General features: G+C 35.6%; 831 protein-coding genes, 3 tRNA genes, 1 other RNA gene, 2 pseudogenes, 7 riboswitches and 6 other annotated features (2 of these 850 only partly in view). Of the genes and pseudogenes, 246 read left to right on the forward strand and 591 right to left on the reverse strand.

Annotation, left to right across the window (positions count from 1 at the left end):
• The 3 genes from I583_RS05505 to I583_RS05515 form a co-directional block, all read left to right on the forward strand.
• Nucleotides 1-336, forward strand: the 3' end of a protein-coding gene (locus tag I583_RS05505) for an ATP-binding cassette domain-containing protein (RefSeq protein WP_010761507.1). The gene continues 1,908 nt to the left of window position 1, outside the view; 336 of the gene's 2,244 nt are visible here — the last part of the coding sequence; its start codon lies beyond the left edge, outside the window; its stop codon occupies nt 334-336.
• A gap of 388 nt (nt 337-724) precedes the next feature.
• Nucleotides 725-2,173, forward strand: coding sequence for a DEAD/DEAH box helicase (locus tag I583_RS05510; RefSeq protein ID WP_010761506.1), 1,449 nt, complete (start codon nt 725-727; stop codon nt 2,171-2,173).
• Between the two features lie 244 nt (nt 2,174-2,417).
• Nucleotides 2,418-4,232, forward strand: a complete 1,815-nt coding sequence (locus I583_RS05515) for a penicillin-binding transpeptidase domain-containing protein (RefSeq protein WP_010761505.1) — start codon at nt 2,418-2,420, stop codon at nt 4,230-4,232.
• An 88-nt stretch (nt 4,233-4,320) separates the two neighbouring features.
• Here I583_RS05515 and efbA read toward each other — a convergent pair whose 3' ends face one another.
• Complete coding sequence (gene efbA / locus I583_RS05520; RefSeq protein ID WP_010761504.1) at nt 4,321-6,027, reverse strand: fibronectin-binding protein EfbA; 1,707 nt, start codon at nt 6,025-6,027, stop codon at nt 4,321-4,323.
• Between the two features lie 297 nt (nt 6,028-6,324).
• On the opposite strand from efbA, the gene I583_RS05525 reads away from it, so the two are divergent.
• Nucleotides 6,325-7,269 (forward strand): DUF7916 family protein, encoded by a 945-nt coding sequence (locus tag I583_RS05525; RefSeq protein WP_010761503.1) that lies wholly within the window; start codon nt 6,325-6,327, stop codon nt 7,267-7,269.
• A 42-nt stretch (nt 7,270-7,311) separates the two neighbouring features.
• Here I583_RS05525 and I583_RS05530 read toward each other — a convergent pair whose 3' ends face one another.
• Together I583_RS05530 and I583_RS05535 are read right to left on the reverse strand one after the other, a co-directional pair.
• Nucleotides 7,312-8,433, reverse strand: a complete 1,122-nt coding sequence (locus I583_RS05530) for a 5-methyltetrahydropteroyltriglutamate--homocysteine S-methyltransferase (RefSeq protein WP_010761502.1) — start codon at nt 8,431-8,433, stop codon at nt 7,312-7,314.
• Between the two features lie 20 nt (nt 8,434-8,453).
• Complete coding sequence (locus I583_RS05535; RefSeq protein ID WP_010761501.1) at nt 8,454-9,572, reverse strand: 5-methyltetrahydropteroyltriglutamate--homocysteine S-methyltransferase; 1,119 nt, start codon at nt 9,570-9,572, stop codon at nt 8,454-8,456.
• 69 nt (nt 9,573-9,641) lie between these two features.
• Nucleotides 9,642-9,888 (reverse strand) — a binding site (T-box leader).
• A 214-nt stretch (nt 9,889-10,102) separates the two neighbouring features.
• Here I583_RS05535 and I583_RS05540 point away from each other — a divergent pair.
• The 5 genes from I583_RS05540 to I583_RS05560 all read left to right on the forward strand — a co-directional run bounded on the left by I583_RS05540 (nt 10,103) and on the right by I583_RS05560 (nt 14,511).
• The gene (locus I583_RS05540; RefSeq protein ID WP_010761500.1) at nt 10,103-10,741 is read left to right on the forward strand and encodes a hypothetical protein; all 639 of its coding nucleotides are present in this window, start codon (nt 10,103-10,105) and stop codon (nt 10,739-10,741) included.
• Between the two features lie 142 nt (nt 10,742-10,883).
• Nucleotides 10,884-11,471, forward strand: a complete 588-nt coding sequence (locus I583_RS05545) for a GNAT family N-acetyltransferase (protein WP_010761498.1) — start codon at nt 10,884-10,886, stop codon at nt 11,469-11,471.
• 356 nt (nt 11,472-11,827) lie between these two features.
• The gene (trpX, locus tag I583_RS05550) at nt 11,828-12,817 is read left to right on the forward strand and encodes a tryptophan ABC transporter substrate-binding protein (RefSeq protein ID WP_010761497.1); all 990 of its coding nucleotides are present in this window, start codon (nt 11,828-11,830) and stop codon (nt 12,815-12,817) included.
• A gap of 24 nt (nt 12,818-12,841) precedes the next feature.
• On the forward strand, nt 12,842-13,729 hold the full coding sequence (locus I583_RS05555) for an ABC transporter permease (protein ID WP_010761496.1): 888 nt from the start codon (nt 12,842-12,844) through the stop codon (nt 13,727-13,729).
• Nucleotides 13,726-14,511: an ABC transporter ATP-binding protein gene (locus tag I583_RS05560; protein WP_010761495.1), complete on the forward strand. Its 786-nt coding sequence runs from the start codon at nt 13,726-13,728 to the stop codon at nt 14,509-14,511. Before I583_RS05555 ends, I583_RS05560 begins: the two co-directional genes overlap by 4 nt.
• A 50-nt stretch (nt 14,512-14,561) precedes the next feature.
• Here the strand turns inward: I583_RS05560 and I583_RS05565 are convergent, their stop codons facing one another.
• Nucleotides 14,562-15,020 (reverse strand): threonine/serine exporter family protein, encoded by a 459-nt coding sequence (locus I583_RS05565; RefSeq protein ID WP_010761494.1) that lies wholly within the window; start codon nt 15,018-15,020, stop codon nt 14,562-14,564.
• Nucleotides 15,021-15,032: 12 nt separating this feature from the next.
• Nucleotides 15,033-15,791 (reverse strand): threonine/serine exporter family protein, encoded by a 759-nt coding sequence (locus I583_RS05570; protein WP_010761493.1) that lies wholly within the window; start codon nt 15,789-15,791, stop codon nt 15,033-15,035.
• Between the two features lie 238 nt (nt 15,792-16,029).
• Here I583_RS05570 and I583_RS05575 point away from each other — a divergent pair, with 238 nt between their 5' ends.
• Complete coding sequence (locus I583_RS05575) at nt 16,030-16,218, forward strand: hypothetical protein (RefSeq protein ID WP_010761492.1); 189 nt, start codon at nt 16,030-16,032, stop codon at nt 16,216-16,218.
• A 25-nt stretch (nt 16,219-16,243) separates the two neighbouring features.
• Here I583_RS05575 and I583_RS05580 read toward each other — a convergent pair whose 3' ends face one another.
• A complete protein-coding gene (locus I583_RS05580) occupies nt 16,244-17,017 on the reverse strand; it encodes a Cof-type HAD-IIB family hydrolase (protein ID WP_010761491.1) in 774 nt (257 codons plus the stop codon).
• A 150-nt stretch (nt 17,018-17,167) separates the two neighbouring features.
• Here I583_RS05580 and I583_RS05585 point away from each other — a divergent pair, with 150 nt between their 5' ends.
• Together I583_RS05585 and I583_RS05590 are read left to right on the forward strand one after the other, a co-directional pair.
• Nucleotides 17,168-17,887 carry a response regulator transcription factor gene (locus I583_RS05585; RefSeq protein WP_010761490.1) on the forward strand — a complete coding sequence of 240 codons (720 nt, stop codon included), beginning with the start codon at nt 17,168-17,170 and terminating at the stop codon, nt 17,885-17,887.
• Nucleotides 17,888-19,357: a sensor histidine kinase gene (locus I583_RS05590; protein WP_010761489.1), complete on the forward strand. Its 1,470-nt coding sequence runs from the start codon at nt 17,888-17,890 to the stop codon at nt 19,355-19,357.
• A gap of 37 nt (nt 19,358-19,394) precedes the next feature.
• Here I583_RS05590 and I583_RS05595 read toward each other — a convergent pair whose 3' ends face one another.
• The 3 genes from I583_RS05595 to I583_RS05605 all read right to left on the reverse strand — a co-directional run bounded on the left by I583_RS05595 (nt 19,395) and on the right by I583_RS05605 (nt 22,868).
• Nucleotides 19,395-19,946: a hypothetical protein gene (locus I583_RS05595; RefSeq protein WP_010761488.1), complete on the reverse strand. Its 552-nt coding sequence runs from the start codon at nt 19,944-19,946 to the stop codon at nt 19,395-19,397.
• A 4-nt stretch (nt 19,947-19,950) separates the two neighbouring features.
• Complete coding sequence (locus I583_RS05600; RefSeq protein ID WP_010761487.1) at nt 19,951-20,661, reverse strand: hypothetical protein; 711 nt, start codon at nt 20,659-20,661, stop codon at nt 19,951-19,953.
• Between the two features lie 107 nt (nt 20,662-20,768).
• Nucleotides 20,769-22,868 (reverse strand): LTA synthase family protein, encoded by a 2,100-nt coding sequence (locus tag I583_RS05605; protein WP_143139975.1) that lies wholly within the window; start codon nt 22,866-22,868, stop codon nt 20,769-20,771.
• A 314-nt stretch (nt 22,869-23,182) separates the two neighbouring features.
• Here I583_RS05605 and I583_RS05610 point away from each other — a divergent pair, with 314 nt between their 5' ends.
• Nucleotides 23,183-24,355, forward strand: a complete 1,173-nt coding sequence (locus I583_RS05610; RefSeq protein WP_010761485.1) for a class I SAM-dependent rRNA methyltransferase — start codon at nt 23,183-23,185, stop codon at nt 24,353-24,355.
• Between the two features lie 77 nt (nt 24,356-24,432).
• Nucleotides 24,433-25,911: a glucosyltransferase domain-containing protein gene (locus I583_RS05615; protein ID WP_010761484.1), complete on the forward strand. Its 1,479-nt coding sequence runs from the start codon at nt 24,433-24,435 to the stop codon at nt 25,909-25,911.
• A 48-nt stretch (nt 25,912-25,959) separates the two neighbouring features.
• Here I583_RS05615 and I583_RS05620 read toward each other — a convergent pair whose 3' ends face one another.
• On the reverse strand, nt 25,960-26,856 hold the full coding sequence (locus I583_RS05620; protein ID WP_010761483.1) for a LysR family transcriptional regulator: 897 nt from the start codon (nt 26,854-26,856) through the stop codon (nt 25,960-25,962).
• A 450-nt stretch (nt 26,857-27,306) separates the two neighbouring features.
• Between I583_RS05620 and I583_RS05625 the strand changes: the two genes are divergently transcribed.
• The 5 genes from I583_RS05625 (at nt 27,307) to ybaK (ending at nt 32,836) form a co-directional block, all read left to right on the forward strand.
• On the forward strand, nt 27,307-29,364 hold the full coding sequence (locus I583_RS05625) for an oxidoreductase (RefSeq protein ID WP_010761482.1): 2,058 nt from the start codon (nt 27,307-27,309) through the stop codon (nt 29,362-29,364).
• Nucleotides 29,365-29,380: 16 nt separating this feature from the next.
• Nucleotides 29,381-30,259, forward strand: coding sequence for a shikimate dehydrogenase (locus tag I583_RS05630; RefSeq protein ID WP_010761481.1), 879 nt, complete (start codon nt 29,381-29,383; stop codon nt 30,257-30,259).
• A 16-nt stretch (nt 30,260-30,275) separates the two neighbouring features.
• Nucleotides 30,276-31,478, forward strand: a complete 1,203-nt coding sequence (locus tag I583_RS05635; protein WP_010761480.1) for an MFS transporter — start codon at nt 30,276-30,278, stop codon at nt 31,476-31,478.
• 14 nt (nt 31,479-31,492) lie between these two features.
• Nucleotides 31,493-32,248, forward strand: coding sequence for a type I 3-dehydroquinate dehydratase (gene aroD, locus I583_RS05640; protein ID WP_010761479.1), 756 nt, complete (start codon nt 31,493-31,495; stop codon nt 32,246-32,248).
• Nucleotides 32,249-32,383: 135 nt separating this feature from the next.
• Nucleotides 32,384-32,836, forward strand: coding sequence for a Cys-tRNA(Pro) deacylase (gene ybaK, locus I583_RS05645; protein WP_051094825.1), 453 nt, complete (start codon nt 32,384-32,386; stop codon nt 32,834-32,836).
• Between the two features lie 29 nt (nt 32,837-32,865).
• On the opposite strand, the gene I583_RS05650 is transcribed toward ybaK, so the two are convergent.
• The gene (locus tag I583_RS05650) at nt 32,866-33,261 is read right to left on the reverse strand and encodes a ribonuclease HI family protein (RefSeq protein WP_010761477.1); all 396 of its coding nucleotides are present in this window, start codon (nt 33,259-33,261) and stop codon (nt 32,866-32,868) included.
• 83 nt (nt 33,262-33,344) lie between these two features.
• Here I583_RS05650 and I583_RS05655 point away from each other — a divergent pair, with 83 nt between their 5' ends.
• Nucleotides 33,345-33,788 carry an EbsA family protein gene (locus tag I583_RS05655; protein ID WP_010761476.1) on the forward strand — a complete coding sequence of 148 codons (444 nt, stop codon included), beginning with the start codon at nt 33,345-33,347 and terminating at the stop codon, nt 33,786-33,788.
• Nucleotides 33,789-33,870: 82 nt separating this feature from the next.
• On the opposite strand, the gene I583_RS05660 is transcribed toward I583_RS05655, so the two are convergent.
• Nucleotides 33,871-34,071, reverse strand: coding sequence for a cold-shock protein (locus I583_RS05660; protein WP_010761475.1), 201 nt, complete (start codon nt 34,069-34,071; stop codon nt 33,871-33,873).
• 182 nt (nt 34,072-34,253) lie between these two features.
• On the opposite strand from I583_RS05660, the pseudogene I583_RS16445 reads away from it, so the two are divergent.
• The 17 genes and pseudogenes from I583_RS16445 (at nt 34,254) to I583_RS05750 (ending at nt 51,647) form a co-directional block, all read left to right on the forward strand.
• A pseudogene (locus tag I583_RS16445) lies at nt 34,254-35,164 on the forward strand (formate--tetrahydrofolate ligase).
• Between the two features lie 156 nt (nt 35,165-35,320).
• On the forward strand, nt 35,321-35,704 hold the full coding sequence (locus I583_RS05675; protein WP_010761472.1) for a hypothetical protein: 384 nt from the start codon (nt 35,321-35,323) through the stop codon (nt 35,702-35,704).
• Complete coding sequence (locus I583_RS05680) at nt 35,704-36,405, forward strand: CBS domain-containing protein (protein WP_010761471.1); 702 nt, start codon at nt 35,704-35,706, stop codon at nt 36,403-36,405. The genes I583_RS05675 and I583_RS05680 overlap by 1 nt, the downstream gene beginning before the upstream one ends.
• Before the next feature lie 6 nt (nt 36,406-36,411).
• Nucleotides 36,412-36,888, forward strand: coding sequence for a signal peptidase II (lspA, locus tag I583_RS05685; RefSeq protein ID WP_010761470.1), 477 nt, complete (start codon nt 36,412-36,414; stop codon nt 36,886-36,888).
• Nucleotides 36,875-37,780: an RluA family pseudouridine synthase gene (locus tag I583_RS05690; protein WP_010761469.1), complete on the forward strand. Its 906-nt coding sequence runs from the start codon at nt 36,875-36,877 to the stop codon at nt 37,778-37,780. Before lspA ends, I583_RS05690 begins: the two co-directional genes overlap by 14 nt.
• A gap of 416 nt (nt 37,781-38,196) precedes the next feature.
• Nucleotides 38,197-38,754 carry a bifunctional pyr operon transcriptional regulator/uracil phosphoribosyltransferase PyrR gene (pyrR, locus tag I583_RS05695; protein ID WP_010761468.1) on the forward strand — a complete coding sequence of 186 codons (558 nt, stop codon included), beginning with the start codon at nt 38,197-38,199 and terminating at the stop codon, nt 38,752-38,754.
• A 32-nt stretch (nt 38,755-38,786) separates the two neighbouring features.
• Nucleotides 38,787-40,070 carry a solute carrier family 23 protein gene (locus I583_RS05700; RefSeq protein ID WP_010761467.1) on the forward strand — a complete coding sequence of 428 codons (1,284 nt, stop codon included), beginning with the start codon at nt 38,787-38,789 and terminating at the stop codon, nt 40,068-40,070.
• Nucleotides 40,071-40,226: 156 nt separating this feature from the next.
• Complete coding sequence (locus I583_RS05705; RefSeq protein WP_010761466.1) at nt 40,227-41,153, forward strand: aspartate carbamoyltransferase catalytic subunit; 927 nt, start codon at nt 40,227-40,229, stop codon at nt 41,151-41,153.
• Nucleotides 41,154-41,162: 9 nt separating this feature from the next.
• Nucleotides 41,163-42,446 carry a dihydroorotase gene (locus tag I583_RS05710; RefSeq protein ID WP_010761465.1) on the forward strand — a complete coding sequence of 428 codons (1,284 nt, stop codon included), beginning with the start codon at nt 41,163-41,165 and terminating at the stop codon, nt 42,444-42,446.
• A gap of 2 nt (nt 42,447-42,448) precedes the next feature.
• Complete coding sequence (locus I583_RS05715; protein ID WP_010761464.1) at nt 42,449-43,528, forward strand: carbamoyl phosphate synthase small subunit; 1,080 nt, start codon at nt 42,449-42,451, stop codon at nt 43,526-43,528.
• The gene (gene carB / locus I583_RS05720) at nt 43,528-46,707 is read left to right on the forward strand and encodes a carbamoyl-phosphate synthase large subunit (protein ID WP_010761463.1); all 3,180 of its coding nucleotides are present in this window, start codon (nt 43,528-43,530) and stop codon (nt 46,705-46,707) included. The genes I583_RS05715 and carB overlap by 1 nt, the downstream gene beginning before the upstream one ends.
• Before the next feature lie 92 nt (nt 46,708-46,799).
• Nucleotides 46,800-47,582 (forward strand): dihydroorotate dehydrogenase electron transfer subunit, encoded by a 783-nt coding sequence (locus tag I583_RS05725; protein WP_010761462.1) that lies wholly within the window; start codon nt 46,800-46,802, stop codon nt 47,580-47,582.
• The gene (locus I583_RS05730) at nt 47,579-48,508 is read left to right on the forward strand and encodes a dihydroorotate dehydrogenase (RefSeq protein ID WP_010761461.1); all 930 of its coding nucleotides are present in this window, start codon (nt 47,579-47,581) and stop codon (nt 48,506-48,508) included. The genes I583_RS05725 and I583_RS05730 overlap by 4 nt, the downstream gene beginning before the upstream one ends.
• Nucleotides 48,505-49,224, forward strand: coding sequence for an orotidine-5'-phosphate decarboxylase (pyrF, locus tag I583_RS05735; protein WP_010761460.1), 720 nt, complete (start codon nt 48,505-48,507; stop codon nt 49,222-49,224). The genes I583_RS05730 and pyrF overlap by 4 nt, the downstream gene beginning before the upstream one ends.
• Nucleotides 49,221-49,856 (forward strand): orotate phosphoribosyltransferase, encoded by a 636-nt coding sequence (pyrE, locus tag I583_RS05740; RefSeq protein WP_010761459.1) that lies wholly within the window; start codon nt 49,221-49,223, stop codon nt 49,854-49,856. The genes pyrF and pyrE overlap by 4 nt, the downstream gene beginning before the upstream one ends.
• Before the next feature lie 184 nt (nt 49,857-50,040).
• A complete protein-coding gene (locus I583_RS05745; protein ID WP_010761458.1) occupies nt 50,041-50,742 on the forward strand; it encodes a carbonic anhydrase family protein in 702 nt (233 codons plus the stop codon).
• Nucleotides 50,743-50,756: 14 nt separating this feature from the next.
• Nucleotides 50,757-51,647, forward strand: coding sequence for a LysR family transcriptional regulator (locus I583_RS05750; protein ID WP_010761457.1), 891 nt, complete (start codon nt 50,757-50,759; stop codon nt 51,645-51,647).
• Between the two features lie 130 nt (nt 51,648-51,777).
• Here the strand turns inward: I583_RS05750 and hisC are convergent, their stop codons facing one another.
• Entirely contained in the window at nt 51,778-52,836 is a 1,059-nt protein-coding gene (hisC, locus tag I583_RS05755) for a histidinol-phosphate transaminase (RefSeq protein WP_010761456.1), read from the reverse strand.
• Between the two features lie 237 nt (nt 52,837-53,073).
• Here hisC and I583_RS05765 point away from each other — a divergent pair, with 237 nt between their 5' ends.
• Together I583_RS05765 and I583_RS05770 are read left to right on the forward strand one after the other, a co-directional pair.
• Nucleotides 53,074-54,243 (forward strand): pyridoxal phosphate-dependent aminotransferase, encoded by a 1,170-nt coding sequence (locus I583_RS05765; protein ID WP_010761455.1) that lies wholly within the window; start codon nt 53,074-53,076, stop codon nt 54,241-54,243.
• 137 nt (nt 54,244-54,380) lie between these two features.
• Nucleotides 54,381-55,289 carry a phosphate ABC transporter substrate-binding protein PstS family protein gene (locus I583_RS05770; protein ID WP_010761454.1) on the forward strand — a complete coding sequence of 303 codons (909 nt, stop codon included), beginning with the start codon at nt 54,381-54,383 and terminating at the stop codon, nt 55,287-55,289.
• Between the two features lie 61 nt (nt 55,290-55,350).
• Here the strand turns inward: I583_RS05770 and I583_RS05775 are convergent, their stop codons facing one another.
• Together I583_RS05775 and I583_RS05780 are read right to left on the reverse strand one after the other, a co-directional pair.
• Nucleotides 55,351-57,111 (reverse strand): sensor histidine kinase, encoded by a 1,761-nt coding sequence (locus tag I583_RS05775; RefSeq protein ID WP_010761453.1) that lies wholly within the window; start codon nt 57,109-57,111, stop codon nt 55,351-55,353.
• Entirely contained in the window at nt 57,108-57,821 is a 714-nt protein-coding gene (locus I583_RS05780) for a response regulator transcription factor (RefSeq protein ID WP_010761452.1), read from the reverse strand. The genes I583_RS05775 and I583_RS05780 overlap by 4 nt, the downstream gene beginning before the upstream one ends.
• A 145-nt stretch (nt 57,822-57,966) precedes the next feature.
• Here I583_RS05780 and I583_RS05785 point away from each other — a divergent pair, with 145 nt between their 5' ends.
• From I583_RS05785 to I583_RS05800, 4 genes are all read left to right on the forward strand, one after another.
• Nucleotides 57,967-58,434 (forward strand): 2-thiouracil desulfurase family protein, encoded by a 468-nt coding sequence (locus I583_RS05785; protein WP_010761451.1) that lies wholly within the window; start codon nt 57,967-57,969, stop codon nt 58,432-58,434.
• Nucleotides 58,435-58,613: 179 nt separating this feature from the next.
• The gene (locus I583_RS05790; RefSeq protein WP_010761450.1) at nt 58,614-58,952 is read left to right on the forward strand and encodes a putative DNA-binding protein; all 339 of its coding nucleotides are present in this window, start codon (nt 58,614-58,616) and stop codon (nt 58,950-58,952) included.
• Between the two features lie 4 nt (nt 58,953-58,956).
• Complete coding sequence (gene ffh / locus I583_RS05795) at nt 58,957-60,375, forward strand: signal recognition particle protein (RefSeq protein ID WP_010761449.1); 1,419 nt, start codon at nt 58,957-58,959, stop codon at nt 60,373-60,375.
• A 199-nt stretch (nt 60,376-60,574) separates the two neighbouring features.
• Nucleotides 60,575-61,138, forward strand: a complete 564-nt coding sequence (locus I583_RS05800; protein ID WP_010761448.1) for a DNA-3-methyladenine glycosylase I — start codon at nt 60,575-60,577, stop codon at nt 61,136-61,138.
• Between the two features lie 51 nt (nt 61,139-61,189).
• Here the strand turns inward: I583_RS05800 and I583_RS05805 are convergent, their stop codons facing one another.
• Nucleotides 61,190-61,744 (reverse strand): NADPH-dependent FMN reductase, encoded by a 555-nt coding sequence (locus tag I583_RS05805; protein ID WP_010761447.1) that lies wholly within the window; start codon nt 61,742-61,744, stop codon nt 61,190-61,192.
• Between the two features lie 179 nt (nt 61,745-61,923).
• On the opposite strand from I583_RS05805, the gene I583_RS05810 reads away from it, so the two are divergent.
• From I583_RS05810 to I583_RS05825, 4 genes are all read left to right on the forward strand, one after another.
• Nucleotides 61,924-63,750 carry an Ig-like domain-containing protein gene (locus I583_RS05810; protein WP_010761446.1) on the forward strand — a complete coding sequence of 609 codons (1,827 nt, stop codon included), beginning with the start codon at nt 61,924-61,926 and terminating at the stop codon, nt 63,748-63,750.
• Nucleotides 63,751-64,024: 274 nt separating this feature from the next.
• A complete protein-coding gene (gene rpsP, locus I583_RS05815) occupies nt 64,025-64,300 on the forward strand; it encodes a 30S ribosomal protein S16 (protein ID WP_010761445.1) in 276 nt (91 codons plus the stop codon).
• Between the two features lie 11 nt (nt 64,301-64,311).
• The gene (locus I583_RS05820) at nt 64,312-64,557 is read left to right on the forward strand and encodes a KH domain-containing protein (RefSeq protein WP_010761444.1); all 246 of its coding nucleotides are present in this window, start codon (nt 64,312-64,314) and stop codon (nt 64,555-64,557) included.
• Between the two features lie 107 nt (nt 64,558-64,664).
• Complete coding sequence (locus I583_RS05825) at nt 64,665-65,210, forward strand: TIGR01440 family protein (RefSeq protein ID WP_010761443.1); 546 nt, start codon at nt 64,665-64,667, stop codon at nt 65,208-65,210.
• Between the two features lie 60 nt (nt 65,211-65,270).
• Here the strand turns inward: I583_RS05825 and I583_RS05830 are convergent, their stop codons facing one another.
• Nucleotides 65,271-65,609, reverse strand: coding sequence for a hypothetical protein (locus tag I583_RS05830; RefSeq protein WP_010761442.1), 339 nt, complete (start codon nt 65,607-65,609; stop codon nt 65,271-65,273).
• On the reverse strand, nt 65,593-66,915 hold the full coding sequence (locus I583_RS05835; RefSeq protein WP_010761441.1) for a DUF1576 domain-containing protein: 1,323 nt from the start codon (nt 66,913-66,915) through the stop codon (nt 65,593-65,595). The genes I583_RS05830 and I583_RS05835 overlap by 17 nt, the downstream gene beginning before the upstream one ends.
• Nucleotides 66,916-67,183: 268 nt before the next feature.
• Between I583_RS05835 and I583_RS05840 the strand changes: the two genes are divergently transcribed.
• Together I583_RS05840 and I583_RS05845 are read left to right on the forward strand one after the other, a co-directional pair.
• On the forward strand, nt 67,184-67,729 hold the full coding sequence (locus tag I583_RS05840; RefSeq protein ID WP_010761440.1) for a TetR/AcrR family transcriptional regulator: 546 nt from the start codon (nt 67,184-67,186) through the stop codon (nt 67,727-67,729).
• Nucleotides 67,730-67,884: 155 nt separating this feature from the next.
• Nucleotides 67,885-68,259: a YxeA family protein gene (locus I583_RS05845; RefSeq protein WP_010761439.1), complete on the forward strand. Its 375-nt coding sequence runs from the start codon at nt 67,885-67,887 to the stop codon at nt 68,257-68,259.
• 128 nt (nt 68,260-68,387) lie between these two features.
• Here I583_RS05845 and I583_RS05850 read toward each other — a convergent pair whose 3' ends face one another.
• Nucleotides 68,388-68,603, reverse strand: coding sequence for a hypothetical protein (locus I583_RS05850; protein WP_010761438.1), 216 nt, complete (start codon nt 68,601-68,603; stop codon nt 68,388-68,390).
• A 608-nt stretch (nt 68,604-69,211) separates the two neighbouring features.
• Nucleotides 69,212-69,970 (reverse strand): peptidylprolyl isomerase, encoded by a 759-nt coding sequence (locus tag I583_RS05855; protein WP_010761437.1) that lies wholly within the window; start codon nt 69,968-69,970, stop codon nt 69,212-69,214.
• Between the two features lie 177 nt (nt 69,971-70,147).
• Between I583_RS05855 and I583_RS05860 the strand changes: the two genes are divergently transcribed.
• The 10 genes from I583_RS05860 to I583_RS05905 all read left to right on the forward strand — a co-directional run bounded on the left by I583_RS05860 (nt 70,148) and on the right by I583_RS05905 (nt 78,822).
• On the forward strand, nt 70,148-71,242 hold the full coding sequence (locus I583_RS05860) for a DUF871 domain-containing protein (RefSeq protein WP_010761436.1): 1,095 nt from the start codon (nt 70,148-70,150) through the stop codon (nt 71,240-71,242).
• Nucleotides 71,243-71,370: 128 nt separating this feature from the next.
• A complete protein-coding gene (locus tag I583_RS05865) occupies nt 71,371-72,000 on the forward strand; it encodes an NUDIX hydrolase N-terminal domain-containing protein (RefSeq protein WP_010761435.1) in 630 nt (209 codons plus the stop codon).
• 122 nt (nt 72,001-72,122) lie between these two features.
• A complete protein-coding gene (locus I583_RS05870; protein ID WP_010761434.1) occupies nt 72,123-73,055 on the forward strand; it encodes an alpha/beta hydrolase in 933 nt (310 codons plus the stop codon).
• A gap of 162 nt (nt 73,056-73,217) precedes the next feature.
• Nucleotides 73,218-74,108, forward strand: coding sequence for a site-specific tyrosine recombinase XerD (xerD, locus tag I583_RS05875; RefSeq protein WP_010761433.1), 891 nt, complete (start codon nt 73,218-73,220; stop codon nt 74,106-74,108).
• Between the two features lie 27 nt (nt 74,109-74,135).
• The gene (locus I583_RS05880; RefSeq protein WP_010761432.1) at nt 74,136-74,498 is read left to right on the forward strand and encodes a hypothetical protein; all 363 of its coding nucleotides are present in this window, start codon (nt 74,136-74,138) and stop codon (nt 74,496-74,498) included.
• 44 nt (nt 74,499-74,542) lie between these two features.
• Nucleotides 74,543-75,322, forward strand: a complete 780-nt coding sequence (locus I583_RS05885; RefSeq protein ID WP_034683165.1) for a segregation/condensation protein A — start codon at nt 74,543-74,545, stop codon at nt 75,320-75,322.
• Nucleotides 75,319-75,936, forward strand: a complete 618-nt coding sequence (gene scpB / locus I583_RS05890; RefSeq protein WP_010761430.1) for an SMC-Scp complex subunit ScpB — start codon at nt 75,319-75,321, stop codon at nt 75,934-75,936. The genes I583_RS05885 and scpB overlap by 4 nt, the downstream gene beginning before the upstream one ends.
• Nucleotides 75,937-76,653, forward strand: a complete 717-nt coding sequence (locus I583_RS05895; RefSeq protein ID WP_010761429.1) for a pseudouridine synthase — start codon at nt 75,937-75,939, stop codon at nt 76,651-76,653.
• Nucleotides 76,654-76,865: 212 nt separating this feature from the next.
• Nucleotides 76,866-76,990: riboswitch (FMN riboswitch) on the forward strand.
• A 361-nt stretch (nt 76,991-77,351) separates the two neighbouring features.
• Entirely contained in the window at nt 77,352-77,960 is a 609-nt protein-coding gene (locus tag I583_RS05900; RefSeq protein ID WP_010761428.1) for an ECF transporter S component, read from the forward strand.
• 139 nt (nt 77,961-78,099) lie between these two features.
• Complete coding sequence (locus I583_RS05905; protein ID WP_010761427.1) at nt 78,100-78,822, forward strand: alpha/beta hydrolase; 723 nt, start codon at nt 78,100-78,102, stop codon at nt 78,820-78,822.
• Between the two features lie 66 nt (nt 78,823-78,888).
• Here I583_RS05905 and I583_RS05910 read toward each other — a convergent pair whose 3' ends face one another.
• Complete coding sequence (locus I583_RS05910) at nt 78,889-79,101, reverse strand: ferredoxin (RefSeq protein WP_010761426.1); 213 nt, start codon at nt 79,099-79,101, stop codon at nt 78,889-78,891.
• Nucleotides 79,102-79,140: 39 nt separating this feature from the next.
• On the opposite strand from I583_RS05910, the gene I583_RS05915 reads away from it, so the two are divergent.
• The 5 genes from I583_RS05915 to rpsA all read left to right on the forward strand — a co-directional run bounded on the left by I583_RS05915 (nt 79,141) and on the right by rpsA (nt 84,455).
• The gene (locus I583_RS05915; RefSeq protein ID WP_010761425.1) at nt 79,141-80,172 is read left to right on the forward strand and encodes a YpbB family protein; all 1,032 of its coding nucleotides are present in this window, start codon (nt 79,141-79,143) and stop codon (nt 80,170-80,172) included.
• Nucleotides 80,169-81,611, forward strand: coding sequence for a RecQ family ATP-dependent DNA helicase (locus I583_RS05920; protein WP_010761424.1), 1,443 nt, complete (start codon nt 80,169-80,171; stop codon nt 81,609-81,611). Before I583_RS05915 ends, I583_RS05920 begins: the two co-directional genes overlap by 4 nt.
• 79 nt (nt 81,612-81,690) lie before the next feature.
• Nucleotides 81,691-82,233, forward strand: a complete 543-nt coding sequence (locus tag I583_RS05925; RefSeq protein ID WP_010761423.1) for an SAG1386/EF1546 family surface-associated protein — start codon at nt 81,691-81,693, stop codon at nt 82,231-82,233.
• Nucleotides 82,234-82,362: 129 nt separating this feature from the next.
• Nucleotides 82,363-83,031 carry a (d)CMP kinase gene (cmk, locus tag I583_RS05930; protein ID WP_010761422.1) on the forward strand — a complete coding sequence of 223 codons (669 nt, stop codon included), beginning with the start codon at nt 82,363-82,365 and terminating at the stop codon, nt 83,029-83,031.
• A gap of 212 nt (nt 83,032-83,243) precedes the next feature.
• Nucleotides 83,244-84,455 (forward strand): 30S ribosomal protein S1, encoded by a 1,212-nt coding sequence (gene rpsA, locus I583_RS05935; protein ID WP_010761421.1) that lies wholly within the window; start codon nt 83,244-83,246, stop codon nt 84,453-84,455.
• 104 nt (nt 84,456-84,559) lie between these two features.
• Here rpsA and I583_RS05940 read toward each other — a convergent pair whose 3' ends face one another.
• Complete coding sequence (locus tag I583_RS05940) at nt 84,560-85,336, reverse strand: helix-turn-helix domain-containing protein (protein ID WP_010761420.1); 777 nt, start codon at nt 85,334-85,336, stop codon at nt 84,560-84,562.
• A gap of 230 nt (nt 85,337-85,566) precedes the next feature.
• Between I583_RS05940 and I583_RS05945 the strand changes: the two genes are divergently transcribed.
• The 7 genes from I583_RS05945 (at nt 85,567) to I583_RS05975 (ending at nt 92,810) form a co-directional block, all read left to right on the forward strand.
• On the forward strand, nt 85,567-86,907 hold the full coding sequence (locus tag I583_RS05945) for an acetaldehyde dehydrogenase (acetylating) (protein WP_010761419.1): 1,341 nt from the start codon (nt 85,567-85,569) through the stop codon (nt 86,905-86,907).
• Between the two features lie 172 nt (nt 86,908-87,079).
• Complete coding sequence (der, locus tag I583_RS05950; RefSeq protein WP_010761418.1) at nt 87,080-88,390, forward strand: ribosome biogenesis GTPase Der; 1,311 nt, start codon at nt 87,080-87,082, stop codon at nt 88,388-88,390.
• A 247-nt stretch (nt 88,391-88,637) separates the two neighbouring features.
• Nucleotides 88,638-88,913 carry an HU family DNA-binding protein gene (locus I583_RS05955; RefSeq protein ID WP_010761417.1) on the forward strand — a complete coding sequence of 92 codons (276 nt, stop codon included), beginning with the start codon at nt 88,638-88,640 and terminating at the stop codon, nt 88,911-88,913.
• 325 nt (nt 88,914-89,238) lie between these two features.
• Nucleotides 89,239-89,508, forward strand: coding sequence for a hypothetical protein (locus I583_RS05960; protein WP_034683176.1), 270 nt, complete (start codon nt 89,239-89,241; stop codon nt 89,506-89,508).
• A 447-nt stretch (nt 89,509-89,955) separates the two neighbouring features.
• A complete protein-coding gene (locus I583_RS05965; RefSeq protein WP_010761415.1) occupies nt 89,956-91,002 on the forward strand; it encodes a hypothetical protein in 1,047 nt (348 codons plus the stop codon).
• 3 nt (nt 91,003-91,005) lie between these two features.
• A complete protein-coding gene (locus tag I583_RS05970; protein ID WP_010761414.1) occupies nt 91,006-92,265 on the forward strand; it encodes a tetratricopeptide repeat protein in 1,260 nt (419 codons plus the stop codon).
• An 8-nt stretch (nt 92,266-92,273) separates the two neighbouring features.
• Nucleotides 92,274-92,810, forward strand: a complete 537-nt coding sequence (locus tag I583_RS05975; protein ID WP_010761413.1) for a YpiB family protein — start codon at nt 92,274-92,276, stop codon at nt 92,808-92,810.
• 136 nt (nt 92,811-92,946) lie between these two features.
• Here I583_RS05975 and I583_RS05980 read toward each other — a convergent pair whose 3' ends face one another.
• Entirely contained in the window at nt 92,947-93,840 is an 894-nt protein-coding gene (locus I583_RS05980; protein ID WP_034683180.1) for a YitT family protein, read from the reverse strand.
• 160 nt (nt 93,841-94,000) lie between these two features.
• On the opposite strand from I583_RS05980, the gene I583_RS05985 reads away from it, so the two are divergent.
• The 24 genes from I583_RS05985 to I583_RS06100 all read left to right on the forward strand — a co-directional run bounded on the left by I583_RS05985 (nt 94,001) and on the right by I583_RS06100 (nt 116,372).
• Nucleotides 94,001-94,348 carry a nucleotide pyrophosphohydrolase gene (locus tag I583_RS05985; RefSeq protein WP_010761411.1) on the forward strand — a complete coding sequence of 116 codons (348 nt, stop codon included), beginning with the start codon at nt 94,001-94,003 and terminating at the stop codon, nt 94,346-94,348.
• Nucleotides 94,341-95,129 carry a 4-hydroxy-tetrahydrodipicolinate reductase gene (gene dapB / locus I583_RS05990; RefSeq protein WP_010761410.1) on the forward strand — a complete coding sequence of 263 codons (789 nt, stop codon included), beginning with the start codon at nt 94,341-94,343 and terminating at the stop codon, nt 95,127-95,129. The genes I583_RS05985 and dapB overlap by 8 nt, the downstream gene beginning before the upstream one ends.
• Nucleotides 95,126-96,337 (forward strand): CCA tRNA nucleotidyltransferase, encoded by a 1,212-nt coding sequence (locus tag I583_RS05995; RefSeq protein WP_010761409.1) that lies wholly within the window; start codon nt 95,126-95,128, stop codon nt 96,335-96,337. The genes dapB and I583_RS05995 overlap by 4 nt, the downstream gene beginning before the upstream one ends.
• A gap of 5 nt (nt 96,338-96,342) precedes the next feature.
• On the forward strand, nt 96,343-96,714 hold the full coding sequence (locus I583_RS06000; protein ID WP_010761408.1) for a thioesterase family protein: 372 nt from the start codon (nt 96,343-96,345) through the stop codon (nt 96,712-96,714).
• A gap of 82 nt (nt 96,715-96,796) precedes the next feature.
• On the forward strand, nt 96,797-97,249 hold the full coding sequence (locus tag I583_RS06005) for a hypothetical protein (protein ID WP_010761407.1): 453 nt from the start codon (nt 96,797-96,799) through the stop codon (nt 97,247-97,249).
• 74 nt (nt 97,250-97,323) lie between these two features.
• Entirely contained in the window at nt 97,324-98,304 is a 981-nt protein-coding gene (locus I583_RS06010) for an NAD(P)H-quinone oxidoreductase (RefSeq protein ID WP_010761406.1), read from the forward strand.
• Nucleotides 98,305-98,320: 16 nt separating this feature from the next.
• Nucleotides 98,321-98,647: a nitrous oxide-stimulated promoter family protein gene (locus I583_RS06015; RefSeq protein WP_010761405.1), complete on the forward strand. Its 327-nt coding sequence runs from the start codon at nt 98,321-98,323 to the stop codon at nt 98,645-98,647.
• A gap of 415 nt (nt 98,648-99,062) precedes the next feature.
• Complete coding sequence (gene aroE / locus I583_RS06020) at nt 99,063-99,932, forward strand: shikimate dehydrogenase (protein ID WP_010761404.1); 870 nt, start codon at nt 99,063-99,065, stop codon at nt 99,930-99,932.
• Between the two features lie 27 nt (nt 99,933-99,959).
• A complete protein-coding gene (gene aroF / locus I583_RS06025; RefSeq protein ID WP_010761403.1) occupies nt 99,960-100,982 on the forward strand; it encodes a 3-deoxy-7-phosphoheptulonate synthase in 1,023 nt (340 codons plus the stop codon).
• Between the two features lie 67 nt (nt 100,983-101,049).
• Nucleotides 101,050-102,111 (forward strand): 3-dehydroquinate synthase, encoded by a 1,062-nt coding sequence (gene aroB, locus I583_RS06030; protein WP_010761402.1) that lies wholly within the window; start codon nt 101,050-101,052, stop codon nt 102,109-102,111.
• A gap of 191 nt (nt 102,112-102,302) precedes the next feature.
• Nucleotides 102,303-103,469, forward strand: coding sequence for a chorismate synthase (gene aroC, locus I583_RS06035; RefSeq protein WP_010761401.1), 1,167 nt, complete (start codon nt 102,303-102,305; stop codon nt 103,467-103,469).
• A gap of 30 nt (nt 103,470-103,499) precedes the next feature.
• Nucleotides 103,500-104,597, forward strand: a complete 1,098-nt coding sequence (locus I583_RS06040; RefSeq protein ID WP_010761400.1) for a prephenate dehydrogenase — start codon at nt 103,500-103,502, stop codon at nt 104,595-104,597.
• A 53-nt stretch (nt 104,598-104,650) separates the two neighbouring features.
• Nucleotides 104,651-105,934: a 3-phosphoshikimate 1-carboxyvinyltransferase gene (gene aroA, locus I583_RS06045; protein ID WP_010761399.1), complete on the forward strand. Its 1,284-nt coding sequence runs from the start codon at nt 104,651-104,653 to the stop codon at nt 105,932-105,934.
• Between the two features lie 15 nt (nt 105,935-105,949).
• Nucleotides 105,950-106,450: a shikimate kinase gene (locus tag I583_RS06050; RefSeq protein ID WP_034682726.1), complete on the forward strand. Its 501-nt coding sequence runs from the start codon at nt 105,950-105,952 to the stop codon at nt 106,448-106,450.
• A 12-nt stretch (nt 106,451-106,462) separates the two neighbouring features.
• Nucleotides 106,463-107,311, forward strand: coding sequence for a prephenate dehydratase (gene pheA / locus I583_RS06055; protein ID WP_010761397.1), 849 nt, complete (start codon nt 106,463-106,465; stop codon nt 107,309-107,311).
• A 109-nt stretch (nt 107,312-107,420) separates the two neighbouring features.
• Nucleotides 107,421-108,548, forward strand: a complete 1,128-nt coding sequence (locus tag I583_RS06060) for an LCP family protein (protein WP_010761396.1) — start codon at nt 107,421-107,423, stop codon at nt 108,546-108,548.
• A gap of 75 nt (nt 108,549-108,623) precedes the next feature.
• Nucleotides 108,624-109,472, forward strand: a complete 849-nt coding sequence (locus I583_RS06065) for a DegV family protein (RefSeq protein ID WP_010761395.1) — start codon at nt 108,624-108,626, stop codon at nt 109,470-109,472.
• A 248-nt stretch (nt 109,473-109,720) separates the two neighbouring features.
• A complete protein-coding gene (locus I583_RS06070; RefSeq protein WP_010761394.1) occupies nt 109,721-109,912 on the forward strand; it encodes a hypothetical protein in 192 nt (63 codons plus the stop codon).
• 29 nt (nt 109,913-109,941) lie between these two features.
• Complete coding sequence (locus tag I583_RS06075; RefSeq protein ID WP_010761393.1) at nt 109,942-110,424, forward strand: hypothetical protein; 483 nt, start codon at nt 109,942-109,944, stop codon at nt 110,422-110,424.
• A gap of 164 nt (nt 110,425-110,588) precedes the next feature.
• Entirely contained in the window at nt 110,589-110,867 is a 279-nt protein-coding gene (locus I583_RS06080; protein ID WP_010761392.1) for a hypothetical protein, read from the forward strand.
• A gap of 19 nt (nt 110,868-110,886) precedes the next feature.
• Nucleotides 110,887-112,950, forward strand: coding sequence for a cation:proton antiporter (locus I583_RS06085; protein ID WP_010761391.1), 2,064 nt, complete (start codon nt 110,887-110,889; stop codon nt 112,948-112,950).
• 56 nt (nt 112,951-113,006) lie between these two features.
• Nucleotides 113,007-114,893, forward strand: coding sequence for an ABC-F family ATP-binding cassette domain-containing protein (locus I583_RS06090; protein WP_010761390.1), 1,887 nt, complete (start codon nt 113,007-113,009; stop codon nt 114,891-114,893).
• A gap of 12 nt (nt 114,894-114,905) precedes the next feature.
• Complete coding sequence (locus I583_RS06095) at nt 114,906-115,853, forward strand: thymidylate synthase (RefSeq protein WP_010761389.1); 948 nt, start codon at nt 114,906-114,908, stop codon at nt 115,851-115,853.
• 18 nt (nt 115,854-115,871) lie between these two features.
• On the forward strand, nt 115,872-116,372 hold the full coding sequence (locus I583_RS06100) for a dihydrofolate reductase (RefSeq protein WP_010761388.1): 501 nt from the start codon (nt 115,872-115,874) through the stop codon (nt 116,370-116,372).
• Between the two features lie 70 nt (nt 116,373-116,442).
• Here I583_RS06100 and lexA read toward each other — a convergent pair whose 3' ends face one another.
• Complete coding sequence (gene lexA / locus I583_RS06105) at nt 116,443-117,063, reverse strand: transcriptional repressor LexA (RefSeq protein ID WP_034682734.1); 621 nt, start codon at nt 117,061-117,063, stop codon at nt 116,443-116,445.
• A 390-nt stretch (nt 117,064-117,453) separates the two neighbouring features.
• Here lexA and I583_RS06110 point away from each other — a divergent pair, with 390 nt between their 5' ends.
• From I583_RS06110 to I583_RS06120, 3 genes are all read left to right on the forward strand, one after another.
• A complete protein-coding gene (locus I583_RS06110) occupies nt 117,454-117,696 on the forward strand; it encodes a DUF896 family protein (RefSeq protein ID WP_010761386.1) in 243 nt (80 codons plus the stop codon).
• Between the two features lie 98 nt (nt 117,697-117,794).
• Entirely contained in the window at nt 117,795-119,789 is a 1,995-nt protein-coding gene (gene tkt / locus I583_RS06115; RefSeq protein WP_010761385.1) for a transketolase, read from the forward strand.
• A 480-nt stretch (nt 119,790-120,269) separates the two neighbouring features.
• Entirely contained in the window at nt 120,270-121,127 is an 858-nt protein-coding gene (locus I583_RS06120; RefSeq protein ID WP_010761384.1) for a glucosaminidase domain-containing protein, read from the forward strand.
• 54 nt (nt 121,128-121,181) lie between these two features.
• On the opposite strand, the gene I583_RS06125 is transcribed toward I583_RS06120, so the two are convergent.
• Nucleotides 121,182-122,177: a 4-hydroxy-3-methylbut-2-enyl diphosphate reductase gene (locus tag I583_RS06125; RefSeq protein ID WP_010761383.1), complete on the reverse strand. Its 996-nt coding sequence runs from the start codon at nt 122,175-122,177 to the stop codon at nt 121,182-121,184.
• A 191-nt stretch (nt 122,178-122,368) separates the two neighbouring features.
• Here I583_RS06125 and cysK point away from each other — a divergent pair, with 191 nt between their 5' ends.
• The 12 genes from cysK (at nt 122,369) to I583_RS06185 (ending at nt 140,158) form a co-directional block, all read left to right on the forward strand.
• A complete protein-coding gene (cysK, locus tag I583_RS06130; RefSeq protein WP_010761382.1) occupies nt 122,369-123,298 on the forward strand; it encodes a cysteine synthase A in 930 nt (309 codons plus the stop codon).
• A gap of 197 nt (nt 123,299-123,495) precedes the next feature.
• On the forward strand, nt 123,496-123,933 hold the full coding sequence (gene perR, locus I583_RS06135) for a peroxide-responsive transcriptional repressor PerR (protein WP_010761381.1): 438 nt from the start codon (nt 123,496-123,498) through the stop codon (nt 123,931-123,933).
• A 13-nt stretch (nt 123,934-123,946) separates the two neighbouring features.
• Entirely contained in the window at nt 123,947-124,327 is a 381-nt protein-coding gene (locus tag I583_RS06140) for a RidA family protein (protein ID WP_010761380.1), read from the forward strand.
• Nucleotides 124,328-124,581: 254 nt separating this feature from the next.
• Nucleotides 124,582-125,931, forward strand: coding sequence for an NADH oxidase (locus tag I583_RS06145; RefSeq protein WP_010761379.1), 1,350 nt, complete (start codon nt 124,582-124,584; stop codon nt 125,929-125,931).
• A 124-nt stretch (nt 125,932-126,055) separates the two neighbouring features.
• Nucleotides 126,056-126,703, forward strand: coding sequence for a YczE/YyaS/YitT family protein (locus I583_RS06150; protein ID WP_010761378.1), 648 nt, complete (start codon nt 126,056-126,058; stop codon nt 126,701-126,703).
• A 466-nt stretch (nt 126,704-127,169) separates the two neighbouring features.
• A complete protein-coding gene (locus I583_RS06155; RefSeq protein WP_010761377.1) occupies nt 127,170-133,295 on the forward strand; it encodes an Ig-like domain-containing protein in 6,126 nt (2,041 codons plus the stop codon).
• Nucleotides 133,296-133,493: 198 nt separating this feature from the next.
• On the forward strand, nt 133,494-134,417 hold the full coding sequence (metA, locus tag I583_RS06160) for a homoserine O-acetyltransferase MetA (protein WP_010761376.1): 924 nt from the start codon (nt 133,494-133,496) through the stop codon (nt 134,415-134,417).
• A gap of 425 nt (nt 134,418-134,842) precedes the next feature.
• The gene (locus I583_RS06165) at nt 134,843-136,198 is read left to right on the forward strand and encodes a hypothetical protein (protein WP_010761375.1); all 1,356 of its coding nucleotides are present in this window, start codon (nt 134,843-134,845) and stop codon (nt 136,196-136,198) included.
• 24 nt (nt 136,199-136,222) lie between these two features.
• Complete coding sequence (locus tag I583_RS06170) at nt 136,223-137,446, forward strand: amidohydrolase family protein (protein WP_010761374.1); 1,224 nt, start codon at nt 136,223-136,225, stop codon at nt 137,444-137,446.
• A gap of 304 nt (nt 137,447-137,750) precedes the next feature.
• Entirely contained in the window at nt 137,751-139,094 is a 1,344-nt protein-coding gene (locus I583_RS06175; protein WP_010761373.1) for an FAD-dependent oxidoreductase, read from the forward strand.
• 105 nt (nt 139,095-139,199) lie between these two features.
• On the forward strand, nt 139,200-139,676 hold the full coding sequence (locus tag I583_RS06180) for a GNAT family N-acetyltransferase (protein WP_010761372.1): 477 nt from the start codon (nt 139,200-139,202) through the stop codon (nt 139,674-139,676).
• Between the two features lie 29 nt (nt 139,677-139,705).
• Nucleotides 139,706-140,158 (forward strand): nucleoside deaminase, encoded by a 453-nt coding sequence (locus I583_RS06185; protein WP_010761371.1) that lies wholly within the window; start codon nt 139,706-139,708, stop codon nt 140,156-140,158.
• Nucleotides 140,159-140,568: 410 nt separating this feature from the next.
• Here the strand turns inward: I583_RS06185 and I583_RS06190 are convergent, their stop codons facing one another.
• The gene (locus I583_RS06190) at nt 140,569-141,558 is read right to left on the reverse strand and encodes an ETX/MTX2 family pore-forming toxin (RefSeq protein ID WP_010761370.1); all 990 of its coding nucleotides are present in this window, start codon (nt 141,556-141,558) and stop codon (nt 140,569-140,571) included.
• A 696-nt stretch (nt 141,559-142,254) separates the two neighbouring features.
• Complete coding sequence (cls, locus tag I583_RS06195; RefSeq protein ID WP_010761369.1) at nt 142,255-143,715, reverse strand: cardiolipin synthase; 1,461 nt, start codon at nt 143,713-143,715, stop codon at nt 142,255-142,257.
• A 257-nt stretch (nt 143,716-143,972) separates the two neighbouring features.
• On the opposite strand from cls (I583_RS06195), the gene I583_RS06200 reads away from it, so the two are divergent.
• Complete coding sequence (locus I583_RS06200) at nt 143,973-144,506, forward strand: DUF2179 domain-containing protein (RefSeq protein ID WP_010761368.1); 534 nt, start codon at nt 143,973-143,975, stop codon at nt 144,504-144,506.
• An 84-nt stretch (nt 144,507-144,590) separates the two neighbouring features.
• On the opposite strand, the gene I583_RS06205 is transcribed toward I583_RS06200, so the two are convergent.
• The 7 genes from I583_RS06205 to I583_RS06235 all read right to left on the reverse strand — a co-directional run bounded on the left by I583_RS06205 (nt 144,591) and on the right by I583_RS06235 (nt 155,129).
• Nucleotides 144,591-145,526 (reverse strand): DUF1803 domain-containing protein, encoded by a 936-nt coding sequence (locus I583_RS06205; protein ID WP_010761367.1) that lies wholly within the window; start codon nt 145,524-145,526, stop codon nt 144,591-144,593.
• Nucleotides 145,527-145,637: 111 nt separating this feature from the next.
• A complete protein-coding gene (locus I583_RS06210) occupies nt 145,638-146,564 on the reverse strand; it encodes a manganese-dependent inorganic pyrophosphatase (RefSeq protein ID WP_010761366.1) in 927 nt (308 codons plus the stop codon).
• A gap of 95 nt (nt 146,565-146,659) precedes the next feature.
• Nucleotides 146,660-147,424 carry a pyruvate formate-lyase-activating protein gene (gene pflA / locus I583_RS06215; RefSeq protein ID WP_010761365.1) on the reverse strand — a complete coding sequence of 255 codons (765 nt, stop codon included), beginning with the start codon at nt 147,422-147,424 and terminating at the stop codon, nt 146,660-146,662.
• A gap of 65 nt (nt 147,425-147,489) precedes the next feature.
• Nucleotides 147,490-149,736, reverse strand: a complete 2,247-nt coding sequence (gene pflB, locus I583_RS06220) for a formate C-acetyltransferase (RefSeq protein WP_010761364.1) — start codon at nt 149,734-149,736, stop codon at nt 147,490-147,492.
• 288 nt (nt 149,737-150,024) lie between these two features.
• A complete protein-coding gene (gene parC, locus I583_RS06225; RefSeq protein ID WP_010761363.1) occupies nt 150,025-152,493 on the reverse strand; it encodes a DNA topoisomerase IV subunit A in 2,469 nt (822 codons plus the stop codon).
• A gap of 12 nt (nt 152,494-152,505) precedes the next feature.
• Nucleotides 152,506-154,581 carry a DNA topoisomerase IV subunit B gene (gene parE / locus I583_RS06230; RefSeq protein WP_010761362.1) on the reverse strand — a complete coding sequence of 692 codons (2,076 nt, stop codon included), beginning with the start codon at nt 154,579-154,581 and terminating at the stop codon, nt 152,506-152,508.
• 122 nt (nt 154,582-154,703) lie between these two features.
• Complete coding sequence (locus I583_RS06235) at nt 154,704-155,129, reverse strand: CoA-binding protein (RefSeq protein ID WP_010761361.1); 426 nt, start codon at nt 155,127-155,129, stop codon at nt 154,704-154,706.
• 116 nt (nt 155,130-155,245) lie between these two features.
• On the opposite strand from I583_RS06235, the gene plsY reads away from it, so the two are divergent.
• Nucleotides 155,246-155,878, forward strand: coding sequence for a glycerol-3-phosphate 1-O-acyltransferase PlsY (gene plsY / locus I583_RS06240; RefSeq protein WP_010761360.1), 633 nt, complete (start codon nt 155,246-155,248; stop codon nt 155,876-155,878).
• Between the two features lie 53 nt (nt 155,879-155,931).
• Here plsY and I583_RS06245 read toward each other — a convergent pair whose 3' ends face one another.
• From I583_RS06245 to I583_RS06325, 17 genes are all read right to left on the reverse strand, one after another.
• Complete coding sequence (locus I583_RS06245) at nt 155,932-156,807, reverse strand: aldose 1-epimerase family protein (RefSeq protein ID WP_010761359.1); 876 nt, start codon at nt 156,805-156,807, stop codon at nt 155,932-155,934.
• Between the two features lie 12 nt (nt 156,808-156,819).
• Nucleotides 156,820-157,611 (reverse strand): GTP-sensing pleiotropic transcriptional regulator CodY, encoded by a 792-nt coding sequence (codY, locus tag I583_RS06250; RefSeq protein WP_010761358.1) that lies wholly within the window; start codon nt 157,609-157,611, stop codon nt 156,820-156,822.
• A gap of 116 nt (nt 157,612-157,727) precedes the next feature.
• A complete protein-coding gene (gene hslU, locus I583_RS06255) occupies nt 157,728-159,131 on the reverse strand; it encodes an ATP-dependent protease ATPase subunit HslU (RefSeq protein ID WP_010761357.1) in 1,404 nt (467 codons plus the stop codon).
• A 16-nt stretch (nt 159,132-159,147) separates the two neighbouring features.
• Nucleotides 159,148-159,696, reverse strand: coding sequence for an HslVU peptidase proteolytic subunit (gene hslV, locus I583_RS06260; protein ID WP_034682741.1), 549 nt, complete (start codon nt 159,694-159,696; stop codon nt 159,148-159,150).
• Between the two features lie 226 nt (nt 159,697-159,922).
• On the reverse strand, nt 159,923-160,822 hold the full coding sequence (xerC, locus tag I583_RS06265) for a tyrosine recombinase XerC (RefSeq protein WP_010761355.1): 900 nt from the start codon (nt 160,820-160,822) through the stop codon (nt 159,923-159,925).
• A 221-nt stretch (nt 160,823-161,043) separates the two neighbouring features.
• Entirely contained in the window at nt 161,044-162,369 is a 1,326-nt protein-coding gene (trmFO, locus tag I583_RS06270) for an FADH(2)-oxidizing methylenetetrahydrofolate--tRNA-(uracil(54)-C(5))-methyltransferase TrmFO (RefSeq protein WP_010761354.1), read from the reverse strand.
• Nucleotides 162,370-162,425: 56 nt separating this feature from the next.
• Complete coding sequence (gene topA / locus I583_RS06275) at nt 162,426-164,504, reverse strand: type I DNA topoisomerase (protein WP_010761353.1); 2,079 nt, start codon at nt 164,502-164,504, stop codon at nt 162,426-162,428.
• A 120-nt stretch (nt 164,505-164,624) separates the two neighbouring features.
• A complete protein-coding gene (dprA, locus tag I583_RS06280) occupies nt 164,625-165,506 on the reverse strand; it encodes a DNA-processing protein DprA (protein ID WP_010761352.1) in 882 nt (293 codons plus the stop codon).
• 67 nt (nt 165,507-165,573) lie between these two features.
• Nucleotides 165,574-166,341: a ribonuclease HII gene (locus I583_RS06285; RefSeq protein WP_010761351.1), complete on the reverse strand. Its 768-nt coding sequence runs from the start codon at nt 166,339-166,341 to the stop codon at nt 165,574-165,576.
• Nucleotides 166,331-167,194 carry a ribosome biogenesis GTPase YlqF gene (ylqF, locus tag I583_RS06290; RefSeq protein ID WP_010761350.1) on the reverse strand — a complete coding sequence of 288 codons (864 nt, stop codon included), beginning with the start codon at nt 167,192-167,194 and terminating at the stop codon, nt 166,331-166,333. The genes I583_RS06285 and ylqF overlap by 11 nt, the downstream gene beginning before the upstream one ends.
• Nucleotides 167,195-167,202: 8 nt before the next feature.
• Nucleotides 167,203-167,757, reverse strand: a complete 555-nt coding sequence (lepB, locus tag I583_RS06295; RefSeq protein WP_010761349.1) for a signal peptidase I — start codon at nt 167,755-167,757, stop codon at nt 167,203-167,205.
• Between the two features lie 165 nt (nt 167,758-167,922).
• Complete coding sequence (locus tag I583_RS06300) at nt 167,923-169,368, reverse strand: S41 family peptidase (protein WP_010761348.1); 1,446 nt, start codon at nt 169,366-169,368, stop codon at nt 167,923-167,925.
• 95 nt (nt 169,369-169,463) lie between these two features.
• On the reverse strand, nt 169,464-169,682 hold the full coding sequence (locus I583_RS06305; RefSeq protein ID WP_010761347.1) for a YozE family protein: 219 nt from the start codon (nt 169,680-169,682) through the stop codon (nt 169,464-169,466).
• 4 nt (nt 169,683-169,686) lie between these two features.
• The gene (gene msrA / locus I583_RS06310; RefSeq protein WP_010761346.1) at nt 169,687-170,196 is read right to left on the reverse strand and encodes a peptide-methionine (S)-S-oxide reductase MsrA; all 510 of its coding nucleotides are present in this window, start codon (nt 170,194-170,196) and stop codon (nt 169,687-169,689) included.
• Nucleotides 170,193-170,876, reverse strand: a complete 684-nt coding sequence (locus I583_RS06315; protein ID WP_081631809.1) for a YpmS family protein — start codon at nt 170,874-170,876, stop codon at nt 170,193-170,195. Before I583_RS06315 ends, msrA begins: the two co-directional genes overlap by 4 nt.
• Nucleotides 170,877-170,884: 8 nt before the next feature.
• The gene (locus tag I583_RS06320; RefSeq protein ID WP_010761344.1) at nt 170,885-171,781 is read right to left on the reverse strand and encodes an SGNH/GDSL hydrolase family protein; all 897 of its coding nucleotides are present in this window, start codon (nt 171,779-171,781) and stop codon (nt 170,885-170,887) included.
• Nucleotides 171,782-171,951: 170 nt separating this feature from the next.
• Nucleotides 171,952-172,794: a DegV family protein gene (locus I583_RS06325; protein ID WP_010761343.1), complete on the reverse strand. Its 843-nt coding sequence runs from the start codon at nt 172,792-172,794 to the stop codon at nt 171,952-171,954.
• 130 nt (nt 172,795-172,924) lie between these two features.
• Between I583_RS06325 and trhA the strand changes: the two genes are divergently transcribed.
• Both trhA and I583_RS06335 read left to right on the forward strand, forming a co-directional pair.
• Nucleotides 172,925-173,578 carry a PAQR family membrane homeostasis protein TrhA gene (gene trhA, locus I583_RS06330; protein WP_010761342.1) on the forward strand — a complete coding sequence of 218 codons (654 nt, stop codon included), beginning with the start codon at nt 172,925-172,927 and terminating at the stop codon, nt 173,576-173,578.
• A gap of 161 nt (nt 173,579-173,739) precedes the next feature.
• Nucleotides 173,740-173,940, forward strand: a complete 201-nt coding sequence (locus tag I583_RS06335; RefSeq protein WP_010761341.1) for a hypothetical protein — start codon at nt 173,740-173,742, stop codon at nt 173,938-173,940.
• A gap of 54 nt (nt 173,941-173,994) precedes the next feature.
• On the opposite strand, the gene I583_RS06340 is transcribed toward I583_RS06335, so the two are convergent.
• From I583_RS06340 to kynU, 12 genes are all read right to left on the reverse strand, one after another.
• On the reverse strand, nt 173,995-174,507 hold the full coding sequence (locus tag I583_RS06340) for an adenine phosphoribosyltransferase (RefSeq protein WP_010761340.1): 513 nt from the start codon (nt 174,505-174,507) through the stop codon (nt 173,995-173,997).
• Nucleotides 174,508-174,509: 2 nt separating this feature from the next.
• Nucleotides 174,510-176,822, reverse strand: coding sequence for a single-stranded-DNA-specific exonuclease RecJ (gene recJ, locus I583_RS06345; RefSeq protein WP_010761339.1), 2,313 nt, complete (start codon nt 176,820-176,822; stop codon nt 174,510-174,512).
• A gap of 124 nt (nt 176,823-176,946) precedes the next feature.
• The gene (locus I583_RS06350; RefSeq protein ID WP_010761338.1) at nt 176,947-177,387 is read right to left on the reverse strand and encodes a LapA family protein; all 441 of its coding nucleotides are present in this window, start codon (nt 177,385-177,387) and stop codon (nt 176,947-176,949) included.
• A gap of 59 nt (nt 177,388-177,446) precedes the next feature.
• The gene (locus I583_RS06355; protein WP_010761337.1) at nt 177,447-178,247 is read right to left on the reverse strand and encodes an SDR family NAD(P)-dependent oxidoreductase; all 801 of its coding nucleotides are present in this window, start codon (nt 178,245-178,247) and stop codon (nt 177,447-177,449) included.
• A 13-nt stretch (nt 178,248-178,260) separates the two neighbouring features.
• Complete coding sequence (gene rnz, locus I583_RS06360; RefSeq protein WP_010761336.1) at nt 178,261-179,190, reverse strand: ribonuclease Z; 930 nt, start codon at nt 179,188-179,190, stop codon at nt 178,261-178,263.
• 68 nt (nt 179,191-179,258) lie between these two features.
• Nucleotides 179,259-180,554: a sensor histidine kinase gene (locus I583_RS06365; protein WP_010761335.1), complete on the reverse strand. Its 1,296-nt coding sequence runs from the start codon at nt 180,552-180,554 to the stop codon at nt 179,259-179,261.
• The gene (locus tag I583_RS06370; RefSeq protein WP_010761334.1) at nt 180,547-181,239 is read right to left on the reverse strand and encodes a response regulator transcription factor; all 693 of its coding nucleotides are present in this window, start codon (nt 181,237-181,239) and stop codon (nt 180,547-180,549) included. Before I583_RS06370 ends, I583_RS06365 begins: the two co-directional genes overlap by 8 nt.
• Nucleotides 181,240-181,342: 103 nt before the next feature.
• Nucleotides 181,343-181,915, reverse strand: a complete 573-nt coding sequence (locus I583_RS06375) for a hypothetical protein (protein ID WP_010761333.1) — start codon at nt 181,913-181,915, stop codon at nt 181,343-181,345.
• Between the two features lie 69 nt (nt 181,916-181,984).
• A complete protein-coding gene (locus I583_RS06380; protein WP_010761332.1) occupies nt 181,985-183,859 on the reverse strand; it encodes a carbohydrate-binding domain-containing protein in 1,875 nt (624 codons plus the stop codon).
• Between the two features lie 9 nt (nt 183,860-183,868).
• The gene (locus I583_RS06385; protein WP_010761331.1) at nt 183,869-184,546 is read right to left on the reverse strand and encodes a DUF4956 domain-containing protein; all 678 of its coding nucleotides are present in this window, start codon (nt 184,544-184,546) and stop codon (nt 183,869-183,871) included.
• The gene (locus I583_RS06390) at nt 184,536-185,264 is read right to left on the reverse strand and encodes a polyphosphate polymerase domain-containing protein (protein ID WP_010761330.1); all 729 of its coding nucleotides are present in this window, start codon (nt 185,262-185,264) and stop codon (nt 184,536-184,538) included. The genes I583_RS06385 and I583_RS06390 overlap by 11 nt, the downstream gene beginning before the upstream one ends.
• A gap of 189 nt (nt 185,265-185,453) precedes the next feature.
• Nucleotides 185,454-186,725, reverse strand: coding sequence for a kynureninase (kynU, locus tag I583_RS06395; protein WP_010761328.1), 1,272 nt, complete (start codon nt 186,723-186,725; stop codon nt 185,454-185,456).
• Nucleotides 186,726-187,283: 558 nt separating this feature from the next.
• On the opposite strand from kynU, the gene I583_RS06400 reads away from it, so the two are divergent.
• A complete protein-coding gene (locus I583_RS06400; protein WP_010761326.1) occupies nt 187,284-187,724 on the forward strand; it encodes an Lrp/AsnC family transcriptional regulator in 441 nt (146 codons plus the stop codon).
• Nucleotides 187,725-187,795: 71 nt separating this feature from the next.
• Here the strand turns inward: I583_RS06400 and obgE are convergent, their stop codons facing one another.
• Both obgE and I583_RS06410 read right to left on the reverse strand, forming a co-directional pair.
• Nucleotides 187,796-189,109: a GTPase ObgE gene (gene obgE / locus I583_RS06405; RefSeq protein WP_010761325.1), complete on the reverse strand. Its 1,314-nt coding sequence runs from the start codon at nt 189,107-189,109 to the stop codon at nt 187,796-187,798.
• 201 nt (nt 189,110-189,310) lie between these two features.
• Nucleotides 189,311-190,300, reverse strand: coding sequence for a DUF4003 family protein (locus I583_RS06410; protein WP_010761324.1), 990 nt, complete (start codon nt 190,298-190,300; stop codon nt 189,311-189,313).
• 212 nt (nt 190,301-190,512) lie between these two features.
• Between I583_RS06410 and gap the strand changes: the two genes are divergently transcribed.
• On the forward strand, nt 190,513-191,523 hold the full coding sequence (gap, locus tag I583_RS06415; RefSeq protein ID WP_010761323.1) for a type I glyceraldehyde-3-phosphate dehydrogenase: 1,011 nt from the start codon (nt 190,513-190,515) through the stop codon (nt 191,521-191,523).
• Nucleotides 191,524-191,600: 77 nt separating this feature from the next.
• On the opposite strand, the gene I583_RS06420 is transcribed toward gap, so the two are convergent.
• The 12 genes from I583_RS06420 to I583_RS06475 form a co-directional block, all read right to left on the reverse strand.
• A complete protein-coding gene (locus tag I583_RS06420; protein ID WP_010761322.1) occupies nt 191,601-192,629 on the reverse strand; it encodes a 3-deoxy-7-phosphoheptulonate synthase in 1,029 nt (342 codons plus the stop codon).
• 85 nt (nt 192,630-192,714) lie between these two features.
• Nucleotides 192,715-192,957, reverse strand: a binding site (T-box leader).
• A gap of 117 nt (nt 192,958-193,074) precedes the next feature.
• Nucleotides 193,075-193,572, reverse strand: coding sequence for a ferric iron uptake transcriptional regulator (gene fur / locus I583_RS06425; RefSeq protein ID WP_010761321.1), 498 nt, complete (start codon nt 193,570-193,572; stop codon nt 193,075-193,077).
• 123 nt (nt 193,573-193,695) lie between these two features.
• Nucleotides 193,696-194,565, reverse strand: coding sequence for a CvfB family protein (locus tag I583_RS06430; protein WP_010761320.1), 870 nt, complete (start codon nt 194,563-194,565; stop codon nt 193,696-193,698).
• A 20-nt stretch (nt 194,566-194,585) separates the two neighbouring features.
• Complete coding sequence (locus I583_RS06435) at nt 194,586-194,912, reverse strand: AzlD domain-containing protein (RefSeq protein ID WP_010761319.1); 327 nt, start codon at nt 194,910-194,912, stop codon at nt 194,586-194,588.
• Nucleotides 194,905-195,609: an AzlC family ABC transporter permease gene (locus tag I583_RS06440; RefSeq protein WP_010761318.1), complete on the reverse strand. Its 705-nt coding sequence runs from the start codon at nt 195,607-195,609 to the stop codon at nt 194,905-194,907. Before I583_RS06440 ends, I583_RS06435 begins: the two co-directional genes overlap by 8 nt.
• A 262-nt stretch (nt 195,610-195,871) precedes the next feature.
• Nucleotides 195,872-197,851, reverse strand: a complete 1,980-nt coding sequence (locus I583_RS06445; RefSeq protein ID WP_010761317.1) for a cell division site-positioning protein MapZ family protein — start codon at nt 197,849-197,851, stop codon at nt 195,872-195,874.
• A 157-nt stretch (nt 197,852-198,008) separates the two neighbouring features.
• Nucleotides 198,009-199,115, reverse strand: coding sequence for an RNA polymerase sigma factor RpoD (gene rpoD / locus I583_RS06450; RefSeq protein WP_010761316.1), 1,107 nt, complete (start codon nt 199,113-199,115; stop codon nt 198,009-198,011).
• Nucleotides 199,116-199,187: 72 nt separating this feature from the next.
• Nucleotides 199,188-201,098 carry a DNA primase gene (gene dnaG, locus I583_RS06455; protein WP_010761315.1) on the reverse strand — a complete coding sequence of 637 codons (1,911 nt, stop codon included), beginning with the start codon at nt 201,096-201,098 and terminating at the stop codon, nt 199,188-199,190.
• A 296-nt stretch (nt 201,099-201,394) separates the two neighbouring features.
• Complete coding sequence (locus tag I583_RS06460) at nt 201,395-202,282, reverse strand: SPFH domain-containing protein (RefSeq protein WP_010761314.1); 888 nt, start codon at nt 202,280-202,282, stop codon at nt 201,395-201,397.
• Between the two features lie 52 nt (nt 202,283-202,334).
• Entirely contained in the window at nt 202,335-202,568 is a 234-nt protein-coding gene (locus I583_RS06465) for a hypothetical protein (protein WP_010761313.1), read from the reverse strand.
• Nucleotides 202,569-202,607: 39 nt separating this feature from the next.
• Nucleotides 202,608-204,944, reverse strand: a complete 2,337-nt coding sequence (locus I583_RS06470) for a cation-translocating P-type ATPase (RefSeq protein ID WP_010761312.1) — start codon at nt 204,942-204,944, stop codon at nt 202,608-202,610.
• A gap of 142 nt (nt 204,945-205,086) precedes the next feature.
• Nucleotides 205,087-205,704, reverse strand: coding sequence for a lysozyme family protein (locus tag I583_RS06475; protein ID WP_010761311.1), 618 nt, complete (start codon nt 205,702-205,704; stop codon nt 205,087-205,089).
• Between the two features lie 176 nt (nt 205,705-205,880).
• Here I583_RS06475 and I583_RS06480 point away from each other — a divergent pair, with 176 nt between their 5' ends.
• Together I583_RS06480 and mprF are read left to right on the forward strand one after the other, a co-directional pair.
• Entirely contained in the window at nt 205,881-206,600 is a 720-nt protein-coding gene (locus tag I583_RS06480; RefSeq protein WP_010761310.1) for an alpha/beta fold hydrolase, read from the forward strand.
• A 9-nt stretch (nt 206,601-206,609) separates the two neighbouring features.
• The gene (gene mprF / locus I583_RS06485; protein WP_010761309.1) at nt 206,610-209,198 is read left to right on the forward strand and encodes a bifunctional lysylphosphatidylglycerol flippase/synthetase MprF; all 2,589 of its coding nucleotides are present in this window, start codon (nt 206,610-206,612) and stop codon (nt 209,196-209,198) included.
• Nucleotides 209,199-209,230: 32 nt separating this feature from the next.
• Here mprF and I583_RS06490 read toward each other — a convergent pair whose 3' ends face one another.
• From I583_RS06490 to I583_RS06535, 11 genes are all read right to left on the reverse strand, one after another.
• Nucleotides 209,231-210,103 (reverse strand): PhzF family phenazine biosynthesis isomerase, encoded by an 873-nt coding sequence (locus I583_RS06490; protein ID WP_010761308.1) that lies wholly within the window; start codon nt 210,101-210,103, stop codon nt 209,231-209,233.
• Nucleotides 210,104-210,241: 138 nt separating this feature from the next.
• The gene (gene tuf / locus I583_RS06495) at nt 210,242-211,429 is read right to left on the reverse strand and encodes an elongation factor Tu (protein WP_010761307.1); all 1,188 of its coding nucleotides are present in this window, start codon (nt 211,427-211,429) and stop codon (nt 210,242-210,244) included.
• Between the two features lie 203 nt (nt 211,430-211,632).
• On the reverse strand, nt 211,633-211,797 hold the full coding sequence (locus I583_RS16860; RefSeq protein WP_010761306.1) for a hypothetical protein: 165 nt from the start codon (nt 211,795-211,797) through the stop codon (nt 211,633-211,635).
• Nucleotides 211,798-211,812: 15 nt separating this feature from the next.
• Nucleotides 211,813-212,265: a hypothetical protein gene (locus I583_RS06500; protein ID WP_010761305.1), complete on the reverse strand. Its 453-nt coding sequence runs from the start codon at nt 212,263-212,265 to the stop codon at nt 211,813-211,815.
• A gap of 193 nt (nt 212,266-212,458) precedes the next feature.
• On the reverse strand, nt 212,459-214,444 hold the full coding sequence (gene nagE, locus I583_RS06505) for an N-acetylglucosamine-specific PTS transporter subunit IIBC (protein WP_010761304.1): 1,986 nt from the start codon (nt 214,442-214,444) through the stop codon (nt 212,459-212,461).
• 21 nt (nt 214,445-214,465) lie between these two features.
• Entirely contained in the window at nt 214,466-215,299 is an 834-nt protein-coding gene (locus I583_RS06510; protein WP_010761303.1) for a PRD domain-containing protein, read from the reverse strand.
• A 305-nt stretch (nt 215,300-215,604) separates the two neighbouring features.
• Nucleotides 215,605-216,237, reverse strand: coding sequence for a DNA-directed RNA polymerase subunit delta (gene rpoE, locus I583_RS06515; protein ID WP_010761302.1), 633 nt, complete (start codon nt 216,235-216,237; stop codon nt 215,605-215,607).
• 75 nt (nt 216,238-216,312) lie between these two features.
• On the reverse strand, nt 216,313-216,747 hold the full coding sequence (locus I583_RS06520) for a YwiB family protein (RefSeq protein ID WP_010761301.1): 435 nt from the start codon (nt 216,745-216,747) through the stop codon (nt 216,313-216,315).
• A 123-nt stretch (nt 216,748-216,870) separates the two neighbouring features.
• A complete protein-coding gene (locus tag I583_RS06525) occupies nt 216,871-217,812 on the reverse strand; it encodes a sugar-binding transcriptional regulator (protein WP_010761300.1) in 942 nt (313 codons plus the stop codon).
• A gap of 2 nt (nt 217,813-217,814) precedes the next feature.
• Nucleotides 217,815-218,804: an alpha-ketoacid dehydrogenase subunit beta gene (locus I583_RS06530; protein WP_010761299.1), complete on the reverse strand. Its 990-nt coding sequence runs from the start codon at nt 218,802-218,804 to the stop codon at nt 217,815-217,817.
• Nucleotides 218,801-219,799: a thiamine pyrophosphate-dependent dehydrogenase E1 component subunit alpha gene (locus I583_RS06535; protein WP_010761298.1), complete on the reverse strand. Its 999-nt coding sequence runs from the start codon at nt 219,797-219,799 to the stop codon at nt 218,801-218,803. Before I583_RS06535 ends, I583_RS06530 begins: the two co-directional genes overlap by 4 nt.
• Before the next feature lie 195 nt (nt 219,800-219,994).
• Between I583_RS06535 and I583_RS06540 the strand changes: the two genes are divergently transcribed.
• The 4 genes from I583_RS06540 (at nt 219,995) to yidA (ending at nt 223,483) form a co-directional block, all read left to right on the forward strand.
• The gene (locus I583_RS06540; RefSeq protein WP_010761297.1) at nt 219,995-220,354 is read left to right on the forward strand and encodes a hypothetical protein; all 360 of its coding nucleotides are present in this window, start codon (nt 219,995-219,997) and stop codon (nt 220,352-220,354) included.
• Nucleotides 220,347-221,201 carry a lipoate--protein ligase family protein gene (locus I583_RS06545; protein ID WP_010761296.1) on the forward strand — a complete coding sequence of 285 codons (855 nt, stop codon included), beginning with the start codon at nt 220,347-220,349 and terminating at the stop codon, nt 221,199-221,201. Before I583_RS06540 ends, I583_RS06545 begins: the two co-directional genes overlap by 8 nt.
• An 81-nt stretch (nt 221,202-221,282) precedes the next feature.
• Complete coding sequence (locus I583_RS06550) at nt 221,283-222,653, forward strand: HD domain-containing protein (protein WP_010761295.1); 1,371 nt, start codon at nt 221,283-221,285, stop codon at nt 222,651-222,653.
• 23 nt (nt 222,654-222,676) lie between these two features.
• Nucleotides 222,677-223,483, forward strand: coding sequence for a sugar-phosphatase (gene yidA, locus I583_RS06555; RefSeq protein ID WP_010761294.1), 807 nt, complete (start codon nt 222,677-222,679; stop codon nt 223,481-223,483).
• Between the two features lie 65 nt (nt 223,484-223,548).
• Here yidA and I583_RS06560 read toward each other — a convergent pair whose 3' ends face one another.
• From I583_RS06560 to I583_RS06595, 8 genes are all read right to left on the reverse strand, one after another.
• Complete coding sequence (locus tag I583_RS06560) at nt 223,549-225,621, reverse strand: BglG family transcription antiterminator (protein WP_010761293.1); 2,073 nt, start codon at nt 225,619-225,621, stop codon at nt 223,549-223,551.
• 54 nt (nt 225,622-225,675) lie between these two features.
• Nucleotides 225,676-226,314 (reverse strand): bifunctional 4-hydroxy-2-oxoglutarate aldolase/2-dehydro-3-deoxy-phosphogluconate aldolase, encoded by a 639-nt coding sequence (gene eda, locus I583_RS06565; RefSeq protein ID WP_010761292.1) that lies wholly within the window; start codon nt 226,312-226,314, stop codon nt 225,676-225,678.
• A gap of 12 nt (nt 226,315-226,326) precedes the next feature.
• Nucleotides 226,327-227,220 carry a 4-hydroxy-tetrahydrodipicolinate synthase gene (dapA, locus tag I583_RS06570; protein WP_010761291.1) on the reverse strand — a complete coding sequence of 298 codons (894 nt, stop codon included), beginning with the start codon at nt 227,218-227,220 and terminating at the stop codon, nt 226,327-226,329.
• A gap of 16 nt (nt 227,221-227,236) precedes the next feature.
• Entirely contained in the window at nt 227,237-227,851 is a 615-nt protein-coding gene (locus I583_RS06575; protein ID WP_010761290.1) for a KpsF/GutQ family sugar-phosphate isomerase, read from the reverse strand.
• A 26-nt stretch (nt 227,852-227,877) separates the two neighbouring features.
• Nucleotides 227,878-229,137, reverse strand: a complete 1,260-nt coding sequence (locus I583_RS06580; protein WP_010761289.1) for a PTS ascorbate transporter subunit IIC — start codon at nt 229,135-229,137, stop codon at nt 227,878-227,880.
• 31 nt (nt 229,138-229,168) lie between these two features.
• Complete coding sequence (locus I583_RS06585; protein WP_010761288.1) at nt 229,169-229,447, reverse strand: PTS sugar transporter subunit IIB; 279 nt, start codon at nt 229,445-229,447, stop codon at nt 229,169-229,171.
• A gap of 12 nt (nt 229,448-229,459) precedes the next feature.
• Nucleotides 229,460-229,906, reverse strand: a complete 447-nt coding sequence (locus I583_RS06590; RefSeq protein ID WP_010761287.1) for a PTS sugar transporter subunit IIA — start codon at nt 229,904-229,906, stop codon at nt 229,460-229,462.
• A gap of 392 nt (nt 229,907-230,298) precedes the next feature.
• Nucleotides 230,299-230,742 (reverse strand): NUDIX hydrolase, encoded by a 444-nt coding sequence (locus I583_RS06595; RefSeq protein WP_010761286.1) that lies wholly within the window; start codon nt 230,740-230,742, stop codon nt 230,299-230,301.
• 173 nt (nt 230,743-230,915) lie between these two features.
• Between I583_RS06595 and gloA the strand changes: the two genes are divergently transcribed.
• Both gloA and I583_RS06605 read left to right on the forward strand, forming a co-directional pair.
• Complete coding sequence (gloA, locus tag I583_RS06600) at nt 230,916-231,290, forward strand: lactoylglutathione lyase (RefSeq protein WP_010761285.1); 375 nt, start codon at nt 230,916-230,918, stop codon at nt 231,288-231,290.
• Between the two features lie 170 nt (nt 231,291-231,460).
• The gene (locus tag I583_RS06605) at nt 231,461-232,180 is read left to right on the forward strand and encodes a gamma-glutamyl-gamma-aminobutyrate hydrolase family protein (RefSeq protein ID WP_010761284.1); all 720 of its coding nucleotides are present in this window, start codon (nt 231,461-231,463) and stop codon (nt 232,178-232,180) included.
• Nucleotides 232,181-232,243: 63 nt separating this feature from the next.
• On the opposite strand, the gene I583_RS06610 is transcribed toward I583_RS06605, so the two are convergent.
• Nucleotides 232,244-233,068: an aldo/keto reductase gene (locus I583_RS06610; RefSeq protein ID WP_010761283.1), complete on the reverse strand. Its 825-nt coding sequence runs from the start codon at nt 233,066-233,068 to the stop codon at nt 232,244-232,246.
• 186 nt (nt 233,069-233,254) lie between these two features.
• Here I583_RS06610 and I583_RS06615 point away from each other — a divergent pair, with 186 nt between their 5' ends.
• Nucleotides 233,255-233,944, forward strand: a complete 690-nt coding sequence (locus tag I583_RS06615) for a tyrosine-type recombinase/integrase (protein ID WP_010761282.1) — start codon at nt 233,255-233,257, stop codon at nt 233,942-233,944.
• A gap of 361 nt (nt 233,945-234,305) precedes the next feature.
• On the opposite strand, the gene I583_RS06620 is transcribed toward I583_RS06615, so the two are convergent.
• Complete coding sequence (locus I583_RS06620; RefSeq protein WP_010761281.1) at nt 234,306-235,322, reverse strand: branched-chain amino acid aminotransferase; 1,017 nt, start codon at nt 235,320-235,322, stop codon at nt 234,306-234,308.
• A 140-nt stretch (nt 235,323-235,462) separates the two neighbouring features.
• On the opposite strand from I583_RS06620, the gene I583_RS06625 reads away from it, so the two are divergent.
• Nucleotides 235,463-236,395, forward strand: coding sequence for a mechanosensitive ion channel family protein (locus I583_RS06625; protein ID WP_010761280.1), 933 nt, complete (start codon nt 235,463-235,465; stop codon nt 236,393-236,395).
• A 113-nt stretch (nt 236,396-236,508) separates the two neighbouring features.
• Here the strand turns inward: I583_RS06625 and I583_RS06630 are convergent, their stop codons facing one another.
• Nucleotides 236,509-237,636: an N-acetyldiaminopimelate deacetylase gene (locus I583_RS06630; RefSeq protein ID WP_010761279.1), complete on the reverse strand. Its 1,128-nt coding sequence runs from the start codon at nt 237,634-237,636 to the stop codon at nt 236,509-236,511.
• Between the two features lie 106 nt (nt 237,637-237,742).
• Nucleotides 237,743-238,183: a flavodoxin domain-containing protein gene (locus I583_RS06635; RefSeq protein ID WP_010761278.1), complete on the reverse strand. Its 441-nt coding sequence runs from the start codon at nt 238,181-238,183 to the stop codon at nt 237,743-237,745.
• Between the two features lie 133 nt (nt 238,184-238,316).
• Here I583_RS06635 and I583_RS06640 point away from each other — a divergent pair, with 133 nt between their 5' ends.
• Nucleotides 238,317-238,769 (forward strand): MarR family winged helix-turn-helix transcriptional regulator, encoded by a 453-nt coding sequence (locus tag I583_RS06640; protein ID WP_010761277.1) that lies wholly within the window; start codon nt 238,317-238,319, stop codon nt 238,767-238,769.
• A gap of 280 nt (nt 238,770-239,049) precedes the next feature.
• Here the strand turns inward: I583_RS06640 and I583_RS06645 are convergent, their stop codons facing one another.
• The 8 genes from I583_RS06645 to racE form a co-directional block, all read right to left on the reverse strand.
• Nucleotides 239,050-240,255: an ABC transporter permease gene (locus I583_RS06645; RefSeq protein ID WP_010761276.1), complete on the reverse strand. Its 1,206-nt coding sequence runs from the start codon at nt 240,253-240,255 to the stop codon at nt 239,050-239,052.
• Complete coding sequence (locus tag I583_RS06650; RefSeq protein WP_010761275.1) at nt 240,252-240,932, reverse strand: ABC transporter ATP-binding protein; 681 nt, start codon at nt 240,930-240,932, stop codon at nt 240,252-240,254. Before I583_RS06650 ends, I583_RS06645 begins: the two co-directional genes overlap by 4 nt.
• Nucleotides 240,925-242,076 carry an efflux RND transporter periplasmic adaptor subunit gene (locus I583_RS06655; protein WP_010761274.1) on the reverse strand — a complete coding sequence of 384 codons (1,152 nt, stop codon included), beginning with the start codon at nt 242,074-242,076 and terminating at the stop codon, nt 240,925-240,927. Before I583_RS06655 ends, I583_RS06650 begins: the two co-directional genes overlap by 8 nt.
• 210 nt (nt 242,077-242,286) lie before the next feature.
• Entirely contained in the window at nt 242,287-242,988 is a 702-nt protein-coding gene (gene dapD, locus I583_RS06660) for a 2,3,4,5-tetrahydropyridine-2,6-dicarboxylate N-acetyltransferase (RefSeq protein ID WP_010761273.1), read from the reverse strand.
• A gap of 85 nt (nt 242,989-243,073) precedes the next feature.
• Nucleotides 243,074-243,571 carry a cyclic-di-AMP-binding protein CbpB gene (gene cbpB / locus I583_RS06665; RefSeq protein WP_010761272.1) on the reverse strand — a complete coding sequence of 166 codons (498 nt, stop codon included), beginning with the start codon at nt 243,569-243,571 and terminating at the stop codon, nt 243,074-243,076.
• A 189-nt stretch (nt 243,572-243,760) separates the two neighbouring features.
• On the reverse strand, nt 243,761-244,276 hold the full coding sequence (locus tag I583_RS06670) for a metallophosphoesterase (protein WP_010761271.1): 516 nt from the start codon (nt 244,274-244,276) through the stop codon (nt 243,761-243,763).
• Nucleotides 244,277-244,286: 10 nt separating this feature from the next.
• Entirely contained in the window at nt 244,287-245,636 is a 1,350-nt protein-coding gene (gene rph / locus I583_RS06675) for a ribonuclease PH (protein WP_010761270.1), read from the reverse strand.
• A 3-nt stretch (nt 245,637-245,639) separates the two neighbouring features.
• Complete coding sequence (racE, locus tag I583_RS06680; protein ID WP_034683201.1) at nt 245,640-246,464, reverse strand: glutamate racemase; 825 nt, start codon at nt 246,462-246,464, stop codon at nt 245,640-245,642.
• A gap of 453 nt (nt 246,465-246,917) precedes the next feature.
• On the opposite strand from racE, the gene I583_RS06685 reads away from it, so the two are divergent.
• From I583_RS06685 to I583_RS06700, 4 genes are read left to right on the forward strand one after another with little or no spacing between them, the layout of a single operon-like run.
• Nucleotides 246,918-247,646: an amino acid ABC transporter ATP-binding protein gene (locus I583_RS06685; RefSeq protein ID WP_010761268.1), complete on the forward strand. Its 729-nt coding sequence runs from the start codon at nt 246,918-246,920 to the stop codon at nt 247,644-247,646.
• A gap of 33 nt (nt 247,647-247,679) precedes the next feature.
• Nucleotides 247,680-248,498, forward strand: coding sequence for a transporter substrate-binding domain-containing protein (locus I583_RS06690; protein WP_010761267.1), 819 nt, complete (start codon nt 247,680-247,682; stop codon nt 248,496-248,498).
• A 51-nt stretch (nt 248,499-248,549) separates the two neighbouring features.
• Entirely contained in the window at nt 248,550-249,248 is a 699-nt protein-coding gene (locus tag I583_RS06695; RefSeq protein ID WP_010761266.1) for an amino acid ABC transporter permease, read from the forward strand.
• 30 nt (nt 249,249-249,278) lie between these two features.
• Nucleotides 249,279-249,917: an amino acid ABC transporter permease gene (locus tag I583_RS06700; protein WP_034683206.1), complete on the forward strand. Its 639-nt coding sequence runs from the start codon at nt 249,279-249,281 to the stop codon at nt 249,915-249,917.
• Between the two features lie 49 nt (nt 249,918-249,966).
• On the opposite strand, the gene pheT is transcribed toward I583_RS06700, so the two are convergent.
• The 9 genes from pheT to I583_RS06745 all read right to left on the reverse strand — a co-directional run bounded on the left by pheT (nt 249,967) and on the right by I583_RS06745 (nt 265,416).
• Entirely contained in the window at nt 249,967-252,390 is a 2,424-nt protein-coding gene (gene pheT / locus I583_RS06705) for a phenylalanine--tRNA ligase subunit beta (RefSeq protein ID WP_010761264.1), read from the reverse strand.
• 6 nt (nt 252,391-252,396) lie between these two features.
• Nucleotides 252,397-253,443 (reverse strand): phenylalanine--tRNA ligase subunit alpha, encoded by a 1,047-nt coding sequence (gene pheS, locus I583_RS06710; RefSeq protein WP_010761263.1) that lies wholly within the window; start codon nt 253,441-253,443, stop codon nt 252,397-252,399.
• A gap of 107 nt (nt 253,444-253,550) precedes the next feature.
• Nucleotides 253,551-253,760: a binding site (T-box leader), on the reverse strand.
• 42 nt (nt 253,761-253,802) lie between these two features.
• The gene (locus tag I583_RS06715; protein ID WP_010761262.1) at nt 253,803-254,147 is read right to left on the reverse strand and encodes a winged helix-turn-helix transcriptional regulator; all 345 of its coding nucleotides are present in this window, start codon (nt 254,145-254,147) and stop codon (nt 253,803-253,805) included.
• A gap of 65 nt (nt 254,148-254,212) precedes the next feature.
• Nucleotides 254,213-258,010, reverse strand: coding sequence for a helicase-exonuclease AddAB subunit AddA (gene addA / locus I583_RS06720; protein ID WP_034682771.1), 3,798 nt, complete (start codon nt 258,008-258,010; stop codon nt 254,213-254,215).
• A complete protein-coding gene (locus I583_RS06725; protein ID WP_010761260.1) occupies nt 258,003-261,581 on the reverse strand; it encodes a PD-(D/E)XK nuclease family protein in 3,579 nt (1,192 codons plus the stop codon). The genes addA and I583_RS06725 overlap by 8 nt, the downstream gene beginning before the upstream one ends.
• A 137-nt stretch (nt 261,582-261,718) precedes the next feature.
• Complete coding sequence (gene lepB, locus I583_RS06730) at nt 261,719-262,264, reverse strand: signal peptidase I (protein WP_034683209.1); 546 nt, start codon at nt 262,262-262,264, stop codon at nt 261,719-261,721.
• A gap of 182 nt (nt 262,265-262,446) precedes the next feature.
• On the reverse strand, nt 262,447-263,178 hold the full coding sequence (locus I583_RS06735; RefSeq protein ID WP_010761258.1) for a LutC/YkgG family protein: 732 nt from the start codon (nt 263,176-263,178) through the stop codon (nt 262,447-262,449).
• Entirely contained in the window at nt 263,171-264,643 is a 1,473-nt protein-coding gene (locus I583_RS06740; RefSeq protein WP_010761257.1) for a LutB/LldF family L-lactate oxidation iron-sulfur protein, read from the reverse strand. The genes I583_RS06735 and I583_RS06740 overlap by 8 nt, the downstream gene beginning before the upstream one ends.
• Before the next feature lie 11 nt (nt 264,644-264,654).
• A complete protein-coding gene (locus I583_RS06745) occupies nt 264,655-265,416 on the reverse strand; it encodes a (Fe-S)-binding protein (protein ID WP_010761256.1) in 762 nt (253 codons plus the stop codon).
• 366 nt (nt 265,417-265,782) lie between these two features.
• Here I583_RS06745 and I583_RS06750 point away from each other — a divergent pair, with 366 nt between their 5' ends.
• On the forward strand, nt 265,783-266,106 hold the full coding sequence (locus I583_RS06750; protein WP_010761255.1) for a hypothetical protein: 324 nt from the start codon (nt 265,783-265,785) through the stop codon (nt 266,104-266,106).
• Between the two features lie 227 nt (nt 266,107-266,333).
• A complete protein-coding gene (locus tag I583_RS06755) occupies nt 266,334-267,806 on the forward strand; it encodes a helix-turn-helix domain-containing protein (RefSeq protein WP_010761254.1) in 1,473 nt (490 codons plus the stop codon).
• 179 nt (nt 267,807-267,985) lie between these two features.
• Here the strand turns inward: I583_RS06755 and I583_RS06760 are convergent, their stop codons facing one another.
• From I583_RS06760 to gdhA, 3 genes are all read right to left on the reverse strand, one after another.
• A complete protein-coding gene (locus I583_RS06760) occupies nt 267,986-270,280 on the reverse strand; it encodes an Ig-like domain-containing protein (protein WP_010761253.1) in 2,295 nt (764 codons plus the stop codon).
• A gap of 394 nt (nt 270,281-270,674) precedes the next feature.
• Nucleotides 270,675-272,024: a glucose-6-phosphate isomerase gene (locus I583_RS06765; RefSeq protein WP_010761252.1), complete on the reverse strand. Its 1,350-nt coding sequence runs from the start codon at nt 272,022-272,024 to the stop codon at nt 270,675-270,677.
• Between the two features lie 236 nt (nt 272,025-272,260).
• Entirely contained in the window at nt 272,261-273,607 is a 1,347-nt protein-coding gene (gene gdhA / locus I583_RS06770) for an NADP-specific glutamate dehydrogenase (RefSeq protein WP_010761251.1), read from the reverse strand.
• Nucleotides 273,608-273,745: 138 nt separating this feature from the next.
• Between gdhA and I583_RS06775 the strand changes: the two genes are divergently transcribed.
• Together I583_RS06775 and I583_RS06780 are read left to right on the forward strand one after the other, a co-directional pair.
• On the forward strand, nt 273,746-275,035 hold the full coding sequence (locus tag I583_RS06775; RefSeq protein ID WP_010761250.1) for a BaiN/RdsA family NAD(P)/FAD-dependent oxidoreductase: 1,290 nt from the start codon (nt 273,746-273,748) through the stop codon (nt 275,033-275,035).
• A gap of 172 nt (nt 275,036-275,207) precedes the next feature.
• A complete protein-coding gene (locus I583_RS06780; RefSeq protein ID WP_010761249.1) occupies nt 275,208-275,624 on the forward strand; it encodes a hypothetical protein in 417 nt (138 codons plus the stop codon).
• Nucleotides 275,625-275,728: 104 nt separating this feature from the next.
• Here I583_RS06780 and I583_RS06785 read toward each other — a convergent pair whose 3' ends face one another.
• From I583_RS06785 to I583_RS06830, 11 genes are all read right to left on the reverse strand, one after another.
• A complete protein-coding gene (locus tag I583_RS06785; protein ID WP_010761248.1) occupies nt 275,729-276,424 on the reverse strand; it encodes a response regulator transcription factor in 696 nt (231 codons plus the stop codon).
• A 55-nt stretch (nt 276,425-276,479) separates the two neighbouring features.
• On the reverse strand, nt 276,480-277,592 hold the full coding sequence (locus I583_RS06790; RefSeq protein ID WP_010761247.1) for a WxLIP family cell surface protein: 1,113 nt from the start codon (nt 277,590-277,592) through the stop codon (nt 276,480-276,482).
• 150 nt (nt 277,593-277,742) lie between these two features.
• Nucleotides 277,743-280,103: an Ig-like domain-containing protein gene (locus I583_RS06795; protein WP_016249898.1), complete on the reverse strand. Its 2,361-nt coding sequence runs from the start codon at nt 280,101-280,103 to the stop codon at nt 277,743-277,745.
• A 117-nt stretch (nt 280,104-280,220) separates the two neighbouring features.
• A complete protein-coding gene (locus I583_RS06800) occupies nt 280,221-282,581 on the reverse strand; it encodes an Ig-like domain-containing protein (protein WP_016249899.1) in 2,361 nt (786 codons plus the stop codon).
• Between the two features lie 15 nt (nt 282,582-282,596).
• Nucleotides 282,597-283,007, reverse strand: a complete 411-nt coding sequence (locus tag I583_RS06805) for an EF2685/EF0750 family sortase-dependent surface protein (protein WP_010761243.1) — start codon at nt 283,005-283,007, stop codon at nt 282,597-282,599.
• 213 nt (nt 283,008-283,220) lie between these two features.
• Entirely contained in the window at nt 283,221-284,033 is an 813-nt protein-coding gene (locus tag I583_RS06810; RefSeq protein ID WP_010761242.1) for a WxL domain-containing protein, read from the reverse strand.
• Between the two features lie 54 nt (nt 284,034-284,087).
• Nucleotides 284,088-284,903 carry a WxL domain-containing protein gene (locus I583_RS06815; RefSeq protein WP_010761241.1) on the reverse strand — a complete coding sequence of 272 codons (816 nt, stop codon included), beginning with the start codon at nt 284,901-284,903 and terminating at the stop codon, nt 284,088-284,090.
• Nucleotides 284,904-284,924: 21 nt separating this feature from the next.
• Entirely contained in the window at nt 284,925-285,659 is a 735-nt protein-coding gene (locus I583_RS06820; protein ID WP_010761240.1) for a WxL domain-containing protein, read from the reverse strand.
• 17 nt (nt 285,660-285,676) lie between these two features.
• A complete protein-coding gene (locus I583_RS06825; RefSeq protein ID WP_016249900.1) occupies nt 285,677-288,055 on the reverse strand; it encodes an Ig-like domain-containing protein in 2,379 nt (792 codons plus the stop codon).
• Nucleotides 288,056-288,293: 238 nt separating this feature from the next.
• Entirely contained in the window at nt 288,294-288,350 is a 57-nt protein-coding gene (locus tag I583_RS17125; protein WP_244875453.1) for a hypothetical protein, read from the reverse strand.
• A 53-nt stretch (nt 288,351-288,403) separates the two neighbouring features.
• Complete coding sequence (locus I583_RS06830; RefSeq protein WP_010761237.1) at nt 288,404-288,655, reverse strand: hypothetical protein; 252 nt, start codon at nt 288,653-288,655, stop codon at nt 288,404-288,406.
• A 363-nt stretch (nt 288,656-289,018) separates the two neighbouring features.
• Between I583_RS06830 and I583_RS06835 the strand changes: the two genes are divergently transcribed.
• Entirely contained in the window at nt 289,019-290,491 is a 1,473-nt protein-coding gene (locus I583_RS06835) for a helix-turn-helix domain-containing protein (protein ID WP_010761236.1), read from the forward strand.
• An 82-nt stretch (nt 290,492-290,573) separates the two neighbouring features.
• On the opposite strand, the gene I583_RS06840 is transcribed toward I583_RS06835, so the two are convergent.
• The gene (locus I583_RS06840) at nt 290,574-291,968 is read right to left on the reverse strand and encodes a 6-phospho-beta-glucosidase (protein ID WP_010761235.1); all 1,395 of its coding nucleotides are present in this window, start codon (nt 291,966-291,968) and stop codon (nt 290,574-290,576) included.
• A gap of 155 nt (nt 291,969-292,123) precedes the next feature.
• On the opposite strand from I583_RS06840, the gene I583_RS06845 reads away from it, so the two are divergent.
• A complete protein-coding gene (locus I583_RS06845) occupies nt 292,124-293,119 on the forward strand; it encodes a LacI family DNA-binding transcriptional regulator (protein WP_010761234.1) in 996 nt (331 codons plus the stop codon).
• Nucleotides 293,120-293,152: 33 nt separating this feature from the next.
• Here the strand turns inward: I583_RS06845 and I583_RS06850 are convergent, their stop codons facing one another.
• The 22 genes from I583_RS06850 to I583_RS06955 all read right to left on the reverse strand — a co-directional run bounded on the left by I583_RS06850 (nt 293,153) and on the right by I583_RS06955 (nt 321,650).
• Complete coding sequence (locus tag I583_RS06850; RefSeq protein ID WP_010761233.1) at nt 293,153-294,412, reverse strand: ABC transporter permease; 1,260 nt, start codon at nt 294,410-294,412, stop codon at nt 293,153-293,155.
• Nucleotides 294,405-295,304 carry an ABC transporter ATP-binding protein gene (locus tag I583_RS06855; protein WP_010761232.1) on the reverse strand — a complete coding sequence of 300 codons (900 nt, stop codon included), beginning with the start codon at nt 295,302-295,304 and terminating at the stop codon, nt 294,405-294,407. Before I583_RS06855 ends, I583_RS06850 begins: the two co-directional genes overlap by 8 nt.
• A 250-nt stretch (nt 295,305-295,554) precedes the next feature.
• Nucleotides 295,555-297,357, reverse strand: coding sequence for an excinuclease ABC subunit UvrC (gene uvrC / locus I583_RS06860; RefSeq protein WP_010761231.1), 1,803 nt, complete (start codon nt 297,355-297,357; stop codon nt 295,555-295,557).
• A 101-nt stretch (nt 297,358-297,458) separates the two neighbouring features.
• Complete coding sequence (trxA, locus tag I583_RS06865; RefSeq protein WP_010761230.1) at nt 297,459-297,773, reverse strand: thioredoxin; 315 nt, start codon at nt 297,771-297,773, stop codon at nt 297,459-297,461.
• 89 nt (nt 297,774-297,862) lie between these two features.
• Nucleotides 297,863-300,229, reverse strand: a complete 2,367-nt coding sequence (locus I583_RS06870) for an endonuclease MutS2 (RefSeq protein ID WP_010761229.1) — start codon at nt 300,227-300,229, stop codon at nt 297,863-297,865.
• A 73-nt stretch (nt 300,230-300,302) separates the two neighbouring features.
• Entirely contained in the window at nt 300,303-300,851 is a 549-nt protein-coding gene (locus tag I583_RS06875) for a CvpA family protein (RefSeq protein WP_010761228.1), read from the reverse strand.
• Nucleotides 300,852-300,868: 17 nt separating this feature from the next.
• Entirely contained in the window at nt 300,869-301,312 is a 444-nt protein-coding gene (zapA, locus tag I583_RS06880; RefSeq protein ID WP_010761227.1) for a cell division protein ZapA, read from the reverse strand.
• 251 nt (nt 301,313-301,563) lie between these two features.
• On the reverse strand, nt 301,564-305,916 hold the full coding sequence (locus I583_RS06885) for a PolC-type DNA polymerase III (RefSeq protein ID WP_010761226.1): 4,353 nt from the start codon (nt 305,914-305,916) through the stop codon (nt 301,564-301,566).
• Between the two features lie 314 nt (nt 305,917-306,230).
• Nucleotides 306,231-307,943 carry a proline--tRNA ligase gene (locus I583_RS06890; protein ID WP_010761225.1) on the reverse strand — a complete coding sequence of 571 codons (1,713 nt, stop codon included), beginning with the start codon at nt 307,941-307,943 and terminating at the stop codon, nt 306,231-306,233.
• Between the two features lie 75 nt (nt 307,944-308,018).
• Nucleotides 308,019-309,287, reverse strand: a complete 1,269-nt coding sequence (gene rseP / locus I583_RS06895; RefSeq protein WP_010761224.1) for an RIP metalloprotease RseP — start codon at nt 309,285-309,287, stop codon at nt 308,019-308,021.
• Entirely contained in the window at nt 309,284-310,444 is a 1,161-nt protein-coding gene (locus tag I583_RS06900) for a 1-deoxy-D-xylulose-5-phosphate reductoisomerase (RefSeq protein ID WP_034683212.1), read from the reverse strand. Before I583_RS06900 ends, rseP begins: the two co-directional genes overlap by 4 nt.
• Nucleotides 310,445-310,502: 58 nt before the next feature.
• Entirely contained in the window at nt 310,503-311,303 is an 801-nt protein-coding gene (locus I583_RS06905) for a phosphatidate cytidylyltransferase (protein ID WP_010761222.1), read from the reverse strand.
• On the reverse strand, nt 311,300-312,103 hold the full coding sequence (locus I583_RS06910) for an isoprenyl transferase (protein WP_010761221.1): 804 nt from the start codon (nt 312,101-312,103) through the stop codon (nt 311,300-311,302). Before I583_RS06910 ends, I583_RS06905 begins: the two co-directional genes overlap by 4 nt.
• Before the next feature lie 271 nt (nt 312,104-312,374).
• Entirely contained in the window at nt 312,375-313,946 is a 1,572-nt protein-coding gene (locus I583_RS06915; RefSeq protein ID WP_010761220.1) for a PASTA domain-containing protein, read from the reverse strand.
• The gene (locus I583_RS06920) at nt 313,939-314,613 is read right to left on the reverse strand and encodes an ABC transporter ATP-binding protein (protein ID WP_010761219.1); all 675 of its coding nucleotides are present in this window, start codon (nt 314,611-314,613) and stop codon (nt 313,939-313,941) included. The genes I583_RS06915 and I583_RS06920 overlap by 8 nt, the downstream gene beginning before the upstream one ends.
• A gap of 12 nt (nt 314,614-314,625) precedes the next feature.
• Nucleotides 314,626-316,095 carry an ABC transporter permease gene (locus tag I583_RS06925; protein WP_010761218.1) on the reverse strand — a complete coding sequence of 490 codons (1,470 nt, stop codon included), beginning with the start codon at nt 316,093-316,095 and terminating at the stop codon, nt 314,626-314,628.
• Between the two features lie 229 nt (nt 316,096-316,324).
• Nucleotides 316,325-316,882, reverse strand: a complete 558-nt coding sequence (gene frr, locus I583_RS06930) for a ribosome recycling factor (RefSeq protein ID WP_010761217.1) — start codon at nt 316,880-316,882, stop codon at nt 316,325-316,327.
• Nucleotides 316,883-316,885: 3 nt separating this feature from the next.
• Nucleotides 316,886-317,608, reverse strand: a complete 723-nt coding sequence (pyrH, locus tag I583_RS06935) for a UMP kinase (protein ID WP_010761216.1) — start codon at nt 317,606-317,608, stop codon at nt 316,886-316,888.
• Nucleotides 317,609-317,743: 135 nt separating this feature from the next.
• Nucleotides 317,744-318,625 (reverse strand): translation elongation factor Ts, encoded by an 882-nt coding sequence (gene tsf, locus I583_RS06940; protein WP_010761215.1) that lies wholly within the window; start codon nt 318,623-318,625, stop codon nt 317,744-317,746.
• Between the two features lie 308 nt (nt 318,626-318,933).
• Nucleotides 318,934-319,722, reverse strand: a complete 789-nt coding sequence (gene rpsB, locus I583_RS06945; RefSeq protein ID WP_010761214.1) for a 30S ribosomal protein S2 — start codon at nt 319,720-319,722, stop codon at nt 318,934-318,936.
• Between the two features lie 195 nt (nt 319,723-319,917).
• Nucleotides 319,918-320,673 (reverse strand): carbonic anhydrase, encoded by a 756-nt coding sequence (locus I583_RS06950; protein WP_010761213.1) that lies wholly within the window; start codon nt 320,671-320,673, stop codon nt 319,918-319,920.
• 203 nt (nt 320,674-320,876) lie between these two features.
• The gene (locus I583_RS06955) at nt 320,877-321,650 is read right to left on the reverse strand and encodes a TrmH family RNA methyltransferase (protein WP_010761212.1); all 774 of its coding nucleotides are present in this window, start codon (nt 321,648-321,650) and stop codon (nt 320,877-320,879) included.
• Nucleotides 321,651-321,769: 119 nt separating this feature from the next.
• On the opposite strand from I583_RS06955, the gene I583_RS06960 reads away from it, so the two are divergent.
• Complete coding sequence (locus tag I583_RS06960; protein WP_010761211.1) at nt 321,770-322,045, forward strand: acylphosphatase; 276 nt, start codon at nt 321,770-321,772, stop codon at nt 322,043-322,045.
• Nucleotides 322,046-322,164: 119 nt separating this feature from the next.
• Entirely contained in the window at nt 322,165-323,094 is a 930-nt protein-coding gene (gene yidC, locus I583_RS06965) for a membrane protein insertase YidC (protein WP_010761210.1), read from the forward strand.
• A 46-nt stretch (nt 323,095-323,140) separates the two neighbouring features.
• Here yidC and I583_RS06970 read toward each other — a convergent pair whose 3' ends face one another.
• From I583_RS06970 to I583_RS07055, 18 genes are all read right to left on the reverse strand, one after another.
• Nucleotides 323,141-323,713, reverse strand: a complete 573-nt coding sequence (locus I583_RS06970) for a TetR/AcrR family transcriptional regulator (RefSeq protein ID WP_010761209.1) — start codon at nt 323,711-323,713, stop codon at nt 323,141-323,143.
• Between the two features lie 62 nt (nt 323,714-323,775).
• Entirely contained in the window at nt 323,776-324,582 is an 807-nt protein-coding gene (locus I583_RS06975) for a hypothetical protein (protein WP_010761208.1), read from the reverse strand.
• Nucleotides 324,583-324,595: 13 nt separating this feature from the next.
• Complete coding sequence (locus tag I583_RS06980; protein ID WP_010761207.1) at nt 324,596-325,369, reverse strand: DUF1295 domain-containing protein; 774 nt, start codon at nt 325,367-325,369, stop codon at nt 324,596-324,598.
• Nucleotides 325,366-327,180: a DegV family protein gene (locus I583_RS06985; protein WP_010761206.1), complete on the reverse strand. Its 1,815-nt coding sequence runs from the start codon at nt 327,178-327,180 to the stop codon at nt 325,366-325,368. Before I583_RS06985 ends, I583_RS06980 begins: the two co-directional genes overlap by 4 nt.
• 7 nt (nt 327,181-327,187) lie before the next feature.
• Entirely contained in the window at nt 327,188-327,592 is a 405-nt protein-coding gene (locus tag I583_RS06990) for a DUF2177 family protein (protein WP_010761205.1), read from the reverse strand.
• A gap of 181 nt (nt 327,593-327,773) precedes the next feature.
• Nucleotides 327,774-329,855, reverse strand: a complete 2,082-nt coding sequence (glyS, locus tag I583_RS06995) for a glycine--tRNA ligase subunit beta (protein ID WP_010761204.1) — start codon at nt 329,853-329,855, stop codon at nt 327,774-327,776.
• A 1-nt stretch (nt 329,856) separates the two neighbouring features.
• A complete protein-coding gene (gene glyQ / locus I583_RS07000; RefSeq protein WP_010761203.1) occupies nt 329,857-330,765 on the reverse strand; it encodes a glycine--tRNA ligase subunit alpha in 909 nt (302 codons plus the stop codon).
• A 161-nt stretch (nt 330,766-330,926) separates the two neighbouring features.
• Nucleotides 330,927-331,094 (reverse strand) — a binding site (T-box leader).
• 50 nt (nt 331,095-331,144) lie between these two features.
• Complete coding sequence (locus I583_RS07005) at nt 331,145-331,861, reverse strand: AAA family ATPase (protein ID WP_010761202.1); 717 nt, start codon at nt 331,859-331,861, stop codon at nt 331,145-331,147.
• The gene (gene recO, locus I583_RS07010) at nt 331,842-332,651 is read right to left on the reverse strand and encodes a DNA repair protein RecO (protein WP_010761201.1); all 810 of its coding nucleotides are present in this window, start codon (nt 332,649-332,651) and stop codon (nt 331,842-331,844) included. Before recO ends, I583_RS07005 begins: the two co-directional genes overlap by 20 nt.
• A gap of 93 nt (nt 332,652-332,744) precedes the next feature.
• Nucleotides 332,745-333,647 (reverse strand): GTPase Era, encoded by a 903-nt coding sequence (gene era / locus I583_RS07015; RefSeq protein ID WP_010761200.1) that lies wholly within the window; start codon nt 333,645-333,647, stop codon nt 332,745-332,747.
• Nucleotides 333,648-333,659: 12 nt separating this feature from the next.
• Nucleotides 333,660-334,061, reverse strand: a complete 402-nt coding sequence (locus I583_RS07020; protein WP_174270346.1) for a diacylglycerol kinase family protein — start codon at nt 334,059-334,061, stop codon at nt 333,660-333,662.
• Entirely contained in the window at nt 334,045-334,521 is a 477-nt protein-coding gene (ybeY, locus tag I583_RS07025; RefSeq protein WP_010761198.1) for an rRNA maturation RNase YbeY, read from the reverse strand. Before ybeY ends, I583_RS07020 begins: the two co-directional genes overlap by 17 nt.
• Complete coding sequence (locus I583_RS07030; protein ID WP_010761197.1) at nt 334,521-336,719, reverse strand: HD family phosphohydrolase; 2,199 nt, start codon at nt 336,717-336,719, stop codon at nt 334,521-334,523. The genes ybeY and I583_RS07030 overlap by 1 nt, the downstream gene beginning before the upstream one ends.
• A gap of 33 nt (nt 336,720-336,752) precedes the next feature.
• Complete coding sequence (locus I583_RS07035) at nt 336,753-337,721, reverse strand: PhoH family protein (protein WP_010761196.1); 969 nt, start codon at nt 337,719-337,721, stop codon at nt 336,753-336,755.
• A 225-nt stretch (nt 337,722-337,946) separates the two neighbouring features.
• Complete coding sequence (locus I583_RS07040; RefSeq protein WP_010761195.1) at nt 337,947-340,454, reverse strand: hypothetical protein; 2,508 nt, start codon at nt 340,452-340,454, stop codon at nt 337,947-337,949.
• 166 nt (nt 340,455-340,620) lie between these two features.
• Entirely contained in the window at nt 340,621-341,070 is a 450-nt protein-coding gene (locus I583_RS07045) for a GatB/YqeY domain-containing protein (RefSeq protein ID WP_010761194.1), read from the reverse strand.
• A gap of 25 nt (nt 341,071-341,095) precedes the next feature.
• Nucleotides 341,096-341,272, reverse strand: coding sequence for a 30S ribosomal protein S21 (rpsU, locus tag I583_RS07050; RefSeq protein ID WP_002356740.1), 177 nt, complete (start codon nt 341,270-341,272; stop codon nt 341,096-341,098).
• A gap of 208 nt (nt 341,273-341,480) precedes the next feature.
• The gene (locus I583_RS07055) at nt 341,481-341,906 is read right to left on the reverse strand and encodes a Fur family transcriptional regulator (RefSeq protein WP_010761193.1); all 426 of its coding nucleotides are present in this window, start codon (nt 341,904-341,906) and stop codon (nt 341,481-341,483) included.
• 100 nt (nt 341,907-342,006) lie between these two features.
• Here I583_RS07055 and I583_RS07060 point away from each other — a divergent pair, with 100 nt between their 5' ends.
• On the forward strand, nt 342,007-342,864 hold the full coding sequence (locus I583_RS07060; RefSeq protein WP_010761192.1) for a pyruvate, water dikinase regulatory protein: 858 nt from the start codon (nt 342,007-342,009) through the stop codon (nt 342,862-342,864).
• 53 nt (nt 342,865-342,917) lie between these two features.
• Here I583_RS07060 and thrB read toward each other — a convergent pair whose 3' ends face one another.
• From thrB to I583_RS07100, 8 genes are all read right to left on the reverse strand, one after another.
• Nucleotides 342,918-343,781 (reverse strand): homoserine kinase, encoded by an 864-nt coding sequence (thrB, locus tag I583_RS07065; RefSeq protein ID WP_010761191.1) that lies wholly within the window; start codon nt 343,779-343,781, stop codon nt 342,918-342,920.
• Entirely contained in the window at nt 343,778-344,836 is a 1,059-nt protein-coding gene (gene thrC, locus I583_RS07070; RefSeq protein ID WP_010761190.1) for a threonine synthase, read from the reverse strand. Before thrC ends, thrB begins: the two co-directional genes overlap by 4 nt.
• 3 nt (nt 344,837-344,839) lie before the next feature.
• On the reverse strand, nt 344,840-346,129 hold the full coding sequence (locus I583_RS07075) for a homoserine dehydrogenase (RefSeq protein ID WP_010761189.1): 1,290 nt from the start codon (nt 346,127-346,129) through the stop codon (nt 344,840-344,842).
• 133 nt (nt 346,130-346,262) lie between these two features.
• A complete protein-coding gene (locus I583_RS07080) occupies nt 346,263-346,550 on the reverse strand; it encodes an ArsR/SmtB family transcription factor (RefSeq protein ID WP_034683215.1) in 288 nt (95 codons plus the stop codon).
• A gap of 150 nt (nt 346,551-346,700) precedes the next feature.
• Nucleotides 346,701-347,477: a pyrroline-5-carboxylate reductase gene (gene proC / locus I583_RS07085; protein WP_010761187.1), complete on the reverse strand. Its 777-nt coding sequence runs from the start codon at nt 347,475-347,477 to the stop codon at nt 346,701-346,703.
• A 78-nt stretch (nt 347,478-347,555) separates the two neighbouring features.
• Nucleotides 347,556-349,280, reverse strand: coding sequence for a phospho-sugar mutase (locus I583_RS07090; RefSeq protein ID WP_010761186.1), 1,725 nt, complete (start codon nt 349,278-349,280; stop codon nt 347,556-347,558).
• A 115-nt stretch (nt 349,281-349,395) separates the two neighbouring features.
• On the reverse strand, nt 349,396-350,121 hold the full coding sequence (locus I583_RS07095; RefSeq protein WP_010761185.1) for a nitroreductase family protein: 726 nt from the start codon (nt 350,119-350,121) through the stop codon (nt 349,396-349,398).
• Nucleotides 350,122-350,150: 29 nt separating this feature from the next.
• Nucleotides 350,151-351,593: an aminotransferase-like domain-containing protein gene (locus I583_RS07100; RefSeq protein WP_010761184.1), complete on the reverse strand. Its 1,443-nt coding sequence runs from the start codon at nt 351,591-351,593 to the stop codon at nt 350,151-350,153.
• A gap of 310 nt (nt 351,594-351,903) precedes the next feature.
• Between I583_RS07100 and thiD the strand changes: the two genes are divergently transcribed.
• Nucleotides 351,904-352,728, forward strand: a complete 825-nt coding sequence (gene thiD / locus I583_RS07105; protein ID WP_010761183.1) for a bifunctional hydroxymethylpyrimidine kinase/phosphomethylpyrimidine kinase — start codon at nt 351,904-351,906, stop codon at nt 352,726-352,728.
• An 11-nt stretch (nt 352,729-352,739) separates the two neighbouring features.
• Nucleotides 352,740-353,288: an ECF transporter S component gene (locus tag I583_RS07110; protein ID WP_010761182.1), complete on the forward strand. Its 549-nt coding sequence runs from the start codon at nt 352,740-352,742 to the stop codon at nt 353,286-353,288.
• Between the two features lie 59 nt (nt 353,289-353,347).
• Here I583_RS07110 and I583_RS07115 read toward each other — a convergent pair whose 3' ends face one another.
• From I583_RS07115 to I583_RS07140, 6 genes are all read right to left on the reverse strand, one after another.
• Nucleotides 353,348-354,322 (reverse strand): permease prefix domain 1-containing protein, encoded by a 975-nt coding sequence (locus tag I583_RS07115; RefSeq protein WP_010761181.1) that lies wholly within the window; start codon nt 354,320-354,322, stop codon nt 353,348-353,350.
• Nucleotides 354,322-354,651: a PadR family transcriptional regulator gene (locus I583_RS07120; RefSeq protein ID WP_010761180.1), complete on the reverse strand. Its 330-nt coding sequence runs from the start codon at nt 354,649-354,651 to the stop codon at nt 354,322-354,324. Before I583_RS07120 ends, I583_RS07115 begins: the two co-directional genes overlap by 1 nt.
• Before the next feature lie 138 nt (nt 354,652-354,789).
• Complete coding sequence (gene guaC, locus I583_RS07125) at nt 354,790-355,767, reverse strand: GMP reductase (RefSeq protein ID WP_010761179.1); 978 nt, start codon at nt 355,765-355,767, stop codon at nt 354,790-354,792.
• A gap of 194 nt (nt 355,768-355,961) precedes the next feature.
• Complete coding sequence (locus tag I583_RS07130; protein ID WP_010761178.1) at nt 355,962-357,332, reverse strand: uracil-xanthine permease family protein; 1,371 nt, start codon at nt 357,330-357,332, stop codon at nt 355,962-355,964.
• 1 nt (nt 357,333) lies between these two features.
• Entirely contained in the window at nt 357,334-358,710 is a 1,377-nt protein-coding gene (guaD, locus tag I583_RS07135; RefSeq protein WP_034682798.1) for a guanine deaminase, read from the reverse strand.
• A gap of 75 nt (nt 358,711-358,785) precedes the next feature.
• A complete protein-coding gene (locus I583_RS07140; protein WP_010761176.1) occupies nt 358,786-359,256 on the reverse strand; it encodes a hypothetical protein in 471 nt (156 codons plus the stop codon).
• Between the two features lie 206 nt (nt 359,257-359,462).
• Between I583_RS07140 and I583_RS07145 the strand changes: the two genes are divergently transcribed.
• Complete coding sequence (locus I583_RS07145; RefSeq protein ID WP_010761175.1) at nt 359,463-360,089, forward strand: MBL fold metallo-hydrolase; 627 nt, start codon at nt 359,463-359,465, stop codon at nt 360,087-360,089.
• A 48-nt stretch (nt 360,090-360,137) separates the two neighbouring features.
• A complete protein-coding gene (locus I583_RS07150; protein ID WP_010761174.1) occupies nt 360,138-360,839 on the forward strand; it encodes a histidine phosphatase family protein in 702 nt (233 codons plus the stop codon).
• A gap of 86 nt (nt 360,840-360,925) precedes the next feature.
• Here the strand turns inward: I583_RS07150 and I583_RS07155 are convergent, their stop codons facing one another.
• The 5 genes from I583_RS07155 to I583_RS07175 form a co-directional block, all read right to left on the reverse strand.
• A complete protein-coding gene (locus tag I583_RS07155; RefSeq protein WP_010761173.1) occupies nt 360,926-361,783 on the reverse strand; it encodes a MurR/RpiR family transcriptional regulator in 858 nt (285 codons plus the stop codon).
• Between the two features lie 208 nt (nt 361,784-361,991).
• On the reverse strand, nt 361,992-363,437 hold the full coding sequence (locus tag I583_RS07160) for a PTS transporter subunit EIIC (protein ID WP_010761172.1): 1,446 nt from the start codon (nt 363,435-363,437) through the stop codon (nt 361,992-361,994).
• 23 nt (nt 363,438-363,460) lie between these two features.
• The gene (murQ, locus tag I583_RS07165; protein ID WP_010761171.1) at nt 363,461-364,348 is read right to left on the reverse strand and encodes an N-acetylmuramic acid 6-phosphate etherase; all 888 of its coding nucleotides are present in this window, start codon (nt 364,346-364,348) and stop codon (nt 363,461-363,463) included.
• 1 nt (nt 364,349) lies between these two features.
• The gene (locus I583_RS07170) at nt 364,350-365,414 is read right to left on the reverse strand and encodes a DUF871 domain-containing protein (protein WP_010761170.1); all 1,065 of its coding nucleotides are present in this window, start codon (nt 365,412-365,414) and stop codon (nt 364,350-364,352) included.
• Nucleotides 365,415-365,588: 174 nt separating this feature from the next.
• Nucleotides 365,589-366,080, reverse strand: a complete 492-nt coding sequence (locus I583_RS07175; RefSeq protein ID WP_010761169.1) for a PTS sugar transporter subunit IIA — start codon at nt 366,078-366,080, stop codon at nt 365,589-365,591.
• A 180-nt stretch (nt 366,081-366,260) separates the two neighbouring features.
• On the opposite strand from I583_RS07175, the gene I583_RS07180 reads away from it, so the two are divergent.
• Together I583_RS07180 and I583_RS07185 are read left to right on the forward strand one after the other, a co-directional pair.
• A complete protein-coding gene (locus I583_RS07180; protein WP_010761168.1) occupies nt 366,261-367,091 on the forward strand; it encodes an undecaprenyl-diphosphate phosphatase in 831 nt (276 codons plus the stop codon).
• Nucleotides 367,092-367,370: 279 nt separating this feature from the next.
• Nucleotides 367,371-369,284 (forward strand): heavy metal translocating P-type ATPase, encoded by a 1,914-nt coding sequence (locus I583_RS07185; RefSeq protein ID WP_010761167.1) that lies wholly within the window; start codon nt 367,371-367,373, stop codon nt 369,282-369,284.
• A gap of 123 nt (nt 369,285-369,407) precedes the next feature.
• Here I583_RS07185 and I583_RS07190 read toward each other — a convergent pair whose 3' ends face one another.
• From I583_RS07190 to I583_RS07200, 3 genes are all read right to left on the reverse strand, one after another.
• On the reverse strand, nt 369,408-370,046 hold the full coding sequence (locus I583_RS07190) for an HD domain-containing protein (protein ID WP_010761166.1): 639 nt from the start codon (nt 370,044-370,046) through the stop codon (nt 369,408-369,410).
• Nucleotides 370,047-370,117: 71 nt separating this feature from the next.
• Nucleotides 370,118-370,741, reverse strand: coding sequence for a DUF47 domain-containing protein (locus I583_RS07195; protein ID WP_010761165.1), 624 nt, complete (start codon nt 370,739-370,741; stop codon nt 370,118-370,120).
• A gap of 12 nt (nt 370,742-370,753) precedes the next feature.
• Entirely contained in the window at nt 370,754-371,731 is a 978-nt protein-coding gene (locus I583_RS07200) for an inorganic phosphate transporter (protein WP_143140010.1), read from the reverse strand.
• Nucleotides 371,732-372,010: 279 nt separating this feature from the next.
• Here I583_RS07200 and rpsT point away from each other — a divergent pair, with 279 nt between their 5' ends.
• The gene (gene rpsT, locus I583_RS07205) at nt 372,011-372,265 is read left to right on the forward strand and encodes a 30S ribosomal protein S20 (protein ID WP_010761163.1); all 255 of its coding nucleotides are present in this window, start codon (nt 372,011-372,013) and stop codon (nt 372,263-372,265) included.
• Between the two features lie 176 nt (nt 372,266-372,441).
• Here the strand turns inward: rpsT and holA are convergent, their stop codons facing one another.
• From holA to I583_RS07225, 4 genes are all read right to left on the reverse strand, one after another.
• Nucleotides 372,442-373,473 (reverse strand): DNA polymerase III subunit delta, encoded by a 1,032-nt coding sequence (gene holA / locus I583_RS07210; protein WP_010761162.1) that lies wholly within the window; start codon nt 373,471-373,473, stop codon nt 372,442-372,444.
• A gap of 49 nt (nt 373,474-373,522) precedes the next feature.
• Nucleotides 373,523-375,865, reverse strand: a complete 2,343-nt coding sequence (locus tag I583_RS07215) for a DNA internalization-related competence protein ComEC/Rec2 (protein WP_034682804.1) — start codon at nt 375,863-375,865, stop codon at nt 373,523-373,525.
• The gene (locus tag I583_RS07220; RefSeq protein ID WP_010761160.1) at nt 375,828-376,337 is read right to left on the reverse strand and encodes a ComE operon protein 2; all 510 of its coding nucleotides are present in this window, start codon (nt 376,335-376,337) and stop codon (nt 375,828-375,830) included. The genes I583_RS07215 and I583_RS07220 overlap by 38 nt, the downstream gene beginning before the upstream one ends.
• A gap of 168 nt (nt 376,338-376,505) precedes the next feature.
• Nucleotides 376,506-377,129 carry a helix-hairpin-helix domain-containing protein gene (locus tag I583_RS07225; protein ID WP_010761159.1) on the reverse strand — a complete coding sequence of 208 codons (624 nt, stop codon included), beginning with the start codon at nt 377,127-377,129 and terminating at the stop codon, nt 376,506-376,508.
• 98 nt (nt 377,130-377,227) lie between these two features.
• On the opposite strand from I583_RS07225, the gene I583_RS07230 reads away from it, so the two are divergent.
• Both I583_RS07230 and I583_RS07235 read left to right on the forward strand, forming a co-directional pair.
• Nucleotides 377,228-377,752 (forward strand): sigma-70 family RNA polymerase sigma factor, encoded by a 525-nt coding sequence (locus I583_RS07230; protein ID WP_010761158.1) that lies wholly within the window; start codon nt 377,228-377,230, stop codon nt 377,750-377,752.
• A 69-nt stretch (nt 377,753-377,821) separates the two neighbouring features.
• Nucleotides 377,822-378,643 carry a PH domain-containing protein gene (locus I583_RS07235; RefSeq protein WP_010761157.1) on the forward strand — a complete coding sequence of 274 codons (822 nt, stop codon included), beginning with the start codon at nt 377,822-377,824 and terminating at the stop codon, nt 378,641-378,643.
• Between the two features lie 48 nt (nt 378,644-378,691).
• On the opposite strand, the gene I583_RS07240 is transcribed toward I583_RS07235, so the two are convergent.
• The 14 genes from I583_RS07240 to dnaE form a co-directional block, all read right to left on the reverse strand.
• Nucleotides 378,692-379,753, reverse strand: a complete 1,062-nt coding sequence (locus tag I583_RS07240; RefSeq protein ID WP_010761156.1) for a SepM family pheromone-processing serine protease — start codon at nt 379,751-379,753, stop codon at nt 378,692-378,694.
• The gene (gene coaD / locus I583_RS07245; protein WP_010761155.1) at nt 379,743-380,246 is read right to left on the reverse strand and encodes a pantetheine-phosphate adenylyltransferase; all 504 of its coding nucleotides are present in this window, start codon (nt 380,244-380,246) and stop codon (nt 379,743-379,745) included. The genes I583_RS07240 and coaD overlap by 11 nt, the downstream gene beginning before the upstream one ends.
• Complete coding sequence (rsmD, locus tag I583_RS07250; RefSeq protein WP_010761154.1) at nt 380,239-380,802, reverse strand: 16S rRNA (guanine(966)-N(2))-methyltransferase RsmD; 564 nt, start codon at nt 380,800-380,802, stop codon at nt 380,239-380,241. The genes coaD and rsmD overlap by 8 nt, the downstream gene beginning before the upstream one ends.
• 111 nt (nt 380,803-380,913) lie before the next feature.
• Nucleotides 380,914-381,264 carry a YlbG family protein gene (locus I583_RS07255; RefSeq protein ID WP_010761153.1) on the reverse strand — a complete coding sequence of 117 codons (351 nt, stop codon included), beginning with the start codon at nt 381,262-381,264 and terminating at the stop codon, nt 380,914-380,916.
• The gene (locus tag I583_RS07260; protein ID WP_010761152.1) at nt 381,254-381,685 is read right to left on the reverse strand and encodes a YlbF/YmcA family competence regulator; all 432 of its coding nucleotides are present in this window, start codon (nt 381,683-381,685) and stop codon (nt 381,254-381,256) included. The genes I583_RS07255 and I583_RS07260 overlap by 11 nt, the downstream gene beginning before the upstream one ends.
• Nucleotides 381,686-381,687: 2 nt before the next feature.
• Complete coding sequence (locus I583_RS07265) at nt 381,688-382,809, reverse strand: CAP-associated domain-containing protein (protein WP_010761151.1); 1,122 nt, start codon at nt 382,807-382,809, stop codon at nt 381,688-381,690.
• Between the two features lie 19 nt (nt 382,810-382,828).
• A complete protein-coding gene (locus I583_RS07270) occupies nt 382,829-386,257 on the reverse strand; it encodes a pyruvate carboxylase (protein WP_010761150.1) in 3,429 nt (1,142 codons plus the stop codon).
• 134 nt (nt 386,258-386,391) lie between these two features.
• Complete coding sequence (locus I583_RS07275) at nt 386,392-387,582, reverse strand: FtsW/RodA/SpoVE family cell cycle protein (RefSeq protein ID WP_010761149.1); 1,191 nt, start codon at nt 387,580-387,582, stop codon at nt 386,392-386,394.
• A gap of 3 nt (nt 387,583-387,585) precedes the next feature.
• The gene (locus tag I583_RS07280) at nt 387,586-387,888 is read right to left on the reverse strand and encodes an Fpa/YlaN family protein (protein ID WP_010761148.1); all 303 of its coding nucleotides are present in this window, start codon (nt 387,886-387,888) and stop codon (nt 387,586-387,588) included.
• A gap of 282 nt (nt 387,889-388,170) precedes the next feature.
• Nucleotides 388,171-388,326, reverse strand: a complete 156-nt coding sequence (locus tag I583_RS16865) for a hypothetical protein (protein WP_010761147.1) — start codon at nt 388,324-388,326, stop codon at nt 388,171-388,173.
• Nucleotides 388,327-388,598: 272 nt separating this feature from the next.
• Nucleotides 388,599-389,618 (reverse strand): alcohol dehydrogenase AdhP, encoded by a 1,020-nt coding sequence (adhP, locus tag I583_RS07285; protein ID WP_010761146.1) that lies wholly within the window; start codon nt 389,616-389,618, stop codon nt 388,599-388,601.
• A gap of 187 nt (nt 389,619-389,805) precedes the next feature.
• Entirely contained in the window at nt 389,806-391,563 is a 1,758-nt protein-coding gene (pyk, locus tag I583_RS07290) for a pyruvate kinase (protein ID WP_010761145.1), read from the reverse strand.
• A 96-nt stretch (nt 391,564-391,659) separates the two neighbouring features.
• Complete coding sequence (gene pfkA / locus I583_RS07295) at nt 391,660-392,622, reverse strand: 6-phosphofructokinase (protein ID WP_010761144.1); 963 nt, start codon at nt 392,620-392,622, stop codon at nt 391,660-391,662.
• A 171-nt stretch (nt 392,623-392,793) separates the two neighbouring features.
• Nucleotides 392,794-396,126, reverse strand: a complete 3,333-nt coding sequence (gene dnaE, locus I583_RS07300) for a DNA polymerase III subunit alpha (protein ID WP_010761143.1) — start codon at nt 396,124-396,126, stop codon at nt 392,794-392,796.
• Between the two features lie 108 nt (nt 396,127-396,234).
• Between dnaE and I583_RS07305 the strand changes: the two genes are divergently transcribed.
• Entirely contained in the window at nt 396,235-396,426 is a 192-nt protein-coding gene (locus I583_RS07305) for a YjzD family protein (RefSeq protein ID WP_010761142.1), read from the forward strand.
• Nucleotides 396,427-396,558: 132 nt separating this feature from the next.
• On the opposite strand, the gene I583_RS07310 is transcribed toward I583_RS07305, so the two are convergent.
• From I583_RS07310 to I583_RS07325, 4 genes are all read right to left on the reverse strand, one after another.
• A complete protein-coding gene (locus I583_RS07310; protein ID WP_010761141.1) occupies nt 396,559-397,755 on the reverse strand; it encodes a multidrug efflux MFS transporter in 1,197 nt (398 codons plus the stop codon).
• Between the two features lie 133 nt (nt 397,756-397,888).
• On the reverse strand, nt 397,889-399,295 hold the full coding sequence (locus tag I583_RS07315) for an NCS2 family permease (protein ID WP_010761140.1): 1,407 nt from the start codon (nt 399,293-399,295) through the stop codon (nt 397,889-397,891).
• Between the two features lie 306 nt (nt 399,296-399,601).
• Nucleotides 399,602-401,890 carry a 5'-nucleotidase C-terminal domain-containing protein gene (locus tag I583_RS07320; RefSeq protein WP_010761139.1) on the reverse strand — a complete coding sequence of 763 codons (2,289 nt, stop codon included), beginning with the start codon at nt 401,888-401,890 and terminating at the stop codon, nt 399,602-399,604.
• A gap of 74 nt (nt 401,891-401,964) precedes the next feature.
• Nucleotides 401,965-402,564, reverse strand: coding sequence for a DUF1361 domain-containing protein (locus I583_RS07325; RefSeq protein WP_034682807.1), 600 nt, complete (start codon nt 402,562-402,564; stop codon nt 401,965-401,967).
• Nucleotides 402,565-402,748: 184 nt separating this feature from the next.
• On the opposite strand from I583_RS07325, the gene I583_RS07330 reads away from it, so the two are divergent.
• From I583_RS07330 to I583_RS07340, 3 genes are all read left to right on the forward strand, one after another.
• Complete coding sequence (locus I583_RS07330) at nt 402,749-403,561, forward strand: Cof-type HAD-IIB family hydrolase (RefSeq protein WP_010761137.1); 813 nt, start codon at nt 402,749-402,751, stop codon at nt 403,559-403,561.
• Nucleotides 403,562-403,690: 129 nt separating this feature from the next.
• On the forward strand, nt 403,691-405,004 hold the full coding sequence (locus tag I583_RS07335) for a putative DNA modification/repair radical SAM protein (protein WP_010761136.1): 1,314 nt from the start codon (nt 403,691-403,693) through the stop codon (nt 405,002-405,004).
• Complete coding sequence (locus tag I583_RS07340; RefSeq protein ID WP_010761135.1) at nt 404,994-405,743, forward strand: TIGR03915 family putative DNA repair protein; 750 nt, start codon at nt 404,994-404,996, stop codon at nt 405,741-405,743. The genes I583_RS07335 and I583_RS07340 overlap by 11 nt, the downstream gene beginning before the upstream one ends.
• Nucleotides 405,744-405,824: 81 nt before the next feature.
• Here the strand turns inward: I583_RS07340 and I583_RS07345 are convergent, their stop codons facing one another.
• The 10 genes from I583_RS07345 to purC all read right to left on the reverse strand — a co-directional run bounded on the left by I583_RS07345 (nt 405,825) and on the right by purC (nt 416,293).
• Nucleotides 405,825-406,319 carry a type II toxin-antitoxin system Phd/YefM family antitoxin gene (locus I583_RS07345; RefSeq protein WP_010761134.1) on the reverse strand — a complete coding sequence of 165 codons (495 nt, stop codon included), beginning with the start codon at nt 406,317-406,319 and terminating at the stop codon, nt 405,825-405,827.
• 159 nt (nt 406,320-406,478) lie between these two features.
• On the reverse strand, nt 406,479-407,744 hold the full coding sequence (gene purD / locus I583_RS07350) for a phosphoribosylamine--glycine ligase (RefSeq protein ID WP_010761133.1): 1,266 nt from the start codon (nt 407,742-407,744) through the stop codon (nt 406,479-406,481).
• A gap of 12 nt (nt 407,745-407,756) precedes the next feature.
• Nucleotides 407,757-409,298, reverse strand: coding sequence for a bifunctional phosphoribosylaminoimidazolecarboxamide formyltransferase/IMP cyclohydrolase (gene purH / locus I583_RS07355; RefSeq protein ID WP_010761132.1), 1,542 nt, complete (start codon nt 409,296-409,298; stop codon nt 407,757-407,759).
• Nucleotides 409,295-409,879 (reverse strand): phosphoribosylglycinamide formyltransferase, encoded by a 585-nt coding sequence (purN, locus tag I583_RS07360; RefSeq protein ID WP_010761131.1) that lies wholly within the window; start codon nt 409,877-409,879, stop codon nt 409,295-409,297. The genes purH and purN overlap by 4 nt, the downstream gene beginning before the upstream one ends.
• 2 nt (nt 409,880-409,881) lie before the next feature.
• Complete coding sequence (gene purM, locus I583_RS07365) at nt 409,882-410,922, reverse strand: phosphoribosylformylglycinamidine cyclo-ligase (RefSeq protein WP_010761130.1); 1,041 nt, start codon at nt 410,920-410,922, stop codon at nt 409,882-409,884.
• Between the two features lie 55 nt (nt 410,923-410,977).
• The gene (purF, locus tag I583_RS07370; RefSeq protein WP_010761129.1) at nt 410,978-412,417 is read right to left on the reverse strand and encodes an amidophosphoribosyltransferase; all 1,440 of its coding nucleotides are present in this window, start codon (nt 412,415-412,417) and stop codon (nt 410,978-410,980) included.
• Nucleotides 412,402-414,624, reverse strand: a complete 2,223-nt coding sequence (gene purL, locus I583_RS07375; protein ID WP_010761128.1) for a phosphoribosylformylglycinamidine synthase subunit PurL — start codon at nt 414,622-414,624, stop codon at nt 412,402-412,404. The genes purF and purL overlap by 16 nt, the downstream gene beginning before the upstream one ends.
• Nucleotides 414,621-415,304: a phosphoribosylformylglycinamidine synthase subunit PurQ gene (gene purQ, locus I583_RS07380; RefSeq protein WP_010761127.1), complete on the reverse strand. Its 684-nt coding sequence runs from the start codon at nt 415,302-415,304 to the stop codon at nt 414,621-414,623. Before purQ ends, purL begins: the two co-directional genes overlap by 4 nt.
• A gap of 1 nt (nt 415,305) precedes the next feature.
• On the reverse strand, nt 415,306-415,554 hold the full coding sequence (gene purS, locus I583_RS07385; protein ID WP_010761126.1) for a phosphoribosylformylglycinamidine synthase subunit PurS: 249 nt from the start codon (nt 415,552-415,554) through the stop codon (nt 415,306-415,308).
• 22 nt (nt 415,555-415,576) lie between these two features.
• Nucleotides 415,577-416,293: a phosphoribosylaminoimidazolesuccinocarboxamide synthase gene (gene purC, locus I583_RS07390; RefSeq protein WP_010761125.1), complete on the reverse strand. Its 717-nt coding sequence runs from the start codon at nt 416,291-416,293 to the stop codon at nt 415,577-415,579.
• A gap of 292 nt (nt 416,294-416,585) precedes the next feature.
• Between purC and I583_RS07395 the strand changes: the two genes are divergently transcribed.
• On the forward strand, nt 416,586-416,972 hold the full coding sequence (locus I583_RS07395; protein WP_010761124.1) for a hypothetical protein: 387 nt from the start codon (nt 416,586-416,588) through the stop codon (nt 416,970-416,972).
• A gap of 289 nt (nt 416,973-417,261) precedes the next feature.
• Here the strand turns inward: I583_RS07395 and purB are convergent, their stop codons facing one another.
• From purB to I583_RS07440, 9 genes are all read right to left on the reverse strand, one after another.
• On the reverse strand, nt 417,262-418,557 hold the full coding sequence (gene purB / locus I583_RS07400; RefSeq protein WP_010761123.1) for an adenylosuccinate lyase: 1,296 nt from the start codon (nt 418,555-418,557) through the stop codon (nt 417,262-417,264).
• 18 nt (nt 418,558-418,575) lie between these two features.
• Nucleotides 418,576-419,706 carry a 5-(carboxyamino)imidazole ribonucleotide synthase gene (gene purK, locus I583_RS07405; RefSeq protein WP_034682811.1) on the reverse strand — a complete coding sequence of 377 codons (1,131 nt, stop codon included), beginning with the start codon at nt 419,704-419,706 and terminating at the stop codon, nt 418,576-418,578.
• The gene (gene purE / locus I583_RS07410; RefSeq protein WP_010761121.1) at nt 419,690-420,178 is read right to left on the reverse strand and encodes a 5-(carboxyamino)imidazole ribonucleotide mutase; all 489 of its coding nucleotides are present in this window, start codon (nt 420,176-420,178) and stop codon (nt 419,690-419,692) included. The genes purK and purE overlap by 17 nt, the downstream gene beginning before the upstream one ends.
• Before the next feature lie 152 nt (nt 420,179-420,330).
• The gene (locus I583_RS07415) at nt 420,331-421,629 is read right to left on the reverse strand and encodes a nucleobase:cation symporter-2 family protein (RefSeq protein ID WP_034683220.1); all 1,299 of its coding nucleotides are present in this window, start codon (nt 421,627-421,629) and stop codon (nt 420,331-420,333) included.
• Nucleotides 421,630-421,661: 32 nt separating this feature from the next.
• Nucleotides 421,662-422,243 carry a xanthine phosphoribosyltransferase gene (locus tag I583_RS07420; RefSeq protein WP_010761119.1) on the reverse strand — a complete coding sequence of 194 codons (582 nt, stop codon included), beginning with the start codon at nt 422,241-422,243 and terminating at the stop codon, nt 421,662-421,664.
• An 82-nt stretch (nt 422,244-422,325) separates the two neighbouring features.
• A riboswitch (purine riboswitch) is annotated at nt 422,326-422,423 on the reverse strand.
• Nucleotides 422,424-422,631: 208 nt separating this feature from the next.
• On the reverse strand, nt 422,632-423,315 hold the full coding sequence (locus I583_RS07425; protein ID WP_010761118.1) for a beta/alpha barrel domain-containing protein: 684 nt from the start codon (nt 423,313-423,315) through the stop codon (nt 422,632-422,634).
• A gap of 26 nt (nt 423,316-423,341) precedes the next feature.
• The gene (locus I583_RS07430; protein ID WP_010761117.1) at nt 423,342-423,965 is read right to left on the reverse strand and encodes a glycoside hydrolase family 73 protein; all 624 of its coding nucleotides are present in this window, start codon (nt 423,963-423,965) and stop codon (nt 423,342-423,344) included.
• A 93-nt stretch (nt 423,966-424,058) separates the two neighbouring features.
• A complete protein-coding gene (locus I583_RS07435; protein ID WP_010761116.1) occupies nt 424,059-424,259 on the reverse strand; it encodes a hypothetical protein in 201 nt (66 codons plus the stop codon).
• A gap of 20 nt (nt 424,260-424,279) precedes the next feature.
• Nucleotides 424,280-424,801 (reverse strand): hypothetical protein, encoded by a 522-nt coding sequence (locus I583_RS07440; protein WP_010761115.1) that lies wholly within the window; start codon nt 424,799-424,801, stop codon nt 424,280-424,282.
• A 206-nt stretch (nt 424,802-425,007) separates the two neighbouring features.
• On the opposite strand from I583_RS07440, the gene I583_RS07445 reads away from it, so the two are divergent.
• The gene (locus I583_RS07445; RefSeq protein ID WP_010761114.1) at nt 425,008-425,961 is read left to right on the forward strand and encodes a Gfo/Idh/MocA family protein; all 954 of its coding nucleotides are present in this window, start codon (nt 425,008-425,010) and stop codon (nt 425,959-425,961) included.
• An 87-nt stretch (nt 425,962-426,048) separates the two neighbouring features.
• Here the strand turns inward: I583_RS07445 and argS are convergent, their stop codons facing one another.
• The 6 genes from argS to pbp4 form a co-directional block, all read right to left on the reverse strand.
• Nucleotides 426,049-427,740 (reverse strand): arginine--tRNA ligase, encoded by a 1,692-nt coding sequence (gene argS, locus I583_RS07450; protein WP_010761113.1) that lies wholly within the window; start codon nt 427,738-427,740, stop codon nt 426,049-426,051.
• Between the two features lie 185 nt (nt 427,741-427,925).
• Nucleotides 427,926-428,132 (reverse strand) — a binding site (T-box leader).
• Nucleotides 428,133-428,198: 66 nt separating this feature from the next.
• Nucleotides 428,199-429,233 carry a tRNA (adenosine(37)-N6)-threonylcarbamoyltransferase complex transferase subunit TsaD gene (gene tsaD / locus I583_RS07455; RefSeq protein WP_010761112.1) on the reverse strand — a complete coding sequence of 345 codons (1,035 nt, stop codon included), beginning with the start codon at nt 429,231-429,233 and terminating at the stop codon, nt 428,199-428,201.
• Complete coding sequence (gene rimI / locus I583_RS07460) at nt 429,230-429,694, reverse strand: ribosomal protein S18-alanine N-acetyltransferase (RefSeq protein WP_010761111.1); 465 nt, start codon at nt 429,692-429,694, stop codon at nt 429,230-429,232. The genes tsaD and rimI (I583_RS07460) overlap by 4 nt, the downstream gene beginning before the upstream one ends.
• 4 nt (nt 429,695-429,698) lie before the next feature.
• The gene (gene rimI / locus I583_RS07465; RefSeq protein ID WP_010761110.1) at nt 429,699-430,247 is read right to left on the reverse strand and encodes a ribosomal protein S18-alanine N-acetyltransferase; all 549 of its coding nucleotides are present in this window, start codon (nt 430,245-430,247) and stop codon (nt 429,699-429,701) included.
• Nucleotides 430,231-430,950 carry a tRNA (adenosine(37)-N6)-threonylcarbamoyltransferase complex dimerization subunit type 1 TsaB gene (tsaB, locus tag I583_RS07470; RefSeq protein ID WP_034683223.1) on the reverse strand — a complete coding sequence of 240 codons (720 nt, stop codon included), beginning with the start codon at nt 430,948-430,950 and terminating at the stop codon, nt 430,231-430,233. Before tsaB ends, rimI (I583_RS07465) begins: the two co-directional genes overlap by 17 nt.
• Before the next feature lie 125 nt (nt 430,951-431,075).
• Entirely contained in the window at nt 431,076-433,112 is a 2,037-nt protein-coding gene (gene pbp4 / locus I583_RS07475; RefSeq protein WP_010761108.1) for a penicillin-binding protein PBP4(5), read from the reverse strand.
• 280 nt (nt 433,113-433,392) lie between these two features.
• Here pbp4 and I583_RS07480 point away from each other — a divergent pair, with 280 nt between their 5' ends.
• The 4 genes from I583_RS07480 (at nt 433,393) to I583_RS07495 (ending at nt 437,577) form a co-directional block, all read left to right on the forward strand.
• Nucleotides 433,393-434,625: an SPFH domain-containing protein gene (locus I583_RS07480; protein WP_010761107.1), complete on the forward strand. Its 1,233-nt coding sequence runs from the start codon at nt 433,393-433,395 to the stop codon at nt 434,623-434,625.
• 119 nt (nt 434,626-434,744) lie between these two features.
• Nucleotides 434,745-435,914 (forward strand): hypothetical protein, encoded by a 1,170-nt coding sequence (locus I583_RS07485; RefSeq protein ID WP_010761106.1) that lies wholly within the window; start codon nt 434,745-434,747, stop codon nt 435,912-435,914.
• Nucleotides 435,911-436,714, forward strand: a complete 804-nt coding sequence (locus I583_RS07490; protein ID WP_010761105.1) for a TPM domain-containing protein — start codon at nt 435,911-435,913, stop codon at nt 436,712-436,714. Before I583_RS07485 ends, I583_RS07490 begins: the two co-directional genes overlap by 4 nt.
• Nucleotides 436,715-437,031: 317 nt before the next feature.
• Nucleotides 437,032-437,577 carry a DUF5067 domain-containing protein gene (locus tag I583_RS07495; protein WP_010761104.1) on the forward strand — a complete coding sequence of 182 codons (546 nt, stop codon included), beginning with the start codon at nt 437,032-437,034 and terminating at the stop codon, nt 437,575-437,577.
• Between the two features lie 440 nt (nt 437,578-438,017).
• On the opposite strand, the gene ffs is transcribed toward I583_RS07495, so the two are convergent.
• Together ffs and tadA are read right to left on the reverse strand one after the other, a co-directional pair.
• Nucleotides 438,018-438,115: signal recognition particle sRNA small type (gene ffs, locus I583_RS16465), an RNA gene on the reverse strand.
• Between the two features lie 37 nt (nt 438,116-438,152).
• Complete coding sequence (gene tadA, locus I583_RS07500) at nt 438,153-438,665, reverse strand: tRNA adenosine(34) deaminase TadA (RefSeq protein ID WP_010761103.1); 513 nt, start codon at nt 438,663-438,665, stop codon at nt 438,153-438,155.
• 69 nt (nt 438,666-438,734) lie between these two features.
• Here tadA and I583_RS07505 point away from each other — a divergent pair, with 69 nt between their 5' ends.
• Nucleotides 438,735-439,589 carry a helix-turn-helix domain-containing protein gene (locus tag I583_RS07505; protein WP_010761102.1) on the forward strand — a complete coding sequence of 285 codons (855 nt, stop codon included), beginning with the start codon at nt 438,735-438,737 and terminating at the stop codon, nt 439,587-439,589.
• Nucleotides 439,590-439,645: 56 nt separating this feature from the next.
• Here I583_RS07505 and I583_RS07510 read toward each other — a convergent pair whose 3' ends face one another.
• The gene (locus I583_RS07510) at nt 439,646-439,981 is read right to left on the reverse strand and encodes a hypothetical protein (RefSeq protein ID WP_010761101.1); all 336 of its coding nucleotides are present in this window, start codon (nt 439,979-439,981) and stop codon (nt 439,646-439,648) included.
• 82 nt (nt 439,982-440,063) lie between these two features.
• Nucleotides 440,064-440,768 (reverse strand): zinc metallopeptidase, encoded by a 705-nt coding sequence (locus I583_RS07515; protein ID WP_010761100.1) that lies wholly within the window; start codon nt 440,766-440,768, stop codon nt 440,064-440,066.
• Between the two features lie 180 nt (nt 440,769-440,948).
• Here I583_RS07515 and I583_RS07520 point away from each other — a divergent pair, with 180 nt between their 5' ends.
• A complete protein-coding gene (locus I583_RS07520; protein WP_010761099.1) occupies nt 440,949-441,305 on the forward strand; it encodes a YxeA family protein in 357 nt (118 codons plus the stop codon).
• Nucleotides 441,306-441,357: 52 nt separating this feature from the next.
• Here I583_RS07520 and I583_RS07525 read toward each other — a convergent pair whose 3' ends face one another.
• Together I583_RS07525 and treP are read right to left on the reverse strand one after the other, a co-directional pair.
• On the reverse strand, nt 441,358-442,362 hold the full coding sequence (locus tag I583_RS07525; RefSeq protein ID WP_010761098.1) for a nucleoid-associated protein: 1,005 nt from the start codon (nt 442,360-442,362) through the stop codon (nt 441,358-441,360).
• A gap of 212 nt (nt 442,363-442,574) precedes the next feature.
• Nucleotides 442,575-444,044: a PTS system trehalose-specific EIIBC component gene (treP, locus tag I583_RS07530; protein ID WP_010761097.1), complete on the reverse strand. Its 1,470-nt coding sequence runs from the start codon at nt 444,042-444,044 to the stop codon at nt 442,575-442,577.
• 266 nt (nt 444,045-444,310) lie between these two features.
• Between treP and I583_RS07535 the strand changes: the two genes are divergently transcribed.
• Nucleotides 444,311-445,675 carry a TrkH family potassium uptake protein gene (locus tag I583_RS07535; protein WP_010761096.1) on the forward strand — a complete coding sequence of 455 codons (1,365 nt, stop codon included), beginning with the start codon at nt 444,311-444,313 and terminating at the stop codon, nt 445,673-445,675.
• A gap of 566 nt (nt 445,676-446,241) precedes the next feature.
• Here I583_RS07535 and I583_RS07540 read toward each other — a convergent pair.
• The 11 genes from I583_RS07540 to I583_RS07590 all read right to left on the reverse strand — a co-directional run bounded on the left by I583_RS07540 (nt 446,242) and on the right by I583_RS07590 (nt 459,986).
• Nucleotides 446,242-446,442: a cold-shock protein gene (locus I583_RS07540; protein WP_010761095.1), complete on the reverse strand. Its 201-nt coding sequence runs from the start codon at nt 446,440-446,442 to the stop codon at nt 446,242-446,244.
• A gap of 411 nt (nt 446,443-446,853) precedes the next feature.
• Nucleotides 446,854-447,330, reverse strand: a complete 477-nt coding sequence (gene argR, locus I583_RS07545; RefSeq protein WP_010761094.1) for an arginine repressor — start codon at nt 447,328-447,330, stop codon at nt 446,854-446,856.
• A 24-nt stretch (nt 447,331-447,354) separates the two neighbouring features.
• Nucleotides 447,355-448,812 carry a YfcC family protein gene (locus tag I583_RS07550; RefSeq protein WP_010761093.1) on the reverse strand — a complete coding sequence of 486 codons (1,458 nt, stop codon included), beginning with the start codon at nt 448,810-448,812 and terminating at the stop codon, nt 447,355-447,357.
• 84 nt (nt 448,813-448,896) lie between these two features.
• Nucleotides 448,897-449,589, reverse strand: a complete 693-nt coding sequence (locus I583_RS07555) for a Crp/Fnr family transcriptional regulator (protein WP_010761092.1) — start codon at nt 449,587-449,589, stop codon at nt 448,897-448,899.
• A 61-nt stretch (nt 449,590-449,650) separates the two neighbouring features.
• Entirely contained in the window at nt 449,651-450,592 is a 942-nt protein-coding gene (arcC, locus tag I583_RS07560) for a carbamate kinase (protein ID WP_010761091.1), read from the reverse strand.
• Between the two features lie 41 nt (nt 450,593-450,633).
• Nucleotides 450,634-451,656, reverse strand: a complete 1,023-nt coding sequence (argF, locus tag I583_RS07565) for an ornithine carbamoyltransferase (RefSeq protein WP_010761090.1) — start codon at nt 451,654-451,656, stop codon at nt 450,634-450,636.
• Between the two features lie 401 nt (nt 451,657-452,057).
• Nucleotides 452,058-453,281, reverse strand: coding sequence for an arginine deiminase (gene arcA / locus I583_RS07570; protein WP_010761089.1), 1,224 nt, complete (start codon nt 453,279-453,281; stop codon nt 452,058-452,060).
• A gap of 482 nt (nt 453,282-453,763) precedes the next feature.
• Nucleotides 453,764-455,176 (reverse strand): metallophosphoesterase, encoded by a 1,413-nt coding sequence (locus I583_RS16300; protein ID WP_010761088.1) that lies wholly within the window; start codon nt 455,174-455,176, stop codon nt 453,764-453,766.
• A 717-nt stretch (nt 455,177-455,893) separates the two neighbouring features.
• Nucleotides 455,894-458,524, reverse strand: a complete 2,631-nt coding sequence (gene lanKC / locus I583_RS07580; protein WP_010761086.1) for a class III lanthionine synthetase LanKC — start codon at nt 458,522-458,524, stop codon at nt 455,894-455,896.
• A gap of 29 nt (nt 458,525-458,553) precedes the next feature.
• Nucleotides 458,554-458,949, reverse strand: coding sequence for a thioredoxin family protein (locus tag I583_RS07585; protein ID WP_010761085.1), 396 nt, complete (start codon nt 458,947-458,949; stop codon nt 458,554-458,556).
• 83 nt (nt 458,950-459,032) lie between these two features.
• On the reverse strand, nt 459,033-459,986 hold the full coding sequence (locus I583_RS07590) for an ETX/MTX2 family pore-forming toxin (protein WP_167584572.1): 954 nt from the start codon (nt 459,984-459,986) through the stop codon (nt 459,033-459,035).
• Nucleotides 459,987-460,453: 467 nt separating this feature from the next.
• On the opposite strand from I583_RS07590, the gene I583_RS07595 reads away from it, so the two are divergent.
• Complete coding sequence (locus I583_RS07595; RefSeq protein WP_010761083.1) at nt 460,454-461,371, forward strand: helix-turn-helix transcriptional regulator; 918 nt, start codon at nt 460,454-460,456, stop codon at nt 461,369-461,371.
• Between the two features lie 538 nt (nt 461,372-461,909).
• On the opposite strand, the gene I583_RS07600 is transcribed toward I583_RS07595, so the two are convergent.
• Both I583_RS07600 and lepA read right to left on the reverse strand, forming a co-directional pair.
• Complete coding sequence (locus I583_RS07600; RefSeq protein ID WP_010761082.1) at nt 461,910-462,326, reverse strand: hypothetical protein; 417 nt, start codon at nt 462,324-462,326, stop codon at nt 461,910-461,912.
• Between the two features lie 679 nt (nt 462,327-463,005).
• Nucleotides 463,006-464,841 (reverse strand): translation elongation factor 4, encoded by a 1,836-nt coding sequence (lepA, locus tag I583_RS07605; protein WP_010761081.1) that lies wholly within the window; start codon nt 464,839-464,841, stop codon nt 463,006-463,008.
• A 295-nt stretch (nt 464,842-465,136) separates the two neighbouring features.
• Here lepA and I583_RS07610 point away from each other — a divergent pair, with 295 nt between their 5' ends.
• Genes I583_RS07610 through I583_RS07625 form a run of 4 tightly spaced genes read left to right on the forward strand, consistent with a single transcriptional unit; the run spans nt 465,137 to nt 467,837 of the window.
• The gene (locus I583_RS07610) at nt 465,137-466,357 is read left to right on the forward strand and encodes a GNAT family N-acetyltransferase (protein ID WP_010761080.1); all 1,221 of its coding nucleotides are present in this window, start codon (nt 465,137-465,139) and stop codon (nt 466,355-466,357) included.
• A gap of 37 nt (nt 466,358-466,394) precedes the next feature.
• Entirely contained in the window at nt 466,395-466,631 is a 237-nt protein-coding gene (locus tag I583_RS07615; RefSeq protein WP_010761079.1) for a DUF7662 domain-containing protein, read from the forward strand.
• Nucleotides 466,632-466,660: 29 nt separating this feature from the next.
• A complete protein-coding gene (locus tag I583_RS07620; protein ID WP_010761078.1) occupies nt 466,661-467,140 on the forward strand; it encodes a nucleoside 2-deoxyribosyltransferase in 480 nt (159 codons plus the stop codon).
• Nucleotides 467,141-467,159: 19 nt separating this feature from the next.
• Complete coding sequence (locus I583_RS07625) at nt 467,160-467,837, forward strand: DUF2238 domain-containing protein (protein ID WP_010761077.1); 678 nt, start codon at nt 467,160-467,162, stop codon at nt 467,835-467,837.
• 42 nt (nt 467,838-467,879) lie between these two features.
• Here I583_RS07625 and I583_RS07630 read toward each other — a convergent pair whose 3' ends face one another.
• The 19 genes from I583_RS07630 to I583_RS07720 all read right to left on the reverse strand — a co-directional run bounded on the left by I583_RS07630 (nt 467,880) and on the right by I583_RS07720 (nt 493,231).
• Entirely contained in the window at nt 467,880-468,284 is a 405-nt protein-coding gene (locus I583_RS07630; RefSeq protein WP_010761076.1) for an organic hydroperoxide resistance protein, read from the reverse strand.
• A gap of 171 nt (nt 468,285-468,455) precedes the next feature.
• Nucleotides 468,456-468,896: a MarR family winged helix-turn-helix transcriptional regulator gene (locus I583_RS07635; protein ID WP_010761075.1), complete on the reverse strand. Its 441-nt coding sequence runs from the start codon at nt 468,894-468,896 to the stop codon at nt 468,456-468,458.
• Nucleotides 468,897-469,017: 121 nt separating this feature from the next.
• Entirely contained in the window at nt 469,018-471,624 is a 2,607-nt protein-coding gene (gene clpB / locus I583_RS07640) for an ATP-dependent chaperone ClpB (RefSeq protein ID WP_010761074.1), read from the reverse strand.
• A gap of 523 nt (nt 471,625-472,147) precedes the next feature.
• A complete protein-coding gene (gene mgtA, locus I583_RS07645; RefSeq protein ID WP_010761073.1) occupies nt 472,148-474,808 on the reverse strand; it encodes a magnesium-translocating P-type ATPase in 2,661 nt (886 codons plus the stop codon).
• A gap of 261 nt (nt 474,809-475,069) precedes the next feature.
• Complete coding sequence (locus I583_RS07650) at nt 475,070-475,537, reverse strand: GNAT family N-acetyltransferase (RefSeq protein ID WP_010761071.1); 468 nt, start codon at nt 475,535-475,537, stop codon at nt 475,070-475,072.
• Nucleotides 475,538-475,569: 32 nt separating this feature from the next.
• Nucleotides 475,570-476,235, reverse strand: a complete 666-nt coding sequence (locus I583_RS07655; protein WP_034682823.1) for an MgtC/SapB family protein — start codon at nt 476,233-476,235, stop codon at nt 475,570-475,572.
• Between the two features lie 263 nt (nt 476,236-476,498).
• Nucleotides 476,499-476,669: riboswitch (M-box (ykoK) riboswitch) on the reverse strand.
• Nucleotides 476,670-476,835: 166 nt separating this feature from the next.
• Nucleotides 476,836-477,306, reverse strand: coding sequence for a hypothetical protein (locus I583_RS07660; protein ID WP_010761069.1), 471 nt, complete (start codon nt 477,304-477,306; stop codon nt 476,836-476,838).
• A 165-nt stretch (nt 477,307-477,471) separates the two neighbouring features.
• Nucleotides 477,472-478,401 (reverse strand): primosomal protein DnaI, encoded by a 930-nt coding sequence (gene dnaI, locus I583_RS07665; RefSeq protein ID WP_010761068.1) that lies wholly within the window; start codon nt 478,399-478,401, stop codon nt 477,472-477,474.
• Entirely contained in the window at nt 478,401-479,807 is a 1,407-nt protein-coding gene (locus I583_RS07670; protein ID WP_010761067.1) for a replication initiation and membrane attachment family protein, read from the reverse strand. The genes dnaI and I583_RS07670 overlap by 1 nt, the downstream gene beginning before the upstream one ends.
• Nucleotides 479,808-479,819: 12 nt before the next feature.
• Complete coding sequence (gene nrdR / locus I583_RS07675; RefSeq protein ID WP_010761066.1) at nt 479,820-480,305, reverse strand: transcriptional regulator NrdR; 486 nt, start codon at nt 480,303-480,305, stop codon at nt 479,820-479,822.
• Between the two features lie 269 nt (nt 480,306-480,574).
• The gene (locus I583_RS07680; protein WP_010761065.1) at nt 480,575-481,735 is read right to left on the reverse strand and encodes a glycosyltransferase; all 1,161 of its coding nucleotides are present in this window, start codon (nt 481,733-481,735) and stop codon (nt 480,575-480,577) included.
• Nucleotides 481,736-481,854: 119 nt separating this feature from the next.
• Entirely contained in the window at nt 481,855-483,087 is a 1,233-nt protein-coding gene (locus I583_RS07685) for a nucleotide sugar dehydrogenase (RefSeq protein ID WP_010761064.1), read from the reverse strand.
• 242 nt (nt 483,088-483,329) lie between these two features.
• Entirely contained in the window at nt 483,330-483,938 is a 609-nt protein-coding gene (gene coaE / locus I583_RS07690) for a dephospho-CoA kinase (RefSeq protein WP_010761063.1), read from the reverse strand.
• 3 nt (nt 483,939-483,941) lie between these two features.
• The gene (gene mutM / locus I583_RS07695; protein ID WP_010761062.1) at nt 483,942-484,778 is read right to left on the reverse strand and encodes a DNA-formamidopyrimidine glycosylase; all 837 of its coding nucleotides are present in this window, start codon (nt 484,776-484,778) and stop codon (nt 483,942-483,944) included.
• 97 nt (nt 484,779-484,875) lie between these two features.
• Nucleotides 484,876-487,521, reverse strand: coding sequence for a DNA polymerase I (polA, locus tag I583_RS07700; protein WP_010761061.1), 2,646 nt, complete (start codon nt 487,519-487,521; stop codon nt 484,876-484,878).
• Between the two features lie 332 nt (nt 487,522-487,853).
• Entirely contained in the window at nt 487,854-488,765 is a 912-nt protein-coding gene (locus I583_RS07705; protein WP_010761060.1) for an aldo/keto reductase, read from the reverse strand.
• 60 nt (nt 488,766-488,825) lie between these two features.
• Nucleotides 488,826-490,304, reverse strand: a complete 1,479-nt coding sequence (locus I583_RS07710) for an AcpB/EbpR/MafR family transcriptional regulator (protein WP_010761059.1) — start codon at nt 490,302-490,304, stop codon at nt 488,826-488,828.
• A gap of 106 nt (nt 490,305-490,410) precedes the next feature.
• Nucleotides 490,411-492,483, reverse strand: a complete 2,073-nt coding sequence (locus tag I583_RS07715) for a heavy metal translocating P-type ATPase (protein WP_010761058.1) — start codon at nt 492,481-492,483, stop codon at nt 490,411-490,413.
• Nucleotides 492,484-492,667: 184 nt separating this feature from the next.
• Nucleotides 492,668-493,231, reverse strand: coding sequence for a hypothetical protein (locus I583_RS07720; RefSeq protein ID WP_010761057.1), 564 nt, complete (start codon nt 493,229-493,231; stop codon nt 492,668-492,670).
• A 359-nt stretch (nt 493,232-493,590) separates the two neighbouring features.
• On the opposite strand from I583_RS07720, the gene I583_RS07725 reads away from it, so the two are divergent.
• The 3 genes from I583_RS07725 to I583_RS07735 all read left to right on the forward strand — a co-directional run bounded on the left by I583_RS07725 (nt 493,591) and on the right by I583_RS07735 (nt 496,546).
• On the forward strand, nt 493,591-494,409 hold the full coding sequence (locus I583_RS07725) for a helix-turn-helix domain-containing protein (protein WP_010761056.1): 819 nt from the start codon (nt 493,591-493,593) through the stop codon (nt 494,407-494,409).
• A 263-nt stretch (nt 494,410-494,672) separates the two neighbouring features.
• The gene (locus I583_RS07730; RefSeq protein ID WP_010761055.1) at nt 494,673-495,965 is read left to right on the forward strand and encodes a murein hydrolase activator EnvC family protein; all 1,293 of its coding nucleotides are present in this window, start codon (nt 494,673-494,675) and stop codon (nt 495,963-495,965) included.
• A 146-nt stretch (nt 495,966-496,111) separates the two neighbouring features.
• Nucleotides 496,112-496,546: a universal stress protein gene (locus tag I583_RS07735; RefSeq protein WP_010761054.1), complete on the forward strand. Its 435-nt coding sequence runs from the start codon at nt 496,112-496,114 to the stop codon at nt 496,544-496,546.
• 157 nt (nt 496,547-496,703) lie between these two features.
• On the opposite strand, the gene I583_RS07740 is transcribed toward I583_RS07735, so the two are convergent.
• The 16 genes from I583_RS07740 to I583_RS07810 all read right to left on the reverse strand — a co-directional run bounded on the left by I583_RS07740 (nt 496,704) and on the right by I583_RS07810 (nt 515,675).
• A complete protein-coding gene (locus I583_RS07740; RefSeq protein ID WP_010761053.1) occupies nt 496,704-498,077 on the reverse strand; it encodes a glycoside hydrolase family 1 protein in 1,374 nt (457 codons plus the stop codon).
• A 10-nt stretch (nt 498,078-498,087) separates the two neighbouring features.
• Nucleotides 498,088-499,359, reverse strand: a complete 1,272-nt coding sequence (locus I583_RS07745; RefSeq protein ID WP_010761052.1) for a glycoside hydrolase family 125 protein — start codon at nt 499,357-499,359, stop codon at nt 498,088-498,090.
• Nucleotides 499,360-499,372: 13 nt separating this feature from the next.
• On the reverse strand, nt 499,373-500,170 hold the full coding sequence (locus tag I583_RS07750) for a MurR/RpiR family transcriptional regulator (protein WP_010761051.1): 798 nt from the start codon (nt 500,168-500,170) through the stop codon (nt 499,373-499,375).
• A gap of 89 nt (nt 500,171-500,259) precedes the next feature.
• Nucleotides 500,260-501,582, reverse strand: coding sequence for a PTS sugar transporter subunit IIC (locus I583_RS07755; protein WP_010761050.1), 1,323 nt, complete (start codon nt 501,580-501,582; stop codon nt 500,260-500,262).
• A 21-nt stretch (nt 501,583-501,603) separates the two neighbouring features.
• Nucleotides 501,604-504,231, reverse strand: a complete 2,628-nt coding sequence (locus tag I583_RS07760) for a glycoside hydrolase family 38 N-terminal domain-containing protein (protein WP_010761049.1) — start codon at nt 504,229-504,231, stop codon at nt 501,604-501,606.
• A gap of 181 nt (nt 504,232-504,412) precedes the next feature.
• Entirely contained in the window at nt 504,413-504,748 is a 336-nt protein-coding gene (locus I583_RS07765; RefSeq protein WP_010761048.1) for an antibiotic biosynthesis monooxygenase, read from the reverse strand.
• A 13-nt stretch (nt 504,749-504,761) separates the two neighbouring features.
• Nucleotides 504,762-506,189 (reverse strand): ABC transporter ATP-binding protein, encoded by a 1,428-nt coding sequence (locus I583_RS07770; protein WP_010761047.1) that lies wholly within the window; start codon nt 506,187-506,189, stop codon nt 504,762-504,764.
• A complete protein-coding gene (locus tag I583_RS07775) occupies nt 506,186-506,884 on the reverse strand; it encodes an energy-coupling factor transporter transmembrane component T (RefSeq protein WP_010761046.1) in 699 nt (232 codons plus the stop codon). Before I583_RS07775 ends, I583_RS07770 begins: the two co-directional genes overlap by 4 nt.
• Complete coding sequence (locus tag I583_RS07780; RefSeq protein WP_010761045.1) at nt 506,859-507,476, reverse strand: MptD family putative ECF transporter S component; 618 nt, start codon at nt 507,474-507,476, stop codon at nt 506,859-506,861. Before I583_RS07780 ends, I583_RS07775 begins: the two co-directional genes overlap by 26 nt.
• Before the next feature lie 8 nt (nt 507,477-507,484).
• The gene (locus I583_RS07785; RefSeq protein ID WP_010761044.1) at nt 507,485-508,645 is read right to left on the reverse strand and encodes a hypothetical protein; all 1,161 of its coding nucleotides are present in this window, start codon (nt 508,643-508,645) and stop codon (nt 507,485-507,487) included.
• A 174-nt stretch (nt 508,646-508,819) separates the two neighbouring features.
• The gene (pcp, locus tag I583_RS07790) at nt 508,820-509,464 is read right to left on the reverse strand and encodes a pyroglutamyl-peptidase I (RefSeq protein ID WP_010761043.1); all 645 of its coding nucleotides are present in this window, start codon (nt 509,462-509,464) and stop codon (nt 508,820-508,822) included.
• A gap of 114 nt (nt 509,465-509,578) precedes the next feature.
• Nucleotides 509,579-510,523 (reverse strand): DUF979 domain-containing protein, encoded by a 945-nt coding sequence (locus tag I583_RS07795; RefSeq protein WP_010761042.1) that lies wholly within the window; start codon nt 510,521-510,523, stop codon nt 509,579-509,581.
• A complete protein-coding gene (locus I583_RS07800) occupies nt 510,520-511,221 on the reverse strand; it encodes a DUF969 domain-containing protein (RefSeq protein WP_010761041.1) in 702 nt (233 codons plus the stop codon). The genes I583_RS07795 and I583_RS07800 overlap by 4 nt, the downstream gene beginning before the upstream one ends.
• Nucleotides 511,222-511,424: 203 nt before the next feature.
• Nucleotides 511,425-513,557, reverse strand: a complete 2,133-nt coding sequence (locus I583_RS07805) for a hypothetical protein (RefSeq protein ID WP_010761040.1) — start codon at nt 513,555-513,557, stop codon at nt 511,425-511,427.
• A 325-nt stretch (nt 513,558-513,882) separates the two neighbouring features.
• On the reverse strand, nt 513,883-514,038 hold the full coding sequence (locus tag I583_RS16470) for a TetR family transcriptional regulator (protein WP_010761039.1): 156 nt from the start codon (nt 514,036-514,038) through the stop codon (nt 513,883-513,885).
• Between the two features lie 134 nt (nt 514,039-514,172).
• A complete protein-coding gene (locus tag I583_RS07810) occupies nt 514,173-515,675 on the reverse strand; it encodes an Lsa family ABC-F type ribosomal protection protein (protein ID WP_010761038.1) in 1,503 nt (500 codons plus the stop codon).
• Nucleotides 515,676-516,297: 622 nt separating this feature from the next.
• On the opposite strand from I583_RS07810, the gene I583_RS07815 reads away from it, so the two are divergent.
• The 3 genes from I583_RS07815 (at nt 516,298) to I583_RS07825 (ending at nt 518,516) form a co-directional block, all read left to right on the forward strand.
• Nucleotides 516,298-516,681, forward strand: coding sequence for a VOC family protein (locus tag I583_RS07815; RefSeq protein WP_010761037.1), 384 nt, complete (start codon nt 516,298-516,300; stop codon nt 516,679-516,681).
• A gap of 26 nt (nt 516,682-516,707) precedes the next feature.
• Complete coding sequence (locus I583_RS07820; RefSeq protein ID WP_010761036.1) at nt 516,708-517,547, forward strand: Cof-type HAD-IIB family hydrolase; 840 nt, start codon at nt 516,708-516,710, stop codon at nt 517,545-517,547.
• 117 nt (nt 517,548-517,664) lie between these two features.
• On the forward strand, nt 517,665-518,516 hold the full coding sequence (locus tag I583_RS07825) for a MurR/RpiR family transcriptional regulator (RefSeq protein WP_010761035.1): 852 nt from the start codon (nt 517,665-517,667) through the stop codon (nt 518,514-518,516).
• A 216-nt stretch (nt 518,517-518,732) separates the two neighbouring features.
• Here the strand turns inward: I583_RS07825 and I583_RS07830 are convergent, their stop codons facing one another.
• The 3 genes from I583_RS07830 to I583_RS07840 form a co-directional block, all read right to left on the reverse strand.
• Nucleotides 518,733-519,506 (reverse strand): zinc ribbon domain-containing protein, encoded by a 774-nt coding sequence (locus tag I583_RS07830; protein ID WP_010761034.1) that lies wholly within the window; start codon nt 519,504-519,506, stop codon nt 518,733-518,735.
• Between the two features lie 12 nt (nt 519,507-519,518).
• A complete protein-coding gene (locus tag I583_RS07835) occupies nt 519,519-520,709 on the reverse strand; it encodes a glycoside hydrolase family 3 protein (protein WP_010761033.1) in 1,191 nt (396 codons plus the stop codon).
• A gap of 114 nt (nt 520,710-520,823) precedes the next feature.
• On the reverse strand, nt 520,824-522,395 hold the full coding sequence (locus I583_RS07840) for a zinc ribbon domain-containing protein (protein ID WP_010761032.1): 1,572 nt from the start codon (nt 522,393-522,395) through the stop codon (nt 520,824-520,826).
• 237 nt (nt 522,396-522,632) lie between these two features.
• On the opposite strand from I583_RS07840, the gene I583_RS07845 reads away from it, so the two are divergent.
• On the forward strand, nt 522,633-523,031 hold the full coding sequence (locus I583_RS07845; RefSeq protein ID WP_010761031.1) for a VOC family protein: 399 nt from the start codon (nt 522,633-522,635) through the stop codon (nt 523,029-523,031).
• Between the two features lie 86 nt (nt 523,032-523,117).
• On the opposite strand, the gene I583_RS07850 is transcribed toward I583_RS07845, so the two are convergent.
• The 11 genes from I583_RS07850 to I583_RS07895 form a co-directional block, all read right to left on the reverse strand.
• Nucleotides 523,118-523,495, reverse strand: coding sequence for a DUF4839 domain-containing protein (locus I583_RS07850; RefSeq protein ID WP_010761030.1), 378 nt, complete (start codon nt 523,493-523,495; stop codon nt 523,118-523,120).
• Nucleotides 523,496-523,806: 311 nt separating this feature from the next.
• Entirely contained in the window at nt 523,807-524,073 is a 267-nt protein-coding gene (locus I583_RS07855; protein WP_010761029.1) for a hypothetical protein, read from the reverse strand.
• Entirely contained in the window at nt 524,074-524,439 is a 366-nt protein-coding gene (locus tag I583_RS07860; RefSeq protein WP_010761028.1) for a hypothetical protein, read from the reverse strand. It abuts the gene before it with no gap.
• Nucleotides 524,440-524,515: 76 nt separating this feature from the next.
• The gene (locus tag I583_RS16920) at nt 524,516-525,244 is read right to left on the reverse strand and encodes a hypothetical protein (RefSeq protein WP_010761027.1); all 729 of its coding nucleotides are present in this window, start codon (nt 525,242-525,244) and stop codon (nt 524,516-524,518) included.
• An 18-nt stretch (nt 525,245-525,262) separates the two neighbouring features.
• On the reverse strand, nt 525,263-525,673 hold the full coding sequence (locus I583_RS16925) for a hypothetical protein (protein WP_010761026.1): 411 nt from the start codon (nt 525,671-525,673) through the stop codon (nt 525,263-525,265).
• On the reverse strand, nt 525,666-526,064 hold the full coding sequence (locus I583_RS07870; RefSeq protein WP_010761025.1) for a DUF1310 family protein: 399 nt from the start codon (nt 526,062-526,064) through the stop codon (nt 525,666-525,668). The genes I583_RS16925 and I583_RS07870 overlap by 8 nt, the downstream gene beginning before the upstream one ends.
• A 758-nt stretch (nt 526,065-526,822) precedes the next feature.
• Nucleotides 526,823-526,905 (reverse strand) — tRNA-Leu (locus I583_RS07875).
• Nucleotides 526,906-527,004: 99 nt separating this feature from the next.
• Entirely contained in the window at nt 527,005-527,730 is a 726-nt protein-coding gene (locus I583_RS07880) for an ElyC/SanA/YdcF family protein (protein WP_010761024.1), read from the reverse strand.
• A 90-nt stretch (nt 527,731-527,820) separates the two neighbouring features.
• Nucleotides 527,821-528,306, reverse strand: coding sequence for a SprT family protein (locus I583_RS07885; RefSeq protein ID WP_010761023.1), 486 nt, complete (start codon nt 528,304-528,306; stop codon nt 527,821-527,823).
• A gap of 2 nt (nt 528,307-528,308) precedes the next feature.
• On the reverse strand, nt 528,309-530,501 hold the full coding sequence (locus I583_RS07890; RefSeq protein ID WP_010761022.1) for a Tex family protein: 2,193 nt from the start codon (nt 530,499-530,501) through the stop codon (nt 528,309-528,311).
• A 117-nt stretch (nt 530,502-530,618) separates the two neighbouring features.
• On the reverse strand, nt 530,619-531,353 hold the full coding sequence (locus I583_RS07895) for a metallophosphoesterase (protein ID WP_010761021.1): 735 nt from the start codon (nt 531,351-531,353) through the stop codon (nt 530,619-530,621).
• Nucleotides 531,354-531,564: 211 nt separating this feature from the next.
• On the opposite strand from I583_RS07895, the gene I583_RS07900 reads away from it, so the two are divergent.
• The 3 genes from I583_RS07900 to I583_RS07910 are packed head-to-tail and all read left to right on the forward strand — an operon-like array spanning nt 531,565 to nt 534,369.
• Complete coding sequence (locus tag I583_RS07900) at nt 531,565-532,425, forward strand: efflux RND transporter periplasmic adaptor subunit (protein ID WP_010761020.1); 861 nt, start codon at nt 531,565-531,567, stop codon at nt 532,423-532,425.
• A gap of 12 nt (nt 532,426-532,437) precedes the next feature.
• Complete coding sequence (locus I583_RS07905) at nt 532,438-533,130, forward strand: ABC transporter ATP-binding protein (RefSeq protein WP_010761019.1); 693 nt, start codon at nt 532,438-532,440, stop codon at nt 533,128-533,130.
• Nucleotides 533,131-533,145: 15 nt separating this feature from the next.
• Nucleotides 533,146-534,369 carry an ABC transporter permease gene (locus I583_RS07910; RefSeq protein ID WP_010761018.1) on the forward strand — a complete coding sequence of 408 codons (1,224 nt, stop codon included), beginning with the start codon at nt 533,146-533,148 and terminating at the stop codon, nt 534,367-534,369.
• Between the two features lie 60 nt (nt 534,370-534,429).
• On the opposite strand, the gene I583_RS07915 is transcribed toward I583_RS07910, so the two are convergent.
• The 6 genes from I583_RS07915 to I583_RS07940 form a co-directional block, all read right to left on the reverse strand.
• Nucleotides 534,430-534,837 (reverse strand): EVE domain-containing protein, encoded by a 408-nt coding sequence (locus I583_RS07915; RefSeq protein WP_010761017.1) that lies wholly within the window; start codon nt 534,835-534,837, stop codon nt 534,430-534,432.
• 21 nt (nt 534,838-534,858) lie between these two features.
• Nucleotides 534,859-535,278 carry a pyridoxamine 5'-phosphate oxidase family protein gene (locus I583_RS07920; protein WP_010761016.1) on the reverse strand — a complete coding sequence of 140 codons (420 nt, stop codon included), beginning with the start codon at nt 535,276-535,278 and terminating at the stop codon, nt 534,859-534,861.
• Between the two features lie 112 nt (nt 535,279-535,390).
• Complete coding sequence (locus tag I583_RS07925) at nt 535,391-535,774, reverse strand: DUF4430 domain-containing protein (RefSeq protein WP_010761015.1); 384 nt, start codon at nt 535,772-535,774, stop codon at nt 535,391-535,393.
• A gap of 23 nt (nt 535,775-535,797) precedes the next feature.
• Nucleotides 535,798-536,487, reverse strand: a complete 690-nt coding sequence (locus I583_RS07930) for an ECF transporter S component (RefSeq protein ID WP_010761014.1) — start codon at nt 536,485-536,487, stop codon at nt 535,798-535,800.
• Nucleotides 536,474-538,156 (reverse strand): ABC transporter ATP-binding protein, encoded by a 1,683-nt coding sequence (locus I583_RS07935; RefSeq protein ID WP_010761013.1) that lies wholly within the window; start codon nt 538,154-538,156, stop codon nt 536,474-536,476. The genes I583_RS07930 and I583_RS07935 overlap by 14 nt, the downstream gene beginning before the upstream one ends.
• Nucleotides 538,129-539,016: an energy-coupling factor transporter transmembrane component T gene (locus I583_RS07940; protein ID WP_010761012.1), complete on the reverse strand. Its 888-nt coding sequence runs from the start codon at nt 539,014-539,016 to the stop codon at nt 538,129-538,131. The genes I583_RS07935 and I583_RS07940 overlap by 28 nt, the downstream gene beginning before the upstream one ends.
• Before the next feature lie 285 nt (nt 539,017-539,301).
• On the opposite strand from I583_RS07940, the gene I583_RS07945 reads away from it, so the two are divergent.
• On the forward strand, nt 539,302-540,234 hold the full coding sequence (locus I583_RS07945) for a helix-turn-helix transcriptional regulator (RefSeq protein ID WP_010761011.1): 933 nt from the start codon (nt 539,302-539,304) through the stop codon (nt 540,232-540,234).
• A gap of 67 nt (nt 540,235-540,301) precedes the next feature.
• On the opposite strand, the gene dnaJ is transcribed toward I583_RS07945, so the two are convergent.
• From dnaJ to mgtA (I583_RS07975), 6 genes are all read right to left on the reverse strand, one after another.
• On the reverse strand, nt 540,302-541,468 hold the full coding sequence (gene dnaJ, locus I583_RS07950) for a molecular chaperone DnaJ (protein ID WP_010761010.1): 1,167 nt from the start codon (nt 541,466-541,468) through the stop codon (nt 540,302-540,304).
• A gap of 201 nt (nt 541,469-541,669) precedes the next feature.
• Complete coding sequence (dnaK, locus tag I583_RS07955; protein ID WP_010761009.1) at nt 541,670-543,499, reverse strand: molecular chaperone DnaK; 1,830 nt, start codon at nt 543,497-543,499, stop codon at nt 541,670-541,672.
• Between the two features lie 68 nt (nt 543,500-543,567).
• A complete protein-coding gene (grpE, locus tag I583_RS07960) occupies nt 543,568-544,140 on the reverse strand; it encodes a nucleotide exchange factor GrpE (RefSeq protein ID WP_051094815.1) in 573 nt (190 codons plus the stop codon).
• Between the two features lie 41 nt (nt 544,141-544,181).
• Nucleotides 544,182-545,219: a heat-inducible transcriptional repressor HrcA gene (gene hrcA, locus I583_RS07965; protein ID WP_010761007.1), complete on the reverse strand. Its 1,038-nt coding sequence runs from the start codon at nt 545,217-545,219 to the stop codon at nt 544,182-544,184.
• Nucleotides 545,220-545,415: 196 nt separating this feature from the next.
• Entirely contained in the window at nt 545,416-546,573 is a 1,158-nt protein-coding gene (gene hemW / locus I583_RS07970) for a radical SAM family heme chaperone HemW (RefSeq protein ID WP_010761006.1), read from the reverse strand.
• Nucleotides 546,574-546,799: 226 nt separating this feature from the next.
• Nucleotides 546,800-549,460 carry a magnesium-translocating P-type ATPase gene (mgtA, locus tag I583_RS07975; RefSeq protein WP_010761005.1) on the reverse strand — a complete coding sequence of 887 codons (2,661 nt, stop codon included), beginning with the start codon at nt 549,458-549,460 and terminating at the stop codon, nt 546,800-546,802.
• A 117-nt stretch (nt 549,461-549,577) separates the two neighbouring features.
• A riboswitch (M-box (ykoK) riboswitch) is annotated at nt 549,578-549,748 on the reverse strand.
• A gap of 617 nt (nt 549,749-550,365) precedes the next feature.
• Here mgtA (I583_RS07975) and I583_RS07980 point away from each other — a divergent pair.
• Together I583_RS07980 and I583_RS07985 are read left to right on the forward strand one after the other, a co-directional pair.
• Nucleotides 550,366-551,247 (forward strand): LysR family transcriptional regulator, encoded by an 882-nt coding sequence (locus I583_RS07980; protein ID WP_010761004.1) that lies wholly within the window; start codon nt 550,366-550,368, stop codon nt 551,245-551,247.
• A 26-nt stretch (nt 551,248-551,273) separates the two neighbouring features.
• Nucleotides 551,274-552,167, forward strand: coding sequence for a LysR family transcriptional regulator (locus I583_RS07985; protein ID WP_010761003.1), 894 nt, complete (start codon nt 551,274-551,276; stop codon nt 552,165-552,167).
• 152 nt (nt 552,168-552,319) lie between these two features.
• Here I583_RS07985 and I583_RS07990 read toward each other — a convergent pair whose 3' ends face one another.
• The 11 genes from I583_RS07990 to rimP form a co-directional block, all read right to left on the reverse strand.
• On the reverse strand, nt 552,320-552,541 hold the full coding sequence (locus tag I583_RS07990; protein WP_010761002.1) for a hypothetical protein: 222 nt from the start codon (nt 552,539-552,541) through the stop codon (nt 552,320-552,322).
• Nucleotides 552,542-552,728: 187 nt separating this feature from the next.
• Nucleotides 552,729-553,676 (reverse strand): riboflavin biosynthesis protein RibF, encoded by a 948-nt coding sequence (gene ribF, locus I583_RS07995; RefSeq protein ID WP_010761001.1) that lies wholly within the window; start codon nt 553,674-553,676, stop codon nt 552,729-552,731.
• A 17-nt stretch (nt 553,677-553,693) separates the two neighbouring features.
• Nucleotides 553,694-554,614 carry a tRNA pseudouridine(55) synthase TruB gene (truB, locus tag I583_RS08000; protein ID WP_010761000.1) on the reverse strand — a complete coding sequence of 307 codons (921 nt, stop codon included), beginning with the start codon at nt 554,612-554,614 and terminating at the stop codon, nt 553,694-553,696.
• A gap of 185 nt (nt 554,615-554,799) precedes the next feature.
• Nucleotides 554,800-556,056, reverse strand: coding sequence for a coiled-coil domain-containing protein (locus tag I583_RS08005; protein ID WP_010760999.1), 1,257 nt, complete (start codon nt 556,054-556,056; stop codon nt 554,800-554,802).
• Between the two features lie 282 nt (nt 556,057-556,338).
• On the reverse strand, nt 556,339-557,787 hold the full coding sequence (locus I583_RS08010) for an immunoglobulin-like domain-containing protein (RefSeq protein ID WP_010760998.1): 1,449 nt from the start codon (nt 557,785-557,787) through the stop codon (nt 556,339-556,341).
• Between the two features lie 495 nt (nt 557,788-558,282).
• The gene (rbfA, locus tag I583_RS08015) at nt 558,283-558,633 is read right to left on the reverse strand and encodes a 30S ribosome-binding factor RbfA (protein ID WP_010760997.1); all 351 of its coding nucleotides are present in this window, start codon (nt 558,631-558,633) and stop codon (nt 558,283-558,285) included.
• A 24-nt stretch (nt 558,634-558,657) separates the two neighbouring features.
• Nucleotides 558,658-561,285 (reverse strand): translation initiation factor IF-2, encoded by a 2,628-nt coding sequence (gene infB, locus I583_RS08020; RefSeq protein WP_010760996.1) that lies wholly within the window; start codon nt 561,283-561,285, stop codon nt 558,658-558,660.
• Nucleotides 561,286-561,297: 12 nt separating this feature from the next.
• The gene (locus tag I583_RS08025; protein WP_010760995.1) at nt 561,298-561,600 is read right to left on the reverse strand and encodes a YlxQ-related RNA-binding protein; all 303 of its coding nucleotides are present in this window, start codon (nt 561,598-561,600) and stop codon (nt 561,298-561,300) included.
• On the reverse strand, nt 561,593-561,889 hold the full coding sequence (gene rnpM / locus I583_RS08030) for an RNase P modulator RnpM (RefSeq protein WP_010760994.1): 297 nt from the start codon (nt 561,887-561,889) through the stop codon (nt 561,593-561,595). The genes I583_RS08025 and rnpM overlap by 8 nt, the downstream gene beginning before the upstream one ends.
• 18 nt (nt 561,890-561,907) lie before the next feature.
• Complete coding sequence (gene nusA / locus I583_RS08035) at nt 561,908-563,089, reverse strand: transcription termination factor NusA (RefSeq protein ID WP_010760993.1); 1,182 nt, start codon at nt 563,087-563,089, stop codon at nt 561,908-561,910.
• 124 nt (nt 563,090-563,213) lie between these two features.
• On the reverse strand, nt 563,214-563,687 hold the full coding sequence (rimP, locus tag I583_RS08040) for a ribosome maturation factor RimP (protein WP_010760992.1): 474 nt from the start codon (nt 563,685-563,687) through the stop codon (nt 563,214-563,216).
• A 419-nt stretch (nt 563,688-564,106) separates the two neighbouring features.
• Here rimP and rnhC point away from each other — a divergent pair, with 419 nt between their 5' ends.
• Nucleotides 564,107-565,036 (forward strand): ribonuclease HIII, encoded by a 930-nt coding sequence (rnhC, locus tag I583_RS08045; RefSeq protein WP_010760991.1) that lies wholly within the window; start codon nt 564,107-564,109, stop codon nt 565,034-565,036.
• A gap of 100 nt (nt 565,037-565,136) precedes the next feature.
• Here rnhC and budA read toward each other — a convergent pair whose 3' ends face one another.
• From budA to I583_RS08060, 3 genes are all read right to left on the reverse strand, one after another.
• Nucleotides 565,137-565,850 (reverse strand): acetolactate decarboxylase, encoded by a 714-nt coding sequence (gene budA / locus I583_RS08050; protein WP_010760990.1) that lies wholly within the window; start codon nt 565,848-565,850, stop codon nt 565,137-565,139.
• Between the two features lie 13 nt (nt 565,851-565,863).
• Nucleotides 565,864-567,528: an acetolactate synthase AlsS gene (alsS, locus tag I583_RS08055; RefSeq protein WP_010760989.1), complete on the reverse strand. Its 1,665-nt coding sequence runs from the start codon at nt 567,526-567,528 to the stop codon at nt 565,864-565,866.
• A gap of 225 nt (nt 567,529-567,753) precedes the next feature.
• Nucleotides 567,754-568,044 (reverse strand): hypothetical protein, encoded by a 291-nt coding sequence (locus I583_RS08060; RefSeq protein WP_143139991.1) that lies wholly within the window; start codon nt 568,042-568,044, stop codon nt 567,754-567,756.
• Nucleotides 568,045-568,395: 351 nt separating this feature from the next.
• Nucleotides 568,396-568,565, forward strand: a riboswitch (M-box (ykoK) riboswitch).
• 249 nt (nt 568,566-568,814) lie between these two features.
• On the opposite strand from I583_RS08060, the gene I583_RS08065 reads away from it, so the two are divergent.
• Genes I583_RS08065 through I583_RS08075 form a run of 3 tightly spaced genes read left to right on the forward strand, consistent with a single transcriptional unit; the run spans nt 568,815 to nt 572,100 of the window.
• Nucleotides 568,815-569,741: an LCP family protein gene (locus tag I583_RS08065; RefSeq protein ID WP_010760987.1), complete on the forward strand. Its 927-nt coding sequence runs from the start codon at nt 568,815-568,817 to the stop codon at nt 569,739-569,741.
• Nucleotides 569,738-570,919 (forward strand): FtsW/RodA/SpoVE family cell cycle protein, encoded by a 1,182-nt coding sequence (locus I583_RS08070; RefSeq protein WP_010760986.1) that lies wholly within the window; start codon nt 569,738-569,740, stop codon nt 570,917-570,919. Before I583_RS08065 ends, I583_RS08070 begins: the two co-directional genes overlap by 4 nt.
• On the forward strand, nt 570,916-572,100 hold the full coding sequence (locus I583_RS08075; protein ID WP_010760985.1) for an FtsW/RodA/SpoVE family cell cycle protein: 1,185 nt from the start codon (nt 570,916-570,918) through the stop codon (nt 572,098-572,100). Before I583_RS08070 ends, I583_RS08075 begins: the two co-directional genes overlap by 4 nt.
• A 392-nt stretch (nt 572,101-572,492) precedes the next feature.
• Here the strand turns inward: I583_RS08075 and I583_RS08080 are convergent, their stop codons facing one another.
• From I583_RS08080 to I583_RS08090, 3 genes are read right to left on the reverse strand one after another with little or no spacing between them, the layout of a single operon-like run.
• Nucleotides 572,493-572,801 (reverse strand): DUF1292 domain-containing protein, encoded by a 309-nt coding sequence (locus I583_RS08080; RefSeq protein ID WP_010760984.1) that lies wholly within the window; start codon nt 572,799-572,801, stop codon nt 572,493-572,495.
• Between the two features lie 47 nt (nt 572,802-572,848).
• A complete protein-coding gene (gene ruvX, locus I583_RS08085; RefSeq protein ID WP_010760983.1) occupies nt 572,849-573,277 on the reverse strand; it encodes a Holliday junction resolvase RuvX in 429 nt (142 codons plus the stop codon).
• Nucleotides 573,274-573,543: an IreB family regulatory phosphoprotein gene (locus I583_RS08090; RefSeq protein WP_010760982.1), complete on the reverse strand. Its 270-nt coding sequence runs from the start codon at nt 573,541-573,543 to the stop codon at nt 573,274-573,276. The genes ruvX and I583_RS08090 overlap by 4 nt, the downstream gene beginning before the upstream one ends.
• A 255-nt stretch (nt 573,544-573,798) precedes the next feature.
• Between I583_RS08090 and I583_RS08095 the strand changes: the two genes are divergently transcribed.
• Complete coding sequence (locus tag I583_RS08095) at nt 573,799-574,422, forward strand: class I SAM-dependent methyltransferase (RefSeq protein WP_010760981.1); 624 nt, start codon at nt 573,799-573,801, stop codon at nt 574,420-574,422.
• A 102-nt stretch (nt 574,423-574,524) separates the two neighbouring features.
• Here I583_RS08095 and argF (I583_RS08100) read toward each other — a convergent pair whose 3' ends face one another.
• The 6 genes from argF (I583_RS08100) to I583_RS08125 form a co-directional block, all read right to left on the reverse strand.
• Complete coding sequence (argF, locus tag I583_RS08100; protein ID WP_010760980.1) at nt 574,525-575,457, reverse strand: ornithine carbamoyltransferase; 933 nt, start codon at nt 575,455-575,457, stop codon at nt 574,525-574,527.
• 6 nt (nt 575,458-575,463) lie between these two features.
• Nucleotides 575,464-576,642 (reverse strand): acetylornithine transaminase, encoded by a 1,179-nt coding sequence (locus I583_RS08105; protein WP_010760979.1) that lies wholly within the window; start codon nt 576,640-576,642, stop codon nt 575,464-575,466.
• The gene (argB, locus tag I583_RS08110) at nt 576,639-577,391 is read right to left on the reverse strand and encodes an acetylglutamate kinase (RefSeq protein WP_010760978.1); all 753 of its coding nucleotides are present in this window, start codon (nt 577,389-577,391) and stop codon (nt 576,639-576,641) included. Before argB ends, I583_RS08105 begins: the two co-directional genes overlap by 4 nt.
• Before the next feature lie 52 nt (nt 577,392-577,443).
• Entirely contained in the window at nt 577,444-578,475 is a 1,032-nt protein-coding gene (argC, locus tag I583_RS08115; RefSeq protein ID WP_010760977.1) for an N-acetyl-gamma-glutamyl-phosphate reductase, read from the reverse strand.
• Between the two features lie 237 nt (nt 578,476-578,712).
• Entirely contained in the window at nt 578,713-579,102 is a 390-nt protein-coding gene (locus I583_RS08120; protein WP_010760976.1) for an effector binding domain-containing protein, read from the reverse strand.
• 99 nt (nt 579,103-579,201) lie between these two features.
• Nucleotides 579,202-579,900, reverse strand: coding sequence for a DUF554 domain-containing protein (locus tag I583_RS08125; protein ID WP_010760975.1), 699 nt, complete (start codon nt 579,898-579,900; stop codon nt 579,202-579,204).
• A gap of 224 nt (nt 579,901-580,124) precedes the next feature.
• On the opposite strand from I583_RS08125, the gene I583_RS08130 reads away from it, so the two are divergent.
• The 3 genes from I583_RS08130 (at nt 580,125) to I583_RS08140 (ending at nt 581,922) form a co-directional block, all read left to right on the forward strand.
• On the forward strand, nt 580,125-580,877 hold the full coding sequence (locus I583_RS08130) for a threonine/serine exporter family protein (RefSeq protein ID WP_010760974.1): 753 nt from the start codon (nt 580,125-580,127) through the stop codon (nt 580,875-580,877).
• A gap of 52 nt (nt 580,878-580,929) precedes the next feature.
• Nucleotides 580,930-581,406, forward strand: coding sequence for a threonine/serine exporter family protein (locus tag I583_RS08135; RefSeq protein ID WP_010760973.1), 477 nt, complete (start codon nt 580,930-580,932; stop codon nt 581,404-581,406).
• Between the two features lie 87 nt (nt 581,407-581,493).
• Nucleotides 581,494-581,922, forward strand: a complete 429-nt coding sequence (locus tag I583_RS08140) for a GNAT family N-acetyltransferase (protein WP_010760972.1) — start codon at nt 581,494-581,496, stop codon at nt 581,920-581,922.
• A 41-nt stretch (nt 581,923-581,963) separates the two neighbouring features.
• Here I583_RS08140 and I583_RS08145 read toward each other — a convergent pair whose 3' ends face one another.
• From I583_RS08145 to yycF, 7 genes are all read right to left on the reverse strand, one after another.
• The gene (locus I583_RS08145) at nt 581,964-582,806 is read right to left on the reverse strand and encodes a TIGR03943 family putative permease subunit (protein ID WP_010760971.1); all 843 of its coding nucleotides are present in this window, start codon (nt 582,804-582,806) and stop codon (nt 581,964-581,966) included.
• 15 nt (nt 582,807-582,821) lie between these two features.
• Entirely contained in the window at nt 582,822-583,730 is a 909-nt protein-coding gene (locus I583_RS08150) for a permease (protein WP_010760970.1), read from the reverse strand.
• A 207-nt stretch (nt 583,731-583,937) separates the two neighbouring features.
• On the reverse strand, nt 583,938-584,744 hold the full coding sequence (locus tag I583_RS08155; protein ID WP_010760969.1) for an MBL fold metallo-hydrolase: 807 nt from the start codon (nt 584,742-584,744) through the stop codon (nt 583,938-583,940).
• A 53-nt stretch (nt 584,745-584,797) separates the two neighbouring features.
• The gene (locus I583_RS08160; protein ID WP_010760968.1) at nt 584,798-585,679 is read right to left on the reverse strand and encodes a two-component system regulatory protein YycI; all 882 of its coding nucleotides are present in this window, start codon (nt 585,677-585,679) and stop codon (nt 584,798-584,800) included.
• A complete protein-coding gene (locus I583_RS08165) occupies nt 585,679-586,986 on the reverse strand; it encodes a YycH family regulatory protein (RefSeq protein WP_010760967.1) in 1,308 nt (435 codons plus the stop codon). Before I583_RS08165 ends, I583_RS08160 begins: the two co-directional genes overlap by 1 nt.
• The gene (walK, locus tag I583_RS08170; protein WP_010760966.1) at nt 586,983-588,812 is read right to left on the reverse strand and encodes a cell wall metabolism sensor histidine kinase WalK; all 1,830 of its coding nucleotides are present in this window, start codon (nt 588,810-588,812) and stop codon (nt 586,983-586,985) included. The genes I583_RS08165 and walK overlap by 4 nt, the downstream gene beginning before the upstream one ends.
• Nucleotides 588,813-588,818: 6 nt before the next feature.
• The gene (gene yycF / locus I583_RS08175) at nt 588,819-589,523 is read right to left on the reverse strand and encodes a response regulator YycF (protein ID WP_010760965.1); all 705 of its coding nucleotides are present in this window, start codon (nt 589,521-589,523) and stop codon (nt 588,819-588,821) included.
• A gap of 186 nt (nt 589,524-589,709) precedes the next feature.
• Between yycF and I583_RS08180 the strand changes: the two genes are divergently transcribed.
• Nucleotides 589,710-590,669, forward strand: coding sequence for a S66 family peptidase (locus I583_RS08180; RefSeq protein ID WP_010760964.1), 960 nt, complete (start codon nt 589,710-589,712; stop codon nt 590,667-590,669).
• Nucleotides 590,670-590,816: 147 nt separating this feature from the next.
• On the opposite strand, the gene I583_RS08185 is transcribed toward I583_RS08180, so the two are convergent.
• The 8 genes from I583_RS08185 to I583_RS08220 all read right to left on the reverse strand — a co-directional run bounded on the left by I583_RS08185 (nt 590,817) and on the right by I583_RS08220 (nt 597,497).
• Nucleotides 590,817-591,482, reverse strand: a complete 666-nt coding sequence (locus I583_RS08185; protein WP_010760963.1) for an MIP/aquaporin family protein — start codon at nt 591,480-591,482, stop codon at nt 590,817-590,819.
• A gap of 195 nt (nt 591,483-591,677) precedes the next feature.
• On the reverse strand, nt 591,678-592,535 hold the full coding sequence (locus tag I583_RS08190) for a DegV family protein (RefSeq protein ID WP_010760962.1): 858 nt from the start codon (nt 592,533-592,535) through the stop codon (nt 591,678-591,680).
• Entirely contained in the window at nt 592,528-593,097 is a 570-nt protein-coding gene (locus tag I583_RS08195; protein ID WP_010760961.1) for a DUF1836 domain-containing protein, read from the reverse strand. The genes I583_RS08190 and I583_RS08195 overlap by 8 nt, the downstream gene beginning before the upstream one ends.
• A 146-nt stretch (nt 593,098-593,243) precedes the next feature.
• Nucleotides 593,244-593,870 (reverse strand): MarR family winged helix-turn-helix transcriptional regulator, encoded by a 627-nt coding sequence (locus tag I583_RS08200; protein ID WP_010760960.1) that lies wholly within the window; start codon nt 593,868-593,870, stop codon nt 593,244-593,246.
• A 133-nt stretch (nt 593,871-594,003) separates the two neighbouring features.
• Complete coding sequence (locus I583_RS08205) at nt 594,004-594,645, reverse strand: TIGR01906 family membrane protein (protein ID WP_034682841.1); 642 nt, start codon at nt 594,643-594,645, stop codon at nt 594,004-594,006.
• A 1-nt stretch (nt 594,646) separates the two neighbouring features.
• Nucleotides 594,647-595,417 (reverse strand): TIGR01457 family HAD-type hydrolase, encoded by a 771-nt coding sequence (locus I583_RS08210; RefSeq protein WP_010760958.1) that lies wholly within the window; start codon nt 595,415-595,417, stop codon nt 594,647-594,649.
• Between the two features lie 6 nt (nt 595,418-595,423).
• Nucleotides 595,424-596,083, reverse strand: coding sequence for a YutD family protein (locus I583_RS08215; protein ID WP_010760957.1), 660 nt, complete (start codon nt 596,081-596,083; stop codon nt 595,424-595,426).
• 34 nt (nt 596,084-596,117) lie between these two features.
• Nucleotides 596,118-597,497: a bifunctional metallophosphatase/5'-nucleotidase gene (locus I583_RS08220; protein ID WP_010760956.1), complete on the reverse strand. Its 1,380-nt coding sequence runs from the start codon at nt 597,495-597,497 to the stop codon at nt 596,118-596,120.
• Nucleotides 597,498-597,589: 92 nt separating this feature from the next.
• Here I583_RS08220 and I583_RS08225 point away from each other — a divergent pair, with 92 nt between their 5' ends.
• Complete coding sequence (locus tag I583_RS08225; RefSeq protein ID WP_010760955.1) at nt 597,590-598,057, forward strand: methylated-DNA--[protein]-cysteine S-methyltransferase; 468 nt, start codon at nt 597,590-597,592, stop codon at nt 598,055-598,057.
• 105 nt (nt 598,058-598,162) lie between these two features.
• Here the strand turns inward: I583_RS08225 and I583_RS08230 are convergent, their stop codons facing one another.
• The 7 genes from I583_RS08230 to I583_RS08260 all read right to left on the reverse strand — a co-directional run bounded on the left by I583_RS08230 (nt 598,163) and on the right by I583_RS08260 (nt 605,027).
• Nucleotides 598,163-598,585, reverse strand: a complete 423-nt coding sequence (locus I583_RS08230; protein WP_010760954.1) for an Asp23/Gls24 family envelope stress response protein — start codon at nt 598,583-598,585, stop codon at nt 598,163-598,165.
• A gap of 25 nt (nt 598,586-598,610) precedes the next feature.
• Entirely contained in the window at nt 598,611-598,844 is a 234-nt protein-coding gene (locus I583_RS08235) for a DUF2273 domain-containing protein (protein WP_010760953.1), read from the reverse strand.
• Between the two features lie 12 nt (nt 598,845-598,856).
• Entirely contained in the window at nt 598,857-599,420 is a 564-nt protein-coding gene (amaP, locus tag I583_RS08240; RefSeq protein WP_010760952.1) for an alkaline shock response membrane anchor protein AmaP, read from the reverse strand.
• A 185-nt stretch (nt 599,421-599,605) separates the two neighbouring features.
• Nucleotides 599,606-600,787 (reverse strand): AI-2E family transporter, encoded by a 1,182-nt coding sequence (locus I583_RS08245; protein ID WP_010760951.1) that lies wholly within the window; start codon nt 600,785-600,787, stop codon nt 599,606-599,608.
• A gap of 175 nt (nt 600,788-600,962) precedes the next feature.
• Entirely contained in the window at nt 600,963-602,651 is a 1,689-nt protein-coding gene (locus I583_RS08250; RefSeq protein ID WP_010760950.1) for a ribonuclease J, read from the reverse strand.
• 31 nt (nt 602,652-602,682) lie between these two features.
• Entirely contained in the window at nt 602,683-603,555 is an 873-nt protein-coding gene (gene dapA, locus I583_RS08255; RefSeq protein WP_010760949.1) for a 4-hydroxy-tetrahydrodipicolinate synthase, read from the reverse strand.
• A 416-nt stretch (nt 603,556-603,971) separates the two neighbouring features.
• Nucleotides 603,972-605,027 (reverse strand): aspartate-semialdehyde dehydrogenase, encoded by a 1,056-nt coding sequence (locus I583_RS08260; protein WP_010760948.1) that lies wholly within the window; start codon nt 605,025-605,027, stop codon nt 603,972-603,974.
• 471 nt (nt 605,028-605,498) lie between these two features.
• Between I583_RS08260 and I583_RS08265 the strand changes: the two genes are divergently transcribed.
• On the forward strand, nt 605,499-607,145 hold the full coding sequence (locus I583_RS08265; protein WP_010760947.1) for an alpha-keto acid decarboxylase family protein: 1,647 nt from the start codon (nt 605,499-605,501) through the stop codon (nt 607,143-607,145).
• A 95-nt stretch (nt 607,146-607,240) separates the two neighbouring features.
• Nucleotides 607,241-607,699 carry an S-ribosylhomocysteine lyase gene (locus tag I583_RS08270; protein ID WP_010760946.1) on the forward strand — a complete coding sequence of 153 codons (459 nt, stop codon included), beginning with the start codon at nt 607,241-607,243 and terminating at the stop codon, nt 607,697-607,699.
• Between the two features lie 51 nt (nt 607,700-607,750).
• Here the strand turns inward: I583_RS08270 and I583_RS08275 are convergent, their stop codons facing one another.
• Nucleotides 607,751-608,569 carry a ZIP family metal transporter gene (locus I583_RS08275; RefSeq protein ID WP_034683256.1) on the reverse strand — a complete coding sequence of 273 codons (819 nt, stop codon included), beginning with the start codon at nt 608,567-608,569 and terminating at the stop codon, nt 607,751-607,753.
• A 160-nt stretch (nt 608,570-608,729) separates the two neighbouring features.
• Between I583_RS08275 and spxB the strand changes: the two genes are divergently transcribed.
• Complete coding sequence (spxB, locus tag I583_RS08280; RefSeq protein WP_010760944.1) at nt 608,730-610,457, forward strand: pyruvate oxidase; 1,728 nt, start codon at nt 608,730-608,732, stop codon at nt 610,455-610,457.
• A gap of 49 nt (nt 610,458-610,506) precedes the next feature.
• Here spxB and I583_RS08285 read toward each other — a convergent pair whose 3' ends face one another.
• The 3 genes from I583_RS08285 to I583_RS08295 all read right to left on the reverse strand — a co-directional run bounded on the left by I583_RS08285 (nt 610,507) and on the right by I583_RS08295 (nt 612,512).
• A complete protein-coding gene (locus I583_RS08285) occupies nt 610,507-610,761 on the reverse strand; it encodes a CsbD family protein (protein ID WP_010760943.1) in 255 nt (84 codons plus the stop codon).
• Between the two features lie 97 nt (nt 610,762-610,858).
• A complete protein-coding gene (locus I583_RS08290; protein ID WP_010760942.1) occupies nt 610,859-611,458 on the reverse strand; it encodes an alpha/beta hydrolase in 600 nt (199 codons plus the stop codon).
• Between the two features lie 112 nt (nt 611,459-611,570).
• Nucleotides 611,571-612,512 carry a helix-turn-helix transcriptional regulator gene (locus I583_RS08295; RefSeq protein ID WP_010760941.1) on the reverse strand — a complete coding sequence of 314 codons (942 nt, stop codon included), beginning with the start codon at nt 612,510-612,512 and terminating at the stop codon, nt 611,571-611,573.
• An 84-nt stretch (nt 612,513-612,596) separates the two neighbouring features.
• On the opposite strand from I583_RS08295, the gene I583_RS08300 reads away from it, so the two are divergent.
• Nucleotides 612,597-613,040: a VOC family protein gene (locus I583_RS08300; protein ID WP_010760940.1), complete on the forward strand. Its 444-nt coding sequence runs from the start codon at nt 612,597-612,599 to the stop codon at nt 613,038-613,040.
• A gap of 303 nt (nt 613,041-613,343) precedes the next feature.
• Here the strand turns inward: I583_RS08300 and I583_RS17130 are convergent.
• The 9 genes and pseudogenes from I583_RS17130 to I583_RS08345 all read right to left on the reverse strand — a co-directional run.
• Nucleotides 613,344-613,445 (reverse strand): annotated as a pseudogene (locus tag I583_RS17130) (fructokinase); the annotation flags it as partial.
• Between the two features lie 43 nt (nt 613,446-613,488).
• On the reverse strand, nt 613,489-614,529 hold the full coding sequence (locus I583_RS08310) for a galactose-1-epimerase (RefSeq protein WP_034683259.1): 1,041 nt from the start codon (nt 614,527-614,529) through the stop codon (nt 613,489-613,491).
• Nucleotides 614,530-614,781: 252 nt separating this feature from the next.
• A complete protein-coding gene (locus tag I583_RS08315) occupies nt 614,782-617,412 on the reverse strand; it encodes an HAD-IC family P-type ATPase (protein ID WP_010760937.1) in 2,631 nt (876 codons plus the stop codon).
• Nucleotides 617,413-617,608: 196 nt separating this feature from the next.
• Entirely contained in the window at nt 617,609-617,878 is a 270-nt protein-coding gene (locus I583_RS08320; protein WP_010760936.1) for a type B 50S ribosomal protein L31, read from the reverse strand.
• Between the two features lie 98 nt (nt 617,879-617,976).
• Nucleotides 617,977-619,269, reverse strand: a complete 1,293-nt coding sequence (rho, locus tag I583_RS08325; protein WP_010760935.1) for a transcription termination factor Rho — start codon at nt 619,267-619,269, stop codon at nt 617,977-617,979.
• Nucleotides 619,266-620,546 carry a UDP-N-acetylglucosamine 1-carboxyvinyltransferase gene (locus I583_RS08330; protein WP_010760934.1) on the reverse strand — a complete coding sequence of 427 codons (1,281 nt, stop codon included), beginning with the start codon at nt 620,544-620,546 and terminating at the stop codon, nt 619,266-619,268. Before I583_RS08330 ends, rho begins: the two co-directional genes overlap by 4 nt.
• A 255-nt stretch (nt 620,547-620,801) precedes the next feature.
• Nucleotides 620,802-621,668 carry a class II fructose-bisphosphate aldolase gene (locus tag I583_RS08335; RefSeq protein ID WP_010760933.1) on the reverse strand — a complete coding sequence of 289 codons (867 nt, stop codon included), beginning with the start codon at nt 621,666-621,668 and terminating at the stop codon, nt 620,802-620,804.
• 297 nt (nt 621,669-621,965) lie between these two features.
• On the reverse strand, nt 621,966-622,844 hold the full coding sequence (locus tag I583_RS08340) for a hypothetical protein (protein ID WP_010760932.1): 879 nt from the start codon (nt 622,842-622,844) through the stop codon (nt 621,966-621,968).
• A gap of 268 nt (nt 622,845-623,112) precedes the next feature.
• Entirely contained in the window at nt 623,113-624,042 is a 930-nt protein-coding gene (locus I583_RS08345; RefSeq protein WP_034682845.1) for a YitT family protein, read from the reverse strand.
• 251 nt (nt 624,043-624,293) lie between these two features.
• Between I583_RS08345 and I583_RS08350 the strand changes: the two genes are divergently transcribed.
• Nucleotides 624,294-624,788 (forward strand): YajQ family cyclic di-GMP-binding protein, encoded by a 495-nt coding sequence (locus tag I583_RS08350; protein WP_010760930.1) that lies wholly within the window; start codon nt 624,294-624,296, stop codon nt 624,786-624,788.
• A gap of 56 nt (nt 624,789-624,844) precedes the next feature.
• On the opposite strand, the gene I583_RS08355 is transcribed toward I583_RS08350, so the two are convergent.
• The 33 genes from I583_RS08355 to glgB all read right to left on the reverse strand — a co-directional run bounded on the left by I583_RS08355 (nt 624,845) and on the right by glgB (nt 665,770).
• Nucleotides 624,845-625,810: an asparaginase gene (locus tag I583_RS08355; protein WP_010760929.1), complete on the reverse strand. Its 966-nt coding sequence runs from the start codon at nt 625,808-625,810 to the stop codon at nt 624,845-624,847.
• A 184-nt stretch (nt 625,811-625,994) separates the two neighbouring features.
• On the reverse strand, nt 625,995-628,352 hold the full coding sequence (locus I583_RS08360; protein ID WP_010760928.1) for an ATP-dependent DNA helicase: 2,358 nt from the start codon (nt 628,350-628,352) through the stop codon (nt 625,995-625,997).
• Nucleotides 628,353-628,491: 139 nt separating this feature from the next.
• Nucleotides 628,492-629,649, reverse strand: coding sequence for a bifunctional glutamate N-acetyltransferase/amino-acid acetyltransferase ArgJ (gene argJ / locus I583_RS08365; protein WP_010760927.1), 1,158 nt, complete (start codon nt 629,647-629,649; stop codon nt 628,492-628,494).
• A gap of 240 nt (nt 629,650-629,889) precedes the next feature.
• Nucleotides 629,890-630,570 (reverse strand): Bax inhibitor-1/YccA family protein, encoded by a 681-nt coding sequence (locus I583_RS08370; RefSeq protein ID WP_010760926.1) that lies wholly within the window; start codon nt 630,568-630,570, stop codon nt 629,890-629,892.
• Complete coding sequence (locus tag I583_RS08375) at nt 630,563-631,045, reverse strand: MaoC family dehydratase (RefSeq protein ID WP_010760925.1); 483 nt, start codon at nt 631,043-631,045, stop codon at nt 630,563-630,565. The genes I583_RS08370 and I583_RS08375 overlap by 8 nt, the downstream gene beginning before the upstream one ends.
• 127 nt (nt 631,046-631,172) lie before the next feature.
• Nucleotides 631,173-632,510, reverse strand: coding sequence for a UDP-N-acetylmuramate--L-alanine ligase (murC, locus tag I583_RS08380; protein WP_010760924.1), 1,338 nt, complete (start codon nt 632,508-632,510; stop codon nt 631,173-631,175).
• 328 nt (nt 632,511-632,838) lie between these two features.
• Nucleotides 632,839-633,738: a hypothetical protein gene (locus I583_RS08385; protein ID WP_010760923.1), complete on the reverse strand. Its 900-nt coding sequence runs from the start codon at nt 633,736-633,738 to the stop codon at nt 632,839-632,841.
• Between the two features lie 181 nt (nt 633,739-633,919).
• Entirely contained in the window at nt 633,920-635,218 is a 1,299-nt protein-coding gene (gene asnS, locus I583_RS08390; protein WP_034682849.1) for an asparagine--tRNA ligase, read from the reverse strand.
• Between the two features lie 49 nt (nt 635,219-635,267).
• Nucleotides 635,268-636,458, reverse strand: coding sequence for a pyridoxal phosphate-dependent aminotransferase (locus tag I583_RS08395; protein ID WP_010760921.1), 1,191 nt, complete (start codon nt 636,456-636,458; stop codon nt 635,268-635,270).
• Between the two features lie 171 nt (nt 636,459-636,629).
• Nucleotides 636,630-637,136, reverse strand: a complete 507-nt coding sequence (locus I583_RS08400; protein WP_010760920.1) for a cell wall elongation regulator TseB-like domain-containing protein — start codon at nt 637,134-637,136, stop codon at nt 636,630-636,632.
• Nucleotides 637,137-637,212: 76 nt separating this feature from the next.
• A complete protein-coding gene (locus I583_RS08405; RefSeq protein ID WP_010760919.1) occupies nt 637,213-639,981 on the reverse strand; it encodes a helicase C-terminal domain-containing protein in 2,769 nt (922 codons plus the stop codon).
• Nucleotides 639,982-640,628: 647 nt separating this feature from the next.
• Complete coding sequence (locus tag I583_RS08410) at nt 640,629-641,132, reverse strand: DNA topology modulation protein (RefSeq protein ID WP_010760918.1); 504 nt, start codon at nt 641,130-641,132, stop codon at nt 640,629-640,631.
• Between the two features lie 350 nt (nt 641,133-641,482).
• A complete protein-coding gene (locus tag I583_RS08415) occupies nt 641,483-642,202 on the reverse strand; it encodes a YcjF family protein (RefSeq protein WP_010760917.1) in 720 nt (239 codons plus the stop codon).
• Between the two features lie 227 nt (nt 642,203-642,429).
• On the reverse strand, nt 642,430-643,947 hold the full coding sequence (locus I583_RS08420; RefSeq protein WP_010760916.1) for a hypothetical protein: 1,518 nt from the start codon (nt 643,945-643,947) through the stop codon (nt 642,430-642,432).
• 295 nt (nt 643,948-644,242) lie between these two features.
• Nucleotides 644,243-645,685 (reverse strand): amino acid permease, encoded by a 1,443-nt coding sequence (locus tag I583_RS08425; protein ID WP_010760915.1) that lies wholly within the window; start codon nt 645,683-645,685, stop codon nt 644,243-644,245.
• Between the two features lie 268 nt (nt 645,686-645,953).
• Complete coding sequence (locus I583_RS08430; RefSeq protein WP_010760914.1) at nt 645,954-646,766, reverse strand: ABC transporter permease; 813 nt, start codon at nt 646,764-646,766, stop codon at nt 645,954-645,956.
• 1 nt (nt 646,767) lies between these two features.
• On the reverse strand, nt 646,768-647,682 hold the full coding sequence (locus tag I583_RS08435) for an ABC transporter ATP-binding protein (protein WP_010760913.1): 915 nt from the start codon (nt 647,680-647,682) through the stop codon (nt 646,768-646,770).
• Between the two features lie 3 nt (nt 647,683-647,685).
• Nucleotides 647,686-648,417, reverse strand: coding sequence for a hypothetical protein (locus I583_RS08440; RefSeq protein WP_010760912.1), 732 nt, complete (start codon nt 648,415-648,417; stop codon nt 647,686-647,688).
• The gene (locus tag I583_RS08445) at nt 648,418-649,119 is read right to left on the reverse strand and encodes a hypothetical protein (RefSeq protein WP_010760911.1); all 702 of its coding nucleotides are present in this window, start codon (nt 649,117-649,119) and stop codon (nt 648,418-648,420) included.
• Nucleotides 649,116-649,814: an ABC transporter ATP-binding protein gene (locus I583_RS08450; RefSeq protein ID WP_010760910.1), complete on the reverse strand. Its 699-nt coding sequence runs from the start codon at nt 649,812-649,814 to the stop codon at nt 649,116-649,118. Before I583_RS08450 ends, I583_RS08445 begins: the two co-directional genes overlap by 4 nt.
• Nucleotides 649,815-649,816: 2 nt before the next feature.
• Nucleotides 649,817-650,179, reverse strand: a complete 363-nt coding sequence (locus I583_RS08455) for a GntR family transcriptional regulator (protein WP_010760909.1) — start codon at nt 650,177-650,179, stop codon at nt 649,817-649,819.
• Nucleotides 650,180-650,369: 190 nt separating this feature from the next.
• Complete coding sequence (locus I583_RS08460; RefSeq protein WP_010760908.1) at nt 650,370-651,812, reverse strand: catalase; 1,443 nt, start codon at nt 651,810-651,812, stop codon at nt 650,370-650,372.
• A 122-nt stretch (nt 651,813-651,934) separates the two neighbouring features.
• Nucleotides 651,935-652,972 carry a lysylphosphatidylglycerol synthase transmembrane domain-containing protein gene (locus I583_RS08465; protein WP_010760907.1) on the reverse strand — a complete coding sequence of 346 codons (1,038 nt, stop codon included), beginning with the start codon at nt 652,970-652,972 and terminating at the stop codon, nt 651,935-651,937.
• 30 nt (nt 652,973-653,002) lie between these two features.
• Nucleotides 653,003-653,281, reverse strand: coding sequence for a DUF1294 domain-containing protein (locus tag I583_RS08470; protein WP_010760906.1), 279 nt, complete (start codon nt 653,279-653,281; stop codon nt 653,003-653,005).
• Between the two features lie 95 nt (nt 653,282-653,376).
• Nucleotides 653,377-654,279 (reverse strand): diacylglycerol/lipid kinase family protein, encoded by a 903-nt coding sequence (locus I583_RS08475; RefSeq protein ID WP_034682854.1) that lies wholly within the window; start codon nt 654,277-654,279, stop codon nt 653,377-653,379.
• Between the two features lie 134 nt (nt 654,280-654,413).
• Nucleotides 654,414-655,643: a peptidase T gene (gene pepT, locus I583_RS08480; protein WP_010760904.1), complete on the reverse strand. Its 1,230-nt coding sequence runs from the start codon at nt 655,641-655,643 to the stop codon at nt 654,414-654,416.
• Between the two features lie 22 nt (nt 655,644-655,665).
• Nucleotides 655,666-656,784 carry a Nif3-like dinuclear metal center hexameric protein gene (locus tag I583_RS08485; protein WP_010760903.1) on the reverse strand — a complete coding sequence of 373 codons (1,119 nt, stop codon included), beginning with the start codon at nt 656,782-656,784 and terminating at the stop codon, nt 655,666-655,668.
• Nucleotides 656,774-657,484, reverse strand: coding sequence for a tRNA (adenine(22)-N(1))-methyltransferase (locus tag I583_RS08490; protein ID WP_010760902.1), 711 nt, complete (start codon nt 657,482-657,484; stop codon nt 656,774-656,776). The genes I583_RS08485 and I583_RS08490 overlap by 11 nt, the downstream gene beginning before the upstream one ends.
• Before the next feature lie 280 nt (nt 657,485-657,764).
• A complete protein-coding gene (locus tag I583_RS08495; RefSeq protein ID WP_010760901.1) occupies nt 657,765-659,681 on the reverse strand; it encodes an endonuclease MutS2 in 1,917 nt (638 codons plus the stop codon).
• 382 nt (nt 659,682-660,063) lie between these two features.
• Nucleotides 660,064-661,503, reverse strand: coding sequence for a glycogen synthase GlgA (glgA, locus tag I583_RS08500; protein WP_010760900.1), 1,440 nt, complete (start codon nt 661,501-661,503; stop codon nt 660,064-660,066).
• Complete coding sequence (gene glgD / locus I583_RS08505; RefSeq protein ID WP_034682857.1) at nt 661,503-662,654, reverse strand: glucose-1-phosphate adenylyltransferase subunit GlgD; 1,152 nt, start codon at nt 662,652-662,654, stop codon at nt 661,503-661,505. The genes glgA and glgD overlap by 1 nt, the downstream gene beginning before the upstream one ends.
• A complete protein-coding gene (locus I583_RS08510; RefSeq protein WP_034682860.1) occupies nt 662,644-663,786 on the reverse strand; it encodes a glucose-1-phosphate adenylyltransferase in 1,143 nt (380 codons plus the stop codon). The genes glgD and I583_RS08510 overlap by 11 nt, the downstream gene beginning before the upstream one ends.
• 106 nt (nt 663,787-663,892) lie before the next feature.
• Nucleotides 663,893-665,770: a 1,4-alpha-glucan branching protein GlgB gene (gene glgB / locus I583_RS08515; protein WP_010760897.1), complete on the reverse strand. Its 1,878-nt coding sequence runs from the start codon at nt 665,768-665,770 to the stop codon at nt 663,893-663,895.
• A gap of 424 nt (nt 665,771-666,194) precedes the next feature.
• Here glgB and I583_RS08520 point away from each other — a divergent pair, with 424 nt between their 5' ends.
• Nucleotides 666,195-666,941 carry an SDR family NAD(P)-dependent oxidoreductase gene (locus tag I583_RS08520; protein ID WP_010760896.1) on the forward strand — a complete coding sequence of 249 codons (747 nt, stop codon included), beginning with the start codon at nt 666,195-666,197 and terminating at the stop codon, nt 666,939-666,941.
• A gap of 63 nt (nt 666,942-667,004) precedes the next feature.
• Here I583_RS08520 and alaS read toward each other — a convergent pair whose 3' ends face one another.
• Both alaS and I583_RS08530 read right to left on the reverse strand, forming a co-directional pair.
• Entirely contained in the window at nt 667,005-669,644 is a 2,640-nt protein-coding gene (gene alaS, locus I583_RS08525; RefSeq protein ID WP_010760895.1) for an alanine--tRNA ligase, read from the reverse strand.
• 328 nt (nt 669,645-669,972) lie between these two features.
• On the reverse strand, nt 669,973-671,079 hold the full coding sequence (locus I583_RS08530; RefSeq protein ID WP_010760894.1) for a DUF7278 family profilin-like fold-containing protein: 1,107 nt from the start codon (nt 671,077-671,079) through the stop codon (nt 669,973-669,975).
• A gap of 94 nt (nt 671,080-671,173) precedes the next feature.
• On the opposite strand from I583_RS08530, the gene I583_RS08535 reads away from it, so the two are divergent.
• Nucleotides 671,174-671,608: a GNAT family N-acetyltransferase gene (locus tag I583_RS08535; protein WP_010760893.1), complete on the forward strand. Its 435-nt coding sequence runs from the start codon at nt 671,174-671,176 to the stop codon at nt 671,606-671,608.
• A 29-nt stretch (nt 671,609-671,637) separates the two neighbouring features.
• On the opposite strand, the gene I583_RS08540 is transcribed toward I583_RS08535, so the two are convergent.
• Both I583_RS08540 and I583_RS08545 read right to left on the reverse strand, forming a co-directional pair.
• Nucleotides 671,638-672,990 (reverse strand): DEAD/DEAH box helicase, encoded by a 1,353-nt coding sequence (locus I583_RS08540; protein WP_010760892.1) that lies wholly within the window; start codon nt 672,988-672,990, stop codon nt 671,638-671,640.
• Nucleotides 672,991-673,056: 66 nt separating this feature from the next.
• Nucleotides 673,057-674,232 carry a VanZ family protein gene (locus I583_RS08545; RefSeq protein WP_010760891.1) on the reverse strand — a complete coding sequence of 392 codons (1,176 nt, stop codon included), beginning with the start codon at nt 674,230-674,232 and terminating at the stop codon, nt 673,057-673,059.
• 183 nt (nt 674,233-674,415) lie between these two features.
• Between I583_RS08545 and I583_RS08550 the strand changes: the two genes are divergently transcribed.
• Nucleotides 674,416-674,748: a hypothetical protein gene (locus I583_RS08550; protein ID WP_010760890.1), complete on the forward strand. Its 333-nt coding sequence runs from the start codon at nt 674,416-674,418 to the stop codon at nt 674,746-674,748.
• 112 nt (nt 674,749-674,860) lie between these two features.
• Here I583_RS08550 and I583_RS08555 read toward each other — a convergent pair whose 3' ends face one another.
• From I583_RS08555 to I583_RS08575, 5 genes are all read right to left on the reverse strand, one after another.
• Entirely contained in the window at nt 674,861-678,220 is a 3,360-nt protein-coding gene (locus tag I583_RS08555) for a M6 family metalloprotease domain-containing protein (RefSeq protein ID WP_010760889.1), read from the reverse strand.
• Between the two features lie 430 nt (nt 678,221-678,650).
• The gene (locus I583_RS08560; protein ID WP_010760888.1) at nt 678,651-678,995 is read right to left on the reverse strand and encodes a zinc ribbon domain-containing protein YjdM; all 345 of its coding nucleotides are present in this window, start codon (nt 678,993-678,995) and stop codon (nt 678,651-678,653) included.
• Nucleotides 678,996-679,112: 117 nt separating this feature from the next.
• Nucleotides 679,113-679,955: a histidine phosphatase family protein gene (locus I583_RS08565; RefSeq protein ID WP_010760887.1), complete on the reverse strand. Its 843-nt coding sequence runs from the start codon at nt 679,953-679,955 to the stop codon at nt 679,113-679,115.
• Nucleotides 679,956-680,157: 202 nt separating this feature from the next.
• Nucleotides 680,158-681,108, reverse strand: coding sequence for a DHH family phosphoesterase (locus I583_RS08570; protein WP_010760886.1), 951 nt, complete (start codon nt 681,106-681,108; stop codon nt 680,158-680,160).
• 13 nt (nt 681,109-681,121) lie between these two features.
• On the reverse strand, nt 681,122-682,444 hold the full coding sequence (locus tag I583_RS08575) for a DRTGG domain-containing protein (RefSeq protein ID WP_010760885.1): 1,323 nt from the start codon (nt 682,442-682,444) through the stop codon (nt 681,122-681,124).
• Between the two features lie 543 nt (nt 682,445-682,987).
• Between I583_RS08575 and I583_RS08580 the strand changes: the two genes are divergently transcribed.
• Nucleotides 682,988-684,424: an MFS transporter gene (locus I583_RS08580; RefSeq protein WP_010760884.1), complete on the forward strand. Its 1,437-nt coding sequence runs from the start codon at nt 682,988-682,990 to the stop codon at nt 684,422-684,424.
• A gap of 81 nt (nt 684,425-684,505) precedes the next feature.
• On the opposite strand, the gene I583_RS08585 is transcribed toward I583_RS08580, so the two are convergent.
• A complete protein-coding gene (locus I583_RS08585; RefSeq protein ID WP_010760883.1) occupies nt 684,506-684,889 on the reverse strand; it encodes a phage holin family protein in 384 nt (127 codons plus the stop codon).
• A gap of 172 nt (nt 684,890-685,061) precedes the next feature.
• On the reverse strand, nt 685,062-685,481 hold the full coding sequence (locus I583_RS08590; protein WP_010760882.1) for an ArpU family phage packaging/lysis transcriptional regulator: 420 nt from the start codon (nt 685,479-685,481) through the stop codon (nt 685,062-685,064).
• A gap of 469 nt (nt 685,482-685,950) precedes the next feature.
• Here I583_RS08590 and I583_RS08595 point away from each other — a divergent pair, with 469 nt between their 5' ends.
• The 4 genes from I583_RS08595 to I583_RS08610 all read left to right on the forward strand — a co-directional run bounded on the left by I583_RS08595 (nt 685,951) and on the right by I583_RS08610 (nt 689,360).
• The gene (locus I583_RS08595) at nt 685,951-686,328 is read left to right on the forward strand and encodes a helix-turn-helix domain-containing protein (protein ID WP_010760881.1); all 378 of its coding nucleotides are present in this window, start codon (nt 685,951-685,953) and stop codon (nt 686,326-686,328) included.
• A 7-nt stretch (nt 686,329-686,335) separates the two neighbouring features.
• Complete coding sequence (locus I583_RS08600; RefSeq protein ID WP_010760880.1) at nt 686,336-687,013, forward strand: ImmA/IrrE family metallo-endopeptidase; 678 nt, start codon at nt 686,336-686,338, stop codon at nt 687,011-687,013.
• Between the two features lie 546 nt (nt 687,014-687,559).
• Nucleotides 687,560-688,690: a baeRF6 domain-containing protein gene (locus I583_RS08605; protein ID WP_010760879.1), complete on the forward strand. Its 1,131-nt coding sequence runs from the start codon at nt 687,560-687,562 to the stop codon at nt 688,688-688,690.
• Between the two features lie 469 nt (nt 688,691-689,159).
• Nucleotides 689,160-689,360: a cold-shock protein gene (locus I583_RS08610; protein ID WP_010760878.1), complete on the forward strand. Its 201-nt coding sequence runs from the start codon at nt 689,160-689,162 to the stop codon at nt 689,358-689,360.
• Between the two features lie 99 nt (nt 689,361-689,459).
• On the opposite strand, the gene icd is transcribed toward I583_RS08610, so the two are convergent.
• From icd to I583_RS08670, 13 genes are all read right to left on the reverse strand, one after another.
• Nucleotides 689,460-690,737 carry an NADP-dependent isocitrate dehydrogenase gene (icd, locus tag I583_RS08615; RefSeq protein WP_010760877.1) on the reverse strand — a complete coding sequence of 426 codons (1,278 nt, stop codon included), beginning with the start codon at nt 690,735-690,737 and terminating at the stop codon, nt 689,460-689,462.
• The gene (locus tag I583_RS08620) at nt 690,734-691,879 is read right to left on the reverse strand and encodes a citrate synthase (RefSeq protein WP_010760876.1); all 1,146 of its coding nucleotides are present in this window, start codon (nt 691,877-691,879) and stop codon (nt 690,734-690,736) included. The genes icd and I583_RS08620 overlap by 4 nt, the downstream gene beginning before the upstream one ends.
• Before the next feature lie 192 nt (nt 691,880-692,071).
• On the reverse strand, nt 692,072-694,777 hold the full coding sequence (gene acnA / locus I583_RS08625) for an aconitate hydratase AcnA (protein ID WP_010760875.1): 2,706 nt from the start codon (nt 694,775-694,777) through the stop codon (nt 692,072-692,074).
• A 1,079-nt stretch (nt 694,778-695,856) separates the two neighbouring features.
• The gene (locus I583_RS08630) at nt 695,857-697,248 is read right to left on the reverse strand and encodes an oxaloacetate decarboxylase subunit alpha (RefSeq protein WP_010760874.1); all 1,392 of its coding nucleotides are present in this window, start codon (nt 697,246-697,248) and stop codon (nt 695,857-695,859) included.
• Nucleotide 697,249: 1 nt separating this feature from the next.
• Nucleotides 697,250-697,786, reverse strand: a complete 537-nt coding sequence (gene citX / locus I583_RS08635; RefSeq protein ID WP_244264864.1) for a citrate lyase holo-[acyl-carrier protein] synthase — start codon at nt 697,784-697,786, stop codon at nt 697,250-697,252.
• A complete protein-coding gene (citF, locus tag I583_RS08640; protein ID WP_010760872.1) occupies nt 697,779-699,308 on the reverse strand; it encodes a citrate lyase subunit alpha in 1,530 nt (509 codons plus the stop codon). The genes citX and citF overlap by 8 nt, the downstream gene beginning before the upstream one ends.
• A gap of 1 nt (nt 699,309) precedes the next feature.
• On the reverse strand, nt 699,310-700,197 hold the full coding sequence (gene citE, locus I583_RS08645; protein WP_010760871.1) for a citrate (pro-3S)-lyase subunit beta: 888 nt from the start codon (nt 700,195-700,197) through the stop codon (nt 699,310-699,312).
• Nucleotides 700,185-700,493: a citrate lyase acyl carrier protein gene (citD, locus tag I583_RS08650; protein WP_010760870.1), complete on the reverse strand. Its 309-nt coding sequence runs from the start codon at nt 700,491-700,493 to the stop codon at nt 700,185-700,187. Before citD ends, citE begins: the two co-directional genes overlap by 13 nt.
• A gap of 13 nt (nt 700,494-700,506) precedes the next feature.
• Nucleotides 700,507-701,502, reverse strand: a complete 996-nt coding sequence (gene citC, locus I583_RS08655) for a [citrate (pro-3S)-lyase] ligase (protein ID WP_010760869.1) — start codon at nt 701,500-701,502, stop codon at nt 700,507-700,509.
• A gap of 13 nt (nt 701,503-701,515) precedes the next feature.
• Nucleotides 701,516-701,641, reverse strand: coding sequence for an OadG-related small transporter subunit (locus tag I583_RS17060; protein WP_010760868.1), 126 nt, complete (start codon nt 701,639-701,641; stop codon nt 701,516-701,518).
• Nucleotides 701,642-701,676: 35 nt separating this feature from the next.
• Nucleotides 701,677-702,792 (reverse strand): sodium ion-translocating decarboxylase subunit beta, encoded by a 1,116-nt coding sequence (locus I583_RS08660; RefSeq protein WP_010760867.1) that lies wholly within the window; start codon nt 702,790-702,792, stop codon nt 701,677-701,679.
• Between the two features lie 43 nt (nt 702,793-702,835).
• Nucleotides 702,836-703,222 carry an acetyl-CoA carboxylase biotin carboxyl carrier protein subunit gene (locus I583_RS08665; RefSeq protein ID WP_010760866.1) on the reverse strand — a complete coding sequence of 129 codons (387 nt, stop codon included), beginning with the start codon at nt 703,220-703,222 and terminating at the stop codon, nt 702,836-702,838.
• 259 nt (nt 703,223-703,481) lie between these two features.
• Entirely contained in the window at nt 703,482-703,811 is a 330-nt protein-coding gene (locus I583_RS08670) for a hypothetical protein (protein ID WP_010760865.1), read from the reverse strand.
• Nucleotides 703,812-704,203: 392 nt separating this feature from the next.
• Between I583_RS08670 and I583_RS08675 the strand changes: the two genes are divergently transcribed.
• The 3 genes from I583_RS08675 (at nt 704,204) to citG (ending at nt 707,253) form a co-directional block, all read left to right on the forward strand.
• The gene (locus I583_RS08675) at nt 704,204-705,547 is read left to right on the forward strand and encodes a CitMHS family transporter (protein WP_010760864.1); all 1,344 of its coding nucleotides are present in this window, start codon (nt 704,204-704,206) and stop codon (nt 705,545-705,547) included.
• 130 nt (nt 705,548-705,677) lie between these two features.
• Complete coding sequence (locus tag I583_RS08680) at nt 705,678-706,382, forward strand: GntR family transcriptional regulator (protein ID WP_010760863.1); 705 nt, start codon at nt 705,678-705,680, stop codon at nt 706,380-706,382.
• Nucleotides 706,366-707,253 carry a triphosphoribosyl-dephospho-CoA synthase CitG gene (gene citG, locus I583_RS08685; RefSeq protein WP_010760862.1) on the forward strand — a complete coding sequence of 296 codons (888 nt, stop codon included), beginning with the start codon at nt 706,366-706,368 and terminating at the stop codon, nt 707,251-707,253. The genes I583_RS08680 and citG overlap by 17 nt, the downstream gene beginning before the upstream one ends.
• An 87-nt stretch (nt 707,254-707,340) precedes the next feature.
• On the opposite strand, the gene I583_RS08690 is transcribed toward citG, so the two are convergent.
• Nucleotides 707,341-708,057 (reverse strand): response regulator transcription factor, encoded by a 717-nt coding sequence (locus tag I583_RS08690; RefSeq protein ID WP_010760861.1) that lies wholly within the window; start codon nt 708,055-708,057, stop codon nt 707,341-707,343.
• Nucleotides 708,058-708,167: 110 nt separating this feature from the next.
• Here I583_RS08690 and I583_RS08695 point away from each other — a divergent pair, with 110 nt between their 5' ends.
• Both I583_RS08695 and I583_RS08700 read left to right on the forward strand, forming a co-directional pair.
• Nucleotides 708,168-710,018 (forward strand): sensor histidine kinase, encoded by a 1,851-nt coding sequence (locus tag I583_RS08695; RefSeq protein WP_010760860.1) that lies wholly within the window; start codon nt 708,168-708,170, stop codon nt 710,016-710,018.
• Between the two features lie 150 nt (nt 710,019-710,168).
• A complete protein-coding gene (locus I583_RS08700) occupies nt 710,169-711,383 on the forward strand; it encodes a YdcF family protein (RefSeq protein ID WP_010760859.1) in 1,215 nt (404 codons plus the stop codon).
• Nucleotides 711,384-711,436: 53 nt separating this feature from the next.
• On the opposite strand, the gene I583_RS08705 is transcribed toward I583_RS08700, so the two are convergent.
• From I583_RS08705 to I583_RS08855, 29 genes are all read right to left on the reverse strand, one after another.
• Nucleotides 711,437-711,778: a hypothetical protein gene (locus I583_RS08705; RefSeq protein WP_010760858.1), complete on the reverse strand. Its 342-nt coding sequence runs from the start codon at nt 711,776-711,778 to the stop codon at nt 711,437-711,439.
• Nucleotides 711,775-713,073: a Y-family DNA polymerase gene (locus I583_RS08710; RefSeq protein WP_010760857.1), complete on the reverse strand. Its 1,299-nt coding sequence runs from the start codon at nt 713,071-713,073 to the stop codon at nt 711,775-711,777. The genes I583_RS08705 and I583_RS08710 overlap by 4 nt, the downstream gene beginning before the upstream one ends.
• An 847-nt stretch (nt 713,074-713,920) precedes the next feature.
• Entirely contained in the window at nt 713,921-714,577 is a 657-nt protein-coding gene (locus tag I583_RS08720) for a hypothetical protein (RefSeq protein ID WP_010760856.1), read from the reverse strand.
• 246 nt (nt 714,578-714,823) lie between these two features.
• Nucleotides 714,824-715,264 carry a hypothetical protein gene (locus tag I583_RS08725; RefSeq protein WP_010760855.1) on the reverse strand — a complete coding sequence of 147 codons (441 nt, stop codon included), beginning with the start codon at nt 715,262-715,264 and terminating at the stop codon, nt 714,824-714,826.
• Between the two features lie 137 nt (nt 715,265-715,401).
• Nucleotides 715,402-715,875: a DUF2691 family protein gene (locus I583_RS08730; RefSeq protein WP_010760854.1), complete on the reverse strand. Its 474-nt coding sequence runs from the start codon at nt 715,873-715,875 to the stop codon at nt 715,402-715,404.
• Nucleotides 715,872-716,345 (reverse strand): hypothetical protein, encoded by a 474-nt coding sequence (locus I583_RS08735; protein ID WP_010760853.1) that lies wholly within the window; start codon nt 716,343-716,345, stop codon nt 715,872-715,874. The genes I583_RS08730 and I583_RS08735 overlap by 4 nt, the downstream gene beginning before the upstream one ends.
• A gap of 429 nt (nt 716,346-716,774) precedes the next feature.
• On the reverse strand, nt 716,775-717,296 hold the full coding sequence (locus tag I583_RS16755; RefSeq protein WP_010760852.1) for a hypothetical protein: 522 nt from the start codon (nt 717,294-717,296) through the stop codon (nt 716,775-716,777).
• Nucleotides 717,297-717,548: 252 nt separating this feature from the next.
• Nucleotides 717,549-717,803 carry a hypothetical protein gene (locus I583_RS08755; RefSeq protein ID WP_010760850.1) on the reverse strand — a complete coding sequence of 85 codons (255 nt, stop codon included), beginning with the start codon at nt 717,801-717,803 and terminating at the stop codon, nt 717,549-717,551.
• A gap of 158 nt (nt 717,804-717,961) precedes the next feature.
• Entirely contained in the window at nt 717,962-718,372 is a 411-nt protein-coding gene (locus I583_RS08760; protein WP_010760849.1) for a hypothetical protein, read from the reverse strand.
• Nucleotides 718,373-718,384: 12 nt separating this feature from the next.
• Entirely contained in the window at nt 718,385-718,762 is a 378-nt protein-coding gene (locus I583_RS08765) for a hypothetical protein (RefSeq protein ID WP_010760848.1), read from the reverse strand.
• Nucleotides 718,763-719,203: 441 nt separating this feature from the next.
• Nucleotides 719,204-719,914, reverse strand: coding sequence for a hypothetical protein (locus tag I583_RS08770; RefSeq protein WP_010760847.1), 711 nt, complete (start codon nt 719,912-719,914; stop codon nt 719,204-719,206).
• A 14-nt stretch (nt 719,915-719,928) separates the two neighbouring features.
• Nucleotides 719,929-720,279 (reverse strand): hypothetical protein, encoded by a 351-nt coding sequence (locus I583_RS08775; protein WP_010760846.1) that lies wholly within the window; start codon nt 720,277-720,279, stop codon nt 719,929-719,931.
• A 113-nt stretch (nt 720,280-720,392) separates the two neighbouring features.
• The gene (locus I583_RS08780) at nt 720,393-721,130 is read right to left on the reverse strand and encodes a hypothetical protein (RefSeq protein WP_010760845.1); all 738 of its coding nucleotides are present in this window, start codon (nt 721,128-721,130) and stop codon (nt 720,393-720,395) included.
• Nucleotides 721,131-721,139: 9 nt separating this feature from the next.
• A complete protein-coding gene (locus I583_RS08785; protein ID WP_010760844.1) occupies nt 721,140-721,583 on the reverse strand; it encodes a colicin E3/pyocin S6 family cytotoxin in 444 nt (147 codons plus the stop codon).
• 309 nt (nt 721,584-721,892) lie between these two features.
• Nucleotides 721,893-722,270, reverse strand: coding sequence for a hypothetical protein (locus I583_RS08790; protein WP_010760843.1), 378 nt, complete (start codon nt 722,268-722,270; stop codon nt 721,893-721,895).
• Between the two features lie 33 nt (nt 722,271-722,303).
• Nucleotides 722,304-722,681: a hypothetical protein gene (locus I583_RS08795; protein ID WP_010760842.1), complete on the reverse strand. Its 378-nt coding sequence runs from the start codon at nt 722,679-722,681 to the stop codon at nt 722,304-722,306.
• Between the two features lie 20 nt (nt 722,682-722,701).
• Entirely contained in the window at nt 722,702-722,908 is a 207-nt protein-coding gene (locus I583_RS16480) for a hypothetical protein (protein WP_208854725.1), read from the reverse strand.
• A 14-nt stretch (nt 722,909-722,922) separates the two neighbouring features.
• Nucleotides 722,923-723,321 (reverse strand): barstar family protein, encoded by a 399-nt coding sequence (locus I583_RS08800; protein WP_010760841.1) that lies wholly within the window; start codon nt 723,319-723,321, stop codon nt 722,923-722,925.
• A 32-nt stretch (nt 723,322-723,353) separates the two neighbouring features.
• Nucleotides 723,354-724,574: an RHS repeat-associated core domain-containing protein gene (locus I583_RS16310; RefSeq protein WP_341853149.1), complete on the reverse strand. Its 1,221-nt coding sequence runs from the start codon at nt 724,572-724,574 to the stop codon at nt 723,354-723,356.
• Nucleotides 724,575-724,657: 83 nt separating this feature from the next.
• A complete protein-coding gene (locus tag I583_RS08810; protein WP_010760839.1) occupies nt 724,658-724,936 on the reverse strand; it encodes a hypothetical protein in 279 nt (92 codons plus the stop codon).
• A 256-nt stretch (nt 724,937-725,192) separates the two neighbouring features.
• Entirely contained in the window at nt 725,193-725,597 is a 405-nt protein-coding gene (locus I583_RS08815) for a hypothetical protein (RefSeq protein WP_010760838.1), read from the reverse strand.
• Between the two features lie 2 nt (nt 725,598-725,599).
• Nucleotides 725,600-726,103 carry a hypothetical protein gene (locus I583_RS08820; protein WP_010760837.1) on the reverse strand — a complete coding sequence of 168 codons (504 nt, stop codon included), beginning with the start codon at nt 726,101-726,103 and terminating at the stop codon, nt 725,600-725,602.
• A 620-nt stretch (nt 726,104-726,723) separates the two neighbouring features.
• A complete protein-coding gene (locus I583_RS08825) occupies nt 726,724-727,287 on the reverse strand; it encodes a hypothetical protein (RefSeq protein ID WP_010760836.1) in 564 nt (187 codons plus the stop codon).
• A 545-nt stretch (nt 727,288-727,832) separates the two neighbouring features.
• Nucleotides 727,833-728,372: a hypothetical protein gene (locus I583_RS08830; RefSeq protein ID WP_010760835.1), complete on the reverse strand. Its 540-nt coding sequence runs from the start codon at nt 728,370-728,372 to the stop codon at nt 727,833-727,835.
• Between the two features lie 17 nt (nt 728,373-728,389).
• A complete protein-coding gene (locus I583_RS08835; protein ID WP_010760834.1) occupies nt 728,390-728,761 on the reverse strand; it encodes a hypothetical protein in 372 nt (123 codons plus the stop codon).
• A 113-nt stretch (nt 728,762-728,874) separates the two neighbouring features.
• Nucleotides 728,875-729,519: a hypothetical protein gene (locus I583_RS08840; RefSeq protein WP_010760833.1), complete on the reverse strand. Its 645-nt coding sequence runs from the start codon at nt 729,517-729,519 to the stop codon at nt 728,875-728,877.
• A 20-nt stretch (nt 729,520-729,539) separates the two neighbouring features.
• Nucleotides 729,540-730,196, reverse strand: coding sequence for a bactofilin family protein (locus I583_RS08845; protein ID WP_010760832.1), 657 nt, complete (start codon nt 730,194-730,196; stop codon nt 729,540-729,542).
• A gap of 31 nt (nt 730,197-730,227) precedes the next feature.
• The gene (locus I583_RS08850) at nt 730,228-739,281 is read right to left on the reverse strand and encodes an RHS repeat-associated core domain-containing protein (protein WP_010760831.1); all 9,054 of its coding nucleotides are present in this window, start codon (nt 739,279-739,281) and stop codon (nt 730,228-730,230) included.
• A 3-nt stretch (nt 739,282-739,284) separates the two neighbouring features.
• Nucleotides 739,285-739,704 carry a hypothetical protein gene (locus I583_RS08855; protein ID WP_010760830.1) on the reverse strand — a complete coding sequence of 140 codons (420 nt, stop codon included), beginning with the start codon at nt 739,702-739,704 and terminating at the stop codon, nt 739,285-739,287.
• 301 nt (nt 739,705-740,005) lie between these two features.
• On the opposite strand from I583_RS08855, the gene I583_RS08860 reads away from it, so the two are divergent.
• On the forward strand, nt 740,006-741,052 hold the full coding sequence (locus I583_RS08860; RefSeq protein ID WP_010760829.1) for an AI-2E family transporter: 1,047 nt from the start codon (nt 740,006-740,008) through the stop codon (nt 741,050-741,052).
• A 307-nt stretch (nt 741,053-741,359) separates the two neighbouring features.
• Here the strand turns inward: I583_RS08860 and nhaC are convergent, their stop codons facing one another.
• The 3 genes from nhaC to tyrP form a co-directional block, all read right to left on the reverse strand.
• Nucleotides 741,360-742,730, reverse strand: coding sequence for a Na+/H+ antiporter NhaC (nhaC, locus tag I583_RS08865; protein WP_010760828.1), 1,371 nt, complete (start codon nt 742,728-742,730; stop codon nt 741,360-741,362).
• A gap of 146 nt (nt 742,731-742,876) precedes the next feature.
• Nucleotides 742,877-744,733 carry a tyrosine decarboxylase gene (gene tdc, locus I583_RS08870; RefSeq protein WP_010760827.1) on the reverse strand — a complete coding sequence of 619 codons (1,857 nt, stop codon included), beginning with the start codon at nt 744,731-744,733 and terminating at the stop codon, nt 742,877-742,879.
• A gap of 51 nt (nt 744,734-744,784) precedes the next feature.
• Nucleotides 744,785-746,191: a tyrosine-tyramine antiporter gene (tyrP, locus tag I583_RS08875; protein WP_010760826.1), complete on the reverse strand. Its 1,407-nt coding sequence runs from the start codon at nt 746,189-746,191 to the stop codon at nt 744,785-744,787.
• 383 nt (nt 746,192-746,574) lie between these two features.
• Nucleotides 746,575-746,776: a binding site (T-box leader), on the forward strand.
• 52 nt (nt 746,777-746,828) lie between these two features.
• Here tyrP and tyrS point away from each other — a divergent pair.
• The gene (gene tyrS, locus I583_RS08880; RefSeq protein ID WP_010760825.1) at nt 746,829-748,097 is read left to right on the forward strand and encodes a tyrosine--tRNA ligase; all 1,269 of its coding nucleotides are present in this window, start codon (nt 746,829-746,831) and stop codon (nt 748,095-748,097) included.
• Between the two features lie 494 nt (nt 748,098-748,591).
• Nucleotides 748,592-748,906 carry a YerC/YecD family TrpR-related protein gene (locus I583_RS08885; protein ID WP_010760824.1) on the forward strand — a complete coding sequence of 105 codons (315 nt, stop codon included), beginning with the start codon at nt 748,592-748,594 and terminating at the stop codon, nt 748,904-748,906.
• Between the two features lie 145 nt (nt 748,907-749,051).
• Here I583_RS08885 and lpdA read toward each other — a convergent pair whose 3' ends face one another.
• The 15 genes from lpdA to I583_RS08960 form a co-directional block, all read right to left on the reverse strand.
• Entirely contained in the window at nt 749,052-750,458 is a 1,407-nt protein-coding gene (gene lpdA, locus I583_RS08890) for a dihydrolipoyl dehydrogenase (protein WP_010760823.1), read from the reverse strand.
• Nucleotides 750,459-750,465: 7 nt separating this feature from the next.
• Nucleotides 750,466-752,115 carry a dihydrolipoyllysine-residue acetyltransferase gene (locus tag I583_RS08895; protein ID WP_010760822.1) on the reverse strand — a complete coding sequence of 550 codons (1,650 nt, stop codon included), beginning with the start codon at nt 752,113-752,115 and terminating at the stop codon, nt 750,466-750,468.
• 137 nt (nt 752,116-752,252) lie between these two features.
• Complete coding sequence (locus tag I583_RS08900; protein ID WP_010760821.1) at nt 752,253-753,230, reverse strand: alpha-ketoacid dehydrogenase subunit beta; 978 nt, start codon at nt 753,228-753,230, stop codon at nt 752,253-752,255.
• Nucleotides 753,231-753,232: 2 nt separating this feature from the next.
• Nucleotides 753,233-754,348 carry a pyruvate dehydrogenase (acetyl-transferring) E1 component subunit alpha gene (pdhA, locus tag I583_RS08905; RefSeq protein ID WP_010760820.1) on the reverse strand — a complete coding sequence of 372 codons (1,116 nt, stop codon included), beginning with the start codon at nt 754,346-754,348 and terminating at the stop codon, nt 753,233-753,235.
• A gap of 571 nt (nt 754,349-754,919) precedes the next feature.
• Nucleotides 754,920-757,556 carry a magnesium-translocating P-type ATPase gene (mgtA, locus tag I583_RS08910; RefSeq protein WP_081631804.1) on the reverse strand — a complete coding sequence of 879 codons (2,637 nt, stop codon included), beginning with the start codon at nt 757,554-757,556 and terminating at the stop codon, nt 754,920-754,922.
• Between the two features lie 331 nt (nt 757,557-757,887).
• A riboswitch (M-box (ykoK) riboswitch) is annotated at nt 757,888-758,056 on the reverse strand.
• Nucleotides 758,057-758,137: 81 nt separating this feature from the next.
• Entirely contained in the window at nt 758,138-758,500 is a 363-nt protein-coding gene (locus tag I583_RS08915; protein ID WP_010760818.1) for a DUF6483 family protein, read from the reverse strand.
• A 371-nt stretch (nt 758,501-758,871) separates the two neighbouring features.
• On the reverse strand, nt 758,872-759,804 hold the full coding sequence (gene trxB, locus I583_RS08920; RefSeq protein ID WP_010760817.1) for a thioredoxin-disulfide reductase: 933 nt from the start codon (nt 759,802-759,804) through the stop codon (nt 758,872-758,874).
• Between the two features lie 344 nt (nt 759,805-760,148).
• Nucleotides 760,149-760,877 (reverse strand): trypsin-like serine peptidase, encoded by a 729-nt coding sequence (locus I583_RS08925; protein ID WP_010760816.1) that lies wholly within the window; start codon nt 760,875-760,877, stop codon nt 760,149-760,151.
• A 185-nt stretch (nt 760,878-761,062) separates the two neighbouring features.
• On the reverse strand, nt 761,063-762,691 hold the full coding sequence (locus I583_RS08930) for a fibronectin type III domain-containing protein (protein ID WP_010760815.1): 1,629 nt from the start codon (nt 762,689-762,691) through the stop codon (nt 761,063-761,065).
• Nucleotides 762,692-762,959: 268 nt separating this feature from the next.
• A complete protein-coding gene (locus I583_RS08935) occupies nt 762,960-764,744 on the reverse strand; it encodes an ABC transporter ATP-binding protein (RefSeq protein WP_010760814.1) in 1,785 nt (594 codons plus the stop codon).
• A complete protein-coding gene (locus I583_RS08940) occupies nt 764,744-766,495 on the reverse strand; it encodes an ABC transporter ATP-binding protein (protein ID WP_010760813.1) in 1,752 nt (583 codons plus the stop codon). Before I583_RS08940 ends, I583_RS08935 begins: the two co-directional genes overlap by 1 nt.
• A gap of 164 nt (nt 766,496-766,659) precedes the next feature.
• Complete coding sequence (locus I583_RS08945) at nt 766,660-766,881, reverse strand: YneF family protein (RefSeq protein WP_010760812.1); 222 nt, start codon at nt 766,879-766,881, stop codon at nt 766,660-766,662.
• 362 nt (nt 766,882-767,243) lie between these two features.
• Nucleotides 767,244-768,134 (reverse strand): deoxyribonuclease IV, encoded by an 891-nt coding sequence (locus I583_RS08950; protein WP_010760811.1) that lies wholly within the window; start codon nt 768,132-768,134, stop codon nt 767,244-767,246.
• Nucleotides 768,135-768,434: 300 nt separating this feature from the next.
• Complete coding sequence (locus I583_RS08955) at nt 768,435-768,887, reverse strand: DUF1801 domain-containing protein (RefSeq protein ID WP_010760810.1); 453 nt, start codon at nt 768,885-768,887, stop codon at nt 768,435-768,437.
• A 30-nt stretch (nt 768,888-768,917) separates the two neighbouring features.
• On the reverse strand, nt 768,918-769,589 hold the full coding sequence (locus tag I583_RS08960; protein WP_010760809.1) for a YdeI/OmpD-associated family protein: 672 nt from the start codon (nt 769,587-769,589) through the stop codon (nt 768,918-768,920).
• A gap of 160 nt (nt 769,590-769,749) precedes the next feature.
• Here I583_RS08960 and I583_RS08965 point away from each other — a divergent pair, with 160 nt between their 5' ends.
• Together I583_RS08965 and I583_RS08970 are read left to right on the forward strand one after the other, a co-directional pair.
• Nucleotides 769,750-770,088 (forward strand): iron chaperone, encoded by a 339-nt coding sequence (locus I583_RS08965; protein WP_010760808.1) that lies wholly within the window; start codon nt 769,750-769,752, stop codon nt 770,086-770,088.
• 151 nt (nt 770,089-770,239) lie between these two features.
• Nucleotides 770,240-772,705 carry a transglycosylase domain-containing protein gene (locus tag I583_RS08970; protein WP_034682885.1) on the forward strand — a complete coding sequence of 822 codons (2,466 nt, stop codon included), beginning with the start codon at nt 770,240-770,242 and terminating at the stop codon, nt 772,703-772,705.
• Between the two features lie 94 nt (nt 772,706-772,799).
• Here I583_RS08970 and I583_RS17065 read toward each other — a convergent pair whose 3' ends face one another.
• Both I583_RS17065 and ccpA read right to left on the reverse strand, forming a co-directional pair.
• Nucleotides 772,800-773,435 (reverse strand): sugar O-acetyltransferase, encoded by a 636-nt coding sequence (locus I583_RS17065; RefSeq protein ID WP_010760806.1) that lies wholly within the window; start codon nt 773,433-773,435, stop codon nt 772,800-772,802.
• A gap of 151 nt (nt 773,436-773,586) precedes the next feature.
• Nucleotides 773,587-774,588 carry a catabolite control protein A gene (gene ccpA / locus I583_RS08980; protein WP_010760805.1) on the reverse strand — a complete coding sequence of 334 codons (1,002 nt, stop codon included), beginning with the start codon at nt 774,586-774,588 and terminating at the stop codon, nt 773,587-773,589.
• A gap of 213 nt (nt 774,589-774,801) precedes the next feature.
• On the opposite strand from ccpA, the gene I583_RS08985 reads away from it, so the two are divergent.
• Nucleotides 774,802-775,902 (forward strand): aminopeptidase P family protein, encoded by a 1,101-nt coding sequence (locus I583_RS08985; protein ID WP_010760804.1) that lies wholly within the window; start codon nt 774,802-774,804, stop codon nt 775,900-775,902.
• A 63-nt stretch (nt 775,903-775,965) separates the two neighbouring features.
• On the opposite strand, the gene I583_RS08990 is transcribed toward I583_RS08985, so the two are convergent.
• The 8 genes from I583_RS08990 to I583_RS09025 form a co-directional block, all read right to left on the reverse strand.
• Nucleotides 775,966-776,556, reverse strand: coding sequence for a YtxH domain-containing protein (locus tag I583_RS08990; protein WP_010760803.1), 591 nt, complete (start codon nt 776,554-776,556; stop codon nt 775,966-775,968).
• Nucleotides 776,557-776,579: 23 nt separating this feature from the next.
• A complete protein-coding gene (locus I583_RS08995; RefSeq protein WP_010760802.1) occupies nt 776,580-777,023 on the reverse strand; it encodes a DUF948 domain-containing protein in 444 nt (147 codons plus the stop codon).
• A 181-nt stretch (nt 777,024-777,204) separates the two neighbouring features.
• Nucleotides 777,205-778,101, reverse strand: a complete 897-nt coding sequence (gene galU, locus I583_RS09000; RefSeq protein ID WP_010760801.1) for a UTP--glucose-1-phosphate uridylyltransferase GalU — start codon at nt 778,099-778,101, stop codon at nt 777,205-777,207.
• 20 nt (nt 778,102-778,121) lie between these two features.
• The gene (locus I583_RS09005) at nt 778,122-779,138 is read right to left on the reverse strand and encodes an NAD(P)H-dependent glycerol-3-phosphate dehydrogenase (protein ID WP_010760800.1); all 1,017 of its coding nucleotides are present in this window, start codon (nt 779,136-779,138) and stop codon (nt 778,122-778,124) included.
• A gap of 302 nt (nt 779,139-779,440) precedes the next feature.
• On the reverse strand, nt 779,441-780,271 hold the full coding sequence (gene lgt / locus I583_RS09010; RefSeq protein ID WP_010760799.1) for a prolipoprotein diacylglyceryl transferase: 831 nt from the start codon (nt 780,269-780,271) through the stop codon (nt 779,441-779,443).
• Nucleotides 780,272-780,721: 450 nt separating this feature from the next.
• Nucleotides 780,722-781,660 carry an HPr(Ser) kinase/phosphatase gene (hprK, locus tag I583_RS09015; RefSeq protein WP_034682890.1) on the reverse strand — a complete coding sequence of 313 codons (939 nt, stop codon included), beginning with the start codon at nt 781,658-781,660 and terminating at the stop codon, nt 780,722-780,724.
• A 340-nt stretch (nt 781,661-782,000) separates the two neighbouring features.
• The gene (locus I583_RS09020) at nt 782,001-782,975 is read right to left on the reverse strand and encodes an ETX/MTX2 family pore-forming toxin (protein WP_010760797.1); all 975 of its coding nucleotides are present in this window, start codon (nt 782,973-782,975) and stop codon (nt 782,001-782,003) included.
• A gap of 47 nt (nt 782,976-783,022) precedes the next feature.
• Complete coding sequence (locus I583_RS09025; protein ID WP_010760796.1) at nt 783,023-783,991, reverse strand: ETX/MTX2 family pore-forming toxin; 969 nt, start codon at nt 783,989-783,991, stop codon at nt 783,023-783,025.
• 344 nt (nt 783,992-784,335) lie between these two features.
• Here I583_RS09025 and I583_RS09030 point away from each other — a divergent pair, with 344 nt between their 5' ends.
• Nucleotides 784,336-785,304, forward strand: a complete 969-nt coding sequence (locus I583_RS09030) for a GIY-YIG nuclease family protein (RefSeq protein ID WP_010760795.1) — start codon at nt 784,336-784,338, stop codon at nt 785,302-785,304.
• Nucleotides 785,305-785,344: 40 nt separating this feature from the next.
• Here I583_RS09030 and I583_RS09035 read toward each other — a convergent pair whose 3' ends face one another.
• From I583_RS09035 to deoC, 7 genes are all read right to left on the reverse strand, one after another.
• Nucleotides 785,345-785,704 carry a phage holin family protein gene (locus I583_RS09035; protein ID WP_010760794.1) on the reverse strand — a complete coding sequence of 120 codons (360 nt, stop codon included), beginning with the start codon at nt 785,702-785,704 and terminating at the stop codon, nt 785,345-785,347.
• Nucleotides 785,704-786,024, reverse strand: a complete 321-nt coding sequence (locus I583_RS09040) for a PspC domain-containing protein (protein ID WP_010760793.1) — start codon at nt 786,022-786,024, stop codon at nt 785,704-785,706. The genes I583_RS09035 and I583_RS09040 overlap by 1 nt, the downstream gene beginning before the upstream one ends.
• A 153-nt stretch (nt 786,025-786,177) precedes the next feature.
• Entirely contained in the window at nt 786,178-787,779 is a 1,602-nt protein-coding gene (liaX, locus tag I583_RS09045; RefSeq protein WP_010760792.1) for a daptomycin-sensing surface protein LiaX, read from the reverse strand.
• 260 nt (nt 787,780-788,039) lie between these two features.
• Entirely contained in the window at nt 788,040-789,338 is a 1,299-nt protein-coding gene (locus tag I583_RS09050) for a pyrimidine-nucleoside phosphorylase (RefSeq protein WP_010760791.1), read from the reverse strand.
• 21 nt (nt 789,339-789,359) lie between these two features.
• Nucleotides 789,360-790,541, reverse strand: coding sequence for a phosphopentomutase (deoB, locus tag I583_RS09055; protein WP_010760790.1), 1,182 nt, complete (start codon nt 790,539-790,541; stop codon nt 789,360-789,362).
• A gap of 31 nt (nt 790,542-790,572) precedes the next feature.
• On the reverse strand, nt 790,573-791,754 hold the full coding sequence (locus I583_RS09060; RefSeq protein WP_010760789.1) for a NupC/NupG family nucleoside CNT transporter: 1,182 nt from the start codon (nt 791,752-791,754) through the stop codon (nt 790,573-790,575).
• A 69-nt stretch (nt 791,755-791,823) separates the two neighbouring features.
• Nucleotides 791,824-792,492 carry a deoxyribose-phosphate aldolase gene (deoC, locus tag I583_RS09065; RefSeq protein WP_010760788.1) on the reverse strand — a complete coding sequence of 223 codons (669 nt, stop codon included), beginning with the start codon at nt 792,490-792,492 and terminating at the stop codon, nt 791,824-791,826.
• A 258-nt stretch (nt 792,493-792,750) separates the two neighbouring features.
• Here deoC and I583_RS09070 point away from each other — a divergent pair, with 258 nt between their 5' ends.
• On the forward strand, nt 792,751-794,055 hold the full coding sequence (locus I583_RS09070) for an ISL3 family transposase (RefSeq protein ID WP_010763307.1): 1,305 nt from the start codon (nt 792,751-792,753) through the stop codon (nt 794,053-794,055).
• Nucleotides 794,056-794,149: 94 nt separating this feature from the next.
• On the opposite strand, the gene I583_RS09075 is transcribed toward I583_RS09070, so the two are convergent.
• The 19 genes from I583_RS09075 to I583_RS09165 form a co-directional block, all read right to left on the reverse strand.
• The gene (locus tag I583_RS09075; protein WP_010760786.1) at nt 794,150-795,088 is read right to left on the reverse strand and encodes a sugar-binding transcriptional regulator; all 939 of its coding nucleotides are present in this window, start codon (nt 795,086-795,088) and stop codon (nt 794,150-794,152) included.
• A gap of 70 nt (nt 795,089-795,158) precedes the next feature.
• Nucleotides 795,159-795,920: a tyrosine-protein phosphatase gene (locus I583_RS09080; protein WP_010760785.1), complete on the reverse strand. Its 762-nt coding sequence runs from the start codon at nt 795,918-795,920 to the stop codon at nt 795,159-795,161.
• 15 nt (nt 795,921-795,935) lie between these two features.
• Nucleotides 795,936-797,306, reverse strand: coding sequence for a hexose-6-phosphate:phosphate antiporter (gene uhpT / locus I583_RS09085; protein WP_034683289.1), 1,371 nt, complete (start codon nt 797,304-797,306; stop codon nt 795,936-795,938).
• A 211-nt stretch (nt 797,307-797,517) separates the two neighbouring features.
• Nucleotides 797,518-798,189, reverse strand: coding sequence for a phosphate signaling complex protein PhoU (gene phoU, locus I583_RS09090; protein WP_010760783.1), 672 nt, complete (start codon nt 798,187-798,189; stop codon nt 797,518-797,520).
• Between the two features lie 18 nt (nt 798,190-798,207).
• Nucleotides 798,208-798,966 (reverse strand): phosphate ABC transporter ATP-binding protein PstB, encoded by a 759-nt coding sequence (gene pstB, locus I583_RS09095; RefSeq protein ID WP_010760782.1) that lies wholly within the window; start codon nt 798,964-798,966, stop codon nt 798,208-798,210.
• A 10-nt stretch (nt 798,967-798,976) separates the two neighbouring features.
• Nucleotides 798,977-799,777, reverse strand: a complete 801-nt coding sequence (gene pstB, locus I583_RS09100; protein WP_010760781.1) for a phosphate ABC transporter ATP-binding protein PstB — start codon at nt 799,775-799,777, stop codon at nt 798,977-798,979.
• 16 nt (nt 799,778-799,793) lie between these two features.
• A complete protein-coding gene (gene pstA, locus I583_RS09105) occupies nt 799,794-800,678 on the reverse strand; it encodes a phosphate ABC transporter permease PstA (RefSeq protein ID WP_010760780.1) in 885 nt (294 codons plus the stop codon).
• Entirely contained in the window at nt 800,678-801,598 is a 921-nt protein-coding gene (gene pstC / locus I583_RS09110) for a phosphate ABC transporter permease subunit PstC (RefSeq protein WP_010760779.1), read from the reverse strand. Before pstC ends, pstA begins: the two co-directional genes overlap by 1 nt.
• Before the next feature lie 340 nt (nt 801,599-801,938).
• On the reverse strand, nt 801,939-802,793 hold the full coding sequence (locus I583_RS09115; protein ID WP_010760778.1) for a phosphate ABC transporter substrate-binding protein PstS: 855 nt from the start codon (nt 802,791-802,793) through the stop codon (nt 801,939-801,941).
• A 287-nt stretch (nt 802,794-803,080) separates the two neighbouring features.
• Nucleotides 803,081-804,529: a cardiolipin synthase gene (gene cls, locus I583_RS09120; RefSeq protein WP_010760777.1), complete on the reverse strand. Its 1,449-nt coding sequence runs from the start codon at nt 804,527-804,529 to the stop codon at nt 803,081-803,083.
• A gap of 101 nt (nt 804,530-804,630) precedes the next feature.
• Nucleotides 804,631-805,515 carry a permease-like cell division protein FtsX gene (gene ftsX / locus I583_RS09125; RefSeq protein ID WP_010760776.1) on the reverse strand — a complete coding sequence of 295 codons (885 nt, stop codon included), beginning with the start codon at nt 805,513-805,515 and terminating at the stop codon, nt 804,631-804,633.
• Nucleotides 805,508-806,194: a cell division ATP-binding protein FtsE gene (gene ftsE / locus I583_RS09130; RefSeq protein ID WP_010760775.1), complete on the reverse strand. Its 687-nt coding sequence runs from the start codon at nt 806,192-806,194 to the stop codon at nt 805,508-805,510. The genes ftsX and ftsE overlap by 8 nt, the downstream gene beginning before the upstream one ends.
• A 107-nt stretch (nt 806,195-806,301) precedes the next feature.
• Nucleotides 806,302-807,403, reverse strand: a protein-coding gene (gene prfB, locus I583_RS09135; protein WP_179190858.1) for a peptide chain release factor 2 whose coding sequence is annotated in 2 segments (ribosomal slippage) — nt 806,302-807,330 and nt 807,332-807,403 — 1,101 coding nt in all. Because the reading frame shifts where the segments join, the coding sequence is not laid out codon by codon here.
• 79 nt (nt 807,404-807,482) lie between these two features.
• Nucleotides 807,483-810,014, reverse strand: coding sequence for a preprotein translocase subunit SecA (secA, locus tag I583_RS09140; protein ID WP_010760773.1), 2,532 nt, complete (start codon nt 810,012-810,014; stop codon nt 807,483-807,485).
• Nucleotides 810,015-810,324: 310 nt separating this feature from the next.
• Nucleotides 810,325-810,876: a ribosome hibernation-promoting factor, HPF/YfiA family gene (gene hpf / locus I583_RS09145; protein ID WP_010760772.1), complete on the reverse strand. Its 552-nt coding sequence runs from the start codon at nt 810,874-810,876 to the stop codon at nt 810,325-810,327.
• Nucleotides 810,877-811,013: 137 nt separating this feature from the next.
• On the reverse strand, nt 811,014-811,700 hold the full coding sequence (locus tag I583_RS09150; RefSeq protein WP_010760771.1) for a ComF family protein: 687 nt from the start codon (nt 811,698-811,700) through the stop codon (nt 811,014-811,016).
• Nucleotides 811,690-813,018: an ATP-dependent helicase ComFA gene (locus I583_RS09155; protein WP_010760770.1), complete on the reverse strand. Its 1,329-nt coding sequence runs from the start codon at nt 813,016-813,018 to the stop codon at nt 811,690-811,692. The genes I583_RS09150 and I583_RS09155 overlap by 11 nt, the downstream gene beginning before the upstream one ends.
• Before the next feature lie 223 nt (nt 813,019-813,241).
• Nucleotides 813,242-813,565 (reverse strand): PTS sugar transporter subunit IIB, encoded by a 324-nt coding sequence (locus tag I583_RS09160; protein WP_010760769.1) that lies wholly within the window; start codon nt 813,563-813,565, stop codon nt 813,242-813,244.
• 122 nt (nt 813,566-813,687) lie between these two features.
• Nucleotides 813,688-813,975: a DUF7662 domain-containing protein gene (locus tag I583_RS09165; protein WP_010760768.1), complete on the reverse strand. Its 288-nt coding sequence runs from the start codon at nt 813,973-813,975 to the stop codon at nt 813,688-813,690.
• 161 nt (nt 813,976-814,136) lie between these two features.
• Here I583_RS09165 and I583_RS09170 point away from each other — a divergent pair, with 161 nt between their 5' ends.
• The 4 genes from I583_RS09170 to I583_RS09185 all read left to right on the forward strand — a co-directional run bounded on the left by I583_RS09170 (nt 814,137) and on the right by I583_RS09185 (nt 816,530).
• Complete coding sequence (locus I583_RS09170; RefSeq protein ID WP_010760767.1) at nt 814,137-814,796, forward strand: YigZ family protein; 660 nt, start codon at nt 814,137-814,139, stop codon at nt 814,794-814,796.
• Nucleotides 814,786-815,022 (forward strand): DUF2829 domain-containing protein, encoded by a 237-nt coding sequence (locus I583_RS09175; protein WP_010760766.1) that lies wholly within the window; start codon nt 814,786-814,788, stop codon nt 815,020-815,022. The genes I583_RS09170 and I583_RS09175 overlap by 11 nt, the downstream gene beginning before the upstream one ends.
• 78 nt (nt 815,023-815,100) lie before the next feature.
• Nucleotides 815,101-815,865 carry a 3-oxoacyl-ACP reductase gene (locus tag I583_RS09180; protein ID WP_010760765.1) on the forward strand — a complete coding sequence of 255 codons (765 nt, stop codon included), beginning with the start codon at nt 815,101-815,103 and terminating at the stop codon, nt 815,863-815,865.
• Nucleotides 815,866-816,023: 158 nt separating this feature from the next.
• Nucleotides 816,024-816,530 (forward strand): QueT transporter family protein, encoded by a 507-nt coding sequence (locus I583_RS09185; protein ID WP_010760764.1) that lies wholly within the window; start codon nt 816,024-816,026, stop codon nt 816,528-816,530.
• 68 nt (nt 816,531-816,598) lie between these two features.
• Here the strand turns inward: I583_RS09185 and I583_RS09190 are convergent, their stop codons facing one another.
• The gene (locus I583_RS09190; protein ID WP_010760763.1) at nt 816,599-817,306 is read right to left on the reverse strand and encodes a GntR family transcriptional regulator; all 708 of its coding nucleotides are present in this window, start codon (nt 817,304-817,306) and stop codon (nt 816,599-816,601) included.
• 351 nt (nt 817,307-817,657) lie between these two features.
• Nucleotides 817,658-821,905, reverse strand: a complete 4,248-nt coding sequence (locus tag I583_RS09195) for a 2-hydroxyacyl-CoA dehydratase (RefSeq protein WP_010760762.1) — start codon at nt 821,903-821,905, stop codon at nt 817,658-817,660.
• 192 nt (nt 821,906-822,097) lie between these two features.
• On the opposite strand from I583_RS09195, the gene I583_RS09200 reads away from it, so the two are divergent.
• Complete coding sequence (locus I583_RS09200; protein ID WP_010760761.1) at nt 822,098-822,706, forward strand: TetR/AcrR family transcriptional regulator; 609 nt, start codon at nt 822,098-822,100, stop codon at nt 822,704-822,706.
• A 71-nt stretch (nt 822,707-822,777) separates the two neighbouring features.
• Here I583_RS09200 and I583_RS09205 read toward each other — a convergent pair whose 3' ends face one another.
• The 15 genes from I583_RS09205 to yidD all read right to left on the reverse strand — a co-directional run bounded on the left by I583_RS09205 (nt 822,778) and on the right by yidD (nt 833,236).
• A complete protein-coding gene (locus tag I583_RS09205) occupies nt 822,778-822,963 on the reverse strand; it encodes a hypothetical protein (RefSeq protein ID WP_010760760.1) in 186 nt (61 codons plus the stop codon).
• Between the two features lie 125 nt (nt 822,964-823,088).
• Nucleotides 823,089-823,160: transfer RNA gene (locus tag I583_RS09210), tRNA-Gln, on the reverse strand.
• A 10-nt stretch (nt 823,161-823,170) separates the two neighbouring features.
• A tRNA-Tyr gene (locus I583_RS09215) sits at nt 823,171-823,251 on the reverse strand.
• Nucleotides 823,252-823,342: 91 nt separating this feature from the next.
• Nucleotides 823,343-823,576 (reverse strand): DUF2969 domain-containing protein, encoded by a 234-nt coding sequence (locus tag I583_RS09220; protein ID WP_010760759.1) that lies wholly within the window; start codon nt 823,574-823,576, stop codon nt 823,343-823,345.
• A 140-nt stretch (nt 823,577-823,716) separates the two neighbouring features.
• Nucleotides 823,717-824,571, reverse strand: coding sequence for a hypothetical protein (locus I583_RS09225; protein ID WP_010760758.1), 855 nt, complete (start codon nt 824,569-824,571; stop codon nt 823,717-823,719).
• Between the two features lie 18 nt (nt 824,572-824,589).
• A complete protein-coding gene (locus tag I583_RS09230) occupies nt 824,590-825,360 on the reverse strand; it encodes a class D sortase (protein ID WP_010760757.1) in 771 nt (256 codons plus the stop codon).
• Between the two features lies 1 nt (nt 825,361).
• Entirely contained in the window at nt 825,362-825,937 is a 576-nt protein-coding gene (locus tag I583_RS09235; RefSeq protein WP_010760756.1) for a hypothetical protein, read from the reverse strand.
• Nucleotides 825,938-826,173: 236 nt separating this feature from the next.
• Nucleotides 826,174-826,839: a CBS domain-containing protein gene (locus I583_RS09240; RefSeq protein ID WP_010760755.1), complete on the reverse strand. Its 666-nt coding sequence runs from the start codon at nt 826,837-826,839 to the stop codon at nt 826,174-826,176.
• A 4-nt stretch (nt 826,840-826,843) separates the two neighbouring features.
• Nucleotides 826,844-827,545: an ABC transporter ATP-binding protein gene (locus I583_RS09245; RefSeq protein ID WP_010760754.1), complete on the reverse strand. Its 702-nt coding sequence runs from the start codon at nt 827,543-827,545 to the stop codon at nt 826,844-826,846.
• On the reverse strand, nt 827,545-828,321 hold the full coding sequence (locus tag I583_RS09250; protein ID WP_010760753.1) for an ABC transporter ATP-binding protein: 777 nt from the start codon (nt 828,319-828,321) through the stop codon (nt 827,545-827,547). The genes I583_RS09245 and I583_RS09250 overlap by 1 nt, the downstream gene beginning before the upstream one ends.
• Nucleotides 828,302-829,270, reverse strand: a complete 969-nt coding sequence (locus I583_RS09255) for a branched-chain amino acid ABC transporter permease (RefSeq protein ID WP_010760752.1) — start codon at nt 829,268-829,270, stop codon at nt 828,302-828,304. Before I583_RS09255 ends, I583_RS09250 begins: the two co-directional genes overlap by 20 nt.
• Nucleotides 829,271-829,279: 9 nt before the next feature.
• Nucleotides 829,280-830,158 (reverse strand): branched-chain amino acid ABC transporter permease, encoded by an 879-nt coding sequence (locus I583_RS09260; RefSeq protein ID WP_010760751.1) that lies wholly within the window; start codon nt 830,156-830,158, stop codon nt 829,280-829,282.
• Nucleotides 830,159-830,270: 112 nt separating this feature from the next.
• The gene (locus I583_RS09265; RefSeq protein ID WP_010760750.1) at nt 830,271-831,437 is read right to left on the reverse strand and encodes an ABC transporter substrate-binding protein; all 1,167 of its coding nucleotides are present in this window, start codon (nt 831,435-831,437) and stop codon (nt 830,271-830,273) included.
• 610 nt (nt 831,438-832,047) lie between these two features.
• On the reverse strand, nt 832,048-832,926 hold the full coding sequence (locus I583_RS09270) for an ROK family protein (protein WP_010760749.1): 879 nt from the start codon (nt 832,924-832,926) through the stop codon (nt 832,048-832,050).
• 19 nt (nt 832,927-832,945) lie between these two features.
• The gene (gene yidD, locus I583_RS09275) at nt 832,946-833,236 is read right to left on the reverse strand and encodes a membrane protein insertion efficiency factor YidD (RefSeq protein WP_010760748.1); all 291 of its coding nucleotides are present in this window, start codon (nt 833,234-833,236) and stop codon (nt 832,946-832,948) included.
• Between the two features lie 209 nt (nt 833,237-833,445).
• Between yidD and I583_RS16885 the strand changes: the two genes are divergently transcribed.
• Nucleotides 833,446-833,595 (forward strand): SPJ_0845 family protein, encoded by a 150-nt coding sequence (locus I583_RS16885; RefSeq protein WP_010760747.1) that lies wholly within the window; start codon nt 833,446-833,448, stop codon nt 833,593-833,595.
• 46 nt (nt 833,596-833,641) lie between these two features.
• Here the strand turns inward: I583_RS16885 and yihA are convergent, their stop codons facing one another.
• Both yihA and clpX read right to left on the reverse strand, forming a co-directional pair.
• On the reverse strand, nt 833,642-834,223 hold the full coding sequence (yihA, locus tag I583_RS09280; RefSeq protein WP_010760746.1) for a ribosome biogenesis GTP-binding protein YihA/YsxC: 582 nt from the start codon (nt 834,221-834,223) through the stop codon (nt 833,642-833,644).
• A 233-nt stretch (nt 834,224-834,456) separates the two neighbouring features.
• Nucleotides 834,457-835,710 (reverse strand): ATP-dependent Clp protease ATP-binding subunit ClpX, encoded by a 1,254-nt coding sequence (gene clpX / locus I583_RS09285; protein ID WP_010760745.1) that lies wholly within the window; start codon nt 835,708-835,710, stop codon nt 834,457-834,459.
• 189 nt (nt 835,711-835,899) lie between these two features.
• On the opposite strand from clpX, the gene I583_RS09290 reads away from it, so the two are divergent.
• On the forward strand, nt 835,900-836,928 hold the full coding sequence (locus I583_RS09290; protein ID WP_010760744.1) for a lactonase family protein: 1,029 nt from the start codon (nt 835,900-835,902) through the stop codon (nt 836,926-836,928).
• Between the two features lie 89 nt (nt 836,929-837,017).
• On the opposite strand, the gene I583_RS09295 is transcribed toward I583_RS09290, so the two are convergent.
• The 5 genes from I583_RS09295 to I583_RS09315 all read right to left on the reverse strand — a co-directional run bounded on the left by I583_RS09295 (nt 837,018) and on the right by I583_RS09315 (nt 841,367).
• The gene (locus tag I583_RS09295; protein ID WP_010760743.1) at nt 837,018-837,302 is read right to left on the reverse strand and encodes a hypothetical protein; all 285 of its coding nucleotides are present in this window, start codon (nt 837,300-837,302) and stop codon (nt 837,018-837,020) included.
• A gap of 150 nt (nt 837,303-837,452) precedes the next feature.
• Entirely contained in the window at nt 837,453-838,580 is a 1,128-nt protein-coding gene (gene anmK, locus I583_RS09300; protein WP_010760742.1) for an anhydro-N-acetylmuramic acid kinase AnmK, read from the reverse strand.
• A gap of 45 nt (nt 838,581-838,625) precedes the next feature.
• The gene (locus tag I583_RS09305) at nt 838,626-839,717 is read right to left on the reverse strand and encodes a DUF871 domain-containing protein (protein WP_010760741.1); all 1,092 of its coding nucleotides are present in this window, start codon (nt 839,715-839,717) and stop codon (nt 838,626-838,628) included.
• 29 nt (nt 839,718-839,746) lie between these two features.
• The gene (locus I583_RS09310) at nt 839,747-840,028 is read right to left on the reverse strand and encodes a hypothetical protein (protein WP_010760740.1); all 282 of its coding nucleotides are present in this window, start codon (nt 840,026-840,028) and stop codon (nt 839,747-839,749) included.
• A 94-nt stretch (nt 840,029-840,122) separates the two neighbouring features.
• Entirely contained in the window at nt 840,123-841,367 is a 1,245-nt protein-coding gene (locus tag I583_RS09315; RefSeq protein ID WP_244264879.1) for a PTS sugar transporter subunit IIC, read from the reverse strand.
• A gap of 697 nt (nt 841,368-842,064) precedes the next feature.
• Between I583_RS09315 and I583_RS09320 the strand changes: the two genes are divergently transcribed.
• Nucleotides 842,065-844,278: a M60 family metallopeptidase gene (locus tag I583_RS09320; RefSeq protein ID WP_010760738.1), complete on the forward strand. Its 2,214-nt coding sequence runs from the start codon at nt 842,065-842,067 to the stop codon at nt 844,276-844,278.
• 89 nt (nt 844,279-844,367) lie between these two features.
• Here I583_RS09320 and I583_RS09325 read toward each other — a convergent pair whose 3' ends face one another.
• The gene (locus tag I583_RS09325; protein ID WP_010760737.1) at nt 844,368-845,573 is read right to left on the reverse strand and encodes an aminoacyltransferase; all 1,206 of its coding nucleotides are present in this window, start codon (nt 845,571-845,573) and stop codon (nt 844,368-844,370) included.
• A gap of 173 nt (nt 845,574-845,746) precedes the next feature.
• Nucleotides 845,747-846,253 (reverse strand): QueT transporter family protein, encoded by a 507-nt coding sequence (locus I583_RS09330; RefSeq protein WP_010760736.1) that lies wholly within the window; start codon nt 846,251-846,253, stop codon nt 845,747-845,749.
• A 12-nt stretch (nt 846,254-846,265) separates the two neighbouring features.
• Nucleotides 846,266-846,311: riboswitch (PreQ1 riboswitch) on the reverse strand.
• Between the two features lie 181 nt (nt 846,312-846,492).
• Here I583_RS09330 and I583_RS09335 point away from each other — a divergent pair.
• On the forward strand, nt 846,493-847,452 hold the full coding sequence (locus tag I583_RS09335; protein WP_010760735.1) for a diacylglycerol/lipid kinase family protein: 960 nt from the start codon (nt 846,493-846,495) through the stop codon (nt 847,450-847,452).
• A 53-nt stretch (nt 847,453-847,505) separates the two neighbouring features.
• Here the strand turns inward: I583_RS09335 and I583_RS09340 are convergent, their stop codons facing one another.
• The 3 genes from I583_RS09340 to I583_RS09350 all read right to left on the reverse strand — a co-directional run bounded on the left by I583_RS09340 (nt 847,506) and on the right by I583_RS09350 (nt 852,032).
• Complete coding sequence (locus I583_RS09340) at nt 847,506-848,621, reverse strand: PLP-dependent transferase (RefSeq protein WP_010760734.1); 1,116 nt, start codon at nt 848,619-848,621, stop codon at nt 847,506-847,508.
• Between the two features lie 167 nt (nt 848,622-848,788).
• A complete protein-coding gene (recD2, locus tag I583_RS09345; RefSeq protein WP_010760733.1) occupies nt 848,789-851,371 on the reverse strand; it encodes an SF1B family DNA helicase RecD2 in 2,583 nt (860 codons plus the stop codon).
• A 31-nt stretch (nt 851,372-851,402) separates the two neighbouring features.
• On the reverse strand, nt 851,403-852,032 hold the full coding sequence (locus I583_RS09350) for a histidine phosphatase family protein (protein ID WP_010760732.1): 630 nt from the start codon (nt 852,030-852,032) through the stop codon (nt 851,403-851,405).
• A gap of 237 nt (nt 852,033-852,269) precedes the next feature.
• On the opposite strand from I583_RS09350, the gene gloA2 reads away from it, so the two are divergent.
• Nucleotides 852,270-852,650, forward strand: a complete 381-nt coding sequence (gloA2, locus tag I583_RS09355) for an SMU1112c/YaeR family gloxylase I-like metalloprotein (RefSeq protein ID WP_010760731.1) — start codon at nt 852,270-852,272, stop codon at nt 852,648-852,650.
• An 80-nt stretch (nt 852,651-852,730) separates the two neighbouring features.
• Here gloA2 and trmL read toward each other — a convergent pair whose 3' ends face one another.
• Nucleotides 852,731-853,237, reverse strand: coding sequence for a tRNA (uridine(34)/cytosine(34)/5-carboxymethylaminomethyluridine(34)-2'-O)-methyltransferase TrmL (trmL, locus tag I583_RS09360; protein ID WP_010760730.1), 507 nt, complete (start codon nt 853,235-853,237; stop codon nt 852,731-852,733).
• A 242-nt stretch (nt 853,238-853,479) separates the two neighbouring features.
• Nucleotides 853,480-854,325 (reverse strand): methyltransferase domain-containing protein, encoded by an 846-nt coding sequence (locus I583_RS09365; RefSeq protein ID WP_010760729.1) that lies wholly within the window; start codon nt 854,323-854,325, stop codon nt 853,480-853,482.
• Nucleotides 854,326-854,463: 138 nt separating this feature from the next.
• Between I583_RS09365 and I583_RS09370 the strand changes: the two genes are divergently transcribed.
• Nucleotides 854,464-855,096 (forward strand): copper homeostasis protein CutC, encoded by a 633-nt coding sequence (locus I583_RS09370; protein ID WP_010760728.1) that lies wholly within the window; start codon nt 854,464-854,466, stop codon nt 855,094-855,096.
• 107 nt (nt 855,097-855,203) lie between these two features.
• Here the strand turns inward: I583_RS09370 and mgtE are convergent, their stop codons facing one another.
• The 4 genes from mgtE to yjbM are packed head-to-tail and all read right to left on the reverse strand — an operon-like array spanning nt 855,204 to nt 858,974.
• A complete protein-coding gene (gene mgtE, locus I583_RS09375; RefSeq protein WP_010760727.1) occupies nt 855,204-856,565 on the reverse strand; it encodes a magnesium transporter in 1,362 nt (453 codons plus the stop codon).
• A 19-nt stretch (nt 856,566-856,584) separates the two neighbouring features.
• Entirely contained in the window at nt 856,585-857,478 is an 894-nt protein-coding gene (locus I583_RS09380) for an RluA family pseudouridine synthase (protein WP_010760726.1), read from the reverse strand.
• A 7-nt stretch (nt 857,479-857,485) separates the two neighbouring features.
• Nucleotides 857,486-858,283, reverse strand: coding sequence for an NAD kinase (locus tag I583_RS09385; protein WP_010760725.1), 798 nt, complete (start codon nt 858,281-858,283; stop codon nt 857,486-857,488).
• Nucleotides 858,284-858,293: 10 nt separating this feature from the next.
• Nucleotides 858,294-858,974 (reverse strand): GTP diphosphokinase, encoded by a 681-nt coding sequence (yjbM, locus tag I583_RS09390; protein ID WP_010760724.1) that lies wholly within the window; start codon nt 858,972-858,974, stop codon nt 858,294-858,296.
• A 195-nt stretch (nt 858,975-859,169) separates the two neighbouring features.
• On the opposite strand from yjbM, the gene I583_RS09395 reads away from it, so the two are divergent.
• Nucleotides 859,170-859,754 (forward strand): CYTH domain-containing protein, encoded by a 585-nt coding sequence (locus I583_RS09395; protein WP_010760723.1) that lies wholly within the window; start codon nt 859,170-859,172, stop codon nt 859,752-859,754.
• Nucleotides 859,755-859,871: 117 nt separating this feature from the next.
• Nucleotides 859,872-860,522 (forward strand): DsbA family protein, encoded by a 651-nt coding sequence (locus I583_RS09400; RefSeq protein WP_010760722.1) that lies wholly within the window; start codon nt 859,872-859,874, stop codon nt 860,520-860,522.
• A gap of 74 nt (nt 860,523-860,596) precedes the next feature.
• Here the strand turns inward: I583_RS09400 and pepF are convergent, their stop codons facing one another.
• From pepF to spxA, 4 genes are all read right to left on the reverse strand, one after another.
• Entirely contained in the window at nt 860,597-862,414 is a 1,818-nt protein-coding gene (gene pepF, locus I583_RS09405) for an oligoendopeptidase F (RefSeq protein WP_010760721.1), read from the reverse strand.
• Between the two features lie 37 nt (nt 862,415-862,451).
• Nucleotides 862,452-863,642 (reverse strand): competence protein CoiA, encoded by a 1,191-nt coding sequence (locus I583_RS09410; protein WP_010760720.1) that lies wholly within the window; start codon nt 863,640-863,642, stop codon nt 862,452-862,454.
• A 93-nt stretch (nt 863,643-863,735) separates the two neighbouring features.
• Entirely contained in the window at nt 863,736-864,386 is a 651-nt protein-coding gene (locus I583_RS09415; protein WP_010760719.1) for an adaptor protein MecA, read from the reverse strand.
• A gap of 261 nt (nt 864,387-864,647) precedes the next feature.
• Nucleotides 864,648-865,046 carry a transcriptional regulator SpxA gene (gene spxA, locus I583_RS09420; protein ID WP_010760718.1) on the reverse strand — a complete coding sequence of 133 codons (399 nt, stop codon included), beginning with the start codon at nt 865,044-865,046 and terminating at the stop codon, nt 864,648-864,650.
• 362 nt (nt 865,047-865,408) lie between these two features.
• Here spxA and trpS point away from each other — a divergent pair, with 362 nt between their 5' ends.
• Nucleotides 865,409-866,425 (forward strand): tryptophan--tRNA ligase, encoded by a 1,017-nt coding sequence (gene trpS, locus I583_RS09425; RefSeq protein ID WP_010760717.1) that lies wholly within the window; start codon nt 865,409-865,411, stop codon nt 866,423-866,425.
• A gap of 34 nt (nt 866,426-866,459) precedes the next feature.
• Here the strand turns inward: trpS and I583_RS09430 are convergent, their stop codons facing one another.
• Complete coding sequence (locus tag I583_RS09430) at nt 866,460-868,175, reverse strand: ABC transporter ATP-binding protein (protein WP_010760716.1); 1,716 nt, start codon at nt 868,173-868,175, stop codon at nt 866,460-866,462.
• A 281-nt stretch (nt 868,176-868,456) separates the two neighbouring features.
• Between I583_RS09430 and I583_RS09435 the strand changes: the two genes are divergently transcribed.
• The gene (locus I583_RS09435; RefSeq protein WP_010760715.1) at nt 868,457-868,810 is read left to right on the forward strand and encodes a hypothetical protein; all 354 of its coding nucleotides are present in this window, start codon (nt 868,457-868,459) and stop codon (nt 868,808-868,810) included.
• Between the two features lie 557 nt (nt 868,811-869,367).
• Nucleotides 869,368-870,078, forward strand: a complete 711-nt coding sequence (locus I583_RS09440; RefSeq protein WP_010760714.1) for an HAD family hydrolase — start codon at nt 869,368-869,370, stop codon at nt 870,076-870,078.
• 55 nt (nt 870,079-870,133) lie between these two features.
• Here the strand turns inward: I583_RS09440 and I583_RS09445 are convergent, their stop codons facing one another.
• From I583_RS09445 to I583_RS09460, 4 genes are all read right to left on the reverse strand, one after another.
• Nucleotides 870,134-873,331 carry a DEAD/DEAH box helicase gene (locus I583_RS09445; RefSeq protein WP_010760713.1) on the reverse strand — a complete coding sequence of 1,066 codons (3,198 nt, stop codon included), beginning with the start codon at nt 873,329-873,331 and terminating at the stop codon, nt 870,134-870,136.
• A gap of 16 nt (nt 873,332-873,347) precedes the next feature.
• Entirely contained in the window at nt 873,348-876,491 is a 3,144-nt protein-coding gene (locus I583_RS09450) for an AAA family ATPase (RefSeq protein ID WP_010760712.1), read from the reverse strand.
• Nucleotide 876,492: 1 nt separating this feature from the next.
• Complete coding sequence (locus I583_RS09455; RefSeq protein WP_010760711.1) at nt 876,493-877,632, reverse strand: exonuclease SbcCD subunit D; 1,140 nt, start codon at nt 877,630-877,632, stop codon at nt 876,493-876,495.
• A 159-nt stretch (nt 877,633-877,791) separates the two neighbouring features.
• Nucleotides 877,792-878,412 carry a lysophospholipid acyltransferase family protein gene (locus I583_RS09460; RefSeq protein ID WP_010760710.1) on the reverse strand — a complete coding sequence of 207 codons (621 nt, stop codon included), beginning with the start codon at nt 878,410-878,412 and terminating at the stop codon, nt 877,792-877,794.
• Between the two features lie 168 nt (nt 878,413-878,580).
• On the opposite strand from I583_RS09460, the gene I583_RS09465 reads away from it, so the two are divergent.
• Genes I583_RS09465 through I583_RS09475 form a run of 3 tightly spaced genes read left to right on the forward strand, consistent with a single transcriptional unit; the run spans nt 878,581 to nt 880,027 of the window.
• Complete coding sequence (locus tag I583_RS09465; protein WP_010760709.1) at nt 878,581-878,997, forward strand: GNAT family N-acetyltransferase; 417 nt, start codon at nt 878,581-878,583, stop codon at nt 878,995-878,997.
• Nucleotides 878,998-879,027: 30 nt separating this feature from the next.
• Nucleotides 879,028-879,762 carry a tRNA1(Val) (adenine(37)-N6)-methyltransferase gene (locus I583_RS09470; protein ID WP_010760708.1) on the forward strand — a complete coding sequence of 245 codons (735 nt, stop codon included), beginning with the start codon at nt 879,028-879,030 and terminating at the stop codon, nt 879,760-879,762.
• Complete coding sequence (locus I583_RS09475) at nt 879,752-880,027, forward strand: GIY-YIG nuclease family protein (protein WP_010760707.1); 276 nt, start codon at nt 879,752-879,754, stop codon at nt 880,025-880,027. The genes I583_RS09470 and I583_RS09475 overlap by 11 nt, the downstream gene beginning before the upstream one ends.
• A gap of 163 nt (nt 880,028-880,190) precedes the next feature.
• Here the strand turns inward: I583_RS09475 and I583_RS09480 are convergent, their stop codons facing one another.
• From I583_RS09480 to I583_RS09505, 6 genes are all read right to left on the reverse strand, one after another.
• Entirely contained in the window at nt 880,191-881,291 is a 1,101-nt protein-coding gene (locus I583_RS09480; RefSeq protein WP_010760706.1) for a low temperature requirement protein A, read from the reverse strand.
• Nucleotides 881,292-881,594: 303 nt separating this feature from the next.
• On the reverse strand, nt 881,595-882,143 hold the full coding sequence (locus I583_RS09485; RefSeq protein WP_010760705.1) for a cysteine hydrolase family protein: 549 nt from the start codon (nt 882,141-882,143) through the stop codon (nt 881,595-881,597).
• Nucleotides 882,144-882,173: 30 nt separating this feature from the next.
• Entirely contained in the window at nt 882,174-882,866 is a 693-nt protein-coding gene (locus I583_RS09490) for a 5'-methylthioadenosine/adenosylhomocysteine nucleosidase (protein WP_010760704.1), read from the reverse strand.
• A gap of 16 nt (nt 882,867-882,882) precedes the next feature.
• Nucleotides 882,883-883,179, reverse strand: a complete 297-nt coding sequence (gene macP / locus I583_RS09495) for a cell wall synthase accessory phosphoprotein MacP (RefSeq protein ID WP_010760703.1) — start codon at nt 883,177-883,179, stop codon at nt 882,883-882,885.
• Nucleotides 883,176-883,760: an NUDIX domain-containing protein gene (locus I583_RS09500; protein ID WP_034682907.1), complete on the reverse strand. Its 585-nt coding sequence runs from the start codon at nt 883,758-883,760 to the stop codon at nt 883,176-883,178. The genes macP and I583_RS09500 overlap by 4 nt, the downstream gene beginning before the upstream one ends.
• Before the next feature lie 277 nt (nt 883,761-884,037).
• A complete protein-coding gene (locus I583_RS09505) occupies nt 884,038-884,727 on the reverse strand; it encodes a hypothetical protein (protein ID WP_010760701.1) in 690 nt (229 codons plus the stop codon).
• 275 nt (nt 884,728-885,002) lie between these two features.
• Between I583_RS09505 and I583_RS09510 the strand changes: the two genes are divergently transcribed.
• Both I583_RS09510 and I583_RS09515 read left to right on the forward strand, forming a co-directional pair.
• A complete protein-coding gene (locus I583_RS09510; RefSeq protein ID WP_010760700.1) occupies nt 885,003-885,665 on the forward strand; it encodes a 5-bromo-4-chloroindolyl phosphate hydrolysis family protein in 663 nt (220 codons plus the stop codon).
• A gap of 253 nt (nt 885,666-885,918) precedes the next feature.
• Nucleotides 885,919-887,106: a toxic anion resistance protein gene (locus I583_RS09515; protein WP_010760699.1), complete on the forward strand. Its 1,188-nt coding sequence runs from the start codon at nt 885,919-885,921 to the stop codon at nt 887,104-887,106.
• Between the two features lie 51 nt (nt 887,107-887,157).
• Here the strand turns inward: I583_RS09515 and I583_RS09520 are convergent, their stop codons facing one another.
• The 6 genes from I583_RS09520 to I583_RS09540 form a co-directional block, all read right to left on the reverse strand.
• Complete coding sequence (locus tag I583_RS09520; RefSeq protein ID WP_010760698.1) at nt 887,158-888,309, reverse strand: mannitol-1-phosphate 5-dehydrogenase; 1,152 nt, start codon at nt 888,307-888,309, stop codon at nt 887,158-887,160.
• Complete coding sequence (locus I583_RS09525) at nt 888,306-888,740, reverse strand: PTS mannitol transporter subunit IIA (RefSeq protein WP_010760697.1); 435 nt, start codon at nt 888,738-888,740, stop codon at nt 888,306-888,308. Before I583_RS09525 ends, I583_RS09520 begins: the two co-directional genes overlap by 4 nt.
• Nucleotide 888,741: 1 nt before the next feature.
• On the reverse strand, nt 888,742-890,823 hold the full coding sequence (locus tag I583_RS09530) for a BglG family transcription antiterminator (protein ID WP_010760696.1): 2,082 nt from the start codon (nt 890,821-890,823) through the stop codon (nt 888,742-888,744).
• A gap of 28 nt (nt 890,824-890,851) precedes the next feature.
• A complete protein-coding gene (locus I583_RS09535; RefSeq protein ID WP_010760695.1) occupies nt 890,852-892,297 on the reverse strand; it encodes a PTS mannitol transporter subunit IIBC in 1,446 nt (481 codons plus the stop codon).
• 240 nt (nt 892,298-892,537) lie between these two features.
• On the reverse strand, nt 892,538-892,852 hold the full coding sequence (locus I583_RS16495; RefSeq protein ID WP_034696696.1) for a CHY zinc finger protein: 315 nt from the start codon (nt 892,850-892,852) through the stop codon (nt 892,538-892,540).
• Nucleotide 892,853: 1 nt separating this feature from the next.
• The gene (locus I583_RS09540) at nt 892,854-893,399 is read right to left on the reverse strand and encodes a biotin transporter BioY (protein ID WP_010760694.1); all 546 of its coding nucleotides are present in this window, start codon (nt 893,397-893,399) and stop codon (nt 892,854-892,856) included.
• Nucleotides 893,400-893,618: 219 nt separating this feature from the next.
• Between I583_RS09540 and I583_RS09545 the strand changes: the two genes are divergently transcribed.
• Together I583_RS09545 and I583_RS09550 are read left to right on the forward strand one after the other, a co-directional pair.
• Entirely contained in the window at nt 893,619-894,446 is an 828-nt protein-coding gene (locus I583_RS09545; protein ID WP_010760693.1) for an NUDIX domain-containing protein, read from the forward strand.
• A 79-nt stretch (nt 894,447-894,525) separates the two neighbouring features.
• Nucleotides 894,526-894,999 carry a GNAT family N-acetyltransferase gene (locus tag I583_RS09550; RefSeq protein ID WP_244264865.1) on the forward strand — a complete coding sequence of 158 codons (474 nt, stop codon included), beginning with the start codon at nt 894,526-894,528 and terminating at the stop codon, nt 894,997-894,999.
• A gap of 396 nt (nt 895,000-895,395) precedes the next feature.
• Here the strand turns inward: I583_RS09550 and I583_RS09555 are convergent, their stop codons facing one another.
• The 7 genes from I583_RS09555 to I583_RS09585 all read right to left on the reverse strand — a co-directional run bounded on the left by I583_RS09555 (nt 895,396) and on the right by I583_RS09585 (nt 905,331).
• Nucleotides 895,396-897,264, reverse strand: coding sequence for an acyltransferase family protein (locus tag I583_RS09555; protein WP_010760691.1), 1,869 nt, complete (start codon nt 897,262-897,264; stop codon nt 895,396-895,398).
• A gap of 724 nt (nt 897,265-897,988) precedes the next feature.
• Nucleotides 897,989-899,242 (reverse strand): threonine ammonia-lyase IlvA, encoded by a 1,254-nt coding sequence (gene ilvA / locus I583_RS09560; RefSeq protein WP_010760690.1) that lies wholly within the window; start codon nt 899,240-899,242, stop codon nt 897,989-897,991.
• A 72-nt stretch (nt 899,243-899,314) separates the two neighbouring features.
• Nucleotides 899,315-900,310 carry a ketol-acid reductoisomerase gene (ilvC, locus tag I583_RS09565; protein ID WP_010760689.1) on the reverse strand — a complete coding sequence of 332 codons (996 nt, stop codon included), beginning with the start codon at nt 900,308-900,310 and terminating at the stop codon, nt 899,315-899,317.
• Between the two features lie 54 nt (nt 900,311-900,364).
• Entirely contained in the window at nt 900,365-900,847 is a 483-nt protein-coding gene (gene ilvN / locus I583_RS09570) for an acetolactate synthase small subunit (RefSeq protein ID WP_010760688.1), read from the reverse strand.
• A 1-nt stretch (nt 900,848) separates the two neighbouring features.
• Entirely contained in the window at nt 900,849-902,543 is a 1,695-nt protein-coding gene (gene ilvB, locus I583_RS09575; RefSeq protein WP_010760687.1) for a biosynthetic-type acetolactate synthase large subunit, read from the reverse strand.
• A 13-nt stretch (nt 902,544-902,556) separates the two neighbouring features.
• Nucleotides 902,557-904,248, reverse strand: coding sequence for a dihydroxy-acid dehydratase (gene ilvD, locus I583_RS09580; protein WP_010760686.1), 1,692 nt, complete (start codon nt 904,246-904,248; stop codon nt 902,557-902,559).
• 567 nt (nt 904,249-904,815) lie between these two features.
• Nucleotides 904,816-905,331: a hypothetical protein gene (locus tag I583_RS09585; RefSeq protein ID WP_010760685.1), complete on the reverse strand. Its 516-nt coding sequence runs from the start codon at nt 905,329-905,331 to the stop codon at nt 904,816-904,818.
• Between the two features lie 237 nt (nt 905,332-905,568).
• On the opposite strand from I583_RS09585, the gene I583_RS09590 reads away from it, so the two are divergent.
• The 4 genes from I583_RS09590 (at nt 905,569) to I583_RS09610 (ending at nt 909,102) form a co-directional block, all read left to right on the forward strand.
• Nucleotides 905,569-906,045, forward strand: coding sequence for a TM2 domain-containing protein (locus I583_RS09590; protein WP_010760684.1), 477 nt, complete (start codon nt 905,569-905,571; stop codon nt 906,043-906,045).
• A gap of 328 nt (nt 906,046-906,373) precedes the next feature.
• Nucleotides 906,374-907,558: an IS110 family RNA-guided transposase gene (locus tag I583_RS09595; RefSeq protein ID WP_010760683.1), complete on the forward strand. Its 1,185-nt coding sequence runs from the start codon at nt 906,374-906,376 to the stop codon at nt 907,556-907,558.
• A gap of 318 nt (nt 907,559-907,876) precedes the next feature.
• On the forward strand, nt 907,877-908,473 hold the full coding sequence (gene clpP / locus I583_RS09605; RefSeq protein ID WP_010760682.1) for an ATP-dependent Clp endopeptidase proteolytic subunit ClpP: 597 nt from the start codon (nt 907,877-907,879) through the stop codon (nt 908,471-908,473).
• A gap of 107 nt (nt 908,474-908,580) precedes the next feature.
• On the forward strand, nt 908,581-909,102 hold the full coding sequence (locus I583_RS09610; RefSeq protein WP_010760681.1) for a DsbA family protein: 522 nt from the start codon (nt 908,581-908,583) through the stop codon (nt 909,100-909,102).
• A gap of 14 nt (nt 909,103-909,116) precedes the next feature.
• Here the strand turns inward: I583_RS09610 and I583_RS09615 are convergent, their stop codons facing one another.
• From I583_RS09615 to uvrB, 7 genes are all read right to left on the reverse strand, one after another.
• Nucleotides 909,117-909,359 (reverse strand): hypothetical protein, encoded by a 243-nt coding sequence (locus I583_RS09615; protein WP_244264866.1) that lies wholly within the window; start codon nt 909,357-909,359, stop codon nt 909,117-909,119.
• 6 nt (nt 909,360-909,365) lie between these two features.
• A complete protein-coding gene (whiA, locus tag I583_RS09620; RefSeq protein WP_010760679.1) occupies nt 909,366-910,301 on the reverse strand; it encodes a DNA-binding protein WhiA in 936 nt (311 codons plus the stop codon).
• 31 nt (nt 910,302-910,332) lie between these two features.
• Nucleotides 910,333-911,331: a gluconeogenesis factor YvcK family protein gene (locus I583_RS09625; protein ID WP_010760678.1), complete on the reverse strand. Its 999-nt coding sequence runs from the start codon at nt 911,329-911,331 to the stop codon at nt 910,333-910,335.
• A complete protein-coding gene (gene rapZ, locus I583_RS09630) occupies nt 911,328-912,212 on the reverse strand; it encodes an RNase adapter RapZ (protein WP_010760677.1) in 885 nt (294 codons plus the stop codon). Before rapZ ends, I583_RS09625 begins: the two co-directional genes overlap by 4 nt.
• Before the next feature lie 387 nt (nt 912,213-912,599).
• Nucleotides 912,600-912,806 (reverse strand): hypothetical protein, encoded by a 207-nt coding sequence (locus I583_RS09635; RefSeq protein ID WP_010760676.1) that lies wholly within the window; start codon nt 912,804-912,806, stop codon nt 912,600-912,602.
• A gap of 440 nt (nt 912,807-913,246) precedes the next feature.
• Nucleotides 913,247-916,063 carry an excinuclease ABC subunit UvrA gene (gene uvrA, locus I583_RS09640; protein ID WP_010760675.1) on the reverse strand — a complete coding sequence of 939 codons (2,817 nt, stop codon included), beginning with the start codon at nt 916,061-916,063 and terminating at the stop codon, nt 913,247-913,249.
• 37 nt (nt 916,064-916,100) lie between these two features.
• Nucleotides 916,101-918,095: an excinuclease ABC subunit UvrB gene (gene uvrB / locus I583_RS09645; protein ID WP_010760674.1), complete on the reverse strand. Its 1,995-nt coding sequence runs from the start codon at nt 918,093-918,095 to the stop codon at nt 916,101-916,103.
• 444 nt (nt 918,096-918,539) lie between these two features.
• Between uvrB and I583_RS09650 the strand changes: the two genes are divergently transcribed.
• From I583_RS09650 to I583_RS09660, 3 genes are all read left to right on the forward strand, one after another.
• The gene (locus tag I583_RS09650) at nt 918,540-920,696 is read left to right on the forward strand and encodes an amino acid ABC transporter substrate-binding protein/permease (protein WP_010760673.1); all 2,157 of its coding nucleotides are present in this window, start codon (nt 918,540-918,542) and stop codon (nt 920,694-920,696) included.
• 1 nt (nt 920,697) lies between these two features.
• Nucleotides 920,698-921,435, forward strand: coding sequence for an amino acid ABC transporter ATP-binding protein (locus I583_RS09655; RefSeq protein ID WP_010760672.1), 738 nt, complete (start codon nt 920,698-920,700; stop codon nt 921,433-921,435).
• 122 nt (nt 921,436-921,557) lie between these two features.
• Entirely contained in the window at nt 921,558-922,661 is a 1,104-nt protein-coding gene (locus I583_RS09660) for an SLC13 family permease (RefSeq protein ID WP_010760671.1), read from the forward strand.
• 75 nt (nt 922,662-922,736) lie between these two features.
• Here I583_RS09660 and trhO read toward each other — a convergent pair whose 3' ends face one another.
• A protein-coding gene (gene trhO / locus I583_RS09665; protein ID WP_010760670.1) for an oxygen-dependent tRNA uridine(34) hydroxylase TrhO crosses the window boundary here: on the reverse strand, nt 922,737-922,746 show its 3' end. The gene runs 932 nt beyond the window's last position; 10 of the gene's 942 nt are visible here — the last part of the coding sequence; its start codon lies beyond the right edge, outside the window; the stop codon is at nt 922,737-922,739.

Consider the following 922,746-nt stretch of genomic DNA (forward strand, 5'->3'; position numbering starts at 1 on the left):
TTAAACCAGTCTTTAACAACACTTTCTGGAGGCGAGTTGCAACGCTTGAAATTAGCAAACCAGCTGCATAAGAAAGGAACGATTTATTTATTAGATGAACCAACGGATGGTTTACATTTAGCAGACATCAACAATTTATTGAGGCTTTTTAATCAAATGGTTGATGAAGGAAGTAGTTTGATTCTTTTAGAACATCATTTGAGTATCATCAAACAAGCTGATTGGCTCATCGAAATTGGTCCAGAAGGCGGTGCAAAAGGTGGTCAATTAATATTTAGCGGAACACCCGAAGAGCTATCAACTTCAAATGATGAAATCACAAAACCTTACTTGTAATAGAATTAACAGTGTGAAAAAAGTACAAAAGTCGAGAAAAAAAGCAGATCCTTTGAAAATTAACTGAAATTCACAAAAATTTAAAAAGCAATTTTCGTGAATTCCCTCTTATTTCTCGGAGCTAAATGCTTTTGTCTCGTCTTCTTTTTGTTTTCTTTAAGATAAAGGATTTTAGCTGGTAATAGATTTTTTGAAACACCGTTAAATCGATTCACACAAAACAACAATAATAATTTAGCCTCTTGCAGTTCAGTGACTTTTCATGGATAATAAGGAACTGAGCCTAAAAAATATTCAGACAATTAAAAGTAAAATTCAACTCACACGAAAAAAGTTTTTACTGTGTGCAAAATATTTTGATCGATAAAAATAGAAGAATGGGGAAACAATGAATAAAATAAATTTCAATACCTATCCAATAAGTGACGTAATCCTAGAAGCCATTTCAGATTTAGGCTATGAAACACCAACACCAGTCCAACAAGCAGTAATTCCAGCTGTTTTGGATAGAAAAGATGTCTTAGTTCAATCTCAAACTGGCAGCGGGAAAACGGCTAGTTTTGCTATCCCGCTTTGCGAAAAAGTCGACTGGGTCGAAAATAAACCACAAGTCCTTGTTTTAGAGCCAACAAGAGAGTTAGCTCAACAAGTGCAAGAAGATATAATCAATATCGGTCGCTATAAAAGAATAAAAGCAACGGCTGTTTACGGGAAAGCATCTTATGTAAAACAAAAATCAGAATTAAAACAAAAAAGCCATATCGTGGTTGGAACACCTGGACGGGTGTTAGACCATATCCTAAAAGGAACGCTTCCTCTTGAAAAAATTAATTGTTTGGTGATCGACGAAGCAGATGAAATGTTGAACATGGGCTTTATTGAACAAGTAAAAGAGATTATAGCGGCATTACCAGAAGCTAAAAATACTCTTCTTTTCTCTGCGACAATGCCAAAAACAATTGAAAAACTGAGTAGTGCGTATTTGCGTGAACCAGTTGTTATAAAAATCGAGGCATCAGAAAAAACAACACCGAAGATCCAACATGCTTTTTTAGATGTAACAGAGGAACATAAATTTGCTGCTTTAGAGGCAGTAACGATCGTTGAAAATCCAGATACCTGTATCATCTTTGCTAATACTCAAGAAAAAGTCAATGATACATACGATTTCTTAGTCAAATCCGGATACCCAGTCGGAAAATTACATGGTGGTATGATGCAAGAAGACCGCTTTGAAGTAATGGATGCTTTTAGAAAAGGCAAGTTTCGTTATCTCGTGGCGACAGATGTAGCAGCTCGAGGTATTGATATTGAAAATATTACTCATGTCATTAACCTTGATGTACCTTTTGAAAAAGAAAGCTACATCCACCGTGTAGGAAGAACAGGACGTGCGGGCAAAGAAGGGTATGCACTGACATTTGTTACTTCAAAAGAAGACTCTTTAAAAAAAGAAATTGAAGCTTTTAGTGAATTAACAATGACACGAATCACTTTGCCGAATGCTAAACAAGTAGCAAGAAACAAACCAGCATTTGAGAAAAAAATAACAACAAAGCAAAAACCAAAGCACCAAAAAGCCAAACGTGTAAATGAAGAAATCACAAAAGTTTATTTCAATGGCGGTAAAAAAAAGAAATTACGAGCGCTTGATTTTGTAGGAACCATTTCAAAAATAGAAGGCATTTCATCAGAAGACATAGGAATTATTACGATTCAAGAGAATGTGACTTATGTTGATATTCTAAACGGAAAAGGTCAACTAGTTATTCAAGCAATGAAAGAACGAACAATCAAAGGCAAGCAATTAAAAGTACATGTAGCAAGAAAAAAATAATATAATAAGAAACATAAATCAAGGAAGGTTGAGATATGTTTCTTTTTCTTTGCTTAAAATTGATAGAAAGTCCATTTTCTATTTATTATAATACTCTAAATTTTGTTTAAGAAGCGAAAAATAAACGCAAACAAAGTGAGTAAACGAGGTAAAATAAAAGAACACTGTTCTTTGAAAGTCTGTGTATAAAGTCAGATTTTTTAACAGAGATAAATAGAAAAACCCACTTTGGAGATAAGGTAGAATGAAAAAAATAAAAGACCTAATTAATAGTCGTAATCTTTCAACAACTAAAAATCGAAAACGAGTTGGCGTGATTGTTTTGTTTCTAGCCGTTTTGATTTTTTTACTCTTTACAATTCGATTATCCTATATTCTGATTACTGGCAAAGTTGCTGGAACGTCTCTTTCTGAAAAGACGAAAGAGCTGTATGAGGTTCATGAGACATTAGACGCAAAACGAGGATCGATTTTTGATAAAGATGGTAATGTCCTAGTCGAAGATTCGAGCGCATTTTCGTTATACGCTATTTTAGATGAAAACTATACCGATTTAGAAGGTAAAAAACTATACGTCCAAGAAAAAGATTGGGCAACAATTGCTGAAATTTTTGAAAAACATGTAAAAATAGAGAAAGAGATGACCTTGAAACAATTAAAACCGAGTGTAAATGAAGCCGGAGAGACAGTTACAACAGTTGAATTTGGTACAAATGGGAAAAATTTAAGTTTTGAAACAAAAAGAAGTATTGAAGAAGAGCTGGCAAAGCAAAAAATTTCAGGTATTTATTTTAGAGAAGAGAAAAAGCGTGCCTATCAAGTTGGTAATTTCGCTTCATATTTTATCGGTTATACCAACACAGACGACCAAGGAAATGAACATGGGGTCATGGGGATCGAAGAAGCTTATGATGAAAAGCTATCTGGTAAAAATGGCTCTCGTAGTTATGAGAAAAACTCTGCATTCGGTGATGTAAAACCAGGAAGTGTAAAAGAAAAAAAACGTGTCGATGGAAGTGATATATACACCACGTTAGATAGCAATTTACAGTTTTATCTGGAAGAGTTATTAGACGATGCTGCACAAAAATACCAACCAGAGCATATCACAGCCACTTTGATGGAAGCAAAAACGGGGAATATACTAGCAACCTCTCAACGTCCATCTTTTGAATTAGACACAAGAAAAGGGTTAGATGACCCAAACACTGCTCGTTGGAGTAATATTTTGGTAGAAGATGTTTATGAACCAGGTTCGACAATGAAAAGCATGATGGTCGCAAGTGCAATTGAAGAAAATAAGTTTAACGAAAGTGAACAGTTTCCCTCAGGAAGTATCAAAGTCGATGATGCCACAATCAATGATTGGAATAATGGTGTTGGAGAAGGAAATATGACATTTAGACAAGGTCTAGCTTGGTCAAGTAATGTCGGAATGGTGACACTTCAAGAGCGGATGCCTGATTTGTGGCAAGAGTATCTTAAGAAATTTGGTTTTGGTCAAAGCACGAATTTTGGTTTAGCTGGTGAGGCTGCTGGAGAAATACAGAATAAAACAACAGTAGACAGAGCAATGACCTCGTATGGTCAAGGAATCTCTGTTACTCACTTGCAAATGCTTCAGGCTTATACGGCAATTGCTAACGGTGGGAAAATGCTGAAACCTACTATTGTTAGTAAAGTTGTTTCTTCAAATGGGGAGGAAACAATCACTCAACCTGAAACAGTTGGAACACCAATTTCAAGTGAAACTGCGGGGAAAGTCTTGGAATATATGAAAGATGTGACAGTGGATCCTAAGTATGGTATGGGAAAAGAATATGCGATAGATGGAATAAATGTCTCAGCTAAAACAGGGACAGCAGAATTTTTTGAAAATGGTGCATATCAAAAACAAGAATATTTACATTCTGTGGTAACGATCACCCCAACTGAAGATCCTAAATATATCTTTTATATGACACTTAAAAAACCATTGTTGGAAGGTATATCGGCAAATGACATTATTTCTAATGTTTCTAATAATTTAGTCAAGCGAGCAATGGTTGCTCGTGATTAAAAATAGGCCGAGACAAAAGCTTATTTCCGAAGGAGCTGCTTTTTTCTCGCCGTTTATTCGGATTTAGAGCGCGAAACAAAACTGTTCTTTAGTTTTGTTTTGCGCTCTTTAATGTTTCCAGTAATTGCTCATCTGGCGTTACATAAATCGTTTTTTGATTTTCATAAATAACATATCCTGGTTTAGCACCATTCGGTTTATGAACATGTTTTACTTGAACATAATCAACAGGAACTTGGGCAGATAAACGATATTTAGAGTAATAGGCAGCAAGATTGGCAGCTTCCAACAAAGTTTCCTTGGAAGGATCAGTATCTTTAATGATTACATGAGAGCCAGGAATATCTTTTGCATGCAACCAAATATCCGTTTTTTTAGCCGTTCTAAGTGTGAGCTGATCATTTTGTAGATTGTTGCGGCCTACAAGAATCAGGCTACCGTCAGTTGAATAGAATTCTTCTGGTTTACTTTTCTTTGGTTGTTTCTGTTTTTTTGCACCGCGATTTTTAACATACCCTTGCTCGATCAATTCCTCACGAATCATTTGAATATCCATCGGACCTGCAATTTCCAATTGTGACAAAACAGATTCTAAATAGCCGATTTCTTGATTGGCTTGTTCGATTTGACCATGAACAACTTTCACTGCATTTTTTAGTTTTTGATATTTTTGAAAGTATTTTTGAGCATTTTGATTTGGTGTAAGGGCTGGATTTAGTTTAATTTTTAGTAAATGATCTTCTTCGTAGTAATTTGGCAATTCAACGAATTCAGCACCTTTTGGTACTTGAGCCATAAACGTTGTTAGAAGCTCACCGTCACGACGATAGTTTTCTGCATGTTCGGTGTCTGCTAATGTTTGCTGAAGTTTTACAACTTTGCTTTGGTTTCGTTTAAGCTCATTTTCAATTTTATGGATCAGCTCTCCGCCTTGTTGCTTAACGCGGTCTTTTTCAGCTTTTCCGCCATAAAATGTATCTAACAGTTTGCTAAGATTTACAAAATTTTCTTGTTTTCCTTCAAGAGATGAGAAGGGAAGGGGCGTAAAAAATTCTTTTTTCTCTGTTATTGTTAAAGTTGGTGCGAGTTCATTTTCTATAGAAGACCAAAATGACTGCCATACAAGCATTTTTTCATTAGGTCGTTCATTTAAACGAAAGGCTATCTCGTCTGCGGTGTCTTTACCTAGACCTTGAAATTGACCTTGTAAATACTTTCCATTTATTTCACTTGTTTTTGAAAGGATTTCAAAAACTTTTTCTTTACTTGCTAAAAATGGATTTTGCAGATCTTGTTTTGGTGGGTCAATGTATTCAACACCAGGCAGTAAAGAACGATAACTGTTTTGAGAGCTACCAATATGTTTGATCGCATCCAAAATTTTGCCATTTTCTTTGTTTATCAAAACGATCGTACTGTGTCTACCCATAAGTTCAACGATAAGAACGATATTTTGCAGATCACCTAGTTCATCTCTTTTGGTGAAAGTAAAGTGGATCACTCGATCATTATCGATTTGATGAATCTTTTCTAAAATGGCACCTTCAAGAAACTTTCGCAACATCATAACAAAGTTTGGCGGTGTGTCAGGATTTGCATACGCAATTTCTGTAAGTTGGACTCGAGCATAACTTGGATGAGCCGATAAAAGTAATTTATGATTTTTCCCTTTAGTACGGATAACTAAGATAATTTCATTTTCGTAAGGCTGATGAATTTTTGAAATCCGCCCTGTAGCTAAAGTCTCGGACAATTCGGAGACCATTGCATGAGTAAATACGCCATCAAATGACATAAACATCCCTCAATTCTATATACATAATAATACTATTATAACGGAGTTCTTTTTATTTATAAAGGAAGTGGGAAATAAAAGCTTGAGAATGTGAAATTGATGAATCTATTTTGTAAATGACTGCGCTTTCCTTTGTTTTTTAGTATAATGTGGGTAGATTTATTTCTCAGTTTTGCAAGCTAGTCTCTCGGGAAAAAGGGAAAGAATGCATGAAGTAAAAAACCTTAGCCATAATTTCTTATTTTTCTGTCGTGACTAACTGAGCCGCTACGCTTTTAAATTAGGGAGGAAAACGATATGGTAAAAAGATTAATCAGTGCGAGTTACAGTGAAGTAGCAAAAATGACAGCAGAAGAATTGAAACAATCGATCAAAGCGAGCGAAGGTCGAACGATTTTGTCAGAAAATGTTGTGATAGCGTCTCCTCAGGCCGGAGATATCAGTAATGCCGAGGTTGCTGCCGCATTTGGAGCAGATTTGATTTTGTTAAATGTTTTTGATTGCTTCAATCCCATCGTACAAGGGATTCCAGGTATGTCTTTTGAAGAGGTCATGAGCTATTGGCAAAATCCAGAAACAAACAAAATCAACCCAATTCCTATTTTGAAAGAGTTAGTAGGACGTCCAATTGGGGTAAATTTAGAACCAGTGGATGATTCATCAGCTATGTTTAGTGAAAAATTAACAATCAGTAATGGTCGTACAAGTTCAAAAGAGACGATTCAAAAAGCAGAGGAAATGGGTATTGACTTTATTTGTTTAACAGGAAATCCAGGAACAGGTGTAACTAACTTAGAAATTGCCAAAGCGGTTAAAATAGCAAAAGAAAATTTCTCTGGTTTGATTATCGCTGGGAAAATGCATAGTGCAGGATCAGATGAGCCAGTTGTTTCAACTGAGGCGGTTGAAGCATATGCTAAAGCAGGTGCAGATATTTTATTATTACCAGCAGTTGGAACGGTTCAAGGATTTACAGAAGAAGATATGAAAGCAGCTGTAGCAATCGCTAAAAAATATAATTTATTAACAATGTCAGCGATTGGGACGAGTCAAGAAAGTGCCAGCAAAGAAACAATTCGTCAAATCGCATTGACCAATAAAATTTGCGGAGTAGATATCCAACATATCGGTGATGCTGGCTATGGTGGACTTGCACCAGTTGAAAATATTTATGAAATGTCCGTTGCGATTCGTGGGATGCGTCATACGATTAATCGCATGGCGCGTTCAGTCAATCGATAAAATGAAAAACAAGAAGCTAAGAAAAAATAGCTTCTTGTTTTTTTAAGCATCTTGCCAAACTTGTTTTGCAGTTTCGACAACCAATCTAACTTTTGCCCATTGTTCCTCTTCTGTCAAATGATTTCCTTCTTCTGTAGAAGCAAAGCCACATTGAGGTGAAAGACACAAGTTTTCCAAAGGAATATAGGTTGAGGCTTCTGTAATTCGTTTCGTTAAACGTTCTCTTGACTCTAATTCAGGGAACTTAGAAGTAACTAATCCCAGAACAACTTTTTTAGCAGGTCCATTTTCATAGATTTGTGCTAATGGCTCAAATCCGCCAGAACGATCATCGTCATATTCTAAGAAATAGCCATCGATGTTCAACTCTGCTAAATAAGTAGCAACATGATCGTAAGGACCTGCAATCGCCCAGTCGGATTTATAATTACCGCGGCAAACATGCATTGTGATGGTTAAATCTTCAGGTAAACCTTTAAGCAATTGATTTACTACAGTAACCCCAGCCTCACATTGTTGTTGCCAGTGTTTGATTTCTTCATCGTTTTTAGCATTTTCAATGAAACCAGTATACATTCCCCAAGATGTATCATCTAGTTGAAGATAACGACAACCTAAATCATAAAATTTTAAAATTGTTTGATGATAGGCTTTAGCTAAATCGTCGATAAAGACGTTCTCATCTGTGTAACTTGCATAGGTAAAAGTATCACTTTTACGGTTAAATAGCAATGTTGGGGAAGGGATTGTTGCTTTAGCGAAGATTCCTTCTGGTGTATGCTCATTTAAAAATGTAAAAGCTTCAAAAAATGGATGATTCGGATTGAAAGTGACCTTATCTGAAATTTGATAAGAAGCAGCTCTTGTTTCCACAGCATTAAATTGATAGCCGTGTTCAGGCGTGGTTTGCTCAACACCATTTAAGCCCCAAAGAAAATCCAAATGCCACCAACTGCGACGAAATTCACCATCAGTTACTGCTTTTAAACCATTTGCAACTTGCTGATTGATCAGCTCGATGATTGCTTGATCTTCTATTATTTTTAATTCTTCAGCAGAAATTCTTTGATTTAAAAAATTTTCTCTTGCTGTTTTTAATGCTGCAGGTCGTAAAAAACTTCCCACTTGATCGTAACGAAATGGAATCTCTTTAATGGTTGTCATATTGTTGCCTCCTTTTTATTTTAAGCGTCTTGCCAAATTGCTTCAGCAATCGTTTTTACTAGTTCTATTTTTTTCCACTGATCTTCTTCAGTTAAATGATTGCCTTCATGTGTAGAGGCAAATCCGCATTGTGGAGATAAACAAATCTGATCTAAAGGAACAATTTGACTCGCTTCTTCAATGCGTTTGATAATATCAGCAGTATCTTCTAGTTGTCCCTTTTTGGTGGTGACTAATCCTAACACGATTCGTTGATCCCTCAAATCTTTAAGCGGTTCAAATCCACCAGAGCGTTCATCATCATATTCTAAGAAGAAACCATCAAATGCTTCAATGGAAAATAGATTTTTAGCAATGGTTTCATAAGAACCATTATATAGCCAATGAGACTGGAAATTCCCTTTGCAAAAATGGAAAGTAACTGCAAGGTCAGCGGGCTTATTTGCTAAGGATTTTTCTGTGACTTCTTGGAAATCACATAGTAATTGGTCAGCATCTAAGCCATTAACTGTAATCATGTCACGGAAGCGATCGTCGAATAATCCACCCCAACTTGTATCATCAAGTTGTAAATAGCGACAGCCAGCATCGTAAAATGCTTGAATCGCTTCTTGATAAGTTGTAATAAGATCTTTTTTGAATGCCTCCAAAGAGTTGTAAATTGGATTTTCATTGTATTGCTTTGAGAGAATCAGTGAATCTAAAAAAATCATATTTGGTCCAGGAATCGTCTGTTTTGCCAAGACAGGTGCAGCATGTTTTTGAGTAAATCGAAAATGCTCAAGAAATGGATGGTCTTTTGGAAAAGATAAAGGTCCACTAACATAAGTTCCTTGAGCTTGTGTAGCAATACCAAAGGCAGTTGTTTGAAAATCATAGACAGTGATACCGTTTAAACTTGCAATAAAATCTAAATGCCACCAACGTCGACGAAATTCACCATCTGTAATAGCGTGAAGACCGATTTTTTTTTGTTTTTCAATTAAATCAATAATTGTTTGATCTTCGATTTGGATCAATTGCTCTTTTGTTATTTTGCTATTTGCAAATGCATCACGTGCATTTTTCAATGATTCAGGCCGTAGAAAGCTGCCTACAATATCATATCGGAAAGGGACAAGTTGGTTGTTGTTCGGCATAATTATTCCTCCTTTTAAATCAGATGTGTTAAAAGAATACAAAAAAAGCCCAATACTTTTTTTGCAAAAGTAAAGGACGATTGATCGTGTTACCACCTTTAATTGAAAATCCCTCACGAGATTTCCCTCTATAGGTACGGATCATGTCGATCTATACCGTTACGCTGTAATGGGCGTTCCCAATATTGACTATACAAGTGTTGATCAATATCTACTCAAAGACCATCTTCCTATTTTCTAAAATTATCTCTTTTCAGCAGCTGAGACTCTCTCATCAATTTTATAAAAATAGTACTCTTCTTTTCATCGTATTTTAATATTTTCGCCATTAACAAAAGTATAGGCTAGAGGTTGAATTTTGTCAACTGGTGCAAATAAAATTAATTATTGTTATTTTTTAATATTTATAAATAGGTGTATTAACAATATTCTATTTTTTATTAAAAATGGAAGTGAGCGTTATTTGTTATACTAGGCAAAGGAATCAACTACTAGTATAATAGAATTATAAGTAGTAGAGGAGAGAACAAATGAAGAAAAATTTTATTGATATTAAAGATGATTTTGTGGCTTCTTTAAATAGACAGAAAAAGCTTACTGCAATTATATTAGTTGTGACCATCCTATTTATTATAAGTTTATTTATAATAGTACCAAAGGTCCAAGCCAATATTCGTGCTTCTGAAATTAAATCTTTAGTAAACCAAGAAAAGCTAACGAAAAAAGCAAATTATTTAGATGCCAAAATTGCAGATAAAGAAATCAGTGAAAAAACTGCAAGAACTGTTTTGTTTTCAGTTCCAAGTGGTAAAGCATACGGGAATGTCATTGATGTATTAAAAGATTCTAAACAAATGAAAGATTTTAATCATAGTATTTATATCTACCCAATTGTTTATGATGCACAGATTATTGAAAATAAATATAATATCAAGAAAAATGAAGTAACGATTATCTTCTTTGAAAATGGTAAAGAGAAGAATAGAATTTCTATCGATGAACGTTTTGATACGAAAAAAATGCTGATTCCTGCTTTAAATCAGTTACCATTATCGAGTATTGGACAAAGTATTCAGCCGCCAGCATCATCGATGCCAGCTTCAACAGAAACAACTCAAACAACAACTGAATCACAAGTGACTGTTGATTCAGAACAAACGGTAGAATAATCAGTAGGAGCTGATTCTCTAGCGCAATAAATCAATTTTTAGAAAGAAGGGCTTGATATGAAAGAATTTATTCTATTCAGTTTATTGGGACTTTTTATGATGAAATCTAGATTACAGCATGTCTATGTAAGAAGTGAACGACGTGACAAGCGCTAAATGGCGGACTTTGGCGACAGATTTAGTAAGAAAGAGGACTCGACATAAAAGTGAGTCCTCTTTCAATCGTAATACGCCAAAAAAAGTCCGAATCAATCAAAATATTCGTTTGGTCCCTTTTGACAAAATGCGTGAAGAGTCATTAAAGTGGTATCAGGATCCAGAAAGTATGCGTAATATCGTTGGAGTCAAGATTATCTATACAAAAGAGCAGATCCAAGAAATGTATAAGTGGCAAAATGAGCATGGTCTACTTTATTACATTGAATATTACAATGGCTTTCATAAGCAAATAATAGGCGATGTCTGGTTGGCAGAAGACGATTATGCTATCGTAATCGATCAAGCATTTCGTAATCGCCATATCGGACGAATTGTTACAAAATATTTTATCTACAAATCAAACAAAATAGGAAGGGAGTTCATTACAGTTAGTGAAATATTCAATTGGAATAAAGCGTCACAAAAGATGTTTACAAGTTTGAATTTTTATCCTTTTAAAGAGAATAAAGATAGTTGGAGTTATCGCAGACAATTAAAAAGATCTCAAAAAGGAAAAGAAAATTCAAAATAATCTCTCTTTATGACATTTTTAGACTTGACGAACAATTTCTATTTAGTGTAAACTGATTTTAATAGAAAACTATAGGAGTGATTATATGAATCGACTATCCAACCCAATCAAAGAATTGAATAATTCATGGCAAAACTGGCGTAGATAGTTGTATGTATGATAATCTCATAGATACAACTTTAGAAGACAAATTCTAAATTTTGTATCTATGTCGGCTTATTCAAGATGAATTTTCGACCGCATAGATGTGTAATCTATGTGGTTTTTGTTTATAAAACAACGACCGCTCCTTTTTAGGATTTGTCGTTGTTTTTTTGTTTAAAATGGGCTATTTGATAAGAAGGAGAGGAATAAATATGAGAAAAAATCGTTTATCAGCAGTTGTAGCAATCATTGTTATTTTTTTAATAGGATCATTTTTTATAGAAAAGAAAGAAACGGCTAAAGAGAAATTACCGACAGTTGGAGTATTACAGTTTGTTAGTCACCCTGCTTTAGATCAAATTTACAAAGGGATTCAGGCTGGATTGAAGGAAGAAGGCTATGAAAATGGTAAAAATATGACAATTGCGTTTCAAAATGGTCAAGCAGATCAAAGTAAGTTAGCTACGATGAGTCAACAATTGGTTCAAGAAAAAAAATCGGATGTTTTGATTGGGATTGCTACACCAGCAGCTCAGGCACTTGCAAATACGACGTCAGAAGTGCCAATTATTCTTGGTGCAATTACTGATCCTGTTAGTGCAGGGCTTGTAAAAAACAATCAAAAACCGGGCGCTAATATCACAGGAGTAAGTGATAAATCGCCTGTAAGTGCTCAGTTTGATTTAGTAACAGAAATCTTGCCGAAAAGTAAAAAAGTCGGAATCTTATACGCATCGTCTGAAGAAAATTCTAAATATCAAGTCGAAGAAGCAAAAAAAATTGCCGAGGGAAAAGGTCTGACTGTAAAAACATTCGCAGTTCCTTCTAGTAATGAAATCGCACAGACAGTTCAAGTAATGACGAGCGAAGTGGATTTCATTTATATCCCTACAGATAATACAATTGCTAATGCAATGCAAACAGTGGTAAGTGAAGCAAACAAAACCAAAACACCTATTATTCCCTCCGTTGATACAATGGTAGAACAAGGTGGGTTAGCTACAGTAGGCATCAATCAATTTGAATTGGGTGTTCAGACAGGTAAGATGGCAGCAGATGTTTTGTCTGGAAAAGCAAAGCCAGCCACTACACCGATTTATACCTTTAAAACAGGAGAGATCATCATTAATCAAAAACAAGCAGATAAATTAGGCGTTTCAATACCTGAAAATATCGCATTAAAAGCAAAAGTTATAGAGTAAACTTAAGGAGAGGAAGAGGATCAAATGATAGTTTCAGCAATTGGACAAGGAATGTTATGGGCAATATTAGGACTAGGTATTTTCATGACATATCGTATTTTAAATTTTCCGGATATGACGACAGAAGGTTCATTTCCACTTGGAGGAGCAGTTTGCGTTACCGCAATCACTTCAGGTGTTCATCCGATTTTAGCAACTTTATTAGGCGTTTTGGCCGGTATGTGTGCAGGTCTTGTGACAGGATTACTATTTACAAAAGGCAAAATACCAGTAATATTAGCAGGGATTTTAGTCATGTCAGGTTTGAATTCAGTTATTCTTTACGTGATGCAGACACCAAATTTATCATTATTGAATAAACCAAAAATCCAAGATTTCTTTTTACAATTAAATTTACCTAACTACTATGATATTGTCTTTTTAGGGGTGATTTTTCTAACGATTATTATTAGTTTATTACTATTTTTCTTCAATACGAATTTAGGACAAGCATATATTGCAACGGGAGATAATGAGCATATGGCGCGTTCGATCGGGATTAAGACAGATTCTATGAAAATATTAGGTTTAACCTTATCAAATGGCGTGATTGCTTTATCTGGTGCATTAATCGCTCAAAATGATGGATATGCGGATGTTAATAAGGGAACTGGTGTGATCGTTATCGGTCTAGCATCGATCATTATTGGAGAAGTTTTGTTTGGAGAATTGACGTTTGCAGAGCGTTTAGTGGCAATCGTTGTTGGAAGTATCATTTACCAACTACTCATTCTACTTGTTATTAAACTTGGACTTGACACAACATACTTAAAAATCTTTTCAGCCGTGATCTTAGCAGCTTGTCTGATGATTCCACAACTAAAAAAAGCATTGAATTTACACTTTATACCAAAAAAGGAGGGTGACAAATGAGCACAGTCTTAGAACTTAAAAGTGCGGTAAAACGTATTGATAATGGATTGAATGAAACAAAATTGATTTTAAATAATGTGAATTTGAAAATTTCTCAAGGCGAGTTTGTTACGGTATTAGGTGGTAACGGTGCAGGCAAAAGTACGTTGTTTAACAGTATCGCTGGAACCGTGTCCTTAAGTGAAGGTGATTTATTCATTAACGGACAAAATATTACAACTTATTCTGAAGAAAAACGAGCGAAATATTTATCCCGTGTTTTCCAAGACCCTAAGATGGGGACAGCACCAAGAATGACTGTAGCTGAGAATTTATTATTAGCCATGTATCGAGGTAAAAGACGCGGGTTGCGTTTGCGTAAACTAAATGAAGAGAGAGCTTTATTTACTAAAAAATGTAGTGAAGTAGGAAATGGACTAGAAAATCACCTAGATACACCAACAGGAAACCTTTCAGGGGGGCAAAGACAAGCCCTGAGCTTATTGATGGCAACCTTGACTAAACCTGACTTACTACTTTTAGATGAACATACGGCAGCGTTAGACCCTAAAACATCTAAGCAATTGATGCAACTTACAGATCAAAGAATCAAAGAAGGGGCGTTAACTTGTTTAATGATTACCCACCGTATGGAAGATGCCTTAAAGTACGGTAACAGACTGATTGTTTTACAAAAAGGCCAAATCATTAAAGACTTAAATAAAGAAGAAAAAGAAAAATTGACCTTAAAAGATTTACTCTTATTCTTTGAAGAAGAGACAGAAGAAATTTCGATTGACTAAATAAAAAGATCGTTCAGGCAGTTTGAAGGTTGCTTGAATGATCTTTTTATTTAAGTCTGTTTGGTTACTGAATTGTTTTTATCCAATAGATTTTTTAAAAGTCGTTCAACAATCCCTGTTACCATAAAACCAGCAGCGATTGCACCTGCTGTCATAATCACTTTAATGATAGAATGGGCACCGCCAATATAATCACCTAAAACAATATTTCTAACAGCTTGATAAGCTGGACCACCTGGAACTAAAGGAACAAGACTAGGGATATTAAAAATCGTCATCGGCATCTTTTTTTTGCGCGAAAAATAAATACTTAATAGACCAATACCGATTGCTCCAAGAAAATTAGCGAAAATTTCTCCAGCTTCCATGTTTTTAGTAGACCAATAAATCATCCAGCCGACAGTACCAGTGATACCACAAGCATTTAAAACTTTTCTAGGGACATTAGTAACAATCCCAAATGTAACCGTACTTAGATAGCTAAATAAACAATGAATAACAACTTCCACATTCATTTCTCCTTACATAAATAATTTAAATACAATTGCGATCCCAATTCCAATCGATCCAGCAACAAATATCGCCTCTGTTGCACGTGCTGTCCCGCTTAATAGATGTCCTGCCAAAATATCTCGGAATGAATTTGTGATAGCAACACCTGGAACCAGTGGCATGACAGCTCCGATAATAATATTATCAATATTTCCAGCTAAGTGGAATCTCACTGCTAAATAGGCTAGCAGACCAATTGTGAAAGCTGACAAAAAATCATCTAAAAATTTGATATTTAACCATTCCTTGGTGAAATAAGCAACGCTAAAACCAACCATGCCAACGAAAAATGTGGCCAAAAAATCTTGCCAAATTCCTCCGAAAATATACATTAATGTACAGCTGACAATTCCGGCGGCAAAGATTTGCAACGAAACAGAATAAGTTGGCGCTTCATGGTTAATATTTGTAAGTTTTTGATTGAGCTCTTCTAATGTAATCTCTTTGTCCGCAAATTTCCTCGAAAGGTTATTTACGATTGCTACTTTTTCTAAATTGATACTTCGTTCAGTTACATTTTCTAATTGGGTGTAATTACTTGAACGAAAGCCCATAAAAAGCCCTGTCGCAGTAACATAACTAACACTTTCTTTTTGACCAGCGTTTTCTGCAATTCGATTCATCGTATCTTCAACACGATAAACTTCAGAACCACTTTCAGTCATGATTTTACCCGCCATTAAACAAGTATCTAAAATAAGTTGTATATTTGATTGTTGTTCGTCCATGTAAAAAAACTCCTCACAGTAAATTAGCCGTAAAATCAGTGTATCATTTTTTAGAGTCGTTTGAAATGGATAGTGTGTTTTGCAAGAAATAAATGAACTATTATGTTTAGAGTTTCCTTAGAATTATAAAGAAACACTAAAAAAAGGTAGGAAACTTCACAGATACCCAAAAGATCCTTGCATTTTCTAAACAAAAGTCCTATCCTTATAGATAACAAACCAAAGGGGTCTAGATATTATGGATAAGCAATGGTCACTTTATTCAGTAAGCAGTCTGATTTTACTTGTATTGTTAAAAAGAACTTTAGATCAAGGACATTTAGGATTAAGCGCGATTTTGCTTTTTCTCTTACTGATTCAAGTGACAGGAACCGTTATCTGTGTTCATCAAAAAAGACATAAAAAAGAAATCCCATCTTCTAAATAAGAAGAGGGATTTTTTTATACAGTTTTTAGATCAAATCGAAATGTTTTAAGGCATGAACAATTCCGCCTTCTGTATTTTTCTTAGTAATATAACTAGAACGCTCTTTTAATTCAGTCCGCGCATTCCCCATAGCGATTTTATTGTCACACGCTTCAAACAAAGCGAGATCATTGATTCCATCGCCAAAAGCAAAGGTTGGAACTTTGGGTAACGCCAATGTTTTAAACAGATTGTTTACACCACTTCCTTTAGAAACACCTTTTCTGACAGTATCAATAGAGTAAGGGCCATTGCGATAAAAGGTCATTTCTGGAAAATGTTTTAAATAATGTTCATCACCATCTTCAGATAAAACTAGCATCATATTCACTGTTTTATTTTTTAAACTGGATCGATCGATTACAGGGACATCCGAATGGATAAAAGCATATGCATTAGCTAAAATCTCGCTGTGACCAGAACACCAAATTTGTTGATCGTTATAATATGAGATTTCATGTCCTAGACTTTTGACATGTTCATACATTTTCATGCATTCTTCATAAGTAAATTCATTCGAATAAACTTTTTTTCCTTCTACTTGAATAAATTGGCCGTTCATAACGATTGCTGAATCAATCCCACTGTCTCTCATAATTGGTTCAATTTCCACAACAGTTCTACCAGTTGCGATCATTGGTAAAATATTGTTGGTTTTTAAAGCACTGATCGCTTTTGTTATCTCTGGTGTAATCTGTGACTTGTCATTCAATAATGTTCCATCTAAATCAAAAAAAGCAACTGCTTGTACATTTTTCATGAATTTTCAACGTCCTTTCATTATTAATCTTATCAAAAATTGAACAAAAGACAAAGCTTTTTTGAAGAAAGGTAGAAGTTATTGGAGCTAGGTGGTTTTTAGAGTATAATATAAATGACGTTAAACTTGAAGGGAAGAGGCGATTAAATAATGAATGTATTAATGATAGAAGATAATGAGTCAGTTTCAGAGATGATGCAAATGTTTTTCTTAAACGAGGGCTGGGAGGCTACTTTTAAATATGATGGAAAAAAGGGGTTGGATGCGTTTTTAGAAAATCCTGAAAAATGGGATATGATCACTTTGGATTTGAACCTACCAACAATGGACGGAATGGCAGTTTGTAGAGAAGTTCGCAAAGTATCTAATACTGTTCCGATTATTATGCTAACTGCTAGAGACTCAGAAAGTGATCAAGTAATTGGGTTGGAAATGGGTGCGGATGATTATGTGACAAAACCATTTAGTCCATTAACCTTGATTGCACGGATAAAAGCACTGCATCGACGTTCAGAAATTGGCGAACATGCACCAGAAGGGACGGATCGTTCCGATGATCAATTTGATGTAGAGACCGATCACTTTAAGATGAATACAAAAACAAGAGAAGCATATCTTGATAATAAATTAATCGACGGTTTAACGCCAAAAGAATTTGATTTGCTTTATACATTGGCAAAGAAACCAAGGCAGGTATTTTCGCGTGAACAATTATTAGAAATGGTTTGGGATTATCAATATTTTGGTGATGAACGGACTGTAGATGCTCATATAAAAAAATTGCGTCAAAAAATTGAAAAAGTTGGACCACAAGTGATTCAAACTGTTTGGGGCGTAGGGTATAAATTTGACGATTCTGGAGTAGTCTAAATGAAGTATTTATATCAACAATTACTGGCTTTTTGGGGTGTGATTATTTTAATTATTTTGATCGTTGGGACATCATTCACTCAACTGACCAAAAAAACACTTCAGGATAATAACTATGAGCAACTTAGAGGGTATGCCATATCAGCTTGGAAAACAAAAGATTCGATCAACAGACTTCCTGGAATGACGGATCAAGATATTTGGAATACGTCGTTTAGTTTGTTTGAAGGTTTCTTGAGCAATCAAGATGTTCAATTTGTTTTTTATGATAGAAATATGCAAGTTCAATATCCTTTAACTCCGGAAAAAAAATTAGACAATTCTGTTATTAAAGATAATTGGGATGCATTGATGGAAGGACAGCAAGAATTATACGCAACAATTGATAAAGATATTTATGGGGATAAACGTATGTCATCTTATGTGATGATGTCAGTCGGTACAACGAATGCCCAAAATGAAAATATCATCATAGGTGCGCTAGTCATTACGCAACCAGCGAAGAATGTTTCCAATAGTGTTAATGCTATAACAGCTAATTTGTTCAAAGGATTTATCATCTCTAGTATCGTTGGACTGATTTTGAGTTATTTCTTTGCTAGTTTCCAAGTTAAAAGAATCAATCGTATGAGAAAGGCCACAAAGGAAATTACGAGTGGCAATTTTGATGTTAAACTGGTTACGCATGATAAGGATGAATTTGATGATCTAGCTGAAGATTTCAATAAAATGGCGGAGTCATTGAAAGAATCTAGAGAAGAAATCGATCGCCAGGAAGATCGACGACGTCAATTTATGGCGGATGCTTCTCATGAGATGAGAACACCGTTGACCACGATTAATGGGTTATTGGAAGGCTTGCAATATAATGCGATTCCAGAAGGACAAAGAGAGAATGCTATTAAATTAATGCAAAATGAGACGTCACGCTTAATCCGGTTAGTGAATGAAAACTTAGATTATGAAAAAATCAGAACAAATCAAATTAGTATCGTAGTGAAAAAATTCGATGCTACCGAAACGCTGAAAAATATTCTTACCCAGCTAGAAGGGAAAGCTGAATCAGCGAATGACAAGCTCATATTAGAAGCGGATGAAGGTATTGATGTGTATGCTGATTATGACCGTTTTGTTCAAATAATGGTGAATATTATTCAAAATGCGATCCAGTTTACTCAGGATGGTGAGATTCGAATCCAATTACAAAAAGGATACTTGGAGACGATTATCACAATTTCTGATACAGGAATCGGCATGACAGAAGAACAAGTGCAAAATATTTGGGATCGTTATTATAAAGTTGATCCTTCAAGAAAAAATACAAAATATGGTGAATCTGGTTTAGGTCTATCCATCGTTCAGCAACTAGTTCGTCTGCATAAAGGTAAAATCAGTGTAGAAAGTCAAGAAGGAAAAGGGACTAGTTTTAGTATTTCATTTCCTGATGTAGAAATAGAAGATGAAGTATAAAAAAAACCAGTTAAACAGAAATTGTTTAACTGGTTTTTTAAGCTGTTTTAATGATTTTATCCATATATGGGCTTTCAGCAATTTGAATATCTTTTGTCAAAACTAGAATAGCTTTTTGCTTTTCTTTTGCTATTTTTTGAAGTAAAGGCAGTAATTCTTGCCTTTGAGCAATGGAAAGTTCTTGAAAGATATCATCAATAATGATGATATCTTTTTCTATGAGTAACAATTGAACTAATTGGAGTTTAACTTGTTCAAAAGAAGTTAATTGCTCTTCAGACTTGTTTAAGATACTCGTGGTAAGCCCAACATAATCGAATAAATCATTGAGTAACTTCTTTTTATCCTTTTCTTTAACAGAGGACCCCACAAATAAGTTGTCTTTAATAGAAAGGTAGGATAAGAAGATATTTTCAGCTAAAATAAAGCCAACAGCCATGGATTTTTTCATATCAAATGTTTTATCGATCAAGAAGTAAAAATCAGCCTGAATACTGCTTTGGTCTTCTAAAACAACGGTCATATGTTGTTGTTGGAACAATTCATTAAAACTTTCTTCGGTCCAATTTTTTGCTAAAGGAAAATTCATTCACTCACGTCCTAAATACTTTTTTCGATGTTTTTGAAAGAAAATAAGTTGCAGATAAGGTGATTCCAGTTGCTATAGCTAGCAATAGAAGACAATTTTTTGTAAAAGCTTTAAAAATAGTATTAACAGATAACCCGCTTATTCTCATAGATAAAAAATATGTGTCTCCAGCTGTATTGATAATTTGATTTGGTGTGCTCTCTACAATTACTTTGGAAGAGAAAAAAGGCACTCGCTTAATGCCCATTTTATCAGCAAGCAAAGGTCTAGCATGTAATAAAATATACTCATATGTATGCTGAAAAACTATAAGAAATACTGCAGTAGTAATGATACCTATGATCATTGGAATAATACTTTCTAAAATAGATTGTTTGATAACGAAGCGATTTGAAAACCCCATAATGCGCCATTTCATCATGTCTTGTTTTTTTAATTTCAAGGAGATAAACAACAATCCTGTAATTAGAATCATCCAAATAAACAAGATAAATAAATATATAGAAGAATACATCTGCATAATTTTTTGATAGTTTGTATGATAGTCAGTGTTGTTGATTATACTACTTACTTGAGTATAAAAAGATCTCTCTATATCTCTCAGGTTTAAAATACCTGTTAAGATAAATAGAAAAAAAGTGGAACAAGCACCAATGACAAATGAAATTTTTTTATGGTAAGAAACGCTAGCAAAAGCGTAACGTAAGTTTTTCAAATAGGATCACCTCACTAAACTAAGTATAAAAGAAGAATATGAATAAATTATGAATAAGATATAAAAAAGCTTGAGTAAATTACTCAAGCTTTCGTGATTATTCTGTGTTATTTTCCAGATTTCAGATAATCTTGGAAGGATTCAGTATGATATTTATCAACCGTTGACGTGTTGTTATTTTTACTATAAACACTCGTTGAATCGTTTCCTTTTTCATCTTCGATTTTTTCTAATTGTTTCAATTGGTCTTTGTAATTATAGTTATCCGGATTCACTGGAGTCAATCCGCTATTTGTGTAAAAGCGTAACAAGTCACCATTGGTTGTTTGATCAGACATTTGAAGTTGTAAGTTTGCTTTGTCTTTCAGTGCTTTAGCTTCTTGTTTTTCTTGTTCAGTAGGTTCTTCTAGTAAACGACCAGTTGCTGTTTCGTAAATGCTTGAGCCTAACATAGTATATTTTGGTGAAACGTAGTTCCCATTTCTAAACGCAACGAGTTGAGAATTTTCTTTAGAGAACAGGTCTTGTCCCATTTGAATATAATTTTTAGTATCAATACCCATTAAATGTAACAGGGTAGGTAACGCATCGATTTGGCCACCATAAGTGTGATTGATTCCGCCATTTGTTTGCCCTGGAACATGAATCATATAAGGAACACGCTGCATCGTTGAATTGTCAAAGTCATTCCAAGTTGATTTAGTTTTACCAACTAATTCAGCTAAGTTATCATTTCTAGAAGTAGAAATACCGTAATGATCACCATAAAGGACAATCACTGAGTTATCATACAAGCCAGAAGCTTTTAAATAGTTGAAAAACTCTTCAACTGATTTATCTAGATAGTTTGCTGTAGCGAAATAACCATTAATGGTTTCATCAGATGTTTGAGCAATTGGGAAACCAGCCTCATCATTTGTAAATTGAGAATATGGATAGTGATTAGAAACAGCAATAAATTTAGAGTAAAATGGTTGTTGTAATCGTTCCAAATATTGTGCAGACTGTTGGAAAAATGGTTTATCATGCAAGCCATATTGGAATGAATTATCTTCATTAACATCATAGTAATTAGCATCAAAGAAGTAGTTATAGCCTAAATGTTTGTAAGTTTCATTTCGATTCCAGAAGTTACCGGCATTTCCATGGAAAACAGCACTTGTGTATCCTGCCTCTTGACCTAAAATAGCAGGAGCTGCTTCAAATGTATTTTTACCACCAACTTGTGTGAACAATGAGCCTTGACTAAGACCAAATAATGAATTTTCAAACATCGTTTCAGCATCACTCGTTTTTCCTTGTCCCACTTGATGGAAGAAATTGTCAAAACTATAGGTACTGTTACTGTGATATAAACTATTAATAAAAGGAGTAACGACGTGTTCGACACCTTTTTCATCTTTTAATTTATAATCAATCAAAAATTGTTGGAAACTCTCTAAATGGATATAGATAACATTTTTGCCTTTAGTCATACCAAATGTATCCGGATTTGGAGCGGCATAATGACCCTTAACGTAATCAGAAACAGCATCCATATCGTTCTCACTAGCTTCCGCTCGAACTTGGTTGGTTTGATAAGTTGTTACGCCATCATATACTGTAAAAGCATTTAAACCTAAAAACTTAACAATGTAGTCACGAGAAAATTGACGACCTAATAATTGAGGACGGGCTGTTTCAGCTAATGTTAAGTTTGCTACAAAGAACAAAGCGGACAACATGCTGATTGAGACAGCGACACGAGCTCTAACTGGACGTTCATCCATTTTGATTTTTTTAGTAAGTAGCAAAATACCAACGATAATAAAGTCAAGCCAATAAAGTACATCGTAAGGTCTAAATAAACGTAGAGCACTTTCACCAAGACCACTAGCAACTTTCCCCGCACCAAGCATAGTATTGACTGTAATGAAATCAGTAAATTCTCTGTAATACACCACATTTGAGAACAACAGTAAAGACATTAAAAAATAAATCACCATCATAGTAATATAAGAAGCTTTCTTTCTTCTCACATATAATGCAATAGCCAATAAGAAGAAAGTGGAAGCTATTGGATTAATGAAAAGAATAAAATACTCAAAGGCATTCTCAATTCTTAAGTGAAAATCAACTGTATAAGCAAAAATATTTTTCAACCAGATCAATACAGCAACAAGCCCAAAAAGTCCCAACCTGGTATTTAAAAATTTAGGCATATGCATTTTTTTTATAATATTCAAAGTAAACGTATCCTTTCCAAAATCAGATCTAAGAGAAAGTAACAGGAAAATATCAGAAACTTTCTATATACTGTTACAATTCTACTCTGTCTGTAATTCTATGTCAATTTAAATCAAGATTTGTGCTGATAAAGTTAACAAAGTTTTACTTTTCTTAAGATATCAACTCGTCTTAAATTAATTCTAGCTAACGACACAAGCGGTATTTTTTGATATACTAGCGAATGAATGGGCACACAAGCGCCTGAGCTATTCTTATATAAAAATTTAAATTGAACAAACAAAGGATGACAAGAATGAATATAATGGTAACAAAAAAATCAGAAAAGAAGTTTAAAGGAAGATATCCTCTTATCCAAAAAGAAGATTTACATGATATACCTAAGACATTTTCAAATGAATGGGTGAAATTTGTCGATAGTAAAGGTCAGTTTATTGCGACAGGCTACCTTGGTGAACAAAATAAAGGGATCGGCTGGTTAGTCAACTGGCAAGGCAGCGTAGACGCTCCTTTTTTAGAAAACTTATTTTTAAAAGCTAAAAGCCACCGAATGGTTTATGAACAAGATGAATCGACTTCTGCTTACCGCATATTTAACGGAGAAGGGGACGGACTTGGTGGGCTTATTATTGATCGCTACGATAATTTTGCTGTATTTTCATGGTACAACAAAACCTTATATCAAAAAAAGGAAGAAATCGTCCAAGCGTTTAAAAAGAGCTTTCCGGAAATTGTAGGTGCCTATGAAAAGATTCGTTTTGCAAGCAAATCATTACCAGAATCACAGAAATTATTTGGCAATGATGCACCGGAACCTCTTTTGGTTTATGAAAATGGTGTACTCTATGCTACATATTTAAATGATGGCTTGATGACAGGAATTTTCCTTGATCAAAAAGAAGTGCGTGGTCGATTGATTGAAGGCGGTGCGGCTGGAAAAACAGTCTTAAATATGTTCAGTTATACTGGTGCATTTTCGGTTGCTAGTGCGATGGGTGGCTCAAGCGTAACAACCAGTGTAGATTTAGCCAAACGCAGTTTACCAAAGACGAAAGAACAGTTTGAAGTGAACCATCTAGCTGCAGAAGACCAAAAGATCATCGTAATGGATGTTTTTGACTATTTTAAATACGCTGCTCGTAAGCAACTTCGTTATGATGTAATCGTTTTGGATCCTCCAAGTTTCGCTCGAAATAAGAAAAAGGTTTTTTCAGTTGCTAAAAACTATGGGGATTTAGTGAAGGATTCTGTTGATATCCTAGAAAAAGAAGGCTTGTTGATCGCCTCAACAAATGCTGCAAATATTTCGCTAGAAAAATATAAAAAAATGATTATTGAAGCGTTGGAAGAAAAACAAGTTCGTTATCAATTCAAAGAAACCTATCAATTACCTAGCGATTTCAAAACAAATAAGCACTTTGAGGAAGGCAATTATTTGAAAGTCTTTTTCATTGAGATACTAAAATAATAAAAAACGATGTATAACTTAAAAATGGTCGCACACACTTAGTTTAAAGCAAAAAAATGAAAGAGGGCCTTAATGATATGCAAGATAAATTGCACTCACTTAGCGATTGGGCTAAGAAAAATAAAACACATATCTTTATGACAGTTATAATCTATCAAATAGCAATTTTAGCGATAGGACTGGTCAATTTCCCCTATATGGATGACACCGTTCGTCAAACGGTTGGAAATACTGATTTTGGAAGTACTTATTCTAGATGGGGTAGTGAGATTTCTTCATGGTTTTTACAAGGAAGTCGTCATTTAACAGATATGGGCCTTTTTACTCATATTCTAACTGGTCTTATCTTAGCTGCATCAAGTATTATTGTGGTTTATATACTTAATAATAAATCAGTACGTTTCTTGCCGTTAGTTGTTTCTACACTAATTGGGTTGAATCCTTGGTTTTTACAAAGTATCAGTTTTAGATTCGACAGTCCATACATGGCAATGAGCATTCTATTTTCGGTAATCCCTTTTCTTTGGTGGGAAAGGAAACAGAGCAGTTTTCTTATCATATCTATAGTAAGTATTTTTATGATGTGCAATACGTATCAAGCTTCTTCTGGAATTTATATTTTAATGGTCTTGGCACTATCATTGAAAACTCTTTTAGCTGGCGGGAAGATGCTGGTAGCATTAAAGAAAGTTCTATTAGCAGCAACCTCGTATATTACAGCAATGGGGCTGTATTTTGTAGAAACTAAATTTAACCCAGAATTGGCAAACCGCGGTAGCAATGTTGTTATTGCTAGATTAAAAGATATTCCTAAAACACTGTTTGTAAATAGCCAGATGTATTTAAACAGAATTTTTGAACAAAGCATTAAAGTCTGGATCGTTCTTTTTATTTGTTTGATCTTATTGTTTATTGTTTTTAGTGTTGTAAATGCTAAGATTCATCCTTTTAAAAGCTTTTTATTCATAGTTCTATATTTGATTTTAGGTTCTATCCTAAGCTACGGTGTTTTTTTGATTTTTCCGGAAAAATTGGCTCTTGCTGCGCCTAGATATGCTTATGGATTCGGTATTTTCACCTCAATAACGTTCATTTTACTATTGGAAAACAAATTATCTCCGCTAGTAATAAACATTACTGTTAGAGGAATAGTCAGTCTATTTTGCTTTTACCTACTTTCATTTCCATTCGTTTACGCATCATCTTTGTTCTACCAAAAAGAAGCCTTTGAACGACAAAGTGTAATGTTGGCAATGACTTTAAAAAACTTTGTGACTACTGATACTAAAGAAGTCCATGCGACAATGCTTTTTAAGGATTCACCTGTTTTCAATAATACAATGCAAAATTATCCTATTCTACAAGAAATGGTACCGCCAAACTCTGCCATTTTTTTCCCAAATCAAGTCTTATTCAAAACTTATACTGGAATGGGGATTGTGATCCAACCTTTTGATTTCGCTAGTTTCGATAAAGAGCAAAGTGAGCTAAAATCGACAGACTACTACTATGATATCTATGAAAAAGATAAAGAATTATATATAGTAATGAAATAGAAAAATACAGGTGAAACTCATTGATAGATGAATTTTACCTGTTTTTTTCTATTGATAAAATATGTTTTGTGCAAAGGGCACAATAAATTCTTTAAAGCGCAAAGCAGCTGGTGAAAGAAAATGGTCTTTTTTGGTTGCTAGGTATATATAGCGAGGAAAAAAATTATCTTCAAGAGTCAGTGTTTTGACATTATAAGCAGCAATCGAGGGGATTTTCGGCATTAATGCAATTCCATAATCATGAGCTACAAATCCTAACATCGTATGATCTTCCTCAACTTCACAAACAATTGTTGGTGTGATTGAAGCGGAAGTTAACATTTTATCAAGATAGGGACGCAAGCCACTTCTTTCATTAAAATAGACAAAAGGATACTCATTCGTTTGCTTCAGAGAAATACTATCATATGAAGCTAAAGGGTGATTTAAGGGAACGACCAAAACAATTTCTTGTTCCGTTAAAATCTCGTAGTTAAGTTGTTCATCCTCTTTTAGCTTAGAAGTAATGGCAATATCTACCTCTTCCTTTAATAGTAAATCTGTCATATCGGAGGAATTACCTTGAAATAAATTAAAACGAATCTGTTCATTACCAGGATAGGTCGAAAATTCCTTCATTAGCATCGGAGCTAAAAAAGAACCAGCGGTATAAATAAAGCCAAAATCAATCAATCCTTTTTCTGGGCTGACCAATTCTTTTAACGCACGTTCCCCTTTAGCTAACTCTTCTAAAGCCGTTGAAACATACGTATAAAAAAATTTCCCATATTTTGTTAGCTGAATATTCCTGCCTTTTTTTTCAAATAATTGCGCATCAAGTTCCTTTTCTAATTCTGACATAGAGTGACTTAAATTCGGCTGGGTCGTATTCAATAACTTGGCCGCATGGGTCATATGTTGGGTATCCGCCAACATTCTAAAAAATTCTAATTGTCTCAAATTCATATGGAATACTCCTTATCAGTAATGGCTTCTTATGCATAGTTTAACAATAATTATGAAAATATGCACCAGCTAAAGAAAAAAAGATTCACGTTATATACATAAATTATATTTATCGAAAATATAAAAAACATTCATTGGAATTTATTGGTTAGATGAATTAAAATAAATTCATAGAAATTGTGAAAAGAGTAACAATTGAAAAGCATTAATTAAGTGAGCTTGTTTTTAATAGACAATTAGGGTTAAGACAAAAAGCGCCTCAATCATAATTTCCTATTTTTATGTCAGAATCGAATGAGCCCACACCGCTTTTAATGTTATCTAACTTCAAGAGCTAGTCTCTCGGTAAAAAGATAAAAAATAAATGAGACAAAAAGCGTCTCAGTTATTTTTCCTATTTTCCTGTCGAGACTGAACGAGCTCTTTCAGCATTTAAATTAGGAGGTTATCATGAATAATTATCAAGCAATCTTTGAACCTTTAACTGTAAAACGAATGACTTTAAAAAATCGAGTTGTTATGCCACCAATGGGAACAAACTTCGCTAATATGGACGGAACGTTCAGTATGCAACATGTTTCGTATTACGAACAACGGGCTAAAGGTGGAACTGGTTTAATTACTTTGGAAAATGTGTGTATTGATTATCCTATGGGGACCAATGGCGCCCGTCAATTAAGGATGGACAACGATCAATACATTTCAGGATTATGGCATTTTAACGAAAAAATGCATGCATATGGTGCCTGTACGTCAGTTCAAATCAATCATGCGGGAGCCTCTGCATACGGATTACGTTTAGATGGAGAGCAACCCGTTTCGGCATCGAACATTCCTTCTAAAAAAGGCAATCCGATACCACGACCACTGACCAAAGAAGAAATATATGGTATTGTAGATCGTTATGCAGATGGTGCTTTAAGAGCACAACGTGCTGGATTTGATTGTGTAGAAATTCACGCAGGGCATTCTTATCTCTTAAGTCAATTCTTATCTCCTTTGTATAATAAACGAACGGATAAATTTGGCGGAAGTCCTGAAAATCGTGCACGTTTTACAAAATTAGTCGTTGAAGCTGTCAGAAAAGCTGTAGGACCATTTTTCCCGATTTCGTTACGGTTCAGTGCCGATGAACTATTAGAAGGCGGTAATACATTAGAAGATACCATTGAGATTTTAAGCTATTTTGCGGACGAAGTAGATATTTTAAATGTGTCTGCAGCATTGAATGATAGCTTACAATATCAAATCGATAAAATGAATTTAGCTGACGGTTGGCGTGCATATATGTCAAAAGCGGTCAAAGAACGTTTTCCTGATAAAATAACAGTTACATCAGGAAATATCCGTGGCCCTAAACGAGCAACAGAAATTCTAGAAGCTGGAGACGCAGATTTATTAGCAATGGGGCGTGGTTTGATTGCCGAGCCTAACTGGGTCAACAAAGTTGCAAATGGACAAGAAGACCTACTTAGAAAATGTATCTCTTGCAATATTGGTTGTGCGGATCATCGGATCGCCAAAGCACGTCCAATGCGTTGTACTGTCAATCCAGACCTGCATTATGAAGATGAGTATAAAATGAAACCTATTTTGCATCCAACTAAAATGGTTGTGATTGGTGGAGGAACGACTGGACTTGAAGCAGCAGCCACAGCAGCAGAAGTTGGTGTTAGCGTTGAACTTTTTGAACAAAAAGAGTATCTAGGTGGATTAGGGCATGAAATTGCTCGTTTCCCTGACAAAAAAAGAATTGATGATTTTATTACTTACGAAATCAATCGTTGCAAAGAATTGGATAACTTAGCGATTCATCTAAATCATGCAGCAACATTAGCTGATATCGAAGCTATAGGACCAGATATCATTGTTAATGCAACAGGTGCAAAACCGTTATTACCACCAATCAATGGATTAAATGAACAACTAGATAATCCAAACAGAAAAATCTTTTCTATTTTTGATATCTTAGAGGATATGTCAAAATTCCAAGAATTTGAAGGAAAAGAAGTTGTTGTGATCGGTGGAGGTGCTGTTGGTTTAGACGTTGTGGAGTATTATGCCGAACGTGGTGCTAAAAAAGTCAGTATCGTGGAAATGCAAGGTGAAATAGGGAAAGATCTAGATTTGATCACAAAGCTTGCGATGATGGAAATCGTTGGAAAATTTGGTGTGGAAGTTCATGTAGAAACGAAATTAACAGAAGTTAGAGAAAGTAGTTTCTTAGTTGAAAAAGATGGAGAAATGATCGAATTACCATTTGACTTAGGTTTTGTATGTTTAGGGATGCGTGCAGAAGCACCAATGATTCGCGAATTAGACCAGTATGCTAGAAGTAACGGTGCAGTTCTTTTAAATATGGGTGATAGCAAAGTAGCTAGACGGATCATGGAAGGGACAAGAGAAGCCCGCGACATTCTAAAAACAATTGAAGTGCTAGAAAACACACGAACACAAAAAGCGTTGTTTGAACAAACAAAAAGTCTACAAGCAACACAAACTATATAAAGTGAGGGAATTTAACATGACAGAAAGAATTGACGGACACACATTATTAATCAGTTTGATTGCGACACCGATTCGCCATAGCCTGTCACCAACCATGCATAATGAGGCTTTTGCTAAATTAGGTTTAGATTATGCTTATATGGCTTTTGAAGTTGGCAATGAAGAATTGAAAGACGCAGTTCAAGGAATTCGAGCATTAGGGATTCGTGGTTCAAATGTTTCAATGCCGAATAAGCAAGCAATTATTCCTTATTTAGACGAACTTTCACCAGCTGCAAAATTAGTCGGTGCGGTTAATACTGTAACGAATAAAGATGGGAAAGGTCATTTAGTTGGGCATGTAACGGATGGTACTGGCGCAATGCGTGCGTTAAAAGAAGAGGACGTAGAAGTTAAAAATCAAATCATCACGATGACTGGTGCTGGTGGTGCGGGAACGGCAATTGCGATTCAAGCAGCATTAGACGGGGCCAAAGAATTACGTATTTTCAATATCAATGACCAACACTACAAAAATGCTGAAGAAACAGTGAAAAAAATCAATGAGAACACAGAATGTAAAGCAACATTGACTGATTTATCAGATCAAGCAGCATTTAAAGAGTCAATCAGTGAAAGTAGCATTTATATTGATGCAACAGGTGTGGGGATGAAACCACTACAAGAAGAAAGCTTGATCAATGATCCGGAAGTTATCCGTCCAGACTTAGTTGTCTTTGATGTAGTTTATATGCCAAAAGAAACAAAATTATTAAAATTTGCTCGTGAACATGGTGCAAAAAAAACGATTAACGGTTTGGGTATGATGCTTTATCAAGGGGCAGAAGCATTCAAGCATTTCACTGGGGAAGATATGCCTGTTGACTATATTAAAGAACTACTATTTAAGGACTAACAGTTAGGAGAAAATGATGAAAAATAAATACACACCGACCGCCATAGGTCTATATATCAACTACATTGTCCATGGGATGGGCGTTATTATTATTTCACAAAACCAAAATTCGTTGATGACACAATGGGATACGGATTTGATGGGGATTGCTAAAGTTATTTCGATGTTAGGGATTGGTCGTTTGATTGCCATCATGATCTCAGGGCGCCTATCTGATAAGTTTGGACGTAAGCCATTTATTTATTTAGGAATGGTTACCTATGCCGCTTATTTCTTTGGAATATTGTATAGTCCAAGTGTTGAGTTAGCCATGTTTTTCGCAGTAGTTGCCGGGATTTCAAATTCATTCCTAGATTCTGGAACCTATCCTGCATTAATGGAATCATTTCCTAAAACAGCTGGAACAGCCACAGTTTTGTTAAAAGCCTTTATTCAAGGAGGACAATTTGCTCTTCCATTAATCATTAAATTCTTAGCTTCAAATCACTTATGGTTTGGTTGGTCATTTATGATTGCCGCAATTTTACTGGGGATCAATGCGATTTATTTGTGGAAGCAACCGTTTCCTGATGCAGATGCTAAACTTGCTGAAGAAACTGAAGAGGTAGTAGAACAAGCACCTACAGTGAAATTTAAATCAAAACCTAAGATGGCGATCGAAGGGGTTGCTTTTGTTATCTACGGTTTTATCGCGCAAGCAACGTTTTATTTAATCAGTCAATTTATCGGAACCTATGGTGAACAAGTTGCCGGCATGGCTCAAACTGATGCAGGTGTCTTAGTTTCTTATTATTCGATTGGTTCTTTACTATGTGTAGCATTTACAGCAATTATGGCTTCTAAAGTTCGTTCAGTGTATCTAGTTGTTATTTATACATTTGTTTCATTTTTGACGATCGCTATTATGTGGTTATTCCCAACTCCGCTTGTTTGTATGATTGGCGCAGCTCTAGTCGGTTTCTTTGCCGCTGGTGGCGTGTTACAATTAGGACTGACAGTGATGGGTGAAATGTTCCCAGCAGGTAAAGGGACAATCACAGGAATCTATTATACGTTTGGAAGTATTGCTTCATTTGTTATTCCAGTAGCAGCCGCTCAAATCGCCAAAACGAATGTACGTGGTATCATGTTATTCGATACGATCATTGCGGGAATCGGTTTTGTTTTAGCGGTTATTATTTTTATTCGCTATCGTCAAACGATCGATACATCTAAATAGGGAGGATACAAAAAATGAATACAGTCACAGTTAAAAACGTAACTCTCGGAAGTGGGAGCCCTAAAATTATTGTTCCTTTAGTAGGTAAAAATGAAACAGAATTAATCGAAGAAGCCAACCATTTAGTAACGATCGATTGTGATCTAGTGGAATGGCGTGTTGATTTTTTTGATCAAGTAGCCGATTTTCAAGCAGCTGCTGAAATGTCAAAAAAGATTGCAGAAATCTTAAACGATAAACCAGTTCTGTTCACGTTTCGTACGAAACAAGAAGGCGGCGAAATTGCGTTTTCAGATGAACAATACTTTGGTTTGTACAAAACAGTCATCGAAAATGGTACAATTGATTTATTGGATGTTGAATTGTTTATGGATGATGCTCTTGTTCAACAAACCATTCAAGCAGCACATGAAAAAGACATCAAAATTGTGATGTGTAACCATGATTTTGATAAAACACCCAACAAAGAAGAAATTGTTTCAAGATTATGCCGTATGCAGGAAAAAAATGCTGATATCTGTAAAATTGCTGTAATGCCGCAATCTTCCGATGATGTATTGACACTTTTGTCAGCTACAAATGAGATGAAGACGATGCATGCAAATCGACCAATCGTTACGATGTCTATGGGGCAACTAGGAATGGTCAGCCGGATGTGCGGAGAAGTTTTTGGTTCAGCCATGACTTTTGGTGCCGCTAAAAAAGCTTCTGCACCAGGTCAAGTTCCAGTTGGTGAACTACGAGACGTTCTTAAAACGTTAGCTTTATAATCAATAGACTAGTTAGAAATGAGTTGTCTTGTTTCTAACTAGTCTATTTTTCTTGCATCCGTTGATTTCTTTGATAAACTTAATCATGAGGTGAATAAATTGGCTAAGAAAAAGAAAACACAAAAAACAAATGCAATGCGAATTGTTGAACAACATAAAATCACATATAAAGAATATGAATTTGAGTGGAGTGAAGACCATTTAAGTGCAGATAGTGTTGCTGTAAAATTAGGGATCGAGGATGGAAAAATCTTTAAGACGTTAGTAACTATAGGCAATAAAACTGGTCCTGTTGTCGCCGTTATTCCAGGTAATAAAGAATTGGATCTAAAAAAATTAGCAAGTGTAAGTGGTAATAAAAAAGTTGATATGCTTCATCTGAAAGATTTAGAAGAAACGACTGGCTATATTAGAGGTGGCTGCTCTCCAATCGGAATGAAAAAACAGTTTCCAACGTACATTGCTGAAGAAGCAAATTCCTTTGATGCGATCATTATTTCGGCAGGTAAAAGAGGGATGCAGATTGAATTATCTCCTCTGTCTATTCTTCAAGTAACAAATGGCAGCATAGCCAATTTAACCATGTGAAATTGAAATGATCGCGTTAGGCTCATTTTCTACTGATATTTTTGCAATGCTTGTTTAGCTAATGTATCTGCACCTTTATTTTGGCTTTCAGGAAGCCATTTTACTAACAATAAAGGAAAATGACTTTCTAATTGCTGATATGTATGCAAATAAGGTTGGAACAAAGGGTTTTTGGCATGATGTTTTTCAATTGTTTGAACCACGATTTTACTGTCGGAGTGGATCAGTACGGTTTGATCGTTTAGTTTTTTTTCAATAACAAATTTCAACGCTTTAATAAAAACTTTAAATTCAGCCTCGTGATTGGAACACTCTCCAAGAGGCACGTGGATTTGTTCATGAAGTGCATCACCTACAATTACAATACCGCCACCACTTGGGCCAGGATTTCCTTTTGTTGCAGCATCGACATATATTCGTAACATAAAAGTCTCCTTATTTTCTTTTTGTTAAAAGTTGAAGTGTGGTACTATTATAACATACTGAATTTTTATTAAGGGGTCGCTACATGAAGAAAAGAGTCTATCATTGGCAACCAGAATTATCAACAGCGATAATTTATTGGTCCTGTACATTTGGCATTTTATTTTTGAGTTTGATTTTAACATTAGAACATACTCGTCCTTATTTGATTAGTAATATTGTGTTAGGTCTTTTCTTTTTCTTTGCTTTTCTGGGATGCAACCGTTATTTTATGATTGAAGATGAATTTTTGATCGTCCATGCATTATTACCAATGAGACGTAAAAAAATAACGTTACCTTCAATCGAAATGATTCGAGTCGGGCCAAAATGTATTGAAATAAAATCGTCTGAATTTAAAGAAAACACACAAATGTTTATTATGACCAAGAAAAATAAAACAGCATTTTTGGAGTCAATCAAGCAGAACAGCTTCTTTACAGCAACTGTTATTGATGACCCTGAATTGACTATTGGCAAACATTATTAAAAAGAAGAGCTAAACAAAACCCTAGAGGTTTTGCTTAGCTCTTCTTTTTAATTATTCATAAATGACAAGCAAATAGCTTTTTCTATAATTTTTTTACATGAGCAGCTTGTAAGCCACGTGTACCTTCCATTACTTCAAATTCTACAGCTTGATTTTCTTCCAATGATTTAAAGCCATCTTCTTCGATTGCTGTGAAATGAACAAAGATTTCTTCGTCCTCATTGTAACCAATAAATCCGTAACCTTTTCTATTATCGAACCACTTGACGAACCCTTTTTCCATTCAAATCACGCTCCTTTATTTTCTAAAGTCTAGCATCATTATAAAGTGAAAAAAGCAACCCGTCAATCTTTTGTAAAAAAGTTATTTTTATAATGGAAAAGTACTGAATTAAACGTTATAACGAGTTAAAACTTAACGAAAAATGATATTTGGTTAAAATAGTTTGGGAAAGAGCTTGTATGATAAAAACAGATATAGAAATTTATCGAAATGTTGACTTATTACCTGTTAATAAAGTAGCAGAATCAATTGGTCTAACTCAAGAAGATCTAGAATTATTTGGTAAATACAAAGCAAAAATTGATTTTTCGACGATGCAACGTGTATCAGAATATGAAGAAGGTAAATTGATTTTAGTCACCTCGATTAATCCAACTCCAGCGGGAGAAGGTAAATCAACAGTTACGATTGACTTAGGAGATGCGTTGAATCATATTGGAAAGAAGACCATTATTTCTTTACGCGAACCTTTATTGGGACCTGTTATGGGCATCAAAGGTGGAGCGACTGGTGGAGGATATGTTCAAGTATTGCCGATGGAAGATATCAACTTGCATTTCACTGGAGTTAACGATAATGTAAAAGAGATTGCTACTTTACGGAAATTATGTGAAACAATCCAAGTACCAGTTGAATTGACGAGTGTTTGGGAAAAAGGGACATAAGGTTGTGTGGCTTTAGCAAAAAGGGTTGCACAAGTTATTGAAGAAGAGACAGCTGATTTTAAAACGATTTATCAAATGGGGATGAATCTAGAAGATAAAATTCACGCAATCGTAACGAAAATCTATGGCGGTAGTGATGTAGTGTTTTCTAAAAAAGCACAAAACCAACTTGCTACTTTTGAAAAATACGGTTGGGATCGTTTGCCAGTAAGTATGGCAAAAACGCAATATTCCTTGTCTGATGATCCTCAAAATTCAGGTCATCCAGAAGGCTGTACAATAACGATTCGTGATCTAGTTTTTAAAATTGGTGCAGGATTTATTGTAGCTTTAACGGGGGATGTCATGACGATGCCAGGCTTGCCGAAAAAACTGCTGCATTAAATATGGATGTTGATAAAGAGGGACAGGCAATTGGATTATTTTAATCTGTAATAATTGATAATAGTAAAACAAAAGCCTATTTCTTAAAGGCTTTTATTTTTTTAGTAGAAAGAAATTTATTTCTACCCAAATCAACTTCTTTCTTCCAGTCTGACTATTTTTGTTATATACTTTAGACTAAAGCTCGAGGAGGAATCAGCATGAATATTCGTTGTACTAGAAATACCGGATTTTATGGAATGGGTAGTCCAATCGAGATCAGAAAAAATGATAAAAAGTGGTTTTACTTAAGCCATAATGAAATAAAACAAGTCGAAATAGATGAAACAGAATGTACAATACAGGCTAAGTTTTTCTTTTTGAAGAGTGCACCTTTTGCGGTAAGCGATCAAGGACGAATTGTTGATTTAGAGATAACAATGAACCCAACATTGATCTTGATTTATGTTATACTCTTCATTGGAATGTTTTTGATTCCGTTGTTACATTTGAATATAATAGGAATTTTACTATTATTTGTTCTCTATTTTATTTTTGTATTTTCAATGTTAAATAAAGCATATGTAATCAAGGAGAAAATGTGATGGGTGAAAGAGCTGAAGAATTTCTAAGTAGTTTTAATCGTATTGAAAAGTGGTTTCGTGAACAATTAAATAATCCAACTAATATGGGATTCAGTGAAATGGTTCGAAGATTATCTAGAAAAAAAGACAGCCAAATACCACTTTTTCAAGATGATTTACTCCAAATGGCCCAACTAAGAAATGCGATTGTTCATGAACAGATTTCAACCGATTTTGTGATAGCTGAACCAAATGAGTGGGCAGTTAACCGCCTGTTGGAAATCGAAAAATCGTTGATCAGTCCTGAAACCGTTCTACCTCGTTTCTCAAAAAAGGTCACAGGATTTGATGTGAACATTTCTATCAAAGAAATTTTAGCGATTGTGGCTCGTAAGCAATACTCACAATTTCCAATCTATGATGATGGGATATTTAAAGGGTTAATCACTGTCAGAGGGTTAGGAATTTGGTTGGCAGTCGAAAGTTCTAAAGGAGACATTCAGTTAGAAGGAAGAAAAGCCTCAGAACTTTTGGTAAGTAATTACAAAGGCAGTAACTACCAATTTGTTAGTAAAGATACGACAGTGTTTCAAGTTGAAGAGATGTTTGTGACCCAAGTCAAATTAGAAGCAATTTTGATCACAAAAGATGGCAATCCAAATGGTAGTTTGCTTGGCATTATTCGTCCAAGAGATTTATATAATAATTTAGAGAAGGAATGAAAGCCGTTGTTAGCAGTTTATTTAATTATCAGTGCAGTCCTAGTTGGTTTAGATCAGTGGGTCAAATATTTAACGGTTGCCAATATCCCACTGGGCGAAACCAAAGAATTTATTCCAGGAGTGTTATCATTTACGTACCTTCGGAATACGGGAGCTGCATGGAGTCTTCTAGAAGGAAAAATGTGGTTCTTTTATATCGTCACGGTGATTGTGGTAGCCGTGGTTTTGTATATTTTAGTTAAAAATATTAATGGAAGCAAGTGGTTTACAGTCGGTTTGAGTTTAGTCTTAGCCGGAGCAGTCGGAAATTTTATCGACCGCATTCGTCTAGGTTTTGTTGTTGATATGTTCCAAACAGAATTTATTAGCTTTCCTATATTCAATGTTGCTGACTCTGCGCTAGTAATTGGCGTGATATGTATTTTTATTTATTTGATTTTAGACGAAAAAGCAGCGAAGGATGGAAAAAATGGACCAAATTAATGTAAAAATAAAACAAGAAAAAGGACGGATCGACAAAGTTTTAAGTGATTTATTAAAAGATCATTCCCGTTCACAAATTCAACAGTGGTTAAAAGATCAAAATATAACGGTCAATGGTGAAATTACCCGTCCAAATTATAAAGTAAAAGAAAATGACGAAATTAATATTAATGTGCCTGAGCCAGAAGAACTTGATGTTTTAGCAGAAGACATTCCAATCGAAATTGTTTATGAAGATGACGATGTATTAGTCGTTAATAAACCTCAAGGAATGGTCGTTCATCCATCTGCTGGACATCAGCATGGAACACTAGTAAATGCCTTGTTATATCATATAAAGGACTTATCTTCAATCAACGGCATCATACGTCCCGGCATCGTCCATCGTATCGATAAAGATACCTCAGGTTTATTAATGGTTGCTAAAAATGATAAAGCTCACATTGCTTTAGCTGAACAATTAAAAGATAAAACCTCACTTAGAAAATACGTTGCCTTAGTCCATGGTGAAATATCGCATGATAAAGGTGAAATTAATGCGCCAATTGGCCGTTCAAAAAATGATCGGAAAATGCAAGCAGTCATCGAAGGTGGAAAACCAGCAGTGACACATTTTGAAGTGTTGGAGCGCTTTGAAGGTTATACCTTACTTCAACTTCAATTAGAAACAGGACGCACGCATCAAATCCGTGTCCACATGAAATATATCGGTTATCCAGTCGCAGGCGACCCGTTATATGGACCAAGAAAGACGTTAAAAGGCAAAGGACAATTTTTACACGCCGAAATACTAGGTTTTAAACACCCAACAACCGGCCAAATGATGGTCTTTGAAGCGCCTTTACCAGATCTTTTCGAAAAAACTTTAGACCAATTAAGAAATAATGATTGATTTATTTTAAAAGAAAAGGTACACTGTTTTAGAAAGAAAATTTAATAAGTAATCCTTTAAGAGTAGTCCCGTGAGGCTAAGAAGGAAACATGCAGAACAATATCTAGGTGCGCTTAGAAAAAATCTGTATGAACTGAATGGTATCTTTGTATAGATAAATTCAATCCTCCTATCCGAACACGGGTAGGAGGATTTTTCTTTGCCACGAATTGGTGAGAATCACAGCGACCGTTTTGCAAAGCAGGTGATGAACAGTATTTTTCGAGCGAAGTTATCACTCTAGTGAAATCAACTACTTAAAATTAGGAAAAGCAAACACTAACATCACATGAAATAGAGCAAGTGTGATGCCTTTACACTGAAACAAATAGCTCATAAGGCAATTGTGAAAACTACATTTTCAGGAGGAGAAAAAAATGCAAAAAAAAGAAGTTGTCGATGCAGTAACTATGAAACGTGCACTAACAAGAATTACTTATGAAATCATTGAGAGAAACAAAGGAATCCAAGATATTGTATTGGTTGGAATAAAAACCCGTGGAATCTACATTGCTCAAAGAATTGCAGAACGTTTAAAACAATTAGAACACATTGAAGTTCCGGTAGGTGAGTTGGACATTACCCTATATCGGGATGATATGGATGGTCAATCAATGAAAGAACGTTCATTAGAAGAACCAGAACTTCACTCGTCTGATATTCCTGTTTCATTAGAAGGAAAAGAAGTGATTTTGATTGATGATGTACTTTTTACAGGACGGACGATACGAGCTGCAATGGATGCAGTAATGGATCTTGGTCGACCTAGAAAAATTTCATTAGCTGTCTTAGTGGATAGAGGGCACAGAGAGCTTCCGATTAGAGCGGATTATGTTGGTAAAAATATCCCGACTTCAATGGCAGAAGAAATCATTGTTGAAGTAGAAGAAAAAGACGGAGCAGATCGGATTTTGATCGCAAGCACAGAAGAGTAAAAAATACAATAGCAAAGATAGGGTAGGTTGAGATGACAGAAAAGAAATTTCGTAATGATGAAGCAGTTTTAGATATTCACGATAGACCGAAGACAGTACATTGGGTTGGCTTAAGCTTACAGCATTTATTCACAATGTTTGGTGCAACAGTATTAGTGCCAATTTTAGTAGGAATCGATCCAGGAATCGCTTTAGTTAGTTCGGGACTTGGCACAATCGTCTATTTATTCGTAACAAAAGGGAAAATTCCAGCTTATCTAGGAAGTAGTTTTGCCTTTATCGCGGCAATGCAGATGCTAATGAAAAGTGATGGCTATCCAGCAATCGCTCAAGGTGCTATAACAACAGGATTAGTTTATCTAATCGTTTCCATCATTATAAGTAAAATCGGCTCAGCTTGGTTAGATAAAATTCTACCACCGATCGTAGTAGGTCCCGTTGTAATGGTCATTGGATTAGGGCTTGCTTCTAATGCTGCAAATAACGCCATGTTCAATAACGGAGAGTATGATTTTAAATTCATTGCGGTTGCTTTGATCACACTGGGATTAACAATCTTTTATAACATGTTTTTCAAAGGATTTTTAGGCTTGATTCCAATTTTACTAGGAATCGTCAGTGGGTATCTCGTTGCATTAGTATTCGGTATCGTAGACATTGAACCAATCAAAAATGCAGCTTGGTTTGCTATGCCAAACTTTGAAATACCTTTTGTTCAATATCAACCTAAACTATATTTAAATGCAATCACAACAATGGCCCCAATAGCATTTGTCACGATGACAGAGCATATCGGACACTTAATGGTTTTAAATAAACTAACCAAACGCAATTTCTTCCAAGAGCCTGGGTTATCAAAAACATTAATGGGTGACGGTGCTGCACAGATTGTAGCAGGGTTGGTTGGTGGACCGCCTGTTACAAGTTACGGTGAAAATATCGGTGTTCTAGCAATTACACGAGTACACAGTGTGTTCGTTATTGCAGGGGCAGCGGTCTTCGCTGTTGGACTTGGTTTTGTAGGGAAATTAAGTGCAATCATTTTAAGTATCCCTGGTCCAGTTATTTCAGGTATCAGCTTCGTCTTATTCGGAGTCATCGCAGCCAGCGGGTTGAAAATCTTGATAGATAATCAAATCAACTTTGACAAGAAAAAGAATTTACTGATTGCATCAGTGATCTTAGTTATCGGTATCGGCGGCTTAGTCTTTAAATTAGATACCTTCGAGTTATCATCGATGGCATTAGCCACAGTTTTAGGAATTATCCTAAACTTGATTTTACCTGAAACAGCACGTAGTGAAGAAAAAGTCTAACTAGCGAAGTGGAACGTTGTTACTATCGTTATCTAGCTTCAAGAGCTAGCCTTTCGGGAAAAAGATAAAATATGCTGTGACAAAAAGCGTCACAAACGTATTTTCCTGTCAAGGCTGATCGAACTCTTTCAGCTTTTAAAATAAGGAGGAAAACGAATGATCATAACATCTGAACGTATCAGTTTGAAACATCTGTTAACCGTAGAAGCATTAAGTGATCAAGAAGTTATGGGCTTGATCCACCGTGCGCAAGAGTTTAAACAAGGAGCGACCTGGCAACCCGAGAAAAAACAATACTTTGCGACAAATCTGTTTTTTGAGAACAGCACACGAACCCACAAGAGCTTTGATGTTGCTGAAAAAAAATTAGGGATTGAAGTAATCGAGTTTGAAGAAAGTATGAGCTCGGTAAAAAAAGGTGAGACGCTTTATGATACAGTGCTGACAATGTCAGCAATCGGAGTGGATGTGGCAGTCATTCGTCATGGAGAAGAAAACTATTATGACGAATTGATTCAAAGCAAAACAATTCAATGTTCCATCATTAACGGTGGAGACGGTAGTGGTCAGCATCCTACGCAATGTTTATTAGATTTGATGACAATATATGAAGAATTTAAGCACTTTGAAGGATTAAAAATTGCAATCGTTGGTGATATCACACACTCTAGAGTCGCAAAATCAAACATGCAAATGCTGAAACGACTTGGTGCCACAATCTTTTTCTCAGGACCAGAAGAATGGTACGACAAGCAATTTGAAGCATATGGGCACTATATGCCTTTAGAGGAAGTAGTAGAGACAGTAGATGTGATGATGCTGCTTAGAGTGCAACATGAACGTCATGATGGATCAGAACTGTTTTCAAAAGAAGAGTATCATCAACAATACGGTTTAACTGTTGAACGAGCGAAACGACTACAAAAACATGCAGTCATTATGCATCCAGCTCCTGTCAATCGGGATGTTGAATTAGCGGATTCTTTAGTTGAAGGGATTCAATCCAGAATTATTCAGCAGATGAGCAATGGCGTTTATATGAGAATGGCAATCTTAGAAGCAGTATTACATGGAAAGGCATAGGTGAACAAAATGAAAACACTTATCAAAAATGGAAGAATCATAAAAAAAGACAATCAATTGATACCAGCAGAAATTTGGATAGAAGATGGAAAAATCAGAGCAATTGGTGAAACCTTTGATGAATCTGAATTTGAAAAAGTATACGATGCAAAAGGTCAACTGATCACTCCAGGGTTAGTTGATGTTCATGTTCACCTAAGAGAACCTGGGTTTACTTATAAAGAAACAATCGAAACAGGCAGTAAATCAGCTGCAAGAGGCGGATACACAACCGTTTGCGCTATGCCTAACTTAAACCCTGTACCAGATACTGCAGAAAAATTAAAAGAAGTTTATGACATTATTGAAGAAAACGCTGTGGTAAAAGTGTTGCAATATGCACCAATCACAGAAGAATTACGCAGTGAAACATTAACCGATCAAAAAGCGTTAAAAGCAGTTGGCGCTTTCGCGTTTACAAATGACGGGGTAGGCGTACAAACTGCAGGTACAATGTATCTTGCAATGAAAGAAGCAGCAGCGATCGACATGGCGATCGTAGCTCATACAGAAGATGAATCACTTCTCTTTGGCGGAGTCATGCATGAAGGAGAGATTTCGAAAAAATTAGGTTTACCAGGAATTTTAAGTTCTACAGAAGCCTCACAAATCGCTCGAGATGTTGTTTTAGCAGGTGAAACAGGTGTGCATTATCATGTCTGTCACGTTTCAACAAAAGAAAGTGTTCGTGTGATACGGGATGCTAAACGAGCTGGAATTCATGTTACAGCGGAAGTAGCTCCTCACCACTTGATTTTGATTGATGAAGATATTCCAGAAGATAATGGTTTTTGGAAAATGAATCCACCACTTAGAGCAACATCTGATCGTGATGCGTTAATCGAAGGTTTACTTGATGGTACGATTGATTGTATTGCTACTGACCACGCACCCCATGGACTAGAAGAAAAAAATCAGACCTTCTTAAAAGCACCATTTGGAATTGTCGGAAGTGAAACAGCTTTTCAACTGATTTATACCCATTTTGTTGTAACTGGGAAATTCACTTTAGAACAAGTAATCAATTGGATGGCAACAAAACCAGCAGAGATTTTTGGTTTAGATGCTGGTACACTTACAATCGGAAGTCCTGCGGATATCGCCGTTTTCGACTTGCTGTCTGAAGAGGAAATTGATGATAAAGATTTTGAATCATTAGGCGTCAATACTCCATTTGTTGGTTGGAAAGTCAAAGGGAATACACTAATGACATTTGTTGATGGACAATCAGCATGGTCTAAAGAGGAGGCATAAATTTGAAGCGACTATTGATACTAGAAGACGGAACCGTTTTTGAAGGAAAAGCGTTTGGTGCAGATGTTAATGTTGTTGGAGAGGTCGTCTTTACAACAAGCATGACAGGCTATCAAGAAGCAATCACTGACCAAAGTTTCAATGGTCAAATTATTACATTTACTTATCCAATGGTTGGTAATTATGGTGTCAATCGCGATGATTATGAATCAATCTCCCCAACTTGTAAAGGTGTAGTCGTCAAAGAACATGCCAGACTTGCTTCAAATTGGCGTGCACAAATGACATTAGATGAATTTTTGAAAAGAAAAGGGATTCCTGGAATTTCAGGAATTGATACACGTGCGCTAACAAGAAAACTTCGTTCAGTCGGAACAATGAAAGCCGCTTTTGTTGATGCAGACGATGATTTGACCCATGAATTTGATCAGCTCAAAGCAACAGTTTTACCTAAAAATCAAGTGGCTCAGGTGTCCACAACGAAACCATATCCAAGTCCAGGTATCGGCCGTAATGTTGTGGTAGTTGATTTTGGATTGAAACATAGCATATTACGTGAGTTATCAAAACGTCATTGTAATTTGACAGTTTTACCTTATAATACGCCTGCTGAAACGATTTTAGAACTTTCTCCAGATGGTGTCATGCTAACGAATGGACCAGGAGATCCTAAAGATGTGCCAGAAGCAATCGAAATGATTCAAGCAATTCAAGGGAAAGTGCCGATTTTTGGAATTTGTCTAGGGCATCAACTATTTGCTTTAGCAAATGGAGCTGACACTTACAAAATGAAATTTGGTCATCGGGGATTAAATCATCCTGTCAGAGAAATTGCAACAGGAAGAATCGATTTCACTTCGCAAAATCATGGATATGCAGTGGATGAAACAACCGTCGATCCTGAAAAATTGTTGGTTACCCATGTTGAAGTAAATGATGGTTCTGTTGAAGGCGTTAGACATCGTCAACATCCAGCTTTTACGGTGCAGTATCATCCTGATGCAGCACCAGGACCACACGACGGCCTTCATTTGTTTGATGAGTTTATGGAATTAATGGATGCATGGAAGGAGCAAGACTAATGCCAAAAAGAACAGACATTAAAAAAATCATGGTTATCGGTTCAGGTCCAATCATCATTGGCCAAGCGGCGGAATTTGATTATGCGGGTACGCAGGCATGTCTTGCTTTAAGAGAAGAAGGATATGAAGTTGTTTTGGTCAATTCAAACCCAGCAACAATCATGACAGATAAAGAAATTGCGGATCAGGTTTACATTGAACCGATTACTTTGGAATTTGTTTCACGTATTTTACGAAAAGAACGTCCAGATGCATTATTGCCAACGCTGGGAGGTCAAACAGGACTGAATATGGCGATGGAATTAGCTGCTTCAGGTATTTTAGATGAACTTAATGTAGAATTACTAGGAACAAAATTAAATGCGATCGATCAAGCAGAAGACCGCGATTTGTTTAAGCAGTTAATGGAAGACTTAGATCAGCCGATTCCTGAAAGTGAAATTGTTAATACAGTGGCACAAGCGGTAGCGTTTGCGAATACGATTGGTTATCCAATTATCGTGCGTCCTGCATTTACCTTAGGCGGTACTGGTGGTGGGATGTGTGATAATGAAGAAGAACTAAGGATCATCGCTGAAAATGGTCTGAAATTATCTCCTGTAACCCAATGTTTGATTGAAAAAAGTATTGCTGGCTTTAAAGAAATCGAATATGAAGTGATGCGTGATTCAGCTGATAACGCAATCGTTGTGTGTAACATGGAAAACTTCGACCCTGTGGGAATCCATACAGGGGATTCAATCGTTTTTGCACCGAGTCAAACATTATCTGATCATGAATATCAAATGCTCCGTGATGCATCTTTGAAAATTATCCGAGCTTTAAAAATAGAGGGTGGCTGTAATGTTCAATTAGCTTTAGATCCTCACAGTTTCAACTATTACGTTATTGAAGTGAATCCACGTGTTTCACGCTCATCCGCATTAGCGAGTAAAGCAACGGGTTATCCAATCGCTAAATTAGCAGCAAAAATTGCTGTGGGTCTAACATTAGATGAAATGAAAAATCCAGTCACTGAAACAACATATGCAGAATTTGAGCCAGCTTTAGATTATGTCGTAGCAAAAATCCCACGCTGGCCTTTCGATAAGTTTGAAAAAGGCGAACGCCGTTTAGGGACTCAAATGAAAGCGACTGGTGAGGTCATGGCAATTGGCCGTAACATTGAAGAGTCATTGTTAAAGGCAGTCCGATCACTTGAAATCGGGGCATATCATAACGAGCTAAAAGAAATAAAAGATGTCAGCGATGAGTTATTAACTGAAAAAATCGTGAAAGCGCAAGATGATCGGTTGTTTTATCTATCAGAAGCAATTCGTCGAGGTTTCACAATCGAAGATTTAGCGATGCTTACCAAAATCGATTTATTCTTCTTAGATAAACTACTTCACATTTTCGAGTTGGAAACAGCATTAACAGAAAATATCAAAGATGTTGAGATTCTAAAAGAAGCCAAACAAAATGGGTTTACTGACAGAAAAATTGCTGAACTATGGCAATTGAATGAGCAAGCTGTTGCAGATTATCGTCACGAACAAAAAATTCTTCCTGTCTATAAAATGGTCGATACTTGTGCGGCAGAATTCGAATCTCAAACACCGTATTTTTACAGTACTTATGAATATGAAAACGAAAGTATTCGCTCCGAGAAACCTTCTGTACTAGTTCTAGGTTCAGGACCAATCAGAATCGGACAAGGAGTGGAGTTTGATTATGCAACTGTTCACTCTGTAAAAGCGATTCAAGAAGCTGGTTTTGAAGCAATTATTATGAATAGTAATCCAGAAACTGTCTCAACCGACTTCTCGATTTCAGATAAACTTTATTTTGAACCGTTAACACTAGAAGATGTTATGAACGTGATCGAATTAGAGCAACCGACAGGTGTTATTGTTCAGTTTGGCGGTCAAACAGCAATCAACTTAGCTGAACCTTTAGTAAAACAGGGTGTCAAGATTTTAGGAACATCGATTGAAGACTTGGATAGAGCCGAAAATCGCGACTTATTTGAGCAAGCATTACAAGCATTGGACATTCCTCAACCTCCTGGAGATACTGCAACAAGTGCTGAAGAAGCGGTGGCTGTTGCCAATAAAATTGGTTATCCTGTCTTAGTTCGTCCTAGTTATGTCCTTGGTGGACGGGCAATGGAAATTGTAGAGAATCAAAAGGATTTGGAAGATTATATGCGTAATGCTGTAAAAGCTTCACCTGAACATCCAGTATTAGTGGATAGCTACTTACTAGGAAAAGAATGTGAAGTTGATGCCATTTGTGATGGTCAGACCGTTTTAATCCCAGGCATCATGGAACATATCGAACGTGCGGGAGTTCATTCTGGAGATTCAATGGCTGTTTATCCACCGCAAACTTTATCAAAAGAGATTCAACAAACAATAGCTGATTATACTAGAAAACTAGCAATCGGGCTTAATTGCGTTGGTATGATGAACATTCAATTTGTAATCCACGAGGAGAAAGTTTATGTGATTGAAGTCAATCCTCGAGCAAGTCGAACAGTGCCATTTTTAAGTAAAATCACAGGAATTCCAATGGCTCAGGTAGCGACAAAAGCAATTCTTGGAGAGAAACTTACCGATTTAGGGTATCAAGATGGTTTATATCATGAAAGTAAGCAAGTACACATCAAGGCGCCGGTATTCTCATTCACCAAACTCCAAAAAGTAGACACCTACTTAGGACCTGAGATGAAATCAACTGGTGAAGTAATGGGTTCTGACTATAGTTTAGAAAAGGCACTATACAAAGCTTTTGAAGCTTCTGGACTACACTTACCAAGTTTTGGTGCTGTCTTGTTCACTATAGCTGATGAAACGAAGGAAGAAGCACTGGCATTAGCAAAACGCTTCAATGAAATCGGTTATAGCTTAATTGCAACAAAAGGCACCGCAGATTTTCTTGCAGATAATGGGTTATCAGTGAAAACCGTTCTTAAAATAAATCAAGGCGGGGAAACAGTTCTAGATTTAATCCGTAGTGGTGAAGCGCAAGTTGTTGTGAATACGATGGATAAAAATCGTTCGGATCTAAATCAAGATGGATTTTTGATCCGCCGTGAAGCAGTAGAACATGGAGTTCCATTGTTTACATCATTAGACACAGCTGAGGCAATCCTGAAAGTCCTAGAATCACGGGCATTTTCAACTGAGTCTATCTAAATCTAAATAAAAGGTGAGAAAAAAACGGACCCTTTGTAAATAAAAGAGTTCAGCGTTTTTTCTCAACCTCATGTTGTAAAGGAGCGGAATAAATGAAACAGGAAATAATGACAATCATCTCTCAGCAACAATTAGCACCTAGGATTTTCCAAATGACGTTGACAGGTGATTTAGTCAACGAAATGGAAAAACCTGGGCAGTTTATCCATATAAAAGTTCCAAGGGTAGATATGCTTTTAAGAAGACCAATCAGTATCAATCAAATAGATAAAGAAGCAAAGACCTGTACGATTATTTATCGAACAGAAGGTGACGGGACCAAAGTTTTTGCTGAACTCACAACTGGTGACACTTTAGATGTTATGGGGCCTTTGGGAAATGGTTTTGATGTCGAGTGTTTGACTGCAGGCCAAAAAGCATATGTGATTGGTGGTGGGATAGGTATTCCACCAATGTACGAACTGTCCAAGCAACTGAAGCAAAGAGGGATCGAAGTCGTTCATTTTCTTGGCTATGCTTCTAAAGAAGTCGCTTATTTTCAAGATGAATTTATTGCTTTAGGTGACACGCGTTTTGCAACGGACGATGGTTCTTTTGGCGTTGAAGGAAATGTCGGCAACCTTTTGTTGGATGCTGTTCAAAAAGAGCAACCTGATGCAGTATATGCTTGCGGTGCTAATGGAATGTTAAAAATGATCGCCCAAGTATTTTCTGACAATCCGAATGTTTTTCTTTCACTAGAACAACGAATGGCTTGTGGGATGGGTGCTTGTTATGCCTGTGTTTGCCATGTGCCTGATGATGAAACTGGAACAAAAAGTGTCAAAGTTTGTGATGAAGGGCCAATCTTTAGAGCCAGCGAGGTGGTTTTATGATGAAAAATTCGTTAGCAATTAGTATTCCTGGTTTAGAATTAAAAAATCCCATTATTCCTGCTAGTGGTTGTTTTGGATTTGGTGAAGAATATGCTAAGTATTACGATCTGGGAAAACTTGGTTCGATCATGATCAAAGCTACGACACCACAAGCACGTTTTGGCAATGCAACACCAAGAGTGGCAGAAACACCAAGTGGTATGCTAAATGCAATCGGGTTACAAAATCCAGGTTTGGATGTGGTCATGAATACAAAACTCCCTGCATTAGAAGCGTATGATGTACCGATTATTGCGAACGTTGCCGGAGCTTGTGAAGATGATTATGTGGAAGTCTGCAGTAAAATTGGGGACGCACCAAATGTTAAAGCAATCGAATTAAATATTTCATGTCCAAATGTAAAACATGGCGGTATTGCCTTTGGAACGGACCCAGATGTTGCCTTTCAATTAACACAAGCTGTGAAAAAAGTATCGAAAGTCCCGATTTATGTAAAGCTTTCTCCAAACGTGACAGATATTGTGCCAGTTGCACAAGCAATTGAAGCTGGAGGTGCGGATGGTTTTTCAATGATCAATACACTTTTAGGGATGCGGATTGATTTAAAGACCCGTCGTCCGGTTTTGGCCAATCAAACAGGAGGATTATCAGGTCCTGCTATCAAGCCCGTTGCAATTCGTTTAATCCATCAAGTTTCTCAGATTTCCAACTTGCCGATCATCGGTATGGGTGGTGTACAAACGGTGGACGATGTCTTAGAAATGTTTATGGCTGGAGCAAGTGCAGTAGCTGTTGGAACTGCTAATTTTACTGATCCATATATATGTCCCAAACTGATCGATGCGTTGCCTAGCAAGATGGCAGAACTTGGAATCGAGTCATTAGAGCAATTAATCAAAGAAGTTAGAGAGGCGAAAAATCTATGAGTCAACGACCGATCATCGCGTTAGATTTCTCTATAAAAATGGAAGTAGAAGCATTTTTAGCTAATTTTCCTAAGGAAGAATCATTATTTGTCAAAGTAGGAATGGAGTTATTTTATCAAGAAGGACCTGAAATCGTCCGTTGGCTGAAAGGGTTGGGTCATTCTGTTTTTCTTGATCTAAAATTACATGATATTCCAAATACCGTTGAAAAATCAATGATTGGCTTAGCGAAGCTTGGTGTGGATATCACGAATGTTCATGCTGCTGGCGGTGTCAAGATGATGGAAGCAGCTAAAAATGGACTGAAAAAAGGAACGGAAGAGGGCGCAAAAGTGCCTATTTTGATTGCTGTGACACAACTTACTTCAACAAGCGAAAAAGAAATGCAGCAAGATCAATTGATTGAAGTCCCTTTAAAAGAGAGTGTGCTCCATTATGCAAAATGTACGGAAAAGGCCGGATTGGATGGAGTAGTTTGTTCCGCATTAGAAGCGCAAGACATTCATCAAGCGACAAGTGAGAAATTTGTTTGCTTAACACCAGGAATACGTCCAAGCGGTAGTGAGGTTGGAGATCAAAAACGAGTAGTGACACCAACCGATGCAAGAAAAATCGGTTCAACTTATATTGTAGTAGGTCGACCAATCACACAAGCTGAAGACCCTTATGAAGCGTATCAATCAATCAAAAATGAGTGGAATGGAGAAATAAAATGACAGAACTAGCTAAAAGGATTGCCAAAGATTTATTAGAAATTGAAGCGGTATTTCTAAGCCCAAACGAACCTTTTACATGGGCAAGTGGAATCAAAAGTCCGATTTATTGTGATAATCGAATCACTATGAGTTATCCAGTTGTTCGTAAGGAGATTGCTAAAGGCTTAGCAGAAAAAATCAAACAAAGCTATCCAGATGTGGAAGTTATTGCTGGAACAGCAACCGCTGGGATTCCCCATGCTGCTTGGGTAGCAGATATTTTAGATTTGCCTATGGTTTATATTCGCAGTAAAGCGAAAGAGCATGGCAAAGGCAATCAAATCGAAGGACGGATCTTTAAAGGACAAAAAATGGTTGTAATTGAAGATTTGATTTCAACAGGTGGAAGTGTCTTAGAAGCTGCAGCTGCGGCAGAACGTGAAGGCGCAGACATTTTAGGTGTTGCAGCGATCTTTACTTATGAACTACCAAAAGGCAAAGAAAAATTTGCAGCACACAAAATGAATTTATTGACATTAACAAATTATTCAACATTGATTGATGCGGCTTTAGAATCTAATTATATTGAAGAAAAAGATGTTGCTTTATTAAAAGAGTGGAAACAAGATCCAGAAAATTGGTTAACTAAATAATTTAGACGATAAAAGTATGATTTTTGATTATATATTCAAAAGTTATACTTTTTTCTTAATCGATGGATTTCTTAAGCTGTGGTATACTTTCATTATAAAAAGAGCAAAATCGCTTTTGAAAATTGACTGATATTGATAATTAGTATACAGTTATTCAAATGATAAAATTAGAAGGTGGGGTTTGATGAAAAATATTCGAAATATGGACGTGGAATGGGGATACGAAGGAGAGCTTGGACCGGAGCATTGGCACACGCTTTGTGATTGGTTTTCGACGGGAGCTAAATATCCTTATCAATCGCCTGTTAATTTATCAAAAAACTTGATCAATGGTGTCTCTGCAAGCAGAGCGATTGATTTTTGTTATAAAATAGAAGAATTTACAGAAAAAGAATTTAAAAATACCTTTCACTTTGTTCCACCAAATACAGAAAGCTATGTAATTTTTGAAGATGAAAAATATTATTTAACAGATATTCATTTTCACACACCAAGCGAGCATACCTTTGATGGAGAACATGCGCCCTTGGAATTTCATCTTGTTCATATGAATAATTCTGGGGATAATTTAGTTGTGGGTTGTTTATTTACCATTACTACAGATGATAATAAATTTTCAAAAAATCAAACGACTCTCAAATGGAACTCACAAACGCATCAACAGTGGTTTGATCCTTCAATTTTTTTACCCGAACAAAAATCTCATTTTCATTACTTAGGTTCGTTAACAACACCGCCAACTAAGGGACCTGTTCATTGGTTTGTTTTCGATTCTATTCAAAAAATGGATCAAGATTTTTTTGCGCGAATTGACGAAGGGATGTTGCCTTTCAACAATCGACCAGTCCAAGCATTGAATGGACGTAAAATCTATTTTTCTGAATAAGACGGAGGGCCTCTATGAATATTCAACAAATGAAATATGTTGTAGCTGTTGCGAATAATGGTAGTTTCAGAGAAGCTGCAAAGAAACTATTCATCACGCAACCAAGTCTTTCAAATGGAATTCGTGAGTTAGAAGAAGAAATTGGTGTAACCTTATTTATTCGTACCAATAAAGGTGCTTCTTTGACTGAAGAGGGGTTGACCTTTTTAGAACATGCGGAAAAGATTTTGACACAAATGGAAATAATTGAAAATCGCTATCAAGAAGTGACTAAGAGTGAACGTTTTTCAATTTCTTCTCAGCACTATGATTTTTTAGGCGAAGTGATGGGGAAAGTTATCCAGCAATTTAAAGACCAATATAAAAATTTTCGTGTATTTGAGACAACGACTTTAAAAGTAATTGAAGACGTAAAAAGTTACCATAGTGAACTTGGTATTATTTATTTAAATAGTCAAAATCAATCAGGTATTGAGCGGTATTTAGAGCAGGCAAATTTAACATATGAAGTTGTTGGAAGCTTTAAAACCCATATTTTTCTTGGAAAAAATCATCCGTTGGCAAAACAAAAAGAAATCAAACTGGAACAATTATGTTGCTATCCCCAAGTTCGTTTTACGCAAGAAGGGAGCAATTTTGCTTATTTTTCAGAAGATCTAATTGAAAATCAAGAACAAGAAACAGTGATTTACACAAATGATCGTGGAACGTTGATGAATTTATTAGTAGAGACAGATGCCTATGCATCAGGATCAGGTGTGGTCACTGGATTTACCAAAAAAGAAATTCGGTTAGTTCCATTAGCGGAAAGTACAAACAATAAAATATGTGTTCTCTATCAGAAAAATAAAACCATTAGTACTATTGGTCAATTTTTTATAAAAGAGTTGAAACAGCTGTTTTGAAACAAAGAAAACTTGTTCTAGAATCCCAATTGAACAAGTTTATGTATTTACAGCATAAAAAAATCATCCTTCAAAAGAGGATGATTTTTTAGTTTAAGTATAAACAAATGAATACATGTTTATTATTTTGTTATTTTTTTGATGCTAATACATAGTTAGTCATTAATTGATAAACTTTTTCCATTTCCTCACGTGTCCCCATCGAAACGCGTAAATAATTGTTCAATCGTTCGATCTTTGGAAAATAGCGAACAAATATGTCGTGAGTTTCTAAATAATGGTATAACTCTTCAATGACCAAATCAGGATGAGTCAGTAAAACAAAGTTTGTTTTTGAGACGAGAGAACGAAATCCTGATTGTTCAATGATTTTTGTAAACCAATCTCTAGTTGCACAAATATCTTTCGTTATTTCTTCATAATATTTTTTATCCTCAACGGCAGCAACAGCTAAATTTTCTGCTAACATATCAACTGAATAAGGATTAAAAGAAGACTTGATACTTTCCGCAATTTGAATATACTTTGGATTACCAATAGCATAACCAACGCGTAAACCCGCTAAAGAGCTTGATTTTGAAAAGGTTCTAATAATGATTAGATTTGGGTATTTATCTAAAAGTTTAATAGCCGATTGACCAGCAAAATCAATGTAGGCTTCATCGATGATCACAATAACTTCTTGATTTTCTTTCAATAAATGCTCGATTTCTACAAGTGGTTTGAATAAACCTGTTGGTGCATTTGGATTAGCAATGATTATCCCACCATTTGGCGGGTTATAATTTTTTACAGCTATTTCAAAGTGACTGTTTAAGGCCAACTCTTTAAATGGGATCTGAAAAAGATCAGCCCAAACTTTATAAAAACCATAAGTGATATCCGGAAATAAAATAGGATCTGAACTATTGAAAAAAGCAAGGAAACAAAAAGCTAACACTTCATCCGATCCATTGCCAATCAAAAAATGTTCAGGAGATAATCCGTGCTTTATCCCCAATGCTTTTTTTAAAGAAAAATTATCAATAGAGCTATATCTTTTTAAATGTTCAGCATCGAAATTTCTCAGTACCTCAGTGACTTTTGGAGAAGGTGGATAAGGGTTCTCATTTGTGTTTAATTTGATCATATCTGAATAATTAGGTTGTTCTCCTGGAACATAAGGAGTGATTTTTCTAATGCCTTTCATGTCGTTCTCTCCTTTCATTTCTTATAACTATAAAGAAGCAAAGAAGGTTTCGCAAGATAAATATGTGGATTTGGAAAGAAAATACGTATTTTTGAAATACAAATTTCATTTTAGGCTAAATTATGCTATTATAATTCCATCAAGAAAAAATGACTACAACTTTTTTGTTTTGATCATGCGTGACGGTTTAAGGCTAATTGTCAATGGTCGGGGGAATAAGTAAGAGGAGATGGTTTGATGGATTTAACGAAAAGATTTAATAAACAAGTATATAAAATCGCCGTTTCGACGATTCGCCAATTTGACGAACAAGTAAGTGATATTGAAGACATTATAAAATTGACGTTGGGAGAGCCAGATTTTAATACTCCTGAGCATGTAAAAACAGCAGCACATGATGCAATCGAAAATAATTTTTCGCATTATTCAGGTATGTCAGGGTTGATGGATGTTCGTGAAGCAGCCACTTTTTTTATGAAAGAAAAATATGGGGTCATTTATCAACCAGCATCTGAAGTTTTAGTAACAGTGGGAGCAACTGAGGCGATTTCTGCAAGTTTACTTTCTATTTTAGAACCTGGCGATAAAGTTTTGATGCCAGCTCCAATCTATCCGGGCTATGAACCAGTGATTACGTTGGCTCAAGCAGAACCAATCTATATTGATACTACATCAAATGATTTTGTATTGACACCTGAAATGATTGAGCTTGCGATGTCAGAACATGGCGATCAGGTTAAAGCAATTATTCTAAATTACCCAAGCAATCCAACTGGTGTAACGTATAATCGTGAAGAAGTCAAAGCGATTGCAGATGTATTGAAAAACTATTCAATCTTCGTGATCAGTGATGAAATCTACAGTGAATTAACCTATGAAGACCAGCATGTATCCATCGCAGAATTTATTCCAGAACAAACTATTTTGATCAATGGTCTATCAAAATCACATGCGATGACGGGCTGGCGGATTGGATTTATCTTTGGACCAGAGAATTTGATTGCTGAAATCATCAAAGTTCATCAATATTTAGTCACAGCGGCTTCTACAATATCTCAAAAAGCAGCAGTTAGAGCGTTGGTTGAAGGAATGAATGATGCAGCAGTAATGAAAGAAGAATACCGAGAACGCCGAGATTTTGTTTATGAGCAAATGACTGCATTTGGGTTTGAAGTAGCCAGACCGAATGGTGCCTTTTATATTTTTGCGAAAATTCCTGCAGGATACCAACAAGATTCTATGAAATTCTGTGTAGATTTAGCTAAGCAAGAAGCAGTAGCGATCATTCCAGGAGTTGCTTTCGGTAAAGAAGCAGAAGGCTATGTAAGAATCAGCTATGCGGCAGACTTAGCGACATTAAAAGAAGCAATGAAACGAATCGGATATTATATCAAAACGAACAGTTAAGCGAGCAATCGTTTAACTGTTTTTTCGTCTCAACAGAACCTTTACATTCCTTTACTCATTATTTACAGAACGTTGAAACAGAATTAACACACTGCTGTTAAACTAAGCTTGTAACTAATTGAAAAGGACGTGTAAAAATGAAGAAACGTTTATTATCAGCAATTGTGTTAAGTGTAGGACTTTTAATCGCAGGGTGCGGCAATCAAGGGGCTGCAACTGGTGACAGTAGTAATAAATCTAACGATAGCGGAAGTACAAGTAATCAACCTGTTAAAATCGTAGCAGTTGGTTCAACCGCTTTACAACCATTAGTAGATGCAGCGAAAGATCAATTTGTTTCTGAACATGCTAATTACACAATTTCAGTTCAGGGCGGAGGTAGTGGAACTGGACTTTCTCAAGTCGCTGATGGTGCTGTGACAATTGGAAATTCTGACGTTTTTGCCGAAGAAAAATCTGGTGTAGATGCGTCAAAACTTGTTGATCATCGTGTTGCCGTTGTGGGAATGGGTCCTGTGGTCAATAAAGAAGTTGGCGTTAAAAACATTAGCAAACAAGAATTGATTGATATTTTTTCAGGAAAAATTAAAAACTGGAAAGACCTAGGCGGAAAAGATCAAGAAATCGCAGTAATCAATCGTCCAAGTGGAAGCGGAACGCGAGCAACTTTTGAAAAATGGGGACTAGATGGCGCTAAAGCTGTCCAATCTCAAGAACAAGACTCATCAGGAACTGTTCGTCAAATTGTGTCCCAAACACCTGGAGCAATCAGTTATCTTGCTTTTTCTTACATGGATGAATCAACAGATGCACTAAGTATTGATGATGTAAAACCTACAGAAGAGAATGTTGCAGATAATTCTTGGAAAATTTGGTCTTATGAACATATGTATACAAAAGGTCAACCGGATGATGATGTAAAAGCGTTTTTAGATTTTATGCTGACAGATGATGTTCAAGACGGTGTAGTCAAAGAATTAGGCTATTTACCAATCACAGCAATGAAAGTTGAAAGAGACGTAACAGGTACCATCACTAAAAAATAAGTTCTTTCCCCCTAAAGAATCAAAAGGAGGCTGGATGTGAAAACATCCGCCTCTTTTTGATTTAATCATTTTTTGGTAATTTTACTACAAACGTTGAACCAAGGCCTAAATGACTGTCGATCGTGACTGTTCCACCTAATAATTCAGTATAATTATGCACAATCGATAAACCTAAACCAGTTCCACCAGAATGCCGGCTTCTTGCTTTATCTACTCGGTAAAAGCGCTCAAAAATTCTTTCTTGGTCTTCTAAACTAATCCCGATGCCCAAATCTTTCACTGTGAAAAAGAATGTATCAGAGAATCCAAAATCAATGGTGATCGTTCCGTCAGATTGAGAATATTGAATTGCATTTTCAATCAAATTTTTAACGATCGGATAGAAAAGTTCATACTTTGTTGTGTAGGTTATTGATTCATCCCCAAGAATTTCGATTGTTAGATGTTTTTCTTTGGTTGCTTTACGATAAGAACGCAGAATTTCTTGTGTGAAAGGAAGCATGGCAACTTCTTGGTCATCATACGAAATGTTTTTTCCATCACGAGAAAGCTGTAAAATTTCCTGAATCAGTTGTTGTAAGCGCAAAGCATCTTTTTGCATGATCTCCAAAAATTGTGATAAGGTTTCAGGGTCATCTTTAGCACCGTCTAATAAGGTTTCGGTAAAGCCCAGTAAAGAAGTGACGGGTGTTTTTAACTCGTGTGAAACATTACTAACAAAGTCTTTTTGAATTTTTTCTAATTGCCTAACACGGGTTAAATCATAAGCAATTCCCAAAACTTGGTAATCATTTCCATCTTCTTCTATATAACGTAAAGACATATCTAAAATCGTTTCATTCAATGAGTCAGTTAGTTTTATTTCTTGATGTACCGAACTTTTTTCTGTGATAACTTGATGAATCAAATGGATCAGGGCAGGCTCTTTGATCACTTCAAAATAATCTTTACCGGCATCATTTTTCTCAATCATTAAAATTTCAGTCATCTTAGGATTGATCAATTGAACCTTTCCATCAACATCAATAATAAAAACACCAATCATCAGTTCATCCAGTAAGGCGTGAAATTGTTCATCAGTGGATGTGTAAGCCAAATATGTTTGGCTCATTTGTTGACTCAAGAGATTGACCGTTTGATATAATTCATTCCATTCTGGTGAATCTTGGATGATCGATCGCGCTTCATCTGGATATTTCACAATTTTTTTCAACACGGGTAAAACTGTCACCAAAGGTTCATTTTTCTGATGAAGTAATAAAAAGACGAAAGCCGTAATAATCAAAAATAAAATGCCTAAAGTAAACAGAATATAGCGCCTAAATGATCGGATACTATTAGAAAATTGTGTCGTTTCTTCTGACATTCGAATAATACCGATTAATTCACCATTTTTATCGACAGGCAATGCTAAGTAAAGTAATTCTTCTTTTAAAGTCGCACTTTTTCTCAAGGCAGAGCCGAAATCAGCACCAGAAAGAATTGCCTTAACTTCAGGACGATTACGTCTTGATTCATGCAGTGATGAATCAAGACTGTCGTAAAAAATATCCCCTTTGGCGTTCATCAATGTCAAACGCTCATTTTTATCAGTTGAATAATGTTCAATAAGCTTCTCTTCTTGATCTGAAAAATGTTGCGTTAAAAACAAATCAGGAGAGAGCTGGTCGAGAATCAATGTCCCTTTTTTTTGTAAGTACTCTTCCTGTTGGGACAATAATTCCTTTTTAAAAAAATAGTTTGTTAAAAAAATACTACCTACAAATAAAGCAAGCATCATAATTCCAACTACCCAATATTCAATACGTTGGCGTTTTTTCATTTTTTAGGCTCCTGAAAACGATAGCCAAACCCTCTAACTGTGACTAAGTAGGCAGGTCGCTTTGGATCAATTTCGATTTTATCTCTTAAATGACTGACATGGACGTCAACAATACGGCTTTGACCTGCAAAATCATAGTTCCAAATTCGATCTAACAAAGTATCTCGATCAATCACGCGATCTTTGCGTTTGATAAAGTAGACGAGTAATTCAAATTCTTTTGGCGTTAACTCAATTTTTTCGCCACGAACGCTCACTTCATAGTTTTGTTCATCAACGCTGATTTCACCTAATACCAAAGGTGCTTTAGCCGTCTCGCTAAACTCTTCTGATTTAGCTGACGTAGGTTTCAGACGTCGGAAGATCGCTTTCATTCTGGCTAAAACTTCTCTAGGACTAAAGGGTTTTGTTAAATAGTCGTCAGCACCGATTTCTAACCCGATGATTTTATCGACTTGATCATCTTTAGCGGTCAGTATCAAAATAGGGGTGTCAACTTTTTCCCTACGTAGTGATTTTGTGATTTCTAAGCCATCCATGTTCGGCAACATAACATCTAGAATGATAAAATCAAATTGATTAGACAGGGCTAACTCATAACCGACTGCACCATCTTCCGCCGATATTACTTCATAGCCGTCTTTTTCTAAGTTAAATGTCAACAACGTTACAATCGACGGTTCGTCGTCAACAACTAGTACTTTCTTCATCTATTTGGCTCCTTTAAATACGAAATAAACACAAGGTTATTTTATCATAGATTCACAGCTATCAAAAACTTTATGGAATGTTTCTAAAACTACTTTCAAAGCCAAAGAAATGGTATAATAAAAAAGATTGAAATGAGGGAAGCCAATGATTGGAATTAGCGCATGTCTTGGTGGGGTTTGCTGTCGCTATGATGGCCAAGCAAAAGAAATCACTGCCTTAAAAAAATTAGTAGAGAATGGCCAAGCAATGCTTGTCTGTCCAGAAGTCTTAGGTGGCTTACCAATTCCTCGAGAACCTGCTGAAATTAGCGGTGGAGACGGATTTGACGTTTGGAATGGTGATGCAAAAGTACTTACGAAAACTGGGGAAGACATGACCACTCTATTCAAACAAGGGGCAATCATAGCTTATCAAAAACTAGTTGAACAAAATATCACATCGATTATTTTAAAAGAAAATAGTCCGTCTTGCGGAAGTAAAAGTATTTACGATGGTACATTTTCTGGCAATCATCGAAATGGCGCAGGGGTTGCAACGGCTTATTTTATTTCCAGAGGTCTTGAGGTCGTTTCGGAAAATGATTGGCAAACAGTGGTCGATCATGAAAAGTAGAGATGTCAAAAAATAATCGAAGAATATTTTTCTGAAAAGGATTTTTGTACTAACTCTGCAAAGTTATTATGATCAATTGATCAAATCTTTAAAAAAATCCTCGAAAATCAAATAAGAACTATTGACTAATCGCTCTGAAATCGGTAACCTAAAAGGGATTGAAGATAGGAGTAACAACTATGGAAATTGAAAAAACCAATCGAATGAATGCGTTGTTTGAATTTTATTCTACTTTGTTGACAGAAAAACAAATGAATTATATGGAGATGTACTATGCGGATGATTTCTCATTAGGCGAGATTGCTGAAGAATACGATATCAGCCGCCAAGCAGTTTATGACAACATCAAACGGACTGAGAAGATCCTAGAAGAATATGAAAAAAAACTTCATCTATTTTCTGATTATATCGTCCGTGGAGAGTTACTAGAAACACTTAAAAGCTACGTGAACGAAACCTATCCGAAAGATACAACAATCATACAGTATATAGAACAAATACAAGAAGTAGAGGAATGAGATTATGGCTTTTGAAAGTTTAACAGATCGCCTACAACAGGCAATGAGCAAATTACGTCGTAAAGGGAAAGTATCTGAAGCTGACGTAAAAGAAATGATGAGAGAGATTCGCTTGGCGTTATTAGAAGCCGACGTAAATTTACAAGTTGTTAAAGATTTTACAAAACGAGTTCGTGACCGTGCAGTTGGTGTAGAAGTTCTTGAAAGCTTATCACCAGCTCAACAAATCGTTAAAATCGTTGATGAAGAATTAACAGCAACATTAGGGTCAGAAACAGTTGGCCTAAATAAGTCTGAACGCATTCCAACCGTGATCATGATGGTTGGTTTACAAGGAGCAGGTAAAACAACCTTTGGCGGTAAATTAGCGAATCATTTGATCAAGACAGAAAATGCACGTCCATTGATGATTGCAGCCGATGTTTATCGACCAGCAGCGATTGACCAGTTGAAAGTTTTAGGCCAACAATTGGATGTACCAGTTTTCGATATGGGGACTGAGACAAGTCCTGTAGAAATCGTACGTCAAGGGATGGAATTGGCTAAAGAAAAGAAAAATGATTACGTCCTAATCGATACTGCAGGTCGTCTGCATATTGATGAGACGTTGATGGATGAGCTAAAACAAATCAAAGATATCGCTCAACCCGATGATATCTTGCTTGTCGTTGATGCAATGACCGGTCAAGATGCAGTTAATGTTGCTGAAAGTTTCAATCAGCAATTAGGAATCACTGGTGTGGTTATCACCAAACTCGATGGAGACACTCGAGGTGGTGCGGCACTTTCTATTCGTTCCGTTACAGGCGCACCAATCAAATTCATCGGTTCAGGTGAAAAACTTACTGACTTAGAAATTTTCCATCCAGATCGTATGTCTAGCCGTATTTTAGGTATGGGCGATATGTTAACATTGATTGAAAAAGCCCAACAAGATTATGATGAGAAAAAAGCTGAAGAACTTGCAGTAAAAATGAAAGAAAACAGCTTTGATTTTAATGACTTTATTGAGCAATTAGATCAAGTAATGGGTATGGGACCAATTGAAGACTTGTTAAAAATGATTCCAGGAATGAACAATATGCCTGGCTTAGAAAATGTCAAAGTTGATCCGAAAGATGTGGCACGTAAAAAAGCAATGGTGCTTTCTATGACACCCGCTGAACGCGAAAATCCAGACTTATTAAATCCAAGCCGTCGCCGTAGAATTGCTGCAGGTTCAGGTAATAATGTAGTTGAAGTCAATCGGATGATCAAACAATTTAAAGAATCCAAAAAAATGATGCAGCAAATGTCCAAAGGAAATATGGATATTCCTGGTATGGATCAAATGCTTGGTGGAGGCATCAAAGGTAAACTAGGAAAAATGGCCATGAATCGCATGGTGAAGAAAAACAAGAAAAAGAAAAAAAAGAAAAAGTAACGTAGAAAAGAAAGCATACCAAAATCATAGATTCTGGTATGCTTTCTTTTTATAATTGAGATGGACCAGTAATTGTGCCATAGATCAGCAGAAGGGAATAATGGAGTAACCAATTTTATATTATAAACGTTTTCTTGAAAATTTTGCTAAAATAAAGAAAAGTTTTAAAAATAAAATTTAGCTATTGGAGGAGAAAAAGGTGAAACAGCGATGTTCTTGGGCGCAAGAGAATAAAAAAATGAAACTCTATCATGATACGATTTGGGGAGTTCCAGTATATGATGATCAGCGCCTGTTTAGAAAACTAGTATTGGATATCAACCAAGCTGGCTTGAGTTGGCAAACTATCTTGAATAAAGAGAACCACTTTGATGCCGCTTTTGATGATTTTGATATAAAAAAAGTTGCTTATTACGATGAAAGAAAAATCGAAGAACTTATGAATAATCCAGGCATTATCCGTAATCGTAGAAAAATCGAAGCAGCAATCTATAATGCTCAAAAAGTTATTGAGATCCAAAATGAGTTTGGTTCTTTTTCCAATTATTTATGGAGTTTTAATGCGCAACACGTTTTGAAAAATTCTTATCAAAATCAACTGGAGATACCTACAACAAATGAACTATCAGACAGAATAACCAAAGAGTTGAAAAAAAGAGGATTTAAGTTTGTAGGCAGTACGATCATCTATGCGTTTTTAGAAGCTGTTGGGATAATCAATGATCATGTAACAACATGCTTCCGATATGACGAAATAAAGTAAAAAATAGTCTAAACCAAAACATTATTTAAGTTTGGTTTAGACTATTTAATTTTAATCAACTATTTTTTCTAGAAAAGCAAGATAAGCATCAACAATTGTTCTGAAAAAACTCATGGTGTTTTCAGCAATCGTCCCATCATCGTTGATTAGATTTACTATATTGCCGATGTATGCTTCTGGTTGTTGTAAGGTCGGAACATTAAGAAAAACCAATGATTGGCGTAAATGATGATTTGCACCAAAAGCACTTAATGCGCCAGGGGACACGCTAACAACTAGTCCTGGTTTGCCATCCCATACATTTTGACCATAAGGACGTGAACCAACATCCAAAGCATTTTTTAAAACACCAGGAACAGAGCGATTATATTCTGGTGTGACAAAAACAAGACCAGTCAGTGTTTTTACTTCTTCTCTAAATTTCGTCCAAGCAGCAGGAGGCGTACCTTCGTCATCCAAATCTTGATTGTACATCTCTAATTCATGTAAATCGATAAAAACAGGTTCATAATCTTCTGGGAATAAACTGGATATGGCAACGGCCACTTTTTTACTATAAGAATCTTTTCTCAAACTTCCGACAAAAAAACCGATTTTTTTCTTCATAAATCTTTCCTCCATTCAATAAATAACGTTGTTTATTTTATTTTAAGCCGAGAAGATTGTTTTTGCAAGAAATCGATCTTTAGAGCAATCATCAGAATGTTATAAGCAAATCAATGTTCAGCAATATGTATCCTCTATATAATTAAAGCAACAAAATTTTTAGAAAAACGAGGGATAAAATGATGATGAGTGTTAAACGATTTGCTAAAATCAGTGCTTTTTTGTGTATTTTTTGGTTGCTGGTCATTGGTATTTCTACGAAAACAAGAGCAGTAGAGAACAGCTCTAGCACGATTGAAACACATACAATCTCAAGTACCGAAAATAAGGAACCTCAATCTAAAATCAGCGCCACAACGAATAGTGATAGCACAACACTCTCAACTGAAGAAAGTAGCATTGAAAACCAAATAAATCTTCAACCAACTGTAAAAGCAAACAAAGAGTACGGGTCTGAGTTGTTAACTAGTGTAAGTCTGACAGATATTGCTAATAATCTCGTTCATCGAGTGAAAAATAGCGATAAAATCAAAGTAAATTACTCATTTTCTCTACCAGATGAAGCTCAAGTAGGTGATGCGTTGACGTTTGAACTACCGGCTATTTTACAAATGGTAAACTACAGTGACTTTCCATTACTTAGTAAAATGGGGAGTGAAATTGGTATAGCAAAAATCGATCGAGCAACAAACAAGGTTACCGTGATATTCAATCAATATGTAAGCAATCACAATGCGATCAACGGCCAATTCTTTTTCTGGGTAAAACTTGTAAATGACCAAACAATAGATGGAGATAACGAAATTCCAATACCTGTTAATGGTACGACAAGTGATCTTACACTTATGGCAAATAAAACGAGTGGTGTCAGTACTGGTATTACGAATCCTACGACTATTTTTAAAAGTGGTAAATTCGATTCAATCGATCCTCAAAAAATCAATTGGACGATTTCGATCAATAATTCAGGACAAAATCTGTTAATGCCAATCATTAATGATACCCTAGGAGCAGGTCAACAACTGCTTAACGGTACATTCAGTGTTAATTATCGTGATGTCGATAAAAAAAGTTTAAAAAAATATCCACTTCCAAGCAACTTTGAAGGCGATCTAACCAAAGTAGAATCAACTCTAAATGGTTTTGTATTATCCCTTGAAAATTTAGGTAGTTATAGCGGATTAAAAGGATATGTGTCAGCAGTTGTCAATTATAGTACAAAAGTCACTGATTCATCAGTGAAATATATTAATCAGGTCAATACGTTAGATGAGTTTGGAATGGTTCAATCAAGAAACGCTAGTTTAACCAGTTATGCAAATGGTGGGAGTGGAAATGGAGATGTAAATCAAATCATCGATAGCATCACAGATAAAATCGATGAAGTTGAAAGTATTGATTTAGACGAATTAACTGAATCATCTGCCAAAAAACTAACAGAAGCTAAAGAGAATGCCCAAACAGCTGTAAACAACGAAGACGCAATGCCAACTGATTTAGAGTCTGCTACTGAACTATTGGTTGAGCGGTTAGTTACAGTAGAAGAAATTGCTAAACCGGCCGATATCGATGAATTAGAAGCAATTATCGAACAAAATGATGGACTAAAAGAAGATGCCTACACGCCGGAAACTTGGAAAACATGGATTGATAAGAAAACGGAAGCTATTAAACTTATACAAGTAGCCAAAGAAACGCCTGAAACTGTTAGTCGCAATGAAATCAATCAGATAACACAAGAATTGAAAACAGCCAGAGCAAATCTAATTGAAGCTGTTACTCCGTCTGAGACAAGAGAATCAGAGTTATCTAGTGAACCATCCACTACGGAAACAACCAATGCTTCTCAAAGTACCACTAGCATTCAAAATGAAAAAAACTCTGGAAATCAGCAACAACTACTAAAGACTGGAGAAAATAAGTCACCTCTCTTAGTTTTAATCGGAGTACTTTTATTATTGGTGGCAACTTGGATATTGGTTGCCAAAAAGCAAGTTGAGAATTAAGTACCAAGTGTTAGCGTATATTTTGAAATAATATAAAAATAAGCTATAAACAAAAGAAGAAAATTCTTCTTCATTGTTTATAGCTTATTTTCGTTAAGCAACTGTTGATTGCCCCTGCCAAGGTAGATTAATTATAACACATATATAGCTGAAAGCGCTAAAAATCAGCAGTTTAAAGCTTTTTTTAAGGTGTCAAGAAAAAACTCTTTACAGCTTGCTGAAAATCTGGTAAACTAACATTTGTGATTAAGTTAATGGAGGTGTAATATATAAAATGTCAGTAAAAATTCGTTTAAAACGCATGGGTTCTAAAAAGAGTCCTTTTTACCGTATTGTAGTCGCAGATTCTCGTTCTCCTCGTGATGGACGTTTCATCGAAACTGTTGGAACTTACAATCCTTTAAAAGATCCTGCAGAAGTAGTTTTAAAAGAAGATTTAGTTTTAGACTGGTTGTCTAAAGGCGCTCAGCCTTCAGATACTGTTCGTAACATCCTTTCAAAAGAAGGCGTTATGAAAAAACACCACGAAGCTAAACTTGAAAAGAAATAAGGTGACCGATAATGACAGATGTGAAAGAGTTAGTTTTAACTATCGTTCGCCCATTAGTCAGTCAACCTGAGCTAGTTAAATTAGAAATAGAGGAATCTGATGTCTTTCTAGAGTATAATTTGACGGTATCACCTGAAGATATTGGCCGTATTATTGGGAAGCAAGGACGTGTTGCTAAAGCAATTCGTACCATTGTTTACAGTGTACGTGTGGATGGACCGAAAAAAGTTCGTTTGAATATTGTAGATGGTAAATAGCACGAAATGAAGCATCCAAATTTTTGGGTGCTTTTTTTTACGTTTTGACGAATCAATAAATATCCGTTAGTATAAACTAAAATATAAGACAAGTTGAGGAGAAGTGAATGGACAACCTAAACAGCTATCAAAAACAACTAGTACAAGGTCTCGACGAATATTTACTACAAGCCGAATTAGAAATAGGTGATATTTTTGTGCTTGGCTGCAGCAGTAGTGAAGTCAGTGGAGGCGTAATCGGTAAAAACTCTAATTTAGAAATTGGCGAGATGATTGTTTCTACACTTAAAGATAAGTTGGCCAAAAAAGGAATTCATTTAGCTGTACAAGGATGTGAACACATCAACCGTTCGCTAGTTGTTGAAAAAGAAATAGCCAAACACCACCAGTTTGAAATCGTTTCTGTCGTCCCAGCTCTTCATGCAGGCGGAGCTGCGGCAGTGGCTGCTTTTCAATTTTTCCAAAATCCAGTTGTTGTTGAAAAAATCACTGCACAAGGCGGTATAGATATTGGCGATACATCAATTGGGATGCATATCCAGCATGTCCAAGTTCCTGTTAGAACATCCATCAAAGAAATCGGAGGAGCGCACACGACTTATTTACGTAGTCGTCCTAAATTGATTGGAGGTATTCGTGCTGTTTACAACTAAAAAAGATAAGGAGTAACCTGTTGATTCATTGGTTGACTCCTTATCTTTTTATTTGAACGATTATTTTTTTCTAAATACTTTGATTTCAAAAATAGGTGCATCAAAACTGATTTCTGCTTCGTCAATCATCAACCCTAACAGGTGATAATCTTCTTCTTCATGATGCGTGATCCCAAGCAATTCATCATAATAACTTTCAATACTTAGATCTCTAGGTGTGTTTAATAATTCTAATAAATGCAGGACATTTTCTGGTTCGTCTTCTGTTTTTCCTTGGATTTTGATGCAAAAACCTTCTGATGTAAAGTCTAGCCCAATCCGGATTTCCTCAATATCATTTGAAAAAAAGTAAGTCAGTAACTCATCTACGATTCTCTTAGCTTTATCTCTTTCTTGCATGTTGTTTCACCTTTCTGATCTGTAAAATATTATCAAGTAATGGTACCATGACCGCCGCAACAAAACCAGTAGAAAATCCATTATTATAGAGATTCAGTCCACCGTGAAGATAGCTGACATTTGTAACTAATGACATATGCAAAAATCCGGCGATCAAGCCAAAAGTAATCCCATAATATCCTGCAATCGGTGCTAGCCCTGTGCCAAAAATCCCTGCAAGTACCACGGTTGTTTGATTTACTTCAAAAACCGAAGATAATTGTGCTGTCAAAAAAACACTAACTAATAATGGTAAGCTGTTGAGTAGATGATTACCAAATGCGCTGAAACCAACAGCGGATAAAATAGCGCCAACAATTGGACCATTGAGTGTGGAATGACTAACTTGAGTATAACCAACTAGTAATAAACCCATCAGCGCCATATTCATCATCGTAGCGCCAATCCCTGCAATAGAAATAAAATCAGTAATCAATTTACCCGAAGTTTTGCTGATATCTTTTAGACCTTTCAGAGAAAAATGATTGATTATAAACCCCGCAACAAACATAATAAAAAATAAAAATAACAGAAAAAAAAGAAGTTTGGAATGATAAGCAGTAGAAACTAAATTTTTTCCTTCGATTTTCCAGCCAAACATCCTTAAAATTCCAGTAAACATCATTGCAATAAGTCCGGAAGTAAATCCAACATTATATAAAGAAAAACCTTGATGGAAGGTAAGAATATGAGATGCTAACGGTGGTAAAATCAACCCAATAAAAATACCAACGAAACATCCTAAAGGAATCGAAAGAGGGAGTGGCAAAGAAATTCCAAAGGTAAGATAGCTAATGATAGGAGATAGAGCACTCCCAAATAAACTAACAACGATAAATTGAGAAAAAGGCTTCTTTACAATTTTTGCATAACAAAGTCCACCAATAATAATTGGGATTGAATTATATAGATTTTTCCCAAAAAATGAACAGCCTGAAACGGTAAATAAAGCAGCAATCATAGGACCGTTGATTGGAATTTTTTCTTTTTTAGCAAGTAACACACTAATCAGTGTAAGCAATCCACTATTCACAAAAGCACTACCGAAAGTACCAAGTTCAATATAATCAGTTAATAAATTGCTAGGGGAAGTTAAAATACGGATCATACCTGCCCAGAGAATGGTGATAGGTTCACTGAGTAGACCAATTATAATCAAAATAACGCAATAACCAATGAGAAGATAATAATTTTTATTTTTATCAGTCATTTCTGGATTTTTTTTATTCGTATGTAAAAAAAGTGCTTGGCTGTTATTTTTAGCCATAAAGAATACCTCCATCATCTATCAATAATCTAACTATATCCTGTAAAACCTTCATTGGTCAATAACAATTCAGAAAAGTCAGGTAAATTATCATGTTTTTTAGCTATATTCATAATTATTGAGAAAATGAATCCCTAAAAGAGTGTAAAATAAAAGAATAAATATTAAAAAAATAAATAATGATAAATTGTATTCGTATTATACTATTTCTCAGTTGAGACGAACACGGGGCCAATACACATTTAAATTATACGAGGAGGGATTATATTTGGTTAGAAAGAAGGTCTATCAAAAGCAACATATTTTAGCAGCTGCACGAGATTTATTAATAGAAAAAGGTTTTTCCTTTATAACAGCACGAAATGTAGCTGAGCATATGGGGATTTCAACACAACCGATTTACCTTGAGTTTAAAAACATGGAAGAGTTGAAGTTGACTTTATTGAAAACAACATACGAATTTTTAGAAACTGAATTCTTTTCTAAAAAACAAACATCACATATACTTGCTAATTTTGGCTTAAATTATATTGATGTTGCCAAATCGAACAGCAAACTGTATATAGCTTTGTATATCGACCAACATTCATATGGTCAAGAATTAAAACAGTTATCATTTGATTCGTTTCGAAAATCGATTCAAAATGATGAGAAATATACAGAGATTGCAAAAGAACAACTTGAGAAATTGCACATGAATTCATTGATTTGTGCGATGGGAATGGCATCATTGAGTATTTCTGGAATAGTAAACCAATCGGAAGATCAATTGATTACGGCGTTTGAAGCAGTTGAGAAAAATTGTGGAATATAACATGCTGAAAAGCCTTAACATAATTCGTTTCTATTTACTGAGACTGAGAGATTCCTACGCCAAAAGTATTAAGCAGATTTCGTCTATTTGACTGATTTTTTTTAGTGATATCATTGCTAAAATAAGTTTATCAAATGAAATTTGGAGGAATTATCTTGAAAATAATTAAAACAATCGTTGTACTAGCCTTACTTTCAGGCGTCACTCTTTTTGGAGCTAAACTATATACACAAAACAAATCAGATGAACTTTCAGGCACTATAGATCAATTAAACCCACTAGTGACAGAAGGTGTAGTTTATGTCAAAACAAAAAAAGCCGACAGCATAAACAGCTACGGCATTACGACATATAAACAACAAACATTCGACAAAGATGGTCAGCAAAAAGAACTTACTTTTACAGCAGATCATGAATTGATAACTGACCGTTATTTAAAAATATACAATAAAGGTGCCCATGTTGAAACATTTGAAGAAGTTTCTAGAGAAACCGTTCCTGAAAAAGCATTACAGCAATTGAATAAATAGAAAGACTGCAACATAATATAAACTAACGAAATGAATTGGACAACAGGGAGAATCAATGGATGATCTGTTTTTGTTCAATTCAAGTTAGAATTATATTCGTGCAGTCTTTTTTTGTGCAATCAATTTGTTCAAACAGCCTGAGGTATAAAGTCAATTGTACATAAATCATTGTGATGAAAATGGATAGTCGCTCGGATTTTTCCATCTTCAATCAATTTTTGTGCAGTGTCTTTTACGTCTTCTTGGTCAAATTGCTGGAAATTGATCACGTTTGCTACAAAATGAGGAGCTTTCCGATTGGAAGCCTCAAGAATGAGCGTTTCGATATGTGGATTAAACGTCACGTGCTTTCACCTCTTTTATCAACAGTACCACTTTATTTCTAAAATGGGTAGTAATTCATTGATACATGAGGATATGGAAAGAATTTTCTTCATACTACTAAACTTTCTCCAACATTTTTTCGTAGCCAGAGTAAAAATGTTGATTTTTTAAGATTATTAATTTATTTTGAGAGGTTCCAATTAATTGTTGTAGTTCAAACAAATTCTTCTTCTAATAATGATGAAAGAGTAGGTTTATACGGGATATTTTCTCGTTTTGCGATCTATTTGATAAGGAGGAAGCGATAAAAAAATAATGTCTGCATCATCTATAGCTAGTTTGATCCAATCTATAGTTGTTGTGGCTTCAATGATCCATGACTCTTTGGGCAAAATAATTTGAAGCTATTTGGTGGATTCTTCTACAGAGTAAGGTTTATCTCATGTGTGATGATGCGTCCACATGAGGTTATCTAATTAATAATAAGGTATCTCTTTTTTAGCTAATAGCTGTCTTGCAAAGGTTGTGTCTCCACCGCCAACAGGACCTGCAATCATTATTTTGGTGATAGTTGTCCTCTAATCAGAAAGAAAAAAGAATGGCAATGAATCGCCATTCTTTTATCTATTTATTTTTTTGCTTCTTGTAAAATATTGATTTTCTCGATGCGGATATCTTTCTTAGGTTTATCTTGTTCGCCAGTTTCAGCAGAGGCGATTTTATCTACAACATCCATACCTTTAGTTACTTGACCGAAAACAGTATGTTTGCCGTCTAGGTAAGGTGTACCACCTTTTTTGTAAGCATCGATAATTTTTTCTGGATAATCATCTTTTAATAAGCCATCTGACTTATCCTCAGCATTTTGAACAATAAAGAATTGGCTACCGTTAGTGCCATTACCTTTTTCATCTTTACCAGCATTAGCCATTGATAGGGCGCCGCGTAGGTTGTACAACTGGTCAGAGATTTCATCATCAAAAGAGTCATTCCAAATACTTTCACCACCTGTGCCATCACCCTTAGGGTCTCCCCCTTGGATCATGAAATCTTTGATAACGCGATGGAACGTAACATTATTATAATAACCATCTTTTGCATGTGTCATGAAGTTTTCAACCGTTTTTGGTGCTTGTTTAGGAAATAGTTTGATTTCAATTGTTCCTTCTGTTGTGACCAATTCAACTAAATCTTCTTCTTCACTAACTGTATCTGACAATTGAGGCAATTCTAGTGAATTTAAATCGACAGATTCAGACGTTTTCGTATCAGTAGAAGAAGTAGCAGAAGAATCCGCAGGTTTTTTCTCATTTTTAGGTCCACAAGCTGCAAATAATACTAATGATGTTAAAAGAGCAGTCGCAGCGATGAATTTTTTTGTTTTCATAAAGTTAAGTCTTCCTTTCAATAATAGTTACATCTCATAATAACAAATCCTCTTTAGAACTGCTAGTCAAAATGGGGAAATTTTAAGATTCTCAAAAGGTGTAGACCACTTTTTATTATTCTGCTATAATGAAAATGCATACATTATAATCAATACAAATCTTAGGAGGCAGTAATAATGGGAAAATTAGGTATTTCTATTTATCCAGAACGTTCAACTTTTGAAAAGGACAAAGCATATCTAGATTTAGCACATAAATATGGATTTAAGCGTGTTTTTACAAGTTTACTTCAAATCACAGAAGACAAAGAAAAGGTTTTAGCAGAGTTTAAAAAAGTTGTTGATTACGCTAACAGTCTTGGAATGGAAGTGATGGTCGACATTAATCCTGCCTTATTTGAACAATTAGAAATTTCTTATGATGACTTATCATTTTTTGATGAAATGGGTGCGTATGGTGTCCGTTTAGATGTTGGTTTTACTGGTGCTGAAGAAGCGAAAATGACTCGCAATCCATACGGCATCAAAATCGAAATTAACATGAGTACAGGAACAAGTTATGTAGACAATATTATGAGTTACTCACCGAATACAGATAACTTATTGGGTTCACATAATTTCTATCCACATCGTTATTCTGGTTTAGGCTATGATCATTTTGTTTTTTGTTCTGAAAAATTTAGAAAATACAATTTAAACACAATGGCTTTTGTGAACTCACACGATGCAACATTTGGGCCTTGGCCGACGCAAGATGGCTTGTGTTCATTAGAGGATCACCGCGATCTAGAAATCGCTACACAAGTGAAACACTTAGTATTAACTGGTTTGATCGATGATATCTTAGTTGGTAATGCCTATGCATCTGAGGCTGAATTAAAAGCGATGTCCGAGGCGTTCAAGGCTGAATACCCATCTGTGAAAGTAGATGTTGCAAAAGATATTACAGATGATGAAAGAGAAGTCTTGTTCACAAGCCTTCATAGCTATCGTGGAGACCGTTCAGAATATATATTGCGTTCAACTATGACACGTATTCACTTTAAAGACCGTGCCTTTCCTGCTCATAACACAAAAGATATGACAAAAGGAGATGTTTTGATCGACAATGTTGGATATGGTCAGTACAAAGGTGAAACACAAATTGCCTTGAAAGAAATGAAAAATGATGGACGAGTGAATATTGTTGGACGTATTTCTGACGATGAATTATTCTTATTAGATTTCTTGAAACCTTGGTCTAGTTTTAAATTAATTGAAAATAATAAATAAAATAGAATTGAGAGCAAACAAAGGGAACTTAAAACTTTTGTTTGCTTTCATTTTTCTTTCTTAAGATTTATACTAATTAATTCAAAATGATTTCTTTCGATAAAATAAAAAGAAAAGAGGTGACATTTATGGAAAAAGAACTAAGTGTTTTATTAGCAAAACTTCAAGGGATTGCACAAACGGGGAAAAAATATGGAAAAGATATTTTTGATCAAGAACGATACGACGAACTTTCTAAGGTAACAAAACAGTTAATAGAAACTTTGTACCCTAGTTTATCTGATAAAGAGTTAACAGTTCTTCTCGAAAAAGACGAAGGATATGCAACGCCAAAAGTAGATATTCGAGCAGTTATCTTCAATCAAGAAGGGAAGTTATTGCTGGTAAAAGAAAAAAGTGACAACTGCTGGGCTTTGCCAGGAGGTTGGGCTGATATTGGCTATTCACCGAAAGAAATTGCTGAAAAAGAAACAATGGAAGAAGCAGGAATATCCGTTATAGCTGAGCGCTTGATTGCCGTGTTAGATATGTCAAAACATGATTTCCCCCCTAAATTGACTTATGTTTATAAATTTTTTATTCAATGTGTCGCTGAAAATCAAGAATTAAAAACTGGAATTGAGACGAATGATGCTGGCTATTTTTCACTACAAGAAATTTATTTGCTTGCTCTCTCTAAACAACGAAACATCATCGATAATTTTGAAATGATTTTTGCTGATTATCAAAATGAAAAAAATATCATGATTTGTGATTAGCATTGCGAAAATGCCAATAAAACATTATACTATTTAAGGATTTGAAAAAAATAGTATCATTTGTTATTTATTTAAGAAAAGCATATTTTATGAGTGATACGTTTAAAATGGGGAGTAATAGGATGAATCGCATAGTAAAAATTTTGATAGCTATAGTTGTTTTAGTTGTAATCGTACTAACAGGAGCAGGGATGTATTTCTATAATTATGCTGTTGTTCCTTCAACAAAAGATTTCTTAGCTGGGGATACACCAGGAACCGATGTTGAAGCTAAAACACCAGAAGAAAAATGGTTTAAAGACAAAAATAATCGTTCATATTGGGATTTGACGTCTAAAGATGGATTAAAGTTAAAAGCAATTTATTTACCTGCTGAAGAGAAAACGGATAAAAATGTTATTATGGCTCATGGGTATATGGGAAGCGCCGAGACAATGGCGAGCTTTGCTAAAATGTACCATGACTGGGGTTATAATGTTTTAGTGCCGGATGCTCGAGGACATGGTGAAAGTGAAGGCGATTATATTGGTTTTGGCTGGCCAGAGCGAAAAGACTATCTTCAATGGATCGATAAAATGGTTACTGAAAATGGTAAAGATAGTCAAATCACTTTATACGGTATTAGTATGGGTGGTGCCACAGTCATGATGACTAGCGGCGAAAAACTACCTGAAAATGTCAAAGCGATCGTGGAAGATTGTGGCTACTCAACTGTAAATGGGGAACTCGCTTATCAATTGAAAGATATGTTCAATTTACCGGCGTTCCCACTAGTTCCGGTTACAAGTTTGATTACTAAAATTCGTGCAGGTTATTTCTTTGGCGAAGCAAGTTCTGTCGCCCAATTGAAGAAAAATAAAGTACCAATGTTGTTTATTCACGGAGATGCAGATAAATTTGTGCCATTTAAAATGTTGAATGAAGTATATAATGCAACGGATGCACCAAAAGAAAAATTTGTCGTAAAAGGTGCAGAACATGCTAAAGCTTATACCGTTGATCCAGAAGCTTATAAGAAAAAAGTTGAAAGCTTTTTAACTAAATATGTAGATTAATGATGATCGTCATCCAGTTTGAATCACTGGTGACGATTTTTTAAAGCAGAAAAGTGGGGTTATATTAGAATAAAGTTTTATTTAAATGCTAGTCGTGCTAATTTTACTATGCATCCACTAGAATTCTTTGATATGATAATAGAAAGAAATGAGGTAAAATAGATGGAAGAACAAATTATTGACTATCTGCATTACTTACAAATAGAACGAGGGCTTTCCCTTAACACAAGAAAAAGCTATGAACGAGACTTACATAAATATGTCACTTTTCTAAAAGAGCAGAAGATCGAAACTTGGCAAGTGATTGACCGTTATATAATTATGGAATATTTACAAACATTGTATAATGAGAACAACTCATCTGCGACAATTATTCGAATGATTTCAAGTCTTAGAGGTTTTCATCAGTTTTTAAGACAAGAACGATTGACAGATCACGACCCAATGCAGCATATCGATTCACCTAAAAAAGCACAAAAACTCCCTAGTACACTGTCTGTAGAAGAAGTTACTTCACTGATTGAAACACCAGATACAACCAAACCTTTAGGCGTAAGAAACCGAACAATTTTAGAGGTCATGTATGCTACTGGACTTCGAGTGAGTGAGCTTGTAGAACTAAAAATAGGGGATTTACACTTATCAATGGGATTATTACAGACAATTGGTAAAGGGGATAAAGAACGGATCATTCCCTTAGGTGATTACGCGATTCAATGGATTGAAAAATACCTAGAAGAAGCACGGCCTGTTTTGATCAAAAAAAATCAAAGTGAGACACATTTGTTTGTAAATCATCATGGTAAGCCGTTATCACGCCAAGGAGTTTGGAAAAATTTAAAACAAATCGTCCGAGAAGCAGGGATCAATAAGAATATAACGCCACATACATTGCGACATAGCTTTGCGACACATTTATTGGAAAATGGTGCGGATTTGAGAATTGTACAAGAACTACTCGGACACGCAGATATTTCTACAACTCAAATTTATACCCATATTACAAAACAGCGGATGGCAGATGTTTACAAACAACACTTCCCAAGAGCTTAAAGAATAAAAAAGAGAGAAGGTGAGATCATGTTAACTTATTATCGAAAAGAGCAGCGTAAAATTGCGATGGGTTTATTAAGTTTTCATCAAAAATTAACAGAGTACCATTCACTGCTAAAAGAATTAGACATGTATGAAACAGAAGATAACTTGCATTTACTTTTTTGGACACCAGTTGGGGAACAAAACATTCAAGGAATCGTAGGAATAGAAGTAGAAACGTCTGAAGCGATGATTTTACATGATATATCGATCAACCCTTCTTTTAGAGGAGAGAAGCTTGGGTTTGACTTACTAAATGAAGTTAGGGAGTTGTATCCTGAGACAAAAATTTATGGCACATTAGCCACATCCGCTTATTTATCTAAGTGGAAAGAACACAATGCTTGAATTTTATGGTAAACTAAAGAGTTGAAAAAGAAAGTTGGATGATCTTGCAGGAAATTAATGTGAAATTGGATGTATTTGAAGGACCACTCGATCTTCTTTTACATTTGATTCAAAAATTGGAAATCGATATTTATGACATTCCGATTGCTGCAGTAACGGAACAGTATATGAACTATATCCATACAATGAAAACGTTGGAGTTAGAAATTGCTGGGGAATATCTAGTGATGGCAGCAACATTGATGGCAATCAAAAGTAAGATGCTTTTGCCCAAACAAGAGTTGGAAATGACAGAAGACGATGAAATCTTAGATGGTGAAGACCCACGAGATGCGTTGGTTGCTCAATTATTAGAATATCGTAAATTTAAATATGCAGCGGGTCTTTTGCATGAAAAAGAATCTGAAAGAAGTCTTTATTATACAAAAGAACCCATGGACATAGATGAATATAAAGAAGACAATCCTTTATTGGAACCGAATCAACTGAATACAATCGATCTTTTTCTAGCTTTTCATGCAATGCTAGAAAAGAAAAAAAGTCGTCAGCCAGTCGAAACAACGGTTACTGGAGATGATGTATCGATTGAAGAAAAGATTGCAACAATCACGCAAAAAATGTGTCAGATCGATCGGAATACACCGATAAACTTTGAGTCTTTTTTTACGAACTATTCTAAACAAGAAGTTGTTACGACCTTTATGGCTTTGTTGGAATTGATGAAAAAAGGGGTCGTTCATGTAGAACAAGAGGACAATTATAGTACCATTTTACTCTATAATACATCCGAAGAGATTGAAACAAGTACGGAGGAAACAGCGTGACCACAGTTAGTCAAATCGAAGCGATTTTATTTGTTGTTGGTGAAGAAGGAATTGGTTTAGAAGAATTGTCTTATTTATTAGGACTATCTACCGCCAAAACATATGAAGCATTGACCGCTTTAAAAGAGCGCTATGAATCAGATGAACAAACCGCATTAAATATTTTAGAAGTTGGAAATCACTTTATATTATCTACGAAAAAAAACTTTGCGCCGTTATTAAAAAAATATGCACAATCACCTATCTCGAATTCTTTGTCCCAAGCAGCCCTTGAGACATTGTCGATCGTTGCTTACAAGCAGCCAATTTCAAGAGTAGAAGTAGATGAGATTAGAGGTGTTCAGTCAGCAGGGTCTATGCAAAAATTAGTTGCTCGCCAACTGATTGAAGAAAAAGGACGGGTGGACGGACCTGGTCGAGCTATTTTATATGGTACCACTGCTTATTTCATGGATTATTTTGGTTTGAGATCCTTAGAAGAGTTACCAGATATCCATCAAATGGAAGAAGAAATCGCTGAAGAGTTACCTTTAGACCTCTTTTTCGACCGTTACAAAGAATTAAATGAAGATCCGCCAACAACGGACATAAATGAATCGGAGGAAGAAAACTAAATGGAAAGACTTCAAAAAGTAATTGCGCATGCAGGAATTGCATCACGTAGAAAAGCAGAAGAATATATTGTCAACGGACGTGTAAAAGTAAATGGGAAAATCATTCGAGAATTAGGAACGCAAGTAGGGAAAAATGATAAGGTTGAAGTAGATGATGTGCCAATTTACAAAGAAGAATATGGTTATTATCTTTTCTACAAACCAAAAGGCGTCATCTCCGCTGTTTCGGATGATAAAGGTCGAAAAGTTGTTACAGACTTTTTCTCTCACATCAAAGAACGAATTTATCCTGTTGGACGATTGGATTATGATACCTCTGGATTATTACTATTAACGAACGATGGTGAGTTTTCTCAAAAATTGACTCACCCAAGTCATGAAATCGATAAAGTTTATGTGGCAAAAGTAAAAGGATTAGCTAAAAAACATGATTTGCTTCCACTGACTAAGGGAATGAAAATCGAAGGGTACAAAACTGCGCCAGCTGCTTTTGAAATCATATCTGTCGATCTTAAAACAAACACGAGCATTGTTGAATTGACGATTCATGAAGGTCGTAATCACCAAGTGAAAAAAATGCTTCAGGCAGTAGGTTATCCAGTTCAGAAATTAAAAAGAGAAAAATACGGTGATTTGACCTTAAAAGGACTACGTCCAGGTGAATACCGCAACTTAAATAAAAAAGAAATTAGTGTTTTAATGAATCAATCAAAATAATCTTTTTAGAGAAGTTAGAAAAAAAAGCGCGTAGCTCCGATAAATAAAAGGAGCTACGTTTTTTCGCCGTTTATTCGGATATAATGCGGAGTAAAACCGATTTTTAGAAATACTCCGACTCTATTCAATTCCACATATGTGACACAATGAACATAAATATTGCTTTTTTCTAGAAAGAATGTATACTGTAGTTGTACAAAAAATTAATAAAGGTTCGTCTTCAGGGGCAGGGTGAAATTCCCGACCGGTGGTTATAGTCCACGACCTACTTCATTTGAAGTGGCTGAATTGGTGAAATTCCAATACCGACAGTAAAGTCTGGATAAAGAAGATAGGGCTTATTTGAATTGGCATTTTTCAGATAAGATAACTCTACTCTATTTTCCCTGCTGGAAAATAGAGTTTTTGCTGTATATTTCTGATAGTCACTACCATTAGACAAAGGATAAAGTAGATGATGAACAATACGTGGCAAGAAAAGTGAGATATGTTACCATCTGCTGTAACACTGTACTTAATTAAAAATTAAATATGAGTGGATCACTTCTCGCAGTGTGTTAGAGGATTGTATGACAATAATGAGACCATTGATACATACAAGACTAAGTGACATCTTACAACAAATCAAGAGCAATCAATGGAAAAGTCAATTTAGAAAAGTTCGTTTGAAGATGGGTCCTTAAACAGGAGGATTTCATATGCGAAACAACAAGGTACAAAAAATGGTAAGTGTAGCAATGTTAGCAGCAATAGGTGTGGTTTTACAATTTGTAGCGTTCCCGATCATACCATCATTAAGTTTTTTAAAAATCGATTTCAGTGACATTCCCGTTATGATCAGTATGTTTTTATTTGGTCCGTTAGCTGGTATAAGTACCGCGTTCATAAGATCAGTATTGCATCTGTTTACGACAGGAGCATCACCGCAAAATTTAGTGGGGGATGTAGCTAGCTTTTTTGCAACAACTGTTTTCACTTTACCAATGTATTATTTTTTCAAGCGAGGAAGCGACAAGCTTTCAAACAAAATTTTAGGAGTCTCTACAGGGATAATTGCTCTAACTGTTTTCATGGGTGTAGCAAATTATTTTGTGATTACACCAATTTATTTGCAACTATTCGGCGTATCAGCGGGGCAATTTTTAGGAATGTCACTAGCGAAATATGTTACGATTGGAATTATTCCATTCAACTTGATTAAAGGCACAATTGTAAGTGCTGTTTTCTTAGTACTTCATGCAAAACTTTTGCCGTGGTTATCCAGAAAACAATATCAGTTGGGGCATAAAAAGACAATAACAAAATAAACAATTGATATAAATAGCTGAAACATAGAGTAGAACACGTCATTTTGCTCTGTGTTTTTTTGATTGTCAATACAAATTATTCTAGTTACAAGTCGATTTCTGCTAAAATAGAAATGATAAGAACGAGAGGAGAACGAACATGAAAAAATGGCAAAAACGATTACTTTGGTTTATAGGAGTACTTGCAACAGTGATTTTGGTCGGTTTATTTTATATAAAAACTATTACCTATACCCCGACGACAATGGCTTTGGAAGTATCTCAAAAAGCACATGATGAAAATGGAGTGTTATTTTTTAAAGGAAACGAAGAGAAACCGGCACTTATTTTTTATCAAGGAGCTTTAGTTGAAAATGCTAGTTATAGTGTTTGGGCTGAGAAAGTAGCAGAGGCTGGATTTTCAGTTTATCTCGTAAAACAGCCCTTAAATCTAGCTGTTTTAGGCCAAAATAAAGCGGAGCAAGTCATTCACTCTAATAATCTAAAAAATTATGTGATCGGTGGGCATTCACTAGGAGGAGTTATGGCTAGTCGTTTTGCTGCTGAACAAGATAATAATGCATTAAAAGGTGTATTTTTCCTAGCAAGTTACCCTGACGAAAAAGGGAGTCTTTCAAAGTTTAAAGGACAAGTACTCTCATTGACAGGCTCTGAAGATGGTGTTTTAAATTGGCAAGCATATGGTCAAGCCAAAAAATATTTACCTAAACAAACTGTTTTTGAAAAAATCAAAGGTGGAAACCACGCCGGATTTGGTAGTTATGGTGAACAAAAAGGAGATAAACCTGCTCTAATTAACAATGACGAACAACAAGAAGAAGTCGCTAATCAGCTAATTGATTGGTTAAAGACAATCAACTAAATAATAAAAGGAGAAAATACCGTTTTTTGACAAGTATTTTCTCCTTTTATTATGAAGCTAATTTCATTATTTTTCTATGATCTCTATTGCACGAACAGGACATTTGCGGTACGCTATTAACGCATTGTCCTGTTCATTTCTAGAAACAAATTCTTGAAGGGCCTCGCGATCATTTTTAAAAATGACGATCCCATCGTCATTATAATCAAAAATTTCTGGTGCATAGACTTGGCACAACCCGCAAGCAATGCACTTTTCAGGAATTATTTTACATAACATAAGAGCACATCCTATTCTATCATTGAAAGAGGTGTAAATATGGAACCTTCCTTTATTTTAGCTTTATTTCAGCATGGATACAAGGTACGCACTTCAACTTTGTATCATCTTTTAAAAGGCAAGCGGACAAGTTCTGTATTGCTATATGGTTTTTTATATGAAAACTTACGATTTTTCCAGCTATTTCCATTATTATCTGACAAACAATTTCATACTATAATAAAAGAATTAGGTAAACAAGACTTATTGAATCTGACATCTGATGGCGAAGCTCAGATAACGTCTAAAGGTATACAGGTCGCAGTTTATGATGTCCATCATTTTTCTTGGATCAACAATTATCGATTTGGGAAAACAGATGAAACGATTTGGCGTTTATTACAATTTACGGTGCAAGTTGTTTCTAATTTATCTTATACGAATAAACATTACGTTCCATTAGAACAATCGCCATTGTATCAAAAACAAGTGAAAATGTATATAAAATCAATGCCTAAAGCGCAGTTGATCGAAACAGTCAAGAAAGAATGGACGCTGTTATTTTCTCATCTAACGAACGATGAAGCAAATTTTTTTGCTCAACAATTTTCGGGCTATCAACAAATCGGTAAAACATCGTTTCAATTAATGAAGGATGATGATAACACCTTTGAGCGACAGTTATATAAAAAAGAAAAACTCCATCATCTACTGGATACGATTTGTCTAATGCCAGATGGTAGTTTCTTAAAAAAGTTGGTTCTTCCTTTAGTGAAACAAAATGAAAATAAAAGTATGAGTGAAACAAGTTCATATATGAAAACGCAGCTTCCGATAGAAGCGTTAGCTCAGAAAAGAAGGGTCAAAATAAGCACAATCAAAGATCATCTTATGGAATTAGCCTTAACTAAGGATTTTCCGTTTGAACGCTTTATATCCAAAGAAACAGAACAATTCTTATTTGAATACCCTAAACCATATCAAGAATGGACATATCGGTCAGTCAAACAAAACAGTCCTGAACTGGACTACTTTGAGTTTCGTTTATACCAAATTCAAAAAATTAGAGAAGAAAGAGAATCACGCCAATGAGAGTGGATTTAGAACATGTATTACAAGATAAATTTGGCTTCAGTACATTTAAACCAGGGCAAAAAGAAGTAATTGAGCAGCTGATAAAGAAGCAAGATACATTAGCTGTCTTGCCAACAGGTACTGGAAAATCCTTGTGTTACCAGCTAGTTGGACAATTAGTTAAAGGGAATGTGATTATAGTTTCACCACTTCTATCTTTAATGGAAGATCAAGTGATTCAGCTTCAAAAAAAGGGGGAAGCAAGTGTTATTGCTCTAAATAGCAGTTTGTCTTTTATTGAAAAGCACTATGTATTAAATCATTTAAGTCACTATAAATATATTTTGATCAGCCCAGAAACATTAACTCAAAAAGATGTTCGAAAAAGAATAGCTGAATTAACAATTGCTTTATTTGTAGTAGATGAAGCCCATTGTGTTTCTCAGTGGGGCGTTGATTTTAGACCAGAATATACCAAGCTAGCTAAAATCCAAGCAGAATGCGGTTATCCATTGACTTTGGCATTAACAGCCACAGCAACTCCAGCTGTAAAAAAAGAGATTATTAAGCAATTATTTTCTCATCGCAAAACAATTTCGGAAGTTATTTTTTCTGTGAACCGACCAAATATTGGTTTAATTGTCAATCAAACAACTGAAAAAAGTGATACATTAATTTCTTATCTGACAGAATTAAAAAACAGAGGAATCGTGTATTGTGCAACTAGAAAAACAGCAGAGAGAATCAATCGATTAATCAATGCACAGACGAATTTAAAATCAGCATTTTATCACGGGGGTCTGACTGCCAATGAGCGTAGTTTGTTGCAACAACAGTTTGTTTCAAATCAATTAGATGTTCTATGTGCGACAAATGCTTTTGGCATGGGGATCGATAAGCCGGATGTACGCTTTGTTATTCACTATGATTGCCCGGATAGTTTAGAAAATTATGTTCAAGAAATTGGCCGGGCAGGTCGTGATGGGCAGGCTAGTGTAGCGATTTTACTCTATCAACAAGGTGATGAATCTATTCACCATTATTTTCAATCTGAAAGTCGGCTTGATCGAGAACTTTTAAATGAACTAGCTGAAATCCAAACTGAAGATCAAGAAACCATTTTACCTACACTAAATGAAATTCAACAAAAATGGCTGCAAGGATATTTTGAAAAGGAGTACACAATCGAAGAATTAGAACAAAGATTATTAAGAAAAGAGAAAGAACGTCAACAACAGTTAAATGTTATGTTAAACTATATCAATGAAGAAAAATGCCGTCGGGTGTTCATTCAGCAGTATTTTTCAGAAACAATCACAAAATCAACACAAGAAAATTGTTGTGATTGTTGCGGCTTATCCTTTGACAACTATAAAGGGCAAATAGTACAATCACCAGAAGAAAAGGAAATCTCCGAACAGTGGGAGGACATTTTAATAAGATTATTTAAAGAATGAAAATAATCTTATTTTAGGCTACAGTTGACAAAAAGCTGTGGTATAATAGCAAACGAGATAATTTTAGGAGGAACGATACGTGAGTAAAAAAGATAAGAAAAAACCATCAGGTGCACGTGAACCTTGGGAGCAGTCAATTTATGATACGGATAAGAATGCTGGGGGCTCTCGCTCAGAAAAACGTCAACAAAAAAAGGGCAATACGGTCTTTCTAACAATTTTAGTTATTCTATTATTATTGATTATTACTTTACCAGTTGGAACCTATCTTTATGTTATGAGAGATAAATCTGACAATAAAGAGGCTAGCCAACCATCATCATCTGTAGTTGTTCAATCATCGACAAAAAACAGTTCAACTCAGCCATCCTCTTCAAGTGCTAGTTCTTCGCAAGAGCAACCGGCATCGTCTTCAGAAGTAGCAGGCGAAAGTAGTGCACCACAAGAAACCACGCCGACAAGTGCACCACAAGAAGCAGCTGTATATACTGAAGTGCTTAATGGAGAAGGACCAAATCAAGTTGCCACAAGAAATGGGATAACAACAGATGAGCTATTACAATTAAATGGCTTAACTTTGAATTCTGTTTTACAACCTGGACAATCATTACGTGTAAAATAGCAACAAAATTGGGAGAAAAGTAACGACTGCTTAATGCAGTTGCTTTTTCCCATTATTAAGGGTCTGAAACAAAACAATTTATGTTTTGTACCAGACTCTTTTACTATGTGATAAACAAAGGAGTTCACTATGAAAAAGATAAGCATCGCAATCGATGGACCAGCGTCTTCTGGTAAAAGTACAGTTGCTAAGATTTTAGCAAAAAAATTAAATTATATTTATTGCGATACAGGAGCTATGTATCGGGCTTTGACCTACTTAGCAATTAAAAAAGGTATTGATTTTGAGAATGAACAAGGCTTAGTTGACTTGTGTCTTAACCACACTATTTCATTTAAACAGACTGAAAAAGAGCAGTTAGTTTTTGTTGATGGAAGCGAAGTAACTGAAGAAATCAGACAACCTAATGTAACAAATGCTGTTTCGATTGTGGCAAAACATGGAGCGGTTCGACAAAAAATGGTAGAGCTTCAGCAAGAGATTGGACGTTTAGGCGGTGTTGTCATGGATGGACGAGATATTGGAACAGCTGTGTTGCCTGATGCAGAAGTTAAAATCTTTTTGGTTGCTAGTGTGGAAGAACGCGCTGAAAGACGTTATAAAGAAAACCAAGAAAAAGGTATTACGACTGATTTTGATACGTTGAAAAAAGAAATCGAGCATCGGGATCATCTTGATTCAACAAGAGCAGTGTCTCCTTTAAAACAAGCAGTAGATGCAGTTAAAATTGACACAACTGGAATGAATATAGAAGAAGTGGTCAAAGAGATCGAAGAGATTATCATAGCTAAAAGTTAAGGCTTCGTATTTTGTAATAAAATAGCTAGAAAGAAAGTATGACTGCGTAAAAGTTATACTTTCTTTGTCCTAAAGCAAGAAAATTTCTTCTTATCTCAAATAAAAAAAAGAAAATGAGAGAAATCGCTTTATTTTTTCAGTAAAATCCCTTACTATTAAAGGAGTAGGTCAGTTTTTACGAATTTTTTGGTGGCATAGGAGGATAAGTATTCATGACAGAAGACAAAAAAGTGGAAATCAGCAATGAAACAATGGAAGACGCAATGAACAGTTTTCAAGAAGTGAGTGTTGGCGACATCGTTAAAGGTGAAGTGCTGGCAGTCGAGGACAAACAAGTAATTGTTGGTATTGAAGGTGCCGGCGTTGAAGGCGTGGTACCAGCAAAAGAATTATCTACGACACAAGTAGAGGATATCAATGAATTAGTAAGTGTTGGCGATATCTTAGATTTAGTTGTCATCACATCAATCGGCAAAGATAAAGAAAATGGTAGTTATTTACTTTCTAAACGTCGTTTGGATGCTAAAAAAGTTTGGGAAGAAATCGAACAAGATTTTAAAGCAGGTAAAATTATCGAAGCTCCAGTTACAAATGTTGTAAAAGGCGGTTTAGTGGTTGACGTTGGTGTTCGTGGATTTGTTCCAGCATCAATGGTAGAAGATCATTTTGTCGATGACTTTTCTGCATATAAAGGCCAAACATTGACATTCAAAATCATTGAAATTGAGCCTTCAGAAAATCGTTTGATTTTATCTCACAAAGCGGTTGTTGCAGCAGAGAAAAATTCTAAGAAAAAAGATGTTTTGGCGACCCTTCATGATGGAGATATCGTTGAAGGTAAAGTGGCTCGTTTAACTGATTTTGGTGCGTTTATTGATTTAGGTGGTATTGATGGATTAGTTCACGTTTCTGAAATTGCTCACCAACATGTTGCGAAACCAAGCGATGTGTTAACAGTAGGCGATAACGTAAAAGTTAAGATCCTTTCAATCAATCCAGAAGAAGAACGTGTGTCACTATCAATTAAAGAAACATTAGCTGGACCTTGGGAAGACATCGAAAACAAAGCAGCAGTTGGTTCAGTTCTTGATGGAACTGTTAAACGTTTGACTAGCTTTGGTGCATTTGTTGAAGTATTTCCTGGCGTTGAAGGATTAGTTCACATTTCTCAAATTTCACATAAACATATTGCAACACCTCACGAAGTATTACAAGAAGGTGAAGCAGTTCAAGTGAAAGTATTGGAAGTTAATCCTGAAGAACACCGTATTGCATTAAGTATCAAAGCATTAGAAGCAAAACCTGAATCTCAGGAAGAACCAAAAGATGTCCAAGAATATGAACTGCCAGAAGAAAATACTGGTTTCACAATGGGCGATATCCTAGGGGATGCTTTGAAATCACAAGATACCGATTCTGAATAATTTTTCAATTCGAGCGGAGGGGAACCTTCGCTTTTTTTGTCTAAGAAACTAAAAATAGCATTAACTAAAGTGTATTTAGTTAATGCTATTTTGGGATTAGATCCTCAATTATAAATTACTCGTAAATCTGCGGGTGTATGTTCCCCGCGATATTGCTTACGGAATTGGTGAGGAGATTGGCCTACTTTTTTCTTGAATAACTTGCTAAAGTAAGTAGAATCAATATAGCCAACGGTTCCAGAAATTTCTGTGATGGATTCTTCTGTTTTCATCAATAATTGTTTGGCTTTTTCTACGCGATAAGCAGTTAAGTAATCAATAAAGTTCATGCCAACGGCTTCTTTAAAAAAGCGACTGACATAATGACGATTCAAGTGCATGATATCAGCTAAAGTAGTTAAGTTGATTTCTTCATTGTAGTGGTCATGAATGTAATCCAAAATAGTATTGATTTGTTCTTTTGCTAAAATAGTTGGTTTATTATTCAATACATCCATCAGAGAAACTTGGTTGAGTGATTTAACGCAGCGATCGATAGCAAATTTTAATTCATTAAAATCAACGGGTGTCAATAAGTAATCGATTACACCACATCGCAAGGCTTGATGAATACTTTCAAAATTATCTCGTTCAGTCAAAATAATCACTTTGATATTTGGAAGCTGTCGAACTATTTTGCGTTTAACAATAAAACCATCAATATCTAAATGGTCGATTGCTATCAAAAGAATTTCTGGAAGCAACTTTTCAGCAATTGTTAAAGCTTCTTGCTCCGTTTCAGCAGGAGGTAACACTTTTATATTCATAAATGAGTCGTTGATAGATTGTTGAAGTGTTCGTTGCTCTTTTACATCATTACTGACAATCATTAATCGGCACATAAGTAAAACCCTCTTTTCTTTGATGAGATAATAGTTCTTTTGTTTGTGAAAATTTCTTTACTACTACATAATACCTTGAATAAATTCAGCTTTCAAGTGCAATTGTTTGTGAAAAAGATACACGAATAGGTTAATAATGTCCATAATCTTCTTAAAATATTCCCTAACAAATTGAAAAAAATAGATTAAAATCAATTTGTAAGCGTTTAAAAAAGAAGGAGTGTTCAAATATGACTGAAGTAATTAAAGTAAAAGAAATTGAAACATTAGTCGAAACCGCAAAGAAAGCTCAAGCAAAGTATGAAAATTATACGCAAGAGCAAGTAGATGCTATCGTAAAAAATGTATATCAAAAAACACTTGATAACGCAGAAAAATTAGCTATTTCAGCAAATGAAGAAACTGGATTTGGAAAAGTTTCCGATAAAATAATCAAAAACACTTTTGCCAGTGAGCAAGTTTATGAAAGTATCAAAGATTTACCGACTGTCGGCGTAATTAACCGTCGTAAAGAAGACAAAATTATAGAAATTGGTATTCCTTTAGGTGTTGTCGCAGGTCTGATTCCTTCAACAAATCCGACCGCAACAGTGATCTTCAAATCGTTAATTGCGTTGAAAACTAGAAATGCAATCGTTTTTTCACCACATCCAAAGGCTTTAAAATCAATCTTAATGGCTGTTGAAATCATTGAAAAAGCAGCTGTTGAAGCTGGAGCGCCTGCTGGTTTGGTTCAAGTAATCCAAGAGCCAACATTAGATGCGACTAGTGCTTTGATGAAGCATGCAGATGTATCACTGATTCTGGCGACGGGTGGTAAAGCAATGGTGCAAGCAGCCTACAGTTCTGGAAATCCAGCCATTGGGGTAGGTCCTGGAAATGTTCCTGTATTGATTGATGCAACTGCTGATATCCCACATGCAATTGATTGTGTTATCAGTAGTAAAACGTTTGATAACGGAATCATTTGTGCATCAGAGCAAGCGCTGGTTGTAGATAAGACAGTGAAAGAAGCAGTTATCGAGCAATTGAAAGCTAAAAAGGCTTATTTTATGAACGAAGAAGAATCAGCGAAAGTTAGTCAATTTATTTTGAGAGAAACAGGAACTTTGAATCCAGATATCGTTGGAAAAAGTGCTTCAGATGTTGCAAAATTAGTGGGTATCTCTGTTCCAGAAGAAACGTCTATCTTAATTTCAGAGCAAACAGAAATCGGTCACCACAATCCTTATTCAAGAGAAAAATTAACACCGATTTTAGGATTATTTACAGTTGATTCCTTTGAAAATGGCGTAGAAACATGTAGAGCGTTACTTGCTAATGAGGGAACAGGTCACACTGCAGTGATTCATACAACAACGGATGCTAATGCAGAAATATTTGGCTTAGAAATGAGAGCATCGCGTATTTTAGTGAATACATTAGGAGCATTAGGAGCAATTGGTGCAACAACAAAATTAGCACCGTCAATGACGTTAGGTTGTGGTGCAATGGGCGGAAGCAGCACTACGGATAATGTAACAGCTCATCATTTAATGAATGTAAAACGCATCGCATATGGTGTTGAATAGTAATAAATGATAAAATAGAAATCCTGTAATTGCGAGTTAAGCTATTCTGCAATTACAGGATATTTTTTATGTTCAGCGGTTTAATTCACTTATTTCACTAGTTTTTCTTGCATCTTAGACAAGCTTTAGGTAAACTAGTAAAGATTGAAAACTTGTCAAGGAGGTAATTTGAATGGCAAATCCAACAATTGCAATTGTCGGGCGCCCGAATGTAGGGAAATCGACGATTTTTAACCGTATAGCTGGTGAAAGAATTTCTATTGTAGAAGACACACCAGGTGTAACAAGAGACCGTATTTATGCCACAGGAGAGTGGCTAGGACGTGAGTTTAGCATTATTGATACAGGTGGTATCGATCTAAGTGACGAACCCTTTATGGATCAAATCAAGCATCAAGCTGAAATCGCTATTGAAGAAGCGGATGTCATTGTTTTTGTCGCAAGCGGCAGAGAAGGTGTGACAGATGCAGATGAACTAGTTGCGAGAATTTTATACCGCAGCAATAAACCAGTCATTTTGGCTGTAAATAAAGTTGATAACCCTGAAATGCGAAATGATATTTATGAGTTTTATTCTTTAGGTTTAGGGGATCCATTTCCTATTTCTGGAAGTCATGGTTTAGGTATTGGAGATGTTTTAGATGAAGCAGTCAAACATTTTTCAACTGAAATCGAAGAGGAAGATGAAGACACAATCAAATTTAGTTTGATTGGACGTCCGAATGTTGGTAAATCATCATTGATCAACGCGATTCTTGGTGAAGACCGTGTGATCGTTTCTGAAATTGAAGGAACAACCCGGGATGCGATCGATACGCATTTTGAATCGGAAGATGGACAAAAATTCTTGATGATCGACACAGCAGGTATGCGTAAGCGCGGCAAAGTGTATGAATCGACTGAAAAATACAGCGTGATGCGTGCAATGCGTGCAATTGAGCGCTCAGACATTGTTTTAATGGTTTTGAACGCTGAAGAAGGTATTCGTGAACAAGATAAGAAAGTTGCTGGATATGCTCATGAAGCAGGACGTGGCATTATTATCGTCGTGAATAAGTGGGATACTGTTGAAAAAGAAACGAATACGATGCGCGACTTTGAAGAAGAGATTCGTGAAGAATTTCGATACCTCGACTACGCACCGATCATCTTTGTTTCTGCACTTACGAAACAACGCTTAAACAAATTACCAGAATTGATTGAACTTGTTAGTATGAATCAAAATCTACGTATCCCATCTGCGTTGTTGAATGATGTAGTAATGGATGCCATCGCCATCAATCCGACCCCAACAGATAAAGGCAAACGATTGAAAGTCTTTTACGGCACACAAGTGGCAATCAAACCGCCAACATTTGTTATTTTTGTAAATGAAGAAGAATTAATGCACTTTTCTTATGCACGATTCCTAGAAAATCAAATTCGTAAAGCTTTTACATTTGAAGGAACACCAATCAAAATTATTCCAAGAAGGCGGAAGTAACGCATTTTACCACACTTTTTTCAATTGTACAAATAAATTCATTGAGTTATAAAAAAAAATGATAGTTTTAGAAAAAACTGGTTAAAACGCATCAAAAACCTTGCTATTACAAGCTTCCTATGATATCGTGATAACAGAATATTGATCCAATTCAATATTTGTACGTCATTTTTGGACCACTCAAAAATAAACGTAAATTAGATATCTTTTAGATATCCTATCCCTTGTGGAGGAGGTGAAATAATCCATGGCAAATAAAGCAGAATTAATCGAAAACGTTGCATCTTCAACTGGTTTAACTAAAAAAGACGCAACTGCAGCAGTGGATGCTGTATTTTCAACAATCCAAGAATCTCTTGCTAAAGGTGAAAAAGTTCAATTAATCGGTTTTGGTAACTTTGAAGTTCGTGAACGTGCGGCTCGTAAAGGACGTAACCCACAAACTGGTAAAGAAATTCAAATCGCTGCAAGCAAAGTACCTGCGTTCAAACCAGGTAAAGCGTTGAAAGATGCTGTTAAATAAGACAGTTCTTAGAACCCTTGATTATTCAAGGGTTCTTTCTTTATATTCTAGAAATAGTAAAAGTAAAGAGATCAAAGTAGTTCAAATTATAGTTTGACTAAGGAATAAAAATAGGACTTTTTGAATGTTGGAAGTTTTTTTTATCAATCGTACATTTTTCCATAGTTGTCAAAATAAGTCTAAAATACGCTTATTTAAAGTACTCAAATTAAAAACATAGTAAAAATTCATAAAATAGATTTGAAAAAAAGTGGAAGACACGATAATCTACTTCAAACAAAATCAAGAAAGTGGACATAACAATTATTTCGTGTATCATAAAGTTATGGAAACTCACACAGGATTATTAACCCATATCAAGGTATTCAAAGAAAAGCCGTATGCTATAACTGGAATGTTAATTTGGGAAAATGATGTCTGTATTAATTGTGTCATCAAAAACAGACCGTTTGCCAGGTATGTACTATCGTTACCGATGCATCAATATGAAATTGAGGTAAAAGGAAACTATAATAGTAGAGGGCAATTTGATGTAAAACATATGCGCATCGTTAACATAGATAGCTATATTGCTTTGATCGGAACACCTGAATGAAAGAACCCTCGACTCGTCAAGGGTTCTTTCGTTATTTCCTATAAAAAATTCAAAAAGCCAATCGTTCTGATTGGTTTTAAGGATATAGAATAATCAGCTATGTCTAAAAACTAATTGTTTAACTATGAACATTGCAAAGTGCTAATTATCCAAATCAGACTGAATCACTATGTTTCTTCAAAACAGCAATCGTTTAAGAAGTGCGCTATTTTTCCTAAAAGTTAACTGTTTTTCGAAACAAGTTAAGTATAAAGTGCAATTAAGAATTTTATTCATAGATAAATAGAATATCTATATCAAAATAATGAATCAATAATGTCTGTTCTTTAAGAAATTCAAAAGAACAATCGTCCTCTAAAGAAGGATCGTGTGTTTTCAAAAATAAAAATCATCCCTCTTCCTGTTTTGCGACAACTAATGGTAAAATGTAGAAGAGGGGTGTTATCGATGGAATTAGTATATACGAAAAATCAGCTGCAAACGACGATTATCTATGGTGAAACCTTTGCCTCACAGATTAAATCAGCTTCATTTGAGTCGAGACATCTTTTCTTGATCACTAATCAACGGTATTATGATTTATTTTCGGAAAAACTAATTCAGCTTTTTGATGACAAACAGGAATTAGATTGGTATATTTGTAAGAATGACTCGCATTGTAATAACATGAACGAGTTGGAAAGCTTATTGGCATTTTTGGCAGATTTTGATCAACAACAAAAATTTCTTTTTTTAGGCGTTGGAAATGAGGGTGTTGTTCAATTGACCAGTTTTCTGCACAAAACCTCTGTACTAACTTCGGATTGTTGGCTGTTGCCATTATCAATTCAATCACTAAGTAGAAGCTTGATTGATGAAGTTCAAATAGAATTGAAAAATCGTCCTGTTTTAAAGAGTTTGATGCTAGCAGATAAGATACTCTATGATCGTACTTTAACAACGGATCATGGGGATGGAAAATTAGTTGATTTTCTTGTTTTTATTCGTTGTGGATTGGTTTGTAGTCATGATTTTTTACGAATGCTGTTTAAAAACTATAGCGATGCAACAAGATTGAATCAACAATCTTTCAATGGTATGTTGGATGAAATGATTCGCTATTATGAAAAAGATGGTCACATAATCGACCAATTTGGTCAACTGTTTGAACAAGGTTTTTTAGAAACAGCCAATGGTCATTTGTTGTCCAGTCATATGAAACGATTTTTAGGCTGCTTATTGCAGCTGCTTTGGTCCCAAGAGGTGAATCAATTTCCTTTTCATTATAAGAATTTTATAATATGGTTGATTCGTTTAGGTTTCCCTGTTGCGTTTCCTGAACAAATTTTAGTCAGTGATTACGTGGAAGGTGTTTTAAAATGTGTAGAACGTGGGGGGAGAGCTGCCCTTTTAAAAGAAGTAGGAGAGCTTGATTCTATACAAAAACCTAACACAGAGGACTTATTAGTAACGGTAGAAAAATATAAAACTATTTTAAAAGAAATTAGAGGGTAAAAGATGACAACGTATAGTGAAAAAATGCTTGAAGCATTACATGAAGAAGATTTGGCGCAAGCACAATTAATGCTGGCGGAAGCAATTAGAAAAGATGACGATGATACACTTGCTGATCTAGGAGAAGAATTATTGTCACTTGGTTTTTTAGAAGAAGCAAAATTAATTTTTGACCATTTATTAAAGGTTTTTCCTGATGCTGATGGGCTGAATATTCCGTTAGCAGAGATTGCCATTGAAAATAATTTGATCGACGATGCATTTGTTTACTTGGAAAAAGTAGGGAAAGACAGCGATAGTTATGTTCAAAGCCTACTTGTAACCGCAGATTTATATCAAGTGATCGGCATTCCAGAAGTAAGTGAAGCAAAATTAAAAGAAGCACAACGATTAATGCCGGATGAACCATTGATTTTATTTGCTTTAGGTGAGTTGTACTTTTCTAATGGTCAGTTTCAAGAAGCTTCTGCAGCTTACCAGAAGCTGCTAGAAGCACAAGTTACAGAAATCTCCAATGTCTCGATCAATGAACGCTTAGGAAGCAGTCAGAGCATGTCTGGGGATTTTGAAGAAGCAATCCCATTTTTAGAAAAAGCACTAGAAGAAGGTCAGACGGATGATCGTTTATTCCAATTAGCGTTCACTTACTTACAACTACATGAAAATCAAAAAGCAATTGCACTTTTACAGCAACTAAGAGCATTGAATCCACACTATCAATCTCTGTATTTGTCTTTAGGAGAGGCGTTACAGGAAGAAGAACAATTAGAAGAAGCACGAACTGTTTTAGCAGAAGGGATTAAAGAGAATCCTTTCCAAGTAGATCTATATCAATTAGCATCTGAAAATGCTTATCGACTACACGATACTGAAAAAGCTGAATCTCTATTAAAACAAGCTTTAGAACTTGGTGAAAAGACAGATGAAACAAGGCTTACATTAAGCAATTTGTATTTGAACGAAAATCGCTTTGATGAAGTAATTGAAGTTGTGCAGCAAATGGAAGAACAAGGTCATCCCTATGGCGAATGGAATTTAGCTCATGCATATAATGAGTTGGAGGAGTTTGCTTTAGCAAAAGTACACTATGAACAAGCGTATCAAGAACTATCGCATGAACCTGAATTCTTAAAAGAATATGCAGTCTTTCTTCGTGAAGAAGGACAGTTGGAAAAAGCGAAGGAACTTTTACAACACTATCTTCAACACGAACCTGGTGATAATGAGGCAGTATCACTGTTAGAAGATATTGAAGAAAGATAGGTGATTAGATGTTTGTCAATGTCGCAGATAAAAAGGAATTTTTAGTTTGGCTGGTCAATAATATTTCATTTACTCAAAGAGAAGTTTTATGGATTTTAAACTATTTAATCAATCACGAAGCTATTTTGAATAACGTGCATTTTGTCGAGCAATCAGACAAAGCAATTCGTGGCATAAAAGTCACCTCAAGAGAAATGGAAGATGAGCCAATTCGATTGTTTTTATCAGGCAAAGAATTTACGGATACTGATCAGATTTTTCATGAAATTCGTATGAATTGGAAAGAAGCTCTATATGTGGAATGTATCTTTGATGGCTCATGGCAGAATAGCCAATATTTATCCATTTTAGAAGATAATCCATATGCTCGTTGGAATGAACAGGTCAGTGAAGAAGTAATTGAAAGTATTAATGTTTTTTTTGCTCATGAAGAAAAACAAGCAAAAATTGATTTGTTATACAATCAAATCGACTTAGCTTTAGAAGATAATAACTACGAAGCATTTTTAGAGTTGACAGATGAATTGAATCGTTTGAAAAAATAATAAATAGCCTGAGACAAAACTAAACTAAACACCAGTTTTGTCTCAGGCTATAAATCCGTATAAACGGTGAAAAAAAGTAGCTCTTTCGTCTTATTTCTCGGATCTAAACGCTTTTGTAGCGATCTCTTTCCTTGTTTTAATTGAATTGATTTTTCCTTTTAAATAGCATTTTTGTAGGTTTGGAATAAGTAAATCCTTCCCCAATTGCTTCATGTACGTTGATCACTGAAATAAATGCTTTGGCATCCAATTCGTGGACAATACGTTTGATTTCCATGATTTCACTAGGGCTAACAACGACATAAAGAACTTTCTTATCAACTTGAGAATAACCACCTTGACCATCTAAATAAGTAACACCACGTTCGAGTAGAGCCATAATGACTTCCCCGATATCTTCAGAATGATCCGAAATCACTAAGATACCTTTGGCAGCATAAGCACCATCCAAAACAGAATCAACAACCTTACTGAAAACAAAAGAAACAATCAAGGTGTACATCATTCTTTTGACATCAATATAGCTTAAAGAAAGAATCAATACTAAAATGTCAAAAATCAGAAGTGAACGGCCCATACTGATCCCATAATTTTTTTCCAAAATTCGAGCGACCACATCTGTTCCACCAGTCGTTCCGCCCACGCGATAAACGAATCCGCTACCGATACCTGCAGCAAGTCCAGCCAGTAAAGATGCGATCAATAAATCATGATCTAAATTGACTTCTATAGGGAATCGTTGCCACAGCCACAAAAATACTGATAAAGACACAGTTCCTAAAATTGTATAATAAAATGAGTGCTTACCTAAAATTTTTCCCCCAATCAGGATCAGCGGAATATTGATAATCAAGGTTGAATAGGCCGGATCGATATAAAAAAGTGCACGCAAAATCAACGTAATCCCTGTTACTCCGCCCTCTGCTAAATCATTTGCGATATTAAATGTTACTAAACCAAACGCATAAAGACATGTGCCAGCTAAAATCAGCAAAACGTCCTTAATATAAAATCTTTTTTCCTCAATCATAATGATCACTCCTAACACATATTGTGCGATACTGTATAGGATCATACCCAAAAAACCTCGTTCAGTACTCACTTTATCATTCTCATTATAAAACAACAAGTAGAACCTTTTCAGATGACGTACTTTTTGATAAGATGAGTAGTAGAAAGGTTGGGGTAAAATGAATGATGAAAATCGATCTTTGCATTCTATGCAAGAAGAAGTGGATACTTATATCCAGCAATTTAAAACGGGTTATTTTTCTCCATTAAGCCAAATGGCACGATTAACAGAAGAAGTAGGTGAATTAGCGAGAGAAATCAATCATTATTATGGTGAAAAACCTAAGAAAACAAATGAAAAGCCAAAAACAGTTTCCGAAGAATTGGGCGATGTATTATTTGTTACAATGATTATGGCTAATTCGTTAGATATAGATTTAACTGAGGCGTTCCAAAAAAATATGGAAAAATTCAATCAACGGGATAAATATCGTTTTGAACGAAAGGATGGTCAAACAAATGATTAAAATTGTAGTTGCAGGCTTTAAAGGGAAGATGGGTTCGACCGCAACCAAAATGGTTTTGAATCATGAAGCTTTTGAATTAGTGGGTGTTTTAGATCCTTTTGAAGAAAAGAACAACCTTAAAGAATTGGCAGACTATCCATTGATCAATATACCGATTTTTAAAACGAAAGAAGACGTTCTTTCTGTCCAGCCAGATGTTTGGATCGATTTCACTATTCCCAAAGTTGCATACGAAAATACACGTTTTGCGATTGAACATAAAATCGCGCCGGTTGTCGGCACAACTGGTTTAACCGAAGAGCAATTAACTGAATTGATTGATCGTTCAGAAAGATTAAAAGTAGGTGGTTTGATTGCACCTAATTTTGCTGTAGGTGCTGTTTTAATGATGCAGTTTGCTCAAAAAGCTGCTGAGTATTTCCCAGATGTTGAAATTATTGAGTTACATCATGACAATAAATTAGATGCACCAAGCGGAACAGCTATCAAAACTGCTGAGATGATGAGTGAGGTGCGTTCAAGAAAAGAACAAGGTCATACAGAAGAAAAAGAATTGATGAAAGGTGCGCGCGGTGCTGATTTTGAAGGAATGAAAATCCATAGTGTTCGCTTACCAGGGATGATTGCGCATCAGCAAGTCCAATTTGGCGGTGTTGGAGAAGGGTTGACAATCAGGCATGATTCATATGACCGCAGTTCATTTATGACAGGCGTCGCATTAGGATGCGAAAAAGTCGTTCACTTAGAAAAATTAGTGTACGGATTGGAAAATTTATTATGAAATTAGACACAATACCAGATGAGTTTACTAGAGCAACAAGTGTGTTGAAGGACATTCAATCCCATGGGTTTGAAGCATATTTTGTTGGGGGCAGTGTTCGTGATGCATTATTGAAACAACCCATCCATGATGTTGATATTGCCACCAGCGCATACCCAGAAGAGATCAAACAAATTTTCCCTAGAACAGTCGATGTCGGAATCGATCATGGGACAGTTCTGGTTTTAATAGGTGAAGAGCAGTATGAAATCACTACTTTCAGAACGGAATCAACGTATCAAGATTTCAGACGCCCAGATGCAGTGACGTTTGTACGCTCGTTAAAAGAGGATTTAAAACGTCGAGATTTTACGATCAATGCATTAGCGATGAATGTTGAAGGTTCTATCATAGATTTATTTGATGGTATGGACGATTTAGAACAGCGAATCATTCGAGCGGTGGGGGATCCTAAAGAACGGTTTCATGAAGATGCATTACGGATGATGAGAGGACTACGTTTTGCTAGCCAATTGGATTTTAAAATTGAAACAAATACATTAGCAGCCATCGAAGAATTTCATCCGCTTTTAGAAAAAATTTCTGTCGAACGAATTGCTATGGAGTTTATCAAACTTTTACTAGGAAAAAACAGAAAAACTGCGTTGTTGCCTTTTATCGAGACTGAGTGTTATCAATATTGTCCAGAGTTAAAGAATCATGCTGAAGCACTGTTTAGATTTTCTGATCTCCCAGATAAACAGATTGAAACAGAAAATCAAGCGTGGACTTTACTGGTCCATACCTTGGAACTAAAAGACAATGAGATCCGCAATTTTTTAAAATCATGGAAACAGTCCAATCAAATGATTCATGAAGTGCAACAACTGATTTATGGATTGAATAAGCGACTTTTGGAAGAATGGCAAGTCATGGATTTATATAATTTAGGATTAGATGCTGCAATATCTACAGAAAAGCTATTGTTTTATTATGGACGAAATAGTAAACTTGAAGAAGTGAAAGACCGTTATTTATCTTTGCCCATTCATGACAGAAAAGAACTTGCGCTTACTGGCAATGATTTACTTGCTTATTTTGATAAAAAACCAGGTAAATGGTTAGGCGAGATGATTGAAATGATTGAAACTGCTGTTGTGAAAGGTCAAATAGTGAATAACAAAGAAGTGTTGCTTGCATTTGTGAACGATAAGATCAATGAGGAGTGATAAGCATGGAAGAGTTTTCTAAAACGTTTGTTGTTGGTTCAAAGGATACTGCAAAAGAAATGGGATCGGGTGATCTTGATGTACTAGCGACTCCAGTAATGATTGCAATGGTTGAGAATACTGCAAAAGAATATTTGCATAAAGAGTTGGCATCAGAAGAAACAAGTGTAGGAACAGTAATAAATGCAAAACACTTACGTCCGTCTAAAGTGGGGGCCAATATTCTGGTCAAGGTAAAAGTTGACTCTCAGGAGACATCAAAGATAAATTTTTCTTTCGATGTATTTGATAACGAGGAATTAGTTGCAACTGGAATCCATCAAAGAGCTGTTATCTTAACGGATGTTTTTTTGGATAAATTAGCACTTCGTAAGTGATAAGGCGAATGGTGTGACCTAGCCAGAAAGTTATGCTAAACTTAACTTTGTAGAAATTATTTTAGATAAGGGGACTTACATTATGAGTAGAGAAATGACAGGATTAAAGTTTTATTTTAGAAATGGTGAAACTTGGACGATCGGTCGCCGTTTTATCGGAGATTTATGGATCAAACAAATTTCAACTAGTTTTGGCCGCATCCATGGAAGTGAATTTATGGAAATTCACCCATGTGAAGGATTTAAAATCGAAATCTTCCAAGAAGGCGATCATGTTCAAACTCATGATATCAATCTTGGTGGATTAGAATTAGGAATGTTTGCCCGTGCTTTAAAATATGAAGATATCGAACGTATGGAAATTTTATATAAAACTGGTACGCCAGATTTAGTTTACTTCCCATACAAGGATAAAACTGACGAAGGTTTAGATAATGTTTATCAATCTACTAAAGTCAGTGAAAAAACGAAAAGTTTATATATCGTGATTGATCCAACCCAAACAGTTGATGATGTGTACGGTGAAGAACTTTAATAAATAGTTGATTTGACCGTAGATTTCTTTTGGGAGATTCTACGGTTTTTTTATTAAAACGGTGAGGTGTAAAAATGAGAGCTATAGAATTATCATATAAGAATAGTCAACCTATTTTAAAACTAACACAAAATGCTGTATTACCTAAAAGAAATGAGAAGCAGCTATTGATTAAAGTTGAAGCTGCAGCGATCAACCGCACCGATTTAGTTGCAATAGAAACGGGAAGACTTCCAAAAGGCAATATGATTTTAGGAGTTGAAGTTTCTGGAACAGTAATAGAAAGTGATTCAGAGCTATTTCCATGTGGTAGTCGAGTGATGGGGCTTGTGAATGGTGGCGGGTATTCTGAGTACGCTGTGATGAACATAGGTAATGCAATGCTTTTATCTGAGCAATTGACGTTTGAAGAAGGTGCGGCAATTCCAGAAGTGTTTTTAACAGCGTATCAAACGCTGTTTTGGCTTGGTAATCTAGATTCTAATGCATCAGTTTTGATACACGCTGGTGCTAGTGGTGTAGGGACGGCTGCAATCCAGTTAGCGAAAGGATTAACGTCAGCTAAAATTTTTGTTACAGCAGGCTCTTCTGAAAAACTGGATCTATGTCGATCATTGGGCGCAGACGTTCTGATTAATTACCACGACGAAAATTTTAGTGAGCGAATTCTCCAAGAAACTAAAGGGCGCGGTGTGGATATTATTTTAGATTTTATTGGTGCATCCTATTGGAAACAAAATGTTGCGAGTATCGCCTATGATGGTCGTTTGATTCTTATTGGTATTTTAGGTGGTGCAGTAATTGAAGAACTCAATTTAATGGATTTACTTGAAAAAAGAATCACAATAAAAGGGACATTGCTGACACCGAGAAGTGATGCCTACAAAGCAGAGCTGACTGAAGAGTTTTCAACTAAAACGAAAAAGTTGTTTGAAGAAGGGTTGCTAAAACCCGTTGTAGATACAGTATTTTCGCTGGAAGAAGTGGAAAAAGCCCATCAATATATGAGGAGCAACAAAAATAAAGGGAAAATCATTTTAAAAATCAATGATTGAATAATGAGTGATAAAAATGGTGAAAAAAAATAATGGACCAAAAATACAAGAAGAAAAGCGAACCATCATTGCAATGATCGATATCTATTATAAAAAACATAAAGAACCTGCAATCGATAAACAAACGTTGTTGTCTTACTCACAGCTTCGATTGGATGTTTGTCGGTTTGGGGAGGAAAAGCCCACTTGTAAACAGTGTCCGGTACATTGTTATCGCCCCGATTACAAAGAACAAATGAAACAAGTGATGAGATACTCCGGACCAAGAATGTTACTTTATCATCCTATTTTAGCTGTAAAACATCTTTTAAAAGAAAATAAAAGTAAAAAAATTAAAGTATGATGAACACGCATAATTACTAGTTTTTATTTTAAAAAAACTAGAAAAAATAAAAGAATAAGTAACAAAATAGGTTGACACGTCGTTGGCCTAGGTATATACTGAGAACAATTCTTAAATAAATCAGTTACGGAGTGATTCATATGACAACCATGAAGCATAACCAATTACAACTGAATAATTATTACTTTAGCTATTTTAGATGAGTTTGTATTCATAACATTATGGATGCAGACTAGCAAGTTTGTATCTATGATGGCTAGGGGATTTCGAGATGACTTTCAGCCGCGTAGATGAGAAAATCTATAGTGGCTTTTATATTACCTATTTTTTGTGAGGTGTTCACTGTAGATTTTTCTGAAAATTTACGTGAATACCTTTTTTGTTTGAGAAAAATCGCTTTTGAGGAGGAACTAGGATGGAAAATACGATTACAGGACACACAAGATTAGCTGCATTATTTGCAACACCGATTCGTCACAGTGTTTCACCAATGATCCATAATACAGCTTTTCAAGCATTAGGAATCGACGCGGTATATTTGGCTTTTGAAGTAGGGACAGATGGGTTAGAGCGAGCGATTGATTCAATCAAAAATTTGGAAATGATCGGTGCAAATTTGTCGATGCCCAATAAAATTTTGGCTGTCGAATATATGGATGAATTAAGTGAAGCGGCTCGTTTGATTGGTGCGGTTAACACTATCACCAACGATCAGGGGAAATTAACCGGACATAATACTGATGGAACTGGCTTTATGAGAAGTTTGCAAGATATCGATGTTGACATTATTGGTAAAAAAATAACAATTATCGGAGCAGGTGGTGCAGCTACAGCGATTATTGTTCAAGCGGCTTTAGATGGGGTCAAAGAAATCACGGTTTACAATCGTAAAGATGATTTTTACGACAAAATCAAAGCAAAGCTAGCTTATATTTCTGAAAATACAAACTGTGCCATTACCTTGTATGATTTATCTGATGAAAATCGCCTATCTAAAGATGTGGCAGAAAGTACGTTATTATTAAATGCAACTGGTGTTGGAATGAAGCCATTAGAAGGACAGACACCAATACAAGATTTTTCTATCATTCGTCCAGATCTCGCTGTCTGTGACGTCATCTATACACCAAGAGAAACTGAATTTCTTAAACAAGCTCGTATACGTGGCGCTAAAACCAATAACGGCTTGGGTATGTTGCTTTATCAAGGTGCTGCAGCGTTTGAAAAGTGGACAGGACAAGAAATGCCAATAGAAATCGTAAAACCAATTATAGAAAATAACTAAATTAAATTGACTGAAGGAGAGAACAACATGATCGTAATTATGAAATCAGAAGCAACGAAAGCACAAATCAAATCGGTGATCGAACGAGTGAAAAAAGAGGGACTAGAAGTTCATCTAAGCGAAGGGAAAGAACAAACAATCATTGGCTTGGTTGGTGACACAAGAAAAATGCAAGATGTGGCATTTAATAGTTACGATGGTGTTGAAAATGCAGTTAGAATATCGTTGACATACAAACTGACAAGTCGTGAGTTTCATCCAGAAAATACGATTGTTGATGTTGATGGTGTAAAAATCGGTGATGGTAGTATGACGATGATGGCAGGCCCATGTTCAATCGAAAGTTTAGACCAAATTCGAGAATGTGCGAGAATTGCTAAAGCAGGCGGTGCAACTATTTTGCGAGGCGGCGCTTTTAAACCAAGAACATCACCCTATGCTTTTCAAGGATTAGAAGAAGAAGGTCTAAAATACATTCGCCAAGCAGCAGATGAATTTGATATGAAAGTTATTACAGAAGTTATGGATGAAGCACACATCGATATGATTGCCCAATACAGTGATATTTTACAAATTGGTGCTAGAAATATGCAAAACTTCAAATTGTTACAAGCTGTCGGGAAAACGGGGAAACCAATTGGCTTAAAACGTGGTATTTCTGGTACAATTGATGAGTGGTTAAATGCTGCAGAGTACATCGCTGCCCAAGGAAACTTCAATGTTATTTTTATCGAGCGTGGTATTCGGACTTACGAAACCGCAACTCGTAATACACTTGATTTGAGCGCAGTTCCATTAATTAAAAAATTAAGCCATTTTCCAATTATTGTTGATCCAAGTCACGGTGTAGGAATTTGGGATCTTGTACCATCAATGGCACGTGCAGGTATTGCAGCAGGGGCTGATGGTTTGATTGTTGAGATTCATCCAGATCCAATCAACGCTTGGTCTGACGGTCCACAATCATTAAACGAAAAAACATACATGCGTATGATGGAAGAAGTTCATATCATTGAAAAAGCTATGAAAGAAATTAACGCGTTAGGGTAAAGAATGAAGTAATCTGGGTAGTAACGGAAGGTTATTGTTTTCTCATAAAAAAAAGGAGTTGAAGTAATTGAAACTGACGGTAAATTTACCAAATCACTCTTATGATCTAGTCATTGAAAATGGTTTGTTAAAAAATATTGGCTCTTGGGCAAAAGAACTGTGGTCACCCCAAAAGATCGTAATCATAACAGATACAAACGTTCGTCCTTTGTACGGTGATCAAGTTTACAAAAGTTTGAAAGAAGCAGGATTTGAGCCGTCAACATTTGTAATTGATGCTGGTGAGCAAAGTAAAAGTTTGTCTGTAGCTGCTGAAATTTATGATTTTCTAGCAGATGAAGGAATGACTAGAAGCGATGGAATTATTGCTTTAGGTGGTGGAGTTGTTGGAGATTTGGCTGGTTTTGTCGCTTCAACATATATGCGAGGTCTTCATTTTTTACAAGTTCCAACCACATTATTGGCTCAAGTGGATAGTAGTATTGGCGGGAAAACTGCTGTTAATACAACCAAAGCAAAAAATTTAGTAGGTACATTTGCTCAACCAGATGGTGTTTTGATTGATCCTGATACCTTGAATACGTTGGAAGTAAGACGTATTCGAGAAGGAATCGCTGAAATTATCAAATCTGCCGCTATCGCAGATGAGAGCTTATGGCAAAAGTTAGGTGCACTAACTGATGAGAATGATCTAAGAGCACATGCAACAGAAATTATTGCATCTTGTTGTAAAATAAAGCGAAGTGTTGTGGAAGAAGATGAACTTGACAACGGAGTACGTTTACTTCTCAATTTTGGTCATACAATCGGTCATGCACTGGAAAATACCGCTGGATATGGTAATTTAACTCATGGTGAAGGCGTCGCAATCGGGATGAGTCAAATCACAAAAGTTGCCGAACAGAAAAATTTGACTCCAGTTGGTACAACAGAACAATTAAATAAAATGATTCAAAAATTTCATCTACCTGTGACATCGAATCATTGGAATCAAGAGCAATTGTATACTGCATTGACTCATGATAAGAAGACACGTGGCGGAAAAATCAATATTATTTTATTGGAGTCAATCGGTAAAGCAAAAATCGTTCGGATTCCAATCGAAGAAATGAAGAGTTATTTAAATTAGCTAGCTACAAGGGCTAGCACCACGCTCTGCTTTGATCGCAACAATTTCTATGAGCTACAGCCCTTAGGATTGAAGGTCTTAAGAAAAAAGACAAAAATTGAATGTGACAAAAAGCATTACGTTCAACTTCGACTATTTTTCTGTCAGAGCTGGACAAAGCCGTTACGCTTTTAAATTTAGGAGGAAATCATATGCGTTTTATTACAGCGGGAGAATCACATGGACCAGAATTAACAGCAATAATAGAAGGCTTACCAGCTGGGTTGCCGTTATCGCCAGAAGATATTAATTTAGAGTTAGCTAGAAGACAAGGTGGATATGGCCGTGGCGGCAGAATGTTGATTGAAAAAGATCAAGTAAGAATCACTTCCGGTATTCGTCACGGCAAAACACTAGGATCACCGGTCACACTTGTCGTTGAAAATAAAGATTGGAAAAATTGGACTTCTGTCATGTCAATTGATGAAGTTTCTGAGAAAGAAAAAAAAATCCGACGAGTAAATAAACCACGCCCAGGACATGCAGATCTTGTCGGTGGTATCAAATACCAGCATGATGATCTTAGAAATGTACTAGAACGTTCATCAGCGCGTGAAACAACGATGCGAGTTGCAATAGGAGCAATCGCTAAAAAGTTACTGAAGGAACTGGATATTGAAGTAGCAGGACATGTTGCGATCTTAGGTGGTATCAAAGCTGAAATCCCAGATAACTTAACGGTCAAAGAAATTCAAGAACGCTCAGAAAATTCAGATGTGCGTGTTCTTGATTCATCAGTCGAACAAGAAATTCGCGACTTAATTGATAAGACAAAGAAAAATGGTGATACGATCGGTGGCGTAGTAGAAGTCGTGGTTGGTGGTGTACCAATTGGTTTAGGTAGCTATGTTCAGTGGGATCGCAAATTAGATGCCAGAATTGCCCAAGCGGTTACGAGTATCAATGCATTTAAGGGCGTTGAGTTTGGGATTGGATTTGAAATGGGCTTTAAACCAGGTAGCCAAGTCATGGACGAAATTGTTTGGGATAAAGCAACTGGGTATACAAGAACATCGAACAATCTTGGCGGTTTTGAAGGTGGTATGACAAATGGAATGCCAATTGTTGTTAGAGGTGTTATGAAGCCTATTCCAACGTTATATAAGCCATTACAAAGTGTCAACATTGATACAAAAGAACCTTATAAAGCAAGTGTTGAGCGGTCGGATAGCACGGCTGTTCCGGCTGCAAGTGTCGTTTGTGAAGCTGTGGTCGCAACAGAAGTTGCCCAAGCAATGTTGGAAAAATTTGGCAGTGATTCATTTGAACAAATGAAAGAAGAAGTTGAATCTTATCGCCGTTATACTCAAACGTTTTAACTAAAACAAAAAAATGGAGAGTGAAGCGGAATGGATAAAAAAGTTTTGATTATCGGTCTAGGTTTGATAGGTAGTTCATTAGCATTATGTATAAAAAAAGAACATCCATTTACAACGGTTATTGGAATAGATAATCAAGTAACTTCAGAAGAATTTGCTTTAAAAAGAAACATTATCGATCAAATAGGCAGTTCTTTGGAAACAGAAGCTGTGCAAGCAGACATCATTTTCCTGTGCACACCTGTTAAAAGCATGTTGAAACAATTAAACGTTTTAGGTACTTTATCGTTAAAACAAGATGTGATTATTTCTGACGTAGGTAGTACGAAACGAGAGATTGTTCAAGTAGCTAAAAAGTCTGGATTAAAAACATTTATTGGTGGACATCCAATGGCTGGATCACATAAATCAGGTGTGACCGCAGCTGATGAAAATTTATTTGAGAATGCTTATTATATTTTAGCTTCCTCAGAAGTAGAGAAACAAAGTCAAATCAAAGAATTACAAACCTTGTTACAAGGAACACGAGCAAAATTTGTTGTTCTTACAGCTGAAGAACATGATCAGATTACAGGAATGCTCAGTCATTTACCTCATATTATCGCAGCTGGATTGGTAAATCAAAGTAAGATCTTTAATGATGAGCACCCCCGATCACGACAATTAGCGGCTGGTGGTTTTCGAGATATCACAAGAATTGCTTCATCTGATCCGCAAATGTGGACGGATATTCTACTAAGTAATAAAGAGAGCTTGCTAACGTTAATGAACGCGTGGCAAGCTGAAATGGACCAAGTTTCAACTTGGATTCAAACCGAAAATAAAGAGGCTATTTTTCAATTTTTTTATGAAGCAAAAGAGACGAGAAATCAAATGCCTGTTCACAAAGAAGGTGCAATTCCGGCATTCCATGATTTATTTGTGGATGTTCCTGATGTTCCAGGGGTCATTGCGGAGATCACAGGGTTACTTGGCAAAGCAAAACTATCCTTGATTAATTTGAAAATTCTTGAAACGAGAGAAGATATCTATGGTATCTTACAATTAACGTTTAAACGTCAAGAAGATTTGGAAAAAGCAAAGGATTGCATTAAAAAGCAAACGAATTATTTATGCTATGAAAAATGAGTAAGGACAAAAATTAACTGATTTGTTTCGCTTTTAAATTTAGGAGGGGTAATTTGGATTTAGTAGTTAACAAAGTCAACTTAAATGGAATGATCGATGTTCCTAGTGATAAATCAATTTCACATAGAAGTATTATGTTTGGTGCAATTGCACAAGGCAAAACGACGATTAAAAATTTTCTGCGTGGCGATGACTGTTTAAGTACCTTAAAAGCTTTTAAGGATTTAGGGGTTAAAATTGAAGATGATGGCGAAACTATCACCGTTTATGGAACAGGATTTTCAGGATTGAAACAAGCAAAACAAGCAATTGATGTTGGAAATTCTGGTACCACGATCCGATTGATTATGGGGATTTTAGCCGGAGCACCATTTACATCTCAATTATTTGGTGATCATTCGATTGCAAAACGACCGATGAATCGAGTGATGTTACCAATCAATCAAATGGGTGCAAAATGTTCTGGTCATGATGGGACAGAATTTCCCCCTCTTACTGTAGAAGGAACAGAAAAGTTACAACCAATCAACTATCAGATGCCAGTGGCTAGTGCGCAGGTTAAATCAGCGATTCTTTTTGCGGCCTTACAAGCACAAGGAGAATCAGTTGTTGTAGAAAAAGAAAAAACTCGAGATCATACAGAAGACATGATTCGTCAGTTTGGTGGAGAAATTTCCGTGTCGGGAAAAGAAATACGTATTAGCGGTCCACAAAAATTAGTAGGCCAAGAAGTTATTGTACCAGGTGATATTTCTTCAGCAGCATTCTTTCTTGTGGCAGGTTTAATTATCGCTGACAGTCGAATTGTGTTGAATAATGTTGGTTTAAACCCAACCCGAACTGGTATTATTGACGTTATTGAACAAATGGGTGGAAAATTAACAATTGAAGAAACAGGTAGCATGGCAAATAAGGCAGGAACGCTAACTGTTGAAACGAGTGAGCTGAAAGGAATCGAAATCAGTGGAGAAATCATTCCGAGGTTGATTGATGAGCTACCGATCATTGCTTTATTGGCGACGCAAGCTGAAGGAATTACTATCATTCGTGATGCTGAAGAGTTAAAAGTAAAAGAAACTAATCGAATCGATGCAGTTGCTAATGAGCTAAATAAAATGGGTGCTAATATCGAACCTACCGATGATGGTTTGATTATTCATGGTAAAACGCCACTTCATAGTGCAAAAGTTACCAGTTATGGAGATCACCGCATTGGTATGATGCTGCAAATTGCTGCGCTGTTAGTAAAAGATGGAACAGTAGAATTAGAAAAAGCAGAGGCGATTTCTGTTTCTTATCCAAGATTTTTTGATGATTTAAATAAATTATATCGATAAACGGAGGAACGAATGATGAAGGGGATTATTTTAATTGGTTTTATGGGAGCCGGGAAAACAACAGTCGGGAAACTTCTTTCAGAAAAAACAGGGATGGAACATATCGATTTTGATGATAAAATCGTTGAAGAAATTGGTATGACAATTCAAGAATATTTTGATTTACATGGTGAAGATGCATTTAGAGAAAGAGAAACAAATGTTTTAAAACGTTATTTAGACCATGATCAAGTAGTATCAACTGGTGGCGGAATCGTAATGAGGTCTGAGAATCGAGAACTTTTAAAACAAATGGCACCCGTTATTTATTTACAAACCAAACCAGAAGTATTCATTCCAAGGTTAAAACACGATCATACGACTGTTAGACCTTTAGTTGTATCAAAATCACCAGAAGAAATCAAACAAGTTTTTGAGCCAAGGATTCCGTTTTATGAAGAAAGTGCCAGCTTAGTGGTTGCCACTGATAATCGTACACCTGAGGAAATCGTCCATGAAATTTTAAAAAATATATAAGTAGGTGAGCAAATGAAAGTCGGTTTTTTAGGTCCAGAAGCTTCTTTTACTCATAACGCAACAAAAACTGCTTTTCCAAATGAAGAATTGATTTCTTATCATTCGATTCCAGCTTGTATTAAAGGAGTTGAGTTTGGCGAGGTTGATTTAGGGGTTGTTCCAATTGAAAATACGATAGAAGGGTCTGTTAATACTACAGTAGACTATCTTTTTCATCAAACAACAATTCCAGTAGGGGCGGAAATCGTTCTGCCAATCTATCAACAATTGATGGTAGCAAAAGAAAACAAGGGAGCCTGGCAAGAAACAAGCAAAATTTTGTCTCATCCTCAAGCTTTAGCACAATCTCAGGAATTTATCCGTACCTATTTTCCAATGGCTGAACTTGAAGCAACACCATCTACTGCCTATGCTGCAAGTTTTGTGGCGAGTCATCCAGATCAAAAAATCGCGGCTATTGCACCAAAACTTTCCGCTGAAAAATATGATCTTGAAATTGTTGGCAAAGACATTCAGGATGTAGCAATTAATCAGACTAGGTTTTGGGTCATAGGATCTGAAAAAGTCGAAGTACCAATCGAATCTACCAACCAAAAACTAACGATTGCATTAACGATGCCAAATAACATGCCAGGAGCATTACACAAAGCGTTATCGGCCTTCAGTTGGCGAGAAATTGATTTAAGTAAAATTGAATCACGACCATTAAAAACAACTTTAGGTGAATATTTCTTTTTAATTGATATTAATGTTCAAAAACCGCAACGATTACTAGAGAATGCTTTAGAAGAAATACGTTTAATGGGCGGATCAGTGAAAATATTCGGAAATTATGCAATTCACCCAATCGACGGAGTATAAAGATCTGAAAAGGTCTTTTTATTTTTTGTTAAATTTTGTCTATCTAATAGGAATTTTTAGCAAAATAAGGTATGCTTATAACTGTTGTTAATTGAAGTGAGGTGGAAATATGAGCCGTGTAGATCGCTATAAACACATACATGATAAATCAAAACCAGTAGAAGAAAAGAATGGCTTTAATCCAAGGAAAGAAAAAAATTATACTGAAGAACCTAGAAATAGCTATTATCAAGAACAAGAACCATTGGATCAACCAAATCAACATTTAGGACAAACGTATACAACTGACAAGTCAAAAAATGTTTCAAAAAAAGATAAAAAACCGAAAAAACCAAAAAGAAAGAGACGATTTAGTTGGCCTAAAAGAATTTTTTTATTTTTAGTCTTGTTAATTGTATTAGCAGTTGGGTTCTTTTTCAAAGGAAAATCTTATGCTGAAAATGATAATTCTTTACCTAAAGAGGCAATCGAGACGTTCAATGGAGTAAAAAGTGCGAACGGTGCGAATAATATCTTGATCTTAGGTAGTGATACAAGAGGAGAAGATTCTGGCCGAGCGGATACTATTATGGTGTTGCAGTTGGACGGTCCTTCTAAAAAGCCTAAATTGATTTCCTTTATGCGAGATACATTTGTAGATATTCCGGGTTATGATGCCAATAAGATCAATGCAGCTTACGCGTTAGGTGGAGCTGATTTAGTTCGTCAAACTTTAGCAGAAAATTTTAATATTCAGACTAGGTACTACGCAAAAGTGGACTTTCAATCATTCGAAAAAATTATAGACTCAATGTTTCCAAGTGGTGTTAAAATCGATGCTGAAAAAGATCTGAATCTAGATGGTGTTGATATTTTTAAAGGTAGTCAGAAAATGGATGGCCATAAACTTTTGCAATATGCACGTTTTAGAAAAGATGAAGAAGGCGATTTCGGTCGTGTTCGTCGTCAACAGCAAGTGATGACAGCGGTTATGGGACAATTAAAGAATCCTTTAGCGTTGCTCCGTACACCAGAATCGTTAGGTCGTTTAGTAGGGTATATGTCAACCGATGTTCCTACATCATTTATGCTTAAAAACGGTCCATCCTTGATGCTAAAAGGCGGTGGCGGAATCGAGCGCTTAACTGTTCCAGTTGAAGGTTCTTGGAGTAATTTAGATATTGATTATGCCGGCAGCGTCCTTCAAATCGATTTGGATACGAATAAAGCAGCGGTTCAAAGTTTTCTTGATCAATAAGTATTTTATTTAATTATGAACTGATTTATGCTATATTTATAATACCGTGTAAATTTAGTGAAACGAGGTTACAAAATGAAAATTGCTATTGTGACAGATAGTACAGCTTATTTACCTGAGCGAATTAAGAACTCACCCAATCTATTTGTTATTCCCATCCCTGTTATTTTAGATGGTAAGATATATAACGAAGGAATCGACATTGAAGCCGATGAATATTATAGCTTATTGAATAATAGTAATGAGTTTCCAACGACCTCTCAGCCTGCATTAGGTGAAGTTATTGAACTGTACAAAGAAATTGCTGCCAAAGGATATGATACGATTATCAGTATTCATCTTTCATCGGGTATCTCTGGTTTTGTTAATACATTATTTTCATTAACGGATTCGATCGAAGGTATTACGCTTTATCCTTATGATTCTAAGATTACAAGTGTACCAATGGGACATATGGTAGAAGCGGCTTTGGATTTAGTGAAAGAAAATGCTAGCTTAGAAGAGATATTTACTAAATTAGACATTATTAGAGATAATACTTATGCGTATTTGATTGTTGACGATTTGAACAATCTTGTACGTGGCGGACGCTTAACGAATGGGGCTGCTTTGATTGCTGGACTATTGAAAATCAAGCCGATTTTAACATTCGAAGATGGTAAAATCGTTTTATTTGAAAAAATCCGTTCGACGAAAAAAGCTTTTGCTCGTGCAGAAAAGATTATTGGCAAACGAGACAAAGAGATCAACCGACCAGTGAAATTATATGTGATTCATGCAAATAATTTAGCGGTTGCTGAAGAAGAAAAAGCAAAGCTTCAAAAGCAATACCCAAATGCAATTATTGAAATTGGTCATTTTGGCCCAGTTATCGGAACACATTTAGGCGAGAAAGCAATCGGAATCTGTATCTCGGCTCAATAAATGAAAAGATGAAACAAGGCTGTTTTTCAGTTTTTGTTTCATCTTTATTTTTTACGGGTACCATTCTTTAGGAAGGCATATGTCGCTCAAACTAGTTGTCATCCTTAAAATAGAAAAAAATAAACTGTATGAACCTGTTCGTATAGCTCAACGAAAAAGAAATAGTATGTTACAATAAAAAATAACGATTCAATAGTCATTTTCCTTTAAAAGTAAGGTATACTTAAATAAAAAAGGAGGGCGAGTGGATGAATCTAATTGAAGAACGTTTGCAAAAAGAAAAAATGAAACAAGTTCAACTACTCGCTGCATATTATCAGGTGGTCAATCGTTTACCGCTTGGCGATAAGAGAGATCAGATGATTCGTGATATATTAGCTTGTAAGGATAAAATAAAAAAAATCAATCAGCAATTGACAGAATTAAATAAAAAAGCGTAATACTATTTCGGTTATAAAAGGAGCGTATTTTGGGTATAGAATTTTTTACATTGCTACTTGTAGCTTTTGTCGTAATCTTGTATGTTTATTTGATTTTAGTAAGAAAAAGTATCCTGATCAAAAGCATTAAAAGAAAACTTGTTTATGTTTTGGTGATTGGGTTTAGTTTGCTTATCTTACTCCTTACTTTAACCACTGAACAAACTACCGATCAAAGAATTCGTGGCTTTCTATCGGTTTTGCTTGTTTTAAGTTTTTTACTAGATACAAAAGGACTTTCAGATGATCGGATTATTTTAGGACCTTTTGATAAAAATGGTATCTTGTATCAGGACGTTGAGAAAATGGCGTTATTGGTCAAAAAAAAAGAAATTCGCTTAAATTACTTTAAAAATGACCGGCGTGGTCCGATGATGAAATTTTCTATTCCATTGGAAGAGTTACTAGCATTTTTTTCAGAACGATTGAATGAAGATGCTGAAATCAGTATTTTAGTAGATGAGGATAAATAACCGATAAATATAGGAGGAAATCGTCGTTATTTTCTTCTGTTATTGAAATGTAAGCGTTAGAAAATCTATTCAAAAAGTTTTTTTAAAAGAATAGTTAATTTTAGTAGGTATTTCTTTAACTGTTTGCTATAATGTGCAGAGAAATTCTGAAAGGAAGTATTGTTGTGAGTAAAGAAATAGAGCAACGAATTGCTGAATTACGCGAAAAATATAAAGAGTTACCTCCAGAAAAAAAAGCTGAGTGGGAACGTCATATTAAAAAAAGAAATTTTTTAAACTATAAAAAAATTGAATTAATCAAATCCGAGTTACTTCGATTAGAAGCGCGCCGTGCGCAACTAGAACTCTGCGATAAAGAAAAAGAGCTTGGACTTATAGAGAAAAAAATTACCTGTAAGAAAGAAAAATTATTACGGTATTTAGGAAAACAACTCAATCATTAATTAATAAGGGGGATACAAGATGGGGTTTGTTTATTTAATTATTGTATTTGCTTTTGCCATCACATTTTCAAACGTCTTTAATCGAATTGTTCCGATTATTCCATTACCAATTGTCCAAATAATCGTAGGGGTTTTAATCGGACTGACAGATATCGGTCGTGAAATTGTATTTGAACCAGAAATATTTTTAGTGATGATTATTGCACCTTTATTGTTTCGCGAAGGGGAACGAAATGATATTTCTGCAACGATGAAAAATTTTAGTGTCATTTTATTTTTAGCATTTATTGGCGTATTGATCACACTTGTTAGTGTGGGTTGGGCTTTACATATGGTTATTCCTGCTTTGCCGATTGCAGCTTGTTTTGCTTTAGGTGCAGCACTTGGACCTACAGATGCAGTAGCTGTAGGTTCTTTATCTGGAAAAATTCAGATACCGCCCAAAGCAATGCATATTTTGGAAGGTGAAGGTCTGATTAACGATGCGTCTGGCGTTACGGCTTTTCAATTTGCGCTTGCAGCGTTGTTGACTGGTAGTTTCTCAGCAGCAGATGCGGGAATTACGTTGGTTGTCTCTAGTATTGGTGGTGCCATTGTAGGAGCTGTTTTAGTCATGATCAAACGTCAAGTTGTTATGATCTTAGAAAAAGCTTCAGCAAGAGATGTAACCGGTTATTTATTATTAGAGTTATTGTTGCCATTCTTAGCCTATATGGTCGCTGAACTGTTCGATGTTTCGGGGATTATTGCGGCAGTGGTAGCAGGAGTTATGCAAGCTGCCAGTTTTAAAAAGATTTCATTGTTTGAAGCAGAACTTTCAAGTGTTTCAGAAAGTACTTGGGGTACTATTACGTTTATGTTGAATGCATTAGTTTTCCTTTTCTTGGGAATCGAGTTATCACAGGTCTTTTCACCAATTTGGAATAGCGAGACATACTCTAATAGTTTCTTGATGGTGGTTATTTTGATTTTAAGTGTTACATTGTTTGTTGCGCGTTTTTTCTCTATTTTTTTGATTTACAGTGTGAAAAACGGATTAAAGAATGTATGGCAGTCGATGAATGAAATGCTGATTCTAACTTTTGGCGGGGTCAAGGGAACTGTCAGTTTAGCTACGATTTTTATTTTACCGTTAACTTTAAATGGACAAGCTTTTCCAGAACGATCATTATTGTTATTTATTACGGCTTGTGTAATTTTGGTTACCTTAGTAGGTGGCATTCTTGTTCTACCATTTTTGACAGAATCAGATGAGATCGAAAGTACCAATGTTCAGGGAATTACGTTATTACAAGATGTCATTGAAAGACTTAAAAAAATTAATCAAGACGATCCCCATGTTGAAATGAACGTTGTGATTGAAAATTATCAAGATCGTGTCAAAGAATTATATACAGAGCAATTGCCCTCAGATCAACGACAAGAGGTGCAAGAGTTAAGGGCGTTAATCGTTTCGATAGAAAGAGATGGTTTAGAAGAGAGTTTCCGTCAAAAAGAGATCGGTATTGAAGGATATCGACTTTATGAACGCCTAATTTCTAGAATGGAACGCTCTATTGCTAGACAACTACTTTCGATTATTGGTTTTTGGCTACTTTTTGTTCGTCAAATTATTGCTTTTTTTGTGCATCCTAATATGTTATTCGGCAAAAAGGATGAAGAAAATCGACGGGAGTTTCAAAAGGAAGAATTGGAAAATGTTCGTCAAGTCTTTTTACAAAATACTGAAGTCATTTTGAAAAGTTTGGATAACTTAAAAGGTGTTTATGATGAAGAAATTATTCAATTCTTTATAGATGGACGTCTTCAATTTGCTCATAGGCTAGAAGATGGAACGTTTATTGATTCTTTTATTGTTCGTTCGCAGTCTAATTATGCTAAAGAACTCTTGATCGGATACCAAGAAGAACGAAGAGTAATCGATGAATATGAACTTTCTGAAAAGATTTCTTCTTTTGAAGCAAATGAATATCGCAAAAATGTTAATCTGTTAGAATCGTATTCAATTAATGACGTTTCTAATACTATTCCGCTTAGAAAATTGACAAGAGAATTAAAAAAAGAAGCAGACCAAGAAAACTAGCTTCTTTTTTTTACTTTTTTTTGTTACAATAAGCAGGATGAAAAGGGCGTGAGCATATGAATGAATTAAAAGTAAATGAATTGACTAAAACATATGGAGAGAAAACATTGTTTGATCATATTTCTTTCCATATTCATGATAAAGACCGAATCGGATTGATTGGTACAAATGGTACTGGTAAAACTAGTTTATTGAATATCCTCGCTGGTATTGATAGCGGTGATGGGGATGTCGGAGCAATTCAGCAGCCAAATGATTATCAAATAGGCTATCTTTCTCAAGACAAAGAGTTCGATCCTGATTTAACAGTTGTAGAGGCTGTTTTTCAAGGGGAGACTCCGATTATTCAAGCGGTAAAAAATTACGAGTTAGCATTACTTGCATTAGCTACCGATGGCCTTAGTGAAAAGGCTCAAAAGCAATATGCTCAAGCGGAAGAACGAATGAATAAAGAAGATGCTTGGACGGCGGATACTGATGCCAAAATAATTTTGCAGAAATTAGGTATTGAAACCTTGCATAAGAAAATTGGCGAATTGTCTGGTGGGCAAAAAAAGCGTGTTAGTTTAGCGCAAGTATTGATAGAATCGCCAGATTTATTATTGCTAGATGAACCGACAAACCATTTAGATTATGAAGCAATCAGTTGGTTGGAAAGCTTTTTAAATGGATACCGTGGGGCAATTTTAATGGTAACACATGATCGTTATTTTTTAGATCGTGTAACGAATCGGATTTTTGAATTATCCTTTGGGAAATTATATGAATATAAAGGAAATTATGAAGCCTATATTATTTCAAAAGCAGAACGAGAACGAGTTGGTGTAGAACAAGAAGAAAAAAGAAAGCAGCTTTACAAACAAGAGCTTGAGTGGATGCGTGCTGGAGTAAAAGCACGTGGTACAAAACAACAAGCCCGACAAGATCGATTCCATGATCTTAAAGAAAACCTTCATCAAGTCAATCAAAAAGGGCAATTGGAAATTGATGTAGCCACGAAAAGACTAGGAAAAAAAGTTTTAGAAATCAAAGATGGACAGTATGAAATCGAACATAAAACAATTCTAAAACAATTTGATCTACTTATTCAGGCGAAAGATCGTATTGGAATTACTGGAAAAAATGGTGCAGGAAAATCGACATTGTTAAATATTTTGGCTGGTCGTTTGGATTTAGATAGTGGAATGTACTCAATTGGAGAAACGGTAAACCTAGCTTATTATACGCAGCAAAATGAAGCAATGGATCCAAATCAACGTATGATTTCTTACTTACAAGAAGCGGCAGAACAAGTTCAACGAACAGATGGAACGAACATAGGTGTTGCTGAACTATTGGAAAGATTTTTATTTCCTCGCTTTATGCACGGGACAGTTATTGGTAAACTATCTGGTGGTGAAAAACGTCGACTGTATTTGTTAAAACTATTGATCGGGCAACCTAATGTGCTATTATTGGACGAACCAACAAATGATTTGGATATTGACACTTTAACGATATTAGAAGATTATATTCAAACCTTTAAAGGTGCTGTAATTGCAGTTTCTCATGACCGTTACTTCCTAGATAAAACAATGGAGAAATTACTTGTTTTTCAAGGAGAAGGTGAAATTACAACTTATTTCGGTTCTATGAGTGAATATTTAACTGTAAATAAAGAGCAGTCAAAAAAGGCAATCAAGTCTGAAACAAAACCGACAAAAGAAACCGAAAAGAAAGAAAAAACAAAATTGACCTACATGGAACAAAAAGAGTGGGAAACAATCGAAACAGATATCGCCCAACTGGAAGAACGTACAGCACAACTGAGTGAAGAGATGAATCATCAAGGAGATGATTTTACAAAGCTACAACAACTTCAAACAGAGCTGTCCACAGTGGAACGAGAGCTTGAAGCGAAAATGGAACGCTGGGAATATTTAAGTGAATTTGCAGAAAATTAGGAGGCATAAACTATGGAAGAAGCATATTTAGCATTAGGCCGTAAAATTTTAGAGGAAGGTCACCTTAAAGAAGATCGAACTGGTACAGGTACCAGAAGTATTTTTGGTCATCAAATGCGTTTCGATTTGTCCAAAGGCTTCCCTTTACTAACGACAAAACGAGTACCGTTTGGCTTAATTAAAAGCGAACTTTTATGGTTTTTAAATGGTGATACGAACATTCGCTATCTACTGCAACACAACAATCATATCTGGGATGAATGGGCTTTTGAACGCTACATCAAAAGTGAAGATTATAAAGGTCCTGATATGACTGATTTTGGCCGTCGGGTACTGACGGATGAGGCTTTTAAGGAAAGTTATGAAAAAGAGCATAAAAATTTTTGCGAAAATATTTTATCGGATGATGCTTTTGCGGAGAAGTATGGTGAATTAGGCAATATTTACGGTGCTCAATGGCGGCATTGGGAAACCAAAGACGGCAGCTTTATTGATCAAGTAAAAAATGTTATTGAAATGATCAAAAAAACACCAGACTCCAGACGTTTGATCGTATCAGCGTGGAATCCAGAAGATGTTCCATCAATGGCTTTACCACCATGCCACACCATGTTTCAATTTTATGTAAATGACGGGAAATTAAGTTGTCAGCTTTACCAACGTAGCGGAGATGTTTTTCTTGGTGTTCCGTTTAATATTGCGAGTTATGCCTTGTTGACTCATTTGATTGCTCATGAAACAGGTTTAGAGGTAGGTGATTTCGTCCATACATTAGGCGATGCTCATTTGTATACGAATCATATTGATCAAATGAATGAACAGCTGTCTCGAGAGATTCGATTGTTTCCTACACTAAAACTAAATCAAGAAAAAAAATCAGTTTTTGATTTTGAAATGAAAGATATTGTTATCGAAGGATATGATCCACATCCTGCAATCAAGGCGCCAATTGCCGTTTAATTTGAAAGGAGACTCCTTATGTTAGCAGCTATATGGGCCCAAGATGAACAAGGGACGATTGGCAAAGAAAATCGTTTACCTTGGCATTTGCCGAATGATTTGAAATTTTTTAAACAAATGACAGAAAACAATACTATTGTTATGGGGAGAAAAACCTTTGAAGGTATGGGGAGTCGCCCGTTACCGAATCGTCAAACGATCGTTTTAACTACAGACAAAGAGTATCATGCAGATGGTGTTCTAGTTTACCATACCGTATCAGACGTTCTTGACTATGCAAAAACTTTTTCAGGGATTACATTTATTGCGGGTGGTTCAGCAGTTTACGAGAATTTTTTACCGCATTGTGATGTATTGTACCGTACAGTTATTCATCACTCATTTGAAGGTGATACGAAATTTCCGCCTGTTAATTGGAATGATTGGACCTTGATCAATTTAAGTGAAGGGGTACAAGATGAAGAGAATAGCTACGCGCATCAATTTGAAACCTATCAACGTAAAGTGTCTGTAGATTAAATTATTTTTCTATAATTTAACTGATTAGATAACAAAAAAACATACTTTTGAAAGTATGTTTTTTTGTTATCTAAATATGATTGCGGTATAATCCGACAACTTTTCCTAAAATACTTACATTATCTAAAATAATAGGATCTAAAGCATCGTTTTCTGGTTGTAAGCGAATATGATCTGTTTCTTTAAAAAATCGTTTGCAAGTAGCTTCATCTTCATCGGTCATCGCAATAACGATATCGCCATTAGATGCAGCGCTTTGCTTACGGACAATTACTTGGTCGCCATCTAATATACCTGCATTGATCATGCTTTCTCCTCTAATAGTTAGCATAAATAACGCATTTTCTTCTGCTTTTAAATCAGGAGGAAGAGGGAAAAAGTCAGAAGCTTCTTCTACAGCTAAGATAGGTTCACCAGCGGTAACAACACCTAACATTGGGATGACTGTAGGTCTTACACCTATTCTTTCTAAACCATCTGCAGTCAATTCGATTGCTCTTGGCTTTGTAGGGTCTCGTAAAATCATTCCTTTTTTCTCTAAACGTGCTAAATGTCCATGTACAGTAGAAGTTGAAGAAAGGTCCACTGCTTTTCCGATTTCTCTTACGGTCGGGGGATAGCCCTTAAGTTCAACTTGTTCGTATATATATTTTAATACTTCGATTTGTCTTGTGTCTGTACGTTTCACCAAAACCCGCACCTTCTTTCGATTTATATTTTTAGTGTACCATAGTTTTATACAGGAATCAAACAAGCGTTCGTGTTTTTTTGAAAAAGTCATTTTAGGATATTTTGAAAAAAACGTAATGGTGATTCATAGCCCATACCAGAAACAAACAGAGCTCTTTCCCTTTTTTATTAATAATATAGTTGTATTTTTTGTGTGCATCTTATAAGATAGACATGGAAAGTAAACTTGTATAATATTCATTATGTATTTTTAAGCTATCGAGCTTTACAGGCTAGCCTTTTGAAAAAAGAAATAGGGTTGTGGCCAAAAATGCTATCTTCAGTTTTTCCTATTTTATTATTAAGGTTGAACGAGCTTGTTCAGTTTTTAAAATTAAGGAGGCAACGATACATGTTATCATCAGAAAAAATGAACCGAATCAACGAACTTGCTAAAATGGCAAAAGAAAATGAGTTGACTGAGAAAGAAAAAGCAGAACAAAAAGTACTTCGTCAAGAATACCTAGCTGCTTTTCGTGGTGGTATGCGTCATCATATAGAGGGGATGAAAGTTGTTGATCCTAAAGGAAATGATGTTACGCCTGATAAATTGAAAGAGATTCAAAAAGCAAAAGGATTGCATAACAGAAAATAATTTTAGTTCTTTTTACTAAAAGTAATTGCTTTCATAAACAAAATACGATAAAATATAGTTAATAAAGGTAAAAAAAACCTAAATAGGAGATGATTTTTTTGTTCGACAACACTGATCAGTTAGGCGTCAATACAATTCGTACATTGAGTATCGAAGCGGTACAAAAAGCAAACTCAGGACATCCAGGATTACCAATGGGTGCTGCACCTATGGCTTACGCGCTTTGGACAAAACATTTGAAGGTAAACCCGAAAACATCAAGAAACTGGGTAGATAGAGACCGCTTTATTCTTTCTGCTGGTCATGGTTCTGCAATGCTTTATAGTTTACTTCACTTAGCAGGATACGGTGTAACGATGGACGATCTAAAAAATTTCCGTCAATGGGGGAGTAAAACACCGGGACATCCAGAAGTACATCATACAGATGGTGTTGAAGCAACGACTGGTCCTTTAGGTCAAGGAATCGCAATGGCTGTGGGGATGGCAATGGCTGAGGCACACACTGCAGCGACTTATAATCGCGATAGTTTCCCTGTAATCGATCATTACACCTACGCATTATGTGGTGATGGTGATTTGATGGAAGGTGTTTCCCAAGAAGCAAGCTCTATGGCTGGACACATGAAATTAGGCAAACTGATCGTGTTATACGATTCAAATGATATCTCTTTAGACGGCCCAACATCAAAAGCTTTCACTGAAAATGTTGGAGCTCGCTATGAAGCTTACGGTTGGCAGCATATCCTAGTGAAAGACGGGAATGATTTAGAAGAGATTTCTAACGCAATCGAAGCCGCAAAAGCTGAGTCAGATAAACCAACATTGATCGAAGTTAAAACAGTTATCGGTTATGGCGCTCCAAAAGAAGGAACTTCTTCTGTTCATGGCGCACCAATCGGAGCAGAAGGAATTACTGCCGCAAAAGCTGTTTACGGTTGGGAATATCCTGATTTTACGGTTCCAGAAGAAGTAGCTGCGCGCTTTAAAGAAACAATGGTAGAAGAAGGCGAAAAAGCTGAAGATAAATGGAATACTATGTTCGAAAACTATACGAAAGAACATCCTGAGTTAGCGAAGCAATTTAAACAAGCTTTCGCTGATGAACTTCCTGAAAATTGGGATAGCGAATTGCCAACTTATGAAGTGGGATCAAGTGCAGCTAGCCGTGTAACTAGCAAAGAAACGATTCAAGCGATTTCTAAATCTGTACCTGGATTCTGGGGAGGTTCAGCTGATTTATCTGCTTCAAATAATACAATGGTTGCAGCAGAAAAAGATTTTGAACCTGGACAATACGAAGGCCGTAATATTTGGTTTGGTGTTCGTGAGTTTGCTATGGCAGCCGCAATGAATGGGATTCAATTACACGGAGGAAGCCGTATTTATGGTGGAACATTCTTTGTTTTTACTGACTATTTACGTCCCGCGGTCCGTTTAGCAGCAATTCAAAACACTCCAGTCACATATGTATTGACACATGATTCTGTAGCGGTTGGTGAAGATGGGCCAACACATGAGCCTGTTGAGCAATTAGCAAGCATTCGCTGCATGCCTGGTGTACAAGTAATTCGTCCAGCTGACGGGAATGAAACTGTTGCCGCATGGAAAATTGCCATGACAACAAAAGATGCGCCGACGATTTTAGTTCTAAGTCGTCAAAACTTACCAGTTATTGAAGGCACTAAAGAAAACGCTGGAGAACTAGTTCAAAAAGGTGCGTATGTGATTTCTAAACAAAAAGGTGAAAAACCAGAAGGTATCTTGATTGCAACTGGTTCAGAAGTTAATTTAGCAATCGAAGCTCAAAAAGCATTAGCTGAACAAGGAAAAGATGTTTCAGTTGTTTCAATGCCAAGTTTTGATTTGTTTGAAAAACAAACAGCAGACTACAAAGATTCTGTCCTGCCCAAAGATGTAACGAAACGTGTAGCAATTGAAGCTGCTTCACCATTTGGTTGGGAACGTTACGTTGGAACTGCTGGTACAACCGTAACCATCAATCATTTTGGGGCCTCTGCTCCAGGAGATTTAGTCTTGAAAGAATTTGGTTTTACAGTTGAAAATGTTGTTTCAAAATATGATAGTTTATAATTAATTGCTATTAATATATATAAAAAGCAGAAATTCACGAAATGTGAGTCTCTGCTTTTTCTTTTTTATAATAAAATTGGAATCAAATTTTTAAATATACATTACTATGCTTTGAAGGAAAAAGAGTAGCAACTTTAGAAAAGGATGTTATATGAGATGCATTCAGCTCATACATTAACAATTTTCCGGATTGAAACATTAACGTTACTTATGTAACGTTAATGAAATGTATGGTAATTTTTTTTATTTATTAAAAAAAAATCCATAAATTAAGAGTAGAGGTATTTGTGTCAAAAAAATCAATTGAATCACATACACAATGTAAAATCAATAAAACAATTATAAAGCGATAAACAAAACAAAAATTTCAAAGGGATTACATGCATTTTAAAAATTCAAAATTCAAGAGTAAATAATTGTTTATAAAAAATTCTCCGAGTAGAATAAGCTTATGATGTTCTATTGAGGAGGAACAAATGAATGGACGAGATTAAAACAAGAAGTAGTAGGCACCAGCAACAAAATCTTAAAAAAAACCGTAAAAGGGTTGCATCTGTGATAGGAACTTCATTAGTATTTCTTCCAATCGCAGGAAATTTATTACCTCTAGGTGTTCAAGCGACAGAAGTGGAAACACAAGGAGCAATTTCACAACAAGCATTTATTGATTCAATTGGATATTCGGCTGCTTCAGTAGCGGACGTTAATGATTTATATGCGTCTGTCATGATCGCACAAGCATTATTAGAGAGTAGTTATGGTACTTCAGGTTTAGCGGCAGCGCCTAATTATAACTTATTTGGAGTAAAAGGAAGCTATGGCGGACAAAGTGTATACATGCCTACTTCAGAATACCTGAATGGTGAATGGGTAACGGTCACAGAACCTTTTAGAAGCTACCCTTCATACGCAGAATCGTTTCAAGATCATGCTAATGTTCTTAAAACGACTTTAGCTTCAAGCGGCAACTATCATTACTCAGGAGTTTGGAAAAGCAATACATCTAGTTATATGGATGCTACGGCAGCCTTAGCTGGGCGCTATGCGACAGATCCTAATTACGCAAGTAAATTAAATTGGTTGATTGAAGCATACGGTTTAACTGCCTACGACAGTGGAATTACTCAGTCAACAGTAACAAGTGATAATGCAGCCTCAACTCAATCAACGATTGGACAAAGTAGCGCTACGAATACTGTATCAACATACACCGTAGCATCAGGAGATACACTTTGGGGGATTTCTGAAAAATTCGGAATTTCAGTTGATCAGCTTATGGCTTCAAACGGCATAACAGCTGAATTGATTACAGTAGGTCAAGTACTACAAATTGCATAAGAAAAAGCTATCAACAAACAGTCATTCTAGTGACAGTTGTTGATAGCTTTATTTTTATCTTTTTCCCAAACGTAATTCTTCTAATCGTCTGTTACGATTTTTAGTTAGATCTTTAATTCTTGGTCTAGGCAGAATTGCTTCAGATGTTGTTGTTGAATCTCTTGTATGCGTTACTGGATCATTTAGGTCAAACTGTTGTAAATAGTCGATAACTTCACGAACAATTTGAGTTGGAGTAGAGGCGCCAGCCGTTACTGCTACTTGTTCAACGTCCACCAGCCAATTAGGATCAATTTGTGAAACATCAGAAATCCGATGAGCAGGAACACCTGCTTGCTCAATAGAAACCTGTGCTAAACGATTACTATTATTACTTTTTGGATCACCTACAACAATTGTTAAATCGCATCCTTGTGCTTGATTTACAACTGCTTCTTGGCGAACTTGAGTAGCCTTGCAGATGTCTTTATGAATGAGAACTTGAGGATATTTTTCCTGAATTGAATCCATTAGATCGCTTACATCCCATTGGCTCATGGTTGTTTGGTTGGTTACGAAAATTTTATCAGTGCTTAACGATAGACTGTCGATATCAGCCTGATTTGCAACTAAATGGACATGTTCTGGTGAAACACCTTGTGCTCCTTCTGGTTCAGGATGATTTTTTTTGCCGATATAAATAATTTCAAAGCCGTCCGTTACTTTTTCTGCAATCAGTTCGTGTGTAATCGTCACGTCAGGACAAGTTGCATCGATAACAGTTAACCCTTTTTCAATCGCTAATTTTTTCACTTTTGGTGAAGTTCCGTGTGCTGTAAAAATAACAGTTCCGTGATCTACTTGAGCTAAAATTTCTTCTCGATTTTCTCCATATAAAGTGTGGATTCCGATGCTTTCAAATGCATCTGTGACATGTTTATTATGAACGATCATTCCCAAAATGTAGATGGGACGTGGTAAATTCTCATCTAAAGATGCATTTCTGGCGATGACCATTGCATCAACAACACCATAACAATAGCCACGCGGACTAATATTTATAATTTTCATCAATAAATTAACTCCTATTTTTTCTGAATTTTATAGTCTTCTCTACTATACAGTATTTTTGTTAAATTTGTTTAAAGAGTGCGTATCAATTGATTAACAATAGCAAAATGATAGCCAGATAAGTTGATATAAGCTATTATAATTACAAGAAAGTTTTTACTTATAAGAATACTAAAATGGAGGAATGGATCATGACTCAAATTTTTAATTCAGTTACCGAATTGATAGGTAAGACACCAATTGTGAAACTAGGTCGTATTGTGCCGGATGGAGCAGCTGATGTTTTTGTAAAACTTGAATTTTTCAATCCAGGCGGAAGCGTTAAAGATCGAATCGCGTTAAGTATGATTGAAAAAGCTGAAAAAAATGGACAACTTAAAGCTGGTGATACGATTGTTGAACCAACGAGCGGAAATACCGGGATTGGTTTAGCAATGGTTGGTGCTGCAAAAGGCTACAAGGTTATTATAGTCATGCCGGATACAATGAGTATTGAACGCCGAAAACTAATGCAAGCATATGGTGCTGAATTGTTATTAACGCCAGGGACTGATGGAATGAAAGGTGCAATTGCCAAAGCTTCAGAACTATCAGAAAAAGACGGTTACTTTATGCCTATGCAGTTTGATAATCCTGCTAATCCTGAAGTACATGAAAAAACTACTGGAAAAGAAATTCAAGATGTTTTTGGTCCAGCTGGGTTGGATGCTTTTATTGCTGGAGTTGGAACTGGCGGAACAATAACCGGTGTTGGTAAAGAATTAAAAAGAGTTTATCCGAAAATTTCAATCGTTGCCGTTGAACCAACCGAATCACCAGTTTTAGAAGGTGGAACCCCAGGACCTCATAAAATCCAAGGAATCGGTGCTGGTTTTATTCCAAAGGTTTTAGATACTGAAGTATATGGGAAAGTCATTGCAGTACCTAGTGAAGATGCAATGGAAACGGCTCGACAATTAGCTGTAAAAGAGGGCTTATTGGTAGGGATATCTGCAGGTGCAGCAGTAGATGCTGCTATTCAAGTAGCTAAAGAGCTGGGTGCTGGGAAAAAAGTATTAACTGTTATTCCTGATAACGGTGAGAGATACCTTTCTACAGCCCTCTATAATTTTTCTGAATAATTCATCACTAAAAAAGGAAGCGCGGATTTGCGACTTCCTTTTTTAGTACACTAATTGACCAAAAAGTATGTAATAGTTTGAATGATTGCAGAAAATTGAGATAAACCCGATATTTCCTACGCTATTTATACAATTATTCTTGTCAAGATAGATTAGAAATAGTATCATTTAAGAAAGAAGACTGGGAGGGGAACCAAATGGACAATATATTGGTAAAAAATGCACTTGAAGAATTAAAAGAAGCCAATATTCGTATTACTCCTCAAAGATATGCGATTTTAGAATATCTAATTGAGAATCATAGCCATCCAACAGCAGATGAAATTTATCGTTCATTAGAAGATCGTTTTCCAAATATGAGTGTTGCGACTGTTTATAATAATTTACGTTTGTTTACTGACATTGGTTTTGTTCAAGAGATGAATTATGGCGACGCATCTAGTCGTTTTGATTTCAGTTCAAAAAAACATTATCATGCTATCTGTCAAAATTGTGGTAAAATCGTTGATTTCCATTATCCAGGGCTAGAGGATGTAGAGATGGCGGCAAGTAAATTGACTGGCTTCGAAATTAATGAACATAGATTAGAATTATATGGTTTGTGTCCGGATTGTCAAAAATCAAAAAAAGAGTGAAATGAGGGATAAAATGAAATCAATCCAAACAGATAAAGCGCCAAAAGCGATTGGACCATATGTACAAGGGAACATTGTTAATGGTTTATTATTTGCTTCAGGTCAAGTTCCTTTATGTCCTGAAACTGGAGAAGTTGTCGGTACTACAATAGAAGAACAAGCAGAACAAGTTCTTAAAAATATTGCAGCGATTTTAGAAGAAGTTGGAAGTGATTTTGATCATGTTGTCAAAACAACTTGCTTTTTAAAGAATATGAATGATTTTTCAACTTTTAATGAAGTTTATGCAAGAGCATTTACGAATCAATTGCCAGCTCGTTCGGCTGTAGAAGTAGCCCGTTTACCTAAAGATGTTCTTATTGAAATAGAAATTATTGCTGCAGTAAATGAATAGCAATTTATTTTCACAAGCTGAGAAATTAACGTTTCTCAGTTTTTTTTGCTTTAAAAACAGTTTTTTGATTCTTTTTGAAAGATGATCAGATGAAAAAAAGGTTAAAAATGGAAAAGTTTGTGAAAAAATAAGTTTATAGTTCACAAGCAAAGAACTCGAATATGCCTTTCTACTTTGTTATATTTTTAGTATACCAATAGATTCATAATCGATTTATTGGTGAAAAATTTAACTTGAAAGAAGGGATTTACAAAATGAAAGTCGTAGTCGTAGGATGTACGCATGCAGGAACAGCTGCAGTCAAAAGTATTTTAACAAATCACCCAAACGCGGAGGTAACCGTTTATGAACGAAATGATAATGTATCGTTTCTATCTTGCGGTATTGCTTTATACGTTGGAGGAGTAGTGAAGGAGGCTGACAGTTTATTCTATTCAAGTCCTGAAGAACTAGCGTCTCTAGGTGCTACAGTTAAAATGGAACATGAAGTCGAAACAATCGATGTTGATCATAAAACAGTTACTGCAAAAGATTTACACACAGGTATTGAAGAAACCGTTTCATATGATAAATTAGTGATGACCACGGGTTCTTGGCCAATCGTTCCTCCAATTAAAGGAATCGAAGCTGAAAACATTTTATTATGTAAAAACTTTAATCAAGCTAATGTAATCATTGAACGTGCTAAAGATGCGAAAAAAGTCGTAGTTGTAGGTGGAGGATACATTGGTATCGAGTTAGTAGAAGCCTTCGTGGAATCTGGTAAAGAAGTTACGTTGATCGATGGGTTAGACCGTATTTTAAATAAATATTTAGATAAACCATTCACGGATGTTTTAGAAAAAGAACTTGTAGATCGCGGAGTGACGCTAGCTTTAGGTGAAAACGTACAAGAATTCCAAGCTGACGCAAGCGGACATGTGAATAAAGTAATTACTCCTAGCCAAGAATTCAAAGCAGACATGGTAATCATGTGCGTTGGTTTCAGTCCGAATACTACTCTACTCAAAGATAAGGTTGATATGCTTCCAAATGGCGCTATAGTAGTAGATAAGTTTATGAGATCAAGTATCCCTGATATTCTTGCTGCTGGAGATAGTGCGGTTGTACACTATAATCCAAGCAATACAACAAATTATATTCCATTAGCAACAAATGCAGTTCGACAAGGAATGCTAGTTGGTTATAATTTATCGGAACCAAAATTAGCCTATCGCGGAACACAAGGAACTTCTGGGCTTTATCTATTTGGGTGGAAAATTGGATCAACAGGTGTAACATTAGAAAGTGCAAAAATGAACAACTTAGATGTGGCTGCAACCAATTTTGAAGACAATTATCGTCCGGAATTCATGCCAACGACTGAAAATGTTATGATGGAATTAGTCTACGAAAAAGGAACTAATCGTATCGTTGGTGGACAATTGATGTCTAAATATGACATTACTCAATCTGCTAATACTTTATCATTGGCTGTTCAAAATGAAATGACCGTTGAAGATCTTGCGTTATCGGATTTCTTCTTCCAACCACATTTTGATCGCCCTTGGAACTACTTAAACTTATTAGCACAAGCTGCATTGAAAGACATCGCCAAAAAATAATGAATACAAACTAGAGTTGAGTGTAAATTCAGCTCTAGTTTTTTAGCGTAAAAAGTGTAATTTTTTGCCTTTTTTGCATTTTTTTGAGATGCTTAATACGTTAGATTAGATGAGGGGTTAGAAAATGAAGAATAGAAATATAAAAGAATTGATGATTCGTTCCTTATATGCCTTAATTGGAGTAGCAATTTTAGCTTTTGGTGCTGCAACATTACGAATAGGTCAAGTAGGATTGGATCCTTATACGGCAGCAAATATTGGTATTGGTGGTGTCTTAGGCCTTTCATTAGGGGTATATCAGCTGATTATCAATATTATTATCTTAGGATTAGTCTTTATTTTTGGAAGAAAGTACATCGGGATTGGAACGGTGATCAATATGGTTCTTACAGGTTTCTTTATTGATTTTTATACGTGGATCTATACCACATTTTTCACAATCAAAATCAATCTGTTTTCTCAAGCTGTTCTACTTATTCTAGGTGTAGTCATCTTTACTTTCGGTGCCTCCTTTTATATGTCGGCTAAATTAGGAAACGCTCCATATGATGCCATCGCTCCGATCATTGTTGAACATACTAAAGCTCAATATCGTACGGTAAGAGTAATACAAGATGTCTTTTTTGTGATTTTAGCTTTTATTTTTGGTGGACCAGTTGGTATTGGTACTGTAATCAACGCGTTTTTCACAGGACCATTAATTGATTTTTGGAATAACAAAGTTAGTGAGCCAATAATCGAAAAAAGTGTTAAAATAAAATTGGGTCAATAAGAATGAATTGAAAAGATATATATAAAACAAAGCAATCAGATTGCTTTGTTTTTTTATTTGCTTTCGAAAGCCTATTTAAGGAAGTGAATTAATAAAAAAATGATAACGCTTACTTAATCTGTTGTTATGTTTTGAGTATTATTTAAATAATATGTGTAATGTAAAGATTCTCATTTTTATTTAAAAATACTTATTATAAAATTTAGTTTTAAATGCTGTTGCAAAGGGTTTTTAGTGCTTTTTTTCTTGGGAAATTGATTGGTGTTTTTATATTTTTAAAAAATAATGAGTATTTTCGATTCGTATTATTTCCAAAAATATTATAAAGGTTATAAAATCCATAGGTAGAAGCTTAATTAATTTTATGTTGCTCACGTTTTAAGAAAGGAGAGTGTCTATTTAGTTTTTGCGAGCTTCTAAGTTGTTCGTTGTGTGGTATCAGTTTGATTGCAAGAGGAGGATAATCATGAAAGATGATAAGAAAAAAAAGAAAAGCACTAGTAAGTCGAAGAAACAGAATAAATATCGTGCATTATCATTAGTGTTAACAAGTAGTCTAGTTATTGCACCATTGACTGTTCCCCTATCATTTTACTTACCAGGAGGAATTATTGCTTCCGCTGCTATATTAGATGCAGAAATTTTATCTAATATAACTAGTTCCAATGACAGTGGAACAACTACTGCAAATCGTTTAGCTGCAGACGGAGCTTCAAAAAATGTCAATTTTTCAATTTCTGGAAGTGAGCTAGTTGGTGGGTCTGTTATCACAAGCGGAACAAAGCAAGCAGTTTTAACTATTCCAAACGAATTAAATGGGCGCGTATCTACAAACGGAGAGGCACAAATCAATACAAATATTACACTAACGGTTGGAGATTTAACATTTCTTACTGGTACATTAAATGCAGTTAACAACTTATCTGATTTGTTAACTAATATTGTCGGGGGCTCCTTAGGAAGTTTAACTGGGGTTACACTAAATTTAACGGAAGTTAATCAAAAAATTGATGCTTTAAACAATCTTGAAAATTTTGGTAGCGCTGAATTCAATTCTACTGCAGTTCTTTCCCCTGATGGTAAGTATATTCAGGCTAATATAGATGATGGATTAGGATTAGTCTTAGCACAAAATGTTTCAACTTTGTTGCAAGATTTAAAAGCAGCGGTAGACGCATTAAATGCAACTGGTAGCGGAATCGCAAGTAATATTGTTGCAGCTGCAATTAATACAGCTTTACTTCCGGTCAAAGGAACAGTAGACACTGCCATTAATTTAGCGCTTCCTCTTGTTGATCTAGGCGGTGCAGGTGTCAATCAATTGGCTGATGCTTCAGTATTAGGGTCTACAACAATTAATATTCCGACAACGATCGTTAGCCCAACAAACTTATCGCAAAATCTAGATGCTAGATTTGTTGGTACAGTTGTAAAAGCAGATGCAATTGATGTAAGTTTGATCAATACTGCTAATGGAGTTTCTGATATTTATTACGCTGGAAGTGCAGTTATTGTAGCACCACCAGTCGTAACGAATACAACTGGAACTTCTGCAACGGGATACACTGTATTTGGGACAGCGACAGCAGGTGATACGATTACGATTAAAAATGCTAGTGGAACAACGATTGCATCAGGACCAGCAACTGGTGGGAATTTTGAAATCAGTATTCCACAAGGTTCTGCAACTGCAAATGAAGCATTGACAGCTACAGCATCCAATGGGGGTATTGATAGTACGCCAACAGCATTTACGACACCCGCAGATGCGGTAGTTGTAGCACCACCAGTCGTAACGAATACAACTGGAACTTCAACAACAGGTTATACTGTAACGGGTACAGCAACAGCAGGAAACACAGTTGATATTCGTAATAGTGGAGGGGCTGTTATTGGAACTGGAACCGTTGATGGTAGCGGTAATTTTAGTATCTCGATTCCACAAGGGCAAGCAACTGCAAATGAAAATTTAACTGCGATCGCTAAATCTGGTGTAGATGAGAGTACGCCGACAGCGTTTACAACACCAACAGATGCGATAGTCGTTGCACCACCAGTCGTAACGAATACAACTGGAACTTCAACAACAGGTTATACCGTAACGGGTACAGCAACAGCAGGAAATACTATTGATATTCGTAATGCTGGCGGAACCGTCATTGGAACAGGGACTGTGGATGGAACAGGAAATTTTAATATTACTATTCCACAGGGCCAAGCAACAGCTAGCGAACCATTAACTGCGATTGCGAAATCAGGATCAGACGAAAGTACTCCGACATCGTTTGTTACACCAGCAGATCCAATAGTCGTTGCAGCGCCAGTCGTAACAAACACAACTGGAACTTCAGCAATAGGACACACTGTAACCGGTACAGCAACAGCAGGAAACACAGTGGAAATTCGTAATACTGGTGGAACCACAATTGGTAGTGGAATTGCTGATGGTAGTGGTAACTTTACCATTGTGATTCCGCAAGGTTTGACGACTGCTAATGAATCATTGACTGCCGTGGCAAAAATCGGGGTAAACGAAAGTACACCTACACCGTTTACAACACCGGCAGATCCAGTGGTTATTGGCGCACCAACGGTTGACAATGTATCTGGTACCTCAACAACGGGCTATACCGTAACAGGTACAGCAACAGCGGGCAATACAGTTGAAGTTAAAAACACAGGTGGAACAGTGATTGGAACAGCAATCGCAGATCCAAGTGGGAACTATACAGTTACGATTCCAGTTGGCTCAGCAACGCCAAATCAACAATTGTCGGCAACAGCTAAAGATGCTGATGGAAATCAAAGTCCAGCAACGCCGTTCACAACACCAGCAGATCCAGTAGTCGTTACAGCACCAACTGTGACCAACGTGACTGGTACATCGACAACAGGCTATACCGTAACGGGTACAGCCACAGCAGGAAATACAGTTGAAATCAAAAACACAGGTGGAACAGTGATTGGAACCGCAATCACAGATTCCAGTGGAAACTATACAGTGACAATTCCAGCTGGATTAGCAACGCCAAGCCAACAATTATCTGCAGTAGCCAAAGATCCTGATGGCAACCAAAGTTCAGCAACACCATTTACAACACCGGCAGATCAAGTAGTGGTTCAAGCACCGACTGTCGATAGTGTAACTGGAACCTCAACAACAGGTTATACAGTGACAGGTACAGCACCAGCAGGAAGCACTGTTGAAGTTAAGAATACAGGTGGAACAGTGATTGGAACAGGTGTAGCAGATGGCAGTGGAAATTACACAGTGACAATTCCAGCTGGTTCAGCTACACCAAATGAACAATTAACTGCAACAGCTAAAGACTCTGATGGTAATACCAGTCCTGGAACATCTTTCACAACACCTACAGATCCAGTAGTTGTTACAGCACCAACAGTTGATAATGTGACTGGTACATCCGCGACCGGCTATACAGCGACAGGTACAGCACCAGTAGGGAGTACAGTTGAAATTAAAAATACAGGTGGCACAGTGATTGGAACTACGATTGCAGATCCGAGTGGAAACTATACAGTGACGATTCCAGCTGGATTAGCAACGCCAAACCAACAATTGTCGGCAACGGCTAAAGATGCGGATGGCAATCAAAGTCCAGCAACGCCGTTCACAACACCAGCAGATCCAGTAGTTGTTACAGCACCAACAGTTGATAATGTGACTGGTACATCCGCGACTGGCTATACAGTAACGGGTACGGCGACAGCGGGTAATACAGTTGAAGTTAAAAATACAGGCGGCACGATTATTGGAACAGCAGTAGCAGACCCAAGTGGCAACTATTCAGTTGCGATCCCAATCGGATCTGCAACGCCAAGCCAACAATTATCTGCAGTAGCAAAAGATCCTGATGGCAACCAAAGTCCAGCAACACCATTTACAACACCAGCAGATCCAGTAATTGTTCAAGCGCCAACTGTAGACAATGTAACAGGTACATCAACATCAGGCTATACAGTGACAGGTACAGCGCCAGCAGGAAGTACTGTAGAAATCAAAAATACAGGTGGTACTGTAATTGGAACAGGTGTGGCCGATGGTAGTGGAAATTACACAGTTACGATTCCAGCTGGATCAGCATCATCAAGCGAACAGTTAACTGCAACAGCCAAAGATGCAGATGGTAATACCAGTCCTGGGACAACGTTCACAACACCAGCGGATCCAGTGGCAGTTAGTGCACCAACAGTTGAAAACGTAACTGGAACTGGAGCAACAGGCTATACAGTAACAGGTAGTGCAACGGCAGGAAATACTATAGAAATCAAAAATACAGGCGGTACAATTATCGGAACCGCAATTGCAGATCCAAGTGGTAACTATACCGTTGTGATCCCAATTGGTTTAGCAACGCCAAGCCAACAATTATCTGCAGTAGCAAAAGACGCTGACGGCAACCAAAGTCCAGCTACAGCATTTACAACACCAGCAGATCCGGTAGTAGTCACAGCACCAACAGTTGATAGTGTAACCGGAACTGGAGCAACAGGTTATACTGTGACCGGTACGGCAACAGCAGGAAATACTGTTGAAGTTAAAAACACTGGTGGAACAGTGATTGGAACTACGATTGCAGATCCAAGTGGTAACTACATTGTTGTAATCCCGACTGGAGCGGCTACTCCAAATCAACAATTATCTGCAGTAGCTAAAGATGCAAACGGCAATCAAAGTCCAGCAACACCATTCACAACACCAGCAGACCCAGTAGTCGTTAGTGCGCCAACAGTTGATACTGTAACAGGTACATCAACAACTGGTTATACGATAAACGGAACTGCAACAGCAGGTAACAGAGTTGATGTGAAAAATACAGGTGGCACGATAATTGGAACAGCTGTAGTAAATGGTAGTGGGAATTACACAATTACAATTCCAGTAGGATCAGCACTACCGCTTCAACAATTCTCTGCTGTAGCTGTAGATGGAGATAATAATCAAAGTTCGGCAACACCATTTACAACACCGGCAGATCCAGTAATTGTTCAAGCACCAACTGTAGATAATGTAACAGGTACCTCAACAACAGGCTATACAGTAACAGGTACAGCACCAGTAGGAAGTACTGTAGAAGTCAAAAATACAGGTGGAACAGTGATTGGAACTGGTGTAGCAGATGGTAGTGGGAATTACACAGTTACGATTCCAGCTGGATCAGCAACACCGAATGAACAATTAACTGCAACAGCCAAAGATGCAGACGGAAACACAAGTCCTGGAACAGTCTTTACAACACCGTCAGATCCAGTAACGATTCAAGCACCTGTTGTTACTAGCGTAACTGGAACTTCTGCTACAGGCTATACGGTAGTTGGTACTGCAGTTGCAGGCGATACAGTTTCAATTAAAAAATTAAATGGCACAGTGATTGGTTCTGCTCAAGTAGATGGCAGCGGTAATTACTCTGTAGTGATTCCATCAGGATCAGCTAGTCAACTTGAACAATTGAGAGCAATCGATTCTGACGGTGCTGGGAATCAAAGCCCGGCAACTCCTTTTGTTACACCAGCTGACCCAGTAGTGGTAGCTGCACCAGTTATCACAAGTGTACTGGGTGATTCTCAAACTGGCTACACAGTGAAAGGGACAGCAACAGCAAACAATTCAGTATCACTAAGAACGTTAAGCGGAACTGAGGTAGGCGCTGGAGAGGTTGATAGCAATGGTGTATTCTCTATTTCATTAGATGCTCAAGAAGTAGAGCAACTGCAACAATTAAATGCAGTAGCGATAGATGACGCACTTAACTCAAGTTTACCAACACTATTCACAATCCCAGCAGATCCGTCTTCAAATGTTGAAGCACCAATCATTAACAATGTAACTGGAACGTCAAAAACTGGTTATATTGTAACTGGTAAAGCTACAGCAGGTAATAAAGTTAAAATTCGTAACGCTGCAGGAAGAATTATTGGTTCAGGCGTAGCAGATTTAAATGTCGGACAACTTGCATTAGATGGTGAATTCGCGATTGCTTTACCTGTAGGTTCAGCAACTGAGAATGAAGGATTGACGGCAACTGCTGAAAATAGTATTGGAGATGTTAGTACAGCCACTCCATTTAAGACGCCAGCTGATCCAACGTTTTTTGTTGCAACGCCGATAATCAACAGTGTGACTGGTAGCTCAACCACAGGTTATACGATCAAAGGGATTGCAACACCAGGAAACAGTGTAGAACTTCATAATGTAGTAGGAGAAGTGCTAGGTGCTGCCACAGCAAGCGAAAATGGTGGATTTGTTATCGAAATCCCTATAGGTTTTGCTGAACCAAAAGAACTAGTTTCAGCAATTGCAAAAGATAGCGATGGTAATCAAAGCGAACCAGCTAACTTCAAGCTTCCAGCTGACCCAGGCGACGGAAATGGGGGTAATAGCAATGGGACTGGTAATAGCGGTAACTTAGGTAACAATGGCAGCTCTGGCTTGAAAAACCTAAGTAGTTCAAACAAAAACCTTCCTAATAACGGTGAAATTGTTAGTAATTGGGGAATGTTAGGTGCTTTACTACTAGGAGCTTTTGCTTTCTTCACCTTCAAACGTAAAACTAAAAAAGAAGAAGAATAAAGTAATGAATTAATGTGTTAACGTTCTATAAGTGAAAAACATGAGGTGGGGCAAGTGTCCTGTCTCATGTTTTTTTGGATAAAAATACTAATAGTAAATTTCTGAAAAAATAATTAGATTTTCCTAAGAAAGAATCTTCCTTTCTCTACTTATTTATCGTAAAATGAAATTAGACAAAATGAAAGGGAGGATATACGCATGCCGATTCGTGTTCCAAAAGAATTACCCGCTATTAAAGTATTAGAAAAAGAGAAAATTTTTGTAATGGATGAAGATCGCGCTATGCATCAAGATATTCGTCCGTTAGAAATTTTAATCTTAAATTTGATGCCTAAAAAGGATGAAACAGAAGTCCAACTTTTGAGGTTACTTAGTAATACACCATTACAAATCAATGTTGAATTCTTGTATATGAGTAGTCATGAGGCGAAAAATACATCTAGTGATCATTTGAAACGTTTTTATTATCAATTTCAAGAAGTGAAAGAAAAGTTTTATGATGGTTTGATCATTACAGGAGCACCAATCGAGCAACTAGCATTTGAAGAAGTTGATTACTGGGAAGAATTGCAGGAAATTTTTAAGTGGTGTAAGTCACATGTGTTTTCAACATTTCATATTTGTTGGGGAGCGCAAGCCGGTCTTTATTATCATCATAATATTGATAAGTATTTACTAGAACAAAAATTAACAGGTGTATATGCTCATGATGTGTTGGCACCAACATGGAGTATTCTAAAAGGATTTGATGATACATTCTTTGCTCCTCATTCACGCTATACCGGTGTTAAAAGATGTGATGTAGATAAGACTGAAGAGTTAGAGGTTTTAGTCGAATCAAAAGAAGCCGGTCTTTTTTTAATTGGAAACAAAAATAATCGAGCTTTTTATGCAACAGGACACTTAGAATACGATCGTGAGACCTTACAGAAAGAATTTGAGCGAGATCAATTAAAAGGCATAAAGCCAAGATTACCTCAAAATTACTATCCGAATGATAACACAAAAGAGTTGCCACAATTACGTTGGCATATGGCTGCATCGTTGTTATTTTCTAATTGGTTAAACTATGCAGTTTATCAAAATACACCTTATGATTTATCTAAACTTCTTGAGGAATGAAAATAATAAATAGGGTACAGTTAAAACAAAGCGAAAATTTTGATTTGTTTTAACTATTTTTTTAAATACTTTCACCATTAAAATGCAAACGTTCCCTTTTAATTTCATTTCTATAATTTAGAGATGCATTCTTGTTCCTTTTTTTTACAAATAAACGTATTATAAGATGAAGGAAGGAGATTTTACTAGGAAAAACAAAGTAGAAAAACGATTAAAGATTCTAGATCAACTGCAAATAATGAAGTTATTTAATCTCTGTATAAAATAAAAATAAATAACTTAGTTAATTGCATTTAAGATTTAAAGAAGCAACCATTTTGAAGGCGCTTTAGGATTGCAGGATAATTGTGAGTCAATCGTAAACCAGCAATTATTACTTAATTAAAATAAATAAGCGTTAATTAACCATAGTTGGAGGAAAAATTATGAAAATACCTAAAAGATTTTTGAGTGGCCTGCTACTTTCAATGCTATTTCTTTTTTCTTTTGTGCCTGCTTTTGCACAGGAAATCGATGCAATTACTGCACCTACTGGAATAAAAGCAGTAATAGTAATCATTCCATTGATTTTAGTTTTAGTTTTATTATTTATGAAAGTGGATATGATCATTGCGGGATTTGTTGGTGGTGTTTTAGCGATGGTGATTGGTGGAATTGGTTTAGAGCAAGCCAACAAACAATTATTAGAAACAATCCCAATGATGCTTGGTATCACTGTACCGATCATCAATTCGGCAGTTGCGATGGCTGTATTTAAATCGGGTGGTTACTCGGCAGCTTTAACCCTTGCCAAAAGAGGGACAAAAGGAAAAGTTGAGTATGTTTCAGCATTTATCGTTATATTGTTAGCAGCAGCGACTTATATGTCTGGTATAGGTGGAGGTAGCGCTATGGTAATTGCCCCATTGGCATTTGTAGCAGTTGGTGCAGTCCCTGAGTTGATTGCAGCGATGTCACTTGCTGCAGCAGTTTCATTTACGACGTCACCAGCCTCGTTAGAATCTAGTATTGTATCTAAATTAGGAGATTTTAGTGTTGCTAAATATGTTTCGGATATGCGTCCGATTTGGCTAGTTTTTTGTGCTTTAGCGATTATTTTAGCTTTTTGGGGAACAAAACGTCGGAATATCGGTTTTAAAGAAAATAGTGATGATGAATATGCATCAATGAGTAATAAAGCTTTATTTAAATTGACGTTACCTGCGATTTTTTTACTTTTCGCTGTGATTTTTGGTCCAGTAGTGAATGATCTTGTTGGATTCCCATTATTGACACCATTAGTTTACATGGTTTTGACACTAGCATTAATTTTTATTTGTTCAGATTTCACGTTGAATCAGTCAGTAGAAGCAATGGTGGATGGTTCTACCTACATTTTAACTCGACTGTTCCAAGTAGGGATTTTTCTAGCGTTTATTAATATCATTGCTCAAACTGGAACCTTTGCTGTTATTGCAGGGATTGCTAGTTCCGCACCAACTTTGATCATGGTTCCTGTGGCAATTTTAACTGGAATCTTGATCGGTGTGCCTGCTGGCGCATACGTAGGTTCCGTTTTAACACTCGTTCTGCCTGTGGCCGTGTCTTTAGGATTTTCTTCTATCGAACTTGGTTTAGTAGCGGTTGGAGTAGGATTAGGCAGTCAAATGAGTTTTGTTAATATTACGATGCAAGCTCTATCCTCTGGCTTCCAAATTCCAATTTTAGAGGTTGTAAAAGGAAATGTGAAATGGATCAGTATCGCTTCTGTTATATTGATCGGGATTGGTTTCTTTATATAGATTAAATTGAAAGGATGTTGACAAATGGATATTTTAATTAAGCAAGCAAGATTACGTGATGGAGAAGCGCTCCAAGATGTGGGGATTAAAGATGGTAAAATCATAGCTATTTCGGAGAATTTATCGGATAACGCGGTAAACGTAATCGAAGCACAAGGGCGTGTTTTGATTCCTGGTCTAGTTGAAAGTCATATTCATTTAGATAAGGCTTTAATCGCTGACAGAAAACCAAATAAATCAGGGACTTTACAAGAAGCAATTAGCGTTACAGCTGAGTTAAAGCCAACTTTCACAGAAGAGGATATTTACCAAAGGGCAAAAAAAGCGTTGGAAATGATTATTGCTCACGGTGTCACAGCTGTTAGAACTCACGCAGAATTCGATCCAGCTCAAGGGTTCTCTGGTTTTAAAACGATCATGAAATTAAAAGAGGAGTATCGAGATTTGATCGATATGCAAATCGTTGCATTTCCGCAGGAAGGAATCTTTAAAGCACCTGGCACAGAAAGAATGATGTATGAAGCAATGGAGATGGGGGCAGACGTTGTAGGGGGTATTCCTTATAATGACGCACCGGCAGATAAGCATATTGATTTAGTTTTTGAAATTGCTAAAAAATATGATAAAGACATTGATCTCCATCAAGATTTCAGCGATGAAGCAACTGACATTTCAATCGAATATTTATGTAAAAAGACGATCGCAGAAAATTATCATGGGAGAGTTTCAGTGGGACATTTAACTGCCCTTCACGCATTGGAACCTAAGCGATTAAATGAAATCCTAGCACTGATGTCTGAAGCACAAATCAATGTTATGGCTTTACCGGCAACAGATTTACATTTAGGTGCTAGAAATGACGTATACAATGTCAGAAGAGCAGTAACACCCATCAGAAAACTTCGAGATGCAGGAGTTAATGTATGTCTCGCGACCAATAACATTCGTAATGCATTTACGCCATACGGAAATGGTGATTTAATGCAAATCGCAATGCTAGCAATTCCTGTAGGACATCTGGGTGGAGCAGATGATCTGCCAACTGTTTTGCCAATGATCACAGAAAATCCTGCAAAAGCATTGGCTCTTAAGGATTATGGGATACAAATTGGGAACAATGCTGACTTAGTTTTGCTTGATACGAAAGTAAAAGCAGACGCAATTATTGATATTCCCGAGAGAAATTATGTTATTAAAAATGGTAAAATTACAGTTGAAGTAAAAAAAGAAGTGATTATTTTTAAATAATTGAGTTGAAAAAACGACTATAACGTTTAAAACAGTTTATAGCCGTTTTTTTATATTCTACTAAATAAGTTCATCATAATATTGTTATGTAAACTAAATGATGCCCATACTAGTATTGAAAAATGAGAATAAAGCAAAGTGAAGGAAATAAATAGTCATTATGTAATAACTATCAACATTGAAACCACCTTATCATTCTCAATTAAATATAAATAATTGAGAATGATAAGGTAAAACACTTGTTATTACATGTGTTTATATGATACTCTTTATTATATAATAAATAATATTGGAGGTACATGAAATGAAAGTTATCGTTTTAGGTTCATCGCACGGAGGCTATGAAGCAGTTGAAGAATTATTAAACTTACACCCTGATGCAGAAATCCAATGGTATGAGAAAGGTGATTTTATTTCTTTTCTATCCTGTGGTATGCAACTTTATCTAGAAGGGAAAGTCAAAGATGTCAATTCCGTTCGATATATGACTGGTGAAAAGATGGAAAGCAGAGGAGTTAATGTCTTCTCAAATACAGAAATTACTGCAATCAAACCCGAAGATCATCAAGTCGTTGTTAAGGATTTATTATCTGGAGAAGAACGTGTAGAAGATTACGATAAACTTATCATTAGTCCTGGAGCTGTACCGTTCGAATTGAATGTTCCAGGTAAGGACTTAGAAAACATCTATTTGATGCGTGGTAGAAAATGGGCCATTAAATTAAAAGCAAAAACAGTTGATCCAGAAGTGAATAATGTAGTTGTAATCGGCAGTGGCTACATTGGTATAGAAGCAGCTGAATCATTTGCTAAAGCTGGTAAAAAAGTCACAGTTATTGATATTTTAGATCGACCTTTAGGTGTCTATTTAGATAAAGAGTTTACCGATGTTTTGACAGAGGAAATGGAAGCTAACAATATCAACGTAGTGACAAATGAAACTGTACAAAGCTATGCCGGGGAAGGTCAAGTTCAAAAAGTTATAACAGATAAAGCTGAATATGATGCTGATCTCGTTGTTGTGGCAGTCGGTGTTCGTCCTAATACTGGCTGGTTGAAAGACACATTAGAGCTACATCCAAATGGTCTTATTAAAACAGATGAATACATGCAAACAAGTGCTCCTGATATTTTCGCAGTAGGAGATGCGACGTTGATTAAATACAATCCTGGTGAAACGGAAGTTAATATTGCCTTAGCAACCAACGCCAGAAAACAAGGCCGTTTTGCGGTGAAAAACTTATTAAGTCCAGTAAAACCTTTCCCAGGTATTCAAGGTTCATCAGGTTTAGCTGTTTTTGATTATAAATTCGCTTCTACTGGAATTAACGAAGAAATGGCTAAGAAATTAAATAAAAAGACTAAATCTGCATTGGTTGTTGAAGATTATTTAATGGACTTTAATCCTGATAAGCAAAAAGCTTGGTTCAAACTTGTCTATGATCCTGAAACAACTCAAATTTTAGGTGCACAATTGATGTCAAAAGCTGATTTAACAGCAAACATTAATGCTATTTCATTAGCAATCAAAGCGAAAATGACAATTGAAGACTTAGCTTATGCAGACTTTTTCTTCCAACCATCATTTGATAAACCTTGGAATATTATTAATACTGCTGCTTTAGCTGCAATGAAAAACGAACAATAATTTTAAATTTAAAAGACTGCAGAAAAGAAATTTTCTGTTGTCTTTTTTTGATAGGGGAAAAATGGTATCATTTAAGGAAATAACTTGAATAGGATGGAGACTTTGATGACAATTACACTAAAAGAAATGACTGCAACTGATTATGAAAAGTATCTTTCTTTTGCAATCAAGGACTATGCGAAAGATAAAATCACTGCTGGAACATGGAATGAAGAAGAGGCGATTAGCTTAGCAACGAAAAGTTTTAGCGAACTTTTACCATCAGGAAAGGATACTAAAAATGAATATCTTTATTCAATAGAAGACGATTCAGTAGATAAAAAGGTAGGTTTTTTATGGGTCCATCTAAATAAAACGCTCTATGATTCAAAACTGTTTATTTATGATTTTATCGTGTTTGAAGAATATAGAAAAATAGGCTATGGGAAACAAACAATTTATTCTCTAGTTGAGAAAGCTAAAAAAATGAATGTGTCACAAATCGACTTACATGTGTTCGCTCACAATAAAGGTGCGATTCACTTATATGAACAAACAGGTTTTATAGCTACAGATATTAGCATGTCAAAACAAATAAAGTGAAAAGACTTAATTATAAAAAGGAGTTTAACATGTGTCAGCATCCAAGTACAAAAATCATGACGGAGTTAATTCAAAAACAATGGGCAGATCATTCCATTCACGCTGCAATTGTCAATGAAAAATCAGAGATTATTGCTATCGGCAAAACAACTGTTTCTCAAACAAATGACCCCACAGCACATGCTGAGATCAACGCAATCAGATCAGCATGTGAACTTTTAAAGACTGATACATTACCACCAGATTATTGGTTATATTCGACATTCGAACCTTGTCCATTGTGTTCATCTGCAGTTCTTTGGAGCGGTATTGACGGAGTTGTATACGCTAATGATCCCAGATTCAGGGGTTCACTACCAGACTGGTCTTTTATTAAGTGTAGAACCATGTTAGAACAGGGTGTTGATATCCATCAAGTAAAGTTGATTGAGAATTTTATGTTAGATGAGATAAAAGACTACTTTACTAGGCACGAAAAATAAAAAGACTTATAGAGTTAAATGAGAAAAAACGAGTTTTAAAACGACCAATTGCAGAGACGCCATATTATGGAAATACATAGCGAAAACTAATGACTTGCTGCCAGAAGTTGCCAACCAAGTCGAAAAGACTTTTAGATAAGACTGATTTATTTAAAGTTGAGAATTAGACTTTTCAGGCAACATAAATTTATGTTAGTATCAAGTGTTTGATTGAGGCTAGAAGATCTTTTCCTCGATTGTAAACTGTAGATTGTTTTACGAAAGTAAAGATTTTATAAGCGATGTGGGGGGCTTTTGCAGAGCTGTAGATAATAAAAAAGGCAGCTAACTTTAAAATCAGCTACCTTTTTTAACCTGAATAAAATATTAGAGTGGATTTCTCTCTTTGCTAATTTCATTTTACCCAGTAATTATTGTTTTTGTACAACTTTAGGAATTACATTCATCGGAATTGTTTCTATCAAAACTTCTTTGCCATCAGTTATATCACTAACCTCCAATAATAATTGAGTGCCAATTTTAGCTTTAAATTTAGAATCTGCCAATACTCTTAATGCATGACTGTCATCTACTCGTTTCCACTTTTCCCTTTCTGTCCATTGATAAGCAGAGCTTCTCAATATATTTACTAATCTTTCTTGTTCGTCAATTGCATCTCCAATTGGATATGTTGCAGTAATAACATTATCTTTTAGTGCGTAGGGAATATGTGCAGAAACTTTATTTGAGGCATTCGTAGTTCCGGAAGCTTTACCAACAGTTAACAACCACTGAAGTTTATATGTGTGTCCTGCTGGTACTAATAAAGTTTGTGCTGGTACTGACCAACTTTTTTCTACAGTTGAAACCACTGAATTAGAGTGCCCAAAATCATATCGAACATCCATTGATATAGACCCAGATACAAATGGAAATTTCATCTCTGCGCTGGTATCTATTGAGATACCAGCATTGTGTGTAGTTTGTGTAGTGACACTATCGCTCTGACTATAGACAAAAGTTGATGAAGACAGACGTTGGTCTTGTTTCGTATCATTTATAAGAACAGCTTGGTTTGCATCAACGAATTCTCCATCCTGGATAACCATATCATCATTTAACTTGATTGAAAACGGTTCTATTGTCAAGGAAAAAGGATCTAACCTAGAGCTCTGTGGATCACTAATTCTTTCTAAATCTGTTATTTCTTTATTAGCAGTTTTATTATAAGAAAGTGTAAAGCCTAAATCTTTACAATCATTCTTTATTTGTGCGGAAAAATCAACATCATCTAAAGTAACATTTTCATTAATTCCTTCTACAAACGCTTCATTTGCGAACACCACTGCAGATGGTGTAACAGCAGTTAAACCAATTCCTACTAACAAAACTAATGAATTCAATTTAATAAATTTTTTCAATTAATTCCCTCCTAAAATGTTTAAATTATTATATCACATAATAAGAAAGCGCTTCCTTATTTTCATAATACAACTATCCAATAAAATTGTAATGTTCATTTTGGTTATATATACTTAACTTTTATAGTATATAGTCTTTTTTTAAGGAGATTTACAAAAGATTTTATCTTTTAAGAAAAAATTATCAAAAAATAATGATATTTTTTAGACATCTGTGAATGTGTAAAATAATATAATACGGGGAGTTTTTAAGAAATGCTTTACCTACAAAAAACTTCCGCAAATAGAAAACAGGATAAACTTAGATATCTTTTCAATAGGACAAATTAAATCAAGAAAAGAACTAAAAGTGACGAAGGGATAGAGCTACGCAATATATTTTTTGACTATGTGAAGTCTCGCGTGTCTAAAGTTCATAAAAAACTTGCTAAAGAGAGAGTTCAGAGAAAATAAGTTTAGTCAGCGTACATGAATGAAGAAATGTTTTTCATGATTAAAAATCTGTATAAAAAGGCTAAAAAAAGCGAATACAAAAACACGAATGATAAGTTCAATTGAGATTCAAGGTAGGTTAATACGATTTTGAATCTACTTTGTATAATGTATATTATGTTAACTAGAATAAAAATATTTAAATAGCGACTAAAATCTATAGAAAAACAACGAGCAGAGAATAGTAGGCTGCTCGTTGTTTTTCTATAGTATTGGTGATAATAATCGTGAAAAGTTTTGTTTGAATCGTAACCAATGTGATTGCTTTTGGATAATTTCATCCGTTAATAAAAGACTTTTATCCATATCAGATTCAAATATTTGTGTTAGTTTCCATGCGATTTTTGTATCATAGATAAATGTACTTACTTCAAAATTTAAAGCGTAACTTCTGATATCTTGATTAGTTGTACCAACCATACAGATTTCATTATCAATAATCATTGTTTTAGCATGCAAAAAACCATTCTGGTACATATATATCTTAACGCCTCTTTTGTGGAGATAGTTTGCATAATATTGTGTTGCTCGATAGATAAATGGATGATCAGGCATACAGGGAATCATGATTCGAACATCGATACCTGATCGCACAGCAATCAATAAAGCGTTGATCATACTATCATCAGGAATTAAATATGGCGTTTGAATCCAGACTGATTTTTCAGCAGATAATATCATTTTGATAAAACCGCTTTTTAAAATTTCTTCTTCAGAGTCTGGGCCGTCAGAAACAACCTGTAAAGCTAAATTTCCAAGTTCACTATCTTCAGAAATTTGGAAGTAATTTTCTAAATAGTCCATTTTTTGTGAATCGTGTTGCACAGAGGCGTTCCAATCCATAATAAAAATTTCTTGTAGTGAAAAAACGGATGTTCCGACTAAGCGAATGTGGGTATCTCTCCAGTAACCAAACTTTTTGCTTTCTCCCAAATACTGATCTCCTACGTTAAAGCCACCTGTCCACCCTATTTTCCCATCGATTACGACTATTTTTCGGTGTAAGTGATAATTTAAGCGTGTTTTACTAATCATATTCTTAGAGGTGATAAACGGAGCTACTTTTCCACCTAACGCAACAAATGAAGCAAAGAATTTTTTATTTGCACCTGGAGATCCCCATGGGTCATAAATTAAATGGACCGATACTCCTTCTTTAACTTTCTCTCCTAATAAGTCTAAAAACTGATTTCCAATACGATCGTTAAAGAAAGAATAATATTCAACATGTACAGTCTCTTTGGCCTGACGAATATCTTCAAATAAGGCTTCGAATTTATCTTTCCCATCTGTATAGATTTTTAAGCTGTTTCGTTTACTTAATGGTGAAGAATCCATATTTCTAAAGTATTTGTTTAATACACGTGCATCGGTTAATAAGTTTATATCTAATTTTCCATTAGACTTTAAATTATCTTCATCGACCATTTTTTTGATATTAGAGATATTTTCTTTATCATGATCTGTCAAATTAAAGACTTTTTGACCATTGATTCCTCTGCCACAAAAAAGATAGATGATAAATCCAATTCCTGGTAAAAATAATAAAGTCATAATCCAAGCTAAAACACTTGAAATGCTACGCGGTTTTCTAAAAACAGTAATGAGTGCTGCAGTGGTATTTAATAACAATAACCCTAAAAGTATGATGATAAAAATTCTCATCTGATTTCATTTCTCCCTTAAATTACATAATATAATGATTATAGCAAAAACTATTGATTCATCCAACAAATAACAATCCCTTAGTCACTTAATTAGATAGAAACTTTCCTTATTTAGCAATTTAATTCATCTTGAAAATTTTATCAGAGACTATGAAAAATAAAATTATTCATTATTTTGTTTTTCACTATTTTAATTCTCATAATGTTGTACTATAATATGCTGATATGTTGAATTGAAAAGAGGAATTATTAAAAATGGACATTAAAATGCTTGTTACCATCTTTGTGGTCAATTTTTCTTATATCACATTGAATACGATCCGTTTTATGCTAACAATGAAAGGTTATCGTTTGATTGCACCTTTAGTCAGTATGGCCGAAATCACTATCTATGTATTAGGTCTAAGCATGGTGTTAAATCGATTGGATAACCCATTGAATCTAGTTGTCTATGCACTTGGTTATGCTGTTGGAATCAGTGTAGGAATTAAAATCGAAGACTATTTAGCTTTAGGCTATATTATGGTCACAGCAATCCTACCCTCTTCCACTGAACAATTAAATCTACCCGAAACGTTACGAGAACATGGCTATGGAGTGACTCAAAGCTTTGGAGCTGGACGCGAAGGTGAGCGAATGATTTTAGAGATTCTCTCTCCTCGTAAAAATGAACGTAGCTTGTATAAACTTATCAATGAGAAAGAGCCTAGAGCGTTTATTATCTCCTATGAACCTAAATTTATCTCAGGAGGTTTTTGGACGAAAAAAGTTCGTAAAAGGAATAATTAATTAAATACCGCATCTTGGTTAATAAAACGAGGATGCGGTATTTAATTTCCCTTCTTATAGTTTACATAATAAAATTATAGTAATCTATAATTTGAAATAACTAATATGATCAAGTTCAGGTAAACAATTTTTAAACAATACACTGTATAGTTGCTGCTTAAAAAATATCCGTTGATTCTGATTGTGGATCGTTTTCCATAATGGTGGTAATTCTATTTGGAGTTTGTCTAAGATAGTCTGGATTTCATCACAAGCACACTCACTGTCTATAATCGGAACAGCAAGAAATAATTGATTTTCTGTATTTCGTTTCAGATCACCTGTCATTATGAGCGCCTCTTGGAAAATATTTTGTTTATCGACTCTGGTCTTATTTCGTTTGATAGAACGTATCACTTTTTGAATTTGGGGAATAAAATAATTGATATCTACATCCCCAATTACATTCTGTAACACCTCAAAATTTTGCGGTAAGTCTTTTCTTCTTGAAAGTAAATTGAAATAATTTGCCAAATCTAGTGGAACAAGACTGTCCGTATAAATAGAAACAAAGCGCAACGAATCGTTCCCCTCTTCCCTTCTACGGAATATAGGTTGGCTTTCTGGAGAAGCTTTAACACCAAAAAAATAATTATCTTGCTCATCTTCAAAAAGCAACATCCAAAGCCATTCACCAAATACAAAACAATTATTTAACATTGAGCTTTCTTGAGTAATATTCCGAAATGCTCTAGTGATTGAATCCGGGAGTTGTATGGATTTATCCATAGTATAAATAGGAAAAGTTAAAGAATATCTTCTATTCTTTCGTTCAAGAAGATTGTATTTGATCAATTTATCTAAGTATAATTCCAAATTGCTATCTGTTGGTATTGCTGCTTTTATTTGACGTAAAATAACTTCTTGTTCTTTGTGTTCTGAAAGATACTCTACTATCTTAGCGAACAAGGGATCACAGATGAGTTTATTTAAGTCTTCTTCATTTTTATTTGACGCAAAATAATAGGATGTAAATTCCATGGTTGTATCACTCTTTCTTGTTTAACCTTGATAATAATAAAAACTACAGCTGGAGTTTTTATTACACCACCTGTAGTTTATTAAGTTCCTAAATCAGATGTATGTCACCTTTTAACTAAATGCTTCAGTTAATTGAGGAACAACTTGTTTTTTACGAGAAACAACACCGTTTAAAAATGCTCGATTATTATCTAGTTTTATTTTAAAGGCTGCTTCTACTTTATCTAATGAATCTCCGATTACTAATAATTCAGAATCGCTGTTTAAAATGTTTGTAATGATCAATACAAATAAATCATAACCATTTGCAGCATTTGCACTATTCATTGCAGCTTCTAACTCACCTTGACGATTTAAAACTTCATTTAGGTCAACTGTATTGACTTGCGCGATTCGGACATTCTTATCCCCCATAGGGAAGCTTTTAGCATCTAAATCTAATAATGTTTCAGCAGATTTATCACTCAAATTTGTGCCAGCTTTTAACATATCTAAACCATAACCATTTAAATTGATTTCTGCGATATCTGCTAGTTCGTTTGCTGCATCAATGTCTTCTTGAGTACATGTTGGTGATTTGAATAATAATGTATCTGAAATAATCGCTGATACCATCATTCCAGCAATTTGCTTAGGAATTGTAACGTTATTTTCTTTAAAGAGTTTTAAAACGATCGTACTGGTACAACCGACAGGTTCTGCACGATAATACAACGGATCTGCAGTTTCGAAGTTAGCGATACGATGGTGATCAACGACCGCAAGAATAGTTAATTCTGCAATATCAGAGATACTTTGTTGAAATTCATTATGATCAACTAGCATTACTTGGTTTGTTTCCCCCGCTGCACTTTCAACTACTCTTGGTGCGTCTACATTAAAATAATCTAGTGCGTATTGTGTTTCTTCACTGGGTGTTCCTAAAGCAACTGGTTCTGTATCTTTTCCTAGTTCTTTTTGTAAGTAGGCAAAGCTAATTGCTGCTCCAATTGCATCTGTATCGGGGTTTTGGTGTCCAAAAACAAGAATTTTTGACATAAAAATAGTTCACTCCTTCTTTTTCTTCATTATTAATAATAACAAAAAATAGAAAAGAAACAACAATAATTGCCGCTCTTTTCTATTTTTATAGACTATCTTGATGTATAACCTTGATAGTCATTGACATGAAGCAATTTTTTAGCATTTGCTACACGATCATCTTTCGGTGGTTCAATCCCTTCAAGCGGATAATCTAAACCTAATTCGTCCCATTTATACTTGCCCATTACATGATATGGCAAAACTTCGACTTTATCGACATTTTTTAATGTTTTAATAAATGTATCTAAGCGAATCAAGTAGTCATCATAATCACTGCGTTCAGGAACTAATACGTGACGAATCCAAACAGGTTTACCGATTTCGGAAAGGTATTGGGCCATTTCCAGAATATTTTCGTTTCCTAGTGAAGTAAGTAGCTTATGTTGTTCATTATCAATGTGCTTGATATCAAATAATAATAAGTCAGTATAGTTCATCAGTTCTTGAAATTGGCTGAAAAATGGTTCTTCTCTTGTGAAAGGTTTGCCACAAGTATCAATTGTTGTATGTATTCCTTTTTCTTTCGCTTTTTTAAATAAGTCTGTTAAGAATTCTAATTGAAGTAATGGCTCACCGCCACTTACAGTGATTCCGCCTTTTTCGCCCCAATAAGAACGATATTTGATAGCTTCATCTAAAACTTCATCAGTCGTAACTACGCGTCCGCCAGAACCGATTTTCCAAGTATCAGGGTTATGGCAAAATTGGCAACGCATGCGGCAACCTTGTGTAAATACGATGAAACGAACACCGGGACCATCAACCGTTCCAAAATTTTCTGTAGAATGGATTCTACCAGTTATAGGAGTTGTCATTACTCATTCCTCATTTCTTTTAAAAAAAGGGCTGACACGAGGTCAACCCTTCAGTTGTTTGTTTATTACAGTCTATCGTGTGAAGTTCTTGAGATAACGTCTGCTTGTTGTTCAGGAGTTAAGTCACGGAACTTCACAGCATATCCAGATACACGGATTGTTAAGTTAGGATATTTTTCTGGATGTGCTTGCGCATCTAATAATAACTCATTTGTGAACACGTTAACGTTCAAGTGATAACCACCTTTATCGAAGTAGCCATCCATTACGTTACGTAAGTTATCGATTCTTGTGTCATCATCTTTACCTAAACCGTTAGGATTGATTGTTTGTGTATTAGAGATTCCATCTAATGCACTTGTATATTCTAATCTAGCAGTTGAGTTAAGTGATGCTAAAAGACCATTTTTCTCACCTAAGAATTTACCATCTTGGTAACTTGGGTTGGCACCTGGTGCTAATGGTTTACCAGCACGACGTCCGTCTGGTGTGTTACCAGTCGCTTTACCGTAAACAACGTTGGAAGTGATTGTTAATAATGATGTTGTTGGTTTCGCATTACGGTACGTATGTTGACGTCTGATTTGAGTCATGAAGTACTCAAGAATCCAGTTAGCCATTGCATCCGCTTCTTCATTATCGTTACCATACGTTGGAAACTCATTTTGAGGAACGTAGTCAATTGCTAAACCGTCTTCGTCACGGATTACTTTTACATTACCATGTTTAATCGCCATTACTGAATCAGCAGCATGTGAAATCCCTGCAATACCAGTTGCAAATGTGCGTTGTAAGTTACTTTCCATGAAGGCTAATTGTGCTGCTTCATAAGAATATTTATCATGCATGTAGTGGATAACATTTAATGTATTTACATACAATTCTGCTAACCAGTCCATGATATCTTTATAACGATCGATAAACTCGTTGTAGTCTAAAGTGTCGCCAGTCATTGGACGGAACTTAGGTGCTACTTGCATTTTAGTTTTTTCGTCTACCCCACCATTAATTGCATAAAGAACAGCTTTTGCTAAGTTAGCACGAGCACCGAAGAATTGCATATCTTTACCCATAACTGTTGCAGATACACAACATGCGATCGCACAGTCATCTGATCCCCAATTAGCACGTAATAGATCGTCATTTTCAAATTGGATAGATGAACTTTGTTTTGCAATTTTAGAAGCAAACGTTCTGAATCCAACTGGTAAATGTGAAGAGTATAACACAGTTAAGTTAGGTTCTGGAGATGGTCCCATGTTTGTTAATGTGTGCAAGATACGGAAATCACTCTTCGTTACTAATGAACGTCCGTCTAGCCCCATACCAGCGATTGATAATGTTGCCCAAATTGGGTAACCTGAGAACAATTGGTTATATTCAGGTGTACGAGCAAATTTAACCATACGCAATTTCATGATCAAGTGATCAATCATTTCTTGTGCTTCAAATTCAGTGATCAATCCTGCTTCTAAATCACGTTGGATATAGATATCTAGGAATGCAGAAATACGTCCAATAGACATAGCAGCACCGTTTTGTGATTTGATTGCACCTAAGTAACCAAAGTATAACCATTGGATTGCTTCTTTTGCGTTTGCAGCTGGTTTAGAAATATCAAAGCCGTAAGTTGATGCCATTTCTTTAAGATCAGCCATTGCTCTGATTTGTTCAGAGATTTCTTCTCTTAAACGAATAACATCATCTGTCATTACTTTGTTACCAGTGTTACTTAAATCTTTTTTCTTTTCAGCAATCAAGAAATCCATACCGTATAATGCAATACGACGATAGTCACCGATGATACGACCACGACCATAAGCATCTGGAAGACCTGTGATGATTTTATTTTTACGAGCTGATCTCATTTCAGGTGTGTAAGCATCGAAAACACCTTGGTTATGTGTTTTTCTCCACTCTGTAAAGATTTTAGACATTTCTGCATCTACTTCATAACCATTTGAAGTTAAAGAGTTGTTGGCCATGTTGATTCCGCCAAATGGCATGAATGCTTGTTTTAACGGTACATCTGTTTGTAAACCGACAATTGTTTCTTCTTCTTTGATTAAATATCCTGGTTCATGAGACGTTACAGTTGCAGGAATATTTGTATCCATGTCGTATACACCATTTTTTTCATGTTGTATTTCAAATAATTCCTGTAATTTTGTCCATAATTTGTCAGTGCTTGGTGCGATTGGTTCTAGGAAAGAATCATCACCTGTGTACTCAGTGTAGTTTCTTTGAATAAAGTCACGTGTGTCAACTGATTTTTGCCATTTTTCGCCTTTAAAGCCTTTCCATTGCTCCATTTTTGGGGCCTCCTTAGTACGCTGAAATCTAATGTAACAGCTTTATGTGATTAGTATAACACATCGTTGATTTTATGCAAGCCTTTCCTTACTACATTTTGAACTAATTACGTTTTTTTTCTAGTAAAATATCGATAAACGCTTTTATATCAATGTTTACAATTTGTGATTCGTTTAACTAATCAATTGTGCAGTAATTCTACAAGTAAGAAATCTGTTATAAAAAAAGAGGAGACTGTACTAGTACAGTCTCCTCTTTTTTAGAATTATATAGAACAGTTAAACATCTTACTTAGCGTCCTCTTCTTTTGCTTCCAATTCTGCAGTATGCATTTCATGAACTTCCAGAATTTCGCCATCTTGTTTTTCATCAAGCATAAAGGAACCATTGGAAGTTCGATCATTGATTGGGTACTTTTGGGAGTCAATCGTATACTGTCCGCCATTTTGTGTTGTAACTAATAATTCTAATGGGCTGCTTTCAGACATAAAGGTTACACGATGAGGATTTTTTTTCAATTCTCTAAGTACCATCAAGCCGCGTTTGGCCCGTCCGAGTTGAGGTAACTCTTGAGCTAGCATTCGTTTGATGCTTCCTCGTTGTGTTAACATCACAATTGGTGTATCACCATCTTCATGAACCAACAAGCCGTTCACTACGTAATCTTGCTCTTTTAAATTCATTGCTTTGACACCAGCAGCCTTAGCACCGACTACGGGGACTTCTTCTAACGGATAACGTAAGCCGAAACCACGATGACTTACTAAAAAGACATCTAAGATTTTTTGTTCGTTAGTTAAATAAACATTTACGATCTCATCTGTTTCAGATTTTAATTTCATACAGTTCGTTGGACGACTTTTATAAGTTCTCCAAGGTTCGAAATCTGTCATTTTACTTTGTTTGATCATACCTTCTTTTGTCATAAAGACAAATGTTTTTGTTGGAGATAGTTCTTTATAGGTATATACAGCAATGATCGATTCGTCAACAGACAGATTTAAAATAGCTTGTGAAATATGTTCACCTATTTCCTTCCATCTCAAATCTGGAAGTTCATGAACTGGTCGATAAATGACATTGGCTTTATTAGTAATCAATAAGATATGATCTAGCGTATTGACTTCACCTGTATAAAGCAGGAAGTCTCCGTCCTTCATGCCAACCTCTTCCGGTTTTGACGCACTGTACGAACGTAAACTACTACGTTTGATATACCCTTCGTGTGTAACAGTTACGACAACATCTTCTTGAGCGATTAGAACTTTTGTATCGATCTTGATTTCTTGAATTTCATTTTCGATTTGTGTTAGGCGCGGATTGCCATATTGTTTTTTAACTTCCCGTAATTCTTTTTTCATGACGCTAAATAATTCTTTTTCGTCACTTAGGATTTTGGTCAATTCAGTAACTAGTTGATTCAGTTCTTCGGCTTCTTTTTCAAGCTGAGTGATATCTGTGTTAGTTAAACGATACAACTGTAACGTAACAATGGCTTCTGCTTGCTCTTCGGTAAATGCATAGGCTTTGACTAAATTCATCTTAGCATCTTTTTTGTCTTTACTACCACGAATCGTTTCGATTACTTTGTCTAATATTGATAAAGCTTTAATCAAACCTGCAACAATGTGCTGACGCTTTTTAGCTTTATTCAACTCGAATTGGCTTCGGTTGGTAATTACTTGCTTGCGGTGGGTAATGTAGCTGTCTAAAATTCGTTTTAGGCCAACTTGTTGTGGTGTCATGTTATCGATCGCAACCATATTGAAGTTGTAATTGATTTGTAATTCAGTATTTTTGAATAGGTAGTTTAAAATACCTTCAGCATTTGTATCTTTTTTTAATTCAATGGCAATTTGCAATCCAGTACGGTCACTTTCGTCACGAACCTCAGCGATACCATCAATTTTTTTGTTCAAGCGAACTTCATCCATTTTTTTGACCAAGGTTGCTTTATTGACTTCATAAGGGATTTCAGTGACAATGATTTGTTGTTTTCCACCTTTTAGAGGTTCAATTCTTGTTTTTGAACGAAGAATCACTTTCCCTCTACCAGTTTCGTAAGCCTTTTTGATTTCTTCTTTTCCTTGTAAGATACCACCTGTTGGAAAATCAGGTCCGGGAATAAATTCCATCAGCTTGTCTAACGTCGCATTTGGGTGGTCGATCAAGTGAATCGTACCATCAATGATTTCAGCTAAATTGTGCGTAGGAATTTCTGTTGCATAACCTGCGGAGATTCCTGTCGAACCGTTTACAAGTAAATTAGGATATTTAGCGGGTAAAACAGTTGGTTCTTTTTCGGTATCATCAAAGTTCCATACGAAATCTACTGTTTCTTTTTCGATATCTTTTAAAAGCTCTCCACTTAGTTCAGATAAGCGAGCTTCGGTATAACGCATTGCGGCTGGTGGGTCACCGTCCATACTTCCGTTATTTCCGTGCATTTCAATCAAGACTTCACGAAGCTTCCAGTCCTGACTTAAACGAACCATGGCTTCATATATACTACTATCACCATGAGGATGATAATTCCCCATGATATTTCCGACAGACTTTGCGGATTTTCTAAAGCTTTTTTCAAAGGTATTTCCATCTTTGTTCATGGAAAATAAAATTCTACGCTGTACAGGCTTTAACCCATCACGAATATCAGGTAGGGCCCGTTCTTGAATGATATATTTGGAATATCTTCCAAAACGATCGCCCATTACTTCTTCAAGCGTCAATTCTTGAATATCCTGGCGTTTTTCCAAATTTGTCACTCCCTACTCTAAATCGAATAAACTGATTTCTGCTGCTTCTGTTTCTGCATTTTTACGCTCAGTTTCTTCTTTTTTTTCTTCATCTAGTACTTCATTAGAAATGGATGGAGAAATTTCTGTTTCGCCATCTTTTCTATCTAAAATACTGCCATCTTCTTCTAATGTGAACTGTACATGACGTTCGATCCATTTTCTTCTAGGTTCTACTTTATCACCCATTAGAGTCGTTACACGACGTTCTGCTTGTGCTGCATCATCTATTCTCACTCGGATCAACGTACGTGTCTCAGGGTCCATGGTGGTCTCCCACAGCTGATCTGCGTTCATCTCCCCCAACCCTTTGTATCGTTGCAGCATATATCCTTTGCCGACTTGCTCTGTTACGTTAGATAATTCTTCATCTGTCCAGGCGTATTCTGTTACTGCTTTTTTGCCGATTCCTTTTGACACCTTATAAAGAGGCGGTAAAGCAATGTAGATTTTACCAGCTTCGATCAATGGTTTCATGTAGCGGTAAAAGAAGGTTAACAGTAAGACTTGGATGTGGGCACCATCGGTATCCGCATCGGTCATGATGATGACTTTATCATAATTACAGTCTTCAATTGAAAATTCTGGACCAACACCTGCACCAATAGTATAAATCATCGTGTTGATTTCTTCATTTTTCAAAATATCCTGCATCTTCGCTTTTTCAGTATTTAAAACTTTACCTCGCAAAGGTAAAATTGCTTGGAATTTTCTATCTCGACCTTGTTTCGCTGAGCCGCCGGCAGAATCTCCTTCGACTAGATATAATTCATTTCTCTTAGGATTACGTGATTGTGCTGGTGTTAGCTTTCCAGATAAAAGAGATTCCCCTTTTTTTCGTTTTTTTCCATTTCGACTTTCTTCACGGGCTTTACGAGCTGCCTCACGAGCTTCACGGGCTTTAATCGCTTTACGGATCAATTGTTGGCTCATTTCGCTATTTTCTTGTAGATAAAAGCCCATTTGCTCTCCGACAACGTTATCTACTGCATTACGTGCCATTGGCGTGCCGAGTTTTTCTTTGGTTTGCCCTTCAAATTGTAATAAGTTTTCCGGAACGCGGATTGATAGCACTGCTGCTAATCCTTCACGGAAGTCACTACCTTCGAGGTTTTTATCTTTTTCTTTCAGCAAACCGACTTTTCTTGCATATTCGTTGTAAGCTTTTGTCATTGATGACTTCATACCCACTTCATGAGTACCACCATCTTTTGTCCGTACGTTATTTACGAATGAAAGGACATTTTCTGAATAGCCATCATTATATTGATAAGAAAGTTCAACTTCAATGCCATCTTTTTCACCTGAAAAATAGACAACGGGTGTTAATGTGTCCTTTTCTTCATTAAGATAGGCCACGAATTCTTTGATTCCTTCATCATAATGGAAAATTTCTTCTTTTGGCTCTTCCCCTCTAAGGTCTGTTAGGGAAATTTTAACACCTTTTAATAGAAATGCAGATTCTCTAAGTCGCTCTGCTAATGTATCGTATGAAAAATGAATAGTTGAAAAAATGGTATCATCAGGAAGGAAAATCACAGAAGTTCCATTCTTTTTGTTTGTTTTCCCAACTTTTTTTAAGGTGCCAACGGGTTTTCCACCGTTTTCAAAACGTTCCATATATTCAACACCATCGCGAACGATACGTACTTCTAGCCAGCTAGATAATGCATTCACTACGCTAGCACCTACACCATGCAGTCCACCTGATGTTTTGTAACCACCTTGACCGAATTTTCCACCTGCGTGAAGAACCGTGAAGATTACTTCAACGGTTGGAATTCCAGATGCATGCATCCCAACAGGCATTCCTCGTCCTGAGTCGGTGATTTTGATACTATTATCCTTTTGAATCGTTACACTGATTTCATTTCCGTAACCGGATAATGCTTCATCAACTGCGTTATCAACGATTTCGTAGACTAAATGATGCAAACCGCGACTGTCTGTGGAGCCGATATACATTCCTGGTCTTTTTCGTACAGCTTCCAATCCTTCTAAAACCTGAATGGAGGCGTCATTGTATTCATTGTTTACTTTTTTCGCCAAAGAAAAAACTCCTTATACTTGAATTATAGGGCCAAAGGCCACATCATTACAATAATACTCTAAAAACTCTCAAAAAAAAAGAGCTTTCCTAAACGGCCACTCTTTCTTAAGATATTTTGCATCTATTTCGGCATTTCAGCTAATTCAATTTTGATGCAACGATTCATTATAATAGCATTTCTTCCTGCTTTTTTCAACATTTCAGCTGCTTCTTCACTTTCTAAGCCTAATTGAGCCCAAAAAACTTTTGCCTTTGTTTCTATGAAATCTTGAGCGACTTCAGGTAAAAATTCACTTCGACGGAAAATATCCACGATATCGATTTGGCCTGGTATATCTTGTAATTTTTCATAGACTTTCTCACCTAAGATTTCTTGTCCAGCTAATATTGGGTTTACAGGAATGATTTCGTAGCCATATTCTTGTAGTAATTTCGCAATTTTATAACTTGTGCGGTCTTCTTTTGCGCTCAGTCCAACGACTGCGATCCGTTTGGCTTGTTTTAAGTAGTCAAAAATTTGTTCTTGTGATGGATTTTCTATAGGCATTTTAATCATCCTTTCTAATTTCTCTTAACTTCATTATACAACGAATATTTAATTATTGTTAGCTGTTTCTATTCATGATAAAATAAATGCTAGTTTGAACAGAAAGAGGTTGCTCAATGAAATTCTTCGTGCTATTAGTTATCGCCTATCTATTAGGTTCCATTCCTTCAGGTGTTTGGGTTGGAAAACTCTTTTTTAAAAAGGATCTTCGTCAATTTGGTAGCGGTAATACAGGAACAACAAATACGTTTAGAGTTCTAGGAAAAAAAGCTGGTATAACGGTTCTGCTCATGGATATTTTAAAAGGAACCTTAGCAACTAGTTTACCTCTGCTATTTTCTTTGAATGTTAATCCTTTAGTTTTTGGTGTTGCAGCAGTTTTAGGTCATACGTTTCCGATTTTTGCAAATTTCAAAGGAGGAAAAGCCGTTGCAACTAGCGCAGGGATGATTTTAGCTTACAATCCAGCATTTTTTGTTTATTCTGCCTTGATTTTTATTATTATGTTATATGTTACCAGCATGGTGAGTTTGACTAGTATGATCAGCGCTGTATTGATTACTCTTTCAACGATTATTCTTCCATTTGCTATTCCGGCTATTTTGCCTGAGTTTGACTGGTTATTGACTTTGATTGCCTTAGCATTAACGATTTTTATTTTCATTCGTCACAAAGATAATATAAAACGAATCAAAGATGGTACTGAAAGTCGTGTATCTTTCGGATTAGGTGCAAAAAAAGAAAACTAAAAACTAGGACATGAAGTTTTGTGATACTTCGTGTCCTAGTTTTGTATTCATCACTATTTAGCTGTAATAGTATAATTCGTTTTAAAAACATCTGATGGCCCTAATTTATTGATCCCTTTTTTGTCTACTAGATTTCCAGTCGCATTTACATCATCAGCAATACCACACCAAGGCTCGATACAAACGAATGGCGCTTCTTGTGGATAAGGAGACCAAATCCCCACATAAGGCATGTCTGAGTAGCTTAAACTGATGCTATGCGGCCCTTCATCTGTTTCAATCGTAAAGGCATTTACTCCTTTAGTTTCAAAAATAATTGCGTCCTGTTTGAATAACTCTCTGCGAATGTCCAGGCTAGTATTGGTTTGACCTAATGTTTTATGTTCAAAATCCGCAAATGGACCTGCTAAAGGAATTTGGGTGCGCGATTTTTTGGGAGAAAAGCTTAAATAATAATCATTGAAACTTAACTCTTGCTCTAAAGGAACATTAAACGCAGGATGACCGCCAATTGAAAAATACATTTCACTGTTCCCAGTATTTTCAACTTGATAATTAACCACTAAGTTATCGGCTTCTAAGGCATAAGAAAGAATCAACTCAAAGTCAAAAGGATACACTTTTTTACTATCCTTACTGCTTTTTAAGGATAATGAGACTAGCTCTGAACCATGTTCGATCACTTCAAAAAGGCTATCTCTAGCAAATCCATGCTGACTCATAGGATATGTGTGCTCTTCATACGTGTATTGATCCTCTTTTAAACGACCAACAACTGGAAATAATACGGGTGCATGACGACCCCAAAAAGCTGGATCTCCTTGCCAAATATATTCTATATTGTTTTTCTTTGATTTTAAGCTGACAAGTTCAGCACCATCTTCAGCGATTGTCGCGATTAGGTATTCATTTTCAATCTGTACAGTCATACTCACTGCCTCCTACTTGTTATCTTTTTCCAATTCTTTGATAAATTGTTTATTTAAAACTTTCAGATAAGTTCCCTTCATTCCTAACGATCTCGACTCAATGATTCCAGCAGATTCTAATTTTCTCAGAGCATTCACAATTACTGATCGAGTAATTCCAATTTCATCAGCAATACTTGAAGCAGTCAATCTACCTTCTTCACCATCTAATGCTTTAAATATCGCTTGAACCGCTTTTAGTTCGCTGTAAGATAACGTGTTGATTGCCATCTGCACTGCTGTTGCGCTACGAACGTTTGCTTCAATGTTGCGTGATTGTTGGTAAAGTATCTGCATACCAACAACCGTAGCACTATATTCAGCCAAAACTAAATCGTCTTCATCGAATGATTGTTCTACTCTAGCTAAAATAATTGTTCCTAAACGTTCGCCGGCACCAAACATTGGTACGATCGTTGTTAGACCAAAAGGGTATTTTTCACGTAGTTCAACAGGAAATGCCGTTAAATCACTAGTGATTGAAATATTTGCTTCTGTTTTGATCAGATTGTCAGCAGCATCTGTATAGCTTTGCGGAAATCGTTTCTCTTCAAACATGTGTTTTACACGTGCATTATTAACATCTAGTTTTTCGTTATACCCTAACAAAACCCCTTCATTACTAATGATGTATGCATTGCTATCTAAAACATCACCTAAAATTACGGCCATTTTGTCATAAGGTAATTCGGCCTTTTGATCAAAAGTATTTTTCTGTTGTAAAAGTTTATTGATTTGACGGGTTTTTTCTAATAAAGTAGTCATTTTTACTCCTCCTAATTTAAAAGCTGAAAGAATGTGTGTCATCAGCGTTGCGCTGTACATTTTAATTTTCAAAACAAAAAGCTAAAAGAACTCCTTCAACCTTACATAGAGATATCCTAAAGAATGTAACGGCTTAAATCTTCATTTTGAACAATACTGTTCAGTTTTTCATTCACATACGCTTCTGTAATTGTAATCTCACCCATTTGCATATCTGGTGCTTCAAATAATAGATCTTCCAACAAACGTTCCAAAATCGTATGCAAGCGACGAGCACCGATATTATCGGTGTCGCGATTAACGTTAAACGCGATATTCGCAATTCGTTCAATTGCTTCTTTCGTGAATATAACTGTGACATTTTCAGTGCCAATTAAAGCAATATATTGTTTGATCAAGGCATTATTGGGCTCAGTTAAGATTCGGACAAAATCCTCAGCGGTTAAATCATCTAACTCAACACGAATTGGGAAACGACCTTGTAATTCAGGAATCAAATCGCTTGGTTTAGACAAATGGAACGCGCCAGATGCGATAAATAAAATATGATCAGTTTGAATTGAGCCGTATTTTGTATTGACTTGTGAACCTTCAACAATTGGCAAAATGTCACGTTGTACTCCTTCTCTGGACACTTCACCTGAGTTTTGCTGGCTTTTCGATGTAATTTTATCAAATTCATCAATGAAAATAATTCCACTACTCTCTGCTAAGCGAATTGCTTCACTATGAATGTCTGCATCTTTAACGATTTTAGCGGATTCTTCTTTTACTAATAATTCTTGGGCTTCTTTAACAGTAACTGTACGTTCAACTTTTTTCTTGGGGGATAAAGCTCCTAATGTTTCATTTAAATCGATGCCCATTTGTTCCATCCCATTATTCATAGCAGGCATTGTCTTTTTAGGTTCATCTATTTCAATCGTTACTTCCCGATTGTTTAGCAATCCTTTTTCTAATTGTTCAAGAATCGTTTTGCGATTCACTTTGATTTCCTCAGTTACTTCTTCTTGTGTTTCTTGAGGTTGTTGTGCACTATTAAACATTTGCATCATTTGTTCAAATTGATTATTGGACGTTTGCTTTTGTTCTTTTTTAATTCCTGGTACAAGAACTTTTACTAAACGGTTGTTCGCTTTTTTTAGAGCTTGAGAATATACTCTGCTATATTGTTGTTTTTCTACAATTTGAATCGCGTTTTCAACTAAATCACGAACCATCGATTCTACATCTCGACCAACGTACCCAACTTCGGTAAATTTAGTTGCTTCTACTTTGATAAAAGGCGCATTGACGATTTTTGCTAGACGTCTAGCAATTTCTGTTTTCCCAACTCCTGTTGGTCCGATCATCAACATATTTTTTGGTGTTACATCTTGCTGCATTTTCTCTTCGAGTTGTAAACGGCGATATCTATTTCTTAACGCCACAGCAACTGATTTTTTAGCAGTTTCTTGTCCGATGATATATTCATCTAATTCTTTGACGATTTCTCTTGGTGTTTTGTTTAATTCATTCATGGTCGTTGTCCCCCATTTATAATTCTTCTACAATAATATTGTGATTTGTAAAGACACAGATATCAGCTGCGATAGTCAACGCATTTTTAGCAATTTCCTTAGCAGACATATCTTTGTCGCCATAGTGTTTCATGGCACGAGCCGCAGATAATGCAAAGTTACCACCAGAACCGATTGCTAGGATACCGTCGTCTGGTGTAATTACTTCACCAGTACCTGAGACAAGCAGCATTTCTTTATCATTCATGACGATCAACATAGCTTCTAATTTTTGCATAGATTGCTGAGTACGCCATTCTTGTGCTAACTCAACTGCAGCACGAGTTAAATTACCATTGTATTCGTTTAATTTTCCTTCAAATTTCTCTTCTAGTGTAAAAGCATCTGCTACACTTCCTGCAAATCCAACAACCACTTCGTCATTATAGATTCTACGGACTTTTTTAGCAGTACCTTTCATAACAACGGATTCACCCATTGTTACTTGGCCGTCACCAGCCATTGCAAATTTTCCATCTTTTTCAACAGCACAAATCGTTGTTGAATGAAATTGTGATTCAACCATTATAGTTCCTCCTAATTTAAAAGCAGAACGAGTTCGTTTAGCCTCGACTGGAAAATAGAAAAAAATACCTGAGATACTTTTTGTCTCATTCATTTTTATCTTTCCCCCGAGAAACTAGCTCGTGAAGCTTGATAATGTTAAAAGCTGGACTGGATCGTTCAGCTCTGAATTGATGAGATCTAAAAGGCGTAGTGATAGCCCGTTAAGCTAGTCAAAATTCTACTCGTTATGCACGAGGATGAAATGTTCGATAATTTTTTTGTAAGCTTTCTTTTGTTACATGGGCATAAATCTGAGTAGTGGATAAATCAGAATGACCTAGTAGTTCTTGTACGGTCCGCATATCGGCGCCGTTGTTCAATAGATGCGTCGCAAATGTATGACGCAACATATGAGGGTGAATATCACTATTTAATGTGCTTTTTTTGATAAGCTGATTCAAAACGTATTCGATACCTGTTGGGGTAATTTGTTTCCCGTGATGGTTAACAAAGACAAAAGCATGTTCTTGATGGTATTTTTCCATTAAAACAGCCCGCCCATTTTCTAAATATTCCTTTAATGCATCTTGAGCAAAAGAACCAAAAGGCACATATCGATCTTTGTTTCCTTTCCCGTGAATCAATAACACATTTGCAGAGAAATCAATTGCCTGCAAGGTTAAGTTTGTGCATTCACTTACTCGAATACCTGTACCATATAGAATTTCTAATAACGCTTGATTTCTTAACTCTAAAGGCTTGGATCCTTTAGCACTTTCGAATAAAGCATCCATCTCCTTTGCATAGAAAAAACGAGGAAGTCGTAATTGTTTTTTCTTCATGTGGACATATGAGAAAGGATTTTCTTTAATGACTTCATTTTTTAGTAAGAATTGATAGAAAGAACGCAAACTTGCAATTTTTCTACTAATAGAATTCCGACTATATTGTTTATCATAGAGAAAACTTAGATAAGTGCGGATATCCAAATGATCGACACTTAAATAATCAGCTTCGCCTGAATCCTTTAAGAATTTAAAAAAATTGAGCATATCTTCTTCATAAGCAATTTTGGTTTTTTCAGAATAGCCACGTTCAACGATCAAATAGTTTAAAAATAGCTCTGACCAATTTTTCTCCTGCATAGACCTTCCTCCATTAAATTACACAGTAACTTTAGCATAACCATTTTGAAAAAACAAACGAATTGTCAGAATTTAATCAATATTTTCAAATTTGGTAACAATTTATTCATATTTAACTTTAAATGCTCATAAATTATAAGCGTAATTTAATCTATCGTTCGCTGAGTTTAGATAAATCAAAAAGACCAAAACAAATAGTTCAATCTGTTTTGGTCTTTTGATTATTTAGGTTGTTCTACAAGATTTAGATCTTGTGTTACGTTAGCTAATGTCGTCAACGCTCTATCCGCGATTGCTTCATAGCGTTCTTTTTTGTCTCGGATTCTTTCAGGTAATTCAGGGAATAAACCAAAGTTAGCATTCATCGGTTGGAAATGTTTCCCTTCGGCATGGGTAATGTAATAGGCCATGCTTCCTAACGTTGTTTCTCTTGGGAAAACGACAGGTTCTTCTCCTTTAGCCAAACGAGCTGCGTTTATGCCTGCCAATAAACCACTAGCCGCACTCTCCACATAGCCTTCAACACCTGTCATTTGACCAGCAAAGAATAAGTTTTCTCTTTTTTGAGATTGATACGTTGGTTTTAATAGTTCTGGCGAGTTCATGAAACTGTTACGATGCATCACTCCATAGCGGACAAATTCAGCATTTTCTAAACCAGGAATCATTTGGAAAACACGCTTTTGTTCGCCCCATTTTAGATGTGTTTGGAACCCTACAAGATTATATAATGAAGCTGCTGCGTTATCTTGACGTAATTGGATAACAGCATATGGTCGTTTGCCTGTCTTGGGATCTTCTAACCCAACTGGTTTTAGAGGACCAAATAACATAGTTTTAATACCACGTTTAGCCATTACTTCAATTGGCATACACCCTTCAAAGAATTTCTCTTTTTCAAACGATTTTAAAGGTGCAACTTCAGCAGAAATCAACGCTTCATAAAATGCTTTGAACTCTTCTTCTGTCATTGGACAATTTAAGTACGCCGCTTCCCCTTTGTTGTACCGAGATTTCAAATAAACCTTATCCATATTGATCGTCGCTTTGTCAACGATTGGGGCCGCTGCATCATAGAAATAAAAACCGTCTGAGCCGTTAAACTCTTTAATTTGTTCTGCTAACGATTCTGAAGTTAGTGGACCTGTTGCAATAATCACGATGCCTTTGGGAATAGCAGTGATTTCTTCATTTTTTACTGTAATCAACGGATGATTTTTTATTTTATCTGTGATTTCTAGTGAAAAAGTGTCTCGATCAACGGCTAAAGCTCCGCCTGCTGGCACAGCAGTTTTATCTGCGCTGTTGATAATGATTGAATCCAAACGACGCATTTCTTCTTTTAACACACCGACAGCGTTTGTTAAGTTATTACCTCTTAATGAATTAGAACAAACCAATTCAGCAAAATTTTCAGTTTGATGTGCTGGAGTATTTTTCACTGGACGCATTTCATAAAGTGTTACCGGAACACCTGCTTGAGCAACTTGCCAAGCAGCTTCACTTCCGGCTAAACCTGCGCCGATTACTGTTACAGAAGTAGTCATATATTTCCTCTTTTCTTCAAAAAACCAACGGTGTTTTCCGCTGGCTTTTAAATGTCTTATTTTTGAACGTTCTCTTCATAATCGCCATTGATACAAACAACTTGTTTGCCGCCTTTAACTTTTTTCTCAACAAGATATTGACCACATTTTGGACACGGACGTCCGATTGGTTTATCCCAAGAAGTAAAGTCACAATCTGGATAGCGACTGCAACCGTAGAATAATCGATTTTTTTTAGATTTTCTTTCAATCACTTGTCCTTCATTACAAACCGGACAAGTAACGCCGATTTCTTTGACGATTGCTTTAGTATTACGACATTCCGGGAAGTTACTGCAAGCATAAAACTTACCGTATCGTCCTAGTTTGATCACCATTGGATGACCACAAAGATCACAATCAAAGCCCGCAGGTTCATCTTTGATCTGGATTTTTTCGATTTTTTCTTCAGCATTTGTCAGCTCTTTTTCAAATGGTCGGTAGAAACGATCAACGACTTCTACCCATTTTTCCTTACCAACGCCGATCTTATCTAGATCCCCTTCCATTGAAGCTGTGAAGTGAACATCAACAATTTGTGGAAAGAATTCAACGATCAATGAATTGACGATTTCTCCCAACTCAGTTGGTTCAAAGCGTTTATTTGTTAGTTTAACATAATAACGTCTTTGGATTGTTTCTAAAGTTGGTGCATAAGTTGATGGACGTCCGACACCATTTTCTTCTAAAGCACGGATCAATGTTGCTTCACTAAATCTTGCAGGTGGTTGTGTAAAATGCTGTTTTGGTTCGATATCTAGTGCATTTACTTTATCACCTTCGGCTAGATCAGGCAAAATATTTTCTTTATCTTCTTTGCCATCATCACGACCTTCAACATACACTTGCATGAAACCTTTGAATTTGACTTTAGCTCCATTAGCAATGAAAATCACACCGTTTTGTTCTAGTGTTACTTTCATTGTATCCAAAACAGCAGGTGTCATTTGACTGGCAACCAAACGAGACCAAATCAATGTGTAAAGTTTTAACTGATCTTTATCTAAGTATTGTTTGATTTCATTTGGCGCACGCATTACGCTAGAAGGACGAATTGCTTCGTGTGCATCTTGAGCACCTTGAGCATTTTTGACTTTACGCCCGCCATGAGCAGAAAACTCACTGCCGTAGGTTTTTTCAATATATTCTGCTACTTCTGCTTTAGCTGAATCAGCTATTCTAGTAGAATCTGTACGCATATAGGTAATCAACCCCACAGTACCTTGTTTACCTAAAGCGATTCCTTCATATAATTGTTGCGCAACCATCATGGTTTTACGTGTTCTGAAGTTTAACTTTCTAGCGGCTTCTTGTTGTAAGCTACTAGTCGTAAAAGGTAATGCTGGATTTCGTTTGCGTTCTTTTTTCTCAACTTTTGTTACATTGTATTCTTTCCCTTTAATTCGAGTGGTAACTTCTTTTACTGCTTCAGCGTTCGGTAATTTTTTCTTTTTACCATCTAGTCCCCAGAAGTTAGCTTTAAATTTTTTCTTGGCTTTCTGAAAATTACCATCAATGCTCCAATATTCTTCGGGAATAAATTTACGAATGTCATTTTCACGATCGATGATAATCTTTAGTGCTACTGATTGTACTCGACCAGCACTCAAGCCTTTCTTCACTTTACGCCAAAGAATTGGACTTAGTGAATAACCCACTAAACGGTCTAGAATACGGCGTGCTTGTTGTGCATCTACCAAGTCTAAGTTAATCGTGCGAGGTTCTTTAAACGCAGCTTTTACCGCTTCTTTCGTAATTTCATTAAAAACAACACGGTTTTTATCATTTAAATCCAAGCCAAGAAGGAAAGACAAATGCCAAGCAATGGCCTCTCCTTCTCGGTCCGGATCGGCTGCGAGATAAACTTTTTCAGCTTTTTTAGCAGCAGCTTTTAAACTTTTAATAACATCGCCTTTACCTCGGATCGAGATATAGTGCGGCTCATAATTATTTTCAGTATCAACTCCCATTTTACTTTTGGGTAAATCACGTATATGCCCAACACTGGCAACAACCTTATAGTTTTTTCCTAAATATTTTTCAATTGTTTTGGCTTTAGCTGGTGATTCTACAATAACTAGATATTTATACGCCATTCAACGTGTGGCTCCTTTCGGTTTTCGTGTTTCTTCTATTATATATATCAAAATGTAGAGAACTCACAAATCGTACTTCATCATATCTATTCATCACAGGTTTGTCAAGGATTGATACAGTCAAATCGAAAAAAGTTGGATTTCTTCTAAGATATCTTGTGGACAAACTGTACATTTCGCTCCTTCTTGAATGAGGCCGTGACAACCATCGGATTGAGATTCAAAAACATTACCTGGTACTGCAAAAACTTCACGACCATACTCTAAAGCAGCTTGAGCTGTAATCAAAGAACCGCTTTTTCTTCTTGCTTCGACCACACAAGTACCAAGACTCATTCCAGCAATAATCCTATTTCTCATTGGAAAATGATATTTCCTAGGTCCTGTACCATTAGGGTATTCACTGATAACTAATTGCTCTTCCATCATTTTCCGCTGAATATGAGCGGTTTCCTTAGGATAACAATTATCGAGACCTGTTCCAATGACACCAATGGTATTTCCGCCATGTTGCATCGTAACCTGATGACTGACACTATCTATTCCTTTGGCTAATCCGCTGACAATCGTTAAATTATTACGGATCATGGCCGGAATCAGTTGACGTACGACATTGATTCCATAAACAGAAGCATCTCTTGCACCAATAAAAGACAGACAATTTTCTTCTAAAAGCTTGATGTTTCCTTTATAAAATAATAATACAGGACAATTATAAATTTGTTTTAAATAATAAGGATAGATTGGATCTAGAATTGTGATAAATGTGTGTGCATCCTGATATGCATTTAATTTATCTGAGTTAGTTGTCCAGTAATCCCAAGAATCTGAAAAAAATTTTTGATAGGTTGTGATTCCAGCTATCTGAATAATTTCTTGTTTAGAAAAGTCTGTAGTGTCATTATACCTCATCGAGAAGTCTAATATTTTAAGCATTCCTAAGTTCCCAATCCCGCTACAGACCGCCAGTTTAAAGAGTAATGTTCGTTGTTTTGATTCCATAAAAAAACCTTCTTTCACAAATACTTGTTATAATAAGTATTCGCAAAAAAAAGTTTTTGTTATTTTTTTAATACATATCTTTAATTGGCGCAAACGTTTTTCTGTGAATCGCGCAAATTCCCTGTTTTTCTAAACCAAGTAAATGTTCTTTTGTTCCATACCCGGCATTATTTTCAAATCCGTATCCTGGATACATTTTTCCGTAGTCATCCATCAACCGATCACGAATCACTTTCGCTACGATGCTTGCTGCAGCAATCGATATGGAGCGAGCATCGCCTTTTATAATGCTTTCTTGAGGTATATTGACATCTAATTTCATGGCATCGATCAATAAATAATCTGGGACAAAACAAAGATCTTCCAGAGCCATGCCCATGGCTAATTTTGATGCTTGATAAATATTGATTTCATCGATTTTATCATGATCTACCATACCGATTCCAATTGAAATAGCTTGATTTTGAATTTCAGCGTACAGCTCATCTCGTTTTTTTGCAGACAACTTTTTAGAATCATTTACGCCAAGAAGTTGGAAGTTTTCAGGGAGAATGACAGCTGCCGCAACGACTGGGCCCGCTAATGGTCCACGCCCTACTTCATCGATACCAACAATTAAACGATGCCCTTTAGAGCGGGCATCATTTTCAAACTGCTGCATTTCTTCAAATAAGGCCTGCTCTTTTTCTAAACGCTGAATTCTTCTATTCCATTGTGCTAGAGCTTGTTGAACACCATTGCGTTGATCTATTTGCCAAGCTTTGATTCGTTCGTCATCTCTGTTATCGATAGTTGCTAATAATGCTTTTATTTGTTGAATTGACTCAGTTTTCATCTGTTGTAGCTCCTAATTCTTCCCAACGATCTAAAGTATATGGACCCAGTTTACTGCTGCGGATTTCTTGAATGATCATTTCACTAGCACGATCATAATCATCTCGAAATCCTCTCTTTTGACTAATCAACATCAAAAGTTCAGCTCCAGGTAATAAAGTTTCCTCTTGTGTTAGTTTGTAACGCTCAACTAAACGCTCTGGATAAAAATGTGAAAAAAATGTTAATCCGTAAATAGCTAAATCGTCCAAATGAAGCAGTTGATCTTTGATTGCACCCGTTAAGGCTAACTTTTTACCGATTTCCTGATCTTCAAACTTAGGCCATAAAATCCCTGGAGTATCAAGGAGCTCTAAATCTGACCCGGAACGAAGCCATTGTTGTCCTTTGGTTACACCTGGTTTGTTCCCTGTTTGAGCAATTTTTTTTCCAACTAAACGATTCATTAGCGTTGATTTACCCACGTTAGGAATACCAATACACATTGCTCTAATAGCACGCGGTTTCACACCTTTTGAACGTTCGCGCTCAAGTTTTTCTTTTAAGGCTTTTTTTGCTTCAGGTACAATTTTGTTAATGCCTTTGTTTTGTTGTGCATTGATCACCAAAGTGTGGTAGCCTTTCCCTTGAAAATACTGCTGCCATTTCTGGTTTTGTTCTTTATCAGCTAAATCACCCTTATTCAATAAAATCAGTCGTGGTTTTTGCTGTACGATCTGATCCATCATTGGATTTCTTGATGAAAGTGGTAATCTTGCATCAATCAATTCGAAAACGATATCAACGTATTTAATTTTTTCAGATACTTCTCTTCTGGCTTTAGCCATATGTCCTGGGAACCATTGTATTGTCATTTTATCACCTATCTTGGTATGAATTTCATATGTGTTATTGGGTAGTATACAAATTGAGCTTTTCCTAAAATATATTTACTTTCAACAGCTCCAAATGAGCGACTGTCTTTTGACATTCGGCGATTATCTCCCAAGACAAAATAACTGTCTTTTGGTAAGACATCTTCCGTAGTAAGCTCACTTAAATTAAAATTGGTTGTGTAAGGTACGGACTCATGATCTTTTTTTATATTTTTTTCTAAAAATGGTTCTTCAATTGGTTTCTCATTTATATAAAGTTGATCATTATCGTACCTAATAGCATCTCCTGGTAGCCCGATCACTCGTTTAATATAAATTGCGCCATTCGGTAATTTGAACACTATGACATCAAAACGTTTGATCGACGAAAATTTTTCCATCATGATCATGTCACCTTGACTAAGTGTTTTCTCCATGGAATTTCCATCAACTGGAACTGGAATCAGAATAAAACCTCTTAGGATAAATAACACTGCTAGGGAAGGAACGAGTAATTTCATGAAAAAAATAAAATAGCCGACATAAGATTTTTGTTTCTCCACTCTTTTTCTCTCCCTTTTACTTACTGAGTCTATTATAAAGGAAAAACACTTGAAAAAGCGACTAATTTAAAGTGAAAACTGATCTCTATCTGGGTAAAATAAGAAATAGGTGTGAAAAGGGCTTTTTTCTTTAAATTTATAGCCATTTTTTCACACCGGTTCCATTTATTTTCTTAGGATTTCGTGTTGAATCTCTTTTATACCTGTCTCATAAGCCTGGTCGTTGTCTTTGATTTTTTTTCCTATCTCAGCTTCGATTTGAGCGGCAGTTTCATTATCTACTTCACCAGTAACTGGGAGATTACTTTTAGATTGTAGTGCATTGACAGCTGCTTTAGTTTGTTCTGAGAACTCACTGCTGTCAATGCTAACTTCATAACCAAGTGCTTTCAATAACGCATTGAGATTTTTGACAACTGCCGAAGAATCCCCTAGTTTTACTGTTTTATCTCTAGAAATTGGTGATAAGTATGCATAATCAGGATAGTCAGCTTCAATAGTTGGCTCTAATCCTTTTTCATGAATCCATTCTCCTTTTGGCGTTAACCATTTTAAAACAGTTAATTTGATTTCACTCTTATCATTTAGGTTTTTAACAGTTTGAACAGTTCCTTTACCAAAGGTTTTTGTTCCGATAATTTTTTTATTGCCGGATTCTTTTAGAGCGGCCGCAAAAATTTCAGATGCACTGGCACTACCTTCATCTACTAAAACAACAGTAGGTTCAGTAACTTTAAAGCCGCCATCTAATTGACTAGAAGCGACGTCTTCGCTTGTGTTTCCATTTTTATCCTCAAACTTGACAATCGTTTTTCCATCTTCTAGAAACATACTGGCCATCTGTTCTACTTGATCAAGTAATCCGCCTGGATTTTGACGCAAATCGATCACGAAAGATTTAGCGCCCTCTTTTCTTAATGTTTTGATTGTTTCTTTCAGTTCTTTAAACGTGTTTTCTCCAAATGAGGTGATCTTGATTGAGCCGACTGAACGGTCATTTTTATCTAGTTCACCTTTAACTGTTTCGATTGGAATCTTGTCTCGTGTGAGTTTCAATTCAAAGGTTTCTTCACCACGTTTTATTGTCAAACGTACGTCTGTTCCTTTTTTTCCGCGGATTTTACTAACAACTTGAGAAAGAGTTTTTCCTTGAGTTTCTTCATCATCGACTTTTAAAACAATGTCATTTGTTTTTATTCCAGCTTTAGCAGCTGGGGAACCTTCAATTGGTGCTTGGGCCACAGTAGGAAGGTCTTCAGTCATTGTCATCGTTGCGCCAATTCCTTCAAAACTGCTAGCAAGACTTTGGTCTAATTCATCTGCTTCTGGTTCATTTAAGTAACTAGAATAAGGGTCATCTAGAGACTCGGTCATTCCTTTTAGCGCACCATCAACTAATTTCTTTTCATCAACTTTTCCTACATAATTATTGACGATTTCATTATAAAGATCATCGACTTTCTTTAAATCACTATTTTGAGTTGGACTGTTAGAAAGTTGTTTTTGGTATTGGTAATCAAAATAAATATAACAGCTACCGCCAGCTAAAAAAGCAACACAAACTATTGAAATAATGTATTGATAAAAAGGTACTTGTCTTTTATTTTTCATATAGTCATCTCTTTCTGTAAAATTATCATTGCATGTTTTCCAGTTTACCATGAAAAAAAAAGAAGGAAAAGCTTTCTTTGCCTTTCCTTCTTTTTTTATTTATTGTTTTCTACGTATTTTTCCCATAAATCATCAAAAATGTGCATGTTGGTTAGGTAATCAGCATTCATTTCTAAATAGGATGACAATTCATGGTAGTCTTCTGATTGTTTAGGAAATTGAATATCTTTGGCTGCATCGTTTGCGAATTGGCTCTCTTCAGTTTTTCTAGGGGCTCTTAATGTCATCAAATAGTGATAAAAGCTTCTTCTCATATATTCACCAATTCTCTTCTATAAAATTTGCTCGTTTCTGATGTGCATCTTCGTATCGTTCAGGATCTTTTTGATAAAAATCTTGGTGATAGTCTTCTGCCGGATAAAAAATAGATGCAGGTTCGATCGTTGTAACGATTGGTTCGCTAAAGCGTCCGCTCTCTTGTAAGTTCTGACGGCTTTTTTCCGCAATTTTTCGCTGCCCGTCAGTTGTATAAAAAATGACTAGGCGATAATTATCCCCGCGATCTTCAAATTGACCTAAAGCGTCAGTTGGATCTGTTTGCTGCCAGTAGATTTCTACTAATTTTTCATAAGGCATTATTGTCGGATCAAATTCAATCTCGACCGCTTCTGTATGCCCAGTAGTGTGACTTAGTACTTGTTCATAAGTAGGGTTCGCGACATGTCCTCCTGTATATCCGGAGGTAACAGAATAGATGCCTGGTTGTGTATCAAAAGGCTGGATCATGCACCAAAAACAGCCTCCTGCAAAAATAGCTTTTTCGCTCAATTCGTTTCCTCCTTCTTATTGTCACTATCTTTTGGCAAGTATATATTCATGCGGATATCGTCATCAACTAAATTGATCTTTTCAGCTCGTATGAATAATCCATTTTGCATTCTGAATTGATCTAAACGTAGTAAAATAGTGCTGTCATCTGGATTTACCTCCACCCAATTAGGTAGCTTGTAATCTCTTTGCACAAATTTTAAAATTTCCTTCATCGGCAATCCGAGTGTTCCAATCGACAGGCTCTTTGCTTTTAATTGCACGTTTCCGTTATCCATGACATAGGGATCAAAATAAAGGTAGAATTGAATTGGATGACCTAAAACCTTAAATGTTCCATTTAACATGGCTTCATTTTCTAAATAAAATTTATATGTGATATCCGATCCTTTTTGAAAATCACTAAGATAAAAATCAATTAGTGCATTTATCTGTTTTTTCTTTGATTGAATCGCTATCACTGGAGTCCCGTCTTTTTCAACTAATTCAGGAACTGGTTTATAATTGGGTTCACGAACTTGAGTGACTCTTACAAAAACAAAAGCTACACTCCCGATAATCAAAGCTACTAAGACGATAAAAGCAACCTTCCAACGATTGATGCTTTTTTTCACTTCTGGTGCTTTTTTTCGTCGTTTATTTCCTTTTTTTACTTCTTTTTTTTCTTCAGGTTCATTCATCATTTGTTTCACTCACTTCCTTTTTTCAGCCATTGATCTTGCGTTTTTACCATTTTATCACGGACAGTACTTGCCATGATTTGATACCCTAAATTATTAGGATGAAAGTGATCTTCTTCATACAGCGCATTATTTTTAATGTCTTGCTCACTGCTTGATGCTGTGCCAGAGGCTATATCTTCACTGCTGACGATTCCCACTTCATCGCCTGCTCCTTTATAGAGTAAATCATTGATTGGTATAAAATACGCATTTTTTTCAGCTTTAACAATTTCTTCTGTACCGTTATTCCAACTGTCTACTATCTCCTGCATTTCTGTAATATCAGGGAAATAAAGATAAAATGGATTGTATATCCCTAAAACATAGATGGGTGCTTCAGGGTTATATTTGCGAATTTCAGTGAATAGTTTTTCCACTTCTTTTTGGTAGTTTTTCAGAGGCTTTTCAAATGAAGTTTTAGTTAAACGAAAGACATCTCCTTTGATTACTTTCATTAAATCATTCCCACCTACTGTTAGAGTAATAAGATCTGCCGACGCTAACCCTTCTTGAATTTCTTCATTTTTTTTGATTCGTTTGAGAATTTGATCGCTACGATCACCGTTTTTCCCAAAATTATCTGTTTGAACTCCGTTTAAGCGATAGTGCTCTTGTAAATCTTTAGCAACTAAAGGGACAAATCCTCCTGAATTGGTTAAATCGCCAATTCCTTCGGTTAATGAATCACCAATTGCGGTGTAGTGAATCACTTCTTTTGTTTCGCTTTTAACTTCCTGCATAGTTCCGGTACCTAAAATTGGTTTCGCTTTTGGAACTGTTACTATCAATAGTAAAAAAATACCGATAAGTGTGATAAAAAAGAGCGCGAAGTTTGACCAATTTTCTTTGAAAAATAATCTCATTGTATCCCTTCCTTTGCCGTAAATCGTAAATAACATATAGTTCGCTGATCTACAGTATTTGGATTTTTCGTTCTAATAAAGTAAATTATCTCTATTTTCAGTCCATTTGTACAGTAAAATTTATAAAAAATTTTATTAAAAAAAGCAGATCAGTTTGATCTGCTCAAAACTTAGTCTGTGTAGTACATGATAGCAAAGGCCCCTTTACCTGTATGAGTTGCGATTACAGGGTTGGTATGCAATACAGGAATTTCCATATCAGGGAAAAGCGCTTGTAGACCTTCTTTGAATCCATTCGCTAATTCTAATCCATCTGCGTGAGAAATACCGATTTGTCTTACATTGGACAAAGTGCTTAGTTCATTTTTTAACTCTTCAAACCATTTATTGAATGTTTTCATCCCACGGCCTTTAGCCACTGGAATCAGCTCTGTATCTTCGAAATCCATGACTACTTTCATATTAAAAATGCTGGACAAAAGTCCGGTTGCCCGACTGATTCGGCCACCTTTAACTAGATTATCTAATGTAGATATTCCAATAAATAGCTTCGTATTTTCTTTTACGTGATTGATTTCAGCTAAAATTTCAGGAACACTTGCACCATTTTTAGCAAGTTTAGCTGCTTGTATCACTTGGAATGACAAGCCTTGGTCGGTAAAATCACTGTCAATTACAGTAACATTAGCAGAGCTAAGGTTTCCAGCTTGTCGGGCTGCTTCGACTGTCCCGCTCAAACCTTTCGTCATATGAATAGAAATTACTTCACTCCCATCAGCGCCTAAGCGGTCATATAATTCCACAAATTCGCCAATTGGCGGCTGGCTCGTCTTAGGTAATGCTTTTGCTGTACTCATCAATTCCATAAACTGTTCGCCTTCTAAATGATCGTCATCAGCGTACACTACACCATCAATCATCACAGATAAAGGCATCATATGAATATCTAAATCATCGCGTACACTTTTCAGCATTGTGCAAGAAGAATCCGTCACAATTTTAACATTTGTCATAATTTTATCACTCTTTCTTTAAAAACAACCTCAATTCGTGTTAAAATACTTTTGAGGCTTGAATGTCTGTTTTTATTATAACAGACAAAGAATTATTTTTCACCAAATTAAAATGAAGGAAGTTGATTTCTTGGAAAAAGTAAAATTCTCCAGAAAATATATGATTTTAAATGAAGTTCTTAATGCAGTAACTCATGGGATTGGGGTTGGATTAAGTATTGCAGGATTAGTGTTTTTACTCGTTAAAGGTGTACGTTTGGGCTCAGCTGTTCATATTGTTTCCTATGCTATATACGGTTCAACTCTTATTCTCTTATTTTTAGCTTCGACCTTATTTCATAGTTTAATTTTTACTAGGGCGAAGAAAGTTTTCCAAGTCTTTGATCATAGTTCGATTTTCTTATTGATTGCTGGAAGCTATACTCCGTTTTGTTTACTAAGTATCAAAGGCTGGCTGGGCTGGTTATTGTTTGTGCTTATCTGGGTGATGGCAATCAGTGGTGTTGTATATAAATCCTTAACACTACATAAGCAAGAAACGGTTAAAAATGTGTCTACAGTTATTTATATTATTATGGGGTGGCTTTGTATTACTGCTGCAAAACCTTTATACGATTCATTAGGTCCAATAGGTATTGGGTTGTTAGTTGCTGGAGGTGTTTCTTATACATTAGGAGCATCATTTTATAGCTTGAAGAGTGTTCGCTTTATGCATGTGGTTTGGCATTTGTTCGTTATGCTAGGAGCAGGATTTATGTTCTTTTCAATTTTACTTTATACTTAAAAATGATAAAAACCCTTTTATATAAAGGATTTAAAGTACTTCTTTTTGATTAATCAAAAAAAGAAGTACTTTTTTTGAATTTATCTCTTTACAAAGCGAACAAACATTCGTATAATAACTATACAAACGTTTGTTCGATAAAAATTATGAGGTGATTAAGAATGAAAGCAGTTCGTCGTGGCGGGTTATTATTTGTTGTATTGATTATTGGTATTTTCTTAGGAACATTAGGGTTACAATCCGCGTTACTTATTGTTAGCCCTCTATTTATTATATGGTTTATGTTATGGGATGAGAAAAGATACACTCATACAAGGAAAAAAAATGAACATCAACATTATGTATATCGAAAATATCCATAGTTCAAAATAAAAATGATCTTTACTCTGGCGTTTAACCAGGTAAAGATCATTTTTTTAATATTCCATTAATGTAACGATTTCATAACCAGTAATTTTATCACGTCCATGTAAATCCATCAATTCAATCAAAAATGCACAGCCGACAACAATTCCACCTAGGGATTCAATCAATTCGATCGTCGCTTTGATTGTACCACCGGTTGCCAATAGATCATCACAAATCAGTACTCTTTGTCCAGGAGTGATCGCATCTTTATGAAGTGTTAATGTATCTGAACCATATTCTAAATCATAAGTTACTTCAATAGTTTCACGAGGTAACTTTCCTTTTTTACGAACAGGAGCAAAACCAACACCTAGCTCATACGCAACTGGACATCCTACGATAAAACCGCGTGCTTCTGGTCCTACCACCATATCGATTCGTTTTTCTTTTGCGTAATCAACGATTTGTTTTGTTGCTTCACGATACGCCTCGCCATTTGCCATCAATGGTGAGATATCTCTAAAGATAACACCTTTTTCTGGATAATCTGGAATACTAGCAATATAATCTTTTAAATCCATGTTTATACTTCCTCCTCATTCCACAGCCATTGTTGTAATGTCTCACGATCGCTGTATAACAAAAACTCTTCTGTTTTGATTCTTTTTAAGCGAGTTTGATAGACCTTACTTTCCGTCAACGGATGATTTTCAGGACTCTCAACTTTTCTTAAAACACCGTTTTCTATTGTAACAAATCCTAGGTCAAAAAACACCTGAATCATAAAAATTAATAGCTTTTCTTGTATTTTTAGATGTTGAGCGACAACATTTAGTTTATAGCGAACATCTACTTGCTCCTGTTGTCTCACAAATTTATACAGCTGTGCATATTGTTCTCTTGACCCAGTTCCATTTAAATAGGCTTCTTCTTGAGAAATCGCCATTATATAGACACGTTCTATTTTTCCAGCTTGGGTGATTTGTTTCAATAAATCGATATCGTCTGGACAATCAACAAAAACGAGTTGTTGACTGTTCGTTTCTTCGATTGTCTGTACTGTTTCAGCAACAGAGTTGAAAAAATGTTGGTGACTGGATTGGTTATCAATTATTTTTTTGCTATCTGCATTAAAATAAACATAAAGTGTATTTGCTTCAGGTATTTCTTTTTGTCGAGCATTTTTTCCTCGTAGATCAAACAATTGAACGCCGTCTACTGAAAAATCGCTGACCATCAGTTGCGGTTTTTTGTTTCCGTTCCACTCATTGATCGACAATTGCCCTGTGATATTCGTTGTTCCTTGCCCAAATTCATCGACTTGATTGCCCATTTGAAAAGCAATTGCATCTAATTTAGCGCCACCTTGGCCTATTTGAAATTTAAGATGACTTTTGTCAGCTCCAATTTGACGGCTTTGCTCAACTGCAACATCTTCAAATAAGAAATTCGGTACGGGATTGTCTGTTCCTAAGGGAGCAAGAATTTTTAATTGTTGAATAAATGGAATTGTTGCTTCTTCAACTTTCAATGATTCATCAATCAATAGTTCTTGTCCTTGAGACAAATCAATTTGATTTGTTTCTAGATATTGCATTAGATGTTGTTTTACTTTATTGATATGATCCACAGGTAGCGTCATCCCCGCAGCCATATGATGACCACCAAAATGTGTAAATTCTTCCCGAATTTCACTTAATGAATCAAACAAATTCAAAGCTGAGACGCTACGACCGGAACCTTTAGCATATTCGTTGTTTTCATCAATTGTAAGGACAATTGTCGGTTTCCCTGTATCCTGCATGATTCTACCAGCAACAATACCAAGAACGCCCTCATGCCAACCTTTTTTTGCAACGATATGAATTGGATCAGTCGGATCAATAAGTTCAAACGCTTCTTTAGTTATCTTAGCAACGATTTCTTTACGCTCATCATTTTGACTATTGATGTATGTTGCGATTCGTTCTGCTTCTTCTTCATCAAAGGTTGTCATCAATTCCACACCTGGCGTTGCATCACCTAATCTACCTAATGCGTTCAATCTCGGCGCAATTGTAAAGCCAATATTTTCTTCACTAATGGTCTCTTTTTTAAGTTCAGCTAGGTGAATCAAAATATCTAAGCCAATTCTTTCACCGTTTTGAATCATCTCTAATCCCATTTTGACAAGAACTCGATTTTCATCTGTTAATGAAACTAAATCTGCAATTGTACCTATCGCAACTAAATCAAGAAATTCAACAGGTAATTCTCCTAATAAAGCTGTAGCAACTTTAAAAGCAACTCCTACTCCAGCTAATTCACCAAAAGGATAGTGACCTTGTGGATGTTTCGGATGGATGAGCGAAAACGCATTTGGCAATTCTGGTGGTAGTTCATGGTGATCTGTAACAATCACGTCGATTCCTTGCTCCGTTGCATAATTGATGGCTTCGTGTCCAGCCACGCCATTATCAACCGTAATGATCAACTGAACACCATTTTCGATTTGTTCTTTAAATACAGTTAAATTCGGTCCATAACCGTGAATGAATCGGTTAGGCAAGAAGTACTCTACTTCCCCTCCAATTAGCTCGATTGCTTCTTTCATAACTGTGGTACTTGTAATGCCATCTGCATCATAATCCCCGTAAACTAAGATTTTTTCACCTTGTGTTACAGCGTCTTGAATTCTTGCTACGGTTTTTTCCATATCATGCATTAAAAAGGGATCATAAAGATTCTCTACTGTAGGGCGTAGAAATATTTCTAACGCTTCTTTGGACTGTATGCCACGGTGCCATAAAATTTGGCCCAGTAAAGGATTGATCTGTTCATTTGTTAGTATAGTTGAAAATTCTTCTGGCAATTCTGTTTTTTCCCGTAATTGCCATGTATATTTTGCTTTTTTCACGACGTCACTCCTAACCAAGTAATTATATCAAATACAATAGGAAAACTAAAGAAAGTATCCTAAAAAATCAGCAAATTAAAAAGCAAAGATAAACGGTTTCTGCTTTATCTTTGCTTTTTCAGCTTTATATTTCTTCTTCATTGCTTCTTGGTTTCGTAAAGTGATCGACACGACTACCAACAGATTCAGTATCTGCTAGAGGTGTGATAGGTGTTTGAGCTGCTACTGCATCGTATTTAGCTTGTAATTCAGCTAACTGATTTTCATAGGATCGTTTTACTTTTTCAACTTCTTCTTGTGCTAATTTATCTGCATCATTTTTATAAACGTCGATATCCTTCTGTAATTCTTTCACTTGTTTTTTTTGTTTCCACATTGTAGTTGTTGAAGTCAGCAGACCGATCAATGCACCAACAATTGCAGATCCTAAAATGATAAGAATCAAGGGACCAGAAATTTTTGCAAAACCGAAACTGACAGGCACTGTTTGATTGTTTAAAACTGCAAAAACAACAACGATTAGTACCAAAACAAGACCAATAACCACACGCCACTGATTTTTCATAATTGATTACCTCCTCATGTAATTGAAAACGATGCTAGTATCGAAACTAGCTTGAAAATTTATTTCTTGTTTAATATACCACCGGCTAATAAATCACCTATATGCGGGAATAAGGTATATAGACGATAGGCTCCTTCCATCACCCTAGGACGATTGATTTCTCGTTTGCATGTTCCCATAGCGTTTACGATTTCTTTCGCTAATTTATTAGGCTCTAAAACAAATAAATCGACAGAAGCCAAGTAGTCACCTGAAGGATCAGCCTTATCAAAAAATTCTGTTTGAATCGGTCCAGGATTAACCGTTGTTACAGAAATGCCTAATGGTTTTAATTCTAAACGCAATGCGTTTGAAAAACCCAAAACAGCAAATTTAGTTGCAGAATAAACAGTTGATTTTGCAGTGGCCATTTTTCCAGCCATAGAAGCGATATTAATAATATGTCCAGTCCCTCTTTCAGCCATCTGAATCGCAGCTTTTTGAGTGAAGACCATCATACCTAAAACATTTACTTCAAACATATTTCTAGCAACAGCTAAATCAATATCTATAAAGTTTTCAAAAATTCCAAAACCAGCATTGTTGACTAATATGTCTATAGGGCCCACTTCTGCTTCAATTTTTTCAAAAACATTCTCTACATTGTTTGGATCTGAAATATCTAATTGGAAAGAAAATGCTGATTTTCCGCTAAGCTCTTCACAGTTTTCCTTTACTTTACCAATCAAATTAATTCTTCTGGCGCATACAACTACGATTGCACCTTTCTTCGCTGCTTCATAACAAATTTGTTCCCCTAAACCTGCGGAACCACCCGTTACAACAACCACTTTATTTGTTAAATCTTGTCCATTATACATCCTAAATGCCTCCTTACTCAGCTTTAAATGGAACTGCTACGATTTCCATATCTTTCACGATTTTTGTATTAGAAAAGAGCTCTTTGGCCTCATTTTCTAATTGGATAATATCGCCAGTTAAATAACGAGCGCTGATATGTGTCAATATTAGTTTTTCCACTTGTGCTTTTAACGCCACTTGTGCTGCCTGATGACTTGTGGAATGATAATAGGCTTTAGCCATTTTTTCTTCATCTTTATTGAATGTGCTCTCATGAACTAAGATATCCGCATTTTCAGCAAGTAATACACTATTTGGCGTTTTTCTTGTATCTCCAAGGATGGTTACGATTCTACCAGATTTTTTTTCACCAACAAAGTCTTTCCCGTTGATTACTCGTCCATCTGGTAATTCAACAGATTTTCCCTGCTTGATTTTGCCGTAGATTGGGCCGGATGGGATGTGTAGAGCAGCTAATTTATCTACTTGCAATTCTCCTTCATGATCCGCTTCTACAATACGATAGCCAAAGCTAGCAATTCCATGATCTAATGGCTTGCAAGTCACAGTAAATTGTTTATCGGAAAATACAACGCCTTCTTTGATTTCAATGAACTTTAATTCATAGGAAAGACGCGTTTGTGAAACTTTCAAGGCTGTCCGAACAAATTCTGCAATACCAACTGGTCCATAAATTTCTAATTTTTCATTTCCACCTTGGAACGAGCGACTGCTTAGTAAACCAGGCAATCCAAAAATGTGATCTCCATGTAAATGAGTAATGAAAATTTTCTCGATTTTTCTTGGGCGAATATTACTTTTTAAAATTTGCAGTTGTGTCCCTTCACCGCAATCAAATAACCACACTGCATTTCTTTCGTCTAATAATTTTAAAGCGATACTACTTACGTTGCGATGTTTTGCTGGAACTCCAGCACCTGTACCTAAAAATTGTAATTCCATGGGCTACCTAACTTTCCTTAAACTTCTTCTTTATTTTAGAAGAAAGTTGCCGCTTTAGCAAATAATATTTATTTTACAGGAAAACGTACTATTACAGTAGTTCCTTTTGGTGTGTTATCTGTTAGCTCGATCTTTCCTCGATGTTCCTCTACGATCCATTTAGCAATAGCAAGGCCGATTCCATAGCCACCCGTTTTACGATTACGAGATTCCTCTCCGCGATAGAAGCGTTCAAAGACAGCTGATTTTTTATCTTCTACGATTCCAATGCCAGTATCACTGATTTTAATTAGCCATTCGTTGTTTTTAATACTTGAAAAAACAGTTATTTTCTCACCAGGTGCAGTATATTTCAATGCGTTATCCAATAAAATGATCATTAACTGATGAATCCTTTTTTTATCGAAAAATAGTTGGTGGTCTTCACCTAAATCGATAATAAACTCTTTATCTTCAGCTAGAGCTAATTCTTGATAAGGTAGCAGAACTGTATTCAAAAAGCCATTGATTTTCGTAGACTCCTTTTCTAAGGTTAACGAATTGGAATCGGAGCGAGCCAGCAAGAGCAAATCGCTAGTCAAATGGCTTAGACGTTGAACTTCATCTAGTGATAATGCAATCGTTTCAGATTCTTCTAAAATCGTATGGTTTGGTTTAGTAAATAGTTTTTCTAATTTTGCTTGGATGATTGTTAAAGGTGTTCTTAGCTCATGAGAAGCATTTTCGACAAATTCTTGCTGCTTTTTCCAAGAAATCAAAATAGGTTTCATAAACCATTTGGAAAGAAAGTAACTTAGAGCAATCGATAACAAACCAAAAATAACCATACAGATGATCAGTATTTGTTTAAAACGTTCAACGGTTCCTTTGATTGGATCGGTATTCACTAAGAGCTGGATGTAAGCAACCTTATCCTGATTTTCAACGGGCAAGGTGATCGAACGAAATTGCAAAGAACGATTATTACTATCTTTAGTTTGAACACTACTAATCGTGCGCAAATTCTCTGTTGATAATTTTAAATTTTGAAAATCATAAAATCGAGAACCTAACTCAGCTTCATTCAGTATTTTCCCATCTTTCGACCAAAGAATCACTTGTTGTTGAAAATTGTTGGGCGGTGGTGTTTCGAGTTTTCCTAATTGAGGTGAATTCCCTTGTAACCGCTCTGTCTTCATCAGTTGATGTTGTAAAAATTTTTGATCGTCAGCAAGTCGTTGTAAATCATGATCCACTGTTTGGTAAATGGATGTTTGGACTAACTGAAAAACGATTAAACCTAGGAGTAGAAAAATACTTGCAAATGAAAGTAAGTTTACCAAAAAATAATTGTATCTTTGTTTTTTACTTAGTTGTTTATTCATGCTCCATCTCCTCTGGTACTTCAAAAAGATAGCCAACATTACGCAGCGTTTTGATCCAGCGATGAAGCCCAAAAGGTTTTAAATTCTTCCTAAGATTGCTCATATAAACTTCGACGACTGTTAACGTCGTGTCTGATTGAAATCCCCAAATACGATCGAACAATTGATCTTTGGTAATGATTCGTCCCTTGTTTTGCATCAAAAAATGTAATAAATCAAATTCTTTTCCTTGAAGCGTAAGTTCGTTTTCTTTAAAACTAGCTTGCCGATTATCCAGATCTAATCGCAATTCATTAATGACTAACTCATTTTTACCATTCATCCCTAAAGAACGACGAGCAAGTGCTTGAACACGTAGTAATAATTCTTCTCGATGAAATGGTTTAGTCAGATAATCATCGCCGCCATTCTTAAACCCATTTACTTTATCTTGTAGCCCATCTTTGGCTGTTAGAATCAAAACAGATGTATAAATATTTTTCGCCCTTAAAGCTGTTAAAACTTGCTCACCAGACATCGACGGCAACATCAAATCCAGAACGATTAAATCATAGATTCCCCGCTCGCCTTCATACAATGCTTCTTCGCCATCATACACTTGAATGATTTCACCAAGTTCTGATAAAATCTCTAAAATACTGTCTGATAGGATTTCATCGTCTTCCACTAATAGTAATTTTAACATTTGTTTCCACGTCCTTATAATCAAAAAAAGAAGACGAGTAGAAATAATTTCTTTGTCACGTCTTCTAGCTTATTTATTTAGTCATTTTATCGTTGATGAGCGATTAATTTTCGCTTTTTTCATTTGACTCTTGTTTTTTATCTTGCCAAGATTTTTTTGCTGAATCCTTTGTTTCTTTTTCTACTGCTGTGGCATCTGTGATTTCTTTTTCCACATCCTCAAAATCTAAACGAGTGATTTCTCCGCCTAATTCGTGCATAATCAATTGGTTTAATGGACGATTGTCATCTTCTTCAGCGATCAAGATCAACCCGGTCTCACCTTCACCGATTTGCTTTGTTACATGTTCAAAGACTGTTTGAGCCCCTTGGATTTCTTTGGCATCTTGAGAAGCTCCAAATAAACTTCCTGCAAACCAACCTAGTAAAATACCTAATGGACCACCTAAAATCCCGATCAGCATTCCGATCATACTATTTTTTGCTGTATGATTATTCCCTGTAAAATCTAGGAAATCATCGATTTTAAATTGATGAACACCATCATTAACATGTGTTACTACAGCCATTTGTTCCCCTTTGATCTTTTTCTCAACATACAATTTTTTTATTTCTGAAAATGCTTGGTAAGCTTGGCTTTCTACTTCAAAATGCATAATAATAACTCGTTTAGACATACGACCACCTCGTTCTATTTGATATCCTTATTCTATCAATAAACTAGTCATTAAAGCAATGAAAATCAACTATCTTGGCGGTTGACCGCCAGTTCCTCTGCCCATTTGATTACCAGAAACTTCTGCACCAGATTGATCAACGGACGTTAGTATATCATTGATCGAAATTTTTGCCAGCTCTGTTCCGTTTGAATAACTGCTATTGCTGTATAAACCATCTTTCATCGTTCCAGAATCTTTACCGCCTGTAGATAAGGTTATCGTTTCACCCACTTTTAGATCTGGTGAGCTAATCGCTATATGAGAAAAATCTTTTTCTGGTGCAAATGAGAGGATGCTATCTCCTGTTGCATTCTTCAAATTGACTAAAGTTCCTGATTTTTGAGTATCGTTAAAGTAAAGACTCAACGCGGCTTGAGAGGAAGTTTCACTGGCGCTCATTGCCATCCCAGAACTACCACTTGCAGCAAATACACCACCTTCGATTGTAAATGTCCCATCATAATCAAGTGCAGCATTCCCGTTATCAGTTGGGCCGTTTACGATTAGTGTACCTGCAGTCATTCGAATATCACCGTTGCTATCGATTCCATCCCCATCAGCATTTACATAAGTTGTTCCGCCATTTATTTCTATGAATTTAGTGCTATCTGCAGCGTCTCCATGTTGTCCAGCTCCTGGTTCACCAAATGAGTCAGCACCGAATTGTCCTTCTTGTCCTTCTTCACCAGAACTACCACCTGCTGCATTAATGCCATCATCGGATGCCTTGACAGAAATATCACCATCATTGATTGTCACTGTGGCGCCTTCTAAGCCTTCGTAAGAATGATTAACCGTCACCTTCCCATTATTGATCAGCAAATCAGTATCTGCATGGATTCCATCATCACCGCTTGCCAATGTGAAAGTACCATTGTTGATTGTAACTGCTGCATTTGAGTGTATTGCATCATCCGCTGTGTTTAAATCAACTGTTCCATCATCTACAATAATATTCCCTGAAGCTTTCAATCCTTTGTAACTAGCAGTTGTATCAATTGATTGATCGTCATAACCATTTGCTGTTTGTATCTTTATATCAGATTTGGCAATAGACAAATTTGTTTCCGCTTGTATCCCATCTTTACCTGATTGAATTGTGAATGTTCCACCATCTATCGCAATCCAGCCTTTATCTACATCTGTACTATTATTGGCTTGAATTCCATCTCCTTCTGTTGTTTTTAAAGAGAAGGTCCCACTTGCAATTGATATTGAGTCTTTGCCTTTGATTGCGTTATTTTTAGCGGTAACATTAAGCGTACCATTGGTGATAACTAAATCATCTTTACTGCGAATTCCATTACTGTAATTTCCGTTAACTACTAAAGTTCCACGGCCATTGATTGTTAGGTCATCTTTACTAAAGAAAGTAGCATCTGGCTCAGTTTCATCAGCAGAAGCAAAAGTATAATCATTCCCATCTGAAAGGTTATTTTTTGAACCTTCTGCTAAAGTCGTGATCACTTTTTTTGCTTGCTCAATGTAGATCGCTGAAGATGAGTCATTAGATATCGAGACATTGTTTAGTACCAAATGGACGGTTTCTTCATTCGCACTGATTTTGATTTGGCCTTTGTAATTTCCTGAAACAATATAAGTCCCGCCGGCCGTGATCGATAATATATTATCTTTTTCAGAAGCACCTGATCCATCTATTTTACTTCCAGAGTCGTTTAAATCAATCTTTGTCGCTGTTTTTTCATCGTAACTTTCGTCATAATCTTCTTCGTCATAAGCGCCATATTTATTTTCAGCTGTTTTTTGTGCGTCATGAACCGTAACAACTTGTTCTTTACTTTTCGAAGTTGCTGTAGTTGTACTCGTTGCTTGTTTTGCACATCCAGTAAATAGAATGAGTAAAATCGTTAAAACGGCGACACCAAATTTCTTTTTTTTCATTATATCCACCTACAATTCTTCTCTATTCGTTGAAACTTTCCCTAAAATAATTGTTAAGTTTCCATTTCTTACTCGCATAGCATCCATTAGTTCTTTTTCCATTTGACTATCTTTTAGAGTGATTCGATAACGTAGTTCGTACAAACTGCCCATATTGGTCGTTTTCACTGAATCTAAATTGGCGGAGTATGTGTACTGCTGAAATAAATCATCAAATAATCCTGGATAATCTAAATCTTCTGGAATCGTGATTTTCACTTCCCGTTCTGCAACTTTTTGCTTTTCACCAAAATGAATCGTATTTAAAAGTAGTAAAAACAGCGCAATAATCATAGAAAACAAAGCAATATAACTGACATAGCCCATTCCTGTAGCAAGACCAATCCCCATCGACCAAAAGATACTGGTAATTTCTCTAGCACCGCCTGCTACCGAACGAAACCTGATTAAGCTAAACGCGCCTAAAACAGCGACACCAGTTCCTAAATTGCCATTAACTAACATAATCACCAATTGAACTAGGACAGGTAAAACAGCTAAAGTAATCACAAAATTTTTACTATAAACATTTCTATACATATGAACACAGGCGACTAAAAGACCTAATAAAACTGAAGCAACAATACAAACTAAAAGTTGTTTGAATGACAAATCCACTGAACTTTCTACTAATAAACTAGATAACATACTGAAAATCTCCTTTGGAATATAAGTAACGTTGATATGTCTGAGCATATTTTGAAAATGATGCTGGGTAAATATTAAGTTCCGCTAAGATTTCTGAAAACCAAATTGGATAAGCACCTAATGCTTTCACTTCCATCAAAACATCAATTTCTGGTGCGACACTTTCGCCTTGATCATCTAACGTATGGGATAATTGTTCTTCTCGATAGCGGATGTTAAAATCAAAAGTAATCCGAAAATCTTCATTGTCTGAGTCAAATAATGCTCGCCGATCATACGCAATCATCACTTTAGGTTCCAATCTTTTGCGTGCGACTAACCAATCAATTTCCTGTTTGATTTGCTGGTCTTTTGTCGTTTTTAACATAAAAGAATGTGGCTTCTGGATATACCTTTTCGCCGATTGATAAGATAAAGCTACCCTTCTTTTATATACGACACCACTGACCTTCTTTTTTATTTCAAGAAAAACAGTCGACTCTTCTTGAGGAATGCCGTAGCTTCTGATCCTGAATTTTTCTTTGTAGATTGGCTTTCCTAGCGAATGTCGAATCATCTCGTAATCTTGTGTATCAAAATAAATAGAAATGATTGTATGTAATCCATATTCATCTTCTTCCATATAAGGTTGTAATTTTTTCCTTAATTGATGATACATCTTATTAGTCAATGCATATTTTTTTTCTTTTCTTTGAAAACTATTTTTTAGTTTAACCATTTTATTTCCTCCTTTGACTGAATTTATTATATAAAAGGAATCATAAATGAAACTTAAAGATAAAAAGAAAAAATCACCTCATCTTTTAAGAGTGTACTTACTCAAAGATGAGGTGATTCAAAAATCTATATATTTACTACAGCAACCTGTATACTCTTGAAACGGGTTTTATCTTCCTATAGATTTATTTTAAACTACTAATGTCCGTTGTTTACTGAATTTTTCATACTTTTTATTGCTTGCAATTTCATCCAATGTTTCAACTAATGTGTAAACTTCCTCATAGGTATTATATAAAGCAATTGGCGCTAAACGAATCACATTTGGTTCTCTGAAATCTGGAATAATATTGGCTTCTTTTAAAGCTTTGCAAATTCGGTACGCTTCTTCATGTTCTAAACAAACGTGACCTCCTCGTTTACTATCTTCACGGGGATTCCCCACAGCATATCCATATTTAGCAAGTTTTTCGTCGATTAAATACATTAAGAATGCAGTAATCGATAATGATTTTGCACGAATTTTGTCCATTCCTACTTCATTAAAGATAGTCAATGTCCCTTCTAACGGTGCCATCGCTAAGAAACTTGGAGAACCGATTTGCCAGCCGCTTGCATCTTTTTGATGTTCAAATTCATGTTTTAATTCAAATTGAGTATCATCTTTATTGCCCCACCAACCAGCTAAGCCAGGTGTTTCGTTGAAATGTTTCCGATTCATATAAAGACCAGCAATCGACCCAGGACCTGCTGATAAATATTTATACGTACACCAAATGGCAAAATCAGGAGCAACATCTTTAAAATCCATTGGTATTGCGCCAATGGCATGACATAAATCCCAGCCAATCAGGATCCCTCGTTGATGCGCTGCTTCCGTTACTCGTTTCATATCCAGGATTTGCGAGCTACGATATAAAACAGTTGGTAATAGAATGATTGCTACATCATCGGTCATAGCTTCAATGACAGCTGCTTCATCGATCAAGCGACCATCTGTACTGTTCACAACTTTTATAGCATCTGTTGGATCATACCCTTTTAAACGAACCTGACTATCTATTGCGTAGCGATCTGTAGGGAAATTCAAATCATCCACTAAGATTTTGTATCGCTCCCTTGTCGGTTTATACAAAGTGCTGATGCATTGATGAATATTGATAGTTGTGCTTCCTGTGATTACGACTTCGTCTGGATAAGCATTGATCAACGGAGCAGACAGTTCACCTAATTTCCCAGCATAATGAAACAAACCGTCCCATAATTTGATGCCTTCCTTTTTCCAGATATCCATCATATTTAATAAAGCTTTTTCAGCATCTTTTGAAGCCAGCCCTAGTGAATTGCCATCCATGTATATTTCCCCTGGTTGAACGTAAAATCGATCTCTGATATTTTTAAGAGGATCTTTCTCATCCATTTCCTTTGCAAACGCTAAATCTGTCTGAAATACTCTTTTCATTATTTGTCACCTTCCAAATTTTTTATTTTAAACGAAGCATATTTTAAAAACAAAGCACTTCCTACTTGAGTAAACGCCATACACCCTTGAGCAGGTGATAATAGCCAAATCGACTTGTTCTCTATCGCTTTTTTGAAAGTTCATTTTGAATTGGAACCAGTTTCAATTGACTTAAAGAAACGACAACTCCATTTGCATATAACAGTAAAAATTTTACCCATCTGTTTCTCCCCATAAAAAATGCTCCTTTTTGGGTCTGTCTTTTTTAGATTGAAGCAACACTGGATTTAGCTAGCAAGCCTTCTCGTCATCTCAAGATAAGTTAATCATAACGAATGTTCTAGATCTTTGTATATGAACATGTGAACAAAATAGAATCGCTTTCTTTACTTTTTAGTAAAAATAAGCCCTTTTTTTTAACAATTTGGAGTATCTTTTCAAAGCAGAAATCATGATAATCTTTACAGGTCTAGAATTAACTGGCAAACTCCGTTTTTTTCCTCTATAATAAAGCATACAAAATGTTTCTTAAAAACTCTCTTTAGAGGAGGTAGACCATTGGATACCATTGACCGCAAACTCTTGCAGATTCTCCATGAAAATTCACGGATTTCAATTGTTGAATTGTCTCAAAAAATCAATTTAAGTCGTCCCAGCGTAAAGGAGCGAATCAATAAGCTCGTTGAACAAGGTGTTATCACAAAATTTACAATTCAAGTTTCAATGCAAAAAATTGAAGAAAGCATTACCTTTTTCACTGAACTGAGCCAAGTAACGATTCCTGTTGAGAAAACGTTGATACTTTTAAAAAACAATCCTTATGTAAATGAAGTTCATATAGTCAGCGGTGATGTTAATTATTTAGTGAAAGCAACTGTGACCAGTACAACTGAAATGAAAGAGTTGTTAGCAAAATGGATGCAATTTGCTAACGTCAAAACTTCGATTGTTCTAGAAAGTCCAGTAGAAAACCAATTGCATCTTGATAGAGAGTATTAACAAGACCATTATTTATCCACGATAAAAAAGAGCCGATGAAATTCATCAGCTCTCTCCTAATACTTATTCTTTTATTCTACAAATTCAAACTCATACTCACCAATTCGGACAATATCTCCATCTTTCGCTCCACGCGCGCGCAACGCTTCGTCAATCCCCATACCACGTAATTGACGTGCAAATCGCATCACACTTTCATCGTGTTCAAAGTTGGTCATTTGGAATAATTTCTCCAATGAATCTCCAGATAAAATCCATGTTGCATCAGGATCGCGGTCGATTGTAAATTCTGGTCCTTCTGGTTGGAAACCATAATGAACGGTATCTTCAACGATTTCTTCCTCATATAATGGGAATTCCGGCGTTACATCGATTAAGTCAGCCGTAGCATTAAGTAAAGGTTCAATCCCTTTACGTGAAACACCGGATATTGGGAAAATCGGCAGATGATCTGCATATTCATCAGTTCGCTCTTTCTCAATTTTTTCTTTGAATTTCTTCAAATTTTCTTCTGCTTCTGGCATATCCATTTTATTTGCGACGATAATTTGTGGACGTTCCATCAAACGCATATTATGAGATGCTAGCTCTTTATTGATAGCTAGATAATCTTCATAAGGATCGCGTCCTTCCATCCCACTCATATCGATTACATGTAGAATGACTCTTGTCCGTTCAATATGGCGTAAAAACTGTGTTCCAAGTCCCACACCTTGTGATGCCCCTTCAATCAATCCGGGTAAATCAGCTGCAGCAAAACTACGTCCGTCACTTGTTGACACCATTCCAAGGTTAGGAACTAATGTTGTAAAGTGATATGCACCGATTTTAGGACGAGCTGACGAAATAACAGATAGTAAAGTGGATTTTCCAACAGATGGGAAACCAACTAAACCAACATCAGCTAAAACTTTCAATTCTAATTCAATTTTTCTTTCTTGACCGGGTTCGCCATTTTCAGCGATTTCAGGAGCTGGATTTTTAGCAGAAGCGAAACGAATATTCCCGCGTCCACCGCGTCCACCTTTGGCTACAGTCAGTGTTTGACCGTTTTCAATCAAATCTCCGATCAATGTACCGGTCTCAGCATCACGAACGGTTGTACCTGGCGGAACTTTTACAAACGTATTCTCTGAACCACGACCGTGCATGCCTTTGCTCATACCATTTTCTCCAGGTTGTGCTTTAAAATGACGATTAAAACGGAAATCCATCAAAGTACGTAATCCTTCTTCTACCACAAGAATCACATCTCCGCCTTGACCACCGTCACCTCCGGCAGGTCCGCCGTCTGGTACATATTTTTCTCTACGAAAGGCAACCATTCCGTCTCCACCCTTACCAGCTTTGACATCGATTGTTACCTGATCTAAAAACATGGACATATTTTGTCCTCCTATCTTAAAGAAGTTGGGATAAAGTATTTCTTATCCAAAAATGAAAGAAACCTATCTCCCCACTTCTTCAGGTTTTACATTTTTTACAAATCTAATTGTTTGTATCATTCGCTTTTCAATAACATTTTCTGTTTGAAAGCCTTTCTTATTGTAAAGGTTAAACCAGAATTTGTCTAGCCAAATTCGTTTTTATGAACTAGAATTAGAGGCTGCTACTGAGACAGCAATAGCCGCAGCTGCTGCACTGGCTTCTTGTGCCATCATCATGGTGATTGTCAATGCAGAGATGTTCAAATTATCATTAGATAAAATACTCATTTCTTCATGAATCAATAAACCTAAAGCTAAAGAATAACGGAAGTCTTTATAGAAACGTAAATTTGTTTTTTCATCAAGCAACTCTAAGTACTCTTGTAAAACTCGAAAATCGACTTTTTTCAAAGTAGCTAAAAAACCAAGTGTAATGATACTATTATAAAATTCTGGTCTAAAACGAAGTCCCAATTGCTTCAATTCATCTATGACATTTTTGACTTCTTCAACCAGTTCAATAGAGAACTCGCCAGTTAACATAGCAGCAGTTGCTGCTGCAAATTGAAGTTGATTTGATTTGTGAAAGCCGCACTCATTCAATGCTTGATAGTACTCTTCCGCTAAATCACCAACTTGTTTAGTCGTCAACGACTCTAATTGTTCTTGCTGAGCTAAAGCAATTGCGATTGAACCATCTTCGGCACCAGTAAGAAAATAATGATGTGTCTTTATTTCCTCAAAAATACTTTGTCCTCTACGTACAACAAATTCTTTTTCAGCTGTTTCAGTAAATTGAAGTAAGTATGCTGAAAAATAAGAGTAAGAAGAGGCGCGAAAACCAACATCACGCAAACGTTGATAATCAGTAAGCAATGTATGAATAGCTAACTCTTTTGATTTCCCATTTGCTAATAACATCCCTAATAAAATACCCCTAACAGGTTGAACTAATACATTAAACATTTTTAATTCTCCTTGAAGTATTTCTTCCATACGACGAAAATCAGTATCTGAGAAATGACGTTCTTTGTCTACAAATGATCGTGCAATCGTGTAAGCTACTCGCTTATCAAACCATTTTCCTTTCCCTTCTTTGATTGCTTGGTAATTCATTTGAAGTGACGCAACAACCTGACTTCTATTCATTTTCCCCAACTCCTTTACTTCATTAAAAGACAAGATTTTTGACAAAAATCTGAAATGCGTTCATGCTATTAGTATAGCGTAAGTCAGTATTTTTTTAAATACGCACTGCTATTTTATCGTTGTCTAACGCTATGTTTTTTGTCACTGGAATCTATTTTTGGTTTAAGCTATACCAGTTCATTAAGCATTTAATTTTAAGGAGGAAATTTAGTATGACAGTAAAAGTAGGAATTAATGGTTTTGGACGAATTGGTCGTCTTGCATTCCGCCGCATCAAAGAAGTTTCCGATGATATTGAAGTTGTTGCAATCAATGATTTGACAAGTCCGACAATGTTAGCTCAATTACTTCAATTCGATTCGACTCATGGGACTTATCCTGGAAAAGTTACTGCAACAGATGACTCAATCGTAGTGGATGGTGAAAAAACAAAAGTCTATGCAGAAGCTGATGCCAGCAAGTTGAAATGGGTAGAAGAAAATGGCGTCGATATCGTTTTAGAATGTACTGGTTTTTATACGTCAAAAGAAAAAGCACAAGCCCATTTAAATGCAGGGGCAAAACGTGTCGTAATTTCCGCACCAGCTGGTGACATGAAGACAATTGTTTATAATGTTAATGATGACACATTGACCTCAGAAGATAAAATCATCTCTGCTGGTTCTTGTACAACAAACTGTTTAGCACCTATGGCTTATTTCTTAAATAACGAGTTTGGTATTGAAGTTGGTACGATGACAACAGTTCATGCTTATACATCCACTCAAATGTTATTAGATGGGCCCGTGAAAGGTGGCAACTTACGAGCTGCTCGTTCAGCTGCTGACAATACTATCCCACATTCAACGGGTGCTGCCAAAGCAATTGGGTTAGTTATTCCAGAATTAAATGGAAAACTTCAAGGACATGCGCAACGCGTTCCTGTCGTCGATGGCTCTTTAACAGAGTTAGTCTCTATTTTAAGAACAAAAGTAACAGCTGATCAAGTGAATGAAGCAATCAAGAAACATACAATCGACAACCCTTCATTTGGCTATGACGATCGTGAAATCGTATCTGGTGATGTTATTGGAACAACAGAAGGTTCTATTTTTGACCCAACCCAAACGGAAGTAACAACTGCTGGCGATTTCCAGTTGGTTAAAACCGTCGCTTGGTATGATAATGAATATGGTTTTACTTGCCAAATGATTCGTTTATTGGAAAAATTTGCTAATTTATAAACACTATTTTTGCTAGATTAAATAAATAAACCTCCTAGAAATAATTCTATATTCTCTAGGAGGTTTATTTTAATCAATCAAACATGTTTCGCAATATAGTCCACTAATTCTTCAGTCTCATCCCAACCTAAACATGGATCAGTAATAGATTGCCCAAAAATTTTTCCATCTGCTTCTTGACGACCACTTTCAAGAAAACTTTCAATCATAAAACCACGTACCCATTTCTTCATATCATGATTCCACGAGCGATTAAATAAGGTTTCTTTGACGATCCTGATTTGTTCTTTGTATTGTTTCCCTGAATTGTCATGATTCGTATCAATGACAATAAACGGATTTTTATAGTTGCCAGCTTTATAAAAAGCTACCACTTTCAGCAACTCTTCATAGTGATAATTCGGGATATTCTCCCCATATTCATTCAAACCACCTCTTAATACAACATGGGCCAAAGGATTAGAACTAGATTCAACTTCAAGTCCGTTAAAAATAAATTCTTGTTTTTGCTGTGCTGCATACAGTGAATTGAACAATACGTTTAAATTGCCACTAGTTGGATTTTTCATTCCTGTTGGTTGATCAATTCCACTGGCAACGAAACGATGCTGTTGGTCTTCCACAGAACGCGCACCTACTGCAATATAACTAACTAAATCTTGCACAAATTCTAGATTTTCAGGATAAAGCATTTCATCTGCTGTCGTTAGACCCGTTTCACTGATAACCCGATTGTGCAAACTACGAACCGCCGTAATGCCTTTGATTAAATTACTTTTTCCTTCTGGATTTTGCTGATGTAATAACCCTTTATAGCCGTCGCCATTCGTTCTAGGTTTATTAGTATAAACTCGGGGAACCATAAAAATTTTATCTTGGACTTTTTCTTGTAGTTTAGCTAAACGAGTAACATACTCCATTACAGCTTCTTCATTATGAGCAGAACACGGGCCGATCACTAAAAGAATCTTGTCACTTTTTCCTTCAATAATTTCTTTCAATTCTTGATCACGAACGTTTTTTAAGTGCTCTTGTTCTGGCGTTAATTTAGATAAGGATTTGACTTGTTCAAAATCGATTGGTTGGCTTAGCGCTTTAAAGCTCATACAATAACTTCCCTTCATTATTTTATAATCAAACAATAAAAATAGATTCTAGTAATATAAAAAAAGCCTCATCCTCTTCATTGCTGAAAAGGACGAGACCGAATGATCCGTGTTACCACCTTTGTTTTCAATCAGTTTACACTCATTGACTTGTCAGGTACAAAATTATACCTTGGCACAATAACGGGTGCGCGTAACCGTCACAGCCTACTCAGTTCGGTGTGAAGTTCAAAGAGGAATTCAGATACATTAGGTTTATGCGCCTCTCAACAACCGGCTACTTTCTGTACACCTGTATGATCTTACTAGTTCTTGTCAAAACTTTTATTGTTTATTGAAGTCATTGTAAGAGATTCTTTCAGAATTGTCAATCTTTTTCAAAAAGAAAAAGGTTGAGGATGGGACATCATTCTAAGGGTCACAATCCTCAACAAATCTAATTTACTTAGTTCGAACTGGAAAATCCAGAACTAACCTCTTCTGTAGGCTGATTTTTCTTTTTTTGCTGACACTCTTGGCAAATACCATGAAATGTTAACCGATGATCTTTCACCATAAAATGATAGCGCTGTTCGATCACTTGCTCTACTTCACCTAGTAAATCCTCTTCAACTTCTTCGATATTGCCACATTCTAAACATAAAAGATGATGATGGAAGTGCTTAGCTCCCTCTTTACGTAAGTCATAACGAGCCAATCCGTCATTAAAACTTACCTTATCTACGACTTTTAAGTCAGTTAAAATTTCTAAAGTACGATAAACCGTTGCTAAACCAATCTCTGGGCTTTTTTGTTTTACTAAAAAGTAAATTTCTTCCGCAGATAAGTGATCTTTCTCATTTTCTAATAATACCAAAACGGTCGCTTCTCGTTGAGGCGTCAGTTTAAAGCCAGATTCGTGCAATTGTTGTTTTGTTTTTTTTAAAGCAGCAGTAGAATCCATAAATGCAGCCCCTTATTTATAATTATTTTAATCTAGAACTATACATTGTAGTAACAAATTATAATAAGTATAAAATAACTCCAAAATATTTGCAAGTGATTCTCAATTAGAATGAAAAAACAATTATTTTTCTTGTTGTTCTTCTTTTAAAATGGTAAATCCTGTTTCTTGAGTGATTTTGCCCTGCTTCAGCAGATTACCTATTGCACGCTTAAATTGGGCTTTACTTATACCGAAAGTTTGCTTGATTTCTTCTGGATTAGATTTGTCAGTGAATGGAATTTTATGATCAGCTGACCGTTCTAAAAAGGTCAAAATCATTGCCGCATCATCACTGATTGCTTCATAACCACGTGGTTTTAAAGAAATATTTAGTGTGCCGTCTGGACGTACGCCAATCACACGACCATTCACTCTTTCGCCTAAGCGAGGCTCCTGGTAACGTTCTGAAGGATGGATAAATGCAATATAAAAATCATCAGTCAAAACAAATGACCCAATCATTTTCAAACGGTAAACGATGCCACTAATGTTTTCATTTTTTAGCTCTTCTGTTCCAGGTTTAGCCATAGCTTTAAAAATTTTCTCATCTGCTAATTCGCCCCAAATCCGTTCTTTGTTGTCAACTTTCAAAGCAACCATCAACTGATCGCCTTTTTTAGGCCATAATTCACGCATTACAGGCAGTTCATCTAAAGATACGACCACATCCTTATCTTTTAAACCAATGTCCACAAAAGCGCCTAAATCACGTCTTGTACCTGTCACTGTTCCGAATGCGTATTGACCTATTCGAGCTGTTGGGATGAGCGTCGTCATCTCAGGTTCTTGTTTTTGATTCATATAACCAAAGCCTTCTACAGCTTCGCCAATTTCGTGGCTACCTTCTTCTTTAGATAAACGCAAAGTGATGCCATTTTTTTGTAAAAAATAATGACTTTCGTTTTCATCGATCACTAATGCTGTAAAAATTTGTGCTAATAATTCGTTCATAAATTTTCTCCTTCTGGCGCTTAGCCTAAAAAAATACGTAATAATGCAATCGTAACGATTCCTACTACCACTGTTTTCATTAAATCTTTGGTACGAATAGCAACAAGTAAAGTAGGAATACAACTTAACGCTTCTAACGTTTTTACTTTAGGAAAGCCTGTTGCCTGAACATCTAAAATACTCTGAAATAAGAGTGCCGTCAAGATACAAATTGGAATATAGGATAAAAACCTTAGAAACCATGCTGGAAAATCTACTCGTTTTGAAATTAAAAAAGGAAAAATTCTAGGAATCCAAGTGACTAAGGAACACCCTAGAATAGTCAATAATACATAATTACTACTCATGGTGATTCACCATCCCAACTGTACAACCTAAAAGCGTAGCGAATAAAACAGAAAGTTCTGACGAAAAAAAGCCCATAAAAAAGTACAAAGAGACACAAACAGCCGCTAAAACGATCAAGGTTTCTTTCGTATATTTCTTGATAGGTCCATCTACTTGTAAAATAAATAATCCTGCAAACATTGCTACCAAAGCAAAATCTAATCCTAACAGATAGGGATCTGGAATCCAGGTACCAAGCAGACCACCTAAAATTGTTGAAAGAATCCAAGCTAAATAAGCCGTTATATTTAAACCATGAGTCCAAGCAGAACTAACTCGGTAGTCATTATTTAAAACCGTCATAAGGACACCATAAGATTCATCTGTTAAAAGTGTTCCGATTCCAATACTAGTGATTAGAGGCTCTTTTTTAAAATAAGTTGCCACAGACATACTCATTAAAAAGTGGCGTAAATTAACTAAAAATGTCGTAAATATAATGGCAGAAATTGGCGAATGGATCGCTAACATACCACAAATAATAAATTGTGCTCCACCAGCATAAATCAAAATCGACATCAATGCTATTTCCGCAATTGATAGACCGACATTTTTACCCACTACACCTGCAGCGATACCAATTCCTAAATAACCTAAAATAGTTGGTATGCAAGCATTGACCCCTTCTCTAAATGTGAGATATTCTTTTTTTTCCATACAGTTCTCCTTGCGATAAATCAATCGTCATTGATATTTTTTCTTGAGTAAACATGAGAAGAGAAACGAAGATGAATAGAAGTCTTTGGCTGTAGAAATAAGCAGTAAACCACGAAGATCCATCTTCAAATTTTTGTAGGTTTTAGCCTGTGTCCAAAAAAGTTATCTCTGATACCAACGTTTATTGGTAATTAAGGTGTGAAACAAAAGTAATTTTTACTTTTGTTTCACACCTATCTTCATCTTCTGAAAAGATTATTCGCTATCTTCCAGCATTTCTTGAAGCATTTCCTTTAAACCACCCAGTTTTCGCATTAATTGTGACTAAATACTGGTTGTCTGAGCCATATAGATTGTAATACCCCTCACCGTTAATAATCCTTGCCGGTTGTAAAGAATAGCCGCCAGCTGTGATATAGCCACGTTCAATACAAGTTGCGATTACTTTTTCCTGAATTCCTGGTGCCCAGCTCCAAGCTGGATTACTCATATCACTAACATCAGTTGGATTGACTGAATATACAGGATCTGTATAGACACCTTGAGCATTCGGTGCTGAAAAAGTATTTGAATCCGGTTGTACGCCATTTGTTGTTTGTGTATTATTTCCTTGGTAGTCAGACGTAGGTGTTTCATTTGTTTGAGCTGGCGTTTGATCTACTGGGACTTGTTGCTGTGGCGCATTCAAGGCTTCAGTATCTGTCAATGATTTATCAGCTTTAACTAATGCTTCATTCAGCGGTTTACGTAGTGTATCACTTTTTACTTTATCTACTTCTGTTTTTGCCGCAGTATAGTTTTCTCTTGTTAAAGCATCTGTCAATTCATTATTTTTATAAAATACATCAACTGCTGCTTTAGCCTTTTGTAATTGATCGTACTGACTTACAGCTTGATCGGTTGCTTGATTAAGTAATTTATCAAAGTCATCTTTTTCTTCACGTTTGGCAAGGTCGACTTTTTTGTCAGCTTTGATTGCGACATCTTTTAATTTGCTGCCATCAATAATTGGTTGAGCAAATAATTCATTTGTTTTTGTGATTGCAGTTTGTTTTTCTATAACTTTTTTATAAAGAGCATCAAGCTCCTTGTAATTCGGTTCATCTTTAAGCGTATCTAAATTTTCTTTGATTGCTTTTGGACTAACGCTCACCATCTCTGGTTTAAGGAATAGTTGTTTGTCATCTGTAAAATAACTCTTTAACTCTTTCTCTGTTTGAGTTGCTAATTTTTCTTGTTTTTGTGAGACTTCTCCACCAATTGTATCTTTCTTTTGAGTCTGATTATAGGCTAACCAAGAGCCACCAGCAAGTACGACAACTGCTGCTAAAATAATCGACATTTTTTTATAGTTTTTACTTGATGCTGTAATCGGCAAATCATTTTTTGTTTCGTTTGCAACTGTTTTTTCATCTGTCGGTTTTTCAAATTGATTTTTACCAGTCTTGGCTTCTTCAGCATCTTTAAAGAAAATAGGTGCTGCATCCATTTCAATTTCTTCTGGTTTTTTACTCTTTGATGGAATCTCAGATGTGTTGGTCGGTAAAGCTTTAGGACCAATTGGCTTTGAATCTTCTATTTGTTCTTCTGGTTTAGTGAATTTTGTAATTTCTTCTTGCGATTGGTTCTTTTTATCTTGCGGCAATTCTTTATTTGATTCTGTTGATTTATGATCTGATTCGTTGGATTTCACGTCATCTTGTCCTTTATCTTTCGTCTTTGATTGCTCATTAGAAGAGTCAGGTTGATCTGCCTCTGTTTTTTTATCAGTTTCTTCATGATCTTCTGATTCAGATAGGTCATCAATCATTGGTTTGTCATTTTTATGTTCATTGATGTATTGATCTAAAGCCGCCGTATTCAAAAGTTCGTCTGATCCGTTTTCTAACGAGATAACCTCTTTTTCAACTGGCGTTTCTATCTCTTTAATTATCTGTGCTTTTTCGGATGATTCTTCCTGAACTTCTTCTGTTGATTCAGGTGATTTTTCGTCTGATTGTTGTTCATTGAACATCGTCATTACATGTCCAATACTCATATCCTTCAATTCAGACCATTCAATATTTTCATTTTGCTCTTTATTCAAAAAACTAGAAGTATCGTCTGCTTTTTCGTTAGAGGTAGCATTATCTGACTCTTTGATTGCTTTTTTCTGATTCGTTTTGAAAGAATAACCACATTTCGGGCATAGGTCTTCTTTATTGTCTATTTCTGTTCCGCAATTCGGACATTGTTTCGTCATTCATTCCGCCTCACATTCTACACATTCGTAAATCTAATCTACCATAAAATCACGTTTCTTCCAATATGTACTCTCTAACTTTTTTGTTACGATTGTTAAAAACAGCCCTTTCCGAAAGAAATCGAAAAGAGCTGTTCAAATTTTTAAGAAAAACTTCTTATTCTAGAAAGTCTTTTAATTGTTTAGAACGAGAAGGATGGCGTAATTTGCGTAGTGCTTTCGCTTCGATTTGACGAATACGTTCGCGGGTTACACCAAATACTTTCCCAACTTCTTCCAATGTTCTTGTACGTCCATCATCTAGACCAAAACGTAAACGTAAAACATTTTCTTCACGGTCAGTTAATGTATCAAGTACATCTTCTAATTGTTCTTTCAACAACTCATATGCTGCATGTTCAGCAGGACTTGTTGCATCTTGATCTTCAATAAAGTCCCCAAGGTGAGAATCATCTTCTTCACCAATTGGTGTTTCCAACGAAACTGGCTCTTGCGCAATTTTCAATATTTCACGCACTTTTTCGGTCGGCAAGTCCATTTCTGCACCGATTTCTTCAGGCGTTGGTTCCCGACCTAAGTCTTGCAGCAATTGACGTTGAATACGAATCAATTTATTGATTGTTTCCACCATATGCACAGGAATCCGAATTGTTCTAGCTTGGTCAGCGATCGCGCGAGTGATTGCTTGACGAATCCACCAAGTAGCATAAGTTGAAAATTTGAATCCTTTACGGTAATCAAATTTTTCTACAGCTTTCATTAGACCCATATTTCCTTCTTGGATCAAATCAAGGAATTGCATACCACGTCCTACATAACGTTTTGCAATTGAAACAACCAAACGTAAGTTAGCTTCAGCTAAACGTTGTTTTGCTTCTTGATCGCCTTCTTCGATTTTTAAAGCCAATTCTACTTCTTCTGCTGCTGTTAATAATTGAACACGTCCGATTTCTTTAAGATACATACGAACAGGATCGTTGATTTTAACACCAGTCGGGGCAGATAAATCTTCCATTTGGGCTTTTTCAGCAACTTTTGCGTCTTTTTTAAGACTATGTTCACTTGGATCACCATTTTCATCAACAACACTGATTCCAGCGTCTTCAACTTTTTGGATCAACTTCTCCATTTCATCTGCATTCAATGTAAATGGCGTTGCTAATTTGTTTGTTAGATCATCATAAAGAACAGTACCTTTTGGTTTGCTCTCTTTGATAAAGGCTGCCACTGCAGCTGCATATTTTTTTTCTGTTTCTTTTTCCATGAAAGAAGGCCCCCTTCATTTTTCCATTCGGCTAAATATATAAATAATAGTCAACTACATCGCCTAAAACTTTTAGGACGCTGTACGACTTTTTTGCAATTGTTTTACTAAGCTTATGACTTCGATTGCTAATTCATCAACTAAAGGCTTATTTCCAAGACGTTCTGCTTCTTTTTTTTGCAGTTGCTTTTCCTTGATCTGATCTTCCAAGGTGGAATTTCCAATCACTCTTATGACATCTGCAATTTCACGATCAGAACTTTCTTCTGAAATGGTCTGCAAAGAAATATCAATCGCTAATTTTTTGATTGTTTCATCTTTTAGATAATCAATAAAATCAGCTAGTAGAAAGTCAGAATGAATACTCATATAACTATCTAACAACAAATAAAGTTCTTGATATTGGTCATGAGCAAAACTAAAGTCTGTTAGCTGAATCAGTTGATTTCTGACGCTTTGTTCATTCATTAAACGATACAACAACGTGCGCTCTGCTTTTTCTACTTGTGTTAATGGTAGTTTATTTTGAACCGACGGAGTAACAACTACTTCTTCAAACATTTCTGGCGGTTCCAGCATGTCGTCGATCTCATAAGCTTGAGGTGGCGGTGTTACTTGTTGTTGCCGTTCTCTTCTCTTAGTAGAACGTTGTTGCGTTTCAAGTTGCTTCAACTGCTCTTCTAAAGAATGAAAGGATAGCTGAAATTCTTGCGCTAATTGATTCAAATAGCGATCTCGCTCTAATGGCGACTGTACTAATATCAATTCTTGCAGCAGATCATTCACATAATCCAATTGTTCTTTTTCGTTGTTCATATTCCTAGTCAAACGATGATACTGCATTTTAAAGCTAAAAACAGTCTCTCGACCATGCAATGCTAACTCACGAAATGACTCGTTGCCGTATTTTCTTAAATACTCATCTGGATCCAGTTTTTCTGGAATACTAACGATACTTAATTGAAAACGACTGTGCTCACTTAATAAAGAAATAGCACGATTTGTCGCTTCTACTCCGGCGGTATCGCCATCGTAGCAAACTACAAGTTCTTTAGCTACTCGTTCAAGTTTACGAATCTGCTCGTTAGTCAAACTAGTTCCCATAGAGGCGACACCGCTGGTAATACCTGCTTGCCAAGCTGCAATAACATCCATAAATCCTTCAAATAAAAACACAGTATTTTCTTTGCGAATCTCTTTACGAGCTTTGTCAAAGTTAAATAATGTATCTCTTTTATTAAACAAGACTGTTTCTGGACTATTTAAGTACTTGGGCATATCATCACCCGGAAAATCTTCTGTTTTAAGTAATCTTCCTGAAAAAGCAATCACGTTGCCACGATCATCATTGATTGGAAACATAACACGCTGGTAAAAACGATCTAAAAACTCACCGTTGTCTCTTTGAATAAACAATCCAGACTCCTTGGATAAATCCTCAGCTACTTCTTCATTTTGGAATACTTGACTTAAAAAGTCACGTTTTTGAGGAGCGAATCCGATTTTAAAGGTTTCGATGAGTTCTTTTGTCAGCCCGCGTTCTAATAAATAATTCAACGCTGGTTCACCAATTTGCGTATTCATCAAAACATGATGATATAAATCAGCTGCTTTTTTATGCAGTTCGATCAACTTACGAGTTTGCAGATTTTCCGTTGAGTCTGACTCCGTTGTATTGACCCAGTCGATATTGACGGGTATTTGCTCTAATTCAGCCACTCTTCTTACGGATTCTGGGAAATTGATCCCTTCTATTTCCTGCAGAAAATTAAAAACAGTTCCACCTTTTCCGCAGCCAAAACAATGAAAAATTTGTTTATCTTCTGCTACTGAAAATGAAGGGGAACGTTCTTCATGAAACGGACATAAACCCATATAATTCTTACCGGATTTTTTCAATTGAACATATTGTCCAACGACATCAACGATATTCGTACGTTGTCTTACTTCCTCGATAACTTCTTGAGGAATTCTTTGTGCCACTGTTCTCACCTCCAAAAATAGCAAAAGCTAATTTATGCGATAGTCAGTAAAAAAGCACTGAAATCTTCAGCGCGACTTTCAAAAGACACAATTACACATGTTTTATTGTATCATACTAAACATAATTTTCAAGTAAATTGCACCTTTATTTTCATAACTGTGAAATTCTGAAACTCATTGTTTACATAATATATATATAGTTAACTAGAATTATCTTTAAAGAAACGAAAAAAACAGATAATAGCGTATCTGTTTTTTTCGTCAATGACTTGGATCACTCCACATCATGCTTAGTATTAATCTTTAGTATCTTGTGCATTCCACAATTCTTTAACAACAGGAATATTCCCTAGTTCAGTCATGTTGCTGGGTAAGATCACTGTGTTTGTATCGCTTCTAACAACTTGCTTAAATGCTTCTATCCCTAAATAAGCTAAAGTTTGTTCATTTAAATCACTGTCTTTGATTGCTTGATTCAAAGCTAAGATACGTTGTCTCTCCGCTTCTGTTGTTATACGAATTCTTTCTGCTTCAGCATCAGCATCGATCTTGGTTCTTTCTGCACGCGCCTCTGCATCGATTTTCGTTTGTTTCGCTCTCGCTTCAGCATCGATTTGCATTTGTGATGCATTCGCTTCTGAATCTAAGATGATTGATTGTTTTCTACCTTCTGAAATCGTAATCGTCGATTCTTTATCACGACTAGCTGTAATCAGTTTGTTCATCGAGTTTACAATTTCATCTGATACAGAAATTTCGCCAATATTGATTCGATCAATTGATAATCCGTAACCAGCAGTAATATCTTTTACACTTTCAAATAGACTTACATTGATTTCTTCGGTTCCATTAAGCACTTCATTCAAATCCATTTTTCCGATAATACCACGTAGATTTGATTGGCAATCTTGAATCATTGACGTCACAGAATCTTCATTGTCATAAACAAAAGCTCGAACATCTGTTACATGATATTTAATTGCTTCATCTACTTCTACAATTACGTTATCGCGCGTAATCACACTTTGAGACTCAATTTCTAGAGGTGTTTGCTTTAAAGATACTCGACCCCTTACTTTATACAATACAGGTATCAGAAAATGAAGCCCTGGATCGATTGTTTTAACATATTTACCAAAACTTTCAACAATTTTCACTTCACCTTGCTGGACAATAATCACCATTTTTGAAATTAGAAGTAAAACTAAAACAAGAACAATGATAAAAATTAGAATATTAAGGATTATCAATATAATTCACATCACTTTCGAATAAGTAGTTGTTTACAGTTACAAATAATTCGGTACTGGAGAAATCTACGACTTCTAACATCGCCCCTTTCTCCGGGATACCGTTGATTACACGATACATATATGGACTACCGTATATCCGAATGATTCCATTAAAATTATCTGTCGATGACCGAAAACACTTTCCAATCGTTTTGCGCATTTGATACTCACCACTCATATATACCCCTCCTTATTTCCACACTTTTTTACTCCATTTTTAAAGATCTTTGATTGTTGTACCAGATCGTTTCATTTGGAAAAGTCCAACTATGATTCGAACAGTAATATTAATAAGCATCATTACTGCAAAAATAGGTAATGTCTGCTGATTTAAAAATCCTACTTCTAAGATACTATGGAACAGCATTGCAGCGACATAAATCCCTCCCACGGTTGTAACAGCCAAGAAAATTCTAAGTGGATTAAATGGCAAACATGCGCGAACAACTGCCATACAGCTAATACCAATCAATAAGTAATACATCAACGTCGTTGTTTCCATTTGAGTGAAGCCTTGGTTTTGGCCCATCAAATATACAGCAACAATATTTAACACTACTAAAACTGCATTAACAGATGCATTTCTTAATGCCGTCGGTAAGAATTTACCTCGTACTTTTCGTTTATCACTTTCAAATGACAAGAAGAATGCTGGATATCCTTCAATTGCTAAATCAATCAATGTGATTTGGATCGGTATAAATGGAAATGCAATAGTAGTAAATACACAAATCATTGATAAAATAAATGAATAAATCGTTTTTATAAAGAAGACACTCGCAACTTTTGTTACATTATTAACAACACGTCTACCTTCAAATAAAACATCGGGTAATGTTGTGAAATCAGAATCCAATAATACTAAATTAGAAATCTGTCTTGTCGCCCCATCACCTTCAGCCATGGCTATACTACAGTCAGCTTCTCTTAATGCTAAAACATCATTCACACCGTCACCTGTCATGGCAACAACATGATCATTATCTTTCAATTCTCGAACGATCGTACGTTTTTGCTGAGGTGATACACGACCAAACACAGTGAATTCATGGACTGCTTTGCGCACTTCAGCTTCTGTTTCCATTTTCGATAAGTCAACATAAGATTCATAACCAAATAATCCAGCACGACGCGCAATATTAGAAACAGTAACCGGATTATCACCAGAAATAACTTTTAAATCGATTCCCTCTTCACGTAAATAAGCTAATGTTTCATTAGCATTTTGACGAATCGGATCATCGATTTCTAATACAGCCAAAGGTTCTAAATACGGCATCTTTTCTTCATTCAGTGGAGCATTTTCGGAAATGGCTAACATTAATACACGATAGCCGTTTTCTTGTGCTTCAATCACTTCTTTCGGTAAGCGATCTGCTGTAACTAATTTCTCAGGAGCACCAAGATATACCGTTCCTAGTTCTGTAAACTCGATTGCTCCCCACTTTCTTTCAGAAGAAAATGGCAATGATTTAACTGCACCATAACGGTTAGACAATTCGAAATGATCACGAATAGCTTGCATTGTAATATTATTATCTGTACTTTCTGCTAGATAGCTACCGATGATTTGAGGAAAATTCTCATGATAGTTGGTATGTAAAATTTCTACTTTTTGAACTTTCATTTTCCCTTCAGTGATTGTACCCGTCTTATCTAAACAAAGTGTATCGACATGCGCTAAAGTTTCGATTGAGTACATATCTTGAACAAGAATTCGTTTTTTAGCTAATTTTACGACTCCTGTAGTTAACGTGATGCTGATCAAAAGAACCAAGCCCTTTGGCAACATTCCAAGTAATGCCGCTGCAGATGCGACCACTGACGCTTCTAAACCAGAGTTACGAATTAAGAACCCTTCTACAAACAAAATGATCCCCAAAGGAATGATTACTAAACTCGTGAATTTCGATACTTTACGAATCGAATTGACTAATTCAGATTGAATTGGTTTATGCACTTTGGCTTCTGCAGTGATTTTAACTGCATAATTATCCGCTCCAACATGAATAACTTTTCCGTAAACTTGACCACTTGCCAGAAAGCTACCCGATAATAAAATAGCGCCTTCTGTTTTCTCAATCAAATCAGATTCACCAGTTAATAGCGCTTCATTAGCTTCTGCTTTCCCATCTAAAACTTCCATATCAGACGGAACTTGTTCTCCAGCGGAAATCACCACGATATCATCTATGACTAATTCTTTTGTATCGATTTCTATCTGTTTACCATCACGAATAACATGGACGCTTTCTTTTGCTACAATTGATAATTTTTGCACTAAATTTCTTGCATGGATTTCTTGATAGATTCCCATACCCATATTCACTAATATAATTGCTAAAAACGCTAAATTGGAATAAGCTCCAACAAAAAATAAACATAGCGCGATCCCAAAGTTTAAAAAGTTAAACAATGTCATTACGTTGTCGTAAATGATGTCTTTCGTAGATTTAGCAACATTTTCCTCATAATCATTTTGTAACCCTTGTTTTTTTCGTTCCTCTACCTCTAATTGAGTTAATCCCTGTTTTAGGTCAAACTTATTTGTCATGGATTCAGTTCCCTACTTTCTCCTCGTTAAAAATACATCTTCTTTAGTTTACTTGTTAATAGAAAGAAGTTCAAGAAAATCCTCAAGAATTCGTACTATTTAACAGACGATATTCTCAAGGACCAATTACTTTGGTATTTAATTAGTTCAACCACTTAATAAATTGCTCGTTCATCTTAACTAGATCAGCATAAAACATATTTCCACCATTATTATACAAAAAGCCCCCATTGTAGATCAATGCTTGTGGTCGATAATAACGATATGTTTTTTGGTCTGTATTGCCTAGTAACGGTGACAAGACTTCTTTTGAATATTCTTCTGCAAGGTGAATCGAATTATTTCCGCCCCGTTCTTTTACAAACGCAATATAATCTAATCCAAAATTATATGCTTGAACAGCTGTCCAAATATCACACCCAGCTTCATCGGCTTGCGCGATTGATTGTGCCAAAAAAGCAACTCCTGTGTCGATACTTTCTTTAGTTGTACCAATCATTTGTCTTTTACCATATGCACTTTCACTGCTTTGCATCAAGTCTTCTGAACGCCCTTTTGATTCAGTGTAAATAATAGCTAAAACTAAATTTTTATATTCAGGAATATTATTTTCTTTGACTGCCTGTTCTACCTCAGCTTCGTAGGTCATCACTTGCTGCACATTTTGGCGAATTTTAAACCCAAAATATCCTAACCCGATAATCAGCAATAGAAAAAATAAGAGCAGTATTTTTTTTACAATTTTCATCAATTTGCCCATCTTATCATCCAAACTTTTTGTGAGTAGATTTCATCATACTTTATTATTCAAAAAAAATCTAAAAAAAGGCGGATTCTTTATTATTCTTTAAGAAAAATTTGGAATTTTCTTTGCCCATTTCAGTTTTAAATCTAAGTGAAAACCGATATACTATGAAAGATAGGTGGTAACGAGATATGGAAAAACAAAAAAAACTACTATTGACCAAGGATAAAAGCTTGATTTATTACGAAATATCAGGTAAAGGCTTCCCTTTATTCCTGCTTCATGGTAATGGCGGAAGCGGAAAATATTTTGAAAAACAAGTACCAGAATTTAGCCGCTACTTCAAAGTCTTTACTGTAGACAGCCGAGGGCATGCTCGTTCGACAAACAATAGTAACTCACTCACTTTTGAGCAAATGGCAGAAGATTTGTACTCACTCATGGAACAAGAACAGATTAAACAAGCAGATATTGTAGGTTTTAGTGATGGTGCTAATTTGGCAATGGTTTTTGCTAAAAAATACCCCAATATGATTCATCGTTTAGTATTGAATGCTGGAAACACTGAGGTGCAAGGAGTCAGTTTGCCTATAAGAATTTTTACTACAATAGAGTACACCTTTTTGAAGTTTCTTTCCTTATTTAATAAGAAAGCAAAACGTCAACTACTCGTTGTTCGTTTAATGACACATGACATTGGCGTGTCTAAATCTGATCTTCAAACATTATCTGCTAAGACTTTAGTAATTGTTGGTAAGTATGATATCATCAGACGAGCTCATTCAATTTATCTAGCAAAAGAAATCCCGCATGCATCCTTTATTTTAGTTCCAAAACACGGACATTCTTTTGCAAAAAAAGATCCCAAAACATTTAATAAAGAAATCTTAACATTTTTACAAGAAAAGTAGGTGCTAATAATGAAAAAAATGCTTCAATGGATCAAAGATCATGTCAGTTATTTTAAAACAATCTTTATTTTTTCAGTAGTCGTGATTGTTTTTCGCGAATTGCTTTCTATCAGTAAAACAATTTCATTCGAACAACTCGGGGCTATTTTTCAAGATCTTGCTATTTGGAAGATTGTTCTGATGTTCCTAATTGGTCTAATTGCCGTTTCACCAATGATTGGTTACGACGTGATTCTAAATAAAATATTGAAACAAAAGCCTAAAAAGATTTTTCTCATTGAAAGTAGTTGGATGATCAATACAATCAATAATATTGCTGGATTTGGCGGCTTAGTTAGTATTGGATTGCGCTCAGAGTTTTATGGAAAAGAAAAAGATGGCAAAATGGTTGTTCGAGCGCTTTCGAAGATCCTAATTTTTCTGATGTCTGGTCTTTCGATTTACAGTTTGATTGCTTTTTTCATAGTTATGTTTGGTCATACTAATGATTACTTACAACAATATTGGGTTTGGTTGATCGGCGGTGGCTTGTATTTTCCTGTTGTTATAGTTGCAAGCTTGATCAAAAAAGATGAATATATCGGCGATATTGATCATTCGACACGCGCTGGACTTATTTTGACTTCATTCTTAGAATGGACTGGTGTTTTAGGCAGTTTTTTATTGATTGGCATGTTGATGGGCGTCAAAATGAATCCTGTCCAAATCATCCCTCTTTTCATAGCTGCTTCTGTCATCGGGATCGTCTCCATGATTCCTGGGGAATTGGGTAGTTTTGATATCATGATGATTGTCGGTTTATCCGCTCTAGGGATCGATCGAGAAGTCGTAGTTGCATGGATTTTACTCTATCGCCTATTTTATTACATTATACCGTTCATGATCGGTGCTATCTTTTTTGTAAAAAATCTAAGTCATAGTTTAAATACTCGTTATTCTGGTATTCCAAGAGAACTAACGACAGAATTAGCGCACAAGTTTGTTGTTTTTCTCATGTATTTTTCAGGCATTATGATCGTTCTTTCTGCTACGATTCCAGAAGCCTTTAGTCAATTTAGTTGGTTAAAGAAATTCAACCCACTTTCTTTCCATCTCATTACACAACTACCTGCTATTTTATTAGGTTTTTTATTGCTAATTATGGGACGAGGAATTGCTGCTAGAGTCAAACGTGCATATTTGCCTACGATTGGGTTGATATTGATCACGTTGGTCTATACATTTTTTAAAGATTTCAGTTGGGGTGTCATTGTTTTTCTTAGCCTTTTACTCGTAATCATCATTTTCTCAAAAAGAGAACTATTCAGAGAACAATTAGTTTACTCATGGGAAATGATTACGATTGACGGTATCATTTTTCTTGCGTTAACCATTTTATATATCGTGATAGGTGTATACAATTTACCGACTTTTCCTCATCACAAACGTCACTTTATCTCATTCTTTTTATTTCCATCGGAAAAAATTTGGTTTTCTGGTTTTATTGGCATCTGTTTAGTGACACTATTTAGTTATTTATTTATTCGTTATCTCGAAGGTAAAAAACACACAATCGGAACTCCGTTAGATGAAGAGCGCGCTCTTAATCTTTTGACTACTTATGGTGGCAATACCGATAGTCAACTGATTTTTCTCAAAGATAAAGATATGTATATTTACACTGATCAAAATAATGAGGATACAGTTTTACTACAGTTTAAAACATTAAATAATAAATGTGTAGTTATGGGAGATCCATCCGGTAAAAAAGAAGATTTTTCAGCTGCTGTTGAACAGTTTATCAACGAAGCGGATCAATGGGGTTATCTACCTGTCTTCTATGAAGCATCTGAAGAAGTTGTGATGTTCCTACATGAATTTGGTTATGACTTCATCAAAATGGGAGAAGAAGCACATGTAGACTTGCCGAACTTCACTTTGTCAGGTAAAAAAATGAAGAGTGAACGAGCTGTTATGAATCGTTTTACAAAAGAAAATTATCGATTTGAAGTCCTCTCCCCTCCTTTCTCTAACGAACTAATGCAAGAGTTGAAACAAGTTTCCGATGAATGGCTTGGTAGTCGTAAAGAAAAAGGGTTCTCATTGGGTTTCTTTTCTGAAAGTTATTTACAAAGAGGAAAAATAGCTGTTGCCAAAAACCAAGAAGATCGAATCGTCGCTTTTGCAAATATCATGCCAACCTATACGAAAGAAGAAGGTACGATCGACTTAATGCGTTATAGCAAAGAAGCGCCATCCGGTGTGATGGATTACCTATTTATTTCCTTGTTTAACTACATGAACGATGAAGGCTTCACTTATTTTAATTTAGGGATGGCTCCTTTATCTAATGTTGGAACATCAAAAAAAAGTTTTATTCAAGAACGGATTGCTTATCTGGTTTATGAATTTGGTTCACGTTTCTATTCATTCCGAGGGCTACGTGATTATAAAGAAAAATACGCGTCTGAGTGGGTATCTAGATACACCTTATACTCAAGAAACAGTTTCATTGCTTACGTGATGGTTGTGTTATTGATCTTAGACAATGCTCCGATTGAAAAACAGAAGAAGATGCATGGTGTTCGCCGGATTCTTAGAAATAGATACCAACGGTAAATAAAAGATAGCTGAGATCTTTCAGCTATCTTTTATTTTATAATCACATCAAATTTTTTGTTGAGGCATGCAGTTCCTGAAATACTTACTTGATGTGCGCCTTTAGCATCTTTTATAACATGAACCAAGACAATCCCTTCACTTTTGACATGCTTACCTTGAGAAACCCTGATTTCAATACTTTCTTGGTCCACATAAGTATGATTTAATAAATAGGCCCCCATCACACCGGAAGCTGTTCCAGTCACTGAATCTTCTGTTGTTCCAGAAAATGGTGAGGAGAAGTGTCTGGCTGTACACAGCCCTACTTGTTTATTGCAAATTGCAAAAGGATGAATAGATGAATTAGGCATTTCTTTTAGCATTTCTGGAAATGATTCTTGATTTGGTTCCATTTCATCTAAGACCGTTGTATCAATCACTGGAACGATCAATGTCCATGACCCTGTATTACCGTATTGAATAGGTAAATTTGGATGTAAATCTTCTGATTTTATCCCAAGACTTTGACAAAGAGCTACACTATCTCCTTTAAAATCAATAAACTGAGCTTTTGCCTGTCTCATTGTAATTTTTTTGCTGTCTGCTTTATATATGATTGGTAAAATACCTGCACTAGTTTCAATCTGTAATTGTTGGTCACCTTGTCCGTTAAAAAGAGCAAAAATCGCTCCAATTGTAGCATGCCCACATAGTGGTGTTTCGTGACCAGGAGTAAAATATCTTAATTTGAATGCACTAATCTCGCTGGAGCAAACAAAAACAGTCTCGTTAAAACCAACTTCTCTCGCAATATTCTGCATTTCTTCCGTTGTATATCGATCTCCGTCAAGTACCACACCAGCTGGGTTTCCTTTGCCTACGGTAGTGGTGAATGCATCTACTCTTAAAACAGTACAGTTCATCTTCTATAATCCCTTCACTTTTTTTAAATAGTATAGCATATCTGACTAAAGATGGATTCTGTTTTTGCGATAAAAAAACTCGAAACAAAACGAATGGTCCGTTTTGTTTCGAGTTTTAATTCTAAATAGACTCTTTTATTATTTTTGTATTTCAGTGACAATACCTGAGCCAACCGTTCGTCCACCTTCACGAATTGAAAAAGTTGTTCCTTTTTCTACCGCAATTGGATGAATCAATTCAACATCAATTGTGACATTATCCCCTGGCATGACCATTTCAACTCCATCTGGCAATTCAACGACGCCAGTTACATCAGTTGTACGGAAATAAAATTGTGGACGATAATTTGTAAAGAACGGTGTGTGCCGTCCGCCCTCTTCTTTTGTTAAAACGTAAACTTCAGCAATAAATTTAGTATGCGGTGTAATTGATCCTGGTTTTGCAATGACTTGTCCGCGTTCAATTTCATCTCGAGTAATTCCTCTTAAAAGAACACCGACATTATCCCCTGCTTCCCCGTAGTCTAACGTTTTACGGAACATTTCAATTCCTGTTACTACCGCCTTTTGCGTATCAGGTTTAATACCAACAATTTCTATTTCATCTCCAACACTTACTTTTCCTCGATCGATTCGACCAGACGCAACTGTTCCACGACCTGTGATTGAAAAGACATCTTCCACTGGTAATAATAATGGCTTGTCTGTGTCTCTTTCTGGCGTTGGAATATACTCATCCACCGTGTCCATCAATTCCACGATCGCCGCTTCTGCTGTAGGGTCGCCTTGTAGTGCTTTTAAGGCAGAGCCTTTAATGATTGGAGTAGTGTCTCCTGGAAAATTATATTCATTCAACAACTCACGAACTTCCATTTCAACTAAATCGATCAACTCTTCATCATCGACTAAGTCTATTTTATTAAGGAAAACGATTAAATATTTTACGCCCACTTGACGAGATAATAAGATATGTTCTCTGGTTTGGGGCATCGGTCCATCCGTTGCTGATACAACTAAAATTGCTCCATCCATTTGGGCTGCGCCTGTGATCATATTTTTAACATAATCTGCGTGCCCTGGCGCATCGATATGGGCATAGTGACGAGCTTCCGTTTCATATTCAACATGTGATGTGTTAATTGTAATGCCGCGTTCACGTTCTTCAGGTGCTGCATCAATACTAGCATAGTCTTGCGGGTTTGCTAGGCCTTTTTTCCCTAATACTGTTGTGATTGCAGCGGTCAATGTAGTCTTTCCGTGATCGACATGTCCAATTGTGCCGATATTTACATGTGGTTTACTTCTGTCATAATGTTGTTTTGCCATTTTACAAACCTCCTATTTTGTTTAAAGGTTCCATAGACAATCAGTTTTAACTGACCATATCTGACCTTTATAGTGTTATTATATACCTTTAAAATAAATACACAATTTATTTGCTTACTATTTATAAGTAAATGAGTTTGTCGTTACTATAGCAAAAGAAGAACAGAAATAGTTCTGTTCTTCTTTTGCTATAGTTGAATAAATTACTTAGTTTTGTAAAACTGATCCATCTTCTGTTCAACAGCTTCTCCGCATATATTCGTAAACTCTGCTGATAATCGGCGAAGTTCTATTGCAACATCTAATGACAGATCCTCTGCTTGAAACTTTTGAATTAGACCCAACAGTCGTTCAGTATTTTCGTTCATAGTATATTACCACCTTTATTCTCCATCAACCACTTGCTCATATACTTTTTCATCATAAACAGTTAAGATAAATTTTTCTTTATAAGACTTTGTTGTTTCCGTTATCGAATCTATTAAGTGAGATTCACAATCAATGTAAAGGATGATTGCTTCAAATCGATCTTTTGTTTCTTTTAAAAAACGGGTTAAATCATCAAGTATGTTGTGTTTTGTCATTGTTTCATATGCTGGCATTTGTTTTGCACGAATAAAATTATGGGGAATTCCTCCAGGATAGCCAATAATCGCAATTTTCTTCCCTGTATGCTCTTTTTTTACTAATTCCCAAATTTTGTTGATTTTTCTTGGATTGTTTCCTTTAATAATAATCATTTGAACCTGCTCCTCATTTTCATCATATTTACCAATATGACACAAAGAAACCGTATGATCATCAACTGGCACTTCTTTGTGTCCAGCGTTATTCATGCAAGATAATCTCCTCCTAAATTATAAGCTGAAAGATCTTGTCGGCCTTCGTTAAATCGAGGCAGAGGGTAATGCTAGCTCTTTCAACTGGATAACATAAAACAAGTACACTTTAACCATATCATACAAAAAAAATAAAGCAACCGTAGAAAAAAACTATCCGAGAAATTTTCTCGGATAGTTTTTTAAGTCTTTATTTTACAGTTACTTTACCAATTGAATCATTAGCAGAAACTGTTTGGTTTGCTTTTACTAAATCGTATTTTTCAACAATATCTTGATTTGTGAAGACAACGATTAAATCAGATTTTTTACCAGCCGTTTCTAAAGCTGCTAGATCAATTGTCGCTACTTTATCACCTTGTTTCAAAACTTGACCTTCTTCAACGTGTAAAGTGAATGGAGCACCTTTTAGCTCAACGGTGTCTAAGCCCATGTGCAACAATACTTCAATACCAGAATCTGTTTGGATTCCTAAAGCATGTTTTGTAGGGAAAATACTTGTAATCTTACCTGCAACAGGAGTTGATACTTCACCATCCGTTGGGATAACTGCAAATCCATCACCCATCATTTTTGCTGAGAAGACATCATCTTGGACTTCTGAAATTGGAATAACTTTTCCGTTCGCAACAGCAAATAATTCAGTCTCTTTTGAAGTTGCTTTTGGTGTTATAGTTTTCGCTTCAGGCTTTTTTGCAGGTTCACCTGAAGTAACTGGTGTTGCACCATTACGAATTTTAGTCATTTCATCGGCTACAAATTGAACTTCTGTTCCAACAATAACTTGAATATTCGTATCATCGATCACTTTCACGCCCGGAACGCCAGTTGCTTTGATTTTCGCTTGATCGACTTTACTTGTGTCGCTAACAGTTAAACGTAAACGAGTTGTACAGTTATCAATTGACGTAACATTGGCATCTCCACCAAGACCTTGATAAATTTTACTAGCTAAAACCGCAAATTTGTTATCACCCGTTGTATCGATATCAGGCGTTTCTTCGCCGTCTCCTTCTTCGCGACCAGGAGTCATCAAATTGAATTTTTTGATTGCGAAATCAAATACGAAGAAATAAAGAACTGCCATAACTAATCCTTGAACAATCAACATATACGGTTGATTTGCAATTGGATTGCGCAAGCTTAAAACAAAATCGACTAAACCAGCACTGAAAGCAAAACCAGCTGTCCAGTGGAAGAATGCAGAAATAAATAACGAAATTCCTGTCAAAATAGCGTGTAAAACATATAATGGCCAGGCAACAAACATGAATGAAAATTCTAATGGTTCAGTGATACCAGTAAAGAATGAAGCAAACGCTGCTGCAATCATCAATGATGCAGTTGCTTTTTTCTTTTCAGGGCGTGCATTACGGTAAATTGCATACGCCCCTGCTGGTAAACCAAACATCATCATTGGGAAGAAACCAGCTTGATACATACCTGTAATACCTTTTTCACCTGCACCAGATAAGAAGTTACCGATATCGTTGATACCCGCAACATCAAACCAGAATACTGAGTTCAATGCGTGGTGTAAACCAGTTGGGATTAATAGACGGTTAAAGAATCCGTATAGACCAGCACCAACTGCACCTAATTTAGAAATAGCTTCCCCAAAATTAACCAATCCAGAGAAAACAATTGGCCAAGCAAAGAATAACACACCTGAAGCCACTAACATTGCTAAAGCAGTCATGATTGGAACCAATCGTTTACCACTAAAGAATGATAAAGCCATTGGCAATTTCACCTGACTAAATCGATTGTACATTGAAGCTGCAATCAAACCAGATAAAATCCCAATAAATGCATTACCAATTTTAGCAAAAGAAGGATCCACTTGTTCTACAGGAATACCTTTCATTGCACCTACCGTTGCAGTCGAAAGTAATGTTGTTACTACCAAGAAGGCAACTAAACCACTAAGGGCAGCTGCTCCATCTTTATCTTTTGACATACCTAGTGCTAACCCTACTGCGAATAAAACTGGTAAATTATCAATAATTGCGCCACCAGCTTTAACTAAAAAGACAGATAGAAAATTTGGATCCCCTAAACCAGTCATTACATTAGGATCAATCCAATACCCAATACCCATTAAAATTGCTGCAGCTGGCAATACCGCTACAGGAAGCATCAATGAGCGTCCCATTCTTTGCATATAAGCTTTCATTTTTGTATCTCTCCTTGTTTTTTATTTGATCATCCTCAGCCGTTCGATATGAATAGCCAGATAACCTAATTCTTCATTTGGTACTTGGTAGTGAAAATTTCTCATTAACAAAACTTGAACTTTTTTAGATATTTCGTAACTTTCTGCGTATTTTTTACGCACAACATCCAAAATTTCATCGTCTAAAACTGCATACTGACTTTGTTGAAATCGGTGAATAAACAAGCGGAGATGATTGACTAGTCTTGAGTAGCTTAGGCTCATCTTTTCATCATGTATATTGATACCTAATTCTTGCTCGATCAAATGAATAATTTCTGAAACAATAGTGACTTCACGAATACTTTTACTATTATCCGTTCGTCCGCTACGAGCACTGTGAATATGGATTGCAATATAGCCTGCTTCATCGTAACTAAATGGAATGCCTAACGTTTGTGTCAAATAATCCACTGCCCATTGCGCAATTGAAAATTCTTCTGTATAAAGAATTTCAATTTCATTTAAAAGCTTATTTCGCACAATGATATTGTTTTGTATATTCTCTGCGGCAAATGCAATGTGATCACTCAAACCAATATTGATATGTTCATTCAATTTTTCACCTAGCACTGTCTCAGCATGAGAAATGATTTCTTCTGTGACAAAAAAATACTTTTCATCGATTTGTGATAATAAAACTTGAAGCTTTTTCAAACCTTCTGGTTCCATTACAAACATTCTTTCCACTTGTTGTAGGAATAACAGATCGTTTTTCTTTTTGTTAAAACCCACGCCTTTACCAACTGCCACTTTTTCCTGTCCAGCATCAACAACAAGTACAGCATTTTGATTAAGCACCTTTTTGATTTTCATAAACATTCCTCTTCTGCAGAAGTAGATTGTCCGTTCCCCTGCTATAAGACAACAAAAAAAGCATAGAACAATCCCGTCAAAATATGAGTATATCATATTTTATTGAAATTCTTCCATGCCTAGTATTATCTAGTCACATGAAAACGCTATTCATTTTTGTTAACAGTGATAGTTTACAAAGATATAGACCATTTGTCAATCATTTTGATCTAGTTTTTTCTTACTAAACTAAAAATCTAGTTTTTTAAATCTAATGAATCAAAATATGAGTGTTCTCAATGCGAGAACACTCATATTTTAAGACTTTATACTTCCTCTTCAGGATTTGCGTATTCGTCTTCATCATCGAAGTCGTCGTCTACATCATCCTCATCGATAATTGTAAGATCCTCTTCAATTCCCGGCAACACTTCTTCTTCATCATCAGAATCTGCTCCGATTTCTTGAAGATCTGAATTGTATGCTTTGATTTCTTCATCTTCTTCATCGTCATCATCATCGTAAAGAATATCGTCGTCATCTTCATCCGTTAATTCAGCATCTTCCGGATCATCGTCGTTGTAGTCGATCACATCTTCATCATTAGCATCAATAATAAAGGCATTGACTTTCTTACGTTTTCTACGGCGTGGTTTGTCTTCTTCATCTTCGTCTAAACCATGTGTTACTTCTTCGTCGATAGAATCGATTGGATACCATGAGCGCAAGCCCCAACGGTTATCTCCAAGAGAGATAAAACTGCCATCAATATTTAAGTCAGTATAAAATTGTGCTAAAGAGTCACGAATTTCGCTGTCAGATTTTCCAAGATAATTTTGAATTTGGTTTACTAAATCAGAGAAGTCCATCACATCTTCACGTTGTTCTAAAATTGCGTGCGCAACTTCGATCATGGATAATTCATCTTTGTTCAACCCGTCAAATACATTAATTTCCAAACGGTACACGTCCTTTCACAGTCTACTCCTTATCATACAAAAACATGGAGAAAAAATCAATTGATTATTGCATAATTACGCAGTAAATTCTAGTTCTAAATGATATTCCCCGATTTTTTCGGCTTGAGAGTATAAATCATAATCAATCAAAATGCTACCTGCAATCGGCTGATCCTTTAAACTAAAGCGTAAATTGCGGGTAAACGTCGTGATTTGAAATAACCCATATGGTGTTTTATAACTCGTTTCCAAACGTTCTTGATAAGCAAATTTCAAACGCATTCTAAGACCACCAGCACGAATTAGCTGAATTTTTCCATCAGGTTCAACTTTGATCGTCACAGGAACAGGTTCCCCTTCTTCTTGTTCTTCTTTATAACGAATATATAATGTATCTCCGATTTTTACGATTTGACCTTCCAAGTCAAAATAAAAGTTCTTTTTCTCACCAGCTTGATCTACTATTGTTTTCAATTGAATAGATACTGGTGTTCCTTGTGATAAATCCATTAAAAGCACTCTCCTTAATTTAAAAGTGTAATGGGCTTTTTCAGTCTCGACTGAAAAATAAAAATTAACTACACTATTTTTTAGCATATCCATTCTATCTTTCACCAAACATACCAGTCAAGCTTAAAGCAAAGCTTCTGCAATCATTTGATCTATAATCAAAATAGTACATTTTTTACCACGTAGTAATGGTCTGATACTTTCAGCTTTTTCCTCACCACAGCCAATCACCATTACATCGGGTATGTTCACTAAGTCTTCAACCTTAATCCCTAACATCCGCTTGCTTATTTCATTGTTAACGGTTTGCCCATTTTTGTCAAATAAGGACGCTACAGCATCCCCTTTGACACCTGTTTTTTTTATTATTTGTAACTCTTTTTTTTCTATATAACCAAGACGCTTCCATGTAGAACTTTCATTTGGATTACCTACACCAATGATTGCAAAATCGACATTTTTAGCTTGTTTCATCGAATTTCCAACTAATTGTGACTGGTTCAAAACGTCAGCTAATATACTGCTTTCAGCTAAAGCTGGTGCATAAAAGTACTGGCAACGGCTATTGAGTTTTTCAGCTAATCGAAAGACTAGATGATTTGTATCAAAATAAAGATGTTCACTAGAAATACCGCCAACTAAAGGATAAACATTGATGGTTGGAAATGAGCAATAAGGCATCTCATCGATCATGTCAGCTAAAGTCGTTCCCCAAGATAAACCAATACTCATATCTGCCTTTAACCGTTCTTTCAAGTAAAATGAAGCAGACCGACTAACTTCTTTCTTCAATGATTCTACTTGTTTTTGCTCATTAGTCGGTATTACGATCACATCTTTGAGTTGATACTTTTTTTCTAATTGCAGCCCAAGCTCCACAGCATGAGCAGATTCGTCTTTGATTGAAATTGAAACTACTCCTAATTCTTTTGCCTGCTGCAAAATTTTAGAAATGACCGGTCGTGAGATATCCATTTTTTTTGCAATAACTGTTTGAGTTAATCCCTGTTCATAATACATTGTAACAATCTTTAGCATTTTTCTACGGTCTTCACTAATTTTCATGATTAAACCTCAATTTCTCCCATGACTTGATCCAACGCTTCAACCAGCGAATCTAATTGTGGTGTCGCTTTTGATTCTAATATTTTCTGTGCTGGCATTGGGACAAATGCTCCGCCTAAACGGACAATTGGCGCTTTTAAATCCATAGAAATCTTAGACTCAGCAATAATCGACGTGATTTCTGCACTAAATCCACTATTTTTAACGGCTTCTGTTGCAACAATAACTCGTTTTGTTTTTTCAACAGAAGTTAAAATCGTTTCTTTATCAAGCGGTACCAATGTTCTTGGATCGATAACTTCCACAGAAATACCTTTTGTTTTCACGATTTCTGCAGCTTCCAAGGCCTTATTGACCATAATTCCAGTTGCAACAATCGTTACATCTTTACCTAATCGTTTTATATCCGCTACTCCGATTGGTAATGTATACGGTTCTTCTGGAACATTTCCAGTTGTGCTATAGAGTAATTTGTGCTCATAGAACATTACTGGATTGTTGTCTTTGATAGCTGCGTGCAACAAACCTTTTGCATCATACGCATTTGTCGGTTGGATTACTTTTAAACCTGGAATATGGGCCATCCAATTTTCCAAACTTTGTGAATGCTGCGCCGCTGCCCCAGTTCCTGAACCAGATGCTGTTCTCATGACTAAAGGGACTTTTGCCTTACCACTATACATATAATGAATTTTTGCCGCTTGGTTGACTAATTGATCCATCGCTACCGTAATAAAATCTGAGAATTGTAGTTCCATCACCGGACGCATCCCTGTCATAGCGGCCCCTACCGCAGCCCCAGTAATAGCACTTTCGGATATTGGTGTATCTCGAACACGTTGCTGTCCATATTTTTCTTGAAGTCCATGAGTTGCGCCAAAACCACCACCATAAATCCCGATATCTTCCCCTAATAAGAAAACACGTTCATCTTGAGCCAAAGCCTCATCTAAAGCTTCATTGATTGCTTGTAAATAAGTGATCGTCCTCATACTTCATCCTCCGCATAGACATGAGTCCATAAGTCTTCGATTGTTGGTTCACTATCAAGTTTCACCGAATCAACTATATCAGCTAACTCTTGTCGAATTGTTTTTTCTATTTCTCGAATATCTGCTTCTAGCAGTGTACCTTCTTTCATTAGTTCACTTTCTAAACGGAAAATTGGATCATTATTTTCTTTCCACTGTTGACATTCATCATCTGAGCGATACAATAACTTGTCCGATTTAGAATGTCCTTTATGACGATAGGTCAACGCTTCAATCAATGTAGGTCCACCACCATTTCTGGCTTTTTCAACAGCATTCGAAACAGTTTGCGATACCTCAGTCAAATTATTACCATCAATTGTTATCCCTTCAATACCATAACTCATTGCTCGATTAGAGAGCTTATCGATATTAACCATTTGCTTAATAGAACTACTCATCCCATACTGATTATTTTCAATCAGGTAAATAACTGGTAATTGCCAAATAGAAGCTAGATTCAGTGCTTCATGAAAACTTCCCTCATTTGTAGCACCGTCCCCAGCGTAACATAAAACAACTTGGTCTGTTCCTTGCATTTGCGCACTCAAAGCAGCACCAGCAGCAATGGGGAAGCCAGCTCCAACAATACCATTGGAGCCTAAGTTTCCTACATCTAAATCAGCAATATGCATACTACCACCTTTGCCTTCATTGGTTCCAGTTTTCTTTCCTAGCATTTCAGCAAACATACTTCTAATATCTGTTCCCTTTGCAATACAGTGTCCATGATTTCTGTGTGTTGAAACAATCCAATCATTCTGCCTTAAAATACCTGCTCCACCAACAGCTGTTGCTTCTTGTCCAATACAAAGATGCATTGTTCCGTACAATTCCCCAGCAGAAAAAAGTTCTTGGATCATCTCTTCAAAAATACGAATTTCCCACATTTTTTTCAGTGCTTCTATACCATCAATCAATTTAGTTTGTTGTATCTTATTCACCCTTTTGTTCATTTTTCCACCCCTCTTTACATTTGTTCTAGATTAGATCATATGTAAATATTCTATAATTTTCTTATAGTGATAGCAAGGTATTCTCTTCAACTTTTTTAATTCCTTATAAATTATCAAATTTCCTAGCTATTTCTACACAGATAAGCATGATTTTTCTCTTAATTCGTATATAATAGAACATGGAGGTGGAACCAAATGTTATTTCATGATGAAAAAGCTATGTTATTTTGTATGCATTGCCAAAAAGAAACACTCCATGGTATTCAATACATGAATGAAATTATTTCCAGCATTGAATGTACAGAGTGTCATAATCAAATGAGTATTGATATCGATGCAATGAATCAATTTTATCATTATTTATATGAACGCTTAGTTTCTAAGCCAGGCCGTTTAACTGAAGAAGCTAGACAGGATTTCAGTAAATTTTTAGCCACCATGCCGATGAGGATTATTAGTAAACCGATGCGTTTTACGAATGAATATAATCAAATGAATAAAGAAGTGAAGGACTACGTTTCTCGCGTAAAACAGGATGAAGAACAAGATGACTAATTTAAATCAACTGCTTTCAACAAATACAAACACTCTATTTTTATACGATCAAGGTTGTTTAACTAAACAGGACTACTTTCTTCCTTTTGCTTTAACGGATACTTTGACTACATTTTCTGGAATCAACCAGCAGCCGATCATTCATTTTTGGCAACTTGATCAAGCAATGATTCTTGGGATGAAAGATACCCGGGTAACGGACCTAAAAAATGGTTTAGCCTCTTTGAAACAAGATGGCTATAATGTCGTGATTCGTAATGCTGGTGGATTAGGTGTGATTGCTGATGATGGTATTTTGAATATCTCATTGATTTTACCAAATACAGGAAAAAAGAAAATAACTATAGATGATGCTTACACTCATATGTGGAATTGGATTAAATATGCGTTTGAAGATGGCCAACACTCCATCGAAGCGTTTGAAATTACTGAATCGTATTGTCCAGGTACATTCGATTTAAGTATCGATGGTAAAAAATTTGCAGGTATCGCTCAGCGACGAGTAAAAGACGGAATTGCGATCATGATTTATTTAAGTATCAACGGGGACCAACAAAAACGAGGTGAAAGTGTCCGTCATTTCTACAAAGCTAGTTTACACGAAGATTTTGGTAGAAATGGTTATCCTCCAGTCGATCCAGCTGTCATGGCAAATTTAGAAGATCTGCTCCAGCAGCCATTAACAATTACTGAAGTTAAAAAACGATTGATTAACGTATTATTAGATTATAGCGAAATGAATAGTGACGAAAAAATACTGCCGAAATTAGCAACGACTGACTGGTTTACAACAGAAATGGATAAACAAATAGCAAAAATGGAGCAACGAAACCAACTATTGGATTAGCACTGTGTATCTATGATGCATCGCTGTGACCCATCAGCTCTTACAGCATTATTAGGAGCATCAACAAAAAGGAGTGAAACAATGCCAACACCTTATAAATATCAACTATTACCAATTGAAAAAGTTTTTAGGGATCCCGTACACAATTATATTCATGTACAACATCAAGTCATTTTAGATTTAATCAATTCAGCAGAAGTACAGCGATTACGTCGAATCAAACAATTAGGTACTTCTTCTTTTACCTTCCATGGTGCAGAACATAGTCGTTTTGCTCATTCTTTAGGTGTTTATGAAATAACTCGACGCATTTGTGATATTTTTCAACGAAATTATTCCTCTGAACGACTAGGTGCTGAGGGTTGGGATGACAATGAACGCTTAGTTACACTTTGCGCTGCTTTACTTCATGATGTTGGTCATGGACCCTATTCTCATACTTTTGAGCATATTTTCAAGACAGATCATGAAGCAATCACTGTGGAAATCATCACTTCCCCTGAAACGGAAGTCTTTCAAATATTGAATCGAGTTTCGGCAGATTTCCCTGATAAAGTGGCTAGTGTCATCACCAAACAATACCCCAATCCTCAGGTTGTTCAAATGATTTCTAGTCAAATCGATGCTGATCGTATGGATTATTTGTTGCGCGATGCTTATTTTACGGGAACTGAGTATGGTACTTTTGATCTAACTAGAATTTTACGTGTCATTCGTCCTTATAAAGATGGTTTAGCTTTTGCCATGAACGGAATGCATGCCGTTGAGGATTATATTGTTAGCCGTTATCAAATGTATGTACAAGTTTATTTTCATCCTGTATCTCGTGGTATGGAAGTAATTTTGGATCATCTGCTTCATCGGGCAAAAGAATTATATGAAGAAAAACCAGAAGATTATCAACTACATTCTCAACTTCTGGTGCCCTTTTTCAAGGGGACCTTTTCACTACAGGAATATTTAAAATTAGACGATGGTGTTTTAAATACCTACTTTACTCAGTGGACCTCGTTACCTGATCCAATTCTTAACGATTTAGCGAACCGATTTTTAATACGCAAACCGTTAAAATCGGCTACATTCTCTGGTAATCGGGACTCTGTGACGATTCGTCATTTAAAAGCCTTAATCGAAAAAGTAGGGTACAATCCAAAATACTATACGGCAATCAACTCAAGTTATGATCTACCTTATGATTTTTATCGTCCAGAAAAAGACAGTCACCGAACCCAAATTGAAATCATGCAAAAAGATGGTACCTTGATTGAGTTATCAAAAATCAGTCATCTAGTAGCTGCACTCGCTGGGCAAACACAAATCGATGAACGTTTTTATTTTCCAAAAGAAATGGTTGACCCAAAAAGACAGCACCATTATGATTTATTTGATGACACTTATCGTGAATTTGCTGCTTATATTCATAACGGTGCATTAGTCGAAGAAAAAAATTAAAGAACAAACTATAGGAGGAACTTATGTCAGTCAAATTAGTTGCAATAGATATTGATGGAACCTTGCTTGATTCAAACAGAAAAATTAGCCCTAAAGTGAAAGAAACGCTGCAAAAAGCCAACGAAAGTGGCATGTATATTGTTTTATGTACAGGACGCCCATTGCCAGGTGTAAAAGAACAGTTGGCTGAGTTAGAGTTGTATGGCGACAATGATTATGTGATAACTTACAATGGTTCATTGGTACAGGCAACCAAATCGAATGAAATCATCTCACAATATACTCTAAGTTATGACGACTTTTTAGAAATAGAATTAATGTCCAGAAAAGTCGGTGCTCATTTACACACGATCGATGATAAAGCGATTTATACAGCTAATCGCGATATTGGTAAATACACTGTACATGAAGCATATCTTGTTGATATGCCTCTGAAATACCGTGCGGTTGATGAGATGACTCCTGATATGTCGATTATTAAAATGATGATGATCGATGAACCGGAAATTCTGGACAGCGCTATTGGTCAACTACCAGAAGAATTTAGCAGTAAATATACCACGGTCAAAAGTACTGAATTTTATTATGAAATTTTAAACAAAGAAGCTAGTAAGGGCAATGCGCTAGCAAAACTTGCAGAACATTTAGGTATCTCTCAATCTGAGACAATGGCGATTGGAGATAACGAAAATGATCTTTCAATGATCGAATATGCTGGCATTGGTGTCGCTATGGGAAATGCCACCGAAAGTGTAAAACGTGCTGCTGATATTCAAACAACCAGTAACGATGAAGACGGCGTTGCTGAAGTGTTATTAAAATATATGTAATTGTCGTGTATAAAGCAGTTTGCAGCCATTCAGCAAACTGCTTCTTTAATTTTTCTCTCCTCATTTCAACCTAGTAAAACTTCCTTCCTTGATAAATAATGATAAATCTCGTTAGGATCATTACTAGTATCCAACAAATCATAAAATTGAGGGTCATCCAATAATCTTACCAACTCTGCCATTGCATTTAAATGACGATTATTTTCTGTTGCTGCCAAACAAAATATATATTTAACCGGATCATTCTCTTGACTGCCAAACACAATGGGATGTTTCAATACACTGATACTCATTCCTAATTTTTCTACACCGTCAACAGGTCTTGCATGCGGTAATGCAACATGTTTAGAGATTACCATGTAAGGACCCTCATTTTTTGCAGTTTCAATAATTGTATCGATGTAATTTCGGGTAATTCTACCCTCTTTTAATAACGATGCCGCAGAAAGTCGAATCGCTTCTTCCCAATTTTTAGCATGCATATCAAGTTGAATCAATTCAGGTGCTGTAATTTCTAACAGACTGGGCCCTTCTTCATTGTTTTCGGTTTGCTCTTCTTGATTGGTTAGATAATCATATAATTCTTTTTCTAAAGAAGCCCCTTCACTAATCGCAGCATATCGTTGAATGATCTCCATAATCTTGCCAACACTTGGTAATTTAAAGTTGCTATTACCGATTTGCGTATAGACATCACTAATCAAGCGATATTTTTCCCGTGTATTCATAATGGGACTAACGATATAAACAGGTTTTTTTGTATAAAATAAACGAATGTTAGGTACTGTAGAAAAAATTAAATCGTAAGAATCTGACAAACGTTCGATTTCATTTGTTTCAACTGGACCTAAAAAAGACAATTCAGGAAAAAGAACTTTTAACTCAGTATAAACTATAGAAGAACTTCCAATTCCATTTGGGCAAACAATTAATGCAACCTTTTGAGTGGTTGTATATTCATCAAAACTAGAACACAAAGAAGCAAAATGCATTGTTAAAAAAGCAATCTCATCTTCTGGAATTGGATGTTCAAATAAAGAAGCAATCGGTTTTAAGGTTTCTTCCACAATATTGAACAACTCATTATATTCATCTCTTATCTTAGTATGAAGTGGATTTACGATTGGTAATTTGAAATACAAACGATAATAAGCAGGTCTAAGATGTGTATATAATTGACGAACGACCAACTCTTGATTATTGAAACGAATACCCGATATCGCTTCAAAACGCAAGATGATCCGTTTAACTAGATCTATTATTGTTTCGTAATCTTTTGTTGAATCGTTTGGACGTCCAATTGACAAGCCAAGTATCCAAGCACATAGATACACACGTGCAGACTCATCCTCAATACCAAAATGTATTAAGATACTTTTAGAAAATTGGTATTCTTTCATTGCAATCAATGCGGATAATTGATATTTTGGGTTGACATTTGCTGTTAAAGAGAGCAATCTCTTTTTTAGAAAAATAAACGTATAAAGAAACTCAGTTAATCGGTTTTCCACAAACGAAATGCCATACCTCTTTGTATATTTTTCAACTAATTGTTTGGTTGAATCAACTGTTTCAATTTGATGTTTTTCTATAAAATGATCATATACAAACACTGTATTATTTTCAGTTGAATCCCAAATAATCATTTTCATCAAATGATACCGAATTTGTTCTTCATTTCCAACTAACTGATAGCCATTTTTTCTAGTGTAAACAAGTTGGATATTTTCCCTTTCCAATTCAATCGCCAAATTTTTCAAATCATTGATAATAGTTGTCTTGCCCACTCCTAGCTCTTCAATAAAATGATTGATCGAAAGATAGTCATCTAAAAAGTAAAATAATAATAGATACAAATATTTTGATCGTTCACAAGCGTTCATTAAATACCCTTTTAAATACGTTTTATCTGAAAGTATTGCAATAAATTGTTCTCGGAGTTGGTTCGTTAATATAATCCGATTATTTTCGATTACTAACTTGGAGCCCTTCTCGGTTGTAACATATTCATTGATTTTATCTAGTGAATACTCCAATTGTCTTTTGGTTAAACCCGTTTGATCCGTTAGTTCATCTACTTCATGTATTGAACGTTCAATCAACCGTTTCATCAGTATTCTAGAGCGCTCATCAGTCATTAAATCCCCTCCTCCAAAAACAATTTTGTTTGCTATTAAAAGTCTTACGTTTTGTTAGTTTATTTGCATTCTGTTTTTTATAACTGCTTGTCTCAATTTTTTGGCGTTTTCTGTGATTTCTTCCTTTGTTCCTTTGGTCAAAAGACTGCCAATCCCAACACAATCTACTCCACTTTTTAACCATTCATCAATATTTTTTAAATTAGCGCCACCTGATGACATAATGGGAAGATGAGGCGTCGGTGTTTTCAGCGTCGCAATCAATGTCGGTCCATAATACGTTGAAATCGGAAATGCCTTGACCATTGCCGCACCTGCTTCAATTGCGATGATCATTTCTGTCATACTGGTACACCCAGGCATATAAGGGATTTGATATCGATTGCATAATTTACAAACAGATTCGTTGTAATTAGGAGCGATAATGAATTTGGCCCCAGCCAAAATAGCTAATCTAGCCGTTTCACTGTCTAAAACAGTTCCTGCACCAACTAGTAATTGCTCTTGGTATTGTTCATTCAACTGCCGAATGATCTCTCCTGCATTAGGTAAAGTATAACTAATTTCTAAACAATCTACTCCACCTGCTAAACAGCCATCCGCAATTTCAACAGCTCGTTTCATCGTATGCACTCTAACAATCGCCATGATACTTGTTTCTTCAATTCGATTTAGGATACTTGTTCTAAGCATAATTACCCTCCTTTATATAAATGAAAAATTTTCTTTATAATAATCCATTGTTTGAGCTATTTCTGATAATACTTCATCACTCAGTGGTAAAACAGGCAATCTTGGATCCCCAACATTGATTCCTTGATAACTGATTGCGGCTTTTAAAACAGATGGAATAGTACCTAACGTTAAAATACGACGGAATTCTTCAATACTGTTCTGCATTATTTGCGCTTTTTCTACCTTACCTTCTAACCAGTATTGATAAATCGCTACATCGATTTCAGTCAATACATTTGAAGTAGCTGCAATCGCTCCTGTAGCACCTATTTTTAAAGCATCTAGAATCAACGAATCTGATCCAGACAAAACAGAGAAATTTTGTTCTTTGGATACCGCAAGATATTCTTTTAGATTGTCGATCTTACCGCTACTATCTTTGATACCAATTATATTTTGATGTCCAGCTAGTTTTCTAACGGTGTTAGAACTGATGCTTATTCCAGTATTCTTTGGTATATTATATAACATTATAGGTGCTATATTAGCATCTGCAATCGTAAAATAGTGATTCATCAGTTCAGTTTCAGTAGGTTGAACAAAATAAGGCGTGATGACAGATAAAGCGTCTGCACCCAAAGCTGTCATTTCTTTTGATAAAGAAACAACATGGTCCGTGCTATTTCCACCGGTTCCTATAAATACAGGCAGTCGACCATTTGTCTCGTTAATGACGGTTTCAGCAAACCTTAGTTTTTCTAAATCGCTTAATACGTGGAATTCACCATTCGTTCCAAGAATAAACAATCCATTGACGTTTTTATCGATCAAATGATTCACCAATTGCTTTGTCACAACTAAATCGATACTATTAGTTCTATCTAGAGGGGTGACCATTGCTGTAATGATTCCTTCTGGTTTCATTTTAGTTCACCTTTCTTTACTCATTTTTTGAGATACTTTTACCTAGCGCTCCTCCAGGATGCCACTTGACATATTCTTTGTTCGTCAATCCTTTTTCCTCTTGTAATACAATGCTTAAAGATTGAAGAATCACGACTTCCGCTAAAATTGATGCGCGGGGAGGCTTGTTCAGCGAATCCCCTTCTTTTTCCACCCCAGCAAAAAGAAAACAATCACTGTTTTTTGATAGCCATGAGTTTTTTTTACCCGTAACAGAAATAATTTTGGCTCCATTATTTTTGAGTGTTCGGACTGTTTTTTTTAATTCTTCTGTCTCACCGCTATTTGAAATAGATAAAACGATATCTTCTTCTCTAACTTGTCCAGCTGACCCATGAATTGCCTCAGTTCCATCTAAAAAGTAGGCAGGTGTTCCTGTCGAAGAAAATAACGAGGCGATATATTCAGCTACATGCCCTGGCTTACCAATTCCAGTCACATGAACGCGACCTCCATTCTTTTCAGATTTTAGAATCAACTCTTTAGCCTTAAACAATTGTTCTACCGATATCCCTTGAATGAATCTCGTTAATTCTTCAGTTGTTGTTTCAAAAAAATTTAATAGTACCTGATCTCTTTGTTGTCTAATCATTCTAACTATATCTCCAATCTATTATATTAGGAAAATAGACTTAATACTTTTTCAATAAATATTCCGATTACATTGTAATCAATATTTGGGAATGTTGACCCTTCTAATCCCATACTTCCATATACTGGATAAAGAATCGTGGGTAAAAAGGCTAGTAGCAATCCAACAATAAACGATCCTGCCACAGCTCCACGCCATCCACCAGTTGAATTACCAAAAACACCTGCCGTTCCGCCAGAGAAAAAACAGATATGAGCTGCTGGAATGATAACGATTGGAAATTTAAAGATCACCATGATTGCAACACCCACTAACCCTGCTGCATACGCTGAAAGAAACCCTACAATGACAGCTGTTGGTGCATAAGGAAAGACAGTTGGAACATCTAATGCTGGACGAGAATTTGGAATAAATTTTTCGGAAATAGAAACGAAAGCAGCTGTAATTTCTGCCAAGAACATACGTACACCTGTCATTAAAATAGACATCCCTGCTGTAAAAGTAAATGCTTGAATCATCGGGAAAACTAACCAATGAGTAGTTCCAGCCAATTCTTGTGTAACGTCACGTCCCGCTTTTAAAGCGGATACATAAAAGAGAATTAGCATAATCACCGCAACACCCATCAAAAAGTCTCTAAAAAAAGACAACCATTTCGGAAAATTAATATGTTCGGTACTTTTATCTTCATGTTTGCTAAAAAGTTTACCGATATAACCAGATAGCGAATAACCAATCATATTAAAATGACCAATTGCAACATCATCACTGCCTGTAATTTTCCGCATAAACGGTTGACATAATTGAGGAAGAGCAGCAGAACAAAAACCTAAAATTGTTCCTCCTAAAATAATTGCAGCAACATCAGAAATTCCATGAGACTTGATGATCAACGAAAGAACACAAGCGAAGAATAAACTATGTCCTGTGGTAAAAAAGATATTTTTCATTGGCGTAATGCGCGCAAAGACTAAGTTCATTAAAAATCCTAAGATCAACGTGCAGGATGTTACCAAAGCATATTGTTCTTGTGCCATAGCTGTGGCCGCTTCAGGTGAAGCAACAACACCGACAATGTTAAATCCTGTTTGAAATAGTTTATTGAAATTCTGCAAAGCGCCAGTCATCAACGCTCCGCCCGCACTAAACACCATAAACCCAATAATTGTTTTAAATGTACCCGTTAAAATTTCGGTGCCTGTTTTCTTTTGTGCAACTAGTCCTACAAACGCCACGATACCAAGTAGAATAGCTGGTGTGCTTAAAAAACTAATAATAAAATCCACTTTTTTTCATCTCCTTATGTGTACAAACGTATCAACGGTTCAAAAATTCACTTAATTTATTTTCTATTTCGATTTTATCCACGATATTATTGATGCCGATAATCGTTTGTTTTAAGTTTTGTGACTCTAGCTCTTTTGCGACATCCGCTAAAGTTATTAATAAATCACCATCAAAACCTGATACGGCATCTAAGGAAGAATGCTCAACTTGAATGGGAAACCCGTTTTCTTTGATTACTTGTTCCGTTTTTATTTTTAACATCAAGCTTGAACCGACTCCAGCTCTACAAGCTACTAATGCTTTGTGCATACTGTCCATCTCCTATTCTGATTCAATGATATAGTCTAAAATATCCATTGGTTTTTTTGCGGTATCTAATACGTGATAAAACGTTTGGTCGCTTAATAAATTGACAAGTTCAGCCATCGATTCTAAATGTGTTTCACTATCTTTGGCACTCATACAAAAAAGATATTTCACTGGGTCATTGGTTTTATTTCCTGACTTAACTGGCGTTTTTAGTGTCGTTATGCCCATTGCTAAATCTAATGCTCCATATTGAGTTGGTGCGTGAGGTAGCGCTACATTCTTTGTAATCACAATATAGGGGCCTATTTTTTGCGTTGTTTCAATAATTTTTTCGATATACTCAGATGTAATTTTACCTCCAATAAGTAAAGGTTCTGCGGATTTTCGGATTGCCTCTTCCCAATCCGTCACTTCAAGTTCTAATTGGATAAATTCTTCTTTTATCATCTCACTTAACAATATGCAACACCCCTTTTAAATTTCACCAAGCGTACGACTTATTGGTTCCATTTCAATATAATCTGTTTATGAAACGTTTTCAATCTCTTTTGCTGCCTTATTTTGTTTGCCTCATAAACAAAAAGTGGTCTATCAAAATCAGGTAAGTTCAACATAAATTGCTCTTTGATGAAAAACCTTCAGAAAATGTAAAATATCTCGATCGAACAGTTTCCTTATTTCTTTTGTTTGTGTCAAACAATGCACTATTTCAAAACAAACACTACACTGAATCATCTTTTTTTAAGAATCTTATTGTAATTTATCATGATTTTTTCACGGTTTATATTCATTCTCAAACAAAAAGAAAGCAAATCATGCTTGATTTGCTTTCTTTGACGACCTTATTTTATTTATTTGTTTCTTTTCCATTTATGTACTGCCCATTTATGACTGCCGCGCTTTAGTAAATCAATTCCCTCATCGACAGATACCCAGCAGATTGTGTTAGTCTTTTCTAAAGGATCACCTATCTGAGTCCAACTATATGCAACAAAGAAATATCCAGGATTATGATAATCGGTACTCCTATGTCTTGAGTGAAAGTATTCGTCTGCTTGTCCTAGATACTCGCCGATAACAACTTCAATCCCAAGTTCTTCAATCATTTCTCGGTGAATTGCTTCTTCCTTCGTCTCACCTTGTTCAATTTCTCCGCCCGGTAAAAAATAGGCTCCATTCGGCGCTTGTACTAATACTATTTCTGTACCATTCTTTCTTGATACGATAATATATGCGCCTAGTCTTTTTTTATATAGGACTTTTTCCGATTTTTCACCGAATGACGGTGTTTTCATAAAAACAACTCCTTTTTCTTTTAATTTAATTTTACATGAGAATTTTCTCATGAACAAGTAATAACTTATCATTTCACTCACAATTTTATTAAAGTCTATGCTACTATAAAAATATCAGCAGATTATTTCTAGTATCTGCGGTAATTTCCACTTTTGAAAGGAAGATGATTCGTATGAAAATGGCTCACACTTGTGTCCGTGTCAAAGATTTAGAAGCGTCGCTAGAATTTTATCAAAAGGCATTCAATTTTGAAGAAAGCCGTCGCCGTGATTTTCCAGAAAATAAATTTACTTTAGTTTATCTAACATTACCAGGTGATGGTTATGAACTAGAGTTAACGTATAATTATGATCATGAAGCATATGATTTAGGTAATGGTTATGGTCACATTGCGATTAGTACCGACGAAATTGAGAAATTGCATGAAGAGCAAAAAAGTGCTGGTTTCACTGTTACTGATATGAAAGGCTTACCTGGAACTCCTCCTTCATATTATTTTATTACTGATCCAGATGGTTATAAAATCGAAGTTATTCGTAGTCGTTAATGAAAAACAGTTGGTCACCATTTGGCAGGAGCTGAACGGCGACCAATTGTTTTTTTCTGACTTTTACTATCTAATTTTAGATCCAAATATAGTTAAAAGCAATTTATGGCGCTATTTCTTAAAAATAGTGATACACTGTTATTCTATCTATTAATTGAGGACGTGAACAAATGACAACAACTATCGGCATCGCAGGAAATCAAATTATTCAATCCGCTGACATTTTCAACGGAAACTATGTAAGTTATACACCACAAGGATTCGTAACGGCTATTCAAAAAGCAGGTGGATTACCGCTTGTTTTACCTATTAGTGCTGAAGAATCAGCCGCAGCTTATATTTCTAAAATCGACAAATTATTATTAGCTGGAGGACAAGATATTTCTCCTGATTTATTTGGAGAAGAGCCTCATCCAAAACTTGAAGAAACAAATCGCAATCGTGATCTTTTTGAACTAGCTTTGATCAAAGAAGCGCTGAAACAACATAAACCAATTTTTGCAGTTTGTCGCGGCATGCAGCTGATAAATGTTGCTCTGGGAGGAACGTTGTATCAAGATCTTTCTTTAAACTCAGAATGGAAAATCAAACATGGTCAACAACCTACCCAACCTCAATTTGCAACACACGGTATTGAAATAGAACAAGGAAGCACTCTTTATCAAGTATTCGGAGGAAGCTATCGTGTTAATTCTTATCATCATCAAGCAATCAACGTTTTAGCACCGTCGCTAAAAGTTACTGCAAAATCATCTGATGGCATTGCAGAAGCTATTGAGTCAACCGATGCAAATCAAAGATTACTGGGTGTTCAATGGCATCCTGAACTTCGTTTTGATATAGACACAAAGGAATTTGCGTTATTTGATTATTTTGTTAATCAATTATAAAAAATACGGTAAAAGATCAACGTTACGTGATCTTTTACCGTATTTTTTTAAGATGACTTTGATTTAAAAATCAAAGTTATCTGGATCTGGCCCTAAACGTTCATTTGTATTTAGTGCATCGATTTGTTTGATATCATCTTTAGTCAGTTCAAAATCAAATACATCGAAGTTTTGTTTGATACGCTCTTCATGTACTGATTTTGGAATAACGATAATATCATTTTGTAAATGCCAACGAATAATGACTTGGGCTGCTGTTTTGTTATACTTCTCTCCAATTTCAACCAAAGTAGGATTTTCTAAAATTTTACCTTGCCCTAATGGAGACCACGCTTCGACAGCAATTTTTTTATCCGTTAAAAACTTACGTAAAGGTTCTTGTGTCAAAGTAGGATGAAGTTCGATTTGATCAACTTGTGGTATAACCTTTGCATCTTTTAGAAGATCCTCAATATGGTGTTCATGGAAGTTAGAAACACCTATAGCTTTAGCTCGTCCACTTTGATAGATTTCCTCCATCGCCCGCCACGAATCTTTATATTTACCTTCTACTGGCCAATGGATCAAATATAAATCAACATAATCTAAGCCAAGTTTATTTAAACTCTCGTCAAATGCTTTTAACGTAGAATCATAACCTTGATCCGCATTCCACAATTTAGTTGTAACAAAGATTTCTTCTCTAGGAACACCTGACGCACGAATTCCTTCACCAACACTCACTTCATTTTTATAAGCTGCTGCAGTATCAATCAAACGATAACCCTCTTGCAAGGCCCATTTCACAGAATCCACAGCCTCAGCGCCATCTTTTACTTGCCATACCCCTAAACCCAAACGTGGGATAATCGAACCGTTTGTTAACTCTTTTGTTTTTTCAAAAGCCATATTTTTTCCATCCTTTCTTAGAAAAGTGAATACCAATTAAGTATACTCCTTAAATTTCTAGATGAAAAATAACTAGATTATAAACGACGATTTTTACTTCTTTTTTAGCATCTTGTATAGAAATCTCTCACTTGGTAGCTTATGATAAAGAATGATTCTATTTAGTACAAAGAAAGGCTGACCGTAATGACAATCGATTTTAAAAACCATATTGACAACTATCTTGAAGAACGAAAAACCTTTAGTAACATTTCAAAAAAAACATTAAAAGCATACTATTCTGACTTAATAAATTTGAATGAGTTCTGTTCAATTAATAATTATGCATACCCTATTGGTATTACTAAATATATTAGCGAATTTCAACAAACTTTAAAAGCAACCACGTTAAAACGTAAAATTGTCGTTTTCAAAATGTTTTATCGCTATTTAGCTAACGAAAACTTAATGGAGCTATCCTTAATACAAAAACCAAACTTTAATTACTACTATATCACACCAAGAAAACTGCCTAAAATTGTAACACCTGAAGAGATAAATAAGATGTTGAAACAAATGTATTCACTTCAATCTACTAATTTAACACCTTCAAAACGAATAAATCTTATTCGGGATATTGCCTTAATTGAGCTTTTGATTGCAACTGGGATTCGAATTGACGAAGCACATGCTTTGAATATTGTTGATTATCAACCAAAATCTAAAGCTATATTTCTAAATAAATACGGCAAACGACTTTCAATTTATGGAATTGAAAATATCTATTCCAAGTATCGAGATTTAGCAAATATTGCCCCTACCTCTACTCCTCATCATTTACGGCATACATTTGCTACTGAATTGTTGTCAAATGGTGCAGATATTCGAGAGGTCTAAGAATTATTTGGACATTCCAGTATTGTGACGACACAGATTTATACTGCGGTGAGTACTAATCAGAAGATCAAAGTGTTAGACACTTATAATTTGAGGAATAAATTGCATCCAAAAACCTCCAAATAATTTATAGTTATTTGAATATAATTATACCACAAGAGAATATAATAATTAACAAAAAACATCCTTATTCATACAAATAGATATTTAACATTTCTTTTACTAGCATAGTAAAAGAGTAATATACATTTACTTTAGTCTTAAATTAAAAAAGCTAGATTTACTCTTAACCGTTTTGAAACCAAAAAAGAAAACAACGAGAACAACTCGTCATTTTCTTTTTGATAACTCTAATTTTTTTCTACACCGTTATATTTCTAATCCAACCATCAGGTGCAGCTATATCTCCAAATTGAATACCTGTTAATTCATCATACAGTTTTTGTGTCACAGGTCCAACTTCTGTCTCGCTATAAAATACATGGAAATCATCATAAGTTTGAATAGCACCAATCGGTGAAATCACAGCCGCCGTTCCGCAAGCACCAGCTTCTTTAAATTGATCCAAAGAATCAATATAAACATCTTCTTCTACGGCCTCCATACCAAGATTATGCTCCGCTAAATAAAGCAGTGAATACTTGGTTATACTTGGCAAAATTGATGGTGATAATGGTGTGATAAAGCGATCATCTTTCGTGATCCCGAAGAAATTAGCAGAACCGACCTCTTCAATTTTTGTATGTGTTTTTGGATCAAGATAAATACAATCCGAAAAACTTTTCTCTTTTGCTTCTTCTCCAGGTAAAAAACTAGCCGCATAGTTTCCACCAACTTTGATTGCGCCAGTTCCTTGAGGTGCCGCACGATCGTAATCAGAAAAAATAAAGTTGGTAGGAGTTAGCCCGCCTTTAAAGTAAGCACCTACTGGCATACAAAAAACGGTAAATAAATATTCAGGGGCTGGTTTTACACCGATTCCTTCCCCAACACCGATCAAAAGTGGACGAAGATATAGTGTTGAACCACTACCATAAGGTGGTACAAATGCTTCGTTGGCCTTTACAACTTCTTCTACTGCGCGAATAAATTTATCTTCTGGGACTTCTGCCATTAATAAACGTCTAGCGCTTCGGTTCATGCGTTTAGAATTTTCATCCACTCGAAATAAATTGATTGAGCCATCTTTGCAACGATAGGCCTTTAATCCTTCAAAACATTGCTGACCATAATGTAGTGCTGCAGATCCTTCATGAATATGCAGTGTATTGTCCTCTGTCAATTCGCCTTCGTCCCATTGACCATTTTTCCAAGTCGAAATATATCTAAATGGTGTTTTTATATAATCGAAGCCTAAGTTATCCCAATCTATTGTCATACAATCACTCCTTATTTTCAGAATATTGTAACACATTTCCAATGAATTTGTTAAGCTTTTTACATAAACAATGACATCTTTTTTCAAATTCAAGTATAATGATACAGTAATCATCTTTAAAAAAGAAAGTTGGGATATCCTTGATTATTTTTGGGCAATCCGTATCCAGTTCGACTATTGAAAGTACAATGGATTCTACAATTGACATAAAAACTGCTACTGAAAATAAAGTGAATGCATTTCAACGATTTTGGAATGGCATTAACTGGGATCAGATCATCGCTACTTTGATTGAAAAAGCGATTTATCTCCTTTTTCTGATTCTTCTTTTCGCATTTTTGAATCGTATAGGTAAAGCTCTTATTGATAAAACGTATGGCAATTATAGTAAAAAACAATCATTCAGTGAAAGTCGTTTAAAAACGTTGCATACCTTGATTAACAATGCTTTTCAATATACACTTTTTTTCTTTTTCATTTACTCTTTACTAACAGTTGTTGGGGTTCCAGTCGGTTCACTTCTTGCAGGAGCCGGGATTGCTGGTGTCGCGATTGGTTTAGGTGCTCAAGGGTTCATGAATGATCTCATCACAGGATTCTTTATTATTTTAGAACAGCAAATGGATGTTGGTGATTATGTTCGTTTAACTGCACTTGGAATTGAAGGTACGGTTACAGCGGTCGGACTTCGAACCACTCAAATGAAAGCTTTAGATGGTACAGTTCATTTTATTCCTAATCGAAATATCACGACGATAAGTAACCTTTCCCGATCTAATATGCAAGTCTTAATCGATGTTCGGATCATGCCAGATGAGGGGTACGATCAAATCACAGCTATCATCGACCAAGTCAACCTTGAGTTGAAAGAAAAATACTCAGAAAGCATTCAAACAGGTCCAACAATCTTCGGAATGGTCGATCTTGGAAATGGGAATTTTGCAGTACGCACAACCATGTATGTACTGAATGGAAAACAAGCGCCCATCAGAGAAGAATTTTTGGCTCAATATGTGAAAAAATTATCTGAAGCTAACTTTACTATTCCAAATACACCGATTACTATAAAATAACAAAGCGTGGAGCAAAACTAAAGATTAGTTTTGTTCCACGCTTTAAATCCGTACAAACGGCGAGATAAAAGTAGCTTATTTATCAGAGCTGAACGTTTTTATCTTGTTCTTTTTTATTTATCTAATGATTTCAAAAAGTTGCTGATATGTTCTACAGCAAAAGGAATCGCTTCTTCTTTTGGCTCGAATTTCGCAGAATGCAGACCGTATTCACTGTCCACTCCTAGCCAAAACATCGTTCCTGGTACTTTAGATAATAAATAACCAAAATCTTCACCTGTCATAGCTACCTCTGCATCTTCGAATAAAACACCTAGTTCATGTTCCATAAATGACATAAAATTTTCTGTTGTTTCTTTATTATTGATCACAGGAACATATCCTTTTTGATCCAGTGATACATCTACCTCACAGTTAAACGATTTCGCAATTCCTTCGCCGATTTCTCTAATTCTAATTTGTGTCAATTGATTCATTTCTTCAGTTAAAGTTCTAATCGTCCCAGAAATTGTAGCTTCTCCTGCGATCACATTGGTTGCACTCCCTGCATTAAATGTACCAAATGTAACTACGGCCCCTTCAACTGGGTTAACATTTCGACTGACAATTGTTTGCGCCTGCTGGACAAGGCTCATACCAGCTATAATCATATCATTTGAGGCATGTGGGAAAGCCGCATGTCCACCTTTACCTGTTAATCTGATTTGGACTTCACAAGTTGCAGCAAAAAGTGTCCCGATTTTTGTTGTAATCTTTCCCACCGGTAATTCAGGATTAACGTGCAGTCCATAAAATTCATCAGGCAACCACGAACCGAAAGCACCGTCTTCATACATCAACATGCCGCCAGCTTCGTTTTCCTCTGCTGGCTGAAAAAGGAATAGATAATTATTTTCTGGCTGTATAAGAATCAACTGTTCCAGTAAGCCTAAACCAATTGTCATATGAAAGTCGTGTCCACAAGCATGCATATACCCTTTGTGTGTAGACTGGAAATTTGAAATAACTTCCTCCGTGATTGGCAAACCATCAATATCTGCACGCCAACCAAATGTCTTTTTGGGATCTTTTCCGTGGACAAAAACCATTATTCCAGTTCGCCAAGTTTTATATTCTACAAATTCTTTATCAATGGATTTGATAATTTTTAATAAGAATTTTTGTGTTTTTTCTTCTTCTAACCCAATTTCAGGTATTTTGTGTAACTGTCTACGAATCTCAATCAAACGTTCTTGAATCACTGCTCATCTGCCTCTTTTCTATTTCTCTATGTCTTATTGTTGAATAAAATGCTTATTATGTCAATCCTTCTTAAGAGAAATTTTGCAGTCTTAAACCGTTCAACTATTATTTTTTCTGTAAAAAGTGCTGAGCAAATGCGCTGATTTTCTCTAAATCGATTCCTTTTAATTTGTTCTCCTCACTTACTGGAACCCAGGAAGGTTTGTACCCACCAAAAGAAACGATTGCAATCGCTTTTTCTCTAATAGCTTCTGGAATACTTGCAATGATTACATCCTCTGTTGTTTTGGGTTTTGAATTACATAAGTAACAAGCAATCATTTTAGTTAGTAGCACAGTTTGATTTTTTTTAAAAAAATCTCTAATTGGTTTATACATCTTATCATTTCGAACTCCAGCACCCACAATTATATGCGTATATTCGTCTATAACTGGGCTCTCTTGATCAATATCGATAATTATAGAATTGCTGATTTCTTTGTATAATCGTTCTGCACATTCTTTAGATGCACCTGATTTTGTTCCATAAATGATCAATGTTTTCATTTGACTCAGCCTCAATTCTCTCTTCACTTTACAGATAACAACTAGCTTGTTATCATAGATTTATTCAAAACTATTTTGACGGAAAAGTATCTCGTTTGACGAGATATATTAAGCATAAGGCGAGGGAAGATATTTGTCAAACAATCAAAACATAGCTATTAATCAACTCACCGCTCTATTAAGAGGATTCGGTTCACGTTCAATCTTACATCAGCAAGCAATCGTTCAATCATTAGGAATCCCAGCAAATGACTATATTTCAATTGACTTGTTAAACGAGCTCGGACCACTTACTGCTGGAGAATTAGCGGATAAAACTGGCTTATCTACTGGGACAATCACAGCATTGATTGATCGTTTAGAAAAAATCGGTTATGCTCGTCGAGAAAAAGATCCAAACGATCGCAGACGGGTAATTATTGTCCCAACCTACGAAGACAAAGAGGAAATAAAAAAAGCATATCAACCATTAGACATGGCTATGCAAGAATTAGGTCAAGAATACTCAGAGAAAGAGTTACAGATTATCAATCAATTTCTATTCCAAGCGGTTTCAGTATTAGATAAACAATTGCAAACTAAATAGTTTAGACATTCTTATTTATTCACAAACAAGAGCGCGAAACAAAACTAAAAATCAGTTTTGTTTCGCGCTCTAAATCCAAATAAACGGCTAGAAAAAACAGCTACTACGCTTCGATCACAATAAATTTTAAATGCTAAAGTACTAAAATTTGAAGGCTTCGAAAATAAGCTGAATATGATAAACTAATGTTGCACAATACAGACTTCAGTCCGCAATTGATTTTTCTATTCGCTCTAATTTTTAAGAGTCACTACATTTTTGCCTCAGTCTCTTATTACTATTATTTCATAATATCAATCAAGTCTTTTTTAGACGCCGCTGAAGCCGGCATGTAACTAAAGACAACACCGATCAAGATTGAAATTCCTACAGCTAAACCGATTGTAAATAAATCCGGTCGCACTGCAAAGGGTAAAAACATAGATGAAAGAACACCCAGTATCATCCCTAATAGATAACCAATCAAGCCACCAATCAATGTCAACGTCAGCCCTTCAGCTAAAAATTGCTTTCTAATATCTTTTTCTGTTGCCCCTAAGGCACGACGGATCCCTATCTCTTTTGTCCGCTCTGAAACAGAAATATACATCATATTCATGACACCCACTCCAGCAATAAACAACGAGATACCTGCTACAGCTGAAATGAACAATGTAAGATTATCTAAAATACTGCCCATTTGATCGATACCTGATTTTGGATTGTATGTATCATACTCACCGACATTTCTCAAACTACCAGTAAAATTAAGTTGTTTTAAAACCTCTCTAGTCACATTGTCTTTATTTTCTCCTGCATCTATTTCTAAATTCAAGATGGATTGACTTTCAGGCTTTTTAAAGTAATGATCATAACTTTTTATTGGAAAATGTGCGAGTGCCGATTGATTTTCCGCAGATAAGGTACCATTACTACTAGCAACAACCCCAACCACTGTAAAGAGTTCATTCATTATTTCAAAACCTTTTCCAACTGCTTTTTCAGGGTCACCGTACAGCTTTTGTGCTAAAACTTCATCGATCACAACGACTTTATTTAACGTTTCATTATCTTTAAGTTCGATTTGTCGACCTACCAATAAGTTTTCAGAGGTTTTTTCAACGCGTTCTATTTTTTTAGTTAGTTTTTTCCCGTGAATATATAATTCTACTTGCCGTTCGGTCAATTTTTGTTTTGGCTTATAAAAATCAACTTTTCTGACTCCTTTTATATTCTTGATTAAATCAAAGTCACTTTTTTTAAACATTTCATTTTCGGTAAATGCATTCGATATATCATAATAATTAAATGAGATATTGCTTATATTTTCATTCGTATTAGTCATCGACATTTTATTGATCATATCTCGTTTAAATCCATTACCAATAGAAACGATCGTTATCACGGATGCGATCCCGATAATAATCCCAAACATCGTTAAAAAGCTGCGTTTTTTATTTTTTAGAATTGATTTTAAAGCGGTCTTCCAAATGACGAAATTTTTCATTTAATCAACTCCTCTTCAACAATGACGCCATCTTTAACGCGAATCAAACGACCGCAATAAGAAACCATCTCTGGATTATGAGTAACTAAAATAATCGTTACGCCTTCTTCTTTATTCAAATCTTGAAATAACTGCATAATATCATCCGATGTTTTTGAATCTAAAGCGCCTGTCGGTTCATCGGCTATGATAAATCTAGGTGAGTTCACAATCGCTCTTGCAATCGCCACACGCTGCTGCTGACCACCAGAAAGTTGTTTTGGATATTTATTCCCTTTATCTCCTAAACCAACTTTTTCTAGTACTTCTTGTACTCTTGATTTGGTATCGGTATAAGCTGAACCGTTGTATAATAACGGCAATTCGATATTTTCAAAAACAGTATTATTTTCAATCAAGCTAAAATTTTGAAAGACAAATCCTACTGATTTATTTCTGATTTCAGAGAGTTCTTTGTCAGAAAAATCCGTAATTTCTTTGCCCTCAAATAAGTATGTTCCTTCGAATTTTTTGTCGATAAAACCGATTAAATTGATCAAAGTTGATTTCCCAGAACCAGATGGCCCCATTACAGCTACAAATTCTTTTTCTTTAATTTCAAAATTAACGTTCTTCAAAACATGAAGTTTTTCTTCTTCCAGAGAGTAGAATTTGTTGATTTGTTCCAGTTTAATCATTTTCAACCACCTGCACTTCTGTATTATCTTTTAATACATCATCTGGGTTTCCAATAATTTTAGTCCCTTTTGAAACGCCCGACTCGACATTTTTAGCACCATTTACGTCTTTAACTTTGACATCGGTTTTCACTGCTCGACCATTTTTATATACATAAACAAATGTTTTATCATCTTTTGTTAGAATAGATTTTTCTGGTACAACCAATTGTGGTTGAGGTAACGAAATTTGAACAGATGAACCGTATGCCCAAGGAAAATCCCCGTCAACGATGAATTCATAAGTAGGAATTTCTGAATCAGAACCATTTTTTGATTTTGGTAATTGATTGATACTACCGATTTTCCCTGTAGCTGTTTGATTAGAACCAATTGAAGTCACACTGACTTCTTGACCTGCCTTTAATTTGCTCAAGTCATATTCTGTAACGGTTCCTTTTATTTGTTTGGTCTTACTAAGCACTTGTACTAGCGGTTGCTCTAGTGATTTCTTGCCCGCTTCATTTACCATTGCAACACCATCAATCGTTGCTTTTACTGTCGATGTAACTTTCCCTTGCTCTGATTCTAATGCTGCTGATTCATCGTTCACTTCTGTATAAGCTAAATCTAATGCTTGTTGAGCCTGAATCACTTCATTATTTGTAGTCGTCACTTCTGTTTTTTGTTGTTCAGCTTTTCCTTTAAGCTCTTCTTTTTTATCAGGTTCTACTTCTCTATCAAGTTCAGCTTTGGCTTGATTATAACTTGCTTGCGCTTCATTATAACGAGCTTGCGCACGGCTCAAATTTTGAGCTGCTTGTTGAGCTGACAAACTACTCTTATTCACTGTTCTTTGCTGTTGTTCCGCTCTCGACTGAGCTTCGCTATTTAGATAATTAAGTAGCACATCCCCATTCTTAACTTCTTGTTCATGTTTAACAGGAATATCACCAATTGTTCCCAATGTTTGATCATAGAATATCTCTTCAGTTTGAGACGCTTTAACTTCACCTTTCAATAAAAGTGGATCTAATTGATTTAAAGTAAAGACGTTATAACTAGGTTCAGCTTTTTTAGGTGAAGAAAAAAAGAGAAAATAACTCCCTATACATACTCCGATTATAATACCACCAATAACTAATTTGAATTTTTTACTTTTCATAATACTCGTTCCTCCTACTTAATCTTATATAACTGATTATAGTCGGAAATAAACTTGAAGAGAATTGAATAAGCGAACATTTATCTTACATATTTGAAAGATTAGTATAAAAAAAAATGTGATTTGAATATGACTCTTTGAGTCACATCCAGATCACACAGAAGTTATATATCCGTTTTTTCCTAAATACAACGGTACTCTATTTGCTAATTATAATTTGCGTAATTCTTCCATCATATTTGTTTTGCTTTTCGTTTTTGCATCAATGTCTTTTATTTTTTTTGCAGGCACTCCAGCAACTACCGTATAAGGTGCAACGTCATCAACTACGATCGCTCCTGCTGCAACTACTGCACCTTCTCCAACTCGGATACCTTCTAAAATAACTGCATTTGCACCGATCAAAACATTATCTTCGATTACTACAGGTTCTGCACTAGGCGGCTCAATTACACCAGCTAAAACGGTTCCCGCACCGATATGACAATTTTTACCAACGGTTGCGCGTCCACCTAAAATTGCACCCATATCGATCATCGTGCCTTCACCAATCACTGAACCAATATTGATGATTGCGCCCATCATAATCACAGCATTGTCACCAATCTCAACTTGGTCTCTAATAATTGCTCCTGGTTCAATTCGAGCATTGATTTGTTTAATATCCAACAGCGGGATAGCGGAATTTCGAGAATCATTTTCAATAACGTAATCTACTATATTCTCTTTATTCTTCTCAAGAAACTCTTTAATTACCTTCCATTCTCCAAATAATGTGCCCGTTTTGCAATTCGTAAAAGCTTGGATTTCATCAGGAAAAATCACTTCTTTAAGTTTCCCTTTCAAAGTAACTTTTACTGGTGTTTTCTTTTCAGCGTTCCCGATATAATTAATAATTTCATATGCATCCATCAAAATAACTCCTTTCATATTAAATAACAGTTTTGAGTGTTAGCTTATCAAAAAACTAGAAAAAAGTGAAGTCTTGAATTCAAAATCAAATCACTTTCATTTCTGCAGATTCTCCGTCATTTTTTGGTAAGATAATATTTTTCCGTTCTAGTTCATGTGCCATATGATTGATTGCTTTTAATAATTCTTTACGAGTAATGATTCCTTTAAAACGTTGATTGTCATCCACTACAGGTAGAAAAGCTGCATCAACTAACAAATGAAGAACATCTTCTAGTTCCCATTGTTCACCAATAATTGGCACATTGACTTCCATAACATCTGCCACAGTAAAATCTTGTAATTTATCAAAGTCAACAGACGTGATATCGAACATTTTATCCACAACATCAGATAAGCTGATCAGACCGACGAAACGATCCCCTTTATCTAAAACTGGAATTTTTGAATATTTTACTTGAGATAAAACCAATAGCGCATGACTTAGCGGATTCAAACACATCACGTTTGCAACATTTTCCGCTGGAATCAAAAAGGTTTCTTGTTTTTCTAATAATAATTCTTTTATAGCAGTTCCAATCATTGGAGTGCCTCCATTTCATTTTCTTTGCCACAACTAACATTGTACAGAAAACGGATGCAAATGTCTTTAAATTCAAACTTTTTTCATAACTATTAAAAAAAATTAAGGTTTGACAATATTTTCTTCATTTTTAGAGTTTGCAGATAAAGTGAAGATAGCCCCTGCTATTTCTAGCAAAAGCTATCTACATTATTTTTTATTAAAAACAAAATGCAATTCTTTGAAGGGCTGGTGATTTCGTCCATAATATTGAACACTAAATTGATCTGGGGTACTTTCGATAATTGCATACGACTTCAGTTGGATCGGACCTCTCGGTAGACTGATGCTTCCAGGATTTAAATAAAGTACGTTCGCCCGAACCTCACAACCAATTTCGTGTGTATGACCGAATAACACGATATTAGCGTTGACCTGATTGGCCTGTAAGGCAAGTGTAGTCAAGCCAGAACGAACATTGGCTAAATGACCATGTGTCATAAAAATAGTATCTGTTCCATTCTTTTCTACAATCGTGTCAGGAAATTCCGGATCGTAATCACAATTTCCCTTAACTACACTAAAGTCGTTCCATAATACATCAGTAGGTTCTAATTCTGAATCCCCGCAATGAAACATTTTATCTACTTTTCCTCGATAGGTTCCTGCTAAATCAACTAACACATCACGATCACCATGATTATCACTTACAATTAAATATTTCATGCACAACCTCCTAATTTTTCAACCAATTTTCCCATTGATCTCTTAGTTTTGCAACGGCTTTTCCTCTATGACTGATCTCATTTTTGCGCTCATCTGATAATTCAGCTGCCGTTTGTTGTTCTTCTGGTACGAAGAACAAGGGATCATACCCAAATCCATGATCTCCTCGCGGAATTGTTCCAATCTCTCCAGACCACTCCCCTTCAACAACTAAACTTTCTTTATCAGGGGCTGCAAAAACAAGTGTACAATGGAATGTAGCTGTTCGTTTTTCTTTTGGCACACCAGTTAATTCATGCAGTAATTTTGCATTATTAGCTGCATTATTTGTTGGTTCTCCGGCAAAACGAGCTGAATAAATTCCTGGTCTACCATCTAATGCATCAACGATTAACCCTGAATCATCTGCTAAAACAGGTTGTTTTAAAATTTCAGCAATCGTTTCTGCTTTTAAACGCGCGTTTTCTTCAAATGTTTTCCCTGTTTCCTCAACATCTGGTAATTCTGGGTAATCCAATAATGTTTTAACATGATAGCCTTTTTCAGCAAAAATTTTAGTAAACTCTTTCGCTTTCCCAGGATTTCTCGTAGCAATAACGATTGTTTTAGCTTCTGTTGGAAAAGACATCTCGCTCATTTGATTTATTAAGGCTTCTTTTTGATAGGCAATCAAATGCTCGATCCCAGTTTTCCCATAGAATAATAGTGAATTTAACTCATCTCCCGAAAATGTCGCCTCTTCACCTGTTCCTTGAAGCTCAACAAAATTACCAGATTCAGTCATCACCAAATTCATATCCACTGCTGCAGCAGAATCTTCTTTATAATCTAAATCAAGAACACACTGACCATCATTTAAAAGCCCTGCACTAACTGCTGCTAAATACTCTTTAATTGGATTTTCTTGTAAATCCCCTTTTTTAAGCATTTTATCAACAGCTATTTTCATGGCTACAAACGCTCCAGTAATACTTGCTGTGCGAGTACCTCCGTCTGCTTGAACAACATCACAATCAACGATAATACTTCTTTCTCCTAATTTTTTCAAATCAATAACAGCGCGTAATGAGCGACCAATCAAGCGTTGGATCTCCATTGTTCGACCTGTTAATTTTCCTTTGGCACTTTCACGGATATTCCTCGTATTTGTGGCTCTAGGGAGCATGCTATATTCTGCAGTTACCCAACCTGTTCCTTCTCCTTTTAAAAACGGTGGAACTTTTTCTTCCACAGTTGCTGAACAAATAACTTTAGTATCACCAAAAGAAATCACGACTGACCCTTCAGGATGTTTATAAACATTCGTTTCAATGGTGATTTTTCTTAGTTCTTTTGCTTGTCTTCCATCATGTCTGATCATATTTTATTCACCTCGTAAATTATTAGATAATCGAGCCTGATCTACTCTAATTGTTTCTAAACCTAGCCAATCATTTGCGATTGATTTAAACATTTTTACTGAACCTGTTGTATAAAACTCATTAGGTTTATTTTTGTGTTGAGGAGTATTTGCGATATCAAAATAATCTAATAACATACTCACTTCACTCACTGTTTCAGCTCCTGAATCGATTAGTTTCACCTGACTCCCCATTACATTTTGGATTAAAGGACGTAACAATGGATAATGTGTACATCCCAAGATCAAGGTATCCAGTTTTTTTAATTGCAGTGGGCTCAAAGTTTCTGATACAACTTTTTTTGCTACAGAAGAATTAAACTCATTACTTTCGACGATTGGAACAAATTTTGGACATGCCAAACTAGAAACAAAGGTATTAGGCGCTTTACTTTTTAAAGCCGCCTCGTAAGCACTGCTTTTGATCGTGCCAGCAGTTCCAATCACTCCAATACGATTATTCTTAGTTGCTTTGAGCGCTGCCCTTGTCCCAGGTAAAATCACTCCAACAACTGGTATATCCAATTCAGCCTTGATTTCTTCTAATGCAACAGCTGTAGCCGTATTACAAGCAATTACTAACATTTTGATATTTTTTTCTAAAAGAAAATGGGTCATTTCCCAGGTGAATTGCACCACTTGTTCAGCAGGTCTTGGTCCATAAGGACATCTTGCTGTATCTCCAAGGTAAATCAAGCGTTCATTAGGCAGTTGTCTTAATGCTTCTTTTACTACCGTAAGTCCGCCGACCCCAGAATCTATAAATCCTATTGCTCCATGATTATTCAAGCCAATCAAACCTTTACAGTATTTTTTCAACACTCTTATTTTCTACTTTTTAGCAATTTTTTTCAAGTTTTATTATCGCTAGCTTCTATTATATCATTCTTTGTCCTTCAAGTTTTTATTTGCATGACGCATTTTAAGTGTTTTTATTCAGCCATCCTTTAAAAAAAACTGGTAATCTTATTTTTCGTATGTTATAATTTCTAACATTAACGGATGGATAGAATTATGATGAACTGATTAAATATAAAAGAAAACTGTTTTTATAAAAAGACAATGATTTCTGAGCTTATTTCGCCTTAAAATCAGCTATATCTATATACTAAGCTTTACAATAACTCTTTCTATTTTCTCAGTTTAAAAGATTATCTACTTACCTAGATAACTATTCATACACTTACCTATCAGCAATCATAAAATATGATGTGATAATTTTATACATAAAGGAGAATGACCATGATTTCGTTGGAACATGTAAATAAGTATTTTGGGGATCATCATGTCTTGAAAGACGTTTCTCTAAGAGTCAACGAAGGAGAAAAGATCGTAATTATTGGACCTTCTGGTTCAGGTAAAAGTACTTTGATCCGTTGTATCAATCGTTTAGAAAAAGTTACTGACGGCCATATATTTGTTGATGGCATCGACATTACTGAACCAAAAGCACCTGTTCAAAAAGTTCGCCAAAAAGTAGCAATGGTATTTCAAAGTTTTAACTTGTATGCGCACAAGACAATCATTCAAAATCTTACTTTAGCTCCTATCAAAGTTAAAGGCGTTAGTAAAGAAGAGGCAACTAAGACTGGAATGGACTATTTAGAAAGGGTTGGTTTGGCCGATAAAGCGAATGCCTACCCTGCTCAACTTTCTGGTGGTCAGCAACAACGCGTGGCAATTGCAAGGGCTCTGAACATGCATCCAGAAATTATTCTTTTTGATGAGCCAACCTCTGCTCTTGATCCAGAAATGATTCAAGAAGTATTGGATGTTATGGTAGATTTATCAAAACAAAACATTACAATGATTTGTGTTACGCACGAAATGGGCTTTGCGCGTCAAGTAGCCGATAAAGTTATTTTTATGGATAACGGTCAGATCATTGAAACAGGAACGCCCGAACATTTCTTCACTAATACACAAAATGAACGTGCCAAAGAATTTTTAAGTAAAATCATTCATAATTAACCTAACAAATTACCTATAAGGAGGAAGTTCAAAATGAAAAAAACGAAAAAATTATTAGTTGCATTATCCCTTAGTTTAGCACTTGGTTTAATTGTAGGGTGTGGCAGTGGTGGAGATGATAAAAAATCAGCCGACTCTGGTAATAAGAGTACAACTGACCTTCAGAAAATTAAAGATGCCGGTGTCATTAAAGTCGGTGTTAAAGAAGATGTCCCTAATTTTGGCTATATGAATCCCGACACGAATAAAAATGAAGGAATGGAACCAGACATCGCTCGCTTAATCGCGAAAGAATTAACTGGTAGCGAAGATAATGTAGAGTTTGTTGGTGTAACAGCTAAAACTCGTGGTCCATTGTTGGATAATGGTGAATTAGATATGGTGATCGCAACCTTTACAATTACGGATGAGCGAAAAGAAACCTACAATTTCACGACCCCTTATTATAAAGACGAAGTTGGTTTCTTAGTAAGAAAAGCTGACAAATTTACTGATACTGCTAGCTTAGATGGAAAAACAATTGGTGTCGTTCAATCAGCAACGACAAAAGAAGCAATCGAAAAACAAGCGAAAGAATTGGGTGTATCATTCAAATATCAAGAACTTGGTTCTTATCCTGAACTGAAAACAGCCCTAACTTCAAAAAGAATTGATGCTTTCTCAGTTGATAAATCGATTTTGACAGGTTATGTAGACGATAATACAGAAATTCTTAAAGATGGTTTCTCACCACAGGAATATGGAATTGCTACAAAAAAAGCAAATACCGAACTAAATGATCAATTGAATCAATCCATCGAAAAATGGGAAAAAGATGGTACCTTAGAAAAATTTACAAAACGTGGAATCTAGACTAGCACTTCGCGATTCTATGCAATTTATTAGAATTTAGGAGGAAAATACATGTTCATTATAGCAAATGCAGGTCCTTTTGCACTCTATCGTTGGGAAGCATTATTTAAAGACTGGAGACTTTTTGGCGATGCTTTCCTCTATACTATTTTATTGGCTATTGGCTCACTGATTGTTGCTATGCTATTAGGAATTTTTTTCGGCAGTCTATCAGCTATGCAGAATAAGTTTTTAAATGTAATCAGTCGAATTTATGTTGAGTTCTTTCAAAATACACCCTTGTTGATTCAATTTATCGTAGTCTATTATGGGTTTCCTTTAATTAGTCCGATGTTGACTTTTTCAACCACGACTATCGCCATTATTTGTGTTGGTCTTTATCATGGTGCTTATATCTCCGAAGTTGTTCGCTCTGGAATTGGCGCTGTTCCTAAAGGTCAATTTGAAGCGGCTTATTCTCAAGGTTTCTCTTACGGAAAGACGATGCGCTATGTGGTCTTACCACAGGCATGGCGTATCATGCTACCGCCGTTAACAAATCAAATCGTTAACTTAATCAAAAATACATCGACCGTTGCAATTATATCAGGCGCTGATGTGATGTTCACTGCCAACAGCTGGTCTTCGATCAATTTAAATTATATTCCAGCTTTCGCTGTAGCAGGATTTCTTTACTTTATCCTATGCTTCCCGCTAGCTAATTTAGCGAGAAAACTTGAAGAAAATAATAAGAAAGCTTATACCAGATAGGAGGATGCATACATGTCTTTTTCAGAACAAATGAGTCAACTTCTGACCGGCAATAATTTGCGCTTTTTATTCGATGGTTTGAAGCTTACACTTTATATTTCTTTTGTATCGATCGTGTTAAGTACAATTTTTGGAACAATTTTAGCTGTGTTGAGAAATCAAAAAACTGGCCCTTTAAAATTTTTAGCTAGTTTATATATCGAAATCGTTCGAAATATCCCAAATTTATTGTGGATTTATGTAATTTTCTTGATTTTTAAGATCAAGTCTACTCCGGCTGGTATTGTTAGCTTCACTGTTTTCACAACCGCAGCTCTTGCTGAAATTATCCGTGGTGGTTTAAACGGTGTAGATAAAGGACAAAAAGAAGCGGCTCGTTCACAAGGATTTAGCAATTTCCAAATTCTTTTGTATATTGTCTTGCCTCAAGCTATTCGCAATGTATTGCCTGCTATAGTTTCACAATTTGTAACAGTAATCAAAGATACTAGTTTTTTATATTCAGTTATTGCTTTGCAAGAATTATTTGGAAAATCATATATCTTAATGGGACGCTATGCACAAACAGAACAAGTCTTTGCTATATATGGTCTTGTCGCTTTGATGTATTTCGTGATCAACTTTTCTATCTCTCAATTTTCGAGATGGCTATCTAGGAATTGGACATAAAAAAGAATGTAACGTAAACTATTTTTTAGTTTTACGCTACATTCTTTTTTTATCGAATCGTCACATTAAATTCTGCTACTAAAGCTTTTTCTACTTTTTCCATTGATTGGTTGATCTCTTCGTCTACCAATGTCGCTTCTGCATTCACAAAAGTTAAGCTATACGCCATTGATTTTTTACCTTCAGCGATATTATCTCCTTGGTATACATCAAATAAATGAACAGTTTGCAAGAATTTTCCAGCATGTTTAGAAATCGTTCCAACTAACTCTTGGCTAGTTACTGTTTCATCAACTAATAAGGCAATATCTCTAGAAACGGCTGGGAATTTTGAAATTTGTTGATAAACTAAGGCATCATTTTCTTCTTCAATAATTGCTTGAAGATTTAATTCAGCAGCATATGTTTCAGGAATTTCATATTCTTTTGCCACATTTGGATGAACTTGCCCAATAAAACCGATGACTGTATCATTCAATTTAACTAAAGCTGTTCTTCCTGGGTGCAACTCTTGGTTATCTTTTGTCGCTTCATAAGATATTTTATCCGCAATACCTACTGAGTCAAATAATACTTCAAGTATTCCTTTGATCGTATAGAAATCAACAGGTAATTCTTTTGTCTGCCAATCTTTTACTACACTATTTCCAGATAATACGATTCCTAAATGATTTTCTTCATACGGCAATTCTTTTTTAGGATCGTTATCTTGATAGAACACTCGTCCAATTTCATAAAGTGCAACATTGGTATTTTTACGAGCAACATTATATGCCACATCATCTAGCAAACCTGAAATCAAGTTCATTCTTAAAACAGAACGTTCTTCACTCATTGGCCATTGTAGACTTGTTGTTAAGCTCTCTCTCATCATAAATTGACGAGATTTCTCTTCTGTTGTTAGAGCATAGCTGATTGCTTCACTTGCACCACAACCTTCTAATAAGCTTTTGATTCTACGAACTAATAATTGTCCGCTCGTTAAGCTACCTGCTACAGTCTCACCTTTTGGTAAGGTTGACGGTAGATTGTCATAACCGTAAATACGTGCAACCTCTTCGATCAAGTCTGCTTCGATCGTAATATCCCAACGTCTAGGTGGAACTGTCACAGTGTATTTTTCATGATCAAGTTCATACTCAAATCCTAAAGTATCGAAGATTTCACTAACCGTCGCTTGATTCATTTTCGTGCCCAGATATTCATTGATTCGAGAAATTGTTACACTTACAACAACATCTTCTAAGGTTAATTCTGAGCCAATGGCCTTATCTGAAACAACCGTTCCGCCAGCTAATTTAGCGATCATTGCCGCTGCTACATCGCCAGCCTCACCAATTGTTGCATGATTAATCCCTTTTTCAAATCTACTAGAAGATTCGCTACGCAGGTTAAATTCTTTTGATGTTCTTCGAACGGATAATGAATCAAATAATGCAGATTCCAGCGCAACCGTTGTTGTTTCCTCAGTGATTTCTGAATCCGCACCACCCATAACACCAGCCAAAGCTACTGGAACTTTACCATTTGTAATAACGATATTTTCATTAGTTAGTTTACGAGTTTCACCATCTAAAGTAACGATTTCTTCATCCGCTTTACCCCGTCTGACTAAAATCGTTTGACTATCTAATTTATTATAATCAAATGCATGCAATGGTTGTCCAAATAATAAAAGGATATAGTTCGTTATATCAACCACGTTATTGATTGGACGGATTCCTTCGTTCATTAAACGAGTTTGCAACCATAATGGACTTTCGGCAATTTTCACATCTTTAATAATTCTGATTTGATAAGCCGGTACATCTTTTGGATCTTCCACCTCAACTGAGATATAATCAGCAACTGTTTCAGTAGTATCCTCTTCTAAAAGAGCGTCATTGAATTTAGGCGTTTGACGGTAAATAGCTCCAACTTCATATGCAACGCCACGCATGCTTAATGCATCTGCCCGGTTTGGCGTGATTGATAATTCGATAATGTGGTCATCCATGTCTAAATAAGAGAAAACATCCTCACCATTGACAGCCTCTTGCGGCATATAATAAATTCCTTCAGAATAAGCTTTTGGAACCACACTATCCGAATAACCCAATTCTTGTAAAGAACAAATCATACCATTTGAGACTTCCCCACGCATTTTACCTTTTTTGATTTTTTGATTGCCAGTAATACGTGACCCAGGTAAAGCTACAATCACTTTGATGCCGACTTTGACATTCGGTGCACCACAAACGATTTGTGATAATTCTTCTTCACCGATATCCACTTGGCAGATCGATAGATGATCTGAATTCGGATGAGGAATACATTCTTTGACCTCACCGACCACAATTTTTTTCAAGCCTTCTTCTGGTACTTCAACACCTTCAACTTCGATACCAGTCAAAGACATTTGGTCAGATAATTCTTTTGCAGAAATTTTTGAAAGATCTAAATACTCACTTAACCATTTATAAGAAACTAACATCGTCGACTACTCCTTTACCTTGAACTGATTTAAGAAACGTAAATCATTTTGATAGAAATTACGGATATCATTCACACCATAACGTAACATTGCTACACGATCCGGCCCTAAGCCAAAGGCAAAACCAGTATACTCAGTTGGATCGATTCCTGACATTGACAGCACGTCTGGATGAACCATACCAGCACCTAAAATTTCGATCCAACCGGTTTGTTTACATACATTACAGCCGGAACCGCCGCATTTGAAACAGCTGACATCGACCTCGACTGATGGCTCAGTAAATGGAAAATAACTCGGACGCAAGCGGATTTTACGATCTTCACCGAACATTTTTTTCATGACAACTTCTAGTGTTCCTTTAAGGTCACCCATTGTAATGTTCTTATCGATCACTAATCCTTCGATTTGATGGAATTGGTGGCTATGCGTTGCATCATCAGTATCTCTGCGGAATACTTTTCCTGGAGAAATCATACGTAGCGCGCCTTTTGAAAAATCGTGTTTTTCCATTGTTCTAGCTTGAACAGGTGAAGTGTGCGTACGAATCAAAATTTCGTCAGAAATATAGAAGGTATCTTGCATATCGCGAGCGGGATGATCTTTAGGCAAGTTCATACGCTCGAAATTATAATGATCCGATTCAACTTCATACCCTTCAACAACTTGATAACCCATACCAACAAAAATATCTTCGATTTCTTCCATTACTTGAGATAATATGTGGCGTGTACCATGAACCATTTGCTTTCCTGGTAATGTCACATCAATCGTTTCTTGTTCTAAAGCAGCATTCAAAGCAGCTGTCTCCAGAGTTTCTTTGCGTGCTTCAACAGCTTCAGTCAACAAATCGCGAATTTCATTAGCAAAACCTCCTACGACCGGACGTTCTTCCGCAGATAAATCTTTCATCCCTCTCAATACTTCAGTAATTGGGCCTTTTTTACCTAGCGTTTCTACTCTAATTTGGTTTAGAGCCTTAAGATCAGCTACATGTTGAATTTTAGTCAATGTCTCATCTCTTAATGCTTCTAATTGAGCTTTTAATGTCATTTCTCTATTCCTTTCTTTTGTTTGATCGTTGAATTGAGTCAAAAGCAGTAACATAATAACAAAATACCTAAAAATGTTCATATAAAAAACGATAGCCCGCTCCTACATAAAGGAACGAGCTATCGTGTTACCATCCTACTTCATGACAAAAAATCATGCACTCAATTCTTATAACGGCTTTCACCGATCTGCTCTTTTTAGAACAAACAAACTCCGGAAGTGAACTTCATTTTTCGATTACGCAACCTGTTTCCAGTCCTAGACAGGTTTTCCCTTTTCGTATCAACCAAACTACTCTTTTCCATCAACGTTCTTTTGTTATTCAATTGATTACAGTTTACAAGAAATTAAGTCTTAGGTCAACTGCATTCTTCAGCGGTAACCCACTTTTCTGCCCAATGCTGAATTTGTTCCATTGCTTGTTGTAAGTCCTTGCCTTTATTTGTGAGGAAATATTCTAGACGACTACTCTCATCACAGCGAACCGCTTTTGAGATAATTCCTTCCCCTTCTAGCTCTTTCAAGCGTTCTACTAACACTCGATCGCTAAGTTCAGGTATTTTTTGTCTTAACTCACCAAATCGTTGAGGACCATTTTCCAACAAGACGTCAATAATCAAACCATTCCATTTTTTTCCTAAAATCGCAAATGCTTTTTCAAATTTAGGACATAATGAAAATTCGGTTGTTTTTACTTGCTCCATTTTCCTCACCTCGTGAACTGAGTATAGCACACAACTTACAATTTGTAAGTAGATTTGCTTTCAATTTAATTCATTTTTTCTATAATTTGTTCTTTGTCCATATCGATAATGATCCCAGCTGACAATAATACTAACAATACTTGATTTACTTCTTTGCTCGTTGCTTGGGCCAGCGCTTTTCGATATAAATTTAATTGACCTCTATAACGCTGGATGATTTTTTTGATTTCTTGTGTATTTTCTATATCTTGGACAAAATCCGTTTTATAATCATATAAAATACAACTTTCTTCTTGTTCGACGTATCCATCAATCATTCCGTGAATCAATAAATCATCTTGCGTTTCTTTCGGATAATCTTTAATCAGTTCTTCGGCTTTCAACAACATTGAAAATGGTTGTTCACGAATAACTTTTGCTGGATTTTCTAGCAATAGTTGTCCTAAACTTGTTTGATAAAACGATAAAACTTGCTCCACATTGATTTGCTTGGCTACATTTTCTTGGATGATCTTTGTTTTAATTAGCTCATCAATCAATTGGATGATACTCTCTTTAGTTGGTTCATTTTTCATATCTAACAATTGTAAAAGGTAATGAGTCGCTGTGCCGATTTCTACTGCAGATGGTTTTCGAATGGTTTCAATAAATCTAGGTTTACCTAACTCCCCTTCACTCATTCTGTGAATGATCATTGGTGTTGGTTGAATTGTATTTTTTTCATCCACTTCGATTTTAGCGATTTCTTTATTGTCTGGATCTTCAAAAACACGCTTGATCTCCGATACTGATTGATAATTTGTCGTTTTAGTTGAGAGTTGATAAGGATACTCATAATTCAAACGACGTAAGCCTTCTTCAACGGATTTTGAATCGCTCTTTTTCGTTTCAACTTCTTTTATAGCACTCGTATCAATAAATTGAAGTGCTGCAAACTGTTCTTGAATCGTTTTTTCGGTCATGAAAGAAATGGAGAAGCTAGCCGGATGTTGTGTGATTCCAGCAATTTTTTCAGTCACAAATTCCGTTTGAAACTCAGCCATTTTCCGATGTCGAACCAAGCTCATTCCTACCCAATTCATTAAACTGCTCTTTCCTTGCAGTCGATTTTCGCTAGGTAACACTTTTGTTTGAACATCAGCGATTTTCAGCCACTCTTTAAACGTCGCTTCTTGATTGTTATAAGAACCAACCAAATAAAGTTTTTGCTCAGCACGCGTCAACGCAACATATAGTTTACGCATTTCTTCTGAAAGTAATTTTTTTAATTTTGCTTGTTTGATAGCTAAAAATGGTAACGTTTCATAAAGCATTCGGTCTGTTTGATCTAGATAACGAATCCCGACACCAAGCCGATCATCAAAGATATAGCGTTCATTCAGATCACCAAGATTAAATTCTTTGGTCATATCTAAAATGAAAACTACTGGAAACTCTAAGCCTTTACTAGCATGAATGGTCATGACTCGTACCGCATTTTCTTCGCTCAAAATCACAGGTTCAGCTAAATCTTTATCTTTTTCCTGCATTTTTTCGATAAAACGAACAAATTGAAACAATCCACGGAAACTGGTTTGTTCATAACTATTTGCACGATCAACTAGTGCGAATAAGTTCGCCTGTCTTTGTTTACCAGCAGGCATACCACCTACATAATCTAAATACGCTGTGTCTTGATAAATTTGCCAAATCAGCGTAGATAATTGGTTTCTTCTAGCAATTTCTCGCCATTGTTCCAACCATTCAGCAAATTTTGTTGTTTTTTCTTTTAATGATTGTTGCTGTGAATCGTCAGTATCAGTTTGATTAAATGTTAAAAATGCTTCGTAATACGAACTTTTTTTAGCAGCTAAACGAATCGTCACTAATTCATTTTCTCTCAAGCCTACAATCGGTGAACGCAAAACAGCCGCTAGTGGAATATCTTGATACGGATTGTCGATGATTTGTAAAAGAGCCACCATCGTTTGAACTTCTGTTGCTTGAAAATAATTTTGAGCATCATTCACTTGAATGGGAATTCCAGCTAACTTGAATATTTCCAAAATCGTCAAATTATTTTTCTTAGTAGGTGTCAACAGTACGATATCTTTGTAGGTTAGTGGTCGATTTTCTTTTGTCGATTTGTCATAAATCAAAAATTTATTATCAATCAACTCTCTGATTTTCAGAGCTGTCATATGCAATTCGCCTTCGGTTTTGTCTTCTAGAATTAATTGAGAGTCGTCTAGTTTAAGTGTTTCTTCCAATTGCTCCGATTTTTTTTCATAAATCAACAGTTCTGTATCATAATTTTCAGCCTCAGCAAACTGGTCAAATCCATGAACCAATTGGGCTGCATCATCGTATGCAATTTGTCCAACACGTTCATCCATCAATTGTTCAAAAACCAAATTAGTAAAATCTAAAACATTTTTTCTAGAACGAAAATTTTCAGCTAGAACAATTCGTTTTCCATCCTTATTTTGCCCGTATTGATTGTATTTTTCAATAAAAAGTGTTGGATCAGCCAAGCGGAAAGAATAAATAGATTGCTTAACATCTCCCACCATAAATAAGTTACCTTCTTCAGCAGTTGGTCTTCTTAGCCAGTAAAGAATCGTCTCTTGCAATCGATTGATATCTTGATATTCATCGACAAGCACTTCATCAAACTTCTCTCGATAATAGTTGGAAGCTTCGCTAGCTAACCAAACACCCGCTTCGTTTTTTGCTAAGATCGCTAAAGTAAAATGTTCTAAATCATTGAAATCAACTAAGCCTTTTCTTAGCTTTTGTTTACTGTAAGAATCTATAAATGCTTTTCCAACTTTAGCCATCTCTTGAACAAGCGGCTGTGATTGTTCTAAGATTTCCTTCATTTGTTCTGGGGACAGTGTAAAGAGATTACTTATAATATCATTTATTGCTTTCTTATTTTGTTCTCGCAAGTTTTTCGCTTGGGCAGCTATCTCTTTGTAGTCTTCTGCTCGCACAGTAGGATAACGTTCAAAGGTAACTGTTTTTGAAATTTCAAAGCCAGATTCTAAATCGTTGTCTGCTAATTGGCTAGTAAATGTTTCGACAAATTCTTTTTCGTATCTTGCAAGTGTCGCAATTTTTGCTAACTTTTCTTCTCCTTCGGTCATGCGAATCATCTCTTCATAACGATCTACACAACGTAATAGACTGTCCATGACTTGTGGTTTCAAATATTCTTGAAATAAGGCTGAATCACCTAACTGTCCATCTACACGATAACTATCAGCTAAATGAGCGAGCCATTCGTCTGGATCTGGATTAGCACGGGCAAATTCATACAATGAAAAGACTAGCTTAGTCAGACCATCATCACTACGGTCATTAGAGAAGTTACTCGTCAGTTGATAAAAGGTTTCTTCATTATCAGCATAGAATTTTTCTCTGAGTTCATCCCAAACATCTTCTTTTAAAAGCAGCATTTCCGTTTCATCTGTCAGCAAGCGAAACACAGGATCCATTTCAATCAAATAATAAAAACGTCGGATCACAGTTAAACAAAACGCATGCAATGTGCTGATATTCGCAGTTGGAAGCAAGGACAATTGTTTGATAAAGTGCTGTTTTTTCTCTTGCTCACTTTCATTTGTAATTGCTTTTTGCAAAGCAACTTGAATTCTTTCTTTCATTTCTTTTGCAGCCGCTTCTGTATAAGTCACGATCAATAATCGATCGATATCCGTACCACTTTTAAGTTTTTCGATGACTCTACGAACAAGGACTGTGGTTTTTCCAGAACCAGCAGAAGCAGAAACTAAAATATTTTCGTCTCCATCAAAAACAGCTTGCCACTGATTATCAGTAAATTGTTCATTTTCTGGACGTAAAGGAATTATTTTACTCATCATTCGTTCCTCCTTCCTGCTCATTTTCTATCAAACGATCCATCACATCTTTTTTAGATAATGTTTCAATTCGATTGTAGTTATTTTCTTTTAACATAACATCAAAGTTACAAACACTTCTGAAGGGACAAAAACGACAAGCAATTCGTTCTTTTCCTTGATAAGCAGGATTCAACTCAATTTCTCCACTCGTCACCTTGTTACCGGCTTCGATGAACTTGCTGCGGTTATGAGTTAATAAAGCACCTAATTCAGGTTCTGTCACAAATTTATCTTCTTGACGACGTCCTGGTTTAATAATTTCTTTTGCTGATTCCTCAATTGGGAAAATCAGTGAACTTTGTTTGGCCTGTAAACTTTTATCTAGATTTTCAAGCAAAACTGGATCGTTCAATAACAACCCATCAAATTGGAATTTCTTTAAAAGCTGCTGCTCTTTTTTATCTTCTGTTTCATATGGAAGAATTGGATTATGAACATGAAGATAAAATGATCCTGCTGGTTTAGCCGACTGACCAACTAAATTAACAGCATCCATCAACGCAACGTCTAAGTAAGTCAACATCTGCATGGCCAATCCATAATACGCTTCCGTAATGTTAAACTTTTTGTGGCTAGATTTATAATCAACGACTCCTAGATATAAAGAATCTGGTGTTACTAATTGATCTAAGCGGTCTATTTTCCCTCTAACACTAATATTGCCGCCGTTTTTCAAGGGAAGTTCTAAGCCTTTGATCCCTTTTTGACTTGCGATCTGACCAAATAAAACTTCTGTTTGAACAGTCGTCATCCCGCTACGTTCGCTTTGACGTTTCAACGCCCAGCTCACTTTTTTTATTGTTTGTCCAAGCTGATAACGAATATAATTCATTCGGCTAGATGTGTCGAGAATCGAAAATTTTATTTCGCCGAATACAGTATTCAAAATTTGTTCTGTGAACTCGCTAACTTCTCGATCCGTCAGCTCAGATAGTTGTTTATTTTGCATGATCAATAATTTAAAGAACTGATCCAATGCCTCATGGAAAAAGTCTCCCGTTGCAGCCGGTGATAACCCAAAAACATCTCTTTCTTTTAAGCCTAAGCCAAAGCGTGAGAAATATTGATACTGACAACGATAGAAACTTTCCATTCTTGAGACAGATGTATAAATATGTTTAGTGTATAGTTCATCTGCTAAATGCTCTTGTAAATTCTCTGGCAAGTTTCGATGTCCTAGACTTTCAAAAACATGACTTGCTAGTGCTGCCTGCGAGTGTTTCATTAATTGACGTTCCAAGGTAAGCCAAAATGCCAAAATACCTTCTTGCATTTCCTTTTTCTGGCGCTTTAAATTTGTTAAATCACTGATCAACGTTCTGTAGGTTCCGATATGTTCTAGACTTACTTGCTCATCATCCAAAATTGTAAGAGCATTTCTTTGCTGCATCTGTAAACCTAAATCATTTTGAATATTTGTTAAATAAGTAGATACTTTCACATCTTTAGCGGTATCTTTCACACTTGGATAAGAAAAATACAGACGTTCAGTAGCGGCTGCAAACATGATATACGCGTTAAAGGGTTCCTTGGCAATGCTTTTTCTCGTGTCATTCAATAAAAATTGACCATCATCTAATTGATCATTAACGAATTGTCTTTCTTCATCTGAAAGTAATGTTTTGTTATCAAATTTTTGAGGTAAAACCTGATCCGTCAAGCCAATAGCGAACACGACTTTCGCTTGTCCAGGCCTAGCTAGATCAATTGACCGGACTTGTACTTGATCTATGGCTGTTGGCACTTTATTGTAACGTAAGCCTTCTAAACCGCTTGAAAAAATTTCTTCAAAAGCAGCTAGATCAAAGGAATCATTTCCATAAATCGTCACATACTCATCTAATAAAGTCATCAATGCTTCCCAAGTTTGCTCATGATTACGAGCTTGTTCCAATTGGCCCATTTCTATTGCTTGATTTCGCCACATCATCAACTGCTTCTCGACCCCGTTATTCACTAAAAAACGATAAAAAAAGTCAGCTGCTTCAACACCTGTTTGTGCTTTTTGGATTGTCTTAAAAAAGGCTGGCACATTCTGTTGAATCATTTTTCGTACAGTATTGGAATCCTTTTCGATCAATTCAGTATCATCTTGTTGCTCTGCTTCAAAATCATAGCGAATAAAATGCCAATCTTTATTTTTCTCCCAATGATAGCCTTCGTAACCATATGCTAAAACGACATTTTCAGCTACATCTATTTTTCGGCGCCATTCATTTCGTTGAACTTGCCATTCTTCAACTGAAATTTGATCCTCAATGGGAAAAAATAATTCTGTTCTCAAAAAGCGCAATACATCCCGATAACGATAATGATACGCATGAATTGCAAATAATGACTGAATAAATTCAACCAAAGGATGCTGTTCCATCGCCATATCCCGATCCAAGTAAACAGGAATTTCATTCATCGAAAATAGAGGTTCGATCATAGTTTCATAACTGTCTAGCTCCCGAGTAAGTAATTGAATGTCTTTATACCGATAATTTTCTTCTACAACTAATCTTCTGATTTCTTTTGCGATGTGATTGATTTCTTCCTTAGGGTTTTCTGCGCACCAAAATTGTAGATGATCATCATTGATTCTTTGTTTTCCTCTTTTAGGATGACTTTCCTGAGCTTCGATCCAGTATTTTTCAAGAGTTTGAATGCTATTATCAGCAATCAACTTTTTATTTTTTTCCACATGATCTGGTAATATCGCCACATTAGCGTTTCTTGCTAATTGATACAGTTTATGATAAGTCGTACCTGTTTCATAAAATAGGTTCATCAATGATGGTAGCTCGTTCGGATATTTTTTATCCAAAACTAAAGAGATTTTAACCTCGCCACCTCGACGCATCAATGTCTCAATCAATTTCAATTCTCTTGCAGAAAAATTATGATACCCATTGATTACAAATAAAACATTTCTCAGATCTTTTGTTTCTAGGTATTCCGTTAAGTAATTAATGATTTCTGCAGATTTGATTCCATATTGACTCATTGTTTCTTCAAATTTTGAAAAAACTAATTTGATATCTTGAATCTTCAATTGTAAATCCTGTTCTTTACTATCTGTTTGTTGGCCTGAAAAATGGCCAAATAGCTCATCTAAATCAATATTGCCTTCTTTCATTTCCTGATACAAGTCAAATAACTGTTGAATAAATCCTGATTTATTGACTTCTCCACGAAAGACTTTCAGCGCCTCTTCATTCTCTGATAGAATCTTTCTAAAAACCATCGCAGCTCCTGCTTCAGAAAGAATTTCTGAACCATAATATTGTGTATGTTGTAAAAAGTACCATGCCAATCGATAGAAACTAAACACTTGAAAGCGCATTGTTGCAATCGAATCGTTCTGGTTCTTTTGAATATATTTTATTCGTTTGAGTGCATTGATCTCTTGCTCAAATTTCATGTGATTTGGAACTAAATAAAAAACTTCATGCGAATCCTCTTCAGACAACCACTGTACAGAAGCTTGTATAAGAGCTTCTTCTAAATCCATCTCAGCAGTTCCGCGAATAAATTGTAGACTCATTTTGTCACATCCTTTATAAATGTTTCCTGTTCTTAGTTTATCATAAATCGTGTTTGAATACGGCTTTTACCATCCAACAAAAAAAGCCTCTTAATTAAAAGAGAGCTTTCTTGTAATTTCATGAATGAGCCTTACGTTTAAATCGTTCCAAAACGATCAAGTGGCCACAAAACAAATTTAACATCACCTAATATCTTATCTTTACTAATAAAACCGATCATACGTCCATCTTTTGAATTCCGACGATTATCACCCATCACGAAGTATTCACCATCTGGAACTTTCTTCTCACCCGTAACCTCACTCAACGTAAAATCAAGAGTCAAAGGTGACCCGTCTGTTACTGCTCCTTTGAATTCATCAAGATAAGGTTCTTTGACTTCTTTATCGTTGATATATAAAACATCATTTTTATATTCAATCGTATCACCTGGTAAACCGATTACTCGCTTGATGTAATTCTTCTTAGGTTCGTCTGGTGCTGGAAACGTCACAATATCAAAACGTTTGATTTCTGTATTCTTTAATGCAATCACTCGTTCACCATCTGCTAAAGTCGGATCCATTGAATGCCCTTTGACAACAACTGGCGTGAACACAAATTGCCTTAGTAAAAATAACAACGTTGCTAAACCAATAAAAAATAATATTGTATGTAATAACTCTTTAGACTTCAAATTCATTCCTCCAAAAAACATGCTTCCTATATTTTACCACAGACAATCAAATTTCTACAGAATTCTTTTCTTTTCGGGCCCTTTTTTAATATATCTCTTAATAAGTGATCTATTCATTGTTTATTACTTATACAAAAATCAAAAAAACTGAAACAACTTTTACTTAGCTTGTCTCAGTTTTTTTATGCTTACATGTCTTTTACAACAACATAATACACAACTAGTGGTCCATGCAAGCCCACAACTAATTGCATTTCAATATCACCAGAATTGGAAGGTCCAGAGATGAAGTGAATCGCAGAACCGACGTTTTCACCGTTTCGTTGTTTTTCTGCATAATAAGCTGCAGCTTGAGTAGAACGTGGTACAATTTTACTCATGGGAATAATCGAAATATAGTGCTGAGGTAAAAAATGTAAAGAACGTCCTTGCCCTGCATTTGTTTCAACGACTACTGAACCTGATTCAGCTAATAAAAATTCTGCAAAGGCAATCGCAATATTCGCCTTTTCTGCATTTGTTATATTCATTTCTCTATTTTCAGCGCCTTTTTCCCAAAATGTTAGTTGTTCATCTGTATTTTCTGAAAATAGATTTTTAGAAAAGTTTGTTAACCCATATTCATCAAACCGCGAATCAATTGGAACTATAACCTTTCCTTGACCAAATGCTTCGATCAGTTGATCGATTGTTTCAGTTAAATGTTCTCTAGTTGTTTCTACAAGCTTCGTGTTGATTTTATCCACTCGTTTTTTAGCAATTTCTAGTAGCTCTTCCTGTGACTTATCTGCCAGTGTTAATTCAGGCAAATCATTGATTGGTCGGAATGGATGATCTGCTACGTTTTGTCTTTCTATGCCTAGTTTTTCAGTCAGGTTACTTAAAAATGATGTTCGATTTTGTACATTAGAATCAGTCATTTTGCTCACCTGCTTTATGTTTTTTATACCAGCTTCTGAAATTTTCTGAACTTTTTGGTGGACGCGGTAAATCTCTGACATCGGTCCAACCTTTCACAAGACCAGGACCTTTGGCAACATAACCACCATATTGGAACATATTCTCTACTGTAATTTCTTTTTTCTTACTCAATGGCGCTAATCCAGCGTGATCAACTTTCATTGCCATTTTAAATAAATTGGGCGTGGCCGTGGCCTTGCCCACTAGTCGCATTTGGAAATCATCAAAACCGTGTTGCATTTTCAACTCATCTGTCATAACTCTTCGATGTTCGATCAATAATTCGTGTAGTGGGATTTTCACTGGGCAAGTATCCGTGCAGGCGCCGCAAAGACTAGAGGCATAAGGTAACTCACCAAACTGCTTATAGCCCCCTAAAACAGGTGATAATACGGCTCCTATTGGTCCAGGATAGATTGAACCATACCCATGGCCGCCGATATGACGATATACTGGACAAACATTTAGACAAGAACCACAGCGAATACATTGAAGTACAGGCTGAAAAGCAGTTCCTAAAGCATTGGAGCGCCCGTTATCCAAAATTACAACATAAAACTCTTCTGGCCCATCAGATTCATCTGCATTTTTTATTCCAGCAAAGGTCACATAAGTAGTTAAACTTTGGCCGACTGCACTTCTAGCTAATAGGTTATCCAAAACCTCTGCCTCTTTCATACTCGGAACGATTCGCTCCATTCCCATCAAAACGATTTGTGTTTTTGGAATACTGATTGTTAAATCCGCATTCCCTTCATTCGTATTTAAATTAATCAAACCACTATCAGCAATTGCAAAATTACACCCTGTAATACCAACTTCTGCTTCCAAGAAAAATTTTCTCATGACTTCTCTGGCGCATCGTGCTAAATTGACTGGATCATTATCACCTTGATAACCTAACTTTTCTGAAAAAACTCGACGAATTTGTTCACGATTTTTATGGATACTTGGAAAAACAATATGAGATGGTTCGTCCCAGTCATCCATTTGTAAAATAAATTCAGCTAAGTCAGTCTCCATAACACTAACACCATCTAGTCCTAGCAACATAGGATCAATATCAACTTCTGTGGTCACCATGGATTTTGATTTCACTACTTTTTTAGCATTTTTTTCTAAAACAACTTTCTTTACATATTCAGTTGCCTCTTCTGCGGTCTGAGCGAAAAAGACTTTGCCTCCTTGTTCAGCCACATTATTACTAAATTGTTCCAAATAATCTGGTAAATAAGAAATCGTGTGTTGTCTAATTTGTTCACCTAACTCTCGCCATTGCTCCCAATGTCCAAGCTCTTCTCTGGCTCCTTCTCGCTTGATCCACTGATCATCTTGCGCTTTCGCTACCGCCTTTTGCATAAAGACATCTTTTTTGCTATCTTCTAAACGTTCTTTGAAAGATTTCTTGCTTGTCGTTAATCCCACAATAGTTCCTCCTAGATGACTGTCATTATTTTTGGTTGATCCATCCGTTTTTTATCCACCTGTTGGTTTAAAACTTCAGCGATATGCATGATTTTGATTGGCTTACCATCTCGATTGAATTTCCCACCAATATTCATCAGACAGCCCATGTCTGCGCTAATTAAAATTTCAGCTCCTGTATCGATTACATCATTCATTTTTTCTGTAACCATTTGTTCAGATATCTCTGGCATTTTTACTGAAAAAGTTCCGCCGAACCCGCAACAATTTTCAATGTGATTTAAGGGAACCATCTCCAAACCAGCTACATGGTCTAACAGGATAAATGGCGCTTCCCGCTCCTTCAAAATCCTTGTCATGTGACACGAACGGTGGTAAGTCGCTTTAGCGTTTAATGTTGCACCGACATCCGCAACACCTAAAACTCTGTACAGAAATTGGCTAAATTCGAATGATTTGACCGCTAATGCTTCAGCTTTCGGACCATATATAGGATCATCCTTTAAAAAATGTCGGTACTCTCTAAGCATCCCCACACATGAACCAGCTGGCCCCACTACATATTCTGCATCTTCAAAACAGTCGATTTGATTTTTCAACGTCGCATAGCTTTCTTCAACATAGCCGCTATTATAGGTTGGCTGTCCGCAACAGGTTTGTTTATCAGGTAATGATGTTTCACAACCCAAACGTTCCAAAACCTCAACCATTGCCTGTCCTACATTTGGAAATAGTAAATCAACAACACAGGTAGAAAAAATACTTACTTTCAAAAAAAGCCCTCCTCGTATAGTTGTACGAAAAGAGCGGAACAGTCATCTATATAGTCAAAAATAATATTGGCTTATATATTCGCTTTTATCAAAAAGGAACCGACAACCACAAGACTATTATCATACAACTTAGAATCAAAATCATTTTGTAACGTTTATTATACAATAGTAATTCTATCAGTATTTCTTCTATTTATCAATTCATTTCCTTATGCTTTTTCGCATACTTCATTGCAGAATTGATAGCAAGTCAGTACCTTTTGACAGACAATCGATATGAAATATATAATAAAGAAAATAGATGACTGGATAAGAAACATTTGATACACTATATAAGAGTATGAGTTGTAAGGGAGGTTATTTACCATGTTCATCACATTCAGTATGTTTATAGGTTTAATTGTACTAACAATCATAATGATTGTTTTAATTATTTATTTAACTTTTACTGGAGGAAACAATCAGCATTCGCGTCAAAAAAACATTTATCAAGCACAAGAAGCCGCAAAAGAATTGTTAGCTCAAAAAAATAATGAATTTTCACAACACTCTACCTCATTTAAAATAAATCAAGAAACTGAGTTTGAACAACGATCAGATAGAAATGAGTTTCACCAAGATATGGACATTAAGGAAGATGATGACCCGCTTCGTGTTTTACCTTATCCCAAAGACAACAAGTTTGAGTAAAAAATGGAACTAACGAGTATCAAGAATAAGTCTATACTGATTTCTATATTAAAGAGCTTGGGAAATAACTATTTTAGTTATTTCCCAAGCTCTTATTTTTTGAAAATAACTAAACTTATTTGTATTAAAAAAATAAATAATTTTAGTTATATGTGATAATACCCATTAAATTTGACTTTAAATCATTCTATTTCTATAATTTGGAAAAAGGTAACAGGAGTGATGAAATGGATATCTTATTAAATGAAAAAAGTAAAAAAAAAATCCAACTTTTTACGGAATTATTATATAGAGAGAATGAAGAAATATCTTTTTCCTATTTACAAAATTTCCTTGGTGTGTCCTTAAGTACCTTAAAACGATATTTCCAAGAACTATCAACTGATATTAAGAATAATAAATCCTTTACACAAATAGTATTAATACGTAATGTCGGAGGGTATGTCATTCAAAATCATTCAGCACATGCCATGGATTACCTTATTATTCAATTACGTCTAAGTTATTTTGAATCATCCTTACAATTTAAAATTATTTTAGAACTTCTTTTAAACCATTATAATTCTGTAGAAGATCTAGCTGAAAAATTATATATAAGTCCTCCTCACCTGTATAAAAATATTAATATTTTAAATATTGAACTAGAAAGATATCCTTTAAAAATTGTTTTCCATCCTACTACTAATTTCCAAGGAAAAGAAAAATACGTCCGTATGCTAAATTTTTATTTTTTTTGGAGTGTATATCGAGGAATTGCATGGCCATATGATTTTAAAAATATGAAAGACTTCTCGGCCAACGTTGACTTTGGAGAATTACAGAAAAACTACTCCGACTCAGTAATCAAACGTTTGGAGTTCATGGTTGGTCTTTTTATGGTCAGGCGACAAGACCACCCCATTCGTTTGCCCAAAAAAATTAAAGAGCTATCAAAACACTTTGCTACTACAAATGCCATTTCAAAACTTGTAGAGCCATTCCTAGTCACTGAGGATGAGATCTTATTTTTTAATTTACTAGCTAGATGTTATATTGCTGAAATTGATACACTACAAGATAAATATAGACTATATGATTCATTTCCGAGAAGCTTGCCTTTAATCAGCGCTTGTGACTTATTAATTGAAGAATATGAAAAATACTTTTATGGGGATTTTTCTATGAATAAGGAGCAAAAAACAACTGTCTTCTATTATTTGTTAATCGGGATGATTCAAGCAACTTATTTTTCAATTAGTCCTGTACAGTTTTTTAGAACTTCATTTACACAAAATACGCATACAAAACTTTCTATTAAGGATAATCCAAGAATTAATAATTTTTGTAAGAAGTTTCGAGAAGATCACCTAGACTTTCCAGTGCCTGCTCATTCTGATTTTGGCTTATGTATTTTGTTAACCATTTTAACAGAAACATTCTTATATCCTTCTTTGTCTGTTTATATACAGTATTCTAAAAACAATTTAGGCACAGTCTATATAAAGAATAAATTACACATGCTTTTCAATCCAAGAGCTATTCACTATATTGATTGCTTCGAAGAGGCCGATCTTGTAATCATCGATTGCTTCGAACCACGTGTTAAAAAAAGCAAACAGAAAATTTTTTACATTTCAGATGTTTATAATGAACAAACCTGGCATGAGCTATTCACTTGTATTCAACTTTTATTTTTTAAAGCCAAATCAACTTTTTATTAATGTTTAACTCCTGTAGAAATGAACAGTATAAAAATCTATAACTATGGAAAATAATTTCTTTATTTAGATTTCAAGCCAGTGATAAAAACTGAAAATCAGTTTTATCGCTGGCTCCTCTATTTTTATTGCTTGTTAGACCTCATTAACGCAACTAAATACAATTATACTGAGTCATGCTATTAAGGTGCGTTTTCTATTATCCAGATAATATTTGACGAATATTCTTTATTAGCAAGTACTGTTCCTGGTAGAACATTTAGTAAAATTTGTTGTTTTTCTGATTGACCTAGCGGCAATGAAATTTGTCCATTTACCGCATTTTTATTGTAGTAAAATTCAGCAGTCTTTTCATCACTCAAGTGTTCTCTCTTTTGTTTGCCCAAAGAATCTGTTGTTTGAAGTACTAACGTACTGGCTGTCTGATCACCTTGTTCCGTTTGTAACGGCCGGCTTAGTTTCGTAACAATCCGCCAATTTTCCGTTACATACCGTGTGTCTTCAATTGTTAGGTTTAAGGTTTCTTCGGTCGGAACTAATTGTTCTTCCGAATTAATGGTCTGCTCCCCAAATGAGATATTCGCATCTACATGACTAAAACCTAAAGCCCCCTCTAGTAGTGTTGCTGTCACGGTTTTCTTAAGTGTTCCAATACTAAAAGTGATGTTATACACTCCTGGTTTCTTCATTATCGTTCCTTGATTAATCATAAGCTGATCAGTTTTATTTTCTCCGGTTTTGACATCCCAAAGTTCAGCTTTTGCATATTTTAATAAAAATTTTGGTTGTTCCTCTACTTTATCCGGAAAATCAATTGCTGCAGTTGAAAAATCTTCAGCACGAAATATATAATTGTTATCCGAAATGGTTTGAGAATCTTTTACAAAAAACAACACTTTAATGATTGTTTTATTTTTGGCCTTATCTGTGAATGTAATCTCTCCTTGAGACACACCTACTTTAGAAATATCAGGTTGCTTGGTTAGGGCAACTTCTACCGAATCTGCCCCGGCATTATCATAAAGTTCTTTGTACATCTTAGAAATTTCTGGTAACGGATCCCCTAATTCTAGAAATTGATTGACTGCTTCGGCTTTTGGTGGAGTGGTATCTGCGACAGATTGGACCAGAGACTTTTCACTAGTATTCCCAGCAGCATCAGTAGCTGTAACGTAATAGCTTTTGTATGGTACCAAAGGTTTGTTTGTTGTTGGAATACTTAATGAATACATATCATCTGCATTTGCTTTCCCTTCTAAAAACAAACTATTTGTTTCGTTATCATAGATTTTGACCGTTGAATTCTTTTCTGCATTACCTGAAAATACGGTGCTTATGTCTTTTAGTTCGTTCAGACTTGGTTGCTCTGGTGGAGTTTCATCTAAAACTGAAACTACTTTAGAAACTACTTTACCATGAATTGTACTTAAAATTGTTATCTTTTCTCCATAGGTAAAATAGCTTCCAGTTGGAAGAGCATAACTAAAATCCCCCTGATCATCTGCTTGAATATGGTATTTAGTAGCATCGCCTATTACCGGTGAAGCAATCTTCGCAGCAGGTATTTCTGTACTACCAGAAAATTTTAGAAAAGCATTGGGATATGTTTTACCGATGATTGTATTACTGTGATGATCTTCATGATCTGTTACCAATTTTTCTGGCGTTAAGCTTAGATTTACAGCATCTAAAAGCGATTGAGCTTTCTTTAAATTATTATCAAAGGTATCAGATTCAGTTGTTGAAAATGCGTCCTTAAGCTCATCGAATTTTGCACGTAACTCATCTATGCTTTTTTGCGTTACCTTTAGCTTAAGCGCTGTTTGAGTATCATCCGTAAATAAATCATTAATCAATGAAGTAAACTCATTTAATTCTTCTGTAGCATCATATACAGTTTGTCTTGTAAAAGTAACATTTCCAGTACCTTTTCCATATGGTTTTAAATCACCATAATGATAGAGACTTATTTTACTTTGAGTAGATCCTGCTTTAAAAAAGATACTAATACTTTTTTTGCCATCCATTGTAAAACGACCTAAAGGCTTTTCATTATTATTGATTTTTACCCCTGTCTCCATCCCTTCTAAAGTACTACTTACATTTATATCCGCCTTGAAAACATAGTAGTTGCCGGGAGTAGTTTGAACTGTCTGTTCAACATATATTGTTTCCTTTTCTCTTTGAGATTTTTTTAATGAAATCACACTATTTCCTAATGTAATCATTCCGTAACCGACATCTTTTACTATTATATCCTTTTCGGTCGCTAATTTGCCCATTGTAGATGTATTTCCACGATATGTGTAGTAACCATACCAATCATCTGGTGATAATAAATTGGTAGGATTGGCTTTTATACTACTACTAGCTTTTATTTCGTTTGTTTTTTTTAGAATGAACTGACTAATGAGCCCCCCAACTAACACTAGAAACAATAAAATTAGAACTATTTTTTTCTTTTTTTTAATTTCCACCCACTCCTCATTCTTTTTTCAAAAATACGAAAAATGATATAATTTACATTTTGTTTGCAAATCAATAATTTCATTCTACATGGCTTATTTATAAAATCATAATCCATTTTTGATTCATATATTGTTCACAATGAGAGACTAACACATATACTACTATTAGATTAAAATACACATAGGTTTATCATCTATTGTCAAAAAATAACAATAGAAATTTTCCAACAACAAAAAAAACGAAACAAAACGTAAAATCAGTTTTGTTTCGTTCTCTAAATTTTACTATATGGAAAAGTATCAGCTACTGTTCCCTTCTTCTATTGTAGCTAATTTTAGACGCTTAAACAATGAAAGTTGACTACTTATTAAAGTAGCACTATGGTCTCAATTTAAAGCTATCTCATAGACGTGCATTTAATTCTTTTGCTAAGTCTTCAAAACCAGGTTTGCCAAGTAGGGCAAACATGTTCTTTTTGTATGCTTCCACACCTTCTTGGTCAAATGGGTTCACGCCATTTAAATATCCAGAAATTCCAACAGCGATTTCAAAGAAGTACATAACATAACCCATTGAATAAGCATCCATTGCAGGAATTTTCACGATCATATTTGGTACACCACCATCTGTATGAGCAAGCAAAGTACCTTCAAAAGCTTTTGTATTTACAAAGTCAATTTCTTTCCCTTGTAAATAGCCCAATCCATCTAAATCTTCAGCAAGTTCAGGAATAGACAAAACATGACGCGGAGTGTCAACTTTAACGACTGTTTCAAACAAGTTACGCATACCATCTTGAACGTATTGTCCCATTGAGTGTAAGTCAGTAGAAAAGTCAGCTGCCGCTGGGAAAATACCTTTTTGATCTTTTCCTTCTGATTCACCAAATAGTTGTTTCCACCACTCAGAGAAGTAATGCATTCCTGGTTCATAGTTGATCAACATTTCTGTTGTCTTACCTTTACGGTATAAAATATTTCTTAATGCAGCATATTGGTATGCTTGATTTTTGTTTAAATCAGTTGTTGCAGCATACTCTTTACGCGCGTCATTCGCACCCGTCATTAAAGCATCGATATCGCCACCGCTAACAGCGATCGGTAATAAACCAACTGGAGTTAGGACTGTGAAACGTCCGCCAACATCATCAGGAATCACAAATGTTTCCCAACCTTCAGCATCTGCTTCCACTTTAACGGCGCCTTTAGCACGGTCAGTTGTAGCATAAATACGTTTATTTGCTTCTTCTTTGCCATATTTTTTAATCAATAATTCTTTAAATACTCTAAATGCAATTGCAGGTTCAGTTGTCGTACCTGATTTAGAGATCACATTTACTGAGAAGTCACGATCACCAATAACATTGATTAAATCAGCTAAATAAGTTGAGCTGATACTATTTCCAGCAAAGAAAATTTGCGGTGTTTTTCTTTCGTCTGCTGGTAATAAGTTATTAAATGAATGATGTAAAAATTCAATCGCTGCTCTCGCACCTAAGTAAGAACCACCAATACCAATTACAACTAATATTTCTGAATCAGATTGGATTTTTTCAGCCGCTTTTTTAATGCGGGCAAATTCATCTTTATCATAATTTTCTGGTAAATCGATCCAACCAGTAAAATCACTTCCAGCTCCAGTTCCTTCTCTTAATGCTTTGTCGACTGCAGTCACTTGTGCCTGCATGTATTCCAATTCATGATCAGCAACAAATGGTGCCAAATTGGAATAATCAAATTGAATGTGTGACATTCCTTCTCCTCCTTGAAATTAAACTTAGTACATACTCTACTTTACGTTCTTTTGATGCTTTTTTCAAGCAAATTATAACTGAGTGTACCAATTTTTATTTTAATACACTTAAACAATCCCAATTATACCACAAATCAAAATATTATTTAGGTCTAGCAATTATCCGATATGAAAAAACATCAAAAAATAAAGAATGATTAAGACAAAAATCATCTTTATTTTTTGATGTTTTTGGACTAGACCAACCCTTGGCTTAGCATAGCTCGCGCAACTTTTTCAAATCCTGCAATATTTGCTCCTAAGACAAAATTGTTCGCAGCATCATATTTATTTGCTGTATCACGACATGTTTCATAAATATTTTTCATAATATCATCCAACATACCATCGACTTTTTCAAATGACCAAGATAATCGCTCAGAGTTTTGGCTCATTTCTAACGCAGAAACCGCCACTCCACCAGCATTTGCCGCTTTTCCTGGACAATATAATACACCAGCTTTGTCAAGTACCGCTACTGCTTCTAAAGTACAAGGCATATTAGCTCCTTCAGCAACGACTTTTCCACCATTTTTCACTAAAAGTTCAGCTTGTTTTTCATTGATCTCATTTTGAGTGGCACATGGTAAAGCGATATCGTAAGCAACTTCAAAATCCCAAACGGATTGACCATCATAATACGTAGCATCTGAATGAGTTTCTACATATTTAGAAATACGTTCACGATTTTTCTCTTTTAATTCTTTAACTAATTCAACATCGATACCTTTCGGGTCGTAAATAAACCCAGTTGAATCAGAACAAGTTAGAACCGTTGCACCCAATTCTTTCGCCTTTTCCATTGCATAAATCGATACATTGCCGCTACCTGAAACAACAACTTTTTTTCCTTTGAATGAGTCATTTGAGTCATTCAAGAGATGTTTAACGAAGTAAACACAGCCATATCCAGTAGCTTCAGTTCTAGCCTCGCTACCCCAATAACCTAAAGGTTTACCAGTTAGAACACCTGCATCATAATTTCTCAAACGCTTATACATACCGAATAAGTAGCCGATCTCTCTTGCACCTACACCGATATCTCCAGCTGGCACATCTGTGCTTGGTCCAATATGTTTTTGTAACTCTGTCATGAAACTTTGACAAAAGCGCATCACTTCAGCATCTGATTTACCTTTAGGATCAAAGTCACTTCCGCCTTTTCCCCCACCAATTGGCAAACCGGTTAGGCTGTTTTTAAATATTTGCTCAAACGCTAAAAATTTCATCACACTTAAGTTCACGCTAGGATGAAAACGCAGGCCACCTTTATAAGGACCAATTGCAGAGTTATACTGCACTCGATAACCACGATTGACTTGCCAGTTGCCTTTGTCATCTTGCCACGGTACTCTAAATTGTAAGATTCTTTCTGGTTCAATCAGGACTCCTAAAATATTGGCTTCAATGAATGCAGGATTTTCTTTCAAAAATACTTCAACCGTTGGTAAAAATTCGTCGACAGCTTGCAAGTATTCTACTTGCCCCCGATCATTTTCATGAATCTTCTTTTGAATCTCTTCCACGTACTGTTTTGCTTCCATCTAATCACCCTCTCATCGTTATAATCCTATTTTAACTTAAATTCAGAAAATTTCCACAACTTTTTACTGTAAATTGAAAAAAACTTAGAAATATTTTTCAAAATTGTGTTAAACTACCATTGAACTGGAGGAGAATTTATGAAATTATTTGATGTTATTGTCGTCGGAGCAGGTACTAGCGGTATGATGGCAGCGATTGCCGCAGCGAAAGCGGGAAGTAATACCTTATTAATAGAAAAAAATAAACGCGTAGGTAAAAAACTTTTGATGACAGGTGGTGGTCGTTGTAATGTGACGAATAATCGTCCTGCAGATGAAATCATTGCGCATATACCAGGAAATGGAAAGTTTTTATATAGCGCCTTTTCACAGTTTAATAATTACGATATCATGGAGTTTTTTGAATCGAATGGAACTCATCTAAAAGAAGAAGATCACGGACGAATGTTTCCTGTGACCGACCGCTCAAAAACAATTGTCGAAACTTTATTCAATCAATTGGAACAACTTGGCGTAACGATATATACAGAAGCAAAAGTTGAAAAGGTACTACATAAGGATGAACAAGTCATCGGAGTCGCTTTAGAGCACGAAAAAATATATGCACCTTGTGTCATTTTGACAACTGGTGGACGTACCTATCCTTCCACAGGATCGACAGGTGACGGCTATAAACTTGCTAAACGATTAGGTCATACTATTAGCCCTTTATATGCAACTGAGTCTCCAATCATTTCTAATGACGATTTTATTACAGAAAAAACGTTACAAGGCCTTTCCTTACAGGACGTTGCACTTTCAGTTTTAAATAGTAAAGGGAAAGTAATTGTAACGCATCAGATGGATCTCCTTTTTACCCACTTTGGCGTTTCGGGTCCAGCTGCTTTGAGGTGTTCAAGTTTTATTAATCAAGAATTAGTTAAAAATGAGCAAAAATCAGTTACTTTACAACTGGATATCTTTCCTCAAAAAACAGCATTTGACCTAAAAAAAGAAATAAAGAGAAGACTTTTTGATCAACCCGAAAAATCACTAAAAAATGCTTTGAAAAATCTTGTTGCTGAACGTTTGTTAGATTTTGTCTTAAACGAAACCTCCCTTTCAGACTGTCAATCAAAACAAGTTTCGGAACAACAAATTGATGCTTTAGTCCAACACTTAAAGTCTTTTGAAATAAATGCAACAAAAACACTTCCCATAGAAAAGTCTTTTGTAACAGGTGGTGGAATTTCATTGAAAGAAATCCAACCCAAAACAATGGAAAGCAAAATAGTTAATGGTTTATTCTTTGCAGGAGAGTTACTTGATATCAATGGCTATACCGGTGGATACAATGTTACTGCAGCTTTTGTCACTGGACATGTTGCAGGAACTCATGCCGCTAGCGTAGCCGACTATACTTATTTGCCAATTATAGATCAAGAATAAATAACTTTCTTATTATAAATGAATGAACAATCCAAGAATTGTATTCGTTCATTTTTTTTCCTGCTAAAGTAGCTACGACTTTAGCAGGATAAAAATAGTAGAAAAAATAAGGCTTTTGAACGATTTTATCTTCTTCTAAATTATGTAAAAATAGTTTTAGGAGGTGATTATAATGAAGATTAGTTTAAAACGGAAAACCACATGGGGATGCGTACGTCATTTTGTTATTTATAAAAATGGCGTTAAACAAGGAAAGCTTTTTAACAATATTGTAACTGAAATTGATGTTGAAATCGGTGATATTCTTGATTTTAGAGAAAGCTTTTTCTATTTTTCTCAAAAAATAAATGTAACTTCGGAAACAAAAGAAATCATTATTGCCAACTCAAAACAAATCAGGCACTTATTCTCATTATGTATCATTTTATTTTTATCACTCTCTCTGCTTAGTCTTTCTATTACATCTTTAAATTTATTCTTATTTACCGAAATTTCTTCTTTCCTTTTTTTAAACCTACTATTTCGTTATCATTCCTATCGTTTTAGCATTGAACCTTCTAATTCACTGAATGAACTTTCAGTGAATTAGCTTAAAAATACAAAAGTATCTGAGGTATAACTCAAAGAGTTATACCTCAGATACTTTGATTCTTAATAAACAGTTATCCAATAAAATGCCGAGCACTCATAGGCTTATACTTCTTTTTCTGAAAAAGAAGTATCTAAAATATAACCAATCGAACGTATTGTTTTCACTTGAACGGGCGAATTTTTTACATCAGCGAATTTCTTTCTCACATGAGAAACTAAATTACATACTCGATTTTTTTGAACTCCACTACTACTTTTAGACCAAACACCTTTGTAAATGTCTTCATACGTAACAGTTTGGTTCATATTTTTATACAAAATCGTCAATGCGATAAATTCTTGTCTTGTCAAATCAACTTCTTGATTTTTATTGACTAATACACATGATTTCTCTGGTATTATTTCGAAAGAAGATTTATTTTCACGTTTTTTAACTGTTTCTTTTTTTAAACGCTTCAAAATATTTTTCACAATCAAGTCCATCTCATCTGCTTCTTCAGTGAAAATACCATCTGCTCCTAATTTTAAATAAACCATACGGGAAGTAAAAACCATTTGATCCTCATCTGCAAGAATAAGAATGTAAATATCAGAGATTTTTCTTATTTCTAACAGTCCTTCACATATGTTTGTAAAATTAAGTTCTTTGCTTTCTTCTATTATAAGAATATCTAGTTCACCTAAATCATCGAAACAAATCTTATCCATTAATTCAAGTGAGCATTGCTGATCTAAATCCAATGTTTTATAGTAGTTATTTTGAGGTGTTCTTAATGAAAAATAACCTATCTTGTACATACACATTTCTCCTATATATTAAATTTGAAAATGCTCAATAAATTGCTTTATATAACTATTTCTTTTTATTATTACGCTTCTTATCGCCCTTTTTAGCTATAGATTTTTTTTTATTTTTCTTACTAGCTTGAGCTTTTAATTTTCTTCTTTTTTGCCGTCTTTTTTTACTGATATACTGACTTAATACAAAGGTAATGATTATTAATAATACTGCACCACCTACACCGGCGATAATGTACCATTTTGTATGGTCAACTTCCAATTCAACTGCTTGTTCATTCAATTTTTCGGCTTCTTTTTTATCGATTTCAAAATCTTTAGACCATTTCCAGTCTTCTCCTGCACTATTCACTTTCATATGCAATGTATACTTTCCTGGTTTAAACTCTTGATTGGCCCAACTAATACCAAAATCAAAATTTGAATTAGGCGCCATTCGTACTCCAGGGTTACTCTGCTCAAATAAGTTTTCGTCCTTACCTTTTTTAGTGACACGCACATCAACTTTCATATCTTGTATAATCATAGGCTTCGTATTTTGAATATTGGCCTTTAAAACATTTCTATAATTGACCTGAGAGGGTTGAATCTTTCCTAATTTAAAATCTGGTTTAACTACATTATCATTTTCTCTAATTGATACACCAATAGCAAATGCAAAACGGTTCTTGATTTGTACTCCCGAACTATTCTGCTCTTCTTTTGTTTTATTTTCTTTTTCAGTAAAATGAAGTCCACCCAATACGATACCGTCTAATTCTTCATCAGGCATAGTTACCTTAACCTTTAATGTTTTTGAACTTTTGGCTGGAATCGTTATTTCTTTTTCTAATTCAGAGATTACTGAAAACGGTGCTTTTAGCGTTTTGTCTAACTTGGGATCTGAGTTGCTATAATCCACAATCCCATTATCGTTAGTAATAGCTGTATTGGCATGATTTTCTACTGTCACTTCTTCGTCTAAAGGATTGTTCATTAGAACTTCTAATTCTTGAACTTGACCTGGTTTCATTCTTAAATCAAAATAAGTTTTTGTTTTGTCAATTTGATTTTCAGGGATAACTGCTGTCACAGAAAAATTCATTTTTCCTTCTTCCGCAGAAGCTTTTATGGGAGCCCCCCCTATCATTATAATCAAAAATAAAAGTGAGATTATTCGCTTATACATTACTAATTTCTCCTAACTTTCTTATGTTTGAATCTATGTTATTACTTTTTATGTAAGAATCAATTGGCACAAGCTCCTAAAGCTGTACCAATTGTTTACAATGTTGGCTAGATACCATTCCCTTATTCTTTCATTTTTTGTTTCTGTTTTTTATGGCGCATTCTCGAGTGTCCATACTATTTGAGTGGAGTATTCTTTACCTGATTGAACACTACCAGGAATGACATTCAACATCACTTCTTTGCCTTTCTCTTTCGTAAAGTCTACTTGAATGAGACCATTGTTTAACTTACTTGGTTCATACATTGGTGTATTTAGCTCGTTTAGTTTCTTATCCACAACTTTACCCGCTTCATACGAGCGATAGATTAATCTACTAGCTGAAGTCAGACCGTCTTTCGTCTTCAACGGATGAGCCACCTTTGCCAATAAACGCCATTTGTTCAGTTTAAACCGAGTATCATTTATAGACAGGCTCAACTTCTTTTCTGAAGGGACAAACTGTTCTTTCGATGCAATTGTTTGAGTGCCAAACGTTAATGTGTCCATTGTTTGTTCAAATGCCAAACTTCCCTCTAGGAGCGTTACTTTAAATACTCTTGTCAAACTTCCAATCTTAACCGTGATCGAATACACGCCTGGTTCTTTTTTTAAACTTCCTTGATTATAGACAAGTTTGTCGTTGATCAGTTCACCTTTCCCTAAGTCCCAAGCCTCGACCGCGCCATGTTTTAAAATAAACGCCTTTTGTTCTGCCGCCGTTTCCGGTAAATCAATCGTTAAGGCTGAAAAATCATCGGCTTTCAGTAGGTTATTACTATCCATCGCCGTTAATTTATCTTTTACTGTGATCGGCACAACGACAACGAGTGAATTTTTTGCTTTATCGGTCAATGTGATCTCAGCTGTCTTATATCCTGTTTTAGAAAGATCAGGAGTTTTGGTTAATTTGATGGTTAAGTCGGCCGTTCCAGCGTTATCTGTAATGTTTGTAAGCATTTTATCTATGGCTGGCAGCTTTTCCCCCAACGTTAACGCTTGTTTCACCGCTTCTGCTTTAGGGGCTGTGGTATCTGCTACAACTTGGTCATCCGAGGCAACACTGATATTTCCAGCAGCATCGGTTGCGGTAACGTAATACGTTTTATAAGGAACCAGCGGTTTTTTAACTTCCGGTATAACCAATGAAAACTGACCATCCGTTCCGACTGTTCCTGTTAGGAATACAGTGTCATCCGATTTATCATACATCGTGACCGTAGTGCCTGTCTCCGCTGCGCCAGAGATCGTTCCCGCTTGGTCTTTGATTGTATTCAGCTTCGGTTTCTCTGGTGGTACGTCATCTTTCACTTGTCGTGTTTGAGAAGTGGTTTTCCCTCTTAGCATACTGGTCACCGTGACCTTCTCATTCCATTTAAAATACGTTCCTTCTGGCAGTGAGTAACTGAAGTTTCCTTCCCCGTCTGCTCGTATCTGATATTTTTTTGAATCATCCGCAACTTCTGAGCTTAAGGTTCCTACTGGAAAGGCACTGCTTCCCGAAAAGTGGATAAAGGAATTAGGATAGGTTTTCCCTTTAATGGTATGACTTAGTTCGTTTTTCGGATCATTGACTAATTCAGTTGGAATGGTCAAGCTCATTGTGATTTTGTCTAGCAATGCTTGGGCTTTAGCAAGTTCCGTCGATAGTTCCTTTTTAGTCGTTGCATTAAGAATCGTTTCAATCGATTTTTTTACTTTATCAATTTTCGCTTGTGTCGCCGATAATTTTAATTCTGTATGTGTCTTATCTGTGAACAAGTCTTCAAGCCCTTCATTTGATTCTGGAATTCCTTGGCTCAAATCTACAACCGATAACTTCCGATAGTTAACAGCATTATTAATAGTCTCTTGATCTACAGTAAAAGTAACGGCCATTTCTTTTGTTGTGGCCTTAACGATGTGTCTAACCTCAATAATATTATTTGACCGATCCTTAATATCCTTATAGGTTGGAAAAACGGAAACGGGATTATCTACATCTGTATTTGATACCCAATTTAATGCATAAGTTGATTTACTAGCTCTCTCACCCTGCATCTCTGTAGAAAGTTGATAATAATGTCCTGGAATTGTTGGAAAGGTGCTCCTTACGTGGGCCTTTTGAATGTTATATTGAGTACTTATTCTCTCTAACCTTAAAGAAGAAGGCTTAACAGTAGCAGTTGCGATACCTGACACAATGGCGTTATTGTTCACGCCATTCCAATCCGTACTCACGATCCATTTAGAACTAAAAACAGTATTGACGAAACCTTGCCACTTACCTTTATTTAACAAATCGTATTTCGAAAGAATCGTTTGATCAGTTATTTCAGGCGGTTCTGTCTCGGCTCTAGTTTGATTGTTGATTCCTCTAGGTTGTTCTTCAGCTTTCAAAACGACCTTTGTTTCTATATTAAGAGCAACAAAAATCACTAGACTACTTAGTAAAACTGTTGCTATAAGGAAAGAATATTTTTTCTTTTTCATTTTCTCATTTCCTATTCATCAGTATTTTTAGTAACTATCCTATAAAATTTAAAGATGAGTAACATGAAATAAATCAGTAACAGCAGCATGCCTAAACATTACTTTTCCTAACTCTCTTTATGGCCCATTCTCAAGTGTCCATACTATTTGAGTGGAGTATTCTTTATCAGATTGAACACTTCCAGGAAGGACATTCAACATCACTTCTTTGCTTTTCTCTTTCGTAAAGTCTACTTGAATGACACCATTGTTTAACTTACTTGGTTCATACATTGGTGTATTTAACTCGTTTAATTTCTTATCTACAACTTTACCCGCTTCATACGAGCGATAGATTAAACTACTAGCTGAAGTCAGACCGTCTTTCGTCTTCAACGGCTGAGCCACCTTTGCCAATAAACGCCATTTATTCAGTTTAAATCGAGTGTCATTTATAGACAGGCTCAACTTCTTTTTTGAAGGGACAAACTGTTCTTTCGATGCAATTGTTTGAGTGCCAAATGTTAATGTGTCCATTGTTTGATCAAACGCCAAACTTCCCTCTAGCAGCGTTACTTTAAATACTCTTGTCAAACTTCCAATCGTAACCGTGATCGAATACACACCAGGTTCTTTTTTTAAACTTCCTTGATTATAGACAAGTTTGTCGTTGATCAGTTCACCTTTTCCTAAGTCCCAAGCCTCGACCACGCCATGTTTTAAAATAAACGCCTTTTGTTCTGCCGCCGTTTCCGGTAAATCAATCGCTAAGGCTGAAAAATCATCGGCTTTCAGTAAGTTGTTACTATCCATCGCCGTTAATTTATCTTTTACTGTAATCGGCACAACAACAACGAGTGAATTTTTTGCTTTATCAGTCAATGTGATTTCAGCTGTCTTATATCCTGTCTTAGAAAGATCAGGAGTTTTCGTTAGTTCCATCGTTAAATCAGCCGTTCCAGCGTTATCTGAAATGTTTGTAAGCATTTTATCTATGGCTGGCAACTTATCGCCCAGCGTTAACGCTTGTTTCACCGCTTCTGCTTTAGGGGCTGTGGTATCTACTACAACTTGGTCATCCGAGGCATCACTGACATTCCCTGCGGCATCGGTTGCGGTAACATAATACGTTTTGTACGGAACCAACGGCTTTTTAGCTTCTGGTACAACCAATGAAAATTGACCATCCGCTCCGGCTGTTCCTGTTAGGAATACAGTGTCATCCGATTTATCATACATCGTGACCGTAGCGTCCGCTTCTGACTCACCAGAAATCGTTCCCGCTTGGTCTTTGATTGTATTCAGCTTCGGTTTCTCTGGTGGTACGTCATCTTTCACTTGTCGTGTTTGAGAAGTGGTTTTCCCTCGTAACATACTAGTCACCGTGACCTTCTCATTCCACTTAAAATACTTTCCTTCAGGTAGTGAGTAACTAAAATTACCTTCCTCATCCGCTCGTATCTGGTATTTTTTTGAATCATCCGCTACTTCCGAGCTTAAGATTCCTGCTGGAAAGGCACTGCTTCCAGAAAAATGGACAAAGGAATTGGGATAGGTCTTTCCTTTAATGGTATGACTTAGTTCATTTTTCGGATCATTGACTAATTCAGTTGGTATGGTCAAGCTCATTGTGATTTTGTCCAGCAATGCTTGAGCTTTGGTAAGTTCCGTCGATAGTTCCGTTTGGGTCGTTGCATTGACGATCGTCTCAATCGATTTTTTTACTTTATCAATTTTCGCTTGTGTCGCCGATAATTTTAATTTTGTATGTGTCTTATCTGTGAACAAGTCTTCAAGACCTTCATTTGATTCTGTTATTCCTTGATTCAAATCTACAACCGATAACTTCCGATAGTTAACAGCATTACGGGTACTCTCTGAATCTGCAGTAAAAGTAACAGCCATTTCTTTTGTTGTGGCCTTAACGATGTGTCTAACGTCAATAATCTCATTAGAGTGATTCTTAATATCCTTATAGGTTGGAAAAACGGAAACGGGATTATTTATATCTGTATTTGATACCCAATTTAATGCATAAGTTGATGTATCAGCGTTTTCACCCTGCATCTCTGTAGAAAGTTGATAATAATGTCCTGGAATTGTTGGAAAAGTGCACGTTACGTGGGCCTTTAGAATGAAGTATTGAGAACCTCCTCTCTCTAGACTTAAAGAAGAAGGCTGAATAGCGGCTTTTGCGACACCTGATACAATATCTTTTTTGTCCACGCCATTCCACTCCTTCTTCTCGGACCAATTATAATCAAAAATACTATTGACGAAAGCTTGCCACTTACCTTTATTTAACAAATCATATTTCAAAAGAATCGTTTGATCAGTTATTTCAGGCGGTTCTGTCTCGGCTCTAGTTTGACTGTTTATTTCACTATTCTTTTCTTCTGCTTTCAAAACAGACTTCATTTCTATCTTAAGAGTAACAAGAATCACAAGACTACTTAGTAAAACTGTTACTATAAAGAAAGAATATTTTTTCTTTTTCATTTACTCATCACCTCTTTATCGGTATTTTTTAGTAACTACCTTATAAACTTTAAAGATGAGTAACACGAAAACGATCATTAACAGTAGTATACCCAACCCCATTAATAGAGTATTGCTTTGGGTGCCCGTACTAGGCAACAAACCAGACTTAGCTGTTTTTCTTCTACTCGTTTCTGGTAATTCCTCCATTTTATTTGACGTACCACTATTTGACGTACTGGTTTTCGTCTGGCTACTTTCTGATGTTTTATCTGTGCCACTCGGTACTGTTGTACTCGAACTAGAATCACCGCTAACAGATACATCACTATTAAAAGTTAAGCCGATTTCAGTATCATAGTTTACCGCTTCTGCTACTTTAGAAAACTGAAATAATGGTAGTGTTATAAATATAATGCTTAGCAAAATAAAATATTTTTTTTTCATAGTCCTTCTCCTTAGCTTACCTGTAAACAAATCAGCTATGATGCTTTCTTCGTTTTGTTTAAGCTGAAATTCCGTTTATCTATCAAGCTCCATAAACAGCTACTTCCACATCTTGTATAATTACAGGTTATGTACTTTAACTGTTGATTTTATGTAAAAAACAATTATTGCAGCAACTATCGGCCGCTGCAATAATTGATTACACCAAATTGTTTAGTTGCCTGCTGGAGGCGTTGTTGGTGTTGTTGACAAAGTCCAAGTTATTGTAGACTTATATTCTTCTTTTGCATCTTTCTTAGAGTCTGCAGGGACACTAAGCGTAACGTTAGGGTTTCTGTCAGTAGCTGTTAAACTAGCTGGTGTACCATTATTAAATACTGCTGCCCATGAACCCATTCCTTGATCTTTTTTAGCTACAATAAATGGCTTAGCTTCTGAAGTCAACGTGATTTCTGTATTCAAGGTAGATGGCTTAAAGTCTTTTCCATCAACTGGTTTTACTGCGGATGAAAATTCTGAATGACCTAATGTTAAAGTAGCTTTTAAATCTGCATTTTTATCTACTACAGTTCCATTAAATGGAGTAGCTGAGACTGTCAATTCCCACCCATCATTTGTACCTCTATTATCTGTAACTTGTACATAATGCGGAACATATTTTGATTGCACAGGCTCTGTCACTTTACCAGTTTCGTCTAATAAATTAACTTTTGGATACAATGGATGATATTTTGCTGCATTCCCTGACATCATTACAGTTCCAAACTTAAAGTTCGGTGCAAAATCAACTCTTAAAGGACCTTTAGTCCCAACTGAACCTTCACCAGTTTCTGGCTTGATTCCATTACCATCAGGGTCCATTGGATCAATCGTATTTCCTTCGTTACTAGCATCTTCGGATTCTGATTGAAATTTAACTGTTGCGTCAGTTGTAGGCGCTGCAACTTGATCAGCGAACGCTGGTGATGCGGCTCCTAAAATAAATGTACTGATTAATAATGCAGATGTGATTGTTGTCTTTTTCATAGTAAACTTCCTCTTTCCTTTTTTAAACTTTTTTATTATTTGTTTATTCCCCTATTAAGGTGTAACTTCTGGTGTAACTTCTGATTTTTCTGGAGCATCCACTAATGTCCATGTTAATACCGTTTTATAAGCTACATTTGCTAATTTTGCAGTATCACCAGGGATAGTTAAAGAAACACTTTTTTCTGCTTGTTCATTAGTATCTCCCAATGAATAGTGCCAAGTTCCCATTCCCTTACCAGCAGCTGCATTCACAACTGTTACAGCTGCTGCACCTGGAGTAAGTTTTTGTTTAATACCTAGTGGAGCAAATTCTGATCCTTTTTGCGTAGACTTCAATGTAGGATTATCTAATGTAAGTTGTGCACCTGTAAGTTCTGTAACTTTATTATTTGCATCTTTGGCTTGGAATTGTGTATCTTGTTTAAGTTGCAACTGCCAACCTGCATTTGTTCCGCGGTTATCTGTAACTTGAACATAGTTTGGCACTTTTTTTGGTTCTACAATATCTTTTAACTTAAGTTCTGCTAATTTTGCATGATAAGTAGTTGTATTACCAGATACTTTAACAGCGCCAAAATTAAGCTTTGTAATATAGTCAATCGTTAAAGGACCAACCATTCCAGTTTCTCCTTCACCAGGCTTTTCAATTTCTTCACCACCAGGTCCAACGGGCGGTGTTACTTCTGTTTCATTTTGTTCGAATGAAATTTCTGCTTCCGAGTGCACTGGAGATTGAATCGTCACTGGCGGTTTAACTTCGTTTCCTCCAGTCTCTGTTTCTGCAAAAGCGGGTAATGTTCCTAGTAATAAACTAGCAAATGTTACTACACCTGTAGTAGTCAATACTGTATTCTTTTTCGATATCATGTTTTTTTCTCCTTTGAGTTTTTATATTGGTGTATCAATCAACTCCCAAGTTAAGGAAGTTGTATAGTTACCTTTCTTTTTTTCGGCCGACCCAGGAACTCTGACTTGTATGCTTTTTTTGCTTTCTTCTTTATCTTTACCAAACATAATCATCCATGTTCCTTTCCCCGTCGTTTCAGTCGACCGAGATACTTCTGTTGGTTCCATACTATCAGGATCCAATCGAACACTTTCTATGGCAATGGGTTCTTTTCCATTGTTTGGCGAAAATAGCGTAATATTGTTTAGTGATATTTCCGCACCTTTTAGTATATGTGCTCCATTTTTGAGTTGGCCATTTTGTTTGACTGTTAAACGCCATCCAGCATCTTTGCCTCGATTGTCAGTCAATTGTAGAAAATTAGGAACTTCTTCTTCCGAGCCATCTGCCTTTTTTTTAATCTTTGTTAGTTTTGCATAATAAGTATCATTTTCCTTTGATCCCTCATGTTCTCCAAAAATAACATGAGGAGCAAAATCAACACTTAGTGGACCCGATGTTCCTGGTTGAACAGGTATCGGTGAAACAATTTCAGTTGACTCATCAGGTTCTCTAGGATCTATAGGAGGGGTAATATCCGTATTCTCGGTATAAAAAATTTCTGCTTCCGATTTATTTCCTATACTGCTATCAGCAAAAACGGATGGCGTTTCAATGCTGATCCCCCCCAGCAGTATAGACAGTAACACAATAAATTTTCTTCTTGTCTTTTTCATTTTTTCCTCCCCTCTCATTACGGTCCATTCTCAAGTGTCCAAACTATTTGAGTAGAATATTCCTTGTCTGATTGAACACTTCCAGGCAGAACATTCAACACCACTTCTTTGTTTTTCTCTTTCGTAAAGTCCACTTGAATGAGACCATTGTTTAATTTACTCGGTTCATACATCGGCGTATTTAACTCGTTTAGTTTCGTATCAACCACCTCATCTGTTTCATACGAGCGATAGACTAAACCACTAGCTGAAATCAGACCGTCTTTTGTTTGCAGTGGCTGGTCCACCTTTGCTAGTAAACGCCATTTATCTACATTAAACCGAGTATCATTTATAGACAGGCTCAACTTCTTTTCTGAAGGGACAAACTGCTCTTTCGATGCAATTGTTTGAGTGCCAAATGTTAATGTGTCCATTGTTTGATCAAACGCCAAACTTCCCTCTAGCAGCGTTACTTTAAATACTCTTGTCAAACTTCCAATCGTAACCGTGATCGAATACACACCAGGTTCTTTTTTTAAACTTCCTTGATTATAGACAAGTTTGTCGTTGATCAGTTCACCTTTCCCTAAGTCCCAAGCCTCGACCGCGCCATGTTTTAAAATAAACGCTTTTTGTTCTGCCGCCGTTTCCGGTAAATCAATCGTTAAGGCTGAAAAATCATCGGCTTTCAGTAAGTTGTTACTATCCATCGCCGTTAATTTATCTTTTACTGTAATCGGCACAACGACAACGAGTGAATTTTTTGCTTTATCAGTCAATGTGATTTCAGCTGTCTTATATCCTGTCTTAGAAAGATCAGGAGTTTTGGTTAATTTGATGGTTAAGTCGGCCGTTCCAGCGTTATCTGAAATGTTTGTAAGCATTTTATCTATGGCTGGCAACTTATCGCCCAGCGTTAACGCTTGTTTCACCGCTTCTGCTTTAGGGGCTGTGGTATCTACTACAACTTGGTCATCCGAGGCATCACTAACATTTCCTGCGGCATCGGTTGCGGTAACGTAATACGTTTTATAAGGAACAAGTGGTTTTTTAGCTTCCGGTATAACCAATGAAAACTGGCCATCCGTTCCGGCTGTTCCTGTTAGGAATACAGTGTCATCCGATTTATCATACATCGTGACCGTAGTGCCTGCCTCCGCTGCGCCAGAGATCGTTCCCGCTTGGTCTTTGATTGTATTCAACTTCGGTTTCTCTGGTGGGACTAGGTCTTTCACTTCTCGAGTTTGAGAAGTGGTTTTCCCTCTTAACATACTGGTCACCGTAACCTTCTCATCTTCTTTAAAGTACTTCCCTTCTGGCAATGAATAGCTGAAATTTCCTTCCCCATCTGCTCGAATTTGGTATTTTTTTAAATCATCCGCTACTTCCGAGCTTAAGGTTCCTACTGGAAAAGCACTACTTCCCGAAAAATGGACAAAGGAATTTGGATAGGTTTTTCCTTTAATGGTATGACTTAGTTCGTTTTTCGGATCATTGACTAATTCAGTTGGAATCGTCAAACTCATCGTAATTTTGTCCAGCAACGCTTGGGCTTTAGCAAGTTCTGTAAATAGTTCCTTTTTAGTCGTTGTATTCAGAATCGTTTCAATTGATTCTTTTACTTTATCAATTTCCGCTTGCGTCGATGATAGTTTTAATTCTGTATGCGTCGTATCTGTGAATAAAGCTTCAAGACCTTTAATTGATTCTCCAATTCCTTGATCTAAATCAACGAGGGATAGAGCCCAATTATCCAAGACTGATTTCGATCCGCTTAGACCCGAAAGGCTAAAAACAAGCGTCATTTCTTTGGTCGTTGCCTTAACAGTTTTTCTGATCGTTGTACCAATATTATCAGGACGTTTTTTTAATTCGCTGTAGTCTGAATAAACAGAGACCGGATTATTTACATCTGAATTTGATAGCCAATCTAAGGCATAGATTACTTCTTTACCCATTTCAGACGATGAACGCATTGTAGTTGAAAGTTGATAATAGTGTCCAGGAATTGTACTAATTGTAGTTTTTACAAGAGCAGACCAATCACGAGCACCACTGTTAGAACGAATCTCTACCCTACTACTTTCCGCATATGCATACATCAGAACATTCCCCCGTTCATCCTTAACAAGAGAAGCAGACGGTGTTCCATTCCAAGTACTGTTTAAACTCCAAGGTTCATCCTTAGACTTAGTATACCCTTCGAAATCTTTTATCAAATTGTACTTTGAGAGAACAGTTTGGTCTGTTATTGCTGGAGGAGATTCTTCTACTCTCGTTTGATAGTTGGCATTTTTCTTGTTTTCTTCTGCTTTCAAAACTGTTTTTACTTCCGTCTTTAAATTAAAGAAAATTGTAAAGACCGCAACCCCCATAATAAGTACTGAGAGAAAATACCATTTCTTTTTATTCATTATTTTTCCTCCTACTTTTTTTGCAATAGCTTATCGCATTATAGGATTTAAAACTGAGCATTTTTCTATTTATCTTCCCCTTTTCATTATTCTAGACAAATTTAACCTGAACTAATCCAGTTCCTATTTTTCTTGGATCATATTCATTTTTTACTTTTGTCTATTCCAGTTTTCAGAAAAAGAAATTAGATATATGCGCTTAATAAAACTGTTTAGACTGGTAACAGATACCATTTTTTTATTCTTCAACCATGAATAAACCTGTTAAAATTAGACAGCCCAAAATTAGGTACAAAAGATTCTTTATCGTTCCAGTATTAGGTAAAAACCTATCTAACCCAGACTTAGTTATTTTTTGTGTAACTGTCTCTGAAAGTTCTTTCTTATTACTTGGTGGTTATTAGTACTAGTCTGTGATGTTTCACTTGTGCTGCTTTCGATTTTTGAACTTGAAGTGGAATCACTTCCAGTAGCTACATCAGTATTAAAAGTCAAACCAATTTCTGTATCATAGTTTGCCGCTTTGGAAACCTTAGAAAACTGAAACAACGATATCACTATAAAAATGATACTTAGGAAAATCAAACCCCTTTTTTTCATAGCTCCCCCCTTTTTACTCCCCGACATTCCCAACTCAAAAACACAATAAATAAATTTAAAAGATATTATTTATAGATATTAAATGCAATTCGGAGATTTCGATTAATTTTTTTCTCTTTCGTATTACTTTATTATCATAAAACATAAAGTTTTCTTTTGAAAATCCAAAACTGAACACATTTCAGTTCTTTTTTAGATAAAATAACATTCATTCCGTTCTATTAATAACAAAAACAAGTTTTATGTTAATAAAAAATAACAAATATAAAACAAATACAAATGATTTCATTGCACCTGTAATTGACTTTGCTTTTTTTCTACTCTATAATTCCACGGAAAACTACTGGAAAAGGACGTACATGAATGGAATTTTTTTTAAATGATAAAAACAAGAAAAAATTAGAACTTTTTAAAGAATTAATTTTTAAAGATAGTGAAAAGGTTTCTTTCACTTACCTCCAACATTACTTAGATATCTCTTTAAGCACATTGAAGCGATATTTTAATGAATTAGAATCTGATATTCAAAAAAATGAAGATTTAAAAATGATTGATTTTGAAAGAAGCACCGGCAGCTTTCAATTAAACAATCATTCCCATTTTAAAATTGATTATCTAATAGTACATTTACGACTTCATTACTTAAATGAGTCTTTACAGTTTAAAATCATTTCTAGTATTCTTACCCGAAGTTATTTAACAGCAGATGAACTTGCGGATGATTTATTTGTAAGTATTCCTTATTTATACAAACAAATAAATGCTTTAAATGAACAACTTAAAAGTTTTCATATAAAAGTAGTTTTTCATTCAAATGAAAATTTATGTGGTGAAGAAAAGCAAATGAGAATGTTTTGTTTTTATTTTTACTGGAACGCCTATCGAGGTACTATTATTCCTTTTGAATTTGAACTTAGTTGTGTGTTCACCAGTCCAGAACTGATAGAAAGCTTGGAGAAACGCTACCCATCTTCTGTTATCAAACGAATAAAATTAATGTTAGGAATTACGATCATGAGACAGTATAAATTCCCGATAAAATTACCAGACGAAATAAAAAGTATACTCAAACCCTTTGAAGTAACCACGGAAATTTCAAGGCTTGTTAAAAGATACTTTATATCAGAAGATGAGCATTTATTTTTTAATTTAATGCTTCGAAGTTTCATTTCAGATATTGATTCTTCACAAGAAAAAATCAGTCTTTTTGATAAGTTTCCAAGATCTTCCTCTTTAGTATTCTCAAGTGAATTGCTAGTTAATGAATATGAAAAAAATTTTTCACCTTCAACTTCTATGACTCCTAAGCAAAAATCTAGTATTTTTTATTATGTACTAATTGGATTAGTTCATTCTACTTTTTTTGAAATCAATCCAATGTATTTTTTTAGACAAGTGATGATCAATGAACAAGATAATACAGAATTTTTAAAAAAGTATTTAAAACGACATCCAAATAATTTTCGTTTCTACAAGAAATTTAGAAAAGATCACCCTGAATTTACAATCGATTCTACCTTTAATTTTGGTATTTGCATGTTGCTTTCAATTTTGACGGATATGTTTTTGATTCCTACTATCTCTATTTACATTCAATACAGCAGTAACAATTTTGGCACAGTTTTTATAAAAAATAGGATTCTAACACTTTTTAATGCTGAATCAATTACTTTTACAAATCAAATAAGTGAATCGGATATAGCTATTATAGATAATTTTGAAGTTCACGCAGAAAAGGAACAACAGACTTTTTTCTTTGTGAACAGTTTTTTAGATGAGCGAATGTGGCTCGAATTGATTATGGTTATTCAAAAAAAATTATTGAATAGTGATTAATATGTGCGATCATTTCCTTTTGAAAAATAAAAAATAACGAAACTAAGCAGGTCTGCTTAGTTTCGTTATTTTTCTGTCATTTTTAATTACTTTTCATTAATTCAGTTACATACGCCACTGTATCAGGTTGTTCCGCCTCGATCTTAGTGATAGCCTGTGAAAAGTTCGGCAAATGGTCTTTATGTGCAATCAATAGTTCATCCAATAATGTTTTAGCCATTGTTCCTCCTGGAACTAATGGGTTAATTGTAAATGCATGTAATGCAGCGCCATAGTCTCCATCGATAGCTGCACGAATTACAGTTTCTTCCATGCCTTTCATCACTTGAATAATTCCACGCGCTGCTGGTGGGAAAGCTCCCCAGTTGTATGGTTCATGTCCATGTGCAGTTACAGGTCCTGACACCTCTACAACACAGTCATATGGCAAATCAGTGATTGTTCCGTTATTTTCAGTAGAAACAACCATATCTGTACGTTTATCATTGTGAATTGATGCAATTAGTTCACAAGCTGCATCACTGTAGTGAGTACCACCACGTTGTTCTAATTCTTTTGGTTTATAGTCTAAATTTGGATCTTTGTAAAGTTCAAACAAGCGAGCTTCAGTTTCTTTTACTACTTGTGCTCTTGTTTCCCCTTTTTCAAATTCTTCAATCGAATGTTTCAGCATCTCATCTTCGATATAATAATAACGATGGTAACCACAAGGTAACATGCCTAGATCTTTGATTTGTTCATAATGAAAAGGTGCATTATGAATATTTTTCAAATGACTTTCGGAATCTTCTTGCGGCCCATAAATCAAATCAATCAACTCTTGTGTTCGTTCATTTCCTTGTTTGTCCCAGACACGATGCCAATGGAAGTGATTGATACCAGCAAATTTGAAGAATAAATCATCTTCAGGAATACCTAATTTTTCAGCTGCTTGTTTTCTGTGACCAATCGGTACATTACATAACCCAGCTGTTTTTTTCCATCCGCCATGTTTGATAGCCGCTTCTGTAACCATGCCGGCAGGATTAGTAAAGTTTACAAGCCATGCATCGGGACATAATTCTTTCATATCTTCAATGATTCCAAGGATGACAGGAATCGTACGGAAGGCTTTAAACATCCCACCTGCTCCATTTGTTTCTTGTCCTAAAACACCATGAGACAACGGAATTCTTTCATCTTTGATACGAGCATCAAGTAGTCCTACTCGGAATTGTGTTGATACAAAATCTGCATCTTTTAAGGCTGCACGTCGATCTAATGTTAAGTGAACTTCCCAATCTAGACCAGCCGCTTTGACCATTCTTTTAGCCATTGCACCAACTGTTTCTAATTTTTCTTTCCCTGCTTCAATGTCTACTAACCAAATTTCTTTAATTGGTAATTCATCTTTTCTTTTAATATATCCTTCGATCAATTCTGGTGTATAACTTGATCCCCCACCAATTGTTGCGATTTTCAATGCTTCTCTTGTCATGTGTTTCCCTCCTGATTTTTTGTTCAGAATATGTTCTGACATCGTTTACATTTTCATCATAATATGTGGGAATGTTCCCATGTCAAGCTCTTTTTTCAATTATTTTATGTTATACTTAAAAGTGAAAGAACTTATTCAACTAGCGAGGTATTATAATGACCACAATTATTGATGTTGCAAAAAAAGCCCAAGTATCGAAGTCTACAGTTTCTAGAGTCATTTCTGGCAATGGATATGTCAGCCAAGAAAGTCGCAAAAAAGTTTTAGAAGCAATGGAAGCGTTATCCTACTCTCCTAATTTGATTGCACGAAATCTTCAAAGTGGTGAAACAAAAACAATTGGCTTTCTTGCTCATGGTTTTATTGATCCTTTAGGTGTTTTTCTTGAGAGTTTCATTTCTATTGCAAAAAAGTATAACTATTATGTAACACTCTACTTTACAGATGGGGACAGGAAAAAGGAAATCGATGCCTTAAACCAAATGAAATACAAGCAGCTAGATGGCGTTTTTATTTTTACTAGAGCAAATAAATGGGAATTTATCGAACCTTATAGTCTGTTTGGTCCAATCGCCACTTGGCATCGGATTGATTCTGAACGAATCTACTCGTCATATGTCGATCATTATTCTGGCTACTTGCGATCGCTGAAGTACCTTTATCAGCGAGGCTATCGATCCATTGGTCATGTGTTAGGGAATTCTGAAAATTTAAATACAAAAGCTCGTTTAAAAGCCATTGATGATTTTCACAAAGAAAAAGATATTCCTATCAAAAACGAATGGATTTTCCATGATAAAACAAGAATTGACAACGGACGAACTATTGCTCAGTTATGGCATGAAATGACTAATAAAACGGATGCAATAGCTTTTTATACCGATTCAGTTGCAGCAGGCTTTATTTCTGAACTTCAAACATTAGGTTACTCTATCCCAAAAGATGTTGCTGTGATTGGTTTTGACAATAGTGAAATCAGTCGTTTGATGCACATTACAACAGTAGACTATTCCATTAAACGTCAAGCTGAAAATTCGTTTATTTATATTCATAATCAGTTAAACGCTGAGAAGATCCCAGAGCAAGAAATGAGTGTATCGTTAGTTGAAAGAAAGACTGTTCCAATTCGAATCCAAAGAAAAGAGCAATGAAGAAAACCTCACTGCTCTTTTTTGATTACTTAACTATTTTTTACGTTCGTTTCTTAAAATTGAAATCGATTGTTTTAGCGATTTCAATACACCGCCTTCGCTATAAACCAATACATTTGACTTGTAGAGTTTTGCTGAAAACATCGTTAATAGAACGCCGAAAACCACAAGAATCAAAACAGAAATCATAGCTCCTGTATTAGTTACAGTCTCACTCGCTAAACGAATTGGCATAATAAAGGATGAAATCAGCGGGATATATGAAGATACTTTGATCACAATATTTTGCGGATCAGTCGTTCCTAACGAAATCCCGATGAAATAGCCAATCATTGCGATATAGATAATAGGCTGAACCGCTTTAGCTGTATCTTCTGGTTTTGATACTAGCGAACCGCATAGAGCCGCTAATACTGAATAGACTAACACACCTAACACAAAGAAAGCGAGTGTGTAAAATAAGAAACTGCCAAAAATATTAGCTGAGGACAAGCCCTCTAAAAAACCTTTGACCATATCTAGATTTTTCAATTGTGAATAACCGATTCCGATAGCTGCAGCATAAATGACAATTTGTGTAAGAGCAACTAAGATAACTCCTGTCAATTTTCCATAAAAGTGAGTTTGAGCTTTCGTACTGGATAAAATAACTTCCATAATTCGAGTCCCTTTCTCAGAAGCGATTTCTTGTGCAATAATTGAAGCATATGTGATGATGATCACCCAAAGAATGATCGTTATGACGAATGACATCGCTGACTGGATGGCTGTATTGTCTTGCCCTGTTGTCATTTTGCCATTATCATCAAAACTAACTTTTGTCTTTTCAAAATTAGCTGGTTGGCTCAAACTTGCTAACTGTTCCGAGTTTAAATTCAATTTACTTGCATTCAACGAGGATTGAAGCCCATTGAGCATTTGTCCCATCATTAATTCGGTCGTTGTCCCCAAAGATGATTCTGCATATAATTTCCCTTGAATTTGCTCTGTCTTAGTCTCCAAGACAAGAAAAGCATCTAAATCTTTATTTTTTAATTGCTTTTCAGCATCTTTTTGCGACCCAACGACTTTAAATGTATAATCATCTGTCTTCGACTTAGCTAACTGTGTTGATAGTTCCTGACTATCTGAAACAAGTCCAACTTTTGTCTCTTCAGAAAAGCCACCTGCTAGTGAGCCAGCGATATAAATTATTCCCATAACAAGAAACGGAACCAAAATCATAATAACAAAAGAAGCAGATTTTACATTTTTTTTATAAACATCACTTGCTATAATCCAAAATTTACTCATTTGGTTCACCTGCTTTCATCTTGAATATCTCTTCCAAAGTTGGCGGCTGTTGATTAAACATTGGAATATAGCCAAATTGGGTAGCACGAGCAAAAATTTCTTGTCCAGCTTTTGGATCGTTCAAGGTTACTTCAACGACACCATCCCCTCTTCTTACTGCCGATTTTACGCCATCAATTGCTAAAACGTCTTCTGGATTCAAGGGGGATTCTAAAAAGACTTTCGTCCTACCGAAGCTTTCACGGATTTCATGAACTTTGCCATTTAGCACCATTTTTCCACTTCTTAACATTACAAGATGATCACATATTTTTTCAACATTATCCATATTGTGACTAGAGAAAATAACACAAGAACCTTTTTCTTTCAATGCAATAATCCCATCTTTTAAAAGTTCCGCATTGACTGGATCTAAGCCACTGAATGGTTCATCTAAAATAACCAACTTTGGTTCATGAATCAGTGTTGCAATCAGTTGGACTTTTTGTTGATTTCCTTTTGAAAGTGATTTTACCTTATCTGTCTTTTTTCCTTTGACTTTGAATTTTTCCATCCATTCGTCGATTTTAGGTTCAATTTCTTTTTTCGTTTTTCCTCTTAGCTCAGCAAAATAAATCAATTGTTCTTGAATGGAAACTTTAGGGTATAAGCCGCGTTCTTCTGGTAAATAGCCAATATCATTATAGTCTTTTCCACTCAATTGATGCCCATTCCAAAGTACGACACCACTGTCTTGCGTTAAAAAATCTAAAATCAAACGAAAGGTTGTTGTCTTCCCAGCACCATTTTGACCGATCAATCCAAGTATTTTTCCATCTGGAATTTCAAAAGAAATATTATCTACTGCTGTGTAGTCCCCAAATGTTTTAACCAAATTCTTTACTTCTAACATTACCCATCCTCCTATATTCAAATTAAATCGACTTTTTATAAAAAAGTAAATTAGCCGTTTTATTGGTAAAAAACGTAAATCCCCCTTTACAAAGTTTACCATGTGGTCGCACTTTTTAATATAGTATTACAAGTAACTTCTCTAGAAATCACTAAATATTCAGACAATTATTCTAAAAAGCTCTCCTTATAATTAGAAAAGAAAAGCTAAACTCACCTAAGTAAGTTTAGTCTTTCTGTTAATTAACCGACTATTGAGGTTCATCTTTCAAATCGGATGTTTCTTGATGCAAGTGATCATAAACATTTTTAGCAACATTTTTCGGTAAACCTGACGCATTTAATTCTTCAATCGAAGCAGCTGTAATATTTTTTAATGATTTAAATTGTTTTAATAACTCTTTTTTACGTTTTGGCCCTAATCCTTCAATATCGTCTAAACGTGAAGCAAAACTATTTTTACTTCGTAATTGCCGGTGAAACGTAATTGCAAAACGATGGACTTCATCTTGAATACGCTGTAACAAAAAGAACTCTTGTGAATTTCTTTCTAGAGGAACGATATCCAAATTAGGACCGAAAAGCAATTCACTGGTTTTATGCTTATCGTTTTTAGCCAATCCTGCTATTGGAATATCTAAGCCTAATTGATTATCCAACACTTCTTTTGCTGCATCGATTTGACCTTTCCCGCCATCAATCACAATCAAATCTGGAAATGGTAGATTCTCTTTTAAAACACGTGAATAACGGCGATAAATCACTTCACGCATCGAAGCATAATCATCTGGACCTTTGACTGTCTTAATTTTATATTTACGATATTCCTTTTTATCTGGGCGTCCATCGATAAAAACAACCATTGCAGAAACAGGGTCCGTTCCCATAATATTTGAGTTATCAAATGCTTCAATTCTCACAGGCGTCGGAATATTCATCGCATTCCCTAATTTTTCCACAGCACCAATTGTTCGTTCTTGTTTACGCACAATTAGGTCAAATTTTTCCTGCAAAGCAACGGTAGCATTTTTACCAGCTAACCGAACTAATTTCTTTTTTTCTCCCCGTTGTGGCTGTAAAACCTTAGTTGAAAGCATTGCTTCCACACTAGCGACATCGATATTATCTGGAATCAAAACTTCTCTTGGGATAAAGTGTTCATTTTCTTGATAAAATTGTCCAATAAAGGTCAAAAAATCTTCTTCTTCTTCATTATAAAAAGGGAAAATTGAAACATCTCGTTCAATCAATTTACCTTGTCTGATAAAAAATACTTGGACACACATCCAACCTTTATCAACTGCATAACCAAAGACATCACGATCAACTAAATCTGCATTTGTCATTTTTTGACGTGTCATGACCGTTTCGATTGCTTTGATTTGATCACGATATTCTGCAGCTTTTTCAAATTCCATATTTTCTGCAGCTTCATTCATTTTTCTTTGTATTTCTTCTTGAATAACTGGGTGCCCACCATTTAAAAAACTTTTGATTTCAGCAACCATTTCAGTGTAAGTGGATTTAGGTATATCAAAGACACATGGTGCTAAACATTGTCCCATATGGTAATAAAGACAAACCTCTTTCGGTAACACTCGGCATTTTCTCAGAGGAAAAAGACGATCCAGCAAACGTTTTGTCTCATTTGCTGCACCAACATCTGGGTAGGGACCAAAATATAGTGCTTTATCTTTTGAAACTTTTCTGGTGATCAACAATCGTGGATAATCTTCATTTGTGATCTTGATAAAAGGATAGCTTTTATCATCCTTCAACATGATATTATACTTAGGATCATTCTTGTGAATCAAATTGATTTCGAGAAGTAGTGCTTCTATATTTGATTCGGTTACTATATATTCAAAATCTTCTATCTCACTAACTAGTCGCTCGGTTTTCGTATCATGGCTACCAGAAAAATAAGAGCGGACGCGGTTTTTTAATACTTTGGCTTTCCCGACATAAATGATTGTACCATTTTTATCTTTCATCAAGTAACAACCTGGTTGGTCAGGAAGTAATGCTAATTTATTTTTGATTCTTTCGTTCATAATACTTCCTTCCTTCTTTCTTGATACATTATATTATACCATTTTCTAGAAACTTAGGCATAAAAAATAGGATGAAGAAACTCTCCATCCTATTTTTTATGCTACAGATGTTTGTCAATCAATGCACGTAATTGTTCTTTAGAGTGAACACCTACAGCTTTTTCTACAACTTCACCATCTTTTTTCAAAAGTAACGTTGGAATACTCATGATTCCAAATGAAGCAGGTGTTTCTGGATTTTCATCTACATCCATTTTCGTGATTTTCACTTCACTTTCATCATATTCTTCACTTAATTGTTCTAAAATCGGTGATTGCATGCGACAAGGGCCACACCATGTTGCCCAAAAATCGATCAATACAAGACCGTTATCTGTTTCAGTTGAAAAATCTTTATCAGTAATTACTTGTGTCATATTGTAGACCTCCTACTTTTTATATCTGAATTAATTATAGCACTCGTTTACTCATTCTACTAATTTCCTGCTTACTAAAGGTAAGCATTCTATTTGAATTTTACAATCGTAGCGCCATTACCACCTTGATTCCCTGGCGCAAATTCATAACTACTCACACTACGATGATTTTTTAGGTAATCAGTTATTCCTGTACGTAAAGCACCAGTTCCTTTTCCGTGAACGATCGTGACCTGAGGATAACCTGCTAAAATTGCTGCATCTAAATATTGATCCACTTCTGCCAATGCTTCTTCATAGCGTTTCCCGCGTAAATCTAATTGATTTGCTACATGACTACTTTCACTTGAACGAACAGCCGTTACTCTTTGTGTTGGTTCTTTTTCCGGCGCAACAGGTGTCATATCACTTTCATCAACTGACATTTTCAAAATACCTAATTGAACTTGCCATTCATTCTCGCTAGACTTACGAATCAATGTCCCACGTTGTCCAAACGTATTGACGATGACTTCATCACCTGATTTTAATTTCTTTTGTTCTTTGGCTTTTTTAAGCACTTTATTTTTTTCCAAATGCGCTTCTTCTTGATGAAGTTGTGAAAGTTTTGACTTGGCATCAATCAACTGATGTTCTTTTACACCACCTTGGTTGGTACCGCTCAGCTGCATTTTGCGAATATCTGAAATAATACCGTTTGCTTCTTCTTCGGCTTGCGAAACAAGTTCGTTTGCTTTTTTTCGAGCTTTTGCCATTTCTTTCTCACGTTCGTCAAAAAAGTAACCATATGCTTCTTTCAATTCTCTGTGCAGCCGTTCTGCTTCTTCTACATAATGACGAACTTCCAGATACTCAGTTTCTGCCATTTTACGACGATTTTCTAAATCAGCAATCATTTCATTTAAATCTTGACTTTCACCATCCATGATGTGTTTTGCCTCATCAATGATTGTCGTCTCTAATCCTAGTCGCTTTGAGATTTCAAATGCATTACTGCGTCCTGGAACACCGATTAATAAGCGGTAAGTTGGACTTAAGGTATCCACATCGAATTCCATACTAGCATTGATTGTACCTGCACGATTATAACCATACACTTTCAATTCAGGGTAATGGGTTGTCGCCATCACATAAGCACTTTTACTCCCTAACGCATCTAAGATCGAAATGGCTAGGGCTGCTCCTTCTTGAGGATCTGTTCCCGCACCTAATTCATCGAATAACACCAGACTATGACTATCTACTTTTTTCAACACATCAACGATGTTCGTCATATGAGAAGAAAATGTACTCAAGCTTTGTTCAATAGATTGTTCATCGCCAATGTCAGCGAAGACTTCATCAAAAATGCCCATTTGGCTTTCTTCACCCGCCGGAATCGGTAATCCAGATTGTCCCATTAATTGCAATAACCCTAATGTTTTGAGCGTAATTGTCTTACCACCCGTATTAGGACCAGTGATAACCACTGCCTGATAGTCTTTTCCAATAGTGATATCATTTGGAACAGCCTTTTCTTGATCCAGTAACGGATGTCTCGCTTGTTTGAAATAAATATGATTCTCTGCACTAATTTCTGGAACGATTGCTTTCAATTCTTTACCAAAACGAGCTTTGGCATTTACAAAGTCCAACTTACCGATAACGTAAGCATTATGCATAATATCATTTCGGTGTGGAACTAATTCAGCCGATAACTCTGATAAAATCCGTTCAATTTCATTGCGCTCTGCGATTTGATGTTGGCGCAAGCGATTATTCAGATCAACAATTTGTTTTGGTTCAACAAATAACGTTTGGCCTGATGCACTTTGATCATGTACTACTCCGCCGAAAACACTTTTATATTCTTGTTTAACTGGAATTACATAGCGTTCGTTTCTCATCGTTACGATTGCATCGCTTAAATATTTAGCGTTTTTTCCTCTAACGATGCCATCTAATTGTTCACGAATCGTCTGTTCACTTCTACGAATATTATTTCGAATGATTTTTAACTCTGGCGATGCTTCATCCGTAACTCGTCCATCCTCATCAACCGACTCTTTCAGCCTACGACTCAATTCAGGCAAAACAATCAATTGCTCAATCCATGTATAAAGTCTCAGTAACTCGATTTCACTATCCTGTAAATCATTAAAGAAACGAATAACTTCAGACGTCGTTGACAATACTCGTCCAACTTGTGCTAATTCGAGGCCGTTTAAGTCAGCGCCAATTTCAATTCGTTTCATGTGAGGGCGAATATTCTCTAACTTTGGGATAGGGATTCCTCCACGTAAACGCTGAATTTTCATCCCATCTTCTGTTTCTTGTAACCAAGACTGAATGCTCGTTGCATCGTTTACTGGAACTAGAAGCTCTATTTCTTCTGCCCCTTGGGCTGTCACAACATATTGAGAAATCAACTGTTTGACCTTATCATAACCTAATGTTGCTAAAATTCGTGTATTCATTTTTTCACCTTCTGTTCTTGTAAGACTTATTACGAGTGTTTTAATGACCAACTCGTACCTGTTGCATGAATTTTTATTTGATCATCTGCTCGATCCACAAATGATAGATTTGCTTAGAAAAAATCGGTGTGTCTTTAATGATATACCTTGCTAATCCACTATTTTCAAATTGTTTTTGGACAGCATCAACTGGTAACATCGATAACGTACTTAATACTAAAAACACTCCGATATAAATAACAATTAAACTTATTAATCCGCCAGCTAGCCAATTAGCTTGTTTTAATACGGGTACAAAGACCAATCCATGAGCAAAGATAGCCAAAAATCGCACGACTAACCAACCTATTGCCAAAATAAGTAAAAAAGCTATCGCACCATAAAAAGCTTGATCAAGATCAAGTGTAAGTTCTTGATTGAAAAAAACTAATTTAGTATCAGCTGTTGGTGAAGGATACGGGATGAACAATTCTAGATGAGAGGCCAAACTCTTATAATACGTTTTAGCTATAAAATAAGAACAAAGATAACCAAATGTATATAAAGCTTGTAATATCAATCCGCGTCTTGCGCCTGTATAAAAGCCAATGGCTAATAGTAATAAAATGAATAATGTTAACATCCTGTCATCCTCTCAGATTATTGGTCTTGAGTGCTTTTACTTTGGATCTGTTGTTTCCGGTTTTCGTTTAAAATTTGTTGTGCTTCCATATGATTATGGATTTCTACATCTTCTTGGCCGTTCTTTTTTAAAACGCCTCTTGCTTCTTCTTCGATTGCTTCGATACGTTTGATACGATTTTCAAGTTCTGCTAATCTAATTGTCCGTTTTTTTAGTTCAGCTACTTCTTGTTCTAGGTTAAGCACTTTTTCTTGTTTTTTCAGCTGATCAGAAATTGCATTGATTGCTAACAAAACAGATGCTTGCTCATCGTTTGTTTGTGGTGAAATATGTTTGAGTTCAGCTAATTGTTCATTAACCAATTTCGTTACTAAATCCATATGTTGTTTGCTTTCTTGTCCGATGATCGTATACGTATGATCGGCAATCACAGCTTTATATCTTGTTTTTTCTTTGACCATGATAGTGTTCCCTCCTGTAGTGATCCATTACATGCTATTGTACCATGAAAGTTATCATTGTGTGTTCTCAAATAAACCCTTTCTTATTATATGCTACTAAATAGAAAAATTAAAGGTCTAGTGTTATTATTACAACTTTTATTAGATTTTTACTTAAAAAGACTTTTTTGAATGCAAATTATTACACTTAAAAAACGATAAAAATAAACAAATGGAACACATAGATTTTACTCCATGCATTCCATTATTTTTTATAGCATATCAAACAATGATAGTTGATTTTCATCTGGCAAATCTTTCAATACACCATTTTCAGTCATATACTCAATCAATGTTTTTGATACTTTTCCTCGACTTGCAAGATCTTCTTTAGATAAGAACGGTTCATCTCTTGCTTCTACAATTGATTTCGCTACGTTTAGTCCCAAACTAGGAACAGCTCTAAATGGTGCAATCAATGTATCACCATCAATCACAAAATTCTCAGCATCTGATTTATATAAATCAATCATGCCAAATTTAAAACCACGTTCAATCATTTCGTTAGCAAGTTCTAAAACAGTTAATAAGTTTTTTTCTTTCGTAGAGGCTTCCAGACCTTTGTCTTGAATCTCTTTCATTCGGGCTTTCACTGCTTCTTTCCCTTGTGACATCGCGACTAAATCAAAATCGTCAGCACGAACTGAGAAATAAGCACAGTAGTATAAAATAGGGAAATATACTTTAAAGTACGCCACACGCAACGCCATTAAAACGTAAGCTGCCGCATGGGCTTTCGGGAACATATACTTGATTTTCGAACAAGAATCGATATACCAATCCGGTACATTATTTTCTTTCATCGCAGTCAAATATTCTTCTCTTAACTCATCTGGTATCTTATTCCAAAGCCCTTTACGCACTGTTTCCATAATTTTAAAAGCCATACCACTATCTAAACCTGCATGGATCAAGTAAACCATGATATCATCCCGACAACCAATAACTTCGGCTAGTGTCGCTTCCCCCCGGCGAATCAACTCTTCAGCATTCCCTAGCCAAACATCGGTACCATGAGACAGTCCAGATATTTGCAGTAACTCTGCAAAAGTTGATGGATGTGTCTCTTCTAACATGCCTCGTACAAAACGAGTTCCAAACTCTGGAATACCTAAAGTACCTGTTTTCGAATATATTTGCTCTGGTGTCACGCCAAGGACTTCTGGTCCAGCAAAAATCCTCATCATTTCAGGGTCATCTGTTGGAATTGTTTTAGGGTCGATTCCAGATAAATCTTGCAGCATCCGAATAACGGTAGGATCATCATGTCCTAGAATATCGAGTTTCAAAATATTATCGTGGATTGAATGGAAATCAAAGTGAGTCGTTTTCCATTCAGAATTTTGGTCATCTGCTGGGTATTGGATCGGTGTAAAATCGTAAACATCCATATAATCAGGGATAACAATAATTCCCCCTGGATGTTGTCCAGTCGTTCGTTTAACACCAGTAGAACCTTTTGCTAAGCGATCCACTTCGGCTCCTCTAAAATGAAGATTATGGTCACGTTCATAGCCTTTCACAAATCCATAAGCAGTCTTATCTGCAACAGTACCAATCGTTCCAGCGCGATACACATATTCCTCACCAAACAAAACTTTCGTGTAATTATGCGCCTCAGCTTGATAATCTCCTGAAAAGTTCAAATCGATATCGGGTACTTTGTCTCCATGGAATCCTAAAAAGGTTTCAAACGGAATATCATGACCATCTTTAAATAATCGTTGGCCACAATTTGGACAATTTTTCTCAGGCATATCAAAACCAGAACCGTATGATCCGTCTTCAAAAAATTCAGAATGCTTACAGTTGATACAATGATAATGCGGCGCCAAAGGATTGACTTCTGTAATCCCTGTCATCGTGGCTACAAAACTGGAACCCACAGATCCACGGGAACCTACTAGATAGCCATCTTCCATACTTTTATGCACTAATTTTTGTGAAATTAAATAGATAACTGAAAACCCGTTTCCGATAATACTATCCAATTCCTTTTTCAACCGCTTCTCAACAATATCAGGCAATGGATCCCCATAAAGTTCTTTTGCACGAGTGTAACTTAAGTTTCTAATTTCATCTTCTGAACCTGGAATTTTTGGTGTGTATAAATCATCTTTGACGGGTGTGATTTCATCACACATATCAGCAATAGCATTAGGATTTTCTACAACGATTCGATGTGCTGTTTCTTCCCCTAAAAATTGGAAGGCTGTCAGCATTTCGTCTGTTGTTCTAAAATGAACTGCTGGTAAACTATGACGATTCAACGGATTAGCGCCACCCATAGAACCCACTAAAATTTTACGATAAATACTGTCTTCTTCATTTAAATAATGAACGTTTCCAGTAGCGACAACTGGTTTCTCTAACTCGTCTCCGATTTTTACTAAGTTACTAATGATTTCTTCTAAATCAGCTTCGCTTTTTACTAATTCCTGCTCAAGCAGTGGTGCGTAAACAGCTTTTGGCATGACCTCAATATAATCATAAAATTTGGCGCGATTTTTAGCTTCTTCTACCCCTTTTTGCATCATCGCTTCAAAAATCTCACCATTGGAGCAGGCTGAACCAATAATCAGTCCTTCCCGTAATTTACTTAGTTGAGAACGAGGGATTCGAGGGATTCTGAAGAAGTAATTGATATTAGACATTGAAATCAATTTAAAAAGATTTTTCAAACCAGCTTGAGACGTTGCCAAAATCGTTGCATGGAAGGGTCTAGCACGTTTATAAGAATCGCCTTCTCCAATATGCATGTTCAATTCATCATGATAATTCATATCATGATTTTCTTTAGCATCTTTTAAAAAGATCCAACATAAATGTCCAGTTGATTCCGAATCATAGATCGCACGGTGATGTTGTTCTAAGTTAACACCAAATTTCTTAGATAACGTATTTAACCGATGACTCTTAAATGTCGGATGTAAATAACGAGATAATTCCAATGTGTCAATAACAGGATTTTCTGCTTCTGGGATGTCATATTTTCCATAACTCGTATTTAAGAAGCCCATATCAAATGATGCATTGTGGGCAACAAGAATCGTATCTTTTGAAAACTCTCTGAATAAACGTAGAACTTCTTCCTCCGATTTTGATCCACGTACCATCTCATCTGTAATCCCAGTTAAATTAATTGTTGTTTGGGATAATGGATGCCCCGGATCAATAAATTGTTCAAACGTATCGATAATATTTCCTTTGTGCATTTTAACCGCTGCAAGCTCAATGATCGTATCATAGACAGCTGAAAGTCCAGTTGTTTCCACGTCAAATACGACATAAGTTGCTTCGCTTAATTCAATATGCGCTTCGTTATACGCAATCGGTACTCCATCATCTACCACATTGGCTTCCACACCATATAAAATTTTAACTCCAGCTTTTTTTCCTGCACTATGCGCATCCGGAAAACCTTGCGCTCCACCATGATCGGTAATTGCGATCGCTTTGTGTCCCCACTTTCCAGCTTGAGCAACATAATCAGCCACATTATTTGTTGCGTCCATTGTACTCATATTACTGTGTAAATGAAGTTCGACACGTTTATCGCCTTCTGGTGCATAATCTTTACGTGGTGCATGTTTGACTTCCATCAAATCTTGGCAGTTCATCACTAGATCACGCATAAAGGTATCTTCTTGAATACTGCCACGAACACGAACCCAACTATGTTTTTGAATTGCATCAAAGATTTGTTCATCTTTTTCACCATTTGAGAATTTTTTAACGATGAACGATGATGTGTAATCGGTAATCTTTAAAATCAAGATTTTTCGTTTAGAACGTAACTCTCTCACTTCTACATCAAAGACAAAACCTTCGATTGTAACTCGTCTTTCTTCTTCTAAAATATTGCCCATTGGCATGATTGGTTCATCATTTGGTATATTTCGCCCAAGACGAATCGGTCCTTCAAGCGCTGGTCCTTGTTGCTGTTGTTGTTTTTTCTTTTGTTCATGTTTGATTAGCGATTCGGCAGCTTGTTGTTGGAAAGCAGCGTCTTGTTCTTGTTTGCGTTCTTCAAATAACGCCAACACACGTTTAGCTTGCTGTTCATCCATTTTAGGTTCGATATGAAATTTTTGAAAACCATAACGAATATACAACTCTTCAATAATCGGCAAATATTGCTGTTTTAAATAAGGAATAACCGCTTCATTGTCGACAGGCAAAATAATTTTTTTATCCTCAATAATTGGTGTTTGTGTCTTTATCACACGCTGAACGAGAGGTGTATCACATTGACCATTCAATAATGCTAGCTGCCAATAGTCTCTCAATTGCTCTTCTGTAAATTCGCTTTTGTCAGCTGTAATTTTTACAGTTACACTTGCGATTTGCTGAAAAGAAAGTTCTAATTGTTGGATAAATGATTGATACAACATAACAGGTAAAATCTCAGTAAATCCTAGGTGAAATTCCCATAAGCGACTCTGTTGATGAACGACTACTTTGTCAATTCTTCCTTGTTGAATAAGTGGATGCTGCCGCTCTTGTTCATTTAATTGAATTTGATCAACTAATTTTGCAAATAACTCTTGTGCCTTTTCTTCCACTAATAAACCTCCTTATAGTAAAAGCGCAGCGAACTCATTTCGCTCAGACTGAACTAGTTCAATTCTAGTTTCCCTAATAATCTAGCTTTTATATTAAAAAACCACCCGCTTTTAACTGGGTATCTTGATAAGAAAGAGGCCCTTAAACATTTCTGCCAAGTGCCTCGCCACAGTTAAGTATACTATTTTTTTTGATGAAACACAATGTAAACAAAAATTCTACTGCGTCCCTTATACTCATTTTTCTTAGCTGCCAGCGAAAAGAAAATATCTACGAAATCTGATCTGTGATCAACTTCGTAGATATTTCAGATTTACTCTTTGTTTGTATTCAATAAAATAGATAATGTGCTTTCGAGTTCTTCTTTTCGAACCTCAACCATTTCTCCAGTTCGTTTAATTTTCACTTCTACCACGCCATCAACTGCTTTTTTACCAACAGTGATTCGAATTGGACAGCCAATCAAATCTGCATCAGCAAATTTTACACCAGCCCGCTCATTACGATCATCTACTAAAACTTCATAACCAGCCGCTGACATCACTTCTTCAACCTCTTGGGCTAATTTTATTTGATATTCGTCTTTTATATTCATTTGAACAACATGTAAATCAAATGGCGAAATACCTGCTGGCCAATTAATCCCATTCTCATCAATATTTTGTTCAACAATTGCTGAAAGTAAACGACTGACACCAATTCCATAACACCCCATGATAACATGCTTTTCTCTGCCGTTTTCATCTAAAACTGTTGCACCCATTGCTTCACTATAACGAGTTCCTAGTTTAAAGATATGACCAATTTCGATCCCTTTAGTAAATTCTAAAACGCCATTTCCATCTGGTGAAGGGTCGCCTTCTTGAACAAAACGTAAATCTTCATAACTAATTGGTGTGAAATCACGCCCTGGATTAACATTGCTTAAATGGTAACCTGTTTCATTCGCTCCAGTAATTGCATTGGCTAAATCTTGAACATGAAGATCTGCAAACAATTTAACCTCTTCAGAAAGTTCAACTGGTCCGACTGAACCAAAATCTGCGCCTAAATAATTACGTGCATCTTCATCTGTTGCTTCTTCCAAGAAATCAACACCCAAGAAGTTTTTCAGCTTAACATCATTCACTTCATGATCTCCGCGAACTAAAACCAAGACAGGTTCACCATCAGCCATAAACAAGACAGACTTAATGATACGTTGAGGCTCAACATTGAAAAATGCCGCAACTTGTTCGATTGATCCAACATTTGGAGTTGCTACTTTTTCGATGTCTAATTGAGTTTCATGTGATTTTTTAGGAGTATATAAGCTTGTTGCCATTTCTAAGTTAGCAGCATAATCTCCATCAGTGGAAAAGCAAATCGTATCCTCACCAATGTCTGAAATCGCCATAAATTCTTTAGAATCTTTACCGCCCATAGCGCCACCATCTCCGATGATTGCTCTAAAGTTCAAGCCGCAACGTTCAAAAATTGCTGAGTAGGCTTTTTCATAATCACGGTATGATTGGTCTAAACTTTCTTCATCCGCATGGAACGAATAGCCATCTTTCATAATGAATTCTCGCCCTCGTAACAAACCAAATCGCGGACGTTTTTCATCACGGTATTTTGTTTGAATTTGATAAAGGTTAAGTGGTAAACGTTTATATGAATTTACCTCATCCCGAATTAATTCCGTAAACGTTTCTTCATGGGTTGGACCCAAAATATAATCACGCTCATTGCGATCTTTTAAACGATAAAGATTTGGTCCATATGTTTCATAACGTCCAGACTCTTTCCATAATTCTGCTGGTAGTAATGCTGGCATTAACATTTCTATTGCGTCGATCTTATCGAATTCTTCTCGCATGATTTTCTTTAATTTTTCAAGTACTCGATTCGCTAGTGGTAAATAAGAGTATATCCCCGCTGAGACTTGGCGAATATAACCTGCTCTCAGTAACATTTGATGACTTAATACCTCTGCATCATTTGGCACCTCACGTAAAGTTGGGATTAACATTTTTGACTGTTTCATTAGAACTCTCCTTTGTTTAAACGAATTGTGGTTGAATCTCCTCAAGTGATTCGTCATAAAATCCAATAATTTACTTTAAAAGAAAAAGCGTTGAATATCGTTCCAAGTCACTAGCACCATCAATAACATGATGAACCCAAAACCAATGAGTGTTAGCAACCCTTCTTTTTCTTGACTTAAAGGCTTACCTCTAAGACCTTCTAAAATATTCAAGACGATTTTACCGCCATCTAGTGCTGGAATCGGCAAAAGATTAATGATCCCAAGATTGACTGATAACATAGCCATTAACCAAATCACCGTATTTAATCCTGCTTTAGACGCTTCTGAAGACATCTGGAACATCATTACTGGGCCACCAAGTTTATCTAAACTAAATCCAGTAAACAATGATTTTAGTGCTTTGAAGATTTGCATAGAATTATTGATTGTTTCATGAACTCCACCAAGTAGTTTGTCCGCTAACCCAGTTTTCTTCGGTGGCAAGATACCAATGACACCAATTTCTTGTTTGCCTGATTTTTGGCTCTTCGGAGTTATATCGACTTCTCTGGTTTTTCCACTTGATTCCACCATCAAATTCAATTCTTTTCCCGGACTGTCTTGAATAATTTTTGTGAAATCGTTCCAATCATTGACTGACTTTCCGTCGATTGAAACAATTCGATCATCTGCTTTTAAACTAGCTTTTTCTGCTGGGCTATCTGCTTGAATACCACCGATTAGATTAGTATTTGTGTATGTTACACCACCTTGCATAAAGACATAGATCGTAAACAACACAAAGGCTAAAATAAAATTGTTCATAGGTCCAGCAAAATTCGTTAACATACGTTGCCAAAGTTTTGCTGATTGGAACTGCACATCAATCGGTGCAATACGAACTTCTGTACCATCTTGTTCAATGATCGTTGCATCATGGTTTACTTTATAAGTGATTTCTTCAGATTCATTACCATTGACATACCCTTTGATGAATAATTCTCTTTCAAGATCAGCTTCCAACATTTCCATTGGAATGCTGTTAGTTAATTGAACTTTTTTACTTGTATTGATTTTTACGACTTCTTCCTGTTCATTCAACTCAACAGAAAGAGTCATTCCGGGGGCCAACTCTGTCTCGTCTTCCCCCATACCAGCCATTCTTACATAACCGCCAATTGGTAAGATTCGAATGGTATAAGCTGTTCCGTCTTTTCCTTGGTGAGCAAAAATTTTCGGTCCCATACCGATCGCAAATTCACGTACTAATATGCCAGAACGCTTTGCGAAGAAAAAATGTCCAAATTCATGCACTAAGACAAGAATTCCAAAGACAATAATAAATGTAATGATTGTTTTCATAACCGACCTTCTTCCTTTATCCATCTTTCTACGATAGTTCTTGTTTGTTTATCGATTTCGATCACTTCTTTCAAAGTGACTTCGGTAGTTTCTTGATAGTTTTCAACTGCTTGTTGAACAAAATGTTCGATTTGCAAATATGAAATTTTTCCGTCTATAAATGAATTTGCTGCAACTTCATTTGCCGCGTTATAGACAGTAGGATACGCTCCACCTTTTTTTCCAACATAAAAAGCTAATGCCAACATGGGAAAACGGTCATAATCCATTGGCTCAAAATTCAATTGACCAATCTGAGTTAAATCAAATGCTCGCTCATTTTTGATTGGTAAACGAGTTGGATACGTCAACGCGTATTGAATCGGTTCGCGCATGTCACTTGGTCCTAATTGGGCTAAGTAGGCACCATCTGTGAACACAATCATTGAATGTACGATACTTTCTTTATGTAAAACAACTTTTATTTTATCATAATCCGTCCCAAATAACCAATGGGCCTCGATAACTTCTAACCCTTTATTCATCATTGTAGAAGAATCTATCGTAATTTTCTTCCCCATTGACCAATTTGGATGATTCAATGCCTGTTCTAAAGTAACAGATTCTAACTCAACTCGTGTCAAATCTCTAAAGCTACCTCCGGATGCTGTGATCACCAACTCTTTTAAGTTCCCTTGTGCTTGACCATCAAGACATTGAAAAATCGCTGAATGTTCACTATCGACAGGCAATATACTGACATTATTTTTTTTGGCTGCTTCCATGACCCATTTACCTGCCATTACTAAGGTCTCTTTGTTTGCCAATGCGATGTCTTTACCTGCTTCAATAGCAGCCATTGTAGGATTTAACCCCACACTTCCAGTAACCGCCGTTAATACGACATCCACCTCTTCAAGAGTTGCCGCTTTTATCAGACCCTCTTCACCCACACCGAACTCGACTTCTGGAAAGCGGTCTCCTAATTCTTTTTTTATTCGTTCTGAGCCCACACCTACATATCTTGGTTTCAATTGCTTTATCAAAGCTGCTCCTTTTTCACTGTTTGAATGAAATGTTAGCGAAACAATTTGAAATAGCTCTGGATATGCTGTAACAACATCTACTGTGTTTGTACCAATTGAACCTGTGGCGCCTAATAATGCGATTTTTTTCATAGTAAAAAGAAAAACCCTGATCATTCAGAGTTTTTTACCTTCCCTTCTTGTTTAGAAATTAAAATAGTCCGAATAAATGCATAATTGGAAAAACAAAAAGTAAACTGTCAAAACGGTCTAATATGCCGCCATGACCTGGTAAGATAGTACCAGAATCTTTTACATCGTAATGACGTTTGATAGATGATTCAACTAAATCACCAAATTGTCCAACAATTGAAAAGACTACTGTTATGATCAACATAATTGGTAAGTTATAAACAAATAATTCTTTGTTAGGTGTTAACATCAAAAATACGAAAGCTACAACAACAGCACAAAGAATGCCGCCTAACGACCCTTCAATCGTTTTATTAGGTGATACTTCTGGCCATAATTTTCTTTTTCCAAAGCGTTTGCCTATGAAGTAGGCACCGATATCTGTCGCCCATACAACAAATAAAGCATATAACAAAACAACGAAACCAGCATCTCTAGCACTCACAAAATTTTGGAACCCGACACCCACATACAAACTAGTTATAACAGGAAATCCAGCTTGAGAGATGGTATACATATTCTTAGAAGCAACTAAACCACCTAATAAAATCATGACCGTTAGATAAAATAAAATGAAATTATCAGCTTTTTCAGGTAAAAAGAAAAACCAACGATCTTTTGGCAAAACTAATAGTACTGCTCCTAAAGCTGAAAGAACCCCTTCAAAACTAGCTATTTCCAGACCTTTCATTCTAAATAATTCATAAACGCCTACGACTGCCAATATCGCTGCCGCTAACTCAATCACAAATCCCCCGTACCAAATAATTGGTATAAAAACGACTAATGCTACCGCTGCTGTAATAACGCGCTGTCTCATTTATCTTCCTCCTCTGTTTCCTTTAAGCCGCCAAAACGACGATTTCTATTTTGAAACGATGCTAAGGCAGTTTCTAATAATTGGTCATTAAAATCAGGCCACAAAGCTTCTGTAAAAAACAATTCACTGTAGGCAATCTGCCAAAGTAAAAAGTTGCTAATTCTTTCTTCCCCACTCGTTCGGATCAATAATTCTGGATCTCTTAATTCTTCTGTTAAAAAACCTGTCATCAAATGATCTGCAATAGTCGATTCCGTAATGTCTTCTGGGGAAAGTTCACTGCTAGCTGTTTGTTCAGCAATTTCTCTGACAGCTGTAATGATTTCAGCTCGTGAACCATAGTTTAAAGCAAAATTTAAAACCATACCAGTATTCTCTTTTGTTTGTTCAATGGCACGTTCTACCGCATCTTGCGTATGAGCTGGCAAAAATTCTTTATAGCCCATAACATGGACTTTCACATTCTCTTTGATTAGTTCAGGTACAAATGTATCAAAAAAATCGACTGGCAACTGCATTAAAAAGCTAACTTCATCTGTTGGTCGCTTCCAGTTTTCGGTAGAAAATGCGTATAAAGTCAGGACTTTTATTCCTAATTTACTCGCATGTTTCGTGATTTTTTTTACCGTATTCATTCCTTCTTTATGGCCAGCAATTCTAGGTAAACGTCGATTTTGAGCCCATCGGCCATTACCATCCATAATTATTGCCACATGCTTTGGGATTGGCCCTTTACTATTAAAAGTAAAAATCCCCTCTTCTTGTATGTATTTATTCTTTTGTGGAAAAAAACGTAACATATTTTTCCCTCCATTCCAAAAATCTGTCTAGACTATTATAACAATATCTTCCAAAAAAACCTATGCAAATAGAAAGATTTCGGTATTATTTAATAATTTTAATGTCTAAACTGTGTAATCCACATGCAAATCACGCTTAATCTATGCTATAAACTTTGTCATTTTCTGATATTATACCTCAAAGTCAAAAAAAGAGAGCGAAACAAAACTGGCTATCGTTTTGCTTCACTTTCTAAAAAATAACTCTTTTTTAACGACTTTGGTAATCAGATTACTCTTCCTTTTGAGAAGGCTTGTTTTCTTCTGGCTTTAAATTCCCTTTACTAATGCCAATCTGAACAACTGAACTACTTGGAATAAATTCATTATATTGACTCATTTTAACAACGGTTCCTTTCGTTACTGTTGAATCAACATAATAAACTTGATAAGTGATATTAGCTCCTTTAGATTGATATTCGTCATAGAAAATCTTTTGTAGATCACCTTCTAAAGTATTGTCCCGCAAATCTTTAATATAAGGTTTTCCAAATGAATACACAACTTGAATCACAGGTTTTTCGTCTTTTTCCGTATATTTTTTACCAATTTCTACCGATTGGCTAATAAATCTCCCATAAGGAACCTCGTCATTAAATAGTTGTTTCACTTGTACTTGTAATCCATTCGCTTTTGACTCTGCTTCTTCTGCTGTAAACTGTGAAAAATCAGGTACTATCAACGCTTTCCCTGTTGAAACTGTAATCGTCATTGACTCTCTTTTTGCTACTTTCGTATCTTTTCCAATACTTTGTGAAATAATTTTTCCGTTCTCAACTTTATCAGAATCGGATTCTTCAATTTTTACTGTAATGTCATTTTTCTTAGCCCATTCAGTTGCTTCTTCTTTTGTCTTTCCAGCAAAATCAGGCATTGGAATATCTTTTTCAAAGACTTCTTTTCCTTTGGAGTAATAAAGTTTAGCTTTGTCTTTACGTTTGTAATTTTCAGCCTTTACATCTTTATTTGTTATTTCAAACTTTATATAATCTCCCGCTGGTATTGTATCGCTGTATTCCTCGATTATCGCTAAATTGTCAGCTTTTTGTTCACTGATCCAGCCTTTCGCCTCTTTAAGTTTCATTGGTTTGAAGTCTGGTAATGAAACAGCTTCTTCTGGATCTGCTCCTAAGCTAGCATCTACAACTAGCTCTTTCCCTTTTTTGATTTTCTTGTTTTTAACGGTTTGATGTATGATTACATTTGCCTCTTTCGCAAAATCATATTTTTGCTCAACTTGAAGTTTCACACCATTTTCTGTCGTCCATTGGCGAACCTCTGACAGCTCTTTCCCTTCAAAATCTGGTACTTTTACATGAGTCAGTTGATAATACCCAAAGTAGAATAATGATATGGCTACTATACAACCTAATCCAATATAACCAAATTTCTTTATTTTTTTCTTTTTGTAAGTTGGGTCAGTTTCAATCACTTCTTCAAGATTTTTTGACTGATTCACTGGTATTTCGACAACAGGTTCTTCTGTTTTGACTGATTCATTTTTTTTCTTTTTATTACGTTTTTTTGTGTAGATTAACTCTTCTGGATTCTCTATTTCAGAAACACTTTTAGAGTTCGTTTTCCCCTCTTGAATAGATTGAGTTACGTTTTCTGAATTATTTTTGGGGCCGTATGAAACATTACTATTTATCTCTTTAATTGATTGTTCTTTACTTGCTAATTGCTCCCCTGATTTTTTGGTCTTTGTTGGTTCTTTTTTATCTACTTTATGCTTTTGTTCCATTTTTTCTTGGCGAGTTTTTTCGTAATTATCCCCGCTGAAATTTGATAGAAAATCACTCATACTTTTTTAACACACCTTTTTTCAGGTAATAGGTCTCATCAGATTGCTCAGCGATATCATTTGAGTGAGTCACAACAATGACACACTTGTTATGCACTTTGGCAAGGTTTTGAAAAATATCGACAATCTCTTGTTCCATTCCTTCATCTAAATTCCCAGTCGGTTCATCAGCTAAGATAATATCGACATTTGTTGCCAAAGCTCGAGCAATCGCAACACGTTGCTGCTCACCACCAGAAAGCTGATTCACAAGTCGATCTGCTTTTTCACTTGTAATCCCAATATAATCTAAAAGGTTATAGGCAACTTCTTTTTGATTAGGCGGAAGTTCATTGTCTGTAATTGACATTGCAACTAAAACATTTTCTAGCGCTGTCAGATAAGGAACTAAGTTATAGCTCTGAAAAATAATACTGATTTCATCACGACGGTACTTTTCATAACCGATTGTTTTAATATCTTTTCCATTCAATAAAACTTCGCCTTCCTTTGGCGTGTCCAAAGCACTAATCAAGGAAAGAAAAGTGGTTTTTCCTGAACCAGATTGTCCTAAAATAGTATAAAATTTTCCTTGTTCAAAAGAAACATTTGTATTTTTTAAAATGAAGCGACGCTGATCACCATCTTGGTAAAAATAACTAAGATTTTTAGTTTCTAAAATTGCCATTTCTCTTCCCCCTTACATCATAATTTTCTTTGGATTTAAACGAACGATATACAACAATGGTAAAATTGCTGCTAACAATACCGTTCCTAATCCAACAACTAAATACGTAACGATATAGCCCAATGAAAACTTCACTTCATAGGCATTCATAATGTCATCCGTTGTAAGCTCGGTTGAACCTAACCCGTCAAATCCCATAAACATATTCATTTGATCATTTGTATTGTTTAAAATATCACTATTCAATAGTGATTCTGATACCATTTTTCCTAAGAAATTACCCGTGATCAATGACAGAATCAACGCAATTCCACTTATTATCAACATTTCAATGATGATTTGTCCCATAACATGGCTACGTTTATCCCCCAATGACAGGTAAATACCCAGTTCGTGTTTACGGTCACGCATAAATAATAGAACAACAAGTGAAATAATCAGTAATGTTGCTATAACGGCAATCATGACCACATACCCAGAAATTTGAGACATTTTTTTCATGCTTCCGCCAATTTGTTCGTATTGATCCGTTGAAGCTTTTACCGTATATAATTTAGGTAACAGAGGTTGTGTTTCTTCTTTAAATGCGTCTACATCATCAGGCGTTTTCAATACGTAGATTGGTGTATAATATTCACCACTGTTCTCTTCTGATCCTTCAAAGTAATGACTATCTGGCGCTACTTTTTTCATTTCTTCAAGATAATTTTTACTTATTTCCAATACTGTTTTATTTGGTAGGTATATCGTATTGATTTGCTGCATTGACATAAATTGTTGATTCATGTTTTGTTCTTCTGATTTTTTATTCTCTTTATCTTTTATTTCAACTGTTGTCGGTTCAAAAATTCCGATAATTTGAATAGGAACATCTATCTTAAATAACTCTTTATTATTACCATCTTCACTAAAATCATTTCCTCGCATATCCATAACCATTTGGTCTCCAACTGACAACCCATTTTCTTCTGCAACTTTCGAAGAAATCAATCCGACATTCTTTCCATTGTCGATATCTTCTTGGGTGAACACCTTGCCGTTGACTAGTTTAATTTTGCTTTCCTCTACATCTAATATTTTAGAATAGTTTGAGCCTTTTAAAGAAAATCCTTCCATGCCACCAAATTGCTCTGAATCTGCAACGACGCTCTTTAACTCTTTTGTTTCAGCCCAAGTACTAGCATTATAATCATAATATTTTACGTAAGGAGACTCACCAACTTTTTTGATTAAGTCCACTTTTAATTGTTCAATATCACTACCTGCTTTCATGACTTCTTCTTGATTATTTTCATAATCAATTTCTAGTGTTGCCATACCACCTAATTGCTTTTTCACGCTTTTTTCAACATTTTGTGTAGACTGCTGTATCGCGATTGATCCTGCGATAACATTTCCCAATACAAATATCACTGCAAATAAAATGAGTGACTTCCCTTTTTTTCTAGTAACACTGCATAATGCACGTTTAATAAAATTCACGTTCTCATCCCCCTTTAATAAAAATATAGCTAATATCATTATTCCATAACGTTTAAGGTTTAACAAGTTGTTTTTTAGCACACTCGGCTAAACTTACAACTTCTATAGATTATATCTTTATATTCAAAGTTCTTTATATCGTTAAAATAACAATTATTTATAAAAAATAAAAAAACAAGAAATCTAACTAATGAAAGTTTTGATTTCCTGCTTCTTTATTTTATTATTTTTAAACTTCTAAAAGTTCTTTTTCTTTTTCTGATGTGATCGTATCGATATTTTTCACACTATCATCAGTTAATTTTTGAGCTTCTTTTTCTAAATTACGTAACTCATCTTCAGTGATATCATTGTTTTTTTGTTGTTTCTTTAATTCATCGATAGCATCACGACGAATGTTACGAACAGCAATTTTCGCATTTTCAGCGGCTTTTTTTACATCTTTCGCTAATTCTTTACGGCGTTCTTCCGTTAATTGTGGAATCACCAAACGGATTACAGTACCATCATTTGTCGGACTAATTCCGATATCACTAGCTTGAATCGCTTTTTCGATATCTTCAAGTGAATTTTTATCAAAAGGTGTAATCATTAAAACACGGGCTTCTGGAATATTGATTCCAGCAAGTTGGTTAACTGGTGTAAGTGCACCATAATAATCTACTTGAATCCGGTCCAAAAGACTCGCATTAGCTCGTCCTGCACGAATTTGACCAAGTTCACGTTGTAAACTTTGTTCTGCTTTACTCATTTTTTCTTTTGCTGTTGCTAATACAGTTCCACTCATTTTTTATTTCCCCCTTACGGTTGTTCCAATATTTTCACCAAGACATGCACGACGAATATTACCTGTTTCGTTTAAGTTGAAAACGACTAGTGGAATATCATTATCCATGCTAAGTGAGCTTGCTGTTGAATCCATTACTTGCAAACCTTTTGATATCACATCCAAATGTGTCAATTCTTCAAATTTGACCGCATTTGCATCTAATTTAGGATCAGCAGAATACACTCCATCAACATTGTTCTTAGCCATTAAGATCACATCTGCATCGATTTCAGCCGCGCGTAAAGCTGCGGTTGTATCAGTTGAGAAATACGGATTTCCTGTTCCGCCGGCAAAAATAACAATACGACCTTTTTCCAAATGTCGCTCTGCACGACGGCGAATATATGGTTCTGCGATTTGACGCATCTCGATAGATGTTTGGACGCGTGTTGGAACACCAAGATTTTCTAATGTATCTTGTAAAGCTAAAGCGTTCATCACTGTTGCTAGCATTCCCATATAATCAGCTTGGGCACGTTCCATCCCCATTTGAGCACCGATTTGTCCACGCCAGATATTTCCGCCGCCAACAACGATTGCCATTTCAATCCCTAATTCATGAACTTCTTTTATTTCTTCTACAATCTCTTTGATTGTTGGAGGTTTAATTCCAAACCCTTCTTCTCCGGCCAAAGCTTCGCCACTTAACTTTAATACAACACGTTGATATTTAGGTTTTACCATTTTTAATTTCCCTCCACCATTTGTCTAAGAACATTTTAACATACTCTGAACATTCTGCCAGTGTATTTCTTTTGATTTGCTTAAAAAAAGGGAGCGCATCTCAATGCGTTCCCAACTGTTACATAAGCAACAGATTTATTTTTTAATTTGGCTCATTACTTCGTCTGCGAAGTTGTCTTCACGTTTTTCGATTCCTTCGCCAACTTCAAAGCGGATGAATGATTTAACTGTTGCGCCTTTAGAAGACACGTATTTTTCAACTGTCATATCTGGATCTTTAACGAATGGTTGATCCACTAATGAAATTTCAGCTTTAAATTTATTTAGACGTCCAACAACCATTTTTTCAACGATATTTGCTGGTTTGCCTTCGTTTAATGCTTGTTCAGAAAGAATAGCTTTCTCGTGCTCTAATTCTTCTTGAGGAATTTGTGACTCATTTACATAACGAGGATTAATTGCTGCTACATGCATCGCAACGTCTTTAGCAACTTCTTCGTCAGTTGTACCTTCAAGTACAGTTAATACAGCAATACGTCCACCCATGTGTAAATAAGCACCGAATGCAGCGTTATCGTCTTTTTCTACTAATTCGAAACGACGGAAGCTGATCTTTTCACCGATAACAGTTGTTGCTTCAATCAATTCAGTTTCCAAAGTTCCTTTATCTGTTTTAAGAGCTAAAGCTTCTTCCATGTTAGCTGGTTTGTTTGTCGCAATTTCAGTAGCGATTTTTTTAACTAAATCTTGGAACATTTCGTTTTTAGAAACGAAGTCAGTTTCAGAGTTTACCTCAACGATTGCTGCAAAGTTCCCGTTTGAAGCAACGTTTGCTAAACCTTCAGCTGCAACACGGTCATTTTTCTTAGCTGCTTTAGCCATACCTTTTTCACGTAAGTAATCAACAGCTGCTTCCATGTTACCTTCTACTTCTACTAACGCTCTTTTTGCGTCCATCATACCGACACCTGTCATGTCGCGTAGTTCTTTAACTAATTTTGCTGAAATATCTGCCATTTTTTGTTCCTCCTAAGTTTTGAAAGCGTAGCAGGCTCGTTTAACCTTGACTGAAAAATAGGAAAAATTGATTGAGACGCTTTTTGTCTCACTCCATTTTTATCTTTTTTCCGAAAGGTTCCCCTGCATAGCTATATAATTTTAAAAGCTGAATGAGCTCGATTAGACTCTATTGAAAAATAGAGAAATATGAATGTGATGCTTTTAATCACAGATAGTTTAATTGTAAAATTCGTTTTAAAAAAGCTATCTCAAAGGAGAATCAGGCTTTTTTCGCCTAGCCTTCGAGACAGCTCCGTTATTTCATATTATTCTGCTGAATCGTTTGTGCCTTCAACAACATCAACGATTTCTTCGATTGAAGTTGCCGCTTCTGGTGCTGCTTCAACAAAGATTTCTTCTACAGCTTGATCTTCACCTTGGTTTCCTTCGATGAAAGCATCAGCCATTTTAGCAGTGATTAATTTAACCGCACGAATTGCATCATCATTTGATGGAATCACTACGTCGATTTCATCTGGATCACAGTTCGTATCAACCATCGCTACGATTGGGATGTTCAATTTTTGTGCTTCTTGAACAGCAATACGTTCTTTACGAGGATCAACAATGTACATTACATCTGGAATTCTAGGCATATCAGCGATACCACCTAAGAATTTTTCAAGACGTTCACGTTGTTTGTTTAAACCAACAACTTCTTTTTTAGGAAGAACTTCGAAAGTACCATCTTCTTCCATTTTATTGATATCTTTCAAACGTTTGATACGTTTTTGGATAGTATCCCAGTTAGTTAAAGTTCCACCTAACCAACGGTGATTTACAAAGTATTGACCTGAACGAATTGCTTCGTCTTTGATCGCTTCTTGTGCTTGTTTTTTAGTTCCTACGAATAATGCAACGCCGCCATCTTCAGCAACATTTTTCATGTAATCGTAAGCAGCATCTACTAATTTAACTGTTTTTTGCAAGTCAATGATGTAGATTCCGTTTCTTTCTGTGAAGATGTATTTCTTCATTTTTGGGTTCCAGCGACGAGTTTGGTGTCCAAAATGTACGCCGGCTTCTAGTAATTGTTTCATAGAAATTACTGCCATGGGTTGTTTCCTCCAATTTGGTTTTTATTTGTTCCCTCTCCAGTTCTCATTTTCATAAGGAACTACTAAAAGTAGCACCGCCTTATAAATCGAATCCGGATGTGGATTTAGTGTTTTAGCACCGTTGTCTATTATACAATACTATCTAAATGATTTCAACATAATTAAATACTTTTTTTGTTATCTTTTATTTGATTATTCATCGTGCTCAAGAATAACCCGATCATTCAATGATTGAGTATTTCTATTATTATGTTCATAAAACCTTTGAAATTTTTTTATTTGGTCTTTTGATGCTTGTACAGGTTCTTTAAAAATATACCACTCAACATTTTCAGTTAACGGGGGCGTTGTTAATGAACCTAAATAATGATAATAACTTCTATTTTCAGGAAACATTGATTGAATGTCTAAAATCGCTGTTTTTTTGCCATCGGACACATCATCAAGCACTTCTTGAAATCCTTTATTCTCACTGCCCTCTTCAAAAAATACAGCAATAACAGCCATCCTTCCATCTTGTGCTTGATTCACGAAATGTGCTTCTAGCGGATAGTGTTTTCCGTCTATCGTATGTTCGCTTTCAGCGTGGAAATGAAATTGTGTCAATGAAAAGATTCTTTGATTGATTGTCGCGGTACCCGAATCTGTTACTTGAATACTATGCCCGTTGTTTTCGGCATTAGTGATTTTGGAACTATGGTCTAACTTAATAGTACCGCCATCATTCATTTTTTCAACTGAAGAAAGAGCGATATCAATTGGTGATTGCATCTTTCCAGATATTTGTTGCCAACTTTCTTGTGTGTCGTATTGAAAATGACCTGCTTCTTTTTGGTGAGTACTCTCTTTGCTATGTATAGAGCTTTCACTAGTTCTAGCTTGTTGTGTGCAAGCTGTTACAAATAATAATGATGAAAACACCACTGGTATAAGTAACTTCTTATTCATATTGTCGTAACCTTCTTTCAACTCTGTCTTGCTAAAGCTTATGTTAAGATACAAAAGTAGATATTGTCCGTATCAATGCCGTTGCAAGCTCAATCATTATATCGTATATCGGAGTGGTATAGTATATAATTTTAAATAGAATCACAAAAAGACTGAAACACATGCTTACAGATTCAAGCATTGTCTCAGTCTTCCTTTTTTATTCAGTCATTATTTTGTAAATGGTACATTAAAATTCCCGCCGCAATTGCTACATTTAAAGATTCAGCTGCTCCTTTGATTGGAATATATATATTCTTGTCAGTCTTCTCTAAAAATTTAGCAGCAACACCTTGTCCTTCATTCCCCATAATCAACGCATACTGTTCGCTCTTCGTTATTTGCTGATAAGCAACAGCCTCTGGATTTAACTCCGTTCCATAAACTGGCACCTTCGCCTCTTTAAATCTGTCAATAACTTCTGCTAATGGTTTTCGTATGACAGGTAAATGGTAATTACTTCCTTGCATAGCCCGCAATACCTTCGTACTATAAATATCTGAGCTCCCCTCACCTAGGATCACACCAGAAAGTCCCGCAGCATCAGCAGTTCGGATCATCGTCCCTACATTTCCTGGATCTTGCACATTATCTAAAAGCAACCAGCCACCTGATAAATCTATTTTTTTCTTATCGTCTGGCATTTTAACGATCGCAATCATCCCTTGCGGCGTTGGTAATTCTGACAATGATTCAAGGACCTCTTCTGAAACATAGATAAACAAATTCTCAGGTTGTGTCTCCAACCAGTCAGACCATTCTGTCTTTCCACGTTGGTTAAAAAGAATCCACTCAATTTTAGCCCCAGCCTTAGCAGCTTCTTCGATTAAATGAAACCCTTCGATCATATACTGCTGATTTTCCTCTCGATACTTTTTTTTATGTAATTTTTTAAATTCTTTGATTGTTGTGTTTTTTGTTGATAAAATTTCTTTCATTTTTACACCTCGCTTGATTATTATACCATGATTTTTTCTAATCAAACAATCACTACTTTACTTGCCAGATGATGTAAAAATCGCTATCATTAATTTAATTAAAAGTGAGGTGGATAACGATGAGAAAAGTGCGTATGAATGTACAAGGTAGAGTTCAAGGTGTTGGCTTTCGTTATATGACTAAAATGGTTGCTGATGAACTAGGGGTACATGGCACTGTCAGAAATGAAGATGACGGTTCAGTCTCAATTGAATCTGTAGGAGACGATCAAGTAATCCAGCAATTTATCCAAAAAATCAAAGATTCTCCCAGTCCAGCTGGGCGAGTGACGTATGTCGATATTCAAGAAGATCCTCTTATAGAAGAATATACTAGCTTCAAAGTTACAAATTAATTTATATAGGAAGAATCTTACTCAGTCTTGAGTCGGATTCTTCTAATTTTCATTGAAAAAAAACGCTTTTTCAAGTATAGTTAACATTGTGCAAATTTTTTAGAAAAGGAAAGAATAGAATGAGAAAATTAAATAAGTGGCTGCTGAGTTCTGGCCTATTCACCCTAGTCCTATTTTTATCTGGATGTGTAAAAACAGGATCAGATGGTCAACCTACTGGCGAAGGTATCATCTATAATTTATTAGTAAAACCAATGAGCAGTGCCATTACATACCTTGTTGATAATTTCGATTGGAATTATGGCTGGGCAATCATTTTTATCACGATCATTGTTCGACTGATCATCATGCCATTGGGCTTGAATCAATCGAAAAAAAGCATGATTCAAACAGAAAAAATGCAAGCTATCAAGCCTCAAATTGACGCCGCTCAAGCAAAAGTCAAAGAAGCTACAACGCGTGAAGAACAAATGCAAGCCCAAGCTGAAATGCAACAAGTCTACAAGGAAAATAATATGAGCATGATGGGCGGTATCGGCTGTTTGCCGTTATTGATCCAAATGCCAATTTTCTCTGCCTTATTCTTTGCTGCTCGTTATACAAAAGGAATCGGCGATGCATCGTTTTTCGGTGTCAACCTCGGACAACCCAGCATCATATTTGTTGTTTTAGCTGGTGTGGCTTATTTACTTCAAGGTTATCTTTCTACTATTGGGATTCCGGAAGAACAAAAGAAAACAATGAAATCAATGTTGATCGTATCACCTCTGATGATCGTATTCATGTCAATCAGCTCTCCAGCTGGTGTAACACTCTATTGGGTAGTCGGCGGGATCTTTAGTAGCATCCAAACATTGATCACAAATCAATTCTTAAAACCAAGAATCAAAGCCCAAGTAGCAGAAGAATTAAAACAAAATCCACCAAAACAAGTTATTACGCCACGTAAAGATGTAACACCTACAGCAGAGAAGACTACACAAAAAGCATCCATTACAAAAAATGCTTCTAACAAAGGTAGAAATGCTGGGAAACAAAACAGAAATTAACGACTAAAAAGAACCAATGCACTGTGATAGTTGCATTGGTTCTTTTTTAATTTTTATTCGCTAAAATCCCGAAGGCAAAAAAATCGACAACTTGAGTAATGCTAATAGCCGTACTTCTTTGCTCCGTTTTTATATATGGAGATAACGTGTTGAGAAAGTGTGTAGTTGCAATCTCAGCTGTCAGCCCCGTACGCAAAGAAAAATCACTTTCTTCGAAGATCTTTAGTAATGGTGCTTTATATGACTGATTCCACAGTGAAAATAATTTCAATTGTGTCTCTTTGGTCAACTTGGTTCTGAAATCAAGCATCATCAAATCAAAATCAAACGGATGTTTTGTTTTCAGACACTCAGCAAATTTTTGTAACTTACTGATCGTTTCAAGCGTTTCATCTTCAACAATTTTAACTAGTTCTTCGTTTACATCACTTAACAAACTTTCAATAACACCAACATATACTTCTTCTTTATTCTTAAAATGGTGATATAAATTAGGTTGGGTCACCTCAGCCAGCTGCGCGATTTGTCTTGTTGAGGTACTTTGATACCCATTATCCATGAATAATCTTGTCGCCACTTGAATGATCTTAGCCCTTGTATTTTTCATTTCTTTATCCATTACTTAGCCACCTATAGTTGATTTCGTTACTATTTTAACAGATGCAGACAAAGAAACATATACTAGATAACATTCTTTTTTCTTTTAGATAGTAAAACTACTTCGTATAGACAAACAATTACGAGAATGACTAAGCATATCATCACTGTCATGACGATGCTAGGATAAGCATTATTCCAACCATCTTGTGCTTGATGCTTGTTCAAAATACCATAATATGCCCATACCGTTGCTAAACCATATGCACTATCATGGTTACGAATGATCGTTAAACTAATAATCATTACTCCAATAACTAATATGACAATCGTCCATAAAACTTGATTATTTTGAAGAAAAGCAATATTTTTATCAACTAAAAATGCTGTTATGTTGGCAATTGTCGCAATTGTGATCCAGCCAAAATAAATGCTGAACGGTAACCTTATAAAGATATACTCTTTTTTGGTCAATGGTGTGTTCGCTAAAATACGATTGATATAAATCAGTACAGACAGCAAAGCTAGCATGATCACAACTGATAAATCAATATAAAGATACTGCCATGCTACTAACCAAATGCTATTCAATATTGAAGAAATGATAAAAGTCATTCTTAACTTTTTACTAATTTGCTGATTAATTAAAACAGAATCTTTTCCTGGTTTAAGCCATTGATAAACAACAAAACCAGCCAATAGCAAATAAATTACTGACCAAATTGCAAACGTCAAACCAGCTGGGGCAAATAAGTTGGGATAAGTATCAGAAACTTCTTGCGTTGTCATTCCGTTTAGCGGCAACAAAACAGCTGCCGCATTCGTGCCGATCATTACAATATAGATAATTGTAACGACCCACTTTGACCAAATAGATTGATTTTTATCCATCTTAATCTCTCCTTTATAATCCTTTTTTCCCAATAAAAGGGGTAAATTTTGGTGTTTTCTTTGCGTAAACAATAAAATCTGGTCGCTCTCTGTATTTCTTCTCAAGCAAAGGGACACCTGATACAAATAAAAGCAACAAGGTAATTGTTATTGGACCAATAATACCCCAAATATTTCGTGTGTCATTCAAACTTACAAGAAATATCCCCCACCAACTAAGTGCTTCACCAAAATAGTTTGGGTGTCTTGTCGTTGACCATAAACCAGTTGTTAACAGCTTTCCATGATTGGCGCTTTCACTTTTAAATTTTGTCAGTTGATGATCGCCAATCGTTTCATAGCCAAATCCAATTAACCAAATTAAAACTCCTACTCCATTCCACCAATAAAAAGCATTGGTAGAACTTGTCATCACAAAAAGAATCGGCATTGAAACAACTAACAAAAGAACACCTTGTAAAATAAAGACGTTTAAGTAAGCTTTTAATCTTGCAAATCGGTTGCCCCAACGTTTTCTCATGTTCACATAACGATAATCTTCCGGTTTTCCGATATTTCGTTTAGCTAAATGGAAAAACAATCGAAGTCCCCAAATTGTTACTAATAAAAGAATTATTGTACTGACCTTTGTTTTTTCAGGCATAACGAGATACCCTGTAACTGCCACCAGTACAAATCCAATTCCCCAAGCTAAATCAACAATAGAATTATTGTGAAGATATTGCGCTAAAAAGAATAACACAGTAAAGTATAAAAATATTACACTACTAACAATTAAAATAGTCATATTAAATCCGCCCCTTCTCCTAATTCAACAGCCACAGCTACACTTCCTTGACCAGCACTCATTGCAATAACAGTTGAAATATCCATAATATAACTTGGTTGAAATCCAAGGTGTTTTATTAATTCATTTTTCCATACCAACGCTCTTTTTTCCGAATTGGCATGAATGACAGCATAACGCTTTATTGTGCTGCTCTTATGCATTTTTTTAAGTTGCTTGATAATTTTCTTTTCATTTCCTTCCAAGCTAAAAGTAAAAGCACTCAAAGTCCCTTCACCTGCCTCGTTTAAACTAACAATCGGTTTCAAATTAACCTTCTTAGCAATTTTCCCAGCAAATTGAGGTATCCTGCCAGAGTCAATCATAGGATTTAAATCATCTACGCTAACCAAGATTTTAAGCTGACTTCTTTTATGCCTTGTTCGTTCAACTAATTCAGTAAATCCAATCCCTGATTGAATCCATTCGTTAGCACACATTACGAGCAATCCTTGCGCTGCAGAATTTTGCTTAGAGTCAATAACCTCAATCCTAGTATTAGGAGAGCTTATATGCTTTGCAGCTTCTTTCACGGTATAGAAAGTCCCACTAAGTTTTCCAGCAACCGTAATAACTAAAATTGCTTCATATTTAGTTTCTAAAAATGAAAAAAGATTTTTAACCGTTTTTAATGTCGGTTGTGAGCTAGTAGCTCGTTCGCTCTGTTTTTTATTCAACTCAAAAAACTGATTGCTTTGAATTGTTATTTTATCAATATAGCTAGTATTGCCAATCAATATATTCATAGGCAATACATGAATCTGATTATCTAATACATAGTCAGCAGGTAAATCAGCGATCGAGTCTGTCACTAAGGCAATTGGCGCTCTTTTTTGCGTATTTACTCGATATTGCAACAACATATCATCAACCTTTTGTTGAATTGGTTGACCTACCGTGTTTAAATAATCCAAGACTTGATCTGGCTGATTAGAATGAATATGGATTCTCGCTTTTCCACGATTTATAGAGACAATTAAAGAATCACCATATGCGCTTAATTTTGTCTGGATAGCTTCTTTTGTCTGCGTTACCTGATCTATTAATATTTCAGTACAATATCTATATTTTGGTTCTGAAGAGTTTCTATGCAAAGTTTCAGAAATTTCGATTTTTACAGACTCATTTAAACGCTCCCTTGGTTTGTCCACAGCTTGTTTATTTATAAAAGCTTTAGTAAAACCTTCTATGAATAAATAGAAGCCTTTCGCTCCTGCATCGACTACTTGGTTTTTTTGCAGTATCTTTAACTGTCTAGTTGTATTATCTAATGCTTGCTTTGTCTCAATAAGCGCTTGCGGTAAAAGATTTTCCAAACTATGGATCTGATCCCCTTTATTAAGAGCTTCTGCCCAAGATCTAATAACCGTGATGATCGTTCCTTCTACTGGGTTTTCAATAGCCTGATATGCTTCACTGATCGCTAACTTTACACTTGTTACAAAACTCTTAACAGAGCTTTTTTCCTCCTGAAGCAATAGATTATTATAAATACCATTAAAATATTGTGCAAAAATAATCCCAGAATTTCCTCTTGCTCCTAACAAAGAAGCTTCTGCTATATTCTCAAAGACTTCGATGACAGAAGTTGATTCATCATTTGTCTCTTCAAGTATCGTCTCCATCAACGAGGCTAAATTACTTCCTGTATCTCCATCCGACACAGGAAAAACATTAATTTGATTCAGCTCTTGTTTCTCGTTTATCAATTGAATAGCTCCTTGTCGAAATGCAAATAGCAACTCTTGATAATCAATCGACTGACTTGTCATACGCTACTCACCTCCAATTGAAATGCTGAGCTATAAAGACAGTAACACCACAAGTCATTGCAGTAACAAATCCTCCCCAGACTAAATCTATCATTGTAACCAACAAAGGCCAATCTTTAATTGTAGCTAGATTTGTTAAATCATATGTTCCATAGCATAGCACTCCTAGAAAAGCACCTGCTGAAATAGCGTAGATCAAACTATCTTTTTCAATTGCTGGATAAATAACAAAAAATAGAATACCAATAAGATATAATACATAAAAAACAACTGCTGGAATTATTTTAGTGGGGCCTAACAAACTACCTAACTGATCTTGATAGATTTTTTTAGCAATTAATAGTAGCCAGATAAAATCTAGAACTAGAAATATAACCGCTGCACTACTAAATAATTTTATAAACTGATTCATTTTAATTCCTCCTAATAAAAAATGGCACGATCACCTTATCAATCGATAAGTTTATCGTACCACGCTCTATTGTTTTATGAAAAAATTTTGCTTGGGAAATTTTTCTAACTCTTCAATTCCAATAGTTTACGGAAAAAAGAGGAGTGCGTTTTGTTCAAGCCTCCTCATCTTTTTTCATATCTTATTTTACGATCAATAAATCTAAACTAGCCAATGATAAAGACATTTTAGCAATACGGTTAAGTTCTTGCAAACGGTTTGCTTTAACTTTTTCATCTTCTACCATAACCATTGTTTCTTCAAAATATTGTTCGATCAATGGTCGTAAATTGACTAATGCTTGATAATTTTCTGACATAGTATTTTCATCAAACTTCTCTTCAATTTCATTTACTGCTTTGTGTAATGCTTTTTCTGCATTATTTTCAAATAAAGTCGCATCAACCTGACTATCTTGTTTTAATAGCTCGCGACCTTTTTTAGCTAAGTTAATCACTCGTGTCAATGCTTCCATTGAAGGTTTGAAATCATTATCCAGTAAATGTTTTTTCAGGATTGCTGCGGATGAAAACAGTTTGGCTAAGTCCTTTTGTTCAGATGAGATTACAGCATCAATCACATCATGACGTACATCTTTTGTCATCAATAATTGGCGTAGGCGCGCTTTCACAAACTCAATGACTTCTTCTTGACCTGTTGTCAATTGGATGCCAAATTTTTGACTATCCGCATTAACAGCTGCATCGATTTCCATCTGAAGTTGAACTAAGGGGAACTGCCACCCTTTATTTTCAACAATACGAATTACTCCATATGTTTGACGGCGTAACGCATAGGGATCATTAGAGCCGCTAGGGATCATCCCTACCGCAAAGAATGAAAATACACTATCAAGTTTATCAGCAATTGCTAAAACAGCACCCATTGCAGAAACAGGAAGTTCTCCTTCACTCGATGTTGGTAAATAATGCTCACGGATTGCCTGAGCTACTGCTGGTTTTTCTCCCTGAAGCAATGCGTATTTTTCTCCCATGATTCCTTGTAATTCTGGGAATTCACCGACCATATTTGTCACTAAGTCAAATTTGTAAATTTCAGAAGCACGTTTTAAATCAGCCAATTCTGCTTCTAATAGACCGACTTCTTTACCAATGATTTGTCCAATAACAGCCACGCGTTGCATTTTTTCGTAGATAGTTCCAATTTTTTCATGGAAAGTGACATTTTTTAATTTATTGACACATTCCTCAATTGACAACTTTTTATCTTCATTATAGAAGAATTCAGCATCTTCTAAACGAGCAATCAACACTTTTTCATTTCCCTTGATTACATTTTCAATATGAACATTATCCCCATTTCTAACAGAAATAAAGTGAGGTAATAATAATCCTTGATCATTACGAACATCAAAATAGCGTTGATGTTCTTTCATTGACGTAACTAATACTTCATCTGGAACAGAAAGGTATTTTTCATCAAAAGCACCCACGAAAGCTGTTGGGTATTCAACTAAATTATTAACTTCTTCCAGCAAATTCTCATCAAGATCCAGCTTCCAGCTATTTTTTTCAGCTAATTGGTTCGCTTGATCAACGATCATTTTTTTTCTTTCATTAGGATCAACGATCACAAACTGTGCTTTCAGTTTTTCTTCGTACTCTTTTGAATGATCAAACGTCACATCGTCACCTAAGAAACGATGTCCGCGAGAGCGGTTCCCAGTGGTTACATCTAGAACAGAGAACGGAATCACTTCATCATCTAGTAAAGCTACGATCCAATGAATTGGACGGATATACTCAAAATCATAATTTGCCCAGTGCATTGTCACTGGAAAAGTTAAACTTGTAATAACATCTTTCAATCCTGCTAGCACATCAATCGTTTTTTGTCCTTGATTATGTTTCGTTACATAAACATATTCTACACCGTTCAATTCTTTAAAAGTGATTGCCTCTGTAGTTAAACCTTGACCTCTAACAAATCCTTCTGCAGCTTTGCTCCAATTTCCTTCGGCATCTTGAGCAATTTTTTTAGCAGGTCCTTTAACCTCTTCTTGCGTATCTTCTTGTTGTTCTGGCAATCCTGTCACACGTATGGCTAATCGGCGAGGCGTCGAAAAGCTTTGAACTATTCCATAAGTTAATTTGTTTTCATCTAAAAACTTCACTATTTTATTTTCTAATTGTAAACGACTTGGGCTGACAATATGCGCTGGCATTTCTTCCAAGCCGATTTCAAGTAATAGGTCTTTTGCCATGTTATTTAGCCTCCTTACTAGTTTGATTGTCTTTATTTAAAAGTGGAAATCCTAATTTTTCACGTTCTGCAACGAATATTTTCGCTACAGCTTTTGCTAGGTTTCTAATGCGAGCTAAATATCCAGCACGCTCTGTTACAGATACTGCACCACGAGCATCCAACAAGTTAAATGTATGGCTGCATTTTAAAATATAGTCATAAGCTGGATGTACAAGACTTTCATCAATACAGCGTTTTGCTTCTTTTTCAAATTTATCAAAGTTTTCTAAAAGCATCTCTTGATCACTGATTTCAAATGAATACTTAGAATGTTCATATTCTGGTTGATTGAAGATTTCACCGTATTTTACGCCTTCAGTCCATTCTAAATCATATACACTTTCTACTTCTTGAATGTATGAAGCAAGTCGTTCAAGTCCGTAGGTGATTTCAGAGGTTACAGGATGACAAGCTAATCCGCCCACCTGCTGGAAATACGTAAATTGAGTGATTTCCATACCATCAAGCCAGACTTCCCAACCTAATCCCGCGCATCCCATAGAAGGATTTTCCCAATTATCTTCAACAAAACGAATGTCATGCGCCAACGGATCGATTCCTAACAACTCTAAACTTTCTAAATATAATTCTTGAATATTCTCTGGTGATGGTTTCATAACTACTTGAAATTGATGATGTTGATACAGACGGTTTGGATTTTCCCCATAACGACCATCTGCTGGTCTTCTTGAAGGTTCTACATAAGCCGCATTCCAAGGTTCAGGTCCGATTGCTCGCAAAAATGTATAAGGACTCATTGTCCCTGCTCCTTTTTCCGTATCATAAGCTTGCATTAGCATACAACCCTTTGATGACCAAAATTTTTGCAAGGTTAAAATCATTTCTTGTACAGTAAGTTTCTTTTCCATTGTGATCCTCCTAATTTAAATGTATAATCCGTTTTTTTCTGATACAATAAAAAACAACCGAGTAACGCTCGATTTTCATCACTGTGCGTTACCTATTACACAATAATTTTTTATAAAAATTGTAAGCAAAAAAACAAAAAAGTCCCTATGCCTCTTAGAGACATAGGGACGAATAATCGCGGTTCCACCCTACTTCCGATAGTAACTATCGGCAGCTTCGTTTTAGTATACTCAAAAGCGCCCTTCAAAAGTTGCTTGTATCTGGCTCACACTTTCCCAGACTCGCTATAACAGCAGTTCTTCTTACTCTTCTTTTTCAACGTATATATTTAATTACTCTTTATGATAATCTTTGATCACTGAGATGTCAAATTATTTTTTAAGATTCAAACAGATTTTGAAAAAAATGCTCTTTTCTTTCAAAAATCATTAACCATTCTTGATATATTTTCGTTTCTTCTAGTGCGCGTTTGACGATTTTTCCATCAGTGAATTCATAGATTCTAGCATTTGGGAAAAATAATAACACTGGCGAATGAGTAGCAATAACAAACTGTGAATCAGCTTTGATTAACTCTTGCATCAAAACCATCAATTGTAATTGTGTACTGAGAGATAATCCAGTCTCTGGCTCATCTAATAGATAAAAACCTTTTCCAAAAAAGCGGCTTGAGACTAATTCATAAAAAGATTCTCCTCTTGAATAGGTATGAAGTTCGCGCTGGAAAACACCTTCACCTTGGTCGATCATTTCAATATCCGTCATTAAATTATAATAGGATTCTGCTCGATAAAAATAACTGTCTTTTGGATAATTTGGATACTTTATTGGTCGGCTTGCTTCTACTAGCAAAGATTGCTCTTCGTAAGAAACAAAACAATTATTTTTTGAACCACCTTCAAGATTCAAATCCATTAAGCCAGCTATGGTCTCTATTATCGTTGATTTCCCAGAACCATTTTCCCCTATCAAAAATGTAACTGGCTTATCGAAAATAAGTTGATTCAAATCATTTAGAATTGGTAAATTGAACGGAAATCGGGTTAAAGTTGTTACTTTATCGTATTTCAATCCTTTAAGATACAGTTTTGTCATCCTCTTCATCCTTTTTTTCCCGCTTAGGCAACTTCAATGTGTCTTCCCAACTTTTCATTTGATCGATAAACTTCTTACTCTTTAAATTAATTCCAACATATTCATCGTACAGTTCGTCAATAGTTTTTCTAATAGCTGTTTTTGTCTCTGATTTAACATTGATATCCTGGACTTTATCATAAGAAACTGTTGAGAAAAGTCGAATAAAATGAATTGCTCTAGGATCTGCATGATATCGATGATCATCAAGATGCCAATGACGTTCACATAAAACGCCACTATATTTTGATGAATAATCAAATTTTCCACGAGTTTCTTGACAAACACTACAATGCTTCCACTCTGGAGTGATACCGAATCGACTTAGTAGTTGAATTTCAAATATATTAGTAATAATTTCAGCATCCTTATTTTCATTCAATAATTTCAAAGCTTGTTGTACAAAGTGATACAGATTAGGATCGTACGTCCGATCTTCAATGGCTGCATCAACTAAATTCAAAATATAAGTTGCATATGCATTCACAAAAATATCTTCCTGAATAACTCGAAGTGGATAAACATCTTTACTTCCATTTAAAAAAGATAACCCTTCTTCTCTAAAATCACCAATATATATAGCTTCTGTAAAAGGCAAAATAGCAGGACCAATTGGATTATTTTTGCGATGTGCTCCTTTTACGAAAAACATCAACTTACCAAAGGATTCTGTAAAAATTTTGACTAACTTATCTTTTTCTTTGTAATCTTTGGTAAATAAAATAATTCCTTTTGTTTCTCCTAAAGCCATACTTTCGCCTCCTTTGTATTCTAGTCTATTTTAGCAGAGATACAAGTAAAAGAACAATCCTGTAATAATACAGAATTGTTCTTTCATTTCTCATTAATAATCGTCTTTGCGATACCCGAAATCTTGTAAATGAACTTTTTTATCACGCCAGTCTTTTTGCACTTTTACCCAAAGTTCTAAGTAAACTTTGTCATCTAGTAAATGTTCAATATCTTGTCTGGCTTTTGTTCCGATCTGTTTAAGCATTTTTCCGCCTTTACCAATAATGATTCCTTTTTGGCTATCACGTTCAACGATAATCGTTGCTTGAATACGTACTTTATCATTCTCATCGCGTTTCATCGAATCAACTACAACTGCTACTGAATGAGGAATTTCATCTCTTGTAAGCAATAATACTTTTTCACGAACTAATTCAGAAACAATAAAATATTCAGGGTGATCTGTTACTTGGTCATCTGGAAAATACTGTGGGCCTTCTGGCATTTGATCTACTAAAACATCCATCAAACGATCCACATTATTTCCTTCTGTTGCTGAAATCGGTACAACTTCTGCAAATTCCATTTGGTTCGAATAATCTTCAATGATTCCCAAAAGTTGATCCGGATGAACCGTATCGATTTTGTTAATCACAAGATAAACGGGGCTAGTCATTGTCTTGAGGCGCTCAATGATGAAATCATCCCCTTTACCTCTTTTTTGATCCGCGCTAATCATAAATAACGTTGCATCAACTTCACGTAAAGCACTATAAGCTGTTTCAACCATGAAATCACCTAAGCGATGTTTTGGTTTGTGAATACCTGGTGTATCAATAAAAACAATTTGCGCTTCCGGAACTGTATAAATTCCTTGTATCTTATTTCTAGTTGTTTGAGCTTTATCACTCATAATCGCTATTTTTTGTCCGACAATTCGGTTCAATAAAGTAGATTTACCAACATTAGGTCTGCCTACAATTGCTACAAATCCGGATTTATGTGCTTCAGTCATTGTTTCTCTCCTCTATAAAATATCTTGTAGTATCTGCCATATTTTTGGAACAAACAACAGCACTGCAATAACCACAGCAAATCCTGCTGTTAAAAGAACTGCGCCTGCGGCCATGTCTTTGATTTTTTTACCAATTGGATGAAAATGGAAATCGGTTACCATATCAACCACATTTTCAAACGCTGTATTAATAATTTCCATCACTAAAACAAGAAAAATCGCGAGTAACAACCACAACCATTCTGAGATAGCTAACTGAAAAACGAAACCAGCAATAATTGCTGCAACGCCCATCAAAAGATGCGTTCGCATGTTTCGCTCTTCCTTAAATACTGTTTTAATCCCTTGAAGAGCGAACTCTAAAGAAGCTATAAAATGTTTATTTTTCTCTGTCCGCTTATCTTTTGAGTCCATAGGCATCTAAAATCTCTTTCTGTAAACCAAACATTTCTTTCTCATCATCAGCTTCCATATGATCATACCCATTTAAATGTAAAAAACCATGTACCGCCAAAAAGCCTAATTCACGTTCAAAAGAATGACCATATTCTGCAGCTTGTTCCGCTGCTCGTTCGGTTGATATCATAATATCACCAAGATTTCTTGGAAAAGCTTCTGCTGCATCTTCAAAAATAATAGGCAGTTCATCTTCACCTTCTTCTTCCAATGCAAAACTAATAACATCTGTGGGAACATCTTTCCCACGATAATCTCTATTTATTACCTGAATACCTGAATTATCCATAAATGACACGGACATTTCAGTATCTTCAGATATTTTCAGAAAATCAGCTGCAAACTGCAACAGATTTTCTACTTCTTCTAGATTTTCTTTTGATAGATTCATTGTTTCATCAATGAATGAAATATCCATTAGTCATCTCTCTTTTCTTGTTCTTCTTTCATTTCTTCTGCTTCTGATTTCATTTTTGGATACTTGATCCTTGAATGGAAAGTACTACATAAACCATTTACCAGAGATTTTTCAACAATCCGAATTTCTTTCATTGTTAAACCACAATCATCCAACTGTCCATCTGAAATCCGATCTTGAATAACATTATGAACAAACGCTTGAATTTTATCATTTGTCGGATGATCCATTGCCCGAACAGCAGCTTCACAAGTATCCGCAATACTAACGATCCCTGCTTCTCTGGTTTGAGGTTTAGGACCCGGATAACGGAAATCTGCTTCAGAAATATCTGGATTTCGTTCTTTCGCTTTAATATAGAAAAACTTCATTAGAGTCGTTCCATGATGTTGATGACAAATATCAATCACCATTTCAGGCATATGATAGTCTTCTAAAATTTTTGCACCATCAATAACATGACCGAAAATAATTTGTTTACTATCTTCTGGTAACAAGAAATTATGTGGATTTTCTGCACCAGCTGGTAAGTTTTCTACAAAGAAGTTCGCATGCTTGATTTTTCCAATATCATGATAATAACAAGCAACTCGCGTCAATAATGAACGTCCGCCAATTTCAGCAACCGCATTCGCACTTAAACTAGCGACCATCATACTGTGATGGTAAGTCCCAGGTGCTTCTTCAAGTAATTGCTTCAATAACGGATGATTTGGATTACTTAATTCATTTAAAACAATCACACTGTCATCTGTTACAAGTAATTCAATATATGGATGAAGGCCCATTGTCGCAAGAAAAGACAATACAGTTCCAGCTAAAGCACAAATCATCATCGTCCACGATTTACCATCAAAAAAGCTCATACCTTGATAGACCATTAAAATAAAGTCCACACAAACAGGAAAAATAATGACCCAAAATACTGCAACTAATCCTTGTTCGCCAATGCGTGTCCTTTTGACTACAGTTGCCAACAGTCCAGAAAACATATAACTCACTATGATAATCGTCAATGAGTTTGTTCCTATAGAATTATAAAATACAAAAAGTGAAAAAATCACTTGGAAAACAGCTGCCAAAACACCGGCTCTTCGACTTACAAAATAATTTAATACAAGAGGAGTAAACGCTGCTGGGAAAAACAATGAGATATACATCATTTGTTCTGTTTGGAAAATCTGGAAAAATTTCATCAAGAGAACGCTTAAAGACATTGCGCCTACATAAAATAAGATAAAATGTCTACGTTTGCCTTCCTCTGTCACTTGTTTAGTAAAAAATAATAAAACAAAAACCTGCAAGACAATCGCTAAAGCTAGTGCTGCCATTGGGAATAACGAAGTACTTTGATTAGTCAACCCTAACAGTTCAAGCTTTTCCATCGCTTTACTATCGATTTGAGTCCCTTCACGAACAATAATTTCCCCCTGATAAATCATAGCTGGAGGAACTGCATCCATTGCATTTTGACGCATTTCTTTAGTCTTTTTATCATTAGCAAAATCATTCGCTACAATACCTTCATTTACAATATAACGAATTTCTTGTTGCATTGTACTGGTAACATCAAGAAATTGAATCTTCTCAATTGCATTTTGTCGTATGCTATCCAAATCAGCTTCACGTACATGATCTTTCATCTTTTCATCTACGATTTTTAAACTTTCAGTTTTTACTTGTTGAATCTGATTAGCATCTAATGAAAATATATTTTGATAAAATACAGTAGGAAATTTTTGGTAAAAAGCGACTTCATCTTGATCTAATGATTCGAATTGCGCTTTTAAGTTGGCTACTCTTTCTTCGATTGTTGGTTTGGGAATCGTTTCATCTTTTTTAGCCTTCGCTTTTCTCTCTTCATACTCTTTTTCTGTTTTTTCGTTTGCTGTAATGATCAGTTTAAATAATTTTTCAATTCGCTTATGCTGAATATCTGCTGTTTCTTCCTGATAAATATATTCAGGAGTAACTGCTTCAGCAGCTAATTTTTTCTTTTGTGCTGTTTCATACGTATTTTCAACATTTTTATTCGCACGAATTGTATTTTCAGCTAGTTGACCTTCTTTTATTTCTACTTTTTTCTGATGGACACTACCGAACATAATGATAAATAAAAAGCATGAAAAAATAAGTAAAAGTATTGGTATATAAGCTTTTCCAAGTTTATCACGTAATTTTAATAACGAGTATTTCAACGGAATTTTTCACTCCTTTCCGCAGGTTTAAAACTATTTTTGACTCTCTTTTTCATATGCTCTAATGATTTGAGCAACAACTGGATGTCTAACAACATCTCCAGCATCAAAATGAACAAATGAAATTTTATCGATCGACTTTAAGGTTCTTTCGGCATGAATCAAACCACTAGCGACGCCTTTAGGCAAATCGATTTGGCTTGTATCGCCATTGACGATCATACGAGAGTTAAAACCAAGTCTTGTTAAAAACATTTTCATTTGAGCAACGGTCGTATTTTGTGCTTCATCTAAAATAACAAAAGCATCATCTAATGTCCGACCTCTCATATAAGCTAACGGTGCAATTTCGATTACACCTCTCTCCATTAAGCGATTTGTGTGGTCCATACCAAAAACTTGGTATAACGCATCGTATACTGGGCGGAGATATGGATCAACTTTTTCTTTTAAATCACCTGGTAAAAAACCCAAACTTTCACCCGCTTCAACGGCAGGGCGCGTTAAAATAATTTTTTGGACTTCACCTTTTTTTAATGCTGATACAGCCATGACAACTGCTAAAAACGTTTTACCTGTTCCAGCAGGGCCGACGCCAAAAATAATATCACGTTTTCTAATCGCATCAATGTATTTTTTTTGTCCAATATTCTTGACTCTTATTGCTCTGCCATGGTGGTCTTTTAAAATTTCTTCTTCATACATTGTAACAAACTTATCTAATTCTCCGTTTTTCGCCATTTTTAAAGCTGAAACAACATCTGGCGTACTGACTTTGATTCCACGTTGAATCAAAACTTGCAAAGTTTTGATAACAGAAGCAACCAATTGCACTTCGGCTTCTTCTCCTAGTAATTGAATCATTTCTCCACGTGTGTTGATTGTCACAGCTGTATTTTCTTCTAAATACTTTATATGTTTATCATGGGTTCCTAAAAGCATACTCACATCATCAGAATCATTTAACTTTAATTCCAAAGATATTGACTGATTTTCTGTCAAAAAATACCCATCTCCTTTATTTTTTCATTCTCTACAATCATACCATAATATTTATTTATAAAAAAGAAGTAGGTTAAGATTAAAAACCTTAGAAATGATTCTTTTGATATGATTGCATCATTATTGTTTATTCCAACTCAAAAAAGCTGCTTAAAACTAGAAACGTTTTAAGCAGCTCTCTACTCTTCATGTAATTCTGATTAGTAATCATTCACTTAATTCTTCTTATGGAGCATCTTCCAAAGTAAATTCTAGTGTCGCTTGATAATCACCATTTCTGGCAACAGCTGATTTCGATTGATCTAATTCTAATAGCATACCTGTATCCTTTGACCAACTCTTTGTTGTTTCATTAGGTAAATCTGTAGAACTTTTTAAAATAGGATAGTTTTCTCCGTTTATAAAAACAGGCTCACTTGTGGTTGTATCTTTAAAAATTAGAATACCTTTTAATATGTGTTTTTGACCATCTTGTTCTAAAGAAAAATCGTCTTTAATCCGCATCGAAAGTTGCCAGTCTGCTCGCACAGTATTATTTCTTTGATCGTCGACTGTTATATCCCATTGATTGTTTTTTCTAGGAATTATTTGTGTTTTCTTTGATTGTATAGGTACATTATCAAATTCTAACAGTTTAGGGACAGTAACTGACAAATTCCCACTAGGTATATAATTTACTTTTACTGAAATTGTTTCAGATACACTTCCACTAGTCACTTTAATTTTATAGCTCTTCTCCTCGACTTTAGCACTATCCCAAGTGTCTAACAATTCAACAGTATAATCCTCTTCTATACTCTTCCCGTCAATCTGGACATTTTTCACCCATTTTTTTATCTTTGCAACACTTGGCTGATTATCCCCTATATAATTTGTTTGATCAATAGCAGTCGCACTTAATACTGAAAAGAATGTAGTATTCAGTTTCCCATATACAGTATCATTATCACCTAATCCTGGATACTTCGTATTAAGATCAGTTTTTGATTTAAACTTCACTTTGAAAGACTTTGATCCAGGAGCACTACTATCATAATCCTCAATAGTCGCATCATACTGGGTTGAGTCAATGGCTTCTATTTTGGTATCCCCATCATACACATAGACCTTGTTATCAAACAACTTAGCTGTTGGTGCCACCGTATTTACTGGCTGATTTTCCCAAGTAACATCATCAGCAACTAACTTATACTTCGCTTTTCTATAATAATATTTAACTGTTTGAGCGGAACTTTTAAAAATACCTTTAACTGGATTAGTCGTAACTTTTTTTCCGTCTAATGTAGCATAATCTAAAACATAACCATCTGAGTAAGTTTTTAGCGGTGCAGACCAAGAACGGCCTAAACTAGTAGCTGGGATGTCCACTGTACCATCATTCGTCTGATCTTTATAATATTCTACTGCCACTGACTTTGGTTCTCCAGTGTTCTCAGTAATTGCTCCGCTATCATCAATTGCTCCTGGTTCTACCCAGGGAGCTTTTATTTCTGCCCAACTTTTTTTTTCTTTAGGTAGCTTTATCCGCAAGCTCAGAGTCAATAATTCAGCTGAGCTTCCAGTTTTCCGTTCAACGTAAATATCTTTCCACTCTGTATTGTCTGAAGTCCCAGTCTGAAATACTCCTCCAATTCCAGTAATTTGTTTTCCTTTATATACACGTGCTTCAATTAGTTCAGCGTTAGCTCCATTTCCAGGTAAACGGTACGACATACCAAATCTGAATAATGTATTCGGTTTTATCATTACATTTTGTGCGATTACAATACCGAAATCTGATTTCCTGTTTGCGTTTGTCCCATCGTAATCAAAACGTAATGTTTTGGTATTCTCATCATACTTAGGACTGATTAATTCCCCTAAATCTACTTGATTGGTAGGATCATTTACAGTATATACGCTGGCTATAATACTATTTGTATAGGCCCATTCGTTAATCTTATTATTCAGCTCAAAGGGTATAGCCTTCCACTTTTGCATAGTACCAGAAATTTGAGGTGTTGGACCAATTGGAGTTACTCCACCTGGAAATCCCCACATCCCAATGAACATAGACCATCCTGGAATATTAGTTGTATTATTTCCATAATAAAAGTACGGATTGTTAAGGAAATTTTCGCTACTCTTCAGGTTACTATACATTCTTACATGATAATCAGTTGTCGTATCAGAAGTAATAGTCATTACGTCAGATATATGCTCATACAACACTCCCCCTTTACTAGCTGCCGTTTCCTTGTCTGTTCCACTATAAGCCGGTGGCTCAACATAACCTGTTGGTACAGAAACCACTCTAAAACGAAAGGCTAAATTATCCTCTTTTCCACCTTTTTCCTTAATTAATTTCACTAGAGATTCCGGCAATACAATTTGCCCATTCGAATCCGTTTTTCGAATATTTTCATTATTAAATGTTGTCCATGTACCATTGTTCATCTTCTTCTGCAATATAACACCAACGTCTGCCAGTGGTTTTCCATAATTATCTGTTTCAGTTAAAGTTATTGCAATCTCATTTCCAGTTGTACTCCTATTTCCTATGTTTTGTTCTTTTTGTTGTTTATCATCGGTTATGTATTGAATATTATTACTTTTTACAATAGATGTTTCCTTATTTTCAGGTTCTTTCTGCGCTACTATTCTTGTCATTTTCGCATTTAAAACCATAGTCAACATTAATAAAAATATACTCGACACGATAATTTTGACAAACATTTTTCTTTTGCTTTTCATTTCTTCCTCCAAATTTAAATAAAAATTTAACGAAATAATTGTAACATGTTTTTCATTATTATACCATATTTATTTCACTTTAATTTAAAAAATATTTCGAAAAGCCGAATTAGAAACCTACTCAGATAATAAAAAAAACAGCAGATTTTATCTGCTGTTTTTTTTATTATCTGTCTTGTAATAACTCTTTTACAATTGCATTGACTTGATTTCCGTCTGCTTTGCCTTTGACTTCAGGCATCACAGCACTCATAACTTTACCAAATTCTTTTGGCGAAGTCGCACCAGTCTGATTAATTGCCATTTGAACTACCTGACGAATCTCTTCTTCTGAAAGTTGCTTTGGCATATATTTTTCAACAATTGTGATTTCGATTTTCACTTTGTCAGCAAGATCGTCACGTCCCGCTTTTTCAAACTCTGATAAAGAGTCTCTGCGTTGTTTCATCTCACGAGACAAAACTGTTAACTCTTCTTCTCCGTCCAAATCACGGCTAGTTTTAATCTGCTCATTTTGAATGGCTGCTTTCAGCATACGAAGTACAGATAACGTATCTTTATCTTTTGACTTCATAGCTGTTTTGATATCGTCATTCAATGTTGTTAGTAATGACATACAACCAACTCCAATTCATCGAAAACTAGAATTTTTTACGTTTTCTAGCTGCTTCAGATTTTTTCTTACGCTTTACACTTGGTTTTTCGTAGAATTCACGTTTACGAGATTCTTGTAAAGTACCCGCTTTTGAAACGGAACGTTTGAAGCGACGAAGAGCATCGTCAAGAGATTCGTTTTTACGAACGACAGTTTTTGACATGTTAATTCCCTCCCTCCGAGCTTAAAAAGTAACCGTTTTTTATATTTATGAATTGTTTGCACAAAAATAAAATACCGTTCTTTTTACATTATATCGAATCGTTATTTTAACGTCAACCTTTGTATTGAAAAAATACATAAAAAAGTGCCAAAATGAGTAAAGTTTTACACACATATGAAATATTCAGATCTTTTTCAGAAAAAAATGATCAGAGACACTCTTCACAGCGACCAAAAATCTCAAATCGATGGCCTTCTATTTCACATCCACTTAATTGTTCTTTAAAAAAGTCCATCGGGCACATATGAATTTCTTTTGTCTTTCCACAAACTGTACAAATAAAATGATGGTGATGTCCTACTTCTTGACAACAATGAAAACGAAACTTCTTTTCTCCGTTCAAGTCAGTTGTTTCTAGCAAATTAAATGTTTCAAAATCATGTAAGTTCCGATAGATAGTATCGTAGCTGACTCCCTTATATTCTTCGTTCATAAATTCATAAACTTCTTTAGCTGAAATATAGCGATTTCTTCTAATTAGATATGTGATCATTGCTTCTCTTTTTTTTGTATATTTCAAGCCATGCTCTTTCATCACTGCAAGCGACTGCTCTACTTTAGAATTTGATTGCATTTTTTGCTGACCTCCCGTTTTAAATCAGAATCATTACGAATAAGATTCATGAAGGTATGGTATAATAAATTTATAAAAAAAGCAAGAGAGGAATCATACTATGACAACAAATGAACAAAAAAAATGCGTGACAATCTTTGTTATTTCTGATTCAGCAGGTGAAACTGCTTCGAAATTAGCAGCAGCTTCTATGGCTCAGTATCCCACTGTTGATTTTTCACTATTCAGGAGAACTTTCGCAAAAGAAGAAGACAAGCTAAGAAAAGCATTGGAAGATGCAAAACGTGAGAACGCCATGGTTCTACATACGATAGTTAACGACCACCTCGTAAAAATTGCCAATGATTTTTTTGAAGAACACAATTTATATCACTTCGATATATTAACACCACCTGTGGCAGAAATCGAACGCCTTACTGGCATTGCACCTACCAGAGAACCTGGAGCTTTGCATCATTTGAATGAAAATTATTTTAAACGAATCGAAGCCATGGAATTTGCCGTAAAATATGATGATGGCAAAGATCCTAGAGGTTTTTTGGAAGCAGATGTGTTGTTATTAGGCGTTTCTAGAACCTCAAAAACTCCACTTAGTTTATTTTTAGCAAATAAAAATTTGAAAGTAGCAAACTTGCCGCTGATTCCTGAGGCTCATTTACCAAAACAATTATGGGAAACAAACCCTAAAAAAATTGTGGGATTAACAAATGATCCAGACATCTTAAATGGTATTCGTAAAGAACGGATGAGAACTTATGGATTGCCTGCTGATACTTCCTATTCGGATATTGAAAAAATCAGAAAAGAGTTAAGCTTTGCAAATGACTTATATGAAAAACTAGGCTGTGTGGTTATCAATGTCGCGTCCTTATCTATAGAAGAAACGGCTTCAATGATTTTAAATGCTTTGAATTTGGAAGACCATAGTTATTATGCAACCGAAAGTCCAGAAGCTTAAACAAAAAAAACGAAGAGTCGTGAGGTTTATATTCCACACTACTCTTCATTTTTTTAAAACACTTGTATTCCTTCTTGGTCTATTGATAACACATTGATAGCAGCTGAAAGAGGTAACTTTTCTAATTCATGAACCATTTGATTCGTTTTTTCCTCAGGAGATAAAATCAAAACTGTTGGACCTGCTCCACTTAAAAATGCGCCGTAAGCTCCAACTTTATGACTAAGAGATCTGATTTGATCCAAATGAGGAACTAATTTTTTACGATAAGCTTCATGCCACCGATCTTTTTCCATCATTAATCCTGCTAATGGTAAATTACCATTCAAAATTGCCGCAATCATTACATTCGCAATCGAACTCGCTTGTACTGCTTCTTTATAAGGAATGAAAGTCGGAAGTACACTGCGGCTTTCAGAGGTTAACAAATGCGCTTCTGGGATGTAAGCAATGACATCACACATTGGAAAATGGTGTTTCACTGAGTGAACTTCTCCATCAACATAACTTGCAACGACAAAATCTCCACAGATAGCAGGAGCAACGTTATCCGGATGCCCTTCCATCTCTGTTGCTATCTGCACTTTTTCTTTTTGAGATAGATTCAGATTGCCTAAACGATTGGCAAGCTCAATCCCACCCACGATCACACTAGAACTACTACCTAACCCTCTAGCTAAAGGGATATCTGAGGTCATTTTCAACACTTTTGGTGAAAGGTTCGGCGCAACTTTTAATGCTGTTTGAATCAATAAATTCGTTGCATCGTTTGGGATATCAGAACCTAGCGAATGCATAATTTTCCAATCTTGAGCATTTTCCAAGACTTCAATATTCAGATAGTGTGATAAGGCAATACCACAGGAGTCAAACCCCGGACCTAGATTTGCACTGGTTGCGGGAATTCTTATTTTCATAGTTCTGACACTCCATTACGTAAATGCATGCGCATTTCTTCTAAATCACTCATTTTAGATATTTCTACATCTGTTGCGTTGATTGCTGTATCAGGATCTTTAAGGCCATTCCCAGTGAAAACAGCTACTACCGTCTCACCTGGTTTGATTTTCCCACTTTTCACATGTTGGATCACACCAGCTAGAGAAGCAGCCGATCCTGGTTCAACAAATACACCATCTTGTGCAGCAACTTTACGATAAGCATTCAGAATTTCTTCATCAGTCACAGAATCGATATGTCCTTTTGATTCATCACGTGCAGCTTCTGCTAATTTCCAACTTGCAGGGTTACCGATACGAATCGCTGTTGCAATGGTTTCAGGTTGTTCAATCACTTCTCCTTTGACGATTGCAGCCGCACCTTCTGCTTCAAAACCATGCATTCTTGGTAAATCTGTGCCTTTTTTGTCATGCCATTCTTTAAAGCCTTTCCAATAAGCTGAAATGTTCCCAGCGTTACCCACTGGAATTGCTAAGACATCAGGTGCTTGACCTAATTGTTCACAGACTTCAAAAGCAGCTGTCTTTTGGCCTTCTAAACGATAAGGATTTACAGAATTTACTAAAGCTACAGCTTCTGTTTTAGCAATATCACGTACGGCTTTTAGTGCCTCATCAAAATTTCCCGGAATCGAAATGATATCTGCTCCATAAATGATTGCTTGAGCTAGTTTGCCCATTGCTATTTTCCCGTCTGGAATAACAACATACGCTTTAACACCAGCTCTTGTAGCATAAGCAGCTGCAGCCGCACTCGTATTCCCAGTTGAGGCACAAACGATTGCTTTGGCTCCTTCTTCAACAGCCTTAGCAACAGCCATGACCATTCCTCGATCTTTAAATGAACCAGTTGGATTCAATCCTTCATATTTCCCATATAAATTGATTCCTAGCTCTTTTGATAAACGATGCAATGGAATCAACGGAGTATTTCCTTCAGCTAGTGAAATCATAGGCGTTTTATCTGTGATTGGTAAATAGTCTTTGTATTGTTTTAGTAATCCTTCGTACATTGTTTAATCCTCCAATACTTTAAATGTGTTTAATAGTTCGAATTCTTCAGTAGATTCGATTTCTTTGGTCACTTGCTTCATTTGCTCTTTTGTAATTGTATGTGTAATCGCAACGATTCTAGCTCTAGTACCATCAGATTTTTGCTGAACTAATTGATCAAAACTAACATTTGCTTCCGTCATTACCTGTGTTAATTTTAAAATTTGACCGCGACGATCTGGTACTTCAATTGAAAAATAATACTTTCCTGAAATCGTTGCATCTGCAGCTAATTTTGTATCATGTTGATAGGAGTTAAACATATGACCAGTTGTTCCCAAACGGATATTTTTGGCAATCGTGATGATATCACTGACAACGCTTGTTGCAGTAGGTTTTGCTCCTGCACCTGGACCATAATACATTGATTCACCTACACCAGAACTTTCAATAAAAACAGCATTAAATTCATTACGAACAGAAGCAATTGGATGCGATTTTGCCACAAGCATCGGGCCTACTTCAACAGCGATACTTCCCTCTTGATTTTCAGAAGAACCAATCAACTTCACTTCATAACCTAATTGAGCGGCCATTTCAACGTCATCTAAAGATAAACCACGAATACCACGCGTATCAACTTGATCTAGTCTAATATTCATTCCAAAAGCAAACTGGCTTAAAATCACCATTTTATATGCTGCATCGATACCATCCACATCATTTGTTGGATCAGACTCGGCAAAACCTAATTCTTGAGCTTCTTTTAATGCTTGCTCGTAAGATTTCTTCTCAGATACCATTTGTGTCAGCATATAGTTCGTCGTTCCATTTACGATGCCTAACACTTTTTGGATATTGTCAGCTGCTAAACTATTAGCAATCGTCCGCAAAATCGGGATACCACCTGCAACACTTGCCTCATAATAAAGGTCGCAATGATTTTTTTGCGCTAACGCAACAAGTTCACTACCGTGTTGTGCTAAAAGATCTTTGTTTGCAGTTACGATATGTTTACCATTTTCTAGTGCTTTGGTAATGAAGGTTTTTGCTGGTTCTATTTTTCCGATTAATTCTACAATAATCTTGATTTCATCATCATTGATAATATCTTCAATATTTGTCGTGAGCTGAATATCAAATTTCTCAGCCAGACGCCTTTTTTCTTCTTCGTCTCGGACTAATGCTTTTGAAATAGCGATTTCCATCCCCGTAACTTGCGAAATCTTTTCTCGATGTTCTTGTAAAATTGTTGGTACACCAGATCCGACTGTTCCCAATCCAAGTAAACCAACTTTCAGTTTTTCCTTCATTCTTCTTCCTCCAACTATAAAATTAGAAACGTTTCATTTTTTTCTAATAAAACATGTTTCTAGTATACCCAACTGACGTAAAAAAAACTACCCTTTTCTTTGAATTTCCCAAGGGAATCCTAGAAAAGGTGAGCTATTGGTGTTTGATGTGTTCAAATGTTTGGTTAAGAATATCAATTACATGATGATCATCTAACGTATAATAAATGGTTTTACCTTCACGTCTGGATCTTACTACGTGGCTATCTCGTAATAGTTTTAATTGATGAGAAACGGCCGATTGTTCCATCGATAGCTGTTCTCCGATCGCCGTAACATTCAATTCTCCTTTTTTTAACAAAAGTAAAATTCGCAACCTTGTTGGATCACTCAACACTTTATATAATTGACTTACTTTTTGAATCTCTTCTATTTCTTTCATCGCTGAGCTTCCTTTCATCTTTTCCTCTTGCTTATTATAACAAACTTTTTTCAAAAGAGGATAGATTTTTCCTTTCATTCATTAAAGGTTAAAAAAACGGGGTTGGGTCATAATCTTGTGAGTCCCAACCCTGTCTTTCGTATTCATTTTTTAACTATTCGCTTGTTTAACTGCGTCGATCACCGCATATCTAAAGCCATTTTTCTCTAATGCTGTGACACCTTTAATCGTACTACCACCAGGTGATGTTACACCGTCTTTTAATTCTCCTGGGTGTTTTTTTGTTTCGAGCGCTAACTTAGCAGAACCTAACATCATTTGAGCTATAATTTCATATGAAAGAGAACGAGGCATACCTTCTAGAACAGCCCCATCTGCTAATGCTTCCATAAATATATCAACAAATGCCGGGCTGCATCCAGCAACTGTTCCAAAAGTTCCTAAGATATTCTCATTGACTTCTTCAACTTTTCCTAACGATTCCAGTATACGAGTTGCCTCAGCTTTCACTTTAGCAGGCATATTTTCAGCAAAAACCGTACCGATCATCCCTGCGTTGACACTAACAGGTGTGTTTGGAATGGCGTGTACAACATGGACTTGTTCACCCAACACGGCTTGAGCTTCTTTGACAGTATGACCTGTCGCAACTGAAATCAAAATTGTATCTTTCGTCATACTCGGTGCTGCTTGTTTTAAAATATCTAATACGATTTTAGCCCCTGTCGCTATAAAAATCACTTGACATTCTTTCAAAGTCTCATAGTCTTTGATCAATTGAAATCCAAGTTTTTCTTGTAACGTTTCAGCTGTACCACTTGAACCGCCCTTTACAAATAAATTTTCCGGTGCTACCATTTTAGCTTTTAGCAGACCTTCAATCATAGCACTTCCCATGTGACCTGCGCCAATAAATCCAATGTTCATCTCTACCACTCCTTATACTATTACAATGAAAGGACTGAAACAAAACTTTTTTCCAGTCTTTTTTCAGCCCCAATCATTTTATTCTGTTAACGCATTAACTGCTTGTTCAAAATTCTTGATTTTTTGATCAGCTTCTTTTTGAGAAGCAGCTTTCGTTGCCAAATAAAATTTAATCTTGGGTTCAGTTCCAGATGGACGAATCGCAATCCAACTACCATCTTCCAAGAAATATTTTAGCACATCAGATGGAGGTGTCGTTAATACTTCGACTTTTCCATCAGCGAAAGTTCTTGTTAATTCTTTGAAATCTTCCGTTTGTTTCATCTTGATATCAGCAAATGAAGTTGGCGCTTCCTCACGGAATTTTTTCATTAGAGCTTTGATCTTTTCGCTGCCTTCGATCCCACTTAAGGTTACTGAAATTGTTTTTTCTTCAAAATAACCATACTCTTTAAAAATGTCTTGCAAACCATCATAAAGTGTCTTGCCTTGTTTTTTATAGAAAGCTGCAACTTCCGCTAGTAAAACGAGTGCTTGAATTGCATCTTTATCACGAACGAAGGATTTCACTAAATAACCATAGCTCTCTTCAAAACCAAACATAAAGGTTTGTGAATAATCTTCTTCATATTGTTCGATTTTTTCTGCGATAAACTTAAATCCAGTTAAAACATCTACCATTTTTGTATTGTATTTTGCTGTGATCGCAGTAGCTAGTTCACTAGACACGATCGATTTCAAGACAACAGCATTTTCCGGTAATGTTCCAGCTTGTTTATGTGCTTCTAAAATATATTGGATCATGATCGAGCCTAATTGGTTACCTGTTAACACTTGATAAGTTCCATTAGGTAATCGAACTGCTGCACCTAAGCGGTCAGCATCAGGATCTGTTGCAATCAATAAATCGGCATCTTCTTTTTCTCCTAAGCGAATTGCATATTCAAAAGCAGAATGTTCTTCTGGATTAGGAGATTTGACTGTTGTAAAATCTGGATCAGCAATTGCTTGTTCTGGAACTAGCATGAATTTTTCAAAGCCTGCTTGTTTCAATGCTTTTTCACCAAGCATTTTTCCTGTACCATGCAATGGTGTGTATACAAGTTTCAACTCTTTGCCCATTTCATTGATTAATCCTTGGTTGATCGTAACTGTCTTAACTTCTTTTAAGTAGGCCGCATCGACTTCTTCACCAATGATTGTGATCAAATCGCTCTCTTTGGCTTGATCATCTGCTAAAACTTCTACTTTTAATGGGTTCTCGACTTCACGAACGTATTTAGTGAGAGCATCAGCATCAGCTGGCGGCATTTGTCCACCATCTGCCCCGTAAACTTTATATCCATTATAAGCTGCTGGATTGTGAGATGCAGTGATCATAATCCCTGAAAATGCGTTCAAATAGCGAACAGCAAAAGATAACTCGGGCGTTGGCCTTAAACTTTCAAAAACAAATGCAGGAATATCATGTTGCGCTAAGGTTTTGGCTGCTTCCATTGCAAATTCTGGTGACATGTGTCGAGAATCATAAGCGATTGCAACGCCACGGCGCTTAGTCTCAATTCCTTCAGCATCCATGAAACGAGCTAACCCTTCCGTTGCTTGACGAATCGTAAAAATATTCATTCGATTGATGCCGGCACCTAAAATCCCACGCATACCTGCTGTTCCAAATTCTAATGGCGCATAAAAAGCATCCTCACATTTTTCTGGATCTGCTTTTAAATCTTTCAATTCTTTTTTTAAGTTTTCTGGTATATTTTCTTCATTTACCCATTGTTCATAGACTTGTTCCCAAGACATGTCAGCACCTCTTTTATCTTTTGTTTTCTTATCCACTAGTAAGTATATCATTCTACAAGCTTTGAGGAAAGTAATGCCTGCCTGAAATGGCTTGTATGTTATTTGATTGAACTAATTATTTTAACAACCCTCGCATTCGCAATAGTTGATCTGTGATCATTTGTGGTTTCGCTGCAAAGTAATCAGAAAATTTCTGACTCCAGCGTTTTGTTTCTCTCGCTTCACCAAACGCTTCCATGGTCTGATTGTATTGTTCAATCAAGGTATATGCGTAAGGCTGATATTTGTCATAATGAATAACGGCAGGTTCAGGCAAACGGGGTTTGACTTTCATCTCAACGATTGGTTTGCCAATACTCAAACCAAACAGTGGAAATGTCTTCTCAGGCAAATCTAGTAATTGACTGATTTCTTTTCCATGTTTGCGGATGCTTCCAACAACAACTGAACCCAATCCTAAACTTTCTGCAGCAATCACAGCATTTTCAAGCGCTAAAGCGGCGTCTGTTGTAGCTAAAATAATTGGTTCGATACTTTCATCGATCGAATATGAACTTTCATGCGCTGAGCTAACCATTTTTGTACGATAAAGGTCTCCAACGAATAGTAAAAAAACAGAGCCTTTCATCATATGTGCATTGCCGGGATTCCACTTAACCAATTGTTCTCGAATCTTCTCATCTTGGATGACGATAATGCTGTAAAATTGTCCATTCATCCAACTTGGCGCTTGGCGAGCCGCATCTAATATCGCTTGAAGTTCTTCTTTTGATAATCTATGATTCTCGTCAAAATCACGATGACTGCGGCGAGTTTGTAAGATCTCGATTGTTTTATTCATATTGATTTCCTCCTTTTATCTTCATTTTATCATAGTGTTGACGAATCCAAAGTTATTTTTTTGGTGACTTTGAGTAATTTTGTTTCAAATAGCAACAATTTTTCTTCATTCACTCTAGTAAAATTGATTCGTATGCTGTCTTGTTTTTCACCAAAAAAGAAACTCGGTGCAATCAGCAAGCCTTCTTGTAAAAAATACGCCCAATCTTTTTGCTGTAATTTCCCATGTTTCCATTTTGCCCATATATAAAAACCACCTTTAGGCATACTTACTTCCCATTCATCCATTTTATTCAAAACATCAAACACTGCTTTCCCTCTTTGCTCTACATTTTGCCTCAAATGAGAAACTTTATCTGAAAAGTCTTTGTCTGTTAATGCCAAATTAGCTAAGAGTTGAGGGAAAATGCTTAAAGAAAAATCCATCATTTTTCTTGCTTCTGCTAATTGCTGATTCACTGACGTTGGCGCACTCAACCAGCCGATTTTAGTTGTTGAACCAAGTATTTTGGAAAGAGAACCGATATATAGAACATTTTCGGGATCTAGTTTTTTTAACGGCTGGATTTGGTCTGAAGAAACAAAATTTAATTTAGCAAAAACATCGTCTTCTAAAATCGGAATTTGGTAATTTTGGCATAGTTTAACTAAGGCTTTTCGGCGATCCATCGACATTGTTGTCCCTGTGGGATTTTGAAATGATGGATTCACCATGACCATTTTGACGCGGTGTTGACGAATCACTTTTTCAAGAGAATCAAGACAAATGCCATCTTGATCTGTTTTCACACCATAGAGACGGATGCCGGCTGCTTGGAAAATTGGAAGTGCGTAAAGAAAAGATGGATCTTCAATAGCAACACTATCCCCAGAATGCAATAATACTTGTAAAATCAAAAATAAAGCTTGTTGTGCACCCGATGTAATTAGTAGACTTTCTGAAGCAAGAGAAAAGCCATACTCTTTTTCAGTTTCGCGGCTGATGGATTGTCTTAACGGCAGATAACCTAAGTCGTCTTGCTGTTCTTCTTCCAAAAAATGTTTCCATGTCAATAGCGGAAATGAGAAACTTGGAATTAGATCTAACGGCAATTCTCCCGTGTATAAATCTAAGACGTCCGCATCAGAGTGCTTGATCAGCCATTCGATTTGTTCCGTGAATGGATCGATTTTAGCGAAAGCATTTTGTTCTAGGTAACGACGCCAATCTGTTCTTGGTGTTGTGCTGATTCCCCACTTTCCTTCGTTGACGATAGTTCCGCTTCCTTGTTTCCTAATGATCCAACCTAAAGCAACAAGCTCATCTAAAGCATGTACCACTGTAGATCTATTTACTTGAAAATAATTTGCTAGTTTTCTTTCTGAGGGTAATCGTTCACCTGGGAGAAGATCGCCATTTTTTATGTAAGAGAGAATTAATTCAATGATACTTACGTATATTGGAACACCTTTTTCTTTATTTAGTGACCACATTTTTTTGCCTCCAATTTGTTGTTAAGTAACTATTGTTTGTGGATAAGATGTTATTCTTTTTTGATTAATGAAGATTATTATGAGCTCAATCTCTTGTACTGCTCATCATCAGTTCACTTCGTTCTCCGTGATTCAATACGAAGGAGCAACTCTCCCTTTGGTCGTCTTGTACTGCTCATCATCGGTTCACTTCGTTCTCCGTGATTCGCAGCAATTGGATGACCTGAAAATAACCCAATTGGCTGTTTTTGTCAACTTATGTTTGTTTTACAATACTTGTATCAAAATATTTCTGAATAGAGGTTGGACAATGATCAAAAAAGTATTAACAGTAGCTGGTTCTGATTCTAGCGGTGGTGCAGGTATTCAAGCGGATTTAAAAACGTTTGAAGAATATGGAACATTTGGTTTTTCAGCTTTGACTAGTATTGTGACGATGGATCCTGATGAAGGCTGGAGTCATTTGGTTACCCCAATTGATCCAGAGTTAGTAGATAAACAATTAAAGACAATATTTGCAGGTGGTGTTCTTGATGCCATGAAAACTGGGATGCTTGGTACAGTTGAAGCAATTGAGATTACTCGACATTACATCGATAAATTTGCAATGGAAAATATTGTGATCGACCCTGTTATGGCATGCAAAGGAACTAGCGAGTTATTACAACCAGAAAATGTAGCTACCATGACTCGTTTACTTTTACCTAAAGCAACGATCACTACACCTAATCTAGTTGAAGCTGGAATTTTATCTGGATTGGGCGATTTAACTTCAATTGATCAAATGAAAGAAGCGGCAAAAAAAATCCTTGACTTAGGCCCTAAAAATGTTGTGATAAAAGGTGGACATCGTTTGAAATCTGATAAAGCAATTGATCTTTTTTATGATGGAAATGATTTTACCATCTTTGAAAATGAACTTTTCCGAACAGATTATAACCATGGAGCTGGCTGTACATTTGCTGCAGCTGTAACTGCTGGTCTTGCAAAAGGTTATTCAGTTGCTGATGCTGTATCTTTGGCTAAAAAATTTGTAGCTGCCGCTATCAAAAATGGGCAAAAAATCAATCCTTTTCTTGGACACGTTTGGCATGGCGCATATAATCAAGCGCAAAATAGAATGACAAAAAATTAAGGAGTGAAAGAATGAATCAAAAAAGTTCAACAACTTCTATCGTACTTGTCGGCTTATTTGCTGCCTTGACTATTCTTGGAACGATGATTAAAATTCCTATGCCGACTGGTGCGTTTGTTCATTTAGGTAATTCTGTCTCATTGCTAGCAGTACTTTTAATTGGATACAAAAAAGGAGCTTTAGCTGGTGGGTTAGGGTTTGCTATATTTGATGTCTTAAATGGATTTGCAGCTGAAGCACCTTACTTTATTTTAGAAAGTTTTATTGTTGGTGGTGCAGCTACTTTGATGATTTTATTTTTCCATAAAAATATTGATACTATTTGGAAAATCATTGCGGTTGCAGCTGTAACTGGAATTGCCAAAATTATTATGACGCAACTAAAAAACACTGTAATGGGCCTTCTTGCAGGTGCAGATTTTAATGTAGCTTTTGCAAGTGCCTTATCTAAATTACCAGCAACCTTCATTAATGTTGCTACGACCATCGTTATTGTGACACTCGCTTATTTCCCTTTAAAGAAAGCAATGAACGTCATTTTTACAAGGCAATCATTTTAATTATTTACAAAAAGACTCCGCTTTTCTTGGAAATTTTCCAAAAATAAGCGGAGTTTCATTTATTCATTTTTACTGAAAATACTTTCTAATATCCCAAAGATGATCCCTGCTACAGGAAAAATAATCCAATTTGATCCCCAATTTCCTAACAAAAAACCTTGGCATAGAAAAACTGCAACAATAATTGGCCAATAAATTTTTTCAATTGTTTGGAACCAAACTGGTCTTTTACTATCTCTTTCAGCTTTTGCTCTGGGTCCTAGTTCTCCTTCATCTGAAATAAAATAGGTTTGTTCAAGCATCTTGGTGAAACTTCCCATGATCACACCACCAAAAATGAAGAAGAAAACTCCAAATGAAGCAAGAATTAATAGACAAGCCATACCAAAAAATACTTCCCCATATATCGTTCCAAAAAAGACCACAGGTATGATAGATAAGATGCACAATACGACCCCAGCCACCATGCAAAAAATAAACGAACGCTGAAAAGCATCCTTTCTTTTTTTGATCTCATTCTTTACTTGAATTGAAATAAAGCGATCATCCAATTTTTTGTTAGTATTAGATAGGCTCGTTCCAGCGATAATAAATAGCGGCACGCCCACTGCAGCTCCTAAGAAAACAAATAATAAGCCTAGTCCTTCAGCGACACCTTCGCCATACAATGCCATACTGACAAAAAGTGCAGCTACTCCTAAAATGATAACCATTACGCCTAAACCAATCAGTGTAGCCGCTCTGTGGCAAACTTTAAGAAAATCGAATGATTCTTCGATCGTAATTTCGTCTAACTCATATCCTTTTTCCTCAATGAATTCTTGCTTAATATTCATTTCTTCTAGCAATTCATCGATCGAGCCAAATTCTGAAATTACACCTCCAATTGCTTCGTTTTCAGACTTCCCTTGACTTTTTAAATCTTCATATCGATCTTCCGCACTTGCTAATAAGTCTTCTTTTAATTGTTTTGTTTGATTTGTTTCAGCTATCCCTAAAAATAAGCTATCAATATAATCCTGGATTGTTTTCATTATTTTTCCTCCTTGATAAAGCGTTCAACGACTTTTTTAGTTAATACCCACTCTGCAATTTTTTCTTCTAAATATTCTTTCCCTGACAATGTTATTTTATAATATGTTCTTTTTTTACCATGTGTAATTTGTCCAGGAAACGATTCAATAAATCCGTTTTTTTCTAAACGGTTAAACGCAGAATACAATGTTGTTTCCTTGATTGAATAATTATTTTCTGAAATTTCCGTGATTCTTTTAGAGATCGCATATCCGTATGAATCACCTTCCTGCAATACAGATAAAATAAATGTATCATTATACCCTCTGATTGCATCACTGCCAATCATTGAATCACCTCCAATTACTCTACCTGACGTACTACGTCTGTCGTTGTAATTATCATAGCACGATTACTACGACAGGTAAAGTAAAAATAATCAAAATAAAAAAGAAGCGCAAAATACGCTCCTTTTTTAATTCTTTAATTAAATAGTATCACCATTAAAAATAGAATTTTTTACAATTACATAATCTACTTTACGAATGGCTTCAAGATCACGACCACCAGCATAAGAAATGGATGATTGTAAATCTTGTTGCATTTCTACTAGCGTATCCGCTAAACTTCCTTTATGTTGAATCCAAATCTTTTTGCCCTCAACATTCTTCTTCTCACCTTTTTGGAATTCAGAAGCACTGCCGAAATATTCTTTATAAACAACGCCATTTTCGACTTTTGTTTCACCTGGAGATTCTTCATGACCCGCAAATAGTGAGCCGATCATCACCATTGTTGCACCAAAACGAACTGATTTCGCAACGTCTCCCGGTGTACGAATCCCACCGTCAGCGATAATAGGTTTTCTAGCAGCTTTTGCACACCAACGTAGTGCAGCCAATTGCCAGCCGCCTGTTCCAAATCCAGTTTTGATTTTCGTTATACAAACTTTACCAGGACCAATTCCAACTTTTGTCGCATCCGCTCCAGCATTTTCTAATTCCCGAACTGCTTCAGGCGTTCCAACATTTCCAGCGATAACAAATGTGTCAGGTAAATGTTTTTTTAAATGTTGAATCATGTTGATCACGGCATTAGAGTGTCCATGTGCAATGTCAATTGTTACGTAATCGGGAACCAAATTCCGCTCCGCTAATTCCTCTACAAAACCATATTCAGCTTCTTTTACACCAACACTAATTGATGTAATCAAGCCTTTAGCGTTCATTTTTTCAATAAATGGAATTCGAGCATTTTCATCAAAACGATGCATGATATAAAAGTAATCATTTTTTGCTAGAAACTCCGCAATTTCTTCATCAATAATCGTCTGCATATTAGCAGGTACGACTGGCATTTTAAAGGTATGCTTCCCTAATTTCACAACTGTATCACATTCAGAACGACTATTCACGATACATTTGTTTGGAATCAACTGGACATCTTCGTAATCAAAAACTTTCATACTGTATTGCCTCCTAGTAAGTTCAATTAAAAACACGCAAAAACACGAACATTAAACTAATAATAGTTCGCATTTTCAAGCACCTATGCTAATTTACACTATCTATTTATAAATGTCAAAGGTAAATGACGAAAAATATATAATACATTTACCTATTGTTCGTGTTTTGAGCGGATAATTATTTTCCAAATTTTTTATACAGCATTTATCTCCTTATGTTCAACACTTTGTTCTTCGACTTTTTCTGCAGGTAAGATACGGTTTAAAAGTATTGCAGCTATTGAGGCAGTTGCTACAGATGAACCAAAGAAATATTGTAGAAGTTGTGGCAAGGATTGAATAAAGTCCTTTGGTATCAACGTTAACGCAAGGGTTAAAATCATCGGGATCGCAATGACGTACATTTCCTTTTCGCTAATCTCAACTTCTTTGATCACTTTGATTCCACTGATTGAAATAATTCCACATACAATAACAAAAACGCCACCAATTACAGGTGAAGGAATTGACGAAATTAAGGTTGATAACTTACCAGACAAACCAAAAACAACGAACCAAGCGCCAGCTGCCACAAATACTTTTTTACTTGCAACTCCTGTAATCGAGATGATTCCTGCATTTGTTGAGTAGCCAGTAACAGGTGTTGTCCCAAGCAATGATGAAATAAGACACCCGATTCCCTCGCCCACAACTCCTCTATTGATATTTTCATCCGTAAGCGGTGCTTCGCAAACATTGCTAACTGCAAACCAAGTCCCTGTTGTTTCAGCCATCAGTACAACATAAATAATCACCATTGTTATAATAGAGGACAAATCAAACGAAAAATGAAAATCTACGAATGGTAATTGCGGAATGCTTATTAGTGATGCATTCCCAACTTGAGATAAATCAAGAATCCCCATCGATTGAGCTGCTAAACTTCCAATAACTAAGGCTAAAATAACAGAAGAAACTCTAAAAATTCGACCTTTCCCTGGAAAACGTGATCCAATCATCGCAAACAAAACAAGCGATGTTGCCGCAATTACTGCTAGCAAAATATTTTGACCTAAATCTCCTGTAGCTTTAAAAACATTGTCATTTAAGGCGACTGGCATTAATGATAAACCCACAATAAAAATAATTGTGCCGCCAACAATTGGTGGCACAAAGGCTTTGATCAAACGATTAAAAATGCCTGTTACCCCTAAAATAATCACTAAAACGGCACCAATCAAACTAGCACCTAAAACCGTACCCCAACCATTACCACTTTGACTATTCGCAAAGTAAATACCTGCAACAGCCCCAATCGGAATAAACGATGGACCTTGTGCAACAGGGAGTTTCATACAAAAGTAGGATTGAATAATTGTCGCTATTCCTGCTGCAATAAAAGTAGATTGGATCAACGCTGAAGATTCTTTTGTCGACAGTCCAATAATGGATGCGATAATAAATGGCACCACATAGACATCCATCGCTAAAACATGTTGAATTCCTAAAAGAGCTGATTGCCCGATTGATAGATCATCATTTGGTCCTACCGTTAATTTTGATTTATTTATTTGAGTTTCAGTCATTTTAAACTTGCACCTCTTGTTCTTTCGTATTATTATCATGAACTTTTCTTCCTTGAACCCAAACTTCAGTGATATCCTCAGGTCGTAACAGGTAGAGAATTTTTTGAAAAATTTCCATCAAGGGTTCTGACTCAGAAAAAATTGGTAACTTTTTACTATCAACAATTTGAACATCCCAAGCATAATCGACCGCTAATTTTCCAATTGGTAAGCTCAATGATTCTCCACCGCCAGCCGTTGCTAGATAAAATGCTTCGTTTAAGGTAATACTTGACCCTGAAATCCCACGTTTTTCACTACAGCAATCTTTATCAACACCATCTGCTAGCATTCGCGATGATATAACTGCTTGTCTGATATTATCAAATAAACTTGGGGAAAAACCACCAGAAATATCGCTACCTAAACCCGTTTCTACTTGATATTCATTCAATAATTTGGCAATTGGTGTCACCGCATTCCCGAAATAGGCATTAGAAATTGGACAATGAGCTACTGCTGTTCCTTTTTCAGCAAACAATTCCATATCTTCATCTGACAGAAAACCACAATGCGCCATAATAGCTTTTTCTGTAAGTAATCCAAAATCATTTAACGCAAAAGCATCATTTTTGCCAAAACGCTCTTGAACAAATTCGTGTGCCCAATCACTTTCACTACAGTGGGATTGGATATGAACATCATACTTAGCAGCCAAAGCACCTAATCCTTTTAAAGAATCATCTGTACAACTTGGAATAAAACGAGGTGTTACAACTGGATAAACGCCTTGAGGTGTTTCCTTGTTTAATTTTAGTACTTCTTGAATAAATAATTCTGTTTCTGCGAGTGCTTCATCCGTTGTAGCATCTCGATAATAATCAGGATTTTGCTCTTGATCGTCCATTACGACTTTACCAACTAAACCTCTTTGACCTTTTTCACTACAGATTTCTGCTAAGCGCAGACTAGACTGACGATGAACTGTTGCAAAATACAGTGCTGTCGTTGTTCCGTTTTTTATTAATTGTGAAACTAAGTCTGAATACACATTCTCCGCAAAATGCTCATCAGAAAATTTAGCTTCCAGCGGAAAAGTATACGTATTAAGCCATTCATATAATGGGAGATCAAGTGCTGTCCCAGCTTGTGCCCATTGAGGTGCATGAACATGAAGATCAATAAAACCTGGAAGAATATATTGTCCTTGAGGTAATTCTTGAAGTTTATTTTTTTCCGAATATTCTTGAATAATAGCTTCATAATTTTTTTCTTCTGGAGAAATAATAGCACCGATCTTCCCTGTTTCTGTAATGCCAAATAGTGAATTCTCTAAAACTTTTACATTTTTTGAATCAATACTTGAAAATGCTGTTCCTTTAACGACAAATTTAAACAATATAAACGCTCCTCTCATAACGATACAAGCATCATTATATATAATAATTCGCATTTATTCCACATTTTCTCTTTTCTAGTTCTTAAAAACTCTCCTAAAAACAGCAAAAAACGAACAATAGTGAATTTCAAGCAAAAAAAGTAAAACAAAACATACAGCGTCTTGTTTTACAAGCATAAAATCTGTTTCATCATTTTGTTTGTTTTTTTCTTCCAACCGATCGATTTTATCATGAAGATCAGCAGTCGTCTTTTGTAATTCATCATGCATATTATCATGTTTTTTATGTAATGTTGATAGGCTATGGTGGATAAGCGTACCACTTCCTGCTGCCAAAGAGGCGCCTAAGGTACCCAAGACATTCGTATAATTCCCTAAAATCAACTGAACACTAGCGGATGGATGTAGATTTTTCAACAGAGGAATCCACATAGTTAAAACAGCAAAAACAACTAAATAGAAAAAAAGAAATATATAGATAAAAACGGACACTTTACTAGATAATAATGCTGGAATTTGTTCTAAAGACCGCTTCTCTCGTTGCATTTCTTGTCGACTCCTTTTCTGGCTATCACTTTTAAGTAACTATCTTTATTATGATAGATAGTAAAACAAAAGTAAATTATCGACTCCTTCATTATTTTTTGACCTAATCTATAACAATCAGTTAAAAGAACAGCACTGCCTTTTGATTCTAGCTAAAATTGAGTTATACTTAAAGATGAACCATACTTACTAGGAGGCAAATGACTATGCTGAAAATCGAACGAATCCAAACTGGTGTTATCCAAGAAAATTGTTACTTAATTTATAATGAAACAAACTTATTAATCATCGATCCAGGTGCTGAAGCAGAAAAAATAGCCGCTTTGATTGAAAAAACAGGTAAAAAACCGATTGCTATTTTACTGACACATACACATTATGATCATATCGGCGCAGTTGAAGAGCTTCGCCATCAATACAACATTCCTGTCTATGTTAGTCCATTAGAACAAGAATGGCTGTCAAACCCAGTCCTCAACTTATCTGGATTAGGTCGTCATAATGATATTGCTGATATTATTGTTCAACCTGCTGAGGAAGAATTTGAACTGACCGATTATGATTTGGGTGGAATGAAGTTTTCTGTTGTTCCAACACCTGGCCATTCGATTGGCAGTGTAAGTTTTGTCTTCGATGACTTCGTTGTCACAGGAGACGCATTATTTAAAGGAAGTATCGGTAGAACTGACTTACACACAGGAGATATGCAACAGTTACTTCACAGTATCAACACCTATCTTTTCACATTGCCTGATGAATTTCCAGCCTACCCTGGACATGGTGATGCTACAACGATCGAACATGAGAAAAAAACAAATCCATTTTTCAACTAAAGAAGAAACAAAACCTTATTATATAGCTATTAAAGGAGGAATTAAGGTATGAATGAACCGACAACGCTATACATTATCCGTCATGGGAAAACCATGTTCAATACAATAGGTAGAACTCAGGGATGGTCAGATACGCCGTTGACGAAAGAGGGAGAAAAGACAATTCATTATTTAGGCCTTGGTTTGCAAGAGACTAATTTTAAAGAGGCATACTCCAGTGACAGCGGACGTGCGATGCAGACCGCACGCATTATTTTACAAGAACATCCAAATGGGGCTGATATTCCTTATGCTACAGATAGTCGTATTCGCGAATGGTGTTTTGGCTCTTTAGATGGTGGGTATGATGGCGAGCTTTGGGGTGTGGTCCCTAGGATTTTAGCTTTTAAAAATTATGATGACATGATGACCAATAGAATCAGTTATAAAGATTTGGCTGACGCTATCATCGCTGCTGACACAGCAAATTGGGCCGAACCTTATGAAAAAATTCGTGAACGAGTTTGGAGCGGGTTTGAAGATATTGCTCACTATCGAGAAAAAAATGGTGGCGGTAATGTGATGATTGTCTCTCATGGATTGACGATTTCATTTTTAATGTCATTGATCGATAATAGCTTGCCTATGCAAATTGGCCTTGAAAATGGCAGTGTGACTAAACTTATCTATGAGAATGGTAAATTTACGATTGACACCGTCAATGATACCCACTATATTGAGAATGGTCGTGAGATTGCATCAAATAATTAAACGTTCAAAAATAAGAGTATGGGAGAACAAAAGTTTTGTTTTCTCTCATACTCTTATTTCTATCGCTTATTTAATGACTTTTTTTCTTAATTTAAATCCTTCTTTACGATTTCAACTGCTTCCTTAGAATCTTGGATTTTTTCTAAAGTCTCATTATAGTTTTTGGCCGCATAGGCAAAAAATAAAACATCAACTACATAAAGTTGAGCTGTTAGTGAAACAGTTGCAGCACTTCTTAATGGGGCTTCTCCTCCAATTGGCGTCAATAACAAAATAGAACTTTTTTGTGCCAAAGCTGAATCAGAATTAGCAGTCAAACCGATTACTGTCAATCCTTTTTCAATCGCAAGATCTGCGAGTGCATTCGTTTCCTGATTTGTACCTGAATGTGAGATTCCGATAAAAATTCCTTTTAGTCTATTTGTCCCGATTGCAGATGCAAACAAATGATGATCCATTGTAAAAAATACACTTAACCCTAGACGAGTAAATTTTTGATAAATATCTTGTGCAACTAATGATGATGCACCTAAACCGTAAACAAAGATAATTTCTGCCGTCTCCAGTTCTTTAACTGCCTGATCAATTGCTTGGTCTTCTAAATGTTCATTCGTCCGTTCTAGAACATGGATCAGACGGTGCTGTAGTTTTTCTTTGATTGCAGCTGTTGTTTCACCGTTTTCGACCTCTGTATACATTTGTGTATCAACAGTTCCCAGATTAGCCGAAAGTAACAATTTTAAATCAGTGAAACCACTAACCTCAATTGATCGGCAGAAACGAATAATTGCTGCTGGACTGGAACCAGATTTCTTAGCAAGTTCTTTAGCACTCAAATTAATCACTGCACTAGTATTTTCTAAAATGTATTCTGCCACTTTTTGCTCAGAACCAGGCAAGTGTTTAAGATGATCCTGAATCGTTAAAATTATATTTTGCTGCATTCCCTACACATCCTTTTTTCTGCCGAAGTCAAACATATTTAGCGAATGTTTCAACAGCTTACTATATTATTATAACGAAAATGAAACAGAAAAGAAATGTATTCGCTAAATAATGAATTCTTTTTTCTCATAAAAAAACTGACTTCAATTAGCTTAGCACTCTACTAAGAAATCAGTTTTTTAATCATTACTAGCTGAAATTACTTTTTTATTTTTCTTGAAGATCTTTTGGAATTCCAAAGAAAAATGTTGCAACAAAACCTCCAGCATACGCTGCTAATAAGCCTAACACATAAGCTAGCCATTGATTGTTCGCAATTAACGGAATCAAAGCCACGCCACTTGGTCCAATTGCAATCGAGCCAACATTACCAAAAGCACCAATCACAGCGCCACCAATACCACCGCCAATACACGCTGTAACAAAAGGACGCCCAAGTGGTAATGTTACCCCATAAATAAGAGGTTCACCAATTCCTAAAATCCCCACAGGCAATGCACCTTTGATCATTTCGACAAGTTTAGTAGCGTTTTTACAGCGAATCCATAGCGCCAATGCTGCACCTACTTGTCCTGCGCCAGCCATTGCTAGAATCGGTAATAATAACGTCATACCCGTTTGAGTGATCATTTCAATGTGGATCGGTGTCAATATTTGATGAAGTCCAAACATGACCATTGGCAAGAAAGTAGCGCCTAAAGTAAACCCAGCTAACATTCCGCCTTTTTCCAATACAATATTGATTACCCCAACAAGACTATTTGAAATAAATCCTGCAACTGGCATGATTAAGAATATTGTAATCAAGCCAATCACAAGTAAAGAAACAGTCGGTGTTATAATAATATCAATTGAATCTGGAATTACTTTATGCAATTGTTTTTCTATTAAAGAAAGTAACCAAACTGCAAAGATGACTCCAATAATACCGCCTTGACCAGCTGATAAAGTACCGCCAGTCAAAATATTAGGTAATGGTGCCTCTGGGTTCATTCCAGTCAGCATTGTCACCGCACCAATTACACCACCAAGAGCTGGCGTTGCACCGAATTCACTGGCACTATTGATCCCTGTATATAACGCTAGATAAGCAAAAATTCCATTTTTAATAATGTTTAGAACATCGATATATTGTTGCCAAGAATCACCGATTGTTCCCGCAACTAGTAGATTGGACATAACGGCAGCAATCCCACCAATAATCCCAGCACCAACAAAGGCTGGAATCATTGGAACAAAAATATTAGAAATCGATTTCAAAACTGCTTTAAAACCAGAGTTATTTTTATTTTTTTCCTTTTGTGCAGCTTTGACTTGTGCAGCTTTTTCTTCAACTAATTGCTTTCCTGAAAGCTCAGTTTGTTTTTCATCTGGGTTAGGAAATGCTTCTCCCAGCTTGACACCCGCCATATCAACCATTTCTTGTGCCACCTTATTGACAGTTCCAGGTCCGATCACGACTTGCAAGGTATCGTCTTCTACAACCCCCATTACACCATCAATTTTTTTTAATTCTTCTAATTTTACTTTATCATAATCACGAATATCCATACGAACACGTGTCATACAATGGCGTAACTTTTCTACATTTCCCTGACCGCCTACTTCTTCATAAATTTCCCTAGCCAAACGTTTGATTTTATCTTCTGCCATGATGTTTTCCTCCTTTAAACTTTTTAAATTGTATTTTTTATGAAATTATTACCTTGTCTTAATTTTTCCGCCGCTTCTTCTTTTGTGGCATTTGTCAGCAACATAACAATAGCGAGTTTTACATTTTCATCGGCTTTTACAAAATAGGCTGTAGCTGTCTCATAATCACAGTTCGTTGCTTCCATAATAATTCGTTTTGATCGTTCCACTAGCTTCTCATTTGTTGGTTTTACATCTACCATCAAATTATTGTATACCTTACCGATTCCAATCATTGAAATAGTTGATAACATGTTTAAAATCATTTTTTGTGCTGTCCCTGATTTCAAGCGTGTTGACCCCGTCAAAAATTCTGGTCCTGCATCAACTTCGATCGGTATCTTAGCATATTGACTGATTTCAGCTTCTTTATTACATGAAATCGAAGCAGTCGCAGCACCAATTGAGTTAGCGTAAGACAAACCACCAATCACATAAGGCGTTCGCCCACTTGCAGCAATTCCGATCACAACATCTTTATTTGTTAGTGCAATGTCCACTAAATCTTGCTGCCCTAAATCTTTTGAGTCTTCTGCTCCTTCAACAGCTACAGTCATTGCTTTTTGGCCTCCAGCAATTAACCCCTGAACCATAGTAGGATCAACTCCGAAAGTTGGGACACACTCTGCAGCATCTAGCACACCTAAACGACCGCTTGTTCCAGCGCCCATATAGATTAGTCTACCGCCTTCGTTAAATGATTTGATGATTGCTTTTATAGCTAGTTCGATTTCAGGAAGTGCTTCTCTAACTGCTAAAGCGACTTTCTGGTCTTCTTGATTCATTTTATCTAATGCTTCTTTTATCGTTAGTTGATCTAGGTTCATAGTTTCTTGATTTCTACGTTCTGTAGTTAATTTTTCTAAATTCATTTTATAAAGTTCCCTTCTCTATCAAATTAAACACTCTGCCTGCTTTTATTAACTTTAGTAAGGAGATGTCGTCTGTCACGATTTGTGCTGCAATATTGATTTTTTTGTTTGCTGGCAAATCGTTTTTTGTTATTTGTATTTCGCCCATGTATCTTCCATAAAGATGATTATCAATCGTTACACTCCCTGTTTTACGTTCCAGTAAGACTTCAGGTTCGACCGTTACTATTTTATTGAATCGTGCATCTGCACTACGTATTACATCACGAGCATCATCTTGTCTATTCTTATGTTCTCCTAAAATTTTCGAATAATAATTACTTCCAATATCAGCCACTTCTAACTGAAGAATTTGATCACGACTATATGCTTCAAATTGACGTATCGTACGTTTGGAAATTTTAGGGTCCCCAACATAAATACCGTCGACTTGATAATTCTCGTTCAAGTCTAATGCCGCTGAAAAGGGATTGTCATACCGATGTTTTTCAAGTGTTGGTAGACCTTCCTGTAACGGTCCTCTCAATTGCTGATTTCCTGGAACAAAAGCGAATATTCGAAACCCAGATTGCTTCAACCACTGATTCTTCTCGTTGAAAAATTGACTAGATAAACCAGTTTCAGGTCTAGGATAATAATTATGCCAAGCTTCAAAATTTGTAAAATCTGCGTTAAATGTCTGTAATTCTTCCACATCCTCTGCTGAAATGGTACTAGCATTCAGACCGATCGTTAAATACTGAGAAGCTTCAGCGATTGCTTGATTTGAAATAGCATAATCCATACGTAAACCAGTAACGCCCAAAGTTAAAATCTCATCTAAACGTTCAAAAGAAAAACCTGCGCGTTTTAAAGCTTCGCCTGAAATATCTACCATTAATTTCATATCCAACTTTTGGGCAATTTGACCTAGTTCTTTCAATCTTTTTGCATATAATGTCGCATCATCTTCTGGAATATGTAACGAAGTAAAGATGCCTTTAAAACCAATGTTACTCATTTCTTGAATATATGTACGTGTTTCATCCGTTATCTCTTCACTCAAAAAAATCGAAATACCATACATTTTCATTTGCTCCTTCCTAATACGCTTTCATTATAATTCAAATGAAATATAATTTCAACCATTAATTTTAATTTACATATATAATGAAACTTTTTTTCATGAAAGGTAAAAAAAAGAGCGCTGAGATAAAACCAACACATTTATCTCGGCACCTAATCTTAGTATATTTTTACATTATGCTTTAGCAGTACCAACTTCATCCCCAGTGTTAACTTGTCCAATTCGACTAAGATCAAAGCTTTTTACCGCGTCCATATTGGTAATCACAACAACCATATCAGTTGCTTTCCCTGCAGACTTAATTGCCTCTAAATCAACATTTGCAACCAATGTCCCTTGCGATACTTTAGCCCCTTCACTAACTTTTATATCAAATGGTTCGCCATTAAGTTCCACAGTATCGATTCCCATATGAAGTAAAATTTCAAGTCCATTTGCCATTTTCATCCCAATAGCATGTTTCGTTTGAAAAACACTTAAAATTTCTCCCGCAATCGGTGCATAAATCTCTCCTGATTCTGGAATAACAGCAAAGCCGTCTCCCATCATTTTTTGTGAAAAAACAGGATCATTGACTTCACTAATTGGAATTAGCTTACCTGTTGTTATTGCATATAACGTTTCATTTAATTGAACTGGTTCTTTCTTTTTCAAAAATCCAAACATTTGTTTTCTCCTCCACTTTTCATGAATAGTAATAGTATAGAAAATTCTCTGAATAATTACAACAATGAATGTGTTTGATTCGAAATTTTTCTAATCCTACACAAAAGTTAGTTGGTTTTTCCAATTTTAAAAGGTATACTATTAGTGATTTAATATTTTATACTGGAAAGGATTGAATCTATGCTTTTATCAAATTTATGGAAAGCAATTATTCTAGGTATTATCGAAGGAGTAACGGAGTGGCTGCCGATCAGTAGTACTGGCCATTTAATTTTAGTGGATGAATTCATTAAAATGAATCTCAGTAAAGACTTTATGGAAATGTTCAACGTTGTCATTCAGCTTGGTGCAATTATGGCTGTCGTCGTTCTTTATTTTCACAAGCTAAACCCTTTTTCGCCGCAAAAAAATGAGACAGAGAAGAAAGATACTTGGATTCTTTGGTCAAAGGTTGTTGTGGCCTGTGCACCTGCTGCAATAATTGGTATTCCTTTGGACGATTGGCTCGAAGCAAAATTTCATAATTTCTTTACAGTTGCATTGATGCTGATTATTTATGGGGTAGCTTTTGTTGTAATTGAAAAAAGAAATCGTGACCGTAAACCAAAGTGTACTGATCTAAGAGACTTCACGTATAAAGCCGCAGCAATTGTCGGTTTTTTCCAAGTATTATCGCTGATCCCTGGTACATCACGCTCAGGTGCGACGATTCTTGGGGCAATCATTATTGGCGCATCGCGATTTGTTGCGACAGAATTTTCATTTTTCCTTGGAATTCCTGTTATGTTCGGCGCAAGCTTTTTGAAGATTGCAAAGTTTGTTATGAAAGGAAATTCATTTGGATTCACCGAAACATTCATTTTATTAACTGGATCGATTGTAGCTTTTGTTGTGTCAATCGTAGTAATCAAGTTCTTATTGAACTACCTTAAACGTAACGATTTTACCGCTTTTGGATGGTATCGAATTGTACTAGGTGTTCTGTTAATCAGTTATTGGTTATTTTCATAATTATTTTGGAACCGATTTTTGAATCGGTTCTTTTTTTGTTTGTATAACTATCTTTAAACGTCAAAAATAGACTTTACTAAGTAAATAGACACGATACTTTTTTTTATTTTCTGATGATAATGATTATCACTATTAATTAGAATAACTATCTTTATAAAATAATAAAGAACCCTACATAACAACAAACAAGTGAATGAGAATCACTATCGTTCTCATTTAGACATTTCTATTATCATTTACAAATTAAGTATGCTATGCTCTTTATAAGGAGTGATAATCGTGAAATTGACAGAAGAGAAAAAATCTATTCTTTCGACAATTCTATGTTTGATATTTATGATCTTAGGTTTCATTTTTGAAAAAAACGGACTAACCTTTTATCCAATCATTTTTATTTTAGCTATTTTTTTTGGTGGATTTAAGCAAACGAAAGACGGGTTAATTGAGACATTGGAAAATAAACATCTAAACGTCGATTTACTAATGGCTTTAGCTGCAGTCGGCGCATGCATCATCGGTAATTGGTTTGAAGGGGCTATGCTGACATTTATCTTCTGTCTTAGTGGTGCTTTGGAAGAATATACAACAAATAAAAGCAAAAACGAAATCGCTAGTTTGATGAATATGCAACCAGAAACTGCCCTTTTACTTAATGAGCAAGGGAAAACAATAGAAACAGCTGTCAATGAATTGCAGATTGGGGATTTGATATTGGTTCCTAAAGGAGCAAGTGTTCCGATAGACGGTACTCTATCAGCTGGCGTTTCAACTATCGATGAAGCTGCAATCACAGGAGAATCAGTTCCAGTTGAAAAAACAAAAAATGATCCTTTATTTGGTGGAACGATTAATTTAGGGGATGCAATCACGATGATAGTTACCACCAACAGTGAGAATACTCTTTTCTCTAAAATTATCCGTCTTGTAGATGAAGCACAAAATACACCATCAAAAACAGCTAGTTTCATTGAGAAATTAGAAAATCGCTACGTAAAAATCGTTTTAATTGCTATCCCTTTGATGATTTTAATTCCCTATTTACTTTTTAGTTGGTCATGGAATGAGAGTTTTTATAGAGGCATGGTCTTACTAGTTGTTGCTTCACCATGTGCACTAGTAGCTTCCGCTACACCAGCTACTTTAGCTGCTATTTCCAACGGAGCGAGAAATGGTGTCTTATTTAAAGGTGGCGTTTATTTAGAAAACTTAGCCTCATTAAAGGCAATCGCTTTTGATAAAACAGGAACATTAACACATGGTGCACCTGTTGTTACAGATGCAGTATTTTTAACTAATAAGCAAAAAGCAATCAATAGCCTTGTTGCAATGGAGATGCACTCCACCCACCCTTTAGCTCAAGCAATCATTAATCGCTTTAATAACGAAACTACTGTCAGCTACAACCAAATAGACGTTAAAAATATTATCGGCTTTGGTATGGAAACAATAATTGATACTAGCATTTGGCGTGTTGGAAAAAAATCATTTAATGATCAGATCAAGCTCAACAAAGATATACAAAATAAAACTGAGCAATTGCAAAATAATGGAAAAACAGTGATTTACCTCTTTGAAAATCAAGAATTAGTAGCTTATTTTGGATTGCTAGACATCCCTAAGCAAGAAGCAAAAAGTGTAATTCACTACTTTAAAGAAAATGGGATCCTTACAACAATGATTACGGGCGATCATGACAAAACAGCTGAAACTATTGCAATTGAACTCGAAATTGATCAAGTTTATGCAAATTGTTTACCGGAAGATAAAACCCTTCTGATCAAAGAACAAAAAGAAAAATACGGCATAAATGCAATGGTTGGTGATGGTATCAATGACGCTCCAGCTTTAGCAAACGCAGCGATTGGTGTTGCCATGGGGGAAGGAACTGATATTGCGATGGATGTAGCTGATATGGTACTTATGCAAAACGACTTGGAAAAATTGCAAATGAGTCATCAACTTTCAAAAAAATTAAAACGGATTGTTACTCAAAATATTGTCTTTTCATCTGGAATTATCCTTTTATTGGTCTTATCGAACTTTTTCCAAATTATTAATTTACCTCTGGGAGTTATAGGACATGAAGGTAGTACAATTCTTGTTATTTTAAATGGATTAAGGATGTTAAAAACAATTCCTCTAGAGAAACCTTCTAAAATAAAGTATCCATCACAAACAGCAAAGCTTGTTTAATTGAGAAATAGAGCGCACATCAAAACTAGAAAAACAGTTTTGTTTCGCGCTCTAAATCCGAATAAACGGCGAGAAAAAAGCAGCTCCTTCGGAAATAAACGCTTTTGTCTCGGCCTCATTTAACTAATCCCACTCCTCAAAAAATTCTTCTAAAAAATCTTCCAAGAATTTTTGACGTTTCGCGCCAATTTCTTTAGCATATTTCGTATTTAAACGATCGTTTAGTAAAAGTATTTTTTCATAGAAATGATTGATGATGGTACTTTCTTCACGATACTCACTTTTTGATTGTAGCGTTCTAGGTTTTATATTAGGATCATAAATTGGATTGCCTTTATACCCTCCATAATAAATCGTTCGTGTAATACCGATTGCTCCCATAGCATCTAAGCGATCAGCATCTTGGACAATTTGGCCTTCGCTCGTAAGCCTTTCCGTTGTTCCATTAAGCTGTTGACTGAACGAAAGATTTTTGATTATATGAATGATTTTATCGATTTGAAAAGTAGAAATATTAATTCCATTTAGAAAATCGTTTAACTGTTGATATGCTCGTTCCGAATCAGAAACAAGTTTTTCATCTATAGTATCATGAAGATACGCTGCAGCTGTAACAATAAAATGATCGCATGTTTCAGTTTCTGCAATTTTATTTGCTAAACGTACTACCCTATTTATATGATCCATGCCATGACCAGATTTGTCTTTTTCCATTATTGACTGTGTGAAATCTTTGATTGCTTTCATTTTTTGATGCTCCATAAAACCCCTCCAATTCAGCGAACAACAATGCGGTTGGGACAAGCTTACTCATTTATTTAATAAAAAAATCATTAACTATTTTTTATTACTAATCCACCAATTACATCAACAACTGATTCACAAGCATTTAAGAATTCTTCTAATTGATCGTAGACATTCTTCCAACGAATAACCTCAATCGGATTTTTCTCAAGCGTAAATAAATTTTTCAAAGCATCACTGTATAGTTTATCAGCTTTCCCTTCGATATCACTTACTTCATCAATCATTGCATGTAATGTTTTTGAATTCTTGAATTTTGCAAATTCTTTTGTTGCGGTCAAAACACCAGCAGTAGCTTCTACTCCGTATGTGATAAAAACCATGGCGTTATCATTCAGTTCTTTTACAACTAAACTACTTAATAAATAAGCAATACTATTGATCGTATCTAATACGTCATCTAATCGTTGAGTAATTTCAACAATGTCTTCCCGATCAATTGGCGTGATAAAAGAAATATATAATTCACTCATAATTTTTTGAACGATTTTATCTCCTTCACGTTCCAATACGTGAATCTTCTCTGCTTCGTTCTCCAATTTTTCAAGTGAATAATCAATTGCAATCATTTCTAAAATTTCTGCTGCTTGATGTGCATTTTTTGCTAAATGCTCCAATTCACCAAAATAATCAAATTGCTTTTTTCTAGCCATTTTATTCTCTCCTTAAAATACTGCTATAAATAGTTTTGCCATTACAAAGGCAATGATTCCACAACCTGGAAATGTTAAAATCCAAGCAATCAACATGTCTTTTACAATACGCCAATCAACGCTAGAAACACGTTTTGAAGCGCCTACACCCATAATTGCAGTTGTTTTTGTATGTGTAGTTGAAACAGGAATACCAAAAATAGAAGCGGCAAATAAGCAAATTGCTGTGCTCAAATCAGCAGCAAAACCTTGATACCGTTCTAACTTTACCATATCCATGCCGACCGATTTGATGATTCTCATACCACCTACAGACGTTCCAAATCCCATTGTTACAGAGCAAAGAGCCATGACCCAAATAGGAATTATAAATCCCGATCCTGATTTTTCTGCTAAATTATTATAATAAAGTCCCAACATAAATACGCCCATAAATTTTTGACCATCCTGAGCACCGTGTAAAAAAGCATTCGCAGCAGCACCAAATGCTTGTCCGTATGTAAAAACTTTATTCGCGGTTCTTCTGGCTACATTTTTGAAAAGGATTACAATTAGCTTTGTAACAAGAAAACCACCGCCAAATCCCATGACAGTAGACACCACTAGACCGACAAGGACTTTTGTCCACTCTGTACCATTGACTGCTCCAAGTCCACCTAGAGCCATTGCAGATCCTGTCAGACCAGCGATTAGCGCATGACTTTCACTTGTTGGAATCCCAAAATACCAAGCAGCTACAGACCAAACCACAATTGAAAACAACGCTGCTGCTAACGCAACTTGCGATGCATTTCCTTGTGCATCAAAACTAACGATGTTACTGATCGTTTCAGCTACTTGAGCATTGAAAAAAGTCATTACTAACGCACCCAAAAAGTTCATCACAACTGCCATCCAAATCGCAACATTTGGTTTTAAAACACGAGTTGAGACAGCGGTTGCAATTGCATTTGGCGCATCTGTCCAACCATTGACAAAAATAACACCCATTACAAGAGTAACTGTTACAATTAAAGCAATATTCACATTGACACCACCATTTCATTTTTCCCCTGTTATGATAGCATATTTTTTATAAAAAGTATCTATTTTTCCTATTTACCTTATCTACAAATTCATTTTTACATGATGAAATCAATAATTTCACTGTTAAGGAAAAAAACTTGTCATCTTTTATTGCAATGCCTGTTTGGATTAGGTATAATGATTAGTGTTGAATTACATATGGATTTTCCTGTGTAAGACCTTAATTTATCGGAGGTGAAAGAAATGCCAAATATTGAATCTGCAATTAAACGTGTACGTACTAACGCTAATAAGAATGTTCAAAATTCATCTCAAAAAAATGCAATGCGTACAGCTATCAAGAAATTTGAAGATGCTGTAGCTGCTGGCGCTGACAATGTTGATGCGTTATATACAGAAGCTATTAAAGCTGTTGATATGGCTGAAACAAAAGGATTAATCCATAAAAACAAAGCTGGCCGTGACAAGTCTCGTCTAAGCAAAAAATTAGCAAAATAATGATTTTGTAGAAGCTGACCATGTGTTGGCTTCTTTTTTATTAAAAAAAACGGGATTAAAATCGAAACGATTTTAATCCCGTACTCATTCATTTTAGCTGGTCCATTTCAATTTTTTCACAACGAACGCCATTGAAAGTAACTTCAACTATTTTTTGGATCATTCGCAAAAATTCCTTATCTGTTCACTTGTTCAGATAGTTTGAGAATAAATAATTCAAAAAGTAGCTCCTTGTCCATCTTACCTGTTTTCATTTTAAAATCATTCTCTACTAATTCATCATAAATTGCTTCCAAACGATCCAGCTCAAATCGTCTAACTTGTTGCAAAGCTAGTTTTACACGATACGGATGAATCTTCAATGTTTCAGCAATATTTGCTTGCTGATAGCCTAATTTGGCAAGGATTTTTGTTTGTAAAAATAAACGAATTTGATTTAACAAAATCGCATTCAATTTAATCGTTTCTTCACCTTGGAGTAGTAGGTCTTCATATAATTGAATTGCTTTTTCACCATTGCCAGATAAAACATCATTAGTCAAATCAAATACATTATGTTCTAATGATTTCGGTACAAGTTCTTTGACCGCATTTAGTGAGATAATTTTGTTGTCAGAAGAATACAAAAATAGTTTTTGTAGTTCCCCCATCACTTTTGATAAATTCAAATCCGTTAATTGTAACAATAAATCAAATGCTTCTGGGCGAATCTCATACCCTTCACTTTGAATCGTCTGTTCCACATATTGTCTTACTTCACGTTCCCCCATTGGATTAACATCAATGACTTCAGCTTGTTTTTTTATAGCTTTGGTTACCTTTTTTCGTTCATCTAATTTTTCAACATTTGCAATAAATACTAAAATTGTCGTCGGTGATGGTTGCTCTAAATAATTTAATAAACTATCAATATCATGGTCCAATCCATTCGTTTTTCTTTCTGCCGTTAGAAAATAAGGATTTTCTATAAAAACTAACCGATAATCCCCAAAAAAAGGAATTGTTTCTGCTTCTTCCATTGCTACAGATAGTGGCGTTTCTTCCATATCAAAAGAAGAATAATTAAATTGATCATCTTCTGTTTTTATCAATTGACTCATCAATTCTGTTTTAAATAGTTCGCCTAAATATCCTTCTGTTCCTTGAATTAAATAAACAGAAGCAAAGTGTTGCTGCCTCAATTGTTTTAATGCCTCTTGTAAGTTCATAAATTCCCTCATTTCTCTTTTCCATCCTATCATGGCACTTCAAGAAATGCTAGTCTTCTTCCATGATTATTTTAGCTCGAGACATTTTTGAAAATGGTGTCCATTCATAATAAATCATTCCATTTTTATCTGTTTGAAATTGAGTTACCCCATCTTGTTTTAAGGTAGTTACTGTTTCTTCATGTGGATGATTGAATCGATTATTACGCCCACAAGAAATGATACCATCTGTCGGAGCAATCGTTTGAATAAATAAAGAATCAGATGACGTTTTGCTCCCATGATGACCTACTTTTAATACATCTACTTTCAATGTTGGAAATTGTTTTATCATTTGTTGTTCCCCTTCTTTTTCCAAATCACCTGTAAATAAAAAGCTACGGCCGGATACCTTCGTATAAACCACCATTGAATCTTTATTTTCACCCGTTCCTGGAACAATTGGAGCAAGTATTTTTAAAGAAATCGAACGACTGATCGATGCGCCAGCTAAGATTGGATAGCTTCTTGTTCCCTTGAGTTTTAATCGCTCTAGTATCTGTCGAAAAGCAGGTTTGTTTTCTGTCCCTACAGGGAAATAAAGTGAACGAATCGGAATTTTTTCATTGAGTGCAAGCAAATCACCGCAGTGATCCATATCTCCATGACTAATCAAAACTTTGTCAAGATACTTTACCCCTTTACTTTTCAAATAAGGAATCACCGAATAATCAGCATTCGCTGTTTGCTTTGTTTTAACAGCCCATTTTTCTTTTTCAAAATTAACCTTTCCACCCGTATCAATCAAAATATTTTCTTGATGAAATGGCGTTTGAATAAAGATACTGTCTCCTTGTCCAACATCGATAAAAGCAATCGTCCCCTTAGGAGAAAAATACTTATTGTTCATCAACAACAATAGCCCTGCTCCTATTAAATAGGCTTTTTTTGAACGTATATATATCAAGTGAAGGAAGAAGAAAAGGAAAATACAAATCAACAGAAAAAGCACTGGTGAAAATGCTCCCGTAATCAATGTAAGCGTGCTGTAACGACTTAGCCATTCAAAAACAGATTGTTGAATCACAAAATACAATTCTAAACCATCAATCCATAACTTGATTTTGCAGACAAATGAACTTAACAAACTAATGGTTAACATCGGCAAGATTGCTTTTTCAAAAATTGGTAATAATAAAAAGGTAAAAAGACTACTTGTTAACTGCCATTCAAAAAATGTTAGCCCTATCAAAGGAATCATCGTAATGTTTAACAACAGAGAAAAACAATACATCTGAATATAATGATTCTTTATTCTTGCTACAATAGGATGCACATATAAAATAAAAAAAGATAAACCGTAACTTAACTGGCCACCTGCAGAAAATAATAAATACGGTTGAAAAATCAAGCTGACCATTAATGACACACTCCAACAATCTAACCCAGATAAACACCATTTAAATTTGCGATTTGTAAGTGAAATCATACTTTGCATCAACGCACGAACAACACTGATGGAAAAGCCAGTTAATCCTGCGTAAGCAATTGAAAACAATAGCTGCATCCAAAATAGCCTTTCGCTGGTGATCCCACATCGTAAAAATAAATACCTAAAGCATCCAACAAAAAATGTCACATGCATTCCAGATAAACTAAATAAATGAAGAATACCTAAATTTGCTAACATGCCTTCTTTTTGAGAAAACTCACTAGATTTAAACCCAAAAATCAACGTTTTAAGATGCATTGCTGTTTCTTTCAAAAATGTATCGTCACAGTAATCAATAGCTTTTTTTCTGTAACGACTTAACCAGGCTAAACCATCATAAAGTTTTGAACTTTCAGTTTCAATTTTATAGATACTACTAATCGATAATGTTTGATATATTCCATTTTCTTTTAAATACTTTCGATAATCAAACCCATTGAGATTGGTTTGTGCTAATGGTGTTTCAAATTCACCTGATAGTTTAATTTTTATTGGTCGAGTCTCTTTTTGCCAGCTTAGTTTTTCCTGTTCAGATGTAAGTCGATAAAAGGCCACTACTTTACGTTTTTCTTTTTTTAGTGTAAAGAAACTTCCCTCTAATTGAAGACGATCACCATCGATTTTAAATTTATCAGGTAATACAGATAAGTGTCCTTTCATTTCAGTTGCTTCTGGAAGCTTTTCTTGTTGTTCTTTATCTATGGTTTTAAAGCAAGAAATCGTCAGAATGAATATACACAAAAAACTAATGCTGATAATCGCCTTGTTTCCCGTCCAAAGAACTCGACTAATAAAATAAAACCAAATAGTACCTGTTAGAATGCTTGGTTCTAAAACTAAAAAAACTGTTCCTATAGCTAATAATACTGGAAAAATCCAGTAATTATTGATCTGTTTGAGGTGCTTCTTCCACTGAAGCAGTCTCTTCTTCCCCTAATTGTAATTCAGCAAAGTATTTCTTTGATAGTGTGACTTGATCTACAGTTGCGCCAACTTGCTTGATCAAAGCCATAGCATATTCGTTATTCCGATAATCTTTTAGATAATGTATTTTTTTGATTCCTGCTTGTAAGATCATCTTAGTGCATTGCAAACATGGAAAATGGGTCACATAAATTTCAGCACCTTCCGTCGGAATACCAAACTTAGCACACTGTAAGATGGCATTCATTTCAGCATGGATCGTTCGAACACAGTGACCGTCGACCATATAACAACCGTCATCAATACAATGAACATCTCCGCTAACTGATCCATTATAACCACCAGCAATGATGCGTTTGTCTCTAACTACCGTTGCACCAACTTCTAGACGAGTACAAGTACTTCTTAATGATAATAATACACTTTGTGCCATAAAATATTGATCCCAAGGAATTCGTTCTAATGTCATATTCTGCTCCTTTTTTTGTAAGTATTTATTGTAAAAACTGTTTTTGCTGATTTTCAAATTATTAATAGGATATACAAATAGTAAATTATAGAAAAAGTCTCGTCAAGAACCTGCATAAGATATTTGTAAAATAGTTAGACTTCCATCCCTTTAGCTCAAGTAATATGTTTACGTAGTAATTGACTCTTTTAATTTATCAAAAGTTTTTTCACCAAAACCTGAAATATTCTTTAAATCTTCAATGCTTTTAAACCCATCGTTTTCTTCCCTATAACGAATGATTTCTTGTGCTTTCTTTTGACCAACGCCTGGTAAAGATTGTAATTCAGTCTCACTGGCTTGATTAAGATTGATTTTGCTTGTATCTTTACTTTGGCTTTCTTGTGATGCACTACTTTTCTCAGGCACCTCTACTTCTTCACCTATCTTAGGAACATAAATGATCATCTGATCTACAATTCGCTCAGAAAAGTTGACTTGTTTTGTATCTGCCGTATCGCTTACCCCTCCAGCAAGCATCACAGCGTCCCAGACACGCATATTCGCATTTCCTTCATACATTCCTGGTTTTACCACAGCACCCTTTATATCCACGTATATTTGCTGAGAGTACGAATCTGTCTCGTTTGACTGAGACGAACTGAATAAAGGTACAGCCAACTCATCATCAGGCTGCTTATTAGAAGTGGCATTCACTAAAAAAAAGACAATAATACTACAAGCCATGCTAAGCAAAATTATACCGCCGAATATATACTGCTTGTATTTCTTTAACAACATACGATAATCCATGATTTTCCCCCTTCTAAATAAAGGTACGCATTCTTTTTATTTTTTCATGATAGAAAATAAAAAAGTTCATCGTATAATAGAGTAAGAAGGTGATAAAGATGGAGAAGGAAATTATTTTGTTATTACAAAAGAAAGATTTTTTGGGGTTAGAAAAGTTCATTGATTTTCTTGGTACAGATATCGTTAAATGTATCCGGGCAATCTTAAATCATCCAGAGGAAATAACCTTTCGAAAAGAAACAGAAAATGAGGTTTTTTATCGTATTTGGCAGAAAATTTCTAGTTATGATACAGATAAGAGTAGTTTGAAGACGTGGAGTTTAACGATTACACGTAATATTTGTTTGGATAAAAAACGCTCGATCATTCGTGAACAAAATATTATTCCAATGGCGCAACTACCTGAGCATGCTTCAGAAGATAAATATTTTGAAAAAGAAAACTTCTTGGATTTGTTGAACTATTTAACTGAAGAAGATCAATTGATTTTCCTAAAATACTACTATTATCAAGATGCACCAAGTGACATAGCAAAAGAATTAAAGATGGATGTTTCACAGGTTTATAATCATCTATCCAGAGGACGGAAAAAAATTAAACAACAATTCGATTTGAATGTATAAAAGAGCCTGTTACGCTCTTATATATCTTGTTTTGCGGGCTACACTTTTTAAACTAAGGAGGAATTCCAAATGGCAAATCCATTCAAAGCAGTGATTAATCAACTTAATAACGAAATAGACAAAAATTCAAAAAACGAATTGAATCAACAACAGAAACAGAATCTATTCAATCAAACAAAAATGTATATATTTTTACAAGACTTTATCGAAAAAGTGAAGCCGTACTTAGAAGAAGGAGAAGAAATCCATGCCTATCTCCCTATGACAAATGACGGTCAAAATGCTTCTGCTGTTGGTCTTGGTCTTTTGGGTATGTATCACCCTGAATCAGAAGAAGCAAAAGCTTATGTTAAAAATTTCAATGATCTTAGGGGAAATCGGATTCTGATTTTCACCAATCAACGAATGATTTTTACAACAATCATAGAATTTTTAGATCAAAAAACATTTTTTAGTTATCCTTATACAACAATCAAGGCAATCACATTAAAAGAAAATAAAATGAACTATTTTGATTGGGATGACTCTTTTCCACCTAAACGAGTAGCACTTTACACGTATACTTTTGATTTTGAATCGGAAAATCATATTTTTTCAGAATTATTAGGGCAACGAGATGCTGATATTTTAAAGAGGCAATTATCAGAAATCCCAGCATTGCAAGATATTCTTGTTACGAGAAACATTTACCGAAAACATAAATTTGATCGAGTCGTAAATAATCCTGTATTGGCTTATAAAATTATGTATTCTTTACCTCTTGCAGTTGCTGTGATTTTTCTTATCCTCTTAGCTTTGGGAGGCTTCTTTCACATCGGACCAACGAAATCATTGTTTGATTTTACTACAGAACCTGCTTTGCAAATGATTTCCATGTGGCTTTTATACTAAAATACGTAAAAGAACAACGAAGTAAAAAAGTCTTCGTTGTTCTTTTGCTTATTTTTCTTTCAATGTTTCAAGATAATCCAATGCATCCTGCACATTCTTAACAGGTATGATTTTCATCTTTGTTCCAATTTTTTCAGCAGCGGCTTTTGCTTCTTCATAATTGGTTTTGAGATCTGGTTCAGCTTTTTTCATTTCCTTAGTGATCTCGTCATCAGGTGCAAAGAAGATTTCGGTTTCGTTTTTGCTAGCTGTGACAACCTTTTTGTCAATACCGCCGATCCGGCCAACGACTCCTTGAGTATTGATCGTACCTGTTCCGGCGATTTTATGCCCTTTGCGAATTCCTTTTTGCGTTAATTGCTCATAGGTCTCCAAGGTGAACATCAAACCTGCTGATGGTCCTCCAATATCTCCTGCATCAATTTCAACCGGAACTGAAGACTCGATTTCTGTATGATCAGTTAAGCCAATTCCAATACCTGCTTTTTTATCTGTGGGCAATTCAATCAATTTACCTTCTGCCTCTTTTGACTTACCATCTTGTAAATAGCTTACAGTAACTTTTTGTCCAACCTTTTGATTTTTTACATAATTCACAAATTCTTCACTGCTTTTGAACGTTTTCCCGTCGATGCCTGTAACAGTATCTCCAACAGAAATTTTTCCTTTAAAACTTGAATTATCTTCTATTGCTAAAACATATACACCTTTAAAATTCATTTTATAGGGTACATCAGCGAGTTTTAACGCTTGCTCAATAGCAGCATTTTTTGAAGAATCCATATAATATTGCTGAATTCGATCGTATTCGCTGCTTGTGCTTGATCCCATCAACTCTTCTTTACTAACCAATTCTTCAAAATTCGAAAATTTTGCTTTTAGCGCTGAAGCTAATGTTGCTTTACGAACGCCCACTGTTGTTAAATAAAAGGCACCTGGCTCTGAATCCTTTTTATTGTTCACTGTTACAAATTCTTTTAAATTCTCAGTTGTTCCGGGACCTTCGATGTAATATGGAATAGGGAAAATCATTAGAATGATCAATAATATGATTACTGCAAAAGGCAGCATCGATTTGATCGAAATTTTTTCTTCATGCTCATTCTTCATTTGGCTTCATCTCACGATTCTTTTGGTTTAGTGCTTGATTGACACTCTTTGGTAAATAATTGGAAACATCTCCACCAAATTTCAGCACTTCTTTTAATAAACTCGAACTAATATGCGCATATTTTTCATCTGCTAACAAAAAAATGGTTTCTAATTCAGGTGCTAGGTGATGGTTCATCATCGCAATATCTTTTTCGTACTCGTAGTCTTTTACATTTCTTATTCCTCGAATTAAAAAGTTAGCACCTAAATCTGACGCACTTTCAACAGTAAGCTTTGTTTCTTGAATGATTATTTCCACATTTTCTAAATGTGCGACCGCTTTTTTAATTAAAACAAGTTTTTCTTCAACAGTAAAAAGAGCTTTTTTGTTGGTATTCACAAAAACCCCTACAATGACTTTATCAAATAGTTTCGTGCTCCGTTCAATCAGATCTAAATGACCATTTGTTAAAGGATCGAAACTTCCAGGAAAAAGAGCAATTTTAGTCATTACTTACCTCCTGTCTATAAATTGTTATTTGCGTGATACCATACGTTGTTTCACGAATTTTTACACATGTACCAATATTTTCGGGAAGTTTGACAGATTTATCCGTTTCACAAACAATAACTCCGTCTTCACTTAGTAAATCATACACAAGCATTCGCTCTATTTGCTTTTCAATTTCCTGTTTAGCATACGGCGGATCAAGCAAAACTAAATCGACTTTTGTTTTTTCTTCTTTCAAAAATTCCAATGCTTTATTGGCATCCATTTTCTTGATGATAAACTTGGCTGGTTCTTTTGTTATGTCAATATTTTCTTTAATAATTTTAACGGCAGAGAAGTTTTTTTCAATACAAATCCCTAAATCCATACCTCTAGACACAGCTTCAATTGCAAGACCACCGCTGCCTGCATATAAATCTAATGCCGTTCCTCCATCAAAATATGGACCGATCATATTAAAAATCGATTCTTTTACCTTATCAGTAGTAGGTCGAGTATTATCGCCATCTAGTGCTTTTAAACGCCGTCCCCCATATTCTCCTGAAATAACTCGCATCTTTTTAACGCTCCTTTACATAATCGTCCAATATACGTTAATAGTATATCAAATATACAGAAAAAAAGATGAAAAATGTTTGAAGTTCGTTCACATTTTCCATCTTAATTTTTACACATTTTCAGCTAAACGAATTTGAGTACTTAATTCCTCAACTTCAAAGCCTTCTTCTTTTTCATACTGGTAAGCAGCTTTTGTACCGATTTTTTCAGCAAAATTCATTTCTACATCAGGACGATATGATCGTTCCACTTTACGGACAAAATGCAACCCATTGATTTTAGCTTCTGAACTTTCAATATCTTCTTCATTCATATAGATAACAACGTATTTCATCCGACGAGATACATAGTGAATCAGTCCGAAACGCTTCAATGTTTTCAATTGCTTTAAGCTGTATACCCATACAACCAAACAGCGTCGTTTTTGTATTACAAATTCTTTTTCTTCATTAACTTGCATGACAATTACCTCCACAACCTGAATGGCTCCCTTTTTCAAAGAAAGGATTTCCGGCATCTACTTTAATATCATTTGAAATTGTTTTAGCTACCGCCATACCTACCAAATCTAAAATCGTTTGAATCTCTGTTTCAGAAAAACGGAATTCAGCGACTTCATCACTTACATCCAATGCTCTTTTGGCCTGACGAACTGCTCGTTGTTTAGTACGAAAGTCTGGTGCATGATTCCCATATGCTTCGATCCGTTCAAAGGCATCTTTTGCATCCAAAAATGCTTTTTGTTTGTCTCGTACATCTTTTGATGCATACATTGTTTGACGATTTATTTTATAAGATTCAATGCTGTCACTTGTTAAAATCGCTTGAACAAGTTTTTCTGTTTGATCTTCTATTTCAAAAAGTTTTTCTGTCACTATCATACTTATTCACTTTCCTCTGTTTGAGATATTTCTTTTTCTGTCTCTTGTAATAAGACTAACATACTTGCTTTAGAGAAAGCAACGCCAATATTTTCATTTTCTTGGTGTGCAAAGCGAGAATGATATAATGAATCAGAAAACCACGAAAGCACTGTGAATGTTGGATCATAGATTGGCTCAGTATACATACCTGTCGCTTTTTTCTTATCTAATTGACCAGCTTTCAACAATTTTTGATATTCATCATTCGTCAATGTGAAAATAGCTTCTGCAGTCATTTGTTCTTTGCTAAACTGCCAACTTTCTGCTCGTTCCGGTGAAAGGATATTTTTTTGATTTTTGTTTAAGGTCTCAAAGAGTTTCTGAGCATTCTTTTGACTGTCTGTGTTCGTATAATAGATAGGTAAACCTTCTTTAAGCTTTAACAAATTGATTATTCGGATAACCTGATTACTTTTAACCGCATCAAAACCATTCAACTGTTCATTTATAGGAAGTGGAGTGGCTTCGCCTTCAAGAAGTTGATAGGGCATTAGCGTCAATAATGATTTTTTGTCTAAGTACGTCACAGCTGAAAGTTTACCAGTACCATGATTAAAAAATAAAATAGCAAATGTCTTATTGTCAAAAGCAATTAAAGGACGATAATTCATATCTTCTTCCATTAATTCGACATTATAGCTACTCTCTTTATATGTAAATGCAAAATTTGAATAAATAGTCATCAATTCTGAAACATCTGATAATTTCATTCCAATTGAAAAGGGTGTTGTTGCTTTTGAATCATTAAAAGCTTTGATTGCAGAAATTTTTTCTTCTTGGATATTCACTTCTAAATAATCAGCATCTTCTTCACCATAAATCCAAAGTTCATAACCCATTCCTGTCTTGTGTTTTTCAAGTGGCTCACCAAACTCAGCAATAAAATCAGTGATCTTTTCACCTATATAAGCAGCATAACCAGAAGTTGAAATTTCTTCATAAGGTAAAGCAGTGTGGGAGACGATTGGTCTCCCTTTATCTGCTTCTTGCTGCATTTTATCAGCAGGGAAAAAGACAGGTTGTAAATAACCACCTATCAGGACTACAAAGAAAACGCCTAAGAAAGCTAAAAATCGTTTCATCTTTTCCCCCACTTTTCTTTTAATTTTCTTTTACTTCAATTAATAGATCACCTGAACTGATCGGTTCCTCTTCAAAAACATAGATATGTTCAACTATACCATCAAAACGTGCTTCGATCGTTGTTTCCATCTTCATCGCTTCCGTTACAAGTAAGGCATCCCCTTTTTTAACTTTATCTCCTTTGCTTACTAAAACTTGGAGGACAGAGCCAGACATTGTTGCTCCGATTTGCTCTTTATTGGTTGGTTCAGCCTTACGTTTTGCTTGAACAGAAGATTTGATAGAAGTATCTTTGATAACGACTTCACGACGTTGTCCGTTCAAATTGAAAAATAGTACTCTGTTTCCTTCAATATCGGGATCACCGATTTCATCTAGACGAATAATCAGAGTTTTCCCTTTTTCGATTTGAACTTCTACAGATTCTCCTTGACGAATCCCTTGGAAAAATGTTGGCGTATCCAACAAAGTAACATCACCAAAATTTTGATAAGAGGTACGATAATCCAAGAATACTTGAGGATACATTAAATAGCTCAATATCTCTTCTAGTTTTGGTTCATAGCCGATTTTTTCAGCCAATTCTGCTTTTACTTTATCAAATTTTATAGGTGCTGCTAAACTTCCTGGTCTTTCTGTAAAGGCCGGACGTCCTTTCAAAATAATTTTTTGTAAATCCTTAGGAAATCCGCCTACTGGTTGACCTAGATCTCCTTGGAAAAACGTCACTACTGATTCTGGAAAACTTAATTCTTCTCCATTATCATAGATATCTTGTTCAGTTAAATTATTTTGAACCATAAACAGTGCCATATCACCAACAACTTTTGAAGAGGGTGTCACTTTTACGATATCACCAAACATCAAGTTGACGGTATGATACATTTTTTTAATATCATCCCATTGATGGCCTAGTCCAACAGCTTTAGCCTGTTGTTGTAGATTAGAATACTGTCCACCTGGCATTTCATGCATATAGACTTCTGTTTGTGGTGCATTCAAACCATTTTCAAATGGTTGATAATACATACGAACATCTTCCCAATAATGGTTAATCTTTTGCGTATTGTCGATGTTAACATCTGGTGTACGGTCTCCATTGACTAAAGCATAATATAAACTGCTCATGCTCGGCTGACTTGTTGCACCACTCATTGCACTTGTTGCTACGTCTACGATATCTACACCAGCTTTAGTCGCAGCTGAATAGGTGATAATACCATTACCACTTGTATCATGAGTATGCAGATGAATCGGTAAATCCGTTGTATCTTTTAGCTCACTAATTAAACGATACGCAGCTTGTGGTTTTAATAAACCAGCCATATCTTTGATTGCAATAATATGGGCACCCATTTTTTCAAGTTCTTTTGCCATATTTTTGTAATATTCAACATTATATTTTGCTCTCGTTGGATCATTGATATCACCTGTATAACAAATAGCAGCTTCTGCAATTTTCCCTGTGTCTCTAACTGTTTGAATACTTTTTTCCATTTGTGGTAGCCAATTCAAACTATCAAAAATACGGAAAACGTCAATACCTTGTTTTGCTGACTCTTTAATAAATTCTTCAATAACATTATCTGGATAATTTTGATAGCCAACAGCATTCGATCCTCTAAACAGCATTTGTAATAACGTATTAGGCATTAGCTTACGAATTTTACGTAATCTTTGCCATGGATCTTCATTCAAAAAACGATAAGCAACGTCAAAGGTTGCCCCGCCCCACATTTCACTAGAAAATAGCTCAGGTAATCCTTCACCAGTCAATCGTGCGATTTCTTTGAAATCTTGTGTTCTCACGCGAGTTGCTAATAAACTTTGATGTGCATCACGGAAAGTCGTATCAGTTAATAAAACATTTTCTTGTTTTTTAACCCAATCGATTACGCCTTTTGCACCGTCTTTATCTAAAATATTTTTAGCAGTCACATAATCACTACGTAACTCTAAATCAGTTGGAACACGTGGTGCATCAAAGTATTTTTTCGTTGATTTTTCAATTCCAGGAAACCCATTGACCGTTACTTCGCCAATATATTTCATGGTCTTATTACCACGGTCTCTTAATTTCGGAAATTCAAATAATTGTGGCGTACTATCAATAAATGTCGTTTTGGCTTCACCAGACTGAAATTCAGGATGAGCAATTACTTTGTGTAAAAATGGAATATTAGTTTTAACACCACGAATTCTAAATTCTCTTAAACAACGCTCCATCTTTTGAATTGCTTTTTCAAAAGTGAAACCATGTGTACAAACTTTTACTAAAAGAGAGTCAAAGTATGGTGTCACTACAGCACCTGAATACGCATTCCCTACATCCAACCTAACACCAAAACCACCTGGTGAACGGTACGTATCGATTTTGCCAGTATCCGGCATGAAGTGATTCAGCGGATCTTCGGTTGTGATCCGGCATTGGATAGCAGCTCCATTTAAAGTGATTTGTTCTTGTTGTGGGATCTTCATATCTTTATGTAGATCAAGCCCTTGAGCGATTTGCAATTGAGAGACTACAATATCAATATCTGTAATCATTTCTGTAATTGTATGCTCTACTTGAACACGAGGATTTACCTCGATAAAATAAAAATGATCGCCTTCAACAAGAAACTCAACAGTCCCTGCATTGACATAATTAACATGTTTCATCAGTTGAACCGCAGCATCACAGATTTCTTTACGTTTTTCTTCGTTCATTGACACACATGGCGCAACTTCTACAACTTTTTGATGACGACGTTGAACTGAACAATCACGTTCAAATAAATGAACCACATTTCCATGAGTATCCCCTAAGATTTGAACCTCAATGTGTTTTGGATTTGAGATATATTTTTCTACATAGACCTCATCTGAACCAAAAGCGGCTTTTGCCTCACTTTTAGCTCGATCATAGCCTTCTCTAGCTTCTTTTTCATCGTGAGCTACTCGCATTCCGCGACCACCACCACCAAGTGCGGCTTTAATCATAATCGGAAAACCATGTGTACGGCCGAACTCTAAAACGCCTTCGATTGTATCCACCGGCCCATCAGAACCAGGTATAGACGCAATACCAGCTGCAACAGCCGCTTCTTTTGCTTTGATTTTATCTCCAAAAATGTCTAAGTGATGTAATGAAGGGCCAACAAAAATAAGTCCTTCTTCTTCACAACGACGAGCAAACTCTAAATTTTCGGATAAAAATCCATAACCAGGGTGAATGGCGTCAACACCAGATTTTTTAGCGATCCGGATAATATCTTCCATGTCAAGGTAGGCTTCAATTGGCTTTTTACCTTTACCAACTAAATACGCTTCATCCGCTTTAAAACGATGAACTGAATATTCATCTTCCGCTGCATAGATTGCCACTGTCCCGATGTGCATCTCTGTGCAGGCTCTAAAAATTCGAATTGCAATTTCTCCACGATTTGCTACTAAAACTTTTTTCATTTTTTCACTCCTACCCGTTTTGTTGAGGCTAAAACAGCAGTACCTAGCTCAATTCTCAATTCGAATCCTTCGTGATGCAATCGAATTGGAGCAAAGTAGTCGCTTTTGTTTCATCCTATATTTGTCTTCATTTATTAATTACCAAGTAATTGGTATTCTTGGTCCATTTTTTGCTTTTTCTCGTCTGCGCTGATATTTAGTACAAAAGCGACAGCGATAGAAATAATCAGTACACTATTTCCTCCTTGACTTAAGAAAGGAAACGTTACTCCTGTTAAAGGAATTACACCTGTAATACCACCTAAATTGATAAAAACCTGTAACAGTAACATTGAGCCAATACCGATACACATCAATGAGTTAAATGGTTTTTTAGAGCGCACCCCAACTAAAATAATCCGAGCAATCATAAACATTAAAATTGCTAGTATCATAAGTGACACCAATAAGCCTAACTCTTCAATCGTAATAGCAAAGATAAAATCTGAATGAGCCTCAGGTAAAAAACCTTTTTTCTGAATGCTATTTCCTAAGCCTTTTCCGAACCAACCACCATTATTAATAGCGAAATAAGAATTTGCTAACTGATGTCCTGCATTCCGTTCGTCTTTAAACGGGTTTAAAAAAATTGCAAAACGTTGATACACATATTGATACCGATCTGGAATAAAACTGCCTCCAGTTAAAAGCAAGGTTTGAATCACAGCGATACTACCTATAATGCCAACACCACCAACAAGATATGTGTACATATAATTAACACCGCTGGCAAGCACCATGATAATCACCAATAAAGTCAAAATTGCCGCATTACCTAAATCGGGTTGAATCGCTACAAGGAAAATTAAAAAACCAACCAAAAGCATTGGTCTAAAAACAGCTTTTTTAAATTCTTTGTCGATATATTTCTGTCTTCGACCTAAAATATAAGCTAGGTACCAGATGACCATAATTTTAAGGTATTCGGCTGGTTGCATTGAAAATGACCCAATCTGAATCCAACCTTTAGCACCATTGATCTCAGCCCCTAACTTTGTAAAACGAACAGCTAGAAGTAATACGGATATAACTACAATCGCAAACATAATGAAGCCTTTAATTTGAAAAACAGTAGTTTTCATTTTATAAATAAAAAACATTGCGACCAAACTTAAAAGCCAAAATTGTAATTGCGTGACAACCATTCCAGTTGGCGGTTCTCCTTTGGATACTAGTAAAGAGGATGTTGAACTGTAAACCATAATCAATCCTATCGCACTAAGGACTAAGTACGGGATCAAAATACTATAATCTAACAGATGCCTCTTTTTTATCTTGTTTGGCAAAGTTTAACCCTCCTTGCCAATCTCTTTTTTTTCTTGTGTTTCCTCATAAACGTCACTATATAATTGGTTAAGTTCTTTTTCCAAATCACTTAGCAATTGATGTCCTTCTTTTGAACTTAAAATACCTAATCGAATGGCATAAGTCACTTGACGAGAGAAACCATACATTTGTGTATCTACGACTTCCTCAAAGGCTTTACATTGGGAAATACATAGGCTATTTTTTTGATTACGGATCAACATCATGATCCTTTGTGCATCATCGTTCAACAGCTGAACGGCAAAATCTTTTGAAATGGATTCCATTTGCACTAAAACCTCCCATCTTAATTATGTAATTATAGCATAATTTGTCCATTTATTAACAGAAATTTCCTGAAAATCCCGTGTTTAACAATTTTTTTAATTTTTATGAAACAGAAATAAATGGAAATCTCATTATTCTTACAGATTATAGGGAAAATTAATCAAAGAAATAAGTTGTTTATTATAGATAGCAATAACTAAATTCTATCATTTGATGGATTGAAGCACGACACAAATAGTATCTCAAAGCGTTATTTTTATAACTAGTATTTTTCTTTTATTTCAATTTAAACCATAAACAATTGCGTAATAAATTACATAAAACCAACTTAATGCACCATGAAACACAGCCCAAATAATACTGTGCCAATTCACATACGAAATAACTAAAGCTAATGCACATCCAAATGAAATTCCTGCTTTGGCACTTTCTTTCATAATTGCTCCTCCTAAAATTAATGACTTATTTTATAAAATAATAGTTTAGATTATGATGAAAACCACGTTAGTTAAATGGGATACTTCTTTTTTATTGATTCGTTTAACGAATACATAATTCTATTATTAATAGTAACAGAATCTATTTTAAGAAGCTATCAAAGCAATTAGAAGAGAGGCGTTGTTCTAAAAAAAGACCCTTAAAAGTTAGAATTTTAACTCTTTCTTTAAGGGTCTTTACTATTTAATTTGTTTTTTACCTTAGAATTGTTTTATTTTTTTAAATCAACAACCATTCTACCTTTGATTTTGCCTTGTTCCATTTCTTCAAAGATGTCATTGACTTCATGTAGACAACGTGTTTCTACAACTGGCACTACTTTACCTTCTGCACCAAATTGGAATGCTTCTTCTAAATCTTTACGTGTTCCAACTAATGAACCTACGATTTGAATCCCATCCAATACAGTTTTAACGATTGCTAAATCCATTGTTTCAGGCGGTAATCCAACTGCAACGACTTTCCCAGCAGCTCTTACAGAATCAACCGCTTGGTTAAAGGCAACTTTTGAAACAGCCGTAACAACTGCCGCGTGAGCACCGCCGACTTTCTCTTGAATCCATGCTCCTGCATCGCCATCTGTTAGTGGGTTGCAAACCAAATCAGCGCCTAATTCTTTAGCAAATTCTAACTTATCATCATTGATATCAACGGCAATTACTTTAGCATTAAATACATTTTTAGCATATTGAATCGCTAAATTACCTAATCCACCGATTCCGTAGATAGCAACCCATTGTCCTGGTTTTACATCTGACACTTTGATTGCTTTATAACAAGTAACGCCCGCACATGAAATACTGCTGGCCTGAGCTGGATCTAATCCTTCTGGTACTTTAACAGCGTAGTCAGCTTTAACGATACATTGTTCAGCCATCGCACCATCTACTGAAAATCCAGCATTTTTCACTTGACGACAGAAAGTTTCACGGCCTGTAATACAATATTCACACGTTCCGCATCCTTCAAAGAACCAAGCAATACTTACACGGTCTCCTACTTTAACACTTTCAACGCCAGGAGCAATTTCTTTAACGATCCCGATTCCTTCATGACCGATTACTCGTCCTGGCACTTCACCAAAATCACCATGAGCCACATGTAAGTCAGTATGACAAACACCACAATATTCAACATCCACTAAAGCTTCCCCAGCTTCAAGTGGTCTAAGACTCACTTCCTTGATTTCTACTTTTCCATTATTTTCTTTCGTTACAACAGCTGCTTTCATTCTATCACTCCTGTATTTTATATTATATGGTAACAATTATATTTTACCATGTATGAAATCGTTTTAACAGTCTTTTTGAGAATAATTTCACAATATGAGAAAATTTGTTTAACATACATAAAAAAGAGTGAAAATGAATCATTTTGCATGATTCATTCTCACTCTTTTTAAAGCTATAATTAAAAGTTTAGATTGCTGTTGTTGCGCCACGGTATACAATACCACGACGAGGATCAACAGTGATTAATTCATCGTTAGCAATCAAGTTTGTTGCATCAGCTGCACCAACGATTACAGGAATATCTTTCGCAATTGCAACAACTGCTGCATGAGAAGTTAATCCACCTTCTTCAACAACCAAAGCAATTGCTTTGTCGATTGCAGGCATATAATCTTTGTCAGTTGTTTTAACAACTAGAATCGAACCTTCTACTGCATTTGCTACTGCTTCTTCAGCTGTATTTGCTACAACTGCTTTAGCAATAACTGATGATTCACCGATCCCTTGACCTTGTACTAATTTTGATCCGATCATTTGGATCTTCATTAAGTTGGTTGTACCTTTCTCGCCTACAGGTACCCCCGCTGTAATGATGATCAAATCACCTTCACTTGCAAATCCTTCTTCTTGAGAAATGTGTGTTGCTAAGTTGAACATTTCATCAGTGCTTGATGGTTTGTCAGCAACAGTTGCATAAACTCCCCAAGATAATGATAAGCTACGAGCTTTTTGTTCTGAGAAAGTGATCGCAACGATATGAGATTTTGGACGATATTTAGAAATCATGCGAGCAGTGTGGCCTGATTCAGTTGCTGCAACGATAGTTTGGATACCCAAGTTACGTGCAGTGTGACCAACTGATTGTCCAATTGCTTCAGCCATATCTGTTTTGCTGTAAAGTTTCAAGGCAAATGAATCTTGGTTAATCAATGCTTCTTCAGTACGAACTGCGATACGAGCCATTGTTTGAACAGCTTCTAATGGGTAATCCCCCGCAGCTGTTTCACCAGAAAGCATTACTGCATCTGTTCCGTCATAGATTGCATTGGCAACGTCATTTGCTTCCGCACGTGTTGGACGCGGGTTACGTTGCATAGAATCTAACATTTGAGTTGCCGTAATAACTGGTTTGCCTAAAGCGTTACATTTTTTGATCAATTCTTTTTGAACAACTGGAACGTCTTCTGTTGGAATTTCAACACCCATGTCACCACGAGCGACCATCAAGCCATCAGAAACTTTTAGGATTTCGTCAATGTTATCGATACCTTCTTGGTTTTCGATTTTAGGAATAATTTGGATATGGGTTGCGTTTTCTTCTTCTAAAATTTTAGTAATTTCTAAAACGTCAGTTGCACGGCGAACGAAACTTGCTGCGATAAAATCAACACCTTGTTCGATACCAAAACGGATATCAGCAGCATCTTTATCAGTGATACCAGGAAGATTTACAGAAACTCCAGGTACGTTAACACCTTTTTTATTTTTTAGAACGCCTTCGTTTTTAACAAGGGTAACGATTTCGTTTGCAGCACGGTCGATATCAGTTACTTCTAAATCGATTAATCCATCATCTAAAAGAATATGAGAACCAACATTTACATCGTTGATCAATTCTGGATAAGTGATTGAGAATTTTTCGTTAGTTCCTAAAACTTCCGTCATAGAAAGACGTACTGAATCACCAGTTCTTAAAGTGATTGCGCCATTTTCCATTTCGTTCGTACGGATTTCAGGACCTTTTGTATCAAGTAAGATTGCTACACGTTTTCCTGTAATTTTTGCAGCCTCACGAATATTTTTGATGCGGTTACCATGTTCTTCAAAGTCACCATGTGAGAAGTTCAAACGGCAAACATTCATTCCTGCATTAATTAAGTTGACTAGCATATCTACAGTTTCACTAGCTGGTCCGATCGTACATACGATTTTCGTTTTTTTCATTACCAAACGCTCCTATTCCATTTTTGTTTATACGTTGTGAAGATTATCTATTTTCCTCAAGCGATGCTTAAGACAGCTCAAATTTTAAGCTCATCCTTAGAAAGAAATCTCTTGATTTAAATCATAAAGTGATAAGTCGGGTTTATGTTTGTGGTTTTCCAATGTGTCAACGATATCCGCTGAAACAACTTGGTTATCAAGCATACCAATACATTGTCCGCCTTTGCCTGCTTTTAATAATTCGACAGCATATGATCCAAACTTACTTGCTAATACACGATCACGAGCACTTGGTGAGCCACCACGGACAACGTGTCCTAAAATAGATACACGTGTGTGGAAATCGCCATGTTCAGAAAGTTGGTCAGCAAATTCGTTACCGCCCATAACACCTTCAGCTAAAATGATCAAGCAATGTTTTTTACCACGATCGCGGCCTTCTCTAATGCGCTGAGCAACATTGACCATATCAAAATCATGCTCTGGAATGATGATTTCATCAGCGCCACCTGCTACGCCTGACCAAAGAGCGATATCGCCTGCGCCACGTCCCATTACCTCAATAACGAATGTACGTACGTGTGAAGTTGCAGTATCACGAATACGGTCAATCGATTCTAATACTGTGTTGATCGCTGTATCAAAACCGATAGTAAAATCAGTCCCTGGGATATCATTATCGATCGTTCCTGGAATACCAACAGCTGGGAATCCACGTTTAGTAAGAGCCATCGCCCCATGATAAGAACCGTCTCCACCGATAACAACTAGTCCTTCGATGCCGAATTTTTTTAATTGTTCGATCCCTTTTAATTGTCCTTCTTCTGTTGCGAATTCTGGATAACGAGCAGAGTATAAAAATGTTCCACCACGTTGAATCTTGTCACCAACATCAGCAATGTCTAAACGACGGATGTCTCCTGCCACTAAACCTGCAAAACCGTAGTTGATCCCATAAACTTCGATTCCGTCAAAAATACCTTTACGTACTACTGCACGAATTGCAGCGTTCATTCCTGGGGCGTCTCCCCCACTGGTTAAAATACCGATACGTTTCATTCGTTCTTTCACCTCATATAATATACTTTTAAGCTGTAACAAATTTTGTTACAGTTATTCATTACTCAAAAATATTACGTCACTCATTTTACCATTAATAGTGCAAAATGTCTTGGTTTAAGAAGAAATAATTGAAAAAAGATGAAAACAATTAGTATTTTTTACCGTAAATCATTTGAAAACAACATTTTGACCACCTAAGATCGCCTCTAATTGTTCTTTTGCATCTACTGTATCCGTTACCCAATTCTCTTCTCCTAAGACTAATTTCTTCCCATTTTTTTCAAAATAAATGATTACCGGCGTATTGCCTTTGTGTTTTTGAATGACTTCGTGAATGCTTTGCAGAACCTCTTTTTGATCTTTCGCTTCAATAATTTTTAAATAACAAGTTGTTGCACTAATACTATTTTCAATTTCACTAGCTTTTTCAATCTGGTTTACCAATAATTGAAGTTCTTGATTATAGTTACTTTTTTCTATTTTACCTTCTACGAAATAAACTTGATTTTTTTCAACATTTTGACGAAGGGTTCTGAAAACTGTAGGAAAAAGTGTCAAAGATATTGCCCCAGTCAAGTCATCACCTTCTACAAAAGCCATTTGTTCGCCTTTTTTTGTACGAATCACTCGGATATCTTTTACATAAATCAATAGGCGCGCCGCTTGATTTTCCACTACGTCGCTGACTAACATCACTTGTTTGGCCAAACGAGTTTTTTTGAATTCCTCAGTAGGATGACCTGATAAATAAACACCTAGAAATTGTTCTTCTTGTTCTAATTTCTCTTCTAAAGTGTAATCGGCTACTTCTACTTCTTTCAATTTCAGCGTATCTTCTAAAAGATTCATACTGCCGCCGCTATAGATAATATTTTGAATTTCACTATCTAAGCTAACAGCTAATTGACGGCGATTTGACTGTAATTCATCAAAGGCACCAATGGCGATTAGAGGTTGAATATTTTCAGCTTTTAGCCACTTTCGGTCGATACGCAATAGAAATTGGTCAAAAGATTTAAACGGTCCACGTTCTTTACGTTCCTCTATGATATTTTGGATAAAATCTCTACGTATCCCTTTTAACGAGCTAAAACCAAACGTTATTTGATCATCATTGTTTAGGTAAAAGCTGTATTGACTAGTATTGATGGAGGGTTGGATGATCGCCATTTTATTTTTACGTGCTTCGCCGATATATTCTTTGATTTTAGTCGGATTATGTCGTACAGAATGGAGAATTGCTGCATAAAATGCCCCTGGAAAATGTACTTTTAAGTAGGCCATTTGAAAGCCTATAAAAGAATAAGCAAACGCATGAGATCGATTAAATCCATAGTTAGCAAATCGCTCGATATAATCATAAATAGTCGTTGCAACTTCTTCACTATGACCTTGTTTCATTGCGCCTTCAACAAAGTGCTTGCGTTCTTCATCCAGTACATCTTTTTTCTTTTTACTTACTGCACGTCGTAAAATATCTGCTTGCCCTAGACTAAATCCTGCCATCGTAGAAGCCACTTGAATGATTTGTTCCTGATACACAATAACACCATAAGTATTTTTTAAAATCGGCTCTAAAACAGGATCTGGGTAATCAATTGGTTCTATCCCTTTTTTTCTGCGAATAAACAGGTCGATATTTTGCATTGGACCTGGTCGGTATAAAGCATTAACAGCCGCAATATCTTCAATACTTGATGGTCCAAGTTTTCGTAAAACATTTCTGATACCTGCTGACTCAAACTGAAAAACGCCACTTGTTTCCCCTCGTCTAAACAAGGATAATGTCAATTCATCATCTAAAGGAATTTGATTTAAGATCACTTCTTTTTTGTAGACGCGTTTAATCGACTTAATCGTATCATCAATGATCGATAGATTTCTCAATCCTAAGAAATCCATCTTTAGTAGTCCTATCTTCTCAACATCATTCATTGTAAATTGCGTCAGGAAAATATCATTTGAACCCGGTTGTAATGGGACGACATCTAAAAGATCCAAGTCACTGATCACCACGCCAGCTGCATGAGTTGAGACATGACGAGGTAACCCTTCTAAACGAACAGCTGTATCATATAACAAGCGGTTTGTCTCAGATGAATTTACTAATTCGACAAGATTTTTTGAATCAGCATATGCTGTTTTCAAGGTCATTTTTAGTGCACTAGGTACGGCATTAGACCAGCGATTTGATTCACTTTGAGATAAACCGAACACTCTAGCAACATCTCTTAAAACCATTTTTGCTGCCATTGTACCAAAAGTAGCGATTTGTGCCATATGATAATGTCCATATTTTTCACGAACATATTGCAGCACTTCTTCACGCCGATTATCAGGAATATCTAAGTCTATATCGGGCATAGAATGCCTTTCTGGATTTAAAAATCGTTCAAAGAGTAAGTCGTATTTGATTGGATCGACATCTGTGATCGACAAAACATATGACACTAAAGAACCCGCAGCAGAACCACGACCTGCACCTGTTACGATTTTTCTATCATGAGCAAAGGCCATTACATCCCATACAATCAAGAAGTAATCATCAAATCCCATCGTATGAATAATATCAAGTTCTTTTACTAACCGTTCTTCATATTCAACTGAAACATTCGAGATGCGTTCAGGTAGTTTCTTCAAGCATAACTCTTTTAAAAATTCTCCTGCTTGTTTCCCCTCTGGAATCGGATAATGCGGTAGTAAACGTTGATGTAACGGAATCTCCAAAATACAAGAATCAGCAAGCTTTTCTGCATTTTGGACAGCTTGTTCATTCACCTTTATGAGTAATTGTTCTGCTGCATCTGTCTGATTTCTTAAATAAAAGGGGCCTTCAATCTTTGTTTCCTCGGCATTTAACGTCATCTGTTGGCCTTCATCAATGTGCGCTAATACTTTCAACGCAAAGCCGTCTTCTCGGTTTAAATAACGAGTTTCCTGCAAAGCAAGGAGCGGCTGATTTTTTGCTTCATAAAACTTAAAAAGTGCTGGATCAGTTTCCGGATTACATGTAAATGAGGCACCTGCAAAAAAAGACGACGGGTCAAATAATTGCACTAGCTGATCTAAACTTTCAGAGGCCTCCACTTCATTTCTTTTTAAAGCAAAAGAAACTTCTCCTTTGTCAGAGGGCATAACAGCAAACAAATGCGTTAAATGTTCTTTAATTGCATCTAAATAAAAAATTCTTTCGCTATTCATTTTCGCAGTGGAAATCCGCATCAAGTTTTGGTAGCCTTCTATATCTTTTGCATAGAGTAACAATTGAGCCGATTGTTCGGACTTTTTTGGGGTGTAATCTAACGTCAAACCAATGATTGGTTTAATTGCTTCCTTTTTACAGACTTCAAAAAATTCGATTGCCCCGTGAAGTACATTTATATCCGTAATTCCTAACGTCGTATAACCTAATTTTTTTGCTTGTTGCACTAATTCTTGAATACGAATAGTACTGGAGAGTAATGAATAGGAAGTAATTGTATATAATTGTGGAAAGGGCATAGGACATCTCCTTTTACATGTGATGGTTTTAAATCAAAAATGTAACTTTCATTTTCTTTACATTTACAAAAATTGTGCTAAACTATAGCTAGAAAAGAGGTGCAATCCATGCGTTACATTCTTGTATTGTTGTGGTCCTTTTTACTAGGACAAGTGGTCGGCTATATCGGTGGTGCCTTAAACGGCGGAACCTATGATTTTATGCTGACAACGATTATGTCATTGACTACCGGCGTGATTATCTTATTGATTGGTCAATTCGCATTACCAAAAAAAGAAACCACTAAAAGTGCTCAATAACTCTTAAGTTGCTATCTTAAGCTGATTTTTCAAAACAGCTTTTGAACTGACCATCTATTAGTTGAAAATCATGATTATAAAAAAACCAGTTACTACAAACATTGTAACTGGTTTTTTTATGTTTTCAACTGTTTATAGCTTTTTATTTAAAATTTTTCGGAAATTGAACAAAGATAGGCAAATATTTCCCAGTACAAAACAGGCTGTTACAATAAATACCGCGCTGTACCCCATACCGTGAGCCACCGTCGAACCGATCATCGGACCTAAGACTTGTCCAAAATTACTAAACATTTGATTATAACTATAAACACGACTAACACCTTCTGAGGGCGTGATTTTGCTGATTAAGGTGTTGATCGACGGCATCAAAGCTCCAGTTGAAAATCCTAAGAAAAAGCGCAATAATCCTAGTTGAAAAGGAGTTTTAACAAATGCCATAGGAATATAACAAATCATTGATAAAAACAACCCTGCTAACAAAACCTTATGATTGCCAATCTTGTCCCCTAGTTTCCCTAAAACTGGCGAAGAAATCACCGCTGATACACCTGCAACAGAAACAATTAAACCACTAATGAATAAAATATTGCCAGTATCATGACTCAATGAACGAATATATAACGTTAAAATCGGGCTAATACTCGTAACGCCAATTTGTAAAATCAACGTTGTAATGAATAATCCAATCAAAATAGACACATGGTCCATCTTTGAAAAAATTTCTTTTGTACTTAACAAATTTTTCTTTTCAACTGGTTGGAAGTCTTCTTTCACCATAAAAATCGTTAACATTGTCGTAATCAACAATACAATTCCAGTGATAATAAAAACATTTTCCATCCCAAACCATTGAGCCAACGCCCCTCCGATAGATGGCCCAATCAAGTTTCCAGCAATAGCACCTGTGGAAAGCGTTCCTAATGCCCATCCACTTTTTTCTTTTGGGGCTTGAGACGCGATCATGGCGGTTGCATTTGGAATATACCCAGACAATATACCGTTAAAAAAGCGCATAATCAAGAGCCAATAAACATTTGGTACAAATGCTAACGACCCCATCGTAATTGTCATTCCAGCTGCTGCCCGGATCATCATGAGCTTTCGCCCTTTTCTATCCGCTAAATTACCCCAAATAGGTGCTACGATTGCAGCGGCAAATGCCGTAACAGATATGGCAAGTCCAGAAAACAACGCAACCTGACTCTTTGGTGTTCCTAGCTGCTCAACATAGACGGGGATAAAGGGCATCACTAAACTAATACTTGCACCAGTAAAAAAACAGCCTAACCAGGCAACCATTAAATTTTTTTTCCAATCAATTTTCATTTTAAAGCACACCTCACAAGTTCTTCACTATTAACTATACTCCAAATTTTCAAATCTCTCAAAAAATTTTTACGCAAGCACATAAAAAGCTTAACTATCTAAATGACAGCTAAGCTTTATCAATAATAGTGGCTTACAAAATCGCCAAAATAATGAAATTCAGGATAAACAGTGCGTTAACGACCCAAAGAATTGGTGAAATTTCTCTGAATTTCCCTTTTGCAACTTTAACAATTGCATAAAAAATGAAGCCTGCTGCAATCCCATAAGAAATGCTATAACATAATCCCATAAAAATAGAAGCGAAAAATGCAGGAATTGCTTCTTCTAAATTTGTCCATTCAATATCTTTAAATGAAGCAAGCATCATCACACCCACTAAAATCAGTGCAGGAGCAGTTGCTTGTGCTGGAACAATTGCAATCAGTGGTGAAAATAGACTGCTTAATGCGAACAAGGCAGCAACCACAACTGACGTTAAGCCAGTCCGTCCACCAGCTCCAATACCTGCAGCACTTTCAACATAGGTCGTAGTGTTAGATGTTCCAAAAACAGCACCGATTGATGTTGCAATTGCATCTGCAAACAAAGCTTTATCCATTTTTGTAGAAAAACCTTTACTATCTTCCAATGCTAACTCATCTTCTTTGGAAAATATTCCTGTACGGCGTCCTGTTCCAATAAAAGTACCGATCGTATCAAATGTGTCTGACAAGCTAAACGCAATAATCGTCATCAAAACTTGAGGGATTTTTGAGGCATCACTGAATAACGACTGCATACCGTCAGCACCAAAAGCCGCACCAAAAGTCGTCCCTAATTCACTGATAGAATTTCCTAAAGAATTTGCTTGCCAGTCAATCGCTGACAAATCAACGACACCTAGCGGAATCGCAATGATCGTTGTGGCTACGATACCAATCAAAATAGCACCTCGAACATTTAACACGACTAAAACCGTGGTCAAAACTAATCCAATCACAGCTAATATAATTTCTGGATTATTAAAATTTCCCAAAGCAGGAACGATACTATTGCCATTAACAACACCCTTAGTAGGTTCAGCTTGTACTGTAAAATCCAATAATTTTGCATTTTTGATACCTACATATGCAACAAAAATTCCAATACCGCCGCCAATTGCATGCTGCATGCTTTCTGGTATAGCTTTGATGATCAACTTTCGTATTTTTGTGACAGTAATCAAGACATTGATTAGTCCACAGATAAACACCATTGCTAATGCTTGTTGCCAGGTATACCCTAAGCCAAAAACCACAGTAAAGGTGAAAAACGCATTTAATCCCATGCCTGGTGCTTGAGCATAAGGGACATTTGCAAATAGTCCCATGATCAAAGTTCCTATAATCGATGCAATAATCGTTGCTAAAAATACTGCTTGAAACGGCATTCCCGTTTGAGATAAAATCGACGGATTTACGAATAAAATATAGCTCATCGCAAAAAATGTCGTTACCCCTGCCACCATTTCAGTTGAGATCGTTGTTTTGTTTTCCTTTAATTTGAAAAACTTTTCCATGAAATTGTCTCGCTCCCTTTTTACCAAAAAATTTTATCAGGATGATTCAGTTTGCTCGTCGAAATAACTATTTAGAGAGCCAACTGTCTGTAAATAATAAGTGCATGTTCCTGTTTCCTGATGAATACTTTTAAAGTATAAGACAGCCATTTCTTCTTTTCAACAAAATATTAACTTTCACACTGTTTTTTCTTTTTAATGTTCGTGTTTTAGGAACAACCAATTGTTTCTTCTACTCATTACTCGATGTTAATAAAAAACTTTACAGGTACTGAATGAAAATCATAACTGTAAAGTTTCTTTATTCTATAGAATTTTTCGTTTCAATATAACAACAACACAGGTACTGATTGCCATAGTTCCAGCTAAAATTGCATGACTAGATTGTTGTTCACCAGTTTTCGGTAATTCTTTTTTAGCTCCTGTCTCAGGAAGTTCTTTAGTATTCGACGTTATCAAGATTGCTTCTTTTCTAGCTAGAATTTCTATTGGAAATGCCATTTTATTTTTCTCTTCATCCAATACAAGAGCAGTCAATTGCTTCTTCTCGTTAAGTTTTAATGACGTAACATCGATTTTAATACGCCCTTCCGAATCAGCATGTCCAGCTAAATCAGCATCTGGAAGTTCTGTTGTTCTTGCATTTGTTTGAGGAAATTCACCATCATAGAGTAAAATCGTTGCATTGGGTAGTGTAACACCTCTCAAAAGTTCGTCATCTTCATACAAAGGATCAAAAATGGTCGCTTTTTTGATTTTGTCCTCTGCTTCTTTTGAGTCCGGTGCTCCCGGGTCTATTGGCGAACTCGGATCAATTAGTTTTTTACGGTTTTCAATGGATGCTTCAATCAGCTCTCCGGATGCTTCTTTACTTTCAATATACCCAACAAATGTCTCTGTATCGGGTTTAATCGCATTAACTAACTTCCCTCCGGTAAACCCAGAAAAGCCATCGCCTCCGCCAAATAAAAAGTCATTGATTACGACGAGATATGTTTGACCTGTCTGAATCGGAGTACCGTCTTTTTTATACATATCTTGGACTTTAAAGGGTTGATTTTTATCTTTAGTTGCTACATAAGTATAGGATAATCCAGAAATTTGTAAGAAGTAACGTCCTTCTTCATCGTATTGCTCATTTAGCACTTGTTCAACTTGTGCGCCAGTCATTTCGACTACTTGCATGATATTCCCAAAAGGTTGCACTGCTTGAGCCGCCCCCCACGTAATATCACGATTTTCTCCAACAGCTAAATCAGCACGAATACCACCATTGTTTGTCATAGCAAAATCAGCATCAATTCCTTGAGCCTTAGCCATCGCAACTTGACCATCAGTGATCAGATTACCAAGCGGTGATTCTTTCGACTCATTGACTTCCCGAGTGATTGCCCCATTCTCTTTAGCTGTTCCAATTTTCTTATTCGTAACTTCTGCTACACGTTTTTCAGCATCTTTTACGGTTGTTTCCACTTTTTCATCAAGCTTAGGAGCATCCTTTACACCTGGATCTACTGGTAAAACCTTTGCTTTAGGAACATCGACAAAATCTTTTGTTTCAGGATCAAGTGTTCCTTGTAAGTCGATATAGCCTTTTCCTTGAGCCGTTGACTGAACTACTCTTGTTTTGTTGACTACCCCATTTGTATATTGGTGGTTGTGCGCTGCAAAAAATGCATCTACGCTATTTTCAGGATAGATTTCAGCGACTTTATTCATAATTTCTCCAGCTTCACCGTTCACTTTATTCTCTTTGCTAGTAGCAGGAACATGGGCTAACACAACGATTGCTTTCACTTTTTCTTTCTCTTGTAGTATATTAGAATAATAGGCAATCGTTTCAGCTTCATTTAAAAAGTCATACGCTTCATAATGTTCCTTTAAAACTAAATTAGGAATTTCAGTTGTAACAACGCCGATAAAACCAACTTTTACTTTATTATTTTCTGTTCCCACTTCTTTGATCGTATAAGGTTTCCAACCAAAAGGGATTTCTTCTGTTCCTTTTTTAACGACATTTCCGATTACAATCTCCGTTTTCGATGCCTCTCTTGGATAATCCATTAAAATCCCATACGGATCATTTTTTGGCTTTTCACCAATCATGATTCGGTTAAACTCTTGTAAACCTTCATCAAATTCGTGATTTCCTAAGGTTCCCACAGAAAAATTCATTTGATTCAACACTTTAATCGTCGGCTCATCTTGAAGCAGACCTGAACTTGCTGGACTTGCTCCGACCATATCACCAGCTTGAACACGTATTGTTTGCGCACCTTTGTCAGCGGTTTCAAACTGCTTTTGCGCACGATTCAAATAGCTTGCTAAAAGCGAGGCTGTCCCAGCGTTTGCTGTTTTATTGCCTTCGTCATCAAAAAAAGATCCTGTTGTATTCAAAGCACCATGAAAATCATTGATGCCCAAAATTTGAAAGGGGATCTTCTCTTCTTGTGATTGTTGCTCCACTAACTGATTGCTATTTTCTATATCATTGACCGTTTGTGCATCAGCAAGCTTGCTAGTTCCAACGACACTACCACTAATTCCCCCAATAGTAAATAAAACAGTCAACAAAGAGCTTTGCCACTTTTTCATGTTGATAACTCCTCTTCAATTATTTCCAAACATACTTAGTTAAAGAGTAACAATTTCCTCACACGCTGTCAACACTACATCTCACCTTCATCAACCAATCTCAATCCTTTCAATCCAAAAATAGCCGCCAATAAAAGGAACTGCATCCCTGTAAATAAAAGGATAAATAAGACTTTGTTCACTGACCAATTAAAAAAAATAATTTGTAGTGTCTGGATAGGTTTAGTAAGTAAATGAACACTATGTAAACGATCAAATCGCCCAACAAAAATAGCCAAACTGGATAATACATTCACAATCATAATAAACAAAAACCCTTGCCATTTCTTATTCAAAATATTTCTTTGAAAACATTCATTAAGCGTTGTAAATACTGTTGCCATCCCTAAAAGACCATATACACAGATTCCAACCGTCAATAAACTAAAAGAAAACCATGCAGACAATGACTGGCCGAAAATTTGATTCATCCCCTGATAAATAGATAAATTCTCTAAATGAAAAAAGTCTGTGAACAGATACGGTGCATTGGGATAGAATAATAACCATAATATTCCTAATAGAAGAAACAATTGATTGTTCACTTTCTTATAATGAAAACTAAGTTCAAGTGGAATATAACCTAACAAGACATTCAATGCCATAAAATGATAATTTCTAGCAACAAATAGCATATAGAAGCAATACACTACAGTTGCTATTCGTATTGACCAACGATATATTTGAACCAAACTTTTCACCGTCCTTTTTTATCTAGTGTATCATAAAGAAAATTTTTTCTAAAATTTTCTTGAAAACTTGTCATTCTACCATTTTATGCTAGACTAAGTTATAGAAAAATTTCCGGGAGGAATGATTTTGAAAAAATTAATTGCAATCGACTTAGATGGAACAACTTTAAATGGACAGTCACTAATTAGTGAAACAACTGAAAAAGCATTAAAAAATGCTATGAAACATGGTCACTATGTCAGTATCGTTACAGGACGTCCCTATCGAATGAGCGGTCAGTTTTATCGCCAATTAGATTTAGCAACGCCAATGGTCAATTTTAATGGCGCTCTTGTTCACATGCCTGAAAAACAATGGGCAGATGAAAAGGAAACAGGAATCCAACGAGACTTAGTTTTTGATATTTTAGCGCAAAAAAAAGCGCTGAACCTTGATTTTGTCGCTGCTGAAAATAAAGAGACATTTTATATCGATAGTTTAGATTACTTTGATTCCGCATTCTTTGCCTCAGAAGCTACACCAAGTAATCTTTTAACTGCTAAAAATTTGATTACGGATCCTACTTCTATGATGGTTCGAACTTCAAAAGATCAAGCAGCTTTCGTTTCAGACTCGTTAATGAAGCAATACGGAGATTATGTAGACGTTAGGACTTGGGGCGGCCCAACACCTATTTTAGAAATCGTCTCCAAAGGGATACAAAAAGCCAAAGGCGTGGAACAAGTCGCTAAATATCTAGATGTGAAACGTTCGGATATCATCGCGTTTGGTGATGAACATAACGATGAAGAAATGCTGGATTATGTTGGCTGGGGAGTTGCTATGAAAAATGCGACTGACAAAATCAAAGCTGTCGCAAATGATGTTACTGAAAAAACCAATGATGAAGATGGCTTAGCTGATTATTTAGAACAATATTTAGAGTTAAATAAGCAATAAATTTAATGACTAGAACACAACCCATACGGCTTTGTGTTCTAGTCATTTTGATTTTTCACCTTTGACAAAATCAAAAGCTCTTGCTAAAATAAGAACGTACGTTCGATTTTTTAGGAATGAGGGATTAGATTGGATTTGTCTAGAAAAATAGAGATTCTTGCTGAATCAGCAAAATATGATGTTTCATGTTCCAGTAGCGGTGTTATGAATAATACACGACAAGGAGCTATCGGCAGCACATCCGCAGCTGGAATCTGTCATTCCTTCACCAGTGATGGTCGTTGTGTATCTCTTTTAAAATTATTATTTACAAATGCTTGTATTTTCGATTGTCATTATTGCATCAACAGAAAATCTAATTCGATTCCTCGAGCTACATTTACACCACAGGAAGTTGCAGATTTAACGATGGATTTTTATATGCGCAATTATATTGAAGGGCTTTTTCTAAGCTCTGCTATTATAAAAAACGTTGATTACACAAGCGAACTATTGATCAAAACATTAAAGATTTTACGTTATGAAAAAGGCTTCAAAGGCTATATCCATGTTAAAGCCATTCCTGGAGCAGATGAAAATTTGATTGAGGAGTTAGGTTTTTTAGCCGATCGAATGAGTGTCAATGTCGAACTGCCTTCCAGAGAAAGTCTTAAACTATTAGCTCCTGATAAAGATCCATTTGCTTTATACAAGCCAATGAAACAAATCACACATAAGAAAAAAGAATTGTCACAAGTTCCTACTTTACGAAAACCTGCTTCTTTTGTTCCAGCTGGTCAATCTACTCAAATGATCATCGGAGCTTCTCCAGAAAGTGATCACTCAATCGTAAAGATTGCTGAAAATCTTTATAAACAGTATGAATTAAAGAGAGTCTATTACTCTGCTTATATCCCTGTAAATAAAGATTCTTTATTACCTGCAATCACAACTGAGCCCCCGTTATTAAGAGAGCATCGCTTGTATCAAGCAGATTGGTTGTTACGATTTTATCATTTTTCCGCTGATGAAATCTTGTCCGAAAATAAGCCTAATTTCAATTTATATCTCGATCCTAAAGCCAATTGGGCTGTTCAAAATTATGATCAGTTTCCAATTGATGTTCAAACGGCTTCTTATGAGCAGTTATTACGAATTCCTGGGATTGGTCCTAAAAGTGCCCTTAATATTCTAAAGGCTAGAAAATATTATCGATTACACCTCTCTGATTTGAAAAAATTGGGCGTAGTAATCAAGCGAGCCCAATATTTTATCAGTTGTAACGGTGCTTGTCAGCCTGGACTAGTAAATGATCCGGAATGGATCATCTCGTCTCTAATTTCATCGCGCCAATACGAGACTTTAAAAAAAGTAAACAGCCAGTCACGACAAGAACAGTTATCGTTATTTGATGTTGAACGTTTTGAAACAAATAAACGAAAGGAATCCCGTTATGCAAATTGAAGAAACCGACGAAATTTGGGAATATGATGGCAGTTTTTATGGATTTCTGACAATAGTCTACCAAGCATTTTCAAAAAAAACATTTCCTGAAATCATCTTAACCCCAAAAACTGCTGTAGAAAGCTTGTTTGTTAGTTCTTGGATCAATACAGATGAATCTTTAGCTCAAAAAATGTATGAAAGACTGACCAAACGATTGAGAAAAGAAAATGTTCAGTTTATTATTGATGGATTTTATTGCTCATTAAAAGAAAAAGACCGGTGTTTGTTAGATGCTATTCAAATCGCATTAGAGTCAAAAGACTTATTGACAAACCATTTGGGACATCCTTCAATTTTAGCATTGGAAAAATCTTTAAAAGCGTTGTTTGGTGAAGTTCATTTATTTAAAGGGTTTGTTCGGTTTGAATACATAGGAACTTTACTTTATAGTTCTATTGCACCTAAACATTTTTCATTGCCTTACTTATGCCCTCACTTCGCTCAAAGATATCCGCAAGAAACCATCATGATCTACGATGAAACACATCGATTACTTGGTATTATTAAACAAGGACATATACGTTTTATTGAAAACAGCAATCCGCCACCATTTAGTACTAGAGAATCTGAACAAGATATTCAGGAAAATTGGCGTACCTTTCTCCAAGCAGTCACTATTCAAGAACGTAAAAATGAGCGAACTCAATTGTCCCATTTACCGAAACGATACCGTGGACATATGGTTGATTTCCAATAATTTTGGACTAAAAAAGATGATGGTACAAACTTTGACAAGCTTTGTACACATCATCTGAAATTAAAGTAAATGATTTAGTCTTTAGTCTATTCTAAGATGGATTTTTTTTACAATCAGTTTGTCTGATAAATGAGATTGGTTACTCTGTTCTCCAATCACTTCAGCAAAAATATTCGTCCGGTCTTCTTTTTTTTGTAAATGATAATCGATTTTTCCAGTCTCATTCAATTCATTCATCATTTCACTATAGTCGTCTGATTCAGCTTTTCTAGTAATAAAACCTAATGATACTAAGTGATCATCTAAATTTTTAGTAGACATTAATGAACCAAAAGCAATTTTTTGACGAATTGCCTGGTTTAATTGAGCTATTTTTATGTCTTGACCTTGCCCAGCCTTTTTTTTCTTAATCAATGCTTCATATTGTTCAGCAGACAACATAACGCCGGCAACTTTTTTTCTATTATAAATATAGACACCAGTATTTGTTTCTTTTGCTGTTTCAAAGATTGTCATAGGCGACTGTTTTACATCTGTAATTGAAAATGCTACATCTTGTTTCACTTTATTGTTCATTTGGCAACTCCCTTTCCAAATGATTATATCATACAGATTTTTGGTGTGAAGTGCTTTTTCATTTTTTCACCCCTTAATCAGTATATAGCAGCAAAAATAAACAGAAAACAGTCCCCTACATTATTGCATTGACATAATACGCCTTTCAATTCGTTGCTTTTACTTAATTCCTTTAAAACCAATGTCCTTACGATAAAATGTTCCTTTTGTATCGACAGCTTTCAAAACATCGTAAACTGCTTTTTGTGCTTCTTTTAACGTTTTCCCACTAGACTCGACAAGATAAATACGTCCGCCATTTGAAACAAACTGAGCATTTTCTTCTTTTACACCTGCATAATAAATCTGCCCTGTTTCTAAATCCGAAAAGTCAGGAAGCTGACAGCCTCTTCTATAAAAATTTGGGTAGCCTTCAGCTGCTACAACTACTCCTAAACTGTAGCCATTTTGTTTCCATTTGATTTGGGGCTCTTTGCCTTTTAGTAAATCGTCAATAATTTGGGCAAAATCACTTTCTAAACGTTGCAATACGACTTGTGTTTCTGGGTCCCCAAAGCGGGCATTGAATTCAATGACTTTAGGCCCACTTTCTGTCACAATCAATCCAGCATACAAAACACCTGTAAAAGCTCTACCTTCTTCTACCATTCCTTTGGCTGTCGGTTTTACAATTGTTTCTATTGCCTCTTTGACTATTTCATCTGAAATCTGGGGTACCGGACTATATGCACCCATTCCGCCAGTATTTGGGCCAAGATCATTTTCGTAAACACGTTTATGGTCCTGAGCAATCACCATAGGATAAACTTCTTGACCTCGAACAAAAGCTAGTAAGGAAAATTCTTCTCCAAACAGGAATTCTTCAACAACAACTTTAGCGCCACTTGCACCAAACTTGTTTTTTTCAAGCATCTCTTTTAGCGCTTTAATTGCTTCCTCATCAGTTTGTGCAACTACAACGCCCTTTCCAGCTGCTAAACCATCTGCTTTGATAACGATTGGTGCACCTTTTTTCACTACATAAGCTTGTGCCTTTGCAAAATCAGAAAATGTTTGATGTTCTGCTGTGGGAACCTGATATTTATTCATAATATCTTTAGCAAAATCTTTAGAGCCTTCAATTTCTGCCGCTGCTTTGACTGGTCCAAATGCTAATAAACCAGCATCTGTAAAGTCATCTATAATGCCATTTAGTAACGGGATCTCGGGTCCTACAAATGTCCAATCAACCCCATTTTCCTGAGCAAATTTAATCAAGGCAGGATGATCATTTTCTGCAATATCTACTAACGTAATCCCGTCATTTTTCATACCTGCATTTCCTTTAGCACAGTAAACAGTTCTAACTTTAGGACTTTGAATCAACTTTTGTGCGATGACGTGTTCTCTGCCTCCGCTTCCAATAACTAAAATAGTTAAACCCATCGAATTCTCCTTTTAATGTCTAAAATGTCTAATGTCGGTAAATATCATCGCTATCCCATATTTGTCAGCCATATCAATCGATTCTTGGTCTTTGATACTTCCACCAGGTTGAACAATTGCTTTAATTCCATTTTTCCCAGCATATTCAACACTATCTCCCATCGGAAAAAATGCATCACTGGCTAAGACCGCACCATTGACTTTTGCTCCTGCTTGTTTGATAGCAATTTCAACAGAACCAACACGATTCATTTGCCCTGCACCAATTCCTAATGTTTGGTGACTATTTGCAACAACAATCGCGTTACTTTTCACATGTTTGACCGTTTTCCAGGAAAATTCTAACGCGTTTAACTCATCTATTGTAGGTCGTCTTTTGGTTACAACATGCCAATTCTCTGATTTTTCTTTAACTATATCTTGATTTTGAATAAGTAATCCGCCTAAAACAGAAACTTTTTCATCTTCTATAGCTTGATCTTTCTGAGAGAAATCTAGCGTCATCAAACGAAGATTTTTTTTAGCACTTAAAAGGGTGAATGCTTCTACTGAAAAGCTTGGTGCAATAATGATCTCAAGAAATAACTGATGCATTTTCTCTGCAACATCTTTATCAACCTCACGGTTCAAAACAATGATTCCGCCAAAAATAGAGACAGGATCCGCTTCATAAGCATACTGATAGGCTTCATTGATCGTTTCACCAATACCAATTCCACAAGGATTCATATGTTTGACTGCTACAACTGCTGGCTGATCAAATTCTCTAGAAATACGTATAGCTGCATCAGCATCTTTGATATTATTGTAAGATAATTCTTTGCCATGAAGTTGTTTAGCATTAGCAATCGAAAAATCAACTGGAATTGCGTTTTGATAAAAAGCTGCGTTTTGATGACTATTCTCACCATATCGCAAAACTTGTTTTAAATCGTATGTCAAAGTCAAAGACTCGGGTTCCTTCTCACCTACTGCTTCTGTCAAATATTCTGCAATCATAGCATCATATCCTGCAGTGTGCCTAAAAACTTTTGCAGCTAATTTTTGTCTCGTTGCAAAGGTTGTCTCCCCTGTTTTAGAAAGTTCAGCTAATAATTGATCATAATCCATAGGATCAACAACAACCGTCACAAACTGATGATTTTTTGCAGCACTTCTTAACATACTCGGCCCGCCAATATCAATATTTTCAATTGCTTGTTCTTGTGTTGTTTCCTCTTTCAAAATCGTTTCTTTAAACGGGTATAAGTTCACACAAACAAAGTCTATTGGCTGAATACCATTTGCTTCCATCTCTTTTACATGACTCATCACATCCCGACGGCCCAATAAACCACCATGAATTTTAGGATGCAATGTTTTCACACGACCATCCAGCATTTCTGGAAACTCGGTGACCTCTTCGATGGAGATTGTTGGAATCCCTTCTGCTTCAAGTGTAGATTTCGTCCCTCCTGTAGAAATGATTTCTACTCCTAATTCTACCAATCCTTTGGCAAAAGCGATGATTCCTGTTTTATCTGAAACACTGATCAATGCTCTTTTTTTTGTCATGAACGGCTCTCTCCCTGTAGTGTTTTAATAAGTTTCGCTAAGGTACTTGGAAATAGTTTATGCTCAACATTATGGATTTTTTCTTCTAAAGAATCAAGTGTGTCTGTGTCTTCAATCACTACTTTGGCTTGAGCAATGATTGGGCCAGTATCCACACCATCATCTACGTAATGAATCGTTACACCTGTTTCTGATACATTCGCGTAAAAAGCGTCTCGAATCCCAGACAAACCTGGAAACTGCGGCAACAACGATGGATGGATATTGATCATCCGATTTGAAAATACCTCTAATAAAGTCGGTCCGACAATCCTCATATAGCCAGCTAAAACCACCAAATCGATTTGCTCTTCTTCAAGTAAATGAAGGATTTCCGCTTCATACATTGCTTTTGATTCAAAGTCTTTTGGTGAAAATGAAATAACTGGAATCTGCATTGATCTAGCTCGCTGAACGACATAGGCATCTTTTTTATCACAAAATAATAAAGCAATTTCCGCACTAATTTCCCCCTCTTCGACAGCTTCGGCAATCGCTTGAAAATTACTACCATTCCCTGAGGCAAATATCGCTAATTTCATCCTCACACCTCTTTAAAGACGACAGCTTGCTTATCTTTTGCAGTAATTTTTCCGATAATATAACTCGATTCATTTAGTTCACTTAAAATGGTTCGAACATCATCGATTTTTTCTGGTGAAATCGCTAAAACCATCCCGATACCCATATTAAAAATCTCATACATCTCCATTGCTGAAATCTGCCCATATTTTTCTATTGTTGTAAAAATCGGTAGCCTTGGCCAGCTGCCAAGATGTATTTCTGCTGCTAACTTTTCTGGAAGCATTCTAGGAATATTTTCTACAAATCCACCACCTGTAATATGCGCAATCCCGTTCACTAATTCCTGTTTTATTAGTGGTAGTAATGCCTTTACATAGATTTTAGTTGGCGTTAAAAGTTCCTCACCTAATTGTTTTTCATTTAGCTCAGGAATGACAGTTTCTCCTGTAAGTTGATGTGTTTCAAAGAAGATCTTACGCACAAGGGAATAACCATTTGAATGAATCCCGCTAGACGGCAAGCCAAGAAGAACGTCTCCTTCTCTACTATTCTCTCCAGTAACTAATTGACTTTTTTCAGCAATCCCTACAGCAAATCCTGCTAAATCATAATCATTTTCGCCATACATACCAGGCATTTCAGCAGTTTCACCGCCAATAAGTGCCACACCTGCTTGAAGACAACCATCAGCTACACCAGAAACGACTTGTTCTAAGCGCACTGGTCTATTTTTCCCTGTGGCGATATAATCTAGAAAATAAAGTGGCTCTGCACCTTGAGCAACAATATCATTCACACACATTGCAACACAATCGATCCCAATCGTATCATGTTTATTTTCCTGAATCGCAATCATTAATTTTGTTCCCACGCCATCTGTTCCCGAAATCAAGATAGGTTCCTTCACTTCCACCTTACTTAAATCAAAACAACCGCCAAAACCACCAAGCGCTCCCATTACACCGATGCGTTCGGTTCTTTTAACGTGCTTTTTGATTCTTTCCACCACTTCATAACCGGCTTCCACATCAACGCCTGCTTTTGCATAGGCATTTACCATTAGGGTTCCTCCTTGTTTTTAATGAATGATTATTTGTTTCATACTTTAAGTTCGCTTAGTTAAAGATGATTTTCTCTTTCAACGACACTTGATACTGCTCTTCATAATCATATAAAGGCGTTGGATAATCACCATTGAAATATGCCATACAAAGTCCCGAATATGGTGCATCATAATTCAATCCAATTGAATCGATCAATCCTTGCTCACTTAAAAAACATAATGAGTCCGCAGCAATTAGATTCTTGATCTCTAAAACAGAGTGATTTGCAGCAATCAACTCTTTTCTTGTTTGAATATCTATTCCGTAAAAACAAGGAAACCTTAGCGGTGGAGAAGCAATCCGTACATGTACTTCTTTAGCACCAGCATCTTTCAGCAACTTCACGATCCGACGACTTGTCGTTCCCCTAACAATCGAGTCATCTACCATGATTACTCGTTTGCCCTCAACCACACCTCGAACAGCTGAAAGTTTCATTCTAACGCCTTGTTCTCTTAATTCTTGTGTAGGTTGAATAAATGTTCGAGCGATATATTGATTTTTTACTAAGCCCATTTCATAAGGAATACCGCTCTCTTCAGCATAACCGCTAGCCGCTGAAAGGGAAGAGTTAGGAACACCGACGACCATATCTGCCTCAATTGGTGCTTCTTGTGCCAAACGTTTCCCCATATTTTTACGAGCTGTGTGCACGTTTACTCCGGCTATATTTGAATCCGGACGGGCAAAATAAATATATTCCATTGAACAAATCGAAAATTGTGTATTTTCAGTATAACTTTCAATTGTATAACCAGTATCATTAATAATGATCATTTCTCCTGGACCCACATCACGAACAAAAACAGCTCCAATCACTTCTAGTGCACATGTTTCACTGGCAATTACATAGGCTCCATTTTTCATTTGACCAATAGATAATGGGCGAAACGCATTAGGATCAAGTGCTGCGATCATTGACGTTTCAGTCATTAAAAGATAGGCGAAGCCTCCTTTGACCGTCCGTAAACTTTCTTTTAGTTGATCAATAAATGTTGGTTGCTTACTGCGACGAATCAAATGCATCAAAATTTCAGTGTCAGAATTAGAGTGAAAAATTGCGCCATCTTGTTCTAATTCTTTTCGCAAACTTTTAGCATTCGTTAAATTACCATTATGAGCCAAACCACACGCGCCATCATAAAACTTGAATAAAAACGGTTGAATATTATCTACACTTCCGTTACCAGCAGTAGCATATCGAACATGTCCAATTGCAGCATCTCCATTTAATGACGTTAGAGAACGATCATCATTAAACACTTCTGAAAGCAATCCTAATCCTCTATGTCCATTTAAATTTCCGTCTTTATTAGAAACAATCCCAGCACCTTCTTGCCCACGATGTTGTAAACTATGCAAACCAAAGTAGGTTACTCGAGCAGCATCCGGATGTCCCCAAATACCAAAAATACCACACTCTTCGTTTAAACTTTTCACTTCATAAGACATGGAATAGCTTCCTCCCACAACGCTTTGGCTGTTTCCGTCTGTACCTCGATTTTTTGATTTTCTGTCTGAATACTGATTGTTCTATTATCTGTTACTTTCCCAATCCATTGTGCTTTACCGTTCATTAACTCTTCAAACTTCTCTTTATTTTCTGGCTTTATCGATAAAACAAATCTTGACTGTGTTTCCGAAAAAAGCAACGAAACCGGCATCGGCAACTCTACTTCTATACCAAGCTCTTTTTCAAATACAGATTCAGCTAACGCCACACCTAACCCACCTTCTGAACAATCATGTGCACTTTGAATCACACCTGACTTAATTGCCGTTAACACTAATTGCTGTATCTCTTTTTCAACTGCTAAGTCAAAGTTCATTAATTTCCCTTCTATCAGTCCAAGGGTCATTTTTTGGAGCTCACTTCCATTAAAATCAGCTTTTGTTTCACCTAAAACATAAATCAAATCGTCAACATCCTTAAATTCTTGTGTTGTAATATCAGATAAGTTCTCTATCAAGCCCACCATTCCGATTACTGGAGTAGGATAAACAGCCTGCCCATCTGTTTCATTATATAAAGAAACATTCCCTGAAATAACAGGTGTTCCTAAGATTTCACAAGCCTTAGCAATCCCATCAGCCGAGGTCCAAAGCTCCCAGAATCCTTCAGGTTTATCAGGTGAGCCATAATTCAGGCAATCTGTAATTGCCAATGGTTTGCCTCCACTAGCTACAATATTTCTTGCAGCTTCTGCCACTGCGATTTGTCCTCCAATTTCTGGGTTTAAATACAGATAACGCCCATTACAATCTGTGGTCATTGCTAAAGCTTTTTGCGTTCCTCGAACACGCAAAACTGCCGCATCACTTCCTGGTAAAACTACGGTATTTGTTCGAACTTGGGAATCATACGTTTCATAAATCATCTTTTTAGAAGCGATCGTTGGCTGTTGCAGTAGCTTTAACAGTGTTTTTGTGCCATCGGTTATATTAGGTTTGAAATCAGCTAATGCTTCAAATGTTTTGATCCTTGCTGGTTCTTTACATTGCTTATGGTAGACTGGCGCATCTTCTGCTAATGCATCTACAGGTAAATTCGCTACTTCTACACCTTTATGATTCAAACGATATAGTCCATCGTCCGTTACTTTTCCAATCGTCACGGCGTCTAATTCATATTTTTGAAACAGGTCAATAACTTCAGCTTCGTGTCCTTTTTCGACACAAATCAACATTCGCTCTTGCGACTCAGACAACATCATTTCATAAGGTGTCATTCCCGATTCTCTTTGAGGTACATCATCTAAATATAAGGTTAAACCAGAGCCTGCTTTAGAAGCCATTTCTGCGCTTGAAGAGACTAAACCGGCCGCACCCATATCTTGTATTCCCACTAAAATATTTGCGTGTTCAAGAATCAATTCAAGACAAGCTTCAAGTAATAATTTTTCCATAAAAGGGTCGCCTACTTGAACAGCTGAACGTTGCTGCTCTTCTCCTTCTACAAACTCTTCAGAAGCAAATGTTGCACCATGAATGCCGTCACGTCCTGTTTTTGCTCCGACATACATAATAGCGTTCCCTACACCCTTAGCTTGTCCTTTTTGAATATTTTTATGGTCAATCAACCCAACGCACATCGCATTTACTAGCGGATTCCCTTCGTAACATGGGTCAAAAGCCACTTCACCACCAACTGTTGGAATACCAATACAATTCCCATAACCTGATATCCCAGCTACAACTTCTTCCAAAAGATACTTTGTTCGTTCGTTCGTCAACTCACCAAATCGCAATGAATCCAGAATTGCGATTGGTCTAGCCCCCATACTAAAAATATCCCGAATAATTCCACCAACACCAGTCGCCGCTCCTTCATACGGCTCAACAGCAGATGGATGATTGTGACTTTCCGCTTTAAAAACAACTGCTTGACCATCACCGATATCCACGATTCCTGCGCCTTCTCCAGGACCTTGTAAGACTTGAGGTCCGTGTGTTGGAAATTTGCTTAGTACTGGCTTTGAATTTTTATAAGAACAGTGTTCACTCCACATCACAGAAAATAGTCCTGTTTCTGTATAATTTGGCATACGATGCAGGATATCTTCTTCAATCATGCGATATTCTTCATCCGTTAAGCCCCATTCAGAATACATTCGCAAATTTTTAATTTCCTGAGGTGTAGGCTCTTTCACTTTCATCATCCATTTGCCCTAACCTTTCCATAATTTTTAATGATAGATTTGAAAAAAATCAACCCATCATTAGAACCAAGTAAACTTTCAACTGCACGTTCTGGATGAGGCATCATTCCTAAAACATTGCCTTTTTCGTTGATGATTCCCGCGATATTTTCCAAACTACCATTGGGATTTTCATCAGCATAAGTAAAAACAATTTGCTGATTTGCCTTCAACTGTTTCAAAGTGACCTCATCACAATAATATTTCCCTTCCCCATGGGCTACTGGTAGCTGAATAATTTCGTTTTTTTGATATTCTGAGGTGAATTTGGTCTGATTATTTGCTACATTTAAACGAACTGTTCTGCAAACGAAATGAAGGGAATCATTTCGAAGTAAAGCACCAGGTAAAAGACCTACTTCTGTTAATATTTGAAAACCATTACACGTGCCAAATACAGGTTTCCCCTCATCAGCAAAACGAATCACTTCTTGAATCACTTTTGAAAAACGAGCAATTGCACCACATCTAAGATAATCTCCATATGAAAATCCCCCTGGAATTAATACCCCGTCAAATCCAACTAAACTATCTGCATCATGTCTTACGTATTCAGCTTCTTCACCTAAAATATCTTTGACTGCCCAGAGTAGATCCATATCACAATTTGATCCTGGAAAAACAATCACTGCAAATTTCATCTTAAACTTCCTCTCTAATCTCATATCGATAGGTTTCCATGTTCACATTGGCAAGCAATTTATCACAGATTTCTTCGATTACAATTTCAATTGGTCTGTTTGTTTTTCTAACTTTTATTTCAAAATACTTTCCAATACGAATCTCTTCAATTTCCCTAACTCCTAGACGATGAACGGCTCCTTTAACTGCTTCCCCTTGAGGATCTAAGACAGAATCTTTATAGGTAACATACACTTTTACATCATACATATAAAACAACTCTCCTTTATTTTTAATGGGGTACTTGCTTTAAGCGGTCTAAAACTTCTTGATAAACTGGAATAAGCTCTCCCAAATTTCTGCGATAAACATCTTTATCTAAATGATCATTTGTCTTTTCATCCCATAGACGGCAAGTATCTGGCGTAATTTCATCTGCTAATAATATTGTTCTGTCATTGTTTTTACCAAACTCAATTTTAAAGTCAATCAGGCGGATGCTAACTTTCTTAAATAACTCAATCAACACTTGATTGATCTTATAGGCTTCCTCTTTTATCGTGTCTATTTCTTTCTCAGTTGCAATTTTTAAAATTTTAACATGGTCATCATTGATGATTGGATCGTCAAGGTTATCATCTTTGTAGTAAAATTCTAAAACAGGAAATTCGAGCAATTGTCCTTCTGGGATAGCTAGGCGTTTGGCAAAACTGCCAGCAGAAACATTTCTAACGACAACTTCAAGTGGAATCATCTTCAGCGCCTCTACCAATTGTTCGTGTTTCGATATTTTTTCAATAAAATGATTTTTCACCCCATTTTGCTTAAAATGCTCAAAAATTAGTGATGTGATTTGATTATTTAAGACTGCTTTCCCTTGTACAATATCTTTACGAATGCCGTTTAATGCAGTTGCTTGATCTAAATATACTACTCTTAATATCTTCGGATCATCTGTCGTGTATAATTTTTTAGCTTTTCCCTCATATAATAGTGTATTATCTCTCACTAGTCATGACACTCCTTTTCCGTACATTATAAACACTTAACACCATATTAGTTCGTCTATTCATTTTCAGTTTAACAAGGTCATTACAAACCGTCAACTATTTATTAACAATAATCGCGAAACAACTAAACAATGTTCGTGTTTAATGTTTTTTAAATTATAAATATTAAGAATTCCTGTAAGCATTTACAACTATTAAGAAAAATGGTATGCTGATCGAAACTAGATTTATAGAATATTCACGCTTAAACTTTTTACTACCAGTGATGTTTTTTTAGGAGGGAACACAGGAATGACTAGCGATTACGATAGTTTGGCGCAGGATTTTTTGACAGGATTGATACCTGAAGAAAGAACAAAATTGTATAATGATTTACTAGCATTAGAAGAAGTTCACAAATTAAATCAACATAGTTCTTACTACACATTTAAAAACTTAAAACGAGCTGTTCATCGTCATTCAGAAAGACGTAAACGGACGTTTCGTTATATGAATAGTTTTAATAACGAATTAATTATACATCAAATTCATGAGCAGCATTTTTTCAAAAATAAATATTGTATACACGTTTACTTTAATTCACAAGAATATAATTACCTATTTATTGACTGCTTGCTCTCTGTTTTAAAAGCACCAACCTCTAGACCGATGCGTAACTTCCAAGAAATTTCAATTTGAAAACTAAAACAAACTATAATATAACGAAGAGAATAGCTTGAAACCGGGATGTTGAAGAACAAAATGCTTATATTCTAAATGCTTATTTTGTCTTTCTGAAAAAATGAGTACTGTTACTAATGAAACCGAATGGATCATGATTCCAGAAGAAACAAGCATTTCTGAACCATCAATAATTGAACAAACGTATTTCATTGATCATTATTTTAACAGCTATGTCGAAATATTTTAAACAAAAAAATAGTAGTGAACTCACAAGAAATCGCGAGTTTACTACTATTTTTTTAACTCAGGCTAAGCCCACACGTTCAAAAATAATATCAACATTTTTCAAATGATAATTATAATCAAACGCATCGTCTAATTCTTCTGTCGATAAAATCGAGGTGATTTTTTCATCAGCCTCAAGTAATGGTCTGAACGCTGTTTGATGATCCCAAGCAAAAGCTGTTTTCGGCTGTATCAAATCGTACGCAGCTTCTCTGGTCATACCATGGTCGATCAACTTTAACAAGACACGTTGACTATAAATCAAGCCGTAAGTTGCATCCATATTTCGCTTCATATTTTCAGGAAATACCGTTAAATTTTTTACGATATTAGCAAAACGATTCAGCATATAATCAAGTAAAATAGTTGTGTCTGGAATAATAATTCGTTCCGCTGATGAATGTGAAATGTCACGCTCATGCCACAATGTGACATTTTCGTAGGCTGTCACCATATGACCACGTATCACACGAGCAAGCCCCGTCATATTTTCAGAACCAATTGGATTACGTTTATGCGGCATCGCAGACGAACCTTTTTGACCCTTTGAAAAGAATTCTTCTACTTCTCTAGTTTCTGACTTTTGCAAGCCACGAATTTCTGTCGCAAATTTCTCAATACTAGTTGCAATCAAAGCCATTGCTGATAAGTATTCTGCGTGTAAATCACGAGGCAACACTTGGGTAGAAATTTCTTGTGCTCGAATCCCTAAATGCTCACAAACATATTCTTCAACAAAAGGTGAGATATTCGCAAATGTTCCCACAGCTCCACTGATTTTCCCAGCTTCTACACCTTTCGCCGCATGCTCAAAACGTTCAACATTACGTTTCATTTCAGAATACCATAATGCCAATTTCAACCCAAACGTTGTTGGTTCAGCATGTACACCATGGGTACGCCCCATCATTACTGTATGTTGATGTTCTTTCGCTTTTTCACGAATGATTGCAGTAAACTTCTTTAGATCTTCTCGTAAAATATCATTTGCTTGTTTCAGTAAGTAGCCATAGGCTGTATCAACAACATCTGTGCTAGTCAAACCATAATGAACCCATTTACGCTCTTCACCTAACGTTTCTGATACAGCACGAGTAAACGCAACTACGTCGTGTCTTGTTTCTGCTTCGATTTCTAATATCCGCGCTACATCAAACGACGCATTTTCGCGAATTTTTTGTACATCTTCTTTCGGGATATCACCTAATTCAGCCCATGCTTCGTCTGCTAAGATCTCAACTTCTAACCAAGCGTTGTAGCGGTTTTCATCTGTCCAAATAGCGCCCATTTCAGGTCGTGTATAACGATCGATCATTCGATTATTTGCTCCTTTTTAATCCCAAATATTGGTTTGATAGATTTCTTCTAATGTTTCAAAAATATCTTCTGTTAAAACAGTAATATGGCCCATTTTTCTGCCTTTTTTCGCTTCAGCTTTCCCGTAGTAATGAAAGTGCCAATCTGGTTTTTCAGAAATCAAATCCATTGTCTCATACACTTCATTCCCTATAATATTGACCATTACCGCTTCGGATAAAAGTTCAATATCCGGCAAAGGCCAACCACAAATACCGCGAATATGAGCATCAAATTGACTTGTGGAACACGCTTCAATCGAATAATGTCCTGAATTGTGCGGTCTTGGTGCTAGTTCATTGACATAAATACCACCATCGCTTGTCAGAAACATCTCCACAGCCAAAGTGCCAGCCAAATCAACCGCTTCTGCAATGACACGGGCAATGCGCTGTGCCTCTTCGACCACGTCATCATTCACCCTCGCTGGTGCAATTGTTTCATGCAAAATATTATTTCGATGAATATTTTCAACTACTGGGAAGACCTTAATATCACCCGATCCATTTCCACTCACTAATACCGAAATCTCTTTCTCATACGGGATCCAGGCTTCTAATACGCACGTTCCTTCTCTAAGAATATTCATTGAAGGTGCTAAATCAGAGGTACTATATAGAACAAATTGCCCTTTTCCGTCATATCCGCCACGTGTGGTCTTTAAAACACACGGATAACCAATACCATCGATAGCGTCTTGAATATCTGTCGGACTAACAATTGTCGCAAACGGAGCAATGACTATATTATTTGCTTCTAAGAAAGATTTTTCTAGCAAACGATCTTGAGTAATAGCTAAAAGATCTGTTCCCTGAGGAATATTTACAAAATCTTGAACCTGCACCAATGCTCCAACATCTACATTTTCAAACTCATAGGTTAAAACTTGAGAACGCTTAGCAAGTTCTTCTAACGCTTCTATATCATCGTAATCAGCTAATAAATGCCAATCAGCAACTTGGGCAGCTGGACAATCGACAGTCGGATCCAAAACACCCACACGAAAACCCATCTCTCGTGCACTCAAGGCCATCATCCTGCCTAATTGTCCGCCACCGATAATACCGATCATTTGTCCCGGTAATAAAGGTTTATTCAAGTTCATCACTACTTTCCATCACAGTTTCTTCAAGAAATTTACGCTTAGCGTCTAATTTCCCTGCTAACTCTACATCATACATGGAAAGCATCTGAACTGCAAGTAGTCCGGCGTTCTTGGCACCTGATTCTCCAATTGCGGTCGTCGCAACCGGAACGCCTCCAGGCATTTGAACGATGGACAACAGCGAGTCTAGGCCATTCATTGCTTTCGATTGAATTGGAACACCAATCACCGGTAGCGTTGTTTTAGCCGCAACCATTCCCGGTAAATGTGCTGCACCTCCAGCACCTGCAATAATAACTTTAATCCCACGATCACGCGCTTGTCCAGCAAATTCAAACATATAATCTGGTGTACGATGCGCTGATACTACTTTTTTTTCATAAGAAATGCCAAATTCTTCTAAACTATCACACGCATGCTTCATTGTTGCCCAATCTGATATACTTCCCATAATCACTGAAACCACGATAGTCATAACATTCCCCTTTCTTTATTGTCCATTATATTTTATCAATGGAAATCATAGGTGTCAAAATTAAATCGAATATTATAGTTTTTTTTAATCTTAATGTTCGTATAAAACAAACAAAAAAAGAAAAACCGGGAGAATGTCCGGTTTTTCCGTTTCTACAACTCGGTAGGTTCTTCTTCATCTTTTAAACCATTAATCAATAAATTTAAGATAATCGCAGTTAAACTACTCATAACGATTCCATTACCCGTAAACATTCTCACCGTTTCCGGCATTTGTTGAAATAATGTTGGAAGCATATTAAATCCTAATCCGAAACCAATTGAAATAGCAATGATCAATAAGTTTTTATCATTATTATAATCAACTTTTGATAACATACGCATGCCTTGCACAGCTACCATACCGAACATCACTAACATCCCACCGCCTAAAACAGGTTCTGGAATAATTTGAGCGACCGCACCAACTTTTGGTAACAGACCCAATACAATCAAAAAGAAAGCTGAATAGTAAATTGGTCTTCTTGTTTTAATTCCAGAAAGCTGAACTAAACCAACATTTTGAGAAAAACCAGTATAAGGAAATGTATTGAAAATACCGCCTAAAATGACAGCTAACCCTTCTGCACGATACCCTTTTTTTAGCTCTTCTTCACCGATGTGCTTGCCTGTGATATCACCTAAAGCAAAATAAACACCTGTCGATTCAACCATACTCACGATTGAAATAATAATCATCAACACTATTGAAGAAATATCGAAGGTTGGTGTACCAAAGTAAAAAGGTTGAGGAAAATGGAACCAAGTTGCTTCACCCACTGGCGCTAAGTCAACTTGTCCTAAAATAGCCGCTAAAATAGTGCCGCCAACCAAGCCAACTAACACAGCAATCGACTTTATAAACCCTCTACCCCAAACCTGAATAACAATAATCAAAGCAATTGTTACAAAGGCCAAAAGTAGATTCGTTCCATCACCAAAATTAGCATCTGTTGCCAATCCTCCACCCATTTTTTCAACTGCTACCGGAATCAAGGTCAAACCGATCACAGTAATCACTGTTCCTGTTACTAAAGGTGGAAATAGTTTTTTTATTTTCGAAAAAATACCTGAGACTAGCACAACAAAAATACCTGAGGCAATAATCGAGCCATATATCGCTCCTACACCTTTATCACTACCGATCATGATCAACGGAGCTACCGCTTGAATCGCACAGCCAAGTACTACAGGCAAACCAATACCAAAAAATTTATTGACCGTCAGCTGCAGTAACGTTGCAATTCCGCACATAAAAATATCGATTGAAATCAAATACGTCATTTGCTCTGAATTAAAATTCAAACCAGTTCCTATCAGCAACGGTACAGCTACAGCACCTGCATACATAGCCAATAAATGCTGAAGCCCTAAAACAGCAGCTTTACCATTCTCAGTTTCAGGCTGATTCATCGATCCATTTAGTTCTGTTTTACTTTCCAAGTTTACGCATCCCCCTCAAAAAATTCGACTTCTCCATTTTTCAAGGAAGCAATACGCGCTAACGAAACAACACGCATCCCCATTTCTTCTAATAAATCCCGTCCATCTTGGAAAGACTTTTCAATCACAATCCCAATACCATCAACTTGGGCTCCTGCTTGTTGGCACAATTCAACTAATCCTTTAGCAGCTTGCCCATTGGCTAAAAAGTCATCGATGATCAATACTTTATCTTCACTTGATAAAAATTTTCTTGAAATCGAGATTTGGCTTGTCACTTGCTTAGTAAACGAATAGACAGATGCCGTCAACAACTCCTCATCCATCGTTAAACTTTTCGCTTTACGAGCAAAAATCATCGGTACATCTAATTTTTTTGCAGCAAAAAGAGCGGGTGCAATACCTGATGCTTCTATCGTAACTACTTTAGTAATACCAACCTCTGCGAAAACTTCCGCGAAACGATAGCCGATTGCTTCCATTAAATTAGGGTCCACTTGATGGGTAACAAAGCTATCTACTTTTAAGACGCCTTCCCCCAAAACACGACCATCTTCTTTGATTCGTTGTACTAATTCTTCCATTTCTTCCGACTCCTTCACCAATTTTTCAATGCGTCATTCCTTATAAAACAAAAAAACCTTTTCTGCGTAAGCAAAAAAGGGTCTCAGACACTTTTTCACTTATAGACCAACATTTACGGTGTTGGGTAGAGACGGCCATCCTTATTATGACCATATATAAGCTTCTCGTATTAGTATACAATAGTACAAAACTCTGAAAATTTCAATGAAAAAAAATATTTTTCATTGAAATCTTACAGAGTCTCTTGTCATTTCTATTCATCATTTAACAATCTTTTTCGAGACAAACTCCCTCCATTTTTTGTTAAATACATGGAAATTTCTAATCTCTAAAACGCTTTTTTCATTTTTTGTCATCTATGCTTCACAAAAAAATTCTAGAATTTAATTATACATCATTCTTTTTTTCCAAATTTCTATACTTATCCATTTTATGGCTAAAGAGTTCCCCATTACTTGGTGGTGTATATGTGATTGCATTCGCTCCAGCTTCAATCGTTTCTGTGATGGATGCATCAGTTGGACCCCCCGTTGCAATAATCGGTAATTTGGGATATTTATCACGGAAAAATTTAACTGTCTTAGCAGTCTCTTTCCCTGCACTGATATTGATCATTGTTACACCTGCTGCTATTTTCTCATCGATTGGCGTATGGACAGAAGTTACGGTACTAACTACTGGAATATCAACAACTTCACAAACCATTTCTACTGTTTCAACTGGCGTTGGTCCGTTTAGCACTACGCCAATCGAACCTTGTGCTTCTGCGAATAAACTCATATATGCACAACGTTGTCCTTGAGTTAAGCCACCCCCAACTCCTGAAAAAACAGGAATGTCGGCTGCCTCAATAATACTTTTAGTAATTGCTGGATGAGGTGTAAATGGATAAACAGCAATTACCGCATTGGCATCCGTATTTCTAATAATAGCAATATCTGTTGTAAAAATAATTGATTTGATTTTCTTTCCAAAAATTCGAATTCCACTCGCTTGTGCAATAACTTTCGGCACTTGCACAATATCCTGTTTTAATGGCGTAACAATTTCCGGCACCCACTTTTCATCCATTCAACCCACTCCTTTTGCTTTGTTGATTAATGATCATATTGATTAAGATCATAACTTTCAATTACATGTATCACTTTATCTGCATATGTAGGATCTGTTGCATAACCTGCATCTTGTAAAGCCTGTGCAGCTTGCTTATAATTTTTTGCCAAAAGGACATGTTCGTACAAACGTGGATTCCACGTTACACCATTAACAAATAAACGTGTGTGATCATCCATCGATTCTTCCCATGTGTTATATACTCTAAAGTCTCCTTGAATAACGATCCACTCTTCATTGATATATTCACGAGTTTCTAGGTTGACCTTTTTTTGCTCTCCATATGCTTTGATCCCAAATAAATTATTATATTTCGAGGCCAGAGTACTCTGTCCCCAATTTGATTCCAAAATCCCCTGACCTATGATAATACTAGGTAAAACACCATAAGAAGCTTGTAGTTCTTTAGCGTGAGGACTTATTCTATCAATAAACTGTTCTTTTGATACTTGCTCTTTTTGTTGAGCAGATTCTTCTACTGTTTTTGAACTATCTGACAATACATTTATTGAAAAGATAAATGCCACACCGACAATTAACAAACCCGCAAAAAGCGCTGGTAAATTTGTTTTTCTCATTTTTTTCTTCTTATACCTTGGACTATTCATACATTCCCTACTTTATCTTGTATTCGCTCTTACACTAGATTTAGCCAGCTTTGAGCAATAGCTGATTGATTATATCAGTTTTTTTTCATACAATCAATCAACAGCTGTTGTAGTCGTAGTTGTCGATGTTTTCATTTGTACTTCAGATGTGGTTGTTGTCACAGTTATGCTCGTTTGGTTCGTATCTTCATTAGTATTTTTTGGTTTTTCCTTTGGTGCAGAATGACCGAAAAAAACAAATATCACAGCACCTAAGACTATGATGACGGATAAAATTCCTAAAATTTGTTTCAAAAAAAAACTCCCTTACTTACTTATTCACCAACGTAAGTACCCATCAAATTTTCATTTACCCAATCAAGTAGTTCTACTTTTGATCCTTCTAGTTGTCCCTGTAATCTAGCTGGTAATCGGAACGTTACAATATCGTCAAAGCCCCACTCTCCATAAGAAACCGTTACTTTTAAATCAATAAAAGCTTGCTCCTTTTCTTCACGGCTCGCTTTTGACGGTATCAATTCAGCAATCCCTGCTCCAGACTGTAGCCATTTTTTAGCTATTAATGTTTTTAAACGTTTATATTCTGAAACGGCAATATTTCGTTTTTCCGGAAATAGAATTGTTTGACGCAGTATCTTTTGCGTCAACATCCATTCATAATCAGAAAACAAATTTTTCACTTTTTGCATTTCTTCATTGGTTAAATTGATTCTACCTTTTTTCCAATTATCCCAATTTTCTTTTGTAATTTGGAGATAGTCTGTATAAAAGTGCTCTTCTGTTTCAAATTGCTCTATAATTGCATCAATAAGAATATCTATATACATTTGGTTCATGACTTTCGCCTCCTCTTCTTATTTTACTTAAATTATCCCGAAAATGCATCTCTTTGAATCACTTATTTCTGTATTTTTAAGAAAAATTCAGCCTCTTCCCATAAATAATAAGACAATTTAGTACTTCTGTCCAAAATAATCCATCATTTTGGACTTCTCATGTATAATAAGATTGTTATCTATATACTATTAAGGAGGATTTTTTTATGAAACAGTACAACTGGGGTATTATTGGCCTTGGAGATATTGCAACTAGTTTTGCCGAGAGTTTTCAACAAGAAAATAGTAGGATAACGGCAGTTGCCTCTAGAACGTTAGCGAAAGCAAAAACTTTTGCTGAAGAACACGGTATTCCCGAAGCTTATGGGTCATTTGAAGAACTTTTAGCCAATGAAACAATCGATATCATCTACATCGCTGTTCCGAATCGCCAACATCTCGAACATATTTTAAAAGCTTTAAAAGCAGGGAAACATGTTCTTTGTGAAAAAGCGATTACCATGAATAGCGAAGAACTAGGTGAAGCAATGAAATTAGCCGAGGAAAAGGGCTTGATTTTAGCTGAAGCGATGACTATATTTAACATGCCATTGTATCACGAATTACGAAGTCAAATTGATTCTAACCGTTTCGGTAAATTAAAAATGATTCAAGCACCTTTTGGTAGCTATAAGGATCCAGATCCAACAAATCGTTTCTTTAATCCAGACTTAGCTGGCGGTGCCCTTTTAGATATTGGGACGTATGCAGTTTCCTTTGCCCGCTGGTTCTTTACTGCTCAACCTAAAGTCATTGCGTCTGTCATGCAGCCATTCTCAACTGGAGTAGACGAACAATCGGCGACTATTCTACAAAATGATGCACAAGAAATGGCAACAGTCTCCTTAAGTTTCCAAGCAAAAATGCCTAAGCAAGGTGTTGTTGCTTTCGAAAATGCTTACATTGTGATCAATGAATACCCCAGAGCTGATGAAGCAAAAATATTTTTTAATGATGGTACCATTGAAACAGTTGTATCTGGAAACACTAGTCAAGCGTTAAATTACGAAATCACTAATATGGTTAAAATGATCGAAGGAAACTTACCAAACCGTTCACTTTTTTTAACAAAAGATGTAATTGACCTTCTAGATCAAATGCAGCAACAATGGAATAAATAAAAAATGCCCGTGAAAGCGGGTGTTTTTTATATAAAAATACTGAGACAAAACTTAATAAGCACAGCTTTGTCTCAGTTCATTTACTTGTTACATTTCATTTGGTGCGTGCAAACCAAGTAAACGTATATCTTCTTTAATAATTGTTGCCATCGCATAAACTAATGCCAAACGTGATTCTTTTTGCTCATCTTCAGCCAAAATTTTGACATGCGCATAGTATTTATTAAATGCTTGGGCAACCTGAATCGCATGTTTTGCAATAACAGAAGGTTCATATTTTTCGGCAGCTTGCATCACAATCTCTGGGAATTTTTGTAATAACTTAACCACTTCCCAGCTTTCTTTATCATCTAATGCATACTCTTTTGTCTCATCGATAGTGAAGTCAGCTTTTCTTAAAATACTCATTGCACGAGCATGAGTGTATTGTACATATGGACCTGTTTCGCCTTCAAAACGCACAACTTCTTCTAAAACAAAGTCAAAGTTATTTAAACGATCATTTTTTAGATCGTGGAAAATAACAGAGCCGATCCCTACTTGTCTAGCAACTTCTTCACGATCTGGTAAATCTGGATTTTTCTCCATGATTTGTTTGTTTGCTAACTCGACCGCTTCATTTAACACTTCTTCAAGTAAGACGATTTTTCCTTTACGTGTCGATAGTTTTTTACCACCTTGTGTGATCAAACCAAACGGTATGTGATGCATGTCTTTAGACCAGTCAAACCCCAGCTCATTTAAAACAGCTTTCAATTGTTTGAAGTGATTGCTTTGTTCATTTCCGACAACATAAACTGATTTCGCAAAATCATAGTTACGTTTACGGTAAACAGCAGCAGCCAGGTCACGCGTGATATAAAGAGTTGCACCATCTGATTTTTTGATTAATGCAGGATTTAAATCATACGCAGATAAATCAACGATTTCAGCCCCTTGATTTTCTTGCAATAGATGTTTTTCTTCCAGCATTGTTACGATTTCATCCATTTTATCGTTGTAGAAAGCTTCTCCATTGTATGAATCAAAAGAAACTTCCAACATAGAATAAATTTTATCGAATTCTTTTAATGATTCTGTACGGAACCATTGCCATAATTCAGTGGCTTCTTCATCGCCTTCTTCTAATTTTTTAAACCATGCACGAGCTTCTTCTTCTAATTCAGGTTGTGTTTCAGCCTCTTCGTGAAACTGTACATACAAGCGCAACAATTCGGTGATTGGTGCCGTTTTAACCGCTTCTTCTGAACCCCATTTTTTGTAACCTACGATCAATTTGCCAAACTGTGTGCCCCAATCACCCAAATGGTTGATGCGAATCGGCGTATAACCAATTTTTTCAAGAATAAAAGCTATAGAATTCCCAATTACCGTTGAACGTAAATGCCCCATTGAAATAGGTTTTGCAATATTTGGAGAAGACATATCGATTGGTACATTCCCTTTATTTCCGATCGAGCTATCTCCGTAGTGCCCTTTTTCTTTGGCGATTTGCCCGATCACTGCTTGACTGACCATTTTTTTATTCATAAAAAAGTTTAAGTAAGGTCCAACTACTTCGATTTTTTCAAAGTCTGTTCCAGTGATTTTTTCGGCTAAATCTGCGGCGATTTGTTGTGGTGCTTTGCGGTAAACTTTAGCTAATGAGAAAGCTGGAAAAGCTACATCACCGTGATCGACAGATTTTGGATTTTCCAATAATTGTGTAACGTTTTCTAAAGATAGGTCTTCTTTTACTACATCATAAATGGCTTTTGCTACGATTTCTTTGTTGTTCATAGATATCCTCCTAAGGGTTGATTTTATTGTTTAACAGAAACTTGCTAGGTGATGATTCTTCATCATTTTCTAGCTTAATTATTCTTAGTTTTGGGAAATGATACCATTTTTGCTAATGCGTTGTTTTATTATTCGGGAACATCGATGATGAACAACAAAACAAAAAGTCCCTAGTGTTAAAAAACACCAGAGACGAGATTTTCCCGCGGTACCACTCTAATTGTTCGTACTTTTATAAAGACGAACCCACTTAATCTATTAACGGTAGATAACCGTCTGCCTAAGCAGATTCTCCAAAGTGCGCTTCCTTCATTTAATCATTTTCGGCTTACACCTTCCCGAAATCGCTTGAATAATAGGAAATGAAGTACTCTCTTTATCAATGAATCATTATTAAACTGGGTTCATTATAGCAAATTTTTTTCTCTATGCCTAGTCTTGTCTGTTGATTTTTACGTTTAAATCGTCATAAAGGATAAACTAGGATCCGCATTTAAGCCATAATCAGCAAAATGACCTTTTTCAGCTTCGACAAATGCCGCTGCACCAATCATTGCTGCATTATCTCCACAGAGTTTAAGTGGTGGAACAATGAATGTTACTTCTGGAAGCTCTTTAGCCACTTCACTGCTCAAACGCTCACGCAAGCCTTTATTCGCTGCAACTCCACCCGCCATCACCAATTGTTTGATTGGGTATTCTTTACAGGCTCGAATCGTTTTATCCACTAGTACATCCATAACACTTGCTTGAAAACTTGCAGCCAAATCCTTCACTCTCAATTCTTCACCACGCTGTTCAGCATTATGGACGGTATTGATAAATGAGCTTTTCAACCCGCTAAAACTAAAATCGTAATTGTCCTCTTTGATCATAGCACGAGGAAAATGATACGTATCTTGTCCAAGGTGAGCTAGCTCGTCAATTTCTTTTCCGCTTGGATAGGTTAAACCAAGAACCCGGCCTACCTTATCATACGCTTCGCCGGCTGCATCATCTCTCGTTTCTCCAATAATTTCAAATGAACCTGTTTCTTTCATGTAAACTAATTCCGTATGACCTCCACTCACTAATAATGCCATCAGCGGAAACTGCAGTGGCTCCACAAAATGAGCAGCATAAATGTGCCCAGCCATATGATTGACTGGAATCAATGGCAAGTCATGTGCCCAAGAAAATGCCTTAGCAGCAGAGATGCCGATCAATAAAGCACCAACTAAACCAGGCCCATAAGTAACGCCAACACCACTTAAATCACTTGGTTTTACGTTTGCTTCAACTAATGCATCTTCAATACATAACGTGATTTCTTCTACATGGTGACGGCTGGCAACTTCTGGTACAACTCCGCCAAAACGTTGATGACTTTTCACTTGGGAAGCTACGATATTCGATAAAATTTTAGCACCATCTTCAATAACTGCAACACTTGTTTCGTCACAACTACTTTCGATAGCCAGTATTAATTTTCTTTCTTTATTAAAAAAAGTCATTGTTTCACTTCCTTAACGTTCAAACACATAACGATCCCGTCCTCTTTAGGACGACTGTAATAATTTTTTCGACGGTTGATTGTGTTGAATCCTTTTTTTTCATATAATCTTTGTGCCTTTACATTAGACTCACGAACTTCTAAAAAGGCCTGACAAACTCCTTGCTCAAAAAAACGCTGGATCAATCGATCGATCAATTGACTGCCATATCCTTTTTGCTGAAATTCTTTATGAATCACAACATGGGTAATTTCAGCTTCATCTAAAACTAAATGATAACTGACAAAACCAATCCAATCGCCTTTTTGGATCAAGACAAGATAGTCACTCGCTTTTTGCGCTAAATCATCCCTAAATTGTTTTTCAGACCAAGGCGATCCATGGTTATATGAATGTTCACTGATCAACCAAAGTTTTTCAGCAGATTGTTCAGTTGGTAAATTTTCTTTTGAATAATACATCGCTTCACTCTTCTTTTAAATATAAAATCATTTCTAGTGCATCTTCTTTATCTTCTGTATAATAATCAGGCTTGATGGTATTTGAGACAAATCCAAGTTGTCGATATACACGCTGGGCGTTTTTATTACTGATACGTACCTCTAAAGAAATCGTTTCACAATCGTTGTTTTTGGCAAACTGTCGAACTTCTCTAATCAAGAAACTGCCAATCCCTTTTCCTTGATTTTGCGATGAAACAGCAACATTTGTAATATGAGCATCTTTACCAAAAATACGGCAACCTATAAAACCAATTGTTTTTCCTTCTTTTTGGATAAGTAAGTATAGATGAGGTTCTGATGATTGAAGCTCAACTAAAAAAGCTGTCTTTGTCCAAGGCAATTCTCCAGCATACACTTCTCTTTCGATTGAAAGCAAATCTTTGATATCATCCAGTGTAATCCCACGAACAAAATATTCCTGATCTGAAATTTCTACAGTCTTTTCATCATATGGACGATTCTTAAAAAAAATCCCCAGAATACTATGAAAAAGATTAAATTTTTTCAACATAATTTTCTACCTCAGATGTATGATCTTTTAACCAATTTTCTTCTGCTTCTACTCGTTTTAAATAGTTAGGTAAAAAGTGATGGATATCCACTTCTGGTTGAGCTAATCTGCCAAGTTCTGCTAAGGTTGCACCGTTTGGGATTTGCCATTGGGAGATGTCACAAATTTCAGCATTTGGTATAATTGATTCAATCTGTAAACGAAATTTTTCAACATCTTCTCCAACAAAGTATAAATGATCAAATTCTTTTAACTGCTCCAACCACTCTTCCATCGCAATATGTCGATCCGCAATCACCGCTGTTAAAACACCTTCGACATATTCATAAGCACCAGTATAAACATTATTTCTTCTCGCATCAAAAACTGGAATGATTAGCCCTTTTACCTCAACACAATTTGCGGCCAAGGCTTTTAAACTGGACACACCTACTAATTCTTTCTTTAATGTATAAGCAAGTGTTTTTGCTGTTGTTACACCTATTCTTAAACCTGTATATGAACCTGGACCTTGAGCCACTACAATGCGGTCAAAATCATTTGGGGTCAAGCCAACATCTTTCACTAATTGTGTAATTGCCGGCATCAAGGTCAAGCTATGGTTTCTTTTTACAGTGATTGTATATTGTCCTATTATCTTCTTTTCTTCACAAACAGCAACTGTCAGTGTCTGATTTGAAGTATCGATTGCTAAAATGCGCACAAAAAATCCCTTTCTTTCATCATGTAGTTGGTTAATTGTAGCATATTTTTGTTCGTTCGTAAAAAAACGAGGCATCAAAATAAAAGGGGCAAAAACGCTTGTTGCGCTTGCCCCAACTTTGATCATTACTTGATATTCGCCTCTAAATAATCGATCAATGGTTTACTGATATTGGTCGCTGTATCATTTTTTCTAGAATCTTCCACCATAATCATCGCTTGGAATTTATTATTCGTCCGATCCATCGCTAAAAGGAAACTGTTCTCTTTTCCAACAGTATCTTGTTTATCCTTGATTTCAGCAGTACCAGTTTTTGCTGCTAACGAGAATTCTGGGTTATACATATTGTGAACATACCCAGTCTCATCTTCTACACTGCCAAGTAAATCAGTCACGATTGTGTTTGTGGCATTTGAACTAATAACATTTTCTTTAGTTTTTGTTTCTTTATTCAGTTCAATTTTTGGATAAATCAATTTCCCTTCATTTTGGAACACTGTGTACATTGTCGCTTGTTGGATAGGTGTCACCAGCAACTGTCCTTGCCCGTAACCTGTATCTGCTAGTAAAATTTCAGACTTGAATTTGTCTTCATTGGAAATTTGTGCTGGGTTCATCGGAATGGACAAATCTAATTTTTCACCAAAAATAAATTTGTCTAACCCTTTTCTAAACGTATCTTCTCCCATACGCAAGGTTTGCTCTGCAAAATAGATATTATCAGAATTGACTAAGGCCGTTCTTAAGTTTACTGGGCTTGCTTCTTTTACACGAGTGACAAAATAATCTCCCCATGAAGCATCCTTTTGCCATTTTAAACCGTTGATAGCAATTTCTTCATCAGGTTTTAAAGTGCCGGCATCTAAACCAATTCCACCAGTAATTGTTTTAAAGGTCGAACCTGGCGCATAGCCTGTTGCAAATCGTGCCGTAAATGGTAAATTCTCATTGTTCGCGTATCCGTCATAATCGGCTTGAGAAATTCCATTTGCCATCTTATTTGGATCAAATGATGGCGAACTAGCTGCTGCTAACAAATCTCCCTGTTGTGGATCCATAATGACCGCACTTCCTGGTCGGTTATTAAATATAGCATAGGATTGCGATTGTACATTATTATCAATCGTCAACTGAATTTTTTCGCCGTCTTTTTTATCTACTTTTTGCAAAACACTTTTGACAGCCCCGTTTTCATCAGTAATCGAGATATTCCCACCATCTTGACCTCGAAGTTCTTTATCGTATGCCTGCTCCAATCCAACTTTTCCAATCACACCGTTACTGCTTAGTGTAGAGTCTTTTTCGATATCTTCTGCTGTGATTGTTCCGACATAACCTACTAATTGAGCTGCCGCTTCCTTCAAAGGATAGTAGCGAACAATCGTATCTTGTGAGGCAGCACCTTTCGGCAACGTTGTCACTGGTTCAAAAGAAATCGTCATCGGAACAAACGCATCCGGCTTGACCCAATCTTGTTTAAGTTTTTGTTCAACTTCGTCAACAGAAACTTTAAATTGTTCACTGAACGCTTTAATATTATCTGTTTTTTCTTGCCCTTCACCAAGTTTACCTGGTACTATTCCAACCTGATCAAATGCTTGATTGACCGCAAGTCCTTCGCCTTTACGATCGACGATTTCACCTCTATTGGCCGCATCTATGCCAATAGAAATCTTATCCTGACCTGACATTTCGGGAAAAATCAAATTAGGAGCCCAGTTGATTTTATAATTCTCTCCTGTTTTTTTGATCGTCGTCTTATAGGATAAATCTTTTAAATTACCTAATGGTGTTGTCATTTCTAACTTGTAAGTAAACGTATACTGCCCCTCTTTGTCTTGAATTACGTGGACATCTTTACTTTTAATTCCTTCCGCTTGAATTCCAGAAAAGACTGCTTGGTATTTTTCAACGAGTTTTGTGTTGTCATAACCGCTTTTCTTAACTGATGCTTCATTCAATAACTCAGGAAATTGCTCAAATTCTTGCTTTGAAAAATAATTTAAAAAAGTTTTAGCAGATTTTTCTGCTTTGTTTAACTCTTGCGTTTTCTGCCAAGAACTATAGGCAAAATAACCGCCTCCTATTGCTGCCACTGCAACAACACCACCAAGGGCTAAGAACACTGTTTTATTTGATTTTTTTTTACTTCTTCTTTCCATTTTTCAATCCCCCAACTCTTTAATTCAATCTGTTTTATTTATTATACCCTATCAGTCAAAATCTAAGGTAGAAAAATAAAAGTTTTATCCAAAATATAAAATTTTTGACTACGATCTTCCATTTTTATCCTTCAATTTGGTTTTACAATCAGTCTCTAGCAGTATTTTTCTTACACTTACCTGTGGTATACTATTTTCACATACTACTTTTTTATTTAGCCATGCATAAGGTCTCTTCAAGACGACTCAGCTAGGCTTTCAATTTTAGGAGGGATTTCAGATGGGAATTATAAAAGCAGCAACAAGTACTATCGGTGGAGGCTTAGCTGATCAGTGGATCGAAGTTATCGAGCCTGATAATATGGGCGATACGACGGTTATGACAAAAGGTGTTTTTGTTCGTAAAAATGATAAACGTGGTTCAAATCGCAAAGGAACCGAAGATGTTTTAACAGACGGTTCTGTTATCCATGTCTATCCAAACATGATGATGATATTAGTCGATGGCGGTAAGATTATTGACTATACTGCAGAAGAAGGATACTACACTGTTAAAAATGATTCAGCGCCTTCAGCATTCAACGGGTCATTAAAAGATGCAATCTCTGAAACATTCGATCGCTTTAAATTTGGTGGTGTAACACCTCAAAAACAACAAGTATTTTATATCAATTTACAAGAAATCAAAGGGATCAAGTTTGGGACATCGTCACCAATCAATTATTTTGACAATTTTTACAATGCAGAACTATTTTTACGTGCACATGGGAATTACTCAATCAAAATTACTGACCCGTTGTTATTTTTTTCAAATGCGATTCCTAGAAATAAAAGCCAAGTTGATATCAATGATATTAACGAACAATACTTGGCAGAATTTTTAACAGCACTACAATCTGCGATCAATAAAATGTCTGCTGACGGCGAACGTATTTCGTATGTACCATCTAAAAGTTTAGAATTAAGTAAATATATGGGGCAAGCGTTAGATGATGAATGGCGCGAGTTACGCGGTATGGAAATTGTTTCTGTTGCTGTAGCCAGCATTTCTTATACAGATGATTCTACTAAATTGATCAATATGCGTAACCAAGGTGCCATGCTTAGTGACGCTAGTGTTCGTGAAGGGTATGTGCAAGGCTCGATGGCTCGTGGAATGGAAGCAGCCGGAAGTAACGAGGGTGGTGCCATGAATGGCTTTATGGGTGTTGGCATGGGAATGAATACAAGCGGGAACTATTTTGCTCAAGCCTCTCAAACCAATCAACAACAAATGCAGGAAAAACAAAATCAGCAAAACGCTCAAGGTTCTTCCGATACTTGGACCTGCCCACAATGCGGAACTGAAAATAATGGTAAATTTTGCTCAAATTGTGGAACACCTAAACCAACGAATGAAAAACCTAAATTAGAAATGAAATGCAGTGAATGTAGCGAAGTTGTTGATTTATCTAATGGTATTCCAAAATTCTGTCCACATTGTGGCAAACCGTTCCAAGGTATTCCTTTATAAAAAATGATTAGGGCTAGGCGACCGTGTCCTGCCCTTTTTCTATCTAATTTAAACACTAAAAATTTGTATTAGAATCAAGTTACGATAATTTTAATGAATTTTCAAAGAAAGGAATAATCATGACGGATACATTTACACACAAATGCCCAAATTGTGGCGGACCTTTGTTATTCGACCCTAAAGATCAAAAATTTCATTGTGAATACTGCTTAAGTGTTTATACGGAGGATGAAGTCACCGCTTATGAAAAAACGCAGCACGAAGCACATTTAGAAAGCCCTAAACAAGCCTCTGAACCAGAACTTACATTTTCAGCCGATTCACAAGTAGACGAAATGACGGTTGAGGAAAAAGAAGCTTTTAAAGAAGCAACTGGAACTGACGGAATGGAAGAGGATACATTGGAAGGCGCAATGGAATTATTCAATTGTCCAAGTTGCGGTGCGCAAATCGTCACCGAAGCCACAACTGCTGCTACTTATTGTTATTATTGTCACAATCCGGTTGTTTTAGCTGGACGACTGACTGGAAATTTCCTACCCGAAAAAGTCTTGCCATTTGCAATTGAAAAAGAAGAAGCCGTTGAGAAGTTTTTGGCTTGGACAAAGAAAAAATGGTTTATTCCTAAAGACTTCTTCAATAAAGAACAGATCGATAAAATGACTGGTGTCTATTTCCCCTACTGGGTTGTAGATGCTGAAATTGATGGTCAAATGCAAGGTATGGGGACAACAATTCGCATCTGGCGTATCGGTGACATTGAGTATACTGAAACAAAACAGTTCGATGTCCAGCGTAAAGGGAAGATTTCATTTAAGGAATTGATCAAAAATGCGCTCTCTAAAAATGTCCAACAAAAAATGGTTGAAGCCGTTCAACCGTTTATATTAGATAAAGCCGTATCGTTTAAAAGTCAATATTTGGCTGGATTCCAAGCGGAAAAACGCGACATTGAATATGATGCAATCCAACAATCTATCCAAAGTGAGCTGAAAAATTACTCCGAATCTATTCTAAGAGATACAGCTTCCGGCTATACTACCCTAACAAAATTACAAACAGATATTTCCTTAGAAAATGAAGAAAATCACTATATGCTTTTGCCGATTTGGGTCGTGACCTATCGCAGCAATGAGCAGTCTAAAAAAGTCTATTACTACGCTATGAACGGTCAAACTGGAAAAGTCAGCGGTATTTTACCTGTAAGTTACAAAAGATTAGGATTGTTTACTTTTGGAATTTTTGCTACAATTTTAGCTATTTTCCTGATTGGAGGGTGGTTTATATGAGAAAGCTTGCTTTTAGCTTATTTACCGCTATTTTTATACTTTTCGGCTTTTCAATGGATGTTCAAGCAGCAGAAGATTCGATTGATGATCAAGCTTCACTTTTTACATCTCAAGAGATTACTCAGTTAAAAGAAGCGATCGTCCCTATCGAAGCCAAGACAAAAGCTCGTGTTTTCATTGTAACAAATACTGATAATGATATTGATTCAAAACGCTTTGCGGATTATTATATGCTTGATCGTATTGGCAAGGATACGAATGGGATTACTTTTTATTTTGATATGAATCAGAGAAAGTTTATAATTTCAACTTCTGGGAATATGATCGATTACTTGGATGATAAACGAATCAATAAAACCTTAGATGAAATTGAGCCTAGTATGATCGCTGGTAATTATTTTCAAGCAGCTCAAAGTTTCCTAAACAATACCAGTCATTACTTTGATCAAGGCGTTCCAGGAGGGCATTACCGTGTTGATACTGAAACCGGGAAAATCACTCGATATAAAAGCTTGACTAAAACAGAAATTATTATTGCTTTTTTGGCAGCAATGTTATTAAGTGGCATTTTCTTTGCTGTTAGTATTTCAAAATATCAATTAAAATTTGGGACATACAAGTACCCTTTTAGAGAAAAATCTAGTCTTAATTTAACTAGCAGAAATGATGTACTGATCAATTCATTCGTTACTACTCGTCGTATCCCTAGAAACAATTCCAGCGGTGGTGGTTCTGGTGGTGGAAGTAGCACTAACTCCACTGGTGGAGGAACATTTGGCGGCGGCGGTCGCAGTTTTTAAATAAACTAGCGTTTAATAAAATCCCCATTCAACAATGATGAGCATCGTTGTTGAATGGGGATTTTATTATGTCCTTTCATAACACTAGCAATACTGCTATCTTCTTTATATCAATAAACGAATATTTTATCTATAAATCGGATGTTTTCTACTGGTATTTTTTTATTTTTCAAATAATTGGTTTACTAACAAAAGTCACCTTGTTATTTAGCAAAATACAAGGTAGTATAGAGTAAAATAGCCCTTAAATAAATGATTTAGCTTTTATCTTACTTGGGCCTTCTATAACCATTATTTTATAAAGTGAGGATATATTGATGAAAAATTTACTAAGTTTAGGAGTCTTAACATTATGCAGTGTAACCTTAGCTGCTTGCACAGGAAATAACAACTCTACTAACGAGAAAAAATCTGAACATACAGCAACTTCCCAAAAGAAAACTGACGAAGTCTATTTTAAAGATGATACCTTAAAAATAGATATGGCAACCTTGAAAATACTTTCTACTGAGGTATTACAAGCCGATGAAAGCCTATATAGAGAAAAACCTCAATTAGCGATTACCTATGAGGTTACTAATGACAGCGATGAGCTTATTTCTGCCTCTACTGTCTGGATAGCTTGTATGGGACTGACTCAAGAAGGTGAAAACACAATCAATAAGCTAACTGTTGGTATGACGCCACAAGATGAAAAATTTACTGAATACACAGAACATCAATTAGATGACATAAAACCTGGTGGTACAGCCAAAGCAGTCATCTCTTATGATTTAGAGGATACAGAAACACCAGTTAAATTAAAAGCAAATCAAGGAATGGCTGGAAAAGAACTGGGAAAAAGAATGATCAACTTAAAATAATAATTGATTGAAATGTAAAACTAAAAAAACAGGGACAGCAGTCGTAATTCCATTGACTACTGTCCCTATTCTTAATGATCAACGATTTGTTACTTCGTTATTATCCAAAAATCGTTGCATTCGTAAAAAAGTATCGTCTTCTCAAATAAATTGATTTATCTGTGGAACTAATCTTTTAAAATATTATGATTCAACGTGATTGTTTAACGCTTTTTCATTCGGCCACTCTTCGATAAAAATAAAATGACCGGGGGCAGTTTGATCAATATGCAACACTTTGAGATTCTCTCTTTGTTTTTCTACTAGCTTTTTATATAGAGGATAGAGGGACAACTTTTTCAATATGTTCAAGTTTAATAAAATCTTCGGCAATTAATTTCAACATATCTGTTCTTCATTTCTGTTATTTTTTAGACAAAAAAAAGGCCTAACAGCCTTGTTAAATCAACTATTCATTCAGACACATGGCGGCACCTACTTAGTGCTGCTTCCTTCCGGATCTGACACGCTTCGTAAGCCCACCATTGTCCTAGCCTTTCGGCAAGATTTAGTATACCGCATTTTTTGATGCTTGGCTAGTCTTTCTGTTGATTTTTTAAAAATTTCTTTTCTTCTCTCAGTGTTCTAAAAAAATTTGAAAGCAAATCACCGCATTCTTGCTCTAAAATTCCCGATTCAACGTAAGCAACATGATTGAATCGCTCATCTTCCAAGAGATTCATTAAAGTACCAGCTGTTCCACCTTTTGGATCCTTTGCCCCATAGTAAACTTCGTTGACTCTAGAAAGAATCATTGCACCGCTACACATAGGACACGGCTCTAACGTGACAAATAATTGAGCACGTTCTAAACGCCAGTTTTCAATCGTTGCACAAGCTTGTTTAATAGCATAGATTTCTGCATGAGCCGTTGCATCTTGGCTCTCTTCTCTAAGATTATGTCCACGACCAATAATTTCTCCATCCAAAACAATAATTGCACCAATCGGGACTTCTTTAATGGCTTCCGCTTTTTTAGCTTCCTTGATGGCTTCTGTCATAAATTTTTCTTTTTCTTCGATCGTTAAACTGCTTGTCTTTTCATTCAAGCGATTTCCGCCTCTCGTTCTTTATACTTTTCCCTCATTCATGGTACAATAAACTAGTGAGGTGTGTCTATGACTATTGAAGAATTAATTGAATTGTATCCCGCAGGTAAAATCCAACAAACAAAAGCCACAAGCGAAGCTCTTTCATTACCGGTCAACGGAAAATATTTTGTCCTTGCCAAAGAAGCACTACAAGAGACAGAAATTCGTTTATTGGAAACCTTATTTCCTGCAAAGGAATATTTTGTCAATCAAAAAAATCATCCTTGGTTTGGCTATTTATTCGATCAAATGCCTATTGATGTTGACGGGACATTTCGTATCATGCAATTTCAACTCAAAAAACCGAAAGCGTTTTTACAATCAGAATGGGAAAATAGCATCACAGAAATCTTCCCTAATCTCGATGATTTCTTTTTCACTACTGAAAATGATGGCGTTTTAATAGAAAAATACGCCAAAAATCACTATACCTTAGAAGAGCTCCAAAGTATATTCTTAACATTAGATGCAGATTTTGATTCTTCGACGACTGTTTATGTAGGAAATTTCTTCTTAGCTAGTGATGGTATTTTGACATTATTCCAAGAAGAGCAACAAATTTTTAAAGCAGAAGTAGACAATCTTAAGGTTAAATCCACCTTTTCTTTGTCTGATGTGGCTTTGCATTATTTCACTAAAGAGGCAATGAATCAAAGCAAGATCGTACAAACATTTGCCAAACAACTGGTTTTAACAAGTGAACTTCAAAAAATCATCCTTGCTCTTTGGCATAATCAAGGCAATATTAGTTCAGCTGCCAAAGATTTATACATGCATCGTAATACTCTTCATTACCGTTTAGAAAAATTCTACGAGCAAACAGGACTTTCTTTAAAGAGAATGGATGATCTTGTATTTTGCTATTTATTGATCACAAAATAAAATAAGAGTGACTGGGACATAACTCTATGAGTCATACACCTCAGTCACTCTTATCTTTACATCATTTCTTCAACAAAACTGACTAAACGATCTTTCAAATTCTCCGTATTGTCTTTTAAAGATTCTCCGTAAGAAGAGATTTTTTTTCTACCGTCTTTGACCTTACCTAAAACGTTCATCATAGAATCAAGCTCATCATCAGATAAATCATCTACAATTCCTAGCAATTTTTCATTGCCGCCAAATTTATCGTTTACAAATTTTTTTGCTTTAAAACGATTTGAGACATGGTACACTTTTTTTACAATTTTCTCAGATGCGATCACCGCAACTGAAACACCTGCTACCGCAGCAATACTTAAACCGATACTAATTTTTGTTGATGTTTTCATTCTCTTCAGCTCCTTCTTACTATCTATTCTTATGATAACACACTCTTAAAAATTGAGGTAATAAAACAAAACATCGCAAATTTTAATCTCTACGATTGTTACCACCAAACAAAATAATCAAGCGAAGTAATTGTAAAAACGTAGCTAAAGCTGCTGCCACATAAGTCAAAGCTGCCGCAAATAAGACTTTTCTTGCCATAGGTACTTCTTCTTCTGTCAAAATATTGCCATCTGATAGAATTTTTAACGCTCTACGAGACGCATTAAATTCCACTGGTAAAGTAACTAATTGGAAAAGTAATGCCAATGAGAACGCCAATATTCCAATATTGATCAATGTCTGGTTCCAACTAAATAACACACCGACTAAAATAATTGGAAATGACAATGCCGAGCCGAAATTCGCAACAGGGACGATAGCTGCACGAATTTTTAATGGACTATAACCCGTATGATCTTGTACCGCATGACCACATTCATGTGCTGCTACACCAATTGCAGCAACTGAAGTTGATTGTGCTGTCGCTTCAGATAAACTTAATATTTTATTACCAGAATTATAATTATCAGTTAAATCGCCTGCGATTTGTTGAACACCAACATCATTGATTTGTTCTTTTTTCAAAATATATTGCGCGGCGTTTGTACCTGTTACATTATTCCGACTTTGAATTTTATCATATTTTTTAAACGTACTATTTACGTATGCTGATGCAGCCATTGAAATCAACAATCCTACAATTACTAGGATATATGTTGGGTCAAATATTGCATAAAAAGGCATCATTTTTATTCCCCCTATTCTTTTCTATATTGTATCATGAGTTTCTAAAAAAAGTGTAACTATTACTTGACGAATTTATGAACTCCAAAATTCAATTTCTAACAAAATTGTCACATTATTTTAAGTCATTTCAATGGCATCCCAACTAAAAAAAAGGCATACTACATTTAAGAGGTGACTATATTGAAAAAATTTCTACTTTTTATCCTGCCATTCACTCTTTTAACTGGCGGTATCTGGTTTGGTTATAATTATTATTTTGGCGGCAAAGACTACTATACTCGTGTGGAAGCACCAAATGAAGTAAAAACAGGAAACTTCTCAAATGGTGAAAAATATACAGAATATGATTACATACAAACTGCCTATAATAAACAAGGTGAAAAAACAGTGCAGAAGACATACGAAATTAGAGATAAACCATTACGAATCAATGCTTACTTAAAACTAAAAGTCAATCCTAGAAAAGGCGTGCTCAGCTGGGAAGAAGTTCCTGAGACGGCTGTTCCGAAAAAAGCACTTGAAAAATTGTCAGAGTAACATTAAATGATTTAAAAAAACTCCTCATCAAGTTTGATGAGAAGTTTTTTTATTATAGTTGATTGCTAATTTTTTCAATGTTTTTCAATACGATCGAGACTGTTCCATCAGGATTATTAACAAATTCGATTAAGTCCCCATTTCGATATACTTCGATTGGAACAATCAATTCAATCCCATTACTCATCTTTAATTTTTGCTTACCAAACTTTTTCTCTGAAATTTCTCTAGCTTCACGAACAGGCGGCGTTTTATCAACAAACTTCGATTCATTGACCTCATCTTGGTAAGCCATGCGTGCCGAAATATTTTCTTTAAAAACCAATTCAGCTACTTGCTCATTGTCAATTGTTCCAGTTTCTTCAATGCTTTCATAGACTGCTTCTTTCACAGATGCAATCAATTCGAATTCGTCTTCATTGAATTTTTTACCAATCCGTTTTACGGCTTTTTTAATTTCTTTCATGTTTTCTTCTATAGAAGGTGCTGGTTGTGATTCAATTACTTTCTCAGAAAAATACCAAACTTTTTCCCCTGAAAACTCATAACGTTTTTCTAAAAGCTCATATGCTAAAGTATCTAAGTTGACGGTCATCCCTTCATCAGGCTTTTGTGATTTTGAAGGTAAAATAGCTCGGTTGATGATCAATTTGTTATAAACAGCCTCATCTTCATAATCTACATAGTGAGTGTAACTTTCTTTGTAATTTAATTTGATCATTGCTAAATGCATCACTGTATCTAATTCATATAAAATAAAAAGAACATCCGCACTTGGCGCATCTTCACTCCCTGAATAAACATCATACCAATGCTGAGCTAGTTGCTGACTTTTTTGAATAAAGTCATTAGGAATACCTCGCATTTTATCAACGAATGAACTTTCCTCTGCTAAAATACCTGTTTTCGTTTGAGCCGTTGACAGCTTTGTTATTTTGCTTGTTAGATAAACGCGAATATATTCTGTCGTTAAATCTAATTCTTTTGCTGAAAATACCGGAGTTCCGGTTTCACGATCAATAATGTGTAAAATTGCACTTTTTAAATAAATATCCATCTGTCATTCTCCCTTTTATTAAGCCCTATTTAGTCTACCCGAAAGAAACAAAAAAGCCAACTATTTTATTGATTTAAACATGAAATATCTCGTGAAGTTCTTATTAAAAATAGCTCTATCTATGATTGATTGGTTTAGGTAACAAAAAAAGCAAGGCAACAATTTTTTTGCCCTGCTCACTATTTCCTCTATTTATTTAAAACACTCTATTCCTATTGATTTTCTTCTACAAATAATTTCCCAGTTGCTTCATCGACAGGATCAAGTTTGTTAAAAATACCTTTTGTTCTGAAAATATAAGTTAAAACAAATGGAACAACAACTGCAATCAACATTGCGCCGAAAAATGCCAGATAATATTGAGGAACGATAGATAAAATACCAGGTAATCCGCCAACTCCAATACTGATTGCCTTAACATCAAACAGCGTTGAAAATAATCCAGCACATGCAGAACCGATCATTCCGGCAACAAATGGGTAAACATATTTCAAATTGATACCAAACATTGCAGGCTCTGTGACACCTAGATAACAAGAAATCATCGCTGGAATTGATACTTGTTCTTCTTCTTTGTTCCCTCTGTGCATAAAGACAACAGCCAATACAGCAGATCCTTGAGCAATATTAGACAATGCAATCATCGGCCAAAGGTTTGTCGACTGAAAATCAGCAATCAACTGTAGATCGATCGCGTTTGTCATGTGGTGCAGCCCGGTTATTACTAAAGGCGCATACATGAAACCAAATACAGCTCCAAATAACCAGTTAAGCGATGAGGTTAACCCAGCATTAACAATATCTGAAATCCAGCTTCCAATAGCCCAGCCAATAGGACCTAAGATTACATGTGCAGCAATCACTGTTGGAACTAGAGCAAACAGCGGGACGAAAATCATCGAAACTGCCTGTGGTATAACTTTTCTGAAAAATATTTCTAAATAAGCAAGTAAAAATCCTGCCAACATTGCCGGAATAACCTGAGCTTGATACCCTATCATGTTCACTTGAGCAAAACCAAAATCCCAAAAAGGAATATCAGCGGTAGCTGTACTTGCCACAGAATAAGCATTTAATAATTGCGGCGACACTAAAGTGATTCCTAAAACAATTCCAAGAATTTGAGTTGTGCCCATTTTCTTAGTGATACTCCAGGTAATACCTACAGGTAGAAACTGAAAAATTGCTTCACCAATCAACCATAAAAATGAATTTACACCACTCCAAAATTGTGAAACTTCAACAATTTTCTGTCCATCTAAAAAACCAAAAGGAATTCCTTCTAATACATTACGGAAACCTAAAATCAGCCCACCAATAACTAATGCTGGGATCAACGGTGTAAAAATCTCAGCTAAAACTGAAATCGCCCGTTGTACCGGATTTAGATTTTGTTTTGCAGCTGCTTTCCCCTGCTCTTTGGAAACGCCTTCAACTCCTGAAATAGAAGAAAACTCATTATAAAATTGTGGGACTTCATTCCCAATAATCACTTGAAATTGACCAGCGTTCGTAAAGGTTCCCTTTACAGAAGGTATCTTTTCAATTGCTGCAGTATCCGCTTTACTTGGGTCATTAAGAACAAAACGCATCCTAGTTGCACAGTGCGAAACAGCAGCGATATTTTCTTTTCCCCCTACATATTCTAACAGTTTTTTTGCATCTTCTTGAAACTTACCCATTTCCTTAGCTCCTCTCAATTAACTTGTATATACAATTCAGCTGTATTTGTATAATACTTTATTATTTCTTTTTTTACAAGCGTTTTCTTTTTAAAAACTAAAACTTTTTTCAAATCTTAGTCAAAAAACTAAAATCCTAAACCTTACCATGTAATGATTTATATTTTTTTAATTACTGGTAATTATTTCATAAAATGGTACACTTGGATTTATCAAATAAAAAATAAAAAAAATACTGTTCAGGTCAGTATTTTACCGAGGAAAAGATGAAAAAAAAGAAAATTACTAGCATTGTAAAAAAACGTTTATCAGCTGTTCAGGTTTTAGCTTTAGGATTTATTGTTTTAATTTTTATCGGCGGAGCTCTTTTATCCTTACCACTATTTTCACGTAGTGGTAACGCAACACCGTTTATTGATGCATTGTTCACTTCTGTTTCCGCGGTTTGTGTAACTGGTTTAACAACCGTTAACACGGCCTTGCATTGGAATGCTTATGGTCAGCTGATTATTATGATTTTAATTGAAATTGGCGGATTAGGCTTCATGACGATGCCTGTTCTTTTATATTTTATTTTACGAAAAAAAATTACTCTTAGTACCCGTATATTATTACGTGAGGCTCTTAATTTAGATGATATGTCGGGAGCCTTTCGCTTGATGATATATGTCGTCAAACTAGCAGCAATCATTCAAATTGTAGGGGCAATTTTACTTTCAATTCAATTTGTTCCTGAATTTGGCTGGAGGAAAGGTCTCTTTTTCGGACTGTTTCATTCTATATCAAGTTTCTGTAATGCTGGTTTTGATTTATTAGGTGATAGTTTGACTCCTTACCAAACAAATCCATTTGTATTGTTGGTGATAGGTGGCTTGATTATTTCCGGTGGTCTTGGTTTTATCGTTTGGCAGGATTTGTTACAATTAAAAAAGATACGTAGATTTTCTTTACACACTAAAATAGCCTTGATTACAACGTTTTCTCTGTTGGTTGGTGGCTTTATCTTATTTTTTGTCACTGAACATAACGCAAGTGATTTAACAGCTGGTACTAATTTTTTTGATCGGTTAGCGAATACTTTTTTCATGTCTGTGACACCCAGAACTGCAGGATATTATTCAATTGATTACATGCAGATGACAAATGCAGGACTGATTACAACCATATTTTTAATGTATGTAGGTGGAACACCCGGTTCTACTGCTGGCGGTCTTAAGACCACGACCTTTGCGGTATTGGTAATTCAAATTGTTTCAATATTTAAAGGACGTACACGGGCAGAATTTCAGGGACGAACGATTCGAAACAGTACTGTCTTTCGTGCTTTGACATTGTTTTTTATCACATTGACTTTATGTGTGTTTTCAATCATGCTCTTGACGATTACGGAAAATATTCCTGAATCCTCTGGCATAGAATATGTGGCGTTTGAAGTATTTTCTGCATTTGGAACTGTTGGGTTAACAATGGGATTAACCCCTGAATTAAGTGTTCTTGGTAAAGTTATTATTATGTTATTGATGTATATTGGAAGAGTCGGGATTTATACTGTTGGCTTTTCATTATTAACAAGAGGTCAAAAACAGCAAGCTAAATATAAATACCCAGACGAAAGTGTTATGATTGGATAAACTAAAAGATAAAAGAAACATCAAGATTAAAAATCTTGATGTTTCTTTTATCTTTTATTTATGGATCTATACTGATAAATAAAAAAATCCCACCTTCTATTGAAAGTGGGAAAAGGAGTTTTACTCTAAAGAGTAAAATGAAAAAATAAAAAGGGTTGTTGTTGGTATGTACTTATAATACTATTATTTGAATTAATTATCAACTATTATCCCTCGTATATACACTATTTTTTTAAAAATAAATTTAGAACGTTTTCTTTTTTGAAATAAATAAAAAAAATCCCATCTTCTTTCAAAGATGGGAAAAGGAGTTTTACTCTAAAAGAGTAAAATGAAAAAATAAAAAGGGTTGTTGTTGGTATAGTTGTATATTAACTTTAAATAAATAAAATTTCAAGTAATAAGCCTCGAAACTATACATAATTAAAATAATGTAGTCACAAAATCCTGTTTTTTTCAAATTTAAATTATTTCCAAACATCTAAACCATATATGGTGAGTTATTTTTGCGTTATTCTAAAAAAAACGACCTAATAAAATATTAGGTCGTTCTGAAAGTCTTTAAATTAGTTTTTTACGATATTTACTGCTTGTGGTCCACGTTGACCTTCTTCGATATCAAATGATACGCTTTGGCCTTCGTCTAAAGATTTGAATCCGTCACCTTGGATTGCTGAAAAGTGAGCGAATAAATCTGTTCCGTTATCTTGAGTAATAAAACCAAAACCTTTGTCTGCGTTAAACCATTTCACTGTACCTGTATTCATAAATGTGTTCCTCCTAGTGCTTTTAGCACGATTAATTTTTGCAATACCTTTGTGATAAAAAAAGAGGAATTAAAACACCCTTACGAATGAAATGACCTATTAATTTAAATTACAATTATACTACATTTGTTATTATACGATGCTATTAAATAGAAGTATACCTTTTTTTTCATTTATGAGAAAATACTAATTTAACTTGTTAGCCACTTCCTTATTTTCCTTAAAAAAGTAAAATCCCACCTCACAAGAGATGGGATAAGGATAGTTATTTGTTAAGGTATTGATTTTTCAGACTTACCTAGTCTACTATACAAAACCGAATCATGCAAATACATTTTATAAAACTTTTTCTTTTTTTGCAGCAAGTATGTTTTCCGATACGGCTCACATAAGATTTGGTGCCCATTATTACTAGTGTTTATTTTCACTTCTACTGCTATACAATACTTCAATTTTCTTGACAAAATTTTGTGCCAATTTCTCTGAATACGTGATGATAATGATCGTATCACTCCCTGCAACTGTGCCAGCAATTTCTTCATATTTTACTTCATCAATGTAATTAGTAATGACATCTGCTAGTCCATTTTCCGTATGAATCAACACAATAAAACCTACTTGTTCTATTTTTTTCAATGACTCTTGTAAAGATTCACGCAGCTTATTTTCACTATTTTTCTGAGATTCTTGATCTACAATGCTATACTTTATTTTTCCGTCTTCTTGATACGTTTTTACAATATATAATTCTCTAGCATCTCTTGAAATTGTTGATTGTGTTGCATTTACCCCATTTTTCCTGAGTAAAGCTAACAGCTCATCTTGTGTTTCAATCGTATTTTGTGTGACAAGCCGTCTAATGATTTTTTGACGTTCCTCTTTATTCATTTTCACACGTCCTCATTTTATAGACTATAACAACAACATAGCACCAATCAAGATCAAAAGATTCAGCAGACTTATAACAATAATTGGTTTCATCATAAATTTAGTCCATGTCGAGTACTCAATTTTAGAAATCTCTAAGCCTCCCATCACAACGCCAGATGTCGGTGTAATTAAATTTATCAAACCACAACCAGCTGTGAAGATCATTACCATAACATCGGGGCTTAACCCAATATTATGAGCTAGACCTCCCATTACCGGGATAGAAACATAAGCTAGTCCGGAGGTCGACGGAATCAAGAAAGATAGTAACAGGTACAAAACGTAGGCACCTATCACAAACAAAACAGGCGACAATCCTTGGAGTGCTGAAGCTGATTTATCTAATATGAATAAATCCAAATGAGTCGTTGCCATCAAAATAGAGGCACCTCTAGCGACAACTATGATCAACACAACAGATAAAATATCTTTTACCCCTTCGATAAATGTCGTGATTGTTTGTTTTTCTGATAATCCATATACAATAGCTATCACCAAACTCATCAAGAAAAACCACATGGCCAGATCTCCAAAATACCAATGACCAAAGCTAGTTCCCGTAAGATAAGAAGTCCAACCATTGAAAATATGAACCCCGAAAGACTCCCAAGGAATCAAGGAAACAACCATAATAAGAAACCCAAAAGAAAATATACTCAAAATAATCTTATGCTTTTTCGTGAATGGTAACTCTTTATTCTCATCTTGACCAAAATATTCCCTCATATCCGCTTGTTCTTGCAATGAAAGGATCGTTGACCCTTTATCTGCTTTCACTTTTTTGGCATATTTCATCATATAAAAAATTGAAAATGTCGTCGTTGTAAACCATAAAATCAATCCTATGATCAAAATTACTCCTGTGTTCGGTTTGATATCAATGCTTTTTAATGCATCCATGGCAACCCCTGTTGCAAATGGATTGACAGTGGAACCAATTACTCCAGATCCAGCTCCAAGTAACACCGTCCCCACAGCAACTAACGTATCAAACCCTGCAGCAACCATTGTCGCTGTGATCAATGCGTAAAAAGGCAATGTCTCTTCTGCCATTCCATAAGTCGATCCTCCGATAGAGAATAAAACCATCAAAATGGGAATAATAATCAATTCATTCCCCTTAAGTTTTCTAACAACATGTTGAATTCCAGCTTCTAAGGCTCCAGTTTTCGTAACAATATTTAAAAATCCGCCCAAAACTAAGATAAATACACAAATTTCAATGGCATCTTTAAATCCGTTAAAAGGAGACATGACCAAATCAGAAAGCTTTGCACCCACAACGTGATCAACAGCTTTTGTCCCACCAGAAGGAATGGTTGGTGTAAATGTTTGACCTGATAGAAACCAAGAAATGATTGTTAACGCAATAATGATAATAAACAAAATACTAAATGAAGATAAAGATTTTTTCTGCTTTTTCTGCTCTTTTTTGTCCATTGTTCTTTCTGTATGAAAACCATACTTTTCCTTTCAAATTTTTTCGTTCATTTCAAAATAAGAGGGGAAAAATACAGGGAAATGCTAGTCATGATCTAGCGAAAAGTAAGCTGGATCAAAAAAAATCAACTCTTTATGCAGATACTGGATTTTCTTTTTTTTAACCAGTTTCTTTATTACAAGGCTGGCCGTTTCTCTTGTCGTGCCACTGCTATGGGAAATATCATTCATTAGAATCGGATAGGGTATAACCACCTGATTAAAATAATTTTTTTCACCTAAATCATGCATTAAGATCGCTAGCGTATTTTTAACACGCTGAGAGGCACTAGAAGTTATACAGCTTTCAATTTTGAGCACATGTTTTTTTAAAGTCAAAGACACTTGGTTAAAATAAAACAGCAACTGCTGATTATTTCCCTGTATCACTTTTTCAAAAACTTTCGTTGAGAGATAACACACTTCAATATCTGTCATAGCGATCGCTGAGAAATGATAGTTTTTGTCTGTAAAAAGTCCAGTTAATGGAAATACCGCGCTGTCTTTGACAAAGTTCAAATAGAAAAGTGTACCGGTTTGATCGATTTTTTCAAATTTCACAAGCCCCTTTTTTAAAATAAACATACGGTTTCTTTCATCACCGGCATCAAAAAGAACTTGGCCTTTTTTATATGCTCTACAATATGAATTTTTCTGGATGACGATAGATTCTTCTTCATTTAATTCTGAAAAATAGGGACATCCTTTTAGTGAGTCATTCTCTTGTAATACTGTCATTTTCTTCAACTCCAACTTAGTCAATAATTTTCTCTACTAATGCTATAAAGACGGCAGTGTTCTATCCTTCAAAGATAACTTCTGTCCCTACCTCATGTTCACCAAAATCACTTAATTTTTCTAATGAAGTAATAATGGCTTTATTAGCAGGTTTGGCTTTTACATATTGAATTGCTGCCTCCACTTTTGGTAACATACTTCCTGGTTCAAATTGCCCTTGTTTTATATATTCTTCTAGCTGTTTTATAGTGACTTGTTTTAATTGTTGTTCATTTTCTTTGCCAAAATTTATTGCAACATTTTCAACCCCAGTCAAAATGACAAACAGATCAGCATCCGCCAATTCAGCTATTTTTTCTGAAGAGAAATCCTTGTCGATAACCGCTTCAACCCCAATTAATTCATTGCTCGTAACAGGAATACCACCGCCACCACCGCAAATCGTAATAATATCGTGTTTGATCATTGTCTTAATTACTTCGTGTTCTTGGATTGATATTGGTTTAGGGCTAGGAACAACTTTACGCCAACCACGACCGGCATCTTCTTTATATAAGGTATTATTTTCGCTCATTATGATTTGCGCTGCTTCTTTTGTTAAAAATGGACCGATCGGTTTGGTCGGATTGTCAAAAGCTGGATCATTTTCTGATACGATCACTTGTGTGACAAGTGTTGCAATTTCTTTTTTGATTCCAGCATCGTTCAACTCTTTGGCCAATGCATTTTCCAACCAATAACCAATGCTGCCTTGGGTCATGGCAACACAAGTATCTAGCGGCATCGCTGGATTTTCTTTAGAATCTGTAGCTTGTTGCTGGATCAACAGATTCCCGACTTGAGGACCATTCCCGTGAGAAATAACAAGTTGATAGCCTTTTTGAATCAACTTAACTAATTGTTTCGCCGTATAAGTCAATGCTTTTTGTTGCGCCTGTGAACTTGCATCTTTCGACAATATTGCATTCCCGCCTAGAGCGATCACAATTGTCGTTTTTTTCATAAAATCCCTTCTTCCTTTTTATTCATTATGATTGTTGTTGTTTAAACTTTGGGAATAAAAAGGTTACCTAAGGTTGCTGCCATAATTGCTTTGATCGAGTGCATTCTATTTTCAGCTTCTTCGAATTGACGTCCGTATTTACTTCTAAATACTTCATCTGTGATTTCCATTTCACTGATGCCAAATTTTTCTTTGACCATTTTGCCATATTCTGTTGTTGCATCATGAAAAGCTGGTAAACAATGTAAGACGATTAACTTACCATCGGCATTACCTGTTTTTTGGACCATGTCCATATTGATTTGATAATCTTTCAACACTCTAACTCGTTCTTCAAATTTATCTTCTTCACCCATCGAAACCCAGACATCTGTATAAAGAACATTCGCATTTTTAACGCCTTGTTCCACATCATCCGTAATCATGATTTCACTGCCTGACTCTGCCGCAAATTTTTTCGCATAAGCCACGACAGATTCTTCAGGAAATAGTGATTCTGGCGCGCATATTCTAACGTTTACACCTAAAATGGCTCCTGTTACTAACAAACTATTCGCCATATTATTACGCCCATCACCAACGTATACAAGTGTAATATCTTCAAGCGTACCAAAATTTTCTTTAATCGTCATATAATCAGCGATCATTTGCGTTGGGTGCCACTCATCTGTTAGACCATTCCAAACAGGAACGCCAGAGAATTTCGCCAAATCTTCCACAACTTTTTGACTAAAGCCTCTGAATTCAATTCCGTCAAACATACTCCCTAAGACCTTAGCAGTGTCTTCAACGGATTCTTTTTTGCCTAATTGAATATCATTTTTTCCGAGAAATTCAGGATGCGCACCCAAGTCAATTGAAGCAGTTGTAAACGCAGATCGTGTCCGAGTCGATGTTTTTTCAAAAAGTAGCGCAATATTTTTCCCTTCAAGATAATGATGTGGAATTCCTTGTTTTTTCAATTTTTTTAAATGGATAGAAAAATCGATCAAGTAATTTAATTCGTCTTTTGTAAAATCCTTTTCCGCTAATAAACTACGTCCTTGAAATACTGAATCTATCATAATAATTTTCCTCCTAAATTTAAAAGTGTAACAACTCGGTTAATCCTGTAGAAAATTAGGAAATTAACATTGAAGCGTTCTTTGCTTCACTGCTAATTTGTCTATTTTCATAAGGATTGATTTGTGCAGCTAGATAATGTTAAAAGTGTAACTGGCTCGTTCAGTCTCGATTGAAAAATAGGAAAATATGGTTGTGACGCTTTTTGTCATAGGCATATTTTATCTTTTTTCCGAGAGACTAGCCTGTGGAACTAGATAACCTTAAAAGTGTAACTGGCTCATTCAACCTCGACTGAAAAATAGGAAAATATGGTTGTGACACTTTTTGTCACAGGCATATTTTATCTTTTTTCCGAGAGGTTAGCCTGTGGAACTAGATAACATACGTAATTTTGCTCTCCTTAAATATCTGCTCGATCAAACGGCATGCTCATACAACGAGGACCGCCACGACCACGTACTAATTCACTGCCTGGAATATAATTTAATTTAACACCAGCTTCTTCTAATTTTTGATTTGTAATCGTATTCCGGTCGTAAACAACGACTTCGCCTGGTGCAATCGCTAATGTATTGGAACCATCATTCCATTGTTCACGAGCTGCTGCTGTTGGATTTCCACCACCGCAACGAATCAAAGTAACATGATCTAATTCAAGATATTTACATAAAATATGCTCCAACGTATCTGTTTCCTGTGAAATTTGTAATCCGTCTGATCCTTGAGAAATCGAATAAATCGTTAAGTTTCCCTCAATTTCTGGATGAATCGTGAATTTGTCATAGTCTACCATTGTAAATACAGTATCAAGATGCATGAATTTACGTTGTTCCCCAATATCAAATGCTAAAACACGTTCAAAACCTAAATCTTTTTCAAAAATATTTCTTGCTAGTTTTTCGATTGAGGTAACGTCCGTCCTTTGGGAGATCCCTACAGCAATCAATTTTTTAGAAAGAATCAACTCATCACCGCCTTCGATCCGAGTATTTTCATCTCGACTATAAACCATCGGCACCTGTGAATTTTTGAACATTGGATGATAAGCAAAAATATATTTTCCGTATAACGTTTCGCGTCTTCTCGTGACAGAGTACATCCGATTCAATGAAACACCATGCCCTATCGTCGCAAATGGATCTCGAGTAAAATACAAATTAGGCATTGGATCAATAATGAATGGATAATGGGAATCAGCAAGGTCAGATAAACTTGTTCTTTCTAATGATGTCAGCTCTGACTTTTGAATTCCTGCCATTGTCTTATCGATCAACTCTCTGTCATCTGAAATGGACATCAGCCGTTCTTTTATAAATTGCTTTGTTCGTTCTTCTTTGATGTCAGCTTCATTTAGGTACTCTGTTACAAAGCGCTCTTTGATAGCTGAGTCAGTCAGCGATTCTGCTGCTAAATCTTCTAAATAAAGAACGTCCACTCCTTTCAACCTCAGTGTCTCTGCAAAAAAATCATGCTCTTTTTGCGCTTGTTCCAGAAATGGAATATCATCAAAGAGAAGTGATTCCAGATAATCTGGCATTAAATTCTCTAATTCCTTTCCTGGTCTGTGCAACATTACAGTGTTCAATTTTCCAATCTCAGAAAAAACGTTAATTGGATTCTTCATCAAAATGCCTCCTTCTTTTGGTTCGTACTTAGATTAACAAAATGATAGCGTTCTCTTCTCAGTGTTTTTCGACTTTAAAAGACAAAGATGACCACATTATGCAAAAATGTTGTATATTTTTTCATACACAAAAATAAACTGATAAAAATGAGCTAATGGAATTTATACTTATCCTTTTTTTTCGAGATTATACACACTTTTTATTTAAAAATAATTACTAGGTGTCCCTATTCTTAATAAATGACGATTGATTTACTATTTTTTAATGGATAGAGCATGATTTGATTTTCTCATCTTAAGTAAAATTATCACACTAAAACGCAGTTATCTTATTTTAGCTTTACGTAAAAATAGAATAGCTACGCTTGATTTATGTATTTTTTGGCTTCATCCGCATTCATTTTCAAATAACAAATAGAGCTTGAGAGACAATCTTTGCGCTTTCCCCAAGCTCTTACTATGTTTACAGAACTATGCTAATTTTAGTTTTTCAAATTGATTTCGTAAATAAACTCTTTATTTCGCCAAGCGTTATTTTGTACTTTATAAATTTTCAAACTTTGATCATCGTATTCTGTAATTAAGAAACTTTTCTGTGTCGCTCCTCCAGATAAAAATACTGGTACATTACCAAAATAGGCTGGTGAATAATATTCCCCTACTTTGTCATGATAATGACCTGCAAAAACAGCTTTCACATTATATTTTTCAATCAATTGAATAAATTGTGCGCTTGGACCACCTTTCCAATCATCGGGTTTATGGACTCCAATCAACACTTTCATTTGGTTGTTCTTAGCATGATTCAAGGCGTTTTCAATGAAAGAAAAGTTAGGCTTTACACCAATTGGTGCAGGCCCCTTCCAAGATGTCGCTTGATAATCCATTGTTGGATAGTTGTTCAATTGTAAAAGTAATATATTCCCTGGAAGTCTAACTGCATAAGCATAACTTTTAATACCACCAATATCGCTAAATAAGACGTTACTTGTGTCAACATGATGGTATAATCTGTCCAAAGAGAGAGTAAAACAGTAATCTTCAGCACAGTCCCCTTGGTTATTTTCAATATCATGATTACCTAACCCAAAATAATATTTTTTGTTTAAAATCGGCAACAATTCATTTTCCATTTTTTTCCATTGCCATTCGTGACCATAAGCTGTGATATCGCCATTAATAACTACTTTCGCACTGCTTTTCGTGGCATTATAGGCATTGACACTTGTGTATTGTTCGCGAATTAAAGCAGCAGAATTTCCTTCTGCATCAGGATCTGTTTCTCCTCGATCCATTTTATCAGTCCATGGATACTGTGGGTCGGAAGTGAAAACGATGGCATGATTTTCTGATACTGGTGGTGTTAAATCATTGGAAATTTTAAATGTACTTCCGCCTCCAAAAGATAAGTCCACGCCATCTTTGGTTACGGCTAAACTAGGGTTGGGATAGTGACTGTTACGAATACCATAGGTACCGTTCGAATTTGCTTCTATCAACCATTTACTAGTCGTTTCATTCTTTGAAGTGATCTTGCCAAATGATATTTTTCCTTTATCGTCTGGATTCCATATATCTTTGTCCCAGAATAAATAGTCAGTCCCCTCATCTTGTTGCGATTTTAAACGGTACTCATTACTATTGGACATAACACTTGAATGCCAGATTTGGGACTTATCTCCTGACCATTTTCCCCACGAGGTTTTGCCATCTGCATATTGTAAAACTTCACCCGACCCGTCATTTTTTTCAATCTTAATATTGGTGTCATTTAAATTAACACTATATTCCGCTGCACTTGCTTTAGCAGGTAAAAATAGCACGAATAAAGAAACGACTGAAGCAACAAATAATAATGTGTTACGCCACAAAACTTTTTGGTTACAAAACTTCATTGTTCTTCCCCCTTTTAGGTTTAATCTTGTTTAAAATGGAGATTGGAATCAATTTAACGTATACGATACCAACCTCCATCAATTAAATTTCTAGCTTAATACTCAACAAGTACATGTTAAACAACTATGTTTACTTTCGAAAAAATCCGGTTCATACGCTACTCGTGTCGTTGATACACTTTGTAAAGCAAGAATTTCTTTCGCCAATAATACACGCCTTCTTTTGAGTGAAGTTAAACATTTTCGTTTTAGCAAACGCAAGTTAAACAACTGATACCGCTCGCAAAAACTTCATCTTCCCATGTTGCAACTTCAGATGTTACTTCTTGTAATGCAAGAATTTCTTTCGCCATGAATACACACCTCCTTTCGAGTGAAGCTGAAAAATTTCATTTTAGCAAACGCAAGTTAAACAACTGATACCGCTCGCAAAAACTTCATCTTCCCATGTTGCAACTTCAGATGTTACTTCTTGTAATGCAAGAATTTCTTTCGCCATGAATACACACCTCCTTTCGAGTGAAGCTGAAAAATTTCATTTTAGCAAACGCAAGTTAAACAACTGATACCGCTCGCAAAAACTTCATCTTCCCATGTTGCAACTTCAGATGTTACTTCTTGTAATGCAAGAATTTCTTTCGCCATTGAAATCCGCTCCTTTCAAGCTTTTATTTAGATTTTTGGGTTGGGGTATATCTATAAACCCAGGCAGATCATTTATTTTTTTAACGTTGGTAGGAAATCAAATGTATCTTCAATTATATTTGTAATCGTTAAAGCAACTCCAGCAAAACCAGAAAATACATCCATCGTTATTTTCGTTCCGTTATCGCCAGCAATAGCAAGACCTGTACCAATTTGTATAAGATGTGGCTGCAATCCCGTTACAAATGATTGGCTTATCTGTTCGGCATCGCCCAATTTCAATTGTCCGTTTATAAGCAATTGGCTTAATTTCAGACCGCTATAACCATTAAATAAACCTGGAAATACAGAAAAATTAGTTTCTAAAGCTCGGTATAACGGCAATTGTTTAGCACAATTCGCTTGCGTTATGTGTTCGCTATTTTTGGCTATCAACAGACCTAAACCCGCGCTTCCAGTTGCTAAATATGGTAACGATCGATGTTGCTGTTTGCATTGCAAAGTATTTTCTTGACTAACCACATAGTTAGTAAGCTCTGTTTGAATCGCCAAATTTAAGCAATCAATCAATAAATCGTCCTTGGTTAATTTGTACGCTTCGGCAAATAACCACCCTAAACCAGCATGTCCATAGAATAATCCTATTGTCTGTTCAGTAGGGTTATTCGTCAGTCGTCCGATTTGTTCTGCATGAAAAAATTGGTCAGGCTGAACTTGATAAGCGCGTGCAAGTTGTCTAAGTTTAATAAGTAGCAGTTCAGTATTTTCATCCGTTAGCCTTCGCTGACTTAAAAAATAGCTCCCCGTTAGTAAAATTCCTGCTAATCCGTTGTACAAATTAAAATTTTGACAGCCCTGAATCATCGGCTTAAAAAATTGGTTAAAATATTTCGTCGCCTGCTCCGTTTCCCCAAGTTGATCAAGTAGCCAGCACGTTCCCGCTAACCCATCAAATAAACCACCTTGTACTTGTTTCGTCAGTTGAATGTCATTTATAGATTTAGCAATGATTCTTTGTTTTGTTTCAGTTAATCTCCCTTGATCTCCTAATAAATTTTCGAGCTTACTATAAGCCCAAATGATCCCTAGATCGGAAAAGGCTATTCCCTGTTTACTTCTCGTCCCATAATAATGAACTGGAAAATGACGAAAATCATAATCGTGTTGCCACATTTGCATCACTGAATTCGCTCCGTTTAAAAGCTGTTTACCCCATGTCTGCATAGTTGAGACTGCACTTGACTGATTATTTTCTGATAAATAGGGCTGTAAAACTTTGTTAGCTGATGTGACTTCAATTGTTTGAACTTTCTTTTTTAATTCAGTCAACACCTTGACATACGCATCGATTTCATCTGCTTTGTAACCTAAGGTCTGAAAATACTGTTGTCCCGCACGTTTAGTTTGTTCCCCAAATTGATAGACTAAATCGGCTTGCAAAATGAGCGGATAGAATAAAAAATGAGCCACTTGAAGTACGCCATACCAATCAATTTTCTCCGGTGTCAACGCTTTCCCCCAAGCCCTAAATCCCGGTGCTGCCACTTGATGAAATGGTACTGAATGATTCGTAAAAAGCGCTTCTCCCCAATCAATCAACACCGCTTGTTCATCATCAGTGAGGATAATATTGCTTAAATAAATATCTTGATGATACACGTCACTTTTATGTGCTGTCTCGACAATTTCAACTAATTGGCTGACAATTTTTCGTATTTTTTGCAAATAATCCATTTGTTTGTTAGTTGAAAAAGGATAATGTCCTGTCACCCAGCGATTAAGCACTACACCTTCTACTTTTTCCATCGCTAAATACTGATGCTCCCAAACGTTACCATACCAACAATAATCGGGCACACCGCATACGTTGCTTAAAATTTCTAGTGCTTTTTTTTCTGCTGCTAAGCGTTCAGTTGCGTAAGTGCCATAATGATCAATACCAGTGTAAGGACGTGCTTCTTTCAAAATAATCTCATTTTTCGAATCTCCTAACACTGCATGATAAATCCCTCCACAATTGGAAAATTGAATGGCTGATTTTATCCTAAACGGCATATTTTTTTCTTCAGTATCTTCCTCATGTAACCAACTTTCCAAAAATTTGGGCACTTCAATCCCTTCTGAAAGATGAAACATAGCCTCACGCTGATCAGCTACTTCACCATAGCTCGTTTTAAGCTTACTGCTATCAGTCGGCATATTTTCATCGGGATATGAATCTCGAAAAACACCATATCGCAAGTAAATGGGTGCCTTTTTCCAACGTTTATCACTTAAAATATATGGACCAGAAAAACCAGAAAGTTTATTTTCCAAAGCCTCCAAAAACATTTCTAACTGTGCCTGATCTGGGTAGCAAGTAATAAATTTCCCGGAAAACCCTCTGTTGATCTGTTTGCCATTGCGAATTTTAAAGATTTTCTCAGTTGCTAAATGTTTAAAACAAACCTTGTTTTGAAAACAGACCTCTGCGGTTTTTTTGAGTATCGCTTCAACATCCATTAAGCTTGCACTAACATGCACTTTCCAACCTTGCCTTTGGATTTTTTTCTGTAACGGCAACAAAGTTGTCCATTCTTTATTACTTTTGATTTCATGCCAGCCAGCAGGTAAAGGGAGCGAATACGTGGTTGACGTATCTTTTGATAAATTATTTTCTCTGAAAAATAATGGATCTTCTATATAAGCATTAAATGAAGTCATCGCTTAGGTTTCCCTTCATTAGCAAACAGTCAACTTTCAGATTGCTTGATAAAATTTTCAATTTCTTTTTCGCTTTTATCTCCCACTAGTGTTGCGATTATCTCTTTATTTTTATAGATAACTAGAGCAGGTATTTGCTCAATTTTAAAATTTTCCATTTCTTTGGAAAGCAGGCTATCTTGGAGATGGTTGTCAATATTGTAATAATAAAGAACTTTCCCTTGGTTTTTCATAACTGCTTTTAATTTAGGGAAAAAATTTTTACAGTGGGGACAAGAATCGCGACCAAAATATATAATAGCTCTCCCATGTTGAGGTAAAACAAGATCAATCGAATGTTCTTTTGGAATTTCAGTCAAACTTTCTTTTGGCGAACACCCTATAAGAAACAATACTATTAAAATAACTAGACTTATTTTTTTCATATCCACACCTATTTTCACCAGCTAATAATAGATCAAGGGACATGGTTAATTCGCATTTTGCCATTTATGCCCCTTGTAAAAGGTTAAATATCTTGAGATCTCACATTCACTAATTTAGGATTGTTAGGATCAGTAATGTCGTAATCTTTTGTAACAACGCGATGACCACCTACACCTTCAAAGCTACCTTCTCCTTTGAAGAAAGGTATTTTTTTCTCACCTGGTACTTTCGTGTTCATATACATACCAGAATTTTCTAACTCTTGTTTATGAGTATCATCTAAATTGTCATAGATAACTGTAAAATCTTTAGTAAAGTCTCTCTTGTCCGCATAAGCACAGATTACTCCGCCTGGTACTCCACTACAATTACTAGCCTGAGCCTCAAGCTCTATTTTAATATCATTACTAACTGGTTCAGCCGTAAAGTTAACAGTTCCGCCAAACTCAAGTACATACAGTTCCGTCACTACCTTAATTACTTGCTTAGGTTTCACTGTATATGGTTGTGGTGATGTACTTAGTGTTTCTGATTCTGATTCAGTAATGGATTCTGATTTATTGATATCAAACGGCAAATTTATTTTACCCATGCCGATAATATCTGCACCTACAATGACATTAGCGATATCATCTGGTAAGCTAAAACCTTTCTTAATTGTGGTAGTCGTGGATTTCGTTTTGGTATAGGAATACGAATGAGTATTCCTTATTTCTGGCTTGTCACTTGTTTGGTTCGTTAAAATGTCTTCCCCGAGATGTTTGATCAGAACTTCTCTTTTAGATACATCCCCCGTTTGGCCTTTCACATTTACTTTTAAGTTATGTGAGTTCTTTTCTGGAACTCGCGGGTATGTGCAAGTGTGAACATTATTCTGACATGGTGTCTCCGTTCCTGCAATGAACTTTTCATAGTAAAAAGTTCCCGTTTTTGACATTAGTTCATTAACATTAGTAGTCCCAACTTGTGGTTGAATTCCTTTTCGTACGGTTTCTGCTTGTGCAGTACTAAATGGAGAAAATAGTAAAGTACTCATTATAATACTTGCACTAAATAATTTTGCTAATTTCATATGGATATACCTTCCTCTCTTTTTTGTATTTTTAAGTAACTGGTTAATCTTGAACTATTCTTTAAAAAGAAAATCATGGATTTTTGAACTATCAACTCCTTTCTTAATATGATTTGCTACTTCCCCCACCTCCTGTCATTACCTGATCATAACGTAACAATCTTTTCGCTCGTTTACTATAAACATTAGGGTCTATTTTTTTAAGGACGTGAAATTAGCTTTTGTAATACTTAGAAAAAATCAAAGTTTAGTCGGGTTTAGAAAAGTTTAGAGCATTTATACCAGTATAGAGTTGATAACTATTTTGCCTACTCGTTATATATAATTCCAAAATACTTTTTAAACGTTTTGACCTATAAATTTTTCACTTTTTTTATATTTACTTGTATAATAATTCTGTAAACAAATAATTTATCAAAATGAGGTGACGTATGTTTTCTTTAAATTATTTCGTATTTTTTCTGCTATGTTATTTTTCTGTTGTCGTGTTGTCTGTGATACTTTTTTTAAAAGACAAAAACAAAATCTATCGAATGTTACTGATCTATTTTTTACTTTTCTTTTTTGGCGCTCTTTCGGATTATATTAATGTTATGCTTTCAGAAAAGCCTGTTTGTCCATTCTGCTCTTTCTTCCCGTTAGTAAATATTTCTATTTACATTCTAACGATTATCTATTCATTTTTGCTTTGTAAACAACATATCCCAGCGTCTAGTTTATGGAAACATGTTTTACTATTAACTCTAACGATTTCATTAATTTTATTACCGATGCACATTGGGAAACATTGGACAGCAAGCATTTTAATTGCTTATTTAACAGATAATATCTTTTTTATTTATCTTGGTTACTTAACAAGAAAAAAACCACAAACACCAAATTCCATTCTCAATCAATTTCTTTTCCAAAATAAAAGTTTTGGTTTAACTTTAATCTTGGGAGGTTCCGTTATAATAATTTTGGACTTATATTATTTTTTTCACCTGTCAGATTCCCAATATTATTTCTTCTCAATCCATGGACAGAATATAAACAATGACAGTGTATCAATTCTGCTGTGCTTTTGGTTGGTTAAGTTTTTCATGCAAAGAATTCACATCGAACCTGTAACTTCTCTTTCTTCTGATTCCTTTGAAAGTTTTTGTTCACACTTTCACTTAACGAAACGTGAAAAAGATATCTTAGCTGAACTATTGACCAATATGACTCATCAAGAAATTGCCGATAAGCTATATATATCGATTGGAACAGTCAAAGCTCACTCTCATAATATTTTTTCGAAAACAGAAGTAAATAGAAAAGAAGATTTAATACAGCTCTATGAACGATTTATGAGCAAAAAAATTTAAAAACAGCCTAACAATTCTCTAAATCTAATGAATTTTGCTGTTTCCTTAAAAAGAATTAACAATAGATATCGTGATATCAGAAGTAAAATTTGGATGAATCAGTAAAGAAATTTAAGAATAAAAAAATAATTGCCAACCACCGGCATGAATTTTGGCGGGTGGTTGGCTCGTATAATATAGTATAGTTATTAATTCATCTCATAAAATAACGTTTTGAAATAATATTTCATGAAAAATACAATATAAAATTAGAGTGTTTAAACAATCTTATCAAAATAGTAAAAAGAAATGCCTATAGATTTAGTAACTACTATAATTAGAAATTTTTTTATCCTTCGGGACCATTATTTTCCAGCCAAACAAAAAAGCGTAGAAGTTTTTTCCTCTACGCTTCATCATTTTTAGATTTAATTCTTTGGATTTTCTTCACTAATATTAGTTGACAAAGAGCCTAAATAAAAAAGCACTCACCTATTCCCATAAGTGAGCGCTATCATAAAAGATATTGTCTATTATTATCATATTTAAAGATAAGGATTTACTTACTCAATGTATACGTTATTCCATGAATAGTAATGTTTTCAATTTTATTTGGCCACCCTTTTGTATGCCATTTTCCAGAGTTGGCTTGCGCTTCAATTTTATCTGCTCCCTGTGCATAAAATTTATTCTGATTCTTATTATACCAAGGGTCGTTATGAGGATTAGGACTAAGCTGATATCTCATCTTACCTGGGTTTATTTCGTATCCTCTGTTTGTTCCTCCAAAGGAAGCTTCCATCCACTTATAAGTTTTACCTTCAATTTTCATACTTCCAGCAATTTTTATTGGCTGTACTGACGATACTTCTACATTATTAATTTGATCCTGCGCCTCAACATGTTGGCTACTATAAAACAACGTACCTCCAAGAAAAATTGCTGCTCCTAAACTAAAAACTAAAAATTTCTTCATAAAATACCTTCCTTTCTGTTTATGTTTTTTTAGTACATATATATTATTGCAAAGATTCATTAAATACATGTTAACGTTTGCAATTAATTTAATATTTTTTTATTTTACATTATTGGTTTTTAATTATATTTTACTTTTTGTTTTGTTAAAAACTTCACATGAGGGTGTCCTACCGACAAAAGAGCGATGTCAAGCTAGGTTTAAACTGATTTTTTTCACTGTTTAAGTCATGTGCAGCTTCGACATTTATAATTAACTTATCAATTAATTCCCTTGTGTAGTATCCTCCTTATTCAAACCATTCTGGATGATATTCTTTCGCCCCTACACCTGTAAAACACAGTCTTTTTCCAGACAGTCCTCTAGTTTCTTTTCATTCTATTTTTTTCATTCAGCGCAATAGTTGTTTTCAACGGTTTCCTCATTGCAATCTGGACACAATAGGCAGTCGTAATCGTCTCGCATCTACTACTAACTCTAGATTTTCATGTTTGTTGTCAATTGTCTCTGCCGCTTTTCTTATCTCTATTACTGATGAAAACTGAAATTGTTGATATTTTTGAACAACGGCTAAAAGATACTGCCTTTTAAATAAAAAAATCCCACGAGTTTATACGCTCGTGGGAAAAAATGTGGGAAAATTATAGTTTTATTTTTGCCTAAAACTCTCAAACCCTTGCTATTTTTTCGGTTCGTCCTCATCCATTTTCAGAACAGCCATGAAGGCTTCTTGCGGAACTTCCACAGAACCAACTTGTTTCATCCTTTTTTTACCATCTTTTTGTTTCTCTAACAACTTACGTTTACGTGAAATATCCCCACCATAACATTTAGCCAAAACGTTTTTGCGTAGCGCCTTGATTGTGGAGCGAGCAGTGATTTTTTGCCCGATTGCGGCTTGAATCGGCACTTCAAATTGTTGTCTAGGAATTAGTTTCTTCAATTTCTCAACGATTACTTTTCCACGTTCAAAAGCAAAATCTTTATGCACAATAAAACTTAGTGCATCGACCTTTTCTGAGTTTAACAAAATATCCATCTTAGATAGATTACTCTTACGGTAACCAATCATTTCGTAATCTAATGAAGCATATCCTTTTGTTCCTGATTTTAAACGGTCAAAGAAATCATACACAATTTCAGATAACGGCATATCATAAATGACATTTACTCGGTATTCATCTAAGTAGTCCATTGTGACAAATTCACCACGTTTACGCTGTGAAATTTCCATGACAGCCCCAACATATTCATTTGGGACCATAATTGTTGCTTTAACGTATGGTTCTTCCACAAAGTCAACAGAGCTTTGATCTGGAAATTCAGCTGGATTGTCAACCACGATCTTCGTGCCATCGGTCTTCGTTACATGATAGATTACTGATGGTGCCGTTGTGATCAAATCAAGGTTAAATTCTCGTTCCAATCGTTCTTGAATAACATCCATATGCAACAGACCTAAAAATCCACAACGATAACCAAAACCTAATGCTTGAGACGATTCAGCTTCAAACTGCAACGCTGCATCATTTAGTTGTAATTTTTCCAAGGCTTCTCGTAACTCAACATATCGTGAATTGTCGATTGGGTATAATCCACAATAAACCATCGGATTCATTTTACGATATCCTGCTAACGCTTCTTTGGCGGGATTATTAGCTAAGGTTACCGTATCCCCTACTTGCGTATCACGAACCGTTTTGATTGCAGCTGTAATGTAACCAACATCACCGACCATTAAGAAGTCACGGCTGATCGGTTTTGGTGAGAATATTCCAACATCTGTCACTTCAAACGTCTTATTATTATTCATCATCATGATCTTATCACCAGGTTTGACAACCCCGTCCATGATGCGGACATTTAAAATAACTCCACGATAACTGTCATAGACAGAATCAAAAATCAACGCTTTTAATGGTGCTTCAAGATCACCAGTTGGTGCTGGAACCAAATCAACGATTTGTTCTAAAATATCTTCGATCCCAATACCAGCTTTAGCACTTGCTAAAACAGCATCACTGGCATCGATCCCGATCACATCTTCGATTTCCGTACGAACTCTTTCCGGATCTGCTGCTGGTAAATCAATTTTATTGATAACTGGAATAATTTCCAAATCATTATCTAACGCTAAATAAACATTCGCTAATGTTTGTGCTTCGATTCCTTGAGCCGCATCTACAACTAAGATAGCCCCTTCACAGGCTGCCAAACTTCTCGATACTTCATAAGTAAAATCGACATGTCCGGGAGTGTCGATCAAATGAAAGATATAATCTTCGCCGTCTTTTGCTGTATAGGTTAGTTCAACAGCATTTAGCTTGATCGTGATACCACGTTCACGCTCTAAATCCATAGCATCAAGTAATTGATCTTGCATCTCACGATCTGACACAGTCTCAGTCTTTTGTAAAATTCGGTCAGCAAGCGTTGATTTTCCGTGGTCAATATGAGCAATAATGGAAAAGTTACGAATTTTTTCTTGTCTTTGCTTCATTTCATTTATATTCATTAATAGTCCTCATTTCTTTTATGAAAGGCTGAATGAGCGTGTGATTTTGTTGGTTCAAATCGTACTAGCTCATCGCTCAGATCATTTTCAATCAGCACTTTCCATTATAGCAAGATTTCCATCAGAATTAAAGAACTTTCCCACGTTTCCCAATTCCTACTTGCACTTTTCAACTAGAGTAACACACTATTTTCTACCTAAAAAATCCTTCTTTACCATTTCTTAGTAAGTAATACTCTATTTATTCACCTTTTTTTGATATACTGGAGGTAGAAAAACAATTGGAGATGGAAAAATGGACCAAAAAGAGTTCAGAGATAATTTAGAATTAAAAGCGGTAGATGAAAAATATGTGGATCAGTTCAATGAATTATTGAGCTATGTCTTCCAGTTTACAGAAGCAGATTTAGAGGAAAGCGGCTATGAAAGTAAAAAAGAGTTGATCAAATCAAAACAGCCGATTTTAGAGCAGTCAAAAGTATTTGGCTGGTTTCATGAGGATCAATTGATTTCCCAAATTGCAATTTACCCATGTGAAGTAAATATTCACGGGAAACTTTTCAAAATGGGCGGTATCACAGGTGTTGGAACCTATCCTGAATATGCCAATCATGGCTTGATGCAGGATTTGATTCATCTGGCCCTTAAAAATATGAGGGCAGATAAGCAGTGGATTTCGTACCTTTATCCTTATAGTATTCCTTACTATCGTAGAAAAGGCTGGGAAATCATGTCGGATAAGTTGTCGTTCAAAATTCGTGATACTCAATTGCCTAAGCAAGTTTCAGTCCCAGGAATGGTAGAACGCGTAAGCGTCGATCATGAAGATGTATTTACTGTTTATGCAAAATTTGCCCGTCAAAATCATGGTGCTTTAATTCGTAGTGAATTTAATTGGGAAGAATATTGGCGCTTTGAAAATGAAGACGAACGAACTGCTGCTGTTTATTACGGCGCAAATCAAGAACCTTTAGGTGTACTTTTTTACTGGGTAGCTGAAGATGTGTTCCATATCAAAGAAATGTTCTATATCAATCAGGAAGCGCGAAATGCATTGTGGAATTTTATTTCGGCTCATTTTTCAATGATTGATTGGGCTGAAGGGGACATTTATAAAAATGAACCACTAGCTTTTTTATTAGATGACAGCCAAATCAAGGAAACGATCGAACCTTATTACATGGCTAGAATCGTCGATGTCAAAGAAATGCTATTGGCTTATCCATACGCTAGCACCGCAAAACCATTTCACTTTGTAGTAAGCGATCCTGTTGCAGAATGGAATAATGGTGTGTTTAGTTTATTATGGGATGAAGATGATCAAGTTTCTGTAACAGATGAGCCATTAGGGCAGTCTGTACATATCGATATTCAAACCTTGACTTGTTTATTGATGAATTACCGCCGTCCAACTTATCTACATCGAATCGAACGTTTAGGTACAGATAAGGAAACATTGAATTCATTAGAACGAATCTTGCCTGATCAAGAAGCTTATTTTAGTGATTATTTTTGATCACATTACTAATAAATGCTCAACAAAGGATGATTTTATGAATGACTTTCTTGTTATTCCAACGTTACTAGCCAAAACTACAAACTTACAATTATCATTTGCAGAAATAGAGGCCCAAATGAACCATAATCATATGCTACCTGAACTGGCTAAAACCTATAGTGCCTGGTGGACAAAAAAAGAACATTCTTTTTCAAGTGGATGGGCTGCCTATGGTTATCAAGTTGATAAAGTCGATTTAGTGAATCAGCTTGTCTTTTTTTCAAAAAAATAGAATTACTAAACTAACTTAGAGGTGACACAATGAACATATATTTTGCAGGACCGATGTTTGCTAAAGCAGACTTACTATATAATGAATACTTAGTAAAAGAAATTCGTGCTTTAGATGATTCTATCAAGGTTTATTTACCACAAGAAAATGGTGCGATCAACGACAAAACTGCCTATGCCGATAGTAAGATGATTGCACTAGCCGATACTGAAAAAGTGCTTGAAAGTGATTTGCTTGTAGCTGTTTTAGATGGTATTACAATTGATGCAGGTGTGGCTTCTGAAATCGGCGTAGCTTACGCTAAAAATATTCCAATGGTTGGTCTTTATACTGATACTCGCCAACAAGGAGCTGATAATCAAAAAAAATTAGCAGCAATAGGTGATATTGCTGAAAATCAATTTCATTATCTAAACCTGTATACCATTGGCTTAGTAAAATTAAATGGAGCAGTTGTTAGCGGTGAGCAAGCATTTTTAGATTTAATCAAAGAAAAGTTAAATAAATAAGCAAATCGGAGGCTTTTATATGAAGTTAGAATTTGAGGATAAACAAGAAAAAAGTGCCTTTTATTTTTTACTTGTGTTTGGTGTTATCACCTTGATCGTCAATATTGTTAAAACATTTGTAGTACAACCAACGGAACAATACGTATTATTGACGTTTGAAATGATTGCAGGAATTGCTGTGATCTTCGTACCCTTTATATTCACAAAATTTACAGGCTTGGTTTTTCCCAAAATGGTACGTCTTTATTATTGGTTTTTCATTTGGATCGCAGTTTTTCTTGGAACGGGTTTACGCTTGATCATTATTGTACCGTTTTGGGATAAAATTCTTCATGCTGTCAGTCCAATTTTATTAGTAGCTGTGGGATATGCGATTATTGGCTATTGTTTACGTGAGTCGGATTTTTCTAAAATCAGTCCTTGGTTGTTTATTATTATGGGATTTGCTTTTGCCGGGTTATGCGGTGTTTTCTGGGAGTTCTGGGAATTTCTTTGTGATTCACTTGGTAATATGAATTTACAGCGTTATATGACGGAATCCGGGCAACCTTATATCGGTCGTGAGGCGCTGATGGATACCATGGGAGATTTGCTTACCAATACGATTGGTGCGTTGATTCTAACAGTATATAGTTTTACGCAACGACATAAACCAGAGTATTTTAAAGCTTATGCGTTTAGAAAAGTAAATAAATAAAAAATCGGCACTTTAGATGTTCTAAAGTTGCCGATTTTTTATTTATTCTACTTCTAATTCAACAGAAATATTTCCTCTTGTCGCTTTTGAATAAGGACATACTTCATGGGCTGCCTTCACTAACTCTTCCGCTGTTTCACGGTCAACATCATCGATTTTAACAGATAAAACAACTCCAACTTGGAAACCAGATTGTTCATCGCTAAATAATGATACAGTCGCTTTTACTGTGCTTTTTGATGTGATTTTTTGATTCGCCATTACAAGTTCTAAAGCACTATTGAAACAAGAGCTGTAAGCTGCTGCGAATAGTTGCTCTGGATTTGTTTTATTTTCTTGATGAGGACCAGGAGAGGTTACTTGATAGCTAAATGATTTATCTGGAGAAAAAACTTCCCCTTCTCTTCCACCAGTGTTGATGATTGTTGTTGAATAGATTTTTTTCATGATTCATTCCTCCACTTCTTATTGTCATAGCTTCATCGTACAATTAAATTGTACACAACATTTATGAATATGTACATTAGTTTGCATCATAAAAAAATGATTTAATAAAAAAGACTTTAATCAGAGGTAGTGGTAAATTACCTTCTTCTTAAAGTCTTTTTGTTCCATCGTTTACTGTTTGATTCCATCGATTTGTTTACTTAAGGAATTGATTTGTTCGATCAATGAAAAATAGTCTTTTTGATTAAAATCCAGTTGTGTTAAACAGCCTTCTACTTGATCATAAATCTCATTTTCCAACTGAATCGCTTTATCCGAAAGTGAAATGATCACGATTCGTTCATCTTCTGGTAATCTATCTCGATGGACATACCCATTTTTTTCCATCCTTTTTAACATTGGTGTCAATGTACCTGTATCCAACGCAAGTTTTTCTCCAATATCAGAGATCCGCTGATCTGAAAATTCCCATAAAACAAGTAACACCAAATATTGAGGATAGGTTAAATGAAATGGTTTCAATGCTTTAGCATACATTCTATTAAATTGCTTTGAAGCTGTTTGTAAAGAAAAACACAATTGTTCTTCTAATCGTCTGCTTTTTTTATCCACTGAATCCCTCTTTTATAATGTTAATATAATAGTTAGATTCTACACAATATCATTTTTAAAATCAATTTTTTTTGCTTATAAAAAGGGAGATAGCCTTAAAAAGACTACCTCAACTTTTAAACTATTCTTCTATTATCGGCTCATTTTCAAAAACTAGCTGTTCATTCAATAAACTGATGGTTACTTTTGTTTTAGGTAATATACGGCCTGAAACAATTTCTTTTGCTAATGGTGTTTCTACTTCTTTAGTAATAAATCGTTTCAATGGACGTGCACCGTAAGCTGGATCATAACCACTTTCAGCAATCCACGTTTTCGCTTCATCAGAAATTACCAATTCAATTTCTTGATGTTCTAAACGTTTTGCTAATTGAGCTGTCATTTTTCCAATGATACCTTTAACGTTATCCAAGCTTAGTGGCGTGAACAATATAGTATCATCAATTCTATTTAAGAATTCTGGTTTGAAATTGCCTCGTAATATCGTCATAACTTGTTCTTCTACTTCTTCTGGAATCGTGCCTTCTGGCGTTACCCCTTCAAGCAATAGTTGAGAACCGATATTACTTGTCATGATCAACACAGTATTTTTGAAATCAACTACTCGTCCTTTAGAATCCGTTAAGCGACCATCATCTAATACTTGGAGTAAAATGTTGAATACGTCTGGATGTGCTTTTTCAATTTCATCTAATAAAACGATTGTATATGGATTACGTCGAACAGCTTCTGTTAATTGACCACCTTCTTCGTAACCAATGTAGCCTGGAGGTGCTCCAACTAAACGAGATACACTGTGTTTTTCCATATACTCACTCATATCGATCCGAACCATATGATCTTCTGAATCAAATAGGTCTTCTGCTAACGCTTTAGCAAGCTCAGTCTTACCAACACCAGTTGGTCCTAAGAATAAGAAAGAACCTAATGGACGGTTTGGATCTTGCAACCCAGCACGTGAACGAATCACTGCATCACTTACCGCATCTACAGCTTCATCTTGACCAATAACACGTTTGTGAAGGGTTTCGTTTAATTTCATTAGTTTTTCCCGTTCGCCTTCAACTAGTTTTGTTACTGGAATCCCTGTTAAGCGTCCGACAACTTGTGCAATTTCGTTTTCTGTCACTGCTTCTTGAACCATACGCACATTATCCTTGGCGTTTTTAGCTTCAAGTTCTTTTAACTCTTCTTCTAATTGTGGAATCGTACCATGACGGAGAACAGCTGCTCTTTCTAAATCATAATTGTTTTCAGCATCTTCTAATTCATGTTTTGCCTTGTCGATTTCTCCGCGTTTATTGCTGACAGCATTGACTTCTTCTTTTTCTGTTTCCCATTGCATCTTCATTGCGTTGGCTTCTTCACGAAGATCTGCTAATTCTTCTTGTAATGCGTTTAGGCGTTTTTTGCTGGCATCATCCGATTCTTTTTTCAATGCTGCTTCTTCGATCTCTAATTGCATCAAACGACGTGTTACTTGATCAAGTTCTGTCGGCATTGAATTCATTTCAACACGAATCGTTGCGCTCGCTTCGTCAACTAGATCGATGGCTTTATCAGGCAAGAAACGATCTGTGATGTATCGATCGGATAAAGTAGCTGCAGCAACTAATGCATTATCGTGGATATTAACACTATGATGAATTTCAAAACGTTCTTTTAATCCACGTAAAATACTGATCGTATCTTCTACAGTTGGTTCTTTCACTAAGACTTTTTGGAAACGACGTTCTAGTGCTTTATCTTTTTCCATATATTGACGGTATTCATCCAATGTTGTAGCACCAATCAAGTGTAATTCCCCACGAGCCAACATTGGTTTTAACAAATTCCCAGCATCCATGCTGCCTTCTGTTTTTCCTGCTCCAACGATATTGTGAATTTCATCGATGAATAAAATGATACGCCCTTCACTTTTCTTCACTTCTTTTAAAACTGCTTTTAGACGTTCTTCAAATTCACCACGGAACTTGGCTCCAGCGATCAAGGCCCCCATATCTAATGAAAAGATAGTTTTATCTTTTAAATTTTCAGGGACATCTTTACGCACGATTCGTTGCGCTAATCCTTCAACGATCGCTGTTTTACCCACACCTGGTTCACCGATTAAAACAGGATTATTCTTTGTTTTACGAGAAAGAATTCGAATCACGTCGCGAATTTCTTCATCACGGCCAATAATAGGATCTTGGTTACCGCTTTTTACTTGTTGGACTAAATCTACCCCATATTTTTCTAATGCTTTGTATTGTTCTTCTTGATTTTGAGAAGTCACACGATCTCCCCCTCTCATGTCTTCGATATTTTTACGTAGTTCTTTTTCTGTGATTCCCTGACTTGTTAGGTATTTTGTTAAACGATAATTTTTCAATTTCATCAACGCTAAAATCACAATTTCAGTTGCTAGAAACTCATCTTGAAATGATTCTCTAAGTTTGTCTGCTTCACCTAGTAAGTTAAACAGATTTTGGCTCATACTTTGACCATACTGAATGTTACTGCCTTGAATACTCGGATATTCATCGATAGCTTTATCAATTTCACGTTCAAAAGCTTCTACATCAACTCCTGCATCTGTATAAAAATTACGTCCAAAATGATTCGGCTGCAAAAAAATCTTCCATAAATGAGCAATATCGATTTCCTGATGATGACGAGTCGCTGCTACCTGTTGCGCCTCTGCAATTGCCTCTTGTAATGTCGTTGTCATTTTTTCGATGTTCATAGAATTACCTCCTAAATTTAAAAGCGTAGCAGACTCGCCCAGCTTCTATTGAAAAATAGGAAAAATCGACTGTGACTCTTTTGGTCACGTTCTATTTTTCTCTTTTTTCTGAGGAGCTAGCCTGCGTAGCTGGATAATGTTGAAGTGTAAAGAGCTTGCTCAGCCTTGAAAGCAAAATAGAAAAATCAACTGTGATATTTTTGGTCACAAACTATTTTTATCTTTTTTCCAAAGTCCCAGCTCATAAATCTCTACTATATAAATAGTACCGTTAGTTTATCAAAAAGACATTAGGTCTTTTGTACTATTTTTCATAAGGTCTATAGTCTGATTAATTTTGACCTTATAAATCAATTATACCCGTTTGGTCAGCGAAGGTCAAATAAAAGCTATCGTTTTTTTGACTATTTTTTTACCTATATCAATGATAACGCAACTTACTATTTTAGCAAAAGATATACGGTTATTCAGATAAAAAAAGATTGACGCCCACTATTTCGTGGACTCAATCTTTTAATCAATATTATAGCAGTTCTCCAAAGCGTTTCACATAGAATTTTTTTACGATCATAACTAAGAACAAATATGCAAATATAGTCAAACCTAACCAAGCAAAATAATGAAGTGGCAGTTCAGCTAGCCCTAAATTTTCACCAAAACTTGTAAATGGTAAAATCGTTCCAACAGCAATTCCTAAAGTTGTAATAGTTGTTAAAATAAATGATGCACGGCTTTGTATAAATGGAATCTTCGGTGTCCTTAATGTGTGGATCACCAACGTTTGTGACCAAAGTGATTCTATAAACCAACCAGCATGGAAAATTGCAATAAAGGTCGCTTGTTGTGCGGGATCTAAATCGTGATAGTTCCCACCCACTAATTGAGGACAGATAATAAAGTACATTAACAAATAAGTTGTAATATCAAAGACTGAACTAGTCGGCCCTAACCATTTCATAAACGAACCGATTTTTGATGCATTCCATTTTTTGGGCTGTTCCAAATATTCATCATCCACATGATCCCAAGGAATCGACATACATGAAATATCATAAATCAAATTTAGAAATAGTAATTGCAACGGTAACATTGGTAAAAATGGTAAAAAGATACTAGCAACAACAACCGAAAACATATTGCCAAAATTAGAACTAGCTGTCATTTTGACGTACTTCATAATATTTCCAAAGGTCGTTCTGCCCGCTAATAACCCGCGTTCCAGAACCATCAAGTCTTTTTCTAATAAGATGACATCTGCTGATTCTTTTGCAATATCAACAGCTGTATCTACTGAGATACCAACATCAGCTTCTTTCATCGCAGGGGCATCATTAATACCATCTCCCATAAAACCAACCGTGTGTCCAGCTTCTCTTAACACTTGAACGATTCTTGTTTTTTGTTGTGGTGTCAATTTTACAAAAATATTGTATTTTTCCGCAACCATTTTTAGCTCAAAATCATTCATTCTCGCGATTTCATTCCCTGTGATCAGTTCTTCATTGGCTAATCCAACTTGTTTACATACTGATTTTGTTACTAAAGCATTATCCCCAGTCAATACTTTGACGCCGACACCATGTTTTTTTAGCGCTTCTAAGGCGGCTTTGGTGGTTTCTTTTGGTGGATCAAGGAATGCAAGATAACCAATCAAGACCATCTCATTTTCATCTGAAACAGAGAACTCATCAACAGTCGCTGGATTTGTTTTTTGAGAAACAGCCAATACACGTAGTCCATCTTCGTTCAGCTCTTCAACAGTTTTCAAAATTTCAGTTTTAAGCGTTTTTGTTAATGGTCTAACTGTTCCTTGATAGTCAACAAAACTTGAAATTTCCAGCATTTCTTCAACGGCACCTTTTGTGATCATTTGAGTTTTACCCGATGTATCTTCGATCACCACACTCATGCGACGTCGTTTAAAATCAAAGGGAATTTCATCTACTTTTTTGTACTTAGAAGAATCGATCGATAATTCATCATTTGCCGCATCAATGATTGCTACATCCATTAAATTTTTCAATCCAGTTTGATAATAGCTATTAAAAAATGCATGACGCAATACCCGGCTATCTTCTTTTCCATCGCAATCTAAATGATATTCTAAAATAATTTTGTCTTGGGTCAGCGTACCTGTCTTATCCGTACATAGAACATCGATTGCACCAAAATTTTGAATTGCATTTAAATTTTTGATAATTGTTCCTTTTTTAGCCATACTTGATGCACCTTTTACAAGATTTGTCGTCACGATCATCGGCAACATTTCTGGTGTTAAACCAACTGCTACAGACAAACCAAACAGAAATGCTTCAAACCAATCACCTTTTGTTAATCCGTTAATCAAAAATACTGCTGGCGCCATTACTAACATAAATCGAATCAACAACCAAGACGTTTTGCTAATGCCAACTTCAAAATTGGTTTGAGGATTTTTATCAGACACATCTTGTGCTACTTTTCCAAAAAGTGTGTCATCTCCTACTGAAACTACGATTCCTTCTGCACTCCCACTGATTACGTTACTGCCCATAAAAACGATATTTTCGTATTCCGTTTCCACACTATTCACTTTCAACTTGTAATCTGCTCTTTTTTCAACAGGGTAACTTTCTCCTGTCATTGCAGATTGCGAAATAAAGAGGTCTTTTGTTTTTGTTAAGCGAATATCTGCTGGGATCATATCACCTGCAGATAATTTTACAATATCCCCACAAACGATTTCTTCGATTGGCAGTTCTACTTGTTTTTTTCTGCGAACAACGGTTGCCGTAATTTTTACCATGTTATTCAATTTTTCTGCTGCTTGATTTGATTTAACAGATTGTATCAATGTCATAGTCCCACTTATCAAGACCATCGCTACAATGATAAGCACACCGATAAGATCCCGGTCAGCTGGCGGTGCAATAACATAGTCCGTTATAAACGAAATAATAGCTAACGTAATCAAAACAATCGTAAATGGGGTAAAATAAGCTTTGATTATTTCAACAAATAAAGGCGTTTTTTTCCCATGTGTAATGATATTCTCTCCAAATTCTTCCCTTGATAAAACGGCTTGCTGGTGAGTTAAGCCCATTCTTGAAGAATTGAAAAATGTTAAGATGTTTTCAGCTGAGTTTCTTGCGAAATATTCATATGATTGGTTATTATTTTTGTTCAATACTGCTCTTTTATCCATATAGTTCTCCTTCTTTCTAAAACTCTGATCAATGAAATAACAGACAGCTTTGTATAAACGTTAGTCATCTAGAACTTCATAATGTTATCTCTATTTTAGGAATCGGACTGATGGAAAAAGAGGATCTATTATCGGAGAAATTTACTTAATTACCCTAGAAACAAATAGACAATAATATTTAGTTTCTTCAACAGATTTCTCTATCCATAAGTCCTTGATCATCTGACTACTGTCATCCATTTGTTTCCATCTCCTTTAGCGTTATATGTTTGATGATTCTAGTCTTCGCGTGTTGTTTTTTGTACAAATACGTTTCTCAAATTTTTTTAAGATCACTTGTCCATCTGAGTAAGCATAGCCAATACGTTTATACCCAAAATGATCATAAAATCCCCAAGCTTGCTTACGACCAGTTAAAAATATGGTTTGAAAATTCATCAGTTCTGCCATTTTTTCTGCAAATTCAAGTAATTGTTTTCCTATGCCAAATCCTTGATACCGATCATCAATCGCAACTTGTTTGATTTGAGCTACTGTTTGGCTTCTTTTAGAAAGAAGTAAAGTCCCCACAACTTCCCCTTCAACCAGCGCAACCATATGAATATCCTGTTTTTCATTGACAGGTAATTCTTTGATCCATTCTTTCCCCGCACTAGTTTTGAGTAGCTTATTTCTTAAAAAGATTCCTTGCCAATATTCTTCACTGTTCCAATTAATGATTTTGACCATCACTGTTTTACCATTTTGATTCCTCCATTCTTTTAATTGCTCATTTGATTAATTTCAATGACTTCTGATAGTTGAGATAATTCTGAAATAATCGTATTGACTGCTAGTGTGCCATTTCTGGTTGCTTCGATTTCTAAAAATAGTCTTACTTTTTTCCCTGCCAAATCAGTACAGGAAAATTTTGTGAATGTTAAGCAATATTTATCCAGTAACTGGATAATTTCTGTTCTTAGCATGACTTCACTTGTATTGCTGGCAATAACTGATAGATAATGAATCGAATCTGTTTGTGCCTCCTCTCTTTGAACAGTTAAATCGTCTATTTTAAATGATAAATTTCTTAATAAAATATTGACTAACATTAAAGCGAATGCACAGATCATTCCTTGAATAACAAATCCTGCTCCAATTAAACTTCCAACAGCAGCTGAACACCATAATGTTGCCGCTGTATTAATACCAGTCACGCTAAATCCTTCACGTAAAATCACCCCTCCAGCAAGAAAGCCAATCCCACTAACTACTTGGGCCGCGATTCGTGTAGGACTACTATCGTCTTGGATCAACGTGGATAATGAAACGAATTGACATGAACCAAATGTTACTAACGTCATTGTTCTCATTCCAGCCAGTTTTTTTCGCCATTGCCGCTCAGCCCCAATGACCATTCCTGCAAAAATACTGGCGATAATGTTGATTAAAAATTCATAGCATACTCCTTTCTTAGATTTGTTGGTATGTTTAGTTGTGACTCACAAGAATGGAAACTGCACTATCTTCGTTCGCAAATTACTGTTTCTCAGCTATTCTGACCTTCAATTCTCAAGTTAGGAATTGATAAGATCGAAATGAAATATAGCCATTCACAGCATTTTTCACTGTGACGAAGCTTTGGTGAGCAAGCAAAAACCTTCCGCCAAAACTCAGCGGAAGGTCATAAATAAGCGCACAAAAAAAAGCCTGCATGATCTAGTCGTTGAGTTTTGGCACTATACAACGTAAAAAGCAGAGCTTTTAGCTACCTTATGAAAAGCCTTGTAATCGACAATCCCTGTTCTACCCATTGGCATCTCTCGATGTTTTTGGGCAGTAGCCTGTGTTTGTATAGGAGCCTCACCTAACAAATCTATTTAGTTATCTTACAGGTGAAACTATACCATCGTTTTAAAACAAATGTCAATGTTTTTTTATTTAATTTTTTAATGAAAAATAATTTTTGATTTATAAAAATAAAATAACCGCTGTTACAAAGCACTTATTCACGTACTTTATAATAGCGGTCATACATTTCAAAATTATTAAATTTTTTCAACTTTGACAACTGAATTTCCAGCCACTTGAGGTGGGATCGACATTGTCATCGCAGGTAATCCGACTAAAGTAAATTGAATCTTATCTCCTGTTTTTAGATCATTTTCTGTGATTCCATTGGCCAATTGTTCCTTCGATACATTCAAAATGACACCATCGTTTTTCATCATAGCACTAATTTTTTCTGGATCTTCAACGGCTTCGACTTCTTTTAAAACCACACGGATCGATTGATCCACTGTATCATTTTTTTTAGCATCTTCAACTAAAACTGCTGTGAATACCGATTGAGATTTTTCTTGATCTTTAGTGTTCGATGTTTCATTGGTGGTTTGATCTTTTTTACTGCTCATCGAGGTCTCTTCACTTCCTTTTGATGAATCTTTTTTATTTTGTGTGCATGCCCCTAAAGAAATCAATGTGAACACCGCTACTATTGTCATTACGATTTTTTTCATCGATATGTCCTCCAATACTGATACTTTATTATAAACTATACAAACTATCATAGTCCAATACGATCATTCGTTATTTAAAGAAAATAAAAAAAGACAGAGACACATTCATTGAATTATGTCTCTGTCACATAAAATTTGGATAAATAACAAGGGTAAAATCAAATTCTATCCATTTCGTCGATCATTACCAGACATTGTAATCTCTTGTGCTAAGTAACGAATACGCTCCATGATTCGACGAGCCTTTAAAGGTTCTTGTTCTCCACGTTGGGTCACAGATAAATGTTTCTCTAAATCTTTCAAATTCAGATTTGATGAAAAAAATGTTACTAATTGTTCCTGCATACGGTATTGCAAAATAACACTTAATACATCATCACGAATCCAAGAAGTCATTGATTCTGCACCAAGATCATCGATCATTAAAACAGGGGATTTCTTAACAGCATCAAGTTTTGGCCCCACCATATCTTTACCGATTGCTTGTTTCATTTCGACAGTAAAAGTTGGGAAGTGCACGATTGTTGTAACAAAACCACGTTCGGCTAAGCTATTGGCAATCGCACCTAATAAAAATGATTTTCCTACACCAAATGTACCTTGAAGATACAGCCCTTTATGAAATTCTTTAGCATTTGATGTATACTCATTTAAAAATTTCATTGTTTCAGCCATTGCTTGAGCACGTCCCTGTGACGCCGTATCGAATCGACTTAAACTAGCTTCTCGTACATCTTTAGGCATGTCCATTGCTCGAACGCGTTTTCGAATTTCATCTTCTTTTTGCTTAGCAATCAAAGCTTCCGTCGGTACATAGGTAACATCAATGTAATGGAAATTCAAGGTTAATTGAGGCTCATATCCAGGAGCAATCATAGTTGGATCGTTTAATTGATATTTACGTTTTTCTTGGACAAACTCGTAAAGTTTTGAATAACTTTTTTGGATATCTTCGTCTGTCAACCGCTCACGGTTTTCTTCGATAAACTGTTGTACATCAGTATCTTTCAGTACCACTTCAACCAGTTCATTATATCGTTCACTCATATCTCTGCTTTGAATAATTTTTGACATTTCTTTTCCTACATCTTCCATTAATTGCCGCCTCCTTTACTCAAGAAATCCTGAATTTCTTTGTCTAGTCGTGCTTGCTCTTCTTTCGATAGTTTCTGCTCTTCTACCGGATTATCCACCCAATCCGGTAATGTTTCTTGACGAATCGGTCCATTATTTTGTCCGTATCGCTGTCTTGTTTGTTTTTGCTCTTTGCCTTTTTTGGCTATTTCACGTACATGATCTATAGCTTTCTCAGGCGAAAAAATACCACTTTGCGCCCACTCATTGGCTATTCGATTCACATATTCAGCCTTTAATGTGGGTTGTTTTTGTATGTTATAAACATAATTAATCAAAATATTGATTACACTGTTCGGCAGACCAGATTTGCTGACAAGATACTTGACCAAAGAACGCTCTTGCGGAGTTGTATACCCACCACGCTCGTTTTTTAATGCTTCTAAATAATTTAATGGAAAATTTTTCTCACTATCCATAATCATCTGAATATCTTGGGTTGAAAAACCATTCATTTTTAATGAATTATAACGATAGGTTTGCTGATCTTCGGCAGATAGATCAACTGAATCATTTTTTTGAAACTCACTTGTCTTTTGCTTTTTATTAGGATCATAGGTTCTATAAACTGCTCGTTCAAAGTCCTTTACATCGATCTTACTTGTATAATAATCGAAGGATTTAGAACAAAAATCAATCATATCTAATTCTGTGATTCCAAATAAATTATGAAAAATAAATACTTCTTCTTTAAACCCAACACTATTATCCGGCAATTTAATCCCAAGTTTTTCAATCCCTTGAACAAAATAGGACCAATCAAAGCTTTCATTGACCGCACTTGGTTTTTGAGCAGGTCTTGGATCATTGAAAGATTGCTCCATTTGACTTAGCAGCTTACTTTGAGAAACAATTTGTTCTTCTTTGAATAGATAAGCATCTTTAAATCCAACTGATACATCTTCAAAACCAGTTAAGTTAACAAATTTTGGTTTGAAACGCTCAAATAATTTATCTAACTTTCTTTGTCCTACACTATTCAACAAGGTTAGTGACAATACTTCATCTTTAAAAAATCGTTCAGCTGTTTCAGGATGGTTCAACCGATATAAAAAATGCGTTCCCAGTTCGGAATCATTTTTGACAAAGGTTCCTAATAAACCAATTCCTTCTAATTTCATTCTAGCTGCTTGAATTTGTTTGATGCTCATGTCCATCATCGTAATCAAATCAGCATGAAAAAGTGAGGCACTAAGACCTGACTCTTCAACTTCTGATAAAAGTGTCAAATACAAACTAAACGCCTCAGCACCTATAATTGGTTGGTACAACAGAGTCAGTATGGTTTGTTCTTGATTGGATAATGGATAAGATAGTGCTACTTGAAAAATACTTTTAGGATGGACTTCTTTCCAATTGTCTTTCAAGGAAAGACCTCCTTATTCATTTGTTGTATCTGAATTTGAAGATTTTGCTTTATCTACAATGCCTTGCAGTTCTTTTAAGAAAACACTCATATCTTTAAATTGACGGTAGACACTAGCAAATCTGATATAAGCAATTTCATCTAAGTTGACTAAATCTTCCATAACATATTCTCCAACTAATGTAGTTGAAATTTCATTTTCACCTAAGCTACGTACACGGTTTTCAACATTATCAACGATTTGCTCCATTTGTTCCATGGCAACAGGTCGTTTTTCAGCTGAACGGATCAACCCACGTAAAATTTTCTCTCGATTAAATTCTTCACGATCACCATTTTTCTTGATGACTAACAACGGTGCTGCTTCAATTCGTTCAAACGTTGTAAAACGGTAATTGCAATTTTCACATTCTCTACGACGACGAATCGCACGGCCATCATCAGCTTGACGACTATCAATTACACGAGAATTATTATGATGACATCTTGGACAACGCATAGTGTTCACCTCATTTTATCTTATACTATTGATTTTATAGTTTGTTGTTTATATTATAACATGAAAAACGTAAGAAGCCATCTATCTGAGATGACTTATCAAAGAATTTATGGATCATTTAATTCAAAAAAATCGTCTGGATGATCTTATAAAAATAAAAAAAGGAAGTGACTGGGACATAACTCTGCGAGTCATATCTCAGTCACCTAGAATTCTGATAACATCGGAATATAAGCACAAGCTTCTGTTCCGACCTTCTTTTTTTATGTTTAACGAGTCGTCCAACCTGTTTTAAAAATCGTTAATAAAGAATAACATCGAATTCCGAGTAATAAAACGGAATAAACAAATGAATAGACAAACGTCATTAAATACGTTTTTAAATCTCGCTTTGTATAAAAAATATTTGATAAGTAACTAACCAAGATGAAATACACAGCTGCTATAAAGGTTACTCCAACGCCCATACCAAGCTTTTGTTGCCAAAGCAAAGTAATCGTTACAATAAAATTATATAACCATAAATAAGTTTCTAACACTTGCCAAACCATCGATAGAGGGCGAATAAAACAATATCTAAAGGAAAATAAAGTCATTATCAAAGCAGATTTAGTCCAACGAACTTGCTGTTTAAAAAATTTTTTTAATGAATTCGGCACATCCGTATAACAAACTGCAGTTGATTGATAAACAGTTTTATACCGGCGTTCTAACGAAATATCCGTTAATAAGCGATCATCTCCAGCAGAACACGGAATCCCCAAAAAAGTTTCTTTTCTAAAAGTTCTCATATTTCGCTTTACAAAATTAGCTCGATGCATGCTTAGTGCTCCTGAACAAACAATTACATTGCCGGTTTGAGACTGTGATGCCCTACCGATTTGAAACGAATTGGAATAAATGATATCCTGCAGTCTAGTCCAAAAATTATCGGTTAGATTACGAACTTCTATTTTTCCGACAACAGATCCTACCTTAGAATTGCTGAATGGACGAACCATTTCCTCTAACGTATTTTCAGTAATCTCTCCATCAGAATCAACTAGAAGAAATAAATCCCCAGTTGCTTGAATAAAGCCGACTTCCTGCGCTTTCTTTTTCCCACTATTCTTATCTAAACGTAAACTAGTCAATGTTACATTCTTATTAACACGATGCACTCCAGTCAGCTCATCTATTTTTAGATTTTTAACTGCTAGAAAAGCTTCATCACTATCACTACCATCATCAATAAAAATGATTTCATGAATTGGATAGGTCTGTTTTAATAAAGTCATAACTGCTTTTACAACAGATTTTTTATCTTCATTAAAACTGGGAATAATAACTGAAACTTTATAGTTTCTAACATCTTTTATACAGGGGGTATACATCAAAGCTAAACTTAATTTTGTAACTAAATAAACGAAATTGACAGAATATAGGATCATTATTAAATAATACTCATTGCTTGATGTATACTTTCTCAATAAATAGATCAAAGATAGAAAAAATAAAAACAACGAGATGTAAACAATTTTTTCTCCATAAATTTTTAATCTAATCATCTCTAAACCAATGTCAAATCATAGAACAACTGACTATTATCAATAATATTTTCTTTATTCTTTTCGTAAAGCTCATGGTCAACCGCATAAATGACCATATCAAATTTTTTCAATTGACAATAATCCCCCTCTAGACTAGTTATACTTTCAACTGGAGAATTAGTATTTGATAAAATAATATCATCATAGGCAACAACTGTCACATTCATTTCTTCTAATTCTTTAATCAATGTAATAACCGACGACATTCTAGTATCTGCAACGTTTTTCTTATATGTTACTCCTAAAATCGCAACATTCATTTCATCAAGATTTTTGTCACTTTTTTTATTTGCGTAAGTAATAATTTTCTCTAGATAATAATCTAACATCGAATCATTAATTTTTCCTGCCGTCTGAATCAACGGTGTTTCTATTCCTCGTGATTCCATCAACCATGTCAGGTAATAAGGATCTACAGGAATACAGTGTCCACCAATACCTAAATTTGGTGTGAATTTCATAAATCCAAAAGGTTTTGTTGCAGCTGCTTCCAATACTTCTCCTACTTCGATGTCTAAATTATCCGAAATTTTTTGAAGTTCATCTGCTAAAGCAATATTGACCAAACGGAATGTATTTTCATATATTTTAGCTAATTCGGCTGTTTTCAAATTAGGTACAGTGGACACATGGCTTCCAAAAAATTCTTCAACCTTTGATAAACATTTGTCCGTGTGTCCTGCAACGATTCTTGGGATTTTTGCACTAAGAGATTGTGTATTGCCTGGATCGATTCTTTCCGGGGAGTAAGCGATGAAAAGATCGGTTCCGATATGATAACCAAGCTTGGAAAACTCAGCTACGAGGTATTCTTCTGTCGTTCCGGGATAGGTTGTACTTTCTAAAACAATTAATGAACCTGTTTTTACTTTATTTTTAATTAAATCAACTGCTGATTTGATATAACTTAAATCAGGCGTTTTATATTTATCGATTGGCGTTGGCACATCAATAATATAGACATCTTTATCTTTGATGCGTTGCGCATCACAAGTAAATTCGGCGCCTCTTTCTTTGATCATTCGCACTGTTTCGTCTAATACTGTATCAAGATGACTAATCCCTTTATTCAGCATATCAACTTTTTCTTCGTCAATATCAAATCCAATTACTTTATGGCCATTCTTCACATGATTTATGACACTTGGCAGACCAACATATCCTAAACCAATTACCACTACTTCTTTTTTCATTATACTCTCCACCATCTTTTATTTTTTACAATCCTTTTGTTTCCAAAAGATAACACAAATCTGGCAGAATTGTCTATATTTTTTTAAATATTATCGTTATTTTAAATTATACATATAAATGTCTGCCTTTCCATTCCAAATTTTGTTTTAAAGTAAATAAAACACGCCAAAACAATGTTTATAGCGTGTTTTTTATTTATCATCTTCATTATATATACATTATCACTAAATAACGAAAACAACTAATCTGTTATATTATCAATATTTTTTTCTAATACCCATTTTTTCACTATTTTTTCTGTCTCTTGTATACTTTTTTCATTATCGAATACGATATCTGCCTTTTGTTTTTTCTTCTCAATAGACATTTGACTATCGATTCGTTGTTGGGCTTCGTTTATTGTTAAATGATCTCGTTTCATTAAACGAGCTAGTTGCACTTCCTCTGGAACATAAACTACTGCTACTTTGTCCATAAACTTATCATAGCCTCCTTCATATAACAAAGGAATATCAACAATAACCAAAGGTGCTTGATTTTTTTTGTCGGCAATTTGAGTTAAAATTGCTTCTTTTAAAAAAGGAGAGAGCACTTTATTTAGTTTTTTTCTTTTTTCTTCATCCGAAAAAATAATTTCGCCTAATTTTTTGCGATCTAACGAACCTTCGACAGTTACTATTTCTGATCCGAAGGCGTTTACTACTTGCTCTAATCCAGGAGTTCCTACTTCTACAATTTCCCGAGCAATCACATCCGCATCGATAATTGGAAAATTCATACTTTTAAATATAGAAACAACTGTACTTTTCCCCGTGGCAATACCACCAGTCAAGCCTAATATCATGCCCATCAATCAATTCCTCGCTTTCAAGGTTTGACACTTTGGACAAAAATGCGTACCTCGTTGTGCAACTTTGATTTTTTTGATTGGCATTGTACATCGTGGACAAGGTTTATCCGTCTGACCATAGACATTTAATGAAATTTGAAATGTTCCAGCTTCTCCCAAAGCATTTAAGTAACTGCGAATCGTAGTTCCACCAGCTTCCACTGCACGACCGAGAACATCAATGATCGCATAATACAATCGTTCAACTTCCTTAGGTTTTAAAGTGTCTGCTGGTTGTTCAGGATGAATCATCGCTTCCCATAATGCTTCATCCACATAAATATTGCCTAAACCTGTCACTAAACGCTGATCCAATAACAACGGTTTAATTGCTTTGTGATGCTTCTTCAAACCGACACGAAATTCTGCTAGCTTAAATTCAGTAGGAATCGGTTCGGGACCTAATGATAAAATCCCTTTGTAATTTCTCCCTTGATTCTTAGGTACTAAAACCATACGGCCAAACTTTCGAACATCAAGATAGCGTAATTCAGTCCCGTCAGTAAAGGTAAAAATTACATGGGTGTGTTTGGTCCGCTCATCTTCTGGATCATGAGTTTCGTATTTTCCTTCCATTCTTAGATGAGAAATCATATCGTAATTCGTTAATTTGAAAATCAAAAATTTCCCTCGGCGATCCATTTGTTCAATTGTTTGACCGATCAACTGCTGAGCAAATAATTCAGATTCTGGTGATTCAATAATTCTTGGCCATAAAATGGTAACTTCTTTAATCGTCTTTCCGACAACTAACTTTTCTAAGCCTTTTCTGACTGTTTCAACTTCTGGTAATTCAGGCAACGTTTATCTCTCCTTAGAAAAAAAGACCGAAACGAACGAATCAAAGTTTTTTTAACTTTTTCGTTTAGCCAGTCTTTTCTTCGATTATTTTAGTTCATTATTTTGCTTCGTACCATGTTTTTCCCCAACTGCTGTCAGTCAACAACGGTACATGTAGGGCAACAGCTGTTTCCATCACATCTTTAACTAATGCATTCAATTTTTCTAATTCACTTTCAGGCACTTCAAAGACAAGTTCATCATGAACTTGAAGTAACATTGTCGCCTGCATATTTTCTTCTTTTAATCGTTCTTGCATATTGATCATCGCAATTTTCAAAATATCAGCAGCACTTCCTTGGATCGGCGTATTGATTGCCGTACGTTCTGCAAAAGAACGTAAATTGAAATTACGTGAATTGATATCAGGCAAATAGCGTCGGCGGTTATATAGTGTTTCGACAAACCCTTTATCTTTCGCATCACGAACAATATCTTCCATATATTTTTTAACACCTGGATATTTTTCAAAATAAGTATCGATATATTCTTGCGCTTGCTTTCTTGTGATGCCAAGATTCTGAGACAAACCATAATCACTGATACCATAAACAATTCCAAAGTTTACTGCTTTTGCTTGTCGACGCATGTTCGGCGTCACATCTTCCGGTTTTTCGATACCAAAGACACGCATTGCTGTACTTGAATGAATATCCTGACCTTCAATGAAAGCCTCTTTCAAATGCTGGTCATCTGAAATATGAGCTAAAACACGTAATTCAATTTGTGAGTAATCAGACGAAAAAATTAACCAGTCTTTCTCTCTTGGTACAAAGGCTTCACGGATTTTACGTCCTTCTTCTAAACGAATCGGAATATTTTGCAAGTTAGGATCAACTGAGCTTAGACGACCTGTTTGAGTCAAGGTTTGAACGTAACGTGTGTGAATTTTATCATCTGGTTGGATTACTTTTAATAATCCTTCAACATAGGTTGACTGGATTTTTGCAATTTGACGATAAACTAAAATATCTTCAACGATCGGTGCTTGTTCTTTCAATTGTTCTAATACATCAACAGCAGTTGAATAACCTGTTTTTGTTTTTTTAATTACTGGCAGACCCATTTTTTCAAATAAAATCACCCCTAATTGTTTTGGTGAATTTAAGTTGAACTCTTCGCCTGCTTCTGCATAAATTTTTTGTTCAATTTCATGTAACCGATTTGAAAATTCAATGCGCATTTCTTTTAATCGATTTGCATCTACACGAATTCCTGTAATTTCCATGTCACCTAAAATTTTTGAAAGAGGTAATTCCATTTTATAAAACAAATCAGCTTGATTTTTTTCAACTAATTCAGCATCTAGCTTTTCAGATAAAAAATGAATTGCGTTAACTTTTCGAGCGAGATGGCTAAAGAAAGCTTCATCGTCTTCCGGTAAGCCTTTTTTCGCACCTTTTCCATAAACTGATTCATCAGAATGGATATCGGTGTAACCATAATGTTGTGCCACACCTTCAATATCCGCACTATTATCATTAGTATCTAATAGATAGGCAGCTAACAATACATCAAACTTAATTCCTTGAGGTTTACCAACATAACGATTTAGTGCAACATATGTGCGTTTGGCATCATATACCGTTTTTTTGTATTTATCTGACAATAGCCAATCAACAAAAGGTTTACTTTCAAATAGTTCTAAGCTATTCGTCGTATACACTTTATTCCTCGTTCCCCACGCAACGCCAACAATAGGTGAAATATGGTAATTATCTTCTAACATCTCAACATACAATGCCATATCGTCAGTAAACATCTCTTCAGTGAATGTATCCACCACATCAAAATGGACATCGTCTAACTCAATTGCTTCTTCTTCAACATTTAATTTGCTCAGCATTTGTTTGAATTCCATTTCTTTGTAAAACGGAATTAATTTATCCAAGTCTTTTCCTTCATATTTCAATTCATCGATATTGATCTCGACTGGAGAATCTACATTGATCGTTGCTAAGCGTTTGGACATAAAGGCTTGTTCTTTATCATTGATCAGATTCTCTTTCATTTTACTTTGTTTCAAGCTATCAATGTTTTCATAAACACCTTCGACTGAACCAAACTCTTTCAATAGTTTAATTGCAGTTTTCTCACCTATTTTAGTCACACCAGGGATATTATCAGAAGTATCTCCAGCTAAACCTTTCATATCAATGATTTGATTTGGTGTTAACCCATCGTATTTTTCGGCTACATGTTCCGGCGTATACGTTTCTAAATCGCTAACTCCTTTAATCGTAATATCTACTTTTACAGAGTCTGTTGCTAGTTGTGTTAAATCTCGATCTCCAGATAATACAACAACATCAAATTCGTCTTTTGGCACTTTAGTAGCCAGAGTTCCGATGATATCATCTGCTTCATAATTATCTAACTCATAATATTTCACACCTAAACCAGTTAACAATTCACGAATATAAGGCATTTGTTCTTTAAATTCTCCCGGTGTTTTCGAACGGCCTGCTTTATACTCTGGATAAAATTCGGTTCTAAAGGTTGTTTTTCCTGCATCAAATGCAACTAAAACATGGGTTGGATTTTCTTTTGTCATCACGTTTTCAAACATATTGTTAAACGCATAAACAGCATTTGTATGTAACCCATTTTTATTTTTAAAACGTTCTAGGGAATTGTGCAAAGCAAAAAACGCTCGAAATGCTACACTATTTCCATCAACTAATAATAATTTATTTTTTGTCATCTTTTTTCTCCTCATCTTCAGCAAACTGGTTTCCTATCTATTTTAACAAAAATCTGCCAACTTTGCAGTAGGAAGGAACTAAAGTTCGCAAAGCTTAATTGAAAACAAAAGAAAACCCGCTCTGCACACTCAGAGCGGGTTCATAGGAGTTCACACAAATGAAATTGATTTCTTGTTACTAAAGTCTTTCTTCTATGTCTTTATAGTACAAGAAATTTGTGAATATTATATGAACGAATGATTTCTAAAATGTAACTTTTTTAGCCAAAAACTGCTTATTCTTACAATTTTTTTATGAAAATCATTTAAGTAACATTTTTTTGATTTACAAGTTACGGTAAAATATTCCCAGCAGCACGATAAATTTCATACCATTCTTCTCTGCTTAATACAATATCAGAAGCTTTCGCAATCTCTTTAATTCGCTCTTTATTCATACTTCCTGCAATAACTTGCATATTAGCAGGATGTCTTAAAATCCATGCAGTAGCTAGTCCTGTTGAAGTACAATTGTGGCGCTCAGCAATTTTATCCAGAGTTGTATTTAATTCTGAAAATTTTTCATTACCAATAAAAACACCCTCAAAGAATCCGTATTGATAAGGAGACCACGCTTGGATAGTCATCTCATTTAAACGAGAATAATCTAAAATGCTACCGTCTCTGTCTACACTTGCTTCGTCTGTCATATTTACGTGAATCCCTTGATCGATCATGCCGGTATGTTTGATACCAAACTGTAATTGATTCGCTAATAATGGTTGTTTTACTGTTTTTTTCAATAGCTCAATTTGCATTGGTTTTTGATTACTTACACCAAAATATTTAACTTTCCCTTGTGCTTCTAACTGATCAAAAGCAGCTGCCACTTCTTCTGGTTCAACAAGTGTATCTGGTCGATGAAGTAGTAACGCATCCACATACTCTACGTCTAAACGTTTTAAACTTCCTTCAACAGAAGCAATAATATGCTCTTTAGAAAAATCGAACATGCCCTTACGAATCCCACATTTTGTCTGAATGATAATATCTTCTCTTTTAATTTCGGTCTCTTTCAGGGCTTTCCCAAAAATCGTTTCACATTCGCCCCCGCCATAGATATCTGCATGATCAAAAAAATCAATGCCCTGTTCATAAGCAGTTTCAATAATTTCTGCCGGATTTTCTGCACCATTCATTCTCATGCACCCAAGAATAACGGAAGCAGCTTGTAAATCACTTGTTCCAAATTGAATCTTCTTCACTGGAAAACCTCCTAAAATTATATTCACAATTATATTTTAACACATAATAGTGAAAGGGCTTCATTTTCTAACTCTTTTTAGTAATTTTTCTATTTGTAATATTGCCTCTTCCGAAAAATTTGGTTCAATAAGTAAGACAGGCTGGGTATATTTTTGGTTTAAAGCTTGATAAATAACGGTGGTCAAAATAATATCAGCATATGAAATTGATTTTGACGTTCTAGCGTATACAACCACTAGATTAAATTTATTACTGAAAAAATTGCTGATTCTTTCTCCTAACTCCGTCTCTTTTTCAAGCGACAAATCAGTCATTAAACATACAAAAATTCTCTTTTCACCATACACTGGTGAAATAAGTGAGCTTAATATCATAAAATAACGATAATACAATGTATCTTTTGGTATTCGCTGATAAATTGAACTTTTTTCACCCAATTCACATATTCCTTCAGCAAGTTTTCTCATAAAATCCGGGTAATTTTCTTTCAAGGTTGATCTTGTTTGATTTTTTTCAAAAATAAAGCCTGAAACCAACTCATAATATAAATGAAACCCTAAAAATGATACAACACTTGCCTTTGAATGGCTAAACTTGGTATCCCAAAATACTTGCTTCAATTTATTCGTCGCATCTAATGTATTTGAAAAACAAGTTGTCTTCTTCAAATAATGCTCTTCAATAAGATAAGCCTGCATACTTGAGCCAAAATATGGCAAAAAATGTGCCTGAATAATTAAATAAAGATAAGATAACTCTTCAAAATCCCAGTTTATACTCTCTTCATCTCTCTTGATTTTTTTTACAAATTTAGAAAAAATAAAACTATTCTCGATATATTGCTTCCACTCTTCCTTAATCCATACCTTTTTTCCTTTTTGATAGCGCCATATCGCAATTTGAATGATTCGAAAAAGCGATTCCTTCTGTAAATCATTGATTTGCATCTTAAAAAAATGAACTAGTTTATTCGTTAACTGTTGGCTCCTTTCTTTTTTTAGTAATAAAAATTTATTTTCTGTTCCTTGATAGACAAACCAGTAAAAATGTAAAATAAATGCCCGAATCTGTTCTTCCTCTCCCACAAGTTCATACGTTCCGCGTTTTAAATGAATATCAAATTTTTTTAACCATTCATTGATCTTTTTCACTCGTCTTCTCATACTTGATTCACTGATCAACAAGTTTTCTGCTAACTTTTTCGCCTGACTATTTTCTTCCTCAATAATTGCTTTTAAAAATGTAATCTCTGGCAAACCACTTATATACTGAACTAAGAAATAGTCCACATATATGTCATTGTCTCTTTTTAAGTAGAAATAATCCTTTGACCATCTACAAATCGCTAAATGCTCATCTAATTGATAACGTTTAAATAACCGATTGATTTTCTTTATAGATCTTACTATCGTTTTAGCATTGATACCTAATTCATTTGAAAGTTTCTCTAATGAACTGTTATTATCTGTTGATTTTAATAAATTAAAAAGCTTGAGCAATTTGCTTGATTCAAAATCAAGAATCTCGTTGTATTCCATTTCTAGCCTCCACTCTAAAAAATAAATTTTCTTTATATCGATCGAATACAAAAAAAGTAACGAATATACATATAAAATATACGCACTATTCATTACTTTTTATTTTTTAATTGTGAATACGTAATGTCATAGCATTTGCTGCAACAATTACGGTACTTAAAGACATTAACACTGCTCCAACAGCTGGGTTCAATAAAATTCCCCACGGAGCTAAAATACCCGCCGCAAGTGGGATTGCAATAATGTTATAGCCAGCTCCCCACCAAAGATTTTGAATCATTTTACGCCGTGTTTGCTTAGCCAAATCTAAAAAACGAAGAATATCTTTTGGATCACTATCGGTCAAGACTACGTCAGCTGAATCAATTGCAACATCCGTCCCTGCCCCTATTGCAACGCCAATCGTCGCTCTTACTAAACTTGGAGCATCATTAATTCCGTCACCAACCATCATGACTTTTTTTCCTTCAGTAACATACGTTTGAATGATTTTTTCTTTATCTTCTGGCAATAATTCTCCTTGAAATTCATCAATTCCTAAGTAACGAGCAACTGATTCAGCGGCTACTTTATTGTCACCTGTCAACATTACGGGAATGATTCCTTGTGTTTTTAGATCAACGATGAATTGTTTTGCCTCTGGTTTTACCACATCTCCTAATGCAATCATCGCAATCAATTGATCATCGATAATTAAGTAGCTTAAAGTATTTCCTTGCTCTTGATAGCGTTGCTTCAATGAGCGGTCAAAAGAAATAGTCAAACGTTCTACTTCCTTTTCATTCACAATTTTAACGGCTTGTTTATTAACCTTACCGCTAAGCCCTACGCCAGAAATACTTTGGAGATTTTCTGCCTTGTAAGGAGAAATAGCTTTTTCCTTTAGATAATTCATGATGCCGATTGCTAAAGGATGATTGGCATTGTTTTCTAAAGCACCTATCACCTTTAAAGCTTCTTTTTTTGTGATTTCATTCGTGATCATTTCAATTCCTGTTACGGTGAATTTTCCTTGTGTCAGGGTGCCCGTTTTGTCTAACATAACATATTGCATATCGTTAGCTTGCTCCAATGCATTTCGATTTTTTAATAACAAACCATGTTTTGCAGCAATTGAGGTAGATCGTGCCACAACTAAAGGAATTGCTAAGCCTAATGCATGAGGACAAGCAATAATAAAGACGGTTACCATTCGTTCAAATGCAATACTCAAGTCTTTATCGATACTAAGCCAAACAACAAATGCTAGCACACCTGCTCCAAGTGCTATGTAAAACAACCATTTAGCAACTCGATCAGATAGAGATTCTAATTTTGATTTTTCTGTCTGTGCCTTTTTGACCATATCCATAACTTTTGAAAGATAGCTTGTCTCCCCAGTACCTGTTACACTTATTTCGATAGTTCCGCTCCCATTGACAGAACCTCCGATCACTTTATCATTTTCCTTTTTTGTGACTGTTTTCGATTCACCTGTAACCATTGATTCATCAACTGATGTATTTCCTTTAATGATTATACCGTCTGCAGGTATTTTATCTCCTGATCGAACGACCAAGTGATCAACTTCTTTGACAGCTTGCAACGATACTTCTTCTTCACTGCCATCTTTATTTAATCGCTTCACTTTATCTGGCAAAAGCTCAGCCATTTTTTTTAAGGCATCACTAGCATTGGAAATTGCATTCATCTCGATCCAATGACCTAATAACATGATAACGATCAAAGTAGCTAGTTCCCAGAAAAAATCCATCACGTGATTTTGCGGCATTAATTTGTTCATGACAAATGCATAAACACTATAAAAATAAGATACCGAAATCCCCATGGCAATCAGCGTCATCATTGCTGGACTTTTTTGTTTCAGTTCCATTTTGGCACCACTTAAAAATGGTTCACCACCATAAAAAAACAGAATAGAAGCCAGAATCAATACTAACCAATCTGAACCTTTAAAAGTAAATTGAAAAGGTAAATCAACTCCCATCATTGGTGATAGAAAAATAATTGGGATCGCAAGAATCAATGACAGCCAAAATTTTTGTTTAAAATTCCCCATGTGCATGGTGTGATCCATACTAGACATTTGCTCATGATCATCAGCATTCATTGAACTATGATCCATATTTTCCATTTTATGAGAGTGGTGATTTTTGTGTGTTTCTTCATTGCTATTCATTAGAAATCCTTCTTTCTCAATTTAAGATTTGTTTGTGTAGTAATCTTACTTTTGAACAATTCTTTATGGAAGCAAGTAATATCCTCATTTAAAGCATAGCACAACATATCTTTTGGGAAAAATAAAGTCTCTTGATTCATAAAAACATGGATTCTTTGCGTATATTAATGTTAAGCCAGGTTATTCAATGCCACGTGTAACTCTTTAAAAGCCAACGGGTATATGCTATTTTCTCTTTGATCCTATTGCACTTTCTACTGTACGTATCCTTGATATATCTATAGACATTTTTTTTAGATTCCTGCTTTATTTCAATGTACATTTGTTTGATTGCTTTTCGATTCGCTTTGTATTTTTTCCGATTTCCTCCAGTAAATCCATAAAATATATCGATTCCCTCTGACTCTTTAGTGAGCGGTGAATGCAGGAATAATTCGTTTTGCGCTTTCTTTAATTTTTTTAATAACGCCTCTGTTAGGTCTCTATCAAAATTTTGTTTTATGATCAGCTTGCATAGTCGTGTATACTCAATCTTGGCAACATGATTGTAGACATGACATGCGTAATCTAACCCTTTATACAAAATATTTGCGCTAAAAGACATATTGACCAACAGCTTATACTGGTTCACACAATGTTCTTCCATTCTTTGATTGTTTTCTTGATGAGGAATCTCTCTATTGAGTTTTTCTAAAAATTGATACAAAAGATGATTTTTTTGCTCCTCAACTCTAATTATTTTTTTCATTTACACTTATCCTCCTTTAAAATGAATATTTTTCGGCACTTCTACTTTTTTGAGTGCATCAAAAAAATATATGTATTGTATCTAGTGTATGTTTTTTTCTGATGTTAAATATATAAAATTTCAATCAAAAACATCGCAATCATCTAAATACAAGTACATTCAACATAAAAATAATGAATACAAAAAAATGATAAATTGAATAAATTTCGGTACAAAAACTATACCATGCCACAAGAGATATTACAAGAATAAAATGAAAAAAAAACGGTACATTTATTCCGAAAGTAATGATATAGTAGAAGAAAGATTTTTAGCTCACAAACAAGCCTAATGTATATTTAATTTAAGGAGGTATTATTTTGGAAATAGATTTAAAAGAAGCTGGAAACAGAATCAGAAAAATTAGAACGCAACACAACTATTCAATGGCTCTTTTTTCTAATCTGGTTGGAAATTCCAGTGCAAGTACAGTAAATAATTGGGAAAAAGGAAATAACCTGCCAAAAAAAGAGCGATTAGAAAAAATAGCGATACTAGGTAATACCACAGCTGATTGGATTCGCTACGGAGAGTTCATAGAGTATGTAAAGAAATTACTGACAGAAGCAAATTTACAAAAAGACCTTAGTAAAGAGCAGCTTGAACGATTAGTTCACGTATTAAAAAAACAAAAAATTACTTACTCTCAAGACTTGAAGATTCTAACTGCAGCAAATGAATTGTTTCCAGATTTATTTGAAACACGTTATAATCTAGAACTTTCAGAAAAAAATACATCACTGATAGCGGAAGATTCTACAACTTATAGAATTGAAAAAAACGACCGTTACAGGGCGAATTTTCTACCAATGATTGAAGAATTATTACTTGAATCCAGTCAAAAAGAAATCAATGCATCCGTTTTATTTTTAGTCTTTGATCTGTTAAAACGTACCGAGACAAGTAGTCACGTTCTATCGATTCCTCAAATTTTTACTATATTGTCAGAAGTTCTCACTAATGATATAGCTTATAAAAATAACTTCCCATCAAAAATAGCTGATTATACTGAACTAACAAAAGTACGGAGAACAAAGAAACCCTTATCTGAGAAAACTATGAAGAAAAAATTCGAACAAGCTAAAAATGATTTAGTCGGTTTACTTGATGAATTTTATTCTGAAAATAACGAAAAATAGTGTTACTTTCTTATTTAGAAGTGGTTTTATTAACTATTACAAATATACTTTCTTATTAATAGTAAGTTTCATATATTACAATTAGATGATACCTTTATTGCCGGATTTTAAATTTCACCATTTTCTATTAATCTTACTCTTTAAGCATGATTATTCTTGAAGGACTATGGTATACTTTATCTTGTGTTATTGAAGAATAATAACGATGACTTTTTTGAAAAGTTATCCGTTTAAAATGATTAATATAAAGCGAGGAACGCAACTTGAAGAAAAAATTACTGGTTACAATTTCATTTATGTTATTAGTAAACGCTGCCCCAATGAGCGTATTAGCTGATGATATCGATCAAAAAATCGAAAATCAAACCAAGAAAATCGAAGATATCATAAAGAGTGAAAAAGATGCCAAAGACTATTTAGCTACTTTAGAAACTGAGATCACAACGATCGAAACAGAATATCAAACAGTCCTCTCTGAAAAACAAAAACATGAAAAAGAAATGAACAAATTGAATACAGATATTGCAAATTTAGAAACAAAAATCAAAAAAAGAAATGAACAGTTACGAGCTCAAGCTAGAACCACTCAAACTAATCATGAGCAAGAATCGATGCTGACTGTGTTATTAAGTGCTGAATCTTTTTCTGATGCCATTACAAAAGCAATAGCTGTTAATACGTTAGTCACTGCAAATAACGATATTTTGACCGCTCAAAAAGATGATAAAAAAGAACTTGATACATTAAAGATATCACTAACAGAAACATTAAAATCACTTGAGATAAAGACCGAAGAGCTTGAAGAAAAAGAAGCCGCGTTAGCTGAAGCAAAACTTGAGCAGAATGTAAAAATCAATGAGATTGCTGCAAATCTTGCAAGTGAAACGGCTGAAAAAGATAAGTTTGTTAAACAAAAAGAAGAAGCTATAAAAAGAAAAGAAGCCCAATTAAAGGCAATTGCTGAAGAAAAGAAAAAAGAAGCACAAGCTAAGGCAATTGCTGAAAAACAAGCCAAAGAACAGGCTGAAGAACAAACCAAAGCAAAACAAGCAGCTTCTGCTCAAATACCTGAAAAAGAAAAATTAGTAACTGCACCTGATACTGGCACTAACGATGCCGTTGACAACACTCAACAAGCTCCGACTCCTCCAGCCTCTTCCGGTGGTTGGTCTGCTCCCGTTGCAAATTTAACTATTACAAGTGGATTCGGCGGCCGTGAAGATCCTACTGGAATCTCAGGTAGTTTCCACGATGGCATTGATTTTGGTGGTGCCAGCGGCACACCAATCATGGCTGCTCGATCAGGTGAAATCGTCAGTGCTAATTATAGTGGTATGGCTGGAAATCATGTTGTAATCAAGCATGATAATGGCTACTATTCATACTATTTACACATGAGTAGTTTAAGTGTTTCAGCAGGACAAAGCGTGAGCGCTGGGCAAAATCTAGGCGGTATGGGAACAACTGGAAATTCTACTGGTGTACATTTACATTTTAGTATTTCAACAGGATTATGGAGTGGCTTTGTTAATCCAGCACCATTCCTTGGTTTGTAACAATCATTCGACGATAAGAAATCAGATTTTTTCTGACTTCTTATCGTTTTTTTTAAAGTTGATTATTCTTTCCTTTCATCGATTTGTTTAACCTCTGTTAACGAACATGATATAATAAAGATAGATAAAGAAAGGTGCTGATTAAAATGATCAATAACTACTCAAACATCTTAGTTGCTGTTGATGGATCTAAAAATGCTGAGTTGGCGCTACAATATGGTGTTGCTATTGCAAAAGAAAAAGATGCTACCTTATATTTATTATCTGTTGTTGACGAAAATGCAATCAGTCATAGTTCTTATGCGTATTCGAAAGTGCTCTCTGAAGAAAAGGAAGCGATTGAAAAAGAACTGCTAAAAAATATTTATTATGCCACTGAACAAGGTTTAGACGATGTGATACCGCTTGTTGAAATTGGCAATCCAAAAGAAATGATTTCTTCTGTTGTTCCTACCAATCAATCAATTGATCTAATTATTATCGGAGCTACTGGTAAAGGGATGATTCAATCCAATCAGCTCGGTACTACGACGAGTTATGTTGTACAATATGCTCCTTGTAATGTGCTGGTTGTAAAATAATTGCTTTGTTTTTAGCTAACTAAACATACTAATACCAGAGGGCAAACTCATACGTTGATAAGTTTGCCCTCTGGTATTAGTTTTTTCTATATTAATCCATCCATTTTTCAATTAATATAAACCTATAAATAAATCCTTTATTCAATTTCATTACATTTTAACTTAATCCATTTTGATCAATCAGTTCTTTAAACCAAAGTCCACTTTTTTTCAAAGAACGCTGATTATTATTTAAATCCAAACGGTAAAATCCATATCGATTTTTATAGCCATTCAACCAAGACCAACAATCAACGAAGGTCCAAGAATGATACCCGAAACAATTACTACCTTCTTCGATTCCTTTATACAACTGATCCAAATGTTCTTTCATAAATTCGATCCGGTAATCATCTTGAATCATTCCGTTTTCATCTAGAAAACGGTCTTCTTCAGCTACCCCCATCCCATTTTCTGACACATACCAAGCTATATTGTTGTATTGATTTTTTATCATCATGGCAACGTCATACAATGCCTCAGGATAAATTTCCCATCCTCGATAGGGATTGATTTTTTTATCTGGCCAATCATAATGATCGTAAAAATCAGCCGGTGAAATCGCTGGTTTGTGTACTTTAATCGGTGCTTGAACACGACGCGGTTGATAATAATTCATGCCAATAAAATCAACTATGTTTAATTGGATCAGTTGTAGATCTTGCTCTTTTACTTTCGGTAGCAACTCATTTTCAATCAAACATTCGATCAATTTTTCAGGAATCTTTCCTAAAACGGTTGGGTCTAAAAAGCTTTTCGTGTTCAATAAATCTGCAAGTTCTGCAGCCTTCAAGTCTTCTTCCGATTGGCTCTTGGGATAGCATGGAGATACATTTAAAATAATACCAATTTCTCCTGAATAATGGCCATCTTTAAAGGCTTTAACTGCCATTGTGTGTGCCATCAATGTATGGAAGCCAACCTGAACTGCTTTTTTCAAATCAATGATTGCAGGATAATGATAGCCATATAGATAACCGCATTCCACATGAACCATTGGCTCGTTAAAGGTTGTCCACCGCTCCACTAAATCACCGAATAATTCAAAACAAGTATTCGCATAAAATGCAAAGGCATCCACTGATTCTCGTGTTTCCCAGCCACCTTTTTCCATCAGCCACCATGGCATATCGAAATGAAATAGATTAATGATCGGTTTTACACCATTTGAACGCAATTCAGAGAAATAGTTACGATAAAAATCAACTGCTTCTTGATTGATAGTTTTACCATCTGGCAATAAACGAGTCCATGCAATAGAAGTCCTAAAGGAGTTCATATGAATTTCTTTCATTCTTTTAATATCTTCAACGTAGGTTTCATACATCATTGATGTATGCTCCGGTCCTTGATTTTTTTGAAATTTCTCTGGATTCATTTCGTACCATTTATCCCAAGTAGATGGAGATTTCCCATTTAAAGAACTATAACCTTCTGATTGCGGAGCAGATGTTGCTGCTCCCCATAAAAAATACTCTGGAAATTTTTTCATTGGTTTTCTCCTATTCACTAATTTTTAGATAATCTAAAAGCAACGTGCAAAACATCATATTCGCCCAAGAAAACCATTCACGAGTATACTGATTTGAATCGTTCACATTGATTCCTTCATGCATATGGTTTGTTCCGGCCTCAGTTTGAACTAGTGTATCTAAAAGTGCCGCTTTTTCAGATTGATTCCCCGTCGTTAATCCTTGGATACATAATGCAATCGGCCAGACATACTCTTTAGGCGTATGCTCACTTCCCACACCTTTTAGCTCAGTTCCTTCATAGTAATAGGGGTTTTTTTCAGATAAAATCAGAGCACGGGTATTTTGGTAAACAGTATCATTAATTTCGCAGTACCCTAAATAAGGTGCGGCTAATAAACTAGGTACATTCGCATCATCCATCAAGAGATAATTTCCTAGTCCATCTACCTCATAAGCATAAACTTTTCGCCCTAAATGCTCAACGATTCCCCATTTAGAAATACCTTGATCAATTTCTTTTTTCAGCTGATTAGCCTTTTTTGCTAGTAAATCGTCTCCGTAAATCTCCTTAGAAATTTCTTCTAAATACCCTAAAATAACGACAGCAAACATGTTGGCTGGAATTAAATAATTATATGTACAGCTGTCATCACTCGGTCGAAAACCAGACCACGTCATGCCGGTATATCCAAATGGTTCACCTAGCCCATTGTTAGAAAGCGTATCTTCTGGTCTTTCATCAAAACGCTCAAAACGATAAGGTGACGTTTCATGATGTTGTTCTGTTTTAAAAACACCAATAATTGTTTCAGCCGCACGTTTAAAATCACTAGTGAAATGTTTTATTTCTCCTGTTTTTTTCCATAATAAATAAGCTAATTCAATTGGATAACATAAAGAATCCACTTCATATTTTCGTTCCCAAACCCAGCCGTTCATTTCTGTTATATCTTGATGGTAGCAATGACCATTTTCAGTTTCATTAAATGCATTGGCATAAGGATCGATCAAGATGCATTTTACTTGGCGATCAACTAATCCGCAAATAAGTTGTTTGATTGTATCATCTTCATTTGCTACGACTAAATAAGGCTTGATTTGAGCAGATGAATCTCGCAACCACATCGCTGGAATATCACCAGTAATGACAAAGGTATCCTTAGCAGTTGTTCTTACGGTTGTTTCTAAGGTATTATCAAAACAATTTGAGAATACTTCACTCCATCTAGGATTACTAGATCGTTTTGCTACTTCTGTTTTTATATGCTCGATTACCGACTTTGAATAGTTTATACCCATGCTAATTCTCCTTTTACTTTCCTTTTAAGATCACTTCTGATTTGATCCATGACTTGATCGTATCTTCATGATACATCGCCAAAATTTCTGTATATAAAATATCAATCACTGTCAGTACAGGAATCTGAGGTGATATTCCGCCCATATCCTTTTTCCCCATAGAACTTGTTAAGCAAAAGGCATTAGAAAATTCTTTATACGGACTTTTTTCGTTGGCTGTGATTACGATCACTTTAGCATTTTTCTCAGAGACAGTTTTTACTGCTTCTTGAATTGCTTCATTGTCACCAGAAATCGAAGATACAACAACAAGATCACCTTGTTGTACTCCGTGTGCCATCATCGAAATCGAATGCTCGTCTTTGATCACGTTGACAATTTTTCCAAGTCGCGAGAATTTAAACTGAAAATCTTCTCCGCAAAAAGCATTATAACCTGTTCCCCAATAATGAATGATCCGTCCAGCATCGATCATTAGTGCTGCTTTTTTGACTTCTTCTTTATCAAGTTTCTCGATAATATCATTAAGCAACAAAGAATAATTCAAATTCACATAGCTAATACTTGAATCATTTTGATTTTTTGCCCCTTTACTGGAATATTTATATAAGTAAATCAGTTCTTTATAATTAGCTAAACCAATTTTTTTACAAAATCGGGTGATCGATGAATTCGACACGCTAAGTTTTTTAGCAAGCTCTTGAATGCCCAGCTCTTTATTTCCATCAAGAAAATACTGTGCAATCACACGTTCTACATCGGTAAACTTCTTTTGGTTTGCTTGAATGATTAGTTCAATGTAACTTTCCATATTTGATCACACCTTTCATTATAGTAAAGAAAACAAGAGACTGAGCTATTTTCAAGCTCAGTTTACCTCTTGTTATCTATGAGTATTTACTAATCTTGTGCATTAAGTAATTGGCTTTCATCAAATTTCATATTCATACGTACAAATGGCGCATAAATGAATATATCTAAAACAACTAATACAGCAGTTAAAATCACAGGACTCAAATGGAATGCACCTAAAATCCAAGTACTGATAAAGATTGGTTCATTTCCTGAATTTAGCACAACAAGTGGCACGACCCAGCCGATTTTTGTCACGATATAAGCGACAATTGCATTAAAAACTGGTACAAATACAAATGGAATAAACATCAATGGATTAAGTACGATTGGAAATCCAAAAATAATCGGCTCATTGATTCCGAATAATCCAGGAATAAAGGAAAGTTTTGCTACTTCGCGTCCACTGTATGTTTTCGGTGTAAAAATCAAGATAGCTAAAATCAATCCAAACGTCGCACCAGAACCACCGATCATTGCATATACGTTTGTCATCGTATTTGGTGCTACGGAGATATCAGCAAAACTTTTTGTTTCTGCAAATTTTGCAACGTTTTCCAAGAAAATTGGCAACCATAATGCTGAGACGACACCCCAAACGATATTAAATCCATGTAAGCCTAGGAACCATAAGATTTGTTCTAATAAAATAACAACAATGATTGCAGGTAATCCTGTTCCTACAGAAGTCAAAGGTTGCACAAATAATTGGCTAACCATATCCATAAAGGAATTAAAATCAAACGCTTCGATTACCACTTTCATCACAGAACAAACTAATAATACAATCGAAATTGGAATCAAAGCAAAGAAAGAATCAAAGACATTTGGCGGAACATTTCCTGGAAGTTTAATCGCAATTTTATGTTTTGCCAAAATCGAATAAAGAAATACTGCCAGTAATCCAACGATCAACGCTGTAAACATCCCTTCATAACTGAAGAAATTATTTGCATAGCCTTGAACGATATCCGCAGAACTATCTGCAAAATTCACATTGTTAGGGACCATAACAAAATAAGCAGCAAAGGCTAATAATGTTGCCAACAGTGGATTGATATTGGCTTCTGGATGTTTTTTCATCAACTCTTTTGCATAATTATAAGCTGTAGAAAAGACAATCAATAACGCAACGATTCCAAGCGTTCCTAGATAGACATTTCCAAAAATTGCAGAGGCGGTTTGACCGATCTCTGTTTCCCCAAAAAATGCATCGATTTGCATCTTGATCAAGTTAGAAAATGATCCTACCACTGTAAATGGAATACTGCTGATAAACGCATTTTTGATTGCTTGTAAGACACTGTTATTGTCTACTTTATTGGCGATTTTTAATAATGGTTCTTGAATTTTCTCGATATTTATTTTCATCTTAAATCGACCTTTCTCTTGTTATCTTTGTATTGAAACAGTTTTGATTTCTCCTGGTTTAAACGATCCTAATGAAACTTCCTTTAACTTACCTAATGATTCAAGTAAATCACCATTTAAATCAACAAAACGAACAGTAGATTCAGTTGCTAAAGTTATTTTTTCATTTGTGACTGCCTCTGTTAATGATGGATTATACAAACGAATATTGACCCATTGACCATCCCGACTTAATTCCAATACACTAAATACCAATTTTGAATTGTTTAAATCGATAAATTCTTTTAAAGAATTCAATTGGTCAACTTTATTACTTTGGAAATATTGAATTGGATTAGTAAATCGATTCAGCGTTTGAACTTGATAATATGGACTTGTTACTGAGTATATTTGGTATTCTTTTTGAATCATAGCTGGATCAAAATCATCCGTTATGATCAAAGATAATGCCATTTCTAAGTTTCCTAATAATTGACTATCTGGAGTTGGAATATAACGATATTGATTCCCAGAAGCATCTCCTGGTCTTCTTAATAACTCTGGTCTGCCTAAAAATCCTACACCTCTAAACAAGGTAATATACAGACTGCTATCAATTACTTGGTATTCTTTGATTCCTTTACTCATTATTGACCAACTAGAAGTGTCGTCATGAATAGTAGAATAGTGAATCATCGGATAAATTTCAGTTGGTTCTTCTTTCCAACCAAGTTTTTTCCAATCATGAATATGAGGGTCTTGGTTATTTCTTTCAACAATTCCAAATAAGGTGTCTGCGTAACTGACTTGAGTTTTAACTGGTGTTTTTACAACTAGGCGCATACGGTGATCCATGGCTTGGTTATTAAGTTTAACGTTCATATCGATTCGCTTAGAATCTTTGCTTAATGACAATGTAAAGGTATAATCGATTTGAACATTTATTTCGCCCACTTTTCTAGCATGTAGGTCTTTTGGCAATGACCACTGACCATTTAAGGTCATCGTAGATAAAAATGCTCCTGTTTGAACAGTAATATCTGTCGTATCAAAGTTTAGCTGGTAGACTTTATCATGATAGGCAGGTGAATAATCATACGTATCCCCTTCGTCCCCTGACTCTTCCATATATAAACAGTTTTCATATGTTTTGCCTTGATTCTTCACTAAAATAGAAAACTTACCCTTTGAAAAGGATATTTTGTACAGCTCATTTTCAATATGTTTATCTTCTACATTCAATGCTATAACGCTAGAATTTGATCCAGTTTGTTCCTTCACGGTTACGATCGTATAGCCAAGCGGTCTGGTTTCTTTTCTAAAACTTACTTTGTGGATATAGTAATATTTTGCTTCATCATAATCGCTTTCTGAGCGTCTTACTTCACCAGCATACACCTTTTCTGTAGACAAGATTTGGCTATCTACTTCATTGTTCATTTCATCAAACAACCTTATTTTCTCATGTTTCGTACTTACTTCTACCACATACGGATCGGTTCTTGTGTAAGGTAATGTGTTAAATAAAATCAAGTCATTTTCTTTGATTCCTTGAATTGATTCAGAAATTTTTCTTACTAAATAGTCGATCGTCGAATAGGATAATTGATCAGCTTCTTTGTATCTAGCTAAAATCATTTCGTTTGTTTTATCCGTATTACATCCACCAATACTATCATGAGCATGGTTTTTCAATAACAATTTCCAAATATAGTCTAGTAGTTCTCGTTTAAATGGAATCCCTAAATCATCGGCCATCAACATCAATGGTTCTAATTGGAAAATCAAGCGATTTTCGATTGTGTCATTTAATTTTTTTAAGTCATATCTTGACGAATAAATTGAACGGTGGATTTTTGAAACACTACCACTCATAAACTCACCTTGAACGGTTGGTAATTCATTTGTTTTCTCTCTTAATAAATTAAAAATATGGGGATAATTGCTTTCTTCGATTTTGTATTCTGTACCGAATTGTTCATTTACATCTTGAATGATTGCTTTTAAATCTCGATCCACTGCGCGCTGATCTCCGCCAACTGGTAATGTTACTATCTCAGTTGCACTATCCTCAGATACAAGTTCCAGCATCGCTTTTTTTTGATAAAGTTCACCTTCAACAAGTGCTACTCCTGCATAATAACCATTGCGAATATTGATCGTTAATACTTTTGAACCATCTTCGGCTGCCCAATAAAACTCACGACTTTTTGTGACTTCATTAGGCATTCCCCGCCAAAATACTGCATCTGTGATACCAAAACCATTATAGATTTTCGGCATATCTTTACCTTGTCCAAATGAATCAGGAAGATAGCCCAGTGAAGTGTGTCCACCTAATCGTTTCGACATATCGATTCCGATTTGTAAATTTTTGACGACTGATTCACCAGCCACTACAAATTCATCCATTTGTGTATACCAAGGACCGATAAATAATTTGTTTGCTTCAACTAATTCTTTGATTTTTGTTTCTTTTTCAGGATAAACTTTTAAGTAATCATCAATAATGCTTAATTGACCATCCAAGTAATAGTAATCTAATTCATTCTTTTCTAATGCATAAATCACCTCGTCCATATGATAAGAAAATTGTATAAACGCTTCATTATCACTAAAGTACCACTCACGATCCCAATGGGTATGAGCGACGACATGTATCTTCTTCATTTTAAATTCTCCTTCCATCACTGTTCACACTTAATATACTCTGGATTACTTAAAAAGAAAACGATTTCGGTAATATTTTCAACTATTTTCTATTTTGTGGACATTTCATGAAAACATTATCAAAAGAGACAAAAAAAAGACTTCTGCCAGTATGCTCTAACAGAAATCTTTTTTTGTATGCTTATGTTAATACTTCATATTCAGCGATTGTACTTGAAATAATACCAGGACGTTTTTTTTCGTTTGATGATTCTTGTTTGGGTTCTTTCTTTTGATGCATTTTTTTGAATGATTGGCTTTTCACCCAATTTTTTTGATGCTCTTTTGACGTCCAGCGGCTTAAAACAACCAGTTCAGTAACCTCGGGATTGTCTGGCAATGTACGGTGCATTAATTGGAAATTCAAGAATCCTTCCACAGCTTCCATACTTTCTTTGGTATGCCCTGCGGTGAATTGTTGAATGATTTTTTGAGAATGGTCCGTTTCTGTCTGGATCGTATTGGTTACAATGTACATATCTTTGCCTCCATTATTCTTTTATAGTTGGTTCAATAAAGTAATCTTCGATACTATTTCCTTTTTCAAAATGAAGGATTCGCTGACAGGTTTGATTGAGAAACTCTTTGTCGTGCGTAATCACTAAAACTAAAATATTTTCATGGTGCAACCAACGTATCGTGTTACTGACCTCTTCCATATGCATCAAATCCAACCCACTTGTTGGCTCGTCAAATATGATAATTTTTTTCCCTGATAATAAGGCACTTGCAATTGCAACTCGCTGTTTTTCGCCGCCTGATAAGGTTTGCGGATGCCGACATAAAAGTGGTTCTAAATTCAGCATAGCGACAATTTTATCAAACTCATTTGTGTTTTTAGCATTCAAGCTTATCTCTTTTTCAACTGTTTCAAAAAACAATTGTAAATTAACATCTTGCATCACAACAAAACTTTCCTTAATCAACTCTTTTGGATTCATGACTTGCTCGTTTAACTTAATCACGCCTTCTTTTGGTTTGATCAATCCAGATAAAAGTTTTGAAAACGTTGATTTGCCTGCACCATTATGCCCAATGATTCCAGTAATATAAGAGCTATTCAAGGTTAGTGAAGGGATTTTCAGCACAGATGATTGTTTGCGATAATGAAACTCTAGCCCCACACATGTTAACGTCAGTTTCCCTTCAGTTTTATCTGGTTCTACAACTTTTTTAAGAGATGTTTGTTCAAGAGAACGTAACCCCATTCCCTTGATTTCTAAAGAGGATTTCGTTCTCATTTCTTGACTTGTATACCCTTTAACGATATGTCCTTTGTCCATAACTAAATAGCGATCTGCCAGATCCGTCAAATAATACAAACGATGCTCAGATACAATGATCGTCATCCCTTGATTTTTCAATACTTGCAAGTAGGCTTTTAATTGCTCAATCGTTGCTTCATCCAAATTACTTGACGGTTCATCTAATAAAAATAAACGATGCTTCAGCATACTGGCAGAAGCAAAAGCAATCAATTGCTTTTGACCACCAGATAAATGAAACATACTTCGTTCTAAAAATTCTTCTAACGAGAACAAACTGGTTATTTCATCGATTCGACGGATCATTTCTTCTCTTGGTATGCCATAATTTTCCATCGCAAATGCCAACTCAGAATATACATCACTCGTAAAAAATTGTGTCTTTGGATTTTGAAACACAACCCCAATATCACGCACATACGCATTAAATTCTTTTGTTAACAACTCTTGGTCTAAAACAGAACCTGTTCCCGTTAATTCTCCAGTGTATAATTCAGGAATCAAACCATTTAGAATTCTTAAAAGCGTCGATTTACCGCAGCCACTTTTACCACATAAAACGATAAACTCACCCGATTTGACTTGTAATTCTACTTCTTGGATGATCGTTTCCTGATCTTCATAAGCAAACGTCACATCATGTAAATCAATCATTCAATCAACCTCCCAACAATGCCACAAAGAATCAATGTACCAATCAATAAATAATCTTGAACTTTTAAACGAATCTCATAGACACTGGTATGCGATTGGGGGTTTCCTAACCCACGCACTAATGCCGCCGAAGATAAATCTAACGATGTATTTTCTGCCGACATCAAGATTGGTACAATAATGTACTCCATCGTTTGAAATGGATGAAGGAACAAATCAATCGTAGAAACAGCAATCCCACGATATTTCATCGCATTGCGAATGCTTCTAAAATCTTGAAAAAGTGTAGGAAAGAATCGAAATAGCACCGTTAAGGGGATAATTAGACCAAAAGGCACATGGCACTTTTTTAAAGCCGCAATCCATTCACTAATTTTTGTCCGATTCATAGCAAAAGCTGCCGCCATAATCGTTGGTAGCATCCGCCGATTCCCTACAAATAAAAAATCAAAGAACGCCGCAAAACCATTATCGATATAAGGAAATAATAAATAATCTCCTAAAACAAGCAACCAAAAAATACTATAAAAAATCGTGCCTTTTTTTAGACTACCATTTAAAATAAATAATCCATACAAGAGCGTCACAAATAAAATTTCTGCTTTAAATGGTAATGGAAACATCAATAAAAAGCTGGCAAATAAAATCGTACAAAGTTTACTTCTGGGATCAAACGTTACGTATGTTTTTTCCATAATTTTTTCCTTTAGCTTTGTCAAAGTGCTTCTCATAAATCCTTTGTCCAATCATTATGCCTAAAATACTACAGATAATGACAGCTGCAACACAAACATAAAAGGTTGTTGTTGTGATCGGTGCAAATACTTTATCGATGTAAACTGCATCTTTGCCACGAGCCACCAATGAATCAATATAAGCATTTTTCATAAACCACAATGGTAGTACAGGTCCCATCAAACCAAAACTAAACACAGTGTAACTGACCATTGTTCGAATTTTTCCAGATAGTTTTGTGTGATACTGAATCCAGTCAGCCGCTACCGCACAAAGGATATTAGGTAAAAATGATAACGGAAAATGACCTGAAATTAAAAAGAATAGCCCCATCACACTACCCATGATCGTAATCGCTCCAAAACGAGGAATGCGGTGGATCACCAATAGATAAACAATCCCTGCAAAAAGTGCTGTAGCGCTCGGAATAAGAATTGAATTAAAGGCTGGAACTGTAAATCGTAAAATGACCATTGCAATCGTTACGACTAAAAAATAAATAGCGGTATAAATGCCGATAGAAATAAAATCCTGTATTTTTAACTTTTTCATTCTTGTAATTACCCTTCTTGTTTTATTGTAAATAAAAATAATAGCTGACCATATACGTCACTCGTAATTTTTAACTGATAACGGCCTGTTTTTTCAAATTGTGCACTTGGCATCAACAATTGCTCTTCCAATAATTCATAGTTTAATGAATAACCGTTTTCTGAAGTCTTTTTGGTTTTATATAACTCAAATTTAGCTTCTTGTTTGGCTAACTCTTTAATTAACCCTGAATCAAGTGACAGACATATCGTCTCACCTAGTGTATATTCCGATTTAGATAATTTCGGTTGAACATTCATAGGCTGTTTTAAGTGTGTTTCAAACCGAACATCTTCAAAACCATCGGCCAATATCTCAATCATTATTGGCTCTTTTGCTTCCCACTCATCAAATTGTAAATACCTTGGTTGTCTAGTATTTGCTAAAAGTCCGAACTCTAAATGATTTTCTGGCTTGTGATACAAGTAATCCGGCCATAGAAGTGGAATGGTTTTACCGTTTTTAGTAATCGTAAAACTGTAGACAAACTTTCCATATGCTTTGTGAAACTGATCATAGGTCGTAATGTCATATTCAGGTAAAAATTGAACCATTGCAGCATAACTATAATGTGCAAAATAATACATCTCATTCACATATTCTAATTTCTCTTGAATGGCCTGAACATTTTTTTCCTGGCCTTTTTCAAGTAATTCTCTGGAACCGTATGTACCATCTAATAATAGACGTTTTCTTTTGTAGCCAACAACTAATTCTGCCTCATCTTCAATTATAGGAGTCAATGACTGAATCATTGTCATTTTTTCTCTGAATTTTGCATATTTTTCAGAGTTGTTTTCAGCTAAAATATAATCTTTCGCCGTGACGTAAACAGGTACTTGTTTAATACTATAGCTCTCGCTCTCATTTAATGCAATTTTTTTCTGATTTGTATGAGGAAATCTACCGATAATTTGCAGAAATCTTTCTGATAACCGATAATCAGTTTCTTGAAAATCTGGGCTATCAGCATGGTAGAAATCAAAAAATGTCATGGTTGTTTCACCAATAAAATAACGTGGCAATTTCTTGTCTTCTATATATAGTTGTTCATCGAGCATCACAGGACATTGCTCCGTTTGTACAATATCATAGTTAATTGAAAATTCATTTAGTTGTACTTTTTTCATTGAATCACTCCTTTCCTTATTGTGTTAGTATATCACAACAAAATGATAATGAGAATCATTATCAGCAGATTGAATCTTTTTGTCTTTCGTTCCATTTAATAAGTAAAACAGAAGAGTTTGAGACAAAAATAACTCTTTTATCTCAAACTCTTCCATATCTATTCAACAATAATTCTAATGTGTCGTTCCCGTATTTTCCTCAATATCCACTTCTGTTGTAACTGCTGCTTCAATTGCGTAAGTCAGTGAATCCGCAATCGTTTTGATCGGCATTGAGGGAGTACCAACTGGGCGGTCGACTACTTGAGTTGGTTCAAATGGTACATGGATAAATCCGCCTTTAATGCCTGAAAATTCTTTATCGATCATATATAACAGGCGGTACATGATATCATTGCAGACAAACGTTCCTGCTGTATAAGAGATGTATGCTGGTAAGCCATGCTCCTGCACATTTTTCATCATTGCTTTGATTGGTAATGTTGTAAAATATGCTGTTTCTCCATCCTCTTCCAATTTTGAACCAATCGGTTGATTCCCTTTATTATCAGGAATTCTTGCTTCCGCTAAATTAATTGCTACCCGTTCAAATGAAACAGCACTCCGGCCACCTGCTTGTCCCACACAAATCACAATATTAGGATTATGCTCTTTGATTGCAGCTTCTAATACTTCACCGCTTTCTTTAAAAACTGTCGGTATTTCTAATTTGATGACTTCGGCTCCTGCCACCTCATCTGGAATCATTTTAACTGCTTCATATGCTGGATTAACAGAATCTCCACCAAATGGATCAAAACCTGTGACTAAAACTTTCATTGTAAGTCTCCTCCTAATTTAAACTATAGTGTAATCGCTAGCTCATGTCGTTGTACTAAACGAAATCAACTCATAAATTGGCTAACCTGTTTCTTTGTAAAACTAGCTAACCGATTATTTAAATAAAATCATATAAACAACTTGGAATACAAACATAAAGATCGCGATAAACCATTGGTTTTTAATGACACCATATTTATCTTTCATCTCTAACATTGCGACTGGAACGACATTAAAATTGGCAGCCATTGGTGTTAATAATGTACCACAATACCCACAAGTCAATGCCAACATACCGATCAATGCTGGATTTGCACCATAGGCTAAAACAAAAGGAGCGCCAATTCCCACTGTCATCACAGTAATCGCGGCAAACGCATTCCCCATGATGATTGTAAATAGCATCATCCCAAAAGCATAGATAATAATGCCCAGTACAACATTTCCTTGCGGTACGATCGTTCCGACTGCAGAAGAAATCACTGTTCCAACACCTGCACTAGTGAAAACGGCTCCTAATGACGCTAAAAGCATTGGTAACATGCTTAATGGTCCCACTGTTCCAAGCATGTCAGCCGCATCATCTAAAAATGTTGTTGGTTTATTGTTTTTAGAATAAAGCATCAAGATCAGAATTGCTACTAAAACACCAACTCCAACTCCAACCAATGCCCCTAGCTTTGTAAATAAAGCAAAGATAATAGCAAATACACCAATACTTAATGCTGGAACAAAAATTTTCATCCCTAACTTATCTGACATTTCTTGCATATATTCTTTAGAAGGCAACTTACTTTGTCCTTTACTGACTTTTTTCAAGATTGCTGGAATCGTCATAGAAAAAATCAAGATTCCACTTATCATAGACGGCATAAAACGGCCACCAGCGATCACGATCCCTAAGGCACACCAAAAGTAACCTGTCCCATAACGATGGGAGTTACTTTTATCAAATAAATTCTTGATACCAGTATAAATCAAAATCAAGCCCATCAAAATATATAAAATTTCTAATAATTTCTCACCAAGTAACACTTCTGAACTCATAAAATAGCTCATGATTGGTCTCCTTTCTGCTCACTATCACCATAATATTTTTTCATCAAGCGACGGTCTTTTGTATAAAAGTAAATACTAGCTGTAACCAATGCAACGAGTGCTACAGGAATTTCAACTGCAGCCAATTGAACTAATGTCACTTCATAGCCTAATTCTTTTAACGTTGATTGAACTAACAATCCACCTGAACCACCGATAAATAATACTTGTCCAAAGAACCAACAAATATTTTCCATTGCTGAAGCCATTCCTTTAAGCTCTTCTTCATATTCTTTGTTTAATTCTAAATTTTGAGATTCAACAGCTCCAATTGACATTGGTAAAATAATTGGACGAACAAATCCAGCAACACCACCGAAGCTGACATTGAATGCGGCAAAAATCATCCGAAAAACACCATAAATATCGATGATCAAACCCGCTGAAACTTTTTTAAAGCGGCGAATCAACGACGCTGCTGATTCTTTTAACCCATTTCTTTCCAAAGTTCCGGTAGCCAACATAATAATAATAAAAATAGCCATTCCTCTGTTACTAACGAAACTTGTACCTAATATATCTAACATCCCTTCTAAACCAATTCCCCCGACAAGGGCCGTCACAACTAAGGCAATCATAACAATCAAAATCGAGTCTAATTTCATTGCAAAACCGACAATGACGATCAGAACGCCTAGCAAACTAAGAATATTTTCCACTGCTCACACTTCTTTCTTTTTTACTTGTATTAAATTTTGATAATCAATAACCTCTTCATTATACACAAAATTTGTTTTATTTTTAATTTTTACTATACGATTCATTTCTAAAAAAAATATTTACTTTAGATCACACAAAAAAAGTTACAACTGAATTTTAATTTTTTCAGTCATAACTTTTTTTAGTTCTCTTTAGTAAATATTCAATAAACGCCAATTTTTTCTTCTTCAGCGTTATCATAAATTGTCTTTTTCTTGAAATCGTCGATCTTTTCCCATTCATCTCCGAAAATATGCTCTAAACGACCATAATCATCGTAAGACAGAATAAAGCGATGTTTGTCATCTTTATCGTTGATGATCGTGTATAGCTTATCTTCATCGTCTTGACTGATTTGCCAAGTACCAGCTTCAAACTCTTGAGCTATCGGCATTGAACGATTCCTTTCCAGCAATTTCTTCACATTTTCTGTTGCATATTCTGGATTGTCTTTTATATTTTCATTACGTTCATCTGACAATAAATAATATACAACAAAGAATTTTTGCGACATCATTGGACGAACTTGAATATCTGCCCATAGTGCTTCAAATTTCTCTTTAGGTAGTACTTCCCAGCCATTTCCAAAAACATTGGAGATTTTTTCATCTTTGTCTTCTTGCAGTATAATGAACGGCTCCTCTTCGTCTAAAAGAGTGAGAGCAGTCACAGGACCATAGCCTGCTACATTATCTGGTGAAGCATAAAAATCATATCTGGAATCAATCAACGTTTCGGGTAATTCAGAAATCATCACTCTTTGCGCTTTTTCTTTAGCTTGGCCAACTAAGTTTGTGTCTATAAAATTTGCTCGATCTTCATCTTCTCGATCAATATAAAAATAATAGATAAACTGATCATAAAGATTTTCACTTTCTTTCAATTCTAAAAGATCAGCTGAAATATCACTATACTCCGAATCATTTTCTCCACTAAATGAGCTTTCAAGATCAGGAATTGAAGAATAAGAATTTCGTTCGTTATCTCTTGAAATAATTCCGTTTATTTTAGAAACAACCATAACTAATAGAAAAATAACCCATAAATACTGCCACATACTTTTTTTCTTCTTTGGCAAACTGCGCATTGGTTCTGTTAACTGTAGCATAGCTAATTCTTTTGGTCTAAACAATGAAGGGTTCTTTTTACTTAGTTCTCCCCAGCATTCCTTTACACGAGAGTGGCGACTTAGACTGAAATACACATATCCTATTAGTAATTTGAAGATTGTTACGGGTATTGTTAACTCACTGTTATTGTATATCAACACATCATTTGTGGAACCCTTTTGTTTAACCCATTCATAATAGGCATTAAAAAAAGCACTGGTTTTATTTGCTTTTAAAGTATTGGCTTCACCAATAAGTACTTTGAATTCAGTGACTGTTTGTTCTTGTTCCATTCTAAAATCATTTAGTAATAGATACGAGATTTGCAAATTGATCACATCGTAATCTTTCGTGGTAATTGTCTTACACACATTCAATCGTTCAAACCAAGAACTCTGGTTTGCAACAGCACCTTCCACTATTTGAAATAATTCATAACGATTCGTGAAATACTCAATGCGTTCTTCTTTTGGAATATCTTGATAAATATCAAATGAAAAAGGCGGCACATGTTTAATTTTTGTCCAAGTATATCGGAAATTATCTTCAATTTTATATTCTTTAGCTAGTGAATCAAAGTCAAAAAAGGTTTCAAAATAAATAATGATCTGTCTTGATAGCACTCGATAATTTGACTGTAAAAATATTTGGATGATTTCTGTTATTTCGTTGTACTCATCACTTGTCCATTTTAACTCATTAGAAAATAGAGGTGTCCATTTTTCGACATCTGAAAAAAAGTCCATTTTTTCGTAAATCATTGCTAATTCTTGTTTAAAAATCAGCACAGAAGTAGTCTGTTTCCGTTCTTCTGTTTCATTTTCAGGTAGAGCCTTTTGTACTTCTTTTAACGGCATCCGTTTATTATTTAATTCAACAGCTGACTCTTTTACTATGAAGTGTTCAACATCATTTTGATTTGCTTTGGTTTCAGCTTCTGAATTAAATGTCGTAGTACCAATGTTACTATCATTTACTTCAACTGAAGGAGTATCAGGTTCTACTGGCCGATTGCTTTCAATGATCGCACCAGATAAGAAAATCGCTGAATCATAGGCATCTTTTAACTTTTTAAACGCGAGTGGGTCTTTCTCCACATTGATCATTTTGACCTTTTCATCATAAGCTTGTTTGACTTTCGTTTTATCTGAAGTCGGTTCTAGCGCTAAAATTTCCCAACAATTCATAACCCCAGCTCACTTTCTCAATTTTCCTGATCACTTAGTTATATATCTCCTACTATTATTATGGCAAAGATAATTAGGAATAACAATACTAGAAAGTACTTTGGACGTAATAAAAATAATAAAGTAAAAATCTGCTGTTCTTAAAACAACGCTTTGTACTTTATTATCCATTTATCTTTACTTTTCGTTCATAATTTTTTTTAAGTCTTCAGCGATACGATAGTGTCCAAACAACTTTTCCTTTAGTAACATCTGATGCTTGTTTTTTATGCAGTTCAAACAATTTATCTAACGTAGTAGCTACAACTAACAGTAAAAGAATAGACTACCTAAAAGGATACATTTGAATCAACTTTCTCAACACACCGTCAATAATAGCTTCTCTTGATTGAAAATGGTGATAAATAGCCTCCCGAGATAAACCGTCCAATTCATTAACAGTATCTTGAACCGTGGCTTCGGTATCATATCTTTTCACCATTTTTTTAATCTCCTTCAAAAACATACCGAATGATTTTTTGCAGAATGCCCTTTATTCTTAACTCTGTCAATGAAAAGAAAGTCCAAAAAACCTGTCCAACGATTCCTAAACCGAAGTCGTTTGACAGATTAATTTTAGCTATTTTTAGTTAAAGTAATCACTTGAGTAGCAACTTTTTCCAAGAAAGCTTGGTCATGTTCTACAATCAACATTGTTGGCTTTACCGATAAAATCAGTTTTTCTAATTGCTCTTGGTTAAAAACATCTAGATAATTTAACGGCTCATCCCAAATATAAAGTTCCGCTGGCTGTGCCAAAGACTTTGCTAACTCAACTTTTTTTCGTTGCCCCATGCTCATTTGTTCGATACGATTTTGAAAGACTTCTCTTTCCATCCCTAATTTGTGTAAGTTATTGAGAAATTCTTGGTGATTGAGGTTTTGCTCTTCAGAAAAATCAAGCAATGTTCCTCTGTTATCTTCATAGTTTTGGCGAACATAACTGATTTTTAATTTATCTGGGCTTGTGATTACACCTTTACTTACACCATCAAATTGATCAAGTAAAAAACGAATGATCGATGATTTTCCAGAACCATTTTGTCCTGCTAACGCAATTTGCTGCCCTTGGTTTAGTTCAAAAGAGATTTCTTGAAACAAGCTTTGCTCATCGTAACTTAAAGTCAAATTCTCAACTGTCAGTAATCGCTTGTGGTGTTCTGGTTGATAGTTCATTGTCAGTGGATCGATATATTCGATATCTTTTAAAAGACTTTCTTTTTCTGATAACTGTGTTTCCATTCGATGTTCGATCGTCTTCGCCCGTTTCATTGTCCGAGCTGCTCTTGCACCAATGAAGCCAGTATCATAGATTGCACCGCTGCCCTTTTCTGAAGCTTTTCCATATTTATCTTGCTCTTTAGAACGAGACCATTCAGCTTTTTCAGCAGCTGTTTTTTTCAAACGACTAACTTCTTTTTTTAGTTTTTCATTTTGTGCAAACTCAAACTCATCTTTTATTTTCTTTTGTTCTTCATAAACTGTAAAGTTTCCTTGATACAGTTCTAACTGACTTTTTTCAATCGACAACACATGATCGACCACTTCATCTACAAATGAACGATCGTGACTGACAACAATATATCCCTGACGCTTCTTTTTTAAATATTCTGCTACTTGTTTGCGTCCTACAATATCTAAATGGTTGGTTGGTTCATCGATTAATGGAAAATGATGTTCATCAATGAATAATAGTGCCAAAAGCACTTTCGTTTGTTCACCACCAGAAAGTGTATCAAATGAGCGCCATAAAATTTCTGGATCAACTTTAAGAAGATTTAATTCACGCTCAATTTCCCATTGTTCAAAATCGCTGATTTCTTGCAGTACGTAATAGGTTAACTGCTGTTTCTCTTTAATTGGTTGTGGGAAATATAAAAATTCTAGCTGATGGTTAACTTGACCGCTGTATTCTAGCTGATTCAGTAAAATCTTCAGTAGCGTAGTTTTCCCGCGACCGTTTCTGCCGATCAACCCTAATTTCCATTGCGTATCAAAATTTAGATTTGCTTGATCAAATAGTAAAGTCCCTTGGGTGTCATACCCGAATGTTATATTTTTCATTTCAATTTTTGACATAATCTCACCTCGTTAACTAAAGCGGAAGGAATATAACTACTTCCTTCAGTTCTTCACAGAATCGGCAAGACGTTTACGAGTACACAAAAAGACCCGTACGCTGAAAAAATCAATGCCAATCCTGAAAATCTGCACACTGCTCCCTTGAGAATTCTCAAGTTACAGTCTGAATGCAGCTTCAACAAATTGACTTAATTTTTCAACTCACGGATCCCTCACTTCGTTTTTTATTGCATTTACTATACCATGGTCTTTTTTGCTTTGTCAACAAACATTTACCACACTTCCTATATTTAGCTAGTAGTAAGAATAAGCCGTCTGATGATCATTACGTGATGGAACTTTCCATGTCGATTGTTTCTAAAGCATAACTATTTGGTTTTGCTCTTCAATTATTTACTATTCTTGCTGCTTTAAAGGAGACTTTTTCGATCGTTGATTTTATCCATCGTAATCATTAGTTATTGAATAAAAATTATCACGTTTAATGGTTGACGAGCATTATTTTTGAGAAGATTCTTTCAATCTCTCTGTTTTCCCTTTTTCAATACTACTTTTGCATTATACTAACAATGTAAATAAATTTTTTTGAATTAATTATATCTAGTAAGGAGAGTATTTTATGAAAATTGAACATATTGGATTATGGGTAACAGAGTTGGAAAAGATGCGCAAATTTTATGAAACCTATTTCAACGCTACCTCTTCTGAGCTTTACCATAACAAAAAAACAAGCTTCCATTCTTATTTTTTAACTTTCACTGATGGCGCTAGACTTGAGATCATGCAACGAGATGACGTCACTCACCGTAATCATGAGGAAGAAATTTTAGGATTTGCTCATTTGGCTTTCTCTTTAGGTAGTAAGGATAATGTCGACAACTTAACAAATATCTTAGTTCTAGAAGGCTATACCTTATTAAGTCCTTGCCGTACAACTGGTGATGGGTACTATGAATCTGTCATTACAGATCCGGAAGGAAATCACTTAGAGTTAACCATTTAATTTAGATACGAGATGGAGGAATCGGAATGGATATAAAAGCAATCGTCTTAGACATTGATGGAACACTTTTAAATGATGATAAAAAACTGACTAGTCAGACAAAAGAAGCTTTGATCAACGCTCAAAAAAATGGCATAAAAGTAATTCTAGCATCAGGAAGACCTACTCCTGGTATGATGAAGTATGTTGAAGAACTAGAGATGGCTCGATATAATGGTTTGATTGTATCGTATAATGGTGCACATGTACTTGATGTTCGTACACAAAATGAATTGTTCAGCCAACCTCTTTCTGTTGAAAGTAGTAAAAATATATTGGAACATCTTAAGCAGTTTGATGTAAAACCGATGATTGCTAAAAATGAATATATGTATGTCAATAACGTCTTTGATGGAATGTTGGATTTGGAGTTCTCAGATGGGTTGTTCAACATTATCGAATATGAATCACGCGGTGGCAATTTCCAGTTATGCGAAAAAACAGATTTAGCATCTTTTGTTGATTTTCCGCTGCATAAAATACTTGTAGCAGCTCAGCCAGAGTATTTACAAGAACATTGGCAACAAATTCTTGCGCCTTTTGAACAGACCGTTAGCGGGATATTTTCTGCTCCGATGTATTTTGAATTTACTGACAAAGGAATTGACAAGGCTAACGCCTTAGAAAAAACATTAAAACCTTTAGGTATCAATCAAGAACATATTATTTCATTTGGTGACGGTCATAACGATCTATCGTTGATCAACTATGCTGGAATCGGTGTTGCAATGGGAAATGCCGTAGATGAATTAAAAAAAGCTGCGGATAAAATCACTTTGACAAATAACGAAGATGGGATTGCCAAAGCATTAGCAGAACTTTTATAATGTAAAAAAATAGATTAAGAGCTGACATGCTCCTAATCTATTTTTTATTTCTAACACAATACGCCATAATCAGTTATAATTCAGTTATACAACCCTAACTGAAAGGTGGTTTGCGTGATGAACTTAATCCTAAAATTAAAAAATTTAGACAGATTGACTACAAGTGAAAAAGCACTTGTCGACTATATCCTTGATTCTCCAGAAAAAGTGATTCATTTTTCACCTAAAGAATTGGCTAATCATTCTTATGTCTCTATTTCAACGATTTACCGTTTGATTAATAAGTTAGATCTTGATGGATTGAACGATCTTAAACTAGCATTGGTAAACTATTTAAATGAGCATAATTCTGAGCAGATTATTGATATGGATTATCCTATTTCTGCAGAAGATAATCATTATGCGATGACTAAAAAGCTAAAAACAGTTTATGAGCAAACTGTCCAATCAACGATTGACGTAAATACTGTTGAAATGATGGCGATTACTAGTTCATTAATCGACAAATCAGCGTTTATTGATATCTACGCCTCGTCTGCAAATATTTATTTTGCTCAGAATTTTCAATTTCAGATGCAAGAAATCGGTAAAAGAATTAATGTGCCGATTGATGATTATATGCAAAATCTATCAGCAGCTAACAGTACTTCTGATCATTTAGCCATCATTATTTCTTATGAAGGACGTGGCTCTAGCGTTAAAAAAATAGTGGAAACTTTGAAAAAAAATAATAGTAAGATTTTATTAATTACATCAAAAAACAGTACGCTTCTAGATGAAAAAGTGGACGGAACATTATTCTTTTCTTCTCTGGAAAACCATTACAATAAAATCTCGTCCTTCTCAACACGGATGTCCTTAATGTTTCTTTTGGATCGTTTATATCTTAGTTTTTTTAATCAAAATTATGAAAAAAATTTAGCGTATAAATTAGAGAATTATCAAAAAATGAACCCAAATTTGATTTGAAAAATTGCAGAAAAAAGCCCTTGAGAAAGCTAAGAATCAGCTTTCTCAAGGGCTTTAAATAGAATAAACAGCCGACAAAAAGTAGACTACACTCCATTTGGATTACATCAACTTCTAAGAATTGAAACTCATTGAAGTGCTGTAAAACACAACGAAATATGAGTTGATATTGCACAGTATCTACTTGATTCTCGGAGCTATACATTTTTGTTTCAACTAATTAAGATTTTCAATAAATACATCAATTATTTTAGATCCACCAACTAATTTGAAGATGATAAAAACAATAATAAATGAAATTGATACGATCACCAAAGTAAGACAAAATCGACCAAGAATATCTTCTCTTTTCCACAACCGATCTGTAAAAGATAAACTGATCAATAATGCGGACAAACAAAACAATCCCATCACGATCATATAAGAGTCAATCGGTAAAAAAGAAAACAGGAAAGCGATTAAACTACTATATACCGTTATACTTACCGGACTAAAAAGTGTATGAAATGAATCTAAAAACGATACTTTTTCTCGGCCGAGTTTGTTTGATGCAAAAAAGTACACCAGAATAAACAGGAAAAAATAAACACCAATCAATAACAAACTTTCAATAAATAATGCTATTGGGCTTTCATTCCTATAGTCACTCATCCTTAAAATACTGCGACTTATTGCTAAAGCGTTCAATATAATCAACAAGAAGAAATTAACTACACCAAAAAATTGGGTCTTTTTTACATTGCCTTTCTCTTCCCCTTTGATTTGATTATTCAGCCAACTAAAATAGTTTTTACTTTCAGTTGTTACCTGCTGCATAGTTTGATTATTCTTCAATTGTTCATTTAAACTAGTTTGAAGTTGTGTTCCTTTTTTTAAAATAGTTTCTACAGAAGTTGCTTCTGCTGATTCTTGAATTTGACACTTACCACACAATGGACAAAAATTTGCCTCTTTTTTTATTTCTTTGCCACACTGAATACAATAGTTCATACAACCACACCTCTACCAATTTATTAACCCTATATCCATTTTCATTTTTAACACTCGATAAACCGATTGATTCAACTCTTTTTCAGTATATACTCCTTCTTCGATTCCTTGTAAAACATATGGAATCTGTTCTTGAAAAGAAGAAGACAAAATTAAATCATTTCCTGCTTTTAATGCAGCCAGTCCCGCTTCTTTTTGCGAAATAAAATCTGCCAGCCCCGCCATATCCATATCATCTGTCATGATAACGTTTTGAAATCCTAATTCATTTCGCAAAATATCATGAACTGGTCGGGAGATCGATGCTGGCATTGCTTCGTCAATACTCGTAATGATATTGTGAGAAATTAGAACACTGTCTGCTCCTGCTGCTATTCCTGCTTTAAAAGGCAAGAAATCATTATTTCTAAGCTCATCTAGACTGCGAGTATCGTAAACAATTTCTACATGAGAATCTCGATTATTTCCATAACCTGGAAAATGTTTCAACGTTGAAGCAATTTTTTGTTTTTTTAACTCCTCCACAGTTATTTTCACGTATTCACTTGTTTGTTGCGCATCAAGTCCTAATGTTCGGTCATAGATAAAAGCTTCGGGATCAGTTGACACATCTGCATCAGGGAATAAACCACCTTGAATCCCATAAGAATGTAAGACTTTGGCTTTTTCCTGAATATCTGAGCAAATCCCTTCCCATCCAGATTCTTGATATACTTGCTGTGGTGCTTTAAATTCTGCTGGAACTAAATCTGTTCCTCTACTCAAACGAGAAACTGTCCCTCCTTCTTCATCTGATGCAATGAATAACGGTAATTTACTGCTAGATTGATAGCTTTTTATTTTTTCCTTCAGTGAATCTGACGTTTCCATCTCAACGTCACGACCAAATAGAAGGTAACCACCTAAATGATATGCTTCAATACTCTCTAATTGTCCTTCTATCGGTACACGAGCTAAGAATAACTGCCCGACTTTTTCCTCGATACTCATTGAAGAAATCGTGTCATTGATCACTTCTTCTTGATTCTTCGCAGATTGTTTTTCATTTTTGTTCATCGAATTCGTTGTTTCTTCAGTCCCCTTTGTGAGTGTACTGCTCGAACTTTTTTGCTCCACTGTATTGTCGGTCTGATTAAATAATAAAATAACAGCTAAACTAATGCTAAAAATCAAAAGTAAAATAAGTACCGCGCTGACAATCATTTTTTTATTATTGATGATGGTTCCTCCTCTAAAAGTGCAATGAGCTCGTTCAGGTTCCCATAAAAAAACAGGAAAATATGAGGGTAGTTTATGAAACTAATTAAGCTCAGTCGTTTAGTCTATTCCACCATTATCTACCACTTCAAAATTCTCTTTACCGCCTAAACTTTTGATAGCAAACTGCTTTTCTTCTTCATTATAAATAAGTGTTGCTTTTTTGTAACGAAATAGTTGCGTGACATCTGGTTGTTTATACTCTTTATAATTCGTTTTGTATTTGATTAAGTATTGAACATCGTAAATGTTTTTCCCAGTCATTTTAACCGACTCCACAGTTGGGGAACCCGTTACCGAGCTTTTGACTTTACTATCACGCACTGATTGAATAAACGTATTGAAATCTTGATACTCCGCATTGTCTTTGCCATCAATAAAATGATTCGAAAACTTTTGTTTCGTTGTTTCATCATAAGTTGAATACGTACTTGTATAGCCAGAAACAGTTGAATAAAAACTGTTTAAAAACCATTCAATATTGGACTCTCCTTGAATACCAGCAAAATCCAGTTTAATAATCGAAGAGTACGATTCTGGATCATATTCGCTTGCATCAAAAGACGAATCGTTTATTATATAAGGTTTTGTTTCAATAACACTTTTATCTTCTAGCGCTTGTTTCAATTGAACAGTCATTTCTTGGTGCCAAATCAGATTTTTTACTTCGTATTCGCCAGCCAACAGTTGTCCTATTTTTTTATCATTAATAAAAACATCGGCTTCAGAGATATTAGAAGTAAGTTTAAATGAGATTTTACGAAAGTCCAAATTTACTTGATTCGTTTGATTATCACCAGAATTCTGACGTTGAAGCAAGTCGATTGTTGTTTCGCTTTTTTCACCAGCTAACTCACCTTTGACTGTATATTCTGCTGGAGTTAACGGCCCCCATACAGTTTGAAACTGCGCTTTATCGGTTGTCTCTTTTTCTTGATTATTCAAGAATAACTTCATATCTTTTTGATTCGCTTTAATCGTTATGTAGCCTGGTTTTAAAGCCCATTGATAATGATCAAACAGCAAAAACTTCTTGCCATTTTTTATCAGCGATAACACTCCTGTATGATTATCAACGTTGCCTAATTGTTCAATCAGTCGAGAAAAAGCTTCTTTGTGTTCGTTACGTCCATAATAATCAAAATACTTTTTTATTTCTTTTCTTGTTACATTATAATTAGGATCTACTGAAACCGTCAATTGTTCCATCTTATTGACATCTTTATTTTTAACGATTTCTACCATTCTCTTAAGCTGGTTCTCTTGACTATAATAATTTTTCGCAGCAAAATAAGTGCCAAAAACTAGGCACATAAGCGCAACAGATAGCGTAATTAAAATCTTTTGTTTTTGTTTCATTGGTTGTTTTACTTTGCTTACCTGAGCATCTTCTAGGTGATAAGTGGGATCTTTTGATACAGATTCCCCACAAGTTGTACAGAACTGGTCTTCTTCCTCTAATACTGTACCGCATGAACAGGTATTATTTTCAGCTACTTCTGGTGTTTTTAACTCAAATGTATCATCATTTTCCGCTTGAGTAATCGGCTGTGTTTTGAGCTTATCCCCACAATTTTCACAAAACAGTGCTGCTTCTTCGTTTTCATGTTGGCATGACTGACAAATCTTCATTTTTCTCTCCTATTTTTACTATTTTTTTGGTTCCTCTCTATCATTCTATTTTATTGACAAAAAGTCAACTTTTTTTACAATAAAAATATGTATAATTTAAAGTCTCATAGTAAAATAAAGAGAGGTTTCCTTATTTAAATAACAGACTTAACTTAATTCTTTATTTTTGACAAAAAATTCAGCTCATGAGATGCTCTAATTGCACTAAACAACAAAAAGAGAGAAGGTTGAATTTTTATGGCAACAATGGTATTTGTAAATTTCCCAGTCACAGATGTAGCACGTTCTACAGAATTTTACGAAAAATTGGGATTCAAAAAAAACCAAGAATTTTCTACCGAAGAAACAAGCTCAATGGTTTGGGATGATAACTTTTGGGTTATGTTGTTAAATCATGATTTTTACAGTAAATTTATCAAAGATAAAAAAATTGCAGATACAAAAACAACTAGTGGTGTTTTAGTTGCGTTTAGTCTGGAAAGTGCAGATGCTGTGAAGAAATTTGCTGAAACGGCTAAGGCAAATGGTGGCGATTTTTATAAGGTTGATATGGGTATTCCAGAAGATATGATGTTTGGTCTTGAAGTGCAAGATCCAGATGGAAATTCTTTGGAACCGACATGGATGAGTATGTAAAAAAACAATACACATAAGTTATAATTTTGAGTTTGGGCCAATAGTCAGAAAAAATCTGATTTTGCCCCAAACTCATTTTTCTTAATTTATCTAATTTTTATTTCTATAGGCGTTATCATCAAAAGATCAGCATTCTCATTGTAACTGTCAATTGTTGCAATTATGTGTATATTAAGACCTTCTGAAATGGAGTCTGGAATGTTATCACCTGTTAAATGTAAATCGTAAGTAACATTCTTATTGTTAATTTGAAAATTAGCTCCACTATTACCATTAGGGTCATAGTTACCAGGCGTTATTAAGAAATCATATCGAGTTTTATTATTTCCGTGTAAAGACATGTAAGCAATATTTCCATCAAACTCTACTTTACGATTTTTATATTTTTCTGCAAATTCTTTGTAGGCTTTATAATCGTCAATACCTATTAATACATTTACAAATTCTGATATTTTTAAATTCAACTTTTTTTATAAAATGAAAATCAATGTTCTCTGAAAAATTTTTATCGCCTATCACTTATGTATTTTCTGCGTTATTTAATCTTTAATATGGGTATTTGAGATAAATCAATATTCCATTGCCAACTGTTTGTTATCTAAATTACTGTTAAAAGCTACCAAGTTAATTTTTAGACGTTTTAAATTAGAGTGCATTACCTAAATTGCACCTCGTCAATAATACTCACTAGGCAGGCTCCTATAGCCGTTAAAAATAGAAGTACAAAAAAAGAGTCATCAATATAATTGCACCTTTCACCTGATAAATTATGCTTTTATAAGTCATCAAATTGCTCAGTGGTTTGTTTAAATGTTTGTTCTGCTTGCTTTACCCATTGCCCTTTTGCTGATGTTTTAAAACTGGATAGATAACTGGAACTTGTACTTTTTAACCCGATCATCTTTTCTTTTTCCATTTGATTCATCATTTGTTTACGATTTTCAGATGTTGCATGGCTTTGATTAGCTACAAATGTTTGAATCAACTTTTTTTCTAATTCTTTTCGGATATCTGCTAAACTTTCTTTTAATGCATCTAACATTTATGAATTCCTTTCTTTTCTTACTAGTAACATATCCTCTTCATAGGACATTCTTTTTTTTTGATACGAAAGCCTTTGTTCTTCTTGCTCATCATCTAATTTATTCAATGTTTTCTTAATGACCATTTGACCTTCTTCTTGCGCTTCTTGAAGGAATCTGTAAGCTTGTTGCAATGCTTCAGGTTCATTAGCTTCTTCACTTTTTGCCATGTACCTTACATAATCAGCTAAACTTTCAAGTTCGCTACGGAACACCCGATTCTCCTGATGAACATCCTCTATTGTTTCTTTTATTTGTTGTTTTTCTTTTCTATAGTCTGTTTCTAAAGCATCCAATTTTTTAGATAGCTCTTCTTCTGTGTCCATTACATGCTCCTTATCTGATTCGCTAACTCTTGGTCTGTTTGTAATTGTTTCGTAATTGACTCCCTTATTTTCTGTATTAATTTAATTCATCATAATTTCGGCTTATCTTTGTAGCTTTCGCTAATTTCTCCTCATATACACGGACTGGTTCTCTTACGATGCTACTTTCTGTTGCATTTCCCCTAGCTAATGCATCTATACACTCTCCATAAGATAAATGGGAACCTGTATTTTCAGCATTCGATTTTGTTGTTCTCCACAAATCTCCTGCATTTTTGATACCATCTGTATACATTTGTTTGAGCTCTGTAATTTCGCCACTGATTGTTTGTTTCATCCCTTGGGTGATTACCATTGCTTCTGATGCATCAAGAAAAATCTCTTCAGATTTAGAAAGACCACCACCGCTTTTCATAAGACTCTTTCTCATCATATCTATTGCAGATAGTTGTTGAGTTACCATGTATTTAGCCAGTTGGAGACTCCCTTCTTTTGGAGCCTTAATACTTCCATCTTTATTAAAATCACATCCACCCCACATATGTTGGTCAATAAGTCCTACTTTTTTGGAGTTTATTCTAATAATATTTCCTACTGATAGTTTACCCGAACCATAACCGATTGCTATAATGTCTTTTGAATCAACATAATTAAATAATTTGTTTAGTTTTGTTAATGCATCTGCCGTTGCTTGTTGTTTTGGGGAAAGAACACCATAGATATTTGGCCCTTCATAAAAAAATCCACCTGCAATACGTAAACTATCCTTATCAGATAAATCTGAAACTGCGTATTGCGCATTCATGGAACCTAATGAGTGTCCCTAAACAAATACTTGTGCATTTGGATATAGTTCCATGGCATTTTTTAAGGTTTCTGCCGAAGACTGCAATTGTGGCGTTGCTACTGCTCCACCACCATTAATCACTTGTATTCCAGTGGGAATATCATTTAATAACCAGTCTTTGACAGCATCTGATGATAACTCAAAAGAAGAACCACGATAAATTACCGTAACTTCTTTTACTTGGTTTCTTTGTTCGATTGATGAAGAGGCAGGACAATACTTATCTGTAATAACAAAAGATTGTTCTCCAGTGGATTTATCATTTACAATGGATATCACTCCAACTAAATCATTATTATCAAGTCTGACTTCATCTTTTATTAACCATTCTTCGTATTCTTTGGATGCAATTTCAACACGTTCCTCATCAGAATAAGCTTTAGTCATCAATTGTTCCCCCTCTCAATTTCTCACCTAATTTCGAAGAGTTACCTGAAATTACAGATTTTTTAAACTGCCCATTATTGTTTTTGTCTAAATGAAACCTTACATATAACTCTTTATCTGCATCAATGATTAAAGTACCGTTAATTCCACCCATAGGATTATGTTTGATACTTTCTTCATCAATTTCATACGATTTAATAATTCCTTCTTCTGTGAGTGCTTTCGGGTCTAGTACTTTTAAACCATTCTCAAATACTTCTTTTGCTTCTTGACTATTCACAATCTTAATCATTTTATCCTCTTGTTTCTTATTGTCTAACATCACTTTCCCTCCAATCCCAATGGTAATTATTACAATAATACCTATAACTACTAATAGTTTCTTTTTCATTTTCCACCTACTTTTTCCATTTACTAAAAAAGTGTACTTATCATAATTAAACTTTAATTCTAATTACTATTTATTTTACTAAATGTACAATAAAATTGATAGATTTGAAATTATGATTTTTATCCAAGTTTGTCCATTTAAAAAGAGTTTGCAAGTTTTTACACTTACAAACCCTTTTCTTATTATACTAAGTTATTAATTGCTTGCTGTAGTTCAATAACAGCATGCTCAATATCTATTTGGCTAACCTCACTGCTATCATATACGTATTTGGCATCTGCAAGTTTAATCATTAAAATTGATCAAGTTATTATCTTAAAACCACCAAAACAGGTTCCTAGGACTTAATAAATATAGTCATCAAAAATCGGTGATTTTATTTATTTAATTCTTGTCCATCTCCCATAACATTAAATTCCAATTTTCCCCATTATCAACTGTATTCGTTGAGGTATACATACGCCACTTTAATGCTATATTAATAACAATAATGAAAATACCAACTATGGTGCAACTTTACAAGCTATTGCAGATAGTTTAGGGAATACCTTTGATGTATTTATAAAATATTATGCTCATCCTCAAGAGAAATTACAGAAAAAAATAGCTTGTATCGACTTTTTGAAAAACTAGAGTAATTACCTTAATAGATACACTAGTTTTTCTACAAATTATTGCATCGCTTCGTTCATCAGAACTTTTATGGAGACATTAAAAAAAACCTAAACCTATATATACCAAGGTTTAGGGTTGAACTATGCGGCCAAGAAGACTCGAACTTCCACGGGGTTGCCCCCACCAGCCCCTCAAGCTGGCGCGTCTGCCATTCCGCCATGACCGCATTTTATATTTTATGAAATAAGTGTATCTTAACATATGATAAAATACGGCCTACCTTTTGTCAATGGTTCATCTAACAGGCAAACGTACATAATAAAAGTTAACGCTGCTGCTTATACGCATATACTTGACATAGCTCATCATAAGCCCTACTGACATTATTTGGAATTTCTACTTCCCCGATGTAATTACTTCCTTTTGGTCCGTAACCATATTCATCGTTTCTCAATCGAGGAATCTCCCCTAAAACTAAAGACAGAAAATATTCTTTTGTCCATAAACCATTAAGTCTATCATCTTCAAAAAGAATGGTTTTATCTATAGATTTCAGATAAGGCACGATTGGTACATAATTTGTAAACATTGTGTTCGTTTCTTGCCAATGTTTTTCAAAGGTCGCCTTGATTCTTCTTTGTAAAATCGGATCTTCCAGTAATAAGACCTTCTTTTGCGCTATTCTAGCTTTTTTTACAACCTCTAAAGAAAAGAGTGCATTTTCACCAGAATTGGTTGAGTGCATTTCTGTTAAGAATAACTCTGGAGCTATATCATATTTCATTTTATAATACTCTAAATACATTTCAGTTTCACTAGCATCCGAGACGTCAATTCCCATATTTTTAAAATTATTTCGTAAAAAAGGCGTAGCGTGACCGATACCACCTACAAGTAAAACCGCAGATACTTTTTTTTGTTTATATAAGTGTATCAGTTCATCGGCAAGATAAGGAAGACTATTTCCAGCCAAAATTGCTAAATCATAGCTTCCTGTTATTTTTTCTTGTGCAGCTAAATAGTTGATTACTTCATTCCATTGGCGAATCATCTTGTTCCCTACTTTCCTTTTCCGTCAATAATACAAAGAGGGTAGCACAAAAGTGTTTAGCTCTTCTTTCTCAGAGCTAAACACTTTTGTCTAAACTTCTACAAGTTTCCCTCGACATTTGCCGCAAACAAATTTTTGGGTATTGACTCTACGTTTTCTTAAAATCAATGTTTGACATTTTTCGCATTGATATTGATGATAAGATTGCGGCTTTTGCTCTACTAAAGGTCGAACATAACGACTTCCACCCGTTTTTTTTAACAATGTCTTAAAGTCAGAATCTTTATGCTGATAGCCCTTGCCGTCAATATGAAGATGATAATGACATAATTCATGTTTGATGACTTTGATTAATTCGTCTTCGCCATAAAGTTCAATAACTTTCGGGTTAAAATCAATATCGTGAGAATTTAAATGATACCGCCCACCTGTGGTTTTCAACCGTCGATTGAAAAAAGCTTTATGCCTAAACTTTTTTTCAAAAAAAGCCAACGAAATTTCTTCTACTAACTTTTGTAACTGTTCATCGGTAAATACTGGCTTTGTTGGTTTTCCTTCTTTCGAAAAACTGCTCAAAATCAATCTTTCCTTTCAGCTTGCGGCAACATCGTTAGACTAATGCGCCCTTTCTTCATGTCTACATCTTCTACCCAAACGGTCACAACGTCTCCTACAGCAACGACATCTGTAGGATGTTTAACAAATTTTGTACTAAGTTTTGAAATGTGGACTAAGCCATCTTGTTTTACACCAATATCAACGAAAGCACCAAAATCGATAACATTTCGAACTGTACCTTGCAACTCCATTCCAGATTTAAGGTCTTCCATGGATAAGACATCTTTTCTTAAAAGAGGAGCAGGCATTTCATCACGCATGTCTCTTCCTGGCTGGACTAATGCTTGGATGATATCTTTCAAGGTTTCACTCCCAACAGCTAATTCAGATTCTAATTGATCTAATGACAATCCTTTAATGCTTTGGGCAGCTTCTGGAGTTCCAAGTTCTGCTAATTTAACGCTGGCTTTTTCTAAAATTGCCTTAGCAACATCATAACTTTCTGGATGAATCCCTGTATTATCCAATATGTTTTTCCCATTTGGAATTCGCAAGAACCCAATCGCTTGTTCATAAGCTTTTGGACCTAAACGAGGAACTTTTTTAACTTGATTACGAGCCGTAAAGGCGCCATTTTCATCTCGATAGGCCATTAAGTTTTGAGCAGTCGTTTTGTTTAAACCAGAAATATGTTGTAATAATTGTGGGCTAGCTGTGTTTACATTTACGCCGACTTGGTTAACAGCTGTTTCTACAACAAAATCCAATTGTTCTGCTAAACGTTTTTGGGAAACATCATGTTGATATTGACCGACGCCGACCGCTTTCGGATCGATTTTTACAAGTTCTGCTAAAGGATCTTGCAAACGGCGAGCAATACTGACCGCACTTCTTTCTTCTACTTGTAGATCTGGAAATTCAGTTCTCGCTACATCACTCGCAGAATAGACAGACGCTCCTGCTTCGTTAACGATCACATAGAAAACGTCCCGTTTGATTTGTTTTAATTGTTCAGCAACAAATAGCTCAGATTCACGGCTAGCTGTTCCATTACCGATCGCCACCATTTCAACTTGATACTTTTCAATCAACTGATTAAAAGCAGGACCTGCTGCTGCACGTTTTTCTCCTGAAGCTGGTTTGTGAGGATAAATCACTTGGATCGCTAATACTTTACCTGTGGCATCGACAATCGCCATTTTGCATCCTGTTCGGTAAGCTGGATCAAACCCTAAAACGACTTTGCCTTTCAATGGTGGTTGAAGCAATAGATTACGTAAGTTCTCACCAAAAATATTGATTGCTTGTTCATCGGCTTTTTCAGTCAATTCATTACGAATCTCACGTTCGATGGCTGGACCAATAAATCGTTTGTAACTATCTAAATACGCTGTTTCAACATAAGCCGCTGTTGGAGATTGTTTATTATTTCCAATCAATTGTCGTTCTAAATAAGAATTGATTTTTTCTTCCTCTACCAAAAGAGTAACTTTCAAGATATCTTCTTTTTCACCACGATTTGTTGCTAAGACCCTATGAGAAACCATTTTACTAACAGGTTCAGAAAAATCATAATACATTTCATAAACTGATTTCTCGTCTTTCTCTTCGTCTTTAACTGTACTTACGTATTGCCCATGTTTAAAGGTAAAATCACGAATCCAAGTACGGAATTTAGGCTCATCGGATACTCGTTCAGCAATGATTTCATGCGCACCAAGCAATGCTGCTTCCGCTGAATCAACTTCTTTTTCAGCATCCACATATTTATCAGCCTCAGCCGTTACATCTGCCTGAACTGGAAAGCTCATTAACCAGTCTGCTAAAGGTTCTAGTCCTTTTTCTTTGGCAATTGTTGCTTTGGTACGACGTTTTTGCTTGTAAGGGCGATATAGATCTTCTACTTGCTGCATTTTTGTCGCTTTTTGAATGGATTTAGCTAACTCATCTGTCAGTTTTCCTTGCTCTTCGATTAAACGAAGTACTTCTTCTTTGCGTTTCTCTAAATTACCTAAGTAGGTGTACCGTTCTTCAATTTCACGAATTTGCACTTCATCTAAACTGTTCGTCATTTCTTTACGATAACGGGCAATAAAAGGAACAGTGTTGCCTTCACTTAATAAAGTCAGCACTGTTGTGATTTGTTTGGGACGATATTCTGTCAATTCTTTCTGAAGTAAATCAACTACTTCTTGGTTATAAGCTTCTGCCATATTTACATACCTCTCTTCATTAACATACTGTTTCATTTTAGCATATTTTCTTGTTGAAATATAGGACGAGCAAAAAGCTTAAAAAAGACTTTACTCGGTTCAAATAGAAACAGTTGTTTAAAAATCAGGCTGCCAAGGTCCATTTAAATTTTGATATTCAATGTCTTGCACGATTCCATTTTGATCGAAAATCACACCATGAACTGAACCACCAAACACAGCGCCCCCATCAATCCCAATTTTATTATCGGACAGCCACAAGTCAGTTGTCTCCATATCTCCATGAAGCATTGGAGTAATGGTATGACCAAACACAATTTTTTTACCTGTATGATTTTTTCCTTGATGAAACGCCTCTCTGATCCAGATAAAATCATGCGGACTCGTTTCATGCCAGTCTTTTTTAGTTAAGTCTACTCCAGCATGAACAAAAATATACTCTTCCCATTCAAAGTAAAGTGGCCGCTCAGTCAAAAATTCAATCAACTCTTTATATCTGCTGCGAATCATCATGCTGATCTCAGTTGGGGAATATTCTTCTGTTGCTCCTTTATGAAGCAAACTTTCCATCGTTTCTTTACCACCGTTACGAATGTAACTAGTAAACCAGTCCTCTGGTTTATTTAGAAACTGCAGAAAATATTCTTCATGATTTCCTCTAAGGTAAACGGCTTTATATTTCTCAACCAATTCTTTTCCAAGTAAAAAGCTCTCTTTTGTTTTGGGGCCACGATCATTTAAGTCACCGATCAATACTAATTGATGCATCTTCGGATCAAAGTATTGGATCAATTTTTCAAACAACTCGTATTCCCCGTGAATATCACTGATTGCGTAGATAAATTTTTTCATAAACTAAGCTCCTTTTTACCATTCTTTTTTCTATATTATAACGCAAAAAACAACATGTACTTCAGATTATCAATTGAAAACATATAGGGATAGTCGTTTATTTAAGAATATTTTAAAAATTGAAAATTAATCTTAGACTTTTCATGAAAAAGAGAGTAAACTTATATGAATGACACCATGTCATAAAATTAGTAGAAAAGAGCTGAAATTTATGAAGAAAAAAACAATTTTCGGTATTCTTGCAGTTTTAGTTGTTATGATTGCTATTTTCTTGATCGTTCAAGGAAATTCAGGAAAATCAAAAGCTATTACTGTTCGAACTGGTGAAGTAAAAAACGAAACGATCGTTGAAAAACTTTCTACAACCGGTACGTTAATTCCCAATCAAACACAAACACTTATGGGAACCGGCAATGTTGTCGATGTGTTTGTCAAGACCGGTGATAAAGTAGAAAAAGACAAAGTTTTAGCAACATATGATAACGGCTTACAATTAACTGCCGGATTCAATGGCACGGTCACTCAGGTCAACATTAAATCCAAACAAGCCGATACAAATGCTCAGCAAGGAAAACCATCGATTCAGCTAGATGATCTTTCTACCTTAAAAGTTCAACTAGCATTATCTAACTCAGAGGCTTCTGCTGTAGCTGTTGATCAAAAAGCGGAAATCACAAGCGGTAATGAAACGTTTTCAGGAAAAGTCGCTGAAAAAGATCCTGCTGCTCAAAGTACTCAATCAGCAACAGGAACAAGTGCAAGTTTAGGTGCCGTTGTAACCTTTGATCAAGCACCAGAAAAACTGTTCGCAGGTTTTGATGTAGATGTCGATATCACAACAAATACCGTTGAAAATGTCCTAGCCTTACCGATCGAAGCTTTAACCTATAATGATAAAAATGAACCGATTGTATTCGAGGTTAAAAATGGCCGTGCCAAAGAAACAAAAATTGAAATCGGCATTCAATCAGATAAATTGATCGAAGTCAAAAGCGGACTAAAAGAAGGAGAAAAGGTGATTCTTTCTCCAAGTTCTGATATCAAAAACAATACTGAAGTAACCAAAGAATAGAAGGTGAAATGATTGATCGATTTAAAAGATGTAGTAAAAATCTACCGTACCGGCGGAGAAGAACTAGAAGCTTTAAAACACGTTTCCCTGCATATTGCAGAAGGAGAATTCACTTCTATTATGGGCCCTAGCGGTTCTGGTAAATCAACCATGATGAATATTCTTGGTTTATTAGATCGTTTTGACGAAGGAACCTATCACTTGAATGGACAAGACGTTACCAATTTGACGAGTAACGAAAGTGCTCACGTTAGAAATAAAGAAATTGGTTTTGTTTTTCAATCCTTTAATTTGATGCCGCGGATGTCCCTACTAGACAATGTTGCCCTACCGATGGTTTATTCTGGTATTTCGGCAAAAGAGCGCAAAGAGCGCGCATTAGAAGCTTTGAGAAAAGTGGGTTTGGCAGATCGTATAGCTCATAGACCAAATGCTATTTCTGGCGGACAAAAACAACGTGTAGCCATCGCTCGAGCTATCGTAAATGATCCAGCCGTTTTAATGGCTGATGAACCGACAGGTAATTTAGATTCAAAAACAACACTGGAAATCATGAAGATTTTCCAAGATTTAAATGATACTGGTACAACTGTTGTCATGGTTACACATGAACCGGATGTAGCGCAATACACGAAGCGAATCGTGTCATTTAGAGATGGTGAAATCATTGATGATCAACCAGTATTAGATCGAAAAACACTATAGAAAGGAGCCATTTTCATGGGAATTATTGAAAGTTTCAAAATGGCGATCGATAGTATTCTAGCGAATAAAATGCGTTCGTTTTTGACTATGCTGGGAATTATTATCGGAATTGCAGCTGTGATCGCTATATTAGCTGTGGGTAATGGTGCGACTAGTCAAATCACAGGCACATTCAGCGATTTGGGTGCTTCTACGATTTCTGTTTCTACTAGTCGAGACGCAACCGATAGTCAAAAAATCACCAGTAAAGACATCAAAGCATTAAAAGATGGCATCCCGCAAATCGACCATCTCTCTCCTGTTGTTTCAATTCAAGCAGTCGGAGCTGCAAATGAAAAATCAAAAGCAACATTGATCATGGCAGGAACGCCTGATTTACAATATACCAATCAAACAATGGATAAAGACATCGTCTATGGTCGTTATTTCAATACAACCGAATACTCTGAAGGCAGCAAAGTAGCTGTAATTAGCGCTGACACCGCTCGCTATTTTTTCAACGGACGAGAAAACGTTGTGGGTGAAAAAATTAACTTACGCGGACAAAAAGGACAAATCAGTGCCCGAATCATCGGCGTAACCAAAAGTACCGTAGAAAAAATGGTTGGCTCTTTTGACGAAGAGGAAATGATGGGTTATGTCTCCATTCCACTAACTACAGCGGATAATTTAAATCCTGATGCCACTAAAATCACTAGTTTAACTGTAATTGTCAAATCCAAAGATGATATCGATGCAGTTTCGAAACAAATCGTAAATATCCTCTCTGTTCGTCACAATACAGTCGGTGAAAAAGTCTATACTGCAACGAACTTCTTGCAAGCACTTGATCAAGTGAATAATGTTTTAGGTTTATTTATCAACTTTATTGTAGCTGTTGCGGCAATTGCTCTGCTTGTTGGAGGTATTGGTGTGATGAATATCATGCTTGTTTCGGTAACGGAACGAACTAGAGAAATTGGAACAAGAAAAGCATTAGGCGCAACAGATAGTAATATCTTATTTCAGTTTCTGACAGAATCGGTTATTCTGTGCTTGATTGGTGGACTGATTGGATTAACATTAGGTGCAATCTTGGCAGTTACTGTTGCTAGTGCTTTGGATATCACAGCACAGTTTACGTTAAGCTCAATTGTAGCTGTACTTTTATTTTCAAGTGCTATTGGGATTTTCTTTGGTGTTTATCCAGCAAGAAAAGCTGCGAAACTTGATCCAATCGAAGCATTACGTTACGAATAATTATTTAATATTGTAAAGCAAAATCAGGACGAGACTATTTTCTCTGTCCTGATTTTTTATTTATCCTTTTTTCATTCCAGAAGCGATGAAGTTGAACAACTCCTCTGGAATTTGAAAATGACCAAATCTCAAGCGTGATCGATACTCCTGCCACAATGGAAAGTCTGCAACAGCTTGTAGTGGAACGGATTGAATATTTTCCAAAAAGGTAATGTCTTTTCTAATTGGAATAAAGCCTGGAGCCATTTCAAATGGATAGGCTTCTCCTGGTAAAATTTGTCCCAACGCAATGAACTCTTGGCAAGGCTCTTTGGTTTTCAAACTTTGCTTAGGTGCATAATAAATCAGCCAATCACCTGCCTTCATTCTATTCAGAGGAGCTGACTTTCCGTGACATAATTGGCAAAAACCACCTGCTACACCAAGTTCTACATGATCCTTAGATGCAACACCGATCCAATACTTCATAGTATTCCCTCCTTTTCATTCTTATAAGTTAATCGTTTCCCGACTGTCCATTCCTAGAATCACGATGGCTTGAGTGAAGTGAATTTCGTATAATGCCAACATAGAGCCAGCTTGTTCGATATTATCTTTATAACTAGGAATTTTTTGAATCCATTGGTCTGCTACCTCATAAACGGTCAAATCACTTGTTTTCACTTTTGCATAATGTACACGAACATGATTAGTATCAAGGGTCGGAATTGTTGTAAACGCAACATTGGGATTTGCTTGAAACTCAGTGATTTTTTCATTTCCTTTAAAGGTTGAAAAGAAGAGACATTTTTTGTCTTCATCATAAAAAAAGTTGACGATTCTTACATTCGGTATTTTCTCAACACTTGTTGCTAAAGCGATCTCTGTTTGTTCACTCATTATTTTTTTAAATGCTTCTGTTAGTGTCATAAAATAATAGCTCCTTATTTTTCATTTGTCTGACTGACAAATTCATTCTAACAAACAAACCCTGACAACTGATTGTCAGGGTTTGTTAAATCTTTTTAGAAGCTTCTTTATTTTATAATTTATTCAGTGTCCAAGTAACCGTATCTCCATCTTTTAGAAAATATTCCACAGCTCCAACATCTGGTTGTTTGCCATTTACGTCGTACATCCAATATTTACTTGCTTTTGCATCTTGTAGATGACCGTCGATACCACTGACAAAATCTTTCGACATTTCTATTTTATAGTTTGTTTCCATGACTGTTTGCAACGACTCATCTTTTTTAACGTTTACTTCTTTTTTGTCGAACTCCTTATCGTCTTCCTTCAAAATAATCGTGACTTTAAGCAAATCTTCACTTGATTTAGTTGTATCTTTTTTGTCTGTTGCTTTGCCGCAAGCACCTAATAAGAAGAGCACCATAACGACCATAGTTGCTTTTATAATTTTTTTCATTTTTAATTCCACCTTTATTTGAATTATTTTATATCATATTTGATTAAAATACGTTGAAGCTTCTTTTGAATTGACCTAAAAAGCAAACACGAAAAGAAAGCATTTGCAAAGCAATAGGAAATTGTATAAGGTATGGCAGTCACTAGTAATGCTAGATATCGTTGCCAAGAAAAATAGCGATCGATCGAAAAAACTGTCCATACGTCCATGAAAAAGGAAAAGAAAAGTCCTGCTAAAATTCCATAAAGCGCTAAAAACCAATAGCTTTTTCTAAGTATCTTCTGTATCAAAGGTAAGCCAGCAAGAAAACCGATTAATCCCCAAGAAAACATTTGAAATGGTGTCCACGGACCTTGACCAAATAACATATTTGATGTAATAGCTGACAACGAACCTACTAAAAATCCTACCTCAGATCCTAAACAAATACCTGAAATAATAATAATCGCCGTCATCGGTGTAATCGCTGGAATCATGTAAAACAAAAACCTACCTAAAACTGCAATCGCTGTTAATAACGCAATCAAAACTAATTCTTTACTATTTAACTGTTTTTTTTCATAGCGATAATAAATTGGAAAACAAGCACCTATCGCTAATAACATAGAAATTATTTGATATTGACTGGCTTGAAATAATGAAACACCTATCATACATAATAGCAGTACAAGCAACGCTCTGAAAAAAAATCGTTTGGTGTTATTTTTGATCATCTGTCACACCCTCTACTGCTCTACACGCATCAATCACTTGTTGGGTTGTAACTAAAGTACGAAAGGTCTCGCGAGAAATTCGACTAGCCGCAGTTGTATAAAATGTATGATCACTGAAAAATACTTTTGGTGCTGCCGTTGTCAATACATTATTTTGGAAAAATAGTCCGCAACGGTCAGATAATTCTGCAGCAAAATCCAAATCATGTGTTACGGCTAAAATTGTTTTACCTTGTCTTGCTAGCTCTTTTAATACCTTAATTAGTTGCTTTTTCCCGTAGTTATCAATTCCTTTTGTCGGTTCATCCAGTAACAAAATTTTTGAGTCAGTTAAAAGTAATTTACCTAATGCCGCTCGCTGACATTCTCCACCGCTTAAATCTAAAGGATGTTGTGATAGGATTGTGTTTAATTCGAACAAATTTGCAACAGTGTTTATCTTTTTTACTTGTTCCTGTTCATCCATTTTTATGTTGTCTAAATAATTTTTATAGTCCTCTTCCACTGAATCTTTGATAAAAAGTGTTTGAGGATCTTGGGGTAAATAAGCTACAGCTTTCTGATTTTTTTTGATTGGTTGATTAAAAATAGTGATTTTCCCTCGGTAACATTTGTAGATTCCGGCAATAACTTTCAACAATGTGGTTTTCCCAGTTCCATTCCCTCCAACCAAAGAAAAAATTTCTCCTTCATACACCTCAAAATCGACACCTGCTAAAATATCCCGTCCATTTTTTTCATAGCGAAACCAGCAATTATTTAATTGAATACTTTTACTTGCTAGGTTCTGAGCAACCAGCTCTGCGAGTTCTTCCTGTGATGAAACAATAGCAGGAAAATGGCGAGCTAAAAATCGCTTGCCTTCGAGGACGTCGACAGGACATTTATCCTGTATCCCACTCTCCAGATAAATTTGTGCAGCACTAGGCAAACTAACGATAAATCGACTAAGCTCAGGTTTATTGCTCTTAATTTCATTGGATATACGTCTTGGCTCATCTGCAAAAATCAGTTGACCTTCATCAAGAAGAACAACTTTATCCACCTGAGAAAAGACTGATTCCAATCCATGTTCAGCTAATAAGATCGTTAAGCCCATTTCTCGATTTAGCCTTACAAGTATATCAACAAAATTTTGTGAAGCGATCGGGTCAAGTTGGGTTGTCGGTTCATCTAAAAGCAAAACATCCGGTTTCATCACCAAAACAGAAGCTAGATTAAGCAGTTGCTTTTGCCCACCAGATAATTCGCTTGTTTTAGATTCCAGTAATGCTTGAATACCTAGAAAGTTAGCCATTTCAGCAATTCGGCTTTTAATTTCAGAAGCAGATATACCTATATTTTCCAAACCAAAGGCCAGTTCCTGCCAAACACCACCTGTCACAATCTGGTTTTCAGGATTCTGCATGACATAGCCGATTTTACTGGTTGTAAAAAGTTCTGGAAGATCAGTCATTTTATTATTATTTAGATAGATATTGCCCGTCTGTTTTCCAGCAGGTGTAAGTTGTGGTTTTAACAGTTTTAATAACGTTGATTTACCACTGCCTGAAGCGCCGCAGACCAAAATAAAAGCACCTCGATCAATTGATAATGTCAATTCTCTCAATATAGGTTGATCACTTCCAGCATATTGAAAACTCAGATTTTTGATTTCAAGATAGTCCATACGATCGTCTCCCCTACTTGATTAATCAACGGTAACAATGCTAAAACAAAAAGAAACAAGTAATTTAACCAGTGTTGTTGTACTAGTAAATAGACATTTTCTTGATAAGGATAATAATTAAATTGATAATGCCCGTCCATCATTCCTAAAATAAAAAAAGCACTTGATAGAATAATCATGATCAAAAATAACGTATCCATTTTTCTCCAACGATAGCTCAGTCGATTGCTTCTGATCATCATCCCATACCCACGTGCCTTCATAGAGTCTGCCGTATCCATTGCATTTTCTAAGGACCAGGAAAATAAATTCCCAAATAAATCCATCCCGTAAGAAGCTCTTTCTTTAAAACTTTGTTTTTGTGCTCCTTGAACCGTTTTTTGTACTTGATTTAACTCTTGATAATACTGCCTAAGTAGCGGTATAAAACGAAAAATTAGCGTTAAAATCAATGTCGCTTTAGGAAATCGTTTCCCGAAAAGATAAAAAAATTGCTCCGAGTCTACTGCCACCTGGAAATTTTGAAATAAATAGATTACTGTCGCAATCATCATACCCATAAAAAAACCATAGATAAATGCTTCTTTAGTAATCGGTTTATTCAATAAAAAAAATAATATCGTTGCTCCTCTATGAACAAATAAAGGATTCGTCATAGTTATAAGAGCTAAAAAGATCAAAGGATAAATCACTGACTTTTTTTGCTTTCCTTTCAAATAAATCAACTGAAAAAATAAGCTTCCAAAGAAAAAAATACTGATAATCACTGGATTTGTCGTACTCATTACGATCAATAACATCACTATATAATAGCTAGAAATGACCAGAGGATGCGGTTGTCTAAAAAGTGCTTTGTTCATATCAGACTTCCTTTCTTTACTTGTTGGTTACTCTTGGATAATAAAAAAACAGCCTACACTGTTATTTTAAACACATTTAATTTTCTATTGATTCATTCGCGTCATAGCCTTTTTAGCTTAAAGCAACATTCATATTATATAAATCTACATAACGAAAGTCAATAAATCTTGATTATTCACTGGTGTACAAACATTTAAAGATCTATTACATCACCTAAGAGCAGATTTTTCGTTATAATAAGGTAAACGATTCTCGATAAATAAACAAAGGAAGGATATAGTTCTATGAAAACAGAACGTCTACTAGCAATCACGATGATCTTATTAGAAAAAAAACAGATCAGTGCCCCTCAGTTAGCTAAAATGTTAGAAGTTTCAGTCCGAACTATTTACAGAGATATTAATTCTCTTAGTGAGGCTGGAATACCAGTAACCTCTTGCCCCGGCGTAAATGGCGGTATCCAAATTATGGACAATTACAAAATAGATAAAAATTTTTTTACCTCTTCAGATATTACGTCTTTACTGATTGCGTTAGAGAGTTTATCCCAAAACGTTTCTCCAATTCAAACAAATCAACTATTTCAAAAAATAAAAACACTTGCCCCAGAGGATTTTTTAGAAGAAATTGAATTTAAAACCAACCAAATTACAATCGATTTAACTCCTTGGACCCGTAATCATACACTGCAACCTTTTTTAGAACTCATCAAATCTGCTATGGACCAACACCGCATACTTGAGTTTGGTTACGAAGATAATCAAGGAAGAAAAACCAAACGAACTGTTGAGCCTTATCGTCTTGTTTTGAAGGAAATCAGTTGGTATTTACAAGCCTATTGCTTAGAAAAAGCTGATTTTAGAACCTTCAAAATTTCTAGAATGCTTGATTTAGACTTGTCATCCTCGACTTTTATTCCACGAGAATTTAAAGCAAAACCTTTGGGAAATGAACCATTCTACGGTAAAAATTTTACAATCACTACTCTCAAAGTAACGCACAAGATCAAAGAACAGTTGATTGATAAATTTGGACAATTACGTTTTTCTCCTTCTAATGATTCTGATAGATTGATTGTTGAATTTCCTTTTATGGAAGATGAGTTTGGCTATAATTTACTTTTAGGTTTTGGTAATCAGTGTGAATGTCTTACGCCACCTCATGTTAGGAACGAATTGAAACGACGTATCGAAAATTTGCTTGAACTTTATCAATAACCATAGATAGCATAAAAAAGCTTCTCAGCTTGTACGGATATAGTACAGTCTGAAAAGCTTTTTCACTTTATTTCTTTTTCTTACCGCCAAAAGCGTCTTTCATCTTATCAAAAAAACCTTCTTCTTGCTGTTCACTTACGGTCTGACCGCCAGCTTTAGCAAATGTACGTAATGCTTCTTTTTGCTCATCATTCAAGTTTTTTGGTGTAATGATCTTAACTTTTACATGCTGGTCACCATTTGCGCCGCCGCGTAGGCGTGGTGCACCCTTACCGCGTAAACGGAAGTTTGTTTCCGTTTGAGTACCAGCAGGTATTTTTAATTTTACATCGCCGTGAACAGTCGGTACTTTGACTTCGTCACCGAGTGCAGCTTGCACAAAACTTAATGGTAAATCGTAGTAAATTTCAGATCCTTCACGGTCAAAAATATTGCTGTCTTCTACGCTGAATACAACATATAAATCACCATATGGTCCACCGTTCATTCCAGCTTCCCCTTGATTTGCCAAACGCATTTGTTGTCCGTCTTCTACTCCAGCTGGAACATTGACCTTGACTTTATGCGCTTTTTTCTCATGTCCAGTTCCATGACATGTTGGACATGGATCTTTGATTTCTTTACCAGTACCATGACAAACATCACATGTTTGTCGGCTCATCACACGACCAAGTGGTGTTTGACGTTCAACATTGATTGAACCAGAACCGTGACACTTGTGACAAGTCTCTGGATGAGTACCTGGTTTTGCGCCATTGCCTCCACAAGTTTCGCAATTATCTTCGCGATTGTACTTAATTTCTTTTTCAACACCAAAAATCGCTTCTTCAAATTTCAGGTTAACTGTATACTGTAAATCAGATCCCTGTCTTGGTGCAGTCGGATCAACACTACGAGAGCCACCGCCAAAGAATGAATCGAAAATATCTTCAAATCCACCAAAGCCGCTACCTCCACTAAATCCGCCGCCGCCAAAACCACCGAAACCACCGGCACCGCCGTAGTTTGGATCAGTTCCAGCATGACCATATTGATCATACGCTGCTTTCTTTTGAGGATCACTCAATACTTCATACGCCTCAGAAACTTCTTTAAATTTATCTTCAGCATCTGCTTCTTTATTGATATCCGGATGATATTGCTTGGAAAGCTTACGGTAAGCTTTTTTTATTTCGTCATCTGAAGCACCTTTAGCAAGGCCTAGCACTTCATAATAATCTCTTTTCGTAGCCATTAGTTCCCCTCCAACTATTATTCCATTTATTCTAAAATAGGATCGACGCCAACTTATTTGTATAAAAACATCGTTGTAATCATACCACAAATCAAACAAAAGAAAAATAGCTTCCCCCTGATTTGCTCTCTAATTTTCTCTACAAATAAAGATAGGCAAAGACCAAAGCGATGACTTTGGTCTTTGCCAGCTTGTTAACGATTATTTATCGTCGCCTTCTACTTCTTCAAAGTCAGCATCTACAACATCATCTGCTCCACCTTGTGCAGCTTCAGGATTTTCTTGCGCTTGTTGTTGCGCTGCTTGTTCATAAAGTTTTACCGTTAAGTTTTGAACGATTTCGTTTAATGAATCACGTTTTTCTTTCATTTGTTCGATATCATTCGCTTCAACAGCTGCTTTTAACTCGTCACGAGCATCTTCAGCTTTTTTCACTTCGTCTGCGTCTACTTTGCCTTCTAATTCTTTCAATGTTTTATCAACAGTGAATAACAATGCATCAACGTCATTACGTAAGTCAACTTCTTCTTTACGTGCTTTATCCGCTTCAGCATTAGATTCGGCATCTTTAACCATACGTTCGATTTCATCATCTGATAAACCTGATGAAGATTTGATTGTGATAGTTTGCTCTTTTTGAGTTCCTAAATCTTTGGCACGTACGTTTACGATACCATTTTTATCGATATCAAAACTTACTTCGATTTGAGGCACACCACGAGGAGCGGCTGGAATATCTGTTAATTGGAAACGACCTAATGTTTTATTATCAGCAGCCATTGGACGTTCACCTTGTAATACATGAATATCTACAGCTGGTTGATTATCAGCGGCTGTTGAGAATGTTTGAGATTTACTTGTTGGAATCGTAGTATTACGATCGATCAACTTAGTAAATACGCCACCCATAGTTTCGATACCTAATGATAATGGTGTTACGTCTAATAACACAACGTCTTTCACATCACCTGTGATAACCCCACCTTGAATTGCAGCACCCATTGCGACTACTTCATCAGGGTTAACTGATTTGTTTGGTTCTTTGTTTGTTTCTTTACGAACAGCTTCTACAACAGCTGGGATACGTGTAGATCCACCAACCAAGATTACTTCATCGATTTCAGATGGGTTCAAACCAGCATCTTTCAAAGCTTGACGTACAGGTGTTTTTGTACGTTCTACTAAATCACTTGTTAATTCATCAAATTTAGCACGAGTTAAGTTCATTTCTAAGTGTAATGGACCAGCGTCTCCTGCTGTGATAAATGGTAAGCTGATTTGTGTTGAAGTAACACCTGATAAATCTTTTTTGGCTTTTTCAGCAGCGTCTTTCAAACGTTGAACAGCCATTTTATCTTTAGATAAATCAACACCATTTTCTTTTTTGAATTCCGCTACCATGTAGTCGATGATTTTATTATCAAAGTCATCTCCACCTAGTTCGTTATCTCCGGCAGTTGATAATACGTCGAATACGCCATCCCCTAATTCAAGGATTGATACGTCAAATGTACCACCACCAAGGTCAAATACTAAGACTTTTTCATCTTTATCTGTTTTATCTAAACCATAAGCTAATGCCGCAGCTGTTGGCTCGTTAACAATACGTTCTACTTCTAAACCAGCGATTTTACCAGCGTCTTTTGTTGCTTGACGTTGTGCATCATTGAAGTAAGCAGGAACAGTAATAACTGCTTTATCCACTTTTTCACCTAAATAGTCTTCTGCGAAGCCTTTTAAATATTGTAAGATCATTGCAGAAATTTCTTGTGGTGTATAAGATTTGCCATCTGCTTCTACTTTATAACCTGCTTCGCCCATATGACGTTTGATTGAGGCAATTGTATGTGGATTAGTTACTGCTTGACGTTTTGCCACTTCACCAACTTGAATTTCACCATTTTTAAATGATACTACTGAAGGTGTTGTACGGTTTCCTTCTGGATTTGCAATAATTTTTGCTTCTCCGCCTTCTAATACTGCAACTGCTGAGTTTGTTGTTCCTAAGTCAATACCAATAATTTTACTCATAATTAATGATCTCCTATCTTCTATTTTAATTTTTTTCAATTTATATTATACAAACATATTTTATGCTGCTACTGAGCAACAATAACCATGCTTGCTCGTAAAACACGATCATGTAACTTATAACCTTTTTGTAAGACTTCAACGATTGTATCTGCAGGTGTTTCGTCACTTGCTGGAATCGTTTGAACTGCTTGATGTAGATTAGGATCAAATACTTCGCCCATTGTTGGGATTTCTTCGATTCCTTCGTCTTTTAATGCAGCTTGTAAACTTTCAAGAACCATTGAAATACCTTTTTTCAAACTTGTACCTTGTTCATCATCAACTTCGATTGCCATCGCACGTTCAAGGTTATCAAGTGACGGCAATATTTTTTTGCCTAAATCTTGTGATCGATAGCGTATAAGCAACTCGCGCTCATTTTTGAAGCGATTGCTCATATTGGCAATTTCAGCACGTGCTCTTAAAAATTTGTCTTCCATTTCGGACAATTCAGCTTGAGCTTTTTCTAATTCTGTCATCTCAGCTTCTGTTTCAGAAACACCAGAATCGTCAATTGCTTCCATATGTTCTTCGTGTTCTTCATGAATTTCTTCGTTTGTCTCTTCTTTATTACTCACTCTGGCAACTTCCCTTCTCATTTCCGTAGAATTATTAGAATTCTATATTTTCAACTTTTTACTTACTCATCTAGAAAACGATAATAAGCACCAAGTTTTGACGCTAATTCATTGCGGAAAACATCCACTAAACCAAACATTTTTGAATATGGCATACTTGTCGGTCCTAATAAAGCAATAGTTCCTTTACCGTGCCCTGTTACTTCATATGTCGCGGTAATCATACTCATATTATCCAATAGATTATTTCCTATTTCTGAGCCGATACGAATCGCAATTGGGGAGTCCGCTTCAGCTGTTAACAAATGCGTGATAGCATCTGTATTTTGCATAAATGAATAAACTGATTTTAATTGATCGATATCTTGTTTCACACCAAAATCTAATACATTCATGCGGCCACTGACAAATACTTTCTCTTCAAATGCATGACCTAACATTGCATCGAATAAATTCATCATGCCGTCTGGTGTTTGAAAATAACGGTGTAAAATCATTGGAATTTCTGTTCTCAAGCGATGATAAACCGTTAATAATGGTTGTCCCACCAACTTGTCGTTTATGATTTGCGTCATTTTCTCTAGATCTTGGCTGGAAACGGAAGCAGGTATTGCAAACACTTGGCTTTCTACATTTCCTTTATCTGTTACGATAACCGCTATGATTTGTCGGTCATTTAAAGGAACGATCCGAAAACCTGTTAGTTTCCGTTCTTTCACCTCAGGACCTAACGAAAAAGCTGTGTAACTAGTCAGGTCAGAAAGGATTTCAGCGGATTGTTCAATGATGTCATTGATCTCATGAAACTCTTTTCCAAAGGAATGACGAATTGTTTCTAATTCATCATGTGCAACTTGTGTTGGACTTAGTAAATGATCCACGTAATAGCGATAACCATCCATTGAAGGAATTCGGCCAGAAGACGAATGTGTCTTCAATAGTAAACCGTGTTCTTCTAAAGCCTTCATATCATTACGAATCGTTGCAGAGCTTGACTTAATTCCATCTTCCATCAACTTCTTTGATCCCACAGGTGTTCCTGTATTCGTGTATTCTTGGATGATAAGTCGCAAAATATTCTTTTGTCTTTCAGTTATCATAGTTACCACCCTTCATTAGCACTCATGTCATTCAAGTGCTAATACAATTATTAATATATCAAGTTCCTTTAAAATTGTCAAGAGAAAAACAATCTTTTTTAGCACTCTTTATGACTGAGTGCTAAAAAAAAGACGAGAGTCGTTCAAACTCTCGCCTCACTCTATAGAATCCATCCCAACAATCGTTTTTTTAAGTTCACTCTTTCTCAATAAGAAATTCTTCAAATACATCATTCCCTACAAAAAGTCCCTGTTCGGTAAGTTGGATATAACTGGCATTTTCCAATAATAATCCTTTTTGAACCAGATTAGGAATCGTTTCTTTGTAAACCTGATCCAATGATAAACCAAATTTTTCTTTAAAACGCTCTTTTGAAACACCTGACATTTTTCGTAAACCCAAAAAAAGTTCTTCTTCCATTTGATTATTCAATGTCAAAATCTCTGTTTCAACTGTGGGCAGCTGATTTTCTTTTAATGGTTTTAGATAATGTTGAATCGGGCCATGGTTACGATACCTTGTATGTCCTAAATAACCGCTGGCACCTGCTCCGAATCCATAATAGTGATCATTGTTCCAGTAAACTAAATTATGCTGGCTTTCTTGTCCCTTTAAAGCAAAATTACTTACTTCATATTGATGTCGCCCTGCCTTTTCCATCGCAATAATCGTTTCTTCAAACATTTGCGCTTCAACATCTTGATCTGGCAACTGCAAGCGACCTTGTCGAACCCAGTTCATAAACATCGTTTTATTTTCCAAAATCAAAGAATATAATGAATAGTGAGGTAAATCAAGTTCAATCGCTCGTTTCAAGGTATCTCTAAATCCTTCTAGCGTTTGGCCCGGCAATGCATAAATTAGATCAATACTCACATTTAGAAAATCTTCTTTTTCCAAAAGTTTCATCGTTTCATAAACATCTTCTGCAGTATGCTTACGTCCGATTTTTTTAAGCAATTTATTATCAAATGTCTGAACCCCCATAGACAAACGATTTATGCCATATTCTTTCATCACATGCAGCTTTTCTTGTGTTAAATCACCAGGATTTGCTTCTATTGTAAATTCATTTGTCTTATCGATTGGTAGTAACTCCCGCACGCCTTTTAGCAATACATCCAGTTGCTTAGCCGATAAAGAGGTTGGCGTTCCACCTCCTATGTAAATCGTTTCCGTTGTCTTGCTAGGATATTGATCTTTGGTCAAACGAATTTCCTTTAAAAGACTTTGAATATATTCATCAACTGGTTGTCCTTCCAAAAAGACTTTATTAAAGTCACAGTAAAAACAGATGTGTTCACAAAATGGGATATGTATGTAAGCTGAAATCTTAGTATTATCGTTTTCCAATTTTTTTATTCCTCCAATTTAGAAGACTTCTATTCTACTTGCTATTATATAGAAGACGTCTCTTATCTTACCATATCCCAACATAAAATGTTCTAATTTGATTCAATAAATTCTGCTTCCCTATTCAAGTAACACTATTGATAAACACGTATAAAAAAAAGACACCTTGATCCTGCTAAAGAAGCAAAGGTGTCTTATTGTATTATAGTTACAAAAAACTTTTTGACTACAGTAACTCTTGATATTTCCTCATATAAATCTTTTTGATCATAGTTACTAAAAGTAAATAAGCAACGATTGTTGGAATCAGATAGAAGAAGTAGTTACCTGGTAATGGAGCAAACCCGATACTAGCACCTAAATTTGTAAATGGTAAAATAGTCCCAATTAAAATCCCAATCGAAGTAACCAGTGTCAAGATGCCAGAGGCTCTACTTTGAAGGAATGGTATCTTCGGCGTCCTCAAGACATGAAGTACCAACATTTGTGACCATAGCGACTCGATAAACCAGCCAGCATGAAAAATAGCGATAAATAGTAGTTTTTTATCCGCTGTTAATGAGAAGAACCCACCACCTAAAATTGCAGGGCAAATAATAAAGTACATAAATAAATACGTTACGATATCAAAAATAGAACTTGTTGGTCCAAACCATCTCATGAATGAACCAATCGATTTTGCTTCCCATTTTTTAGGCTTTTCTACATACTCTGCATCCACATTATCCCAAGGAACAGACATGCATGATGTATCGTAAATCAAATTCAAAAAGAGTGATTGAATCGGCGCTACTGGTAGAAATGGTAAAAAGATACTTGCAGGAATAACAGAAAATACATTACCAAAATTTGAACTTGCAGTCATTTTGATATACTTCATTGTATTACTAAAAACTCTGCGGCCAGAAATGATTCCTTTTTCTAAAACCATCAAGTCTTTTTGTAATAAAATGACATCTGCCGATTCTTTGGCAATGTCGACAGCTGTATCGACAGAAATGCCCACATCTGACACCTTCATCGCTCCAGCATCATTGATCCCATCTCCCATAAACCCAACTGTTTGTTCATTTTTTTTCAGTGCTTTAACAATTTTTGTTTTTTGATCAGGGGTTACTTTTGTGAAAATATTGTATTCATTAACTGTTTGTTCTAATTCGGTATCAGAAAGTTTAGCAAGAGCTGAACCATTGATCATTTTTTCAGCACCAAGACCGACTTCTTTACAGACTGAACGGGTAACTAACTCATTATCGCCTGTTAAGATTTTCACTGAAACTCCGTTATTTTTCAATGCTTTAATGGCTGCAGATGCGGTTTCTTTAGGTGGATCTAAGAACGCTAGATATCCTTGTAAAATCAGTTCTCTTTCGTCTTCAACTGAATAGTCATCTAATTGATTATTGACTTCCTTATCCGCAATTGCTAACACGCGCAAACCATCTTCATTTAATTCGTTTACTGTTTTTAATACTTGTTTTTTTATTTTGGGTGTTATCGGAACAATCTCTCCGTGCTGATTGATATGCGTACATGCTTGCAGCATCTCTTCAACTGCTCCTTTAGTGATCAAGAAGCTTTGATTTGATCTTCTATTTTTAATCACCACACTCATTCTTCTACGGTTAAAGTCAAACGGAATTTCATCGATTTTAAAGTAGTCCTCTTCGTCAATGGATAATTCTTTTGATGTCGCTTCAATGATTGCTTTATCGATCAAATTACGAAGACCCGTTTGAAAATAACTATTTAAAAAGGCTGATTGCAACACTTCTCGATCTTCTTGACATGACGTATTGTAATGATATTCTAAAATCACCTTATCTTGGGTTAATGTCCCCGTCTTATCTGTACATAAAATATCCATGGCACCAAAGTTTTGAATGGCATTGACATTTTTCATGATCGTGCCCTCTTTTGCCATATCTCTAGAGCCTTTAACTAAATTAGTCGTAACAATCATTGGTAACATTTCTGGCGTAAGACCAACTGCTGTCGCAATCGCAAACATCAACGCTTCACTCCAATTGCCTTTTGTGATGCCATTGATCAAAAAAACTGCTGGTGTAATGACCATCATAAAACGAATCAACAACCAAGTCGTTTTATTCACACCTAATTCAAAGCTGGTTTTTTTCTCATCATCCGCTACATCTTGGGCAATTTTTCCAAATAATGTATTGTCACCCACACGAACGACTACACCTACTCCGCTACCACTAACTACATTACTTCCTAAAAATAGTAGATTTTCATAATCTGTTTGGTTATTATTGGTTGAAACAAAATTTTTAACTTTTTTTTCAACTGGGAAACTTTCACCCGTCATAGCTGATTGTGATACAAATAAGTCTTTTGCATGAATTAAACGAAGGTCTGCTGGAATCATATCTCCAGCTGAAAGTTTCACTAAATCCCCACAAACTACTTGATCCATAGGAATTTCCATTTCTTTATTTTCTCTAGTGACTGTTGCAGTGATTTGGATCATATTTTGTAGTTTGTTGACAGCGTTACTGGACTTCACCGATTGGACTAATGTCATAGTGCCACTCAATAAAACCATAACAAGCATGATCAAAACGCCGGCAATATCTTTTTCACTTGGCTCCGCATAGACATATTCGGTAAAAAACGAAATGGTTGCCAGAATCATTAATACCACAGTAAATGGTGTGACATAAGATTTTATTACAGTATAGACAATTGATTTCTTTTTATCATCCGTGATTTTATTGACGCCAAACTGTTCTTTTGAACGCTGGACTTCTCTGGCTTTCAACCCATCCCACGAAGAGGAAAAACTTTCTAAGACTTTATCAATAGATAGATTTGCTAATTTTTGATAAGCTTTTTCATGGATCATGTTCTTCATTTCTTTTTGCATCTGGATTATCCTCTTTTCTTTTCGTTGATTTCTGCTTGATCGAACTATCTTCTGGCACCTTAACCACATCCTTTCCACACAAAAAGAGCGCACTGAAAACTCAGCCCGCTTTTCCGTGAGTCTTCGTAATCGTTGAGTTTTGGCACTGTACAACGTAAAAAGCATCTGCTTTTAGCTACCTTAAGAAAAGCCTTCGTTCGACAATTCCTGTTCTACCCATTGGCGTCTCTCGACATTTTTGGGCAGTAGCCTGTGTTTGTATAGGAGCCTCACCTAACAAGAAGAATTACACTGTTATTCTAATGATTTATACTAGTATTTTATAGACTAAAAAAATTATACAGCTATAACTTTTTTTGAATGTAGTTTTAGTAGGTCTTTAGATTTATGCGAAATCATTAAGAAAAAAGAATATACTTATAAATAAAACTGAATAGTCTTTTTTTATGTTTTTATTTATGATAGTTGTATAAACGAACTTCCCAACTTCGTTTATGCATAAATCCATACTCCTTTTTACAAAGTAAACTCTGATAAATCCCACTTCGTCTTTCCTGCGAGGTGGGATTTATGGTCTCGAAGATTTTTATACCTGAATACCTAAAAAGGAATACCACTATAAGTAAAATGAAATAGTTTAACTTTGTCTTCAAGTCTATAATGAATGAGTAAATAACTTATTTACAGTGCATAAGCAAAAAAGTTCATCATTTTTTATCAGTTAGAATGTACTGATAGAAGCTCTTTCAATTGGTTTGCTATAACCAATTGAAGGGGCCTTTTCCTTTTTCATTTAATGTACTATTAATTTTTTATTTAGTTTTAAAAAAAAACAACTATTTCAGAAAAAATTATTTTATCTTGTAAGAGACGAGTTTTTTTATTCGAATGAAGGGGATGAGCAAATGAAACTAAAACATTTAGATTATTTTTTAGCATTATGTAAAAATAAAAGCTTCACAAAAACTTCAGAAGAATTAGGCATCTCTCAACCTTATTTAAGCACTCATATTCGAGAATTAGAGCAGGAATTGAATGCACAATTAATAACCAGAGATTACGGTAATAATACGTTAACACCTGAAGGGATGGTTTTAAAAAAAAGAGGGGAAAATATTTTTCACGAGTTTGAAATGGCTATTGATGAAATTAATCAGCTTGTTCATAGTGGCGAAACTGCACTTATCAGAATTGGAACTAATTTGGCTGACACTGATTATCTAATGGCGAAATTATTAACTGACTTTCACACGAACTATCCTTCTGTATCAATCGATTATTGCTATTATAACAATCTAGAAGAAGTTTTGGAAAAAGGAGAAATTGATATAGCAATCGGAATCCTCTCTGAAACAAATCCTAAGATAATGAGTGACTTAATTTTATCTGAATCATATGTGCTTTTTATCAGTAATAACAACAAATTTTCTGACTTAGATGAAGTCTCAGCGGAGCATTTACTTCAAATCCCACTAATAAATTATTCCAATCAAATTTATGAAAAAATAGTAATTGATTCTTGGATAGAAACAGCTCATCCTAAACTTAAATACAATCATCATTATGAACTACCTTCAACAATATCCATTTTAAACTTAGTCGATCAAGACTTTGGTGTAGCGCTTTTACCATACTCCTTAACAGATTCACTTCCTAATTACTTGAATGTTAATTCTGTTGAAATCATCGATGGGCCTTTTAGAAATATTTCCATTGGTTATGCCTCAAGTTTTACACGTTCTAAGACACATGACTATCTAATAAAGCAACTTCAATTTATCTTTTAATTTCCCATTGAAAGGAGCGCGAAATCATGGAATTAACTCATTTAAATTACTTTTTGGCCCTCTGCGAACAAAAACAATTTACTAGAGCCAGCGATATACTAGGCATCTCACAAGCTGCACTAAGTAAACAAATAAGAAATCTCGAAGATGAAATCGGCACTTCGCTATTTTATAGAAATGGTTCCGAATGTCAACCTACTCCAGCTGGAAAAATATTGGAAACACATTGTTGGCGTATCAAACAAGAAATGTACTATATTGGTGAAGAAATCAACGATTTATCTGATACAGCTGAATCTAACATTACAACGATCAATGTTTCACTCTTTTTAAATGATCTCGAATTCAAATTGAATGATACACTTTCTGCTTTGTTCCGTGAATATAAACAGTTGAGAGTAAATACGATTGTTTCAGACAATATTTTCAAGTCCCTTGAAACATTGGAAACCGATATTGGCATTGGTCCAGCTATAAAGAATGTACCTACAACGATAACTAAAATAGACATTTACTCCAATGAGTACAAAATTATCATGCGCAAAGAGCATCCTATTCTCGAACACCCAACCATCACCCTGGATCTACTTGAGAACTATCCATTTGTATTTTTCAATAAGAGATTCCTTGAGACAAAAACGATTTATGATTGGATGGATACTAATCTTCCTTCGAGGTCTCAAGAGTATGACATTCAAGTCGACACAACTGAATTAATCCTTTATATGGTAAGTAACACGAATACTTTTTCAATCGTTCCTCAGTATCTTGAGTGTCACTTAGATCATTTAGATATCGCCTCGATAAGCCATAATAGCCTGCCTACAAGAGTAATGTCCGTTTATTATCTTAAGAATAAATACATGAACACTCAATTAAAACAAGCATTATCTTCTTTTACAAATACTTCATTTTATTAATTCAAAGAAGCTGAGACATAACTCCAAAAAGTTATCACTCAGCTTCTTTTCGCTTAAAAAACTGGCGAAACCAACCACAACAAACAACTCAAAAAATAAATTAAGAACCATTACATCATTCTACTGTTTTTAGTTCAATGAAGGTTCATCTATCACTTTTTCTTTTTTGTAGTAGATTCTGATGTTTTTTTATCAGTCTCTTTAGAATCAGAAGTTTTGTCCTCTTTATTTTTACTAGATTCTAAAGAACTACTACTTTTTTTCACTTCGGAGGACGTCGGTGTTTCAGATTTATTTTTTTCCGTATTTTTCCCGCATCCTACTAAAGCTACTGAACACAGCAAGATAGTTGTACCTAAAACGATTTTTTTCATGGATTTCACCCTCCTAAAAATTAGTAAGCAAATATTTTTGCTTATCATTCATTATGACAGATTATAAAATACAAACCATCCTATAATAATTATAGTGCTATTCCGTATACTTAAAAACAATTGATAAACAAAAAAACTGAATAAGTTGCGATCTAAGCGTCGCAACTTATTCAGTCTATCAAACCTATCAACAGTTCTTATTCGAAAAATAATCAGCAGTATCTTGCTCGTCTTGTTTTAACTGTACAATCAAACTTTCTGCGCCATCAAATTTAACTTGATCACGTAAATAATGATTCCAACAAACAGTAACTTGCTCACCATAAATATCTTGATGAAAATCTAAAATATACACTTCTACGGTAAGATCGCGACCGTCACCAAACGTGTCATTATGTCCGATTGAGCCCATACCAATATGCCAATTGTTGCCTACTTGAATTTTCACAGCATAAACACCTATTCTAGGTAAACGCACTGTGCTTTTTACTTTGATATTGGCAGTCGGAAATCCCAATAACCGACCTCTAGCATCCCCGTGAACAACTGTCCCGTCTGTTTCATAGACATAACCTAACAATTCAGTAACACCTTCCATATTCCCATGTTCCATTAGCTCACGAATCCGTGTTGAACTGATTTTAGCACCATCTAACTCTTCTTTACCCACAGTAACAATCTCAAAGCGATCTTTAGCATATCCCGGTAAATGAGCAACATCTGCGATATCTTTAGGACCATAAGTATAATCAAAACCAGACACTGCCACTTTTGCGTGAAGGCCTACAATATATTGATCCACAAATTCTTGCGGGGCTAAATGAGCAAAAGCAGAAGTAAATTCAATCACATATAGAATATCTACCCCTTGTTTTTCCATCAATCGCTCTTTTTGTTCTAAGCTATTCAAATATTTCATATTCTCAGGTAGAACCTTTTGGAAAACGATAGATGGATGCTGGTTAAACGTCATTACTGCCAGCTTTAAGCCTTTTTCTTGTGCAATTTTTTTTGCTGTTTCAATTACTTTTTGATGCCCACGGTGAACCCCATCAAAAAAGCCTAATACCATAACGACCTCATCAGCCGGAATTTGGTCTAAGGTGTATGGATGTCGTATTGGAATGATTTGCATGATAAAACTTCTTTCTATTAATTATTTCTTAGTACCTTACTAGGTTTTAATATGTTCTGCTTTGTCGGATGTGCCATATATAAACTCACAACTTGGTCTTGATAAAATAGTGCGACTAAATCTTCGGGCATTTCGTTTAAAGATAACTCAGCTGGAGTCAAGCGAACACCATTTTTTACTTTTTGATAAAGTGCAGCGGATAAATCGATTCGCGGAAAATGCTCAATAGCTGTTTCGATCGGTAATAACGTTTCAGAAATCGTATTTTGTTCCATTAGTGCTGCAACTTGCGCCAACGTCAAACTTTGCTCAGCAGTCAAACCGCCACTTGCTGTGCGAGTTAAATCAGACATGTGCGCTGGAACCCCTAAAACAAGACCTGTATCTACAGACAACGTTCTAACATAGGTCCCTTTACCGCAAACTACTTTGAAGCGCCAGCTTTGTGTTCCTTTTTCTCTATCAAATTCTGGTTCATTCGTTCGTTCAAAAGAATAAATCATTGCTTTTCTCACTGGACGTTCGACTTCTTCCCCATTTCTAGCATACTCATAGAGGCGTTTGCCGTTGACTTTGACTGCCGAAAACATTGGCGGAATTTGAGTGATCTCGCCTGTCATCGTTTGAATTGCAGCATCAATTTCTTCTGTTGAAAAAGGTTTAGAGAGCGTAACACGTTCAACAGTTTCTCCACTGGCATCTTCCGTTGATGTAGAAAAACCTAGCGTGATTTGTCCTTCATAGGTCTTGCCAGAATCAACCATATATTCAATCACTTTCGTCCCTTTGCCGATACAAATAGGTAAAACACCAGAAACATCTGGGTCAAGTGTACCACCATGACCAATTTTTTTTGTATGTAAAATTTTCCTCAGTTTAAAAACACAGTCATGACTAGTCATGCCCGCTTCTTTCCATAAAGGTAAAATACCGTCCATTGTTTTCCTCCATTAGATTATTAACTCATATATTATAGCATAGAAGACAAAAAATATTCATTTTTTCAAAACTAGTTTTAATAGCTCTAAAGTAGAAGCAACAAAAAACGTGAAGCAAAACAAATTACGTTGTTTTACTTCACGCGACTATGTTAATACAAAATGAACTTAATTCAATCGTATTTTTAAGCAGAATGACCTACAATTACGCCACCAGCATATCCAAATCCAACACGGGTCATTCCAGGATTTAATTCCCAATCTCGGTGACCTGTTCCAGATGGAGATGTCATGTTCGTCTCATTGTACCAAGCCATGATGACAGAGTTTCCTGGAGCAAACATAAATGCAATTACTTCGTCTCCTCTGTTCCAATGATCAGATGGTACTTGGAAATCTTGCATGCTCGCTGCACGGCTACTAGCTGCAGCAGCAAGTCCTGCGTCCCAACTAACTGGACTCAAACCGTGAGCTGCTCGTAAAGAATTTAACGCTTGGAACGTCGCATCACCAGAAGTAACTGGTGGTGTTACAGGGGCAACAGGTTTTTCTGATGGTCCAGTACTTTCTTGATTGCCTGAGGTGTTTCCCTCATTTGGATTACTAGTCGACTCATTCGTCCCACCAGGATTAGATGGTGCTGTAGTTGTCTCTGTAGTACTTTCACTTTGAGTAGTTGTTGTTTCTGTTGCTTTTGAATTATCAGCTTTAGCAGTCTCAACCTTTTTGGCTTCTTTATTTTTCGCTTCATTTGCAAGCTGCGTTTTTAGTGCTTCTTGTTGTTCTTTTAATAATTTGCTTTTTGAGCTTTCAGCACCAGATGTTTCAGCTTCTACCTCAGCTTTTAGAACATTTAAATCAGCTTGTTTAGCAACCAGGTTTTCTTTTTCTTTTTCAAGTTGAACGGTTGCCTTTTCAACATTCGCTAAATTCGTTTGAATAGTTGATTTTTTACTTTCAATAAGGGCTTTATCTTCTTTTTGTTGTTTAACTAAATCATTATTTGCTGTCATAATTGAAGAAATTGCTTGCACCCGGCCGACTGCATCTGTGATTGATTCTGAATTTAAAATCATATCCAAAATTTGAGTCCCTTGTCCATTCACTTGAACATTTCTGCCTTGTTTTTGAATCGCTTCTGTTCTTTTATTGATTCGCACATCTAGTGCAGCAATATCTTTTTTTAATTGTTCAGATTCTTTCGTTAATTCTGTTTTTTGTTTATTCAGAGAAATACCTTCATCAAAAATCGAAGAAATTTCTTCTTCTAATGTGGTGATTTGAGCTGCTACACCTTTTTGTTTTTCTTTTAATGCTGAAATTTCTTTATCTTGTTGTTCTATTTTTTTATCAGTTGTCTCAGCTAATGAACTAATCGGTACTATTGTTCCTGCAACTGTAACCATACTAACTATTAATAATGACAAATTCTTTTTCTTCACTATTAACCCTCCATTTTCTTCAACAGTGTCTTTAGTAAGACTTGTACTATAAATAATAGCATAAATTTTATCTATTTGATCGATAAAAATATTACAGTTTCTTTCAATATAGTTACAAAAGTCAATACTGTTACAAAATGGCACCATAAAAGACCCGGGAATCGTTCAAAAAGATACAAAAAAGCCAAAAAGGACGGATCCCATTCAGCTTTTTTTGCTTCTATTAGCATAGAGAATATCAGAAAGGTTACTTTAATACTTTAATTAATCAACTAAACGGTTTCACTTAACAATTTTAGATATATTAATCGAACCAATATATCCAGCACTAAAGTTTTCGACAACGATTAAAGGATTTGTTTCATTTTCGCCAACTTTGAATGTTTGGCTTATTTTATAGTAACCTTTTTCAGACAATTGATCTTTCGAAAGAAAGTTATTAATAATCTCTCTGCTTTCTTTTCCTGATGGATCCTCTTTCAGAGATAATTTCACACGATTGCTTTCTGGTTTTCCATTTTGTGGTTTGATATAGACCGTAGCACGATATTCGGCCCCTTTTTCTAGAGCGTCGATTCCTGTAAAATGTTTATATAAACTAGCATGACTATCAGAATAGAAAGTATAATCTCCCACTAAAGCAGCTTGTGGATCCTTCGACAGTTGAATATCTTGTCCTGAAAACATTTTCCAGCCCGCTGTTTTACCATTTGGCCAAGTGTCATTAATATTGACTTTAACTTTGATTGTTTTTCTAGCTACTTCATTACGACTGTTCTTCACTTCATAAGTCACTTTATAGGTACCAGGAATAGCACTACTTACGTTATTGGAAACCACTTTGATCTTATTGGTTAAATCTCCTATGCTTTGATCCGAGGCTTCTAAACCGATCCTTGCATCAAATGGATCAAATTTTTCGTCTTGTTGAATTTCGATGTTGTTTGCTTTCAATTCCGGTATACTGAGTCTAGCTACTAAGCCTTTTAATTTTACTATTTGCTCGTTACCAATTTTACCCGTTGTTGCGGCTAAGGTAAATGTCGATTCCTGACCTTCGTAAACATTTGGGCCCACTGAGAATACTGCGCCCCCATAATTGTGCCTTAAAGTAATCAATCCACCGCCAAAACTTTGAGTAAAGAAACCAAAATTTTCAGTTTCAGTAGGTAAGGGGATATTTTTCATGCTATTCCCTACTAAATAATCCCCTTTATCTGTCTCAACAAAACCTACATGCGGACCAACAATAGGTGAAATAAGCCCACCATGCTCTGGAATAGCTGGATCAAGGTATGTATTGACTTCAAAACCAAGTCCATTTTTCAACCCTAAAATACCTAAACCGCTACCATTAACTCCAGTTTTGCCAATTTCTCCAATTTCCCCTTCGTGAAAGGCCGCTCCAATCCCATTCCCTCCTTTTGAAGCAGTACCATAGTCAACATCAAAAATGAGGTTCATATTGTTATCTCCAAAAGTCAGTTTTGAGTTCAGCGTGATTGCTCCAAACTGATTTGATTTAGCTTTAGTCAGTCTTACTGTATTGCTATCAATCAATTCGGCATCACCATGAAGCGTAAAGTAATCGGTTAATTCAATATCTTCTAATGTATTGATATCTGTCTTTCGACTATTTTTTTCTTCCCCAAAAACCTCCTGATCACCTAAAACAAAAACACTACTAGAAAATGCTGCAATGAGCAATGATGATAAAATTAATTTTTTCATACTAAATCTCCCCTTTCAAATTAGTTGAGTGATGATCCTTATTGATTGTTTCTCTAAAGCGGCATACCATTAAAAGAGCTCTCTTTTTTATCTGTCAAACCTATCAGCTCCCCCTCACTTTCTATTTACAAATTAATCGTTATTAATAATCATTAGGTCATAATGACAACCCAAAAAGATAAAATAATTAACTTTATCTAAAATTAATTTTACTATTTTTACAACAAAAAAAAGGTCATAAAAAGGACAATAAGTAACAAAAATGATTGTTTTAAACTTATAAACTAAAAATATTTCTACAATAAAAAGGAAATATTACGACAATTTTATAGCTTTTTTGTATATATCAAACCTTAAACATTATCCTTGTTATTGGCTTATTTTGTTCATTTTTGGTTACTAAATTCCATTATATGATTTTTTTAGACAAACTCTTTGTTACAAAAAAAAAGCGTAAAACATAACTACATAACCGTTACGTTTTACGCTTTTATTCTATTCACCTTGATTTAATTTACGAATCAGCTCATCAATATGATTCCCATATTGAACAGATTCATCTTTCTCAAAAATTAGTTCCGGCGTTTTATACAATGTCAAACGTTGTCCTAATTCTTTGCGGATCAATCCTTTGGCTTTATCTAATCCTTGTTGCGCTTTTTGTTGATCAGAAGCTAGATCAGATAACAAACTGTAATAAATCGTCGCTTGTTGCAGATCGCCAGTTACTCGAACATCGGTAATTGTAATATCTTGCACACGTGGGTCTCTGACACGTTTTCTCAATATATCATTGATTTCACGCATGATTTCTTGACCCACTCGGCGGTCACGATAATTTGCCATACTGTTTCTCCTTCTCTCTTTTTATTATTGTTTAATTTCTTCCATTACAAAGCCTTCGATCACATCATCAACTTTAAGATCATTGAAGTTTTCAACCATTGCACCACATTCAAAGCCAAGTTTAACTTCTTTAGCATCGTCTTTGAAACGTTTCAAGCTAGAAAGTTTGCCTTCAAAGATAACGATTCCGTCACGAATCACACGAACGCCACTATCACGACGGATAGAACCTTCTGTGACATAACAACCAGCAATCGTTCCAACTTTAGATACTTTATAAAGCTCACGAACAGTCATTTGACCAGTGATTTTCTCCTCGAATTCAGGATCAAGCATCCCTTTCATCGCTGTTTCAATTTCTTCGATTGCTTTGTAGATGATACGGTGTAAACGAATGTCCACTTCTTCTTGATCTGATTGTTGTTTTGCTTGAGGTGTTGGGCGAACGTTAAAGCCAATGATGATCGCATTACTTGCTGCAGCAAGTGTCACGTCACTTTCATTGATTGCACCAACAGCCGAGTGAACGATTTTCACACGAACACCAGCAACTTCGATTTTTTGTAAGCTTGCTGCAAGAGCTTCAGCCGTCCCTTGTACATCTGCTTTGATAATCACGTTAACGTCTTTCAATTCGCCTTCTTTTAGGCTTTCAAACAAGTTGTCTAATGTTACACGATTATTTGATGAACGTTGTTCAAGTTGTGCACGTTTGCCACGTTCTTCACCTGCTTGACGAGCTGTTTTTTCATCTTCAAAGACTACGAAACGATCACCAGCTTGCGGAACATCATTCAATCCTGTGATTTCAACTGGTGTTGCTGGACCTACAGCTTTATCACGACGGCCGATATCATTAGTCATAACACGGACACGGCCAAATGTATTCCCAACAACGATTGGGTCTCCAACACGTAATGAACCTTGTTGAACAAGTAATGTAGCAACAGGTCCTTTACCTTTATCTAAACGAGCTTCGATCACTGTACCGATTGCACGTTGCGTTGGATCAGCTTTCAAGTCTTCAACTTCGGCGATCAAAAGAATATTTTCTAGTAACTCGTCAATGTTTTGGTTGAATTTCGCTGAGATGTTTACGAAGATCGTATCTCCGCCCCATTCTTCCGGGATCAAACCATGTTCACTTAATTCTTGTTTTACGTGATCAGGATTAGCTCCTGGTTTATCCACTTTATTGACTGCTACAATAATTGGCACTTCCGCTGCTTTTGCATGGTTGATTGCTTCGACAGTTTGCGGCATAACACCATCATCTGCTGCAACGACTAAAATCGTAATATCTGTGATACCAGCTCCACGAGCACGCATACTTGTAAACGCAGCATGTCCTGGTGTATCTAAGAAAGTAATTGGTTTTCCATCGATATCGATTTGGTAGGCACCGATATGTTGAGTGATACCGCCTGCTTCACCAGAAGTTACGCGTGAATTACGCAACGTATCTAGCAAAGTCGTTTTACCATGGTCAACGTGACCCATAATCGTTACAACTGGCGGACGTGTTACAAGATTTTCTTCAACTAATGCTTCTGGTTCGAAGAATTTATCAATATCAGCAACATCGACTTGAATTTTTTCCTGCGGCTCCATGCCATAATCCACTGCTAATAATTCAATTGTTTCTTTATCTAGGGATTGGTTTTGATTGACCATTACACCCATCATAAATAGTTTTTTGATGATTTCAGCTGGCTCGCGGTGAATTTTCTTCGCGATATCCGCAACGTTCATTCCTTCTGTATATTCTAATACATCTGGTAATTCACGGAATTTACGCGCTGGTACTGCTGGTTTTGTTGATTCTTGGTATTTGCCTTTTTTACCTTTTTTGTTGAATCTGTTGCGGTTTTGATTATTGTAGCCATTACGGTTACGATTTTGACCACCGCCTCCACCGAAACTATTATTACGGTTTCCAGAATTCGTATTGTTACGATTTTGATTTCCTTGTGAGTTATTACTAGCTTGCCCTTGTTGTGGACGGTTTTGCTGTCCTGCTTGTGCAGCTGGACGATTTTGATTTGTATTTTGAGTATTGCTTTGTGTGTTACGATTTTGATTTGTACTTGGCGTATTACCTTGTGAATTACGATTTTGAGTATTGTTACGGTTTTGATTATTTTGTTGTCCTGCTTGTGCTGGACGGTTTTGATTTTGGTTGTTTTGTTGCGGACGATTTTGTTGTCCTTGGTTTGAACGGTTTTGAGTCATATTTTGGCTGCTTCCTTGCATGTTACGATTTTGGTTGTTGCGATTTTGGTTATTTTGTTGTCCTTGTTGCGCTGGACGATTTTGATTATTTTGCTGCGGACGATTTTGTTGTCCGTTTTGTTGTTGCGGTCTTTGTTGAGTTTGGTTTGGTCTATTTCCATTTTGGTTAGCTGGTTTTGGATTTGCTGGTTTTGTTTGCCCTTGACCACTTTGTGCTACTTGTGGTTTCGGTGCTGATTTTTGTTGTGTACTTGCAGGCTTGTTCCCTCCAAATGAACTACGAAGTTTTGATTCTTCCTCAGAAGAAATTGCGCCCATGTGATTTTTCACATCCATACCTAATGCATGCGCTTTTTCGACAACATCTTTACTCGATTGATTCATTTCTTTTGCTAATTCATAAATTCTTTTTTTCCCCATGCAATCACCTTCCTAACCTTTGATTAGTTCCTTGAACTTAGTCGCAAAGCCCTGATCATTGATACCAATCACCATACGCGTTCTACCGATCGCGTGACTTAATTCTGAATGTAAAAACGACTCACTGCAAGGAACATTGTAATAAGAACATTTGTCCTTGATTTTTTTTCTTGTATTATCACTAGCGTCAGAGGCAACAAAAACGAATTTCGCCTTATTGCTACGGATATCACCGATAGTCAATTCTTCACCGGTCACTAGTTTTCCAGCTCTCATAGCCAAACCTAATAAATTCAGTATTTTTTCTTTATCCATTGCCGAACAACTCTTTACGTGCTTTTTGATGTTCAACATAATCTAATAATTCTTGATAAAAATCATCTGTCAATGTCGTTTCCAACACACGGTCTAAAATATGCTTATCCCAGGCCTCTTGCACTTCTTTAGGCTCAAGCGAAACGTAAGCCCCTCGTCCTGGCATCTTCCCTGTAGGATCGATTGCAACTTCGCCTTCTTTGGAACGCGTGATTCGAACTAATTCTTTTTTTGGTTTCATTTCACCTGAAACAACAGATTTACGCATCGGGACTTTTCTTTTTTTCATTCCGTTCCCTCCAAATCGTTAGACTTGTTCTTCGTCTTCTACTGTTTTATCTTCAAACTCAATATTTTCGTAATCATCAGCAGTCATATCAGATGCCACGATTTCTGCATCATGTGTTTCTTCTTCAGATGTTGCTTGATTTTCCGCTTGTTCTGCATAATAAGCGTCCATTTCAGATTCAGGTTTGATATCAATTTTAAATCCAGTCAATTTTGCTGCTAAACGAGCATTTTGACCTCTTTTGCCGATTGCAAGTGATAACTGATAATCTGGAACGACTACTGTACAAGCTTTATTGTTGTTTGGATCGAAAATAACATCAACTACTTGTGCTGGATTCAATGCGTTGCTGATGAAAACTGCTGGGTCTTCGCTCCATTCAACGATATCCATATTTTCGCCTTTTAATTCATTCACGATTGCTTGTACACGTTGCCCTTTTGGCCCTACGCATGTTCCTACTGGATCAATATTTGAATCCGTTGAGCGAACAGAAACTTTTGAACGGTCTCCAGCTTCACGTGCAATGCTGACAATCTCTACTATTCCATCATACACTTCTGGGATTTCTTGTTCAAATAATCGCTTCAATAAATCTGGATGGCTGCGGCTAACAAAGACTTGCGGGCCTTTTGACGTGTTCTCAACTCTTGAAACGTATACTTTGATACGATCATGCGGTTGATAAAATTCATTAGGCATTTGATCTTGCTTAGATAAAACAGCTTCGATTTTTCCTAGGTTTACATAAATGTAACGACGATCTTGTCTTTCAACGATCCCTTGCATGATATCATTTTCATACGCACTGAATTCGTTATAGATAATATTTCTTTCGGCTTCACGAACACGTTGTAAGATAACTTGTTTCGCTGTTTGTGCAGCAATTCGTCCAAAGTCTTTTGGTGTTACTTCAAAACGGATTTTGTCACCCATTTCGTATGCTTTATTAACTTCCATTGCTTCTTTTAATGATACTTCTAGTTGTGAATCAAAGACTTCTTCGGTTACTTCTTTAACAGCATAAACATGGATGTTGCCTTTTTTACCATCGAATTCTACTTCAACGTTTTGGGCCTGCCCATAATGTCTTTTGTATGCGGAAACCAATGCTGCTTCCAGTGCATCAATCACAATCTCTTTAGAAATACCTTTTTCAGCTTCTAATGCATCTAATGCATTTAACATTTCTTTGCTCATTTTTTTATCATTTCCTCCTACTGTCTAAATGAAAGATGAACGGAGCTGATCAACCTTTTATGGGTTGATTTTGCATCTCGTGATAAGTAAAAACTAGAATGTTCTATTTGATGTCTTCACTTAGTTAAAACTGAATTGCTAAACGAGCTTTTGCAATGTTTTTTCGTTCAAATGTATAATCTTTGACTCTTGTTTTGATTTTGACTGTCAAGGTCAACTGATCTTTATCTACTGTTTTTAAGATACCTTCAAATTGCTTTTCACCATCAATCGTTTGATAAAGTGAAACATGAATGTATTCTCCAACTGCGTTTTCATAGTCGCTTTCTTTCTTCAACGGACGTTCAGCTCCCGGAGAGGATACTTCCAGAAAGTATGCTTGAGGAATCGGATCAGGATCCATAGCATCAAGCTTTTCATCTAGCTGTTCACTAACAAGTGCACAGTCTAAGATATCAATACCGCCTTCTTTATCAATAAAGACACGGAGAAACCAGTCTCTTCCTTCCTTGACAAACTCTACTTCTACAAGTTCAAAATTTTGTTTTTCTAAGATTGGTGTGACTAACTCGGTAACAGTTTCCACAACACTACTCAAAATTTTCGCCTCCTTCGAGATTTATGTAACGTACTAGTTTTATTAGAAAAGCGGAGTGAATCGCTTTGAATTGAGTGAGTTTAAAGAAAAACAGTGTGATGTTCTTTATCACAATTTTTTTCTGTTACTCACAGAAAGTCAGATTCATACAGCTAGACAATGAAAAGTCGATTGCATCAGCATTTCATTGTGCTTTCCCTTTGTGTTACTCCATTAAAAAGAGTGAGCAGAAATCCGCTCACTCAAACTAGTATCATTACTTATAATGTATTCTAACACAGATTTTCTGAAAACTCAAATTTTCGTTATTATAACGCCATTATTCTCAATTATTTTTTACGTTTTCAATAAAGAATCATGCTTCACTTTTCTATTCATTTGTTTTACTATAGATAAGAAAAGCTGAAAGGAGCACTATGATGTCTCAAACACAAGTAATCAAAGTTACCAAAGATACTATGAAGAAAATGAAGTCATTTTACGAAAGAAATTATTTAAATAGAACTATTCCTTATTCTGAGTTTGTGGCGAAAGTTGGCAATACAACGATCACAGCTTACACTTCTGGAAAAGTTGTCTTTCAAGGACCAGATGCTGAAACTGCTGCCGCTAAGTGGGGCAAGCCAGCTCAAAGTAAAACCTCAAACAAGTCTTCAGCAAAAAAGACCACTTCACTTCCAGCTAATTTTAGTCAACTTTCTGTTTTAGGTAGTGATGAAGTCGGCAATGGAAGTTATTTTGGGCCTGTCACAGTTTGTGCTGCTTATGTCGATAAAACAATGGTCACAAAGTTAAAAGCGCTTGGCGTAAGAGATTCTAAAGAGCTAACTGACCCTCAAATCAGACAGTTATCAGATGTGATCAAAGAATTGATACCTTATAAACTATTGATTGTAGAACCAGAAAAATACAACCAAATCCAACCTAAGTACAACGCAGTCCACATGAAAGTAGCGTTACACAATCAGGCCATTCATTTACTGTTAAGTGAAATCGCACCAATCAAACCTGAGGCAATCTTGATCGATCAATTTACACCTGAAGCAAATTACAAGAAATATGTGCGCAACGAACAAAATCAAGTCAGTGAGAAGTTATACTTCATCACGAAAGGCGAGCAATATCACGTTGCTGTGGCCGCGGCTTCAATCATTAGTCGTGCAGCCTTTTTAGAAGAACTAGATAATGAATCGGAAGAATTAGGTATGAAAGTGCCTTCCGGTGCAGGAACCGCTTCTGATAAAGTCGCTGCTAAGATTTTAGCCAAAGGCGGCATGGCGTTATTAAGTAAATATGCAAAACTCCATTTTGCAAATACAGAGAAGGCAAAAAGAATTGCTTCTAAATAGTGAAAAACCTAAGACAGACTTAAGGAACTGTAGTGACCCCAAAAAGTTAGATTTTCAGGTCTAACTTTTTGGGGTCGTTACAAACTGTCTTAGGCTTTTTTTATTCTGCTTCTTTAATTTCTTTATTCAAATCTGCATAATCTATTTCAGTATGGATAAACGTCTCATCATTTTTAGGGAAATGTTGCAATAAAGAGTCCATCGGTTCAATTTCAACCGTTCCTGTTTCCAATTCAAAATCCATCAGATGTCCACCAAATGTTTGATCATCATCAATAAAATGCAAATGAAAATCTGCAGCTGCAACTCCTTGAAAAAGTTCAGGAGTGAAGAAACCAACTATAGTACCAGTAACGTCTTCTTTAATAAATTCAGGCTGTTCTTTGGATACTTCCACTAACCGTTTATATGGTTTTTCCTGTTTCGGCATTGCTCGAATATGCACTTTTTTAAACTTCCCGTGAATTTTAATTGCATGAAACAAATTTTCACTCTTTAACTGTTCACGGATCAATGTATTGATTTTTAGATTATCCGTAAGCTGTTCGACTTGAAATGTAATTGTCGGCTTAAAGGTTGTCACTGCAGCATAAGGTGTTTCTTGATCCTCATTTAGTGCAATCAGCGCACCATCTTCTCTTCCTTGATAAGCTTTTCCACCTAAAATAATCAATTCTCCATCAAGACCGGATAAAGTCCCAATCCCAAAATCGCCTTTTTTCAAAATATTAGCAATTGTTTCAGTACCATCCATTAAGCCGGCCATTAAAGCACCTAATGTCCCGTGCTGGTATAAGATTGCTTCTTTTGTCATCGTTATCACCTTTCTAATAAAACTGATCTGGTAAAATCGTTTCGCCAAGTTTTTCGTTGTCTTGATAATCAATAGGAATATCGATCACGACAGGACCTTCCGTTTGAATCCCAGTCAAAATTGCTGCTCTTAATTCTTCCACGGTCTCCGCACGCAATCCTTTTGCCCCAAAAGCTTCAGCATATTTCACAAAATCAACCGGTCCAAAATCCACACCGGAAATTCGATGATATTTTAGCTGCTCTTGAAATTCCACCATGTTATAGCGACCATCATTCCAAATTAAATGAATTATATTCAATTTCTTGCGGACCGCCGTTTCAAGATCTTGTGCAGAAAACAAGAATCCTCCATCTCCTGATACTGATATTATTTGTGTATTCGGACGAACAAGCGCAGCTGAAATCGCCCAGGGAAGTGCTACTCCTAACGTTTGCATGCCATTACTAAAAAGCAAATGTCTCGGTTCATAACTTCTAAAATGACGCGCCATCCAAATATAATGGCTACCTACGTCAACTGTAACAGTCATCTCATCAGTCACAAGATTTTGCAGTGTCTCAATAACTTCTAGCGGATGGACCAGACCGTTTTCTGTCCGCTCTTTTAAGTCATCCCGTTCTATTAGCTTTTCGTGCAATAAATCTAAGTAATCCATTGCTTTTTCAGATAGTATTTTCGCCTCAATACTAGGTAAAAGTACGGTTAACGTTTCTGCAATATCACCGATCAGTTCACGTTCCGGCTGGAAATATAGATCAATCTCAGCTGGCGTATCATCGATTACAATGATTTTAGAATCCCCTTCCGCATTCCAATTTCTAGCTTCATACTCGATTGGATCGTAGCCGACGGCGATGACTAAGTCACTTCGCTTCAACAACATATCTCCTGGTTGATTACGGAATAAACCAACCCGACCAAAAAAATGATCTTCCAGTTTTCTAGAAATCACACCTGCCGCTTGAAATGTTTCAACAACTGGGATATTTGTTTTCTCAACAATTTCACGAATCGCTTTTGCTTCTTTTTCAGTAGATGCTCTCATACCAACTAGCAAGACTGGTAATTCTGCTGCTTGAATCAGTTTAGAAAGGTATTGAATATCACAAGATGAAGCAGAACCGATCTTTGGATCACTCAAAGGTTTGATACTAGCAGATTCGACTGATCCGTCCACCACATCTTGAGGAATACTAATGAAACTAGCGCCTTTTTTTGATGATTTAGCCAAACGATAGGCATTTGCAAGAACTTCAGAAATAGTCTCTGGGTCTTGAATTTCTACACTATATTTAGTGATGGGTTCAAATAAAGCAGCATTGTTCATGCTTTGGTGCGTTAATTTTAGTAAATCTCTGCGTTTCACTTGACCGCCAATGGCTAGTACAGGATCGCCCTCTGCGGTGGCAGTGACTAAACCTGTTGCTAAGTTGCTTGCACCCGGACCACTTGTTGCAACTACCACACCCGGATTTCCGGTCAAACGTCCAACAGCTGCTGCCATAAAAGCAGCGTTTTGTTCATGACGCGTTACGATCAATTCAGGTCCGTCATCCACTAATGCATTAAATAGTCCATCGATCTTTGCTCCTGGAATCCCAAAAACATAATCAACTTGATGGTTTTTCAAACTCTCTACAATCACTTTAGCGCCATTTCTGCTTTTTTCCGCCATGTGTTACACTCCTTTTATAATCATGTTTCTTTTTCAAAAAAACGTTAATACAAAAAGAAACATTCGTTATTAAACAATAAAAAAATCTTTTTTTATAATACAGTTACATGACTTGTATCACTTTTTTCATTATAGCACGCATATTTTTATTTGTTTAATGATTTGATTGACGAAAAATAAAACAGTAACGAAACGTTTTAGGTTTCGTCACTGTTCAAAAACATGCTATTTTAGATATTTCACACGTTCATCTTCGATTCGTTTTTCAAAATCCATGCCATAATCAAAGTCATAAACGTGGTCTAACTTGTCTTTATAGCAAAGCATATCAAGCGGCATATCTTCTTCTTGTTCAACCTTCTCCATATCTGCCGGCATCTGAAAAGGTAACAATTCTGATAGTGTGTACTCACCACTCAAAACACTTAAAATCGCCTGTATTTGGACACCAAAATCCACAATTATTCCTTGTACAAATGGTTCTAATCCTTTCACAATCGTCGGGTTTTTCATCATGAGAGAAGCTAAAAAGCGCATTCTTTCACTTATTCTATCTTACAGAAAATTTAACTCTGATGCACACTCATCTAGCATTTTATGATTCTTTACTTGGCTCTGACACTTCTATTTTATTTTTAATAAGTTTAAGAAAGAGTAAAGAAAACGAAATTGTCAGGCTATTAACTTAAAATGCATCAAATTTGCGCTTGCCTTTGACAAATTAAAGTAGCCCCTCTCGCATTTGATTTCCTATCTGCCAAATGATAAAACAACACGGATTATTCTATTTTCTCACTTTTTATTATAAAAAATTTAATACTTAAGTAGTTGACATTAATGAAGATATTCACTATATTTAGGGCGATCTAAATAACTTGTTAGGTGAGGCTCCTATGGAAACACAGGCTACTGCTCAAAAATGTCGAAAGACAGTAATGGGTAGGACAGGAATTGTCGAATTAAGGCTTTTCACAAAGTAGCTAAAAGCTCTGCTTTTTACGTTTCATAGTGCTAAAACTCAACGATGAGAATGATAATAAGCTCTCTTTGTGCTGAAATCAATCCCCCTTCGCTGAGTTATTTAAGCGAAGTTTTTTTGTTTTGATAAATAATGGTGACAGTATTTTTGATTTTGGAGGTGACGGTTTACAGGTTGACGAAATTAGGCTTTGACTGTCTGTCACTTATTATTCACGGCAAAAAGAACTCTTTATCCCCATCTAAAACAATTCCTAAAGCCGAACTTTATTTGACGATCAATTAAAATGATTAGCGAGGAATAAAAAATGAAAACAGGAATGAAATTCTTAATTTGTATACTTCTTAGTATTATCTTACTTCTGACTGGAATCGGGAGTTATACTGCAATCACCTTTCATAACGGAAAGAAAATGGCTCTCTCTCAAGTAAATAAGACTAAGAATAATAATTTTTCCGGTGATCAACAAACAAATACGAAAGAGATCACAATCATGCTAATAGGTGACGATGGGCGTGAAGATGATGAAGATGGCGGACGTGCAGATACATTGATGGTCGCTCATTATAATAGCGAAACGAAACAGCCAAAATTAATTTCGATCATGAGGGACTCTTATGTATCCATACCAGGTCATGGTTTAGAAAAAATCAACGCTGCCTATGCTTATGGCGGAGCAGAATTAACCCGCAAAGTTCTTAATGATTCTTTTGGTTTACCAATCAATTATTATATATCCGCTGATTTTAATAACTTTATCCGATTGATCAATGAACTTTACCCCAAAGGAATTGAAATTGATGCGGAAAAAGACATCAACTTAGACAATGTTGATATCAAAAAAGGCAAACAAATCATGGACGGTAATACTTTACTGCAGTATGCTCGTTTTAGAATGGATGAAGAGGGAGATTTTGGACGTGTCAGAAGACAACAGCAAGTCATGGATGCTCTAGCTAAGCAATCTAAGGATGCAGTTGCTTTTATGCAGTTACCAAAAATTGCTGGTGAAGCGGTCGGTTACTTAGACACAAACATTCCAAGTGATCTCCTTGTAGATTTAGCAAAAGATTTTCTCACAGGAAAAGTAAAAAATCTAGAAACGTTATCTGTGCCAGTAAAAGGGAGCTGGGCCTTTAACGACTATACCGATGCTGGTAGTGTCCTGGAAGTAGATGAAAAACAAAATACACTGGCCATTCAAGACTTTTTGAATGATGGAGCCTCACGATGAGCTGGCCTAAAAGATTATCCAAACTGCATTATGTCGATTTTTATATTTTGATCCCTTATTTAATCTTATGTGTTGTAGGTATTCTGATGGTCTATAGCTCAAGTTCCTATCAATTGCTGGACAGTGAATTAGGGACCGCAAGTAAAGCAATCAAACAATCAATGTATTTTCTTTTTAGTTTGTTTTGCATGAGTTTTGTATATCGAGTCAATTTGAGCGTTCTTCGCAAACCCAAGATGATGTATTTCCTATTGGCATTAACATTTCTCTCAATTGTTGCGTTGCCTTTTATCGGAACAAGCGTTGGTGGTGCAAAACGATGGATCAATTTAGGCGTTCTTTTATTTCAGCCGTCTGAGTTAGTTCCTTTAGTCCTTGTATTGTACTTATCTTCTAACTTGTCTAAAAATGATACCTTAGTTCCATTTACGTTTAAAAACCACAAACGCTCGTTACTGGTTTCGATTTTCTTTATGTTTTTTGTTGCTTTACAGCCAAATATAGCTGGTGCTTCAATGATTTTTATTCTTGTTTTAGTATTGTTTTTATTTAGTGGTCTTTCTCCTTTGTTTACATCACTTGCTTTAGTTGGCTTTGTTGCAATAAAACGGTTAGGGACGGTTCTTTTATTGTCGATTCCCACTGATTGGATGCCTCAAAAATTCAGCTATTTAGTAACACGTTTTGAAGTAATGCAAAATCCTTTTATTGATCCAACTGGCAAGGGATTTCAAACCTCTAATGCTTATTATGCCATGCATAATGGCGGTTTTTGGGGCTTAGGTTTAGGAAATAGTATTCAGAAAAAAGGATTTCTTCCAGCAGCTGATACGGATTTTATTTTTGCTATCTGTATAGAAGAGTTAGGATTGATTTTTTCTTTGGGTATTTTATTCGCCGTATTTTTTATTGTTGCTCGTTTGTTTTTATTAGCAATAAAATCAAAATACCTTTACTACTCTTACCTTTACATCGGATGTGGAATGTTGCTTTTCCTTCAAGTTTCTGTAAACGTTGGTAGCCTGTTAGGTTATATCCCTATGACCGGTTTGACATTTCCTTTTATCAGTTACGGTGGGTCTAGTTTACTGATTTTAAGCATCACGCTTGGTGTTGCCTTGAATGCACGTGGAACAGAACTTAGAGAAACAATTAGACGACAAGGAGGCGTTGTATGAGAAAATCATTAACAGCAAAAAGCGAACCAGTGAATTACGCCCTCTTGTTACCTGTTTTTTTATTGATACTCGTCGGATTTGTTGCTCAGTATGGTGCGTTTCATGCTGATCCAATGGTTGAATCGATTGCTCCGTTATTAAAAAAACAGCTTTTATGGACTATTTTAGGAATCGGAACAATGTTCGGTACTATGTTTATCCCTATCAAATATCTATGGAAATTAACACCCGCTTTATACGGCCTATCCTTGATTCTAATGGGATTGCTTATAAAGTTTCATGATCCTGTTATGGCAGCCGCTACAGGAACGAAACGTTGGCTTAGGCTAGGGCCTATCTCATTTCAACCATCAGAATTCATGAAGCTTGGCTATATTTTGATGTTAGCTTATATCGTTACAAGAAGAAGACAACGCGCCACAACCCCTTCAACGTCAAAAGAAGATTTTCATTTGTTGGGTGAATTAGTTATTGTCAGTTTACCTGTTTTAGCTTTGATGTTTTATCAAAAAGATTTCGGTACAAGTTTAGTTTTCATCTCGATTTTTCTTGGTATCGTACTTGTTTCTGGCTGTTCTTGGAAAATTTTAACCGTTGGTTTCAGTATAATTGGTGTACTTGGTGTTAGTGGTATTTTGCTAGTCTTGACTGAACAAGGGCAAAAAATTCTTTCATTCCTGCATTTTAAACCTTATCAATTTAATCGAATTCATGCGTGGCTCAATCCTTTTGAATATGCGGATTCAATTTCATTTCAGCAAGCCCGTGGTTTGACCGCAATTGGGTCCGGTGAAATGTTAGGAAAAGGATTAACAAATTTGCAAGTCTATGTTCCTGTTCGTGAATCCGATATGATTTTCACTGTCATTGGAGAAGCTTATGGTTTTGTTGGGACTTGCGCATTGATTCTATTGTTCTTTTATTTAATTTATCAAATGTTGATTTGTACGTTAAATGCGAAGCGTGAATTTTATGCCTATATTACCACTGGTGTGATTATGTATTTTTTATTTCATATTCTTGAAAATATTGGATCGAATATTGGTTTACTTCCGTTGACTGGGATTCCATTGCCTTTTATTAGTCAGGGTGGTACAGCTTATTTGGCTAATTTCATTGGGATTGGGTTGATTCTTTCGATGTATTATCAAAAGGAGAAAGTGGAAGTTGATTCAGTATAGTACTTTTAATAAAAAAAGAAAATAGTCTGTTGTTCTCTTAGATAAAAGAAGATGCGACCTTGAAAAGTTAAAAGTAATGTTTAATTAGGCAATAGATTGATACCAAAAAAATCCGATGAAAAATAACTGCAATTTAGTCTAAAAAGTAAAAGTTACTCTGTTCAAGTCACAAAACGCATCCATGTTAGTTTATTACTGGAAGCTTGCGTAAGTATTGAAAGTAGTTCAATACAGATTGCAACATGCGTCAATAAAAATGACTATGGCCACTATATTCACTTGTCGCAAGTATCAAAAGAATGAACACTTAAATTTTTAAAAAATGCCGTTTCATTAAAACAAATAAAAAAGCTGAACCCTTATGCATCAAGGGTTCAGCTACTCTTTTAACTCTATTCTTCTTCTTCCGCCATGAAAGTATTGAAAACTTCTTCAATCATGTCCCATTCAGCGTCTGTTTCGATTTGTTGTAATTCGCCTTCTGTTCCTTCGTTGTTTTCGATGTAAGCATATGCTTGTAATTCAACATCTTCTTCTTCTGGAACACCAGCTGGGTATAGAAGTACGTAGTTTTTACCAAATTCTTCTTGTCCGTCAACTGTCAATAAAATCTCATATAATGTTTCGTTGCCTTGTTCATCAACTAAAGTGATGTGTTCATGTCCTTCGTGATCATGATCATGGTTATGTTCTTCTGCCATTTGTTTTGCTCTCCTTTTATCTTACACTTGTTTTTTAAACAAGTCGTTTAAATTTTATTGCTAGCGCCATCTAGATAATTTTGTAAAATCATGACAGCAGCTACTTTATCGATTACTTTTTTTCTTTTAGCTCTTGAGGTATTTGCTTGCTCCACTAGCATGCGCTCTGCTTGAACAGTTGTTAAACGCTCATCTTGATAAGTAACCGGTATTTGGAACATGTCTTCGATTTTCTTTCCGTATGCCATTGATGCTTCTGCTCTTGGGCCGATCGAATTGTTCATATTTTTGGGCAAGCCGACAACAAATCTAGTCACTTCGTATTCTTTGACTAATTCTGCTAAGCGTTCAAAGCCGAATTCTTCCTGCTCTTCATTGATGCGAATAATTTCTACACCTTGTGCCGTCCAGCCAAATGGATCACTAACTGCAATCCCTACTGTCTTAGAGCCGACATCAAGTCCCATTACTCTCATCGAATAGTGATTCCATGATCAGATAAGTAATATTTAACCAGCTCTTCCATGATCTCATCCCGTTCGTGACGACGAATCAAATTTCGAGCGTCCTGATAACGAGGAATGTAGGCCGGGTCTCCAGAAAGTAAATAGCCCACAATCTGATTAATCGGATTATATCCTTTTTCCTCTAAAGCCTTGTATACAGTAGCTAGAGTCTCACTTACTTCCTTCTTACGACTGTCATCAAAATCAAAACGTACAGTTTCATCTGTAAAACCCATTTATCTACACCTCACTTTTATTCTATTCATACAGTTTCATTCTACTAAAAACAAGCCAAAACTACAAACAAAACTTAACATTTTCTGTCATATATTAAAGATTTCCTTTAATTTTAACAGAATTGATGGCTTATGGAGCGGATAACTTGGTTTTTGCATTGATTTTGTCATCATTTTAATCTATTTTTTCCTAACGCTTGTTTTTTTATTGTATACTCTTTTAAAGGGATGAATATGAAATAAAGTAGTTTTTTTGTGCTTATTGGAATTAGTATTGTATTGATTGTGTTATTGATTTGCTCATTTCGGCTTTTATTAAAACAATCGAAAAAGCCAACAGGACTTTTAGGGATTTTGATGATGCGCCTTTGGAATAGTGTTTATCTACCTTTAGTAAAATGGGCAATAACTAAAATCGAGTTGACGGATCACTCGACTATTTTAGATATTGACGTTGGTAACGGTATTTCCAGTGCTTATCTTTTGGAACAAAGAAATACTCGATCCGTGACAGGTATTGATCTTTCTGAAGAGGCCATTTCACAAGCTAAGAAAAATTATTCAGATAAAATGCTTCATTTTGAAAAAATGGATATCCATGACCTTACTTTTGATTCTGAAACATTTGATCTTGTAACGGCGTTTCAAACGCATTTTCACTGGGATGACTTAGAGCAAGCCTTACATGAAATTTATCGGGTACTCAAACAAGATGGTGCTGTCATTTTTGCTTGTGAATCTGCAAAAATCAATTACTTTTTGCCAAAATTAAAAAAATCAACTAATTTTCAAAAGTATATGTCTCAGTTCGGCTTCTCGATGACAAGTCAATCTACTACGGATCAATGGATCATGTATACGTTTAAAAAAATAAAATGATGTGACTAGGAAATAACTCTGTGAGTCACTTTCTAATCACATCAAATCCAGATAAATGGCGGGATCAGAAATTATTCCTTTTTACCCGCGCTTATCATTTTTTTATAAGTTTGCCATAACTTTGACCATCAGTGCTTTTTGAGCATGAAGACGATTGGCCGCTTCTTGATAAATAGCAGAGTGTGCTCCATCAATAATATCAACTGATACCTCTTCTCCTCTATGAGCAGGTAGACAATGCAGGAAGAGGTAATCTTTTTTCGCTTGAACGACTAGTCGGTTATTAACTTGAAACGTCTTAAAAACTTCTTCTCGTTCTTTTTGTTCAGATTCATCGCCCATACTTGCCCAGACATCTGTTACGATGACATCGGCATTTTTTGCTGCATGATCAGGAGTATTTACAATTTCAATTTTACTTCCACTTTTTTTGGCATTCTTTTTAGCAAGTTCAACAAATTCCGCTTTTGGTTCATACCCCTTTGGTGTTGCGATGCTCACGTCCATCCCAACTAAACTTCCACCAATCAAAAACGAATGGGCCATATTATTGCCATCACCGATATAGGCTAACTTGATTCCTTCCAGTTTGCCTTTTTGCTCATAAATCGTTTGAAAATCTGCTAGAATTTGGCATGGATGGTGATCATCCGTAAGTCCATTTATAATCGGAATGGATGCTTGCGCCGCTAGTTCAGCAACCATTTGATCAGAATAAGTACGTATCATGATAGCATCCACATAACTGGACATCACATTTGCTGTATCTTTGACAGGTTCTCCCCGGCCCATTTGTGTACTTTTTGAATCTAAAACAATCGCTTGACCACCAAGTTGAATGATTCCAGCTTCAAACGAAACCCGCGTTCTAGTACTGTTTTTTTCAAAAATCATCGCTAAGATTTTTCCAGCTAATACGCCTCGATATGCTTCTGGATTTGCTTTTATTGCCACAGCTAGCTCAATAATTGATAAAAATTCTTCTTTACTTACCTCAGTTAAATTCAAAATACTTTTACCATACATGGAATTCATTGTTTATCACTCTCCCTTTTCTGAAAAGCCTATTTGTGACTCCAGATTGTTTAAGACTTTTTCAATGATCACTAAACCTTGATCAATTTCTTTTTCTGTGATCGTTAATGGTGGTAAAAGACGTAAAACTGTTTGACCAGCCTTTAATGCTAGCAACCCTTCGACTTCTAATTGCTCCAATACAACGCTCAAGGTATGTTGATCAGCTAACTCGATACCGATCATTAATCCTTTCCCACGAATCCCAGTGATCATTTTACTTTTTTCTGCTATTTGATTTAGACCAGAAAATAGCTGTCCACTTTTTTTCTGAGCATCCTGTAAAAATGCTGGTTGATTGATGCGCTCGACAACTTTACAAGCAACACTCATTGCTAATTTGTTACCGCCAAAAGTTGAACCGTGACTGCCTGGACCAAAAAAATTTGCTAAACTCCGTTTACCAAGCATTGCCCCAACAGGAATGCCGTTACCTAACCCTTTTGCCAATGTGAAAATATCTGGTTCGATTTGATATTGTTCATAAGCATAAAAGGTACCTGTTCGACCGATTCCTGTTTGAATTTCATCGATGATCAACAAAGCCCCATGCTCTTTACAAAGAGACTGTACAGCTTGAATCCACGATACATCTGCCGGTAATACACCGCCCTCACCTTGAATCAATTCTAGCATGACTGCTGCGGTTTGTTGATCGATTTCCATTTTTACTGGCTCTAGTTCATTAAAAGGGAGATAAATAAAATCAGGAACCAAGGGCTCAAATCCTGCATGAATACTATCTTGTCCTGTCGCGCTCATCGCACCGTATGTTCGACCATGGAAAGAATTTGTGAAGGTAATGATTTTACTTTTACCAGTTGCTTTGCGAGCTAATTTGATTGCAGCTTCATTCGCTTCTGCGCCACTGTTACAAAAATAACTAACATAGTCTTTTCCATTTGCTAACTTCTCAGCTACTTGTTCTTGTAAGTCATTTTCGTACAAATTAGGTGTATGCCATAACAGACTAGATTGTTCTAACAACACCTGATTCAGCTCAGGATCATTATATCCTAAATTCATTACCCCAATACCGCTTGTAAAATCAAGATACCTTTTTCCGGTTTGATCGATTAGCGTATTTTTAGAACCTTTGATCAACTCTAATTTTTTTCTTTGGTAATTCGGAAATAGGTAACTCATGCAAAGACCTCCTTAGATTTGATAATGGTTCCGGCATGTTGAATTTGATTTGTGATATGTACTTCTTTTACACCACCTTTGATGGCGGTTACAGCACTTTCTAATTTAGGCAACATTCCACCTTTGATGATTTTAGCTGTTTTAAGCATGGGAATTTCATTGGTAGAAAGTTCTTTCAGCCATTGATTTTCTTTTTTTACGCCTGGAACATCTGTTAGCAAATACAATTTTTCAGCCTGCAATTCCTCTGCTACTTTACAAGCTACATGATCAGCATTAATGTTCAACCATTCTCCTTCTTTGGTTAAACCTAAAGGAGCAATAATAGGAATATGCTTCGTTTCAAGTAGATGTTCTAACAATTCCGTATCTACTTGTTTGACTTGTCCAACTGAACCTAATGTATTTTTATCAAGGAACGTTCCTGTAATGATTTGACCGCAAGATGCATTTAAACCAACAACTGAAAATCCCTCTTGTTGAAAATGAGTAGTGATCATTGGTTGTACTTGCCCGATCAACACCATTTGTGCAATATCCAATGCCTCTTCTGTCGTTACCCGCAATCCATCTTTTATCACTACAGGTACATTCAAACGCTGCATCATTTCAGTAATATAATGTCCACCACCATGAACAATCACAATTTTTTTCCCATTTTTTTGCCAGCAATCGACTTGTTCAAAAAATGATGTTGTTAAGTTATCGCTGGCTACTCCACCCATTTTTATAACAATGACCTTCTTCATACTTACCGCTCCTCTACGTTTTAACTCTTCATTTTTACTTAATAATACATTTCTATGGATAAATCGGTAACTGATCCAGACCACATCGTTCATCAAATCCAGTAAAAATATTCAAATTTTGAATCGCTTGTCCAGCGGCACCTTTGCCTAAATTATCGAGAACAGTTACGATCGTGACCATATTCATTTTTGGATTATAAGATAGCCCAATATCGCAGTAATTCGAGCCAATCACTTGTTTTAGTACAGGATAATGACCTACCTCTTGAACCCGGATAAAAGGACTCTTTTCAAAATGTGCTTGATATAATTGAACTAATCTCTCGTCAGAAATCGGTTCTTGTAATTTAGCGTATGCAGTTAAGAAAATACCTCGAGTCACTGGAATCAAAGAGGTCGAGAATTGGATTGCTAAAAGTTGCGATTCCCATTTTTTTAACTGCTGAATAATTTCTGGAATATGCTGATGACTGTTCATTTTATACAACGTCATATTATCATGTGTTTCAGTAAAATGTGTTATTTGCGACAAGCCTTTTCCTGCACCAGAAACACCTGATTTAGCGTCGATGACGATAGAATCTAAAACCAATTTATCCGCTTTTAATAATGGTGCCAAAGATAACTCTGCTGCGGTTGCATAGCAACCAGGATTAGCGACCCATTTTGATTCAGGATTTTCCCGATATTCGGCTAAACCATAATCAAATTTTTGAATCATATCCATCGGAGCTCCACTCGATCCATACCAATTTTCGTATTCTCCAATTTCTTTTAAACGAAAGTCTCCTGATAGATCGATCACCGGAAAGTCCGCTTCAATGAAAGGCAGTGCCAACTCTTTTGAAATACCAGAAGGTGTTGCTAAAAAGACTAGATCACTTTTTTCCATAATTTCATTTGGATCGATTTTTTCTAAAGGCAAAGAAATAAGTTGCTTCAAATGAGGGTTAATGTCCTCTAATGATTTTTTATTCATTGAATGACTATGGATCGAAACGACTTCAACAAATGGATGCTGTCTAAGATAACGTAACAGTTCTAACCCACTATACCCTGTAGCCCCAACAATTGATACCTTCATCAGCTTCACTTCTTTTCTTTTTATTTTTTATCAAACGAGTGTTGTTTTTCATATTATAAATTTTCTCATTATACAAGTCAATGGTTTTTTATAAATTTATACACCATTATTAAATAAATATACAAAAAACACAACCGGTATCCAGCCTGTTTTGACTAAAAAAATAAGCCTGTAGAAAAGCTTGATTAGCTTTTCTACAGGTCTAAAATAACGTTTGCGCCAACTATTTTTTCCTATCTAAACAGAAAGGTAAATTACGATCGTCCCATCTGCTTTGTAATGTTCTACATCTGATAAATAGGTACGTCTTTTTTCCAATGCTTCGTCTTTCCAAATTTTCTGCCAAGCTTCTCCCACGCCTTTAGGGCTTGCCTCTGCTACTGAAACCTCTACATACTCACCGGTATGAATGACTGAACTTTCAGTAAAATCAGCTTGTTCGCTCCCTACCAACAAATCATAATCTCCTTGATAATTGCTTTCATAGTTCGAATAGACAGCGAAAAACTCTCCATCTAAATGCATTTCTGGGACTTTGTTCCATAAAGCGATAATTTCATCTAAACGATGATTATTCGTGCGAATTTTCTTACCTTTTATTATTTTTTCCGTTAATTGAATGGTCATTTAATTCACTCCTTCAACATTTATAAGATGAGTTTAACATACAAATGATGACAACTGTCTGTCACTATTTCATTCAATTTTCTGGAGTATTTTTATTGATTACAAATAAAATTGTACCGTAACGATTCCAATCAAAATAAGAATGCCTGGCAAATAATTCGACACTCTGATTTTAGTGATGTCCATAATATTCAAGCCGATTGCAAAAATCATCAAACCACCGATTGCACTGATTTCCCCCATTAATAAATCCAGTAACTCTTTAGGTATATAGCGCATTAAGACACTAGCAAACAAAGCAATAATTCCTTGATAAAGAAAAACAGGCACTGCAGAAAAAAGAACGCCAACACCCAATGTAGCTGTCAACATGATCGACATAAAGCCGTCCATTACAGCTTTTGTAAATAACGTTTGATGATTATTCGCCACACCACTTTCGATTGCGCCAATGATTCCCATTGATCCAATAAGAAAAATCAACGATGCAGTCACAAATCCATCAGCAAAGTTGCTGTCTGGTTTTGCATAACGCTTTTCTAACTTTAAACCAAACTCATTCATCTTATCTTCAATCCCTATCGCTTCTCCTAACATTGCGCCTAAACATAAACTGATCAGAATTACAATAAAAGAGGATGTTTTAAAAGCCATTTGAATCCCTAATACTAAAACCCCTAATCCAATACCTTTTGTTACGGTATCTTTCATTTGTTCGGAAATATTTCGTAAAACAGCACCAAGTAAACTACCCAAAATAATGGCTAAGCCATTCACCAAAGAACCCAATAAAATCATCTTTTTCATCCCAATCATTCTGTACTTTTTCTTATTATACGATAAGAAGTGTCAAAGAGATATTCTAATGTCTAAATATTCTTGTAATTGACGCAAATGTCTATAGATTGTGCAGACTGCTTGATAGTTATTTTTCTTTTTATTGTTCCGTGCTATTTTTTCTTGCCATAATCAACTATACTAATCATAGATAAGATGACAGAACTTAAAAGTGAGGAAACGAAATGGCAACGATAGATATCGAAAAAGTCTTAGAGACTTGTTTACTAGCTGGGAAAATCATGCTGGAAAGTGATGCGGAAATGTATCGAGTAGAAGATACCATGAGCCGAATTGCTTTAGCTTCAGGAGATTATCGTTTGGTCAGCTATGTCACACAAACTGGGCTTTTCGTGGGACTTGATGGCACATCAACGATTCGGATGGTTCAAATCTTAAATCGTTCGATCAATTTAGAAAAAGTGTCCAGAATCAATCAGCTTTCCAGAGAATATGTGACTGGACTTTATACATTAGATGAACTTCTAGAACAACTAAAAACGTTAGAACAAGAACGAAAATTCTTTCCTCTATGGCTGCGGTTTATCAGTGCTGCCGTTGTCAGCGGAACGATTATGATTTTATTTGGCGGTGTTTGGTCCGATTTACTTTTAACTTGTTTAATCGGAGGACTCGGTTATATTCTTTATTATGCCAGTTTAAAAGTTTTACGTATCAAGTTTCTTTCTGAATTTTTAGCGGCCTTCTTTATTGGTTGCGCTGCTCTTTTGAGTAGTAAGATAGGATTAGGTGTTAATCAGGATATGATCATTATTGGTTGTGTGATGCCGCTTGTCCCAGGTGTTCAGATCACAAATGCCTTACGCGACTTATTAGCAGGACATTATCTTTCAGGCGTTTCTAGAGGAACTGAAGCAATGATGACTTCTTCCATGATCGGTTTTGCCATTGCATTTGTTTTTCAATTGTTCTATTAAAAAGGACATTCATCGGGTTAAGTAATTCAGTTTAAAATTCGGAGGTTTTCAAATGACCAATTTACTAATTCAGTTTTCTTTTAGTTTTTTAGCATCAGCAGCTTATGCTATCATTACAAATGTACCTAGACGTTCATTGATTGCTTGTGGACTATCCGGAGCGTCCGGCTGGATGTTCTATTGGTTTGCCGTTCAATTAGGCGCTAATGCTGCCTTAGGTTCCTTGCTTGGAGCCTTAAGTGTAGCTGCTGTTAGTTTTATCTGTTCAAGAAAGTTAAAGCTACCTGTCACTATTTTTAACATTCCAGGCATGGTGCCTTTAGTTCCAGGAGGACTAGCTTATCAAGCCGTTCGAAACTTAGTGATTGGAAACTATGAAACAGCCGTTTATTCAGCGGTACAAGCAATTATGATAGCAGGTGCTATTGCGTTAGGTTTAGTTTTATCCGAAGTTTTGAATCACAATATCAGGAACTTTAGAGAAAAACGTGATATTGTGAGTTTGATTAGAAAAAAAGAAGAGAAATAAATCCACTAGTTAAATAAGAAATACCGAGATGAGTTAATGAGTGCAGTCAATGTTCTTTCATATTCAAAATAAGAAAGGAACAAAAGAATGATAAATAAAATCAGCCACTTAACACCAATTGAATTAGAAGAAATAGTTAAAATCTGGTTCAAAGCTAATTGTGAGGCACATCCGTTTATTCCAGAAAGTTACTGGAACCAAAATCTAGATTTTGTAAGAGCACAGTTGCCTAAATCTGAACTTTATGTGTATCGCGAAAATAACCAAATAATCGGTTTTATGGGGATGAATGACTCTTATATTGCCGGAATTTTTATCACGAGCAGTCATCGTAAACAAGGAATTGGTCAACAATTTTTGAATACAGCAAAACAAGCCCATGATACATTAAGCCTTTCTGTCTATGCAAAAAATCAAATTGCCGTAAATTTTTATAAAAAACAAGGATTTCAACTACTCAATGAACAAATAGATGCTACTGGTGAACTCGAGTTTAAACTTATCTGGAAAAAATAAGTAAAAAAGTACCAGCCAATTTCTGGCTGGTACTTTTTTACTTAAAATGAACGATAAACATACTGATTTTTCGGTTCATCTACTTGTTTTACTTTTGTAACCTCTATAGTTGGAATTTCTCGTTTAAACGGAGCATAATATTCAGAATGAATCGTTCCTGTCAACTCTACCCAGTCATTATTATTAAATGTCTGATTTTCAGGCATATTCGTCAACAATCCGAATACTCCAGAATCTGCTACGCAATGAATAATACCAAATCGGAAAACAAAGGTATCTAGCTGTTCTTTTTGTTTAGAATTAAAGACAAATCCTTTATAAGAAATCGTCTTACCGATAAATTCACTTGGGTAATTGTAAATCAATTCCATCACTTCTAAATAATTTTCATCGGTGATAGTTACGTGATTATCTTTGACATATTTCGTTAACGCTTGTTTCATTTGTTCATTATAGTCTGTTTTATCAAAATAAATACTAGTATCAGGTTTTAAAAATTGTGTCTCTACATCTGGATCTCCAACAGATTCTTTACTCAAAGGAAAATTAAACCCTTTCGCTTCAACAATCGAAGTGTCCAAACTAATTGTAGGAAACATAAATCCTACGATCAATGGTAAAGATAATAAAAGATACGCAATTCCACGTTGATACGGTTTATTCAATCCATGATCATGACCTGCATGATTATGATGATCTTCTGTCTTCTTATCCTCTTCTTTATTCCAAAGAATCAATTGAACGATTGCTAAAACAAAAGAAAGCGCCATTGATAAGATCGCTAAATAGCTATAATGGACATTAATATATTGATTTAATCTACCTGATACCTGCAAATACATCATTAATATTGTATACCCAATTAAAATCAAAAATCGAATCATCTGCTCTTTCCCTCCTTAGATTGCTAATGCGTACAGACTGACAACGACCGTAACAATTCCTACAAATTTCAACATAAACGACGTTTTAAAATAGCGTTTCATCATCAATAAATTTTTAATGTCTACCATTGGTCCAAAAACGAGAAACCCGACTATAGGTCCGCTACCAAATAGACTTAATAATGACGAACCGATAAATGCATCTGCTTCAGAACACAAAGACAATGTCGCTGCTAAAACAAGCATGACTAAAATAGCTAGAATCTTAGTATGACCTAGTTGTAATATAGCGCCTGTTGGTAAATAAGTCTGCATTGCAGCAGCTAATAAAGAACCAAAAATCAAATAACGACCTGAATCAAAAAATTCATCGATCCCGTGCGTCAAAACAGACCAACATTTATGCCAAGATGCTTCATTTTCGTGATGCTGATGTCTATGTTCTTCTAAGGTACATACATGATCAAGTTCCGCTTGCTGTAAAATAGGTTCAGAATTAAAATAAGCCAGCCAAACACCAACGACTAATGCAACAAGCATACTTCCTACAACACGCCAGATAACAAATTTAATAGAATTGCTAAAAGCAATGTACGTAGAAAAAAGAACAATTGGATTAATGATTGGGGCTGTGATCATAAATGCAAATGCTGTGTATGTGGGCACATCCTTTTTAACAAATTGATGAACAATCGGTACGATGCCACATTCACAAGATGGGAAAAAGAACCCTAATAAACTGCCAACGATAATTGACAAAAATTTATTTTTCGGCAGTATTTTTTTTACTCTTTCTGGTGTTAAAAATACATGTAATGCTCCTGATATCACGCAACCAAGCATAACAAAAGGTAATGCTTCAATCACGATTGACAGAAAAATAGTGCCCATTTGTAAAACTGAATGAGGTAAAAACTGAAACATGGAATTCCTCCTACTGCTAAAAATAACACCAGTAATCATATGTTTTACGGATGCTTTTTTTAACATTCCAAAATATAATTAACTATACTGCACCTATTACAAAAAAACAAGACAAGCCAGCATATATTAAAATATCTATAATATATTCGTTGAATAACAAAAAGAGTAAGCCAAAACTTGAAACATCGTTGGCTTACTCTTAAATTATCAAATCGCAAATAGTTCTGATGCCGATTCCGGATCTGTATCGTAGACATTAAAATCAAAATTAACGCCCAATCCCTTTTCAGCTAAAATCGACTCCATCGCCATTCTGGCATGCTCTTTGGTATTATTTTCCTTGCTCAAATGGCCTAAATATATCCGTTTCGTATGATCTCCGATTACATCAGCCATTGCCAAAGCACCGTCATCATTAGATAAATGACCTTTATCTCCTAGAATTCGTTGTTTTAAACTCCAGGGGTATGGACCCATCCGCAAAATTTCTAATTCATGATTACTTTCAATCAGGTACGCATCAGCATCTTTGATCGTCCCACGAATATGGTCACTACAGTAACCTGTATCTGTCAACATCACAAAGGAACGATTGTCTTTATAAAAACGATAAAACTGTGGCGCAGCGGCATCATGAGATACACCAAAACTCTCAATATCCATATCACCAAAGGTCAAGAACTTCCCCATATCAAAGATATGTTTTTGTTCAAGTGCCACATTTCCGATCAACGGATCCATTGCTGCCCACGTTTTTTCATTCGCATAAACATCTAATTTATATTTTCTAGCTAGAACGCCAACCCCATGAATATGATCGCGATGCTCATGTGTCACTAAGATAGCATCCAAATCCTCTGGTTTACGGTCCACTTCCGCTAGTAATGATGTGATTTTTTTTCCACTTAATCCTGCATCAATAAGCAACTTTTTGTTCTCAGTCTCAATAAAAAGCGAATTACCAGTGCTGCCGCTTGCAAGAATGCTGATGTTAAAAGCTTTTTCTTGGCTCATTTTTCTATTCGCTTCCCTTCATTAGTCTACAGCTACTTATTATACAACCATCTCTACTGATTTTCCACCTTTGGTACAGTATTATTTGTGATGATTGTATTGCTCATGGCATTCACTTGCTCAATTTGCAAATTACTACCACTAGACTTGACACCGACAAACCACACAGGAACATACACATTTTTCTCACGAATTTTATAAATCCTTGTATATGCTAACTCTCTAAATGAAATCTTAGCATTACTCGGAATTTTGTTATTGATATACAACGTTTCAATAGCATCACGTTCAGAAGACAAATCCATCTTATCTCGTAATTCTTCCATGGCTTGAATATGAGTTTGTGTATACTTGTAGATTTTGTGTAAACCATCTGTTTCATCTGATTTTTCCAATTTCAGAGAAATTTGTGCGGTATCATCTTTAAAAGGGATTCCTTTATAGCTTTGAGATACAATTATTTCCGGAAATTCTCCATTTAAAGTAGAAAAGTCAGGTAAATAACGGTATTGACTACCGAATAAGACACTGTCTTTATCATTCAAAAAAGCTTCTAAGGACTTCCCAATATTCTTTTCATCAACAAAATAGCTCATTTGAGTATAATTCATCTGAGGGTAAACCGTTAGTGAATTATCGATCATTTCAATGCCATTCTTAAAAAAATTACGGTCTCTATTTTCCCGCTCACTTTGAATTGCTTCATAAAAGTTCGTTTGTTCACCGCTTAAATAATAGCCCTCTTTTTTTTCTCCAGAAAGAGTACCTTTAAAGGTGATTCCATCTTTGTCTAAACGTTTTTCAATACTGTCTGTTTGATCAGAAAAAGAAACACTGCTCTCTTCTTTTATCCCTTTTTGATAAATGCCGAAAAGAAACATATTCAAGCCCAAAAAGGCTAGGAAAAAAATCCACTCAATTCGTTTGAAGTCCATTATTCCACCTCCAAATTGGCCAGTTTTTCCAATAATTCGCGCTCTGGATACCATTTGTTATCATAGCGGATGTACCACTCTGGAGTCAGATCAACAACTTGTGTTATTTCTTCGATTTTATGCCAAGTATAGCCAATTACCATTGAATTGATTTTTTCTGAGTTAGCACCATTTGCAATCAATTGCTCCAGTAAACTTTCAGTACTCTTCAAGACAACTTCTTCCTCTGATGGAATCGGTACTTGGATCGTATCAACACTGGTCTCAATTACTACTGTTGATTTTTCAGCTTTATCATTACCGATCGTGATCCGAACTTGACCTTTATCATTTTCACTAAAGACGGGGAATCCTTCTACAAATGTTCGATAATTGATTTCAGCATCCGTCCGGTCAAAGTAACGGATATTCCCCATATTCGTTCCTAATTTTTTTATATATTTGAAACTATCTGAGTAGATATTGTCTTTTGCTGTTCTAGACACTAATTCTCCATTAAAGTGGATCGTTCCCAATTTTTCATCAGCTGTTAATCGTTCACTCCCACTTGTATAGGACAAGTCTTTGCTATCTTCGTTTGTTTGAATATCTTCAACATTAGCGAAAAAAGCATTACGGAATTTTGTTACAGGCTGAGATGCTAAAATGTAGCTATATTTTTTCATTTTAAGATCTTCTGATAAATAATAATGCTTCCCAGCAACAGCTTGTTGCTCTGAAATTTGGCTATATTGTATACCAACTTTGTTCATTAAGGTTAATACTTTTTCAGTATCGATTGTAATTGATGCTTCATAGACATCTTTACGGTTAAAATCCAAAAAACGAATCTTATTATGAGTTAAATCCACTTGAATACACGTAAAGTAACTATCATCGATGCTGATATCCGCTGATTTCAACCCTAAATTATAAACAGAAATATATTCACTTAACAAAAATGGCCCTTCGTATAGTAGTTCAAATCCTTGTTCCATTGACAAGTTTTTTTCAAACTGTTCTGAATCTCCTACCACGGTTTGCATCAAGTTCCCAAAAGAACTATGCTTTATTTCATTTTGAATATTTGTGATCAGATTCTCACTCGTATTCATTTCCGACTTTCCATCCTGCATACGAATTAAACGTAACGGTAAAAATACATCCGTATCCACTCGTTCATTTACAACTGCTGTCGTAAGTTGAGAGTCATTTTTGATAGGCTGTTCTTTTTTTGAGGAACTAAGCCAAATGCTAACTGAAAAATACAAACTGAGTAGTACTAAGAAAATCAAGCCGAATCTTACGATTTTTTCTGTTATTTTCATTCCCACCAGTCCTCCTCATATGGTTCATAAGGCAGGGAGATATAAAAAGTAGAACCTTGACCTTCCTGACTTTCCACCCAAATCGCGCCATTGTGTGCTTTCACTACTTCTCTTGAAATAGCAAGCCCCAGACCCGTCCCACCTTGTTCTCTAGCACGTGCTTTGTCAACACGATAGAAACGCTCGAAGACCTTGTTAACATCTTTTTTAGGGATACCCAATCCTTGATCGGTTACACTGAAAACAACATTATTATGGGTTTCAAGTAGACGGCACGTAATTTCTCCGCCATCTGGTGAGTATTTGATTGCATTATTCAAAATATTATCTAACACTTGCATCACTTTATCCGTATCTAATTCCACCCACAAATCACGTTTTGTGAATTCGCGATGAATCGTATACTTTTTATCATTTGATTCAACCATCATATCAAACCGATCTAAAACAAAATTGATCAATTCATTGAAATTGACATATTCCAACTGTAATTCACCATTGCCGGAATCCATTCTTGAAAGATTTAATAAATCATTGATCATACGAATCATTCGATCCGTTTCTTCCAGTGTTACTTTCAAAAAGTTAGGCGCAATTTCAGGATTTTCCCATGCCCCTTCACTTAAAGCTTCAATATAACTACGCATACTCGTTAATGGCGTACGTAGCTCATGAGAGACATTCGAAACAAATTCTCGACGTTCACGTTCATTTTTCTCTTGTTCTGTTACATCATGTAATACACAGACAAGTCCCGTAATAAATCCAGATTCTCGACGGATCATTGCAAAATCAACACGAATAATCATTTGATCTTCTTCCATTGACGATGCGGAACGATCAATTAAAATCTCTTCTGGCTCTTCTAACAATTTTCGCAATGTATAATCTGTTTCAATGTCTAATAGTTCCAGTAAAGAAGAACCAATTACGTCTTCGTCTTTCACATTCAATAAAGACAGGGCCATTTCATTGATTGTAATAACTTTGCCTCGTCGATCTGTTGCAATAACCCCATCTGTCATGTGGGCCAGTACACTATCTAAACGATTACGCTCAGCTTCCATCGTTTCTTGTGCTTCTTCGATCCGTTCAGAAAGCTGATTGAACGTTTCTGCCAATTGCCCTAATTCATCTTTATCATAAACTTTAACTTTGCCAGTGTAATCGCCTTTAGCAATTCGTAAAGCTTGTTCTCGCATTTCTCCAATTGGTTGAGTAATCGATCTTGCAATCAAAATTGTAACGATGATCGAGATCGCACCTGCTATTATTGAGGCAGTAAAAAAGATCCGAGCCGTATCAGTGATCTCCTGATATTTGTTTTCCGTATTACTTTTAACGTAAAGAACCCCGATGACTGTGTCGCCAGTCGGGGATTGGATAGGCTGAACATTAATGTATACACGTTTATCATTATCAATGGCTGAATATTTTTTGGCACTGAAGTCATTCAAGTCTCGATAATCATTTTTCTTGCCAACAATTCCTTGTCGATTTAAATCGCTGGTTGCCCTTACGATTCCTTTATCATCTACCACACGGGCTTCAATCGTCTCAGAAGCTGAAAAATCACTTAATGTTTTTTTCAAATTGGCATCGATTTCTGTTCGATCACGATCTTTTTCGCCGAGCTTGGGACTAAGAGTGCTGGCTAATTGGTTTACCTGCCGATCAACATTTTGTTTATAATCGTTAATTGTTGTCGATTCCAGTTCACGGATGAAATATCCGCCGATAATTTGGATCGCAATCAATAATAACAAAATAAATGATAATGCAATCTTAAAATTTACCGATTGAAAAAAGTGAACTTTTTTCTTCATAAATCACTACTCCTGTTCAGGGTTTCGAAGATAATAACCAACACCACGACGTGTGACTAAATAAGTCGGATGACTTGGACTGTCTTCGATCTTCTCTCTTAAACGGCGCACGGTCACATCCACTGTTCGAACATCACCAAAATAATCATAACCCCAAACAGTTTGAAGTAAATGTTCACGAGTCATTACTTGACCGATATGTTTAGCTAAATAATAAAGCAATTCAAACTCACGATGAGTCAGCTCAATTTTTCCTCCACGTTTTGATACCATATAGGCATCTGGATGGATCGTTAAATCTCCGATCGTAAGTTCCGATTGAGTAGTTGATTCTGCTTCTTTTGCACTTGTTGCACCACGACGTAAATTTGCTTTGACACGGGCCACAAGTTCTCGGTTAGAGAATGGTTTTGTCACATAATCATCTGCTCCTAATTCTAATCCTAAAACCTTATCGATCTCTGAATCTTTAGCAGTTACCATAATGATTGGCATATCATAAGTTTTACGAACTTCTCTGGCAACTTCCAGACCATCCATTTTTGGCAACATCAAATCTAAGATAATTAAATCTGGCTCTACTTCTTTGACTTTTTCAACAGCTTCTTCACCATCATAGGCAGTGAATACTTCATATCCTTCTTTAGTAAGATTGTATTTCACAATCTCTGAAATCGGCTTTTCATCATCTACAACTAATATTTTTTTCATATAAGAGGCACCTCTTTTTTCTTTTGTCTTTTCGTAATCTAAACATATTCTCCCTCATTATACCTTATTTTGTCCACTGTTTCATCTTTGACAAAAGAGTCCTTACTCTTTCTTATCTATATCTTGCAAAAACAAAGGTTTTCTGGCTATAATTAAGAATAAGTTTTTTAAAAGGAAGCGATAAAAATGAAAGCACCACGATTACAAGCAGGTGATGAAATCCGAGTCATCGCGCCATCTACTAGTTTTGCACGTTTGAGTGATTTGGGGATTACGTCCGCTGAGAAAAAATTGACGGATTTAGGATTCAAAGTTACTTTTGCTGAACACACAAATGAACAAGATGTTCTTGGCTCTTCTTCAATCATGAGTCGTGTCAAAGATTTACATGCCGCTTTTTCAGATGACAATGTCAAAGGAATTTTAACAGCGATCGGTGGGTTCAATAGTAATGAATTATTGCCTTATCTTGATTTTGAACTAATCAAACGTCACCCAAAAGTTTTTTGCGGTTATAGTGATATCACCGCATTGTGTAATGCGATCACAGCTAAAACGAAGTTATTGACGTATGTTGGCCCGCATTTTTCTAGTTTTCAAATGGATGAACTGCAAGATTATCAAACTGAAACCTTTTTGCACGCAACGACTGATGAGAAAGCGTTTGACGTATCTGCCTCTGAATCATGGAGCCAAGACGAATGGTATTTACCTGATCCCAAAAGGACATTATTTGCCAATGATTGGAAAGTTTACAGCCATTCTGAACCTGTGACGGGTACTTGTTACGGTGGTAATTTAGGTACTTTCCAATTGCTTTTTGGTACTCGTTTTTTACCAGATCTCGAACGATCGATTTTATTTGTTGAAAATGCTGAAGAAAATGATTACCATGATTTTGCTCGTGGACTAGCTGCCTTACTTCAAGTAGTAAAGCACCCACAAGCCTTGCTGATTGGGCGTTTTCCTAAAGAAACAGACATGACAGAAGAACGGCTTTTAGCGATTTTATCAAAGTATCCTTTATTACGAGAGATTCCTGTGATTTATGATATGAATTTTGGTCACACGCAACCTATTTTTACGATTCCAATCGGTGATCAAGCAACAGTTGATACAACAAACAAGAAAATCACCTTTTTCTAAATAAAAACCCTTTAATGCTTGCTTCGCTCAACAGCCGAACAAACATTAGAGGGTTTATTTTTTTAGATTTTTCTTCTTTTATATTCAGTTAGCATTTGTATATAAAAAAGGGCTTGATAGAATGATTCTACCAAGCACCTTTCATTTTTACTCTTCAGTATCAAGTAAGTATTTGCTAACTAAAGCAGCAAGTACACCACCGATAAGCGGCGCTACAATAAATACCCAAACTTGAGATAATGCTTCTCCTCCAGCAAAAATTGCTGGACCTAAGCTTCTCGCTGGGTTGACAGATGTACCAGTTAGCGGAATTCCCACTAGGTGAATCATTGTTAATGTCAAACCAATCACGATTCCGGCCAATTTCGCATTGCCTTTTTTAGCACTTGTGACAGTCATGATAACCAAAACAAAAATAAATGTTAAAATAATTTCCACGGTTAAAGCACCAACTGCACTAAAGTCACCAAAACCATTTTGACCTAAGTTTGTTGTTTCTCTTCCAGATGCATTCAAAATTGATAATAATGCAAAAGAAGCAATCAAACCACCAATGATTTGACCAACGATATAATAAACCAAATCCATAGTTGAGATTCGTTTATTGACCCACATACCCAATGAAACTGCTGGATTTAAATGAGCACCAGAGATCGTACCAATGCTGTAAGCTGCTGCAATGATCGTCAAACCAAAAGCCAAAGCGATTCCTGTTGTACCAATTCCTTCAATCCCGCCTCCTAAAACAGCGGTTGCTGTACCAAAGAAAACTAGGATAAATGTTCCTAGACATTCTGCAATTGCTTTTTTCATAGATTTCCCTCCTTTCACTTTATTCTTAAACAGATTACCACAATCATGAAAATTTTCGTGATTGTTTCAACTAAAATTGAGAGAAAGTTCAATGAGTAATATCTCAATATAATTGATATCTCTAATCATAAGAGGTAAATAAAAAAAATACCAACAAAAAGCATCTAATAAACGCTCCTTTGTTGGTATTTAAATTTAGTCTAAAAGTTGGATTCCGATCCCTAAAAGTCCTGGTCCTGTATGAACAACTAACGCTGGGCTGATCGTTCCAAAATAAATTTTCTCAGCTTGAGGAAACTGTTCATTCAATTTTTCATAAAAACGTTCTGCTTCTTCTACCGCTTGCCCTTGGGCAACCGCTAAAACGAATTTCTTATGATCACCAACAAACGCTTTTACTAATTCAAACGTTTTATCTAAGCTCTTCTTTCTACCGCGCGCTTTAGCTACAGTATGATAAACACCTTCGCCGTTACAAGAAATGATTGGATTTAGTTTTAGTGCATTTCCTAAAATTGAAGCAACCAATCCAATTCGGCCACCTTTTTGCAAATATTCTAGCGTTGCAACATTGAAAAAGACTTTCGCTTTAGCTACATTGTTCGTTAATTTCGTTTTGATTTCATCCCACGGAAGGTCTGCTTCAATCAACTTAGCTGCTTCAATCGCTTGAAGGCCGCTTCCGATTCCGATATTTTTTGTATCTAAAACTAACGTTTCCAATCCTTCAAATTCTTCTGCAATCAAGCGAACCACATTGAATGTTCCACTCAATCCACTGGAAATCGTAACAGCTAAAACTTTTTCATACCCATCTGCTTTGATTTTTTCAAAAATTTTCGTGATTGTTTCACCATCTGGCAATGATGTACTTGGAATTTCCACAGATAAACGCTCATAAACTTCCTCTGGTGTGATATCTACTTTATCTGTGTAAATACGATCTTTATAAATAATTTGCAACGGAATCATATACATTCCATATTGTTCGACTAATTCCTTAGGCACATCTGTCCCTGAATCTACTAATAATGCAATTTTTTCTTTATTCATCCGCTTGTTCTCCATCTTCTTCTAAGTTTTTTTGTGCTAATTCAATGACCTTTTCAGTAAATAATTTGGTCGCAAAAGATAACGTTGCACCTTTTACAATTAAAAATTCTACAGGTATTGGTTGATCGAATGCTGCGACTGGTTCATTCCCTAACGCTTGAGCAACAACCACTGCTAAGGCTGCTTCTTGCTCATCGCAAAAAAGATTATAGGCTTCACGAATCCCAACTGCTGCACCTTGATAAACAATACCTTGTTTGATTTCTGGTATAGTTAAAACTTGCTTTAAAAGGGTAATAGCTATTAAGAAAGCTAAATGCTTTTGATTGTAACGTTTTTTATTCGGTGCTGGAATCAGTCCTAATTTCACATAATTATTGACCATCGATGAAGTTAGCAAGGTATGCTTTTTCTTTAAAATAACAGGTGACAAGTATCGTTCAACAAGTGTGATTACTTGATCCATATATAACTCTAATTCGGGTAATTCGTGCCATCTCGGCAAGTGGACATCCACCAATTCTTTTCCCCAAACTTCTAAAGAGGATTTTATTTCATTCACAAGATCCCTCCTTCTATTTACTAAAACATTTTAACATTCTTTTGAAAAACATTCAATCTAGTTTTTAAAACTAGATAAATACTAGAAATAAAAAACAAGCTTTCCTGTTTAAGAAAGCTTGTTTTGACGTATCTAATCACCATTTATTAAAAATCATTAAAACCATCGTCGTCTTCAGTATTGCGTTTGAACGGATCAAATCCAAATTTACCTCTGTGTGGAAAATCAGGTGAACCAAACATATTGCGAGGATCAAAAGATGCATCCATTTTACCAGGACCACCACCAAATCCATGGCCTCCATGTCTACCACGTCTATGGTGACCTCTAAAATCACGCTCTTCTTCTGGAATTTCTGCTTCCAAAGCTTCGAGTAATTTATTCATAATACCTTTAAATGATTCTTGTTCTGATTCAGACAATACATCAAAAATTGTTTCTTCTTCTTGCTTACTATTATCTGCTGCTACCATTCCTGCTTCTGTTAAGCGAATCACCATCACACGTCGGTCGCTTTCTAAAGGTTCACGACTGATATAACCATTTTTCTCTAACTTACCTAATAGTTCTCCTAAAGATTGCGGACGCATATCCAGTAAGTAAGACAATTCTTTTTGAGTTGTTTCTGGTTTTATTTTTAACAAATTCAAGACTCGCCCCTGCCCTCTATGTGGATTGCCAAAAGGACCGTGCTCTCTGCGACGTTTCATAAAATACCTTTGCATCATTGCTTGTAAACTTAGAAACTGTTCCATCAATGTTTGCTCTTCCATGATCGATTCCCCCATAAGATAATATAATTCAGGTACCTGTCTTATATTATAAAGGTACCTTCTTAATATGTCAAATACTTACAAAAGAAGCCATCAGAAAGAACTCAACGAGTCTACTTCTGATGGCTTATAATTAGATTTTTTTTAGTTCGCGTTTTCCAGCAACAATTCCAATTAAAAAGAATAGTTCTAATAAAACAAAAAACAGAATAAAACTATGCATAAAAAATGCTTCAGGCAATACATTTATGATAGGGTCAGTAGCTGGATCAAATAACCAATCGTCATTATTAAAAAATACACCATGAAATGCTACAAAAAATTGGTCAAAACCAATTGCCATCAATACCCCAAAAAATACTGGAATAATAATACCCCATTGAAAAGGACGAATCAATCGCCACACTCGTTTTACCTTGACCAAGCGAAAAACAAAGAAAATACTTGGAATCACGGTTACAAGTAATACGCTATAACAGAGTAGAAAAAGTCGTTTTACTTCATAAAAATGGAATGCACCGCTTTTTGATGATGGAAAATCAGGTAATTGTAGCGTGTGAATGAATGGATTATTTAAATAGGCCATCAATTGATCAAAGTTTTTTAACAATGTTGGCTTGTCCATATCTACATAATCTAGAATCTTCAACGAATCAATATCAAAAACATATAATAGACGAAAATTAATGGTGATCGTAATGCTTAAAGAAATGATGGTCAAAATCAGACAAACGATTCCGGCACGTTCGCGCCAGATCCAACTTTTTTCTTTCATATCAAAAAGCCCATTCATCCAAAGAATCAACAATATACGTCGGTTGTTCTGGCAAATTCGGTACAGCTGATTTTGCTGTAAATCCAGATAAAACAAGTAAACTATCAATTCCATTTTGAAGACCAGACTGAATATCTGTTTCATAATTGTCGCCAACCATAATGACATCTTCTTTATTCATTTTCATGACTTTTAACGCTTCATTCATAATGACCGCATTCGGTTTACCAATCATGATCGGATCTGTTTGCGTTGCGGTTTGAACTAAAGAAATAAATGAACCTGCTCCTGGCAACAAGCCGCGTTCTGTCGGGATGCTCTTATCTGGGTTTGTCCCAATAAACGTTGCGCCATTGCGGATACACAAAGCAGCCGTTGCAAATTTTTCATAATTTATATCTGTGTCTAGTCCAACAACCACGTAATCCGGCTTTTCTTCATCCCACTCAAAACCTGCAGATAAAATCAAATCAACAAGTCCGGATTCTCCAATCACATAGACTCGGTTTCCTTTGCCTTGTTCTTTCATGTAATCGATTGTTGCAAGACTTGCTGTATAGACCGTTTTAGGCGATACGTGAATATCAAATTCCTGAGCTAGTCGATCAGAAACTGCCTCAGGCGTTTTTGTCGTATTATTGGTCACAAAAAGAAAAGGCAATTTCAATTCCTGCAGCTGTTCCACAAATCGCTTTCCTGCTGGAATAGCTTCTTTCCCTAAATAGATCGTACCGTCTAAATCAATTAAATATCCTTTATAATGCTTCTTCACAAATAATTACTCCTCACGTTGGCGAATTGTAAATGAACGGCCTTTATTAGCCGCATTCTCTTTCTTTCCAATAACTGCTTTTTTAGGTTCATTTTCTTTGCGATTTTTGATCACGGGCTTCATTTTATTCGTTACAGGCACACGTTTTTCTTCTGTATGGGCTTGATTTTGATGGACTGATTTTTTTGTTGGTTTCTTACGTCGAGTTTGTTGTTTTTCGCGTTTTCCGCCAACTCTCTCGATCACAAAATAAGCACAGCCAAAATTACAGTACTCATATAAATAATCTTCTAGTGTATCGATTCTTTGTTCAGGAGCGGCTTTACGGTTGGACTCATTAAAAAAGCCTTTCAAACGCAGTTGATCGTAGCCCCAGTCTCCCACAATGTAATCATATCTTGAAAGAACATCACTAAAACGTTCTCCTAATCGTTCTCCATCAAAAGCTTCCCGATGATTTTTTACTAAAAGATATTGACGGTCGCCGATCGTGACATGTACATCGTCAACAAGCGTTACGATTTCGCCTTTTTTCTTCTCTTTGACAGGTTCTTCTTTTATCTCTTCAAGGACAGCTGTGATTTCTTCTGTTAAAGTCGCTGCTGGTTCTTCTTTATGTTTAACTGGTTTCGTTGATTTGTATGGTTTTTTTACTTTTTCTGTCATTATCTCACCGCCTTGATTTTATTATACCTTGTTTTTATGGGATTGGGTAGTGCTCGTTCAAGTAGTTGCCTAAAACTGTTCGGATAAATTCTGGAAAGATAAATTCAACTTCTCCCACAAGCTCAATTGTCGGAAAAAAGGGAATGAACATGAAATGATCAACAGTTGTAAATGTATACTTATGTCCAAGATCAACGGGCTCATTTTGCCATAAGACTTGTTTTTTCTGTTTATCGTATCGGATCCCATCATAATATAATTCTCCAAATACTTTACCACGAAAGCCCATTCCTGTGATTGGGAACTTCCGTAAATAGTGCCGATTTTTTTCCATTTCTCTGACCATCCGAATCAGTTCAGCACCAGACAAAGTCACACGAATCAAATGCATTGGATGTGGCAAAGATTGATGAAGCTGATCTGCATCAACGATTCCTTTTGGAATGTCTGATAAAAATAAACCATTGTTTAAAATTGCAGCATCTGTCTGCCCTGTTTCTTCCAAAGCTTTTAAAGTCGTTACGATCAAAGGCTGTTCAGCATTTAAATTCACTAATAAAGGATGAGAAATTGCCGCGATTTTCTTAGCTTTCAATAACTGATGACCTAACGTCATATAGTTCTCTATTTCACTTTGGTCTTTGGATAAAATAGGTAGCTTTGCTGTCGGCACTGCTTTGGCTTCGCTATGGATAATTTTTCCATTCTCGATCGTTAGATGAACTTCTCCTATATAATAGCCAAACTTACCTGCAGCAGAAAGTTGTGTGCCGTTGATTTTTTCACCCTCTTTAAATAAATGATGTGTGTGGGAACCTAGCAAAACATCGATTTCTGGAAATTCATTTGCAATTTTAATATCTTCATCGATGCCTAAATGGCTCATTAGGACTAAAATATCGCACTGCGGTTGAACATCTCTGATTAATTGTGGTAGCATTTCTTTTGTTGGACGAATATCCCAACCATTTGGATTATAAGTCAAAGGAAAAGGTGCAGTTAAAGCAATCAAACCGATTTTCGTTTTTTCATTTGTTTCAATAATTTTATAAGGACTCGCCCAAACAGGTGCTTCTTTCGTTTCTAAGTCAAATAAATTTCCTAATAAAACATCAAAATTTCGGTGATCATATAAATGGTTTAACTGCTCTTTAGAATTTCCAATCCCTTCATTATTTCCAATCGTTGCTGCATCATAGCCAATCTCGTTCATCAGTTCAATATTCGCTTGACCATCTGTTGCTTCGGTCAAAGGGTGCCATCGATCAATAAAATCTCCTAAATCGACAGTTAAAACAGTTTTTCTAGATTTCATATATTTTTCTTTTTGACCTATCAAATATCTTCTGATCTTGGGCCAATTTTCTAAATGTGAATGCAAATCATTCGTGTGAAAGATGACGACTTCTTCCATTGTATTGCCCCCTGATTTCAGTATATAAAAATATAGTACCATACTTCTGGATAGAGTATAATAAAGTAACCACACTGATTAAGGAGAAAAAAATGAAAATAAATGTTCCTTTTGGCTCAATTTGGTTAGATGCTGATGATGAAGGTCTAAGCGCTGTTTCTTTTTTTGAACTGGCTAACCATAAAACGAACCCTTTTACTGAGCTTGCTGCTAAAGAACTCACCGAATATTTTGCTGGTCAACGTACGTATTTTACTGTTCCGTTATCGATTAACCGCGGTACTCAATTTCAAAGACAAGTCTGGAGGGCACTTTCTCAAATTCCTTTCGGTGAAACACGCAGTTATTTAGAGATCGCTCAAGCAGTCGATTCACCGAAAGCCGTTCGAGCAATCGGTCAGGCAAATAGTAAAAATCCATTTCCTATTATTGTTCCCTGTCATCGAGTGATAGGTAAAAATGGCAAATTAACAGGTTACCTAGGTAGTTCTGAGCATGATGGACTTAGCATCAAGAAGTTCTTGTTAAAGATTGAAAATGTACCCCTCGATAAGATATAAACTTTCTTAGAACAACAAAAAAAGGGAAAACAAAACATCGTTCGTTTTGCTTCCCTTATTTGTTGTCTTAAATCGAATGAACATTCACTACTAAATTAGAACAAATTAATTATTTCCCTTAGTTTCATCGCTGTCTTTACCACGGTATTTTTCCAAATATTGCTCCTTGGTCATAACATCATCTACGCTCATATTAAATTCGACAAGTTCTAAACCAGTCATATGTGCTATCGCTTCTTTGACTTTTTCAACCGTTTGATCAAAAACTGATGAAATATTAACATCGTATTTGCAAATCACGGATACATCAACAGCTACTTGTTTAGTTCCTACTTCAACTCCAACGCCCTTAGTGACATCTTCATTATCTCTAAAACGGTCTGCAAAATCGGTAAAAAGGTTGCCACTCAAACCTAAAATTCCATCAATATCGGAAATAACGACACCAACGATTTTTTTGATTACGACATCACCAAACGTTAATTTTGCTTTTAGTCCACCTGTGTTGTTTTCTACTGTTTCTGCCATTTGCATTCACTCCTTCAATATAATTTTAAATTCCCATCATAGACCTAACTGAATCTATCAAGGAATAAATATCCAAATCTTCATCTCGCATTTTCCCTATAATATATCCGACTGCTGCAAAAATCAGCAAGACCAATGTTTTACCAAAACCAATCAGCAATAAAAGAATGGCTAGTAGTAAAAACAAAAATGTCCAAATAATCCGGAAACGATAAGGTTTGAGTTGCTTCATCCAACGTTCTTTTTTTTCTTGATCCATGACGTCTCCCTCCTAAATCACCCGTGATTGTTTTTTGCCGAAAGTTGTAGATTCTGTTGGTTCTTTTTCTCTTAAATGCACTATTACTTGGCTGTCGATTGATTCTAAAGCTGTGTTTAGTGCATTTTGTATTGTGTCTTTTATTTCTTCTCCTAAGGGTTGGAAACGTTCTTTGCTTCTGACGTCTACTCTTAGTTTAACAGCTACTTTTTCCTTGCCTTTGATTTTAACGGTCATTTTAGTTTTATCTGGATGAATAATCGTGCTATAGGCATCTTGCACAATTTGTTCTACAGTACTTTTTGGTATTTCGATTCGGTTCTTGCCTTCTTTCACAACCAAACGTTTCCTTCTTCCAGAAACAGAAAGAACAACAATCAAACTGATAAATAAAAGACCACCTAAAATAAGTAAAATCCATTCAAAGAACGTGAATAGCCAAGGATAATTGTAGAGTAACTCGTTTACTTCATAAGACAACCAAGGAATGTCGATTAACTGACTAAGTAACCCTAATGTTCCGACAAACAATAGGAGTATAATGAATGCAAAAATAATTTTCAGCAATCGTTTCATATGCTTCCCTCCTTTAAGACTAGTTGTTTTGCTGTTAACTAAATTGTAACGCCTACAAAAAAGTATTACAAAAGATATGAATTTCTTTTTTTGTTATACGCATAGTTTTTTATCAAACAAAACGGCTGAACTCCAATATTCTAGCGATTTATCTGCCAGAATCCTTCGTTCAACCGTGATTTTATTTATTCATCTAAATACTCTTCTTTAGAAAACTCGGTGTCTTCATATTCACCACTATCTCCATAAAATTGATTATATCGTTGTTTAAATTTACGGAAAATATACGTCACCAGAACTTTGGCAATTGCATAAATTGGAATACCAAAAATTAATCCGAACATCCCTAACAAATCGCCCATTACTAATAAAACGATCACGATTGTTAATGGATGTACAACTAATCGTTTCCCCATCACTTGTGGTGCAATCAAATGTCCGTTAAGCATTTGAACGAGCATCCAAACCAGACTCATCTTAATAAACATACCAAATGACACCATCAATGCAACGATAGCTGCTGGTACAAAGGCAATCACAGGCCCAATATACGGAATAACCGCTGTGATCCCTACAATGATCGATAACGTTCCAGAATAAGGCACTTTAATCAGCCAAAATCCGATAAATGTTAAAATACCGATTGCAATCGACACTAAAATTTGTCCTTTTAAATACGCACCAACTTGGCTGCTCATTGTTGCCCCGATTTCTTTGGCATCACCTCTAAAACGTGGTGGTATAATTTTTAAAACAAAGGAGAAAAACTTCTGATCATCTTTTAATAGGAAAAAAGTAATGATCGGAGCCGTTACCATCACCAGAGCAAAACCAGTAAGCGTAGAGAAGACCGTTGAAGCTCCTTCCACAGCTTTGCTAAAGTAACTACCGATTCCATCTGAGATATTATCAAACCATCGCTGTATTGCGTCTAAAGCATTCGCTAAAGGTTTCTCCAATGCTGAATTATGGAAGAAATCCGTCACCATCTTGTTCAAATCATCCATATACTGTGGGAAACTTTCTATCAAACCTTCTACTTGTTTTTGCAAAATCGGAACAACTAAAATAATACCGACAACGATCAATGTAATCAAAATAATAAAAATAGCTGAAACGCCATAAACTCGTTTCACTTTGTGTTTTTCCAACCAATTGACGACTGGATTAAATAAATAATATAAAATCAATGCTAAAATCGTTGGTCCAATAATCGTTTTGAAAACAACCCCAATCGGTCCAAATATAAAGCCAACCTGATGAAAAATAAAAATCACTGCGCCTAATAACAATAACGCAACTAGCGTGAATAATAAATTTTTTCCACCAAGAAATTTGATCCAGCGTGTTTCTTGTTTCTTTTCCATTTGCTTCCCTCCTAAAAATAAAAGTGCACTGGGCTTGCTAAACTTCAGTAGTGGCGCATGAACATCACCTCTTTATTGTATCGAAAAAAAACTTATCTGTAAAAAAATAATCACTTCATTAAATTAAACAAAAAATCACTCAGCCATTTAGATAACTGACTAAGTGATTTTTTGTTTAATTCGCTGATTTGCGTCCTTTTCGTTGTGTTGCTTCCATAATTACAGGAAGAATCACTGGACGGCGTTTTGTTTGTTCAAACAAGTAACGGCTCAATTGTTCCCGAATATCTTGTTTTAATTTGCTCCACTCAAAATCGCTACTTTCAAGATGTTTTTCAACGATTTCCGTTACGATACTGCTACTTTCTTTCATCAAATCTTTGCTTGTTTTGACATAAACAAAACCTCTTGATGTGATTTTAGCAGGTGAAACAATACGTTTTTCACGACGATTGATTGTTACAACGGCTACGAAAATACCATCTTCAGATAAGATTCTACGATCACGAAGCACGATATTACCGATATCGCCAACACCAATTCCATCGATCATGATATTATCAGCCGTTGTGCTACCGGCAACGTTCATTTTCTGTTTGCTATATTCAAGGATATCTCCTCGACCAGTAATGAAAATATTTTTGTATGGAATACCCAATTCATGTGCCAAATCAGCATGTGCTGCTAATTGACGATATTCACCTTGAATTGGAATAAAGTGTTTAGGTTTCATCAAGTTCAACATCAATTGCAAATCATTTGGACTTGCGTGACCAGAAACACGTAAATTATCTGAGATTTGTTTCACCACACCACCAGCGCGGTATACGATATCTTCTGTTTTTGCTACGGCTGTCTCCATCGCAGTTGTAGGCGTTGTCGTGATATACACTAAATCACCTTCTTTGATTTTGATAACACGATGTGTGCCATTGGCCATTTTTTGTAGTGACTTGATCGGCTCACCCATTGTTCCTGTTTCTAAAATCACTAATTGATCCGCTTGATATTTTTTCATGTCTTTCACACTAACGATCAAATCTTCACTCGGTAATTTTAGTTTGTCTAATTTGATAGCAGTATTAATAATTCTTTGGAAATCTTGACCTGTTAAAACGATTTTACGGTCAGATCGATGAGCTGCATCTAAAATTTGTTGGACGCGCTGTAAATTACTAGCAACACAAGCCACGATAATTCGACCTTCCCAGTAACGAATCGTATCAAAAACTTCATCCGCTATCTGTAGTTCAGAAACAACTTGAGCTGGGTTTTCAGCGTTCGAAGAATCACTCAATAAAGCCAAGACACCTTCATTACCGATTTCAGCCAAACGACCAAAATCTGTCTGATACATTGGAATTGCGCTTTGATCAAATTTGAAATCTCCTGTGTAAACGATATTGCCTTCTTTAGTTTTCAAATTGATTCCGATAGAATCTGGAATCGTATGTGTAGTACGGAAAAAACTGATCGTAGCATGTGCAAAATCGATTTCTGTATGTGCATCCACTACATGAAAATCATTAAATTCTTTTGAATCTGCGTGATCTCCTACGTTTAATTTTGCTAACTCGATTGTTAATTCGGTACCGAATACTGGTACATGAACTTTAGATAAAAGATACGGTAATGCTCCAATTGCATCGGCATGACCATGTGTTAAGAAAATCCCAGCAACACGGTCAATATTTTCCACCAAATACGTAAAATCGGGAATTACCACATCAATTCCTAATAGCTCATTTTCTGGATATTTTAATCCACAATCCAGTACAAAAATTTCATCTTCCACTTCTGCGATGTACATATTTTTACCATTTTCACGAACGCCGCCTAAGGGAACGATTTTTATTGTACTCACTAACTTCACCTCTCTATATTCTCATACTGAATCAAAGATCCAGTATGCTTAAAATTTTCGCTTTTTCTTCAGTTGTACAAGATACAAGAGGTAAACGTAAATCCCCAACGGAAATGCCCATTTCGTTCAACACTGCCTTTACAGGTGCTGGTGAAGGAACCGAAAACAAAGCATTCATCTTAGGTAACAACTGCCGCTGAATGCTTGCAGCCGTTTTGACTTCTCCACGATCTAATGCCTGGAACATATCGTACATTTCAGTACCGAACACATGGCTTGCGACCGAAATCACCCCTTGTCCACCTATCGCTTTTATTGAAAAAGCTAAGGAGTCTTCTCCAGTATACACTAAAAAGTCTTTTGGTGCCTTTTCTATCAACTCAGTCAATGCATCTAAGCCGAAACATTCTTTAATTGCAATCACATTTTCTAACTCAGATAAGCGCAAAGTTGTTTCGACATCAAGGCTTGCTACGGTTCTTCCTGGAACATTATATAGAATAATTGGCAAGTCACTCGCCTCAGCAATTGCCTTAAAATGTTGATACAGACCTTCTTGATTTGGTTTATTGTAATAAGGTACGACTGCTAACCCTGCATCGATTCCTCTAATAGCTGATAATTCTTTTACAAATTCAACAGAATCACGTGTATCATTGGTTCCCACACCACAAATAATCGGCACTCTTCCATTAACTAAGCGAATCACTTCATTGAACAACTCAATTTCTTCATCATGAGTCAATGTTGGCGATTCACCTGTCGTTCCGGCTAAAATAATTCCTTCTGTATGATGATCAAGCAAATGTTCAACCAACTGAGGCAGCTTAGCAAAATCGATTGCGCCGCTTTCATCAAAAGGTGTGACCATTGCTGTAATTATCGTTGCATTTTCTAAATTCATACTTACTACCTCCTAATTTTAAAAGCGTAGCGGGCTCATTTAGGCTCGACTGGAAAATAGGAAAATACGTTTGTGACGCTTTTTGTCACAGGCAGATTTTATCTTTTTCCCGAAACCTTTAATCCTTAGAGCTTTAGCTCATCGGAATTGATGAGATCGAAGCAGAGCATAGTGACTAACCCGCGAAGCTAGGTAACGTTAAAAGCTAAAAGAGCTCAGTCAGACTCGGCAAGAAAATAGGAAATAATGACTGAGGTGCTTTTTACCTCATTCATTATTTATCTTTTCTCCGAGAGGCTAGCTCTTGAAGCTAGATAACACATGGCAAAATAACTTGTACACTCTTGACCGAAAAACAGATCTAAGGATTTTTCCCGTCCTTCATATTTTATATTTCAAAAAAATCCAGATACTATTTAAACCCTCACTAAATCCATCTCATGCAGTGTTTCCGCAATTTGAACTGAATTCCAAGCAGCACCCTTTAATAAATTATCAGAAACAACCCACATATGATACCCCTTGTCAATATCGATATCTTGACGAATTCTCCCTACAAATGTTTCTTTGCGATCGATACTCGTTAAAGCTTGCGGATAAAGTTGTTGACTTGGATCATCTTGCAAAACTGCACCTGGAGCATCAGCGATTAATTGTTTGATTTTGCTCACGTCAGAACCATCTTCTTTGACCTCAATATAAATTGATTCAGAATGACCAGACAATACAGGAATACGAACACACGTGGCTACAACTTTAATACTGTCATCTTCCATGATTTTTTTCGTCTCATTGATCATCTTCCATTCTTCATACGTATAATCAGCATCTGCAAAGACATCAATCTGGGGTAAGGCGTTAAATGCGATCGGATAATGTTTTTTGTCGCCACCCGATGGTAAAATATCAGCTTCTAATTTGTCAGCAGGCGTGCCGTTGATATACGCTAACGCTTGTGATTTCAGCTCTTCCATCGCATTGATTCCTGCTCCGCTCACAGCTTGATAAGTTGATACGATCAAACGGTCCAAACCATAAGCTTGTCTGATTGGTTCAAGAGCTACCATCATTTGAATCGTCGAGCAATTTGGGTTAGCAATGATCCCTTTATGACGCTTTAACGCATCAGGATTGACTTCTGGGACAACTAAAGGGACTTCTGGGTCCATTCTGTAATGACTAGTATTGTCTACTACAACAGCTCCACGTTTAACTGCTTCTGGAGCATATTGTTTTGAAATATTTCCGCCAGCACTGAATAAAGCAATATCTATATCTGTAAATGACTCAGGCACTAACTCTTCAATTATAAGAGTTTGTCCTTTAAACGTTACTTCTTTTCCCGCTGAACGTTTTGAAGCTAAAAGTTTAACCTGATTTATTGGTAATGATGTTTCTTCCAACATTTCGATCATTTTAGTGCCCACAGCACCAGTTGCGCCTACCACGGCAACATTATAATTACTTTTCATACTTATTGATCTCCTCTCAAATTCCTGAAGAAAGTTGCTTTTTCTATTTTACCATAATATTGTCTTTTACTACATAGGAAGTAAAATGATTTTGCTTTAATTTTGTCATAAAAGAAAAAGAAAAATTTGTTTCATAACATTTCAAATCATTTTTTAATGACGTTCTTATGATTCGAGCATCATAGTCGACTAAATTTTTTTGCAGTTTTATACTGGCTCTGCGGCTTATTTTTTGTTGGCATTGTCTTGTTAAATCTTTTGGGAAAAGATGATTGAGGTAAAAAAACTTAGTTCTATTTTTCTATCAAGATTGGACAAACTATTATGCCAAACGTTATCTAGCTTCAAGGATTGAAGATCTTTTGGAAAAAACGGAAATGGAACGAGGCAAAAAGTGACAACGTCAATGTTTCCTATTTTCCTGTTAGAACTGAACGTGCCCGTTACACTTTTAAATTAGGAGGATGCTCAATGTACACCATATCAGATTATTTATTGGATCGTTTAAAGGAATTAGGAATCGATGAAGTATTTGGGGTTCCTGGAGATTATAATTTGCAATTTTTAGACCATATCACAGCGCGAGAAGACCTAAAATGGATCGGTAATGCCAATGAGTTAAATGCTGCATATATGGCTGATGGGTATGCGCGAACTAAAGGAATTTCAGCTTTTGTGACGACATTTGGTGTGGGAGAATTAAGTGCTGTCAATGGTTTAGCAGGTAGTTATGCGGAAAATGTACCTGTTGTTGAAATTATTGGTTCACCGACAACAACTGTTCAAAACAATAAAAAACTTGTTCATCACACTTTAGGCGATGGTGATTTCCTGCGCTTTGAAAAAATGCATGAAGAAGTAACAGCTGCAATCGCTCATTTGACTATAGAAAATGCCACCTCAGAAATCGACCGAGTATTGACTATTGCAATGACAGAAAAACGTCCAGTTTATATTAATTTACCAATTGATATAGCTGAAACAAAAACAAACAAACCGAATAAACCTTTACAAAAAATGACAGAAAGATTAACAGAAGCTGAAGCAACTATTTTAAGCAAAGTTGAAAAAGCTCTACAACAAGCAGAAAATCCAGTTATCATTGCTGGACATGAAATTTTAAGTTACCATATAGAACATCAATTAAACGAGTTCATCCAAAAATTTAATTTGCCAATTACGACATTACCCCTAGGAAAAGGCGCATTTGATGAAGAAGATTCTCACTATATGGGAACATATTCAGGATCACCTACTGAAGAGCCTCTGAAAAGTCGTGTTGATAATGCAGATCTTGTTTTACTTTTAGGCGCAAAATTGACGGACTCAGCAACATCTGGTTTTAGTTTTGGTTTTACAGACAAACAAATCATCTCGATTGGCGCAACAGAGGTCTTATTTTATGGTGAAAAACACGAAGCAATTCAGTTAGATCGTTTCGTTTCTGCTTTATCAACGCTATCATTTTCTAGATTCACAGGAGACTTACTTCCAGTAAAACGTATATCCAAAGTAGAATTCAAAGATGAACAACTGACTCAAAAACGGTTCTGGAAAATGGTAGAAACTTTTCTATTGCAAGGAGATACTGTGGTTGGCGAACAAGGAACTTCTTTCTTTGGGCTAACAAATGTTCCGCTAAAAAAAGACATGCACTTTATCGGACAGCCATTATGGGGATCGATTGGTTATACTTTCCCTTCTACTTTAGGTAGTCAAATCGCAAATAAAGATAGTCGTCACCTGTTGTTTATCGGAGATGGTTCGTTGCAATTGACTGTTCAAGAATTAGGGACTGCAATTCGAGAAAAACTGACACCCATCGTTTTTGTGATCAATAATAACGGTTATACGGTTGAACGCGAAATCCATGGTGCTACCGAGCAATACAACGATATTCCCATGTGGGATTATCAAAATCTGCCGCTAGTCTTTGGCGGAACTAGTCAAACTGTGGCAACTTACAAGGCGACTACAGAAGCTGAATTAGCTGAAGTGATGAAGTCTGCTAGAAAAGATACTGAACGATTACAATGGATCGAAGTGGTGATGGATCAAGAAGATGCCCCTTTGTTATTGCAAAAATTGGCCAAGATTTTTGCAAAACAAAATTCGTAACTCCTCGATCACTGTTCTATTAGAATCTATTGACTTTTTAAGGTATTTTGTTATAGTTAAAAGCGACATTTACTTAATGTGAAGGAGTGAATAATATGGCACGTGTTGAAAGTTTTGAATTAGATCATAATACAGTTAAAGCCCCTTATGTTCGTTTAGCGGGTACTGAAAAAAATGGTGAAGCCTTGATTGAAAAATATGATCTTCGTTTCTTACAGCCAAATGAAGACGAATTACCTACAGCTGCTGTTCATACATTAGAACATTTATTAGCAGTAAATTTACGTGATCACTTAGAAGGAATCATCGATATTTCCCCTATGGGTTGTCGTACTGGTTTTTACATGATTATGTGGAACGAGCATTCACCAAAAGAAATTCGTGATGCTTTAGTGAAAGTATTGAACTTTATTGTTGAAACAGATTTTGTTCCTGCGGTTTCCGCTAAGGAATGTGGAAACTATAAAGACCATTCTTTATTTTCCGCACAGGAATATGCGAAGATTGTGTTGGAAAAAGGTATTAGTTTAGATCCTTTTGAACGTATTTTATAAAAAATTGAAACAAAGACCAAACCTCCGTATAATGCAGGTTTGGTCTTTTAGTTATCCTAAAGCAACATCTAAAATCATCATGATAATAAAGCCAAGCATCACACCAAAAACAGCAAAATGTCGTTTACTGGTCACTGTCTGCTGTGCTTCTGGAATCAATTCTTCCACAACTACATAAATCATCGCACCTGCTGCAAATGCTAACGCATATGGCAAAAGCAATGTAACTTTTGTCACTAGAACTGCTCCAATGATCCCAGCAATCGGTTCAACGATCCCTGAAGCTTGCCCGTAGAGAAATGCTTTCTTTCGGCTTAGATTTTCTTGTCTTAATGGAATCGACACAGCTGCTCCTTCTGGGAAATTTTGTATTCCAATCCCTAAAGCTACAGAAATCGCTGCTAATACTGCTTTTGGCGGATCATCAGCTGAATTTGCTGCACCAAACGCCACTCCTACTGCTAAACCTTCAGGAATATTATGTAAAGTAATAGAAAAAACCAACAAAATCGTCCGTTTTAAATGACTTGGCAAACCTTCTTTTTCATGATTTGGCCCAAAATGCATGTGTGGCAACGTTTTATCTGCAATATACAAAAACAATCCTCCCAAACCAAAACCAAAACTAACAACAAGCCAAGCTATGTTGCCATTTTCTTCTGCCTGTTTGATTGCTGGATCTAACAAAGACCAAAAACTTGCAGCGATCATCACACCAGATGCAAAACCGAGCATCATATTTAGAACATCTTTTTTGATTTCTTTGAAGAAGAAAACCAGTCCAGCCCCCAATGCTGTCATAAAATAAGTGAACCCTGTCCCTACCAATGCTTGCTGCCAAGCTTCTAAAGATAACAGCCAATTAGTAATTACAAACACCTCATCTTTCCAAAATACTTTTCTTAGCTTAACTTTATCATATCAATGATTTTATGACCACGCCTAAAGTAAAAAATGCTTTCAGTTGGTACAAAAATGGAGAAAGAGTATACTTGATATAGAAGGTACTTTTAGAAATGGAGTGAGCCAAATGACAGAAACAATCAATGCTGCCGTTGCTATGATCAAAGTATTGGAAAGTTGGGATATCGATCATATTTATGGCATTCCTGGCGGATCTTTTAATTCCACCATGAATGCTTTGTACAAAGAAAAAGAAAAAATCACTTATATTCAAGTTCGTCATGAAGAAGTCGGTGCTTTAGCTGCAGCCGCAGATGCTAAATTAACTGGAAAAATAGGGGTGGCTTTTGGCTCAGCAGGTCCTGGGGCTACACATTTGATCAATGGATTATATGATGCACAAATGGATCACGTCCCAGTCTTGGCACTCTTGGGACAAGTCGCTACAAATTCGATGAACTACAACTCCTTCCAAGAATTAAACGAAAACCCAATGTTTGCTGACGTAAGTGTCTATAACCGAACAGTTATGACACCAGAAAGTTTACCACATGTCGTAGATGAAGCGATCAAAGCAGCCTATAAAAACAAAGGGGTTGCAGTTGTAACAATTCCCGTTGATTTCGGCACAAAAGAAATCCCTCTATTAGATGTTTCGACCGCTAAGAACCATCAACAGGGATTGCTCATGCCAAATTATGATGACCTTAAAAAAGCGATTCCTCTAATCGAAGCAGCCGAAAAGCCTATTCTTTATATTGGCCAAGGGACACGTAATGCTTGGCCAGAAATCAGAACGTTCTCTGAACACTTTTCAATGCCCGTTATTTCAGCTGTTCTAGGAAAAGGAATTGTTCCAGATGCTTATGAAAACTTTCTTGGTTTTGCCGCTCGTGTCGCAACCAAACCTGCCAATGAAGCCTTAGCAGAAACGGATTTGATCATATTTGCCGGCAGTGACTTTCCTTTTGCAGCGTATTTCTTTAACCCTGATGCTAAATTCGTTCAAATCGATATTGATTCGACAAAGTTAGGACGTAGACATAAAACAGATGTCGCAATCTTAGGAGATGCCAAAGAATCATTGAAGCGAATGGTTGATTTAGGCAGTTCTCGGCCAGTAGATAGATGGCTAAAAGCCAATCAAAAAAATAAAGAAAATTGGATTGCATGGTTAAGAAGTTTCGATGATAAAACTGATAAACCACTTCGCGTAGAACCTGTTTTTAAAGAAATTCGTAGAATAGCAGATGAAGATGCAATTTTTGTAACAGATGTCGGGAACACAACAATTCATGCGATTCGTCTTTTAGATATGAACGGCAAACAAAAATTTACAACGTCTGGATGGTTTGCTACGATGGGCAATGGTGTACCAGGTGGAATTGCTGCCCAACTTAGTTACCCTTATCGCCAAGTATTCACCTTAAGCGGTGACGGTGCGTTTGCCATGGTCATGCAAGATATCATCACCCAAGTAAAATACAAACTACCTATTATCAATGTTGTGTTTTCAAATGACTCTTTTGGTTTTATTGAAGCTGAACAAGAAGATAGTGAGCAAAAGAAATTTGGAGTATATTTAGAAGGAGCTGACTTTGGAAAAGCTGGCGAAGCGCTTGGCGCCCAAGGTTTTACCATTACAGAATATAGCCAATTGGAACCAGCTTTTGAAGCGGCTAGAAAAAGCACACGTCCAGTTGTAATTGATGTGAAAATCCGAAATACCCGACCTTTACCTGTTGAGGAACTGGTCTTAGACCCTGAAAAATTCAGCGAAAATGAAATCAATGTATTTAAAGAAAAATATGAAGTTCATGATATGCCCGTGTTGAAAGAGTTATTAAAGAATTAAAAAAACAGCAGATGCACTTTTCCGCATCTGCTGTTTTTTTATAGTTCATTTATTTATCATCATGTTTATGGAATTTTTCTTTGATATCTTCAAAACCTTCTTTGATTTTGTCGCCAAGTTTTTCAGCGCCATCTTTGATATCATCACCGGCATCACGAGCTTTGTCTTTTACATCGCCAAAAGCTGATTGCGCTTTGCCTTCAAGTTCTTTGCCTTTATCATCTGTTACTTTACCTTGAACTTCTTTAGCTGTTCCTTCAACTTTGTCTTTTGCATCATTTACGCGTCCATTTAAATCTGCCATGTGAAAAACCTCCTAGTTAATTTATATTACATAACTAGCATAGCATCATTTTTGACATGCTACAAACGATTCGCTTTGTTTTTTATCACTGAATACTTTAGAGCTCACTCAACCACCGTTTTGCTTGATTGATTTCATCCATGGTTATTTGATGACCTGAATTAGTGGGCATAATGGTAACCGTCGCCTGCCTATTTTTTAATTGTTGAATCAATTGATCTGACGCTTCCTTAGATACGATGGGATCATTTTCACTCACGGATAGCCAGATTTTTTTATCTGAAAGTGGAAAATTCTGGCTATCAACACCTAAGGACATTGGATGAAGTAAAATTGCTTGTTTAATAGCAAAATGGCGCTCTAATAAGATATGAGCTGCAATATTTGCCCCATTTGAATAACCAACAATGACCCATTCTTCTAACTGGATCCCTTTTTTCTCACTAACTGATAAGATCATCTGAATGAGTCGGTCACTTTCTTCTTCCAGACTAACTAAGTCAAACTGATTTAATCCATTGCGTTTAAAAAATCGATTCATCCCCGATTCTTGAATTGTCCCACGAAAAGACAATACTGTTGCTTCTTCATCTAAATAGCGAGCAATCTCCACTAATGACGTTTCATCACCGCCAGTTCCGTGAAGTAATAATAATTTTTTCCCATACGAAGCACCTTTTTCAAATAGATAATGCATTTTTACTCCTCCTTTTCCATTTTTTTAAAATAAGTTATCTACCAATACACTTACTTTTTGTAAGTGAATTTCATTTTAACATCTTTTATGTCATTTGTCACTTTACAAAACGTTATAACTGATACAAATATTCAGCAAGAGATGACGCTTTTTTTAATAGACTTTCCTTAAGTTGAATTGGCTCTATTTGTATAATGGCTGTTCCAAAACGAAGGAAATAATCCGTAATAAATTCCTCTTCTGTCTTATGATAATAACCATTAATGAGATAATTTCCCTCAGATACTTGGATTGACATTGAGGGGTAATTTTCCTTAGAGAAAATATCTTTGCCTTTTTCATTAACTTTGATTGAAAATGACAGTTTTTTTTCGCTTTGATAAAAGGTTTCGGCTTTTTCTAGCAGTGTTTCAAGTGATAACGCCGCTTGGGTGTTTTCTTCTTCAAGTGACATGATTTTATCGCAACGAATGACACGAATTTGTTGTGTTTCATTATTCCAAATTCTAGCATACCATTGACCAAACTTAGATGAAAGCTGTACAAATTGAGCCTTGATCGACACGATTTCTTGTTTTTTTGCATACTGAACGTTAAAAACTTTTTCATGAAGGATTCCTTCAACGATTTCTTTTAAATACTGACTCGCGTTACTATGGTTGACTTGTTCAAGCATGATGATTCTGCGCATTAACAAAAGCTCTTGCTGTAATTTCTCTGGTAAAACCTGACTATATTTTAATTCAAGGGTGCTACTTTCCATGTTAAAAGGAGTAGATCGATAGCCTTTTAGTGTTAACAAAGCAAAATAAAGAGCATAAATTTCACCTTTCGTAAACAACCCAGGAGCCACTATACGGGTATCTAATAGCTGATACTTGCCATATCTTCCAAGTTCCGAATAAATCGGCAAACCAATTTCTTCAAGAGACTGTATATCTCTTAATGCGGTGCTTTTTGAAATACTATATCGTTCTATCAGTTCTTTTAAATTGAAACTATTTTTATCAGCTAAAAAAAGAATCATATCATTTATTCGTTCTGCTTTTTTCATAACCCCTCCTAAAAGTATCATGTTTTGATACCTTTAAAAAGTATACTAAAAGTGGAAAGAAAATAAAAGAAATGAGGAATTGATATGACTTTAGAAATTGCGGTATTTTTATCCATGAATGGACGTGCTTGGGAGGCTTTAACTTTTTATAAAAAGCATCTAGGTGCTGAAGAATTACTCGTCGTAACGTATGAGGATATGGCAAAAAGAGACGAGACCTTTCAATTAACAGAGGAAAATAAACAGTTGATTTCCCATTCAGTTTTAAGAATCGGTCAGACTAAAATCATGATTGCTGAAGATGCAATGGATTCTAGCCAGCTCTATACAGTCGGCAATAATTTTTCTTTGTGTATTCAAAGTGCCGATTTAGCTGAAATTCAAACTTTTTATTCTAATCTAACGTCAGATGATCGAGTTAAAATCATCGTACCGCTGAATCAAAATATTTTTAGTGGTGCGTATGGAATTTTAGAAGATCCATTTGGGATACAAATTCAGTTGATGCATGACGAACGTTTAAAATAAACCATATATTTATCTAGAAGTAAACAATATAAAACAATATAACATGCATTTCTTGATTGCTTATTGTTTAGTTGTTTTCCATTTCTTTTTTAGCTTATGCCAGTCAACCAATCGTCCCTGGATCATCTTCTAATTTTGGCATCACAATATATTGTTCTAATGGTGGTGTTTTCACAAAACCATTAGAACAATTTTTCAAATTCACGACAAATTTTTTCTAGCATATGACACCGTTTCATCACGCCACCACCAAAAATCATCACATCTGGCGCAATTACTAACGCCATTGTCTTCACTTTTTTTAGGAAAACTTACTTTTTCAATAATGTATAGATCATCATTCCCAAAACCACATACAAATTTTGTGTCGCCTGCTTCGATACTGCCTAAAAATTTTTTCTTCATCTTTGCACACTCAATTGTCTTTTCTATGATCCTATATTTTGATTCAATTAATTTTAAAAATTGTGCGACTTTTATATGCGTTTTCTGGATACAAAATAATATCCCCAAAGTCTTCAAATTCAATGGCTCCAGGACTAACCTGAGTCTCTAACGTGAGTCCACCATGATTGACTAATTTCTTACCTCGAACCTCGGGGCCAGTTTCACCAAACTGCGCTGTGAAAATGACTACAGCTGGTTGATCAGTATACATCTCAACGGAAAGATCTTTTTTTGGTGCCGTAATAATTGCCTGTGGTTTATTAAAACCAGTTTGATTCAACATAAATGGATGATCCAACCCATTGACCAAAGTGTTTTGATCATAACTAGTTTCAAAAACTTGATTCATGCTCTTTGATTTTCTAAAATCGAAAGGAGTCTCCTTAACTGAGCGTAATTCACCCGTAACAGTTGTATAACTATCTACCACTGCAAATCGGTCTGCATCCACAAATAACCCGTGCTCACCAACTGATTGTGTAACATCACCTGTCAAATTAAAATAGACATGATTTGTTGGATTATATAACGTTGGTTGATCTGTTTCAGCTTGATAATCGATGATCCATTCATTTTCGTTTGTTAATGTGTACGTTACATGAGCTTTTAACTCTCCTGGAAAACCATTTTCTCCATCTGAACTCACATAAGAAAATGCCACAGAAATATGGTTACTTTTTTCTTCTATTTCAACTTCCCAAATCTTTGCCTCAAAACTTTCAGCCCCACCATGCAACGTATGGCCATTTTCGGGAGAAACGGGTAATTGATAGTTTTGGTCATTAATTGAGAACGAACCATGCTTGATTCTTCCAGCAACACGTCCGATCGTTGCCCCAAAATACATATCTTTAGCCAGATATTCTTCCCCAGTCTCAAAACCTAACACAATATTACGCTTTTCTTCATTAACTGGTACGATCAAATCAACGATTCTGGCGCCTAAGTCTGTGACATTCATTGTCAAACCATTATCGTTCGTAAGCGAATACAAAATAGCATTTTCTCCAAATTTTTGATTGCTGATTTTCAATACTTTCATCTCTCTTCCGTTTGAAATCGATTTTCCAACACAGTGAACTAATACTATTCTATCATCTTTGACGCTATTTTTTTCTTCAACGCTCATTTTAAACTACTTTTGTTTAAGTTTACAATATTTTTGTCAAGTTGCACTTAATGAAATAAATGCGTTTCTCTTTTAGCAACGTGAATCTTTTTTGATTCGATAAAAAACGAGGTATTCCATTTCGAATAAACAGAACGGAATACCTCGTCATTTTTTTATTAAATACTATAACCTTTTCAACTTTCGTGTTATTTGTTTTTCAAACTCTACGACTATGAATACAAAAATTCCTGAAAGTAACGCCAATTTTATATAAGGCCAACCAATAACGGCTGTTCCTAATGCTAGATGCATGATTGGTGTAACTATCAACAATGCTTGTAAAATAAATAAAATCAGTAGTGACAACCATAAAACTTTATTTGAAAGTATACTTTTATTAATCGAAAACTGGTAAATTTCCCGGCAATTGATCATATAAAAAACTTGACCAAACACAATCGTCGTAATCAATGTCGTCTGCATAACAGCTTCAGACGCATTACGTCCTTCTAAGAATACATTAACGAGAAAACCTAAAGCGGCTAATAAAAGAGACACGTAAACGATACGGAAAACAGCATATCTATCTAAAATATTTTCCCTAGGATTACGTGGAGGTTGCTCCATTCCATTTTTTGCCAATGGCTCAAAACCTAATGCAAAGGATAACGTAATCGTGGTCACCATATTCAGCCATAAAATCTGTACAGAGGTCAACGGTAGCGGTCTATCTAATAATAAGGACACAACTACTAATAACCCTTGTGCAAAAGCCGTCGGCAAAGAAAAGTAAATTGTTTTTTTCAAGTTTTCATAAACGCGCCTACCTTCTTTGATTGCTAAGGTGATAGTTGCAAAATTATCATCTGCTAAAACCATATCTGCTGCAGCTTTGGTCACTTCAGTCCCTTTGATTCCCATAGCGATACCGATATCTGCTTGTTTCAGTGCTGGTGCATCATTAACTCCATCCCCTGTCATCCCGACGATTTGCCCATTTTTTTGAATTGCGTGAACTAAGCGCAATTTATGCTCAGGCGTTGTTCTAGCATAGACATCATTGGTTAAAACAATATCTGCTAGTTCATCGTCACTAAGCTGTTCAATATCTTTTCCTACTAAGGCATTATTATAATTTTCAAGGCCAATTTCTTTCGCTATTGCCACCGCAGTATCTTTATGATCTCCTGTAATCATTTTTACTGAAATTCCCGCTTTGCGACTGTTTCGAACTGCTTCGATCGCTTCTTTTTTTGGCGGATCGATAATGCCGAATAATCCAGCAATAATCATCCCACTTTGTAGATCTTCATGAGCAAGGGTTGTTTGAGCTTTCGTTACTTCTTTAAAAGCTGCTGCTAAAATCCGTTGTCCTTTGGTAGCTTGTTGGCTAATTTTTTGCTGCCAATATCCTTCTTCAAACGTTTCGGTACTTTCATCAGCTAACTGATAGTCCACCATATTCAATAGAACATCTGGCGCACCTTTCAAATAAATATAACGTTTATCTTGAATCTCGACTAGTGTAGCCATGTACTTGTATGATGAATCGAATGGAATTTTGCTAATATCGTGTTCTTCTTCAACAAGTGCAGTATGATTAGCCCAGTCTAGCAAAGCACCTTCTGTTGGATTACCAATCACTTCCCTTACACCGTTTTTATAAGTGATTTTGGTATCGTTACAATAAGAAGCAATTTCTGCCATTTTTCTTACAGATTCATCTTTTTCCACCTGCCGAATAGAAGCTACTTCTACTTCTTCTAAAGTTGTATCAATTGTTTCTTTCGCAGTAACGAGTGCGACAACTGCCATTTCGTTTTTGGTTAGCGTTCCTGTTTTATCAGAACAGATAACTCCCATGCTACCTAATGTTTCAACAGCCGGCATTTTCTTGATGATCGCATGCTGGCGTGCCATTCGTGTCACCCCCACTGATAAAATAATAGATAAAACAGCTGGTAACCCCTCTGGCACAGCTGAAACTGCTAAAGCAATCATAGACGAAAGTAATTCACTTGCCGATAACTCACGGAAAAACAAACTGAACACAACAAGAAAGAGGATCAACGCCATTAAAAACAGAAAAATTTGTTTATTCAATAGCTTCATCTTTTTGATCAATGGTGTTTCATTCGTCCCTACGTTCTTCAAGTGCTGATTGATCTTACCGATCTCTGTTTGATCGCCGATTTGAATAACGATTCCTTTACCCGTCCCACTATTGACCAATGTCCCGGAATAAGCCATATTTATATGGTCACCCAAATCTTCCTCTTCTTCAAGAGTGCGATTACTTTTCTCAACAGGAGTTGATTCACCTGTTAAAATAGCTTCATCGATCACTAAGTTATATGCGTCAATCACGCGAAGATCGGCTGGAACGATATCTCCTGGGCTTAAATAGACAATATCTCCTGTAACTAAAGATTCAGCTTTGACTGTTTCTTTTTCCCCTTCTATTAAAATAACCGCTTCCGAGCTCATCATAGAGGTAAGACTATCTAAAGAGTCAGTAGCTTTTGCTTCTTGTACATAACCGATAACTGCATTGATGATAACCACCAGTAAAATAATCGCCATATCAATAAAATCACCACTGACTCCTTTTAATACTGCAGATACAAGCAATACATAGATGAGCAAATCATGAAAATGATGAAAAAACTTTTTCAGTTTGCTCGCTTCTTTTTCTTTAGAAAGAGTGTTACTTCCTTCTTCTTGTTTCGCTTTTCTTACAGATCTGTCGAGCCCATTTAGACTAGATTGTAATGCTGTTAACACTTGCTCCGCTGTCATTTTATACCACGTCATAACGACTCCTCCTCAATAGTTACTTAATACTTCATTAAAGTTTACAAAAATAAAAGAATAATTCATACTAATAACCCCTTCACTTAAGTAAAAAACCAGTATTTCTTAAACACTAGACTATAGCCGTTTTCAAATAGTAAAAAAAATAAGACCCAGCTCATAAATGAGTTGGGTCTTATAACCATTGCTGTTTGAATTAACCTTCTGGGTTTGCGTTGGTATCTTTGATACCATACTTTTTGTTGAAACGGTCCACACGTCCGTCTGCTTGTGTAAATTTTTGACGACCAGTATAGAATGGATGAGAATCAGATGTTACTTCGACACGAATCACTGGGTAAGTGTTTCCGTCTTCCCACTCAGCTGTTTCATCAGAGTGCTTAGTAGAACCTGATAAAAATTTAAAGCCTGTAGTTGAGTCCATAAAAATAACTGGGTGATATTCTGGATGGATATCTTGTTTCATAGTCTTTTCGCTCCTTTGCCCTGATCCATTTGCTGCATCAGAGTTTATTTGTCGGTATACAACAGTACTATAATAGCATGATTCGTTTATCGATGCAATTATCTTTTAGTATTTTTTTTCGCTTGTCTGCCAAACGAAACATCATGGAAATCTTCAAAGAACTTCTGATTATTTTTTGTTTTACGTAAAAACTTAACGAATTGCTCTGTATATTCTAAAGAATCACCTGTCATATGATTACGCAACTTCCAAGTTTCTTCTAACTGCTCAGCCGACATTAGCAAATCTTCTTTACGTGTACCAGATTTTTTGATATCGATTGCAGGGAAAATACGGCGGTCTGCCAAGTCACGAGATAAATGCAGCTCCATATTCCCAGTTCCTTTGAATTCTTCGAAAATAACGTCATCCATTCGACTTCCTGTATCCACTAATGCTGTGGCAAGAATCGTCAAACTTCCACCCTCTTCAATATTTCTAGCAGCACCAAAGAAGCGCTTAGGTTTATAAAAAGCCGCAGGATCGATCCCACCACTTAATGTACGACCACTTGCTGGAATTACTAAGTTGTAAGCGCGAGCTAAACGCGTAATACTATCCATCAAAATAACAACATCTCGTTTATCTTCAACTAAACGCATTGCACGCTCCAAGACTAATTCAGAAACACGTGTATGATTTTGTGGTTGTTGATCGAAAGTTGAAGAAACTACATCGCCTTTAACACTACGCTCTAGGTCTGTCACTTCTTCTGGACGTTCATCGATCAACAGTAAAATCAATTCTACATCTGGGTAATTTTCTGAAATACCGTTAGCAATTTCTTTCAACACGCTTGTCTTACCTGCTTTTGGAGGAGCCACGATTAGTCCTCGTTGTCCAAAACCAACAGGAGAAAAAATATCGATCATGCGTGTCGATAATCTACCTGGCGTTGTTTCTAATTTGATTTGTTTTTCGGGGTACAGCGGTGTTAATGCTGGGAAATGTGGACGTTCTTTTGCTTCTTCTGGATCTTTGCCGTTGACACTTTCAACATGCATCAAGCCATAATAACGTTCTGATTCTTTTGGAGGTCTGGCTTTCCCGGCTACTTTGTCGCCATTACGTAAACCAAATCGGCGAATTTGAGAAGATGAAATATAGATATCTTCTGCACTAGGTCCATAATTGATTGGTCGTAAAAAACCATAGCCGTCTTGAGAAACAATATCCAAAATCCCTTCCATAAAGAAAAAACCTTGTTTCTCAGCTTGTGCTCTAATAACAGCTAAAGATAACTCTTTTTTATTCATTTGACTATAATAAGGGATCTTGAACTCTTTAGCATAGGAATAAATATCTTTTAATGTACTATTCTCAAGCTCCGCCATTGTTAAATAGTCACTCATTTAGCCACCTCGATTTCCTCTTCTGTTTCAATCATTTGGATATCCGCACCAAGTGCAGTTAATTTTTCAATAATGTGGTCATAGCCACGTAAAATGTATTCAACATTATAAATTGTTGTTGTGCCAGTTGCCATCAACCCAGCGATTACCAAACAAGCACCAGCTCTAAGATCTGAAGCCACAACTTCTGCACCATGTAATTGTGTCGGGCCATTAATGACAATCATATTTCCTTCGATCGATGCATCTGCACCCATTCGCACAAGTTCTGGGATATGTTTAGTCCGTTGTGCATAAATGCTATCAATAACTTCACCTGTACCTTTGGCTTTTAACATCAAAGGAGTGATCGGTTGCTGCAAATCTGTCGCAAAACCTGGATAAGGATAGGTTTTAACTGTTGTCATTTTTAAATCATGAGAGGGGTGTACTTCGATCATATCTTCTTCGATCGTCATTTTTACGCCCATTTCTTGTAATTTAGCAATAAAACTTTCTAGATGTTCATAAATCACATTACGAACTTTTACGCCTTCACCCATTGCTGCAGCTAAGGCTAAATAAGTTCCTGCTTCAATTCGGTCAGGAATGATCGAATGACGGCAGCCGTGTAATTTTTCAACGCCTTCGATTCTAATAATATCTGTACCTGCACCACGAATGTTTGCTCCCATATTATTCAATAAAGTTGCAACATCGATAATTTCTGGCTCGCGAGCTGCATTCTCAATGATTGTCTTGCCTTCTGCTTTAACAGCCGCTAACATCACATTGATCGTAGCGCCAATCGAAACCATATCCATAAAGATTCTCGTTCCATGAAGTCTGTCTTCTGTTCTTAAATACATGGCCCCATGTTCGTTTGTTACTTGAGCACCAAGTGCTTCAAATCCTTTGATATGCAGATCGATTGGACGCGGTCCAAGGTAACAGCCACCTGGAAGTCCAACGACTCCTTCACCAAATTTACCTAGTAATGAGCCCATAAAGTAATAGGAAGCACGAAGACTATTGATTTTGCCTTTAGGCATCGGAACGGAAACGATTTCTGTTGGATCGATAACGAGTGTATTGTCGGTAAATGTTGTTTTAGCACCCATAATTTCTAAAATTTCAATTAATGAATGTACATCTTGAATATCAGGTACACCATCTAATGTTACGGGCGAATCAGCCAAAATAGCTGCTGGAATCAAAGCTACTGCACTGTTTTTTGCTCCGCTGATCGATACTTCTCCAGTTAATGGACGATTGCCATTGATTACGATTTTTTTCATTTATTATTCTCACCTATCTATGTAAAACAAATAGTTTTATTTTTTTGTAATATACCCAAACTATTCTAACACATTAAGGAACAATAAAAAAGCCAACAGTTATTCGCATTAGGTTATTTTTCTTCATTTACATGATTTCAACTTATTTTTTAACATTTTTGAACGAAAATATAGATGCAAACGATCTTTTTAGAAACAAAAAAACTGAAACAACAGATTTACTGTAGTTTCAGTTAGTATTAATTATAAAATTAATTATGCTTTGTTAGCAGAACCGAACCATTCGATACGTTGTTCTACTAATTCAGTAACAGCTTTTGTTCCTGGTGCTAATAATTTACGAGGGTCAAATCCTTTACCTTCAAGATCTTTGCCTTCTTCGATGTATTTACGAGTTGCTGCTGCAAATACTTCTTGACACTCAGTGTTAACGTTGATTTTAGAAACGCCCATTGAGATTGCTTTTTGAACTTGTTCTAAAGGAATACCTGATCCACCGTGTAATACTAATGGAATGTCACCAACAGCGTCAGCGATTTCTTGTAAGTGGTCAAATGCTAATCCAGTCCAGTTGTCTGGGTATGAACCGTGGATGTTTCCGATTCCGCATGCTAGGTAATCAATACCTGTAGCAACCATTTGTACACATTCTTGAACGTCAGCTAATTCGCCAGAACCGATGATTCCGTCTTCTTCGCCGCCGATCGAACCAACTTCACATTCTACAGAAACGCCTTTAGCGTGTGCTTTAGCAACAACATCTTTTGCTTTTTCGATGTTTTCTTCAAATGGTAAGTGAGATCCGTCAAACATAACTGAAGTGTAGCCGATTTCGATACATTCTAATGCATCTTCATATTCACCGTGGTCTAAGTGAAGAGCTACTGGTACAGTGATGCCCATTGAATCGATCAAGTCTTTTACTAAATCGTAACATACTTGGTATCCGCCCATGTATTTAGCTGCACCCATAGAAGTTTGGATCAAAACTGGCGCTTTTTTAGCTTCTGCAGCTTCAAGAATCGCTTTTGTCCATTCTAGGTTGTTTGTGTTGAATCCTCCGACACCGTAGCCGCCTTTGCGAGCTGCTTTAAGAAATTCTGTTCCTGATACTAATGGCATAATAAAATTCCTCCTAAGTTTTAAAAAAACTTTATTTGTTAAGGCTATCCTTAACCAACAGTTATATTTTAGCAGACTTTTTAGTACTTTTCTACTAAAACTGACTTTTTCAGAAAACTTTTGTCCATAGTTTCACAAAAGTGCAGACACTTACTGCATTTTGTCCAAAAAAAGAATGAAGGGCTATTTAATAATACCTTCACTCTTTTAAAAATTATTATGAAATTTTTTAATCGAAGTCAAACTAACACAAAATTATAAAACCCGTATTCTTTGTGCTTACTTCCGTTTATTTGTCTATTTCCAGATAATTGGGATTTCTGCGTCACCTTTGTAAGAAAAATTACCTTTCTTGATTTCCCAACTAAATTCAAGAAACTCTTCACCTTCATAACCCTCTTCTTCATTAGGATTTTCAATGTCCGTCCATTTTAAAACTCCATCTTCCACGCTTCCAGCAAAATACTGAATTTCTGCTCCTTCGAATTGTTTAGATAAAGTAACTGGATCGATCATCTGATAGCTAGTCATACCTTTCTTCAAAACAATTGGTTGCAACTTACCTCTAGTCTCTATCCGTACATTTTCAAGATTTGGCATGTTATTCAGCGCTGAAATATCAAGCAATGCCAAGTTGTTAGTAATTCCGCTACCTTTTTCTCCCATAACGCTTTTATTAGCATAAAGTTGTATGTTTATCCTTTTAACTTTAGTTAATTTAGAAAAATCTGATAAATCTGGTATTGAACCCCCAACTCCTATTTCAAGTTCTTCTACTTTAGTTAAATTTGACAACGGGCGAAAATCAGAAATATTTCCAAATTCTATATAAACTCCTTTGGCATTTTCAACATATTGTGCCCCTTCTAAGGATGTATCTTCGTCAAAGAACTCTGTTTCCACGACATCCAAATATTTCATATCACTTTTCTTAATTAAACCATAATTATCCAAAAGTTCTTGAGCATCGTTCGCTCTATTTTCTTCTCCCATTTCCTCTAAATGATGAATAGTAGCTCCCGCAAAAGCATTTCTCAGAGCAGGACTTGGTACATATGCATAATCTGATTCATAAATACGCTTCGTTTGTTTCTCAGCGTTCACCGTTGTTGTTACTCCACCAAGTAATAAACCAACTATCACTAAAGCAACCCTTATTAACTTTTTCTTTTTCACTTTATCACTCCTTGATATTTTTGTTCAAAACTAATTTTATATCAAAAAGTTATTTTTTTAAACAAAAACTATTGCAGATTTCATCCCATAAATCCGAAATATATTTTAAGTTATTGATTTTAAACCAGTATTTTTAATTATCAATCATCCATCAAAGTCCAAATTTAAACATTCCCCGTTTTGTATCAATCAAGCTTTCTAACACTTTCAAAAAATAAAAAAACATCTGAATTGCAAGAAATCAGTTCTCACAACTCAGATAGGTTCTTTACTTTTTCTTATTTTTCTTTAATTCAGGGAAACTCCCCGTACTTTTAAAGATCCGTTGTTCATCTTCATTTGCAAATCGTCCTAATACAGAATGCGTAGGAATAATATTCATAAAAGCATTTTCATCAACTTCATAAACGATTTGCTCCAAATCATACAGTTCGTAACGTGTGATCACCATCATGATCATTCGTCCTTCAACGCCAGAATATCCGCCCATCGATGGTAGCAAGGTCATCCCACGAATCATCTGTTTTGAAATTGCCTGAGTCACAACTTCAGGCTGAACTGTTACAATCATCGCAGTAACTTTTTGATGACTAGTATGGATCGTATCAACCACTTGAGTCATACAATAAATCGAAATAATCGTATATAACGCACTTTCCCAATCAAAAACAAAACCAGCTATTGCCACAATGATTCCATTCAACATAAACATATAATTGCCGACAGTTTTCCCAGTCGTCTTCGATAGAACTAATGAAATAACGTCCATTCCACCCGTTGTAAAGCCCATTTTAAGCGATAAGCCTGCACCAATCCCAATCAGCACGCCACCAGCAATCGCATTCATCAACGGATTCGTTGTGATCACTTCGATTGGAATCAAAATAGTTGTCAGTGAAACCCACGCTACATTTAAAAAACTGTATATCGTTGATTCTTTTCCAAGTTTCATAAATCCTAACACAAAAATTGGAATATTTAATAGCAAAATAAAAAGACCTGTATCAATCGTAATCCCAAGATGTGTGTGTAATAACGTTGCAATAATTTGGGCAACACCATTCATTCCAGCAGAAAAAACTTTGGCTGGTATCAAAAAAAAGTTCAAGCTGATCGCTACTAAAATCCCAGTAACAAAAATAACAGCAAACTTCTTCAATGTTTCACTTTGTTTATATGGAATAACCCATTTTCTCATCCAAGACCTTCCCCTCATATAAAAATCCTTCAGTCCTTAATCTAGCTTCTATGTTTACTTTCTTAGATAAAATCCCTCGAATTAGGATAACAGTTTGCTCAAAAAAAGAAAAGAAAAAAAGATGATAATGAGGATTATTTTAGTCTTATCCATCCTTCCTCAACTCTCCAACTGATCTTTGCATTTTTTACTTGTTTCTTCCTTATTTAATGGTACTATAAAAGTAAGAAATAATGAGAGGAGATTATCCAATGGCAGCAAAAGAAGCTAGTTTTGATGTAACATCTGAGATAAATATGGAAGAAGTCAAAAATTCGATCCAAATCGCACTGAAAGAAATCAAAAATCGTTTTGACTTCAAAGGATCGATCGCAGATATAAAGTTAGAAAATAATAAGTTAGTGGTAGTTGCAGAAGATGACTATAAAATCGAGCAAGTAAAAGATGTCTTGTTCAGTAAGTTAGTGAAACGTGAGGTCCCTATTAAAAATATCCACTTCTCAACAAGCGAAAAAGCACTTGGTGGCGCTGCCCGTCAATATGGTGATTTGATTAGTGGAATAGATCGTGATAATGCTAAAAAAATCAATGTCGCAATCAAAAATTCCGGTATTAAAGTCAAATCACAAATTCAAGAAGACCAAATCAGAGTGACCGGCAAAAGCCGTGATGATTTACAAAAAGTAATTACATTGCTTAGAAATTTAGATTTACCTGTAGAATTACAATTTACGAATTTCCGTTAATAAAAAGCATAACAAACTGAAACATTTTTGTTTCTCAGCTTGTTATGCTTTTTTCGCTATTCACTTAAGAAATCAAATAAGGATTGCGAGTCTTTTCCACTATTTAAACCAACAATCAAGCGAATACGAGCTTTTGGTCCATTTAACCCTCTAGAAAAAACAATGCCCATTTTCTTTAGATTAACGCCACCACCTTCATAGTCATAAATATCTTCAGCAATTCCATTCGAACAGCGAGAAACTAAAACGATTGGGATATTTCTAGCTAAGAGCCGCTCTAGTGAAGGTAATGTCTCAGGTGGAAGATTCCCTGCACCCAAAGCTTCTATCACAATACCATCTGTTTTGTCATTATCCACTAAATCAAATAAACTACCATCCATCCCAGCATAGGCTTTGATTACATAAACCTCTCCTGTGACTTCTTCAATATCACAAATTTCTTGTGGGCGTACTTCACTGGCAAAAAAAGTTCGTTCCTTAGCAATCATACCAATCGGTCCAAAAGTCGGTGTGCGAAACGTTGCAACGTTTGTGGTATGGGTTTTTGTCACATAACGAGCTGTATGAATTTCATCATTCATCACAACCAGTACGCCTTTGCCAAACGATTCATCTGAACAAGCCGTCCAAACTGCACTAATAAAATTATATAACCCATCTGTCCCGATTTCGTTACTTGAACGCATGGCACCTGTCAATACAACAGGAATTTTATTTTCTAATGTTATATCTAAAAAATACGCTGTTTCTTCTAATGTATCTGTTCCATGAGTGATTACGACGCCATCGATCTCTTCAGTATACGCTTTTTGGATACGCTCCTTTAATTCCAACATTCGTTCTAAAGTCATGTGAGGAGAAGGGATATTAAAAATCGGCTCTACGATTAAATTTACTTTCCCTGCTAATAATTCTTCTTGGTCTAGCAGTGGATTCATATTGTTTGTTGTGACATTTCCATCTGCCTCTTTTGACATCGATATCGTGCCGCCTGTATGTAACACTAGGATTGTTTTCATTTTTAATCTCCCTATGATAATTTTATTCAATTAAACTGACGAATTTTTGCTCAAAAAAGAGCCGATATTCAGATCGTCGGCTTTTTTATAGTCATGATACTCACTAAAAATAAAGAGTCACTTTTACATATCAATTCTTGTTTTAGTATACCAGTAAGAGCTATTTTTTCCTATCATCAACTGCTTAATCCAACTGCCAAAATTCCTGTATGAGCTGCTTAGTTTGTTCATGCGAATAAGAAGTTTGAACCTGATTCCAATGAGGTGGAAAAAAACGTTGAACAGCGGCTGTTGAGAAACGCTGATCCAAAAGTAAAACGATGCCCTTATCCTCTGTATCCCTAATCACTCTACCAGCCGCCTGTAAAACTTTATTCATGCCAGGAATTTGATAAGCAAATTGAAATCCTTGATTTTTTTCCAGATCATAATAGCCTTTGATCAGCTCTTGCTCATGATTGATTTGCGGTAATCCCACGCCAACAATTGCCGTACCAATCAAACGACTACCTTTTAAATCGATGCCTTCTGAAAAAATCCCTCCTAAGACACAAAAGCCAACCAATGTTTCTGTCGGTTCTACCACAAAATCAGCTAAAAAAGCTTCGCGTTCCGCTTCATTCATCATGCTAGCTTGAATCTTGGATTTGACATGAGGATTTTTTTCTCGGAACATTTCATAAATTATATCCATGTAAGAATAGGACGGAAAGAAAACAAAATAATTCCCTTTTTTTGCTTGAATCATGTTGGTCAGACTTTCAATGATTTTTTCATAGCTATTCACACGTTCTTTATAAGTCGTCTGGATATACTTTTCAATCACTAATAATTGGTTTTCTTTTGGAAAAGGACTTGGAATTCGATAACGTAAACTTTCCTCTCCGCCACCTAAAATTTCTTGATAATAATCCAACGGCGTTAAACTTGCTGAAAATAAGACACTGGCTTTCCCTTTGTTTAACTTTTGCTGCAAAAGATAGTTTGGGTCGATACAAAATTGCTTGACGATGATGTCGTAATTTTGACAATTTACGTATGTACAATAATGATCATCATACCCTTCACTGATCTTAGTATAATTCAATACCTCAAAATACACAGACAAGACATGATTCAACTCAGGATGATCTTGATTTTCTGGAAGCCATTCTTTGATCTTCTCGGCTAGTGAATAAGCTACTTTCACAAGAGAGTCGATCGGCGCATTTTGATGTAAAAATTCTTTTCCTTCTTCATCACAGACTTGTTTGATTCTTTCAAATTCTTTTTCGATTTTGTTAAGTGCTCTAATCAGCTTGGTTTGTTTTTTATCCAGTACTTGTTTCAGCGCCAAAATCTTACTTTTAGACAAAACCGCCGAATACATTTCCCGTGAACGATTCACTAAATTGTGGACTTCATCTACTAAAAAAATATTTTCTTTCACTTCTGATTGTTCCTCAAAAAAACGTCTTAAATAAACAACAGGGTCAAATAAATAGTTATAATCGCAAATCACTAAATCACACCATAAACTAACATCTAGAGATAGTTCAAACGGACATAAGGTATGTTTACGAGCGTAGTGTTCAATGATCTCACGTGTAAATTGATTTTCATTGTTTAACAAATCCCATAAGCCTTCATTCAACCGATCATAATAGCCATTAGCAAAAGGACATGCTTCTGGTGTGCAATTCCGTTCTGTTAAGAAACATATTTTATCTTTTGCTGTTAAGGTGACACTCTTTAGCTGCATGTCCTTTTGTTTCATTGCTTCCACAGCATCTTCGGCTACTTGTCGCGTAATTGTTTTAGCCGTTAAATAAAAAGCTCTTTCGGCTTGTTCTTCCCCAATTGCTTTTAGCGTTGGAAATAAAGTCGAAATCGTTTTTCCCGTTCCAGTTGGCGCTTCAACAAAAAGTTTTTGATCGCTTAAAATCGTTTTATATACTGCAACAGCCAACTCTCTTTGACCTGCTCGATAATCGCCATATGGAAAAGGTAATTTTTGCAACGATTGATTCCGAATTTTACGCCAATTAGCTTTAAAAATCAGCCATTGTTCATATTTTTGTGTCAGCTCGTCAAAGAATTCTTTTAGCTCTTCTTTAGTAAATTCTTTTTCTTGCCGGGTGATTTCTTCGGTTGTTGTTTGATAGTAGGTCAATTGTAATGTGATTTCATCCAACTCTTCCTGCTGGCAATAAATATGCCCATAGCACATCACTTGATACCAAAACATGTCTATTTGTTCTTCTAATAATTCTGAAAACGCGGGTTCTGAAGTTTTAATTTCATCGATTACAGTTCGTTTTTTTTCATCAATAAAAATGCCGTCTGCACGACCTTCAATTATGTAAGTTTGCTTGTTTAATTCTATGTTTATAGCAAGTTTTATTTCTTTTTGGTAATTTTCACCGGCTGTTTTTTGAAGCTTCCGATGGATCTTAGCGCCTTCCAAAGCTGTATGTTCACTACTGTGTCTAGCGTCAATACTCCCTCTGCGTAAAATAAACTCCACTAATCTTCGGACTGCGATTCTTGGCGTATTCTGCATGTTCGATCCCACCTATCATGTTCTTATTATAGAACATACATTCGTAAAATAAAAGAGGAGAAAGCAAAACTTTTACATTTAGAAATAAGGTGGGTTCGTCCAATCATTTTTTCAAGAGACTAACTGCAAAGAAAAAGACTCAAGTCGAATAATCACTATTTATTTTGACATACTCATAACTTAAATCGCAACCAATCACTTCAAAATTTTCTGTTCCTTGATGTAGATCAACCGTTAAATGAATATCTTCATTTTGTTCGATGTATGTTGCAATTTTGTTAATGTGTTGCTTTTCTTCATTATTATTTGAAAAAATCGGATACTGTCCATAATAAATTTCTACTTTATTCTGGTCAAAAATCAACCCTTCTGTTTTCCCAAGAGCCATTGCGATTCGTCCCCAATTAGGATCATGTCCAAATAAAGCCGTTTTTACTAAAGGTGAGTTGATGATTGATTTGCCAGCATTTTTAGCTTGTTCTTTACTTTCAGCATTTTTAACGGTAACAAACATCGTTTTTGTAGCACCTTCTGCATCTCTTACAACATCTAACGCTAATTCTTTACAAATTTCATTCAAGGCTTTTTGCAATTCGGTTTTCTCAACTTCATGATGACTACTGGCTAAAAATGCGACTGTGTCACTAGTGCTTGTATCCGTATCAATACTAATTGTATTGAAAGAGTGATCGACTGCTATTTTCAACATAGAATAAATTTCTTGTTTCTCCACTTTTGCATCAGTCAAAATATACGCTAACATCGTCGCCATATTCGGTTCGATCATCCCTGAACCTTTGACGATTCCTAAAATCGTTGCATCCCCGACTTTTAGACTACGAACCTTGATTCGCTGATCGGTTGTTAAAATTGCATGGGCAAAATCTTCATAATTCTCTTTTAAATGAATTGTTTCTTTTTCTAAATATTCTTCAATAATATCGATTGGCAATTGCGGCCCTATCACGCCTGTTGAAGAAGGCAGAATATTTTCCTTTGAAATCGTCAATTTGTCAGATAATCGCGCTAAAATCTTGTATTCATTTTCTCTTCCCGTTTGTCCAGTTGCAACATTGGCGATACCACTTGTCACTACAACTGCTTGCAATTCAGCGTTTTTTACATGATCCTTCCCGATAGGTATGCATTCACCACAAAATGTGTTTTTTGTAAAAACTGCCGCAGCATGACAAACTTCATCCGCTACAATCAATCCAAAATCTTTTCTTTTTTTCTTTATCCCAACATGTGTTCCATAGAACTTAAATCCCTTCGGTACGTTTTCATACTTTCCCATCAATAACACCATCCTGTACATGATTAACTTACGTGAAGCAAAGCGTTTTATTTCTTTAATTTTATAAAAGTATAAATCAAAGTAGAAGGATAGTCAATGGATTTTATATCACAAAATTACCACAAAAAGGATTTTTATACTTAAATAAGCAAAAAATATGCATATTAATGTATAAACAATGTATTTTCACAACAAAAAAGCACCCAGATTTCTCTGGATGCTCTAATGTTAATCAACTGATTAATTATTTTTACCAAATATGCGTAAGAACGCTAAGAACAAGTTAATGAAATCAAGGTATAATTGTAACGCAAAGAATACCGCAATCCCTGTTCCTGCTTGTCCGCCTGTTTCATTGTAAACTTGACGAATTTTTTGATTATCATACGCTGTAATTCCAGCAAAGATCAATACCATCAAAATAGAAATGAAAAATGAAACTGCGCTACTGCGTAGGAAAAAGAAATTGATGACCATTGCAATAATAATTCCGATCAATGCGCTATACGCTGCATGTCCCATTGCTGATAAGTCTTTCTTCGTAAACATTCCAACTAAAGACATTGCACCAAACGTTGCAGCAGCACTCACAAAAGCACTCACAACAGTTGCTTGAGCATACATTAGTAATGTCGCAGATATTGTTACACCATTTAAGATGGAATAAATTAAAAATCCGCTAACTGCTAAACTAGGATTCTTTTGTGCTTTTAGTCCTAGGAATAAAACTAAACCAATTTGTAAAATCCATAATCCAAAAAACAAGGCTGATGAGTTTAACAACGTAACTAAAACAACTGGGTAAACGGTTAAGATCAGGTATGATACTAGTGCACTAACACCAATTCCCATTGCTAAAAATGCGTAAATTTTTGAATAAAACTTATTTAAGCCAACATTGGCTACTGCTCCATTATTCATCTATATCTCCTTCTTTCTCCACTAAATCTGCTAATGTTACTTGGGGTGGTTGTACCATTACGACCGCGTCAAGCACTCGATCTTCTTCTTCATTGACAGCTTCAATCGAAATCGTCACAACATCTTTCATCTTATCTACCTTGATCACTTCAAACTGAAACGTCAATGTCTCATAATGAAAAACTGGCTCCACAAAGTTCACAGAAAAATTGACAACATGGGATCCTGGTCCTGGTAAATGCTTTGAAATTGCACTCGTGATGATTCCCATGAGCATGATCGATGGAACGATTGGCTTACCATATTCTGTTTTTTGGGCATAATCATGTTGGATATATAAGGGATTGGCATCGTTTGTTAAGCCCAAATAAAGAAGTAAATCTTTATCTTCGATTGATTCGGTTAAAGACAGCGAATCGCCTTCCTCAATATCTTCGATGGTTTTGCCTAATTTTCTCGGTTTTCCGATATTCAAATTAGTACACCTCCACTAATGATAAGATAATTGTACCAAAATGACGACAAAAGGCAAGTTAAAAAGAAGAAGCTTCAACAAATCATAAAAATGCATTGTTGAGGCTTCTTCAATGTTATTTTTTATTTTATAAAACACTTCTTGTTGTATTACTTAATAAAGTTTCATATGCTTGCTCAAATTTTTGAACATCACCAGCACCCATAAAGACCATTACAGCATTTTCATGATCTAAAAGGGGTGAAACATTCTCTTCTTTGATAACTTGGCCGCCTTTTTGGATTTTATTGCCTAAATCCTCGATTTTAACATTGCCTTGTTGTTCCCTTGCCGAACCAAAGATATCACAAAGATAAACAGCATCCGCCAAATCCAATGCCTCTGCAAACTCATCCATCAACGCAATTGTACGAGTGAATGTATGTGGTTGAAAGACAGCAATGATCTCTTTGTCTGGATATTTTTGACGTGCACCATCGATTGTTGCAATGATTTCTGTTGGATGGTGAGCATAATCATCAACAATGATCATATCAGAAACTTTTTTCTCAGTAAAACGACGTTTCACACCTTCAAACGTCAACATTTCTTCTGCCACTTTGTTCATATCTAATTTTTCAAAATAGGCTACTGCAATCACACCTAAGGCATTCATGATATTATGTTGACCAAATGCAGGTAAAACAAAATGACCAACAAATGCATCATGGTGGTAAACATCAAAAGAAGAACCTTGCGTTGTTCTTTTGATATTCTTAGCCTGAATATCATCATCCTCTGCTAAACCATAATAGTAAATCGGTACATCCGTTTCTAGCATACGCAAATATTTATCATCCCCATATGCAAAAATTCCTTTTTTAACTTGTTTTGCCATTTTCTGGAACGCAGAGAATACGTCTTCTATACTCTTAAAGTAATCAGGATGATCAAAATCGATATTCGTCATGATTGCATAATCTGGAGAATAAGCAAGAAAATGACGGCGATATTCACAAGCCTCAAAAGCAAAAAACTCAGCATTAGGGTCGCCATGTCCTGTACCATCACCAATCAGGTAACTGGTTGGCGCAATTCCTGTTAAGATATGAGAAAGTAATCCTGTTGTACTTGTTTTCCCATGAGAGCCAGTTACTGCGATGCTTGTATACGGTTGGATAAAACGGCTAATGAAATCATGATATCGAATGATTTCCGCACCCAATTCTTTGGCACGAACTAATTCTTCATGTGTATCTGGAAATGCATTTCCTGCAATAATAATCATATCTTTCGTAATATTGTCAGCATTGAAAGGTAAAATTGTAATACCAGATTTTTCTAAATCACGTTGTGTAAAGAAGTATTCTTCCACATCTGAACCTTGCACCTGATACCCTTTTTCAAATAAAACTAACGCTAATGAACTCATCCCAGAACCTTTTATCCCAACAAAATGATGTAACTTATTCTCTAAATTGCTCATTCTAATCCTCTTCTCTTAAAATCTATATAAAACGTAGCTTTTTTAAACACTTTTCAACAGTACGAAACCCATTATCGTATAAAAATATGAAATAATCAACTAAAAAAACAGCGAATCCACTAGTTTTAACTTGTATAACAGACTTTAACCGTTATTTATTTTCTTCATCACTGATTATATACTCATTCATCAACTATCATTGTGTGCCATACTAATTCTACCTCTTTACTGGCTGGAAGATTAAATTACCTTTTGGTCCCTGTGCCTGATACTTACATCACAGTAAAAAGCTGAGACAAAACCAATTTGGCTTTGTCTCAGAAATTTTTTACTTAAAATACTTGCTATTTTCTAGCTCCATGCTTGAATCTTCAATAATTCCACTTAGAGATTTATCTAAGATCCCACGTTTTTTTTCTTGCTCAGCTTCTGCTACTTTTTGACCATAAGCTGTCTGACTTTTCGCATTCTGTTTTGCCGTCTTAAGCTCTTTTCTAGAACGCGGTAATGTATGGCTAATATCTTCTTCTTTACCAAAACGCTCCATATCAGGTTTGATTTGTTGATATTGACGTCTTGTCACAGGAATTTCAGGTGATCCTTTAGGGATATTGAACTTTTGAACCGTTGGGTCTTCATTCCCTTTCACTTGAAATGCTGCCGGTTCATCGTCAAAAAGTAAATACGAATTTTGATCCTTTTTCATCGCTTCAGCTAATTCTTCTTCTGTCAAAGCAGGAGCTTTTTCTTCTGGAATGACAGAAGCTGGAATATATTTCGGAACAAAATAGGAACGGGTATCATATGTAAAATCTTTTGAAAACGCCGCTTTATTTTTACTAGAAGATGGCTGTGAACCAAAACCATAAGAACTTCTTTTAGGCATATTGCCAAACAGATTGTTTTTTTGCTTTGGAGAAGTTGGTTTATTATGCGTCATCATATAATTCGGTAAATTAGATTTATGACGGGCTAATTCTGCTACTTGTTCTTGACTATGTGAAACATGTTGGTTGTTGGTTTGTGTTGGTTGTTTGTGCAACACTGGCTGAACACTTATCGGATCGATTACTGGTGCACTTTGTTGTGGTTGTGATGTTGTTTTAGAGAGCATTGGATCTTCTTGAAACAATGTTCGTTTATTTTCAGAAACTAATTTCACGCCTAAGTCATCGTCATAAGCTGGAAAACGAAAATGTTTTCTTTTAATTTGAGTTGGGTTTTCCATTCGAGTCATTCCTTTATTCTACTTTCTGTCAATTTTACCACAAAATAGTGGAATTCTAAACAAATTACCTTACTTTTTCTTTTTTCTTATTGTAATTTTATTTGAACGTTTCATTTTCTATAAAAATTAGTCGCTGAAACAAAGTCTAAGCTTCGTTCAACGACTAACTGATTAACAATTTCTATGGGTAAATACGGTTTAATAAACGTGGGAACGGACTTGCTTCACGAACATGCTCAATTCCAGCTAACCATGTAACAGTACGCTCTAAACCTAGCCCAAAGCCTGAATGTGGAACAGAACCATAACGACGTAAATCTAAATACCAAGAATATTCTTTTTCATCTAGATTGTGGTTACGAATTTGTTCTAATAAGTAATCATGATCGATGGCTCTTTCAGAACCCCCGATAATTTCACCGTAACCTTCTGGCGCAATCATATCTGCACAAATTACAACATCATCACGAGTAGGATGTGGTTTCATGTAGAAAGCTTTGATTGCTTTTGGATAGTTTAAAATAAAGACTGGACGGTCAAATGAGTTGGCAATAAATGTTTCATGTGGTGAACCAAAATCATCGCCCCATTCAATATCATCAAAGCCATTTTTCTTCAATAACTCTACAGCTTCATCATAAGAGATACGTGGGAATGGTAATTGCGTATATTTTTTCAAGACTTCTCGATCACGTTCTAACACATCTAACGCATGATCACAATTGTCTAATACGCTTTGAACAAGAAACGCTACGTATTGTTCTTGCACTTCTAAACTTTCTTCTTGGTGCATAAAGGCCATTTCAGGTTCGATCATCCAAAATTCAATCAAATGACGACGTGTTTTTGATTTTTCCGCTCTAAAGGTTGGGCCAAATGAGAATACTTTCCCAAATGCTAAAGCCGCAGCTTCCATGTATAATTGACCACTTTGAGATAAATAAGCTTTTTGATCAAAATAATTTGTTTCAAATAAATCAGTTGTCCCTTCTGCTGTACTTGCAGTTAGGATTGGTGGGTCGATTTTAACAAAGTTGTTGTTATTGAAAAATTCATATGTTGCGCGAATGATTTCGTTACGAATTTGCATGATTGCATGCTGACGAGACGAACGTAACCATAAGTGACGATGATCCATCAAAAAGTCTGTTCCGTGCTCTTTTGGTGTAATTGGATACTCATGGCTTTCACCAATGACTTCGATTCCTGTTACACCGATTTCATAACCAAATTTTGAACGGCTATCTTCTCTGATTTCACCAGTGATCCAAACTGAAGTTTCTTGAGTTAAGCTTTTCGCTAATTGAAAGACTTCTTCTGGGACTTCACTTTTTACTACAATTCCTTGAAAATAAGCTGTTCCATCACGTAACTGTAGAAACGCAATTTTTCCACTTGAACGTTTGTTAGCGATCCAAGCCCCTATTTTTACTGTTTCCCCTACATGATTCTTTGAATCAATAATTTGAATTTGTTCCACGATCGTCTCTCCATTCATTTATTCTTTTACCTATCCCGAATTAAGTGTTTTATTTAATTGATTTCTTCTCAATAAATGCTTTGATACGTTTTACAGCTTCTTTTAATGTATCTAAATCTGTTGCATAGCTGATTCGAACATGTTCCGGCGCTCCAAATCCAGCGCCTGTAACAAGTGCTACTTGCGCTTCCGCTAATAAATCATCTACCCAGTTGGTGACATCTGTATAGCCACACATCGTCAACGTTTCTTTGATATTTGGAAACAGATAAAACGCACCATGCGGTTTTTCCAATTTAAATCCAGGTAATGCAGCAAATAACGGATAAATCTCATTTAAACGCGCTTCAAATGCTTGTCTCATGATTTCAACTGTTTCTTGTTCACCACTCAATGCTTCGATTGCTGCATATTGGCTGACAGCCGTAGGATTACTTGTTGATTGCGATGCAATATCATTCATCGCTGAAATAATTGTTTCATCGCCAACCGCATACCCAATACGCCAGCCTGTCATCGCATAACTTTTAGAAACACCATTGATAATGATTGTTTGTTTCTGTATAGCTTTAGACAAAGTAGCAATTGGTGTAAAGGTGGCTCCATTATAAACCAGTCTGCCATATATATCATCCGATACGATTAAGATATCATGAAGCACAGCCCACTCACCGATTTTACGTAATTCTGTTTCAGAATAAATCATTCCCGTTGGATTAGAAGGTGAATTTAAAATCAATAATTTCGTTTTATCTGTTCTTGCTTTTTCTAATTGCTCCACAGTTACTTTAAACTCTTTTTCCTGAGCACACGAGATAAAGATGGGCACGCCCTCGGCTAATTTAACTTGTTCCCCGTAACTTACCCAGTAAGGTACTGGAATGATCACTTCATCATTTGGATTTAATATCGCTTGAAACAATAGATACAACGCGAATTTAGCGCCATCCGTTACAATCACATTTTTTGCCTCATAACTCAGGTGATAGTAGGATTCGATATAGTTTACAACAGCCTCACGTATTTCTTTTATGCCAGCAGAAGGTGTATAATAGCTCGCTTTACCACTTTCGATTGCTTGAATTGCAGCTTGTTGAATATTTTTAGGTGTAGTAAAATCTGGTTCTCCTACAGTTAAACTTAAAACATCTTTACCTGCAGCTTTTAGCGCATTGGCTTTAGCTGACGCGGCTAACGTAACAGAAGGTTCTAATTTTTGTGCTCGATTCGATATCTCCATATTATCGCTCCATTCATTTTTTATCAGATGTTTTAATCATGAAGCTCTTCCATTTTAGAAGTAGATAAGATGTGGTCTACCTTCGTTCAACATTTATCCCTGCTTCATTAAATAACTATCTATTATTGTAATTGTTTGTTTTATTCCTAAGAAACTTGCAAAAACGTCTCGTCAGACATTTTTAATAATCATGATTTCTTCTGCTTTTTCAAATGACAATAGATAATAATTTAATGATCCATCCTCATTTTTGGTAACAACTTCCCAAGTGGGTTTATCCTTGTATAATCCTAAGCTGATTTTTTGAATACGTTTTTCTTTATAGTCTGTTTCCATGATCTGGCGGATGTGCCCTTCTTCCACCCCATCTTTTTGATTTAAAACAGTCACTTTATCACCTGATTTCGGAATGATCACAGCTAAGTTTTCGCCTTTATCATCTTTCCCAGTCACACTAAAGTATGTATCTTTTCTGGTAAACCAATAAAAGTTATCGACTGTTTCTAGGTGTGCATATTTTTTTGCGATTGCCGTAGCTTCTTTTTTCGCTTGTGTTCTTGGATGAGTTGAGCGAATATAGGAAATAGTAATCATGACAATGATCACTAATAAAACCGCAATTACACTTACTAGGATCTTGGTTTTTCTTGCTTCATTTTGATCTTCTTGTTCTTGCAATTTTCTCGCCCTTTCCAAACTTACTGGCTACCATTATAGCAGAAAATCAGTTTGATTTAATAGATAGTAGCCAAATTTATTTATTTAAAAATTCTTTTAGCTCTGACGTTATTTCTACTATTGATTCTTCTTTCACCACTAAATCTTTCGGCAAAGCTTTTAACATACGCTTACCATACTTAGCTGTCACCAAACGCCTGTCCAAAACAACTAGAGCGCCTTTATCCCCATCAGAACGAATTAAACGCCCCAATGCTTGACGCAAACGTAATGCAGCTTTAGGCAAAGCCTCGTGAGTAAAGGGGTTGATTCCTTTTTCTTCAAGGTAGTCATAACGTGCTTTGACAAAAGGTCGCTTTGGATTTTCAAATGGTAGACGTGTCACGATCAACAGCGATAATGCTTCTCCAGGCAAATCGACACCTTCCCAAAAGCTATCAGCACCTAATAAGATACTATTTTTTGAATGAGCGAAACGTTTTAAAATTTTTTCTCGACTCCCACTGATTCCTTGAGCTAAAAGCTCTCTTCCTTCATTTAAATATTGCGGATGTAAACGGTAATAAACACTGGATAATATCTCATGTGATGTGAATAAAACCAAGATGGAACGATCTTGTTCTTGTGACAATTCTTGAATCACAGACGCAATGTAAGCCGAAAATTCTGCAGCATTTGCCTGACTGATCGCAATAGCTTCTGTTGGAATGTACAAGCGAGCATTTTGTTCATAGTCATAAGGATCAGGTAACGTTTTAAACAAAGCATCCGACAAGCCTAATTTATTAGGCAAATACTTCTTATCGTTCCCGAACTTCAACGTTCCACCCGTGTATAAAATCCGCTGATAGCGATCATACCAAATCGTCTCAGGCAAAATACTCGCCTCTAAATCATTGATTGCAAGTAACCCGTATCCTTGAGGCGTGGTACTGTATTCTTTGATCCAGCGAGGATGCCATTCATTAACATAAATATCAAAACATTCATATAGAAATTCAATCCGCTCAAAGAATTGCAATAGACTAACAAATATAATCCGCTCTGATGCTGTATACTTTTCCAACTCATCAACAATTGACTGCCGTAATCTATTTTGGATTTCCTGCATTTCAGTTAAAAGGATTTCAATCTTTTGAATCGAAGTCTCTCCATTCAATGATAAATGATCAAAAATTGGCTTAGTCAATAACGTCGCTTCCAAATTCGGTTGCTTATCGTTTTTAAAGAGTTGACTTATTTCATAAAACAAATCACTAAATTCTTCTACTAAATCATTCAGTGCTTTAGAATAAATCCGTAACAAACGTTGTTCTTGTGTTTCTGATTTAAAAATTTGATTCACTTGATCAAATAGCTGATCTTCTTCTAGATAAAGATTTGCCTGCTTTTTAAAAGCAGCATAATTAAATTGACGATTTGCAATCTTCCCAGCTATATCGGGTAGATGATGTGCTTCATCAATGATCAGATACGAACTTTTAGGTAAAAGTGGCACTTCTCTAAGTGTTTCTTGTGCCAAAAATGCATGATTGACGATCAATACATTGCTTTGTTTGACTTTTTTATAGAGAAAACGCACAAAATCTTCTTGATACAAGGAATCTTGATCAGATAAAAAATCGATTCCTCTATGGGCAACATCACGCCAAAAGATGTGGTTAAAATTCGTTAATTGAAGTTCATCAAGATCCCCTGTCTCTGTTTCCACAAGCCAAACCAAAACGCCCATTTGATACAATGCATATTGTTTTTGCTGTATCGGATTTTTCAGTGTCGCTTTAAATCGTTGTAAATCGATATAATGACGATGACTCTTAATGATTACAGCTTGAATTGGTTTAGGGCAAAGCTGATTTGCTAAGGGAATATCTTTTTCTGTTAATTGATTTTGCAAAACGATCGAGACAGTACTGATAATGACTGGATTATCTGGTGTTGCTAAATAGCTTAGTGGAAATAAATATCCTAGCGTTTTTCCTGTTCCTGTCGCAGCTTCAATAAATAAATTTTTATTTTCATCCTTCGTAAAATGATCATAAACTAAATTCATCATCCGGCTTTGCTCTGAACGATAGCTGATTTTATCTGCAAAAATTTTTTCTTTGGCTTTTTTCTTTTGCGGAAAACTCGGTTTTCCATATAACTTTTCTTCATAAAGCGGAACTTCTTTTCTTCTCAAAGCAATGCCAGATACGACATGCTGTTCTACTGCTAATGGCTGAATATCCTGCTTCATTTCTTCGTATATATGATGGATATAAGAACTCGTATCCATTCCTGTCTGCTGACTTAAACGATCGATTGCTTCCATCGTAATCAACGGCAAACGGCGCATTTTCGCTTCGATCAATAACAAAAGTTCGGCCGTTACCTGCGCATCACTATCTGCTTGATGAGGATTATCATGAATCAAACCTAAACTTTCAGATAAGTCGCCTAAACGAAAACTTTTTTCTGTCGGTAAAAATATCTGAGCTAATTCAACTGTGTCAATTCCGGGAATCTTCAATTTAGGCGTGCCGCAGCGAAGCAATTCTTGGGTTAAAAAGGAATAATCAAAATAGATATTATGTGCAACAAAAACGGTATCTGCTAGCAAATTATAAATCGTAAGTGCTACATCCTCAAAATAAGGTGCTTTTTGTACACGAGAATTACTAATACCGGTAAGCTGCTGGATCTGCTTGGAGATAGCCTGATTAGGATTGATATCAGTCGCAAAACGGGAAATGATTTTTCCTTCTTGGATCAATACACAGCCGAATTGAATAATCCGGTCAACCAATGGATCGGTCCCAGTTGTTTCTAAATCAACTACTGCGTATGTCTGCTTATTTTTCATGGACTTCCCCGCCTTTCCTCTATCCTTGAAAATTATACTACAAAATCAACTTTTTTTTTAGTGTTAGTTTGAAAGGTTTTGGGGTGAGGATGATTTAGGTGTTTTTTTGTGGTGTTATTATACTGAATGTGTTGGACATTTAATTCATTTTTCTACTTGTTTTAGTGCTTTAGCACTTAGAATTTGATATGATCGAAGTGCAACGTAGTAACAACTTTTTTCTCGCCATTTATTCAAATTTAGAGCGCGAAACAAAACGGATCTTTCGTTTTGTCTCACGCACTTGTTTTCTATGGTTTATATTTTTTGGCAATCTAATACTCTGAGCAATCGAAATTCCTTCAAAACAGTTTTTGTTTCTTTATCAACATGACTAATTTGAATAGTCGTATCAGATTATTACATTCAATTGTCTTAAATTTTTAGTTACTTTTCTTGGCAGCTACATACTTTTCACGAGCATCTATTAATCTTGTCTCATCGTTGGGCATGCTTTTTTTATATCATTGGCAGTAATAAAAAAATAGTTGCTACAATTTCTATAGGAAATGCAAGTAGACTTATGAATCCAAAAGCGACGATATCATTCCCACCAGTTGACATTCCGATAATCATTAATATTAGTAGATACTAAATCAACTAACTTTTTATAGCTCATCTAAAAAAAGTTGAATCTGTTTTTTATTTTTTAAAACTATTACTTTCTTAGTTTTTGGTACAGTTTGTAATATTCTTAGAATATCAATTCTTTGTCTGTTAGGAAAATTCCAAACCCACTTTAAAAAGCTTAAATCAAACTTCTCTGGACAATTATTTTGCATATCAGGTCTGGTTATCCCGTTATATTTTTTTACTCTTTTTAAAATCTGATAAATACAAACGAATCTATTTCTATCTAAAAATATTATAGTATCTGCCGCTTTCATTCTAATATCCAGTGTTCCGCCGTAATTTCCGTCAATAATCCATGAAGGCTTCATGATTAGATTATTTTGTATTTCATTTTGGTACTCTCTATCTGTCATTTCCCAGTTAGGCTTCCAAAGTAGTTTATCTAAATGAAAAACTTCAATATCTAATTTTTCGCCTAGTTTAAGTGATAATGTCGACTTCCCAGCTCCACTTGAGCCAATTAAAATAATCTTTTTCATGAATATCCCCTCCAATGAAATTTTTCGGAAATTTCATTATAACACCTAAAAATCAACTTGGTATAGTCCTAATTTATGTTTTGTTGACTTCAAAGTAAATGAGTTCGATTTTAACGTATATTGTCAAAATCGAACTCATTATTCCTATTATACATAAAGCCATCTTTTATCTTAGTTGATACGTATCTTCTGTCAACGTAACATTGAGTTTCTGAATGTAAAATTCGATTGCTTCATCATACTCATCAACTACTGATGCTATAGGGGCTATAGATTGTCTCTAAAAAATGCCTTTATTATTTTACTGTTTCGATTCTAAATCCAAGATCATCCTTACTTTATTCACAAATTTATTTCGATTTTTTATTAGAATTTTGTACCGCATTAAACAGCGTTTTAAATTGTCCTTTAAATGTCATCGTTTGTTCAAAGATATCTTCACCATCATTTAACATTTTTACCGTTATCCAACCTAGTGTTTCTGTAATTGTGCTTGCAACCGTAGCATTAATAGCAGCACCAGCAACAGTTCCAACTGCAGGAATAAACTTTAGTATGTTTCCAACCGCACTTTTCCCAAGACCGACAACGACAATTTCCTTCCCTAAACTCTTACCCATACTTTCAGACCACGATTGTCCAAATATTTTATGTAAACGAGCCATCATAGTTAATTGAATCGGAACAAGTAGAAAGGCGTCTGAAAAAGGAATAGGCGAGCAACCTACAATAGCCGCTGTTAAGGATGCAGCATGAACCGTTTTATGACATTTTTTCCGCGTATCTTCGTCCACACCTTCCAAAAATTCATCAAAAACACTATCAAATTGACTTTTACTTTTATCCAGAACTTTTTCCGCACGCTCTTTTGATTTCCCGTAACTATTAAGAATAATTGAGGATGTTTTTTCAGGAAATTTTTTTATTACTTCAGAGAAAAATGATTCAAATTCTTTTTCATCCGCTTTACTATCCACATTTACAATTTCTTTAAGCTGTTCACTTTTCGTTACTTTATTTAGGTTAGATTTTTTTTCATCTGCAGTTTTTTTCTTAAACATTTTCTTCATGCTATTTACCTCCACTATGATTAACTATTATAGGCTATATGTATCTTTCAAATATTTTTTTCAATGATATACTTACTCTAATCATACATTAGAAATCATATTTAACCAATCAACAACACTTTGGTTGAGGTACATAATTTACCTATACAAAAAATAGACTAGAGCAAAACTTATACAGTTTTACCCTAGTCTATTAAAATTCAATTCACTATACTCTAGCCTACTAACTACTTTTCAATCGGCATCATACTTAGGTTTTTCATATATTGATCCATTAAGATGTAGCCTTCCAAACGACGTAAAAGATCAACTGAGCAGCGGACTTTTTTACCAAATAAAGAACGGCTATACGCTATTCCCCGCATTTCTTGTAGAAATTCATCTAAAGAAGAGACTAACCCTCCACAGCTTAAACGTCCGCAAATCAAGACATCTTCCTTGCGCTGTCTCAATACTTGTCCCCATGAATAGTTTAAATACTCAGCTTGACTGATCTGAGCGAGTAATTCAGAGCGTAAAATTCTTTTCTTTTGGGCTGCATTTTTCTTCGTCCCTAAACGCATACGTTTGTTCATGAAACACAAGTAGATTTCGTCTTCCAAGTTTTCCATTTCACTCTTTGAAAAATTTGGTATTTTTGACGGTGCTTCCAGAGCTTTACTTGCTTTTAGTTGTTTAGAAAAGCGCGGCCAATTACTCGGAGTTGCTTTTTGTGTTTTTCCTTTTTTGAATACTAACAAATCAAGATCTAATGGGTGAGACTTTGGTATCTCTTGCGTTGTTTCTTTTTTTACCTTAGGCTCAATTGTGTCCTTAATTTTTTCTACCTTCACTTGCTTACGTTTCAATTTCATTGAAGTACGTTCTGTTTTTGCTTGTTCATTATTTTCTGGCTTTTGGATTGACGAAGTTATAGGTTCTTCTTCTACTGGGAAATCTTCTTGAACTGGTTTTTCCGCCAATTCTTTCTCCGACTTTTTTTCTGCTTCTTCTCCTACAACTTCCTTTAGTTCTACAAATTCTGAGGAATCAGTTTCCGCAATGGCTGACTTATCAACAAGTTCGACTTCAACATCAACAGATTCATCTAGGTCAGAGTATTGTTTCTTTTCAGATTTATTCTCTTCAACCACTAATGGCTGCGCTCTTTTAAGATGAATCGTTTGAATACTTCTTGAAATGATCGGATCACTTTTAGCCGTATACATCTCAATTTTACCTTGATTGATCGTATCCGTTAAATCCGTAATCATTTTGCGTAGACGAAAAATCTCATTCGACGTTTCAAGCATTTGCTTCATCATCCCCTGTACTTCTCCAGAGTTCAATGTTGGCTCGCCTTTATAGACTAAAGATCGTTCATTCTTTTCAAGAGCGATTTGTTCAAACCATTGCTTTAAGTTCATACGAAGTTCTCTTCTAGTTGGTTCAAAACTTCCCATCAGTAATGTATAATACATGATTTCAGTTTCAACATACATATAAATCTTTTTAACTACTAATTCTTCAAATTCTTCTGTTGCATCCCAGCTATCACAGATTGCATCAAAAAAAGCTTCGCCTTCCGCTAAATTTTGATAATCTTTTGCTAGATTTAACTTTCGAACTAAATAAAATGAATAAGGGGTATCTACATTATCGGCGTAAATCTCACGGCCAAGATAATCGGGATCAACATCTTTACAAAGGTAGGTTGATCTTTCTTCTTTTTCTGATTGACGTTGTCGCTTACTAATCGTTCTCACTTCCTCAATTTTTTTCCTGAATAAATCGTATCATTTTTTTTTAAAAAAGAACAGGCTTCTATTTCATTATACCGATAAAAAGGAAAGAATGTTCTCATTTTTTTACAAATATATGAAATTAAAAGAAAAATAAGTCAAATAAGAACCATTAAACTTGCAATAGTTTAAATAAACCAAGCGTTTCATTATAGCCTTATTATCCTCAAAATTCGTGAATAAAGATCGTTCTAATCTTTTAAAAATAAATAAAAAAAGAGGAAAATACTCACTTACTGAGTATTGCCCTCTCTTCTTCTTAATTTATTTGTGCTTTCTTTTTATCACGACGAGCTAAAGCAGGTAGAATCATACCTAATAGAATCAACACAACTGGTGTGATAATATTAGAAGCTAATTGGAAGAACCATGCTTTAGGATCTGCTGCAAAATCAACTTTTGGCACCATTCCTAAAATACAAGCGAATGCTGTGAATAAGAAACACCATAGTCCAAAGCCAAAGGCAATTTTAGGATTTTTAATAAATTTGTATTCCGATGAATAATTTTTATACGCTTTATTCAACATCATATATGCAAAGAATACCCATAGATAACGCATTGGCATCACAACAGAATTTAGGTTAGTCAACCATTTCACGAGTTCTTTGATATTGTCGATACCAAACATCGGTAATACGATGATGATACTAACTAAAATACCTGTTAACAAATAACCATTAACTAACGTTCCTTTTTTACTTCTCTTACGTAATGCTGCTGGAACGTAATCTGGATCTGCATCCGCTAAAAGAATTTGTAGGGGTGCATCGATTGAGAAGGCTAAAGCTGAAATTTGTCCGATACCGTTTGTGATCGCATAAATGATCATCAGTAAGTTACCAACACCATAATACTCACCTAACAATTGGAAGGCAGTATAAGCACCATTGGCCATTAAATCTTCTGGAATATTATTACTTGCAAATAACATCCCCATTGCAAATGAACCCAATACAGCGGAAACACCCACCATTGCAGCTAAGAAAATCATTCCTTTGGGAAATTCTTTAGCTGGATTTCTCATTGAGTTTACATATGGCGAAATTTTTTCAGCTCCACCAACAGCAAACACCAACATGGAAACCGTCGTAAAGTAGCTAAAATCAAATTTAGGGATATACGTACTAAGCTTGTCCATATGAGGTGTAGCGAATTCAACAGTCGAATTCATCATTGGCGCACCAATTGCTAATAAGATAAACAACATGGACATGGCAAAAATCGCAGTTCCTGCCATTCCACCAATGACTTTTAGGGTCATCAATCCCTTAGTAGATAGTAATAAGAAAATCAAGAAAATAGCTAAAGATATCAAGGTAATTCCTACAACTGAGAAATTATTTACAATATCACCATTGCCTTGGATTGCCCAGCCAAAAGCAATCAGAACTAATTGAGGCTTTTGAGCTAAATACGGGATATGTACGACCCAATACGTCCATGCAGCATAATATGCCAAACGCTTTGTACTCGTATTTTGAACCCACGAACTAACTCCGCCGCTGCTATCTTTAAATGTTGAACCAAGTTGTCCTACGATCAATGCGTAGGGAATAAAATATAAGACCAAAATCAAAACCCATGATGTTACAACTGAGATTCCTTGTTGTGCATAGTTATTCACGACATTACCTAAGCCCCAAACCATGTTAAAGGCAATCAGACCAACGGTAAACCATCGCATTTGCTTTTGTTCCATCAAAACACTCCTAATCATAATTAAGTATAAAATATCTTTTTAATCATAATCATTTTTAAGAGTTTAAACAAGCTTTCACATGCATAAATATTGATTTTATCAGCAATTTATTAGATAAAAAACGAGAACGCCCATGTCCTCTAATAAATTATTCCTCTTTCTAAAACAAAGAAGACCAAAACCTTGATAAAACAAAGTTCTAGTCTCCATCGTTATTTTATATTCCCTCTATATTTTCTCATTAACATTAGAATATGGCTATTAAGAATCAGCTTAACGAAACATCCCGCTTTTTAAATAATAGCTGCATCACAAGATAGATAATCATACTATACACCAAAATCCCACCAGCCATTTGCCAAAAATTCAAGTAACCCGGATAATTGCTCACAGCGTCAGTATTTTCCATGACTGTATTTTTGATATTCAGCATATTGAACGGATTCCATTTCAGCCATTGATGCTTTGAGATTACAACATTCAAAAATGAATTAATAATGCTACTTCCAAATAAAACACCTAGCCCAACACCCACAGCTAAACTCTGTGAACGTACTGCAGCTGAGATAAATAATGTAATTGTGATATACAATAAAATCAATAACAGATTAGCTCCAGCATATGCACCAGCAACAGTTAAAGCATTCCAACCATGATAACCTTTCACAACAGCTAAAGGAGACTGAGCGCTTAACAATAAATTTGCGGAAACAAGGCTGCTAATATACAAAATCACTGTTCCAAGTACACTATAAATCAAACAAGCAACAAACTTTGAAAATAAAATTTGGCTTCTGGTAAAGGGTCGGATCAGTAAAAACTTGATTGTTCCCCGACTAAATTCTTCTGCAACGATCGAAGCCGCAACTACTACTACGAATAAATTGAGAAATGAAGTCATTTCAGTCAAACTCGCAAATAAATCATTTGCTTTCATCATAATATCTCCACTTGGAGACTTGGCCGTTGATCTTACTAACAATGTGATCGCAAAGGTCATTACTACTAACATGATCCACATGATCCAAGAAGATTTTTTCTTGATCAGTTTTAACCATTCATTTTTTATCAACACGCTCATGTTATAATCCTCCATCTTCTGTCCAACGTAGGAAATTCTCCTCTAGAGAATCCACGTGTACTTTTAACTCTTTGATTCCAATACCTTTATCTACCAATTGTTTGACTAAAACTGTTCTAGTATCTTCTAGTAATTCGATCTTTAAATAGTTTCCATCGACATTCACGCTATATTCTTGCTCTTTTAAGAAGCTTAGGGCAGCTTGTTGCTGATCAGTTTCTAACAATAAAATCAGTTTGTTTTCATCTTCTTGGTTATTCATCGGTCCAACATAGGTAATTTCTCCTTTTTGAACGATCACTAAATCATCGCATAACAATTCCATATCACTTAATTGATGGCTTGAAATCAGCACACCGACCCCTTGATTTTTCAACGCCTGGATCATTTCCCGAAACTCGCGCATGCCTTTTGGATCCAAGCCATTCATCGGTTCATCCAAAAGCAGCAAATCTGGTTGATGTAATATAGCTTGCGCTACACCCAATCTTTGACGCATGCCTAAAGAGTAAGTTTTGACCTTTTGATCAATGTTATTTTCAAGATGAACACTGTGAATCACCTGAATTAATTCATCATCTGTAATTGGTTTGGGTGACATCCTAACATACTGTTTTAAATTTTCCATCCCCGTCATATAGTTATAAAATTCAGGATTTTCAACAATTGCACCGACGTGAGCCATTGCTTCTTTAAAGTTTGTAGAAAGTGATTGACCGTCGATTTGAATCGATCCTGCATCATGACTCATTAGCCCTACTAACATCCGAATAATCGTTGTTTTCCCTGCTCCATTAGGTCCTAATAAACCAGTTACTTTCCCACTTTTAACATTAAATGAAGCATCTTTAATAATTGTTTTTTTGCCGACACTTTTTGAAATATTTTTTACTTCTAATACTTGTTTATTTTCCATGATTTACCTTCTTTCTGCTTCAATATATTTCTTCAAAATAAAAATACTAACCACACAGCTAATCACAAGTAAAAATCCATCAAAAATTAGATCTTCTAAATACAACGGAACATACCCTACAGTAATTTTAAACTGATGACTATCAATAAATGCGATTTTTTTGTAACCATTTAATAGTTGATCGCTGACGATGACTTCTGCCGCAAACAAAAATAGAAAGAGTACATATTTTGATACTCTTTGCAATCTAACAGGCGCATTCATGCTAATCAGACTGCTTAATAAATAGACAAACTGGACATAAATTGATGTAGAAAAGAAAAAATAACTGGCAATCAAAAGATGTTTCCAATACTCTTGAAAATTTGCCATATCTGCTTGTTTATCCAAAATAAAAACTAACCCGACAAGACACAAATAGTAACAAAACATGAAGAATATGGTTGTAATCCAGCTAAAGAGAATATTACTAAAATAAAATTTTGCTTCACTGATTGGTAGTAAACGATACTGACTTTTTTTCCAAACTTTGATTTGTCGATACATTTCCCAGATAAAATGAGCGAATAGAAAGAAAAACACCATAATCAATACAAATTGAGCAATTCCTTGAAAATGCATTTGTTGAAATCCTACTTTATAAATCATAAAACCACTGAGAAGTAGAAATGAAAAACTACTAAACATCCAAAACAAACGGCTCTCTTTCCTATATTCATTCCATAACTGCCACATTTATTTATCCCCCGCTTCCACATACCGATTAATTAGCCAGATGCTTAGGTTAAAATAAAGACAAGCCGTTACTAATTGCAACATTACTCGAAAATAGATTTCTTGCTTCAGACCAAAAGTATTCCGCACAAGCCCTTTTAAGATGCCCAAGTCAAATCCTGAAAAATGATCCATTAAAATCATAAAGACTATAAATAATAAGATTTCAACTATCCAACGAAATCTCTTTTGGATAAACTGCTTACTCGCAGAGTAAATAAAAATTAAAAATTGTACCACTAAAAATAAAACGACTATATCAACAATTGCAGCCACTCCCTCGATCCACGTTGTGCATAGATCAAATGGTATATTAATTATCGTATAATTTACCACCACTCCAATAAACGCATTTCCTATGAAAAAAACAAATCCCACGATCGTACTGAAAATAACGTTATAAAAATACAGTTTTCCTGTACTAATTGGCAGTAATCGATAGTCAGTTTCCCGAAAAAATTGATAAATGCGATTAGATTCTAGTACAAAAAAGAGCAGCAAAAAAATCATGATCGAAAAAGCTAAAAATGCTGCACTAAAATCAGTCGATTGTTGCTTGACGTTATATACATTTACAAGCCCTAAGAAGATTGTCAAAAGACACGTAACACTATAAACTAAAATAAGTGTCTTTGAGAAAAATAACCGAAATAGCTTAATCATATTTCGTACACCTCTCGATACAAATCTTCTAAGTCTTTATGTTTTACTTCTTTGATTGTTTCTAAAGATTCATGAAGTATGATCTGACCATCACGTAAAAACATTACTTCATCAATAATATTTTCAATTTCTCTTAACTGATGCGTAGTGATAATGATGGTACTTTCTTCGTCAAACCACTGCAACAATGATTGTATGATTTTTTCTCTTGATAATAAATCTACTCCGCTCAATGGTTCATCTAATAAATATAATTTTGCTTTTCTAGCCAACGTCATACTTAAAGCAAATTTTTCTGTATTTCCTTTTGACAAGTTCCCTATTTTTTCTGACTCACTCAAATTCATAAATCGCAATAATTCGTAAGCTCTTCGCTTATCAAAATCTGAGTAAAAACGTGCATAAAATGAAATGACCTCTTCTATTTGCACGTTAGATTGAAAATTATTCTGATCTTCTAAATAAGCCACAAAAGACTTCGTTTTTGTCCCAACGACACAGTTATCAATTAAAATCTGACCTTTCCAATTCAAAGCTAAACCAGAAAGCAAGCGCATGATCGTTGTTTTTCCAGAGCCATTCTCCCCAATCAGTGCAATGATTTTTCCTGATGAAACAGAAAAATTCAACTGATTAAAAATTTGTTTCCTTCCCTTACGATAACTCAATTGTTCAATCTTAACTAATTCCTTCATGGTTATTTCTTCCTTTCAATATACTCTCCCAATAACTGTTTAGCTTGTTCATCTGCCCAACCAAATTTTTTCATTTCTGCTAAAAAATTTTCGATTACTTGGCCAACTGCCTGGTTTTGTAATTGAGCAATTTTTTCAGTATCTTCTGTTACGAAACGACCTAATCCACGTTTAGAAAATAAAATATCCTCACGCTCTAATTCTTGCAACGCACGTTGAACGGTATTTGGATTTGTAGCTAACTCGACCGCCATCTCTCTTACAGCTTTAACTTTATCTCCCGGCTCAAGCTTTCCAGAAACGATCTGCTGAATGATAAAGTCCATAATTTGTAAATAAATCGGCCGATCTGTATGGAAATCCATGACTCTACCTCCAATTGATTTTAACCTTCACTAGTGTTCTAGTTAAATAGTACACTAGTCGTGAAAAAAGTTCAATAATTTTTTTTGCAAAAAGTCTGTACTCGAAAAAGAAAAAACTCTATGAAATGATCTTGAACATTCCATAGAGTTATATTACTCTATTCTATTTTTCTAAAAGACATACCTAAAACTATTGAATTTCTTCTATTGGTATATTTAAAGCTTCAGCGATTCTGGAGCCATAATCTTTATCCGCTTGATAGAATTGTTTGATTTCAAGAACTTGAATTTCTCGATTATCCACTTGACCTAAATTGTTTTTGATTGTTTGAACTAAGCGTTCTTTTTCATCTTCTGGAATCAAACGATAAAGATCACCTGCTTGAGAATAATGGTCTTCACCATATTCATAAGTTGCTGCCTGTCCTTCTACATCAAATGGCGTAATCGCTGCAGATTCGTCTTGGACTGGTCCACCTTGACTATTCGGTTCATAATTAACTGCCCCACCTGGATTATTTCCTTGCATAAAACCATCTCGTTCATAATTATTAACCTCATTAATTGGTTTATTGACAGGCAATTGATCATAATTAACGCCTAAGCGATAGCGCGCTGCATCTTTATAGGCAAATAATCTTCCTTGCAATAACTTATCAGGTGACACTTCTACCCCAGGCACCAAGTTAGCTGGTGAAAAAGCAATTTCCTCAACATCTGTAAAATAATTTTGAGGGTTTTCATTCAATGTCATCTTACCCACTTCGATCAACGGATAATCCTTTTGTGAAACAACTTTGGTTACATCAAATAAATCATATTTATAGTTTAAACCTTCTTCATAAGGAATAATTTGCACACAAAGTGTCCATGAAGGAAAGTCACCGGTTTCAATCGCTTGAAATAATTCATCTGTTAAATAATCCGTATTTTCAGATGCAATCTGTGCAGCAACATCATCCGTTAAATTTTTCACCCCTTGGTTTGTTCTAAAGTGATACTTCACCCAAAAAGCTTCTCCTTGATTATTGACCCATTTAAACGTGTGGCTGCCGTAACCATGCATCGTACGATAACTTGCTGGAATTCCTCGATCAGCCATCAAAATTGTTACTTGGTGTACAGATTCTGGTGAGTGAGCCCAAAAATCCCATTGCATATAAGGATCGCGTAAATGTGTTTTTGGATCACGTTTTTGAGAATGGATAAAATCTGGAAATTTCAAAGCATCATTGACAAAAAATACCGGCGTATTATTGCCTACAATATCATAATTCCCTTCTTCCGTATAAAACTTGACTGCAAAACCTCTGACATCACGATACGTATCGATATACCCTGATTCACCTGCTACTTGAGAAAAGCGAATCGCTACTCTTGTCTTTTTACCTACACCATTAAAAAGTCCGGCTTTTGTATACATACTCATATCATTAGTAAGCTCAAATTCGCCAAAAGCACCAGCTCCTTTAGCGTGAACAACTCTTTCAGGAATTCTTTCGCGGTTGAAATGAGCTAACTTTTCTAAAAGATGAACATCTTGGATCAATACTGGCCCTCTTTTACCAGCAGTTTGTGAGTGTTGATTATTGGCTACTGGTTGTCCTTCGCTTGTCGTAATTTTTTTACTCATATTTTCACCTTCCTATATATATTCTTTACATATCAATAATAACTCTAATAAAGAGATTGTACAAATAAAAAAGAACCCCACGATACATGTTTCGTTGGGTTCTTCAAAAATATTCTTCTTACTTATACTTCTTTTTTCTCTTCTCTAACCGCATGAAGTCCTAATTTTATCTCTCGTCTTTTTTGAACCAAGACATAAATAAAACCAATCAAAAATGGTAAAACAAAACTACCAAAACGATATAGCAGCAGTGATGAGACTGCATCAACAGTTCCCACTAACGGTTTAAATAGTAATAAATAAACAAATTCAAACGGACCAATTCCTGCTGGAGTCGGAAATACACCAGACAAAATAACGGAAAAACTGGTAAAGGAAAGGACTAAAAGAAAATCGATATTCGGATGGTTTTCAACCAATACAACATATGGAATCACATACCAAAAAAGTAACTTTGCTACATTCCAACCAAATATGCGAATCATGGCTGAACGATCTTTTGTAATTGTCTGAACAGTTTCTCTTAACGAATAAATTTGCAAATTGCATTTATCTACCCAATCCCGTAATTTTTTCCGCTTAAAGTGCTTATTGGTCCAGCTTATTAACATCACTTGAAGGTTGATACTACTTGAAAGAATCAGTAACGAAAATATAATTGCAAACGTCAATCCGACACCCACTAAAATAAAAGGAATCATTTTGGGTGCACGCTCATAAAATAAAGAAAATTGGAAAATCAACCCAAGTACTGATAAAAAAATAACAGCAACTTTATACATGATCATATGCAATGCTGTTACGCCAACTCCTTGGGAAACCGCTAGTCCTTTTTTCTTATAAAAATAAATTTCAGAAAGCAATGTCCCTGTTCCAAATGAAATGACACGATAAAAGGCAACATAGCAAGAAGTAAAAAAACCATCTTTTGTGGTGAAATCTTTCTGAAAATAAGAAGCAATTTCTTTAATAGAACGCCCTTCAACGATTTGGTAAACAACGCCTAACAAAATAACTAGAGCGACAACGATCCAACTTGTTTCCATTAATTGCGCAAATATATCGCTTAGAGAATTATCCATCACATAGATGATCACCGCAATAAAAATGGCCAACAAGCCGATATTTAGGAAAACTTTTGTTTTAGAATTGCTTTTCATAGTTTCTCCCCACTAAATTTGAATTCACGATTATTTTTTATAACTAAAACAAATAATTGCAATAGCCACAAGTGTACCAAAAATAAAGAAAAAATAAAAGCGCAATTTTCTCGTTTTATGATGAAAAAGTTGCTGAGCTAGCAAACCGCCAATCCCTCCTCCGATCACTCCTATGAATAGAAGGTCGAATTCTGGTATTCGCCACTTTCCCCTTTTAGCTCGCTGTTTATCAAGATACATCATAATAAATTCAACTAAATTTACAATGAGTAAATAAACCCACGGCAAATGTTTCAACAAACCTGTCATACCTCTTCCTCCAAAATCTTTCTCTTATCTTAATAGAATACCTTGAAAGAACAAGGGCTGTAAAGTTAATTCAATAATTTTAGAAAATCTTGATTCTATGATTCCGGTACAAAAACAGTCAGACCATGCTTGACTACATTCATTTGAATTGGTAAATCTTCACTTGGATCACCATCCACGCGTGTTCCAACTTTTTTTTCATTCATACTTTTAATCCTTATTTCGGCTGCCGTCATATACTTGATATCAGGAAGTTCATAAATTTTTCCTAGAATAATTTTAGGTAGATAAAATGCTAATTTAAAAAAGTTTAATTTCGGTAAAATAGTTAAATGAAACAACCCGTCATCTGGAGAAGCTGAATCATCAAAATTCGTATAACCGCCAACAGAATTCGTCATGGTCACGGTAACTAACTGAGTTTTTCCTTGCCATTGCTCTTTTTCTGTTTTGATATCTAAGCGGTAACGTTTTTTCTTAGCAAGCAATTTGAAAAAGTTCTTCACAAAAATAAGCTTGCCATATTTTTGTTTATCTTCTTGGCTGATTCGAGCCGCAGTATCTGCTAAAATACCGATTGTCATTGTGCTAACAATCACTTTTTGGTTGATCATACCATAATCGATTTTCCTAGTAACACCACCTAAAATCACATCTGCAGCTGCTTCAAATTTCATAGGGATTCCTAAAACTCTCGCCATGTTATTAACGGTTCCACCTGGCAATAAGCCAACTTTTAGATGAGGTAATTCTTCTTTGAAATCTTCAACATTATGGTTGATCGTACCATCCCCGCCAATAAAAATCAGGGTATCGATAGCTTCAGCCTTTGCTTTTTCAACCGTTTTTTTACTATCACAATCTGGACCAACTTGTTCTAATAGAAAATGTGTATCTGTTTGGCCATGATTTTTTGCATACTCTACAAACTGTTCTGCTAATTCTCTCCCTTTGTCTTTACCCGATGTTTCATTAAAAAGAATCATTACATTTTCCATTATCATCACATTTCCTTCCAATTTAAAAGTGAGCACGCTCGTCTAGCTTTGACAGAAAAACAGGAAGTAAGTCACTACCTGTAACTTTACTCCCTATTTTAAAATTTTACTATTATTATAACTAGTCACAATCGTTACTTAGCGTTAGATTCTGCAATTTTTACAATAACATCCGTTGCTTTTTCCATAGCTTGTAATGAAACAAACTCAAAGCGACCATGCATATTTTCGCCACCAGCGAAAATATTTGGCGTTGGAATACCTAGATAAGAAATCTTAGATCCATCTGTTCCGCCACGTACAGGCTCGATCAAAGGTTCGATGTCAAGTTCAATCATCGCATTTTTCGCTAATTCAATAATACTCATATCTTTTTCGATCACTTCACCCATATTGTAATATTGATCAAATAAATCGATTTTAACTCGTTCTTGATCAAATGGTTGGTTGATGATTTCTTGAATTTTAAGAATCAACGCTTTGCGGGCTTCAAATTTCTCACGATCATGGTCACGAATAATGTACGTCATTTTCGCTTCTTCCGGAGTACCACTCATTTGTGCTAAATGGAAAAATCCTTCATAACCATCTGTTTTTTCGGGTACTTCATTTTGCGGTAATTGATTCTGAAAATCAATTGCCAATTGTATGGCATTGATCATTGTATCTTTGGCTGTTCCAGGATGGACATTTTTCCCTTGAATCGTTACTTCAGCTTGCGCCGCGTTGAATGTCTCATATTGTAACTCGCCCACTGGACCGCCATCCATTGTATAAGCAAAATCAACGTTAAATTGTTCTACGTCAAATTTATCCGCGCCAACACCAATTTCTTCATCAGGGCCAAAAGCGACACGAATCGTTCCATGTTTGATCGATGGATTTTTGATCAAAATTTCCATAGCTGTCATGATTTCAGCGATACCAGATTTATCATCTGCACCTAAAAGTGTTGTGCCATCTGTTGTGATCAACGTTTGATTAGCATAGTTTTTTAGATTAGGAAAATCAGTTGTATTTAATGTGAATTTTCCTTCTTTATCTAGTTTGATCGTTGATTCACCGTCGTAATTTTCAATGATTTGTGGATTGACATTAATGGCATTGAAATCTGCCGTATCCATATGAGCAATAAACCCAATTGAACGTACTTCTTTGTCTATGTTGCTTGGCAAAGTAGCAATCACAAAACCATTTGTTTCGTTATACACAACATCGGTCATACCGATTTCTTCCAACTCTTTTTTCAACGTTTGTGCAAAAGCAACTTGGGTTTGCGTTGAAGGGGTCGTTTCACTTTTAGGATTAGAGCGTGTTTCTGTTTTTACATAGCGTAAAAAACGCGGTAATAAATTCTCATACATTGTTCGGTTCCTTCTTTCCACATTATCTAAATTTAAACGGATTCGTATTTACCTCAGATTCGATAAATTCTATGTCCCAATTATAATCTTTTTTCCACTGATTGAATAGTTCGACCAACTTAGGTTTGCATAATTGTTCGATATAATGCCCTGGATCGATCACAGACAAGCCTTCTGTCAACATATCATGTCCTGTATGATAATAGACGTCTCCTGTGATATAGACATCTGCTTGTTTTTTAATGGCATCGCGGAAAAATTTTTCACCACTGCCCCCGCAAATTGCAACGCGCTGAATCATTTTTGTTTCATCTTCCGCGACAATTCGCAAACCCTCTAAATCGAATACTTTTTTTATGGTAGAGACAAACTCATTTAAAGGTAGAGCTTGTTTTAAATGGCCAACTCGTCCTAAACCATATTCTTTAGTTATGTTTTCTATTGGATACATATCATAGGCTGGTTCTTCATACGGATGTGCTGTTAACATTGCTTTGATTACTTTTGTTTCGATCGTTTCTGGAAAAATCACTTCGATTTTTGCTTCTTGAACAGTTTCTTCTTTGCCGACCACACCAAGGGTTGGATTAGCCCCAGTAACGGGTGTAAATCTGCCTGTTCCAATCAATGAATAACTTGTATTTGCATAATCCCCTTGAAGTCCGGCCCCTGCTTGACCTAACACTTTGCGCATCTTCGCTGCATCTTCTACAGGAACAAAAACAGCTAATTTTTTATAGCCAACAGTATGGGTTTTGGTTAAATAAGTCGTATCTTCTATCCCTAAAAGTTCACAAAACCAATCATTTAATCCATTGTCTATAATATCCATATTGGTATGTGCTGCAAAAACGGCGATATCATGCTTCAATAAGTCCGCATACATTTTCGTTTGTAAATCATCTGTATCTAAGCGTTTCACTGGTCTAAAGATAGGCGGGTGTTTTGCAATGATCAAGTCAACTTGCTTTTCGATAGCTTCGGCCACTACTTCTGGACGTACATCCAATGTTACTAAAACTCGATTTAGTTTTTTATTCAATGTACCGATGTGTAACCCGACAGGATCTCCTACTTCTGCGAGCCACTGGGGACAATAAGCTTCAAAACGTTCAATAAATACATTGCCATCAAGACTCATTTGATAAAACCTCCTTGATCTCAGTGATTTCTTTTTCTATTTGTTGGATTCTCACTTGCTGATCACCAGAAGCTTTGGCTAGTTGCGCTAAAATAGTTTCACGTTGTTTTAGTTCACCCTGCCACTTTTTTTGAAAAATAGAAGACTGTTTTTTTAGTAAAACGGGCCCGAAAAGACGCTCTTTTTCAGAATAAGCAACTCTTACTTCTTGCCTACAAGCTACGATAATTTCATAGATTTTATTATTTTCTTCTAAAATATCTTCATCGATAATTGTATAACCATGAACTGTCAACCAATCACGCAATGGCTTTTCACCAATGTTTGGTTGTAAAACTAAGCGTTCATTGCCTTGCAGTCGTTGGTTCGTCCAACCAGCTTCCAAAATATCACGAATCAAAACACCACCCATGCCGCAAATAGTGACAGCCGTGATTTTATCTGCTTCTTCTACAGCATCTAAGCCGTCTGCTAAGCGCACAGTGATTTGATTATTCAGTCCATTTTTTTGCACTTGTTTTTTGGCAGCTTCGAAAGGCCCAGATACGACTTCTCCAGCTACCGCAAAAGCAACCTTTTTTTGTAAAACTAATGCTACAGGCAAATACGCATGGTCAGAACCGATATCTGCTAAACGGCTTTGTTCAGGGACTAGTTCTCCCACACGTGCTAAACGTTTTGATAATTGATTTTCATTCATTCGACATATTCCTCCGTGGCTATTATACCATTGAAAAATGAGGTTGAAAACTTTGAAAGATGGAATTTATTCTTTTATAAAACGAAAATAGCGGACAAAAATCCAAAGTTCTGTCTTTTACAGAAAAATGATTGATGCTTAGTAATCGACTTTACAAAATTCCCCCTTTAAAGTTAGTTGTTCACTCTGACTCTAAAAGGGAGACTGTTTTGATTTTTTTATTTAACGATCTATTACAATGAGTATACGGTCAAAAAGCAGTTGGACTCACTAAAACTAGTTAATTATTATCCTCTATCATTTCTTTCTCTTGTCTTTTCTGCATTTCTTTTCTTAAATTCTTATGGGCTTTTTTAGAGCCTCTTTCAAGATCTCGTTGTCTCTTGCGTTCATGATAATTGTCAAACAAGGAATCTAAATCATAATTTTTTGGATACAAGTCTTTTGCGCGCCGCTCTAATTTTAATTGGCGCTTATGAACGGTTATTTTTTCGTTTTCAAAGTAGATTACGACATCATCTGTCATTTCTATCAACTCATATATTAAAGCAATTTTCTTTTTCTCCGTCCAAAAAACTCGATCTCCTTTTTCATAGGCTGGAAAAATCGTTTGCTCTTTTTGTTTTTTGACTTTTTGAAAAGATCCTTCTTTTTTCGTTGAATAGTTGCGATCATGTAAATAGTTTTGGGCAAGTTTAACAACTTGTTCATCTAGATTCATCTTGTTAGCGATCCAAAAAGCGTTACTTTCACCTGTTTTTCCTAAAACCAATTGATATTTAGGCATTAAGTTCTCTGAATCAAACGCCATCGCAGCAGTTAGAAAATCTTCATGTTGCTCGGAAAAACGTTTGATTTCTCCATAGTGGGTTGTCGTTATAAGAATACTACCCTTTTTGTAAAAAGCTTCCATGATCGCAATCGCTAATGCTGCACCTTCATTAGGTTCGGTTCCACTACCGATTTCATCGAGCAAAATCAAGCTATTTTGTTTTGTTTTAGCAAGAATTTCGGAGATGTTATGCATGTGTCCTGAGAAAGTACTTAAAGCATTCTCAATACTTTGCTGATCCCCGATATCAACGAAAATCTGATCAAAAATAGCGATGTTCGTACCGGCATCTGCCATAATTTGGACACCAATCATCGTTTGCAAACAAATCAAGCCCACTGTTTTTAACACAACCGTTTTCCCACCCGCATTAGGTCCGGTAATCGTCAGGCCGCGGTATTCCTTTCCTAGCGACAGATTCAAGGGAACTGCCTTATCAGCTAATAAAGTATGTTTCACGTTAACAAATTCAATGATTCCTTCTTGATTGATTGCAGGTTCGATTCCGTTGATTTCTCTACTGTATTTCGCTTTAGCAAAGATCATGTCATATTGTGCAACTACTTCTAAATTTGATTGGATCGAGATCATTTGCTCTGCAATCAACCCCGTCAGTGAAGATAGAATTTGATAAACTTCTGTCGCTTCCTCCATTTTCAGCTGATATAATTTATCATTTAGTTTCGCGACTGTTGTCGGCTCAACAAAAACAGTCGTTCCCTTCGAAGAAGCATCTATGACGGTTCCTGAGATTTGGTTTTTATATGTTGCTTTGATCGGTATGGTGTAACGGTCGTTTTTCTTAACAACAATTGATTCTTGAATTTTCGGTTTATTTTGCACGTTTCGAAGAAATGAATGTAATTTCAGTTCAATTTCTTTTTCACACTCTTGAATAGCACGACGGATTTTACGAAGTTCACGACTCGCATCATTCTCCACTTGATTGTTTCGAATGACTTGATAGATTTCATCTTCAATATCAGAAAAGAGCAGCAATGATTCACTGTATCTAGCTAAAAGTGGCGCGATAAATTGATTTTTTTGCATAAAGGATTGGATCAAACGACTACTTCTAAGAAAATCTGCATAGCCGACTAATTCATTTGGCTCTAAAATAAACCCTTTTTCAACTTGATTTGTTAAATGTTCAATATTGTTTAATCCCATAAATGGAACATGTAGATTTGCTAGTAGCAAGGCTTTTGCTTCTGCTGTTTCTTGTAGACGCTTTTTAACCACGTCTAAGCGACTACTTGGCTGTAAACGTTTGATTTGCTCTTTTCCGTAGTAACTGATCGCGTAAGTCATTAGTTTTTCTTTGATCATATTAAATTGTGTTTTATCATAGGTTTCTTGATTCATTGGTATCTCCTTTTCTTTTAAGAGATACCTATCTTCTTTTGAATAGACCAAAGAAATTCCTTCTAGCTGCGTATAGATTGGGAAAACAAAAAAGGGACGAAGTGTCCCTTCATCCCTCACTAATTAATAAATAAAGATAGATATACAGCAGTCTATCAGGTATTTTTTTATGAGTTAAGATAGGTATCAACATAGGTATGCTAAAGAAGCCATCAAAAAATGGTTATTTATTCTTCAGCTATTCATTTCCTTTAGTTAGATACTTACACTCACAAAAACACCTCTATGGCTTTCTTTGGCTATTCATTTCTCGCTAAAAGTATAACCTGTTTTTTTTATAACGTCAATCGTAATTTTAAAATGATATTTTTTCACCTACGATTTAAGAGGATTGAACCATCTTTTGATATAGTTCCATGTATAATCGACTTGATTTTTCCCAACTAAAATCTTTTCTCATCGCTTTTTTCATCAATTGAGTCCATGTGTTCTGATCATTCCAATACAGATCAATCGCCATGTTTGTGCTATACAACAAGTAATAGGAACTAAAATCAGAAAAGCCAAAGCCTGTTCCTGTCTTTGTTACTGGATCAAAGGATATTACAGTATCTTTCAAGCCGCCAACTTCATGGATGATCGGCAAGGTCCCGTAACGCATTGCAATCATTTGTGACAATCCGCATGGTTCTGTAGCAGATGGCATCATGAATAGATCAGAACCAGCATAAATCAGTTGCGCCAAGTCAACATCAAACGTAATTTTCGCTTTAAATTTAGTTGGATAATGCTCTGAAAAAGAGTTGAACGAATTTTCAATTCCAGGATCGCCAGTTCCAAGTAGTACCAGTTGAACATCTTTTTCCAAAAGTTTCGCTAAATCATCTAAAATCAGATGAAAACCTTTTTGAAACGTTAAACGACTGACGATCCCGATCAGCGGAACATCGGCCCGAATAGGCAAAGCCATTTTTGTTTGCAACGCTTCTTTATTTTTCTTTTTCCCTACTAGATTGTGTATCGAAAAATTTTCAGGAATTGATTTATCTGTCTCTGGATCATTCATCTCATAATCGATCCCATTTAAAATACCGCTTAACTTCTCTTGTTCTAATCGTAAAACGCCATCTAGACCAAAACCAAATTCAGGTGTTTTTATTTCTTCTGCATAAGATGGGCTCACTGTATTCACTTGATCTGCATATAAAATCCCCGTCTTCAAGTAATTGACGCCATCCCCAAAACGGGCAGCTCCATCATAATAACGATCGAATTCCATTCCGAAAAAGTCTGCCAATAAATCCTGACTATAGGATCCTTGAAATTCAATATTATGAATCGTCAACACCGTCTTGATTGAACGGTATGCTTCGATCCATTGATATTTCTCTTTTAATAAAAAAGGAATCATCGCTGTGTGGAAATCATTAACATGGATAACATCAGGTAGTAAATCGATTTTCTCCAACATCTCAATGATAGCTAAAGAGAAGAAGGCAAAACGTTCTCCGTCATCATCATACCCATAAAGGTTTTCACGATCAAAATAATACGAATTCTCAATAAAATAATAGGCCACATCGTTCATAACTAAACGCTTAACACCACAATATTGATGCCGCCAGCCAACATCAACATAAAAATTAATTAGCTCTTCACATTGTTCTTTAAAGCGTTCAGGCATCTTAGTAAAATAAGGCAAAACAACAGAAAGTTTTGCCCCTTTTTTAACTAATTCTTTGGGCAATGCACCTGCTACATCTCCTAAACCACCAGTTTTAAAAAATGGTGCGCATTCAGCGGCTGCATATAATACCTTCATCACTCATTTCCCCCAATAACATCTGTTTCAACTATCTGATTTTTCTGAATCACGACAGGATGTTTTGCTGTGCCAGAAATTTTCACACCAGCCTTGACTGTGACATTTTTATCTAATATAGCGTATTCGATTACTGTATCTTCTTCTATTTGAGCGTTGGACATCACGATTGTTCGCTTCACTTTGGCTCCTTTTTTAATGATCGTTCTTCTTGAAATCAAACTGCTATCCAAGCTTCCTTCAATAATACAACCAGTCGCACATTGACTATTTTTCACACTGGAATCCTCTGAATAATAAGTAGGTACTTCGTTTTTACGTTTTGTGTAAATTTTCTGTTTTGTATACATTAAAGCATTGAATTTTTTTGCATCGAGCATATCCATGTTGGCTTGATAGTATGAAGCAACATCATCTATATTACTTAAATAGCCTGTATACTCATAGGCTGTCGTCTGAGTTTCTGCCATTCTTTCACCTAAAAATTCAATCAAGTTTGTCGAACTATCATTTTTTTGACCGATTATTAATTGTTCGATCAACCACTTCGTTTGAACAATGAAGATATCCATAGAAAGGTTCAATCGTTCTCCTTTTTCTAAAACTTGGTCAAAAGCTTGAATGGTTTCTACATTACCCGTTTTATCGACTTGAATGATTCGATTATCTGCTGATAGTTTTTCCGATTCCATCCGTTTGTACACCATAGTCATTTTGTTTTTTTGTTTTTGATGTGTTTTCAAAACAGCTCGTAAGTCAATGGCACAAAGCATGTTACTACCCAAGAAAACCGTATATTCAGACTCCGATTTTTCAAGATAATCGATGATTGCAGAATAATAAGGTAACCCTTGTGCTTTTTGCTTTAAGAAATCTTGGTAGAAATAGACAAAATAGCTGTTTTTCAACGAATCTAAATTCCATTCTTTACCGCCGCCGATATGATCAAAAACAGAACGAGTTCCTCTATCGTTGAATATCATAAAAATTGAATTGATATTCGCATTGGCAATACTTGAAAGAGGAAAATCAATCAATCGATATTTACAATCAAAAGGCAGGGTATCTAAAGGTCGCTCTTCAGTTAATGGTAATAATCCTTGAAACTCTGATACATTCCCTAAAATCGCACACATTTTTTTAGTCCTCATCGCTTTGCACCCCTATCACTTCAGAATAGCCAATCACTTCAATATCATTTTCTCTATAAACTACGGCATTGTCCCCAATGATCGCGTTCTCACCGATAATCGCATTTTTGATTTTAACATTTTTCCCAATTGTCGCACCTGGCATGATCACACTACTTTCAATCGTTGAACCAACCTTAACCTGAACATCCGTTGAAAGAATACTGTCTATGACCGTACCTGCTACATAACAGCCGTCAACGACTAATGAATTGCTAACAGAGGCGGTTTCTGTAATAAAATGAGGCGGAGAAATGGTATTTTTTGAAAACATGCGCCAACTTTTATCCCGCATATGCAGTTCATTTTCCAAACTGATAAATTCCATATTGGCTTCCCACAAAGACTCAATCGTTCCAACATCTTTCCAATAACCATCAAAGTGATAAGCATAAACATTTTCACCAGCCTCCAAGTAAGAAGGAATGACATGTTTTCCGAAATCAAGCATTTGTCCGTCTTTTGAATAGTTGTTCAACAAGACATTTCGCAGACGTCCCCAATTAAAAATATAAATCCCCATCGAAGCCAAGTCGCTCTTTGGTTCTGCTGGTTTTTCATCAAACTCGATGATTCGATTATTTTCATCTGTATTCATGATCCCAAAACGAGAAGCTTCTTTAAGTGGCACTTCAATAACCGCCACGGTCAATGAAGCATTGTTTGCAATATGTTCTTCCAGCATCTCTTCATAATTCATTTTATAAATATGGTCTCCAGATAAAATCAATACATATTGCGGGTCCATTTGATCGATATAGGAAATATTTTGATAAATAGCGTGAGCGGTTCCTTCAAACCATTTTTCACCATCTGAACTAGAATAAGGTTGCAAAATCGTGACACCAGAATCAATACCATCTAAGCCCCAACTTGCTCCATTTCCAATATGATTATTTAACGCAAGTGGCTGATATTGAGTTACGACTCCAACATTTTTGATGCCTGAATTAATACAATTACTTAACGTAAAATCAATAATTCGATATCTTCCCCCAAAAGGCACAGCAGGTTTAGCGATCTTCTTCGTTAGCTTTCCTAGACGTGTTCCTTGTCCTCCGGCTAAAATCATTGCAAGCATTTCTGTTCTCATCTACTACGGGTGAAATTCCACCCTGCCCCCTTTCAAAAATTCATCTTTTTTCTAAAATTAAGGATTTGACTATTTAACTTTTTTAAATTGATTTTCGTTCTTTTATTCACGTATCAATAATTTTTGGCTTTAAAATAATAGCTCCTAGAGAAGGTACAATGGTCTGGATTTGATAATCAAATTGTTTAAAAGACTCTTTTCTCGTTACGCTTATTTGATTTGATTCAGTCCAAGTACCGCCAAATTCTTGCATCTCAGTATTTAGTACTTCCTCATAGATTCCAGAAAACGGTACACCGATTACAAAATTTTGCCTTTCTATTGGGGAAAAATTCAGGATAATAATCAAAAAATCCTTCTCATCCTTCCCTTTTCGAATAAAACTTAATACGGTTTCTTGATTATTATCGGCATCGATAATTTCAATCGTTTCAGACACATGATCTAATTCCCACAAGGCTTTTTCCTTTTTATAAAACCGATTAAGTGTTTTGATAAAATGCTGCATGCTAAAGTTCATCACATCGTCGAGGTCGATCCATTCCAAGCTTTCATTTGACTTCCACTCTAAAAATTGTCCCCATTCACATCCCATAAACAGAAGCTTCTTACCAGGATGAGTCATCAAATAGACATATAGATTACGAAGTTGAGCGAATTGCTTGTACCGATCTCCCCACATTTTATGCATCAAACTTCTTTTTCCATGCACGACCTCGTCGTGAGACAATGGTAAAATGTACTTTTCATTCATCATATACATAAACGAAAAGGTAAGAAGGCGAAAATTATATTTCCGAAACGCAGCATCCATTTCATAAAAACGTAGTGTATCGTTCATCCAGCCTAAATTCCATTTGTAATCAAAACCTAAAGCCCCACTTTCAACACTTCCAGTTATTTTAGTTTCTGACGAACTTTCTTCGGCTATCATGATTACATCTGGATGAGTCTGTTTGATAACGGCATTTAGTTTCTGTAAAAAGTAAAAACCATCCCAATTACGATTGCCTCCCTCTTGATTCCAAACCCTAGGTCCCTCGTCATAATCAAGATAAAGCATATTCGAAACAGCATCTACGCGTATACCATCAACATGAAATGTTTCTATCCAATACAAAGCACTGGAAATCAGAAAACTCTGAACTTGGGGTTTGCTTAAATCAAAATTAAGCGCTCCCCAACGAATATTCTCCGCACGAACTGGATCATCATACTCAAATTGCGACGTTCCGTCGTAATAAGCTAACGCATCATCATTAATACAAAAATGTCCAGGTACCCAATCAATCAAAACCCCGATATCGTTCATATGACAGGCTTCCACAAAATCTTGAAACTCAGCTGGTGTACCATAATACGAACTTAATGCAAAATAACCGATCAACTGGTAGCCCCAAGACTCTCCCAAAGGATGCTCCATCAAAGGCATAAACTCAATATGAGAAAAACCCATTTCTTTCACATAAGGAATCAGTGTGTCTTTTAACTGTTTAAAGGTATAAGGCGTTCCATCCTCTTCACATCGCCAAGAACTTGCATGAACTTCATAAATATTTAATGGTTGTTTGAAATAATCCTTCTTCTTTCGCCGCCATTGTTCATCAAGCCACTTCTTTTCAGGTATTGTATACATTATTGATGCATTATTCGGTCGTTTCTCGAATAAATTAGCAAAAGGATCAACCTTATAAATTTCTCTGCCATCTGCTTGTTTTACTAAATATTTATATAAATCGCCTTCTTTTGGTATCGAGGTAAAAATTTCCCAGACCTCACTTGATTCCTCTTTTTTCATAGGCAAAGATTGATCCCAGCCATTAAAATCTCCTACTAGCCAAATTTTTTGTGCATTAGGCGCCCACACTCTAAAAACAAACCCATTTTGATTTCCCCGAACAATTGGGTGAGAACCAAAATATTGTTGACTATAAAAATTTTCACCATTTTTGAACTGTTCTAACTTATTTTTTTCATTAGACATCTGATTGCTCCTCTCCTTGGTCATCCATTTAAAATAGATAAAAAAGTTTCAGAAAGCAGCTTTTTCTTTCCTAATTTTCAAAAGAAAGCACAATAAAGTTTCTGAAACTAACGCTAAATTTAGGATTTTACATTTAAAAAAAGAGCTATTCTTCTAACTATTACACATTAAAAGGGAGTGAGTAATGATACATTAAATCTAACAACAATCTGAAAAAAAAGAAAGAAATATCCCTCTGATAAACAAGAATATAGAAACCCTCCTTCTTTATTTCAATGCGAATAGGCAGAGAAAGAAAGCCGTTCTTAACTTTTTAGATACTATTTTCAATTTTTATAGTATTCGATCGTAGTTTTTTACATTCGTTCCTTTTAGTGATATATTCATATCAATAAGATACAATAATCAAAAAGGAGGATTAACTATGAATATTTCGTTTGAAGGTAAAGTCGTTATCGTAACTGGATCAACATCAGGAATCGGTGCAGCAACGGCCGAAGCATTTGCTAAAGCTGGCGCAGATGTTATCGTTTGTGGACGTAGAGAAGATAAAGGAACAGTAGTAGTAGAAAAAATCAAGGAAAATGGTGGAAAAGCAGTCTTTATTCAAACAGATGTAAGTGATGATTCTAGTATGGATCATTTAGTTGAGGAAGTTGTCAAAAAATATGGAAAAATTGATGTGCTTGTTAATAATGCTGGTGTTTATAAATCTTTTGCTTTTGAGCAGATCGACATGGAAAAAGAATATGAAGAAGTATTTACAATAAATGTAAGAAGTTATATTTATTTATCCAAATTAGTCTTAAAATACATGTTGAAGCAAAAATCAGGGAATATAATCAATATCTCTTCGGTTGGAGCGTTAAATGGCGGTCCAGGTATTGCTACCTATTGTGCATCAAAAGGAGCAATTTTGCAATTGACCCGTTCAATGGCCAAAGAATTCGGTAGCCGTGGCATTCGGGTAAATAGTATTTTACCTGGTTTGATCCATACAGAGATGATGCCAGAAGGTGGGCCGATGGATCAAATCATTGACAACATGATTCCATTAAAACGAGCTGGTGAAAGTCAAGAAATTGCTCATCCGATCCTTTTTATTTGCAGTCAATATGCTTCTTTTATCAACGGTGCATCGATTGTGATTGATGGCGGTCAGAGTGCTTAGTATGTAAATAAAGAGAAGAACAATACCACGGAGGACTTGTTCTTCTCTTTTTCAATTTTATAATTAGTTGGCTAACCAGTTCCCTACTTCATTCAACGCATCAAGGATGCCCGCTGGATTTTTACCGCCAGCTTGCGCCATATCTGGACGACCGCCACCACCACCGCCAACTTTCGGTGCGATTGTTTTGATTAAGTCACCGGCTTTTAGACCTTTTTCGTTTGCTGCCTTAGACATCGCTGCTAACAAGCTGACTTTGTCCTCTTGCGCTGTTGCTAAAACTAAGACATCTGACAATTCTTTTTGCTTCCATTGATCTGCTAATTGACGTAATTGATTCATATCTTTTACGTTAACTTGTGCTGCAATGTATGTTGTGCCATTGACTTCTTTAATGTCTTTGAAAATGTCTCCTGCTTGTTGGTTTGCTAATTTTCCAGCAAGTTGTTCATTTTCTTTCTGTAGATCACGTAATTGTTGTTGTAATTGTTCTGTTTTTGACACAACTTCTTTCAATTGAGGAGATTTAACAATTCCTGCAATTGCTTTTAATTGTTTTTCCTCTTCATTCATAAGCTCATACGCTTCTTTACTTGTAACAGCTTCGATCCGGCGTACCCCTGCACCGATTCCTGATTCAGAAACGATTTTGAAAATACCGATATCTTCTGTATTTGTTACATGGGTTCCACCACAAAGTTCAATCGAGTAACCGCCGATATTGACAACACGGACTTCTTTACCGTATTTTTCACCAAATAGAGCCATAGCGCCCATATTTTTTGCTGTATTGATATCTGTTTCAACTGTTTCAACTGGAATAGCTTCCCAGATTTTTTCATTGACGATTGCTTCCATTTGAACTAACTCTTCTGGTGTAACTTGACCAAAATGAGTGAAGTCAAAACGTAAGTGTCCTGGAGCAACTAACGAACCTGCTTGATTCGCATGATCTCCTAAAATATCTTTCAATGCACGATGTAATAAATGAGTTGCTGTATGATTTTTCAAGATACGATTGCGCATTTTTTCATCGACATGTAGTTCGTATGTTGCACCTTCAACAAGTTTTCCTGTCACTTGAACCGTGTGTAAAAATTGGCCATTTGGTGCTTTTAAGACATTTTCTACATGGGCTACGATTGTCCCATTTTGATCTTTGATCGTTCCCTGATCGGCAACTTGTCCACCCATTTCTGCATAAAAAGGAGTTTCAGCAAAAATCAATTGTGCTGTACCTTCTGAAAGTTCACTAAGGATTTCTTCGTCTTTTAAAATGATTAGAAGCTTGCTTGTAGCTTCTAAGTTACTATAACCGACAAATGTACTTTCAACTTTAATATCTGTCAAAACAGCTGATTGAACACCCATAGATGTGGCTTTACTTCGAGCTGAACGAGCACGTTCTCTTTGGGCTTCCATTTCTTTTTCAAAACCTGCATGATCGACTTTTAAGCCTGAATCTTCTGCGACTTCTTCTGTTAATTCAACAGGGAAACCATACGTATCATATAATTTGAAGATCTCTTTCCCATCCAAAATAGCTTCATTGGCCGCTTTCACTTTCGCGATCAATTCATTTAAAATATCTAGGCCTTCATTGATTGTTTCATGGAAACGTTCTTCTTCCGTACGGACTACTTTTTCGATAAATTCTTTTTGTTGTAGGACTTCTGGATAATAACTAACCATCACTTCTCCAACAACTGGAACTAGTTTGTATAAGAAAGCTTCGTTGATTCCTAATTTTTTCCCATGCATAACCGCACGACGTAATAAACGACGCAACACATAACCACGGCCTTCATTTGAAGGTAACGCGCCATCACCGATTGCAAATGATAATGCACGAATATGGTCTGCAATGACTTTAAATGAAATATCTGTTTGCGCTGATTGGCCATATGTTACTTGTCCACTTAATTTTTCTACTGCATGAATGATTGGCATAAATAAATCTGTTTCAAAGTTGGTCGGTGCATTTTGAACGATGGAAACCATACGCTCTAAGCCCATGCCCGTATCAATATTTTTATGTGGTAGTGGCTCGTAGGTATCATCGGCTTGGTGGTTAAACTCAGAAAATACTAAGTTCCAAATTTCTAAATAACGTTCATTTTCGCCACCAGGATAATTTTCTGGATCATCTTCTGCAACATCGTTAAATGACTCACCACGATCATAGAAAATTTCTGAATCTGGACCACAAGGACCCGCACCAATATCCCAAAAGTTGTCTTCGATATCAATAATATGATCCATTGATAAACCAACTTCTTCGTGCCAGATGCGTTTTGCTTCCGTATCTTTTGGGTAAACTGTTACATATAATTTTTCAGGGTCAAAGGCCATCCATTCAGGAGACGTTAAAAACTCCCACGCCCAGTGGATCGCTTCATTTTTAAAGTAATCACCAATCGAAAAGTTTCCTAACATTTCAAACATCGTATGGTGACGAGCTGTTTTTCCAACGTTTTCAATATCATTGGTACGGATCGATTTTTGAGCATTTGTGATTCTTGGATTTTCCGGCACTACTGAACCGTCAAAATATTTTTTTAATGTGGCAACACCTGAGTTGATCCACAATAAGGTTGGGTCATTCACAGGAACTAAGGAAGCACTTGGCTCCACAGAATGTCCTTTTGATTTAAAAAAGTCTAAATACATTTGACGAACTTGACTACTTGAGAGTTGTTTCATTGTTCGATTCCTACTTTCTAAAATAATTTATTGATCGATGATTTTGTGCAACAAAAAAGCGGCATTCATTGCACACAAGGACGACAAATCGCGGTACCACCTTGTTTGCAATGAAGTCGCTTGACATACATTCATTACCTCTTAAACTCTATAACGCAGAGTCGCGTTGATATTTCTATCAAAAATTAAATTAAAGGGAGCAATTACGTTTTTGCGTTATTCTTCTTTCAGCAATAAAGAACTTTCTGTAAACACTCTAAAACGAATCATATCCTTTAGTTTCCCTACAAATTATAAGGAAAGATCGAAAAAAAGTCAATGCTTTCAGTTAACTTTCAATTTTAATGACTTTTCTATAGAGATACTCTTTGGGGCTTAATTTTTTATCTGCTGATATCATATGATTTGAACAGAAGTAGGTTGATAGTGGCAGCATCTTTTCAATTACTGTCTCTTTTTCTGCTAATTGATTGATCAACTTGCTTTTCGCCGAATCATTAGTCAATTCAAAATGATTTTGCTGTGTATCAATCACTAGCCCAAACATATTCGCGCCGTCCATTTTGCTTTTAATTTGACGTCCCGATTGATTATCTTGAATCAACAATTCGTTTCCCCAGCGAAATAAACGCCGAGTTCCCCCGCCTACAGCAAACTCCCACTGATCTTCAGACAACAAATCAAATCCTTGCCTTTTAACTGCATGTTTTAATTCTTCATGCGTAAAATGATTATGGCTATATACAAAATAGTAATCTGATTCAGGTAAAAATTCTAAATAACATTCATTTTCCACTAATAACGATTTTGGAAAAGTCCACGCAAAACTTTGTTCAGCGGATAATTTAGGAAAGAGCTGTTCACAGATGATCTCTTCATATTGGGAAAATTGTTCTACTTCTCCTTCGAATGTTCCAGTTATCGTATCGAATATTCCTAAAAACTCAGTTCCCGCAGGTAATGCATATTTTTGAACGAACATTGCAGGAATTGCTACTTTTCTTAAATCCGTCGTATGGTCGTTTATGTATCCAGAAATTCCTTCTAATGAAGTTAAATCATATTGACTCTCTTCTTCTAGCCATTTAGATACAGGTAAAATGGTTTCATTTGTTAAGGTTGTTTTGAATGTATTCTTCTCCAAATCTGCTACATCAAATCCTAATAGTTCATGTGAACGTAATCCTTCTGTCCCTAAATCCCAACCCAAGATTGCTTCGCTATTTCCTGGAATAAACACAAATAATTCGCCATCAAACTCCAATTCAAACGTACGACACTTGATTCCATAAAGTTCAAAATTCACTAAGTGAATCGTACCGACTTCAACAGTCGGCGGAACAAAATACATCAGCAATTGATGCACAAGCTCTTCCTTTTCTGGATCTTTCAACTTCTTCCAATTTGCCCATTCAACTTGTTCAAATAGGTCCACAACATAGCCTCCTCGTGTGTTTCAAACATATCTGTTATCATTAAGTATACCATTGAATGATTCATTCATTAAGAAAATTATCTGGAGGTTCAAAATGCACATACATTTTGGAAATGAACGTTGGAATCAAGCTGCAGCATTTGCTTTACGTTATGATGTTTTTGTTATAGAACAAGGTATTTCATTGCAAGACGAATTTGATGAATTGGATACTTTAACTCGCGATTACTTTGTAGTGTATGAAGGAACACTTGCTGTTGCAACTATTCGCTATCAAAAGAAAGATCATATTACGATTCAACCCGATCGCTTCTGTGTTCGAAAGAATTATCGTGGTAAAGGTATCGGGAAAAACTTACTTTTACACTTAGAAGATAAAGCATTGAAAGATGGGTATAAATTTAGTCTTTTATCCGCAGAAAAAACGGCTCTATCTTTTTACAAATCCTTAAAATACTCTATAAACTCTGAAGAATACTTAGAAGATGGCATTATTTGCGTAGAAATGATCAAAAAATTAAGCAGCTAAGATGAATTTTTTCATCTTGCTGCTTCATTTTATTTATAACTATTCTTTTTAGACTTCTTCGCTGTTCGAGTTTGTTGACGACGTTCAACTTTACGTTTTTGCTTGTTACTAGCTGAAATTGCCCACTCGATTTTTTTCTTATAACCTGGCTTGATTTTTTTCTTTTTCTTTTTCACCAAACCAATCAATGTCGGATCTTCCAACGCATCTTTTGTTTTTTCACGTTTAGTCCGACGATTACGATCGTAAGTATCGATCAACTCACCGTTTTTGATTTCTTTTGGTTGAAACTTAATACCTAGCTGTTCAACTTCAGAAATTGCTTCTTCATCAGCTGGCGAATACAACGTGATCGCTGTTCCATCTAGACCATTTCTTCCAGTTCTTCCCACACGATGAATGAAGAAATCCAAATCACTTGGCACTTCTGCATTGATAACATGAGAAACACCTTCAATGTCGATTCCTCGTGCAGCTAAGTCCGTTGCAACCACATATTGAAATTCAAGATCTTGCACTTGGCGCATCACACGTTTGCGTTCTCTAGGAGAAATATCCCCATGGATTTTGGCGACTTTCAATCCTTGATCTTTTAAATAATCAGTAATTTCATCCACACGTTGTTTTGTATTGGCAAAAACAATCACTAGATAAGGATGACCAATTGTCAACAATTGGTAAATCAGACGATTTTTATCTTTTCCTTTAGTAGAAATCAACCAATTATCAATCGTTTCTGAAATAATATTTTTTGGTTGGATATGCTCAATAATTGGATTTTCCATATATTTCTTCAGGAAAGGTTTTAATTTTTCTGGAATCGTTGCTGAGAAAACTAACATTTGTAGTTTATCAGGCAACCGTCCAGCAATCTGATCTACCTCTTCTAAGAATCCCATGTCCAATGTCATATCCGCTTCATCGACTACAAATGCAAAAGCGGTATGTGCTTTTAATGCTTGTTCATTCATCAAATCTAAAATTCGACCTGGTGTTCCAATAACCACATGAGGTTGTTGATGTTTTAATTTTGCGATTTGACGTTGTTTGTCCGTACCACCAACGAAATTCGTTACACGAATTTCAGGTTGACTGAATTTTGCGATCTGAATCGCTTCTTGATAAATTTGATTCGCTAATTCACGACTGGGTGCCGTAATCAAGATTTGTACCTCATCTAATTGAGGGTTAACTTTATTCATCAATGGTAATAAAAATGTATGGGTCTTGCCGCTTCCTGTTTGGGATTGACCGATGACACTTTTGCCTTTTTTAATCACTGGGATCAATTTTTCTTGTACTTCTGTTGGTTGTTCAAACCCTTTATCTGCTAGTGCTTCCATGATAAAATCGTTGAACTGAAATTGTTTAAATGAACTCATTTACCTCACCTCTTTCAAACTTGTTGTGTAAGTCCTCATGCATTATACCACAAAAACTGCAAATCCTTATTGATTTTCTGTATTTTTCTCTCTTTTTATCGTACTGATCGTATAGGTATGGCTTGCTTTTTCGTAAAATAATCGACGTTTTTTCCTAATCAACACATAGAAAACATTGATGAAAAACAGTAATAATAAAAATGAACACAATAGAAATAGCATAAAACTCACAAGTTGCAACATACGATTATTAGAATTTATCAAATCAGCAGAGCTAGTCATATACAAACTAATCAAACCATAAACAAAATACAAATAACCATAGCGAATGAACAACGCTCTAAATCGAATTTTTTCATGCCCTTTTTCCACAACTTGAATACGCACAATTTTCTTGCCAATTGTTTCACCATTCGTCATTTTTGGCAGCAACATAAACACTAAGAATACCATAATAAAGAACCATAGACGTTCTTCTAGCACTGGATATCCTGCAAACCATTGTTTATACTCTGGAATTAAATTTAGAAGAAACATCACAATTGTTTGAACGATCGAAATCACAAACCAATCGATCAAAAAAGCAACGAACCGCCTAAACAAACTAACCGACTGTCCTTTTTCATAAGCAGCTTCATCCAACTCGTCTCTTGTTGGAAATAAAAAGGTCAACATCGGTGTAATCGCATAACCGACAATTCCACCAAACGTATTATTGATCAAATCATTTACATCTGCTAAACGATAAGGCCTAGGATAAATAAAATACAAGCCGCTCAACTGTGTCAGCTCAAAAAATAATGACAATAAAAAACTAGCTAGAACAACTTTTTTAAATGAAAGCTTATAATAATAGCGTAAATACACCCCAAATGGCACTAGCAATAGAATATTGAATACGGGTTCCAGAACAACTCCCTGTCTAAGAGCTGGAACAAAGGTACTTGGATCATGAATATTCAATACTGTATCCTGTAAAAAACGACTGATAAAATAAAAGGGCCGCAATTCTAAATATTGACTGGTATATTGCGCTACCTCAGCGCGTGGAGGTAATGGTAAAATAACCAAAAAATAAGCACAGAGTAAATAGAAAACAAATGAATATAAAATAAGCGCCCGTCTAAATAAAAAAGTACCGTATTTCCGATATTCACGAATAACAAGAATAAATGAAATGGCAAAAGCTAAAAATGGAAATACAATCAAGGCTGTTTTGATTGGTGCAGCGTATACTGACATAAAACAATCCCCCTTCTACTTTAGTTTAGTAAAAAATAGGCACTTTGTCATTTAAGATAGTCACTCCTTTAGCAAAAAATATATTTTGCAAATCAGAAAAATTGCAGTATGATTGAATTGTAGAGCTTCAACAACAAATTTCTTAATGATTATACAGCAACTTTTAAATACGGAGGTTTTATTATGTTAAATCCATACTTTGCTTTTGGTGTTCCCATTTTTCTACTCTTTTTATATATCGTATTTGCGCTTATTCGAAGAAAAAGCAGTCTTAATTATATCGGTTTCGTCCTTTTATTGATTGCTACATTTATGATGACATTTAGTTTCCAAGTATTACAAGGCTTATGGACTTTGGAAGAAAGTCATGCTACTGAACAACTAGAAAAATTGGGCTATGCGCCAGAAATACTGTGGATTCCACTTATTTTAGGTGCAGTGTTGGCAATTCTTAATCTTTGGAGAGGTGTGAAGAGAATTAAATCCTTTCGTGAAACAACCGATCTAAAAAAATAAACATCCGAAGACTAGTTGCAAAACTACCGCATATTTGGAAGTCTGCCTGCTATTCTTCAGATGTTTTTTTCCTCTATTTTAGGAGAAGTGTGTTAACTAATCACTTATTCTTTTAGTGTAAAAAGTAAATATTTGGATTATCCTCTTCTAAAGATGAACTATATCCTGGTCGTAAATAAACTCCTCTAGAATCTGCAAATAAATCCAACATTTGCTTTTCATCCAGAATACAATACCCATAATTGACGTATTTCAAATTTTTCATGAGACGAATAGCCTCAATATCATCGAAAAGTGTAAATTCAAGATTTAATCTCTCTAGATTTGTTAAATTCCGCAGAAAAGTACTATCTTGTGGTCTTTCTTCATTAGAGAAATAAATACCATGTAGTTCTAATTCTTTTAGCTGTGTAAGATTACCTAATGCACTCATATCTAATTGTTTAGCTTCAGCATTATCTATTGTTAAAGAGAGTTGTGTTAGGTTGGTTAATCCTCCCAACGTTGCAAAATTATTTGTATCATCTACACTTTCAATTATTAATTTTTCTAAAGAATTCATATTTTGTAAAAAAGTAAGATCTTTGATAACGGCATTATCGTTCCTAATTGTCAGTTTTTTCAAATGAGGTAGTTTAGATAGTGTCTCCCACTTTGCATCCCTAGATAATACTGTTAATTCTTTAAGATTTTCCAAATGTGATAACACAGAAAAATCTATTTTATTATCCCCACTCCCAAAAGACAAGGTATATAAGTTTTCCATGTTTTTAAAAATTTCTAAAGATTCAGAGTTAGTCAAATAACATTCTTTGATTGATAATTTCTCTATGTTAGACAACTGTTTTAAATAAGTTACACTTTCTTCGGTAGATTCTGATATAGAAACTACTAATTCTTTTAAATTAGGAATCGTTTGCAATTGTTTTAATGCTTTGGGTTCAGTAAAATAGAAACTATCAATTTTTTCTAAGTGTCCATTTTTTGCTAAGGTAGAAATGACCGATACATCAATATAACCACTATTACTATGGGTTTGACCGTCTGGAGAGTAGTATTTAATTACGTTTAAATTCGTCATTTTCTCTAGATAAGATATATCCTTATCATCAAGATATTCGGCATATAAAGTCTTAATTTTAGATAAATCTAGATCCACTTTTGAAAAAGTATTTGAAACTTCACTAACTCCTAAACTATTTAGTTTCGGTAATTGATTAATTAAAGTGAGATTATCAATTGTTTCATATGAAAGGTTATATGGTAAGATTAATTCTTCTAACCCATTAAATAATTCTATTCCTTTTAGGTTCTCTATCTTCTTACTGTACCCTATTGGGAAGTAAAGAAGATAGTCATACTTGTAATCTGAATCACTAATAGCTGAGATACCTTGATCATATCTCATATCTAATCTTTTTACTTTATTTAAACGATTTTCAGTTACTTTATCTGTAAGCATCAAATCTAAATTGTAGCCAACTATTTTGGCTAAATTCTGATCTTCAAACCATTCAGAAAGTATTTTTTCTATGGTAACATCAATTTTACAACTAGCACTTTCCCTACCATCTTCTGTCTCAACTTTGATTGTTGCTTCACCTTTGGCTTTCGCTGTGACAATCCCGTTTTGATCAACTGTTGCTATCGCTTCATTTGAAGAGCTCCACATTACTTTCTTATTCGTTGCATTAGCAGGCGTGACCTCTGCATTTAATTGTTTGGTCTCTCCCACTAGCAATTCTTTATTTTTAAGGTCAATCGTCACTCCTGTAACAGAAATTGGATCATCCACAAAAGAAACGCTCATGCTTTCATTTGGTTCAGACTTAACAATCATATTATAATTCGCATAATCTCCACTCGCTACTTTTGTTGACGGAACTGTTGTTTTGTACATTGTATTTTGTTGTGGCTTATCATGACCACCCGTTCCTTTATAGTAGAAACCGTCATAATTATTCGTTGCATAATATCTAGGCTCATTTAATTTTGAATAACCTAAAATTCCTTCATCCGCCTCTTTCATCGTCACAAGTTGTGAGGTAGGTGATGTATTGGTTGAGAATGTCTCATTGATGTGATAAACTCCGATTCCTCCTGAAGCAACAATTGGCTTTGTACCATGTTCTTTAGAATAAATAACCGTTTTTAAAGATTCATCAAAACCCACTAATTGACGATTTTCAATTAAAAAATATTCTTGTGGATTCGCTGTATTCACTCGATAGACATTAAAATCTGGTGTACTAATATGATTGACAGCAACTGTTTGTTCTTTATCAACAACTTTAGGTTCAACAACGCCTAACATTACTTTAGAGTAGGCATCTAAATTCGTCGGCGTTGCCCCAGCTTCTTCTCCTTGAAGATGCGCCCATGATCCACTAGCCATCAAACTATATTGCCCCAGTCCATCTCCATCGGATACTTCCACATATTTACCATCATGCTCAATAATCGTTCTTTCTGAGTTGTACAAATCTGGTAATCTTAGATCATGACCAAATTCATGTGCAACCAAACCTAACTCTGACTGATATTCATATTGCTTAGCGGGATCGCTATTTTTTTTGACCATCGTTTCACCAAATAATGTATAATTGTTTAATTTGATACCATCAACTGTTGGATAGCCAATTGGCCTTCCTTGAAAACTCCCCTTATGGCCCCATACGCTTTCAATCTTATTTATACTTGATGCTTCATAACCTGCAAAGATGCCCATTATATGCATTTCATTTTGTTCAATAATTCCATTTTTGTTTTGGTCATATTCTGCTATATCTACATAATCATTCAGTTTCTCTATCGCTTCTTTTAAAGCCGGTCTAGCTAAATCAAATTTATTGCCAGCTTTCGGATGTTCTCTATTCAATTGGATCCGAACGACCCCATCCTGTTTTCCGGTTTTCTTTTTCACAGGTTTAAGATCAATCATCTCTTTTGTTGCTTCTTTGTAATAAGTAGATAAACTTTTTTCCGTTTGCGAGAACACTCGTTTTTCCCAATCAGCCTCAGAATAGTTCAGCTTTGTATCACTAAATTCAACTAAAACAACTAAAAGTGGCTGGTCTTTATTCCATTTTTGGATTGACTTTGCGTTTCTTGCTATTGTTTCTTCCGATTTTTGTGGTTTTAATTTCCCAATTTCTTTACTATCTAAAGCCTCAGAAGGACGCTCGTCAATCAGGTATTTATTCTTTGAGGGTATAGTTTGCTTTGTTTCATTATCAAACAAACTATAGTACCAGTATCCATCATTTGATAATTCAATCACATCACCTGTTTTATTCGCCAATGTGTAGCTAAGATATTCATCCCCAATAATCTGAGCTTCAAATTGTTGACCTGTTGGTTGCTGATAACTTCCAATTTCAGTATCTGACGGTGCAGCATCTGAATGAATACCTAACGCAAACACTGCCCCTGTCATTCCTATCCCAACTCCAAATTTACTTTTCCATTTCATAGTATGCAACTCCTTCATAATTTTATAAAGCTAAATAACTTTGATATAACAAGATAAATAGGGAACAAATATAGATCAACGATTCATCTTATTATGTTTAATTCTAACTTAAGGATATAGATAAATCTACATAAATATGTTATTTATTTTATTTTGAATAAGATTTGTTATAGTTTTTATTGTATTTTAAATATATTTTTTATTTATTCAGTTTTACATTCAAAAATAAGAGCCTTATTCTTATCAAATTAAAATTATAATAGAATAAGGTCTCTCTTCATGACTAAACTAAATATATTGTGGTTTATTTGGAATTATACTAATTTAGTATGCTCGAACAACTTTTTCAAAATTACACAAAAAACCGAGTATTAGATTTCACATCTAATACTCGGCTAAAATTTATAAAATAAAACAACTCTTTTATCCTCTAATTCTTCTTCACAAATTCAGATTTCAATTTCATCGGACCAAAGCCCTCAACTTTACAATCAATATTATGACCATCTGCGGCATCAGCCACTAAACGAATGCCTTTAACTTTCGTTCCTTGTTTGATTGCACCACTTGCCCCTTTGACTTTTAGATCTTTGATAACTGTCACATTATCACCATCAGCTAACTCATTGCCATTTGAATCTTTGATAACAGCCGCTGTGTCTTCTGCTGCATCTGTTGGTGACCATTCATGTGCACATTCAGGACAAATTATCATGCCACGATCCTCGTAAGTGTATGTTGAGCCACATTCAGGGCAACTTGGTAAATTTTCCATTTAACTTAAACTCTCCTTCATTGTATCGTTCTCTTTTAAAGTGTTATACTTCATTCTATCGCACTTCTAAATGAAAGAAAAGAACTATTATCTTTACAAATAGTAAATAAAATCGGTTTATTTACTTTCTTTCCCTTTTTCTACATAAGAAAGATCATTTACACTATCGATCGTATACTTACCGTCTTTATATGTTACTTTTGATACACTGGCATTTTTCAATCCACCATCTGGCAAGTCCGCATTTGCATCTAATTCACCTAACAAAGTAATAATACTCATTCCATGAGATACGACTAATACATTGTTTGCACCTTCTTTTTCAGCATCTTTCACAATATCATCTAATCCAGCTGTTAAACGGGCAACAATTGTTTTGCTGTCTTCTGCAGGCCAATTTACGCCTTCTTCAACATTTTTCTTATCTAGCTCAGATAATACATCAGCAAACTCGATGATTCCTTTATAAAAACCGACTTCTTTCATCCATTCATTGTATTCTTCATACGTTTTGCCTTGTTCTTTTGCTACTGCTGTCAGCATTTCTTCATTCATCAAGCCTTCATACGTACCAAAATTATATTCTCTTAAACGTTTATCTTTCGTCATTTCTTTTGTTAATTTTTCTTGCCCATTATTTTTTAAGACTAATTCAGCAGTTTCGATTGCTCGTCCACTGTCACTTGTCACTACTTTATCAAATGTAACATCAGATAGTCCTTTACCTAATTGTTCCGCTACTTCAACGCCTGCTGGAGTTAATGGTGCATCGATCCAACCTTGAGAACGATCGACAGTGTTCAACATCGTTTTACCATGACGAGCAAGATAAATCACGACTTCTGAATTGTCTTTTACTTTCGTGTCAGCTTTTTTTTCTTCTTTGGCATCTCCATTCCCACACCCAACTAAAACCATTGATAATAACGCCATACCAACAAACATTTTTTTTAATTTCATAACATTTTCTCCTCCGTGCTATTCCTTATTTTTTGTTAAACAGTCACTAGATATTTTTGTTTTTAAAAAAGGAAAAAACCTAATTACACCAAATAAAATTATTTGGTACAATCAGGTTTAGCTTGTCTTAAACAATCACTATCCGCTATTTAACTAGTTTTAGTATAACGGATGTCATCACGAATGTAAATGCTTTCAGTTGTTATTTTTTATATTCTTTGCATAACTGCTGAATCTCACTATAAATTTCATTGATTTCTTTTTGATTCTTAGCATTAGCTCCACTAGCTAACGGATGACCACCACCATGATGTTTTTTTGCCAGCTCGTTGATCACTGGTCCTTTTGAGCGCAACCGTACGCGATAATACCCTTCCGGCTGTTCCACAAAAATTCCCCATGCTAAAACTTCATCGATCACACCAGGTAAAGAAACGATTGCAGCCGTCTCTGAATCAACGATCCCGTATTCATTAAGTAACGATTGAGGTAACATGATCTTAGCCGCCCCCTGATCATCTACTTCAATATTTTGATAAACATAGCCAGCTAATTTAGCAACACTCATTGGAATTTGTTCTAATTCACGATTTAGTTCTGCAGCGTTAAAATCATACGTCATTAACTCCGCTGCTACTTCTAGCGTATGAGACGTTGTTGATGGATATAAAAATCGACCTGTATCACCAATGATTCCAGCATAAAGTAAACGAGCGGCATTGTTACTCATGATCAGTTCATCTTGATTAAGATGATAGAAATCAGCAATAATTTCACTACAACTGCTCGCTTTTGGATTGACCCAGACTATGTCGCCATATGGATCATCATTAGGATGATGATCGATTTTGATCAACTCAGCTCCTAAATTGTAATCATCCCCGCTTATTCTAGGAGAATTAGCTGTGTCAGTGACAATCACTAAAGCATTTTGATACGTCTCATCAGACACTTCATCCATCTCTGCTAAAAATTCCAAGCCTTCGACAGAACCGCCTGCCTGAAAAATTTTCTTTTCTGGAAAACTCGCTCTCAAAATTTCTGCTAAACCAACTTGTGAACCGATTGCATCTGGATCTGGTCGCTGATGACGATGAATAATGATTGTTTGATATGCTTTAATTTTTGTTAAAATATCTTTTGCAACATCCATGTTTTACTTCCTCCTAGGTCCGCTCCATTACTTGACAAACAACGATTGCTTTTGCCACAAGCGCATTCTCTAAATAAACTTCAATATCCAATTTAGCCGAACGTCGCCCGATTTCTAAGATTCTTGGTCGGATATCTAGTTCGCTTTCCAATTGAATCAAACGCAGATAGTGCAAACTCATTTGTTCGATCAGCACATTTCTTCTTTGATTTGTAATCATTGTACGTTGTGTTACATTTGCAATAATCTCGCTTAATACACCAAAAGAGATTGTTCCTACACTGTTGACCATTTGTGGTGCAACCGAAAACTTGAATTGAGGTTCATTCGCCTTACTACTCCCTTCAACAGGCATTACTTCACCAGAAATTTGGTCTGAAATCGTATCAGCAATTTGCGGTTGCCGTTGAACCAACTGCATCGCCTTCATCACATCTTGTCTAGAAACAAAACCAACTAAAGACAAATCATCTTCAACAACTGGCATTACTTCCAAACCATCCCAAATCATTTGGTGACTAACACTGGCCACACTCATCATTTTTTTCACAACAATCGGATCTTTTGTCATGACTTTGTCCATCGTTAACGTTTCCGTTTTACCTAAGACATCTTTCGCTGTGACGATCCCCACTAGACGCAAGCTTTTATTTACTACAGGAAAACGTGAATGATGGGTTTTCTCAGAAAGTTTTTGGTAGTCCGCAATTGTATTTGTTGAAAATAGATAATTTGTTTTTTCTAAAGTCGTGTAAATATCACTGACCAACATAATATCTTTTTTAATCAATTGATCGCTCAATGCTCGATTGATCATCGTTGCAACTGTAAACGTATCATACGTTGTTCTTAATACAGGCATATCTAATTCATCTGCTAACTCAGCGATTTCGACTTCCGTATCAAATCCACCAGTGATCAAAACAGCTGCTCCATTTTCTAAGGCCAATTTCTGAACACCTTGCCGATTCCCTACAATCATCAGCGAACCTGGTGTGATATATCTTGTCATTGCGTTTTCAGTCATCGCACCAATCACAAATTTGTTTAAGACCTTATCTAACCCAGCTGCCCCTCCTAAAACATCGCCTTCGATGATCCGAACTACTTCGCCAAATGTTAGTTTTTCAATATGTTTTTTTAATTTTCGTTCGATCCGAATCGTTCCGACCCGCTGAATCGTTGAAACTAGACCAATATTTTCAGCGTCTTTAATCGCCCGATAAGCTGTCCCTTCACTGACACCCAGATTTTTGGCGATACTTCTAACAGAAATACGATCACCAATCGGCAATCCTTCAATATATTTTAATATTTGATCATGTTTCGTAGCCATAATATCCTCCTTATTTAAAAAGCGTATTGGGTTCATTAAGCTCTGACAGAAAAATAGGTAAAAATGATTGAGGTGTTTTTGCCTTATTTATTTTTTATCTTTCTTCCAAAGAGCTATCCCGCGAAGCTGGAATTAGAAATCTATAATATTATTCTATTTTCAGTCAGCATTAATTATTCATAGTTACTTATAAAAATCAGACCAATTTTTAGTACTCGATCTGTCTCAATTCACTATCATCCTCTATTAGAACAGATATAACTTCTATAAAGATTGACCTTACTTAAAAAGTATAACAAAAAAATTCATATTTTAGTACAGTTATTCATTTTTTATTGTAACAGAAGTTAAAAATAAACGAACAGAATATCATTTCCCATTATGAAAGCTTCCACAAAGTTCTGGAAATTGACTAAACAATTGATCCTTGCAACCAAAAATAAATTCTTTCCCACTAATTTTATTATTATTTTACTGACATTTTTTTTAAAAATGGAGTATCATAGAAAACGAATTGTTTACATATTTTAAGGAGATGGATAGATGGAATCTGTTAATAGTTTTCAAGAAAATACAGAAGTACAAAAAAATCGCTGGTGGATTTTGGTTTCGGTAGCTATGTTTACTTTCATGTCCACATTAGATGCCAGCATCGTTAATATAGCGTTGCCCACAATTTCTAAAGATATGAATGTCCCGATGAACCAATCAGAATGGATCGTTTCGATTTATTTAATGATCGTCTGCGCTTGTTTATTGCTTTTTGGTAAAATAGGGGATAGTTTTGGTAAAATCAAAGTTTATCGAATCGGTACTGTGATCTTTACAATAGGTTCATTGTTATGTGGTTTTAATCAGTCTTTAGCATTTCTTTTATTTGCACGGGTCGTACAAGGTATTGGCTCAAGCATGACAATGGCAACAAACTCTGGAATCATCACTGAAGTGTTTCCGTTTAAAGAGCGAGGTCGAGCATTGGGGTCCATCGGAGCTTTTGTTTCTTTAGGCTCAATTGCGGGACCAGGAATTGGCGGATTGATTCTTTCTCAATTCTCATGGCCTTATATTTTTTGGATCAACGTTCCAGTTGGAATCATCACGATTTTGATTGGTGAGAAATTCTTACCAAAAGATATTATTAAAAGTGGTAAAAAAGTGGATATGCTCGGCTTTGGTTTATTCGCGTTATTCATTATGACATTCTTTGGCGGTATCTTTATTGGGCAAGAAGTCGGGTTTGATGCTGTCTTATCGTTAGTATTGTTTGCATTGGCATTGCTTTCTTTCATTATTTTTATTAGAGTAGAAAAACGTGTGAGTCAACCATTGATTACTTTTTCGATTTTTAAAAACAAGGTCTTTACGATGAGCTTGATCACAGCAGTCTTAATTTTTTCATCTAACTTTTTTGTGAATGTTGTGATTCCGTTTTATTTGCAGAATGCCCGTGGTTTACCAGCAAGTAAAGCTGGACTTTTAATGATGGTCTTTCCTTTATTGATGGTAGTAGGTTCTCCAATAAGTGGATTTTTAACAGATAAAATCGGTACAAAACTTTTAACCTTATCTGGATTGATTTTGCTTTCGGTCACGTCTTTGATGTATATGTTTTTGAATCAAGGCACTCCTCTTTGGTATTATATTTTAGCGACTGGTATCATGGGATTGGGTAATGCGCTTTTTCAATCCCCCAATAATACAACTGTTATGAGTAGTGTCGCTAAAGAAGATTTAGGTGTAGCTGGAAGTATGAACTCCTTTGCTCGTAATGTAGGGATGGTTCTGGGAATTGCATTAGCTACGACGATTTTATATAACGCAATGAGTGCTGTTTACGGTCAGCGTGTGACGACATTTATAACTGAACGACCTGATATTTTTATTTTTGGGATGAGAATAACTTTCTTAGGCTCGTTTATTTTATGTTTAACAGCTTTAGGTTTAACTCTATTTCGTTCATTCCAATCTAGAAGAAAATAAATACACTAAAAAAATGAAACTGCGGCAGAAAAACCTGCGCTCAGTTTCATTTTTTTAATTAAGCAACATGAATAGCTAGCATTATTCATCTTCTTTTCCATTTTTGATATTCTTGATAAAATTTTCAAATAATTCAGTTCCAATCCCCATCTTTTTATAATTTTCAAGAATTGATTTTAATTCCATTAGTAGATAGCCGACATACAACACATAAATCAGTCCTACCCCTGCTCCACCTGGAATCAATGGTGCTAAGGGAATAAAAAACATTAGCAGCACCATACTTGCTACTTTTCGCAATATCCCATTAATACCTACTTTACTTAAAAAATGAATGTTAGGATTGATTTTTGCGGCTAAGCTGCCACTTAAAAAATCAATGATCATCGCAACGCAAATCAATGTTAAAACGTAAATTGCTTTATGATCTGCATCTACTAAAAAACGATCTAAATACTCAAACATTTTCATAACTACCACCTTTTTTATTTTTTCATTATTTACTTTTCAACTTTGTCCGTCAGTTCAAACTAAATGTCTTTTCTTCTCTTATGTTGAACACTCTTTAACTAACGGCATAACTGTAGTTTACTAGAATTATGGTTGTTTAAACTTGCGAATTCCTCCCATAATTGTGTCACTTTTCTATCAATAGTTTCCCACTCTCATAAGACTCTGCAAATCGAATCATCGCTTTTTCCAGTTCTCTATAAAATTTACTCTCACTCACGTGATATTTCATATAAATTGCGATGTTTGTTGTAAAATTCCGATCCATGTACTTATCGTATAATAGCTGTCTATCATATGTATCCAGCTGATTCATAGCTTCTGTTATTTTTGCTAATTCAACTTCGGCCAAATATTTCCGATCTACTATCTTCTCTGTTTTACGAGAAAATTCGCTATCGTTATTTTTCATTTCAAATATATAAGCAGTCGTTACCTTTGGTGAATGTTTTTCTCCAGCAATTCGTACTAAAGAACGGTATGAGTTTAATACATCATGAACTTTTTTCTTTGTTTTCTTTCGATCGATTTCGGGAAATAATAGCATCTTTTACCCTCTCCTCTACTTATTAGTATAATCCGCATATTTTTCTATATAAATAACTTGACTCTGATAAAATCTTTATAAACGGTAGGATCAAAAGCATTCCCTTCGAAAATAAATACTTCTGTTACAGCCTCGTTTTAGGACTTTATTTTTTTTGCGCACTTACGTATTACTCATCATTTTTGACTCCTTTCTTTTAATTGTTCCTATATTAGTTAATTAACTAATATGGAATAAAATTGTTGACTAAAATTAGCATTTACGCTATCATTTGAGTATAGTTAAATAAGCTTCATTCTAATTCCGCTGCTTTCCTATTTTAGAAATTGACTGCTAGAATGGCTTTGCCTAACTATTTACTGATAAATTAGCTTATAAGAACATTTTAATAGCTTAAAAGCTAATTGTCAACTAAAAATAGCTTTTAAGCTAATGTTTTTTTCATTAAGCTTATGAAAGGTTGAAAAACATGAGTTTAACGTACAGAATTAAAGAACTTGCAGAGAAGAAAAAAGTTACTTTTGCCGAAATAGAACGAAGCACAGGTATTTCAAATGGACAAATTCGTCGCTGGGATACATCTTCTCCTAAGATAGAAAATATCCAAAAAGTAGCTGATTATTTTGATGTTTCTACTGACTATTTATTAGGAAGATCAGAAATACCTTCTATTAATGAAACAGATCAAGAAGAAAATCTTTCTTCTCAAATCATGTTTCGAATGAACACAGAAGGCTTATCTGAAAATGAAGTAGATGAACTGAAAGATGAAGTGGATCGTTTTCTTCGCTTCAGGAGAGCTGAAATTGAACGTGAACGAGAATTAAAACAAGACGACAAGGCGTGATTATTGGATGACAGAGCAAATTGATGAATATCTTAGTTTTTCAGACAGAATAAACGATTATATCTCGGCGTTGATGGTCGCAAATAATATCGGTTATGAAAATTACGACTGTTCTTATCTTTGGGATTTCGTAAAATCTAAGGGAGTTTCAATGCGCAGTTTTCCATTTGATGGTATCGCAAGAGATCGTATTTCAGGTATGATCGTTAAAGACTCTTTAGAGACAACGATTGGCTATAATCAAAATATGAGTGAAAAAAGAAAAAACTTTACAATCAGTCATGAAATCACTCATTATTTATTTCATATGACTGAAAGTGACACAATTTTTACTGATACAGACCGCAGTCTACACTATTCATATAATGAAGTACTTCAGGAATTTCAAGCAAATATTGGGGCTTCTGCGATTCTTGTGCCTGATGTTGTTTTCTTTCGTTTTTTAAAAGAGGGATGGAATTTATCGCAACTATCAAATCATTTTGGCATATCGGAAAGTGCCCTTTATGTTCGTTTGATTCATACGATGCAGGCTAATTTTGGTGTTTCTTATATTGCTGCTAAAACAAATGCGGATGCTATTCGGTATAAATTTAGTGGTAAGGGCCAACATGCGGCCGTTGAGTTGGGTACAAATTTAGAATCACGGTTATTTAGAACGAATCGGTTTATTGAAGCATTGTGATAACAATAAAAGAGCATGAAACTCATCATCGAAAATAATTGATGTGTGTTTCATGCTTTTTTAGCGTAATTATCTGTGTTTTTAAATAAAAAACCACCACGACCGTCGTCTGTGGTGGAAATGAAGGTTGTTATTTACTCTTGGTAGGAGTAAGTATGAAAAACCAATTCGGGATAATTGGCATGAAGACATATTAGCATCTCTATTTAAAATAAAAATGAATCCCTATTTTGTATTTCATAAAAAAACTATGAGGAATTACTCATAGAATAACTTTTTACGTTTTTCTTTCGTTTACATTCTTCCAAACCATATTAGTTCCAACATTTTTATGCCTGTGCTACACTTTTATTAGTACAAAAGAAATGTTACCGATGTATTATTTAGCTTTATGGGCCAGACTCATTCAGCTTTTAATTATATCTAGCTGCACAAATCACTCCTCAGGAAATATGTACACTGTTAATAAAACAAAAAACGGTTCTATACTAATTTTCTAAAGGATTAACTGATTTGTTCCGCTTTAAAATTTAGGAGGAATGTATTATGTTAGATCAAGAAAAAGACAATTTGACTGTTCTATTCTCTGACGAAGTTCAAGGTCCCTTTGTAACATTTATTCTAAATACCCATGTCGCTCACCAAGATGTCGAAAAAGATTCTTTAGCATTTAAAAATTTTGCTAAAGCTGCTAAAGTCCGCTTCGAGAAAAAATATACCGATTTAACTTGGGCACCCTTCCAAGAAAAAATCGATGCTTTACTAGCTGATTCATCCTTTTGGCGTAATGCAACCAAAAGTGTATCTATCATTATTAGTGAAAAAGACATCTTTATCCATCGATTAAATGTCTCCGTTGACAATCAATATTATGTTGACGATCGACCTTATCTCCTAGGCATCATCAAAAATAATCAATTTAATTATCGCTATTATTTAATGGCATTGAATCGTGACTCTATGCAACTTTATTTAGTAGAAAATGATCGAGTAAAAGCAGTCGAGCTACCTGCCGACGCCCCAACTGATCTTGTTGGCGCTCTAGGTGATGAGCTAACTGGCGGTAGTATGAACTATTCTATCCAAGGTGGAACTGGCTACAATGGCTCTTCAAAAGAAGGTGTTGCCTATCACGGTGTCAATACCAAAGATGAAGAAGTAAAAATCGACTGGACTAACTACTATCAAGCAATCGATAATTACTTAAAAGACACATTTGTAAACTCTGACAACTTACCAATTCGCTTGTACGCTTTACCAGAAAACCAAACATTATTTAAAAAAATTGCGAAAAATCCCTATTTAGTAGCGGATGCTTCTGTTCCACTTTCTCCTGCACAAGTTTCTTTTAAGGATATTGAAAAAGGAGCCCATAAAATCAACCAAGAATTAGAAACAATCGAAACAACGGCTTATAATCAATTGCTAGACAAAAAATTTGTCGATCAACTTGTTGATATCGTTCCTGCATCTAATGAAGGAAAAGTCTCTCATTTCTTTATTTCTACAGCTAATTTTGTTAATGAAACAACTGACATGTCGACAGAAGAATTTGATCGACGTAAAGTTTTAAATAAAGTAACAGATAATGTGCTTAGAACTGGTGGGAAAGTTTTTGTTTTAGATCAAAAAGCTGCACCTGATGAAAAAACATTATTAGCTGTGCTACGTTATTAAACGCTGAAATGGACAAGAGCCACTCAACAGAAATGTTGAGTGGCTCTTTAATTAAGTTGATTAAATATTTTTTTAGCTATAAAACCATGTAAAAACTATCTATTAGTAAGGATAACCTTATTCTCATCTAAACAATCTGAACCCTTCCTACTTTCAAATCTATGCAGCTCCAAGGCTGCGCCTTCGGAATAGATTTCTACGATATAACTCTATCATTACTTTCATATTTAACGCTCAATACTCCTATACTATAACAGAAATAAGTTTTTTTTGACAATTAATCTTCATTTCTTAACAAATTTTTATTTTTCAAAGAGATATCACTAGCCAAATGGTCCTAAATATGCTATATTAAGAGTGTAGTTTTTGTTCGGTAATATATGTGTAGCTGTTTCAAATAAACATCTTCCACATTTTCACCTTTCAAGTAATTGCAAAATATGTGTATATCACAAGGAGGATTTTTATTATGGAAACAGGTACAGTAAAATGGTTTAACTCAGACAAAGGTTTTGGATTTATCACTGCAGAAAACGGTAACGATGTATTCGTACATTTCTCAGCTATCCAAGGCGACGGATTCAAAACTTTAGAAGAAGGTCAAGCAGTGACTTTCGACGTTGAAGAAGGCCAACGTGGTCCTCAAGCTACTAACGTTAACAAAGCATAATTAACTTAACATTAGTAAATCCAAACCCTGACGATTAGTCGTCAGGGTTTTTTATAACAAAAAATCGAGTTCAGAATAAACTTATTCTGAACTCGATTTTTATTTACTTCCAATAAGCTTAACTAACTCTTCTCCAAATCCCGAACAACTCAATAAAGTGGCGCCTTCCATTTGATCTGCGAAATCTTTTGTCACAGTTTTATTTCCTAAAGCTTCTTCAATGCTTTGCGTAATCAATTGGCTAACTTCATCCCAACCTAAATAATCAAACATTAATACACCAGACAATAGTAATGATGATGGGTTCAATTGATTCAAGCCAGCAAATTCAGGTGCCGTTCCATGAGTTGCCTCGAAAATCCCATGCCCTGTTTCCAAGTTTAAGTTTGCGCCTGGGGCAATTCCAATGCCACCAACTTGGGCAGCTAAGGCATCAGATATATAATCCCCATTTAAATTCAAGGTGGCAATCACATCATAATTTTCTGGATGCAGTAAAATTTCTTGTAAAAAAATGTCTGCAATCCGATCTTTTATAATCAATTTCCCCGCTGTTTCGGCTTCCGCTAACCGTTGATCAGCAACCGCTCTTCCGGACTTTTCTTTAATTTCTAAATATGTTTTCCAAGTGAATACTTTGTCTCCGAATTCACTTTCAGCCAAAGCATAGCCCCAGTTTTTGAAACCACCTTCTGTAAATTTCATGATATTTCCTTTATGAACTAACGTAACTGATTTTCGCTTATTTTTTAATGCGTGTTCAATTGCCCCTCGAACTAAACGCTCTGTCCCTTCTTTAGAAACAGGCTTGATCCCGATCGCCGATGATTCCGGGAAACGAATCTTATTGACACCAAACTCTGTTTTTAAATACGTAATCAGTTTTTCTGCTTCAGGACTTTTCGCTGGAAATTCGATTCCTGCATAAATATCTTCCGTATTTTCTCTAAAAATCATCATATCTGTTTTTTCCGGATGCTTTAATGGTGAAGGAACGCCTGGGAAATAACGAACGGGTCGATAACAAACATATAAATCTAATTCTTGCCGCAATGCCACATTCAATGAACGAAAGCCTCCGCCAATTGGGGTGGTCAACGGACCTTTTATCGCTACAAGATGGGTTTTGATCAACTCCAATGTTTTATCTGGTAACCAGCTTCCTGTTTCATTAAACGCTTTCTCTCCAGCTAAAACTTCTTGCCAAATCACTTTTCGTGTTCCTTTATAAGCTTTGTTTACAGCTGCATCAAATACATTCTTAGCTGCCTGCCAAATTTCTGGTCCTATACCGTCACCTTCAATATAAGGAATAATTGGGTAGTCAGGAACAACTAATTTTCCATTATCCAACACAACTTTCTTCCCATCTTTCATGCTTCCATGCCTCCCGAATGTAATGTAGTGTTCAAGTTACTATATTTTAATTGCTTAGGACCAATATAATGTGAGCGAGGTCGAATTAGACAATCTTCTTTCTTTTGTTCGTCAATATGACCTAACCAACCAGAAACCCGACTCATTGCAAAGATCAACGTAAATAAATCACTGTCAATATCCAAACAATGGTACACCGTAGCAGAATAAAAGTCGACGTTTGGGATCAATCCTTTTGTCTCTTTTAAATATCGCTCAACTTGGCAAGATAAAAAATACCATTGTTCTTTTTGAGTGATTGCCGTTAGCTCTTTTGCTAATTTTTTTAGATGTTTTTTTCTCGGATCTTCAGTCTTATATACACGATGACCAAAGCCCATGACTTTTTCTTTACGATCTAATTTTTGATTTAAATAGTCTGCTACATTTAGATGTTCAGAATCTATTTCTTTTAACATATCAAAGACTTTTTCGTTAGCACCGCCATGAAGCGGCCCTTTTAAAGAACCAATCGCAGCAGTAATACATGAATACACGTCTGACAATGTAGAAGCGCAGACTCGAGCCGTAAAAGTGCTTGCATTTAAATCATGATCTGCATGTAAAACTAACGCTTGATTCATTGCCGCTACTTGCACTTGATCCGCTTCAACTCCAGTCAACATATAGAGAAAATTTGCCGCTATTGATAAATCATTTCGCGGAGGAATTGGATCCAGTCCTTTTCTCAAACGTGCATATGCTGCAATGATCGTCGGCATTTTTGCTTGCAAAGAAATACTCTGCTGATAGGCTGATCGTTCATCTGTCGCTTCTGCATTTGGATCAAAAACACCTAATAATGAAATCGTTGACCGCAACACACTCATCGGATGAAGATTTTGGCGTGTTTGTATTTTTAAACATGTAATGATCGTATCAGATATCGGCATTTGTGCAGATAATTCTTGTTTGAATTTTATTAACTGTTGTTTCGTCGGTATCTTTAAATACCATAATAGATAAATCACTTCTTCAAATTGAACATTTTCAGCAACTAAATCATCAATATTAAAGCCTGCAAAAAGCAGTTGATTTTCTACGATCGAACTGATTTTTGTTTCAGAAACGACTACGCCTTCTAAACCTTTGTGAATCTCCATCCAAGTTCCTCCTTAATTTAAAAGCGTAGCGGGCTCATTTAGCCTTGACTGAAAAGTAGGAAATTAGATTTTTGAGACTTTTCATTACAAGCCTATTTTATCTTTTTTTCAGAAAGGTTAGCCCGCAAAGCTAGAGAGAAGTATGATAACAACCTTCATGTCGTTTTATCTTCTATTTTTTCTTAACTCAAATTAACGTTGAAGTTTCTTACGAATCACCATTGGCAAAATGCCTCCATGCTGATAATACGTAATATCAACAGCCGAATCAAAACGAAGGATCGTTTCAAATTGAATAGTTTCTCCGTTCGATTTCGTTGCGGTAACAACCACAGTATCCAAAATTCCTTTTGTTTCGTCGATAGCAATATCAAATAACTCAGTTCCTGTTAGTCCTAAGCTATCTGCATCATCCCCTGATTTAAATTGCAATGGTAAAACACCCATCATCACTAAATTAGAGCGATGGATCCGTTCGTAACTTTTAGCGATCACAGCCTCGACGCCTAAAAGCTGTACACCTTTAGCTGCCCAGTCTCTGGATGAGCCCATCCCATAATCATCGCCCGCTAAAATGATAAGTTTGGTTCCCTGTTTTTGGTAGTTCATCGCAGCATCATAAATCGTCATCTTTTCTTGTGTTGGCGTAAAAATGGTATATCCGCCTTCTACATCTGGAACTAGTTGATTGCGAATCCGAATATTAGCTAGTGTTCCTCTCATCATAACCTCATGGTGACCACGTCTGGCACCATAAGAGTTAAATTCACGAACTGGCACACCTCGCTCTATCAGATAGTGACCTGCTGGACTATTTTTTTGAATGCTTCCTGCTGGTGAAATATGATCGGTTGTAACTGAATCGCCAAATTTTGCCAACACCGCTAATTGTTTTAACGGCTTTCGAGGTTCTCTTTCTTTTGTCATACCAGTGAAGTATGGTGGATTTGCAATATAAGTTGACTCCTCTTCCCAACCATATAATGGTTCATCATCTGTTTGAATGCTATTCCATTCTGCATTATCACTAAAAACTCGTGCATATTCTTGTTGGTAAAGTTCTGGTGTAACACATTCATCAATCAATGCTTGAATTTCATCTCTAGAAGGCCATAAATCATTAAAGTAAATGGGAATACCATTTTCACCGATTCCAATTGGCTCATTGAGTACATCAATATCGACCGTTCCAGCTAATGCATATAAAACAACAAGTGGCGGTGAAGCTAAATAATTGGCTTTAACTAAAGGATGAATACGCCCTTCAAAGTTACGGTTTCCACTTAAAACACCTGCGGTTAAGAGATCATTTTCTTTGATAGCTGCTTCGACTTCAGGTTTTAGTGCACCTGAATTACCAATACACGTTGTACAGCCATAGCCAACTAAATGAAAACCTAATTGCTCTAAATAAGGCAATAAGCCCGCTTTTTCTAAATACGCTGTCACAACTTTTGAGCCTGGTGCTAGTGAGGTTTTTACATAGTTTGGTACATTCAACCCAAGTAATGCAGCCTTTTTAGCTACTAATCCTGCACTTAACATAACAAACGGATTCGAGGTATTGGTACATGAAGTAATCGCCGCAATCGTAACTGCTCCGGGCTTTAATTGCTGCTGAACACCTTCTAAATCGAATGTCACGCTCTCTTGCTGTTTTTCGGAAAGTCCAAATCCTTGTAAGCCAACTGGTGCTTGCACAGCTTGTTCAAAAGCTATTTTCATTTTTGATAAAGGAATCAAATCCTGTGGTCTTTTGGGTCCTGCTAAGTTTGCTTCGATCATACTTAGATCGATTTCGATCACTTTTGTATAATTAGGTTCTTGATCGTTTATCGGATCATAAAACAATTGGTTTTCTTTCAAATAGTACTCTGTTACCGCTACTGCTTCATCTTCCCTTCCCGTTAGTCGTAAATAACGAATCGTTTCATCATCTACAGGGAAAAATCCGCATGTAGCACCATATTCTGGTGCCATATTTGCTACAGTCGCTCGATCAGCTAAACTTAGATTAACTAAACCTGCACCAAAAAATTCAACGAATTTTCCAACAACTTTTTGTTGTCTTAAAACCTGCGTAACTTTTAGTGCTAAATCTGTTGCTGTTGCACCTTGCGATAACTCATTGATAAAACGGACACCGACCACTTCTGGAATAGGAAAATAAGATGGCTCGCCAAGCATACTAGCTTCAGCCTCGATTCCACCAACACCCCAGCCTAAAACGCCTAATGCGTTGACCATTGTTGTATGAGAATCGGTCCCAACTAGAGTATCCGGATATACTAATATGGTATCGTCTTCTAATTTTTTTTGCGTTACAACGGATGCTAAATATTCAATATTGACTTGATGAACGATTCCTGTTGCAGGAGGGACGACACGATAATTATCAAAAACTTTTTGTGCCCAACTTAAAAAACGGTAACGTTCTTGATTTCGCTGAAACTCCATTTTCATATTTAACTGTAGCGCTTGTTTCACTCCAGCAACATCAACTTGTACAGAGTGATCAACAACTAAGTCTACGGGTACCTCTGGATTGATTTTAGTAGGATCTCCTCCAAAATCGGCTATTGTTTTTCGTAAAGAGGCTAAATCAACGATTGCTGGAACACCAGTAAAATCTTGAAGGATCACTCGAGCAGGTTTGAATGGAACTTCCCCTACATTTGGCTGATTTGGAGACCATTTAGCTAATTGATCAATATGCTCTTTTGTGATCCCATTATGATTTATCTGTCTCAACAACGATTCTAATAACACACGAATACTATATGGCAATTTATTTATGTAGTGCTGCTTAGAACTTTCCAATGATGAAAGTGCATAATAATAATATTTTTGATGATTCATTTCAAAATACGTTTTTGCTGTTTGTGTTTTGGTTGTCAAAATCATCCCTCCTTGATTTAATCATTTTTGATACCGTCAATGCTATATTGCCGCAATTATACCTACATAATTAGGAAATGTAAATATATCGAATTGGAAATCAAGTTACATTAACTAACACGTTTGAGTTATATATATGTAAGGTTATAAACGTCTATATAAAGGGATTTTTTCTGATAAAAAAATTTATCCCCGATTAAAATTAGTTGTTACACATATTTTATACATCTTATTTTAATCTTAATGCAATTGTTTTATTTTTAAAATACAGATAACATTTAACCGGAAATTACTTACTGATTTAAGGGCGTTTTTTTAGTTATTTACCGTTTTCATGTTAGTTGAATTTTTATTTTTCTACGAATAGCTAGTATGCTCTTTGGTATAAAAAATATTCGGAAAGAAATTCATCCTGCTGCCCAAAATCTATATGTGATTATAGGCTTTATCAAACTTTAACGACTATACTGTTGCTAGATTATAATTTGTACCGCTAGATTCATATCTATATGCTCATCTATTGCGGTTTTTATTCTATAAGTTAAAATTCTTCATCAGTTACTTTTTCACGTTGTTTCTATTTCTGATATTGAACAGTTTTTTTGACTCAACTGCCCTCTTTATAATTTTATAAATCTTTTCTTTTATTTCTATGTTCTTCCTCCAAAAGCCTTTCTATCTGTATTGATTGTCCACTCTGTGATTAAACATTTCATAAAATCCAGCACTGAAAAAGATCCAGGTAAGAGTAAGTAGCGAACACCAAATCTTTTATAAAAGATTTATGTTAGTACAGGACTGTATACTCCATTTAGATAAACTTACATATTGACTAAATCAATCTGATTTTCATTTATTCGTCCTGTATCATCAATAGCTTATATTTTGAAGCTTTTTAATAGAATTAACTATAAAATTATCTAAACTTCTCAATGTGAAATAGTCTTGATTGTAATTAAAAAATGTATTTATTCACTATTATTAATACAATAAGAAAAGATTAAGTTTACTTATAAGTCATACTAAAAAAGAATGAGCTTATTTCCAAACAATACCGGAAATAAATTCATTCTTTTTTTCTAAATATCTAATGTAACACTCACTTCTTGCAGAGGAACATCATAAAATCGATCTTCTCTTCTACCTAAAAAGTCTTTTCCTTGTTGTGGGAACAATGCATACATTAAAACATCTTCAGTTGATTTTGCATATTCTGCGATTTCTTTTTCATACTGCGGAAGTTCTGGCGTCAGTAAGTCAGCTGGCCTAACCGTGATCACTTCTTCTTCACCAATAATCAATTTCGTCATTTCTTCTGAAATTGCTACAGGCGGTTTTCCATACAAGCCTTTCACATAATCCCTGATTTCTTTCGGTACTATTTTATAACGTTCACCGCTGATAACGTTCATTACTGCTTGGGTTCCTACCATTTGAGATAGTGGTGTGACAAGTGGCGGATAGCCTAGATCTGCACGAACTTTTGGCACTTCTCTTAGGACTTCTTCGTATTTATCTGCTAAACCTTGTTCGGTCAATTGGCTTAACAAATTCGATAACATACCACCTGGAACTTTATAAATCAACGTTTTTGGCTCTGTATCTTTTACTTTAGGATTCAACAAGCCTTCTTCTCTAAATTTATCACGGATCGGATTAAAATAGTCCGCCACTTCTGCAACTTTTTTCATATCTAAATGCGTATTGTACCCTAAGTTTTCCAATGCAAGCGCCATTGATTCTGTGGCTGGTTGACTTGTTCCACCAGAAAATGATGAAATGGCTGTATCAATAATATCTGCACCTGCTTCAACAGCTTTTAGATAGGTCATTTCAGCAATCCCACTAGTTGCATGTGTATGAACTTCTAATGGTACTTGGATTTTATTTTTGATTTCTGTAACCAAACGATATGCGTCATCCGGTGTCAAAATCCCTGCCATATCCTTTATACAGATGGAATCTGCGCCCATTTTTTCTAATTCTGTGGTCAATCCCACAAAATAATCGATCGTATGAAAATCGCTCGTTGTATAAGAAATAGCCGGCTGACAATGACCGCCGAATTTTTTTGTTGCTTCGATTGAAGTTTGCAAGTTTCTTGTATCGTTCAACGCATCAAAAACGCGGATAATATCAATCCCATTTTCAATTGACTTTTGTACAAAGGCTTCTACCACATCATCGGCATAATTTTTATACCCAAGTAAATTTTGTCCACGTAAAAGCATTTGTAATTTCGTATGTTTAACTGCTTTTCGAATCGTTCTTAAGCGTTCCCAAGGATCTTCATTCAAGAAACGAATACAGGCATCAAATGTTGCCCCGCCCCAAACTTCCAAAGCATGATATCCTGCTTCATCCAATGTTTGAATGATCGGTAACATATCGCTCGTTGGCATTCGTGTCGCGATTTGGCTTTGCTGACCGTCCCTCAGCACTGTTTCTGTAAAAAGGATTTCTTTTGTCATTTCATCCTTCCTTTCTCAATAGTTGACTGATTGTTTCTTGCATTTCTTCTACACTATGGCGTCTTTGTCTACCGCAAATTTTTGCTTCTTCTTCACAAATGAAACAGGTTCTTGGTTTGTAATTTAATTCGCTACGACTGACTGAACACAAGGCTTGCTCTTTTAAATAAACGACATCTAAATCCATCAAACGGCCATAGCGATGCGTTTCTTCAACTTTAATTAGCTTTCTTTTTAGCTCTTTTGCTGTTTCATTAAGGACTAGATAATATTCAGAACCTGTTTTTAACTCTCGGTGTTTAAGAGCTGCTATTTTTTCAGGAGGAAAAAGAGAATTGATCTCTTTCATGACAGTTAAAAATGCTTGTCTTAGCTGCTCATTTGTTTTTACAGGCCCTGGAATATTCATCGTAGCGCTTAATAAGACACAGTTAGGATGCTTTTGTAAAAGTTCTTGCTGAATATTCGCTCGTTTTTCTCGTACATTCAGCATCTCTATCAGCGTAATCGTCTCTCCAGTTAAATGGGTTTTAGACATTTTTGACCACATCGATAATTGAACCATCACGATATTCGATCAATGCAACGACTTTATCCCCATACTTGATTGCATCTGGTCGAGCTACGATACTGTAAGCTTTTTCTTGAAGTTCTTTCATCGTTAATTGTGGAACATCTAAAGCTTTAAAATGTTCGACTAAGTCTGGTCGTTCTGGATTGATCGCAATCCCAACTTCCGTCACCACAACATCAATGCTGCTGCCTGGTGTTACGACTGTATTGACCTCTTCAACGATTGTTGGAATTCTACCTCTGATTAAGGGGGCAATGACTAAGCTCATCTTACAAGCCGCACTTGTATCTGAATGCCCGCCAGATGCACCACGAATCACGCCATCTGATCCTGTAATCACGTTCACATTAAAATTCGTATCAATTTCTAGCGCAGAAAGAATCGCTGTATCTAATTGATTGATGACAGAACCTTTGCTTAAAGGTGAAGCATACATATTTGCATCGATTTCGTAGTGGTTCTCATTCTCACCTAAAGAAACGGCAGACGGATGATCAAAATCTTGTACGTCAATGATTTTTTCAACAAGTCCTTCTTCCAATAACTCAACCATCGCATTGGTGATCCCGCCTAAAGCAAAACTGGCTGTAATACCATCTTTGATCATCGCTTCTTTCAAAAACCTAGAAACAGCTAAGGCTGCACCACCCGTTCCTGTTTGGAACGAAAAACCATTTTTATAATACGGTGAATGCGTAATTACTTTCGCTGCATATTCTGCAATCAACAGTTCTTTCGGGTTTTTGGTAAATCGAGTAGCCCCTTTGGCTATCCCATCAGGATCACCGATCGCATCAACCTCTACGACAAAATCTACATCCGTTTGTGGAATGCTGATTGGTGTATTTGGATAGGGCATCAAGCTATCTGTGATAATCACTACTTGATCGGCATACTTAGCATCGATCATCGCATAGCCTAATGAGCCACATGTGGCTTTGCCTTTGGTTCCATTTACATTACCATACGCGTCTGAACTTGGTGCTCCAAGAAAGGCCACATCGATATGAATATCGTCTGCAGCAATCGCTCTTGCACGTCCACCATGTGAACGGATCACAACTGGATTTTCCATAATTCCTTCAGAAATCGCAGCGCCGACTTTATCACGTAACCCACTAGAGGTAATATTTGTCACCACACCATTTTTGATATGATTGATCAATGGTTCATGAACATTCGCGATCGAGCTGGGTGCAATCGATAGATTTTTGATCCCTAATGCCGCAATCTCATCTAACACCATGTTCATAACAAAATCACCTTCACGAAAATGATGATGGAAAGAAATTGTCATACCGTCTTTTAATCCTGTTTTTTCAATCGCTTCTTTTAAACTACCTAATAACTTTGTATCTCTTGGCCTCACAGGATTGATCGTGCGGCTAGCCTCTTTATACTCACGAATATTCGCTAGCTCTCCTTTAAATAAACCGTATTGTTCAGCATAATTATCTGGAATTTCTTTGCCTACATTATTTTTCATCTTAGACTTCCTCCTCAGAAATTAATTTTGCTGCAATAGCCAGTGCAATCACTCGCTCTGCTCGTTCAACAATTGGTTTATCCACCATTTTACCATTCACTGAAATTACACCTGAACCTTTCGCTTCCGCTTCACGAATCCCCCAAATTACTTCTTTCGCATTTTGGATTTCTTTTTCTGTTGGTTCATAGACACTGTTTACTAAAGGGATTTGACGTGGATTAATAACAGACTTACCGTCAAATCCTAATTGTTTGATCAGCTCAACTTCTGCTAGGAACCCTTCTGTATTATCGACATCTGAATAGACTGTATCGATTGCTGCAATTCCTGCTGATCTAGCTGAGTGTAAAATAAAACTACGTGCGAAAAACAATTCTTGGCCGTCTGGGTATCGGTGTGTTTTCATATTTGTTACATAATCTTCTGCTCCAAGTGCGATACCAATCAAGCGGTCACTTGCTTGTGCAATTTCTCGCGCATTTAAAACACCTTCAGCCGATTCGATTGCAGCCATCATTTTTGTTGTCCCAACGCTTACGCCATATTTTGTTTCCATTTCAGTGATCACAGCTGCCACATCCACAATATCTTGAGCTGTTTCTGTTTTTGGCAAGCGGATCACATCAACACCTGCTAAAACCATCGCTTCAACATCTTGACGCCCCACTGTATCTAAGCCATTGATTCGAACGACCGTTTCGACAGTCGAGTAATCAAATGTTCGTAAAGCATTATAGACAAGTAAACGAGCACTATCTTTTTCTTTTAAAGAAACAGCATCTTCTAAGTCAAACATCAACGAATCAGCGCCGTATAAAGTCGCATCTCTTAGCATTGAAGCATTCGCTCCTGGTACAAACATCATCGTTCTTCTTAAACGTTCCATGTATTTAACACCTGCCAGTCTACATTTTCTTCACCAGCAGCACGATAAACAGCTGCCACTGTTCGAGCTTGGATGGTACAATCCAATGCACCTTTATCAATTGCCTGAACCTTCGCGTCAGTGACTGACAAATTAGTTAAAGTCTCTTGTATTTTTTCGCGAATTTGACGTCCAAACTGTTTTTCAACACTACTGTCTAGTTCAATTTGAATTCCTTGTCCACTGTTTTTCCCAATTGTAATCATAATATCGCTTGATTCAGTTGTACCAGCAGATGCGTTTTGTTTGATTTCCAAAATAGACACCTCATTACTTATTTTTTTGTTTGATTATTTCTTCAAAAGTTTTGGGTGGAACAAGTGATTTAATTGCTGCATAATTCTCTTGTTCCATTAAAGCACGAACTTTTGTGGCACTGATTGCTTCTCCATCTATTTTTTTTCTTGGTAAAACAACTAGTTTCAGCTCAGAACCAAACGTCTTTTTCATCGCCTGATTGTAAATCTCTGTTACTGCTGAAAACGGCTCTTCTCCAACAAATCTAGTTGAAATTGACAGAACACAAGCAATCTTTTCTTTAAATAAAGTGGCATCCAAAACAGCCTGGACTTCCGCAATACTAGCCTTGGCCTGATCTTTCAAAAAATAAGATGGAAAGGTTGCACTGGATACCATATATTCTCTTGTTGGTAAAACCACTACATTTGCTAAATGACGAACACCTTCTTGTACTAGTTCAAAACGTGTTTTTGCATCAAATAGCGATCGTTCCTCGGATAAAACAAACAGATACACTGTTTCCGAACGTTTAGCGGCTTCTGTCACTAAATATAAATGACCATTGGTAAATGGATTGGCATTCATTACAATTGCAGCATTTTGTTTTGTCTCTCGTCGATGCTTTTTAAGGTCCACTAAATAGTCTTCAAAATTAGGAAACCCTTGCTCCATGAAAACCAATTCATTCGTTGCAGCAATTTCCGTAAAACCCAAAGAGTGAAACAACTTGCTAGTTTTTGGCTTTGTATACAAGAAATAATGCTGATATCCTATTTCCTGCAGCTCTTCTCGTAAAGCTTGAACAATTTGAGAAAGCAGGTTTTCATTTTGATAGGAGGAATCAATTGCAATACATTTTAGAATATTCCTAAAAGTCGATCCTGTTCCAATCAGTTTTTCCTGATCATAGATACCAATCGTATAGTCTAACTGGTCATCCGGTATAAGATCGGCGTTAATCAAAAAATCTGACCACTGCTGTTTTCTTGTCAAATCTCGATCAAGCCAAATTCTTCTGATGTTCATTGTTTAACACTTCCTAGCTTTTCGGTGGGAATAATTTATTTAACATAAACGACGCAAAGTAGATCACGAAAATGACAACAAACACGCCACCCCAACCAAAAACCAATAACTCTAATGATTTCAATAAATCAGCTGACATAAACAAGCTCCTTTCCCTTTCTTCTATTCAAAACGCTACGCAAGCAACGCTAATAATAAGCCGCCCGCAATAACTGAGGCAATCTGTCCAGATACATTTGCACCTGCTGCATGCATTAAAATAAAGTTCTGTGGATCTTCGTCTGTTGCCATTTTTTGAATTACTCGACTAGACATTGGAAATGCTGAAATTCCTGCAGCACCAATCATTGGATTGATTTTTTCTTTTCTAAACAGGTTCAATAATTTGGCAAATAAGACACCCCCAACTGAATCCATTACAAAGGCAACTAATCCCAAACCAATAACCATTAACGTATCAATTTGTAAAAATTCTTCATATTGCATTTTCACTGAAATCGCCAATCCTAGCACAATACTGATGATGTTTACCAGCTCATTTTGTGCTGTTACAGATAAACGATCTAAGACTCCACATTCACGCAGTAAATTCCCAAACATTAAGAATCCAACTAAAGGAAGGGAAACTGGTGCTACCAATCCAGCGACAATTGTAATTACGATTGGGAATAAAATTTTCGCTGTTTGTGATACTTCACCAGCACGATACGTCATACGAATTTTACGTTCTTTTTTTGTCGTAACTGCTTTGATTGCGACTGGTTGAATAATTGGAACTAAGGCCATATAAGAATAGGCCGCTACCATGATCGCACCCATATATTTCGAATTCAACGTGTTGGCAACAAAGATTGACGTTGGTCCATCTGCTGCTCCGATGATTCCAATAGAAGCTGCATCATTTAAATCAAAACCTAATAAAACGGCCGCAATAATTGTAAAGAAAATCCCGAATTGAGCGGCTGCACCGAACAATAATAAAAATGGATTTTGTAATAATGGACCGAAATCGATCATAGCGCCAATACCGATAAATAGTAACAATGGAAATAATTCCGTCGAAATTCCTATATCAAACAACACTTGAAACGGACCAGCTTCTCCACCAGCACTTAGTACTCCTGAATTGGGAAAGTTAACTAAAATCGTTCCTAATCCCATCGGTACAAGTAAGGTAGGTTCATACTCTTTTTTGATCCCCAAGTACATCAGGATACCTCCGATGACCATCATTACAATACGTCCCGGCTCCTGTCCCATTCCTACTACACCTTCAATTAATGTCTCCACAAACGTCACTTCCTCTTTTTAAATTAAACTACTTTTTTCTTCTTTAACCAATTGTAATTAACGGTTCTCCAGGATTGACCATATCCCCCTGCTTAACATGTATCCCTGTGACTAGGCCAGATTTACCAGCTACAATTTCATTTTCCATTTTCATCGCTTCAAGAATCATTAACGGTTGATTCTCCTGAACTGTATCGCCAACATTTACCAAAATTTTCAAGATTGTTCCAGGCATAGGTGATGGCATTGCATCGCTTCCAGCAGGTGTGCTTGCTACAGGAGCTGCTGTTTCTACTGGCGCTGGCGTTGGCGCCACTTCTGCTACAGGTGCTACTGGTGCTGCTATTGGCGCTTGTGGCACACCACCAATTTCTTCCATTTCTACTAAATACTCTTTTCCATCGATTGAGATTTTAAACTTACGTAACATTTCTTTTCCTCCTAAAATTTAAAGTGTAATGGGCTCGTCCGGTCTCGACTGAAAAATAGGAAATTATGACTGAGGTGATTTTTGCCTCATTCATCATTTATCTTTTTTCCGAGAGACTAGCCCATGGAACTAGATAACACAAACGCACAATGGGCTCGTCCAGCTCTGACTGAAAAATAGGGAATTACGACTGACGTGCTTTTTGCCTCATTCATCATTTTCCAAACAAACTGACCGATGCTATCAAGTAATTCAAAAACTAACTCGTTCTTTTCTCCTTGATTGACCGAATGAGAAACTGACTCTCTGCGTGATCAGCCGATGCAATACTAGTAGCGATCACAGAAACCAGTTGTGCTTCTGGATTTCTTTTTGAAATACGTTTAATCCTAAATTCACTTTCTGGTTGATCTCCAGCAGCGATTGCGGTTGCAATCAGCGAAACAAATTGATATTCTTCACTTTCTACTGGAATGTAGCCAACAACTTCCTGCCACTCATTCTGTTCTTCTATTATAGGAGAAAGTCGTACTTCATCTGATTTTATTTCTGTTTTTTCTTTATTAAACAGCCGTTCAAATAGACCCATGAACTCACATCCTTTCTGTTTATGAATTCATTATAGGTAAAAACGATTACAATAAAATGAAATCATCAACCTCAAATTGTTCTTTCTCTGTTCCTCTTTGTCCAAAAACTTGTAAAAACCTTATAAACCTTGTTATATCAACGTTTCAAAGCATTTAAGGTTTTATTAATATCTTATTAACATCTCTTTAAGAAACCGCTCTCATTTGTGTTTTTTTGGTGTTCTTTTTCCCCCTCCCATCTATTTATCTAAACTTTCTTAGATTAAACTTAGCATTGTTCAAGAAAGGGCTTTCTAAATTTGCCTTACTGTTATTTTTCTATAGACCCAACACCACAAAGAGACGCCCGATTGTTTCGGAAAACGAATTTAGTGTTGAAGGAGAGAAAAAAATGTTATTAACTGTTTTGTCTTATGTGATGATCATCGTCTTCATGTTTGTCATCATGAAAAAGAAAATGTCACCGTTTACAGCTTTGGTTTTGATTCCACTGATTTTTGCCCTGATTGCAATGTTTGCAGGTGTTTCTAAGAAAGGCTCTATCGGAGACTTTGTTATGGAAGGAATCAAAACAACATCCACTACAGGTATCATGTTATTGTTTGCCATTCTTTATTTTTCAATTATGTTGGATGCTGGACTATTTGACCCAATCACGAAAAAAATGATCCACATCGCAAAAGGCGATCCGATGAAAGTGTTAATCGCTACAGCCGTTGTTGCCGCAGCCGTTTCGCTTAATGGAGATGGCACAACGACAACATTGATCTGCTGTTCTGCTTTTATTCCTATCTATAAGAAACTGGATATGAAATTGATGAACTTAGCCGTCATTGTTATTTTGCAAAACACAATCATGAACTTACTCCCTTGGGGCGGTCCAACTGCTCGTGCGATGAGTGTGTTGAACGTTGGTGCTGAAATTTTAGCGTATCTGATTCCTGGTATGATCATTGCATTACTTTATGTAATCTTCATCGTAGCACCTTCTATGGGTAGAAAAGAACGTGCTCGTCTTGGCATCAAGCAACTGACAGATGAAGAAATCGATGCCATGACAACTGTTACAGATGAAGAAACATTGGCGATTCGTCGACCTAAAATTTGGTTATTCAATGCGATTTTAACCATCGGCTTGATCGCTTTATTAGTAACAGACTCATTTGTTGGACTTGGTTTACCACCGTTATTTTTATTCTTGACTGGTACTGTTGTAGCATTAATGGTCAACTACCCTGTTTTAAAAGATCAATCATCACGTATTGGTGCTAATGGCGGCGATGCTGTTCAAGTAGTTATCTTGGTTTTTGCAGCGGGTGTCTTCATGGGGCTTTTCCAAGGGACTGGTATGGCAGATGCATTAGCTCAAAGTTTCACAAAAATCATTCCGAATCAATTAGCCGGTTTCTGGGGCTTAGTGATTGCCTTGATTTCAGCACCTGGTACTTTCTTTATTTCGAATGATGGGTTCTACTTTGGGGTCTTACCTGTTTTAGCCGAAGCTGGTCGTGCTTACGGATTTACAGATATGCAAATGGCATTGGCTTCATTAATGGGACAAGCGTTCCACTTGTTAAGTCCATTGGTTGCTTTCATTTATCTATTACTTCGTTTGACTGGTTTAGATATGGGGCAATGGCAAAAAGAATCCGCTAAATGGGCGTTGGGCATCTTTATTATCTTTGTTGTAACGATCGTCTTGACTGGTCATATGCCGCTTTATATTCCGCAATAACTATTTTTGTTCATTGAAAATCGTACATTTCATAAAAAAATTTGTGCGATTTTCTTATCTTTTTCTTAGCAATATAGAATAAAAATATTCATTTATTTTTCCTACTATTAACCAAAAGAGGAGTAATCAGATGAGTACAATATCAGAAGCAGTTGGAAAAAATTTAGATTTAAGTGTCAATGAACCGTTGAAAGAGCTTGTTTATAAAGCATTTCGCAAAACAATCATTCTGGGTGAAATTCCTGCTGGACAACGGATCAATGAAAAAGAGTTTTCTGAAGTGATGAATATCAGCCGTACACCGATTCGCTATGCCTTACAAAAATTAGTGGAAGAAGGCTTAGTTGATCATGTTCGTGGCGTTGGCATTATCGTGCGAGGGATTTCACTTAATGATGCCAATGAAATTTATGCCATTAGAAAGTCTTTGGATGTTTTAGCTACGATCACAGCGATGAAAGAAATGGATTCTGAAGATTTTGAAGAGCTAAAAACTTTATTAGAAGAAACGGAACGTTTAAATGAAGCAAATGAAATCGATCAGGTTTTACAAAAGTTTTCTGATTTCAATGAATTGATTTATGAAAAAAGTAAGATGCTACGTTTAAAATCAATCGTCATGAAATTGCGTGAATACCTCGTCTACTTTAGAGATATCTCAATTCGTTCTAAAGACCGTCGAGATAAAGCGTTGAATGAGCATTGGTTGATCTATAAATGTATGCTGAACCAAGAAGAAGAACAATTAAAACTACTTATTACAGAACATTTAGATTATTCTCAAACGTTCATCCTTAAAGAAATGGAAAAACATTTAAATGAAACAGCTAAATGAACAGAATGCGCCTAAACTGATCAGTGAATTTGCTTTAGAAGCGCTGTTATATGAAGCTAGTCTTTCTCCTAAACCAGGGCTAGTCGATCCTAAAAGCTGCGGTGCACATGCAGACATGAATTATTCTACTTTTATTGATAGTAGTACCGCACTTGCTCCATTTTTTACAAAATATATTGATTTAGGGATTAATCATGACGGCTCCCCTTCTGCTTTATTTGAAAAGGTTCGTGCCCTTGGTCAGCAAGCTGAAACTGCCATGCTGAGAAAAACCAAAGGTATTAATACCCATAAAGGAGCAAATTTCTCTTTTGCCTTACTTTTAAGTGCAACAGGAAAAATAATGAACGATAAGCACCTCCAGATTCCCTTTGCAAAAGAAGATACAGCAGATGTTTTTAACTATGTAAAACGGATGACCAAAGGATTACTTTTAAAAGATTTTGCAGGTTTGGCACAAAAGAAACAATTAAGTTATGGAGAAAGACTTTATTTAGAATATGGTATCATTGGCATTCGCGGTGAAGCAGAGTTAGGTTATCCTGCACTTAAAGACAACGCACTTCCATTTTTAAGAAAATACTATAATTATGATCAACGCACCATGTTTTTAATTTTGTTATTACGTTTAATGGCAACGATCGAAGACTCTAATTTAATCAATCGGGGTGGTATCAATGGTTGGAGCAACGTCCAAAAACAAGCAACTGAACTTTTACAAACTCTCTCCATCAATAGCTCAGAAAAAGAACTAGAAGATGCTTTGATTCTTTTTGATCAACAATTGATTGAAGAAAATCTTAGTCCAGGCGGTTCCGCTGATTTAATCGCATTAAGTTTCTTTTTTGGTCGTTTGGAAGGGCTGTTTTGAGTTTTACATAATAAAAAAATATAAAAACAGGTGAGGAGCATATCTGCTCACCACCTGTTTTTATAAATTTACCCATTCAATCCAGCTTCATGCTTCTTTCCCTTCTGGATTAAATAAATAGCCAATGCCCCAAACTGTCTGTAAGTATTTTGGTTTCTTGGGATCATCTTCAATCTTATTTCTTAAGTAGTTAATGTACACCGTGATCAGATTCTTATCCATATCTCCATCACTCCAGACACTAGCGTAAATCTGTTCCTTACTAAATACTTGATACGGATTTTCCATAAAAAATAAAATCATCATGATTTCTTTAGAAGTCATATTTACGATTTCACCATTTTTACTAAACTGGTATTGATTTTTATCAAACGAAAAGATTCCATCTTTCAATAAGGTTTCTTCACGATTCTGGCTTAGTGTCAGTAACTGCTCTGTTCGGTTCAACGTACTGATGACCTGTGCTCGTAAAACATCTGGCGCAAAAGGTTTAGAGAGATAAACATCCCCTCCCGATTCTAGACCACTGATGATATCTTGCTCGCTTTTTTTCCCACTTACAAAGATAATGGGTGTCAAGGGCTGGCGTTCTCGAATCAATTGAGCCAAATGATAACCGTCATTCTCGTGTTCTAGACTTACATCTAACAGAAATAATTGAAACTCTACTCGGTTCATGATATCTATTGTTTTTTCGATCGTATCACTTTGATAAACCAATAATCCCGTTGACTGAAGCGACTTCCAAATCAATCGGCGAATTGCAGGATCATCATCTACCACTAAAATTTTTTCGTTTCGCAACGTGCACACCTCATTATTTTTTTACATTATCTATACAATAGCGGAATTATCTTTAAATTTCAACATGAACTTGTTATGATATGAACAGACTTTTAAAAGGAGCTAGACCAATGAAACGAACAAATAGAATTGTAAACATCATGATCGCAGCGATGATTGTCTTTATTGTTGTATCCGTTTTCTTTGCAATTCGGGGATTTTCCATTATTCGCAAAACAACAACGGCTAGCGGACAGGACTTTTTGCTGCAGTCAACAGAATATGTTGGTAAAGTGATCCAACTTTCTATGAAAAACCGCCATCAAGCTCTTAATTATCTAGCAATCGACGGTAATTTAAAAAATAGTGATGATCCGGAGACTTACCTAAAAAACAGCGCTTCATCTCTCAACACCTTTTTTGATTCTTTAAATAATGAGGCTGATGCGCTCTTTTATATTGAACCTGATGGCACACCTTTATACGCCTTTCATTGGGATTCTGAGAAAAAACAAGTCTTGATTACAGATACTGAAACGATTCGTCCCTTTATCAATCATGATTTGTCCCTAAAACAACTACTGGATAAGCCAACTGCTCAAAATGGTGATTCGTATTTTATCGATAAAAAAGCTTATGTTAATTTTTATCAAGAAATTAGAACCTCATCTGGCGCCATTGATGGTTATTTGATTTTACCATTGAATTTAGAAGCCTTTTATAAAAATTTTCTACAAGATTTTGAATTGGACTATAAAGGCTACCCAATGATCAAGGATCGCTCGATGACGGTGGTTATGCATCCTGTCCCACAGCAAGTTGGCTTAGACATTATCAATGGACGAGAAAAACTATATCCTGATTTTGACTATTCTGATTTAAAACGCTTAGAAAAATATCAGCTAAACCACGATTCAGGAAAACTGACTTATAAATCTTATTGGTGGGATGAAGATATTCCAACAGAAGTTTTAAAAATAAGTGCTTTTGAATGGATCGATGTTGGTCTTGCTCATTGGGTTGTTGCAATCAATGCGGATTATAATGAACGAAATGATGATATCATCAATTTTGTAATCGTTTTGTCTTTCCTTTTAGTTTTATTATTACTTTTAATTATTATTTGCTCGTTGTTTATTCATAATTTCAGAAAAAAAGAAACAATCGAAGCAGAAAACCGACAACTAATTGAAAAACAAAAACAGCAAAAAATGCAGCATCAGTTAGAATTAGAACTCTATCAACGAAATAAAATGGAAACTGTCGGTCTTCTCACAACTTCCATTGTCCATGATATGAACAATTTCTTAACGCCAATTATCGGCAATACCCAATTATTATTGGAAGAACATAGCGACGATCCTATATTAGAAGCAGATTTAGAAGAGATCCTCCATTCTGCCCAAAAAGGAAAACAACTATCATCAAATGTCCTACGCTTTTCTAAACCTCAAAAAAGCGTTCAGGAGTGGATAGATATTTCTGCCGCTATTGGCGTTGCGACTCACTTGATTGGAGAAATTATTCCAAAAAAAGTTCAATTATCTCTGTCTATTCAGGAAAATCTTGGCACCACAAAATTAGAAGAAACTGATTTACAGAATTTAATTTATAACCTGATCACAAATGCCTATCAAGCTACAAAAGAAAATTCCAATAAACAGCAAAAAATTACTGTAACTGTCTCACCTGCTTCAAAGGAAATAACTGAACTGTTGCAAAAAAGCAGGCATCAAATGAGTCAGATCAATCGTTTTGTTACCTTGGAAATCTCTGATAATGGTCCAGGAATCCCTACTGAGTTAAAGGAAAAAATATTTGAACCATTTTTTACCACAAAATCTGCCGACGAAGGTACTGGTCTTGGCTTGTTCGCAGTAACCTCGATTGTTGCAAAATATGAATGGCACCTTTCATTAGAGTCAAAAGAAGGTATCGGAACAAGCTTCTTTATCACGTTTCCAGTTCGTTCTTGTGAATAATTAAAAAATAAACATTCTTTATTTTAATAAAAGTGAAGAATGTTTATTTTTTTTCCTCTTTCTAAGCTTAATAAAACAGACTTTATAGTATTTTTTTCCCTCATTTTTCGTTATACTAATATAGAAATCATTTATTGAAGGAGTTCTATTATGGGGAATTATTTTAGTATTATCATTGGTATCATTTATCTTATTGGTGTATTTATTATTCCAAAATGGCGCCAAAAAAAGGTTAATCAAGATTGGAAATTTTTTGAACTACTTTGGTTTTCGATTTGCTTTATCATTTATGTTATTTTTTTAGAAGTACAGCTTCATACTTATTATTTTTTGATCCCATCAAGTTTTCTCCTGATTTTTCTTTTTAGTTATTTTAAAGAGAAACGTAGGTTAGCCAACGGATTATTGTTTAATTTATTTCTCATCGTAGGTATGACTTACTTGGGCTCTTTGCTTGTTAGAACAATGAATCCTTTATTGATCGTTTTAGCAGGAATTACAAGCGTTTTTTTGTTGCTGCTACTATTAATTGGACTTTACGCTTTGCTTGTTTTCTTGTATTGGAATGCAATTGTCGTGATGCGCAAAGAAGGACACTCTTTAGCAAACTTATTGACATTACTTTTAGCGATTGGTTTGACAGTCTTTCTGATATTTAATTACTATTCAGATAAAGTTTTACCGCAATGGGCTTCTCTACTATTTGGAATCTTACCGTTATCTATGTTTTATTTTTCTATTGTTTTCTATAATTTTTTAACGATTTCGATCATTTATCAATTCAACCAACCTAAATATAATAAAGATTTTATTATTGTTCTAGGTTCTGGTTTGATCGATGGAAAAACGGTTCCGCCTCTTTTAGGCAAACGGATCGAAAAAGCGATTCAATTTTATAAAGCGCAGTCCAATGCTACTTTGAATCCGCCAAAAATTCTGATGTCTGGCGGTAAAGGCGATGACGAACATATCGCAGAAAGCCTTGCAATGAAAAATTATGCCCTTGAAAAAGGGATTCCCGAAGAAGATATTTTAGTTGAAACAAATTCTAAAAATACGCTAGAGAATATGAAATTTTCAAAAGAAATCATGGAACAAGATTTTGGTGGTACAGATTTCCGAGCACTTTTCACAACCAATAATTTTCATTTATTCCGTGCTGGTCTTTTTGCAAAAATGGCGAACCTAAAAGCCGATGGTATCGGAGCTCGAACAGCCTTCTACTTTCTGCCGAATGCCTTTTTAAGAGAATTTATTGCTATCGTGATGATGCATAAGCGCCGTCATTTGATTGTTTGTGGTCTAATTGCGGTAATGATGATCCTATTCGCATTAGCCGAATTCTTTCTTGTCACTAGCCGTTAAAAACTGAAAAATCATCTAACTTTAGCACCGTATATAAAGTTAGATGGTTTTCTTTAGTATAACTGAACATGGCGAATTTCATCGTAACCGATCTTATGCCCTCCAACATAAATGCCCAATTCATCATGACCTTGAATCATGCCAATAATATCTGCTCCATAATTTCCTTCACAATCTAGTTCTTCTTTTTGAATCATCACTTCAACTTGATTTTGAAAAGCCTGAGCTAATACTTCATCGATTTCTGACCAGCTCATTTGTATTTTCTTTTTAGCAGGCTGTATTTTTTTCTCTTGTTCAATAATTGCGGTATGTTCAGATAAATAAAATCCTGCCCACTTTTTCATTTTTCGATCTTGATACTGTTCAAAATAATAATCTCGCTCTTTACTCATTGCAAGCCCTCCATTCCCCCTGCATGCCCGCCGACTAGTGATGCTCTTGAAATTGCTGTACCGCCAGATGAGACTGAACTGGCGTGAACCAACGAAACATAGCCAAAACGTTGCCGAATTTCGTCGATTAACTGGTCTAATTTCAGTTCTTTCATTTGCTCATCTGGTTCATGAAATAAATCCAATTGTACATAAGTATTGTAATTCAGTTTGGAATACGTAATCCCAATATGTCGTACTTCTTCTCCGTGCCAATGTTGTCTAAAGATCGTCAAACAGTATTCAATCAACAACTTGCTACTGTTTGTTAATGGCACTTTCATTTGTCTTGAAAAACCAGAACCGCCCGACTTACCTGCTTTAGAAAATCCCACAGACAAATGAACACATTCTGTCTGACAATTGGCTTTTCTAAGGCGCGCTGCTACTTGTTCCGCCATTTCTCTGATTACAACTTCGATCTCATCTTGTCTCAGATAATCCCGCATCAATATCTGAGAATTGTTATAGGAGCGTTCTTCTGGTATGTATTTTTCAGATAAGCGGCTGCGGTCAATACCATGCGCATGTGCATATAGCTGTTCACCAATGATTCCTAAATTTCTTTTAAGAGTATTTAAATCTGCATGGGCTAAATCATATACAGAACGAATTCCTAGGTTATTTAAACGTTTGGCTAACCGGTGACCAATTCCCCACATCTCCGTCATTGATTCAATTGCCCAGACTTTTTCAGGAACATTTTCATAATGCCACTCAGCTAACCGCTCATTATTGTGTTTTGCTTCGATATCCATCGCTAATTTGGCTAGCAAAGGATTATCACCAATTCCGATCGTGATCGCTAGACCTGTTTCTTTTTTGATTCTTTGTTGAATGATTTTAGCTAACGCTCTGGGTGTTTCTCCGAACAATTTCCAACTGGCAGTTACGTCTAAAAAAGATTCATCGATCGAATAAATATGTAAATCTTCTTCTGCAACATATTCTTTATAGATTGCATTGATTTTCATGTTTTCTTTGATATATTCATTCATCCGAGGCGGCACGATCTCTAACTCTGGATGATCCGGCACATCATATTTTCGTGTCACATTGGTGATTCCCAGCACTTCTTTCGCTTTTGGTGAAGAGGCTAAAACGAGGCCGCCAGTATTTTCAGCGTGACTCATCACAACGAGCATTTTTTCAAGTGGATCGTAGCCTCTAGCCACACATTCAACTGATGCATAAAAGGATTTCACGTCAATACAAAAAAGCACTCTTCTAGGTTCTTTTTCATAATCAAAAATCATAACTATCCTCTCCTTATTCTATTCCATAACCAATTATACGAACGTACGTTCCTTTTGTAAAGGGGAACAACTTTTTAAGTTTTAAAAATAGATAAATAAAAAAGAGCATATGCAATTATCAGTTTTTTTCTGATACTTGCATATGCTCTCTTAGTATTCAATACAGCTTCAACATAATGTCTTCATTACTGCAGCTTCTGATAGTTGTCCTATAAATAGTTCTTTTGAAGAAAAAGTATACATCTTATTGAAGTCCATTTCTTCACAAATAAAATAGTCCCCTTTCTCCTTTGATTTCAATAATCTTAACGATTTTCTTTGTACCCTTATAGTCTTCATAGTCTTCTCTTTTTTTCCAACTACAAGTTTATTATATAAATAGTTATCATCTGAATACCAATACAACTCAGAAACCATAACTAGTTTAAGTTTTGTCGTTGCCCAAGTATGATAGTTATTTGTTATCAACGATTTAACTTGTAGTAACTTGATCAAAAAGACTAATGAAAGAAAGATTAGAGTTCCAGTAAAGATATTTGATACTATATCTTTCTATCCAAATACAAAATAATATAGATTGAATAATAATATTGATAACAGTAAGCAACTAGTGAATTTCCAAATCAATTTATTAATAAACAATAATAATTTTCTTTTTACGATTGGTTCATATAGTAATATATCGTCTATTAAAATTTTTCTTTGTGATTCAAAATCCATATACAACAGCCCCTTTTAATTTAAACTTATACAATCAATATTCCGAACAAGTAACTTCCAACACTAAGTTTAAATACAATTTTTATCTCTTTCGTCTTTATTTCATACATTTGTAAATTCATTTAGACTACAAAAAGAACAGCCCACTCTCATTTGCAATTTTTTCGTATCTCTTTTTATCTTCTTCATTCTGAAAAACTAACGGTAAACTGATGTCATAATTTGTTTTTATAATTAAAGGAACAGTATTAAAATATAAACTACTCCACAAACATTCTCTTAAAAAACCTTTAAAAAACATAGTTAATAGATTAAGATCATCTATTAAATAAATGGTATTTTTACTAGTCTTTAGAATCTCAATTTGATTTAACAAGATATATTTATCTATTTGATCTAAGTATTTCTCTTGGTTTATCAGAAACTCCATTAAGGTTTGATTATTTTCAAAAGTTCCAAGATCGATGTAGCATTTTTCTTTATTTAATTCAAAAACTTTTTTTATAAAACAAAGAAATTTAGTTTCTTGATTTAGTTTGAAGTAGTCATTTGAAAGCAAATTTAACCGAGGATCTTCATTGGTCATCGGCTTATTAAAAATATCTAGTGCAACTTTTATATACATTTTTTTCGCTATGCTAAACAGCTCATCATAATTTTCAGATTGAGTATATAGATTCCATAATTTGCTATCAATACTCACAATATCACTATTGATTGGTTTAATTATTGGAATACTACCATCTTCAAGTCTAATCTCTAAATTTATTTCCTTTTTCATCATAAGTGACTTCTCCCTTTTCTTTTCAAAACCTCTTTTGTTTTTAGGCCTTTCTTAGGAACTTCCGCCACGATTTGTTCCATTATTCTGGATTTTCAAACTCTATTTTTCAATTAAAAATCAGCTAGATTTACTCAAGATTTTTTCTTACTTCAGTAATGGTCTTTTTGTGTATTATATTCTCTGTAGTATCATTTTTTTTGTTTAAAATAAAATAGATAGAGTCTTTATCTATATTTAAACTTACTACTAATCTAATGTTGGATCAGCAGCAAACCAAGTAAAAATAGATTCCTCTTCTGGATTTCCCATGTTGAGCCAAGCTATATAAAATATTATTTCCTTAATATTAGTCTCTTTATTGAGGGTTAAGTCCATTCCATTATCCAAATAGAAATAATCAACACCAGTAATATCCCCTACCGTTCCTATACTCAATTTTAAATTACCTTTAAAAAAACTTATTAATGACAAATTTTCTCCGGATTCAATTTCACTTTTTATCACTTCATTTTCATCAATATCTACGATGAACTTTACATTTTCAAAATTTTGAGTAAGTTTCAATGTAATACTGATTCGTTTATCAACTGAATAATTTTTACTATTAACTTTTAGTGATTTATAGCTATATTTCTTTTCTATATTATTTTCAAATAATCGAATATTTCCTAATGGGGTTTTCAACATAAAAACTGTCCTCCTACTATTTTAGCGGCATATATGTCTCAGTATTTTTATAGGAAAAGTAGAATAAAGAAATATCTTTGACTCTCTAATCTACTCATAACTATTCCTTTCAACATTGCATTCTTTAATAATTGAAATTAGTCTTCACTATTATACTTTTCTAAATCACAAGCGAATGGATAATATTTTTTTAAACTTTCAATGATTTTGTCATTCTTACTTATTACAATAAGTGTATTCCCATCCCATTCTACTATCTCAAACTCTGCCAGAGGATTTTGCAAAGTCAACGGTACTTCCCAAAATCCTTTATACCCATTTGCAAATGGTAATGGATAAGTTAGCACTTCTTCCTTTTTAATATTTTTTTCAAAAGCAGAAAATACTCCCCAAATCCAATAACCATCATCCTTACTTATTAATTCAGAAAGTTTTTCTCCCTTTATCCATGTATATGATTCATTGAAAAAAGGTGTATCATTTTGTGATACAAACTCGCTATTTGTAATTAACCAGTTATATTCATTTTCTATATTTCCTATTGCTTTGAAAACATCAGATAATCGAGAAAAATTTTCTTCGTGTTTAAAAACAACTATTCCTTTCATCATTTATCAATATACTCTTTCAGACTTTCTGTGTGAAGAAATTTTTGTTGAATATCTGTAATGATTTTTTTATTTTTGCTTATGGCTAAAAATAAACTACTATCCCAAGAAACTAATTCAACTTCTGCTAACGGATGTTGGATATTTGTCTCATGTGACCAAAAACCGATATATCCATTTGCATAGGGTAAGTTATTTTCAAGAATTTTTTTCTTTGAAATATTTTTTGGAAACCCAGAAAATACTCCCCAAATAAACTGAATATCATTATTTTCTACTATTCTCATCAAGTTTTCGTTGTCTAACCAAATATAATCTTCATTTGGTTTGATCAAATCGTCCGGATAATAGTTACATTCATAATCAGTAATAAGCCAATTATACTGATTATCTTTTTTAATCGCTTCAAATATATATTTCATATTTGTAAAATAACCGCAAGGAAATTCTTTTACTACAATTGCTTCTATCATTTTCTCACACCATCTTTCCAAGTATGTTCATGAGGTACTTCTGGATGTCTTGTTGGATTTCCATGGTCATCATAATCGATATCTTGTCGTAATTGCCTTGTAGGAAATTTCTTTTTATGTTTAATTTCCTTTTATGAGATTTCCATTCAATCCTACAAGTTTATGTCTTTGTTTAAATTACAATTTTTTATGTATACAGTCAGAGTAAACTATAATTGCTGTAGTTACTCTGACTTTTGTAATCTCTTTATTACAGACTAGAAACCAAATTTATTTAAGTATATTCAATAAATTTATTGATTTCCTTTTAAAAAATATTTCTGTTCGTTCAATTAAATCATTGTAGGGATTACCTGTTACTACCAATTCTTTATAACTTTAAATAATTTTGCTACATACAAAAATGGTATATCTGCATTACAACTTCTATTAGTTTTTTATTTTAGTTAAAAGGATTAGTTGTTCTGTTGCGCTCCAATTCGGCTGAACACGGTTTTTTGAATACCAAAGAAAACCACCTCTTATCCAATTTTCACGCCATTTTTGTATTCCTTTGTTTTTATTTGGATAATCGTCCAAGCCAAATTGAAAACCACAACATGGACAAATATCATCTGAAGGGTAGCCATATTCTTCATCGTAAGCTGGTTCAAATAATCCATCAAACTCACAGACTGGACAACTATTTTTTATCACATCACTCTTTTTATAAACGACTCCAATCTCTTTTAATTGTTTTTCTACATTCCAATTTTCTGGACAATCAGGAATATACCAAAAAGGACACCCCTTTTCTATCCAAGATTCTCTCCACCCATCATGAGAAATTCCTTTATCATCATCTTCACCAAATTGAAAGCCGCAACAAGAACAAACTTCTCTTGATGGATAATCTTTTCCATACGATTCCATTTCCAAACCCTTGTAACCACAAATAGTACATGTATACATTACTTATCAACCTCCGATTTCAAATTATTTTCCTGGTTGCTTATCCCAATAGGCTTTTCCTTTTTCAGGTTTAAATATAGTTCTACTACTACCATCTCTATTATATGAGCCAAAAAGACCTGTCGTCTCATCATAAACCCTTGTTACTCCCTTATCGTCCGTTTTACTATTGATACTACCTCTTCTATTATATAAATCACGTGCTTTCTTCGCATAATCATCCATATTTTTTGAATTTGTTTCTGCTCCATGTCAATCATAATGATCTTCTAAAATCCTAGAATTCCCCCAATCATTCGCTCTAGCAATATCCTCAATATTTTTTTCTTGCACTTTCTGAATATAATCCCCAATAAACCAGCTAACTATCCCATTAGCGAGGTCTTGTACACTTGGGACTTTCGGTAAAGATGGGAATGAGAAGTTTTCAGTATCTAGATCTGGTTTAGGTATCGTCGTTACAGGTGGGACTACTGGTACTCTTGGAATGGGAATCACGAATGCCATTCCTACAACAAGTCCTGAATTACTTCTTGCTCATTTCCTGTCGGCCATATCACATTTTTATTTGGAATATTTTTAGCTCAGAGTTATTTGATATTATGTATAGCTAAAATAGAGAAAATTCTCCATTTTAGCTTTTTTCTACTCCTCTTAACTAAACTCTACAAAGTTTTTTTCATATGTTCGTACAAATTTGGGATATCCTCTATCGCTAAATCACAAATTCGTTCAAAAGTTTCTTGATCAGTTAAATTTTTATAATTGAGATAATCATCATAACTAGATTTTTGGTTGTCCATTGTTATTCTTGCTATTTTAGGAATGATTTCATAGTTTTTTCTTGACGGCGCAGACGGTCCGCAACGCCACTCCAAGTTTCCTTTAAATGACTTTACACTATTTTTAATTTTTTCATAATCACCTCGCTCGTTTTTATCTTTAACTAATTGAAAATATAGAGCAGGAATTTCATAATAAAAATCATTACGTTGGTACATGGGCAATCTTCTCTGTCGTACATTAAATTTTTTCTTTATAAGATTAGCTAATTTATAGTCCTCATCTGAATCCATTTCATTACTCCTTTACAATTTAGCTTCAAATACATTAATCCCTTGTGAATTTAGGCTATTAATTTCTTTAAAATACATATCTTTGGAAACTGGCACGGAAGAATAACGTGGATCATATATCATATTATTATATGAATATACAAAATGATAATCGAATTGTTCTATCTGACCATACTCTGGTATTGACACTTGTCCACCATCTTTAGAAGTAATGTTATAAACTTTTCCATTTCTGTTTATTTCTACTAAGTCCTCGGCTATCTCCTCACAATCAATATTGGTATTAGTTTTATAACTCGGTTTATTCATTCCTTGCTCAAGAGCTTTATCTGTTTCTTGCTCTTTGGATTTATTCTTTGTGCTATTATCTTCTCTTAAATTCCCTACCATTTCACCTACTGATGCAAATATCTTCCCAATACCAATAGCATTCTTTGCCCAATCTAACGTATTCTTCGCTTTTCCCAGTAAACCTATTGCGCCTCCGCCAGGGATAAAGAGAACTTCATTTTTAATTATTTTAGATTTGCCATATTTCTTCTCGAACTCTTTTAACTGCTCTTCGCTACTTTTCTTACCTGTCCATTTCTTATCCGCCGTATCGCAAACTTTCTTGATTCGAACTGTAGCTGCTGCTCGTGTCGCTTTATTCCAAGCTTTAGACCACCAATCAGCGTTTCCGCTGCAACATCATTTTTCCTACGCACAAAACTGAATAAACAGATTAATTATTTCACTAGATTTTACGTACAAATTGGAGTAAGCTATAAAAAAACTTACCCCAACTTTTTGGAACTATTTGAACCATTATCATTTATATTACTATTCTTTCTACTTCACAATACTTCCATTAACAATTGATTTTAAACTATCTGGTGAATAAAGATAATCTAAATCTATTTCAAAATCAGTTGGCTTTTCATTCAAAATAATATCGTTCAACTTTTCAATACTTTCATATAGAAACTTCTCTAGTTCAATATTTTTCTTTTGCTTTCCCCACAAACTTTCAATTATTCCCCAATCAAAACATCGCATGACTCTCAGTTGGTTAGCACCTGACCAATCTGGATTTATTTCATCACTTAAAATAATTCCATCAGAAACTAAATTGTCTAACTGCTTTAAAATTCTAATTATTTTAGAATTATTTGAAACTACAATATTATTATTTTCGATTGAAGGATATGTGTTTAAAAGTCCTTCTCTCTCTTTTACACCTTCTCTTATTCCAGCAATATCTACTTTTTTATTCCAATAAACTTTTCTAATTATAAAAAATGTGTTCTCATCAAATTCTTCTCTTTCATCTGAATAAATAGAAAAACTAATTAAATCACTATTTGGAACTTCTCTAACCACTTGAAAAATAAGCTCACATTTTATTTTGTTACTCTCACTTACTACGATAATTTTTGCTGGTTCTTTTATATAATATTCTACAATTTCTTCATATCTAACCATCGGTATTCGAGAAAAAGAAGTACTATATTCTCTAATCATTTTTCCATTAGTTAGCTCTTTAGGTCTTGTATTATCCATTTTCTTCTCCTTTACTATTTTCCTTTAGGTATTGTATCAACATAGGTTGGCGGTCCTCCTTTTTTAGGGATAGAGTAAACATCACCTGTTTTAGGATTCCAGTATAAGTCTGCTTTACTTTTACCACTTTTACCTTTTACATCCTGCGTATATTCTTCACCACCTAAATCTTTTACTTTATTATTCGGTAGACGTTTCAAATCTTTAGCTTTAACATCATCTAAATCTCTATTTTTTGCTATTTTCTGAATATAATCCCCAATAAACCAGCCAATTATTCCATTAGCAAGGTCTTGTGCACTTGGGACTTTTGGTAAAGATGGGAATGAGAAGTTTCCAGTATCTAGATCTGGATTAGGTATCATCGTTACAAAGGGCGGGGCTACGTGGACTCTATGTATATATCCAGAGCAACTAAAATATACAGCTACTCTGGATTTTTAAATTCCATTTTTTTAATTAAAAATCAGCTTGTTTATTACTTACTATTTTTTCGTACTTCATCAATAGTCATTTTGTGTATCACATTCTCTGTAGTATCATTTTTTTTGTTTAAAATAAAATAGATACAATCTCTATCTATTACAGCCTTTCTCAATTCCATTTTTTGATTTACAGTATACTTTCCTATTATTTTATCTAGATAAAATAACTCTAAATAAGTTTCATCATATAATATAATGTACCGATTTTTTACATCAATAGATGTAGTTACTTCACTAAAAGAAAGTACTATTTTCATTTCCTTATTCTTATATATAAGAGTTTCTTCGTCTAACTCAATAATATATTCATCCTGATTATTAGCAATAATCTTTTCCTTTTGAAACTTTTTTTCAATTACCTCCCCTGTCAATAAAGAAAATTTATACATATAATCCAAACGTCTTAATAAAAAACTATTTTCTTCAAAATAACAAAACTCTGTATATGGTAAAAACTGGTCTTTTATCACTATTTGTTTTTTATCTCGTAAGTAGATAATATACATCGTTCCGCTTTCTGCATCGTGTATTACGATTGTATCAGTATTATAATCTGAATAAACTTGATAAATCATCAAATCTGAACATATCTCATACACATCTATTTTTTCCAAATTTTTATTGAAAATTAAAATTCCTTCATAGGAATTATTTACAATCACAAATTTTTGCGTTACAGCAAGTACATAAATATCATTATCAATTATTGGTACTGTTATTTCTCCCAACATGTTCTCCTCCTATTTGGGTAGCTTTTTATTTAAATCTGCAGTTCCTGGTTTTAACTCACCTGTTCTTGGATCAGCTTCACCTATATGTTTGCCATGTTTATCATATACTTCTAAATGGCTTCCTTTACCTTTATGAAGGGTGTCACGATGATAATATTTGCCATCTTTTTCAAATACTTTTGCACCTTTTACTCTTTTTTTAGTTGATGTATAGCTTCCACTGCCCAAGATAGTCTCATTATCTAAAGGAACTCTGTTATCTCTTTCCCAATCAGTTTCCTTCGCTATTTTCTGAATATAATCCCCAATAAACCAGCCAACTATCCCATTAGCAAGGTCTTGTGCACTTAGGACTTTTGGTAAAGATGGGAATGAGAAGTTTCCAGTATCTAGATCTGGTTTAGGTATCGTCGTTACAGGTGGGACTACCGGGACTCTTGGTATTGGAATCACAAATGCGGCTCCTGCAACCAGCCCTTTATTCTTACCTACCCATTTCTTATCCGCCGTATCGCATACTTTCTTGATTAAGACTGTTACAACTGAATACGTGATTTTGATAATATGAAACCATTTTCTAGCTAAAATTTTAATCCATTTTCTTTCAAAGTAATAATTTAGCTTTAAATCATCTTATTTATGTGCTAATTTTTGTAAAATATGTAGTTAGTTGGAATAAGTTAATACAATACAACTTATCCCAACTCCGAAATCATTTCATTCTGTTTTGATTACTTTCAGTAAATATAGATCTATCTTCTATCACAAATCATTTATTTTAACTTTAGAAATTTTAATCTCTTTAAACTGCACTTCAAAATCCAATAAAGTCCCCACAACTTGACAAGTAAAAAAACAGTTTTTATTCACTATTATTTCTCCCATTGTTATCCATTTAAGAACATACAAATATTGGCGAGATGAAATCCTGTCTTTTACATCACCTCTCTTATTCTGATCAAAATCATGATTAAAATGAACTTTATAACAGCCTGAAAAATGAATCAAAATTGCCTCTTCTTTTGAAATTTGATAAGCTAACTCCACTTCATCAAACATATAGTTACCATTTAATTTTACAATATATGAATCCTTGTACTCACTCTTATCAAGAGTTTGCTGAATTTCTTTTACATCCAAAATATTTCCCTCCAATTTTAAAGTAATATTCAGCTATACTAAATCCGATGCTTTGATTTTAGATATTGAAATGTCTTTGAACCAAATCTCAAAGTCTAACGGCCAGCTTTCTATTTTACATGTATAAAATGGATTTCCGTTTATCGTTATTTCTCCTATCTTTATATTTTGAATAAAATATAAATGTTGAGAAGTAGACATTTCTTTCACGCTTTTTAACTTATCATAATTATTATCATGATCAAAATAGACTTTATAACAGCCTGAAAAACAAAGTAAAACAGACTCTTCTTTTGTATCTTCGTGAACTAATTCCACTTCATCAAACATGTAATTAGCATTTAGCTTTAAGATACGTGAATCCTCATAATGATTACTATCTATAATTTGCTGAATCTTCTTTGCATCCATTTTTTTTATTCTCTCCTACCTTATGGAAACCTCGGTATATGTGCATCAGGGTCTTTGTTCCCAACAATATTCCCATTTTTATCTAAAGGGTTCTCGTCTTTATCATAATAGTGCTTATGTTCATAAGGTGTACCTACATTGTCAGCTGGATCGATTCTAACTCTAATTTTACCATTTCCATCTCTTATATGAATATGTCCATTATCATTAGTTGAAAGTTGCAACAACGAGATAATTATTTTTAGTCTATAAGATAAAGTTGAAATGATTTTGCTACTCCATCAACAACGACTTGTTCTACCTCCGATTCCCAAAATGGTAAAATATATTCACTAAAATCATTCATTATGTTTTTCTTTTCAATACTATTTTCAGACAAAAACTCATCGTAATTACAAATTACTAATACGTATGATCTTTTCTTCAGCCAGCTTAAATCTCTCATCCAATCAAGATATTCATTAGCATTTCCATCTGGTCCCATAGGCAATTTAAATTTTCTAATCATATCTTCTTTAAAAGTTTGCCACGAATCTATTTTTGATCCATCTATTTTAACGTAATGTGTATAATCATTTAACTCTTTGTATTCAATTTCCTTAATATCTTTTATTGTTATTTTATGAATAGTGTTTTTCATATCAAATTATCCTCACGTTCTCTATAGTCAATTTATTTTATTTTGATAAACGTTTTGTAATGATCGTCTGTATAATAAATAGACCCATCACTGCCTTTTATAAATCTCTCACCATCTCTATTTTCGTTTTCTATTTTATTATTAACATCAAATTCTTCATATTCAATGTCATTACCATCTGAGTCTTCTTCAGGCAACACGGCACTATTATCTCTGCCGTCATTTTTATATTTTGCTCCTGCTTTGGTTCCTTGAGTTTGTCCTGAAACATTTCCACCCCATTTTGCTTTATCGTATCTGTTGTATATGTCTCTAACATGCTCTCCTAAATCATCTAAATTACCATCTTTGATTTTATCATCACGACTATTTGAATTCCCCATTGCCTCACTAGCAGACTGGAATATCTTCCCAATACCAATAGCATTCTTTGCCCAATCTAACGTATTCTTCGCTTTTCCCAGTAAACCTATTGCGCCTCCGCCAGGGATAAAGAGGATTTCATTTTTCATTATTTTAGATTTGCCATATTTCTTCTCAAACTCTTTTAACTGCTCTTCGCTACTTTTCTTACCTGTCCATTTTTTATCTGCCGTATCACAAACTTTCTTGATCCGAACCGTTGCCATCATACGCGTTGCTTGCGCACGTTGAACCTGTACTTGATAGCGATAAGCCGCACTTTGATAATACAGCGCCTGACTATACGTCTGATAACCAACAGGCTGTCCATTTCTTCCTCGGATATAATTGACACCGACATAACTACGTTGTGGGTAATACGTTCTTCCAACATAATTCCCCACATAACGAACACCAGATGCAATTCCTCCCCATGAACTTGAAACTCGAGGTGAGGATGGGACAACAGCATTCCAGACTGCTTTTACACCATTCCAGACAGTGCTAGCTATTTTTTTGACACCGTTCCAAACTTTTTGGGCTACTTTTTTCACTTGTTTCTTGACATTGTTCCATGCCTTAGACCACCAACCAGCATTTCCGCTGCGATCACGGTATTTCTGCGGGTTGTTTTCTACATAGATATAGCGGTTCTGGCTTTGAGGTTGTTCTACTTTTCCATACCAGGTATCTTCTTGTAGGAAGCGTCCCATTGTTGTGCTGTATTCTCTGGCACGTAAATGGATCCGATTCGACTGATCATGGTATTCACTGCGGTAGCCGTACTCGTTATACAGAATAAGCAGGTTGACAATTTCGGTGTTTTTTATGTATAGATTGGAGCAAGTTATTAAAAAACTTACTCCAACTTTTAATTAAGACACAGACTACTCATTTCATAGCATTTATATTATATGTTCTATAATATGAAATTTTATCTTTCTAAACTTAACTTGTCCAATTGCTTTTTTGGATCCCAATCTTTTGGTTTCTCAAATACTTCAGAATACCAATTATACCCTTCGGATATCCACCTATTTCTCCATCTATCTATTTCTATATTTTTATTATGTTCCGCATTATCATCATCAAATCCAAATTGAAAGCCGCAACAGGGGCATATTTCATAAGATGGTTCATCAAAATCATTATATGCTTCTAATTCTAACCCCTCAAATCCACAGACTGGGCATATATGTTTATCATTGTTCATTATAATAATCTAATCCTCTCTTTGGTTTAAAATAAGTTTTAATATTTCCGTTTTTATCAACTATAACTAACTCATTAGATGTTTCATCTATGTTTCATCTATGTTTAATTTCCTTTTAAAGAATTTACATTCAATCCTATAAGTTTATGTCTTTGTTTAAATTACAATTTTTTATGTATACAGTCAGAGTAAACTATAATTACTCAGTTACTCTGATTTTTTTATCTCTTTGTAACAGACTAGAAATCAAATTAATTTACGTATACTCAATAAACTCATCAATTTCCTTTTTCCTTTTTAAAAATACTTCTATTGCCTCATCTGTTCTTTCAATTAAATCATCATGATGATTCTCTGTTAACACCATTTCTTTATATCCCCATAACGCACTGATAACTGAGCTTGGTTCATAAGAATAGTACCACTCTAAATAAACCTGATAATCTACTACTTCAAATAATTCTGCTGGATACCAGGATGGTAAACTTTCATAAGTTCCAATGATTAAATAGCTTAGTACATTCTTATAAATATGCTGTCCATATATAGTATAAACCACATTTTTTTTCAATGGATATTCTGATTTTACAGCATCTCCCAAATTATTTAATGTAAATTTATTAAGTCCTTGTCCATTTATTGCTATACATTTTACTCTCATAATTAATTTCCCTTCTTGGGCTTTATTTTCACATCATCAATCTGGACAGTCTTTGGATTATACTGATAATGTACCTCTGTACCATTGACATTTTTAGTCCATTTTTCCCAACCATCTGATGATGGCCATCTTGGATCTGTATTTTTCCCTTGTAACTCTTTGCCGCTAGAAGGATTATTCATCGCTTCTTCCATTGCCAATTCTTCATCCAAATCAAGCGGTTCGTGTCTTCCACCATTTGACTGTCCTAATCCAGCTTGCTTAGGTAATTCTTTCTCACCTAAAGTTTCTCCAGTTGCGCTATAGTAAGTCGTTTTTCCAGTGGTGCGATCAACGCTAATCCTTCTACGACCTAAATTATCAACAACTAATGATCCTCGTTGTCCTCTCACATTATAATCGTTAGATGACCACCCTTTAGGAAGTCTGTTCACACCATAGTTTCTAGCATCTATTCCATCATCTGTTCGTAAATCCTTCGCTCGTGTGTTAAGTCCTATTCCCACTAACCCTACAAATAAACCTGCTAATGCTCCTGTTCCTAGAGCAATAGTAGCTTTTCCTGTCAGCGCACTCCCACCACCTGCTAAAGTAGGGAGTCCAGCCCATGCCCATGTTCCAGAACTCTTGGTAGAATTTTTCGCACCCGTCCATTTCTTACCTGTCTATTTCTTATCTGCCGTATCACTAACTTTCTTGATTCGAACAGTTGCTATTCTACGAGTTGCTTGCACGCGTTGAACTTGAATCTGGTATCGATAAGCTGCACTTTGGTGATATAATGCCTGGCTGTATGTCTGATAACCTACGGGTTGCTCATTTCTTCCTCGGATGTAATTAACACCACATAACTACAGTGTTGAAAATTCCTTTTTATGTTTAATTTCCTTTTAAAGAATTTACATTCAATCCTATAAGTTTATGTCTTTGTTTAAATTACAATTTTTTATGTATACAGTTAGAGTAAACTATAATTGCTCAGTTACTCTGACTTTTTTTATCTCTTTATGACAGATTAGAAATCAAATTAATTTACGCATACTCAATAAACTCATCGATCTCCTTTTTCTTTTTTTAAATACTTCTATTGCTCCATCTGTTCTTTCAATTCCAGCATCCCCCATATCTAAACTGTACTTATTTCTTTAATAAGACAATTTAATTTATTTAACCATTTTTTACATTGATCCATTGATAAAAATTCTACAGCATATGATTCAAACTCTTCTAAAAACTTATCAAATGAATGGATTTCTACGTTTTCTTCATAAAAGTATTTGTATGAAGGGGTTACTTCAAAAACAACATCATCATTTTTATTATATAGCCAAGAACAGTTACTTTTGTCATAACTTGTTACTGTTTCCCACAATAAATACTGTGCTGTATTATCTTCAACACTAAAATTATCATCACTTATATTTTTCAAATATGTCATATACTCATAACCCAAATCATTCAGTAATAGTTTTTCATTTATATATAATTCTTGATTTAGCGTTTTCTGTAAAATAGTCTGTAAATTTTTAATGCCTTCACCTAAATAATCTTTAAATAACAATAGCTGTAATTCAAAATTAGTATAGTATATTTCTACCTCACTAAAATACGATAGTTGTTCAGCATTTCCAACAATATACATACTTAAAAAAGCTGTTTTTGAAAACTTAAAAGTACTTATTAATTTCATTTTTTTATCCGCCCTTTTTTATCCACTTTTCCAGATTTTCTTAAAATACTTTTCATTTTTTCTGTTAAATCATCCCATTCTCTAACATGACCATGTAATAATCCATCACTTGTTTTATCTAAAATAACTATTTCTCCATCACTAATTCCAATTCTTCTATCAGTGGTGTTTGGGTTTATTGGTTCTGAATTGTCTAAAGCTTTTTGTCCATTTTTTGGTTTTTTACTTTTTACTGAGTTACCTTTATCACTATGTTAATCAGCATCTTCATAAGTACCGTTCTTTGCTATTTTCTGAATATAATCCCCAATAAACCAACCAACTATCCCATTAGCAAGGTCTTGTGCACTTGGGACTTTCGTTTCAGTACAGATAGAATTAAGAAGTTTACATTATCTAAATCTGGTTTAACTATCGTCGTTACAGGGAGCTGGGCTACGTGGACTCTATGTATATATCCAGAGCAACTAAAATATACAGCTATTCTGGATTTTTAAATTCTATTTTCAATTCACAATCAATAAGAAATAGCACTTATTACTAGATTAAGTTTGGTATAATTCACCATACTTTTCAATTTTTTTATATTCTATTTCAATCTTTTGAATAGCAGAATTCAAAAGATTATTTTTATTTATCTCCCACAAACCATTAATAATATTTTCCAACACTTTTTTCCATTCTGCGACAAAATCCTTTTTTGATAATTCTATTCTAGAATCATCGTTTAACAGTTTTTTTGTTCCTCCCACAACTGATGTCCACTCTGAATCAATTGTTAAGCAATCATTACTCTGCCAAGACATATTCCAAACACCATGAAATGAACTTGAAGGCCATTCAATAGTCAGAGTTCCTTCTTCTTTCGTTCGAAGCTGAAATAGCATTTCTAAAACATCATCTATCAGTTCACTTAAATTATATTTATACGAAACAACTATTGGAATATAATTCCAAAACATTATCATATCTTCTGTATGCAAAATATATGTACTTTCTATTAAATCAGACAAATCTGAAATATCTTCTATTTCCATTGCTCCATTACTATTTATTTTTGGGTTACTTGCTTGTATTCTAAACATTACAAAATTTTCCTTTCTTATTCTGAGGGATATCCATGAAATGTGCCTGTTCCATTATTTCTTATCCATATCCTTTTAGCTGGAACTGTACTCCCATCCGGTTTATAAACAACTGAAGATGAACCCGGCGGTAAATCAAAGTACCCACTCTCTCTTGCTCCTAATTTTTTTGCTATTTCAGAAGCATAATCCAAATCTTTATTACTCCACTGTCCCTGAGGTGTCCCTTCGCTTTTAGCTGTAGCAGGCCCTTCTTTCCAGTTCACCCCATGCTTTTTACTACCTTTGTATTTTGCTTCTGGTTTTATTGAGGTATTTTTATTAGCATTTTTTGCTATTTTCTGAATATAATCCGCAATAGTCCAGCATTTCCACCTATGTATAATCAAAGTAAGGTATAAAACATACCCTACTTTGAAATGTTTGAATATTAATATAACTATATTTTTTTCTGCCTAGATAATTAAAATTTAAGATCTCTATTACATATTGCTTACATCATTCAAATCCATCCTTTTAAGCTAAGAATTTTTAGAACCAATTCAAACTCTAGAGAAGAAACCTGCTTCTTATATTCTGAGAGAGGAATAGTTGATAGCCCCGTTCTATATGCCCATATTTCTTGTTCCCTTCCTTTAGCAATTATCAGTATACTTTCATCAATTGAGGATATAGAAAAATAATCATCCAAACTTGATATTACGGCAGTACCACCAATATGCATTACGCCAGTAACTTTTACATCGCCAAAAATTTGTGCATCACCACTTATAACTACAGCATCAGTTATTACTGCACATCCTGTTATTGAAGCATTTTGGATAACTTGAGCATTTCCTGTTACACACGCAAATTCATCTACTACGGCCTTATTGAAAACTTTCCCAAATTTTTCTATAATTCCATTTCCTTTGACCACAGCTTCCTGATTTACCTCACCATAATCTTTTACATATGCCTGCTCATAGACTTTTGCATCTTTACTAACCCAACTATCATCGTATTGATTCAGATTTTTTTCTGATTCTATAAACCCACCATATTCACCTTTTTCTACTACACTAAACTCTCTGATTGCTTGGATTCTATATAATTTATGCCCATCAATTTCTATAGATTCTTTTGTTAATTGATATTTTTTCTCCATTAGGTAACTTTCCTTCCCTTTTATTTTAGATTAAATCCATTTATTAATAACACTCCATAAATAACCTCACCACAATCCTTCTCATTTTTCATGAACTCTTCCAGACTCTGTTCATAACCTTCTTGATTTGTTACATAAATTTCGTTGTTTCGAGCTTTATAAATAGTCAATATTTGATTATCTAAATTAATATTCTCTACTATAACATAGTCACTAGACGTACGGATGTTTCCTTTGCTTCTAATATATGCATTACCATATATAGTCACGTCCCCACTTATAATACTGTTTCCCTTAACTGTTCCTGCAACTCTTGCTTCGTCATAAATTCTTGCCTGACCAGAAATGTGTGCGGATTCACGGATCCAAGCATTGCCATAAACTTTTGCATTGCCTTTAACTACAGCATATTGGAAAATAATAGCATTCTCAAAAACGACTGCAGATTCTTTCACATTCGCTACATGTTCGACCCTAGCATCACCATATACTTTTGCTTCGTCATATACCCAACTATCATCATATTGATTCAAATTTTCTTCGGATTCCACGAATCCACCATACTCTCCACAGTTTACATCAGAAAAGTTTTTAATTGCTTGGATTCTATATAAAATGTGCCCTTCATACTGTATATATTTTTCAGTTAATCTATATTTTTTTGTCTCTTCATTCATAGCTACGTCACCTCACAAGTAATATATATAGTTATTTTCCAAATGAAATAACGGAACCATCTGGTGCCAAATCTATATACTTACCATTTTTTCTATACCTTTTAACTCCCGGCGTATCTCCTTTAACGGGTTTCCCTTGAACACCTTTTTTAGCTGTTCTTGCAAATTCTTCTGCTTTTCTCAGATATTCTTCAACAGTCTTTGCCCCAACTTCTTCTCCATGTCTATCAAAATGATCTTCTAAAGAATCTTTTTCAGTTTTATATGAACCTTTAGCCCACTTTCCAGTATCTAAATCTCTATTTTTTGCTATTTTCTGAATATAATCCCCAATAAACCAGCCAACTATCCCATTAGCAAGATCTTGTGCACTTGGGACTTTCGGTAAAGATGGGAATGAGAAGTTGCCAGTATCTAGATTTGGTTTAGGTATCGTCGTTACAGGTGGGACTACTGGGACTCTTGGTATTGGAATCACAAAGGCGGCTCCTACAACCAACCCTTTATTCTTACCTGTCCATTTTTTATCCGCCGTATCACAAACTTTCTTGATTCGAACGGTTGCCATCATACGAGTGGCTTGTGCACGTTGAACTTGTACTTGATAGCGATAGGCCGCACTTTGGTAATACAATGCCTGACTGTAGGTCTGATAGCCTGCAGGCTGCCCATTTCTTCCTCGGATATAATTGGCACCGACATAACTACGTTGTGGGTAATACGTTCTTCCAACATAATTCCCCACATAACGAACACCAGATGCAATTCCTCCCCATGAACTTGAAACTCGAGGTGAGGATGGGACAACAGCATTCCAGACTGCTTTTACACCATTCCAGACAGTGCTAGCTATTTTTTTGACACCGTTCCAAACTTTTTGGGCTACTTTTTTCACTTGTTTCTTGACATTGTTCCATGCCTTAGACCACCAACCAGCATTTCCGCTGCGATCACGGTATTTCTGCGGGTTGTTTTCTACATAGATATAGCGGTTCTGGCTTTGAGGTTGTTCTACTTTTCCATACCAGGTATCTTCTTGTAGGAAACGTCCTGTTGTGGTGCTGTATTCTCTAGCACGTAAATGGATCCGATTCGACTGATCATGGTATTCACTGCGGTAGCCGTACTCATTTTCTAAACGTAAGGTGGCTTCCCCATATTCATTATACAAGGTATTGGTGATTAATTCACCGCTTTGTCGATTCGTGATCGTACCAATACTGCTATAGCCATCACGATGGTATTGATCTTCTTGGTCTCCTACGATATCGGTTTCTTCACCAAAGGTAAATTCTTGTCTTTGGGTGGTTTTGACTTTTTTATCATAAGTTTCTTGCGTGAGCTTAGCTGGACTAGTGTGTTCTTGATTGTATTCGTTCAATGACGTGACGATTTTGATTGAATGATTTTTATCCAGCTCTTTTTTTAGTTTCTCCGTTTCAACGGTTTTTCTTGGTTTATCATGGTCTTTGCGCCACGGACGATCTTTTGGTAAACAGCGTAAGCGATCGGCCATGGTTGGCTGTTTCGCTACAGCAGTCAAGATTTCATGTAAGGTAACATCTTGGTTGTTTAGAGCTAATTGGGCGGTACGATCGGTTTGTTTCATCCAAGCCTTTAGATCGGTTTTGATCCGGCGCCCGTGTTCGGTTGCCGTCCCTTTGATCACACGATTACCTAGTGCATCGTATCCATAAAGGGTATAAACACCGTTACTGCTTGTTTCTTGAATCAAGCGATCTTCTACATCATAGAGATACGTGGTCACTTCACCGGTCATGGCAATCTTTTTGGAGACATTGCCATTGGCATCATATTCAAATTTAGCGCCTTTTTCACTCGTGATTTCGGTGACTTGATTCATATTATTGACTTTGTATTCATAGAAGGTTTTCTCTTTGTCATTGACCTTTTCTGAATAGGTAATTCGATTACCAGCATCATCGTAATAGTACTCGATTTCAGTCTTTTTCTTGCCTTCGACTTCGATGACTTTCGTCAGTTGATCTTCCGCATCATACTCATACGTTTTTTCAAGTGTTAATTTCGGGTATTGAATCGTTTCTTTTTGAAGATTGTCATTTTCGTCGTACGCATAGGTCATTTTGGCTAATGATTTTCCATTTGCTTCTAAGGTTTCAGCTGAGCTGATTTCTCCTGTAGCTAAATAGTCATATTGTGTGATTGTGCCATTTGGATAGCTGATTTTTTTGACTTGACCTGCTCCGTCGTGTTCGTATACCGTTTTTTGATCACCATCTGCTACAACGGTTAGTTGATTTTTCTTATCGTATTCATACGTGATTTTTCGTTCGCTTGGGTAGGTCACGCTAGTCTTGCGTCCTAAAGCATCATAGCCGTATGTTAAGTTTTCACCTTTTTCATCCGTTGCCTTCGTCAAATCTCCGTATTGATTGTATTCAAATGTCACCTCGCCTTTGGTTGGCACAGCTTGCTTCAACGCTTCATTGTCGATTGCTACAGTTGGTTCCGTTGTTTCATAAGCCGCACTTTTCATTTTTTCTTCATCCGTAAAGGTATATGTGAAGTTGGCATTTTTGGTGACTTTTTCGACAAGCTGATTCATTTCATCGTACTTGTATTGAATCGTCTCTTCTTTTGGTGTAGTTGTTTGCGCTAATTGTCCATCTAACGTATACTCGTAACTTTCTTTTTTTCCATTGGCTGAAAGAACACTGTCCAACTCACCTGTTGGCGAATAGTTGAAGGTAGTCTGATTACCAAGCGCATCTTTGACACTGGTCAAATTGCTTTGAAGATCGTAGGTATAATTAGTTGTTTTTCCTAAGCGATTTTTGACGCTAGTCAGTTGATCGTTTGCGTCATAGCCAAAATGTTTTTCTTTGCCCTTTGCATCCGTTTCTTTCACTAAATTCCCGTTACCATCGTAGTCCATTGCCATTTGATGGTTTCTAGGATCTGTGATTTTTGCGACTTGCTGTAATTGATCATAAGCATAGGTTGTTTTATGCCCGAGTTCATCGGTTTCTTCTGCTACTTGATTTAATTTGTTGTACGTGTAACTAGAAGTAAAGGCCATTGGATCTTGTTCTTTGGTCACATTTCCATTACTGTCATATTCGTAGGTAGAAACTTGTTCGCCAGGTGCGATAAAGCGGGTCACTTGACCATTTTCATCGTATTCTGTTTTCGTTTTATTACCACGAATATCTGTCATTTCAGAAACTCGATCTAGTAAATCATAACTGTAGGCAACACTCGTTTTATTAGGATAAGTCAGTTTTGTGAGCTGTCCAAATTTATTGTAGTCGTAAGTCGTTTTTTTGCCTGCTGCATTCGTTTCTGCTATGCGCTGTTGATAGTGATTATAACGATACGTTTCAAGTGGTTCTTTTCTAACGTTGTCTTTTACAGCAAGTAAATTGCGGTAAGTGTCATACTCATACAAGCGTTTATAGCCTTTGGCATTTGTTTCAGAAGCAAGTTGACCATCAGAAGTATAGGTCATTTCTGTCACGGCTTTTTTAGGATCTGTGATTTTTGAAAGATTTCCGTGTGCATCATATTCATAGGTTGTGATGCGTTTATTTGGTTCTGTTTTTTTCAATAGTTGGTCATTGGCATTATACTCATAACTTGTTTTGTTGCCCTTGAAATCTGTTTCAGCAATTTTCCGTCCAACTGGATCATAGCTTACTGTTTGTTGGAATTTTTTAGCATTGATTGTTTGGATCAGCTGATTATTACCATCATAGGCATAAGTTGTTTGATTTCCTTCAGCATCGATTTCTGTTATGACATTGCCATTGGCATCATACTTGATTTTTTGACTATTTCCTAGAGGATCTTTGGTTTCGATCAAGCGATTATTTTTGTCATAGCTATAGGTCGTAACCTCATTTTTAGCGGTTGTTGATTGCACTAGTTGACTGTTTTTGTTATAGGCATAACGTTGTGTTTGGCCTAATGGATTGGTTTCTTTGATTAAATTTCCGCGTTTATCATAACTATAGGCATATTTCCCGCCATTTGGCATCACTTCTTCCAAAACATGTCCTAAGCCATCGTAAGTTAACGTTTGACTGGTTTCTTGTGGATGAGTGATTTTCGTTTGCTGTCCTAGCTTATTGTATGCATAGCTTGTTTTATTGCCTGCCGCATCAGTTTCGGCAATTTTTTCTCCAAAAAGATTGTATTCATAGGAAATTTTTCGTTTTTGTTCATCCGTCGCTGTAAGCATCTGACCATTTTTATCATAGGTGTAGCTTTCACTTTTACCATTGCTGTCGGATTGCTTGATACGCTGACCAAGAACATCATAGCTATAATTGATCGTGACGTTTCCTGGCGTTACTTCTTTTGTTAATTGATTTAATAAGTCATAGGAATACGCTGTTTTTCGACCGATTGCATCTTCAAACGAAACTAAATTTCCGCTGGCATCGTAAGAGAGCTGCGTTATTTGCCCCAATGGATCAGTTGATGCTTGTAATTGATTATCTTTCGTATAGCTATAGGTTGTCTTATTGCCTAATGCATCGATTTTTTCAACTAAATTACTATTGGCATCATAATGATATTGGATAATATCCCCCGTTGGTTCAACTGTTGTCGCTAGCTGATTCAACGAATTATAAGTGGATAGCTTCTTATTTCCCAACGCATCGGTTTGTGAAAGAACGTTCCCTTCCCCATCGTACGTGTAGGTTAACACGTTACCATCTGGATCCGTGATTTTCGTCACATTCCCTTGATTGTCGGTTTCATAGACTGTTTTATTTCCAGCAGCATCGGTTTGCTCTGAAAGATAGCCTAGCGGATTGAAACCAAACGAACGCTGGTTATTTTCAGGATCGATTTCTGTTGTTTTGTTGCCTCTTGAATCATAGGTATACTTGGTTTCACGATCACCTGATAATTCCTTTAGCAATTGACTTTTCTCGTTATAAGAATAGGTGGTTTTCAGTCCATTACGATCGGTTTTAGCCGTTATATTTCCCAACTCATCGTATTCATAGAGAATCGTCGTTTGATCTGGATATGTTTCTTTGATCCGTTGATTTTTTTGGTCATATTCATACGTTGTTTCTTGTTTTAATGCATCGACTTTTTTGATTAGATTTTGATTTTCATCGTAAGCATAGGTCGTTTTTTTCTTATCATCGACTGTCTCAGTTAAAGGATCACCTAGGGCATTTAAGGTATAACGTGTAATTGAACCTGTAGCTGTTTTTTCTTCGATTACTTGGTTTAATTCATTATAAGTAAATGTTTTCGCATTCCCCAGATAATCTGTTTCCTTAGTTATATTTCCATTTGCATCATACTCAAATGTTTTTTTCCCGCCTGCAGGATTGATCTCAGCAATTTTTCTGCCTAATTTATCATACGTAAAACTTGTCTGATTTCCGTTAAAATCGGTTTCTGACAGTAAGTATCCTTCTGGACTATAGGAATAGGTCTTTGTATTCCCATTGAAATCTGTTTCTTCAATGAGCTCACCACGTTTATTTCGTTTAAACGTTTTAGCATTTCCAGCTGCATCAAATTCTTTGGTGATCAAGCCTTTTGCATCATATTCATACCCAGTTTTTGCTCCATGAGCATCACTGATCGATGTTAAATTACCAGCATGATACGTATAATTTTCTGTAGTTCCATCCGCATCGGTCTTACTCGTCACTTTTCCTTGTTCATCATAAGAATAGGTAATCGTTTTTCCATCTGGACGTGTGGTTTGTAGTAATTTTCCTTGTTCATTGTAATGATAACTGGTTTTCTTTCCTAAACGATCCGTTTGCTCTGTCAATTGGTTACTAGCATTGTACAAGCTGACTTCTGTACTCCCATCTGGGAAAATCGTTTTAGTCACATTACCATTTGCGTCGTTTTCATAAGTTGTTTTATTGCCTGCTCGATCAATTTCCTCGATCAGCTGGTAGCGGTCATTATAGCGTTTGGTTTCGCTTTTACCATCAGCATATTCAATCTTTGTTGGTTGGAAATGTTCATTATAGGTAGTGATTTCTTTGTTTCCATTGCCGTCGATGGTCGTCGTTTTATTTTTTTCATACGTGATCGTAACAGTATTGTCTTTGGCATCTGTTTGTTCGATAACACGGCCTTCCTTATCAAATTTATTTTGATAAAGTAATGTTCCTTCGTCATCAGAATACGAAGTCATAAAGTGATTATCATTGTACGTATAGACTATTTTTTTCCCTAACGCATCGATCACTTTTGTTAAGTTTCCTTTTGCATCGTATTCATAGGAGTTCGTCGTCTGATCTGGGAAAGTGGCTTTTTTTATGTGCCCATTATCGTCCCAGTCAAATAAAACTTTGCCGCCGTTAAATTGTTTGATTGATTTTAGAAATCCAGTTTCTTCTTCGTAGCTATATTCTTTGGTTTGACCATAAGCATTGGTAATTTTTCTTATTTGACCTGTTGCATCGAATAGATAGGTCAACTTTTGTTCCGTATTTGTCAATTCAAAGCTGCGTTTTTCATCTTTGATTTTTTTCGTCAACGTATAGGGCGAATCATCGGATACTTGATAGCGACCATCTTTCCCACGATCGAAAAAGATTTTACCGCCATCCTCTTTTGTGAGCATCATTGATTTGTCTTCTAATTGATTTAAGGTCAAGTATTGATTTAGTGTCCAGTTTCTGCCGACTGGGCTATCCATGCCGCCGCCTTTAGAATTATAGGTTCTAGCAAAAAGTTGCTCTTCTTCGAAATCATACCAAACACTATCCGTCATTTCATAAATTAAATTTCCACTCCCAATGTTGATTGGTTCAAAACCGTATTTACAATGTTTCCCTCGACCAACAGATAATGCATCTAAGCGGATTTTATCGGCCTTAGAAAGTGGTTGTGACTGATAAGCTTTTCCTTGATTTTTCTTTGGATTTCGAATAAATACAGTATTTCCTTGGGTCAATAATTCATCTTTCATGTTATTATCCCGCATAAATGTTGCTCGTTGTTTTTCTAAGCCGTAGAATTTTAAGAGACGTGGTAATGTATCTTGACTGGTCACTTTGTATAGTTGGAACTGATCATAGGTTTGCTTTGATTCTTCCGTTCCATGCGTGATCGTGGCTTCCACTTTGTAAAGATGATTTTCTTTCAACGAGCTGGTCAATAATGTATTGGTTTGCCAATTGCTGGAAAGTTCTAAATAACGATTAGCGTGTTCAAATAGTTTTGGGTAATTAGGAAAGATATAATCTCGCCCAATCGATGGATCTGTTCCTGAGAAGGTCACTTTATTTTTATCACTTGTATCAAGCACACGATAATTTATCTTAGCATCTGGTCGACCGACACCATCCATCCCTAATGCTTGAAACTGAACTAAGCCGTCATTATCAGAACTGACAAACGGACGTAGTTTCAAGGTCGTGTCTTTAAGCGGCATGTTTTTATCAATTGGCGGTCGTTCACGATGCTTGATCACTAAATAAGGAGAGGCAGTGGTCACGCCGCCTTTTGGTGCAGCAAAAACTTCAGCGGTAGAATAAGGCAATTCATGTGACGTGACTTTATTCGTTTTAACGATCATCCCGAAATTACTGCCGCCATTGATCCAATCGTTTGCCAAATGAGTGATATCAAAATTAACTCTACGGTTATTTGGATCAATGCCACCAATCATGGTTTCTTTGCCTGCCTCATTGGCAGGTGGTCCATAAGGAAATTTTGCATCACTAAACCCTTTATACGTAGCTTTAGAAAAGGCTCCAATGTCTTTAGTTAAGCCATGAACTTCAAAATGGCGATTGACTACCTTTCCACTGCCATCTTTTGCACGATCTCCCCAAAAACCAGGTGCTCCTGTTCTAAATAATGAAAGGTTTGCTGATTCGATTTCTCTACCTTTGCCAATTTTTTTCAATTCTGCATCAGGGATCTTAATCAAACCATACGTGACAAAATGAGCAGCACCTAGTGTTCCGTTATAGCCATCATCATAGCCGATATACATATAATCTTGGAACCAATAATTCATTTTGTCATCATACTGACGAATACTAGTCGCTTCAATTCCTTGCTCGATTTTCGCTTGGACAAATTGGACATTAACACGTGCCGATTTCAAGTTTTGACTTTTTTCTTTATCAAGAGCTTTTAGCGTCAAGGTATTCGTTTTACTGTCAAAATCAGCCTCTGCAGTTGAAATAAAATCACCTGTTATTGTTTCAATCGTTGGTGTAGGAACTGCACTGACAAGTTTCTCACCTTCATAAAGACCAATGATCCCCAGATCTTTTTCTTCTTTTGCTTGCAGGGTATCAGGTAGTTTTAACCTAAATTTAACGCTCGTCAGATCGGTTTCTTCAGAAATATATTGACTGACTTTGACTCCAGTTGGCTGATACGAAATTTCTACAGGCTCCAAATCATTTTCCGCAGCTAATAATACTTTGTCGTCTTTAACTGCTTGAACTTCGTATTTATCGTCTGGTAAACCGATTCCTACTTTTGACTCACCAACCTTGACTGTAGGCACTTCTTCTTCAGTCACTTCATTAGGTACTTGGACTTCGATCTGCTCTTTCGCTGTATAAATGTCTTTTTCCTCTTCAAAAGTACCATTAAATTCCTGCCAGTTGTCCTTCTCTTGTTCATAATGGATGGGTTCTGTAAAGACAACAGTTTCTCCCACACCAGTTTCAGGATGAACAAAAGTTTTGGTTGTCTCAGAACGATCGGCTAACACTTCTGTCAGTCCTTTTTTAACCATGTCATCTTTGACTGATGCCAACATACTTTTTTCTTCTGCTTCAAATGCTGATTTCAATTGCGGTGCAACTTCTAGAGTTGGTTCTATTTTGTCGTCAGCTTCTTTAGTCGCTTTTTTTTCTTTCGGAATACTCTCGTCAGCTTCTTTGAGTTTTTGCTGTGTTTGTTGATCAAGCTCTTCTTTTTTTACTTTTTCCTGTGTAGCAATTACTTCACTTGAGCCAACAGTTTCTGCTTTTTCATTTTCTTGTGCAAAACTTTGAATCGCTCCCCATGGAAACAATCCTAAAACTTGTACTCCAGCAACAAACAACGTGATCCCTTTTCTTTTCCACCCTTTTTTCATCATCGCCTACTCCTTTACCCCTTCTTCTTTTTCTAGAATCGTTTCATATTGTGTTTTTGCTAATTCAAAATTTGATTTTTCGATTGTTCTAGCTAGTTCCTTGATTGCTGGCGATAATTGTCGATATGTCTCATAAATCAATTTGTCTTCTTCATTTAGAAGTTTTTGATAACTGCTTAATTTTGCTTTGTCTCCAATAATTTTAAAATCAGTCGCTACTTTTCTGAGATCTTTGGGATACTCTTTATTCTTAATTTCCCCCATATTTTTCATATCTACCCACAATTGATATGTTTCTTTGAAACTTGTTTCTAAATCATAGATTTTTTTATCCAGATTCCCTTCGTTTGCTTTACTACTACATCCAGTAAAGAACAAAATTGAAACAAAAAAAATACATAACGTTACTTTTTTTAACCTTTTCATTTTCAAACCTCCTTTTTGTATTTTAAACTTAACAAAAAGAGCGCTCTCTTTCAATAGAATAACGAAATAAAAAAAATTTTTTTACCGAACAAGCTAAAGATTCTACTTTCAAGTGCATTTCAATTTGTATAATTTCGTTAAAAATAACATATAAAATAAACGTACTTCTTTTTAAAAACATCACTACTCTATCTCAAGTTATTTTTTTTAAAATTATCGATAAAACTGCTATCAAAAAATGTAAAAAAGCATTATAGTTATCTTACAAGATAATAAGTAACGTATTAAAGGAGCGAAGTCTGTGTCGATTTATGAAAAATTTGTTCAAAATGAACGCTTAAGACGTTTTTTTGTTTTAGCTGTTGTTATTTTTATTTTATTTTTAGCGAGAAGCATGATCACAATGATTTTATTAACGTTTATCTTTACGTTTTTAGCACTTCATTTTGTGAAATTTGTGCAGCAGTATTTAAAAGTGCCCTCTCTCATACTGGTTTTAGCCACTTATTCTTTGATCGTTTTTTTAGTCTATCTGGCCGTTACCAAATATGTGCCGGTTCTGATTCATCAATCTGTTCAAATGTATAATTCCGTCATCCGTTTCTACCAAACTCCGACGGATGATCATAATCAGCTTTTGATGGTCATTGATAATTATCTAGAAAAATCCAATTTAATGTCTCAAATCCAAAATGGTGCAAGTATCCTTTTGCGGTATGTTCAAGATATTGGGTCGATCGGTCTTTCTTTTATTCTCTCATTCATTTTAAGTTTCTTTTTTATGATCGAGAAAAAGCAAATGGCGGAGTTTTCTAAGTTATTTTTAAAAAGTGATTTTGACTGGTTTTTTCAGGATATTTACTTTTTTGCAGATAAGTTTGTAAATACCTTTGGTGTCGTGATGGAAGCTCAATTCTTTATTGCGGTTGTTAATACGGGGATCACAACGATTTGTTTGGCATTGATCGGGTTTCATCAATTGCCAAGTTTAGCCATCATGATTTTTATTTTAAGCTTGATTCCTGTCGCAGGTGTGATCATTTCCTGTATTCCATTAAGTTTCATTGCTTATTCAGAAGGTGGCATCAATGATGTAATCTATATCTTAGTGGTGATCATTGTCGTTCATTTATTTGAGTCTTATGTATTAAATCCTAAATTTATGTCGAGTAAAACAGATTTACCAATTTTTTATACATTTGTTATTTTACTGATCAGTGAACGACTATTTGGTGTTTGGGGATTGATTGTTGGTATTCCGATTTTTACTTTCTTTTTAGATATTTTAAAAGTCAAACCAATCCATTCGGTTACTGAGAAACTCTCCGACCCACCAAATATAGAATAAAAAAAAGCTTGAAAGATTATTTAAATGGTTGGTTGCTTGATAAAAATTTGACCAAAAGTGCTGTTTTGAAAAAAACTGGTATTACGGAAGCAACAAGATATCAATACTTTGATGAAAAAAACAGGCTATGCCTAGCTCTACCCGAAACACCCTTGGGATGCTATTGTGATTTATGGAATCACTCATCATTTAACTATCATAGAAATCGATGATCTTTTATATAGTGAAGAACTTAAAACGTTTGGAGATTAAATGAATCAAAAAAATACAACGTTATTCCTTTTGAGGAACACGTTGTATTTTTTATTTATTCTTTCGTTTTCTTTTTCCCAATAATCGTAAGGAAAAATGACAATAATGGCAACGCAAAGCAAAATACTGCATAAGGTAAATAATCCATTGTGGCAATTCCTAAGGTTCCTGAAATGAACACGCCACTCACACCCCAAGGAATCAACGGATTCACAACAGAGCCTGCATCATTCAATCCTCTAGACAACATTGTCAATGGAACCTTTTTTTCTTTGAATTTAGCAATAAATGACTTCCCAGGTAAAATGATTGAAAGATATTGTTCTCCAATTAAGACATTGATACCAATCGAACTCATCATGGTGATAAAAATCAATTTTTGACGAGAATCAATCACCGTTTCAAAGCGTTGTAGTAAGCAATCGATAATTTCCATTTTCACTAGTAATCCGCCTAATGCTAACGCTAAAATAATTAACGATACTGACCACATCATGCTTTGAATACCGCCTCTAGATAGCAGTTCATCCACTTGCGTGTTTCCTGTATGAGAAACAACCCCATTTTGGATAAGTTCTGCCGTCTCACCAAAAGAAAAATGAGTACTTGTAAAAAACAGTAAGATAAGGGATGCGCAAATACTCAACAACAAGGTTGGGATCGCTGGGATTTTTTTCCAAGCACAAACAAACAAGAGTGCTAACGGAATAAGTTCCATAAAAGAAATCGTAAAATTGTTATTTAATGTCTGAACGATATCATGAATACTTGTACTATCTAGCGCACCATCATAACGTAACCCCACGACTAAAAAATAACCAAACGAAAGGATTGCAGCTGGGATCGCTGTTTTATATGTATTTTTTAAATGGTCAAATAAATCGACTTCTGAAATAGCCGCAGCTAAATTCACTGTATCTGAAAGTGGAGAAATTGAATTTCCTAAAAAGGCCCCTGAAACAATGGCTCCTGTTGTTAATACTGGATCAACACCAATCAAACTACCCATTCCTAAAAAAGCAATACCGATTGTTGAAATGGTCGTAAACGAACTTCCCACAGCTCCACCTACAATACCACAAACAATAAAAACAGTTGGAATAAAAAATTTCACTGATAAGAAAGAGAAACCTAAAACCATGATTGTCGGAATTGTCCCAACAGCGATCCAAACGCTGATCAACGCGCCAATCAAAATAAAAATCAGCATGGGAATTATGCCAGAAGCAACCCCCTCTATCAACGCATCATGAACAAAATCCCAAGAAAACTTTTTATACACCGCAAACAAAAGCAAATAGCCAATCGCAAGCAATATAGCGATATGAGCAGGAATACCAAAGCCAATAATACTTGTACCAATCATCAACAATAATGTTATTAATATGAAAACTGCTTCATTAAAATTCACTTGATATTTTTTCATACATGTTCTCACCTTTTTATAGAGAGTTAGCAATCAGGATCATTCTAGCTTCCTATTTAACCATTCCCTCTTATTTATTTTTTATAGAAAATCTGCAGCTGCGGTAAAGCTGTATTTTTGCCTTACCGCACCCACAATATTCAACTCTATTGCTCAGCGTAAATTGCTTCTAGTTTTTCTTGAATTGCTACTTTGATTTTTTCTGCATAGTCATCAAAGACTTCTTTGTCATTCATGTATGGTGACATACCGGCTGCACGTAAGATCGTTACTTTATCAGCACGTTCCCATTCAGCGCGAGAGAAACCCAAACTGTTTACAAATTCAAATGGACTATGACCATACTCTTCGATAGCAAAATCAGTATGTGATGTAATGAATTCATTGTTATATAAACCACCTTTTGTATAAGAGGCATAGTCGTAGAAATCATGATTTAATTTATTCATTTTTACAAGGTCAGTATTTCCTTTTTCATTAAAGACATAGTCGACCATATTAAAGTCTGGTTTTGTTAAAGCATGGATTTCAATTATCTTGTTGCCAACTTTAAATTCTAACCCATCGATAAAGTGATAGAAATGATAGGCTCCTTCAATACTTGCACCCATCAATTTACCATAACCAGTTACGTTTAATGGTAAGACTTTGTGGGCAGTCCAAACAGCAGCTGCAGTTGCACCAGCTTTAGATCCTTCAAGAATATAAGCACCTAATAGCGCTGGAATATCTGCCCCTTTTTCAAATACATATGTTGCAAAGTAAGAAATCACATCACGCATACGGATATCTTTAATTACCACACCACCAGCAGAATATGGAATATAGCCCATTTTATGTGGATCGATCGTTACAGATTCAGCTTGTTCGATTGCTTTGAATGATTCATAAACTTCTCTTGTCAACCAATCATTTTTTTCTTGGAAGATGTTATGTTTTGCATAAACTTCTTCGATCTTATCCCATTCGATGAATTGATCATTTTCATCTAAGAAGATTGAACGTCCATAACCGCCGTAAGCTGCATCAACATGCACGTAGAAGTAGATGCCTTCTTTGGCTAATTTATCTCGTAAAGCAATGATTTGATCAATACGGTCTACTTGACCTTCTTCTGTTGAGCCGACCACACCAACAACTCCAAGTGTAGGAATTCCTTGGGCTGCTAGATCACGAATTTGTGCTTCTAATTTATCGATATCCATGCGGTATTCACTGTTTACTTCACCAGCAATTACTTGGTCTAAACCAATACCGATAATGTCTGCCGCTTTTAACCACGAATAGTGTTTTGTTTGTGGTACGATCCATTTACCTAATTTGTCTAAGTTTTTACCACTACGAGCTGAATTAGCTTTGATTTCATCAAATTTATCTTGTAATTGATCTAAGATATCCAAAACTTCAGATGTAGGCATATTTAGTAATTCCCAATCAGATTTGCCTGCAACCATTTCTGGTGCAACAGCTTGAATCGCCCATGGCAATGATTTCATATTACGGGCATACCATAAACCTTCTAAGTTAGCGATCGAACCATCTGCTGCAATATGACCCCAGCCATCTTCGTAACCCATCAATGTCGCAAATTCTAGTCCAACTTCTTCTTCCATTTGTGACGTTGCTGGTGATGATTCATAAGCCACGTTATTGCCGTTCCAAAGCATTGCAGTTGTATAGGCGATAATTGATGGCATTAATGTTTCAGCGTTCATATGTCCCCAGAAACGGCCAGCTGAGTGCCATGGAAGTGATTCTGTACGTAAACGTGAAGATAATACATTGAAGACACTTCTCATATTATCCGCTGTTTCTTGGAAACTTTTAGAACTTCTGTCTTGTGGAGAAATAACAGGTAAATCTTGTGGCATATAATTTTGTCTCCAGCCAACATGTTCATCGATCATTTTGTTTAATAATTCTTTGAATAGATCAACGTTTTCGCCTTTGTCTCCTAGAAATAAAGCTTTTAAATTTGTATCATCAGTATTGAAATTTTTCATGATATTTTCCTCCAATAGTTTCATAATTGTTCATGCTGAAAATGTTATTTCTTATTTATTTGTTTTCTTCCATTCTGGTTTCTTTCTCTTATAAATGATTAATGCAATTCCGATCATAATCACAGTAGCCGCCACTTGGAAAATAATATATGCTACATGTCCGCTTTGAGGAACAGAGCTAGGTGGAATCAAGCTGACTAGAATTGTAACAACCACACTAACGATTGCTAAAACTGAGACAAACCACATCAAACCATTGCCTTTATTTCCTAATCTAAAGGGACGCTTTACTGTCGGCATACTGTAACGTAACTTAATTGCTGAAAGTGAAATCAATAGATATACCACACAATAAAGAATCGTCGTTGTAATCGTGATGATTAAAAATGCTGCACTGATATCTGGTACAACAACATATAAGAATGATACAAGTGAAATCACAATTGCTTGGATCATAACAAAAACAATTGGAATCCCTTTTGCGTTACGTTTTTGGAAGAATCGAGGTAAGTTTCCTTCTTCTGCTACTTTGATCATTGATTTACTTGGACCTAACACCCAAGCACTCAATTGCACTAACACACCGACTAAAATCATCAATGAAATAATATTATTGAAAATCGCTGGAATTCCTAAATCTTGTGTCATGATCACAAATGGTTGTGTGATGTTAGCAAGTTCCATTTTTCCAGCTGGTACACTATCTGCTACACTTAAACCAGCAGCTAAGTTAAACACAACTAATAGTAAAACAGATGCAATAACTGCAATTGGATAATTACGTTTTGGATTATCAATGTTATTTGCATGAACAGATGAAATTTCTACTCCAGCAAAAATGAAGATAATTCCTGTTAACGTTGGTAAGCTACCAAGGTCGCTAAAATCAGGTAACAACTTGCTTGCTTCAAAGTGACCTAAATAGCTATCCTGATTGATTCCATGTTTTGCCATATACATCATTCCTAAAATAACTAAAGCCACAAAAGGAATATAAACGCCAATCACAGCGCCCCAGTCGCCCGCAATTTTTACCATATCAAATTTCAAATTCAACAACGTAATGCCCCAATAAGAAATCAATATCATGATAAAAATAAATAAATTATTGTGTCCTAAATCTGGACGGTCGATCACATAACCTAGCAGTACGCCTACGGTTGAAGCAACCATTACCATTCCGAAAAACATTTGTACCCATAATAACCATGACGTAACAAAACCCCATTTTTCTCCAAAAGCATTACGTACCCATACTTGCGGTCCGCCTTCTTCTGGCCAACCAGTTGATAACTCAGCTGAAATCAATGCAATTGGTAATGCAAAGCAGCAAGCTGCGATCAACATATAAAAAATTTGTGCCCATCCTGTTGATGCCAATGTTGGAACACTACGAACCGTTCCGAAAAAGGCCATGGTAATTCCAATTAATCCAAATAATGATAATTTCTTATTCATGTTTCTATTTGACCTCCTGATTAAATCTATTTTTTGTTTCCCACATGTGAAATCACTCCCAAAGTATAGGTAGCTTTAAGCCTCAAGTCAAAAAGAGCAGAATTAAAAAAATAACCTGTTATTTAACATTTATATACTTTATACAGCGCGTCAACGCTCCACTGCGCTAAAGTATTTGTGTGAAAAAAATAACATGGAAGAGCTAATTGTAAAAAGGTCGTTCGCAATTGTTAGAAATTATACTTGTTACTTTCTACTTTCAAAAAACCTAGATTAAAGCGAAGTCTCTTTATATGAGAAACCCCTCATTTAAAAATAATAAAATAAAAAAAGAAGTATTTGACAAGTTGACTTATTTGTCGTAAAATTGCTACAAAATAACATATCAAACTTTAATAAAGCGAAGTAGCAAGAATGTCCCTATTTCAGAGAGTCAGCATTTAGTGAGAGTTGGCATATACATTTTTTGTGAATTACACTTTTAGTTTCCTACCGTAAGTAGGCGTCTATCTACGATACAGATTTAAGAGGTATATGATGTTCATATACAATTTGGGTGGTAACACGGCGAAGTTCGTCCCATAGGCTAATAGCCTATGGGGCGTTTTTTATTTTATTTAGGAGAGGAAGAAGAGACATGACAAACATTATTGATGAATTAGAATGGCGTGGTGCCATCAACCAACAAACAGATAGCGAAGGGTTGCGTGAATACGTTGAATCCAATAGCATTTCACTATATTGCGGCGTTGATCCTACAGGAGATAGTATGCATATCGGTCATTTGATTCCGTTCATGATGCTAAAAAGATTCCAAGCATTCGGACATCATCCCTTTATTTTGATTGGTGGTGCAACTGGAACGATCGGAGATCCAAGTGGACGTACGACAGAACGTCAATTACAAACAATGGAAACTGTTCAGCACAACGTTGATTCTTTAACAAAACAAATGGAAAAATTGTTTGCAGTAGACACAGATAACACATTGACTTTAGTGAACAACTACGACTGGACACACGATCTTACTCTATTAGATTTCTTGAGAGATTTCGGTAAATTCTTCAATATCAACACAATGCTTGCTAAAGATATCGTCGCAAGTCGTTTAGAAACTGGTATTTCATTTACAGAATTTACCTACCAAATTCTACAATCGATGGACTTTTTACACTTATTCCAAAATAACAACGTACGCATGCAAATCGGTGGTGCGGATCAATGGGGCAATATCACAGCTGGTCTAGACTTGATTCGTAAAAAAGAAGGTGCTGATGCAAAGGCCTTTGGTTTAACGATTCCATTGATGTTAAAAGCAGATGGAACAAAATTTGGTAAGACAGCAGGCGGTGCGGTTTGGTTAGATCCAGAAAAAACAACCCCTTACGAATTCTACCAATTCTGGGTAAACCAAGATGATCGTGACGTAATCAAATACTTGAAATTCTTTACCTTCTTAACAAAAGAAGAAATCGATGCCTTAGAAGTCAAAGTTCAAACTGAACCACATTTACGTGAGGCACAACGCGTACTAGCTGCAGAAATGACAAAATTCGTGCATAGTGAAGAAGATTTAAACGATGCATTAGCAATCTCAGAAGCGTTATTTTCTGGTAACGTAAAAAACCTAACCTCAAAACAAATTGAAGAAGGCTTTAAAAATATGCCTACCGTTGAAACAGAAACACTTGATCAAAATCTTGTAGATTGGTTGATCGAACTTGGTATTGAACCTTCTAAACGTCAAGCAAGAGAAGATATTTCAAATGGTGCGATTTCAATCAATGGTGACCGTATTAAAGAATTAGACTTTGTCGTCACAGCAGAACAGAGCTTTGATGGAAAATTCATTATTGTTCGTAAAGGTAAAAAACAATACACTTTAGTAAGATTACTTTCTAAATAAAAACAGTTAGTCTATTTTTAAAGGGTGAAGTAAAACTGATTTTCAGTTTTACTTCACCCTTTAAAATTTATTCTATTTACTGGACAAATTACAAAAAAGTTTTATAATAAAAAATGCTTGCTAGAATGGATCTAGCGCGATAATGTGAAGTATTGTTTCCTTTATATTATCTAGCTTCGCGGGTTAGCTCTTCGGAAAAAAGATAAAAATAGATTGTGGCAAAAATCGCCACTCTTAATTTTTCCTATTTTCCTGCCAAGTCTAAACGAGTCCGTTTCGCTTTTGCTGAGAATCACAGTGAAAAAATTGAACTGATGATGAACAGTACAAGACTTTCGTAAGAAAGTGTTGATCATTAGTATTATCTAGCTGCACAAATCAATCCTTAGGAAAATAGATAAATTGTTAGTGAAACAAAGAACGTTTCAATAACAATTTCCTAATTTTCTACAGGATTAAACGATTTGTTCCGCTTTTAAATTTAGGAGGAACTTATGAAAATCGACAAGATACAAGACGGCCACGGCGATGAGTTTTTCCGTTCTCTATTAGCTTTAGAAACATTGGAGGATTGCTACAATTACTTTGACGACTTAATGACACTTAAAGAATTAGATTCTATGATTCAGCGGTTTGAAGTTGCAAAGCTACTACTATTAAACAAAACGTACAGTGATATCGCTGAAGCCACTGGCAGCAGCACTACAACGATTTCTAGAGTAAAACGAATTATAGATGAGGGAAACGGTGGATTACTTGAGATGGTTCATAGAATCGATGAACAAGATGACAAAGAACTTCATCGCTAAAAGTATAAGATAGGCTACAAAACTATAAAAAGACGTTTAAAAGTTGTGCAAGTACACTAACTTTTAAACGTCTTTTCAATAAAATGCTAAAACAAAAGACCGAGCCTGGCCAGCTCGGTCTTTCTTTGTGTGACAAATATGCTATTTAAATATGAATTGGCAAACCTAAAGCCAACTCAGAAGCATCCATAGTAATTTCCCCTAAAGATGGGTGTGGATGGATCGTTAATGCAATATCTTCAGCATTCATGCCAGATTCAACCGCTAATGATAATTCAGAAATCATATCACTTGCGCCAACTCCACCGATTTGTGCTCCGATAATGACATTGTCTTCGTTTGTTGTTACCAAACGTACGAATCCTTCAGTTTTACCTAAAGAAATAGCACGGCCGTTACCAGCGAATGGGAATTTGTAAGCAGTTGCTTCTAATCCCGCTTCTTTGGCTTCAGCAATTGTCATACCAACACTTGCTAATTCTGGATCAGTAAAGGCTACAGCAGGCATTGCTTTGTAGTCTACTTCTACTTTTTTACCAGAAATTGCTTCAGCAGCAATTTTTGCTTCGTAGCTTGCTTTATGAGCAAGCGCCGCGCCTGGTACAATATCCCCAATAGCGAAGATGTTTGATACGTTTGTTCTACCTTGTTTGTCCACTTTAACTAAACCACGTTCGCCAACTTCAACACCAGCTTGTTCTAAACCAAGATCATCCGTGTTTGGACGACGTCCAACTGTTACCATTACATAGTCAGCAGTTACTGATTCTTCTTTGCCGTCTACTTCATATTTTACAGTTACGCTGTCGCCGTTGTCGATTGCTTCTTTAGCCATTGCTTTCGTTACAACTGTTACATTTTTCTTCTTGAAGTCGTCTGTAACTAGTTTAACCATATCTTTTTCATAAGTTGGTAAGATTGAAGGACTACCTTCTAAAATCGTTACTTCAGAACCAAGGTTCGCATATGCGCCACCTAATTCTGCACCGATAACGCCGCCACCGATGATAACAAATTTCTTAGGTACTTCTTTCAAGTTCAAACCACCTGTAGAATCTAAGACACGTCCGCCAAATTTAAATCCTGGGATTTCGATTGGGCGAGAACCTGTTGCTACGATTGCATTATTGAAAGAGTAAGTTTGCGCTGAATCTGGATGGATCACACGTAATGTGTTTTCATCAACAAAGAACGCTTCTCCTTCAATAATTTCGATTTTATGTTTTTTAAGAAGGAAACCAACACCGCTTGTCAACGTATTAACAACTTTATTGTCTTTCCATTCTTGTGTTTTTGTAAAGTCTAGCTCAACATCTTTGGCTGTTACACCAAACATAGTTGAATCTAGTGATTCTTGATAGTGGTGTCCAGCTGCGATCAATGCTTTAGAAGGAATACATCCAACGTTTAAACATACACCGCCGATAAACTCACGTTCAATAATCGCAACTTTTTGACCCATTTCAGCAGCACGAATCGCTGCAACGTATCCTCCAGGGCCTGAACCAATTACGACTGTATCTAATTCAATGGCGAAATCTCCTACTACCATTTGATAATCATCCTTCCATTAATAGTAATTCTGGATCAGCTAATAGACGCTTGATGTTGTTCATTGCTTTTTGAGCAGTTGCGCCATCAACAATACGGTGGTCAAAACTCATTGAAAGTTTCATAACACGTCCAACAACGATTTCACCGTCTGCATTTACAACTGGTTGAGTAGCGATCGTACCAACACCTAAAATTGCAACTTCAGGGTAGTTGATAACAGGTGTGAACCAGCCGCCACCAACTGAACCAATATTACTGATTGTGATAGAACCGTCACGCATATCCGCAGCAGTTAATTTACCATCAATTGCAAGAGCTGCTTTTTCGTTGATTTCATCAGCGATTGCAAACATGCTCTTAGTATTCGCATTTTTAACGTTTGGTACATATAAACCATGATCAGTATCTGTTGCAATACCAATGTTATAGTAATTTTTATAAACGATTTCTTGTGCTGCATCGTCAATTGATGCATTCAAGATTGGGAATTTTTGAACCGTTGCAGTCAATGCTTTCACAACGTATGGTAAGAATGTTAATTTCGTACCGTTAGCTGCTGCAACATCTTTAAATTTCTTACGGTGATCCCATAATTTAGATACTTCAACTTCGTCATGCAATGTAACGTGAGGTGCAGTATGTTTACTGTTTACCATTGCTTTAGCAATTGCTTTACGAGTTGGTGTCATTTTTTCGCGTGTTTCAGCTTCACCTAAATCAGAAACAAATGGTTTAGCAGGTGCTTTTGGTGCTGCTGTTTCAGTTGCAGTTGTTACTTGTGGAGCCGCCGCAGTTTGTTCAGCTTGTGCTGGTGCTGCTGCTTGTCCGCCACCTGAAATAAAGCTTTCGATATCTGCTTTTGTAACACGTCCGCCTTTTCCAGTTGGTGCAACTTGTGTGATGTCTACATCTTTTTCACGAGCAAATTGACGTACTGATGGCATAGCCAACACACGTTTGTTTGGATCAGCTGCTGCTACAACACCTGTTGACGCTGCTGGAGCTGGTGCTGCTTGTTCTGTTTGAGCAGGTGCACTTGCTGCTGGCGCAGATGCGCTTGGTGCAGAATTATGTCCAGGTGCATCGATTTCGATCAATACATCTCCAACATTTGCTACTGTACCTTCTGGAACAACGATGTTTTTAACTGTTCCTGTAACTGGTGAAGGAATTTCTTCAACAGATTTATCGTTTTGAACTTCCAATAAAGTATCATCTTCGTTGATTGTATCGCCTGCTTTAACGAACCATTTTACGATTTCGCCTTCTGCAATACCTTCACCGATATCTGGTAATTTAAATTGGAACACGCCGCCACTGCTGTCCGCTGCTGGTGCTTCTGGAACTGCTGCTGGTTGTGCAGGAGTTTGTTCTTGAGCTGGCGCCGCTGCTGGTGCTGCATCATTTTCAGGATGTCCAGGTGCATCGATTTCGATCAATACATCTCCAACATTTGCTACCGTGCCTTCTGGTACTACGATAGATTTAACTGTTCCTGTAACTGGAGATGGAATCTCTTCTACAGATTTATCGTTTTGAACTTCTAGTAATGTATCATCTTCATTGATGGTATCTCCTGCTTTAACGAACCATTTTACGATTTCGCCTTCTGCAATACCTTCACCAATATCTGGTAATTTAAATTGATAAGCCATTTTTTAAGCCTTCCCTTCCTTTATCGTATCTGTCTAACTAGTCATTTACTTAAAATAACAGCGCTAAATTTCCACGTGATAAGCTATCACGTGAAAATCAAGACACGTTTTTAAAGTAAGATTTGTTTAGTCTCTAATTAAAATTCTGCGATTTCTCTAGCTTTCGCTTCGATATCTTTAGCATTTGGCAACCAAATGTTTTCTGCTTGTCCAAATGGGAAGATTGTATCTGGAGCAGATACACGGCCAATTGGCGCTTCTAGTGATAATACCGCACGTTCAGAAATTTCAGAAACAACCATAGCGCCAACGCCAGCTTGTTTTTGTGCTTCTTGAACTACGACTACACGACCAGTTTTTTCAACTGATTTAATGATTGTTTCAACATCTAAAGGAGCGACAGTACGTAAGTCAATGATTTCAACAGAAATATTGTCTTTTGCTAAGTTGTCAGCGGCTTTGATTGCTTCACGAACCATAGCACCGTAAGTAATGATAGAAATATCAGTACCCTCACGAGTCACAGCTGCTTTATCTAATGGTACTTCATATGCTTCATCCGGCACTTCCTCACGGAATGAGCGGTATAATTTCATATGCTCTAAGTAAACAACAGGGTCATTGCTTCTGATTGCAGAAATCAATAGTCCTTTTGCATCATATGGATTTGATGGAATAACCACACGGATACCAGGAGATTGAGCAATCAATCCTTCTAAGTTATCTGAGTGAAGTTCTGGTGTATGAACACCACCACCAAATGGCGCACGAACAGTAATAGGCATGTTACGTGTTCCACCCATACGGTAACGAGTACGAGCCATTTGACCAACGATTTCGTCAAATACTTCAAATACGAATCCAAAGAATTGGATTTCAGGAACTGGACGGTAACCTTCTAATGCTAAACCAAAAGCCAAACCACCGATTCCAGATTCTGCTAAAGGAGTATCGAAGACACGGTCTTCACCAAATTTTTCTTGTAAACCTTCAGTTGCACGGAAAACTCCGCCGTTTTTACCAACGTCTTCACCGAAGACCAAGACGTTTTCGTCTTTCTCTATTTCAAGAGCTAAGGCATCTGTAATTGCTTGGATCATTGTTTTTTGTGCCATGATTATTTCGACTCCTTCGCTTCGTAGAATGCAATTTGTTCTTTAATGTTTTGTGGTTGAACTTCAAACATATTTTTCAAGAAATCAGATACTTTTTGTTTTGGAACTTTATCTGCTTCTGCAATTGCTACTTTGATTTCTTCTTTAGTTTTTTCAATTACTTCGTTTTCTTTTTCTTCAGACCATAAGCCTTTATCTTCTAGATATTTACGGAAACGAACTAGCGGATCTTTTTGTACCCATTCGTCATCCATATCTTTTGAACGGTAACGAGTTGGATCATCACCTGATAATGTATGTGGACCATAACGGTAAGTTAATGTTTCAATTAAAACAGGACCATTGCCATTTGCAGACCATTCACGCGCTTCTTTAGCGATTGCATAAACTGCTAGTGGATCCATTCCGTCAACGACGATCCCTGGAATTCCAGCTGCTACAGCTTTTTGTGCTAATGTTTTAGCTGCTGTTTGTTTTTCACGAGGTGTTGAAATCGCAAAACCATTGTTTTGGATGATGAACACGCCGTTTGCATGATATGCTCCTGCAAAGTTGATTGCTTCATAGAAATCACCTTGTGAAGAACCGCCATCACCTGTATAAGTGAAGACAACGTTTTTCTTGCCGCGTTTTTTCATTCCTAAAGCAACTCCTGCTGCTTGGATGTATTGTGCACCAATGATGATTTGTGGTGGTAGAGCATTTAATTCTGGAGCATAGTGGTTACCCGCTACATGGCCACGAGACCATAAAAATGCTTCTGTTAATGGTAAGCCGTGTTGAACTAATTGAGGTACATCACGGTAACCAGGTAATAAGTAATCTTCTTTATCCATAGCAAATTGACTTGCTAATTGGCTTGCTTCTTGTCCCGCTGTTGGTGCGAAGAAGCCTAGACGACCTTGACGGTTCAGTGCAGTTGAACGTTGGTCTAACACACGTGACCAAACCATACGAGTCATTAATTCTACTAATTCGTCATCTGATAAATCCGGTACAGCATCTTCGTTTACGATTTTCCCATCTTTATCTAAAATTTGAAATGTTGGGAAATCAGCGTCGACTTTTTCCATAAGTGCTTTAAAGTCAATAGGTTTTTGTTTCTTTGCCTTTGCCATTTTGTCACACAATCCTCTCTGTTACGTTTCTTTTTTTCGTAAAAAGTAAAACAGCGTTAAAAACTGTATTACTTTTTATCGACTACACTTACAAATTATCACTAAACAGATAAAAGAGCAAGTAAAAAGTGAGCATTTCTTTAAATTTGATTAAAATACTCGAAACCTTTCGTACCAAAGGTTAGTGATTAAAATCACAAACAAGAAACCGTTTTACAAAAAGACTTCGCAATCGTATCTTTTGACAACTAGCTGTTATAGTCTCTGTAATCATTGTTATGCTACAGAAGATTTACATATTAGAAATTATTTACTAAAAAATGAACAGCGTTTTTCCAAACATAACAAAAAGAACAAAGACAAAAATTTAAGTATTTTGACTTTGTTCTTTAAAAAACGAATATTAATAATTAAAAAATAGTTTTTTTCCACTCTTTACGAATAACAAATTCAATCGCTAAGAAATTTTTCGTTATTTGGTTTAAAAAAGTGAATCTTAAAAAAGTTGAATTAAGCGTTAAATTTCATCGAATCATCAACCAAATAAAATTGACCATCTTCTTTTTCTAAATCAAATCCACTCTTTGGTAATATGAATATAGAGTCGTTTAGCAACTTCAACTGTAATCAAATATAGTACAATGATCAAAATGAACCAACCCCAATAATTAGCTGGAAGTTTCACAAAGTCGAAAACCTCCCGAATTGGTGTCAAGACAATCAATAGTCCTAATCCAACAGCTCCTAAACTGGAAAGAATCACAGCTGGCGATGCTATACTTTGAATAAATGGTAATTTTCTAGTACGAACCATTTGAACAACTAAGGTTTGACTGACTAAACCAACCACAAACCAACCTGTTTGGAATAAATGTTGACTTCCAATCGTATTGGCGTTAAAGACAAACCACATCACAAGATAGGTCATAATATCAAAAATACTACTTACAGGTCCAATGCATAAGGTAAATTTCATCAAACCGTTTGTTTCCCAACGTACTGGTTTCAATAAATCTTCTTCATCCACATTATCCCAAGGAATCGCTAATTGTGCGATATCATAAATTAAATTTTGAATCAATAATTGAATAGAAAGCATTGGTAGAAATGGTAAAAAGGCACTTGCAATCAAGATTGAGAACACATTTCCAAAGTTAGAACTGATCGTGATTTTAATATATTTCATCATATTACTAAAAACTTTTCGACCTTCAATCACACCATCTTCTAAAACGTTCAAGCTTTTTTCTAATAAAATAATTGAACTTGCATCCTTTGTAATATCGGCAGCTGTATCAACGGAAATCCCAACATCTGCTTTGCGAAGAGCTGGTGCATCGTTGATTCCATCTCCCATGAAACCAACTGTGTGGCCATTTTCTTGGAGTGTTTCTATAATTCGAGACTTTTGCATGGGATTTAATTTTGCAAATAAATTGGTTTTTTCGACTTCTTCTTTCATTTGTTCATCCGACATATTATCGATATCAGAACCAAGTACGACATGGGACACTTCTATCCCTACATCGCTACAAACTTTCTTAGCAACGATATCATTATCACCCGTTAGAACTTTTACATTAACCCCATGTTGATGTAGCGACTTGATTGCAGTGATCGCTGATTTTTTTGCAGGATCTAAGAATCCCATAAAACCGATTAGTGTCATCCCTTGCTCATCTTCCACACTATAAATGGCTTCGCTATGCACATCTTTTTTCACCGCTACGGCTAATGCGCGCATGCCTTGTTCATTCATACGAATATTAACTTCACGCATTCTTTTTTGTAATTCGGGTGTCAACGGTACGATTTCGCCATTGATTTCCGCATGTGTACAAACAGCTTCCATCTCTTCAACCGCACCTTTTGTGATCATAAATTGATGACCGTCCGCATTGACGACCACGGTCAAACGACGACGGGAAAAGTCAAACGGAATTTCATCCAATTTTGTCACTGAGTGATACGGACTTTGATTGCTATTTTCTTCATAAAAATTGATCACAGCGATATCCATTAAATTTTTCCAGCCAGTTTGATAATGAGAATTCAAAAAAGCCATATCTAATACTTGATCGTTGACTTTACCTAGTGGATCTAGGTGTTGCACCAAGACAACTCTGTCTTCTGTAATCGTACCAGTCTTATCTGTACAAAGAATATCCATGCTACCTAAATTTTGAATAGAAGGTAATTCTTTCACAATCACTTTATGTTTAGATAAACTCAATGCACCTTTAGCCAAATTACTAGTCACGATCATCGGAAGCATTTCAGGCGTTAAACCAACTGCCACAGCAATCGCAAAGAAAAAAGCTTCGCCCCATTCACCTTTCGTGATTCCGTTAATTAAAAATACGATTGGAAACAGAACCATAACCATTCTAAGTAAAAATTTACTCACTTTTGTCAAACCGATATCAAAAGATGTTTTTCCACGTTGTGTTGTCGCATTTTTAGCAATATCACCAAAGAATGTATTTTGTCCAGTCTTTAAGATAATTGCTTTTCCTTGCCCACTCAATACGTCAGTTCCCATAAAAATCAAGTCCTGCATATCTAGCGCGGAAACAGATTCTGAATTTTTATCGATACCAGCATCAACAAATTTTTCTACTGGCATTGATTCACCTGTCAAAGAAGATTGGTTGATAAATAAATCCTTTGTCCAAATCAGGACAGCATCTGCTGGAATCATATCACCTGTCGCAAGCGTTACAATATCCCCTGGAACAACTTCATCCATCGGAATTTCTTTGGTTTGACCTGCACGAGTTACAGCGGTTGTATTTTCGATGAGTTCTTTTAAATTCAGGCTTGCTTTTTGGGAACGATATTCTTGAATAAAGGCAATAATAACACTAGCTAAAATCATGATCCCCATTACAAGCGCTGCTTCAAAATCTTTTGTTGCAGCTGAAACTACCATCAATAAGGCTAATACATAAACAAATGGATCTTTAAATGCTTCTAAAAACATCATAATTGCTGGTGTTGGTTTTTGTGCGGACACTTCATTTGGTCCATACTCTTCTAAACGATGTTTAGCATCTTCTTCGGATAATCCCTTTTCTGAGGTACGAAGTTCCATCATCAATTCACGTTCAGAGAGCATTGCTAATTTTCTTAATTCTTGGTCTTTTGTTGTTTTCTTTATATCTGCTATTTTTTTGTTCATCATTTTCTTTTCCTCCTTTTGCTTCATCTTATTTAGAAAGGAAAAGAAGTATTATTTCAATCCCATCGTTTCTAAGATGAAGACTACATTTCGATTATTTTTCCGCTGACTGGGGTCTTCCATGTGACTCTTCCTCTCTTTTGTTTATTTTGGAACGATGGATTTTTTTAACTGTTTGGTTGGCCTTTTGCTATCTGAATTATGCTTTCCTTCAGGCTTTTTGTTTCTTTTTGCGGAACTTCGCTCCTTATAGTCGCCAAGTACTGTTCATCATCAGCTCTGGCGAAGCCAGTCGCTGTGATTCACAGCAAAAACGCACACTCAACAATAGAGTGTGCGTGAAATAGCAACTTAAATAAAAGTTTCTCTATCGTTGAGCTTTAGCACTATAGGGCGTAGATAATTTCTTATCAGCTACGTTATGAATGACCTTCACGATCATTCCTGTTCAACCAACTAAGAGTCTCTCGATTCTTTCGCGGCAGCAGCATGTGTCCAAATAGGAGCCTCACCTAACAATTATTCAGTTATTGATCCGTAATCATCATAGTTCATATTTTTACAATTGTCAAAAGAAAAATAAATAAACAATAAATAGTCATTATTCGTTATGTTGATTGCCCTAAATCTGCTCTACCTTGACTGATTTCAGTTCTTGAGAAGTTTGCAGCTTTTAACTCTTCATCCGATAATTTATTCACCAAATCATAAAACCAATTACCTAATTCAAAAAACAGTTCGTCTGTCATTTTTTTAGATTCAGAAAATAATATATTTTCTGCTTGGTTTACTTTTAATGTTAAAACCAGTTCTAAAAGATAGCTTTGGATTGGAACAGAATAATTTTCTCCAGTACCTTCATCTGTGACCTGAATCACTGGCATGACTTGGACTTCTGACGTTTTTTTAAAAGGGTTAAACACAGCTGCTTTCACTTGCCTCATAAACCAATCTTTTTCGTATTCCATCATTGCGATCCACTCCTTTTCAACCATTGTTCAACTATTTTCCATTTCCCCTCATCTTATTCTAATCTTCTCATTTATTCTATCATAAAACATTATCTATTGTCAGAAAAGTTCAAGCGCCATGTTGTGAGATTGTTTTGTTTCTTTAACTGACTTACTGGAAACTCCCTCATTTTAGTATTTGCCTTTGTTTGATCCTTAACGCATAAATCCTTGTCCTCCTAACACTATATTTAAGCCCTTCTATTTTTGAATAGTAATTTTTTATTTTACGAATCAAACGTTTGTCAAACAATATAAAATAAATCTAGGTCAAAACTTATCAAGCTTTGACCTAGATCGTAAATGTTTAGTATTATATGATAGATTTAAATCTATTTAACTTCTTCCACTTCTGTCATATCTTCAATATATTTATAGACTTGTTGTCCTGCAATTCCGCCTTCACCAACAGCTGTCGTGATTTGACGTAACGTTTTTTCACGAACATCACCAATGGCAAAAACACCCGGCATACTTGTTCTCATATCTTGATCGGTTTCGATCCAACCTTCTGCATTTGTTAATCCAGATTTTTTAAATGGTGCTGTCAATGGATCGAGTCCAACATAGATAAAGACACCATCAGCATCGATTTCTTTCACTTCATCAGTCAATACATTTCTTAATTGACCACCAGTCACAACCATGTCATTTCCAAGGATCTCTTCTAAAACTGTATTCCATTCAAAAGAAATTTTTTCATTGGCAAATGCACGATCTTGAATGATTTTTTGCGCACGTAATTCATCACGGCGATGCACGATCACAACTTCTGAAGCAAATTGTGTTAGGTAGATTGCTTCTTCAACGGCTGAATCGCCGCCGCCGATCACTAAAAGTTTTTTATTACGGAAAAAGGCCCCATCACAAACTGCACAGTAAGAAACCCCACGGCCTGCAAACTCTTCTTCCCCTTTAACACCTAATTTACGGTGTTCACAGCCTGTTGCGATAATCACTGTTTTGGCTTGATAGGTTTTATCATCACAAATCACTTCTTTATAAGATCCCTGATCTTTGATATCCATCACAATACCATATGCATTTTCAGTACCGAATTTTTCAACATTTTCATACATTTTATAAGCCAACTCAGGTCCCATGATCGAATCAAAACCTGGATAGTTTTCCACTTCAGCTGTATTATTCATTTGTCCGCCTGGTGCACCGCGTTCGATCATCAATACTGAAAGATTAGAACGTGACGCATATAGCGCTGCAGTCATTCCAGCAGGTCCTGCTCCAATTATAATCACATCATACATATATTTTTCACCCTCCGAATTTTTCAAGTACACTTACTTTACAACTTAAAGGAGTGATTGTCTATATTTCTGCCCAAATTTATTCAGTTCATTATTCTATTTTTTTAATGAGCTTACTCAGTAATTTTTTTACATGCAGCAAAAAAGTAGTGAACTTTTTGGATCACTACTTTTTTTGAAAATTCACGTTAATTAAATACTCAAATTTAAGCAATATTGAATACCATGCAAAGCGGTAGACCCAAGATTTTTGTTTTAGTTTATTAATGACTGATGCGCTAGTTTTTAACTGTTCTACTTCCCCCGAATTTCTTTTGCTAAAACAATTAACTAAGTAACAATGATTATTTTAAATTTTCTGAAATGAAGTCATAGTTACGTTCTGTAAATTTCGCAGCACTTGTTTGAACACCTTTTGAATATTTTTCAAATGAGCGGATCCCGATTAAATTGCCGCTTCTGTCGAAAATTGGACCGCCGTAGTTTCCAGTTTTATTTGCTTGATTAAACCAAAAATTGGAAGCAACATTATAACTAATTGTTGCTTGGCTTTCCCACATTTCACCTTTTTTATCAGCGTCATATCCTGGCATAGTTACTTCAGTACAAACCAAGATAGATGGATTTTTCGTAACAGGAACAACTGAAACTACTTCACCGATATTTTGGCCATTATCATTTGCTTGTAATGTCAAAACAGCCATATTTTTCCAAGATTCTTCAAAGCTTACTGACTCAACTTGGAATGAACCAAATGGAGCATTTTCCCCATCTTTTCCTGGTGTAACAAAAGTCTTAGCAAGATTTTCACTGTTTTTTAGTCCTTCAACAACATTGTAAGAAGTAACTACTTTATTTTTAGCAATGACTGTACCAGTACCTGTTACACCATTAGCATCAATAAATGTAACGCTTTGGAAATGTCCTTTTGTTGTATCACTGACTTTTGCTTTGTTGTCAGTTAATTGTTCTCTTACTGGATGAGCTGCTTCTACTTGAGGAGCTGCTACAATTACGGTAGTTGATAATACTGCTGTACAAAGTAATGCTGTTACTAAATTTTGAATTTTCAATTGATTTCCCCCTTCATTTTTAGACTATTTCTTTAAATAAATAACAATCGTCGTTGATTTTCTTGGGTCCACCGCTTTACATGATATTCAATAATCTACTTAAAGCCTATATTTAAGCAGAAGATAGGAACTTAAATTAACTATTTTTTCTGTTCACAATCATTTATTATTCTTTTTAAAGGCAACTATACTTTTTCCCAAACTGGGGTTTTACCCGGTTCTTCACCACGCGTCCACCATTTTGCTTTATACTGTGCACCATTGAATGCAACAATATCACCACCAGAATATGTTAATTTTTCTCTCCACTCCTCGACAGAACCAGCAGTAATTTTTTGCCAAACATCCGATGTCCCTGGTGTATTTCCTTGCGACCACCATTTTGCTTTGTATTCAATTCCATTAAAGAAAACTTTTTCACCGGCTACGTACGTTTTTGATTGTACCCATGTCGTTTGATTCTCGGATGGTTTGTCTTGTTCTTTTTCTGTCTGAAGAATTAAATTAGCTGACAATGCTGAGCGATTTCCTGCTTTATCTAATGCTAAAACTGAAATTATATATGACGTATTTGCTGTTAAACCACTCAATTCAAAGCTTGTTCCTAGGCTCTCACCGATTCTTGCACCATTGCAATAGACTTCATATTTGTCTACACCTACATCATCCATTGCTGGATTCCATGATAATTGTGCTGACGTGATCGTAATATTGCTGGCTTTTACACCTGTTACTTGACTCGGCGCTTGTGTATCTCCTACAGTTTCCTTCACCGTCCGAATCGTTACACCTGTTGACATTGATGAACGATTTCCTGATTTATCTACCGCAACCATTGAAAATCTATAGGCTGTATCTGAAGCTAGACCATTCACAGTAAAAGCTGTTGTCTTACTTTCACCAATTTTTGATCCATTACGGTATACTTCATATTTATCCACTCCAACATTATCGATTGATGGATTCCATGATAATTGAACTGAACTTGTTGTGATATTTGATGCTCTGATACCAGTAACTTGGCTTGGCGCTTGTGTATCGGCATTTTTTTGATCTAAATGTTTCGCAATGAACGCATAATTAGATCCTGTAATTTTTGACCCGGCATTTTTATATGCAACACCTCCATCACGATATTCAGATGTATGAACAGCAATCAACTGATTATTTTCGTTATAAACCGGAGCTCCTGAAGTTCCTCCGATTGAATCTATATCATAGTAAACACGTAAAAAAGTTTGTGAAAGGATAGAACCTTTCGCTTCCCATAACTCGCCATATTTATCTTGACTATATCCTGGTAAAAGTCCTTTTGTTCCTACAGGAAGATTCGGTACATCTTTCACCGGAATTATTGGTACAACATCCCCAATGTTCTGACCATAACGGTTAGGCTTTAACGTCACAACAGCAATATCATAATCTCGATTATTTTGAACAGTCCAGCCAGTATGCATATCGATAGATTCAATTTTAAAAGAACCAAACGGATAGTAGTAACCATTTCGAGCTGGACTTACATTTGCTCGTCCAATATCTGCACTCGTTTTTAAACTGGTTACAACGTGAGCGGCAGTTAACACTTTATTTTTACCAATAACAGTCCCTGAGCCAAAGCCACCGTCTGCCTTTGATAGATAAACAATACTTGAATATGGTGCTTTTGTTGTATCCATCACTTTTATACGGGTATCTTCCCCAATAATTGCTCTTTTTTCAGGTACTTTTGTTTCTGCGTAACTATGCTCATTCATTGAACCCAGTGATAAAGTGACCCCACAAAGTAACATTGTCATAACTGTTTTAATCTTCACTATTCATTCCCCCTTAAATCTTTTTGTATCTGTCTATAATCTTATAAGAAGTATGAAGCAGTTAAAGTTCATAAATCGTAAAAAATGAGAAACAAATGAGCAAGAAAAATAACGGATGTCATTTTTCTTGCTCATTTGTTTGATATTTCATTATACTAATTATATATTTTTTATATTTACTTTCATATACAAGTAGATAGAAGCTTTATCACACAAGAAAAAAGAGTTAAAAAGAATAATTATAATTCTTTTTAACTCTTTTTTTCTTTTAAGCTTCACTATTTTGTAATTTATACATATCTGCATACAGACCATTTTTGGTCAATAAACTCTCATGATTGCCACGTTCTACAATCCGTCCTTTATCCAATACTAAAATCAAATCTGCATCTCGAATAGTCGACAATCTATGAGCAATCGCGATTGTCGTTCTACCCTGACGCATATTGGCTAACCCTTCTTGGATCAACCCTTCAGTTTCAGTATCAATATTCGCTGTTGCTTCATCCAATACAAGGATTTTAGGATCAGTGACGATCGTTCTAGCAAATGAAATCAGCTGACGCTGACCGCTTGAATAACTGGCTCCTCTTTCAATCACTTTTGCATGATATTTTTTAGGTAGGGTTTCAATAAATTTATCAGCCTGAACAAATTCGGCCGCAGCTTTGATTTGTTCATCCGTGATTTCTGGATTCAACATCCGAATATTACCAGCAATATCGCCATAAAACATAAAGGCATCTTGTAAAACCAAGCCTAATTTTTTCCTTAATTCTGGTAATGGATAATCCCGAATATCACGATCATCGATCAAAATTTCGCCTTCATAAAATTCGTAAAAGCGCATCAAAACATTAATGATCGAACTTTTACCACTACCAGTATGACCAATCAATGCCACCGTTTCACCAGGATTAGCAACAAAACTAATATTATTCAAGACATTATTCTCACCATCGTACGAAAAACTAACATTACGAAATTCGATTTTGCCACGAATAATTTCTGCATTAGCACCAACATTTTGTTGCGGCGTTAATTCTTCATTATCAAAGATTTTCAAAATTCGGCTACCTGCAACCATTCCATCTGTGAAGACGCTTAAAAAATCCATCATTTGCGTCATCGGATTAAAGAAAGCTTGTACATATGTCACAAACGCATAAATCATTCCGACTTCAACAGGAGAATATAGTGCATCATACCCAAATAAGGTCAAGGTCAAACCGATTGCTAGTGTATAAAGGAAATTAATGATTGGGCCTAAGAGCAAAGAATTCGTTTTGATCATTGAAAAACGTGTCCGTAAATAATCATTATTCGTTTCTTCAAACTCTTTTTCTAAACGATGTTCTTGTCTAAATTGCTGAATGATCTGCATACCAGATATATACTCGTTTAACTTCGTATTCAACTGACTTAGTTTTTCCCGCATACTTCTATAGATTCTAGAACTGAATTTTTGATAGTACCAAATCACGATCAGTAAAATAGGTAAGAAAATCAAGTTATACAACGCAATTTTCCCACTGATTTGAAACATCGCAATAAATGACGATACCACAGCAAAGATTCCCGTCAAAACCATTAAAAAGACATACCAGAATTCAAATAAGGTTTCCGTATCATTTGTGACACGAGAAACGATCGAGCCCGCTGGTGTTTGATCAAAGTAACGCATTCCTAATGTTTGCAGTTTTTCAAACAACTTCACACGAATATACTGATAGGTTTTCAGTGAAGCCGTTGAATATAAGAACCATTGGAAAAACCAAACAACACTTTTAACAATCACGCCAAAAAGATATAAGCCAGCAAAAAAGAGAACCACTTGGTTGGTAGCTGTTTTCGGTGTTAGATAATCATCCATAAACGTTTGAATGATCCTTGGTAAAATAATATTGATAATTGACAGGACCAAGGCAAACAAAATCGCTGTTATAAACGTACGACGAAATGGCTTTGCAAATTTTAGCAAGCGTTTGACGATTGAGACTTGTTCTTTTAAGGGAACCGATTTTGTCCATTCTGATTCGTATTTTTCTTCCATTATGCTTCACTCCCTTCGATCTTCGCTTCTAATTGTTGTTTATCCCACATACGCTTATACCATCCACCAAGTCTTAATAACTCTTGATGCGTTCCGCGTTCAATGATTTTTCCTTCATCTAATACAATGATTTCTTTTGCATGCATCACACTACTTAGTCGATGCGCAGCAATGATCGTTGTTTTTTCTTTTCTTGCTTCTTTTAAATTAGAAAGAATTGCTTCTTCTGTTTTAGCATCGACCGCTGATAAAGCATCATCTAAAATCAATAGTTCAGGATCGACGATCAACGCTCTAGCAATTGAAATCCGTTGTTTTTGACCACCGGATAAAGAAACACCACGTTCTCCAACCAACGTATCATAGCCTTTAGGGAACGCTTTGATTTCATTATTGATAAACGCCATCTCAGCTGCTTGTTCTACTTCAACTTCGGTAAAATCAGGATTCGCAAAACGAATATTATCCCGTACTGTCATTGAAAATAGAAAATGATCTTGAGGAACATAGCCCATTGAATTCATCAAAGCATCTAATGAATAATCTTTAATATCATGACCGCCAAATGTTACACGACCTTTGTAATGATCATATTCACGCATCAATAATTTTAAAATCGTTGTTTTCCCTGCTCCTGTTTTCCCAACGATTCCTAATGTTTCTCCTACACCAACGGTAAATTTGATTTGCTCCAAGGTTGCATTGTCATCTTTTGGATAGGTGAACTGAGCAATTTCCATCGATAACCGACCTTTAGCGGGTGTTTGGATTGCATCCTTTTTCTCAATAATATGTGTTTTTTCATGGAGCAACTCATTCACACGATCATAACTTGCATTACCTCGCTCCAATACATTAAACAGACGACCAATCGCAAACATCGGCCAAACGAGCATCCCGATATAACTTATAAATGAAATCAACTGGCCAATCGTGATCGATCCTTCCATAACAAATCGACCACCCATAATGATTGTCAGAACATAGGAAATCCCAATGATCAATGTAATAAACGGATCAAATAACGCATCTAGAAAGTTTACTCGTTTGTTTTTTACGATGGCATCATCGATTTTCTCTGTAAAATCTTGAATATCTTCTTTTTCTTGACCAAACGTTTTGATGACTTTTATACCGGTGATGCTCTCTTGCGTTTTATCATTGATCGTCGAAAACGCTGCTTGTGAATCACGGAATGCATCGTGTAATTTTGACCCTAAAACTCTTGATGTTACAGCCAATAATGGTAACGGAATCAACGCGATCAAGGTTAAACGCCAATCCACAAATAAAATCATAGCAACAATTGTAGCGCCCCCTGTGATCAATGAATCCGCAAAGGTTAAAATCCCTGCTCCTGCAACATTTTGAATAGCGTTTAAATCATTCGTTGCATGTGCCATCAAATCTCCTGTTCGATATTTTTGATAAAAGATGCTATCCATCCTTGTGAAATGATGGAATAATTGCCGTCTTAAATCTTTTTCCAGCTTCGCAGCACTTCCCCAAATATGTGTCCGCCAAATATACCGAAAAATATATTGTGCTAAAGCGGCTGCTAAAAGAATACTGACCCAAAACAAAATAGGTTTGATCGTCAGGTTTTTGGCAGCGATTTTATCGACAACGATCCCAATAACTTTTGGTGGAACTAACTGGACAAGCGCCACCATAACCAATGAAAATACACCAATAATATAGCTTTTTTTCTCCTGTTTGAAAAACCACCCTAACTTTTTAAATATAGACATGTACATTCTCCTCTTCTAAATTGACTACTGTGCGCTCACATCTTTCATTTGTTGTTTGCTCATTTCAATACAACTCCTTTCATTTATTAAAAATAAGTGCAAAAAAACGGACCAAAAAATCGGCCCGTTGTGCTCTTGAATTTCTGAATAGCAATGAAAAAACCTTATTTGTCTCCTTGGTTCTTCATTTGCTGCATCATTTGACGAATCTTCTTCTCAGAAGGTTTTTGTCCCATAGACATCATCATCATTCGTAACATTTCCTCATTAACGGGAGGATTCTTTTTAAAATAATCTTGCATATATTTGCGCGCAAGGAAAAATCCACCTGCTGCACCTGCTAATAAAGCGATAATTGCGATCAATACTACTAAACCTGTTGACATATAAATCTCTCCTTTCTATTAGAAAAGCTGGATAAGAACTTCTGCGAATTTGTTATGCAGTCACTATTCTTGTCTAACTTACCGTTTTTCATTTTAATGGGGTCATTTATCCCTATTTTAATAAATTGCTCTCAAGAAATCATTTTACTAGAAACGGACCAAAAAGAAAAGGTCTTTTGTCATATTCCTCACAAGAAATTTACGAAAGACCATTTCTGCTTATTTTATCTAAATTCAAGAGTTAGTCACTCGAAAAAAAGATAAACGATCCTGTTCAGCTTTTTCTTTAAAATACAATGAGCGTAATATATTGATGTTGAAAAGTACAAAGTGTATCAAAGTGAAACGTTGTTACCACTATATTACTGTCCCTCAATTTTTTCCAATAAATCTGGATCAAATTTTTGTGATTTTAACATAGCAATTTCATAGCCATAAGGTGCTTTACTTGTCTTCTTATCTGCACCTACATATGGTGTTTCTAAAATCTTAGGTAGCTCTTTCAATTTTTCATGATGAACCACTTTATTTAATGCATCAAACCCAATCGTACCAAAACCAATATTAGCATGGCGGTCTTTATGAGAACCCATCGGATTTTTAGAATCATTGACATGAACTACTTTCAGACGATCTAATCCAATGATTTTATCAAATTCTTCTAAGACACCGTCAAAATCATCTTTTACATTATAGCCAGCATCATTGATATGACATGTATCCATTGTGACAGACAATTTTTCATTTAACTTAACACCTTCGATGATCGTTGCCAACTCTTCAAACGTACGACCTAATTCAGTCCCTTTGCCAGCCATTGTTTCAAGTGCAATTTGAGGTACTTGCTCTTTCCATAAAACTTCATCAAGCCCTTTGATGATTTGTTTTAGCCCTGCATCCACGCCAGCTCCTACATGAGCACCAGGATGAAGTGTGATTTGTGTTGCCCCTAATGCATGAGCACGCTCAATTTCTTGACGTAAAAAAGAAGTAGCAAATCCAAAATTTTCTAGTTTGATCGTATTTCCTAAATTAATAATATAAGGAGCATGCACAACGATATTGCTTAAATTATGCTCAGCCATAAATTTTTGACCTGCTTCGATATTCATTTCTTCAATTGGTTTACGGCGTGTGTTTTGCGGCGCTCCAGTATAAATCATAAAAGTCGTTGCATCATAACTCGCAGCCTCTTCCGCTGAACCTAATAACATTTTTTTACCACTCATACTAACGTGTGAACCTAATAACATAATGATCCTCCTAATTTAAAAGCGTAACGAGCTCGTTTAGTCTCGAATGGAAAATAGGAAACAATGACTGAGATGCTTTTTATCTCATTCATTGTTTATCTTTTTCCCGAGAGACTAGCTCGTGAAGCTAGATAATTTAAAAGCGTAACGAGCTTGTTTAGTTCTCGAATGAAACACTAGTCCACTTTTAACTAACTAACTATAATACTCATAAAACTTCTGCTAAATTCTGCATTCTTTAAAAGAGTACGTGAAACCCTCTGAAAAAACAATCTTTTTGCTTCTTTAACAAAGCTATCTCTATTTCTTATTTTTTTCTGCAAAACGAGTATAACTAGCGATCCATTCTTCCATTGAGATTTTACCAACTAATTTGCCTATCAACTCATAAGGAATATTTTTCGGGTTACTAAACCGAATACAGCTTTTTCCCATGTTCAATTTCGTTGGAACCACCTTTTGATATTCTTCTTGAAACCATGTCAATAACTCTCTATTCCCCATGATCCCCATATGATACAAAGATAAGTGCTTTTTCTGAGCAGCCAAACTGATAAAAGGTAATGGTTCATCTTCTCTACCTAGGTAGCCCTCTGGAAAAACACTTAGAGGAACAACATAAGTTGGCATTCCATACTGTAAACGCAAAGCAAAGCCTTCAGGTATATTTTCAGCAATGATTTTCGCCAATTGTTGATAAGAATCTTGCCATTTTGTATCGACGTTTTCTACATATTCTTGAACATGATCCATGCTAATTCTCCTTCAATTTAAAACTATTATCTAACTAGAACTACTTGCCCGATACAATTCTTTCGATTTGAATCCTTTTTCCAAAATCTCGATCATTTCATTTTTTCTTTTCTCTTGTGTTGTTACTTGTTTGGCACTATAAATATATCTTGCCCAACCTTTTTTATACCCTAATGTTAGTTGTTCAAATAAAATTTTTGCTTCTTTATGATTTTCAACAAACGATTCTACTAATGGTATAAACTGAATATAATCATCGACACGAGCGCTGCTAACAGCTTTTATTTTTACTTTTCGTTCAATATTTTTCATACCCGTTACTGTAAAAGTCTCATCCAAACTAACCATTCGATTGAACTTTAACGTACTATTTGCTATATAGCCGTCACTTTCATCCACTTGAAGTGTGGGAAAAATTTCGTCTCGATGAACAAACGTTGAATACCTTTTATTTCCTTTTTTTGGATAGGCAACAAAGAGTACCCCATTCTTATTCAGTAATTGGTGCTCGATCACTTCGGATACAATCTCTTTAAATCCAGCCATCGATTCTACAAAAACAAAAAGTAAATCTACCGGTTCTGTCGGAAGTTGTTTTTGTGTTTCTTTTATTTCAGATAAATATTCTTTAGTTGGTCGATTAACAATTGCTTTGGTTGAATAACTCAGTAAGTTCAATTTTTCGACAATTGATTTCCCCATTCGTTTCAGTCCTTCATTTTATTCTACAACTCACTGATAGTGTACCATAAAACGATTACTTCTTTCACTCACTACAATTTTTATGATTTAAAATAAATCCATCACTCTTTGCTCCGTGGTATACTAAATATATTATCCAATAAGAAAGTAGGAAGACACAATGACCATCATTGAAGATTATATCTCAAATACTCCAGAAGATCGCCAAGCTAAACTAAAACAACTCTATACAACAATCAAGCAACTTATCCCTGAAGCAACAGAAAAAATGTCTTATGGAATGCCCACTTTCTACTTAAATGGAAACCTAGTTCATTTTGCTAATGCCAAAAATCACATTGGTTTTTATCCTGCACCAACAGCTATTGAAGCATTCAAACATGAACTGACAAAATTTAAAACAAGTAAAGGAGCCATTCAATTTCCTCTTGATTGTGAGTTACCAATAGAATTGATCAAAAAAATCGTATTATTTAGATTAGAAGAAAACACTAAATAATAAAAGCGGTTATAAGATCAGTCACAATTTCAATGCCAAACAAAACTACAACTCGTTTTTCCTACTATTTATATTAAGTTTTTTTGATTAAGTATCTATAAATATCTGAACAACTGTTCATTATAGATTTTTTTTGCTATAATATCACGGAATGTATCATTATATTGAGGTGAAGCTTTTGGACAATCAGAATAATTCCCGTCAAACGGAAAAACATTCTACTAAAGGACCAGAAAAGAAAAAGATTTTTTTGATTATAAATGTAGTGATTCGTGTACTGCAATCCCTATTTGTCTTTGCAGTTATTATTCTACTATTAGGTGGGGCTTTGGGACTAGGAATTGGTATGGGGTATTTTGCTTTTCTAGTCGAAGATACACAACCACCAACAAAAGAGGAGCTCCAGACAGAAATCAGTGATATCACAGAAGTTTCTCGAATGACTTATGCTGATGGCACCAATATCGCGATGATCAAATCTGATTTAGTCAGAACAAGAGTTGACGGAGATCATATCTCTCCTCTCTTGAAAAAAGCAATTATTTCGACTGAGGATGAATACTTTGAAGAACATAAAGGTGTAGTTCCAAAAGCAGTTATAAGAGCGCTTGTTTCTGATGCAACAGGTATGGGCGGTTCATCTGGGGGATCGACACTAACACAACAATTAGTAAAACAACAAATTTTGACAGATGAAACTACGTTCAAACGAAAAGCAAATGAAATATTACTTGCTTATCGCATTGAAAAGTACTTTTCAAAAGATGAGATCGTCACCACTTATCTAAATGTTTCACCTTTTGGTCGTAATAACAAAGGTGAAAATATTGCAGGTGTTGAAGAAGCTGCCAAAGGTCTTTTTGGCAAAAGTGCCAATGATTTAACGCTTCCTCAAGCAGCTTTTATTGCAGGTCTTCCACAAAGCCCAATTATTTACACTCCTTATAGCAATACCGGGGCTTTAAAAGCAGATGAAAATTTGGCTTATGGAATGAAACGCAAAGATTTTGTTTTATTCAGTATGTATCGTGAAAAAGCTATTACAAAAGAAGAATATGAAGCAGCAAAAAACTATGATTTGAAACAAGATTTCCAACCGCAACAAGAATCCAATCAAAACTCTGAAAGTTATCTTTACAACGCTGTATTAGAACAAGCAGCCAATACAGTAATGGACATCAATATAGAAAAAGCTGGTGTCAAAAAAGAAGACCTTGATGAACTAGGAATTTCTCAATACAAGGATCAAGCACGAAAAGAAATTCAAAATCGTGGTTATACGATTCAATCCACAATTGATCAAACAGTTTATGATACCATGCAAAACGCTGTCGCAAACTTTGGCTATATGCTAGATGATGGTTATGGTGCAGGACTTGTTGAGACTGGAAATGTTTTGATGGACAATAAAACGGGTAGAATCATCGGTTTTGTAGCTGGTCGAGACTTCAATGTCAGCCAAAGCAATCATGCATTAGATACAATCCGTCAAGTTGGTTCTACAATCAAACCGATTTCGGTTTACGGACCTGCCATCGACCAAGGAATGATTGGTTCTGAAAGTCGCTTAGCCAATTATCCTACCTCATATAGAGGCGGTGATGAACTAACGAATGCAACAAATTCTGGAACAAATACATTCGATACTGTTCGTCATTCATTAGAGTGGTCGTATAATATTCCTGTCTACCATTTAAATGAAGCTATGAAGGCACAGATGGGTGATGATAATTTCTCTTACAATAACTATCTAAGTAAAATGAATTATCCAGCTAGCGATGCATGGGCTTATGAATCGGCGCCTTTAGGTTCTATAGAAGCAACTGTTTTAACTCAAACAAATGGGTTTCAGGCCCTCGCTAATAAAGGACAATATCAAAAAGGCTATATGATTGATAAGATCACAGACAATAGTGGAAAAGTGATTTATGAACATAAAAATACACCGGTTCAAGTCTATTCAGAAGCTACGGCTTCGATCATGAATGACATGATGCGCTCGGTCTTAGATTCAAAAATAACCACTCCGTTCAAAAATATGATCAATGGCCTTAATCCTGCTTTCGGAAATGTCGACTGGATTGGTAAAACAGGAACAACAGATGCTTATAAAGATGCTTGGTTAGTCGTTTCAACACCGACTATTACCTTAGGTTCTTGGACAGGTTATGATAACCCTACAGCAATGAGCCCTAACAGTGGGGATCAAAATAGTGCCTACTTAGCAAACTTGGCAAATGCAATCTATTCTGTCAGACCTGATCTATTCGGTACTGGTGAAAAATTCACCCTTTCTAAAGATGTAATCAAGTCAAATGTATCAAGCTTTACAGGAGAAAAACCGGGTACTTTCACCTATAATGGTGGAACATACACAGCTCCTGGTCCAAATGTTGAATCATTCTATGCAAAAGATGGTGCTCCAAAAAGCAAATACAAATTTGGCTATGGCGGATCCGACGCTAACTACAGTGCTTATTGGGGCCGCTATGCAACATCTTCCCCTTCAAATGGAGGTGCAACAACAACTCCTTCTTCTGAGAAAAAAGAAGACAAGAAAAAAGAGGACAATAAGAAAGAAAATACCACGCCCACATCAAGTGGAAACAGTAACTAATTATATCTTTAATCTTGAAATACCACGCCAAAATGTATGATTTTAGTGTGGTATTTCATTTTTTATTCTATAAAAAAATTGTATTGATTACTCTTCACATATAATCTGTACCGTTTAAACGATAGACTTCTTCTAAATCTTCTTTCATAAAAGGTTCATCTCTATAATAAAATTGACGGTCTTTCTCACTAATTTTGCGTATCACCTTACAAGGATTCCCTACAGCCACTGAGTTTTCTGGAATATCTTTCGTCACAACACTCCCTGCTCCAATAACACTATTTTTACCAATCGTTATACCAGGACAAATCGTAGTATTAGCTCCGATCCAGCAATTCTCTTCAATCGTTACAGGACTTCCATACATCAATCGTCGATAATCTGGGTGGATAGGATGACCAACAGTCGCTATCGTAACGCCCGGGCCAAAAGCAACCTTATTACCAATTTTAATTTTAGCATCATCAATAAAGGTACATCCCATATTTAAGAAGCATTCTTCCCCAATCTCAATATTACGACCATAGCAAAAATAAAAAGGTGGTTCAACCCAAGCATTTATTTTTATACCAAAAATCTCATCTAAAAGTTTAAACCTTTTTTCTAAGTCATCTGGCGACGTTTGATTAAGCGCTACCATTCTTCTTTTTGCCAACATTCGTTCTTCAGGTAATTCTTCACAATCATCCAAAAACAGCTTTCCAGCAAGAATTCTCTCTCTCATATTCATTGATCTTACTCCTTTTCAATTCTTAAGTTGTATTTCAATAACATACTTTTTATTCTAAAAAAACTCCCTATAAATTAGCTACTAGTTTTGTATTCTAGTCTCTATTTTATAGGGAGTTTCTATGATAAGCAATCAATACTTTTCAGTTATTTTATTTAGTTGAACCTTTTTGATCCATACCATATGGTAAGATAACTGTCTTATCTTCGATTTCTTCTTTGTTCATCAATTTTGTCAATAAACGCATTGCTACAGCACCAATATCATATAAAGGTTGTGTCACGCTTGAAAGTCTCGGACGTGAAACTTCTGTTAGCAGTGAGTTATTACTTGTAATGATTTCAAATTCTTCAGGTACTTTTACACCAGCATCAATCATGCCATCCAATAAACCAATTGCTAGTTCATCATCTGTCACATAAGCTGCTGTGGCACCACTATTGCGAATACGTTCAGCTAACGAAATACCAGCTTTAAACTTATACTCAGATTCAAAGATCAAACCTTCATTATAAGATAAGCCATTATCAGCTAAAGCTTCTTTATACCCTTTGATGCGATTTTGACCATTAATAGGATCGATCAATGCACCACTGACAAAAGCAATTTTTTTATTGCCATTTTTAGCTAATAGATTTGTTGCATCTTTTGTTGCTTCTTTATAGTCAATGTTTACACTACCTACTTGTTCATCTGGATCAATTGAACCAGCTAAAACAACAGGTGTTTTAGAACGAGAAAACTCGCCACGAATCTCATCTGTAATATGGTGACCCATAAAGATGATTCCATCAACTTGTTTTGCCAAAAGATTGTTTAATACATTGACCTCTTTTTGATCGTTGCTGTCAGAATTGGCTAAAATAATATTGTATTTGTACATTGTTGCAACATCATCGATACCTCGAGCTAAAGAAGCAAAAAAGATATTACTAACATCTGGGATAATAACCCCTACAGTCGTTGTTTTTTTACTTGCTAAGCCACGGGCTACAGCATTTGGACGATAATCTAAGCGGTCAATTACTTCTAACACTTTTTTCCGTGTAGCAGGCTTCACATTGGGATTGCCATTAACTACACGAGATACAGTTGCCATGGATACATTTGCTTCACGAGCAACATCATAAATAGTAATTGTTTGTTTTTCCATGCTAATTCTCCTAAATATTTATAGTTGTTTTCATTTTCTGAAAACGCTGTTTACATTTCTCACTAAGAATAGCAGAGTTTTTTTATTATTGCAACCGTTTTATCCTATTTTCATGAAAATTTACTCCATATTTCAAAAAGCGCTTTATGGTATTTCGTGGTATGATAAAGATAAGTTTTACAGTAACCAGCTCTAAAAGAAAGAAGGATATTTATGAATCAAGAAAAAATGAATGAACTAAAAAAATGGATGGCCAGCGAAAATATCGATCTTACCTATATTAGTGACCCGGGGCATATTGCCTATTTTTCGGGTTACAAAAGTGATCCTCACGAACGGGTTTTAGCTTTATTTATCTCATTAAATCATGACCCTTTTTTATTTACTCCGGCTTTAGAAGTTGAAGATGCTGAAAAAAGTTCATGGACGTATCCTGTCTATGGTTATCTTGATAGCGAAAACCCTTGGGAGAAAATCGCCCAACTTATCAAAAAAAATGGAGTTCCAACTAAAATAGCTACTGAAAAAGACGCTTTAACAGTTAGTCGTTTTGATATTTTAACTAATTATTTTCCAAATAGCGATTTTTCAGCCAGTGTCACACCTGTCATTGAAAAATTGCAATTGCTAAAAACCTCTTCTGAAGTAACTAAACTGATGGAAGCTGGCGATTGGGCGGATGTCGCGTTAGAGATTGGCTTCAAGGCGATTAAAGAAGGCGCCAAAGAACAAGAAATACTGGCAGAAATCGAGTATCAACTAAAACGTCAAGGCATTCGTTCAATGAGCTTTGATACTTTAGTTCTAACTGGGAAAAATGCCGCGAGCCCACACGGCAACCCTGGAAATACGGCTGTTGCAAAGCAAGATTTGGTTTTATTTGACTTAGGTGTTGTTTACAATGGTTACTGTAGCGATGTTACACGAACCGTCGCCTACAAAGAACCTACTGATTTTCAAAAAGAAATCTATTCAATTGTTTTAGAAGCACAATTAAAAGCCATGGATGCTGTAAAACCTGGTGTTACAGCTGGAGAACTAGATGAAGTTGCGCGCGGCGTTATCAGTGGTTACGGCTACGGTGACTACTTTAATCACCGTCTAGGTCACGGCATTGGAACTACCGTTCATGAATATCCGTCTCTAGTGACTGGTAATGATCTGGTTATTGAAGAAGGCATGTGCTTCTCTATCGAGCCAGGTATTTATATTCCAGAAAAAGTTGGTGTGCGCATCGAAGATTGTCTACATGTGACGAAAAATGGTTGTGAAGCTTTTACAAAAACACCAAAAGAATTAATGATCATCGATTAAAAATAAAAAAACAAAGCCAACATTCTAAGAAGGATGCTGACTTTGTTTTTTTCATTGCTTTTATTATTTTCCTTTAACATCTTCTACAGTTTCTTTAACAGCTTTTTTTGTATCTTTTTTTGCTTCTTCAGCTTTTTGTGGAACATCTTTTGTTACTTCTTTTGCTTCAGCAACGCCTTCTGAAACTGTTTCTTTCGCTTTTTTTGCTGATTCTTTAACATCTATGAAGATATCATCGGAAGCGTCTTCTGCGATGTCACCTAATTCATCAACTTGATCATTTACATCTTGAGCTGTCTTTTTAAAACGATCAGATAGATCATCTGTTTGCTTTTTGAATGACTCTAGAACTGTATCAGAAACGCCTTGTGCTTTGTCTAGTGAATCTTTCGTCTTATCTTTAACGTTTCCTGCCAAGTCACCTGCTTGTTCACCTAACACACTTGCTTTTTCTTTAGCGATCGATGATAATTCAGAACCTTTTTGCACAGCATAATCTGTATAATCCGTTGCTTTATCTTTAAAATCATCTGCTTGGTTCGCTAAATCTTCACGTAACTCTTTACCTGATTTTGGTGCTAATAAAAGTGCTGCTACTGCTGCAGCTGTCCCACCAATGATTGCTCCTAAAAAAAATCCGCCTTTTTTCGCCATGTTTATTCCTCCATTATCTTTTATTATTTCGTTACTTCACTAGTTTTTGATGATTTTTTTGGACGAAATGCTCTAAAAGCCGCTCCGCCTACTTTACTGACAACACCTGCTTTAGCTGTTGTTTTACCGACTGATCCAACTTTCCCAAGTAAATTTCTGCTAGAGTAATTCAACTCAGAAACACTTTCACTTAACTCTGCAACTGCTGCAAACAATGGATCGATTGTTGCCACTTTTTTATTGACATCATCTAGCAACTCATTACTTTTTACTAAAAGTCCCTCTACTTGTCTAGATAAAATATCTACATCTTTCGTCACAACCTCGATTGTTTTATTTGCTTCATCAACCGTGGTTGTCACTTTCTCTACAGTTTTACTGATTTTCATCAATACTAAAACAATAAATACTACTAATACAGCAAACGCCACCGCAGCAATAATCGCTGCAACCTCTCCACCTGTCATCTTCTTGCTCCTTCCATCAATTATTCCATAGTCTTAGAATAACACCAACTGGTCTTTTTCACAAATTATTCAGTTAGCTTTGTTATCTTAATTATAACCCAAGCCTCTATATTTTATAGAAAAAAAGACAGAACAAATTTTGCTCTGTCTTCAACTGAAAAAATCCTATAAAACGTTTCGTTTATTTCTTTTTAGGTGTATCTTTTTTAGCAAGTTCAGCACCCAATTCAATAATATACTCGCGTAAGTTATCCTTGACTTCTGGGTGAACTAAACCATATTCAATACTTGTTTTCATAAACCCAAACTTATCGCCTACATCATAGCGTTTGCCAGTAAATTCTCTAGCAAATACGCGTTGTGTTTTGTTCAATGTATCGATGGCATCTGTCAATTGAATTTCGCCGCCAGCACCTGGTTCTTGTGATTCCAACACGTGAAAAATTTCTGGTGTTAACAAGTAACGACCAATAATTGCTAGATCACTTGGTGCTTCTTCTGGTGTTGGTTTTTCAACAAAATTATTTACGTTATATAGTCCTTTGGCAACTTCAGCCTCTGGATTGATGATTCCATATTTTGAAGTCTCTTCATGGGGAACCTTCATTACAGCGATCGTTGATGCGTGTGTTTCATCATAATCATTCATCAATTGTTTTGACAATGGAATTTTGTCTTCCATGATATCATCACCAAGCATAACCACAAATGGTTCATTGCCAACAAATGCTTTTGCCTGTAACACGGCATGTCCTAATCCTTTTGGATGAGATTGACGAATAAAGTGAAGATTAACATCTGTTGTTTCTTCTACTAATTTTAATAAATCTGTTTTATTTTTTTCACGAAGATTACTTTCTAATTCAAAATTCGCATCAAAATGATCTTCAATCGGACGTTTTGCTTTTCCTGTTACGATCAAAATATCTTCAATACCTGATGCTAAAGCTTCTTCAACGATAAATTGGATCGTTGGTTTGTCGACGATCGGCAACATTTCCTTTGCCATCGCTTTTGTTGCTGGTAAAAATCTTGTTCCCAGTCCAGCTGCTGGAATAACCGCTTTTTTCACTTTCATGCCTATTGGCCTCCTAAAATTTATATAGAAAATTCATTTTCTGTTTTACCATCACGTAACATAATTTCTTTTGCCGCTTGTTTTACATCTTGACCTTCATACAAGACCTTATATATCGCTTCTGTGATTGGCATATCAACATTTAATTGCTGAGATAATTCATACGCTGCTTTTGTTGTAGATACCCCTTCAACGATCATTCCCATATTTTCAAGAACTTCGTCTAAGCTGTGTCCTTTTCCAAGAAGATTACCAGCACGCCAATTACGTGAGTGCACACTTGTACAAGTAACAATTAAATCACCGACTCCGCTCAAACCAATAAAGGTTAAAGGGTTTGCCCCCATCGCCACACCTAAACGACTTATTTCAGCTAAACCGCGTGTCATGATTGCAGCTTTCGCATCATCGCCAAAGCCTAACCCGTGGATTGCACCTGCTCCTAACGCAATGATATTTTTCAACGCAGCGCCCGTTTCGACACCAATTACATCATCATTTGTATAAATTCTAAAATAGTCATTCATAAATAACGATTGAACATATGTTGCATCTGACAAATTCTCACTTGCAGCAGTAATCGTTGTAATATCATGAACAGCGACTTCTTCCGCATGACTTGGACCAGATAAAACAACCACTCCACGCCTTTTATCTGTTGGAATTTCTTCCATTAATACTTCAGATATCCGCTTATGACTTCCCTGTTCCAAGCCTTTACTAGCATGAATGATCAAAGGTTGATTTGTACATTTTTCTGTAAATTCTTGCGCCACCGTTCGAATGGCTTTAGTCGGAACAACAAACAAGACCGCATCTGCATCTTGAATACATTCTTCTAAAGAACTCTTCCCTTGAATCGATTCTGGAATGACCAAATCAGGTAAGTAATGATGATTCGTATGATGCGTGTTGATTTCATCAATTTGTGCTTTATTATGTCCCCATATACGAACCTCATGACCATTTTCTGCTAAAACCTGTGCCAATGCAGTTCCCCATGAACCTGGACCTAAAACAGCAACTTTTTGTTTCATTGGTGAAAATCTCCTTTCAAAATAAGAAGAGCTGATTCGGTGAAGCTAGATCATAGAAAAGTTGAACAAACTAGACCAGCTCTGACAGAAAGATAGGAAAAACAATTGAGTCGTTCTTTGACTCGTTTATTTTTTATCTTCTTTCCCAAAAGCTCTTTAGTAGAAAATCTAGCTCAAAACGTTTCTATAACTCTACCGACTATCCAACTTCTTATTTCTTTAAATAACCAAAATAAATTACTATTCTTATAGTTTTTGTATCCACCTATCATTTTACCATAGCTTAGATGGAATAGGCAGTTCTAAATAGCCTTTTTTGATGTTCCTTTTTCACGGTCATAAAATTTTACAGACCCCTTTTTACGGCGAATAATCATAATCACAATTGCACCGAAAAATAACACAAGAGAAACTAATTGTGAAACTCGGACACTTCCAAATGCATATAAACTATCTGTCCGCATCCCTTCAATAAAGAACCTTCCGAAAGAGTACCAAATGATATATCCTAAAAAGACTTCGCCTTCTTTTAAGAAATTTTTCTTTTTTCTCAAAACAATCAATACAATAAAACCTAAAACATTCCAGATAGATTCATATAAAAAAGTTGGTTGATGATATGTTCCTTCAATATTCATATTGTCGATGATAAATTTTGGTAAATGCAAGCTTTCCAAAAAACCTCGAGTTGTTGCGGGACCATAAGCTTCATGGTTCATGAAATTCCCCCAGCGCCCGATCCCTTGAGCCAAAATCACACTTGGTGCTGCAATATCTAAAAAGGTCCAAGTTGAAATAAAACGATGCCTTGTGAAGAAAAATAAAGCTAGACCTCCGCCGATTAGCCCACCATAAATCGCGAGACCACCGTTTCTAGTCAAAATAATCTCAATTGGATTATCGACATAATCTTGCCACTGAAAAATGACATAGTACAAACGGGCACCAATAATTGCACTGGGTAAGCCCCACAACATAAAGTCAATTACGTCATCTTCTTTTAAACCGACACGAACTGCTTCTCTACTACTTAACCAAACAGCTAGCACGATTCCTGAAACAATAATAATTGCATACCAATACACCGCTATCCCAAAAAGATTAAGCGCTACTGGATTTACTTGTCCTAACATTTGGCTTCCTCCTAATTTAAAAGTGAAGCGGGATCGCTCAGCTCTGACAGAAAAATAGGAAATTATGAATAAGGTGTTCTTTACCTCATTCATAATTTATCTTTTTTTCTGAAGTGCTAACCCGCTTAGCTAGATAATACATATTGGTAAAAACGTTCCACTTCGCTACACCTTGCACTTTTCAACATCAGTTCATTTTATTCACAGTGTTTCAAAGCAAAAGCTGAACAGGCACGTTCAGTTCCAACTGAAAAATAGGAAAATATGAGAGTGGTGTTCTTTACCACAATCAGATTTTATCTTTTTTCCGAAGAGCTAGCTCGCATAACTAGATAACCTTAAAAGTGAAACGGGCTCGATCAGCTCTGACTGAAAAATAGGAAAATATGAGGGTGGTATTCTTTACCACAATCAGATTTTATCTTTTTTCCGAAGAGCTAGCTCGTATAACTAGATACTTCCTGAATTTTCCTCAATCAATCGAGTCAAACGTTCTTCAAATGATTTTGTCGCATCATAACCCATAGTCTTCGCACGAAAATTCATTGCAGCAACTTCAATAATGATTGCCACGTTCCGCCCGGTTTTAACAGGAATACGGATTTGAGGAACATCAACATTTGCGATTTCAACCATTGCATCATCTGATCCTAAACGGTCATATTTTTTATCTTTTTCCCATGCTTCTAAGTAAACAACAAGTTGGACTTGCATAAAGCCGCGAACCGCACTTGCACCAAATAAATTCATTACATCAATGATTCCAATCCCACGAATCTCTATCAGATGCTGTAAAATTTTAGGCGGTTCACCGACGACTGTCAATTCGTCTTGCTGATAAACATCGACTCTGTCATCTGCGATCAATCGATGACCTCGCTTGATCAACTCTAACGCTGTCTCACTTTTACCGATACCACTATCGCCTTGAATCAAGACACCTAATCCATAAACGTCGACTAAAACACCATGTACGCTAGTTCTTGCTGCTAAACGACTGTCTAGGTAGCTGGATAACTCTCCTAATAATCTCGATGTAGAAATCGGTGAACGTAACACTGCCAGTCCTTTTTCTTTTGCGGCTTGTACCATTTCCTCAGGTGCTTCTAATCCTCTAGAGATAATAAAAGCCGGCGTATCCTTCTCACATAAACGACGCATCACCATCAAACGTTCTTCAGGTATCATTCGTTCAGAAAATGTAATCTCCTTACTACCGAATAATTGCAAGCGATTATGAGGATAATAATTAAAGTAACCTGTCAATTCCAGACCAGGACGGGAAATATCTCCTGTTGTGATTTCTCTATTTAAACTTTCTTCATCGCCATAAACGACTTCTAAAGAAAGCTTTTCTACCAGTTGATGAATTTTTACAACTTCTTCCATCTTTATCATTCATTCCTTTCTAGTTCTCTACTCGTTCCATTTTATCATTTCAGGTGGGAAGTTTCTAGCTATTAGGAAGATGTCAGGGGTTTATTTGATTTTCTTTATATCTGATTATTTATTTTGACTAAAGAAACATTATAAAAATGCAACTTTGTTAAAGTCTAATTGTAATTGCCTGTTCTTTCAATTTTTCGATAGTAATATGCTTCACTCAATAATTCTATGTTATTTTTCTCATTAAAAAAATAAAAAAAGGTGACTGATGTACCATTCTCATCAGTCACCCAGCCTAAAATAGGCCAATTATTCTACTATTTAAATTCTCAATACTTATGACTTATTGCCGAACTAGTTCTAACTTTTGTTCGTTGACAATCACAGCGTTCTCTTCTCCATTTGTTACATCAATCGTCCGAACATTATAATCAGTACCGTACACCGCTTCAACATGACCGAATCCTCCGTCATATAGAAGAGCATCACTAATGTTATAAACTGATTCAAAATTGTCTGCGAAACCATTTGGTACAAGTTCAGGATACCAATCTACTGCAAGTTTGTAATCATGGTATCCATTTACTATATTCCTAGACCAGAGACTGTTTGGTGTTTCAGCAAAATAGAGCTTTGCCTTAATTTTAGAAGTTAATTTGATAGCCGCTGTCGTTGACATTCTAGACACTACAATTACTAATTTGTATTTTTTATGTGCTGGTACTTTTGTATTTTGAGCTGGCACTGTAAAAGTCTCCCTGTGGGAGTTTATTTTAGACTCCTCTTTGTTAAAATCAGCTTGAAAACGAATCGTTGAGGAAGCATTCACTATAAGATCAAAACTGATATTGGATTCTGCTCCTAGCGAATAATTTTGCGTGATGGTCGATGTCTCTGACTCTTCAATGACCTCATCACGAGATATTGAGGTAAATACCTGTTCCTCATCAGTATCGTTTATAAAAGTATCCACATCAATATGTTTTGGCTGGATATTATCGTGTATGGTATCGTATACTCTCACATGAGTGTCATAGGCTTCAAAATTACCTGGATATGTTAATGTAGGCTTGGAACCAGGAGGTAACGTACCACTCTCTTGATCAGAAATACCAATGTAATGTCCCATCATCATTAACTGATACCTTGGTTGTTCCAGACCTGGAAATCTTATACCACTATCTTGGTTTACCAACAGATCATTCTGAACTGGTGTACCATTTTGTTCTTCAACTTCTGCTTCAGCAATACTTGCAATTGCTCCTACAGACGATAAACACATAATTGAAGCTATCATATAATAAAATATTTTTTTCATTTTTACCCCTCCTATGCTATTTTATAAACTACTTTTCATCTTTTAACTTATTGCCTAACTAGCTGTATCGCTTTTTCGCTGACAACTACCGCTTTATCTTCACCGTTAGTTATGTCTACTACTTGTGCACGAAAATCTGAACCATATTCTGCCTTTACATGCCCCTGTCCTCCATTGTATAAAACAGGTGCATCTTCATTACTCGCATCTGATTGTACTTCCCAATTCTTTAAAAGATTTGGCAAACTAGAATCTTTTTCTTGTGCTTGACGGTAATGATTTAGTAGTGGATTTACTTTTTCAGAATAAAATGTCTTTCCGTCTGTCCCAAATGCTTTATAAACATCTGCATTAACTTTAGAGGTTAACTTAATATCAGCTGTTGTTGCTGTTTTTGCCATTACTAGCTTCAGTTTATATTTTTTATGCGGCGGAACTTTAACAGGTTGAGAGTTCAAAGTAAGTGTCTCAGAATGACTCCTCTTGGTAGTATCGGCTTTGCTAAAATCTACTTGAAATTTAATGGCTCCACTAGCTTTTACTATAAGCTCAAAACTAAGTCTTGATTCTACTCCTAAAGCATAGTGTTGTGTGATCGTTGCTGTTTCAGTTTCCTCAAATGTTTCTGAATGCGCAATTGACATATATATTTGCTCTACATCAGTTTCATTTGAGAACGTATCCACATCAATATACTTAGGCTGATAGTCATCATGTGAAATATTCTCTACTCTTAAATGATGGTCAAAAAAATTAAAACTTTTCATAAAACGTTGTGGCGTTGCATCTTTAATTGACCCATTCTTTATTTCATATTGACCATAGTGATAGCCTATCTCAACTAACTCATCCCATGGTTGCCGCTCTATACTTTGCATTTCCTGGTTCAGCAAAGGACTATTTTGTATGGGGGTAACGTTTTCTTTCTCCCCTACGGCTTCGGCAGCACTTGCAATTGACCCTACAGACGACAAACACATAACCGTTGCTAAAAAACAGCATAATTCTTTTTTCATTTTTTAATCCTCCTATCTTATTTTTATAAAAAATAGTTCATTTCGATAATCATCAGCCCTCGCTTTCTTTTAGAACTATTCATTAACTCTATTCGTGAGTCTATTTTAATTATATTTACTCGTCCTAAAAAAACATTTGTTTATTCATTTATATATTAATATATTAATATGAATAAGAACATACCATACATGTTATACTTACATAACTTATTGTCCTCAAATTATTTAGTATTATTATTTTAACTAGATTCAAACATACTTACCTTATTGACTATCTCTATTTAATTCGTATACTTAGTTTGTACTATTTCCAGTGATAAAAACATTTATTGGATGTGTTTTTCATGAAAAATAATTTAAAAGAACAAGCGAGAAATCTACCTTTAGCCCCCGGTGTCTATTTAATGAAAGATAAACATGGAGCAATTATTTATGTAGGTAAGGCAAAAAAACTGCGAGAACGTGTCGGCAGCTATTTTGTTCAGAACAAACATTATTCAAGCAAAACAATTCGGATGATTCAACAACTAAATAGTTTCGATGTGATTGAAGTAGACTCGGAGCTTGACGCTCTCTTGCTAGAATGCCAATTAATTCAAGAATGCCGTCCAATTTATAATCGGCAGATGAACTCTTTTGAAAAATATAAATATATTGAAATCAATATGGAAAAAGAAGACATTTCAATCAATATACGCACTGTCCCAACGAAAAAAAATTGCTTTGGTCCATTTTCCACTAATAGGAAACTTTCAGAACTAAAACAAATTTTAGAGAACCTATATGGATTAAATCAGAAAAATTATTGGCAACAAACTTTCTCTGAAAACGCCATGCCTCAATTAGACTCAAAGACTGTTGCTACAGAATTGCTCGGTGCATTCACTCAGAACAATCAACTACCTCAAAATCGTTTAGAAGAAAAAATGATTGTAGCAGCAGAAAATCAATCATTCGAAAAAGCGTCTAAATTACGTGAAGATTGGCAATTCCTCACGCGCTTTTTCAATCAAAATACAAAATTGATCCTAGCATCTCAAACCAATTGGCAGCTTTTGTCCATTCCGATTGGTTCTAAAATAAAATATTATTTGATTTATCAAGGTCTTATTCTAAATAGCCGAATCCTTACAAAACAAACTTTTTCCAACTATACATCTAGCGAACTTGCAAAAAAGATTCTGCCTAAAAATAAACCTGAAAAGATTCAGCAGTTTTCCAAAGAACAAGTCGATTTTATCAATATTTTATATGGCTATATTAACCGACACAAAGAATGCCGATTAGTCGAGCTTACTGATCCATTTGCATAAAGAAAAGGATAAAACCCAACTTATCGTTTGGGTTTTATCCTTATTCACTATATTTATCTAAATTACGTTCACTGACGATCATATTTACTAAAGACATGATTACTGCCATCAAAATCGCTGCTCCAAAGCTGGAAAAACCGAAATTTGTTTCTCCAACAAATGAAGAGGTCATTTTTAAAATTGCCGCATTCACAATGAAACTAAACAAACCAAATGTAAGTAAAGTAAACGGAAGCGATAAAATCGTCAACACTGGTTTTACTAACATATTTAATATGGAGAGCACAAAAGCAGCAATGATTGCCATCCAGATACTTCTCACGAAAATCATATTTGGAAAAATCACTGAGAGTGAAACAAATGTCAACGTATTAACGATCAAACGTTGAAAGTATGTCATTAGAAGTCACTCCAGTCATCATCGTTCACTTTTTCTGCTTGTTTTCTTTGTTTTTGTTCGTTAGCATATGGATTTGCGTTACGTGTATTTCTGTTGTATGGATTTTGATGGCCATAGCTGTTATAGTTTTTAGTTCTACCTGAAGGAATCAAGATAGCTAAAACAATATATAGAAAAATTGGACTGCCAATAAAGATAAAGCTGGCTACCACATAAATCACACGTACAATCGTAGGATCAATACCTAACCATTCCGCAATTCCCGCTAAGGTTCCTGTTAGTACCACATTATTGGGAGATTTTGTCAATCGTTTTCTCATTTTTTTCACCTCTTATCAATTAGATTTTACAATAGAATGGATGAAGAATCATCCTTTTTCTCTTTTATTTCCTCCTATATCGATAGTTAAGAGAACTATTCTTAACTATCGAGAAGGAAGTCAACACAATTTAAGCAATCATGTTCTACGCATTTATTTATCTGTGTCTTTTAAATAAATGTTTCCTGTTGTTGTAGAAGCATTGATTTGAGCCATATCTTCATCATTTAATCGTCTAAATTGTAGTAATTGGTTGGTTCTTTCTTTCTTCTCACGAATCACCTCATAATCACTTAAGCGACTATTGATGCTACCTAAGCTCGTTTTCACTGTACCTTCAACACCCAGTTCATTTGGTAATGCGATTTTTACATTGCCGTTAACAGAACTTGCTTCTACTTTACGTAGTGTCTTTTCTTTCGCCGTGATACGAACATCACCATTGATCAATGAGACACTAACTGTTTGTGGTGTTGCAGCAATCGTTACAGTACCATTTACGGTTTCAATGATATTATCTAGGATTTCACCATCTAAGACTTTGATATCACCATTTACACCTTCAATTTCAAGCATTGTTGCATCGATTTTATTGAATGTGATTGAGCCATTTGTTGATTTAGTGTAAACATCTTTTGCCTTCAACGATTCAATCAAGACATTTCCATTTAACAATTTAATTGATACATGATCAAATGTACGTTCAGGTAAGTAGAAAATCAAATCTGCGCGAACACGTTTGTTTGGAATTTGGAATGAAATCACTTCGTCATCTACATCGATTTGGCTTCTTTCCAAGAACGCTTCAAGCGGTGTTTCAGCATCCATTTTACCATAAAGTTTGATTTTTCCTTCTACTTTAACATCTGGTTGATCCCAAGTTCTAAAGATAATATTTCCATTCGCTACTTTGACATCAATCAAACTTGCAAGCGGTGCTGGGTAATTGAATTCATGTTCAAATTTCGTTGTAGCAACACCTGGAACTTTGAAACTAACGTCTTTCCATTCCATATTATCATTCATTGTTTCAGAAAATGTGCTAAATGTTTTCTTAAGGAATGAACCCAATTGAGATCCTGCTTCACTCATTTTTTCTCCGACTTGATTGATCGTATCCGTTGCTTGATCTTTCCAATCATCAGGAATATCAAATTTTGAAGCGACACGATCTTTCGTACCAGACCATTGTTCTTTACGAATATTTTTCAATTCAGCTTCAAGAGCGATTTTTTCTTGAATTCGTTCGTCTAAAGAATCTTCTAATGATTTGATCTCAGCTTCAAGGGATGCTCTTACTTGTAAATCTTCACTTGTTAATTCGCTTAATTCTTCTTTGGTATTAAGTTCCATCAATTTTTCTTGTGCTTCTTTGACTTCTTCTTTGACACCAGCAATTTCAGCGTTGATTTCATCTAACTCAACAGAAGCACGATTCGCTTCAGTTGCTAGATTATCTAGAATTTTTTCTAGACGTTCATGATCTTGCGCCTCTTTTGCTTTAACATCTTCATCAGAAATTTCAGGTTCGACTACGTCTTCTTCCTTTTTATTTTCTAACTTATTTAATAAATCTACGACTTTGTCATTTTCTTTTGTGTCAACTGTTGGATTTGTTACGTTTACTTGGTCGGCAGCTTTTTTGATTTGTTTTTCATCTTTTTCTGTCGCCATATTTTCTAATAAAACTAAAGCTTCCTCTGAAGATAGGATACCTTTTTTAACTAAGTCTAATACTCTTTCTCTTTCTTTCATGGAAATTGCCTCCTTAGCAAATTTTTCACCCGAGGGTGTTTTCCTTATGTACCTATTATGCCTTCTTTTTAGTTGTTTGTCATAGGACTTTAGAATGAATTTTGACCTGTACTTACGTATGGTATCAAAAAACATTGTGTAAAAACAAAAAAGAAGAAGATCCTCACTTTGAGTATCTCCTCTTTTTCCATTAAATCTACTACACTACACAATCAATCCTTCTAGAAGCTTCTATAGTAGTAGTAAATGAATGATTATTTTCAAGAAATTTGTTTATAGATTAATTTAGGTGCTATTCCTGTATCACCAATTTGGATATTTTCTTTGATCATTGCTTCTACTTCAGCAACATCTTTTTTGTTTGCATGGATCGTTACAAGAGAATCGCCAACTTTAACATCGTCACCAATTTTTTTGTTTAAAACCAATCCTACTGCTAAATCAATTTCATCTTCTTTCGTTGCTCGACCTGCTCCTAATTTCATAGCAGCTACACCAATGGCATCAGCAACGATCTCAGATACAACACCTTCTTTATCTGCTGTTACTTCAAATGTATATTGTGCTGCAGGTAATAATTCTGGATTTTTGACCCACTCTGGATTACCACCTTGATTTTTAACGAATACAGCAAATTTATCTAGAGCTGATCCGTCTTCGATCACACCTAACAACATTTTGCGTGCTTCATCTAAAGAATCTGTTTTTCCTGCTAAAACAACCATTTGACTACCTAAAGTTAGGACTAGTTCCGTTAAATCTTCTGGCCCATTTCCTTTTAGAGTATCGATTGCTTCTTTGATTTCTAAAGAATTACCAATCGCAGCACCTAAAGGTTGAGACATATCAGAAATGATTGCCATTGTTTTTCTTCCAACAAGATTTCCGATGCGAACCATCGCTTCAGCTAATTTCTCAGCATCTTCTTCTGTCTTCATAAATGCTCCAGCACCTGTTTTTACATCTAAGACAATCGCGTCTGCACCAGCAGCAATCTTCTTACTCATAATAGAGCCAGCAATCAACGGAATAGAACTTACTGTTCCTGTTACATCACGTAGTGCATAGATTTTTTTATCAGCTGGCGTTAGATTGCCAGATTGTCCGATAACAGCGATCTTGTCTTGATTGACAATATTAATGAATTCTTCATCACTGATTTCAATATGGAACCCATCAAATGATTCTAATTTGTCTAATGTTCCACCAGTATGACCTAAGCCACGACCTGACATTTTTGCAAAAGGAATATCTAATGCTGCAATGAGTGGAGCTAAAACTAAAGTTGTTGTATCACCAACACCGCCAGTAGAATGTTTATCCACTTTTACGCCTTCAATTCCAGATAAGTCAATCACATCACCTGAATCGACCATTGCTAGAGTCAAGTTTGCACGCTCTTCATCCGTCATGTCTTGGAAATAAATAGCCATTAATAAAGCACTTGCTTGATAATCTGGAATTGTTCCAGCAGTATAGCCATCAATAAAAAACTTGATTTCTTCTTTTGTTAATTCAAGTCCGTTTCTTTTCTTCTCAATAACATCGACCATTCTCATTTTCTTCACCATTCCTTTTTTTTATTTTAAATCTCCTAAGAAGCTAGTCCCATATTCCGGCATACGTACATTGAAATTATCCGCAACGGTAGCACCAATATCAGAAAACGTTGTTCTCACACTTAATTCATAACCGCGTTTGAAACGTTTAGAATAGACTAATAATGGTACAAACTCCCTAGTATGATCTGTTCCTTTGTATGTCGGATCATTTCCATGATCTGCTGTAATAATCAATAAATCATCCTCTGTTAACTTAGCAAAAACCTCTGGCAAACGTTGATCAAATTCTTGTAGTGCTTGTCCGTATCCTAAAGGATCTCTTCGATGCCCAAATACTGCGTCAAAATCAACTAAGTTTAAAAAACTCATGCCATGGAATTCTTTATCCAGTAATTCGATAAATTTATCCATACCATCCATATTTGAAACTGTACGAATACTTTCAGTGACCCCTTCACCATCAAAAATGTCAGATATTTTTCCTAGCGCGATTGAATCCAATCCACTCTCTTTTAGTGTATCCATCACAGTTTTGTCAAAAGGTTTCAAGGCATAATCATGGCGATTAGCTGTACGTGTAAATGTTTCTTTTGATGTTCCTACAAACGGTCTAGCAATAATGCGGCCTAGCATATAGGGCTCATCTCTCGTAATTTCCCGAGCATATTCACAAATGCGATACAATTCTTCTAAAGGAATGATTTCTTCATTTGCTGCAATTTGTAAAACAGAGTCTGCAGACGTATAAACAATCAATGCGCCTGATTTAAGCTGTTCTTCTCCTAGCTCATCAAGAATTTCGGTTCCGCTTGCAGCTTTATTGCCAATAATTTCTCTTCCAGAGAAGGCTTTGAGTTTTTCTAATAATTCATCTGGAAATCCATCTGGGAAAACTCTAAAGGGTTTATCGATATACAACCCCATAATTTCCCAGTGACCTGTCATTGTATCTTTACCAACAGAGGTCTCTTGCATTTTGGTATGATAGCCGATAGGCACTTCTACTTTTTCAACGCCCGCAATTTCTTTAATGTTAGACAAACCTAGTGCTTCCATGTTAGGAAGGTTCAGTCCGTCCATTTCTCTAGCAATATGACCTAGCGTATCCACATTGAAATCATCAAAATCATTTGCGTCAGGTGCCTCACCAATTCCTACTGAATCCATTACAACAACATGAATTCTTTTAAATTCTTTCATTCCTTTTCACCTCACCTATTAAACTTAAAAATTAATAAAGCAAACCAACGATTGTCGCTGTTAAACAACTAACTAACGTTGCACCGAATAATAATTTTATACCGAAACGTGCCACAACATTTCCTTGTTCTTCGTTCAGGCTTTTTACAGCCCCAGAGATGATGCCGATTGAAGAGAAGTTTGCAAAAGAAACTAAGAAAACAGAAATGATAGCTGTGGTTCTGCCAGAAAATTCTATCGAGCTTGACGTTAAGTTCGTCATTGCGACAAATTCATTTGAGACTAGTTTAGTCGCCATAATACTTCCAGCATCTACGATTTCATTTGCAGGTACACCCATTAAGAACGCAAATGGTGCAACGAGATAACCGATAATATCTTGGAATGACATTCCAAAAATTCCTTTGAAAATTGCGTTGATCATTGTAATAACAGCTACAAATCCGATCAACATCGCAGCAACTGTAATCGCTACATGGAAACCATCCATGATGTATTCCCCTAACATTTCAAAAAAGGATTGTTCTTTTTCATCTTTTACTTCTAAAACATCTTCTTCTGCTGTCACTTCATACGGATTAATCACGGATGTGATAATGAATCCTCCAAATAAATTTAAAACAATGGCCGTCACTACATATTGTGGTTTCAATAAAAACATGTAAGAACCGATGATTGCCATCGATACAGTTGACATTGCTGAAGCACATAATGTATATAAACGATGTTTTGGTAATAAACCTAGCTGTTTTTTCACAGAAATAAAGACTTCTGATTGACCTAAAATAGCTGAGGCAACTGCATTATATGATTCTAATTTTCCCATGCCATTCACCTTACTTAAAGCAAGTCCAATATATTTCACAATAAACGGAAGAATTTTAAAATACTGCAGAATTCCGATCAATGCCGAAATGAAAACGATCGGTAATAAAACACCAATAAAAAATGAGCTTTCGTCTGGATTGATCAGACCTCCAAAAACAAAATTCACACCTTCAGCAGCATATTGCAGTAAATTATCAAATCCTTTGGCAATTCCTTCTATAACGAAATTACCAACGCTTGTATTCAGTAACACAAAACCTAAAATAAATTGCAAAACTAACATGACAATAATCGGTCTAACTTTAACTTTTTTACGATCATTACTCGTTAACCATGCCACTCCGATAAAAAATAACAAACCTAGGCAACCAATTAAATACTTCATCTTATCCTCCAATTGAACTCGTTTACATTAGCTTGTAAAAGTAAGCAAGTTGCTTACTTTATTTTCTTTTTAATAACCGCTACCTTGGTCAGTTGTTTCACCAGAAACGATTGAAACCCCAGCACTTGCACCGATTCTTGACGCGCCTGCTTCGATCATTGTTACTACTTCTTCTTTTGTACGAACCCCGCCAGAAGCTTTAACACCAACATCAGGTCCTACAGTTTTTCTCATTAATGCAATATCTTCTGCTGTTGCTCCGCCTGTAGAAAATCCTGTTGATGTTTTAACAAAATCGGCACCTGCTTTAACTGATAACTCAGAAACTGTGACAATTTCCTCTTTTGTAAGCAAACATGTTTCAAGAATAACTTTTACAAGAACATCTCCTGATGCTTCAACAACTGCACGGATATCTGCTTCAACTGTTTCTAAGTCGCCAGATTTCAGTGCACCTACATTGATTACCATATCGACTTCTGTAGCACCATTAGCAATAGCATTTTTAGTTTCAAAAGCCTTTGTTTCAGATGTATTTGCACCTAAAGGAAATCCAATTACAGTACAAACATCAACGCCAGATCCTTTTAATTCAGTACTTGATAACTTAACCCAATAGGGATTCACACAAACTGAAGCAAACTGATATTTTTTAGCTTCTTGACAAAGTTTTACAATCATATCCTTTGTTGTTTCAGGTTTTAATGCTGTATGATCAATCATTTTTGCAATAGTCATTATAACTCTCCTTTAGTTTTGATAATTGTATTATACACTCCACAAGAACATTTGTAAACACCATCATGAAATTATGTTCATTTTAAGATAAAAATAGATAGGAACGTTGTTTTAATCCGTTCCTATCTATTCTGGCTCTATACTTTCTGATGTTGGTGAGAAATCACTGGCATCTTTTTAATGCAAAATAATAGAAAAGACACCCTGATATCCTTTAGAATTAAGTCGACTAAAACCAATCAAAAGGAGGAAATCAAGATGTCCTATACAAATCTTATCAAAAATACCTTAGATATTCTAGACTTAAATATTACTTTTAATGAAAATTCTTTAAAAAAGGAACGAATCAAAGGACGAATCTGCCACGTATTTTCTGGTACATTGGACTATTCCGCTCACTCCTGTCATCATTGTGGTGCCAAAGAAAACGGATCGATTATTCTTTGGAGCTTTACAACGTGTCTGATTTTACTGAATGATGTCTCTGAATACCAAACATACTTACGCTTGAAGAAACGTCGTTTCTTCTGCCATTCTTGTGATAGAACTTTTGTCGCTGAAACAAGTCTTATCGAAAAGTGTTGCTCGATTTCTAAGAAAGTCAAGCTTTCGATTGCCGAGCGTCTACGAAACACTTCGTCTATGAGCGAAATTGCCCGTCAAAAGAAGGTCTCTGTTTCCTCTGTTTATCGCGTATTGAAACAGTTTTACGAACCAAAAAAAATCAATCGACTCATCTTGCCAGAAGTTCTTTGTTTTGATGAATTTAAATCAGTGAAACAAGTCGCTGCCTCTATGAGTTTCATTATGATGGATGGACAAACAAAGCAATTACTCGATGTCGTTGAAAACCGCCAGTTGCCTTTTTTAGAACGCTATTTCTCACGATTTTCTTTATCTGTTCGTGAAGGTGTAAAATACATTGTTTGCGATATGTATACGCCTTATTTTTCTTTAATTAAGAAACTATTTCCCAAGGCTCAGATTGTTCTTGATCGCTTTCATATTGTGCAACACATCGGGCGAACGTTCTTAAAACACCGTATTCAACGAATGAATACCTTTCTCCATCAAGGATCTGTAGAAGCCAAAAAATACCGTCACTTGAAGAAATACTGGAAACTACTTCAAAAGAATCAATCGAAGCTCAATTTTGAAAAACGCCAATGGCATCCTTCCTTCCGTGCTTATTTAACAGAAACCGAACTCGTGGATCGGTTACTTGCCTATGATGAAGAATTAAAAGCTGGCTATACCTGTTATCAGGATTTTCTCTATGCCATACAAACAAGAGATTACACACGGTTTCACGCGTTATTAGAACAAGATTATTCTAGGCTTCCAGCTTATTATCAAACAACCATTACTACCTTTAAAAAAGTTCAAACGGGCATTAAAAATGCGTTGGATTTGCCTTATTCCAACGGACCGTTAGAATGCTTGAATAACCATATCAAAGTATTAAAGAGAAATGCCTACGGCTTCCGCAACTTCTATAATTTTAAATTGAGGATTACTTTATGCTTTGGTACTATTCTTTTTCAACCAAATAGAAAAACCTAGAGGAATTTCCCTCTAGGCTTCATCATTGATTTAATTCTTTAGATTTTCTTCACCAACATTAGTTGACAAAGAGCCTCTATTCTCATTACCTTGTTTATAGCTTCAGTAAACCTTCCGCAGCGCTTTGATCGATGATCAATACATTAGCGTACTTACCTGCTAATGCGCCATCAATCGCTTCAATTTTTCGTGAACCGCCAGCGACTAAAATCGCTTTTTCTTTTTCTCTTAGATCAGATAATTCAATACCGATCGTCCGTTCATTGATTTTCTGACTGCATATTTCACCACTGCTATCAAAGAAGCGAGAACAAATATCGCCAACCGCTTGTTCTTTAAGAAGTTGTTCTTCTTCATCACTAAAATAGCCTAAACGAAATAACAGCGCTTCGTCTCTAACTGTTCCTACTGTAAATAGCGCAATATTCGCTTGTTTCCCTTTTGTGATGATTTTTTGGATATGACGATCTTGCTCTACCATTTTTTTTACTTCTGCATTGTCAAAAATAACTGGTAACGGAAGTTGCATCGCAACTGTTTGAAAAGCTTTTTCAAATAACGTCAGCGTTTCATTGGCGTATGTATTCACATTAGAATGACTGATTCCGCCCTTCAATTGAACAATTTCTACACCAACTCTCTCTTGGGTATTCAGTTTTCTTGCCACTTCATACATCGTTGTTCCCCAACTAACCCCCAGAATATCACCATTTTTGATTGTTTCTTCTAAATACTCTGCTGCATAAGACGTAAGGTACTCTGTAATAACTTGATAATTTGTTTCAGGTGAAAATACAACATGTACTTCTAACAAGTCATATTTTTCTTTAAGTCGTTTTTCGAGCTCAAACAAATCGGAAAAAGGGTCTGAGATCGTAATTTGTACATATCCTTTTTCTTTAGCATAATTCAGTAATCTAGAAATCGTCGGACGGGAAACATCTAATTTTTTTGCAATTTCCTGCTGACCAAGACCAGATTGATAATACAATCTGGCTGCTTCAATACTAAGCTGTTGTTTTTGTTTATCCATAATTATAATCCGTTCTTTTTATTTTCTTCAATTATAGCAAGAAAAAATTAGGAAAACAAACCACACTTCCTTAGTCAATTAAATAAATATGTCTAAATTCTTCGAGTTTTTCTTTGTCAAAATCTAAACATTCTGCTGCGTAATTTTCTGCGGTGCCAAAATGTTTCTCAATCAAATGGAAGGCATGATCTAAATAATCTTCTTTTACATAAAGTGCAGTTGCTAAAGATTCCAATTGTTCTTCACTAAACCCTTGTTCTCTAAACTGCTGTACCAGTTCGTCATTAGCTTGTTTTCTTTCTTCATTCGTTACTAAGAAATCTTTATAAATCTCTTCTTTTTCGACATTTAGGAGTAATAGTAATAAAGCTGAAGCATAACCTGTACGGTCTTTTCCAGCAAAACAATGAAAAATGGTTGACCCGTTTTTATTTGCTAAGATATACGCCATAAATTCTGTGAAACCTTCTTGCGCTCCTGGATTTAAGATCAAATCTTCATAAACACCTAGCATATGTTTATCAACAGCTTCAATCGATTTTAGTTTAGCAAAATCAGCTAAACTCGAATTTTTAGCATTCATTTTCCCAAGCAAATCTAAATTGACATATTCCACATCTTCAATCGGTGTATCTGGTGACTCACTGATTTCAAACTCACGTCTAAAATCGATGATTCTGGTTAAATTGAATGACTCAATCAATGTTGTTTGTGTTTTTTTATCTAAATTGACTAGATGACCTGATCGTAATAATTTTTTTGGTTTAATCATTTTTCCCTCTTTATTTTTAATACCACCTAAGTCTCTAAAATTCGTAATTTTTACATTCATATGTTTATTCCACCTTTACGCGTTTACTTTTTTTCTTCTTTTTTCTTCTGCAAATGCTACACTTCCTAAAAGAACCACAATAATTACAATGGAAATATAGAAGATAATAAATGTATCATTCCAACCATGAAGTACATGTCCAAAGAAATTCACACCATTTTTAGAGGGATCTGAAATTTTAGCTAATAAGATTTTCGCCATTGAGTCCCCAAACAAATAGGCAAACGCTCCTAATAAACCTCCTGAAACGACTGTTGCTTTTTTGGGCACGAATCCTAACATAGATAAGTTGATCAATAATTGTGGACCAAAAACCATCATACCTAACATAAATAATGATACGTTGATTACAAGTTCTGTCGTACCCAGTTGATAGCCGATAATGCCAATCGGTAATAGAATACTGCTGATTGTGGCAACTAAAGCAGGACGTCCTTTAAGTAAATCTGAGATATAACCCCAAGCTAAGCAACCGACTAAAGCGCCCATTTCAAAATAGAAAATCGTTTGAGCTGCTGCTTCTTGTGAAAAATTGAGATGTTCTGTCACGTATAAAGGCGCCCAATTATCAATCCCAATACGGACAATATAGACAAAAACATTCGCTACGCATAAAATCCAAATGTATGGATTTGTTAATAAATACTTTTTAAAAATTTCCCATTTCGTTAAATTCTCTGCATCTACGTTTGCTTCTTCAATCGGTTCGCCAAAAATCTCTTCACTTGAATTCCAGCCTAAATCTTCTGGTCTATTTTTACCAATAAAAAATGTAACTACAGCAACTACTGCCGCAACGATTGCTGGAATAATAAACATTCCTGCTACTTGTCCTTTAAAGAAAGTCGTTGCACACCACACTGCAAAAATCCCAGCAAAACCACCACCGATATTGTGAGAAGCATTCCATAAACCGATATATCTCCCACGATTGCTTCTTGTTGTCCATTGTGTAATAACAGAAGCACTACTTGGCCCGCCCACACATTGGAATAATCCATTTAAAGACCATAAAACAACGATCCATCCCATTGGAACATTATTCATCGTAAATAATAGCCCTAAACATAAAACGGTAATTGATGATAACAACAATAAGATAGACAAAATTTTCTTGGTATTTTTACCATCCACAATATAACCAACAATAAATTTACCAAATCCATAAACAATCGAAAAAACAAAACCGATATAGCCAAGGTCTGTTGTTGTAAGTCCCAATTGACTTTTTAATAATGGCTGAGCTGCTTTAAAGTTATTCCGTATCATATACATCGTGATGTAAATAACCACGACAACTAAAAACGGTTTCATAAATTCTTTAAACCATCTTTTTCTTTGTTCAGCAATCGTTAGCTGATTCGTTTTTCCAACTTCACTATTCATTTCTTCCAATTTTTTTCACCTCAAACAAAATAATTATAATGGTCTGCGCTTTCCAATATAATTGTATAATACATGTTGAATGAAATATTGTAAACACTTTATTGAAATTATGTTCAATTTGATCGCTGTTTTTCGAATGTTTAATTCTGGTTTAACGTTTTTTTACAAAAAAATACCTTCGAAAACTTATCGAAGGTATTTTCTTTGATACTTATTCATCATGATTACTGTTTAACTCTGTGATTTTTCCTGTCGCAAGATAGACGATCCACTCACAAATATTTGTCACATAATCCCCGATACGTTCTAGATACGTTGCGACATGAAGATAATCTGTCCCACTGATTACAGTTTCTGGATTTGACTGCATCGCCTTGATTGAGTGGCTATAAATGCTATCAAAATACTCATTTACTCTAGTATCCATTTTAGCAATCATTCTTGCGTCTTTTTGATCGGTTTTGACATAAGCAATCAATACATTATCAACCATTTTCTTCACGTAGTCAGACATATCAGAAATTTCTTTTTCAATTTCAGGAATTCTTGTCTCACCTTTTAAGCGTATAGTTGATTTTGCAATTGATACAGCATGATCTGCCATTCTTTCCAAATCAGAGCTGGCTTTCATGACTGTGATGATCATTCTTAAATCAGTTGTTACTGGTTGCTGTAAGGCAATCATTTCAAAGCTTTTCTTTTCTAGCTTAACTTCCATATCATTGATTTCTACATCATAATCGATTACTTCGTTGGCAATCTTTTTATCATGATTGATATAAGCACGTACAGATTTATGTACGACATTACTTACCATCATGCCCATTTCATAAAATTGATTATGCAGATTTAATAGTTCTTCTTCAAATTGGCTGCGCAACATGTGTATTCCTCCTTTTTTTTAACCAAATTTCCCAGAAATGTAATCTTCTGTTTGTTTTTCTTTAGGATTTAAGAATATTTTCTTCGTATCATTAAATTCTATCAATTCGCCTTGTAAAAAGAAAGCTGTTTTATCAGAAATTCGTGAAGCTTGAGACATATTGTGGGTCACCATGATCATAGTGTATTTTTCTTTTAATGTTAAAAGCATATTTTCAATTTTACCACTTGAAACAGGATCAAGCGCACTTGTTGGTTCATCCAATAAAATAATCTCAGGATCAACAGCTAAAACACGAGCGATGCAGACACGCTGTTGTTGTCCGCCAGATAAAGACAAGGCACTTTTATGCAGTTTGTCTTTCACATCTTCCCACACAGAAGCTGCTTTTAAGCTATTTTCCACTGCTTCATCTAGTACTTGTTTATCCTTCTCACCTTTTAAACGTAAACCATAAATCACATTTTCATAAATCGAAAAGGGAAACGGATTGGGTTGTTGAAATACCATACCGATTTCTTTACGTAAATCTACGATGTCCGTTTTCGGACCATAAATGTCTTTGCCTTTGTAAACCACGCTTCCAGTGATCGTAACACCTGGAATCAAATCATTCATTCGGTTCAATGAACGTAGATACGTCGATTTACCACAACCAGATGGTCCGATCATAGCAGTGATCTCCCCTTGATTGATGCTCAAGTCAATCCCCTTTAAAGCTTCTTTTTTACCGTAATATAAATGCAAATCTTTTGATGAAATAATTTCTTTTGTCATCTTGCTCCTCCTAACCAAAATGTCCAGAAACGTAATCTTCTGTAGCTTGAATTTTTGGTCGTGTAAAGATTTTTCTTGTTTCATCGTATTCAATCACTTTGCCTAGGTAGAAAAAGGCAGTGTAATCACTGATACGGGCAGCTTGCTGCATATTATGGGTTACGATAATGATCGTATAATCATCTTTTAAATTCACCAATGTTTCTTCTACTTTACCAGTTGAAATTGGATCTAGTGCACTAGCAGGTTCGTCTAAAAGTAAAATATCTGGCTTCATCGCAATGGCTCTAGCAATACATAAACGCTGTTGTTGACCACCTGATAAGGCTAAGGCACTTTTGTCTAAATTATCTTTGACTTGCTCCCAAAGTGCTGCTTGTTTTAAACTTGTTTCAACAATTTCATCTAGTTTTTTCTTGTCTTTTTCACCATGTTGCTTTAGAGCAAATGTGATATTCTCATAGATTGATTTGCTAAATGGGTTAGGACGTTGAAAAACCATGCCGATTCGTTTGCGCATTTCATAAACATCGACTTCTTTTGTATTGACATTTACCCCTTTGTACATGATGTTACCCGTTACTTTGGTATTAGCGATCCCATCATTCATCCGATTCAATGAACGTAAATACGTCGATTTTCCACATCCTGATGGACCAATCAAAGCAGTGATTTTATTTTTTTCAAATTCCAAATCCACGCCCTTGATTGCTTCATTGTCTCCATACCAAACATGAAGATCATCTGTATGCAACGCAATCGGTTCAGGCAGTTTAATGATATTTGTGTCATTTAAATTATATTCTTTCATTCTGATTCCCCTAACATTAGGCTGATGTCATTCTTTTATATAATCTGTTTCCGATAAAGCGTGCGCCGAAATTGAAGAGTAAAACGACTAAAATCAGAACTGCAGAAGCACCCGCAGAAACAGCTGCACCATCCGGCATTGTACCTTCTGTATTGATTTTCCAAATATGAACAGCTAAAGTTTCAGCTTGACGGAAAATACTGATCGGACTTGAAACACTTAATGGATTCCAATTACTGAAATCTAATGCTGGTGCACTTTGACCTGCCGTATAAATCAAAGCAGCTGCTTCACCAAAAATTCTTCCTGAACTCAAAATCACTCCTGTTAAAATACCAGGTAATGCTTCTGGAACAACTACTTTCATCACTGTTTCCCAGCGAGACAATCCTAATGAAAGTCCAGCTTCTCGTTGTGTATAGTGAACTGCTTTTAATGACTCTTCAACATTTCTTGTTAATAAAGGCAAGTTGAAGAATGTTAATGCCAAAGCACCAGAAATGATCGAAAAACCATAGCCCATTTGTACAACAAATATTAAGAAACCAAACAAACCAACAACGACTGAAGGCAGTGAACTTAAAATTTCAATCGACGTGCGAATCACATCTGTTACCCAGTTTTTCTTCGCATACTCAGATAAATAAATGCCCGCACCTAACGAAATAGGAAAACTGATCAGCATCGTGATCAACAATAAGTATAATGAGTTAAATAACTGAATACCAATACCCCCGCCTGCTTGATATGCTTTGGAAGGTTTCGTTAAAAAGTCCCAAGATATATGCGGGATACCGCGAATTAAAATATAAAGCAGCAAAGCTGCCAAAATCAAAACGATCACGCCTGAAATAGCGTATAGAACGCCTGTTGCAAATTTATCTGCTTTTTTTGCATTCATTATTTCAAGGCCCCTTTCCTACCGATGATCCGAATAATAATATTAAATAGCAATGACATTAACAACAGGATCAACGCAAGTGACCAAAGCACGTTGTTTTCTACTGTTCCCATAATTGTATTTCCGATGCCCATCGTCAAAATACTTGTTAACGTTGATGCTGGTGTCGTCAAACTTGACGGCATGATTGCTGCATTTCCGATAACCATTTGAATCGCTAAAGCTTCACCGAAAGCACGTGCCATTCCAAAAACGACGGCTGTTAAAATACCAGGGACTGCAGCGCGTAAAACAACTTTGTAAATTGTTTGCCAACGAGTCGCTCCTAAGGCTAACGATGCTTCCCGATAATGACGAGGGACTGACTTTAGCGCGTCAACTGTCATTGTTGTAACTGTTGGTAAAATCATAACAAATAGTACAAATGTCCCCGCTAAAATCCCAAAACCTGTACCACCAAAGATCGAACGAATAAAAGGTACGATCACAGATAAACCAATAAATCCATAAACAACAGAAGGAATCCCAACCAATAATTCAATAACTGGCTGTAAAATCTTTGATCCTTTTTTAGGTGAAATTTCTGTCATAAACACAGCTGCACCAATCGCAAATGGCGTTGCAATGATCGCAGACAAAAACGTTACGATAAAAGAACCCGCAATCATCGGTAAAGCTCCTACCATTGGCTTACCATCTGTTCCTGTTTCACTTGGATTCCAGTTTGTACCGAATAAAAAGTCGGATACTTTGATTTTATTCGTAAAAAAAGTCGCTAAACCTTTACTTGCCACAAAATAAAAGATGGATAAAACAACCAAAACAATCAAAGCGATACAAAGAAAACTAATAAATTTTCCTCGTTGTTCCATTCTGGCGCGCTTTGATTTTGTTAACAATTTCTTCTGCACATCTTCCAAGAAAATTCCTCCTTAAATTAAAAGCGTAGCGGGCTCGTTCAGCTCTGACAGAAAAATAGGAAAAATTGACTGTGACGCTTTTTGTCACATTCCATTTTTATCTTTTTTCCGAAGAGCTAGCCCGCAAAGCTAGATAGCATTAAAAGCGTAATGAGTTCATTCAGTTCTGACAGAATAATAAGAAAAATCGAATGCGATGTTTTCTACCGCAATCAGATTTTATATTTCTCCATTTGCTCAACACTTTCCATAATAAAATCAGTGTAACTTTTGAACATAAATTTGCGTTTAATAACATGTAAATCTTATGTTAAGTTTGTAAATTTTGTGTAAAGACGGATTATTTAACAAGATTTCCTTGCCAATCACGTTCTATTTTCATTTTTGAAACAGGGATATACCCTAATTGAGCAATAATTTTTTCCTGTACATCATCTGACAACATAAATTGCAAAAATTCATCTGTCAATTGCTTTGGCTTTCCTAACGTATACATATGTTCATAGGACCAAATTGTCCATTTATTCGTTATAACATTCTCGTCAGTTGGCTTTACCCCATCAATGCTTAACGTATTCACTTGATCATTAACATAAGAAAAGGCAGTATAGCTGATTGCTCCAGGTGTATCGGCAACAATAGAACGAACCATCCCACTTGAATCCTGTTCTTGAGCTTGAATCGCTGTTTTACCATCTAATACCCAACGCTCAAAAGTCACGCGTGTACCACTTCCAGCTGCACGATTCAACATAACAATTGCAATGTCATTTCCACCAAGTTCTTTCCAGTTCGTTATTTCGCCTAAAAAGATTTTTCTAAGGTTTTCTAATGAAATATCTGATACCCCAACATTCTTATTAACGATTGGTGTAATTCCTACTACAGCAACCTTGTGATCTGTCAGTTTAGATGCATCGATTCCTTTTTTTTCTTCTGCAAACAAGTCAGAATTCCCAATGTCTACTGCACCAGACTGAACTTGACTCAATCCTGTACCGCTTCCGCCTCCTTGAACATTGACAAAGCGTCCTGGGTTTTGGTTTTGAAACTCTTCTGCTGCCGTTTCAACTAGCGGTTGTAGCGCAGATGAGCCGACTGCTGTGATCGATTCACCTCGATCAATCCACTTAGCACATCCTGATAAAGTTAGTATTCCAACTAAACTAAAAAATAATAGCATTTTCTTTTTCATTTATCTGATAATCCTCCAAACTCAATTCAATCAATTCATTTTAACATTAACTGTTTCCATTGAAAATTATAAGTTGTCGACATTGGCCATTTTTTAGAATAAAATAACAGAAAAAGGCAAATTAAAAAGTGACTGGAATCCAACTCTTTGAGTCACATCCAATCACATGAATTCCGAATAAACTGTGAAATCAGAAGCAAGTACTACACTTCAATCACATCAAATTCTAAGTGCTAAAATACTGATTTTTGAAGAATTCCGAAATAAGTTCTTCTGTCCCCACAGCATTATAATAGTGGTGAAATTAGGCGTGCTAATCCTTCTTTTAATTTAATCAGAACACCACGATTCCGATATTTTTCTTCTGTCAAAAGTTCAGATACTTTAGAATCTTCGTAAAAAGCATCCCGTACTTCTTTCGAAAATTCTTGATCATAAATTATCGTATTGACTTCAAAATCAAGCCGGAAAGAACGAACATCGATATTCGCTGATCCAACAGAAACAATTCCTCCGTCAATGATCATTGTCTTTGCATGAATAAACCCATGTTCATAAGTTTCAATAATCGCACCATATTCCAATAGTTCAGCTGAAAATGAATACGTTGCCCAATAAACCAATATATGGTCGGGCTTATTTGGTATTTGTATACGCACTTTAACACCAGATAGTAAAGCTAATTTTAACGCCTCGTGAATCGAAGCATCCGGTATATAATAAGGTGTTTGAATTAAAATTTCTTTTTTAGCGATTGATATCATTTTTAAATATGTCATTTTAATTTGCTCGTGTTCTGAATCGGGACCACTCGTTACTACTTGAACCGCTTTCTTCCCAATAGAACAAATGGGTGGAAAATAAGTCGAATCATAGCTCAACTCTTTTCGATGTTGTGAATTCCAATCCATCAAAAAACGATTCTGTAAACTATAAACAGCTTCACCGTGAATTCTCAAATGATTATCTCGCCAATAGCCAAATTTTTCAACTTCACCTAGGTATTCATTTCCAACATTAAAACCGCCCGTATAACCAATTTTCCCATCAATCACCACAATTTTTCGGTGATTGCGATAATTGATTCTTGGATTTAAATATGGAACAAATAATGGAAAGAAAAAAGCAATTTCTCCACCAATTTTCTTTAGTTCTTCAAAAAATTTCATATTTACTTGGGTAGAACCCCAAGCGTCTAAAAGCAAGCGAACTTTTACTCCTCTTTTCACGGCATTAATCAATTCCTGACGAATTTCTTTCCCTAATGTATCTCCACGGTAAATGTAATATTCCATATGGATGTGCTCTGTTGCTTGTCGAATATCTTCGATTAAGCCGTCAAATTTCTCTCGTCCATCTGTATATAAACGAATCTCATTATTTGTGGTATACAACGAACTTTCAAACACAGTTAGCATGTAAATCAGTTGCTTTGAATCCACTTCTCCTGTTGGTGGATGAGGAAAAAGTCCTCTCAATAATGACTGCTTTTCTGATTCTATTTCTGCATTCATACCGATTTTAGCCTGCATTTTCATATCAAAAATCTTATCTTTTGAAATTCCTCGTCCTAAGAAAATATAAAGAATAAATCCTAAGACTGGAATAAACATCAATACAAGTAGCCAAGACCATGTCTGAGCCGTTTGTTTCCGTTCTCTAAAAACAATAACTAACGATAATAGCATATTCGCAATAAAAATAATAACAAATATATTTTCATATAAAAATTTCATTTATGCCCCCCAATCATTTCACTCTTACATCCCCAGTAAAGCATAACGAACTTATGAAAATAAGTAAAGAAAAAGCAGACAAAAATGTCTGCTTCCTCTTACTAAATTTTTAAGAAACGACGCATTGAAATGATTGACCCAAGTGATCCGATTGTCATTCCAATTACAATCATTAATAAATCGATTTGCCAAACAAATGATTCAGGTTTTAATAATGAATAATTTGAACTCAACAGTTGTGGGTTGAACAACGTATAGAATTTTTGGTATCCGAAAGTTAAAACCAAAATCGGGATGATCGAGCCAATTAAACCGATCCAAGCCCCTTCTATAAAGAATGGCCAACGGATGTAACCATTTTTCGCACCAACTAGACGCATGATTTGAATCTCTCTTTGGCGAGAAAGAATCGTAATACGAATCGTGTTAGAAATCAAGAATACTGCAACAAACAATAATAGAATTGCGGCGCCCAATCCCCATGTTCTAACTTTTCCGGCAATACTGAAAATCTTATCTGAGGAAACACCACCGTAATCGGCTTTAAATACATTCGGCAGTTTTGCTGCTTTCTCTGAAATCTTCTTCGTATCTGATGGTTCTTTCGCACTTACATAATAAACATCGTATAAAGGATTGCTATCCCCTTCAAATAAGTTCCAAGCTTCACCCATTTGTTTTTGGATTTTCTTTAATTGCTTGTCTTTATTTGAATATGAAATCGTCTCGACATTATCGATTTTATTTAATTCTTTTTCTAATTTTTGCATTTCATCTGGTGTTGTACCAATATCCACAAAAACAGAAACTGTTACGTTTTCTTCGATATCTTTTGCTAATTTTGTTGCATTAAAAATTACTGCCATAAAAATCCCAACAAGGACTAAAGTAATCGTAACGGCACTGGCAGAAGCAATTGTCATCCACCCATTACGTTTTAAACTTTTGATACTTTCTAGGACATGAGAAAAGAACGTTCTAATCATCGTAGCCATATTCTCCTTCCGCTTGGTCTCGAATAATTCGGCCATTCTCGATGGCGATTACGCGATGACGGATCGTGTTTACAATCGTGCTGTTATGTGTTGCCATTACAACGGTCGTTCCTTGTGCGTTGATCCGGTCTAAAAGTTTCATGATTTCCCATGAGTTTTCCGGATCAAGATTTCCTGTTGGTTCATCGGCAATTAGAACTTTAGGTGTATTTACGATTGCACGAGCAATTGAAACACGTTGTTGTTCCCCACCAGATAGTTCACTTGGGAACACTCGGACTTTATGTTTCAAACCAACAAGATCAAGAACTTCCATTACTCTTTTCTTGATATCTCTTGGCTTACGCCCAACAACTTGCATAGCATAAGCAACATTCTCATAAACAGTTTTCTTCGTCAATAATTTATAATCTTGAAAGACGATACCGATTTCTCTTCTAAGATAAGGAACTTCGGCATTTTTTATTTTCATTAAATCATGACTAGCAACTTTTAAACGTCCTTTAGTTGCTTTTTCTTCACGGTACATTAATTTAATAAATGTTGATTTTCCGGCTCCGGAAGGTCCAACAACATAAACGAATTCACCTTGTTTTATTTCTACTGAAATATTTCGGATAGCTGTGGTACCATTCGAATATTTCTTCATTACATCTTTCATTTCAATCATGGCGTATTCTCTCCATCTCTGTTTTCTAGACTATCAATCATTATAACATGACTTTGTTTCAAGGCTCTTTCAACAGTTTACAATTTTGTTTCATTTCTGTGAATTGATCAATTTAGTTTTTGTTTCAAGTAAGCATCAATAAATCCATCTAAGTCTCCATCCATTACAGCCTGTACATTTCCAGTTTCATAATTGGTACGATGATCTTTGACCATTGAATAGGGGTGGAAAACATAAGATCTAATTTGAGAGCCCCAACCAATCTCTAGCTGCTCACCACGTAATGACGCTGCTTCCTGCGCTTTTTTATCCATTTCTAATTGATAAAGCTTTGCTTTCAGCATGCCCATCGCTTGCTCACGGTTTTTTAATTGTGAACGTTGTGCTTGACTAGCAACAACGGTTCCAGTCGGAATATGTGTGATTCGAACTGCTGATTCTGTTTTATTAATATGTTGTCCCCCAGCACCACTGGCACGATACGTATCGACTTTTAGATCATCTGTATTGATATCAATCTCAACGTTTTCATCTAATTCTGGCATAATATCAACTGAGCAAAAGGAAGTATGACGACGTTTGGCTGAATCAAACGGTGAAATCCGGACCAAACGATGAACACCTTTTTCTGATTTTAAATAGCCATACGCATTATATCCTTTAATTAAAAGCGTAACACTTTTAATGCCTGCTTCATCTCCAGACTGGTAATCCAATGTCTCTACTTGAAAGCCGTGACTTTCAGCCCAACGAGTATACATTCGAAGCAGCATACTGCCCCAATCTTGCGATTCAGTACCGCCAGCTCCCGGATGAAGTTCCATGATAACATTATTTTTGTCATAAGGCTCGTTTAACAATAAAGAAAGTTCATAAATACTTAATTTTTCTTTTAAAGCTAGTAGCCGTTCTTCCAATTCTACTTGCGTATCAGAATCGTATTCTTCTTGCTGCATCTCACTCATGATTTCCAATTCTTCTAACTCATCAGCAAATTGATGAAATTGTTGATATTTCTCTTTATAGGAATTGGTTTCATTGATCAATTGTTGTGCTGTTTCAGAATTATCCCAAAAACCTGGCTCTGCCATTCTGTTTTCAGCCTCGGCTATATCTTCTTCTAACTGATCTAAGTCAAAGAGACCCCCTAAAGCTTGTGATTGATTGATTCATTTCATCTAAAATAGTGCGGATTTCAGCATTTTCCATGATATTTTCTTCCTTCCATTTTCAATACTTTGTGACACAACAAATGAAGGCGAGGCGAATGCCTCACCTTCATCAATTTTTAAAGACCTTTACCGTGGCAATTTTTGTATTTCTTACCACTGCCACATGGACAAGGGTCGTTACGGCCAATTTTTTCGTCAACATGAATGGGTTGCTTCTTAGCACTTGTATTACTTTGAGGTTCTTCTTCATCTGTTGGATGAACAGCTTCCCCTTGCGCCACTTGTTCACGTTGAACGTTTTGACGAATTTCTGATTTCATAAACAGACGAGTTACTTCGTATTCGATTGCTCCAATCATTTCTTCAAACATATTGTAGCCTTCAGTTTGATATTCAACTAATGGATTATTTTGTCCGTAAGCACGTAAGCCCACTGATTGACGTAATTGATCCATTGCATCGATATGATCTGTCCATTTTGTATCTACAACACGTAGAATAACCACTTTTTGGAATTCCAGAATTTGTTCTGGACCATTTAATTGTTCTACTTTGATGTCATAAACTTCTTGAGCACGTTTTACTAGATACGTTTTGATTTCTTCTGGTGATTTGCCTTCTAGATCAGCTTTAGAAATAGAGTCTTCATGAACCAATGTTGAAGAAGCGAAATCAACGATTCCGTCAAGGTTCCAGTTTTCTTTTTCTAATTGTGTATGGCTATCTACAACGCGAGTGATTGTACGTTTTACCATGTTTAATAATGTTTCAGTCAACTCTTTATCTTCCATGATAACTTCTTGACGCTGCGCATAAATAACTTCACGCTGCTCACGCATTACATCATCGTATTGTAAGACATTTTTACGTGTATCGTAATTGTTCCCTTCAACACGTTTTTGAGCTGATTCTACTTGTTTACTTAACATTTTACTTTGGATCACTGCATCGGATTCTTCAATATTCATACGATCCAAGAATGCTTTGATTCGTTCTGAACCAAAACGTTTCATCAAATCGTCTTCAAGTGATAGGTAGAATTGAGAAACCCCAGGGTCTCCCTGACGACCAGCACGTCCACGCAATTGATTATCAATACGGCGTGATTCATGACGCTCAGTACCTATCACAGCTAAACCGCCAAGTTCAACAACACCAAGACCAAGCTTGATATCTGTACCACGACCAGCCATATTGGTAGCGATCGTAACTGCACCTTTTTGACCAGCATTCATGATGATTTCGGCTTCTTTAAAGTGATTTTTCGCATTCAATACTTCATGCGGTACTTTTTCTTTGTTTAATAACTCTGATAATAATTCAGAAGTTTCAACAGCAACTGTACCAACTAAGACGGGTTGACCATTATGGTAACGTTCTTTAATGTCTTGGACGACTGCTTTAAATTTACTTTGTAGTGTTGGGTAAAGTAAATCTGCACGGTCATCACGAATGATTGGACGGTTTGTTGGAATTTGGAAAACTTGAATATTGTATATTTCACGGAATTCTTCTTCTTCTGTTTTAGCAGTCCCCGTCATCCCAGCTAATTTCTTATACATACGGAAATAGTTCTGGAATGTAATTGTTGCCATTGTTTTTGTTTCGTCTTCGATCTCTACGCCTTCTTTGGCTTCAATTGCTTGGTGTAACCCATCTGAATAACGACGACCGTCCATTATACGACCAGTAAATTGGTCAACAATCAAAACTTTGCCATCTTGAACAACGTAATCAATATCACGAAGCATAATAAAGTTCGCACGTAATGCTTGATCCATATGATGTGTCAAAGCAGTGTTTTCAATATCATAAAGGTTCTCTAAACCGAAGTTTTCTTCTGCTTTTTCAATACCCGCTTCAGTTAAACTAATTGTTTTCGATTGAACATCGATTTTATAGTCTTCTTCTTCTTTTAGACGTTTAACAAAATTATCTGTACGTGTATAAAGAGCTGTTGATTTTTCTGCTTGTCCAGAAATAATCAACGGTGTACGAGCTTCATCGATCAAAATGGAATCGACCTCATCCACGATTGCATAGTTCAATGGACGTTGTACCATTTGATTACGATAAACAACCATGTTATCACGTAAATAGTCAAACCCTAATTCGTTATTCGTACTGTAAGTGATATCACAGTTATAAGCATCACGTTTTTCTTCTGATGTTTTTGAATTGATATTTAAGCCTACTGTCAAGCCTAAGAAATTGTACAATTCACCCATCTCATCTGAGTCACGAGTTGCTAAATATTCATTGACGGTTACGACATGAACCCCTTCACCTGTCAATGCATTCAAATAAACTGGCATTGTAGCAGTCAAGGTCTTACCTTCACCTGTTCTCATTTCAGGGATATTTCCATCATGTAAAACAATACCACCCATTAACTGTACATGATATGGATATAAGCCCAACACACGTTTCGCAGCTTCACGAACAACCGCAAAAGCTTCCGGTAATAATTGATCCAATGTTTCACCTTTTTTGTAGCGAGCTTTGAACTCTTCGGTCTTTGCTTTTAGGTCTTCATCACTTAGCGCTGCAATAGCGGAAGCGTGAGACTCTACTTGGTTAGCTATACCATCCAAGCGTTTTAATTCTTTTTTATCATTTTCGATTATCTTTTTTAAAAAATTCGCCATGTTTTAAGTGTTCCTTTCAATTGACTCTATTTATTTTTTGCACTAAATGCACAATCATCCTTTCTATTTTATCATTAGTTGGCAAGAAAGGAAATAACTTCTCTTAATATTAACAATATATTATTTTATTTTTTATGTACATACGTTTGAAATAAGGAAAGAGACTGCGGCAAAACGTGTGCCGTCCTGCTACAGTCTCTTAGAAAATCGGAAATTTGAAAGAAAATACTCTTGATAACAATTTTTCTAATACTAGCTAGTCTTAGTTTTCCCTTGTTAAACCAAAGAAATTTACTTCCTTCATACTAAATTAATCTGTTTCGATCAAACCATATTTACCATCTTTACGACGATAAACAATGCTTGTTCCATTTGTTTCTGAATCTTCAAAGATAAAGAAGTTATGTCCTAACATGTTCATTTGCAAAACAGCTTCTTCACTATCCATTGGCTTCAATGAAAGACGTTTTGTACGAACAATGTCTAATTCTGGCGTTTCATCTGGTGTTTCTTCACCATTCAAGAAAATAGCTGCTTTAGCAGTGTTCATCCCTGTTTCACGAGATTTACGGTTAATTTTTGTTTTAAATTTACGAATTTGTCGTTCTAATTTATCTACAACTAAATCAACACTTGCATATAAATCAGGTGATGTTTCTTCAGCACGTAAAACTAAATAAGGTAGAGGAATCGTAACCTCAACTTTTGCTGTTTTTTCAGTATATACTTTTAAGTTCACGTGAACAGTTGCTTCAGGTGAATCACTGAAATAACGCTCTAATTTACCAACTTTTTTCTCTACATAGTCTCTAATAGCTTCAGTAACTTCAATATTTTCTCCACGCACATTATATCTAAACATAACGATTACCCCTTTCATCTGACACTAAAGAAGGAATAAAAGGACCACTCTGTTATCCTTCTTCTTAATTCTATTATAACGAATTATATTACTTTTGCCAACCAAATTGCGGTCGATTTTTCATTTTAATTCTTCTGTTATCTCGCAATAGAAAACGTATACAGTTTTGAAGGGTTCATCTCCAAAATAACTTGTGCTGCATGAAAAATTGTCCGACCGGTTGTATAAATATCATCAACTAAAAGAATTTCTTTATTTGAGATTATTTTTTGACCTTCTTTTGTCAGTAGGAAAGGTTGTTTTAACGCTAGTCGGTCTTTCCTTGTTTTTTGTACTTGTGATACACCATCTACGAAACGCTCGAGATAGGGCTGATAAGTGATACCTGCAGCGTCCAAAAGACCTTCAACTTGATTAAAGCCTCTGACCTTCATTCGTTCATTTGAAATTGGCATTGGAATCACTATAACGTTCTTTTTATGCTTAAAATAGTCCTGTAAGAAATTCGCAAAACTATATCTAAGACGATAATTACCTTTGAATTTATATTCTTCAAACCATTCTTGCATTGCTTGATTGTAGAAAAAAAGTGCTTCATGGTGAAAATCATAATTTGGATAATGCCTCTGCCATTTCAAACAGTCTTCACAATACAGTTTATTCGTCTGTCGCTGACAACCATGACAACTATCCTTTTTCTCTAGCAACTGAAACGTTTTTACACAGTGTAAACACAATTGTTCGGAGACTATTTTTTTAGGCAAAAAGATTTCCTTAAGCGTTAAATTTCTATTGATCATTTGAGCGCAATAATTACATTTCATCAATTAATCCCCGTTCTATCCCTAAAGCATTCATCTTTTTGATTTGCTTAATTGCACCTTTCATAGCTTTTGAACATCCGTCGTGCAAAAACCAGACTTCGCCTGCTGTATATTCCTTTCTTCGATCCACTCTGCCAGCAATTTGAACAAGAGCGGATGTCCCAAACACAGCATGATTTGCTCCTAGAACTATTACAGACACACCATCAAATGTCACACCTCTTTCCAATATTGTAGAGGTTATAAGAATTCGATATTTTTTATTTCGCATCTTCATAACTTTCTCCAGCCGCTCTGGATCTTGTGAATGAACGCAAGCCAGTGGTACTTCTGGAAATTTCTTTTCAATAGTTTCCTTCAAATTTTCCATCAAAGAAATACTAGGGCAAAAAATCAGCACATCATTTTTATTCCCCAGCGTACGAATTTTTTTTAGTAACGCTCTAGGAGCATTACCTTTCTTGATTTTCTTTTGCCATTGATTGCACCACTTTGTTCTTGGAACTGGCAAGGCTCTTCGATGATAACGAGCTGATAAAATACTAGTCTGTAATTCATTTTTTGCAGTCTTTTTGGTTAACTCTTTTGTCGGTGTTGCGGTTAAATAAATCAGCGAGCTAGTTTTCTTGATTGCTTGTTTTACTGCGTATTGTAATAACGGATTATCAACAAAAGGAAAAGCATCTACTTCATCAATGATCAATACATCAAAAGCCTGAAAGAAACGTAATAATTGGTGTGTTGTACATACTAACAGTTTAGTATAGTGATACTGCTCTTCCATTTTTCCATGAAGAAGGATCATGGGTTCATCTGGAAAAACTGCTTGTATTCTGGGAAAAAGCTCTAAACAAACATCTACTCTTGGCGAAGCAATACCAACTCGATAACCGCATTCTAAAGAATGATGAATGGTTTTGAATAACATCTCAGTCTTTCCAGCGCCAGTAACGGCCCAAATCATTCGAGACTCATTTTCTTTTACAGAAGCTAATAAATCATTTGATACTGCTTGTTGTCCTTCAGTAAGCTTTCCTTCCCATGCAAAATTAACTGTTCTTTGAACAGGTATCGGTTCTGATAAATGATAAAATTTCTGACTAGTGTCTACTCTGCCTAATTGAATACATTCTGGACAAAAATAATGATTATTACATAATTGAACTATAGACTTATTCTGAATCTGACCACACCGTAGACATTGAATTGTTTTTTCATTTACTTCTTGCATCGTTGATAATTTTTGACCATGTTCCTCGACTAGTTCTATATCATCAACTTCTTTTTTTAAGATTTTTCTTCCCCATAATTCCTGCATTTTTCTCCTCCGTAATTAAACTACGCATTTTATCCTTACTATCTTTTTATTTTAAAAAAAAGTTTAAATACAAAACATTCCGCAAAAAAAAACACGGCTAATTCACTTTTCAGCAAATCAGACGCATTTTTATTTGATATGAAGCATTATCTGGGCTTAGATAGCCTATTTCAAAAAAATAAGTGAACCAAAACTTAAAACACGTTTTGGTTCACTTGATTGATTAGTCATTTCCAATTAAATTTAGTGCTTGCTGTAACACTTTTTCTCCGTTCATCATGCCGTAATCTGCCATGTTGATCACTTCTAGCGGAATCCCTTTTGGTTCTAAACGTTTCTCAAAATCGCTTTTCATGAATCGAACTTGAGGACCTAATAATAACACGTCTACAGGTTTACTCTCTAAATTGTTATCTGCATCTGAGGCAGATACAGCAAAAATATCCGTATCTAATCCCTGTGCATCAGCTGCTTTTTGCATTTTCGTTACAAGTAAACTTGTACTCATTCCAGCAGAACATACAAGCATGATTGTTTTTTTAGCCATGAAAGCCATCTCCTTTTTTCTAATGATAACATAACATATTTTTAAATTCTCTTAATCTTAGTATAGTAAAATTTTGCTTTTTGTCAACGCTTCCTGCTTTTGGTCGTTTATGTTTCCCTATCTTAAAAAATCCAATTAGATTTTAATAGTTTATTAAAAACTATATACTCTTTTTCAATATTGACTTGTGCCACTTGGTAACCTGCATTAAGCCAACCATACGCGCCTTTTTCAGGATGTTTGTGGTCATTTGCCCACCAATCAATATCTGTACGTGCTGTTTTAGGAAGTCCTGAATGTGGAAAAAGTAACTCGTCAAATTGAGTAAACGTTAAAGTTACTTGTGAACCACCATTGGTTGTTAAATAATGGGTAACGCTATCATATTTCTTTTGACGCTCTTTTGCCAAATCATTCACTCCCTTGTCTTTACAGTAATTTTTCTTTTCATCATTATCTCATAAAAACTAGCATAAGCAAATGAAGGTCTCTTATATTTTTTAAGAGAATGGTTGCGTCTTGTCTTTATTTTTTTTATACTTAAAGTATTATGTAGTAAAGGACTGAGCAAATGCTTGATAGTTATTTTACCATTCGCTCTGATGGAGAGAGCGAAATCGAAATAAAAAAGTCACGTTTTATCTGTTCGCTTAAACGAGTTTATTCAGAGGATGAAGCAAAGGAATTTATTGCTCAAAAGAAAAAGGAGCATTGGAAAGCCAATCATAATTGTAGTGCTTTTATAATCGGTGAAAAAAGTGATATCCAACGTAGCAGCGATGATGGAGAACCAAGTGGAACAGCGGGTGTTCCCATGCTGGAAGTTTTAAAAAAGCAAGAATTGATCAACGTAGCGGCCGTCGTCACTCGCTATTTTGGCGGAACAAAACTTGGGGCTGGCGGCTTGATCAGAGCTTATAGTCATGCTGTTTCACATGCATTAAACACCATTGGACTAGTTGAAGGGAAATTGCAGCAGGAAATTCGTTTAACGATCAGTTATCCTAATTTGGGAAACGTTCAAAATTTTATAGAACATAATCCTTATACACTGCAAGACACGGTTTATGGAGAACAAGTTGACGTTATTTGCCTTGTAGATGAAATAAAATCCGAGCAATTTATGGCAGAAATCGTCGAACTATTAAATGGACAAGTTACATTTAAAGAAGGCGAATGTTCTTATCATGAAATACCCATCATAAAAAAGGAGCAATTAGATGACATTTGAAGAAGTATTACCTCATATTAAAAAAGGAGCCAAAGCTGTAAGAGAAGGTTGGGGAGGTTTTGAATTATATATTGAACTCAGAGATGAGCTTGGGCTATCTGACGGGACTTTTCTACAAGTTACCCCTTATTTTCTAATTAAAACATCTGATGAAGGATATAGCATGTTTTCACCAACACCGTGTGATGTCTTGGCTGAAGACTGGAAAATTGTCAGCATAGATTAGAAAAGTCATAATGAAGCTAGAACACTTGAACTAAGTTGTTCTAGCTTTTCTTATAGTATCAAGAAAAGAGGGGCAAGTATGAAATTTGATGAATACCAAGGAAAAACAATCTTTATAACTGGTGCTGCTTCTGGCATAGGGCAAGCTCAAGCAATCGCTTTTGTAAATCAAGGTGCCAATGTTTTAGGAATGGATCTTGATGAAACAGGATTGGCTGCGACTATCAAAAAAACAAGAGACTCTACTGGTAAATTCATAACATTTACTGGAGATGTGACAAAAGAAAATGAAATTAGTACAGCTGTTAAAAAAGCGAATGCGTTATTTGGACCTATTCGTATTTTATTGAATACTGCTGGGATTTTAGATGATTACACCCCTACTTTGGACACAACAGAAGCCCTATGGGATCGGATTTTAGCAGTTAATCTGAAAGGAACATTCTTAGTTACCAATCAAGTCTTACCCCAAATGTTGACACAAAAACATGGTGTGATCATCAATATGGCATCAATTGCTGGATTGGTTGCTGGTGGCGGAGGTGCTGCTTATACAGCTTCTAAACATGCCATAATAGGCTACACTAAGCAATTGGATCACGACTATATAAGACAAGGTATCCGAGCAAATGCAATTGCGCCTGGTGCGATTCAAACACCTATGAACGCTGCTGATTTTGCTGGTGACGGAAAAATGGCGCAATGGGTCGCAAACGAAACACCCGCTGGACGTTGGGCAAAACCAGAAGAAGTTGCTTCTCTAACTCTTTTTCTGGCTAGCAAGCAGGCAGACTATATTCATGGAACTGTGATGACAATCGATGGCGGCTGGTTGGAAAAATAATAACCTAGTACTTTACAAGCAACACAATCTTCGTTATCATAAAAAACAGTGAAGCAATTCACACTATGACACTTCAGCTGGCAGTCTTTTTTTCTGTCACTTCCTTTGGTCATAGTTATCACTAAAACAGAGAATCTGTTTTACAAAGGAGAATACAAATGAATGATCCAAACTCACAGACTAAAGCTTGGTCTGTTATTGCTTTAACAAAAATGGCCTTGATCACTGCACTCTATGTTGTTGTCACTATTTTTTTGGCCCCTTTTAGTTTTGGAGCTGTCCAACTCAGATTTTCAGAGTTATTTAATTATTTACCACTTTTCAATAAACGTTACATCATTGCCGTAACTTTAGGAGTAGCTATCTCAAATTTTGCTTCACCATTAGGGTTAGTGGATGTCATCATCGGTAGCTTGTCGACATTTGTTGTCTTACTTTTATCCTATTATGTGACGAAAAGGCTAAAAAATCCGGTTAAAAAAATGATTGTCACAGCAATTATTTGTTCGCTATCGATGTTTACCGTTGCCGGACAATTAACTTTTTTTTATCATCTGCCGTTTTTCTACACATGGCTAACAGTTGCTATTGGTGAACTATTATCAATGGCCTTTGGCGGGATTTTTATATACTGGATCAATGAAAAAATAGATTTAACAAAATAAAAAAAGGGAATGAAAACAGACGGCTCTCCAATTATAGATGAGCTGAAAGTCTTCATTTCCTTTTTCGCTTATTTTTCTAAATAAAACTCAAAACGGTTTCCTACATATTGTGTTCTTACATATTCAAACGGTGTACCATTTTCAAAATAAGATATTTGACGTAAACGAAGAATAGCATCACCACGTTTGATTTTTAAATAATCCGCAATTTGTTCTGAGGCTAACATTGCTGAAATTGTTTGATTAGCATGTCCAATCTTATTGCCGCCTTTTTCTTCCAAAGTTTTATAGAAAGAACTGGTAATTTCTGTTTTACTATATTGATCGACTAATGAGTATGGCACACTAGCAACTTCAAAACAGATTGGTAAATCATCTGCAAACCGAACCCGCTCCATGCGTACGATTTGTTCATTTTCTTTTAGGTTTAATTTTTCCATTTCACTAGAACTTGGTTTGGCTACATAATAGGAAATAGTACGGCTGGAAGGTACTCGATTTTGGGAAAGCATGATATCTGTGAAGCTGGTTGTTCCTGTCATTTTTTCTTGAACTTTCTTGCGGGCAACATAGGTTCCCGAACCAATCTTACGCTCTAAAATCCCTTCATCTGCAAGTGTCTGAATGGCCTGCCTTAACGTCATCCGACTAACACTGAACTGAATGGCCAGCTCACGTTCTGACGGAAGCCTGTCTCCAATCTTCCAAACACCATGTTCAATGTCATCTTTAATTTTATCGTGTATTTGAATATAAACTGGTAAACTTGAGACCATCTTATTTCCTCCTTTTTATTCTTCTTTATTATAACTGGTATATACCTCATAAACAACCAAAAGTTCGAAAAGCTAGTGAAGAAAGCGTTCGTAAAAACAATTTGGTACGCTTAAAGCAAAATAAATGCTATTTGTAAGCATTGTCTTTATTGTATAACGAAACATAAACAAAAAGAAAGAAAAATTCAAGAAAGTAGACTATTTTTCTAAACAATTATTTGCAAAAAAGGGTGTGGTACAAAAGTAAAAATCACTTTTGTTTCACACCCTAAATATGAATAAACGGTGGGAGCAGAAGCAATCCCCTTCTTATTTCTCGGGGTTAAACACTCCTGTCCCAACCTCAACTATTTACGAATGGACTTTTTCTTCATCCATCATTTTATTGGCCGTTGCCATCATCAAACGAATCCGATTCAGCTGATTCACTAATGACACACCTGGATCATAATCGATTGGCGCAATATTAGCTTTAGGATATTGACGGCGAAGTTCTTTCGTCACACCTTTCCCTACAACATGGTTAGGTAAACAACCAAAAGGCTGCATACAAACGATATTATTGACATCCGACTTTAATAGCTCAATCATTTCTCCTGTTAAGAACCAACCTTCACCTGTATGATTTCCGATTGAAAGAATTTTTCCAGCATCTTCAGCTAAATCATGGATAGAGCTCAGTCCTTCAAATCGTTTAGAATTTCTCAATGCCTTGTCCATTGGTTTCTCAACATATTCAATGATTCGGATGGCAAATTGAGCGAGATTCTTACTTTGTTTAGACATCCCCATATTATCGTATTTCCAAATTTGGTTATACAAAGAGTAATTCATAAACCCAACTATATCCGGTACAACGGCTTCCGCTCCTTCGGCTTCAAGCAAACGAACAATATCATTATTCGCAGTTGGTGAGTATTTCACTAAGATTTCACCAACGATTCCAACTTTAGGTTTCTTAACTTCGTTCAATGGAATTTCATCAAATTCTTTGATGATTTTTTTCATATTTCGATTGAATAAGGTTAATGAACCATTGCGAACATTTTTCTCGATTTTTTTTAGCCATTTAGCGTGAAGGGCATCGATCATTCCGACTTCTGTTTCATAAGGTCGAGTGCGGTAAACAACTCTCTCGAATAAATCTCCATATAAAAACGCTACAGCGACACGTTTCAACATTGGTAATGTAAATTTAAATCCTGGATTAGACTCAACCCCTTTATTTCCCATCGAAACTGAAACGACAGGAACTTGCGGGAATCCTGCATCGTTCAAGGCTTTCCTAAGTAACGGTATATAATTTGTTGCACGACAACCACCACCTGTTTGCGTCATCATCACGCTGACGTGATCTAAATCATATTCTCCACTTTCTAGCGCTTCAACTAATTGACCAATTGAAATGATGGCTGGATAACAGGCATCATTATTTACGTATTTCAGACCAACGTTTACAGCTTCTCGATCATCTGCTGGTAAACAAACGACATTATAGCCAGAAGCTTTTAAAGCCACATCTACTAAACCAGATTGATGAATTGGGCTTAACATCGGTAATAATAAGGTATGCGTCTTTTTCATTTCCTTGGTAAAGATAATTTTCTCCGGTTCTTCGTGCTGTAATTTTGGCTCAAAATTCATTTTTTCTCGCTCTCCAACAGCTGCTTTTAAAGAACGTAACCGAATACGGATCGCACCTAAATTCGAGCCTTCATCGATTTTCAAAACGGTATAAATTTTCCCGTATTGGTCCATGATTTCTTCGACTTGATCCGTTGTGACAGCATCCAAACCACAACCAAACGAATTCAGCTGAACCAACTCAAGATTCTTCGATTTCGCGACAACACGAGCCGCCGCATATAAACGAGAATGATACACCCATTGGTTCACAACACGTAAATTTCCGACATCACTTAAATGAGAAACACAATCTTCGGTCAATACATGGAAACCTTCTTGAGTGATCACATCTGCAATGCCATGATTGATTTCTGGATCCAAATGATAAGGACGGCCAGATAACACGATGCCCTTTTCCCCTTTTTGATTCAGCATCACGAGTGTTTCTTCCCCTTTATTGCGGATATCTTCTTTGAACGCATCTAATTCTTCATACCCATGTCGTAATGCTTGAGCAACTTGTTCAGCTGTGATTCCCAAATCTGCAAATGTTTCGCTTAAAACTTTGACAACCGATGCTTCATTAGCTAAATTGATATACGGATTACGATAATCGACTTTTCCATCACGAATGTCATCTACATTATTACGGATAACATCAGGGTAACTTTGTACAATGGGACAGTTAAAATGATTATCTGCTTCGGCTGATTCTTGGCGTTCAAAAACGACACCCGGGTAAAAGATCATCGGTATGTTTGAATCGATCAGCGCTTGAATATGACCATGAGAAATTTTTGCAGGATAACAAGCTGTATCACTTGGAATTGTTTCCATTCCTTGTTCGTACAACGCTTTGTTTGATCGTGGTGACAACTCCACTCTAAAACCTAGATCAGTGAAAAACGTATGCCATAGTGGATAATTTTCATACATATTCAAAACTCGTGGGATTCCGATTCTGCCATGTACTGCATCTTTTTCTTTCAACGGACGATATTTAAATAGTTTACGGTATTTATAGTCAACCAAATTAACTCTGCGATCTTCTCTTTTCACCTTTATTCTAGCGCCGCGTTCACAACGATTTCCAGTCACAAATTGGCGTCCATCAGAAAAAATCGTAACAGTCATCATACAATTATTTTCACATAAACCACAATGGGTAAACTCTTTATCTGCAGTAAAAGTGTCCAGCTCTTCCAAACCGAGAATCGTTGTTTCCTGTCCTAATTCATAATTTTCTAACGCGATCAACGCAGCCCCATACGCGCCCATCAAGCCTGCAATAGAAGGACGGACGACTTCTCGTTCACTAATCATCTCAAAGGCACGCAAAACAGCTTCATTATAGAATGTTCCACCTTGGCAAACGATTTTTTTGCCTAATTCTTCTGGACGTCGCACTTTGATTACTTTATAAATCGCATTTTTGATTACAGAATAAGACAAGCCAGCAGAAATATCCCCTACTGATGCGCCTTCTTTTTGCACTTGTTTGACTTTTGAATTCATGAATACCGTACAACGAGAACCCAAATCAACCGGCGCTTTAGAGCTCAGTGCTTCGAGGGCAAAGTCTTTTACATCAAAATTCAATGATTTGGCGAACGTTTCAATGAACGAACCGCACCCTGAAGAACAAGCTTCATTCAATTGAATGGAAGATAATACACCGTCTTTGATGGTCATCGCCTTCATGTCTTGACCACCGATATCTAAAATGAAATCAACTCCTGGCTGAAAATGATCAGCAGCTTTGTAATGAGCCATAGTTTCGACTTCTCCAATATCGACTTTCAATGCATTTTTGATCAAATGTTCTCCATATCCAGTCACGGCGGCTTTTCCGATAAATACATCTTTTGGTAATTGTTGGTACAACTCTTTCAAAACACTCATTGTTGTTTCTAAGGGCTGACCTTGATTGTTCCCGTAAAATGAAAATAATAGGTTGCCTTCTTCATCAATCAATGTAACTTTTGTCGTCGTAGATCCTGCATCGATCCCTAAGAAAGCAACACCATGATGGTCAGCTAACGCTTTTTCTTGTGCTTTAGCTTGATCATGACGTGTTCTAAACTCTTTTAATTCTACTTCATCTTGAAATAACGGCTCTAATGTATCGGTTGGTTTTAATTGTTCTTGATCACCTTTTGTCAAACGGTGGATCAAATCAGATAAGGTCGTTGGCCTTGCTCCTTCTGAGTAAATTGCCGCGCCCATCGCCACAAATAGTTGTGGATTTTCTGGAAAGATTACATCTTCTGGTTTCACATCTAAAGTTTCAATGAATCGTTTTCTAAGTTCAGACATAAAGAAAAGTGGACCACCTAAAAAGGCGATTTTTCCTTTGATCTTTCGACCAGCTGCGAGTCCTGCGATTGTTTGGTTGACCACTGCTTGAAAAATACTTGCTGAAATATCTTCTTTTGCGGCGCCTTCGTTGATCAAAGGCTGAACATCGGTCTTAGCAAAAACGCCACATCTTGATGCAATCGGATAGATTGTTTGATAATTTTTAGCCAGCTCATTAACTCCGTTAGCATCGGTTTTTAACAAAACCGCCATTTGATCGATAAAAGCACCCGTTCCACCAGCACAGCTCCCATTCATTCGCTGTTCTAATGCTCCTTCAAAAAAGGTGATCTTCGCATCTTCCCCACCTAATTCAATTGCTACGTCTGTTTCTGGAATGATCTCTTCTACTGTTTTTGTACAGGCAATTACCTCTTGAACAAAAGAAATAGTCAAGACATCTGCAAGTCCCATACCACCAGAACCTGTAATCGTCATTGTGATCGGTGTTTTTTCACCCAATTCAACCATTGCTTCATGTAAAACTTTTTCGGTTGCCGCTTTTACATCTGAGTAATGTCGTTCATATTTTGCAAATTTTGTATGATTTTCTTTATCAATAATTACTAATTTCACAGTTGTTGAACCAACGTCTATTCCTGCTCTTAATGTCATAATTTTTATCTCCTTAAATTCCATACCCTTTTATTTCACAACACTTTGTTGATTATCCTACAAGGTGTCTGATATAATACTTATGTATATTTTAGAAAGATTCTAATTTAATTGCAACTAGCAAAACACCCAAATTTGTGAGATAAGCAACAAACTTTCAAAAACTGTTGATTATTTCGAAAGGAATTTTTTATGTCAAAGAAAACCGACCTTCGGGTAATGCGAACACACAAAATGATTATTGAAGCTTTCTTTCACTTAGTAGATGAAAAAGGATACGACTGTATAACGATCCAAGACATTGCAGACGAAGCAATGATCAATCGAGCGACTTTCTATGCTCATTTCAAAGACAAACAAGACCTTTATGAACAAATTTTTGATTTTGCAATCAATGCCTTTACATCTGTTATCGACACAGAGCAGATTATTGTCAGCAATCGGATCAAAGTAAAACAGATTGAATTTTTACTGTCAAATATTTATATTAATATTCAAAAAAATAAAAATTTCTTTCTGACAATCATGGACGGTAGTTCAAACGAGTTGTTACGTAAGAAGTTAGCAGATATTGTTTATGAGAAATATGCAGATATCTTTTCTAAGCTAAAAATCACGGAGAATGATATTGAAGTGCCAATTGATTTTATCATCGAATATATGACTTCTATATTTATCGGGACACTTCATTGGTGGATCACAAGTGACACAGACATGTCTCCAAACCATTTAGCTAGGTTAGTTATTAAATTAGTTGGAAATGGCCATTTAACTGTTTTAGGGCTTGAAATCGATAAATAAATACCCATCTAAAGGAAAATAGCCTGAACCAACATTTTTATGTTGGTTCAGGCTATTATTAATTAAAAGATTTAGCGGTTCTTCGCACGCCATTTTTTTGTATGGGCAGTATCTCTAGTAGACACAATTTGGATGCCCTTTGCGTTGTCCTTATTTTTCTTTTTAGAAAAAAGATTTACTTTGACATCATATTTACCTTCACGTGCTAAGTCATAGACTTTTTCAGCCGTTTCAGTTATTTTCTCTTTGATATTCATTCCGTTCACTCCTCATACTTTTTCATTCACTTTATCACATATTCCGAAAAAAGAGAACAAAAGTTACTATCAAATTTTTTTAACAAAAAAAAGAACAACTCCATCTGAGTTGTTCTAATAAAAAACTGGGGTAGCTGGATTCGAACCAACGCATGACAGGATCAAAACCTGTTGCCTTACCGCTTGGCTATACCCCAAAGGTTAAAATGGAGGAAAGTGGATTCGAACCACTGAACCCTAAGGAACGGATTTACAGTCCGTCGCGTTTAGCCACTTCGCTATTCCTCCAAAAGGTTTTTAGTAACAAACCTGACTTAGTTATAATACAAAACTTTTGAACAAAATGCAAGCCTTTTTCGAAAAAAAGTTGTTATTTATTTTAGTCGTTTAAATTCCACTGACGAATAATGTATTCAATCGCTTCATCAAGCGTTTTCACAGTTGCTTCATTACGACCATCAATTACTACAGCAAACTTTTTTGTGTCTTGTGCTAAGACCTGACCGATTTCTTTTTTGCCGATTGTTAAGGTACTTACTGTAATTGTCTCACCATTTACTTTTTTTTCTGCTTCTTCTATTTTTACTTCTATATCTTTATTTTTCTTTGACATCTTCATCCCTCCAAACATCTATGTTATCACGTTACGTAAAAAAAAGAAAGTGGCGCAAAACATTTACGTTTTGTTCCACTTTGTCTTTTTTCTGAGTGAACAGACAATGCTACCAGACACTCATCAAATTTTAGTTGTATTTAAGCACTAAACAGCTGTTTTCTCTTAATCTCACTCAACACACCGAAAATAATACCGGATATGATGGACAAAACTCCAAGTATAATAAACAACCATAAAAAGCTTGATAAATAAGTCTGAATGAAATCATACATCGCTTTAGATTGAATCCCCAATCTTTTTAACGAGCCTTGGACTAAAATAACTGTAGGAGCTACAATCATCATCAAGCCGCTTCCTACCCAAATATATGCCCAATATCTCAATAAACGATGGAAATAGCCTCTTAACGAAGAGTATAAAGAGAAACTTAATAAGGCCCATAAAACACCACAAACTGCCATAAAAATGACCAATTTCGACTTATAGTTCATAACTTTTCGTCCGTAAGAAACTAAAAATGGCAATTCTATATAGCCTTTATAGATTTTCACAGCTTTGTCTGAAAGTCCCGTTATCGCAAGCTCTGATTCAGGAGTTGCTTGAATGGCTTTTTCATTCATATAATCTGTAATCGCTCCAGAAACAGAATCATGAATCTTTTTTTCATTAGAAATCGAATATTTTGTACCTGTATTGTACATCGCTTTAAAATACGCATCTACATCTGTCTTTACTAATTCTTTGCTGACTGCTTGATTCAAAACACCTTCTGGAATATTACTTCCCAAAGCACTATTTTCGATTTGTCGATTGATTTCTTCAGTTAATTCTGAATAATAATCTGCTTCAGCTGCTTGTTTTGCAATATAATTTTCACTAAAAAGTGTCAGTCTTAATGTCAATAAAATCAAAAAGGCAAATAAAAATACAGAGGATAAAAAGGCAATAAAAAAGCGAGAAAATACTTTCATTAAATGACCGCGTTTTTTCATCTGACTGATTCTCCTCCTTTATGACTTCTCATCAATGATTGGGCCAGATACATAATCTGCAGAAACGAAAACACGTTCTGGTGTTAGTCCAATCGCATCTAATGGATAACAAGTATAAAGGATCAATGATCTTTTTGAGCGGTCTCCTAATCTTGTCTGAATCGCCTGATCTTTATAGTCAGCAACTTTTACTTCTGTTACTTGATAAGTATAGTCACCATAGTGGGTATGAATATTGACTTCATCTCCGGGTTCTAAGTAATAAATTTTCCCAAAAGAGGGAAGATTATGCCCACCGATCAAAGTCGTACCAAGATCACCTGGAATCATACTGCCGAGGTATTGTCCTGCGCCTAAACGCAAAATTTCTTCACTATCTCCGTAATATAATGGTTCATTAATTTTAACTTTATCGATTACCACTTCACCAAATTGATCTCCTCCTACTGGATAGACCATATTCGAAGAAGCAATCTCGCCTTTTTCAGTCACTTCCGCCCCACCCACAACTGCTTGCTCTGACTCTTGATCAGTTCCATCACTTGCTTGTTCAACTGTTTTATTCGTTGTTTTATCTGATGAGGTTTGCTCTTTTTTTTGGTTTCTTTTTTCAAAGAGATTCGTCCCTTTTTGATCAAAAGACGGGGCATCATTTAGTGAAATCAATTCAACTGCTGAAGTAGCAAAATTAATGACAGGTGCACCAATTATGTAAATAATGAGATAGCCAAAAAACATAAAGAGAAGAGGCACGTAAATAAATGCCCCTACTCTTTTTAGTTGTTTCATATTATGCTAGTTTGTTCTTTCTGCTCACGAATACTGCACCTGCTGCAGCTACGATCAATGAACCAAAAGTAATTCCGCTTAATGCGTAATTTGATCCTGTATTTTTCACTGGAGTTCCAGTTTTGTAAACAGGCGCACCATTAGCATCTGTAATCGTCACTGCAGAGTAGCTTCCGCTACCAAAAGTGATTTTTACGCCAACAGCATTTCCAGCAGCAACTGCGTAATTTTGTACTTGAGAAATTACGTTAGCTGGCAATAATTTAATTGCACTTGCAAGTGAGTTAGCGCTTGAAGTATTAACAGATACACTTTCAACTAAACCACGTGCTGCTTGGATATTTTTTACAGCTTCATCTGCTTGAGCTTGTGTTAAATCAACACGTTTCAAGTGATTAGCTGCTGCGTTTGTTTCAGCCGCATCAAAATTAAATTTTTTGCCGCCGATTGTTGCGCCAGCATTCAATTCGTTAAGAATAGACTGCTCTGCTGTTGAAATAGCACCGTCAGCTGAAGCATTCGTTGCAAAGCTTACAGTTGCCACAATAGCAATGATAAATCCAATAACTTTTTTCATTTTTTCTCCTCCTATCTTAAAATATTTATAATCAATTACAGAAAATCTGTAATGGTTATACCAACAACAATAACCCCTATTGTTTTTAGGACATCATGAAAAGATATCAAAGAAACAAAATACTTTAATATCCCAACATTAGAAGATAAATTATTTACTTCACTATATAAAACTATCATATGCTTTAATAATAGTCAAACTCTTTTTCGGTAAAAAAAATCCTCTATCTCTTGTTACTATTCGGTTTTTGTAATTTTTTTAGATATAAAGGTTGTTTCAAAAACATCATAATTCGCTTCTTTTAAAATTTTCTCAATTTGTTGGGTTTCACGACTTTCGATTTGAAGCTCAATAATTGTTTCCAGCTCTTTTCGGTTTACGACAACTGTTAAAATACTAAAATTATTATCAGCCAATAACTTGGTAATACTCGCTAAAATCCCCTTATGGTCTTCTGGAATACGGAGTTGCACTCTGGTTCCACCGTCATTGTAGCCAGTAATTTTTAAAAAAGCATCAAAAATGTCATTATTTGTTATAATTCCCACAAGTTTCTTATTTACATCAACAACAGGTAAAACACCAATATTATTTTGGCGCATTTTGAAAATACCATCTTCTAACGATGCTTCTGGCTTAATCGTTTGAACATCTTTTACCATTATATCTGCCACCGTTGTCTTGTTAAGTAAATAATTAACCTCATAAACACTTAAACTTGTGGCTTTTGATGGTAGTGCTGACTGAATCGTTCCTTCCGTGATCAATCCTATCACTTGCTCTTTCTTAACTACTGGTAAACGATGAATATTATTTTTTTTCATTAAATCTACAGCGTCAAAGATTTTCATTTCAGGTTGCGCGACGACTAAATTTCTTGTCATAAAATCACTTACACTCATGTTCTTAACCTCCTAAGTATGCTTTTTTGACTTCTTCACTTTCCAACAATTCTTTTCCGGGTCCACTTAAAACAACTTCGCCTGTTTCTAAAACATACCCTCGATCTGCAATCGACAAGGCCATTTTGGCATTTTGTTCAATTAATAAAATTGTTGTTCCTTGCTTATTGATTTCTTGAATGATATTAAAGATTTCTTGAATGAAGATTGGTGCCAGTCCCATAGAAGGTTCGTCTAATAGTAGCAATTTGGGTTTGGACATAAGTGCTCTGCCCATCGCCAACATCTGTTGTTCTCCACCAGATAAGGTTGAAGCATCTTGATTTTTACGTTCTTTTAAAATTGGAAAACGATCAAATATCATATCGTAATCTTTTTTTAAATCGCTGTCTTTCCGTAAGAATGCGCCCATTTCTAGATTTTCCTGAACAGTCAAGCCAGCAAAAACATGGCGGCCTTCTGGTACTTGACATAGTCCTGCTGCCACGATTTTTTGCGGAACCATTTTGTGAATTGTTTGCCCTTCAAACGTAATAGTTCCATTAGATGGACGATTCAAACCAGAGATCGTTCTTAAAATCGTCGTTTTACCAGCGCCGTTCGCTCCGATAAGTGATACGATTTCTCCTTGTTCTACATTAAAACTTACGTCACGCACTGCTTGGATCACACCATAATGAACGGATAAATTTTCGATTGTCAGCATTATAGTTCACCTCCAAGATATGCTTCGATCACACGCGGATCGTTTTTGATTGCCTCTGGTTTTCCTTCAGCAATAATTCTACCGTATTCTAAAACATAAATTCTTTGACAGACATCCATAACTAAACTCATATCATGTTCAATCAAAACAATCGTAATTTGAAATTCTTTTTGTATTTTTCTGATTAACTGAGTTAAATCTGCTGTCTCTTGTGGATTCATACCTGCAGCTGGTTCATCTAAAAATAGAACTTTTGGTTGTGTCGCTAAAGCACGCACAATTTCTAACCGTCTTTGTTCTCCATATGGAAGGTTTTTGGCTAAAGTTTGAACTTTGCCTTCTAAGCCAAAAATCGCAAGAAGTTCGAATACTTTCTTCTCCATCTCATCTTCTTTTTTATAAAAACTTGGTAATCGTAAAATACTCGAAAGAATTCCTTCTTTATTTTTGCTATTCATTGCAATCAAAACATTGTCCATCACGGTTAAATCTTTAAACAACCGAATATTTTGAAACGTTCTACTTAAACCCATGTCAGCAATTTTATAAGGTTTCATGCCGTTTAATACTTGTTCTTTTCCTAAAACATCTAGGGTCACTGTTCCTTCGCTTGGCTCATAAACACCTGTTAACAGATTAAATAAAGTTGTTTTGCCTGCTCCATTTGGACCAATTAAACCAATCAGTTCATTCGTTTCTAAAGAAAGATTAACATTTGAAACGGCAGCAAGTCCACCGAAATTTTTAGTTAAATTACTAACGTTCAATAGAGGCATTTGATTTGTCCTCCTTTTTCTTGACTATTTTTTTTACGGAAAATTCCCAGGTTCCAAGTAGTCCGCCTGGTTTGAAAATCATGATGATAATCAAAGCTAATGCATAGATGATCATTCTAAGTGCACCAGCGTCTTGCAAGAACATATTCAAAATTCCTAGCACAATAGCCGAAATGAAGGTTCCCGTAACACTGCCGATTCCACCGAATACCACAATAATTAAAATATCGATTGATTTCATAAAGCCAAAATCTTTTGGTGCAATCGTTTGAACATAGCTTGAGTAAATCGCACCAGCTACACTTGCTGTAACAGCACCGATGATAAAGGCTGCAACTTTATATTTTGTCGTATTGACACCCATTGACTCAGCAGCAATTTCATCTTCTCGAATCGCCATTGTCGCACGTCCTGGACCACTATGAATAAAATTGACAATGATCAATGTTACAATCACCACAAATCCAAAAACAAGCGACCAGTTGACCATCGGAGGGATACCAAAGATCCCTGCTGGACCATTCGTTACATCTTTCATATTAATAATAATAATCCGAATAATTTCAGAAATACCTAAAGTTGCAATTGCTAGATAATCCCCTTTTAATCTCAGAGTTGGAATACCAACAACTAATGCCACGATTCCAGATAAGATAATTCCTAGCAAAATACCACTGAAAAAACCACCCATCGTTGGGTACTTGACTGACATGATTGCCGCACTATAAGCACCTATCGCCATAAATCCTGCATGTCCTAAAGAAAATTGACCAGAAAAACCGATAATCAAATTCAAGCCTAACGCCAACATAATATTGATCCCGATCGTAATCAAGGTATATTCAGTGAACGGAGTAATCACACCTGTTACATATAATATGTAAATGAAAGCGTAAGCTAGTGCAGCAATTAAAAGCCAAACAACGTTATATTTTAAATTCTTTTTCATGCATACCACCTACACTTTCTCTTTGATATTCTTGCCGAGAATTCCAGCAGGACGAATCAATAAAATAATAATCAACAATGCATAAACCACTGCATCTTTATAATCTGAAAACCCTAATGCTATCGTGATTGTTTCTAACAAACCAATTACAAAACCACCAAGCGCTGCGCCAGGTATGATTCCAATCCCACCTAAAACTGCCGCAACAAATGATTTAAGACCTGGGACCACGCCCATCATTGGATCGATAGAATTATAATACAGACCAATCAACATACCTGCTGCAGCTGCTAGTGCTGATCCTAAAGCAAATGTAAATGAAATTGTACGATTGACATTGATTCCCATCAATTGTGCTGCATCTGCATCAACAGAAACCGCCCGCATCGCTTTCCCCATTTTTGTCTTCTTAACGATTAATTGCAAAGCTACCATCAATACTAAAGAAATTACTAAAATAAGTACTTGAATATTTGATATTTGAATAAACCCTAATTGATAATTTTTGAATTCAATTGCTTGTGGAAATGATTTTTTTTCAGGTCCTAACCAATAAATCATTCCGTTCTGTAGTAAAAATGAAACACCGATTGCTGTGATCAATGCTGCGATTCTTGTTGATTTTCTTAATGGTCGATATGCCAAAAATTCAATCACAACTCCAATCACGGCAGCTCCTACCATAGATAAAATCAAAGCTGGAAAAAAGCCTAAACTTAATTTGTTGATAAAAAAATACCCCATAAATCCACCCAACATATAAATTTCTCCATGAGCAAAGTTGATCAATTTGATAATTCCATAAACCATCGTATACCCTAAAGCTAATAGAGCATAAATACTGCCAAGAAAAAGCCCATTCACCAATTGTTGGATAACTACTTCCATGTTTATCACTTCCAATATTTTAGTATAATTGCTGTTTGATTAAAGAAAAGAAGGTGGACAAAACACGGAACCTTGTCTCACCCTCTTTAAGTTTCATATGAATAATTGTATTTTAAGGATTTACTGCATCCGCAGATGTTTCTTTTCCTTCTGTCAAACCTAGTACTACAGCAGATTTTTCAGGATTGTGATCTTTATCCATCGTCATTTTTCCTGTTACGCCGACAAAATCTTTTAATGAAGCTAATCCTTCTGTGATCTCTTTTGAATCAGCAGAATCTCTATCTTCCATTGCTTGTTTCAACATGTAAACTGAATCGTAACCCAAAGCGTTGAAAGCAGATGGCTGTTTATCATATTTTTTCTTAAATGCTTCTACAAATGGTTTTACTTTATCTGTTGCAGGGGCTTTTTCTGAGAAATGACCTGTGTAATAAACGTCAGATACATTTTTTGCTCCAGCGATTTCAACTAATTTTTCATCACCGAATCCGTCAGCACCAAGAATTGGTTTGTCGATACCCATCTCGCGTGCTTGTTTGATGATCAAGCCAGCTTCTGCATAGTAACCTGGAATGTAGATTGCATCGTAATCCAGGTCTTTGATTTTCGTTAAAATAGCTTGGAAATCTTTGTCTCCCGCTGTAAAGGTTTCTTCTTTAGCGATTTTACCTTTAAATGTATCTTTAAATGATTTCGTCAGCCCAATTGCGTAATCACTTGAATTGTCACCAATGATCACAACATTTTTAGCTTTTAAGTTGTCTTGTGCGAAGTTCGCTAAGATGACTCCTTGGAAGGTATCTTGGAAACAAGCTCTGAAAATATACTCTTGCACTTTATCATTTACAACAGTGATGCTATCATCCGTACCAGAAGGTGTGATTACTGGAACTGCTGCTTTCGTCATATTTGGAATCGTCGCTTTTGTTGCACCTGATGTTGCTGGACCCACTACTGCAACGACTTTATCTTTTGCCGTTAAGTTGGCTGCTACTGATGTCGCTTCGCCATTTTCAGATTTGTTGTCTTTTTCGATCAATTCTAATTTTTTCCCTAACACGCCACCGGCTTCGTTGATTTCTTCAACCGCTAATGTGATTCCTTCTTTTTCAGCGTTCCCGTACGCCGAAACATCTCCAGAAAGTTCCATGTTCATGCCAATTTTGATCGTATCGCCTTCAGCCTTATTTCCACCTCCGCTTGCGCCTCCGCCAGCTGTTGGACCGCATGCTGCTAGTAAAAATAGACTAGCAAATAAAAAGCTAAATTTTTTCATTTTGTTTCCCCCTTGATTTTAAAGCTTGATGTGTTGATTAGCTCTGACTGGAAAATAAGAAAAACAGAATGTGGTGCTTTTTGCCACAATCAGTTTTTATCCTTTTTCCAAAGAGCTAACACAAAAAGCTAGATGATTTTAAAGCTGATTGTGTTGGTCAGCTCTGACTGGAAAATAGGAAAAACAGAATGTGGTGCTTTTTGCCACAATCAGTTTTTATCTTTTTCCCGAAGAGCTAACACAAAAAGCTAGATGATTTTAAAGCTGATTGTGTTGGTCAGCTCTGACTGGAAAATAGGAAAAACAGAATGTGGTGCTTTTTGCCACAATCAGTTTTTATCTTTTTCCCGAAGAGCTAACACAAAAAGCTAGATGATTTTAAAGCTGAATAAATTCGTAAAGCCAGATAATTTTCTTCGCATATATAATTATTAAAGAAGTATGTATACAAATATAATCAATAACGAAAGAAATGTCAACGAATTTTCAGAAAATTTCTATAATTCAAATTATTAAGATTCGTCCGTTACTTAGAATCCAAGATTTTACTCTCTCTTTTTCGTAAAAAAAACGTCTCCTTGCAGTCAGCAATTCGACGTTTTCGATTCGATTATTCGTTATTCTTTTGGATCGTGATAAAATTAGCGGCTGCTCCAATCAGATTGGCATCATTTTCGTATTTGCAGGTGACGATTTGCGGGATAAAATCATTTAATTCAAAATGCGCTAGTTTTTCTTTCATTCGACGATTGATTTCATCTAACAATCCTTCTTTAGCAGAAACACCGCCGCCCAAAACAATCATTTCTGGATCAAGTGAAAATTGAATACTAAACAGACCTTGGGTTAAGTACTCATAAAATAGATTGACTTCTTCTTTGGCCAATTCATCCCCATTTTCCGCTAAACGAAAAACATCTTCTCCAGTAAAGGTTTCTTTCTCTACGCCTTTTCGTTCGCAATAACTCCACGCCATTTGTACCGCAGTTCCCAACTTACTAAAGGTTTCCCCTTCACTTAGGTACATCAAACCAAATTCGCCGCCATAAAGATGGGCGCCTTTTGCGATTTGCCCATTATGAAAAATTGCCCCACCGATTCCAGTACCAACAACAACAAAAGCGACTTCTTTTTTCCCTTTTGCTGCTCCTTCATAAATTTCAGCCATCCCAGCACAATTTGCATCGTTTTCAATTGCAACAGGTAGGTTAAATAATTCTTCCAGTTCTTTAAAAATGTTAAAGCGGTGGATATACGGAATTGCTGAAATACCATTGATCATTTGTTTTTCAACATCCACCACACCTGGCGCACTGAATGCTACACCTTCAAACTCTTGCTCCATTCCTAGAAATACAGCTAATAAGGACGCTTTCATTTCTTCCCATGTTTTAGGAGTAGTGAATTTCCCTTTGTCGGTCATTTCTTGTCCGTTCCAAACCCCATATTTTACTGCTGAACCACCAAAATCAAATGCCAAAATCGCCATATTTGCTGCCCGCCTTCATCTATTTATTGTGTTTGTTTCTTCTATAATTATAGGGACCATGATATTCTTGGTCCGGATTTCTTTTTAAGCTAAATTTCAACGGTACATAATCGATTCCGCCTTTGGTCAACGGATGACATCTTAAAAATCTCGCTGTTCCCATCGTTATGCCTTTAATACTGCCATGTGTTTGAATCGCATCGATCATATATTGTGAACACGTTGGGTGATAGCGGCAACTAGCTGGAAGCCCTGGTGAAATGAATCGCTGATACCCACGAACCATTCCAATAAAAATATTTCTTGCCATTTCGTCCCTCTTTTCTCTATCCGAAAAAACTATACCTTGTTTTATAATCGAATGCAAGCTTACAAATTTAAAGTAAAAACATTTTTATAAAAATTAGTAATGGTTGAAAAAGAAAACTATTCAAATTTCTAAAAGGATGCTAAACTAGAGAAAAGTAGTTGTACAAAACAACTTCCACACAATCTAAATCGAAATGGAGCTTATCAACGATGGGTTTGAAATTTGAAAGTACAAATGACTTAGATAAATTATTCGATTCTTTTGCACTAGATCCTAAGAAAGTAGAAATGCCAAAAGAAGAACTAGAAAAACAAGCAGCAAAAGCACAACAAAAAGAAGCGAAGAAAAAAGAAAAATAAAAAAATAGTGTTGACGTCTGTAAAAAGAGGTCAACACTATTTTCTATTATAAATACTTCTCAATGGCTTGCCATGCTTCTTCTTTACCTTCTTTGGTTTGCGAAGAGAACAGAATAAAATCATCTGATTTATCAAAGTTTAGTGCTTTTTTGATCACACTCTCATGTTTGTTCCATTTACCACGAGGGATTTTATCTTTTTTCGTTGCCACAACGATTACTGGAATATCATAGTATTTTAAAAACTCATACATTTGAATATCTTCTTGTGTTGGTGCATGACGCAAATCAACTAACGAAACAACTGCTTTTAGTTGTTCTCTTGTTGTCATGTAGGTTTCGATCATCTCGCCCCATTTAGCTCGTTCTGTCTTCGACACTTTGGCATAACCATAGCCAGGGACATCGACAAAATGCAAGGCGTCTTCAATTAGGTAAAAATTTAATGTTTGTGTCTTACCTGGTTTTCCAGAAGTTCTAGCTAAATTTTTACGGTTGATCAACGTATTGATAAAGGATGATTTTCCGACATTTGAGCGACCTGCTAAAGCAATTTCTGGAAGTTCTGTTTCCGGATACTGCTTAGGTGAAACTGCACTAATAATAATTTCTGCGTTATGAACATTCATAATTGAACCTCCTTCGTTTAAAAGCGGAACAAGCCGTTTAGCTCTGACAGAAAAATAGGAAAATAGGAATAAGGTGCTTTTTACCTTATTCCTATTTTATCTTTTTTCCGAAGAGCTGGCTTGTACAGCTAGATAAGTTACAAAGCTGAACGAACTCGCAAAGCTAAATAACGTTGTTGTATCAAAATCAGTAAAAAAGTAGAGACGCATCTCTACTTTTTAGTCTTTTAGCCTTAACCAGCTTTTTTATCTTTTTTATTATACACAATTGCTGGTTTTCCTGTACCTTCAACGGCCATTTCGGTAATGATCACTTTTTCGATTGTATCATCAGATGGCACATCAAACATGACATCCATCATGATTTCTTCAATGATTGAACGTAGACCACGAGCACCTGTATTACGCTCGATTGCTTTATTGGCAATCGCACGAAGAGCATCCTCATCAAATTCTAGTTCTGTGTCATCTAAAGATAATAATTTTTGATATTGTTTGACTAGTGCATTTTTAGGTTCAGTCAAGATACGAACTAAATCATCTGTCGTCAACTTCTCTAAAGCAGCTGTGACAGGTAAGCGTCCAATAAATTCAGGAATCAAACCGAATTTCAATAAATCTTCTGGAATGATTTGTTGCATCACGCTTTCATCTTCATTTAACTTGCTGTTTTTCGTACCGAAACCAATTGTTTTTTCGCCTAAGCGATTTTTAACCATGTTTTCGATCCCGTCAAAGGCTCCTCCAACGATAAACAAGACATTCGTTGTATCGATTTGGATAAATTCTTGGTGTGGATGCTTACGTCCGCCTTGTGGTGGTACGCTAGCGACTGTTCCTTCCAGGATTTTAAGCAAGGCTTGTTGTACGCCTTCACCTGAGACATCTCTTGTGATTGAAACATTTTCACTCTTACGGGCAATTTTATCGATCTCATCAATATAGATAATGCCTTTTTCAGCACGCTCTACATTGAAATCTGCTGATTGTAACAGTTTCAATAGAATATTTTCTACGTCTTCTCCTACATAACCTGCTTCCGTCAAGCTTGTCGCATCTGCGATCGCAAATGGTACATTCAATGTTCTAGCCAATGTTTGGGCTAAAAATGTTTTCCCAGAACCTGTTGGGCCAATTAAACAAATATTGCTCTTTTGTAATTCTACATCTTCAGAGCTTGAATTTTCTGATTGATTTACACGTTTATAGTGATTATAGACAGCCACTGCTAGTGAGCGCTTTGCCTGATCTTGTCCAATTACATATTCGTTTAAGACATCCAATATTTCTTGAGGTTTTGGGACATCCGTTAATTCACGTACGGCTTCATCGTAAAATTCTTCATCAATAATCTCTTTACATAAGTCGATACATTCATTACAAATATAGACACCAGGTCCGGCAACGATTTTTTTCACTTCTTCTTGTGTTTTACCACAAAATGAACAGCGAACTGCACCATTGTTGCTATTTGTATTATCGTACATGCGTGTCACCCCTCTAAAATTAAAAATGACTGTCGTTACAGTCTTAAAATATAATAGCATAAATCAAGTGAAAATGCGAACATTGGATTTGTAAAGATTTGCTAAATAAAGGAATTCTTATGGTATACTAAAAGAGTTAAATCAATTGCTGATTTTGATCAACATTCAGTAAAAAATGGAGGGAATTTCATGCTGGAACAAATGTTATTAGGAACTTATACACGTAGAGAAAGTAAAGGGATTTATCAGATAGCGCTGGATACAGATAAAGAAACACTTTCAGACGCAACGTTGTTAGTAGAAGAAACGAGTCCAACCTACTTAGCTCTAAATCAAAAGGGAGACTTGTTTAACGTCACTTCTGTTGATGGTGAAGGTGGTACGGCTGCTTATAAACACAATAATGGACACTTTGATTTATTAAATAAAGTCACTGAAGCTGGCGCTCCTCCATGTTATGTAGCGCTTGATGAAGAAAAACAACTGGTTTTTGGTGCTAATTATCACCAAGGAATTGTTCATGTTTATCGTATTTTAGCCGATGGACAATTAGAACATACAGATAAAATCATACATGATGAACCAACTGGACCACATGAAAATCAAGACAATGCCCATGTGCATTATACAGACTTAACGCCAGATCGTCGTTTAGTTGTCTGCGACCTTGGAACAGATCGCGTTTATACGTATGATGTAAGTGAAGATGGTAAACTCTCTGAGGTTGCCCAATATGTAGCAGAACCTGGAACTGGTCCTCGTCATTTAGTCTTCCATCCAAATAATCAATTCGCTTATCTGTTTGGTGAGTTAGATAGTACAGTGACGGTTTTAGCTTATAATGCAGCAGATGGTTCCTTTGAACAAGTTCAAAAAGTATCTACTCTACCTGAAGGTTTCAATGAATTTAACGGTGGGGCTGCGATTCGTATTTCTGCGGATGGACGTTTTGTTTACGCATCAAACCGTGGACATGATTCGATTGCTGTTTTTGCAACAAAGGAAGATGGTAGTAAAGTAGAGCGTGTACAATTGATTTCTACCGAAGGCGAAATTCCACGTGACTTTGATTTAGATCCAACAGGAAAATTTGTTGTTGCGGCAAATCAAAATACGGATAATTTAACTCTTTATCGTCGCGACGAAGAAACTGGTCTTTTAGAAATGATTCAAAAAGATGTTTATGCACCTGAATGTGTGTGTGTTTATTTTAAATAGTTATTAGGATCATTAAAAAACGACTTCTCGTGTTTCTTAGCTTTCGCTGAATTCATGAGAAGTCGATTTTTTATATTGAGTTTTCTATTCTAAAAATTTTGTTTTAACTCTGTTCCTATAACTTTGAATGAAACATCGGTATAATGTTTGTTCAACTCTTCTGTTTTTACATTCATTAAACTGACTTTCACAAATTTATTCAAAGAGAAGCTACTGTTGCTTAGATTAACTCGGTGTTCAGAAAATATTCTTTTGGTATGTCCAATTATTGAAAACACATAAGTTAGCACTTCTTCCTTCTTGATTTCTTTGAATAAATCCTGATATTTCTCTAAATAATCAGAATTATATAGTTCATTTGACCGTTGAATCATTGCTAATAAATTCCTTTTTTATAGTGAGCGTTACAAAAAAACTACTTCTTTTGGTACAGATACTAAAATCATTATTAACTCATCTAGAACTTATACGCTCTACGTATGTTTAGGGCGAGCTTTCTTCACTCACCCCTTAAACTAATCCTCTTAATAATAGGTTATACTTCCTAATGGTACCGAGCGTTTCGCACCTGTTGCACTTGGTACATTTCCTGGACAGTGTTGTAATGTTTGATTTGCCAAAATCGCCATAGCAATCGCCTCTTTTGCTTCTGATGAAAAACCGATTTCTTCTTGGATAAGCACTTTAACCTCTGGCAATTCAGCTTTGATCATAGCAATCAACGTTTGATTGTAACTCCCTCCGCCACCAATGATCAATTCAGTTTTCCCAATTACAAAAGGTTTAACAGCTTCTGCAATCGATTTAGCTGTAAACATTGTTGCTGTTGCAATCAAATCATTTGGCCCAACTGACCATTTTTCCAATAAAGAGCTGGTAAACTGTTTCCCAAAATCTTCTCGCCCCGTTGTTTTTGGGGGTGATTTTTTTATATAAGGATGGGCCATCAATTCTTCTAATAACTGATAATCAACTGTTCCTTGACTAGCATAAAAACCATCTTTATCATACTCTTGATTAAAAAAATGCAAACAGAGCTCGTTCATGATTACATTTCCTGGACCTGTATCAAAGGCAATCATATCTGCTATTTCTCCTGATTTAGGAATAACGGTGACATTACCGATTCCACCAATATTTTGAAGTAGGCGCGTTGTCTCAGGTTTTTGGTATAGTATATACTCTGAATAAGGAACAATCGGAGCACCTTGACCGCCAACTGCCATGTCGCGTTCTCTAAAATTTGAAACAACCGTTGTCTTTGTCCGCTCACAAATTACAGCTGAGGCACCTATTTGTAAAGTTGATGCATAAAAACCATCTCGAGCATAAGGAATATGAAAAAGAGTTTGCCCATGACTGCCAATAAAAGCCAAATCATTTAAAGAAATTTCTGCTTTGTTACAAACATCCAGAACAGCTTGAGCAAAGCATTCACCTAATTCAATGTTTAAAGAACAGATTTTTTCTACATCTGAACTTTCTAATGATAAAGCTTCACGAATGTTTTGAAGTGTTGTGCCTTTAAAAGGAACTGTTAAAAATTTGACCAACTTAACAGAAGTTGTTTCATTTTTGCCTGTGATATCCACCAAAGCTGCATCGATACCATCTAAGGAAGTACCTGACATTAAACCAACTGCATAAACCATGAATTTCGCCTCGATTAACTTATTTTTGTATTTGAATTTTATTGCCTATTGTTTCACTTCATGAAAAGCAAATTTTTGCCAAGGTCTTAGATAAGGTAACAAAATACGGTCAGCTTCCGTAATTTTACCAACAACATTTGATTTACCTGAGTTTTTCATCGGCAATAATGCCACCTGCAGTTCGCCTGCATAATGGGCATATAATGACGATTCAATAATAATATCTCCTGTTTCCATATCAATTGTATTAAATGGAACAAATTCGTGCCCTTTGTATTTTACTCGACTTTGCGTTGAACGAACTACGTAATCAGAAATATCTCCACGATTAAAATGAAATTCATCTAAAATAATTGTTCTTTCTAATTCTGGTGTCTCACAGTCAATCACACAATCAAATGTTAGACGATAAGGATCGATTTCACTTAAAGCTTTGAGCTCTTCTTCTGAAGCAAAAGCATTAGCGATTATTACATCATCGATCACGTTTGTTGCCCATAGATGTTTAGCTTGAGTAGTGATTGGCCACGTTCGGTGCATTTCTAATGTACACAAGCCTTCTTCTACAGGCCAAGGACCAATAGTTGCTGAAGGAGAATTGATCAATGCTGCTGTCCCGATTCCATGTTCTTTGTATACTTCTGAAGTTGCAAAAAAATGCTCATAATTTAGTCCTGTATAGCGATGAGGATAAAAATTGTGACAACCGAATAATTTGTCCGAATTAGCCTGATAACTTAGAATATTTTCTAGATAACGAGTGCCAGAACTAATATTCAACACGATATCCAACTCTTGTTCATTAAACGTCATAATTGATTCTTCATTTCCGGTAAATCCCATATCCAAACGAATGCCATCTACTCCTATTTCTTTAAAAAAGGTCAAATCCTCATAGCTAATGCCTAATTCTCCAAAAACTCTAGGACTAACATCGGCAATAACATCCATACCTAACCCTTTTCCATAAAGAATCGTCTCTGTAAACTCATTTAAAATCTGCTCTTTTCCTTCTTCAACAGATAATAAGCAAGTAAAAACACGTTTAAAATTATACTTTGCCGCTAAATCCATATACGCCTTTATTGCATCTACGCTACTATGATTTGGATAAACTGAAATCCCTAATTTTCTCATTATCTTAGCTCCTTTACAATCATTTTATTCTATCTGATTTTCGATTCACTTTCCTGATGCTTTTGCTCTACTAGTAAACGACTGCTTTCAAAAAAGATAACTGCCAATAAACCACTAATACCATACACTCCTTGTTTGATGATTTCTGGCATATTTGGAAACATAAGGTTTGGAATCAACGCAATCAAAAAAACAGAACAACCAATCAACCAGCGATTAGGTAGTAGATTCTTCTTTTTTAATTGATGGGTCATTATCAAGCCGACAACAATAAATAAAACACTTGCTACCATAAAAACTATTTTAGTCATTTTTTTGCCTCCTACCTTCTGGCTTTTAAAGAAACAACGGAATGGAAAATCATTAAAGTGTTTTTTCCATTCCGTCTTTTTTTATCTGTTACTCTTATTTTGCGATAGCATGTTCTTTTTCTAATTCATTATTATCGTAAATCATTACAAAAGGATAGTAAATCACTACTGAAATAATAATCAGTACAATATTCAACACAGCTGCTCGCCAATCTCCACCTGTTGCCAAGTATGCGCCAATTGGCCCAGGCAAAGTCCAAGGTGCTGTAAAGATCACACGATTCACTAAGCCAAATTGAGTAGCGAACCACGCAATAGTAGCGGTAACCATCGGTGTTATAATAAACGGGATGATTAAAATCGGGTTCAACACGATCGGTGTTCCGAAAATCAACGGCTCGTTAATATTGAAAATAGCTGGTGCTAGTGTTGCCTTTCCTAATTTTGAAGCGAATTGAGATTTCGTTTTAAAAGCGAGTAACAATGCTAATCCAATCGTACAACCTGAACCGCCGATCCAAATAAACCATTGATAAAATGGCTCTGCTGCGATATTCGGCAACTCTTTTCCAGCAGCCATTGCAGCCGTATTTCCATCTAATAATTGCAGCCATAATGGTCTCGCTAATGATCCGACGATAGAGACCCCGTGAATCCCAAACGACCAAAAGAATGTAATCATGAAGATCAACAGTAAAACACTCGGTAAACTATCCGCTGCACTAACTAAAGGGCTTACAATTTTAGAAATTGTTGAGTGCCAATCAAATCCGATAAAGTAAGTCAAGGTAGAGATTCCTAGAATAACAATCAATGTCGGTGTCAGCGTTTCAAAAGATCTAGCAACAGCTGGAGGCACTTGTTCTGGCATTGTGATTTTAAATCTTGATTTATCCGTGATACGATAAATTTCAACAGCTAAAATCGACGTAATAATCCCAACGAACATTCCTCCACCGCCTAAATTGGCCATCGGTAACACAAACCCAGTAGTTCCTGCAGCATCAAGTGCCTCTGCCGGAATATTTACTGGAACAAACGTTAAAAGAAAAGCAATCGTCGCTAAAATTCCCCCTGAAATAACGTCTAAATTATATGTTTTAGATAAACTTGCTCCAATACCAAAGGTTGCGTAAAGGGTCATGATGTACATCGTCATGCGATACGGCAATAAAATCGTCGCTGCATTAGACGTTAGGAACTGCGTGATGCCCCAATCTGCTGGAAGTGGGGGAAAAGCAATGATCAAGAAAAACGATCCAATAATAATCAATGGCAAGGTCGCAATGATCCCATCTCGGATTGCACGCAAATGGCGCTGATTGGCTAATTTCGCCATCGGTCCTGCTAAATGTTCTTCAATAAATTCAGTAAACTTTTTCAATTTTCTCATCTCCTATTTACATTCAACTCATTCATAAAAGCCCTTACAAATAACAATTAAAAAAAATGAATTACAACATAATTGCGTGAACACATTGTTTTATTAGTCAATCTACCAAACGAAACAGCAACTACGCATCTAACTAAATTACTTGAACCTGATTTTAACCTCCTGTCTTTCAATTTTCCGTTTTTCCAGTTCTTCACCTATTTAAAACGTATCGATATTCACCTGCTACACTCATCGACAACCCCATCATACAGTTAAAGAACTATTTTTTCAACATTTATATATAAAAAACGAAATAAAATTTCAATATTCACAATTATAAATCTAAATAAGAAATATTATTCATACTAATATAAATAAATATATTAAAGTTGTATTTTTTGAGTGAAATTTAATTCCTGAAAAGTCATTCAACCATTTTGAGTGAAAATAATAATCAAAAAAAGGTTTTTTTCGACTATTTTTGATTTAAAACTAGCCCAAAATAACTTACATATATATTCTTTCTTATCTCAATCTACATCAAAAACCATAAATCATTATTACCTATTCAGAAAGTACCCTTTTTTGAACACTTTCGACTAAAAAATGAGAAAAAACTAATCTATACTAAATTTAATTCAAAGAAAGAAGGTTAGTAAAAATGAAAAAGAACAAATTCTATATCTCTATGGGGGTGTCGATATTAACATTAGTAGCAACTGGTATTTTAAATACAACAGATACTTATGCTGAACCTGTAAATAATAAAAATTTAGTGAAAATCGAACAAAAAATGATGCAACGATATCCTGGTGTTCAATCTGAACTCATTCAGTCAGAAGATACAACTATCTACCGCAAAAACCAATTAGATAATACTTTTGGGGCTAGTAATAACCAATCCAGTGGTATTTATAAAAGAAATACTGACAGCATTACAATCTACGTTGACGAAAATACAGATCAAACAGCACTGCCAACATATACGATTTCACCGATTATTTTAAATCAATATCTTGATGGGCATCCACAGAAAATTGCTTTAAAAAAAGGAAAAAATACGATCAACAATGCCAGTCAAGGGATTATTCATCTTCAAAATATTACTGCTACAACAACACAGCAAAAATTACTCGTAACTGTTGATGGTGGTATAAAGCTCCCTCGTTTTATCTTAGGTAAAACAACTGAAGCTGATTGGCAAAATCAAGTACGTCAAAGTCCAAATACGCCAGGTTATGAATTAGTAGGAACTCATACCTTAGTCACTGGTTCTAAAACTACTTTGAATCAAGTAAAGGACCCTCAGCGTATTATAGAAACCTATGATAAAGTAGTAAAATTCCATAACGAATCCTCTGGTCTAGATAACAGCACTTCTTTACATAGACAGGGTCGCGGATTGATTCAACATATGCGTGAAACACAAGAATCCGGTTATTATATGTATGCTTGGTTCAGCCATACAGCCTATTCGAAAGATTCAGGTATGGCAAAGCTTCTATCCGCTAGCTCTGACACACTTTGGGGACCTATGCATGAACTTGGGCATACCTATCAAATGAATCGCATGACGTGGAACAATCAAACGGAAGTGACTGTAAATATCTATAGTATGAGAAGCGAAAAGAAATTTGGCGACAGAAGTCGTTTAGAACGCGAGAAAGTATACGATAAAATTTTTACTTACTTCAAATTATCTAATAAAAATTATGACAATAATAAGGATCTGTTCGTAAGGCTTGGAATGTTCTGGCAGTTAGAACTCGCTTTTGGTGATAGTTTCTATCCTCAATTGCACAAATTATACAGAGAAGAAGCAAAGGACTTACGTAGCGACTCAGCAAAACAGCAATACTTTATCTCATCCACTTCAAAAATCGCTAATAAAAATTTGCTGCCTTATTTTGAAATGTGGGGCTTGCCAATCACTAATGAAACAAGGCAAACCATTCAAAAATATCCAAAATTAACACATAAAATCTGGGAATACCGTGATGAGATGAAAAATCCAATTAGTCCGATTGATCCTATACAACCAGAAAAACCAGCTACACCGTTAACTCTTTCCATTCTTGATGTAGAGCATAACTTCGTAAAATTCAAATGGACACAAACGCAAGGGGACTCGTCAATAAAAGAGTATATCGTTTATAGAGATGGCAAAGAAATTGGCAGAACAACAACAACAGAATTCACTGACCAAACGGTTCAACCAATGACTAACTACAATTATAACGTTGTGACTATCAGCACAGTTGGTGGAACTTCTGACAAGAGTGCAAGCTTACAAATAAAAACACCAACAGTACCCAGTGCCGAAACACCTGCTCCAACCAAACCAACAGCCATTGTTTCTACTACTATCACTGAAAACTCGATTTCCTTAACTTGGTCTCCTTCAAATAGTTCAGTGGGTATTGCCGGATATAATGTTTACAGTAATGGTGCAAAAATCAGTACAGTAAATGCAACATCCTTTACAGATACTAGTCTCCAAGCAAATACCACCTATACGTATCAAATTACAGCTTTTGATCGCACTCATAAAGAATCAATCAAAAGTGATAGTATTACATTAAAAACAAAGCAAACTGAAACACAACTCTCTACATGGGATAGCAATAAAATTTATACAGCAGAAAATAAAGTCTTCTTTAACGGGGTAGAGTACAAAGCGAAGTGGTGGACAAAAGGCAATCGTCCTGACCAATCAGATGTATGGGAATCTCTGTCTAAGAACACGATGGAATGGGAATATAACAAGGCTTATAACTGTGGAGACAACGTAACATTCCAAGGAAAAACCTATAAAGCAAAATGGTGGACACAAGGCAATCAGCCAGGATCTTCACCCGTTTGGGAAAAGATTTAATTGCATTTTAAAAAGAGAGCGACGCAAAACTGGAGATCAGTTTTGCGCCGCTCTCTTTATTCGAATAAACGATGAGAAAGAATAGCTAATTATTTTTTCTGTTTTTTTAATTTATACGCATACTCGCTTGCTTTGAAAAGTAACCCATTAACTGGCAAATCAAATTCACCAATAAATTCATTCACAGTCGGATTGAAGTTAGATTTAAATTTAATCAACCCATCACTCAAGCTACCTTCCAAACCGCCCATATTACAAGAAGTACAGCCGCGTTCAAAGCATTCATTGATTGCATCAAACCATGTAACATATGCTGGCATATAGCGTTTGTAACGGTCATCCATCCCTGCATATAAAATTTCACTAGTTGAACCAAACGTGATTGCTAGAGCCCCAGCAACAATTGCAACATCACCAGAATGCGCAATATTTTCTTCCAATTCTGTCATTTCACGCGTTAGAGAAAAATCAAGCTCCTCTAAGTTATGGCGTTTTTTTACTTGATTTTCTTTGAGATTCGCCAGGTCTTCTTTATTTTTATCAAACCGTTGTTTTGTTTCCTCAAAACGTTCTTTCAAATTCACTTGTGCCAACATAATAAATGAATTTTCAGGATAAATCGTTAATAATTTTTCAAAATAGTCGCTATTTCGCAGTGAAATATTTTGGCGTTCTGTTGTTGATTCGATAACTTTAGCAAAATCATCTACTAACTCTGTATGCCCCATTTTAACAATGACACCTTTTTTTTGCGCTTGTTTCATCATTTTCTTTGTGCTTTTTGATAATTGTTCTTCACTGAAATCTTCTTTATAAATATTAGCTTGAAAACGTGGTTGGATCGTTGCATCCATAGCCATGGTCAATCCTTGATGCTTCGCACCGCTTGCGATGATATTATCAATTATTGATTGGGCTGTGGGATCAATCGTTTGTTCTTCCCCTAGATGGAAATCTTTATAATGAACCGTTGGATCCATTTTTACAAATAATGCTCGTTTTTTCTTACCGAATTGTTTCAGCTCTTTTAAAAAAAAGGAAACAAGTTCTGAATTTGTATAATCCATAATTGGTCCACGAGGTGTATAAAGCATCGAAAATTTCATTGGTAGTGGTCTGATCAATACCAAGCTAGAGGCAACTAAGGTACCATTTTCGTAAACACCGACAATCTCTGATCCCCAGTTATCCTTCACCTTAGCCCATGAAGATGACTGTAATAAGTTGCATAAAGGGTGGTTTTCAACAAATTTATCGTGTTCTTTGGCATCAACGCCAATTTTAAATTCAAACATTATATAAAACTCCTCTACATTTTAGCTTCTGTATTACCATATCATAATTTATTAAACAGGAACAGTAAAGTTTTTCATGAAATTGGTTAGAAAACTTTAAGAGACTAACTCAACACTACAACAGTCTTGAGTCAGCCTCTTACAAATGAATTATTACTACTTTTTTTTATTGATCAAAGTCGCTTTTCAAAGTGAACGGATTTATTTATCCAGTACATCACAGGTGCAGCCACTGCCATTGTTACAAACTCACTAAGTGCTAATGTTGCGTAATTCCCCCAAAAGGCTGCTCCGCCTGCTGGTGCTAGCATAAACGCAATAATACACATAGTTGCTGTAAAAAATAGCGTGTTCAGTGCTAAACGTGCGATAACATTAGGTACTCTTTTTTGTAATAAAGCTGTTAGCCCAAGTGAAATAAATGATTGTAATCCGCCATACAAGGCATCCATGGCTCCAAAGCCAAAGAAAAAATTATAGACGACTACTCCACCTAAAACGCCCCACATCAATTTCCGATTGAAAACAACTAAATGATTCAAACTTTCAGAAATTCTAAATTGGATTGGTCCTGACGAAACGGGTGCTACTAAAATCGTTAAGCCAAGATACAACGCCATCACAATAGCGTTCATGGTAATTGCTTTTACTTTACTGTTTGTTGTCACAGTATTTTGCATAGTTTCCCCTTCTTTCTCCTAGTTTTTTTACAAGGGATGGTTGATGAACCTTGTCGAGGATCTGTTTCCTCAAAAAATGATACGTAGGCATTATAGCTCATAATCACTCGTTTCACAATGATAAATTACATTTAATAAATCTTTCAACATTCTAGTTCTTATTTGTATTGTTCAAGCATCCATTATTCTTAATTTTTCACATGTCTGTTATAATAAGACTTTGTACAAGGAGGAAACAAATGAAGAAACATTTTTATCTCGTCATCAATGAGAATGCCGGTAGTGGCACTGGGCGTAAAGCTGCCGATAAGATCATCAAACAACTTCAAACAGCCAACATTGATTACACAACGTTTTATACAGATCATGCTGGACATGAAATAGAGATCGTACAAAATTTAGCACAAACTACATTGATTTCTTGGAACACTGAGCTGGACATCGAAACATTTCCACTGCTAGTCGTTCTTGGCGGAGATGGTACTTTGCATAGTGTACTTAATGCCTTAGATTCCTTTGATTCTAAAATCCCAATTGGTTATATCCCTTGTGGTTCTGGAAATGATTTTGCTCGTGGTGTGGGAATAGCTAGACAGACCGAAAAAGCTTTTTTCCAGTTACTAAAAGCTGAAGTACCACAAGAAATCCAAATCATTACGTATGCTGAAGCTATTCAAAATGAAGTGGGTCTTGCCGTCAATAATATTGGTATCGGTTTAGATGCGGCAATCGTCAATGCAGCTAACACTTCTGCTTCAAAAAATACATTAAACAAGTTTAATATGGGGTCTTTATCTTATATTTTTTCTATTTTAAAGGTATTATTTACCCAAAAAGGGTTTCCCATTCTTGTTGAAATTAACGGAAAGAGTCTTGAATTTGATCGTGCTTTTTTATGCACAGTGACAAAACATCCTTATTTTGGCGGCGGTGTGCCGATTGCGCCTGTTGCTGATCCAAGAAAGCCTGTTTTAGATTTTGTTTTGGTAGAACGGATCAACCTATTTAAGATCTTTTGGCTGATCCTGCTATTGATTCAAAAAAAACAGATGAAATCAAAATACTTTCATCATTTTCAATCTAGTAAATTCCGAATCGTTTCAACAGTTCCTCAATATGTTCATGCTGATGGTGAAATTTTAGGGAAAAGAAGCACTGACATTTCTTTTGGCACAGAAACTAGATTATTTTGGTTTTAAAGATAAAAAAATAAGCAGGAAAAAAACAAGTTTGTGTTTTTCCTGCTTATTTTTTAGTTTACTGTTTCAAACGCTTGTTTTAAATCTGCAATCAAATCCTCGCTTGCTTCGATTCCTGTTGAAATCCTCAATAAATCTGGCGTTAATCCATAAGACTCTCTTAATTCTTCTGGAATATCCGCATGTGTTTGTGTTGTTGGATAAGTGATCAAACTCTCAACCCCACCCAAACTTTCTGCAAAAGTAAAAATCGATAAGTTTCGTAAAAAATCTTTGATCGATTCTTGATGTTTGATTTTAAAACTCAACATACCTCCGCGTCCAGGATAGAGAACTTCTTTAACTTTAGAACTGTTTTTTAAAAACGCTACAACTTCCTGAGCATTTTTTTCATGTCTTTCCATCCGCAAAGACAACGTCTTCATCCCTCTGATTAAGAGCCAGCTGTCAAATGGCGATAAAACAGCTCCGGTTGTATTTAAGCTATAAGCTAATTGTTCGCCTATTTCTTGTGAACGTGTAATTACAGCTCCAGCCAATAAATCATTGTGCCCACCAAGATACTTGGTTGCACTATGAATCACAATATCAGCGCCTAAATCCAGTGGTCTTTGAATCAATGGCGTGTAAAACGTATTATCGACGATCAATTGAGCCTGATGCTTTTTAGCGAAAACTGCTACCTTTTCGATTGATACTTCACTCATCAACGGATTGGTTGGGGTTTCAATAAATACAGCTATCGTTTTATCTGTAATTTCCTTTTCGAATCCTACTTCATCCTCTACATAAATAAAATTATATATCCCCTGCTTTTCTAATTCTTTGAAGTAACGGTAACTGCCTCCGTATAAGTCTCTAGAGGCGACGATTTGACTGCCTACTGGAAATTGGCTGAATACTAATTGAACCGCGCTCATTCCTGAACTAGTCGCTAAACCAACTGCTCCGTTTTCTAAAGTTGCCAGTGCTGATTCGACAACTTCTCTTGTTGGATTTTTGGTTCTGGTATAATCATAGCCCGTCGACTCACCTAGTGTTGGATGCTCATACGTCGTTGAAAAATAAATAGGCGTATTAATCGATCCAGTCACTGGATTTTGATGATTTCCAATTTGTGCCAAAAAAGTGTCTGTTTGAACATTCCCAGATTGTGATTTCTTCTCCATAAACTTCCCTCTTTTCTAGTAAAATAAACTACCTTCATTTGTAGTTGAGCACGTTTCCCGTGTTGCTATTCATTATATACGCCGAGCGGATCTTAACGCAAGAAATAGTTCAGCAAAACAAAAAAACTGAAGCAGCCGTTTAATGCGTACTCCAGTTTCTCGATCAATTATTTCATGAAATCATAAGGGGTCGTCTGTTTCATTCCAATCATCGGATCAATAGTTTGTGATTGTACCAAATCAGGTGTCAGCAACCGATCAATCTCAGATTCAACTTGCTCATCAATTTCTTGAACAGCTTCACTAAATAATGAAATTTCTTCCGTTTTTGTTGAACTTTTTAATGGTTCGACTGCTTCTTCCACCACCGCAACTGGCTCATCTTCCGTTGCATCATAAACAATAGATTTTTTCTCTTCGGTATCTGTAAATGGCGATTCCTTGTTCAATCCTTCTTCATAGGCTTCTAGCTGCATTTTTGTTGTTAAAGTCATATCGTCAGCACTTATGATCCGCTCTTTCAACATTGTTAAACGACTAGCTGATTCATGCGTAACACACGTGTTAAACGCTTGAACCTCCCCTAACAAAATTAGGATGTCCTTACTTCTGGTCACAGCAGTGTATAATAAATTTCGCTGCAACATACGATGATACTGATGCACCATTGGCAAAATAACCATCTTAAATTCACTACCTTGTGCTTTATGGATCGAACAACAGTAAGATAGAGTGATTTTATTCCATTCATTTCTTTTATAGCTTACTTCATTATTATCGAATTGAATCACTAATTCATCCACTTTATCTTCGGATTCCTTAGCCAAAATAATTCCGACTATTTCACCCATATCACCATTAAAAACATTGAGTTCCGGTGTGTTGACTAAATGCAACACTTTGTCACCGATTCGATAAACTGATTCATTCCATTTTACTTCTTTTTTTGTTCCGTCATTGGGATTAAAAATTTCCTGCATCATTTTATTTAAAGCATCGATTCCAGCGGCACCTCGATACATTGGTGCTAATAATTGAATGTCTTGTGGCGAGAAACCTTTTGCTTTTGCTTTAGATACGATTTGACGAACATACGTCTCAATATGATAAACATCACTTGGGAAAAATGAACGATCTTTTTGATTCACTGTGAAATCTTGCGGTAGTTTTCCTTGTTTGATTTCATGTGCTAAGGGAATAATACTTGAACCATCCCCTTGTCGATAAATTTCTGTCAGTTCTTTTTGAGGAATTTCATTGATTTGCAGTAGATCGTGTAACACTTGCCCCGGTCCAACAGAAGGCAGTTGATCTTTGTCACCAACAAAAATCACTTGCATATTGGTTGGAATCGCCTTAAATAAGGTGTTTGCTAGCCAAGTATCTACCATTGACATTTCATCTACGATCAATAGCCCGCCTTCTAATTCTTTTGCCGTCATACTGGGATTTTTTTCCCGTCCTGTTAAACCCAATAAGCGATGAATAGTGCTTGCCGGAAGCCCTGTCGTTTCGTTCATTCGCTTAGCCGCACGCCCTGTAGGAGCTGCTAATAATATAGGAAACATTTCTTGTGTATAATCTTTTATATCTAAGGAAAGGCCATTCAGTTCTGCAAACAAAGAAACAATACCATTGATAACCGTCGTTTTCCCTGTTCCTGGACCACCAGTCAAAATAAAGAGCGGTGCTTTGATTGCTTCTTCAATTGCGGCTTGCTGGGAGTCGCCATATAGAATACCTAAGCGTTTTTCAATTCCGCGGATATTTTTTTCTATGTCTTTTTTATCGTACTTAATCTCTTTTTTTCGGGAAAGAAAACGTTGAATCGATGTGCCAATCCCCCACTCTGAAAAATACAAGCTGTTCTCAAAAAGTTTAGTCCCTTCTTGTTGTATTTTTCCTTCCTCCACTAAATGAATGATTTGTTCAGCTACTTGATCTAATGAAATTTCAACTGGACGACTAGCTTCAAGTGTATTGATCGTCTCTCTAAGGAGCATCTCCGCTTCTACATAAGTATTACCTGAGCGAACAGAGTGTTGGAAGATTTCATGAGTTATTGCTGCGCGTACTCTTTTATCAGAATCTGCACCAATTCCTAGTTGTTCAGCAATATTATCTGCTCGTTTAAACCCAATCCCTTCGATATCTTCAACTAATTGGTAAGGATTTTCATGAATAACATCTAGTGTCTCTTCTTTATATGTTTGATAAATCGCAAATGAAAGCTGACTACCAAATCCATAACGATTTAAACCAACTATCACTTGTTCCATTCCATGATTTAAGCGGATCGTCTCAATAATCGTTTGACGTTTTTTTTCATTTAATTGGGGTACTTGTTCTAAAACATCAGGAGCTTCAATAATCCGATCAATTGCATCTTCACCTAAGATTTCTACGATTTTTTCAGCAGTTCGTTTTCCAATCCCTGGAAATTTTTCGCTAGAAAGGTAATTTACGACACCGCTGGCAGATGTTGGGCGCTCTTGCTGATAACTATCTACTTGAAATTGTTTACCATAACGAGGATGATCAACAAAATGACCAAAAAAACGATAAATTTCTTCTTCTTGAATTTGACCGAAACTACCTGTCGTTACAATTTCCTTTTCTAGATAATCTGTATTCGTATCTGTAATCTTCACTAACAATACTTTGTAAAAATTGCTAGGGTTTTGAAAAAAGATTGCCTGAACTTGCCCAACCACATATTCTTTTTCATCTTCTTTAAACAACGTATCCACCAATCTCACCTCCCTTTATCAAAAAAATATTTTATTGTAAAAATGAATCATCATTCCATAATTTTAAGGTGTAAGATTGCTCTTTTTCATCATTCTTTGTTTCTAATATCGACAAACTATTATTTTTAAGCCCACCCATACTGCGTAACTCACCTAACTCTTTTCCTGAAAGTGACTGGATCGCCGCTGTTAACGATGCCCCGTGTCCTACAAAAAGGTAAGGCCCATCACCTGTGTCAACAGCTGCTTGGACAACCGATGAAATTCGTGAAATAGCTTGTTCGATTGGTTCACCTTGAAATACTTCTGGATTATATCGGTCTAAGCGATAGCGCATATGATTCATTTCGTCACTATAAATTTTTCTCATTTCCATGATCGATTGGCCTTCTAACTTCCCTAAACCCAACTCTTTTAACTCGTCAGTAAAAATGATTTCTACTGGTTGTTCCAATTCTTGGTTAATACCTTCTGCTGTTTTTCGTGCTCTCAATGAGGTACTTGAGAAAATTTTTTCAAAAGGTACATTTTTAATTGTCTGACCCAATAACTTTATTTCTTCATAACTTGTTGGAAGCAGTGGTGAATCTCCGGTCATCCCCTGAAACCTAAGTTCCTGATTCCATTCTGTTTTTCCATGACGAGTAAAATATAATTTCATGTTCCTGCTCCCTTGATTCTTATTTATTGAATTTCTACTTTTTGAATTTCCGCTTATTTATCTTATCTAGTGTATCATTTTCACTGGCAAAATTCCATTTAACTATGAGGTTTATAAAAAATCAAACAGTCTGATCGTGTTTCAAAAAAAAGAGTAAAAATAGGGTATAATGAAAGAGAAAAACTATATGGTAGGCTAAACAGTCTGTTGCGCTTTTATTTTAAGGAGGAGATCGAATTGTTTTTTGAACAGATTCATCACATCGCGATCAATTGCTCGGATTATGATAAAACAAAAGAGTTTTATGTAGAAAAACTTGGTTTTGAAATTATTCGAGAAAATCGTAGAGAAGATAAAAATGATGTCAAACTTGATTTAAAATTAGGAAATTACGAATTGGAAATTTTTATTTCTCCTGTTGCCCCAAAACGCCCATCTTATCCTGAGGCTTTAGGTCTGCGTCACTTAGCGTTTAAAGTTGAACAGATTGAGGAAGTTATTGCTTTTTTAAATTCTAAAGAAATTCAATGCGAAGCGGTTCGAACAGATACGTTTACAGGAGAAAAGATGACATTCTTCTTCGATCCAGACGGCTTACCTTTGGAATTGCATGAATAATTATTCCTATACACTTACTCTTAATAAACAAAAAACTGTTTCCTCAAAAACAAAAGGGAACAGTTTTTTGCTATTATTTTTTAATCCAACTTATCATTCTCATAATGATGCTTCAATTCCAATGCTGGGAAATTCTGTTGACGCAACGCTTCATAAACTACCAATGCAACTGTATTTGACAGGTTCAGTGAACGAACATGTTCATCATTCATTGGAATTCTTAAACATTTTTCTTCATTATCTCGCATAAATTCTTCTGGCAATCCTGTGGTTTCTTTACCAAACATAAAATAATGATCTTGATTGTCAGTATAATCCATTTCACTATACGTTTGATTCGCAAATTTTGTGATCAAATGTAGTGGATGATCACCTATATAAGTTAAAAAAGCAGCCAAATCCTTATGGTACATAATATTAACGTCATTCCAATAATCTAATCCAGCTCTTTTTAAGTGTTTATCATCGGTTGAAAAACCTAACGGCTCGATGAGATGTAAAGGAGAATTTGTGGCAGCGCAAGTTCGGGCAATATTGCCTGTATTTGCTGGAATTTGAGGTTCAAATAATACAATATGATTTGTCATGATTACAGTTTCCTTTCAATTGAATGACACATTATTTATTTTTTATTCACAAAAATCGACATAAAAAAAACGTATCGCCTCGGTGTCAATCACTGCGAGTCGCTACGTTAGTGAAGCTCTTTTCACTAACTTTTATCAGAACAGGAACCTGATAAAAACCAATGAAAAAACAACTTGTATGTAATATAACACCATTACCAGAGCTTTGCAATACCTTTTAGCAAATTTACCGATTGTAAGCGCTATTTCACTTTTCCTTTTAACATGCGAACGTCAATTGTGATTTCCGATAATGGATTTTTTTTAATTGCTTCTTTTACCTTTTCTGCTACCCCCCACTCAAGTGGAGACATTTCTAACAGATCTAAACGATATTCTTCAGGAACAGAAAAAGTAAATGTTATTTGTTCATTAATTAAAACATCCATCTCTTTAGAAAATTTTGCTAAAACTTTTTCATTTGAGTACGTTTGTTTAGTCTCATCTTCAGGATAAAACGCTGCTCGTAACTCTTTCAAGTACTCCGCTTCAGGAATTACTTTGATGACGGTCCCATCTTTTTTTAAGACTCGCTGAAATTCTTGATAGTGAGATGGAGAGAAAATATTCAAAATCGTATCCATCGATTGATTTGCAAATGGTAGGTTCGTTAAATCCGCCACACACCAAAAAGCATCGATTGGTTGATTACTAGCTAAATAAATCCCATCCTTTGAAATATCAAAACCAAACCTTGAACCTGTTAGTCCTAGTTTAGACAATTCAGATAAAAAACTGCCCTCACCACATCCAACATCTAATGTTTCCCCATTTAAATCCATCGAAGCAATGATTTTTTCCAATAAAGGCTTGTACATCCCACTTTGAATCAATCTGCCTCTGTGTAGTAGCATTTTTTTATTATATTCTGTTTGAATGCTATGAGAAAGAAAATAGATGGTTCCTTTTTTTGATAGGTCAAATTGATGGTTCTCTTCACAAATCAAACTATAGTCTTTTAACTGCAATGACTTTTTACATACTGGGCAAAGCAATTGTTCTTGATGTGTTTCTAAAAAATTACGTGCTGAATCAATTTTTTTCAACATAAGGTTACTTCCTATTCACTATAAATTCTGAATCAAGCCGCGAAACTATCGCTTTTTATCTTACAACGAGAAGAAGACTTTGGCAACAGCTAGAATTATGGTACAATGCCTGTGAAGAAAAAACAAGGAGTGAAACGAATGATCAAAGAATTTTGTGCTGAAAATTTCACAAATATCCCAACTGCCATCCGAAATGGTGCTGGACGTATCGAATTATGTGATAATCTCGCTGTCGGTGGTACAACCCCTAGTACAGGTGTTATTGAAGAAGTAGTTTCATACGCTGGAGAAAAGTCAATTCCAGTAATGACGATCATCAGACCTCGAGGCGGAGATTTTATTTATAATGATATCGAACTTAAGATCATGCATACAGATCTTATTGAAGCTAAAAAAATCGGCACAGATGGTGTTGTTTTAGGTTGTCTGACAAAGGATAATTGGTTAGACGAAGAAGCACTTGAGTTATTGATCGATACTGCTGAAGGTTTGCAAATCACTTTCCACATGGCTTTTGATGTGTTAAGTAAAGAAAATCAATTTAAAGCGATTGACTGGCTAGCAGAACATGATGTACATCGGATTTTAACGCATGGGGGACCTTCTGGAACAGCTATTGAAGACAATTTTGACCATTTAAATGAATTGATCGCTTATGCTAATGATCGGATTATTATTTTACCTGGTGGCGGTATTTCAGATAAGAATGTTGAAACAGTTATAAGTACTTTAAACGTTAATGAAGTTCACGGCACAAAAATAGTAGGATAATAACTTGATAAAGGGAATAATCAAACTCGAAGTGATTCGATCTGGTTATCTCTTTTTTTATAGTCAAAAAAGCCCCCATATCTTCCGACTGGGGGTAACTTTCTTTATCAAACAAAATACTGCATAAATAAACTAGCAATATTAAAATAAATCAAGACACTAGTTAAATCACTCAATGTCGTAATAAACGGTCCACTAGCAACTGCTGGATCAAATCCTAATTTGTCCATCAGCATCGGAATCAAACTACCTGCCAGGTTCGCTACAGTGATCGCACAAAGCATCGCCATCCCAATCACAAAGCCTAACGGAAAATTATGTTGCCAGATGCCAACGACGATGAAAATCGCCACACCTGTCACAGCACCCGTTACAAGCCCGGTTAAGACCTCACTAAGAATCAAACGACCAAAATTATTATCTTTTTCATCTGATAAGGCCAGACGTCTGACTGCAACCGCCAATGATTGCGTACCGGCATTTCCAGCAGTCCCTGTAATCAATGAAATGAACACAGCTAAAATACTTGCTTCACTAACTAATTCTTCATAATGGCTGATTAAAGTTGCTGTAGACATTCCTAAAAACAATAACGTAATTAACCAAGGCAGACGTTTCGACGCAGCTTTGATTGGATTTTCACTGACTTCTTCAACATTTACCCCAGCTAAACCAGAGTAATCACTAGCTGCTTCATCATCAATAACATCGATAATATCATCAACCGTAACGATTCCTAAAAGGTGGTCATCATAATCTGTGACTGGTAATGCTAGAAAATCGTAATCACGAATTGTTTGTGCAACATCTTCTTGGTCATCGCCCACATGAACTGAGATGACCCGCTCACTTAATACATCCGAGATCATTGTATCGTCATCATTAACAATCAAATCACGTAATGAAATAACTCCTACCAAATGGTTTTCCTGATCTACCACATAAACATAATAAATCGTTTCAGCTACATCTGCCTGATTTTTCAACACATACATGGCAGAACGAACAGTTTGATTTGCAACGATCGAAACGAATTCTGTTGTCATGATCGATCCTGCTGTATCATCTTCGTAGTGCAGTAATTCTTTGATTTCACCAGCATCTTCTGTACTCATCAAGCTCAGATATTTTGCCTTTTGACTTTTATCCAACATATTCAATAAGTCAACTGCGTTATCTGTATACATTTCTGACAACATTTCTGCAGCGTAACTTGGACGCATTTCCGCAATATAATCCTTCATGTTTTCGTTATCTTCTTCGATAACATCAAACATATCTGCCAACTCTTTTGGTGACAAATAACTATAAATTTGTTTTCTATCTGCTTCATCGATTGATTGATAAAATTGTCCTTGCTCATAAATATGAAGTGTTAAAAATAACTCGCGAAATTCAGCCATTTGCTGCTCTTTCAGTTTTTCTAACAACAATGAGAAATGCTCTTCCATTTCTTGTCCTTCATTCACCTTAACCTCTCCTTTCACTCTATAGTTGATCTACAATTTGTTTCATATCTTCTGCTAAAGGAGAAGTTAGATTTAAGCGTTTTTTTGTAAACGGATGGACAAAGCTCAATTGACAACAATGTAACGCCTGTCGAGCAATACCACTATTCATTTTACCACCATACATGTCATCGCCTAACAATGGACACCCAATCGCTTCAAAGTGAACTCTGATTTGATGTGTTCTCCCTGTATGTAGCTGAATGTTTACTAGCGCTTCATCACCCTTACGTTTCGTCAGCCAATACTCTGTTTCAGCCTGTTGGCCTGTTTCGACTATAGTTCTCTTTAATATAGAAGATAGATCACGGCCAATCGGAAGCTTGATTGTTGTATGCTCTTTTAATTCAGATACTGTACCTCCAACCAAAGCCTGATAAATTTTGATGACTTCTTTTTTCCGTAATTCCTGATCCAACATAGCATGGGCAAAACCGTGTTTGGCAAATAACATCAAGCCTGTTGTATCACGATCTAATCGAGTTACTACATGGATCACCTGATTTTTATACTGTTGCTTCTTAAAATATGCCTTCACTCGATTAGCCATAGTACCATTTGGATGGTACTGAGCAGGAATTGATGCAACCCCTGCTGGTTTATTCACGATTAAATAATGTTCGTCTTCAAAAACAATATCAATCGGTACATCATCCACGAGTAACGTCTCATGTTCTTTTTCATCAGGGATCGTGATTGTCACTTCGTCACCTAAAGATAACTTGAATAATACATTTTCAACAGAATGATTGACCTCGATTTTACCACCTTGAAACTTGATTTTAGCTAACAGACCTTTAGAAATCCCTTGCTCTTTTAAAAAATATTTAACTTGCTGCGGTTCTTTTTTTTCTACTGTCCAATTAAATTCCATTAATTTATTAATCCTCACTAATAAAGGCATCTTTAACTCGATGCCAAAAATGCATATGTCGGTATGATGCGAAATGAATACGTTCATCTGCAATTCGATAATAAATCGATTTGATATCGTCTTGATAGATGTCCAGTTGATCAACTGTAATCAAATAATCATTACTTTCCTGCAACTTGATTTGAACCCATTCAGTATGAGCAATCACGATCGGAGAACCTAATGTTCGAAAAACCCGATTATTCAATGAAGCAATTTCAGCAAGTTGAAACGCATTGATGCTTGGATGCAAGACCGCACCACCAATACTTTTATTGTAAGCTGTCGATCCCGTTGGCGTTGATACAGATAAACCATCTCCACGAAATCGCTCAAATAACTCATCTTTGATAAAGACATCTGCGACCATCGTACGATTTGCACGCTTGATTGTTGATTCATTCAATGCTAAAAAATGCTTATCTGGTTTATTACCATGAAAACTAATTTTCACATCCAACAAAGGATAACTGATACTTTGCTCTTGATGAACTAACAAGCTTTGAACTAATTCTTCTAACTCATAATCTCGCCAATCTGTATAAAATCCTAAATGCCCCGTATGGACGCCTAAAAAACTGACTTCATCCAGTCGATGACTAAAACGATGAAATGCTGATAGTAATGTCCCATCTCCTCCAACAGAAATCACTAGGTCTGGTTGATGGTCATCAATTTCGATTTTATTCTTTTTTAAAAGCAGGAGTAAATGACGGGTAACTTCATTTGATTTGTGTTCATGATTATGAACGATGGCTACTTTCATTTTCCTCCTCCTATTCTTGATCTAACTTCTCTTTATTATCATTGAATTTTTGATAATAATTATCTTTGGATTTTCCTCGTCCATGTGAAAATAGATGTTGCGCTTCTTGAATTTCTTCTCGAATCGTGGACATTTCTTCATCTAATTGGTAAGCTGCTTCAGCTGCACGTTGCAATCGCTCTTTCATTTCTTCTGGAAAAGCACCTTGATATTTATAGTTTAATGAATGTTCGATCGTGGCCCAAAAATTCATTGCTAATGTACGTATTTGGATTTCAGCTAAAATATTTTTTTCACCTGTGATCAATTGGACAGGATATTCTATCACCAAATGATACGAACGATAACCGCTCTCTTTTTTATTTGTAATATAATCTCGTTCTTGAATGATTTTCAAATCTTTTCGATTGCGGATGATATCCACCACTTGCCGAATATCTTCAACAAACTGGCACATGATTCGAAGACCGGCAATATCTTGCATTTCTTCTTCTAAACGATTAACAGGGATATTACGTAATGCCGCTTTTGTTAAAATACTATCTACAGGTTTTACTCGACCTGTTACAAACTCAATAGGTGTATGTTTATTTTGTTCTCGAAACTGCTTGCGGATTCCGCGCAGCTTAACTTTCATTTCTCCAACAGCCTGTTCATACGGTGCCAGAAAAAGCTCCCACTCTTTCTCCATCCTCATCCCTCTATTTCTCTGAATTTGATTCACAGCTTATTTTACCATAGAGCCGAGAAAAATAGGGTAATTTGAGAAATTGTATAAAATTTTTCAACAATAGCGAATTTTTTAACTTCTAGTTCACTTTTCTTGACGTAAACAGGTAAAGTATGCAAAAATTGAATTAAATTAAAGAAGGTAGGTCAAAAACTAGTGAGCGAGAATTTAGAAATAGAATTTAAAACATTATTATCTATTGAAGAGTTTTCACACACCGTTGACTACTTTCAACTAAAAGAAGAGCAATTTTTTACGCAAAGCAATTATTATTTTGATTCAGCCGATTTTCAGTTAAAAGAAAAACATATCGGTTTAAGAGTTCGTATACTATCAAATAATGCAGAAATCACTTTGAAAATCCCTGAAAAAGTCGGCTTGCTTGAAATCAGCGATGCGCTTTCTATTGAGGAAGCTCGGCAGATCGTTGAATCGACTACACTTCCAGGTTCTGGAAATGTATACAACAAGTTGACTATTTTAGGAATCGACAAAAACGATTTACGTTTAATCGGCAACTTAACAACTAAACGAGCAGAAATAAAACTTCCCCAAGGTTTACTCGCGCTAGATGAAAGTTGGTACAATGAGCAACATGATTTTGAATTGGAGTTAGAAGTAGATGACGTCGTTAACGGAAAGAAAGATTTTCTTGCCTTATTGAATACTTTGAATATCAAAGAATCCCCGTCACCAAACAAAATCCAACGCATGATGCAAAGCTCAAAAGAGAAAGATTAAGAAGTTATTATAGTAAAAACATATCATTTCATTTTTCCCAGATTTTCTGATAAATTAGGGACACTTAGTTGAGAAATGATGTCTAGTCGCAAAAGGGTCAAATTGGAGGAAGTATGAATGATTGAAATCTATCTGTTCGTTAATCCTTTGGGGGGCATTTGTCTCAACGTAGAAAAGGATATTTTAAAATTGGTTGAAACTGAAAATAAAAAAATTCAATTTCGTTTCATTCCGCTAGTTAATATGCGGACCATAAATCATCTTATAAAGTTGTTTGATATTCCAACACATGATATTGAGCAACGTAATCAATTGTTTGAAGATATTTATTCAGCTGCATTAGATTATAAAGCTGCACAACTACAAGGAAAGAAAAAAGGCCGCCATTTACTCCTTGGCTTACAACAAGCTGTGGCAGTAGAGAACATTCCCTACTCCACAGAACTAGCCGAAAAACTTGTAGTAGAAGCTGGTGGTGACTTGGATATGTTCAAAGCCGATCGAAAGTCTAACTTTGTAAAAGAGTCTTTTCAAACAGATCAACAAATTGCTCGTGAAATGGGAATCGTAAAACACCCATCTGCCGTAGTTTATAACTATACATGTGATCGTGATTTTGGTGTTCTAGTAGAAGACTGCGAGTCAATGGATGAGATCAAAAAACTTTGTGAAACATCTGAAGATAATCTACAGTATTTTCATGAAAAATTTGAATTGAATCATTACAATGAACCTCGAGTTCCACATGGACATTTGCATTTGCTTTAATTTTCAATGATAAAGAGAATGATTAAAAAGTAACCCCTTCGGTTTGATTACGAAGGGGTTACTTTTTCTATTTTTTATTGTTCTAAGGTTGCCACAAGTTCTTCTAATTCACCTAGTCTTGATTCAAAGACTTTCATAGCATCTTCAATATATTGTGGTTTTGTCATATCTACTCCAGCTTTTTTCATTACTTGGATCGGGTAATCACTACTACCTGACTTCAAATAAGTCAAATAATTTTCCAAAGCATGCGGCTCATTTGCTAATATTTTATTCGCCAATGCAGATGCAGCTGAAAAACCTGTAGCATACTGATAAACATAATAATTGTAGTAAAAATGAGGAATCCGTGACCATTCTAATGAAATTTCTGGATCTTTCATCACTTCTGGACCATAATACTTCTGATTTAATTCTCCATAATAATCACCTAAATACTCACTAGTTAATGGGGTGCCTTTAGCATCTTCAGTATGAATAAAATGTTCAAATTCAGCAAATTGTGTTTGACGGAAAATCGTTCCTTTAAAACCATCTAAATAATGATTCAATACATATGCACGAATTCTAGGGTCTGTCTCTGTTTCCAATAAATATTCTGTTAAAAGATTTTCATTCGTTGTTGAAGCTATTTCAGCTAAGAAAATTGAATAATCTCCATAAACATACGGCTGATTGTTACGGGTAAAATAACTATGAACGCTATGCCCCATTTCATGTACTAATGTGTACAATTGATCTAAACTGTCATGCCAATTCATTAAGATATAAGGTACAGTATCATAGGCGCCAGATGAATAGGCCCCACTACGTTTTCCTTGATTTTCGATCACATCGATCCAGCGATCATTGAACGCTGTTTTCACAACATTTAAATATTCTTCTCCCATTGGATTTAAGGCAGTGATTGCTTTTTCTTTGGCTTCTTCATAAGTATATTTGATTGAAGCCTCTCCTAAAATTGGTGTATACATATCATACATATGTAGTTCATCTAATTTTAACAAACGTTTACGCAGCGATACATAACGATGAAGCAACGGCAACTTTTGATTTACAACATCGATCAATGTATCATAAACACTTTCTGGAATATGATTGTTACTCAAAGCTGCTTCTCTAGCCGAAGAATAGTTACGAACTTTGGCTTTATAATTATGTGCTTTAACATGTGAACTAAGCGTCTGAGCAAAAGTATTTTTAAATTGATCATAAACCGTATACAAGCCTTTAAACGCTTCTTCACGAACACTTCTGTGTACATTTTCCATTAATTGACCATAAACACCATGAGTCAATTGGATCTTTTCACCATCTTCGTTTTCGATTACTGGAAATTTCAGATCCGCATTATTCAAAATAGAAAACGTATTGCTCGATGCTTCAAAAATTTCTCCAGCACCAGCCAACAATGCTTCTTGATCGGCTGATAGAATGTGCGGACGATCGCTCAAGATATTTTCAATAAAATGTCTATATATATCTAATTTTGGATTCTCTTCGAAATAGCCCCAAATCTTGTCATCACTTAATGATAGTACTTCTGGTTCAAACCAAGCTACTGCTTCGCTTGCTTGTGCTAATAAAGAACTTGCTCTAGCATATAATGCTTGGTAGGTTGTATTCGTCGTATCTTGATCATTTTTTAGATGAGAATAGACATAAATCACTTCGATTTTACGATAAATGCTTAATAGCATTTCAATGCTGCTTAAAAATGTATCGCTACCTTTATCTAGTGTGCCCTTGAAATGCTCAACTTCTTTTAACTCATTAGATAAGGCTTGAATTGCCTCATCAAAAGCTTGATCATCTTTAAAAATTTTGGTCAAGTCCCAAGTCTTCTCTATTGGTAAACTTGAACGTTCTGGTAATTGCTTTGCTTCACTCATTACATCGGCCCCTTTTTTGAATTATTCTTATATAGATTTATCTTATCACATTTTTAAAAGGAGTAGCAGTTATTAGACATTTATTTTCAATTCTTTTCAACCACTCTTTCACATCGTCTATCTTTTGATCAGAACTTCCGGCTTCAATTTTCCAGCCTGTTTTAACTCGAATTAAATGTTTACAATCAATCAAGTACATCAGCAGTTGATTCAAACAATAGGCTTGAATTGTTTCAAATGGAATATTAGGCAACTCGTATAACAACGCAATGGATTTTTCCAACTCTGTTTTTAGAACTTGAATCAATTCTGATTGCTCAAAAACATTCTGGTCAAAAAACTGTACCCATCTCCAAACTCTTACTTTTAATAGCAGGTCAGAACCTCTACAACAAAAAATATGGAGACCAGGATAATAGAACCAATTTGGCAATTGAAGAAGATGAAATCGATTGTTATATAATTCAGTTTGAACGATTCTTATCTTCTCATCCCTCCTATATAATTTTCTGTTCAACTCAATATAATACCCTTGTACTAGTTCTCCAATTTTGAATTTTCTTTTAATATATATTTTAGATTTATTCGGAAATTTAAAAATTTCCGATAAAAAACCATCGTAAAAGGACCAAACTTTGGTTGAAGAATACACTCTTTTTTTCCAATCCTCTTCAATATGAAAATGCAAAGTCAATTCTTTCATTTCCCAGTCTGCTGTCCACAAATAAAAACCTAAACTATCTGAAAAATAACACAAATTTTTAACTAACTCGCTTAAGACTAAGTGGTTAGAAAATAGTTTTTTTCCACAAATCCAAATTGGAATAAACCCATGTTTTTGATATCTTTGGGTTCGTTCAACCAATCGCTGTGTACTTAATGAACTACACTGAATCTCTAGAGCAATATTGCCTATCAAAAGATCTGGGCGCTGATTTAATGCTGGTAAATATTTTTCTAATTCATAAGGAATAGATTCCTTTTCACACCATTTTGCAAAAACTTCTTTAAGAGCCAGATGCTCGATTGTCTCCCCTTCAGAATAAATACTGCAGTCACTATTATTATAATGAGAAAAATGCGGTAATTTAACTTTACCGTTCTTTATTCGAACAGGCTGATTGCAAACAGGGCAATAATACATGCTTCCTTTAAGTTGCTCGATTTCTTCTCGAGACAAATTCAACAGTGTTACAACTTCTTTATCTTTTGAATATGCATTCAACATATAACTCACCTCATAATGAAATACGCAAGAAATAGGATGAATCATTAAAAAAGCTGAAACAAAGCAATTATGCTCTGTTTCAGCTTCTTTCGTTTATTCAAAATAATATCTTGTTAATTCTAACGCATTTCGTTCCATGATACATGTTCCATATTCATTCAGTGTCTCAGGTGTAACTGCAGATAAATTAGCAAATTCCAATAACTGAGCTAATTCATTCTCTACATCGTTTTTCCCTAACTCATCCAACAAGAATATGACTTGGAGATAATATGTTCCTTTAAATGTATATAAATTTGCTATCACAGACTGCAAAAATACTTCATTTGCTAGCTGAACCATTGTATCAAAATCATTTAGTTCAAACACTAAATTCTTTACTGTATCATCAGTAAATTCCTGTGTTTCATCCGCAAAGTCTTCTTCGATTTGTTTACGAATTATATTACTAACCTCTTCCGGATTTAGATCATTAAACCCTTCAAAATTAGATACTTCATCGATAGATGCATTCTTACTAATAAATAGTTCCAATCCATCACTTTTCGGCAGAACCTGAAAGGTAACAGCTTCACTACCTTGAAATTCATCTTCCACATCAACTTCTTCTAAAATACTATAGAAAAAATTCTCTACTTCCTTGTGGTTGCCAAGTAAATCTAAAAAAGTGATTCCTCTGTCAGCCAGATCCTCATTACCAATCAACACACGTATGGTATTTTCATTGATATGTTCCATTTCCATGTCGCTACACCTCACTTTTGCTAATCAGGAAACTTATTCTTACGTACATTGTAGCGGAATCACGCCAAATGTAAAGGGAAAAGTAACAATATTCCTAAATAAACTGTTGTCTTAGTATAATCCTTAACTCTTGTTCTATATACCTATATGTATTTTTTTTATAAGTATTTATAAAAAAAATGATAACTCATGTATTGCTATGTAGAGATTAATTGCAAAAGAAAACCCTTGCCACAAGGACAAAGGTTCTCCTTTTACATTTTATAAACCTGCCATCAATTGCGCTTGACGTAATTCCAACTGCCTAACTCCTCTTGGCAAGAAACGTCGAATTTCATCCTCATTAAAACCAACCTGTAATCTTTTTTCATCAATCATTATTGGCCGACGCAACAATCCAGGATTCTCTTTTACTAACTCTAGCAAATCTTGCAACGGAAGTTCATCCAAATCCATATTGAGTTTTTGGAAAACCTTAGAACGAGTAGAGATAATCTCCTCTGTTCCGTCTTCTGTCATTCGCAAAATTGCTTTCAATTCAGAAATATTCAATGGTTCTGAGAAGATATTTCTTTCCTTGAATGGAATCTCGTGTTCTTGCAACCATGCACGAGCCTTACGGCAAGACGTACAACTTGGGGAAGTATAAAGTGTCAACATGTGCATCACTCCTTTTTGTGATTCTCATCACTTTTTTGAAACAGGAAATCTAACTGTTTTCCTATTTAATGTAAGTATACCCAATTTCTAATAAAAATACTAGCTCTTTTTCCAAGAAAAAACATAATTTTTCGTTATTTTACGTGTTTTTTTTAAATATTAAAATAAAGCACTGTTTTTTTCAACATAAAATTATAACGTTTTCAAAAACTTAAAAACTAATACAGCTTCAATAATCTGCTACAACTGTACTAGTCTAAAAATTCTGACATTTTATTTTTTTCCAGTAATCCTGTTTTTTTTTCTTTTTAGCTGTATAATGGTAACATGACTTTTTATTAATTGATTAAGGTGGTTACTTTATGGAAACTATTTTTTCAGGCATCCAACCTAGTGGAATTCCCACAATCGGAAATTATATTGGTGCAATGAAACAATTTATTGAATTACAAAATCACTATAACTGTTATTTTTGTATAGTTGATGAACACGCTATTACAGTTCCTCAAGATCCGTTGAAACTACGTCAACAAACTCGTAGCTTAGCTGCACTTTATTTAGCAGTAGGACTTGATCCTGAAAAAGCAACGATTTTCATCCAATCAGAGGTATCGGCTCACGCTGAGGCTGCTTGGATCATTCAATGCAATACAACGATCGGCGAATTAGAACGTATGACTCAATTCAAAGATAAATCACAGAAGAATGGACGCACAGGAGTTAGCGCTGGGCTATTAACTTACCCACCTTTAATGGTCGGAGATATTGTTTTATACAACGCAAACCTGGTTCCTGTCGGTGACGATCAAAAACAACATTTAGAACTGACACGAGATTTTGTAGAACGATTTAATAAACGTTACGGACAAGCAAATCAAGAAATTCTGGTTCTTCCAGAAGTAAAAATCGCCGAACAAGGCGGACGTGTGATGAGCTTACAAGATCCAACTAGCAAAATGAGTAAATCCGATTCAAATGCTAAAGGGTTTATTTCTATGTTGGATGAAGCTACTGTCATCCGCAAGAAAATCAAATCAGCTGTAACTGATTCAACAGGCATTATTGAATATGATCCTGAAAACAAACCTGGCATCTCAAATTTACTAAGTATTTTCTCTGCAGCCACCGGTCGACCTATTGATGAAATAGCTGCGGCTTATGAAGGAAAAGGTTACGGTGAATTTAAAACAGATTTAGGTGAGGCAGTCGTTGATTTACTTGCTCCGATTCAAGAACGTTATCATGCATTACTCGTTTCTGATGAATTAGATGATATCCTTGATAGAGGCGCCGAGCAAGCTCGTTTAGTCGCTAATAAAACATTACAACGAATGAAAAATGCTATTGGCCTAGGAAGAAAACCTCGTAAAAGAAATTAGCAAAAAAACAAGCTGAAAAAATCAGCTTGTTTTTTTAGTCTCTAAATTGTGCATCATGCAAGCGTCGATAATGTCCGCCTTTTGCTAGTAACTCTACATGTGTTCCTTCTTCTAATATCCCTTTATCGCTGACTACAATGATTCTTGTCGCATGTTTGATTGTTGCCAAACGGTGAGCAATGATTAAGGTTGTTCTACCTTTTGCTAGAGAATTTAGTGATTCTTGAATCACTTGTTCCGTCTCCGTATCTAAAGCAGAAGTCGCTTCATCTAAAATTAAGATTGGCGGATTTTTTAGGAACATACGAGCAATTGCTACTCGCTGTTTTTGACCACCAGAAAGTTTTACCCCTCGCTCACCGATCATTGTATCTAAGCCATCTGACATTTGATCGACTACTTTTTCTAAATGAGCTAGTTGAACTGCTTTTTGGATTTCTTCTTCTGTTGCATCGAGTTTTCCATAAGCAATATTTTCCCGAATCGTACCAGGAAATAAGAAAACATCTTGTTGGACAATCCCAATTTGACTTCTCAATGAAGCTAGTGTCATGTCTTGAATATTGATTCCATCAATGGTAATTCGTCCTTCTGTTACTTCATAAAAACGCGGTAATAAATTACATAGAGTTGTTTTACCTGAACCACTTTGACCTACGAAAGCGACCGTTTCACCTGGTACGATCTGCAAATCAATGTGATTTAATACTTTCGTAGAATCAGCATAAGAAAATGAAACATCCTCATAGATAATGTCACCATGCAAATGATTCACCGTTATTGCATCAGGTTTATCTTGAATCGCAGGCTTCTTATCAATCTCTTCTGTAAATCGTTTAAATCCGGCAATTCCTTTTGGATAACTTTCAATCATATTATTCACTTTTTCGATTGGACGGACAAAAACGTTCGATAAAAGAATAAATCCAACGAACTGGCCATCTGTAATCTCACCTTTAATCGTATAATATGCCCCAAAAATCAATGCGAACAAATTGATCAAACGAATTAAAAAGTAATTATATGCAGAGCTGATTCCCATTACTTTATAAAAAGTTATTTTGGATTGGCGGTAGGCTTGATTCAATCCTTCAAAACGCTTACGTTCAAATGGCTCATTAGCAAACGACTGAGTCACACGAATCCCACTGACAGACGCTTCCACCCCTGCATTAAAGTCTCCAAGGTTATCGTAAATTTTTGTATTAACTTTTGTCATCTTCTTATTGAAGAAAATTAAGGCCACCGTGATAAATGGCAACACGATAAATGTCGCTAAAGCCAGTTGCACATGGATTTGAAGCATCAAGTAAAATGATCCAACTAAGGTCATGATTGTAATAAATACATCTTCTGGCCCATGGTGGGCAACTTCAGATATTTCAAACAAATCTGTCGTCAATCGACTCATCAGTTTCCCAGTCTTTTGATTATCATAATATTCAAACGGTTGCGTTTGTAAGTGTTCATATAATTCTCGGCGCATATCCGTTTCAATATTGACACCTAATTTATGACCAAAAAATACCACGATATACTGTAAAAAAGTATTAAGTATATAAAATAAAAGCAAACCGGCACAGGCTAATCCAATCAATCGGAAATTTCCCTTTGGCATGATTTTATCGATGACTTGATTCACAACAACTGGAAATGACAATTCCAGCAAACCAGCTAGAACAGCACAACCAAAATCTAAAATAAATAAGTGCTTATATGGTCGATAATAACTAAAAAATCGTTTTAACATAAACTCCCCTTTCTTCTGACACTATGACTATTATACGCAAAGAAAGAGCAGTATGCAAAGTTTGAAAACTCTTAAATACTTAAAAATAGCTGTGATGTATCTTCATCCAATCTATTCTAGTCATTAAACAAATAATCGTATTTAATTCAAAAAAACAGACAAGAAAAAGAAGTCACTACTAACGCCATTTTTAAGTTTAAAAATTGTTATTTAAACTATATTATAGATAAGTCTATGTGCTCAAAACATAGCTACTATTTATTATTATAAGGAGTGTTTAAGTGAAAACAGCTAAATTAGTTATTGGCATTATAAGTATTATTTTATCATTATTAGTTTTATTTCAATCTTGTGTCGCAGGCATAGCAAACAGTGTAAATAACAATGGCGAAGCTGGCGGAAGTGCCGGTATACTTTTAGCCATCTGTTTGTTAGTAGCAGGAATTGTTGCTATTGCAACTCGAAATTCTTCAGGTAATCGTGGGTTTGTCGCTGCTGGATTTTATATTGTAGGGGGAATCATTGCTTTCTTACTGGCTGGTGGATATGGAGATCTATATATTTGGTCAGTATTATCTATTATTTTTGGTGCAACTTTCGTTATTGGGGATACGAAAAAAGATAATCTCAGATAGACAAGTCATCACATTTATTGAAAATCCAAACTGGAGGAAAGACATTCTCTCCAGTTTTTTAGACATTTTGAAAACCTCTATATACTGTTATGTCAATCACTTGATAATACGTAAGCAATTTGGTAAATTATACGTATACATGTACATCATAAAAAACACCGATGAGTAGCTTATGTCTTGGGGAAGATAGGCCTGATCGGTGTTTCTGTTTTTTATTATACTAAATGTAGGAATTTTTTTCTACTTCAAAAATTTACTATCGATATTACTTTTCTGAAGAATAAATTCGCCAAACATGTTTTTTTATTTGCTTTTTGATCAATAAAATAGCTTTAGTCTTTCACAGATGAATAGAGCTTTATCCTTATGTCAAAAAAATTTTTATTTTCCATATAACACTCACCTTCTTATAATCAATCCCCAATTAATAGTCCTATCCTGTCAGCATTCTAATCTAAATTAAAATTTTCTTTCTGTTCTTTTGTGAAAAAGTTCGCTACAATGAAAGAGGATTTTGAAAAATTTCCTGAAAATTATTAAGGGGTGCAATTTTTTTAATGAAAACTATTGTTTTTGATGTTGATGATACGATTTATGACCAGCAACAACCTTTTAGAAACGCAATTAACTCAGTGTTTCCATGTGTAAAAAATGAAGACATGCATGCATTGTATATTCGTTTTCGTTTCCATAGCGATGAAACTTTCCCAAAGGTCATGGCTAACGAATGGACACTAGAATATATGCGCTTTTACCGAATCAATGAGTCATTAACAGACCTGAATTATCCACCTGTTTCACAAGAGGATGGTCTAACTTTTCAAAAAACGTATGAAGATGAACTGGATAATATCGTCATGCATCCAGAAGTAAAAAAAGTATTTGATTTCTTAAAAGAAAAAAATATTCCCATGGGGATCATTACAAATGGACCTACAGATCATCAATTTAAAAAAGTAAAACAACTTCAACTTGAAAATTGGGTTCCTACTGACAATATTATTATTTCTCAAAGTACTGGTTTCCAAAAACCGGAAAGAGAAATTTTTGATCTTGCGGCAAAAGAGTTCGGAATGGACTGTGAACGCACATTGTATGTAGGCGATAGCTTCGAAAATGATATCGCTGGTGCTAAAAATGGTGGCTGGAAATCGTTATGGTTCAATCATCGTTTGAGAGATATGCCTGCTGATGAAGAACCTTATCATATTAAAGAAGTTACTTCTTTTGAAGAGTTATTTCCAACGATTCAATCGTTATTTTCATAAAAGAAAAATGCAGCATACACTTAGATTTTCTCTAAGCATATGCTGCATTTTTCTTTTATTCCCCAATACTCAAAATCATTCGAATATCGTCTTCTGTCATTTTAGCTAATTGCTCTTCGTTTCCTTGGATCACTTTTTGGAATAGTTCACGTTTTTCCTGTTGTAACGAGTTCATTTTTTCTTCAACCGTTCCTTCTGCAATCATTCTCCAAACTTCTACCACATTCTTTTGACCAATTCGATGTGCACGTCCGGCAGCTTGTTCTTCTACAGCCGGATTCCACCATAAATCGTAAAGAATCACAGTATCAGCACCAGTTAAATTTAAGCCGGTTCCTCCTGCTTTCAATGAAATCAAAAAGACATCTTTCTCACCAGCATTAAAAGCATCTGCCATTTCCATCCGTTCTTTAGGTTTCGTACTTCCTCTTAAGTAGAATGTTGATAAATCTAATTTATGCAGTTCTTCTTCGATGATTGATAACATACTGGTAAACTGAGAAAAGAGCAACACACGTCGATTGTTTTCTTTAGCAGCTACCAACAAATCTTTAACTTGTTCTAGTTTTCCAGAACCACCGGTATAATCATCAATGAACAAACTAGGATCACAACAAATTTGGCGTAAACGAGTTAATCCTGCTAGAATGCTCAAGCGATTCTTCTTGAAAGCATCTTGATCCATTTGACTAACATCTTCTTGCATTTGTTTTAGATAAGCTAAGTAAACCGTCTTTTGTTCTTCCGTGAGAACACTGTATAAATTACTTTCGATCTTATCTGGTAAGTCTGCTAACACCGTTTTCTTGTCTCGTCTTAGAATAAATGGCTGAATCATTTTAGCGATTTCTTCTGGTTTCATCGACCTAAACAAGGTCTTAGAAGGAAATAATCCTGGTATGATCATTTGGAATATTGACCATAATTCATCTAAATTATTTTCGATTGGTGTGCCACTTAAAGCAAAACGTTGAGGAACTTTCAAACTTTTTAACGCTTGAGCTGTCTTTGTTCCGCTATTTTTTACCATTTGGGCTTCATCTAATATCAAATAACCTAAATTCAATCCTTGATACATGTCAATATCTTGTCTAAGACTCGCATATGAGGTGATCAACACATCTAATTCTGCCTGATTTGCTAGTTTTTCACGTTCAGATTTATTTCCAGCAACGACTTCTGCTTGTAAATCTGGAGCGAATTTCTTTAACTCAGCTGCCCAGTTATAAATCAAACTAGCTGGCGCTACGATCAACGCTGCTCCTGTTTGTTTTTGTTCTTCTTTTTCAGATAATAAATAGGTAATTGTTTGAAGGGTTTTCCCAAGACCCATTTCATCTGCTAAAATACCACCAAATTGATAATAACTAAGCATTTTTAGCCATTTAAACCCATCGATTTGATAATTTCTAAGCGTTGCTTGGATTTTTTTAGGTAGGACCGCTTCAAATTCCTCTGGATGGGTCAAATTTGAAACCATTTCTCTAAAGGAATCTGAAAAATGAGCTCGAGTATTATTTTCAAGCATACTTTCGATCATCAACCCTTGATTTCTCGGTACTTGAATCGTTCCTTGAACATTTTTCATATTATTTCTCAGCATCGTCAAAACTTCACTTGTCTGTTGAAACTCTTCTGAGTCTAAAGATAAAACTTCTCCAGTCTCCAAAGTATAAAAACGATCATTTCGTAATAAGCTGGCTAAAACAGCATCAATTTCCTGTTCTGCGATCCCAGTTATATCAAAGCGCACATCTAGCCAAGAATCAGAGTCAGAAACTTCGATCAAGGGTTGATGATGAGCCGCATCTAAATACAATTCACGTAATTTTTTCCCCATACGAACTTCACCTAAATGACGGAAAGTCGGAACTTCTGCTTTAAAGAAATAATATAGACGTTCACCAGCTGGTAAAACTTTTTCATACCCCTCCGCAACTTTTTGATAGCCGAATGCCGTTAATTGTTCTAGGATTTTTTGTTCTTGTTTTCCATCACGCACTACTTCTTGATTTGCTCCAGAAACAACTGAATGCTCCTTATCGGTTGAAAAAACAACTTCTCCATAAGTGAAGTCCACCCGAACTTTGATCATTCCTTTGATTTTCCGAAAAATAAAGATTGTCTCTAACGGATGATAAATCACTTCTTGAGCTACATCTTCACTAACCGTCACTGTCCCTAGTTTTTCCAATAAAGGTATAACACTACCAAATAAATCTGATAACTCAGGTTTTTCATAGATGATCTCTGGTTTTTCAATCCTTTTTAGCAATTGTAACAAGGTCGTATAGATTGCTTCTTGTTCTTGTGTAAAAATATAGACTTGATCTTTACTAAACCCCCATTGGTAATGAGATAAAAAGGTTGTTATCTGATCATCTATTACTAACTTATACGTACTGTCTAGTTGTTTGCTTAGATCAAAATAAATTGGCAAAGCGCCTTTTACGAATGTAAGGCGACGGTATTTTGTTTCCTCATCGTTTAATTGAAAATGAGGGATTTGACTCATTTTTTCAAGTAATTTTTGTCCTTGATCAATTGGTAAAACAAGATACCGTTTATCGATTTTCCCTTTGACTTGAATACCATTAGAACCCAATAATTGACTCGTTTGATAAATTGCCGCCAACTGCTCCAACAACTCTTGATTTTCAATTGAAAAAGCTTCTTTGACTATATCAAAATGATGCTGCTTATTGATTAAAAAGCTACCTTCTTTTTGGAATGTCTGGAAAAACTCACCAATATTTTTAATGATATAGGTTTTAGGTTTGACGCCTTGATTTCCAAGTCGCAGCGAAACACCTAAAACAGCTAACTCTGGATAGTAATTGTTTGTTTCAATCACATCCACAATATATTCAACGGTCAACGGTGTGATTTTACTTTTTTCTTCTGACTGATTCAGCTTAGCAAAACCTTTGGTAAACATTTCTGAAATAGACAGAGATCGTTTTTCAAAAGTAACTGGTTGATCCGCTTTTATGATTCTAGAACTTCCTTTGTGACGTAGATATAGTTCAACTGCAACAGTATGCTTGCAATAACCATGATCTTTCCAATAAGGACATTCACAAATATCATTTTCTTTGGCTGTGCCATCTAATTGCACACGATACAGTTCATTTCCTAGAACTTCTGCATGCCAAATTTTTTGGTCAGGATCTTGTACGACCGACAAGACTCTGCCTTCTTTCATATATTCCCTGCCACGTTCAACGATTCTTTCTGGAATACTCCACTTCATGTTCTCACCTCCTCGGTTAAGCTGTTTGATAGGTCACTTGACTTTGACCATTTCCGTTTGTTTGGATTTGTAATTGCTGTGGAATTCGTGCTTTTAATTCACTTACATGACTAATAATACCGATCATTCTTCCTTCATTTTCGATTGTTTCCAATGCCTCCATCGCCATTTCCAAGGCTTCTTCATCTAAAGAACCAAATCCTTCATCAATAAACAACGCTTCAATTAAAACACCGCCAGCTTGCTCTTGGATTACTTCTGCCAATGACAGTGCCAACGCTAAAGCTGCGATAAAGCTTTCACCACCGGATAAAGTATGAGCACTGCGAGTACTTCCAGCATTATCATCATATACATTGATTTCAAGGCCCGTTTGATTCTTATAACTTCCGGAATCTTGATTCAATTCAAATTGATAACGATTATTCGTTAATAAACCCAAACGTTGATTGGCCACTTTTAGAACCTCTTCTAAATACGTTTGTAAGACATATCTTTCCAAACTCGTTTTTCTTGGATTATCACCGTTGACTGTCGTTGCCAATTGATGTAAAGCAGTCACTTCTTCCCACTGTTGCTCAACCGAAGCAATCAATTCTTTGACTTGTTTTTGAATTTTTTCATTGGCTTGAATTTTTTCTTGCTGTTGATAGTAATTCACTTCTTTTGCTTCTAGCGAAACTGTCAATGCTGCAATGTCCTCTACTAGGTTCGTTGTTTCCGGCTGTTCCTTATTTTTCAGCTTTTGTTCTAGTTCGTTTAATTGAAATGTCAGTTGATCTTTCTTCTTATCAAAAGCAGTCAATTCTTCTTTGATTGCTTCTAATTTTGACACTTCTTTCAATAAAAGACGGACTATTTTCTCGTTGAATTCAAAATTTGATTCTTTTAAAGCGGTAGATAATTCTTGTTCTAATGCTATTTTTTCTGCTAAATTTGCGGCTTGTTCTTTTCCAAGATGTGCTTCACTATTTTTCAATAATAATTGGCTTTCTTTGACCTCAGCAAGTTTTTCTTCGATTTCTTGCTTTTCTGTTTCCCATTGGATTATTTGTTGTTCTAGTAGTTTTTTGCTCGTTATTATTTCAGTTAAAGTTAGATGTTCATCACTTAATTGTTCTGAGATCGTTTTTAGCTTTGTTTGATTAGCTGATTGTTCTTGCTGCTTTTCAGTGACGACGGTCTCGTGTTCAAGCACTTTTAGTTGTTGCTCTTTAACCGACTTTTCTAGTTCGATACATTTAGCTTTAGCAATCTCGATTTGCTCTAATTCAAGTTCAATTTTGTCAGTCCAAATTTGAAAATCAGCCGTCACTTGTTCAATTGCTTCTGGGGTTAACGACGTTTTTAGCGTGATAATTTGTTTTTCTTGTAATTGTTTGACTAATGAACTAACTTTGTTATTTTGCCCGTCTAATTCCTCTTGTAGTTCTTGTTCAGTAAGTTTTACTTGAGCAACCTGCGCTTTTAATTTTGCAACCATCGCTTCTTGTTTTTGAGCTGTTTTCTCAATGTCATTGAGTTGATTTTCGATTGCTTGAATTTCCTCTAACGAAAACTCTTGATGCTCGTTTTGATTTGGATGCTCCACTGAACCGCAAACTGGGCATGGTTCGCCGTCCACTAAAAACAAACTCAAACGGCTGATCTGCATTTTTGCCCACTGGCTTTTTTGCTTGGCTACTTGTTGATACATCGACTCTTTCTCAATCATAGCTTGCTTTAGTTGTGCACTCTTATCCTTCAACTGTTCCTTGATTGCAATTCTTTTCACTTCAAGTTGTTGTTGCTTTTCCCAATTTTCTAAAAAAGTCTGCCATTGCGCTTGATGACGTTCTAATTCTAGCTGTTCTTTTTCAATTTGAACCTGTCTTTCTATAACAATGCGTTCCTTTTGATAGTCTTGTTCAGTTTTTACTTGTATTTCTTTTATTTCAGTGAACTTTGTTTTTAATGTCTCTAGCTCTATAGCATTTTTTTTGATCGTGTTCGATACTTTTTCCTTCTCTTCATATAACGGGATTTGGAATTGTAACGTTGTAACTTTTTCTTTGATTTTATTTATTTCAGCAACTTGAGCTAAAGTTTCTTTTTGTGCACTTTCCCATCGTTTGATTAGTTGCTGCCGGGTTATTTGTTTTGTTCGGTTCGCTTTGAGCTCTTGCTCGTTAGTGATAAGTAAATTGACTTTGTCATCGATTTTTTCAATCAAACCTTGATGATTTTTCACCCATTGCAGTTGTTGTTCTTCAAATCGTAATGTTTCGATCTTCTCGGCCGCTTGGTCTAATTCTTCTTTTTGTTTTTTTAGCTGGGTTTGTTTTGTAAACTCATTTGCTAGTTCTTCCAAAGCAAATTTTTCTTGTTCTTTTTTCTGCTTTTGTTTTTGTAAAATAGACAACTCTGATTTTTCTGTAGCTTGTAGCTTGATCATCTCTTCTTGTTGCTGCTCTAACATAGCTAATTGTTGCTCTACAGAAAGCTCTTCTTGTAATTTTTCTTGCCAATATAGTTGATCTAATTTTGCTTGGATGGTTTGCTGCGTTGCTTCAATACCTTGATTGACGGTCTTCAATTGAGATTTTAACAGCTCATTTAAGGTCTGATACAATTGTGTGCCAAACAAATTTCGTAGCACTTTTTCTTTATCATTACTATTTGCAATTAAAAATGTTCTAAATTCTCCTTGCGGTAAGAGAACAATCTGAGCAAATTGCGTTGCATCTAAATGCAGCAGTTCTTGAATAAAGCTATCTACTTCTCGGCGTTTCGTGTATTCTCTAAGCTCTTTTCCAGAAGAATCTTTGACGATCAGTGAGATCTTTGCACTTTGAGTACGAGTACCATCACCACGTTTTTTATAAAGTTCTTGTTCTGGTTTTCTCGTGATATCATAAAAATAGTCGCCATGAGAAAAAGCTAAATGAACCTCAGTTGGTTCCGATGGATCTGCAAATGTTGATCGCATTTCTTTACCTTGTCGTAACTTTCCTGAGCTTTCACCAAATAAAGCATAACTCATTCCATCAAAAATAGTGGTTTTCCCGGAACCTGTCTTGCCACTGATCAAAAATAGTGACGAGTCCTCAAACTTATTAAAGTCAATCGTTTCAGCAATGTAAGGTCCAAAGTTTTTTAATGTTAGTGTTAATGGTTTCAACTTATTTCCCTCTTTCTGCTTGATGAAGCGCTGCTAGGTTGTCTTTGATCCAAGTTTGTTGTTGTTGAGTCAATTGTTCTCCTGTTACTTCCGAAAAGAACTGATTGACTAATTCCGTTGGTGCCAAAGCTTTGATCTCTTTTTTTGCTGCTCTATTTTTTTCTTTTACTTCTCTTCCAAATAATCGTTCGACACCGATCACTCGTGGATAAATTTGGCGTAACTGATTCATCATATTAGGAATCACAGCGCGATCTGTTAACTGGATATGTAAATAGCTTTCGCGGTCGATCGATTCATAAAATTCCTGAGTGGTCAATTCTTTAAAACTTCCTTCGAGTTGTATCAGGTCTCGTAGTGGTGTAATTTCTTTAAATTCAAATGTCGTTTTATCAACCACAGTATCTACGATCCAAACCCCTTTTTTCTGACTCATTTCTGATAATGAAAACTTTAAGGGTGAACCACTATAACGTGCATTTTCGGCTTGCAATGCATTTTTCCCATGTAGATGCCCTAAAGCTACATAGTCAAATGATTCAAGTAACGACAACGGTACGGTATCCAAACCACCAACCATCAATTTTGTTTCTGAATCAGACTTTTCACTACCTGCTACAAAAAAATGACTGACCAAAACATGAGCCATATCTGGTTTGAATTGTTTTTCCATTTCTGTAATGACTTCTTTCATTGCTTGTTCAATCGTTCGAATTTCTTCATTATCAAAATATAATCGAGCAGAAATCGGTTCAAAATAAGGCAATAGGAAAAATTGAGTGTTCTTCATCTCCACCGGCTCAAACGCCTGATCCAACCGAGTATTCAAATGGAAATCTGATTGAATAAACCATGGCCCGCCCGTTTCTAAACGCGTACTACTGTCATGATTACCGGAAATTGCCAACACGGGAAATTTTTCTTGTAAATTCATTTCTACGATCATTCGATTGAAGACTTCGATTGCTTCAACTGAAGGAACTGAGCGATCATATAGATCACCTGCAACGACTATTGCATCCACCTTTTCCTCTTTAGCGATCTTTAGAATCTGCTGGAATGCATCTGCTTGCTCTTCTAATAAATCGTAGCCATGTAATTTTTTGCCAATATGCCAATCTGCTGTATGTAAAAAACGCATTTTCCCACCACCTAAAAAAGTCCTTCTTACTATTATACCAAATTTACGGAGAAATATATGGTTCAAACGTATAGAAATTTTTGAAAGTAAAAAAAAGCCTGAAATACAACTCCTAGAGTCATATCCAAGCCCTAAAGGATCGAATCGCAAATACTGCTACTATTCTTTCACTTCATATTTAAAATTAGGATCGATTTCTTGATCTAAGCTGTCAAAAGTCGCCTGCATTCTGCGTTCAACCTCAGCAATTCCTTCTTTATCCATTTTCGGAATATCGCTCACATCAATTGGTTCACCAAAACGAACAGTCACCCGACGGCGTTTAAATAAGTCTTTCAGCGTCAACGGTCCTTGGTAAACTGCTGGAACGATTTTAACTTTGGCCATTTTGGCAATCAAAGCCACGCCGCCTTTTAACTCTGAAGAATGACGCGTTCCACTTGGAAACATTACCAAGCTTAAATCAGTATTCTTTAGTGTTTTTACTGGTGTCTTGATAGCACTTGGACCTGGTTTTTCCCGATCAACTGGAAAAGCATTTGCATGTTTTAAAATAAAACTTAGAAAAGGATTCTTAAATAATTCTTTTTTCGCCATAAAACTAAACTTTTTCGGTGATCCACCTACAGCTAAATATAATGGCTCCCACCAAGTTCTATGAGGCGCAACTAAAATATAATTTTCATTTTGAGGAATGCGGTCTTTCTTTTCATAATGTGCATTGCCGTTGATAATAAATAAAACAACCCGGACAACTCCACGCATAAATGTAAAAAACATGTTTTTCTTCCTTTCTTTTCACTAGCTATAAGTATGCCGAAAACTAACGCTTTTGACAAGTCTTTTTCACACGTTTCTTCTAATCTTAATTGTAGTATAATATAAGGATATCATCTCTTCCATCAAAGAGCTTTACGATATAATTTAAGAAAACGGGAGGTTACGTTAATGCTTGACTATAAATCACTGAATCAAAAAGAAAATGAAACCAATTTGATCAAACTACTTTCTGAAAACCAAGAAGAAGAAAAAAATGTTCCAGCCGAAAAAAACCTTCCCTTCTCTTTAGCTTTATATGATAATGAGCTTTATATTGGCGGTATTACAGCGAATAAATGGATGAACGCGACCCATATTTCTTTGTTGGCAATCAATAAAAATTATCGTGGCAAAGGGTATGGCCTGCAGCTCCTAAAAAAAGCAGAAACTTTTGCTATCGATTCAGGTTCTAGCCTTATAACAATCAATACGCAAGATTATCAAGCAAAAAACTTCTATGAAAAATACGGTTATCAAGTGTTTGGACAGCTTGTTGACACGCCATTTATTGGCACTACAAAATATTATTTAGTGAAACGAATTTAAAACGAAAAAAAGTAAAGGAATGAGTTGAACATGTTACTACCAGGTGAGAGAATCGATCAGTTATTTGCTGATGATATCCAAATCATTCAAAGCAAAGAAGTTTTTTCTTTTTCAATAGATGCTGTCTTATTAGCAAATTTCCCTGCATTTCCCAAAACTGGTACGATCGTTGATCTATGTGCTGGAAACGGAGCTGTTGGTTTATTTGCTAGCCGAAAAACCAAAGCTAAAATCACACAAATCGAGTTACAAGAACGTCTAGCTGATATGGGGAAAAGAAGCATCAAACTAAATCAGTTAGATGAGCAAATAAAGATGGTTGAATTAGATTTAAAAAAAGCTACGACTGTTGTTAAACCAGATTCTGCTGATTTAGTTTTATGTAATCCACCTTACTTCAAAGAACTGCCAACCAGTCAGAAAAATCCAAATCCTCACTTAGCCATCGCCCGTCACGAGATTCATACGACACTGTCAGAAGTGATCGAGGTTTCAGCAAAGCTTTTAAAAACAAATGGTCGTCTTGCAATGGTTCATCGCCCAGATCGTTTTTTAGATATTCTACAGGCAATGGAATCAGCCAATATTGCACCAAAAAAAGTTCGTTTTGTTTATCCTAAGGTTGGTAAAGAAGCAAACACTTTATTGATTGAAGGAATCAAACAAGGTAAAAAGGACGGATTTAGAGTCTTACCGCCTTTGTTTACTTATGACGAACAAAATAACTATCTCCCAGAAATGAAGGCGATGTTGTATGGAAACTGATCATTATTTTTATGTTCTTTACTGTAAAGATGATACTTTTTACGGAGGTTATACAACAGACCCTGAAAGACGTTTAAAGGAACACAACAGCGGTACGGGGGCAAAATATACAAGACTTCCTTCACGCTTGCCTGCAAAAATGATTCATATTGAAAAATTCAGCAGCCGCAGTGACGCTACAAAAGCAGAATATGCATTTAAAAAATTAACGAGAAAACATAAAATAGCGTACTTAAAAGAAAACGGAGCGAGTGGATGGGCTTAATAATTTGAGAATTTAGAACAGCTGAAAAGTTCTATTCTAACTTAGGTTTTCAAGTGAAGAATAACGAATAAGTTGAAGATGAACATGGCTATATCCTTGTGGAAAAAATAAAAAATCCCCAACCGATTATTTTTAAATCGACTAAGGATTTTTTTCTTGTTCCCTATATAAGTTCTTGTTTAACCTTATAAAGTAAAAACAATAAAAATACCACATTCACGAATAAAAATAGCGGTATAAAATCTTGGATAAGCAAACTAATGATGATCCATATCGCAAAATAAATCACACTTTTACTAATGAACGGAAGGTAATTATGCTCTTTTTTTGTATAAATGATCATATTAACAATCGTTCCGCCTAAGAAACAAGCTAAGCTAGCAGCCAAACAAAGTACAAAGAAAAGTGGTTTGATCTGCGCTTCTACATAATTTTCATACAAAACAAGTGACAAACCTAGGCCAACGAAAATAAAATAATGCGAATGGATCAAAACCAAACCGGCTGTTTCTTTTTGTCGCTCGATCCCTGATTTATACACTGCATTGTAAAAAAGAAACATTACAACAACCATCAGAAAGAACAAGACACTACCAATACTTATTTTATTAAAAACGATCGTATTGGCAACTGCAATCACTGCTTCACCAAATAATAATAGCGTAAATAGACTATAACGCTCCGTTAAATGTCCAAAATTCGTAGGAAAGTCTTCCAAATTTTTCTTCATAACTATCGGGAAAAATGCTGTAATAAAAATAGAAATCGCATACACACTAAAACGAATAGAATAAGCTCCCCACGGTAAAATTGTGATAAACCCGATCAACCCAGTTGCACATAACATAATCGCTAATTGATAACATAACTTTTTAACAACAGAATCTTCCGTACTTCTCATTTTCAAATAATACTGCAACGCAATACTGAAAAATAAAATAGAAGTTGCTCCTGCAAATGTAAAATGTGTCTTCTCAAAATCAACATTGATCGACTGAGCCAAAATAATTACCCAGAACATATCAAAAAATAAAAATAGCGCACTTATCTTATTCTTAATAGAAAATCGGTTAGCAAAAACAGTTTGGTACGTCCAAATCGTCCAAAAAACTAGTGTCAACATTAGAAACTCACCCATGCTTTTGAAGGATAGCACTTGATCTGCACCAACAAATAGAATTGATGCAATACGACTGATTGCATAAGCAAAAATCAAATCATAAAACAGTTCGAACTCGGAAACCTCTTTTTTTAGTACCTGCATTCGATCACTTCCATTCTGATTGATAGTTGTATGGTTCCTTTTAATTATAATCGCGATTGCCTACTTAATACAAAAATAGTGACCCTTTTTGGACTTTTTACAGAAAATAAAGAGCCAGAAACTAAACAGCAGTTTTGTTTCTGGCTCTAAACCCAAATAAACAGCGAGAAAAAAGCTAAGTACATTTTATTCCCCTCACACAACAACTTCTAAGAGTTGAACTCTTCGGAAATAGGCTGAAATTATTGTACAATACCTACTTGTTTCTCAGAGATAGACATTTTCGTCTCGTCCGATCAGATTCTATTCAATTATTTGTGCTCCTAATGTTTGTTTGAAATGACGTAACGCCCATTCATGTCCAACTGGATCAAAACTTGCGACCGCATTTTTATGAATGACAATTTTATACCCTAAATTATAAGCATCCACAGCCGTATGCAGTACACAGATATCCGTACAAACACCAACTAAATGGATCTCTGTGATCGCTCTTTCACGCAAGCGTATATCTAAATCTGTTCCACTAAAAGCTGAGTAGTGTCGCTTATCGATCCAATAAACGTTTGCTTGCTCACGACTTTTTTCATAAATATTAGCAAGTTCTCCGTATAGATTTCGCCCAATCGTACCAGCAATATTATGCGGCGGAAACAAGCTATTCTCTGGGTGATAAGGATCATTTTGATCATGTCGGTCAATAGCATAGACCACAAAGTCTTTATTTTCAGTGAATAGTTTTGTCACTTCAACTAAAGAGTCCTCAATCGCTTGGCCCGCATGCCCAGTTGTAAGAGTACCATCTGTTGCGACAAAATCATTCGTATAATCTATTGAAATCAATGCTTTCATCCTAAGACCTCCAAACAATAATATGATAAATTAAACCAGATGCTTCACAAAATTAATCACCATTTGCGCAGATTTTTCTCCTGCTTCTTCAATAAATTCATCAAATGTTTGAGTAGCTTCATGATCTGCTGTATCACTGATAGCTCTAACAACTAAAAAGGGAATATTAAATTGCGCCGCTGCTTGAGCAATTGCCGCACCTTCCATTTCACAAGCTAACGCTTCTGGAAACTCGGTAATGATTTCTTTTACTTTTTTCTGATCGTTAACAAAAGAATCTCCTGTTACGATCAAACCGTGATGAATTGACATGCCTGTTTTTTCAGCGGCTTTATTCATTTCAAGTTTTAAATAGTCGCTTGATTCATAATACAATGGCATTCCTGGTAATTGTCCTGGCTGATAGCCAAATCCAGTAACATCTACATCAAAATAAGCTAACTTATCTGCTATTACGACATCGCCAACAGATAGACCTTGTCCAATACCACCTGCTGATCCTGTGTTGATTACCATATTTACACCATATTGATGAACCAATAAAGTGGTCGTAACAGCAGATAATACTTTGCCGATCCCAGAACGTACTACAATCACTTCATGACGCCCCAAAGAACCTGAAACAAATACTGCTCCAGCTCTTTCCCAAGATCGAGTATCAGATAACGCTTCTTTTAAAATTTTTACTTCTTGATCCATAGCACCGATAATTCCAATTTTCATCGTGATTTCCTCTTCTCTATAAATTCAATACTATAAATATTACAATAGCCAACAAAATTGCCACAACAATAATAGCTTTCGTGAGTGTACTACTGCGCTCACGAATTTTTGTTTGCTCATTTGAACGTGATTTAGTAATTTCCTTTTGCTTCTTGTGTTCTTTTCGGTAAAAACTAGCTATTTCTTTTTCTTTTTTACGGTACTCTTTGTCAGCTTCTTTTTGTTCTTGCTCAAATAATCTTTGTGCTTCTTTGTCAGCTTCTTCTTTTCGTTTCCGTAATTCTGTCCGAGTGACCAGCGGACCTTTACTCATTGTTTATCCTCCTTCAGCAGCTTTTTTAGTTGCTGCAGTTCCCAATACTGCACGGCAAAAATTGTTTTTGCATCACAAATTAGGCCACTGGCAATTTCTGCTTTCGCTTCCTCTAATGTTACTGTATATAATTCTAATACTTCGTCATCATCTTGAGGACGGGGATTAGGAACTTTCTCTAAATCTTCGGCATAATAAATATGAAGTAGTTCATTAGCAAATCCTGGAGAAACATACATAGACGTCACAAAGGTAAACTTATTTGCTCGAAAGCCAGTTTCCTCTTCTAACTCTCTTTCTGCCGTTTCTTTTGGATGGTCATGTTCACCTGGATCAATTTTACCAGCAGGGATTTCTAAAAGAACTTTTTCCATTGGTTTTCTAAATTGCTTAACCATGATCATTTTATTATCAGCCGTAATAGGAATGACCGCAACAGCTCCTGGATGAAATACTAATTCACGTGTGCTCGTTTCGCCATTTGGCAAACGTACTTCGTCTAAAACAACGTCAATTATATGTCCTTTAAATATCTCTTTTCTGGAAATCGTCTTTTCCTCAAACTCTTCAAAGTTCATCATGTCCTTCACCAATCTTTCTATGGATATAATACCTTAATTTTGAAATTTTATCACTTATCGTTCTTTTTGTGAATCTTTTCTTTGCTATAACTTGCTATTTTAAGATATCTTCTTTATTTATTAATACTTAATTAAACTTTTCAATAAATGAAAGATTTCATCTAATTATACCAGTAAATCAAAATTGGAATAGCCTCATTCAACAACACACAAGTTTAAAGGAGAAGCAGGACTATATAAATAGTCTTGTTTCTCCTTTTAGTTTATCTGTATCTACTTATTTTTGCAATTCAGCCAGAGAGTTCATGACTTTGATTAAATCGGCTTTGTTACTCTCTTTTTTTTCTGCCAGTGTCCAACTGATACACTGCAAATAATGATCCTTACTTTCTACTAAATCGTAGATGTAGTAAACTTCCACACCATCTTTACTTGCAATAAAGCTACGACGTTCACCTTTTAGTTCATTGTACTTGATCGTTTCTTTCTTTTCATCCGTTATTTCGCCCAAATCAGATAGATCAACAGAGCTTTTGAATGCATCGAAACTGTCAAAATCTTTTTTTGCTTCGCTTAGCACCATATAGTATTCTTCATTCGCAGCATTCTTTAAACTAACGTCGGCATTATCACTTAATTCTTTGGCTTCTACTGACTGCCAGCCTTCTGTTAATTCTACTTTAAAGTTTCCATTTTTGGTTTTGATTACTTCTAGCTTACCTTTTGATTCATCTGATTGTTCTTTCGTTTCTTCGGTGGCCGCTTTATTCTCGTCTAGCGTACCACTTGTTGCAGATTTATCCCTAGGTTCGTAGAACACTTCATCGTCCCCATAAGAACTCGATTCCTCAGAACTTGTTTCTTCTATATAAACGTCATCGTCTACTTCTTCCACAACTTTACGTCCAGAACAGCCTGTGATCACTAATCCCACTATCAATATGGTCATGATTTTAAATTTTTTCACACTGTTTCTCCTTTTATCCTAATCATTCACTTTCATTATACCTCACGTTTCCTAATTTTCATCATATTTCTTTTTGACTTTTTTGTGAACAATTTAGTTCATTCTACATCTAAAGTAGTAAAAAACGCTATTTTCCCTTGTCATTTCTTACATTTTCTCTAAATATCAAAATCAACCTTTGGACTGATATTCTTTCTAGCCTAGAATGTGCTAAAATAACTTATATAGCGGAGGATAGTAACTTTCGATGGAATAAATGATTGGAGGGAATATAAATGAGAAAAGGAAAACTTATTCAAATAATTGCTTATTTATTTTTAGCAGGTTTAGTTCTGCGTTTTATTACTGGTATACATATGCCAGCAGTTGTCGTGGTTCTTTTGATTCTAATGGTCCTACTTTTTACTGGCACGAAGAACAAGGTTGGAAAAAAAGAAGATCAATTGCCTAATCTTACAAAGTCTAGAGAAGAACACTATGAAACGATTGGCATGACGGATCAAGAAATTGATTTTTTCCGCGATACAATGAATACGACTAAAAAACAAATTGTTCAGTTACAAGAAAATATGAATGCTTCTACTAAATTAAGAGCGATCGACTTACGTAATGATACGTTAAAAGTCTCAAAAGCCTTATTTAAAGAATTAGTCAAAGATCCAAAAAAATTACACTTAGCTAATCACTTTCTTTATACCCACTTACCTAATTTAGTTGATTTAACAGGTAAATATTTAGAGATAGACGATCATGAGATCAAAAATAAACAAACCTACGAAAAACTAGAAGAAAGTGCTCAAATTATCGATCAAGTCTCTAAATTGATCAAAAAAGACTACGAACAATTTGTAGCAGAAGATTTAGAGGACTTGGATGTTGAGATTTCCGTTGCTAAAAATAGCTTAAAAAGAGATAATGAAAATAAAAATAATGAGTAGTTGCCTGAAACAAGTAAAAAAATACAACGAAATCAAGCTTTGATACTTTAACATCAAAGCTTGATCTCAGGTAAACATGGTTGTTTGGTACAGAGGTAACAATGCGAAATGGAGCTACTATAACATTATTTAGCTACACAAATCACTCCCTAGAAAAATAGATTACTTTGAAGAATTGATTATTTCAGAGTAATCTCCTATTTTCTACAGAATTAACTGATTTGTTTCGCTTTTAAATTTAGGAGGAATCATAATGGAAAATGACTCAAAAGATGTAACCCCAGTAAATGATACACTGGATGATTTATTAAATAACCCTTTTTCAACACCTATCGATTCATTAACAACAACACAACAAAGTGAGATTTCTGCTTTGCAAGATAAGCAAGTTGCTGACCGCTTAGTTGATAAGTTACCAGCCGATAGACAAGCTCAAGCAAGAGAACTTGCTTCAAAAATCGATGTTCAAGATTCACAGGCTGTCATCACTTATGGGTCTGCAGCCCAAACAAAATTAAGTGAATTTTCACAATCAATGTTAAATCATGTACAAGCACAAGACATTGGCCCTGTTGGTGATTCATTAACTGACTTAATGTACCGATTAAGTGAAGCGAATCCTGATCAGCTTAGAGCTGGTGAAGGAAACTTCTTTTCAAAAATGCTTGGGAAAGTAAAACAATCTGTTTTTGAAATCACGGCAAAATACCAAAAAATTGGTGCTCAAATCGACAAGATCTCAATCAAATTAGATCATGAAAAAAATGGTCTTTTAAAAGATAATTTAATGTTGGATCAATTATATAATAAGAACAAAGACTATTTTGATGCCTTAAATATATACATCGCAGCTGGTGAATTAAAGATGGAAGAACTTCAAACGACAATCATCCCTGAAGCAATGAAAAAAGCGGAAGAATCTGGTGATCAAATGGATGTTCAAATCGCCAATGATTATACACAATTTTTGGATCGTTTAGATAAGCGAACGCATGATTTACGCTTAGCACGTCAAATCACGATCCAACAAGCGCCACAAATTCGTTTGATTCAAAATACCAATCAAGCTTTAGCTGAGAAGATCCAAGCATCAATCAATACTGCAATTCCACTTTGGAAAAACCAAGTAGTCATCGCGTTGACTCTTTTACGTCAAAAAGATGCTGTTACAGCACAACGTCAAGTATCTGAAACAACAAATGATTTATTGAAGAAAAATTCTGAAATGCTTAAAATTTCGGCAATCGAAACTGCGAAAGAAAATGAACGTGGCATTGTTGATATCGATACACTTCAAAAAACTCAAAACGATTTAGTTGAAACAATCCAAGAAACCTTACGAATCCAGCAAGAAGGTAAAGAAAAACGCCGTGCAGCTGAAATCGAATTAGGCCATATGGAAGAAGATTTAAAGAGTAAATTATTAGAGTTGACTCAATAGCGATATAAAAAATACTTAACCAAGCCACCGTTGCTTGATTAAGTATTTTTTTTATACTAATTCGTGATAAGACATGCGGATTTTCTCAAATAATTTCGTATAAGGTTTTAAGCCTGTATATAATTCGATCGTCTGATCCAAACCTTGCTCTCTAATCGCTTCTTGTAATGCACAAGCCTCTGCATCTGTAGGTTCTTTGAACTTCATTGCAGCAGCAATTGCAATTGCTAAAGCTTTCGGTGTTTCATTAAAGGCCTCTACAAATTGTCTTGCTGGTTGGATAAAGCGATCATTTTCTCCGATTTTTCTAATCGGTGATCGTCCAACACGAGTCACATAATCTGAAACATAAGGATTTTTGAATCGATCAATAATTTTATCAATATACGCTTGATGCTCTTGGTGAGAAAACTGAAATTTTTTCTCTAACAAAGCCCCTGTTTCTTCTAACGCACTACGTACGATGAAGAGAACTTTTTCATTGTGAATCGCATCTTCGATTGATTCTATGTTTCTTATATGACCAAAATAAGCTGTTACAGCGTGTCCAGTATTGACAGTAAATAATTTACGCTCAATATAAGGCGTTAAATCTGGTACATAGTTTAGTCCAGTGATTTTTGGTGCATTTCCTTCATTTATCGGTGCTTCTACTAGCCATTCATAAAATGGCTCTACCGTTACAGTTAGAGGATTTTCATGCTGTTGGTTTGGCACGATCCGATCAACAGCTGAATTAGGGAAAGCAACAAATCTATTAACATATGCTTTAGCCTCAGCTGATAATAATGGCAACACAGCTGATTGAAGTATTTCAGAGCCTCCGATCATATTCTCGCATGCGATCACCGTTAAATAGTGTGTTGAGTCGCTTCTTAATTCAATCCCTTTAGCAATGATTTCTGCTATTCTCGGCAAAATGGATGGACCAACCGCGGTTGTGATCAGCTCAGCTTCACTAATATATGCCGCTAATTGTTCTGTTTCAGTCATACTATTAATTGCTTTGATTCCTTTGACTGTAAAACGTTCTTGCTCTTTGTTTGCTAAAATCACGTCATATTGCCCTTGTTCATTAATTTGTGCTACGATTTTTTCATTTACATCAGCAAAGATCACATCATAACCAGCTTGAACTAATAACCAACCAATAAAGCCTCGACCAATATTGCCAGCTCCAAAATGAACAGCTACTTTTGTCATGCTCTCACCTCTTCTTTGAATAGTCCAATGATCTCTTCTTTCGTTTCAGCAGCTATCAACTGTCTTACTTTTTCCATATCAGAACAAACTAGGGCAATACTAGACAATAATTCTAAGTGTTCATCTCCTAACCCAGCGATTCCAATGATCAGACGCACTTCATTTCCATCAAATTCTACACCTTTAGGTACTTGTAAAATGACGATTCCTGACTGATTGATTAAAACTTTTGAATCATCTGTTCCATGTGGAATTGCAACCATATTACCAATATAGGTTGTCGTTAGTCTATCTCGTTCAACCATTTTTTGAATATAATCTATAGACACATATCCCTGACTTACTAATTGTTTTCCCGCAGCTTCGATAGCTTCTTTTTTGCTGGAAAAACGTTTATTCAATACTATATCTTCTTGTTTTAATGTCAACATATTATTTTTTCCTCGATTCTAAATAAATTAATAATTTTTGAATAAAATACGTCGTGACTTCTTCATTCATACCATTCTCCAAAAGCTGAATCATTTGGTTATTGTCAACAAACAAAGTGCTGATATAACTAATTACTTCCAAACCTTCTTGTGAAAATTTCTCAGGAACTAGCAGTAAAGCGATTCGATCAATTAGCATTTTTGTATGGTCCATCGTTTCAATGTAGATAGACTGCTCTAATGAAAATAATTGAAAAAAAGGTTCTTTGATTGATTCATTACGGGCATGAAATAGTCCAATTTTTGTCTCAGGTATACCAAATGCTTTCCAATTGCCATCGTATAAGAAAGTGCTGACTAATGACTCAACGTCTAACTCCGGTACTTTTTCCAAAAGCTGTGTACAAATGACCCTAATCGTATCTTCCATTGTTCCTAGGTTTTCGTTTAACTTTGAATAGCTAAAATTCTTTAAAATTGTGAGAACAATCGAAGCGAAGACTTGTTGTTGTTCTAGAAAATGAGTTGCTTCAAGTAACGTTAACTGCACCGCTTGTTCTTCTTGTGCAATTTTTTTATGGTATCCACTATGCAAACTTTTCAAAAATACACTAATTTGAGAGAGTTCTCTTTCAGTTAAAATAGGTGAAACTAAGAAATAATCAAAATCCACTTGACCTAAATCAATTGTAGAAATAATGATATTATAACTACCTTCCGCTTTCTTTTTTCCTAATTCAAATAAGGAAACTGTTTCTAATTTTTTCAATTGAGGAATTCGCTGACGTAATCGAGTAACCAACATCCTTGACGTACCAATACCACTAGCACATACAACTAATCCCGAAAAACTATTTTCACTTTCTAATTGCAATAGTACCGAACCAAAATGCAAAACCAAATAGCCAATTTCCTCATCCGGGACTGACTTTTCTTGATACACTTGATCGAACGCTCGCCTGACCACTTCAAAGAGATCCGCATAATCTTGTTTGATCGAATGGATCAATGGATTATAAATTCGCATGCCTTGACGCAATCGTCTTAGGGTAGGACGTAAATGAGCAATCAGTCCTTTTGTTAAAAGTTCTTTTGGTAATTTTTGATTAAGTTCAGCTTCAACGTTAGTAATTAATTGTTTAACTAAAATCATTACTTCCAATTCTTCATTTTCCATGAAGTAAATCGAATTTTCAGTGGTTTTCAGACCTCTAAGATGGGTCGTCACATAAGCTGCTTCACCTACAGGTACAAATTCTGCTTCCATATCTAAAATATCAGCTAGCATGTTCTGTGCTGCAATAAATTCTGGATAGTCCCTCATTTTATCGCTGGTTCCATTTGGTTGAATGAAATTTCCTGCAATCATTCGTTCAACTGAAATTGAAATGTGTACAATCAAATTCGCATACGCTTCATCATTGATTCCCTCAGAAGTGTTACTACGCCAATTTTTAACACTTTGCTCCACTTTTTTTAATAGTGATTCACTAACTAAATCAAGTAAGCGATCTTCTACCCAATCATTGGTAGCCAGATCTCGAGATTTTTCTTGGAAAAATTTTAGTAATCGATAATCGGGAAATTGTTCCCCAAAAAGTGCACTCATCAAACTTCTTTTTTGTGCTTCATCAGCTTTTAGCGATACACCAAAGCCTCTTCTTCTTTCAATTTTGACTGTGTTCGGTAGTCGTTCTTCAATTTTAGTCAGATCATTGCTGATTGTTGAGATCGTAACATTTAGATCGTTCGCAAGCCCAACCAATTTTATGCTCTCTTCTTTTAAAAGCACTTTAAGAATTTTCTGTTGGCGTTCTTCTGGACTATAGTCGCTATAGGATAAATCCATTAATTGCCAGCGGAAGCGTTGTTTATCAGAATCCTGTCCAATCAAGGTTAAGACTCCATGCTCTTTCGTAAACTTAAGCTGATAAGAAGCCAAGATACTTTCAACTTCCTTTAAATCACGCCGGATAGTTCGTGGACTAACACGTAAATCTTCAGCCAATTCATTAATAAAAACAGGCCGATTATTGGTCAACAGCTGTTCCATGATTAGCCGAGCTCTTGCTGAAAGATACATGGAATTCTCCTCTCAAAAACGTTATTATTTAAACAGATGTTTTAACGACTGATAACTTTTCAACTAATTCATCATATTTATCACTACTCAAAAAATTATCAACAGATACATGATACGCTTTAGGTAATTTTTCTTTTGCTCGTGTAGTTAAATCTTTATGAGTCACTACAATATCCGCATCTTCTGGTAATTGTGCTATAGCTGAGTTGACAACTTCAATCGGTAATCCCGCTTTTTTCACCTTGTTTCGCAAAACAGAAGCACCCATTGCACTAGATCCCATCCCTGCATCACAAGCAAAAATAATTTTTTTCGTATGGGCAAATGTTTCAACTGTATCACTCATTTTTTCAGCAGTAGAAAAGCTTGTTTGCACTTCTGGTGTCATCGTTTTGCGACCTTTTAAAGCACTCGCTTTTTCAGAAGCATCCTCAATAGTTATATCTGCCACTTTTGAAGTCTTTAAAACAACAGCAGAGATAGCAAATGAAACGACTGTCGCTACAACGATTCCTGCAAAGACACCCAAATAACCATCTCGCGGCGTCATAGCCAAAATTGCAAAAATACTCCCAGGTGAAGCAGGTGCTACTAATCCAGCGTTAAATAGTGAAAAAGTCATCACACCTGCCATTCCACCACCGATTGCAGAGAGAATCAATACAGGTTTCATCAAAATATATGGGAAATAAATTTCATGAATACCGCCTAAAAAATGAATGATCATCGCTCCAGGAGCAGTTTGTTTTGCACTGCCTCGTCCAAAGATCGTATAAGCCAATAATATCCCCAATCCAGGACCAGGATTTGACTCTAATAAGAACAAAACAGAACGACCACTTTGTGCAGCCTGTTCAATCGCAATTGGACTAATCACACCATGGTTAATCGCATTATTCAAGAATAATACTTTTGCTGGTTCAACGAAGATACTTGCTAAAGGAAGCAATGCGTTCTCAACTAAAAAGCCAACACCCGTTGCCAAAATATTATTCAATCCTTCAACAGCTGGGCCAACGATCAAGAACGCAATAATCGCTAAAATTGATGCTAAAATACCAGATGAAAAATTATTGACTAACATCTCAAAGCCCGGTTTGATCTTACCATCAACTAATTCATCAAATTTTTTAATACAATAGGCACCAGCAGGTCCAACCATCATTGCTCCGAGAAACATTGGAATGTCAGCTCCTGTGATCACTCCCATCGTGACCATTGCTCCAACGACTCCGCCACGAATATCATAGACTAATCGTCCACCTGTAAATCCAATCAAGATCGGCAACAAATAAGTAATTGTCGGCCCTGTTATTTCATTCAATTGTTCATTAGGAAACCAGCCAGTAGGGATAAATAAGGCAGTCAAAATGCCCCACGCAATAAATGCCCCAATATTCGGCATAATCATTCCACTAAGAAAACTGCCGAACTGCTGAACTTTCACTTTTATATTCCCTTGAGTTTGATCCATTGTTTTCCTCCTTCTTCTGAAAACAAGAAAAATATTAAGTCTTTTGATCTGCGCAGATCACTTTTTTGATAGAGCTTTTCTTGTCTTCTACATTGTAAACGCTCTCCTATACGGTTACAAGAAGATGAAAGTGTAGTTTTGTCCAAAGCTTTTGGACAAAAATTGAAGAATAAATGAATAACACAAAAAAACTGAACAGAGCATTTTTTGCTCTGTTCAGTTCTTTTATAAAACGCTCATCTAATTAAAATAAATAGACGCATGTCTTGAACAATTGGGATTAAACAAATGTCCGCAATTTAAACATTCCGTTTGCTCCTTATATTCCTTAGCAGTCATTTCATTTTGGCAAACGCCACAAAGAACTACTTTTGCTTTTGACACATCTGAGTTTGGCCAAGGCATGAACCTATGCTCTTCCAATTCATCATGACAGTGAAAACAGGCATAATATTTTCTGCAAAAGTAACATTTATTGGCAATCACATCCACTAAAGAATCATAATGAATGCATCGACTATTGTTATCAATCGTTAATCCAAATATATTTGCCAAACTAGTTTCCCCTTTTGGAAAGCGATTTTGAAATCCTTTTTGCTATAATAGCAGTTAGAAATGCTTTCATCGTATCGCCAGGAATAAAAGCTAGACTTCCCAACAAACTTTTTGACAGTGTAACATCTGATAAAAGACTCACTCCAACTGCGCCACAAAAATCAATAAATAAAGCGCCAAATAATAAAGTAATGCCAAATCCATACGCACTATTTTGATTATTTGGATTAAATTTTTCACTCATCCAGCCAATAAAAAAGGTAGCAAATGGATACGCTAAAAGATAGCCTGCTGTGATACTGAAAAAGACAGTCATTCCCCCTCTACCACCAGCTAGAATTGGAAAACCGATTGCAACAAGAAGTAGGAAAAGCATTGTTGCAATCGTACCGTTTTTCTTACCTAACAGTAATCCACTAAGCATAAATCCGGCGTTTTGAATCACGATAGGCACTGGTAAAAAACTAATTGGAATAGGTGGAAAAAAACCTAAAACAATAATAATACTGACCATAATTGCAATTTTAGTCATGTCTTTAGTTTTCATTTTTTCTCTCCAAACGATAAATTATATTTTATATAATTAAAAATACTATTTCCAAACACTTTTGTCAACCTTTTACAAATAAAGGTTAACCAAAAAGTGATGGTTCCTGAAATAGATTGATTTTCTTGAAAGAAAAACACGTGTTTAGTTGTTTTTCCTGATGATAATGATACAATAAAGTAAAAATTACTTTTATCTTATTTAGAGAGGATGAATAACTTGACACACTTTAGTTCAAAGGAAGAAGAAAAGCAATATTATGAACAACAAGCTGATGAAGCTGACTTTCTAAAATGGTACCACCAACAAGAACTTCCTGAATATGAAAAGCCTTCTCTGACTGTAGATATTGTTTTAATGTGCTATAACAAAGAAGAAGATCAGCTGAAAATACTTTTAATTAAACGAAAAAGTCATCCCTACAGAAATTCTTGGGCATTGCCTGGCGGATTTGTAAATCGTAATGAGTCAACTGGTGAAAGTGTGTTGCGAGAAACAAAGGAAGAAACTGGTGTCGTGATTTCCAAAGACAACATCGAGCAACTGCACAGTTTCAGCAGACCTGACCGTGACCCACGTGGTTGGGTAGTAACAGTTAGTTACCTCGCATTTATAGGTGAAGAACCATTGATTGCTGGAGATGATGCTAAAGAAGTTCGCTGGTTTACAATGGAACGCAAAGAAGGCACGCTTTTCCTTACAAACGATGATGTAGAAATTATTTTGGATTTGAATACCGGAGCTTCAACTGGAAAAGATACTTTGGCTTTTGACCATAGTGAAATCATCCTGAAGGCTTTCAATCGAGTTGCCAATAAAATGGAACATGATCCTCAGGTTTTACAAGTTTTAGGAAAAGACTTTACAATCACAGAAGCCCGAAAAGTTTTCGCTAAATTTTCCGGTATTGATTATAAAACCATTGATCACTCAAACTTTAAAAAAGCCATGCTTCATCATTTTAAAGAAATTGGAGAACGTCCTGTTGGCATCGGACGCCCCTCAAAAATCTATCAATTAAAACCTGAGAACTCTTACAAAAAATAATATTTTATTCAATAAAAGGAAGACTACTGTTATGGCAATTTATTTAAGAAAAGCTGCTCCAACTGATCTAACCAAAATAATGGACATTATTAGGGCAGCTCGTCAGTTTCTCCATGCTCATACTATTCCTCAATGGCAAAACGGTGAGGGTCCAGATGAAAAACAATTGATACAAGATATTGCCACTCAACAATGTTATGTTTTGATTGTCGATCAAGAAATTGCTGGCCTCGGGATTATCTCATCTGACATTGAAGAACCTTATGAACAGATAAAAAATGGTCATTGGCAACAGGCATCAAAGGATTATGTCGTGATTCATCGCGTTGCCATTGATCCTGTATATCACGGTAAAGGACATGCATTACTTTTAATGAACTTACTAATTACTACTGCGAGATTAAATAATCAATTCGACATTCGAATCGATACTCATCCAGATAATAAGCCGATGCAGCATCTAATTAAAAAAGCTGGCTTTCATTATCAAGGTGAGTTATCATTGCCTGTGGCTGATGGTCAACGATTTGCTTATCAATTAATTCTCTCATAAATAAGAAATGTGAAACATAAATCAGTAAATTAGCTGATTTATGTTTCACATTTTTTATAGCCGCTCGACTTGGAACTTCTTTGCTAATTATTCATAAGTGAACGAATAAATGGCCAGAATCAGAGTTTCATCTAGTGATCAATTCAAATATAATTAATGTACGTTTATCTTTATAGCTAATAAAGAATATACCGTAGAAGTCATATGGGTTATAGAAATTACCTCTTAAATTGCTTGTCTGGTTGCATCACATTTCCAACACCTCATCATCTTTCAGACACGATAAAAAGCCTTTTCCTAAAACTTTATTAGGAAAAGGCCATTTAGTTAAAAGTTATACTATCACTGCAGTCAGGTAATTGATTTTAAATCAATACTCTTTAACACAGTACTTTGTCATTTTAAAATTTGTTTCGCAATAAAACTCGAATACTTTACTTGACCATCTACATTAGGATGGACACGATCATCGTAAAACCATTCATCATGTTCATTACTATAACCGTACCAGTCAATAACAACTAGATTTTTATATTTCTTTTTCATAGTTTCTAACATTGCATTAACTTCATTCTGCCATCGACGTGTTGGAACGCGAACATTGATCCAATAAACTTTACGCTTAGAACCAATTGCTGTCATAAACTCATCAAATTGAGCTTCAGTAAATGACCCATTCGTTCCCAGACCAACTAAAACATTCTCTTTCAACAATTTTTCTTTATCTAATTTTTCAATGATCGGTGTGCTCGTATAAAGTTGTCTACCAACTTCACCATCAACAATCATTTTAGGAAAAATCTCTTGCAGTCCAGCGGCTGCATCCAGAATAACCGAATCTCCGAAAGCCGTGATCTCCATCTCTTGTGCTTTCTTAATTTCTTCTGCCGTTAAATCAAAGTTAGCTTCTGACTCTTGAGCTGATTGTTTTGTAGACTCTGTAGTCTTTCCTTCGTTTTTCGCTTTTTCTTCGGCTTTTCGCTGATCTGCTTTCTTTTTGTTTGCTTCAATATTTTTTTGTAATTGCTGTTGATCAGCAGTTACTTCATTTGAAGGTGCGATAGCAAAAGCAAAAAGAGCAAAACAGGATAAAACCACACTGATCAACGTAGTCACTTTAGGGACCGTAAGCCATGGTTTCTGGAAAAAATCTTTGATAGCAAACCATGTATATTGATAATAAAACTTACCCAAGGGCTTTTCAATAAAACGGTAAGAAAGTTCACTGATTCCTAAAATCAGTGCAATTTCAATTAAAGAATGAAGGAACACATGATCACTTAGATTTGTAATTTTTGCTTCGTAAAAAATCATAATTGGGAATTGATACAAATAAATACCATAACTTCTTCTACCAAACCAAGTAAATACTGGATTTGTCAGCCAACGGTTCAAATCAGCACCTGGATGCGCCGTAACTGCAACTAACATTGTCGCAAAGATGCTGACAATAAACATCCCTCCGTAATAAACAAAAGAAAAATGATCTGCTAGGAATAAGAAAGAGAGCAATAAAACTGCTAAAGAGGCAATTCCTACACCATTCAATAAAGTTTTAGCTTTTATCGGAATTTCTTCTTTTAATCGGTAGCTTGGCCAAACAAAAGCCAAACCACTTCCCATTAAAATAGAAAATAGTCGTGTATCTGTTCCATAATAGACTCTCGTTGGATCTGCTCCTGGACTATAAAGAACTGCCATCAAAATCCCTGAACCAACGGCTAGGGTCATAATCAAACCAAAAATCTTACCACTATGTTTAACATACTTTTTAAGAACAATAAATAACAAAGGCCAAATCAAATAATTCTGTGCTTCAACAGCTAACGACCAAATATGAGTAAATGGCGACTGAGTTGTAAATCGATCAAAATAAGAAAAACCTCTGAAAATCTGCCACCAGTTATTATAGTAAAGTACGCTGCTGGCGACTACACTGCGTAAGTTATTCAATAAATCTCTTTGAAAGAGTACAATATACGCTGAAGCTGCGACCAGCATGGCAACAAGTCCAGGATAAAGTCGCTTCATCCTTCGAATATAAAACCCTTTAACATCAATTGTTTCAGTTTGAAGCCATTCTTGTCTTAGTAAATCAGTAATCAAGTATCCAGAGACTGCAAAAAAAATAGGGACGCCTAAATAGCCCCCACGCATTATATTAGGGAACAAATGATAGAGAATCACACCAATGACTGCAATGGTTCGAATCCCATCGAACCCCGTAATATAACGGCGATTTTCTAATCTTTTTTTATTATTCATTTATATTTTCCAACTTTACTAGTATTCTTTTTTATATTTCGAGTAATTTTTAACAAAGGAAACATGATATTAAAATGGATAGATGATAGAAAAAATAAGTCGCGTTTGACCAAAAAAAGGTGGTCTGTTGAAGTGTAAAAAAATTTCTATCTGGCTCATGTTCTTTGACGGTCGTAGTTTTTCTGACCGATTTAATGTAGTAAGTTAAATATACGTTCTTTCCTAACAAATGGCAAGAGCTCTCACTCCATTTTTTGACTTTTTTAAGTAAATTTTAGACAATTCAAAATAAAAAAGATTGAACAATATGCAAGAATTTAATCTTACAGATTATTCAATCCGATATTACAAGTTTTATTGTTGTTTACGGAGCATTTTCTAATATCCAAATAATTGTTAAATGATACATTTTATCTTCATATATTTTTTCAGGCTAGACAGATAATATGTTTTTTGTCCACTGTAAAATCTGTCGTTGTTTTGTCATCAAACATTTTCCCGCCCATTCACCGTTCTCATCTTTTCTTTGAGAACGAATAAGTTACATTGTTTGGAGTATAAACAAAAGTGATCTCTCCTGCTGTTTTTCAAGCGTTGTGTCTTTGACAGTTTTTTCAGTTATTGCTGTTTTCCCAATTAAGCTAATTTCAAAAATAGCCCCCTTAATAAAACGGATTTTCAACTTTCTCTAAGTGATCTATTTGCTATTTTTTTCGTTTACTCGTTAGACAAGTAATGCATATAGCGAAGGATTGTCCTTAAGATCAATATAATTAGGATCAAACTCAGCCATTTTTTTCAGTAAATTTGGTAGTTCCTCTTGATCTTTTAATAATATTCCCAACACAACTGGTCCTGTTCCACGATTGACTTTTTTTGTATATTCAAAACGAGTGATATCATCATTGGGACCTAAAATATCTGTCACAAACTCTCTTAATGCACCCGGGCGTTGTGGAAAATTAATTACAAAATAATGTTTTAGCCCTTCAAAAATTAATGAACGTTCTTCGATTTCTTCCATACGGTTAATGTCATTATTACCACCGCTGATAATACAAACAACGTTTTTCCCTTTTATATCCTCTTTGACTAACTCTAACGCAGATACACTTAATGCTCCAGCTGGTTCCACAACAATTGCTTGTTTCGTATATAACTCCAAAATAGTTGAACAAACTTGTCCCTCATCAACTGCTAATAGATCATCCACATACTCTAGAGCATGCTCATAGGTTAAATTACCAACTTGTTTGACTGCAGCACCATCAACAAATTTTTCAACATTATCCAACATGACTGGCTCGCCCTTATCGAAAGCCGCTCGCATAGACTGAGCGCCTAAAGGCTCAACACCGATTACTGAAGTTGTTGGACTAACACTTTTCGTATATGTTGAAACCCCACCTACTAAACCGCCTCCGCCAATTGCTGCTAGTAAATAGTCTACTTGAAACTCAGACGCCTTAGCTTCTTGGAATATCTCAACTGCCACAGTTCCTTGACCTGCCATAATATTTAAATCGTTAAAAGGATCAATAAAGGCTTGATTATTGGCTTTAGCATATTCTTTAGCGGCTTTAGCAGAAGCGTCAAAGGTGTCTCCAATCAATTGAACTGTTACCTCGTCTCCACCGAAGAATTTCACTTGAGAGATTTTTTGTTGCGGCGTAGTGGTCGGCATAAAGATCGTAGCTGCGACCTGCATTTCATGACAAGTGTACGCAACTCCTTGGGCATGATTTCCAGCACTAGCACAAACTACACCATTTTTTAGCATATCATGAGACGTTTGCTTAATCGCATAATACGCTCCTCTTAATTTGAAAGAACGAACTTTTTGTAGATCTTCTCTTTTTAAATAAACATTACATTTGTATTTTTTTGATAAGTACAAATCGTATTGTAATGGTGTTTTCGTTACGACATCTTTTAGTGTACCGTATGCTTCTTCGATATTTTCTTTTGTTAATTTCACCAAATTTTCCTCACCCTTTATTATGTAAAGGGTTGAGAAAAATAACTTCTTTCTCAACCCCTATTTACTATTTTAGTCTTCTCTTGAAACAAATGGCATCATTTTACGTAGTTCTGCCCCAACTTTTTCAATTGGGTGTCCAGCGTTCTCTTTGCGCATTTGATTGAATTCTTTAAAGCCGTTTTTGTTATCATCAATGAATCCTTTTGCAAATTTGCCATTTTGGATATCAGTTAGAACTTCCTTCATGTTGGCTTTGGCTTCAGCAGTAACGACACGAGGTCCTGAAACGTAATCGCCATATTCAGCAGTATTTGAGATAGAATTACGCATTTTCTCAAATCCTCCCTCATAAATAAGGTCAACAATCAGTTTTAATTCGTGACATACTTCAAAGTAGGCTAACTCTGGTTGGTAACCCGCTTCTGTCAATGTTTCAAAGCCCGCTTCGATCAAGCTTGTTAAACCTCCGCACAATACTGCTTGTTCACCGAACAAATCCGTTTCGGTTTCTTCTTTAAACGTCGTTTCTAATACGCCCACACGAGTGGCACCGATTCCTTTTGCATAAGATAACGCAACATCACTCGCTTTGCCTGTTGCATCTTGATATACAGCAAATAATGCAGGTACTGCAAATCCTTCTGTAAAGGTACGACGAACAAGGTGTCCTGGTCCTTTAGGAGCAACTAAGAAAACATCCACATCTTTTGGTGGGTTGATTACATCAAAATGAATATTGAAGCCATGACCGAATGCTAACGCATTGCCTGCTTCTAGATTTGGTGCAATTTCATTGTCATAAAGATCTCCTTGAATTTCATCTGGAGCTAAGATCATGACTACGTCTGCTTTTTTAGATGCTTCTTCAACTGATAATACATCGAAACCATCGTTACGAGCAGCTTCTGCTGATTTTCCTTCGCGAATCCCGATAATCACTTGATTGCCGTTATCTCTTAGATTTTGTGCATGAGCATGTCCTTGTGAACCGTATCCGATGATTGCGATTGTTTTTCCTTCTAATTGATTGTTTTCTACTGAGTTATCATAATATACTTTTGCCATTTTTGAACCCTCCAAATTTTTTATGCTTATAAGCGTATGCTTTAAGACCTGTTTTTAGTTGTTGCCTCTAGTAAATCCGGTGACACCTGTTCGTGCTAATTGTTTAATGCCGTAAGGTGCGACAACATCAACGAACGCACTGATTTTTTCGCTCGTTCCTGTGACTTGAATCACGACTGAACGTGTACCAACATCGATAACATTTGCTCTAAATGGATCGATCACAGAGAATAGTTCCGCTCGAACAGCTGCTGGTGCATTGACTTTAACTAATGCTAATTCTCTTTCTAAATGTGGTTCATCTGTAATATCGGAAACTTTGATCACATCGATTTGTTTGTTTAATTGTTTAGTGACTTGTTCGCTTTCATTTAAGTCTGCCACTTGGACAATGATAGTGATTCGAGATACATTGTCTAATTCTGTCGGTCCGACTGAGATACTGTCGATATTGACTTGTCTACGAGTCAAAACACCACTAAAGCGATTTAAGACACCAGAATTATTGTTGACAGTTGCTGTAATAATCCGTCTCATTTTAGTCCACCCCCAGCATTTGATAGTTTGCTTTGCCTGCTGGAACCATTGGTAAGACATGTTCCGTAGGTGAAACCATGACTTCGATCAACAAAGGCCCCGTTTCTTTAAACGCTTCTGTTAATTCAGCCTCTACAGTTTCAGGATCATCGATCCTAATCCCTCTGATATGATAAGCTTCTGCCATTTTCACAAAATCTGGTTGGGAGGTAAAAACTGATTCCGAACGGCGACCGTTGAAGAAACTTTCTTGCCATTGACGCACCATTCCTAATGATTGATTATTCAAAATCACGATTTTGATTGGAATATTGTATTCATTTAAAATAGCCAATTCTTGGTTGGTCATTTGAAATCCACCATCACCAACAAAAAGTACGACTTCTTTATCTGGACAACCTAATTTGGCCCCAATTGCCGCAGGCACACCATAGCCCATTGTCCCTAATCCGCCGCTTGTAACAAGTTGTTTTTCATTTTTAAAAGGATAAAACTGAGCGGCCCACATTTGGTGTTGCCCTACATCCGTTGCCACGATTGCTTCACCATTTGTTAACTCTCCGATAAATTCAATAACTTTTTGAGGTTTGATTTCTGCTTTTTGTTCTTTATCGTATTTAAATGGATGTCGTTTTTTTCTGGAAAGATTTAATTTTTTCCACTCAGTACTATCTGCACAATTAATATCGAATTTTAGCATTTCTTTTAATGTTTCTTTCGCATCTGCTACAATTGGAATTTGGGTATCGATCGTTTTTCCGATTTCGGCCGGATCAATATCGACATGAGCAATGATTGCATTAGGTGCAAATTCTTTTGGTGCGCTCGCCAACCGATCATCAAAACGAGAACCGATATTGATCAAAAAGTCGCAATCTGTCAAAGCCATATTTGCCGCAAATGAACCATGCATGCCTCCCATTCCTAAAAATAGTTCATTATCTGTTGGGACAGCACCTAATCCTAATAACGAACTCAAGGTTGGCACTTGATATTGGTTGATGAATTCTACCAGTTCTTTTCCTGCATCAGCATGTAAGACACCTGCCCCAACTAATACCAAGGGTTTCTTTGCAACAGTCAAAGCTTCCATTAATTTTTTTACTTGGAGTTTATTAGGTTTAACCGTTGGCTGGTAGCTTGGTAAGTTAAGCTTGACCTCAATATCTGCATCTGCTTCCATAATCGTCATATCTTTTGGCAAGTCGATTACAACTGGGCCTTTTCTGCCCGTTGTTGCAATATGAAAAGCTTCTTCAATGATTCTCGGTAGTTCTTTGGTCTCCCGCACTTGGTAATTATTTTTAGTAATCGGCATTGTAAGTCCAATGACATCCGCCTCTTGAAAAGCATCTTTTCCGATACCATCTGTAACGACTTGACCTGTGAAAACAACCATCGGGATCGAATCGCTCATCGCATCAGCAATGCCTGTGATAGCATTTGTTGCACCAGGGCCACTAGTTACGATCACGACGCCTGGCTTTCCTGTAGCTTTGGCGTATCCTTCTGCTGCATGAACTGCACCTTGTTCATGTCTTGTCAAAATATGAGGAATATCGCCATCATATAATGCATCATATAAAGGAAGTACCGCTCCACCAGGATATCCAAAAATCATCTCTACTTTTTGCTTCAACAACGCATCAATTAAAATCCTTGAACCATTTTTCATTTTTCTCTGTTTTTCTACCATGAGCTTCCCTCCTCTAGTCTAGCAAATCTTCTGGAATCTGCATGATTCCCCCAGTATGAGCTGAAGTAACTAACGCCGTATATCGAGCTAAGTATCCTGTTTTTACTTTCGCCTTGAATTTTGGCAATTGGTCATTTCTTTTCGCCAACTCTTCATCTGAAACATGTAATTCTAGTGTTCGATTTATTAAATCAATTTCAATCTCATCACCATCTCTGACTAAAGCGATTGGGCCACCTGCAGCAGCTTCTGGAGAAATATGTCCTACCGCTATTCCTCTGGTCGCGCCTGAAAAACGTCCATCTGTAATTAAAGCAACATCTTTTCCTAAACCACGCCCAACGATACTAGAGGTTGGTGCCAACATTTCCGGCATACCAGGCCCACCTTTTGGTCCTTCATAACGAATAACTACAACATGTCCTTTTTTAACAGTATGATCATCTATTGCTGCAACAGCTTCATCATGAGAGCTAAAACAAATCGCTTTACCTACAAATTTTTTGATAGATGGATCCACTCCGCCAACTTTGATTACGCTGCCTTTTGGTGCAATATTTCCATACAATATTGATAATCCACCTACTGGGCTGTACGGATTCTCTTTTAGATGAATAACTTCTTCATTTTTGATTACAGCATCCTGAACATTTTCACGAATCGTTTTTCCAGTAACTGTAATCCGGTCTGGATGGATTGCATTGCCTAAGTCTACTAACTCCTTCATGATTGCTGGCACGCCTCCTGCTTCATGAACATCATGCATTGAATAAGCGGATGATGGGGCAATTTTTGATAGATAAGGAACACGTTCAGCAATCGCATTAACTTCTTCTAAGTTGTAATCGATCTCTGCTTCATTGGCAATCGCTAATGTATGCAAAACAGTATTAGTTGACCCCCCCATTGCCATATCTAATGCAAACGCATCATCGATTGCTTCTTTCGTAATGATATCTCTTGGTTTGATTTGTTTTTTGACTAGATCCATCAAATGAAAAGCTGATTGTCGAACAAGTTCTCTACGTTCATCTGATACTGCTAAGATTGTTCCATTTCCAGGTAATGCCATTCCTAAAACTTCCATCAAACAGTTCATTGAGTTGGCTGTAAACATTCCGGCACATGAGCCACAAGTCGGACAAGCATTTTGTTCCATAAAATTGAATTCTTCTTCTGTCATTTTGCCTTCTTTAAAGGTGCCAACGGCTTCAAACATATTCGAAAGCGTCAAGGTATGTCCTGTTGGATCAAGTCCAGCTTTCATTGGACCTCCTGAACAAAAAATTGCTGGTACATTCGTTCGGACACTTGCCATTAGCATTCCTGGAGTGATTTTGTCACAGTTAGGAATATAGAATACGCCATCAAACCAATGTGCATTTATCACGGTCTCTGCAGCATCCGCAATGATTTCTCTACTGGGTAATGAATAACGCATACCAATATGTCCCATCGCAATGCCGTCATCTACACCGATCGTATTGAATTCAAAAGGAATTCCTCCAGCTTCACGAATCGCCTCTTTAGCAACATCCGCTAACTCTCTTAAATGAACATGTCCTGGAACTATATCAATATAAGAATTACAAATTGCTATAAACGGTTTGTTCATATCTTTAGCATTTTTCACTTGCCCAGTTGCATAAAGCAAGCTTCTGGCGGGAGCCGCCTCGATTCCTTTTTTGATTTTATCACTACGCATTTTTCATCCACTCCAATTCAGTTATCTCCAGAAGATCTCTTTTTTGCTTCTTCTGATTCATTTTCTTATTTACTCTGCTCGACTCTTTATAAAACTTTCTACAAAAAAAGCACCCCATCAATTGAATGGGATGCTTTAGTAAGACCCCCATTTACCAAAGACAAACAGGACTCTAACATCTGCGAAATTTCTCAGTGTTCTAAGTCCTACACGATAAAATAATGACTAATACGTGATTGTTGTTTGTCTTTTGCATGGCAATGGTCTCCTTTTTATAAAAAAAATCTACAAAGATTAAAATAGCATGTGATAAATAAAAGCTTTTGTTAACTATATACCTAATAAATGAGAATGTCAATAAAATTCGATAAAAATATTCAGAAAATTCTAAAAACGTTTGTATTTACTTTTTTACTTATTGTTTATTATTTTCGTAACAATTAAAATCAAACGATTTTAGTATTATATTTCTCTCTTATAATTCAAATCATTCCTCAGCATTTCCACATTATAAATTAAAAACAGCTGCTGCTCGTTTTTGCTTGAGCAGCAGCTGTTTAAAATATCTTAGCCTCTTTGGAAATAATATAGAGGCTTATGTGTCAAACGTTTCATTTGTCTTTTTTTATCTTCAATAATCGACAGTAACTCTTCTGAAAAACTTTCTAAGATAACTCGGCCGCCTTTATACGTACTTCCTCCCATTGAGATCACTTCATCAGGCGTTAAGATGACTTTTCTATGAGCGATTTTTTTGAAGAACTCTTCAATCAAATAGGTCGGTAAGTAAAAATTATTTTGAGCCGAAAAAGATTCTAAATAGATAAAATCATCAATACTGATATAACAATCATCCATCGATATAAAATTCACGGATTTATCTACATATATATCTCTTTTCTGTAAAATCTCATTGATTTTTTTATTCAAAAGATTCAACGTTTCTATTTCTTTAACAAAATTTTCTAGTTCTCGGTAACGTACTGATTTACGTTGCTCATACGTTACACTTAGCGCAACACCAATTGATGCAATAACTGCACCAACTAACACACCAGTCATACCTGCGATAAAAACAACCATTCGGATTCCCTCACTCTTTTCATTCTTGTTTTTTTAGTATAACATACTCTTTCACAAGCGTAAAAAAATATGGTAAAAAGACTAGTATACATTTTCCCATACTAAAAAAAATCACGCCTTTATACATTATTACTACGCTTAATGGTTAGAATATACTTTATGGCTCTAGATAACTATTTCTTTTGATGCTATAATATAACAGTAATAATATTATAAACAAAAAGTGGGGAAATAGTTATGGGGAAGAAAGTTATTAAATTAGATTTTGATGATGTAGTTATTGCTAATGAAGATGGGAGCACAACACGAGCATTGTATGAATGGTTTAATTTCAAGCCAGAAGTCGGTGACCTTGTTGATGTATTCGAAGATGGTGATGAATTAATCATCCACAAAACAGAAAAAACTGCAAGTGCAACAGAAAATTTACAAGACAAAATCAATATCAATATTGTCAATGAAAATAACAATTCACAATCAGTGGGCGGCTACGTGCAACATGGTAGAGTAGTCAATAAATGGATTTATTTCATATTAGCATTTTTCTTAGGTGGAATTGGTATTCACAAATTCTACTCTGGTTTTACTGGAAAAGGAATTATGTATCTTGTATTCAGTTGGACAATGATTCCTGTAATCATTGCATTTTTCACATCAATTGCTACTTTGCTTAAACCTGCAGATCAAAATGGAAACATTGTTGTAACTTCATAATAGTTGAAGATAAAGGGGTTGGGACAAACACTCATGAGGGCTACCGCCCTCACCAAACAGAATGAAAATAAAGTGATCGACCTACAGGCTATTTCCTGTCATACTAGAGATGACAGAAGTGGCTTGTAGGTCGATCGCTTATTGAGGTTCTTCTCCAAGTAACCTTGAGGGACAAACTAGATCATTCTACTTATTTGCTCCTGCGGTTACTCGTCGCACGAAAAGACCTGCACCAATCATTAGGTCGTAGAACCTGCGTATAAAAATAAATTGTTTCTATAAGTAGAATAGCCTCTTCTGTACTTTTTTTCAAGGAGGAATGTTGAAAATGGAAGATGTACTTCGTTCTTGTTGTGCTGGATTAGACATCCATCAAAAAGTAATTGTTGCGTGTATTATTCGTTCTGCTGAAGGGAAAAAACGCCCAGAAAAATTCTTTGGTAGTTTTGATACGACAACTCGTGGTCTTTTTGACTTATCTGATTGGTTGACTTCTTACGAAGTCACACACATAAGCATGGAAAGCACGGGTGTTTATTGGAAATGTGTCTGGCGAATTTTACAAAATCATTTTGATTTACAGTTGGCGAATCCTCGCCACATCAAAAATATTCCAGGAAAAAAAACGGATATGAAAGATGCGGAATGGATTGCTCGTCTCACTCGATTAGGAGTCGTTCCTACAAGTTTTGTTCCACCAGAACCTATTCAGGAATTGAGAGACTTAACACGTTATCGCAAGCACTTAGTAGAAGATCTGAATCGAGAAAAAAATCGGGGGCACATGGTCCTGCAGAATGCTGGAATCAAATTAACCTCAGTGATTAAAGATATCTATGGAAAATCTGGCAGAGCCTTACTCTATGCCTTAATTGAAAATATACCAATCACAGAGTCACTCATTCTCGAGTGTGTGTACACTACCTTACGCAGAAAAGTGCCTCAATTGCTTGAATCCCTAGAAGGATTTATGACACCTCATTATCGTAAAATGTTAGCTCTTCATCTCACTCAAATTGAGTGCTTAGAAAAACAACTAGTAGAAGTCGAAGAAACAATCAACGATTATCTCGTTCCTTATGAAGAATACGTAGAACGTTTGGAGGAAATCCCAGGAATCAATCGAAGAACAGCGGCAGTTGTACTCGCAGAAGTGGGGATAGATATGTCTGTTTTCCCGACATCTGGACATTTGGCTTCATGGGCAGGAGCGAGTCCAGGAAACAATCAAAGTGCTGGAAAGAATCGAAGTAAACGGGTAGGAAAAGGAAATTCTTACCTAAAGAAGGTCTTAGCGCAAGGAGCACTAGCAGTTTCCCAAGGGAAACCCAATCGAATCCAAGCATTTTTCTTTCGGGTAAGAAGAAATGCTGGACATAAAAAATCGGTTGTTGCGACCGTTCATTTATTAATACGTATCATTTATCGGATGTTTTCCGATCAGTCCCGCTATAATGAACTTGGAGAAAGTTATTTACAAAATAGAAAGAACACTCTAACAAATAACTGTTGAAGCGTTCTAGACCAATTTTAGCTAACTACGGTTTCAGTAGGAGGTAGCTTTTTTTTGTTTTTTTACAGTATTAGTTTTCGTATAAGAAGCTTATTTCTGAAGGAGTTGCTTCTGATTTCACCATTTATCCGGCTTCCATGTGACTGGGATGTGACTCACAGAGTTATGTCCCAGTCATGTTTTTTAATCGCTCTTTTTTTTTGATTTAGTGCATTAAAGTTGACCTTTATTGACCAATGAAGTATACTTTTTTTAAGCATTAAGGTATGCTTTGTGATAAAATGATTTGAAGAGTTTTTTATATAGGAGGAATATACTATGAATTTAATACCAACAGTCATTGAACAATCATCTCGTGGAGAAAGAGCATATGACATTTATTCACGATTATTAAAAGATAGAATCATCATGTTAAGTGGTCCGATCGATGATAATGTAGCGAACTCAGTCATTGCCCAATTACTATTTTTGGATGCACAGGACTCTGAAAAAGACATCTATATCTATATCAATTCGCCAGGAGGAAGTGTTTCTGCCGGATTAGCAATCTTTGACACAATGAATTTTGTTAAAGCCGATGTGCAAACAATCGTTCTTGGTATGGCAGCTTCTATGGGAAGTTTCTTATTAACTGCTGGTACAAAAGGCAAACGTTTTGCTCTACCTAATGCCGAAATCATGATCCACCAACCACTAGGTGGCGCACAAGGTCAAGCAACTGAGATCGAAATCGCAGCTAAACACATTCTAGATACGCGTGATCGCTTGAATAAAATCTTGGCAGAACGTACTGGTCAACCACTTGAAGTCATTGAACGTGACACAGATCGTGATAACTTTATGACTGCTCAACAAGCAAAAGAATACGGTTTGATCGATGAAGTAATGGAAAACAGTAGCTCTTTAAGCAAATAATAACTTCTATGTCCAAAATTTCTTTTGAAAATTTTGGGCATTTTTATTTAAACTAAAAGCGAAAAGAGCTACACTTAGAACAGAAGATATGAAAGGATGATACTAAAATGGATATTTCAGTTATCGATGCAACAAAAGTTACAACAAAAAATGGTTTAGCAATTGGGAGCGATTCAGCACCCGTGAAAATGGTTGAATTTATGAATGTTCGCTGTCCGTATTGTAAAAAATGGTTTGAGGAATCGTTTGATTTATTGAATGAGTATGTCAAAGAAGGGGAAGTTCAACGAATCATCAAACTTTTAGATAAAGATAAAGAAAGTTTGCAACGCGGTAATGTGATGCATCATCATATCAACTACGATTTGCCAGAAAAAGGCCTGACTGATTTGAAACAAATGTATGATACACAAGATCAATGGGGAAATCTTTCTTTAGAAGATGTAGCAGTATTTGCTGAAGATAATTTACAACTACCTAAAAAAGAGGTACCTGCAATTGTCCAATCAGTGATTGAGGAAGCAACAGCTGCAAATATCAAATTTGTGCCAACGATCGTGATTGGTGAACATATTTTTGATGAATCAGTTACTAAAGACGAACTGATCAGCTATATAGAAGGTAAATAAAAAATAAGACAAAGCTAATTTGGCTTTGTCTTATTTTTTTTAGCTATCGTATCAGAACTCATTTTCTTTTCTAGTGAAGAATCTTCAATTTCTTTTTCAGCATCTTCGCCAAAACTTAAAATCTTATCCACATCTTCTTTTCCAAGAAAAGTCCCTAGACCTTCTCCAAGTTGTTTGATTTGTCTCATAATAAAATCTTTATCTTCTACGCCCATCATTTCCACCCAGCTCTCTGCTATTGCCTCATAGCAATCCATAAGAAGTTACGCACTTGGTTCTCTTAACTTATCCGCAAATTCATTAATTTTACGAATTCGGTGATTGATTCCTGATTTTGAAATGGCACCTGATGGAATCATTTCCCCTAATTCTTTTAAACTTACTTCTGGATATTCTAATCGTAATTCCGCAATTTCTTGTAATTTTCCCGGTAACGCTGCTAAACCTACTACACTTTCGATATACTGAATATTTTCGATTTGTTTTGATGCTGCATCGATCGTTTTATTAAGATTCGCCGTTTCACAATTGACCAAACGATTCACTGAATTACGCATATCTCGTACGATACGAACATCTTCAAATTTCAGCATCGAATTTGTCGCACCGATCAGTGTTAAAAAATCAGCGATTCGTTCTGCCCCTTTAAGATAGGAAATATAGCCATTACGACGTTCTAATGTTCGCGCATTTAAATCATAATAGTTCAGCATCTGGCAAATATCATCATTGTGTTCTTCGTAAATCGAAAATATTTCCAGATGATAGCGGCTTGTTTCTGGATTGTTGACAGATCCAGAGGCCATAAAAGCTCCTCTCAAATAGGATCTCATTTTTTGTGCATTTCCGATAATATCATCTGATACATGGGTATTAAACATCATTCCATCCAGAATATCTAAATCAGCCAGCACACTTTTCGTATCTTGCTTTAGTCGTACGATATACACATTATTCTTTTTTAATTTCATTTTTTTTCGGACTAATAATTCTGAGCGAACATCATAATGATCTTTTAAAAGAGAATAGATTCGTCTGGCGATCGCTGCATTTTCAGTTTGAACATTCAATACAAATTGCTGATTCACAATACTTAATGAGCCATTCATCCGAATCAAAGCAGCTAATTCTGCTCGTGCATGTTCTCGATGAACCTCTAAAGTTGTCAGCTCTTTTTTTACATCTGCTGCAAAAGACAATCTCCCCACTCCTTTCCCTTGTTCTTACTCATTAATATCTTGCGCCGAATACAATACGGAATAATTCATCCACAACTTTGTCACCATCATGAAAAACACCGCCATCACGTAATTTTAAAAAGTCCGTAGAAATCACACGACAGCCTTCATCTCTCAATGTTTGGAAATCATGTTCTACCTGAACTAAATATTCATCATAAACTTCCGGATCCATATAACCATCAGGGACATTTTCAGTATTGACTAAAACAGTGTCAACAAACTTACTTTTAAGATGTTCGTGCAATACACAAACATGATCAGCATCAGTAAAATGCTCCGTTTCCCCTTTTTGAGTCATAATATTACAAATGTAGACCACTTCACCTTCAGCGTTAATGATTGCTTCTCCGATTTCCTTGATCACTAAGTTAGGTAAAATACTTGTAAACATACTACCAGGCCCTAAAACAATCATATCTGCTTCTTCAATTGCTTTTACAACTTTTCTAGCAGCTTTTGGTTGTTCGTCATCATTAGTGTTCGTTACAAAAACATGATCGATCGTTTTTCGATCAACAGCAATGTTTGATTCGCCAACGGCAATAGATCCATCTTTAAAGACAGCATGCAACGTCAGTGGCCGTTCAGAGGAAGGATAAATATGTCCATCCACATGCATCATTTTTGAAAGTAACTGAATTGCTTCATACGTACTACCACGCATTTCTGAAACAGCTGCAATAATCAAATTTCCAATTGCATGATTGGCAAAATATTTATCTGATTTATCAAAACGATATTGAAAAATATCTTCATAAAGCTGTGGCATATCAGATAAGGCAACTAATACATTGCGCAAATCTCCAGGAGGTGTCATATTCATCGACTCTCGAATTTCACCGCTACTCCCTCCATCATCTGCAACGGTTACCACAGCTGTAATATCCGCACTTTGATTACGCAAACTTTTTAAGATAACAGGTAAGCCAGTCCCTCCACCGACAACAACGATTTTGGGTTTTCTAATACGGTATGTTTTCATTTTCATGAGCGGTTCACCGTCTCTTTACGCTTTCCTTTATCTCGATGGGTAATGTTGACATGATAATCTTGCCCAAGCTCTTTACCTACACGCTCTGTCAACGCAACCGAACGATGCTGTCCACCTGTACAGCCAATAGCGATCGTAATGCTTGATTTGCCTTCTTTTTCATAACCGGGCATCACATTTTTTAACAAATCAATAAATCGCACATAAAAATTTTCTGTTTCTGGAAAACTCATTACATATTCATAGACAGATGGATCTTGTCCTGTCAGTGGTCTTAATTCTGGTATATAATGTGGATTTGGTAAAAAACGTACATCCATGACAATATCTGCGTCGATCGGCAATCCGTATTTAAACCCAAACGAAACAAGTTCGACACGAAACTCATGGGTATCTCTTGATTTAAACTCTTCATTGATTCTTTCTCGCAATTGCCTAGGTGATAAATCAGTCGTATCGATCACAACTTGAGCATCTCCTCTGATTTCTTCAAGAATCGCCCGCTCTTTTCTGATTCCTTCTGTAATCAGACCATCCATCGCTAGTGGATGAGCACGACGCGTTTCTTTATAACGAGAAACAAGTTCTTCATCAGTCGCATCTAAAAACATAATCGTTGTATCGATCAGATTTGTATTTTCAAGTTCTACCAACATATCTTGAATTTCTCTAAAGAAATTTCGAGAACGTAAATCAATCACCAAAGCGATTTTCGTTACTTTCCCAGATTCTTTGATCAACTCCCAAAACTTAGGAATCAAACTTGGGGGCATATTATCAATACAAAAATACCCCATATCTTCAAAACTTTGAATAGCTACAGTTTTTCCTGCTCCGCTCATTCCAGTGATTATAACTAATTGTAAATTATCAGCCATTTTTTCGCACTCCTTTGGAAACATTTTACTAATTATAGCATCCCGGGCGTATCAAAGAAAGCTTTTCAAACAATTCTAGTCTTTCATTCATACTTTCTTAGGAATTTATAGGTTCGAATAAGTTCTTTGATATTAAAATTCAAATACATCTGGATTTAACTTTAACAATGAATATTTAGCTATTTATAAAAAACACAAATAATAATAAATGTTATTGAAATAAAACAAGCATTATATTCATATAATATATAGATAAAAAGACTAAAATAAACGTTTAAAGTTTATTTTAGTCTTTTTTTGTTTATTAGTTTTTTTGATACTATATATAATGATTTATTAAGGGTTACTCAACCTATGTTAGCATACTCAACCCCAAATCTTTAAAAACTATGCATTTTCAATAACGTCAAAATAAGCTAAGTTCAAAACAGGATCATCACAATTTATGACTGGACGATCTGTAGGATGGCATTTAACAACTCTAACTTGTACATCTTCTTCTTTTTTGGAGATGGCCTCTCCTACAAAAAACCAAGAAAAATTTGATCCATGACAAACATAATGCTCACCAATTTTTACTTCTCTCTTTTCCAAGAAAAAATCATCCTTTCATACTCTTTTGATAATTATAGAATATCATGTTTTTCCGATAAATATCATTCAACTTACGTATAGATACTTTCTTTTTTTGACTATTTTTAGATTAAAGTGATTAAAAAACATAAGTTTTTATTTATTTTATTATTTTTCTCTCATTTTCATTTCCCATACCTTTTACTATATTTTTTTCCACTGTATTATAAAACTTTTAAAACAAAAAAAAGACAACCTTCATTAGAAGGCTGCGCTTTTCTCTTTTGAACGGATTATTTATAGAAGGAAAGATATATACCAATTAGGTTGAACAATATATCTATCTGACTGTGATTTTACTTCAATATTACGAAGAAATCAATAGTAATAGATAATTTTTATTCAAACTTCATTCTTTCTTTAAAAACAGTGATAATACTTTCAAAATGGAGTATACCAATTTATAAAACTCGTTTTAAATATTTTCCAGTGTAGCTTGCTTTGACTTTAGCAATTTCTTCTGGTGTTCCTGTTGCAACAATTGTTCCTCCACCGTCTCCACCTTCTGGACCCAAATCAATTACATGGTCTGCTGACTTTATTACATCCAAATTGTGTTCAATAACAAGTACAGTATTCCCAGCTTCAACAAGTCTTTCTAATACAACTAACAAGCGAGCAATATCATCCGTATGCAATCCTGTTGTCGGTTCATCTAAGATATAGAAATTCTTACCGTTAGAATTTTTATGAAGTTCACTTGCCAGTTTCATTCGTTGTGCTTCTCCACCAGATAATGTAGTGGCCGGCTGTCCTAATGTGACATACCCTAAGCCTACATCGACGATTGTTTTCAATTTACGATGGATCTTAGGGATATGTTGAAAGAACTCTACTGCATCTTCCACTGTTAGATCTAAGATATCAGAAATATTTTTTCCTTTATAGTGAACTTCTAGTGTTTCAGAATTGTAACGTTTGCCATGACAAACTTCACATGGAACATAAACATCTGGTAAAAAATGCATTTCGATCTTAATTATTCCATCCCCACGACAGGCTTCACAACGGCCGCCTTTTACATTAAAGCTAAAGCGTCCTTTTTTATACCCACGAACTTTTGCTTCATTCGTTTTGGCAAATAAATCACGGATATCATCAAAAACACTTGTATATGTTGCTGGATTACTTCGCGGTGTACGACCAATCGGGCTTTGATCGATATCAATGATTTTTTCTATATTATTGTAACCAGTGATACTTTTGTGTTTTCCTGGTTTATTGGAATTACGATTGATTTTTTGTGCTAAGGCTTTTTTCAAGATTTGATTCACTAAGGTACTCTTCCCGGATCCAGAAACCCCAGTGACTGCCACAAACTCTCCTAATGGAAATTCAACCGTGACATTTTTCAAGTTGTTTTCCGTTGCACCTGTCACTTTGATTTTTTTGCCATTGCCTTTACGACGCTCTTTAGGAACAGGGATTACTTTTTTCCCAGAAAGATATTGACCTGTTAATGAATTAGGATTTTTTGCTACTTCATCTGGAGTTCCTGAAGCAACGATTTCTCCACCTAAATGTCCAGCTCCAGGTCCTACATCGATTAAATAGTCAGATGCTCGCATCGTGTCTTCATCGTGTTCAACAACGATCAGTGTATTACCTAAATCACGCATTTTCTTAAGTGACTCGATCAAACGGTCATTATCCCGCTGGTGTAGTCCAATCGATGGTTCATCTAAAATATATAAGACACCAGATAAATTTGAACCAATCTGGGTTGCTAAACGAATTCTCTGAGCTTCTCCACCTGATAATGTTCCTGCTGCACGACTCAAAGTTAAATAATCTAGCCCAACATTTTTTAAAAAGTTCAAACGATCTTCTACTTCTTTTAAGATTGGTTTTGCAATCATTTGCTCTTGTTCAGACAATTTAACCGTTTCAAAAAATTGAACCGCATTTTTGATTGCTAATTGACTGACTTGACCGATATTTGTATTATCTATTTTGACTGATAGAGCTTGCGGATTCAAGCGATATCCTTTACATGTTTGACAAGTTAATTCAGTCATATATAAACGCATTTGGTCACGAGTAAAGTCACTATTTGTTTCATGGTAACGACGTTTGATATTGGTTAAAACACCTTCAAATGGTACTTCTACATCACGTACTCCACCAAAATCATTCTCATAATGGAAATGGAAAGGTTCACCATTTGAACCATTTAAAATAATATCCTGATGTTCTTCTGGTAGCTCATTAAATGGGGTATCCATATCAATGTTAAAACTATCTGCTGCTTGTTCCAGCATTTGCGGATAATATTGAGAGCTGATTGGATTCCAAGGAGCAACCGCTCCTTCACGCAAGGTTTTGGTGGGATCAGGAATAACTAGATCACGATCGACTTCTAATTTAATTCCTAATCCATCACAATCAGGACAAGCGCCAAATGGGGCATTAAAAGAAAACAATCTTGGTTCTAATTCTCCCACTGTAAAGCCACAATAGGGACAAGCGTAATGTTCACTGAAAAGCATTTCTTCCCCGTCAATCACATCTACTAACGCATAACCATCAGCTAATCGTAATGCAGCTTCAAATGAATCAAACAAACGAGAACGGATTCCTTCTTTTACGACGATTCGGTCTATGACGATCGCAATATCGTGTTTTTTATTTTTCTCAAGTTCAGGAGCTTCTGTTACATCATACGTTTCTCCATCAACCCGCATCCGTACATAGCCTTCACGTTGAATCATTTCAAAGACTTTTTTATGTTGCCCTTTTTTCTTAACAATTACAGGTGCTAAAACTTGAAGTTTAGTTTTTTCTGGCAGCTCCAACACTTTATCTACCATTTGCTCAACAGATTGACTCGTAATTTCAGTACCATCGTTAGGACAAATTGGGTGCCCGACACGAGCGAATAAAAGTCTTAGATAATCATTGATTTCAGTCACTGTACCAACAGTTGATCTAGGATTTTTACTCGTTGTTTTTTGATCGATAGAAATTGCTGGACTCAGTCCGTCAATACTGTCCACATCAGGTTTATCCATTTGACCTAAGAATTGTCTAGCATAGGCTGAAAGACTCTCTACATAGCGACGCTGACCTTCAGCATATAATGTATCAAAAGCCAATGAACTTTTCCCAGAACCTGATAAACCTGTAACTACAACCATTTTGTCACGAGGAATCGTAACATCTATATTTTTTAAATTATGAGCGCGTGCGCCATGAATGACGATTTTATCATTTGCCATTATTTATCTCCTTTGCTGTGAAACACAGCCACTGTTTTTATTCCGCTGCTTTCAACTCCAAAATCGTATCTCTTAAAGTCGCTGCAGTTTCAAAGTCTAATGCTTTAGCCGCATCCCGCATTTCTTTTTCTAATTTCATCAATAAATCAGCTTTTTCTTGACGACTCAATTCATGATACGATTTGTCGATCTTGATTGTTTCGCCCTTTTCATTTGTTTTAGAAATTGAGATCAACTCGCGAATTTCTTTAATGATTGTTTTTGGTGTAATGCCATGTTCTTCGTTGTATTTTTCTTGGATCGAACGACGACGTGCGGTTTCATCCATTGCTTTTTGCATCGAATCAGTAATTTTATCTGCATACATAATGACGCGGCCATCGGAGTTACGAGCAGCACGTCCAATTGTCTGGATCAATGAGCGTTCACTTCTCAAGAAGCCTTCTTTATCTGCATCCAAAATCGCAATCAATGATACTTCTGGTACATCCAATCCTTCACGAAGCAAGTTGATTCCTATCAGCACATCAAATTCACCTAAACGTAAATCGCGAATGATTTCCGTTCGTTCTAGCGTTTTGATATCACTATGAAGATATTTAACTTTAATACCTAGTTCTTTAAGGTAGTCTGTTAAATCTTCAGACATTTTTTTCGTTAACGTGGTAATAAACACACGTTGATCTTTTTCTACACGATCATGGATTTCTCCCACTAAATCATCGATTTGTCCCATAATCGGACGAACTTCAATCAACGGATCTAACAATCCCGTTGGTCGGATGATCTGTGGTATCACGGTATCTGTTTGTTCATATTCATAAGGTCCAGGAGTCGCAGAAACATACACGACTTGGTGGACGTGTTTTTCAAATTCTTCTAATCGTAATGGTCGATTATCCAAAGCACTCGGCAAACGGAAACCATAGTCTACTAGCATTTGTTTTCTAGCCCGGTCACCATTATACATCCCGCGAATTTGAGGCATTGATACATGGGACTCATCGATCACGAGTAAAAAATCATCTGGGAAGAAGTCGATCAATGTATACGGTGGTTCTCCTTCTGATCGGCCGTCCATATGACGAGAATAATTTTCAATACCAGACGTGTAGCCCATTTCTCTCATCATCTCGATATCATAATTAGTCCGTTGTTCTAAACGTTGTGCTTCCAACAATTTATTTTCACTGCGTAAGACTGTTAGACGCGCCTCTAATTCTTCTTGAATTTGCGAAATGGCATGTTCCATATGATCATCATTGGTCACAAAGTGAGTCGCAGGGAAAATCGCTACATGTTCAGTCTCACCGATTACTTCGCCTGTTAAAGCGTCCACTTCTCTTATTCGTTCAATTTCATCCCCAAAAAATTCAACTCTTAAAGCATGATCATCTCTTGAAGCAGGGAAAATCTCAACTACATCACCCCGTACACGAAAGCGACCGCGCTGAAAATCAATATCATTTCGCTCAAATTGAATATTTACGAGATCTGTTAACAGCTGACTTCGATCCATTTCCATACCTACACGAATAGAAACTACCTGTTCACTATACTCCTTAGGGTCCCCTAAACCAAAAATACATGATACAGAGGCAACGACGATCACATCATTTCTTTCTAATAAAGAACTTGTCGCTGAATGCCGTAGTTTGTCGATTTCATCGTTGATACTAGCGTCTTTTTCTATATATGTATCACTTGAAGGAACATATGCTTCAGGTTGATAATAGTCATAATAACTAACAAAATACTCGACCGCGTTATTAGGGAAGAATTCTTTAAATTCTCCATAAAGCTGTCCAGCTAATGTCTTATTATGAGCAATCACCAATGTTGGTTTGTTCACTTCCGTTATTACATTGGAAATCGTAAATGTTTTACCGGTTCCTGTCGCACCCAATAAAATTTGTGCTTTTTCCCCGCCTTCGATTCCTTCAACTAACTTTTTAATTGCTTCTGGCTGATCCCCATCCGGCTTATATTTTGATACTAAGTCAAATGTATTGGAGGTCTCTCTTTCTATCATCCAACATCCTCCTCTTACTTCATTATTTGTGGATTCAATTCAATGTAAACAACGGTCAAATCAGCTGATGTATAACGCATCTAGCTATGGTAATACACCTCTTTTGACTTTGATGATTCATGCTATTTATAAGAATTTACAACCTTAAAATTGAAAAGAAACTCCTACAATTATTTTAACATACCGAACATATTTTCGCTAGTTTTAGAATACCTTGCGTATACGCAATTTTTACTAATTTATATTTTATTTAACCTTTTGTTTGGGTCTATTTAGTTCGAATGAATAGTATGAGTATCCAGTTATCACAACTCGGATATGTCATATAACGTGACACAAAATGTTAGGAAATGATTTTTTTTTAACTTTCTCGTTGTGAATGACTTGTGTTTTAGCCTTTTTTTACTATATAATTATCCAATATGCAAATATAGGAGGTATTTTATGAAAAGGAAACACTTTATACTGTCATTCATTGTAATGATGGCAAGTCTACTGACATTTACCCTTGGGCAGAATGCTCAGGCTGAGGAAAAAACATATAATATAGGAACGGATTTGACTTTTGCTCCCTTTGAGTTCCAGGATTCTAAAGGAGAATATGTCGGAATCGATGTTGATTTGCTTCATGCAATCGCTGAAGATCAGGACTTTAAGGTAAATTTGAAGCCACTTGGGTTTGATAGTGCGATCCAAGCGGTACAATCAAAACAAGTTGACGGTATGATTGCCGGCATGAGTATTACAGATGAGCGTAAAAAATCTTTTGACTTCTCAGAATCTTATTTCGACAGTGGGCTTCAAATGGCAGTCAAAAAAGGCAATGACAAAATCAAAAATTACGAAGACTTAAAAGGAAAAACAGTCGCAGCGAAAGTCGGGACTGAAAGTGCCACTTTCTTAGAGAAAAATCAAGAAAAATACGGCTATACAATTAAAAATTTCGATGATGCTACCGGTCTTTATCAATCACTTGAGAATGGTGAAGCTGATGCAATTTTCGATGACTATCCTGTTTTAGGCTATGCCATAACAAATGGGCAAAAGCTTCAATTAGTCGGTAAAAAAGAAACGGGTAGCTCTTATGGTTTTGCCGTTAAAAAAGGCCAAAATAAAGAATTGATTGAAAAATTCAATGCTGGTTTAAAAGAATTAAAGAGTTCAGGGAAATATGAGGATATTGTAGGGAAATATATTTCTACTGGCTCTGAAACAACTACTACTGATTCTAAAATGGAAAAGATCCAACCTAAAAAAGATACGTATGTGATTGCTAGTGACTCTACATTTGCACCGTTTGAATTTCAAAATGCTGACGGTAAATACGAAGGAATCGATGTTGATTTAGTAGAACGCATCGCTGAGTTACAGGATTTTAATATCGAGTTTAAATTTATAGGATTTAGTTCTGCTGTTCAAGCCGTTGAATCTGGTCAAGCAGATGCTATGATTGCAGGAATGACGATCACAGATGAACGGGAAAAATCATTTGACTTCTCCACGCCTTACTTTAACAGCGGCATTCAAATTGCTGTCAAAAAAGGCAATGACAAAATTCACTCATATGAAGATTTAAAAGACAAAAAAGTTGGTGCTAAAATTGGGACTGAAAGTGCGGATTTCCTTGAAGCCAACAAAGATAAATATGGTTTTTCAATCAAATATTTAGATACAACAGATGCTTTGTACAGTGCTCTTGAAATTGGCGAGATCGATGCAATGATGGATGACTATCCTGTTATCGGTTACGGCGTTGCTCAAAAACAACCCTTAGCTACTCCGATTCCTCGTGAAGAAGGCGGAAAATATGCTTTTGCCGTTAAGAAAGGTAAAAACCCAGAGTTGGTCCAAATGTTCAATGAAGGTTTGGCTGAACTAAAACGAACTGGCGAATACGATGAAATCATCGGAAAATATGTTAAAGATGGTTCTTCAGAAAACAAAGTGGATGAATCAACATTTGTTGGTATGATCCAAAATAACTGGAAACGTCTATTGAGTGGCTTGTGGATGACCATTCAATTAACACTAATTTCATTTATTTTAGCTTTGATCGTCGGTGTGCTTTTCGGATTATTTAGCGCTTCTCCATCAAAAACATTGCGTGTGATTTCTACTATTTACGTTGATATCATTCGTGGTATTCCTTTAATGGTGCTTGCCTTCTTTATCTACTTTGGCTTACCAGGGATTTTAGGGTTCAATATTCCCGTTTTCCTTGCTGGAATCATTACATTAACGTTGAATGCGAGTGCTTATATTTCTGAAATCGTACGTGGCGGTATCAATGCTGTACCCGTTGGCCAAATGGAAGCTTCACGTAGTTTAGGTCTTTCATACAACCGTACGATGCAAAAAATCATTTTACCGCAAGCAATCAAAATTATGATTCCATCATTCGTTAATCAATTTGTTATTTCTTTAAAAGATACAACGATTCTATCTGCAATCGGCTTGATCGAGTTACTTCAAACAGGTAAAATCATCGTTGCTAGAAACTTACAAAGTACAATGGTTTACTTCGTAATTGCAATGATGTATTTGATTTTGATCACAGCCTTAACGAAATTAGCTAAAGTTTTGGAAAAGAAGGTGAAATAATATGGCTGAAAAAATTCTAGTAGAACATTTAGTAAAAAAATATGGTGATAATACCGTTCTTAATGATATCAATGTATCCATTCAAGAAGGCGATGTTGTTTGTGTTATTGGCCCTTCCGGTTCAGGTAAAAGTACCTTTCTTCGTTGTTTGAATCAACTTGAAGAAGCAACTAGCGGCGATATTATAATCGATGGTGCAAATTTAACGGACAAAAACACAAATATCAATAAAGTACGTCAACATATTGGGATGGTTTTCCAACACTTCAACCTATTCCCTCACCTATCAATCATGGAAAATATTACGTTGGCACCTACAGACTTGGGTCGCCTTTCAAAAAAAGAAGCTGAAGAAAAAGCAATCAAGCTTTTAGATACAGTTGGGTTAGCCGATAAAAAAGATAGCTATCCTGAATCATTATCTGGCGGTCAAAAGCAACGTGTAGCCATTGCTCGTGCCTTAGCAATGAATCCGGATATCATGTTATTCGATGAGCCGACTTCTGCACTAGATCCTGAGATGGTCGGCGATGTATTGAATGTTATGAAAAAATTAGCAAAACAAGGAATGACGATGGTCATTGTTACCCATGAAATGGGCTTTGCAAAAGAAGTAGCGAATCGTGTCATGTTTATTGATGGTGGGAATTTCTTAGAGGATGGTACGCCACAGCAAATCTTTGAAAATCCGCAAAATGAACGGACGAAAGATTTCTTGGATAAAGTATTGAATATTTAAAAAGAAAAAATGGATTGCTCTTAATACAGAGTGATTCATTTTTTTAATCTCACTTTATTCTTGAAAATTTACACTTTTTAAAGTAAATTTGAACAGACTATCAACGAAAAGGAGTATTTTTAATGAAGCGATTAACTGCTTTTTTTACCGATGATTTATTATTTACAGTTTCTTTTCTAATTGCTATTATCAGTTGTTATTTTGGGGCCTTCTCTTTAAAATCAATTGATTTCAACGTTATTTTTTGTTTATTTGGTTTGATGCTTTTTGTAAAGAATATTGAAAATCTTGGTATTTTGAACTATTTTGCTGAAAAAATGATTGATTTTTCAGCAACAACACGTAGCTTGATTAGAAATATCGTTTTATTATCATTTATCAGTTCAATGATCCTGACCAACGACGTAGCGATACTAACGTTAATGCCTATTTACTTAACGATCATAAAAAAATTTCCAGCAATGGAAAACAAGATTGCTGGCGCAGTATTACTAATTGTCGCTGCAAATTTAGGTAGTAGCTTTTTCCCATTTGGAAATCCGCAAAATCTTTTTTTATTCTCATTCTATTCTCTTTCAACAGCACAATTTTTTGAATGGGCGTTGCTTCTGCTATTTTCTTCACTTTCTTTTTTATTGATCGCTTTTCTATTTATAAAAAAAAGAACGATTCCCAAACAAAACAGTCCACTTCCAATAATCAATAAGAAAAAAATGTTTTTTTTAAGCCTAACTGGTCTTTTCATCTTGTTCGGTGTATTTAATGTACTTCCTTATTTTATCGTCATCCCCATCGCTGCAATTATCCTAACTATTTATGATAAAGAAATGCTTAGACAAATCGACTATAAATTACTGTGGACGTTTGTATTTTTCTTTATTGCTGTCGGGAATTTTTCTCAAGTAGACATGATTTCAACGTTTATAAAAGAACAATTTACGTCGAATACTCGCACATTTTTTGGAAGTATTCTAGTTAGTCAGATGATTAGTAATGTTCCGGCAGCTATTCTGATTGCACCATTCACAGAACAAGCACAAGCACTTTTTTTTGGAGTGAATGTAGGTGGTTTAGGCACGATCATTGCTTCATTAGCAAATTTGATTGGGTTTAAACTATATAAAGAATATTACCCTGCACAATCAAAAAAGTTTATTTTGCAATTCACTTTAATAAACTTCGTATTTTTGATTTGCTTTGTTCTATTTTTTAGCTTTTTATTGTAAAAAAAGAGGACGAGACAAACACCCATGAGGGCTATAGTCCTCATGGGTGTTTGTGCCACGCTTTCTTATTTTTAATTAGTTAGCA

It is taken from the genome of Enterococcus haemoperoxidus ATCC BAA-382, from assembly GCF_000407165.1.
GTDB classification, from domain to species: Bacteria; Bacillota; Bacilli; order Lactobacillales; family Enterococcaceae; genus Enterococcus_L; species Enterococcus_L haemoperoxidus.

Bases quoted from the DNA above. Each gene is read 5' to 3' on its own strand.
- aroF (WP_010761403.1), top strand. From the start codon at position 99,960: ATGATCGTAATTATGAAATCAGAAGCAACGAAAGCACAAATCAAATCG.
- I583_RS08885 (WP_010760824.1), top strand. From the start codon at position 748,592: ATGAAAATCGACAAGATACAAGACGGCCACGGCGATGAGTTTTTCCGT.
- I583_RS08385 (WP_010760923.1), bottom strand. From the start codon at position 633,738: ATGGAAAACCCAACTCAAATTAAAAGAAAACATTTTCGTTTTCCAGCT.
- I583_RS07985 (WP_010761003.1), top strand. From the start codon at position 551,274: ATGGAATTAACTCATTTAAATTACTTTTTGGCCCTCTGCGAACAAAAA.
- I583_RS08545 (WP_010760891.1), bottom strand. From the start codon at position 674,232: ATGTCAGTATACGCTGCACCAATCAAAACAGCCTTGATTGTATTTCCA.
- coaE (WP_010761063.1), bottom strand. From the start codon at position 483,938: ATGGGCATGATATTAGGCTTGACTGGTGGTATTGCCACGGGGAAAAGT.
- I583_RS06300 (WP_010761348.1), bottom strand. From the start codon at position 169,368: ATGAAAAATAAAAGACAAGTACCTTTTTATCAATACATTATTTCAATA.
- I583_RS05960 (WP_034683176.1), top strand. From the start codon at position 89,239: ATGGAAACTCACACAGGATTATTAACCCATATCAAGGTATTCAAAGAA.
- hslU (WP_010761357.1), bottom strand. From the start codon at position 159,131: ATGAATGAATTAAACAAAACACCAAGAGAAATCGTCAAAGAATTAGAT.
- I583_RS05510 (WP_010761506.1), top strand. From the start codon at position 725: ATGAATAAAATAAATTTCAATACCTATCCAATAAGTGACGTAATCCTA.
- I583_RS05770 (WP_010761454.1), top strand. From the start codon at position 54,381: ATGAAGAAACGTTTATTATCAGCAATTGTGTTAAGTGTAGGACTTTTA.
- hpf (WP_010760772.1), bottom strand. From the start codon at position 810,876: ATGTTTAGATATAATGTGCGTGGAGAAAATATTGAAGTTACTGAAGCT.
- purH (WP_010761132.1), bottom strand. From the start codon at position 409,298: ATGACAAAAAAAAGAGCATTGATCAGTGTTTCAGATAAAACAGGAATC.
- I583_RS08360 (WP_010760928.1), bottom strand. From the start codon at position 628,352: ATGCAGAATACGCCAAGAATCGCAGTCCGAAGATTAGTGGAGTTTATT.
- I583_RS07430 (WP_010761117.1), bottom strand. From the start codon at position 423,965: ATGAATAGTCCAAGGTATAAGAAGAAAAAAATGAGAAAAACAAATTTA.
- I583_RS08345 (WP_034682845.1), bottom strand. From the start codon at position 624,042: ATGAGAAAATGGGTTATTCCATATAAACAAAGTGAAACATTGAAGAAG.
- I583_RS05630 (WP_010761481.1), top strand. From the start codon at position 29,381: ATGACAGAAAGAATTGACGGACACACATTATTAATCAGTTTGATTGCG.
- I583_RS06700 (WP_034683206.1), top strand. From the start codon at position 249,279: ATGAGTCAACTTCTGACCGGCAATAATTTGCGCTTTTTATTCGATGGT.
- I583_RS05555 (WP_010761496.1), top strand. From the start codon at position 12,842: ATGATAGTTTCAGCAATTGGACAAGGAATGTTATGGGCAATATTAGGA.
- mprF (WP_010761309.1), top strand. From the start codon at position 206,610: ATGAAAAAAATGCTTCAATGGATCAAAGATCATGTCAGTTATTTTAAA.
- I583_RS05970 (WP_010761414.1), top strand. From the start codon at position 91,006: ATGACAACGTATAGTGAAAAAATGCTTGAAGCATTACATGAAGAAGAT.
- I583_RS07320 (WP_010761139.1), bottom strand. From the start codon at position 401,890: ATGAAAAAGTGGCAAAGCTCTTTGTTGACTGTTTTATTTACTATTGGG.
- uvrB (WP_010760674.1), bottom strand. From the start codon at position 918,095: ATGATAGAAAGAGAGACCTCCAATACATTTGACTTAGTATCAAAATAT.
- I583_RS05790 (WP_010761450.1), top strand. From the start codon at position 58,614: ATGGAAATTGAAAAAACCAATCGAATGAATGCGTTGTTTGAATTTTAT.
- I583_RS09590 (WP_010760684.1), top strand. From the start codon at position 905,569: ATGGGGAAGAAAGTTATTAAATTAGATTTTGATGATGTAGTTATTGCT.
- I583_RS09050 (WP_010760791.1), bottom strand. From the start codon at position 789,338: ATGAGAATGGTCGATGTTATTGAGAAGAAAAGAAACGGACTTGAATTA.
- I583_RS07505 (WP_010761102.1), top strand. From the start codon at position 438,735: ATGACTATTGAAGAATTAATTGAATTGTATCCCGCAGGTAAAATCCAA.
- I583_RS16470 (WP_010761039.1), bottom strand. From the start codon at position 514,038: ATGGTGAAAAGATATGATACCGAAGCCACGGTTCAAGATACTGTTAAT.
- I583_RS07240 (WP_010761156.1), bottom strand. From the start codon at position 379,753: ATGAAGAATGAGCATGAAGAAAAAATTTCGATCAAATCGATGCTGCCT.
- icd (WP_010760877.1), bottom strand. From the start codon at position 690,737: ATGAAAGATGGGAAGAAAGTTGTGTTGGATAATGGAAAATTAGTTGTT.
- ilvN (WP_010760688.1), bottom strand. From the start codon at position 900,847: ATGAGACGGATTATTACAGCAACTGTCAACAATAATTCTGGTGTCTTA.
- I583_RS05560 (WP_010761495.1), top strand. From the start codon at position 13,726: ATGAGCACAGTCTTAGAACTTAAAAGTGCGGTAAAACGTATTGATAAT.
- I583_RS08440 (WP_010760912.1), bottom strand. From the start codon at position 648,417: ATGTGGCAGTTATGGAATGAATATAGGAAAGAGAGCCGTTTGTTTTGG.
- I583_RS07785 (WP_010761044.1), bottom strand. From the start codon at position 508,645: ATGAAAAAAGTACAACTAAATGAATTTTCAATTAACTATGATATTGTA.
- I583_RS08765 (WP_010760848.1), bottom strand. From the start codon at position 718,762: ATGGTAGGGAATTTAAGAGAAGATAATAGCACAAAGAATAAATCCAAA.
- I583_RS08330 (WP_010760934.1), bottom strand. From the start codon at position 620,546: ATGAAAAAAATCGTAATCAATGGCAATCGTCCATTAACTGGAGAAGTA.
- pstA (WP_010760780.1), bottom strand. From the start codon at position 800,678: ATGAATGCAAAAAAAGCAGATAAATTTGCAACAGGCGTTCTATACGCT.
- I583_RS08560 (WP_010760888.1), bottom strand. From the start codon at position 678,995: ATGGAAAATTTACCAAGTTGCCCTGAATGTGGCTCAACATACACTTAC.
- I583_RS08780 (WP_010760845.1), bottom strand. From the start codon at position 721,130: ATGTTGGGAGAAATAACAGTACCAATAATTGATAATGATATTTATGTA.
- I583_RS06520 (WP_010761301.1), bottom strand. From the start codon at position 216,747: ATGGATTTATCACAAGGAACACCAGTATCTATTCAATTGAAAACAATA.
- citE (WP_010760871.1), bottom strand. From the start codon at position 700,197: ATGGAACGTTTAAGAAGAACGATGATGTTTGTACCAGGAGCGAATGCT.
- I583_RS06635 (WP_010761278.1), bottom strand. From the start codon at position 238,183: ATGAAAACATTGATCATTTATGGAACAAAATCAGGTGCATCTAAAGAA.
- I583_RS07940 (WP_010761012.1), bottom strand. From the start codon at position 539,016: ATGAACAAAGCACTTTTTAGACAACCGCATCCTCTGGTCATTTCTAGC.
- I583_RS05660 (WP_010761475.1), bottom strand. From the start codon at position 34,071: ATGGAAAAAGGGTTCGTCAAGTGGTTCGATAATAGAAAAGGTTACGGA.
- I583_RS08370 (WP_010760926.1), bottom strand. From the start codon at position 630,570: ATGAATAATGGAGCAGTAGCCAATGTTGGCTTAAATAAGTTTTATTCA.
- alaS (WP_010760895.1), bottom strand. From the start codon at position 669,644: ATGAAACAACTCTCAAGTAGTCAAGTTCGTCAAATGTATTTAGACTTT.
- I583_RS06005 (WP_010761407.1), top strand. From the start codon at position 96,797: ATGAGTAGAGAAATGACAGGATTAAAGTTTTATTTTAGAAATGGTGAA.
- thiD (WP_010761183.1), top strand. From the start codon at position 351,904: ATGATCAAAAAAGTATTAACAGTAGCTGGTTCTGATTCTAGCGGTGGT.
- I583_RS07160 (WP_010761172.1), bottom strand. From the start codon at position 363,437: ATGGCAGAAGATAAAATCAAACGTTTGGCTAGGGAAATTTATGAAGAA.
- I583_RS07155 (WP_010761173.1), bottom strand. From the start codon at position 361,783: ATGCAGCAAAATATAATTTTAACGATTCAGGATCATCTTAAACACTTG.
- yidA (WP_010761294.1), top strand. From the start codon at position 222,677: ATGTCAGTCAAATTAGTTGCAATAGATATTGATGGAACCTTGCTTGAT.
- I583_RS09155 (WP_010760770.1), bottom strand. From the start codon at position 813,018: ATGCAGGAATTATGGGGAAGAAAAATCTTAAAAAAAGAAGTTGATGAT.
- I583_RS07610 (WP_010761080.1), top strand. From the start codon at position 465,137: ATGGACCAAAAAGAGTTCAGAGATAATTTAGAATTAAAAGCGGTAGAT.
- I583_RS08455 (WP_010760909.1), bottom strand. From the start codon at position 650,179: ATGGATTTCCATACAGATCGGCCGATTTATTTACAAATTATGGACTTT.
- I583_RS06725 (WP_010761260.1), bottom strand. From the start codon at position 261,581: ATGAGTCTACAATTTATTCGCGGAACTGCTGAGATGGATTTAGAAGAA.
- I583_RS07685 (WP_010761064.1), bottom strand. From the start codon at position 483,087: ATGAAAAAAGAAGTAGTGGTAATTGGTTTAGGATATGTTGGTCTGCCA.
- I583_RS08165 (WP_010760967.1), bottom strand. From the start codon at position 586,986: ATGAAAATAACAGAAAAAATCGTAAGATTCGGCTTGATTTTCTTAGTA.
- I583_RS05785 (WP_010761451.1), top strand. From the start codon at position 57,967: ATGATTGGAATTAGCGCATGTCTTGGTGGGGTTTGCTGTCGCTATGAT.
- I583_RS08540 (WP_010760892.1), bottom strand. From the start codon at position 672,990: ATGAGTTCATTTAAACAATTTCAGTTCAACGATTTTATCATGGAAGCA.
- I583_RS06435 (WP_010761319.1), bottom strand. From the start codon at position 194,912: ATGAGTAGTAATTATGTATTATTGACTATTCTAGGGTGTTCCTTAGTC.
- ftsE (WP_010760775.1), bottom strand. From the start codon at position 806,194: ATGATTGAAATGAAAGATGTAATGAAGAAATATTCGAATGGTACCACA.
- I583_RS07425 (WP_010761118.1), bottom strand. From the start codon at position 423,315: ATGGATGAAAAGTGGGTGCCGGAAATTGTTACGCCATTAAAACAGGAT.
- argB (WP_010760978.1), bottom strand. From the start codon at position 577,391: ATGAAGAAGGTCATTGTTATAAAAATGGGTGGAGTAGCCAGCGATAAC.
- rimI (WP_010761111.1), bottom strand. From the start codon at position 429,694: ATGTATTATTCAAAAGAAAATTTACCAACTGAACAATCTGCTGAAAAA.
- I583_RS06305 (WP_010761347.1), bottom strand. From the start codon at position 169,682: ATGAGAAGAAGCTTTTATCACTATTTGATGACATTAAGAGCCCCTAGA.
- I583_RS08575 (WP_010760885.1), bottom strand. From the start codon at position 682,444: ATGGCTACGAAACATGATCAAATATTAAAATATATTGAAGGATTGCCG.
- purQ (WP_010761127.1), bottom strand. From the start codon at position 415,304: ATGAAATTTGCAGTGATTGTTTTTCCAGGATCAAATTGTGATATGGAT.
- I583_RS08595 (WP_010760881.1), top strand. From the start codon at position 685,951: ATGAGTTTAACGTACAGAATTAAAGAACTTGCAGAGAAGAAAAAAGTT.
- arcA (WP_010761089.1), bottom strand. From the start codon at position 453,281: ATGAAGAATCCAATTAACGTTTTTTCTGAGATTGGAAAATTGAACACT.
- mgtA (WP_010761073.1), bottom strand. From the start codon at position 474,808: ATGGATAAAAGAGCAGTATTGAACAAAAATAATAACCAATCATATGAA.
- I583_RS17065 (WP_010760806.1), bottom strand. From the start codon at position 773,435: ATGAATATGAGAGAGAGAATTCTTGCTGGAAAGCTGTTTTTGGATGAT.
- I583_RS07715 (WP_010761058.1), bottom strand. From the start codon at position 492,483: ATGAATAGCAATGAAGAAACACACAAAAATCACCACTCTCATAAAATG.
- I583_RS09415 (WP_010760719.1), bottom strand. From the start codon at position 864,386: ATGGAAATGGAACATATCAATGAAAATACCATACGTGTGTTGATTGGT.
- I583_RS07750 (WP_010761051.1), bottom strand. From the start codon at position 500,170: ATGGAAAGTTACATTGAACTAATCATTCAAGCAAACCAAAAGAAGTTT.
- I583_RS08065 (WP_010760987.1), top strand. From the start codon at position 568,815: ATGAAAACAGGAATGAAATTCTTAATTTGTATACTTCTTAGTATTATC.
- I583_RS08810 (WP_010760839.1), bottom strand. From the start codon at position 724,936: ATGAACAATGATAAACATATATGCCCAGTCTGTGGATTTGAGGGGTTA.
- dprA (WP_010761352.1), bottom strand. From the start codon at position 165,506: ATGGAATCAAAACAACGAACATTACTCTTTAAACTGGCGGTCTGTAGC.
- I583_RS07820 (WP_010761036.1), top strand. From the start codon at position 516,708: ATGGATATAAAAGCAATCGTCTTAGACATTGATGGAACACTTTTAAAT.
- I583_RS06100 (WP_010761388.1), top strand. From the start codon at position 115,872: ATGTTAGCAGCTATATGGGCCCAAGATGAACAAGGGACGATTGGCAAA.
- I583_RS07525 (WP_010761098.1), bottom strand. From the start codon at position 442,362: ATGGATATTTATTTAAAAAGTGCAATTTTACACATTATTGATCGTGAA.
- tyrP (WP_010760826.1), bottom strand. From the start codon at position 746,191: ATGAATAAGAAATTATCATTATTTGGATTAATTGGAATTACCATGGCC.
- aroD (WP_010761479.1), top strand. From the start codon at position 31,493: ATGAATACAGTCACAGTTAAAAACGTAACTCTCGGAAGTGGGAGCCCT.
- I583_RS07745 (WP_010761052.1), bottom strand. From the start codon at position 499,359: ATGGGTATAAACTATTCAAAGTCGGTAATCGAGCATATAAAAACAGAA.
- alsS (WP_010760989.1), bottom strand. From the start codon at position 567,528: ATGGCGGAAAAAAGCAGAAATGGCGCTAAAGTGATTGTAGAGAGTTTG.
- I583_RS06825 (WP_016249900.1), bottom strand. From the start codon at position 288,055: ATGAATAAAAAGAAATGGTATTTTCTCTCAGTACTTATTATGGGGGTT.
- I583_RS09265 (WP_010760750.1), bottom strand. From the start codon at position 831,437: ATGAAAAAATTTAGCTTTTTATTTGCTAGTCTATTTTTACTAGCAGCA.
- glgA (WP_010760900.1), bottom strand. From the start codon at position 661,503: ATGAAGGTATTATATGCAGCCGCTGAATGCGCACCATTTTTTAAAACT.
- I583_RS06840 (WP_010761235.1), bottom strand. From the start codon at position 291,968: ATGACAAGAGAAGCATTGAAAATCGCAACAATTGGTGGGGGATCAAGT.
- I583_RS05650 (WP_010761477.1), bottom strand. From the start codon at position 33,261: ATGTTACGAATATATGTCGATGCTGCAACAAAAGGAAATCCTGGCCCA.
- I583_RS05585 (WP_010761490.1), top strand. From the start codon at position 17,168: ATGAATGTATTAATGATAGAAGATAATGAGTCAGTTTCAGAGATGATG.
- I583_RS08845 (WP_010760832.1), bottom strand. From the start codon at position 730,196: ATGAATGAAGAGACAAAAAAATATAGATTAACTGAAAAATATATACAG.
- I583_RS09005 (WP_010760800.1), bottom strand. From the start codon at position 779,138: ATGAAACAAAAAGTTGCTGTTTTAGGTCCAGGTTCATGGGGAACTGCA.
- I583_RS05915 (WP_010761425.1), top strand. From the start codon at position 79,141: ATGGAACCTTCCTTTATTTTAGCTTTATTTCAGCATGGATACAAGGTA.
- I583_RS08725 (WP_010760855.1), bottom strand. From the start codon at position 715,264: ATGTTGAAAACCCCATTAGGAAATATTCGATTATTTGAAAATAATATA.
- I583_RS08445 (WP_010760911.1), bottom strand. From the start codon at position 649,119: ATGATTAAGCTATTTCGGTTATTTTTCTCAAAGACACTTATTTTAGTT.
- I583_RS09655 (WP_010760672.1), top strand. From the start codon at position 920,698: ATGGCTGAAAAAATTCTAGTAGAACATTTAGTAAAAAAATATGGTGAT.
- I583_RS08670 (WP_010760865.1), bottom strand. From the start codon at position 703,811: ATGGGTCTATTTGAACGGCTGTTTAATAAAGAAAAAACAGAAATAAAA.
- purB (WP_010761123.1), bottom strand. From the start codon at position 418,557: ATGATCGATCGTTATACACGACCTGAAATGGGCGCTATTTGGACAGAT.
- I583_RS05985 (WP_010761411.1), top strand. From the start codon at position 94,001: ATGAATGATGAAAATCGATCTTTGCATTCTATGCAAGAAGAAGTGGAT.
- I583_RS09250 (WP_010760753.1), bottom strand. From the start codon at position 828,321: ATGCCTCTATTGAACGTTAGTAATTTAACTAAAAATTTCGGTGGACTT.
- I583_RS09660 (WP_010760671.1), top strand. From the start codon at position 921,558: ATGAAGCGATTAACTGCTTTTTTTACCGATGATTTATTATTTACAGTT.
- pdhA (WP_010760820.1), bottom strand. From the start codon at position 754,348: ATGGCAAAGGCAAAGAAACAAAAACCTATTGACTTTAAAGCACTTATG.
- I583_RS05680 (WP_010761471.1), top strand. From the start codon at position 35,704: ATGGGTGAAAGAGCTGAAGAATTTCTAAGTAGTTTTAATCGTATTGAA.
- trxA (WP_010761230.1), bottom strand. From the start codon at position 297,773: ATGACACAAGTAATTACTGATAAAGATTTTTCAACTGAAACAGATAAC.
- I583_RS05570 (WP_010761493.1), bottom strand. From the start codon at position 15,791: ATGGACGAACAACAATCAAATATACAACTTATTTTAGATACTTGTTTA.
- I583_RS06800 (WP_016249899.1), bottom strand. From the start codon at position 282,581: ATGAAAAAGAAAAAATATTCTTTCTTTATAGTAACAGTTTTACTAAGT.
- I583_RS09080 (WP_010760785.1), bottom strand. From the start codon at position 795,920: ATGAATGTAAAAATTACGAATTTTAGAGACTTAGGTGGTATTAAAAAT.
- I583_RS07920 (WP_010761016.1), bottom strand. From the start codon at position 535,278: ATGACACTAACAGAAGCATTTAAAAAAATAATGAGTGAACAAACAGAG.
- cmk (WP_010761422.1), top strand. From the start codon at position 82,363: ATGAAAAAGATAAGCATCGCAATCGATGGACCAGCGTCTTCTGGTAAA.
- zapA (WP_010761227.1), bottom strand. From the start codon at position 301,312: ATGGTCAAAGAAAAAACAAGATATAAAGCTGTGATTGCCGATCATACG.
- I583_RS06855 (WP_010761232.1), bottom strand. From the start codon at position 295,304: ATGTTAGAAGTAAAGAATTTGGTTAAAACATTTGGGGACTACACAGCA.
- I583_RS06780 (WP_010761249.1), top strand. From the start codon at position 275,208: ATGAAGATTAGTTTAAAACGGAAAACCACATGGGGATGCGTACGTCAT.
- I583_RS06975 (WP_010761208.1), bottom strand. From the start codon at position 324,582: ATGGATAAAAATCAATCTATTTGGTCAAAGTGGGTCGTTACAATTATC.
- I583_RS07630 (WP_010761076.1), bottom strand. From the start codon at position 468,284: ATGAAAAAAATCTATTCAACAACAATCATCAACACTGGTGGAAGAGAA.
- I583_RS07445 (WP_010761114.1), top strand. From the start codon at position 425,008: ATGAAACAGTACAACTGGGGTATTATTGGCCTTGGAGATATTGCAACT.
- I583_RS07060 (WP_010761192.1), top strand. From the start codon at position 342,007: ATGACAACAAATGAACAAAAAAAATGCGTGACAATCTTTGTTATTTCT.
- I583_RS09480 (WP_010760706.1), bottom strand. From the start codon at position 881,291: ATGCAGGTACTAAAAAAAGAGGTTTCCGAGTTCGAACTGTTTTATGAT.
- glyS (WP_010761204.1), bottom strand. From the start codon at position 329,855: ATGGCAAAAGACCTATTACTTGAAATCGGCTTGGAAGAAATGCCAGCG.
- codY (WP_010761358.1), bottom strand. From the start codon at position 157,611: ATGACTACTTTATTAGAAAAAACCCGTCAAATCAATAAACTTTTACAA.
- dapA (WP_010761291.1), bottom strand. From the start codon at position 227,220: ATGAAACCAGAAGGAATCATTACAGCAATGGTCACCCCTCTAGATAGA.
- pstB (WP_010760781.1), bottom strand. From the start codon at position 799,777: ATGAAAGAATATAATTTAAATGACACAAATATCATTAAACTGCCTGAA.
- I583_RS06060 (WP_010761396.1), top strand. From the start codon at position 107,421: ATGAGCCGTGTAGATCGCTATAAACACATACATGATAAATCAAAACCA.
- I583_RS06500 (WP_010761305.1), bottom strand. From the start codon at position 212,265: ATGAATAACGCTGGACACAAAGAAGTGCCAGTTGATGATCATACGGTT.
- I583_RS07315 (WP_010761140.1), bottom strand. From the start codon at position 399,295: ATGGAAAAGTTTTTCAAATTAAAGGAAAACAAAACAACGATCTCAACT.
- I583_RS08145 (WP_010760971.1), bottom strand. From the start codon at position 582,806: ATGATTCGATTTTTGATTTTAATTGGGTATACAATATTAATGATGTAT.
- I583_RS08760 (WP_010760849.1), bottom strand. From the start codon at position 718,372: ATGGATTCAGATGAGGACTATAAATTAGCTAATCTTATAAAGAAAAAA.
- I583_RS09150 (WP_010760771.1), bottom strand. From the start codon at position 811,700: ATGAAATGTAATTATTGCGCTCAAATGATCAATAGAAATTTAACGCTT.
- I583_RS06610 (WP_010761283.1), bottom strand. From the start codon at position 233,068: ATGGCTTTTGAAAAAACAAAAGAGTTAACAAACGGTTCGATTATCCCA.
- I583_RS08080 (WP_010760984.1), bottom strand. From the start codon at position 572,801: ATGGCAGAAGAACATAACCATGATCATGATCACGAAGGACATGAACAC.
- dnaJ (WP_010761010.1), bottom strand. From the start codon at position 541,468: ATGGCTACGAAAAGAGATTATTATGAAGTGCTAGGCCTTGCTAAAGGT.
- I583_RS08990 (WP_010760803.1), bottom strand. From the start codon at position 776,556: ATGGCGAAAAAAGGCGGATTTTTTTTAGGAGCAATCATTGGTGGGACA.
- I583_RS07080 (WP_034683215.1), bottom strand. From the start codon at position 346,550: ATGAAAGAAATAGAAGAGATTCAAAAAGTAAGTCAATTATATAAAGTG.
- I583_RS05940 (WP_010761420.1), bottom strand. From the start codon at position 85,336: ATGTGCCGATTAATGATTGTCAGTAATGATGTAAAAGAGCAACGAACA.
- I583_RS09235 (WP_010760756.1), bottom strand. From the start codon at position 825,937: ATGAAAAAAGTTATTGGATTTATCATTGCTATTGTGGCAACTGTAAGC.
- I583_RS09595 (WP_010760683.1), top strand. From the start codon at position 906,374: ATGGAAGATGTACTTCGTTCTTGTTGTGCTGGATTAGACATCCATCAA.
- citF (WP_010760872.1), bottom strand. From the start codon at position 699,308: ATGAAAAATAATGTAGGCAAAGAAATTCCAGATAATTATGCTGAACAA.
- rimI (WP_010761110.1), bottom strand. From the start codon at position 430,247: ATGTTGAAAAAATTTAATCTTTTTCATAGTATTCTGGGGATTTTTTTT.
- I583_RS07190 (WP_010761166.1), bottom strand. From the start codon at position 370,046: ATGGAGCATCAAAAAATGAAAGCAATCAAAGATTTCACACAGTCAATA.
- I583_RS08285 (WP_010760943.1), bottom strand. From the start codon at position 610,761: ATGGCAGATTTAAATGGACGCGTAAATGATGCAAAAGACAAAGTTGAA.
- I583_RS07170 (WP_010761170.1), bottom strand. From the start codon at position 365,414: ATGTATGGTATTTCGATTTTTTTGAGTGAAGAGATAACGGATGAAACA.
- treP (WP_010761097.1), bottom strand. From the start codon at position 444,044: ATGGGTAAGTTTCAAGAAGATGCAAAAAAACTGTTAGAATATGTAGGG.
- I583_RS09325 (WP_010760737.1), bottom strand. From the start codon at position 845,573: ATGTTTGAATTTAAAATTGGCGTTGATGCCAAAGAACACGATAAATTT.
- I583_RS09305 (WP_010760741.1), bottom strand. From the start codon at position 839,717: ATGAGAAAATTAGGGATTTCAGTTTATCCAAATCATAGTAGCGTAGAT.
- rpsU (WP_002356740.1), bottom strand. From the start codon at position 341,272: ATGTCAAAAACTGTCGTTCGTAAAAACGAATCTCTTGACGATGCTCTT.
- I583_RS08010 (WP_010760998.1), bottom strand. From the start codon at position 557,787: ATGAAAAAATTAATTTTATCATCATTGCTCATTGCAGCATTTTCTAGT.
- I583_RS05595 (WP_010761488.1), bottom strand. From the start codon at position 19,946: ATGAATTTTCCTTTAGCAAAAAATTGGACCGAAGAAAGTTTTAATGAA.
- I583_RS06530 (WP_010761299.1), bottom strand. From the start codon at position 218,804: ATGAGGACGATCACTTATTTACAAGCAATCAATGAAGCTTTAGATGAG.
- I583_RS05750 (WP_010761457.1), top strand. From the start codon at position 50,757: ATGAATATTCAACAAATGAAATATGTTGTAGCTGTTGCGAATAATGGT.
- I583_RS08205 (WP_034682841.1), bottom strand. From the start codon at position 594,645: ATGAAAGAAAAAAGTTGGATCTGGCGCGAACGTGCCGGAATCGTTTGT.
- I583_RS16865 (WP_010761147.1), bottom strand. From the start codon at position 388,326: ATGAAAGAAAGTGCCAAAGCAGGAATTTCATTTGGATGTGCATTAGCT.
- gap (WP_010761323.1), top strand. From the start codon at position 190,513: ATGACAGTAAAAGTAGGAATTAATGGTTTTGGACGAATTGGTCGTCTT.
- I583_RS05865 (WP_010761435.1), top strand. From the start codon at position 71,371: ATGGAAAAAGAACTAAGTGTTTTATTAGCAAAACTTCAAGGGATTGCA.
- I583_RS06690 (WP_010761267.1), top strand. From the start codon at position 247,680: ATGAAAAAAACGAAAAAATTATTAGTTGCATTATCCCTTAGTTTAGCA.
- fur (WP_010761321.1), bottom strand. From the start codon at position 193,572: ATGGATTCTACTGCTGCTTTAAAAAAAACAAAACAACAATTGCACGAA.
- addA (WP_034682771.1), bottom strand. From the start codon at position 258,010: ATGAGTAAAATAATTCCTTTACGTCCAGAAAATGAACAATTTACTGAT.
- I583_RS08485 (WP_010760903.1), bottom strand. From the start codon at position 656,784: ATGAGTCTTGATGGCAATGTATTTATTGAACGTTTTGAAGCTTATTGT.
- I583_RS07945 (WP_010761011.1), top strand. From the start codon at position 539,302: ATGAAAACAGAACGTCTACTAGCAATCACGATGATCTTATTAGAAAAA.
- plsY (WP_010761360.1), top strand. From the start codon at position 155,246: ATGAAATTCTTCGTGCTATTAGTTATCGCCTATCTATTAGGTTCCATT.
- I583_RS07740 (WP_010761053.1), bottom strand. From the start codon at position 498,077: ATGAAAAAATTTCCAGAGTATTTTTTATGGGGAGCAGCAACATCTGCT.
- I583_RS09035 (WP_010760794.1), bottom strand. From the start codon at position 785,704: ATGACATACTTTCAACGTTTGATCGTTAATACGTTGACATTTGTTTCA.
- spxA (WP_010760718.1), bottom strand. From the start codon at position 865,046: ATGTTGACACTTTATACTTCCCCAAGTTGTACGTCTTGCCGTAAGGCT.
- purF (WP_010761129.1), bottom strand. From the start codon at position 412,417: ATGTCTTATGAAGTGAAAAGTTTAAACGAAGAGTGTGGTATTTTTGGT.
- dapB (WP_010761410.1), top strand. From the start codon at position 94,341: ATGATTAAAATTGTAGTTGCAGGCTTTAAAGGGAAGATGGGTTCGACC.
- I583_RS09410 (WP_010760720.1), bottom strand. From the start codon at position 863,642: ATGTTGAATGCATATTCAAAAGATAAAGAAGTTGTAACACTGTTGAAT.
- I583_RS06845 (WP_010761234.1), top strand. From the start codon at position 292,124: ATGACCACAATTATTGATGTTGCAAAAAAAGCCCAAGTATCGAAGTCT.
- I583_RS09160 (WP_010760769.1), bottom strand. From the start codon at position 813,565: ATGGCTAAAAAAACAATCATGCTTGTATGTTCTGCTGGAATGAGTACA.
- rpoD (WP_010761316.1), bottom strand. From the start codon at position 199,115: ATGGAAAAAGAAACAGAAAAAAAATATGCAGCTGCAGTGGCAGCCTTT.
- I583_RS05675 (WP_010761472.1), top strand. From the start codon at position 35,321: ATGAATATTCGTTGTACTAGAAATACCGGATTTTATGGAATGGGTAGT.
- coaD (WP_010761155.1), bottom strand. From the start codon at position 380,246: ATGACTAAAATTGCTCTTTTTCCTGGAAGTTTCGATCCTTTAACAAAT.
- I583_RS08535 (WP_010760893.1), top strand. From the start codon at position 671,174: ATGCACATACATTTTGGAAATGAACGTTGGAATCAAGCTGCAGCATTT.
- I583_RS06540 (WP_010761297.1), top strand. From the start codon at position 219,995: ATGTTATTTCATGATGAAAAAGCTATGTTATTTTGTATGCATTGCCAA.
- yidC (WP_010761210.1), top strand. From the start codon at position 322,165: ATGAGAAAATTAAATAAGTGGCTGCTGAGTTCTGGCCTATTCACCCTA.
- I583_RS07895 (WP_010761021.1), bottom strand. From the start codon at position 531,353: ATGAAAAAATTTATCTACGCAATCAGTGATATTCACGGGGAATACGAG.
- I583_RS07555 (WP_010761092.1), bottom strand. From the start codon at position 449,589: ATGACAGTATTACAAGAGAATGACTCACTAAAAGGATGTCCCTATTTT.
- pfkA (WP_010761144.1), bottom strand. From the start codon at position 392,622: ATGAAACGTATCGGTATTTTAACCAGTGGGGGAGACGCCCCAGGAATG.
- cls (WP_010761369.1), bottom strand. From the start codon at position 143,715: ATGAGAATTTTTATCATCATACTTTTAGGGTTATTGTTATTAAATACC.
- I583_RS08190 (WP_010760962.1), bottom strand. From the start codon at position 592,535: ATGAATAAAGAAAAAATTGCATTATTAGTAGATTCAGGGACAGATGTG.
- I583_RS06420 (WP_010761322.1), bottom strand. From the start codon at position 192,629: ATGAGCTTTAAAGCGCTAAGCCAACCAATCGATTTTGAACAAGTCAAA.
- I583_RS07395 (WP_010761124.1), top strand. From the start codon at position 416,586: ATGACTAGCGATTACGATAGTTTGGCGCAGGATTTTTTGACAGGATTG.
- I583_RS09460 (WP_010760710.1), bottom strand. From the start codon at position 878,412: ATGTTTTTTACATTTATGCGTGGAGTTGTCCGGGTTGTTTTATTTATT.
- I583_RS05855 (WP_010761437.1), bottom strand. From the start codon at position 69,970: ATGAAAACAAAAAAATTCATCGCTGCGACTGCTCTTTTAACATCATTA.
- argJ (WP_010760927.1), bottom strand. From the start codon at position 629,649: ATGGGAAAGTATGAAAACGTACCGAAGGGATTTAAGTTCTATGGAACA.
- I583_RS08150 (WP_010760970.1), bottom strand. From the start codon at position 583,730: ATGTTTCAGTTTTTACCTCATTCAGTTTTACAAATGGGCACTATTTTT.
- purL (WP_010761128.1), bottom strand. From the start codon at position 414,624: ATGATGAAAGTGAAAGAGCCTACACCTCAGGAAATTAAAAATTTGCGA.
- I583_RS07925 (WP_010761015.1), bottom strand. From the start codon at position 535,774: ATGAAAAAAATTATAAAAGCAACTATGGTCGTTATGGTGCTCTTCTTA.
- I583_RS09190 (WP_010760763.1), bottom strand. From the start codon at position 817,306: ATGGTCTCAAGTTTACCAGTTTATATTCAAATACACGATAAAATTAAA.
- I583_RS09040 (WP_010760793.1), bottom strand. From the start codon at position 786,024: ATGAGAAAACGATTGACAAAATCTCCCAATAATGTGGTACTAACAGGA.
- I583_RS09020 (WP_010760797.1), bottom strand. From the start codon at position 782,975: ATGAAAAAAATATTTTATTATATGATAGCTTCAATTATGTGTTTATCG.
- I583_RS07710 (WP_010761059.1), bottom strand. From the start codon at position 490,304: ATGGAATACAACGAGATTCTTGATTTTGAATCAAGCAAATTGCTCAAG.
- I583_RS08425 (WP_010760915.1), bottom strand. From the start codon at position 645,685: ATGGAACAAAAGCAAATGCGATGGTTTACCGTTGGTCTGATTGCCTTT.
- I583_RS06615 (WP_010761282.1), top strand. From the start codon at position 233,255: ATGACAATCGATTTTAAAAACCATATTGACAACTATCTTGAAGAACGA.
- I583_RS07220 (WP_010761160.1), bottom strand. From the start codon at position 376,337: ATGACATTAGAACGAATTCCTTGGGATCAATATTTTATGGCACAAAGT.
- I583_RS08265 (WP_010760947.1), top strand. From the start codon at position 605,499: ATGTACACCATATCAGATTATTTATTGGATCGTTTAAAGGAATTAGGA.
- I583_RS05700 (WP_010761467.1), top strand. From the start codon at position 38,787: ATGACAGAAAAGAAATTTCGTAATGATGAAGCAGTTTTAGATATTCAC.
- argF (WP_010760980.1), bottom strand. From the start codon at position 575,457: ATGAATTCCATGTATGGTAAAAGTATTTTGAATTTAACTGAGGTAAGT.
- I583_RS06785 (WP_010761248.1), bottom strand. From the start codon at position 276,424: ATGTACAAGATAGGTTATTTTTCATTAAGAACACCTCAAAATAACTAC.
- nagE (WP_010761304.1), bottom strand. From the start codon at position 214,444: ATGAAAGCTTATATGCAAAGAATGGGACGCTCATTGATGCTTCCTGTA.
- I583_RS06810 (WP_010761242.1), bottom strand. From the start codon at position 284,033: ATGAAAAAGACAACAATCACATCTGCATTATTAATCAGTACATTTATT.
- I583_RS05580 (WP_010761491.1), bottom strand. From the start codon at position 17,017: ATGAAAAATGTACAAGCAGTTGCTTTTTTTGATTTAGATGGAACATTA.
- I583_RS05625 (WP_010761482.1), top strand. From the start codon at position 27,307: ATGAATAATTATCAAGCAATCTTTGAACCTTTAACTGTAAAACGAATG.
- I583_RS09320 (WP_010760738.1), top strand. From the start codon at position 842,065: ATGAAAAAGAACAAATTCTATATCTCTATGGGGGTGTCGATATTAACA.
- ybeY (WP_010761198.1), bottom strand. From the start codon at position 334,521: ATGGATATTTCATTCATTGATGAAACAATGAATCTATCAAAAGAAAAT.
- I583_RS07280 (WP_010761148.1), bottom strand. From the start codon at position 387,888: ATGGAATCCATTTCAAAAGATTTTGCCGTTCAGCTGTTGAACGATGAT.
- murC (WP_010760924.1), bottom strand. From the start codon at position 632,510: ATGAGCAATTTAGAGAATAAGTTACATCATTTTGTTGGGATAAAAGGT.
- I583_RS08705 (WP_010760858.1), bottom strand. From the start codon at position 711,778: ATGAGTAAAGAGCGAGATTATTATTTTGAACAGTATCAAGATCGAAAA.
- I583_RS09400 (WP_010760722.1), top strand. From the start codon at position 859,872: ATGATTGAAATCTATCTGTTCGTTAATCCTTTGGGGGGCATTTGTCTC.
- I583_RS06110 (WP_010761386.1), top strand. From the start codon at position 117,454: ATGTTATCATCAGAAAAAATGAACCGAATCAACGAACTTGCTAAAATG.
- I583_RS16755 (WP_010760852.1), bottom strand. From the start codon at position 717,296: ATGTATACATGTACTATTTGTGGTTACAAGGGTTTGGAAATGGAATCG.
- I583_RS09535 (WP_010760695.1), bottom strand. From the start codon at position 892,297: ATGGATCAAACTCAAGGGAATATAAAAGTGAAAGTTCAGCAGTTCGGC.
- I583_RS09290 (WP_010760744.1), top strand. From the start codon at position 835,900: ATGCTGGAACAAATGTTATTAGGAACTTATACACGTAGAGAAAGTAAA.
- mgtA (WP_081631804.1), bottom strand. From the start codon at position 757,556: ATGAAGCAAAAGGAGGAAAAGAAAATGATGAACAAAAAAATAGCAGAT.
- I583_RS09370 (WP_010760728.1), top strand. From the start codon at position 854,464: ATGATCAAAGAATTTTGTGCTGAAAATTTCACAAATATCCCAACTGCC.
- xerC (WP_010761355.1), bottom strand. From the start codon at position 160,822: ATGCAGGAGAAAAATTGGTCAGAGCTATTTTTAAACTATTTGATCGTT.
- I583_RS05810 (WP_010761446.1), top strand. From the start codon at position 61,924: ATGATGATGAGTGTTAAACGATTTGCTAAAATCAGTGCTTTTTTGTGT.
- I583_RS06890 (WP_010761225.1), bottom strand. From the start codon at position 307,943: ATGAAACAGTCAAAAATGTTAATCCCAACTTTACGTGAGGTGCCAAAT.
- trpX (WP_010761497.1), top strand. From the start codon at position 11,828: ATGAGAAAAAATCGTTTATCAGCAGTTGTAGCAATCATTGTTATTTTT.
- I583_RS07310 (WP_010761141.1), bottom strand. From the start codon at position 397,755: ATGAAAATTGATTGGAAAAAAAATTTAATGGTTGCCTGGTTAGGCTGT.
- I583_RS08520 (WP_010760896.1), top strand. From the start codon at position 666,195: ATGAATATTTCGTTTGAAGGTAAAGTCGTTATCGTAACTGGATCAACA.
- I583_RS06430 (WP_010761320.1), bottom strand. From the start codon at position 194,565: ATGAACGAATTATTAGCACAAATTTTTACAGCATTAGTGATCGATGAA.
- I583_RS06875 (WP_010761228.1), bottom strand. From the start codon at position 300,851: ATGTTAACATTATTCATTTTATTACTATTAGCCATTGGCTTTTATACA.
- I583_RS09295 (WP_010760743.1), bottom strand. From the start codon at position 837,302: ATGATTCAACGGTCAAATGAACTATATAATTCTGATTATTTAGAGAAA.
- I583_RS09485 (WP_010760705.1), bottom strand. From the start codon at position 882,143: ATGAAAGCATTGATTTCAATAGATTATACGAATGATTTTGTCGCAACA.
- I583_RS08120 (WP_010760976.1), bottom strand. From the start codon at position 579,102: ATGACCATTCAATTAACGGAAAAAATAATAAAAGGTAAGAAAATTCGC.
- I583_RS06340 (WP_010761340.1), bottom strand. From the start codon at position 174,507: ATGGATTTAAAAGATTATATTGCTAGTATTCCAGATTATCCAGAAAAA.
- I583_RS09385 (WP_010760725.1), bottom strand. From the start codon at position 858,283: ATGAAAGTAGCCATCGTTCATAATCATGAACACAAATCAAATGAAGTT.
- I583_RS06150 (WP_010761378.1), top strand. From the start codon at position 126,056: ATGAAGAATAGAAATATAAAAGAATTGATGATTCGTTCCTTATATGCC.
- I583_RS08850 (WP_010760831.1), bottom strand. From the start codon at position 739,281: ATGATGAAAAAAGGGTGGAAAAGAAAAGGGATCACGTTGTTTGTTGCT.
- rnpM (WP_010760994.1), bottom strand. From the start codon at position 561,889: ATGAAAAAAAGAAAAGTCCCGATGCGTAAATCTGTTGTTTCAGGTGAA.
- I583_RS08270 (WP_010760946.1), top strand. From the start codon at position 607,241: ATGGCACGTGTTGAAAGTTTTGAATTAGATCATAATACAGTTAAAGCC.
- yycF (WP_010760965.1), bottom strand. From the start codon at position 589,523: ATGAAAAAAATATTAGTTGTAGATGATGAAAAGCCGATTTCAGAGATT.
- I583_RS08025 (WP_010760995.1), bottom strand. From the start codon at position 561,600: ATGGATAAAGAAAAAATACTGAATTTATTAGGTTTGGCTATGAGAGCT.
- I583_RS06960 (WP_010761211.1), top strand. From the start codon at position 321,770: ATGAGAAAAGTGCGTATGAATGTACAAGGTAGAGTTCAAGGTGTTGGC.
- I583_RS08955 (WP_010760810.1), bottom strand. From the start codon at position 768,887: ATGGATCATGTTCAAGAATATGTAGAAAACGTCGATACAAAATGGCAA.
- nusA (WP_010760993.1), bottom strand. From the start codon at position 563,089: ATGAGCAAAGAAATGTTAAATGCATTAGATGCATTAGAAGCTGAAAAA.
- obgE (WP_010761325.1), bottom strand. From the start codon at position 189,109: ATGTCCATGTTTTTAGATCAGGTAACAATCGATGTCAAAGCTGGTAAG.
- I583_RS08985 (WP_010760804.1), top strand. From the start codon at position 774,802: ATGAATCAAGAAAAAATGAATGAACTAAAAAAATGGATGGCCAGCGAA.
- tuf (WP_010761307.1), bottom strand. From the start codon at position 211,429: ATGGCAAAACAACATTATGACAGAAGTAAACCACATGTAAATATCGGC.
- I583_RS09070 (WP_010763307.1), top strand. From the start codon at position 792,751: ATGTCCTATACAAATCTTATCAAAAATACCTTAGATATTCTAGACTTA.
- I583_RS08450 (WP_010760910.1), bottom strand. From the start codon at position 649,814: ATGAAGGAATTAGTTAAGATTGAACAATTGAGTTATCGTAAGGGAAGG.
- trmL (WP_010760730.1), bottom strand. From the start codon at position 853,237: ATGACAAATCATATTGTATTATTTGAACCTCAAATTCCAGCAAATACA.
- yjbM (WP_010760724.1), bottom strand. From the start codon at position 858,974: ATGGAGAAAGAGTGGGAGCTTTTTCTGGCACCGTATGAACAGGCTGTT.
- I583_RS06475 (WP_010761311.1), bottom strand. From the start codon at position 205,704: ATGGGCAAATTGATGAAAATTGTAAAAAAAATACTGCTCTTATTTTTT.
- I583_RS06575 (WP_010761290.1), bottom strand. From the start codon at position 227,851: ATGATTAGACAACAAAGAGATCAGGTACTATTAAATTTTTTTGAAACA.
- I583_RS05690 (WP_010761469.1), top strand. From the start codon at position 36,875: ATGGACCAAATTAATGTAAAAATAAAACAAGAAAAAGGACGGATCGAC.
- I583_RS05525 (WP_010761503.1), top strand. From the start codon at position 6,325: ATGGTAAAAAGATTAATCAGTGCGAGTTACAGTGAAGTAGCAAAAATG.
- I583_RS06210 (WP_010761366.1), bottom strand. From the start codon at position 146,564: ATGTCAAAAATTCTTGTTTTTGGACACCAAAACCCCGATACAGATGCA.
- yihA (WP_010760746.1), bottom strand. From the start codon at position 834,223: ATGAATGTTCATAACGCAGAAATTATTATTAGTGCAGTTTCACCTAAG.
- I583_RS06390 (WP_010761330.1), bottom strand. From the start codon at position 185,264: ATGGTTAAACTAAAAAATAGTTTTCAAAGAAAAGAAAAAAAATATGCA.
- I583_RS07900 (WP_010761020.1), top strand. From the start codon at position 531,565: ATGAAGAAAAAAACAATTTTCGGTATTCTTGCAGTTTTAGTTGTTATG.
- clpP (WP_010760682.1), top strand. From the start codon at position 907,877: ATGAATTTAATACCAACAGTCATTGAACAATCATCTCGTGGAGAAAGA.
- I583_RS08180 (WP_010760964.1), top strand. From the start codon at position 589,710: ATGAAAGCACCACGATTACAAGCAGGTGATGAAATCCGAGTCATCGCG.
- clpB (WP_010761074.1), bottom strand. From the start codon at position 471,624: ATGAACATCGAAAAAATGACAACGACATTACAAGAGGCAATTGCAGAG.
- I583_RS08580 (WP_010760884.1), top strand. From the start codon at position 682,988: ATGGAATCTGTTAATAGTTTTCAAGAAAATACAGAAGTACAAAAAAAT.
- I583_RS05900 (WP_010761428.1), top strand. From the start codon at position 77,352: ATGCGAAACAACAAGGTACAAAAAATGGTAAGTGTAGCAATGTTAGCA.
- I583_RS06550 (WP_010761295.1), top strand. From the start codon at position 221,283: ATGCCAACACCTTATAAATATCAACTATTACCAATTGAAAAAGTTTTT.
- I583_RS06245 (WP_010761359.1), bottom strand. From the start codon at position 156,807: ATGACTGTACAGATTGAAAATGAATACCTAATCGCGACAATCGCTGAA.
- era (WP_010761200.1), bottom strand. From the start codon at position 333,647: ATGACTGAAGCACATAAATCCGGATTTGTAGCAATTGTAGGCAGACCT.
- I583_RS05775 (WP_010761453.1), bottom strand. From the start codon at position 57,111: ATGAAAAAACGCCAACGTATTGAATATTGGGTAGTTGGAATTATGATG.
- I583_RS07195 (WP_010761165.1), bottom strand. From the start codon at position 370,741: ATGGCTAGAAAAAAGCAATTTGATTATTTTGGTGAATTGGAGCATTTA.
- I583_RS08755 (WP_010760850.1), bottom strand. From the start codon at position 717,803: ATGGCATTCGTGATTCCCATTCCAAGAGTACCAGTAGTCCCACCTGTA.
- I583_RS07755 (WP_010761050.1), bottom strand. From the start codon at position 501,582: ATGAAAATAAATATCGAGAAAATTCAAGAACCATTATTAAAAATCGCC.
- I583_RS08960 (WP_010760809.1), bottom strand. From the start codon at position 769,589: ATGGGGAAATCAATTGTCGAAAAATTGAACTTACTGAGTTATTCAACC.
- cbpB (WP_010761272.1), bottom strand. From the start codon at position 243,571: ATGATTGGAACTGCTATAAAAGAATTATTATTAGAAAAACAAGAAACC.
- I583_RS07550 (WP_010761093.1), bottom strand. From the start codon at position 448,812: ATGGACAAAAAAGAGCAGAAAAAGCAGAAAAAATCTTTATCTTCATTT.
- dnaE (WP_010761143.1), bottom strand. From the start codon at position 396,126: ATGCCCTTTCCACAATTATATACAATTACTTCCTATTCATTACTCTCC.
- xerD (WP_010761433.1), top strand. From the start codon at position 73,218: ATGGAAGAACAAATTATTGACTATCTGCATTACTTACAAATAGAACGA.
- I583_RS07095 (WP_010761185.1), bottom strand. From the start codon at position 350,121: ATGAATAAAACAATCGAGATCTTACAAACTCGCCGCAGTCATCGTGAT.
- ilvB (WP_010760687.1), bottom strand. From the start codon at position 902,543: ATGGTAGAAAAACAGAGAAAAATGAAAAATGGTTCAAGGATTTTAATT.
- purN (WP_010761131.1), bottom strand. From the start codon at position 409,879: ATGAAATTAGCGATATTTGCCTCAGGGAATGGTAGTAATTTTCAAGCG.
- I583_RS06830 (WP_010761237.1), bottom strand. From the start codon at position 288,655: ATGAAAAAAAGGGGTTTGATTTTCCTAAGTATCATTTTTATAGTGATA.
- I583_RS08290 (WP_010760942.1), bottom strand. From the start codon at position 611,458: ATGCATTATCTATTTGAAAAAGGTGCTTCGTATGGGAAAAAATTATTA.
- budA (WP_010760990.1), bottom strand. From the start codon at position 565,850: ATGACAAAAGAAGCAATCTTATACCAGCACGGGACATTAGGTGCTTTA.
- adhP (WP_010761146.1), bottom strand. From the start codon at position 389,618: ATGAAAGCAGCTGTTGTAACGAAAGAAAATAATGGAAAAGTAGAAATC.
- I583_RS08680 (WP_010760863.1), top strand. From the start codon at position 705,678: ATGAGTACAATATCAGAAGCAGTTGGAAAAAATTTAGATTTAAGTGTC.
- proC (WP_010761187.1), bottom strand. From the start codon at position 347,477: ATGAACATTGGATTTATTGGCGCAGGTCACATGGGAAGTGCTATGATT.
- rpsP (WP_010761445.1), top strand. From the start codon at position 64,025: ATGTCAGTAAAAATTCGTTTAAAACGCATGGGTTCTAAAAAGAGTCCT.
- pyk (WP_010761145.1), bottom strand. From the start codon at position 391,563: ATGAAAAAAACGAAAATCGTATGTACGATCGGACCAGCTAGTGAAACT.
- ftsX (WP_010760776.1), bottom strand. From the start codon at position 805,515: ATGATTAGAACGTTCTTTTCTCATGTCCTAGAAAGTATCAAAAGTTTA.
- I583_RS06915 (WP_010761220.1), bottom strand. From the start codon at position 313,946: ATGAGTGATTTTCTATCAAATTTCAGCGGGGATAATTACGAAAAAACT.
- cysK (WP_010761382.1), top strand. From the start codon at position 122,369: ATGACTCAAATTTTTAATTCAGTTACCGAATTGATAGGTAAGACACCA.
- argS (WP_010761113.1), bottom strand. From the start codon at position 427,740: ATGAACAACAAAGAAATCGTAGCAAAAGCCATTTATGATGTAGTAAAA.
- I583_RS09310 (WP_010760740.1), bottom strand. From the start codon at position 840,028: ATGACTAAAATAGTTTTTATGGTAGCAAGTGTTTTATTTATTGTTGTC.
- dapD (WP_010761273.1), bottom strand. From the start codon at position 242,988: ATGGATGCATATGAAATTATTAATTATATCGGGAACGCTGAAAAGAAA.
- I583_RS06440 (WP_010761318.1), bottom strand. From the start codon at position 195,609: ATGGAAAAAAAAGAATATCTCACATTTAGAGAAGGGGTCAATGCTTGC.
- I583_RS06470 (WP_010761312.1), bottom strand. From the start codon at position 204,944: ATGACAAATAAGTTTGACCTAAAACAGGGATTAACTCAATTAGAGGTA.
- murQ (WP_010761171.1), bottom strand. From the start codon at position 364,348: ATGAATTTAGAAAAATTAACTACAGAACGTAGAAATCAAGAAACTATG.
- rpsT (WP_010761163.1), top strand. From the start codon at position 372,011: ATGCCAAATATTGAATCTGCAATTAAACGTGTACGTACTAACGCTAAT.
- I583_RS06670 (WP_010761271.1), bottom strand. From the start codon at position 244,276: ATGAAATATTTAATTGTAAGTGATAATCATGGTGATCGTGATGTGTTA.
- deoC (WP_010760788.1), bottom strand. From the start codon at position 792,492: ATGACTATTGCAAAAATGATTGATCATACAGCATTAAAACCTGAAACA.
- I583_RS06170 (WP_010761374.1), top strand. From the start codon at position 136,223: ATGGATATTTTAATTAAGCAAGCAAGATTACGTGATGGAGAAGCGCTC.
- I583_RS09585 (WP_010760685.1), bottom strand. From the start codon at position 905,331: ATGGTTGTTTTTATCGCAGGTATGACTGGTGTGTTAGTTGGTGCAGTT.
- ylqF (WP_010761350.1), bottom strand. From the start codon at position 167,194: ATGACAATACAATGGTTCCCAGGACATATGGCTAAAGCCAGAAGAGAA.
- I583_RS06850 (WP_010761233.1), bottom strand. From the start codon at position 294,412: ATGAGTAAATTTTGGATTATAGCAAGTGATGTTTATAAAAAAAATGTA.
- I583_RS08585 (WP_010760883.1), bottom strand. From the start codon at position 684,889: ATGTTTGAGTATTTAGATCGTTTTTTAGTAGATGCAGATCATAAAGCA.
- phoU (WP_010760783.1), bottom strand. From the start codon at position 798,189: ATGTTGCGCAGCCAATTTGAAGAAGAACTATTAAATCTGCATAATCAA.
- I583_RS06320 (WP_010761344.1), bottom strand. From the start codon at position 171,781: ATGAGATTATTTTTCAAAGAAAATTGGTCAAACTTCGCGCTCTTTTTT.
- I583_RS07130 (WP_010761178.1), bottom strand. From the start codon at position 357,332: ATGACTGAAACTCAAATAAATAAATCAAAATTAACGGTAGGACCAAAT.
- grpE (WP_051094815.1), bottom strand. From the start codon at position 544,140: ATGAGAAGGGAAGTTGCCAGAGTGAGTAATAAAGAAGAGACAAACGAA.
- I583_RS09465 (WP_010760709.1), top strand. From the start codon at position 878,581: ATGCTTGACTATAAATCACTGAATCAAAAAGAAAATGAAACCAATTTG.
- I583_RS07180 (WP_010761168.1), top strand. From the start codon at position 366,261: ATGCTTTTATCAAATTTATGGAAAGCAATTATTCTAGGTATTATCGAA.
- I583_RS05610 (WP_010761485.1), top strand. From the start codon at position 23,183: ATGAATATAATGGTAACAAAAAAATCAGAAAAGAAGTTTAAAGGAAGA.
- I583_RS09175 (WP_010760766.1), top strand. From the start codon at position 814,786: ATGACATTTGAAGAAGTATTACCTCATATTAAAAAAGGAGCCAAAGCT.
- I583_RS07230 (WP_010761158.1), top strand. From the start codon at position 377,228: ATGGAGAAGGAAATTATTTTGTTATTACAAAAGAAAGATTTTTTGGGG.
- I583_RS08105 (WP_010760979.1), bottom strand. From the start codon at position 576,642: ATGAGTTACCTATTTCCGAATTACCAAAGAAAAAAATTAGAGTTGATC.
- I583_RS09550 (WP_244264865.1), top strand. From the start codon at position 894,526: ATGGACATTATTAGGGCAGCTCGTCAGTTTCTCCATGCTCATACTATT.
- der (WP_010761418.1), top strand. From the start codon at position 87,080: ATGGCAAATCCAACAATTGCAATTGTCGGGCGCCCGAATGTAGGGAAA.
- tsaD (WP_010761112.1), bottom strand. From the start codon at position 429,233: ATGACTTTTTTTAATAAAGAAAGAAAATTAATACTGGCTATCGAAAGT.
- I583_RS08155 (WP_010760969.1), bottom strand. From the start codon at position 584,744: ATGAGCCAAGAAAAAGCTTTTAACATCAGCATTCTTGCAAGCGGCAGC.
- I583_RS06685 (WP_010761268.1), top strand. From the start codon at position 246,918: ATGATTTCGTTGGAACATGTAAATAAGTATTTTGGGGATCATCATGTC.
- I583_RS09490 (WP_010760704.1), bottom strand. From the start codon at position 882,866: ATGAAAATTGGAATTATCGGTGCTATGGATCAAGAAGTAAAAATTTTA.
- I583_RS09170 (WP_010760767.1), top strand. From the start codon at position 814,137: ATGCTTGATAGTTATTTTACCATTCGCTCTGATGGAGAGAGCGAAATC.
- I583_RS06805 (WP_010761243.1), bottom strand. From the start codon at position 283,007: ATGAAAAAAAAATATTTTATTTTGCTAAGCATTATATTTATAACACTA.
- I583_RS09445 (WP_010760713.1), bottom strand. From the start codon at position 873,331: ATGAAGTGGAGTATTCCAGAAAGAATCGTTGAACGTGGCAGGGAATAT.
- I583_RS09340 (WP_010760734.1), bottom strand. From the start codon at position 848,621: ATGGAGAAGAAATCACAATCTGGGAATGTTCAAACAGACACTTTTTTG.
- I583_RS05605 (WP_143139975.1), bottom strand. From the start codon at position 22,868: ATGCATATGCCTAAATTTTTAAATACCAGGTTGGGACTTTTTGGGCTT.
- I583_RS09555 (WP_010760691.1), bottom strand. From the start codon at position 897,264: ATGAATAATAAAAAAAGATTAGAAAATCGCCGTTATATTACGGGGTTC.
- I583_RS09260 (WP_010760751.1), bottom strand. From the start codon at position 830,158: ATGGAAGTAGTTATCCAACAATTGGTGAATGGGCTTTTTCTTGGCAGT.
- glyQ (WP_010761203.1), bottom strand. From the start codon at position 330,765: ATGGAAAAGAAACTTACTGTACAAGAAATGATTTTAACCTTGCAAAAA.
- pepT (WP_010760904.1), bottom strand. From the start codon at position 655,643: ATGTATGAGAATTTATTACCGCGTTTTTTACGCTATGTAAAAACAGAA.
- I583_RS07825 (WP_010761035.1), top strand. From the start codon at position 517,665: ATGAACTTAATCCTAAAATTAAAAAATTTAGACAGATTGACTACAAGT.
- I583_RS06870 (WP_010761229.1), bottom strand. From the start codon at position 300,229: ATGAATACACGAATTTTAGCAACATTAGGTTATGATAAGGTCAAACAG.
- I583_RS06140 (WP_010761380.1), top strand. From the start codon at position 123,947: ATGAAATCAATCCAAACAGATAAAGCGCCAAAAGCGATTGGACCATAT.
- I583_RS08605 (WP_010760879.1), top strand. From the start codon at position 687,560: ATGTTAGATCAAGAAAAAGACAATTTGACTGTTCTATTCTCTGACGAA.
- I583_RS08230 (WP_010760954.1), bottom strand. From the start codon at position 598,585: ATGGCAGAAACAGTAGAAAACAACACAGGTGGACTAAAAGCAAAATTA.
- lanKC (WP_010761086.1), bottom strand. From the start codon at position 458,524: ATGACTTCATTTAATGCTTATATAGAAGATCCATTATTTTTCAGAGAA.
- I583_RS07140 (WP_010761176.1), bottom strand. From the start codon at position 359,256: ATGCAACGAGAGAAGCGGTCTTTAGAACAAATTCCAGCATTATTATCT.
- I583_RS06655 (WP_010761274.1), bottom strand. From the start codon at position 242,076: ATGAAAAGTAAAAAATTCAAATTAGTTATTGGTGGTATTATAATCGGA.
- pyrE (WP_010761459.1), top strand. From the start codon at position 49,221: ATGACAGAACTAGCTAAAAGGATTGCCAAAGATTTATTAGAAATTGAA.
- I583_RS05980 (WP_034683180.1), bottom strand. From the start codon at position 93,840: ATGATTGAGGAAAAAAGATTTTATATTAAGGACGTTTTGCTGATTTTA.
- I583_RS08895 (WP_010760822.1), bottom strand. From the start codon at position 752,115: ATGGCTTATCAATTTAAATTACCAGATATTGGTGAAGGTATTGCAGAA.
- I583_RS05910 (WP_010761426.1), bottom strand. From the start codon at position 79,101: ATGTTATGTAAAATAATTCCTGAAAAGTGCATTGCTTGCGGGTTGTGC.
- I583_RS06010 (WP_010761406.1), top strand. From the start codon at position 97,324: ATGAGAGCTATAGAATTATCATATAAGAATAGTCAACCTATTTTAAAA.
- I583_RS09195 (WP_010760762.1), bottom strand. From the start codon at position 821,905: ATGACATTAAGAGCAGGAATAGACGTTGGTTCAACAACTGTGAAATTA.
- dnaK (WP_010761009.1), bottom strand. From the start codon at position 543,499: ATGAGTAAAATTATTGGTATTGACTTAGGAACAACAAACTCAGCAGTT.
- I583_RS07600 (WP_010761082.1), bottom strand. From the start codon at position 462,326: ATGAAGAAATTTTTAGTTTTTAGTTTAGGAGCAGCAATTTTTCTTGGA.
- I583_RS07100 (WP_010761184.1), bottom strand. From the start codon at position 351,593: ATGTGGTCACTAAATAAAGAAAAAGGTGTTCCAATATACGTAAGTATC.
- I583_RS07110 (WP_010761182.1), top strand. From the start codon at position 352,740: ATGAATCAAAAAAGTTCAACAACTTCTATCGTACTTGTCGGCTTATTT.
- amaP (WP_010760952.1), bottom strand. From the start codon at position 599,420: ATGAAACGATTGCTGAAAATTATTTTTGCATTCATTATACTCCTATTG.
- I583_RS06085 (WP_010761391.1), top strand. From the start codon at position 110,887: ATGGGGTTTGTTTATTTAATTATTGTATTTGCTTTTGCCATCACATTT.
- arcC (WP_010761091.1), bottom strand. From the start codon at position 450,592: ATGAAAAAAACGACAATTGTGATCGCTCTAGGCGGGAATGCAATATTG.
- I583_RS09225 (WP_010760758.1), bottom strand. From the start codon at position 824,571: ATGAAAAAACGCGGTCATTTAATGAAAGTATTTTCTCGCTTTTTTATT.
- guaC (WP_010761179.1), bottom strand. From the start codon at position 355,767: ATGAAAGTTTTTGATTACGAAGATGTCCAGTTGATTCCAAACAAATGT.
- I583_RS07765 (WP_010761048.1), bottom strand. From the start codon at position 504,748: ATGTACATTGTAACCAATACGATCCAGACAGAAACGGACCATTCTCAA.
- I583_RS08665 (WP_010760866.1), bottom strand. From the start codon at position 703,222: ATGTTACGTAAGTTTAAAATCTCAATCGATGGAAAAGAGTATTTAGTA.
- I583_RS09430 (WP_010760716.1), bottom strand. From the start codon at position 868,175: ATGTTAAAACGATTTTTTAGTTATTATCGACCATATAAGCACTTATTT.
- I583_RS07840 (WP_010761032.1), bottom strand. From the start codon at position 522,395: ATGAAGATTTGTCAGTCATGCCAACATGAAAACGAAGAAGCAGCACTG.
- I583_RS07590 (WP_167584572.1), bottom strand. From the start codon at position 459,986: ATGAGTACTTTACTATTTTCTCCATTTAGTACTGCACAAGCAGAAACC.
- glgB (WP_010760897.1), bottom strand. From the start codon at position 665,770: ATGTCTAATGAAAAAAATAAGTTAGAACAGTTCAAAAATGGTGAAAAT.
- argR (WP_010761094.1), bottom strand. From the start codon at position 447,330: ATGAATAAAGAGGAACGTCAAAAAATCATTAGACGGCTTGTCACACAA.
- I583_RS07260 (WP_010761152.1), bottom strand. From the start codon at position 381,685: ATGATAGTGACAGAAAAACTTTTTGAAATAGAAGATCAAACAGAAAAA.
- I583_RS07325 (WP_034682807.1), bottom strand. From the start codon at position 402,564: ATGCTATTTGTTGCTAGAAATTATCATTTTATGGCATTGAATGTCTTG.
- I583_RS09220 (WP_010760759.1), bottom strand. From the start codon at position 823,576: ATGTCAAAGAAAAATAAAGATATAGAAGTAAAAATAGAAGAAGCAGAA.
- I583_RS06490 (WP_010761308.1), bottom strand. From the start codon at position 210,103: ATGAACTGTACTGTTTTAAGAGTAGATGCATTCACCACTACCGTAGGC.
- I583_RS06620 (WP_010761281.1), bottom strand. From the start codon at position 235,322: ATGACAATAGATTGGGATAACTTAGGCTTCGATTATATAAAAACACCA.
- I583_RS09625 (WP_010760678.1), bottom strand. From the start codon at position 911,331: ATGAAAATGAAAACATACCGTATTAGAAAACCCAAAATCGTTGTTGTC.
- I583_RS07305 (WP_010761142.1), top strand. From the start codon at position 396,235: ATGCGTTACATTCTTGTATTGTTGTGGTCCTTTTTACTAGGACAAGTG.
- I583_RS09365 (WP_010760729.1), bottom strand. From the start codon at position 854,325: ATGTTGAAAAAAATTGATTCAGCACGTAATTTTTTAGAAACACATCAA.
- I583_RS06775 (WP_010761250.1), top strand. From the start codon at position 273,746: ATGAAATTATTTGATGTTATTGTCGTCGGAGCAGGTACTAGCGGTATG.
- lepA (WP_010761081.1), bottom strand. From the start codon at position 464,841: ATGAATATAAATGAAATGAAGCAAAGACAAGAAAAAATTCGTAACTTT.
- I583_RS07120 (WP_010761180.1), bottom strand. From the start codon at position 354,651: ATGATTGGCAGTGATGCAATCAGAGGGTATAATGATACATTTATTTTA.
- I583_RS08735 (WP_010760853.1), bottom strand. From the start codon at position 716,345: ATGATAGAAGCAATTGTAGTAAAAGAATTTCCTTGCGGTTATTTTACA.
- I583_RS07415 (WP_034683220.1), bottom strand. From the start codon at position 421,629: ATGAATCAGCCTGAAACTGAGAATGGTAAAGCTGCTGTTTTAGGGCTT.
- I583_RS06950 (WP_010761213.1), bottom strand. From the start codon at position 320,673: ATGAATAAGAAGTTACTTATACCAGTGGTGTTTTCATCATTATTATTT.
- I583_RS09530 (WP_010760696.1), bottom strand. From the start codon at position 890,823: ATGTATCTTTCAGCAAGAGCTCGGCTAATCATGGAACAGCTGTTGACC.
- dnaI (WP_010761068.1), bottom strand. From the start codon at position 478,401: ATGGAAGATGTAGGAAAAGAAATGTCAAAAATTATTCAAAGCAGAGAT.
- I583_RS07615 (WP_010761079.1), top strand. From the start codon at position 466,395: ATGAATGACTTTCTTGTTATTCCAACGTTACTAGCCAAAACTACAAAC.
- I583_RS08295 (WP_010760941.1), bottom strand. From the start codon at position 612,512: ATGAAAAAAGCAGAACGAATAAATGATATGATTCTTTTTTTAGCTGAT.
- I583_RS06015 (WP_010761405.1), top strand. From the start codon at position 98,321: ATGGTGAAAAAAAATAATGGACCAAAAATACAAGAAGAAAAGCGAACC.
- I583_RS08235 (WP_010760953.1), bottom strand. From the start codon at position 598,844: ATGGATCAAGAAAAAAAAGAACGTTGGATGAAGCAACTCAAACCTTAT.
- I583_RS08855 (WP_010760830.1), bottom strand. From the start codon at position 739,704: ATGAAAAGGTTAAAAAAAGTAACGTTATGTATTTTTTTTGTTTCAATT.
- I583_RS07980 (WP_010761004.1), top strand. From the start codon at position 550,366: ATGAAACTAAAACATTTAGATTATTTTTTAGCATTATGTAAAAATAAA.
- I583_RS05860 (WP_010761436.1), top strand. From the start codon at position 70,148: ATGGGAAAATTAGGTATTTCTATTTATCCAGAACGTTCAACTTTTGAA.
- galU (WP_010760801.1), bottom strand. From the start codon at position 778,101: ATGAAAGTGAAAAAAGCGGTTATTCCAGCAGCTGGACTGGGAACAAGA.
- I583_RS09330 (WP_010760736.1), bottom strand. From the start codon at position 846,253: ATGCAAAATACTGTGACAACAAACAGTAAAGTAAAAGCAATTACCATG.
- I583_RS08125 (WP_010760975.1), bottom strand. From the start codon at position 579,900: ATGATTTTATTGGGTTCTTTGGTGAATGGCTTAGCCATTATTTTGGGT.
- I583_RS07650 (WP_010761071.1), bottom strand. From the start codon at position 475,537: ATGGTCAAAATCATTAATTGGAACAGTGAAGAATATTGGCAAGGAATC.
- I583_RS08630 (WP_010760874.1), bottom strand. From the start codon at position 697,248: ATGACAAAAGAAATCCTTTTTACAGAAACAGTGCTGAGGGACGGTCAG.
- I583_RS09335 (WP_010760735.1), top strand. From the start codon at position 846,493: ATGAAGAAACATTTTTATCTCGTCATCAATGAGAATGCCGGTAGTGGC.
- I583_RS07585 (WP_010761085.1), bottom strand. From the start codon at position 458,949: ATGAAAAAAATAAGTCTAGTTATTTTAATAGTATTGTTTCTTATAGGG.
- I583_RS09255 (WP_010760752.1), bottom strand. From the start codon at position 829,270: ATGAAAAAGAATTTAAAATATAACGTTGTTTGGCTTTTAATTGCTGCA.
- I583_RS08315 (WP_010760937.1), bottom strand. From the start codon at position 617,412: ATGACGTGGTATAAAATGACAGCGGAGCAAGTGTTAACAGCATTACAA.
- pheS (WP_010761263.1), bottom strand. From the start codon at position 253,443: ATGACATTAAAAGCTCAATTAGAAGCATTAAGAGATGAGACATTGACT.
- I583_RS08555 (WP_010760889.1), bottom strand. From the start codon at position 678,220: ATGAAATGGAAAAGTAAATTTGGAGTTGGGATAGGAATGACAGGGGCA.
- I583_RS08245 (WP_010760951.1), bottom strand. From the start codon at position 600,787: ATGGAAAAGAAACAAGAAACACGCTGGATCAAATTTCTTGGTGGAAAA.
- I583_RS09615 (WP_244264866.1), bottom strand. From the start codon at position 909,359: ATGGATTGCTATGAGGCAATAGCAGAGAGCTGGGTGGAAATGATGGGC.
- I583_RS07055 (WP_010761193.1), bottom strand. From the start codon at position 341,906: ATGCAATCAAATTCTAAAGTAGAGCAGTCGCTTGCAGTGATGAAAGAG.
- citX (WP_244264864.1), bottom strand. From the start codon at position 697,786: ATGTCTAAAACCCATTTAACTGGAGAGACGATTACGCTGATAGAGATG.
- I583_RS07860 (WP_010761028.1), bottom strand. From the start codon at position 524,439: ATGGACACAGAAGAAGAGCTATCTAAAAAATTGGATGCTTTAGAAACA.
- I583_RS05895 (WP_010761429.1), top strand. From the start codon at position 75,937: ATGGAAAGACTTCAAAAAGTAATTGCGCATGCAGGAATTGCATCACGT.
- I583_RS06645 (WP_010761276.1), bottom strand. From the start codon at position 240,255: ATGAAAAATTTCGTCATTTGGAAGACCGCTTTAAAATCAATTCTAAAA.
- I583_RS09515 (WP_010760699.1), top strand. From the start codon at position 885,919: ATGGAAAATGACTCAAAAGATGTAACCCCAGTAAATGATACACTGGAT.
- I583_RS08200 (WP_010760960.1), bottom strand. From the start codon at position 593,870: ATGGAAGAGCAAACATTGATGGAACAGTTTCTAAGTTTACAAGCAATG.
- I583_RS06650 (WP_010761275.1), bottom strand. From the start codon at position 240,932: ATGATTAAACTGGAACAAATCAACAAATTCTACTCTCTGGAAGAAGAA.
- I583_RS05975 (WP_010761413.1), top strand. From the start codon at position 92,274: ATGTTTGTCAATGTCGCAGATAAAAAGGAATTTTTAGTTTGGCTGGTC.
- I583_RS05620 (WP_010761483.1), bottom strand. From the start codon at position 26,856: ATGAATTTGAGACAATTAGAATTTTTTAGAATGTTGGCGGATACCCAA.
- I583_RS05765 (WP_010761455.1), top strand. From the start codon at position 53,074: ATGGATTTAACGAAAAGATTTAATAAACAAGTATATAAAATCGCCGTT.
- I583_RS07845 (WP_010761031.1), top strand. From the start codon at position 522,633: ATGGCAACAATGGTATTTGTAAATTTCCCAGTCACAGATGTAGCACGT.
- I583_RS08395 (WP_010760921.1), bottom strand. From the start codon at position 636,458: ATGGAGATATCGAATCGAGCACAAAAATTAGAACCTTCTGTTACGTTA.
- I583_RS07510 (WP_010761101.1), bottom strand. From the start codon at position 439,981: ATGAAAACATCAACAAAAATTAGTATCGGTTTAAGTATTGCTGCGGTA.
- I583_RS09470 (WP_010760708.1), top strand. From the start codon at position 879,028: ATGTTACTACCAGGTGAGAGAATCGATCAGTTATTTGCTGATGATATC.
- pbp4 (WP_010761108.1), bottom strand. From the start codon at position 433,112: ATGGAAAGAAGAAGTAAAAAAAAATCAAATAAAACAGTGTTCTTAGCC.
- I583_RS09240 (WP_010760755.1), bottom strand. From the start codon at position 826,839: ATGAGTGTAAGTGATTTTATGACAAGAAATTTAGTCGTCGCGCAACCT.
- uvrC (WP_010761231.1), bottom strand. From the start codon at position 297,357: ATGAACGAAAGAATCAAAAATAAATTAGCATTACTTCCTGACCAACCA.
- I583_RS09230 (WP_010760757.1), bottom strand. From the start codon at position 825,360: ATGAAACAACTAAAAAGAGTAGGGGCATTTATTTACGTGCCTCTTCTC.
- I583_RS06985 (WP_010761206.1), bottom strand. From the start codon at position 327,180: ATGACAAGTCAGTCGATTGATTATCAAGAGTTGCTATTTGCATTTCGA.
- I583_RS08815 (WP_010760838.1), bottom strand. From the start codon at position 725,597: ATGAGAGTAAAATGTATAGCAATAAATGGACAAGGACTTAATAAATTT.
- I583_RS06120 (WP_010761384.1), top strand. From the start codon at position 120,270: ATGGACGAGATTAAAACAAGAAGTAGTAGGCACCAGCAACAAAATCTT.
- I583_RS08410 (WP_010760918.1), bottom strand. From the start codon at position 641,132: ATGAAAAAGATTATTTTAATTGGCTCAAGTGGAGCTGGGAAGTCGACA.
- polA (WP_010761061.1), bottom strand. From the start codon at position 487,521: ATGACAAAAAATAAATTATTATTAGTTGATGGAAATAGTGTAGCATTT.
- I583_RS06795 (WP_016249898.1), bottom strand. From the start codon at position 280,103: ATGAAAAAGAAAAAATATTCTTTCCTTATAGCAACAGTTTTACTAAGT.
- I583_RS08945 (WP_010760812.1), bottom strand. From the start codon at position 766,881: ATGTCAACAGGTTTAGTAGTATTGATCGCAATTATCGCTTTATTAGCA.
- I583_RS06040 (WP_010761400.1), top strand. From the start codon at position 103,500: ATGGATAAAAAAGTTTTGATTATCGGTCTAGGTTTGATAGGTAGTTCA.
- I583_RS07040 (WP_010761195.1), bottom strand. From the start codon at position 340,454: ATGAAAAGCAAAAGAAAAATGTTTGTCAAAATTATCGTGTCGAGTATA.
- I583_RS09540 (WP_010760694.1), bottom strand. From the start codon at position 893,399: ATGAAAACTAAAGACATGACTAAAATTGCAATTATGGTCAGTATTATT.
- walK (WP_010760966.1), bottom strand. From the start codon at position 588,812: ATGAAGAAAAAAGTTCACTTTTTTCAATCGGTAAATTTTAAGATTGCA.
- I583_RS08225 (WP_010760955.1), top strand. From the start codon at position 597,590: ATGAAAATAAATGTTCCTTTTGGCTCAATTTGGTTAGATGCTGATGAT.
- I583_RS08070 (WP_010760986.1), top strand. From the start codon at position 569,738: ATGAGCTGGCCTAAAAGATTATCCAAACTGCATTATGTCGATTTTTAT.
- I583_RS07175 (WP_010761169.1), bottom strand. From the start codon at position 366,080: ATGTTTGGATTTTTGAAAAAGAAAGAACCAGTTCAATTAAATGAAACG.
- citC (WP_010760869.1), bottom strand. From the start codon at position 701,502: ATGAACATCAGAAGAATTTGGCTTGATCGAGATTTGACAAGAAAACAG.
- I583_RS07225 (WP_010761159.1), bottom strand. From the start codon at position 377,129: ATGGATTATCGTATGTTGTTAAAGAAATACAAGCAGTATATATTCGGC.
- kynU (WP_010761328.1), bottom strand. From the start codon at position 186,725: ATGAAAAGAGTATTTCAGACAGATTTAGCGTTTGCAAAGGAAATGGAT.
- tdc (WP_010760827.1), bottom strand. From the start codon at position 744,733: ATGAAAAATTTCAATACTGATGATACAAATTTAAAAGCTTTATTTCTA.
- rapZ (WP_010760677.1), bottom strand. From the start codon at position 912,212: ATGGCTGATAATTTACAATTAGTTATAATCACTGGAATGAGCGGAGCA.
- I583_RS07930 (WP_010761014.1), bottom strand. From the start codon at position 536,487: ATGATCAAAAATAACACCAAACGATTTTTTTTCAGAGCGTTGCTTGTA.
- I583_RS08075 (WP_010760985.1), top strand. From the start codon at position 570,916: ATGAGAAAATCATTAACAGCAAAAAGCGAACCAGTGAATTACGCCCTC.
- aroE (WP_010761404.1), top strand. From the start codon at position 99,063: ATGGAAAATACGATTACAGGACACACAAGATTAGCTGCATTATTTGCA.
- I583_RS07795 (WP_010761042.1), bottom strand. From the start codon at position 510,523: ATGAGCTATTTTATGAGTTCAGAAGTGTTACTTGGTGAGAAATTATTA.
- I583_RS06900 (WP_034683212.1), bottom strand. From the start codon at position 310,444: ATGAAAAAAATCGCATTATTAGGCGCCACAGGTTCAATTGGTACAAAC.
- anmK (WP_010760742.1), bottom strand. From the start codon at position 838,580: ATGGTTTATGCAGTTGGTTTAATGTCAGGTACTTCCTTAGATGGTATC.
- I583_RS08935 (WP_010760814.1), bottom strand. From the start codon at position 764,744: ATGGAAGAAAAATACGAATCAGAATGGACAAAATCGGTTCCCTTAAAA.
- I583_RS08795 (WP_010760842.1), bottom strand. From the start codon at position 722,681: ATGGATGCAAAGAAGATTCAGCAAATTATAGATAGTAATCATTATGAG.
- I583_RS07660 (WP_010761069.1), bottom strand. From the start codon at position 477,306: ATGAAAAAAATCGTAATGACAATAGTAGCGGTGTTCACATTGATTTCT.
- trmFO (WP_010761354.1), bottom strand. From the start codon at position 162,369: ATGACTACTTCTGTAACAGTAATCGGCGCAGGTTTAGCCGGAAGTGAA.
- I583_RS06735 (WP_010761258.1), bottom strand. From the start codon at position 263,178: ATGACTGATTCTAATGTACAAAATCGAACATCATTTTTAAGTAACCTG.
- I583_RS06365 (WP_010761335.1), bottom strand. From the start codon at position 180,554: ATGAATAAACAACTAAGTAAAAAACAAAGATACAATTATTTTTTGGTA.
- I583_RS06090 (WP_010761390.1), top strand. From the start codon at position 113,007: ATGAATGAATTAAAAGTAAATGAATTGACTAAAACATATGGAGAGAAA.
- gdhA (WP_010761251.1), bottom strand. From the start codon at position 273,607: ATGGAAGCAAAACAGTACGTGGAAGAGATTCAAAAGAAGATTCATGAA.
- I583_RS07535 (WP_010761096.1), top strand. From the start codon at position 444,311: ATGAAAAAAAAGAAAATTACTAGCATTGTAAAAAAACGTTTATCAGCT.
- I583_RS08590 (WP_010760882.1), bottom strand. From the start codon at position 685,481: ATGCTATTATTTCCCGAAATCGATCGAAAGAAAACAAAGAAAAAAGTT.
- rbfA (WP_010760997.1), bottom strand. From the start codon at position 558,633: ATGGCAAATTATCGTGACCGCCGAGTGGGTCAAGAAATCATGCGTGAA.
- I583_RS06185 (WP_010761371.1), top strand. From the start codon at position 139,706: ATGTGTCAGCATCCAAGTACAAAAATCATGACGGAGTTAATTCAAAAA.
- I583_RS05995 (WP_010761409.1), top strand. From the start codon at position 95,126: ATGAAATTAGACACAATACCAGATGAGTTTACTAGAGCAACAAGTGTG.
- I583_RS07495 (WP_010761104.1), top strand. From the start codon at position 437,032: ATGAAAAATTTACTAAGTTTAGGAGTCTTAACATTATGCAGTGTAACC.
- I583_RS07870 (WP_010761025.1), bottom strand. From the start codon at position 526,064: ATGAAAAAGAAACTATTAGTAGTTATAGGTATTATTGTAATAATTACC.
- I583_RS08510 (WP_034682860.1), bottom strand. From the start codon at position 663,786: ATGAGAACAGAAATGCTTGCAATGATTTTAGCCGGAGGACAAGGAACA.
- I583_RS08710 (WP_010760857.1), bottom strand. From the start codon at position 713,073: ATGATTTTTGATTATGAAAAAGAACCTAGAAGAGTGCTTTTTTGTATT.
- I583_RS07480 (WP_010761107.1), top strand. From the start codon at position 433,393: ATGGGAATTATAAAAGCAGCAACAAGTACTATCGGTGGAGGCTTAGCT.
- I583_RS06165 (WP_010761375.1), top strand. From the start codon at position 134,843: ATGAAAATACCTAAAAGATTTTTGAGTGGCCTGCTACTTTCAATGCTA.
- I583_RS05805 (WP_010761447.1), bottom strand. From the start codon at position 61,744: ATGAAGAAAAAAATCGGTTTTTTTGTCGGAAGTTTGAGAAAAGATTCT.
- I583_RS08310 (WP_034683259.1), bottom strand. From the start codon at position 614,529: ATGAAAGTATTGAAAATCAGCAATCAAAAATTTGGAGAAAATGCTATT.
- I583_RS05745 (WP_010761458.1), top strand. From the start codon at position 50,041: ATGAAAAATATTCGAAATATGGACGTGGAATGGGGATACGAAGGAGAG.
- I583_RS07265 (WP_010761151.1), bottom strand. From the start codon at position 382,809: ATGAAACGATTTTTAGCTTTCTTAGGCGTTTTCTTTGTAGTCCTGATA.
- I583_RS07990 (WP_010761002.1), bottom strand. From the start codon at position 552,541: ATGAAAAAAATCGTTTTAGGTACAACTATCTTGCTGTGTTCAGTAGCT.
- I583_RS06835 (WP_010761236.1), top strand. From the start codon at position 289,019: ATGGAATTTTTTTTAAATGATAAAAACAAGAAAAAATTAGAACTTTTT.
- I583_RS07625 (WP_010761077.1), top strand. From the start codon at position 467,160: ATGAAGTTAGAATTTGAGGATAAACAAGAAAAAAGTGCCTTTTATTTT.
- pyrH (WP_010761216.1), bottom strand. From the start codon at position 317,608: ATGGTAAAACCTAAATATCAACGTGTTGTATTAAAGTTAAGTGGCGAA.
- lgt (WP_010760799.1), bottom strand. From the start codon at position 780,271: ATGTTAGGACAAGTAAATCCAGTAGCGCTTAATCTTTTTGGGATAGCG.
- I583_RS08620 (WP_010760876.1), bottom strand. From the start codon at position 691,879: ATGGAGATTCACAAAGGTTTAGAAGGCGTAGTCGTTTCTGAAACAAAA.
- I583_RS08475 (WP_034682854.1), bottom strand. From the start codon at position 654,279: ATGGAAAATGTAATGATTCTTTTTAATGAAACATCGGGTAAAGACAAA.
- I583_RS08900 (WP_010760821.1), bottom strand. From the start codon at position 753,230: ATGGCACAAAAAACAATGATCCAAGCAATTACAGATGCCTTAGCTCTT.
- I583_RS16920 (WP_010761027.1), bottom strand. From the start codon at position 525,244: ATGAATGCGCAATACGCAGTTTCAGATTTATCTGATAAGGATAGTTTA.
- I583_RS07835 (WP_010761033.1), bottom strand. From the start codon at position 520,709: ATGATTGTCAGCGCGGTACTTATTTTACTTTTGATTTTTAGCATTAGT.
- I583_RS08700 (WP_010760859.1), top strand. From the start codon at position 710,169: ATGGGGAATTATTTTAGTATTATCATTGGTATCATTTATCTTATTGGT.
- I583_RS08970 (WP_034682885.1), top strand. From the start codon at position 770,240: ATGTATCATTATATTGAGGTGAAGCTTTTGGACAATCAGAATAATTCC.
- I583_RS08495 (WP_010760901.1), bottom strand. From the start codon at position 659,681: ATGAATCAAGAAACCTATGATAAAACACAATTTAATATGATCAAAGAA.
- I583_RS08220 (WP_010760956.1), bottom strand. From the start codon at position 597,497: ATGGAAGAAGTCGTCATCTTTCACACGAATGATTTGCATTCACATTTA.
- I583_RS05780 (WP_010761452.1), bottom strand. From the start codon at position 57,821: ATGAAGAAAGTACTAGTTGTTGACGACGAACCGTCGATTGTAACGTTG.
- nrdR (WP_010761066.1), bottom strand. From the start codon at position 480,305: ATGCGTTGTCCAAGATGTCATCATAATAATTCTCGTGTAATTGATAGT.
- I583_RS08415 (WP_010760917.1), bottom strand. From the start codon at position 642,202: ATGAAGAAAATGTTTAAGAAAAAAACTGCAGATGAAAAAAAATCTAAC.
- I583_RS09030 (WP_010760795.1), top strand. From the start codon at position 784,336: ATGAAAAATAATTTAAAAGAACAAGCGAGAAATCTACCTTTAGCCCCC.
- I583_RS06970 (WP_010761209.1), bottom strand. From the start codon at position 323,713: ATGGATAAAGAAATGAAAAATACAAGGGCTAAGATCATTCAAGTGGCG.
- I583_RS06765 (WP_010761252.1), bottom strand. From the start codon at position 272,024: ATGTCACACATTCAATTTGATTATTCCAATTTGGCACCATTTGTTGCT.
- pflB (WP_010761364.1), bottom strand. From the start codon at position 149,736: ATGGAGCAATGGAAAGGCTTTAAAGGCGAAAAATGGCAAAAATCAGTT.
- I583_RS07830 (WP_010761034.1), bottom strand. From the start codon at position 519,506: ATGAACTATTGTATTCAGTGTGGCAAAGAAATAAAAAAAGAGGCAAAT.
- I583_RS06350 (WP_010761338.1), bottom strand. From the start codon at position 177,387: ATGAAAAATCAGTGGCGTGTGGTTATTGGTCTTGTTTTGGTACTAATC.
- I583_RS07720 (WP_010761057.1), bottom strand. From the start codon at position 493,231: ATGAAAAAAATAATTAGAGTTGAGGAGCAAAAAAATCATCTTTTGTAT.
- I583_RS08565 (WP_010760887.1), bottom strand. From the start codon at position 679,955: ATGAAATTAAAAAAAATGTTTGTTGGTATGGCGTTATTATCAATGGTT.
- I583_RS16925 (WP_010761026.1), bottom strand. From the start codon at position 525,673: ATGACTAAAGCTTATTCTGATGAGGAACGTGTTGAAATTGCATCCAAA.
- I583_RS05575 (WP_010761492.1), top strand. From the start codon at position 16,030: ATGGATAAGCAATGGTCACTTTATTCAGTAAGCAGTCTGATTTTACTT.
- purE (WP_010761121.1), bottom strand. From the start codon at position 420,178: ATGACTATCGTGGTTTCAGTGATTATGGGAAGTATATCAGATTGGGCA.
- I583_RS08600 (WP_010760880.1), top strand. From the start codon at position 686,336: ATGACAGAGCAAATTGATGAATATCTTAGTTTTTCAGACAGAATAAAC.
- ccpA (WP_010760805.1), bottom strand. From the start codon at position 774,588: ATGGAAAAACAAACAATTACTATTTATGATGTTGCTCGTGAAGCAAAT.
- I583_RS07115 (WP_010761181.1), bottom strand. From the start codon at position 354,322: ATGAAAACAATCCAGGATTATATTGATAGCTTATTTTTAGGGATAGCT.
- I583_RS07340 (WP_010761135.1), top strand. From the start codon at position 404,994: ATGCAAATTGAAGAAACCGACGAAATTTGGGAATATGATGGCAGTTTT.
- I583_RS08770 (WP_010760847.1), bottom strand. From the start codon at position 719,914: ATGGATAATACAAGACCTAAAGAGCTAACTAATGGAAAAATGATTAGA.
- purS (WP_010761126.1), bottom strand. From the start codon at position 415,554: ATGTATGATGTAAAAGTGTATGTTACCTATAAAGATTCTGTCTTAGAT.
- I583_RS07255 (WP_010761153.1), bottom strand. From the start codon at position 381,264: ATGCAAGTTAATGAAGAAAAAGAATTTGTAATACAAAAACGACGCTGT.
- I583_RS07805 (WP_010761040.1), bottom strand. From the start codon at position 513,557: ATGAATTGTTGGGAAATTTTAGCGCTAGAACCGACTTCAGATAAAACG.
- I583_RS06380 (WP_010761332.1), bottom strand. From the start codon at position 183,859: ATGAAAAAAAAGAAATTTGGTGTCGCCGTTTTAACGATTTTACTCATT.
- I583_RS09475 (WP_010760707.1), top strand. From the start codon at position 879,752: ATGGAAACTGATCATTATTTTTATGTTCTTTACTGTAAAGATGATACT.
- I583_RS06480 (WP_010761310.1), top strand. From the start codon at position 205,881: ATGGAAAAACAAAAAAAACTACTATTGACCAAGGATAAAAGCTTGATT.
- metA (WP_010761376.1), top strand. From the start codon at position 133,494: ATGCCGATTCGTGTTCCAAAAGAATTACCCGCTATTAAAGTATTAGAA.
- I583_RS07490 (WP_010761105.1), top strand. From the start codon at position 435,911: ATGAGAAAGCTTGCTTTTAGCTTATTTACCGCTATTTTTATACTTTTC.
- I583_RS08950 (WP_010760811.1), bottom strand. From the start codon at position 768,134: ATGTTATTAGGTTCACACGTTAGTATGAGTGGTAAAAAAATGTTATTA.
- argF (WP_010761090.1), bottom strand. From the start codon at position 451,656: ATGATAGATTCAGTATTTCAAGGACGTAGTTTATTAGCGGAAAAGGAT.
- I583_RS08695 (WP_010760860.1), top strand. From the start codon at position 708,168: ATGAAACGAACAAATAGAATTGTAAACATCATGATCGCAGCGATGATT.
- hisC (WP_010761456.1), bottom strand. From the start codon at position 52,836: ATGAAAGGCATTAGAAAAATCACTCCTTATGTTCCAGGAGAACAACCT.
- I583_RS06375 (WP_010761333.1), bottom strand. From the start codon at position 181,915: ATGTCTAAACGAGTTATTATTATGCATTTTGAAGTAGAAAGCCAAGCT.
- I583_RS09115 (WP_010760778.1), bottom strand. From the start codon at position 802,793: ATGAAAAAGAAAATGCTATTATTTTTTAGTTTAGTTGGAATACTAACT.
- I583_RS07770 (WP_010761047.1), bottom strand. From the start codon at position 506,189: ATGATTGATTTACATGATGTGACGTTTGCTTATGAAGATCAGGAAACG.
- I583_RS08965 (WP_010760808.1), top strand. From the start codon at position 769,750: ATGACCATCATTGAAGATTATATCTCAAATACTCCAGAAGATCGCCAA.
- I583_RS05615 (WP_010761484.1), top strand. From the start codon at position 24,433: ATGCAAGATAAATTGCACTCACTTAGCGATTGGGCTAAGAAAAATAAA.
- I583_RS09270 (WP_010760749.1), bottom strand. From the start codon at position 832,926: ATGGCGATTTTGGCATTTGATTTTGGTGGTTCAGCAGTAAAATATGGG.
- I583_RS08825 (WP_010760836.1), bottom strand. From the start codon at position 727,287: ATGAAATTAATAAGTACTTTTAAGTTTTCAAAAACAGCTTTTTTAAGT.
- rho (WP_010760935.1), bottom strand. From the start codon at position 619,269: ATGAGTGACTATTTAACAATGGCGGAGCTTGAGAATAGTACATTAAAA.
- I583_RS05965 (WP_010761415.1), top strand. From the start codon at position 89,956: ATGGAATTAGTATATACGAAAAATCAGCTGCAAACGACGATTATCTAT.
- I583_RS07145 (WP_010761175.1), top strand. From the start codon at position 359,463: ATGCTGAAAATCGAACGAATCCAAACTGGTGTTATCCAAGAAAATTGT.
- I583_RS08675 (WP_010760864.1), top strand. From the start codon at position 704,204: ATGTTATTAACTGTTTTGTCTTATGTGATGATCATCGTCTTCATGTTT.
- I583_RS06205 (WP_010761367.1), bottom strand. From the start codon at position 145,526: ATGGAATTTACATCCTATTATTTTGCGTCAAATAAAAATGAAGAAGAC.
- I583_RS08135 (WP_010760973.1), top strand. From the start codon at position 580,930: ATGACCAATTTACTAATTCAGTTTTCTTTTAGTTTTTTAGCATCAGCA.
- I583_RS06715 (WP_010761262.1), bottom strand. From the start codon at position 254,147: ATGGAGCAAGTAAAAACAACCGAATTTTCATTATGTCCTAAATTTGAA.
- I583_RS08160 (WP_010760968.1), bottom strand. From the start codon at position 585,679: ATGGACTTCAAACGAATTGAGTGGATTTTTTTCCTAGCCTTTTTGGGC.
- mgtA (WP_010761005.1), bottom strand. From the start codon at position 549,460: ATGCAAAAAGAAATGAAGAACATGATCCATGAAAAAGCTTATCAAAAA.
- I583_RS07810 (WP_010761038.1), bottom strand. From the start codon at position 515,675: ATGTCAAAAATTGAAATGAAAAATATAACATTCGGGTATGACACCCAA.
- efbA (WP_010761504.1), bottom strand. From the start codon at position 6,027: ATGTCATTTGATGGCGTATTTACTCATGCAATGGTCTCCGAATTGTCC.
- gloA (WP_010761285.1), top strand. From the start codon at position 230,916: ATGAAAATGGCTCACACTTGTGTCCGTGTCAAAGATTTAGAAGCGTCG.
- rsmD (WP_010761154.1), bottom strand. From the start codon at position 380,802: ATGCGAGTTATTTCAGGAGAATATGGGGGACGGCGTTTAAAAGCACTA.
- rnhC (WP_010760991.1), top strand. From the start codon at position 564,107: ATGTCTCAAACACAAGTAATCAAAGTTACCAAAGATACTATGAAGAAA.
- I583_RS09180 (WP_010760765.1), top strand. From the start codon at position 815,101: ATGAAATTTGATGAATACCAAGGAAAAACAATCTTTATAACTGGTGCT.
- I583_RS08405 (WP_010760919.1), bottom strand. From the start codon at position 639,981: ATGAAAAATAAGCAGACATACGCAGTAGTTGATTTAGAAACAACTGGG.
- I583_RS08355 (WP_010760929.1), bottom strand. From the start codon at position 625,810: ATGAAAACAATCCTAGTGTTACATACAGGCGGCACGATATCGATGTCA.
- I583_RS16885 (WP_010760747.1), top strand. From the start codon at position 833,446: ATGGGTTTGAAATTTGAAAGTACAAATGACTTAGATAAATTATTCGAT.
- I583_RS07910 (WP_010761018.1), top strand. From the start codon at position 533,146: ATGGGAATTATTGAAAGTTTCAAAATGGCGATCGATAGTATTCTAGCG.
- I583_RS06905 (WP_010761222.1), bottom strand. From the start codon at position 311,303: ATGAGACAGCGCGTTATTACAGCAGCGGTAGCATTAGTCGTTTTTATA.
- I583_RS06595 (WP_010761286.1), bottom strand. From the start codon at position 230,742: ATGAAAACACCGTCATTCGGTGAAAAATCGGAAAAAGTCCTATATAAA.
- I583_RS08610 (WP_010760878.1), top strand. From the start codon at position 689,160: ATGGAAACAGGTACAGTAAAATGGTTTAACTCAGACAAAGGTTTTGGA.
- ilvD (WP_010760686.1), bottom strand. From the start codon at position 904,248: ATGCGTAGTGATAAAATCAAAAAAGGAATCGAGGCGGCTCCCGCCAGA.
- I583_RS06180 (WP_010761372.1), top strand. From the start codon at position 139,200: ATGACAATTACACTAAAAGAAATGACTGCAACTGATTATGAAAAGTAT.
- pflA (WP_010761365.1), bottom strand. From the start codon at position 147,424: ATGACAACTCCTATAACTGGTAGAATCCATTCTACAGAAAATTTTGGA.
- I583_RS09350 (WP_010760732.1), bottom strand. From the start codon at position 852,032: ATGAAATTATATTTTACTCGTCATGGAAAAACAGAATGGAATCAGGAA.
- I583_RS07515 (WP_010761100.1), bottom strand. From the start codon at position 440,768: ATGATGCCTTTTTATGCAATATTTGACCCAACATATATCCTAGTAATT.
- pstB (WP_010760782.1), bottom strand. From the start codon at position 798,966: ATGACAAAAGAAATTATTTCATCAAAAGATTTGCATTTATATTACGGT.
- I583_RS08140 (WP_010760972.1), top strand. From the start codon at position 581,494: ATGATAAATAAAATCAGCCACTTAACACCAATTGAATTAGAAGAAATA.
- thrC (WP_010761190.1), bottom strand. From the start codon at position 344,836: ATGTACGAAGGATTACTAAAACAATACAAAGACTATTTACCAATCACA.
- I583_RS06955 (WP_010761212.1), bottom strand. From the start codon at position 321,650: ATGAAAGAAATTTTATCAACAAAAAACACAACAATCAAAGAATTTAAA.
- rseP (WP_010761224.1), bottom strand. From the start codon at position 309,287: ATGAAAACAATCATTACATTTATTATTGTCTTTGGAATTCTTGTCTTA.
- I583_RS06790 (WP_010761247.1), bottom strand. From the start codon at position 277,592: ATGTATAAGCGAATAATCTCACTTTTATTTTTGATTATAATGATAGGG.
- I583_RS09650 (WP_010760673.1), top strand. From the start codon at position 918,540: ATGAAAAGGAAACACTTTATACTGTCATTCATTGTAATGATGGCAAGT.
- I583_RS06155 (WP_010761377.1), top strand. From the start codon at position 127,170: ATGAAAGATGATAAGAAAAAAAAGAAAAGCACTAGTAAGTCGAAGAAA.
- topA (WP_010761353.1), bottom strand. From the start codon at position 164,504: ATGGCGTATAAATATCTAGTTATTGTAGAATCACCAGCTAAAGCCAAA.
- I583_RS17060 (WP_010760868.1), bottom strand. From the start codon at position 701,641: ATGTCAGCTGATTTATTGAAATCATTAGAGTTATTGGTTTTTGGTTGG.
- I583_RS06145 (WP_010761379.1), top strand. From the start codon at position 124,582: ATGAAAGTCGTAGTCGTAGGATGTACGCATGCAGGAACAGCTGCAGTC.
- rpsB (WP_010761214.1), bottom strand. From the start codon at position 319,722: ATGGCAGTAATTTCTATGAAACAATTACTAGAAGCCGGCGTACATTTT.
- pyrR (WP_010761468.1), top strand. From the start codon at position 38,197: ATGCAAAAAAAAGAAGTTGTCGATGCAGTAACTATGAAACGTGCACTA.
- hrcA (WP_010761007.1), bottom strand. From the start codon at position 545,219: ATGATAACTGAAAGACAAAAGAATATTTTGCGACTTATCATCCAAGAA.
- I583_RS05530 (WP_010761502.1), bottom strand. From the start codon at position 8,433: ATGACAACCATTAAAGAGATTCCATTTCGTTACGATCAAGTGGGAAGT.
- I583_RS08830 (WP_010760835.1), bottom strand. From the start codon at position 728,372: ATGTTTAGAATACAAGCAAGTAACCCAAAAATAAATAGTAATGGAGCA.
- I583_RS05730 (WP_010761461.1), top strand. From the start codon at position 47,579: ATGATGAAAAATTCGTTAGCAATTAGTATTCCTGGTTTAGAATTAAAA.
- I583_RS06990 (WP_010761205.1), bottom strand. From the start codon at position 327,592: ATGAATCAGTTTATAAAATTATTTAGTAGTGCAGCGGTTATATTTCTA.
- I583_RS07075 (WP_010761189.1), bottom strand. From the start codon at position 346,129: ATGAAGGAAAAACTGAAAGTTGGTTTACTTGGATTGGGAACAGTCGGA.
- spxB (WP_010760944.1), top strand. From the start codon at position 608,730: ATGACAGAAACAATCAATGCTGCCGTTGCTATGATCAAAGTATTGGAA.
- I583_RS08940 (WP_010760813.1), bottom strand. From the start codon at position 766,495: ATGTCTATATTTAAAAAGTTAGGGTGGTTTTTCAAACAGGAGAAAAAA.
- I583_RS07270 (WP_010761150.1), bottom strand. From the start codon at position 386,257: ATGAAAAAAGTTTTAGTAGCAAATCGTGGAGAAATTGCAATTCGAATT.
- I583_RS05635 (WP_010761480.1), top strand. From the start codon at position 30,276: ATGAAAAATAAATACACACCGACCGCCATAGGTCTATATATCAACTAC.
- recO (WP_010761201.1), bottom strand. From the start codon at position 332,651: ATGGCTTTAGGAGAAACAAAAGGAATTATTTTATTTACCAAAGATTAC.
- I583_RS07915 (WP_010761017.1), bottom strand. From the start codon at position 534,837: ATGAAGTATTGGATCGGTGTTGCATCTAAGGATCATGTAGAACTTGGT.
- pyrF (WP_010761460.1), top strand. From the start codon at position 48,505: ATGAGTCAACGACCGATCATCGCGTTAGATTTCTCTATAAAAATGGAA.
- I583_RS09025 (WP_010760796.1), bottom strand. From the start codon at position 783,991: ATGAAAAAAGAATTATGCTGTTTTTTAGCAACGGTTATGTGTTTGTCG.
- I583_RS08800 (WP_010760841.1), bottom strand. From the start codon at position 723,321: ATGAAAAACACTATTCATAAAATAACAATAAAAGATATTAAGGAAATT.
- I583_RS07760 (WP_010761049.1), bottom strand. From the start codon at position 504,231: ATGAAGAAGATACATGTCGTCGCTCATACCCATTGGGATCGTGAGTGG.
- I583_RS07680 (WP_010761065.1), bottom strand. From the start codon at position 481,735: ATGATCCTATATTCTGTCAATTTCGTTTATTTAGTTACAAAATTAAGT.
- holA (WP_010761162.1), bottom strand. From the start codon at position 373,473: ATGAACTTACAAGAGGCATTAAAACAATTGAGGCAGCAACACTTTGCT.
- I583_RS05535 (WP_010761501.1), bottom strand. From the start codon at position 9,572: ATGCCGAACAACAACCAACTTGTCCCTTTCCGATATGATATTGTAGGC.
- I583_RS06325 (WP_010761343.1), bottom strand. From the start codon at position 172,794: ATGACAAATGTTAAAATTGTGACGGATTCTTCTTGCACAATGCTGAAA.
- trpS (WP_010760717.1), top strand. From the start codon at position 865,409: ATGGAAACTATTTTTTCAGGCATCCAACCTAGTGGAATTCCCACAATC.
- I583_RS07420 (WP_010761119.1), bottom strand. From the start codon at position 422,243: ATGGAAGAATTAGTACAACGAATCAAAGAAGATGGTCGTGTTTTGGGG.
- argC (WP_010760977.1), bottom strand. From the start codon at position 578,475: ATGAAGGTATCAATTGTTGGGGCTACAGGGTATAGTGGGTTAGAACTG.
- I583_RS09245 (WP_010760754.1), bottom strand. From the start codon at position 827,545: ATGCTGACAATCGAAAATTTATCCGTTCATTATGGTGTGATCCAAGCA.
- I583_RS06695 (WP_010761266.1), top strand. From the start codon at position 248,550: ATGTTCATTATAGCAAATGCAGGTCCTTTTGCACTCTATCGTTGGGAA.
- I583_RS07200 (WP_143140010.1), bottom strand. From the start codon at position 371,731: ATGGGTGTTATTTTTGTCAATGGTTGGACAGATGCGCCAAATGCAATT.
- I583_RS06285 (WP_010761351.1), bottom strand. From the start codon at position 166,341: ATGAAAACTGAGTCAATTCAACAAATAAAAGCATTATTAGCAACTATC.
- I583_RS07440 (WP_010761115.1), bottom strand. From the start codon at position 424,801: ATGAACCAAATGTATATAGATATTCTTATTGATGCAATTATAGAGCAA.
- I583_RS05955 (WP_010761417.1), top strand. From the start codon at position 88,638: ATGGCAAATAAAGCAGAATTAATCGAAAACGTTGCATCTTCAACTGGT.
- I583_RS05820 (WP_010761444.1), top strand. From the start codon at position 64,312: ATGACAGATGTGAAAGAGTTAGTTTTAACTATCGTTCGCCCATTAGTC.
- I583_RS06315 (WP_081631809.1), bottom strand. From the start codon at position 170,876: ATGAATGAACCTGAAGAAAAAAAAGAAGTAAAAAAAGGAAATAAACGA.
- I583_RS09455 (WP_010760711.1), bottom strand. From the start codon at position 877,632: ATGCGTTTTTTACATACAGCAGATTGGCATATTGGCAAAAAATTACAT.
- I583_RS06525 (WP_010761300.1), bottom strand. From the start codon at position 217,812: ATGAAAATTAGTGAAGACCGTAGAAAAATGCTAAAGATTGTTACAATG.
- I583_RS06370 (WP_010761334.1), bottom strand. From the start codon at position 181,239: ATGTTAAAATTACTATTAGTGGAAGACGATGAAATCCTATCAGACAGT.
- I583_RS06820 (WP_010761240.1), bottom strand. From the start codon at position 285,659: ATGAAAAAGACAAGAAGAAAATTTATTGTGTTACTGTCTATACTGCTG.
- tsf (WP_010761215.1), bottom strand. From the start codon at position 318,625: ATGGCAGATATTTCAGCAAAATTAGTTAAAGAACTACGCGACATGACA.
- I583_RS08570 (WP_010760886.1), bottom strand. From the start codon at position 681,108: ATGGATGTTGCAAAAGATATTTTAACAAAAATTAAAGCATATCAAACA.
- I583_RS07345 (WP_010761134.1), bottom strand. From the start codon at position 406,319: ATGAACAATAAAGTGAAACAAGATGTAGCATTTTCAATTACAGATGTA.
- deoB (WP_010760790.1), bottom strand. From the start codon at position 790,541: ATGAAAGAATTTAAAAGAATTCATGTTGTTGTAATGGATTCAGTAGGA.
- I583_RS08130 (WP_010760974.1), top strand. From the start codon at position 580,125: ATGGCAACGATAGATATCGAAAAAGTCTTAGAGACTTGTTTACTAGCT.
- thrB (WP_010761191.1), bottom strand. From the start codon at position 343,781: ATGAAAATAAGAATTCCCGCAACCAGTGCAAATCTAGGTCCGGGGTTT.
- I583_RS08730 (WP_010760854.1), bottom strand. From the start codon at position 715,875: ATGATGAAAGGAATAGTTGTTTTTAAACACGAAGAAAATTTTTCTCGA.
- I583_RS08995 (WP_010760802.1), bottom strand. From the start codon at position 777,023: ATGACAGGTGGAGAGGTTGCAGCGATTATTGCTGCGGTGGCGTTTGCT.
- ybaK (WP_051094825.1), top strand. From the start codon at position 32,384: ATGCGAATTGTTGAACAACATAAAATCACATATAAAGAATATGAATTT.
- I583_RS07890 (WP_010761022.1), bottom strand. From the start codon at position 530,501: ATGGCAGAAGCTTATAACCAAGAAGTAGTTGATTTACTTCAGAAAGAA.
- frr (WP_010761217.1), bottom strand. From the start codon at position 316,882: ATGAGTGGAACTGTATTAGCAACAGCAAAAGAAAAAATGAGTAAAGCA.
- I583_RS06410 (WP_010761324.1), bottom strand. From the start codon at position 190,300: ATGAATAGAAGTCAGGTTGTTGCGTCACTTCAAATGAATTACCAAGCA.
- I583_RS06095 (WP_010761389.1), top strand. From the start codon at position 114,906: ATGGAAGAAGCATATTTAGCATTAGGCCGTAAAATTTTAGAGGAAGGT.
- I583_RS07815 (WP_010761037.1), top strand. From the start codon at position 516,298: ATGAAAATTGAACATATTGGATTATGGGTAACAGAGTTGGAAAAGATG.
- I583_RS06125 (WP_010761383.1), bottom strand. From the start codon at position 122,177: ATGAAAATTATAAATATTAGTCCGCGTGGCTATTGTTATGGTGTTGTT.
- liaX (WP_010760792.1), bottom strand. From the start codon at position 787,779: ATGAAAGAAAGAGAAAGAGTATTAGACTTAGTTAAAAAAGGTATCCTA.
- I583_RS07540 (WP_010761095.1), bottom strand. From the start codon at position 446,442: ATGAATACAGGTACAGTGAAATGGTTTAACGCAGACAAAGGTTTTGGT.
- lpdA (WP_010760823.1), bottom strand. From the start codon at position 750,458: ATGGTAGTAGGAGATTTCGCCATTGAATTAGATACAGTCGTAATTGGT.
- I583_RS07150 (WP_010761174.1), top strand. From the start codon at position 360,138: ATGAATGAACCGACAACGCTATACATTATCCGTCATGGGAAAACCATG.
- I583_RS09510 (WP_010760700.1), top strand. From the start codon at position 885,003: ATGAGAAAAGGAAAACTTATTCAAATAATTGCTTATTTATTTTTAGCA.
- I583_RS07780 (WP_010761045.1), bottom strand. From the start codon at position 507,476: ATGAAAAAGTTAAAAATACAGGATTTTATTTCTATCGGCATTTATACC.
- I583_RS06070 (WP_010761394.1), top strand. From the start codon at position 109,721: ATGAATCTAATTGAAGAACGTTTGCAAAAAGAAAAAATGAAACAAGTT.
- I583_RS06545 (WP_010761296.1), top strand. From the start codon at position 220,347: ATGACTAATTTAAATCAACTGCTTTCAACAAATACAAACACTCTATTT.
- secA (WP_010760773.1), bottom strand. From the start codon at position 810,014: ATGGCGAATTTTTTAAAAAAGATAATCGAAAATGATAAAAAAGAATTA.
- perR (WP_010761381.1), top strand. From the start codon at position 123,496: ATGGACAATATATTGGTAAAAAATGCACTTGAAGAATTAAAAGAAGCC.
- carB (WP_010761463.1), top strand. From the start codon at position 43,528: ATGCCAAAAAGAACAGACATTAAAAAAATCATGGTTATCGGTTCAGGT.
- hprK (WP_034682890.1), bottom strand. From the start codon at position 781,660: ATGGAAGAAGTTGTAAAAATTCATCAACTGGTAGAAAAGCTTTCTTTA.
- I583_RS05725 (WP_010761462.1), top strand. From the start codon at position 46,800: ATGAAACAGGAAATAATGACAATCATCTCTCAGCAACAATTAGCACCT.
- I583_RS06335 (WP_010761341.1), top strand. From the start codon at position 173,740: ATGAAAGCAGTTCGTCGTGGCGGGTTATTATTTGTTGTATTGATTATT.
- uvrA (WP_010760675.1), bottom strand. From the start codon at position 916,063: ATGGCAAATGATAAAATCGTCATTCATGGCGCACGCGCTCATAATTTA.
- I583_RS08335 (WP_010760933.1), bottom strand. From the start codon at position 621,668: ATGCCATTAGTATCAGGAACAGAATTTCTTAAAGCAGCTCGCAAAGGC.
- I583_RS08350 (WP_010760930.1), top strand. From the start codon at position 624,294: ATGGCAGCAAAAGAAGCTAGTTTTGATGTAACATCTGAGATAAATATG.
- I583_RS05515 (WP_010761505.1), top strand. From the start codon at position 2,418: ATGAAAAAAATAAAAGACCTAATTAATAGTCGTAATCTTTCAACAACT.
- I583_RS07855 (WP_010761029.1), bottom strand. From the start codon at position 524,073: ATGTTAGATGCATTAAAAGAAAGTTTAGCAGATATCCGAAAAGAATTA.
- I583_RS06560 (WP_010761293.1), bottom strand. From the start codon at position 225,621: ATGACTGATGAGCGCTCTAGAATACTGATGAAACGGTTGATTGAACGT.
- I583_RS08490 (WP_010760902.1), bottom strand. From the start codon at position 657,484: ATGAATGAAAATCAATTATCAAAACGTTTAGCACGTGTGGGAGAACTA.
- I583_RS08470 (WP_010760906.1), bottom strand. From the start codon at position 653,281: ATGACAGGTTTGTTGAAACATTTGCCGTGGGTTTATTTACTCATTGTA.
- pheA (WP_010761397.1), top strand. From the start codon at position 106,463: ATGAAAGTCGGTTTTTTAGGTCCAGAAGCTTCTTTTACTCATAACGCA.
- I583_RS07935 (WP_010761013.1), bottom strand. From the start codon at position 538,156: ATGGACTATCTTGAAATCAAAAATCTGAGTTTTCAATATGCTGGAAGT.
- purD (WP_010761133.1), bottom strand. From the start codon at position 407,744: ATGGGTTTAACTATTTTAGTTATTGGAAGCGGAGGCAGAGAACACGTC.
- I583_RS08465 (WP_010760907.1), bottom strand. From the start codon at position 652,972: ATGAAAAGCAATTCTAAAACAAAAGTTTTCCTAAATATCGGCTTGTTG.
- macP (WP_010760703.1), bottom strand. From the start codon at position 883,179: ATGAGTAAAGGTCCGCTGGTCACTCGGACAGAATTACGGAAACGAAAA.
- I583_RS06755 (WP_010761254.1), top strand. From the start codon at position 266,334: ATGGATATCTTATTAAATGAAAAAAGTAAAAAAAAAATCCAACTTTTT.
- citG (WP_010760862.1), top strand. From the start codon at position 706,366: ATGAAACAGCTAAATGAACAGAATGCGCCTAAACTGATCAGTGAATTT.
- I583_RS05705 (WP_010761466.1), top strand. From the start codon at position 40,227: ATGATCATAACATCTGAACGTATCAGTTTGAAACATCTGTTAACCGTA.
- pheT (WP_010761264.1), bottom strand. From the start codon at position 252,390: ATGTTAGTTTCTTATAAATGGTTAAGTGAGTATTTAGATCTTTCAAAA.
- I583_RS08460 (WP_010760908.1), bottom strand. From the start codon at position 651,812: ATGAGTAAAAAAATTACGACAAGCGAAGGACAACCAGTAGCCAATAAT.
- I583_RS08840 (WP_010760833.1), bottom strand. From the start codon at position 729,519: ATGGAGAAAAAATATCAATTAACAAAAGAATCTATAGAAATTGATGGG.
- cls (WP_010760777.1), bottom strand. From the start codon at position 804,529: ATGAAATTTTTATATGAAAATATATTTGTTATTATTTTTATTGCGAAT.
- yidD (WP_010760748.1), bottom strand. From the start codon at position 833,236: ATGGCAAGAAATATTTTTATTGGAATGGTTCGTGGGTATCAGCGATTC.
- I583_RS09525 (WP_010760697.1), bottom strand. From the start codon at position 888,740: ATGTTGACATTAAAACAAGAAGATATAGTATTGAATAAACGTTTTTCC.
- I583_RS08435 (WP_010760913.1), bottom strand. From the start codon at position 647,682: ATGGAAAATAAACAAGTATTAGAAGTAAAAAATATTTCAAAAAGTGTC.
- ilvC (WP_010760689.1), bottom strand. From the start codon at position 900,310: ATGGCAAAAGTATATTATGATAACTCAGTAGAAAACAATCAATTAGAA.
- I583_RS07595 (WP_010761083.1), top strand. From the start codon at position 460,454: ATGTTTTCTTTAAATTATTTCGTATTTTTTCTGCTATGTTATTTTTCT.
- purM (WP_010761130.1), bottom strand. From the start codon at position 410,922: ATGGTAAATGCCTATGCAAAAGCAGGCGTTGATGTGGAAGCCGGTTAT.
- hslV (WP_034682741.1), bottom strand. From the start codon at position 159,696: ATGGTTGAATCACAATTTCATTCAACAACGATTTGTGCTGTTGAAAAA.
- I583_RS05590 (WP_010761489.1), top strand. From the start codon at position 17,888: ATGAAGTATTTATATCAACAATTACTGGCTTTTTGGGGTGTGATTATT.
- I583_RS07775 (WP_010761046.1), bottom strand. From the start codon at position 506,884: ATGGAAAAAACATACGTAACGTTTGATCCCAGAAGTAAACTTTGTACG.
- I583_RS05920 (WP_010761424.1), top strand. From the start codon at position 80,169: ATGAGAGTGGATTTAGAACATGTATTACAAGATAAATTTGGCTTCAGT.
- rph (WP_010761270.1), bottom strand. From the start codon at position 245,636: ATGATCAGACATGATGGAAGACAAGCAAAAGAACTAAGAAAAATCACC.
- I583_RS07020 (WP_174270346.1), bottom strand. From the start codon at position 334,061: ATGGACTCAAAAGATAAGCGGACAGAGAAAAATAAACATTTTATAGCT.
- I583_RS08260 (WP_010760948.1), bottom strand. From the start codon at position 605,027: ATGAAAAGTAATTATAATGTTGCCGTGGTAGGCGCAACTGGTGCTGTG.
- I583_RS09200 (WP_010760761.1), top strand. From the start codon at position 822,098: ATGTCAAAGAAAACCGACCTTCGGGTAATGCGAACACACAAAATGATT.
- I583_RS07735 (WP_010761054.1), top strand. From the start codon at position 496,112: ATGATCAATAACTACTCAAACATCTTAGTTGCTGTTGATGGATCTAAA.
- I583_RS05655 (WP_010761476.1), top strand. From the start codon at position 33,345: ATGAAGAAAAGAGTCTATCATTGGCAACCAGAATTATCAACAGCGATA.
- I583_RS07045 (WP_010761194.1), bottom strand. From the start codon at position 341,070: ATGTCATTACTAACAACATTGAATGACGATATCAAAACAGCTATGAAG.
- tyrS (WP_010760825.1), top strand. From the start codon at position 746,829: ATGACAAACATTATTGATGAATTAGAATGGCGTGGTGCCATCAACCAA.
- glgD (WP_034682857.1), bottom strand. From the start codon at position 662,654: ATGAGGACTAAAAAAATGTGTGCGATTTTAGGGAATGTATCAGAGTTT.
- I583_RS06445 (WP_010761317.1), bottom strand. From the start codon at position 197,851: ATGACGAAACAATGTCCGAATTGCGGAACAGAAATAGACAATAAAGAA.
- I583_RS07485 (WP_010761106.1), top strand. From the start codon at position 434,745: ATGACGGATACATTTACACACAAATGCCCAAATTGTGGCGGACCTTTG.
- I583_RS09610 (WP_010760681.1), top strand. From the start codon at position 908,581: ATGGATATTTCAGTTATCGATGCAACAAAAGTTACAACAAAAAATGGT.
- ffh (WP_010761449.1), top strand. From the start codon at position 58,957: ATGGCTTTTGAAAGTTTAACAGATCGCCTACAACAGGCAATGAGCAAA.
- I583_RS06535 (WP_010761298.1), bottom strand. From the start codon at position 219,799: ATGAACAAAAGGGTGAATAAGATACAACAAACTAAATTGATTGATGGT.
- rpsA (WP_010761421.1), top strand. From the start codon at position 83,244: ATGACAGAAGACAAAAAAGTGGAAATCAGCAATGAAACAATGGAAGAC.
- I583_RS08550 (WP_010760890.1), top strand. From the start codon at position 674,416: ATGTTAAATCCATACTTTGCTTTTGGTGTTCCCATTTTTCTACTCTTT.
- I583_RS09315 (WP_244264879.1), bottom strand. From the start codon at position 841,367: ATGGCGAAATTAGCCAATCAGCGCCATTTGCGTGCAATCCGAGATGGG.
- I583_RS09060 (WP_010760789.1), bottom strand. From the start codon at position 791,754: ATGAAGTATTTAATTGGTTGCCTAGGTTTGTTATTTTTTATCGGAGTG.
- I583_RS09520 (WP_010760698.1), bottom strand. From the start codon at position 888,309: ATGACAAAAGTAGCTGTTCATTTTGGAGCTGGCAATATTGGTCGAGGC.
- I583_RS16860 (WP_010761306.1), bottom strand. From the start codon at position 211,797: ATGAACGAAAATACTGAACGACTGTTGGGTCTAATTCAAAAGTTTCAA.
- trxB (WP_010760817.1), bottom strand. From the start codon at position 759,804: ATGTATGATGTGATTATAATTGGAGCAGGACCTGCTGGAATGACTGCA.
- nhaC (WP_010760828.1), bottom strand. From the start codon at position 742,730: ATGAAAAAATATCAAGTGAATTTTAATGAAGCAGTTTTCATATTAATA.
- truB (WP_010761000.1), bottom strand. From the start codon at position 554,614: ATGGACGGTATTTTACCTTTATGGAAAGAAGCGGGCATGACTAGTCAT.
- I583_RS05945 (WP_010761419.1), top strand. From the start codon at position 85,567: ATGACTGAAGTAATTAAAGTAAAAGAAATTGAAACATTAGTCGAAACC.
- I583_RS16300 (WP_010761088.1), bottom strand. From the start codon at position 455,176: ATGAAGTTTTGTAACCAAAAAGTTTTGTGGCGTAACACATTATTATTT.
- I583_RS08060 (WP_143139991.1), bottom strand. From the start codon at position 568,044: ATGATGAAAAACCCGACGATTGTGAAAGGATTAGAACCATTTGTACAA.
- infB (WP_010760996.1), bottom strand. From the start codon at position 561,285: ATGGGGAAAAAAAGAATTTATGAATTAGCAAAAGAAATGAATCAATCG.
- I583_RS06465 (WP_010761313.1), bottom strand. From the start codon at position 202,568: ATGAGTGGTGAGTATCAAATGCGCAAAACGATTGGAAAGTGTTTTCGG.
- I583_RS06910 (WP_010761221.1), bottom strand. From the start codon at position 312,103: ATGTTACGTTTTTTTCCACAAAAGAATAAATACATACAAGAAGAGGGG.
- I583_RS05835 (WP_010761441.1), bottom strand. From the start codon at position 66,915: ATGGCTAAAAATAACAGCCAAGCACTTTTTTTACATACGAATAAAAAA.
- eda (WP_010761292.1), bottom strand. From the start codon at position 226,314: ATGCTTAGAACAAGTATCCTAAATCGAATTGAAGAAACAAGTATCATG.
- I583_RS05905 (WP_010761427.1), top strand. From the start codon at position 78,100: ATGAAAAAATGGCAAAAACGATTACTTTGGTTTATAGGAGTACTTGCA.
- I583_RS05830 (WP_010761442.1), bottom strand. From the start codon at position 65,609: ATGCAAGAAAGAGATAAAGCTAAGAGAATCGTAGATGAGTTACTGACT.
- I583_RS06460 (WP_010761314.1), bottom strand. From the start codon at position 202,282: ATGGTGATTATTGTCCAGCAAGGTGAAGTGAAAATTGTTGAAAGTTTT.
- ruvX (WP_010760983.1), bottom strand. From the start codon at position 573,277: ATGAGAGTAATGGGACTTGATGTCGGCTCTAAGACAGTAGGGATTGCA.
- I583_RS06585 (WP_010761288.1), bottom strand. From the start codon at position 229,447: ATGCACAAAGCATTAGTAGCTTGTAGAGCTGGAGTCGGTTCAAGCTTG.
- I583_RS07880 (WP_010761024.1), bottom strand. From the start codon at position 527,730: ATGATTCGCCAATGGAATGAAGTAATCAACTATTTAGCTGCACAAGAA.
- I583_RS08090 (WP_010760982.1), bottom strand. From the start codon at position 573,543: ATGGGTTTTACAGATGAAACTGTACGTTTTGATTTTGATGACAGTCGT.
- aroC (WP_010761401.1), top strand. From the start codon at position 102,303: ATGCGTTTTATTACAGCGGGAGAATCACATGGACCAGAATTAACAGCA.
- I583_RS06200 (WP_010761368.1), top strand. From the start codon at position 143,973: ATGGACATTAAAATGCTTGTTACCATCTTTGTGGTCAATTTTTCTTAT.
- I583_RS06980 (WP_010761207.1), bottom strand. From the start codon at position 325,369: ATGACTATTTTAATTGTTAGTAGTGTAATATTTTTATACTTTACTGTG.
- I583_RS07005 (WP_010761202.1), bottom strand. From the start codon at position 331,861: ATGACAAAACTGTATCTTAAAGGATTGAAATACGATAAAGTAACAACT.
- I583_RS08215 (WP_010760957.1), bottom strand. From the start codon at position 596,083: ATGACAGAAAAAGTAAAAAAACCATACAAATCAACGAAACCAGTTAAA.
- I583_RS08775 (WP_010760846.1), bottom strand. From the start codon at position 720,279: ATGATACCTAATCCAGATCTAGATACTGGAAACTTCTCATTCCCATCT.
- I583_RS08300 (WP_010760940.1), top strand. From the start codon at position 612,597: ATGACTTTAGAAATTGCGGTATTTTTATCCATGAATGGACGTGCTTGG.
- I583_RS09185 (WP_010760764.1), top strand. From the start codon at position 816,024: ATGAATGATCCAAACTCACAGACTAAAGCTTGGTCTGTTATTGCTTTA.
- I583_RS06750 (WP_010761255.1), top strand. From the start codon at position 265,783: ATGTTCATCACATTCAGTATGTTTATAGGTTTAATTGTACTAACAATC.
- I583_RS06385 (WP_010761331.1), bottom strand. From the start codon at position 184,546: ATGTTATCTAGTTTATTAGTAGAAAGTTCAGTGGATTTGTCATTCAAA.
- I583_RS08185 (WP_010760963.1), bottom strand. From the start codon at position 591,482: ATGAAAAAAGCAATTGCAGAATGTCTAGGAACATTTATCCTAGTTTTC.
- I583_RS09440 (WP_010760714.1), top strand. From the start codon at position 869,368: ATGAAAACTATTGTTTTTGATGTTGATGATACGATTTATGACCAGCAA.
- dapA (WP_010760949.1), bottom strand. From the start codon at position 603,555: ATGAATTTAGAAAATGCAACGATAATTACAGCAATGGTCACACCTTTT.
- I583_RS06000 (WP_010761408.1), top strand. From the start codon at position 96,343: ATGGAAGAGTTTTCTAAAACGTTTGTTGTTGGTTCAAAGGATACTGCA.
- rnz (WP_010761336.1), bottom strand. From the start codon at position 179,190: ATGGAATTACAATTTTTAGGTACAGGTGCTGGAGTTCCAGCAAAACAT.
- ribF (WP_010761001.1), bottom strand. From the start codon at position 553,676: ATGCAAATCATTCCAATACGACATCCATACACCTTAGACCAAATTCCG.
- I583_RS05710 (WP_010761465.1), top strand. From the start codon at position 41,163: ATGAAAACACTTATCAAAAATGGAAGAATCATAAAAAAAGACAATCAA.
- I583_RS06235 (WP_010761361.1), bottom strand. From the start codon at position 155,129: ATGCCTATAGAAAATCCATCACAAGAACAAATTTTTGACTACTTAAAA.
- I583_RS06605 (WP_010761284.1), top strand. From the start codon at position 231,461: ATGACAACAACTATCGGCATCGCAGGAAATCAAATTATTCAATCCGCT.
- lepB (WP_034683209.1), bottom strand. From the start codon at position 262,264: ATGAATTTGAAGTCTAAAGAGTTATTACATACAATATTATTTTTTATT.
- I583_RS09205 (WP_010760760.1), bottom strand. From the start codon at position 822,963: ATGAATATCAAAGAGAAAATAACTGAAACGGCTGAAAAAGTCTATGAC.
- I583_RS06510 (WP_010761303.1), bottom strand. From the start codon at position 215,299: ATGAAAATCAAAAAGGTGCTTAATCAAAATGCTGTACTTGTTGTTGAT.
- I583_RS05880 (WP_010761432.1), top strand. From the start codon at position 74,136: ATGTTAACTTATTATCGAAAAGAGCAGCGTAAAATTGCGATGGGTTTA.
- I583_RS08720 (WP_010760856.1), bottom strand. From the start codon at position 714,577: ATGATGAAAAAGGAAATAAATTTAGAGATTAGACTTGAAGATGGTAGT.
- pcp (WP_010761043.1), bottom strand. From the start codon at position 509,464: ATGAAAGTTTTAGTCACAGGTTTTGATCCATTTGGTGGAGATTCTGTT.
- I583_RS08320 (WP_010760936.1), bottom strand. From the start codon at position 617,878: ATGAAACAAGATATCCATCCAGAATATCACCCAGTTATTTTTATGGAC.
- I583_RS07235 (WP_010761157.1), top strand. From the start codon at position 377,822: ATGGCAAATCCATTCAAAGCAGTGATTAATCAACTTAATAACGAAATA.
- I583_RS05825 (WP_010761443.1), top strand. From the start codon at position 64,665: ATGGACAACCTAAACAGCTATCAAAAACAACTAGTACAAGGTCTCGAC.
- I583_RS09500 (WP_034682907.1), bottom strand. From the start codon at position 883,760: ATGATGAACTTTGAAGAGTTTGAGGAAAAGACGATTTCCAGAAAAGAG.
- I583_RS06050 (WP_034682726.1), top strand. From the start codon at position 105,950: ATGAAGGGGATTATTTTAATTGGTTTTATGGGAGCCGGGAAAACAACA.
- clpX (WP_010760745.1), bottom strand. From the start codon at position 835,710: ATGTACGATAATACAAATAGCAACAATGGTGCAGTTCGCTGTTCATTT.
- I583_RS06815 (WP_010761241.1), bottom strand. From the start codon at position 284,903: ATGATATCGAAAAAGAATACAGTATTGACTACTACAGGTGTAGTAACA.
- uhpT (WP_034683289.1), bottom strand. From the start codon at position 797,306: ATGAATAGTGAAGTTGGAAAAACGAATCAGCTAACGATTGCTGAACAA.
- I583_RS07090 (WP_010761186.1), bottom strand. From the start codon at position 349,280: ATGTCTTGGGAACAAGTCTATGAACAATGGGTAAATGAAGAAAATATA.
- I583_RS05540 (WP_010761500.1), top strand. From the start codon at position 10,103: ATGAAGAAAAATTTTATTGATATTAAAGATGATTTTGTGGCTTCTTTA.
- I583_RS07620 (WP_010761078.1), top strand. From the start codon at position 466,661: ATGAACATATATTTTGCAGGACCGATGTTTGCTAAAGCAGACTTACTA.
- pepF (WP_010760721.1), bottom strand. From the start codon at position 862,414: ATGAGTGAAGCAAAGCAATTACCAGAACGTTCAAGTTTACCAATAGAG.
- I583_RS06920 (WP_010761219.1), bottom strand. From the start codon at position 314,613: ATGGCAATTTTAGAAACTAAAAATCTTAGTTATTTTTACCAAGATGGT.
- I583_RS06355 (WP_010761337.1), bottom strand. From the start codon at position 178,247: ATGTATAATGGACAAGATTTAACAAATAAAGTGGTTGTTGTAACGGGT.
- I583_RS06175 (WP_010761373.1), top strand. From the start codon at position 137,751: ATGAAAGTTATCGTTTTAGGTTCATCGCACGGAGGCTATGAAGCAGTT.
- I583_RS05870 (WP_010761434.1), top strand. From the start codon at position 72,123: ATGAATCGCATAGTAAAAATTTTGATAGCTATAGTTGTTTTAGTTGTA.
- I583_RS06065 (WP_010761395.1), top strand. From the start codon at position 108,624: ATGAAAATTGCTATTGTGACAGATAGTACAGCTTATTTACCTGAGCGA.
- I583_RS08915 (WP_010760818.1), bottom strand. From the start codon at position 758,500: ATGATGGAATACGAAAAAGATTGGTTTATGAGGCAAGTGAAAGCAGCT.
- I583_RS09380 (WP_010760726.1), bottom strand. From the start codon at position 857,478: ATGGAATTTAATTGGACAGTAGAAAAAAAAGAACCGCAGCAAGTTAAA.
- I583_RS08430 (WP_010760914.1), bottom strand. From the start codon at position 646,766: ATGAGCGTGTTGATAAAAAATGAATGGTTAAAACTGATCAAGAAAAAA.
- I583_RS09075 (WP_010760786.1), bottom strand. From the start codon at position 795,088: ATGGATAAACAAAAACAACAGCTTAGTATTGAAGCAGCCAGATTGTAT.